Here is a 920,451-nt window from a genome sequence, read left to right on the forward strand (position 1 = left end):
GGCAAGACCCGCCCATACATGCCCACGGCTATAAAGGTGAGGGGATGCATCGCTTCATCCATGCGCAGCCCTTCCATATAAGGCCAATCGATCAGCGAGAACCCGGAGCGCACGCCGGCCATTTCCTCTGGAGCCAAGCGCGTCTCGAAGCGCACGAACTTCGCATTCCCGGTCGGCTCCACGAGCCGCAGCAGTTCGGCCAGGGGAAAGCCCAGCCAGGGAATGACCATCGACCACCCCTCCACACAACGCAGCCGGTATATACGCTCCTCCAACTGATGGGGCTTAACCAGGTCTTCTATCGAGTAGGTGCCAGGCTTGCCGACCTCGCCATCGATCTTCACCTGCCAGGGCTCGACCTTGAGCTTGTCGGCATAGCGGGCCGGGTCCCCCTTGTTGGTACCGAACTCATAGAAGTTGTTGTAGTGGGTCGCATCCTTGAACGGCGTCACCGCCTCGCCTGCAGCAGTCATGGCTTGCCAGCGCGCATCCTGCAACTTGCCCGTGAACCAGTCAGGTGCAGCCGCAGGCTCTACATCGGCATAGGCTGATGTAGAGCCTGCGGCATTGACGGGCAGGGATGACAGCACAGCGGCAGCACCAGCTCCCGCCATGAAGGTCCGGCGAGACAGGTAGATGGCTTCAGGAGTGACTTCGTCCTCGCGAGAAGAGGACGCGGCGGGAATTCGGATCAGCATGACGGCTCCACAGTTACGGCATGGGTTGCCCAATAGACTGCGGAGCCGTGCGGAAATTACATCACTCGACGCGTTGGCGGCGACGCAGTTGCAGCAAGTATTGCACCGGGCCGGACGCTGCGTAAGCGAGGAAGATCAGCAACAGGATACGCGGCGGATCACTGAAGACCACTGCGAACGCCAGCACCACGACCAGGATGGCCACGAACGGTACGCGCCCCTTCAGGTCCAGGTCCTTGAAGCTGTAGTACTTGACGTTGCTGACCATCAACATGCCTGCGGCCGCTACCAGCAGCGCAACGATGAAAGACATGTTCGAACCCTTGATGCCGAAGTCGCTGAACGCCCATACGGTTCCCGCAACCACTCCAGCGGCAGCCGGACTGGCCAGCCCGATGAAATAGCGTTTGTCGGCCTTGCCGATCTGGGTGTTGAAACGCGCGAGGCGCAGCGCGGCCCCGGCCACATAGATGAATGCCACGGTCAAACCTACGCTGTTGAGCCCGCTCAAGGCCCACTCGAACGCCAGCAGAGCCGGGGCAACGCCGAAGGCGACCATGTCGGAGAGCGAGTCGTACTCGGCACCGAAGGCGCTCTGGGTGTTGGTCAGGCGCGCGACACGACCATCGAGGCTATCGAGCACCATGGCAACGAAAATGGTGGCTGCAGCGACCGAGAAGTTGCCGTTCATGGCGTTGATGATCGCGTAGAAACCGGCAAACAGGTTCGCGGTGGTGAACAGGTTGGGCAGCAGGTAGATGCCACGATGACGGACCTTTCGCCCTTCATCATCGTGCCCCTCTTCGACATGCTCGTCGATCGGCAGCAGGCTTTCGGCGTCAGGAGCCTCGTTCGGCTCTTCGGGACGGTCACTCATGAACGACATCCTTGCGGGGTATGCGAATGAATTTGACCGGGATGCAACTGGCAGGTTCGCGTCACGTCCCCGGTGATCAGGCTTTATACCAGAAGCGGGAGCGCCATGAAAAAACGCGGCCGTAGCCGCGTTTTTTCTCGAGCGTCGAAGACCTCAGTTCTTGGTCTTGTCGACGATCTTGTTGGCGGAGATCCACGGCATCATCGCTCGCAGACGCTCGCCAACCTGCTCGATCGGGTGAGCAGCGTTGTTGCGGCGGTAGGCGGTCATCGACGCGTAGTTCGAAGCACCTTCCTGAATGAACATCTTCGCGTACTCGCCGTCCTGGATGCGCTTCAGAGCGTTGCGCATGGCCTGACGGGACTCGGCGTTGATGACTTCCGGGCCGGTCACGTACTCACCGTACTCGGCGTTGTTGGAGATCGAGTAGTTCATGTTGGCGATACCGCCTTCGTACATGAGGTCGACGATCAGTTTCAGCTCGTGCAGGCACTCGAAGTAGGCCATTTCCGGCGCATAGCCAGCTTCGACTAGGGTTTCGAAACCGGCTTTCACCAACTCGACGCAACCACCGCAGAGAACGGCTTGCTCACCGAACAGGTCGGTTTCGGTCTCGTCCTTGAAGGTGGTTTCGATGATGCCGGTACGGCCGCCGCCAACGCCGCAGGCGTAGGACAGGGCGACGTTCTTGGCATTGCCGGAAGCGTCCTGGTAGATGGCGACCAGGTCAGGGATACCGCCGCCCTTGACGAATTCGGAACGTACGGTGTGGCCCGGGGCCTTCGGCGCAATCATGATCACGTCGAGGTCGGCACGCGGTACGACCTGGTTGTAGTGGATGGCAAAGCCGTGAGCGAAGGCCAGGGTGGCGCCTTTCTTCAGGTTCGGCTCGACTTCTTCCTTGTACAGCTTGGACTGGAATTCGTCGGGGGTCAGGATCATGACCAGGTCAGCGGCGGCAACGGCTTCCGGCACGCTCTTCACGGTCAGGCCATGGGCCTGGGCCTTGGCGACGGTGGCGGAGCCCGGACGCAGGCCGACGGTCACGTCGACACCGGAATCCTTCAGGTTGCAGGCATGAGCGTGACCCTGGGAGCCGTAGCCGATGATGGCTACTTTCTTGCCCTGGATGATCGAGAGGTCACAGTCTTTGTCGTAATAAACTTTCATGTTCCTGGCTCTTCTAAAACGAAAGGGATGGGTGCGCACACCGCGACGGAGCCACATTAAGCGATCCGTCCCATTGCGTAAAATGATATATTCGCAACGTCATGTGCCGATATTCGAAACACTCATGGACAGCCACGCACTCAGGCTATTTCTTTCATTGGCAGACAACCTGCACTTCGGCAAGACCAGCCGCGAGCAGCACGTCAGCCCCTCCGCGCTCAGCCGAAGCATCAAGCAACTCGAAGACGAGGTCGGCGCGCCGCTGTTCGTTCGCGACAATCGCTCGGTCCAACTGACCCGCGAAGGGCAACAGTTCCGCGAATACGCGAGTGAAGTACTCAGCGGCTGGCAAGCCATCCGCCAGCGCTTCATGCAGGATCAGGCCGACCTGCACGGCGAGCTCTCCCTGTATTGCTCGGTGACCGCAAGCTACAGCTTCCTCTACGACATCCTCAGCAGCTTCCGCCAGGACTACCCTCGCATCGAAATGAAGCTGCACACCGGCGACCCCGCAAAGGCGGTCGAGCGGGTGCAACAGGGGCTGGAGGACCTCGCCATCGGCGCCCGCCCCGATAACCTGCCAGCCGGCGTCGACTTCCAGTCGATCACCCGCTCGGAACTGCGCTTCATCGGCCCCCAATCTCCTCAATTACTGACGGAGGAGCAGCTGAAGGAGCCCACGGCGCAGAGCTGGAAAGACGTGCCGATGATCCTCTCGGAAGAAGGCCTGGCGCGTACCCGCACCGAGCGCTGGCTGAAAAGCCACAGCATCAAGCCGCGGATCTATGCGCAAGTGGCCGGCAACGAAGCCATCGTCAGCATGGTGAGCCTGGGGTTCGGCATCGGCGTGGTTCCGCAGATCGTGCTCGACAACAGCCCCCTGACAGCGCGCATCCGCATCTATGACATCCAGCCGCCACTGACCGCCTATGACATCGGCCTGTTCGCCCTGGAAAAGCGCCTGAAGGACCCACTGATCGCAGCCTTCTGGAATCGCCGCCAGTAACCCAGGCAATAAAAAACCCCGCACCAGGCGGGGTTTTCACTGGGCAGCAATCAGATGCTCAGCACCTTGTCGCCCCGGGCGATGCCGGTCACGCCACTGCGTACGGTCTCGAGGATCGATGCAGTGCCAATCGCCTGGATGAAGCTGTCCAGCTTGTCGGAGGTACCGGCCAGCTGGATGGTGTAGACGCTACTGGTCACATCGACGATCTGCCCACGGAAGATGTCGGTGGTGCGCTTGACCTCGGCGCGCTGGGCGCCGGTGGCCTTCACTTTCACCAGCATCAGTTCACGCTCGATGTGAGCGCTCTCCGACAGGTTCACCAGTTTGACCACTTCGATCAGCTTGTTGAGGTTCTTGGTGATCTGCTCGATCACCTCGTCCTGGCCAACGGTGGTCAGCGTCAGACGCGACAGGGTCGGATCCTCGGTGGGCGCGACGGTCAGGCTTTCGATGTTGTAGTTGCGTTGGGAGAACAGGCCGACGACACGGGACAGCGCACCGGGTTCGTTCTCCAGCAACAGGGAAATGATGTGTCGCATGTTCAGGTCCGCTCCGTCTTGCTCAGCCACATATCGCGCATGGCGCCATCCCGGATCTGCATCGGGTAGACGTGTTCGCTCGGATCGACCTGGATATCGAGGAACACCAGGCGATTCTTCAGCGCGAACGCTTCTTCCATCTTCGGCTTCAGATCCTTCAGGTCGGTGATGCGCATGCCAACGTGGCCATAGGCTTCAACCAGCTTGACGAAGTCCGGCAGCGACTCCATGTAGGAGTGCGAATAACGGCTGTTGTACTGCATGTCCTGCCATTGGCGGACCATGCCCAACGCGCCGTTGTTGAGGTTGACGATCTTCACCGGCAAGTCGTACTGCAGGCAGGTGGACAGCTCCTGGATGTTCATCTGGATGCTGCCTTCACCGGTCACGCACGCCACGTCGGCATCCGGGAAGTTGAGCTTCACGCCCATGGCGGCGGGGAAGCCGAAGCCCATGGTGCCGAGGCCGCCGGAGTTGATCCAGCGATTGGGCTTGTTGAAGCGGTAGTACTGCGCGGCGAACATCTGGTGCTGGCCCACGTCGGACGCCACGTAAGCATCGCCCTTGGTGACTTCGCACAGCGTCTCGATGACGGTTTGCGGCTTGATGATGCTGCCGTCGCCCATTTCATAGGGGAACAGGCCACGATCACCGCGCCATTCCTCGATCTGCTTCCACCAGCTGGCGACAGTCTCCTTGTTCGGGGTCTCGCCGATTTCCTTGAGGATGGCGACCATCTCGGTGAGAACGCTGTCCACCGGCCCTACGATCGGGATGTCGGCCTTGATGGTCTTGGAGATCGAAGCCGGGTCGATATCGATGTGGATGATCTTGGCGTTCGGGCAGAACTTGCTCGCGCCGTTGATCACGCGATCGTCGAAACGTGCGCCTACAGCCAGGATCACGTCGGCGTGGTGCATCGCCAGGTTGGCGGTGTAGCTGCCGTGCATGCCGAGCATGCCGACGAACTGGCGATCCATCCCAGGATAGGCACCGAGGCCCATCAGCGTATTGGTCACCGGCACATTGAGCATCTTGGCCAGTTCGGTCAGCGGCTCGGAAGCACCGCCCATGATCACGCCGCCACCGGCGTACAGGATCGGACGCTTGGCAGCCAGCAGCATCTCGGCCGCCTTGCGAATCTGGCCGGAGTGACCGCGAACGGCGGGACTGTAGGAGCGCAGCTTGACCTTCTTCGGGTAGCTGTACTCGAACTTCTGGGTCGGATCGCCCATGTCCTTGGGAATATCGACCACGACCGGGCCGGGGCGGCCGGATTGGGCGAGATAGAAGGCCTTCTTGATCACTTCGGGGATTTCCGAAGGATGCTTGATGATGAAGCTGTGCTTCACGATCGGACGGGAGATACCGACCATGTCGGTTTCCTGGAAGGCGTCTGTGCCCACCATGCCGCTCGGCACCTGGCCGGACAGCACGACCATGGGGATGGAGTCCATGTAGGCAGTGGCGATGCCGGTGATGGCGTTGGTCGCGCCAGGGCCGGAAGTCACCAGCACCACGCCGGGCTTGCCGGTGGCACGCGCGTAGCCGTCGGCCATGTGGGTAGCAGCCTGCTCGTGGCGCACCAGGATATGGGTGACGTCACTTTCCTTGAACAGGGCATCGTAGATATGCAGGAGGGCACCACCCGGGTACCCGTAGATGTACTTAACGCCTTCGTCACGCAACGAGCGGACGACCATTTCAGCGCCAGATAAAAGCTCCACGTTGATCACCTCTATAACGCCAGTAAACCGCCCGCGACCGGACGGCCTGAATAGGTTTGCTTGCAAGTAGTCACGTGAACGACGGGTAGTCGGACTACGTCAGCTACTGACTGAGCAAGCATCGGGGCGGCCCCTGAGAGTTGTTGCGGGGCTTTCCCACCCAGCGCGAGGTAACGCGTTGCGGGTGTAACAGGTCGGCGCGGGTATGCACCTCATCGACTATGGCAGCTACCGACTTGCGGCCGGCCCACTGACACAGCGAACCGTGGATTCTTCGGATTGGAGAGGGACAAGTCAAGCAATCCGTGCGTGTTTCTTCGATCACGGGGCTGTGACACGCAGCAGGATGACGATAGGCGGGTTTTGGTTATAGTAATTGCCAGGTCACGATCGATCACAAGGAAATAGCATGCGTCGCATCATTCTCACGGGCAGCCTGCTGCTCGCCCTGGGCAGTTCCGCCATGGCCAGCCAGGTCTACAAATGGGTGGACGCGCAGGGTGTCACCCACTTCGGTGCCCAGCCGCCGCAGGGCCAGGACGCCAAGTCGATCAGCACCGGCACTGCGCAACCCAAGGAAGTGAAACCCAGTTTCGAGAACCCCTACCCCGTCCAGCCGAAGGCCGAGGAAAAGGCCGAGCCCGCCAAGCCGGCCGCCCCGGCGAACGCCGGCAGCGACGAGAAACAGAAGGCCATCGACGAGAAGGTCAAGGCCGACGTCGCCAAGCAGGAAGCCGAGCGCAAGAAGTACTGCGACACCACGCGCACCAATCTCGCGCAGCTGCAGAACAACCCGCGCCTGCGAGTAGAGGAAGGGGGCCAAATACGTCGCCTGTCCGAGGAAGAGCGGCAGGCCAAGATCGCTGAAGCCAAGAAGGCGATAGACGAAAACTGCAACTGACCGAAGATTGCTGCGGCGCACCCAACGCCGCAGCGACACCTCATCCGATCAAACGATCGAACTCACCCAGCGCATCCAGCAACGAACGCACCTCGACGGGGCGCTCGCGATAGGCCATCTCGGCCATGGGGCGAATGCCCGACGCTTGCGGCAGATCACGCCCCGACTCCAGGATGAGCTTCATCCGCGGCAGGAAAATCCACTGCAGCCACTGCTCGAAGGCCAGCGTATCGACGCAGAACGGCTCCTGGCTGGAAAGCGCCTCCTCGCTCGGAGGCACCTCCGCCCACCAACCGAGCACACGCAACTCACGCTCGATCAGCAGCAATTGATCGGCCACATCGGAAAGGCGCGGATCCATCAGGAACTGACCTTGGCCCGCTGGCGTGCCTGGGCGGCACCTGACGGATCGCCCTGGCGCTCACGGGACTTGGCGACCAGCTCCCACAGGCCAGCCTGCAATGCAGGGCGACCATTCGAAAGGCTGAGACCACGGCGGGCAAGCTGCTCGGCCTGGGCGGCATCACCCTGGGCCAGGCGCACCTCGGCGAGGCGATAGAGCACCTGCGGCTCACGAGGCGCGATGCGCTGGGCACGCTCCAGGCTGGAAGAGGCACCGTTGAGATCACCGCCACTCTGCTGTTGCTGGGCGGTGGTCAGCAACGCCAGGACCGGGCCATCCAGTTGCTCGTCGGCCGCGAGGCTGCCGCTGCTGGGGATACCGCTCGGCGCGGAGGGCATGCTGTAGCTGCCGGTGGAAAGCGGCGCGGAACTCGAAGCCCCCGGAATGATCGGGCCGGGCGTGATGGGGCCGGTGCTGATCGAACCGCTGATGGGCGCGCTGGGGGCGGGCATCGCCTGGGCGGAACTGCCACTGGCACCCGGCACCATCACCACCACGCCAGCATCCTGGGCGTCGTACTGCGGCTGCTGTGCGGCGACCGGGGCACGGTATCCGCCGCCGGCGCCCTCTTCCTGTTCGGACATCGGGCCACCGGAATCGACCACCGGAATGGCGTTTCGCTGGGGAGTCGCACAGCCGGTCAGCATGACCGCAACGGTCAGGACAGGAATCCACCCTTTATTCACATCAGATCCTCTTGGTTCATTGCATCCAGCCACGGACCCAGTCCATCACCGAGTCCACTGGCGCACCCATTCCACATGGCTGGCCCGGCGCCGGCTCGCTGCCGCGAATATACGGCATCTGCACCGCACCCGGGCAGCTGGAATCCGAGCCCTGGCCACTGTGCGGATCGATCCACGCCTGCACCACGTTATCCGGCATCGGCATGTCCAGGGGCAGCGGATCGGCCTTGCGCATGAAGCTCGTCCACACCTGCAACGCACCGGTGGCGCCGGTGAGCGGCGTCTTGCCATTGTCGTCACGGCCGAGCCATACGACAGCCAGCAGATCCTGGCTGAAGCCGGCGAACCAGCTGTCACGGGAATCGTTGGTGGTCCCGGTCTTCCCGGCCAGGTTCAGCGAGCTGGGCAGCTGGGTATACACCGAGCGCCCGGTCCCCTCGCGCATTACCCGCTGCATGGCGTTCTGCACCAGGTAAATGGCGCCCGGATCGAAGCGCTGCTGGATCTGGAAGGGGTAGCGCTTGAGCGGCTCGCCTTCGGCGGTCAGCACACTGCGAATCCCGCGCAAGGGCGTATTGAACCCCCCGCTGGCCAGCGTCTGGTACATGGTCGCCACTTCCATCGGGCTCAGCGCACCAGCACCGAGCAGCATCGACGGGAAGGCCGGCCACTCGCGTGAAACACCCAGCCGTTCGAGGGTTTTGAGCACGTTCGGCACGCCCAGTTCCAGACCCAGTTTGGCGGTCGACAGGTTGTAGGAGTTGGCGAGCCCCTGATACAGGTAGATGCTGCCGTGCGCCTGGCGGTCATAGTTCTGCGGCGTCCACACCTGGCCGTCCTGCCCCTTCACCGAGAAGGGCTCGTCCTGCACCCAGCTGGTCAGCGTGTACTGGCTGGGGCGCTCCAGGGCGGTGAGATACACCGCGGGCTTGACCAGCGAACCGATCGGGCGCACGGCGTCGATCGCGCGGTTGAAGCCGGCGAAGCGCGGCTGACGACTGCCCACCAGCGCCTGGACCTCACCCGTTTCCGGGTTGCTCACCACCATCGCGGACTCGACCTCCTCGACCCCCTTGCGGCCAGCCAGGCGCTTGAACGTCTCGTCGAGCGCGGATTCGGCCTTCAGCTGCAGGATCGGGTCGAAGCTGGTGAAGATGCGCAGCCCCTCTTCGGTGAGGTCTTCATCGCGGTAATCCTGGCGCAGCTGGCGCTTGACCAGGTCGAGGAACGCGGGGAACGAGCTGTCCGCCAGGCTGCCGCGCTGGGTCACGCCCAGCGGCTTGGCCTTGGCCTCGGCCGCCTCTTCCGGCGTGACGATGCCCTGTTCGGCGAGCAGGTCCAGCACCAGGTTGCGGCGCTCCAGCGCGCGCTCGGGATTACGACGCGGGTTGTACTGGGACGGCCCCTTGACCATGCCCACCAGCAGCGCGACCTGATGCAGCTTCAGCTCGGACAGCGGCTGGCTGAAGAAGTACTGGCTGGCGAGCCCGAAGCCGTGCACGGCGCGCTGGCCGTCCTGGCCGAGGAACACCTCGTTGAGGTAGGCCTCGAGGATCTCGCGCTTGTCGTAGTGCAGCTCCAGCAGCACCGCCATCATGGCTTCGGTGGCCTTGCGGCTGATGCTGCGTTCGTTGGTCAGGTAGAAGTTCTTCACCAACTGCTGGGTCAGGGTACTGCCGCCCTGGCGCAGCTGGCCGGCAGTGGCGTTGACCCAGATGGCACGGGCGATGGACTTGAGCGAGACACCCCAATGGTTGAAGAACTCGCGATCCTCCACCGCCACCAGCGTCTCCACCAGGTAGGCAGGGACCTGGTCCAGCTTGATCAGCACACGGTCCTCGTGGTGGGCGGGGTAGAGACCGCCGATCAGCAACGGCTCGAGGCGTGCCACGGCCAGGTTGCCACCGTTGGCCTGGGTCAGGCCGGCCACGTAGTCACCGGAGAAGCGCACCTTGATCCGCTGCGCAGGCTCGGGGCCTTCGTAGAACTGGAAGCCACGGGTGTTGAGTTCCACGGCGCTGCCCGCAACGGACGCCGAACCCGGGCCATTGGCGGCGCTTTCACGGCGGTAGCCCAGCGCATCGAGTTCCTTGAGGAAATCATCCTTGGCCAGCTTCAGGCCCACGAACAATTCCAGCGGCCGTGCATAGACCTTGGCCGGAACCGTCCAGCGCTTGCCGGAGAATTTCTCCTGGACGATGGCATCCAGGTAGATGGCGAATCCCGCCAGCACCACCAGCCCCACGAGGCCGAGCTTCAAGCCCCAGCCAAATAGGGTACGGAGGCCGCTGGAGCGGGGCTTTTTACGGGAGCGGGGGGATCGGGAACGGGTCATGGCGGCGCATTATACGCACTTTGTCCACAGCCAGAAGGCGCCTCCTGACGGTTTGCAGAGTGGTGCACAGCGGCCATAATGCCCCGCTCTGCCAGCATCTCCAGCAAGGAAAGACCGTGAGCCAAGCACTGATTGCCGCCCTGCAAGACCCCGCCCTTTACCCGCATCCTGTGGAAGGCTTCACGGTCATCGAAACGCACATTTCCTGGGTCCTGCTCACCGGCCCCTATGCCTACAAGATCAAGAAGCCGGTTAACTTCGGCTTCCTCGACTTCACCAGCCTGGAAGCCCGCGAGCGCTTCTGCGGTGAAGAAGTGCGCCTCAACCAGCGCCTCACCCATGACCTGTACCTCGACGTCCTGCCCATCACCGGCAGCGAGGCGGCCCCGCGACTGGGCGGCGAAGGCCCCGCCATCGAGTTCGCCATCCGCATGGCGCAGTTCCCCCAGGCCAACCTGCTGAGCGAGGTCCAGGCACGCGGCGAACTGACCCCGGCGCACATCGACGCCCTCGCGGTGCAGATCGCCCAGTTCCACCTGCAGTCCCCCCAGGTCGCCGTCGAGCACCCGCTGGGCACCCCGGAAATGGTCATGGCGCCGGTGCAGCAGAACTTCGACCAGATCCGCCCGATGCTCAGCAACAAGGCCGACCTGCAACAGCTCGACGCGCTGGAAGCCTGGGCCCGGAGCAGCTACGAGCGCCTGCTGCCGCTGCTGTCCGAGCGCAAGAACAACGGTTCGATCCGCGAATGCCACGGTGACATCCACCTGGGTAACGCCACCCTGATCGACGGCGAAGTGGTGCTGTTCGACTGCATCGAATTCAACGAGCCCTTCCGCTTCACCGACGTCTACGCCGACATCGGCTTCCTGGCCATGGACCTCGAGGATCGCGGCCTCAAGTCGCTGTCCCGTCGCCTGATCAGCCGCTACCTGGAAGAGACCGGCGACTACAAGGGCCTGGAAGTGCTGAACTTCTACAAGGCCTACCGCGCCCTGGTCCGCGCCAAGATCGCCCTGTTCAGCCTGGCGCACCAGAGCGACGCCGTGCAGCAGGCCGCCACCCTGCGCCAGTACCGCAACTACGCCAACCTGGCGGAAAGCTACAGCGCCATCCCCTCGCGCTTCCTCGCCATCACCCACGGTGTTTCCGCCGTCGGCAAGAGCCATGTCGCCCTGCGCCTGGTGGAGGCCCTCGGCGCCATCCGCCTGCGCTCCGACGTCGAGCGCAAGCGCCTGTTCGGCCAGCAGCAGGGCGAACAGAACGACCTCTACAGCGGTATCTACAGCGCCGAGGCGACCGCCCGCACCTACCAGCACCTGCACCAGCTGGCGGAAACCGTCCTGCACGCCGGCTTCCCGGTGGTGATCGACGCCGCCTACCTCAAGCAGGCCCAGCGCCAGGCTGCGCAGGACGTCGCCGAACAGGTCGGCACCCCGGTCGTCATCCTCGACTGCCAGGCCCCCGATGCCGTCATCGCCGGCTGGCTGGAGCAGCGCAAACTGCAAGGGGGCGATCCCTCCGACGCCACGCTGGAGGTGGTGCATGCCCAGCAGGCGAGCCGCGAAGCCCTGACCGCCGAGGAACAGACCCACAGCAAGCGCATCGACACCCACGATGCCAGCAGCCTCGACAGCCTGGTCGAGCGCATTCGCCAGCACCTGCCCGGCCTCTGATCGGCCGCGTCTCCCCCTCAGCGCGGCGGGCAGTGCTCGCCGCGGCTTCTATACTCCCGGTGAACTCTCACCGGATGAGTAGCGATGACAGCCCCCCACCAGCTCGACAACCCCCTCTACCGCCTGCTGCACAATGACGATGTGGCCGGCTTCAATGCACAGAAGCCCAAGGAAGGCCCGGTCGACATGGCCTCGGGCGATTTCCGCGGCCTCGACCTGCGAGGCCTCGACGCCGCACGCATCGACTTCACCGGTGCCTACTTCCGGGGCTCCGACCTGCGAGGCCTGGACCTGCGCGAGGCCAGTCTCGAAGGCGCCAGCCTCGCCCACGCGCAGATATCCGGCGCCTACTTCCCCACCGAACTGGCGGCCGACGAAATCCTCATGTCGGTGAACTTCGGCACCCGCCTGCGCTACAACACCCACAAATAGCGCCCCGCACCGGCTGCGGGCCTCACCCGACCGAGGATCGGCCCCCGGCGGGTCGCGCCCGCACGGATGGCGTCTACGCTGATACCCGGGCGCAAGCTCCGCAGGAAACCGAAGGCAGGGGCAAGCCGCGATTGGCGCCGGGCAGGGAGGCAGTCACCCGGCTACGCAGTATCAGATGGCCGCTACACTTGCTCGAATCGACCGGGAATGATCCTTCGCGCCCCACCATCGCAAGGAGGCTGGATGAACGACGAACTGCAACACCTGAAGAACCTCGGCAAGACCTCGGCACAGTGGCTGCACGCGGTGGGCATCCACAGCGCCTCCGACCTGCGCCGCCTCGGTGCGGTGGGCGCCTACCGCGCCGTCCGCGCCCGCGGGTTCCGCGCGTCCAAGGTGCTGCTCTACGCCATAGAAGGCGCCCTGCTGGACGTGCACTGGAACGACCTCTCGCCCGGGCACAAGGCGGAACTGAACGGGCAGCTGGACGCATTGCCACCCAACAACAAGAGCTAGCTCACAACCTGGGCGAGATAGGATTTACTGCGATGGCGATGCGCCCTATTGTTTCAGGGACGTTCGTGCGTCCAAGCCGCCCAGCCAGTTCAAGGAATTACTGTCATGTACCTACTCGGGGAGCAACCTGCTTACGCCGACCAGCTGATCAACCGACTGCAAAGCATTCCCGGCCAGCTGCTCGATGGGCTCGAGCCCTCGGGCCCGCCGCTGCGCCTCGATGCGGTGGAGGACCTGGCCAAGGTGCTGCCCGGCAACCAGCTGTTCCTCATCGAGAACGGCCTGCTGCATGCGCTGGTCGACGAACGCCCGCTGTTCTACCTCCAGGAGGGCGACCTGGTCGGCCTGCGCCAGGGCATCGAGCTGCCCAGCTGCCGCTATCGCAGCGACGAGCCGCTGAGCCTGGTCCCCTACGCCCGTGGTGACGTGTTCAAGCACATCTACGGCAGCGAGAAGGGCCAGGAGCTGTTCATCCAGTACCTGATCGGCCACACCGCCCTGCTCTCCGACGCACTCGCTCGCCTCAAGCAACCCGAGATCCGCCCCGCCACCGGCTTCCAGCACTTCGCCGCCGGCGAGGAGCTGATCCACCAGGGCGACGAAGCCGACCACGTGTTCATCATCATCGAAGGGCACGCCGAAGCCTTCGTCGACGGGCAGAAGGTCGGTGACGTGCAGAAGGACGAGATCTTCGGTGCCATGGCGGTGTTCACCCGCGAGAAGCGCAGCGCCACCGTGGTCGCCAGCGAGCCCTGTACCGTGATGGTGATCCCCAAGGACCAGTTCCTCAGCCTGATGCAGAGCAACCCGCGCATCGCCCACAGCCTGATCGAGAGCATGGCCCGCCGCATCGACCTGCTGAACAAGGAAGTCACCCAGCAACGCCTGGCCAAGCCGGCGGAGTGACCTCCGCCCCCCAACACAAACCCCGGCCAAGTGCCGGGGTTTGTGCTTTACAGACCACCTCGACGGGCGAGATGAAAATAATTCGCAGAAAGCGTTGACAGTGAAATGAGAATTGTTATTATTACCGCAACTGGTCGCGAGATCAGCCGGTAAGCTGGGAGACCAAGCAGTCGGACTCTTCAGATTATCTCCTCATCAGGCTAATCACGGTTATTGACCCGGCACTTTTGCCGGGTCTTTTTTTGCCTGTGAGAACGTCTCCCCCGCCTCGCCCCGCGTGCCTGGGCCTCACTTCTTCGGCGTGCCCGCCGGCAGGGTGGCGTTGAGCAGCTGCGCCAGGCGGATGCCCGCTTCCTGCACCCGGCGCTCGGCCAGCGGCAGGAATTTCTTCAGGTAGCGACGATCCAGGGTGTCCTGGTTGCCACTCGCCTCGCCGTCCTCTTCGCCCCCCTGGGTACCGCGCCGCGCCCATTCCTCGCTCTTCGACTGCTTGAAGGCATCGGGCTTGAAGGCCTTCCTGCCGCCGGCCTTCGGATACAGGTCATCGTCACGAACGATGGCGCAGGACTCGCCCGACCAGCTCGCCGGCGTACCCGCCTCGGGTTTCGGCAGGTCCTCGGACAGCCTGGCGGTGTAGGCCGCCTGGTCCAGGCGCCGGCTGGCCAGCAGGTAGCTGTCCCAGACGCCGTGCAGGTTGTAGTCGCGGCCGCCGACCACCACCGGGAAGTCGTTGCCGCCCTTGTCCAGGCGATAGCTGTTGTGCAGCGGCTGGTGAATGTCGCCCACGAAGTGCACCACGAACATCAGCGCCATGACCTTCTGGTTGTCGTTCGCCTTCGGGTCGGCCAGCAGCGCGGCATTGCGCTCGATGGCCGCCACCACGCACTGGCCATCCGGGCAGTCACGCGCAGCCTGGTAGGCGCAATCGTCGGTCTTGTAGTTGATGTAGTGCTGCGCGCGGGTCTGCTCCCAGAGCGCCTGGAAGTCGGGCATGTTGCGCAGGTTGTCGGCCCAGCTGGCGACGGCGGAGAGGTGCTGCTGGCGCACCAGCGCCAGCAGGCGATCGGCCTCCGCCTTGGCCGCTGGCGTCAGCTCTGCCTCGGCGAGATCCGCCACCACCGCGTGGCCGAGCTGGCCCCACGCCCCCGCTTGGCCCCCCCAGAGCAGGCTGCCGACCAGGAGCCCGGCGCCCAGGGCCCGACGAAATCCGTTGTGCTGCATGTTTCCCCCTAATGGCTATGCCCAGGCAAGAAGCGCCCTCGGGCGCGCCTGGACGTCGCACCCACGCGCAAGGAAATGACTCAGTGATCGAGGGTCATGGCGTCCAGCGTCAGCCGTACCATGTCGTGGAAGTCGTCCTGCCGCTGCTCCGCCGTTAGCTTCTCGCCGCTGATCAGGTGGTCGCTCACCGTCAGCACCGCCAATGCCTGGCGCCCCAGCTCCGCCGCCACGCCATAGAGCCCGGCGGCCTCCATCTCCACCGCGAGCACGCCCATGCGCGTCATGCGCTGGGCCCAGGCCGGGTCCGGCTCGTAGAACAGGTCGGCGGAAAAGACGTTGCCCACATGCACCGGCTGCCCGCTCTCATCGGCGCGGCGCACGGTGCGTTCCAGCAGCCGATAGTCGGCCAGTGCGGCGAAATCGAAGCCGCCGAAACGCTTGCGGTTGACCACCGAATCGGTGGACGCGCCCTGGGCGATCACCAGGTCGCCGACCTTCACGCCGTCCTGCAGCGAGCCGCAGCTGCCGACGCGGACGATGCGCTGCACGCCGTACTGGCTGAACAGCTCATGGGCGTAGATCGACAGCGAGGGAATGCCCATGCCCGAGCCCATCACCGAGATGCGCCGGCCTTGGTAGAAGCCGGTGAAGCCGAGCATGTTGCGCACCGCATTCACCTGGCGGACGTCCGTCAGGTAGGTGTCGGCGATCATCTTCGCCCGCAGCGGGTCGCCCGGCATCAGCACGGTTTCGGCGAAGTCGTCCGCCAGGGCGGTGATATGGGGAGTGGCCATCTAGGGGTTTCCGGATTCAGGGTTGAAGAAGGACTCGCCGTGGGTGCAGGCCGGCAGGTCGAAGAAGCGGGCCAGGCTCTGGCCGATGTCGGCGAAGCTGCCGCGCTCGCCCAGGCTGCCGGGCGTGATGCCGGCACCGAAGGCCAGCACCGGGACGTGCTCGCGCGTATGGTCGCTGCCCGGCCAGCTCGGGTCGCAGCCATGGTCGGCGGTGAGCACCAGCACATCGCTCGCCTGCATCGCCGCCAGCAGCTCCGGCAGGCGGCGGTCGAAGGCTTCCAGCGCCAGCGCGTAGCCGGCGATGTCGCGGCGGTGGCCGAAGAGCATGTCGAAATCGACGAAGTTGGCGAACACCAGGCTGCGCTCCGGCGCTTCGGCCAGGGCCTGCAAGGTCGCCTCGAACAGCGCCTCGTTGCCATCGCCCTTGTACAGCCGGCTGATGCCCCGGTGGGCGAAGATGTCGCCGATCTTGCCCACCGCGAACACCTGGCCGCCCGCCTCCACCAGCCGGTCCAGCAGGGTCGGCGCGGGTGGCGGCACGGCGTAGTCGCGGCGGTTGCCGGTGCGGCGGAAATCGAGGGCACGGGTGCCGACGAAGGGTCGCGCGATCACCCGCCCGATGTTCCAGTCATCGCACAGCTCGCGGGCGATCTCGCACACCTCGTAAAGCCGCTCCAGGCCGAACGCCTCCTCGTGGGCGGCGATCTGGAACACGCTGTCCGCCGAGGTGTAGCAGATGGGCTTGCCGCTTTGCAGGTGCGCCTCGCCCAGCGCTTCGAGAATGGTGGTGCCCGACGCGTGGCAGTTGCCGAGGATGCCCGGCAGGCCGGCGCGCTCGATCAGCGCATCCAGCAGCTCGGGCGCGAAGCTGTTCTCCTTCTCGGCGAAATAGCCCCAGTCGAACAGCACCGGCACACCGGCCATCTCCCAGTGGCCGGACGGCGTGTCCTTGCCACTGGAAAGCTCGCGGGCATGGCCGTGGGCGCCGATGACGGGCGCCCCGGGATCGAAGCCCGGTGGGTAAGCGCCCGCGCTGGCGGCCGCCGCATGGCCCAGCCCCAGCCTCTCCAGGTTCGGCAGGCGCAAGGGGCCGTGGCGCAGCGGGCCATCCGCCTCGCCCCGGGCGCAGGCCTCGGCGATGTGCAGCAGGGTGTTGGCGCCCTGGTCGCCGAAGCGCCCGGCATCGGCAGTGGCGCCAATGCCGAAGGAGTCGAGGACCAGCAACAAGGCTCTGCCCATGGTCCGCTCCTAGTAACGCCGGCCGATCAGCTCGGCGACACTCGCCTCGCCGTCGCCCAGTTGGTAGGCCGCACGCAGGGCCGCCGCCGCACGCTCGGCGCTGGCGGCATCCCGCGCATGCACCAGCCCCAGCGGCTGCTCATCCCCGACCCGCTCACCGGGCAGCGCCAGCGCGCTGAAGCCCACGGCCGGGTCGACCTCATCCTCCGGGCGCTTGCGACCGCCCCCCAGGGCGACCACCGCGAGCCCGACGGCGCGGGTATCCACCGCCTGGACGATGCCGCCGCGTTCGGCGTGCACCGGGTGCACCACCGGCGCCCAGGGCAGGTGGCGCCAGGGCTCGCGATGCAGCCCACGGGGACCGCCAAGGGCATCCACCATCTGGTTGAAGCGCTGCAACGCAGCACCGTCGCGCCAGGCCTGCAGCAGGTGCGCGCGGGCCTGGGCGCAATCCTCGGCCAGCCCGGCCGCCACCAGGGTTTCCTCGGCCAGCACCAGGGTCACCTCCCACAGGCGCGGGCTGCGCACCTCGCCCTTGAGCAGGGCCAGGGCCTCCTCCACTTCCAGGGCGTTACCGGCGCTGCGGGCCAGCGGCTGGTTCATGTCGGAAATCACCGCGCGGGTGCGCACGCCGGCACCATTGGCCACCGCCACCAGGCTGCGCGCCAGCAGGTCGGCCTGCTGCGGGTCGCTCATGAAGGCGCCGTTGCCGCTCTTCACGTCCATGATCAGCACGTCGAGCCCGGCCGCGAGCTTCTTCGCCAGGATGGAGGCGGTGATCAGGTCCACCGACTCCACCGTGCCGGTGACGTCGCGAATGCCGTACAGGCGCTTGTCCGCCGGCGCCAGGTCGGCGGTCTGGCCGATGATCGCGCAGCCCACTTCCGCCACCACCGCACGCAGGCGCTCGGGGTCGGGGCGGGTGCAGTAGCCGGGGATGCTTTCCAGCTTGTCCAGCGTGCCGCCGGTGTGCCCCAGGCCGCGCCCGGAGATCATCGGCACGTAGCAGCCACAGGCCGCCAGCAGCGGGGCCAGCACCAGGCTCACCAGGTCGCCCACGCCACCAGTGGAGTGCTTGTCCACCACCGGGCCGGGCAGCTGCCACTCCAGCACCTGGCCGGAGTCGCGCATGGCGGTGGTGAGGGCGATGCGCTCATCCAGGCTCATGCCCTTGAGCAACACCGCCATGGCGAAGGCCGCCACCTGGCCCTCGCTGAGGCTGGAATCGCTGATGCCTTCGACGAAGCGGCGGATATCCTCACCCGCCAGCTCCAGCCCATCGCGCTTGCGACGGATCACTTCCTGCGCCAGCCACATATCAGTAACCCTCCGGCGCGGCAGCGGGCTCGGCCTGGCCGAGCACCCGCAGCAAGTCGCCGAGCAGGCTGGAGGCGCCGAGGCGCAGGTGCCGGGCATCCACCCAGTCCAGCCCCAGCTCACCGGCCGCCAACTCGATGTAGCAGCGCGCATCGGCCAGGGTACGAATGCCCCCTGCCGGCTTGAAGCCCACCCGGCCGCCCGTCTCGCGGATCGCCCCGAGCATCAGCGCAGCCGCCTCGGGCGTGGCATTGACCGCCACCTTGCCGGTGCTGGTCTTGATGAAATCCGCCCCGGCGGCGATGGCGTCACGGCTGGCCTGGCGGATCAGCGCCGGGTCGCCCAGCTCGCCGGTCTCGAGGATCACCTTGAGCAGCACGCGCTCGCCACAGGCCGCCTTGCAGGCGGCGACCATCTCGCGGCCGCGCTCGGCATCGCCGGCCAGCAGCGCGCGGTAGGGGTAGACCAGGTCCACCTCGTCCACGCCATCGAGTACCGCCGCAGCGGTCTCGCGCACGGCGGCGGCGATGTCATCGGCGCCCTGGGGGAAGTTGGTCACGGTGGCGATGCGCAGATCACCGGCGCCCAGCGCCTCCAGGGTACGGCGGGCGAAGCCGATGAAGCGCGGGTAGATGCACAGCGCCGCCACCCGCCCGGCGGGGGTCAGGGCGCGCCGGCACAGCGCGGCGATGGCCGCCTCGTCGTCCTCCTCGTTGAGCGAAGTCAGGTCCAGCAGGCCGATGGCCATCCGGGCCAGTTCGGTATCCGTCAATTGCGTCATTCGGAACATTCCCCAGGGGCGCGGATTCCGGCGCCCCATTGCAGTGATTCGATCAGAGCGAAACGAACAGTCCGGCCAGAGCCGCACTCATCAGGTTAGCCAGGGTGCCGGCGATCATCGCGCGGACCCCGAGTCGGGCCAGGTCCTTGCGCCGGTTGGGCGCCATCACCCCCATGCCGCCCAGCAGGATGCCGATGGAGGACAGGTTGGCGAAGCCGCACAGGGCGAAGGTGACGATCACCTGGGTGTGGGCGCTGAGCACCTCGACACCGGCGGCCGACGCCTGGATCGGATTGATGTAGCGGGCGAAGTCGACATAGGCGACGAACTCGTTGAGCACGATCTTCTGGCCGATGAAGCCGCCGGCCTGGATCGCCTCCGCCCAGGGCACGCCGAGCAGCCAGGCCACCGGGGCGAAGGCGTAGCCCAGGATCAGCTGCAGGGTGACGCCGGGGTAGCCGACGAAGCCGCCGAGCCAGCCCATCAGGCTGTTGAGCACCGCCACCAGGGCGATGAACACCAGCAGCATGGCCCCCACGTTCAGCGCCAGCTGCAGGCCGCTGGAGGCACCGGCGGCGGCGGCGTCGAGCACGTTGGCCGGGCGGTCGTCGGCGTAGCCTTCGATCAGGTCCGGGCGGTCCTGGGGGGTCTCGCTCTCGGGCTCCATCAGCTTGGCCATGAGCATGCCGCCGGGCGCCGACATCAGGCTCGCGGCGATCAGGTACTTGAGGTCAACGCCGAGGCTGGCGTAGCCGATCATCACCGAGCCGGCGGTGGAGGCCAGGCCGCAGACCATCACCGAGAACAGCTCGGAGCGGGTCATGTGCGGGATGTAGGGGCGCACCACCAGCGGCGCCTCGGTCTGACCGAGGAAGATATTGGCGGTGGCCGAGAGCGACTCGGTACGGCTGGTACCCATGGCGCGCTGCAGGGCGCCGCCGATCACCGAGATGATCACGTCCATGATGCGCAGGTAGTAGAGCACCGCGATGAAGGCGCTGAAGAACACGATCACCGGCAGCACCTTGATGGCGAAGACGAAGCCGCCGCCACCGAACAGATCGAACATCTTCGTGCTGTTGAGGCCGCCGAAGAGGAAGTCGATGCCCTTGGTCGCGCTGTCCTCCAGGCTGCTGACCACATGGGACATGGCCGCCAGGGAGTTCTGCCCCCAGGGCACGTAGAGGACGAAGGCGGCGAAGCCCGCCTGCAGCACGAAGGCCGTGCCGACGGTGCGCAGGTTGATGGCGCTGCGCTTGGAGGACAACAGGTACGCGATTACCAGCAACATCAGGATGCCGAGCATGCCGATCATGAAATGGATTCCCCGGAAGAAGGTGCGTCGTCGTTCTTGTCGTTGTTCTAGAGGGCGAAGGCGCCGGGCAGCAGCTCGTCGACGCGCCACAGGCGGGTCGAGCCCGGGTCGCTGCCGCAGCAGATCACCGGGCAGTCGGCCTCCATCAGCTCGCTGATCACCTGCCGGCAGGCGCCGCAGGGGCTGATCACAGGCACTTGCGGGGCGAACACCAGCAAGGCCTTGAAGCTGCGCGGCGCATGGCCCTGGCTGATGGCGGCGAACAACGCACTGCGCTCGGCGCAGTTGGTCAGCCCGTAGGAGCCGTTTTCCACGTTGCAGCCGAGGACCACCTGGCCGTCATGGGTGAGCAGCGCCGCCCCGACGGGGAATCGGGAATAGGGGCTGTAGGTCCGTGCCGCAGCCTCGATGGCCTGGGGCAACAACCGCTCGCACAGAGCGGATCGAGCAACATCGTTCATGGGTACCGTCCGGGACTCTGGGTCGCCTTCTTTATGGTTATCGGGCGCCCGTCATGCGGGCGCCTCCTTGTCGCAAACCGCTATTCCCGCTGACTGACCGCAACATCCACACGGCGGATGCGCCCCGCGCCCCCGGCCTCGCCCGCCGGCGTGCCGGCCTGGTCCCGGGCCACCAGGTAGTCGATCAGCGCGTCCAGGTCGGAGATCCCGCTGTCGCGGTGCTCCGTCCCTTCGCGGAACAGGCTGAAGCCGTCGCCGCCCTCCGCCAGGAAGGCGTTGGACACCACGCGATAGCGCCCATCCGCCAGCACCGGCTGGCCGTCCAGGCGCAGGCTGTCGACCAGCACGCGCTGCCCGGCCGGCCTGCCCGCATCCCACTGGTAGGTGAAGGACGAGGAAACCTGCAGCGGTGTGAAGCCATCCCCGCCCCGCCACTGCTGCTCCAGCAGCGCCACCAGCTGGGTGCCGCTCAGGGTCAGCAGGTGCAGGGTGTTGTTGAAGGGCTGCGAGCCGGCCACCTGGGAGTAGCTGACCGTCTCCAGCCCCGGCTCCAGTGCCAGGTCGCCACGGATGCCGCCAGGATTCATCAGCGCAAGCTGCGCGCCCTGCGAGCGGGTCGCGGCGAGCTGCGCATCGGCGATCAGGTCGCCCATGGCAGACTCGCCCGCCTCGTTCATTTCGCGACGCACTTCGGGGGCCGCCAGGCGGGCGATGGGCCGCGCCAGCACCACGGCGCTGCGCGCCTCGATCTCGCCCTGCAGCGCGGCGAGCTTCTCGTCCGGCGCATAGCGCGCCGGGTCGGCCAGCAGATTGCGGGCCTCGACGCGGGTCACCTCGTGCGTGCCTGGCGTCACCTCCAGGGTGAGCTGGGTCAGCAGGTGGCCGTAGGAGGCGCCCTGGGTGACCGGCAGCCTGCCCACCCGGCACAGGTAGCCCTGGTGGCTGTGGGCGCTGATCAGCAGGTCCACCGCCGGGTCCAGCCGCTTGGCGACCTCGACTATGTCCCCACCCAGTTGCTGGCAGGCGGGCGCGTCGAAGGGCTCCGGCGTGCTGCCACCCTGGTGCACCACGGCGACGATGGCATTGGCACCGGCGGCCTTGATCTCGGGGATCAGCGCATTGATCGAATCGGCCTCGTCGCGCACCTCGAGCCCGGCCAGGCCACTGGGGCGGACCACGCTGGCGACGTCCCGCAGGATGGCGGCGACGAAGGCCACCTTGACCCCCTTCACCTCCTCGATGCGATAGGCCGGCAGCAGCGGCTTGCCGCTGGCGCTGTCCACCAGGTTGGCGGCCAGGTAGTCGAACCCGGCCCCCTCGTACTCACCCCGGAAGCGGCAGGCCTTGTCCGGGCGTGGCGATTCGCAACCGCCCCGGATCTGTCGCAGCAGCTCGGCCTTGCCCAGGTCCAGCTCGTGGTTGCCCACGGCGGTGAAGCGCAGGCCCATGGCCTTGAGCGCCTCCAGGCTGGGCTCGTCGGCCCACATGGCGGAGATCGGCGGGCTGCCGCCCACCAGGTCACCGGCGCCGATGAACAGCAGTTGCGGGTCCTGCTTGCGCAGCTCCGCCAGCATGCCGCCGAGCGTGGCGATGCCGCCGGCCTTCACCGACGCCGTCTTGCCGGGGTTGGCCGGGTCCGGGTAGCGGTAACTGCTGCCCTGGATGTAGCCGTGGAAATCGTTGATCGCCACCAGGTTCACCGCCACCGGCTGCGCGGCTTCCTGCCCGCAGCCGGCCAGGCCGGCGAGCAGGAGGGCGCCCAGCACGCGGCTGCGGGCAAGGGAACGGGACATGCGTGACTCCCCTGCGCGCATCAGGCCGGCTGCAACTGGCCGCTGGCGACCGGCGCCGCCGTGCGGACCACGGTGCCCATGCCGGCGCGCAGCAGGAGGATCTTCAGGTGGTCGGTGATGCGCTCGACGCGGTCCTGGAAGTGGTTGTGGAAGATCATCGCGACCAGGGCGATGGCGATGCCCAGCGCGGTGGCGAACAGCGCGGTACCGATGCCCTTGGACACTTCGCCCGGGTCGGAGACGCCGGCCTCGGCCAGGGCGCGGAAGGTGTCGATGATGCCGAGGATGGTGCCCAGGAGGCCCAGCAGCGGCGCCGCGGTGACCACGGTCTCGAGGATCCACAGGCCGTGCATCAGCTTGCCGCGGGTGGCGATGTAGATGGACTCGCTGAGGTCTTCGAGATCCTTGTGCGAGGTGACCGCGCCCTTCTGCTCGAACAGCTGGTCGATCATCTCCAGCGGCAGGCTGCGGCGGCCATTGAGCGCGGCCGGCAGCTCGTCGATGCCGTGCATGCTCGGCACCAGCGCCGCTTCCAGCTTCACCGCCTGGCGCAGGCTGTAGGCGAAGAAGATGCCGCGCTCCACGGCGATGAAGGCCGCCAGGGCGGCGGCGCCGTACATCACGTAGAAGGTGATGTCGTGCAGCAGATCCATATTCATGTGGTACCTCCAGCGAACTCGGGTGTGCCGGAGGGCCCGAAGGCCCTGCGGACTTCGGGGTGGATTAGAAGGAGCCTTCGAAGCTGACCGAAACGGTGCGTTCCTCGCCGATGGTGTAGTACGGCGAGCTGCCGAACGCCGAGGCACTGCCCTGCGAGTAGGTCACGGCGTTGAACTGGGTGGTGCGCACGCCGGAGAGGTATTCCTTGTCGAACAGGTTGTTCACCGACAGGCGCACGGCCGCGCTCTTGAGCGCCGTGCCCTGCACCGGCAGGTGCACGCCCAGGTTGAGGTCGGCGATGGCGTAGTCGGGGATGCTTTCGTCGTTGGTCAGGTCGCCGTACTGGCGGCTGACGTACTTGCCGACGATGTTCCCGTAGTACAGGCCGTCGTCGTAGCCCAGGCTCAGGTTGAGCATGTTCTTCGGCACGCCGGCGACGGTCTTGCCCTCGGTGGGCAGGTCCACGCCGCGGTAGCGCACGCTGTCCTTCTGCTCGGCCTCGGTATAGGTGTAGGAGGCGTAGTAGTTGAAGTTGTGCGGCAGCAGGCCGCTCCACTCCAGCTCCAGGCCCTGGTTGACCACGTTGCCGACGTTGAGCATCACGTAGTCGCCGGCCTCGTCGCGGCTGGAGACCTGGCGGTTCTCGAAGGTCAGGTAGAACAGGGTGGCGCTGAGGGCCATGTCCTCGACCGCGTAGCGCCAGCCGAACTCATGGTTCCAGCTCAGCTCGGGTTCGAGGCTGATGGAGTCGCCCTTGTTGTAGAGCACGTAGTTCGGCGGCGTGCGCATGTTGCGGGTGAGGTTGTAGAAGACCTGGTTCTCGTCGTCGAGCAGGTACTGGGCGCTGAAGCTCGGCAGCAGCTCGTGGTAGGTCTTGTTGCGCTTCTCCTTCTTCTCGGTGAGGCTGCCGCGGTTGTCGCCCTTGCGCTCGGAGTAGTCATAGGCGAGGCCGGCGGTCAGGGTCAGGTCCGGGGTCACCGACCAGACGTCCTGGGCGAACAGCTTGTGCGCCGGGGTCACGGTGAAGTAGTTGCGACCCTGGATCACGTTGCCGTTGGCGTCGCGCGCCTGCTCGGAGTCGTGGTAGCCGGCCCAGATATCCACGGGCTTGCCATCGGGCGTGAGGGGCACGAAGGGCTGGGTCTGGCGCTGGCGGGCGCGCTCGTACCAGTAGCCGGTGCTGAAGCTGTGCTCGTCGTTGATGTCCCACTTGATGCTGGTGTTGATGCCGGGGCGCCAGGTCTCGGTGATCGAAGGCCGGTAATAGAGGCCGCTGTTGGGCGTGCCGTCGGCGTTCAGCTGGCCCGATGTCGGCAGGTTGCCCAGGTTGTAGTTGCCACCGGTGTTGGTGGTGCCGCGGTTCAGCGAGTAGGGGCCGGTGAAGCTGCCGAAGCTGCCGCCGTTGGCCCAGTAGTAGTAGGGCGCCACGGTGAGCAGCACGTCGTCACGCAGTTGGAAGCGGCCGGTCAGCGAGGCGGTGACGTTCTCGAAGGGGTTGCGCATCAGCACCGAGTAGCCGGTGCCACGGGTCACGCCGTTCACCGAGCTGCCGCTGCCGGTCATGATCTTGCCGTTGCTGTTGTAGCGCGGGTCGTCCAGGTAGTCGAAGTCGCGACCGTAGGTCTTGAACTGAGCCTTGCTGGGGTTCGAGTAGTTGTAGTTTTCCTGCTTGTGGTAGTTGATCACCGCATTCAGGGAGTTGCCTTCGCCATCCTCGAACAGGCTGTTGAGGGTGACCTTGTCGGCACGCAGCACGCCTTCGCCGCGCCACTTGTCCCCCTCGGTGTGGGACGCCGAGATGTAGTTGCTGAAGCCGTTGTATTGGCCGGTGTTCAGGCGCACGAAGGTCTTGCGCAGGTTGTTGCTGCCGAGGGTCTGCTTGCCGAAGACGCCGAAGTCCTTCTCGGGACGCAGGGTCACCAGGCCGATGTTGCCGCCGGAGGAGCCGATGTGCGGCGCGTCGATCTCGGAAGAACCCTGGGTGGCGAACACTTCGCCGAGGTTCTCCGGGTCGCCCAGAAGGTTCGGGTAGAGGTTGTAGTTGCCCGAATCGTTCACCGGGATGCCATCGAGGGAAACGCCGACCTGATCGGAGTTCATCCCGCGCATGGTGAAGTTGAAACCGCTGAGGCCGCTGGAGTCGTCGCTGGAGACGTTGACCCCTGGCGTGTACTTGAGCTTGTCGATGGCGTTGCCGGTGGCGGTCATCTTCTCCAGGGCTTCCTTGGTCACGGTAGAACGCGACTTCGGCGCGCTCTCCACCACCATCTGGCCATTGCCCAGGTTCTGCCCGGTGACCTTCACCTTGCCCACGTCAACGGAACTGCCGGACTCGTCAGCCGCCAGGGCCGCCATCGTCCATCCCCCCAGGCCAGCGGCCAGGAACATTGCAAATAACGTATTAAACTTCACGGACCAAACTCCTCGATAAAAAGGAACGCCTTCGTTTATTTGATTAGTTATGGGTACTTGATCACTCGACGTTGTAACTAAAGGTCGCGGTAAATCGCTGTTTGTCTTTTCCCTGGAAGGCTTCGCTCGGGAACGGCGAAACTTTTTCCAATCGACGCAAACTTGTTTGTGCAGCCTTGTTCAGCAACATGTTCGTTGCCTTGCTTTCAATGCCCGCATCCAGGACATTCCCCACTCGGTCCACCAACAGCCAGACCACCACGTTGCCTTCGGGGCGCTGCAACGACGCCTCGCGACCACGCGGGTATTGCTTGTATTTCTCCAGCTCCTTGCGCAGGGCGGCGGTGTACACACCCTCCAGCGCCGCGCTGTCGACGCGCGGCTGCGGCGGTGCCACCGGCACGCTTACCGGGGCCGGCGCGGGCGTCGGGGCCGGTGCCGGCGCGGCCTTGGCCACCACGGGCGGCGCGGGCTTGGGTTCCTGCTTGACCACCTGCGGCCTGGGCTTCTCGACCTGCTTCACCACAGGCTTGGGCACCGGCTTGGGAACGGGCTTGGGCTTCGGCGGCTCGATCACCACCGGCTCCTCGACCTCGGGTTCGGGCAGCGGCTCGGGTTCCGGCGGCGGCGCTTCCACCACGGGTTCCGGCTCGGGCGGTGGCGGCAGGAAGTCGGCCGGGTCCACCAGCGCGACTTCCACGGCGCTGTCGTCGTACCTGGGTTTCATCTGCAGGCTCTGCGAACTGGCGGAATAAACGAACACGAGCAGCAGGCAAGCCGCCGGCACACACGCAATGAACTTGCGAGTTCTATAGATAGGAAACATGGCGTCAGGATTTGCGCGTGGCGATGGAAACGGAAGAGAAGCCATTGCCCTTGAGCAGGTCCATCACCGCCACCAGGCGTTTCACTTCCACGCCCTGGTCGCTGTTGATGATGATGACCAACTTCTCGGCCGAACTTTCCAGCGACTTCAATTGTTCGACCAGCAGGTTCTCGCTCACATCCTGGCCGTCGAGTTGCAGCTTCTCGTCGAGCCCCAGGGTGATCACCGCCTTGTTCTGCGGTTTCAGTTGTTGGGCATGGGCAGCCGTCGGCAACTGGGTCTTGATGCCCACGGCGGGAATCACGTTGAGACTCACCAGCACGAAAAACACCAGCAGGAACATCATCACATCGATCATCGGGATGATCTCGATGTGGGCCTTCTTCTTCTTCGCAACGTCCCAGCTACGCATGAGGACACAACCTCCCACAGTCATCAGCGATGGGCGGCCGCAACCTGCCCTCATTTGATCCTGACCATCAACGCAGGATTGGCGCGAATGATGGCGAGTTCATGTAACGCTTTGATGACAGCACGGAGCGTGCCAGAAACTGACTTCACAATCAGTATTGAAATAAGCGTTTGATTTGCATGGCCCGCAGCAGAGGCTCCCGGCCTCTGAGTGTCGATCCGGTCACACCTGTGGATGCCCCAATCTGGCGACTTCCAGGAAAAGCCCGCACCAAGTTGTCTCAACAGACAGGATCAGACGGAAATCGTCCGACAATTTATCAACCTGTCATCTCCGTCAGGTTTCATGGGGGCCGCCGCAGCCCGTGCCGGAAGCCCTTCCGGGCCCGTGGCGGCATGCCGGTTGCTAGCCAACCGACGAGCAACCCATCGACGGAGTACGCAATGCGCAAGACGATCCACGCCCTGGCCCTGGCCGTAGCGACAACCCTCCCTGCCACCTTGCTGGCGGGGGAAATACTGCCTTCGGAGGTGCACTGGGTTTCGGTCGAGGAGATAGGCGAGAGCCTGTCGGGGCGCACGCCCATCAGCGTCGGTTTCGATATCGACGACACGCTGCTGTTTTCCAGCCCCTGCTTCTACCACGGCAAGCAGAAGTACTCGCCAGGCAGCGACGCCTACCTGCACGACATGCGCTTCTGGCAGGAAACCAACGGCGGTTGCGACCGCTACTCGCTGCCCAAGGAGGTGGGGCGCAGGCTGATCGACCTGCACCAGGCCCGCGGCGACCGCATCTTCTTCATCACCGGCCGGCCGAACACGCCCGGGGAGAAGCTCAGCGAGATCCTCCGGCAGACCTTCGCCATCAAGGCGATGAACCCGGTGATCTTCTCGTCCGGCCCGGAGAAGGCCGCATTCATCCGCCAACAGGGCATCGCGCTCTACTACGGCGACTCGGACAGCGACATCCGCTCGGCGCGGGACGCCGGCATCCGTGGCGTGCGGGTGATGCGCGCCGCCTCCTCGACCAACCAGCCGCTACCGGAAAACGGCGCGCTGGGCGAGGAAGTGATCATCGACTCGGATCACTGAGCCGCCTTCATCTGCTCGCGCAGCTCGGCGCAGTGATCCCTGGCCGGCAGCGCGGCGGTGTACCAGACGTAGTCGGCAGTCCCCGGCTCCACGGTCTTGCCGGCCTCGGCGAGGATCAGCACCGCACTGCCCTCCCCCGCACCGAGATCGGCCAGGTGCAGCGGCACGCCCAGGTCGCGGCGTACGTGGAAGGCCCCGGCGAACAGCAGCGCCGGTTGCGGGGCGGCCAGCAGGCGCTCGGCCATGCGCCGGTCGCGTTGCTGCTGCACGGCGAGCATGGCCGGGAACTGGCTCTCCGGCAGCAGACCGCAATGGGACTCGCGGATTTGCTCGCGCAAGGCGCCCTGGACGGTGGCCGTGGTCGAGGCCCGGCCACTCAGTGCCGGCTGCTCGCCATAGATGCGCATGATCTCGCTGCGATCCAGGTTCGCCGCCAGCAGCGGGTAAGGCTGCTCCAGCGCATGACGGACGATCGGGCCGTACAGCGCCCAGTCCCAGTTCTTCTGCCAGGCCAGCGCGCTTTCCAGCTCACCCTCGCCGGCGCCGGAGCGGATGCGTGCGTGCACGGCATCCACCTTGGCCTGCTGGTCGGGGTTGAGCATCTCCAGCAGCAGGCTGCCCTGGCTGCGGCGGCTCTCCAGCGCCTGCAGGAGCCAGAGCTGCAGGGCATGGTGGTCGGGATTGTCGTGCTGCTCGCCGATCAGCACGCGCGGCGCCGCGGCGAGGCGGTCGAGCAATTGCCGGGGGCTCAGGGTCTGGCCACTGCGCAGGTCGCGGATGACACCGAGATCGGCATGCTGGCGGGCCTCCGGGCTCTGCCACTGCGGCAAGGGCGGGGCGGACTGGCAAGCCGCCAAGGAAGCGATGACGAGCAGTAGAAGCAGGCGCATGGATGGACTCCTCGGGTTCGTTCAGCGCGCGACGATCAGTGGATGCCCGCGTTCCGGGTGGCGCTGCACCAGCACGTCGAGGCCGAACACGGCCTTCAGCGGCTCGGGTTGCAGCACCTCGTCGGGCGAGCCCAGCACATGGGGGCGCCCGTCGCAGAGCAGCAGCAGGCGGTCGCAGTAGCGCGCCGCCAGGTTCAGGTCATGGAGGATCACCAGCACCGCCGCGCCGCGCCCGGCGAAATCACGCACCGCTTGCAGGGTGGTGTGCTGGTGCAGGGGGTCGAGCATCGAGGTGGGCTCGTCCAGCAGCAGGTTCTGCCCCTGGGCGCCCGGCCACAGTTGCGCCAGCACCCGCGCCAGGTGCACGCGCTGGCGCTCGCCGCCGGACAGCGCGAGGTAGCTGCGCCCGGCCAGGTGCGCGGCATCGGCCGCCTCCAGGGCCTCAGCGATGATCTCGGCATCCCGCACCCGCCCCGTCGCGTGGGGCAGGCGGCCCATGCCGACCACTTCCTCGACACGGAAGCCGAAGCTCAGAGTGGAGCTCTGCGGCAGCACTGCCAGGCGCTGGGCGCGCTGCGGGCCGGTCCATTCGGCGAGCGGGCGGTTCTCCAGGCCGACATGGCCGGCGGCCAGGGCCAGCTCGCCGCTCAATGCGCCGAGCAGGGTGCTCTTGCCCGCGCCGTTGGGGCCGAGCACACCGAGCACCTCGCCAGGGCGCAGCTCCAGGTCCACGCCCGCCAGCACCACGGTGCTGCCACGGTGCACTTCCAGCTGTTCGACACGCAGCATCAGTGACGCCCCCGCAGCAGCAGATAAAGGAAGAAGGGCGCGCCGATCAGCGCGGTGACGATGCCGATGGGCATCTCCGCCGGCGCCAGCACCAGGCGCGCGGCCAGGTCGGCGAACAGCAGCAGGCTGGCACCGGCCAGTGCCGAGGCCGGCAGGAGGACGCGGTGGTCCGGGCCCGCTACCAGGCGCACCAGGTGCGGCACCACCAGGCCGATGAAGCCGATCAGGCCCGCAGCGGCCACCGCGGCGCCGACGCCCAGCGCCGTGCACAGCACCAGCTCGCGCTTGAGCTTCTCCACCTCGAAGCCCAGGTGGCGCGCTTCGGACTCGCCCAGCAGCAGCGCGTTGAGGGCCCTGGCCCGACGCGGCAACCACAGCGCCACCGCCCCGGTGATCAGCAGCAGCGGCCACAGCCGTGCATAGCTGGCACCGTTGAGGCTGCCCAGGTTCCAGAAAGTCAGGGTGCGCAGGGTGGCGTCGTCCGCGAGGTAGGTGAACAGGCCGATGCAGGCGAAGGCCAGGGCGTTGAGGGCGATGCCGGCGAGCAGCATGGTCACCACGCTGGTCTGCCCGTCGCGCCGGCCGAGGCGGTAGACCAGCGCCGTCACCCCCAGGCCCCCGGCGAAGGCGCAGGCGGATAGCAGGTAAGGCGCGATGTTCTCCGACAGCCCGCCGATGGCCGCGCCACCGACGATGGCCACTGCCGCGCCCAGGGCTGCACCGCTGGAGACGCCGACCAGGCCGGGGTCCGCCAGCGGGTTGCGGAACAGGCCCTGCATGGCCACGCCGGACAGCGCCAGCACCGCGCCGACGGCAAGGCCCAGCAGGGTGCGCGGCAGGCGGATCTGCCCGAGGATCAGCTCGGCCTGTTCCAGGCCTTCGGGTGCGAGCGGCATACCCGCCAGGCGCAGGGCAGCGCGCAGGGTGTCGCCCAGGGGCAGGCTCACCGGGCCGAGGGCCAGGGACAGCCAGAGGGCGAGCGCGAGCAAGGCACCCAGGGCGATGAACAGGGGGCGCGAATGTACAGCTGGAGTCATGGCTGGTTCTGGCTATTGGCGATCAGGGCCGGTGCCTGAGGATAAAAGCCCGCGGACAGCGCGGCCACCCCATCCGGCAGGCGCGGGCCGAGGCCGCCGACCAGCAGGGTCGGGTCCAGCGGCAGCAGGCGGCCCTGCTTGCCGGCGCGGGTCATGGCCAGCGCGGGGTTCTGCTTGAGCAGTGCGGCCTTGGCTTCCTCACCCTCCAGGCGGCGGTCGGCGAACACCACCACGTCCGGGTCCAGCGCTGCCAGCGCCTCGCTGGAAATGGCCTTGTAGCCGAGGTGATCGGTGATGTTCCGGCCACCGGCCTGCTCGATGATCCAGGCGGCGGCGGTATCCTTGCCGGCGGCCATGGGGCTGCTGCCGGCATGGCCGAGCAGCAGCAGGACGCGCGGCGCCTCGTGGGTGCGCCGGGTCTCGGCGACCCACCTGGCCTGCCGCTCGAAGCGCTGGCTGTAGTCGGCGAAGACCCGCCGAGCGCGGGCCTCGTCGCCCAGCAGGCCGCCGATCAGCCTGAGGTTCATCTCCAGCACCGGCAGCTCGGCCCTGGAGGGCAGCGACTCGATGCGCACGCCGGCCGCCTTGACCTGGTCGATCACCGGCGGCGGGCCCATTTCCTCGGTGCCCAGCAGCAGGTCCGGGCGCAGCGAGAGGATGCCCTCGGCCGCCAGCTGGCGCTGGTAGCCGATGCTCGGTAGCGACTTCAGCGAGGTGGGGTGGAGGCTGGTGGTGTCGACGCCCACCAGCTTGCTCTCGCCACCCAGCGCCACCACCCATTCGCTGAGGGAACCCCCAGCGCTCACCCAGCGTTGCGGCAACGGATCGGCGGCCAGCGCCGCATGGTTCAGGAACAGACCGGCGCACAGGCCGGCAAGGGAAACAGCGACACGCATCCTGGGACTCCTCGGGATTCAGGCGGAACGACGCCCCGGCATCGGCGGGGCGTCGCGGTGATCGGGGCGGTGCGACCGGCCTGGCGTCAGAGCGCCGGGGCGCTCTCGGCCAGGGCGCGCCAGTCTTCACGCTCGGGGATGCCCGGCTTGCGCGCGCCGAACAGTTGCAGCACCAGCTCGCCCTCGGCATCGAAGGCTTCCCAGCTGGTGATCACGCCGTCGCTGCTGGGCTTGCGCACGCGCCACAGCTCGGTCACGCCCGGGGTCTTCAGGTGCAGGTTGAACTCGGGGTCGAGCACGTTGAACCAGGTGTCCATCCATTTCAGATTCTGCACCGGGCCGCTGTGGATCTGGATGCAATGGCGGTTGCCGACGAACACCATGATGGGGATCTGCTTCTCGCCCGCCGCCTCCAGCAGGCGCGGCAGTTGGGCGGTGTCCAGCTGCTCGGCCCACTCGCTGCCGGCCAGGCGCAGGGCCTGGGTGCGGGCCGCGCCATGCTTCTTCAGCAGGGCGAAGAAGTGGTGGGTGTCCTTGAGGGCGGACCAGCCTTCACGCAGCCCGGCGACGTCGATCTCGGCATCGGGTTTGACCGGCTCGGCGACGGGCAGCGGCTGCAGGTCCAGCTCGGCGCTCTGCTCCTCGGCACGGAAGCGCTCCACCAGCGGCGCCCAGGCGGCGACTTCGCTGCGCTCGGTGAGGAACACCTTGTGCACGGCCACGCCCTGCCTGTCGAAGATCTGGATGCTGCGCTGGGTGCCGCGCGGGGTTTCCTCGGCCACGGCGAACACACTGGACCAGCCACCGAGGAACAGGCGCAGGTCGATGTCGGCGGACACCACCAGGCCCATCTGCCCGTTGGCCATCACCGACACCTCGCGGTACACGCCCTTGCGCTCGTGCACGCAATGCTCGTTGCGGGTCAGCGCCATGATGTGGCCCAGCTCGCCCAGGGCGGGCAGCAGGGTCGCCCACTCGGGGCGCAGGCGCACGGCGTCCACGCCCAGGCGGCTCGCGGTGAGCTCGCCCTCGCTCACGGCCAGCCGCTCGGCGGCGTCGCGGGCACGCAGGCGCGGCTCTTCGCCACGCAGGTCCTGCCAGGCCCGGTAGAGCGCAGGGGCGGAATTGGCGGTCTGGGTCTCGGCAGTCATGGGTCTCACTCCTTCAGGATCAACGGCTCGCCGTAAGGGCGAATTCAATGGGTATTCTCACGCGGCTCGGCACCGGCTCGCCGTCCTGGACCTCAGGACGGAAGCGCCAGCTGGCGACCGCCTTCATGGCCGCTTCGTCGAGGCTTTCGATGCCCGACGAGCGCAGCAATTTCATGTCACGCAACCCGCCGCGCTCATCCAGGCGCACCTCCACCAGGACCACGCCCTGCTGGTTGCGTCGGCGCGCCTGGGCCGGGTAGATCGGCGGCCTGGGCGGAACGAGGAAGGACGGCTGGTCACTGACCACCTCGGCCTTCGGCAGCCTGGCGGCGACGGCGACCGGCTGGCTCGCCAGCGCCGGCGGGGCCGTGCTGGGCACCGGCGCTGCGGCCTTCGCCACGCTCGGCACGGTGCCGGGCCGAGGTTGCGGGCGCGGCTGTGGCCTGGGCTCGCGGCGGGCGAGCTTGGCGGCGGGCGCTTCCGGGCTCGCCAGGCGCGGCTTGACGGCAACGGGCCTGGCTTCCACGACGGGGCGGCTCTCCGGTTCCACCTTGCGGGGCGGCGGTGCCGCGAGCAACACCGGCTCGGCCGCGGCCGCTGCAGGCTCGACGAGACCGACCAGGTGCACCACCTCCGCCCGGAGCTCTCCCCGGGCAATGGCGGGCTCCGCCCGCAGGTCGTGCAGGAGCCATGCGAGCCCCGCATGCGCGACGAGCGACAGGGCGAGGCAAAGTGGAAGACGTGGCATTTTCTGCCCCAATTACCTAAATGCAAATCCATTTGATAATTGTTTGCATTTGCCTGTCAACGTCATTATGTTTTGCGCCGATGCCAATCTGCGATCACCAGAGAGGCCGGCGAAAAGCGATGGTCGGGATGACCCTCCGCAAAGGCACCCGTGGCATGACGCCCGTGGCTGGTAGCCACGCCAGAAGTGCCTGGCCGGTCCCTGGTTGCGCCTTGAACCCGGGAGTCCATCCATGCCGCTTCGCCCCCCCTTCGCCCGCCGCCCCTGGCTGGCCCTGCTGCTTCTGTCGCCCTCCATCGCCCTGGCGGCGGAAAGGACCGCGACCCAGTTCGACACCGTCACCGTGACCGCCACCCGTAGCGAGCAGACCCTCGATGAAGTGCCGAACACGGTGTCGGTGATGACCGAACGCGAGATCGACCAGAAGAACGTGAAGAACATCCAGGACCTGGTGCGCTACGAGCCGGGCGTGTCGGTCGGCGGAACAGGCAGCCGCTTCGGCCTGTCCGGCTTCACCATCCGGGGCATCGGCGGCAACCGCGTGCTGACACAGGTGGACGGCGTGAGCATGCCGGATACCTTCTCCTTTGGTGGCTTCCTCAGTGCGCAGCGCGACTACGTGGACCCGGACACCCTCAAGCAGGTGGAGATCATCCGCGGCCCGGCCAGCTCGCTGTACGGCAGCGATGCCATCGGCGGTGCGGTGAGCTTCCTCACCAAGGATGCGGCGGACTACCTGGATGAAGGCGATGACGCCTACGCCCGCCTGAAGACCGGCTACGACGGCTCCGACGACAGCTGGCTGCGCAGCACCACCCTCGCCGCCCGCCAGGGCGACCTCGACGGCCTGGTGCACATCGGCCGCCGTACCGGCCAGGCACTGGATACCCAGGGTGGCACCGGCGGCATCGGCGCGACCCGCGAGAAAGCCAACCCGCTCGACTACACCACCGACAACCTGCTCACCAAGCTCGGCTGGAACTACGCCGAGGGCCAGCGCCTGCAGCTGACCTACGAGCGCTACCAGGACGACACCGACACCCGGGTGCTGAGCAACTACAGCAACACCGCCACCATCCGCACCCAGGACGCGCGCGACAGCGTCGACCGCGAGCGCTATTCGCTGCTGCACACCCTGCAACTGGACAGCCCGCTGGCGGACAACCTGCAGAACCAGCTCAGCTACCAGGACAGCCAGACCCGCCAGCGCACCTACGAGAACCGTGTCGTCAGCGGCTCGCCTCGCTTGCGCACCCGCGACTCCCACTACGAGGAGAAGCTCTGGGTGCTCAACACCAAGCTGGACAAGTCCTTCAGCATCGCCGACAGCCAGCACACCCTGGTCTACGGCACCGACCTCAAGCGCCTGAAGAACGCCGACCTGCGCGAAGGCGGCGAGACCGTCATCGCCACCGGGGTCAACACACCGGTGCTGCCGACCAGCGACTTCCCGGACCCGACCACCAGCGAGTACGCGGCCTTCATCCAGGACAACATCGAGATCGGCCGCTGGACCCTGCTGCCGGGCCTGCGCTACGACTACTACGCGATGAAGCCCCACGCCACCACGCGCTACCTCAACAGCCAGGCGACCGACGCCAGCCCGAGCGACTTCACCGACTCGGCCGTATCGCCCAAGTTCGGCGTGACCTACCAGGTCGACGACCAGCACAGCGTCTACGGCCAGTACGCCGCCGGCTTCCGCGCCCCGCAGGCGATCGAGATCTTCGGCGAGTTCGTCAACCCGGGCATGTACCGCACCCTGGCCAACACCAACCTCAAGGCCGAGACCAGCGACAGCTTCGAACTGGGCCTGCGCGGCAAGTACGAGATCGGCAGCTTCGGCGCCGCGCTGTTCTACAACCGCTACGACGACTTCATCGAGCAGGTGTCCCGCCCCTCCAGCGTGCCGGGCTTCCCCTTCGGCGAGTTCCAGTACGTCAACCGCGACCGGGTGACCATCCGCGGCTTCGAGGCCAAGGGCGAGCTCTTCCTCGACAAGCTCGGCATGCCGGCCGGCTGGCGCGCCATGAGCTCGGTCGCCTACGCACGCGGCAAGGACGAGGGCACCGGCCAGCCGATCAACAGCGTCGACCCGCTCAAGGGCGTCTTCGGCCTGGGTTATGCGCAACCCAACGGCAAGTTCGGCGGCGACCTGAGCTGGACCCTGGTGGCGGCCAAGGAGCGCATCGATCGCACCCAGACCGCCGGCCAGTACCAGCCCTCGGGCTACGGCCTGCTGGACCTGAACGGCTGGTGGCAGGTCACCGAGGCGTTCTCGGTCAACGCCGGCCTGTTCAACCTCACCGATAAGGACTACTGGCAGTGGGGCGATGTGCGCGGGCTGACCGAGAACAGCCCCAGCCTGCAGCGCTACACCCAGCCGGGCCGCCATGCGGCGGTCAACCTGATCTGGGAGATCTGAGCCTTTTCAGCGCAGGGACGCGCACCCTCTTGGCAATCCACGGCGGCACGGGATAATGCCCGCCTGCCGTGGAGACGCCGATGATCCTGCTATGCCGCCCCGACGAGTTGGCCGAAGGCCAGAGCCGCGGCTTTCTGATCGATGACCTGAAGCTGCTGCTGGTGCGCCGGGAGGGCCGGGTCCATGCCTACGAGAACCGCTGCCCGCACCGGGGCATTCCCCTGGAATGGCAGCCGGACCGTTTCCTCGACGACAGCGGCAGCCTGATCCAGTGCGCCACCCACGGTGCGCTGTTCCTCATCGAATCCGGTGAGTGCGTGGCCGGGCCTTGTGCCGGGGAGTCCCTGCGACCGCTGGACTGCCGCGAGGACGATCGCGGCATCTGGCTGCTCGCCTAACCGATCACCTCGAGCCTGCGCAGCAGCGCCAAGCCCTCGGGACTGACCTCGGCGCCATAGGCGAGCACCTCCACCCCGGCGGCCTTGGCGTCGGCCAGGGCGGCAGCGTAGGCAGGGTCGATCTCCACCGCTGCGCGCACGGCGTCGATACCGGAAAGGTTGACGCAGTAGAACTGCACCGCGCGCATGCCCTGGCGCGCCAGCGCCGCCAGCTCGCGCAGGTGCTTGCTGCCACGCACGGTGACGGCGTCGGGGAAGGCCGCCACGGCGGTGCCGTCGAAGCCCAGGGTCACGCTCTTCACCTCCACGAACACCTCGCCGCTCGGGTAGTCCAGGCGGAAGTCGGCACGGCTGTTCTCCACGCCGTAGGCGACCTCGCGCTTGAGTGCGGTGAAGCCGGCCAGCTCGGGGATGAGCCCGGCACGCAGGGCCTCCTCGACCAGGGCGTTGGCCCGCGCGGTGTTCACGCAGGCCAGCCGGCCCTGGGGCGTCTCGGTGATTTCCCAGGTGCCGGGGAGCTTGCGCCTGGGATCGTTGGAGCGGCTGAACCATACCCGGCACCCTTCGCTCATGCAGTTGAGCATCGAGCCGGTGTTCGGGCAGTGGATGGTCAACAGCTCGCCGTCGAGGGTCTCGATGTCGGCGAGGAAGCGCTTGTAGCGGCGCAGCAGTCGGGCCTGCTCCAGGGGCGGGTCGAACCTCATCCCGCCAGCGCCGCCCAGGTCTTCAGCCCGCGGGCGATGCGCTGCACCGCTTCCTCCAGGCGCGGCAGGCTCTGGGTGTAGGCGAAGCGCACGTGCTGGTTGGCCAGGTGGCGCCCGAAATCCAGGCCGGGGGTGAAGGCCACGTGCTCGGTCTCGATGAAGTGCCGGCAGAAGGCGTAGGCGTCCTGGGTGAAGGCAGAAACATCCGCATATAAATAGAAGGCACCTTCGGGCTCGACGGCGATGCGGAAGCCGAGCTCGCGCAGGGCCGGCAGCAGGTAGTCGCGACGGCGGGCGAACTCGGTGCGGCGCTCCTCGAGTATCGCCAGGGTGTCGGGCTCGAAGCAGGCCAGCGCGGCGTGCTGGGCCATGGAGGGGGCGCTGATGTAGAGGTTCTGCGCAAGCTTCTCCAGCTCGGGCACCGCATCACGGGGCGCCACCAGCCAGCCGAGGCGCCAGCCGGTCATGCCGAAGTACTTGGAGAAGCTGTTGAGCACGAAGGCGTCGTCATCCACCTCCAGCACGCTGGCGGCATCCACGCCGTAGGTGAGGCCGTGGTAGATCTCGTCGACCACCAGGTGGCCACCTTTGGCCTTCAGCGCGGCGGAGAGGCCGGCCAGCTCGTCACGGCCCAGCAGCGTGCCGGTGGGGTTGGCGGGCGAGGCGACCAGCGCCCCCACGCTGTCGCCATCCCAGTAGCGTTCCACCAGGTTCGGCGTGAGCTGGTAGCGGCTCTCGGGGCCGACCGGCACCAGTTGCGCGGCGCCCTCGACCAGGCGCAGGAAGTGGCGGTTGCAGGGGTAGCCCGGGTCGGCGAGCAGCCAGTGGCGGCCCGGGTCGACCAGCAGGCTGGCGGCCAGCAACAAAGCGCCCGAACCGCCGGGAGTAATCAGGATGCGTTCGGGGTCGATATCCAGGTCGTAGCGATCGCCGTAGAACCCGGAGATGGCACTGCGCAGCTGGGGCAGGCCGCGCGCGGCCGTATAGCGCGTGTGGCCGGCGGCCAGGGCGGCCTGCCCGGCCTGGACGATGGGGGCGGCGGTGCTGAAGTCCGGCTCGCCGATCTCCAGGTGGATGACGTCGTGCCCCTGCGCCTGCAACTCGTTGGCGCGGGCCAGCAGGGCCATCACGTGGAAGGGTTCTATGGCACGGCTGCGTGCACTGTATGACTGGGCCATCGGCCTTCCTTTATTAACGCAAAGAGCGGATTCTACCGAATGGTCCGGGAAGGCTGCAGCAACCACGATAACTGGGAGTAGCGTGCCCGGAGTCGATCTGGTAAGTTCGCCCGCTTGCAGTCGCAGGGCCGGGTTACCGGCGATGGACCAGAACCTGCGCAATGGATTAGAGAAAGTGAGAGGCGGCCATTCATGCCCACCAAAGCAAAGCAACAGAGCAGCCAACTGATCCGTGGTTTCGAGCCTTACCAGGAAACCAAGGGTGAGGAGTACATGAGCGATCGCATGCGCGCTCACTTCACCAGCATCCTCAACAAGTGGAAGCTCGAACTGATGGAGGAAGTGGATCGTACCGTGCACCACATGCAGGACGAAGCCGCCAACTTCCCCGACCCGGCCGACCGCGCCAGCCAGGAAGAAGAGTTCAGCCTGGAACTGCGTGCACGCGATCGCGAGCGCAAGCTGATCAAGAAGATCGACGAGACCCTGCAACTGATCGAAGACAACGACTACGGCTGGTGCGACTCCTGCGGCGTCGAGATCGGTATCCGTCGTCTCGAGGCACGCCCCACCGCCACGCTCTGCATCGACTGCAAGACGCTGGCGGAGATCAAGGAAAAGCAACTCGGTTCCTGATCCCAGAACGGGGCGCTACGGCGCCCCGTTTCGTTTCTGCAGGCCCGCATTCCAATGAGTTCTCCCACCTACATCGGCCGCTTCGCCCCGACGCCCAGCGGCTTTCTGCATTTCGGCTCCCTCGTCGCCGCCCTCGCCTCCTACCTCGATGCCCGCTCGGTCGGTGGCCGCTGGCTGCTGCGCATGGAGGACCTCGACCCGCCGCGCGAGGTACCCGGCGCCCAGGACGCGATCCTGCGCACCCTGGAAACCTACGGCTTCGAGTGGGACGGGGAATGCGTGCGCCAAAGCGATCGCCACGATGCCTACGCCCAGGTGCTCGACCGCCTCTTCGACCAGGGCCTGGCCTACGCCTGCACCTGTTCGCGCAAGCAGCTCGAAGGCCACCAGGGGGTCTACCCCGGTTTCTGCCGCAATGCGCTGCACCCCCGGCATGACGCCGCGATCCGCCTGCGCGTGCCGGAGCTGATCTACGGTTTCACCGACCGCGTGCAGGGCGAGTTCCGCCAGCACCTGGGGCGCGAGGTGGGCGACTTCGTCATCCGCCGTCGCGATGGGCTCTACGCCTACCAGCTGGCCGTGGTGCTGGATGACGCCTGGCAAGGCATGACCGATGTGGTGCGCGGCGCCGACCTGCTCGACTCCACGCCGCGTCAGCTCTACCTGCAGGAACTGCTGGGGCTGCCGCAGCCGCGCTACCTGCACGTGCCGCTGATCATCCAGCCCGACGGGCACAAGCTGGGCAAGTCCTACCGTTCCCCGCCGCTGCCAGCCGACCAGGCCGGCCCGCTGCTCGACCGCGCCCTGCGTGCACTCGGCCAGCGCCCACCGGCGCAACTCGCCGACGCCACCCCGCGCGTGGTGCTCGACTGGGGCATCGCCAACTGGGATGCGACGCGCATCCCCGGCAGCCGCACACTGGCCGAAGCGCAGCTGCGCTAGGGGCCATCTCTCCCCTCGCACCCGCACCGGTCATTCGCTACCATCGCCGCACTCCCGATGCGAGATGCGGCATGTATATCTACCGACTGGTTCTGCTCCTGGTGGTGGGGATCTATCTGTTTTCCCCGGCCATCATGGACTGGTGGATCGACCCCAATGGGGCCTGGTACCGCCCCTACCTGCTCTGGCTGATCCTGATCGTGGTCACTTTCATCCTCCAGAGCCAACGCGATGCTGACGAGCTTTAGCCTGAGCCAGCTGATCCTCATCAGCGCGGCTTACCTGTTCACCCTGTTCGGCGTCGCCTGGCTCAGCGACCGCGGCTTCGTGCCTCGGCGCATCGTCCGCCACCCGCTGACCTACACCCTGTCGCTGGGTGTCTACGCCAGCGCCTGGGCCTTCTATGGCACGGTCGGGCTGGCCTACCAGTACGGCTACGGCTTCCTCGCCAGCTACCTGGGCATTTCCGGCGCCTTTCTCCTCGCGCCGGTGCTGCTCTACCCCATCCTGCGCATCACCCGCACCTACCAGCTGTCCTCGCTGGCGGACCTCTTCGCCTTCCGCTTCCGCAGCACCTGGGCCGGCTCGCTGACCACGCTGTTCATGCTCGTGGGCGTGCTGCCGCTGCTGGCGCTGCAGATCCAGGCGGTGGCGGACTCCATCGGCATCCTCACCCGCGAGCCGGTGCACGACCGCGTGGCCCTGGGCTTCTGCGCACTGATCACGCTGTTCACCATCCTCTTCGGCGCGCGCCACATCGCCACCCGGGAGAAGCACGAGGGCCTGGTGTTCGCCATCGCCTTCGAGTCGCTGGTCAAGCTCACCGCCCTGGGGGGCATCGGCCTCTATGCGCTCTATGGCGTGTTCGGCGGCCCCCATGAGCTGGAGCTGTGGCTGCTGCAGAACCAGGCGGCGCTCTCCACCCTGCACACCCCGCTGCAGGAGGGACCGTGGCGCACGCTGCTGCTGGTGTTCTTCGCCTCGGCCATCGTGATGCCGCACATGTACCACATGACCTTCACCGAGAACCTCAACCCCCGCGCCATGGTCAGCGCCAGCTGGGGCCTGCCGCTGTTCCTGCTGCTGATGAGCCTGGCGGTGCCGCTGATCCTGTGGGCCGGCCTCAAGCTCGGCGCCACCACCAACCCGGAATACTTCACCCTGGGCCTGGGCATCGCCGTGAACAGCGACGCCCTGGCCCTGCTCGCCTATGTCGGCGGGCTGTCGGCGGCCAGCGGCCTGATCATCGTGCTGACCCTGGCGCTGTCGGGCATGGCGCTGAACCACCTGGTGCTGCCGCTGTACCAGCCGCCGTCGGAAGGCAACATCTACCGCTGGCTGAAATGGACGCGCCGGGCGCTGATCGTCGCCATCATCATGGCCGGCTACGGCTTCTATCTGTTGCTGGGCGCCGAGCAGGATCTTTCCAACCTGGGCATCGTCGCCTTCGTCGCCACCCTGCAGTTCCTTCCCGGCGCGCTGTCGGTCCTCTACTGGCCGACCGCCAACAGCCGCGGCTTCATCGCCGGCCTGCTGGCGGGCATCGGCGTCTGGCTGTTCAGCATGCTGCTGCCGCTGGTGGGCAACCTGCAGGGCATCTACCTGCCGCTGTTCAACGCCATCTACGTGCTCGACGACACCAGCTGGCACATCGCAGCGATCGCCTCCCTGGCGGCCAACGTGCTGGTCTTCACCCTGGTCTCGCTGTTCACCGACGCCAGCGCCGAGGAACGCGGCGCCGCCGAAGCCTGCGCGGTGGACAACGTGCGCCGCCCGCAGCGCCGCGAACTGGTGGCCGGCTCGCCCCAGGAGTTCTCCGCGCAACTGGCCAAGCCGCTGGGCGCGAAGACCGCACAGAAGGAAGTGGAGCAGGCCCTGCGCGACCTGCACCTGCCCTTCGACGAACGCCGCCCCTATGCGCTGCGCCGCCTGCGCGACCGCATCGAAGCCAACCTTTCCGGGTTGATGGGGCCGAGCGTGGCCCAGGACATGGTGGAGACCTTCCTGCCGTACAAGTCCGGCAGCGAAAGCTATGTCACCGAAGACATCCACTTCATCGAGAGCCGCCTGGAGGACTACCACTCCCGCCTCACCGGCCTGGCCGCCGAGCTGGACGCCCTGCGCCGCTACCACCGCCAGACCCTGCAGGAACTGCCGATGGGCGTGTGCTCGCTGGCCAAGGACCAAGAAATCCTCATGTGGAACCGCGCCATGGAGGAACTCACCGAGATCCCCGCCCAGCGCGTGGTCGGCTCGCGCCTCTCGGCCATCGCCGAACCCTGGAAGGGCCTGCTGGAAAGCTTCATCAACCTGCCCGACGAACACCTGCACAAGCAGCGCCTGCAACTGGAAGGCCAGGCACGCTCGCTGAACCTGCACAAGGCCGCCATCGACGAGCCCCTCGCCCCGGGTAACACCGGCCTGGTACTGCTGGTGGAAGACGTTACCGACACCCAGTTGCTGGAAGACAAGCTGGTGCACTCCGAACGCCTGGCCTCCATCGGCCGCCTCGCCGCCGGTGTCGCCCACGAGATCGGCAACCCCATCACCGGCATCGCCTGCCTGGCGCAGAACCTGCGCGAGGAGCGCGAGGGCGACGGCGAGCTGACCGAGATCAGCAGCCAGATCCTGGAGCAGACCAAGCGCGTGTCGCGCATCGTCCAGTCGCTGATGAGCTTCGCCCACGCCGGCGGCCGCCAGCAGGCCACCGAGCCGGTGTGCCTGGCCGACGTGACCCAGGACGCCATCGGCCTGCTGTCGCTGAACAAGCGCAGCGTCGATGTGGAGTTCTTCAACCTGTGCGATCCGGAGCACGTCGCCGAGGGCGATCCGCAACGCCTCGCCCAGGTACTGATCAACCTGCTGTCCAACGCCCGGGATGCATCACCGCCCGGCAGCGCGATACGCGTGCGGAGCGAAATCTCCGATCACGCGGTCGACCTTGTGGTGGAGGACGAAGGAAGCGGGATTCCCAAGGCGATCATGGACCGCCTGTTCGAACCCTTCTTCACCACCAAGGACCCGGGCAAGGGGACCGGCCTGGGCCTCGCGCTGGTCTATTCGATCGTGGAAGAGCATTATGGCCACATCACCATCGAAAGCCCGGCCGACCCCGAGCAACAGCGCGGCACCCGAATCCGGGTGACGTTGCCACGATTTGTCGAAGCGACGTCCGCTGTGATCTGAGACCGTCGAGAGAGCTGAATTTAATGCCACATATTCTCATCGTCGAAGACGAAACCATTATCCGTTCTGCCTTGCGCCGCCTGCTTGAACGCAACCAGTACCAGGTCAGCGAAGCCGGCTCCGTCCAGGAAGCCCAGGAGCGCTACAGCATCCCCGGCTTCGACCTGATCGTCAGCGACCTGCGCCTGCCCGGCGCCCCGGGTACCGAGCTGATCAAGCTCGCCCAGGGCACCCCGGTCCTGATCATGACCAGCTACGCGAGCCTGCGCTCGGCGGTCGACTCGATGAAGATGGGCGCGGTGGACTACATCGCCAAGCCCTTCGACCACGACGAGATGCTCCAGGCCGTGGCGCGCATTCTCAAGGAGCGCCAGGAAGGCAAGGGCGCCCCGGCCGAACGCAGCGGCAGCTCGCGCGGCACCGAAAAGGCCGCATCGGGTGGTGCTGCCGCAGACGGCGAAATCGGCATCATCGGTTCCTGCGCCTCGATGCAGGAGCTCTACAGCAAGATCCGCAAGGTCTCGCCCACCGACTCCACCGTGCTGATCCAGGGCGAGTCCGGCACCGGCAAGGAGCTGGTCGCCCGCGCCCTGCACAATCTCTCCCGCCGCGCCAAGGCCCCGCTCATCTCGGTCAACTGCGCCGCGATCCCGGAAACTCTCATCGAATCCGAGCTCTTCGGCCACGAGAAAGGTGCGTTCACCGGCGCCAGCGCCGGGCGTGCCGGCCTGGTCGAGGCGGCCGATGGCGGCACCCTGTTCCTCGACGAGATCGGCGAACTGCCGCTCGAAGCCCAGGCGCGCCTGCTGCGCGTGCTGCAGGAAGGCGAGATACGCCGTGTCGGTTCCGTGCAGTCGCAGAAAGTCGATGTGCGCCTGATCGCCGCGACCCACCGCGACCTGAAAACCCTGGCCAAGACCGGCCAGTTCCGTGAAGACCTCTACTACCGTCTCCACGTGATCTCCCTGAAGCTCCCCGCCCTGCGCGAGCGCGGCAACGACGTGATCGAGATCGCCCGAGCCTTCCTCGCCCGCCAGTGCACCCGCATGGGACGCGAGGACCTGCGCTTCGCCCACGACGCCGAACAGGCCATCCGCCATTACCCCTGGCCGGGCAACGTGCGCGAGCTGGAGAACGCCATCGAGCGCGCGGTGATCCTCTGCGAGAGCCCGGATATCTCGGCCGACCTGCTGGGCATCGACATCGAGCTGGACGACCTGGACGACGAGGACTTCCTCGACACTCCGGTCCAGACGGCCAGCAACAGCCACGAGCCCACGGAAGACCTGTCGCTTGAAGATTACTTCCAGCACTTCGTGCTCGAGCACCAGGATCACATGACCGAAACCGAGCTTGCCCGAAAACTGGGCATCAGCCGCAAGTGCCTGTGGGAACGCCGCCAGCGCCTCGGAATCCCGCGCCGCAAGTCGGGGGCCGCGACCTCCTGAGGCGCGAGCCCGGTGACAGAGCGGTGCGGACGGAGTTCCCCGCTTTGTTACCGCGTTAATCTCTCGTAACAAAAGCCGGGTCTTAAGGTAACGAAAGCCCGGCTTTTTTGTACCCGCCCGCCAACCCCGAATCGCCGCAAACCTTTGATTTACAAGGAATCACAAAAGTTGGCACGGCATCTGCTTTATCTCTGGCACAACAACAATAACAAACGTGTAACCCCACAATAAGAACAAGACGTACCGACTCCAGCACAACAAAAACAAAACCGCGGAGGCGCAGCTAACTGATTCTTTTGGAGAGGAGTTGCCTTTGGGGCTCGCCCCACGACCAGGCTGAGAACAATAAAACTGTCATGAGACAGCGCCTGAACTGGTTGGATCACGGAATGATCATGGCACCGTCAGCGTCCAAAGCAATCCGTTTGCTATTGACCCTCGATTCGAGGGCATTTCCAGAGGCCACGAACCTGCTGGAACGGGTCGAACAACAAAAACACCAAGCCCGACACAACAATAAAAACAAAGCACGCACCAATTTGGGGGGGAGCTTCGGCTCCCCCAGTAGCTTTGACACACCCCCGCCGCTTCCTTCACCATCTCCCGACCCAGTGCTAGAATCCGCGTCCATCGTGCGGTCTTGTCCAATTCTGGCCGTCCATTCCGCAAAACAGTGCATCCCATGCTGAAGAAGCTGATCCAGTCTTTTCGCTCTCCCCTGCGCCGCTCCCAGCATCCCCGCAGCACACCCGAAGTATTGAGCAATCGCCAGCACTCGCTGGAACGTGCGGATATCAGTCGCAATGCCGTCAATGTGGTCGAGCGCCTGCAGAAGGCCGGCTACCAGGCCTACCTGGTCGGTGGCTGCGTGCGCGACCTGCTGCTGAACCTGGAGCCCAAGGACTTCGACGTGGCCACCAGCGCCACGCCCGAACAGGTCCGCGCCGAATTCCGCAACGCCCGGGTCATCGGCCGTCGCTTCAAGCTGGTCCACGTGCATTTCGGCCGCGAGATCATCGAGACCGCGACCTTCCGTGCCAATCACCCCCAGGGTGCCGACGAGGAAGACAGCAACCAGTCCTCGCGCAACGAGAGCGGCCGCATCCTGCGGGACAACGTCTACGGCAACCAGGAAGAAGACGCGCAGCGCCGCGACTTCACCATGAACGCCCTCTACTACGACCCGGTCACCGAGCGCATCCTCGACTACGCCCACGGCGTGCACGACATCCGCAACCGCCTGATCCGCCTGATCGGCGACCCCGAGCAGCGCTACCTCGAAGACCCGGTGCGCATGCTTCGCGCCGTGCGCTTCGCCGCCAAGCTCGACTTCGAGATCGAGAAACACAGCGCCGCCCCCATCCGCCGCCTGGCGCCGATGCTGCGCGACATCCCGTCTGCGCGCCTGTTCGACGAGATCCTCAAGCTGTTCCTCGGCGGCAAGGCCGAGCGCACCTTCGAACTGCTGCTGGAATACGACCTGTTCGCCCCGCTGTTCCCGGCCGCTGCGGCGTCCCTGGAACGCGACCCTGAATACGCCGGCGCCCTGATCCGCCAAGCCCTGGCCAACACCGACGAGCGCATTCGCCTGGGCAAGCCGGTCACCCCCGCCTTCCTCTTCGCCGCGCTGCTCTGGCCGGCCCTGCCCATCCGTGCGGCCCTGCTGCAGGAAAAGGGCATGCCGCCGATCCCGGCCATCCAGGAAGCGGCCCACGGGCTGATCCTCGAGCAGTGCCAGCGCACCGCCATTCCCAAGCGCTTCACCATCCCGATCCGCGAGATCTGGGACATGCAGGAGCGCCTGCCGCGCCGCAGCGGCAAGCGCGCCGACCTGCTGCTGGAGAACCCGCGCTTCCGCGCCGGCTACGACTTCCTCCTGCTGCGCGAAAGCGCGGGCGAGGAAACCGACGGCCTGGGCGACTGGTGGACCGACTACCAGGACGCCAGCGACAGCGAGCGCCGCGCCATGATCCGCGACCTCAGCAGCAAGGACGATGGCGGCGGTGCACCGCGCAAGCGTCGTCGTGGCGGCAGCCGCCGCAAGCGCGGCCCGCGTGAAGGTTCGGCTCCCGCCAGCGAGTGATGATGGAACGCATCTATATAGGGCTCGGCAGCAACCTCGCCGAGCCTGCCGCGCAACTGGCCAGCGCCCTGCAGGCCATGGCCGCGCTGCCTCGCACCCGCCTGGCTGCCGTCTCCTCGCTCTATGCGAGCGACCCGCTCGGCCCGCCCGGGCAACCCCGCTACGCCAACGCCGTGGCCGCCCTGGACTCCGAACTCGCCCCCCTGGAACTGCTCGACGGCCTGCAGGCGATCGAACTCGCCCAGGGCCGTGTGCGCAAGGACGAGCGCTGGGCCCCACGCACCCTCGACCTGGACATCCTGCTGTTCGGCGAGCACGCGATCGACCTGCCGCGCCTGCAGGTCCCGCACTACCACATGCACGCCCGCGCCTTCGTCCTCTATCCCCTCGCGGAGATAGCCGGAGACGACCTCAGGCTGCCGGACGGCCGTGCCCTGCGGGCCCTTCTCGATGCCTGTCCCTTCGAGGGGCTGGAGGTCGCGGGGGCCCTTCCGGGCATGGCGGTAACGCCGTAACAGATCGGTAACACCTGCAATTGACACCATGCCCCACCATCGGGACTATAAGCGTCCCGTTGCCCCGTGCCGGTGCAGAATCGGTACCGATGAGGACGTTTTCATGCCTGATGTGACCCTGACCACCCTTCAAGAGCTGAAGCAAAAAGGCGAGAAGATCGCCATGCTCACAGCCTATGACGCCACCTTCGCCCAGGCCGCGAGCCAGGCAGGTGCCGATGTCCTGCTGGTGGGCGACTCCCTTGGCATGGTCCTGCAAGGCCATGACAGCACCCTGCCGGTGAGCGTCGCCGACATGGCGTACCACACCGCCGCCGTGAAGCGCGGCAACCAGGGCGCGCTGATCATCGCCGACCTGCCGTTCATGGCCTACGCCACCCTGGAACAGACCTTCGCCAACAGCGCCGCCCTGATGCAGGCCGGCGCCCACATGGTGAAGCTGGAAGGCGCCGCCTGGCTGGCCGAGCCCATCCGCCTGCTGGCAGAACGCGGCATTCCGGTATGCGCGCACCTGGGCCTCACCCCGCAAGCGGTGAACATCCTCGGTGGCTACAAGGTGCAGGGCCGCCAGGAAGCCCAGGCCCGCCAGCTGCGCGCCGACGCCATGGCCCTGGAGCAGGCCGGCGCCGCCATGCTGCTGCTCGAATGCGTCCCCAGCGAACTCGCCGCCGAGATCACCCAGTCGGTGAAGATCCCGGTCATCGGCATCGGTGCCGGCAGCGCCACCGACGGCCAGGTGCTGGTCATGCACGACATGCTCGGCCTGTCCCTCACCGGTCGCGCGCCCAAGTTCGTGAAGAACTTCATGGAAGGCCAGGCCAGCATCCAGGCCGCCATGGCCGCCTACGTGAAGGCCGTCAAGGACGTCACCTTCCCTGCCGCCGAACACGGATTCTCCGCATGATCACCGTCAAGACCGTCCGCGAGCTGCGCGCCGCCGTGGCCCGCGCTCGCGGCGAAGGCAAGCGCATCGGCCTGGTACCGACCATGGGCAACCTCCACGCCGGCCACGCCGCGCTGGTGGAGAAAGCCGCACAGCGCGCCGACTTCGTCGTCACCAGCATCTTCGTCAACCCGCTGCAGTTCGGCCCCAGCGAAGACCTGGCCAAGTACCCGCGCACCCTGCAGGCCGACCAGGAGAAACTGGTCGCCGCCGGCTGCCACCTGCTGTTCCACCCGGACGTCGAGGAGATGTACCCCGACGGCATGGCCGACCAGACCCGCGTCAGCGTGCCCCTGGTTTCCGAAGGGCTCTGCGGTGCCAGCCGTCCGGGCCACTTCGAAGGCGTCGCCACCGTGGTCAGCAAGCTGTTCAACATGGTCCAGCCGGACCTCGCCCTGTTCGGCGAGAAGGACTTCCAGCAACTCGCGGTGATCCGCAAGCTGGTCCGCGACCTCAACCTGCCGATCCAGATCATGGGTGAGGCCACGGTCCGCGCCGAGGACGGCCTGGCCCTCTCCTCGCGCAACGGCTACCTGGACGAACAACAACGCGCCGCAGCGCCGGCCCTGTACCGCACCCTCAAGCAACTGGCCGACTCCGTGAACGCCGGCCGCGACGACTTCGCCACCCTGGAAGCCCAGGGCCGCGATGCGCTCGAGAAGGCCGGTTTCCGCCCCGACTACCTGGAAATCCGTGAGGCCGCCAGCCTGCGCCCGGCGCGCCCCGGCGACCAGGACCTGGTGATCCTGGCCGCAGCCTACATGGGCAGCACCCGGCTGATCGACAACCTCGCCTTCACCCTCCACGGAAAGGCCTGAAACCCTCGCCCGGCAAGGCTTGCCCACCCCTCGGGGTTCGGGCAAACTCTGCCGCCGCCAGCGCCCAGACAAGGAAAACGCCATGCACGCCATCATGCTCAAGGCCAAACTGCACCGCGCCGAAGTCACCCATGCGGTGCTCGACTACGAAGGCTCCTGCGCCATCGACGGTGAATGGCTGGACCTCGCCGGCATCCGCGAGTACGAACAGATCCAGATCTACAACGTCGACAACGGCGAGCGCTTCACCACCTACGCCATCCGTGGCGAAAACGGCTCGCGCATGATCTCGGTCAACGGCGCCGCCGCGCACAAGGCCAAAGTAGGCGACCGGGTCATCATCTGCGCCTACGCCCACTACAGCGAAGCCGAGCTGGCCAACTTCAAGCCGCGCATGCTCTACATGGCACCCGGCAACGAGCTGAGCCACACCAGCAACGCCATACCGGTCCAGGTCGCCTGAACCCTGACCCGCTAGACTGAAAGCCCGGAACACTCCGGGCTTTTTCGTGTTCATAACCAAGTTGATTGCTTGAAGGCACGCCATGAACCACCACCTGAACCCCCTCGACGTCACCCAACTGCCCAGCTGGGGCGCGCTGTCCGCGCACCGTGAGGAGCTGGCCGGCTTCAAGATGCGCCAGGCCTTCCAGGAAGACGGCGAGCGCTTCAAGCGCTTCACCCTCAGCGCCTGCGGCCTGCTGCTGGACTTCTCCAAGAACCTGATCCGCGAAGACACCCTGGCCCTGCTGGTGAAGCTGGCCGAGGAAGCCCAGCTCGGCGAAGCCATCAAGGCCATGTTCCAGGGCGAGGTGATCAACGCCTCCGAGCGTCGCCCCGTGCTGCACACCGCGCTGCGCCGCCCCATCGGCGACAAGGTGCGGGTGGACGGCAAGGACGTCATGCCCGAGGTGCACCGCGTGTTGCACCAGATGACCGAGCTCGTGGGCTACGTGCACAACGGCCTGTGGCGTGGCTATACCGAGAAACCCATCACCGACGTCGTCAACATCGGCATCGGTGGCTCCTTCCTCGGCCCGCAACTGGTTTCCGAGGCGCTGCTGCCCTTCGCCCAGAAAGGCGTGCGCTGCCACTACCTGGCCAACATCGACGGCAGCGAATTCCGCGAGCTGGCCTGCAAGCTCAACGCCGAGACCACGCTGTTCATCGTCTCCAGCAAATCCTTCGGCACCCTGGAAACCCTGAAGAACGCCCAGGCCGCCCGCGCCTGGTACCTGGCCCAGGGCGGCAGCGAGGAAGAGCTCTACCGCCACTTCATCGCCGTTTCCAGCAACAAGGAAGCGGCCATGGCCTTCGGCATCCGCGAGGAGAACATCTTCCCGATGTGGGACTGGGTGGGCGGCCGCTACTCGCTGTGGTCGGCCATCGGCCTGCCGATCGCCATGTCCATCGGCATCTCCAATTTCAAGGAGCTGCTGTCCGGCGCCTACAGCATGGACCAGCACTTCCAGACCGCATCCTTCGAGCGCAACATCCCGGTGATCCTGGCCCTGCTGGGCGTCTGGTATGGCGACTTCTGGGGCGCCCGCAGCCACGCGATCCTGCCCTACGACTACTACCTGCGTAATTTCACCGACCACCTGCAGCAGCTGGACATGGAATCCAACGGCAAGACCGTGCGCCAGGACGGCAGCCCGATCACCGCCGGTACTGGCCCGGTGATCTGGGGCGGCGTCGGCTGCAACGGTCAGCACGCCTACCACCAGTTGCTGCACCAGGGCAGCCACCTGATCCCCGCGGACTTCATCGTCCCGGTCTCCAGCTACAACCCGGTCGCCGACCACCACCAATGGCTGTTCGCCAACTGCTTGTCGCAGAGCCAGGCGATGATGCTCGGCAAGTCCCGCGAGGAAGCCGAGAACGAGCTGCGCGCCAAGGGTCTGGACGAAGCCGAGGTGCAGCGCCTGGCACCGCACAAGGTCATCCCCGGCAACCGCCCCAGCAACACCCTGGTGATGGAACGCATCAGCCCCCGTCGCCTGGGCGCGCTGATCGCCATGTACGAACACAAGGTCTACGTGCAGAGCGTGCTCTGGGGCATCAACGCCTTCGACCAGTGGGGCGTGGAACTGGGCAAGGAACTGGGCAAGGGCGTCTACTCGCGCATCGTCGGCAGCGAGGAAACCCCGGCCGAAGACGGCTCCACCCAGGGCCTGATCGACTTCTTCCGCGGCCGTCACCGCGGCTGATGCCGGCGCCGCACCCGGCCCCGGGTGCGGCGCCTCTCCTCCTCGCCGCTAGCGGCAGAAGCGCTGGCGGTACTCGCTCGGCGTCACTCCCAATCCCTGCACGAACGCCCTCCTGAGGTTGTATTCGTTGATGAAGCCGGTGCGTTGCGCCGTGCGCTTGAGCGATGCCGCCCCGTCCTCCAGCAACCGGCAGGCCGCCTCCAGGCGCATCTGGAACAACAGGCGCGCCGGGCCGATCCCCAACTCCTCCTTGCAGTGCCGGTGCAGGGTGCGTGACGAGACCGCGACGGCCGCCGCCATCGCCTCGATATCCAGGTCCTCCTGCAGGTGCTCGCGCAACCACGCCGAAAGCCGCTCCACCAGCCCACCCGGAGGGGCCTGCTGGGCCAGCAACTCGGCGCTGAACTGACGCTGCCCGCCCGGCCGTCGCAGGTACACCACCAAGCCTCGGGCCACCTGCAGGGACACCTCGCGCCCCAGGTCCTCCTCCACCAGGCTCAGGCACAGGTCGATGCCCGCCGTGACACCCGCCGAGCTGTAGAAGGCGCCGTCGCGCACGAACAGCGCGTCCTCCAGTACCCGCGTTCGCGGTAGCAAGCGCTGCAACAGCGACGCATAGCGCCAGTGGGTCACCACCTGGCGCCCCTCCAGCAGCCCGGCGCGGGCAAGCAGGAAGGCACCGGTGCACACCGAGCAGCAGCGCCGCGCCACGCCGGCTGCCGCCACCAGCCAGGCGGCGAGCGCGGCCGCCCCCATCGCCCGCTGCACGCCATGGCCGCCGGCCACCAGCAGGGTGCAGCCCACCAGCTCGTCCACGGGTGGCAGCGCCTCGGCCTGCAGCTGCAAGCCGGTGGAGGAGCTCACCAGGCCGGGCTCCAGCGCCACGGTACGCAGGCGGTAGGGCCGCATCGCGCCCGCCGGCAACTGCTCGCCCGCGGCCGCGAAGACCTCGGCGGGGCCGGTGGCATCGAGCAGTTGGAAATCGGTGAAGACCAGCAGCACCACAAGATGCGGCGCCGGTTCGTCGGCAATGGTCATGGGCACCTCGCGGGCCATCGCAGCGCTGAGAAGGATTGGCGGATTTTCATCCATGCCTGTCATTCGCGCCAGAGACGGGTGCCTCACACTGGGCCAGCCCCCCATCGACAAGGACCCTTTCCATGATCCGCCTCGCCTGGCTACTGCTCGCCGGCCTCACCCTTGGCCACCCCCTGCCCTCGCTCGCCGATGAGGACCCCGACCGGCTCCCCGCCTACCAGCAGCGCTTCGACCGCGAGCGCCCGCTGGTGGCGGTGATCGGCGAGAACGGCATGACCGAGCTGGTGGACTACGTCATCCCCTACGGGTTGCTTTCCCGGTCCGGGGTCGCCGAGGTCGTCGCACTCTCCACGCGCCCCGGGGCGATGCAGATGATGCCGGCGCTGCGCCTGCTGGCCGATGCCGATATCGACGCATTCGACCGCCGCCACCCCGAAGGCGCCGACTACGTGATCGTGCCGGCGGTGCACCACAGCGACGACCCGACGCTGCTGCGCTGGGTCAGGCAGCAAGCCGACAAGGGCGCGACCCTCGTCGCCATCTGCGACGGCGTGCTGGTGCTCGGCAACGCCGGGGTGCTCCAGGGGCGCCGCGCCACCGGCCACTGGTATTCGCGCAGCCAGCGCGAAGGCGACTTCCCCGACACCCGCTGGGTGGATGACCGCCGCTACCTGGCCGACGGCAAGGTGATTACCACGGCGGGAGTCAGCGCCGCCCTGCCCGCCACCCTGGCCCTGGTGGAGGCCATCGGCGGCCGCGACAAGGCACGGGCGCTGGCAGGAGAAATCGGCCAGCCGGGCTGGTCGTCACGGCATGACGGCACCGGCTTCCAGCTCGGGGCGGGCGGCTACCTGACGGCCGCAGGCAACCTCCTCGCCTTCTGGAGGCACGAGGAACTGGGCCTGCCGGTGCAGCCGGGCGTGGACGAGATGGCCCTGGCCCTGCGCGCCGACGCCTGGTCGCGGACGTTCCGCTCCGAGGCGCTCGCCCTGGCCGAGACGGCCGAGCCGATCCGCACCCGCAACGGCCTGGTCCTGCTGCCCGAGCCCGTGCAGGGGCACCCGGGCATCACCCGCCTGGACGAGGACGACGCACTGCTGGCCCAGCTCTTCGACAGCACCCTGGCGGCCATCGCCGACCGCCACGGCCAGGACACCGCCGACCTGGTGGCGCGCCAGCTGGAATACGCGCCAGGCCTGAACGAATGATTCCACGGGGGGTTCAAACGCCTTGCGAAGCCGCCACTTGAACCGAGCAACTGCTTGGGTGCACCCTAGCCGGCACCGCGGTAACACAAGAACAAGGACCCCGCCTCATGTACGAAATCAGCCTTCATGCCGTGCCCGATGAGGTGCGCAAGCGCGCCTTCATCGACAACGACGCCTACCTGCGTCTCTACCAGCAGTCCGTGGACAACCCCGAGGAGTTCTGGAGCGAACAGGCCACGGCGTTCCTCGACTGGTTCAAGCCCTGGGACCGGCTGCACAGCAGCGACCTGCGCCAGGGCCAGGCCGAGTGGTTCAAGGGCGGCAAGCTCAACGTCAGCTACAACTGCATCGACCGCCACCTGGAGAAACGCGCCGAACAGGTCGCCATCATCTGGGAAGGCGACAACCCCACCGAGTCCGCGCAGATCACCTACCGCAAGCTGCACCAGCACGTCTGCCGCCTGGCCAACGTGCTCAAGGCGCGGGGCGTGAAGAAGGGTGATCGCGTGTGCATCTACATGCCGATGATCCCCGAGGCGGCCTACGCCATGCTCGCCTGCTCGCGCATCGGCGCCGTGCATTCGGTGGTGTTCGGCGGTTTCTCCCCCGACGCCCTGCGGGACCGCATCCTCGACGCCGACTGCCGCGCGGTGATCACCGCCGACGAAGGCGTGCGCGGCGGCAAGTACGTGCCCCTGAAGCAGAACGTAGACAAGGCGCTGAAGGACTGCCCGGACGTCTCCACCGTAGTCGTGGTCGAGCGCACCCAGGGCGAGATCGCCTGGGTCGAGGGCCGCGACATCTGGTACCACGAGGCCCTGCGCGGCGCCTCGGACGAGTGCGCACCGGAATGGATGGACGCCGAGGACCCGCTGTTCATCCTCTACACCTCCGGCTCGACCGGCAAACCCAAGGGCGTGCTGCACACCACCGGCGGCTACCTGCTGGGTGCGGCGATGACCCACAAGTACGTCTTCGACTACCACGAGGGCGACATCTACTGGTGCACCGCCGATGTCGGCTGGGTCACCGGCCACAGCTACATCGTCTACGGCCCCCTGGCCAACGCCGCCACCACCCTGATGTTCGAGGGCGTGCCCAGCTACCCCGACGCCTCGCGCTTCTGGCAGGTGATCGACAAGCACCAGGTGAACATCTTCTACACCGCCCCCACCGCCCTGCGCGCCCTGATGCGCGAAGGCGACGCGGCCGTGCGCAGCACCTCGCGTGCCAGCCTGCGCCTGCTCGGCAGCGTCGGCGAGCCGATCAACCCGGAAGCCTGGGAGTGGTACTTCCACGTCGTCGGCGAGAAGCGCTGCCCCATCGTCGACACCTGGTGGCAGACCGAGACCGGCAGCATCCTCATCACCCCGCTGCCCGGTGCCACGGCACTCAAGCCCGGCTCAGCCACCCGCCCCTTCTTCGGCGTGCAGCCGGTGCTGCTGGACGAGCAGGGCAAGGAAATCGAAGGCGCGGGCTCCGGCGTGCTCGCCATCAAATCAAGCTGGCCGAGCCAGATCCGCAGCGTCTACGGCGACCACAAGCGGATGATCGAAACCTACTTCTCCGCCTACCCCGGCTACTACTTCACCGGCGACGGCGCACGCCGCGACGAGGACGGCTACTACTGGATCACCGGCCGCGTCGATGACGTGATCAACGTCTCCGGCCACCGCATCGGCACCGCCGAGGTGGAAAGCGCCCTGGTGCTGCACGACGACGTGGCCGAGGCCGCGGTGGTCGGCTACCCGCACGACGTCAAGGGCCAGGGCATCTATGCCTTCGTCACCACCATGAAGGGCGTGGAGGCCAGCGACGAACTGAAGAAGGAACTGCTGGCCCTGGTCGGCAAGGAAATCGGCAGCTTCGCCAAGCCCGACCTGATGCAATGGGCGCCCGGCCTGCCGAAGACCCGCTCAGGCAAGATCATGCGCCGCATCCTGCGCAAGATCGCCTGCAACGAGCTGGACAGCCTGGGGGACACCTCCACCCTGGCCGACCCCTCGGTGGTCGACAGCCTCATCGACAAGCGCTTGAACCAGTAGATAAAGCTTGAAACCGGGAGCTGGAAGCCTGAAGAATCCCCAGGCGCCAGCTCCCGGCCTGCCTCGAACGCCTGACGATGGAACTCCTACGTACCCGCATCGAAAGCCAGATACTCAGCCTCACCGGTGCCTCCCTCGGGCAGATCGACCTGGAGAACCCCAAGGGCGATCCCGGCCTGTTCGGCCCTAACTCCATGGCCTGGAAAGTTCATGGCGACTTCACCTCGATGATGATCGGTGGCATCAGCGCGCTGCTGCTGCAGATGTTGCACCCCCTCGCCCTGGCCGGCGTGTGGGACCACTCGAACTTCCGCCAGGACATGCTCGGTCGCCTGCGCCGCACCAGCCTGTTCATCTCCGGCACCACCTACGGCAACACCCGCGATGCCGAATGGCTGATCGACAAGGTGCGCACCATCCACCTGCAGGTGGTCGGCAGCGCGCCCGACGGCCGCCCCTATGCGGCCAGCGACCCGGACCTGCTCACCTGGGTGCACGTCGCCGAGGTCAGCAGCTTCCTCGGGGCCTACCTGCGCCACCTCGACCCAGCGATGCCCGGCGCCGACCAGGACCGCTACTACGAGGAAATCGCCCTGGTGGCCGAACGCCTGGGTGCCCGCAACGTACCCAAGTCGCGCCAGGCCGTCGCCGACTACCTGGAGGCCATGCGCCCGCAGATGCTCTGCGACGAGCGCACCCTCGAAGTGGTGCGCCTGCTGCGCGATGCCCCAGCGCCCAGTGCCCTGGCCAAGCCCTTCGGCAACCTGATGATGCAGGCCGGCATCGAGCTGCTGCCCACCTGGGCCATGACGATGCTCGGCCTGCGCCTGCCCGATTGGCAGCGCCCCCTGATCCGCGCCGGCGTACAGCGCACAGCACCGATGCTGCGCTGGGCCCTGCGCAACGGCGCCTCCAGTCGCGCACGCCGGCGCATGGGCCTGCCCACCCGCTGAGTGGCTGGCCGGTCACTCGGCCCTGTGCGACCATCGCCCACTTTCCGGTCATGACCTGAACCGAACCCCAGCCTCGAGGACAGAAATCATGCAAGACGTCGTCATAGTCGCCGCCACCCGCACCGCCGTCGGCAGCTTCCAGGGCTCGCTGGCCAACATCCCCGCCCCCGAGCTGGGCGCCGCGGTGATCCGCCAGCTGCTGGCCCAGACCGGCCTCGACGGCGCCCAGGTGGACGAGGTCATCCTCGGCCAGGTGCTCACCGCCGGCTCCGGCCAGAACCCCGCGCGCCAAGCCGCCATCCTCGCCGGCCTGCCCCACGCCGTGCCGGCCATGACCCTGAACAAGGTCTGCGGCTCCGGCCTCAAGGCCCTGCACCTGGCGGCCCAGGCGATTCGCTGCGGCGACGCCGAGGTGATCATCGCCGGCGGCCAGGAAAGCATGAGCCTCGCCCCCTACGTCATGCCCGGCGCCCGCACCGGCCTGCGCATGGGCCACGCCAAACTGGTCGACACCATGATCCAGGACGGCCTGTGGGACGCCTTCAACGACTACCACATGGGCATCACCGCCGAGAACCTGGTGGAGAAGTACGGCATCAGCCGTGAAGCCCAGGACGCCTTCGCCGCCGCCTCCCAGCAGAAGGCCTGCGCGGCCATCGAGGGCGGGCGCTTCAAGGACGAGATCACCCCCATCCTGATCCCGCAGAAGAAGGGCGACCCCATCGCCTTCGCCACCGACGAGCAGCCCCGTGCCGGCACCACCGCCGAATCCCTGGCCAAGCTCAAGCCGGCGTTCAAGAAGGACGGCAGCGTCACCGCCGGCAACGCCTCCAGCCTCAACGACGGCGCCGCCGCCGTGCTGCTGATGAGCGCCGAAAAAGCCAGGGCCCTGGGCCTGCCGGTGCTGGCGCGCATCGCCGCCTACGCCAACGCCGGCGTCGACCCGGCGATCATGGGCATCGGCCCGGTCTCGGCCACCAGGCGCTGCCTGGAAAAGGCCGGCTGGAACCTCGGCGAGCTGGACCTGATCGAAGCCAACGAAGCCTTCGCCGCCCAGGCCCTGTCCGTGGGCAAGGAACTGGGCTGGGATGCCGAGAAGGTCAACGTCAACGGCGGCGCCATCGCTATCGGCCACCCCATCGGCGCCTCCGGCTGCCGCGTGCTGGTGACCCTGCTGCACGAGATGATCAAGCGCGATGCGAAGAAGGGCCTGGCGACCCTGTGCATCGGCGGCGGCCAGGGCGTGGCGCTGGCGATCGAGCGCTTTTAGTGGGTTACCGCGTACGCGGGAATGACGGTGCATGAGGGACGTCCCGCGCACCTCGTCACCCCCGCGAACGCGGGGGGCCGCTGAAACAGAACGAGGGCTATTTAGTGGGTTCCCGCATGCGCGGGAATGACGGTGGATGAGGGAAGCCCCGTGCACCTTGTCACCCTCGCGAACGCGGGGGCCCACTGAACAGCCCCGCCCGCTTTGCTAAACTGCGCGACCTTTCCTGTACCTGCGAGACGCCGCGCATGCCTTCCAACCTCCCCCAGGCGCTGCGCGCCGCACTCGATGCCCGCCAGCCCCTGCTCGCCGAGCTGCATGCGCAAGGCACCGACTGCTATCGCCTGTTCCACGGCAGCCAGGAAGGCGCCTCCGGCCTGACCATCGACCGCTACGGCCCGCAACTGCTGGTGCAGAGCTTCCACCAGACGCTGCAACGGGACGAACTGCTGCAAGCCGTCGCACAGGTGCAGGAACGACTCGGCGAGCCACTGCTGCCGGTCTACAACGACCGCTCCCAGGGCAACTCGCGCATCGATCGCAGCGACACCGTGTACCAGGCCGAGCCGGACGCGCTGGTCGACCTCGTCGGCCACGAGTGGGGCCTGAACTACCGGGTACGCGGCCGTCATCCCGGCCAGGACCCGCTGCTCTTCCTCGACCTGCGCAACGCCCGCGGCTGGGTAAAGCGCCACGCCGCCGGCAAGTCGGTGCTCAACCTCTTCGCCTACACCTGTGGCGTCGGCCTGGCTGCCGCAGCGGGCGGGGCCAGCGAGGTGTGGAACCTCGACTTCGCCGAGGGCAACCTGGCCGTCGGCCGCGAAAACGCTGCGCTCAACCCCGGGCTCACGCCCATGCGCTTCGTGCAATCGGACTACTTCCCCGCCATCCGCCAGCTCGCCGGCCAGCCCATCGCCCGCCGCCACGGGCAGAAATTGCCCAGCTACCCACGCCTGGAACAGCGCCGCTTCGACCTGGTGTTCCTGGACCCGCCGGCCTGGGCCAAGAGCGCCTTCGGCACCGTCGACCTGCTGCGCGACTACCAGAGCCTGCTCAAGCCGGCGATCCAGGCCACTGCCGAAGACGGCACGCTGATCTGCTGCAACAACCTCGCGAAGGTGGACATCGAGGACTGGCGCGAGCAGGTGCTGCGCTGCGCCAGCAAGCTCGGCCGACCGGTGCGGGAGTGGGAACAGCTAGCGCCGGCGAGCGACTTCCCCTCCCTCGATGAGCGCCCTCCGCTGAAGACCCTGGTGCTGCATTTCTGAAGCGAGAACCGCCCAACGAAACCACCCGCAACCGTCTGTCGGAACCTTGCGGCCGTGCCATACTCCAAGCCACCTCCGCCGGGATAGTCGACGCCTCACCATGCACAAAGGATTGAAACGCGCCATCAGCGCCTTGCTGATCGTCATCGCTCTCTACAGCCTGCTCGGCTTCCTGATCATCCCCGGGGTCGCCCTTCGCGTGGTCAACCAGCAACTGGCCCAGTACGCGAAGGTCCCCGCACGGCTCGAGCGCATCCAGCTCAACCCCTTCAGCCTCGAGCTGACCCTCTGGGGCCTGCACATCGGCGAAGCGGGCAAGGAGCAGATCGGCTTCCAGCGCCTGCACGCCAACCTGCAGCTCGACAGCCTGTGGACCGGGGCCCTGCACCTGGCCGAGGTGGAGCTGGAGAAGTCCACCACCGAAGTGCTGTTCACCAAGGACGGCACGCTCAACCTGAGCCAGCTGTTCCAGGTCCCGCCCAGCGAACCCAAGGCCGAGGAGCCCGCCAGCGACCCGTTCCCGCTGCGCATCGACAGCGTGCGCCTGGTCGAAGGCGGCCTGCACTTCCAGGACCTGCGCCCGAGCGACGCCATCGAGTTCGTCTACGACTCGCTGAACCTCGAACTGAAGAACCTCAGCACCCTTCGCGACGACAACACCGACATGCTGCTGGTCGCCACCGGCCCCTATGGCGGCCGCATCGACTGGCAGGGCAGCCTGAGCCTGGTGCCCTTCGCCTCCAGGGGCGAGCTCAAGGTCACCGACGGCAACATGAAGGCCTTCTGGCCCTATGTGCGCGACGCGGTGCCCCTGGCGCTGGAGAAGGGCACCATCAGCCTCGCCACCCAGTACCACCTGAGCCTGGCCAAGGGCACCGAACTGAAGCTGGAACAGACGGCGATCAAGGTCGCGCCCTTCGCCATCAAGGCCCCGGACGGGCGCCCACTGGTCAACCTTGAGAGCCTGGAAGTCAGCGAAAGCTCGCTGGACCTCGCCAAGCAGCAGGTGGTGGTCGGCAAGATCCGCAGCCAGAACCTGGAGACCTGGGCCGCCCGCGAAGCCGATGGCCAGCTGGACTGGCAGAAGCTGTTCGCCGGCGACGCCAAGGCCCCGGCGAAGGAGACCCGGCAAGAACCGGCAGCGAAGGACGCGAAAGCCGCCGAGCCCGCCCCGGACGCCCAGCCGGCCCAAGCCAGGCAGGAAGCCCCCGGCAAGCCCTGGCAGGTGCTGCTGCGCGACACCCAGCTGCGCGGTTACAAGGTGCACCTGGCCGACCGCGTGCCGAAGAGCCCCGTGCAAATCGACGTCGGCCCGCTGAACCTCGACCTCAAGGACTTCGACAGCCTGGGCGAGTCGCCCTTCCAGCTGGCGGTGGACACCGGCCTCGGCAAGCAGGGCAAGCTCAAGGCCGAAGGCCAGGTGCAGCTCAAGCCGACCACCGCCAAGCTGAAGGTGGAGACCCGCGACATCGACCTGCGCGTGGCCCAGGCCTACATGGAGCCCTTCGTGCGCCTGGAACTGCGCAGCGGCATGCTCGACAGCAACCTCGACGTCGCCCTGACCGGCACCGAGCCCCTGGCACTGACCATTACCGGGCGCGCGCTGGTCAACCAGCTGCACACCCTGGACACGCTCAAGGAGCGTGACTTCGTCAAATGGCAACAGCTTCTGGTGGAGGGCCTGGCCTATCGCCATGGCGAGAGCCTGTCCATCGACAAGGTCGGCATCAACCAGCCCTACGCACGCTTCATCATCAACGAGGACCTGACCACCAACGCCAGCGACCTGGTGATCAAGCAGCCCGCCGCCCCCAACGCCAAGCCCGAGCCCGCCGGCAAGCCACTGGACATCCATGTCGGCGCGGTGAGCATCAGCAACGGTTCGGCCAACTTCGCCGACTTCAGCCTGACACCCAACTTCGCCACGGCCATCCAGCAGCTCAACGGCGAGATCGGCACCCTCGACACCCGCACCCGGACGCCGGCTACGGTCGACATCAAGGGCAAGGTCGACCGCTACGCCCCGGTCACCATCAAGGGCAGCCTGACCCCCTTCGACCCGCTGGAATCCCTGGACATCGCCACCAGCTTCAAGCGCGTCGAGCTGACCACCCTGACCCCCTACTCCGGCAAGTTCGCCGGCTACCGCATCCGCAAGGGCCGCCTCAATCTCGACCTGCACTACCAGATCGAGAAGGGCCAGTTGAAAGCGCAGAACCGCCTGGTGCTGGAACAGCTGCAACTGGGCGAGCAGGTCGACAGCCCGGATGCGGTGGACCTGCCGATCAAGCTGGCGGTGGCGCTGCTCAAGGACACCGAAGGCAAGATCGACATCGAGCTGCCGGTCGCCGGCAACCTCAAGGACCCGCAGTTCAGCGTCGCCCCCATCGTCTGGCAGACCCTGCGCAACCTGGTGCTGCGCGCAGCGCAGGCGCCGTTCAAGTTCGTCGCCGGGCTGGTGTCCGGTGGCGGCGACCAGGACCTCAGCAATGTCCCCTTCGCCGCCGGCAGCAGCGAGCTGTCCGCCGACGCGCAAGGCACCCTGGACACCCTTGCCGCCGCGCTCAAGGAGCGCCCGGCGCTGCGCCTGGAAGTCGAAGGCATGAGCGCCATGTCCAGCGACGGCCCGCTGCTCGCGGCCCAGCGCCTGGAGCGCGAATACCAGAGTACCTACTACAAGATCGCCCAGCGCCGTGGCGACAAGGTGCCCGCCGAGCCGGCCCAGCTGGAAGTGCCGGAAGGCGAGAAGCCGCCGATGCTCGAAGGCATCTACCGCACCCGCCTCAAGCAGCAGCCGCCCGCCGAATGGAAGGACCTCGGCAGCGACGAGCGCACGGCGAAGATGCGCGAGGCGGTGATCGGCTCCTGGGCGCAGAGCGAGCTGCTGCTGCGCCAGCTGGCCCAGGCCCGCGCCGCCACTATCAAGGACTACCTGGTGGACCGTGGCGGCCTGCAGGACGAGCGCGTGTACATGCTCGACGTCAGCCTCGGCGAGGCGGACGCGGACGGCAAGGTCGACACCCCCCTGCAACTGGGCAGCGAATAGCTGCCCGGGCCCCTGGAATTCCCCCTCTTTCCCTCTGTCCAAGCGGCTGTGTTGCACGAGTTTTCGTGCGGCACCCGGCCCTGCTGACAGCCGCGCCACGGCGGCGTAGGCTGAAATCCCAACCTGAATGACGGAAGCATTCGTGAAGATCCTACCCCTGCTCGCCCTGCCCCTGCTCCTGGCCGCCGCATCCGCCCAGGCCTCCTCCACGCTGCGCTGCGAAGGCGGTGGCCTGATCAGCCAGGACGACAGCACCTCGCAGGTGCAACGCAAGTGCGGCGACCCCGCCAGTCGCTCCAGCCTGGGCTACCGCGAGAAGGTCGATCGCTACGGCAACACCAGCGAAGTGCTGGTGGAAGAGTGGGTCTACGGGCCGCGCAACGGCATGTACCAGTACCTGCGCTTCGAAGGGAACAAGCTGATCAAGATCGAGAGCAAGCGTGGCGACTGACAGCCATGAACCGGCAGTGCTAGGCTCTGCCACCCATTTTTCCCCGGACAGGATGCCCACCATGAAGAGATTGCTGTTTTCCCTGCTTGCGCTGCCGGCCCTGCTGCTGGCCCACGAAGCATCCGCCGCCACCTTCCGCTGCGGCAGCGCGCTGGTCAGCGAGGGCGATCGCGCCGTCGAGGTGCAGCGCAAGTGCGGCGACCCCGTCAGCCGCAACCTGATCGGCTACTCCGAGACCCGCAGCGGGCGCCAGGAGATGCAGGTGGAGGAATGGGTCTACGGGCCGGTCAACGGCATGTACTACTACCTGGACTTCATCGGTGGCCGCCTCAACTCGGTGGAAAGCAAACGCGACTGACCCACCCCTGAATCCGATCCGCGACAAGGACGTCCCGCTTGGTCATTCTCCCCGCCGAACACCCGCTGGACTGGAAACGTCCGCCCGTCATCACCCTGCTGCTGGTCATCCTCAATACGCTGATCTACCTCGCCTACCAGGGCGGTGACAGCGAACGCACCGAGGTCGCCACGCGGCTCTATCTCGACGGGGGCCTGCTCAACCGCGAACGCGCACTGTTCATCGAGAGCCTGGCGCAACGCCATGAGCTGGACGCCGACGAACGCCACGGCATCGACGCCGCGCGCCGCCAGGACCTGGCCGGCTACGTGCTGCGCGACCTGGAGTTCGAGGACCAGCTGCACCGCTCCGCCGCCTACCAGGCCGACCCCGCCTGGCAGAAGGCACGCGCGAGCGCCGAGGCGGCCCGCGACCGCATCAGCAGCTACCGCTTCGGCTTCGTGCCCAAGCGCTTCACCGTCGAAGGCCTGTTCGGTGCGATGTTCCTGCACGGCAGCTTCGATCACCTGCTGGGCAACATGATTTTCCTGTTCATCTGCGGCTTCGCCCTGGAGCGGGCCCTGGGCCGCACCGCCTACCTGGCGCTCTACATCACCAGCGGCCTGGCCTCGCACCTGCTCTGGTGGGCCCTGGACCCGGGCTGGGTGCCCGGCATCGGCGCATCCGGCGCGGTCGCCGGCCTGATGGGCATGTACATCGGCGTGTACGGGCTGAGGAAGATCAACTTCTTCTACTGGCTGGGCCCGCTGATCGGCTACTTCAAGGCTCCCGCGCTGTGGATCCTGCCGATCTGGATGGGCAAGGAGCTCTATGGCCTGTTGCTGGCCAACGACCACGTCAACTACTACGCGCACCTGGGTGGGCTCGGTTTCGGCTTCCTTGGCACTTGGCTGCCCCGCCGCCTGGGCGGGCTCAAGGTGGACGAGCAGTACCTGGCCAAGGAGGACCCGGACGCGCCCTTCAAGCGCGAGCTGGCGGCACTTGACCAGTTGATCGGCCGCTTCGCCCTGGACCAGGTGCCGGCCCGTGGCCTGGACCTGCTGAGCCGCTATCCCGGCCGCCTCGAACTGCTCGAACGCCTCTACCCGGTGGCCAGGACCCGCAACGATGCACCGTTGATGAGCGCCGTGCTCAAGCAGCTCTTCGCCCTGCCCAACCCGAACCTCGCCCACTCGCTGCTGTGCCGTCTGGCCGATGATGCCGGCGATGCGCAGAACCGCCTGTTGCAGCACCCAGCCATCCAGTTGCACCTGCTACAGGGCTTGCTGAAGGTTGGCGAAGGGCCGCGGGCGTTGGCCCCGTGGCGTGCCCTGGGCCGGGCTGCCACGCCGCCGGCCCAGCTTCCCGGCCTCACCCTGATGCTGGCCAAGCAACTCGGCCAACGCCGGGACCTGCGCGGCGTCGCCGAGCTGGCCAGCTTCATGCGCAAGGCCTTTCCCGAAGCCGAGCAGACGCACCAGTTGGGCCTGTACCAGCAACACCTGGCGCGCTGAGCCTCTACGCCCTACCCGACCGCCGCGCATCGCCCAACAAAAAGCCCCGGGTGGCGGCCCGGGGCTTTTCGTCGATCGTCTGGATCAGAGCTTGCTGCTGAAGTCGCGCAGCTCGTCCTGGGCCTTTTCCTTGGTCCAGCCATAGCGTTCCTGCAGCTTGCCGACCAGGTATTCGCTGTGGCCTTCGGCCACGTCGATGTCGTCGTCGGTGAGGTTGCCCCAGCGCTCCTTGAGACGGCCGCTGAGCTGCTTCCACTTGCCTTTGATGATGTCGGAATTCATGGCGCTCTCCTTCCTTCGCATGCCGGCCGCCCGATCATGGGCGACCGGCCACAGGGGTTATTCAGCGGATTTCAGGCCGTCGGCCGATACCGCGGTAACACCCTTGATGGTCTTGGCGGTGCTGATGGCCAGGTCGCGCTCGGCGTCACTGGCGACCACACCGGAGAGCGAAACGACGCCCTTGTTGGTTTCGACCTTGATGTCCAGGGCGCTGAGGTTCTTGTCAGCCAGGAAGCTGGATTTCACTTTGCTGGTGATCCAGGTATCGGAAACGGCCTCTTCAGCCTTGTTCACGGTTTCGCTGGCAGCCAGCATGGTGGGCTGTGCAGCGAAGGCGGTGCCGGCCAGCGGCAGGCTCAGGGCAGTAGCGGCTACGGCAGCGAGGGTCCACTTGTTGAAAGACTGTTTCATGGTTGTTCTCCTATGTTCTACAGGTCTCTGCAGCGTTGTCCTGTCTGCAGTCACTGTAGATATCGCAAGGCCTGTGCCAAGCCGGAGAACAAAAATTAAACCTTATTTATCAGTCACTTAGTCAAACAAGCCAAACGCGACCTACTTGCAGATTGCAATTTCCAGCCAAGCGGCACGTGCACTTTGCACGATCGATCCATTCAGTGGGACGCGAGCCGATCGAGCGTCGACTCCAGCGCCCCCACCTCCTCCAGAAGCGGAGTGCCGGGGTAGCGCGTCCGGATATAGCCCAGGAGCTTGCGCGCCGGTTCCACCTGCCCGAGGCCCTCGGCGAAGCCGCGCGCGGCCAGGAGGTAGGCTCGAGGAATGAAGGGGTAGTCGGGGAAGCGCTGGTGCAGATTGCGCAGCAGGCTGAGCCCCTCGCGCACCTTGTGGCGATCGATCAGCGCGCCGGCGATACGCTCGCAGACCTGGGCATCCGCCGGCATGTAGTCCGCCTGCAGCTGGCGGGCGTTGAGCAGGGCGGTGGCGCCGAGGGGAGCGTTCAGCCGCGCCGCCAGGGGCAGGTAGTGCTCGAGGTGCCGCAGGCAGCGCGAGCGGTCGTTGAGGCCGAACAGCAGCTGGTGGAAGCGCTCGTTGAGCTTGAGGTCGTCGGGGTCGCGCTGCAGCGCCTGGGTCAGGGTTTCCAGCGCGGTGCCGCTCTGGCCCTCCTTGATGCGCACCTCGGCCTCGGCCAGGGCGCGGCGGCGTCGCCACTCTGCGGCAGGGAAGCCTTCCTGGGCGCCCTCCTCGGCGATGGCGAAGCCCAGGGCACCCTGATACTGGAAGACCGCATAGCCCATCATGCTGCACATCACCACGCCGAAATAACCGAACAGGAAGGCGGCGATGGGCAACAGCACCACACGGGGCAGCCCGTGGGAGAGCAGGTAGGTGACGTAGTCCGGCGACTGCCAGAGGGCGAAGAGGAAGATGCAGAGGATGAGGTAGCGCCAGCCCATGGCCTTGATCACCTCGCCCAGCTGTTCGGGGCTCAGCGCCGCACCCAGCTCCTTATTCAGCGCCAGGCGGATGATGCTGGCGGGCATCAGCAGCATCAGGCCGATGTTCACCGCCCAGAACAGGGCTTCGCTCTGGAAGTCGGCGGCGAGCCAGAGCACGCCGAAGGCGACGAGGAAGACCACCAGTTGCTTGATGAACAGCGAGAACCCCTCGCCGACGAAGGCCGTGGCCAGGCCCGGGGCTTCACGCCCGCCTTCGCTGGCAGCCTCGATGACGCTGTGGAAGTACTTGGTGGCGATGCTGAACAGTGCGATCCAGAGGATCAGCGAGCGCGGCATGAACAGGCTGGCCAGGGCCAGAAGCCCGGCGAAGGCCAGGGGGCCGGTCTGCAGGCCGTAAAGAAAGAACTGGGGAATGCGCTCCCAGAAGGGCTGGGCGGTGTTGGCTGCGCCGAGGAAATGCAGCGGCGCCCGGCACAGCGGGCAGGCCGGTGACTCATTGGGCTCGTCGGCATTGAGCGGGATGCAGCAATCGCCGAAGTGGCGCTCGCAGGGCGGGCAGTGCCAGGTGGCAGGCTGGGCCTGGTGGTACTTGCAGAAGGTCTTGTCCATGACCTGGCTTCCTTGGGTCGGATACTGGCGGCGCGCCATTTTCCGGGAAAAAAAAGAGGGCCCGCAAGGGGCCCTCTCTCATTTACCGTCGCCTGGGCTTAGACGCCCGAAGCTTCAGCCGCTTCCACATCTTTCATGGAGAGCTTGATGCGGCCGCGGTTGTCCACGTCCAGCACCAGTACCTTCACTTCCTGGCCTTCCTGCAGGACGTCGGTGACCTTGTCGATGCGCTTGTCGCTGATCTGCGAAATGTGCACCAGGCCATCTTTGCCCGGGAGGATGTTGACGAAGGCGCCGAAGTCGACGATGCGCTCGACCTTGCCGACGTAGACCTTGCCGATCTCGGCTTCCGCGGTGATGCCCAGTACGCGCTGGCGCGCGGCCTCGGCAGCTTCCTTGGTTTCGCCGAAGATCTTCACGCTGCCATCGTCTTCGATGTCGATGGAGGCCTTGGTCTCTTCGCAGATGGAGCGGATGGTGGCGCCGCCCTTGCCGATGACGTCACGGATCTTGTCGGTGTCGATCTTCATCGCGATCATGGTCGGGGCGTTGGCCGACAGCTCGGTACGCGACTGGCCGATGACCTGGTTCATCTGGCCGAGGATGTTCAGGCGCGCTTCCAGAGCCTGCTCCAGGGCGATCTCCATGATCTCTTCGGTGATGCCGTTGATCTTGATGTCCATCTGCAGCGCGGTCACACCCTTGGCGGTACCGGCTACCTTGAAGTCCATGTCGCCCAGGTGGTCTTCGTCACCCAGGATGTCGGTCAGGACGGCGAACTTGTCACCTTCCTTCACCAGGCCCATGGCGATACCGGCTACCGGTGCCTTCATCGGCACACCGGCGTCCATCAGGGCCAGGGAGGCGCCGCAGACGGAAGCCATGGAGCTGGAACCGTTGGATTCGGTGATTTCCGATACGACGCGGATGGTGTAGGGGAACTCGTCGCTCTTCGGCAGCATGGCTGCGACACCACGACGGGCCAGGCGGCCGTGACCGATCTCGCGACGGCCGGCGCTGCCCATGCGGCCGCACTCGCCCACGGAGAAGGGCGGGAAGTTGTAGTGCAGCATGAAGCCGTCTTTGCGCTCGCCTTCCAGGGTGTCCAGCAGTTGGGCATCACGGGCGGTGCCGAGGGTGGCAACGACCAGGGCCTGGGTTTCGCCACGGGTGAACAGGGCGGAACCGTGGGTCTTGTCGAGGACGCCGACTTCGATCTTCAGCGGACGTACGGTGCGGGTGTCGCGACCGTCGATGCGCGGCTTGCCGTTGACGATGTTCTCGCGGACGGTGCGGTATTCCAGGAGGCCGAAGGCGTCCTTCACTTCACCGGCGGGGAACTGACCGGCTTCTTCGCCAGCGAAGCGGGCGACGACCTGGTCACGCAGCTCGCCGAGGCGGTTGTAGCGGTCCTGCTTGATGGTGATGGTGTAGGCCTGGGAGATAGCCTCGCCGAACTCGGTCTTGATGGCGTTGAGCAGGGCGGTGTTCTCGACCGGGGCGGTCCAGTTCCAGGTCGGCTTGCCGGCTTCGGCTGCGAATTCCTTGACGGCGTTGATAACGGCCTGGAATTCCTGGTGGGCGAACAGCACGCCACCGAGCATCTGGTCTTCGGTCAGTTCCTGGGCTTCGGACTCAACCATCAGCACGGCGTCCTGGGTACCGGCAACGACCATGTCCAGGCTGGAGGCCTTGAGCTGCTCGTAGTTCGGGTTCAGCAGGTAGCCGGTGCTCTCGTGGTAGGCCACGCGGGCGGCGCCGATCGGGCCGGCGAAGGGGATGCCGGAGATGGCCAGGGCAGCGGAAGTACCGATCATCGCGGCGATGTCCGGATCGGTCTTCTTGTTGGTGGAGACGACGGTGCAGATGACCTGCACTTCGTTGAGGAAACCTTCCGGGAACAGCGGGCGGATCGGACGGTCGATCAGGCGCGAGGTCAGGGTTTCCTTCTCGGAAGGACGGCCTTCACGCTTGAAGAAACCACCGGGGATGCGGCCGGCTGCGTAGGTTTTTTCCTGGTAGTGGACGGACAGCGGGAAGAAGCCCTTGCCCGGATCGGCCTGCTTGGCGCCGACCACGGTCACCAGCACGGTGACGTCTTCGTCCATGGTGACCAGAACGGCACCGGAAGCTTGACGGGCGATGCGGCCAGTCTCGAGGGTTACGGTCGATTGACCGAACTGGAATTTCTTGATTACCGGGTTCACGGTGTCTTTACCTTCTCTTTGTTGCCTTTGGGGGAAATCTGCGGAAGGCACGGGAATCGGCCCGTCGTCCTCCTCGAAAAAAGCCTGAAGCTGGAAGCCAGAAGCTGGAGGCAGGGCCAAGGCCCCGCTTCCAGCTTCCGACTTCCAGCTTCCAGCTCGAGTGCGTCTTAGCGACGCAGACCCAGACGACCGATCAGGGCGCTGTAACGAGTGGTGTCCTTACCCTTCAGGTAGTCCAGCAGCTTGCGGCGCTGGTTGACCATGCGGATCAGACCACGACGGGAGTGGTGGTCTTTGCCGTTGGCCTTGAAGTGATCCTGCAGCTTGTTGATGTTGGCGGTCAGCAGTGCAACTTGCACTTCCGGAGAACCGGTGTCGCCTTCAGCTTGCTTGTACTCGTTAACGATCTGGGCTTTCTCAGTAACGCTCAGTGCCATGATGGGCTTCCTCTGAGGTAATAGGCCGGGAACGAATCCCGTGTTTTAAAGGGAGGAGTGACCGTGCCTATTAACAGCCACCCTCGAATCGGTCATTCCGACCGAATCAGTCGACGCGGCGCTACACGCCCGTCATCGCTCACTTCACCGATGCCGATGAAGCGACCGTTGTGGTCCTGCACCCGCAGCATGCCGAACTTCGGCGCCTCGGGAGCCCTTACCGGCTGGCCATGCAGCCAGTAATAGGCACTGTGTTCGCTCAACTGGACCAGGGGCCAATGTTCCAGGCCGCTGTCCTCGGGCAGGAGGAACCGGTCCAGTGCCTCGTTGCCGCCTTCGGCGTGGGCTTTCTCCAGCTCATCCAGGGTGATGGCCTGGGCCAGCGAGAAGGGGCCTGCCTGGGTACGACGCAGTTCCGCCACGTGCGCCCCGCATCCAAGCACCTGGCCGAGGTCTTCGACCAGGGTACGGATGTAGGTGCCTTTGCTGCAGGCCACGGCGAATCTCGCCTGGGCGGACTCGAAGGCCAGCAATTCCAGGCGCGCAATAGTAACAGAACGCGCTTCGCGCTCCACTACCTCGCCCGCGCGTGCCAGCTTGTACAGCGGCTGGCCGTCTTTCTTCAGCGCCGAGTACATCGGGGGTATCTGCTTGATTTCGCCACGGAAATCAGCGAGACGGGCCTCGATATCGGCACGACCGACGGTCACCTCGCGACGCTCGAGGACTTCGCCTTCCGCATCCCCGGTGGTGGTGGTGACGCCGAGCTGGGCCAGGGTCTCGTAGCCCTTGTCGGCATCCAGCAGGTACTGGGAGAACTTGGTCGCCTCGCCGAAGCACAGCGGCAGCACGCCGGTGGCCAGGGGATCGAGGCTGCCGGTATGGCCGGCCTTCTCGGCATTGAGCAGCCAGCGCACCTTCTGCAGGGCCTGGTTGGAACTCATGCCACGGGGCTTGTCGAGAATCAGGATGCCGCTGACATTGCGGCGGATGCGCTTCACCTGGGCCACGGTTATTCCTCGCTGTCGCCCTGGTGCTTGCGATCCTCGGCCACGGCACGCTCGATGAGCGCCGACAGCTCGACGCCGCGACGGATGCTGGCGTCGTAGTTGAAGTGCAGCTGCGGCACGGTGCGCAGCTTCATCGCACGGCCCAGCTGCATGCGCAGGAACCCGGCGGCATCGTTGAGGATGTCGGTGTTCTGCTTGATGACTTCGGCGTTGTCGTCCTGGCCCATCACGGTGATGAACACCTTGGCGTGGGACAGGTCACGGGCCACGTCGCAACCGGTGATGGTCACCAGGCCCAGGCGCGGGTCCTTGATTTCACGCTGGATCAGCAGTGCCAGCTCGCGCTGCATCTGATCGCCGATACGTTGGGTACGGCTGTATTCTTTTGCCATTTCCTGCTACCTGCACTCTCCCCCGGGCCTAGAAACCAGGGGGTTCAAAAGCGGCAAACGCCCGGCCGAGCGGAAGCTGGACCGGGCGTTGCGTATTGCAGCTCGCGCTTAGAGGCTGCGAGCCACTTGGACCTTCTCGAACACTTCGATCTTGTCGCCGACCTTGACGTCGTTGTAGCTCTTCACGCCGATACCGCACTCCATGCCGGCACGCACCTCGGACACGTCGTCCTTGAAGCGGCGCAGGGATTCCAGTTCGCCTTCGAAGATCACCACGTCGTCGCGCAGTACGCGGATCGGACGGTTGCGGTGGACCATGCCCTCGACAACCATGCAGCCCGCGATCGCGCCGAACTTCGGCGAGCGGAACACGTCGCGCACCTCGGCGATACCCAGGATGTTCTCCCGGACGTCGCTGCCGAGCATGCCGGACAGTGCTTTCTTAACGTCTTCGATGATGTCGTAGATGATGTTGTAGTAGCGCAGGTCCAGGCCTTCCTGCTCGACGATCTTCCGGGCGCCCGCATCGGCACGCACGTTGAAACCGAACAGTACGGCGTTGGAGGCCAGCGCCAGGTTGGCGTCGCTCTCGGTGATACCACCGACGCCGCCACCGACGACACGCACCTGCACTTCGTCGTTGCCGAGATCCGACAGCGCGCCTTGCAGGGCTTCCAGGGAACCACGGACATCGGACTTGAGGACGATGTTGAGCGTCTTCTTCTCGTCCTGGCCCATGTTCTCGAAGATGTTTTCCAGCTTGCCGGCATGCGCGCGGGCCAGCTTGACCTCGCGGAACTTGCCTTGACGGAACAGGGCCACTTCGCGGGCCTTCTTCTCGTCGCTGATCACGGTCAGCTCGTCACCCGCATCCGGGGTGCCGTCCAGGCCGAGGATCTCGACCGGGATGGAGGGACCGGCTTCCTTGATGGGCTTGCCGTTCTCGTCGAGCATGGCACGGACGCGACCGAAGTTGACGCCGCAGAGGACCATGTCGCCCTGGCGCAGGGTACCGTCCTGAACCAGTACGGTGGCCACCGGGCCACGGCCCTTGTCCAGGCGGGACTCGACCACGACACCACGGCCGGGGGCCGACGGGGTGGCTTTGAGTTCCAGGACTTCGGCCTGCAGCAGCACGGCTTCCAGCAGCTCATCGACACCGGTACCGACTTTCGCCGAGACGGGTACGAACTGGGTGTCGCCGCCCCACTCTTCCGGGATCACGTCACGACCGGCGAGGTCGTTCTTGATACGGTCGAGGTCAGCTTCGGGCTTGTCGATCTTGTTCACCGCGACCACGATCGGCACGCCAGCCGCTTTCGCGTGCTGAACGGCTTCTTCGGTCTGCGGCATCACGCCGTCGTCCGCCGCCACCACGAGGATGACGATGTCGGTCGCCTTGGCACCACGGGCACGCATCGCGGTGAACGCGGCGTGGCCAGGGGTGTCGAGGAAGGTGACCATGCCACGGTCGGTTTCGACGTGGTAGGCACCGATGTGCTGGGTGATGCCACCGGCTTCGCCCGCGGCGACCTTGGCACGACGGATGTAGTCGAGCAGCGAGGTCTTGCCGTGGTCGACGTGGCCCATGACGGTCACGACCGGCGCGCGGTGGATGGCTTCACCTTCGAACTTCAGGGACTCGGCCAGTTGCTCTTCCAGTGCGTTCTCGCTGACCAGCTTGACCTTGTGGCCGAACTCTTCCGCGATCAGCTGGGCCGTTTCCTGGTCCAGCACCTGGTTGATGGTCACCGGGGTGCCCATCTTGAACATGAACTTGACGACTTCCGCGCCCTTGACGGTCATCTGCGCAGCCAGTTCGGCCACGGTGATGGTCTCGCCGATATTCACATCACGCACAATCGGTCCTGTCGGGCTCTGGAACCCGTGCTGGTTGCGCTTCTTGAGCTTGGACTTGCCACCACGACCGCCACGACGGTAGCCGTCGCTTTCCTCTTCGGTGCTGCGCGGGGCGACACGCGGAGCCGGAACCTTTTCCTTCTCCTTGACGGAGGGGCGGTGCTGCGTGTGCTTGCGATCACGGCGCTCGTCTTCGTCACGAGCCTTCTCGGGACGGCGCGGCTCTTCCTTCTTGCGATCGTCGGCGCCTGCGGCAGCGGCAGGAGCCGGAGCAGCGGCAGGAGCGGTCGCTTCGGCGGCCACGGCGGCGGCAGGTGCTGCATCGCCGCCGCGAGCGGCTTCCAGGGCACGGGCATCGGCCTGGCGACGGGCGTCTTCTTCGGCCCGGCGCTTGGCTTCTTCCTCGGCCTTCAGGCGCGCGGCTTCTTCAACGGCACGCTGCTCTTCGAGCTCGCGCTGCTTCTCGGCCTCGATCTCGTCGGGGCTGCGTTTCACGTACGTCTTCTTCTTACGTACTTCGACGCTGATGGTCTTGCTACCGGCCACTCTCAGCGTAGTGGTGGTCTTGCGCTGCAAGGTGATCTTGCGGGGCTCTTCCAGCCGTTCGCCGTGACTGCCCTTGAGATGCGCCAGCAGCGCCTGTTTCTCATTGTCAGTCACAACTTGCTCGGCGCTGGTGTGCGGCAACCCTGCCTCACGCATCTGCAACAGCAGGCGCTCCACCGGTGTGTCGACCACTTGGGCCAGTTCTTTCACCGTGACTTGCGTCATGCACTTCTCTCCTCAGGCCGCGACTGCTTACTCGAACCAATGGGCTCGGGCGGCCATGATCAGCTTGCCGGCACGCTCTTCGTCCATGCCGTCGATGTCGAGCAGGTCGTCGATAGACTGCTCGGCCAGGTCTTCGCGGTTGACTACGCCACGTACTGCCAGCTCAACAGCCAGCTCTTTGTCCATGCCTTCGAGAGCAAGCAGGTCGTCCGCCGGCTGAGCGTCAGCCAGTTTTTCTTCAGTGGCGATAGCCTTGGTCAGCAGGCGATCCTTGGCGCGGGCACGCAGCTCGTTGACGATGTCTTCGTCGAAGCCGTCGATGCTCAGCATCTCTTCCATCGGTACGTAGGCGATTTCTTCCAGGCTGGTGAAGCCTTCCTCGACCAGTACCTGGGCCAGTTCCTCGTCGACTTCCAGCTCGTCGACGAAGGCCTGCATGATGTCGCCGGTCTCGGCCTGCTGCTTGGCCTGGATGTCGGCCTCGGTCATCACGTTCAGCGTCCAGCCGGTCAGTTGGCTCGCCAGGCGAACGTTCTGGCCGCCACGACCGATGGCCTGGGCCAGGTTGTCCTCGCCCACGGCGATGTCCATGGCATGGGCATCTTCGTCGACGATGATCGCTGCCACTTCGGCCGGGGCCATGGCGTTGATCACGAACTGCGCGGGGTTGTCGTCCCACAGCACGATGTCGACACGCTCACCGCCCAGCTCGCCGGAAACGGCCTGGACGCGCGAACCACGCATGCCGATGCAGGCGCCTTGCGGGTCGATGCGCTTGTCCTTGGAGCGAACGGCGATCTTGGCGCGGGAACCTGGGTCGCGGGAGGCGGCCATCACTTCGATCAGCTCTTCGGCGATCTCCGGCACTTCGATGCGGAACAGCTCGATCAGCATCTGCGGCGCGGTGCGCGACAGGATCAGCTGCGGACCGCGGTTCTCGGTGCGGATCTCTTTCAGCAGCGCGCGAACGCGGGCGCCGACACGGAAGGTCTCGCGGGCGATGATGTCTTCACGGGCCAGCAGCGCCTCGGCGTTGTTGCCCAGGTCGACGATCACGTTGTCACGGGTGACCTTCTTCACGGTGCCGGAGATGATGTCACCCAGCTTCTCGCGATAGGCCTCGACGACCTGCGCACGCTCGGCTTCGCGAACCTTCTGCACGATCACCTGCTTGGCGGTCTGCGCAGCGATGCGGCCGAACTCGATGGACTCGATTTTTTCTTCTACGAAATCACCGACCTTGGCACCAGGTTGCTTCTCCTGGGCCTCTTCGACGGTCAGTTCGGCCGCGGGGTTTACCTGGTCGTCTTCTTCGACGACCGCCCAGCGGCGGTAGGTGTCATAGCTGCCAGTGTGGCGATTGATCTCCACACGCAGCTCCACTTCATCTTCGAAGCGCTTCTTGGTAGCAGTGGCCAGAGCCAGCTCCAGCGCCTCGAATATCACGCCAGCCGGTACGCCTTTCTCGTTGGATACCGACTCTACAACCAGCAGTACTTCTTTGCTCATCGTACGCCTCGCCTTTCGCAATCCATTGGATCCGCGGGATCCGCGTCTCAGTCAAAACGGGGAATGATGTTGGCCTTGTCGATCAGATCGATCGGCAGCAGGTACTCGTGATCCTCAACAAGAACCACCACATCCTGTTCCTCCACCCCGCGGAGGAGCCCCTGGAAATTACGTCGCCCATCGTAGGGAGAGCGCAACTTGATCTTCACCAGCTCACCGGCGTGTGCCGCGAACTGCACAAGACTGAACAGCGGTCGATCCATGCCAGGCGAGGACACCTCGAGGGTGTATTCGCTGGGGATGGGATCTTCCACGTCAAGAACACCACTGACCTGGCGACTGACTTTTTCACAGTCGTCGACCTGGATGCCGTTCTCATGATCGATATAAACCCGCAGCAGCGAATGCCGCCCCTGGGACAGGAACTCGACGCCCCAGCATTGGTAGCCAAGCGCTTCGACTACCGGGGCCAGCAAGGCCTGCAACTGTTCTAGCTTGCTCGACACCTGATTGCCCTCGCATGCTGTGCAAATAAAAAATGGGCGAAACGCCCATCCATTCGAACCAATCGGCAAACGACCGATGGCTAACTGTCCCAGCTAGCAAAAAGCCCCTAAAAAGGGGCTCCGCTACTACTGGTTGCGGGGGCTGGATTTGAACCAACGACCTTCGGGTTATGAGCCCGACGAGCTACCAGACTGCTCCACCCCGCGTCAAAGCTGGGGCGAGAGTATACGGCCTACGTGCATACACGGTCAACCGAACACCTCACCAACAAGAAAGCCCGCATACAGCGGGCTTTCTTGTTTTGTATGGTACCGAGGAGGGGACTCGAACCCCTACAGCCTATGGCCACTACCACCTCAAGGTAGCGTGTCTACCAATTCCACCACCTCGGCAAAACTTGCCTTACTTCTGCTCTGGAGCCTGAGGTACATCACCTGCACTTTCTGCAGGCTTCTGCTCTTCGAGCACCGGCACATCGTCAGCTGCCTGCTTTTGCTGCTGAACCTCGACAGCTGCCGGATCCGGCAGACCAACGTGACTCAGAGCTTCAGCCTTTTCTTTAGCGAAGAACGCTAAGCCCAGACTGGTAATGAAAAAAACCGCGGCGAGTATACCAGTAACTCGACTCAGAAAGGTAGCAGAACCTTGACTACCGAAAACGGTACCCGAAGCTCCCGCACCAAACGAGGCGCCAGCATCCGCACCCTTACCCTGCTGCAGCAACACCAACGCTACGACGCCGAGCGCGCCGAGCAGGTGAACCACGATAACGACAGTTTCCAGCATCTCGTCAGCTTCCTGCGGCACGACAGATCGCGCCGAATTCATCAGCATTCAGGGAGGCTCCACCAACCAGCCCCCCGTCGATATCCGGCATGCCGAACAATTCGGCCGCACTGGCCGCCTTGACACTGCCGCCGTAGAGAATCCTCACACCACGCGCCACTTCGGCATTTTCCGCCGCAAGCTGACCACGTATTGCAGCGTGCACCTCTTGTGCCTGCTGCGGGGTCGCCGTGAGCCCTGTACCGATAGCCCAGACCGGCTCGTATGCGACCACCGCTTTCGCGAATGCCCCCACACCGAGTTCTTCGATCACGCTACCGAGCTGACGCCCGACAACCTCTAGAGTCTTGCCCGCCTCACGCTGCTCCTGCGTCTCTCCGACGCAAAGCACCGGAACCAGACCACAGGATTGAGCCGCAGCGAACTTGCGACTCACCACTTCGTCGCGCTCACCGAGAATCAGGCGGCGCTCAGAGTGACCGACAAGAACAAACGTGCAACCGGCATCAGCCAGCTGACTCGCAGCAACCTCACCCGTCAGCGCGCCCTGCATGGGCTCTACTGCACAATTCTGCGCACCGATGGCAATCGACTTGCCATCCAGGCCTTGAGCGACCTGATTGATGTACAGACAAGGCGGGAATACCGCTACCTCAATACCAGCCGGCAAGGCCAACTGGCGAAGCCCTTTGATTAGCTCTGCGACGCTGGCGCGGGTACCGTGCATTTTCCAGTTACCAGCTACCAGGGGGCGACGCATGCTTTACCTCGTCGATCAAAGTGGGCGCAGATGTTACCCAAGGTTTTTTGAAGTAGCAAGAGAAATCAAGCACATACCTCGGTTACGACTTTAACCAGCTCTTCCGCGTAACCGCGGACCTGGCTTTCGTCGTCGCCCTCGACCATCACGCGAACCAACGGCTCGGTGCCGGACTTGCGCAGCAGCACGCGTCCGCGCCCCGCCATCTTCTCGGTGACACGGGCACAGGCGTCCTTCACCGCGGGGTGCTCGACCGGATCCACACCGCCACCGGCAAAGCGCACGTTCAACAGCACCTGAGGACACTTGCGCATGCCTTGACGGGCCTCTGCCAGCGATTGACCACGACGCTGCAGGGCCAGCAGTACCTGAAGCGCAGCGATCAAGGCATCCCCGGTGGTGGTGAAATGACTGCAGAGGATATGCCCCGAGTTCTCGCCACCGAGACTCCAGCCCCGCTCCTGCATGTCGGCTATGACATAGCGATCGCCGACCTTGGCGCGCGTGAAGGGCACGCCGAGCTCGCCCAGAGCGAGCTCGAGCCCGAGATTGCTCATCAACGTCCCGACCACACCACCACCCTGGAGCTTGCCACGCTCATGGAGGTCGCGGGCAATGATGAACAGCAACTCATCACCGTCCACGACGGCGCCGGTGTGATCGACCATGAGCACACGATCCCCATCACCATCGAAGGCGATGCCGATGTCCGCGTGCTGGGCGACCACTTCCACCTGCAACGCTTCCATGTGGGTGGAACCGCACTTGTCGTTGATGTTCAGCCCATTGGGCTGAGCCGCGAGCACCGATACGTTGCCGCCGAGCTCGCGGAAGACGCTGGGAGCGACCTTGTAAGTCGCCCCGTGCGCGCAATCGACCACGATCTTGAGCCCCGCGAGATCGGTACTCATGGGCACCGTACTCTTGCAGAACTCGATGTAGCGGCCGGCCGCATCATTGATACGTGAAACCTTGCCGAGGTTGGCCGACTCGACCACCACCATGGGCTGATCGAGCAACTCCTCGATCATCAGTTCGACCTCGTCGGAGAGCTTCACGCCCTGGCCGGAGAAGAACTTGATGCCATTGTCGTTGTGCGGATTGTGCGAGGCACTGATGACGATCCCCGCATCGGCGAGGAAGGTCCGGGTCAGGTAGGCGATGGCCGGGGTCGGCATCGGCCCGAGCAGCATCACATCGGCACCTGCGGCGGAAAGACCGGCCTCCAGCGCGGACTCGAACATGTACCCGGAGATACGGGTGTCCTTGCCGACCAGGATGCGGCACTTACCCTGCTTGCGGAACGCCATGCCGGCGGCCCAACCCAGCTTGAGCATGAAATCAGGGGTGATGGGAAACTGCCCAACATGGCCGCGAATGCCATCGGTGCCGAAATACTTTCTGCTCATGAATGCTCCGTGTTTCTTATTCCGCCGCCTGTACTGCAGCGATCATGCGTACGACATCGACAGTCTCAGCCACATCGTGCACCCGCAGGATGCAGGCTCCCTTGGCCACGGCCAGGGCCGCCAGAGCCAGACTGCCGTAAAGGCGCTGATCGACATCGCGACCCAGCACCTGACCCACCATGCTCTTGCGTGAAACACCTATCAGCAGGGGGCGCCCGAGACCATTCAGCTCTTCGAGATGCCTGAACAGGCCCAGGTTGTGTTCGAGGGTCTTGGCGAAGCCAAATCCCGGATCCAGCAGAATACGCTCCACCGGTATACCTGCAGCGACGCAGGCCGCCATGCGGTCGGCAAGAAACTCTGACACCTCACGCGTGACATCCTCGTACTGTGGATTCTCTTGCATGTTCCCCGGCTCGCCGAGCATGTGCATCAGGCACACCGGCAGGCCGGTATCGGCTACCGCATCCAGCGCACCATCACGTCGCAGCGCGCGGACATCGTTGATCATCCCCGCCCCCAATCGAGCGCCTTCACGCATGACGGCGGGCGTCGAAGTATCCAGGGAAATGATCACGTCCAACTCGCGGGCGATCATCTCGACCACCGGAGCGACACGCTCCAACTCCTCGACAGGAGAAACCGCCCGCGCTCCAGGCCGGGTCGATTCACCCCCTACGTCGATGAGCGTAGCACCGGCGGCCACCATCTCGGCAGCGTGGCGCAGCGCCGCATCGCGCTGACTGAAACGCCCGCCGTCGGAGAAGGAATCTGGAGTGACATTGAGGATGCCCATCACGTGAGGGCGCCCCAAATCAAGAACCCGGTTGCCGCAAGGCAACCGGGTCAGGTACTGCGTGGAACTCATGTAGGAACCTTAGTGTTCGCCAGCCGGCCCGCCGATCGGGTTCTCGGTACGCGGAGCTTCCTCGCGGGGAGCTGGCTTGCCAGAAGAGGCACCAGGACCACCCTGCCAGTCCTTCGGCTCACGAGCCTGGCGACCGGCCATGATGTCGTCGATCTGTTCGGCGTCGATGGTTTCGAACTTCATCAGCGCCTCGGCCATCATGTCCAGCTTGTCGCGGTTGTCCACGAGGATCTGCTTCGCCGTGGCGTAGCAGTGGTCGATGATGCTGCGCACTTCCTGATCGATCAGTTGCGCGGTCTGCGCCGAGACGCTGGAGTGCTGGCCACCAGCGCTGCGACCCAGGAACACCTCGCCCTCTTCCTCTGCATACATCAACGGACCGAGCTTCTCGGACAGGCCCCACTTGGTCACCATGTTCTTGGCGATCTGAGTGGCGCGCATGATGTCGTTGGATGCACCGGTAGTCACGCCATCGAAGCCCAGGGTCATCTCTTCGGCGATGCGACCACCGAACAGCGAGCAGACCTGGCTGATCAGCGCCCGCTTGGACAGGCTGTAGCGATCCTCTTCCGGCAGGAACATGGTCACGCCGAGGGCACGACCACGCGGAATGATGGAGACCTTGTAGACCGGATCATGCTCGGGAACGATGCGGCCGACGATGGCATGGCCGGCTTCGTGGTAAGCGGTATTGAGCTTCTCCTTCTCGGACATGACCATGGATTTGCGCTCGGCGCCCATCATGATCTTGTCCTTGGCCAGCTCGAACTCCTTCATCTCGACGATGCGCTTGTTGACGCGAGCGGCGAAGAGAGAAGCCTCGTTGACCAGGTTGGCCAGGTCGGCGCCGGAAAAACCAGGAGTACCACGGGCGATCACGCCAGCGTCGACATCGTCCCCCATGGGCACCTTGCGCATGTGCACCTTGAGAATCTGCTCACGGCCACGGATATCCGGCAGGCCGACCACCACCTGGCGATCGAAGCGCCCCGGGCGCAGCAGAGCCGGGTCCAGCACGTCAGGACGGTTGGTCGCGGCGATGACGATGATGCCGTCGTTCATTTCGAAACCATCCATCTCCACCAGCAACTGGTTGAGAGTCTGTTCACGCTCGTCATGACCACCACCCAGGCCGGCACCACGATGGCGACCGACAGCGTCGATCTCATCGATGAAGATGATGCAGGGCGCATGCTTCTTGGCCTGGTCGAACATGTCGCGAACACGGGACGCACCCACGCCGACGAACATTTCGACGAAGTCCGAACCGGAAATGGTGAAGAAGGGAACCTTGGCTTCACCCGCAATGGCTTTTGCCAGCAGCGTCTTACCGGTGCCGGGCGGTCCCACCATCAGCACGCCACGGGGGATGCGGCCACCCAGGCGCTGGAATTTGCCCGGGTCGCGCAGGAATTCGACCAATTCACCCACTTCTTCCTTGGCTTCGTCGCAACCGGCGACATCGGCCAGGGTAGTCTTCACCTGGTCCTCGGACAGCAGGCGCGCCTTGCTCTTGCCGAAGCTCATGGGGCCACCACGACCACCGGAGCCGCCCTGCATCTGGCGCATGAAGAACATGAAGACGGCGATGATCACCAGGATCGGGAAGCTGGCGACGAGCAGCTGGGTCCAGATGCTCTGCTGCTCGGGCTGCTTGCCCTCGATGATGACGTTGTTGTCGATCAGATCGCCGATCAGCCCGCCATCCTGGATGGCGGGACGAATGGTCTTGAAGGAGTCGCCGTCGTTACGTTTGCCGGTGATAACGAAACCATCGACGGTGACGCGCTCGACCTTGCCTTCCTTCACCTGACCGATGAAATCGGAATAGTTCAGCGTCTGCGGTTCGCTCGGACTGGAGAAGTTGTTCATCACCGTGACCAGGACGGCGGCGATGATCAGCCACAGGATGAGATTCTTTGCCATATCGTTCAATTAGCTACCCTCTGGAGCAGATCCCGCCCTGGGACGCGCCCCGCATGACGGCTGGTTATCAACCGGCCTAACTTACTATACAACCCCTACCCCTGGCAGGCGCCGTCTGTAACCCTTTATGAAGCATGGCACTCGCAAAACAACCGAGCCTGGCCATTCAGACCGAAAAACAAGTCGGCCGTTGCAGTCTATTCCTCGCAAAGAACACGCGCGAGCGGGTATTGCCTGGAGGAACAGTCGCTCGACGAAAGAGAGGGGCTAGCGTATGCCAACCCCACATCCCTCATATTGGGGCACTCTCGAAAATCACAAGCCTTGTCGGACATTAGAAGAAGGCCTAGAACCTGCCGGCGGATTACACGCCGACGACAGAGGCCCCTTCAGCCAATGCTGACTAGTCTTGGTACAAGCTGCGGGACACCGCGTGTTCAGCTGTGCGCCCCGAAATGACTCGGGTAAACTAGCCGCCTTTTTTCGCAGGGGTCTGATTATGGCGCTCTCTCAGGAGCACAAGAAGCAATACAAATCTATCGGCCACCACCTGAAACCGGTATTGATCGTGGCTGAAAATGGTTTGACCGAAGGCGTGCTCGCCGAATTGGAGCGCGCACTCAACGATCACGAGCTGATCAAGGTGCAATTCCGCATCACCGAGCGCGATGACCGCCGCGCACTCATCGATGAGCTGTGCAGCACCGGTAAATGCGAACTGGTCCAGGTGATCGGCAAGATGGCCCTGGTCTATCGCCGCAATCCCAAGCCGAATCGCAACCTGTCCAACATCAGCCGCTTCAGCGGGCTCTGAACCCAGGCCGATGACCGTGGCGCGCTCAGCGCGCCCGGACCTTCTCGCCCACCGGCACCGGCTGGATCACCAGCAAGGCGCCACAGAACGCCAGAACCAGGTAGTTGAACGCCAGCCAGCGCATCGCATTCGGCTGCAATTGGTTTACCAGCAGGAACGCCACCGCCATCACCAGAACGGCCACCAGCAGTTGCCCGCGCGAATCGCGCTGCAGGCTGCGGACACCTTCGATCTGGACCAGCACGAACCCCTGAACCAGCGCACAGAAAGCGGTGAATGCCACCAGCAGCGGCGTCAGGCTGCGCGTGATCTCCTCCACCAGCAACGGCGCCAGACCGACGCGTTCCAGGGAAGGCACGACAACGAAGTGCAGAAGCCAGAGGCCGCCGACCCAGAGTGTCTGGGCCAGCTGCCAACTGGCTGTCGCTGCGCGGAACCGCCGACGATCAGATATGGCGGACCTCGACGATCTCGTACTCGATCAGCCCGCTCGGGGTCTTGACCGTCACCACATCGCCTTCTTCCTTGCCCACCAGGGCGCGGGCGATCGGTGATCCCACCGACAGCTTGCCCTGCTTGATGTCGGCTTCATCCTCGCCAACGATCTGATAGGTCACGGTCTCATCGGTTTCCACGTTGGCGATATCCACCGTGGTGCCGAAGATCACCTTTCCTGTGTGGGCGATGGCGGTGACATCGATGACCACAGAATTCTGCAGGCGCCCTTCGATATCACGGATGCGCGCCTCGACCATACCCTGCTGCTCGCGCGCGGCGTGGTACTCGGCGTTCTCCTTGAGATCGCCCAGCTCACGCGCCTCGCCGATGGCCTGGCTGAGTTGCGGGCGCATCACCTTGGTCAGATGAGCCAGTTCCTCTTCCAGGGCGCGCGCGCCCTGGACGGTCATGGGGTATTTATTCATGCCTTGATTCCTGCATGCAGATCCTGCAGCCGGCGAACGGTCTTCTCGGGACCGAACTTGAGCGCCTCACAGACCGCCTGCCCCGCCGCGATGGTGGTGGTGCAGTAGATCTTGTGCTGCAGGGCGTTACGACGGATCGAGTAGGAGTCTGCAATCGACTGACGCCCCTCGGTGGTGTTGATGATCAGGGTAACCTCATCGTTCTTGATCATGTCAACGACATGCGGACGACCCTCGGTCACCTTGTTCACGCGACGAACCGGCAGGCCGGCGGCCTCGATCACCTTGGCGGTGCCGGCGGTGGCAACCACTTCGAAGCCCAGGGCGATCAGGTCACGAGCGACCTGGACGGCTTCCGGCTTGTCGTCTTCACGTACGCTGATGAATGCGCAACCGGAGTTCGGCAGGATCTCACTGGCGCCCAGCTGAGCCTTGGCGAATGCCTCGCCGAAGCTGTCGCCCACGCCCATAACCTCACCGGTGGACTTCATTTCCGGGCCGAGGATCGGGTCCACACCCGGGAACTTGGCGAACGGGAACACCGCTTCCTTGACGCTGAAGAACGGCGGGATGATCTCTTCCTGGTAACCGGCTTCTGCCAGGCTCTTGCCCGCCATGACGCGAGCGGCGACCTTGGCCAGCGACTCACCCACGCACTTGGAGACGAACGGTACGGTACGCGAGGCGCGCGGGTTCACTTCGATCACGAAGATGTCCTCGCCCTGCACCGCCATCTGCACGTTCATCAGGCCGACGACACCGAGCTCCAGGGCCATTTTCTTGACCTGGTCGCGGATCTCGTCCTGGATGTGCTTCGGCAGCGAGTACGGGGGCAGCGAGCAGGCCGAGTCACCGGAGTGCACGCCGGCCTGTTCGATGTGCTGCATGATCGCGCCGATCACGACGGTCTCACCGTCGCTCACCGCATCCACGTCCACTTCGATGGCGCAGTTGAGGAAGCGATCCAGCAGCACCGGGCTGTCGTTGGACACCTTCACCGCTTCGCGCATGTAGCGCTTGAGTTCTTCTTCCTGGTAGACGATCTCCATCGCCCGACCGCCCAGTACGTAGGACGGACGCACCACCATCGGGTAACCGATGCTCTTCGACAGGGCCAGTGCCTCGTCTTCGCTGCGCGCCGTGGCGTTGGCAGGCTGGCGCAGGCCGAGACGCTGCACCATCTGCTGGAAGCGCTCACGGTCTTCGGCACGGTCGATGGCCTCGGGACTGGTGCCGATGATCGGTACGCCGGCCTCTTCGAGGGCGCGGCAGATCTTCAGCGGGGTCTGGCCACCGTACTGCACGATGACGCCTTTCGGCTGCTCGACGCGGACGATTTCCAGCACGTCTTCCAGGGTCACCGGCTCGAAGTACAGGCGGTCGGACGTGTCGTAGTCGGTGGAGACGGTTTCCGGGTTGCAGTTGACCATGATGGTCTCGTAACCGTCTTCACGCATGGCCAGCGCGGCGTGCACGCAGCAGTAGTCGAACTCGATGCCCTGGCCGATCCGGTTGGGACCGCCGCCGAGGATCATGATCTTCTCGCGGCTCGACGGATTGGCCTCGCACTCTTCCTCGTAGGTCGAATACATGTAGGCGGTGTCGGTGGCGAACTCGGCGGCGCAGGTATCCACGCGCTTGTACACCGGCAGCACCTTGAGCTTGTGGCGATGGGCACGCAGGCTCTTCTCGGAAACACCGAGCAGCTTGGCCAGGCGCGCATCGGAGAAGCCCTTGCGCTTGAGCTTGAACATCAGGTCGCGGTCGATGGCGGACAGACCGAGGGTCTGGACGTTCGCCTCGTCCTTGATCAGGTCTTCGATCTGGACCAGGAACCACTCATCGATACGGGTCAGCTCGAACACTTCGGCGATGGTCTTGCCGGCGCGGAAGGCATCGGCCACGTACCAGATACGATCGGCGCTGGGCACGGTCAGCTCGCGACGCAGGGTGCTCTCGGCTTCCGGATCGTTCAGGTCGAGCTTCGGATCGAAGCCGGCGACACCGACTTCCAGGCCGCGCAGGGCTTTCTGCATGGACTCCTGGAAGGTACGACCGATGGCCATGACTTCACCGACGGACTTCATCTGGGTGGTCAGGCGGGCATCGGCTTTGGGGAATTTCTCGAAGGCGAAACGCGGCACCTTGGTGACCACGTAGTCGATGGCCGGCTCGAAGGATGCCGGGGTGCGGCCGCCGGTGATGTCGTTGGACAGCTCGTCCAGGGTGTAGCCGACGGCCAGCTTGGCGGCGATCTTGGCGATCGGGAAGCCGGTGGCCTTGGAGGCCAGCGCCGAGGAGCGGGAAACGCGCGGGTTCATCTCGATCACGACCATGCGGCCAGTGTTCGGGCAGATGCCGAACTGCACGTTGGAACCACCGGTTTCCACGCCGATCTCGCGCAGCACCGCCAGGGAGGCGTTACGCAGGATCTGGTATTCCTTGTCGGTCAGGGTCTGGGCCGGGGCCACGGTGATCGAGTCACCGGTATGCACGCCCATCGGGTCGAAGTTCTCGATGGAGCAGACGATGATGCAGTTGTCCTTCTTGTCGCGGACCACCTCCATCTCGTATTCCTTCCAGCCGATCAGCGATTCGTCGATCAGCAGCTCGCTGGTCGGCGACAGGTCCAGGCCGCGGGCGCAGATTTCCTCGAACTCTTCACGGTTGTAGGCGATGCCGCCACCGGTACCGCCCATGGTGAAGGACGGACGGATGATGCAGGGGAAGCCAACCTTCTCCAGCACGCCGTACGCTTCTTCCATGTTGTGGGCAATGCCGGAAACCGGGCAGGCCAGGCCGATGTCCTTCATCGCCTTGTCGAAGCGCGAACGGTCTTCGGCCTTGTCGATGGTGTCGGCATTGGCACCGATCATCTCGACGCCGAACTTCTCCAGCACGCCGTGCTTTTCCAGGTCCAGCGCGCAGTTCAGCGCGGTCTGGCCACCCATGGTCGGCAGCAGGGCGTCGGGGCGTTCCTTCTCGATGATCTTGGCCACGGTGGCCCACTTGATCGGCTCGATGTAGGTGGCGTCGGCCATGGCCGGGTCGGTCATGATGGTGGCCGGGTTGGAGTTCACCAGGATGACGCGGAAACCTTCTTCCTTCAGGGCCTTGCAGGCCTGAGCGCCGGAGTAGTCGAACTCGCAGGCCTGGCCGATGACGATCGGGCCAGCGCCGAGGATCAGGATGCTTTTGATATCTGTACGTTTAGGCATTTTTACTCACTCGAATCCTTGGGTCAGTCGACAGGCTCAGCGGCGCTTGGCCATGGCTTCGATGAAGCGGTCGAACAACGGGGCCACATCGTGCGGGCCAGGGCTCGCCTCAGGGTGACCCTGGAAGCTGAAGGCCTCCTTGTCGGTACGCTCGATACCCTGCAGGGTGCCATCGAACAGCGACTTGTGGATCGGACGGACGTTGGCCGGCAGGCTGGTCTCGTCGACGGCGAAGCCGTGGTTCTGGCTGGTGATCATGACCACGCCGCTGTCCAGATCCTGGACCGGGTGGTTGGCGCCATGGTGGCCATGGCCCATTTTCAGGGTCTTGGCGCCAGAAGCCAGGGCCAGCAACTGGTGACCGAGGCAGATACCGAAGACCGGGATCTCGGTCTCGAGGATTTCCTTGATCGCGGCGATGGCGTAGTCACAGGGCTCGGGGTCGCCAGGGCCGTTGGAAAGGAACACGCCGTCCGGATTGAGCGCCAGCACTTCACTGGCAGGAGTCTGTGCCGGCACCACGGTCAGGCGGCAGCCGCGGGCCACCAGCATGCGCAGGATATTCAGCTTGACGCCGTAGTCGAACGCCACCACGTGGTAGGGCAGCTCGCTGGCCGGGATTTCCGGGTGGCTGTCGGTCTTCAGATTCCAGACGCTGGAGCGCCACTCGTAACGCTCGGTGCAGCTGACCACCTTGGCCAGGTCCATGCCCTTGAGGCCGGGGAAGCTGCGCGCCAACTCCAGGGCCTTTTCAGCAGTAGCGCCTTCACCGGTGAGGATACAGCCGTTCTGCGAACCCTTCTCGCGCAGGATGCGGGTCAGGCGACGGGTATCGATGCCGGCGATGGCCACGGTGCCGTTGGCCTCCAGGTACTCGGGCAGCGACTGCTTGTTGCGCCAGTTGCTGGCCAGCAGCGGGAGATCACGGATGATCAGGCCGGCGGCCCATACGCGATCGGACTCGGCATCTTCCGGCGTGGTGCCGGTGTTGCCGATATGGGGGTAGGTCAGGGTGACGATTTGCTGGGCATAGGAAGGATCGGTGAGGATTTCCTGATAGCCGGTCATGGCGGTGTTGAACACCACCTCTCCGATGGTCTGGCCGTCGGCCCCGATGGATTCACCGAGGAAAATGCTGCCGTCGGCAAGCGCGAGTATGGCTGGCTTAGTCAAGAAGACCTCCCGTAGATCAAGGCTGAAGCAAACGCAGGTTGTAAAAAAGCGGGATGACGTTTTGAACCGTCACCCCGCTTTTTTATCTGAGCCATTCTGCGTAACTTTTAGTGGACACACTAAAGCTGCAGCTTACAGGAGAAGCCTTTTTCGGTCCACCGTGGAGTAGGACCTTTTGGCGGTTTCAGCGCAAGCCGAGCACATCCTGCATGTCATAGAGGCTCGCTTCCCGACCTTCCAGCCAAAGCGCCGCGCGAACCGCGCCACGAGCGAAGGTCATGCGGCTCGATGCCTTGTGGGTGATCTCCACGCGCTCGCCATCCGCCGCGAAGAGCACGGTGTGATCACCGACCACATCGCCAGCGCGAACAGTGGCGAAACCAATGGTTTCGCGCGGACGGGCACCGGTCTGGCCTTCACGCCCATAGACCGCCACTTTCTCCAGATCACGCCCGAGCGCACTGGCGACGACTTCGCCCATGCGCAGGGCGGTGCCGGACGGTGCATCGACCTTGTGGCGGTGATGGGCCTCGATGATCTCGATATCCACGTCATCACCCAGCACACGGGCAGCCGTGTCGAGCAGCTTCAGGCAGAGGTTCACGCCGACGCTGTAGTTGGCGGCGAAGACGATCGGAATCTCCTTGGCCGCCGCGCTCAGCAACTCCTTCTCCTGCTGGGAGAAGCCGGTGGTGCCGATCACCATGGCCTTGCCTGCCTTGCGGCAGATTTCCAGGTTCTTGAGGGTCACGGTCGGGTGGGTGAAGTCGATCAGCACGTCGAACTCGTCGACCACCTTGCCCAGATCCCCCGACAGCGGCACACCGATACGGCCGAGGCCCGCCAGCTCACCGGCATCGGCCCCTACCAGGGTGCTGTCCGGGCGATCGATCGCGGCGGTCAGACCGGCACTACCGCCGGTCTGCTGGACCGCCTCGATCAGGATCTTGCCCATGCGCCCGGCGGCGCCCATCACTGCAATACGTCGCATACACAAAGCTCCAAGCTGCCAGCCTCAGGCCGCAGGCGCCGCTCGTCGAGCCTGCGCCTGCAGCCTGGGCCGGGATGTCAAAGATCGCCGAAGAAGCGTTTCATGCCTTCGAACCAGCTGCTGGCCTTGGGCGAATGGGAGCCGTCGTTCTGCAGGGACTTGCGGAACTCCTCGAGCAGCTCGCGCTGGCGCTTGTCGAGGTTGACCGGGGTCTCGACCACGACGCGACACATCAGGTCGCCCGCACCGCCACCACGCACCGGGGCCACGCCCTTGCCGCGCAGACGGAACAGCTTGCCGGTCTGGGTCGCTTCCGGAATCTTCAGCTTGACCCGACCATCGAGGGTCGGCACTTCCAGCTCGCCACCCAGGGCGGCGTCGGCGAAGCTGATCGGCACTTCGCAGTACAGGTGCTTGCCGTCGCGCTGGAATATCGGGTGCTCACGCACGTTGACCACGACGTACAGGTCGCCTGCCGGCCCGCCCATGGCGCCGGCCTCGCCCTCGCCGGACAGGCGGATGCGATCGCCGGTGTCCACGCCAGCCGGCACTTTCACCGACAGGGTCTTGTGTTCCTCGACGCGCCCCTGGCCGTGGCAGCTGCCGCAGGGATCGGAAATCATCTTGCCGGTGCCATGGCAGCGCGGGCAGGTCTGCTGGACAGAGAAGAACCCCTGCTGCATGCGCACCTGGCCGATGCCGCCGCACGTGGTGCAGGTGACGGGGCTGGTGCCCTTCTTGGCGCCGGAGCCTTCGCAGGTCTTGCAGTTGACCAGGGTCGGCACGCGAATGGTGACGGTGGTACCGCGCACCGCTTCTTCCAGGTCCAGCTCCAGGGTGTAGCGCAGGTCGCTGCCACGCTGGGCACCGCCACGCTGGCCGCCGCGCTGGCCACCGAAGAAGTCGCTGAAGACGTCGCCGAAGATGTCGGAGAAGCTGGCGCCGCCGAAGCCCGCACCACCGCCCGCACCCATCTGCGGATCGACACCGGCATGGCCGTACTGGTCGTACGCCGCGCGCTTGCTGGCATCGGAGAGCACTTCGTAGGCCTCGTTGGCCTCCTTGAATTTCTCTTCGGCAGCCTTGTCGTCCGGATTGCGGTCCGGGTGGTACTTCATGGCCAGACGACGATAAGCCTTCTTCAGCTCAGCCTCGCTGGCGCCCCGCTCGACACCGAGGATTTCGTAAAAGTCACGTTTAGCCATTGGTTCTCTGCACTCTTCAAATTTCGCGCCCTCCAGACACGCCGACGCGGGAGCAAGCTCCCGCGCGGCGCATCAACCTGCGGGGCTGGGCCCGGCAGGCAGGAGAGCAAGCAAGCCTGACGCTTACTTGTTGTCCTTGACCTCTTCGAACTCGGCGTCGACGGCATCATCGGATGCCTTGTCTTCGCCGGCCGGAGCACCTTCACCCGCCTGGGGCTGTTCGGCATACATCTTCTGCGCCAGCGGAGTGGAAGCCTGGGACAGCGCGTTCATCTTGGCTTCGATCTCGGCCTTGTCGTCGCCCTTCACGGCAACTTCCAGCTCACCCAGCGCCTTCTCGATGGCCGCCTTCTCGTCGGCAGTGGCCTTGTCGCCGGCCTCGGTGACCATCTTGCGGGTCGCATGGACCAGCGCGTCACCCTGGTTGCGGGCGGCGGCCAGCTCTTCGAACTTGCGATCCTCCTCGGCATTGGCCTCGGCGTCACGCACCATCTGCTGGATTTCGTCCTCGGACAGGCCGGAGTTGGCCTTGATCACGATGGACTGCTGCTTGCCGGTGGCCTTGTCCTTGGCGGAAACGTGCAGGATGCCGTTGGCGTCGATGTCGAAAGTCACCTCGATCTGCGGCACGCCACGCGGAGCCGGCGGGATCTCGGCCAGGTCGAACTTGCCCAGGGACTTGTTCTGGGTGGCCTGCTTGCGCTCGCCCTGCAGCACGTGGATGGTCACGGCGGACTGGTTGTCATCGGCAGTGGAGAACACCTGCGACTTCTTGGTCGGGATGGTGGTGTTCTTTTCGATCAGCGCAGTCATCACGCCACCCAGGGTTTCGATACCCAGGGTCAGCGGGGATACGTCGAGCAGCAGCACGTCCTTCACGTCACCGGACAGCACGGCGCCCTGGATGGCGGCACCGATGGCCACGGCTTCGTCCGGGTTGACGTCCTTGCGCGCTTCCTTGCCGAAGAAGTCGGCGACCTGCTTCTGCACCAGCGGCATGCGGGTCTGGCCACCAACGAGGATCACCTCGTGGATGTCGCCCACGTCCAGGCCGGCGTCCTTCAGGGCGATGCGGCACGGCTCGATGGTACGAGCAACCAGGTCCTCGACCAGGGCTTCCAGCTTGGCGCGGGAAATCTTCACGTTGAGGTGCTTCGGACCGGTCTGGTCTGCAGTGATGTACGGCAGGTTGACGTCGGTCTGCTGGCTGGAGGACAGCTCGATCTTGGCCTTCTCGGCAGCTTCCTTCAGGCGCTGCATGGCCAGGGGGTCGCCCTTGAGATCCATGCCGGATTCTTTCTTGAACTCGTCGACGAGGTAGTCGATCAGGCGGATGTCGAAGTCCTCACCACCCAGGAAGGTGTCGCCGTTGGTGGCCAGAACCTCGAACTGGTGCTCGCCGTCGACTTCGGCGATCTCGATGACCGACACGTCGAAGGTACCGCCACCCAGGTCATAGACGATCACGGTGTGGTCGCCCTTGGCCTTGTCCATGCCATAGGCCAGCGCAGCCGCGGTCGGCTCGTTGATGATGCGCTTGACGTCGAGGCCGGCGATACGACCGGCATCCTTGGTGGCCTGGCGCTGGCTGTCGTTGAAGTAGGCCGGAACGGTGATCACCGCTTCGGTCACGGTCTCGCCGAGGTAGTCTTCGGCGGTCTTCTTCATCTTCTTCAGCACTTCCGCGGAAATCTGCGGCGGCGCCATCTTCTGGCCCTTCACCTCGACCCAGGCGTCACCGTTGTCGGCCTTGGCGATCTTGTAGGGGACCATCTTGATGTCTTTCTGCACGACGTCTTCTTCGAAGCGACGACCGATCAGGCGCTTCACGGCGTACAGGGTGTTGTGCGGGTTGGTGACCGCCTGGCGCTTGGCGGACTGGCCGACAAGGATCTCGCCGTCGTTGGTGTAAGCGATGATCGACGGCGTGGTGCGAGTGCCTTCGGCGTTCTCGATCACCTTGACGTTGCCGTTCTCCAGGATGGCGACGCAGGAGTTGGTGGTCCCCAGGTCGATACCGATGATTTTGCCCATGTTCTCTCTCCCGAAACTTTGGATTTGCCGAGACCCCGTTTCACTAGTCGCGGCAGCATGAATACGCTTGGTTAAACAGATGGGGGCCGCAGCCCGGATTTCAAGCCTGCTCGTCGATGGACGGCGGCACTTCGGCCGGCGCCTTGCTGACCACCACCATGGCGGGGCGCAGCAGGCGGCCGTTGAGCAGGTAGCCCTTCTGGAACACCTTGAGCACGGTGCCCGGTTCCACATGGGTGCTTTCCTGCATCGCCATCGCCTGATGGTGTTCCGGATTGAACGGCGCCCCATGAGGATCGACCGCCTCGAGCTGGTAGCGCTTGAGGGTGTCGTGGAACAGCTTGAGGGTCAGTTCCATGCCCTCGCGCACCGGCTTGATGGCCTCGTCCTCGGCGCTGCTCAGCTCCAGGCCGCGCTCGAGGCTGTCCACCACCGGCAACAGGTCATTGGCGAATTTCTCCAGCGCGAACTTGTGCGCCTTCTCCACATCCTGCTCGGCGCGCCGGCGGATGTTCTGCAACTCGGCGGCAACGCGCAGGGACTGATCCTGGGCCGCGGCCAACTGCTCTTCCAGCGTCTGCACACGGGTCACGAGGTCTTCGCCGCCGGCGGCCTCGGTAGCGGTGTTCGCCTCAGGGTTCTGGTTGTCCAGGGTCTGTTCGTCAGCCATGCGTTCCTCCTTTCAAAAACGGGCCGGGCAATAACCCGGCGATCTGTCCGCCTATATGGGGTCGCAATTTGTCGGTTCAAGGGGGCGGGGTGATTGTCAGGCGGAAAACAAACACTGTATAAATACCCAGCCATCGCCCTGGGAGTGCCGCCATGCTGGTCCACCTTTCCGTTCACAACTACGCCATCGTCGAACACCTCGATCTCGAACTCGCTGGCGGCATGTCGGTGATCACCGGCGAGACCGGCGCGGGCAAGTCGATCATGCTCGATGCCCTGGGTCTGACCCTGGGCGATCGTGCCGACAGCGGCGTGGTAAGGCCGGGAGCGGACAAGGCGGACATCCTCGCCAGCTTCGACCTGCACGACATCCCCGAGGCCCGCACCTGGCTCGCCGAACGCGACCTGGACAACGACGGCCCCTGCATCCTGCGCCGGGTCATCACCGCCGAAGGCCGCTCGCGCGCCTATATAAATGGCACCCCCTGCCCACAGGGCGACCTCAAGACCCTCGGCGAGCTGCTGATCGACATCCACAGCCAGCACGAACACCAGTCTCTGCTCAAGCTCGACACCCACCGTCGCCTGCTGGACGAATTCGCCGGTGCCAGCGAGCTGGCGCGCCAGGTGCAACTCGCCGCGCAACGCTGGAAGCAGACCCGCCAGGAACTGGAACGCCTCTCCCGCAGCGGCGAAGAACAACGCGCCCGCCACCAGTTGCTCAGCTACCAGTTGGAAGAGCTGGAGAATCTTGCCCTCGGCGACTGCGAGCTCGACCAGCTGGAGCAGGAGCATAAGAACCTGTCCAACGCCGAAAGCCTGCTCGCAGGCTGCCGCCAGGTGCTGGACATGTGCAGCGAGAGCGACGCGGGCAACGTGCTCAGCGCCCTCACCTCCAGCCTCAACCGCCTGACCGCCTTCAACACCCAGCAAGGCGCCATCGCCGAAGCCGTCAACCTGCTGGCCAGCGCGCAGATCCAGGTGGAGGAAGCGGTCGGCGAGATCAATCGCTTCATCGATCATTTCGACGCCGACCCGCAACGCCAGCAGCAACTGGAAGAGCGCCTCGACACCATCTACACGCTCGCGCGCAAACACCGCGTTCATCCAAGCGAACTGGCCAGCCTGCAGCAATCGCTGCTGGAGGAGATCGAAGCGCTGAATGCGGATGACGAAGCGGTCGAGCGCCTGACCGAAGAGCTCGCGTCCTACACCCGCCACTACCAGGCCAAGGCCGGAGAACTCAGCAAGCTGCGTGGCAAATCCGCCGGCAAGCTGGCCAAGGCAGTGGAAGCCGAGATGCAGCGCCTGGGCATGCCCGGCGGACGCTTCACCATCGAACTGCACCCGATCCAGAGCCAGGACCCGCAGGCCAACGGCCTGGAGCAGGTCGAATTCCTGGTCAGCGCCAACCCCGGCCAACCTCTCAAGGCCCTGGCCAAGGTCGCCTCGGGTGGCGAGCTGTCGCGCATCAGCCTGGCTATCCAGGTGATCACCGCGCAGACATCCCGCGTCCCCACACTGGTGTTCGACGAAGTGGACGTGGGCATCGGCGGCCCCACCGCGGAAGTCGTCGGCCAGTTGCTGCGCCGGCTCGGTGAACGTGGCCAGGTGCTCACCGTGACGCACCTGCCGCAAGTGGCGGCGCAAGGCCACAACCACCTGTTCGTGCACAAGGTGCGCGGCAGCAAGGAAACCCGCACCGCCGTGACCAATCTCACCGAGGCGGCGCGCATCGAAGAAATCGCCCGCATGCTCGGCGGCCTGGACCTCACCGAAGAGTCCATCGCCCACGCCAGGAAGATGGTCACCAGCGCACAGGGCTGACTCCTCCTACAATCCCATAAATGAAAAAGGCGACCCGCAGGTCGCCTTCTTCCATTTACGGGTGCAGCGCGCTTATTTCTTCTTGCGCACGTACAGCACCAGATTGTGATCGACCAACTCGAAGCCGTGCTCCTTGACGATCTCTTTCTGGCGTTTCTCGATTTCGGTGTCGAAGAACTCGATCACCTCACCGCTGTCGACGCAGACCATGTGGTCGTGGTGACCGCCATCGGCAAGCTCGAATACGGCATGGCCACCATCGAAATTGTGGCGTACCACGAGGCCGGCTGCCTCGAATTGGGTCAGCACGCGGTAAACGGTTGCAAGACCCACGTCTTCCCCCGCTTCCATCAGGGCCTTGTAGACATCTTCGGCACTCATGTGGCGCTGTTCGGTGGAGTCAAGCATCTGCAGGATCTTGACCCGGGGCAGGGTCACCTTCAGGCCAGCTTTGCGAAGTTCGTTATTTTCAACCATGGTCAGCTTTCTCATGGACGCTGCTTCGCAGCTTCCCTTAATGCGGGTATGATCGGATTTTCGTTGCCCAGCCAAGATAGTGGAAGTCACCCACCGATGCAAAACACCAAGCTCTTGCTGACCAGCCTCACATTTGCAGGCCTGGTCGCACTCGCCGGCTGTTCATTCCCCGGGGTTTACAAAATCGACATCCAGCAGGGCAATGTCGTGACGCAGGACATGATAGACCAGTTGAAGCCCGGAATGACCCGGCGGCAAGTGAGGTTTATCATGGGCAACCCGCTGATCACCGACACCTTCCACGCTAACCGCTGGGACTATCTCTACAGCATCCAGCCGGGTGGCGGTGAACGCCAGCAGGAACGCGTCAGCCTGGTGTTCGACGGCAGCGATCAACTGATCGGCCTGGCAGGTGACTTCATGCCGGGCGTGAGCCGTGACGAAGCCATCCTCGGCAGCGACGGCAATACCGAAGTGAAGAGCGAGAAGCCTGCCCAGCAACAGCAGGAAGAGAAGCCGAAACCCGGCTCGCTGCTCGAGCAGATCCAGCAGGAAGTGGACAAGGTGGAAACCGTGCCAGTGCCCACGCCCGAGCCGCTGGAAACCTCGCCGCAGTAACCGCTGCGCAGAAAAAAGCCCGGACTGGTTCCGGGCTTTTTCTTGGGCGTCTTTCAGGCCAACCGGCAGCTATTCCTCCGCCGCCCTCGCCTGGGCCGCACGGGCGGCGCGCGCCTTGCGCACTTCCTTCGGGTCGGCCAGCAGCGGGCGGTAGACCTCGACGCGATCCCCCTCCTCCAGCACCCGCTCCTCGGGATTGGCCAGCGCCTTGCCGAAGATGCCCAGCGGGCAGCTCGTCAGGTCCAGCTCGGGGAACTCCGCAGCCAGCCCCGACGCCATCACGGCCGCGCGCGCCGTGGTGCCCGAAGCCACATCCAGGCCAAGCAGGCGCTGACGCTCGGCGAGCGCGCAGACGACCTCGACTCGGATCGACTCAGCCATGAAGCTGCTTGGCCCGCTGGCAGAAGGCGTCGACCAGGGTGTTGGCGGCCTGGTTGAACAGCGGCCCGAGTGTCGCCTTGACGATGGGGCCGGCGTAGTCGAAGGACAGGTCCAGGCTGATCTTGCAGGCCTTCTCACCCAGCGGCTTGAAATTCCACACGCCGTGCAGTTCGGTGAAGGGCCCCTCCTCCAGGTTCATCTCGATCACCTGCCCCGGCACCAGCCGGTTGCGGGTGACGAAGCGCTGGCTGATCCCGCCCTTGGCCACGCCGAGGCTGGCGACCATCTCGGTCTCGCTGGCCTGCAGCACTTCACTGGTGGAGCACCAGGGCAGGAACTCGGGGTACCTCGCCACGTCGTTGACCAGATCGTAAAGCGCCTGCGCAGGGTACGGCAGCAGAGCGGAGCGCTGGATATGGGTGGTCATCTGGGCCTCTGATCGTCGGTCAGTCGGCTGCGCCGGAGCGAGCAACACGGCTGGTCAAAAAAAGAGCGCGCATTGTCAGGGATTCACCCCTCGCGCTCAAGCCTACGCCGCCGTAGCGGCCACGCCTGGGACTCCCTATAATGCCGCGCCTATGGCTAAGCAAAAGAAACATCCCCAAGGCTCCATCGCGCAGAACAAGAAGGCTCTGCATGACTACTTCGTCGAACAGCGGTTCGAGGCGGGCCTCGCCCTCGCCGGCTGGGAAGTCAAGAGTCTGCGTGCCGGCAAGGCCCAACTGGTGGACAGCTACGTGTTGCTCAAGGACGGCGAAGCCTGGTTGCTCGGCAGCCACTTCACGCCCCTGAAGACCGCCAGCACCCACGTGATCGCCGACCCCGTCCGCACCCGCAAGCTGCTCCTGCACAAGCGCGAACTGAGCAAGCTGATCGGCGCCGTCCAGCAGAAGGGCTACGCCTGCGTAGCGCTGTCGCTGTACTGGAAGGCCCACCTGATCAAGTGCGAGATCGCACTGGTGAAGGGCAAGAAGGAATTCGACAAGCGCGCCACCGAGAAGGAACGCGACTCCGATCGCGAGATCGCTCGCGTCATGCGCACCAAGGGCAAGGAAGACTGAGCGCCGCTCCGGCGCCAGTCACCCGCTCCGCCCCTTCAGGCCAGCGACCTCATATCCCCTGCCTGCGCTGCGCACGCTCCATGCGGCGCGCTTCCAACTGCCCTTCCGCCAGCACCTCCTGCACGTAATCGATGTGCTGGTGCGAAATCTCCCTCGCCTCCTCCGCACGTCGCTCGATGATCGCCTCGAACAGGGCCCGGTGCTGCTTCATCAGCATGTCGCGGGTCTCGTCGCGCTGCAGGTACATGCCTCCGATATTGGTGACCACATTGTGCTTGAGCAGTTCGAACAGGCCGCGAATGGTATGCAGCAGCACGGCGTTGTGGCTGGCCTCGGCGATGGCCAGGTGGAAACGCGCATCCGCCGCCCCCTCGTCCTCGCGACTCGCCTTGCTGCCGGGCGTGTAGCAGGCCTGCAAGGTCTCGAAAGCCTCACGCAGGCGCTCATGGTCGACCGAGGTCGCGCGTTGCGCCGCATAGAAGGCGCATGAGCCCTCCAGCGTGTGGCGGAACTCCAGCAAATCGCGCTGGGCATCCGGATTGCCCTCCAGCAGCGATAGCAAAGGGTCGCTGAAGGTGGAGCCGAGCTCGGCGGAAACGTAGTTGCCGCCGCCCTGGCGACTGACCAGCAAGCCCCTGGCCACCAGCTTCTGGATCGCCTCGCGCAGCGACGGTCGGGACACCCCGAACTGCTCCGCCAGCAGGCGTTCTGCGGGCAGCCGCTCGCCGGCCTTCAGAGTGCCCTCGAGGATCATCGACTCCAGGTGACTGACGATGTCATCCGACAGACGGCGCTGACGCACCTGACCAAATCCCATACCCCTCCCGACTCACTTCCACAGCCCATCCGGGCGGTCTGGCGCGGCAGCCCGCGCATATCCGGCGGCAGCCTAACCAGCCCCCGCCCGGCACACAAGAAAAGCCCGATCACAACCCTCTCGACCAAAGTTGTAGGACAGGAAATTGACATGCGCACGGTAAGACTTTTACCCTGAGCCGTCGATTTTGTAAATTGGTATTACCAATTTCGACGAAGTACGCCAGATCCGGCCAATGCCTGCTGCAACGCCAAAAGCGTCGCGCCTATCCGGACGGCCCACAGGCACTCCAAAAACAATTACGGAGCCAACCACCATGCAAGCATGGCAACAGATCTACACCCCTCTCGGCAGCCTCGGCCTGTCCGCTGCCGTCGCCGTGATCCCGATCGTGTTCTTCTTCCTCGCCCTCGCCGTGTTCCGCCTCAAGGGCCACATCGCCGGCACCATTACCCTGGCGCTGGCACTTGCCGTCGCCATCTTCGCCTTCAACATGCCCGCCGACATGGCCTTCGCCGCGGCCGGCTACGGCTTCGCCTACGGTCTCTGGCCGATCGCCTGGATCATCGTCGCGGCGGTGTTCCTCTACAAACTCACGGTCAAGAGCGGCCAGTTCGAAGTGATCCGCAGCTCGGTGCTGTCGATCACCGATGACCAGCGCCTGCAGGTGCTGCTCATCGGCTTCTCCTTCGGCGCCTTCCTCGAAGGGGCCGCCGGTTTCGGCGCCCCGGTCGCCATCACCGCCGCCCTGCTGGTGGGCCTGGGCTTCAACCCGCTCTACGCCGCCGGCCTGTGCCTGATCGCCAACACCGCACCGGTGGCCTTCGGCGCCCTGGGTATCCCGATCATCGTCGCCGGCCAGGTCACCGGCATCGACGCCTTCAAGATCGGCGCCATGACCGGCCGCCAGCTGCCCTTCCTGTCGATCCTCGTGCCCTTCTGGCTGGTAGCGATGATGGACGGCTGGCGCGGCGTGAAGGAAACCTGGCCCGCCGCCCTGGTGGCCGGTGGCAGCTTCGCCATCACCCAGTACTTCACCTCCAACTTCATCGGCCCGGAACTGCCGGACATCACTTCCGCCCTGGTCAGCCTCATTTCCCTCACCCTGTTCCTCAAGGTCTGGCAACCGGCCCGCGCGCAGAGTGCAGAAGTGGTCGGCGTCTCCGGCGGCGCAGCGGTCCTCGGTGGCTTCGGCGGCCCGCGCAGCACCACGCCCTCGCCCTACAGCTTCGGCGAGATCCTCAAGGCCTGGTCGCCCTTCCTGATCCTCACCGTGCTGGTGACCATCTGGACCCTCAAGCCCTTCAAGGCGATGTTCGCCCCGGGCGGCGCACTGGAGCAGTTCGTCTTCATGTTCGCCATCCCGCACCTGGACCAGCTCGTGCTGAAAGGCGCGCCCATCGTGGCCACCACCACGGCCATGCCGGCGGTGTTCAAGCTCGACCCGATCTCCGCCACCGGCACCGCGATCTTCTTCTCCGCGTTGCTGTCGATGCTGGTACTCAAGGTCAACGTTAAAAATGGTCTGACCACTTTTGGCGAAACCCTGGTCGAACTCAAATGGCCGATCCTGTCCATCGGCATGGTGCTGGCCTTCGCCTTCGTCACCAACTACTCGGGCATGTCCACCACCCTGGCGCTGGTCCTGGCCGGCACCGGCGCGGCCTTCCCGTTCTTCTCGCCCTTCCTCGGCTGGCTGGGGGTCTTCCTGACCGGCTCGGACACCTCCTCCAACGCCCTGTTCAGCTCCCTGCAATCCACCACCGCGCACCAGATCGGCGTCAACGACACCTTGCTGGTGGCCGCCAACACCAGCGGCGGCGTGACCGGCAAGATGATCTCGCCGCAGTCCATCGCCGTGGCCTGCGCCGCCACCGGCATGGTCGGCAAGGAGTCGGACCTGTTCCGCTTCACCCTGAAGCACAGCCTGATCTTCGCCGCCCTGGTCGGCCTGATCACGCTGGCGCAGGCCTACGTGTTCACCGGCATGCTGGTTCACTGACCGTGCCCTGATCGGCTGCGCGTCGGCGATACGGCGTTGGAAATGGCCTCGGAGATGCTCACCTACAGGCGTAGGCTCCGCTCCTTCGGCCATTTCCGCCTTGTCTCGCTCTAGCTCGCTCGATCCAAACTTTTCTCTCAGACGGAAGAGCCCATGATCATCTCCGCCTCCACCGACTACCGCGCCGCCGCCCAGCGCAAGCTGCCGCCCTTCCTGTTCCACTACATCGATGGCGGCGCCTACGCCGAGTACACGATGCGGCGCAACGTCGAGGACCTCTCCGCCATCGCCCTGCGCCAGCGGGTGTTGAGGAACATGTCCGAGCTCAGCCTCGAGACCCAGCTGTTCGGCGAGACCCTCGCCATGCCCGTGGCCCTGGCCCCGGTGGGCCTGACCGGCATGTACGCCCGTCGTGGCGAAGTGCAGGCGGCCAAGGCGGCGGCGGACAAGGGCATCCCCTTCACCCTCTCCACCGTCTCGGTGTGCCCGATCGAGGAAGTCGCCCCGGCCATCCAGCGCCCCATGTGGTTCCAGCTCTACGTGCTCAAGGACCGCGGCTTCATGCGCAACGCCCTGGAGCGCGCCAAGGCCGCCGGCGTCACCACCCTGGTGTTCACCGTCGACATGCCCGTGCCCGGCGCCCGCTACCGCGACGCCCACTCCGGCATGAGCGGCCCCAACGCCGCCATGCGCCGCGTACTGCAAGCCATGACCCACCCCGCCTGGGCCTGGGACGTCGGCCTGCTGGGCAAGCCCCACGACCTCGGCAACATCTCCGCCTACCGTGGCGACCCCACCGGCCTGGCCGACTACATCGGCTGGCTCGGCGCCAACTTCGACCCCTCCATCTCCTGGAAGGACCTGGAGTGGATCCGCGAATTCTGGGACGGCCCCATGGTCATCAAGGGCATCCTCGACCCCGAGGACGCCCGTGACGCGGTCACCTTCGGCGCCGACGGCATCGTCGTCTCAAACCATGGTGGCCGCCAGCTCGACGGCGTGCTCTCCAGCGCCCGCGCCCTGCCCGCCATTGCCGACGCCGTGAAGGGCGAGCTGAAGATCCTCGCCGACTCCGGCATCCGCACCGGCCTCGACGTGGTGCGCATGCTCGCCCTCGGCGCCGACACCGTGATGCTCGGCCGCGCCTTCGTCTACGCCCTGGCCGCCGCCGGTGGTGCCGGTGTCAGCAATCTGCTGGAGTTGATCGATAAGGAAATGCGCGTGGCCATGGTGCTCACCGGCGCCAAGAGCATCGCCGAAATCAGTGCCGACTCGCTGGTACGCGAACTCGGCCGCTGACCCGCTGCACCTGATAGAGAACCGACGAGGCCGCCCGAGCGGCCCGCGCCCACCGTTGATGACAGGACCCGACCGATGAGCCTGCCCGCCGCCTTCCTCCAGACCGCCGAACGCCTGATCCCCCGCGATCGGCGCTTCGACGATCCGCTCTCCACCCTGGCCTTCGGCACCGACGCCAGCTTCTACCGGCTGATCCCCAAGCTGGTGGTGCGCGTCGAGAGCGAGGCCGAAGTGGTCGAGCTGCTGCGCGCCGCACACGCCGACAAGGTGCCCGTGACCTTCCGTGCCGCCGGCACCAGCCTCTCCGGCCAGGCCATCAGCGACTCGGTGCTGATCGTCCTCGGTGACAACTGGAACGGCCGCGACATCCGCCAGGGCGGCGCACAGATCCGCCTGCAGCCCGGCGTCATCGGCGCCCAGGCCAACGCCTGGCTCGCCCCCTACGGCCGCAAGATCGGCCCCGACCCGGCCTCCATCAACGCCTGCAAGATCGGCGGCATCGTCGCCAACAACGCCAGCGGCATGTGCTGCGGCACCGCCCAGAACAGCTACCACACCCTCGCCGGCCTGCGCCTGGTGCTGGCCGACGGCACCCTGCTGGACAGCGAAGACCCGGCCAGCGTCGCCGCCTTCCAGGCCAGCCACGGCGAGCTGCTGGAGCGCCTGGCCGAACTCGGCCGGCAGACCCGCGCCAACACCGAACTGGCCGCGAAGATCCGCCACAAGTACCGCCTGAAGAACACCACCGGCCTGTCCCTCAACGCCCTGGTGGACTACGACCAGCCGCTGGACATCCTCACCCACCTGCTGGTGGGCTCCGAAGGCACCCTCGGCTTCATCAGCGCCGTCACCTACGACACCGTGCCCGAGCACCCGCACAAGGCCTCCGCGCTGATCGTCTTCCCCGACGTGGAAACCTGCTGCCGCGCCGTCCCCGTGCTCAAGCAGCAACCGGTCTCCGCCGTCGAACTGCTCGACCGCCGCAGCCTGCGCTCCGTGCAGGACAAGCCCGGCATGCCCACCTGGGTCAAGGGCCTCTCCGCCAGCGCCTGCGCCCTGCTCATCGAATCCCGCGCTGCCAGCGCCAGCCTGCTGCACGAACAGCTCGCCCACATCACCGCCTCCATCGCCGACTTCCCGGTGGAGCAGAAGGTCGACTTCAGCGAAGACCCGGTCGTCTACAACCAGCTGTGGAAGATCCGCAAGGACACCTTCCCCGCCGTCGGCGCCGTGCGCCAGACCGGCACCACGGTGATCATCGAAGACGTCACCTTCCCCGTCGAACAGCTCGCCGCCGGCGTCAACCGCCTCATCGAACTGTTCGACAAGCACCGCTACGACGAGGCCATCCTCTTCGGCCATGCCCTGGAAGGGAACCTGCACTTCGTCTTCACCCAGGGCTTCGACAGCCCCGAGCAGGTCGCCCGCTACGACGCCTTCATGCAGGACGTCGCCCAACTGGTCGCCGTCGAATTCGGCGGCGCCCTCAAGGCCGAGCACGGCACCGGCCGCAACATGGCGCCCTTCGTCGAACTGGAATGGGGCCACGACGCCTACCAGCTGATGTGGCAGCTCAAGCGCCTGCTCGACCCCACCGGCATCCTCAACCCCGGCGTCATCCTCAGCGACGACCGCGAACTGCACCTGAAGAACCTCAAGCCGCTGCCCGCCGCCGACGAGATCGTCGACAAGTGCATCGAATGCGGCTTCTGCGAGCCGGTCTGCCCCTCCAAGGGCATGACCCTCAGCCCACGCCAGCGCATCGTCATCTGGCGCGACATCCAGGCCCGCAAGCGCGCCGGCATCGACACCCGCGAGCTGGAAGAAGCCTTCGCCTACCAGGGCGTCGACACCTGCGCCGCCACCGGCCTCTGCGCCCAGCGCTGCCCCGTCGGCATCAACACCGGCGACCTGGTGCGCAAGCTGCGTGGCAACGCGGCCCACCACACCGGCAGCGCCGACTGGCTCGCCGACCACTTCGCCACCGCGCTCAAGGGCGCACGCCTGACCCTGCGCCTGGCCGACGGCGCCCGCCGCCTGCTGGGCGCGCCGCTGCTGGAGAAAACCTCCGGCACCCTGCGCCGCCTCTCCGCCGGGCGCCTGCCGCAATGGACGCCCGCCCTGCCCCAGGCCGCCAAGCCCATCTCGTTCACCCCGCCGGCCAACGACGCCCGCCCCCGCGTGGTCTACCTGGCCGCCTGCGTATCCCGCGCCATGGGCCCCGCCGCCGCCGACGGCGAACAGGTGCCGCTGGTGGACAAGACCCGCATGCTGCTGGAAAAGGCCGGCTACCAGGTGGTCTTCCCCGCGCAACTGGAAAGCCTCTGCTGCGGCCAGCCCTTCGCCTCCAAGGGCTACGCCGGGCAGGCCGAAGCCAAGCGTCGGGAAATGATCGACGCCCTGCTGGAAGCCAGTCGCGGCGGCCTCGACCCCATCTACTGCGACACCAGCCCCTGCACCCTGCGCCTGGTGCAGGACGGCCTCGATTCGCGCCTGGACCTGTTCGACCCGGTGCGCTTCATCCGCACCCACCTGCTCGACCGCCTGGAGTTCACCCCCCAGGACAAACCCATCGCCGTGCACGTCACCTGCAGCACCCAGCACCTGGGCGAAGCCCAGGGCCTGATCGACCTGGTGCGCCGCTGCACCCGCGAAGTGGTGGTGCCCGAAGGCATCCACTGCTGCGGCTTCGCCGGCGACAAGGGCTTCACCACCCCGGAGCTCAACGCCCACTCGCTGCGCAGCCTGAAGGACGCCGTGCAGATCTGCGAGGAAGGCATCTCCACCAGCCGCACCTGCGAGATCGGCCTCACCCAGCATGGCGGCATCGACTACCACGGCCTGGTCTACCTGGTGGACCGCGTCACCCGCCCCCGGGCCATCTGAACCTCAAGCTGCCGTGCCTGGCACGGATTGCGCCCCGCACTGTGCGGGGCTTTTTTTGCTCGGCAAAATCGCCTCCCCCTGCCTCTTGGCCAAGCGCAACGGCAAGCGAAACGGCAAGTCGGACGCAATCCGGACCGGGTTTCATCCAGCCTCCCCTTCCCGACGAAATGCCAGCCCTGGAGCCCGCGAAACCCGTCACGCGAGCGCTCCGCAAATCCTCACGCAGCCCATCTACCGCGCCCCTTCGAGGGCTGGCCATCATGCCCTCGAAAAATGATGGCCAATTGTCAGCATTGCTCAGTTTCAGGCCAGGGACCCGCTCATATACTCGCGCCCAAACCCTTTCCCTGGCCCGCACTCCGCTGGCACTGCCCGACACCCGCTCGGCAGGCCGCTGTGGCCCTCATCAAGGATCGCGCCATGAACCACGTCTATCGCACCATCTGGAACCACGCCAAAGGTGTCTGGCAAGTCGTTGGGGAGCACACCACGCGGCAGGGCAAGACCAAGTCGAGCAAATCCGCCAGCGGCGCCGGCCTGCTGGCCATCGGCGCCCTGCTGAGCCCCGGCCTCTATGCGCAGGGCATCGTCACGGACGGGCGCACGGCCACCAGCGTGGTGCAGAACGGCGCGGTCACCGACATCCGCACCGAGACCATCCGCAACGGCAACGGCTTCAACTCCTTCTCGCAGTTCAACGTGGGCAGCGGCGAAACCGCCAACCTTTATGTACCGGACTCGGCCAACGCCCTGATCAACATCGTTCGCGACCAGCGCAGCGAGATCAACGGCATCCTCAACGGCTACAAGAACGGCCAGATCGGCGGCGACATCTATTTCGCCAACCCCCACGGCATGGTCGTGGGCGAGTCCGGCGTGATCAACGTCGGCTCCCTCACCGTCACCACCCCGGACAGCGCCTCCCTGGAACGCCTGATCGGCGCCGACGGCAAGATCGACGACCTCGCCGTGGCCCAGCTGAAGTCCGGCAACCTGCCCCTTTCCGAGTCCGGCCTGGTCTCCATCCGTGGCCAGGTCAATGCCAAGGGCGCCGTCACCCTCAGCGCCCGCGACGTCGGCATCGGCGCCAGCGGGCGCGTCACCGCCGGCCAGCAGGCCATGCCGCGCATCGAGCAACTGGTGAACATCGATGGCCTCGACAGCGCCGCCGCCATGACCGAGGTGAACGGCGAGATCCGCATCGTCGCCGAGAACGACGTGCTCATCGCCGGCCAGGTGAACACCGACGGCGTCGCCGGCAAGGCTGCCGGCGAGATCGAGATCCGCGCCGGCCACGACATCACCATCGCCGACGGCGGCAAGGTGTCCGCCTCGGGCCAGGGCGCGCATTCCGATGGCGGCAGGGTCGTGATCAAGGCCAAGCAGCAGACCACCCTGGCCAAGGGCGGCGCCGTCGCGGCCAACGCCGGCAGCAGCGGCAATGGCGGCAACGTCGAACTCTCCGCCGACGAGCGCGTGACCTGGGCCGGCACCCTGGAGGCCAAGTCAGGCCAGGGCGGCGCCGCCGGCCACGTGCTGATCGACCCGCGCGAAATCAACCTCACCCAGGACCAGCGCCTGGGCGGCACGAACTACAGCCTGCAGGCCTCGGAGAAGATCAGCGTCGCCGACGGCGTGATGATCTCCACCCGCGACATCGCCAACTACCAGACCGCCAGCCAGCAGGAACACCGCGACGCGGTCTCCCTCGGCGACTCCGGCGACATCACCCTGGAAGCGCCGACCATCGTCCTCGGCCAGAACGCCAAGCTCTACGCCCACACCAACAACGCCGCCTTCGAAGCCGGCGACGTCACCCTCAAGGCCATCGCCGCCGAAGGCGCCCTGCTCACCCCCGGCATCCTCGTCGGCGTGGGCAGCAACAAGACCGAAATCACCCTGGGTGCCGGCGCCGAGATCCGTGGCGGCCAGGTCACCATCAGCGCCGAGTCCTCCACCGCGCTGACCGACAGCCTGTCCAGCGACGGCCTGTACAACGGCGTCGACGCCAACGGCCACCCCATCGCCCAGGTCCTCGACGACGACGAGCTGGAAGAACAGCGCCAGGCCCTGGCCGACGCCGGTGTCGAGACCGACGACGACGGCGGCAGCGACTTCTTCGGCGGCCTGCTCGACACCCTCGCCAGCAGCGGCCTGCTGGCCTCGGTGCAAGTGCTCGATGCGCAATCGAAGGTCAACATCGGCGATGGCGTGAGCATCATCGGCAGCAACGACGTGAACATCTCGTCCCACGCCAGCACCAACGCCCAGGCCGAGGTCGCCGACCTGCCGGTGGGCGCCGTGGTCTCGGTGACCAACACCGACGCCCAGCTCAACGTCGGCCAGAACGCCCGCATCGAATCCCTGGGCGGCAACGTCAACCTCAAGAGCCAGTCCGACACCACCGTGGAAACCGCGGTGGAAGCCGGCGCCCTCGAAGGCCTGCCGGTCACCCTCACCGCCAACGTCACCTCGGCCAAGGGCCGCGCCACCACCACCGTCGGCTCCGGCAGCCTGATCAAGGCCGCCTTCGACGCCAGCGTCAGCGCCGAGCAGGTCAAGGTGTTCGACGTCAGCGCCCAGGCCGGCGATGCCGAAGGCGCCATCGGCGTCTCGGTGCTGGTCGCCCTCTCCGACCTGCAGGCCCGCAACGATTTCAACGGCACCCTGGAAGCCGGCGGCAACGCCACCCTGGAAGCCAAGGTGGACACCCAGTCCAACCACCACGAAGCCGCCGTGATGCTCGGCGACGAGAACAAGATCGTCGCCACCCTGGAGGAGAAGATCGGCGAGGCCGGCGAAGACCCGACCGAGCTGCTGCAGGCCAAGACCAAGGACGGCATCAAGGAACTGCTGAAGAAGCTCGTCGAGAAGGGCGAGGAAGAAGAAGGCGAGAAAGGCGGCAGCGAGCAGAGCAAGGGCTTCCTCGACGAGCTGGGCGCCGCCGGTGCCCTGGCCTACATCAACCACGACAACCAGGCCCTGCTGACCCTGGGCGGCCAGGCCAAGGTCAAGGCCGGCCAGGATGCCAGCCTCAACGCCGAGGTCACCGACCTCCTGGATTCCACCGTCTCCTCGGTGATCTCCGACAAGAAGAACGCCGACAAGCCGTTCGACTTCAGCACCGAGAGCACCGGCAAGAAGAACGGCGTGGGCGTCGCCATCCTCATCAGCAACCAGGACAACGACGCGGTGCTGACCGTGCGCCCGGGTGCCGAGCTGGACGCCATGCAGGCCCTCAGCCTGAACGCCAGGACCAGCCTGCCGTGGCTCGACCAGAGCCGCCTGTCCAACCTGATCAAGGCCTTCAGCGCCGACAACCTCAGCGACTTCCTGCAAACCATCAACGAAGGCCAGATGTTCAGCACCTGGGTCAACGCCGCCACCGCCGTCTCCGGCGAAGGCGCCCAGGACAGCGGCACCACCCTCAGCGGCATGGTCGACATCAACCACGTCGGCCTCAACGCCAAGGTGGACGTCGCCGACGGCGTCAACATCAACCAGGACCTGGCCTACCGCGGCCAGGAACAGACCGTCGACATCGAGGCCCGCACCGAGTCGCAGATGGTCAACGTCGCCGCCGACCCGGGCCTGTTCAACAACGAAGGCGGCAAGAACGGCTTCGGTGCCGGTCTCATCGCCGGCATCTACAACAACAGCGCCCAGGCCACCGTCGGCGCGGTGAACCTCTATGCCAGCGAGCTGAACGTCAACGCCGTCACCGACGTCGACATCCTCAACTACGCGGTGGCCGGCTCCAAGGGCGGCACCAATGCCCTCAGCGGCTCGATCTCCGTCTCCGTGCTGGACAACACCACCCGTGCCGGCATCGACGACGGCGCCAATCTGGTGGTGAGCGACGAGAACGGCGGCAGCGGCGATATCAACATCGGAGCCCGCGACGAGACCGACAGCCTGACCATCACCGGCGGCGTGGTGAAATCCACCAGCAAGGCCGCCGGCGTCGCCGTCGGCGTGCACGCCTTCGACCGCACCACCGAAGCCTGGCTCGGCAGCCGCGAAACCCAGCTCGCCGCCGGCTCCGTGGCCGCGTCCGGCGGCCTCAAGGTCGGCGCCAGCGCCGACGGCCGCATCGGCAACTACGCCCTCTCCGTGGCCCTGACCGCACCGCCGGCACCGAGCACCCAGCCCGCCGCGCAATCGCGCGAGGGCACCGGCTCCTTCGGCATCAACATCTCCGGTTCGGCGGCGGTGAACACCCTCGACAACCTGGTTCGCGCGCGCATCACCGACAACCTCGACATCGATGCCGGTGCGGTCAACGTGCAAGCCAGCGACGACACCGCGCTGCACGCCATCGCCGGCGGCGCCGCCGTCTCCAGCAACACCGGCAACGGCGTCGGCCTGGCCGGCGCCTACACCCAGAACACCGTGGACGCCCTGGTCGAGGCCGAGCTGGCCGCCACCGGCGACGTCACCGCGCGCCGCCTCGACATCACCGCCGACAACGAAGCCAGCGCCCTGTCGATCTCCGCCGGCGTGTCCGCCAGCGCTTCGGCCAGCAGCTACCAGGTGGCCGGCTCGGTGAGCGTCAACGCCATCGACAGCACCACCCGCGCACGCCTCGCCGACGGCGCCATCGATGCCGTCGACGGCGTCAACGTCAGCGCCCGCGACGACTCCAGCATCCACGCCGTGGCCGGTGCCGCCAGCTTCGGCGGCAAGGCCGGCGTCGGTGCGGGCCTGTCGATCAACAGCATCGACGGCGCCACCGAAGCGGTGGCCGACGACCTGCGTCGCCTCGACAGCGCCGCCGGCCTCACCCTCGACGCCAGCAGCGACGCCGACCTGGTCTCGGTGGCCGCCGCCATGGGCTACTCCAACAAGTACGCCTTCGACGGCGCCGTGGCCATCAACCAGCTGGACCACGACACCCTCGCCGCCCTGCGTGGCAGCCACGGCCTCAACCTCGGCGGCGCCCTGGCGGTGGACGCCGGCAACACCAGCAGCATCTGGACCGCCTCGGGCTCCGCCGCCATCGGCAACGACGGCGCCATGGGGGCCAGCTTCGGCTACAACACCATCAGCGACCGCGTCAGCGCCGAGATCCTCGACAGCGACGCCGAAGCCGCCAGCATCGCCGTGCAGGCGAACCAGCAGAGCGACATCAACGCCCTGGTCGCCGGTGGCGCCGTGGCGGCGCGCTCCTCCGCCGTGGCCGGCTCCATCGCCATCAACACCATCGACAACCGCACCAGCGCCCGCACCGACGACTCCAGCCTGACCAGCCACGGCTCGCTGCTGGTGAACGCCCAGGACGCCTCGCGCATCCGCAGCCTCACCGGTGCCCTGGCCTATGGCGGCCAGGGTGCGGGCATCGGCATCGCCGGTTCCTATAACCAGATCGCCGGCGCGGTCTACGCCGGCATCAACGGCGGCAACCTCCAGGCCGGTGACCTGGTGCGTGTCAGCGCCCTGCGCAACCAGCAGCTGCAATCCCTGGCCGCGGGCGCCGCGGTCGGCAACAACGTCGGTGTCGCCGGCTCCGTGGCCGTCAATATGGTCGGCGGCGCCACCCTCGCCGAGATCGGCGACGGCGCCCAGGTCCACAGCGACGGCAGCCTGCTGCTGACCGCGCGCTCCGACAGCGACATCGAAACCGTGGCCGGCGCCCTGGGCGTTGGCCTTTCCGGTGTCGGCCTCGCCGGCGCGGTGGCGGTCAACCAGCTCGAAGGCACCACCACCGCCCGCGTCACCGGCGCTTCCACCCACCTCGGCGCCGACGGCCAGGGCGCTTCCCGCGCCATCGACAACGGTCAGCTCAACGGCAACATGGGCAGCGACCTGCGTGATCGCACCCTGCAGGAAAGCATCAACGGCATCGGCGTCGTCGCCAGCAGCACCGACGAGATCGACACCGTCTCCGTCAGCGTCGGCGGCGGTTCCAGCGTCGGCGTGGCCGGCGCGGTCACCGTCAACAGGGTGGGCGGTTCCACCCTGGCCCAGGTCAGCGGCGCCACCCTCGACAGCGACGCCGCCACCCAGGTCGGCGCCTACCACCACACCCGCGTCACCACCGGCAACGGTGCCGGCGCGGGCGGCGGCACCGCCGGGGTCGGCGTGTCCACCACCACCAACATCCTCGACCACGACACCCAGGCCCTGGTCGCCAACGCCACCCTCGGCAGCGACGCCGGCATCGGCGTCAACGCCCGCGCCACCCATGACCTCAACGCCGTGGTCGTCGGCGCCGCCATCGGCGGTACCGCCGGGGTCAACGGCTCGGTAGCCGTCACCACCCTGGCCGGCACCGTGCGCAGCAACGTGCAGGGCTCCAGCCTGCGCAGCGACGCCGGCGGCATCGAGATCGCCGCCGACGCCGACAACGACCTCGACATAGTCGCCGGCGGCGTGGCCGGTGGCGGTGTGGCCGGCGTCGGCGCCACCGTCATCGTCACCGACCTCAGCCAGCGCACCGAGGCCTCCACCTCCGGCGCCACCCGCCTGGACGCCAGCGGCCTCACCGCCATCGACGCCAGCGCCGCCCAGGACGTGACCATCGTCGGCTTCACCGGCGCCGGTGGCGGCACCGCCGGCGTGGCCGGTACCGTCAACGTGCTGGTCGCCAAGGGCCAGACCCTCGCCGGCGTGGGCGCGGGCAGCCAGATCAACACCCAGCTGGGCGGCGCCCAGCAGGACGTGCGCGTGCACGCCCAGGACAGCCTCGAAACCACCGACGTGCTCGGCACCGCCGGTGTCGGCGGCGTGGCAGGCGTCGGTGCCGGTGCCGACGTGCAGGTGGTGCGCAGCGGCGCCATCGCCAGCGTCGGCGACGGCGCCACGGTCAAGGCCGGCCGCGACATCACGGTCGAAGCCGGGAACAGCCGCGACATCGACTCCGTCTCCATCGCCGCCGCCGGTGGTGGCTACGTCGGCGCGGGCGCCGGCGTCTCGGTGGTCAGCGTCGCTTCCGGCGCCTCCTCCCAGGCCACCGGCAGCCTCGACAACAGCATCCGCAACGCCCAGAACGTCGCCCGCAACTCCGGCCTCAACGGCCAGATGGGCAACGGCTTCTCAGGCTCCAGCCAGCTGCAGGCCGGCATCAACGCCAACCAGCAGACCATCAGCCCCAACGACACCTTCCTCAGCACCCCGGACGGCACCGCCTACTCCGCCGCCGCGCGGGTCGGCAACGCCACCCTGGATGCCGGCCGCAACGTCACCGTCAGCGCCCACAACAGCACCGACGCCCTCAGCGAGGCGGCCGGCGTGGCCGGTGGCCTGGTGGGCGCCGGTGCCGGCGTCGCGGTGATCAACGTCGGCGACCGCAGCCTGGCGGAACTGGGCGGCACCCTGCGTGCCGGCGGCAACGTGCGCATCAGCGCCGAAGACGGCCAGGACGGCACCACCCAGGCTCTCGCCCAGGCGGGCGGGGGCGGCCTGGTGGGCCTCGGCGCCGCCGTGGCGGTGAGCGAGAAATCCAGCCAGACCACCGCGCGCATCCTCGACGGCACCCACATCACCGCCGGAGGCGCCCTCAGCGTCGACGCCGACCTCGACCACGCCCTCAAGGCGCAGACCGTCGGCGTCAGTGCCGGCGGCGTGGCCGTGGGCGCGAGCATCGCCACCTCCAGCAGCAGCGGCCAGGCCCAGGCGCTGGTGGGCAAGAACGTGCAGGTCAGCGCCGGCAGCCTCGCCGTCGACGCCAGCGCGCGCTCCAGCAACAACGTCGACGCCGTCGGCGTCAGCGGCGGCATCGTCGCCGGCAACGCGGTGGTCGCCACCGCCAGCGATCGCACCAGCGCCCGCGCCTGGGTCGACGATGGCAGCCGCGTCACCACCCAGGGCGCCATCGGCATCCGCGCCAGCACCGACCCGATGACCCGCGCCTTCGCCATCGGCGCTTCCGTGGGCGCCGGCGCCATCGGTGCCAGCGTCGCCACCGCCAACGTCGACAACAGCGTGCAGGCCGGCACCGGCGCGGTGAACCTCACCGGCGGCTCGCTGGAGGTGGACGCATCCGCCCAGCGCACCCGCAGCCAGAGCGCCGAAGCCCAGGCCGTGGGCGCCAGCGGCGGCGCCCTGATGGGCCTGAACGCCACCGTCGCCAGCGCCAACCTGGACACCGACGTGCTCGCCGACCTCGGCCAGGGCACCCAGCTCGCCATCACCGGCAACGCCGCGGTGAAGGCCAGCGACGCCACCCGGGTCAAGACCGACGCCACCGGCATCGCCGTCGGCGGCCTGCTGGCCATCGGCGCCAACGTCGGCCTCGCCGACATCGACGCCACCCAGCGCGTGCGCTTCGGCGCCACCGGGCTGGTGGGCGGCACCCTCGCCCTCTCCGCCACCGGCAGCAACGGCATCAGCGGCGACGCGGTGGCCGGCAGCGGCGGCGTGGTCGCCGGCAGCGCCTCCACCCTCAACCTCGACGCCACCAGCACCACCACCGTCGACGTGCTGGGCAACACCAACATCCTCACCGGCCGTACCGACGTGCTCGCCGAGCACCGCCTCGACTACGCCGCCGACAGCGACTCGATCCAGGCCGCCATGGTCGGCGCCTCGGGCACCTTCATCGACCTCGACCTGGGCGCCACCACCCAGGTGCTGGTGCGCGACGGTGCCCGCGTGGCCGCCCTCGACGGCCTCGACATCGAAGCCCACACCATCACCCAGGGCGGCGCCGAGGCCTTCTCCGGCTCGGGCGGCGTGATCAGCGGCAGCGCCGTGCTGGTCGACAACACGATCCGCGACACCACCCGCATCCAGGTCGGCAACAACGTCGGCCTGGCCACCGTGGGCAGCCCGCTGGACATCGACAAGGGCCACCTGCGCCTCAGCGCCCACAACACCATGCGCGCCGCCGACACCGGCAAGCTGTCCGCCGGTGGCGCCATCGCCGCCCCCTACGCGGGCACCGAGATGGACGTGGACGTCACCAACCAGGTGACCTTCGGCGACAACCTGAGCATGAAGAGCAGCGGCCTGCTGCAGGTGGGCGCGTACAGCGACACCCGCGCCAGCACCAATGCCCGCGTGGACGTCTACGGCCTGGTGGGCGCCGGTGGCGGCGATTCGAAGATCGACCTGACCGCCGCCCAGCTGATCCGCTTCGGCGCCAACGCCGATCTGCTCGGCTACGGCAACCTCGGCCTGCGCGCCGGCCAGAGCGCCGACGGCAACCTGGCCAACGACATCCGCGCCACCGCCAGCACGGTGGTGGTCAACAACACGCTGATCCCGGTGACGGCGGTTCTCGATGCCGACGCCACCGCCACCACCACCAACGACCTGGTGTTCGGCACCGGCGCCCTGGTGCGCTCGGTGCGCAACGTCGACCTGATCGCCACCAACGGCGCGGTCACCGCCAGCGGCGGCGGCGTGGGCAAGAACCCCTACCTGGCGCTGTTCTCCAGCGAGCAGACCACCCGCTCCGACCGGGTCAACCAGCTGGCCAGCCTCAACCTCGCCAACAGCCGCGTGGTGGCGGGCGCGGGCAACCGGCAGGAGGTCTACTGGGACGGCAACCAGCTGCGTACCGTGTCGTCGCTCAACGACCTGAGCGTGCAGTACAAGGCCGCCGGCAGCGCCGGCGCCTTCCGCCCGCTGGCCGAGATCGACGCCACCCTGGCCAGCCTCAACCAGCAGCTCGCCGGCCTCACCCCGGGCTCGGCCGCGTACACCAGCCTCAACGACCAGATCACCCTCTACACCCAGATGCGCGCCAGCACCGCGCAATCCCTGGGGGCCGGCGCCAACGGCAACACCACCGTGGACAGCCTGGTGATCGGCGACCTCATCGCCGGTGCCGGTGACATCCGCGTCGGGGCCGACCGCATCCAGCAGTCCGGTGCCAACCTGACCGCCTACGGCGCGCCGACGGTGATCATCCACAACAGCTCCGACGACTACCTGGTGACCAACGGCATCCTGGTCTCCGCCGCCGGCACCGGCAGCATCACCTCCACCGGCGCGGCCAAGCTGGCCAACAGCGGCGCCACGCTGACCGAGGTGAAGCGCTCGCAGTCCGACTACTACGACGCCACCCAGCGCCCGAGCGTGCCTTCGATCGTCATCGAGAACACCTACGACACCAACCTGGCGGGCAACACCAGCCCCGCGCCGGGCATCCTGGTGCTGGGCGACATCGAGAACCTCAAGGGCAACACCTCGCTGAGCAACACCTCGGGCAACGTCTCACAGTTCGCCACCATCGAGAGCTACCAGCTGAGCATGAACGTGCCCAACGGCGACCTGTTCGTCAGCCTGCCGGGCCGCAGCTGGAACCTGGCCTCGGTGCAATCCGAATGGGCCAACGTCATCAACGGCCTGAACCCGAGCAGCCTCAGCAGCGGCCGCAACGTTCCCGACGCCATCGCCGAGTTCGCCGCCAACGTGGTCTACAACGGCTCCTACGCCTTCACCAGCAAGGAAGCCTTCACCGACTACCTGATCCGCAACTACGGCAGCGGCAACGGCACCGACCAGCAGATCATCCTCGACGGCATGGTCCGCGGTTATTGGGAGACCGACGACGACAACACCGCCAACCGCGTCTGGTTCAAGGACACCCGCTACGAGTACAGCGGCAACATGTCGGCCAGCGACCACAACTGGCTGACCAACAACACCGGTGTGTGGGATTGGCGCTACACCATGATGCAGGCCTACAAGACGCAGAACAGCGCGGCCCTCGGCCAGTCCGACACCTCGGGCTCCACCGCCAGCGCCCTGCGCGTGGGCGGCGCCCTGGCGATCAACGCGAAGAACATCAACATCAACGCCGGCATCGAAGTGGGCGCGCGCACCGACTGGTCGCTGAACCTGGGCGCCGCCGCGGCCGCCGAGATCGCCAGCATCGCCAACGGCAACGGCCTGGTGCGCCTGAACAACGTCAGCGGCATCGCCGACGGCAACGGCGCCGACGAGGTCCCGGTGGTGTACTGGGACTCGGACAAGCAGCGCATCCAGGTGCAGCGCATCAACGCCGCCGGCGGCGGCTCGGTGTCGCTGACCGGCAACATCATCAACACCAACACGGTGGGCAACATCGTCGTCAACTCCGGTTACGGCGATGTCGAGATCAACAACACCACCGGCCGCGACCTGATGCTCACCGACATCGACCTGGGCAACGGTGGCCAGAGCGTGGTGCGCATCACAGACACCCTCAAGCACTGGGGCGACGGCCGCGCGCAGACCTGGTGGTACGTCAACCAGGCCGGCCAGGACAGCGTCTCGGTCTACAACAACGCCAACGGCGCCACCGCCCTCACCGGCGCCAGCCTGGCGAGCGTGATCGGCCGCGATTTCACCTACACCCCGCAGGCCGGCGCCCGCTACGAGTGGACCCAGGACTACCACATCACCCGTACCTACACCGGCCCCACCAGCATCTCGGGCAAGAGCGACGAGATCCCCGGCAACCTGGGCAACTGGGTGAGCGAGATCGCCACCGCCGACGGCAAGGCCTACCTGACCAGCGCCGGCGACGTGGTGGTCCGCGCCGTGACCGGTAACGACCAGGCCTTCATGCAGTGGGCCGACGCCGACATCGGCTACACCACCGTGCGCGCCACCTCCAACGGCGACGAGTGGGGCGGCTACTACGCCGGGGCCACCTTCGACCTGGCCACCGACATCCAGATGACCGTCACCAACAGCGTGAAGGCCGACCACGCCATCCCGATCCGCTTCGTCGGCAACAGCGAGTCGCGCCTGCAGGTGGATTCCGGCTCCAACGTGCTGATCGGCGGCGCCATCCGCAACGACGTCGGCACCAGCACCTTCGACGTCACCGGCTCGCTGCTGCAGGCCGGTGGCTCGCTCCAGGGCAAGGACCTGGTGCTCAACGCCAGCGCCGGCATCGGCAGCGCCAGCGACGCGCTCAAGCTGATCGATTCCCGCGTGGCCGGTGCCTCGGTCAGCGCCAGCAGCCAGGGCGACATCTTCCTGGCCAGCAGCGGCGACTTCTACGCCAAGTCGATCCAGACCACGGGCGACGTCACCGTCAACGCGGTCGGCGGCATCTACCAGCACGCCAATGCCGTGGGCGTCTCCATCGGCGGCGACGTACTCAACCTGCACTCGGGCTCGGGCAGCTCCATCGGCGGCGTGAACAGCCCGCTGGTCACCCAGAGCAACGAGATCAACGCCTCCGCCCCGGGCAGCGTCACCCTCACCCAGGGCAGCGGCAACATGAACGTCGGCTACATCGAGTCGCTGTTCGGCAACGTCGAGCTCAACACCCCGAGCGGGCAGATCCTCGGCGCCGCGCCCAAGGGCGAGGACCAGGACGCCAAGCTGCAGGAGAAGATCGCCGAATGGGAGGCCATGGGCCTCACCGATGCCAACCACGCGCAGAGCACCATCAATGGCTACGAGAATCGGGTGGAGCGCTACTACAGCGACTACTGGACCATTCGCGAGCGCGCCAGCAACCCGGATGGCAGCTTCAGCCTGACCAGCGCGGGCCTGGACCTCTACCGCGAACAGGTCAGCGCCAGCCTCGGCCACAGCGCCAGCGACGCCGAGATCAACAGCACCATGAAGGCCCGCTACCTGGAGGCGAAGAGCTTCCTGGCCGGCGCGCCGGGCGTCGACCAGGGCCTGCTGCAGACCCGTGCGGCCGACTTCCAGTACAGCCTGGACTCAGGCTCCGAGCTGTACGCGCAGATGACCCACGGCGCGGTCTGGGACAAGAGCATGCTGGGCACGGTGATCAACGCCGGCGCGGTGGCGGGCGACCGTCCCTCCACCGGCGCGCTGCCCAACGTCTCCGCGACCCAGGGCTCGATCCGCCTGAACAACGACCCGACCCAGGCCCTGCCCGAGGCGGAGACCCTGGTCTTCACCCTCAAGCGCACCGACGGCTACCTGCCGATCGTCACCCAGCTCTCCTCCTCGGAAGGCAACAGCTACAGCTCCAGCCAGCTGATGGCCTTCCTCGCCGAGGCCAAGCCGGGCACGCTGCAGGCCGACCAGGTTGACGGCGACACCGTGCGCATCACCCTGCGCCCGCGCTACGACCTGGCGGTGGAAGCCAAGGACCCGGTGGTGATCGACGCCAAGGGCGACTACCACGTGGGTACCTCCCAGGACGTGATCCTCAAGGACATCACCGTGGGCGGCACCCTCTACGTCTACGCCGGCCGTGACGTGATCAACCAGACCGCCACCGGCGTCGCCGGCGCCGTCACCGGCGGCCTGTACATCGACGCCGGCCGCAACATCGGCTCGCCGGACAACCCCATCCAGGTCACCAACAACGGCACCGACCCGGTCACCGTGTACCGCCTGGTCGCCCCCGGCACCGCCAACGTGGTGGTGCTCAACGGCAACGTGGTGGTCGGCAAGATCGACGTGAAGGGCGAGACCAACCTGGTGGCCAACAACGGCGACTTCTACTCCCTGGGCGACCACGCCACCTTCGATGGCGGCCTGGTCAACCTGCGCGCCGTGGACGGCAACGGCCTGACCTCGGGCTACATCGGCACCGCGCTGAACCCGTTCAACGTCGTGCAGAAGCAGGGCGCCCTGGGCCTGTTCGGCCTCGGCGCCAACGTGGTCGCCACGCAGAACGACCTGGTGATGTCCAACGGCGTACTGGACGGCCTGGTGTCGCTCACCGCCAGCCTCGGCTCGATCCTCATGGACGACGAGGACTCGGTGATCCGCACCACCGACGAAGGCACCGGCCAGGTCGACCTGGTCGCCGCCACCGGCATCGGTGCAACCGGCGCCGCCACCCGCCTGGATACCGGCCACTTCAACGCCGAGACCCCGGTGGGCGACGTCAACCTGCACCTGCACCGCGAGGCTCGCGCCGAGCGCGTGCACGCCCTGACCGGTTCCGCCCACCTGGTGGGCGACGGCGACGGCGTGCTCGGCACCACCGACCTGGACCTGGCCGACGTGCGCATCGCCCGTGACCTGGAGCTGCGCGCCGAAAGCATCCGTGGCCAGGTCACCCAGACCGTGCAGGCCACCCCGCTGCGCCTGTGGGCCACCAACCTGCAGGGCGGCGTGGCCGACCGCATCGACCTGGGCATCACCGCCGCGCCCTACGTGCTCAACGAGCAACTGGCCGCCCGCGTCGCGGACATCCGCTCCAACGCCACGCGCTTCAACATCGTCAACGGCCACATCGGCGAAGAGCTGAAGCTCACCACCGGCTACGTCAGCGCGCTGATGGACAACACCACCCCGGCGCTGCGCTACGCCAGCGACTTCCAGTACTACATCCCCTGGAAGGGCTTCTCGCTGGACCTGGAGACCCGTGGCGCCACCGGCTCCCGCGCGCCCATGTGGTTCAACTCGGCCCGTGGCGTGTTCACCCGCAACATGGTCACCAGCGGCCACGCCACCTTCGACCTGGCCCGCCCGCACTTCAGCACCGACCTGCGCCAGGCCGGCGGGGAGGCGATGCCCGCCTTCTCCGCGGCCTACCCCGTGCGCCCGGCGCTGCAGCGTGCCAATGCCATCTCCACCGCCCCCCTGGCGGTCAACCTCGGTACCCAGAGCAGTGACGATGACTCCATCTAAGACCCTCACCAGCGGCGGCCTGCGGGCCGTCGCCAGCCGCGCGCCCTTCCTGCTCGGTGCCGCCGGGCTGCTGTTCGCCGCCTGCGCCAACGCCGAGGCGCTGCCCTCCGGCGCGCTGCCCGGCGCCATCAGCTCGGAGCTGCTGCGCCAGCCGCAGCGCGCCCAGGAGCGCCAGGAAGCCCGCCCGCAGGACGACACGCCGGTGCTCGACGTGCCGGTGGTGGGCGACCAGAAGCTGCCGGACAACCCCAACGTCGCCTTCCAGCTGGACGCGGTGGTGTTCAGCGAGACCGCCATCCTCGACGCCCAGCAGTTGCAGGAGATCGCCAGGCCCTACCTCGGCCGCAAGGTGGGCTTCGCCGACCTGCAGCAGCTGATCTCGGCGGTGAACCGCCTGTACGACGAGAAGGGCTACGTCACCGCCCGCGCCATCCTGCCGCCCCAGCGCATCGAGCAGGGCCGCGTGCGCATCCAGCTGGTGGAAGGCCGCGTCGGCGAGCTGGTGCTCGAAGGCAACAGCTACATGAACGAGGACTTCATCCGCGAGCGCCTGGACATCGGCAACGGCGAGCTGGTGGACCCCAAGCGCCTGGAGGCCGAGCTGTCGCGCTTCAACCGGGTGAGCAACGGCACCCTGTCCGCCTCGCTGCAGCCGGGCAAGGGCTACGGCCTCACCGACGTCTACGTGAACGTCAACGAGCCGCCGCAGAACAGCCTCGACCTGTTCGCCAACAACCACGGCTACGAATCCACCGGTGAAGAGACAGGCGGCATGATGTACCGCCACTACGGCGCCCTCGGCCGCGACGACGTGTTCTCCGCCTTCCTCTCCGGCTCGCGGGGTTCGGGCGTGGGCATGCTGTCCTACGACGCGCCCTTCAACACCCTGGGCGGGCGCATCGGCGGGCGCCTGGGCAAGAGCAAGGCGAAGGTGATCTACGGGCCCTTCCGCAGCCTGGATTCGGAGAGCGACTCGAAGAACGGCTCGCTGTTCATCAGCCACCCGCTGTGGAGCAACCAGGACTGGCTGCTCACCGGCCAGCTGACCTACGGCGAGCAGCGCACCAAGAACTACATCGCCGATGTCTTCCTCAACGAAAACCGCGTACGCACCACCCAGGCCGACCTCACCGCGCTGTACCTGGCGCCGGGCCGCTCCCTGCGCGTGGGCCTGGGCTACCAGGATGCCCGCAGCGAGCTGGAAGGCACCGCGATCCGCGAGAACTACGGCCTCTGGGTGGGCTACTGGCAGTTCTACCAGGCCCTCAGCGCGGACTGGTACCTGAACGCCACGGGCGCCTGGCAGTACGCCAACCGCGAGGGCGTGCCCTCCAGCCAGCTGTTCCAGATCGGCGGCGCCTCCACCGTGCGCGGCTACCGCCAGGGCGAGCTGGCCGGCGACGGCGGCCTGTACTCCAACCTGCAGGCCAACTACCGCATCACCCAGGCCCTCACCGGCTTCGGCTTCTACGACTACGGGCGCATCGACTCCTCGTTCCGCCAGCCGGAGAAGCTGGACAGCGTGGGCGGCGGCTTCAACTGGCAGGCCACCTCGCGCCTGAGCGGCGAGGTGACCCTCGGCGTGCCCCTGACCAAGGTGCGCTCCGACCAGGACAACGCCTACGTCAACCTGCAAGTGGTGTTCAAGGTCCTCTGACGCCACGCCCCCGAATCCGCTCCCGTACCGAAGCCCGGCCCACGTGACCCATCTCGTGGGCCGGGCTTCGGCGCCGGGGCGGCCCTATCGCACCGTCCTCCCTCGTAGCCCGGACTTCAGTCCGGGCGCCTCGGCACCGAGCCCCAGAAAAACACTGAACCGCGTATTTCGCCGGGCAGTCCATCCTTACAAGCCCGTCGGCAAGCCGGGCTTATCCGTCTCGGACGTCATTGCTCCACTCGGCCTCCACAAAGGGCCTATCCGAGTGCCAAAGAACGAGAGAGGAGACTCCCCTCATGAAACGCACCGCCCTGTTGATCACAGCCGCCCTGATGGCCTCCCCGGTGTTCGCCGATGACCTCTGCACCATCAACCTGCAGAAGATCAGCGACGCCATGGCCACCAACACCACCCTGGGCGACCCGCTGAAGAAAGAAGTGGAAGACCTGCGCATGAAGGCCGAACAGGCCAAGACCGCCGGCGATACCGAAGCCTGCATCAACTCGTCCAACATGGCGCTGCAGCGCCTGCAAGGGCCGAACAAGGAAGGCGGTAGCGACGGCGCCAGCCAGTGATCCGCCCCGCGTGAACAAGCCAGCCTCGTGCTGGCTTTTTCATGCCCCGCGCAACCCCTCGCCCCTGCCTATACTCCTGGACACCCCTGCCAGGAGCCTCGCCATGCGCCGTCTCGCCGCCTTCATCGCCGCCGCCCTGATCAGCACCCCGCTCTGGGCCATGCACTGCCCCCAGGACATGGCCAGGATCGACGAAATGCTCAAGACCGACCCACCCTCCGACGCCGCCCTGCTGGCGGAGGTGCAGCGCCTGCGTGCGGAAGGCGAAGAACTGCACAAGGCCGGCAACCACACGGAGTCGGCCAGGGTGCTCAAGGAAGCCATCGACATGCTGCAAGCCAGCGAATGAGCCTGGCCCGGCATCAGTTAGCATCCACGCTCTTGGAACGCGGCTTTGCCTTTGGTCAGCTGAAAGGGGACGCGATCAGACCTCGAAGCATGCGGCCGCCACTCACTTCGGACGTAGGGTGTGCTGCGCGCACCTGGGACTTGTCGGAAGCACCGTGCGGCGGTGCGCACGGCACACCCTACTGCACGAGTTCGTCCTGCCGAGTTCTCAGCTCGAATCGTCACTGGCAGAACCGATGACTCATGACCACGCCCTAAGGACGTGGCTTCTCAAGTTCGGATGAAAAAGGGCTGCACACAGCCCGGGGCCAGGGCCGGTTCAGATCACCGGCGGCTCCCGCTCCAGCAGTGACAACGCCAGGCGGCGCACCTGCTGCAGGTCCACCGGTTTGGTCAGGCAGGCATCGGCCCCGCGCCGACGCGCTTCGGAGAGGCTGGCCTCGTCCACCGCCGCGCTCACCACCAGCACCGGCATGCCGCGCAGGTGCGGGGTGCGGCGCACGTAGTCGAGCACCTCAAGGCCGTCGCCATCGGGCAGGTCGAGGTCCAGCAGCAACAGCGCCGGCGTCTGGGTTTCCAGGGTCGACAGGGCACGCCCGACCGAGCCCGCACCGCGCACCTCGGCCATGTCGCGCAGGCCTTCCTTGAGCACCTTGAGGCAGGCCGGGTGGTCCTCGACGCAGAGCACCTGGGCCAGCACCGGCGCCGGGCTTTCCTGCGCGCCACCGTCCGCCTGGTTCGGCGGTGCGGCGCTGGGCAGGTCGATCCAGAAGCGGCTGCCGATGTCGCGGGTGCTGCTGAAGCCGATCTCCCCGCCCATCAGTTCCGCCAGCTCGCGGCACAGCACCAGGCCGATGCCGGTGCCGGGGATGGTCGAGTTCTCGCGCCCCAGGCGCTGGAAGGGCTGGAACAGCATGGCCTGCTGCTCCTCGCTGAGCCCCGAGCCGCTGTCCGCCACCCACAGCCTGACACCGGCCGAGCGCAGCTCGTAGCCCAGGCTGACCATGCCCTGCGGGCTGTTGTACTTCACCGCGTTGGACAGCAGGTTGAGCAGCACCTGGCGCAGGCGCCGGGCATCGGCCAGGACGAAGAGCGGCGGCTCCGGCGGCGCCATCATCTGCAGGTGCAGCTGGCGGGTCTGCAACTCGGGCTGGATCAGCTCGGCGCAACCGGCCAGCAGCGGGCCGATCTCCACCGGTTTGAGCTGCAGTTGCTGGCGACGGTTCTCGATGCTCGACAGGTCGAGGATGTCGTCCACCAGGGAGGTCAGGTGGCGGCTGGCGTTGACGATCTCCTGGGCGTACTCGGCTTCCTCGCGACGCTCGTCCTTGCCCTCGGTCTCCAGCCCGATCAACTGGGCGAAGCCGTGGATGGCGTTGAGCGGCGTGCGCAATTCGTGGCTCATGCTGGAAAGGAAGCGGCTCTTGGCCTGGCTCGCCGCCATGGCCTCGCGGCTGGCGCGGCGCAACTCGTCCTCCACCTGCTTGAGGCGGGTGATGTCCACATGGGTGCCCGCCACCAGTTGGGCACGGCCTTCGGCATCGCGCTCCAGCACCTTGCCGCGGCTCAGCAGCCAGGCGTACTGGCCATCGGCATCGGCGAAACGGTATTCGGCGTCGAAATTGTCCTGGCCGCTGTCGGCGAAGAACAGCCGCAACCGGCGCACGCGCTCGACGTCGTCTGGGTGCACGCGGTCATTGAAGTCGTTGAAGCTGAGCTCGTCGGAGGGCAGGCCGAAGCGCTTCACGAAGCGCCCGCTCATCTTGATCGACAGCGTGCGCGCGTCCACTTCCCAGAGGCTTTCGGTGGTGCTCTCCAGCACCAGTTCCAGGTTGCGCTGGGCCTCGACGCGCTCTTCCTCGCTGGCGCGCAACTGGTCGCCGGTCTGCTGCACCGCCAGGGCCATGGATTCCAGCTCCATGATCCGGCTGCTCGGCGCCTCGGGGCTGAAGTCGCCCTGGCCGATGCGCTGCATCATCCCGGAGATGCCGGCCAGCGGCACCGAGAGTTCGTCGCTCAGGCGTCGCGAGCGGGCCCACATCCAGGCGAAGAACAGTGCATAGAAGAAGGCCAGGCCGGCGATCAGCAGGTAGCCGATCTGCTGGTAGCGCTCGGCGAGGCGGTTGGTCTCGCGGAAGATGTTGGCCTCGTCCACCACCATCATCAGGCGCCAGCCGGTCTGCGGGATCTCGGTCCAGGCCACCAGTTGCTTGCGCCCGCCGAGCAGCACCTCCTTCATGTTGCCCTGGCCGGACTGCATGGCCTGGAGGATGGGCTGCATCTCGGCGTGCTTGGCCAGGTTGAAGTCTTCCGGCTTGAGCACCTCGCGGCGCACCGCCTCCTCGTAGGAGTAGCGGGTCAGCTCGCGCAGGCCGAAGTCGCGCTCCCCCGCCGCCGGCAGCGCCATGATGCTGTTGTCGCGGCTCACCAGCATGGCGTAGCCCTGCCACGGCACCTTGAGGTTGCTGATGGCGCCGAGCATCTGCCCGACCGTGATATCCAGGCCGACCACGCCTTCGAGGAAATCGTCGCGGTACACCGGCGCGATCGCCGACATCATCCAGCCCTGGCCGGCCGGGTCGAGGTAGACGTCGGTCCAGACCACCTTGCGCCCGGGGTTGTGGCCGGCGTCGGCGAGGTAATAGAAGTTGTAGTCAGGTATCACCATGTCATGGGGATACTGCTCGGGCGTCATGAAGAAGGGGTAGATGCGGTTGTAGCTGTCCCAGCTGTTGAAGTAGACCGCCGCCATCAGCGGGTCGCTCTCGCGGATCGAGCGCATCAGCGGATCGAGCTGCGACAGGCGCAGCGCCTTCTCGTGATCCTGGCGCTCCACCGGCGTGCTGTTGGCATAGAAGGAGGCGGAGCGGCCGTCGTCGCTCTGGGTGTAGAACACGCCATCCTCGCTGAGGCGATGGCGCGAACGCTCCAGCTCGTCGGGCTGGAAGCTGCGGTCCTGCACGGCGCGGGCGGCGCTGTCGCGGAACAACCGGGCGAGGCCCTCGATGCTCTGCAGGCGCCCGTCGATGATCTTGCCCTCCCGCACCACTGCGCTGCCGAGGTCCTCCAGCGCGCTCTGCTGCAGGTAGTCCACCTGGGCATCGCGGATCGCGCTGTTGGTCAGCAGGTAGATGGCGATCAGCACCGACTCCACCAGAATCAGCGGGATCAGCGCGCTTTGCACGAACGCACGCCATATCCACTGGCGCAACGGGTAACGGGGGGAGCGCGGCATTCGGAGGACTCGTTTGAGGGACATCCTGACAATAGCTGGCAATCATAAGCGAAGCCGGCGGACAGCCCAATTGTGCACTGACCGTCGACGCGGAGGCGCCTTTGGCGTACCATCCGCCTCCTAGCTTTACCACTAGAAGCTTTTGGGGCCGATTAGGATTCGACGCCGGTTACAAAACTCTAGGGGCATGCCGAGCTGGTAGCAGACCTCGTAAATCAGCTGCTGCAAACTTATAGTTGCCAACGACGACAACTACGGGGCGGCCCTCGCGGCCTAACCCTTCTGGTGGCTTCGGCCGCCAGCAGTCATAAGGGGATGCCTGTAAACCCGAAATGACTGTCAGATAGAACAGGATCGCCGCCAAGTTCGCTGTAGACGTAACGGCTAAAACTTATACAGCTCGCTCTGAGCACCCTGCCAGTCGGGCCGCAAAGAGCTAACTCAGTAGACTTGGCTAAGCATGTAGTCCCGAAAGCGGCGCACTGGCGGACGGGGGTTCAAATCCCCCCGGCTCCACCAAACGCAAAGCCCCTGAAGATCGCGAGATCTCCAGGGGCTTTTTCTTTGGGCGTCGAAAAGCCACCCTCAGCGGCAGCAAGAAAGCACAGCTACGAAGAAAAGCCCAACTCCTCCACAATCAGCATCCCGCTTGGCGCCCTCACCGCCAGCTTCACCGAATCGTCCCGCACCTCCAGCACCTCGACCTCGATCCCCTGGGTCAGCAACAGCCGCATCACCTGTGTACCCAGCTTCCCATCGAGAAGGTTGATCGACACCACATCGCCCGTCCGGCAGACACCTTCATGTAGTTGCACGTGATACACCTCCGATTTTTCCTGAGGTAGAGGACAGCACAGAGGAAGTGCCAGAGCGAGAGCGCGAGGATGGCTTCGGAGAATTCCCTGGCAGCAAAGAAGGCAGCGCTATGCCCGGGTGCATAGGCGAAAGCGCCTGGCGAAGCTGGTGCTGGAATTTCAGCGAGCATCTCTCTGTCCCCCTACTTCACCCCTCCTTTGCCCCCTGTATCTCCAGGAGCCGCGAAAAATCTTCGAGATTGCTACGCGACAGCTGCACCACCGCCTCCATCAGTGCCCCTTCCCGGTACTCACCGAACCAGGGCCCAGGGAAGCCTTCCCGAAACGCGGTGTTATCCAGGATGATCTCGGCGATTACCTGAACCGTATGCAGCCTCGACTCCAACCGCTCGCGCAGTTCGCGAAGGCGACGTTGTTGAGGGGTCAGTGAAAGCAGATCGGGATCGTTCATGGCAGCACCTCTCTAGACATGGCCATATTTCTGCAGCAGCACCTCCAGCACCGAAAATAACCTGTTTTGGGATAAACCTGAAATAGGTTTATTCAAACCACCGGCCCTCGTTCCGGTGATGCCATGAAAACCATCAACTCCCCGCCCTACCAACGCTTGCTCGAACTACTCATCGCAGCGCGCAATGAGTCGGGCATGACCCAACAGCAGCTGTCAGAGAAGCTGCTGCGCCCTCAGTCCTACGTATCCAAATACGAGCGCGGTGAAAGGCGGCTCGATGTGGTCGAGTTCCTGCTGGTCGTGCAGAGCATTGGTGTGGAGCCCTTTGGGCTTCTACGAGAGATCCAGCCTCTGCTCGACCAGCTCGATAGGAGCCCGAAAGCCTGATCTTGGAGCGACCAACGATGAGAAGCATCGAGCAGGAATTTGCGAAGCGAAGGGCGCACCAAGCGTGTCCCCCCAAACACAAAAAAGCGGGAGCCCTTTGAAAGGCTCCCGCTTTTCATTCCAGGCCCCGCTTCAGCCCATCACTTGTTGCCGGTCAGCGCCGCGTAGCTGGTCATCAGGTTGCGGTAGTCCGGGATGTGGTTGGAGCACAGGGCGGCCAGGCCTTCCACGTCGTTGCGCCAGTCGCGGTGCAGCTCGCAGGCGACGCCGAACCAGTTCATCAGTTGCGCGCCGGCCTGGCTCATGCGGTTCCACGCCGCATCGCGGGTGATTTCGTTGAAGGTGCCGGAGGCGTCGGTCACCACGAACACTTCGAAGCCTTCCTCCAGGGCGGAGAGGGCCGGGAAGGCCACGCAGACCTCGGTCACCACGCCGGCGATGATCAGCTGCTTCTTGCCGGTGGCCTTGATCGCCTTGACGAAGTCCTCATTGTCCCAGGCGTTGATCTGGCCCGGGCGGGCGATGTAGGGCGCGTCCGGGAACAGCGCTTTCAGTTCCGGTACCAGCGGGCCGTTGGGGCCGGTTTCGAAGCTGGTGGTGAGGATGGTCGGCAGCTTGAAGAACTTGGCGAGGTCGGCCAGGGCCAGGACGTTGTTCTTGAACTTGTCCGGCTCGATGTCGCGGACCAGGGACAGCAGGCCGGCCTGGTGGTCGACCAGCAGGACGACGGCGTTGTCTTTATCGAGACGGTTGTAGGTGAAGTGGGTCATGGTGCGTTCCTCGCTTTTCGATAAGGGGTGCCGGTTCGGCGTGGGTGTTCTCTGCTTCGTTGCAGTGGCTGACTGCATGGAGGAAAGATTAAATTTGGCACCCTTGATCCGCTAGACTGCGAAAATTGCCTCTAGCGTTCTATTTACAGAACGATTATCTGTAAGCCCGACGTAACGATCTTGCTGACGGCATGCATCCATAACGTGCGGGAAGGAAGCTATAGCTCACACCAGTTGCGAGGCATCATCATCAAGGCAATCGCGGATGATAAGATGCCGCCTTTTTTAAGGTGCCATAGGGTTATGACGTTCCGCACAGACATCAACGCTCTTAGGGCCTTTGCGGTCCTTTCCGTCGTTCTTTTCCACTTCAAAGTGGACGGTTTTTCCGGCGGCTTCGTTGGCGTCGATATTTTTTTCGCTATTTCTGGCTTCCTGATGACTGGGATCATCTTCAGTGCCTTGCAGGAGGACCGCTTTTCGCTCGTCGACTTCTATTTAGCGCGCGCTCGAAGAATCATTCCTGCCCTCGCTGTGCTTTGTGGCTTCCTGGCAATCTTCGGCTTCGCCTACCTTCCGCTGGACGACTTCCGGGAACTGTTGAGAACGATCAAGAGCGCGCTGCTCTTCAGCTCTAACTTCAAGTTTTCGCAAACTGGAGACTACTTCTCGCTCCCCTTACATGAGAATTGGTTACTCCACACTTGGTCCCTTTCTATAGAGTGGCAGTTTTATCTGATCTACCCTGTATTGACATTGGCGCTTTTTAAATATTTTGGGCTGCACAAAACCCGACTCGTTCTTGTTTTGATTACTGCAATTTCCTTTGCGGCCTCGGTGACTTTTAGCTCCTCTGACCCAATCAATGCCTTTTACATGCTTCCCACACGCGCCTGGGAACTAACTCTCGGCGGCCTGATTTTTCTATTTCCTCTGAGGACGACCATACAAACGGGGCGATTACTCGAAGCGCTCGGAATCGGCCTCATTTTATTCAGTACCTTCTACCTCGACAGCTCCTATGCGTGGCCGGGATATTGGGCACTTCTGCCTGTTGCAGGAACGGTCCTCGTTCTTTATGGCAATTCCAATCTTCCTCTATTCAACTGGCTCCCTATACAACTGATCGGCAAGACCTCCTATTCCATCTATTTATGGCACTGGCCACTTGTGGTCCTCCTTTACCTATGTGGGATGTTGAATAACGCCGCCTACATTACGTTTGGGATCGGGCTCTCATTGCTGATAGGCGCTTTGTCCTATCAGTGCATAGAAAAAAAGGTCAAAAAATCCGCGAACCGCAAACACTCTGCAATCAAATACTCATTACTAGTCATTGGTGTCGTCGCCGGCGCTGCGACTTTATCTTCACTGGTAAAAAAACATCCAAATATTCGATTCGCTTTTGAGGAACCCGCAGAAGTCGTCTATACCAGTAAACTCTACACCCAGAATTGCCGGCAAAATGAATGGGGTGCGGCAGACTGCCAGTTGGATACGGGTCCCATATCAGTGATTCTCTATGGTGATAGTCATGCACAAGCCACAGCTGCAGCGGTGCAGATAGGAAACGACAAAGCAGCTCTGTCCTGGGCGCTTGGCGGATGCCCGACCTTGATGAACTTCAACATGCGCGACAAGGATAAAGAAAAAAAATGCCGCGCCTTCAACGATCAGAAGCTTGCAAATCTGGATGCTGAATATCCTGGTGTACCAGTAGTGCTTCTAAGCCGAGCGGGGCTTTATGCCGACACAAGCAGAGAGAATAGCTACAGCCTCACGTTCGATGATGGATCCGACTTTAAAGACAATTACATAAAAACAGTCTGCAAGATCGCAACCAAGCACCCTGTTTATATCGTAAAACCCATTCCGGAAATGCCCTTCAATATAAATAAGGGTCTGTACTTAAAACATCGCCTACATATGAATCAAGGTGATATCAGCCTTCCGATAGCTGAGTACTTCAAACGCAATACTGCAGCACTGGCCGCCATGGATGCGGCAAAAGAGCAGTGTGGCGCAATGCTCCTGGACCCGCTCCCAATTCTTTGTCCACAGGGGAGATGCATGGGGTCAGAGAATGGAATGCCTCTGTACTTCGATGACAATCACTTGATCGACTTGGGCAACCAGAAACTCGCGCCCTTGTTCGAAGGGATTTTCAAACCCAATGACCGAACTCAAAGCCAGACAACCGGCCAGGCAGATGGGGCGTGAACTAGGCGCAACGCTCATATCAGCTCGCTCAGAGAGTGAACACATCTATTGGCGAGGTTGCTGACCCCGCCTGACACCAGGCTCAGGCATCGGCAGAACTTGCCCCGCGACGAAAGCGTGCCATTGGAACGTCAGCTCTTGCCGGCAAAGACAGGTAGGTTCGGGGCGCCACAGAAGTTATGAGGCGGCAGGCATCGGCATACAATTACCTGCCGGAAACGGCGATATCCGCATCACAAACTTGCCTGCCGATCACGAATTGAGGCCGCCATGAAAGCCACCTCCGATGAACTCCAGCACTTCGTCAGCGTCGTCGAATGCGGCTCCATCAGCGCGGCGGCCGAGCAGTTGGGCCTCACGCCCTCGGCGGTGAGCCGCACGCTGTCGCGCCTGGAAGAGAAGCTCGCCACCACGCTGCTGAACCGCACCACGCGGCGCATGGAGCTGACCGAGGAAGGCCGCTTTTTCTTCGACAATGCCAAGGAGATCCTCCAGCAGATGGAGGCCCTGGAAGAGCGCCTGGCCCTGCGCCAGCAGAAGCCCGCCGGGCGGCTGCGCATCAACGCCGCCTCGCCCTTCATGCTGCATGCGGTGGTGCCCCATATCGGCGATTTCCGCGCGCTCTATCCGGACATCCAGCTGGAGCTGAACACCAACGACCAGATCATCGACCTGCTGGAGCACCGCACGGACCTCGCCATCCGCATCGGGCCGCTGAGCGATTCGACCCTGCATGCGCGGCCCCTGGGCGCCAGCCGCCTGCACCTGGTGGCGAGCCCGGAGTACCTGGCGCGCCACGGCGCCCCAGAGAACGTGGAGGCGCTCAAGACCCACAGCCTGCTCGGGTTCACCCAGCCGGAAAGCCTCAACCAGTGGCCGGTGCGCCACGCCTGCGGTACGCAGCTAGCGGTGCAGCCGAACCTGCGCGCCTCCAGCGGCGAGACCCTGCGCCAGCTGGCCCTGGCTGGCCAGGGCATCACCTGCCTGGCCAGTTTCATGACCGACCAGGACCTGGCCGAGGGCCGCCTGGTGGCGGTGCTGGCCGAACACATGAGCGACTACCGCCAGCCGATCCACGCGGTGTACTACCGCAACTCGCAACTGGCCCTGCGCATCCAATGCTTTCTCGATTTCATCCAGGCGCGCCTGACCGGTGCCCGGGCCTAGCACAAATCCACTCATCCTTGGGGCGGGCTTCCCGAGCCCGGAAAGCTGCTGGCAGGGCGTCTGACAGCGCATTCAGCGACGCAGGGCCGGGCTGCTCTTGAGCATATCCAGCAAGGCATCCACCAGTTGCTCGGCCTGTTCGGCCAGGGGAAAACGCCCCGGCACCAGCAACCAGTGCGCCTGGAGCCCGTCGATATAGGCATGCAGGGTCACCGCGGCGCGGGTGCAATCCAGGCCTTCGGGCAGTTGCCCCTTGGCCACGGCATTGGCCAGGGCACGGGCAATGCGCTGGTCACATTCCTGGCTGAAGCCCTGCATTTTCTGCCGCAGGTCGCCCAGCTCATCGGTGAACTCGCATTTGTGCTGGAGTATTTCGCTGATGCGACGGCTGCGCGGGTCCAGCTCCACGCGCTTGAGCAGCCGCACCAGGAGCTGGCGCATGCGGCCCAGGGGGTCGGGCTCGTCCTCGCTCTCGCTGGCCCGCGCCAGTTCCTCGAGCGGCGTGCGCAGGCGCTCGTGCATGGCCTGGAAGACATCGACCTTGTTCTGGAAGTGCCAATAGATCGCCCCGCGGGATACCCCCGCCTTGCTGGCGATATCGGCCAGGGAGGTGCGCGACACACCCTTGTCGTAGAACACGCGCTCGGCGGCATCGAGGATCTGGATGCGGGTCGCTTCGGCTTCTTCTTTGGTTCGTCTGGCCATGCCGGGGCGGACTCTGGGGGCAGTGGAAGGGGTAAGGAATCGCCTCCCCATCGACACATTATCTGACAGAGAGTACAGAAGAATCATTTACAAACGTTCACGTACGTAAGTATATTCGTTAGCAGACTAAACAATCCACCCACGCTCCCTGCATGGGTATCGCCCGCCCGGGCAAACGTATCGAACGAGGTCTTTTCAGATGCAGAAGAAGCCAGCCTTCGCAGCTATGGTTTCCGCCGTCGCTCTGGCTACGCTCACACTCGCCGGCTGCAAGGAGGCCTCCGCGCCCCCGCCCGCGCAGACACCTCAGGTGGGCATCGTCACCCTGCAAGCACAGCCCTACACCCTGACCACCGAGCTGCCGGGCCGCACCACCGCATTCCGCATCGCCGAGGTACGCCCCCAGGTCGACGGCATCATCCAGAAGCGCCTGTTCAAGGAAGGCACCGAGGTGAAGGCCGGCCAGCAGCTGTATCAGATCGACCCGTCCGTCTATCAGGCGACCTTCAAGAGCGCCGAGGCCACCCTCGCCTCCAGCCGCTCCCTGGCCGACCGCTACAAGGACCTGGTGACCGACCAGGCCGTCAGCCGCCAGGCCTACGACGAGGCCCAGGCGTCGCGCCTGTCGGCCGAAGCCGCGCTGGAGAAGGCGCGCATCGACCTGCGCTACACCAAGGTACTGGCCCCCATTTCCGGGCGCATCGGCCGCTCCTCGGTCACCGAGGGCGCCCTGGTGAACAACGGCCAGGCCGCCGCCATGGCGACCATCCAGCAGCTCGACCCGATCTACGTCGACGTCACCCAGCCGACCAAGGACCTGCTGCGCCTGCGCCGCGACCTGGAGAGCGGCCAGCTGCAGAAGGCCGGCGACAACGCCGCCAAGGTCAAGCTGATGCTCGAGGACGGCAGCGAGTACGCGCACGAAGGCACCCTGGAGTTCTCCGAAGTCTCGGTGGACGAAGGCACCGGCTCGGTGACCCTGCGCGCCGTGTTCCCCAATCCCGACCACGACCTGCTGCCGGGCATGTTCGTCCACGCGCAGCTGAGCTCCGGGGTCAAGCAGCAGGCCATCCTCGCGCCGCAGCAGGGCGTGACCCGCGACCTCAAGGGCCAGGCCACCGCGCTGGTGGTCAACGCCGAGAACAAGGTGGAGCTGCGCCAGCTGGAAGCGGACCGCACCGTCGGCGACCGCTGGCTGGTGACCAAGGGCCTCAACCCGGGTGACAAGCTGATCACCGAAGGCCTGCAGTTCGTCCGCCCCGGCGCCGAAGTGAAGACCGCCCCCGCGACCAACGTCGCCGAATCGAAGTCGGTGGACCCCGACCTGGCGAAAAGCCAATAAGGAGCGACCTTCATGTCGAAGTTCTTCATCGACCGGCCGATCTTCGCCTGGGTGATCGCGCTGGTGATCATGCTCGCGGGCGGCCTGGCCATCCTCAAACTCCCGATCAACCAGTACCCGAGCATCGCCGCGCCCGCCGTCGGCATCCAGGTCAGCTACCCCGGCGCCTCGGCGCAGACGGTGCAGGACACTGTGGTGCAGGTGATCGAGCAACAGCTCAACGGCATCGACGGCCTGCGCTACATCTCCTCGGAGAGCAACTCCGACGGCAGCATGACCATCACCGCCACCTTCGAGCAGGGCACCAACCCCGACATCGCCCAGGTGCAGGTGCAGAACAAGCTGCAACTGGCGACTCCGCTGCTGCCGCAAGAAGTGCAGCAGCAGGGCATCCGCGTCACCAAGGCCGTGAAGAACTTCCTGCTAGTGATCGGCGTGGTGTCGACGGACGGTTCCATGGACAAGAACGACCTGTCCAACTACATCGTCTCCAACATGCAGGACCCGATCTCGCGCACCAAGGGCGTGGGTGACTTCCAGGTGTTCGGCTCGCAATACGCCATGCGCATCTGGCTCGACCCGGCACGGCTGAACAACTACCAGCTGACCCCGGTCGACGTGAAGAGCGCCATCCAGGCGCAGAACGTGCAGGTCTCCTCCGGCCAGCTCGGCGGCCTGCCCGCCTCCCCCGGCACCCAGCTCAACGCCACCATCATCGGCAAGACCCGCCTGCAGACGCCCGAGCAGTTCGGCGCCATCCTGCTCAAGGTCAACCGCGACGGCTCCCAGGTGCGCCTGCGTGACGTCGCCCGCATCGAGCTCGGCGGCGAGAACTACGCCATCAGCGCCCAGTACAACGGCAAGCCCGCCTCGGGCCTGGCGATCAAGCTGGCCACCGGCGCCAACGCCCTGGACACCGCCAAGGCCATCCGCGAAACCATCGACCAGTTGAAGCCCTTCTTCCCCGCCGGCATGGAAGTGGTCTTCCCCTACGACACCACCCCGGTGGTCTCGGCCTCCATCGAAGGCGTGGTGCACACCCTGGGCGAAGCCATCGTCCTGGTGTTCCTGGTGATGTTCCTGTTCCTGCAGAACTTCCGCGCCACCATCATCCCCACCCTCGCGGTGCCGGTGGTGCTGCTCGGCACCTTCGGCGTGCTGGCGATGTTCGGCTTCACCATCAACACCCTGACCATGTTCGCCATGGTCCTGGCCATCGGCCTGCTGGTGGACGACGCCATCGTTGTGGTGGAGAACGTCGAGCGGGTGATGGCCGAGGAAGGCCTCTCGCCGCTGGAAGCCACGCGCAAGTCCATGGGCCAGATCCAGGGCGCGCTGGTGGGCATCGCCCTGGTGCTCTCGGCGGTGTTCCTGCCGATGGCCTTCTTCGGCGGCTCCACGGGCGTGATCTACCGCCAGTTCTCCATCACCATCGTCTCCGCCATGGCGCTCTCGGTGCTGGTGGCCCTGGTGTTCACCCCGGCCCTCTGCGCCACCATGCTCAAGCCCATCGCCAAGGGCCACCACGCGCCCAAACGCGGCTTCTTCGGCTGGTTCAACCGCACCTTCGACCGCAGCGTGAACGGCTACGAGCGCGGCGTGCGCGCCATCCTCAAGCGCAAGGCGCCGTACATCCTCATGTACCTGGTGATCGTCGCGGCCATGGCCTGGCTGTTCACCCGCATCCCCACCGCCTTCCTCCCCGAGGAAGACCAGGGCGTGCTCTTCGCCCAGGTGCAGACCCCGGCGGGCGCCAGTGCCGAACGCACCCAGGTGGTGGTCGACCAGATGCGCGAGTACCTGCTCGATGCCGAGAAGGACACCGTCAAATCCGTGTTCACCGTCACCGGCTTCAACTTCGCCGGCCGCGGCCAGAGCTCGGGCATGGCCTTCATCATGCTCAAGCCCTGGGAAGAGCGCCCCGGCGCCGAGCACAGCGTGTTCTCCCTGGCCCAGCGTGCCCAGCAGCACTTCTTCAGCTTCCGCGACGCGATGGTGTTCGCCTTCGCCCCGCCCGCGGTACTGGAGCTGGGTAACGCCACCGGCTTCAACTTCTTCCTCCAGGACCGCGCCGGGGTCGGCCACGAGCAGCTCAACGCCGCCCGTGACAAGTTCCTCGAACTGGCGGCGAAGAACCCGGTGCTGACCCGCGTGCGTGCCAACGGCCTGTACGACGAGCCGCAGTACCAGCTGCAGATCGACGACGAGAAGGCCCGTGCCCACGGCGTCTCCCTGGCGGACATCAACAACACCGTGTCCATCGCCTGGGGCGCCAGCTACGTCAACGACTTCATCGACCGTGGCCGGGTGAAGAAGGTCTACCTGCAAGGCGTACCGGAGGCGCGGATGAACCCCGACGACCTCGGCAAGTGGTACGTGCGCAACGACCAGAACGAGATGGTGCCCTTCAGCGCCTTCGCCTCCGGCGAGTGGGTGTACGGCGCGCCGAAACTGGCCCGCTACAACGGCGTGCCGGCCATCGAGATCCTCGGCGAAGCGGCCCCCGGCCACAGCTCCGGCGAGGCCATGGCGGCGGTCGAGGAAATCATCAAGCAACTGCCGGCCGGCGTCGGCTACTCCTGGACCGGCCTGTCCTACGAGGAGCGCCTCTCCGGTGCCCAGGCGCCGGCGCTCTACGCGCTGTCGCTGCTGGTGGTGTTCCTCTGCCTGGCGGCCCTGTACGAAAGCTGGTCGATTCCCTTCTCGGTGATGCTGGTGGTGCCCCTGGGCATCCTCGGTGCGCTGCTGTTCACCAGCATGCGCGGGCTCTCCAACGACGTGTTCTTCCAGGTGGGCCTGCTCACCACCATCGGCCTCTCGGCGAAGAACGCGATCCTCATCGTCGAGTTCGCCAAGGAGCTGCACGAGCAGGGCATGAGCCTGTTCGACGCCGCCATCGAGGCCTGCCGCATGCGCCTGCGCCCGATCATCATGACCTCGCTGGCGTTCATCCTCGGCGTGGTCCCCATGGCCATCTCCAGCGGCGCAGGCTCCGGCAGCCAGCACGCCATCGGCACCGGCGTGATCGGCGGCATGCTCACCGCGACGGTCCTGGCGATCTTCTGGGTCCCGCTGTTCTACGTACTGGTCTGCTCGCTGTTCAAGGACAAGCGCAGCAAAGACGAACTGACCAAGGAGGCCGCCGAATGAGGCAGTCCCTGCTGACCCTCGCCATCGCCAGCGTCCTGCTCGGTGGCTGCTCGCTGATCCCCGACTACCAGCGCCCCGAGGCGCCGGTGGACGGCACCTGGCCCCAGGGCGAGGCCTACACCGCCAACGGCGCGACCCAGACCGAGGTGGCCGCGCCCGACCTCGGCTGGCGCGAGTTCTTCAAGGACCCGGCGCTGCAACGCCTGGTGGAGACCGCCCTGGCCAACAACCGCGACCTGCGCGTGGCCGCGTTGAACATCGACGCCTACCGCGCGCAGTACCGCATCCAGCGCTCCGAGCTGTTCCCCAGCGTCTCGGCCGACGGCAGCGGCACCCGCCAGCGGCTGCCCGCCGACCTCTCCAGCAGCGGTCGCGCCACCACCAGCGGCCAGTACTCGGCCACGGTGGGCGTCAGCGCCTGGGAGATCGACTTCTTCGGCCGCCTGCGCAGCCTCAACGAGCAGACCCTGGAGCAGTACTTCGCCAGCGAGGAAGCCCGCCGCAGCACGCAGATCAGCCTGGTGGCCAGCGTCGCCAACGCCTACCTGACCTTGCAGGCCGACCAGTCGCTGCTCAAGCTGACCCGCGACACCCTCAAGACCTACCAGGAAAGCCTCGCCCTCACCCAGCGCAGCTTCGACGTCGGCGTCGCCGATGCCCTGGCCCTTAGCCAGGCGCGCACCGCCGTGGAAAGCGCCCAGGTCACCCTCGCGCAGTACAGCCGCCTGGTGGCCCAGGACCGCAACGCCCTGGCCCTGCTGCTGGGCAATGGCGTCCCCGGCGACCTGCCGCAAGGCGAGGTACTGGGCGACGACCAGCTCGCCGAAGTGCCCGCCGGCCTGCCGTCCGAACTGCTGCAGCGCCGCCCGGACGTGCTCCAGGCCGAGCACCAGCTCAAGGCCGCCAACGCCAGCATCGGCGCCGCCCGCGCCGCGTTCTTCCCCAGCATCAGCCTCACCGCCAATGCCGGGACCAAGAGCGCCGAGCTTTCCGGCCTGTTCGACGGGGGTTCCGGCAGCTGGCTGTTCCAGCCGCAGATCAACCTGCCGATCTTCACTGCCGGCCGCCTCAAGGCCAACCTCGACTACGCCGAGGTGCAGAAGGACATCCAGGTGGCGCAGTACGAAAAAGCCATCCAGACCGCCTTCCAGGAAGTCGCCGACGGCCTCGCCGCCCGCACCACCTTCGAGGAGCAGCTCACCGCCCAGCGCAACCTGGTACGCACCTCCGAGGACTACTACCGCCTGGCCGAGCGCCGCTACCGCACCGGCGTGGACAGCTACCTGACCCTGCTCGATGCCCAGCGCCAGCTGTTCAGCGCACGCCAGCAACTGATCAGCGACCGCCTCAACCAGCTCACCAGCGAGGTCAACCTGTACAAGGCCCTCGGCGGTGGCTGGAACGAGCGCACCACCAGCGCCCAGGCGGCACCGACCACCCCGCAATCCTGATTCGCGTGTCCAGGCCCATGGATTGGGCCACCCTTGCTGCGCGAGGCCCCCATCGGACTTGATGGGGGCTTTTTTATTGCGCGCGCAAAACATGCGCGCACGCGCCCATCCCACCCGCCCCAAGTTGATGCAGCACTGTTCGATCGGTCAGGTAAGCGCGCCCATAACCGTGCACGGGCACGCCTCCCGCAAGTCGGAAAAACCCGTTGGTCACGAAACAACCGCTTGAAACATCGGGGTTTATCCAGATAATCCCGCGCCCGGGGAAGGCGTCGGAGAAAACTGGCTCCTTTCTTGCTCTGGCAGCCAAGCCTGACCAATCAGACAACTTCTACGCAGATAGAAAGATAACCAAGCACCAGGAGCCCAACCCGAATGAACCGTACCCTCTCCGCTCTCGCGCTCGCCGGTGGCCTGCTGGCCTGCGGCCAAGCCCTGGCCGACGGCCCGCTGCTGTGGCAGAACAACAGCGTCACCTACCTGTACGGCAAGGATTTCAAGGTCAACCCGGAAATCCAGCAGACCTTCACCTTCGAGCACGCCAGCGGCTGGACCTGGGGCGACCTGTTCATCTTCGCCGACCAGATCAATTACAACGGCAAGGCCGACGCCAACGCCGGCAACAACACCTACTACGGTGAAATCTCCCCGCGCCTGTCCTTCGGCAAGCTGTTCGACCAGAAGATCGCCTTCGGCCCGGTGACAGACGTGCTGCTGGCCGCCACCTACGAGCGTGGCGAGAACCGCACCCAGAACTACCTGCTCGGCCCGGGCTTCGACCTGGCCATTCCCGGCTTCGACTACTTCCAGCTGAACTTCTACTACCGCAAGCCCGACGGCATCACCAACAACCCCGCCGGCCAGTGGCAGGTCACCCCGGTGTGGTCCTACACCATCCCCGTGGGCAGCTCGGACATCCTCATCGACGGCTTCATGGACTGGGTGTGGAACAACAAGGACGCCACCAGCAGCCGCCCGAACGACCTGCACGCCAACCTGCACTTCAACCCGCAGATCAAGTACGACCTGGGCAAGGCCCTGGACCTGGGCGCCAAGCAGCTCTACGTCGGTGTCGAGTACGACTACTGGAGCAACAAGTACGCCATCGACGACAACAGCTTCCTCGGTGACGAGATCCTCGGCGGTACCGACCAGAACACCGCCAGCCTGCTGGTCAAAGTGCACTTCTGATCGCCCCCCGCCCCGTCGCCTTCCGGGCGGCGGGGAACCTCGCGCGCCGGGCTCGTGCCGGCGCCGGGTTCGGTGATATGTTTGCCCGGCTTCAGTCCGTGCAGCCCGAGGGATCGATGAGCAGCAACCGCAAGATCGGCATCCGCATCAAGAACACCGAAAAGATCCTCCTGGCCGCCGAGAAGGTCTTCGCCGAGCGGGGCTTCGCCGCCACCTCCATGCAGGACATCGCCCAGGAAGTCGGCCTCCCCAAATCCAACCTGCACTACTACTTCGCGACCAAGGAAGACCTCTACCGGGCCGTGTTGCAGAGCCTGCTGGAAGAGTGGGAGCAGGACGGCACCTGCTTCGAGATGTTCGACGACCCCAGCGTCGCGCTGACCAGCTACATCCGCGCCAAGATGAACCGCTCGCGCACCCGCCCCCACGGCTCCAAGGTCTGGGCAGCGGAGATCATCCACGGCGCCCCCCAGCTCAAGGAAGCCCTCGACGGCCCGCTCTACGAATGGGCCAAGCTGAAGGAAGAAAAGATCCGCCAGTGGGTCGAGAGCAAGCGCATCCTCCCGGTCGAGCCCTCCAGCCTCCTCTACATGATCTGGGCCTCGACCCAGCACTACGCCGACTTCAGCCACCAGGTGACGGTGCTCAACAACCACCAGCCGCTGAACGACCAGCAGTTCGAACGCGCCGTGCAGACCGTCACCGCCGTCATCCTGCGCGGCATTGGCCTGGCGACTTAGAAGCAGCGGCAAGCTTCAAGTTGCAAGCGGCAAGAAAGGGTCCTGAGTGGCTGGGCGTGGGTGCCCAGCCTATGCATGTGAGGGGCTTGGATAGCTGGAAGCCGGAAGCGTATAGCTGGAAGAAATGCCCAAGCGTGGCTGGGAGTGGGTGCCCCCGTAGGGTGGGCCGGGCGGCGCTCCGCTTCAGCCCACCAGCGACGTTACCGGTGGGTTGAAGGTTGAGTCGGGCAAGAGCCAGGATGGCGCCCAAGCACCGCATCGATAGGTTTGCTCCCCCCCCAGGATGCCGCAGCAGCCACAACCCCGCGTAGGGTCTGCCGCGCGCACCGAGAACGCCCCGCGCACCCCAAATCCACAGTGAGCCCCCAAGGGCTGCGCAGCGAAGAGCGGTGGGCTGAAGCCCACCCTACGCATTACGAATCCTCAGGTCACCGACGCGCAGGGTGGACCGCTGATCAGCTCAGGTCACAGCCGCTCGGCGTCGCCCAGGTGGCGGTGGGTTTCTGCGCCTTGACGCTGGCCGGCACGCTGATGCCCACGGCGCTGGTGCCGATCAGGCTTTCCAGCTCGGAAATGCTCTTGATGTAGCTGTTCAGGCTGCCCAGGCCGGCCTGGTTGGGGATGTACCAGCTGATGGCCTTGGTCTGCCCGGTCGCCGTATCGGTGGTGACGATGGTCTTCCAGAAATAGTCCGGCGTGCGGATGCCGTGGGACGAGAGGAAGTAGTCGTTGGAGGTGTCGTTGTAGACCACCCCGCCGTAGACGTAGACGGTGGCCAGGTCGCGGTAGCACTCGGCGACGTTCTCGGCGGCCACCCAGATGCCCTGATTGAAGCTGGCCACCTGCGGCACGATGTTGCTCATGTAGTTGGCGCGCTTGATGTAGGTGGCGTTGTAGTCCATGTGGTTGGAGGTCACCAGGTGGCCACGGTCCCAGCCCGACACCACGCTGGCATAGGACGAGGTCGTGGTCTGCCCGCCGCAGCCGCTGGGCAGGTCCGGGTCCAGGTAGAAGGAAGACGGCCGCGCCGCCGAACCGGTGTCGGTGGTCAGCACGTACTCGTAGCGTACGGCGGTGTGGTTGTCGCAATCGTAGGTCAGGTTGTAGCCGCCCTTGCTCAGGGTGACGGTGGCGGCGAAGGCCGAGGTGAAGGGAACGCAGCAAAGCGACAGCAGGAGGGCGATACGTTTCATTGCTTTTTCTTCCTTGCAGGTGCGGGCCTCCCACGGCGGGAAGCGCTCGGGTGGAAAAAACGAAACCAGGCGATGTCTGTTGCGGTTGAGCTACTGCTGGGCGCCCAGGGCGGGCGCACCGTGCGATGGGCTGCACGGTGGTGGACTGCGACCCGGCGGCACAGGGGCGCGCCGCAGGGCCGGGCAGCCACCGGAGCGGACGATAACCTGTCGTCAATGACAGGTTTGTGAAACCTAGAGCATGGAAGAGGAAACCGGCAAGCGCGCACCTTATTCAATCAAGCCATTGAATATCAATGACATTTTATTTTTCTCACCAAATTGGTGAGCGCCGAACCAAATTGACGCAAAGGTCAATTTGATAAAGCAAACAGAGCGTGAGCCTTGCCTGTCAGGCACTTGGCTGCGCGGAAAACGGGTGGCTTGGGGAACGCGGCAGCGGCGCTGCACCAGTTCGGAACCTACGCGATCGGTCAGAAACCACGACTGGATCACAGAGCCGGGACGCGAGGGGATGGGGAAGGAGACGGGCCCTCCGGGACAGAGGGCCCGGTGGATCAGTTGCCGGTGGGCGCCATCATGGCGTCGGCGCTTTCACCGCGCGGGCGGCTCAGTTGCGGCAGCAGGGAGCCCAGCAGCATGCCCAGCACGCTGAACAGCAGGCCCGCCAGCTGCGGCGGCCAGAAGTCGGTTTCCTGGTAGTTCATCTCCAGGAAGACCCAGGACGCCAGGCCGAACCCTATGGCGACCAGTGCGCCCTGCGTGGTGGCGCGCTTCCAGAACAGGCCGGCGAACAGCGGCACCACGGCGGCGACCAGGGTCACCTTGTAGGCGTTGCCGACCATCTCGTAGATGCTCGCGTCCGAGTACAGGGCGAACAGCGAGGTGGCCACCGTCATGCCCAGCACGCTCAGGCGCATGGCGAGGAGGAACTGGCGATCGTTCATGTCCGGCAGGAAGCGCTTGAGCACGTTCTCGGTGAAGGTCACCGAAGGCGCCAGCAGGGTGCCGGAAGCGGTGGACATGATGGCCGAGAGCAGCGCGCCGAAGAACATCACCTGGGCGAACAGCGGGGTGCGCTCCATGATCAGGTGCGGGAGGATCATCTGCGCGTCCTCCGCCAGCCACTTCTGCACCATCGCCGGGTCGATCATCGAGGCCGCGTAGGTGAGGAAGATCGGCAGCATGCAGAAGCCCAGGTAGAAACAGGCCCCCGCCATGGAGGCACGCGCGGCGATGTTCTCGGTCTTCGCCGACATCACCCGGGCATACACGTCCTGCTGGGGGATGGAGCCGAACATCATGGTCACCGCCGCGCCGAGGAAGGCGACGATGTCGCGGGGCTCGAAGCCGTGCATGAAGGCGAACTTGCCCTCGCTGGCGGCGTGGCTGATCACCACCTGCGGGCCGCCGGCCATGTCGCCGATCAGCCAGGTCAGGTACAGCAGGCCGGCGACGATGATGATCATCTGCATGAAGTCGGTCAGCGCCACCGACCACATGCCGCCGAACAGGGTGTACAGCAGCACGATGCCGGTGCCGATGAGCATGCCTTCGGTGGTGGTGATGGAGCCGTCGGAGAGCACGTTGAACACCACGCCCAGCGCGGTGAGCTGCGCCGCCACCCAGCCCAGGTAGGAACCGATGATCACCAGGCTGGTGATCAGCTCCACGTTGGGCCCGAAGCGCTTCTTGAAGAAGTCACCAATGGTCAGCAGGTTCATGCGGTACAGCGGGCGGGCGAACACCAGGCCCACCAGCATCAGGCAGCCGAAGGAGCCGAACGGGTCCTCGATGATCCCGGCGAAGCCTTCCTCGATGAAGGTGGCGGGAATGCCCAGCACCGCCTCGGAACCGAACCAGGTGGCGAACACCATGGCCGCGACCAGGGGGAAGGACATGCTGCGGCCGCCTGCCGCGAAATCCTTGGAGTTCTTGACGCGAGTGGAAGCGTAGAAGCCGACACCGACGGTGATCAGCAGGTAGACCGCAACAAACCAGATCAGCATTTGTGAGTTCCAGTGGCTCGCCCGTCGTCTGGCTTGCCGGACCTGGGTCCTGGCAAGGGCGCCGCGACTGACAGAATTTTTGTTTTAGGCGCGTCACAACCGGGCGGGATCGACCGTCATGGCTAGAGGGGCCCTGTACGGCTACCGCGACAACCTGCCGCAACGGGGGAGCAGTCTGCCAAAGCCGTCAAATATGTCAAACAGTTACAAGGCAAATGATGACAAAAAACGACAGACGCATCATGAAATTGTCGGACAAGCCGTTGATCTACTGATCAATTCTTCACCAGCGCTCACTGGCCAGTTCCTTATTTTTTACAGGAGGCGTTGCAAAAGCAGAACAGCAGCCAGCCTGCAAAAGCTCTGCTAGCCTCCTCCCGTCCCCCATGGAGCCGCTTCATGCACGCCCTCAGCCCTGAGCAGACCCGCGCCTACCTGGCCCACATCGACCAGCCAGCCCCCACCCTCAGCGACCGCACCGCCCTCGACCGACTGATCAAGGCCCACCTCGACCGGGTCGCCTTCGAGAACGTCGACGTGCTGCTCGACCGCGCCATCCACATCGACACGGACGCCGTGTTCGCCAAGGTGGTCGGGCGCAATCGCGGCGGCTACTGCTTCGAGATCAACGGCCTGTTCGGGCGCCTGCTATTGGCCCTGGGCTTTCGCGTCACCCCGCTGGCCGCGCGGGTGCGCTGGGGGCTGGCGGCGGACGCGCCGCTGACCATCACCTCCCACCTGCTGCTGCGGGTGGATTTCGCCGACGAGGCGGTGATCGCCGATGTCGGCTTCGGCTCCGCCAATCCCACCCGCGCCCTGCCCCTGCGAGGCGGCGACGGGCCGGGCGAGTGGCCCTTCCGCCTGCTGGCTCCGGACGCCACGCACGATGACCATCGCCTGGAGACCTTCCTCAACGACGCCTGGGTGCCGGTCTACCACTTCGACCTGCAGCCCCAGCACTGGGTCGATTACGTGCCACGCAACTGGTACACCTCCACCCACCCGGACAGCATCTTCCGCCAGATGCTGGTGGCCGCGCGCACCGAAGGCGCCGAACGCCTGACCCTGCGCAACGGCACCTTCAACCGCCGGGGGGCCGACGGCCAGGTGACCCAGCGCCTGCTGACGGATGCGGATGAAATCATCGCCGTGCTGCGCGAGCACTTCCTGCTCGGCATCACCGAGGACGAAGCGCCGCGCCTGCGTGAGCGCCTGGAAGGCCTGCTGCGCGGCTGACGACGCGGCGCGCCTACCCTGGCAGGTGCGGCGCATCGCCCTCCTCGACCTTCTTCTCGCCCGGGTTCTTGCCCTCGCGCGAATGGTGCTCGATCACCGCGTTGAGCTCGGCGCCGAGCAGCAACACGGCGGCGGAGATGTACAGGTACAGCAGCAGGATGATGATCGCGCCGATGCTGCCGTACATGGCGTTGTAGTTGGCGAAGTTCTTCGCGTAGTAACTGAAGCCCAGGGACGCCACCAGCCACACCAGCACCGCCAGCACCGAGCCGGGGGTGATGAAGCGGAACTCCTGCTCCACATCCGGCAACAGGTAGTACACGGCGGCGACCACCATCATCAGCAGCAGCACCGCCGCCGGGATGCGCAGCCAGTTCCACAGCACCACCACCGCGTCCTCGATGCCCAGCTGGCCTGCCAGCCAGTTCATCACCTGCGGGCCGGTGACCATCAGCCCCGCCGCCGCCAGCAGGAAGGCCGCGACGCCCACCGTATAGAGCACAGAGAGCGGGATGCGCTTCCAGGTCGGCCTGCCCTCCTGCACGTCATAGGCGCGGTTCATCGCGTCCATGCTCGAACGGATCGCCGAGGACGACGACCACAGCGCCACCACCGCACCGATGGAGAACAGCCCCGGTTTCTGCGTCTGCAACTGCTCGATCGCCGGCAGCACCAGGTCCATCGCCGCGCTCGGCAGCACCAGCGTCGCCTGGGCCTGCAGCCAGTCGAAGAACTCCGGCAGCTCGAGGAAGCCGATCACGGCAATCAGCAGCAGCAGGAAGGGGAACAGCGAAAAGAACATCTGGAAGGCCAGCGCCGAGGCATAGGTCGGCAACTCGTCCTCGATGAATTCGGTCACGGTGCGCACCACGATGGTCCGCCACCCCACATCCCGCAGCCCCAGGGAACCGATCATGTGCCTGCTCGCTCGCTTTCATGCCCATACACAGGCAATGGACGGCATCGCGCCGGTTGAGTTCAGGCTATGCACCGCCACGGCCGTTCCGACGGACGGCAAGCCCCTCGCGATAGACGCCGCCGTTGCGCTTGGCGGCGGGAAATGCGGGGCGAACGGCCCCTCGCGCGGCTCGTCGCAGGGCTACTTTCGTCGGAGGGGGCGGAATGAACGGCCCTGTTGCCTGTCTCTAGCGGTGCACCACCCGTACAGATCGGAAGCACGACATGAAGCCACTCATCCTCTCCATCCTGCGCCTCGGCGGCCTGCTCATCGTCCTCGGCCTGTCCGGCTGCAGCACGCTCGCGCCACGCGACCCGGTGCGGATCGACCTGGTGGGCATGGAGCCGGTGCCCGGCCAGGGCCTGGAAATGCGCTTCATGGTCAAGCTGCGGGTGCAGAACCCCAACGACACCGCCATCCGCTACAACGGCATCGCCCTCGACCTGGACATCAACGACCAGCCCCTGGCCAGCGGCGTCAGCGACCAGGCCGGCGAAATCCCGCGCTTCAGCGAAGCGCTGGTCAGCGTCCCCGTGACCATCTCCGCCTTCTCCGCCATGCGCCAGGCCTGGGGCCTGGCCAACAGCCACAGCACCGGCCGCCAGCCCGGCGTCCCCTATACCGTGCGCGGCAAGCTCGGCGGAGGCTTCTGGAACACCGTGCGCTTCAACGAGGCCGGCCTGCTCAACCTGCCGGAGCCGGCAACGGTGTATTGATCACCGCCCATCGCGAATGAATTCGCTCCCACATGCTCCCCGCCCCCATGCCGGCCGCTGACAGCATGCGTTTGCAGGGGCGAATTCATTGGTTCTGTCTGCGTTAAGTGTTGCTAGAGAATTTGGAGCCCGGTTGATTGCCGAGTCTTGCTGATGGTTTCTGGGGTGGACGCCGTGGCTGGCGGCTTTCGTAGGATGGTGTAGAGCGAAGCGAAACCCATGCAGTGGGTGTGACAGGAATCCAGAATCGTCCTAAAAGTACCGTTCTTGAGCCTTTTCGTTGAATCCACAACAGCTAACGCAGACAGAGCCAACTCATTCGCCCAAGCAGACCGCTCACGCCGTAGCCCAGGCTTCATCAGCCCGGGAAGCAACGCATCCACGACTCCGGGATTCCGAGCGCGACTCGGACTCACCCTGTTGGGCTTCGTACCTCAGCCCAACCTACGGCCGCGGTAATGGGCATGGCATCGCCTGCGGTGCCTACTCCCCCACCACCAGCGCCACCAGCCACGAGGTCGCCTCGATCACGTCCACCTCGTCGGTGTCGATCTCGCAATCGGCGTCGGTGGGCGCTTCGTAGGGGCTGTCGAGGCCGGTGAAATTCCGGATGCGCCCCTGCAGCGCCGCCTCGTAGAGGCCCTTGGGATCGCGACGGGCGCAGGTTTCGAAGCTCGTGCTGACGTAGACGCTGTGGAACTCGTCGGCGCCGAACAGCGCCCGCGCCGCCTCGCGATCGGCGCGGAAGGGCGAGATGGCGGCGACGATCACCACCAGCCCCGCGTCCACCATCAGGCGCGCCACCTCGGCGATGCGCCGGATGTTCTCGCGGCGTGACGCATCGTCCATGCCCAGGTCGCGACAAAGGCCCTTGCGCACGTTGTCGCCATCGAGCACGAAGGTGTGCACGTTGCGCGCGTTCAGCTCCACTTCCAGGGCGTTGGCCAGGGTCGACTTGCCGGCACCGGAGAGCCCGGTCAGCCAGATGCAGCAGGGGCGCTGGTGCTTGATCGCCGCCCGCGCCGCGCGCGTCAGGGCCTGGCCAGGAGCAGGGGCCTCGGGCGACGAGGCAGTGGGATTGTGCTTTTGCATAGCCGAGCAACTCGCAGTCACGTGGGTAGGCCCGGCGCACGCTCTCCCGCGTGCATACCGAGCGGATGTCTTTCACCGGCAACGCCTCGCACCACGGTGAGGGGCAGAGCCGCTGGCAGCCTAGCAGCTCGCGGGGCGCCGTAAAATCGCGCGCCGGGTGTTCACGATGGCCGCATCAGCGCGTCGGGAAACAGGCCCGCGGCAGGTCGGAGCCGCCCCCCTGGGAATGGCTCCCACCCTTCGCCAAAGCCGGGCGGCGATCGACCAGAAGCAGCAGGCTAGCAAGGCGACCGCCACCGACTATTCCATCTTGGTCAAGACGGTAAGCGGCCCGATACACAGGCCACCCTTGCGCCAGCCCGGCAAAGCGAGGGAAAACCCTATACAATCTGCGGTCTTTTTCTTCACCCGATTGCGAGATACGCCGTGAGCACCCTGCCTCCCTGCCCCCAATGCAACTCCGAATACACCTATGAAGACGGCCAGAACCTGGTCTGCCCGGAGTGCGCCCACGAATGGTCCGCCAACGCCGCCGAAGCCCCGGCCGATGAAGGCAAGGTGATCAAGGACTCCGTCGGCAACGTGCTCCAGGACGGCGACACCATCACCGTGATCAAGGACCTCAAGGTCAAGGGCTCGTCCCTGGTGGTGAAGGTCGGCACCAAGGTCAAGGGCATCCGCCTGGTGGACGGCGACCACGACATCGACTGCAAGATCGACGGCATCGGCGCGATGAAGCTGAAGTCGGAATTCGTGCGCAAGGTCTGAACCTTCCGCAGACGAAAAAGCCCGGCATATGCCGGGCTTTTTCATGCCTGCAGAAACCGCCGCCGGGACGCCTGGCTATTCGCCCGGGCTGAAGTGCCCCATGAAGATCACTTCCTTGATCTCGCGCATGTAGGGCTGGAAGCGCGAGTCGGCGCCGTTGAAGGCGCGTGCCGCGCTGAGCGCGTTCTCGTGGGACGACCACTCGGCGAGGTCGGCGAACACATGGCTGCCTTCCACCGAAATGAAGCTGCGAAAGCCCAGGAAGCCGTCGCAGGTCTTCAGGGCCTCGCGCACACCGGCACGGATCTCGGCGATGCGCTCTTCGCGGCCGGGTTTAGTCTTGAACAGCACCAGTTCCAATACCGAAGAATCTTGCATGGCGATCGCCCTTCCGTTGGTTGAGACGGCCCAGCCTATGCCTCCTCTGCTGACAACGTTCTGTCAGTGGCCTGCGCCTCGCAACTGCGGTGGCGCATGTAGCTGGCCAGGCTGAGGCCCTCCGGTAGCGGCGGCGCGTCGGCCAGGCGCGCCAGATTGCGGATGCGGTCGACACGGAAATCGCGGTACTCGCCGCGCAGCTCGCACCAGGCGCCCACCGTCCACTTGCCCACCCAGTAGAACAGGCCGAGGGGGAAGATCACCCGCTGCGAGGCGCGCTCATCCAGGCTCAGGTAATCGATGCGCACCGCCGCCTGCTCGCCGATGGCGCGACGCAGGCTGTCCCAGTGACGCAGCTGTTCCGGGGTGAAGGGGCTGACGAAGGCCCGCACCGGGGCGCTCTGCGGGTCGAGGGCATGCTCCGGCACCGCCGCCTGGATCTTGCTCAGCAGCGAACGCGCGGCATCGGCCATCTCGTCGCCCACGGTGCGCGAGATCAGCTCCACGCCCAGCAGCAGGGCATCCAGCTCGTCGCGGTTGAGCGCCAGCGGCGGCAGCTCGAAATGCTCGTCCAGCGCATAGCCCACACCCGCCTCGCCGTAGATCGGGATGCCGCTCAGGGAAAGGTCATCGACATAGCGATAGATGGTGCGCGTGGACACCCCCAGCCGCTCCGCCAGGCGCTGCGCAGTGATGGGCTGGTGGGTACGGATCAGGTTGACGACCTGGAACAGGCGATCGGCCTTGCGCATGGAAGGGAGCCGTATGGTGTGGGAAGTCGGCAGGCATTTGCGCATAGCGCCCGGGGAAAAACCAGCGCCGCCGAGCCGGTCCGCGCCCTGGCACCGTCACCCCCGCCAACGCGGGGGCCCGCTGAACGACCCGCACGGGAACGCCACCTGCCGCGCTCGCAGGAGCCGAGGCTCGGCTGAATCCCGTTTCTTCCACCCACCGCCTGCCCTACTTACCGCCTGGCGCAACCCAGCTTGCCACCGCGGTGATGTTGTCCAGCACGCCCCCCCTCCTATCCTCGCCAGACCCGCCGTCAGGGCGGACCCGAGCCTAGAAAAACAACAAAGGAGCAGCACCATGGCGGTCGACTACGTGACGATGTTGATTTACGTGCTGGTGATGGCGGGCCTCGGCTGGTGGGGCATGCGCAAGGCCAGGACCCGTGATGATTTTCTCCTGGCCGGGCGACGCCTCGGGCCAGTCCTCTACCTCGGCACGCTCTCCGCGGTGATGCTGGGCGGGGCTTCCACCATCGGCTCGGTGCGCCTGGGCTACCAGTACGGGATATCCGGTCTCTGGCTGGTCTTCATGCTGGGGCTGGGCATCATCGTACTCAGCCTGGTGTTCTCGCGGCAGATAGCCCAGTTGAGGGTCTTCACCGTCACCCAGATCCTCGAACAGCGTTACCAGGCCTCCTCGCGCCTGATCGGCGGCGTGGTCATGGTGGCCTACGACCTGATGGTGGCCGTAACCGCCACCATCGCCATCGGCTCGGTCACCGAGGTGGTATTCGATATCCCGCGCATTCCCGCCATCCTCTGCGGCGGCGGGCTGGTGATCTTCTACTCAGTGATCGGCGGCATGTGGTCGCTGACGCTCACCGACATCATCCAGTTCGTGATCATGACGCTGGGCATCTTCTTCGTGCTGCTGCCCATCAGCGTGGGCGAGGCCGGTGGCCTGGCGGCGATGCAGGCCAATTTGCCGGCGGGCTTCTTCGAGCTGGGCAACATCGGCCTGGACACCATCGCCGCCTACTTCCTGCTCTACTTCTTCGGCGCGCTGATCGGCCAGGACATCTGGCAGCGCCTGTTCACCGCCCGCAGCGAGGGCGTGGTGCGCTACGCCGGCCTCGGCGCTGGCTTGTACTGCATGCTCTATGGCGGCGTCTGCGCGCTCATCGGTGCCGCCACCCGGCTGCTGCTGCCGGACCTGTCGGTGGCCGAGAACGCCTTCGCCGAGATCACCCGCAACGTACTCCCAGCCGGCCTGCGCGGCCTCGTGGTAGCTGCCGCCCTGGCCGCCATCATGTCCACCGCCAGCGCCTGCCTCCTGGCCGCAGCGACCGTACTCAAGGAAGACATCTACAGTCGTTTTCTCAGTCGTGACGGCGAAGACCACCTGGCCAGCAGCCGGTGGATAACCTTCACCCTCGGCGCGGCGATGCTGGCCATGGCCTGCCTGGTCAACGACGTCATCGCCGGCCTCTCCATCGCCTACAACCTGCTGGTGGGCGGCCTGCTCGTACCGATCATGGGCGCCCTGATGTGGCGCCGCGCGTCCGCCGTGGGCGCCATGGCCTGCATGGTCACCGGCAGCCTCACCGTCATCGCCTTCATGGTCCGTGACGGCATCCTGGCCAACACCCCCATCTACTTCGGCCTCCTCGTCAGCCTGCTGACCTTCGTGGTCACCAGCCTGCTGACCCAACCCGCTCCTGATCTGCGCACCGCGACCGATTGAAGACCATCCAGGGCGCCCATGAGGCGCCCACTACCCGTGAGATAGAACCCATGACCCATGACTTCCCACAGCCGCTCGATGCTGCGCTCATACCACGCTTCGCCGGCATCCCGAGCTTCATGCGCCTGCCGATCTTCAACGACCCAGCCGACCTGCAACTCGCCCTGGTGGGCGTCCCCTGGGATGGCGGCACCACCAACCGCGCCGGCGCCCGTCACGGCCCGCGCGAAGTGCGCAACATGTCCAGCCTGATGCGCAAGGTGCACCACGTCAGCCGCATCGCACCCTATGACCTGGTGCGCATCGGGGACCTCGGCGATAGCCCCGTCAACCCCATCGACCTGCTCGATTCGCTCAAGCGCATCGAGGGCTTCTTCCATGAAATCCACCAGGCGGGGACCGTGCCCCTGTCGGTGGGCGGAGACCACCTGGTGACCCTGCCGATATTCCGCGCCCTGGCCCGCCATCGCCCCATCGGCATGATCCACTTCGACGCGCACTCCGACACCAACGACCGCTACTTCGGTGACAACCCCTACACCCATGGCACCCCCTTCCGCCGCGCCGTGGAGGAGGGCCTGCTGGACCCCAAGCGCACCGTGCAGATCGGTATTCGCGGCTCCATCTACTCCGCCGAGGACGAAGCCTTTGCCGAGGAATGCGGCATACGCGTGATCCACATGGAGGAGTTCGCCGAACTCGGCGTCCAAGCCACCCTGGCGGAGGCTCGCCGGGTCGTGGGTGACGGCCCCACCTACATCAGCTTCGACGTCGACGTGCTCGACCCGGCATTCGCACCCGGCACCGGAACCCCGGAAATCGGCGGCATGACCACCCTCCAGGCCCAACAGATGATCCGTGGCCTGCGCGGCCTGGACCTGGTCGGCGCGGACGTCGTGGAAGTCTCCCCACCGTTCGACCAGGGCGGAGCGACAGCCCTGGTGGGCGCCACCATGATGTTCGAACTGATGTGCATCCTCGCCGACGCTATCGCCACCCGCTGACCCCAGCGCCACGAGTTGGTAGGCTCATGCCGGGACCGCGCCACAGACGGCCCCGGCAACCGGCCTGGAGGTGGGCATGCTGGGCAACCTTTCCGATATCGACCTGCGCATGCTGCGGGTCTTCTGCGCCATCGTCGACGCGGGAGGCTTCACCGCAGCCCAGGCCAGCCTCAACACCAGCCTGTCGCGCCTGAGCGTGGTGGTCCGCGATCTGGAAGAGCGCCTCGGATGCTCCCTCTGCCGGCGCGGCAACAGCGGCTTCCAGTTGACCGAAGAAGGCCAGGAACTGTTCGACCTGGCGCAACTGCTGTTCGGCGATATCGAACGGTTCCGCACCCAGGCCAACCGCCTTGGGGGGATGGCCAGGGAAAGCCTGCAGATCGGCACGGTGGACAGCCTCATCAGCTTCGAGCGCGCCCCCCTGCCGCTGGCCATCAGGCTGTTCCGCCAGCGCCTGCCCGAGGTACGCCTGAACCTGCACATGCTGCGCCCCGATGAACTGGAACGCGCGGTACTGGAAGAACGCCTGCACCTGGCCATCGGCGCGTTCCATCACCAACTCTCAGGCCTCAACTACCAGCCACTGTTCGAGGAAGAGCAGAATCTCTACTGCTCCGCCGGCCACCCCCTGTTCCACCGCGCCGAAGCAGACCTGAGCCTGGCGGACATTTGCGCGGCGGAGTACGTGGGCCGTGGCTACTTGACGGAAAACCAGCGCCCCCACGGCCTGCACTTCACCCAAACGGTCAGCGCCTACGCAATGGAAGCGATCGCCACCCTGATTTTCTCCGGCACCTACCTGGGCTACCTGCCCACGCACTACGCCGCTCACTGGGTGGAGCGAAACCAACTGCGTGCGTTATTGCCAGAGCGGCTGGCCTATCGCTCGGCCTTCCACTGCATCACCCGCCAGGGCCAGGTCCCCAAGGCGGCCCTGGCAGGCTTTCTCGATGCACTGGACGCGGCGCACCGCCAGTTGGCGAATAAAGCGTAGGTTGGGCGGGACTCGACGAAGCCCAACAGCAGGGCCGGCCGCTGCAACAGTTCTTTGCATCACCTTCCCCCCCGCCGCCAGGAGACAGTGCTGCTCCGAGCGGGTCGCGCTTGTAGGCCTCGCCCATCGGCGGCCCACGTGCGATGCCCTACCCTCGGGAACGCCACCCGCCGCACGGAAAAATCCCACCTGCCCTTCTATGCTCCCTGGCGCCGCCAACCAGGGAACGCCCATGTCCAGCAAGACGGAAATCATCCAGCAGTTCATCGCCTCCGGCGAAGCCGACTTCGCCGAGGCCAACAGCTCCAACAGCTACTACTGCAGCCACCACCCCAGCATCACCCCGCTGGTGAAGAAGCCGCCGAAGGAGCTCGATGACGCCACCCTGCAGGCCTTCTACTACTACCTGCTGCTCAATGGCGGCACGCCGCCCGCCGCCAGCGAACATCACCTGCAGCTGCTCTTCCGCGCGGCCAGGGACGCCGCGGGGGTGCTGGCCGAGCACGGTTACCCGCGCTGCCGCCTCAATCGCTGGGAAATGGTCCTGCTGTTCGACGGCGAGATGAGCCTCGACGCCCATACCCGTCGCCTCGCGCTGCTGGCCCAGGTCGGCCGCTTCGCCCACCAGCCCGGCATGCTGGCCAAGAAGCAGAAGCTCAAGGACGAGTTCGCTGGCGACGCCTGGCTGCACGGCGAGATCGCCCGCGTGCTGCGCACCGTGCCCTTCGCCCGCCTGACCTTCAACCGCGACAACTTCGACCTCAGCCTGCCCCTGGTCGGCATGCTCTTCATCTACCTGCTCGGCGCCGACGAAGCCGACCAGGGCGAACTCTTCGCCTGGTTCAAACAGGCCACCGACGCCATCCACGACATCCCCAACTACAAGACCCGGGAGCAACTCGTGCGCGGCCTCGCCTGGGTGCTCTTCCGCTTCGCCGAAGCCGCCAAGGCCAAGGTGCTGGAGCAGGCCCTGCTCGCCGAGTACGGCGAAACCTGGTGCCGTGAATACACGTGATGGCGGAAAAACGACCAGCCACCTGAACACCACGGGCGGCCTGCTCCACAGCCAACCATTCAGAACTTATCCACAGCTTGCCCCACAGAAATTGTGGGCAGCCCATCGGGGTTCCACACCCGTAGCCCGGGGAAGGCATCGGACGCAATCGGAGCCGATCGCGCCACGCATGCTTTAACCTGCTCTCTCCAACTTCGAGCCGGAACGCCAGCGACATGACCGCCGACCAAGGCTTCTCCCCCATTACCCGCGCCCGACTGGTGGCACTCAAAGGCGTCGGCCCGACCGTGGTCGACCGCCTGGAACAGATCGGCTTCCGCACCCTGGAACAACTGGCCGGTTGCGAAGCCGCCGATCTCACCCGGCAGATTTCCCAGATGATGGGCTCCACCTGCTGGCACAACAGCCCGCAAGCGCGAGCGGCCATCCAGGCGATCATCGACTTCGCCCGGCAGCACGCCGGCACCGCCTGACGAAAATTCGAGCGGCCGCGCATAACCGCCAACCCGCCTGGTCCGCAGCGATCCGCCCAGAAGATATCCACAGCTTTTCCCACAGAAACTGTGGGTAGCGGGGAGGATGCCGGTCGCACACGTATCGAGGAGCGATGGAGGGTAATCGCCGGCACTGGCAGCCCCCATCAAATACCCCCCATCGCGAGGAAATTTCCCAAACCCTCCGCAACCCCTTGTTAGCCCCCGAGCTGCTCCCTAAGTTCGCCCGGTCGCGGTCAATCTGCGGCCGGGTTTAGCGACCTGAAACCACATGCGTGTTTTGCCTACGGTGCTGACGGGAAACAACGGACGTTTCCCGTGGCACCTGAGCAGCGCGCAGTTTTTTAAACTGCACGCCCTCCATGGCAGACCGCACGGGGAGACCTTTCGAGGTCTGCCGGCCGTGGTCCGGTTCGCTAACCCCGTTGCGGTCTGCCACCCTTTCGTTTAGCGACGTAGGTGGCAGCTCCTTAACCGACCACGGGAGCTCCACGATGCATGACGCATACATCCCCACCACCTTCCTCCGCCATAACCGCCCCCTGCGCGGCGTGATGATCGACAACCAGCCCTGGTTCTCCACCTACGACTTCGCCCGCCTGCTCGGCCTGCATCATCCACAGGCCCTGCACCGCCGCCTCAAGCCCCACGAAACCCGCCGCATACGCCTGTATCACCGCCGCAGCGGCGCCGAAGAGACGATCGATGCGATGAGCGAAGCCGGCCTCTACAAGGCGCTGATCCGCTTCGGCCATCCCGAATGCCAGCAGCTCGATGAATGGCTGACCCGCGAGGTGATCCCCACCCTGCGCGACCAGCAGGACACCCACGCCCACACGCCCCGCCGCGTGATGATCGGCTGGCAGAACGAGCGGCTGCTGTTGCTGGAATGGCAGGGCGAGTTGTGGATGCAGTGGGAGAAGGTGCCGCGTTACCTGGAGAGCTGACCCAGGCTCAGGACTTTCTCGTAGGGTGCGCTGTGCGCACCGCCGAATGGCCGAGGTGGCAAGGCGTGTGCCCGCTGGAACATCGCCGGTGCGCGCAGCACACCCTACACGAGGCCTGCCGGTAGCTCGCGAGCGATGCCGAAGTCACCGGCACAGAAAGCCGTCGCCCACGCATACCGCGTGCTGATCGGCTGGGAGAAGGAGCGGCTGCTGTTGCTGGAATGGCAGGGCGAGCTATGGATGCAGTGGGAGAAGGTGCCGCGGTACCTGGAGAGCTGACCCAGGCTCAGGACTTTCTCGTAGGGTGCGCTGTGCGCACCGCCGAATGGCCGAGGTGGCATGGCGTGTGCCCGCTGGAACATCGCCGGTGCGCGCAGCACACCCTACACGAGGCTTGCCGGCGCTCACGAGTGACATCGAACGGCTGAATCGCCGCCAACAAAAAGGCCAGTCAAACGACTGGCCTTTTTGCTATCTCACCCGATCACTCAGGCGTTGTTGCTCGGGAACGCGAACTGCGCGGCCTCGTGGCTGGCGCGTTGCGGCCAGCGCTGGGTGATGGCCTTGCGGCGGGTGTAGAAGCGCACGCCGTCCGGGCCGTAGGCGTGCAGGTCGCCGAACAGGGAGCGCTTCCAGCCGCCGAAGCTGTGGTAGCTGACCGGCACCGGCAGCGGCACGTTGACGCCGACCATGCCCACTTCGATCTCGTCGCAGAACAGGCGGGCGGACTCGCCGTCGCGGGTGAAGATGCAGGTGCCGTTGCCGTATTCGTGGTCGTTGATCAGCTGCATGGCGTCTTCCAGGCTGCCGACGCGGACGATGCACAGCACCGGGCCGAAGATCTCTTCCTGGTAGATGCGCATGTCGGCGGTGACGTTGTCGAACAGGGTGCCGCCGACGAAGTAGCCGTCTTCATGGCCGGCGACGCGGTAGCCGCGGCCGTCCACCACCAGCTTGGCGCCGGCAGCGACGCCGTCGTCGATGTAGCCGACCACCTTGTCGCGGGCGGCGGCGGTGACCAGCGGGCCCATGTCGAGGCCGCAGCTGGTGCCGGCGCCGATCTTCAGGCCCTGGATCTGCGGGACGATCTTCTGCACCAGCGCATCGGCGATCTGGTCGCCCACGCACACGGCCACGGAGATGGCCATGCAGCGCTCGCCGCAGGAGCCGTAGGCAGCGCCCATCAGCGCACTGACGGCGTTGTCGAGGTCGGCATCGGGCATCAGCACGGCGTGGTTCTTGGCGCCGCCCAGGGCCTGGACGCGTTTGCCGCGCTTGGTGCCTTCGGCATAGATGTATTCGGCGATCGGGGTCGAGCCGACGAAGCTGATGGCCTTCACTTCAGGCGCTTCGATCAGGGCGTCCACCGCTTCCTTGTCGCCGTGCACCACGTTGAGCACGCCCTTGGGCAGGCCGGCGTCGTGCAGCAGCTGGGCGATCAGCAGGGTGGAGCTGGGGTCGCGCTCGGAAGGCTTGAGGATGAAGCAGTTGCCGCAGGCGATGGCCAGCGGGTACATCCACAGCGGCACCATGGCGGGGAAGTTGAACGGGGTGATGCCGGCGACCACGCCCAGGGGCTGGAAGTCGCTCCAGGCGTCGATGTTGGGGCCGACGTTGCGGGTGTATTCGCCCTTGAGGATTTCCGGGGCGGCACAGGCGTATTCGACGTTCTCGATGCCGCGCTTGAGTTCACCGGCGGCGTCTTCGAGGGTCTTGCCGTGCTCTTCGCTGATCAGGCGGGAGATTTCCGCTTCGTTCTGCTCCAGCAGTTGCTTGAAGCGGAACATCACCTGGGCACGCTTGGCCGGCGGGGTGTTGCGCCAGGCCGGGAAGGCGGCCTTGGCCGAGTCGATGGCCTGTTGCACGGTGGCGCGGCTGGCCAGGGCGACCTTGCGGGTGGATTCGCCGGTGGACGGGTTGAACACGTCGGCAGTGCGGCCTTCGCCGGTAACGAGCTCACCGTGGATCAGGTGCTGGATGGTGCTCATGGTCATCTCTCTTGTAGGGCTTTGTCGGGGTGGTCCTTGGGCGCGGGCACCGGGCTCGCGCCGGGCCTCTCCTCACGGGGAGAGGGTGGACGTCACTTGATTTCGGTTTCGATGAAGACGATCTCGTGGTCGCTGGCGTTGATCACGTTGTGCTCGACGCCGGCCTTGCGGAAGTAGCTCCGGCCGGCCACCAGGGGGGCGAGCTTCTCGCCCTCCGGGGTTTCCAGCAGCAGGGTGCCATCGGTCATCGGCACCACCACGTAGTCATGGCCGTGCAGGTGGCGACCGGTCTCGGCACCGGGGGCGAAGCGCCACTCGGTGACGATGACCTCGTCGGTGTCCACCTGCACGGTGGGCATAGCCTGGGGCCGTGCGCTCATCAGCTGACGCCTTGCAGGGCCTGGCCGACGGCGTCGAACACGCGGTCGAGGTCTTCCGGCTTGGCGTTGAAGGTGGGCCCGAACTGCAGGGTGTCGCCGCCGAAGCGGACGTAGAAGCCGGCCTTCCACAGGGCCATGCCGGCCTCGAACGGACGGACGATGGCGTCGCCGTCACGCGGGGCGATCTGCAGGGCACCGGCCAGGCCGCAGTTGCGGATGTCGACCACGTGCTTGGCACCCTTCAGGCCGTGCAGGGCCTTCTCGAAGTGCGGAGCCAGCTCGGCGGACTGCTGGATGAGGTTTTCCTTCTCAAGCACCTCCAGGGCGGCCAGGCCCGCAGCACAGGCGACCGGGTGACCGGAGTAGGTGTAGCCGTGGGTGAACTCCACCGCGTATTCCGGGGTGGCCTGGTTCATGAAGGTCTCGTAGATCTCGCGGGTGGCGATCACGGCGCCCAGCGGGATGGCCCCGTTGGTGATCTGCTTGGCGACGTTCATCAGGTCCGGGGTCACACCGAAGTACTCGGCGCCGGTCCACTTGCCCATGCGGCCGAAGCCGGTGATCACTTCGTCGAAGATCAGCAGGATGTTGTGCTGGTCGCAGATCTCGCGCAGGCGCGGCAGGTAGCCCACCGGCGGCACGATGGCCCCGGCGGAACCGGACATCGGCTCGACGATCACGGCGGCGATGTTGGAGGCGTCGTGCAGTTCGATCAGCTTGAGCAGTTCGTTGGCGAGCTCAACGCCACCGGTGGCGGCCATGCCCTTGGTGAAGGCCATGCCCGGCTGCAGGGTGTGGGGCAGGTGGTCGACGTCCATCAGTTGGCCGAACATCTTGCGGTTGCCACCGATGCCGCCCAGGGCGGTGCCGGCGACGTTCACGCCGTGGTAGCCACGGGCACGGCCGATCAGCTTGGTCTTCTGCGGCTGGCCTTTCAGGCGCCAGTAGGCACGGGCCATCTTGATGGCGGTGTCGGCGCACTCGGAGCCGGAGCCGGTGAAGAACACGTGGTTCAGCTCGCCGGGGGTCAGGCTGGCGATCTTCTCGGCCAGCTTGAAGGACAGCGGGTGGCCGAACTGGAAACCGGGGGAGTAGTCGAGGGTGCCGAGCTGCTTGGCGACGGCTTCCTGGATTTCCTTGCGCGAGTGGCCGGCGCCGCAGGTCCACAGGCCCGACAGGCTGTCGTAGATGCGACGGCCCTGGTCGTCGATCAGCCAGCTGCCTTCGGCGGCCACGATCAGGCGCGGGTCACGCTGGAAGTTGCGGTTGGCGGAGAACGGCATCCAGTGGGCGTCCAGCTTCAGCTGGCTGGCCAGGGAGGGAGTGGAGGTCTGCGGCATGTTCATTCTTGTCTGCCTCGCGATGGGGCGTGGGTTGTGGGGGAGAACCCAGTGGTTCTTGCAGTCGACATTGCCACGGGCATAAAGTCATGAAAATTCAACTTTTCATATCTTCAGATCACGGAACACTAAACTTATGAGCACCCGTCGCCCGGAAGCGCTGGCCCAGGTCAGCGACTTCGATATCCGCCTGCTGCGCATCTTCCGCAGCGTCGTCGAGTGCGGCGGCTTCTCTGCCGCCGAGAGCGTGCTGGGCATCGGCCGCTCGGCCATCAGCCAGCAGATGAGCGACCTGGAGCAGCGCCTCGGCCTGCGCCTGTGCCAGCGCGGCCGCGCCGGCTTCGCCCTGACCGAGGAAGGCCGCGAGGTGTACCAGTCGTCGCTGCAACTGCTCAGCGCCCTGGAGAGCTTCCGCACCGAGGTCAACGGCCTGCACCAGCACCTGCGCGGCGAGCTGAACATCGGCCTCACCGACAACCTCGTCACCCTGCCCCACATGCGCATCACCCATGCCCTGGCGCGCCTGAAGGAACGCGGGCCGGACGTGGTGATCAACATCCGCATGACCCCGCCCAGCGAGGTGGAGCAAGGCGTGCTCGACGGCCGCGTGCACGTCGGCGTGGTGCCGCAGACCGTGGCGCTCTCGGGGCTGGAATACCAGCCGCTGTACGACGAGCGCTCGCTGCTCTACTGCGCCGTGGGCCACCCGCTGTTCTACGCCGACGACGCCCAGATCAGCGACGCGCGCCTCAACGAGCAGGAGGCCATCGCCCCCACCTTCCGCCTGCCTGCCGACATCCAGGCCCACTACCAGGCGCTGCATTGCACCGCCAGCGCCTCCGACCGCGAAGGCATGGCCTTCCTCATCCTCACCGGGCGCTACATCGGCTACCTGCCGGACCACTACGCCACCTTCTGGGTGCAGCAGGGCCGCCTGCGCGCCCTCAAGCCGAACAAGCGCTTCTACGACCTCAGCCTCGCCACCGTCACCCGCAAGGGCCGGCGCCCGCACCTGGTGCTGGAGAGCTTCCTGGAGGCGCTGGCAGCGACGGGTTGAGAGGCAACCCGCACTCTCGACCGAGCACCGCAACGCGCCCAGCGATCCGGTGAGCCGTAGGGTGGACATCGCTCTTTATGTCCACCAAGCGGAGCCGCACGCCCGAGTGCACCTGCCGCCCCGCTCGGTGGACCGGTGGAGCGGGGCCCACCCTAAGAAGCGGAGCGCCCCAGAGCACCGCAGCACGCCCACCAATGAAGCGCCGTACCCCGATTTGGTGCAGGAAAAACCATCCGGTCACGCCCCACGCAGCGCACATGCATGACCCGTAGCGCCCGCCCGCGATGGGCTTTGCGGGGCGGCGAGCGAAAAAACCTGCGCACCTGGTCAATTTTTTGCAATGAGCCGGCATCTGCCCCGGCGAGCCGCTCCGGTTCGTCGCTCCCACCTGCCGAGGCCTGCATGCACGCTGAAGAATCAAGCCATTCCGAACTCATCTACGGCCTGGACGACAAGCCGAAACCGCTGCTGGCGTTCTGCGCCGCGTTGCAGCACGTGCTGGCCAGCTTCGTCGGCATCATCACGCCGCCGCTGGTGATCGGCGCGGCGCTGGGCCTGGGCGAGCACCTGCCCTACCTGATCAGCATGGCGCTGATGGTTTCCGGCGTCGGCACCTTCCTCCAGGCGCGTCGCCCGCTGGGCATCGGCGCGGGGATGATCTGCCTGCAGGGCACCAGCTTCGCCTTCCTCGGTGCGGTGCTGTCGGCGGGCTTCCTGGTGAAGAGCCGCGGCGGCAGCCCGGAGGACATCCTGGCGATGATCTTCGGCGTGTGCTTCTTCGGCGCGTTCGTGCAGGTCGTGCTGAGCCGCTTCATCGGCCACCTGCGCCGGGTGATCACCCCGCTGGTGACCGGCATCGTCATCACCCTGATCGGCGTCAGCCTGATCAAGGTCGGCATCACCGACATCGGCGGCGGCTTCAAGGCCCCGGACTTCGGCGCGCCGGGCAACCTGGCCCTGGGCGGGCTGGTGCTGGCGACCATCATCCTGCTCAACCGCTCGCGCAATCCCTGGGTGCGCCTGTCGTCGATCCTCATCGGCTTGGCGGTGGGCAGCGTCGTGGCCTTCTTCAGCGGCAAGCTGGTGCCCCAGGCGCTGCCCGACCTGCCGCTGGTGAGCGTGCCGGTGCCCTTCAAGTACGGTTTCGCCTTCGACTGGACGGCCTTCGTCCCCGTGGCGCTGATCTACCTCATCAGCACCATCGAGACCGTGGGCGACCTGACCGCCAACTGCATGATCGCGCGCAAGCCGTTCAAGGGGCCGGAGTACGAGGCGCGACTCAAGGGCGGTGTGCTCGGCGATGGCGTCAGCTGCCTGCTGGCGGCCACCTTCAGCGCCTTCCCCAACACCACCTTCGCGCAGAACAACGGGGTGATCCAGCTGACCGGCGTCGCCAGCCGCCATGTCGGCCTGTACATCGGTGCCGTGCTGTTCATCCTCGGCCTGTTCCCGCTGATCGGCGCCGTGCTGCAGCAGATTCCCAAGCCGGTGCTCGGCGGCGCCACCCTGGTGATGTTCGGCAGCGTCGCGGCGGCGGGCATCCGCATCCTCGCCCAGGCGCGACTGGACCGCCGCAGCCTGCTGGTGATCGCCGGCTCCTTCGGCGTCGGCCTGGGCATCGCCGCGCAACCGACCCTGCTGCACCAGCTGCCGCCGATCGTGCAGAACCTGTTCGACTCGGCCATCACCTGCGGCGGCATCACCGCCATCCTGCTCAGTCTGGTGCTGCCGGAAGAGAAGCCCGCCGCCCGGACGGACGGTGCCGCCGAGCGCGCCTGAAGGCCGCCGCACCAGGCCCTAGACGGGGTCTGGCGCGGTGCGCGACGGGGAAAAACCGACCCATCATGGTGCAGGCCCGACAAAACCTGTGGATAACCTGACCGCCGCAACAGTTTTGTCTTGTCGGCGGCCCCACGCTTGGGTTATCAGTGCATTCGCCCGCTTCCTGATACCTCTGGATGACCTATGACTGTCCTGGTCCCCGCCCACAGCCCCAGCTCCACCGGCAAGCCCGCCGGCCGCATCCGCCAGAAGAACGAAGAGACCATCCTCGCCGCCGCCGAGGAGGAATTCGCCAAGCACGGTTTCAAAGGCACCAGCATGAACACCATCGCGCTGCGTGCCGGCCTGCCCAAGGCCAACCTGCACTACTACTTCAGCAACAAGCTGGGCCTCTACGTGGCGGTGCTGAGCAACATCCTCGAGCTCTGGGACAGCACCTTCAACACCCTGACGGTCGATGACGACCCGGCCGAGGCGCTGGCCCGCTACATCCGCGCCAAGCTGGAGTTCTCGCGACGCTTCCCGCTGGCCTCGAAGATCTTCGCCATGGAGGTGATCAGCGGTGGCGCCTGCCTGGAGAAGCATTTCGATCAGGACTACCGCGACTGGTTCAGGGGCCGCGCCGCCGTGTTCGAAGCCTGGATCGCCGCCGGCAAGATGGACGCCGTCGACCCCACGCACCTGATCTTCCTGCTCTGGGGGAGCACCCAGCACTACGCCGATTTCGGCTCGCAGATCTGCCGCGTCAGCGGGCGCAAGCGCCTGACCAAGGACGACTTCGAAATCGCCGCGCAGAGCCTCACCCACATCATCCTCAAGGGCTGCGGCCTGACCCCGCCGACACCCGCCCGCTGATGCCCTTCACCCTTGCCGCGCCCTGCGAATACCGCGAGGAAATCCGCAAGAGCCGCTTCATCGCCCTCGCCGCGCCGGTCACCAGCGCGGCCGAGGCCCAGGCCTTCATCACCGCCGCCAGCGACCCCGCCGCCTCGCACAACTGCTGGGCCTGGAAGGTGGGCAACCAGTACCGCTTCAGCGACGACGGCGAACCCGGCGGCACCGCCGGGCGCCCCATGCTGGCGGCCATCGAAGGCCAGGACATGGACCAGGTCGCGGTGCTGGTGATCCGCTGGTACGGCGGCATCCAGCTCGGCACCGGCGGCCTCGCCCGTGCCTACGGCGGCAGTGCCGCCAAGTGCCTGCAAGGGGGTGAACGCCTGCCGCTGCTGCGCCTGTCGCGCTTCCGCTGCCACCTGGCCTTCGCCGAACTGGCGCTGTTCAAGGCGCGCCTGGCCGACCTCCAGGCCCAGCTCGAAAGCGAGGACTACGACGCCGAAGGCGCCTGGCTGCAGCTGGCCCTGCCGGCCGCCCAGCGCGAACCGCTGCAGCGCCTGCTCGGCGACATCAGCCGCGGCCGCAGCCAACTCGCCGCCATCGAGGACCCGGCGCCATGACCGGCAAGCTGCGCATCCACTCGCCCGCGATCCACTATTTCGACATGGTGCGCCGCTGCAACTCCATCCGCGAGGCCGCGCGCCGGCTCAACGTCGCCTCCTCGGCGGTGAACCGGCAGATCCTCAAGCTGGAGGACGAGATCGGCGCGCCCTTGTTCGACCGCCTGCCCGCCGGCCTGCGCCTGACGCCGGCCGGGGAGATCCTCACCCGCCACATCACCGTGGTGCTGCAGGACGTCGAGCGCGTGCGCTCGGAACTGGACGCCATGCAGGGCCTGCGCACCGGCCACGTGGAGATCGCCACCGTCGAAGGCGTGACCATTGACCTGCTGCCCCGCGTGCTCAAGGCCATGCACGAGCGCTATCCACGGGTGACCATCGGCGTCACCGCGATGGGTTCGCAAGCCATCCCCGAGGCGGTACTGAGCGGCGCCGCCGACCTCGGCCTGGCCTTCTTCCTGCCCCGCAGCGCCGAGTTGCAGCAGCTCAGTGTCGGCCACTTCCGCCTCGGCGCCATCGTGCCGCGTGGGCATCCGCTGGCCTCGTTGCACGAAGTGAGCTTCGCCGCCTGCGTCGAGCACGGCCTGATCCTGGCCAAGCGCGAGCTGTCCATCCACCACCTGCTCGGCCCGCTGCAAAAGCGCATGAGCCTGGCCGACAGGCCCGTGCTGGAAAGCAGCTCGGTGGAGCTGGCCCGACAACTGGTCAAGCGCGGCATGGGCGTGGCCTTCCAGACCCGCATCGGTATCGAGGCCGACCTCGAGGCCGGCGACCTGGTGCACCTGCCGCTGACCGACAACGGCGGCATCTTCAACGACCTTGGCCTCTATGTGCGTGGCGGCCGATACCTGCCCGTCGCGGTGGATGCGCTGGCTCGACAATTGACCGAGGAAATCACCTTGCGTGAGCGCGAAGAGCGGCCACAGCCCCGGAGCACCTCGGGCAACCGCCCGTAGGACAGGTCCCCGCCCACTTTTTTCATGCCCCCGGCCCGCCGCGGCCTCTCGCGGGCTGCACGGCTGCAGCCCGCGCGCTAGAGCCATCTGCGCTCGCGCTTTGTACACAATCCCGCTAAAGCCCTGAAAATACTGACTTTCAAGTCAATCCAGTGATGCCGTATCGGCATCGGGATGCTCTACATTCTGTTCTTTGGTGATCAATCCAGATGTGCTGATACTTGCGCCCTCGGTGCCCGAGCCACGGCATCGAGATCCCAGGAACAGGAGCCATAACAATGAAAAAAGCACTGCAGGGAGCCACGGTCGCTCTCGCCCTATTCACGGTCGGGGAAGCCTCCGCGCTGGAGTGGATGAACAACAGCATCGGGTTCCGCTACGGACAGCAATTCACTAACCCGAACAACCCGAACAAGTTCGCCAAGCGCATCTACAGCTTCACCCACGCCAGCGGCTACCAGTACGGCAGCAACTTCTTCAACCTGGATGTCTTCCTCTCCGACAACCGCGACCCGCGCAAGGGCACCGACCACGGCGGCAGCGAGGTCTACGCGGTGTACCGCCACCAGTTGTTCGCCTCGCGGGTGTTCGACCAGAAGCAGGGCGACGGCCTGATCAAGGACTACGCCTTCACCGCCGGCTTCGACGTCAACCGCAACAACAACCGCGCCTCGTCCAACAAGCGCGCCATCGTGTTCGGCCCCACCCTCAAGTTCAACACCGTCGGCGTGCTCGACCTGAGCCTGCTCTACTACCGCGAGCGCAACCAGACCGGCATCCCCGGCGCGCGCCACGAGGAGATGACCTTCGACGGCACCTACAACCTCAACCTCACCTGGCTGCGCCCCTTCCAGGTCGGCGACCACACCGCCAAGTTCCAGGGCTACATCAACCACGTCGGTGAAAAGGGCGAGGACTACAACGACAGGGACACCGCCTCCGAAACCCTGATGCGCACCTCGCTGATGGTCGCCGCGCGCCCGGGCAAGAACATCAAGCCCAACCTCTGGTTCGGCGTCGGCTACGAGTACTGGCACAACAAGTTCGGCGTCCACGGCGGCCGTGGCAGCCGCACCTCCACCCCGACCCTGAACATGGAGTTCAGTTTCTAAGTCAGCACGGAGCCCCGCTCCCGGGCTGAAGCCCGGGCTACGGCATCCGCCAACTCCATTGCATCGGGTCGACTCAGTCGGTGGACATGAAGAGCGATGTCCACCCTACGCAGCACCAACCTCCTCCCACGCCGGACGCTTCGTAGGGTGGACCACGCTTCATCGGTCCACCGTGCGGTGTCGCAGGTGTCCTCGCAATTCCTCCGAACCCCATTTCCCTCATGGACGTGGCTGCCCACCATGAGCCATGCATCGTTGGGCCGCGCTGCGCTTGGCACCCACCTACGGGAGCGACCGGAACCCGTCTTGGAACCGCCCACACAAAGCGTGGACAAGCCTGTGGATAACCTTTTGAGCAATCGCCCGGGCCAGCGCCGGCCGCCGCTTTGCCGGGGCTGCTCGTTTCGTGACCAGTGTGCGAGGGGCCCCGTGTCTACCGCGTAAGCACCTGAAGGGTCTAGCTTTATTTTCGCCCGCCAGAAACTCGGGCGCCGGGATACCGTCGCAGCGCACCGCCATTGTCCACACAGCCCGTGGACATTCCTGTGGATAACCTTGGGAACAACTTCTCTGCGCCAGTCGCCACGGGCGCTGCGGGAAGGTGGTTGAAATTCGTCCAATCGCCGCTGCGCCATTCGGAGCCGCAGCGCCCCGAAAGCGTGCAGGAAAATGCCCCCGCACTGCCCATTCCACCCGTGGATTTCCCGCAGGCGCTCACGCACGCGGGCCGGCACGGGCCTTCCTGACCCGGTGGCCAGCTTTTTGCTTTGTCAGGCAAGCTCTCTTTCCGGGAAAGACCACGATGAATAGCCCCACTCCCCCACCGCGCCTGGAGATGCTCGGCATCACCAAGCGCTACCCCGGCTGCCTGGCCAACGACCGCGTCGACCTGCGCATCGAGCCCGGCGAGATCCACGCCCTGCTGGGCGAGAACGGTGCCGGCAAGAGCACGCTGATGAAGATCATCTACGGCGTGGTACAGCCCGATGCCGGCGAGATCCGCTGGCAGGGCGAGGCGCTGCGCGTACGCGACCCGGCGCAGGCGCGGGCGCTGGGCATCGGCATGGTGTTCCAGCACTTCTCCCTGTTCGAGACCCTCACCGTGGCCGAGAACATCGCCCTGGCACTCGGCCGCGAGGCCGGCACGCCCAGGCAGCTGGAGCCGCGCATCCGCGAGGTGTCGCAGCGCTACGGCATGGCCCTGGAGCCCGGGCGCCTGGTGCATGCGCTGTCCATCGGCGAGCGCCAGCGGGTGGAGATCGTCCGCTGCCTGATGCAGGACATCCGCCTGCTGATCCTCGACGAGCCCACCTCGGTGCTCACCCCGCAGGAGGCCGACGAACTCTTCGTCACCCTGCGCCGCCTGGCGGCCGAGGGCTGCAGCATCCTCTTCATCAGCCACAAGCTCGGCGAGGTGCGTGCGCTCTGCCACAGCGCCACGGTGCTGCGCGGTGGCCGCGTGTCCGGCCACTGCGTACCGGCCCAGTGCAGCGACCTGGAGCTGGCGCGGCTGATGGTGGGCGACGCAGAAGGCCTGGTCGCCAGCTACCCCAAGGTCAGCGGCGGCGCGCCCTTCCTCAGCCTGCAAGGCCTCGACTGGCACAATCCCGACCCGTTCGGCATGTCGCTGAAGAACCTCGGCCTGGACGTGCGCAGCGGCGAGATCCTCGGCATCGCCGGGGTCGCCGGCAATGGCCAGGACGAGCTGCTCGCGCTGCTCTCCGGCGAGCGTCGCCTGCCCGCCGGCAACGCCGGCGCCATCCGTTTCGCCGGCCAGCCGGTGGGCCAGTTGCCACCGGATGCGCGCCGCGCCCGGGGCCTCGCCTTCGTCCCCGCCGAACGCCTGGGCCACGGCGCGGTGCCGGACCTGAGCCTGGCCGACAACGCCCTGCTCACCGGCTTCCAGCGCGGGTTACTGAGCCGCGGGATGATCCGCCGCGGCAAGGTGCTGGCCTTCGCCGAAGCGATCATCCAGCGCTTCGCGGTGAAGACCCCGGACGCCCATACCGCCGCCCGCAGCCTCTCCGGCGGCAACCTGCAGAAATTCATCCTCGGCCGCGAAATCCTCCAGCAACCCAAGCTGCTGGTGGCCGCCCACCCGACCTGGGGCGTGGACGTCGGCGCCGCTGCCGCCATCCACCGCGCACTGATCGCCCTGCGCGATGCCGGCGCGGCGATCCTGGTGATCTCCGAAGACCTCGACGAGCTGTTCCAGATCAGCGACCGCATCGGCGCCCTGTGCGGCGGCGAGCTGTCGGCGCAAAAGCCGGTGACGGACACCAGCCCGCAGGAGGTCGGCCGCTGGATGGCCGGCCAGTTCGAATCGACCCAAGCCGCCTGAGCGCCCGGAGCCTTTCATGTTGCTATCCCTGGAACCCCGCACGCAGCAGTCGCGTGTGATGCTCCTGCTGTCCCCGGTGCTCGCCGGCCTGCTGACCCTGGCCTGCGGCTCGGCGCTGTTCGTCGCCCTCGGCCATGACCCGCTGGAAACCCTCCATGCGCTGCTGGTGGCGCCCATCAGCGATCTCTACGGCGTCTCCGAGCTTCTGGTGAAGGCGCTGCCCATCCTGCTCTGCGCCCTGGGCCTGGCGGTGGCCTACCAGGCGCGCATCTGGAACATCGGCGCCGAGGGCCAGCTGCTCATGGGCGCCCTGGCCGGCAGCGCGGTGGCGGTGCACCTGATCGACTGGGAAAGCCGCTGGGCCCTGGTCCTGGTGCTGGGCGCCGGCATCCTCGCCGGAGCCGCCTGGGGCGCACTGGCGGCCTGGTTGCGCACGCGCTTCAACGCCAACGAGATCCTCACCACCATCATGCTCAACTACGTGGCGCTGAACCTGCTGCTCTTCGCCGTGCACGGCCCGCTGAAGGACCCGGCCGGCTTCAACTTCCCCGAGTCGGCGATGTTCGGCGACGCCTCGCGGCTGCCCCCGGTGTTCGAGGACCTGCGCCTGCACATCGGCCTGTACTTCGCTCTCCTCGCCCTGGTGGCGGTGTGGGTGCTGCTGCACAAGAGCTTCCTCGGCTTCCAGATCAAGGTGCTGGGCCTGGACAAGCGCGCCGCCGGCTTCGTCGGCTTCCGCGAAAAGCGCCTGGTCTGGCTGGCCCTGCTGGTCAGCGGCGGCCTGGCGGGCCTGGCCGGCGTCGGCGAAGTCACCGGTCCCATCGGCCAGCTGGTGCCGCAGGTGTCGCCGGGCTACGGCTACGCCGCCATCACCGTGGCCTTCCTCGGCCGCCTCAACCCCTTCGGCATCCTCGTCGCCGGGCTGCTGATGGCGCTGCTGTTCCTCGGCGGCGAAAACGCGCAGATGGCCCTCAACCTGCCGCAATCGATCACCCAGCTGTTCCAGGGGATGATGCTGTTCTTCCTGCTCGCCTGTGATGTGTTGATTCTGTATCGGCCACGCTTGGCGTGGAGCTACAAGCTGCAAGTGGCAAGCGCCAAGAAGCGTGCCGCCGCATGAGTCACTCCCACACCCGTTCTTCAACTTGTAGCTTGCGGCTTGCCGCTCGAGGCTTCCTTCCATGGATCTAGATCTGCTGACCAACATCCTCTACGCCATGGTCCGCTGCGGCACGCCGCTGCTGCTGGTCGCCCTGGGCGAGCTGGTGTGCGAGAAGAGCGGCGTGCTCAACCTCGGGCAGGAGGGGATGATGCTGTTCGGCGCGGTGGTGGGCTTCATCGCCGCCATCGGCACCGGCAACCTATGGCTCGGCGTGCTGCTGGCGATGGCCGCGGGCATGCTGCTGTCCGCCCTCTTCGCCCTGGTCGCCCTCGGCTGCAACGCCAACCAGGTGGCCACGGGGCTGGCGCTGACCATCTTCGGCATCGGCCTGTCGTCCTTCGTCGGCGCCGCCTGGGTGGGCAAGCCCCTGCAGGGTTTCGAGCCGGTGGCCATCCCGCTGCTCAGCGGCATTCCGCTGCTGGGCAAGATGCTGTTCAGCCAGGACCTGATGGTCTACCTGTCCTTCGCGCTGTTCGCGCTGATCGCCTGGGCGCTGCTCAAGAGTCGCATCGGCCTGGTGCTCCAGGCGGTGGGCGAGAACCCCGATGCGGCCAGCGCCATGGGCCTGCCGGTGCTGCGCGTGCGCACCCTGGCGGTGCTCTTCGGCGGGGCCATGGCGGGCATGGCGGGGGCCTACCTGTCCCTGGCGTACACGCCGATGTGGGCGGAGAACATGACCGCCGGGCGCGGCTGGATCGCACTCGCCCTGGTGGTGTTCGCCAGCTGGCGGGTGTTCCGCGTGCTGCTGGGGGCCTACCTCTTCGGCCTGGCCAGCATCCTCCACCTGGTGGCCCAGGGCGTGGGCCTGGCCATCCCCGCCAACCTGCTGGCGATGCTGCCCTACGTGGCGACCATCCTGGTGCTGGTGCTGCTCTCCCGCGATGCCGTGCGCACCCGCCTGTTCGCCCCCGTGTCCCTGGGCCAGCCGTGGAAGGGCGGCCACTGATGGTGCAAGGCTCCCGGGCTGAACGACCGTAGGTTGGCGCCGAGCGCAGCGAGGCCCAACGGTGCGATACCCACCCTCGCTGCGTTGGGCTTCGTACCTCAGCGGAACGCCACCCGGCCCACCTGCATCGACATCCCACGCGGGCGCTCAATAAGCGGCTACTCTTGCCGGTCTTCACACGCAGAGGACCGCACATGAGCAGCACACAAACCGCATTGATCATCGGCGCCTCCCGGGGCATCGGCCTGGGCCTGGTCAAGCAACTGCAGGCCGCCGGCTGGCAGGTCACCGCCACGGTGCGCAACCCGCAGGGCGCCGGCGACCTGGCCGCGCTGGAGAACGTCGAGGTACGCACCCTGGAGCTGGACAGCGTCGCCAGCCTGGAGACCCTGGCCGGCGAACTGGATGGCCGCGCCTTCGACCTCATCCTGGTCAACGCCGGCGTCTACGGCCCGGTGCACCAGTCCGCCGTGCAGGCCACCGAGGCCGAGATCGCCCAGCTGTTCCTCACCAACGCCGTCGCCCCCATCCGCCTGGCCCAGCGCCTGAAGAGCAACCTGCTGCCCGGCGGCACCCTGGCCTTCATGAGTTCGGTGCTGGGCAGCGTGGCCGGCAACGATGCCGGCGGCCTGGCGCTGTACCGCGCCAGCAAGGCGGCGCTGAATTCCATGACCCGCAGCCTGGTGGCCGAATGGGCGGAAGCCGCGCCCACGGTGCTGAGCCTGCATCCGGGCTGGGTGAAGACCGACATGGGCGGCGAGTCCGCCGAGATCGACGTCGCCACCAGCGTCCAGGGCCTGGTGCAGCAGATCGAGGCGTATGCCGGGCGCGGCGGCCACCACTACATCGACTACCAGGGCCAGGCCATTCCCTGGTGACGCACCAGCAGGCGGCGGACAGCGCCCGTCGTGCACCATCCGCGCTCGCGGGCGGTGCACATCGCCTGCATCGAGGGGCCTGGCACGCGGCTTTGCGCGCCGCCTGTCCAGTTGGTCAATTTTTTGCAATCGCCTGGTCAGCCCACAGGGCACAGCACAGAACAACAGACCAGGAGCCCCATCCCCCATGTTCGATTCCAAGAAGAACCTGCTGCGCACGCTCGTCGCCGCCATCGGCTTCAGCGCCACCCTCGGCGCCTCCGCCGCCGACCCGCTGAAGGTCGGCTTCGTCTACGTCGGCCCCATCGGCGACCACGGCTGGACCTACCAGCACGAGGAAGGCCGCAAGGCGCTGGTGGCCAAGCTGGGCGACAAGGTCGAGACCAGCTTCGTGGAGAACGTCGCCGAAGGCGCCGACGCCGAGCGGGTCATCCGCAACATGGCCAAGGGCGGCTACGACCTGATCTTCACCACCTCCTTCGGCTACATGAACCCCACCGCCAAGGTGGCCAAGCAGTTCCCCAAGGTCACCTTCGAGCACGCCACCGGCTACAAGCAGGACAAGAACCTCGGCACCTACCTGTCGCGCTCCTATGAAGGCCGCTACGTCGGCGGCTTCCTCGCCGCGAAGATGACCAAGAGCCACAAGATCGGCTACATCGCCTCCTTCCCCATTCCGGAAGTGATCCGCGACATCAACGCCATCCAGCTGGCGCTGAACAAGTACGACCCGCAGGCCGAGATCAAGGTGGTCTGGGTCAACTCCTGGTTCGACCCGGGCAAGGAAGCCGACGCCGCCAACGCGCTGATCGACCAGGGCGTGGACGTGGTCTTCCAGCACACCGACAGCCCGGCGCCGATCCAGGCCGCCGAGCGCCGTGGCGTGTACTCCGTGGGCTACGCCTCGGACATGGCCCACTTCGGGCCCAAGGCCGTGCTCACCTCCATCGTCAACAACTGGGGGCCACACTACATCCAGGCCGCCGAAGGCGTGATGGCCGGCACCTGGAAGTCCCAGGACTACTGGGGCGGCCTGGCCGAGGACACCATCCAGCTGCCCATCAGCGACCTGGTGCCGGCCGACGTGAAGGCCGAGGCGGAAAAAATCATCGCCAGCATCAAGAGCGGCGAGTTCCACCCCTTCACCGGCCCGATCAAGGACCAGAGCGGAGCCATCAAGCTGGCCGACGGCGTGGTCGCCACCAATGCCGACCTGGCGGGCATGAACTACTACGTCGAAGGCATCAAGGCGGAACTGCCGAAGTAAGCGAAGCCCTCTCCCCTGGCGCCAGGGGAGAGGGTATTGAACCCTGCGCTCCAAGGATCACCCGATGAACCAGCTTCCCCTCATCGACATCGCCGCGCTCTACGGCGACGACCAACAGGCCTGGCAGCAGGTCGCGGCGCAGATCGACGCCGCCTGCCGCGACTGGGGCTTCTTCTACATCACCGGGCACGGCATCGCGCCCGAACGCATCGAGGCGTTGACCCGCGCGGCCAAGACCTTCTTCGCCCTGCCCGACGCCGAGAAGCTGCGGATCGACATCACCCGCACTGCGCACCATCGCGGCTATGGCGCCATCGCCACCGAGCAGCTCGACCCGAGCAGGCCGAGCGACCTGAAGGAAACCTTCGACATGGGTTTCCACATGGCCGCCGACCACCCCGAGGTGCTGGCCGGCAAGCCCCTGCGCGGGCCCAATCGCCACCCCGACCTGCCCGGCTGGGCGGCGCTCATGGAACAGCACTACGCCGACATGCAGGCCCTGGCGCAGACCCTGCTGCGGGCCATCGCCCTGGCACTGGGCATCGAGCGCGACTTCTTCGATGCGCGCTTTGCCGAGCCCATCAGCGTGTTCCGCATGATCCACTACCCGCCGCGCCACACCGCCAGCTCCGCCGAGCAACAGGGCGCCGGCGCGCACACCGACTACGGCTGCGTCACCCTGCTGTACCAGGACGACGCCGGCGGCCTGCAGGTGCGCAACGTCCACGGGGAATGGATCGACGCCCCACCGATCACCGGCAGCTTCGTGGTCAACATCGGCGACATGATGGCGCGCTGGAGCAACGACCGGTACACCTCCACGCCGCACCGGGTCATCAGCCCCCTGGGCGTGCACCGCTACTCCATGCCCTTCTTCGCCGAGCCGCACCCGGACACCGAGATCAGCTGCCTGCCGAACTGCTCCAGTGCCGACAACCCGCCGAAATACCCGCCGGTGAGCAGCGCCGAGTACCTGCTCTCGCGCTTCGCCGACACCTACGCCTACCGGCGGGAGGAGACGGCCTGAGCGACGCCCGATGAACACGAGCGCCCCTGCTGTTCAGGCGCTCGCTCGGCGAAATCCTGTCCGGGAAGTTAAACTTGCAGGCGACCTTGCCTGATAACGAGAAACCACCATGTACGACTGGCTCAATGCCTTGCCCAAAGCCGAACTGCACCTGCACCTGGAAGGTTCGCTCGAGCCCGAGTTGCTGTTCGCGCTGGCCGAACGCAACAAGGTCGCCCTGCCCTGGCACGACGTCGAGACCCTGCGCCGCGCCTACGACTTCGGCAACCTGCAGGAATTCCTCGACCTCTACTACGCCGGTGCCGATGTGCTGCGCACCGAGCAGGACTTCTACGACCTGACCTGGGCCTACCTGCAACGCTGCAAGGCGCAGAACGTCATCCACACCGAGCCCTTCTTCGACCCGCAGACCCACACCGATCGCGGCATCCCCTTCGAGGTGGTGCTGAACGGCATCCGCCACGCCCTGGACGACGGTCGCAAGCAGCTCGGCATCAGCTCCGGGCTGATCCTCAGCTTCCTGCGCCACCTCTCCGAGGACGAAGCGCAGAAGACCCTCGACCAGGCGCTGCCCTTCCGCGACGCCTTCGTCGCCGTGGGCCTGGACAGCTCCGAGATGGGCCACCCGCCGAGCAAGTTCCAGCGTGTGTTCGACCGCGCCCGCGCGGAAGGCTTCCTCACCGTCGCCCACGCCGGCGAGGAAGGCCCGCCGGAATACATCTGGGAGGCCCTGGACCTGCTGAAGATCGAGCGCATCGACCACGGCGTGCGCGCCATCGAGGACGAGCGCCTGATGCAGCGCATCATCGACGAACAGATCCCGCTGACCGTCTGCCCGCTGTCCAACACCAAGCTGTGCGTGTTCGACCACATGAGCCAGCACAACATCCTCGACATGCTCGAACGCGGCGTGAAGGTGACGGTGAACTCCGACGACCCGGCATATTTCGGCGGCTACGTCACCGAGAACTTCTTCGCCCTGCACGAGCACCTGGGCATGAGCGAGGAACAGGCCCGGCGCCTGGCGCAGAACAGCCTGGATGCACGGCTGGTGAAGTGAACGAAAAGGGCCGCGATGCGGCCCTTTTTGCAGATGGACATGGAGGAGCGGTGGGCTGAAGCCCACCCTACGCCCACCCTACGCACACCCTGCAAGCCCGTAGGATGGGTAGAGCATGGCGAAACCCATGCTGCCGGCCCAACACAGAAGCCATACCTGTACCGGTTACTGATGGGTTTCGCTTCGCTCGCGGAACGTCGCCCGACCCATCCTGCGGCCCCTGCGAGGAGCTTCGCGAGCAGAGCTCGCTCCTACGACCTAGGTGAAGCTCAGGCGGCGCTTTCGCTGCGCGGGGTGATGGCGCGGAGGATGCCGTTGAGCAGCACGCCGTAGAGCGGCACGAACAGCACCAGGCTGACGCTGAGCTTCACGCCGTAGTCCACCGTGGCGATCTCCACCCAGTGCTCGGCCATGAAGGGGTTGTCGCTGTGCCAGAAGGCCACCGAGAAGAAGGTGAAGGTGTCCAGCAGGTTGCCGGCGATGGTGGACACCACCGGGGCGATCCACCACTGACGCATCCTGCGCAGGCGATCGAAGACCTGGATGTCGAGAACCTGCCCCAGCACGTAGGCGAGGAAACTCGCGAGCGAGATGCGTGCGACGAACAGGTTGAACTCGCCCAGGGCGCCGAAGCCCTGGAACGCCGCGTCCTGGAACAGCACCGAGACCACGTAGGAAGCCGCCAGCGCCGGGAGCATGACCCGGGCGATCACCTGGCGCGCCGCCTGCTTGCCGAGCAGGCGCACGGTCAGGTCGGTGGCGAGGAAGATGAACGGGAAGCTGAACGCGCCCCAGGTGGTCTGCCAGCCGAACAGGGTCATGGGCAACTGCACCAGGTAGTTGCTGGCGATGATGATCAGGATGTGGAACGCGATGAGGCCGGTCAGCGCGGGGCGCCAGACCTTGGGGAGAGCTGCGGGCATGGTGGTTCACGTCCTTTTTGCCGATGGGGTGAGGGAACCCATGTCGCAGCCCCATGGCCACGACGGCGCGCATTCTAACTTGACCCGCGCGTCAAAAAAAGCGTCCGCGCGGTGGTTTCGTCGGCGGCTTTCTCAGCCGTGCTCCAGTGCCTCGACATACACCGCCATGCGCCCGCGCCCGCCATGCTTGGCCCGGTAGCAGGCGATGTCGGCCTGGCGCAGCAGCTCGGCCGGCTCGCTGTTGCCAGCGTGCAAGGGCGCCAGGCCGATGCTGGCGCCGACCTGGAAGGTGCGGCCTTCCCATTCGAAGCGCAGGCCGCGCACCTGCTCGATCAGCCGATCGGCGAGGATTTCCGCCTGGGCCAGGGGACAGCTGCGCAGGATCATGGCGAACTCGTCGCCCCCCAGGCGCGCCACCAGGTCGCCGCTGCGCACCTGTTCCTGCATCAGTCGCGAGATGCGCCGCAGCAGTTCGTCGCCGGCGGCATGGCCGGCGCTGTCGTTGACCTGCTTGAAGAGGTCCAGGTCGATGAAGAACAGCACGCTGTGCCCGGCGTTCTGCGTCACCTCGCGGCAGCTTTCCGCCAGGGCGTCCTCGAAGGCCGAGCGGTTGAGCAGGCCGGTCAGGGCGTCGTGGCTGGCGGCATAGCGCAGGTGCTTCTGCATCGCCCGCGCCTCGCTGACATCGGTGAACACCAGCACGCTGCCGAGCAGCTCGCCCTCGGCGCTGCGTACCGGCGCCGCCTGGCCACGCAGGGCGATCAGGCCGCCGGCGGCATGGCGCAGGGACGAGAGCCCGGGGATGCTTTCCTCCGTGCCGCGCTCCAGGCACAGGCGCACCGGGCTCGGCACCGGCCGGCCCTCCTCGCTCTCCAGCGGCAGCACCCGCTCGATCTCCTGGTTGCGCGCCGCCGCCGTGCTCCAGCCGCTGAGGCGCTCGGCCACCGGGTTGAGGAAGCGCACGCGGCCATCCAGGTCCGTGGTGATCACCCCGTCGCCGATGCAGTTGAGGGTCACCTGCAGGCGCTCGCGCTCGTCGTTCAGCCGCTCGGTGAGTTCGCGCAGCTGGGTCACGTCCCAGTTGGTGCCGATCATCCGGGTCGGCTTGCCCTCGGCGTCGAGGGCCAGGCTGCCGTGCCCGCGCAGCGCACGCGTCTCGCCGTTGGGCAGGGAGATGCGGAACTCCACGTCCAGCCGCGCCAGGCCTTCGCGCACCCGCTGCAGCTCGCGGTGCAGGGCTTCGGCGTCGCCCGGGTGGACGAAGCGCGACCACTCCTCGTAGCTCACCGGCCGCCCCAGCGGGCGCATGCCGTAGAGGCGGAACAGGCTGTCGTCCCAGATCATGTCGTCGCTGACCAGGTCCCACTCCCAGACGCCCACGCCACTGGCGTCGGTGGCCAGGGAATAGCGCTGGGCGAGCTCGGCCAGCTCGGCCTCGGCACGCTTGCGCCGGTCGATGTCCTCGATCTGGGCGATGAAGTACAGCGGCTGCCCTTCGGCATCGCGCACCAGGGACACCGCCAGCAGCGCCCAGACCTCGGAGCCATCGCGGCGCAGGTAGCGCTTCTCCAGCCGATAGCTGTCGCGACGGCCAGCGAGCGCTTCCTGCACCCGCTCCAGGTCATCGGACAGGTCCTCGGCCTGGGTGATGTCCTGGAAGCTCATCGCGACCAGTTCGGCCGGCGTGTAGCCGAGCATCTCGCACAGCGCGCGGTTGACCCGCTGCAAGCGGCCATCCAGCCCCACCAGGGCCATGCCGATGGCCGAGTGCTCCATGGCGTCGCGAAAACGCGCCTCGCTGATGGCCAGCTCGCGCTGGCGTCGCCGGCCCTGCTCCACGGCAGCGGCCAGCAGCAGCGGGGGCAACAACGACAACAACAGCGGCAGGTAGAGGGTGATCTCCTGCCACAGGGGCGTCACCGGCTGCAGCAACAACCCTCCCATGGCGACCATCAGGCCGCCGCTGAAGGAGGTCAGGGTCACCAGCAGCGCGGTGCCGGCGAAGGGCAGCCGCACCGCCGCCAGCAGCAGCGGCAGCGACAGGTAGACGAAAGGCGTCGGCAGCAGGCGCAGGGATACCAGGGTCACCAGCAGCACCAGCGGCACGTAGAAGAAGAGTTCGTTGGGGCGCTTCGGCGAGCGCAGGGACTGCAGGCCATGCTGCTGCAACTGCACCGTCAGCGGCAGGATCGACAGGGTGCCCAGCACCGCGCCCTCGTACCAGGACAGCCAGACCCGGCCGAAGCCGGCGTAACCGATGCTCTGCACGATCAGCGCGCCCAGGGTGGAGCTGACCAGCGGCGGCACCATGGCCCCGAGCAGGATGAAGCGGAGGAAGGCCGACGGGCTGCGGCTCATGTTCAGGGCCACGCCGGTGCGGCGCAGCAGGAAGGCGGCGAGCGCCATCTCCAGCATGTTGGCCGGCAGGAAGCTGGCGGACATCGCCAGGGTGTCGCCCATCACCTGACCGGCCAGCATGTTGGCCACCAGCATCACGCCGAGCAGCGCCGGCCAGCGACGCAGCGGCTGGTTCCAGAGGAAGGTGATGCCGAAGGCGTTGGCGTACCAGAGGGTGGCGATGGTGCCCGGCTGGCGCGCCAGCCAGACGGCGCCCAGGGCGAGCACCAGGTAGCCGAAGAAGACCAGCGCCAGGGTCGGGCCGAGGCGCGCCGGAACGGGCGGCAGGGCGTTCACGACCATGCGCGTCGACAAGGGCAAGGGGCTGGACGGCTGGGGATCACGGCTCATCTCCAGGGCTGGACGGCGGATAGGCGGGCTCGCCCTAGCAACAATAGCGAATGGCGCGGCCCGCACAACAGCTGGCTGTGACGCTCAGCGCAGAAGCCGGGCCACGCCCTCCCAGGGCGCGCCGACCAGCAGCTCGCCACAGCGCTGGCGGAGGAACTCGCGCAGCAGGTTCACCGGCTTGCTCAACTGGGCACGATGGGGGCAGATCAGGTTCAGCGGCGTGGGCTCGCCCAGGTGATCCTCCAGCGCCAGCTGCAGGCGCTCGGCCCGCACATCGGCGGCCACGTCGAGCCAGGACTTGTACACCAGCCCCTGCCCGGCCACCGCCCAGCGGCGCACCACGTCGGCGTCGTCGCAGACCCGGTCGCCGGCCACGGTGACGGTCTGGCTGCGCCGGCCCTCGTGGAATGTCCACTGGTCGTGCACGCGGCCGCCCAGCACATAGAGCAGGCAGTTGTGCCGGTGCAGTTCCTCCGGCGTGCGCGGGTGGCCATGCCGGGCGAAGTAGCTCGGTGCGCCGCAGAGCACGCGGCGGTTGCCCGGAGCCAGGGGCAGCGCCACCAGGCTCGAGTCCTCCGGCTCGCCGGAGCGGATGGCGATGTCCACCGGCTGGCGGAACAGGTCGGCCACCTGGTCGCTGAGAAACAGACGGACGGCGAGGCGCGGGTGCTCGGCCTGGAACTCGTCCAGCCAGGGCAGCAACACGTTGCGGCCGAAGTCCGAGGGTGCCGACAGCTGCAGCAGGCCGCCGATATCGCTCTTGCCGCCGGCCAGCTGCCGGCGGCCCTCGTCCAGGCTCTGCAACGCGGCGCGGGCGTGCGCCAGGTACTGCTCGCCCTCGGCGGTCAGGCGCAGGCTGCGGGTGGAGCGGGCGAACAGCCGCGCATCGAGACGCTGCTCCAGGCGCTTGAGCGCGGCGCTGGCCACCGCCGGGGAGATCTCCAGCTCGCGCGCAGCGGCCGAGAGGCTGCCGCGGTCGGCGGTACGGACGAAGACGGTGAGGTCGTCGAGGCGCAGCATTTTCAAAATTCCTTTGAAAGACTGTCGCCTTCTAGCTGATTTTTCTGCGCCGCGAAATAGCCCAACCTATGTGCCATCTTTCCCGGAGAGCCACCATGACCACGCCTCTGCACCTGATCGCCCACATCGACGCCCAGCCCGGCCAGGCCGAGGCGGTGGAAGCCGCCCTGCGCGAGCTGGTCGCCGCCAGCCGCAGCGAACCCGGCTGCCTGCAATACGACCTGCACCGCGACCGCGCCGACGCCCTGCGCTTCGTCATGCTGGAGACCTGGCGCGACGCGGCCGCCCTCGACGCGCACAAGGCCACCGCCCATTACCGCCACTTCGGCGACGCCCACGGCAGCCGCCTCAAGGGCGTCACCCTCACCCTTCTCGATCGCCTCGCCTGAGCCCAGGAGCCCCCGATGAAAGCCATCGCCTATTACCAGTCCCTGCCCATCGACCACGCCGATTCGCTGCAGGACATCGAACTGCCCGCGCCCACGCCCGGAGCCCGTGACCTGCTGGTGGAGGTCCGCGCCATCTCGGTGAACCCGGTGGATACCAAGATCCGTCGCAACGTGCAGCCGGAGAACGGCCAGGCCAAGGTGCTGGGCTGGGACGTCGCCGGCGTGGTCAAGGCGGTGGGCAGCGAGGTGAGCCTGTTCCAGCCCGGTGACGAGGTGTTCTATGCCGGCGCCCTGACCCGCCCGGGTGGCAACGCCGAGCTGCACCTGGTGGACGAGCGCATCGTCGGCAAGCGCCCGCAGGGCCTGGACTTCGCCCAGTCCGCCGCCCTGCCGCTGACCGCCATCACCGCCTGGGAACTGCTGTTCGACCGCCTCGGGATCACCGAGGGCCGCGCCGACCAGGGCCAGAGCCTGCTGGTGGTCGGCGCGGCCGGCGGCGTGGGCTCCATCCTCGTGCAACTGGCCCGCCAGCTCACCGGCCTGACCGTGATCGGCACCGCCTCGCGCCCGGAAACCCAGGCCTGGGTCCGCGAGCTGGGGGCCCACCACGTCATCGACCACAGCCAGCCGCTGGCGGCCGAGCTCAAGCGCATCGGCATCGACAGCGTCACCCACGTCGCCAGCCTGACCCAGACCGACCAGCACCTGGAGCAACTGGTGGAAGCCCTCGCGCCCCAGGGCAAGCTCGCCCTGATCGACGACCCGGCCGGCCTCGACGTGCTCAAGCTCAAGCGCAAGAGCATCTCGCTGCACTGGGAGTTCATGTACACCCGCTCGATGTTCGAGACCCGCGACATGATCGAGCAGCACAAGCTGCTGGACCGCGTCAGCGAGCTGATCGATGCCGGCGTGCTGAAGACCACCGTCGGCGAACACTTCGGCCGCATCGACGCCGCCAACCTCAAGCGCGCCCATGCGCTGCTGGAGAGCGGCAAGGCCAAGGGCAAGATCGTGCTCGAAGGGTTCTGAGATCCGCCCGTCGCCGGGGTGCCCTCCCGGGCGCCCCAGCGCGAATGAATTCCCACAACGGCGAACCCATGCGTGGACATGACCACTGCGTAGGGTGGAGGTCGCTTTTTACCTCCACCAAGCGAGGCCGGGAATGGCATGTCGTTTTGCCTGAAGCGCTGCACCGATGGGTTTCGCCGGGCTCGCGGAACGCCGCCCGACCCATCCTACGAATACGCCGAGCCCACGAGGGAGAGAGAGCGAGGCGAACCCCGTGCTGGCAGGGTGCACTTTGTGGGCACAGCGCCCTCCGTCGACGGGCCAGGCACCACCAGTCGGCCACTTGACCCGGATCATTTTCTGTCATCTACCCGGGTCTACACTGGGGGCTCACTTTCTCAGGGAGAGGGCACCATGAAAATCATAGTCCGACCGCTCCGCACCACCCAGGGCAACAGCTGGCAGGTCTGCATGGACCAGCACGCGGTGAGTTTCCGCAGCGAGGCCGAGGCCCGGCGCTTCGTCGCCACGCTGGAAGCGCGCCTCAAGGCGCCCCACGTCCTGCCCGAACCTGCACGACGGGCCGCGAGCTAGCCGAGCACCGACGGCTGGCCCCGGGTCAGCCGCCAGGTGATCAGCGACGCACACACGGCTCCGGCGCCGCACAGGCAGATCACCATCGCCATCGGCATCGCCGAGCCATCGTGCAACACCCCGACCAGCGCGGCGGCGCCCGCCGCCACGCTGAACTGCAGGCTGCCCATCAGCGCCGACGCACTGCCGGCATGGCGGCCCTGGCCGGCCATCGCGCTGGCCGAGGCGTTGGGGATGATGATGCCCAGGCTGGCGATGCAGCCGAACAGCGGCACCAGCAATGGCCACAGCGCCTCGGTATGCGCGTGGGCCACCGCCAGCAGCGCCAGTGCGCACCCCAGGTAGAACCACACCACCCGACGCATCCAGTAGGCCGGCCCGCCGAAGCGCATCAGCCAGGCGTTGACCTGGGCCACCAGGATGAAGCCCAGGGCGTTGCCGCCGAACAGCCAGCCGTAGTGCTCCGCCGGCACGCCGTAGAGTTCGATGAAGACGAAGGGCGAGCCGGCGATGTAGGCGAACATGCCGGCCATCGACAGGCCGCCGGTCAGGGCGTAGCCGATGAACACCCCGTCCCCCAGCAACCGCTTGTACTGGCCCAGGGCACCGCGCAGCGGCGGCCGCTCGTCGCCCGTGGTCAGGGTCTCCGGCAACCACAGGTAGACGCCGGTGAGCACCAGGGCGCTGAACAGGGTCAGCCCGTAGAAGATCGACGGCCAGCCGAACAGGTCCAGCAGCAGCCCGCCGCCCAGGGGCGCGAGGATGGGCGCCAGGCCCATCACCAGCATCAGTTGCGAGAACACCTTGGCCGAGGTGATGGGGTCGCACAGATCGCGCACCACCGCCCTCGAGACCACCATGCCCGCGCAGCCGCCCAGGGCCTGGACGAAGCGCGCGCCGATCAGCCACTCCAGGCTCGGCGCCATCGCGCAGGCCACCGACGCCAGGGTGAACAGGCTCACCCCCACCAGCAGCGGCAGGCGCCGGCCGAAGCGGTCGGCGATCGGCCCGTAGAGCAGTTGCCCGATGGCCAGGCCGATGAAGTAGGACGCCAGGCTCAGCTGCACGTGCTCGACGTCGGTGGAGAAGGCCAGGGCCAGCGCCGGGAAGCTCGGCAGGTAGAAGTCGATGGCCATCGGGCCGAAGGCACTGAGCGACCCGAGGATCAGCAGGATGCGGAAATTCATGGTTCACCTGAAAACAGGGCGCCGCCCCGAGGGCGGCGCCGTTGACTGCAAAAGAGACCGTGGAGCGGGCGTGCGGTTCGATGTCCGGTGGCCTCCCGCGTGCGCGGGGATGGCGCCGGACGTCACTCGGCGGCCGGTGCCTTCTTCTTGCGCCCCAACCTGTCGGCGGCGGATTCCACCAGCAGATAGAACATCGGGATGAGGAAGGTTGCCAGCAACGTGGCGGCAAGCATACCGCCAATCACGCCGGTACCGATCGAATGTCGGCTCGCCGAGCCCGCGCCGCTGCTGATGGCCAGCGGCACGCACCCGAGGATGAAGGCCAGCGAGGTCATGACGATGGGCCGGAAGCGCAGCTTGGCCGCCTCCAGCGCCGACTCGAAGATGCCCATGCCCTCTTCGCGGCAGAGCACGGCGAACTCGATGATGAGGATGGCGTTCTTCGCCGCCAGGCCGATCAGCGTCACCAGCCCCACCTGGAAGTACACGTCGTTGGACAGCCCGCGCAGCCACACCGCGAGGATGGCGCCGAACACCGCGAAGGGCACCGCGGTGACCACGGCGATGGGCAGGGTCCAGCGTTCGTACTGGGCGGCGAGGATGAGGAACACCAGGATCAGGCCGAAGACGAAGGCCTTGCTGCCCGAGCCCTGGGTCGCCAGCTCCTGGTAGGCCGAGCCGATCCAGCCGATGCTGTAGTCCTCGCCCAGCACCTCGTCCGCCACCTCCTGCATCGCCGCCAGTGCCTGGCCGGAGCTGTAGCCCGGTGCCGGTCCGCCGAGGATCTTGGCCGCCGGGTAGACGTTGAAGCGTGCGTAGGAGTCCGGCCCGAGGATGCGCTGCACGCGCACCAGGGACGACAGCGGCACCAGGTCGCCGGAGGCCGAGCGCACGTACACCTGGCTCAGGTCCTCGGGCTTGCGACGGAACTCGGATTCGGCCTGCAGGCTCACCTGCCAGGTGCGCCCGTAGAGGGTGAAGTCGTTGACGTAGTAGCTGCCGAAGGTGGACTGCATGGCGGTGAACACATCGTTCACCGCCACCCCCAGCGCGCGCGCCTTGGTGCGATCCAGGTCGACGTAGTACTGCGGCACGTTGGCGTTGAAGGTGGTATTGACCCCCACCAGCTCCGGGCGCTTGGAGATGGCGCCGATGAACTTGGTGACCGTCTCCTCCAGCTGCGCGACGCTGCCGCCGGAGCGGTCCTGGATGTACGCCTCGAAGCCGCCGGTGGTGCTCATGCCGGTGATCGGCGGCGGGTTGAAGGTCATCACCACGCCGTCCTTCTGCCCGGCGCCCATGGCCATGAAGGCGGGCGGCAGGTTGCGCGCGTCCAGCTCGTCGGTGGTGCGTTCCTTCCAGTCCTTCAACGGCACGAAGGACACGCCGGCGTTGCTGCGGGTGCCGAAGGTGAGCACGTCGAAGCCGGCGAAGGTGACCACGTCCTGCACCGCCGGGTGCTTCATCAACTGCTCGGTCACCGCGCTGGTGACTTCCTCGGTGCGAGTCAGGGAGGCCGCCGGCGGCAGGAAGTAGGCGTTGATCACGTAGCCCTGGTCCTCGTCCGGCACCAGCGAGCCGGGCACCCGGCCGAACAGCAGCACCATCAGCGCGATCATCCCGCCGAACAGCAGCACGCCGATGAGGCTGCGCTTGAGGAAGAAGCGCACGCCGGCGGTGTAGCCGTCGGTGGCGCGGTCGAAGAAGCGGTTGAACCAGCGGAACGGCGCCGCCGGTTCGTGATGGGTGGGCTTGAGCAGCAGGGCGCAGAGCGCTGGCGAGAGGGTCAGCGCGACGATGCCGGAAATCACCACCGACACCGCGATGGTGATCGCGAACTGCTTGTACATCTGCCCCGCCAGGCCGCCGAGGAAGCCCACCGGGATGAACACCGCGCAGAGCACCAGGACGATGGCGACGATGGGCCCGGTGACCTCCTCCATGGCCTTGATCGAGGCGTCGCGCGGGCTGAGCTTCTCGGTGCGCATCACCCGCTCGACGTTCTCCAGCACCACGATGGCGTCGTCCACCACGATGCCGATGGCCAGCACCATGCCGAACAGGGTCAGCAGGTTGATCGAGAACCCGAGCATGTACATGCCGGCGAAGGTGCCGATCAGCGACACCGGGATGGCCAGCACCGGGATCAGCGTGGCGCGCCAGTTCTGCAGGAAGATGAAGACCACCAGCATCACCAGGATCAGGGCCTCGACGAAGGTGTGGATCACCTCCTCGATGGAGACCTTGACGAACTTGGTGGTGTCGTAGGGGATCTTGTAGGCGATGCCGTCGGGGAAGCGCTTCTCCAGGCGCTTCATGGTGGCCTCGACCGCCTCGGCGGTGTTCAGGGCGTTGGCGCCGGGCTGCAGGTAGATGCCGAAGGCGGCGTTCTGCTGGCCGTTCAGCGAGGTCATCAGCGAGTAGTCCTGGGCACCCAGCTCGACCCGTGCCACGTCCTTGAGCAGCAGGCTGGCGCCGGTTGCGTCGGTGCGCAGGATCACGCTCTCGAACTCCTTCGGCTCGGTGAAGCGTCCCTTGGTGGTGACGGTGTAGGTGAAGTCCTGGGGCTGGTTCAGCGGCTGCTTGCCGAAGCTGCCGGCGGCGAACTGGGAGTTCTGCTCCTGGATGGCCTTGACCACGTCGGTGGGGGTCAGGTCGTACTGCGCCAGCTTGTCCGGCCGCAGCCAGATGCGCATGGAGTAGTCCTTGGAGCCGAACTGGCTGGCATCGCCCACGCCGGGGATGCGCTTGAGCTCGTCGATCACGTTGATCAGCGCGTAGTTGCTGATGTAGATCGGGTCGCGGGAATTGTCCGGGGAGAACAGCGTCACCACCTGGAGGATGTCGGAGGACTTCTTCTCCACCTTCACGCCCTGCCGGCGCACTTCCTCGGGCAGCTTGGCCAGCGCCGCCTGCACCTTGTTGTTGACGTCGATGGTGGCCTGGTCCGGGTCGGTGCCCACCTGGAAGTACACGGTCAGGCTCATGGCGCCGTTGCTGTCGGAGTTGGACAGTTGGTAGATCATCCCCTCCACGCCGTTGATCTGCTGCTCCAGCGGCGCCGCCACGGTCTCGGCGATGACCTGGGAGCTGGCGCCCGGGTAGCTGGCGGATACCGATACCTGCGGCGGCAGGATCTCCGGGTACTGGGCGATGGGCAGCGCGCGCATGGCCGCGAGGCCGCCGAGGATGATGACGATGGAGATGACCGCGGCGAACACCGGGCGGTCGATGAAGAAGCGTGAGATCACGGCGGACGCTCCTCAGGACTGTTTCGGCTGGTCGGCGGGCTTGTCCTGCGCTTCGACGGCCTTGACCGGCGAGTCGGGCCGCACCTTCGGCAAGCCCTCGACGATGACCCGGTCGCCTTCGGCGACGCCGGACTCTATGACCCAGCGCCCCTCGGAGGTGTCGCCGGTCTTCACCTCGCGTACCCGTGCGACACCGTCCTTGTCCACCACGAAGACGAAGGTGCCGCGCGGCCCCTGGGCCAGGGCGCGCTCGGGCACGGTGATCGCCCTGGGCCGGCTCAGGCCCTTGACCAGCACCCGCACGAACTGACCCGGCAACAGCTTCTGCTCGGGGTTGGGCACCACGGCGCGGGCACTGACGGTGCCGGTGCCGGTGTTGACGAAGCTGTCGGTGAAGTCGACGCGCCCCTCCAGCGGGTAGGTGGAGCCGTCGCCGAACTTGAGCACGGCGGCCATCTTGCCGCCCTCGGGCAGGGTCAGCTTGCCGGTCTGCACCTCCTCGCGGATGCGCTCGGCCTCGGTGTCCGGGTAGCCGAAGTTGACGTAGATGGGGTCGAGCTGGGTGAGCTGGGTCAGCAGGCTGGAGTTGGGATCGCCGGCCACCACCAGGCTGCCCTCGGAGCGGGTCTCCTTGCTGGTCATGCCGGTGATGGGCGCCTCCACCGTGGTGTAGTCGAGGTCGATCTGCTTGGCCTGCACGTTGGCCTCGGCGGCCTGCACGTTGGCCTTGCTCTGCTCGAAGTTGGAGACGGCGTTGTCCAGCTCGCTCTCGCTGGCGAAGCCCTTCTTCTGCAGCTCGCGGATGCGCTTGAGGTCACGCTCGGTCTGGCGGTAGCGCGCCTGCTCCTGGGCCAGCGCGCCCTTGGCGCTGGCCAGGGCGGCCTGGTAGGTGCGCGGGTCGATGCGGAACAGCACCTGGCCCTTCTGCACCTTGCTGCCCTCCTGGTAGGTGCGCTCCTGGAGGATGCCGCTGACCTGGGCACGGACCTCCACCTCGCGGTAGCCGGCGGTACGCCCGGCATATTCCAGGGTCATCGGCAGGGGCGCCGCCTTCACCGTTTCCACCAGCACTTCCGGGGGCGGCGGGGCCGCCTTGGCCGGAGCGTCGGCCGCCTCGGCGACCAGGCTCAGCGAGGCCAGGGCGAACGCGCAGAGCCGCAGGGAAAAGGTGAAAGAGGGTGATAACGGCATCGTGCGTCTCCATTCCATGACAGCGCCTGGTTGGCAAAAACAGGAATCAGGTCAAGGCTGGATACATGCGTTCACGCTGGTAAAAGCAGTATCCGACCGCAAAATCGGTAAACTCTGGCCCCCGAGCAAGAAGCCTAGACAGTATTCGTCCAACTGCTATGCGCAGAACCAAAGAAGAAGCGGAAAAGACCCGCACCGATATCCTGGCCGCCGCCGAGGTCCTGTTCCTCGAAAACGGCGTCGCCCACACGTCCCTCGAGCAGATCGCCCGGGCGGCGGGCGTCACCCGTGGCGCGGTCTACTGGCACTTCCAGAACAAGGCCCACCTGTTCCACGAGATGCTCAACCAGGTGCGCCTGCCACCGGAGCAGATGGCCCAGCGACTGCACGGCGCCGAAGGTCGCGACCTGCTGCAGTCGTTGCTGGAGCTGTGCGTCGAGGCCATCACCAGCCTGGCGCTCGACCAGCAGCGCCATCGCATCTTCACCATCCTCCTGCACCGCTGCGAGTTCACCGAGGAACTGCGCGAGGCGGAGGATCGCCATAACGCCTTCGTCAACCAGTTCATCGACCTGTGCGAGGCGCTGTTCGCCCGCCCGGGCTGCGTCGAGCGCCTGCTGGACGGGCTCACCCCGCGCCTGGCATCGCGTGCCTTGCACGCGCAGATGATCGGGCTGTTCACCGACTGGACGCGCGACCCCGAGCTGTTCGACCCGCAGCGCGAGGCCGGCGTGCTGGTGGGCACCCTGTTCCGCGGGTTGTTCCGCGACTGGGACCAGGGCGCCTGACCGGGCCTCAGGCCGCTTCGGCCGCGTAGCCTTCCTCGCGGATGGCCGCCAGCACCTCGTCCAGGGACAGCCGGCTGGCCACGCGCACCTCGCCCGCGCCCAGGTCGACCTGGACCTCCGCCGCCGGGTCGCGGCTCTGCAACGACTGGGTGATGGCGCGGACGCAGTGGCCGCAGGACATGCCGCTTACCTTGAGAATCTGCATGATCGACTCCTTGCTCGATGGGACTGGAGCCAGTCTCGGGCTTGCCACCGTGGCAAGGTCAAGCGTGCCGCGATCCCCTACACTCGATGCATGCCGTCCCGGAGTCGCCGCCATGTCCCCCACCCGCCTCTGCCTGCTCGCCCTGCTCGCCCTCGCCGGCTCGGCGCAGGCCCAATCCCCCATCGACTACGGCGTGCTGATCGTCAGCCGCGAACGCGTCGAACTGCCCACCAGCTGCGACGTCGGCCTCTACCTGCAGGACCAGCTCGCCGCGCGCCTGGTGCAGGGCGAAAGCATCGCCTTCAACCTGCCGCCAGGCCCGGTCGCCATCCGCCTCGGCCTGCTCGGCCCCGTCCGCTGCAAGCCCGGCATCGAGCAGCAGCGCCTGCAGTCCATCAGCCTGGAAGCCGGCGAAGTCCGCAGATACCGCCTGGCGATGAACACCGCCGGCCTGTACCTGACCCCGGCGCTGGCCAATCCCTGACCGACAGCACCCGCCCAGGCGGGGCCTCCCGGCTCGCGAGGATGCAGGTGAACGCACCGTCACTCCAGCGAACGCGGGAACCCACTGGAAAAGGGGGGCCGGGCCATCGCGGATGAATCCGCTCCCACAAAGAAGCACGTGCCCATGAGGGCGCCGTGTGCGCCGGGTGGATCGCTGGGCGAATGAATTCGCCCCTACGGATGGGGCACCGAAGCGGTGTGACAACTCGCCGCTTGACCTTGCCCTCGTGTCAAGGTCGATCCTGTGGGCAATCCAGGAGGAATTGCCCCATGAGCCCATCCGTTTCGTTCGACCTGCCCATCGCCGGGATGACCTGCGCCAGCTGCGCCGGGCGTGTGGAGCGCGCCCTGGCCAAGGTGCCGGGCGTGGAGACCGCCAGCGTCAACCTCGCCACCGAGCGGGCCCGCGTGCAAGCGCCGGGCGACAGCCTGCCGGCCCTGCGCGCGGCGGTGGAGGCTGCCGGCTACGAAGTGCCCGGCCAGCGCCTGGAGCTGGCCATCGACGGCATGACCTGCGCCAGTTGCGTGGGCCGCGTCGAGCGCGCCCTGGCCAAGGTGCCGGGGGTCGGCGAGGTGACGGTGAACCTCGCCACCGAGCGCGCCCACCTGCTGCTGCTCGGCGAGGTGGAACGCAGCACGCTGCTGCAGGCCGTCGAACGCGCCGGCTACCAGGCCCGCGCCCTGGATACGGATGCGCCGCGCGGCGATGACAACGCCAGCCGCCTGCGCCACGAGCGCTGGGCGCTGCTCGTCGCCCTCGCCCTGGCCGCTCCGCTGGTGCTGCCGATGCTGGTGGAACCCTTCGGCCTGCACTGGATGCTGCCGGCCTGGGTGCAGTTCGCCCTGGCCACGCCGGTGCAGTTCCTCCTCGGCGCGCGCTTCTACCGCGCCGCCTGGAAGGCCGTGCGCGCTGGCGCCGGCAACATGGACCTGCTGGTGGCCATCGGCACCAGCGCCGGCTACGGCCTGAGCCTCTACCAGTGGGCCACCGCCCACCCCGGCCACGTGCCGCACCTGTATTTCGAAGCCTCTGCCGTGGTCATCGCCCTGGTGCTGCTGGGCAAGTACCTGGAGAGCCGCGCCAAGCGCCAGACCAGCGCCGCCATCCGCGCCCTGGAAGCCCTGCGCCCCGAGCGCGCCATCCGCCTGCGCGGCGGCCGCGAGGAAGAGATCGCCATCGCCGAACTGCGCCTGGGCGACGAGGTACTGGTGAAGCCGGGTGAACGCTTCCCGGTGGACGGCGAGGTGCTGGAAGGCCAGAGCCATGCCGACGAGGCCCTGATCAGCGGTGAGAGCCTGCCGGTGCCCAAGGCCCCCGGCGACCGCGTCACCGGCGGCGCCATCAACGGTGAGGGGCGCCTGCGGGTGCGCACCACCGCCCTGGGCGGCGAGACGGTGCTGGCGCGGATCATCCGCCTGGTGGAAGACGCCCAGGCGGCCAAGGCGCCGATCCAGAAGCTGGTGGACCGGGTCAGCCAGGTGTTCGTCCCGGCGGTGCTGCTGATCGCCCTGGCCACCCTCGGCGGCTGGCTGCTGGCCGGCGCGGCGCTGGAGACGGCGCTTATCAACGCCGTCGCCGTGCTGGTGATCGCCTGCCCCTGCGCCCTCGGCCTGGCCACGCCCACGGCGATCATGGCGGGCACCGGCGTCGCGGCCCGCCACGGCATCCTGATCAAGGACGCCGAAGCCCTGGAGGTGGCCCATGCCGTCACCGCCGTGGCCTTCGACAAGACCGGCACCCTCACCTCCGGCACCCCGCGCATCACCAACCTGGCGGCCGCCGATGGCGACGAAGCCGCCCTGCTGCAATGGGCCGGTGCCCTGCAGCGCGGCAGCGAACACCCTTTGGCCAAGGCGGTGCTGGACACCTGCGACGAGCGCGGCCTGACGGTGCCCGAGGTGAACGACAGCCAGTCCCTCACCGGGCGCGGCATCCAGGGCCGGGTCGAGGGCCGCCTGCTGGCACTGGGCAACCGCCGCCTGCTGGAGGAACAGGGGCTCGATGGCGGCGCCCTGCTGGAATCGGCCACGGCCTGGGAAGCCCAGGGCCGCACCCTCTCTTGGCTGCTGGAACTGCAACCCGAGGTGCGGGTGATCGGCCTGTTCGCCTTCGGCGACAGCCTCAAGGACGGTGCCCGCGACGCCGTGCAGGCCCTGCGGGAACGCCACATCGCCAGCCACCTGATCACCGGCGACAACCGTGGCAGTGCCCGGGTGGTGGCCGAGGCGCTGGGCATCGACGACGTGCACGCCGAAGTGCTGCCCGCCGACAAGGCCGCCGAAGTGGCGCGGCTCAAGGCCGGCGGCGCGGTGGTGGCGATGGTCGGCGACGGCATCAACGACGCCCCCGCCCTGGCCGCCGCCGATGTCGGCATCGCCATGGGCGGTGGCACCGACGTGGCCATGCACGCGGCCGGCATCACCCTGATGCGCGGCGACCCGCGCCTGGTCCCCGCCGCGTTGGAGATCGCCCGGCGCACCTATGGCAAGATCCGCCAGAACCTGTTCTGGGCCTTCATCTACAACCTGGTGGGCATCCCGCTCGCCGCCGCCGGCATGCTCAACCCCGTGGTCGCCGGCGCGGCGATGGCGCTCTCCAGCGTCAGCGTGGTGAGCAACGCGCTGCTGCTGAAGACCTGGAAACCGGCCGGGTACGAACCCAAGGAAGACTGAAGCCAGGACGCTGTTCTGGTAGGGGCGAATTCATTCGCCAAGCGCCCCGCAAGGGGCGCCCAGACACCTCAACCCAAGAGGACAGATGCATGAACATCGGCCAGGCCGCGAAGAAGAGCGGGCTCACCGCGAAGATGATCCGCTACTACGAATCCATCGGCCTGCTGCCGGAGGCCGGTCGCAGCGACAGCGGCTACCGCCAGTACAGCCAGCAGGACCTGCACAGCCTGGCGTTCATCCGCCGTTCACGGGACCTGGGCTTCTCACTGGAGGAAGTCGGCAAGCTGCTGCAACTGTGGCAGGACCGGGGCCGCGCCAGTGCCGACGTCAAGGCGCTGGCCCGCGACCATATCGACGAGCTGAACCGCAAGATCGCCGAGCTGGCCGGCCTGCGCGACACCCTGCAGGAGCTGGTGGACCACTGCCAGGGCGATCACCGCCCCGACTGCCCGATCCTCAAGGACCTGGAGTCGGGCGGCTGCTGCCACTGACCAGGCGGCCGAACAGCCCCTTGGGCAGCACGGTGATCGCCAGGCCGACGAAGACGATGACGCAGGCCAGCCAGCCCGCCGGGCTCAGCGCCTCGTCCAGCAGCAGCCAGCCGGACAGCAGCCCGGAGATCGGCACCGCGAGGGCGAAGGGGGTGACCAGGCTCGCCGGGTGGCGGCTGAGCAGGAAGCTCCAGATGGCAAACCCCAGGGTGGTGGCACCGAAGGCCACGAACAGCAGCGAGCCATAGCCCACCAGGGTGGCGTGCTCGAAGGCCGCCGCCATTGCCTGCGGCCCCTCGAACACCCAGGACAGCGCCAGCAGCGGCAAGGGCGGCACCAGGCTCACCCAGCAGATCAGCCGCAGCATGTCGGTGGCGCCCGCGCGCTTGGTGGCGATGTTGGCGAAGGCCCAGGCCAGCGCGGCCACCAGCACCAGCGCGAAGGCCAGCAGGCTGTCACCCATGGGCCGCTCCAGGCCGATCAGCACCAGGCCGGAGGCGGCCAGGGCCAGGCCGAGCATGCCGCGCCGGCTGGGCCGCTCGCCCAGCAGCAGGGCGGCGATGAGGATGGTGAAGAACACCTGGCTCTGCAGCACCAGGGAGGTCAGTCCCGCCGGCATGCCGATCTTCATGCCGATGAACAGCACGCCGAACTTGAACACCCCCAGCAGCAGGCCGATCTGCACGATCCGCCACAACGGTGCCGGCATCGGCCCGCGCAGGAACAGCAGCGGCGTCGCCGCCAGGGCGAAGCGCAGGGCGCAGAACAGCAGCGGCGGGAATTCCGCGAGGCCGAGCTTGATGACGACGAAGTTGACGCCCCAGACCAGGGTGACCAGCAGGGCGAGGAGGATGTGCGGCAAGGGCATGGCATGCACTCGTAGGGCGGGCAGGCAACGCTAGCAGCTCATCGGGCACCTGTATGGATACAGATGCCCGCAAATGGCGTGATACAGGGATACGGCCATGAAAAAGCCCCCGGAGGCGCGTCTCTCGGGGAGACGCCCCTCCGGGGGCTCGGCATGAGTCGGTGCGGGCCCGATCAGGCCTGGGATTGCAGGTAGTTCTCCAGGCCCACGCGGTCGATCAGGCCCAGTTGCTGTTCCAGCCAGTAGGCGTGGTCTTCCTCGGTGTCCTGCAGCTGCAGGGCGAGGATGTCGCGGCTGACATAGTCCTTGTGCTTCTCGCACAGGGTGATGCCCTTGCTCAGCGCGGCACGGACTTCGTATTCGAGATTGAGGTCCGAGCGCAGCATCTCCGGCACGGTGGCGCCGGGATGGATGGCCTTGGGCGTCATGTCCGGGGTGCTTTCGAGGAAGAGGATGCGCTTGAGCAGGGCATCGGCGTGCTCGGTCTCCTCCTCCATCTCGTGGTTGATGCGCTCGAAGAGCTTGGTGAAGCCCCAGTCCGCGTACATCCGCGAGTGCAGGAAATACTGGTCGCGAGCGGCCAGCTCGCCGCGCAGCAGATCCTTCAGGTATTCGACGACTTCGAGTTGCCCTTGCATGCGTGTTCTCCCCTGCAAACGCGGTGATCCGAGGGCGCAATGGTCCTGCGCGGATCGGCCCCGGTCAAGCGAGCCGATGCCGCAGTGTCAATTCTGCATCCAGGGCGGGGGCGGCGGCTCGTCGCGGGCCTTGTCCTCGTCCTCGTTGAGCAGCGCCTGGCGCCGGGCTTCCTCGGCCAGGGCGGCCTTGATCTCGCGCATCACCGCGTCGACGTCGGCGGAATCCTCCGGCTCGGCGAACTCGCCGGTGAGCTTCGAATCCGGTGTCAGCTTGCCGTCCTCGTAGAGCGCCCACATTTCCTTGGCATAACGGGTGTAGAGCAACTCGGGGGCGAACTGGCCGAAATAGGACGCCATGTTGCCGACATCGCGCTCCAGCATGCGGAAGGCGTGGTTGTTGCCGGCGGCATCCACCGCCTGCGGCAGGTCGATGATCACCGGGCCGTACGGGTCGAGCAGGACGTTGAACTCCGACAGGTCGCCATGGACCAGGCCGGCGCAGAGCATCTTGACGATCTCGCCGATCATGAAGGCGTGGAATTCGCGGGCATCCTCGGGCGTCAGGTCGACATCGTTGAGGCGCGGCGCGGCATCGCCGTAGCCGTCGGTGACCAGCTCCATCAGCAGCACGCCATCGAGGAAGTCATAGGGCTTGGGCACGCGCACGCCCGCCGCGGCCAGGCGGAACAGGGCCGCGACCTCGGCGTTCTGCCAGTTCTCCTCCTGCTCCTTGCGTCCGTACTTCGAGCCCTTGGCCATGGCCCGGGCGTCACGGCTGTTACGTACCTTGCGGCCCTCCTGGTACTCGGCAGCCTGGCGGAACCCGCGCTTGTTGGCCTCCTTGTAGACCTTCGCGCACCGCAACTCGCCGCCACAACGCACAACGTAGACCGATGCTTCCTTGCCACTCATCAGGGGCCTGACCACTTCGTCGATCAGGCCGTCTTCCACCAACGGTTCAATGCGTTTTGGAGTCTTCATGCTGCTTTGTAGCCAATCCTCTGTTTGCGGGCGGACATCGTCCGACTTTATACGGCATGCGGGCCCGCGCGACTATCCGCGACGCGCCAGACTGTGGCGCAACGCATCCATGGCGTAGCGCACCTTGGCCGGCTGGGCGTCGCGGCGCGGGGTGACGATGTAGAGCCCGATGGTGCCGGGCTGCCAGTCCGGCAGCACACGCAGCAGGCGACCGCTGGTCAGTTCCTCGCTGACCTCCGGCTCCGGCTGCAGCGAGAGACCGAAGCCGGCCAGGGTGAAACTGCGGGTGGACAGGATGTTGTTGCACACCACCCGGCTCTCGATGCGCAGGCGCTGCACCTCGCCGCCCGGCCCGTGCAGCGTCAGCGGCCCCTGGTGGCGATCGCTGCCGAGGGTCACCCAGTCCAGCGCCAGCAGTTGCTCCGGGCGCTGGATGCCGGGGTGCCGGGCCAGGTAGGCCGGTGCGCAGCACAGCAGCATCGGCCAGTCGCCGACATGCCGCGCCACCAGGCTGGAGTCGTCCAGGGTGCCGACGCGGATGGCCAGGTCGATACGCTGCTCCACCAGGTCGATCTGCTCGTCGTGGAAGAACAGCCGCAGGCTCAGCCCCGGGTGCGCCTCCAGCAGGGGAGCCAGGGCGTCGGTCACCACCCGGCCGGAAAAGCCCACGGGCGCTGCGATGCGCAATTCCCCCACCGGCGCGTCGCGCAGCTCCGCCAGGCGCTGCTCGGCCTGCTGCGCCAGTTCCAGCACCTGGGCGCAGCTGCGGTAGAACAGGCTGCCGGCCTCGGTCAGGGTCAGCTTGCGGGTGGTGCGATGGAGCAGGCTGACCCGGGTCGATTCCTCCAGCCGGCGGATCTGCTGGCTGACCGCCGAGGCACTCATGCCCAGCGCCTCGCCTGCGGCGACCATCGAGCCCTTCTCCACGACCATGGCGAACACCGCCATGCGTTTGAGCTGCTCCATTCGTAAGCCCTGCTTAATTGTGAAAGCGCTTTCTGCCACTTTTTCCGCTGATTATCCAGAAGTCATGATTCATCACCTCGAATCACCACTTAGATCCCTGGAGAACAGCATGAAGATCGCCCTCATCGGTGCCACCGGTTTCGTCGGCTCCGCCGTGCTCACCGAAGCCCTGCAACGAGGCCACCAGGTCACCGCCCTGGTCCGCCACCCGGAAAAGCTCGCCGCCCAAGAACACCTGAAGGCCGTAAAAGCCGACATCCACGACGCCGCCGCCACCGCGCCGCAACTGGCCGGCCATGACGCGGTGATCCATGCCTTCAACCCGGGCTGGGGCCGCGACGACATCCGCGAGCAGTTCATCGCCGGCACCCGTTCGATCTTCGAAGCCGTGAACCGGTCCGGCGTGCGCCGCCTGCTGGTGGTCGGCGGGGCTGGCAGCCTCTATGTCGCCCCGGGCCTGCAACTGATCGATACCCCGAACTTCCCCGCCGAATACAAGGAAGGCGCCGAGGGTGCGCGCCAGGCGCTCAACCTGATCCAGGCCGAAACCGCGCTGGACTGGAGCTTCATCTCGCCGCCCGCCCTGCTGCAGCCCGGCGAGCGCACCGGCCGCTTCCGCCTCGGCGGCAACGAGCTGCTGATGGACGGCGACCACCCGGCGAGCCTCTCCGTGGCCGACCTGGCCGTGGCCATCGTCGACGAGCTGGAAAACCCGCAGCACATCCGCCAGCGCTTCACCGCGGGTTATTGAAGGTTTTCCAGCGGGCCCCGCAGGGCGGGGATGACGACGGGGCACTCCAGCCGTGGCGTCACCCTCGCGAACGCGGGGGCCCGCTGAACAGCCCGCCGCTCCACACGACGAACAGGAACCCAGCATGAGCCTCATCGCCTCCGCCCACGTCGCCACCGACACCCCGGCGCGCTACATCAGCCGCCTGTGCAAGCACTTCGCCCACCGCATCCCGGTCAGCTTCGACGAGCACCAGGGACGCATCGAGTTCGACTTCGGCCTCGGCACGCTGCACGCCGAAGCCGGCGGCCTGACCCTCATGGTCGAAGCCGCCGACAACGAGAAGCTGGAACGGATGAAGGACGTGATCGCCAGCCACTTCGAACGTTTCGCCTGGCAGGAAGCCCTGCAGCTGGACTGGCGCTGAGCCTCACTCCGGCAACGTCAGCTCGATGCTCTCGGCGATGGAATCCTCAAGGCGCTGCAGCTCGCCCTCGATGGCGCTGCGGCTGTCGGCGTGGCGTTCCGCGATGCGGGCGAAGCCGTCGGCCACCTCGAGGAAGGCCAGCACCACGAGCGGGTCGAACTCACTGCCACTGCCGGCGCTGATGCGCATCACTGCCTCGTCGCCGCTCAGGCGGCTGCGGTAGGGGTGATAGCGGGTGAGCTCGTCGTAGCAATCGACCAGGGCCATCAGGCGTGCGGACAGCGGGATCTGGTCGCCACGCAGGCCCTGTGGATAACCCGAGCCGTCCCAGCGCTCGTGGTGGCCGTACTGGATCTCCTTGGCATAGGCGAGGAAGCTCTGCCCCACCCCACCCAGGCGCGCCTCGGCGCGCTCCAGCGCTTCGCGGCCGAGCCGGGTATGGCTCTGCATCAGGCGCAGGTCGTCGCCCTCCAGTTGCCCCGGGTTGAGCAGCACGCGATCGGGCAGCGCCACCTTGCCGATGTCGTGCAACAGCGCCGACTTGGCCATCAACGCGATGCGTTCCTCGGTCAGCTCGTCCGCCATCCCCGGCTGCTGCCGCGCCAGCGCGCCAGCCAGCAGGCGCATGTACAGTTCGACGCGCAGCAGGTGGTTGCCGTCGGGGTTGTCGCGCATGTCGGCCAGGCCGGCCAGGGCCTCGATCGTGGCGTAGTGCAGGTGATGGATCTCGCGGGTGCGGCGGCGCACCTCCAGTTCCAGGTACTCGCTCTTGTCGCGCAGGAAGTCGGCCGTGGCCTTGAGCTGCAACTGGGCCTGGACCCGCGCCAGGACGATGGGCGGGCTGATCGGCTTGGTGATGTAGTCCACCGCGCCGAGGTCGAAGCCCTTCTGCTCGTCGGCGATCTCGCTGCGGGCGGTGAGGAAGATCACCGGGATGTCGCGGGTGGCGGCATCGGCCTTGAGCCGCGCACAGACTTCGTAGCCGTCCATCTCCGGCATCATCACATCCAGCAGGATCAGGTCCGGGCGCATGTTCCCGGCAGCGATCCTCAGGGCCTTGGCACCACTGCCGGCGACCTTGACCCGATAGCGGTCCATCAGCAGCTCGCTCATGAGCTCGAGGTTGTCCGGGGTGTCGTCCACCACCAGGATCACCTCGCGATCCGGTCTGTCCAGCATGCCGCCCATGTGGCGCACCTCGTCAGAGTGAAATGTCGCGTTGCCCCGCCATCTCCCGCAGCACCGCCAGGGCGGTCTCGAAGTCGTAACCCCGCACCGCCGCCTCCAGGGGGCCATAGCCTTCATTGAAGGCGCTGCGCAGCAATTGCGCCTGTTCTTCGAAGAGCTTTCCGGCGCGCGGATCGTCGTCCTCGAACAGCTGCGCCAGGCGCTTGCACAGGGGCACCAGGTGCGTCGGGTCGCAGGCGGCGGCCTCGGGCTCCGGGCGTTGCTCACGCAGGAGTTCATCGATGGCTCCGACCAGCGCCAGCAACGGCGGTTCCAGCTCCAGCAACGGGCGCTCCAGCTGGGCCAGGCGCGCCCCCTGGTGGATGCCGCGCTCCAGCTCACCGGCCTGGGCCTGCAACTGCGCCGCGCCCAGGTTGCCGGCCAGCCCGCGCAGGCTGTGGGCCAGGCGCTCGGCGCGCTCGCGGTCGCCATCGCCGAGGGCCTGGCGCAATTGGCCGACGAACTGGCGCTGGCCCTTGGCGAACTTGCCCAGCAGCCCCAGGTAGGCCTGCTGCTTGCCCAGCACCCGGCGCAGGCCGCTGGCGAGGTCGATGCCCGGCAGCCGCCAGTCCGGCAGGCCGACGGCGGCGGTCGTCTTCACCTCGCTCCGCACACCGTCGCTGGGCAGCCAGCGACGAAGGGTGGCCCACAGTTCCAGGGGCTCGATGGGCTTGCCGACGTGGTCGTTCATGCCCGCCTGGAGGCAGCGCTCGCGGTCACCGGGCAGGGCGTTGGCGGTCATGGCGATGATCGGCAGGTCGCGCAGGCGCGGGTCGCGGCGCAGCTCGCGGGTGGCTTCCAGGCCGTCCATCTCCGGCATCTGCATGTCCATCAGCACCAGCGCGTAGTAGTCGGGCGGCTGCCAGCGCAGACGGTCGATGGCATCCAGCCCGTTCTCCGCCTGGTCGATGCGCAGGCCGCTCTCCTCCAGCAGCGCGGTGGCCACCTCGCGGTTCAGTGCGTGGTCCTCGACCAGCAGCACGCGCTGGTTCTCGAAGCGCGGCATGGCCTCCAGCAGCGCGGCGGTGCCGGTCGGCTCGGGGCTGCGCCGCCGCCCCAGGCTGCTGAGGGAGGCTTCCAGCAGCACCGACGGGTTCAGCGGCTTGTGCAACACCTCGTCGATGCCGGCCTTGTCGGTGTCGCCCAGGTCGTCGAAGCCATGGGCGGTGACCAGCAGCAGGCGCGGCGGCTTGGCCAGGCCCAGCAGGCGCAGGCGGCGTGCGGTCTCCACACCGTCCAGCCCGGGCATCTGCCAGTCGATGAAGACGATCTCGAACGGGTCGCCCTCGCGCTCGGCCTCGGCGACCCGCAGCAGCGCCTCCTCGCCGGACTGCACCGCCTCGACCCGCAGCGCCAGGCTGGCGAGCATGTCGTTGATCACCTGGCGCGCGGCGTCGTTGTCGTCCACCACCAGCACCCGGCGATCGAGCAGGTCGGGCTGCAGCAGCAGCTCGTGGGGCTGGCGCGCGGAAACCTGCACCGGCAGCCGGCACCAGAACAGGCTGCCGACGCCCACCCGGCTGTCGACGCCGACCTCGCCACCCATGGCCTCGGCCAGGCGCCGGCAGATGGCCAGGCCCAGGCCGGAGCCGCCATAGCGCCGGGTGGTGGAGTTGTCCGCCTGCTGGAAGGATTCGAACAGGCGCCCCTGCTGCTCGGCGTCGAGGCCGATGCCGGTGTCGCGCACCGCCAGGTACAGCTCCAGCTCGCGCCCGCCACGCGGCTCGCCGCGGACGATCACCTCCACCTCGCCCTGCTCGGTGAACTTGACCGCGTTGTTTGCGTAGTTGATGAGGATCTGGCCGATGCGCAGCGGGTCGCCCACCAGTTGCAGGGGCAATTGCGGGTCGACGTTGAACACCAGTTCCAGCTGCTTGCAGGCGGCCTTCTCGCTGACCAGCCCGGAGAGGTTCTCCAGCACCTGCTGCAGGTCGAAGTCGATGCGCTCGATGTTCAGCTTGCCGGCCTCGATGCGGGAGAAGTCGAGGATGTCGTTGATCACCCCCATCAGGTGCTGGCTGGCCTGCTGGATCTTGCCTAGGTACTCGCGCTGCCGGGGTTCGGGGCTCGCCCGCAGGGCCAGGTGGGTCATGCCGATGATGGCGTTCATCGGGGTGCGGATCTCGTGGCTCATGTTGGCGAGGAAGTCGGCCTTCGTCCGGGCCGCTTCCTCGGCCAGTTCCTTGGCCTGGGCCAGGGCCTCTTCGCTGTGCTTGCGCGCGGTGACGTCGCGGCTGACGCCCACCAGGCCCAGCAAATGGCCCTTGTCGTCCTGGAAGGTGGCACGGATGGTGTCGAACAGCACCTTGCGTCCATCGCGCTGCACCACCCAGTCCTCGCTCTCGAACGGCAGGCTCAGGGCCAGCGCCGCCTGGTCCTGGATCAGCCGCATGCGCGCCCGTTCGGTGGGCAGCAGTTCGGCATCGGTGCGCCCCTGCAGTGCCTCGCGGCTCTGGCCGATGAGGTCGGCGAAGGCCTGGTTGGCGCCAAGGTAGCGGCCATCGGCGTCCTTGAACCAGATCGGGTCGGGGATGGCGTTGACCAGCGCCAGCAGGGTGCTGCGCTGGCGTTCCGCCTCGGCCTCGGCGCGGCGGCGTTCCTCCACCTGCACCGCCAGGCGGCGGTTCCACAGCAGCACGAAGCCCACCAGGGCGATCACCCCCAGTGCATAGGGCCAGCCCACTTCCGCGGCCTTGCGCCAGTTGAACTCGGTGAGCGGCGGCAGCCAGCGATCCATGATCGCCTCGCGCTCCTCGCGGTCGATGCTGGCCAGGGCGTGGTCGATCAGCCCGGCCAGCTGCTGCCAGTCGCGGCGCACGGCGAAGTGCAGCTGGCTGCTGCCCAGGCCGGACTCGCCGCGCAGCTCCAGGTTGCTCAGGTTGAGCTGCCGGATCAGGTAGCTGGCGACGATCATGTTGCCCACGTAGGCATCGGCGCGCCCGGAGGACACGGCACGCAAGGCCGCCTCGGTGTCGGCCGCCTCCACCAGCAACAGCCCCGGGGCACGCTCGCGCAGCTTGCCCTGCACGGCGTAGCCACGCTCCACCGCGACACGCTTGCCGGCCAGGTCGCCCAGCCCCTGCCACGCACTCTCGCGACGGGTGAAGAGCAGGCTGGTACTGACCAGGTAGGGCTCGCTGAAGGCCGCCCAGGATTCCCGCGAGGCCACCTTGGCCATGGATGGCAGGACATCGACACGGCGCTCGCGCAATGCATCCTGGGCCTGCTGCCAGTCATCGAAGAGCACCGGCTCGATGCCCAGGCCGAGGCGCTCCCCCACCAGGCGCAGGAAGTCGGCACTGATGCCCTGGTAGCTGCCGTCGGCGTCGACCAGGTCGAACGGCGGCCAGCCATGGCGCGGCACGCCGACGCGCACGCGTGGGTGGTCCTGCAGCCAGGCCGCCTCGCCCGCATCGAAGTCGAGCCGCTCGGACCCGCCCAGCACCAGGGGCGCCAGCAGCATCAGCACCAGCCAAACAGAGACACGCAACATGGGTCTGTCCTTGTGCTCGTCCACCGCAATTCAGCTTAGCCAGCGGCCGGCGGTTGGAAAGGCGGGGCCCGGCGTTCAGTGGAGTCGAGCGCCCGGGTGCGCCTGCAACTCCGCAGGGAGGGTCGAGCGGAGCGAAACCCATGGCTCTGTCTGCGTTAAGTGTTGCTAGGAGATTGAGCCCAGCTGATTGCCGAGCGCTGGTGATGCTTCTGGTTTCGCCCACCCGGGCGAGTCCCTTTTGACAATCGTCGGGGTGCCGAACCACCCAAAAGGAACCAAAAGGGCTTGCCCCATCATCCGGCCCGACTGCGTCGGGTGCCCTCACTCCATCGTCGTTACTCGCTACGCTCGCCCTTCGGGCCGCACTGAAGTGCGTTCGCCACAAGTGGCGTCTGGGGGCCGACGCGATGGGCCATCCATGGCCTGGCGCGCCTCTCGCGGCATCCATGCCGCTCGTCCCCCGGCGCAACGACTCCGTTCGGCCTCCTGGAGGGGCGTTGGCGGCTGCTACAACTTTCTTCGTCCACGCATCACGACGTGGTGCGCATGGACTTCCGTGAGACGGAGCGGGCGGCGTCAGCGGAACAGCTCACCCGGCGTCACCCCGAACAAGCCCTTGAAGGCAGCGATGAAGGCCGAGGGCGAGTCGTAGCCGCTGCCGAGGGCGACCTGGGTGACGCTGTCGCCCTGCTCCAGCGGTTGCAGGGCGGCGAGCAGGCGCAGGCGCTGGCGCCATTGGCGGAAACTGAGCCCGGTCTCGCGCTGGAAGGCGCGCATCAGGGTCTTTTCCGACGTGGCGAGCAGGCCGGCCCATTCGCTGAGGGGGCGGGCCAGGTCGGGCTGGGCCACCAGTTCGTTGCACAGGCGCAGCAGGCGCGGCTCGCTGGGCATGGGCAGGGAGAAGCCCGCCTCCGGCAGGGCACGCAGCTGGTCCAGCAGCACCGCCACCAGGCGGGCTTCGGGGCTGTCGCCCTCGGGGTATTCCACCGGCAGTTCGCAGAAGCCCTTGATCAGCTCACGCGCCAGCGGCGTCACCTCCAGCACCCGGCAGTGGTCCGGCGCCCAGGTGCAGGCGTCGCGGCGCACGTAGAGGCTGCGCATCTCGGCATGCATGGAGGTGACCACCTCGTGCTCCAGGCCCGCCGGCACCCAGATCGCCCAATGCGGCGGGGCGAAGAAGCTGCCGGCGGCGGTGTGCACCCCGAGCACGCCGCTGATGGCGTAGGAGAGCTGCACCCAGTCATGGCTGTGGCGCGCCGTCCAGGAGCCGGCGCGCAGGCTTTCCGCACGGGCGTAGAGGGGTCGGGGCAACGCGCTGAGGTCGGGGATGCTGCGTTGCAGGTCGAGCTGTCCGTTTGGCGACATCTTCTGATCCGCTGTCGTTAGACGGCCGGATTGTGCGCCCGTTAACCTGCCGCCTCAATCCCATCGGCTGCCCGGAGGTTCCATGTCGGCACTCAAACCCCTCAAGCGCCTGGTCACCGACTGGTTCCTCGGCGGCATGCTGCTGGCCGTGGCGCTGGCCTGGCTGTTCCCGGACATCGGCCGCCACGGCGGCGCGCTGCATGCCGAGAGCCTGATCAACGCCGGGGTGTTCCTGGTGTTCTTCCTGCACGGGATCAACCTGTCCACCGAGCAGATCCGCAAGGGCCTGAGCAACTGGCGCCTGCACATCATGGTGCAGGTGTTCACCTTCGCCCTGTTCCCGCTGGCCTGGCTGGCGGTGGACCGGTTGTTCGGCACGCACCTGCCGCCAGCGCTGATGCTGGGCTTCTTCTACCTCTGCGCCCTGCCCTCGACCATCTCCTCCTCGGTGGCGCTGACCGGCAGCGCGGGCGGCAACGTACCGGCGGCGATCCTCAACGCCAGCCTGTCGAGCCTGCTGGGGGTGTTCCTCACGCCCTGGCTGATCAGCCTGGTGGCCGACGCCAACGGCGGCATCGACCTGGGCGAGACGCTGATCGACCTGAGCCTGCTGCTGCTCCTGCCGCTGGTGCTGGGCCAGGCGCTGCGCCCGCTGTGGGGCAGGTTCTTCGCCCGCTACAAGCGCTACACGGCGGTGTTCGACAAGCTGGTGATCCTGCTGCTGGTGTTCGCCTCGTTCAGCGATTCGGTGGCCGGCGGCATCTGGCAGCAGCAGGGGCCGGCCACCCTGGTCATCGCCTTCGTCGGCAGCGCCCTGCTGCTGGCGGCGATGCTCTGGGCCACCACCCGTTCGGCACGGGCGCTGGGCTTCAACCATGAGGACGAGATCGCGGCGGTGTTCTGCGCCACCAAGAAATCCCTGGCGGCCGGCGCGCCCATGGCGGCGATCATCTTCGGCGCCAACCCGGCGCTGGGCCTGATCCTGCTGCCGATCATGCTCTACCACCAGATGCAGCTGATCGTCTGCTCGGTGATGGCCGAGCGCTACGCCAGTCGCGGCCACGCATTGGCCAGGGCGCAGGCAAGCGCCGCCTGACGCAGGCTGGCCCGGGCATCGCACCGTTGGGCCTCGCTGCGCTCGGTGCCAACCTGCAGCGCGTGCGCCCTCGAAAAACGGGCGAAAAAAAGGGCGGCCCAACCAGTGGGCCGCCCTAAATCACGGAGTTGCTTACATCACGCGGCCAGCGATGAATTGCGGCCACGGGTATTGGATTACTTTTCGAGGATCGCGGTCACACCCTGACCGCCTGCGGCGCAGATCGAGATCAGCCCGCGCCCCTTTTCCGCCACCGAAAGCAGCTTCGCCAGGTTGGCGACGATGCGCCCGCCGGTGGCCGCGAAGGGGTGGCCGGCGGCCAGGGAGCTGCCCTTGACGTTCATCTTGCTGCGGTCGATCGAGCCCAGCGGCTGGTCGAGGCCGAGGCGGGTCTTGCAGTAGTCGGCGTCTTCCCAGGCCTTGAGGGTGCAGAGCACCTGGGCGGCGAAGGCCTCGTGGATCTCGTAGTAGTCGAAGTCCTGCAGGGTCAGGCCATTGCGTGCCAGGAGGCGCGGTACGGCGTAGACCGGCGCCATCAGCAGCCCTTCCTTGCCGCTGACGAAATCCACCGCCGCCGCCTCGCCGTCCTTGAAGTAGGCGAGGATCGGCAGGCCGCGTGCCTTGGCCCACTCCTCGCTGGCCAGCAGCACCACCGAGGCGCCGTCGGTGAGCGGGGTGGAGTTGGCGGCGGTCAGGGTGCCGCGCGGCCCCTTCTCGAACACCGGCTTGAGGGTGGCGAGCTTCTCCGGGTTGATGTCCGCGCGCAGGTTCTGGTCGCGGGTCAGGCCGAGGAAGGGGGTCAGCAGGTCGTTCTGCCAGCCTTCGGCATAGGCCGCGGCGAGCTTCTGGTGGCTGGCCACGGCCAGGGCGTCCTGCTCGTCACGCGGGATGGACCAGGTCTGCGCCATCAGCTCGCAGGACTCGCCCATGGACAGCCCGGTGCGCGGCTCGCCGTTACGCGGGATGTGCGGCGCCAGGTGGCGCGGGCGCACCTTGAGCAGGCTCTTGATCTTGTCGCCGGTGGTCTTGCCGCGGTTGGCCTCCAGGAGGATCTTGCGCAGCTCCTCGTGCACGCCGATGGGCGCATCGGAGGTGGTGTCGACGCCGCCGGCGATGCCGCTGTCGATCTGCCCGAGGGCGATCTTGTTGGCCACCAGGATGGCGGCCTCCAGGCCGGTGCCGCAGGCCTGCTGGATGTCGTAGGCGCTGGTCTCCGGGGCCAGGCGCGAACCCAGCACGCATTCGCGGGCCAGGTTGAAGTCACGGGAATGCTTGAGCACGGCACCGGCGACGAACTCGCCGATGCGCTCGCCGTGCAGGTTGTAGCGCTCCACCAGGCCTTCCAGTGCGCTGGTGAGCATCTGCTGGTTGGTGGCGGTGGCGTACACCGTGTTGGAACGGGCGAACGGAATGCGATTGCCGCCGACGATGGCGACCCGGCGCAGCTGGGTCATGGGTGACTCCTTGCCTGGGGAATGGATTGCGGTGCGCAACGTTGGCCACAAGACTAGCCGCCCGCCTGGCCGTCGCATTGGCCGCCTTGCCAACAGAGTGGTCAACACGGTCAATTGCGCGATTGTGTTGTCTGCGTAGAGTGAGCCCCACTTCTTATGCGTGCAGGAGCCTGCCCCCATGTCCGACCGTTATCTCGCCTTCGCCAACTCCAATGCCGGCCGACGCCTGGTCGGCGCCCTCGGGCTGCCCGCGCCGATGCGCCTGGAGCGCTGGATGGCGGGCCGCACCCGGCCGGTGGATGGCGCCCTGCTGCTGGGGGGTGAAGGGGCCCTGGCCGAAGCCGCCAGCACCGTGCTGAACAAGCTCACCGACCAGTCCTTCGCCGCCGAGGAGGGCCGCTTCGGCCTGGCCCGCTGGACCGCCGAGCACGGCCCCAAACTCAAGGCGCTGGTGTTCGACGCCAGCGGCCTGACCCGTTTCGAGCAACTGATCGAGCTGCGCAACTTCTTCCAGCCGGCCTTCAAGGGCCTGGGCAAGTGCCCGCGCGTGGTGGTCCTGGGCCGCCCGCCGGAGTCGCTGAAGGACACCGTGGCCGCCGCCGTGCAGCGCTCGCTGGAAGGCTTCACCCGTTCCCTGGGCAAGGAGATCCGCCGCGGCGGCAACGTGCAGCTGGTGTACGTCGGCAAGGGTGCCGAGGACCAGCTCGAAGGCGCCCTGCGCTTCTTCCTCTCGCCCAAGAGCGCCTACGTTTCCGGCCAGGTGCTGCGCCTCTCGGCCAGCAGCGCCCAGGTCAAGGACTGGAGCCGCCCGCTCAATGGCCTGAAGGCACTGGTCACCGGCGCCTCGCGCGGCATCGGCGCGGCCATCGCCGAAACCCTCGCCCGTGACGGCGCCGAGGTGGTGCTGCTGGACGTGCCCCAGGCCAAGGAATCCCTCGACGCCCTGGCCGCACGCCTGGGCGGGCGCGGCATCGCCCTGGACATCTGCGCCGCCGGCGCCGCCGCGCAGCTGGTGGCAGCGCTGCCGGACGGCCTCGACATCGTGGTGCACAACGCCGGCATCACCCGCGACAAGACCCTGGCGAAGATGAGCGACGCCTTCTGGGACTCGGTGATCAACGTCAACCTCAACGCCCCGCAGGTGCTGACCCAGGCCCTGCTCGACGCCGGCAAGCTGCACGACAACGGCCGCGTGGTGCTGATCGCCTCCATCAGCGGCATCGCCGGCAACATGGGCCAGACCAACTACGCGGTGAGCAAGGCCGGCGTGATCGGCCTGGCACAGGCCTGGGCCCCGTCCCTGGCCAAGCGCGGCATCACCATCAACGCCGTCGCCCCGGGCTTCATCGAGACCCAGATGACCGCCGCCATCCCCCTGACCATCCGCGAAGCCGGCCGCCGCATGAACTCCATGAGCCAGGGCGGCCTGCCCCAGGACGTCGCCGAAGCCGTGGCCTGGTTCGCCCAGCCCAGCTCGGGGTCGCTGACCGGGCAGGTGATGCGGGTGTGTGGGCAAAGTTTGTTGGGGGCCTGACGTCAGCTGCAAGCTTCAAGTTGCAAGCGACAAGCGACAAGAAAAAGCCGGGACCTGTGCCCGGCTTTGATGTTGCGGTTTAACCGGTGGGCTGAAGCCCACCCTACGCGCGGCCCTTGCTTGCGGCTTGAAACTTGCCGCTTGTAGCTAGTTCCCCACTGGCCTCCCCCGTCGCCGGAACTCCACCGGCGTCTCCCCCACCCAGCGCTTGAAGGCGCGGTAGAAGGTGCTCGGTTCCGAGAAGCCGGTGCGCTCGACTATCACTTCGATGCGCTCGTCGGTTTTCAGCAGCAGTTCCTTGGCCAGCCGGCAGCGGTAGTCGGTGACCAGGTCGTTGAAGCGCACGCCGGCCATGGCCAGGCGTTCGCGCAGGCGGCGGGCGGGCATGTTGAGGCGGGCGGCGACCTGTTCCAGGGTGGCGCCGCCGTCTACCAGCAGTTCGCCGATCAGCTCGCGCACCTTGCGCACCAGGTCCAGGCGTTCCACTTCGGCCAGTTGGCGACGGGCCAGGGATTCGTGCATGCGCAGCAGTTCCGGGGCGGCGTGGCGCGAGGGTTTGTCCAGCACGGCGGCATCGAACACCAGCGCGTAGCGCTCGGCGCCGAGGCGCGCGGGGCAGCCGTACACCGCCAGGTAACGCTCGGCGGCCGCGCCCTCGGTGTGCATCAGCTGCACTTCGCAGGCCTTGAAATCGCCCTCGGTAAGGGCGTCGAACAGGCGGATCACCGCGCCGGCGAGCATCTCCGGGAAGTGGCGGTTGATGCTGGCGTCCTGGCCCAGGGACAGCACGGCGCGCTCACCCTCGACCTCCAGGCGCGCGTTGAGGGTGTCGGACAGCAGGCGCACGTAGCGCAGCGCATGGCGCAGGCCTTCGCCGAAGGTCTCGCTGGAGAGGAAGAGGTATTCGAGCAGCAGCCCGTGGAAGGCCGGCAGGTGACCGGCCAGGTGCAGGCCGACGTGTTCCTCGGCGCACTCCTCGGCGGCGGCCTTCCAGAACTGGGTCTGCGCCGCATGGGGGAAGCGGCCGGCGGGCAGCCCGCCCGGCGGCAGGCCGACACGCACCAGCACCTTGTCAGGGTCGGCACCGCTGGCTCGCAGGGCGTCGATCACCGGGCGCATCAGCGCCACGTCGTCGGTCAGATCACGCATCATTTTCTGAATATTCTTGTTATGCGGGGCGGGGGCCATCTTATGCATCTTCAGGCCCCCCGCTCAAGGCGCGGATAGCGATTGCAGACGGATTGACTCGCCTGCCAGCGCCCCCTGCCCCACGGCCAATGCACCCCGCCTGCGGGCGGCTAAGCTGCACCGGTCCGCAACGAGGAGACTGCCCATGGCCACCGACTGGCTCGACCTGCCCGCACCACCCGCCCTGCCCGGCCTGTTCGCCCGCGCAGCCCTGCGCCGTGGCGCCACCGGCCGCACCCTGCCGGACCTCGGCCTGCGCAGCCAGGTGGACGTGGACGCCCGGCACCTGGCGCGCTACCGGCAGGTCTGCGGCTTCAAGGACAACGGCCAGCTGCCGCCCACCTACCCGCACATCCTCGCCTTCCCGCTGCAGATGCAGCTGCTCACCGACAAGCGCTTCCCCTTCCCGCTGCTGGGCCTGGTGCACCTGGAGAATCGTATCCGCGTATTGCGCACCCTCGGCGGCCTCGGGCCCTTCCGCGTCAGCGTCGCGGTGGAAGGCCTGCGCCCCCATGACAAGGGCGTGACCTTCAGCCTGATCACCCGCCTGGAAGACCAGCTAGGCCTGCTCTGGGAAGGCGACAGCCGCATCCTCTTCCGCGGCATGCGCCTCGATGGCAACGCCCCCGAGCGTGCGGAAAGCGAGGCCCTGGCGCTGGAAGAGATCGACCACTGGCGCGCCCCGGCGGACATCGGACGGCGCTACGCCAGGGTCGCCGGCGACTACAACCCCATCCACCTCTCGGCGCCCACCGCCAAGCTGTTCGGCTTCCCCCGCGCCATCGCCCACGGCCTGTGGAACAAGGCGCGCACCCTGGCCGCCCTCGCCTCGCGCCTGCCCGATGCCGGCTACGAAGTGGAGGTGCGCTTCCAGAAGCCGGTGCTGCTGCCCGCCGAGGTGCGCCTGCTGGCCAGCGCGCCCGCCGCCCTGGGCCAGTTCGCTCTGCGCGGCAAGGACGACCTGCCGCACATGGCCGGCAGCTGGAGCCCGCTGCAGGGCTGACGGCCGACGCTTGCGCGGCGCCAGCCGCCGCACCAAGCTATGCGGCTCCAGGAGAGCCGCATGAACCTCGCAGAACTGACCCAACGCCTGCACGCCATCCGTGACCACAACGATTGGCGGCCATTCCACAGCCCGAAGAACCTGGCCATGGCCGCCAGCGTCGAGATGGCCGAACTGGTGGAAATCTTCCAGTGGCTGAGCGAGGACCAGTCCCGCCAGCTGCCCGCCGACACGCTCGAACACGCCGGCCAGGAAGTGGGCGACATCGTCCTCTACCTGCTGCTGATGTGCAGCGAACTGGGCATCGACATGGAGCAGGCGGTCCGCGCCAAGCTGGCCGACAGCGAGAGGCGCTTCGTCCGATGAGCGCCCCGACTCCCGACGACCGCCACTTCGACGAACTCGCCACGCGCTTCGCCGAGAAGATCTATGGCGGCGCCAAGGGCGCCATCCGCCTGGCGGTGCTCCAGGCCGACCTCGCCGAGACCCTGCCCGAACGCCCGCTGCGGGTGCTGGATGTCGGCGCCGGCCTCGGCCACATGAGCCTGTGGCTGGCCCAGCGCGGCCACCAGGTGACCCTCGCCGAACCCGCCGAGCCCATGCTCGAAGGCGCCCGTGCGCGCTTCGCCGAGGCCGGCGTCGAGGCCACCTTCATCCAGGCGCCTTGGCAGGACTTGCTCGGCCAGCTCACCGAGCCCTATGACCTGGTGCTCTGCCACGCCGTGCTGGAATGGCTCGCCGAGCCCCACGCCATCCTCCCCGTGCTGCACCAGCTGACGGCGCCGGGCGGCTGGTTGTCCCTGGCGTTCTACAATCGTGATGCGCTGATCTACCGCAACCTGCTCAAGGGGCATTTCCGCAAGCTGCGGCGCAACCGCTTCGCCGGCGAAGGCCAGAGCCTGACCCCGCAACAGCCGCTGGACCCGAGGGAGCTGGCCGGGCAACTCGACGGCCTGTGGCAGGTCGAAACCCGGAGCGGCGTGCGGGTCTTCCATGACTACATGCCGAGTGAATTCCAGGCCAAGGCCGAGCTGGTCGACCTACTGGAAATGGAGCTGGCCCACCGTCGCCACCCGAGCTTCATGGGGTTGGGGCGGTACCTGCACTGGATCTGCAGACCCCAATAAGAGAGCCCGCTGCGGGCTCGCCTCGACGGAGGCCCCATGAAACGCACTGCCCTTCCTGCATTCACCGCCCTCGCCCTGCTGGCCCTCGCCGGCTGCCAGAGCGCCAACCCCTACAAGGCCGAATCCAGGCCGATGCCGCCGGCCCCGCCGGAGGCGGCCACCACCTTCGACCGCTCCGCCTACCCGGCGCCGCCGCGCGACTTCGGTCGCTACCGCAACTGGACCTGGCTCAACGGCCGCCTGCCCGCCGGCAACAGCTGGGCGACGCCGGAGCAGATGGTCGACATCGTCAACTCCGGCCTCGACCAGCACGGCCTGCGCCAATCCCGCGAGCCCGCCGCCGCCGACCTCAAGGTCGCCGCCAGCCTGCGTTTCGAGAAGCGCCTGCGCCAGTACAACGACTCCAGCGGCGCCTACTACGGCAACGGCCCCTACCGCGACCAGTACGGCGCCTGGGCCACCGTGCCCCTGGTGCGCACCTACGAGCAGGAAGTGGCCGTGGTCTACCTGGAGTTCTACGACGCCCGCGACAACCAGCCGGTGTGGAGCGGCAGCGCCGAGAGCGACGCCAGCGGCAGCCGCAGCGACCGCACCACCGCGCTGCGCGAAGCCATCAGGGAAGCCCTGGAGAACTACCCGCCGCGCTGAGCCGTTACGGCGACCCGACCACCGCTTCGCGGCCCGAAAAACGGAACCGCCGCGCGCCGTAACGATCCACATGCACGCCATTGCCGGCCTGCACGAAATCTTCTTGCCGGCCGCTCTGGCTTGCGCTTGGATAGTGATTCCGGCAGAGGAGAGCCAACCATGTTCCGCCGTCTGTTCATCGCTTCCGCCCTCCTGCTCCTGGCCGCCTGCCAGAGCTACGAGATCAACCGCGACTTCGACCGCAACCGCGACTTCGCCGCCTACCGCAGCTGGAGCTGGAAGGAGCCCGCGCTGCAGTACAGCCCCGACGACCCGCGCATCAAGAGCGACCTCACCGAGCAGCGCATCCGCGAGGCCGTGGCCCAGCAGCTCGACCAGCGCGGCCTGCGTCCCGCCGCCAACGGCGCGGCCGGGGACCTCAAGGTGCAGAGCTGGCTGATCGTCGACGATCGCCAGCAGCAGGTGACCACCGGCTACGGCGGCTACTGGGGCGGTTACTGGGGCAACTACTGGGGCGGCCCGGCGATGACCGAGACGCGCACCTACGATTACAAGGTCGCCACCCTCCAGGTCGACCTCTACGACGGCAAGGACGGCAAGCTGGTCTGGCGTGGCAGCGCCGGGCAGATCATGCGCACCGACCCGCCGACCCCGGCCGAACGCGAAGCCGCGATCCGCGAGACCGTCGCCAAGGTCCTCGCCCAATACCCTCCGCAATGACCGAGCACCGATGACCGCACTCAGCCACCGCCCCGCCCAGGCCGCCGATCTCGACGAGGTCGTCGGCTTCCCCCAGGACCGCGACGAACTGTTCTTCTGCTACCCCAAGGGCATCTGGCCGCTCACCGTCGGCCAGCTCGCCGCCGTGATGGCCGAGCGCCGCGACAACACCGTGGTGCTGCTGGAGGGCCGCGTCGCCGGCTTCGCCAACTTCTACCAGTGGCAGCACAACGACTTCTGCGCCCTCGGCAACCTCATGGTCGCGCCCTGGGCGCGGGGCCACGGCGTGGCCCAGTACCTGGTCGGCGTCATGGAGAACCTCGCCCGCGAGCACTACCACGCCACCCGCCTGCGCATCTCCTGCTTCAACGCCAACGCCGCCGGGCTGCTGCTCTATGCCCGCCTGGGCTACCAGCTCAACGGCATCGCCGAGCGCCAGGACCCGGACGGCCGTCGCGTCGCCCTGGTGCTGATGGACCGCGCACTGACCCCGAGCGACTGAACGCCATGCCAGGAACAGGGATGACCCCGCCAGCCGATGAACCCACCTTCGACGGCACCCACTGGAGCAATGCAGACAGCGACCGCATCGAGGTGGTCGACCCGGACCCCGACTGGCCCCGCCGCTACCGCGAGGAAGCCACCGCCATCAGCGACGCCCTGGCGATCCAGGGCATGCGCCTGGAGCACTTCGGCAGCACCTCGGTCCCCGGCCTCGCCGCCAAGCCGGTGATCGACATCCTCCTGCTGCCCCCGCCCGGCTACGACTGGCAGCGCCTGGTCGCCCCGCTGGAAGCGCTCGGCTACCAGTTCTGGCGCGACAACCCGGCCACCGACCGCATGTTCTTCGTCAAGGGCATGCCCCCCAGGGGCAGGGGCCGTACCCACCACGTCCACGTGATGACCCAGGCCAACGCCGTGCGCCACCTGCTGTTCCGCGACCACCTGCGCAACCACCCCGAGGACGCCGCCGAATACGCCCGGGTCAAGCGCGACCTCGCCGAGCGCTTCCCCACCGACCGCGACGCCTACACCGACGGCAAGGACGAGGTGGTCGGCGCCATCCTCGGCCGCGCCACGGCGGCCATGCATGAAGCGGGCGGGATACAGGGTGGCGATGAAGGCGGGCCGGTGAGGGGCTGAGATCGAAAGCCAAGTGAGGTGCTGACGCAGAAAAATGAATCGGTGCCGACCATCGCTGCCGCGACATCACCTATGATCCGCTGCCCTCTCACAGGCAAGGATCGTGGCCATGCTGGAATGGAACTCCCTCAACCTCAGGCAGCGCGTCTCGGTGCTCTGCCTTCTCGGCTTCGCCCTGACCTACGCGCTGATCACCCTGCCGTTCATCGCCGCCCTCGAAAGCCCGTCCATGGTGGTGCGCAGCCTCTGTGAATGGCTGGCCATCATCGCCCTGTTCAGCGCCATCGCACTCGACCCGATGTTCGTCAGGGGGCAACTGCTGCAACTCCGCCCCCGCCGCTTCCCGTTCGTCTGCAAATGCCTGTGGGTAGCGGTCATCCTGCTGTTCGGGCTGGGGAACATTGTCCGGCTCCTCGCCGGATGAGTGCGGAGGCCTCCGCCAGCCCAATCCAATCAGGGGCGCGAGCCAATCGGGACATCGACGAGATCATCCGCTACCACCTGAGTGAAGACGCCGGGCACAGCCACCCTTGACCGAAATGCCTGGCGATGCCGTCAGCCGGGCCGTTCACCGCGCCCACGCATCTTTCTATCGTGAGGGTCCGTTCCCCTTGCAGACGGCGCCCCATGCACAGCCCATCGCCCTACCCGCATCTGCTGTCTCCCCTCGACCTCGGCTTCGTCCAGCTGCGCAACCGCGTGGTGATGGGCTCGATGCACACCGGGCTGGAAGACCGCCTGTGGGACTTCGGCAAGCTCGCCGCCTACTACCGCGAGCGCGCCCGGGGCGGCGTCGGGCTGATCATCACCGGCGGCTTCGCGCCCAACCGCGAGGGCTGGTTGCTGCCCCTGGGCAGCAGCCTCACCGGCGGCATGGAGGTGCCCGCCCACCGGCGCCTGACCCAGGCGGTGCACGCCGAGGGCGGGCGCATCCTGTTGCAGATCCTCCATGCCGGGCGCTATGGCTACCACCCGCTGGTGGTCTCGGCCTCGCCGCTCAAGTCGCCCATCAGCTGGTTCGCCCCGAGGGAGCTGAGCGAGCGCGGCATCGAGAAGACCATCCGCGCCTTCGTGCGTTGTGCGCGCCTGGCCAAGGCGGCGGCCTACGACGGCGTCGAGGTGATGGGCAGCGAGGGCTACCTGCTCAACCAGTTCCTCTGCCCGCGCACCAACCAGCGCCGCGACCGCTGGGGCGGCAGCCTGGAAAACCGCATGCGCCTCGCGCTGGAGATCGTCCGGCGCATCCGCCGCATGGCCGGCGAGCGCTTCATCCTCGGCTATCGCCTGTCGCTGCTGGACCTGGTGGACGGCGGCAACACCTGGGACGAGGTGCGCGAAATCGCCCTCGCCCTGCAGGACGCCGGCCTCACCCTGCTCAACACCGGCATCGGCTGGCACGAATCGCGGGTGCCGACCATCGTCACCTCGGTGCCCCGCGGCGCCTTCGTCGAGGTCACCGCGCGGCTGCGCAAGGAGCTGCGCATCCCGCTGATCGCCAGCAACCGCATCAACACCCCGGAGCTGGCCGACGCCATCGTCGCCAGCGGCCAGGCGGACCTGGTGTCCATGGCCCGCCCGCTGCTGGCCGACCCGCAGTTCGTGGCCAAGGCCGCCGCCGGCAGGGGTGACGAAATCAACACCTGCATCGCCTGCAACCAGGCCTGCCTCGACCACGCCTTCGCCAACCGCCGCGCCAGTTGCCTGGTCAACCCGCGCGCCGCCCACGAGACCGAGCTGCGCTATTCCCGCGCCCGCCAGCACAAGCGCATCGCCGTGGTCGGTGCGGGCCCGGCGGGGCTTTCCGCCGCCTGCGTCGCCGCCGAGCGCGGGCACCGGGTCACCCTGTTCGAGGCCGCCGACACCATCGGCGGGCAGTTCAACCTGGCCCGGCGCATTCCCGGCAAGGAAGAGTTCGACGAGACCCTGCGCTACTTCCGCACCCGCCTGCAGCGCCTGGGCGTGGAGCTGGTGCTGGGCCGGCGCATCGCCCCCGGCGAGCTCAGCGGCCACTACGACGACGTGATAGTCGCCACCGGCGTGCGCCCGCGCCTGCCGGCCATCGAGGGCATCCACCATGCCAAGGTGCTGAGCTACCTGCAGGTGCTGCAGGGCGCCCCGGTGGGCCCGCAAGTGGCGCTGATCGGCGCGGGTGGCATCGGCTTCGACCTCGCCGCCTACCTGCTTCACGAGCGGAGCCCCAGCCCGGAGCGGTGGCGCGCGGAGTGGGGCATCGACTTGGGCGGCAGCACGCCGGGCGGCCTGGTGGCAGCCGAGCCGGCCAAGCCGCAGCGGGAAATCTGGCTGCTGCAACGCAAGCCCGGCGCCCTCGGCAGCGGCCTGGGCAAGACCAGCGGCTGGGTGCACCGCGCCCACCTGGCGCGCAATGGCGTGCACATGCTCGGCGGGGTCGCCTACCGGCGCATCGACAACGACGGCCTGCACATCGAGATCGAGGGCCGGGAACAGGTGCTGCCTGTGGATAACGTGGTGATCTGCGCCGGCCAGGAGCCGCTGTGCGAGCTGCAACCGGTGCAGGGCTCGGACCACCTGCGCCTGCACCTGATCGGCGGCGCCCGCCGTGCCGGTGAGCTGGACGCCAAGCGGGCGATACGCGAAGGCGCGGAATTGGCGGCGAGGCTCTAGGGGCAGCCGGCCGCTCCGCTCGAGGGGTTTCGCTTCGCTCCAGGCCATCCGACGAAAGCCACCAGCGCACGCACCTGGACCTAGGCCGGGTGCAACCCGGCGGCTCCTTTCGCGGATGAATCCGCTCCCACAGAAAAGCCCTGCCCCGGCACCACTCGTAACGTAGCCCGGGGCGCGCAGGCTCACAGGTCCCAGTCGGGGTCGTCCTGCAGGCGTTCGGCCAGGTGGTCGAGCAGCAGGCGCAGGGCCGTGGGCATCTGCCGGCGGGTGCCATAGAGGGCGTAGATGCCCAGCTCCTGGGGCTCGTAGCCCGGCAGCAGGGGGACCAGGGCACCGGAGCGCAGGTGCGCGGCCACCGAGTAGCGTGGCTGCAGGCTGATGCCCTGGTCGGCCAGGGTGGCCTCCAGCAGCACCATGGACTCATTGGCGCTGAGGCTGCCGTCCACCGGCACCGCGCAGGGTTCGCCGTCGCGGAAGAAGGCCCAGAGGCTGCGGCCGAAGAAGGAGTAGGTCAGGCAGTTGTGCCGGGCGAGGTCCTCGGGGCTGCGCGGCAAGCCATGGCGGGCGAGGTAGGCCGGGGTGGCGCAGACCACCGAGCGGCAGGTGGCGAGCTTGCGGGCCACCAGGTTGGGGTCGAGCTGGTTGGTGATGCGCAGCGCCAGGTCCACGCGCTCCTCGATCAGGTTCACCGCCTGGCTGCTGACCAGCAGGTCGACGCTCACGCCCGGGCAGTGCACCTGGAAGCGGCCGATCTCGTGCACCAGCCAGGCCTGCGCGAAGGACTGGCTGCAGGTGACGCGCAAGCGCCCGCGCGGCGCCTCGCGGCTGTCCCGGCCCAGGTGCTGCATGGCCTCGGCCAGGGCGCAGAGCTCGCGACACTGCGGCAGCATCTGCTCACCGGTGCCGGTCAGGCTCAGGCGCCGGGTGCTGCGATGCAGGAGGCGCGCGCCGGCCCACTCCTCGAGCGCGGCGAGATGGCGCGAGACCATCGCCCGTGACATTTCCAGGGCTTCGGCGGCGGCGGTCTGGCTGCCCCGCTCCACCACCTCGACGAAGACCCGCATGGCGGTTATCCGGTCCATAAGAACGCTCGGAATATGCAACAAACAAGTGCGGATTATGGCGTTTTTAGCTGCATTACGAGCAACTATCCTGGGCACCTCTTCCATCGAGGATTTTCGCAATGGCCCCCTTCGCTTCCCTGCGCCGCCTGCTGGCCGGCGCCGCCCTGATCGCCGCCACCGGCAGCGCCCTGGCCCAGCCCCTGCAACTGCAGGTCTACAACCCCGGCGACAAGGCCGTGTTCCCGGTCACCTCGTCGCTGATCCTCGGCAAGCACGACGCCCTGCTGGTGGACGCGCAGTTCTCCAGCCACGAGGCCGACGAACTGGTGCGCCGCATCCAGGCCAGCGGCAAGCGCCTGACCACCATCTTCATCAGCCACGGCGACCCGGACTTCTACTTCGGCCTGGACACCCTGCTGCGCGCCTTCCCCGAGGCCAAGGTGCTGGCCACCGCGCCGACCATCGAGCACATCCAGGCCACCAAGGACCTGAAGCTCGCCTACTGGGGCCCGATCCTCAAGGACGGCGCACCCAAGGCCCTGGTGGTGCCGAAGCCGCTGGAAGGCGACAGCCTGGAGCTGGAAGGCCAGCACATCCAGGTGATCGGCCTGGACAGCGCCGACCCGGCCCACACCAGCCTGTGGGTGCCCTCGCTGCGCACCCAGCTGGGCGGCGTACTGGTGAGCGGCAACATGCACGTGTGGACCGCCGACTCGCAGAGCGCCGAATCGCGCCGCAACTGGATCGCCGCGCTGGACCGCATCGAAGCGCAGAAGCCCGAGCAGGTGATCCCCGGCCACTACCTGGGCGAACGCGCCGCCGGTCTCGACGACCTGCGCTTCACCCGCGACTACCTGAAGGCGCTGGAGCAGGAACTGCCCAAGGCCAAGGACGCCGCCGCGCTGATCGCCGCCATGAAGAAGCGCTACCCGGGCCTGGCCGGCGAGGCCGACCTGGAGCTCAGCGCCAAGGTGCTCAAGGGCGAGATGCAGTGGCCCTGATGCGCTGACGGGCGACAGCCCGGGGGGCGGGCGGCATACTGTGCGCCCCCCGAAAACAGGAGATACCCATGCCCAGTGCCTGGTGGCTGCTCGCCCTGCCCTTCATCGCCGGTGCCTTCCTGCCGTTGCAGGCCGGCATCAACGGCCTGCTGTCGAAGCAGGTTTCCAGCGTCATGAGCGCCGCGCTGATTTCCTTCCTGGTGGGCACCCTGGCGCTCTTCGCCGTGGCCGCCGTGCAGCGCGAGCTGCCCAGCTTCGCCGCGCTCAAGGGGCTCACCTGGTGGCACTGGAGCGGTGGCCTGCTGGGCGCCGTGTTCATCGCCACCGCCGCCTTCGCCGGCCCCCGCATCGGCGCCATGCTGTTCATGGCCCTGGTCCTCGCCGGCCAGCTGAGCATGGCCCTGGTGCTCGACCACTACGGCTGGGTCGGCTACCGCGAGGCGCCCATCAGCCTCGGCAAGATCGCCGGGATGGTGCTGATCATCGGCGGCGTGTGGATGATCCGCCGCGGCTGACGAACTGCGATAGCCATGTGCTGCTATCGGCCGAGGAACGCGATAAGCTCTGCCGATCCAGCCGTATTTGTGATCACAGCACATGACTGACGCAGAGCTGCCGCAACACCCCGAGGGTTTCGCCCTCTGGCGCGAGATCCAGGACACCCGCATCCGCACGCGCCTCGGCGGCCTCTACTACCTGCTGGCCTGGCTGCTCGCCTGGCTGTTCAGCGCCACGCCCCTGCACTACCTCGGCCTCGGCCTCGCCGGCACCCTGTTCTTCGGCCTGATGCTGGCCGCGCGCATCCTCCACGTGCCGCCGAAGAACGGCTCGGAGCTGGAGCTGCTGGGCTGGCTCAACCGCCACTGGACGCTGATCCTCGCCACGTGCCTGGCCTGGGGCCTGGCCCACGCCTGGGTGCTGCTGACCCCCGACTTCGCCGACTCGCGGATCATCGCCACCCTCAGCACCATCGCCTTCAGCACCGCCATGGCCTTCAACTTCGCCATGCGCCGGCGCCGCGCCGTGGTCGCCATCCTGCTGCTCTACCTGCCGGGCCTGATCGCCCTGGGCATCCACCCCGAGCCGCAGCGGGCCGAGCTGGTGACCCTGGCCTTCTACCTCAGCTACCTGGTGCTGGCGCTGTCACGCAGCCACCGCGAATACCTGGGCACCGTGGAACTGGAGCTGCAACTGCTGGAACAGCGCCAGCGCCTGGACGCCCTGAGCCGCACCGACGGCCTCACCCAGCTGGGCAACCGCTACCAGTTCAACAACCTGTTCCCGGCCATGGTCGCCACCGCCTCGCGCCAGGGCTCGCCGCTGTCGCTGGTGCTCCTGGACATCGACTTCTTCAAGCGCATCAACGACGAGCACGGCCACGCCATGGGCGACCAGTGCCTGCAGCAGTTCGCCGAGCGCATGCGCGAGGTGTTCCGCCGCGACAGCGATGCGCTGCTGCGCCTGGGGGGCGAGGAATTCGGTGTGTTGATGCCCGACACCGGGCTGAAGCAGGCGTCCAAGCTGGCCGAGGATTTCCGCCGCGACCTGGCGGCCAAGGGCCTGGTGCTCAAGGGCGAGCGCTTGCCGCTCACCGCCAGCCTCGGCGTCGGCTGCTACGACGGGCAGCGCGACGGCGATGCCGAAGCCTTCTTCAAGCGCGTCGACGACGCGCTGTACCAGGCCAAGGAAAAGGGCCGCGACCGCCTGGAAACGGCCTGACCCTCCCCACCGGGCAGCCCGTCAGAGACGGAAGCTGCCCATCTGCCGGGCCAGGTCGTCGGCCAGCCGGCTGAGCACCTGGCAATCCTCGCGGCAGGCGCGTACTTCGCCGGCGGTGGCGCTGGCCAGGTCGGCGATGCCCTGGACGTTGCGGTTGATCTCCTCGGTGACCGAGGACTGCTCCTCGGTGGCGGCCGCCACCTGGTGGTTCATGTCGCTGATCTTCTCCACCTGCTCGGTGATCGCCGCCAGGGACATGCCGGTGCGCTGGCTGGCCTCGACGCCGGTGCCGGTGGCCGACTGCCCGGCGTGCATGGAGGTCACCGCCGTCTCGGCACCCGACTTCAGGCGCTGGATCATCTGCTGGATCTCGTCGGTGGAGGACTGGGTGCGGCTGGCGAGCGTGCGCACCTCGTCCGCCACCACGGCGAAGCCACGGCCCATCTCGCCGGCACGGGCCGCCTCGATCGCCGCGTTCAGTGCCAGCAGGTTGGTCTGCTCGGAGATGCCGCGGATCACCGCCAGCACCTGGTCGATGGATGCCACCTGGTTGGCCAGCTCGGTGACGGCGCCCGCCGCGCCGCCGATCTCCCCGGACATCTTCTCGATGTGGCCGATGGACTCGCCCACCACCTTGCGCGCCTGCAGGGCCTCGTCGCGGGCCTGCTGCGAACTGAGGGCGGCGTTGCCGGCATTGCGGGCGATCTCCTGCACCGTCAGGCCCATCTCGTGGACGGCGGTGGCGACCATGTCGGTCATTTCCTGCTGCTGCCCGGCGCGGCCGGCGGTGTTCTCCACCACCGTGGTCACCTGGCCGACGGCGGTGCGCAGGCTCTGGCTGGTGGCCAGCACCTCGCCGATCAGGCTGCGCTGGCCTTCGAGGAAGCGGTTGAAGCCACGGGCCAGGTCGCCCAGTTCGTCGGCGCGGTTGTCGTCCAGGCGGCGGGTCAGGTCGCCGCCGCCACCGCCGATCTCCACCAGCGCGGAGGTCACCTGGCGGATCGGCCGCACCAGCCCCCGGGCGAGGAAGACCACCAGCACCAGGAACAGCAGCGCCACGCCGATGCCCACCAGGCTGGTCATCACCAGGGCCTGGCGCGCGTCGCCGTAGATTTCCGCCTCGGGCACCTCGCTCACCAGCACCCAGTCGATGGACTGCAGCGGCTGGGCCAGGGCCAGGAAGACCTCGCCGTCACGCTCGAAGGTCACCGCCTTGCCTTCGCCGGCCAGCAACTGGCGGGCCGCGTCGGCGCTGGTCAGCTCCTGCAGCGTGCGGGTGTCGTTGTAGTCGGATTGCGGGTGGATCTTCACCTTGCCGTCGGCGCTGGCCAGGTAGACGCGGCCGTTCTCGCCGAAGCGGAAGTTGCGGATCAGGTCGCTCATGCCGCTGAGGCTGTAGCCCAGCCCGGCGACGCCCAGGGTCTTGCCACCGGCGGAGACGCGCTGGTTGATGAACAGGGTCGGCTGGTGGGTGCTGGCGTCGACGTCGATGTCCAGCGAGCGGTCCTTGCTGCCGTCGACGAAGCCATAGAACCAGTTGTTCTCCTGGGGCCCGCGGGTGAGCGTGCGGTTGAGGCCCTTGTCGGTGTAGTAGTTGCCCGATTGCAGCCCGACCAGGAAGGTGGTCAGCGCCTTCTGCTGCGCTTGCACGCCGGACAGGTAGCGGACGAAGTCCTGTTGCCGGGCCGGGTCCTCGCCGGCGCCCAGCCAGTCGTGAACCAGGCTGTTCCGGGCGATGCCCTGGGCGGCGGTGAGCGGCTCGGCCAGTACCCGCTCGAGGTCATTGCGGATCGCCAGCGTGCTCTTGGGCAGCGCTTCCCCCACCAGGTAGCGGTCGGTGAGGCGGTTGACCACGGCGGAGTAGATCCCCACCACGATGAGGATGCTGGCCAGCAGGGCCGCGCCCATGCTGAGGATCAGCTGCCACTGAATACTGCGTTGCCAGAGGCGCATGGAGTTGTCTCCTGGGAATTTTTATAGGGGCTCGGTGAAGGCGGCGGCAGATTGTATACAGAGAAACGGACAATTCATCTTGTTGAAATGTACAAGCTCTTATCGCCCAAGGCCTATTCCTACTTGAGTCCAAACTCATTCGATCACGCTGAACTCCAGACGAGCGGTAGCGCCCGCCTCGTCCAGCAGGCTCAGCTGGTGCCGGCCGACCTCCTCAAGCACCTGGTCGAAAGCCGCGTCCGCCGCCGTCTCGCCCAGGGGCCGGCCATCCAGGAACCACCAGCGCCGGCCGCTGCCGCCCAGTGCCGAGAGGCGTACCCGAAGCGGCCCGGCACTGGCGGCGGGGCGGCGTAACTGGTCGCCTGCGCGCAGGCCGACGATGGACAGCGCGGCGGCCGCCGGCGGCAAGGGTGGCGGGCAGTCCGGCGCGACCGCCGGCAGCCGCGCCGACCGGCGCTCGCGACGGGGCAACCAGGGCTCCAGCGGCGCCGGCCACAACGCCAGCTCGTGCGCGCTGGCGCCCGGGCAGCCGGGGGCGGTGCGCAGGCCGCGCGCATCCAGCCAAACGCTCTGGCGCAGGCCGAGGCCCAGGGGCTGGTCGGCGGCCTGCAGGGTCGGCGGAACGGTGCCATCGAGGGTCCAGGCCAGGCGCTGGCGACGGCAGTTGCCGTCATCGCGAGGCAGCGACTGGCCCAGGGGCCAGCAGATGGCGGCGATGCCCACCGAGTCGGGCTTGTCGTCGAGCGGCTGGGCACTGCCGCGCTGGGCGTCGCGGTTGACCAGCACGTCGTGCACCTGCACCAGCAGGGGCGCCGCCGAGGCCAGGCCGAACTGGCCAGGCACCGGCGTGCCGTCGGGGCGACCGATCCACACGCCGATCAGGTAGCGCGGCCCCACGCCTAGGGCCCAGGCGTCACGGAAGCCGTAGCTGGTGCCGGTCTTCACCGCCAGCGCCGGGCGCAGCGGCGGCAGCGCCTGCGGGTCAAGGTCCGGGCGAGACTGGCCGGAAAGGATGCGCCGCACGATCCAGGCCGCGCCGGGGGACAGCAGGCGCTTCTCACGCAGGGCGTCGTCGGGTTGCAGGCGCGGCGCCGCAGCGCGGCCCTGGCGGGCGAAGGCGGCGTAGGCCCCCACCAGATCCTCCAGCCGCGCCCCGGCGCCGCCGAGGATCAGCGCCAGGCTGGGCTCGGCGCCGACCGGCAGCACCAGCGGCAGGCCGGCACTGCGCAGCTCGCCGGCGAAGCGCTTCGGTCCGTAGGCTTCCAGCAGTTGCACGGCAGGCAGGTTGAGGGAAGTGGCCAGCGCCTCGCTGGCCGCCACCGGGCCACTGAAGCCCGTGGAGAAGTTGCCGGGGCGGTAGTCGCCATAGCGACGCGGCACGTCCTGCAGCAGGGATTCGGAGTGGATCAGCCCGGCGTCCAGGGCCATGCCATAGAGGAAGGGCTTGAGGGTGGAGCCTGGCGATCGCAGGGAGCCGACCATGTCGACATGGCCGAAGCGGCGGGCGTCGTCCATCTCCACCGAGCCGAGGTAGGCACGCACCGCCATGCTCGAATGCTCGACCACCAGGATCGCCGCCGAGGTGCGCTCCGGCAGGCGCACGCGCCAGCCCAGCAGCAGGTCTTCCAGGCGCCGCTGCAGGTTGGCGTCGAGGGTGGTGCGGATCAGCTGCGGGCTGCCGGGGCGGTTGAGGCGGCGCGCCAGCAGGGGCGCGAGACGCGGCTCCTGGCGCGGCGCCAGCAGCACCGGCTCCTCCAGCGCCTCGTCCACCGCCGCCTGGGGCCATGCACCGTATTCGGCGAGTCGGCGCAGCACCTTGTCCCGGGCGGCGGTGGCGCGCTGCGGGTAGCGGTCCGGGCGCAGCCGGCTCGGTGCCTGGGGCAGTACCGCGAGAAGCGCCGCTTCGGCGCGGGTCAGCTTCGAGGGCGGCTTGCCCAGGTAGGTCCAGCTGGCCGCCGCCACGCCTTGCAGGGTGCCGCCGAAGGGCGCGCGGTCGAGATAGAGGGTGAGGATCTCGTCCTTGGACAGGTGCCACTCCAGCTGCAAGGTGCGCCACAGCTGGCGCAGCTTGCCGGCGAGGGTGCGCGGGTGCGGGTCGAGCAGGCGCGCCACCTGCATCGACAGGGTGCTGCCGCCGGACAGCACGCGCCCACCGGCGAGGTTCTGCCAGGCCGCACGCCCCAGGGCCAGCGGGTTGACCCCGGGGTGACGGTAGAACCAGCGATCCTCGTAGGTGAGCAGCGCTTCCAGGTAATAGGGCGAGACCTGCTGCGGCGTGACCGGGTAGCGCCACACGCCCTCGGCATCGGCGAAGCGCCACAGCGGCGTGCCGTCCTCGGCCAACACCACCCGCGCCCGGTCATCCGCCGGCAGGGGCAGCGGGAACAGCCGGTCGGCGCACCAGAGCAGCGCCAGGAGCAGCAGCGGCAACGCGACCCAGCGGCGCCTCAGGAGGCGGCGGGCACGGTGCAGGGTGGAGGGGAACGACAAGAATGAGGGCTCCGAAGTGGGACCGTGCGACAGGTCGCTGCGAGGCGGCCTGGTGATGGGTTTCGCTTCGCTCTACCCATCCTGTGAATAAGCGGCGCGTTCGCGGGAATGACGGCACCTGACCGTCACCCTCGCGAACACGGGCCTGCTGGAAGCGTTTCAGCGGGCCTTGATCACCATCTCCTCCGGCGCAGCCCCCAGGGCCTGCCATTGCGGGCGGTACATGGACTCCACCTGGGGCGGCGGCACGTGGTAGCGGCCGGGGGTGACGGCGCGGGCCAGGTAGAGCAGGTGGGTGCGGTCGTACTCGTTGATATCCACCGCGGCCACGTAGCGGTCGTCACGGAACTCCTGGTGCTTGATCGCGGCGTTCTGCATCGCTTCCTGCCATTGCCTGACCTCGCTGCTGGCGTCCTGCAGGCTGGCGGCGCTTTGGCCCAGGTTCTGGTTCTCCGGCTCAAGGCCCGCGGGCAGCAGGTCGATCACCAGGGCGTCGGGAGCACGTACCTTGGCCTCCACGCCCAGGTGCACCAGCACCAGCTGGCCGCTTTCCAGGTTGCGGATGTCCAGCGGCTTGCCGTCCATGCCCAGGTATTCGCGGTGGATGACGAAGTTCTCGCCACCCGCCTTCGGTGCCTCGGCCGGGTAGCCGGACAGGGTCAGGCGCTGGTACAGCGGCGCCTTGGTCTGGCTGGACAGGGTCAGGGGCTCGGCCACCTGGCTCTCGTCGAGCCTGACGCCGCCGTGGTCCTGGTCCAGTGCGCGCGTATTCCCATCGACACTCAGGCTCGCCTGCCAGGCGGCTTCGGGCTTGCCCAGCAGGCCGCGCCCGGCGAGGAACAGCGCGTTGCGCTCCTGGGTCGACAGCCCGTTGTCCGAGCCCAGCAGATCGGCGAGGTCGAACAGGCGTGCTTCGCGGCGGTCGGCGGCGAGGTCGTTCTCCTCCAGCAGGGCGAGGATCATCGCCTGGTCACGCAGGCGGCTGCCGTAGTCGCCGAGCCAGAAGGTGTCGTCGCGCTGCACCGCCAGCCCGGCTTCCAGGGCCAGGTCGGCGCGGGGCTGGTCGCCCATGGCCTTGAGGGCCACGGCCAGTTGCACCAGGGGCAGGCCGGAACGGGACTCGGCGCGGCGCTCGAACAGGCTGCGCAGGGCGCCCAGGGGCGCCTGCTGGCTGCGGGCGAGCACGTAGCCGGCGTAGGCCTGCACGGCGAAGCGGGTGTGGTCGCTGTACTGGCTGTAGCTCACTTCGATCAGGTCACGGTCCTGCAGGTAGCGCAGCAGCCGCTCGCTGGCCTTGGCCAGCGGCTCGGCCGGCACCGTGTAGCCCTGGTCACGGGCACGCAGGAGGAAGTCGGTGACGTAGGCGGTGAGCCAGAATTCTTCCTCGCTCTCCGCGCTCCACAAGCCGAAGCCGCCGTTGTAGCGCTGCATGCCCAGCAAGCGCTCGACGCCCACCTCGATGGCCTTGCGCCGCTGCTCGTCCGACTCGCCCGTGATGCCCAGCCGCGAGAGGGTCGCGGCGTCGGCGTAGAGCGAGGGGTAGAGGCCGCTGGTGGTCTGCTCGGCGCACCCATAGGGATAGGCGCGCAGCGCGCGGATGTGTTCGCCGATGTTCAGCGGCGGCCGCGCGGACACTGCCAGCAGCGCTTCGCGGCCGGTCGGCTGGAAGGCGTCCAGGGTGCCGGCGGGCAGGCTCCAGCTGTCGCCCTTGAGCACCGCGCGGAAGTTCTTCACCAGCGCCGGCCAGGCCGGGCGGATGCCCAGGGTCCAGTCGCGGGCGAAGGGCGCCAGGGTTTCGCCGGGCAGCTCCAGGCCGTTCACCAGGACCTTGATCCGCCCCTGCCCGTAGCCGCCGAGCGCACGTACCGGGATGCGCAGGGTGGTGCGCTGGCCGTCGGCCAGTTGCAGCGGCGCGGTCTGGCTGCCGGGGCTGTCGGCGAGGCGCAGCTGGCCTTCGGCCTCCAGGCGCACGTCCAGCGCCTGGGGCTTGCCGGAGAGGTTGGTCAGGTCCAGCGCGACGGTGCCTTCGTCACCTCCGGCGAGGAATCGCGGCGCGGAAAGTTCGGCCACCAGGGGCGCGGCCACCACCGTCCTGGCTTCGGCCATGCCGTAGTGGTCGTCGCTCCAGGCCTGGGCCATGAGGCGCAGCTCGCCGTTGAAGTCGGGGATGTCGAGGCTGATCTCGCCCTCGCCCTTGTCGTCCAGGGCCACCGGCACGCTCTGCAGCGCCACCAGGCGCACTTCGGTGTTGGGCCGCTTGCCGCCGGCCGCGAGACCGGCGTCACCACCGAAGGCCAGGGAGGCCAGGCGTCCCTGCCCCGCTTCGATGAGCTGGCCGTAGACGTCGAGCTGGTCGGCGCCATAGGCCTTGCGCCCGAACAGCGTGGCGAAGGGATCGGGGGTGGCGTAGTCGGTGATGCTGAGGATGCCGGCATCCACGGCGGCGACCAGCACGCGCACCTGGCGCGCCGGGCTGCCGTCGGCGTTCTTCGCCTGCACGTGCACCGCCAGGGGCTGGCTGGGGCGCATCTTCTCGGGGGCGCTCAGGGTCAGCGCCAGCTTGCGCTGGGCCCGCTCCAGGGGCAGGTGCAGCAGGCCCACGGCGCGCTTGGGTGTGACCCGTTCCTTGCGCTCGCCGGGGCGCACCACCAGCGCGCTGACGTAAAGGTCGTGGCGCGTCCACTCGCGCGCCACGGGGATGTCGAAGGTCTTGCCCTCGGCCGGCACCTCGATGCTCTGCCACCAGAGCGGGCCGTCGGCCGACTCCACCAGCAGGTAGCCGCTGCCCGCGGCGGGCGGGGTGACGGTGACCCTGGCCACCTCGCCTTCGGCGTAGGCGGGCTTGTCCAGCGCGAGCTTGACCTGGTCCGGGCGCACGGCGCCGCCGGCGGCGTTGTCCTGCCAGCGGTAGCCGGCCCAGAAGCGCAGGCTGCTGGTGACGCCGCTCTCCGGGTCCTCGACTTCGACGCGGTAGGGGCCCCACTGCACGGGGAAGCTGACCCGGGCGGTGGCGTTGGCGGCGACGTCGACCCGTTGTTCGTCGACGTTCAGGTACTTCTCGTTGTAGTGGTAGCTCCAGCCCGAGCCGTCGGAGTAGCTCCAGTAGTAGTCACGGCGCTCGCGAACCAGGCGGACCTTGAGCCCCTTGGCTTCCAGCTTGTTGCCGGCGGGGTCGGCCACCAGCAGCTCCACTTCGGCGGTGCCGTTGCTGTCGATCTCGTCGCCGTCGAACAGGCCACGCAGGCCGGGCAGGCGCGGCGCCGGCCACATCGGCTGCTCCAGGCGCCGGGTGACGGGCCGGCCACCGGATTCCTGCAGGCTGGCCTGCAGGGTCAGCTCCAGCGGCGAACGTGCGTTGGCCCAGCGGCTTTCGATCTCCAGGGCGCCCTTGCCCTCTTCGTCGAGCTTGGTTTCGTCCAGCTCGATGTCCTGGCTCAGTTCCTCCTCGGTCACCGAGCCGAACTGGTAGCCGGGCAGCGACTTCACCGCCTCGCGCAGCGGGCGCACGTAGAGCTGGCCGGTCAGGCGGTTGCCGGCGGCCGGCGCGCCATAGAGGTAGCGGCCTTCGACCTGGAAGCGGGCGGCATCGCCGGGGGCCAGCGGCTCGTCGCTGCCCTTGAGCTCCAGGGCCATGCGCTCGGGGAGGAAGTCCTCGACCAAAAATTCATAGAGCTGCTTCTGGCCGTTGCCGAGGTCGATCAGCAGTTGCCAGTGGCCGGCGGGGGCATCGCCGGAAAGCGCCAGCTGGTACTGGTAGAGGCCGCCCTCGTCGGGGTTCCAGACGAAGCGGCGGCTGACCTGTTCGTCCGGGCGGCGCACCTCCACGTTCACCGGCTGGGCGGGAACGGCGCGGCCATCGGCATCGCGCAGCAGGGCGTTGACCAGCACGGTCTCGCCGGGGCGGTAGAGGTCGCGCGGGCCGAAGACGAAGAACTGCAGCGGCTCGGCGGTCGCGCCGGTGACCTCGAACTCGGAGAGGTCCAGCGCCGGGGCGTCGAGGCGCAGCAGGCTGGTCTGTTGCCCCTGGCGCGCCACCAGCACGCGGGCCTTGTTGGTCAGCGGCAGCTGGGCATGGCCCTGGCCGTCGGTCTTGCCCTGGGCCAGGGACTGGCCGTTCTCGTCGAGCAGTTCCAGGCCGATCTCGCTCTGTGCCTTGCCGCCGTCCAGGGCCTGGGCGAAGACGTCGAGGCGATCGCGGAAGCGGTGGGCGGAAAGGCCGATGTCGCTGAGGCTGAACAGCGTCGCCGGGTTGGTGTAGTTGAAGCTGCCGGCGCGGCGCATCAACGCGATGTAGACGCCGGGCTGCTTCAGCGGCTCGATGCCGGCGATGGGCAGCAGCATGTTCTCGCGGGTGTTGCGCGCGGGCTTGAGGTCGAAGCGACCGCTGTAGGCGAGGTCGGCCATCTTCAGGATGGTGTCGGCCTCCCAGTAGTCCAGGTTGCTGCGACGGCCCCAGCGCGACAGCAGCTTCGGCAGGGCGTCGGGGCGCACGCGGAAGAAGTCCACATCCACCGCGTCGACGTTGAGGGTGATCACCGGCAGCCCCTCGGCAAGCCGGGTCGGAAGCAGCGAGCCCTGGCTGGCGAATCCGACGCTGGGCTGCTGGTCACGAGTCTCCAGGCGGGTGACGCTCTCCTGCTCCAGGCGCGAGTCGTTCACCGCGCGCAGGCCGGGGTCGATGGTCAGGACCAGCTGGCGATTGGGCTCCAGGTGGCGCAGGCGCAGTTCCATGAGGCTGTCGTCGAGCTCCCAGGCACCGTCGACCTTGCCCTTTTCCTTGTCCACCAGGTGCAGGCGCTCGGCGAACGGCTGCTCGGGGTCCAGGGGCACGGAGAGGCTCACCGACAGCGTGCTGGCGCCGTCGACCTGGGTTTCGGAAACATCCACCACCTTGAGTTCGCGGCCGGCATAGCGCTTGGCCAGCGCCGCGACGTCGGCGGGCGCGCGCCTGGCCTCGGCGACCGGGGGTGCGGCGGCGGGTTTCTCGGCGGCATGTTCGGGGGTGGAGGAATCGCAGGCGGCAAGCAGCCCCAGCGAGAGGGCCAGTAACAATCCTTTGTACGACATGGAGGAGCTCCGGGGAGGGGACGCGCAGGTGCGCGCGCGGCAACTATAGACGAGCCCTGGCGGCCGTAAAGCCCCCTGTTTCACGCTTTTGCACGGCTATACTGCGCAGCCCCTCCGGAGCCCCGTATGAGCGCACTACTCGACGCCTGGCGGCACGCCCCCACCCATCGCCGGGTCTGGGCGCTGGCCGCGCCGATGATCCTCTCCAACATCTCCGTGCCCCTGGTGGCGCTGGTGGACAGCACCGTGGTCGGCCACCTGCCCCATGCCCACCAGTTGGGCGCCGTGGCGGTAGGCAGCACCCTGTACATGCTGCTGCTCGGGGTGCTGGGCTTCCTGCGCATGGGCACCACCGGTTTCGCCGCCCAGGCCGCCGGGCGTGCCGATGGCGGGGCCCTGCGCCAGGTGCTGCTGCAGGGGCTGGGCCTGGCATTCGGCCTGGCGCTGCTGCTGGGGCTGCTGGCGGTGCCCTTCAGCGGCCTGGCCCTGGGCTTGATGAACCCCTCGGCCGAACTGGACGCCATGACCCGCGAGTTCTTCCACCTGCGCCTGCTGGGGCTGCCTGCGGCGCTGGCCAACTACGCGCTGGTGGGCTGGTTCCTCGGCACCCAGAACGCGCGCGCGCCGCTGGCCATCCTCCTGGGCACCAACCTGACCAACATCGCCCTGGCGCTGTGGTTCGTCCTCGGGCTCGACCTGGGCGTGGCCGGTGCCGCGCAGGCGGCGGTGGTCGCCGAATGGAGCGGTGCGCTGATCGGCCTGGCGCTGACCCGTGGCGCCCTGCGCCGCCACCCGGGCCACATCGACTGGCCGGCGCTGCGCCTGTGGCGTGCCTGGCGCCCGCTGCTGGCGGTGAACCGCGACATCTTCATCCGCTCGCTGGCGTTGCAGCTGGTGTTCTTCCTGTTGACGGTGCAGGGCGCGCGCATGGGCGACGCCACGGTGGCGGCCAACGCGCTGCTGCTCAACGGCCTGCTGGTCACCGCCTACGCGCTGGACGGCCTGGCCCACGCGGTGGAGGCCCTGTGCGGCCACGCCATCGGGGCGCGCAACCGCCTCGAGCTGCGCCGCTCGCTGCTGGTGGCCGGCGCCTGGTCGTTGCTGGCGAGCCTGGCCTTCGCGCTGTTCTTCGCCCTCGCCGGGGGGCTGTTCATCGACATGCAGAGCGACATCGGGGAGGTGCGCGCGGTCGCCCACGTCTATCTTCCTTATCTAGCGGTTTTGCCATTGGTGGCGGTGTGGAGCTACCTGCTGGACGGCCTGTTCATCGGCGCGACCCGGGCCCGGGAAATGCGCGACGCCATGCTCCTGGCGGTACTGCTCGGCCTGCCCGTCGGCCTGCTGCTGCAACCATTCGGAAACCATGGCCTGTGGTTGGCGTTCCTTTGTTTTATGCTGTTGCGCGGCCTGAGTCTCGGCGCCCTCGCCTGGCGCCTGTCCCGACGCGACGCCTGGTTCACGCATGCGAACTGACTGGAGAAATCCCATGCTCGCCGCCCCGTGCCACCCCGATGAAGACCGTCGCCAGAAGGCCCTGGACGAACAGGACATTCTCGACACCCCCGCCGAGCTCTACCTCGACACCCTGGTGCGCCTGACCCGGGAACTATTCCGGGTGGAAACCGTGCTGATCAGCCTGGTGGATCGCAATCGCCAGTGGTTCAAGGCGCGCATCGGCCTGGATGCCTCGGAGACCCCGCGCGACATCTCCTTCTGCGGCCACGCTATCCTCGGCAATGGCCCGCTGCTGATCCCCGACGCGCTCGCCGACGCCCGCTTCAGCGACAACCCGCTGGTGGTCGGCGCCCCCTTCATCCGCTTCTATGCCGGCCAGCCGCTGCTCTCCAGCAACGGCATGCCCCTCGGCACCCTGTGCATGCTCGACTCCAGGCCGCGCACCCTGGACCAGGAGGAGCTGTTCCGCCTGCGCGACCTGGCGACCCTGGCCGAGGGCTACCTGCAGCTGCGCGGCATGGCCCAGCAGACGCAGAACCTGCGCCGCGCGGTGGACCGCGAGCAGCGCAAGGCGCTGATCGACCCGCTGACCCAGCTGTGGAACCGGGGCGCCCTGGCGCAGTTCTTCCCAAAGGAGATGGCCCGCGTCACCAAGGCCGGCCTGCGCCTGGGGGTGATCTATGCCGACCTCGATCACTTCAAGCGCGTCAACGACCAGCATGGCCACGCGGCCGGCGACCAGGTGCTGTGGGAGAGCTCGCGGCGCATGACCGCGGCGCTGCGCCCGGAAGACCTGCTGGTGCGCATCGGCGGCGAGGAGTTCGTCGCCCTGGTGGCGGTGCATGACGGCGAGGAGTTGCAGCACATCGCCGAGCGCCTGCGCCGCTGCATCGCCGAGAAGCCGGTGCGCGCCGCCGGCCAGGAGCTGGCCCAGACCCTCAGCGCCGGCACCCTGCTGGTGAGCCCCGAGCAATCGCAGAACGAAGCCCTGGACCTGGCCGACCGTGCCCTGGACCGGGCCAAGCAGAACGGCCGAAACCGCGTGGAGAGCGCCAACTGACGCGGCCGCCTTCCTATAAGAACAACCCCTGATGACCGCAAAGGAGTTCACATGGCTCAAGCCATCGCCGCGTACCTGCACTACCTGTCGATCTTCATCCTCTTCTCGCTGCTGGTCCTGGAGCACCGCCTGTTCAAGCTGCCCCTGGACCTGGAGCGCGCGCGCAGCCTGATCCGGGTGGACATCGCCTACGGCCTGAGCGCCGGCCTGGTGCTGGCCACCGGCCTGGCGCGGGTGCTGTGGTATGGCAAGGGCACCGAGTACTACCTGAAGAACAGCGTGTTCCACGCCAAGATCGGGCTGTTCATCCTGGTGGCGCTGCTGTCCGCGTTGCCGACCTTCGTCTTCCTCAACTGGCGCAACGCGCTGAAGGCCGGCCAGGTGCCCGAGGTCGCCCCGAAGACCGCCAGGCTGGTGATCATGGCGATCCGCCTGGAGCTGCTGGCGGTGCTGGTCATCCCGCTGCTGGCCGCACTGATGGCGCGCGGCTTCGGCGTCATCTCCTGAGGCCCGTCACTGGCGCATGCCCACCGCCAGGCGGTTGAAGGCGTTCATCAAGGCCACGGCGAAGCTCAGGTCGGCGATCTGGGCCTCGCTGAAAAGCGACCGCAGGGGCTCGAAGGCCGAGTCCGGCGCACCGCTCGCCTCCAGCCGGGTCAGCGACTCGGCCCACTCCAGCGCCGCCCTCTCCTTCTCGCTGTAGAGACCACTGACCCGCCAGCCGGCCAGGGCGTCGAGCCGCGCCTGCTCTTCGCCACGGGCACGCAGGGCTTTGCTGTGCATCTCCAGGCAGAAGGCGCAGCCGTTGATCTGCGAGATGCGCAGGTAGACCAGTTCGATCAGCCCCGCGCCGAGGCTGCTGGCTTCGAGGGCCTTCTTGGTGGCGGCCAGGCCCTGGTAGGCCTCGGGGGAAAGTTGGTAGTAGGGCAGGCGCAGGGTGCTCATGCAGGGACTCCAGGGAAGGGGGCAGCGGCGAAATAGGGGTTGTTGGCCAGGCGCGTGCGCGCCTGCCGCAGGGTCTCGGCCACGACGTCCGGGCCCTGGGCCAGGCCCTGCAGGTGGACGAACTCGACGTGGTGCAGGCCGATCACGCCGAGGATGTGGCGCAGGTAGGGCGAGAGGAAATCCGCCTGGCTGGCCCTGGCGCCCAGGTAGTTGCCACCCGAGCTGACCACCACGAAGGTCGGCCGGTCTTCCAGGAGGCCTTCCTTGTTGCCATCGACCATGGTGAAGCTGCGCTGGATGCGCACCACGTAGTCGAGCCAGAGCTTCAGCGCCGCCGGCACCATGTAGTTGTGCATGGGCGTGGAGATCAGCAGGTAATGGGCCTGTTCCAGTTCGTCGATCAGGTGCTCGGACAGCGCCAGGGCCGGGTCGTCGCGATGGGCGCGGCCGGTGACGGCGCGGGCGTAGTCGCCGGACAGGGGCGGCAGGGGCTCGCGCACCAGGTTGCGCACGGTGACCTGTGCGTTGGCGTGGATGCGCTCGGCCATCTCCCGGGCCAGCTGGCCGCCGGGGGACGCCTCTTCATTGGGGCTGCATTCGATCAGCAGGACACGGGGCATGGTCAGTTCTCCTGGGAGGGATGCGGGGCGGCGACGGGCAGCGGCCGGCTGAAGTGCAGGCCGGTGGACAGCAGGCCCTGGCGGAAATAAAAGCGCTGCGCCAGGGAATTGGCCAGTGCCGTATCCAGCACCAGGCGCTGGCAGCCGAGCCCGCCGCCGATCTGCGCCAGTTCGTCCAGCAGGCGGGCGCCCAGGCCCCGGCTGCGACGCTGCGGGTCGGCCACCAGGTCGTCGACGTAGATGAAGCGCCCGTGGATCAGGTTTTCCAGCTCGCGGTAGCCGGCCAGGGCCAGCACCTGGCCGTCGCAGCAGGCGCCGAGCAGGCGGTAGCCCTGGCGGGCCTGGCGGCGCACGCGGGCGATGAAGGTCGCGGCATCGGGCAACTGCGGGCGCAGCTCGCGCATGACCGGGAAGGCGGCACGCAACTGGGCGTCGTCGTCCAGGTGGAGCAGTTCGATGGGGGGCTGCGGGTCGGGCATGGCCACTTTCCTCTTCTGGCGGAGCCGCTACTCTAGGCAGGCCATGGACCAGCCTACAGGTCCAAGAATCACCAAAACGACTGGGACATGAGCATGCCAGGCCACCCCCTGCCCCTGCACCTCGACCGCGGCCTCGACACGCCGGTCTACCTGCAGCTGTACCAACGCTTCCGCGAAGCCATCGACCAGGGCCGCTTGCCGCCCGGAGCCCGCGTGCCCTCGCTGCGCAGCCTGGCCAGCGAGCTGAACCTGGCGCGCGGCACGGTGGAGGCGGCGTACCAGATGCTCATCGGCGAAGGCTACCTGCTGGCACGGGGCCCCGCCGGCACCTGCGTGTCGCCCCGCCTCGCCACGGCGCCACGGCCGCCCTCGCGCAGCGCCAGGCCGGCGCGCCCCGAGCCCCGGCGCGAGACGCAAGCCGCGCCGCTGCCCTTCCAGCTCGGCCTGCCGGCGCTCGACGCCTTCCCGCGCAAGCTCTGGGCGCGCCTGGCGGCCCGGCGCCTGCGCGAGCTGGGCGGCAGCGCGCTGATGGTGCCGGACGCGGCCGGCCATGGCCCGCTGCGGGCAAGCCTGGCGGGGTACCTCGGCATCTCCCGGGGCATCCACTGCCGGCCGGAGCAGGTGTTCATCACCGCCGGCCACAGCGCCAGCCTGGCGCTGGTGCAGCGCGCACTGATGACGCCGGGCGACGCCATCTGGCTGGAGGACCCGGGCTACCTGCACGCCCGCCAGCTGCTGCAGGGCCTCGGAGTGCGCTGCGTGCCGGTCCCGGTGGACGGCGAGGGGCTGGTGGTGGAGGCGGGCCAGCGCCTGGCGCCCGACGCACGCTTCGCCCTGGTCACGCCGACGCACCAGAGCCCCACCGGGGTCGCCCTCTCGCTGCCCCGCCGCCTGGCGCTGCTGGAACGGGCGCAACGGGTGGGGGGATGGGTGCTGGAGGACGACTACGACAGCGAGTACCGCTACCAGGGCCGCCCGCTGCCGGCGCTCAAGAGCCTGGACCGCGAGGGCCGGGTGCTCTATGCCGGCACCTTCAGCAAGGTGCTCTACCCCGGCCTGCGCCTGGCCTACCTGGTGGTGCCGGAACGGGAGGTGGAGCGCTTCCGCGAGGTCGCCGCGCAGTTCGGCGGCGGTTGCAGCGAGCTGTTGCAGGCCACGACGGCGGACTTCATCGACCAGGGCCATTTCGCCCGCCACCTGAAGAAGATGCGCAGCCTCTACGCCCGCCGCCGCGCCCATACCTGCGGGGCGCTGCTGGCGCAGTGCGGGGAGCACCTGGATATCGACCTGCAGGCCGGCGGCATGCACCTGCTGGCCCGCCTCGCTGCGGGGAGCGACGATCGCCACATCGCCGAGCGTGCCCAGGCGGCGGGGCTCGCCGTGATCGCGCTGTCGCCCTGGTACCTGGGCGACGGCGGCGCGCCGGGGCTCTTGCTGGGCTTCACCAATGTCGCCACGGCGGAGGAGGCAAGGGGGTTGGCAGGAAGGTTGCGGGAGGTGTTGGCGGATTGCGGGCGGCCCTTTGGGCCGCTGGGCGAATGAATTCGCCCCTACAGGGGATCGCGCGAGCTGTGGGTGAGGTGTCGAGCCTGAAGCTTCATCGCGAATGAATTCGCTCCTACACAAGAGGGTCGGACGTGGCTGCGCACGGTGGATCCTCCACTCCGTCATCCCCGCGAACGCGGGGTTCCACTGAACAGCCCCATGAAAAAGCCCGGCGCTGGGCCGGGCTCGTTCGTGGAGCGGTGGATCAGGACGACAGGTAGGACGAGCGGGTCAGGCCGAGACGCAGGGCGTCGACGTACTGGGTGCGCTCGCGGGCGCTGAGCTTGGCGCCGGAGACCTTGTCGCGGTAGAGCGCCATCAGCTCCTCCGGGGACAGGTGCACGTAGCGCAGCATGTCCTCGATGGTGTCGTGGGTCTCGATGCCGCCGTGGTACACGCTGCCATCCTCGCGCTGGTAGACGTTCACCGAGTCGGTGTCGCCGAACAGGTTGTGCATGTCGCCGAGGATCTCCTGGTAGGCACCGACCAGGAACACGCCCAGCAGGTAGTCCTCGCCGTCGCGCACTTCGTGCACCGGCAGGCTGGTCTCGATGCTCTGCTCGTCGACGTACTGCTTGATCTTGCCGTCGGAGTCGCAGGTCAGGTCCTGCAGCACCGCGCGGCGCACCGGCTCCTCGTCGAGGCGGTGCAGCGGCAGGATCGGCAGCACCTGGCCGATGGCCCAGGTATCCGGCAGGCTCTGGAACACGGAGAAGTTGCAGATGTACTTCTCGGCCAGCTTGTCGTTCAGCTCGTCCAGCACCTGGCGGTGGGAACGCTGGCGGGCCTTGAGCTGGTTGTGCAGGCGGCGGCAGATGGCGAAGTAGGTCTGCTCGGCCAGGGCCTTCTGCGCCAGGGTCAGCTTGCCTTCGGCGTACTGGGTGGCGGCGTCGCTGATGTAGTGGGTCGCGCGCCAGTAGGTCTCGGTGACCATCTCGGCATCGGTCGGGCCGAGCATGTCGGCGAGCCAGCGGACGATCTCCGGCTGCTCCTCGAGGTTGGGGATCTTCGGCACTTCGTCGTTGTGGCGCTCGACGTCGGTCACCTGCATCACCAGCACCGCGTGGTGCGCGGTCATGGCGCGGCCGCTCTCGGAGAAGATGTGCGGGTGCGGCAGGCCCTGCGCGTCGCAGAACTCCTTGAGCATGCCCACCACCACGCCGGCGTAGTCGTCCATGTCGTAGTTGATGGAGCTGGCGTTGCGCGAGTGAGTGCCGTCGTAGTCGACGCCCAGGCCGCCGCCGACGTCGATGTGGTCGACCGGCAGGCCGAGGCTGCGCAGTTCGGCGTAGAAGCGGATGGCTTCCTTGAAGCCGTGCTGGTAGTCGGCCAGGTTGGCGATCTGCGAGCCCATGTGGAAGTGCAGCAGGCGCACGCCCTGCTCCAGGCCGGCCTTGCGGAAACGCTCGACCACCGACAGCAGCTGGGCGGCGGAGAGGCCGAACTTGGATTTCTCGCCACCGGTGTCGGCCCACTTGGAGGAGGCCAGGGACGACAGGCGCACGCGCAGGCCGACCTGGGGCGCGACCTTGAGTTCGGCCGCCTCCTCGATCACGTACTGAACCTCGGATTCCTTCTCGATCACGATGAAGACGTTGTGGCCGAGCTTCTGGCCCATCAGCGCCAGCTTGATGAACTCGCGGTCCTTGTAGCCGTTGCAGACGATGGTGCCGCCCTTGGGCGCCAGGGCCAGCACGGCCAGCAGCTCGGGCTTGGAGCCGGCTTCCAGGCCGATGGAGACGTCCTGGGTGGCGATGATGTTCTCGACCACCGCTTCCTGCTGGTTGACCTTGATCGGGTACAGCGCGGTGTAGCGGTTCTGGTACTCCAGGCGCGCGATGTTGGCGTCGAAGGCGCCGGTCAGCTGGCGCACGCGGTCCTGCAGGATGCCGGGGAAGCGCACCAGCAACGGCAGGGAAAGGCCCGCCTCGCGCAGGTGGTCGACCTGCTCGAAAAGGTCGATCGGCTCGCTGGTGGCGCCGCCCGGACGCACTTCCACGCGCCCGGCGTCATTGATCGCGAAATAGCCGGCGCCCCAATGGCGGATGCCATAGACGCTGCGGCTGTCCGCTACTGTCCAGCTGCTGCCATCGTCCTTGCGCGTACGTCGTGCAGACATCGGAGTCCCCCTGTGGGATAGAAAAGTGCCAGGCCCGCCGGTCGTGCCGGGCGGGCCTGAGCAGGTTAATTCGGTCGTATGACGTTGGGGTGTTGACCGCACCCGGTGCAGTCAGTTTAGAAAGCCGGCACTCAGCCGCCGGATTTCTTGGCCTTGAAGCCGCGCTTGGCGAGCTCTTCGAGCAGCAGGTCCACGTGATCGCCCTGGATCTCGATCACACCGTCCTTCAGGGCGCCACCGGTGCCGCAGCGTCGCTTGAGCGCGCTGGCCAGCTCCTTGAGGGCGTCCTCGTCGAGCGGCACCCCGCTGACGCTGGTGACGGTCTTGCCACCCCGGCCCTTGGTTTCACGGCGCACGCGGGCAATGCCGTCGCCAGCGGGCACGGTGGCTCGCTTGCAGGTGCAGGCGTCGATGGGCTGGGCGCAGTCCGGGCAATGCCGGCCGCTGTCGGTGGAGTACACCAGGCCGCCCAGGGCGGCGAAGGACGAAGCTTTCTTGACCACCGGCTTTCCTCGTAGGGGTCAGGATAGCGACTGGTCGGCGGGAGCCGACCGCGAAGCCCCACTCTGGCAGGGGCAGCGCAGACCCGGCGGGGAAGCCGGGCTTGAAAGGCGGCGAAATTTAGCAGCATTCGGCGCGAATGCTAAGTACGAAATTGCGCCATTGGTCGACAGAATCGCGACCTTCTCGCCCCGCTGTGCAGCATCCCGCACGAAAGGGTCCGGGATATTGCACAAACCCGCGCCTGGCGTGGGTTTGGCAGGGAAAAATGGGGTGCCGCAGGTTGGCATCGGGCGCGAGCGGTGGGCTGAAGCGGAGCGCTGCCCGCCCCCCCCTGCGAGGGTCAAGCCGCAGTACGGAGGTAGAGCTGCAGGGCGTGCTGGGAGTCGGGGCAGCAGGGTTGCAGCTGCGAGGCTCCGGCCAGGTCGACGAAGCGCGCTTCGAGCACCTCCTCCGGCTGCAGCCGCAGCGGCGCATCGGAGACGGCGGAGAACACCGCGCACCAGAGGCGGTTGCCCGGCTCGTCGAAGAAGAAGCGCCCGTGCTCGACCAGCGGCACGCCGGCGATGCCCAGCTCCTCCTCCAGCTCGCGCTCGGCCGACTCGGCGTAGCCCTCGCCGGCCGCGACCATGCCGCCGGCGGCGAGGTCCCAGTAACCGGGGTACACGGCCTTGCTCAGGGCGCGTCGGTGCACGCAGAGGCGCCCGGCGGAATCGAAGAGGAGGATGAAGGTACCCCGCCCGATCAGGCCACGTTCGCGCAGCTCGGCGCGGGGCAGTTCGCCGAGGAGGCGGTCCTGCTCGTCGACCCAGGCGATGCGCTCGGCATCGGAGGCGGCGCGGTGCGCCGCCTCGCGTTCGCTGATGGCCATCAGCCCTGCTCGAGCAGTTGACGCAGGTCGATGATCGCGGCGTTGGCGCGGGAGATGTAGTTGGCCATCACCAGCGAGTGGTTGGCCAGCACGCCGAAGCCGCTGCCGTTGAGCACCATGGGGCTCCACAGCGGCTCCTGGGCGGCCTCCAGCTCGCGGATGATCTGGCGCACGCTGATGGTGGCGTTCTTCTTCGCCAGCACGTCGGCGAAATCCACCTCGATGGCACGCAGGATGTGCGAGAGCGCCCAGGCCTGGCCACGGGCTTCGTAGAAGACGTTGTCGATCTGCAGCCAGGGCGTCTCGACGATCTCCTCGCTGACCTTCGGCACCACGCCTTCCTGGACTTCCTGGGCCTTCACGTCGGTGTTCAGGCGCACCCGGCCGACGCTGGCGGACAGGCGCTGGGACAGCGAGCCCAGGCGGGTGGCGACGTCACCCAGCCAGTTGTTGAGGTTGTCGGCGCGGGTATAGAACTGCGCGGAGGACTGGTTCGGGTCGGAGAGACGGGCGAGGTAGCGGTCCAGGGCGCGGATGCCTTCCTGGTACTCGGTCTCGGAGGCCGGCAGGGCCCAGCTCTTGTTGTCGAAGTTGAAGCGCGGCTCGGCTCGGGCGAGGTCGGCGTCCTCGGTGGATTGCGACTGCGAGCGGGCGAAGTCCTTGCGCAGGGCGCGGGACAGGTCGCGGACCTGCACCAGCACGCCGTATTCCCAGCTGGGCATGTTGTCCAGCCAGAGGCCGGGCGGGGCGAGGTCGTTGGAGAGGTAGCCACCGGGCTTGTCGAGCAGCGTCTGGCCGACCTGCTTGAGGGTTTCCACCGTGGTGTAGCCGGTCACCAGCTTGCGCTGGGCGCGCTCGGCGGCGGCCTGGGCATTCTGCTGCACCGGGAACAGGCCGGGCTCCTGGCTCCAGTACCACCCCACCAGCAAGGCTGCCAGCAGGTAGACCACCAGCAGCGAGCCGAGGGCGCGGCTCAGCCAGATGCCGCCCAGGTAGCTGCGGACATCGTCCACCGAATCATCGACGCGATCTCGTGCCTGGCCCGCACGCTTCTTCCAGTCCAGCATGGCAATGTCCTTAAACTCATCAACTCGGCGAATTCGACAGCAACCTGCGGCGAGGGTGCCATCCGGGTCATGCACTATAAGTGAAGCGCCGGACCTTGCCAGCGGCAAATGGCCAAACCAAGAGTGGGCGGCAAGCTGAGACGGGGCGCACAGGGCAACTGTGACCCAATGGTTCCCGTTGAAAAAATACTGGCGCCAGTAGATCGGCGGTACTAGCGTACGCATTATCAGGTGCTAGCATAGCGCCACCATTCTGACCGCTTTCTCAACGCACTGCGGTCGAGCATTAGAAGCAGCGCCATGACCGAGCAAGAAGATCCCAGTCGCGATCGCCTCAAGAATCACTTCGCACAGCGGGTGATCCACCAGGCACGACATCTTCTGGAAGTCTGGCAGCGCCTGCAGCGCGCCGAGTGGACCAGCGCCGACCTCACCGAGCTGACCGAGGCCAACGCCTACCTGCTGCGCTACGCGGAACGCTTCGAACAGACCGAACACACCCAGCTGGCCCTCGGCATCGCGGGCTGCCTGCGCGCCATCCAGGCCAACCGTGGCCGCCTCTCCAGCGACCTGATCACCGAACTCAGCCAGTTGATGCAGCGCCTTTCGCGCACCGGCCTACGCCATGGCGACCAACTGGAACAGACCTTCCTGCCGCCCCTGCGCAAGCCGGTCTACCTGGCCCTGCAGGACCAGGAGCGGGCTCAGCGCCTGGCCCAGCAGATGGACTTCTTCGGCCTCTTCGTGCAGACCTGCGACAGCGCCAACGCCTTCCGCGCCGCCATGGCCGAGCGCCATCCGGCCGCCATCGTCATGGAAGTGGATTTCGCCGGGCGCGGCCTCGGCCTGGAGCTCGCCCTGGAGGCGCAGAAAGGCCTGGAGCACAAGCTGCCGGTGCTGTTCTTCAGCCATGAGGAAACCGATACACCGACCCGCCTGGCCGCCGTGCGCGCCGGTGGCCAGGAGTTCTTCACCGGCGCCCTGGACGCCTCCAGCCTGCTGGAGAAGATCGAGACCCTGACCCGCACCGCCCACTACGAGCCCTACCGGGTGCTCATCGTCGACGACTCCAAGGCCCAGGCGATGCACACCGAGATGGTGCTCAACAGCGCCGGCATCGTCACCCAGGCCATCACCGAGCCGGCCCTGGCCATGGGCGCGCTGGCCGAGTTCCAGCCGGACCTGATCATCCTCGACATGTACATGCCCGAGTGCCTGGGCACCGAACTGGCCAAGGTGATCCGCCAGCACGAGCGCTACGTCAGCGTGCCGATCATCTACCTCTCGGCCGAGGACGACCTGGACAAGCAGCTGGATGCGATGAGCGAAGGCGGCGACGACTTCCTCACCAAGCCGATCAAGCCGCGCCACCTGATCGCCACGGTGCGCACCCGCGCCAAGCGCGCCCGCAGCCTCAAGGCGCGGATGGTGCGCGACAGCCTCACCGGCCTGTTCAACCACACCCACACCCTGCAGCTGCTGGAGGACGCCCGCTCGCGCGCGCGCCGCGACGGCACCCCGCTGACCTTCGCGATGATCGACATCGACCACTTCAAGAAGGTCAACGACACCTACGGCCACCCCATGGGCGACCGGGTGATCAAGAGCCTGGCGCTGTTCCTCAAGCAGCGCCTGCGCAAGACTGACCACATCGGTCGCTATGGCGGCGAGGAGTTCGCCATCGTCCTGCCCGACACCGACCTGCAGGCGGCGCAACGCGTGCTCGACGAGATCCGCCGGCGCTTCGCCGAGATCCACTACCCGGAGCAGCCCCACGACCTGTCCTGCACCTTCAGCTGCGGCATCGCCGAACTGCGCGACGGCGCCGACGGCAACCTCCTGTCCAAGCAGGCCGACGAAGCGCTCTATCGCGCCAAGCACGGCGGCCGCAACCGCGTCGAACTGTTCAACTGACAGCGGCCGGGCAGCGTGACGCAGTTCACGCTGTCATCAGGCTGAAACCGGACCGCAATATCTTTCAGGGCCTGTCCGTTATGTAGTCGGTCGAAGCCCCGATGCGCCTGAAACAGCTCACCAATCTCAACACCCTGCTCCTGGTCACCGTCTGCCTGGCGCTCGGCGTCACCCTCTGGTGGTCGCAGCGTGCCCTGGAACGCCCCTACCAGGTGATGGAGCAGTACATGGACCTGGCCCAGCGCTTCCAGCGCGATGTCAGCGCCAACATCGAGGCCTACCTCGCCAGCGGTGACGCCCTGCGCCACAGCGCCGCGACCCGGAGCCTGGACGAACTCGACCAGCGCATGGCCCAGTTGCCGCCGCAGCTGGCGACCACCCTGCGCGCCAGCATCGACGACCTGCGCGCCTTCAGCAGCGACCAGCTGCTGGCCGCCGGCAAGCTGGCCGGCGACCCGCAGGGCCTGCTGCTGCAGGCCGAACGGGAGATCGATGGCGCCCTGGAACAGTTGGCCCGCTACGCCGACGAAGGCGACGCCGCCCAGGCCGCCGACTACCGCAAGCCCCTGCTCGCCGCCGCGCAGCACCTGACCCGCCTGGCCCACGCCCGGGCCAAGCTGGTGGAAAGCGGCCGTGACGAGCTGGCCGCCGATGTCGAGCGCGAGCTGGCCGCCCTGGCCCAGGAATCCGCACGGCTCGACGCCCTGCCGCTGCTGGGCCTGGCCGATGCCTCCAGCTCCGCGTCGGACGACTTCGCCGCGATGATGGGCCTGGCCGCCGATACCCAGGAAAAACAGGCCGAGGACAGGGGCATCGCCCTCAAGCGCGACCTGGGCAGCCTGCTCAAGCGCTACCCGGCCGAGCTGCAGCGCACCCGCCAGTTGATCAGCAGCCGCGCCGAACTCGCCGGCACCACCCGCGCCCGCCTCGACGCCCTGCGCCAGGCCCTGGCCGCGCTGGAGCCGCTGGTGCGCTCCGAACACGGCCGCATCCAGGGCGAGGTGCGCCTGATCCAGGGGCTGATGATCGGCCTGATCCTGCTCATCGCCCTGGCCGTGGACCGCATCCAGCGCAACCTCACCCGCGTGCTCGGGCGCCTGGTGCAATACCTCTCCGCCTGGGCCGCCGGTGATTTCAGCCAGGCCATCGCCCTGGATTCGAAGATCGACGACCTGCGCGGCATCGAACAATCCCTGGGCCGCCTGCGCGCCTACCTGGGCGAGCTGGTGGGCACCATCCGCCACCACGCCGAACAGGTGGCCGGCAGCAGCCATACCCTGGCCGAGCTCAACGGCGGCCTGCACGCCGGCGCCGAGCGCCAGGCCGGCGGCACCGCGCAGATCCGCGACGCCCTGGGCGAACTCGAAGCGACCATCCAGCAGGTGGCCGGCGATGCACGCCAGGCCGCCGCCGCCAGCCACGACGCCGGACGCGCCGTGGAGCAGGGCCAGCGCATCATCGGCCAGAGCCTGGAGGGCATGCACAGCCTGGTCGGCGAGGTGCAGGGCAACGCCGTGGCCATCGAGCGCCTGGCCCAGGAGTCCGCCACCATCGAGAGCGTGCTGGTGGTGATCCGCGGCATCGCCGAGCAGACCAACCTGCTGGCGCTCAACGCCGCCATCGAAGCGGCCCGCGCCGGCGAGCAGGGCCGTGGCTTCGCCGTGGTCGCCGACGAGGTGCGCACCCTGGCGCAACGCACCGCCGGCGCCACCGGGGAAATCCAGGAACTCATCGGCCGCCTGCAGACCGCCGCCCACCAGTCGGTGCAGGGGATGCGCGCCCAGGTCGAGCACGCCGAGGCCACCGCTGCCCGCGCCGCGGCCGCCGACGGCGCGCTGGACGAGATAGTCGCCGCCATCCGCACCATAGCCGACACCGCCGGGCAGATCGCCGAGGCCACCGCCAACCAGAGCGGCGCGGTCACCGAGATCCGTGGCTACAGCGAGGAGATCCACCAGCTCGGCGACGACAACCTGCAACGCATCGGCCGCAGCCGCGACCAGGCCGAGCAGCTGCTGCAGCTCGGCGGCGACCTGACCCGCGCGGTGCAGGCCTTCCGCGTCTGACCCCTGCGGCGACGTGTCGCGGGCGGCGGCGGTGAACCCCGCTGCCGCCGGCCCGCCCGGCGCCACCGTGCCACGACCACCGGGACGGTCGAGAAAACCGCTTACAGGATCGGCGCTGCATGGCGGCGGCCGGCTCCGCTATCATGCCCGGCACCTTCGCCTGCCGAGACTTCCATGCGCCGTCTGCTGACCCTGATCCTGCTGCTGGTCGCCCTGCCCGCCAGCGCCGGGCTGCTGGATAACCGCCCCAGCTCCACCCTCGGAGCCGCGCTGAACAACAGCAAGGACTTCCTCCCCGTGCGCGAGGCCTTCCGCCTCAGCCTGGTGGACAGCTCGCCGACCTCGATCAAGCTGCGCTTCACCAACGCCGAGGGCTACTACCTCTACAAGCACCGCTTCCAGTTCCGCACCGAACCGGCGGACATCGCCCTGGGCGATGCGCAACTGCCGGCCGGCAAGCACAAGACCGACGAATACTTCGGCGACGTGGAGGTGTACTACGAAGTCCTCGACGTCGACCTGCCGCTGAACAACCCGTCCAAACGCCCCTTCAAGCTGCTGGTGACCTACCAGGGCTGCGCCGACAAGGGCCTGTGCTACCCGCCGGAAACCGAGACCCTGCAGATCGGCGACGCCCCGGCGGCGCTGGAGGGTGCGATCCCGTCCGAGGGCAAGGGCTGGAGCTGGCACGAGCTGGCGCTGTTCTTCCTCGCCGGCCTCGGCCTGACCTTCACCCCCTGCGTGCTGCCGATGCTGCCGATCCTCTCCGGCGTGGTGCTGCGCGGCCAGGTGGGTGGCAGCCGCGGCCTGGTGCTGTCGCTGGCCTACGTACTGCCGATGGCGGCCTGCTTCGCGGTGCTCGGCGCGCTGATGGGCGTGTTCGGTGCCGAACTGAACCTGCAGGCGCGCCTGCAATCGGCCTGGGTGCTGGTGCCCTTCGCCGCCTTCTTCGCGGTATTCGCCCTGGCCATGTTCGGCCTCTACGAGCTGCGCCTGCCGCAATTCATCAGCGGCCCGCTGGATCGCCTGGCGGGCAACACCCGGGGCGGCTCGATCTGGGGCGCGGCGGCACTGGGGGTGTTCTCCAGCCTGCTGGTCTCGCCCTGCGTGTCGGCCCCGCTGGCCGGTGCCCTCCTCTATATAAGCGCCAGCGGCGATGCCCTAGGCGGCGGCCTCAAGCTGTTCGTGCTCGGCCTCGGCATGGGTGCGCCCCTGGTGCTGTTCGCCGTGGGCGGCGGCACGCTGCTGCCGAAGTCCGGCAACTGGATGGTCGCGGTGCGCAACGCCTTCGGCGTGCTGCTGCTGGCCGTCTCGGTGTGGCTGCTCGAGCGCGTGCTGCCCGGTCCGCTGTCCCTGGCCCTGTGGGGCCTGCTGGCCGGCGGCGTGGCACTGTTCCTCGGCGCCCTGGAATTCACCCCGAAAACCGCCCGCCAGCGCCTGGCACAACTGGCCGGGCTGGTGCTGCTGGTGTATGCGGTGGCCGCCTGGACCGGCGCCCTCAAGGGCGAGTCGGACCCGCTGCGCCCCCTGGGCCGCCCGGGCGCGGCGACCGTCAGCGCCAGCGCCGCCGGTGCCTGGCAGACCGTCACCACCCCGGCCGAACTGGCTGCCGCCCAGGCCGAGGCCAAGGCCGCCGGCAAGCCGCTGCTGCTGGACTGGTACGCCGACTGGTGCATCAGCTGCAAGGTGATCGAGCGCGAGGTGCTGACCGCCCCCGAGGTGACCGCCCAGTTGGGCGCCTATCGCCTGGTGCGCTTCGACATGACCGCCAGCACACCCGAGCAGCGCGCCCTGCTGGACCGCTACAAGCTGTTCGGCCCGCCCGCCATCCTGTTCTTCGCCCCCGATGGTGACGAATGGTCGGAATCGCGTGTCGTAGGTGAGATCAACGCGGCGGACTTCGCCGCCAGGCTGCAGGGCGCTGCCCAGCGGCTCTGAGCCGGATTTTCACAAATCTGCCGCAAACTACGGGCATCGTGTCGGCTACTACCGGCATATGGACAGCCTCTCGGGCTTTCCTGCATAGTCCCGCCTGGCCCCCAATAAGGAAGACATCGCATGGCCACCCTGCTCGTTCTGCACGGCCCCAACCTCAATCTGCTGGGCACCCGCGAACCCGACAAGTACGGCGCCACCACCCTGGCCGAGATCAACCAGGACCTGGAGCGCAGGGCCCGCGAAGCGGGCCACCACCTGCTCTACCTGCAGAGCAACGCCGAGTACGAACTGATCGATCGCATCCATGCCGCACGCAACGAGGGCGTGGACTTCATCCTGATCAATCCCGCCGCTTTCACGCATACAAGTGTCGCCCTACGTGACGCGTTGCTCGCGGTGAGCATCCCATTCATCGAAGTGCACCTCTCCAACGTGCACAAGCGAGAACCTTTCCGCCATCACTCCTACTTCTCAGACGTTGCAGTGGGAGTGATTTGCGGTCTTGGCGCCACCGGCTACCGCCTGGCCCTGGACGCGGCGCTTGAACAACTTGAACGCCCCTGACCTCACCCTTGGGAGTTGATAATTAATGGATATCCGTAAAGTCAAAAAACTGATCGAGCTGCTGGAAGAGTCCGGTATCGACGAGCTGGAGATCCGCGAGGGCGAAGAGTCCGTGCGCATCAGCCGCCACAGCAAGCAGGCCGCCATGGCCCAGCCGATCTACGCCGCCGCCCCGATGGCCGCCCCGGCACCGGCCCCGGTCGCTGCCCCCGCCGCCCCGGCGGTCGAAGCCGCTCCGGCCGCCAAGAAGCTCAACGGCACCGTGGTGCGCTCGCCGATGGTCGGCACCTTCTACCGCGCCGCCTCGCCCACCTCGGCGAACTTCGCCGAAGTCGGCCAGACCGTTAAGAAGGGCGACATCCTGTGCATCGTCGAAGCGATGAAGATGATGAACCACATCGAGGCCGAAGCCAGCGGCGTGATCGAATCCATCCTCGTGGAGAACGGCCAGCCGGTTGAGTACGACCAACCGCTGTTCACCATCGTCTGAACCGCGGAGAGCTGAGATGCTGGAAAAAGTCCTGATCGCCAACCGTGGCGAGATCGCCCTGCGCATCCTGCGCGCCTGCAAGGAGCTGGGCATCAAGACGGTGGCGGTGCACTCCACGGCCGACCGCGAACTGATGCACCTGTCCCTGGCCGATGAGACCGTATGCATCGGCCCGGCCCCGGCTGCGCAGTCCTACCTGAACATCCCGGCGATCATCAGCGCCGCCGAAGTGACCGGCGCCACGGCGATCCACCCGGGCTACGGCTTCCTCGCCGAGAACGCCGACTTCGCCGAGCAGGTGGAGAACTCCGGCTTCGCCTTCATCGGCCCGAAAGCCGATACCATCCGCCTGATGGGCGACAAGGTGTCGGCCAAGGACGCCATGAAGAAGGCCGGCGTGCCGACCGTACCGGGCTCCGACGGCCCGCTGCCGGAAGACGAAGCGACCGCCCTGGCCATCGCCGAGGAAGTCGGCTACCCGGTGATCATCAAGGCCGCCGGTGGCGGTGGTGGTCGCGGCATGCGCGTGGTGCACAGCGCCGACGAGCTGATCAAGTCGGCCAAGCTGACCCGCACCGAAGCCGGCGCGGCGTTCGGCAACTCCATGGTCTACCTGGAGAAGTTCCTCACCAACCCGCGCCACGTCGAAGTGCAGGTCCTCTCCGACGGCCAGGGCAACGCCATCCACCTGGGTGACCGCGACTGCTCCCTGCAGCGCCGCCACCAGAAGGTGCTGGAAGAAGCCCCTGCTCCCGGCATCGACGAGAAGGCCCGCGCCGAAGTGCTGGCCCGCTGCGTCCAGGCCTGCGTCGAGATCGGCTATCGCGGTGCCGGTACCTTCGAGTTCCTCTACGAGAACGGCAGCTTCTACTTCATCGAGATGAACACCCGCGTCCAGGTGGAGCACCCGGTCACCGAGATGGTCACCGGAATCGACATCGTCAAGGAGATGCTCAGCATCGCCGCGGGCAACAAGCTGTCGATCAAGCAGGAGGACGTGGTCATCCGTGGTCACGCCCTGGAATGCCGGATCAACGCCGAGGACCCGGACAACTTCATGCCCAGCCCCGGCAAGGTGCAGTACTTCCATGCACCCGGCGGCAACGGCGTGCGTGTCGACTCGCACCTGTACAGCGGCTATGCGGTTCCGCCGAACTACGACTCGCTGATCGGCAAGCTGATCACCTACGGCAAGGACCGCGACGAGGCCATGGCGCGCATGCGCAACGCCCTCGACGAGCTGGTGGTGGACGGCATCAAGACCAACATCCCGCTGCACCGCGACCTGACTCGCGACAAGGGTTTCCGCAAGGGGGGCGTGAACATTCACTACCTCGAGCACAAACTGGGCAAGAAGTAAGCCCGGCAACCCTGGAAGGGCCGCATAATGCGGCCCTTCTTCATTTCACGCGACGGATCGCCATGTCCCTGAAGTCACGCATCCTGGCCATCGGCCCGGCCTTCGGCGAAGCCTTCATCTGCCTCGCCCTCGCCCTGCGCAGCAGCCTGCGCCCCGGCATCCTGCTGCGCTCCTCCGGCCTCTGCCTGCTGACACTGGTGTTCTGGAGCTGGGTCTTCTACGCCCACATCGAAATCATTCTCAAGGTCGCCGGGCTGCTCTCGTTCTTCGTCGTCTCCGGTGCCGCCATGCTCGGCCTCATCCCCAGCCTCACCGGCGGCCCGGCCACCATCAGCGGCATGGCCGGCATCGCCCCGGCGGTGGCCCTGATGCTGGTGTATTCCGCTTTCCTGGCACTGGCCATGGTCGGCGTGCTGTTCGTCGCAGCCACCGTCATCAGCATCCGCCTGGCCCTGCGCTGGGTGTTGATGGGCAGCCTGCGCGAGCGCGCCCTCAAGCCCTACCCGGGCCTGGCCGCGCGCAGCCCGGCGGCCAGCGACCTGTTGCGCGCCGGTCGCTACCACCTGGGCCCCTGGCTGGGCATCGGCCTGGGCCCGCTGCTGTGCCTGGCGATACCGGTGATAAACGGCGTGCTGCTGATCATCCTGCTGGGCTACCTCAACGTGCGCTTTCTGGTGCCCGCCGCGCTGTCGGGCCTCGCCAGCGGCGCCGAGCAGATGCAGGCGGTGCGCCGCCAGCGCGGGGCGATGATCGCCTTCGGCCTGCTCATCCTGCTGCTGGCGATGGTGCCGGTGCTCAACCTGCTGCTGCCCGCCCTGCTCGGCGGCGGCGCCTGCCACCTCGCCTATCGCGGCCTCGACCGCCCGGAGCGCCCGGCTGGCGCGGCATCAGAGCCTCAAGTAAGCTTGCCCGCCCCATGAAGCATCACTTTCACGCCGCATCGAGGTTCCGCCATGCCCTGGTTACAAGTCCGTCTCGCCATCACCCCGGATCAGGCGGAAACCTATGAAGACGCACTGCTGGAAGTCGGCGCCGTCTCCGTGACCTTCATGGATGCCGAAGACCAGCCGATCTTCGAGCCCGACCTCGGCACCACCCCGCTCTGGTCCAACACCCACCTGCTGGCCCTGTTCGAGGCCGATACCGACGAGACCAACCTGGTCGCCCACCTCGAACTGCTCACCGGCGGCGCGCTGCCCGAGCACCAGATCGAGCGCATCGAGGACCAGGACTGGGAACGCAGCTGGATGGACAACTTCCAGCCCATGCGCTTCGGCCGCCGCCTGTGGATCGTGCCCAGCTGGCACGAAGCCCCGGAGCCGGACGCGGTGAACCTGCTGCTGGACCCGGGCCTGGCCTTCGGCACCGGCACCCACCCGACCACCGCGCTGTGCCTGGAATGGCTGGACGGCCAGGAACTGGACGGCTGCGACCTGATCGACTTCGGCTGCGGCTCCGGCATCCTCGCCATCGCCGGCCTGCTGCTCGGCGCGCGCCAGGCGGTGGGCACCGATATCGACCCGCAAGCCCTGGAGGCCTCCCGCGACAACGCCTCGCGCAACGGCATCGACCCGGCCCTGTTCCCCGTCTACCTGCCCGCCGACATGCCGCAACAGCAGGCAGACGTGGTGGTGGCCAACATCCTCGCCGGCCCCCTGGTGTCCCTGGCGCCGCAGATCACCGCGCTGGTCAAGGCCGGCGGCCGCCTGGCGCTGTCGGGCATCCTCGCCGAGCAGGCCGAGGAAGTCCGCGCCGCCTACGCCGACGCCTTCGTCCTCGACCCCACCGCCGACAAGGACGGCTGGGTGCGCATCAGCGGCGTACGTCGCTGAACAGAGCATGAGCAGACCCGCGCCAGCGCGTTGCCGAGTTGGTAGACTGGCGCCTTGTTTCGCACGGACCGCCGCATGACCGAAAGCTTCGTCACCCAGTGCCCCCATTGCCAGACCAGCTTCCGTGTGAGCCGCGCCCAGCTGGGCGCAGCCCAGGGCGCCGTGCGCTGCGGGGCCTGCCTGCACGTGTTCAACGCCGCCAAGCAGCTGCTCGGCGCGATGCCGCCCAGCGAGCCGAAGCCCACCACGCCCGCCCCACAGGCGCCACGCCCTGCCGCGCCGGCTCCCGCGAAACCCGCAACCCCCGCGGCCCCGGCAGCACCTGCGCCCACGGCGCAGCCGGCCAGCCCGGTGCCCAGCGTCGCCGCCCTGCTCAAGACGCCGCCGCCCCCCACCGCCGCACCGCCGGGCAAGACCGCCGACAAGAACACCCTGTGGATTCACGACGACCTGGACCTGGACAGCCTCGACCTGGACGAGGAGCTTGCCAAGCTGGAGCAGGAAGAGCTCAAGCTGTCCCAGGAATTCCTCGCCCTGCAGGCCGCCCCCAAGCCGGGCGAGCAGCTGTACGGCCAGCGCGACGAGGTGACCGACCGGCATGACGAGCGCTGGGCCGAAGCGCTGCTGCGCGAGGATGCGCCCCGCGCGCCCTCCCCCGCACCGCGCCCCGTGCAACCGCCCGTCAGTGAAAGCCAGCGCCCCAGCGAGCCCGCGGTTCCGCCACGCAAGGAGCCCGCCCTGTCGCTCGACGACGAAGCGGACGATGAACCGGTGCCGAGCTTCGGCCTCGCCGCCGACCGGGAAGACCCCGAGGAAACCCCGCCGCCGCGCGCGGCCCTGTCCGCTGCGGACGATGAAGACGAGGACCTCGATGCCCCAATCGCCCCGCCGACCCGCAACGCTCCGCGCAACGAGCCCGGCCTGCGCGGCAGCAACCTGCTGGACATCGACGACGAGCCGCTGCAACTCGACTGGCAGCAGCCGAAGAAGCCCTGGGGCCGCTGGATCGGCTGGGGCCTGCTGAACCTGCTGGGCGCCGTCGCCCTGGCCGGGCAGTACGTCTGGTACCACTTCGACGAACTGGCGCGCTCCGACCAGTACCGCCCCTGGTTCGAACAGCTGTGCCCGGAATTCGGCTGCCAGCTGCCGTCCAAGGTCGACATCGCGCTGATCAAGAGCAGCAACCTGGTGGTACGCAGCCACCCGGACTTCACCGGCGCGCTGGTGGTGGACGCCATCCTCTACAACCGCGCGCCGTTCTCCCAGCCCTTCCCGCTCCTGGAATTGCGCTTCGCCGATATCAGCGGCCAACTGCTCGCCAGTCGTCGCTTCAAGCCGAGCGAGTACCTCGCCGGCGAGCTCGCCGGGCAGTCCGAAATGCCTCCGCAGACGCCCATCCACATCTCCCTGGACATTCTCGATCCGGGCACCAAGGCCGTGAACTACAGTCTCAGCTTCCACTCTCCCGAGTGACCCGCCGGCGACGCCTCGACGTCGCCGGCGCCGCCGCCAGAACCGCCGGCGATAAGCTCCTCACTGTTCAGAATTTGTTCAAAACGACCTTTATCCGGTCATCGAGAGCGGGTATCATGCCCACCCTTTTTCGAAGACCAAGATCCGGCCCCACAGGCAGGGAAGACCCATGTCGGCGGTACGCATCGGCCCATACGCACTACCCAATCAGGTGATACTCGCTCCCATGGCGGGCGTGACCGATCGTCCGTTTCGTCTGCTTTGCCGCCGCCTCGGCGCCGGCTTGGTAGTCTCCGAAATGGTCACCAGCGATGTGCGCCTGTGGAACAGCCGCAAGTCGAAACTGCGCCTGCTGCACGAAGGCGACCCGGAGCCGCGCTCCGTGCAGATCGCCGGTGGCGACCCGCAGATGCTGGCCGAGGCCGCCGTCGCCAATGTGGCGCTCGGTGCGCAGATCATCGACATCAACATGGGGTGCCCGGCGAAGAAGGTCTGCAACAAGGCCGCCGGCTCCGCGCTGATGAAGGACGAGGCCCTGGTGGCCGCGATCCTCGAAGCGGTGGTCGGCGCCGTGGACGTGCCGGTGACCCTGAAGATCCGCACCGGCTGGGACCGGGACAACAAGAACGGCATCGCCGTGGCAAGGATCGCCGAACAGTCGGGAATACAGGCGCTGGCCGTGCATGGCCGCACCCGTGCCGACCTGTACACCGGCGAGGCCGAGTACGACACCATCGCCGCGATCAAGCAGGCGGTGTCGATCCCGGTCTTCGCCAACGGCGACATCACTTCGCCACAGAAGGCCAGAGAGGTCCTCGACGCCACCGGCGCCGATGCCCTACTGATCGGTCGAGCGGCCCAGGGGCGACCCTGGATATTCCGCGAGATCGCGCATTACCTGGAGACCGGCGAACTGCTGCCGGCGCCGGGCTTGAAGGAAATTGAACAGATCCTGCTGGAGCACCTGGCCGCACTGCACGCCTTCTATGGCGACCTGATGGGCGTACGCATCGCCCGCAAGCATGTCGGCTGGTATCTCGCAACCCTGCCGGGCGCCAGGGAGTTTCGCGCCCAGTTCAATCGTTTGGAGTCCACGGACGCGCAGTGCGCCAACGTTCGAGAGTTTTTCATCGAACGTCACAACGACGGAGAACAGGCCGCATGACGACGATGACCGAGAATTTTTTTGATGGGGCAACACCCGTGAGCGACAACGCCAACCTTAAACAGCACCTGACGACACCGACCGCCGAAGGCCAGACCTTGCGCGGCAGCGTCGAGAAGGCCCTGCACAACTATTTCGCCCATCTCGAGGGCGCCGCGGTCACGGATGTCTACAACCTGGTGCTCTCCGAAGTGGAAGCCCCGCTGCTGGAGTCCGTGATGAACTACGTCAAGGGCAACCAGACCAAGGCGTCCGAGATGCTCGGCCTGAACCGCGGCACCTTGCGCAAGAAGCTCAAGCAGTACGACCTCCTTTAAATGCAGCTGGAAGCTGAAAGCCTGAAGCTGGAATGCACGTGGCTTCGGGCGTCTGACTTCGAGCTCCCAGCTCCAGGCTTCCGGCTCCACCCCTGACATCCCCCTGCACGATGGCCTCCAGATGACCGACCAGACCACCCGCCTCCCCGTTCGCCGCGCGCTGATCAGCGTCTCCGACAAGACCGGCATCCTCGACTTCGCCCGCGAACTCGTCGCCCTCAACGTTGAGATCCTCTCCACCGGCGGCACCTACAAGCTGCTGCGGGACAACGGCATCGCCGCCGTGGAAGTCGCCGACTACACCGGCTTCCCGGAAATGATGGACGGCCGCGTGAAGACCCTGCACCCGAAGATCCATGGCGGCATCCTCGGTCGCCGCGCGCTGGACGGTGCGGTCATGGAACAGCACGGCATCAAGCCGATCGACCTGGTGGCGGTCAACCTCTACCCCTTCGAAGCCACCGTCGCCAAGCCTGACTGCGACCTGGCCGACGCCATCGAGAACATCGACATCGGCGGCCCGACCATGGTCCGCAGCGCCGCCAAGAACCACAAGGACGTCGCCATCGTGGTCAACGCCAGCGACTACGCCGGCATCGTCGAATCCCTCAAGGCCGGCGGCCTGACCTACGCCCAGCGCTTCGACCTGGCCCTCAAGGCCTTCGAGCACACCTCGGCCTACGACGGCATGATCGCCAACTACCTGGGCACCATCGACCAGGCCCGCGACACCCTGTCCACCGAGGCACGCGGCGCCTTCCCGCGCACCTTCAACAGCCAGTTCGTCAAGGCCCAGGAAATGCGCTACGGCGAGAACCCGCACCAGAGCGCGGCGTTCTACGTCGAGGCGAAGAAGGGCGAGGCCAGCGTCTCCACCGCCATCCAGCTGCAGGGCAAGGAACTGTCCTTCAACAACGTGGCCGACACCGACGCCGCCCTGGAATGCGTGAAGAGCTTCGTCAAGCCGGCCTGCGTCATCGTCAAGCACGCCAACCCCTGCGGCGTCGCCGTGGTACCGGAAGACGAAGGCGGCATCCGCAAGGCCTACGACCTGGCCTACGCCACCGACACCGAATCCGCCTTCGGCGGCATCATCGCCTTCAACCGCGAGCTGGACGGCGAAACCGCCAAGGCTATCGTCGAGCGCCAGTTCGTCGAAGTGATCATCGCCCCGAAAATCTCCGCTGCCGCCCGTGAAGTGGTGGCCGCCAAGGCCAACGTGCGCCTGCTGGAATGCGGCGAGTGGCCTGCCGAGCGCGCCCCGGGCTGGGACTTCAAGCGCGTCAACGGCGGCCTGCTGGTACAGAGCCGCGACATCGGCATGATCGCCGCGAGCGACCTGAAGATCGTCACCCAGCGCGCCCCGAGCGAGCAGGAGATCCACGACCTGATCTTCGCCTGGAAAGTGGCCAAGTTCGTCAAATCCAACGCCATCGTCTACGCCAGGAACCGCCAGACCGTCGGCGTCGGCGCCGGCCAGATGAGCCGCGTCAACTCCGCCCGCATCGCCGCCATCAAGGCCGAGCATGCCGGTCTCGAGGTCAAGGGCGCGGTCATGGCCTCCGACGCCTTCTTCCCCTTCCGCGACGGTATCGACAACGCCGCCAAGGCCGGCATCACCGCCGTGATCCAGCCGGGCGGCTCCATGCGTGACAACGAAGTCATCGCCGCGGCCGACGAAGCCGGCATTGCGATGGTGTTCACCGGCATGCGCCATTTCAGACACTAACAGCGAGCTGCAAGCACCAAGCTGCAAGCTGCAAGAGAAGCAGGATCCTGCCCGCTTTGACTTGTAGCTTGTAGCTTGAAGCGTGCAGCTCTCTCCGCAGGAGAGCTCCATGAACGTACTGATCATCGGCAGCGGCGGTCGTGAACACGCCCTGGCCTGGAAAGTGGCCCAGGACCCGCGCGTCGCCAAGGTCTTCGTCGCCCCGGGCAACGCCGGCACCGCCACCGAAGCCAAGTGCGAGAACGTCGCCATCGACGTGCTGGCCATCGAGCAACTGGCCGACTTCGCCGCCGCCAACGTGCAGCTGACCATCGTCGGCCCCGAGGCCCCGCTGGTCAAAGGCGTGGTCGACCTGTTCCGCGCGCGTGGCCTGGCCATCTTCGGCCCCACCGCCGGCGCCGCCCAGCTGGAAGGCTCCAAGGCCTTCACCAAGGATTTCCTCGCTCGCCACAAGATCCCCACCGCCGACTACCAGAACTTCACCGAAGTCGAGCCGGCCCTGGCCTACCTGCGCGAGAAGGGTGCCCCCATCGTGGTCAAGGCCGACGGCCTGGCCGCTGGCAAGGGCGTGATCGTCGCCATGACCCTGAGCGATGCCGAGGACGCCGTGCGTGACATGCTCTCCGGCAACGCCTTCGGCGACGCCGGTGCCCGCGTGGTGATCGAGGAGTTCCTCGACGGCGAGGAAGCCAGCTTCATCGTCATGGTCGACGGCCAGAACGTGCTGCCCATGGCCACCAGCCAGGACCACAAGCGCGTCGGCGACGCCGACACCGGCCCCAACACCGGCGGCATGGGCGCCTACTCCCCCGCCCCGGTGGTCACCCCCGCCGTGCACCAGCGCGTGATGGACGAGGTGATCTACCCCACCGTTCGCGGCATGGCCGAGGAAGGCAACGTCTACACCGGTTTCCTCTACGCCGGCCTGATGATCGACAAGAGCGGCGCGCCCAAGGTCATCGAGTTCAACTGCCGCTTCGGCGACCCGGAGACCCAGCCCATCATGGTGCGCCTGGAAAGCTCCCTGGTCCTGCTGGTCGAGGCCGCCCTGGCCAAGGCCCTGGACAAGGTCGAAGCCACCTGGGACCCGCGTCCCACCGTCGGCGTGGTCATCGCCGCCGGCGGCTACCCGGGCGACTACGCCAAGGGTGACGTCATCGAAGGCCTGGCAGACGCCGCCGCGCTGGACGGCAAGGTGTTCCACGCCGGCACCGCCCTCAAGGACGGCCAGGTGGTCACCGCCGGTGGCCGCGTGCTCTGCGCCACGGCGATCGGCCCGACCGTCTCCGAAGCCCAGCAGCAGGCCTACCGCCTGGCCGAGAAGATCCGCTGGAATGGCAGTTTCCATCGCACGGACATCGGCTACCGCGCCATCGCCCGCGAACGCGGCGAGGACTGAAGGTAAATAACCGGTAAACCTGCGGAAGAGGCGGCCATATGGCCGCCTTTGTCATATTCCGCAGGCCGGTGCTTGGCTATAATCCCGCCACTCACCCACGAAGGGACTTCGCCCGTGCGCCGGCTCAGGATTGCCATCGGTCTTAGCGTCAGCCTGCTGCTGACCCTGCTCTGCCTGCCCTCGGTGCAAGCCGGGGAGCGCGCGCACTGGAGCATGCTGCTCGACCCCACGGCCAGCCTGCAGCTCGAAGACATCCGCGCCCAGCAATCCGCCTCGCAGTTCACCCCCGTCGACCTCAAGCGCCTCTACACACCTGGCGGCACCAGCGCCCTCTGGCTGCACCACCGCCTGCTGCCGGGCGATCACGAGCAACTGCTGCGGGTCTTCGCGCCCTACCTGTCCCTGCTCGACCTGTACGTCGTCCGTGGCAACGAGATCATCGACCACACCCGCACCGGCAGCCGCCTGCCCTACAGCGACCGCCCGCTACCCAGCCGTGACTTCCTCCTGCCGCTGCCCATGCGCAGCGAGCCCCTGGACCTGTACCTGCGGCTCTCCTCCGAACACGCCCTGCGCCCGACCATCGCCCTGCAATCGGCCGTGGAGATGGCCGCCGACGACAGCCGCCCGCTGCTCTTCGGCCTGCTCATCGGCAGCCTGCTGATGCTCGTGGTGCACAACCTCCTGCGCTTCGGCTATGCCCGGGCCACCAGCGGCCTGTGGCTGGCCGCCACCCAGCTGTGCCTGGTGGGCACGGCAATCAGCCTGCTGGGCATCAGTGCCCCCTGGCTGCGCGGCTGGCAGAGCGCACAGCCGCAGATCGCCAACCTGTCGATGCTGCTGGCGATGCTGTGCGCCCTCGCCTTCACCGGCAGCTTCTTCCGCAAGGTGCGCCCCAGCACCCCGCTGAACGGCATCCTCATCGGCGAGATGGTGCTCATCGGGGTCATCGGCATGCTGCTGATGATCGCCACCGACCTGATGTTCAACCAGCTGGTCTACGCCATGGCGGCGCTCACCGGCCTGAGCATCCTCGTCGTCTCCACGCACCACTGGCGTCGCGGCTACCGCCCGGCACGCATGTTCACCGTGGCGCTGCTGGTCTATTGCATCGCCTTCATCGGCGCCCTGCCGGCCCTGTTCGGCTACTGGTCGGTGCAGTCCGACTGGCTGGCCTTCGCCTTGCTGGGCATGACCGCCATCAGCGGCGTGCTGATGAGCATCGCCATGAGCGAGCGCCAGCGGCGCATCCTCCTCGACGACTTCAGCGTCAGCCGCGAAGCCGCCGCCAGCTCCGCCGAGCTCAAGGCCAAGGGCGAGTTCCTGGCCAAGATCAGCCACGAGATCCGCACCCCCATGAACGGCGTGCTGGGCATGACCGAGCTGCTGCTCGGCACCCCGCTGTCGGCCAAGCAGCGCGACTACGTGCAGACCATCCACAGCTCCGGTAACGAACTGCTCACCCTGATCAACGAGATCCTCGACATCTCCAAGCTCGAATCCGGGCAGATCGAGCTGGACGACGTGCAATTCGACCTCAACGCCCTGATCGACGACTGCCTGGACATCTTCCGCGCCAAGGCCGAGCAACAGAAGGTCGAACTGATCAGCTTCATGCAGCCCCAGGTGCCGCGCGTCATCAGCGGCGACCCGACGCGGCTGCGCCAGGCCCTGCTGAGCCTGCTGGACAACGCCTTCAAGCAGACCGACGAGGGCGAGATCCTCCTCGTGGTGGCCCTGGACACCAGTGGCAACGAACCGCGCCTGCGCATCGCCGTGCAGGACAGCGGCCGCCCGCTCGAAGCCAGCGAGCGCGACGCCCTGCTCAACGCCGAGCTGCACAGCAAGGACTTCCTCTCCGCCACCAAGCTCGGCGGCCGCCTGGGCCTGATCATCGCCCGGCAGCTGGTGCGCCTGATGGACGGCGAGTTCGGCGTGCAGACCGGTGGCAACCAGGGCAGCACCCTGTGGCTGACCCTGCCGCTGGACAGCGAGCGCCTGGAACAACCCGCCTCCGACTTCGACGGCCCGCTGCAGGGCGCACGGCTGCTGGTGGTGGACGACAACGACACCTGCCGCAAGGTGCTGATGCAGCAGTGCAGCGCCTGGGGCCTGCACGTCAGCGCCGTACCCTCCGGCAAGGAGGCCCTGGCCCTGCTGCGCACCAAGGCCCACCTGCGCGAGTACTTCGACGTGGTGCTGCTGGACCAGGACATGCCCGGCATGACCGGCATGCAGCTGGCCGCCAAGATCAAGGAAGACCCGAGCCTCAACCACGACATCCTGATCATCATGCTCACCGGCATCAGCAACGCGCCGAGCAAGATCATCGCGCGCAATGCCGGCATCAAGCGCATCCTCGCCAAGCCGGTGGCCGGCTACACGCTCAAGACCACCCTCGCCGACGAACTCAACCAGCGCGCCGCCGGTGGCGCGGCGGCCCTGCCCGGCTCCCAGGTCAGCACCCCGCTCAACGTGCCCAATGACTTCCGCATCCTGGTGGCCGAGGACAACAGCATCTCCACCAAGGTCATCCGCGGCATGCTCAGCAAGCTCAACCTGCAGCCGGACACCGCCAGCAATGGCGAGGAAGCCCTCAGCGCGATGAAGAACCAGCAGTACGACCTGGTGCTGATGGACTGCGAGATGCCGGTGCTGGACGGCTTCTCCGCCACCGAGATGCTGCGCAACTGGGAAAGCGAGGAACAGCGCCCGCGCACCCCGGTGGTCGCCCTCACCGCGCACATCCTCACCGAACACAAGGAACGCGCCCGCCAGGCCGGCATGGACGGCCACATGGCCAAGCCGGTCGAACTCTCGCAACTGCGCGAGCTGATCGAGCACTGGGTCGCCGAAAAGGAAATGCGCCGCCAGCACGAGCCCGACAGCGCGCTGCATTCCTGATCCCCCGTAGCCCGGGCTTCAGCCCGGGGCTCCGCTCGCGAATGAATTCGCTCCTGCGAGAACGGCGGCGCTGCGCACCGCTTGGCGACTGAAGTCGCCCCTGCAACACCCCTCACGCCACGCACAGGCACGGCTGCCATGTAGGGTGGATGACGCTCTTTTCATCCACCAACGGGGTGTTGACCGGCCCCACCACCAGGCGCTTCGCGCGCCCGTAGCCCGGGCTTCGGTCCGGAAATCCGATCGCGAATGAATTCGCTCCTACAAGAACGGCGGCGCTGCGCACCGCTGGGCGACTGAAGTCGCCCCTACAAAGGCCTTCCGGCACACGCACGGGCATCACCGCCGCGTATGATGACGCGCCGCCAGGGCGACCCGGATCAACGGGCGCAACCCCCGGCACCTCCTACAATCACAGCACTCTCCCCCAACGAGCCCGCCCGATGCTCTCCATGATGTTCAGCCTGTACCTGAAGATGCTGGTGCTCTACAGCCCCTTCTTCGTCCTTTCCTGCTTCATCGGCCTGACCCGTGGCTACACGGTCAAGGAGCGCAAGAAGCTCGCCTGGAAGGTCGCCCTCGGCACCCTGGTGGCCAGCGCCCTGCTCTACCTGTTCGGCCAGGCCATCTTCAACGTCTTCGGCATCACCATCGACGCCTTCCGCATCGGTGCCGGCGCCGTGCTGTTCATCTCCGCCCTCGGCATGGCCCAGGGCAAGCCGGCGGTGCAGGCCGACAACGTCCAGCAGGACGTCACCATCGTGCCGCTGACCATCCCCCTCACCGTCGGCCCCGGCACCATCGGCGCCATGCTGGTGATGGGCGCCGGCCATGTGCACTGGAACGACAAGTTCACCGCCCTCGCCGCCATCGCCTTCGCCAGCGCCACCGTCGGCGTGGTGCTCTACCTCTCCAACCGCATCGAACGCATCCTCGGCGAGCAGGGCCTGCAGATCGTCAGCCGCCTGATGGGCCTGTTCGTCTGCGCCCTCGCCGCGCAGATCATCTTCACCGGGGTGAAGAACTACCTGGCGCCCTGAAAGCGTGCACCCCGCTACCTGACCGACCGTTCAGCTTGCCGCCGCGCACCGCAATGGAGCGCGGCGAATTCCGGCGAATTCGCCAAAAAAACCCACGAAGCCCTCTGAGTCAAGCCTTTAGCGGCCTTGGCACGGATGCTGCCAATGCACTGACAGCAGTACAGATGACCGTACTGATGACCCCATTTCGGTCCCATCCCACTGTCATTGCATGGACAGCCAAGGAGGCTCTACATGAAACGCCGTCCCTTCCTGAAATCGACCCTCGCCGCCAGCGCCCTGGTGCTGACCGGCCTGTTCCCCTTCTCCCTGCAGGCCGCCGAGACCATCAAGGTCGGCATCCTGCATTCGCTGTCCGGCACCATGGCCATCTCCGAGACCTCGCTCAAGGACATGGCGCTGATGACCATCGACGAGATCAACGCCAAGGGCGGCATCAACGGCAAGAAGCTGGAACCGGTGGTGGTCGACCCCGCGTCCAACTGGCCGCTGTTCGCCGAGAAGGCCCGCCAGCTGCTGACCAAGGACAAGGTCGACGTGGTCTTCGGCTGCTGGACCTCGGTGTCGCGCAAATCCGTGCTGCCGGTGTTCGAGGAGCTCAACGGCCTGCTGTTCTACCCGGTGCAGTACGAGGGTGAGGAGCTCTCGCCCAACGTCTTCTACACCGGCGCCGCGCCGAACCAGCAGGCCATCCCGGCGGTGGAATACCTGATGAGCGAAGACGGAGGCGGCGCCAAGCGCTACTTCCTGCTGGGCACCGACTACGTCTACCCGCGCACCACCAACAAGATCCTGCGCAGCTTCCTGCACAGCAAGGGCGTGGCGGACAAGGACATCGAAGAGGTCTACACCCCCTTCGGCCACAGCGACTACCAGACCATCGTCGCCAACATCAAGAAGTTCTCCGCCGGCGGCAAGACCGCGGTGATCTCTACCGTCAACGGCGACTCCAACGTGCCCTTCTACAAGGAGCTGGCCAACCAGGGCATCGAGGCGACCGACATCCCGGTGGTGGCCTTCTCCGTGGGCGAGGAAGAACTGCGCGGCATCGACACCAAGCCGCTGGTGGGCCAGCTGGCCGCCTGGAACTACTTCGAATCCGTGGATAACCCGGTGAACAGCAAGTTCGTCACCGACTGGAAGGCCTACGCCAAGGCCAAGAACCTGCCCAACTACCAGACCGCCGTCACCAACGACCCCATGGAAGCCACCTACGTCGGCATCCACATGTGGGCCCAGGCGGTCGAGAAGGCCGGCACCACCGACGTCGACAAGGTCCGCGAAGCCATGGCCGGCCAGACCTTCGCCGCACCGTCCGGCTACACCCTGACCATGGACAAGACCAACCACCACCTGCACAAGCCGGTGATGATCGGCGAGGTCCAGGAAGACGGTCAGTTCTCCGTGGTCTGGCAGACCGAAGGCCCGCTGCGCGCCCAGCCGTGGAGCCCCTTCATCCCCGGCAACGACAAGAAGCCGGACTACGCGGTGAAGAACTAATACGGAAGCTGGAAGCGGGAAGCTTGAAGCCGGAAGCCGGACGTCCACGCACGCCGCTTCCAGCTTCGGGCTTCCGGCTTTCGGCCTGCCCGCCGATACGGAGCCTACTTCTCCATGCCCACCTGCCTTTTCCGAATCCTCCTGTCCCTGGCCCTGTTGCTGCCCCTGGCGGCCCGGGCCGGTGACGCCAACGACTTCGCTGCCGCCAATCCGAGCCAGCAGGCGAAGCTGCTGGAACGCTGGGCTGCCGAGCCCGACGCCGCGCGCCAACCGCTGCTCGATGCGCTGCAACAGAACCGCTTCGCCATCGACGCCAGGCTGGCCTACTTCGAACAGGGCGACACCTGGCGGGCCGCCGAGGGCGACGCCGCCCCCGCCGCCACGCCGAAGAAGCTGCGCCTGAACAACCGCCTGCGCGGCCTGCTGATCACCACCCAGGCCAGCCACCAGCTGCTCGCCGCCGAACCCGCCGCACGCCTGGAGGCCGCCCGCCAGTTGCAGAAGAGCGCCAAGCCCGCGCAACTGCCGCTGCTCAACCAGCGCATGGTCGCCGAGGACGATGGCGCCGTGCGCGATGCCCTCAGCCTGGCCCTGGCCAACCTGCAACTGGTCGACCCCGACCCGGCCATCCGCCTCAACGCCGTGCGCCTGCTGGGCGAGACCGGCGACCCGCTGGCCCGTACCCGCCTCGAAGCGCTGCTCGACCCGGCGGTGGAAACCGATGCCGCCGTGCGCACCGCCGCCGAAACCAGCCTGGCCCAGGTCAAGCGTCGCCTGGCGCTGGGCGAGGTGCTCGGCCAGGCCTTCAGCGGCCTGTCCCTGGGCTCCATCCTGCTGCTGGCCGCCTTGGGCCTGGCCATCACCTTCGGCCTGCTCGGGGTGATCAACATGGCCCACGGCGAGATGCTCATGCTCGGCGCCTACTCCACCTACATCGTGCAGCTGATGTTCCAGCGCCTGGCGCCGGACCTGCTGGCCCTATACCCGCTGGTGGCGCTGCCGGTGGCCTTCTGCGTCACCGCCGCCATCGGCATGGCCCTGGAGCGCACGGTGATCCGCCACCTCTACGGCCGCCCGCTGGAAACCCTGCTCGCCACCTGGGGCATCAGCCTGATGCTGATCCAGCTGGTGCGCGTGGTGTTCGGCGCGCAGAACGTCGAAGTGGCCAACCCGGCCTGGCTCTCCGGCGGCATCCAGGTGCTGCCCAACCTGGTGCTGCCGTACAACCGCATCGTCATCATCGGCTTCGCCCTGTTCGTGGTGGCGCTGACCTGGCTGCTGCTGAACAAGACGCGCCTGGGCCTGAACGTCCGCGCCGTCACCCAGAACCGCAACATGGCCGCCTGCTGCGGCGTGCCCACCGGCCGCGTCGACATGCTCGCCTTCGGCCTCGGCTCCGGCATCGCCGGGCTCGGTGGCGTAGCCCTGTCGCAGATCGGCAACGTCGGCCCCGACCTGGGCCAGAGCTACATCATCGACTCCTTCCTGGTGGTGGTGCTCGGCGGCGTCGGCCAACTGGCCGGCAGCGTGCTGGCGGCCTTCGGCCTCGGCGTGGCGAACAAGATCCTGGAGCCTTCGATCGGCGCCGTGCTGGGCAAGATCCTGATCCTCGCGCTGATCATTCTCTTCATCCAGAAACGCCCGCAGGGCCTCTTCGCACTGAAAGGACGGGTGATCGACTGATGAACCAGCCACTGACCCTCACCGCCGCGCAGAAGGCCGGCCCGAAACTCACCCTGGGCGTCGGCGCCCTGGTGCTCGCCGTGCTGATCGCCCTGCCGCTGCTGCACCTGCTGCCGGCCGACAGCCCGCTGCAGGTCTCCGCCTACACCCTGACCCTGGTGGGCAAGATCCTCTGCTACGCCATCGTCGCCCTGGCTCTGGACCTGGTCTGGGGCTACGCCGGGCTACTGTCCCTGGGCCACGGGCTGTTCTTCGCCCTCGGCGGCTACGCCATGGGCATGTACCTGATGCGCCAGAGCGCCGGGGATGGCCTGCCGGCCTTCATGAGCTTCCTCGCCTGGAGCGAATTGCCCTGGTACTGGGCCGGCACCTCCAGCTTCCTCTGGGCCCTGTGCCTGGTGGTGCTCGCCCCCGGCCTGCTGGCCCTGGTGTTCGGCTTCTTCGCCTTCCGCTCGCGGATCAAGGGCGTGTACTTCTCGATCATGACCCAGGCCCTGACCTTCGCCGGCATGCTGCTGTTCTTCCGCAACGAGACCGGCTTCGGCGGCAACAACGGCTTCACCGACTTCAAGCGCATCCTCGGCTTCGACATCACCGCGCCGGGCACCCGGGCCGTGCTGTTCCTGGCCACGGTCGCGCTGCTGGCGAGCGCCCTGCTGCTCGGCTGGCGCCTGTCCAGGAGCAAGTTCGGCCGCGTGCTCACCGCCCTGCGCGATGCCGAGAACCGCCTGATGTTCTGCGGCTACGACCCGCGCGGCTACAAGCTGTTCATCTGGGTGCTGTCGGCCGTGCTCTGCGGCCTGGCCGGCGCGCTGTACGTGCCCCAGGTGGGCATCATCAACCCCAGCGAGATGTCGCCGACCAACTCCATCGAGGCCGCCGTCTGGGTGGCCCTGGGCGGGCGCGGCTCGCTCATCGGCCCGCTGCTGGGCGCCGGCCTGGTCAACGGCATGAAGAGCTGGTTCACCGTGGCCTTCCCGGAATACTGGCTGTTCTTCCTCGGCGCCCTGTTCATCGTCGTCACCCTGTTCCTGCCCAAGGGCCTGTTCGGCCTGCTGCGCAAGGAGAAGGACCAATGAGAGCGACCCCGGTACCCGAACTCATGCTCGAACCCGCCTACGACCCCAACAGCGACGCCGGCACCGGCCGTGACGCCCTCGGCCTCGGCCAGAGCGCCGGCAAGGGCCTGAACACCCGCCACGGCACCATCCTCACGCTGGAGGACATCAGCGTCAGCTTCGACGGCTTCAAGGCGCTCAACGACCTGAACCTGTACATCGGCGTCGGCGAGCTGCGCTGCATCATCGGCCCCAACGGCGCGGGCAAGACCACGCTGATGGACGTGATCACCGGCAAGACCCGCCCCACCACCGGCAGCGCCTGGTTCGGCGAGACCCTGGACCTGACGCGCATGAGCGAGGTCGAGATCGCCCAGGCCGGCATCGGCCGCAAGTTCCAGAAGCCCACGGTGTTCGAGGCGCTCAGCGTGTTCGAGAACCTGGAACTGGCGCAGAAGACCGACAAGTCCGTGTGGGCCAGCCTGCGCGCCAGGCTCACCGGCGAGCAGAAGGACCGCATCGACGAAGTGCTCGCCACCATCCGCCTGCAGGACTCGCGGCGCCGCCCGGCGGGGCTGCTGTCCCATGGCCAGAAGCAGTTCCTGGAGATCGGCATGCTGCTGATGCAGGACCCGCAACTGCTGCTGCTCGACGAACCGGTGGCGGGCATGACCGACGCCGAGACCGAATTCACCGCCGAACTGTTCAAGGGCCTGGCCGGCAAACACTCGCTGATGGTGGTGGAGCACGACATGGGCTTCGTCGGCAGCATCGCCGACCACGTCACCGTGCTGCACCAGGGGCATGTGTTGGCCGAGGGCTCGTTGGCGGACGTGCAGGCGAATGAACAGGTGATCGAGGTTTATCTGGGGCGCTGAGCGCCCAGCTGCAAGCTGCAAGCTGCAAGCTGCAAGCTGCAAGCTGCAAGCTGCAAGCTGCAAAACGATGCTGACCCGCTCTTTCTTGCGGCTTGAAGCTTGGTGCTTGAGGCTGCAGCCACCGAGGAATTCAACCGTGCTCCAAGTCCATCAGCTGCATCAATACTACGGCGGCAGCCACATCCTCCGCGGCCTGTCGTTCGAGGTGAAGGTCGGCGAGGTCACCTGCCTGCTCGGGCGCAACGGCGTGGGCAAGACCACGCTGCTGAAGTGCCTGATGGGCCTGATCCCGTCGAAGGAGGGCGCGGTGAACTGGGAGGGCAAGCCGATCACCGGTTCCAAGCCGCACCAGCGCGTGCACGCCGGCATCGCCTACGTGCCCCAGGGCCGCGAGATCTTCCCGCGCCTGACGGTGGAGGAGAACCTGCTGATGGGCCTCTCCCGCTTCAGCGCCAAGGAAGCCAAGGCCGTGCCCGAGTTCATCTACGAGCTGTTCCCGGTGCTGCGCGAGATGAAGCACCGCCGGGGCGGTGATCTTTCCGGCGGCCAGCAGCAGCAACTGGCCATCGGCCGCGCCCTGGCCAGCCGGCCCCGGTTGCTGATCCTCGACGAGCCCACCGAAGGCATCCAGCCCTCGGTGATAAAGGAGATCGGCGCGGTGATCCGCAAGCTGGCCGAGCGCGGCGACATGGCCATCCTGCTGGTGGAGCAGTTCTACGACTTCGCCGCCGAGCTGGCCGACCAGTACCTGGTGATGAGCCGTGGCGAGATCATCCAGCAGGGGCGTGGAGAGAACATGGAGGCCGAGGGCGTGCGCGGCCTGGTGACGATCTGACCGCGGGCACGTGCACCGGATGGGTTCAGGGCACGCCTCTTGCTTTGCCCGGTCGGTCAACTATTTCGCGGATGCCCCCACAGCCATGAACCTGCCCGCAGCCCTGTTCACGCCGAGCTGGCACGCCGAGCTGGAGCTGGCCTACGCCCGCCGTGACGAGCGCACCATTCCGGTGCTTCGCCGCCACCTCGGCCCCCTGAGGGTGCAGAAGCACCTCCACGCCGAAGGGCCGGGTGTCTGCCAGCACATCATCGTCCACCCGCCTGGCGGCATCGCCGGGGGCGACCGCCTGGACATCTCCGCCCAGGTGGGCGAAGGCGCCTGGGCCCAGCTCACCAGCCCGGGCGCGGCCAAGTGGTACCGCGCCCGCAGCCCGGCCTTCCAGACGCTCACCCTGCGCGTCGAGGCCGGCGCCACCCTGGAATGGCTGCCCCAGGAAACCATCGTCTTCTCCGGCGCCCAGGCCGAGCTGTCCACTCGCATCGACCTGGCCGCCGACGCCCGCCTGTTCTACTGGGACGTGGTCGCCCTCGGCCGCCCCGCCGCCGCTGAACGCTTCGCCAGCGGCCACTTCCAGGCGCACCTGGACATCCGCCGCGAAGGCCGCGCCCTGTGGCACGAACGCCAGCGCATCAGCGGCGACGACGGCCTGCTCGACTCGATCATCGGCCTCGCCGGGCAACCGGTGTTCGCCACCCTGATCGCCACCGGCCAGCTCGACCCGGAGCTGCTGGAACGCTGCCGCGAACTGCCCTCGGCCGTGCGCGGCGACCTCACCCAACTGCCCGGCCTGCTGGTGGCCCGCTGCCTGGCCGGCGAAGCCCTGCATGCGCGCGCCTGGCTGATCGATCTCTGGCGCCTGTTGCGCCCTGCCCTGCTCGGCCGCGAGGCCGTGCCACCGCGAATCTGGAGTACCTGATGGACCTCACCCCGAGAGAGAAAGACAAGCTGCTGATCTTCACCGCCGGCCTCGTCGCCGAGCGGCGCCTGGCCCGTGGCGTGAAGCTCAACTACCCGGAAGCGATGGCGTTCATCTCCGCAGCGCTGCTCGAAGGCGCGCGCGACGGTCGCACCGTGGCCGAGCTCATGCACTTCGGCACCACGCTGCTGAGCCGCGACCAGGTGATGGAAGGCGTGCCGGAGATGATCCCGGAGATCCAGATCGAAGCCACCTTCCCCGACGGCACCAAGCTGGTAACCGTCCACCAACCCATCGCCTGAGGAAGTCGACCCATGCCTGCTGCGCTTGCCATGCTGAGCTCGCGACGGCCTGGAACGAGTTCCTGGAGACCCGAAATGATCATCCGTGACGCCAGCGAAGCCGACCTGCCCGGCATCCTGGCCATCTACAACGACGCCGTGGAGCACACCACGGCGATCTGGAACGAGACCCTGGTGGACCTGGCCAACCGCCGCGCCTGGCTGGCCGAGCGCACGGCAGCCGGGTTCCCGGTGCTGACGGCGCGTGACGCTGCCGGCGAGGTGGTCGGCTACGCCAGCTATGGCGCCTGGCGGCCCCATGACGGCTACAGGCACACCGTCGAACACTCGGTCTACGTGCGTGCCGACCAGCGCGGCAAGGGCCTCGGCCCGCAGTTGATGCAGGCACTGATCGAACGGGCCCGGTCGGCCGGACTGCATGTGATGGTGGGGGCCATCGAGTCCGAGAACGCCGCCTCCATCCGCCTGCACCAGCGCCTCGGCTTCACCACCACCGGCCAGATGCCCCAGGTCGGCCGCAAGTTCGGCCGCTGGCTGGACCTCACCTTCATGCAACTCATCCTGGAGTGACTTCCATGATTCCCGGCGAATACCAGATCCAGGACGGCGAGATCGAACTCAACGCCGGCCGCCGCACCCTGAGACTCTCCGTGGCCAACACCGGCGACCGGCCGATCCAGGTGGGCTCGCACTACCACTTCTTCGAAACCAACGACGCCCTGGCCTTCGACCGCGCCGCCGCGCGCGGCATGCGCCTGAACATCCCCGCCGGCACCGCCGTGCGCTTCGAACCGGGCCAGAGCCGCGAGGTGGAACTGGTGGACCTGGCCGGCGCGCGCCGGGTGTTCGGCTTCGCCGGGCGCGTCATGGGTGATCTCTGATCGCAGCGACAAGTCGCAAGCCACAAGCCGCAAGCAAGTGCCGCGCGGCTTCCGCTTTTTCACTTGAGGCTTGCAGCTTTGAGCTTGCAGCCTGAATTCCGAGGAACGAGGAATGAAGATTTCCCGCCAAGCCTACGCCGACATGTTCGGCCCCACCGTCGGCGACAAGGTGCGCCTGGCCGACACCGAGCTGTGGATCGAGGTCGAGAAGGACTTCACCACCTATGGCGAGGAAGTGAAGTTCGGCGGCGGCAAGGTGATCCGCGACGGCATGGGCCAGGGCCAGCTTTTGGCCGCCGAGGTGGTCGACACGCTGATCACCAACGCGCTGATCATCGACCACTGGGGCATCGTCAAGGCCGACGTGGGTTTGAAGGACGGGCGCATCGCGGCGATCGGCAAGGCCGGCAACCCAGACATCCAGCCCGACGTCACCATCGCCATCGGCGCCAGCACCGAGGTGATCGCCGGCGAGGGCATGATCCTCACCGCCGGCGGCATCGACACCCACATCCACTTCATCTGCCCGCAGCAGATCGAAGAGGCGCTCATGAGCGGCGTCACCACCATGATCGGCGGCGGCACCGGGCCGGCCACCGGCACCAACGCCACCACCTGCACCTCCGGCCCCTGGCACATGGCGCGCATGCTCCAGGCCGCCGACGCCTTCCCGATGAACATCGGCTTCACCGGCAAGGGCAACGCCTCGCTGCCCGAACCCTTGATCGAACAGGTGAAGGCCGGCGCCATCGGCCTCAAGCTGCACGAGGACTGGGGCACCACCCCGGCGGCCATCGACAACTGCCTGAGCGTCGCCGACCAGTACGACGTGCAGGTGGCCATCCACACCGACACCCTCAACGAGTCGGGCTTCGTCGAAACCACCCTGGGCGCCTTCAAGGGCCGCACCATCCACACCTACCACACCGAAGGCGCCGGCGGCGGCCACGCCCCGGACATCATCAAGGCCTGCGGTTTCCCCAACGTGCTGCCCAGCTCCACCAACCCGACCCGGCCCTTCACCCGCAACACCATCGACGAGCACCTGGACATGCTCATGGTCTGCCACCACCTGGACCCGAGCATCGCCGAGGACGTGGCCTTCGCCGAGAGCCGCATCCGTCGCGAGACCATCGCCGCCGAGGACATCCTCCACGACCTCGGCGCCTTCAGCATGATCAGCTCCGACAGCCAGGCAATGGGCCGCGTCGGCGAGGTCATCACGCGCACCTGGCAGACCGCCGACAAGATGCACAGGCAACGGGGCCCGCTGGAAGGCGACGGTGCCGGCAACAGCAACTTCCGGGTCAAGCGCTACATCGCCAAGTACACCATCAACCCGGCCATCACCCACGGCATCAGCCACGAAGTGGGCTCGGTGGAAGTGGGCAAGTGGGCCGACCTGGTGCTCTGGCGCCCGGCCTTCTTCGGCGTGAAGCCGACGCTGATCCTCAAGGGCGGGGCCATCGCTGCGAGCCTGATGGGCGACGCCAACGCCTCCATCCCCACCCCGCAACCGGTGCACTACCGGCCAATGTTCGGAAGCTACGCCGGCAGCCGCCACGCCACCAGCATCACCTTCATCAGCCAGGCCGCCCTGGAGGCCGGCGTGCCCGAGCGACTCGGCCTGAAGAAACGCATCGCCGTGGTGAAGGGCTGCCGCACCGTGCAGAAGCAGGACCTGATCCATAACGACTACACCCCGGTGATCGACGTCGACCCGCAGACCTACCAGGTCAAGGCCGACGGCCAGCTGCTCTGGTGCGAGCCCGCCGAGGCGCTGCCGATGGCGCAGCGGTATTTCCTGTTCTGAGTGCTTGCGCCCATCCCCCCTTGCCGCCACGGCGGGGGGATGAACACCCTGTGCTAGGATTTCGCCATTTCCCCGCACCGGGAGCCCGTCATGCCCCAGCCCCGCCCCGCTCTCCCCGACGCCTTGCTCAAGCTCTCGCCCGCTGAACGCATCCAGTTGGCCGAAGACCTCTGGGACAGCGTCGCCGCCCACCCGGAAAGCCTCCCGCCGCTGACCGATGAGGAACGCCGCGAAATCGACCAGCGCCTGGCCGCCCACGACGCTGCCCCTGAATCCGCCATCGACTGGGAAGACGTCCGCAAACGGCTCTGGTCCGGCCAGGCGTGAAGGTCAGGTTCCGCCCGGAGGCCGAACTCGAGCTGACAGAGGCCCGCGATTGGTATGCCGCCTGCGCCCCCGGCCTGGGCCGCGAATTCCTCAGGGCGCTCGATACCTGCCTTGAAGGAGTTCTGCTTTATCCACAGGCCCACCCTCTCGTACACGGCGAGGTCCGCCGCGCCCTGTTCCGACAATTCCCCTACAGCCTGACCTTTCGCATCGAAACGGACGGCATCCTGGTGATTTCTTGCCGGCATTACCGGCAAAAGCCCATTTCACGGGCCTGAGCGCCACTCCAGAATTGACCCGATGTCAATTTGCCGTGCCGTGAACTCTCCCACGCAATGCCTTGTTACGAAACGCTATAGTCAGGCAACTACACCGGCCGGTGTAGGCCGAGGCCTTGCCAGGTACACGAAAAATGCCGCCATGCGCGGCCTAAAAAAGGGAGTTTTCTATGGAATGGTATTTGAAGTGCATCAAGCAGCATTACTTCGACTTTAACGGCCGTGCGCGCCGCAAGGAGTACTGGATGTTCACCCTGGTGAACGTCGTGATCTCCATCGCGCTTTCCGTGATCCTGGGCCTGATCAGCGAAAACCTGGCCCTGCTGGCCAACCTGTACAGCCTCGCCGTGCTGCTGCCGGCCCTGGGCGTGACCGCGCGTCGCCTGCACGACATCGGCAAGAGCGGCTGGTGGATCCTGATCGCCCTGGTGCCGATCCTCGGCGGCCTGTACCTGCTGTTCCTGCTGGTCCAGGACAGCGTGCCGGAGACCAACGCCTACGGTCCCAACCCCAAGGCCTGATGGCCAGGTTCCCGTCGCCCTGGCGGGAACCTACGGGACAGACGCCTGTCCCAGCGCAGTGGCCGGGAGTTCCCCCGGCCATGCCCATGGATGACCAGGAACGCCACAGGATGTCCGATACCCCCCTCCCCCGTTTCAAGGGCGGCCTCTTTGCCCTGATCGGCCTCGCGCTGCTCGCCGCGATGGCCATCCAGACCTCTTCCCGCGTGGGATTCCTGCAATCGGCCCTGGAGGCAGATGGCAGCGTCGTCGCGCTCAACGCAGGCGGCTCCCACCCCGAAATCGCCTTCACCGATGGCACCGGTACGCGCATCTCCTACCCCCAGGGGGGCTGGATCTACGGCTACCAGGTCGGCATGCGGGTGAAGGTTCACTACCAGGCCGACGCGCCGGCCACCTCGGCCGTGGTCGACGACTTCGGCGCACTCTGGGGCACCCCGGCCTTCCTCGGCCTGCTGGGCTCCGCCTTCACGGTCACCGGACTGATGACCCTCTTCAGGCGCCCCCGTCACGACATCTCCTGAACCGCACCGCCCAAGGAAGCAGCCATGCCGAAGATGCCCATTCCCCTGCCCGTCAATCCGAGCCGCTGGGGCTATGTCACCGCCAGTGGCGGCGGCCTGACCATCGCCTTCGTCGCCGGTGGCGGCGGTTCCATCACCCTGCGCTCGCCCGCCGGCGAGAACGTCAACCTGCGCTACGGCGGCCTCGGTGCCGGCGTGGGCATCGGTGCCAAGCTGCCGCGCTTCGGCAAGGTGGACATCAAGATCAAGGGCAAGAGCATCGGCGGTGCCGGCGCGGCGGAAGCCTTCCCCAGCGACGGCGCGGTCTTCGTCGCGGACGACCTGGTGGAACGCGACCTGACCCGTGACGACATCACCGGCCCCTGCATGTACGTGGAAGTCGGCGCGGGCGTCGCCGTCGGCGTGTCGGGCACGGCGATGCTGTTCGGCCTGGACCCCAAGCTCCTGGCCGCGGTGATGCTGATGAACGCGAGCCCGGTGACCAGCCTCACCGTCTCGCCGATGCTGACCCGCCAGTTGATGCAGTCGGCGCGCGGCGCCCTGCTGATGGGAGGTGCCAACGTCGGCATCCAGGCCGGCGCCGGCGGCGCCGTCTATCTCGGCGCGCTGTTCTGAGCCTTCAACGCAACTGGCTGTCCTTGCTGCCGCGCCGGTTGTAGCCGGCGTAGGCGGCGTTCTCGCGGTCGTGCTCGGCCTGGCATTTCACGCACAGCCGCACGCCCGGCACCGCCTCGCGGCGCGCCTGGGGAATGGGGGCATCGCATTCTTCGCAATGCGTCAGGCTCTCGCCCTTCGGTAACTGGCTGCGTGCCCGCTGCACGGCGTCTTCGATGGTGCTGTCGATCTGTTCCTGGACTGCGCCATCTCCCGCCCAACCACTGGCCATGCCGGCCTCCCATGCTGTCGAGGATTGACCCGATCAGTTATGGGGGCGGCACTCGGCCTTTTGCAACACCCGGGGCCGGTGGGCGACAAGCGGAGGTCGTTCCGGGCTATTCCTTCACATCCATGTATTCCCGCGCCCAGATGATGTAGTCCTCGGGCAGGGTGTACTTGTGGGTCAGCTCGGTGGCGCTCAGTTCGGAGGCGGCGGTGTCGATCTGGCGCTGCTCGCGCAGGCAGTCGTAGGTGGCCTTGATGGCGGCGAAGTAGGCGGCGTGGCCGTTGACCACGATGCGCACGCCAAGGTCGGCCAGGCGCTGGTTGTCACGCAGTTGCGGGTTGCCGTAGGTGACCAGCATCAGCGGCACGCTGAGGTGCGCGGCGATGGCTTCCAGGTGCTCGAAGTCGGCGACGCCGACCATGCAGATGCCGTCGGCGCCGGCAGCCTGGTAGGCCTTGGTGCGGGCGATCACCTCCTCGGTGGAGAGCACGCCGGCATGGGTGCGGGCGATGATCGACAGGTCCGGGTCGACACGCGCCTCCAGGGCCGCACGGATCTTGCCGACGCCTTCCTCGACGCTGATCAGGTCGGTGGACTTGCGCCCGAACTGGGCCGGCAGCAGCGTGTCCTCGATGGTGAGCGCGGCGATGCCGGCACGCTCCAGCTCCACCACCGTGCGCATGACGTTGAGGGCGTTGCCGTAGCCGTGGTCGGCATCGGCGATCACCGGCAGGCGGCTGACGCGGCCGATGCGCACGGCCTGCTCGACGAACTCGCTGAGGGTGATCAGCGCGAAATCCGGGGCGGCCAGGACCTGCAACGAGGCGACCGAGCCGCCGAGGATGCCGACTTCGAAGCCGAGATCGGCAGCGATGCGGGCGGACATGGGGTCGAAGACGGACGCGGTGTGATAGCAGGTCTTCGAGTTCAACAGCGCACGAAAGGCCGTGCGCAACTCGTGGTGAGAGGCTCTTCGCATAGAGGTTCCAGAACGACAGGTGCGGATAGTTGAAACGGGGATGCAAGTATCGCACCCCCGGTCACATTGTCCGACAACGATGGCAGCGGGATTACGGATTCTAGCCCCCGGGGCTTTCACCTGCCTTTAGCCGAGCGGGCCTTGCATCGGTCGTAGGCACCCTCCCTTGCACAAGTGACGCGTTGCCACACCGGGTTCAACTTTTCCCGCGCCCCGACTACATTGCGCGCCCCGGCGAACGAATCGCGGGATGGAATCACCCAGGAGAACGATGTGAAACACAGCATCAAGATGATCGCAGGCCTGCTGGCCGTACTCGCCATCGCCGGCTGCACCGGCACCCCGATGAAGACCCGGAACCTCGACAGCAGCCAGTACACCGTGATCGGTCACAGCGAGGCCAGCGCCACCGGGCTGCTGGTCGCCGGCTTCATTCCGGTCCGCCAGAACAGCCGCTTCGTGCGCGCCCAGAACGCCGCGATCAAGGCCAAGGGCGGCGATGCGATGATCAACACCCAGGTCCAGGAAGACTGGTTCTGGGCCTGGGTCCTGACCGGCTACACCACCACCGTTTCCGGTGACGTGGTCAAGCTGAACGACAGCCACTGAACCCTCTGCGAGGGCCGCCAGGCCCTCGCCCCAACCGTTCCGGAAGCCGCCCGATGCCGGACCTGATCCCCTACCTGAGCCTCTTCCTCGTCGCCTTCGGCGCCGCCACCCTGCTGCCGCTGCAGTCGGAAGCGGTGCTGGCCGGCCTGCTGCTGGCCGGTGGACAGCCGGCCTGGGCATTGCTGCTGGTGGCGACCCTCGGCAACGTGCTGGGCTCGCTGGTGAACTGGGTGCTGGGGCGGTTCCTGGCGGACTTCCGCCACAGGAAGTGGTTTCCCGTGTCGGAATCCGCCATCGAACGGGCGCAGGCGACCTACCGCCGCTACGGGCGCTGGACCCTGCTGCTGTCATGGCTGCCGGTGATCGGCGACCCGCTGACCCTGGTGGCCGGCCTGATGCGCGAGTCGCCCTGGGTGTTCCTGCTGCTGGTCACCCTGGCCAAGGCCGGCCGCTACCTCGCGGTCGCGGGGCTGACCCTGGGCCTGGCCTGAGGCTATTTCTTCTTCAGGCACTCGCTGAGGAAGGCCTTGCGTTCGTCGCCCTTGAGCGCCTTCTCGCTGGCGGTCTTGTTGCAGCTGATCATCTTCTCCTGCTGGGTCGCCTTGAGGCAGTTGCTCATGAAGGTCTTGCGCGCATCGCCCTTGAGTTCCTGGGCGGTGGCCTCGGCGTTGCAGCTCTTCATCTTTTCCTGCTGGGTGGCGGCGAAACCCTGGCTGGCGGCCAGCATCGCGAGCAGGAGCAAGGGCAGGCGGATCGACTTCATGGGGCGGTCTCCCGGGGTGTCCGTATGGGGGTGACGGGGGCGTCGCCTGGAGTCTAGCCACTGCGACGAACTGCGCCTCGCCGCCTGAGCAAAGCGCGCCCGGCTCGCGTACACTGCGCGGCCGTTTTTTCCACCGGACCTCTCGCGCCATGAGCAACCTCACCGCAGCCCGTGCCCTGGGCATCGACTTCGGCACCTCCAACTCCACCGTCGGCTGGTGGCGCCCGGACGTGGAGCCGCTGATCGCGCTGGAGGACGGCAAGATCACCCTGCCCTCGGTGATCTTCTTCAACATCGAGGAGCGTCGCCCCGTCTACGGCCGCCTGGCCCTGCACGAGTACCTGGAAGGCTACGAAGGCCGCCTGATGCGCTCGCTCAAGAGCCTGCTGGGCTCGACCCTGCTCAAGAGCGAGACCACGGTGCTGGGCAGTGCGCTGCCGTTCAAGGACCTGCTGGGCCTGTTCATCGGCGAGCTGAAGAAGCGCGCCGAAGCCACCGCCGGCCATGACTTCGAGCAGGTGGTGCTGGGCCGCCCGGTGTTCTTCGTCGACGACGACCCGGCCGCCGACCAGGAAGCCCAGGCGACCCTGGTGGCGGTCGCCAACAAGCTCGGCTTCAAGGACGTCTCCTTCCAGTACGAACCCATCGCCGCCGCCTTCGACTACGAACGCGGCATCGAGCGCGAGGAGCTGGTGCTGATCGTCGACATCGGCGGCGGCACCTCCGACTTCTCCCTCGTGCGCCTGTCCCCCGAGCGCCGCGACCTGGCCGACCGCCAGGCCGACATCCTCGCCACCGGCGGCGTGCACGTGGGCGGTACCGACTTCGACAAGCAGCTCTCGCTGGCCGGCGTCATGCCCGAGTTCGGCTACGGCAGCCGTATGAAGAGCGACGCCTTCATGCCCACCAGCTACCACCTCAACCTGGCCACCTGGCACACCATCAACGCCGTCTACGCGCAGAAATCGCAGCTGTCGCTGAAGAACATGCGCTACGACATCGTCGACACGCGCGGCATCGACCGCCTGTTCCGCCTGATCGAACAGCGCGCCGGGCACTGGCTGGCGATGCAGGTGGAAGACAGCAAGATCGAGCTGACCGAGGCGCGCCACCGGGTGATCGACCTCGAGCGCATCGAGCCGGGCCTGCGCGTGGAACTGACCCGCCACCTGTTCGAGGAGGCCATCGAGCCGTTGCTGCAACGCATCCGCGACAGCGTCACCCAGCTGCTGGCCGACGCCGGGGTCGGTGTCGAGCAGGTCGACACCGTGTTCTTCACCGGCGGTTCCAGCGGCATCCCCGCCCTGCGTGGCAGCGTCGCCGCGCTGCTGCCCAACGCCCGCCATGTCGAAGGCAACACCTTCGGCAGCATCGGCAGCGGCCTGGCCATCGAGGCCAAGAAGCGCTACGGCTGAACCGGGCGTCGGGCGCCCCGCGACGTTCGTGCGGCGCCCCTGGCGGCGACCCCGGCGCTGGATTACCTTCGCCGGCATCGCCTACCCGAGGAGCCCGCCATGAAATGCCTGCTGCCCTGCCTTGCCATCCTCCTGCTCGCCGGCTGCGGCCTCGGCGAGACCGCCGCCACCGGAGCGGCCCAGGCCAAGCTGCAGGCCGAACAGGCGCAGCAGGCCCAGCAGCAGATGGACCAGCTCAAGCAGCAGATCGACCAGGCCAACGCCGTCAACCAGCAGCGCCTGCAGGACGCCGAGAAGGCGGGCCAGTAGCGCGACGGCAAATTCTTCGAACTCGCCCGCTCCATCGCCACTCGAAACTCGTGAAGCCAATCAGGCCGTTGAAGATCAGCTCACACGAGGAACCCACCATGTACAAGGAAACGCTCGCGGCAGTGTTCGTGCTGGCATCGGTAGCAGGGTGCAGCACCAAGTTCGAGAACCCCACCGACTACGTCACCTACCGCCACGAACCCCTGGTCGAGAAGGTGCAGGACGGCATGAGCAAGGACGAGGTGCTGACCATCGGCGGCCCGCCGTCCACCGAGATCCAGCGCACCGTGCACCCCGGTACCTGCAACAACTACGTGCTGAACAAGGAAGGCCACCAGCAGGCCTACTACGTCAGCTTCAACGACGCGGGCCGCGTCGACAGCAAGGGCTTCATGACCTGCGAGCAATGGCAGAAACACGAAGCCGAGGCAGCGAAGATCTGATGCCTCGCGGCGCCCGGGCCGCCGGGCGCCGCAGTGGCCAAATGCCAGAAGTACCAACGAGCGCACAGCCCCGAAGCGAATAAATAGCGAACCGGCGCGCCTCGCTGATGTCCAAGCGCTGTTATTTACAGCGGATCATCAAGGACCTTCAGCATGTTCATGCGCGCGCTCCTGCTCGCGGCCGCTCTGGGCTCGATGTCCGGCTGCGCCACCAAGATCGAGAACCCGACCGACTACATCACCTACCGCAACGAACCCCTGGTGCGGCAGGTGGAAGAGGGCATGACCAAGGAGCAGGTCCAGGCCATCGGCGGTCGTCCGTCCTCCATCGTCCAGCGCAGCGTCCACCCCGGTTCCTGCAACAATTACATCCTCAACCACGAGGGGCAACAGCAGGCGTATCACGTCAGCTTCGGCACCGCTGGCCGTGTCCAGCACAGCGGCTTCATGACCTGCCGCCAGCGCGAGGAGGTCGAGCGCCAGCGCCTCGACTGAACGGCCCCCGCCACAGATTTCCTAAACTTTTCCCGCTTCGTATCACTCACATTCCAGGTAGGGCCGCGACGCCAATGGCCGCCAGAGCCAGGCACCAGGCCCGATTAGCCAAGGAGAAACGTGATGAGTGACGTGCAACTTACCGATGTGAACACCCTGCGCCAGCGCGCCCGGCAAAACGTGCTGGACGGCGCCGTGACCGAGGGCTACCACGCAGACCGCCCCACCGTGCTGCGCCTGCTCAACGAAGCGCTGGCCACCGAGCTGGTCTGCTACCTGCGCTACAAGCGCCACTACTACATGGCCAATGGCCTGAAGGCGAGCATCGCCGCCAGCGAGTTCCTCGAGCACGCCCAGCAGGAACAGCAGCACGCCGACCGCCTGGCCGAGCGCATCGTGCAACTGGGCGGCGAGCCGGACTTCAACCCGGCCGGCCTGGAGGCCCGCTCCCACGCCCAGTACGTGGCCGGCAAGGACCTGCGCGAGATGGTCACCGAGGACCTGATCGCCGAGCGCATCGCCATCGACAGCTACCGCGAGATCATCCAGTTCCTCGGCGACAAGGACCCGACCGCGCGCCGCCTGTTCGAGGAAATCCTCGAGCAGGAGGAAGAGCACGCCGACGACATGGCCGACATCCTCGCCGACCTGAAGTAACCCCTACCCACCTCGTAGCCCGGGCTCCGGCCCGGGTCACGGGCATGCCGCAAGCCCCCGCGAAGAAACCACCCTACGCAACCCGACACCACGGCGCCGAACATCATCCCGTTGGGCCTCGCTGTGCTCGGCGCCGACCTACGCAAACCGGAAGGTCCTGGGCCTCAGTTGGCCTTGCGCATCTTCTCCAGCAGCGGCGCGCAGGTGTTGGTGACGTCCCCACCACCGCTGGGGGCGACCAGTGCCAGCAGCCCGGCGGCGGGTGCCACCACGGCGCCGAGCACCACCATGCCGGCACCCCGGGCGATCAATGGCACCGCCTTGACCCCGGCGTCCGGCTTCTTGAAGGTGCCGCGCACGTAGAGCGGCGAACGCAGGGAGAAGATGCGCACGCCCTTGGACTCCGGGGTGACGGTCAGGTCCAGGCGCTCGCTGGCCAGGTTGGCCGAACCGTCGACCTGGATCAGCGCGTTCTCGGTATCGAAGATGAACACCCGTGGCGTCACCAGGCCCTTGGCCAGCTTGAGGTCGGCAGCGGCGCAGTTGATCTTCACCTCGTCGTCGCCGAACAGCTTGCCGACCAGGTAGTTGCCGACGTTGAGTCCGGCGATCTCCATCAATCCGCGGCTCACCGCGCCGTCGTTGACCAGCAGCTTGAGGTCGCCGTTGGCCGTCCCCAGCAGAGCCGCCACCGAGTTGCCGGTGCCGGCCAGGTCGGCGTCGCCGTTCAGCTCGCCGAAACTGGTGCGCATCGGCTCGAAGGTAGGAAACAGCTGCTTGAGCTTGAAGTGCCGCGCGCTGAGGCGGGCGCGGCCCTGCAGGGGCACGCTGCCGCCGTCCAGGTGGATGGTGGAGTCCAGGGTGCCGCCGGCCATGCCGAAGCGCAGGGGCTCCAGGCTCAGCTTGCCGTCGTCGAGTACCACGTGGGTGTCGAGGTCGTTGAAGGGCAGCTTGTCACTGTGGACGATGCGCTTGCCGGTGAAGCGCACGTCGGCATCCATCTGCCGCCAGCGCTCGGTGCGAAACGCCTCCACCGGCAGCACCTTGTCCGCCGGCTGCTTGCCGGCCACGCCGCGCTCCTTTTTCTCGGCGTTCGAGTCGGCGCCGATCAACGGCGCGAGGTCGGCGAAACGCAGCTGGTTGGAGGTCAGCGCGCCGGACAGCTTGGGCCGGGGCGGGTGGGCGACGTAGTGCAGGTCGCCATGGATGTCGCTGTCGCCAATGGCACCGTTGAAGCCCTGGTAATGGAACTGCGGGCCCGCCGGGTCCTGCAGCTGCGCCACCAGGCGGCCGTCGGTGGAATAGGCCGGCGTGTCGGGCAGGGTCACACCGGTCAAGGGGTAGAGGTTGCCCAGGCTGTCGCCGGCCAGCTTCAGCCGCAGGTCCAGGGCGCCCAGGTGGGTCGGGTCGGTGAGGGTGCCGGCCAGGGCGATGCGCGTGGCGCCGATGCGCAGGTCGGCCTGCAGGGGAAACGGCTTGCGCGCATCCTTCAGGGCCAGCAGCCCGCCGATCTTGCCGCTGCCGTCCAGCGCCTGGCCCTTGTAGCTGCCCTTGGCCGTCCAGCCGAAGGCGTAATCCTGGGGCGCATCGCCCTGCTCCGCCACCTTGCCGGCGGCCTTCTCGCCAACGATGTCACTGAACGGGATCGGCTTGCCCAGCGGGTCCACCAGCAGTTCCAGGCGCGTCTGCGAGGGCTGGTCGTCGACCTTCACCTGGCCCTTGTCGAAGCCGATGGCGCCGATGTCCAGGGTCCAGGCGGAAGGCTCCTCGTCAGCCTGCTCCGGGGAGCTGGCGAGCGTGTCGAAAGTCCAGTTGTCGCGGCCGTCGGCGCGGCGCCTGAGATCGGCGCGGGGCTCGGTGAGATCGATGCGCGGAATGGCCACGGTCTTCCACAGCAGCGGCAGCGGCGACAGGCTCGCCTCCACGCGCCTGAGGGTGACGAACGGCTGCTTCCCGGCCCACTCGGGATTGCCCAGGGTCAGGTCCTCGGCCGTCACATGGGGCCAGGGCACCCAGGCACGCAGGCCGGGTTCCGAGGGCTCGCGCTGCCAGCGCACACTGAGGTCGCCGTTGATGGCGAAGGGGCGACCCAGGGTTTCCGAGACCCGGGCATTGAGGGTCGGCTTGATGCGGTTCCAGTCGAACGTGGCGACGAACACCACCAGGGCGGCCAACAGCAGCACCAGGCTGGCGGTGGTCCAGGCGAGGATTCTGCGTCCGCGCGTCATGCACTTCTCCTAACTCTAGCGGTGCCTTGCCCCAAGACCACCAGGGGCTGCACACGAGGCGTCTTGTTCTATCGACTGGCAAACGGGACGGATGACTCCGGCAAATGCAGCGCAAAAATCATCACCGCGCGCAGCCTATACCGCCCGCGACACCGGCAGAAAGGCCTGGATGGGTAGGTAAGCACCTGATCCAAAACAGGTTTTCCAATCATCATCGGCATCGATGCCGACTATCGCGAGTGATCACTTTTTAATCGCCTGGCCGTCCGTAACATGGGCCCCGTAGCCACTTGCTACCCCCCACACCCCAGGAGATACCGACATGAAAACCCAAGCCATCGCCACCCTGTTCCTCACCGGCCTGTTCGCCATCCCGGTCGTCCAATCCGCCGTTTCCTATCCGCTGGTCGCCGAGGGCGAAGGTGCCTACATGGTCATCGACCGTGTCGCCGAAGGCGGAGCCGAGCGCACCCTGAACCGCGTTGCCGAAGGCGGTGCCGATCGCACCCCGGGCTTCCGCGTTGCCGAAGGCGGTGCCGACCGCACTCCGGGCTTCCGTGTCGCCGAAGGCGGTGCCGATCGCACCCCGGGCTTCCGTGTCGCCGAAGGCGGTGCCGACCGCACCCCGGGCTTCCGTGTCGCCGAAGGCGGTGCCGACCGCACCCCCGGTTTCCGTGTTGCCGAAGGCGGTGCCGACCGTACTCCCGGTTTCCGTGTCGCCGAAGGCGGTGCCGATCGCACCCTGGGCTTCCGCGTCGCCGAAGGCGGTGCCGATCGCACCCCGGGCTTCCGTGTCGCCGAAGGTGGTTCCGACCGTTTGCTGCAAGCCCACGGTGTGGTCTGAATCCACACCGGCTTCACCCAGTAGTCAAAGCCCGGCACCGGCCGGGCTTTTTATTGCCCGCCACGCCATGCCGCCCAGGCAGCACGCCACGCCCTGGCGCCTGCGAGATCACTCCGGCAACCGCTCATCACGCCCATCGATGCAGAGCAGGAAAGGCCCTCTGCAGCCCGGCGAGCAAGGCCTGAAATGTCCACCAAACCATTGATTCACAAGGCTAAAGGCAACCATTAAAGAGATCGATGCTTACTATTGGCCGCCTTCACTTCTGGCCTTTCCGGGTGCTCCGTAACATTGGCTCCGTAGTCACTTACCAGCCCCCCACGAGGAGCCACAGATCATGAAAGCCCATGCCATTGCCGCCCTGTTCCTGACCAGCCTTTCCGCCACCGCCTTTGCCCTGCCCTCCGAGCCGCAACCGGTTCTGGGCGAGTCCCGCGACAACAGCGGTTTCATCCAGGTCGTCGAGCCGGTTGCCGAAAACGGCTCCGATCGCACCCCTGGCCTGCGCGTCGCTGAAGGCGGTGCCGAACGTACCCTGAACCGCGTTGCCGAAGGTGGCGCCGACCGCACTCCTGGCTTCCGCGTTGCTGAAGGCGGTGCCGAACGCACCCTGAACCGCGTTGCCGAAGGTGGCGCCGAGCGCACTCCTGGCTTCCGCGTCGCCGAAGACGGCGCTGACCGCACCCCTGGCTTCCGCGTCGCCGAAGACGGTGCCGACCGTACCCCTGGCTTCCGCGCCGTCTGAAGTGGGTTCGCTCACTGCGGCGAGAACAGACGCACCGCCCATACGGCGGCCCTCCACGGAATGAAAGCCCGGCACATGCCGGGCTTTCGCATTTCAGGGCTCAGGCAGGCACGGCGGGCGGTGGCGAACGGTAGATCCAGATGCGCTTGAGCACGGTGGCGAACTGCACGGAAAGCCTGCCGCTGTTGTAGACCTGGCCATAGCGCCGGGCGATCTCCTTCACCTCCACCGCCAAGGCGGCGTAGCGACGGGCCGGCAGGTCGGGGAACAGGTGGTGCTCGATCTGGTGACTGAGGTTGCCGGTGAGGATGTGCAGCAGCGGGCCCCCGGCGAGATTGCTGGAACCGCGCAGCTGGCGCAGGTACCACTGGCCCCGGGTTTCGCCCTCCAGCACTTCGGGCGGGAAGACCACGGCCTTCTCGGTGAAGTGGCCGCAGAAGATCACGGTGAAGGTCCACAGGTTGCGGATCAGGTTGGCCAGCGCATTGCCCGCCACCACCGCCCAGGCATTGGCACCCAGGGCCAGTGCGACGAGGGGGAAGAACAGGTAGTCCTTGACCAGTTGGCGCAGCACCTTGGCGTTGAACTGGCGCAGGCGCGGGCGCAGCTCCTCGCGGCTCATGCGGCCCTTGAAGTACTGGTCCAGGCGCAGGTGCTGCACCGCCACCGAGAACTGGAACAGCAGCGCCTGCAAGGTCACCCACAGCGGCTGCCAGCGGTAGAAGGGCTTCCAGCGCTGCTCGGGGAACAGCCGCACCAGCCCGTAGCCCACATCGTCATCACGGCCGAGCACGTTGGTGTAGGTGTGGTGGACATGGTTGTGCGTGTGTCGCCAGAAGTCGGCGGGGCCGACGATGTCCCACTCATAGCGCTGCCCGGAGAACTCCGGGTCGTTCATCCAGTCGTACTGGCCGTGCATCACGTTGTGGCCCAGCTCCATGTTCTCGAGGATCTTGCCCAGCCCCAGCAAGGCGCTGCCCAGGAGCCAGGTGGGCGGGAACCAGCCGAGCAGCAGCAGGAGCCGGCCGGCCCAGCAGCAGAATCGGGTCACGCCACGGATGCGGCGGATGTAGCGGGCGTCCGCCTCGCCCAGGTCGTCCAGGGTGCGCTGGCGCAGGGCGTCCAGCTCGGCGGCGAAGGCCCGCAGTTCCTCGGGGCCCAGTTCTCGGTCGATACGCATGTCGTTCTCGCTCATCGAGGCGTTGCCGGCATGACGCCGGTTCAGAGGTCGAGCACCAGGTCGCCCATGGGCGCACTGACGCACAGGCGGATGGGCTGGCCCGGTTCGGCGGACAGCGCGCCGGTTCGCACGTCGCGCACCGTGCCGCTGACCAGCTTGCAGGTGCAACGGGTGCAGACGCCCTGGCGGCAACCGTGGGCCGGGCGCAAGCCATGGGCCTCGGCCTGCTCCAGCAGGTTGTAGCGGCTGTCGCCCTGCATCTCGCTGCGCGAGCGGGCGAAGCCCAGGCGCACCTGGCGCGCGGGTTCGTCCGGGTTCACCGCGGGCGCGCTGAAGGCTTCCAGTTGCAGAGCGCCCCGCCGGGGCTCGGCCTGCCACCACTGGCGCACCCGGGAGACGAAGCCATGGGGCCCGCAGGCCAGCAGGTCGCTGGCGTCGATGTGCTGCACGTGGTCCGGCAGGAAGCGCCCGGCCAACTCGTCGGCCGCCGGCGTCTCGCCGCTGATCGCCCAGCGCACGCTGAAATTCGGATGACGACGCGCCAGGGCCTGGAGCTCCTCGGCGAATGCCCGCTGGCCGCGTCGGCGCACGTAGTGCAGCAGCGTCACCGGCGCCGCGAAGCCTTGCGCCAGGGCCTCGCGCAGCACGCCCAGCAGCGGTGTGAGCCCGCTGCCGGCCGCCAGCAACAGCACGCCATCGGCCCCCGGCGGCCAGCGCAGCTCGCCCTCCGCCTGGCCCATCTCGACCCGCGTGCCGACCTCGAGGAAGTCCAGCAGGCGGTTGGACAGGCGCCCGCCCGGCTGGCGCTTGATCGCCAGCTCCACGCGGCCGTCGGCATGCACCGCGGTCAGGCTGTAGCTGCGTCCCAGCCGTACGCCATCGACCGTCTGGTGCAGTTGCACATGCTGACCCGGGCGCCAGCGCCGGGCGTTGCCGTTGACGCGAAAAGTCAGCGCGAGCATGTCGTCCGCGACCCAATGGCGCGCCTCCAGGCGGGCGAAGACCCGGTTGAGACGCAGCAGCGGGTGCACGCGGGAAAGGAAGAAATCGACCTCGGCTTCACGCAGCCAGGCGCGCTCGGCGAGCGCCCGCAGGGGCTTGAGGCCGGGCGCCAGGTGGCGGGCGAGGGATAGGGGAATGAGGGGCATCGGCAACACCAGTGAACACTTGTGCACTAGCCTGCATGAGCACCCCACTTTCAGTCAACAACCGTTCACTGAATGCGGTTCGCACCGGCAGGGGGCATTTGCTAGAGTGCGGCGCATCCACACCCCCGCGAACCGGCTCCATGACCCCACGCTCGGAACAGAAACAGCAGACCCGCCACGCCCTGATGGATGCAGCGCGCCTGCTGATGGACAGTGGCCGCGGGTTCGGCAGCCTGAGCCTGCGCGAAGTCGCCCGCACCGCCGGCATCGTGCCCACCGGCTTCTACCGCCACTTCGCCGACATGGACCAGCTCGGCCTGGCCCTGGTCAGCGAGGTGGGCGAAACCTTCCGCGACACCATCCGCGTGGTCCGCCACAACGAATTCGAGATGGGCGGGATCATCGACGCCTCGGTGCGCATCTTCCTCGACGCGGTGAAGGCCAATCGCGGCCAGTTCCTCTTCCTCGCCCGCGAGCAGTACGGCGGCTCGCAACCGGTACGCCAGGCCATCGCAGCACTGCGCGAGCGCATCACCGACGACCTCGCCGCCGACCTCAAGCTGATCAACCGCATGCCGCACCTGGACGACCCGGCGCTGGACGTGGTCTCCGACCTGGTGGTCAAGACGGTGTTCGCCACCCTGCCCGAGCTCATCGATCCGCCCGCCAAGGGCCTGGCCCCGCACCTCACGCCGGCGGCCAAGATGATCCAGCAACTGCGCTTCATCATGATCGGCGGCAAGCACTGGCAGGGCCTCGGCAGCGCCAGAAGCTGACCGACCCGACAGCGCGCACCAAAACGGCCCGCCACGCACCACGACGAAGCATTCCGGCGCCCCGGGAACTGGCAGACCGCTCCCTGCGCCCCGCAACACAAGGGTTCAGCCCTCTTGGCAAGCACCTTGCTCTAGCACCGGCATTGCACACTGCCGGGACCTCCCATGCTGGTCATCCAGGAAAGAACCGAACCCCGCGCGAGCTGGGACGCCGAACTGCTGCTCACCTATGAAGCGCGCAGCAAGAGCCGCCTGCGCTGCTTCAGCGTGGCCGGCGAAGACGTCGGCCTGTTCCTCGAACGCGGCCAGCCGCCGTTGCGCGACGGCGATTGCCTGCTCGCCCAGGACGGTCGCGTAGTGCGCGTCAGCGCCCGCCCCGAGGCGCTGCTCCACGTCACCTGCGCCAACGCCTTCGAACTGACCCGCGCCGCCTACCACCTGGGCAACCGCCACGTCGCCCTGCAGATCGGCGACGGCTGGCTGCGCCTCCTCGACGACTACGTGCTGCTGGCGATGCTCGAACAGCTCGGCGCGCGGGTCGAGCGCATCGAGGCCGGCTTCCAGCCCGAGCACGGCGCCTACGGCGGCGGCCACCACCACTCCCACCACGGCGACGCCGACTTCAACTACGCGCCGCGCCTGCACCAGTTCGGAGTGCGCACGTGAACCCGGCCTGGCAGCTGCTGCGCCTCGCCAGCCCCCAGCTGCCCATCGGCGGCTACAGCTACTCGCAAGCCCTGGAGCTGGCGGTGGACCAGGGCCTGGTGGACGACCCGCAGAGCGCCGAACGCTGGATCACCGACCAGTTGCTGCTGAACCTCGCGCGCTTCGAGGCACCCCTGCTGCTGGCCCTGTGCGAGGCCGCCGCCGACGCGGACTGGGCCCGCTTCAGCCACCTCGGCGAGTGCCAGCGCGCCAGCCGTGAAACCCGCGAACTGCAGTTGGAGAACCGGCAGATGGGCTACTCCCTGCAGCAATTGCTCGAAGGCCTGCCGGAGCTGGATGCCCCGGCCCGCAGCGCCCTCGACGCCCTGCACGAGCCCGTGCTCGGCTGCGCCTGGGCGCTGGCCGCACGCACCTGGCGCATCACCCCGCAGGACGCCCTCGCCGCCTGGCTCTGGGGCTGGCTGGAGAATCAGCTGGCGGTACTGATGAAGACCCTGCCGCTGGGCCAGCAAGCCGCCCAGCGCCTGACCTCCGCGTTGTTGCCGGCCCTGCAGAAAGCGCAGGACACGGCCACCGCGCTTCCCGAAAACCAGTGGGGCAGCGCCGCCTTCGGCCTGGCCCTGGCGAGCATGGCGCACGAGCGCCAGTACAGCCGTCTGTTCCGTTCCTAGGAGAGCAACATGCACAGCCAACCCCTGCGCGTCGGTATCGGCGGCCCCGTCGGTTCCGGCAAGACCGCCCTCACCCTGGCCCTCTGCCGCGCCCTGCGCGACCGCTACAACCTCGCCGTGGTGACCAACGACATCTACACCCAGGAGGACGCCCAGTTCCTGGTGCGCAACGAGGCCCTCGACCCCGAGCGCATCATCGGCGTGGAGACCGGCGGCTGCCCGCACACGGCGATCCGCGAGGACGCCTCGATCAACCTCGAGGCCGTCGACCAGCTCAACCGCCGCTTCCCCGGGCTCGAGCTGATCATCGTCGAGTCCGGTGGCGACAACCTCTCCGCCACCTTCAGCCCCGAGCTCTCGGACCTGACCCTCTACGTGATCGACGTCTCCGCCGGCGACAAGCTGCCACGCAAGGGCGGCCCGGGCATCTGCAAGTCCGACCTGCTGGTGATCAACAAGGTCGACCTGGCGCCCATGGTCGGCGCCTCCCTCGAGGTGATGGACCGCGACGCCCGCAAGATGCGCGGCGACAAGCCCTTCGTCTTCAGCAACCAGAAGGTCGGCCAGGGTCTCGACGAGATCATCGCCTTCATCGAGAAGCAGGGCCTGCTCGGCGCTGCCTGAACCGACTCACAAGGAGCTTCACATGACCCTTCGCAAAGCCCTCTACGCCCTCGCCCTGTTCCTCACCCCGGCACTGGCCTTCGCCCACCCCGGGCATGACGCCTCGGGCCTCGCGGCCGGCATCGCCCACCCCATCACCGGCCTCGACCACCTGCTGGCGATGCTCGCCGTCGGCCTCTGGGCCGCGCAGCAGCAGGGCGCCGCGCGCTGGGCACTGCCGCTGACCTTCGTCGGCACCATGCTGCTCGGCGGCCTGCTGGGCTTCGAGGGCCTGGAACTGCCCTTCATGGAAACCGGCATCGCCGCCTCGGTGCTCGCCCTCGGCCTGCTGGTGGCCGTGGCCGTGCGCCCGCCGGTGTCCGTCGCCGTCGGCCTGACCGCCCTGTTCGCCCTGGCCCACGGTGTCGCACACGGCCTGGAGCTGCCCGAGCTGTCCAGCCCCTGGGGCTACGCCGCCGGCTTCGTCGCCGCCACCGCCGCCCTGCACGCCGCCGGCTACGGCCTGGTGCGCGCGCTGCCGCAAGCCGCCGCCCCGCTGGTACGCATCGCCGGCGGCGCCTCCGCCCTGGCCGGCGCCTGGCTGCTGGCGGGCTGAATCCCCGCGTTGCACCGGCCTGCCAGGGGCTCCCCCATCCTCCCCTGGCCGGTCGCCCCCCTCGAAGACTCCACCCGCACGAAAGCGCAGCGGCGGGCATCGCCTTGGCGTCACGCTTTTGTCATAGTCCTCGCGTCTGATTCGGCACGCCCGTCCCTCTTCCTCGGAATATCGCCATGCGCTTCGCCCGTTTCCTGCTCGTCCCCCTGCTGCTGGTCGCCATCGCCCTGGTGGTCCTCGTCCTCACCAGCAAACCGGCGTCGCCACCGGCGGTGATCCAGGCGCTGGGCGACAAGCCGCTGGTGATCGCCCACCGGGGCGGGCGCGGGCTGTGGCCGGAAAACACGCTGTTCGCCTTCGAGCGCGCCAGTGCCCTGGGCGTGGACATGCTGGAGATGGACATCCGCCTGACCGCCGACGGCAAGGTGGTCGTCCTGCATGACGCCGACGTGGACCGCACCACCGACGGCAGCGGCCCCATCGCCGGGCTGACCCTGGAACGCGCCCAGGCGCTGGATGCCGGCTACCACTGGACCGCCGACGGCGACGAGAACCACCCGTATCGCGGCCAGGGCATCCGCATCCCGACCCTGGACGCGGTGCTGCAGGCCTTCCCGGAGCAGGCCAAGGTCATCGAGATCAAGGTGCCCGACGTGGGCCTGGAGGATCGCCTCTGCGAGGCGCTGACGGAGGCGAAGCAGCGCGACAAGGTGATAGTCGGCAGCTTCTACGAGCGCAGCCTGAAACGCTTCCGCGACCAGTGCCCGGACGTGGCCACATCGGCCAGCCCGGGCTCGGTGAAACTGCTGGTGGCGCTGAACTGGCTGGGCCTCGGCCGCCTGCTGTCACCCTCCTACCAGGCGCTGCAGATCCCCGAGCGCAGCAGCGGCCTGGAGGTGGCCACGCCGAGCCTGCTGGCCACCGCCATCGACCGCGGCCTCAACGTGCAGATGTGGACCATCAACGAGCAACCGGCCATGCGCCACCTGCTGGACATGGGCGCGCACGGCCTGATCACCGACTACCCGGATCGCGCCCTGCAACTGCTGGGGCGATCCACCCGCATCACTTCGCTGAACGATCAATAGCGAAGCCGGCCCAGGTCTGGCTCACGGGCATCAGCTCCAGGGTGTTGATGTTGATGTGCGCCGGCTGGTTCAGCACCCAGAAGATGGTCTCGGCGATGTCCTGCGGCTGGATCGGCTCGGCGCCGGCGTAGGTCGCGTCGTACCTGGCCTGGTCACCACCGAAGCGCACCAGGGAGAACTCGCTCTCGCACAGCCCCGGCTCGATGTCGGTGACGCGCACGCCGGTGCCGACCAGGTCGTTGCGCAGGTTCAGCGAGAACTGCCGGACGAAGGCCTTGGTGCCGCCATACACGTGGCTGCCCGGATAGGGGTAGCTGCCGGCGATGGACCCCAGGTTGACGATGCCGGCGCCGCGCCCGTGGGCGATCAGCTTCGGCAGCAGCAGGCGCGTGGTGTAGAGCAGGCCTTTGATGTTGGTGTCGACCATGGTGTCCCAGTCATCCAGGCTGCACTTGGGCGCCGGGTCGGTGCCCAGGGCCAGGCCGGCGTTGTTGATCAGGCCACGCAAGGTGCCGAAGCGCTCCGGCAGGCCACCGATGGCCGACTCCATCGCCGCGCGGTCACGCACGTCGACCACCAGCGGCAGCACCTCGACCTTCTCGCCAAGCTCCTCGGCCAGCGCCTTCAGGCGCTCCTCGCGGCGGCCGGTGATCACCAGCGACCAGCCCGCCTCGGCGAAACGCCGGGCGCAGGCCTCGCCGAAGCCGGAAGTGGCGCCGGTGATGAACAGGGTGGACGTCATGGAAATCTCCTCGAATCGATGGCGGCGGCACGCCCTTCAGGCGTCGCCCGGCCGGTTGGGCAGGAAGGCGTCCACAGTGCCAGAAACCTGCCTCTCTCTCCTAGCCCGGGCGCCGGTTGCCGGACGCGTGCCGCACCGTTCGGCAGAGCCCTTGCCAGGCCTGCATCCGGGCCATCCATACCCAGCTTATCCACAGCTCGATAACAGCTTGATCCACAGTTATCGGGTACAAGCCCGGGCATGGCACGGACGCCTGCGCAGGCTTTTCCTGTTTTCCTCAAACCCAGCAGCTGCGCCGCTTGCAGGCCAGCGCGCCGTATGGGAATGGCTGATTTTCGACCAGCCCGCGCCAGCCCCTGGCGATACTGGCGCCTGGCCAGGGCTCCAGAGCTTGCCCACAGAGTTATCCACAGCTCGCGGGGATAACTGCGAGGGCACTTCAAGGGGCACTGGCAAGTAACTGTTCCGCTTGAAAAAAGCATGACTGTACGAATCTCGACCAGACCGCCCGGACGACCGCCGGTCCGGCCCAACAGCCACCTGCCCACACCTTTTCCACAGTTCGCTCCACAGATTTTGTGGGCGGCCCGATGGAGGGCGCTAACGCACTGTAGGGGCGAATTCATTCGCCAAGCAGCGCGTAGCGCTGCCTAGAAGCTTCGCGAGCAGAGCTCGCTCCTACAGGGCGTCCCAGGGAACCGTCGGGTTGCACCCGACCGGCATCGCGCCGCCAATCCCGTAGGTTGGCGCCGAGCGCAGCGAGGCCCAACGGCGCAACGCCGGCCCCCACTTAACGCGCCACCCGGCACCTGCTTGGGCGAATTCATTCGCCCAAGCAGCGCGAAGCGCTGCCGAGTAGCTTCGCGAGCAGAGCTCGCTCCTACAGGGCGCCCCAGGGAACCGTCGGGTTGCACCCGACCTGCATCGCGCCGCCAATACCGTAGGTTGGCGCCGAGCGCAGCGAGGCCCAACGGCGCACCGCCGGCCCCCCACCCAACGCGCCACCCGGCACCTGTAGGGGCGAATTCATTCGCCCAAGCAGCGCGCAGCGCTGCCGAGCGGCGTGCATAGGTGTGGGGTCGGTGGTGGGGTCGAACTCCGCTCGGTGGACGAAAAGAGCGCCCTCCACCCTGCATCCAGTCCCGCTCAGGTGGCGCAGGCCAGCAGCAGGCGCGCTGCCACCAGGTCTTCCAGGGCGTAGCCGACCGACTTGAACAGGGTGATCTCCTCGGCGTTCCGTCGATGGCCACGGCCTTGCAGGAGGTCGCGCAATTCGGTGCGGACCGCGGCCTCGTCGAGCAGGCCATCGGCAATGGCGAACAGCAGGTCGCCGGCCTCCTCCAGGGCACCCTCGCGGGTGTCGACGACGATGCGGGCGCGGGCCACGGCGGCGGAGTCGGTCTCGCGCATGCTCGGCAGGAAGGCGCCCACCAGGTCCAGGTGGCTGCCGGGGCGCAGCCAGTCGCCCAGCACCAGCGGCGAACGCGAGGTGGTGACGCAACTGATGCAATCGGCCTGCTGCACCAGGCCCTGCAAGTCGATGCCGGCCTGTGCCGGATAGCCCTCCCCGGCCAGCGCAGCGGCCAGCCGGGCGGACTTCTCTGCGTCACGCCCCCAGATATCCACACGCCCGTAGCGGCGTACCTGGCAATGGGCCCGGACCATGTGCGCGGCGAGGGTGCCGTTGCCCACCACCAGCAGGCGCTCGGCATCTTCGCGCACCAGGTGGTCGGCCGCCAGGGCGGAGGTGCAGGCGGTGCGCCGTGCGGTGAGCTCCGAGGCCTCGAGCATGGCCAGCGGACGGCCGGTGTCGTCGTCGAACAGGGTGAACAGCGCCGCCACCGACGGCAGCCCGCGCGCACCGTTGCCGGGGAACACGGTCACCAGCTTGACGCCGATGCCCTGCCCCGCCTGCCACACCGGCATGGTCAGCAGCGAGGCGCCACCGGGCAGCTCATGACACCCCCGCACCGGCGCCGCGCAAGGCTCGGCGAGCCCGACCCGCAGGGCTTCGATCAGGGCGGGGTAGCCGAGCGCAGCGGCGACATCGGGGTTGGTGAAGAAACGCAGGTGGGACATGGGCTCCTCCGGAGCAGTGGCAAGCCACAAGCGGCAAGGAACGCCCCTTGCAGCTTGCGACTTGCAGCTTTTAGCTTGCGGCTTGCAGCTGGCGACCTGTCGCCCCAATCAATGCCCCCCCAGATACGCGTTGCGCACGTCCTGGTTGCCGAGCAGTTCCTCGCCCGTGCCGCTCATGCGGATTTCCCCGGTGACCATCACGTAGGCGCGGTCGGAGAGGCGCAGGGCGTGGTTGGCGTTCTGCTCCACCAGGAAGATGGTCATGCCGCTCTTCGCCAGTTCGCGCAGGGTCTGGAAGATCTGCTTGACCACGATGGGCGCGAGCCCGAGCGAGGGTTCGTCGAGCAGCAGCAGGCGGGGACGGCTCATCAGCGCGCGGGCGATGGCGAGCATCTGCTGCTCGCCGCCGGACATGGTCATGGCGCGCTGGTTGCGCCGCTCCTTGAGCCGCGGGAAGAGGTCGAACATGCGCTGCATGTCCTCGTCCGCATGCTGGGCGCCGATGGGGATGGTGCCCATCAGCAGGTTCTCCTCCACGCTCATGTCGGGGAACACCCGGCGCCCTTCCGGCGACTGCGCGATGCCGTTGGAGGCCACGTAGTGCGGGGACTTGCGCGAGATATCCACACCGCCGTAGAGGATCTCCCCGGCGCTGGCGCGGGGCTGGCCGAAGATCGACATCAGCAGCGTGGACTTGCCTGCGCCGTTGGAGCCGATGAGGCTCACCGTCTCGCCCTCGTTGATGTGCAGGCTGACCTTCTTCAGCGCCTGGATGGGGCCGTAGAAGACGTCGACGTCCTTGAATGCCAGGAGGGGTGCCGTCATGCCACTTCCTCCTCGTCGGCGCCCAGGTAGGCGGCGATCACCTTCGGGTCGTTGCGGATCGCCTCGGGGCCGCCCTGGGCGATCACCACGCCGTGGTCCAGCACCACGATGTGGTCGGAAATGCTCATCACCATGCCCATGTCGTGCTCGATCAGCAGTACGGTCAGTTCGTGTTCGTCGCGCAGCTTGCGGATGATCCGGCTGAGCGCCTCGGTTTCCGCCGGGTTGAGGCCTGCGGCGGGTTCGTCCAGGCAGATCAGTTGCGGCCGCGTGCACATGGCGCGGGCGATCTCCAGGCGGCGCTGCTGGCCGTAGGAGAGCTCACCGGCCAGGCGGTTGGCGCAGTCCACCAGGTCCACCACCTCCAGCCAGTAGAAGGCGTGGTTCAGCGCGTCCTCCTCGGCGCGGCGGAAGCCGGGGGTGTTGAGGATGCCGGCCAGCAGGTTGCGGTTGACCCACATGTGCTGGGCCACCAGCAGGTTCTCCACCACCGACATCTCCCGGAACAGGCGGATGTTCTGGAAGGTGCGCGCCAGCCCGGCGCGGTTCACCAGGTGGGTGCCGCCGAACATCTTGAACCAGACGCGGCTGCCGAACTGCGCCGGGTTGACGAAGTCGGTGGCCTGGAAGGGCTCGCCCAGCACCTTGATCACGTCGGTGCAGGTGCCCCGGGCGTTGAGGCGGATGCTGCCGCCGGTGGCCTTGTAGAAGCCGGTGAGGCAGTTGAACACGGTGGTCTTGCCGGCGCCGTTGGGGCCGATCAGCGCGGAGATCGAGTGGCGCTTGATCTCCAGGCTGACGTCGTTGAGCGCCTTGATGCCGCCGAAGTGCATCATCAGGCGTTCGACGCTGAGGATGTTGTCGTCGCTCATGGCGCTACTCCTTTACGCGGGGTGAAGCCGCTGCGGCTGATACGGATCAGCCCGCGCGGCCGCCAGATCATCATCAGCACCATGAGGATGCCGAACAGCAGCACGCGGTAGTCGGCGAAGCTGCGCAGCAGCTCCGGGGCGACGGTGAGGACGAAGGCGGCGATGACCACGCCCACCGTCGACCCCATGCCGCCCAGCACCACGATGGCGAGGATCAGCGCCGACTCGAAGAAGGTGAAGGAGGACGGGTTGACGAAGCCCTGGTAGCTGGCGAAGAACACCCCGGCGAGGCCGGCGGTGGAGGCGCCCAGGGTGAAGGCGGAGAGTTTCACCAGCACGTGGTTGAGGCCCAGGGAACGGCAGGCGATCTCGTCCTCGCGCAGCGCTTCCCAGGCGCGGCCGACGGGCATGCGGGTCAGGCGGTGCTTGATGTAGAGCACCAGCATCACCACCAGGAACAGCACCACGTAGATGAACAGGAACTTCAGGTTGGGGTTGTAGGCGATGCCGAAGAACTCGTGGAAGGGCACACCCCCGTCCTTGGCGCGACGGCCGAACTCCAGGCCGAAGAAGGTCGGCGACGGCACCGGCATGCCGTTGGGGCCGCCGGTGAAGCTCAGCCAGTTGTTGAGCACCAGGCGGATGATCTCGCCGAAGCCCAGGGTGACGATGGCCAGGTAGTCGCCATGCATGCGCAGCACCGGGAAGCCCAGCAACCCGCCCGCCAGCGCGGCAGCCAGGGCCGACAGCGGCAGCACCGACCAGAAGCCAAGCCCCAGGTGCTGGTAGCCGAGCGCGAGGCCGTAGGCGCCGATGGCGTAGAAGGCCACGTAGCCGAGGTCGAGCAGGCCGGCGAGGCCGACCACGATGTTCAGGCCCAGGCCCAGCAGCACGTAGATCAGCCCGAGGATGACCACGGTGAGCAGGTACTTGCTGGCGAAGAAGGGGAAGATCACCGCCGCCACCAGGATCAGCGGCAGCACCCAGCGCAGGCTGCTCTTGAAGTCCGGCGCACGCACGTGCACGCCCGAGCCGCTGCTTTCGAAGCGCTCCAGCAGCACGGAGCCACGGGCGCTCTGCAGGTACAGGCTGAGCAGGAAGCGACCGAGCATGACGATGCCGATCATCCAGCCGACGCGGCCGAACTCCAGGTTGAAGCTGTAGCCGTCGAGCACCACGCCGACGATGGGGCCGAAGACGATGAGCGCCAGCAGCCCGGCGAGCACCGTGTCGACGAGGCTCTTCTTGATATCGATGGGTTTTCTAGCAATGGCAGAGGACATGCTTACACCTTGGCGACATGCGGGCGGCCAAGCAGGCCTTGGGGACGGAAGATCAGGATCAGCACCAGCAGGGAGAAGCTGAAGACGTCCTTGTAGTCGGTGTTGACCATGCCCGAGAACTGCGCCTCGGCGACGCCGAGGATGATCCCGCCGAGCATCGCGCCGGGCAGCGAGCCGATGCCGCCGAGCACCGCCGCGGTGAAGGCCTTGATGCCGATGATGAAGCCGGCATAGAAGTCGAAGGTGCCGTAGTTCATGGTGATCAGCACGCCGGCCAGCGCGGCCATGGCGGCGCCGATGACGAACACGTAGGAGATCACCCGGTCGGTGTTGATGCCGAGGATCGAGGCCATCTTGCGATCTTGCTGGGTGGCGCGGCACATGCGCCCGAGCTTGGTGCACTGGATCACGTAGGTCAGCACGCCCATGCCGATGAAGGCGGCCACCAGGATGAACACCTTGGTGTAGGTGAGCTGGACGAAGCCCTCGCCGACGTGGAACTTCAGCGCGCCGTCGAGCAGCGTGGGCACGCCCTGCTGGCGGGCGCCCTGGGACAGCTGCACGTAGTTCTGCAGGATCAGCGACATGCCGATGGCGGAGATCAGGGGCGCCAGGCGCGTGGAGTTGCGCAGCGGCCGGTAGGCGATGCGCTCGATCACGAAGCCGTAAACGCCCGTCACCGCGATGGTGAACAGCAGGGTGCCGAGGATCAGCAGCGGGAAGGACTCGAGGCCGAAGAACGCCAGCAGCGCGAGGGTGATGGCAGAGAGGTAGGCGGAGATCATGTACACCTCGCCGTGGGCGAAGTTGATCATGCCGATGATGCCGTAAACCATGGTGTAGCCGATGGCGATGAGCCCGTAGACGGACCCGAGGGTCAGCCCGTTGATCAGCTGTTGCAGGAAAATACCGTCCATCACTCAGTCTCGTCTTCTGGGGGACCGGCCTGGGGTTCGGCCGGCCTCCGCGAGTGGAATCAGACGGGCACCACTGAATCACTGGATCTCTGGTTTACGTCGGCAGTCGCCTGCGCGGCACAAGCAGGAAGAGGTTTCAGCAGCCACCCGGAATACACCGGCTGACCAGGCGCGTGTGGCACCTGGCCGGCCGGCCGAGCCAGTACAGCAAAGGAAGGGCCGGGACTGCGCGAGCGACAGGCGGACGGGCCGGAAAGGGCCGAGGGGCCCTTTCCAACGCGGTCCGGCCGACGCGCAGCCGGTCCCGCGCTTACTGCTGGTGGTACTTGCCTTGGTCATCCCACTCGTAGATCACGTAGTCGGACACTTTCAGGTCGCCCTTGCCGTCCCACTCCTTCTTGCCCATCACGGTCTGCACCGGGTGCGCCTTCAGCCATTCGCTGGCCTTGGCGCCTTCGTTGGCACCGGCGCCATTGAACGCGGCGGCCAGGGCCTGCAGGGAGGCATAGGCATAGAGGGTGTAGCCTTCCGGCTCGAAGCCGCCGGCGCGGAACTTCTCGATCACGGCCTTGCCGTCGGCGATCTTGCGCGGGTCGGCGCCGAAGGTCATGAGCACGCCCTTGGTGTACTGCGGGCCGCCGGCGGTGGTGACCAGCTCGTCGGTGACGATGCCGTCGCCGGAGAGGAACTTGGCGGTCAGGCCCTGCTCGCGCATCTGCCGGACCAGCGGGCCGGCCTCGGGGTGCAGGCCACCGAAGTAGACGACCTCGGCACCGGTGGCGCGGATCTTGGTGACCAGGGCGTTGAAGTCCTTCTCGCCACGGGTCAGGCCCTCGTACAGCACTTCCTTCACGCCGCGCTTGGCCAGCTGCGCCTTGGTGGCGTCGGCCAGGCCCTGCCCGTAGGTGTCCTTGTCGTGGATGATCGCGACCTTCTTGGCCTTGAGCACGTCGACGATGTAGTCGCCGGCGACGATGCCCTGCTGGTCGTCGCGGCCGCACATGCGGAACATGCCGGTCAGGCCGCGCTCGGTCACCTGCGGGTTGGTGGAGCCGGGGGTGATGGCGATGATGCCGGCCTCGTCGTAGATCTCCGATGCCGGGATGGTGGAGGACGAGCAGAAGTGGCCGACCACGCCGATGGCCTTGTCCTGGTCGACCAGGCGGTTGGCCACGGCCACGGCCTGCTTGGGCTCGCAGGCGTCGTCCGCCTTGACCAGCTTGATCTTCTCGCCGTTGACGCCACCGGCGGCGTTGATGTCCTCGGCGGCCTGGCTCGCGCCACGCCAGTACTGCTCGCCGAAGGAAGCGTTGGCGCCGGTATGAGGCCCGGCAACACCTATAACCACGTCAGCGAAAGCAAGGTTGGTCAAGCTCAGAACACTGGTAACCGCAACAGCCAAAATACCTTTCTTGAAAGTCTTGTGAGGCATGGGAGTTTTGCTCCTGAGGGGTTATGTGATGGCGCGATACTCGAACTAACGGGAAGTTCCTTGAGCAAGCGTCGTGCCACTCGTTTTTTGTTGTAGGAAAAAACCCGGGGTCACCCGCGCACCCGGCCTGGAATGCGGGACGGCGCACACGTGCAACCCTGCCGAACCAATAGGTGCAACCCCTTGCAACCAATCGCCGAATGGCCTTCTCAAGGGAATAGCAACCCACGGCGCGAAAAGCGCAACCTGCCGTAACCGTCACTGTCACCGAAGTGCACACCACTGGTGCGCGGCAAGCGCGCTGACGCACCAATACAGGCTAGTGCATGGCGGCCGAGGCAGCCGCTCCGCGTCGATGCAGCCTGAACAAAACCACCCTCAGATGACCACGCGCAGGCATTGGCCCGCGTGGTACAGGGAGAAGCCCAGCTCGTAGAGCCCGCTGCGCAGCGCAGGTGCACCCACACCGCGCATGCTCTGGAAGGGCATGGGCAGCGATTCGGCCGAACCGCTGAGGAGGAAGTCGGCGAAGGCCCGGCCCACCACGGTGCCGGTGGTCACGCCCCGGCCGTTGTAACCGGTGACGGCCACCAGCCCCGGCGCCGGTTCGAACAGCCGCATCAGGTGGTCCGGGGTGAAGGCGATGCAGCCGGTCCAGCTGAATTCCCACTGCACCTTGCCCAGGTAGGGGAAGTAGTGGCCCTGGATGCGATCGGCCCAGGCCTTGAGGAACCACAGCGGCTTGCGCGCGCCATTGCCCAGGCTGCCCAGCAGCAGCCGGCCATCGGCGTCGCGGCGGATGCTGCTGAGCACCTGGCGTGTGTCCCAGGAGCCCTGCCCGCCGGGCAGGATGCGCGCCGCCGCCTCGCCCGGCAGGGGCTGGGAGGCGACCTGATAGTAGTAGCCGGGGAAGAAGTTGCGGCGCAGCTCGGTCCACTCGCCTTCGGTGTAGGCGTTGGAGGCGATCACCACCTGCGGGGCGATCACGCTGCCGTGTTCGCTGAGCACGCACCAGGCGTCGCCCTGGCGCTCCAGGCGGGTGACCGCGCTGTGCTGGAACAGCGAGCCGCCCAGGTAACGCACCGCCTGGGCCAGGCCCCGGGTGTAGGCCATCGGGTTGAGGGTGCCGGCGCGGCGGTCGAGCAACGCGGCGGCGATGCGCTCGGTGCCGGTGGCCTCGCGGCAGGCCTGCCCGGTGAGCAGCTCCACCGGCGCACCGCGGCGCTGCCACTGCTCGCAGCGGCTGGCCAAATCGGCCTGGCCACGGGCGTTGTGGGCCATGTGCAGGGTGCCGTCACGGCGCAGCTGGCAGTCGATGCCGTACTTCTCGATCACCGCGAACACCTGGGCCGGCGCGCCACCCAGGGTGCGGTTGAGCTGGGCGCCGACCGGCTCGCCGAGGCCGGCCTCGATCTCGTCCGGCGGAATCCACAGCCCGGCGTTGACCAGGCCGACATTGCGCCCCGAGCCGCCGTGCCCCACCTCGTGGGCCTCCAGCACGCAGACCCGCCTGCCCTGCTCCAGCAGGCGGATGGCCGCGTTGAGCCCGGTGATGCCGCCACCGATGACGCAGACATCGGCACGGACCTCGCCGTTCAGCGTCTCGGCCTTCGGCAGCGCCGGCGTCAGATACTCCCAGAGGCATTCCTGGCGCAGGGGCATGGACGGCATTCCTTAGGGCGATGGCCCGGTCAGTCGAAGGTGATGCCCTGGGCCAGCGGCAGTTCGTGGGAATAGTTCACCGTGTTGGTCTGCCGACGCATGTAGGCCTTCCAGGCGTCCGAGCCGGACTCGCGCCCGCCACCGGTCTCCTTCTCTCCACCGAAGGCGCCGCCGATCTCCGCGCCGCTCGGGCCGATATTGACGTTGGCGATGCCGCAGTCGCTGCCCACCGCCGAGGTGAACAGCTCGGCCTCGCGCACATCGGTGGTGAACAGGCAGGACGACAGCCCCTGGGGCACCTCGTTGTTGAGGCGCAAGGCCTCGTCGAAATCGCGATAGCCGACCACGTAGAGGATCGGCGCGAAGGTCTCGTGACGCACCACCGCGCTCTGCCCGGGCATCTGCACGATGGCCGGCGACACGTAGTAGGCGTCCGGGAATTCGCCGGCCAGCTGGCGCTCACCGCCGAACACCACGCCCCCCTCGGCGCGGGCCTGTTCGAGCGCGCGCTGCATGGCGTCGAAGCCGGCCTTGTCGATCAGCGGGCCGATCAGGTTGCCCTGCAGCGGATGGCCGATGCGCACCTTGGCGTAGGCGGCCTGCAGGCGCTGGACGATTTCCTCGCGCACCGACTCGTGGGCGATCAGCCGGCGCAGGGTGGTGCAGCGCTGGCCGGCGGTGCCGACGGCGCTGAAGAGGATGGCGCGAACCGCCAGGTCGAGGTCGGCGCTGGGGGCCAGGATCATGGCGTTGTTGCCGCCCAGCTCCAGGATGCTGCGGGCGAAGCGGGCCGCCACGCGCGGTGCCACTTCACGGCCCATGCGGGTGCTGCCGGTAGCGCTGACCAGGGCGACGCGGGGGTCGTCCACCAGCGCCTCGCCGGCCTCGCGGTCGCCGATCAGCACCTGGCTGAGGTGCGCGGGGGCGCCGTCGAACTGCTTCGCCACGCGCTCGAACAGGGCCTGGCAGGCCAGGGCGGTGAGCGGGGTCTTTTCCGAGGGCTTCCACACCACCGGGTTGCCGCAGACCAGCGCCAGGGCGGCGTTCCACGACCAGACCGCCACCGGGAAGTTGAAGGCGCTGATGATGCCGACCACGCCCAGGGGCTGCCAGGCCTCGCGCATGTGGTGCCCGGGGCGCTCGGAGGCGATGGTCAGGCCGTAGAGCTGGCGCGACAGGCCGACGGCGAAGTCGCAGATGTCGATCATCTCCTGCACTTCGCCCAGGCCTTCCTGGGTGATCTTGCCGGCCTCCCAGGACACCAGCTCGCCAAGCTCGGCCTTGTGCTGGCGCAGCAGCTCGCCGAACTGGCGCACCAGCTCGCCCCGGCGCGGCGCCGGCACCTTGCGCCAGGCCTGGAAGGCCTCGGCGGCGAGGGCGATCTTGCGCTCGACCTCCGCGCGGCCTTCCAGTTGCACGCGGGCGATGACACTGCCGTCGATGGGGGTGTGCACGGCGTGCTCGCCCTGCTGGTAGAGCTTCGGGTCGACGCCTAGGCGGTCTAGCAATGCAGCAACCATTGGAACTCCTGGAAAGCGCTTCGAAAAAGGTCGGCGCCAGTATTAGCCGCATCGGGGGCTTGCCAACAAACGACCTTTGCTCCACATATCATTCCTTTTGCTCATGAACCCGCCCGGACCCGCCATGCTCAAACGCCACATGCCGTCCCTCACCGCCCTGCAGTGCTTCGAAGCCGTGGCGCGCCACCTCAGCTTCACCCGCGCATCCGAGGAGCTGGCCCTGACCCAGAGCGCGGTGAGCAAGCAGGTGGCACAGCTGGAGGAGATGCTCCAGCACCTGCTGTTCCGCCGCGTGCGCCGACGCCTGCAGCTGACCCCGGCGGGCTCGCTGTACCTCTCCGAGGTGCGCAAGATCCTCACCCAGGTGGAGATGTCCACCCACTACATGCTGTCCTACGGCGGCGAGACCGAGGTGCTGCGCGTGGCCACGCCGCCGACCTTCGGCGCGCGCTGGCTGATTCCCCGCCTCAAGGGCTGGCGCCTGCGCCATCCCAACGTGCACCTGGACGTGCGCAACGAGCTGGAGCCGGATGCCCTGCTCCAGGGACGCGCCGACGTGGCGCTGTTCTTCGGCCAGGGCGCGCTGCCGGGCGCCGAATGCATCCGCCTGTTCAGCGAGGAAGTGGTGCCGGTCTGCGCCCCGTCGAGCATGCCCGCCGAGCCCTTCACCGACCCCACCCAGCTCACCACCCTGGTGCTGCTGCAGAACGCCACCCGCCCGGAGGCCTGGCACGAGTGGTTCCAGAGCCAGGACCGGCACACCGAGCACAGCTATCACGGGCCGCGCTTCGACACGTCCTACATGTGCATCCGCGCCGCCCAGGCCGGCTGCGGCGTGGCCCTGCTGCCGCGTTTCCTGGTGGAGGAGGAACTGGCCGAGGGCAAGCTGGTGATCCCCTGGAACCACGCCATGCCCAGCCGCAACGCCTACTACCTGGCCTACCCCGAGCACGCCGCCGAAGTGCCCAAGGTGCGCGACTTCGTGCGCTGGATGCTGGAACAGCTGGAGAACGGCGCCCAGGGGCCGGCGTCGCATCAGGAAAAAACGGAATGAACCCGCCGGTTTTTTTCGTTTGCCCCGCGCCCGCGCGGCTGCTTGGATAGCAGGCCCGTACAGCCACAGCCGAGCCCGTACCGATGAACGCCCGCGAACGCCTCCTGCCCCTGGTCGCCCATGTGATCGGCGAACCCGCCGCCCGCTGGGTCGACGCCCACGTCGAAGTACCCGGCGCCCTGGACGGCTTCACCTTCACGGAGCAGCGCATCCACCGCGCCTGGCTGGCCGAGGCGCTCAACCTGTGCCTGTTCCACAAGCTGGTGGAGGCGGTACCGATTGGCCGCACCTACGTCGAGGAACAACGGGCCGACGGCCGCCAGGTGCTGTTCGACCACGGCGCCATCCGCACCGTCGACTGGCCCGACAACGGCGCCCTGCCCCGTGGCCGCCAGGCCTTCGTGCGCATCCTCGAGCCCCTGGGCTTCACCGATGTGCGCACCTACCCGCTGACCCGCCTGAACATGACGGGCTACGCCTACCGGCAGATGGACCTTCCCGAGGACATCGCCCAGTTCTTCGTCTCCGAACTGCACCCGGGGCGCTTCAGCGAAGCCTTCCAGCTCGCGGTCAGCCGCGTGGTGGGCGCCAGCCGCGACCCGCTGCAACTCTGCCACCTGGCGACGCTCGATGAACTCTGGCGCACCCGCCATTGCAGCCGCGAGCAGGCCCTCGACCTGCTGCCTGCGCTGTTCGACGCCTTCGGCTGCCAGCACGGCGCGCCCCTGGAAAGCGACTATGAGCAGCTGCGCGAGGAAAGCGCCGAGATGGCCTGGATCGCCACCGAGGGCAACATGTTCAACCACCTCACCGACCGCGTCGCCGACCTGGAAAGCGTGGTCGCCGCTCAGAACGCCAAGGGCCGGCCGATGAAGGCCAGCATCGAAGTCTCCGCCTCCGGGCGGGTGATGCAAACCGCCTACCGCGCGGTGCAGGTCGAGCGCGATTTCATCGACGCGGCCGGTGCCACCGTGCGGCGCCAGGTGCCCGGCTCCTTCGTCGAATTCATCCAGCGCAAGGCCGACGAGGCCGATGGCCGCATCGACCTCGCCTTCGACAGCAGCAACGCCCAGGGCATCTTCAAGATGACGGCAGGGACCTAGCAGGGCCTCCTCGTTGATGGGTTTCGCGGAGCTCGCGGAACGCCGCCCGCCCCATCCTGCGGGCTACCCGCCAAGCGGAGTCGCCCCGGACACAGCCTGTGGGAGCGAATTCATTCGCGATGGAGTTCCCCCACTCTATGAGCGTCATTGCGCGCACCCATCCAGGACCGAGGTGCTCGCCGGCGCGGAGTGCATGAGGCGAAGCTCCGCCCGGTGGATGAAAAAAGCGTCATCCACCCTACCCAGCCACCATCATCGTGCTGGCGTGGGCGGTTTTCATCGCCCATGAAAAAGGCCGCTTCACGGAGCGGCCTCTTGTCATTGCCTGTCGGGTCAGTCGACCAGGGCCAGGGTGCCCTTCATCATCGAGACGTGGCCGGGGAAGGAGCAGAAGAACTCGTAGCTCTCGCCAGCGGCCAGCTTGGATACGTCGATGGTGGTGGTCGCGGTCTCGCCGCCGCCGATCAGCTTGGTGTGGGCGATGATGCGGGCGTCGTCGGCCTTGAGGTAGTCCTTGTCGACACCGGCGGTCATGCCTTCGGTGGCGATGGCCTGGGCGTCGGCGGTCTTGCTCAGGACCCAGTTGTGGCCCATCACGTTCTTGGGCAGCTTGCCGACGTGCTTGAGGTTCACGGTGAAGGTCTTGCAGCTTTTGCTGACCTTGATTTCCTTCGTGTTGAAGGTCATCTGATCAGTGCCTTCCACGTCCACCGAACATTCAGCAGCCAGCAGAGGGGCACTGGCCAGGGCCAGCACGGATGCAACGACGAGCTTGCGAATCATTGGAGTCTCCTTGGCAGGTAGGGCCGGATCAGCCCAGAGGGGAGACTGCCTGAGTCGGCGTGGAGTTCCCATAACCTGCGTCAACAAACCGCAGGAATCCCGCGCCCTGCGCAGGGCTATCACGGTCATCGAGACAATCAAACGGCGCCTCGCCAGCGCGGCGCGGAGAATGGCCGCATCCCAGACCGAGGAGCGCCACCATGAACGTCCTGCAAAGCCTGCTCGCCGCCTACGCCGCCGGAGCCAGCGGCAGCTGCGACGACTGATCCGCCACACCCGAGCTGCCCCTACCGTTCGGAAGCTGCGTCCACGCGCCGCTTCCGGGACGCCACGCGAGCCGTTAATCTTGCCGACTTTTTTCGGGAGTCGACCATGACCTTGCGCTCCGTGTGCGTATTCTGCGGTGCCAGCCCCGGCGCCAATCCGATCTACCAACGTGCCGCCAGCGACCTGGGTCGCACCCTGGCCGAGCGTGGCCTGACGCTGGTCTACGGCGGTGGCGCGGTCGGCCTGATGGGCACCGTGGCCGATGCCGCCCTGGCGGCCGGTGGCGAGGTGATCGGCATCATCCCGCAGAGCCTCAAGGAGGCCGAGATCGGCCACAAGGGCCTGACCCGCCTGGAAGTGGTGGACGGCATGCACGCCCGCAAGGCCCGCATGGCCGAGCTGGCCGACGCCTTCATCGCCCTGCCCGGCGGCCTGGGCACCCTGGAGGAACTCTTCGAGGTATGGACCTGGGGCCAGCTCGGCTACCACAGCAAGCCCCTGGGCCTGCTGGAGGTGAACAGCTTCTACGGCAAGCTCACCGAATTCCTCGACCACCTGGTGGAAGAGCGCTTCGTGCGCGACCAGCACCGCGGCATGCTGCAGGTCGGCTGCACCCCGGACATCCTGCTGGAACGCCTGGAAGCCTGGCGCCCCACCGTGGCGCCCAAGTGGGTCGATCGCAAACCCCACTGATCCCTCTGGACAGCCCGGACGGCCGTGCCCCAGCATGCCGCCTGGGCTGACCCGGCCCGCCGAACGGACGTGGCCCGCCCCATGAAGAAGCTTTTCATCGCCCTGCTCCTGGGCCTTGCGCTCTATGGCGTGCAACAACGCCATCCAGGCCTGCTCCAGGGCCTCACCGGCGCACCCGCAGCCAGCGTAACCAACACCAGCGCGCTGTTGCGCCAGGCCTTCGAGGATCGCCGCAGCGACCTGCAGGTCGAGGGGCGTGCCGTGGTCACCCGCGTATTGCGCGACGACCTCAAGGGCAGTCGCCACCAGCGCTTCCTGATGCGTACCGACGACGGCCTGAGCCTGCTGGTGGCGCACAACATCGACCTGGCGCCCCGCGTCGAGGGCCTGCGCGAAGGCGACACGATCGAATTCGCCGGCGAATACGAATGGAACGACAAGGGCGGGGTGATCCACTGGACCCACCACGACCCACGCGGCCGCCACCCGGGCGGCTGGCTGAGGCACAACGGCAGGACCTACCAATAGGGAGCGGGCGATGAGCGAGGACGAAGGACGCGTCAAGGTCTACTACAACAGCGCCTGCCCCGTGTGCCGGGCGGGCATCGAAGGGCAGAAGGACAAATCCACCGCCTGCGAGATCGAGTGGGCCGACGTGCATGCCGACAACCAGGCGGTGGAGGAAATCGGCGAGGCGCTGGAGTACGTCCGCGAGCGCCTGCACCTGGTGGACGAACAGGGCGTGAAGCGCATGGGCGTGGACGCCTTCATCGTGCTCTGGCGCCACTCGCCGAAGGAGCGCTGGAAGGCCCACCTGCTCTCCCTGCCGCTGATCCACGGACTGGCGCAACTGGGCTACAAGGCCTTCGCCCGCCTGCTCTATCTCTGGAACCGCTCGAAACGACACTGGTGAACATGGACATACTCGAACGCATCGACGACAACGACCGCCAGCGCCTGGTGGAGGTCTGGGAAGCCGCCGTGCGCGCTACCCACCACTTCCTCGGCGAGGACGACATCCAGTTCTTCAAACCGCTGGTGCGCGACGCCTACCTGGACTCGGTGAAGCTGGCCTGCAGCCGCGACGCCGAGGGGCGCATCCAGGGCTTCATCGGCACCGCCGAAGGCAAGGTGGAAATGCTCTTCGTCGACCCGGCGCAGCACGGCAAGGGCATCGGCCGCACCCTGCTGCTCCACGCCATCGACCACGAAGGCGCGACGACGGTGGACGTGAACGAGCAGAACCCGCAGGCGGTGGGTTTCTACCTGCGCATGGGCTTCGAAGTGGCCAGCCGCTCGGAGCTGGATGGCTCGGGCAAGCCGTTTCCCATCCTGCATCTGCGTTTGAAAGGGTCGTAGCGTCGGGAGCAGCAGCGTTTCGTAGGTTGGCGCCGAGCGCAGCGAGGCCCAACGGTGCAGGGTTCAGGCCCGCCAGACGCTTCCGGGCTGAAGCCCGGGCTACGCTGCTGCGTTCGTCGCGAACGGAGCCCGGCGGGAGCACCGCTGGTGGATGAAAAGAGCGTCATCCACCCTACAAAAGCGAGACTCCGCGCCGATCACTTCACTCGCCCGGCCTAGCCCTGCTGCACGATCACCGTCTGCGCCGGCATCGGCGCGGGGAAGTCGGAGCCAAGGGCATCCTTGATGGTGCGGTTGGTGTCGAAGTACACCTGCCAGTAATGGTCGTTGTGGCAGTAGGGGCGCACCGCCAGCACCGGGCCCACCAGGTTGAACTCGAGGATCTCCACCTCCACCGCCGGCTCCCCCAGCACGTGGGGGATTGCGGCCACCCGCGCCTTGAGCAACGCCACCGCCGCAGCATGGTCGGCAGCGCCGGAGAGCTGCGCCTTGAGGTCGACGCGGCGGTAGGCGTTGTGGGTGAAGTTCTGGATGTTGTCGGTGAATATCTTGTTGTTGCCCACCAGGGTCAGCACGTTGTCCGGCGTGTTGATGGCGGTGGCGAACAGGCCGATCTCCTTCACCGTGCCGACGACGCCGCCGGCGCTGATGAAGTCGCCGACCTTGAACGGCCGCAGCACGATGATGAAGCCGCCCGCCGCGAGGTTGGCCAGGAGCCCCGACCAGGCCATGCCGATGGCCAGGCCGACCGCTGCGATCAACGCCGCGAGGCTGGTGGTCTGCACGCCGAAGTAGCCGAGGATGCCCACCACCAGGAGGATGTTCAGGGTCACGGTGATGAACGAGCCGACGTAGCGCAGCACGGTCGGATCGACCCGCTGGCGCTCCAGGGATTTCTGCACCAGGCCGACCGCGAAGCCGATCAGCCAGCGCCCCACCACCCAGAAGACGATGGCGACGACTATCTTCACGCCGAAGCTGGTGGCGTATTGCATGACGGTGTTCATGAAGGCGCTGACCTTCTCGGTCCCGACCGTCACTATCGTTGTTTCGTCCATGGCGAGCGCTCCGTGGGAGATGGCTCGTTTGACGCTAGCAACGCCCGGCCCAAGCGCAACGGCAGGCGCGCGAAATATCGCCCGGCCGGTGCCGCCACCGGGCCCCGTGTTTCAGCCTTGAGACAGAAGCGCGGGCGAACCCGGTCAGATCGCCATCTCCCACAGCGGCATGACCGTCACCCGAACCTCCGGGTCGTGGCTGCCGCCACCGAGGATCACCCCCCGCAGGGGCGACACGTCGGAGAAGTCGCGACCCCAGCCCAGGGTGATGTGCTCCAGGTCCGGGAGGATGTTGTTGGTGGGGTCGAAATCCACCCAGCCGTTGCGCGGGCAGTACACCGAGACCCAGGCGTGGGAGGCGTCGGCGCCGATCAGCCGGGGCTGCCCGGGCGGCGGCTGGGTCAGCAGGTAGCCGCTGACGTAGCGTGCGGCCAGGCCCTTGGAGCGCAGGCAGGCGAGCATCAGGTGGGCGAAGTCCTGGCACACGCCGCGACGGCGCTCCAGCACCTCGGTCAGCGGGGTCGCCACCTGGGTGGCCTCGGCGTCGAAATCGAAGCCGGTGAAGATCTTTTCCATCAGCGCGGCAGCGCAGAGCAGCAGCGGCCGACCGAGGGGGAAGCAGTCCTCGGCGAAGTCGGCGAACTGGCGCTTGATGCGCACGTAGGGCGACTCGACCCGATAGCGGCAGGCCTCCAGCGCCTCGGCCCCCAGAGGACGCCCGGTGAAGGCCTGGCCGGCCAGCGCCAGCTCCCAGGGGGGCGAGCTGTCCAGCGCATGGGGGCCGCGGGGCAGCACCTCCACCAGCAGCCGCGCGTTGACCTGCAATTGGTCGTGGGGCCGCTCGAAGGCGAGGCGGCACAGCGGGTTGCCGAACACGTCGAGCCCTTCGCTGCGCGAGGACGGCGACGGGTTGATCTCCAGGTCCTGCCCGCTGCACAGCTGCCAGGGGCACTCGCGCGGCCACAGGTGCACCAGCTGCTGGGCCAGCGACACCGGCGCGGCGTAGCGGTAGTGGGTGTCGTGGAACACCTGGTAGCGCGCGCCCTGGGGGGCGACGGAGGCGGCTTGGGAGTGCATCAGGTGGATACCGTTTGCTGGCTGACGTCGTCGACATGGGCAAAATAGCGCAAAGCGAGGCGATCCGAGACCTGGCCGACCATCTGGCCGATCTCGCCGAGCAGGTGCGCCAACCCCTCCAGCACCTCGTCGAGGCTGTCGCTGCCGAACAGCGGGTTTTCCAGGGTGCCCAGGTCGAAGGCCAGCAGGCGGCCGATCAGGCCGCTCAGCATCAGCTCCTGGGGCGCGCCGAATTCCTCGTGCAGCCGGCCCAGCGAGCGCTCCAGGGCCTGCAGCTGGAACCGCAGTGCATGGGGGTTCTGCTCGTGCAGCAGAAGCAGGTCGAGCACCGGGATCAGCTGCGGCGAGGCCAGGTAGCGCGAGCGGTAGGTGATGGTGCTGTTGCCCAGCTCCAGCAGCCACTCCAGGGCCCCCGGGTCCCAGGCGGCACCGCCGCGCAGGAAGCCGGCGATGCTCTCGGCGAAGAAGCTCACCCGTTCGATGCGCCGGCCGATCATCAGGAAGCGCCAGCCGTCGTCGCGGGTCATGTCGTCGAGGGCGAAACCGGAGAGCGCCGCCAGTGACATCAGCAGGCGGCTGAGGAAGTCCAGGGCGTCGCCCAGGTCCATGCGCGCCGGGTCCAGCCCCTGGGCTTCCTGCTGGAGTTCCAGCACCGCGTGCCAGTTCTCCCGCGACAGGCGGCCGCGCACCTGGGCCGCCGCCCAGTGCAGGCGACGCAGGTTGGCGCTGAGGCTGAAGGCCCAGTCATCGCTGAGCAGCGCCTGGAGCAGGCGTCGGTCCAGGGGCTCGTCGCCGGGCGGCAGCTGGCCCAGGGCCTCGGCCAGCTCCAGCGCGGCCTGCCGGGCCCGCTCGTCACCGTCGGCGTCGACGTAGCGCGACAGCACCACGCGCAGCAGCCGCGCGGCGTCATCGCAACGTTCGGCATAGCGGCCGAACCAGAACAGGTTCTCCACCACCCGCGAGGGCAGGTAGGGGTCCTGGCGGATCAGGTCGCGCACACCGACGGTGCGCGGGCGCAGGGGCTCCCCGGTCACCGGCCGGTCGGCGAGCACCCAGGTGTCCTTGCTGGCACCGCCGCGCTGCATGGACACCACTTCGGCGTCCGCCTCGGAGGCCACGCGCGTGAGGCCGCCGGGCATCACCCAGTAACCGCCGTCGGCGGTGGCCACGGCGAACACGCGCATGCCGATGGCCCGCGAATGCAGGGCACCGCGCTCGCCTTCGGCCTGCCACACCGGCGCCTGGGACAACTGCGCCTGGCGCTGGGCGACGTAGGCGTGGGGGCGTGCCTGCAGGCGCTTGCGCAGCGCCTCCAGCGCGTGCGGCGCCAGGTTGTGGCCGAACACCGGCTCGAAGCTCTGCGAGGGGAAGGCCGGCTTGATCACCAGGCCCTCCAGGGCGCCGAGGGTTTCCTGCAGCACGCCGGGGGTGCCGCACCAGCGGGTGCCGACGGTGGGCAGCAAGAGCTCTTCGCCGAACAGGCGGCGGTTGACGGCGGGCAGGAAGCCCAGCAGGCCGGGGGACTCCAGTACGCCGCTGCCCAGGGCGTTGGCCACCAGCACGCGGCCACGGCGCACGGCGTCGAGCAGGCCGGGCACGCCGAGGGCCGAGTCGGTGCGCAGCTCGAGGGGGTCGCAGAAATCGTCATCCAGGCGACGCAACACGGCGTGCACGCGCTTCAGGCCGCCCAGGGTCTTGAGGTAGAGGGTGGCGTCGCGCACGGTCAGGTCGTGGCCCTCCACCAGGGGGAAGCCCAGCTGGCGCGCGAGGTAGAGGTGCTCGAAGTAGGTCTCGTTGAAACGTCCCGGCGTGAGCAGCACCACCAGGGGCGTCTCGCCGTCGCCGGGGGCCTGGCGGATCAGCGTCTCCTGCAGCGCGCGGAAGTAGCCGGCCAGGTACTGCACGCGCAGGTCGCGGTACAGCTCCGGGAAGGCGCGCGAGACGATCTGCCGGTTTTCCAGCGCATAGCCGGCACCCGAGGGCGCCTGGGTGCGGTCGGCGAGCACGTGCCACTGGCCGTCGGCATCGCGCGCCAGGTCGACCGCGTAGCTGTGCAGGTAGGTGCCGCCGATGGCCTGAACGCCCTGGCAGGGCCACAGGAAGCTGGTGTGGCCGAATACCAGCTCGCTGGGTAGCAGGCCTTCGGCGATGAGTTTCTGCTCGCCGTAGACGTCGGCCAGCACGGCGTTGAGCAGGCGCGCGCGCTGGGCCACGCCCTGGGCGATGGGCTGCCATTGCTCGGCGGAAATCAGGTTGGGCAGCAGGTCCAGCTCCCAGGGGCGGTCGGTACCCTTGGGGTCGGCGTAGACGTTGTAGGTGACGCCGTTCTCCTGGATCTGCCGCGCCAGCAGCTCCTGGCGCTGGCGCAACTGGGCGGCGCTGCTGCGCTGCAGCTGGAGGTACAGGCGCAGCCAGTGCGGACGCACCTCGCCGGTGGCGTCGAGCAGCTCGTGGTAGGCCGTGTCGGTCAGGGGGTAGTGGGCAAGCAGGTCGGACATCTGGTACTCGCGAATGGATGCGCCCGTTCTCAATTGTAATCCTGGGTGCCGCCGCAGCCGGCCGGACGCCAGGCTGCGGCGGCGCACAGCTTAATGCCGACGCAGGTCCAGGGTCATTGGCAGCTCGTCGCTCCTTTGCGGCTGTGCTACCTGCAGCTTGCCGGGGCTGTGGCCGAGGCGGAAGAAGCGCGCCAGGCGCCGGCTCTCGGCCTCATAGGCGTTGACCGGGAAGCTGTCGTAGCTGCGCCCGCCGGGGTGCGCGACGTGGTACTGGCAACCGCCGAGGGAGCGCTGCATCCAGGTGTCCACCAGGTCGAACACCAGGGGCGCGTGGACGCCGATGGTGGGTTGCAGGCAGGAAGCGGGCTGCCAGGCGCGGTAGCGCACGGCGCCGACGAATTCGCCGACCCGGCCGGTGCTCTGCAGGGGCACCGGCTCGCCGTTGCAGGTGAGCACGTAGCGGTCCGGGGCCAGGCCGCCGAGCTTGAGCTGCACCCGCTCCAGGGACGAGTCGACGTAGCGCACGGTGCCGCCGGCGGCGCCCTCCTCGCCCAGCACGTGCCAGGGTTCCAGGGCCTGGCGCAGTTCCAGTTCGATGCCCTTGACCATGAAGTCGCCGTACTTGGGGAAGCGGAATTCGAAGTGCGGCGCGAACCACTCGCCGCGCACCGGGTAGCCCGCCTCGTTGAGCTCGTGCAGCACGTCGTCGAAGTCCTGCTGGACGAAGTGCGGCAGGAGGAAGCGATCGTGCAGCTCGGTGCCCCAGCGCGCCAGCTTCGGCGGCGCATAGGGCTGTTCCCAGAAGCGCGCCACCAGGCCGCGCAGCAGCAGTTGCTGGGCCAGGCTCATGCGCGCGTGGGGCGGCATCTCGAAGGCGCGCAGCTCGAGGAGGCCGAGGCGGCCGCTGCTGCTGTCGGGCGAGTAGAGCTTGTCGATGCAGAATTCGGCGCGGTGGGTGTTGCCGCTGACATCCACCAGCAGGTTGCGCAGCAGGCGATCCACCAGCCAGGGCGGGCAGTCGGCGCCGGGTTCGGGCATCTGCGCGAAGGCCACCTCCAGTTCGTAGAGGGCGTCGTTGCGCGCCTCGTCCACCCTGGGGGCCTGGGAGGTGGGGCCGATGAACAGGCCGGAGAACAGGTACGACAGCGAGGGGTGGTTGTGCCAGTAGCTGATCAGGCTGCGCAGCAGGTCGGGGCGGCGCAGGAAGGGCGAGTCCGCCGGGGTGGCGCCACCGAGGACGAAGTGGTTGCCGCCACCGGTGCCGACATGGCGGCCGTCGACCATGAACTTCTCGCTGGCCAGGCGCGTCTGCCGCGCGGCCTCGTAGAGGAATTCGGTGCGCTCGACCAACTCCTCCCAACTGCTGGAGGGGTGGATGTTCACCTCGATGACGCCCGGGTCCGGGGTGACGCGGAATACGTTCAGGCGCGGGTCGCCGGGCGGCTCGTAGCCCTCCAGCAGCACGGGGCACTCCAGCTCGCGCGCGGTGGCCTCGATGGCGGCGACCAGTTCCAGCCAGGGGTCGAGTTCCGCCAGTGGCGGCATGAACAGGTACAGGCGCCCGTCGCGGGGCTCGGCGCACAGGGCGGTGCGGACCACGCCGGCAGCCGACTGGTGGAGGCCGGGCGCAGCCTCGGCCTGGCCCCTGGCTTGCGCACCCTGGCGCAGCTGGGTGCGGATCTGCGCGGCACGACGCAGCGGCGGGAAGGCCTGGCCGGGGTCGGCGGCGTGGATGTAGGGGTAGTCGGCCTCGCTGACCCAGGGTTGCGAATCCAGCGGCAGGCGGTAGCCCATCGCCGAATCGCCTGGCAGCAGGCGGCAGTGCTCGTCGCGCAGGAACCAGGAGCCGGTCTGCCAGCCGTCGCCAGCGGCGTTGCGCCCCAGGGGCAGCACCTGGCCGACGATCTCGCCCAGGCCCTGCTCGAAGACCTTGCGCAGGCGCTCGCGCTCCAGCGGGTCGGCGAGGCGGGCGTCCTCGGGGGTGACGTTGACCGGCAGCCGGCGCTCGCGCCAGAGGTAGTAGAACCAGTCCTCGTAGGCCGGGAAGATGCCGTCGGCGGCCAGGCCCAGGCGGCCGGCCAGCTGCGCGAGGAAGCGCCCGGCCAGCTCGGCGCTGGCGTCGTAGCCACGGGTTTCGTCGGCGAACAGGGCCGGGTCGTTCCAGATCGGCTCGCCATCGCGGCGCCAGAAGCAGTTCAGCGACCAGCGCGGCAGTTGCTCGCCCGGGTACCACTTGCCCTGGCCGAAGTGCACCAGGCCGTTGGGGGCGTAATGCCCGCGCAGGCGGTGGAACAGCTCGGCGGCCAGGCGGCGCTTGTTCGGCCCGAGGGCGGCGGTGTTCCACTCCGGGTCGTCGGGGTAGTCGATGGCGACGAAGGTGGGTTCGCCTCCCATGGTCAGGCGTACGTCGCGGGCCAGCAGGTCGCGGTCGATGCGCCGGCCAAGCTCGAGGATCGCCGCCCATTGCTCGTCGCTGTAGGGCCGTGTGACCCGGGGCGCTTCCCAGATGCGCTCGATGCGCATGTCGTGGGAGAACTCGCATTCGCACTCGTCCACCGCACCGCTGATGGGCGCCGCGGACGACGGCTCGGGGCTGCAGGCGAGCGGTACGTGGCCTTCTCCGGCGAACAGGCCGGAGGTGGGGTCGAGGCCGATCCAGCCGGCGCCGGGCAGGTACACCTCGCACCAGGCATGCAGGTCGGTGAAGTCCACCTCGGTGCCGCTGGGGCCGTCGAGGGCCTTCTGGTCGGCGGTGAGCTGGATCAGGTAGCCGGAGACGAAACGCGCCGCCAGGCCGATATGGCGCAGCAGCTGCACCAGCAGCCAGGCGGAGTCGCGGCAGGAGCCGGAGCCCAGTTCCAGGCTCTGCTCGGGCGTCTGCACGCCGGGCTCCATGCGGATCAGGTAGCGGATGTCGCGGGAGACGCGCTGGTTGAGTTCCACCAGGAAGTCGACGCTGGCGCGCGGGGTGAGGTCGATGGCGGCGAGGTACCTGGCGAACAGCGGCGTGGCCGGCTGGCGGCTGAGGTAGGGCGCCAGCTCGCGCTGCTCGTCGGCGGTGTAGGCGAAGGGCGCCTGCTCGGCATAGGGCTCGAGGAAGAAGTCGAAGGGGTTGAACACCGCCATCTCGACGACCAGGTCCACCTCGACCTTGAGCTCGCGGGTCTTTTCCGGGAACACCAGGCGCGCCAGGTAGTTGCCCTGGGGGTCCTGCTGCCAGTTGATGAAGTGCTTACCCGGCTCGACCTTCAGCGAATAGCCGAGGACGCGCGTGCGGCTGTGGGGCGCCGGGCGCAGGCGGACGATCTGCGGACCGAGGGCGACCTCGCGGTCGTAGCGGTAATGGGTGACGTGGTGCAGTGCGACGTGGATCGACACGGCGTGCCTCCTGCGAGCCTGAGCGATGGCCTTGCTGCGCAAGTCTCATGCCAGCGCGCAAGGTGCTGTTTTGTCGATGGGTGCGCCCCGCGCCGGCACTGGAACGGGGCTCGGGACGCACTGCTTCGAACGGCGTGCACGAAAATGGTTCGCGTCGCGTGCCGGCGGCTTTCGGGTCAGCGCCTGAGCATAGACGGGGAAGATGACGGGGAGGGTGTCCTGTGGGAGCGAGTTCATTCGCGATCAGCGTCGTGCAGCCCCATCGCGTTTGAAACCGCTCCCACACAAGCCCCGGCGCCCCCCCCCCAAAACGCCTGCCGCTAGCTGCGGCAGGCACCAGGCAGGCCGGCGATCCAGCGTTCGAGCAGGTCGAGGCCCTCGCGGTGGACGGAGGAGCGGCCGAGCTCGGGCATCATCACGCTGGGGTCGGTGCTTTCGACGCGGTAGGTGAGCACGGATTCCTCCGGCTTGCCCGGGTGGATGTCCACCAGGCGGTCGCCGGAGCCCTTGCCGGCGGCCACGGGCTGCTTGCACAGGCCGAAGTTGATGCCCATCGGCGCGGCGGCGTCGAGGAACAGGCCGGAGGTGCGCGCCGGGCCCTTGGGGTTGTGGCAATGCCCGCAGTTGGCGTCGAGGTAGCTGCGGGCCTGCAGCTCCAGGCTCTCGCCGTCACGGGGCTGGCCGAACAGGGCGTTGCGCGGGACGCTGGCCACCGCTGCCGGCAGGCCGCTGAGGAAGCCGCGCTTGTGCCAGTGGACGAGCTGGTTGTCGGGCCCGTCGGCATAGACCAGGTCCTTGTTCAGGTGCCGCGCCTTGGGGCCGAGCGGGCGCACACCCTCGCCATGGCGCTCCTCGTGGCAGCCGGCGCACTGGTTGGCATCGGGCACCTGGTAGTCGACGGCGAGGCGTTCGCCCTTCGCATCCAGCAGCTCCAGGTCGAAGCTGGCCCCGGCCCATTCCAGGGTGGCCTCCTTCTGGGCCTCGTCCCAGACGTAGGGCAGCGCCATCCAGCCGTCCTTCTGCCGCAGCAGGATGCGCGTCTCCACCAGGCGCACGCGATCCAGCGCCAGGCCGGCAGCCGGGTCGCGGTCGTCATCGGCGTTCTTCAGCAGGCGGCCCTGCGCGTCGCGGGGGTAGTAGAAGGTCTTGGTCAGCACGGTGCCGACGGGGTAGTCGAAGTGGTCCTCGCCGTACTTGGCGGCCTGGCCTTCGGGCATCCACAGGGTGCGCATCTTGTGCGCGTAGTCGGTGAACAGCGGTGTGTTGAGGTCGTAGGGCAGCACCTGGGCCACCGGCTGCAGGTGGCCGTCGGCCAGGCGCAGCATGCCCCACTCGCTGAGTTTCTCCGGATAGGCGTCGCCTTCGGGCATGAAGCGCGGCTCCGGCTGCCGGCCGCAGGCGGCGAGCAGCAGGAGGGCGATCAACAGCAGGCCTCGCTTCATGCGCCGGGGGCCTCCTTGGCCGAGCCGAGGACGATTTCCGGCAGCGCCGGCAGCTTGCAGCGATGGGCGGACATGTCGGTGGTGATGTTCTTGTAGCCGTTGGGGCCATCGACATTGATCAGCACCGCCTCGCCGTTGTCGACGCAGATGCCCAGCTCCGCCGGGAGCTTGCCGTCGACCAGCTTGGCCGGATTGACGTAGCCGTCCCAGAGGATGTCGGGCAGCCGCCCGCCGAGGCCGAACTTGGCGACCTTGAGGGCCTTGAGCTCGAGGTTGTCGGGGCTGTCGCCCCCCGGGCCGAAGCGGTTGCCGTGGATGGCGATGCGCTCGGGGTAAGGGTCGAAGTTCTCCGAGGTGGAGAGGTTGGTGTAGCCGGTGCTGAAGTAGCTGCTGACGATGACGTTGGCGGTGCGGTGGCCGCTGATGTCGTTGTCGAAGATCTCCACGTCGTCGTTGGAGTTGATCACCACGCCGGAGCCCGCCGGCACGCTGGCCACGGGGGTGCCCTTGTGGCCGAAGTTGTCGTGGTCGTTGTCCTTGACCTGGTTGCGGTAGACGCGGGTGCCGTGCCCCGGCTGCTGCAGGTTGGGCATGTTGAACACGAGGATGCCGCCGGTGTTGCCGGTGGCGAGGTTGTCGTAGACGTCGGCGCCGATGGTGTTCTCGATCTCGATGCCGGCCACGTTGCGCTCGGCGCGGCTGTTGCGCACCACGACGTTGCGCGACTGGCCGACGTAGATGCCGGCGTCGGAGGCGCCGATGGCCACCGCGCCTTCGATCAGGGTGTTCTCGGTCTGCACCGGGTAGATGCCGTAGGCGCCGTTCTCGGTGGCCGGGCCGTTGGTCCATTCGGTGCGCACGTTGCGGATGACGATGTTCTTGCCGCCCACCACCTTGAGCGCGTCGCCCTTGGTGTCCTCCAGGGCCAGGTCCTCGATGGTGAAGTCGGAGGCGTCCACCAGCAGCCCTTCGGCACCGGCCTTCTGGCCCTTGAAGTTGAGGATGGTCTTGTCCATCCCGGCGCCCTTGATGGTGACGCCACTGGCCTTGAGGCTGAGGCTGCGGTCGAGCTGGTAGGTACCGGCGGGAATCTCGATGACGGTTCCCGGCTTGGCCTTGATCAGCTTGGCCTGCAGCTCCTTCTGGAAGTCCACGTGGGTGGTGGGCGTCTTGTCCTGCTCGCCGCAGCCGGCCAGCAGCACCGAGAGCGCGAGAAGGGAAAGGGAGGCGATACGCATGGCGGGCTCCGTCGTTGTTTTTATGAGATTGGAACTATAGTGCCAAAAACATTTTGTAACCAGTCCCTTCAAGAAACCATCCGGGGCAGGAAAGCGGGCGACCGAAGTCGCCCCTGCATCCCGTGGACCGTGGCTGGAAACGAAAACGCCAGCACAGGGCTGGCGTCTTCATTTCACGGCACGGCGGATCAGCGCGGTACCGGGGGGCGCTTGCCGGGCTTCTTGGCGCCCTTGCCGGCGCCGCTCTTCTCCGCCTGGCGCCGGGCCTGGGCCGCGGCCTTGGCTTCCTCGCGCTTGTCCCAGGGCTTGCTGCCGTCGCTGGCACGGGGCGGCAGGCCGGTGTGCTGGGTGAGCATGGCCTTGCCGACCTTCTTGCTGCCGGCCGGGGTGGAGTTCTTGCGGCGGGCGCTCTGGTAGCCGTCGGTTTCCGGCTGGTGGGTGGGGATCAGCTGGTGCTTGCCGTTGCCGATCAGGTCGGCGCGGCCCATGCGCTCCAGCGCGGCACGCAGCATCGGCCAGCCCTTGGGATCGTGGTAGCGCAGGAAGGCCTTGTGCAGGCGGCGCTGCTCCTCGCTCTTGACGATCTTCACCCCTTCGCTCTTGTAGGTGACCTTGCGCAGGGGGTTCTTGCCCGAGTGGTACATGGCGGTGGCGCTGGCCATGGGCGAGGGATAGAAGGCCTGCACCTGGTCGGCGCGGAAGCCGTTGCGCTTGAGCCACAGGGCGAGGTTCATCATGTCCTCGTCCGTGGTGCCGGGGTGGGCGGCGATGAAGTACGGGATCAGGTACTGCTCCTTGCCCGCCTCCTTGGAGTACTTCTCGAACATCTGCTTGAAGCGGTCGTAGCTGCCGATGCCGGGCTTCATCATCTTGTCCAGCGGGCCGCGCTCGGTGTGCTCCGGGGCGATCTTCAGGTAGCCGCCGACGTGGTGGGTGACCAGCTCCTTGACGTACTCGGGCGACTCGACGGCGAGGTCGTAGCGCAGCCCCGAGGCGATGAGGATCTTCTTCACCCCCGGCAGGGCGCGGGCCTTGCGGTACAGCTCGATGAGCGAGCTGTGGTCGGTGTTGAGGTTCTCGCAGATGCCGGGGAACACGCAGGACGGCTTGCGGCAGTGACGCTCGATCTCCGGGTCCTTGCAGGCGATGCGGTACATGTTGGCGGTCGGGCCGCCGAGGTCGGACACGACGCCGGTGAAGCCGGGCACCTTGTCACGCATCTCCTCGATCTCGCGCAGGATCGAGTCGTGGGAGCGGTTCTGGATGATGCGGCCCTCGTGCTCGGTGATGGAGCAGAAGGTACAGCCGCCGAAGCAGCCACGCATGATGTTCACCGAGAAGCGGATCATCTCGTAGGCGGGGATCTTTTCCTTGCCGTAGGCCGGGTGCGGCACCCGCGCGTAGGGCATGCCGAAGACGTAGTCCATCTCCTCGGTGGTCATGGGGATGGGCGGCGGGTTGAACCACACGTCGGTCTCGCCGTGGCGCTGCACCAGGGCGCGGGCGTTGCCCGGGTTGGTCTCCAGGTGCAGCACGCGGTTGGCGTGGGCATAGAGCACCGGGTCGTTGCGCACCTTCTCGAAGGACGGCAGGCGGATCACGGTCTTCTCGCGGGTCAGGCGCGGGTTGGGCAGCAGCTGCACCACCTTGGCCTCGTTCGGGTCCTCGACCGGGCCCTTCTCCTGCTCGATGGCGCAGGCGGCGGTGTCCTGGGTGTTGACGTAGGGGTTGATGATCTTGTCGACCTTGCCCGGGCGGTCGATGCGGGTGGAGTCGATCTCGAACCAGTCTTCCGGGGTGTCGCGACGGATGAAGGCGGTGCCGCGGATATCGGTGATCGAGTCGATCGTCTCGCCCTGGGCCATGCGCTGGGCGATCTCCACCACGGCGCGCTCGGCGTTGCCGTAGAGGAGGATGTCGGCGCAGGCATCGATCAGGATCGAGTGGCGGACCTTGTCCTGCCAGTAGTCGTAGTGGGCGATGCGGCGCAGCGAGGCTTCGATGCCACCCAGCACGATGGGCACGTGGGTGTAGGCCTCCTTGCAGCGCTGGCTGTACACCAGGCTGGCGCGGTCCGGTCGACGGCCGGCGACACCACCCGGGGTGTAGGCGTCATCGGAGCGGATCTTCTTGTCGGCGGTGTAGCGGTTGATCATCGAATCCATGTTGCCGGCCGCGACGCCGAAGAACAGGTTGGGCTCGCCGAGCTTCATGAAGTCGTCCTTCGAGCGCCAGTCCGGCTGGGCGATGATGCCGACGCGGAAACCCTGGGCCTCCAGCAGGCGGCCGATGATCGCCATGCCGAACGAAGGATGATCGACGTAGGCATCACCGGTGACGATGATGATGTCGCAGGAGTCCCAGCCAAGTTGGTCCATCTCCGCCCGACTCATTGGCAGGAAAGGTGCAGGACCGAAACATTCGGCCCAGTACTTCGGATAGTCGAACAGCGGCTTGGCGGCTTGCATGGCAGGGACCGTCGGATCTCAGGTGAAAAAGCGGGCGCGAAATATAGCACAAAAAATGAACAAGTCCGACTTTGGCAGTAGGTTTTCCGATGCCTTTTCCAGCCGGCGACATATAGCTGTCATCACTTTGATACCTAATGGCTATACTCCTGCCGATAACAATACCGCCCGCCCCCCAGTGGTTACGGGCACAAGGAGCGTGCGGTGCTTCGCCTAATCCATCTGACAATGATTCTGCTGGGCATCCTCGGCCTCTGCGGCCAGACCAGCGCAGCTCCCTTCCAGTTGCAGGCCGACAGCAGCGGCACCCCCTTGAACACCCATATAGAGCTGCTGGAAGACGCCAGCGGGACACTCGGCATCGCCGACATGGCCGATCCGGCCGTGCAGTCGCGTTTCGTTCCGGCGGATGGACGCGCCTCCGTGGGGCAGAGCCGCAGCGCCTGGTGGGTAAAGGTGCAACTCAGCCGCAGCGCCGATGCGCCCGCACAGTGGTGGCTGGAGAACTCGGGCATCACCGTCTACCGCGTGCGCCTGTACCTGCCCGATGGCCAGGGCGGCTGGAGCGAACGCGAGACCAGCGAGTCGGTGCCCTTCGCCGAAGGCCGTGACTTCGACTACCGGCGCATGGTGTTCCGCCTGCCGGAACTCGGCACGGAACCGCTGACCTTCTACTTCCGCAGCTACGACCCGGCGGGCAATTCCTTTCCGCTCAAGGTCTGGCAGCTGGATGACCTGCAGGACCTGCGCGCCACCGAGGACATGGGCTTCGGCCTGATCTACGGGGTGATCCTGGCGCTGTTCCTCTACAACCTGTTCATCCTCGTGGCCCTGCGTGACAAGGCCTACCTCTGGTACGTGCTGGCCACCGGCTGCGCCCTGGTGTTCATCCTCAGCATGACCGGCCACGGCTTCCAGTACTTCTGGGGCGGCTCGCCGGTGCCCTTCTGGCTCGATCGCATCAGCCTGCCGTCGCTCTGGGGCATCTTCGTCATGCGCTTCACCCAGGAGCTGCTGTACACCCGACGCGGGCTGGTCTGGGCCAACCGCGCCTTCAACGTCAGCTGCGTGCTCTACGCCATCGCCATCCTGATCAACGCCTTCGGCTACCGCGCCGAGGGCGCCCTGCTGATCGCCATCACGCCCATCGTCACCGTGCCCACCGCGCTGGTCAGCGCCGGCGTGCGCTGGTACCAGGGCTTCATCCCGGCGCGCTTCTACCTGGTCGGCTACGGCACCGTGCTGGTCAGCACCGCGGTGCTGGTGATGCGTGCGGCGGGGATCATCCAGCCCACCAACTTCACCGCCTACATGTTCCCCATCGCCGTGGCGGCGGAGTCGATCCTGTTCTCCTTCGCCCTCGCCTACCGCATCCAGATGCTCAAGCAGGAAAAAGCCGCCGCGCTGGAGCAGGTGGACCGCGAGAAGACCGCGCGCCTGGCGCAGATGCAGGCCAGCGCCGACGAGCTGCAGGCCGCCGTGGCCAACCGCACCGCCGAGCTGGCAGCCGCCAACCAGCGCCTGTGCGAACGCGAGCAGGAGCTGGAGCACGCGGCCTTCCACGATTCCCTCACCGACCTGCCCAACCGCCGCTACCTGATCGAGCGCGCCGAAACCGCCCTGGCCAACGCCGGCCGGCGCGGCGAGACGGTGGCGCTGATGCTGATCGACCTGGACCACTTCAAGCCGATCAACGACAAGTACGGGCACGATGCCGGCGACGCGATGCTGCGCAGCATCGGCCAGCGCCTGCGCGAGCACGTGCGGGGTGGCGACAGCGTGGCGCGCCTGGGCGGGGACGAGTTCGCGGTACTGATCTGCGGGCCGGACGCCGAGCCCCACGCCCGGGAGATCGCCGAGCGCCTGCTGGCCGAGCTGGCGGAGCCGGTGCATTACGGCGCCCAGAAGCTGACAGTGACCATCAGCATAGGCGTGGCGCTCTATCCGCAGCACGCGCGCCAGTTCGCCGGCCTCTACAAGACCGCCGACCAGGCGATGTACAAGGTCAAGGAAAAGGGCCGCTCGGGCTTCGCGATCTTCGGCGCGGACGGCGAGCTGTCCAGCGAGGCACGCCTGGAGCTGGACGTGCTGAAGGTGCCCAGCGGCCTGGTTTGAGCCTCAGCTCAGGTAACGACGCGGCACCCGTGCGGTGACCTTGGTGAGCAGCTCGTAGCCGATGGTGCCGCAGGCGGCGGCCAGCTCGTCCACCGGCAGCTGCGCCCCCCACAGCTCCACCGCGTCGCCTTCGACGGCCTCGGGCAGGTCGGTCAGATCCACCGCCAGCATGTCCATCGATACCCTCCCCGCCAGCGGCGCACGCTGGCCACGGATCACCACCGGCGTGCCGCTGGGCGCGTTGCGCGGGTAGCCGTCGGCGTAGCCGCAGCTGACGATGCCGATACGCGAGGGGCGCTCGGCGACCCAGGAGGCGCCGTAGCCAACGCTCTCACCTTCCGCGACATCCCTTACGGCGATCAGCTCGGCGGTCAGGCTCATGGCCGGCTTGAGCCCCAGTTCGCGTGCGGCGAGGTCGGCGAATGGGGTGGCGCCGTAGAGCATGATGCCGGGACGCACCCAGTCCATGTGGGCAGCGGGGATGGTGAGGATGGCGGCGGAGTTGGCCAGGCTGCGCTGGTCGAAATCCAGGTCCAGCAGGCCGAGGAAGCATTCCACCTGCTGCTCGGTGAGCGTGTGGCCACGCTCGTCGGCACAGGCGAAGTGGCTGATCAGGTTGAGTTCGGCGACCTTGCCGGCGCCATGCAGCAACCCGTGCCACTGGCGCAGAGCCTCGGCATCGAAGCCCAGGCGGTGCATGCCGGAATCCAGCTTCAGCCAGACATTCAGCGGGCGGCTGGTCTCGGCCACGAGCAGGGCCTCGGCCTGGCGCTCGCCCTGCACCACCACATCCAGCCCGAGCTGAGCGGCGATCAGGTACTCACGGGGCTCGAAGCAGCCCTCCAGCAGCAGGATGCGCGCGCGGTCATCCATGGCCCGGACCTCGGCGGCCTCCTCCAGGCACGCCACCGCATAGCCATCGGCGACATCGTGGAGCACGCTGACCACCTCCCGCACGCCGTGCCCATAGGCATTGGCCTTGACCACCGCGAACACCTGGCGCCCCGGGGCACAGCGCTTGGCGACGGCATGGTTGTGGCGGATGGCGGAAAGGTCGACGGCGGCGATCAGCGGACGCATGGAAGGGGCTCATGAACGAAAACGGGCGCCCATGATAACGGCAAGGCGCCCCTCTTCATTGACGTAGAGCGGCAAGCTGCACGTTTCAAGCGACAAGAAGCTGCTCGCTTGCGGCTTGCAGGACAAGCATCGAAGCCCGGGCCCAGCCTCCGCTCACAAGATGGGCCACGCTTCAACATCGAGGTTGTGCCGAACATCGACCGCGTGGGTTTCGCTACGCTCTACCCACCCTACACCCTAGGCCCTTGCGGCTTGCGGCTTGCGGCTTATAGCTTGCCGCTGCCCTTACTCATCCTCGAAGTTGTAGCTGCCCGGCGCCAGGTTCTCGAAGCGCGAGTACTTGCCGAGGAAGGCCAGGCGCGCGGTGCCCAGGGGGCCGTTACGCTGCTTGCCGATGATGATCTCGGCGACGCCCTTGTACTCGGTCTCGGGGTGGTAGACCTCGTCGCGGTACACGAAGAGGATGATGTCGGCGTCCTGCTCGATCGCCCCGGATTCGCGAAGGTCGGAGTTGATCGGGCGTTTGTTGGGGCGCTGTTCCAGGCCGCGGTTGAGCTGGGACAGGGCGATCACCGGGCAGTTGAATTCCTTGGCCAGGGCCTTGAGCGAGCGGGAGATCTCGGAGATCTCGTTGACCCGGCTGTCGCCGCTGGAGCCCGGGATCTGCATCAGCTGCAGGTAGTCGACCATGATCAGGCCGATCTCGCCGTGCTCGCGGGCCAGGCGGCGGGTGCGTGCACGCATCTCCGACGGCGAGATGCCGGCGGTGTCGTCGATGAACAGCTTGCGGTCGTTGAGCAGGTTGACCGCGGAAGTCAGGCGCGGCCAGTCGTCATCGTCCAGGCGGCCGGCGCGGACCTTGGTCTGGTCGATGCGCCCAAGGGACGCGAGCATACGGATGACGATGGATTCCGAGGGCATTTCCAGCGAGTAGACGAGGATCGACTTGTCGCTGCGCATCAGCGCGTTCTCCACCAGGTTCATGGCGAAGGTGGTCTTACCCATGGACGGGCGGCCGGCGACGATGATCATGTCGGCCGGCTGCAGGCCGCTGGTGAGGTTGTCCAGCTCGTCGAAGCCGGTGGACAGGCCGGTGATGGCGTCGCCGTTGTTGAACAGTTCGTCGATGCGGTCGATGGCCTTGACCAGGATGTCGTTGATCCCCACCGGGCCGCCGGTCTTCGGGCGCGCCTCGGCGATCTGGAAGATCAGGCGCTCGGCTTCATCGAGGATCTCCTCGCCGGTGCGGCCCTGGGGCGCATAGGCGCTGTCGGCGATCTCGGTGCTGATGCCGATCAATTGGCGCAGGGTCGCGCGCTCGCGAATGATCTGCGCATAGGCCTTGATGTTTGCCACCGAGGGGGTGTTCTTCGCCAGCTCGCCCAGGTAGGCCAGGCCGCCCACCTGGGACAGCTGCCCTTCCTTGTCCAGCTGCTCGGACAGGGTCACCACGTCGAAGGGCGCGTTGCGCTCGGCGAGCTTGAAGATGGCGCGGAAGATCAGGCGATGGTCATGACGGTAGAAGTCGCCATCGGAAACCTGGTCGAGTACCCGCTCCCAGGCGTTGTTGTCGAGCATCAGGCCCCCCAGTACCGCCTGCTCGGCCTCGATGGAGTGCGGCGGCACCTTGAGGGCGGAGGTTTCCAGGTCGAACTGTTCGGGAAGGCTGATTTCGTTCATGGGCTCGGGAATGCATGCGGTAGAAAGACAACGGGCACGTCACCGCTCTCGCAATGACGTGCCCGATTGTTAGCGTGCCCGCACCTGAGTGCAAGCATGCTCCGTCCGGTTGCCCGGACGCGCCGACTTAGGCAGCGATGACGATCAGCTTGACGGTCGCTTCAACGTCGGTGTGCAGGTGCACAGCTACGTCGTACTCGCCAACCTGACGGATGGTGCCGTTCGGCAGACGAACTTCGGACTTGGCAACCTCGACGCCGGAGGCGGTCAGGGCGTCAGCGATGTCGTGGGTACCGATGGAACCGAACAGCTTGCCTTCGTCACCGGCGGTGGCAGTGATGGTCACTTCCAGCTCAGCCAGTTGGGCAGCGCGAGTTTCAGCCGAAGCCTTCTTCTCGGCAGCCAGTTTTTCCAGCTCAGCGCGGCGAGCTTCGAACGCAGCGACGTTCTCGGCGGTAGCAGCGGTGGCCTTGCCTTGCGGCAGCAGGTAGTTACGACCGTAACCAGCCTTGACGTTCACCTTGTCGCCCAGGTTGCCCAGGTTGGCGATTTTTTCCAGCAGAATGATTTCCATTTGGGAATCCTCTTAACTATTAACCTTCACCGTTCGCGGGGCCGGCGCCGTTCTTGCGAGCCAGGCGTCCGCGAAAATCAAACAGGCTGTCGATCACAGCCAAAAGACAGATCAAGTTCCCGATCAGCAGCACGGCCAGGTACAGCACTATCAGCCAGCCACCCGAGAGGCGCTTGAGGGCGATCAGCCCGTGCCCGAGGGCAGCACCTGCGAACAGCAGCGGCACGCTGCACAGCGGCCCGAGCAACGCAGCACGTGCATCCAGCGCCGGGATCAGAATGCATCCCAGCAGCAGGGCCACGGCAACCGCGGGCCTCAGGCGCAGACTCCGGAATTCGCGACCGAAGCCGCCCGGGTTGTACAACGCCGCTTGCCAATAGCGCGCCAGCACCAGGCAGAGAAGGCAGGTGGCCTGCAGCGAGGACGCCATGACCCCGGTAAGGGTCGGCACCATCGCGGCCTGCAACCTGTCGAGCTCCTCGCCCGACAGCTGGGCATCGCCGCGGACCTGGGCCAGCACCTTGGTGACCTCGGTCGCCAGCACCCCGATCATCTCGGAGTAGGCGTTGCCGAGCACCAGTGCGAACACCAGGCCCAATGCCACGCTGCCGATCAGCACATGGCTCCAGGACTCGCTGACGCGCAGGATCTGCGCCAGCACCAGGGTCCCGAGCAGGGCCAGAAGGATGCTCGGATCGCCCAGGTACCACCAGCACGCAGCCGGCAGTACCGCCCAGGCCAGGATGCCGACGGCATCACTGAACCCCCTTCGCAACAGCACCAGGCTGCCTGCGGAGGCACTCAGCCAGAACAACAGCGGAACCACTGCAGCGCCGGCCACGGCCAGCGTTGCCTGCATGCGGCCTCGCATGGTGAATTCAGCCAGTGCGCGCATGCGATCTATCCCTTGAAGCGTCGACTACCCGGTCTCAACGGCCGTGGCTGTCGGTGTAGGGCAGCAGGGCCAGGTAGCGGGCGCGCTTGATAGCGGTAGCCAGCTGACGCTGATACTTGGCTTTGGTACCGGTGATACGGCTAGGAACGATCTTGCCGGTTTCGGAGATGTACGCCTTCAGGGTGTTGAGATCCTTGAAGTCGATCTCTTTCACGCCTTCAGCGGTGAAACGGCAGAACTTACGACGACGGAAGAAACGTGCCATGAACTTGGCTCCTCAATAGATCCGTGGATTACTCGTCAGCGTTGTCGCTGTCGTTGTCGCTGTCATCGCCATCAACGGCGGAGTCAGTTTCAACGCGCTCACGGCGCTCGCGGCGCTCGTTGCGGTTTTCCTCGGCCTTGAGCATCTCGGACTGGCCGGTAACGGCTTCGTCGCGACGGATGACCAGGTTGCGCAGGACGGCATCGTTGTAGCGGAAGTTGTCTTCCAGCTCGGCCAGGGCCTTGCCGCTGCACTCGACGTTCAGCATCACGTAGTGAGCCTTGTGAACGTTGTTGATTGCATAGGCCAGTTGACGACGGCCCCAATCTTCCAGGCGATGAATCTTGCCACCGTCTTCTTCGATCAGCTTGGTGTAGCGCTCGACCATGCCACCAACCTGCTCGCTCTGGTCCGGGTGAACCAGGAAGATGATTTCGTAATGACGCATAAATGCTCCTTACGGGTTGTAGCCTGCCAACGATGTGGTCAGGCAAGGAGTGAATGTTTCGTTTTGGCTTGCCGGCGAGGAAGGCGCGCGAGCACCTGCCGGAGCGGCAAGGGGCGACATTCTAGAGAAGCGCCCGGGGCCGCGCAAGAATAATTGGTGAATATTTGAACAGTAGCTGCAAGCTGCAAGCTGCAAGCTGCAAGCTGCAAGCTGCAAGCTGCAAGCTGCAAGCTGCAAGAGCCTGGGGGATCGGAGGAGCGCGTCAACCCCTGGGCACGTCTGCTTTCGCAACCGGCACGCTAGATGGACCACGCTTCACCGGCCCACCTCTTCGGAGTCATGCCGAACACCGTTCCGCGTGGGTTTCGCTGCGCTCTACCCACCCTACGTACGGCAGCCCTCCCCGCTTGCCAGGCCGCTCTTACTTGTCGCTTGCGGCTTGACGCTTGGCGCTGCCCCTCTGACGCACCGCCTCGAACAGGCAGACGCCAGTGGCGACCGAGACGTTGAGGCTGCTGACGCTGCCGGACATCGGCAGCTTCACCAGGTAGTCGCAGTGCTCACGGGTCAGGCGGCGCATGCCTTTGCCTTCCGCGCCCATGATCAGCACGGTGGGGCCGGTCAGGTCCTGCTGGTAGAGCTCCTGCTCGGCCTCGCCGGCGGTGCCGACGGTCCACAGGCCCTTCTTCTGCAGTTTCTCCAGGGTGCGCGCGAGGTTGGTCACGGCGACCAGGGGGATCACTTCAGCGGCGCCGCAGGCCACCTTGCGCACGGTGGCGTTGAGGGTGGCGGACTTGTCTTTGGGCACGATCACCGCCAGGGCACCGGCGGCATCGGCGGTACGCAGGCAGGCACCGAGGTTGTGCGGGTCGGTCACGCCGTCGAGCACCAGCAGCAGCGGAGGCCCTTCGGCGCGCTCGAGCAGTTCGTCGAGCATGTTCTCACCCCAGACCTGGCTGGGGCTGACCTCGGCGACCACGCCCTGGTGGACGCCTTCGGCCCACTCATCCAGCTCGCGTCGATCCTTCTGCCCGACGGGCACGCGGAACTGCCCGGCCAGGTCGAGCAGCGCCTGGACGCGCGGGTCATGCCGGCTTTCCGCCAGCCATAACTGCTTGACCCGCTTGGGATGGTGACGCAACAGCGCTTCCACGGCATGCACGCCGTAGACCTTTTCCAACTCACTCATGGCTTGACCTTGGTTTTACTGCCGCCGGCGGCCTTCGGCTTGGGCGGTCCCTTGCGGTGTTTGCTCGGCTTGCCGGGCTTGCTCGCCGGCTTGGCCTTCTTCGGTTTCCCGCTGCCCGGCTTGCCGTCGCGATCCTTGGGAGCGGGGTCCTGGCCACCGGCACCGAAGGGCGCGCCCTTGGCGGGGCGGGACTGGCCCTTGCCAGCGGACGCCTTGCCGCCACGCGGCTTCTCGCCGCCCTGGCGGGCTTCGCTGAGCAGCGCCTGCTTCAGCGCGCGGCTGCGACTGACGTCGGTATTGCCGAGCATCTCCTCGGCCTGGGCGAGGATCTCCGGCGATACCGGGGGCAGCGCCTGGACCTTGCCGGCCTTGCTGCGGCGCGGCGCCACGGCGACGCCCGGGGCCACCTGCTCGGGCTCGGGGTTGCGCGCGGCCTTCTTCGCCAGCGCAGCAGGCTTGCTGCCCCGGCTGCGGGTCTTCGGCCCCTTGGCGGGCTTGACCTCCGGCGCGGGTGCTGATTTATCGGCGCCCCGTTTCTTGCGGCCGACCGGCGCGCTGAGCGCATTCTCGGCCAGCTCGAAGTCGATCTTGCGCTCGTCCAGGTCGACGCGTGCGATCAGCACTTCGATCGGGTCACCGAGACGGAAGCTGCGGCCAGTGCGCTCGCCGGAAAGGCGATGGTGGATCGGGTCGAAATGGTAGTAGTCGCCCGGCAGCGCGGTGACGTGCACCAGGCCTTCCACATAGATGTCGGTCAGCTCGACGAACAGGCCGAAACCGGTCACCGCGGAGATCACCCCGGGGAAGGTCTCGCCCACGCGCTCGCGCATGTACTCGCACTTCAGCCAGTTGGTGACGTCGCGGGTGGCTTCGTCGGCGCGGCGCTCGGTCATCGAGCACTGCTCGCCCAGCTTCTCCAGGGCGGCCTCGTCGTACGGATAGATGCGCGCCTTGGCCATGGCTGCAGCGCCGGCCCGCTTGACGTGCACGGTCTCGCGCTTGGAGCGGATCACGCTGCGGATGGCACGGTGCACCAGCAAGTCCGGATAGCGACGGATGGGCGACGTGAAGTGGGTGTAGGCGTCGTAGTTGAGGCCGAAGTGCCCCTGGTTGTCGGCGCTGTAAACCGCCTGGCTCAGGGAGCGCAGCATCACGGTCTGGATCAGGTGGTAGTCCGGGCGCCCACGGATGGTTTCCAGCAGGGCCTGGTAGTCGCTGGGGGTCGGTTCGCCCTTGCCGCGATTGAGGGTCAGGCCCAGTTCGCCGAGGAACAGGCGCAGCTTGTCCAGGCGCTCGGCCGGCGGGCCGTCGTGCACTCGGTAGAGCGAGGGGATGTCGTGGTCCTGCATGAAGCGGGCGGTGGCCACGTTCGCGCAGAGCATGCACTCCTCGATCAGCTTGTGGGCGTCGTTGCGCTGGGTCGGACGGATCTCGGAGATCTTGCGGTCGGCACCGAAGACGATGCGCGTTTCCTGGGTCTCGAAATCGATGGCGCCGCGCACCTGACGCGCCGCCAGCAGCACCTTGTAGAGCTTGTAGAGCTGCTGCAGGTGCGGAACCAGTTGTGGAAGCTGCTGGGCGAGCTGCTTGCCTTCGACCGAGTCGGGTGTCTCCAGCAACTGGCTGACCTTGTTGTAGGTCAGGCGCGCATGGGAGTGGATGACCGCCTCGTAGAACTCGTATCCGGTCATCTTGCCTGCGCGCGAGAGGGTCATCTCGCAGACCATGGCGAGGCGATCGACCAGCGGGTTCAGCGAGCAGAGGCCATTGGACAGCACCTCCGGCAGCATCGGGATGACTTTCTCGGGGAAATACACCGAGTTGCCGCGATTGGCCGCCTCCTCATCCAGCGCCGAGCCCACCTTTACATAGTGGGAGACGTCGGCGATGGCGACGAACAGGCGCCAGCCGCCACCCTTGCGGGCCTCGGCGTAGACGGCATCGTCGAAGTCGCGGGCATCTTCGCCGTCGATGGTGACGAGAGGCAGGTGGCGCAGGTCGATGCGCTTCTCCTTGTCCTTCTCGGCCACTTCCGGCTTGAGCTTGGCGGCTTCCTTGATCACGCCTTCGGGCCATTCATGGGGGATGTCGTAGCTGCGCAGGGCGACTTCGATCTCCATGCCGGGCGCCATGTAGTCGCCCAGCACCTCGACCACCTCGCCCTGGGCGACGCGGAAATTGCTCGGCCACTGCTCGATCTTCACCTGCACGAACTGCCCGTGCTTGGCGGCGCCCTGCTTGCCCTGGGGCACCAGGACTTCCTGCTGGATCTTCGGGTTGTCGGCGACCACGCGGGCGATGCCGCTCTCTTCGAAGAAGCGGCCGACCAGTGTCTCGTGGGCGCGCTCGATCACCTCGACCAGGGCGCCTTCGCGGCGGCCACGACGATCGAGGCCGGAGACACGCGCCAGGGCGCGGTCGCCGTCGAACACCAGGCGCATCTGCGCGGGGCTGAGGAACAGGTCGTCGCTGCCGTCATCGGGGATGAGGAAGCCGAAGCCATCGCGATGACCGCTGATGCGACCACGGATCAGGTCGAGCTTGTCGACCGGTGCATAGGTACCACGACGGGTATAGATAAGCTGGCCATCGCGTTCCATGGCGCGCAGGCGCCGACGCAACGCCTCCAGCTGATCCTCGGTGGTCAGACCGAACTCTTCAACCAGCTGCTCGCGGCTGGCCGGGGCGCCGCGCTCATCGAGTCGCTGCAGGATGAGTTCACGGCTGGGGATGGGGTTCTCGTACTTTTCCGCCTCGCGGGCGGCCTCGGGATCGAGGTTTTGCCAATCGGCCATCAGAGGGGATTCACCTTTTCATTCATAGTTATGTTTGCCATCTGTCTATTGAAGCGCGAAATCCGTTCAGCGGTCAGCTTTCATCCAAGAATAATTTTTTCACTGTCAGGGGTTTACAAGCAAAAAGTCGAACCGTATAGTTCGCGCCCACAGCGTTGCTGAGACGTTGTGAGTGCCCAGGTGGCGGAATTGGTAGACGCACTAGGTTCAGGTCCTAGCGGTGGCAACACCGTGGAAGTTCGAGTCTTCTCCTGGGCACCATTATTCAAGAAACCGAGTTCTTTGCTCGTTTTCTCGCTTAGAGGGTAGCAGCACACCCTGTCGACACGGTCGATCAAGTGCAGCAAAAAGTCGATGAGCGATCATCGCAATGTGCCCAGGTGGCGGAATTGGTAGACGCACTAGGTTCAGGTCCTAGCGGTGGCAACACCGTGGAAGTTCGAGTCTTCTCCTGGGCACCACTCTTCAACACAAAGCCGAGCTCTGCTCGGCTTTGTGCTTTCTGGCATCCAGGCATCAGGCCTTGAACTGACCGAGGCTGGACTTCAGCTGCGCAGCCAGACCATCGAGCACGCGCCCGCTGCTGGCGGTGGCCGCCACGGCCTCCGCAGCCAATCGCGCTTCGGCATGGATCACATCGACCCGCCCACGCACGGCATGTGCCCCTTCGGCCTGGTGCTCGGCTGCACGCGCGGCTGCACGAACCGCTTCGTGAACCCCTTCCACCGCCTGCTGCACGCTCTGCTGCAGGCGCTCGCTGTCACGCAGGGCGTCGATGCCTTCGGAGGCACGGGCGCGCGCCTGGGAGATGGCGGCCACCGCCTCCTTCGCACCCTTCTGCAACGCGCCGATATGCGCCTGGATATCGCCGGTGGACTGCTGGGTCTTGCTGGCCAGCGCACGCACCTCGTCCGCCACCACCGCGAAACCGCGACCACTCTCTCCCGCACGCGCCGCCTCGATCGCAGCATTGAGGGCCAGCAGGTTGGTCTGCTCGGCGATGCCATGAATGACCGACAGCACCACCTCGATCTGCTCGCTCTGCCGAGCCAGGCGCTCGATCACCTCGGCACCGTTCTGCACGCGCTCCTCCAGGGTCTCGATCAGGCCACCGACCTTGCGGGCGATGGCGGCGTTGTCCTGGGTCGCCTGGCGAATCTCGCCGACCTGCTGCAGTGCCGTCTGCATGGCCTGGCTCTCGGCCTGGGCCTCGGCGGTCATCTGCGCCAGGGCATCGAGACTGCCGGCCACCTCGTTGCGCTGGCGATCGGCCGCCGCCTCGGCAGCCAGGCTGCGCTCGGACAGCGAGCGGATCTCGCTGCCGGTGCGCACCGCCACATCACCCGCCTCGCGCACGATGGGCTGCAGCTTGTCGATGAAGCGGTTCACCGCCGTGGCCATCTCGCCCAGCTCATCGGTACTGTCCAGGCGCACGCGCCGGGTGAGATCCCCCTCGCCTGCCGCCAGGTCGTTCAGGGCCGCGATCAGCAGGCGCAGGCGGTTGACCACGCGATGGCCGAGCACCACGGCGAGCACCAGCAGCACGCCGAGCCCGACCAGCACCAGGGCCAGACCGATGCGCCAGCGCAGCTCGTGGGCAGCGTCTTCGACGGTCTTCTGGGTGCCGGTGCTCATGCCATTGGCCGCCTCCTGGGCGGACTTGAGCCGCGCGGTCAACACCGCGGTGCTGTCGGTCGCTGCGCCGGACAGGCTCTGCCCCACCAGCTCGCCTCCGCTGGCGATCAGCGCACTGAAGCGGGAGTCCAGGGCCTTCAGCTGATCCTCGATGGTGGCGGTGGACACCCCCAGGCGCACCTTGCCGATCTCCACGCCGTTGGGGCTGATCGAGGCCTCGACCATGTACACGGACGGGTCGCTGGCAGCGGCGTTGAGCACCTTGTCCAGCGCGCGCTCGCCCTGCCCCTTGGCCAGCAGCCCCTTGATCGCGGCGTTCTCGCGATTGAGGTAGCGCGTGAGGTGCTGGCCCTGGGCATCGTCATAGACCACGAAAAGCACATTGGGATTGCGCTGGGCGCGGCGGGCAAATTCGGAAAGCGTCGGGATGTCGTTGTCCCACATGGCGCGCGGCGCGACGGCGGCGAGCAATTGGGCGAGATCGGTGGCGGAGGCCTTGAGGTTCTCCTCCAGCGTGGAGCGCAACTGACCCTGCTCCGCCTTGAGGCGCTCGGAGAGGGACGCACTCAGGCGCTCGCGGGTCTTGCTGGAGAGGCTGGTCAGGCTGCCGGAGACTTCCCGCCCGGCCTGCTCCAGTTCGCCCGACAGGCGGCGGGTGTCATCACCCAGGCGCCGACCGAGGTCCTCGACCAGCGAGTCGACCGTGCCCCGAGTCAGGGCAACAGCCACCACCACCTGCACCAACAGGGAGACGCCGAGGGCGATGAAAACAGGCCGCAACAGGCGGCTTCTGAGCAGGGAAAGAATGGCGGACACGACGATGCTCCTCTACGACCGTTCTTCTTTAACGGCGACTTCAGGGATTTATAGAGCTCCAGCAAGGGCCATGCCGCAATATTTTCTTGCGCCCATGAAAAAGGGCCGCACGAGGCGGCCCTTTTCGAGTCAGGCGACTCAGGCGTACGGGTGGCGCAGGACGATGGTTTCGTTGCGATCCGGCCCGGTGGAGATGATGTCGATGGGCGCACCGACCAGCTCCTCGATGCGCTTGATGTAGGCACGGGCGGCCGCCGGCAGCTCTTCGAGCGACTTCACGCCAACGGTGGACTCGCTCCAGCCCGGCATGTCTTCGTAGACCGGCTGCAGGCCGATGTAGCTGTCGGCGTCGGTCGGCGCATCGACCATCACGTCACCGTTCTGGTCCTTGTAGCCAACGCAGATGCGGATGGTCTCAAGACCGTCGAGCACGTCCAGCTTGGTCAGGCACAGGCCGGAGATGCTGTTGATCTCGATGGCACGACGCAGGATGACGGCATCGAACCAGCCGCAACGACGGGCGCGACCGGTGGTGGAGCCGAACTCGTGGCCGCGCTTGGCCAGGAAGGCACCGGTCTCATCGAACAGCTCGGTGGGGAACGGGCCGGAACCCACGCGGGTGGTGTAGGCCTTGGTGATGCCCAGGATGTAGTCCAGGTAGAGCGGACCGAAGCCGGAACCGGTGGCGGTGCCGCCCGCAGTGGTGCTGGAGCTGGTCACATAGGGATAGGTGCCGTGGTCGATGTCCAGCAGCGAGCCCTGGGCACCTTCGAACATGATGTAGGCGCCCTGCTTGCGCAGCTCGTGGAGTCGGGCGGCGACGTCGGTGATCATCGGCTCCAGCAGGTCGGCGTAGCCCAGGGCCTCGTCGAGGGTCTTCTGGAAATCGACGGCCGGTTCCTTGTAATAGTTCTGCAGGACGAAGTTGTGGTAGTCCAGCAGCTCGCCGAGCTTGGCGGCGAAGCGCTCGCGGTGGAACAGGTCGCCGATACGCAGGCCGCGACGGGCCACCTTGTCCTCATAGGCCGGGCCGATACCGCGGCCGGTGGTGCCGATCTTGGCATCGCCACGGGCCTTCTCGCGCGCCTGGTCGAGGGCGACGTGGTACGGCAGGATCAGGGTGCAGGAGGGGCTGATGCGCAGGCGCTCGCGCACCGGCACGCCCTTCTCCTCGAGCTTGGTGATCTCGCGCATCAGCGCATCCGGCGCGACGACCACGCCGTTGCCGATCATGCACTGCACGTTCTCGCGCAGGATGCCGGACGGGATCAGGTGGAGCACGGTCTTCTCGCCGTCGATCACCAGGGTGTGACCGGCATTGTGGCCGCCCTGGTAGCGCACGACAGCGGCTGCCTGATCGGTCAACAGGTCGACGATCTTGCCTTTGCCCTCATCACCCCACTGGGTGCCCAGGACCACGACATTCTTACCCATAACACTTGTCCTCTTCGGAAGCTCGATGCCGGCAACGGCCGGCGGGAAAACCTTTAGGAAACCAGGGGCGCAACCTGCCAGCGCCCGTCACGCAGGCACAGCTGGCGGTCACAACCCACCTCCTGCGCACTGTCCACATCCTGACCCGGCAATGCCTGGACCACGCGCTGACCTTCGCTGCGCAGACGCTTCACGGCCTGCCAAAGGTAGACGTCATGGACGTCGGGCGCCCAGATTCCGGTCGGGGCCTCATCCAGCTCCATCCGCCCCAGGGTGACCAGGGTCTTCAGGTCGGTGGAGAACCCGGTCGCCGGACGGGCGCGACCGAAATCGGCGCCGATGTCGTCATAGCGACCACCCTGGGCGATGGACTGGCCCTCGCCCGGCACGAAGGCGGCGAAGACCACGCCCGTGTGGTAGTGGTAACCACGCAGCTCGCCCAGGTCAAAATACAGGGGCAGCTCGGGGTAGCGGAGTTCCAGCTCGTCGGCGATGGCGATCAGCTCGTCGAGCGCGACATGCACCTCGTCCGGCGCATCCATCAACACACCCTGGGCAAGCTCCAGGACCTGGCGATCGCCGCAGAGCTCGGCGAGCGCGCGCAGCATGGAAGCCAGCTCGCCGGGCAGGGCCTCGGTCAGCTCGGCCACCTCGTCGACGGCCTTGCGCTGCAGGGCGTCGAACAGCTGCTGCTCCACTTCGCCGGACAACTCGGCGGCACGGGCGAGGCCACGGTAGATACCGACATGCCCGAGGTCCATGTGCACGTCGGGCACATCGGCAAGCTCAAGCATCTCCAGCATCAGGCTGATGACTTCCACGTCGCTGGCCGGGCTGGCGTCGCCATAGAGTTCGGCGCCAAGCTGGATCGGGCTGCGCGAGGTGGAAAGCGCGCGCGGCTTGGCATGCAGGACGCTGCCGGCGTAGCACAGGCGGTTGGGCCCTTCACGGCGCAGGGTATGGGCGTCGATGCGCGCCACCTGCGGCGTGATGTCGGCACGGAAGCCCATCAGGCGGCCGGATTGCGGGTCGGTCACCTTGAAGGTGCGCAGGTCGAGGTCCTGGCCGGCACCGGTCAGCAGGGACTCGAGGTATTCGATGTGCGGGGTGACCACGAAGTCGTAGCCCCAGCGCTGGAACAGGTCCAGCACCTGGCGGCGGGCTGCTTCGATGCGCGCCGCTTCGGGCGGCAGTACTTCTTCGATTCCATCTGGCAGCAGCCAGCGATCTACCGTTGCCATTACGCCATTCCCCTCTCAGCCGGGCGGCAAGCCTTCAGTGAAGCAGATACAGGAGGCCGGTCCCCAGCAACATGCTGGCGAGGCCCATGAGGCGAAGCTGGCGGTCCTTCAACCCTGCCAGCCCGTGCACCGCGGCGCGCCAACGGCGCGGATAGAGGAAGGGCAGGATGCCTTCCAGCACCAGCACGAAACAGAAAGCTATGCCGATTTCCTGCCACATGATTCTCGCGGACGCAAAAAAGCCGGGATTTCCCGGCTGACGCATGATACCACGTTTTCCCGGTGGGTCACCCCGACGGACAGGACCGTCCGCCGGGGAAAACCATCACTTGGCCTTGTTGAGGAACTGGAAGAACTCGCTGCTCGGGTCCAGAACCATCACGTCGCCCTTGCTCGAGAAGCTCTCGCGGTAGGCCTTGAGGCTGCGGTAGAAGGCGTAGAACTCCTGGTCCTGGCCATAGGCCTTGGAGTAGATGGCGGCCGCCTGGGCATCGCCATCACCACGGGCCTCTTCCGCCTCGCGATAGGCCTCGGCCAACAGCACGCGGCGCTGACGATCGGCGTCGGCACGAATGCCTTCGGCCAGCTCGCTACCCTTGGCGCGGTGCTCGCGGGCCTCGCGCTCACGCTCGGTGCTCATACGCTCGAACACACTGCGGTTCACTTCCTTGGGCAGGTCGATGGCCTTGACGCGGACGTCCAGCACCTCGATACCCAGCTCCTTGCTGGCCATGGTGTTCAGCGAGCGGGTGATATCGGCCATGAGACCGTCACGCTCACCGGATACCACTTCATGCAGGGTGCGCTTGCCGAACTGGTCACGCAGGCCCGCTTCCAGGCGACGCGACAGGCGCTCGTCGGCAATCTGCTTGAGGCCGGAAGTCGCGGTATAGAAGCGCTCGGCATCAGCCACACGCCATTTGGCGTAAGCGTCCACCATCACCGCTTTCTTTTCCTGGGTGAGGAAGCGCTGGGTCGGCGAATCCAGGGTCAGCAGGCGGGCGTCGAACTTGCGCACCTGGTTGACGTACGGAATCTTCACGTGGAGGCCCGGCTTGACGTCGGCCTCGACGATGCGGCCGAACTGCAGCAGCACCGCGCGCTCGGTCTGCGCCACTATGTAGAAGCTGCTCCAGGCCACCAGGGCGAGGACGACGGCTCCGATCAGGGCGATCAGTGATTTGTTACCCATCAGCGACTCTCCCTAGAACGCAGATCGCGCTGCTGCAGATCGGTGGTGACACGCGAACCGAGATCGGCCGCACCGCTCGCGGCGGCGCCAGGCACGGCACCACTGCTACCGCCACGGTTGTCGATCATCTTGTCCAGCGGCAGGTAGAGCAGGTTGTTCTGCCCCTTGTCGCCGGTCAGCAGCACCTTGCTGGTGTTGCTGAAGACTTCCTGCATGGTGTCCAGGTACAGGCGCTGGCGAGTGACCTCGGGGGCCTTGCGATACTCGGCGACCAGCTTGGTGAAACGATCCGCCTCACCCTTGGCGCGGGAGATCACTTCGTCGCGATAACCGTTGGCGTCCTCGATGATGCGCTGCGCCTGGCCACGCGCCTCGGGAATCACGCCGTTGGCGTAGGCCTCGGCCTGGTTCTTGGCACGCTGCTCGTCCTCGCGGGCGCGGATAACGTCGTCGAACGCTTCCTGCACTTCGCGCGGCGCGGCGGCGCTCTGCACGTTCACCTGGGTCACGGTGATGCCGGTGCCGTAGGTATCGAGGAAACGCTGCAGGCGCTCCTTGATCTCGCTGGCCATCAGCTCACGCCCCTCGGTCAGGACCTGGTCCATCTCGGTGGAGCCGACCACGTGGCGCAGGGCGCTTTCAGTGGCGTGCTGCAGGCTCACCTCGGGCTGGTCGACCTTGAGCACGAAGTCCTGCAGGTTGGTGATCTTGTACTGGACGGTGAGCGGCACCTCGACGATGTTCTCGTCCTCGGTGAGCATCTGACCCTGCTTGCTGTATGCACGCTCGCGGGTGACGTTTTCCTGGTACTTGCGATCGATGGGCGGGAAATAGATGTTCAGGCCCGGGCCGACGGTTTCGTAGTACTTGCCGAAGCGCAGCACCACGGCCTGCTCCTGCTCATCGACCACGTAGACGGCGCTGTAGAGCCAGACCATGGCGAGCAGGAAGAGGGCAATGCCGATCAGGCCGAAGCCGCCGCCCTTGCCACCGCCATCGCCACCACCACGTTTCTTGCCGCCGAACAGCCCATTGAGACTGTCCTGCAGTTTGCGGAAGGCTTCGTCCAGATCCGGCGGCCCCTTGCGATCGCCACCACGGCGTCCACCCCAGGGGTCCTGATTGTTCGAGTTGCCACCCGGCTCATTCCAAGCCATAGCGCTCTCCATACTGATAAAGCAAAGACGCACCCACGGCACGCCCGCCAATGCTACCGAAAGCCCGCCACCCGCGGCAAAAAGCGCACCTGCGGGCTTTATTGCAAAGTGTGTTGCTCCAGGAACTCCTGCGGCTTCCAGCCTTCACGGCTGACCAGACGGTTGAGCTCCACACGCGGCAATCTGACGGCAAGGAGGAACTCCCCGGCCTCGTCATGCTTCTCGCTCTGCACGGCACCGAGGGCGAAGAACTGCGCTCTCAGCCTGCCGAGTTTCTGCGGCAACTTCAGGGTTCCCACGAAGAGATCATCCCCCAACAGCTCGGCGATCGCCTGCTTGAGCAGGTCGAGTCCGAGGCCGTCGCGGGCGGAAAGCCATACCCGCTCAGGCTTGCCCTGCTCGTTGCGCTGGATCTGTGGCTCCATGCCTTCGAGCAGGTCGATCTTGTTGTACACCTCGAGCATCGGCAAGCCATCTGCGCCGATTTCGTTCAGCACCGCCATGACCTGCTCCATCTGCGCCATGCGCTCAGGCTCATGGGCGTCGATCACATGCAGCAGCAGGTCGGAGTTGCTGGACTCCTCAAGGGTAGCCCGGAAGGCTTCGACAAGCTTGTGCGGCAGGTGCCGGATGAAGCCCACGGTATCGGCCAGGACGATAGGCCCGAGATCGTTGAGTTCGAGACGGCGCAAGGTCGGGTCCAGCGTGGCGAACAACTGGTCCGCAGCATAGACCTCGGACGAAGTCACGGCATTGAACAGCGTGGACTTGCCGGCGTTGGTGTAGCCGACCAGCGAAACGGAGGGAATATCGGCGCGCTTGCGGCCACGTCGAGCCTGCTCGCGCTGGCTACGCACCTTCTCGAGGCGCTGCTTGATCTGGCGGATGCGCACGCGCAGCAGGCGACGGTCCGTCTCGAGCTGGGTTTCACCCGGCCCACGCAAGCCGATACCACCCTTCTGCCGCTCGAGGTGAGTCCAGCCACGAACCAGCCGGGTGCTCATGTGCTCGAGCTGGGCGAGCTCCACCTGCAACTTGCCCTCATGGGTGCGGGCGCGCTGGGCGAAGATGTCGAGAATCAGCCCGGTGCGATCGAGAACACGGCATTCGAGCGCTCGCTCGAGGTTGCGTTCCTGACTGGGCGTGAGGGTGTGATTGAAGATGACCAGTTCGGCCTGTTCAGCCCTGACGAGGTCATGGAGCTCTTCGACCTTGCCGCTACCGATCAGATATCTGGCTGTTGGCTGGTGGCGCGACACGGAGATGAAAGCTGCCGTGTCGGCGCCAGCCGACCGAGCCAGTTCCTGGAATTCCTGCGGGTCTTCTCGCGCCTCGGGATCGTGGCCGTCCAGATGAACCAGGATGGCCCGTTCACCACCACCAGGGCGTTCGAAAAACAATGCAGACTCCTATCAGGCGTTACCAGGCTCGGGGGTTTCTTGCTCGGTGGCACTCGGCAGACGCACGGGGCGGCTCGGTACCACGGTGGAGATTGCGTGCTTGTAGACCATCTGGCTGACAGTGTTCTTCAGCAAAATCACGAACTGGTCGAAGGACTCGATCTGGCCCTGCAGCTTGATGCCGTTGACCAGATAGATGGAAACCGGTACGCGTTCCTTACGCAAGGTATTCAGGTAAGGGTCTTGTAGCGAATGCCCTTTTGACATATGCCGCACTCCTGTAGGGATATAAATCGTTTTAGTTGTCAAATGACGAGAAAGTTAGGCCGCCTTACCCCCAAGGATAGACGGTAACTGGTGAGGTCTCAGCCCAATATGGAGACCGACTCCAGGTATTTCAAGGTACGCGGCAGATTGTCGCAAGCCAGGCTGTCCAGCCAGTGTAAATCAGCCCAACCCCGTAACCAGGTGAATTGCCGCTTGGCCAATTGGCGCGTGGCGATGATGCCCCGCTCTTCCATTTCGACCCGCGTCAGGTCGCCGTCCAGGTATTCCCATACCTGGCGATAACCGACAGCTCTTATAGACGGCAGTCCGGCGTGCAAGTCACGTCTTTCGCGCAGAGCTTCGACCTCTTCGACAAAGCCCTGTTCCAGCATCAGACGAAATCGTTGCGCGATACGCGCGTGCAAAACCTGGCGTTGCGCCGGAGCGATCGCCAAGTGGGCGACAGTATAAGGCAAATGTCCCCGGCCAGAGGGCCCCGAGTCGGGATTTTGCAACGCCTGTCGCTGACGATGTGCAGTCATCGTCAAACCGCTCACGCGGTACACCTCGAGGGCGCGGGTGAGCCGCTGGGGGTCGTTGGGATGGATGCGCGCGGCCGACTCGGGGTCCACCTCCGCCAGCTCGCGATGCAGGACATCCCAGCCCTCGCGCTGCGCCCGCGCTTCCAGTTCCGCACGTACGGCCGGGTCGGCGCTGGGCATGTCCGCCAGGCCCTCCAGCAGCGCCTTGTAGTAGAGCATGGTGCCCCCGACCAGCAGCGGGATGCGGCCCCTGGCGGTGATCTCGGCCATGGCCTCCAGGGCGTCGGCGCGAAATTCAGCGGCGGAATAGCTCTGGGCCGGATCGCGGATGTCGATCAACCGATGCGGGAAGGCCTCGAGCACGGACTTGTCAGGCTTGGCGGTGCCGATGTCCATGCCGCGATAGACCAACGCCGAGTCGACGCTGATCAGATCGCAGGGCAGGTGGCGCGCCAGATCCAGGGCGAGGTCGGTCTTGCCGGCAGCGGTGGGGCCCATCAGGAAGATGGCCGGTGGCAGGCGCTCGCCCATGTCAGCGGCCACGCAGGAACAGCTTGTCCAGGTCGTCCATGCCCAGTTGCGTCCAGGTCGGACGGCCATGGTTGCACTGGCCACTGCGCTCGGTGTGCTCCATATCGCGCAGCAAGCCGTTCATTTCGGGCTGGGTGAGGCGGCGATTGGCCCGCACCGCACCGTGGCAGGCCATGGTGCCGAGCAGCTCGTTCAGATGGGCCTGGATGCGGTCGCTGGTGCCGTACTCGAGCAGGTCGGCCAGGACGTCACGCACCAGCTGGGTCGCTTCGGCCTGCTTGAGCAATGCCGGGATCTGGCGGATGGCCAGGGTTTCCGGACCGAGCCGCTGCAGCTCGAAGCCCAGGCGCTGGAACCAGCTCCCATGCTCTTCGGCACAATCGGCCTCGCGCTGGCTGACTGCCACCGACTCGGGCACCAGCAGCGGCTGTCCCTTGAGCCCCTCGCTGGCCATCGCCACCTTCAGGCGCTCGTAGGTGATGCGCTCGTGGGCCGCGTGCATGTCCACCAGCACCAACCCCTGGGCGTTCTCGGCGAGGATGTAGATACCCTTGAGCTGCGCAAGGGCGTAGCCCAGCGGCGGGATGTCCCCCTGGCTGTCCGGCAGCGCTGCCGCAGGCTGATTGACCATCGGCGCGAAGTATTCGCGGTAGGCGCCCTGGGCCTCGGCGGTGGCGAGCACAGGAGATGGGCGCGGCGCCTGGTAGCCGGCACCGGCGCCGCCATGGGACGGCGTCCAGGCGGGCTGGCTGACGGGTTGTTCCAACACGGTCGCCGCCAGGCTCATTTCACCCTGGGGCCCGAACTCGCCCGCCTCGATGCCGGTGGTTCGAACCATGCCGCCGACAGCGGCGGGAGCGGCGAGCTGGTCCTCGGGCCGCACCTCGCCAAGAGCGCGGTGCAGGGTGCCATAAAGGAAGTCGTGGACCATGCGGCTTTCGCGGAAGCGCACCTCGTGCTTGGTCGGGTGGACGTTGACGTCTACCACCGCCGGGTCCACTTCCAGGAACAGCACGAAGGTCGGGTGCCGGCCGTTGTAGAGCACATCGCGGTAGGCCTGGCGCACCGCGTGCACCACCAGCTTGTCGCGCACCATGCGACCGTTCACATAGAAATACTGCAGGTCCGCCTGGCTGCGGGAGAAGGTCGGCAACCCGACCCAGCCCCACAGGTGCAGGCCGTTGCGCTCCACCTCGATGGGCAGGGCCTGCTCCAGGAAGGCCGGGCCGCAGACGCTGGCCACGCGCCGCGCACGGGATATCTCGTCCTTCGCCTCATGCAGGGCGAAGACCGTCTTGTTGTTGTGGCGCAGGTGGAAAGCGACATCGAAGCGGGCCAGGGCCAGGCGCTTGATCACTTCCTGCAGGTGGTCGAATTCGGTCTTCTCCGCACGCAGGAACTTGCGCCGCGCCGGCGTATTGAAGAACAGGTCGCGCACCTCCACCGAGGTGCCCACCGGGTGGGCGGCGGGCTGCACCCGCGCCTCCATGTCACGCCCCTCGGTCTCGACCTGCCAGGCCTGCTCGGCATCAGGGGTACGCGAGGTCATGGTCAGGCGCGCGACGGAACTGATGGACGCCAGCGCCTCGCCCCGGAAGCCCAGGCTCATCACCCGCTCCAGGTCTTCGAGGTCGCGGATCTTGCTGGTGGCGTGGCGTGCCAGGGCGAGCGGCAGGTCGTCGGCCGGGATGCCGCCGCCGTCGTCACGGACCCGCAGCAGCTTGATGCCACCCTGCTCGACCTCGACGTCGATGCGCCGGGCACCCGCGTCGAGGCTGTTCTCCAGCAGCTCCTTGATCACCGATGCGGGGCGTTCAACCACCTCGCCAGCGGCGATCTGGTTCGCCAGCCGGGGGCTGAGCAGCTGGATGCGACGCAACTCGGTCATGGCTGGGCTGCCAGGGCGGTCGCCGGGATATCGAGGGTCTGGCCGACCTTGATGTTGTCGTTCTTCAGGCCATTGGCGCTGCGCAGCGCGGCCAGGCTGACCTGGTAGCGCTGCGCGATCAGCGCCAGGCTCTCGCCGGAGGTGACCAGATGCTCGCGCGGGCCAGCCGCGATCTTGCCCTGGTCACGCTGCGAGGCGATGTAGGTGCCGGGTGGCGGGTTCTGCTGGAAGAACTGCTTGATGCCGCCCTGGATGGAGCGCGCCAGCGCCTGCTGGTGGCTCGCGCTGGCCAGCTTCTGCGACTCGTTGTGGTTGGAGATGAAGCCGGTCTCGACCAGGATCGACGGGATGTCCGGCGACTTCAGCACCATGAAGCCTGCCTGTTCCACGCGGCGCTTGTGCAGCGGCGTGACACGGCTGATGTTGGTCAGCACCTTCTGCCCGACGTTGAGGCTGGAGGACAGCGAAGCGGTCATCGACAGGTCCAGCAGCACGCCGGCGAGCATGCGGTCCTTGTCGTCCAGGCTGACGCTGCCGACACCGCCGATCAGGTCGGAGCGGTTCTCGTTGTCCGCCAGCCAGCGCGCGGTTTCCGAGGTGGCACCACGGTCCGACAGGGCGAACACCGAGGCCCCGAATGCGCTGCGGCTGGGCGCGGCGTCCGCATGGATGGAAACGAACAGGTCGGCGCCCTTCTTGCGGGCGATCTCGGTGCGCTTGCGCAGCGGGATGAAGTAGTCGCCGGTACGCACCAGTTCGGCCCGGAAGCCTTTTTCCTGGTTGATCTGGCGCTGCAATTCCTTGGCGATCGCCAGGGTCACGTCCTTCTCATGCTGGCCCTTGGGGCCCAGCGCGCCCGGGTCCTCGCCGCCGTGACCGGCGTCGATGGCAACGATGATGTCGCGATTGCCACCCGGCACCGGTGGCAGCTTGTTGGTGGACGGCTGGGTCGGCGAGACCGGCGGCTGCGGCGTGCTCGGCGCTACCGCCACTTGAGGCGAGGAGGCTTCGTTGGCGGCGGCTTCCTGGTCGAACAGGTCGACCACCAGGCGGTTGCCGTACTGCTGGTTGGGCGCCAGGGAGAAACTCTTGGGCACGACAGCAGCGGAAACGTCGATCACCACACGCAGCTCGGTCGGGCTGCGCTGGGCCGATCGCACGCTGGTGATGGGCGTATTGCTGAGCGACAGCTGCTCCAGCTTGGTGGCCAGCTGGGCGCCGGTGATGTCGATGACGATACGGTTGGGCGCGGCCAGGGTGAACACACTGTGCTGCACGGGACCGGAGAGGTCGAACACCAGCCGGGTATTGTCAGGGGCGCGCCAAAGCCTCACGCCACGGACCTCCGCAGCGGCCAGGACATCGGCGGCAAACGCCGCAAGCAGAACCCCAATCCCGGCAAACAGCGCGCGCGAGCGCATACCCCACCCCATTCTCTTGTTCATACTCCCGTGGCCAAGGCGGCGCACCAGGACTCGCCGCGCTCGGAATGCGGCGACAGATGCAGCGTACGGCCGCCTGCATGGGGGCTAATGGTAATGTCCATGTCGGCCTTTGGCAAAATGCCGCTGCCCCTTTCGGGCCACTCGATCAGGCACAGGGCGTCGCCCTCGAAATAGTCGCGGATACCCAGGAATTCCAGCTCTTCGGGGTCGGCCAGGCGATAGAGATCGAAGTGGAAAGCACGCAGTTCACCGATCTCGTAGGGCTCGACCAGGGTGAAGGTCGGGCTCTTCACCGCCCCGCCGTGGCCCAGCCCGCGCAGGATCCCGCGCGACAACGTGGTCTTGCCCGCCCCCAGGTCACCGTGCAGGTAGATGATGCCGCGCCCACCCGAGGCCTGCGCCAGGCGCGCGCCCAACGCCAGCATGGCGTCCTCCCCCTCGGCGAAAAGACTCAACTCCGGCACGGTGAACACTCCTCGAGCAGCTGACGAATGGTAGGAATCAGGTCACTGGCCGCCAGCCCGCGCCCCTGGGCGCCGAGCTGCTGACCCGCACTGGCATGCAGCCAGACGGCAAGGCAGGCCGCGTCGAACGCCGCCATGCCCTGCGCCAGCAGGGCGCCGATGACGCCGGCCAGGACATCGCCCAGCCCGGCACCCGCCATAGCCGGATGCCCCCGGTCACAGAGCGCCAGGCGGCCATCGGCACTCGCCACCAGGCTGCCGGCGCCCTTGAGCACCACGGTGGCGTTGTAGCGATGGGCGAGCGCACGGGCCGCGGCGGGGCGATCCGCCTGGACCGAAGCGGTATCGACTCCCAGCAGGCGGGCGGCTTCTCCTGGATGCGGAGTGATGATGCAGCCGGCAGGCAGTGCCACCCGACCGGCCGCCAACAGGTTCAGGGCATCGGCATCCCACACCTGCGGCACATCGTGCGCCACCACCGCGCTCATCAGGCTGCGCCCCCAGGCGTTCTGCCCGAGCCCGGGGCCGACCACCAGCACACTAGAGGCGGCGGCCAAGCCACGCAATTGATTGGCGGACGCCACGCCGATGCTCATCACCTCGGGCATCCGCGCCAACGCCGCGGCGACGTGCTCGCCACGGGTCGCCAGTGAAACCATGCCGGCGCCACTGCGCAGGGCGCTTTCGGCACTCAGCAGAGCCGCGCCGCCGGTCCCGAGGTCACCGCCGACGACCAGCAGACGCCCGTAGCGCCCCTTGTGCGCGGTGGCCGGACGCGGCCCTGGGAGCGCCATGCCCTCGACGGCCAGGCGACGGGCGGCGACAGGATGGGCAGCGACCAGCCCGAGATCCGCCTGCAGTCCGTCGAACGCCAGTTCGCCCACCAGCTCGGGCGCATCGCCCGTGAACAGGCCGAGCTTGAGGCCGATGAAGGTCACCGTCAGGTCGGCGCGCACCGCGACACCCAGTACAGCGCCGCTGTCCGCGCTCAAGCCGGACGGAATATCCACCGCCAGCACGGGCAGGCAACTGGCGTTGATGCAACGAATGGCGTGCGCGTAAGGCTCGCGCACCGCCCCGGCAAGGCCCGTTCCCAGCAGCGCATCCACCACCACGCCGCGCAGGTCCGCGTCCTCGCTCCAGATCTGGATGGCCACGCCGGCCGCTTGCGCCTCATCGCGGGCCAGGGCGGCGTCGCCCTGCAAGGCCGAACTGTCGCCGACCGCCAATACGCTGGCCCGCCATCCGGCACGCAACGCGAGGGCGGCGATCAGGTAACCATCGCCAGCGTTGTTGCCGCGACCGGCGAGGACCGTGATTTCCCCCGCGCTGGGCCAGCGGCGACGCAGCGCGCGCCATGCGGCGTGGGCGGCACGCTGCATGAGCTCGAAGCCCGGGGTTCCGGCAGCGATCAGGCGCGCATCCAGCTCGCGCACCTGGGCGGATGAATAAAGGGCGAGTGGCAGGTCATCGATTCGATCGGGCATGCGATTCGGTGTTCAGGGCTAGGTCTGGCAGAATTATACGCACCTCGTTTCCGGTTTCCCTCCCAGCATGTCCTTCTCCCCCGATCAACTCGCCACCCTCGCGCAGTCCATCAAGGACTGGGGCCGCGAACTCGGCTTCCAGCAGGTGGGCATCACCGGGGTGGATCTGGGCGAGCACGAGGCGCACCTTAGACGCTGGCTGGAAGCGGGCTACCAGGGCGAGATGGACTACATGGCCGCCCACGGCAGCAAGCGCTCCCACCCGGACGAACTGGTCCCCGGCACGCTGCGGGTGGTATCGCTGCGCATGGACTACCTGCCCGGCGACACGCGCATGGCCCAGGTGCTGGGCCAGCCGGAGAAGGCCTATGTCTCGCGCTACGCACTGGGCCGCGACTATCACAAGCTGATCCGCAAGCGCCTGCAGCAGCTGGCCGAACGCGTGCAGCAAGCCATCGGCCCCTTCGGCTACCGCGCCTTCGTCGACAGCGCGCCGGTGCTGGAGAAAGCCATCGCCGAGCAGGCGGGCCTCGGCTGGATCGGCAAGAACACCCTGGTGCTCAACCGCAAGGCAGGCAGCTATTTCTTCCTCGGCGAACTGTTCGTCGACATGCCCTTGCCGGTGGATGCCCCGCACGGCACGGAGCACTGCGGGCGCTGCACCGCGTGCATGGACATCTGCCCCACCGCCGCCTTCGTCGCGCCCTACCAGCTGGACGCACGGCGCTGCATCTCCTACCTGACCATCGAGCTCAAGGGCTCGATCCCGCAAGAGCTGCGCTCGCTGATCGGCAACCGGGTGTTCGGCTGCGACGACTGCCAGATGGTCTGCCCCTGGAACCGCTTCGCCCGCCCTACCGACCAGGGCGACTTCCAACCGCGTCACGGCCTGGATAACGCCGCTCTGGCAGAGCTCTTCAGCTGGAGCGAGGAGGAGTTCCTCACCCGCACAGAGGGCTCGCCGCTACGTCGCGCGGGCTACGAGCGCTGGCTGCGGAACCTGGCGGTCGGCCTGGGCAACGCGCCCTCGACCATCCCTGTGGTGGAGGCCCTGCGCGCCCGGCGCGAGCACCCCTCGGCCCTGGTGCGCGAGCATGTGGAGTGGGCGCTCGCCCGGCACCAGGCGGCCTGACGGGCTCAGGCCTTGATGAAGTGCTCGCGGTAGTGGCGAAGCTCGGCGATGGAGTCGCGGATATCGTCCAGGGCCAGGTGGGTGCTGCTCTTCTTAACACCGTCACGCACATGGGGCGCCCAGCGCGCGGCCAGCTCCTTGAGGGTGGAGACGTCGAGGTTGCGGTAGTGGAAGTAGCCTTCCAGCTTCGGCATATGGCGGTAGAGGAAGCGACGGTCCTGGCAGATGCTGTTGCCGCAGATCGGCGACTTGCCCTTCGGCACCCACTGTTCCAGGAAAGCCAGGGTCTGCGCCTCGGCCTCGGCCGCGCTGATGCGGCTTTCCCGCACGCGCTGGGTCAGGCCGCTCTGCCCGTGCTGGCGGGTATTCCACTCGTCCATGCCGGCGAGAATCTCGTCGCTCTGGTGCACGGCGATGGTCGGGCCCTCGGCGAGCACGTTGAGGTCGCTGTCGGTGACGATGGTGGCCATCTCGATGATGACGTCGTTATCAGGGTCAAGCCCGGTCATTTCCAGGTCGATCCAGATCAGGTTCTGTGCGTTCTGCATGTTCGCTCTCCAAGGCAAGGCGCGCATTCTAGCTTAGAGCCCGGCGCGCCGGGCCGCCCGTGCTAAACTCGCCGCCGTTTTCAACCAGTGGAAGTTCCATGGCCAAACGCCACCTCAGTCGCCGGCAAAGCTGGCGCATCGAGAAGATCCAGGAAGAGCGCGCCGCACGTGCGGCAAAGCGTGAATCGCGTGCGCTCGACGAGCTGGAAGGCGGCGACCTCGGCCCCGAACAGACCGGCCTGGTGATCGCCCACTTCGGTGTACAGGTCGAGGTCGAAGCGCTGGAGGGCGAGATCGCCGGCCAGGTATTCCGCTGCCACCTGCGCGCCAACCTGCCGGCGCTGGTCACCGGCGACCGCGTGGTCTGGCGCTCGGGCAACCAGGGCAGCGGGGTGATCGTCGCCCAGCTGCCACGTACCAGCGAGCTGTGCCGCCCGGACATGCGCGGCGTGCTCAAGCCGGTGGCGGCCAACGTCGACCTGATCGTCATCGTCTTCGCTCCCCTCCCCCACCCGCACGCCAATCTCATCGACCGCTACCTGGTGGCCGCCGAGCACGCCGGCATCCAACCGCTGCTGCTGCTCAACAAGGCCGACCTGGTGGACGAGGACAACAGCGCGATGCTCGACGCCCTGCTGGGCGTCTACCGCCAGCTCGGCTACCCGCTGCTGGAGGTCTCGGCCCACGGTGGCGGCGGCATGGAGGATCTGCAGATGCGCCTCGACGGCCACGTCAGCGTCTTCGTCGGCCAGTCGGGCGTCGGTAAGTCGTCACTGGTCAACAGCCTGCTGCCTGGCGTCGACACCCGCGTCGGCCCGCTGTCGGAGATGACCGGCAAGGGCACCCACACCACCACCACCGCGCGTCTGTTCCACTTCCCCGGCGGCGGCGAGCTGATCGACTCCCCCGGCATCCGCGAATTCGGCCTCGGCCACGTCAGCCGTGACGACGTGGAGGCGGGCTTCATCGAGTTCCGCGACCTGCTCGGCACCTGCCGCTTCCGCGATTGCAAGCATGACCGCGAACCCGGCTGTGCCCTGCTCAAGGCGCTTGAGGACGGACGCGTCCAGCCACAGCGCATGTCGAGCTACCGACACATCCTCGAAAGCCTGCCCGAACCCGACTACTGACAGGCAGGGCACCAACGAAAAGGCCACGCGATTGCGTGGCCTTCTTCATTCCGGGCGGTTCTGTGTCGATCAGGGCTGCTTGTTCTCTTCCATCTTCAGCACGCCGTCTTCGAAGATATTCAACTTCTGCTGCAACTCCTGGGGCTGCAGCGGTGCGGCCCCACCGGGCGGCGCAGCCTGGGTGCCCGAGGCCGCACCGGGCTGGGCCGGCTGGGTGCCGCTGGCAGGTGCGGCTGGCGGGGCATCGCCTTCGACAGGCGCATTCTGGTCGCCATGGGAGCCTTCGATGTCCCGCTGCGCCTTCTTGGTCAGCACGATGATGTCGATGCGGCGGTTCACCGGATTGAAGGGATCCTCGCGATCGAACAGCGCCGAAGAGGCGTAGCCGACCACCCGCGCCACCTGATCGTCCGGGTAGCCGCCGGCCACCAGGGTGCGACGCGCGGCATTGGCGCGACCGGCGGAAAGCTCCCAGTTGCCGAAATCCCCGGTGCCGGCGAACGGCTTGGCATCGGTGTGGCCGCTGATGCTGATCTTGTTCGGCACAGCCTTGATGGTCTCGGCCATGATCAGCAGGATGTCTTCGAAATAGGGCTGCAGGCGGGCGCTGCCGAGGTCGAACATGGGGCGGTTGGCAGCGTCCATGATCTGGATGCGCAGGCCGTCCTGGGTGATCTCGAAGAGGATCTGGTCCTTGAACTTGCGCAGCTCGGGGTTCTCGTCGACCTTGTTCTGCAGTTCCTGCAGCAGCATCTCGAGACGTTCCTTCTCGATCTGGTCGGCCAGGGTCTCGACCTGCTTGGCGTCGACCTGCTGGTTGGTCGAATCGATGGCCGCTTCCTGCGCGTCGGGCGCGTCCTTGAGTTCCGGATTGAGCGTGCGGTCCGGTGCCGGCGTCGGCGTGCCGCCGAGGTCGATCACATAGGGGCTGGCGCTTTCGGTGAAGCCGATGGGGTCCTGGAAGTAGCCGGAAATGGCCTTCTTCTGCTCGGGCGTCGCCGAGGACATCAGCCAGAGCACCAGGAAGAACGCCATCATTGCCGTGGCGAAGTCGGCGAACGCGATCTTCCACGCACCGCCGTGGTGCCCCGCCGCGTACTTCTTGACGCGTTTGACGATGATCGGCTGGTTGTTGTCCATGACTCAGTCTTCAGCTACCGCGCACGGCCTGCTCGAGCTCGCTGAAGCTCGGCCGGTGCGCAGGGAACAGGACCTTGCGCCCGAACTCCACCGCCAGCGAGGGCGGCATGCCGGAAGCCGACGCCACCAGGCAGGCCTTGATGGCTTCATAGACGTTGAGTTCTTCCTTGGCGTCGTGCTCCAGGGACACGGCAAGGGGGCCGAAGAAACCATAGGCCGCGAGAATACCGAGGAAGGTACCCACCAGGGCCGCACCCACGTGCTGCCCCAGTGCCGACTGCTCGACCTGGCCGAGCAGCGCCATGGTCACCACGATGCCCAGCACCGCCGCCACGATGCCGAAGCCCGGCAGGCCGTCGGCGATGCGGTTGACCGCATGGGCCGGGTGCTCGAACTCCTCCTTCAGGCTGCCCAGCTCCATGTCGAACAGGCCTTCCAGTTCGTGGGGCGCCATGTTGCCGGAGGACATGATGCGCAGGTAATCGCTGATGTAGGCGACCATCCCCGCGTCCTTGAGGATCGCCGGGTACTTGCTGAAGATCGGGCTGGCCGCCGGGTCCTCGATGTCGGCCTCGATGGCCATCATCCCTTCACGGCGGCTCTTGTTGAGGATTTCGTAAAGCAGGCGCAACACTTCCAGGTAGAACGCGTGGGTGAAACGCGAGCTGAACATCTTCAGCGACTTTTTCAGTACATGCATGAAGGTGCTGCCCGGGTTGGCCTGGAGGAAGGCCCCGAGCGCCGCGCCACCGATGATCAACACCTCGAAAGGCTGTATCAGGGCACCAATCTTGCCGTGGGAAAGGACATATCCGCCGAGAACGGTGGCGAATACGACGATGATGCCGATTATTTTTGCCATAAAGTGAGACTTGAAGGGTCAGTAATAGGGTTATGAAAACAACCCTTCTAATTATCGGAACTTATGCGCCAGACTATAGCCAGTTAAGGCGAAAAGCCAGTTTGGCTCAACCCGCATGAAGACGCAGATGGCCCTACCACGCACCCTCGACGCCTGGATCAAGCAACTGGATGGCGTCCGTCTACCGATCCCGGCCGAGAGCCACGAACGGGTGCGCAGGGCGCTGGGCGACAGCCGCCGTTCCATGCGCGAGATCGCCGACCTGATTCAGGATAGTCCCGCCCTGGCCCTGAGCATCATGCGCGAGGCGAACCGCTCCGGTTCTTCCCTCGACAGCCCGGCGGAAAGCCTCGAAGTGGCCCTTACCCGCCTTGGCCTGAAACGCTCGGAAGAGCTGCTCGCGCGTCTCCCCGCCGTCGACGAAGCCAACATTCCCCTGGCGCTGCGCCAGTTGCAGCTCATCAGCCAGCACGCCTCGCAGCAGGCCAGCGGCCTGTTCGCCGCCCGCCTCGCACGCCTCTGGCAGGAAATCCACTGGAACAGCCTGCTCTTCCTCTCACCGCTGTGGCCGCTGCTGGCGCTGCACCCGCAGTTGTTCGCCGCCTGGGAAACCCGCGTCATCGTCCGTGGCGAGCCGGCGCTCAAGGTGGAGGTCGAACTCCTCGGCGTGCCGCTGCTCAAGCTGTGCCAGGCCCTGGCCGAGCACTGGAAGCTGCCGGACTTGATCACCTACGGCTACCGCCTGCTCAATGCCGACCGGCGCATGCTGGTCAAGGCCCTGCACATCGCCCGCGACAACGAACACCCGTTGCACCAGCAGCAACTGCTCGACGCCGATCCAGCCCTGCGCCGCTGGCTCACCCAACCCGGCAACACGGTCCTGCTGGCCAACGGCCTGGCCGTCTCCGCCCACGACTCCTGGGCCTGCGATCACAGCCTGCGCTGGCAACGCCTGACCGGCCTCTATATGCAGCTGCCGCTGACCGAGTTGCAGCAGCTCATCCATCAGCACGCCGTGGACAGCGCACGCAAGCACGCACGCAGCGACCTCTGGCACCCCGCACAAGCGCTGATCTGGCCCTGGGACTGCAGCCGCTGGCCGACCGAGGAAGTGAAACCGACGCCGCCTCCTGCCGCCGCGCTCACCGAGTGGCGCCAGCATTGCGGCCTGTTGCTAAAAGAGCCCAGCGCCTTCGCCAACATCGTCCAGCTCACCGCCTGCGCCCGCGATGCGCTCGCTGCCTGCGGCATGCGCCGCAGCCTGATCCTCCTCGCCGACCGCACCCAGAGCAGGCTGATGGTGCAACAGAGCGCCGGCCTGCCCAAGGAAGCCGCCAGCCTGGCCCTGGACCCCGCGCAGAGCCAGGTGCTGCGCCGCCTGCTCGCGCAGCCCGGACAACTGCGCCTCACGCCGGAGAACGCCGCGCAGTACTCGGCGCTGTTTCCCGGCAACCTCAAGGCCTTGTTCCCCGCCGACCACCTGCTGCTGCGCTCCATCCCCGCCAATGGCCGGGTCGCGCTGCTGGTGATCGCCGACCAGGGCGGCCAGCCCTTCGCCGACGTGAGCCTCCAGGCATTCGGAAAGACGGTGCAATGCATCGAGCGCGCCCTGGCCAGCTTTGCCACGCGCGGCCGCTGACCTTTCCGCTACAATCCGCCTTTTTCACCCATCCCCGGAGTCTTCAATGTCCGCCTTTTCCGGCTTGCCGCTGGTCATCGAACCGGCCGACCTGGCAGCGCGACTCGATGCGCCCGACCTGATACTGGTGGACCTGACCAGCGCCGCGCGCTATGCCGAAGGCCACATCCCCGGAGCCCGCTTCGTCGACCCCAAGCGCACCCAGCTCGGCCAGCCCCCCGCGCCCGGCCTGCTGCCCGCCACGGCCGACCTCGAGACCCTGTTCGGTGAACTCGGCCAGCGCACCGATGCCACCTACGTCGTCTACGACGACGAGGGCGGCGGCTGGGCCGGCCGCTTCATCTGGCTACTGGATGTGATCGGCCACCGCCGCTACCACTACCTGAACGGCGGCCTGCACGCCTGGCTGGCCGATGGCCGCGAGACCTCCACCCAGGTCCCGGATGCGGCCGGTGGCCCGCTGCCGCTGGTGATCCACGACGAACCCACCGCCACCCGCGAGTACCTGCAAGCCCGTCTCGGCGCCGCTGACCTCGCCATCTGGGACGCCCGCGGCCCCGGCGAATACGCCGGCACCAAGGTCCTGGCGGCCAAGGGTGGCCACATCCCGGGGGCGGTGAACTTCGAATGGACCGCCGGCATGGACCCGCAGCGCGCCCTGCGCATCCGCGAGGACATCGCCGAGATCCTGCAGTCGCTCGGCATCACCCCGGACAAGGAAATCGTCACCCACTGCCAGACCCACCACCGCTCCGGCTTCACCTACCTGGTGGCCAAGGCGCTGGGCTACCCCCGCGTGAAGGGCTACGCCGGCTCCTGGTCGGAGTGGGGCAACCACCCGGATACCCCTGTCGAGGCCTGAGCCTCCGGTAAACAAGGAACACCCATGAAAGAACGCCTGTTCATCATCAGCCAGTACCTGCTGCCCCATCACCTGCTCTCGCGCCTGGCCGGTTGCGTGGCGGAATGCCGCGTGCGCTGGTTCAAGAACGCCTTCACCGCCTGGTTCGCCCGCCGCTACCAGGTGAACATGAGCGAGGCCCTGGTCGAGGACCTCACCGCCTACGAGCACTTCAACGCCTTCTTCACCCGTGCCCTGAAAGACGGCGCCCGCCCGCTCGACCCGACCCCCGGCGCCATCCTCTGCCCCGCCGACGGTGCGGTCAGCCAGCTCGGCCCCATCGAGCACGGCCGCATCTTCCAGGCCAAGGGCCACAGCTTCAGCGTCCTCGAACTGCTGGGCGGCGACGCCGAGCGTGCGGCGCACTTCATGGGCGGTGACTTCGCCACCATCTACCTGTCGCCGCGCGACTACCACCGCGTCCACGCCCCGCTCGGCGGCACCCTGCGCGAGATGGTCTACGTGCCGGGCCGCCTGTTCTCGGTGAACCAGAGCACTGCCGAGAACGTGCCCGAGCTGTTCGCCCGCAACGAGCGCGTGGTCTGCCTGTTCGACACCGAGCGCGGCCCGATGGCCGTGGTGCTGGTGGGCGCGATGATCGTCGCCTCCATCGAGACCGTCTGGGCCGGCCTGGTGACGCCACCCAAGCGCGAGCTGAAGACCTTCCGCTACGACGAGGCCGCACGGGCACCGATCAGCCTGGAAAAAGGCGCTGAACTGGGCCGATTCAAGCTGGGCTCCACCGCCATCGTGCTCTTCGGACCGCAGCAGATCCGCTGGGCCGAAGGCCTCGCCGCCGGCAGCGCGGTCAGCATGGGCGAGCTTCTCGCCCTGCCCGCAGAGGCCTGATGAACCGGCCGGGCCGGGTGGAACGCAAGCCTGCGACCGAATGTCCAACCGTGCAGGGCAGCCATCCCGGCCCGTCGCCCATCCACTGGCAGCACTTCGCCACACCAGCCCCGCGATGGGCTGCGATGGGCGAGGGATGCTGCTAGAGTGCGAGTGAATTTACCGTACGTCTCGCCCGGCGCAGTTGGAGCATTCGAGCTACATGGACAAACAGAGTCCCCACCTGTTATTGCGTGTTCCTACTCCGAACAAGCAGAACCTGTCCTTCTGCGACGCCACCCCGCGTGACCTGAAGCGCTGGATATCCGGCCTGCCCAAGGCCAACCTCGGCGAGACCGCACGCCAGCTCTACCAGGCCCTGGTGGAACTCAACCAGCTCGTCACCGCCAGCGACAACCGCCTGCAACTGCTCGAGTTGCTGCGCCCCGAGGTGTACTACGTCTGCCAGCACCTGGAGCGCCACTTCCTCAACCAGGCCATCGTCCTCGACGAGCGCCCGCGCAAGGTCGCCAACCTCTGCCAGGCCCTGCAGAACCACCTCGCCATCGGCTACAAGCAGATCGTCGCCCATGAGTCGGCGCGCCAGTCGAAGGAGGGCGCGCAACTGCTGACCATCGCCCTGCAACGGGCCATGCACAGCCTCAATGGCGCACTGATCCGCGCCAGCCAGCTCTACTGTCCGGTGCCCGAGGGGCTATGGCTGGAGCTGCACCAGCTCTACCAGATCGCTGCATCCCGCCAGGCCCAGCGCGCCATCATCCGCGACAACCTCGCCCGCCACACCGACGGCCTCAGCGTCGAGCAGACCTACCTGGTCGCGCTGCTGCTGGGCTGTGCGCGCTGCAACCAGATGCGCCAGAACAACATCGCCCGCCTCGCCGAAGTGCTCGAGCCCTGGAGCAGCCTGGTGCGCCTGCAGCCCGGCGACGCCCCCTCGACGCTGTTCGCCGTCGCCACCCAGGTGGATGGTCCGCCACGCTACAAGTCGCTGTTCCAGGACAACGAGCTGCACAACCTGCTGGGCATCGACCCGCTGCCGCTGGTGGATGCGATCAAGGAATACCTGCTGCTGCCCAGCGAGAACCGCGAAAAAGCCCGCCTGTTGTTGCCGGAAGGCATCAGCCTCGACCTGCTTCAGCACCTGAGTTCAGCCTGGGGCGATATCTCCGAGCGCACCTTCCAGCGCAACCCGGGCCGCGGCAACCTCACGCTGTGCATCGGCATGAGCGCCCTGCACTTCTTCATTTCCGGCAGCAAGCCGTTCAGCGAGATCCTCAAGCTGCCGGTCGAGATCGGCCAGGCCGTGTTCAAGCCGATCAACAAGGACGAGGGCGATGTCTGGGGCAATGCCTTCGACGCGCAGCCCAACCAGAACTGGGAAGCCGGCCTGCCCTACGAGGAAATCCAGTACAGCAAGCCCGTGGTCAGCGGCGACACGTCGCCGCAGCACGCGCCCGCCGCCCCCAGCGCGGAAAGCTACCCGACCTTCGCCCTGTCGATCGTCAACCACAGCCCCGGCGGCTACTGCCTGAGCTGGCCCAAGGAAGTCCCGAGCCAACTGCAGGCTGGTGAACTGCTGGGCATCCAGGACGGCCCCGGCCAGGGCTGGAGCGTCGCCGTGGTGCGCTGGATCCGCCAGGTACGTGGTGGCGGCACGCAGATGGGCATCGAGCTGATCGCCCCCCACGCCCAGGCCTGCGGCCTGCAGCTGCTGCGCAAGGCCGACCAGCACAGCCACTACCTGCGCGCCTTGCTGCTGCCCGAAATCAGTGCCATCTCGCGCCCCGCCACCCTGATCACGCCGCGCCTGCCTTTCCAGGAGGGCAACAAGGTGCAGATCAATATCCACGGCAAGGAGCGTCGCGCCGTGCTCACCAGCCGCCAGACCACCACCGGCAGTTTCAGCCAGTTCGAATACCGCGCGTTCGAGCAGGAAAACGAGAATCCCGGGAAGCCCGTCACAGCTTCCAGTGAGCAGAGCCCGGCTGGGGAGGAAGATTTTGACTCCCTCTGGAAGTCGCTGTAGATTCCCGTGCCATCACCATTTGTCGCCTATTAGCGCCCGTTCGGCGCGGTCTAAGCACACGCCATGGCAATCGAAAAGAAAACCATCCGTCTGCTGATCCTGGAAGACTCGCAGAACGAAGCCGAGCGCCTGGTCAGCCTGTTTCGCAACTCCGGTCGCGCGACCCGCGTTCACCGCCTCGTCTCCAGTGACGACCTCGCCGAGGTCCTCCAGCAGAGCTGGGATCTGCTCATCGCCGCCCCCGAGAGTGACAACCTCTCCCCTGGCGAAGCCCTCAATGCCATCCGCCGCCAAGCCAAGGACATTCCGTTCATCCAGCTGGTAGCGGAGAACGATTCCGACCTGATCACCGAAGCCCTCGCCCTCGGCGCCCAGGATGCCCTGCCCCAGGGCGAGGACGAGCGCCTGGTGCTGGTGGCCAACCGCGAGCTGGCCAACCTCGAGGAACGCCGCTCCCGCCGTGCCGCCGAAGTCAGCCTGCGCGAGGCCGAGAAGCGTTGCCAGTTGCTGCTGGACAGCTCGGTGGACGCCATCACCTATGTCCACGACGGCATGCACATCTATGCCAACCGCGCCTATGTCGAGATGTTCGGCTACGAGGACGCGGAAGAACTGGAAGGCATGCCGATGATCGACCTGATCGCCGGCAGCGACCAGAGCGCGTTCAAGGACTTCCTGAAGAACTACCGCAGTGGCGACGGCAGCGCCGAACTGACCTGCTCCGGCGCCAAGGTCGACGGCCAGAGCTTCCAGGCGCGCATGAGCTTCTCGCCCGCCACCTATGACGGCGAGCCCTGCATCCAAGTGGTGATCCGCGCGGAAACCGCCAGCGCCGAGCTGGAAGAAAAGCTGCGCGAGATCAGCAGCCAGGACCTGGTCACCGGCCTCTACAACCGCAACCACTTCAGCGAGCTGATGGACGCTGCCGCCGACCGCGCGGTGAACGCCGGCCAGCCCGCCTCCCTCGCCTACATCCGCGTCGACCGCTATTCCGGCCTGCAGGCGGACGTCGGCATCGCCGGCAGCGACCTGCTGCTCACCGACTTGGCCAACCTGCTGCGCGCCCACTTCCCGGCCGATGCCCAACTGGCTCGTTTCGGCGACGACGTGTTCAGCGTGCTGCAACCCGGCCAGACGCCCGAGCAGGCCCGCGAAGGCCTGAACACCCTGCTGAAGAAAGTCGAAGGCCACCTGTTCGACGTCAGTGGCCGCACCGTACAGATGAGCCTCTCCATCGGCGTCGCCGGCCTCAACGAGACCACGCCCAAGGCCCAGGAAGTGATCGACCGCGCCCATCGCTGCGCCGACGAAATCACCGACGGCAACGAAGTGCGCCTGTACAACCCGGCCAGCGAACTGGCCGCCGCCGCCAACCGCGGCAGCCTGGTGGCCATGGTCCAGCAGGCCCTGGAGAACAACAGCTTCCGCCTGCTGTTCCAGCCGATCATCAGCCTGCGCGGCGACAACTTCGAGCATTACGAAGTCCTCCTGCGCCTGCTCAGCCCCCAGGGCGAAGAGGTGCCGCCGGCCGATTTCCTCGGCGCCGCCAAGGACGCCGGGCTGGCCGAGAAGATCGACCGCTGGGTGATCCTCAACTCCATCAAGCTGCTCTCCGAACACCGCTCGAAGGGCCACAGCACGCGCCTGTTCGTGCACCTGTCCGGCGCCAGCCTGCAGGACCAGACCCTGCTGCCGTGGCTCAGCGTCGCCCTCAAGGCCGCTCGCCTGCCGTCCGACGCGCTGGTCTTCCAGTTCAGCGAACCGGACGCCATCGCCTACCTGAAGCAGGCCAAGGCATTGACCCAGGGCCTCGCCGAGCTGCACTGCCAGGTCGCCCTGTGCCAGTTCGGCTGCGCGCTCAACCCCTTCAACACGCTCAAGCACCTGACCATCGACTTCGTGAAGGTCGACGGCTCCTTCACCCAGGACCTGAGCAAGGCCGAAAGCCAGGAAGCCCTGAAGACCCTGCTCGCCAGCCTGCACTCCCAGGCCAAGCTGACCATCGTGCCCTACGTCGAGAGCGCCAGCGTGCTGGCCACCCTCTGGCAGGCCGGGGTCAACTACATCCAGGGCTACTACCTGCAGGGCCCGAGCCAGTCGATGGACTACGACTTCTCGTCAGGCGACGAGTAAGCCCTCGCGGCGCCCCCCAAAGAAAAAGCCGCCCTCGGGCGGCTTTCTCGTTTCCGACGTGCCGATCAATCCTGGCCGTCGCGGTCGCGGAAGCCCAGCAGGTAGAGGATGCCGTCCAGGCCCAGCGTGGAAATGGCCTGCTTGGCCGATTGCTTGACCAGCGGCTTGGCGCGGAAGGCGACGCCCAGCCCGGCCAGAGCCAGCATCGGCAGGTCGTTGGCGCCATCGCCCACGGCGATGGTCTGCTCCAGGCGCAGCCCTTCCTTCTCCGCCAGCTCGCGCAACAGGTCGGCCTTGCGCTGGGCGTCGACGATCGGCTCGACGGCGACGCCGGTCAGCTTGCCGTCCTCGATCTGCAGCTCGTTGGCGAACACGTAGTCGATGCCGAGCCTGGCCTGCAACTGCTTGGCGAAGTAGCTGAAGCCACCGGAAAGGATGGCGGTCTTGTAACCCAGGCGCTTGAGCTCGGCGAACAAGGTCTCGGCACCCTCGGTCAGGCGCAGGGAGGCACCGATCTCTTCCAGCACGTCCTCGGAGAGGCCCCGAAGCAGCGCCAGGCGCTCCTTGAAGCTGGCACGGAAATCCAGCTCGCCGCGCATCGCCCGCTCGGTGATCTCCGAGACCTGCTCGCCGACGCCGGCAGCCTTGGCCAGCTCGTCGATCACCTCGGCCTCGATCAGCGTGGAGTCCATGTCGAACACCGCCAGGCGGCGGTTGCGGCGGAACACCGAGTCGCGCTGGAAGGCGATGTCGACGTTCAGCTCCTGGGCCACGCTGAGGAATTCGGCCCGCAGCGCCGCCGTGTCGGCCGGCTCGCCGCGCACGGAGAACTCGATGCAGCCCTTGCCCTGGCTGGCCGGCATATCGAGCGGCATGCGCCCGGAGAGACGGTCGATGTGATCGATGTTCAGGCCGTACTTGGCGGTGATGGCGCTGACGCGCTGCAGCTGCTCGGCGGTGACCTTGCGGGTCAGCAGGGTCACCATATGGCGGGGCTTGCCCTGGCCACCGACCCAGACCTGGTAGTCGCTCTCGGAAACCGGGGTGAAGCGCACCTGCTGGTCCAGTTTGTAGGCGGTGAAAAGCACATCCTTGAGCACGGACGACGCCTGCTCGTTGTCCGGTATCTCCACCAGGATGCCGAAGGACAGCGTGTCGTGGATGACCGCCTGGCCAATGTCGAGGATGTTCACCCCGCCCTGTGCGAGAACACCGGTGATCGCGGCGGTAAGGCCGGGACGGTCTTCCCCGGTGATGTTGATCAGGACTATTTCGCGCAAGGCGCACCTCCCGCAGTGGAAAAGGCGCACATTCTACCCACTTTCACGGTCTGACGAGCATGCCGGGCGCTTTGCCCTGTTAGGGGGCGCCGTTATACTGCGCCACAATTCCGTCCGAGAAGAGCCGAGCTCTGTGAACCGGCCTACGCCCGTCAAACCCGACAACTTCTTCCTGCTGATCTACCACGCCCTGCGCCAGCGCCGTGTGCCGATCGCCTTGCGCATCGCCAGCCACAGCCTCCTGCTGGTCGCCCTGGCCCTGGTGATCTACGCCTGGGTGATGGGCATGCAGTTCAAGCAGGCGATGCAGCAGCAGGCCGACGCCCTGGGCCAGAGCCTGACCGCGCAGACCGCCGCGTCCGCCACCGAGCTGCTGGTGTCCAACGACATCCTCAGCCTCAACGTGCTGCTCAACAACCTCGTGAAGAACCCCCTGGTGGCCCATGCCGCCATCTACAGCGTGGACAACCGCGTCCTCGCCGAAGCCGGGTCGCGCCCCAAGCAGGGCCTCCTGGGCGAAGTCGAAGGCCTGTACTCCACGCCCATCACCTTCCAGGAGGTGATCGCCGGGCACCTGCGCCTGAGCCTGGACATGCAGCAATTCCAGCAGCCCATGACCATCAGCCTGCAGAGCATGGGCCTGCTCAGCCTGATCCTCCTCGCCCTGGCGCTGTCCCTCAGCCTGCGCCTCGGCCGCCACATCTCCACCCCGCTGCTGCAATTGCGGGTCTGGCTGCGGGATCCGGACGACCCCGCCCCCGGCGCCGGCCGCCAGGACGAGATCGGCGACCTCGCCCGCCAGTTGCAGGCGCGCCTGGTGCCGGAGAAGCCCGAACCTGAGCCCGAACCCGAGATCGAGGAGGCTTACCTGGACGAGGAAGAGGACTTCCTCGAAGAGGACCAGGACCACGCGGAAGAAGGCTTCGAGATCCGCAACCTGCGCGATGACAGCTTCGACGGCGACAGCGCCGAGGAAAGCCCGAGCCGCCTGTTCACCCCGGACGAGGACGACCCCTTCGCCGACCTGCGCCCGCGCGAGGAAGCACCACCCGCCGCAGCCCCGGCGCCCGAACCCGAGGAGAACGAGGACGACCTGCACCGCAGCGCCGTGCTCGCCGTGCAACTCGGCGCCCAGGACCAGTTGCGCCGCCTGCCCCGCAGCCGACTGTTGGACCTGCTGCAACGCTACCGCGACTGCCTCGACCAGGCCGCCGAGCTGTACCAGGGCGAGCTGCACACGCTCAATGACGGCAGCAGCCTGATGCTGTTCCACAGCGCCGACAGCGGCGAGGACCACCTGACCCATGCGCTCTGCTGCGGCGAGCTGCTGCGCGCGCTCGGTCATGCCCTGCAGATCGAAGTGGCCGACAGCGGAATCACCCTGCAGCTGCAACTGGGCCTGACCCTCGGCGACAGCCTCGCCGGCCTGGGCCAGGGCGACCTGCTACTGGATGACACCACCCAGAGCGCCCTGGCGCTGAGCCAGCACAGCCGCAACCTGTTGCTGGTGGAGCGCGCCATCGCCGACGACGCGCTGGTGCGTCAGCGCGCCCGCGTACGCCCCATCGCCAGCCCGGAAGGCGCCTGCTGCGTCGAGCGCCTGCTGGAGCCCTACCCCTCGCTGCTGGAACGCCAGCTGGCCCACATGCACGACGCCGGGCGCCACTGAGCCCGGCAGCCAAGGACAGGCGCCATGACCACCCTCATCACCCATTCCCTGCCCGTCCTCGCGGTGGGCATCGCCCTGGGCAGCCGCGTCATCCCGCCATGGCTGCTGCTGGCGGGGCTGTTCTTCGCCTGCCTGCCCGACGCCGATGTCGCCGCCTTCAAGCTCGGCATCGCCTACGCCGACGCCTTCGGCCACCGGGGCTTCAGCCATTCACTGCTGTTCGCCGCCTGCTGCGGCCTGTTCGGCGCCCTGATCCATCGGCTGCTGCGCTGCGGCCCCCTGAAGGCGGGCCTGTTCATCGGCCTCGCGACCCTCAGCCACAGCCTGCTCGACGCCATGACCGATGGCGGCCTGGGCGTGGCCTGGTTCTGGCCCTGGGACATGCAGCGCCATTTCCTGCCCTGGCGCCCCATCGAGGTGTCCCCCTTCATTGGCGGCTTCTTCACCCAGCGCGGCATCGACGTGCTGCTCTCCGAAGCCCGCTGGGTCGGCCTGCCCTGCCTGCTGCTGGCACTCGGCGGCCTCGGCGTGCGGCGCCTGCTCGCCAAGGGCGCGGCCACCTGAAGGGACGTCACCCGCGCATCCGACGGCGAATCGCGACACCAATGAAAAAGCCCGCATCAAGCGGGCTTTTTCGTCGATCGGCGGCGATCAGAAGCGGAACACTTCCACATCGGTACGCACCGGGGCGGCCAACGGGATCTTCGGAGGCGTCGGTCCGCGCGAGCGCGCCGGGGCGGCGTTGGCCTTGCGCGGTTCCTCGGCAGCTGCCGTGGGCTGGCCGGCGAGCGGCTTGACCGCACCCGCCAGCTGCTCGGCCAGTTGCTGGAGCAGTTGGCTCTGGGCGCGAACCTGGTCGGCCGCAGTGCCGCTGTGGGGTTGTTCCAGGCGTACCAGGCGGCTGTCACGCAGCTGGCCGGCCTTGTCCAGCAGGCGCCACTGGGCCTCCAGCACGGCAGGCCGCTGGGGGCCGGAGTCGAGGCGGCTGATGGTCAGCAGGACCTGGATCTCGGGGGTGAAGCCGGGGGTGGACGGCGCCAGCACCAGGCGCTGGCTGTCCAGGCGCCAGGACAATTGGCGCAGCAGCAGTTGATCGATGTCGCCCGCCAGGCTGCCAGCCCAGCGACCATCGGTGGAGGCGGTCAGGCTGCCATCGGGCTGGCGCTGCAACAGGGTTTCGCGCTGCAGGTAGTCGGCAACCGAAACCGGCCCGAGCAGGACGGCCATGCCGGCGGACTGGTCCGGCAGTTCGGCGGTGCCGCTATCGAGCTGGTACATGGGTACCGGTGCATTGTGAACGCAGCCACCCAGGCCCAGAAGGCTGGTGAACAGCGCCAACAAAGGAAGACGTTTCATCTTTCTCACCCAGGGCCACCGTACGGCGACCCACAGTCGGATTCATTGATGTTCGGGGCGTTCGCCACAACCGCGCGCGGCCCGAGGGGACATATCATCCGCCAATGTGATGGATGACTCCAGCCTCGGGCGTCGAATGGCAACCGACGGGCGGCGAGCGCCGATTCAGCCCTGGACTTCGACCAGCAGCGCGTCGACGCGCTGGAAACCGCGCGGCAGCTTGTTGCCACGCCGGCCCCGTTCGCCCTTGTAGTGCTCCAGGTCGTCGGCCTTGAGCGAAAGGGTGCGCTTGCCGGCCTGGAGCACCAGGGTGGCACCGGCCGGCAACACGGCCAGGTCCGCCAGGTACTCCTCGCGGCTGGCGACGCGATCGCCGGGGATGCCGATGATCTTATTGCCCTTGCCCTTGGCCAGTTGCGGCAGGTCGGCCACCTTGAACAGCAGCAGTCGCCCTTCGGTGGTGACCGCCGCCAGCCAATCCTCCTCCAGGCTCAACAGCGGCCTTGGCGGCACGACACGGGCGCCATTGGGCAGGCTGACCAGGGCCTTGCCGGCCTTGTTCTTGGCCTGCAGGTCCTCGCCCTTGACCACGAAACCGTAGCCGGCGTCCGAGGCGATCACATAAAGCGCATCGTCCTCGGGCAGCAGCACGCATTCGAAGGTGGCTCCCGGCGGCGGGGTCAGGCGGCCGGTCAGCGGCTCGCCCTGGCCACGGGCCGATGGCAGCGTGTGCGCCGCCAGCGAATAGCTGCGACCGGTGGAGTCGATGAATACCGCGTACTGGTTGGAACGCCCCGGCGCGGCGGCCTTGAACTCGTCGCCGGCCTTGTAGGAAAGGCTGGTGGCATCGATCTCGTGGCCCTTGGCGGAACGCACCCAGCCCTTCTCCGACAGCACCACCGTGACCTTCTCGTTCGGCAGCAGGTCGTGTTCGGCCAGCGCCTTGGCCTCGGCACGCTCGACGATGGGCGAGCGGCGGTCATCGCCGTATTTCTCGGCGTCCTCGAGGATTTCCTTGCGCACCAGCTTCTTCAGCTTGGCTTCGCTGCCCAGCAGCGCCAGCAGCTTCTCGCGCTCCTTGGCCAGCTCTTCCTGCTCGCCACGGATCTGCATCTCTTCCAGGCGGGCCAGCTGGCGCAGGCGGGTCTCGAGGATGTATTCGGCCTGGACCTCGGTGAGGCCGAAGCGCTCCATCAGCACCGGCTTGGGCTGGTCCTCGGTGCGGATGATGCGGATCACCTCGTCGAGGTTGAGGAAGGCGATCAGCCGGCCTTCCAGCAGGTGCAGGCGGTGCTCGACCTTGTCCAGGCGGAACTGCAGGCGACGGCGCACGGTGCCGACGCGGAAGGTCAGCCACTCGGTGAGCAGGGTGCGCAGGTCCTTGACCTGGGGCTTGCCGTCCAGGCCGATGATGTTGATGTTCACCCGGTAGGTGGACTCGAGGTCGGTGCTGGCGAACAGGTGCTGCATCAGCGCCGCGTGGTCGACGCGGCTGTTGGTGGGGATGATCACGATGCGGCAGGGGTTCTCGTGGTCCGACTCGTCGCGCAGGTCGGCGATCTGCGGCGCCTTGGAAGGCTTGGCCTGCATCATCGCGGCGATCTGCTCCAGCACCTTGGCGCCGGAAACCTGGTGCGGCAGCGCGGTGACGACGATGTCGCCGTCCTCGACGTGGTACACGGCGCGCATGCGCACCGAGCCACGGCCGGTCTCGTAGATCTTCAGCAGGTCGGCGCGCGGCGTGATGATCTCCGCCTCGGTCGGATAGTCCGGCCCCGGGATGTGTTCGCAGAGCTGCTCGACGGTCGCCTTGGGCTCGTCGAGCAGGCGCACGCAGGCGTTGGCGACCTCACGCAGGTTGTGCGGCGGCACGTCGGTGGCCATGCCCACGGCGATGCCAGTGGTGCCGTTGAGCAGGATGTTCGGCAGGCGCGCCGGCAGCACCAGCGGCTCTTCCAGGGTGCCGTCGAAGTTCGGCCCCCAGTCCGCGGTGCCCTGGCCCAGCTCGCTGAGCAGCACCTCGGAGTAGCGCGACAGGCGCGCCTCGGTGTAGCGCATGGCGGCGAAGGACTTGGGATCGTCTGGCGCACCCCAGTTGCCCTGGCCGTCCACCAGCGTGTAGCGGTAGCTGAAGGGCTGGGCCATCAGCACCATGGCTTCGTAGCACGCCGAGTCGCCATGGGGGTGGAACTTGCCGAGCACGTCGCCCACGGTGCGCGCGGACTTCTTGTGCTTGGAGTCGGCGTCCAGGCCCAGCTCGCTCATGGCGTAGACGATGCGCCGCTGCACGGGCTTGAGGCCGTCGCCGATATGCGGCAGGGCGCGGTCCATGATCACGTACATGGAATAGTTGAGATAAGCCTGTTCGGTGAACTCGGCGAGGGAGCGACGCTCCACGCCTTCCAGGCTGAGATCGAGGGATTCGCTCATGCGTGCCTCACGGTGACATGTGTTGGCGCAGCACCAGGGTGCCGTCGCGCTGGGTGAATTCGAGTTGTTTGAGGGCGCTCATGCCGAGCAGCACCTCGTCGCCATCCATGCCGGGCGCGATGATCGCGGGCACGTCGGCGAGGACGATCTCCCCCAGCTGCAGCTCGCGCAGCCGGGTGCGATGGCCATTGCTGCGGCCATTCGCGGTGCTCAGGGTGATGGGCTCGCCCGGGACCAGGCCCAGCTCGTCGGCCAGGGCATCGGGAACGGCCACGGCGGTGGCGCCGGTATCCAGCAGGAAGGTCACCTGGCGGCCATCGATGCGCCCGTTCATCAGGTAGTGCCCCTGCCGGCTGCTGGCCAGGCGCACCTCCACGTAGCCGTCGCCGCGCCGGGACTCCGGCACCTGGTTGGGGTTGCGCTGGGCGTCCTCCCAGCGACCGAAGAAATGCGTGGCCAGGAGCATGGCGATGCCCCAGGCGAGGATCAGCATGACCCTGCCCGCGCGCTTGCCCGGCGCCTGCTCGCTCATGGCTGCTCCCAGCCGCCGCTCGGTTTGGCGAAGCGCCAGACGATCGGTCGCTGCTCGCCATCGGCCCGGGCCTTGTCGCCGTTGTCGAGCACGATCCAGGCGCCCTCGGCATCGACCCAGAGGCCTTCGGCCATGCCCCAGTCGACGTCGTAGCGACGCGGCTCGGCCAGTGCCTCGGCGGCGAAGGACCAGCAACGCTCGACGCTGCCCTTGCTCGGGTCGCGACGGCAGATGCGGTGGGCATGACGCTCCAGGGTGTACAGCTTGCCGTTGTGGAAGGCCAGGTCGGAGAAGTCCCTGGACATCGGCACGCCACGACCCAGGCCGGGCGGCGGGGCATCCTCGCCGGCTTCGCTGAAGAGCACGCAGCCGCCGGAGCAGCCCCAGGTGGACTGCTTGCGGTGCAGCACCATCAGGCCGCGCCGTTCGCGCTCGGCGCCGAGCCACAGGCGTTCGCCGGAGGGTTCGACGGCGATGCCTTCCAGCAGGGCGTTGAAGTGCAGCAGCATGCCGCTGGCGCGGGCCTGGCGGACCAGGCTCTCCGGCAGGCGCAACCAGTCGGCGCTGCCGGCGTGCGGTACCTGCAGCACCGCCGCATGGGTTTCGCTCACCAGGTAGCGGTTGCCGGCGGCGTCGCAGGTGATGCCTTCGAAGTCCAGTTCGTTGCCGCGCACCATGCTCATCGCCCAGTTGCGCACACGAACGCCCCACGGCAGGCCGCTGGGTGGCGGTGGCGGGGCGACGAAGCGCTCCGCCTCGGCCTTGAGCACGCCTTCCGACGGTACCAGGCGGAACAGGCGGTCATCGACCCGGTCGGAGACCACCAGCAGCTCCTTGCCACAGAGGGCGATGCCGGAGAGGTTGCCCTCGGCGACACCGTCCACCGGGTACTCGGCGCTGAGCTTGAGTTCCTCGACCGGCGGGGCGGCCCACAGAGGCGAGGCGGTCAGCAGCAGGGCGAGAAGGACACTCGCCCTCACACCAGGACCTCGGCCAGGTTGCCCTTGGACTCCAGCCAGGACTTGCGGTCGCCGGCGCGTTTCTTCGCCAGCAACATGTCCATCATCTCGTGGGTGCTTTCGCCATCTTCCAGGGTCAGCTGCACCAGGCGCCGGGTGTTCGGGTCCATGGTGGTTTCGCGCAGCTGCAGCGGGTTCATCTCGCCCAGGCCCTTGAAGCGGGTGACCTGCGGCTTGCCGCGCTTCTTCTCGGCCGCCAGGCGATCGAGGATGCCATCGCGCTCGGCGTCGTCGAGGGCGTAGTAGATCTCCTTGCCCAGGTCGATGCGGTACAGCGGCGGCATGGCCACGTAGACGTGCCCGGCTTCCACCAGCGGGCGGAAGTGACGGACGAACAACGCGCACAGCAGGGTGGCGATGTGCAGGCCGTCGGAGTCGGCGTCGGCGAGGATGCAGATCTTGCCGTAGCGCAGTTGCGCCACGTCGGGGGTGCCCGGGTCGACGCCGATGGCGACGGCGATGTCGTGCACTTCCTGGCTGGCGAGCACTTCGCCGCCATCCACTTCCCAGGTGTTCAGGATCTTCCCGCGCAGCGGCATGATCGCCTGGAACTCCTTGTCACGCGCCTGCTTGGCCGAGCCGCCGGCGGAGTCACCCTCCACCAGGAACAGCTCGGAACGCATCGGGTCCTGGCCTGCGCAGTCGGCCAGCTTGCCGGGCAGCGCCGGGCCCTGGGTGATCTTCTTGCGCTCGACCTTCTTGCCCGCCTTGAGGCGACGACCGGCGTTGCTGATGGCCAGCTCGGCCAGTTGCAGGCCCATGTCGGGGTGCGCGTTGAGCCAGAGGCTGAAGGCGTCCTTGGCGACACCGGCGACGAAGGCGGCCGCCTCGCGGGAGGACAGGCGCTCCTTGGTCTGCCCGGAGAACTGTGGGTCCTGCATCTTCATCGAGAGGACGAAGGCGATGCGTTCCCAGACGTCTTCCGGAGCCAGCTTGACGCCACGGGGCAGCAGGTTGCGGAACTCGCAGAACTCGCGCATCGCATCCAGCAGGCCCTGGCGCAGGCCGTTGACGTGGGTGCCGCCCTGGGCGGTGGGAATCAGGTTGACGTAGCTTTCCTGCAGGGACTCGCCGCCCTCGGGCAGCCACAGCAGGGCCCAGTCGACGGCCTCCTTGTTGCCGGCCAGGCTGCCGACGAAGGGCTCGTCCGGCAGGCGCTGGAACTCGCTGACCGCGTCCACCAGGTAGGAACGCAGGCCATCCTCGTAGTGCCACTCGATGCGCTCGCCGCTGGCCTTGTCCTCGAAGCTGACCAGCAGCCCCGGGCAGAGCACGGCCTTGGCCTTGAGCACATGCTTGAGCCGGCTGACGGAGAACTTGTGCGAGTCGAAGTACTTGGCGTCGGGCCAGAAATGCACGCTGGTGCCGGTGTTGCGCTTGCCGACGGTGCCGATCACTTCCAGGTCGCTGGACTTGAAGCCGTCGGCGAAGGTCATGCGGTATTCGTTGCCATCGCGCTTGACGCGCACCTCGACCAGGGTCGAGAGGGCGTTCACCACCGAGATGCCCACGCCGTGCAGGCCGCCGGAGAACTGGTAGTTCTTGTTGGAGAACTTGCCGCCCGCGTGCAGCTTGGTGAGGATCAGCTCGACGCCGGGCACCCCCTCTTCGGGGTGGATGTCCACCGGCATGCCGCGGCCATCGTCGATCACCTCCAGCGAATTGTCCTCGTGGAGGATCACCTGCACGCTCTTGGCATGGCCGGCCAGGGCTTCGTCGACGCTGTTGTCGATGACTTCCTGGGCCAGGTGGTTGGGCCGGCTGGTGTCGGTGTACATGCCCGGGCGCTTGCGCACCGGGTCGAGGCCGGAAAGGACTTCGATGGCGTCTGCGTTGTAAGCGTTCTGCTGGGCCATGGGGTCTCTTCGTCAAAGGGTGGAAAAGTCGATATCCCGCCACAGGCTGGCGGGAAAACCGGCGTACGCCAGCAGGGCCGGCAGGTGGGCAGGGAAATGCTGGAAACCATGGTCGCCACCGGCCTCGATGCGCAGGGCGCAGGCACGGTAGTAGCGCTCGGCGTGGCGGTAATCCAGGGTTTCATCGGCCGTCTGCAGCCAGACCTGGTAGCGGGCCGGGTCCTGCGGGGGCGGAACCTCCAGCTCGGCCAGGGCATCCACGTGCGCCTGCGTCAGCTCCCAGGTCTCGCCGCTGTAGTAGTTCTTCTGCAGTCCCAGTTGGCCGTCGAACAACCGGTGCGGGGCCACCGCGGGGTTGATCAGTACGGCCCTGAGCCCGTGCCGCTCGGCCAGGAGGGTCGCATAGTAGCCGCCCAGTGAGCTGCCGACCAGCACCGGCCGCCCCAGCTCGGCGAGGGCCGCTTCGAGCTGGGCGATGGCCTCCCGCGGGTGGTGGTGCAGCGCCGGGACGCGCAGTCGCCCGGCCAGGCCCAGGCGCTGCATGAGCGCGGCGAGCTGGCGCGCCTTCTGCGATTCGGGCGAGCTGTTGAAGCCGTGGATATAGAGAAGGGAGGGCTGTTCGGTCGACACGCGGCATCCTGGCAAGTCTGGCGGGCAAGCTGTACTTCTTGCCGTGCCGCAGCGCTAAGGTCAATAACCTTTGACGCTGTAATCCACTTCGAAGTCGATACCGGTGACCCGCGATACGCCGGTTTCCAGCACGCCATCGGCCTGCAGGCGCAGCCAGCGGTAACCCGGCGCCTCGGTGTCGACCTGGAACTCCTCGCTGCCCGGCGCGAACTGCACGCAGGTGGAGGGCGAGGCCAGCAGGCGCACGCCATTGCGCATCTGGTCGAACTCCTGGTGCACATGGCCCCAGAGCACGGCGCGCACCTGGGGGAAACGGTCCAGCACGGTGAACAGGGCGTCCGGGTTGCGCACGCCGATGGGGTCCATCCAGCGGCAGCCGATCGGGACCGGATGGTGGTGGAAACTGATCAGCACGTGCTTGTCCGACGCCTCGCTCACCGCCCGCTCCAGCAGCGCCAGCTGCTCCGGTGGCAGGTGGCCGGGAACGGCGCCACCGATGGTGGAGTCCAGCAATACCACGCGCCAGGCGGGGAAGTCGATGATCGGGTCGAGCAGCCCGGTGCCGGCACAGACCTGCTCCATCACCTGGACTTCGTCGTGGTTGCCCGGGAACCAGCGGCTGTCGGCGGGGATCACCGCGCAAAGGTCGCGAAAGCGCTCGTAGGACTCGACGCTGCCATCCTGGGACAGGTCCCCGGTGGCCAGCACCAGGTCGATATGCGGCTGCTCTTCCAGCACCCGCTCGATCACCCGCTGCAGGCTGTCGGCCGTGTTCATGCCCAGGAGTCGCCCGTCCTCTTCGGCAAATAGATGACTATCGGACAGCTGCACCAGCAGCACCGATGAATCAAAGGCGAGAGTGGACGCGCTCGACAAGGCGGTCTCCTTGGGCGGAATGAGATGAATTATGGTGGTTCAGGCGTGAAACGGTAAACCCGAGAAGCGGGACTGGATCACATTCGCGAGCGCCAGGAAATCGGCAGGAAGCGGATTTTCTAGAGCACGGGCTCCAGTTCGTGGCCACAGGCCAGGCAATGGCTCAGCCATTCGCCGAGGAAGACATTGAGCTGGCTCTTCTCGTCGGGCTGGTGCATGTCGGCGTTCGGATAGGGGTAGAAGCTGCGCAGCCGCCGTGCATTCTCGGCCCCGACCACCTCGGCCATGCGCGCATCGTGGTAGACGCGCACCTCCAGCTGCGGCGAGGGCAGCCAGGGCAGGCTGAGCTCCTGGCGCACCTTCAGGGTGGTGGTGTACGGGCAGGCTTCGACCACGTCCAGCGCCAGCACGCCCACCAGCCGCTCGCCCTGGCTCAAGGCCACGCGGCGCGAGGACTGGACCTCGCGCATCTGCGGCAGCAATCGCATCAGCCGGGCGTAGTTCGCCTCGCAGGCCGCTTGCAGCCCGACGAGGTCCACCCGGTAGCGATCGCGCAACAGATTCACGTCCACATCCCCCGTACTTCATCCCGGTTCAGTGCCAGCCATTGCAGGGCGATGATGGCGGCGGCGTTGATGATGCGGCCGTCACGCAACGCAGCCAGCGCATCGGCGAAGGACAGCACGTGGACGCGGATGTCCTCGCCCTCCTCGGCCAGCCCGTGCACGCCACCGGCGCCGCTGCTGTCGCAACGACCGACGTACAGGTGCACGTATTCGTCCGATCCCCCTGGAGAAGGATAATAGGCGGTGATCGGCCACAGCGACGTCAGCGTCAGGTCGGCCTCCTCGACGGCCTCGCGGCGCGCCACCTCGTCCGGCTCCTCGTCCTTGTCGATCAGCCCGGCCACCAGCTCCAGCATCCAGGGATTGGCGCTCTTCTGCATGGCGCCGACGCGGAACTGCTCGATCAGCACGACCTGGTCGCGTTGCGGATCGTAGGGCAGCACGCACACGGCATCATGGCGCACGAACAGCTCGCGGCTGAGCGTCGGCCCCATCTCCCCGGAAAACTGGCGATGACGCAGGTGCAGGCGATCCAGGCGGTAGAAGCCACGGAAGCATTCCTCGCGCTCGATGATCTCGACCGCGTCCGGCCCGGGTTTGAAGGTATCTATCATCTACGCCTCACTCGATCTGATGGTCCCGCGTTTCGCGCATCCTACTCTGGCGATTCGCCTCGCGCAGCCTCTTTGCAGATGGATTTGCGGCTGGGATCATGCGCTCCTGCGAGCGAACTCGAACCGCCACCGGCAGTCGAAGCACGCAATCCATAACGACTCCCCACCCGATGACGAATTCAATCCCGATGCACAAGAAACTGCTCCTCCTCGGCTGCGCCCTCCTGCTCGGCGCCTGCCAGGCGCTGACGCCCGGCGACAAGGGCCTGGCCGTCAAGCGCGATGCCTGGGAACACCTCAAGCCCGGCTGCCAGGGCGACAGCTGCCCGCTGGTGAACATCGACGTCATCAGTTTTCCCGACCATCCGCAGCTCAGCGAACTGGTGACCCAGCGCCTGCTGCGCATGACCGCCGACGCACCGGACGCGCCGTTGCCGGCCTCGCTGCAGTCCTACGAGAAGGATTTCCTGCAGCGCGCCGAGCCCGGCTGGGCCAGCTACCTGCAGGCCAAGGTACGCGAGCAACGTGACCAATTGACCATCATCGAACTGTCCAGCTACCTGGCCACCGGCGGTGCCCACGGCATGCCCGGGCGCGGGCTGATCAACTACGACCGCACGCAGGACAAGGTGCTGACCCTGCGCGACATGCTCATCCCCGGCCAGGAAGCCGAGTTCTGGAAGCTCGCCGAGCAGGCCCACCAGCGCTGGCTGGCCGCCAACAAGCTGGACCAGGACCCGGAATACGCGAGCACCTGGCCCTTCCAGCGCACCGAGCACATCGCCCTCGGCCGTGGCGCGCTGCTGCTTAAGTATGACGTCTACAGCATCGCGCCCTACGCTGGCGGCCACCCCGAGCTGACCATCCCCTATCCGCAGCTCAACGGGATACTGAAGCCCCAATACTTCCCCGGCCGCGGCTGAGGGACCCCAGCAGCACCTGCAACCCGCCGGCCAGCAGCAGCGCCGGCAGGGTGGCGCCCACCTCGGGCATGAAGTTCGCCAGCAGGTGGTACACCGCGACGCCACAGAACCAGGCGGCCAGCGTGTCCCAACGCAGTGCGCGGCGCGGCGCCAGCTCCTCGCGGCGGCGGCGCAGGACGAAGTGGTCCACCAGCACCACGCCGAACAGCGGTGCGAACACCGAGCCGATCAGCAGCAGGAAGTTCTGGTACTCGGCCAGCGGCGCGAACCAGGCGATCAGCGTGCACAGCGCACCTATGGCCAGCGCCAGGCGCTCCACCTTCACCGGCACCAGGATGCCGCTGGAAACCGCCGCCGAGTGGATGTCGGCGAAGGCGTTCTCCGACTCGTCCAGCAGGATCAGCAGCAGCGGGATACCCAGCCCGGCACCGGCCAGTGCCAGCAGCAATGCGTTGACCTCACCGCTCGGCGCGAAGGCCAGGGTGTAGGCGACGCCCAGGCTCATCAGCCAGAAATTGCCGAGGAAGAACCCCACCGCGGTGCCGCCGAACACGCTGCGCGCACGCTTGCCGAAGCGCGAGTAGTCGGCGATCAGCGGCAGCCAGGACAGCGGCATGGCGATGGCGATGTCGAAGCCCAGGGCGAAGGGCAGCGAGCCGTCGCCGCCACGGGCCCAGATCGCCCCCAGGTCGGCCTTGTCGAACAGGTTCCAGGTCAGCCAGATGCAGGCGCCCAGCAGCAGCCAGATGCCCCACTTGCGCAGCACGCGACGCACGAAGGTGAGCGGGCCGGTCACCGCCAGCAGGGTCGCCAGCGCGCCGAAGAACAGGGTCCACAGCGCCGGCGAGGCCAGCGCGCTGCCCTCGCCCCAGGCACGGGTGGCCAGCAGGCTCGCGGCGTCACGCATGACGATGATCTCGAACGCGCCCCAGCCCACCAGTTGCAGGAGGTTGAGCAGCGCCGGCAGCACGGCGCCGCGCCGGCCCAGGGCCAGGCCGAGGGTGCCCATGGCCGAGAGGCCGGTGTCGCTGCCGATCACCGCCGCGGCGCCGAGCAGCAGCACGCCGACGGCGGTGCCGCAGGCGATGGCCGCCAGCGACCCGGCCAGGCCGAGCCCGGGCGCCAGCAGCGCACCGAGCTGCAGCACCATCAGGCCGACGCCTAGGGAGAACCAGAGGGAGAACAGGTCGCGCGCGCCGAAAACGCGCTGGCCGGCGGGAACCGGCAGGGACGGCGAGTAGCTGGGGGTGGTCACGATGAAGGCCCTGGAGAGTGGACGAAGAAGGCCCGGCACAGTGCGCCGGGCCCGTGGGTGCAGCAGCGAGGCCGGTCAGACCTGCTTGTAGATCACCGAGCCTTCGTCCTTGAAGCGCGCCGCCTGCTCCTGGAAGCCGGCCTCGATGGCCTGGCTCTCCTCGGAGAGGCCGTTTTCCTTGGCGTAGTCGCGCACCTCCTGGGTGATCTTCATGGAGCAGAACTTCGGCCCGCACATGGAGCAGAAGTGCGCCACCTTGGCCGAGTCCTTCGGCAGGGTCTCGTCGTGGAAGGCGCGAGCGGTGTCGGGGTCGAGGCCGAGGTTGAACTGGTCCTCCCAACGGAATTCGAAACGCGCCTTGGACAGGGCGTTGTCGCGGATCTGCGCCCCCGGGTGGCCCTTGGCAAGGTCGGCGGCGTGGGCGGCGATCTTGTAGGTGATGATCCCGGTCTTCACGTCATCCTTGTTCGGCAGGCCCAGGTGCTCCTTGGGCGTGACGTAGCAGAGCATGGCGCAACCGAACCAGCCGATCATGGCGGCGCCGATGCCGCTGGTGATGTGGTCGTAGCCGGGGGCGATGTCGGTGGTCAGCGGGCCCAGGGTGTAGAACGGCGCCTCGTCGCAGCATTCCAGCTGCTTGTCCATGTTCTCCTTGATCAGCTGCATGGGCACGTGGCCCGGGCCTTCGATCATGCACTGCACGTCGTGCTTCCAGGCGATCTTGGTCAGCTCGCCGAGGGTCTCCAGCTCACCGAACTGCGCAGCGTCGTTGGCGTCGGCGATGGAGCCCGGACGCAGGCCATCGCCCAGCGAGAAGCTGACGTCGTACGCCTTCATGATTTCGCAGATTTCCTCGAAGTGGGTGTAGAGGAAATTCTCCTGGTGATGCGCCAGGCACCACTTGGCCATGATCGAGCCGCCCCGCGAGACGATGCCGGTGACGCGCTTGGCGGTCAGCGGCACATAGCGCAGCAGTACGCCGGCGTGGATGGTGAAATAGTCGACGCCCTGCTCGGCCTGCTCGATCAGCGTGTCGCGGAACAGCTCCCAGGTCAGGTTCTCGGCGATGCCGCCGACCTTCTCCAGCGCCTGGTAGATCGGCACGGTACCGATGGGCACCGGCGAGTTGCGGATGATCCACTCGCGGGTCTCGTGGATGTGCTTGCCGGTGGACAGGTCCATCACCGTGTCCGAGCCCCAGCGGATGCCCCAGGTCAGCTTGGCCACTTCCTCCTCGATGGAGGAGCCCAGGGCCGAGTTGCCGATGTTGCCGTTGATCTTCACCAGGAAGTTGCGGCCGATGATCATTGGCTCCAGCTCGGTGTGGTTGATGTTGGCGGGGATGATGGCGCGGCCGCGGGCGATCTCGTCACGCACGAACTCGGGGGTGATCACTGCGGGGATGCTGGCGCCGAAGCTGTGCCCGGCGTGCTGCTCCTTGAGCAGGCCGGCGGCGCGCGCCTCGGCCAGCTTCATGTTCTCGCGGATGGCGACGAACTCCATCTCCGGGGTGATGATCCCCTGGCGGGCGTAGTGCATCTGGCTGACGTTGCGCCCGGGCTTGGCCCGGCGCGGGTTGCGCACGTGGGCGAAGCGCATGGCGGTCAGCTCGGGGTTGGCCAGGCGCTCCTGGCCGAAGCTGGAGGACAGGCCGGCGAGCAGCTCGGTGTCGCCGCGGTCCTCGATCCACTGCGAGCGGATGTCGGCCAGGCCCTTGCGCACGTCGATGGTGACGCTCGGGTCGGTGTAGGGGCCGGAGGTGTCGTAGACCATCACCGGCGCGTTGATCTCGCCGCCGAAGGCGGTGGGGGTCACGTCCAGGCTGATCTCGCGCATCGGCACGCGGATGTCCGGGCGCGAGCCCTGCACGTAGACCTTCTGGGAACGGGGGAAAGGCTGGATGGATTGCTGGTCGACCTGGGCGCTTTCGCTCAGGTTCGCTTGTTGTTTTGCAGTCATCGGCTAGCTCCTGGGTGATGTCGGAGCGAACCTGAGGGGCAGAGTGCACCGGGACCGGTGCCGAGAGGAGCCTCCCAGGAATGCCGCAAGGCGCGGGAGGCGCATCTTGTTCCCTACGCAGGCCTTAACCTGATCAGGTTCAACGGGATCCGGAACTTTCCGATCTCAGCCTCCGATTCGAGGCACCCCGACAAGAACGCGGCCAGTCTAAACAAGCCCCTTCCACAAAACCAACCCCAAGGTCAGAAATAAATGACCAGCCCGTCCGAAACCGACGCCCGGACCGCGTCACGCATTCATTGTTCCCGGCAAGCAACATAACGTGTTGCAAACTACACTGACCCCGCCATGGGGCCGTCTTGACCGCGTATCACGGCAGCCGTAGCCTTGCCCGACTTCACTGAATCTAGGATTGATCATGCTGCGCAGACTCTCACTGGCTGTTGCCGTGGCCTCCGCTTTCGCGGGTAGTGCCTGGGCAGCAGAGGCCCCGCTGTCAGCCAAGACGGATCTCGTGACCGTCTACAAGGACGCCGTAGACAACAACGCCGATCTCGCCGCCGCGCGCGCCAACTTCGAGGCCGTGCGCGAGGCCGTGCCCCAGGCCCGTTCCGGCCTGCTGCCGCAGATCAATGGGGGTGCCACCGCCAACGACACCCGCACCAAGCTCGACGAGCCGTCGGCCACCAGCTCGCGCAGCGGCATCGCCTACCAGGCCAGCCTGAGCCAGCCGATCTTCCGCGCCGACCGCTGGTTCCAGCTGCAGGCTGCCGAGGCCAGCACCGAGCAGGCCTCCCTGGAATTCTCCGCGACCCAGCAGAACCTGATCCTGCAGACCGCCGAAGGCTACTTCGCCGTGCTCCGCGCCCAGGACAACCTGGCCTCCACCAAGGCCGAGGAAGCGGCGTTCAAGCGCCAGCTCGACCAGGCCAACGAGCGCTTCGATGTCGGCCTCTCCGACAAGACCGACGTGCTGGAAGCCCAGGCCGGCTTCGACACCGCCCGCGCCAACCGCATCATCGCCGAGCGCAACGTGGATGACGCGTTCCAGGCGCTGGTCACCCTGACCAACCGCGAATACGCCTCCATCGAAGGCATCCAGCACACCCTGCCGGTGGTCGTGCCCGCGCCGAACGACGCCAAGGCCTGGGTCGACACCGCCGCCCAGCAGAACCTCAACCTGCAGGCCAGCAACTACGCCGTCGACGCCGCTGAAGAAACCCTGCGCCAGCGCAAGGCCGGCCACGCACCGACCCTGGACGCCGTCGCCCAGTACCAGAAAGGCGACAACGACAGCCTCGGCTTCACCAACAGCGCCGGCAGCCCGGTGCGCTACGGCAGCGATGTCGAGCAGCGCACCATCGGCCTGCAGCTGAACATCCCGATCTACAGCGGCGGCCTGACCAGCTCCCAGGTGCGCGAGTCCTACCAGCGCCTGAACCAGACCGAACAGCAGCGCGAAAGCCTGCGTCGCCAGGTGGTGCAGAACACCCGCAACTACCACCGTGCGGTGAACACCGACGTGGAGCAGGTGAAGGCTCGCAAGCAGTCGATCATCTCCAACCAGAGCGCCCTGGAAGCCACCGAGATCGGCTACCAGGTCGGTACCCGCAACATCGTCGACGTGCTCGATGCCCAGCGCCAGCTGTACAGCTCGGTGCGCGACTACAACAACGCGCGCTACGACTACATCCTCGACAACCTGCGCCTGAAGCAGGCGGCCGGCACCCTGAGCCCGTCGGACCTGGAAGCCCTCGCCAGCTTCCTCAAATCCGACTACGACCCGGACAAGGACTTCCTGCCCCCGGACCTGGCCAAGGCCGCGGAAGCCAGCCTGAAGAACAAGAGCAACTACTGAGTAGTGCTCGCGACATGAAAAAGCCCGGCTCTTGCCGGGCTTTTTCATGCCTGCCGTCGGCATGGCCTGACGCCCCCCATCCAGGACTGCTGATTGGCGGACGATGACTGGTATCAGATGCTGATACCATGAACAGCAAACAGAGCGGCACACTTGAAGCGATCTTCACCCGCCCCACCGCCAGGACACTGGAATGGGCCCGTATCGAATCGCTGTTTCTCGCCCTCGGCGCCCGATCCATCGAAGGCAACGGCTCCCGCGTACGCTTCGAGCTGAATGGCGTGATCGCCAGCTTCCACAGGCCGCATCCGGAGAAGGAAGCCTAGCCTTACCAGGTACGCCATGCCCGTACCTTCCTCGAGCAAGCAGGAGTGACTCCATGAACGTCATGAACTACAACGGCTACTCCGCACGCATCGAGTACAGCGACGAGGACGGCCTGTTCGTCGGCCATGTCGCTGGCATCCGCGATGTCGTGGGTTTCCATGGCGAGTCGGTTCAGGAATTGCGGGAAGCCTTTCGCGAAGCCGTCGAGGACTACCTCGCCACCTGCGCGAAACTCGGGCGTGAGCCGCAGAAGCCTTATTCCGGAAAGCTCAGCCTGCGCATCGAGCCGGATGTTCACGCCACCATCGCGATCAAGGCCGCACTGGCCGACATGAGCATCAACCAGTGGATTGCCGATACGGTCCGACGCGCCGCACAGGACTGACTCAGTCCCGATAATCCGGCGCCACCCGCTGCAACAGCCTCAATAGCGCCTGCCAGGCCAGGTCCATCGCATCCGGGTCGGTCAGTTCACCCTCCGCCACCGGCCGTGCGGGCTCGTTGAACTGGCGCTGGGTGTGCTCGCAGACCTCGTGGGGCGGCAGCAGCAAATCGCCACCGGCCTGGGCCGCCACCTGAATGTCGCAGGCCTTCTCCAGGTAGTACATGCGCAGGAAGGCCTGGGCCGGCGTCTCGCCGACCGTGAGCAGGCCGTGGTTGCGCAGGATCATCACCGGCTTGTCGCCCAGGTCCGCCACCAGGCGCTTCTGTTCGTCGAGGTTGAGCGCCACGCCCTCGTAGTCGTGGTAGGCGACGCGGCCGTAGAACTCCATGGATATCTGGTTCACCGGCAACAGCCCGGCCGGTTGTGCGGCCACCGCGCACCCGGCGCGGGTGTGGGTATGCAGCACGCATTGGGCATCCTCGCGGGCGGCATGGATGGCACTGTGGATGACGAATCCCGCCGGGTTGACCTTGTAGCGGGTGGGCTCCACCGGCCGCCCCAGCAGGTCGATCTTCACCAGGTCGCAGGCGCGGATCTCGTCGAACATCAGCCCATAGGGATTGATCAGGAAATGGTGCTCCGGCCCCGGCAACCGCACCGAGATGTGGGTGAAGATCAGGTCGGTCATGCGGAAATGGGCGATCAGCCTGTAGCAGGCTGCCAGCTCCTGGCGCAGGGCGCGCTCCTCTGCGGTGCAGGACGAAGTCGGAAGCGGGGCGTGCAGGGGCGTCATGGCGATCTCCGGGGGAACTGGCGCAGGTTCGGCCGCCAGCGATGGCGGCCACGGGAATGCAGGCAAGTATCGCGCCGTCCTAGCGCACCGCCCAGGCATTGAAGCGCTCTTCGAGCTCCTCGCCGTGATCGACCCAGAACTCCACATCCATCGGCAGGCTCGCCGCCAAGGCTTGCGGGGTCGCCGGTATCCAGCGGGCCTGCTCCGCGTCCAGCGCGGCTGCGGCATCCCGGTTGGTCGGCCCGTAGGGAATGCGCTGGATGTACGCCAGCTGGGGCTCCTTGCGATTGGCGAAGGCGATCAGTCGCTCGGCCCGCTGCGCATGCCGAGAGCCCTTGATGATCGCCCAGTAGTCCATGCCGTAGAGGCTGCCCGGCAGGACCAGGTCGAGGTTGCGTCCTGCCCGATGAGCCGCCGCCACGCGTCCCGAGTAGGACGAGGTCATCACCACATCACCCGCCGCCAGCCACTGTGCGGGCTGGGCGCCGGCCTCCCACCACTGGATCTGCGACTTGATCCGGTCGAGCTTGGCGAAGGCCCGGTCGACGCCACCCGGGCTGGCCAGCACCTTGTAGACCTCCCCCACCGGCACGCCGTCGGCCAGCACGGCGAACTCCAGGTTGTAGACCGCACGCTTGCGCAGCCCGCGCTTGCCGGGGAATTTCTCAAGGTCCCAGAAGTCGGCCCAGGAGGTCGGCGGGGATTGCAGCCGGTCGGCGTCATAGGCCAGGGCGACACCCCACACCAGCGCGGCGGAACCACACTCCTGGGCGGCATCGTCGACCAGCCGGTCGCGCCCGCCGATACGCTGCCAGTCCAGGCGCTCGAACAGACCGCTCTCACAGCCCCGCACCAGGTCAGGCCCTTCGATCTGCACCAGGTCCCAGTCGACGTGGCCGGTATCGGCCATCACGCGGATGCGCGCCATCTCGCCGTTGTATTCGCTCTGGATGATCGGCTTGCCGTCCTCGGCCGCGAAGGGTTTGAAGAAAGCCTCGTCCTGGGCCTTCTGGCCGTCACCGCCATAGCCGACCACCACCATGTCGGGGGCACCCTGAGCCACGAAGGCGGGCGCCAGCAGGGCGATGAGGAGGAAAAGGCGAGGCAGGCCGGTCGAGTGACGCGGAGAATCGTAGCGCATGGTGTTTCTCCCATTGTTCTTGTTGTGCGGGGATGGCCCGTCGAGGGGCAGGGATCACGCTAGATGCGCACCAGTAAAAAAACAAGTTGATTTTTTACCAGGGATAAACAAGTAATGAATTCATAAGAACCCCAGCAACCCTGCGAGGATTGCCATGCACGCTTTCCCCCACCTGTTCGAGCCCCTGCAGCTCCGTGGCAAGCGCCTGAAGAACCGCATCATGTCCAGCGGGCACGACACCAGCCTGCCCACCGACAACCGGGTCAACGATGCCCTGATCGCCTACCAGCGCACCCGCGCCGAAGGTGGCGTGGGCCTGATCGTGCTGCAGGTGGCGGGCGTTCATGACAGCGCGCGCTACACCTCGCACGTGCTGATGGCCACCGAGGACGCCTGCATCGCGGGCTATCGCGAACTGGCCGAAGCCTGCCATGCCCACGGCACCCTCGTGCTGTCGCAGCTGTTCCACCCGGGGCGCGAGATCATGGAGACCGCGAGCGGCCTGCTGGCGGTGGCCTATGCCCCTTCCGTCTCCCCGAACGAGCGTTTCCGCGTCATGCCCCGTGCGCTCGACCAGGGGATGATCGACGAGATAGTCGCAGGTTACGGCGCCGCCACCCGCCGCCTGCGCCAGGCCGGCCTGGACGGGGTGGAAGTGGTGGCAAGCCATGGCTACCTGCCCGCGCAGTTCCTCAACCCCCGGGTCAACTGCCGCGAGGACGGCTACAACGGCGACCTCGAGGCACGCCTGCGCTTTCTTCGCGAGGTCCTCGCGGCAGTGCGCCTGGCCGGGGGCGAGGACTTCATCGTCGGCCTGCGCATCTCCGCCGACGAGCGCGATCCCCAGGGCCTCGGCGAAGACGAGACACTGCAGGCAGTGCTCGCCCTGGAGCCCGAACTGGACTACGTGCACCTGGTGGCCGGCACATCCGCCTCCTTCGGCGGCGCCGTGCACATCGTCCCGCCCATGGCGGTGGAGCCGGCCTACCTGGCACCGACCGCCGGCGGGTTCAAGGCGCGCCTGGGCATCCCGCTGTTCGTCACCGGGCGCATCAACCAGCCCCAGGAGGCAGAGCGGATCATCGCCAGCGGCCAGGCCGACGTCTGCGGCATGACCCGGGCACTGATCTGCGACCCACTGATGCCGGAGAAGAGCGCAAGCGGCCGGGTCGACGACGTGCGCGCCTGCATCGCCTGCAACCAGGCCTGCATCGGCCACTTCCACAAGGGCTACCCCATCTCCTGCATCCAGCACCCGGAAACGGGGCGCGAGCTGCGTTACGGCCAGCCAACCACGACCAGCCGGGCGCAGCGGATCATGGTGGTCGGTGGCGGCCCGGCGGGCATGAAGGCCGCTGCAGTCGCCGCGCAACGGGGCCATCAGGTGACCCTCTACGAAGCGAGCACGCAGCTCGGCGGCCAGGTGCTGCTGGCGCAACTGCTGCCCCGGCGCAGCGAGTTCGGCGGCGCGGCCACCAACCTGCAGCGGGAGATGGAGCTGGCGGGCGTGAAGGTGGTGCGCAACACCCGCGTCGACCGCGCGCTCGTGGAGCGCGAGCGGCCGGACCAGGTGATCATCGCCACCGGCGCACGGCCCTACTGGCCGGATATCGAGCGCGGCGGTGAACTGCAGGTGGTGGATGCCTGGCAGGTGCTGAAAGGTGAGGTGCAGGTCGGCCGCTCGGTGCTGGTGGCCGACTGGCGTTGCGACTGGATCGGCCCCGGCATCGCCGAGCGACTGACCCGACTGGGCCACTCGGTGAGGCTGGCGGTGAATGGTACCCATTGCGGCGAAAGCCTGCCGCTCTACGTGCGCGACCAGATGGCCGGAGAACTGCACCGCCTCGGGATTCCGATCACCCCCTACGCGCGCCTCTACGGCCACGACGACAGCACGGTGTACATGCTGCATGCGGCCAGCGGCGAGCCGCTGCTGTTCGAGGACGTCGACACCCTGGTGCTGTGCCAGGGCCACCAGCCGCTGGACGAGCTGGGCGCGACGCTGGAAGGCCTGGTGCCCTTCCAGCGCATCGGCGACTGCCTGGCCGCGCGCACGGTGGAAGAGGCGATATTCGAGGGGCTGCAGGCGGCCTGGGAAATCTAGGGCGCGAGGGGCACGCCGCTGCTTTACAATGCCGCGTTCGCGCGGGGCCAGCCCTCCGCCCAGCCCCAAGGACCGGAGGGATCATGAGCCCCAGCCTGCCGCCGCCCGGCACCGCCAATGCGCCCGAGAGCCAGTTCCTCGGCACGCGCATCCGCGCCTTGCGCAAACGTCGCGACATGACCCTCGCCGAGCTGGCCGAACAGAGTTCGCTGACCGCCGGCTACATCAGCCAGCTGGAACGCAACCTGGCCTACCCTTCGATCCCCGCGCTGTTCAACATCGCCCGCAGCCTGGGCGTCACCATCCAGTGGTTCTTCGCCAGCGAAGCGCCCACGGCCGAAGCGGACAAGGGCTATGTGGTGCGCAAGAACAGCCGCATGAGCGTGCACTACGACGACGGCATCATCGACGAGCTGCTCAGCCCGCAGCCGAGCCGCTCGCTTGAGATCCTCCATTCAAGATTCCCGCCCGGCACCTACAGCGAAGAGAGCTACAGCCATGAAGGCGAGGAAGCCGGCTACGTCCTCAGTGGCGAATTCGAGCTCTGGGTCGGTGAGCGGCATTTCCGGCTGGCCGAAGGCGACAGCTTCTCCTTCTCCAGCCAGGAACCGCACCGCTACGGCAACCCTGGCGACAGGGACACGCTGATCATCTGGATCATCACCCCGCCCACGTTCTGAAGCCGCTGCGGGCGATCACCAGAGCCCGAGTCACCCCAGCTCGCGCGCGAGCCCGGCGAGCAACCGCTCCAGGGCTCCCTGGTTGGCCTTGAGCACGGCGAGCCCGGCATCGCGCATGCGAGCGGCAGCGGCGCTGTCGTGCCAGAGGCCGGCAATGGCGCTGCGCAACGCGCAGGCGTCGGCCACTTCCACCAGCGCACCGTTGTCGCGCAACTGTGCGGCGATATCGAGGAAGTTGAACAGGTGCGGGCCGCTCAGCACCGGCTTGCCCAGCGCGGCCGGCTCCAGCAGGTTGTGCCCGCCGTTGGGCACCAGGCTGCCGCCGACGAAGGCGATGTCGGCCAGGGCGAAGAGGAACAGCAGCTCGCCCATGGTGTCCCCCACCAGCACCGAGTCGCTGGCGGTCACCGCCTCGCCGCCGGAGCGGCGCACGGCGGCGAAGCCCTCGCGGCGGCACAGCTCGAACACCGCGTTGAAACGCTCCGGATGGCGCGGCACCAGGATCAGCAATGCATCGGGACGCTCGGCCAGCAACTGGCGGTGAGCCGCGAGGACGATCTCGTCTTCGCCCGCGTGGGTGCTGGCGGCGATCCAGACCGGGCGCTGCATGGCGCCCCACTGCTCACGCAAGGCGGCGGCACGGACGGGCAGTTCCGGGTCGATGCGCAGGTCGAACTTGATCGAGCCGGTCACCGTCACCGCCTCGGGTCGGGCGCCCAGGCTGCGGAAGCGCTCGGCTTCTGCCTCGGTCTGCACGGCCAGCCAGCTCAGCTCGGCGAGCATCGGCGCAGTCAGCGCATGGAAGCGCGCGTAACCCCGTGCCGAACGCTCGGAAAGCCGCGCATTGGCCAGCACCACCGGCACGCCGCGCGCGTGGCACTGGTGGATGTGGTTGGGCCACAGCTCGGTTTCCATGATCACCGCGAGCTTCGGTTTCAGCAGGCGCTGGAAGCGCGCCGCCGCCCAGGGCAGGTCATAGGGCAGGTAGCAGTGCTGCACCTGGTCGCCGAACATCGCGCGGATGCGTTCGGAGCCGGTGGGCGTCATGCAGGTGACGGTGATCGGCAGCTGCGGGTGACGCTCGCGTAGGGCACGGATCATCGGCGCGGCGGCGATGCTCTCGCCCACGGATACGGCATGCACCCAGATGCCGCCCGGCCGCAGCGGCGGCAAGCCGAAGGCGAAGCGCTCGGCGATGCGCCGTGCATAGGCCGGAGCGCGCCAGGCGCGCCAGGCCAGGCGCAGGGCGATGAGGGGCAGGCCGAGGTGGAACAGCAGGGTATAGAGGGTGCGATTCATGGGCGCGGAGCTTATCAGAGCGACGGCCCGGGATCAGCCGATCGCCTTGAGGTGCTCGGCGAAGCAGTCGGCCAGCCACAGCGCCGCCGGGCCCAGCGCCTCGTCGCGGCGGCAGACCAGCTCCACCACCAGGGGCGGCGGCGTCCAGTCGCTGCTCAGCTCCACCAGCTGGTTCTGGTAGGTCGGGTACTGCACCACATGGCGCGGCAACCAGGCCCAGCCCAGGTTGCGCATCAGCAGCTCGGCCATGGTGTAGAAGCTGTCGGTGCGCCAGATCGAGGGGCTGAGCTGCTCGCCGCCGGGGTAGCGGCTGTCCTGCGGCGCCATCAGCAACTGGCGGTGGCGGGCCAGCTCGCGACGGTCGACATGCGCCACACCCGCCAGGGGATGGCCGACGCCGCAGACGGTGACCATCTCGATGGTGCCCAGGCGCTGGCGCTCCAGCGCCTCGGGCATCTGCTCGTGGTGGAACAGCAGGCCCAGGTCGGCGCGGCGCTCCAGCAGCTTGCGCGCCACGTCACCCTGGGCGCCGCTGGCCAGTTGCACTTCCAGCAGGGGGAACGCCTTGGCCAAGGCCTCCAGGCTGTCGAGCACCGGCTGGTAGGGCATGGCCTCGTCCTGGGCCAGGCGCAGGCGCACCTCTTCACCCCGCACCAGCCCGAGCGCGCGCCCCTCCAGCCGCTGGCACTGGCGCAGCACCTCGCGGGCCTCCTCCAGAAGGGTGCCGCCGGCTGCGGTCAGGCGCGGCTGGCGGCCGCTGCTGCGCTCGAAAAGCGTCACCCCGAGATCGGCCTCCAGCATGGCGATGGAAGTGCTGACCGCCGACTGCGCCCGGTTGAGCCGACGTGCCGCCGAGGAAAACGACTGGCCTTCGGCGACGCTGACGAACAGGCGGATCTGCTCAAGGTTCCACTGCATGACCTATCTCCATTACAGATGGGTAATCACTTTATCCCATCATTGCGGCGGCTAGAATCGGCAGCCGGAAAACCCAGGAGGCCACCATGACCGGCTATCTCTACCTCGCCATCGCCATCACCGCCGAAGTGATCGCCACCACCTCGATGAAGGCCCTCGACGGCTTCAGCAAACCCCTTCCGCTGCTGCTGGTGGTGGTCGGCTACAGCCTCTCCTTCTGGATGCTCAGCCTGGTGGTCAAGAGCATCCCGGTCGGTATCGCCTATGCGATCTGGGCGGGCCTGGGCATCGTCCTGGTGAGCATCGCCGCGGTTTTCCTCTACCAGCAGAAGCTGGACATCCCGGCCATGCTCGGCATGGGCCTGATCGTCTCGGGCGTCGTGGTGATCCAGCTGTTCTCCAGCAGCACCGGCCACTGATCCACGTCAGCCCCGCCTCACGGCGCGCGTTATACTGCGCGCCGGTTTTCTTCGAGGCAGCTTCCATGTCCCAGGTTCTCAACACCGACGTCCTCATCGTGGGCGGCGGCGTCGCCGGCCTCTGGCTCGCGGCACGCCTGCGCAGCCAGGGCTTCGCCACCCTGCTGGTGGAGAGCGCCAGCCTCGGCGGCGGGCAGAGCGTGAAGTCCCAGGGCATCATCCACGGCGGCGCCAAGTACGCCCTGCACGGCGCGCTGACCGGCGCCTCCGAAGCCATCGCCGACATGCCGCGCCGCTGGCGCGAGGCCCTGGCCGGCAACGGCGAGCTGGACCTGCGCCCGGTGCGCCTGCTGTCCGACGCCCACTACCTGTGGTCGCCCGGCTCCCTGGCCGGCAACATCACCAGCTTCTTCGCCAGCAAGGCGGTGCGCGGCCGCGTCGACCAGGTCAAGGGCGACGCCCTGCCCCCGGCCCTGCAACACCCGAAATTCAAGGGCAAGGTCTATCGCCTCGCCGAACTGGTGCTGGACGTGCCGAGCCTGATCCAGCGCCTGGCCGACCTCGCCGGCGACGGCCTGTTGGCCGGGCGCAGCATCGAACCGCTGCGCGAGGGGGATGAGCTCGTCGGCCTGGTGGTCGACGGTCGCAGCATCCGCGCCCAGCGCATCGTGCTCAGCGCCGGTGCCGGCAACGAGGCGCTGCTGCAGGCCCTCGGCATCCAGCAACCGGCCATGCAGCGCCGCCCGCTGCACATGGTGATGGTCAAGGCGCCCGGGCTGAAACCGCTCTACGCCCACTGCCTCGGCGGCGGGCCCAAGCCGCGCGTCACCGTCACCACCCATCCCGCTGCCGATGGCCAGTGGGTCTGGTACCTGGGTGGCGACATCGCCGAAGCCGATGGCGTGGCGCGCAACGAGGCGGAGCAGATCGCCGCGGCGGAGAAGGAACTGCGCGACCTGCTGCCCTGGATCGACCTGGCCGCCGCCCGATGGGCGACCCTGCGGGTGGACCGCGCGGAGCCGGTGCAGAACGGCCTGGCGCGCCCGGACAACGCCTTCCTCGCCGACCAGGGCCGCCTGCTGGTGGGCTGGCCGACCAAGCTGGCGCTGGCCCCCGACTTCGCCGACCGGGTGATCACCGCCCTGGAACGCGACGGGATACGGCCGACGCAGCCGGCGCTCCTGCCCGAGCTGCCGCGCCCGAGCCTGGCGCAACCGGTCTGGGAGGAACTGCTGTGAGCCGGAGCCTGCACCACCTGCACCGTCCCCTGGGCGACACCGGCCTGATCGTCTCCCCCCTGGGCCTGGGCACCGTCAAGCTGGGCCGCGACCAGGGCGTCAAATACCCCTCGGGCTTCACCATCCCCGATGACGACGAAGCCGGCCGCCTGATCGGCCTGGCCCATGAGCTGGGCATCAACCTGATCGACACCGCGCCGGCCTACGGCCGCAGCGAGGAGCGCCTCGGCCCGTTGCTGCGCGGCCGGCGCCAGGACTGGGTGATCGTCAGCAAGAGCGGCGAGGAGTTCGAGGCGGGCCGCTCCAGCCACGACTTCAGCCCGGCGCATACCCGCCGCTCCGTGGAGCGCAGCCTGAAGCGCCTGGAGACCGACTACATCGACCTGCTGCTGCTGCACTCCGATGGCGACGACCTGCGCATCCTGCGCGACAGCGGTGCCTACGAGACCCTCGCCGAGCTCAAGCGCGAGGGCAAGATCCGCGCCTTCGGCCTTTCCGGCAAGACCGTGGAAGGCGGCCTGCTGGCGCTGGAGCGCGGCGACTGCGCGATGGTCACCTACAACCTCGCCGAACAGGGCGAGAAGCCGGTGCTGGACTATGCTGCCAGTCACGCCAAGGGCATCCTGATCAAGAAGGGCCTGGCCAGCGGCCATGCCTGCCTGGGGGCCGGCGTCGACCCGGTGAAAGCGAGCTTCGAGCTGATCTTCGGCCACCCCGGAGTCGGCAGCGCCATCATCGGAACCATCAATCCGCTGCATCTGTCCCATAATGTCGCGACGGCCGCCGAGGTGCTGCAAGGCCGTCCCTGAGCGCCGCAACAGCGGCCGACCCCGACGCAAGAAGGAGCCGACATGCCGCGAATCCTGGCCCGTAAAGACCCGGGGGCCTTCAAGACCCTACCCCTCCACGTGGAAGCCACCCCCGACGGCCTGACCTACCAGGCCCTTGGGTTGCCGCTGAACTTCACCCAGATGCTGGAACGCCGCCGACGCCCGGTGGAGGTCGCCGACAGCCAGCGCTTCGCCGTCGAGCTGGCCAACCTGGGCGTCTCCGTGCGCCTGACCCTGGAGCTGCAGGGTCGCGAGTACTGGGTGCTGGTGCGCCAGCGCCGGCTGGACCGCGGCGACACCGTGCTCAAGCTGATCTCCGGCTACGTACCGGCCCATGAACTCAACCTGCCGCTGCTCACCGCCATCCAGGAAGTGGCCGAGGAGTGCCTGATCGAGACGCCGGACGGCTGGCTCGGCGGGCGCTTCGCCGACACCTGGCTGCCCACGCCCTACCAGCGCCAGCTGCACTATCGCGAAGCCAGCCACTTCCGCCTGAGCCCCTTGTCAGGCGCCGCACGCCCGGTGCAGAGCGGCAGCCTGACGCTGCTGGAGCGCCCGCGTGCCTACGTGCACCTGCCCACCGCTTCGCTGCAACTGGTGTACGACATGAGCCTGGAGCTGCCGCGCGATGCCCGCCAGGTGAGCTTCTTCCACGTTGACGAAAGCCTGCACGACGGCGAGCTGGTTGCCGCCCTCGAACGCCGCCGTCCGGACATCTACCTGCTGCCTCGCGACCATGGCAAGCCCACCGGCGAGCTGCTGACCCTGCGCAACGGCGAGTTCAAGCCGGCCAGTACCCGGGGCGTCTGGCTTTCGGAAAGCTTCGCCGAACAGGACGGCTGGCTGGTGCGTGACGAACGCATCCGCTGGAAGGACTGGCTGGCCCGTGTCGGCACCGCTGAACGAAGCAGGCGCCTGGCCTGCTGAAAGTCCGAAGAATGCCCCCGCATAGGTGGGGGCGCGCACCGGGGCGGGTACCGCAGGCGCCGCAAAAAAGAACCCCGCCGGAGCGGGGCCAATCGGGCACTACAACAGAATCACTTGAGTTCGCTGGAGCTCTTGCCGAGCAGGCGACGGGCGACGATCAGCAACTGGATCTGCTGCGTCCCTTCGAAGATGTCGAGGATCTTCGAATCCCGCGCCCACTTCTCGAGCAGCTCGTCCTCGCCATACCCCAGCGCGCCGACCAGCTCCACGCACTTGAGCGTCACCTCGTTGGCCACGCGCCCGGCCTTGGCCTTGGCGATGGAGGCCTCCTTGGAATTGGGCAGCTTGTTGTCCGCCATCCAGGCAGCCTTGAGGGTCAGCAGGCGCGCCGCCTCCCACTCGGCCTCCAGCCGGTAGAGAGTGGCTTCGGCGTGGGTCACGCTGAGCAACGGCTTGCGGTAGTCGAACCTGCAGCCGGCCTTCTTCAGCAGCTCACGGGTGCGATCCAGCGAAGCCTTGGCCACGCCGATGGCCATGCCGGCCACCAGCGGACGGGTGTTGTCGAAGGTCTCCATGACCCCGGCGAACCCCTTCTGTACATCGATCTCCGCGTTGCCCAGCAGGTTGGCCGCCGGCACCCGGCAATCGCTGAAGCTGATGGACGCCGTGTCGGACGCCTTGATGCCCAGCTTCTTCTCCAGGCGGGTGACGCTCATGCCCGGCGTGCCCTTCTCCACCACGAAGGACTTGATCGCCGCACGCCCCAGGCTCTTGTCCAGGGTCGCCCAGACCACCACCGCATCGGCGCGCTCGCCAGAGGTGACGAAGATCTTCTCGCCATTGAGCACGTAGTGGTCGCCATCCTTCACCGCCGTGGTGCGAATGGCGGCGGAGTCCGAACCGCAGCCCGGCTCGGTGATGGCCATGGCCGCCCAGGTACTGCCGAAGCGCTTGAGCTGCTCCTCGTTGGCCACCGCCGCGATGGCGGCGTTGCCCAGCCCCTGGCGCGGCATGCCCAGCAGCAGGCCGACATCGCCCCAGCAGAGTTCGATGACCCCGAGCAGCGCCGAGAGGTTGCCGCCGTTGCGCACGCCCTCCTCCACCTGGCCGCTGCCGCGCTTGCTGGCGGACGTGGCGCCGACGGCGTCGGGGGAACCAGCGTTCATGCCGTCCAGCAGGGCGGCGAGCAGGTCCAGCTCCTTGGGATAGGCGTGCTCGGCCTTGTCGTACTTGCGGGAAATGGGGCGGAAGTAGTTGGCCGCCACCTGGTGCGCCTGGTTGGCCAGGCCACGGAATTTCTTCGGGGTTTCAAGGTTCATCACAAAGTCCTCAGAACCGGATTTCGATCATGCGAGCTAGAGGCATGCAAGGCGAAAACCGGCGAGAAAGCGCAATTTACGCGCTGTAAATGAGCATTCCGAGCCGGCTTTCAACGCTGCAGGCCCGACGCGCAGCCGATCGAAACCGGTTCTCACAGGTGCAAGCCGCCGGCCATGATGGCCACGGCGCGGAGGTCGCGGTACCAGCGCTCGGCCGGGTGCTCCTTGGTGAAGCCATGGCCACCCAGCAGTTGCACCGCGTCGGTGCCGATCTTCATCGCCTTCTCGGCGCACAAGAGGCGCGCCAGGTAGGCCTCGCGCTGGAAGGGCTCGCCACGCTCGGCCCGGGCGCAGGCGCGCCAGACCATCATGCGCATGGCATCCAGCTCGATGGCGATGTCCGAGACCATGAAGGCGACACCCTGGCGGTGGCTGATGGGCTCGCCGAAGGCGACGCGCTCGTTGCAGTAGGTGACGACGTAGTCCAGCGCCGCCTGGCCGGTGCCCAGGGCCAGGGCACACCAGGCGAGGGTGGTGAAATCGAGGAAGCGTGGGTAATCGAAGTCGGCGGCGGCCAGGCGATTCTCCGTCGGCACCTTGACGCCCTTCAGCAGCACCCGCGCCGTCGAACAGGCCTTGAGTCCCATGGCGGGCTCGGCCTGGCGCTCCAGCCCCTTGGCACCGCCCTCGACGAGGAACAGCGCCGGGCCATTCTCGGCCTCGGCGGCGACGATCAGCTGGCTGGCATTGAGCCCCTCGAGCACCAGGCATTTCTCACCGGTGAGCTGGTAATGCTTGCCCTTGCGCCGGGCCTTGGTGGCCAGGCGGTGGGGGTCGGCCAGCACGCCGGGTTCGCTGACGGCGATGGCCACCAGCGGCGGACGTTCCTCGCTGACGAAGGCCGGCAGCCAGCGCGCCTGCTGCTCGGGCGAGGCCCAGCGGCGGATGCAGTTGGCGGCGGAAAGCGGCACCAGCAGCGAGGCGGCCAGGGACATGTCACCCTGGCCCAGCGCCTCGGCGATCAGCGCGTTGCTGACGGTGGTGCGCTCGCCGGCCATGCCGCCGTGCACCTCGCCGACGCCGTAATGGGCGAGGCCCAGCTCCAGCGCCTGGTTGAGCAGGTCGGCGGGGATGGCACCGCGCGCATCGGCGTCGTGGGCGGCCGGGCGCAGCACTTCCAGGGCGAAGCCCTGGAGCATCTCCCTGATCATCTGCTGCTCGTCGCTCAGCGACAGGTCGAAGAGCGCATCCGGGTCGGCCTTGCGCGGCGTCTTGGCGGCCTTGCCGGAACGCTCGGCGACCATCTGGAAGCCGGCGCGGCTGCCGGTGTAGAGAAGCTTCTCGAAGGGCTTGCGCAGCTTGAACCGGTCCGGCCAGTCGGCCTGGGCGACGCGGTTCAGCACGGACAGGGCGCGTCCCTGTGCATCGGTACTCATGGGCATCTCGCTCCACGCAGGGTGAGGATGCCTGGATGATGCGCGCCGGACACAAGCGCGCCTATGACCGACGGGACGCGGGCGAGTGGCACGACGGCCACTCGCCCGGGGGGAGGATCAGCGGCTGCGGATCTTCTCGACGATGGCGGTGGTGGAGCTGTTCTCCACCAGGCCGAGGACTCGCACTTCGCCGCCGTAGGCCTTGACGATGTCGGCGCCCACCACCTGCTCGATGCCGTAGTCGCCGCCCTTGACCAGGATGTCCGGCTTGACCTGGCCGAGCAGGCGCTCGGGGGTGTCTTCGCTGAAGCTCACCACCCAGTCGACGGCGCCGAGGCCGGCGAGCACGGCCATGCGCCGGTCCACCGAGTTGATCGGACGGCCGGGCCCCTTGAGGCGGCTGACCGAGGCGTCGTCGTTGACCGCCAGCACCAGGCGGTCGCCTTGGGCGCGGGCCTGCTCGAGGTAGGTCACGTGGCCGGCATGGAGGATGTCGAAGCAGCCATTGGTGAAGACGATCTTCTCGCCGTGGGCGCGGGCGTCTTCGATGGCCAGCAGCAGCTGGTCGAGGCTCAGCACCCCACGCTCGGAGCCCTGCTCGCGCTGCACGGCGCGGCGCAGTTCGGGCGCGCTGATGGCGGCGGTACCCAGCTTGCCGACCACGATGCCCGCGGCCAGGTTGGCCAGGGCCACGGCCTGGGGCAGCTCCTCGCCGGCGGCCAGGCTGGCGGCCAGGGTGGAGATCACGGTGTCGCCGGCGCCGGTGACGTCGAACACCTCGCGGGCGCGCGCCGGCAGGTGCAGGGCGGGCTGGTCGGGGCGCAGCAGGGTCATGCCGTGTTCGCCACGGGTCACCAGCAGGGCGCCGAGGTCCAGTTCGCGCATCAGCTGCGCGCCCTTGGCGACGAGGTCGGCCTCGTCGGCGCAGCGTCCGACTATGGTTTCGAATTCATTGAGATTGGGGGTGATCAGGCTGGCGCCGCGGTAGATGCCGAAGTCCTTGCCCTTGGGGTCGGCGAGCACCGGGATGCCCTTGCGCCGGGCGGCCTGGATCAACGCCTGGTGGTTCTTCAGCGCGCCCTTGCCATAGTCGGACAACACCAGCACCTTGACCCCGGCGAGCAGGCGCTCGACCTCGACGGCCAGGGCCTCGGCATCGGTCTCGAAGGGCTCTTCGAAATCCATGCGCAGCAACTGCTGGTGGCGGCTCATGACCCGCAGCTTGACGATGGTCGGCTGCGTGGCGATGCGCTGGAAGCGCGCGTCGACGCCAGCGGCACCCAGACTGGCGAGCAGGCTGGCGGCGGCCTCGTCTTCACCGGTCACCCCCACCAGGGCCGCGGGAGCGCCGAGGGCCGCGATGTTCAGCGCCACGTTGGCGGCACCGCCCGGGCGGTCTTCGATCTGGTCGACACGCACCACGGGCACCGGCGCCTCGGGGGAGATGCGCGAGGTGCCGCCATGCCAGTAACGGTCGAGCATGACGTCGCCCACCACCAGAACGGGGGCCAGATCGAAACGGGGCATGGTGAGCTTCATGAAGACTCCAGAGCATGAAAAAACGGCGCGGATCATAACATAGCAGCTGACCCGCCCCGTCGCCGGAGGCCGTCAATCGGAAAGGCGTCTCACCCAGAAAAGCTCGTGGCGGCGCACCGCCTTGCGGAAGAAGTCGTCCTCGCCACTCTCCGGCCAGCGACGGGCGGCGAGCAGCCACTGGATGGTCCGGCGCAGGCGCTTCTTGAACGACAGCGGCACCTGCAGGTCATGCTGCATGGCCAGCGCCTGGGCCTTGTCCAGGCGCGCCTGTTCGCACAACACGGGACTCCACAGGTCATCCGCCGGCAACGGCTCGATGCACGGCGGCAGGGCGATGCCGCCTCCGGCCGGGCCCATGGGCCAGCGGTCGTTGTCCACCAGGTGGTTGGCATAGAGCAGTTGCACCGAAGGGGTCCAGCCACTCTTGCAGATGGCCTGGTCGAGGGCGCGGCTGGCCTGGACGTGGTCCGGATGCGGGTCGAGCTGCGGATGCGGCACCACCACCACGTCGGGCTGCAGGCGGGCCAACAGGGCCGCCAGGTCACCCACCAGGTTGTTCCAGGTCGGCGCGCCATCGAGATCGCCAGGCAGTGCCAGGGCGTTGAAGCGGCGGACGCTGCGGATGTCAGCCTCCCCGGATTCCAGCGAGGCGAAAGGCTTGTCCGGCTCGGCCTCCATGGCTTCCAGGCGCAGGCAGTAGTAGCCCAGCTGCAGGCACCGGGTAGCCGGTACGCCGCCCCAGAGCGGCACCGCCAGGCTGCTCCAGCTGCGCAGGCGCCCCTTGAGGCGTGCAGCGGCAGCGGTATCCAGCCCAAGGCGACGATAGACCTGGGCCTCGATCTCGCCCTGGGTCAGGGTGACGATGTGCACGTCGCTGCAACGGCTGTAGAGCCCGAAGGCCGCCAGTTCGGCATCGTCCGCATGAGGCGCGATGACCAGCACCCTCTTCCTGGCGTAGTCGGGGTTGCTGAAGGCATGCAGCGTGGCGGTCGGCGCCAGCCGGCAGAAACGCCCGCGCAGGCGCAACGTGCCAGCGGCCAGGGCGGCCTGAGCCCCGGAGAGGTTGATATAACGGCGCCCGTTCACGCCCCGCTCAAAGTCCTGGCGGTCGATACCTTCGCCACATTCGACCAGCACATGGGGGTCGAGCCAGCGACCGAGCCAGCGGCTGCGGATCACCACTTCCAGCACCAGCGTCTCCGCGTCCTCGGGCCAGGCGGCGGCGCCCGGGTCCAGGCGCCCATCCACCAGGCTCACCGGCAGTGCCCGGGCGCTGGCGGGGAAACGGTACTGGTAGTCATCCCGCGGTGAATAGAAGAGGTGATCGGCGAACCAGGCCTCGTGGGCGATCCAGCCGAGCACGAGGAGCACCGGGGTGGTACTCCAGGAGCCGAACCAGTCCAGCGCCATGAGCACCAGCAAGGCGCCGAGCATGAACAAACGCTTGTGGCGCCGATGGCGGCGCAGGAGCAGCTGCTTGCGTGTTTCCATTCACTCACACCCGAAAGACGGGAACCTTGTTGCACCAACGATCCTTGTATTCCACATCTGCGCGCCCGAACGAATAGCGCAGGGCCTTGCCTCTGGCCCGGGCATCTTCCCAAGCAGCCTGCGTGTTGACGAAGCTGAGGACGCTGCCGGGGCTGAAGTCCCGGCTTTGTGGATCGACGCCGCCGTTGATGTATTCGGCGCTGATCCATTCTGGAGATTCGACCCTGTACACCACCTGAACGGCGATGGGCGCTCCCTCCAGCAACAACAGGCTGCCGCTGAGGAATTCCCGCAGCAGCCCGAACACTTCTTCCAGATGCCCCTTGCCGGGCACATCGAAGCCCCAGCGACGCTCGAACAGTTCGGTATAGACGGCCGCCAGTTCGGCAGGCGCGAGTTCCGCGATCGGCTTCAGGGTGCCACCGGCCTCCTCCAGCAGGCGCAGCTCGCGGCGCTGGTTGTAGCGGAACTTCTTGGAGAACTCCTCGGGCGCACGGCACAGCGCCAGCGAGTCCTTCTGCAGGCGCAGCCCCCGCAGGCGGCTCTGGTTGGGTTCGCCCAGGTAGGCGCCGCGATGGCGCAAGACCGCTCCACTGTCCGGTCGCGCCGGCAGGAGCACCTCGGCGTTGCCGAGATCGAACAGATGACGCTTGCCGGCACGCTTGAGGGCATCCCTCGACAAGGCGAGGTGGCGACCCCAGGTGGGAGCGGCGGCTACCGGCTCGTCACCCTCGAACCAGCCGAGGTAGCGCACCGGGATGCCGGCCATCGCGGACAGGCGCTCCACCACATCCGGTTGGGTCACCAGGCTGCCGCCGAAACGTGACCAGACGGCGGCATAGTCGGCGGCATTCAGTGGGCGCCAGCCGCGTTCACGGCAGGCGCGTATCAGGTTCAGCACAGCCCTGTCCCTGGGATTGGAGGTCTCATCGTCATGCACATATCAGGCACATGTACCGCTCAGCCGCGCTCCGCCACGTGGGCCTTGTCCTCGGCGAACTGGTTGGCGTGCAAGCGCGCGTAGTAGCCATCCAGGGCGATCAGCTCGGCGTGGTTACCGCGCTCGACGATGCGGCCCTGGTCCATCACCAGGATCAGGTCGGCCTTCTCGATGGTGGACAGGCGGTGGGCGATGACCAGCGTGGTGCGGCCATCCATCACCCGGTCCAGCGCCTTCTGGATGTGCCGTTCGGACTCGTTGTCCAGCGCCGAGGTGGCTTCGTCCAGCACCAGCAGCGGCGCGTTCTTCAGCAGCGCGCGGGCGATGGCCAGGCGCTGGCGCTGGCCGCCGGACAACAGCACGCCGTTCTCGCCGACCTCGGTGTCCAGGCCCTGGGGCAGCTTCTCGATGAATTCGCTGGCATAGGCGGCCTCGGCCGCTCGCTCGATGTCCGCGCGCGGCGCCCCGGCGAGATCGCCATAGGCGATGTTGTTGGCCACCGAGTCATTGAACAGATTGACCTGCTGGGTCACCAGCGCGATGTGTCGGCGCAGGTTGCGCAGGCGGTAATCCTGGACCTCGACGCCATCGAGGAGGATCTGCCCTTCGCTGTGCTGGTAGAAGCGCGGGATCAGGTTGGCCAGCGTCGACTTGCCACTTCCGGAACGCCCCACCAGGGCAACCATCTGCCCGGGTTCGGCCGTGAAGCTGATGCCATCGAGCACGGATTTTTCGGTACCGGGGTAGCGGAAGGTCAGGTCACGCACCTCCAGCCTGCCCACCACCCGCTCGCGCTCGACGGTACCGGTATCGGTCTCCGGCACCTCGTCCAGCTGCTCGAAGATGCTCTCGGCACCCGCCACGCCCTTCTGCACCGTGGAGCTGACCTCCGACAACTGGCGGATGGGCTTGGGCAGCATGCCCGCAATAGTGATATAGGCGACCAAATCGCCTGCAGAAGAATCACCCCGCATGTACAAGACCAAGAACATCAACACCGCCATGGCACTGAAAATCACCAGTTGCAGCATCGGCGTGTAGACGGCACCGGTCTTGGTCATGCGCAGCTGCTTGTCGGTATTGCTCTGGCTGGCGTCGAGAAAGCGCGCTTCCTCGTAGGGCTCGCCACCGAAGCTGCGCACCACGCGATAGCCCTGGATGGTTTCGGACGCCACATGGGTGACATCCCCCATGGCCACCTGGATTTTCTTGCTCTGCTTGCGGAACTTGCGGCTGGCCCCAGTCACCATGACGGCGATCAGCGGCAGGATCGCCACCATGACCAACGTCAGCGCCCAGTTCATCCACAGCAAAGTGGCGAACAGGAAGATCACCGTCATGCCTTCACGGATGACCACCTTGATGGCGTCCGTTGCAGCACCCGTCACCATGGTGACGTTGAAGGTGATTCGAGAAATCAGGTGGCCGGAATTGTTGTTATCGAAATAGCGATTCGGCAACACCAGCAAGTTATTGAACAGCGCCACCCGCAAGTCATGAACCAACCCAAGGGAAACCTTAGCCAGAAAATAGTTACCCAGATAGGAGCCCAGGCCCTGCCAAGCTGCAATCAGCACGATGAGCAATGGAACCGCCTGCAGTAGCTGCAGATCCCGCAGATAAGGGACGCTTGGGAAGAGCACAGCTTCAGGATTGCTCAGCCCATCCACAAAGTACTTGAGGATCCCACCGAGCATGGGTTGCGTGGAGGCGAAGATGATGAAGCCCAAAATGCTGATCAGGAACATACCCACATAGGGGCGGACGTAGCCCAACAGGCGCAGGTATATTCGTAGGCTTGAAGTCGATGGCTGATCGTGACGACTCATAGGGCTCGGTACTCGAAAAAGAGCGCAGATTGTAGCACAGAGCCCCCAAGCCACTGACAACCGTGCCTCGCCCTTGGGTATGATACGCGGCCACTGAACGAGGCCCTTCGATGCAAGCTCTGAATCATGAGACTTATCTGGAGCTCAGCTCTGGAGCTGAAGTGCTGGAACGAGACGGACATGGAGAGAAGGTGCTGCACCTGGTCGACGGCAGCATCTTCAAGCTGTTCAGGCGCAAGCGGTTCCTTTCTTCCACTGCTTTTTATCCCTACGCGCAGCGTTTTTCTGACAATGTCGAACAACTCAAGAATAAGGGCATTCCCTGCCCCGAAATGATCGGCGTCTATCGAATCAAGGGAATTGATAGGGATGTGGTGCATTACAAACCACTTCCGGGAGAAACACTAAGGCATGTAAAAAACAGGCTAGATAATGATGACGACCTCCGGAGACGCTTGGGCATATTCATCGCAGAGCTTCACGCCAAAGGAATCTACTTTCGTTCCCTGCACCTTGGAAATATCGTCCTTACTCCCGACGAGAAACTGGGGCTCATAGATATTGCAGACCTGAAGAGCCTGAACAAGGCGCTCAGCCAGTCCATGCGACTGCGGAATTTCCATCATCTGTTGCGATATCACGAAGACCGAAAATGGCTGATCCCTGAACAGAACACGGTTTTTCGAAATGCTTATCTATCAGCCGCAGAGCTTGGCAACTGCGCAACCTTTAGAGACCGTTTGAGTTCCATATGAGTGATGAAAAACAGCCTTGCAACCTTGCCACACCATACAGCCGATTCGAAAAAGCCGCCGAGTGGCTGACCATCAACATTCTTCCTGTAGGCTTATTTGTGCTGCTGACAGGAATGTTCTGGGTTTGGGATCGCGCGCTCTACCACAAAGCTTATTATCTCTTCTTGGCCGCCCCGACTCTGCTCGTCCTATTGATGCAACCCAAATGGATAAGGCACCTTTTTTCATCTCCCCTGCTCATCGCATTCGCGGCGTTTAGTATCTACACGCTGATCACTTTGAACTGGACAAGTTCCGAGGACTCTGGCAGCTCTCTTGCAAAGCGTCCTCTCTACGTTCTCTTTCTATTTTTCGCTACTGGCCTGCTGGCACATGCCGCACCAGACAGGATCATGAAAAGCATGCGCTACAGCGCATGGCTCGCAAGCCTCGCTGGCGCCATGACGCTAGCATTCCATCTATATAGCGGAGCATCCGACCGTCTAACAGGCTACGGCGCGCTCTACAACCCGCTCCTGAGTTCTCATGTCTATGGCTTCTTTCTCGTTATATGGGGAGCCCTGTGGTTTTCGAAGAAGCAAATACTCGATATCCCATCAATCGGATCATTGGCTATCCTAGGTGCCCTTATAATCGCCACGGGTTCAAGAACACCATTGTTGGCAATTGCGTCGGCAATCATCTGGCTAGCATTAACTCAATGGAACAGGCGCAGCCTTGTCGTACTGGCAACACTCGGACTTGCCGGAACAGCGCTACTTCTACTTTTCCCCGAAGCGCTGACCAACAGGGGACTGTCCTATCGCCCTGAAATCTGGCAGCGGGCCTGGGCGCTCATCATGGAAAAACCCTTGCTTGGGCATGGCTACGATGCGCCCTTAGCAATACCGGTGCCGGGTGTGACGCTTGTAATGGCCGACCCCCACAATATGCTACTGGCGGTGGCCTACTATTGCGGTTTCATTGGCGTGGCATTGTGGCTGGCTCTTTATCTCACAGCCCTTGTAGCAGCCTTGCGCAATCGACAGGAGCCACTCTCCTGCATTGCATCGACGCTATTGGTCTTTGGTTTTGTAGCCAGCATGACGGAAGGAGGAGCGTTTCTTTCTCGTCCGAAAGAACACTGGTTCCTTATATGGATTCCCATGGCACTCATAATGGCGGCTGAAGTCATAGCCCAAAAAAAGCAGCGTCAATCACACAGCCAACCGAAATGATCAAAGGCTGATAGAACGCGCCTGCCGACTCATGAACGAATAAGCAGGCGCCAAATCCCTCTCAATGTCTTCGAATCCCAGAACCTGAGTGGAATATTCGCGAGCAATTCGCGCGCCAGAGCCTTATCTTGTTGCGCACACTTGAGCAGCATCGAGTTTCGGAAGTTCGCGCATACTTTCTCGTAGGCCGGGTGTTCGCTGAAACGATCATAGGTCCGCAGCACGTTATCGACCATGAACCTGTAGTTCTTATAGGTATTATTCTCATGCACCCGATAAAGAGCCAGCACTTCAGCCAAGACATCAATGAAGTAACCTGCATTGGTTATCTTCAGCTCCACCATTAGGTCCTCAAGGCGTACATCCACCTCGAATCCACCGACCTTCTCCAGTGCCTCGCGACGAAATAACAACGTAGGAGCAGGCGCGCCAGGCTTTCGGTTGAGAAACACATCGTCAAAGTCCAGTCGACGAGCAGAACTGCAGCCAACCTTCCCATCGGTCTCCCCGAGAGCATCTATGATACGGATATTTCCCGCGCAGATTCCCACCTCAGGCTTCTCGGACATATATGCAACCTGAGTCTTGATCCGCTCAGGAAGCATGATGTCATCCGAGCCGAAAGGGGCAATCAGGCTTCCTTTCGCCCGAGCAAGGGTCTCATTGAGCGTTCGCGAGAGCCCCTTGTTGGACTGAGTTCTAAAGTCGAACCCATGGATTTTCCGAAGTGACTCGATACGAGAAACGCTTTCATCGCTAGAACCGTCATCCACAACCAACAACTCGATATTCGTATAACTCTGCCCCAACACGCTAAGAATGCTGGCTTCGATGTAAGGGGCGTGGTTGTAAGATGCAATTATTACGCTAACCAAGGGCAACTGTTGGCCACTCATCTGAACCTACTCACATTGGAACTAAGGCGTTCGCGGAGCATTCTCCACAAGGATGGAGGCTGAAACGAAGGCCAGGGCTCATTTATCACGGCAAACATATGTCGCGCCAACCTCACATGACTGAGATGCTCCTTCACAAACCGGCGGCCACTCTCGGAAATGGATAATGCTTGCTTGGAATCGCTTCGCAGATCGGCCAACCTTGTACGCAACTCCTCGACATCTGAATACAAGACCAGATCGATACCATCTCTGAGCCCAATGGCACGCTCCTCTATTCCCTGACGCCAAGCGAATAGAACACATCCACTTGCCATCGCCTCGAAGTTCTTGGCCATGTACTCGCCCAAGCCCACATCTGCACTGATGAAGAACTTGATCCGGTTGAGCATCTCCCAATATGGCCGTCCAGGCTCCGTACGCAGCAGTTGGACAGGTTCGTGCTCAACCAACTGATCCAGAAGGGCCTTTCGCCCTGCATAAGCCGCACTCGCGGTGCGCCCAATGAAGCCCAACTCGATATCACGCTCAACGACTTCACTCCGGACCATACGTGGGTCATAGCCCTTGGGAATGAAGTTGGCATTAAAACCTTCCGCCTTGAGCTTCTCTGCAGTGCCTGCCCCAGTCACTATCATGCGCGCATTTGGAAGGCTGCGGTAGAAACGACTGAACCGCCCCCTCCAACGAGAGCTATCCAGATAGTTCTGACAGGCGTCCTCTTCATATAGCAATAGCCCTGGAATCTGGCGAAGGACGTGAGCCTGCTTGGCGATGTTTTTAAAATGCAGATCAATCAATACGCGGTCATATTTGGCGAGGTCCAGTCCTCGAAAGAACTGCTTCAGGTTACGTTGCTCATCCTTGCTCAGCAGCTTTAGATCGAGATCAACGAACCTCCCCAACTCTTCGTAAACACATGAAATATCGGGCTCTCGCCGTGCGGAGCTAAGAGCCAGAACCTTCATCAACGTCGCTTCAGACACAGAACGAGCGCCTTTCGGGTATATGACCATTTGAGCAACGCGCGCCAATCCGTGCGCAGCGCCTCCCTGTAGTAATGCCAAGCACCAGCATGGTCCCCAGCCAGCATGCAGGTACGAAACAACGACAGGCAACGCTGCGCCTTGTAGCGATGACGCAAGCCCTGTCCTGCGGCAGGCAGACTGCCAAACACTTCGTCGACCAGCTTCAGGTCCACCTTTCGTGCTGCTTCCGCGCTATGGCGCAGGCTGCCGGGGTGCTTGTGGATGCGTGCGAGGGAGAACTCCAGGCGCTGTACCGGCCCATGAGCCAGGGTGTAGGCGAACACGGGGATATCTTCGCTATGACGCAGATGCTCCGGATAGGGACGCTGGAGCAGAAGGTCACGCCTGAACACGCAGGCGCCATGGCTGATGGCTATGGTCTTGTCCAGCAGGTAGGCAGACAGCCGCTCGGCAACACCTTCAGGAACCTGCGAGGCAGGGTGTTCGCGCTCGCGGCCGTCAGGTTGTACCGCTACATGGCCGGCCAGCCATAGCCCAACGCCAGGCTCGGCACGCAGCTGCTCGCACAAGCGGGGCAGCATACCGGGCACTAGCTCATCATCGGCATCCAGCAGCAGAACGTAGTGCCCACCGGCGAGGCGTACGCCGTGGTTCCGTGCAGCAGAGGGGCCAGCGTTCTCCTGCCGCACACCTTGGAAGCGTCCGCCATAGCGCGCGATCAAAGTCTCGAAAACAGCCCGAGTGTCATCGCTGGAGCCGTCGTCGATGACCCAGAGCTCCACATCAGCGCCGGCCTGCGAGAGTATCGACTCGACCGCTCGCGGCAGCACCCCGGCGTAGTTGTATGCCGGGATGACGACACTGAGCAGCGGGCTATCCGACATTGTCATACCAGTCCACGCCATCCTTGACGACCAACACGTCTTCCATGATCAGGTACTGCAGGTCCGAGCCGTAGAACATGTTCAGCGCGTCGGTGGGCGAGCAGATCATCGGCTCGCCACGACGGTTGAGGGAGGTGTTCAGGGAGACGCCGTTGCCGGTCAGTTTCTCCAGTTCGAGCATCAGGTCGTACCATCGCGGATTGTGGCGGCGCTCCAGGACCTGGGCGCGGGAGGTGCCGTCCTCGTGCACGACTTCGGAAACGCGCTCCTTCCACTCGTCGTTGACCTCGAAGGTGAAGGTCATGAACGGGCTCGGGTGGTCCACCTTGAGCATCTTCGGCGCCACGGTGTCGAGCATCGACGGGCAGAAGGGCCTCCAGCGCTCGCGGAACTTGATCTGCTCGTTGATGCGGTCGGCGACGCCGGGGATGCTCGGGCAACCGATGATGGAGCGGCCGCCCAGGGCGCGCGGGCCGAACTCCATGCGGCCCTGGAACCAGGCCACCGGATTGCCGGCGACCATGATGCTGGCGATGCGCTGCGGGGTGTTCTCGATGCGCTTGAACACCGGCTTGTTCGGGTGTTTGGCGCAGGCGGCGATGACGTCCTCGTTGGAGAACGACGGGCCGAGGTAGACGTGCTCCATCTTCTCCACCGGCACGCCGCGCTTGTGCGAGACGTAGGCAGCGGCGCCTACGGCGGTGCCGGCGTCACCGGAAGCGGGCTGGACGAACAGCTCCTTCACGTCCGGGCGGGCGATGATCTTCTGGTTCAGCTTGACGTTCAGTGCGCAGCCGCCAGCGAAGGCGATCTTGCCGGTCTCGCGCAGGATGTCGCCGAGGTAGTACTCCATCATCTCCAGCGCCAGCTTCTCGAACAGCGCCTGCATGCTGGCGGCGTAGTGGATGTAGGGGTCGTCGGCGATGTCGCCCTGGCGTTTCGGGCCGAGCCATTCGATCAGCTTGGGCGAGAAGTAATAGCCCTTGCCGTTCTCCTTGTAGCGGCGGAAGCCGATGACGTTGGCGTACTCGGTGTTGATCACCAGCTCGCCGTTCTCGAACTTGGCCAGGCGGGAGAAATCGTACTTGGCGGCGTCACCATAGGGCGCCATGCCCATGACCTTGAACTCGCCGTCGAGCATCTCGAAGCCGAGGTACTCGGTGATCGCGCCATAGAGGCCGCCGAGGGAGTCCGGGTCGAAGAATTCCTTGATCTTGTGGATCTTGCCGTTCTCGCCCCAGCCGAAGAAGGTGGTGGCGTACTCGCCCTTGCCGTCGATCCCGAGGATCGCGGTCTTCTCCTTGAAGCCGGAGCAGTGGTAGGCGCTGGAGGCGTGGGCCAGGTGGTGCTCCACCGGCTCGATCTTCACCTTCTTGGCGTCGAAGCCCAGTTGCTCCAGGCACCAGACGATCTTGTTGCGGTAGCGCTTGTAGCGACGGTTACCCATGAGGATCGCGTCGAGGGCGCGGTCCGGTGCGTACCAGTAGCGCTTGGCGTACTGCCAGCGGGCCTTGCCGAAGAGGCTGATGGGCGCGAAGGGGATGGCCACCACGTCGACGTCGGACGGCTTGATGCCGGCCTGCTCCAGGCAGAACTTGGCCGATTCGTAGGGCATGCGGTTCTTCGCGTGCTTGTCGCGCACGAAGCGCTCTTCTTCAGCGGCCGCGATCAGCTTGCCGTCGATGTAGAGCGCAGCGGACGGATCATGGCTGAGGGCGCCGGAAAGGCCGAGAATCGTCAGTGCCACAGTGTTAAGCCTCTTCAAAGCAGCTGAAAGCCCGGAGCGGGAAGCGCAGGCCTGCAGCAGTCATAGGGTTCACGCCCCGTAGGGCTCTTTCTTCCAGCTTCAAGCTCACGGCTTCAAGCTGTCTTGGGTAAACGTCGGTCCAGCAGCTGGTACAACGCCGAGTCGGCAGGCCAGTTGCGCAGGAAGCGGGCGCGATCACGGGCATAGGCCTTGGCGAAGCTGCGCTCGCTGCGGTGCTGCTGCACGGCGTCGAGATCGATGAGGCACCAGGCGCCGTCCTGCCAGAACAGGTTGTGTCCCTTGAGATCGCCATGGCTGATGCGCTCGCGGATCAACGCGGCGAACAAGCGGTCCAGCGCCTGCAGATCGGACTCTGCCGGCAGGCCATTGCCCTGCGGATCGACCTGGGCGTCTCGAAAACGGGCGATTATATCGTGCCCGGACAGATATTCGGTAATCAGGTAGGCACGGCCCCGGAGCCAGCACCAGCGGCGCTCGATCATTGCCAGCGGGCGCGGCGTGGCGATGCCGAGGAAGGCCAGGCGATTGCCCTCCTTCCAGCTGTGCCAGGCGCGGCTCGGGCGCCAGAAGCGCTTGAGCCAATGCAGCGGGCCCTTGATGTTGTAACGCTTGAGCAACACCGGCCGCCCATCGATTTCCACCTGCGCCACGGTGGCGGTGCCGCCGCCCTTGAGCAGGCGACCGGCGGCGATGGCCGCATCGGGATCGGCCAGCACCGGCGCCAGAGCATCCAGCGAATCACGCCGGGCGGCGCGCAAGCCGAAGGCCGAGCCGATCACGCTGAACAGGCTGCAATCGCGCCCGACCTTGCCGAGGAAGTCGCGCAGGCGCCAGCGGCGTACCCGGGCGATTTCCTTCTGCAGCATCTCCAGCGGCAGCGCGTGTTCGCCGTTGGCCAGCAGGTAATGCACCAGCAGTTCTTCGAGGAAGGGGTCGAGGCTCGCCGGCAACTGGGCGAAGAACACGCCGAGATTGGCCAGTACCTTGTCCCGCGCCAGACTCTGCCCGGGGGACTCGCCACGCACGCCGCCGCCATCGATCAGTCGCAGCGCACCCTGGTGGCGAAGGATGTTGTCCAGGTGCAGGTCTTCCTGGACCAGGCCCTTGCCGTGCAGTTGGCCGACCAGCGCCAGGGCCTCGCCCAGCACGGCCTGCTGGCCATCGGAGAGCGGCGCCTCGGCTTCCACCACGCGCCAGTCGTCCCACAGGCTGCGGGCACCCTCCAGGTAATCGAACAGCAGCCAGCCGCCCTGCCCCGCCTCGAAGCCCTGGGCCAGCAACGCCGGCGTCGGCAGCCCCTGCTCGGCGAGCAGCCGCGCACCGGCCAGTTCGCGCTGGTAGTGACGCTCCGCCTTGGCGCCCACCATCAGCTTGGCGAGCACGTCGCGCCCCTGCCAGCGGGCACGCCCGACATAGCGTTGCCCGGGCAGCACGCGGAACAGCTGGATGAGCTCCAGGCCGCCCTCGGCGTCCACGAGCAGCGGCAGGGTCGGCGCACGACCGGCGCCGGCGAGTTCAGCCAGCTTCAAGCGCGGCGCTCCTTGTTGCGACGGCGCGCACCGAGGCGCCGGACCCAGGTGTCGACATCGCTGCTGGAGTGCCCGGCGCCCAGGTAGGCCACCAGCAGCTCGCGCAGCTCGCTCTCGCCCCAGGGGTTGGCCCGGCGCACCAGCGGCTCGAGGTCCTTGACCCGGTCACGACGGCCCAGCAGCAGCGGCCGGGTCTTCTCCAGGTCGATCAGGCAGCTCTCGTAATGCCCGCCGATCTCGCGCAGGAAGATGTGCTTGGGGTAGAAGCAGCCATGCACCTGGCCGGCCGCATGCAGCCGGTGCGCAAGGGTGCCCACGGCGAGGATGATCGCCGCGCGCTGGTCCTCGCCCAGGGAGGGCCAGCGATCCAGCAACTCGGCCAGTTCGGTCCAGCCATCCAGTGCGCGGGTCAGCAGGATGGCCCGGCGCTCGCCGTGCACCTCCCGCTCGGCGAAGAACGCGGCGCGCAGGGCCGGCACGTCCAGCGCCTGGTAGCGCTGGATATTGCGGAACTCACGGGCGAAGGTGGGCTCGCCGAAGGGCCGCGCCAGGCTGCGGCTGAGGTAGTTGCTCTGCCGCTTGAGGTAGTAGGCGGCATCGCCCAGGTCGAGGCGGAACACGCTGCTCCAGCCTCCCCGGCCGGTGTTGGGGGCGTCCACGGCCTCGAGCTGCAGGTTCCACAGCGCCTCGAAACTGTCGAGACCATGGCGGGCCAGGATGTCCCGGTCGCTGGTGGCGATGAAGTCGCTCATTCGCGTCCCTCGAAGAAACCGATGATCTGCCTGATCCGCCGCTTGTCGCCGACGTTCAGGCGCTGGCGCCCGCGGTACTGCAGGTAGAAGCGCAGGCGCTGGGTGCGGCTCAGCTTGTACTTGGCGACCTTGTCCAGGCAGGCCAGGTCCTTGACGATGCGGCGCCGCAGGAAGGGGCCGAACCAGAAGGCGCCGGTGGGGCAGTCGATGAGGAACAGCTCGCCCTCGTCGTTGACCAGCAGGTTGCGCCACTTCAGGTCGTTGTGGGCGAAGTGGTGGTCGTGCATGGCGCGGGTGGCTCGGGCCAGCTGGCGGCTGACGCCATCGACCCAGGTCGCGTCATCCAGGCGAGCGTCGTCGCGCTGCGCCAGGGCCGCCATGTCGGAGGTGCGCTCCAGCTCGCGGGTGATCAGCGCGCCACGGTGGAAGCGGCCGAAGCGGCGCTCCAGGCCCCAGCCCACCACCGGAGCCGTGGGGATGCCCCACTTGCTGAAATTCTTGAGGTTCTGCCACTCGGCCTTGACCCGCGGCCGGCCGATCCAGCGGCGCAGGCCCTTGCCCGCGCCCCAGTAGCGCTTGACGTAGTAGCGGATGCCGGCGTGCTCGACCCGCAAAACCTCGGAGAGCGGGTCACCGGTGATCCAGTCCCCTTGCAGGGCGAACACCGCGTCGAGATCGGCGAACAGTCGGGCGACATCGGCGTCGAGCCCGGGCGCCAGTTTCCAGTTACTCAATCCGCTGCTCCTTCCACGTACTTGCGCTGGTAGCGCGCCAGCAGTCGTGCGGCCTTCTGCTCCATCCAGGCCAGCAGGCCGATCTCCTCACGCAGCACCTGGCGCAGGGGCTGCTGGAAGTAGACCCTGAGGAAGCGCAGCTTGTCGTGCCGGGTCAGGCCGATGTTCAGCGCGGAGAAGTACAGCGCCGCCAGGTCCTTGTCGCGCCAGCGGCGCGGCGTGCTCTCGCGCACCTGGGCGCGGTGCAGGTCGATCACCGAGAGACGGAAGTCCCCCGCCGTGACCGGTTTGTCGGTGTGCAGGAGGAAATGGCAGATGTAGCAGTCGCGGTGGTTGACCCCGGCGCGGTGCATCTCGCGCACCATGCGCGCCACCTCGTCGATCAGGGCGCGCTTGAGCGCCGGGGCTGGCGGGTTCTGCACCCAGTCGAGGCTGAAGTCCTCGAGACTGATGGTCGGCGCCAGCTCCTCGGTAATGATGAAGGAATGCTGCTGCGCGGGATTGCTGCCGCGCTCGCCGAAGGCCGCCGCGGTCATGGTCGGCACCCCGGCGCGCTGCAGGCGCTGGATGGCCGCCCACTCCAGGCCGGCGCCCAGCACCGGCGCCTTGGCAGTGACCAGGTTCTTGAAAATCTCGCCCCAACCGATGCCGCGGTGGATCTTCACGAAGTAGCCGCGCCCGTCGACCTCGGTGCGCAGGGTGCGCCGGGCCTCCAGCTCGCGGAACACCTCGCCCTGCAGCTTCTCCACCTCGGCGAACGGGTCACGCCCGGCCCAGAGGTCCTTGAAGGGTTGTTCCAGCATCAGCTTCATGGCCGTGCCTGCAGGATCACGTCGGCCGCGCGCTGCGGCATGCTGTAGAGGTCCGCCGTGTCGGCGAAGGCCAGGCCGTTGCGGGCCCATTCGGTGCGGGCGTTATCGTCGTCGAGCATTTCGGCCAGCATGCGGTTCAGCTGCTCCTGTTCGAAGGGGCTCGGCACCACGCGGCCTGCCCTGGCCTCGTCGATGTAGTGGGCGTAGCCGCAGACGTCGGTCACCAGCACCGGCAGCCCGGCGACCAGCGCCTCCAGCAGCACGGTCCCGGTGTTTTCGTTGTAGGCGGGGTGGATCAGCAGGTCGGCACCCAGCAGGAAGCGCGGGATGTCGCTGCGCCCCTTGAGGATCTCGACCTGGTCGGAAATGCCCAGCGCCTTCATCTGCAGGATGAAGGGCTTGGGGTCGTCCTGGCCGATGACGATCAGCCGCGTGCGCTTCTTCAGTGCCCTGGGCAGCGCGGCGAGTGCACGCAGGCTGCGGTCGAGGCCCTTGGTCTTGAAGCCGGAGCCGATCTGCACCAGCAGCAACTGGTCGTCCGCCAGCTTGAACTCGCGACGGAATTCGGCGCGGATCTCGGCGGCGTTGGCCGGCGCGCGGCGGTCGGGGGCGATGCCCGGCGGCAGCAGGTGGAAGCGCTCGGCCGGCGTGGCGTAGTGCTTCACGAACAACGGCTGCTGCACCTCGGAGATCATCAGCACCTCGGTCTTCGACTCGGGGGCGAACACCGCGCGCTCGTAGTCGGAGAAGTGCTTGTAGCGCCCCCACTTGCGATACAGGCCGTTGCGCAGGGTCTGCGCCTTGTCCTCGAAGCAGGGATCGGCGGCGTAGTAGACGTCCAGGCCCGGCATCTTGTTGAAGCCGACCACCCGGTCCACCGGGCGCCTGGCCAGGTCGGCCTCGACCCAGGCGGTGAATTTCTCGTTGCGCTTGTGGTTGAACAGCGCCTTGACCGGCGCGATCAGCACCTCGAAACCGTCCGGGATGTCGCCTTCCCAGATCATGGTGTAGACGCGGATGGCGTGCCCACGGCGCTGGCAGTCCTGGGCGATGCGCATGAAGTCACGCTGCAGGCCACCGAACGGGAAGTACTTGTAAAGCACGAATGCCAGTTGCATCAGTGTGTGTCCTCGGTCAGCAGCAGGGCCTCCAGCTGGGTGGCCACGCGCTGCGGGTTCAGCCGGGTGAAGCACAGGGGCTGCTCGCGCTTGAGGTCGAAGCGACGCTTGTCGTCCTCGGTCGGCTGGTAGGTGCAGGTCTTCTTCAGGCACGGCGCGCAAGGGAAGTCGCTGCCCAGGTGCACCTGCGAACGCCCATAGGCACCGGTGAAGCCGGGATTGGTCGGCCCGTAGAGCGACAGGGTCGGCACATCCAGCGCCGCCGCCAGGTGGCCCAGGCCGGTGTCCACCGCCACGCAGGCACGCGCGCCGGCCAGTACCTTGGCCATCCCCGCCAGGGACAATCTGGGGAGCACCGCGGCGTTTTCCAAGCCCTCGGCGATGCGCTCGGCGCGCGCCTTCTCATTCGGGTTGCCCCAGGGCAGGCGCAGATTCCAGCCGTGCTCGCAGACCCGCTCGGCGAGGTCGCGCCAGTAGGCTTCGGGCCAGTGCTTGGTATCCCAGGTGGTGCCATGGAGGAACAGCAGGTACGGCGCGCCACCCGGCGCATCGGCCAGTTGCGCGCGGTTGAGGCCGTAATCGCCGGTGGTCGCCGGCAGCGGGTAGTCCAGCGCCTTGGCGAACAGCTGGCGTACGCGCTCGACGGCGTGCTGCCCCCAGGCCACCGCGTGGGCCTGGTGGTAGAAGCGCGCGGCGACGGGCTCGCGGGCGGATTCGCGATCCAGCCCGGCCACTGGGGCCTTGGCGTAACGGGTCAGCCAGGCGCTCTTGAACAGCCCTTGTGCGTCGATCACCAGGTCGTAGCGGGTCTCGCGCAGGCGCGCCTTGAAGCGCTTCCACTCGCCACTGCGGATGGTCTGCACGATGTTCTTGCGCCAGCGGCGGATGGCCACCGGGATGACCTGGGCCACGGCCGGATGCCAGGCGGGGATCTCGGCGAACCCCTCCTCCACCACCCAGTCGAACTGGATGCCGGGAATGGCACGGGCGGCATCGGTGATCGCCGGCAGCGTATGGATCACGTCACCCAGGGATGAGGTCTTGACCAGCAAAACCCTCATTCAGCGACCTCGGCCGGGTCCGCCACCAGGCGCCCCAGGGCATCCATCACCGGGCGCGGCTTGAGCTGGCGCAGGCAGTTGTAATGGCCGAAGCGGCAGGTGCGATCGAAACAGGGGCTGCACTCCAGGCCCAGGCGCACCACTTCCACCTGCTCCGCCTGCGGCGGGGTGAACAGCGGCGAGGTGGAACCATAGACGGCCACCAGCGGACGGTTGAGCGCGGCGGCCACGTGCATCAGGCCGGAGTCGTTGGAGACCACGGCACCGGAGCAGGACATCAGGTCGATGGCTTCGGCCAGGCTGGTCTGCCCGGCGAGGTTGATCACCTCTTCGCGCAGGCCGGGGATCAGGCGCATGCGGATGTCTTCGCCGCCGGGGTGGTCGTTCTTCGAGCCGAACAGCCAGACCTGCCAGCCATCGCGCACCTTCAGTTCGGCGACCTTGGCGTAGTGCTCGGCCGGCCAGCGCTTGGCCTCGCCGAACTCGGCGCCGGGGCACAGGGCCAGGACGGGGCGATCGAGGCTCAGGCCGAACTTGGCCAATGCCGCGTCGCGGCTCGCCGGGTCGATCTCGAGGGTCGGCCGCGGGTAGGGCTGCGGCAAATCGGCACCGGGCTCGTAGGCCAGGGCCATGAAGCGCTCGATCATCAACGGGTAGCGGGACTTGTCCAGCTTGCGGATGTCGTTGAGCAGGCCATAGCGCAGCTCGCCCTTCCAGCCCGTGCGCTTGGGAATCCCGGCGAAGAAGGGCACCAGCGCCGACTTCAGCGAGTTGGGCAGGAGGATCGCCTGGTCATAGCGACCGGCGAGGGATTTGCCGATGCGGCGGCGCGTGGCCAGTTCCAGCGCGCCGTGGCCGAGCGGGAAGCTCAGGGCCTGGCGCACTTCGGGCATGCGCTCGAGGATGGGCCGGCTCCACTCGGGTGCCAGGACGTCGATCTGGCAGTCGCCATGGCGGGCTTTCAGGCACTGGAAGAGTGTCTGCGCCATCACCATGTCGCCCACCCAGGAGGGGCCAACGATCAGAATATTCATAAAGGCAGCTTCGGGGCCTCAAGCGACAAGCCGCAAGCGCCAAGCAGTACCCACTGCTTGCGGCTTGCGGCTTGCACTTTGCAGCCTTGTCTATTTATTTGACCAGGGTACGCCACTCGGCGCGCGCGGCGGTCTTGCCGGTCACCAGGTCGAAGTAGGCCTTCTGCAGCTTCTCGGTCACCGGGCCACGGCTGCCGATGCCGATCTTGCGGCCATCGACTTCGCGGATCGGGGTCACTTCGGCGGCGGTGCCGGTGAAGAAGGCCTCGTCGGCGATGTACACCTCGTCACGGGTGATGCGTTTCTCGACCAGCTTCAGGCCCTGTTCTTCGGCCAGGCGCAGCACGGTGTTGCGGGTGATGCCGTTGAGGCAGGCGGTCACCTCGGGGGTGTAGAGCACGCCGTCCTTGATGATGAAGATGTTCTCGCCGGAACCCTCGGCCACGTAGCCTTCCGGGTCCAGCATCAGGGCCTCGTCGGCGCCGCCGGAAATGGCTTCCTGCAGGGCCAGCATCGAGTTGATGTAGGCACCGTTGGACTTGGCGCGGGTCATGGAGATGTTCACATGGTGGCGGGTGAAGGAGCTGGTACGCACCTTGATGCCCTTCTGCAGCGCTTCCTCGCCCATGTACGCGCCCCAGTTCCAGGCGGCGACGATGACGTGGACCTTGAGGCCGGTGGCGCGCAGGCCCATGCCTTCGCTTCCGTAGAACACCATCGGGCGGATGTAGGCGCTTTCGAGGTTGTTCTCACGCACGGCGGCACGGGTGGCCTCGTTGATCTCGTCCTTGGACCACGGGATCTGCATGTTCATGATGTGAGCGGAGTCGAACAGGCGGTCGGTATGCGCCTGCAGGCGGAAGATCGCCGTGCCGTCGGGGGTGTTGTAGGCGCGCACGCCTTCGAACACGCCCATCCCGTAGTGCAGGGTGTGGGTGAGTACGTGAGTGGTCGCTTCGCGCCACGGCACCAGTTCGCCGTCATACCAGATCACGCCATCACGATCGGCCATCGACATATTTGCCAGCTCCTCAAAGGTTCGATTGATTCAGCACGGCGAGTTAGCAGGCTGTCAGCTCAAGCCCAACTCGCGCCAGATCCGCATCACGCCTTGGCGCTCCGCGTGGAACTGGTCACCACTCACTACGCCCGGCTGCTTCTGCAACGCCTGCCGGTGGGCGGCGGAGCGATAGGCCTTGTAGGCCTCCTGCAGCAGGCTGACCGCTTCACCGGACAGCAATCCGACCTGCTCGAGGCCATCGAGAATGCGGATGTTATCGGTGTAGCGCACCAGCTCAGGGTGCTGTCGCGACCAGGCAAGGGCCGCATATTGCACCATAAATTCGATATCGACGATACCGCCGGCGTCCTGCTTCAGATCGAAGGGAACGGTGCTTTCGAAGGCGTTCGCAGCGGTTCCCGCCGCAGTCTCGCGCGTTCCCAGGGTGGTACGCATCTTCGCCCGCATCTCGCTGACCTCCTGCTGCAGGGTGGCCAGCTCACGCTCGCGCCCCAGCACCGCCAGGCGAACCGAGTCGAACGCCGCGGCCACGCGCTTGCAGCCCACCAGCACGCGGGCGCGCACCAGCGCCTGGTGTTCCCAGGTCCAGGCCTCGTTCTCCTGGTAGCGCTGGAAGGCTCCCAGCGAGCTCACCAGCAGGCCGGACGCGCCGGAAGGGCGCAAGCGCATGTCCACTTCGTAGAGCGAGCCGGAGGTGGTCTGGGTGGTGAGCAGGTGGATGATGCGCTGGCCCAGGCGGGTGAAGAACTGCGCACCGTCGATGGGCTTGGCGCCGTCGGTCTCAGCCTGCGGGTCGCCGTCGTGGATGAACACCAGGTCCAGGTCGGAGCCATGGCCGAACTCGAGCCCGCCGACCTTGCCGTAGCCGACGATGATGAAGTCCGGGTCGCAGGCACTGCCGTCCGCGCGACGCGGCGCACCATGGCGGGCCACGGTGTGGCGCCAGGCCAGGGCCAGCACCTGGTCGAGAATGGCTTCGGCCAGCCAGGTCAGGTAGTCGCTGACCTTCATCAGCGGCAAGGTGCCGGCGATCTCGGAGGCCGCCACCCGCAGGCTGTGGGCCAGCTTGAAGTGACGCAGGGCCTCCATCTGCTGCTCGAGGTCGTCCTCGGGAATGCGGGTCAGCCGCTCACGCAGCTCGGCGGCGAGCTCGGGGGCCAGTGGCGGATGATAGAGGCGGCCTTCGTTGAGCAGCTCGTCCAGCAACAGCGGGTAGCGCGCGATCTGCTCGGCGATCCAGGGGCTGGCGGCGCAGAGGGTGATCAGGCGTTCCAGGGCACCGGGGTTCTCGCTGAGCAGCACCAGGTAGGCCGAGCGCCGGGCCACCTTCTCCACCAGCGGCAGCACGCGTTCCAGCACCAGGTCGGGCTTGCCGTGCTCGCTGGCCATGTTCAGCAGGCGCGGGATGAAGGCGTCCATGCGCTCGCGCCCGAGGCGCTGCATGGCGCGCAGCTGAGGGCCGTTGCGCAGGTCGACCAGGCGCTTGAGGGCGGCCAGCGGGTCGAGGAAGCCAGCCTCGCTCAATTGCCGGCAGGCACTCTCTTCGTCCAGGGCGTCTTCCCACAGCGGCAGCCACTCGCCGCCGACGCAAGCGTCCTGCGGGCCCGCCTCCTCGTCCTGGTCGGGATCGGCGATGACCTGGTGGAAATGCCACTCGATGCGACCGCGCCAGTACATCAGCCGCTCATGGAAGGCCGACCAGTCGCCGAAGCCCATGATGAAGGCGACGCGGGCGCGGTCCAGGTCGTTGTCCGGGAGCATCTGCGTCTGCCGGTCGGCGATGGCCTGCAAGGCGTGCTCGGTGTAGCGCAGGAAGGCATAGCCGTCGCGTAGCTCGGCCACCACCGCCGGCGGCAGGTAGCCCTGCCCTTCGAGCGTCGCCAGCACCTTGAGCAGCGGGCGCTGCTGCAGGCTCAGGTCGCGACCGCCGTGGATGAGCTGGAAGGCCTGGGCGATGAACTCCACCTCGCGGATGCCGCCGGAGCCGAGCTTGACGTTCTCGGTCATGCCCTTGCGGCGCACTTCCTGCTGGATCAGCTGCTTCATCGAACGCAGCGCCTCGATGGCCGAGAAGTCCAGGTAGCGGCGGTAGACGAAGGGTCGCAGCATTTTCAGCAACTGCGCGCCGGCCTGCTGGTCACCGCCGACCACCCGTGCCTTGATCATCGCATAGCGCTCCCAGTCGCGCCCCTGGTCTTGGTAGTACTGCTCCAGCGCATTGAAGCTGAGCACCAACGCGCCGGACGAGCCGTAGGGGCGCAGGCGCATGTCGACGCGGAAGGCGAAACCGTCGACGGTGATGGCGTCCAGCGCCTTGATCAGCTTCTGGCCGAGGCGGATGAAGAACTCCTGGTTATCCAGCGCACGCTTGGCGCCTTCGGTCTCGCCACCCTCGGGGTAGCCGAAGATCAGGTCGATGTCCGAGGACAGGTTCAGCTCATGGGCGCCCAGCTTGCCCATGCCCAGGATGACCAGGTGCTGCGGCTGCCCGGAGCGGCGCCCGGTGGGGGTGCCGAACTGCGCGCAGTGGCGGCTGTAGAGCCAGTGGTAGGCGCCATCGATGCAGGCGTCGGCGAGATCGGAGAGATCGCGGCAGGTTTCCGCGAGGTCCGCCTGGCGGGTCAGGTCGCGCCAGATGATGCGCAGTTGCTGGCGATTGCGAAAACGCCTCAGGTGGTGCGCCAGCTCGTCCTCACTCGCACAGGTGGAGATGATTGAATCCAAATCTGTACACAATTCACCATTTTTAAGTGTACATTCCAGCTCGCCCGATTCCGCCAGCTGCATGAGCATTGCCGGATCGCGCCGCGTCTGCTCGGCCACGAAATCACTGGCTGCGCACACCCGCAGGAACGCCTGCTTCCGTTCGTCGGGCCAGCCGTCGAATGCCGCACGCAGGGATTCCGGAAGGCCCTCCTGATCGGAGGTGAAGGCCTGGCGCGCACGGTCGGCGAGCGATTGCAGTTGCGGAGGGAGGGCGACAAGCGGGGGCAGGCTCATGGTCTATCCTGTGATCGGCGTACGCCGGGCCTGTGGTTGCTGGCCTCGCGCCGCCCATCTGTAGTTTTACTACGAAAGATTGTGTCCAGAGTGCTGAAACGGCCGTCGAAATGTAGTAAAACTACACAAGGCCGGTTCGACCCCCGGTAAATCCAAGAATTAGCAATCTGCCAGCCCATAAGGCTGTCAGTGAACATAGGCGTCCGATTCTGGAAGCCTTTCCGCCCTGGAGCAAGCCATGCAAGACCTCGATCCCGTCGAAACCCAGGAATGGCTGGACGCCCTGGAATCGGTTCTCGACAAAGAAGGCGAAGACCGCGCGCACTACCTGATGACCCGTATGGGTGAACTCGCTACCCGTAGCGGTTCGCAGCTTCCCTATGCCATCACCACGCCGTACCGCAACACGATCCCCGTCACCCACGAAGCACGCATGCCTGGCGACCTGTTCATGGAACGCCGCATTCGCTCGCTGGTACGCTGGAACGCGCTGGCAATGGTCATGCGCACCAACCTGAAGGACTCCGACCTGGGCGGTCACATCTCCAGCTTCGCGTCCTCGGCGACCCTCTACGACATCGGCTTCAACTACTTCTTCCAGGCCCCGACCGACGAACACGGCGGCGACCTGATCTACTTCCAGGGCCACGCCTCCCCCGGTGTCTACGCCCGCGCCTTTATGGAAGGCCGCATCACCGAAGAGCAGATGAACAACTTCCGCCAGGAAGTCGATGGCAACGGCCTGTCGTCCTACCCGCACCCCTGGCTGATGCCGGACTTCTGGCAGTTCCCCACCGTTTCCATGGGCCTCGGCCCGATCCAGGCGATCTACCAGGCACGCTTCATGAAGTACCTGGAAAGCCGCGGCTTCATCCCCGCCGGCAAGCAGAAGGTCTGGTGCTTCATGGGTGACGGCGAGTGCGACGAGCCCGAATCCCTCGGCGCCATCTCCCTGGCCGGCCGCGAGAAGCTCGACAACCTGATCTTCGTCATCAACTGCAACCTGCAGCGCCTCGACGGCCCGGTACGCGGCAACGGCAAGATCATCCAGGAACTCGAAGGCGTATTCCGTGGCGCCCAGTGGAACGTCAACAAGGTCATCTGGGGCCGCTTCTGGGACCCGCTGCTGGCCAAGGACGTCGACGGCATCCTGCAGCGCCGCATGGACGAAGTCATCGACGGCGAGTACCAGAACTACAAGGCCAAGGACGGCGCGTTCGTCCGCGAGCACTTCTTCAACACGCCCGAACTCAAGGCCATGGTCGCCGACCTGTCCGACGACGAGATCTGGAAGCTCAACCGTGGCGGCCACGACCCCTACAAGGTCTATGCGGCCTACCACCAGGCGGTCAACCACAAGGACCAGCCCACCGTCATCCTGGCCAAGACCATCAAGGGCTACGGCACCGGAGCGGGCGAGGCGAAGAACACCGCGCACAACACCAAGAAGGTCGACGTCGACAGCCTGAAGTCGTTCCGCGACCGCTTCGACATCCCGGTGAAGGACGACGAGCTGGAGAACCTGCCCTTCTTCAAACCCGAGGAAGGCAGCGCCGAAGCCCGTTACCTGAGCGAGCGCCGCGCCGCCCTGGGTGGCTTCGTGCCCCAGCGTCGCGCCAAGAGCTTCAGCATCCCCACCCCGCCGCTGGACACCCTCAAGGCCATCCTCGACGGCTCGGGCGACCGTGAGATCTCCACCACCATGGCCTTCGTGCGGATCCTCTCGCAGCTGGTCAAGGACAAGGAAATCGGCCAGCGCATCGTCCCCATCATCCCGGACGAAGCCCGCACCTTCGGCATGGAAGGCATGTTCCGCCAGCTGGGCATCTACTCCTCCGTCGGCCAGCTCTACGAGCCCGTCGACAAGGACCAGGTGATGTTCTACCGCGAGGACAAGAAGGGCCAGATCCTCGAGGAAGGCATCAACGAAGCGGGCGCCATGAGCTCCTTCATCGCCGCCGGCACTTCGTACTCCAGCCACAACCAGCCGATGCTGCCGTTCTACATCTTCTATTCGATGTTCGGCTTCCAGCGCATCGGCGACCTGGCCTGGGCCGCCGGTGACAGCCGTACCCGTGGCTTCCTGATCGGCGGCACCGCCGGTCGTACCACGCTCAACGGCGAAGGCCTGCAGCACGAGGACGGCCACAGCCACATGCTGGCCGGCACCATCCCCAACTGCCGCACCTTCGACCCCACCTATGGCTATGAGCTCGCGGTGATCATCCGCGAAGGCATGCGCCAGATGACCGAAGAGCAGCAGGACGTCTTCTACTACATCACCGTGATGAACGAGGCCTACACCCAGCCCGCCATGCCGGCCGGTGTCGAGGAAGACATCATCAAGGGCATGTACCTGCTCGAAGAGGACAAGAAGGAAGCCGCGCACCACGTGCAACTGCTGGGCTCGGGCACCATCCTGCGCGAAGTCCGCGAAGCGGCGAAGATCCTCCGCGACGAGTTCAACGTCGGCGCCGACGTCTGGAGCGTCACCAGCTTCAACGAACTGCGCCGCGACGGCCTGGCCATCGAGCGCCACAACCGCCTGCACCCGGGCCAGAAGCCCAAGTCGACCTACGTCGAGCAGTGCCTGAGCGGCCGCAAGGGCCCGGTCGTGGCCTCCACCGACTACATGAAGCTGTTCGCCGAACAGATTCGCCAGTGGGTGCCGAGCAAGGAATTCAAGGTCCTGGGAACCGACGGCTTCGGCCGCAGCGACAGCCGCAAGAAGCTGCGCCACTTCTTCGAAGTGGACCGCTACTGGGTCGTCCTGGCGGCGCTGGAAGCCCTCGCGGATCGTGGCGACATCGAACCGAAAGTGGTGGCCGAGGCCATCGCCAAGTTCGGCATCGACCCCGATAAGCGCAACCCCCTGGACTGCTGAGGAGACGCATTGTGAGTGAGTTGATCCGCGTACCCGATATCGGCGGCGAAGGCGAAGTGATCGAGATTCTGGTCAAGGTCGGCGACCGCGTCGAAGCCGACCAGAGCCTGGTCACCCTGGAATCCGACAAAGCCAGCATGGAAGTCCCCTCGCCCAAGGCCGGCGTGGTGAAGAGCCTGAAAGTGAAGATCGGCGACCGCCTCAAGGAAGGCGACGACCTGATCGAACTGGACGTCGAGGGAGCCGCCGCTGCGGCACCCGCGCCCCAGGCTCCGGCCGCCGCGCCCAAGGCGCAGGAGAAGCCCGCTGCCGCACCGGCACCGGCGGCCCCTGCCAGTGAAAGTGTCCAGGACGTGCACGTCCCGGACATCGGTTCCGACAGCAAGGCCAAGGTCATCGAGATACTGGTCAAGGCCGGCGACCGCGTCGAAGCCGACCAGAGCCTGATCACCCTGGAGTCCGACAAGGCCAGCATGGAGATCCCCTCGCCTGCCGCAGGCATCGTCGAGAGCGTCGTGGTCAAGCTGGATGCCGAAGTCGGCACCGGCGACCTGATCATCAAGCTGCGCACCGCAGGCGCCGCCCCGGCTGCCGCCATGGCCGCCGAAGCACCTGCCGCCGCACCGGCACCGGCCCCCGCTGCTGCGCCGGCCGCTCCGGCTGCCGAAGCGGTGCAGGACGTCCACGTCCCGGACATCGGCTCCGACAGCAAGGCCAAGGTGATCGAGATCCTGGTCAAGGCCGGCGATCGCGTCGAAGCCGACCAGAGCCTGATCACCCTGGAGTCCGACAAGGCCAGCATGGAGATCCCCTCGCCCGCCGCAGGCGTGGTCGAGAGCATCGTGGTCAAGCTGGATACCGAAGTCGGCACCGGCGACCTGATCCTCAAGCTGCGCACCGCTGGCGCCGCCCCGGCTGCCGCACCAGCACCCGCTGCGCAGGACAGCCAGCCGGTGCATCGCGTACCGGCCGGCGCCAGTCCGGCCGTGGCCGCCGAGGTCAACGCCATCGCCTCGCTGTCGGCCGCCGCCGCCGGCAGCCCCGGCGCACCGGCGCGCTCCGACGGCGCCAAGGTCCATGCCGGCCCGGCCGTGCGCCAGCTGGCCCGCGAGTTCGGCGTCGAGCTGAGCGCGGTCACCGCCACCGGCCCGCACGGCCGTGTGCTCAAGGAAGACGTGCAGGCCTACGTCAAGGCCGTGATGCAGAAGTCCAAGGACGCCCCGGCAGCCGCCGCGGCGGCCACTGGTGGCGCCGGCATCCCGCCGATCCCCACCGTCGACTTCAGCAAGTTCGGTGAGATCGAGGAAGTGGCGATGACCCGCCTGATGCAGGTCGGCGCTGCCAACCTGCACCGCAGCTGGCTCAACGTCCCGCACGTGACCCAGTTCGACTCCTCCGACATCACCGAGCTGGAAGCCTTCCGCGTCGCCCAGAAAGCCGTCGCCGAGAAAGCCGGCGTCAAGCTGACCGTGCTGCCGCTGCTGCTCAAGGCCTGCGCCTACCTGCTCAGGGAAATGCCGGACTTCAACAGCTCCCTCGCCCCCAGCGGCAAGGCGCTGATCCGCAAGAAGTACGTGCACATCGGCTTCGCCGTGGACACCCCGGACGGCCTGCTGGTCCCGGTGATCCGCAACGTCGACCAGAAGAGCCTGCTGCAACTGGCCGCCGAAGCCGCCGCCCTGGCCGAGAAGGCCCGGACCAAGAAACTCTCGGCGGACGACATGCAAGGCGCCTGCTTCACCATCTCCAGCCTCGGCCACATTGGCGGCACCGGCTTCACGCCGATCGTCAACGCGCCGGAAGTGGCGATCCTCGGCGTGTCCAAGGCCACCATCCAGCCGGTCTGGGACGGCAAGGCCTTCCAGCCGCGCCTGATGCTGCCGCTGTCGCTGTCCTACGACCACCGCGTGATCAATGGCGCCGCCGCCGCGCGCTTCACCAAGCGCCTGGGTGACGTGCTGGCGGATATCCGCACCATGCTGCTGTAAACCTTTGCTTCATCGCGAGCACGCCACGCTCGCACCTCGACCCCGCCCCCTTAGGCGGGGTTTTTTTTGCCCTGAATCCACCCACGGACTCGCCCGCTGGCGCCCACGCCCGGCCCTGCGGTGGCCCGCATCGCGTCGAAGGAAGGAGGAGGGAGAGGCGGTGCCCACCCGCGCCGGCGGGTGGGTCCGGTCGCAGCCGGGTCAGCCCTTCTGCAGGTTGCGGATCAGGAAGCTGAACGCCTTGGCCAACTGCCCGGCACCGTCCAGGTCGCGCACGATGGTCAGCATCGGCTCGCTGGAGCCTGGCACGTTGAGCACGCAGGCCTGGCCCTCGCGCGGGCAGGCATAGCTGATGCTCGGATCGACGCCGAACACCGGCAGCAGCCGGTTGCGCACCGCGACGCCGGTTCCCGTCGTGGCCCGGACCTCCTCGCGCAGCATCAGCTCGCCCGGCCGCGCCAGGCTCACCTGGTACTGCAGGTCACGCCGATCGCTGGAGCCGACCTGGTAGCCGGCGCTCAGGGCATAGGTCTTCAGCAGCGCATTGGTGTGCGCGAACAGGGCCTTGCGCTCGTCATCGGTCAGGTAGAGACGCTTGATCTCGGCCAGGTAGCGGGTCTGCTCAGCGCTGCTGAGAACCGGCTCCGAACCGGCCGCCGAGGCCGGTGATAAAAAAAACATACCGCACAGCATCAAAGCCCCACCAAGTTGTCTTGTCAGCCCCATCCGCATGATGCACCCTTGCCCGACGCCATATTAAGAAGTGGGCCGAGGCCCGACTCGGTCAGCATACTGGAACCCCCCCGCCCGATGAAAAGCCATCCCGATGCCGCCAGCCGTACGGTGGCCGAGGTTGTGACGCAGTTGCCAGTCCCTTCGCGGCTTGGCCTCATGCGTTTCGAGCGGATCAACGAGGCCAGCTGGGCGCTGCTGTTCCTCGACCCCAATTGCGAACGCCATATCGGCATGCCGGCCACCGAGCTCTGTGCCCTGGTCGGCTCGCCCTACGCCAGCCTGATGTCCCCCGAAGCGCGCTACCGCCTTCACGACGAAATCCAGCGCCAGCTGGCCGGCGGCGCCAGCTACCAGGTGCAGTACAGCCTGCACACGACCGACGGCGTGCGCACCATCCTCGAGCTCGGCGAAGCCTTCCAGCAGCATGGCCGCAGCCTGCTTCGCGGCTACCTGCTGCCGGTGGATGTCGAGGACGGCGACGCGGGTGACGACACCGACCAGCGCCTCAGCGAACTGGAAGCCCAGAACACCCGACTCAAGAGCTCCCTGGACCTCTATCAGCGCTCCCAGGAAGACCACCTGCAACACCTGATCCGCTCCCGCGCGCAGCAGAGCCTGATCGTGCGCCTGGCCCGCCACCGCTACGGTGCCGGCGACCCCGCCCTGGAGGCGGCCAAGCTGATCACCCAGGCCGCCTGCGAAGCCTACGAAGTGTCCCGCGCCTCCCTGTGGATGTTCGACGGCGACCTGTTGCGCGCCATCAACCTCTACCGGCGCGACCAGGACCACCATGAACACCCCGACGCCATCGACGTCAGCCGCTACCCGCAATACCTCGAAGCCCTGCACAGCGGGCGCGCCATCGACGCCCACAATGCCCAGCGCGACCCCCGCACCAGCGAGCTGGTGAACGACTACCTCAAGCCCCAGGGCATCATCGCCCTGCTCGATGCCAGCGTGCGCATCGGCGGCGATGTGGTCGGCGTGCTGTGCCTGGAACACACCGGCGGCCAGCGCGTCTGGCAGACCGACGAGATCGCCTTCGCCGGCGAGTTGGCCGACCAGTTCGCCCAGGTCCTGGTCAACCAGCAACGCCTCGACGCCACCAACGCCCTGCACCTGTTCCAGCGCGCCGTCGAGCAGAGCGCCAGCGCCTTCCTGCTGGTGGACCGCGACGGCCTGGTGGAATACGTCAACCCCAGCTTCACCGCCATCACCCAGTACAGCTCGGATGAGGTCCATGGCCGCCGCCTGTCCGACCTGCCGGCCCTGGAGAACCTCAGCGACCTCTTGTTCGACGCCCGCTCCAGCCTCTCCACCAGCAACAGCTGGCAGGGCGAGTTCCGCAGCCGGCGCAAGAACCTGGAGCCCTACTGGGGCCAGCTGTCCATCTCCAAGGTATTCGGCGAGAACGGCGAGCTGACGCACTACATCGGCATCTACGAGGACGTCACCCACAACAAGCTGGCCCAGCAGCGCATCGAGAAGCTGGCCTACACCGACAACCTCACCGGGCTGGGCAACCGCCCGTACTTCATCCGCAGCCTGGAGGAGCGCTTCCAGAGCGACCTCGAATCGCCCCTCTGCCTGCTGCTGGTGGACATCGACAACTTCAAGCGCATCAACGACAGCCTCGGCCACCAGACCGGCGACAAGCTCCTGGTCAGCCTCGCCCGCCGCCTGCGCAACACCCTCGGCCAGGGCGACATCCTCGCGCGCTTCGCCAGCAACGAGTTCGCCGTGCTGCTCGACGGCGCCGACCTGGAAAGCGGGCAGAGAACCGCCGGGCAGATCCTCCACACCCTCGACAAACCGCTGTTCGTCGACAACCAGCTGATCAGCGTCACCGGCTCCCTCGGCCTCGCCTGCGCACCGCAGCACGGGCGTGACCCGCAGACCCTGATGAAGCACGCCGGCCTCGCCCTGCACAAGGCCAAGGCCAACGGCAAGCACCAGCTGCAGCTGTTCACCGAGACCCTCAACGCCGAAGCCAGCTACAAGCTGTTCGTCGAGAACAACCTGCGCCGCGCCCTGGCGCAGAACGAGCTGGAAGTCTTCTACCAGCCCAAGCTCTGCCTCAAGACCGGGCAACTGCTGGGCATGGAGGCGCTGCTCCGCTGGCAGCACCCGGAACGCGGCATGATCCGCCCCGACCAGTTCATCAGCGTCGCCGAGGAAACCGGGATGATCATCCCCATCGGCAAGTGGGTGATCCGCGAAGCCTGCCGCATGAGCCGACGCCTCAGCGCCTCGGGCATGGGCGATGTGCAGGTGGCGATCAACCTCTCGCCCAAGCAATTCAGCGACCCGGACCTGGTGGGTTCCATCGCCGCCATCCTCCACGAGGAACAGCTGCCCTCGGGGCTGCTGGAGCTGGAGCTGACCGAAGGCCTGCTGCTGGAAGCCACCGACGACACCAAGCACCAGCTCAACCGCCTCAAGACCCTCGGCCTGACCCTGGCCATGGACGACTTCGGCACCGGCTACTCCTCTCTGAGCTACCTGAAGAAGTTCCCGATCGACGTCATCAAGATCGACCGCAGCTTCATCAAGGACATCCCCGACAACCAGGACGACATGGAAATCACCTCGGCGGTGATCGCCATGGCCCACAACCTCAAGCTCAAGGTCGTCGCCGAAGGCATCGAGAGCGCCCAGCAGCTGGCCTTCCTCCGTCGCCAGCGCTGCGATGTCGGCCAGGGCTACCTGTTCGACCAGCCCATCCCCGGGCACCTGCTGGTGGAAAGCCTGCGCCGCTACCCCTGCCGCCCGCAGCCCTGAGCCTGCTGTAACATCGGCCATTCCCGCAGGTCTATCGACCAGCCAGCCACCTTCGAGGAGAACGCCATGGTCCTGCGCTCGCAGATCCTTGCCCACAAAATCGAGCTGCCCACCGCGGCACAGGCATTGCCCGGCCGCGAATCGCCGATGCCGGTTCCCGATGCCCACTACGTCAACGGCCGCCCCCTGCAGGCGCCCTTCCCCGCCCACCTGCAGCAAGCGGTGTTCGGCCTCGGCTGCTTCTGGGGCGCCGAGCGACGTTTCTGGCAACAGGAAGGCGTCTGGACCACCGCGGTCGGCTACGCCGGCGGCCACACCCCGAACCCGACCTACGACGAAGTCTGCTCCGGCCTCACCGGGCACACCGAAGTGGTGCTGGTGGTGTTCGACCCGCAGGTGATCAGCTACGAGAAACTGCTCTCGGTGTTCTGGGAAGCCCACAACCCGACCCAGGGCATGCGCCAGGGCAACGACATCGGCACCCAGTACCGCTCGGCCATCTACTGCAGCGACGACGCCCAGCTGGAAGCCGCCAAGGCCAGCGAAGCACGCTTCCAGGCCGAGCTGAGCAAATCCGGCTTCGGCGCCATCACCACCGAGATCGACGAAATGCCGCCCTTCTATTACGCCGAGGCGTACCACCAGCAGTACCTGGCGAAGAATCCGGGGGGGTATTGCGGGTTGGGGGGGACGGGGGTTTGTATGCCGGCCTGACGGCCGGGAGAGGGGAGCCATAAGCTACAAGCTGCAAGTAAGAGCGAAGCGGCCGCTGCTTTTAGCTTGCGGCTTATAGCTTGCCGCTCCCTGAACTTGCCGCTTGCAGCTTGAAACTTACGCTGGCGCGCAGCGCCCCTACTTCTCCGCTATCAACCAGTCCAGCCGCCAACTGCCCTGACTCTGCGCCAGCTTCTCGCTCAGCCAGGGCAGGAGCTGGCGCAACTCTTCTTCTATTCCCCACGGCGGGTTGGCGATGGCCAGGCCCGAGCCGTTGAGGCCGAGGGCGTTGTCCGCCGGGTGCACCATCAGCTCCACCCGCAGCAGCTTGGGCGCGCCGGAGGCTTCCAGGCCCTGGTAGAAGCGCTTGAGCTGGCGCTGGTCCTTGATCGGGTACCAGATCGCGACGACGGTCTGGCGCATGCGGCCGATGGCTTCCTTCAGCGCGTTGACGCAGCGTTCCAGTTCGTCGGCCTTCTCGAAGGGCGGGTCGATCAGCATCAGCGCGCGCTTCTCTGCCGTCGGCAACAGCGCCCGGGGCAGGTGCCAGCCTTCGCCCAGGTGCACGGCGACGCGGCGGTCGCCGGCCATGTTCTCCTTCAGCGCCTGGCCGTCTTCCGGGTGTTTCTCGTTCAGGTGCAGGCGGTCCTGCGGGCGGGTCAGCTGGCGCGCCAGTTCGGGGGAGCCCGGGTAATGACGAAGCTCGCCGTCCGGGTTCAGCGCCTGCAGCACGCCGAGGTAGTCCACCATCAGCGCCGGCAGATCGGGCTGGCCCCAAAGCCGGCCGATGCCCTCCTCCCATTCCCCGGTGCGGCTGGCCTGGTCGCCCGCCAGGTCGTAGAGGCCGACGCCGGCGTGGCTGTCGAGGTAGGCGAAGGGCGCCTCCTTGCGTGACAGCAGGGCGATCAGGCGGGCCAGGGTCAGGTGTTTGAGCACATCGGCATGGTTGCCGGCATGAAAGGCGTGACGGTAGTTCATGGTGTGGGAATCCTCGCGAGGCGCGCAGTTTAGCAGCCGCGACGCTGGCCGGGTTTTGCTGCTTTATCACCCTTATGGATGTTGCTAGGCGACCTTCATTCACCGATCTAGACTCGGCCGATCCAACCGGAGATCCGACATGTCCGAGACCCTGCTCAGTTCCCGCAACCTGGCCTTCGAACTCTACGAAGTGCTGGACGCCGAAGCCCTGACCCAGCGCGAGCGCTTCGCCGACCACAACCGCGAAACCTTCGACGCCGCCATCGGCACCGCCCGCAGCATCGCCGAGAAATACTTCGCCCCGCACAACCGCAAGGGCGACGAGAACGAGCCGGAATACCACGACGGCGCCGCCACGCTGATCCCGGAAGTGAAGCCCGCCGTGGACGCCTTCCTCGAAGCCGGCTTCCTCAACGCTACCCGCAGCTTCGAGCAGGGCGGCATGCAGCTGCCCACCCTGCTGTCCCAGGCCTGCTTCGCCCACTTCCAGTCGGCCAACGTCGGCAGCTCCGCCTACCCCTTCCTGACCATGGGCGCGGCCAACCTGATCGAGAGCTTCGGCAACGACGAGCAGAAGCAGCGCTTCCTGCAGCCGATGATCGAGGGCCGCTTCTTCGGCACCATGGCGCTCACCGAGCCCCACGCCGGCTCCTCCCTGTCGGACATCCGCACCCGCGCCGAGCCGGCCGGCGACGGCACCTACCGCATCAAGGGCAACAAGATCTTCATCTCCGGCGGCGACCACCCGCTGTCGGACAACATCGTGCACATGGTGCTGGCCAAGCTGCCGGACGCCCCGCCCGGGGTGAAAGGCATCTCGCTGTTCATCGTGCCCAAGTTCCTGGTCAACGACGACGGCTCCCTCGGCAAGCGCAACGACGTGATCCTCGCCGGCCTGTTCCACAAGATGGGCTACCGCGGCACCACCTCCACCGCCTTGAACTTCGGCGACAACGGCGACTGCGTCGGCTACCTGGTGGGCAAGCCCCACGCCGGCCTGTCCTACATGTTCCAGATGATGAACGAGGCCCGCATCGGCGTCGGCATGGGCGCGGTGATGCTCGGCTACGCCGGCTACCTCTACTCCCTGGAATACGCCCGCGAGCGCCCGCAAGGCCGCCTGCCCGATGGCAAGGACCCGACCAGCGCCCAGGTGGCGATCATCGAGCACGCCGACGTGCGCCGCATGCTGCTCACCCAGAAAGCCTACGTGGAAGGCGCCTTCGACCTGGGCCTGTACGCCGCGCGCCTGTTCGACGACACCCAGACCCTCGCCACCGAGGAAGAGCGCAAGCAGGCCCATGAGCTGCTCGACCTGCTCACCCCCATCGTCAAGTCCTGGCCCTCGGAGTTCTGCCTCAAGGCCAACGAGCTGGCGGTGCAGATCCTCGGCGGCCACGGCTACACCCGCGAGTACCCGGTGGAGCAGTACTACCGCGACAACCGCCTCAACCCCATCCACGAAGGCACCCACGGCATCCAGTCGCTGGACCTGCTGGGGCGCAAGGTGGCGCAGAACAACGGCGCCGGCCTCAAGCAGCTGACCCGCCTGATCAACGACACCTGCCGGCGCGCCGCCGCCCACGGCTCCCTCGACGCCCTGCGCCAGCCGCTGGAGCAGGCCGTCGCGCGCCTCTCCGCCGTGACCCTGGCACTGCTCGGCGACCTGATGCAGGGCAAGGTCAACCAGGCCCTGGCCAACTCCGCGCTCTACCTCAATGCCTTCGGCCACGCGGTGATCGGCTGGCGCTGGCTGGAGCAGGCGATCCGTGCCGAGGAAGGCCTGGCCAGCGGCAACCCCGCCGACGCCGACTTCTACAAGGGCAAGCTGCAGGCCGCGCGCTACTTCCTCACCTGGGAAGTGCCGAGCGTCCATCACGCCCTGGCCATCCTCGAGGCCCGCGACGACACCTGCCTGGAGATGCGCGACGCCTGGTTCTGATTCCAACGCTTTCAGGGTTTCCCTGCCCCGCGCACATGCGGGGCTTTTTTTTGCCCGCGCCCCGCCGCTGCGCCGACGATACTGCGAGGGGGACGCGCCATCCCCGCGAACGCGGGGACCGACGTGCGCGCCCACCGGCACCGCCCCCTCTCTTCGGCAAAGCGGGCTCGGACAACATCCTGACCGCCTGGTCGATTCCGTGAACCGGCGGCTCGGCTTCGTTCGAAAAAACCTGGGGATTTCTACCGATCAGCGCTTGCGGCGCGTTGCGGGTAGCAGGTTAGAATCCGGCTGGCATGCACGCTGCATGCATCCCTCCAGCATCACCCCCGACATCGTCACCAGGAGCCTCAATACGTGGATGCAGCCACCATCAATAGCCTGTTCCTGATCGGCGCGTTGCTGGTCGGCGCAAGCATTCTGGTGAGCTCGGTTTCCTCGCGCCTGGGCATCCCCATCCTGGTCATCATCCTTGCCGTCGGCATGGTCGCCGGCGTCGACGGCCCGGGCGGGATCGGCTTCAGCAACTACCCGCTGGCCTACCTGGTGGGCAACCTGGCACTGGCCATCATCCTGCTCGACGGCGGCCTGCGCACGCGGGTCTCCAGCTTCCGCGTGGCCTTGTGGCCGGCGCTGTCGCTGGCCACGGTCGGCGTGCTGATCACCACCGGGCTGACCGGCATGGCCGCCGCCTGGCTGTTCGACCTGGACATCATGCAGGGCCTGCTGATCGGTGCCATCGTCGGCTCCACCGACGCCGCGGCGGTGTTCTCCCTGCTCGGCGGCAAGGGCCTCAACGAACGGGTCACCGCCACCCTGGAGATCGAATCCGGCAGCAACGACCCGATGGCGGTGTTCCTCACCGTCACCCTGATCGACATGCTGGCCAAGGGGCAGACCGAGATCAGCCTGTCCTTCCTCGGCCACCTGGTCAGCGAGTTCGGCATCGGCGCGCTGCTCGGCCTCTCCGGTGGCTGGCTGCTGCTGCAACTGATCAACCGCATCAACCTGCCCAACGGCCTCTACCCCCTGCTGGTGGTGAGCGGCGGCCTGCTGGTGTTCGCCCTCACCAACTTCCTGCACGGCAGCGGCATCCTCGCCGCCTACCTGTGCGGCCTGGTGCTGGGCAACCGGCCGATCCGCTCGCGCCACAGCATCCTGCACATGCTCGACGGCATGGCCTGGCTGGCGCAGATCGGCATGTTCCTCGTGCTCGGCCTGCTGGTCACGCCCCACGACCTGCTGCCCATCGCCATCCCTGCCCTGGGCCTGGCGCTGTGGATGATCCTCTTCGCCCGCCCGCTGTCGGTGATGATCGGGCTGATCCCCTTCCGCGCCTTCCACGACCGCGAGAAGGCCTTCATCGCCTGGGTCGGCCTGCGCGGCGCGGTGCCGATCATCCTCGCGGTGTTCCCGATGATGGCCGGCCTGCCCCACTCGCAGCTGTACTTCAACCTGGCCTTCTTCATCGTCCTGGTCTCCCTGCTGCTGCAGGGCGCCAGCCTGCCGCTCGCGGCCAGGCTGCTGCGGGTGACGGTGCCGCCGGAGCCGGCGCCCATCTCCCGCGCCGGGCTGGAGATCCACCCCACCAGCGAGTGGGAGCTGTTTGTCTACCGCCTGGGTGCGGAGAAGTGGTGCATCGGCGCCGCCCTGCGCGAGCTGAAGATGCCCGACGGCACCCGCATCGCGGCACTGTTCCGTGGCACCGAGCTGCTGCACCCCTCGGGCAGTACCGTGCTGGAGGCCGGCGACATCCTCTGCGTGATCGGCCATGAGCATGATCTTCCCGCCCTCGGCAAGCTGTTCAGCCAGGCGCCCCAGCGCGGCCTGGACCTGCGCTTCTTCGGCGACTTCGTCCTCGAAGGCGACGCCCAGCTTTCCGCCGTCGCCTCGCTCTACGGCCTGAAGCTGGACAACGTCGATGGCAGCCAGCCGCTGGGACGCTTCATCTCCCACGAGATCGGCGGCGAGCCCATCGTCGGCGACCAGGTGGAATGGAACGGCCTGACCTGGACCGTGGCCCTGATGGAGGGGAACAAGGTGCGCAAGGTGGGCGTCAAATTCCCCGAAGGTCACGGACGTCCAGGCCCCGGACTGTTCCTCTGAAGGCGCGGCACATCCCAGCACGGGGCCGCGTCCTGACATATCATCAACCGCACTTTTTCCAGAGCCGCCCCACGCGACCATGTCTTTCCTGCGCCCCCTCCTCGCCGCCGCCCTTATCGGCTTCTGCCTCGGTGCCACGCCCGTGCATGCCGCCGAACCACCGACCAGCGCCAAGGTCCAGCAGAGCCTGGACAACCTCGCCAGCCGCAAGCTGCCGGAAGCCGACCAGAAGGCCGTGCAGCAGGTGCTGGAGCAGACGCTCACGCAGCTGAGCAACCAGGCCGACAGCGAGAAGCGCCTGGCCGACCTCAAGCGCCAGCTCAACGATGCCCCGCGCCAGATCGCCGACGCCCAGCGTGAATTCACCCGCCTCAAGGCCAGCAAGCCGGTCGATGTCGGCGAGCGCTACGGCAAATCCTCCCTGGCCCAGCTCGACCAGTTGCTCAACCAGCGCAGCAGCCAACTGGCCGGCTGGCAGAAGGACCTGGCCGAGGCCAACAGCCTGATCATCACCGCGCAGACCCGCCCCGAGCGCGCCCAGGCCGAGATCAGCAGCAACCAGGTGCGCACCCAGCAGCTCAGCGCCATCCTCAAGGTCGGCAAGGACACCGGCAAAGTGCTCACCGACGAGCAGCGCGACCAGTACAACGCCGAGCTGGCCGCCCTCGACGCCCAGACCCAGCTGCGCCGCCAGGAGCTGGCCGGCAACAGCCTGCTGCAGGACCTGGGCAACAGCCGCCGCGACCTGCTGGTCGAGCGCATCCACCGCCTGGAGCAGGAAACCCAGGCCCTGCAGTCGCTGATCAACGACAAGCGCCGGGAAAGCTCCGAGCAGACGGTGGCCGAACTCTCCCGCGAGGCGCAGAACGCCACCCCCGACAGCCTGCTGGCGGCCGAGAGTTCCACCAACCTCAAGCTCTCCGACTACCTGCTGCGCTCCACCGATCGCCTCAACGAACTGACCCAGCAGAACCTGCAGACCCGCCAGCAGCTGGACACCCTCAACCAGGCCGACCAGGCGCTGGAAGAGCAGATCAGCGTGCTCAAGGGCAGCCTGCTGCTGTCGAAGATCCTCTACCAGCAGAAGCAGGCCCTGCCGCACCTGAAGCTCGACGGCGACCTGGCCGACGAGATCGCCGACATCCGCCTCTACCAGTTCGAGCTCAGCCAGCAGCGCGACAAGCTCAACAACCCCCAGGCCTACGTCGACGACCTGCTCTCGCGCCAGCCCGCCGACCAGGTGACGCCGGAGCTGCGCGCCACCCTGCTCGACCTGGCCACCACCCGCACCGAACTGTTCGACCGACTGAGCCGCGAACTCAACGCCCTGCTCAACGAGTCCATCACCCTGCAGCTCAACCAGAAGCAGCTGCAGAGCACCTCCCAGGCGCTGCGCGCGACCCTGGAGGAGCAGATGTTCTGGATTCCCAGCAACAAGCCGCTGGACCTCGCCTGGCTGAAGAGCGCGCCGCACTACCTCAAGCGCCAGCTGATGGACGTGCCCTGGGGCTCGGGCGTGGCCGAGCTGGGTGAAGGCCTGGTCGACCGTCCCTGGCTGTTCATCCCCCTGCTGCTGATGATCGGCGCGCTGCTGTGGCGCCGCAGCTGGCTCTACGAGAAGCTCACCGAGCTGCACCAGGACATCGGCCACTACAAGCGCGACAGCCAGATGCACACGCCCCTGGCGCTGCTGCTGAACATCCTCCTGGCGATGCCGGTGACGCTGTTCCTGGCCCTCTGCGGCCTGGCCCTGCAGATCGACGCCCGTGGCCAGAACGCCACCCTCGGCGCCGCGCTGATGGAAATGGCCCAGGCCTGGCTGGTGTTCTACACCCTCTACCGCATCCTCGCCCCGGGCGGCGTCGCCGAGCTGCACTTCCGCTGGCCGCGCCCGCAGGTGGCGCTGCTGAGCAAGCAGATCCGCCGCCTCGGCATGGTGGTGATGGCCCTGGTGGCCGTGGTCACCGTGGCCGAGCACCAGCCCCAGGCGCTGGCCGAGGACGTCATCGGCATCATCGTCGTCATCACCTGCTACGCCCTGATGGCCCTGGTGCTGAGCAACCTGCTGCTGGCCGAACCGATGCGCGAGCACACCTCGCCCTTCCGCTTCCTCATCGGCCTGGGCTTCACCCTGCTGCCGCTGGTGTTCATCGTCGCCGTCGGCTTCGGCTACTACTACACCTCGCTCAAGCTCACCGACCGCCTGATCAACACCCTCTACCTGCTGATCCTCACCCTGATCATCGAGGCCGCCTTCGTCCGCGGCCTGGCCGTCGCCGCCCGGCGCCTGGCCTACGCCCGCGCGCTGGCCAAGCGCCAGGCGCAGACCAAGGAGAACGCCGAAGGCGAGGAAGTGGCGGTGGAAGAGCCGACCCTGGACATCGAGCAGGTCAACCAGCAGTCCCTGCGCCTGATCCGCCTGGCCCTGCTCGGCGTCTTCATCGCCTCGATGTACCTGGTCTGGGCCGACCTGATCAGCGTCTTCGCCTACCTCGACGAAGTGACGCTCTACCAATACGCCACCGGCACCGGCGCCGCCGCCACCCAGGTGCCCATCAGCCTGCTGGACGTGCTCGGCGCGCTGATCATCGCCGGCATCACCACCGCGCTCGCACGCAACCTGCCGGGCCTGCTGGAAGTGCTGGTGCTGTCGCGCCTGAAGCTGGCCCAGGGCAGCGCCTACGCCACCACCACGCTGCTCTCCTATGCCATCGCCGGCATCGGCTTCGTCAGCGCCCTGTCCACCCTCGGGGTCAGCTGGGACAAGCTGCAGTGGCTGGTGGCCGCGCTCTCGGTGGGTATCGGCTTCGGCATGCAGGCAATCTTCGCCAACTTCATCTCCGGCCTGATCCTGCTGTTCGAGCGCCCGGTGCGCATCGGCGACCTGGTGACCATCGGCACCGTCACCGGCACGGTGAACCGGATCCGCATCCGCGCCACCCACATCACCGACAGCGACCGCAAGGAAGTCATCGTCCCCAACCAGACCTTCCTCACCAGCCAGCTGATCAACTGGACGCTGACAGACACCGTCACCCGCATCGTGCTGGTCTACAACGTCAACCGCGGCGCCGACCTGGAGCTGGTGCGCAAGCTGCTGCTGCAAGCCACCCAGGAGAACACCCGCGTGCTGCGCGACCCGGCCCCCAACGTCCAGCTGAAGACCTACGGCGCCACCACCCTGGAGCACGAACTGAAGATCTACGTGCGCGAACTGGGCGACCGGGGCCTGGCCACCGACGAGCTGAACCGGCGCATCGACCAGCTGTTCCAGGAGCACGGCATCAACATCTCCTCGGTGCCGAAGATGGACGTCATCCTCAGCCGCAAGAGCGTCGAGCACCCACCCGCCGAGGAACAGGCGGCCGACGCCGCCGAAGAGCGCGCCAAGTAAGCCACCGCCACGCGGGGACCACCCATCCCCGCGATTTCCCCCGGCCCCGGCCGCGTGACAAGCTGAGCCCATGAAAAGACTCGACGACCTGCAGTTCGACAACCGCTTCGCCCGCCTGGGCGATGCCTTCTCCACCGAAGTCCTGCCCGACCCGCTGGACGACCCGCACCTGGTGGTGGCGAGCCCGGCGGCCATGGCCCTGCTCGACCTCGACCCGGCGCAGGCCGAGGAGCCCGTGTTCGCCGAGCTGTTCGCCGGGCACACGCTCTGGTCCGACGCCGCCCCGCGCGCCATGGTCTATTCCGGGCACCAGTTCGGCAGCTACAACCCGCGCCTGGGCGATGGCCGCGGCCTGTTGCTGGGCGAGGTGGTCAACCAGGCCGGCGAGCACTGGGACCTGCACCTCAAGGGCGCCGGCCAGACCCCCTACTCGCGCATGGGCGACGGCCGAGCGGTGCTGCGCAGTTCGATCCGCGAGTTCCTCGCCAGCGAGCACCTGCACGCCCTGGGCATCCCCAGCAGCCGCGCGCTGTGCGTCACCGGCTCCAGCACCCCGGTGTACCGCGAGAAGAAGGAGACCGGCGCCATGGTCCTGCGCCTGGCGCCGAGCCACGTGCGCTTCGGCCACTTCGAGTACTTCTACTACACCCGCCAGCACGAGCAGTTGAAGACCCTCGGCGAGCACGTGCTGGCCTGCCACTTCCCCGCGTGCCTGGAAGCCGAGGAGCCCTGGCTGGCGATGTTCCGCGAGGTCATCGAGCGCAACGCCGGGATGATCGCCCGCTGGCAGGCCTACGGCTTCTGCCACGGGGTGATGAACACCGACAACATGTCGATCCTCGGCATCACCTTCGACTACGGCCCCTACGCCTTCCTCGACGATTTCGACGCCAACCACATCTGCAACCACTCCGACGACAGCGGGCGCTACAGCTTCAGCAACCAGGTGCCCATCGCCCACTGGAACCTCGCCGCCCTGGCCCAGGCGCTGACGCCCCACATCGCCGTGGACGCCCTGCGCGAGGCGCTGGAGCTGTTCCTGCCGCTGTACCAGGCGGCCTGGCTGGACCTGATGCGCCGCCGTCTGGGCTTCACCCGCGCCGAAGAGGGCGACGAGGCCCTGGTGCAGCGCCTGCTGCAACTGATGCAGACCAGCGCGGTGGACTACACGCTGTTCTTCCGCCGCCTGGGCGAGACCACGCCCGAACAGGCGGTGGCGGTGCTGCGCGACGAGTTCGTCGACCTCGCCGGCTTCGATGCCTGGGCCGCGCAGTACGTGGAGCGCGCCACGCGCGAAGGCGACGACCAGGACGCCCGCCGCCAGCGCATGCATGCGGTGAACCCGAAGTACATCCTGCGCAACTACCTGGCCCAGCGCGCCATCGAGGCCGCCGAGCAGGGCGATTTCAGCGAGGTGCGCCAGCTGCACGCCGTGCTCGCCCGCCCCTTCGACGAGCAGCCCGGCATGGAGCGCTATGCCGAGCGGCCACCGGAGTGGGGCAAGCACCTGGAGATCAGCTGCTCCTCCTGAACCCCGGCGCACGGCGAGGCCCTCAGCGCGCCAGTCCCTCTACCCGCTCCAGCCGCTGCAGCAGGTAGGGGAAGAAGGGATTGGACGTCGCCCGTTGCAGGGCGTCCATGTTCATCACCAGCACCCCGCGCTCACCCCGCAGCGACAGGTTGCCCAGGTGGATGCCGAAGTCGTCCGTCGCATCGGGGTGGCGGCCGTAGAGCCCGTCGCTGTCCGGGAACGGCAGCGCCACGTGGGACAGCGAGAACAGCTCGCGCGGGAAGGCCATGTCCAGGGGCCGGACCCACTCCTCGCGGCCACCGGCCTCGATCACCCGCTCGACCACCTCCCGGCTGCTCGCCGTGGCGTTGGTGATCACCGCCGTGCGGTAGGCCCGCGGTGGCGGCTGCAACAGCCGCGCCAGCGCCAGGCTGGCGTCCGGGCGCAGCAGCGGGCCGAAGTCCACCGAGCGGTTGATGTCGAACAGCACCAGCTCGCTGCCGTTGTCCGGCACCAGGCGATAGAGCGACTCCACCACCGCCGAGGTGCTCACGGTCGCATCCACCACCGACTGGAAGGTCAGCAGCGGCGGCAGGCCCCGCAGCCCGTCGCGTCGCGAGGCGCTCAGCAACTGCTCCTGCAGCGCGACGGTGAGCTGGTAGGACTGGCGCGCGCCGTTGACCGGGAAGGAGTTGTACTTGAAGGGGTTGTACTCGGGCAGCAGGTCGAGCCAGGCGGCCTTGGCGAAGGCCGGGAACACGGCGGGCAGGCCCGCCAGCCCGGCGAAACGCGCGTAGCCAGCGACCCCCAGCATGGGCGAGAGCAGCACCAGGCGCTCGGCGCGTGGCAGGGACGGGTCCTCCAGCGCATCCAGCGAATACTTCAACGCCAGCGCACCGCCGTTGGAGTAGCCCACCAGCCGCAGCGGCCGCTGTGCCCCCACGAGCCGCCGGGCCTCGCGCATCGCCAGGCGGGTGGCGGCCAGCCACTGCTCCCAGCTCACATCCGTCAGCGCCGCCGGCACCGTGCCGTGCCCGGGCAGGCGCAGGCCGAGCACCACGAAGCCCGCCTGGCGGTAACGCAGCGCCAGGTGGCGCAGGCTGTAGGGCGAATCGGTGAGGCCGTGCAGCATCACCACCGCGCCCACCGGCTCGCCCTCGGGGCGCAGCACATAGGAGCGGTTCCAGTCCTGGCTGAAACGGCCGGGGTACAGCGGGCTGCCCGGGAAATAGCGGTTGGCCGGCACCTGCTCCTCGGCGTCCAGCTGCTCGCTGACCTGTTCACGCACTTGCGCGAAGACGCGCGCCTCGGCGTTCATCCAGGCGCTCCAGTCGGCCTGGTCGAGCTCGCGCTCGTCGAGCTCCTCCGGCACGAACCTGTGCCAGGGCTCGAGTGACGGTTCGCCCTGGATGTCCAGCACCCGCACGGCGAACACCAGCGACATCGCCAAGGCCAGCAGCAGCGCGCCCCGGCCCGCCCAACGGATGATCCCCGTCCGCATCGTTCCCGCTCCGTCATGCACCATGGTTCAGCCTTCGGCCAGCATCCAGCGCAGGCCCATGCGTACGTGCTGCTCGGTGCTGTCCACCAGGGGCAGCGGCGAGTCGCAGCCCTCCAGCAGCAGGCCGATCTCGGTGCAGCCGAGGATCGCCGCCTGGGCACCCGCGGCTTGCAGCTGGCGCAGCTGGTCGAGGTAGAACGCCCGTGCCTCGGGGAGGAAGCGGCCCAGGCACAGCTCCTGGAAGATCACCCGGTCGATCTCCGCCATCGCCGCGGCGTCGGGCACCTGCACCTGGATGCCGAAACGCTCGTCCAGGCGCCGCCGGTAGAAATCCTCCTGCATGGTGAAGCGCGTGCCGAGCAGCGCCGCCCGCTCGCAGCCCAGCGCCTGCAGGGCCTCGCCCACGCCATCGCCGATATGCAGCAGGGGGATGTCCACCGCCGCCTCGATCGCCGCCGCGACCTTGTGCATGGTGTTGGTGGCCAGCAGCAGGGCACCGGCGCCGGCCCGCGCCAATCCTTGCGCAGCGGCGGCCAGCTGATGCCCGGCCTCGTCCCAGCCGCCGGACTTCTGCAGCGCGGCGATGCCGGCGAAATCCACCGAATGCAGCAGCAACGGCGCCGAATGCAGGCCGCCGAGCTGGTCACGCACGCCCTCGTTGAGCAGCCGGTAATAGCTCAGGGTCGACTCCCAGCTCATACCGCCCAGTACACCCAATGTCCTCATCGCCACCTCTGCGCCAAAAGCTCAAAGCCTAGCCCAGCCTCAGAGGGCGCCGGGCATACAGTTGCCAGGCAATCGGTGCGTACAGCCCCACGCGTCGAGCGCCATCCCGCGCCGCTTCCATCCAACGAAAATGGAATATGAACCTGCGGAAATCTTCTTAGACTCTCTAAGCAAAGGCGCTTATCTTCGCCGCCTGCTTATTCCGGCCTGTTCTACCACCCACTGTCAGGCGCCGTACCCCGCATGAAGATCCGCAACCTCGACCTCAGCCAGAGCCCGATCAACACCGAGCACGAGGCACTGGGCATTCCTCCCGTCGAGGATTTCGTCAGCCACCCCGACAACCACCCGGTGCTGCGCGCCGCGATGTGGGCGGCCGTGCTGATCCTGGTGAGCCTGCTGGGCTTCCTCGCCTGGCGCCTGTTCTTCGGCGACCACGGCGGCGCCACCGGCCTCGACATCATCGAACGCACCCTGAGCAGCCCGACCTTCTGGAGCGCCGTGGCCGTGGGCTTCCTCGCCCAGGTGGTGGATGGCGCGCTGGGCATGGCCTACGGCATCACCGCGACCACCTTCCTGCTCACCGCAGGCGCCTCGCCAGCGGCGGCCAGCGCCAGCGTGCACATCGCCGAAGTGTTCACCACCGGCCTCTCCGGCATCTCCCACGTGAAGCTGGGCAACGTCAACAAGTCCCTGTTCCTGCGCCTGCTGCTGCCGGGCATCATCGGCGCCGTGCTCGGTGCGGTGCTGATCACCACCTTCGACGGCGCCGCGCTCAAGCCCTTCATCTCCGCCTACCTGCTGCTGATGGGCCTGTACATCCTCAGCAAGGCCTACCGCCACGTGGCCCAGCGCCGCGCGCCGAAACACGTGGCCAAGCTGGCGCTGTTCGGGGGCTTCGTCGATGCCGCCGGCGGCGGTGGCTGGGGCCCGGTGGTCACCAGCAGCCTGCTGGGCTCGGGCAGCGACCCGCGCACCACCATCGGCTCGGTGAACTTCGCCGAGTTCTTCCTGACCATCTCCAGCGCCACCTCCTTCATCCTCCTGGCGGGCGAGCTGAACACCTGGATGCTGGTGGCCGGCCTGGTCTTCGGCGGCCTGTTCGCCGCGCCCTTCGCCGCCATGCTGTGCAAGAAGCTGCCGGCACGCACCCTGCTGACCCTGGTGGGCACCCTGATCACCCTGATCAGCGCCTTCAACATCTACATGGCCCTGCGCTGATCGGCCGGTTCTAGCCACCTAACTTTTCGGTCTAGCCACGCGCCTGCGCGATTGCCTCAGGTCATTGACCTGGGCCCTTCCGCTTTCACATGCTGCGCTCCTCAATCAGCCCCGAAGGAACGCAGCCACGATGAAACCGGAAACCCTCGCCATCCACGCCGGCTACAGCCCCGATCCAACCACGCGTGCGGTGGCGGTACCGATCTACCAGACCACCTCCTACGCCTTCGACGACACCCAGCACGGCGCCGACCTGTTCGACCTCAAGGTCGCCGGCAACATCTACACCCGCATCATGAACCCCACCAACGACGTGCTGGAGAAGCGCGTCGCCGCGCTGGAAGGCGGCGTCGGCGCCCTGGCGGTGGCCTCCGGCATGGCGGCCATCACCTACGCCATCCAGACCGTCGCCGAGGCCGGCGACAACATCGTCTCGGTGGCCAAGCTCTACGGCGGCACCTACAACCTGTTCGCCCACACCCTGCCGCGCTCCGGCATCCAGGTGCGCTTCGCCGCCCATGACGACATCGCCGCCCTGGAAGCGCTGATCGACGAGCGCACCAAGGCGGTGTTCTGCGAATCCATCGGCAACCCGGCCGGCAATATCATCGACCTCGCCGCCCTGGCCGCCGCCGCGCATCGCCATGGCGTGCCGCTGATCGTCGACAACACCGTCGCCACGCCCATCCTCTGCCGCCCCTTCGAGCATGGCGCCGACATCGTCGTGCACTCGCTGACCAAGTACATCGGCGGCCACGGCAACAGCATCGGCGGCATCGTCGTCGACTCCGGGAAGTTCCCCTGGGCCGAGCACAAGGCACGCTTCCCGCTGCTCAACACCCCGGACGCCTCCTACCACGGCGTGACCTACACCGAAGCCTTCGGCCCCGCCGCCTTCATCGGCCGCTGCCGCGTGGTGCCGCTGCGCAACATGGGCGCGGCGCTGTCGCCGTTCAACGCCTTCCTCATCCTCCAGGGCCTGGAGACACTGGCCCTGCGCATGGAGCGCCACACCGAGAACGCGCTGAAGGTCGCCCACTTCCTCCAGGCCCACCCGCAGGTGGCCTGGGTGAAATACGCCGGCCTGCCGGACCACCCCGAGCACGCACTGGCCCAGCGCTACACCGGCGGCAAGCCGGCGGCGATCCTCTCCTTCGGCATCGTCGGCGGCGCCGAGGCGGGGGCACGCTTCATCGACGCGCTGAAGCTGGTGGTGCGCCTGGTGAACATCGGCGACGCCAAGTCCCTGGCCTGCCACCCGGCCTCCACCACCCACCGCCAGCTCAACGACGAGGAACTGGAGAAGGCCGGCGTACCGCGCGACATGGTGCGCCTGTCCATCGGCATCGAGCACATCGACGACATCCTCGCCGACCTCAGCCAGTCCCTCGAAGCCGCGCGGGGCTGATGAACAGGGGTTGATATTCGGCGGGTCGGCTCCAGATCAGGGGAATCTGCTCCGGAGCCGACCATGACCGATCCCCTGATGATTCCCTGCGCCCACTGCGCCGGGCTCAACCGCATCCCCGCCGAGCGCCTGGGCGACTCGCCCCGCTGCGGCCACTGCAAGGCCGCCGTGCTGCCGGCCAGCCCCTTCGACCTCAGCGAAGCCAGCTTCGCCAAGCAGCTGCGCGGCGACCTGCCGCTGCTGGTGGACGTCTGGGCCGACTGGTGCGGCCCCTGCAAGGCCTTCGCCCCCACCTATCAGCAAGCGGCCACCCAGCTCCAGGGCCGCTGCCGCCTGGGCAAGCTGGACAGCGAAGCCAACCGCCAGCTGGCCGGGCAGCTCAACATCCGCTCCATACCCACGCTCATCCTGTTCAAGGGCGGCGTCGAAATCGCCCGCCAGAGCGGCGCCCTGCCCCTGCCGCAACTGCTGGGCTGGCTGAAGAGCCAGGGCATCTGAACCGAGGCGCATGCCCGGCCTACCCGCTGGTGACGGGCATGCGTTCGCGGCGGCGTGCGCGCTGATCGTTTCGGTCACCCGCACTGGCCGTCCCGGTCATTGCCGGCGGCACGCATCCGGCTAGGCTCCTGGCATTGGACCTGCCGGAGATCGTCATGCAATTCAGCGAAGAGATGGCCCGCCACTTCACCGAGGACAAGATCGCCTTCGTCCGCCGCATGGGCCTCAAGGCCGTGACCCTGGAACCGGGCCACGTGAAGCTGCTGGTGCCCCTGGCCGGCAACGAGAACCACATCGGCACCATGTACGCCGGCGCCCTGTTCACCCTGGCGGAGATTCCCGGCGGCGCGCTGTTCATCACCAGCTTCGACACCCGCCGCTTCTACCCCATCATCAAGGACATGAGCCTGCGCTTCCGCCGCCCGGCCAAGGGCGACATCAGCGTCGAGGCGCGCATCGGCGCCGAGGAGATCGAGCGCATCCAGGCCGAGGCGAGTGCCAACGGCAAGGCCGACTACCTGCTGGAGCTGGACCTGGTGGACGCCACCGGCGAGGTGGTGGCGCAGAGCCGCGGGCTTTACCAGCTGCGCGCCCACTGAGCCGGGGGGCGGATTGCCCTGGATCAAGTTGCCGCGCGGCGAATTGCCCCACAGTGGCACCTCACCCGGAGGTGCCATCCATGTTCAGCCATATCCTCATCGCCCATGACCTGAGCCGCGAGGCCGACCTCGCCCTGCAACGCGCCGTGGACCTCGCGCGCCAGTACGACGCCCGCCTGACCCTGCTGCACGTGCTCGAAGACCACCTGCCCAATGCGCTCCAGGAAAACCTGCGCGAAGGCGCCCAGCGCCTGTTCCAGCAGCGCCTGGAACAACTCGGCGCGCCGCCCACCCAGGTGCTGCTGCGCAAGGGCCGCCCGGCGCTGCAGATTCTCGAAGAGGTGGAAGAAAGCAGGGCCGACCTGCTGGTGATCGGCAACCACCACCACAACGCACCGGAGCTGTTCATCGGCACCACGCTGGAGCGCGTCGCCCGGCACATCGACATCCCCTTGCTGCTGGCGGTGGGCGAAAAACCCGCCCCCTACCGCAAGGGCCTCACCGCGCTGGACTTCTCCCTCTGCGCCTGCGACGCCCTGCGCAGCGCCTGCAGCCTGCTGAGCGCCGAAGGCCACCTGCAGGCCGTGAACGTGATGGAGGTGACCGGCCGCCTGCTGGCCAAGGCGGGCAGCGCCGGCGAATACCTCAAGACCCAGCGCGAGCTGCTGGAGCAACTGCTGAAGGATGAACTGGGCAACATGAAGGCCGCCCCGAGGATCAGCCTGGAGGTCACCCACGGAACCCTGCCACGCGCCCTGGACGAGGCCATCGCCGCGACCCAGCCGCAGTTCGTCACCCTCGGCAGCCACGGTCGCAGCATGATCTCCCAGGCGCTGCTGGGCAGCCTGGCGCTGCATTACCTGCAGCGCCCGCCCTGTGATGTGTTGGTGGTGAAGTAGGAGGCTAAGCGGCAAGCCGGAAGCCGGAAGCTTCAAGCTTCAAGCTTCAAGCTTCAAGCTTCAAGCTTCAAGCTTCAAGCTTCAAGCTTCTAGAAGATTGTGCAGCTCGATGAATTGCTGGGTCAGCTTGTGGCTGCGGTCCAGGTGGATCAGCGGGGTGCAGGCCTGGTGGGATTCGCGCATCTTCACCGAGCTCATCAGGTTCACCGGCAGCACCGGCAGGCCCTCGGCGACCAGCTCGTCCAGCAACTGCTGGGGCAGGCTGGCGCGGGGCTGGAACTGGTTGACCACGATGCCTTCCACCTCCAGGCCGTCGTTGTGGTCTTCCTTCAACTCCTCGATCTCGGCAAGCAGGCCGTAGAGGGCATTGCGCGAGAAGCTGTCGCAATCGAAGGGGATCAACACGCGATCCGCCGCGATCAGCGCCGAAACCGTATAGAAATTCAAGGCCGGCGGCGTATCCAGGTAGATACGGTCGTAATCCTCGGCCAGCTCGTCCAGCAGTTTCGCCAGCTTGTTGATCTTGTGCTTGGCCTCGAGCTTGGGCTGCAGGTCGGCCAGCTCCGCCGTGGCGGTGATCACATGCAGGTTGTCGAAGGGGGTCTCGTAGATATCGACCTTGCCCTTCTTGCCGAAGGGGCCGGAAGAGAGGGTCTGCTTGAAGAAATCGGCGATTCCCATGGGAATGTCGTCGCCGGTGAGTCCGGTCAGGTAGTGGGTGGAGTTGGCCTGTGTGTCGAGGTCGATCAGCAGCGTGCGATAGCCCTCCGAGGCACTGACCGCCGCCAGGTTGCAGGCGATGCTCGACTTGCCCACGCCGCCCTTCTGATTGAACACCACTCGCCGCATCGCACACCTCCCGGATCCCTTGGATAGTCCCGGATTCTATGCAAAGCCCGTGACAAGGGCGAGCACTGCCGGGGCTTTCTTACCGGCGGATATTTATGTGCCTTACATCTGAAGATTGTGTCTGAAGTTTGCGAAGTAACCCGACGCTCGGGGATAATGCGGCACTTTGCTATGGCGTCATCGACAAGGCCTTTGTCGTTCAGGGATTGCCAGTCGACAAGGACGCCCGACAGGGGCCGAAAAGAGCTCTTAGCGTGACTCACTTCAGCATCGAACAATGGCGTGCCTGGGCCCCGGGCCTGGAAAGCGAGGACGACTGGCGCGCCTGGTGCAGGCAGCCGTTCGCGCCCGCCGACAGCGAAACACAGCCCGATGTCTCCTTCCTCCCCGCCATGCAGCGGCGCCGCCTGTCGCGCCTCGCACGCATGGCGATGAGCGTCGCCTGGCCCCTGGCCGCCGAGGGCGAGCAACTGCCCATGGTGTTCGCCTCGCGCCACGGCGAGACGCCGCGCACCCTGGCCCTGCTGCAGGACCTGGCGCGCGGCGAGCCGCTGTCACCCACCCAGTTCAGCCTCTCGGTGCACAACGCGATCATCGGCCAGTGGTCGATCCTGCGCGGCGACACCAGCGAGATGACCGCCCTGGCCGCCGAAGGCGATGGGCTGGAGCACGCGGTCCTGGAAGCCGCCGGCATGCTCGCCGAGGGCGCCCCGGCCGTGCTGCTGGTGATCACCGAGGAAAGCCCGCCGGAGATCTACCGCCCCTGGGTGGAGGACGTGCCCTTCCCCTACGCCGTCGCCCTCAGGCTCGCGCCCGGCGACCAGTGGCAGCTGAGGCTGTCCCCCGAAGCGCCGGAACAGGCGCCGGAACCCTGGCCCCACGCACTGGGCCTGCTGCAAGCACTGCTCAACGATCTGCCCCACCGTCAGCATCAATGGAAGAGCCGTAAATGGACCTGGCAACGCAACCGGCCCTGAACGCCCGCCCCAACGCCCCCTACTGGTGGCGCCTGATCGCCACCGCGCTGTCCTTCACCCTGTTCGGGGTCGGCGGCGTGCTGCTGCGCATCGTCGTGTTCCCGCTGCTCTCGCTGCTGCCGGGCGACGCCACCGACCACCGCCGCCGTGCCCGCGCCACCACCAGCCGGCTGTTCTGGCTGTTCGTCCAGTTCATGTACCGCAGCGGCGTGCTCACCTACGAGGTGGAAGGCGCCGAACGCCTGGGCCGCCCCGGGCAGATGATCATCGCCAACCACCCCTCGCTGATCGACGTGGTGGTGCTGATCGCCCTGATCCGCGACACCAACTGCGTGGTCAAGCAGAGCCTGTGGGACAACCCCTGCATGCGCGGCCCGATCCGCGCCGCCCAATACATCAGCAACAGCGGCAGCATGGACATGCTCGACGAGGCCGCCGCCGCCCTGCAGGAAGGCCAGACCCTGATCGTCTTCCCCGAAGGCACCCGCACCACGCCGGGGCAGGCCCCGCAATTCCACCGTGGCGCGGCCGCCATCGCCCTGCGCGGCGCCCGCATCCTCACCCCGGTGACCATCAGCGTGACCCCGACCACCCTGACCAAGGCCGAGCCCTGGTACAGCATTCCGTCGCGGCGCTTCCACTTCCACCTGCGCGTCGGCCAAGACATCGACCCGCAGAGCTTCGCCTCACAGGGGTCGGCACCCATCGCTTCACGCCGCCTCAACGACCATCTGCATCAATATTTCATGAAGGAGCTCGGCCTGGATGAGCGCTCTGCAACTTGAGATCAAGAACCTGATCATCGAGGCCCTGGGCCTCGAAGACATCGGCCCCGACGACATCGACGCCGAACAGACCCTGTTCGGCGAAGGCCTGGGCCTGGACTCGGTGGACGCCCTGGAACTGGGCCTGGCCATCCAGAAGCGCTTCGGCATCAAGATCGACGCCGATGCCAAGGACACCCGCAAACACTTTGCCAACGTGGCCAGCCTCGCGGCCTTCGTCTCGGCACAGAAAGCCGCCTGAGGAAAAGACCGCGATGCAAACCCGTGACGAGATCTTCACCACCCTGCGCGACGCCCTGGTCGAACTCTTCGAGCTGGACCCGGCGCAGATCAGCCTGGAATCCAACCTCTACGAGGACCTGGAGATCGACAGCATCGACGCCGTCGACCTGATCGACCACATCAAGCGCCACACCGGCCGCAAGATCGCCGCCGAGGACTTCAAGGCCGTGCGCACCGTCAGCGACGTGGTCGAGGCCGTGCACCGCCTGGTGAACGAGCCCGCATGAGCCGCCTGATCGGGCTGCTGCTGGTGCTGGCCGGGCTGGGCTACCCCTTCGCCGTGTACTACGGCATGGAGCACCTGTCGCCGCGCCTGTTCGCCCTGCTGCTGGGCAGCCTCTGGCTGGCCCGCAGCCTGAGCGCCGCGCAACGCCCCGGCAACCGCTGGACGGCCGTCGCCGCCCTGGGTTTCTGCATGCTGCTGGGGCTGGTCAACCAGGCCGACCTGCTGCGCTGGTACCCGGTGCTGATGAGCGCCGTGCTGCTCGGCCTGTTCGGCGCCAGCCTGTTCCACGGCACCCCGCTGGTGGAACGCATGGCACGCCTGCGCGAGCCCGAGCTACCCGAGGTGGCGGTGCGCTACACCCGTCGCGTCACGGCCGTCTGGGCCGGGTTCTTCCTCGCTAACGGCCTGGTCGCCGCCGGCCTCACCCTGTGGGCACCGCTGAGCTGGTGGACGCTCTACACCGGCTTCATCGCCTACCTGCTGATGGGCCTGCTGTTCGCCGGTGAATGGCTGGTGCGCCAGCGTGTACGGAGGTTCGCGTGAGCTGGATCGCCCTGCAAGACCTGCTGCTGCAGGCCGACCCGCGACGCCCGGTCACCCTGGCCCCGGCACTGGACCAGGCCGCCCTCGCCGAACAGGCCCTGCGCCTGGCCGGCGCCCTCCGGACCCGTGGCGCGCGGCGCGTCGCGCTCTACCTCGAAGACGGCGCCGAGCTGGCCGCCGCCCTGCTGGCCGCCTGGCGTGCCGGCATCGACGTGCTGTTGCCGGCCGACGCCCAGGCGCAGACCCGCAAGCGCCTGGCCGAACGCTGCGACCTCTGGCTCGATAGCCTCGACGGCCTCGATGGCGAGCCGCTGGCCCCCGCCGCCCTTGACCTGGACGCCTGCCGCCTGGTGCTGTGCACCTCCGGCTCCAGCGGCGAGGCCAAGCTGATCGACAAGACCCTGCGCCAGCTGGCCAATGAAGTCCAAGCCCTGGAAACCCTCTGGGGCGCCGACCTCGCCGGTGCGACCCTGGTCGCCAGCGTCTCCGCCCAGCACATCTACGGCCTGCTGTTCCGCGTGCTCTGGCCGCTGTGCGCCGGCCGCCCCTTCGTGCGCCGGGCGCAGCCCTTCGCCGAGGACATCCAGCAGGCCAGCCTGGAAGCCGGCGACTTCGCCTGGATCGCCAGCCCCGCCCTGCTCAAGCGCATGGGCGACAACCTCGACTGGCCCGCCCTGCGCGGCGTGCGCCGGGTGTTCTCCTCCGGCGGCGCCCTGCCCGCCGAAGCCGCCGCCGAGTTGCAGCAACGCCTCGGCCAGTGGCCCACGGAAATCTACGGCAGCTCCGAAACCGGCGGCATCGCCTGGCGCCAGGGCGGCGCCCTGTGGCAGCCCTTCGCCGGCGTCGAGCTGGGCCGGGACGAGGAAGGCGCGCTGAACCTCGCCTCGCCCTACCTGCCCGCCGGCCACCGCGAACAGACCGCCGATGCCGTGCGCATCGACGCCGACGGCCGCTTCGAACTGCTCGGCCGGCTCGACCGCATCGTCAAGCTGGAAGAAAAACGCATCTCCCTGCCCATGCTGGAACAGGCCCTGGGCGAACACCCCTGGGTGACCGAGGCCCGCCTGGGCGTGGTGCAGGAAGGCCGCGCCTTCCTCGGCGCGCTGGTGGCCCTGAGCACCGAGGGCATCCATGCCCTGCGCAACCAGGGTCGGCGCACCGTCACCGAGACCCTGCGCCGCCACCTGGCCGGCCACTGCGAAACCATCGCCCTGCCGCGCCGCTGGCGCCTGCTGCGCCAGTTGCCCTGGAGCAGCCAGGGCAAGCTGCCCCAGGCGCTGGTGGAGAACCTGGTCAAGGCCCCCCGTCCGAAGACGGTGGAGCCACTGGCCAGCCGCGAAATCGACGGTGAATGGCAGCTGGAGCTGGAAGTGCCGCTGGACCTGGCGCACTTCTCCGGCCACTTCCCACGCACACCGGTCCTGCCCGGCGTGGTGCAGATCGACTGGGCCCAGCACCTCGCCCGCCAGGTCATGACCCTGCCCCCGCGCTTCGCCGGCATGGAGGTCCTCAAGTTCCAGCAACTGGTCCGCCCCGGCGACCGCCTGCAACTGTCCCTGCGCTTCGACACCGACAAGGGCAAGCTCTACTTCGCCTACCGCAACGGCGAAGCCGCCTGCTCCTCCGGGCGCATCCTGCTGGTGGCCGACCATGCGTAAGGCCAGCGCTGCCCTCTCAACCGTGGATATGAACCTGCCGCTCTGGATCGACGAACACCTGCTCGTGCCCCGCTCAGAAGGTGGGCGGGGCAAACGCCCCTTCAGCAGGCCGAATGCAGGCGTTACGCAGGAGGACGTGCGGCATGGATGCCGCGAGAGGCGTGTCAGGCCATGGATGGCCTGTCGCGCCGACCTCCGGAGCGACGCCGGAGTGAGGGCACCCCGGCAACGCCGGGGCCGGATGCAGGGGCAAGCCTTTTTGGTTCCTTTTGGGGCGACTGCCAAAAGGAACTCGCCCGGCAAGGCGAAACAGGCGCTTTCCGCCAGGCACGGCAATCAGCCAGACGCCCACGTACTTCAAGGGGAAGCGCGCAATGTTTAAGCCCTGCGCCGTCATCCCCGTCTACAACCACGAGCACGCCCTGCCCCTGGTGGTCGACGCCCTGCGCCAGCACGGCCTGCCCTGCGTGCTGGTGGACGACGCCTCCAGCCCCGCCTGCGCCCAGGTGATGGACCAGCTGGCCACCCAGCCCGACGTCCACCTGGTGCGCCTGGCGGTGAACCAGGGCAAGGGCGGCGCCGTCATGGCCGGCCTGCGCGAAGCCGGCCGGCTGGGCTTCTCCCACGCCCTGCAGGTGGACGCCGACGGCCAGCACGACCTCGAAGACGTACAGCGCTTCCTCGCCGCCGCCGAAAACCGCCCGGGCGAGCTGATCTGCGGCTACCCGCAGTACGACGAGAGCGTGCCGAAAAGCCGCCTCTACGCCCGCTACCTGACCCACGTGTGGGTGTGGATCAACAGCCTGTCGCTGTCGATCCGCGACGGCATGTGCGGCTTCCGCGTCTACCCCCTGGCGCCAACCATCGCCCTGATCGATTCCACCCGCCTCGGCAAGCGCATGGATTTCGACCCGGAAGTCCTCGTGCGCCTGGCCTGGCGCAACCAGCCCATGCACTGGCTGCCGACCAAGGTGCACTACCCGCTGGACGGGCTCTCGCACTTCCGCCTGTTCCACGACAACGCGCTGATCTCCAAGATGCACGCCAAGCTGTTCTTCGGCATGCTCCTGCGCGCCCCACTGATCCTCTGGCGCAGGTGCCGGCCATGAGCGAAGGACACTGGGCACGCCAGGACGAGCGCGGCAGCTTCCTGCTGATGAAGTTCACCGCCCTGGCGGTGCGCCACCTGGGCCGGCGCGTGCTCAGCCCGCTGCTCTACGTCATCGTCTTCTACTTCTTCCTCTTCGGCACCAAGGCCCGGCGCAGTGCCCGGCGCTACCAGGCCAACCTCGCCGCCTGGAGCGGCCGCCCGGAGCTGGCGCCCACCCTCGGCTCGGTGTTCGCCCAGTTCATGGCTTTCGCCGACGCCCTGCTGGACAAGCTCGACATCTGGCGCGGCAAGCTGCCCCTGGAGCGCATCGAACTGGTGGACCCGACCGGCCTGCGCCAGCAGTTGCGCGGCGGGCGCGGCCAACTGCTGGTCGGCGCGCACCTGGGCAACCTGGAGGTGTGCCGCGCCCTGGCCGAGCTGGGCGAGAAGGTGCAGATGAACGTGCTGGTGCACACCCGCCACGCCGAACGCTTCAATCGCCTGCTGGGCGAGGCCGGCGCGAGCCACCTGCGGCTGATCCAGGTCAGCGAGCTGGACCCGGCGATCATGCTGCAATTGAGCGAACGCCTGGAGCGCGGCGAGTGGCTGGCTATCGCCGGCGACCGCGTGCCGCTGCACGGCGGGCGCACCACCCAGGTCGATTTCCTCGGCCACCCCGCCGCCTTTCCCCAGGGCCCCTGGCTGCTGGCCGGGCTGCTCAAGTGCCCGCTCAACCTGATGACCTGCCTGAAGATCGACGGCCGCTACAAGGTCTTCCTCGAACCCTTCGCCGAGCGCGTGCAATGGCGCCGCAGCGAGCGTGACGCGGTGATCGAAGGCTGGGTCCAACGCTATGCCCAGCGCCTCGGCGAGCTGTGCCTGAAGGCCCCCGAGCAATGGTTCAACTTCTACCCGTTCTGGAACGAACATGACGACACATCAGCCTGAACCCGTGGTCTTCGGCGAGCTGCCGCTGTCCATCGAGCAGGTCGTGGCCCTCTCCCAGCGCCGCGCCTCCGCCCTGCTGCAGGGCGACGCCGCCTGGCGCGAGCGCATCGCCAAGGGCGCGCGCTTCCTCGACACCCTGCTGGACAAGGAAGGCGTGATCTACGGCGTCACCACCGGCTACGGCGACTCCTGCGTGGTGGCCGTGCCGCTGGAGCAGGTCGAGGCCCTGCCGCGCCACCTGTTCACCTTCCACGGCTGCGGCCTGGGCAAGGTGCTGGACGAGGCCGCCACCCGCGCGGTGCTGGCGGCGCGCCTGCAGTCGCTGTGCCACGGCGTTTCCGGCGTACGCGTGGAGCTGCTGGAGCGCCTGCGGGCGTTCCTCGAGCACGACGTGCTGCCGGTGATCCCGGAGGAAGGCTCGGTGGGCGCCAGCGGCGACCTCACCCCGCTGTCCTACGTGGCCGCCACCCTCTCCGGCCAGCGCGAGGTGCTCTACCAGGGCCAGCGCCGCAGCGCCGCCGAGGTGCACGCCGAGCTGGGCTGGCAGCCCCTGGTGCTGCGCCCCAAGGAAGCCCTGGCGCTGATGAACGGCACCGCCGTGATGACCGCCCTGGCCTGCCTGGCCTACGCCCGCGCCGACTACCTGCTGCAACTGGCCACCCGCATCACCGCGCTCAACGTGGTGGCGCTGGAGGGCAACCCCGAGCATTTCGACGAGCGCCTGTTCGCCGCCAAGCCGCACCCGGGGCAGATGCAGGTGGCCGCCTGGCTGCGCCAGGACCTGGCCATCGACGCGCCGACCGCGCCGCTGCACCGCCTGCAGGACCGCTACTCGCTGCGCTGCGCGCCCCATGTGCTGGGCGTGCTGGCCGACAGCCTGGGCCTGTTGAGGCAGTTCATCGAAACCGAGCTGAACAGTGCCAACGACAACCCGCTGATCGACGCCGAGGCCGAGCGCGTCCTGCACGGCGGGCACTTCTACGGCGGCCACATCGCCTTCGCCATGGACAGCCTGAAGAACCTGGTGGGCAACGTCGCCGACCTGCTCGACCGCCAGCTCGCCCTGCTGGTGGACGTGCGCTACAACCACGGCCTGCCGAGCAACCTCTCCGGCGCGCCCCAGGCCACGGCGATGATCAACCACGGCTTCAAGGCCGTGCAGATCGGCGCCAGCGCCTGGACCGCCGAGGCACTGAAGAACACGATGCCGGCCAGCGTCTTCTCACGCTCCACCGAGTGCCACAACCAGGACAAGGTGAGCATGGGCACCATCGCCGCCCGCGACGCCCTGCGCAGCCTGGAGCTGACCGAGCAGGTGGCCGCCGCCACCCTGCTGGCCGCCAACCAGGGCGTCTGGCTGCGCCAGCGCGAGAACCCGCGCGCACTGCCCGAGCCGCTCACCGCCATGCACCGGCAACTGGCCGGGGACTTCCCGCCGGTGATCGAGGACCGCGCCCTGGAAGGCGAGCTGCGCCTGTGCCTGGAACGCATCCGCGCCCGCCACTGGAGGCTCTATGCGTAGCGCCGGGGTGATCCAGGCCGAGGTCGAGATCCTCGTGCCCTTCTTCGACGTCGACATGATGGAAGTGGTCTGGCACGGCCACTACGTCAAGTACCTGGAAGTGGCCCGTTGCGCCCTGCTCGACAAGCTCGACCACAACTACTCGCAGATGCGTGACGCCGGCTACGCCTGGCCCATCATCGACCTGCAGCTGCGCTACATCCGTGGCGCCCGCTTCGGCCAGAAGATCGTCGTGCGCGCCGACCTGGTGGAGTGGGAGAACCGCCTGAAGATCAACTACCTGATCACCGACGCCGCCACCGGCGAACGCCTGACCCGGGGCAGCAGCGTGCAGGTGGCGGTGGAGATCGCCACCCGCGAGATGCTGCTGGCCTCGCCGAAAGTGTTCGTCGAAGCCGTGGAGCGGGCGCTGCCATGATCCGCCTGCGCGCCCTGCTGCTGGTGCCGGCCCTGCTGGCGAGTTCGCTCGCCCAGGCCTTCGACCTCGACCAGCTCGCCGCGCAACTGGGCAAGCCCGCCGTGGTGCGCGGCCCCTTCGTGCAGGAGAAACACCTGCGCGCCCTGCCCAGGCCGCTGACCAGCGAGGGGCGCTTCGTGCTCTCCCGCGAGCAGGGGCTGCTCTGGCTGCTGGAAAGGCCGCTGAAGCAGGACTACCGCATCGGCGCCGCCGGCATCGCCCGTCGCGTCGACGGCCAGTGGCAGGCCCAGCCCGGCCAGGACGTCGCCGCCCAGCAGAGCCGCCTGTTCCTCGCCGTGCTCAAGGGCGATCACCAGGGCCTGGCCCGCGACTTCCAGCTGCAGCTCAGCGGCGATGCCGCGCACTGGCAGCTGCAGCTGACGCCGAACTCCCTGCTGCTCAAGCAGATCTTCAGTGCCATCCGGATCGAGGGCGGCGCCCTGGTGGAGCGCATCGAGCTGCTCGAGACCCAGGGCGACAGCACCCTGCTGCGCCTGCCGGCGAGCGAAGCCGGCGATGCCCTCGCGGCCACGGAGGCGCGCGACCTTGCGCCCTGAACGCCTGCTGCCGCGCCTGTTCCTGCTGGGCCTCGTCGCCCTGCTGGCGCTGGCCGCCTGGCAATGGCGCAACGGCCCGCCGGTGGCCGCCGACATGCTCGCCCTGCTGCCCCAGGGCGCCGGTGATGCCTGGGTGCGACGTGCCGAGCAACGCATGCAGGAGCCGCTGAACCGCGAGGTCCTGCTGCTGGTAGGGCACACCGACGCCGCACGCGCCCGGACTCTGGCCCAGCGTATCGCCGAACGCTGGCAGCAGGAGCCGCGCTTCGAGCGCGTGCAGTGGAGCCTGCAGGCCGACCTGCCGGCCCTGCGCCAGCAACTGCTGGACAACCGCCTGGCGCTGCTGCCCCGGGCCGATCGGGCGCTGCTGGAGCAGGAACCCGGGCGCTTCATCGCCCAACGCGCGGAACGCCTGTTCGACCCCTTCTCCGCCGTCGCCCTGGTGCCGACCGAAAACGACTGGCTGGGCCTCGCCGGCCTCGCGCAGAAGGCACTGGTGCCCGCCAGCCGGGTGCAGGCCGACCTGGCCAGCGGCGCCCTGCAGGTGCAGGACGGCGATACCACCTGGGTGCTGCTGCGTGCCCGCACCCGGGAAGGCGCCTTCGACATGCAGGCACCGCCCTGGCTCGCAGGCGAAGTCGCCCGCGCCCGCCAGCACATCGAAGTCGATGGCGGTCGCCTGCTCGCCGCCAGCGGCCTGCTCCACGCCGCCGCCGGGCAGGCCAAGGCCGCCCGCGAGATCAGCCTGATCGGCGGTGGCGCCAGCCTCGGCACCCTGCTGCTGATGCTGCTGGTGTTCCGCCGCCCGCGCACCCTGCTCAGCCTGTTGCCGGTGGGCCTGGCCCTGGGCGCGGGCTGCACCGCCTGCGTGCTCGTGTTCGGCGAGATCAATGCACTGACCCTGGTGCTCGGCGCCAGCCTCACCGGTGTCGCCGCCGACTACCCGCTGCACTACCTGAGCAAGAGCTGGACCGGCCAGCCCTGGCGCGCCTGGCAGGCGGTGCGCGAGACCCTGCCGGGCCTCAGCCTGAGCCTGGGCACCAACCTGATCGGCTACCTGGCCCTGGCCTTCACCCCCTTCCCGGCACTGACCCAGATCGCGGTGTTCTCCGCCGCCGGCCTGGTCACCGCCTACCTCTGCTCGGTGTGCCTGCTGCCGGCGCTGCTGGGCAGCCTGCGCCTGGCACCGCCTCGCGCACCGCTGCGCCTGGCCGAGCGCCTGCTGGAGCGCCGCGAGCGCCTGCTGGCACGCACCGGCAGCCTGCCCTGGCTGCTCGCCCTGCTGGCCTTCAGCGCCGCCGGCCTGTGGCAGGTGCAGCCGCAGAACGACCTGCGCCAGTGGCTCGGTGCCGAGCCGCGCCTGCTCGACGAGGCCCGCGAGATCGCCCGCCTCACCGGCCTGCAGCCCACCAGCCAGTTCTTCCTGGTGCGCGGCGACAGCCAGGACCAGATGCTCCAGCGCCAGGCCGAGCTGGCCGAGCGCCTCGACCGCGCCGTGGCCGACGGCAACCTGCAGGGCTACCGCGCCCTCAGCCAGCTGGTGCCGCCCGGCACCGAGCGCCAGGCCCTGCGTGAAGCCCTGGCGCGCCTGCCGCAACACTGGCAGCCATTGCTGGCGCTCGGCATCCCCGCCCAAGCGCTGGAGAACGAGATCGCCCAGCTGCGCGCGCAGCCCGAGCAGGACCTCGACACGGCCCTGGCCGGCACCCTGGGCGAGGCCTGGCGCCCGCTCTGGCTGGGCGTCGACACCCAGGGCCGCGCGGCAGGCATCGTCAGCCTGCAGGGCCTGGCCTCGCCCATGCTGATGGCCGACGCCGCCGAGGACCTGGAAGGCGTGCAGCTGGTCGACCGCATCGGCGAGCTGAACCGCCTGTTCGCCGCCACCCAGCTCAGCGCTGCAGAACTCAAGCTGGCGTCCTGCCTGGCCATCCTCCTCCTGCTGTGCATCCCCTTCGGCTTCGGCGGTTCGCTGCGCATCGTGGCGCTGCCGCTGCTGGCGGCGCTGGCCGCCCTGGCGAGCCTCGGCTGGCTGGGCCAGCCGCTGACCCTGTTCAGCCTGTTCGGCCTGCTGCTGGTCACCGCCATAGGCGTGGACTACGCGATCCTCATGCGCGAGGCGATCGGCGGCGCGGCGGTGAGCCTGCTGGGCACGCTGCTGTCGGGCCTGACCAGCTGGCTGTCCTTCGGCCTGCTGCTGCTGAGCCAGACCCCGGCCATCGCCAACTTCGGCCTGACCATCAGCCTCGGGCTGTTCTTCTGCTTCCTGCTCGCCCCCTGGGCGCAGGCCGCGCCACAGCAGGGCAAGGAAGTGCCGGCATGAGCGTCGTCGTGTTCTGGATCGGCCTGCTGGCCCTGTTCGCCCTGGCCACCTGGCTGGGTCGCAGGCTCGGCCTGATCCCCATCGTCAGCCAGCTGTTGCTGGCCAGCTTCGGCCTGCCGCTGGTGATGCTCTGGCTGGCCGCGCCGGTGGGCCTGGACAACGCCCAGGTGCTGGCCGCGCCCTGGCTCAAGCCGCTGTACGGCGTGGCCTTCACCCTGCTGCTGGGGCACATCCTCAGCGATGTGATCGACCTGCGCCTGGAAGCGGCCAGCGTGAAGATCGCCCTGCCGAGCTTCTTCCTGCCGTTCTTCTGCGGCCTGGGCTGTGCCCTCTGGCTGCTGCCCGCCGACGGCCTGCTCTCGGCCATCGCCGTGGGCCTGCTGTTCGCCCTGACGGCGATCCCGGTGCTGTTCCTCTACCTGCGCCACCTGGGCTACGCCGAGGCGTCCATCCGCCGACTGCTGCAGGCGGCGATCCTGATGGACCTGATGTGCTGGAGCATCTTCGGCCTGGCCCAGGGCAGCGCCGCGCCCGGCGCCCTGCTCTGGCCGCTGCTGGCCGCCCTGCTGCCCCTGGCGCTGCACCTGGCGCGGGTGCGGGCGCCGCTGGCCTACAGCCTGGCCTTCTTCGCGCTGCTGCTGACGCTGCAGCAGCTCAAGCTCAACGCCCTGGTGTTCGGCATCGCCTACCTGCTGGTGATGGCCCTGCTGCGCGTGCCGTTCCGCCTGCCGTTGCCGGTGCGCGTCTTCCACGGCGTGCAGGTGTGGCTGGCGGTGCCGCTGATCCTCGCCTTCGGCCTGCTGCAGATCGACTGGCACACGGCCTGGCAGAACTATTCCTGGCTGCAGTTCGGCGCCCTGCTGGTGTTGCCCATCGTCAGCAAGCTGGCGGGCAACTGGCTGGGCCTGTCCTGGGCCGAGGGCCGCCTGGCGGCCAGCCCGGTGAAGTGGCGCGAGACCGTGCTGCTCAACACCCGCGGCCTGACCGAGATCGTCTTCCTCAACCTTCTGTTCCAGCAGCACATCATCAGCGCGCAGCTGTACTTCGCGCTGATGCTGATGGGACTGATCGCCACCCTGTTGCCGGCCCTGACGCGCAGAGCGCACGTGGTCGCCACCCCCGCCCCGGAAAGGAGTCCCCATGAAGCCCATTGAAATCCAGCAGCGCCAGGTCGTGGTCATCGGTGCCGGCCCCTCCGGCGCCATCGCCGCCGCCCTGCTCAAGCGCAAGGGCCACGATGTGCTGATCCTCGAGCGCCAGCGCTTCCCGCGCTTCTCCATCGGCGAGAGCCTGCTGTCCCATTGCCTGGACTTCATCGAGGAAGCGGGGATGCTCGAAGCGGTCATGGCCGCCGGCTTCCAGATCAAGCACGGCGCGGCCTTCGCCTGGGGCGGGCGCTACACCGCCTTCGATTTCCGCGACAAGTTCACCCCCGGCAAAGGCACCACCTTCCAGGTACAGCGGGCCGACTTCGACAAGCTGCTGGCCGACCAGGCCGAGCTGCAGGGCGTGGAGATCCGCTACGAGGAGGAGATCATCGCCGCCGACTTCTCCAGCGACTGCCCGCGCCTGACCGTGCAGCGCCTGGACGGCAGCCAGTACCAGGTGGAGACCGCCTTCGTCCTCGACGGCAGCGGCTACGGCCGGGTGCTGCCGCGCCTGCTGGACCTGGAGGCGCCGTCCAGCTTCCCGGTGCGCCAGGCGGTGTTCACCCATATCGAGGACCGCATCGACGATGCCGGCTTCGACCGCGAGAAGATCCTCATCAGCATCCACCCCGAGCACCGTGACATCTGGTTCTGGCTGATCCCCTTCAGCAACGGCCGCTGCTCCCTGGGCGTGGTGGGCGAAGCCGGCCGCTATGCGGGCCGCCCCGAGGACCTGGATGCCTGCCTCAAGGGCTTCATCGCCGAGACGCCGAACCTGCGCCGCCTGCTGGCCAATGCCGTGTGGGACACCCCGGCCCGCGCCCTGGGCGGCTACTCGGCCAACGTGAAGGCCTTGCACGGCCCGGGCTTCGCCCTGCTGGGCAACGCGGCCGAGTTCCTCGACCCGGTGTTCTCCTCCGGCGTGACCATCGCCATGCGCTCGGCGAGCATGGCCGCGGCGGTGCTCGACCGGCAGCTGAACGGCGAACAGGTGGACTGGGAGAGCGAGTTCGCCACGCCGCTGAAGAAGGGCGTGGACACCTTCCGTGCCTACGTCGAGGGCTGGTACGAGGGCAGCTTCCAGGACGTGATCTTCCATGAGGGCGGGTCGCCGGAAATCCGCGGGATGATCTGCTCGATCCTCGCCGGCTACGCCTGGGACACGCGCAACCCCTTCGTCGCCGAGCCCAAGCGCCGCCTGCGCATGATCAGCGAATTCTGCGCCACGGAATGAGGGAGCCGACCATGGAACGCGCCGCCGCCACCTACGTCGAGGAGACCCGCTTCGGCTTCTGGTTCCTGCAGAGCCACACCTGGCAGCACCACGTGCTGCGCGTGGCGATCAACGACCTCAGGGGCCTGTTCAGCGAGCCGTTGCCGGAGGCGCCGGTGCTGCTGGACGCCGGCTGCGGCCAGGGCAAGTCCTTCCGCCTGCTGGCGGACGCCTTCGCCCCGGCGCGGATGATCGGCCTGGACGCCGACCCGCACAGCCTCGACTGCTCCCGCGCCGAGGCCGAGCGCCTGGGCCTGGAGGTGCAGCTGGTGAGCAGCGACTGCGCCGCGATCGCCCTGCCGGACGCCAGCGTCGACCTCCTCTTCTGCCACCAGACCTTCCACCACCTGGTGGAGCAGGAGCGCGCCCTGGCCGAGTTCTGGCGGGTGCTGAAGCCGGGCGGCTACCTGCTGTTCGCCGAATCCACGCGCTACTACATCGACACCTGGGTGATCCGCTGGCTGTTCCGCCATCCGATGCACGTGCAGCGCACCGCCGAGCAGTACCTGGAGATGCTGCGCGGCCAGGGCTTCGTCTTCGAAGCGCGCAATGTGTCCTACCCCTACCTGTGGTGGAGCCGCTCCGCCGACTTCGGCCTGCTGGAGCGCTGGGGGCTGCGCAACCCGCCGCCGCCCGGCCAGCGCAACGAGACCCTGGTCAACGCCGTGGCGCGCAAGCCGCTGGAGAATGACGGTCGATGAAGCGCCTGCTGCTCGCCGGCCTGTGCCTGCTGCTCGCCGCCTGTGCGGCGCGTACGCCGGTGCCCGAACGACCGCCACGGCTGGACCTGCCGCAATCCCTGCAGGTGCAGCGCCAGGCGCAGGGCGAGACCCGCGACTGGCTGCTGGTGGTGCAGGCCGAGGGGCCGGCGTTGCGCTGGTCGCTGTTCGACCCGCTGGGGGTGCCCCTGTCGCGCCAGGTGCTGGAGGACGGCTCCTGGCGCAACGACGGCCTGCTGCCGCCCAACGACGAGGCCCGCGAACTCTTCGCCGCGCTGCTCTATGCCCTGGCCCCGGCCGAGGCATTGCAGCCGGCCTACGCCGGTATCGAGCAACGCATCGCCACCGATGGCCGGCGCGAGCTGGCCGGACGCTGGAGCATCGCCTACCGCGCGCCGCTGGACTTCGACCTGCAGCGCCGCGACGGCCCGCACTACCGAATCACCGCTCTCGACGAGGAACCCCGATGATCGCCAATCTCAATGCCCTGGGCCTGGTCTGCGCCCTGGGCCAGGGCAAGCAGGCGGTGGCCGACGCGCTGTTCGCCGGCGACGCATCGGGCATGCGCCGCCAGGCCGGCTGGGTCGCGGGACGCGAACTGAGCATCGGGGCGGTGCCCGGCGAGCTGCCGGCCATGCCCGCCGGCCTGGAGGCCTGCCAGAGCCGCAACAACCAGTTGCTGCTGGCCGCCGCGCTGGAGATCGAGCCGCAGTTGCGTGCCGCCATCGAGCGCCATGGCCTGGACCGCGTGGGCATCGTCCTCGGTACCAGCACCTCGGGCATCCAGGAAGCCAGCGAAGGCATTGGCGAACACCTGCGCACCGGCACCCTGCCGGATGACTACCGCTACCCGCAGCAGGAGCTGGCCGCCCCGGCCGCCTTCCTCGCCGCCTGGCTGGGCACGCGCGGCCCGGCCTATTGCATCTCCACCGCCTGCACCTCCAGCGCCCGCGCCCTGCTCAGCGCACGCCGGCTTCTGGCACTCGGCGTGTGCGACGCGGTGATCTGCGGCGGCGTGGATTCGCTCTGCGGCCTCACCCTCAATGGGTTCAGCGCGCTGGAAGCGGTCTCCGCCGAGCCCTGCAACCCGCTGTCGCGCAACCGCAACGGCATCAACATCGGCGAAGGCGCGGCGCTGTTCCTGCTCGACCGCGAGCCGGGACCCATCGCCCTGCTGGGTGCCGGCGCCTGCTCCGACGCGCACCACATCTCGGCCCCGGAGCCCGCAGGCGTCGGGGCCCAGCGCGCCATGCGCCTGGCCCTGGCCGACGCCGGGACCAACGCCGAAGGCATCCACTACCTGAACCTGCATGGCACCGCCACGGTGCACAACGACGCCATGGAGAGCCATGCCACCGCCGCGCTGTTCCCCGCCGGGCTGCCGGTGTCGTCCACCAAGCCGCTGACCGGCCATACCCTGGGCGCCGCCGGTGCGCTGGAGGCCGCCTTCTGCTGGCTGGCGCTGAGCGGGCACAACCGCGACCGCCTGCTGCCGCCGCACCTGTGGGACGGCGAGGCCGACCCCGAGCTGCCCGCGTTGGAGCCGGCGCACCGTGGCCGCGCCCTGGAGCCATCCTCGGGCCGCCGCCTGATGAGCAATTCGTTCGCCTTCGGCGGCAGCAACATCAGCCTGATCATCGGAGATGCGCCATGAACGACTGGCCGATTGCCGAGCTGGTCCCCCATGCCGGGGACATGATCCTCATCGACCGCGTCCTGCGCTTCGGCGACGAGGACGTGGAAACCCTCGCCACCGTGCGCCCCGGGCTGTTCAGCCAGGACGACGGCAGCCTGCCGGCCTGGGTCGGCGTGGAGCTGATGGCCCAGAGCATCGCCGCCTACGCCGGCTGCCAGGCGCGCCAGGCGGGGCTTCCCGTGGAGCTGGGCTTCCTGCTCGGCACCCGCAACTATCAATGCGACGTCGACCGCTTCCCGGCCGGCGCCGAGCTGCACATCAGCGCCACCCGCACGCTGCAGGACGACAACGGCATGGGCGTGTTCGAATGCCGCCTGGAAGGGCCGGGCCTCACGGCCTTCGCCCGCCTCAACGTCTTCCGTCCGCCGCAGGTGGCCAGTTACCTGGAGGAACCCCAACCATGAGCGAGACCATCCTGGTCACCGGCTCCAGCCGTGGCATCGGCCGCGCCATCGCCCTGCGCCTGGCGCGCGCCGGCTTCGACCTGGTGCTGCATTGCCGCTCGCGCCGCGACGAAGCCGACGCGGTGAAGGCCGAGATCCAAACCCTGGGCCGCAGCGCCCGGGTGCTGCAGTTCGATGTCTCCGACCGCGCCGCCTGCCGCGAGCAGCTGGAGGCCGACGTGGAAGCCCATGGCGCCTACTACGGCGTGGTGTGCAACGCCGGCCTGACCCGCGACGGCGCCTTCCCGGCCCTCAGCGAGGACGACTGGGACAGCGTGCTGCGCACCAACCTGGACGGTTTCTACAACGTGCTGCACCCGCTGTGCATGCCGATGATCCGCCGCCGCAAGCCGGGACGCATCGTCTGCATCACCTCGGTCTCGGGCCTGATCGGCAACCGTGGCCAGGTCAACTACAGCGCGTCCAAGGCCGGCGTGATCGGTGCGGCCAAGGCCCTGGCCATCGAGCTGGGCAAGCGCCGCATCACGGTCAACTGCGTGGCCCCGGGGCTGATCGATACCGAGATACTCGACGAGCAGGTGCCGGTGGAGGAGATCCTCAAGATGGTCCCGGCGCAGCGCATGGGCACGCCGGAAGAAGTGGCCGGCGCCGTGAATTTCCTGATGTCCGAGGAGGCGGGGTACATCACCCGCCAGGTCCTCGCTGTGAATGGTGGGTTGTGCTGATGAAACGCGTCGTCATTACCGGCATGGCCGGCGTCACCTCCCTGGGCAACGACTGGGCCGGCATCTCGGCCAACTTCCTGGGCAACCGCAGCGGCATCCGCCGCATGGACGAGTGGGACCGCTTCACCGAGCTGAACACCCGCCTGGCCGGCCCCATCGATGATTTCGCCACGCCCTCGCACTGGACGCGCAAGCAGATGCGCAGCATGGGTCGCGTCTCCAAGCTGGCGGTCTACGCGGCGGAGCGGGCGCTGGCCGACGCGGGGCTGGCGGGTGAGGCGATGATCAAGGACGGGCGCATGGGCGTGGCCTGTGGCTCGTCCACCGGCAGCACCGACGAGATCAAGGCCTTCGGCAACATGCTGCTGAACTCGGTGGCGGACGGCCTCAACGCCAACTCCTACGTGCGCATGATGCCGCACACGGCAGCGGCCAATATCAGCATCTTCTTCGGCCTCAAGGGCCGCCTGATCCCCACCTCCAGCGCCTGCACCAGCGGCAGCCAGGGCATCGGCTACGCCTATGAGGCGATCAAGTTCGGCCGCCTGCCGATGATGCTCGCCGGCGGCGCCGAGGAGCTCTGCCCCACCGAGGCGATGGTGTTCGATGCGCTCTACGCCACCAGCCTGAAGAACGACGCCCCGCACACCTCGCCGCGTCCCTACGACAGCGGCCGCGACGGCCTGGTGATCGGCGAAGGCGCCGGCATCCTGGTGCTGGAGGAGCTGGAGCATGCCCTGGCCCGGGGCGCGAAGATCCACGCCGAGATCGTCGGCTTCGGCTGCAACGCCGATGGCCAGCACACCACCAAGCCGGAGCAGGCGACCATGCGCGGGGCGATGGAGCTGGCCCTGGCCGACGCCGGCCTGGCACCGGAGGCCATCGGCTACGTCAACGGCCACGGCACCGCCACCGAGCAGGGCGACGTGGCGGAGACGCTCGCCACCAGCAGCCTGTTCGGCGCGCGCATGCCCATCAGCTCGCAGAAGAGCTTTCTCGGCCACACCCTGGGCGCCTGCGGCGCGCTGGAGTCCTGGTTCAGCATCGAGATGATGAACAGCGACCAGTACATCCACACCCTCAACCTCGATGCCGTGGACCCGGCCTGCGGCGAGCTCGACTACCTGCGTGGCGAGCCCCGGCAGATGAGCAACGAATACGTGATGAACAACAACTTCGCCTTCGGTGGGGTCAACACCTCGTTGATCTTCCGTCGCTGGCGCTGACTTCCAAGCCCCCATACCCAACAAGACCGTCAAGGAGACGACCATGAGCCTCAAGACCTGGACCGCTGTTGCTGTACTGTCCGCCGCTGTTCTGCCCGGCATCAGCCAGGCCCGCGATACCGTGCATTACCTCGACTTCAATTCGGTGGTCACCGAGGCCGTGCAGGCAGGACGCCTGGATGGCAGCGTGAAGTTCTACCTGGCCGGCAACACCCCCGCCGGCAAGGTGACGGTGATCAACCCCAACATCACCACCAACCAGAAGACCAACGCCTTCAACAAGAGCGACGAGGAAGCCTGCCGCTGGGTGCTGCAGTCCGCCCTGATCCGCCTGCAGGACGCGGCCAAGTCGGCCGGCGCCAACGCGGTGGTGGACATCGCCAGCAACTACAAGCGCAAGGAATACAAGGACGCCAGCAAGTACGAGTGCCACGCGGGCGCCTTCGTCGCCGGCGTCGCCCTCAAGGGCGCCATCGCCAACGTCAAGTAAGGCGTTGCAGCTGTTGGGGAAGGCCGCGCGAGCGGCCTTTTTCATGGGCGCGGGAAATGCCCTGAACGAAATAGCTGACCGCCAAGTCAACTCAATCGAGACCGCCCACCCTCCGAGGAGACCGCCCATGCCCCTGCAGCCGTACACGATCCACTATCGCTTCCACGACGAACCGCGCCGCCACGTGCTGGAACTGGAGCACCGCCCCGACCCGGGCGAGACCGCCATGCACCTCCTGGTGCTGCATTTCGCCGACGCCGAGAACAGCCTGGTGATGCCCGCGGCGGACGCCTCTGCGCAGGAGATCATCCAGCAGGCCGAGCTGCTGGGGATAAGCGATATGCGCCTTTCCTGAGCACAGCGGGGATAGACGCTCCTTGTCGAAGAAGGGTGCAGATGACATCAATTTGCCACCTTCGTATAGTGCCGCTGCCCACGCGCAACGCGAAAAGCCATCAGGGCCCGGGCACACGCCAAGACGACAAGGAGCTGATCTTGCGCAACTTCCAAAGGAACCTGTTTCTCTCGTTCGCCCTCTCCACCACGCTGCTTTCCGGGTGCGCCAGCATCGTCAGTGACAGCGCCTATCCGGTTTCGGTCAGCAGCACGCCGGTGGGGGCGAACTTCGAGATCAAGGACAGCACGGGGACCATCATCCACAGCGGCACCACGCCGGGAACGGTGACGCTGAAGTCGGGCCGCGGCTACTTCAAGAAGGCGAACTACACCATCGCCTTCAAGAAGGAAGGCTTCGCCGACCAGGAGATCAAGCTGAACTCGAGCCTCAACGGCTGGTACTGGGGCAATCTGCTGTTCGGTGGCCTGATCGGCATGCTGATCGTCGACCCGCTGACCGGCGCGATGTACAAGCTGCCGGAGAACACGGCGGCGGACCTGGGCAACCAACTGGTCGGCCAGGCGGGCGGCAAGGACCTGACGCTGCTCACCATCGACCAGATCCCCGAGGACCGCAGGGCGGAACTGATCAAGGTGAACTGAGAAATGAAGAAGGCCGCATCAGCGGCCTTTTTCATGGGCGGGTGCCACTCAGCGGTGGTACTGCGCCGACAGCTCGTGGACGGCCTCGAAGAAGGCGCCGGCGTTGGCCGGGTCGACTTCCGGGGTGACGCCATGGCCGAGGTTGAACACCTGGCCGCTGCCCTGGCCGTAGGCAGCGAGGATGCGCCCCACTTCGGCGCGGATGGCGGCGGGGTTGGCATAGAGCACGGCCGGGTCCATGTTGCCCTGCAGGGCGACCTTGGCGCCGACGCGGGCGCGGGCGCTGCCGATGTCGCAGGTCCAGTCCAGGCCCAGCGCTTCGGCGCCGCTATCGGCCATGGATTCGAGCCACAGGCCGCCGCCCTTGGTGAAGAGGATCACCGGCACGCGACGCCCGTCATGCTCGCGGATCAGGCCGTCGATGATCTGCTTCATGTAGGCCAGGGAAAACTCCTGGTAGGCCGCCGCCGAGAGGCTGCCGCCCCAGGAGTCGAAGATCTGCACGGCCTGGGCGCCGGCGCGGATCTGCCCGTTGAGGTAGGCGATGATGGATTTCGCCAGCTTGTCGAGCAGGGCGTGCATGGCCTGGGGATCGTTGTAGAGCATCGCCTTGGACTTGCGGAAGTCGCGGCTGGAGCCGCCTTCGACCATGTAGGTGGCGAGCGTCCAGGGGCTGCCGGTGAAGCCGATCAGCGGCACGCGGCCGTTCAGTTCGCGACGGATGTTGCGCACGGCGTCCATCACGTAGCCCAGGTCCTGCTCGGGATCGGGGATCGGCAGGGCCTCGACGTCGGCCAGGCTGCTCACCACCTTCTTGAAGCGCGGACCTTCGCCGGTCTCGAAGTACAGGCCCTGGCCCATGGCGTCGGGGATGGTGAGGATGTCGGAGAAGAGGATCGCGGCGTCCAGCTGCGGGTAGCGGTCCAGCGGCTGGATGGTGACCTCGCAGGCCAGCTCGGGGTTCTTCATCAGGCTGACGAAGTCACCGGCCTTGGCGCGGGTGGCCCGGTATTCCGGCAGGTAACGACCGGCCTGGCGCATCATCCAGACGGGGGTGACATCGACGGGCTGCTTGAGCAGGGCGCGGAGGAAACGGTCGTTCTTCAAGACGGTCATGGCAGTGTCCAACGAAAAAGTGCGGGCATTTTCGCAAAGCCCAACGCAAAAGGCACGGCGGGGGCCGTGCCTTTTGTCTTTAGCGACAGAATGTCGCGGTCAAGAGCTACAAGCTTCAAGCTTCAAGCTTCAAGCACAAGCTGAAGTGAGCTCCACTTGCAGCTTGCAGCTTGCCCCTCAGACCCCCAGATAATCGAGGATGCCTTCGGCAGCGTTGCGGCCTTCGAAGATCGCCGTCACCACCAGGTCGGAACCGCGGACCATGTCGCCACCGGCGAAGATCTTCGGGTTGCTGGTCTGGTGCTTGAACGCGTTCTGCTCGGGTGCGACGACGCGGCCCTGGCTGTCGATGCTGATGCCGAACTGCTCGAACCAGGGGGCCGGGCTCGGGCGGAAGCCGAAGGCGATCAGCACGGCTTCGGCCGGGATGATCTCCTCGGAGCCCGGGATCGGCTCGGGGCTGCGGCGGCCACGGGCGTCCGGTTCGCCGAGACGGGTCTCGACCACCTTGACGCCTTCCACCTTGTCTTCACCGACGATGGCGATGGGCTGGCGGTTGAAGAGGAACTTCACGCCCTCTTCCTTGGCGTTCTTCACCTCTTTGCGCGAGCCGGGCATGTTCTCTTCGTCGCGGCGGTAGGCGCAGGTCACGGACTTGGCGCCCTGGCGGATGGAGGTGCGGTTGCAGTCCATCGCGGTGTCGCCGCCGCCGAGGACGACGACGCGCTTGCCCTTCATGTCGATGAAGTCTTCCGGTGCCTTCTCGAAGCCGAGGTTGCGATTGACGTTGGCGATGAGGAAGTCGAGCGCGTCGTGCACGCCCGGCAGGTCTTCGCCCGGGAAGCCGCCCTTCATGTAGGTGTAGGTGCCCATGCCCATGAACACGGCGTCGTACTCATCCAGCAGTTGCTGCATGGTGACGTCCTTGCCGATCTCGGTGTTCAGGCGGAACTCGACGCCCATGCCGGTGAAGACCTCGCGGCGGCGGCTCATCACGGTCTTTTCCAGCTTGAACTCGGGGATGCCGAAGGTCAGCAGGCCACCGATCTCGGGGTTCTTGTCGAACACCACCGGGGTCACGCCGTTGCGCACCAGGATGTCGGCGCAGCCGAGGCCGGCCGGGCCGGCGCCGATGACGGCGACGCGCTTGCCGGTGGGCTTGACCTTGGACATGTCCGGACGCCAGCCCATGGCGAAGGCGGTGTCGGTGATGTACTTCTCCACCGAGCCGATGGTGACCGCGCCGAAACCGTCGTTGAGGGTGCAGGCACCTTCGCAGAGGCGGTCCTGCGGGCACACGCGGCCGCAGACTTCCGGCAGGGTGTTGGTCTGGTGGGACAGTTCGGCGGCGGCCAGGATGTTGCCTTCCGAGACCAGCTTCAGCCAGTTCGGAATGAAGTTGTGCACCGGGCACTTCCACTCGCAATAGGGGTTGCCGCAACCGAGGCAGCGGTGCGCCTGGTCAGCCGCCTGCTGCGGCTTGAACAGGTCGTGGATCTCGACGAACTCGCGCTTGCGCTGGCGCAGCAGCTTCTTCTTCGGATCCTTGCGCCCGACCTCGATGAACTGGAAGTCGTTGTTCAGACGTTCAGTCATTTGAAAAACCTCTTAACAGCAGCGGCAAGCTACAAGCTGCAAGCTGCAAGACTCATCACGGTACCCGGCAGGCCGATGGGCCTGCCGGGCTGGGCGTTTGTTATTGCGGGTTGGCTCGGGTGCTGGAGAGCAGCGAGGCGAGGTTCGCGGCCTTCGGCTTGACCAGCCAGAACTTGCGCAGGTAGTCGTCCAGGTTCTCCAGCAGGTGGGCGCCCCACTCGCTTTCGGTTTCCTTGACGTACTCGGCCAGCACGCTGTGCAGATGGCTGCGGTAGGCCTCCATCGCCTCGTTGCTGATGCGCTGGATCTCCACCAGTTCGTGGTTCACCCGGTCGACGAAGCTGTTGTCCAGGTCGAGCACGTAGGCGAAGCCGCCGGTCATGCCCGAGCCGAAGTTGTAGCCGGTCTTGCCGAGGACGCAGACGAAGCCACCGGTCATGTATTCGCAGCAGTGGTCGCCGGTGCCTTCCACGACCGTGTGGGCGCCGGAGTTGCGCACGGCGAAACGCTCGCCCGCGGTGCCTGCGGCGAACAGCTTGCCGCCGGTGGCGCCGTACAGGCAGGTGTTGCCGATGATGGCCGACTCCTGGGTCTTGAACGGGCTGCCCTTGGGCGGGGTGATGACCAGCTTGCCGCCGGTCATGCCCTTGCCGACGTAGTCGTTGGCGTCGCCTTCGAGGTACAGGTTCAGGCCGCCGGCGTTCCACACGCCGAAGCTCTGGCCCGCGGTGCCCTTGAAGCGGAAGGTGATCGGCGCCTTGGCCATGCCCTGGTTGCCGTGCACGCGGGCGATCTCGCCGGAGACACGGGCACCGATGGAGCGGTCGCAGTTGCAGATGTCGAGGGCGAACTCGGCGCCGCTCTTGGCGTCGATGGCGGCCTTGGCCAGTTCCACCATCTTCTCGGCCAGCAGGCCCTGGTCGAACGGCGGGTTCTTCTCGACTTCGCAGAACTGCGGCTTGTCGGCCGGGACCTTGTCGCTGCCCAGCAGCGGGGACAGGTCCAGGTGGCCCTGCTTCTCGGTCTCGCCGGGGAGCATTTCCAGCAGGTCGGTGCGGCCGATCAGCTCGCCCAGGCTCGGCACGCCGAGCTTGGCCAGCCACTCGCGGGTGTCTTCGGCGACGTAGGTGAAGTAGTTCATCACCATTTCGACGGTGCCGATGAAGTGGTCCTTGCGCAGCTTGTCGTTCTGGGTGGCGACGCCTGTGGCGCAGTTGTTCAGGTGGCAGATGCGCAGGTACTTGCAGCCCAGGGCGACCATCGGGCCGGTGCCGAAGCCGAAGCTCTCGGCGCCGAGGATGGCGGCCTTGATCACGTCGAGGCCGGTCTTCAGGCCGCCGTCGGTCTGCACCCGGACCTTGCCGCGCAGGTCGTTGCCGCGCAGGGTCTGGTGGGTCTCGGCGAGGCCGAGCTCCCAGGGGCTGCCGGCGTACTTGATGGAGGTCAGCGGCGAGGCACCGGTGCCGCCGTCATAGCCGGAGATGGTGATCAGGTCGGCGTAGGCCTTGGCCACGCCGGCGGCGATGGTGCCGACACCGGCTTCCGCCACCAGCTTCACCGAGACCAGCGCCTTGGGGTTGACCTGCTTGAGGTCGAAGATCAGCTGCGACAGGTCTTCGATGGAGTAGATGTCGTGGTGCGGCGGCGGCGAGATCAGGGTCACGCCGGGGACCGCATAGCGCAGCTTGGCGATCAGGCCGTTGACCTTGCCGCCGGGCAGCTGGCCGCCTTCGCCGGGCTTGGCGCCCTGGGCGACCTTGATCTGCAGCACTTCGGCGTTGACCAGGTACTCGGGGGTGACGCCGAAGCGGCCGGTGGCGACCTGCTTGATCTTGGAGCTGCGCACGGTGCCGTAGCGCGCCGGGTCTTCACCGCCCTCACCGGAGTTGGAGCGGCCGCCGAGGCGGTTCATGGCTTCGGCGAGGGCCTCGTGGGCCTCGGGAGACAGGGCGCCGAGGGAGATGCCGGCCGCGTCGAAGCGCTTGAAGATGGCGTCCAGCGGCTCGACCTGGTCGAGCGACAGCGGCTGGTCGGCGAGCTTGACCTTGAGCAGGTCGCGCAGCATCGACACCGGACGGTTGTCCACCAGCGCGGCGTATTCCTTGTACTTGGCGTAGTCGCTCTGCTGCACGGCGGCCTGCAGGGTGTTGACCACATCGGGGTTGTAGGCGTGGTACTCGCCGCCGTAGACGAACTTGAGCAGGCCGCCCTGCTGGATCGGCTTGCGGTTGTTCCAGGCTTCGAAGGCGAGCAGCTTCTGCTCGGCCTCGATGTCGACGAAACGCGCACCCTTGATGCGGCTGGCGACGCCCTTGAAGCTGAGCTCGACCACTTCCTCGGAGAGGCCCACGGCTTCGAACAGCTGCGCGCCGCGGTAGGAGGCGATGGTGGAGATGCCCATCTTCGAGAGGATCTTCAGCAGGCCCTTGGAGATGCCCTTGCGGTAGTGCTTGAAGACTTCGTAGAGATCGCCCAGCACTTCGCCGGTACGGATCAGGTCGGCCAGCACTTCGTAGGCCAGGTACGGGTAGACGGCGGAGGCGCCGAAGCCGACCAGCACTGCGAAGTGGTGCGGGTCGCGCGCGGTGGCGGTCTCGACCAGGATGTTGCAGTCGCAACGCAGGCCCTGCTCGGTCAGGCGGTGGTGCACGGCGCCGACGGCCAGGGACGCGTGGGCCGGCAGCTTGCCGGGGCCGATGTGGCGGTCGCTGAGGACCAGCAGCACCTTGCCCGAACGCACGGCTTCCTCGGCCTGGTCGGCGATGTTGCGCACGGCGGCCTCGAGGCCGATGGACTCGTCGTAGTTGAGGTCGATCACCTGGCGCTCGAAGCCTTCGCGGTCGAGGCTCATCAGCGCGCGCCACTTGGCCGGGGAGATCACCGGGCTGCTGAGGATCACGCGGGTGGCGTGCTCGCGGGACTCGGTGAAGATGTTGCGCTCGGCGCCCAGGCAGATTTCCAGGGACATGACGATGGCTTCGCGCAGCGGGTCGATCGGCGGGTTGGTGACCTGCGCGAATTGCTGGCGGAAGTAGTCGTAGGTGGAACGCACGCGACGCGAGAGCACGGCCATGGGGGTGTCGTCGCCCATGGAGCCGACGGCTTCCTGGCCCTGCTCGCCCAGCGGGCGCAGCACCTGGTCACGCTCCTCGAAGGTGACCTGGAACATCTTCATGTACTGCTTGAGCTGGTCGCTGTCGTAGCTGGCCACGCCGTGGTCGTCGTCGAGCTTGGCCTGGATGCGCACGGCGCTCTGGCGCAGCCACTGCTTGTAGGGGTGGCGCGACTTGAGGCGGTTGTCGATGTCGTCGGTGGTCAGGACCTGGCCGGTCTCGGTGTCCACGGCGAGGATCTGGCCGGGGCCGACGCGGCCCTTGGCGATGACGTCCTCGGGCTTGTAGTCCCAGACGCCGATCTCGGAGGCCAGGGTGATGTAGCCGTTCTTGGTGGTGACCCAGCGGGCCGGGCGCAGGCCGTTGCGGTCGAGCAGGCAGACGGCGTGGCGGCCGTCGGTCAGCACGACGCCGGCGGGGCCGTCCCAGGGCTCCATATGCATGGAGTTGTATTCGTAGAAGGCGCGCAGGTCGGCGTCCATGGTCTCGACGTTCTGCCAGGCCGGCGGAATGATCATGCGCAGGCCGCGGAACAGGTCGATGCCGCCGGTGACCATCAGCTCGAGCATGTTGTCCATGCTGGAGGAGTCGGAACCGACGCGATTGACCAGCGGGCCGAGCTCGTCGATGTCGGGCAGCTGGTCGTTGGCGAACTTGGTGCGACGGGCCAGGGCCCAGTTGCGGTTGCCGGTGATGGTGTTGATCTCGCCGTTGTGGGCGAGGAAGCGGAAGGGCTGCGCCAGCGGCCACTTCGGCAGGGTGTTGGTGGAGAAGCGCTGGTGGAAGACGCAGATGGCGGTCTGCAGGCGCTCGTCACCCAGGTCCGGGTAGAACTGCTGCAGGTCGGCCGGCATCATCAGGCCTTTGTAGATGATGGTCTTGTTGGAGAAGCTGCAGACGTAGTGGTCGGCGTCGGCGGCGTTGGCCACGGACGAACGACGACGGGCGCTGAACAGCTTGATGGCCATCTCCTGGTCGGAGAGGCCTTCGCCACCGATGAACACCTGCTCGATCTGCGGCAGGCGCTCGAGGGCCAGGCGGCCGAGGACGCTGGTATCGATCGGCACCTTGCGCCAGCCGATCAGCTGCAGGCCGGCGGCTTCGATCTCGCGGTTCATGTTGGCGCGGGCCGCGTCGGCGCGAGCCTGGTCCTGGTTCAGGAAGACCATGCCCACGGCGTACTGGGCAGGCAGGTCGACCGCGAACTCGGCCTTGGCCGTGGCGCGCAGGAACAGGTCGGGTTTCTGGATCAGCAGGCCACAACCGTCACCGGTCTTGCCGTCGGCGTTGATGCCGCCACGGTGGGTCATGCAGGTCAGTGCTTCGATAGCGGTTTGCAGAAGATGGTGGCTTGCCTCGCCTTGCATGTGGGCGATCAAGCCGAAACCGCAGTTATCCTTGAACTCATCAGGATGGTACAGACCTGCTTTCATAGGGAACTCTCACCAGGAACTGCCTTGGTAAAAAGGCAAAATTGCTTTGTAGTTCAACCACTTACCACACGCGCAGGACTAGGCGCCAGCTTTGCGCAGGCAAAAGGGAGGTCATTGTACATATCCACTTGGTCCGTCACAAATCTTCGCGACGATTAAGTGAAAGTTTATGTCGCCAAACCGAAGGATTAGACCGGAAGGTCGTGCTAACGACCCTCCGGTCACGGAGGCGGGAGGGAGATGGCGCCCGCTCTCAGCGGGCGATTTCCTGCTGGATGCTGGCGAAGCTCTTGGGCCAGGGCTTGCCGGCCTGGACCTTGGCGGGTAGCCCCTTGATCGCGGCCTGGGCGGCATTGCGGCTGGGGAAATTGCCATAGGTGACGACGTACAGCGGCTTGCCCTGGTGGACTTTCTTGAAGTAGCGGTACTCGCCGCCGTTCTGCTGGACGAATGCCTTGGCACTGCCTTCGGAGCTGGTTCCGAGAATCTGCACGGCGTAATGACCGCCGGCCTGGGCGCGATACCAGCCATCACCGGCACCGGCGGACGCAGTGCCGGCAGCGGCCACGGCCGGTGCGGCAGCGGGCTTGGCAGCAGGCTTCTCGGCCGGCTTGGCCGGAGTCGTGGCCGCAACGGCGGGCTTGGCGGGCGCCGTGGGCACGGCAGCCGGGGCGGACGCGGCGGAAGTCGGCGCAGTGGCGATCGGCTGGATCGGCTTGACCGCCGGCTGCTGGGTGATCACCGGAGCGGGCGGCACGGCCGGAGCGGTGCCAGCGACAGCGCCCACAGGCGGTGCGACGGTGGTGACGGTCGGCGGAATGGCCGCCTGGGAGCCAGGCTGGGCACCACCATCATCGAGATCGTCCTGGCCTGCCGCCTGCGCCAGCGGCTCGCGGATCACCGGCTGGGCTTCGCCCACCAGGGGCAGCGGCAGGGGCTGCGAGGAGCCGGCGAACTCTACGGCGGGCGCTTCGGCCGGTGCCTGGGGCTGGCCAGCGGGCGCTTCACCGGCAGGCGTCGGCTGCTGGCCCATGGGCAGCTGTGCGGTCGTGGGCTGCGTGGAAGCCGGGCTGTCCGAACGGTTCTGCATCAACAGGGCTGCGACGACGCCAATGGCGACGACCCCCAGTGCCAGCAGGTGCTTCTTCGGTAGATTCAAGCTGAACCCTCCTTTGCGCGAGGCCCCCCGCTCGGCGAGCATGGCCTCGACCAACAGTTCACGAGCGGACTGATTGATGCCGCCGGGCCAACCACCGGATTGCAGATGGATGTCCTCGATCTGCTCCTCGGTCAGCAGCTCAATCCCCTGTCCGGCGCCTTCGAGCCGCTGCGCCAGATATTCGCGGGTTTCGTCCTCGCTGTAGGGCAGAAGTTCAATGGCGTGGAAACGTTCTTCGCCATCGGCGAGCAGTTCCAGGCGCGGCAGCAGGTTGGAGTCGGCGAAGAGGAAGACATGCGGGCGAGCCTCGCTGTTGCCAGCGGCCAGGGTCAGCAGGTTGTCGAGGCCGGCGTCGTCGAGGTCTTCGGCATCGTCCACCAGCAGGTAGACCTCCTGGCCGGTCAGCGCGAGCTGGCCGACCTGGGCGAGGACCGAGCGCGCGTCGCCCTGGGCAACGCCCAGCGCCTGGGCGACCAGGCGCATCAGACCACCCGCCTCGGCCGCGCCGCGCGCGGAAACCACCACGCTTTGCACCGCCTGCTTGTTGGTGCTGGCGACCAGCGCCTGGCGCAGCAGCGTCTTGCCGCTGCCCTGGGGACCGGTCACCACCAGCAGCAGCTGGCTGTAGCGGGCCAGGTGGTGCAACTGCCCAAGCACCGGCTTGCGCTGGGCGGGATAGAACTTGAAGCCGGGTACCCGCGCGGCGAAGGGGTCGTGGGTGAACTGGTAGTGGGCCAGGAAGGCCTCGTCGGCGTGCAGGCTGGTCATGGGACTCTTTTTACTCTCCAAGCTGGTCAGCCAGGGCGCGATAGTCCGCGCTCAGGGTGTCGTCCAGAATATTTCGCGGGTAATCCGCAGTGACAACGGCCTCGCCGATCGCGCGCAACAGCACCAGGCGCAGCTGTCCGTCGAGGACCTTCTTGTCCACTGCCATGTGTTCGAGGAACTGCTCGGGCGTCATCTCTTCCGGCGGCACGATGGGCAAGCCGGCATCGCGCAGCAGGCGGATCGAACGATCACGCTCCTCTTCTTTGATCCAGCCCAGGCGCCGGGACATCTCCAGTGCCATGACGGTGCCGGCGGAAACCGCCTCGCCATGCAACCAGACGCCATAGCCCATGTGGGTCTCGATGGCATGGCCGAAGGTGTGGCCGAGGTTGAGGGTGGCGCGTACGCCGGACTCGCGCTCGTCGGCCCCGACGACCCGGGCTTTCGCCGCACAGGAGCGCTCGATGGCTTCGGTCAGGGGCTCCTGTTCGAGGCTGCGCAGGGCGGCCATATGCTCTTCCAGCCAGGGCAGTAAGGGCTCGTCGCAGATCAGGCCGTATTTGATCACTTCGGCGAGGCCGGCGGAGAGCTCGCGCGGCGCAAGCGTGCGCAGCGTCGCAGTATCGATGATCACGGCCCGGGGCTGGTAGAACGCACCGACCATGTTCTTGCCCAGCGGGTGGTTGATGCCGGTCTTGCCACCCACGGAGGAGTCCACCTGGGACAGCAGGGTGGTGGGCACCTGGATGAAATCGACACCACGCTGGTAGCAGGCCGCCGCGAAGCCGGCCATGTCACCGATCACGCCGCCGCCCAGGGCGATGACGGTGGTGCGGCGATCGTGACGGGCGGTGAGCAGGCCGTCGAAGATCAGTTGCAGGGTTTCCCAGTTCTTGAAGGCTTCGCCGTCGGGCAGGACGATCGGCTGCACCTTGTAGGCGGAAAGCGTGCGGGTCAGCTGTTCGAGATAGAGAGGGGCGACGGTCTCGTTGGTGACGATGGCCACCTGCTTGCCGGCGATATGGGGCGCGAAAAGCTCGACCTGCGTCAGCAGGCCAGCGCCGATATGGATGGGATAACTACGCTCGCCAAGATCGACCTGAAGTGTCCGCATGGGGCCCCCACTATGAAAAGGGCACTAGGATAGCGCAGTTCGGCCCCTGCTTTAACGGGGTGGCAGCGCCTGCAATCGTTCGAGGATTTCCTGGACCACCAGACGCGGAGGCCGCTCATCGGTCTCGATGATGATGTCGGCGATCTCCCGGTAAAGCGGGTCGCGGATGGCCATGAGGTCACGCAGCACACGCCCCGGGTCAGCGGTGCGCAGCAGTGGCCGGTTACGGTCGCGGGAGGTGCGGTCGATCTGCTGCTCAACCGAGGTGTGCAGATAGACGACCCGGCCTCCCCCCCTGAGCGCTTCGCGGTTGGCAGGCCGCAAGACAGCTCCGCCCCCCGTCGCAACCACGACGCCATCGGCGAGGCAGAGCTCCTGAAGCATCGACTGCTCGCGATCACGAAAACCCTGCTCGCCTTCGACATCGAATATCCAAGGGATGTCCGCACCCGTCCGCTGCTCGATTTCCTTGTCGGAATCCTTGAAGGGCAGGCGCAGTTCTTTGGCAAGCAAACGCCCGATGGTGCTCTTTCCAGCTCCCATCGGGCCAACGAGGATCAAATTACGCACTGATGTCAGCGACTCACCGCAATAGCCTGGTTGTTCATGATACGCGGGGTGAGGAAGACCAGCAGCTCGGATTTCTTGTCCTGGACCACATCACGCTTGAACATGCGGCCGAGGAACGGCAGGTCGCCGAGGAAGGGAACCTTGTCGGTCGCCTTGGTCTGGGTGTTGGAGAACACACCGCCGATCACGATGGTCTCGCCATCGCTGACCAGAACCTTGGCATTGACCTCGTTTTTGTTGATCGGCGGTACGCCGTTCAGCGCGTTGGAGAAGTCCGGGGCATCCTTGGTTACCTTGACTTCCATGATGATGCGGTTGTCAGGCGTGATCTGCGGAGTCACTTCAAGGGACAGGGCCGCTTCCTTGAAGGATGTGGTACTGGCACCGCTGGAGCTGGCTTCCTGATAGGGAATCTCGGCGCCCTTAAGGATCTTCGCGGTTTCCTTGTCCGAAGTTACGACCTTCGGCTGGGATACGATCTCGCCGTTGCCGGTCTTCTCCATGGCGGAGAGTTCGAGGTCGAGGATGGTGTTGTCGGTTACGAACCCAATGCCAATGGAGGAAGTAGCACCTGTAGCACCCATATCAACAAAGGTACCGAGAGCCGCGTTGGGGCTGGTGCCACCACCACCGGTACGAGTGCCACCTTCCCCGCCGATGACGAAGTTGTTGTCACCCACACGCGCACCGCGCCAGTTCACACCCAGCGATTTGTCGTAGTCGACGTTCGCCTCGACGATACGAGCCTCGATCATCACCTGACGGACCGGGATATCGAGCTGGGCCACGATGCGGCGCAGTTCGTCCAGCTTGTCCTGGGTCTGGTAGGCGATGATGCTGTTGGTGCGGTCATCCACAGTGATCGAACCACGCTCATCCGACGACTCGTTGCCACTGGTCACGGACTGGAACAGCTTGGCGATATCGGCAGCCTTGGCGTAGTTCACCTGGATCAGCTCACGACGCAGCGGAGCCAACTCGGCGATCTGCTTCTGGGACTCCAGCTCTTGACGCTCACGAGCAGCAATTTCGTCTGCCGGTGCAACCAGCAGCACGTTGCCAACCTTGCGCTTGTCGAGCCCCTTGGTTTTCAGCACCAGGTCCAACGCCTGGTCCCAGGGCACGTTCTGCAGGCGCAGGGTGATGTTGCCCTGCACGGTGTCCGAGGCCACCAGGTTGAGGTCGGTGAAGTCAGCAATCAGCTGAAGCACCGAACGCACATCGATGTCCTGGAAGTTCAAAGAGAGCTTTTCACCCGAGTAGGCAAAACGCTCGGACTTGCGCTTCTCGACATCTTCTTGCGTCAGCGGCTTGATGCTGACAGTCAACTTGTTATCGGTTTGATAGGCCAGGTAATCGTAGAAGCCGGTCGGCTCGATGGTGATGCTGGCGTTACCTGAAGAGCCCGCTGCGCTGACGAACTGAACCGGCGTAGCGAAATCCTTCACATCCAGGCGTACGCGCAACGACTCGGGCAATTGGGTCTTGGCGAAATCAAGGCGAATCTTGCCACCCTGTTCCTGAATATCCGGGCTTACAGTGGGATCGGAAAGCGTGATTACAACATTGCCTTCACCCTGGTCACCGCGCTGAAAATCAATGTTGCTGATGGCCTTGCCTGCCGCAGCAAAAGTCTTGACGGGGGCTGCGGGGGCTGCCGGAGCGGCAACAGGAGAAGTACGGGTCGCTTGCTGCGTGGCACCGCCCGCCTCACCCACCACGACATAGAGATTGTTACCCTCGACACGCGTGCTGTAGGGCACGAGTGTCGCCAGGTTGATAATCATCCGGGTGCGATCCTTGGCCTCGACTATGGTGACGCTCCGCGCGTTGCCCACACCCAGCTCACGATTCTTGCTGCCCAGCTTGTTGGTTACCCCGGGCAGGTCCAAGGCAATACGCGCAGGCTGCTCGATGGTATAGCCCCGAGGCGCGACAACCGGCTCGTCGAAGGCAAGTTTCAGTTCAACCTTACCGCCAGGCAAGGCTGCCACATCGAGACCCTGCAGGTCGGCAGCCAGCAATACTGGCGACAACATGGCGGCCAATAGGGTAAGGCCGAAGCGCGAAAGCGAGCTGTTCATCATCTGGTTCCGTTGTGCAGACCGGTGTTTGTTTTTCATAAGTCACCCCGCCCTTAAGAGCGCTCCTTGAGCGTGAGACTGCGCGGGCGCTCGAGCCAGCCACCCTCGCCATCCGGGACTATCTCTACGACGTCGATCTTGGATTCGTTTATCGCGACGACCTTGCCGTCATTGCGCCCAAGGAAGTCACCCACCCTGATTCGATGCACCCCTCCAGCGCCTCGAACCAGAGCGAACATGCCTCCCTCATTGGAAAGCGTGCCAACCATCTCGAAGGACTCGATGTTGAACCCTTCAAGGAATTGTTTTACCCGCGTCTCATCCGGGTGCACGTCCTTGCTGCCCTTGATTTTGTTCGCCAGGTCGATCTTCACCGGCGGCTGGAACGGGCTGCGCAAGGCGGCTGCGCTGTATGTAAAGGCCTCATAGGGCTGGAACTTCGGGAGCGGTTCGATCGTGCCTTTCGGGCGGGCACGAACTTCATCCATGTAAGCCTGGAGATCGGCGAAATCACCGCCACCTCCGCATCCGGACAGGCTAGCCAGCAGAAGACCACTGAGAATCAGACGGGAGCTGGTACGAATCATTTCTGCAGCCCCTTGTCGTTGTAGCGATAGGTCTTCGCCAGGATACTCATGCGCAACTGCGTGGTGCTTCCAGCATTGGCAGGAGCAATGGTGAAATCATGCAGCGTCACGATGCGGGGAAGGCTTGCAACTCCGCTCACAAAGGTGGCCAGGTCGTGGTACGTCCCCACCACCGATATCTGGATCGGCAGCTCGATATAGAACTGCTGGGCGACTTCCGGAAGGAGCTTGATCTCCTCGAACTCCAACCCGCTTCCAAGACCAGTGCGGGTGATGTCCTCCAGCAAGCCGGGGACTTCGGTATCACTGGGCAGCTGCCGAAGAAGGGCACCAAAGGAAGTTTCCATTTCCTTCATTTGATCTTTATAGGCTTCTAGGTTGGCCGCCTGGAAAGCCTTGGTGGTGAACTGCTGCTTGAGCGTTTCTTCTTCGGCGCGCTGCTGATCGAGCTGAAGTTCCAGATCCTTGAGATGGAAGTTGTAACCCAGCGCAAGGACAGCTGCGATCAGCAAGACGCAAGCGATTACCTTTACCGCCGCCGGCCAGGAACCAACGTTGTTGAAGTCGAGGTCGTTCAGATCGACCTTGCGTAGACTTTCGAGCGAATCAGCCAAGCTCATTTCTTGGCTCCTTCTGCGTCGGCAGCAGGCTGGGTCTGCTGCACGGTCAACTGGAAGACATTTGCCTGGTCGACCGCGCCAGCGGTAATCGCCCGGACCTCGGTAAGGTTCGGAGCGGTCAACCATTCGGAGGCATCGAGATTACGCATCAGGTTGGAAACCCTGTTGTTGGACTCGGCAGCGCCAACGATGGCGATGCTTTGCCCTTTCATCGCTACGTTCGTGAAGAAGACCCCATCCGGCAACGTGCGCACCAACTGGTCGAAAACGCGACCAATGATGGGGCGGTTGCCCTGCAGGTCCTGAATGATCTTCATCCGCTCGAGCAGTTGCTGGCGGCGCGTCTTGAGCTCGCTGATCTCTTTGATCCGAGTGTCCAGCACCGCGATTTCCTTGCGCACGAACTCGTTACGCGCCTGCTGGTTCTCGATCTCGCCGTTCAGGTACTGATCGCCGAGGAAAACCAGGCCGGCCGAGATCACCAGCACACCCGCAAGGGCCACGAGGAATCGCTGTTTGCGTTCCTCGCGCAGCTGCTCCCGCCAGGGGAGTAGGTTGATGCGTGCCATCAGTCGAAACTCCTCATCGCCAGTCCGCAGGCAATCATCAGCGCCGGGGCATCACTGGCCAATGCGCCCGCATTGACCTTGCCACTCAGCGCCATCTCCGCGAAGGGGTTGGCAACCTGGGTAGGAGTGCCGATCTTCTGCTGGATCAAACGATCCAGATCAGGAATGGACGCCGTACCACCCGCCAGGAGGATGTAGTCGACATCGTTGAACTGGCCCGCAGCGAAGAAGAACTGCAGCGAACGAGACACCTGCTGGACCACTGCGTCTTTGAACGGCTGCAACACTTCACTGTCGTAGTCATCCGGAAGACCGCCCTGCTTCTTGGCAAGACCCGCTTCTTCGACGGACAGGCCATAGCGACGCTGGATCTCCTCGGTGAGCTGGCGCCCGCCGAAAAGCTGCTCGCGGCTGTAGATGGTCCGGCCGTTGTGCAGGACGCTCAGGGTGGTCATGGTCGCCCCGATATCCACGACGGCGACCGTCAGTTCGTCACTCCCGTTACCCAGTTGCGCAGCGAGAAGTCCGTAGGCACGTTCCAGCGCATAGGCTTCGACGTCTACGACCTTGGCGGTCAAGCCCGCCAGGGCCAGAGCGGCTTCACGGACCTCGACGTTCTCCTTGCGGCACGCGGCGAGAAGCACATCGACCCGCTCAGGATTGCGCGCGGAAGCACCCTGGACCTCGAAGTCGATTGCGACCTCTTCGAGCGGGTAAGGGATGTACTGGTCCGCCTCGATCTTCAGCTGGTTCTCCAACTCATCGTCGGAAAGCCCGGCATCCATCTCGATCGTCTTGGTGATTACAGCGGAGCCCGCGACCGCTACGGCGACGGACTTCGAACTGGCCTTGGCCTTGCCAAGAACACGGGACAACGCCTGGCCGACCCCCTCCAGTTCGGCGATGTTCTTTTCGACCACAGCATTCGGTGGGAGCGGCTCGACGGCGTAGGCCTCTACCTTGTAGCGGCTTCCCGAGCGACTCAATTCAAGGAGCTTGACTGAAGTCGAGCTTATGTCGATCCCCAGCAGCGTATTCGCTTTCTTGTTGAAGAGCCCTAGCACGACCGATTTCCTATCAGCATCCGAGACTTACGGACGATTTATGTTTTTCCACATTAAATAACAGTCTTGACAGAAGCGCAAATGGCTACCCGGGAAAAAAAACGCATATAATGTGAACAGTTTTTCCCTTTTAAGATCTGCTTCCGCTTAACTCATTCTTTTATCTGGAAATCCAAGAGCCTTGATACGCCTGCTGAAGTTTTTCTGGTGGTCCTGCGTCGCCGTTTTTTGTGGGCTGTTGCTCAGTTTCAGCGGCGCTTACCTCTACCTTAGCCCGACTCTTCCTTCTGTCGATTCCCTGCGCAGCATCCAGCTGCAGATCCCGCTGCGCGTGTACAGCAGCGACGGCAAGCTCATCGCCGAGTTCGGCGAAATGCGCCGTGCGCCCATCCGTTTCGCGGACATACCACCGGAATTCATCCAGGCATTATTGGCTGCGGAGGATGACAACTTCGCCAACCATTATGGCGTCGACCTCACCAGCCTGGTGCGCGCTGCCACGCAATTATTGAAGAGCGGTCATATTCAGAGCGGCGGCAGCACCATCACCATGCAGGTGGCGAAGAACTACTTCCTCACCAGCGAGAGAAGTTTCTCCAGAAAGATCAATGAAATACTTCTCGCCCTGCAGATCGAGCGAGAGCTCAGCAAGGATGAAATCCTCGAGCTCTACGTGAACAAGATCTACCTGGGCAACCGTGCCTACGGCATCGAAGCCGCCGCCCAGGTCTACTATGGAAAGTCCATCCGCGACGTCAGCCTGGCGCAGATGGCGATGATCGCCGGCCTGCCCAAGGCACCTTCGCGCTTCAACCCCCTGGTCAACCCGACCCGCAGCAAGGAGCGTCGCGACTGGATCCTCGGCCGCATGTACAAGCTCGGCCGCATCGACCAGGCCCGCTACGACCAGGCGATAGCCGAGCCGATCGACGCCAGCTACCACGTGCCGACGCCGGAAGTGAACGCCCCCTACGTCGCCGAGATGGCCCGCGCCGAAATGGTCGGCCGCTATGGCAGCGATGCCTACACCGAAGGCTTCCGCGTCACCACCACGGTACCGAGCGACCTGCAGGAAGCAGCCAACAATGCACTGCGCAGCGGCCTGATCGAATACGACCAGCGCCACGGCTACCGAGGCCCGGAATCGCGCTTCCCCGGCATGACCCGCGAGAGCTGGGCCCAGGAGCTGGCCAAGCAGAAGTTCATCGGAGGCCTGGAGCCTGCGATCGTCACTCAGGTAGAAAAGAGCGGCATCCTCGTGCTCACCCGTAGCGGCAAGGAGGAAGCCGTGGGCTGGGACAGCATGAAATGGGCCCGCCCCTTCCTCAACACCAACAGCCTCGGTCCGCGCCCCCAGCAGCCCGCCGATGTCGCACAGGTCGGCGACCTGATCCGCGTCCAGCGCCAGGCGGACGGCACGCTGCTGTTCGTCCAGCAACCGGCGGCGCAAAGCGCCCTGGTATCACTGGACCCGCAGAACGGCGCAATCCGCTCCCTGGTCGGCGGCTTCTCGTTCGAGCAGAGCAACTACAACCGCGCCGTCCAGGCCAAGCGCCAGCCGGGTTCCAGCTTCAAGCCGTTCCTCTACAGCGCAGCACTGGATAACGGCTTCACCGCCGCCAGCCTGGTGAACGACGCCCCGATCGTCTTCGTCGACGAATACCTGGACAAGGTCTGGCGCCCGAAGAACGACAACAACACCTTCCTCGGCCCGATCCGCCTGCGCGAAGCGCTGTACAAGTCGCGCAACTTGGTATCGATCCGCCTGCTCCAGGCGGTGGGCATCGAGTACGCGCTGAACTACATGAGCCGCTTCGGCTTCAACAAGCAGGAGTTGCCGCGCAACCTGTCCCTGGCCCTGGGCACCGCGACCCTGACGCCGATGGAGATCGCCAGCGGCTGGAGCACCTTCGCCAACGGTGGATACAAGATCCAGCCCTACCTGATCGAACGCATCGAGAGCCGCGACGGCAAGGTCATCTTCACCGCCAACCCGCCGACCGTGCCGAAGAACGACGCCCCTGACACGCAGGTCGCCCAGGCCGTCGCCGCGCCGGATACCCGCCTTCCCGGCGCCGAGCAGCAGGAACCCGCAGTCGCCGAGCGCATCGTCGATGCACGTACCACCTACATCCTCACCAGCATGCTGCAGGATGTGATCAAGCGCGGAACCGGCCGGCGCGCCCTGGCCATGGGGCGCGGCGACATAGCCGGCAAGACCGGCACCACCAACGAATCCAAGGACAGCTGGTTCTCCGGTTACAACGCGGACTATGTGACCACCGTCTGGGTCGGCTTCGACCAGCCGGAAAGCCTGGGCCGCCACGAATACGGCGGCACCGTGGCCCTACCCATCTGGATGACCTACATGAGCGCTGCCCTGAAGGACAAGCCGGAGCACGTGCTGCACGAGCCCGAAGGCCTGCTCACCCTGCGCATCGACCCGCTCAGCGGGCGCGCTGCGGCCCCGGGGACGCCCAACGCCTTCTTCGAACTGTTCAAGAGCGAAGATTCGCCGCCGCCCATGAGCGAATTCGATCCGGGCATGAGTGCACCGGGCAGCCCGTTGCCCGCCGACGAGGCTGCCCCCATCGATCTGTTCTGATCGCCTCGACGACAACAAGAAGCCCGCCTCGACAGCGGGCTTTTTGTTGCCCGAAGGAAATCGCGCCCAATAAAAAACCCGCCGTGAGGCGGGTTCTTCATCGACCAGGCCGATCAGCCGTTGAACACGTCTTCCACCGACTTCAGCGGATAGTGTTTCGGGTAGGGCAGGGTCGCGACACCGGACTCGATGGCTGCCTTGGCCACGGCATCGGAAACCACGGTGATCAGGCGCTTGTCCATGGGCTTCGGAATGATGTACTCACGGCCGAACTCGAGGGACGCGACGCCGTATGCATCGCATACATCCTTGGGCACCGGCTCCTTGGCCAGGTCGCGAAGGGCCAGGGCAGCAGCGATCTTCATCTCTTCGTTGATGCGGGTGGCGCGAACGTCCAGGGCACCACGGAAGATGAAGGGGAAGCCCAGCACGTTGTTGACCTGGTTCGGATAGTCCGAGCGGCCGGTGGCCATGATCACGTCATTGCGGGTCGCGTGTGCCAGTTCCGGCTGGATTTCCGGGTCCGGGTTGGAGCAGGCGAAGACGATCGGGTTCGGCGCCATGCGCTTCAGGTCTTCGGCGCTCAGCAGGTTGGCGCCCGACAGGCCGACGAACACGTCCGCGCCATCCAGTGCATCCGACAGGGTGCGCTTGGAGGTTTCGTGGGCGAAGACCGCCTTGTACTGGTTCAGATCATCGCGGCCGGCATGGATGACGCCCTTGCGGTCGATCATGAAGATGTTCTCGACCTTCGCACCCATGCTCACCAGCAGCTTCATGCAGGAGATGGCCGCAGCGCCGGCGCCCAGGCAGACGATCTTGGCTTCCGGCAGGCTCTTGCCGGCGATTTCCAGGGCGTTGAGCATGCCGGCAGCGGTCACGATGGCGGTGCCGTGCTGGTCATCGTGGAAAACCGGGATGTCGCACTGTTCGATCAGGGTGCGCTCGATCTCGAAGCACTCGGGCGCCTTGATGTCTTCAAGGTTGATGCCACCGAAGGTGATGGAGATGCGCTTGACGGTATCGATGAAGGCCTGAGGGCTCTCGGCGTCGACCTCGATGTCGAACACGTCGACACCGGCGAAGCGCTTGAACAGCACGCCCTTGCCCTCCATGACCGGCTTGGAGGCCAGCGGGCCGAGGTTGCCGAGGCCGAGAATCGCGGTGCCATCGGAGATCACTGCCACCAGGTTGCCCTTGCCGGTGTACTTGAAGGCCAGCTCCGGATCGCGGGCGATCTCGCGGACGGGCTCGGCCACACCCGGGCTGTAGGCCAGCGACAGGTCGCGGGCGGTGGCGGTCGGCTTGGTCAGCTCGACGCTGAGTTTCCCGGGACGGGGCTGGGCGTGGTACTCGAGAGCGGCAGTTTTCAGATCAGACATTTTGGCATTCCGCTTTTACTGTTGTGACAGACGGACGGGCGAGGATACGCAAGATACCGGGGGCCTACAAGACTGTTCAGTCACGCCACGTCAAGCCCTCTAACGTACGACTTTAAGCCAATCCCCGGCCTTGGGCTCGCCGATTGGATACAAATTATTGATCAATCGGATACGATTTTCCAGCTCCGCCTGATCCCCTGCCGACCCACTGGCGCGAACGATGCCGGCTACGGTTTCCGCGGCCTTCACCTGGACCAGATGCAACCTCGGCGGCTGTGCCAGGGCCCTCTCCTCGGGCTTGAGGGCACGGAAGCTGTGAATGACGGAAAGGAACCGGGCATCTTCGGTTTCCAGGGATGCCCTGCCCTTCATGCCGGCGATAAACAGATACGCCTGATCCCCTTTGAAGACGACAGCCACACGTCGGGCGGAATTGCCGGGGACCACCGCCGTCACACCGACGATGCCGTCCTGGCTGAAGGTCTCCTCCATCACCAGGCGCTGGCGTCCGGCGCGCTGATGCAGCAACTCGGAGGGCGTCAGCCCCGGTGTGCGCTCCGCCAGCTGCATGGCGATGAAGGCCTGCTCATCACGAGGATGGCCGATCAGCACGTCGGGGCGGTTCACCAGCTCCCAGCCGTCGGGGTAACGCAGGGTGAAGTCCAGTCCGACGTGATAGAACTGCTGCCCCCGGCGGATGCCCGTATCGGCCGAATCACCGAAGGGCATGCCGTCGATGGCCTTCAGGTAAGCCTCGCGATTGACCTCCTGCTGCCCGCCGGCCAGGGCGCGTGCCGGCCCGACCACCTGCTGCAGGCGCGTGTCGTTGTCCGGGTGGGTATCGAAGACGCCGTGATAGCTGCCCGCCTCGGGCACCTCCTGCCCCTTGCGCTTCGCTTCGTCGCGCGCGAATGCCTCCTGGTTCTTCAGCACCTTGACCACCTCGATCATCGCCTGGGGGTCATAGCCACTGCGGGCCAGGTACTGCGCGCCGAGTCCGTCGGCCTGCAGCTCCATGTCGCGGCCATAGCCCCGAACCATCGCGCCACCCAGCACGTTGGTCAGGTCGCCCGCCGCACTGACGCCGGTACCGATGGCGACCGCCTGCCCGAGTATGTTCCAGGCCTGCGACTGGCTCTGCTGCTGCACGCTGTGCCGAGCCGTGACGTGCCCCACCTCGTGTGCCAGCACGGCCGCCAGCTCCGCTTCGGAGTTCAGGTAGGCCATCAGGCCGCGATGTATATAGATGTAGCCACCCGGCAGGGCGAAGGCGTTGATGTCCGGCGAATCGACCACCGTGAAGATGTAGTTGAGGTTGGCACGATGACTGTGCCGCGCCACGCGCTCGCCCACCCGCTGCACATAGGCTTGCAGCCGATCATCGGCGTAGCGGGGGAATTCCTTCTGGATCTGCTGGTTGTAGCGGCTGCCGAGGTCGAGCTCCTGGCTTTCGCTCATCATCACGAAATTGCGATCCCCGGTAGCCGGGTTGACGGCACAGCCGGTGAGAAGGGACAGCAGCAGGCACAACAGCAGAATCGGCAAAGCGGGCATGGATCACCTCGGCGACCGCTCGCGCAACCACTGCGTCCTGCGGGGCTATGCGGCTTTTTACGCCGCCCCGGCTAGCCGGTCAATCGCCATCCCGGACGCGCCAGGACTGAACGCCAGAAACGAAAAAGGCGCCCATTGGGCGCCTTTCTCTGTACAGCTGGAAGGGCTTCGTGGAAGCCTTCCCGGTCACTCGGTCGCTTACTTGGCGCCGAATACACCGAAACGCTGCTTGAAGCGATCGATACGGCCGCCGGTGTCCAGGACCTTCTGCTTGCCGGTGTAGAACGGGTGGCACTCGGAGCACACGTCGAGGCTGATGTTCTTGGCCAGGGTGGAGCGGGTCTTGATGACGTTACCGCAGCTGCAGGTAGCTTCGATCGCTACGTATTCGGGATGGATTTCCGGTTTCATGGCTTGATCCTCAGGTCTGGCGTGCCGCCACCCGACCCTATGTCGAGCACCGCACGGAAACAGGCGCAGGATCATACCAGAGCCGCGCCATCACGCAAGTCGGCTGCCGAGCCCGGCGACGTGCGGCCGTGCTAGGATCGCCCCGCCCGATCGGAGACCCCCGTGCCCAACGCCATCCTGCGCCTTGCCCTGCCCTCGCCCCTGCGCCGCCTGTTCGACTACCGCGCGCCCGCCGGCGTCCCGGCCAGGCAACTGCAGCCCGGCTTGCGCCTGCGCGTGCCCTTCGGCCGCCGCGAGGTGATCGGCGTACTGGTGGAAGTGGCCGAGCATAGCGAGGTGCCGGACGACAAGCTGCGCCCCGCCCTGGAGCTGCTCGACCAGAAGCCCCCGCTGCCCGCCGAGCTGTTCAAGCTCTGCCTGTGGACCGCCCAGTACTACCAGCACAGCCTCGGCGACACCCTCAGCTGGGCGCTGCCCGTGCTGCTGCGCCAGGGCGAGCCCGCCGAAGCCCGCCAGGAGCGTTTCTGGCACGCCAGCGAAGGGGCTCGCGCCGACGATCCGCGCCTGGCCCGCGCGCCGCGCCAGCGCCAGGCGCTGACCACCCTCGCCCAGCACCCCCATGGCGTTGCCCACCAGTTGCTCAGCCAGTTGCAGCTGAACAAGGACAGTCTCGACCTGCTGCTGGAAAAGGGCCTGGTCTACATCGAGACCCGCCGTGGAACGGCCGCGCCGCGCCACGAGCACTGGCTGGCGCAGGCCGAGCTGCCGCTCAACGCCGAGCAGCGCGCCGCCTACGACGCCGTGTTCTCGACCTTCGGCCAGTTCAATGCCTTCCTCCTGGCCGGCGTCACCGGCAGCGGCAAGACCGAGGTCTACCTGCAGCTGATCCGCGAAACCCTCGCCGCCGGCAAGCAGGCCCTGGTGCTGATCCCGGAGATCAACCTCGGCCCGCAGACGCTCGAACGCTTCTCCCGGCGCTTCAACGCCCGCATCGCCCTGCTGCACTCCGCCGTCAACGACCGCGAGCGCCTGGACGCCTGGCTCGCCGCCCGCGACGGCGAGGCCGACATCATCATCGGCACGCGTTCCGCGCTGTTCACGCCGATGAAGAACCCCGGCCTGATCATCATCGACGAAGAACACGACGCCTCCTACAAGCAGCAGGAAGGCCTGCGCTACCACGCCCGCGACCTGGCCCTGGTGCGGGCGCGGCAGGAGAACATCCCCATCCTCCTCGGCTCCGCCACGCCGTCGCTGGAAAGCCTGCAGAACGCCCACGCCGGCCGCTACGGCCTGTTGCGCCTGACCCAGCGCGCCGGCGGTGCCCGCCAGCCGCGCTTCCTGCGCCTGGACATCAAGAGCCGGCCGCTCGACTCCGGCATTTCCGGGCCGCTGCAACAGGCCATCGAGCAGACCCTCAAGGCCGGCCAGCAGGTGCTGGTGTTCCTCAATCGCCGCGGCTTCGCCCCGACCCTGCTGTGCCACGACTGCGGCTGGATCAGCCAGTGCCCGCGCTGCGACGCGCGCATGACCCTGCACCAGCGCTCCGGCGAACTGCGCTGCCACCATTGCGGCCACGCCCAGCGCCAGCCCCGCGCCTGCCCGGACTGCGCCAAGGTCGATCTGCGTCCCGTCGGCGCCGGCACCGAGCGCGCGGAAGAGCGCCTGAACATCCTCTTCCCAGACGTCCCCGTGCTGCGCATCGATCGCGACAGCACCGCGCGCAAGGACGCCATGAACAAGCTCTTCGCCACCATCAACAAGGGCGAACCCTGCATCCTCGTGGGCACCCAGATGCTCGCCAAGGGGCACCACTTCCCCCGCGTCACCCTGGTCGCGATCCTCGATGCGGACGGCGGTCTGTTCTCCGCCGACTTCCGCGCCAGCGAGCGCATGGCCCAGCTCATCGTGCAGGTGGCGGGCCGCGCGGGCCGGGCGGAAGAGCCGGGCCGGGTGATCATCCAGACCCACCTCGCCGACCACCCGCTGCTGGTGCAGCTCACCGAAGAGGGCTACTTCGCCTTCGCCGAGCAGGCTCTCTCCGAGCGCCGCGCGGCCGGCCTGCCGCCCTTCGCCCACCTGGCCCTGCTGCGCGCCGAGGCGCACAAGCCGGGGCAGGCCGAGGAATTTCTCGATGCCGCCTGCGCCGAAGCGGAACATTTGCTCGCAGAACAGGGTCTGTCCGGCATCGAGTTGCTCGGCCCGGTGCCTGCCCCCATGGAGCGCCGCGCCGGCAAGCACCGCGCGCAATTGCTGATCCAGGCCAACGCCCGCGCGAGCCTGCACCGCCTGCTGACGCCCTGGAGCCTGACCCTGGAGCAACTGCCCGGCGGGCGCACCGTGCGCTGGTCACTGGATATCGACCCGATCGACCTTTTCTAGCGACGGGTCGCGCCCCAGGGCCTCCAACAGGGGGGTTCCAGCACGCGGCCTGGCGCTTGGCGCTTGAAGCTGCGGGCTCAGCCCGCCGATAATGCCCAGTTTTCAACCAGCGCCCAGGCGCCGCCGCACACCGGCCGAGAGCAGAACATGAAAGACACCATTCGCCAGCTGATCCAGCAAGCCCTGACCCGTCTCGCCAGCGAAGGCGTGCTGCCCGAAGGCCTGGCTCCCACCATCCAGGTGGAGAACACCAAGGACAAGACCCACGGCGACTTCGCCAGCAACATCGCCATGATGCTGGCCAAGCCGGCCGGCCTGAAGCCGCGCGACCTGGCCGAGAAGCTGATCGCCGCCCTGCCCCAGGACGACCAGGTGAGCAAGGTGGAGATCGCCGGCCCCGGCTTCCTCAACTTCTTCCAGAACACCCAGGCCCTGGCCCAGCGCCTCGACGCCGCCCTGGCCGACGCCCGGCTGAACGTGCGCAAGGCCGGCCCGGCCCAGCGCGTGGTGGTCGACCTCTCCGCCCCCAACCTGGCCAAGGAGATGCACGTCGGCCACCTGCGCTCCACCATCATCGGTGACGGCGTGGCCCGCGTGCTGGAGTTCCTCGGCGACGAGGTGATCCGCCAGAACCACGTGGGCGACTGGGGCACCCAGTTCGGCATGCTGCTGGCCTACATGCAGGAGCAGCCGGTGGGCAGCGACGCCGAGCTGGCCGACCTGGAAGGCTTCTACCGTGCCGCCAAGAAGCGCTTCGACGAGTCCAGCGAGTTCGCCGACCGCGCCCGCGAGCTGGTGGTCAAGCTGCAGGCCGGCGACGAAGAGTGCCTGCGCCTGTGGAACCGCTTCAACGACATCTCCCTCAGCCACTGTCAGGCCGTCTACGACCGCCTCGGCGTGAAGCTGACCATGGCCGACGTGAAGGGCGAGAGCGCCTACAACGACGACCTCGCCAACGTGGTCGCCGACCTGCGCGCCAAGGGCCTGCTCACCGAGAGCGACGGCGCCCTCTGCGTGTTCATGGACGAGTTCAAGAACGCCGAAGGCGATCCGCTGCCGCTGATCGTGCAGAAGGCCGGCGGCGGCTACCTCTACGCCACCACCGACCTCGCCGCCACCCGCTACCGCAGCGGCGTGCTCAAGGCCGACCGCGCCCTCTACTTCGTCGACCAGCGCCAGGCCCTGCACTTCCAGATGGTCTTCGCCGCCGCGCGCCTGGCCGGCTTCGTGCGTCCCGAATTCGAGATGGAGCACATGGGCTTCGGCACCATGAACGGCGCCGACGGCAAGCCCTTCAAGACCCGCGACGGCGGCACCATCAAGCTGATCGACCTGCTCGACGAGGCCGAGGAACGTGCCTACGCCCTGGTCAAGGAGAAGAACCCGGAGCTGGACGAGGCCGAGCTGCGCCAGATCGGCCGCGCCGTCGGCATCGGTGCCGTCAAGTACGCCGACCTCTCCAAGCACCGCACCAGCGACTACAGCTTCAACTTCGAGCAGATGCTGAGCTTCGAGGGCAACACCGCGCCTTACCTGCTCTATGCCTACACCCGTACCGCCAGCGTATTCCGCAAGCTGGGCAAGGGCATCGACGAGATCGGCGGGCAGATCGTCCTCGCCGCCGAGCAGGAGCAGGCCCTGGCGGCCAAGCTGGCGCAGTTCGCCGACATCCTCAACAACGTCGCCGCCAAGGGCGTGCCGCACATCCTCTGCACCTACCTCTACGACCTGGCCGGCCTGTTCTCCAGCTTCTACGAGAACTGCCCGATCCTCGCCGCCGAGGACGAAGCCACCCAGCAGAGCCGCCTGCGCCTCGCCGCGCTGACCGGCCGCACCCTCAAGCAGGGCCTGGAGCTGCTCGGCCTGCAAACCCTGGAACGCATGTAACGGACTATGGCGAAGAAGAAAGCAGCACCCAAGCGCGGGGCCAGCCGCTACCAGGCACCGCCGAAGAAGCCGGTGCCGGGCTGGGTCTGGCTGGTGATGGGCCTGGTCATCGGCGGCTTCGTGGTCATGCTGATGAAGCTCGAGCCGGGTCGCGACGACATCCGCCGCACCAAGCCGGAGCAGCAGGCGGCGAACGGCAAGCCGACGCCGCGCCCGCAAACGGGTGGCCAGCCGCAAACCCAGACGACACCGGAACCGGCCAAGCCCAAGTACGACTTCTACACGCTGCTGCCGGAGTCCGAGGTCATCGTGCCGCCGGACGCCCTGCCCAAGGACCCGCCGCCGACGCCCCCCACCCAGCCGGTGACGCCCGAGGAGGCGGCGAAGATCGACGCCGCCCGCGCCGAGGCCGCCCTCGCCGGCCAGGTGCCGCCACCACCGCCCACCGTGGCCAAGGCGCCGGTGACCCAGTTCTTCCTGCAGGCCGGCTCCTTCCGCAAGAAGGACGACGCCGACCGCGTGCGCGCGCAGATCATCCTGCTGGGCCAGAACGTCCAGGTGGAATCCGGCACCGTGCGCGAGGAAACCTGGTACCGCGTGCTCGTCGGCCCCTTCGCCAGCCGCGAGCAACTCGCCGGCGCGCAGAAACAGCTGGCCGGCAGCGGCTTCGGTAATCTCCTGTTGCAACAACGGCAGGTACGCTGATCGGCTAATCGCAGGGGCGCGGTTGAAAAGCCGCGCCGCCTCCCCCATCTGGGTTTCCATTCGGGCAATTCGCCCCGCTGCGTGGAGACTCCCCCCTTGACCACCATCGTTTCAGTCCGCCGCAACGGCAAAGTCGTCATGGGCGGCGACGGCCAGGTTTCCCTCGGCAATACCGTGATGAAGGGCAACGCCAAGAAGGTGCGCCGCCTCTATCACGGCCAGGTCCTGGCCGGCTTCGCCGGCGCCACCGCAGATGCCTTCACCCTGTTCGAACGCTTCGAAGGCCAGCTGGAAAAACACCAGGGCCACCTCGTCCGTGCCGCCGTCGAGCTGGCCAAGGACTGGCGCACCGACCGCTCCCTCAGCCGCCTGGAGGCCATGCTCGCCGTGGCCAACAAGGACGCCTCGCTGATCATCACCGGCAACGGCGACGTGGTCGAACCCGAGCACGGCCTGATCGCCATGGGCTCCGGCGGCGGCTTCGCTCAGGCCGCGGCCACCGCGCTGCTGCAGCGCACCGACCTGTCCGCCCGCGAGATCACCGAGACCGCCCTGAACATTGCCGGATCGATCTGCGTGTTCACCAACCAGAACCTCACCATCGAGGAGCTGGACGCCGCCGAGTGAGGCCGTCCAGACCGGAGTTTCCGTACATGTCCATGACCCCCCGCGAGATCGTCCACGAACTCAACCGCCACATCATCGGCCAGGACGACGCCAAGCGCGCCGTGGCCATCGCCCTGCGCAACCGCTGGCGGCGCATGCAGCTGCCGGTCGAGCTGCGCGCCGAGGTGACGCCGAAGAACATCCTGATGATCGGCCCGACCGGCGTCGGCAAGACCGAGATCGCCCGCCGCCTGGCCAAGCTGGCCAACGCGCCCTTCCTCAAGGTCGAGGCCACCAAGTTCACCGAGGTGGGTTATGTGGGCCGAGACGTCGAATCGATCATCCGCGACCTGGCCGACGCCGCCGTGAAGATGATGCGCGAGCAGGAGATGCACAAGGTGCGCTTCCGCGCCGAGGACGCCGCCGAGGACCGCATCCTCGACGCCCTGCTGCCGCCGGCCCGCAACGGCTTCGGCGACGAGCCGCAGCGCGAGGACTCCAACACCCGGCAGCTGTTCCGCAAGCGCCTGCGCGAAGGCCAGCTGGACGACAAGGAGATCGACATCGAAGTGGCCGAAAGCCCCGCCGGCGTCGAGATCATGGCCCCGCCCGGCATGGAGGAGATGACCAGCCAACTGCAGAATCTGTTCTCTAACATGGGCAAGGGCAAGCGCAAGAGCCGCAAGCTCAAGGTCAAGGAAGCGCTGAAACTGGTGCGCGACGAGGAAGCCGCGCGCCTGGTCAACGAAGAGGAACTCAAGGCCCGCGCCCTGGAAGCGGTGGAGCAGAACGGCATCGTCTTCATCGACGAGATCGACAAGGTCGCCAAGCGCGGCAACGTCGGCGGCGCCGATGTCTCCCGCGAGGGCGTGCAGCGCGACCTGCTGCCGCTGATCGAAGGCTGCACCGTCAACACCAAGCTGGGCATGGTCAAGACCGACCACATCCTGTTCATCGCCTCCGGCGCCTTCCACCTGTCCAAGCCCAGCGACCTGGTGCCGGAACTGCAGGGCCGTCTGCCGATCCGCGTCGAGCTCAAGGCACTCTCGCCCGAGGACTTCGAACGCATCCTCACCGAGCCGCATGCCTCGCTGACCGAGCAGTACAGCGCGCTGCTGAAGACCGAAGGCCTGAACATCGAGTTCGCGCCCGAAGGCATCAAGCGCCTGGCCGAGATCGCCTGGCAGGTCAACGAGAAGACCGAGAACATCGGTGCCCGCCGCCTGCACACGCTGCTGGAGCGCCTGCTGGAGGAAGTCTCCTTCAGCGCCGGCGACCTGGCCGCCCAGCACGACGAGAAACCGATCCTGATCGACGCCGCCTACGTCAACAGCCACCTCGGCGAGCTGGCGAAGGACGAAGACCTGTCGCGGTACATTCTCTGACCGCAGCCTCAAGCCCCAAGCTGCAAGCGGCAAGCACCACGCCTCTTGCAGCTTGAAGCTTGCCGCTTGGAGCTATCGCTATGCGCCTCCCCACTTCGATCGAATTGCACAAAGCCTCCCGCACCCTGGTGCTGGGCTATGGCGATGCGCGCTACAGCCTGCCCGCCGAATTCCTGCGGGTGCATTCGCCGTCGGCCGAGGTGCAGGGCCACGGCAAGCCGATCCTGCAGTACGGCAAGTCGCGGGTCGCGCTCACCGGTGTCGAACCGGCGGGCAACTATGCCCTGAAACTGGTCTTCGACGATGGCCACGACAGCGGCCTCTTCACCTGGGATTACCTCTTCGAGCTCGCCACCCGCCAGGACGAACTCTGGAAGGACTACCTGGAGCAGCTTGCAGCCGCCGGCCGCTCACGCGATCCCGACGAAAGCGTCGTCCGCCTGATGCTCTGATCCGGTGCACCGGCCAGCCCCCTTCTGGCCAGGCCGCACAAGGTTAGAGCGCATTTTCTAGAACCCCGCGACATACTCCCTCCGCGCGCGCCCGTCCCCGGGCCAGCTTGCGCAAATCCACAAACTCGGGTAACCAAGAACTGGCAGGTTCCATGCATTTGGCAACCACAGGTTCATAGAAATCGGCGAAGTTCTCTTCGCACCCCCGGTAACCCGAGCAGTACCAGGCACGCTTAACTGTCCCGTACAGCAGTCACCCGGTATCCGCCTCTGGACAATGGAGCGTCGTAGATGAGCAACAAGAACAATGAAGACCTGCAGCGACAAGCCTCGGAGAACACCCTGGGCCTGAACCCGGTGATCGGCATCCGTGGTAAGGATCTGCTGACCTCCGCGCGCATGGTCATGCTGCAGGCCATCAAGCAGCCCTTCCACAGTGCCAAGCACGTCGCCCATTTCGGGGTCGAGCTGAAGAACGTCCTGCTCGGCTCCTCCGCCTTGCAACCCGAAGCCGACGACCGTCGCTTCGCTGACCCGGCCTGGAGCCAGAACCCCCTCTACAAGCGCTACCTGCAGACCTACCTCGCCTGGCGCAAGGAACTGCACCAGTGGATCGAGCACAGCGACCTGTCCGCATCCGACACCAGCCGCGGCCACTTCGTGATCAACCTGATGACCGAAGCCATGGACGCCTTCGAGGTCGGCAAGAACCTCGCCACCACCGAAGGGGCGGTGGTGTTCCGCAACGACGTGCTGGAACTGATCCAGTACAAGCCCATCACCGAGCAGGTGCACGAGCGCCCACTGCTGGTGGTGCCACCGCAGATCAACAAGTTCTACGTCTTCGACCTGTCCCAGGAGAAGAGCCTGGCGCGCTTCAACCTGCGCAACGGCATCCAGACCTTCATCGTCAGCTGGCGCAACCCGACCAAGGCCCAGCGCGAGTGGGGCCTGTCGACCTACATCGAAGCGCTCAAGGAAACCATCGAGGTGGTGCTGAAGATCACCGGCGCCAAGGACCTCAACATGCTCGGTGCCTGCTCCGGCGGCATCACCACCGTCGCCCTCCTGGGCCACTACCAGGCGATCGGCGAGCACAAGGTGCACGCCTTCACCCAACTGGTCAGCGTGCTCGACTTCAACCTCGACACCCAGGTCGCGCTGTTCGCCGACGAAACCACCCTGGAAGCCGCCAAGCGCCGCTCGTACCAGTCCGGCGTGCTCGAAGGCAAGGACATGGCCAAGGTCTTCGCCTGGATGCGCCCCAACGACCTGATCTGGAACTACTGGGTGAACAACTACCTGCTCGGCAACGAGCCGCCGGTGTTCGACATCCTCTACTGGAACAACGACACCACGCGCCTGCCCGCCGCCTTCCACGGCGAGCTGGTGGAGATGTTCAAGACCAACCCGCTGACCCGCCCCGATGCACTGGAGGTCTGTGGCACCCCGATCGACCTGAAGAAGGTCACCTGCGACTTCTTCTGCGTAGCCGGCACCACCGACCACATCACCCCCTGGGAAGCCTGCTACCGCTCCGCCCGCCTGCTGGGCGGCAAATGCGAGTTCGTGCTGTCCAACAGCGGGCACATCCAGAGCATCCTCAACCCCCCGGGCAACCCCAAGGCGCGCTTCTCGACCAACAGCGAAATGCCGGTGGACCCGAAGGAATGGCAGGAGAACGCCACCAAGCACGCCGATTCCTGGTGGCTGTACTGGCAGACCTGGCTGGCGGAGCGCTCGGGCAAGACCAAGAAGGCCAGCTTCACCCTCGGCAACAAGGCGTACCCGGCCGGCGAGGCATCGCCCGGGACCTATGTCCACGAACGTTGATCGCGCGGCTCGCGCATTGCTGCCCTGGCACCCGGACGTGCCGACCAGGCCCACCGCCAAGACCGGCGGCGGCCTGAACCAGGCTTGGCCTGGCGCTACAGGGAGGCCCCTCGCGGGCGCCTCCCGTCGTTTCAATCCATAGGGGCCAGCGCATGCCGCAACCTTTCGTCTTCCGCACCATCGACCTCGATGGCCAGACCATCCGCACCGCCGTCAGGCCCGGCAAGGACCACCTGACGCCGCTGCTGATCTTCAACGGCATCGGTGCCAACCTCGAACTGGTGTTCCCCTTCGTCCAGGCGCTCGACCCGGACCAGGAGGTGATCGCCTTCGACGTCCCCGGTGTCGGCGGCTCGTCCACCCCGAGCAAGCCCTATCGCTTCCCCGGCCTGGCCAAGCTCGCCGCACGCATGCTCGACTACCTGAACTACGGCCAGGTCAACGCCATCGGCGTGTCCTGGGGCGGCGCCCTGGCGCAGCAGTTCGCGCACGACTACCCCGAGCGCTGCAAGAAGCTGATCCTCGCCGCCACCTCGGCCGGCGCGATCATGGTGCCCGGCAAGCCCAAGGTGCTCTGGCGCATGGCCAGCCCGCGACGCTACATCCAGCCGTCCTACGGCGTGCACATCGCCCCGGACATCTACGGCGGCGCCTTCCGGCGCGACCCGACCCTGGCCATGGCCCACGCCAGCAAGGTGCGCTCCTCGGGCAAGCTCGGGTACTACTGGCAGCTGTTCGCCGGCCTCGGCTGGACCAGCATCCACTGGCTGCATCGCATCCGCCAACCGACCCTGGTCCTGGCCGGCGACGACGACCCGATCATCCCGCTGGTGAACATGCGCATGCTCGCCTGGCGCATCCCCAACTCGGAACTCCATGTCATCGACGACGGCCACCTGTTCCTCGTGACCCGCGCGGAGACGGTGGCGCCGATCATCATGAAGTTCCTCGCCCAAGAGCGTCAGCGGGCAGTCATCCATCCGCAGCCCATGCAACTGCGCACCCCCTGAAGCCCAGGCGCGCCGGTGGCTCCGCTCCATGATGGGGCGGAGGCACCGCATTCGCCCCTCCGGGAGCGCGTTGTAACGAACTTGAATTTCCAGCGCAGTAGTCTGGAATGCACCTATTGCGCTCAGTGGTACGAGCCTTGCCTAACCCTCCTTGACGACGGATTGATTACGGAGTGTTGCCCCCATGCGAGAGAAACAGGTGTCGGGTGCCTTGCCGGTCCCCGCTAACTACATGAACGCGCAGAGCGCGATCGTCGGCTTGCGAGGCAAGGACCTGGCCTCCACCGTCCGCACCCTGGCCCTGCAGGGGCTCAAGCACCCCGTGCACAGCGCCCGGCACGTGCTCGCCTTCGGCGGGCAGCTCGGCCGCGTGCTGATGGGCGACACCCCGCACAAGCCCAATCCCCAGGACGCACGCTTCGCCGATCCCTCCTGGAGCCACAACCCGTTCTACCGTCGCGGCCTGCAGGCCTACCTGGCCTGGCAGAAACAGCTCTACGCCTGGGTCGAGGACAGTGACCTCAGCGACGACGACCGTGCCCGCGCGCGCTTCGTCCTGGCACTGGTCAGCGACGCCATGGCGCCGTCCAACAGCCTGCTCAATCCTCTGGCGGTCAAGGAGCTGTTCAACACCGGCGGCCTGAGCCTGATCAACGGCGTGCGCCACCTGTTCGACGACCTGCTGAACAACAACGCCATGCCCAGCCAGGTCAGCAAGCACGCCTTCGAGATCGGTCGCAACCTGGCCACCACCTCCGGCTCGGTGATCTACCGCAACGAGCTGCTGGAGCTGATCCAGTACAAGCCGATGAGCGAGAAGCAGTACCTCAAGCCCCTGCTGATCGTTCCCCCGCAGATCAACAAGTTCTACATCTTCGACCTCTCGCCGGAGAAGAGCTTCGTCCAGTACGCGCTGAAGAACGGCCTGCAGGTGTTCATGGTCAGCTGGCGCAACCCCGATGCCCGCCACCGCGAATGGGGCCTGTCCACTTACGTGCAAGCGCTGGAGCAGGCGGTCGACGTGGCCCGCGCCATAACCGGCAGCAAGGACGTCAACCTGATGGGGGCCTGTGCCGGGGGCCTGACCATCGCCGCCCTGCAGGGCCACCTCCAGGCCAAGCGCCAGCTGCGCAAGGTCAGCAGCGCCAGCTACCTGGTGAGCCTGCTGGACAGCCAGGTCGACAGCCCCGCCGCACTCTTCGCCGACGAGCAGACCCTGGAAGCGGCCAAGCGCCGCTCCTACCAGCACGGCGTGCTGGATGGCCGCGACATGGCCAAGATCTTCGCCTGGATGCGTCCCAACGACCTGGTGTGGAACTACTTCGTCAACAACTACCTGCTGGGCCGCCAGCCACCGGCCTTCGACATCCTCTACTGGAACAACGACAACACCCGCCTGCCCGCCGCGCTGCATGGCGACCTGCTGGACTTCTTCAAGCACAACCCGCTCACCCGGGGCGGTGCGCTGGAAATCTGCGGCACCCCGATCGACCTGCAGAAGGTCACGGTGGACAGCTTCAGCGTCGCCGGCATCAACGACCACATCACCCCCTGGGACGCGGTCTATCGCTCCGCGCGCCTGCTCGGTGGCGAGAGCCGCTTCGTGCTGTCCAACAGCGGGCACATCCAGAGCATCCTCAACCCGCCGGGCAACCCCAAGGCCAACTACCTGGAGAACGGCAAGCTCAGCTCCGACCACCGCGCCTGGTACTACGACGCGAAGAACGTCCAGGGCAGCTGGTGGCCCGAGTGGCTGAGCTGGATACAGGCGCGCTCGGGGGAGCAGCGCGAGACCCTGGTCGCCCTCGGCAACCAGGCCCACCCACCCATGGAGGCAGCACCCGGCACATACGTGCACGTGCGCTGAAGACGTTCGGCAGGCCGGGGCGCACCCGGCCGGCCGCATGCAACGACGACAAGAAGACTGGATGAAGACCCGAGACCGGATACTCGAATGCGCCCTGATGCTGTTCAACCGCGAGGGCGAGCCCAACGTCACCACCCTTGAAATCGCCACCGAACTGGGCATCAGCCCGGGCAACCTCTACTACCACTTCCACGGCAAGGAACCCCTGGTGATGGCGCTGCTGGAGCGCTTCCAGGATGAGCTCGCGCCCCTGCTCGACCCACCCGAGGACGTGGAGCTCGGCGTCGAGGACTACTGGCTGTTCCTGCACCTGATCGTCGAGCGCCTGGCGCAGTACCGCTTCCTCTTCCAGGACCTGTCCAACCTCGCCGGGCGGCTGCCCAAGCTGGCCCGTGGCATGCGCAGCTGGCTGAATGCCCTCAAGCGCACCCTGGCCTCGCTGCTGGCACGGCTCAAGGCGCGGGAACGACTGGTCAGCGATACCGAATCCCTCGGCCAGCTGGTCGAGCAGATCACCCTGACCCTGCTGTTCTCACTCGACTACCAGCGCATCCTCGGCAACGAAGGGGAAGTACGCCTGGTGGTGTACCAGATCATGATGCTGGTGGCCCCGCACCTGCAGGACGAATCACGCCAGGCCGCCGAACGCATGGCACGGCGCTACCTGGAAGCCTGAAACGCAAACGCCCGGCGCAAGGCCGGGCGTCTGTGGTCCCTGGAGATCAGGACTGGCTTGGCGTGCTCGCCGGAGCGGCCGGTGCCGGAGTGGCGGCCGGGGTGCTCGGTGCAGCGGCCGGAGCCGGGGTCGCGGCCGGGGTCGCCGGCTTGGCGGCTGCCGGTTTCGGCGCAGCGGCTTTCTTCACCGCAGGCTTCTTCGCAGCAGGTTTGGCAGCGGGCTTCGCCGCAGGCTTGGCCGCAGCTGCAGGCTTGGCAGCGGCTGCGGGCTTGGCCGCCGCCGGCTTCGCCGCAGGTTTGGCTGCTGCCTTCGCAGCGGGTTTCGCGGCCGGCTTCGCAGCAGGCTTGGCGGCGGCCTTGGCTGCCGGTTTGGCGGCGGCGGTCTTCGCTGCAGGCTTCGCAGCGGCCTTCGCGGCCGGCTTGGCTGCCGGTTTGGCGGCGGGCTTGGCAGCCGGTTTGGCCGCAGCGGTCTTCGCAGCCGGCTTGGCGGCGGGTTTCGCTGCTGCCTTGGCGGCAGGCTTGACCGACTTGGCGGAGACGCCGGTGAGCTTCTCGATCTGACGGGTCAGGCTGTCGACCTTGCTGTTCAGGTCCTTCACTTCGTTACGGCTGGGTACGCCGAGACGGGAGATGGCACTGTTCAGGCGCTTGTCGAACGCCTCTTCCAGCTCGCTCCACTTGCCGATCGCCTTGTCCTTGACCTCATCGACCTTGGACTTGGCGGAGCCGACGCGTGAACCAACGCGGGACTTGACCGCATCGACCTGCTTGTCGACTTCGGTCTTGGCCTGTTTTTCAGCCTTCTCACCGTCCTTGACCAGCGCATCGAACAGCTTGGTGCCGTCGTTGCTGACCTTCGAGTAGGCCCCCAAGCCAGCCAGCCAGATCTGGCGCGAGTATTTCTCGATCTCGCCGATCCAGGAGTTGGTTTCTTTCGTGGTTTTTTTCTTACCAGCCATCCTGCTCTCCTTATTTGGTTCGCGCGACGTGCTCGAGCAACGCGCTCAGCTCATCAAGCTTAGCAGAGAGTGCCTCAACGTCCTGTCGCGAGGGAATACCCAGGCGATTGAGGGCGACGGCGACACGGTTGTCGAACGCCTTTTCGATCTTGTCGAGCTGCACTTCGACCTTTTCCTTCACGCCGGTGACCGAGCCCTTCACGCTGCCCTTCACCGAATCGATCTGGCTGTTGGCGGCTTCGACGCGCGCATCGACGGCCTTGCGGCCCTGCTTCTCGACACCCTCGCCGGCCTTCACCAGGTCACGCAGGTAGTCGGCGCCCTCCTGCCCGGCCTTGGCGTAGGCACCCAGGCCGGCCAGCCAGATCTTGCGGGCATAGAGACGGACATCGGAAAGGACGGTGGTCTTGCTTGCTTCGACTTTCTTCTTGACGACGGCTGCTTTGGCCATGGTGCACCTCACTCGGATAATGGAGGACTCGCCCTTTCTCAGGGCTTGGGGTGCACGTTAGCGAGGAAAATTAGAAACCGCATACTAGCCGCGGGTAGGGTCCGGTCGGCCGGGGCGCCCCGTGGAGCCCGTCATGGCGAAGCCGTTGCGGCCCCGCCGGAACCGGCATCCCCGACGGAGCGGGGATGCCGCTGGACCACTCAGACCAGGTACTCGTCCAGCGCCTTCTCGATCTCGCGCTTGATGCTGCCGCTCATGGTCGAGAGCAACAGGCCCAGCTTCACCTCGACGTTGACCTTGTCGTCGCTGACCTCGATCTGCCCGTCGGCACCGCTGCGCTTGAACTCCAGGGTGTCGCCACGCCACTGGTAGCGCACGTCGTACTCGCGGGCGAGGCGCTCGGCGAGCTGCTCGGCCTTGGCCCTGACAGCGGTGCGACCCAGGCTGTGGGAACGTTCGACATTGATGCGGGCCATGGGCCAACTCCTGACTGCGACTTATGGTCGCGCGACTATAGCAGGCCGGCCCTGGGCCCTGGCGAACCGGCACCGTTCGGGGCCAAGACAAAGCAGGGCAACCGCGCCTAAAATGGCCGCCAATTTCTTCCGGGGCAGCGACATGAACGATCCGCGCAAAGGCAGCGATGCCGAACCCACCACCCACTTCGGCTACCAGAGCGTTCCCGAGAGCCAGAAGGCCGACAAGGTCGCCGAGGTGTTCCATTCCGTGGCCGCCAAGTACGACCTGATGAACGACCTGATGTCCGGCGGCGTCCATCGGCTGTGGAAGCGCTTCACCATCGAGCTCTCCGGCGTGCGTCCGGGCAACCGCGTGCTCGACATCGCCGGCGGCACGGGCGATCTCACCCGCCAGTTCTCGCGCCTGGTCGGCCCGACCGGCGAGGTGGTACTGGCCGACATCAACGCCTCGATGCTCAAGGTCGGCCGCGACAAGCTGCTGGACAGCGGCGTCGCCGGCAACGTCAGCTTCGTCCAGGCCGACGCCGAGCAGCTGCCCTTCCCCGACAACCATTTCGATGTCGTCACCATCGCCTTCGGCCTGCGCAACGTCACCCACAAGGACGCCGCCCTGCGCTCCATGCTGCGCGTGCTCAAGCCCGGTGGCCGCCTGCTGGTACTGGAGTTCTCCAAGCCCACCAGCGGCCTGCTGTCCAAGGCCTATGACGCCTACTCCTTCAGCCTCTTGCCGCTGATGGGCAAGCTGATCACCAACGACTCCGAGAGCTACCGCTACCTGGCCGAGTCGATCCGCATGCACCCCGACCAGGAAACCCTCAAGGCCATGATGGTGGAGGCCGGCTTCGAACGCGCCACCTACCACAACATGACCGGCGGCATCGTCGCCCTGCACCGCGGCATCAAGCCCTGATGCTAACCCAGGCCCTGCTCGCCGGCGTCGAACACGGCATCAACCGCGTCCTCAGGCTCGACGGCACCGCGTTGCCACGCCTGTCGCGCCTCGAAGGCAAGGTGATCGAGATCGACTGCCTGGCCCCCGCCCTGCAGCTGTTCATCCTCCCCGGGGGCGACGGCCTGCAACTGGCCGCGAACTGGGCCGCCCCGGCCGATTGCCGCCTGCGCGCGCCGGCCGCCAGCCTCCTGCGCCTGGCCCTCAGCCGCGAGAAGACCGCCGTCCTGCACCGCCCGGAAGTCGAGCTGGACGGCGACAGCGCCGCGCTCATGGAGCTCGCCGGCATCCTCCAGGACCTCGAACTGGACTGGGAGTACGAACTGTCCCGCTGGCTCGGCCCGGTCGCCAGCCAACTGCTCGGCGCGCACGTCCGCAGCCGGGTCGACTGGACCGCACAGAGCCTCGACAGCCTGCGCCTGAACCTCGCCGACTACCTGGCGGAGGAGTCGCGCACACTGGTCGGCCAACGTGAGGCGGATGCCCGCTTCGCCGAACTGGACCGCCTCAAGGTCGACCTCGACCGCCTCGACGCCCGCATCGGGCGCCTGACCCAGAAAAGCAAACCCAACGCATGAAGCTGCTCGCCGTCCGCCGTCTGCTGCGCATCCAGAGTGTGGTCATCCGCTACCGCCTCGATGACCTGGTCTTCGACCTGCCGCTGCCCTGGTGGCTGCGCGCCCTGAGCTACCTGCTGCCCTGGCGCTGGCTCCCGCGCAAGCGCCTGGAGCTCTCCCGCGGCGCGCGCCTGCGCCTGGCGCTGGAAGGCCTCGGCCCGATCTTCATCAAGTTCGGCCAGTTGCTGTCCACCCGCCGCGACCTGCTGCCGCCGGACATCGCCGACGAGCTGGCACGCCTGCAGGACCAGGTCCCGCCCTTCGACCCCGCGCAGGCCGTGGCACGCATCGAGGAGCAGCTCGGCGCCCGCGTCAGCGAGGTCTTCGCCCGCTTCGACGTCGCCCCGCTGGCCTCCGCCTCGGTGGCCCAGGTCCACGCCGCGCAGCTGAAAAGCGGCGAGGAAGTCGTGGTCAAGGTGATCCGCCCCAACCTGCGGCCGATCATCCGCCAGGACCTCGCCTGGCTGTTCATCCTCGCCCGCGTCGCCGAGCGCCTGTCCAGCGACGCCCGCCGCCTGCGCCCGGTGGAGGTGGTCAGCGACTACGAGAAGACCATCTACGACGAACTCGACCTGCTCCGCGAGGCGGCCAACGCCAGCCAGCTGCGCCGCAACTTCGAAGGCTCGCCCCTGCTCTACGTGCCCCAGGTGTACTGGGACTGGTGCCGCCCCAAGGTGCTGGTGATGGAGCGCATCTACGGCGTCCCGGTCACCGACCTGGCGACCCTCGCCGACCAGCGCACCGACCTCAAGCTGCTGGCCGAACGCGGCGTGGAGATCTTCTTCACCCAGGTGTTCCGCGACAGCTTCTTCCACGCCGACATGCACCCCGGCAACATCTTCGTCAGCAACCGCCAGCCCTGGAACCCGCAGTACATCGCCATCGACTGCGGCATCATCGGCAGCCTCACCCCAGAGGACCAGGACTACCTGGCACGCAACCTGATCGCCTTCTTCAAGCGCGACTACCGCCGCGTCGCCCAGCTGCACATCGACTCCGGCTGGGTGCCCGCCGAGACCCGGGTCAACGATTTCGAGGCGGCCATCCGCACCGTCTGCGAGCCGATCTTCGAGAAGCCGCTCAAGGACATCTCATTCGGCCAGCTGCTGCTGCGCCTGTTCCAGACCGCGCGCCGCTTCAACATGGAAGTGCAGCCGCAACTGGTGCTGCTGCAAAAGACCCTGCTCAACATCGAAGGCCTCGGTCGCCAGCTGTACCCGGACCTCGACCTCTGGAGCACCGCCCAGCCCTACCTGGAGCGCTGGATGCGCGAGCGCATCAGTCCCAGGAGCCTGCTGCACAACCTGCAATCCCAGGTCGAGCAGGTGCCGCACCTGGCCAACATGACCCGCGACCTGCTGGAACGCATGAGCCAGCCCCATGCCGCCGATCCGCCGCCACCCTGGCACAAGCCCCGCGACGGCCTGGCCCTGCGCCTGATCGGCGCCGCCCTGCTGGTGGGCGCCGCCACCCTCGGCCTGGAGCAGCATGCGGCGGCCTGGCCCGCCTGGCTGATGCTGGCCGGTGGTCTGTATCTGGTATTGCGCCGATAGCCAAGCCTGCGCCGGCGCTGGCACACTAACCGCCCCGGTCAGGCCACGCATGGGCGCCTGACCCGCTCGTGGAAGTACAAATGAACGACTGGCTTGAACAGATCCACTGGAATGCGGACGGCCTGGTCCCGGCGATCGCCCAGGACCACAAGACCGGGCGCATCCTGATGATGGCCTGGATGAACCGCGAATCCCTGACCCTGACCGTCGCCGAGAACCGTGCCATCTACTGGTCACGCTCGCGCGGCAAACTGTGGCGCAAGGGCGAGGAATCCGGCCATGTGCAACGCCTGCACGAGCTGCGCCTGGACTGCGATGCCGACGTGGTGGTGCTGATGGTCGAGCAACTCGGCGGCATCGCCTGCCACACCGGCCGTGAAAGCTGCTTCTACCGCGTCTTCGAAAATGGCGACTGGAAGACCGTCGACGCGGTCATCAAGGACCCCGATGCGATCTACCACGCAGGACATACGCATGAGTGACACCCTCACCCGCCTCGCCGAGGTCCTGGAGGCGCGCAAGGGCGCCGCTGCGGACTCCTCGTACGTGGCCAGCCTGTACCACAAGGGGCTGAACAAGATTCTCGAGAAGGTCGGCGAGGAATCGGTGGAAACCATCCTGGCCGCCAAGGACGCCGCCACCAGCGGCGACTGCAGCGATCTGATCTACGAAACCGCCGACCTCTGGTTCCACAGCCTGGTCATGCTCGCCGCCCTCGGCCAGCACCCCCAGGCCGTTCTGGACGAACTGGATCGTCGCTTCGGCCTGTCCGGGCACGCTGAAAAAGCCGCCCGCCAGCCTTCCGCATAACGCATTAGCCTCAGGAGCAAACCATGGGTATTTTCGACTGGAAACACTGGCTGGTCATTCTGATCGTCGTCGTCCTGGTGTTCGGCACCAAACGCCTGAAGAACCTCGGCTCCGACGTCGGCGAAGCCATCAAGGGCTTCCGCAAGGCGATGAACACCGAGGAAGACCAGAAGGCCGAGCAGGCCGCCGCCCAGCCGCAGGCACAGCAGCCCGGCGCCCCGCTGAACCAGCCGCACACCATCGACGGCCAGGCGCAGAAGGTCGAAGAGCCGGTAGTGCGCAAGGACTGACCCAGCATGTTCGGTATCAGCTTTGGTGAACTGCTGCTGATCGGCCTGGTGGCGCTGCTGGTGCTCGGCCCCGAGCGCCTGCCCGGTGCCGCCCGCACCGCCGGCCTGTGGATCGGGCGCCTCAAGCGCAGCTTCAACGCCATCAAGCAGGAAGTGGAACGCGAGATCGGCGCCGACGAGATCCGTCGCCAGCTGCATAACGAACAGATCATGGCGCTGGAGAAGCAGATCAAGGAGAGCATCGTGCCTCCCGCTGCGGAACCCGTGCCCACGCCGGCCGCCCCGCAGCCGGCGCCCGAGGCCGCGCCAGCAGTGGCGGCCGAGGCGAGCCCCGCCGTACCGGCCGCTGACGCCGTAGCGGCCAGCGCACCCGCCGTCGCGCCCATCGAACAGCCACAGCCGCCACGCCCCCTATGAGCGACCAGAAGCCGGAACTGGACCAGGAAATGCCCCTGGTCTCGCACCTCACCGAACTGCGTACCCGCCTGCTGCGCTGCGTGGCCGCGATCTTCCTGATCTTCGCCGGGCTGTTCTACTTCGCCCAGAAGATCTACACCCTGGTCTCCGCCCCGCTGCGCCAGTACCTGCCCGAAGGCGCGACCATGATCGCCACCGACGTGGCCTCGCCCTTCCTCACGCCCTTCAAGCTGACCATGGTGGTGGCGCTGTTCCTCGCCATGCCGGTGATCCTGCACCAGGTCTGGGGCTTCATCGCGCCCGGCCTGTACAAGCACGAGAAGCGCATCGCCATGCCGCTGCTGGTGTCCAGCATCGTGCTGTTCTACGCCGGCATGGCCTTCGCCTACTTCCTGGTGTTCCCGCTGATCTTCCACTTCTTCGCCAGCGTCACCCCCGAGGGCGTGTCGATGATGACGGACATCAGCAGCTACCTCGATTTCGTCATGACCCTGTTCTTCGCCTTCGGCGTCGCCTTCGAGATCCCGGTGGCCGTGGTGCTGCTGATCTGGATAGGCGTGGTCGACGTCAGCTACCTGAAGAAGATCCGCCCCTACGTGATCATCGGGTGCTTCGTGGTGGGCATGGTCCTCACCCCGCCGGACATCTTCTCCCAGACCCTCCTGGCCATCCCCATGTGGCTGCTGTTCGAAGTCGGCGTGTTCTTCGGCGGGTTGATCCGCAAGCGTGGCGACCATCCCGAGGACAGCACCGACGAGCCCGGCGACCAGCCGCCCGCCACCCAGCCGTGAACCTGCTGCTGCTCGAAGAGGGCGACCTGATCGCCCCTGATCGTGCCCTGCTGCAGGGCCGCCGCCTCAGGCACCTGCACGAGGTGCACCGCGCCGAGGCCGGTGACAGCCTGCGCGTCGGCCTGCTCGGCGGCGCCATGGGCGAAGGCCGCCTGCTGAGCCTGGAGGCCGACCGCGCCGAGCTGCAGTTCAGCCTGGAGCAGGCCCCGCCGGCCAAGCTGCCGATCACCCTGCTGCTGGCCCTGCCGCGCCCGAAGATGCTCCGCCGCGTGCTGCAGACCGTCGCCGCCATGGGCGTACCGCGCCTGGTGCTGCTCAACAGCTACCGCGTGGAGAAGAGCTTCTGGCAGACCCCCTTCCTCGAGCCCGCCGCCATCCGCGAGCAGCTCGTCCTCGGCCTGGAACAAGCCCGCGACACCGTGCTGCCCGAGGTGGTGATCGAGAAGCGCTTCAAACCCTTCGTCGAAGACCGCCTTCCTGCCCTCGCCGCCGGCACCCTCGGCCTGGTCGGCCACCCCGGCCCCTGGCCCGCCTGCCCACGCGCAGTGGACGGCCCCCTCACCCTGGCCATCGGCCCGGAAGGTGGCTGGATTCCCTACGAAGTGGAAAAGCTCCAGGAAGCCGGCCTCGACCCGGTGCAGCTGGGCGAGCGCATCCTGCGCGTGGAAACCGCCGTCACCGCCCTGCTCGCCCGCCTGTTCTGACATCGCAGCCTTCAAGCCGCGCCCGCGCCTGCCGATAACCACGGAACTGCCTCGTTCGCTGGAGAAGTCCTCATGTTCCGCTGGTTCGGCAATATCAGTGTCAACCTCAAGCTGACCCTCGGCTTCGGCCTGGTACTGCTGCTCACGGTGCTCATCACCCTCACCGGCTGGCTGGCCCTCGACGCCACCCTGGAGCGCGGCGACAAGCTCGGCGCCAGCGCCAAGCTCAGCGAGATGACCAAGGACCTGCGCATCGCCCGCCAGGAGTACCAGATCAAGCAGGAGCCGGCGACGGCCGACAGGGTCGACGCCGCACTCAAGGCGATCGAGGCCTTCGCCCAGGAGCTCGACAAGCAACTCAGCGATCCCAGGGACCACGACCTCATCGATCAGGAGGAAGCCGCGCTCGGCGCCTACCGGCAGGCCTTCGGCCAGCTCGGCCAGGCCTACCAGGCCCGTGAGGCTTCACGCGCGCAGCTCGGCGCCAGCGCCGATGCCGCCGTGCTGGCGATCGGCGAGATCGAGCAGCGCATCCTCTCCGACATCGCCCTGGACGAAGCCTCGCGCCTCGACCAGTACCGCCAGATCAACGAACTGCGCCTCGCCGTGCAACAGGCCCGCTTCCAGGTGCGCGGCTACACCTACAGCAACGACCCCAGCCTGGAACAGGCCGCCCTCACCGCCGTGGATACCGCCCTGGCCGGCCAGGCCAAGCTCGGCGAGACGCTGGGTGAGGACGAAGACCTGGCCAAGGTCGCCGCCGGCCTCAAGGCCTACCGCGCCGCCATCGGCGCCTTCCGCAGCGCCACCGACGCCACCCTGGTGCACGCCCAGGCCATGACCACGCAGCGCGACAAGCTGTTGCAGATCAGCAACCAGCTGTTCGAGAGCCAGTCCGCCAAGCGCGAGAGCGAATCCGCCCAGACCCGCACCCTGCTGCTGACGGCCATCGCCATCGCCCTGGCCATCGGCATCGCCGCCGCCGTGATCATCACCCGGCAGATCGTCCTGCCGCTGCAGCGCACCCTGGCCGTGGCCGAACGCATCGCCTCGGGCGACCTGAGCGAAGACCTCAAGGTCGATCGCGGCGACGAACTCGGCCAACTGCAGAAGAGCATGCAGCGCATGACCCTGAGCCTGCGCGAACTGATCGGCCATATCCGTGACGGCGTCACCCAGATCGCCAGCGCCGCCGAGCAGCTTTCCGCCGTCACCGGGCAGACCAGCGCGGGGGTCAACAACCAGAAGGTCGAGACCGACCAGGTCGCCACCGCCATGAACGAGATGGCCGCCACCGTGCAGGAAGTCGCGCGCAACGCCGAGCAGGCTTCCGAGGCCGCCAGTTCCGCCGACCGCCTGTCCCGCGAGGGCGAGGTGGCGGTGAACGAGGCGGTCGAGCAGATGGATCGCCTGGCCACCGAAGTGGGCCGCTCCAACGAGGCCGTCGGCCGCCTCAAGCAGGAGAGCGAGAAGATCGGCAGCGTGCTCGACGTGATCAAGTCGGTGGCCGAGCAGACCAACCTGCTGGCCCTCAACGCCGCCATCGAAGCCGCCCGCGCGGGCGACGCCGGGCGTGGGTTCGCCGTGGTGGCGGACGAGGTGCGCGGCCTGGCCCAGCGCACGCAGAAATCCACCGAGGAGATCGAGGAACTGATCGCCGGCCTGCAGAGCGGCACCCAGCAGGCCGCCAGCCTGATGGACACCAGCCGCAGCCTGACCGAAAACACCGTCGAGCTGACCCGCCGTGCCGGCCGCCGCCTGGGCACCATCGCCCAGGCCGTTTCCACCATCCAGCAGATGAACCAGCAGATCGCCGCGGCCGCCGAGCAGCAGGGCGCGGTGGCCGAGGAGATCAACCGCAGCGTCATCAACGTGCGCGACATCTCCGAGCAGACCGCCTCGGCCAGCGAGGAAACCGCCGCTTCCAGCATCGAGCTGGCGCGCCTGGGCAATGAACTGCAATCGATGGTCTCGCGCTTCCGCGTCTGACAAAACGGCGCCCCGGGGGTAGGATCACGCAGTCGCCCTTCCCCCCCAAAGGCCCCGTCATGCGCCCACTGACCATCGACCTCGACGAACTGGCCTTCGCCCTCAACACCGAAGGCCTCGACCACTACCTCGACCTGCTCAGCGGCAAGCTGCTGCTGATCCCCGAGGAAGACCCCGACCCGGAACTGGACGCCCTGCTGCGTGCCGAGCCCGAACGCTTCCTCCTGGTGGAGCCGCTGACACCCGGCGAGAGCCTGCGGCTGATGCAGGAATTCCTCCACGAGGTGTCCCATCCCCACGCCTACACGGCCCTCGAGCAGGCCCTGGCCGGGCGCAAGCCGGTGCGCACCTTCAACCACGTGCTGATGGAGTACCCGGTGCTGCTGCAAGCCTGGCAGGCCTTCGAAGCCGCGCGCCTGCGCGAGCTGGCCCAGGACTGGCTCGAAGAGAACGAGCTGCGACCGGCCACGCCGCTGCACTGAACGGGAACCGCGCGCCGCCACTCGCCACCCGGGTCCTGCCCGCCCTGCGGCACGGCGATCGAAAATGAAAAAGGGCCGCATCGCGGCCCTTTCCGTTACAGCACCTGGCGCAGGAAGGCTTGCGCGCGCGGGTCCTGTGGCTGCTCAAAGAACTGCGCCGGCGGCGCATCCTCCAGCAACTTGCCATGGTCGAAGAACAGCACCCGGTCGGCCACCTCGCGGGCGAAGCCCATCTCGTGGGTGACGCAGACCATGGTCATGCCCTCGACGGCCAGCTGCTTCATCACGTCCAGCACCTCGCCGACCATCTCCGGGTCCAGCGCCGAGGTGGGTTCGTCGAACAGCATCACCTTCGGTTCCATGCACAGGGCGCGGGCGATGGCCACGCGCTGCTGCTGGCCGCCGGAGAGGCGCGAGGGGTACTCGTCGACCTTCTGCGAGATGCCCACCTTGGCCAGCAACGCCCGGGCCTTCTCCTCGCGCTCGGCCTTGCCGCGCTTGCGCACGACCTTCTGCGCCAGGCACAGGTTCTCCAGCACCGTCATGTGGGGGAACAGGTTGAAGTGCTGGAACACCATGCCCACCTCGCGGCGGTAGGCGTTCACATCGGTCCTGGGGTTGGCCAGGTCGACGCCGTCGATGCTCACCGAACCGGAGTCCAGCGCCTCAAGGCCGTTGAGGCAGCGCAGGAAGGTGGACTTGCCGGAGCCCGAGGGCCCGATCACCACCACCACTTCGCCGCGCTTCACCTGGGTGGTGACGTTGTCGACCGCGCGCACTTCATGGCCACGGGCGTCGAAGACTTTTACCAGCTCACGGACTTCAATCACTTTGCGCAAGCCTCCGTTCCAGGCGGTTGGCGATCTGCGACAGGGGCAGGTTGATCACGAGATAGAGCGCGGCGACGCAGAACCAGATCTCGAATGTGGAGAAGGAAGTGGTGATCGCCTCGCGGCCACTCTTGGTCAGTTCGGTGATGGCGATGACCGACACCAGCGAGGTGTCCTTGACCAGACTGATGAACTGCCCGGCCAGGGGCGGCAGCACACGCTTGAAGGCCTGGGGCAGGATCACGTGGCGCATCGACTGCCCGGCGGAGAGGCCGAGCGAGCGCGCCGCCTCGTTCTGCCCACGGGCGATGGACTGCACGCCGGCACGGACGATCTCGCCGACATAGGCGCCGGTGAACAGCGCCAGCGCCGCCACCCCGGCGAACTCGCGGGACAGGTTGAGCACGGTGCCGATGAAGAAATAGAAGATGAAGATCTGCACCAGCAGCGGCGTACCGCGCACCAGCTCGACGTACACGGTGGAGAGGTCGCGCAGGGTGGGGTTCGGCGACAGCCGGCAGAGCCCGGTGAACAGGCCGATGGCCAGGCCGAAGGCGCCGGACAGCACGGAGATCCACAGGGTGGTCCAGAGGCCCCAGAGCAGCGGGCCGGCGGCCCAGTGGCGGGTCACCCCGACGACGTCGCCCTCGGCCACGTCATCACCCTGGGAGACCTGCAGGCTGTCCCTGGCGATCACCAGCTGCTGCTCCTCGCCCGCCTCGTTGACCAGCGTCACCCGGGCGTTGGCGCCCTCCTCGGCGATGGCGTCGACCCGCGCGTACTCGGCGGCGCGCTGGGCTTCTTCGGCGTGGTAGGCGAAGTACTGGGGCACCCGGTTCCAGCGCCACTCGTAGGAGATCAGGGAGGTTGAGTACCAGAGGCCGTAGGCGACCACGACCAGGATCAGGCCGGTCAGTACGTGCCAGGGCCAGGTGCGACGTTGTTTTCTAGTCACGGGCTATCTCTTGCATGGCGGGAGGCCATAGAAGGCAAAAAGGCAGGCCCGGCCTCGTGAGCCGGAACCTGCCGTCTGCAGCGTGAAGCGTCGGGGCTTCGCGGCTGCGGTTACTCCATATCCTTCAGCCAGGCGGTGTTCTTGAACCACTTGGCATGGATGCGATCGTAGGTGCCGTCCTTCTGGATCTGGTGCAGCCAGTTGTTGATCCAGTTGATGCTGTCGTAGTCACCCTTCTTCAGGCCGAAGGCCAGGGGCTCGTAGGTGAAGGGCTCCTCCAGGTACACCAGCTTGCCGGCGCCGGCCTTGTTCACCGCGACCACGTTGTAGGGCGCGTCGTAGATGAAGGCGTCGGCCTTGCCGTTGACCACGTCCATCACCGCTTCCTGCTCGTTGTCGAAGCCGTTGTACTTGGCCTTGGCGATCAGCTTCTTGGCGACCATCTCGCCAGTGGTGCCGATCTTCGAGGTGATGCGGTACTGGGCGTCGTTCAGGTCCTTGTAGGACTTGATCTTGCCTTCCAGCTCCTTGCGGATCAGCAGCGTCTGGCCGACCACGATGAAGGGCTCGGAGAAGTTGACGCGCAGGTTGCGCTCCTGGGTCAGGGTCATGCCGGAGCCGATCATGTCGAACTTGTCGGTCAGCAGGGCCGGGATGATGCCGTCGTAGCTGGTGGAGACCAGTTCCAGCTTCACGCCCATCGCCTTGGACATGGCCTTGAGCAGGTCGACTTCGAAGCCGACGATCTCGCCGCGCTTGTTGGTCATCTCGAAGGGCATGTAGGTGGGGTCCATGCCGACGCGCAGGGTGCCGCGCTTGACCGCATCATCGACGACGCCAGCGTGGGCCAGGCCGGTGACGGCGCAGGCGGAGAGCAACAGGGATGCGAGAAGCTTCTTCATTCTTACTCCTGGTTGGGCAGATCGTTATTGTGTGCAGCCCACGGACGTCGGGCAGGCGCAGAATGCTAACCGCCCGGATCGTGGATGGCGAGTCAGAGGCAAGAAGTACGCCAGAATCGGACGGGTGGCGGGTGAAGCCTAGCTCTCCAGGAGGAAGGTGACCGGCCCGTCATTGACCAGGTGCACCTGCATGTCGGCACCGAAGCGCCCGGTGGCCACCTGCGGGTGCTTGAGGCGCGCCTGCTGCACCAGGTAGTCGAAGAGCTCCTCGCCCAGGGCGGGCGGCGCCGCGCTGGAGAAGCTCGGGCGCAGGCCGCTGCGGGTATCGGCGGCGAGGGTGAACTGGGAGACCAGCAACAGGCCGCCGCCGACCGCGCCGAGCGAGAGGTTCATCTTGCCCTCGGCGTCGCTGAACACCCGGTAGTTGAGCAGCTTGTGCAAGAGCTTGTCGGCGCTGGCCCGGCTGTCCTGGGGCTCGACGCCCACCAGCACCAGCAGGCCCCGGTCGATGGCGCCGACGGTTTCGCCGGCGACGTCCACGCGGGCCGCGGAGACCCGCTGCAGGAGGCCCTTCATCAGGCCTCGTCTTCCGGCGGCAGGTCGAGCAGGCGGCGGGCGATCTGGTCGGTGGCGCGCACCAGCGCATCGGTGATGCCCGGCTCGGATGCGGCATGGCCGGCGTCACGGACGATCTGCAGCTCGCTGTTGGGCCAGGCCTGGTGCAGGGCCCAGGCGTTGTCCAGCGGGCAGATCACGTCGTAGCGGCCATGCACGATGATCCCCGGCAGGTGGGCGATCCTGTGCATGTCGCGCAGCAGCTGGTTGGGCTCGAGGAAGGCATCGTTGACGAAGTAGTGGCATTCGATGCGGGCGATGGACAGGGCGCGCATCGGCTCGCTGAAACGCTCCACCACCGGGCCGCTGGGGCGCAGCGTGGCGGTGCGGCCTTCCCAGGTGGACCAGGCCTTGGCCGCGTGCATCTGGGCGATCTGGTCGCTGCCGGTCAGGCGCTTGTGGAAGGCGTGCAGCAGATCGCCCTGCTCGTCGGCCGGGATCGGTGCGACGTAGTCCTCCCAGTAGTCGGGGAACAGGCGGCTCGCGCCCTCCTGGTAGAACCAGGTGATCTCCTGCGGACGGCAGAGGAAGATGCCGCGCAGGATCAGCGCATGAACGCGCTCGGGGTGCTTCTGCGCATAGGCCAGGGACAGGGTCGATCCCCAGGAGCCGCCGAACAGCACCCACTTGTCGATGCCCAGGTGCTCGCGGATCAGCTCGAGGTCGGCGACCAGGTCCCAGGTGGTGTTGTTCTCCAGGCTGGCATGGGGCGTCGAACGGCCGCAGCCCCGCTGGTCGAAGGTGACGATGCGGTAGAGGTTGGGATCGAAGAACCGGCGGCTCATGGCATCACACCCGGCACCCGGTCCGCCGTGGATGAACACCACCGGCAGGCCGTCGGGCGAACCGCTCTCGTCGACATACAGCACATGCGGTTCGTCCACCGCCAGCTCATGGCGGGCGTAGGGCTTAATCTCCGGATACAAAGTCTGCATTCTGGGCTCCGATACTGTGCGTAAGCTCGACCCCTTGCGGGTCTGCGCCACCTGTCCTGCCGGGCATCATAACGAGGAAAAGGGAGTTAGGCATGTCACCTGGGAAGATGATTTTCGCGCTCGCGCTGATTCTGCTCACGCTCACCGGTTGCGGCCGGGACGATCCCGCCGCCGCGCTGGATGCCGCCGTGCAGCAACTGCAGGACAACCTCGAGGCGAAGAAGACCGGCGCGGTGCTCGACCAGTTGCACCCGCAGTTCACCGCCCAGAAGGAATTCGACCGCGAATGGGCCAAGCGCACCATGACCCTGCTGTTCCTGCGTCACAACAACGTGCGCATCCTGGCCCTGGGCAAGGCCAACCGCATCGACCCGACCTACAGCACCAAGGGCTACACCGAGGCCCAGGTGGGGCTTGCCGGCGCCGAGGGGTTGATCCCCGACGCCGCGCGGCACTATGCCGTGAAGCTGGAATGGTGGCTGGAGGACGGCGAATGGAAACTGGCACGGCTCGACTGGGAATGACGCCCAAGCTGCAACACCGCATCCGTGCCGCCGGCCTGCTGGTGGAGGCCGGCCGCATCCTGCTGGTCAAGCACGTGGTTGGCGACGACACCTACTGGATACCGCCGGGCGGAGGCTTCGAGTCCGACACCGACGCCTCCACCCGCGATACGGTGAGGCGCGAGTTCTTCGAGGAGACCGGGCTGGAGGTGGACGTCGGCCCGCTGGTCTACGTCCGCGAGTTCGCCGAGCCGGCGATGGGCCGCTTCCACATGGAGCTGTTCTACCGCATCGATGCCCGCCGCGGTGAGCCCACCCTGGCCAACCTCAAAGGCCTGGGCGGCGACGAGTTCGACATCCGCGAACTGGCCTGGATCAGCCGCGAGGAACTGGCCGCCCTGCCCTTCTATCCCGCCGAACTGCTGGACGACGCCTGGGATCGCCTCGCCCCTGCCCTGCCGACCATCCGCCATCTCGGCCTGCAGACCTAGCCCGACACCGCTCTTGTGGGAGCGAATTCATTCGCGAAAGGCCGGGTACCGGTGGGATCGATGGGATTCGCTGCGCTCTTCCCATCCTACGAAAGCCCTTCACCGCACGGCCCTGTAGGGGCGAATTCATTCGCCCATGGCCGCAACGCGGCCCCAGGCCGTCTCAACGCCCGTACCGCTCCCGCCCCCAGGCGAGCATCGCCAGCAGCAGCTGGCGGATGACCTTGCGGGTGGGCACGGCGAGGTCTTCGCGGAAGGCGAAGGGCTCCACTTCGTTCATGTAGGTGCGCTGGGCCAGTTCCAGCTGCACGGCGTGGATGTGCTGGTCGGGCTGGCCGTAATGGCGGGTGATGTGGCCGCCCTTGAAACGCCCGTTGAGCACATGGCTGTAGCCCTCGGCGCGGGCGCAGACGCTGACCAGCGCATCGGCCAGGCCCGGGTCGCAGCTGGCGCCGGCGTGGGTGCCGAGGTTGAAGTCCGGCAGGTGGCCGTCGAACAGGCGCGGGATGAAGGCGCGGATGGAGTGGGCGTCGAACAGCAGCGCATAGCCGAACTCGCGCTTCAGCCGCGCCAGCTCCTCGACGATGCGCCCGTGGTACGGCGCCCAGATGCCGTCCAGGTAACCGGCGCGCTCCTCGGCCGAAGGCTCGCACCCCGCCCGGAACAGCGGCTGGCCGTCGAACATCACGTCGGGGAACAGGCCGGTGGTGGCGGTGGCGTAGAGCGGCGTGTCGTCAGCCGGGCGGTTGAGGTCGATGACGTAGCGCGAGTAGTTGGCCGCCAGCAGCCCGGCGCCCAGCTCGGCGGCGAAATCGTAGAGCAGCGGGATGTGCCAGTCGGTGTCGATCAGCGAGCGCGCGCCGTCCACCAGGCCGGCCTCCACCGCCGGGGTCAGGCGGGTGCCGGGGTGCGGCATGCTGATCAGCAGCGGCACGCGGCCGGGGGTGAAGTCGAGGACGTTATCCAAGGTCGATCTCCTGTCCATGGCGCACCACCCGCTTGGGCAGGTCGCCGCCGAGCCAATAGGCCAGTTGTGCCGGGCGCTCGATGTCCCAGGCGACGAAGTCGGCGAGCTTGCCCGCCTCCAGGCTGCCGCAGCGCCCGGCCAGGCCCAGGGCACGGGCGGCGTTGAGGGTGACGCCGGCCAGGGCCTCTTCGGGGGTCAGGCGGAACGAGGTGCAGGCCATGTTCAGCATCAGCCGCAGCGACAGCGCCGGCGAGGTGCCGGGGTTGAGATCGCTGGCCACCGCCATGGCCACGCCGTGGCGGCGCAGGGCCTCGATGGGCGGCAGCCGGGTTTCGCGCAGCAGGTAGAAGGCGCCGGGCAACAGCACGGCGACCGTGCCGGCATCCGCCATGGCGATGGCGTCGTCCTCGGTCATGTACTCCAGGTGGTCGGCCGACAGCGCGCCATAGCGCGCCGCCAGGCTGGAACCGTGCAAGGACGACAGCTGCTCGGCGTGCAGCTTGACCGGCAGCCCCAGCCCGCGCGCGGCCTGGAACACCCGCTCGACCTGGGCCGGGGAGAAGGCCAGGTGCTCGCAGAAGGCGTCCACCGCATCCACCAGGCCTTCAGCGGCCAGTTGCGGCAGGATCTCGGTGCACACCCGCTCGATGTAGTCGTCGGCGCGCCCGGCGTATTCCGGTGGCAGCGCATGGGCGGCCAGGCAGGTGGTGGTGACCGTCAGCGGCAGCACCTCGCCCAGGCGCCGGGCGACCCGCAGCATCTTGCGCTCGCTGGCCAGGTCCAGCCCGTAGCCGGACTTCACCTCCAGGGTGGTGACGCCGTCGCGCAGCAGGTGCCTGGCGCGCGTCACCGCACTGGCCAGCAGTTCGTCCTCGCCGGCTTCGCGGGTGGCGCGCACGGTGCTGGCGATGCCGCCGCCCCGGGCGGCGATCTCGGCGTAGCTGACGCCCTCCAGGCGCTGCTCGAATTCGGCGCTGCGGTCACCGCCGAACACCAGGTGGGTGTGGCAGTCGATCAGCCCCGGGGTGACCCAGGCGCCGCCCAGGTCGATGCGCTCGGCGCCGGTGGTGTCGGGCGCCTGGTCGAGCGGCCCGACCCAGCGGATCAGCTCGCCCTCGGTGAGCAGGGCGCCGTCCTCGATGATCGAGTAGCGCCCGCCCTGCAGGGTGGCGAGACGGCAGCCGTGCCAGAACCTCTTCATTGCAATCCTCCTGTCCGTGCGGAAATCGTCTCCAGGGCCGGCACCTCGCGCAGCAACGCCACGGCGGCGCCGATATCGGGGGCCAGCCAGCGGTCCTCCTCGTAGGCCGGCACCCGCTCACGCAGCAGGGTGCGGGCCGCTGCGGTGCCAACGCCGGTGGCCAGCTCGCCGAGAAACTCCTGGGCCTGCGCCGCCAGCAGGTACTCGATGGCCAGTATCTGCCGGCAATTGCCCAGCGCGCGGCCGAGCTTGAGCGCGGCACTGGTGCCCAGGCTCAGGTGGTCTTCCTGCAACCCGGAGGTGACGAAGTTGTCCACCACCGCCGGTTGCGCCAGGTGGCGGTTCTCGCCGGCCAGGGCCGCCGCCACGTACTGCACGATCATCATTCCCGAGTTGACCCCCGGGCGGCTGACGAGGAAGGCCGGCAGGCCGCTGACCAGCGGGTTGACCAGGCGATCCAGGCGGCGCTCGGCGATGCCACCCAGCTCGGCGACGGCTATGGCCAGGAGGTCGGCGGCCATGGCCACTGACTCGCCGTGGGGGTTGGCCTGGGAGATCACCCGGTAGTGGTCCGGCGTGCCCAGCACCAGCGGGTTGTCGTTGGCGGAATTGAGCTCGGTCTCCACCTGGCGCGCGGCGTGGTCGAACTGGTCGCGGCAGGCGCCGTGCACCTGCGGGATCGAGCGGATGCTCAGGGCATCCTGGGTACGCAGACCCTGGCTGGCGGCGATCACCTCGCTACCGGCGAGCAGCGCGCGCAGGTTGCTGCCGACCCGCTGCATGCCCGGGTGCGGCTTGAGTTCGAGGATCGCCGGGTCGAAGGCGGCGAGCTGGCCGCGCAGGGCCTCGAAGCTCATGGCGCCGATCACGTCGGCCCAGCGCAGCAGGTGCTCCAGGTCGGCCAGCGCCAGGCAGGCGAGGCCGGTCATGCAGGGCAGGCCGTTGACCAGGCACAGCCCGTCCTTGGCACCCAGCTGCAGCACCTGCAGCCCCTCGGCCGCCAGCGCCTCGGCAGCGGGTACCACGGCACCGCGATAGCTCACCTCGCCGACGCCGAGCAAGGCAATGCCGACATGGGCCATGTGGGTGAGGTAGCCCACCGAGCCCTGGGACGGCACGCGCGGGGTGATGCCGCGGTTGAGCAGGTTGAGCAGCCCTTCCACCACCTGTGGCTGCAGGCCGGACTTGCCCTGGCTGTAGTTGGCGATGGCGCAGCAGATGATGGCGCGGGTCTGCTCGTCCTCCAGCACCGGGCCGACGCCGCAGGCGTGGCTGAGCAGGGTGTTGCGCGACAGCGCGGCGAGCTGCTCGCCCTCCAGCAGGATGTCGCTCAGGGCGCCCAGGCCGGTGCTGATGCCGTAGGCACGTTCGCCGCGCTCGACGATGCGGCGGACGATGGCGTGGGCGTTGTCGATGCGCGCCCAGGCAGCCGGCGACAACTCCAGGCGGTGGCCGCCTCGGGCCACGGCCACCACGTCTCGCCAGCGCAGCGCGCCGTCGCCGAAGACAGTGGTTCCGAGGGTGGTGGGGTTGGTCTTCACGATGTCCATGCCGTCCTCACAGGTTGGCCACGCGGCGCTGGACGAAACGGTCGACGTAGTCGTCAGCGGGCTGGTGGAGGATTTCCTTCGGCGCGCCGACCTGGATCAGCTGGCCGTCCTTGAGGATGGCGATGCGGTTGCCGATGCGCACCGCCTCGTCGAGGTCGTGGGTGATGAACACGATGGTCTTGTTCAGGCCCTTCTGCAGCTCCAGCAACTGGTCCTGCATGTCGGCGCGGATCAGAGGGTCGAGGGCGCTGAAGGCCTCGTCCATGAGGATGATGTCGGTGTCCGCCGCCAGGGCACGGGCCAGGCCCACGCGCTGGCGCATGCCGCCGGAAAGCTGGTGCGGGTAGGACTTCTCGTAGCCCGCCAGGCCCACGGTGGTGATCCAGTGCTGGGCGCGCTCCTGGCACTGCGCCTTGCTCTCGCCGCGCACCTTGAGGCCGTAGGCGACGTTGTCGAGCACGCTCTTGTGCGGCAGCAGGCCGAAGCTCTGGAACACCATGCTGATCTTGCGTCGACGGAAGTCGCGCAGGGCCTGCATGTCGTAGCGCAGGATGTCCTCGTCATCCACCAGGATCTCGCCGCTGGTGGGGTCGATCAGGCGGTTGAAGTGGCGCACCAGGGTGGACTTGCCCGAGCCGGACAGCCCCATGATGACGAAGATCTCCCCCGCCTCGATGGACAGCGACAGGTCGTTGACCCCCACCACGCAGCCGGTGGCGGCCAGCACCTCGGCCTTGCTGCGCCCCTGGCGGATCAGCGCCATGGCCTCCTCGGCGCGCGGGCCGAAGATCTTGTAGACGTTCTTCACCTGGATCTTGCTCATTGGCTGGCCTCGTGGCGGGAGCGGCCGTAGGCCTGGGTGATGCGGTCGAAGACCACGGCGAGGATGACGATGGCCAGGCCGGCCTCCAGGCCCTTGCCGACGTTGAGCGTCTGGATGCCGATGAGCACGTCCTCGCCCAGGCCACGGGCCCCGATCATGGAGGCGATCACCACCATCGACAGCGCCATCATGGTGGTCTGGTTGACCCCGGCCATGATGCTCGGCAGCGCCAGCGGCAACTGCACGCCGAACAGCTGCTGCCAGCGGTTGGCGCCGAAGGCGTTGACCGCCTCCATCACCTCGCCGTCCACCTGGCGTATCCCCAGGTCGGTGAGGCGGATCAGCGGCGGCGCGGCGTAGATCACCGTGGCGAAGATGGCCGGCACCTTGCCCAGGCCGAAGAGCATCAGCACCGGGATCAGGTACACGAAGCTGGGCATGGTCTGCATGATGTCCAGCAGCGGCATCAGCAGCGCCCGCAGGCGATTGCTGCGCGCCGAGAGGATGCCCAGCGGGATGCCGATCAGCACCGAGATGAAGGTGGCCACCAGCATCAGCGCCAGGGTCTGCATGAGCTTGTCCCACAGCCCCACCGCGCCCACCAGGAACAGCAGGCCGGTGATCACCAGGGTCGGCAGGACGCGGCGGGTGGCGTGCCAGGCGATGGCCGCCACCAGCGCCAGCATCAGCCACCAGGGCGTGGCGCGCAGCAGCCACTCCAGGTTGACGATGGCCCACAGCAGGGTGTCGGAGATGTGCCGGAACACATCCCCGTAGTTGGTCACCAGCGCATCGACCCAGCCATTGACCCAGTCGGCGATGGAAAATGTGAAGCGTTCGGGAAACATCGGGAGCTCTCCGGGTGAGTGGATGCGCGGGTGCCGTCAGGCGTCAAAGCGATGCGTCGACCTTCTTCGCCGCGTCCTCGCTGACCCAGGCGTGCCAAACCTCCGGGTGCTCCTTGAGGAAGGCCTTGGCCAGCTTGTCCGAGGCGATCTTCTCCTTGGCCATGCGCGCCAGGTTCTGGTTCAGCAGGTCGATGGGCAGGTTGACCTTCTTGAGCATCTCCACCAGCTCCGGCGCCTCGTCGTGGAAGGTCTTGGACAGACCCACCTGGATGGTCACGCGCTTGTCGACGCCGGGCTTCTCGTCGAGCTTCACCAGGTCGGCCTGGCCCATCAGCGGCGTCGGCGACCAGTAGTAGAAGAGGATAGGCTCGCCACGGCGGTAGCTGGACAGCACTGCGGCATCCAGCGCCGGGCCGGTGCCGGGGCGGAAGTTGGTGAATTTGTCCTCGAGGCCGTAGTCCTTGAGCATCTCGCTGTTCTCCAGCTCGCAGGTCCAGCCGGCCGGGCAGTTGTAGAAGCGGCCCTTGGACGGCTCCTCCGGGTCACGGAACAGCTCGGCGTACTGGCCCAGGTCGGCGATGGCCTTGAGCTTCGGCGCCTTGGCCTCCAGCCCGCGCTTGGCGTCGCCTTCGACCAGGTAGCGCGGCACGTACCAACCCTCCACCGCGCCGACGATCGGCGCGCCCACGCCCACCACCTTGCCGGCCTTCTCGGCCTTGTTCCAGGCGTCGCTGCGGCCGATCCACTCCTCGGCGAAGATCTGGATGTCGTTGTTGCCCAGGGCCTGCTCCATGGTGATGGAGTTGCCCGGCAGGCTGTCGGTCTCGCAGCCGTAGCCTTGCTTGAGGATGACCTGCAGCAGGTCGGTGAGCAGCATGCCGCTCTCCCAGTTGAGGCCGGCGAACTTCACCGGCTTGCCGGCTCCGCACCAGCTTTCGGCCTGGGCGGTCCCATGGCCCGCCAGCAGTCCCACGGCACACACCAGGCCCAGCACTTTCTTGTTGAATCGCATGTTCCGACGCTCCTTGAACTTGGTAAGGGTTAAGGCAGAGCAAATGCCCGGAGGGCAGGCCATCGGCTTCCGGGCAGGAAACCGGCCAGAGCCGGTTCCCGTACGTCGGCGACGACGAATTCTCGTGAATGGCGGGTGCGCCCAGGCGCCCCGCTCATCCCGCGTACGACCACTCAGTCATCCAGACTCAACACGGACGGCATCTCCTGCCGCCCCTCACCAGCGCCCGGCCGCACCCAGATGAACCAGGCGATGACCAGCAGGGCGATCCACACCGCGCCGACCAGCAGCGCGGCCTGGGTCTTCGGGAACCAGCCGAGCACCCCGAAGATGAACAGCATGAAGGCGATGGCGCAGGCCGGGCCCACCGGCCAGAACGGCACCGGGAAGGCCAGCGCCGCCACTTCTTCGCGGCCGAGGCGACGGCGCAGGCCGACCTGGGCCAGGAGGATCATCAGCCACACCCAGACGGTGGCGAAGGTGGCGATGGAGGCCACCAGCAGGAACACGTTCTCCGGGATCAGGTAGTTCAGCAGCACGCCCAGCAGCAGCGCACCGGCCATCACCAGCACCGTCATCCAGGGCACGCCATGGCGCGAGACCCTGGCGAAGCCCGAGGGCGCCTGGCCTTGCTGGGCCATGCCGAAGAGCATGCGGCCGGCGCCGAAGATGTCGCTGTTGATCGCCGAGACGGCTGCCGAGATCACCACCAGGTTGAGCAGGGTGGCGGCCGAGCCGATGCCCAGGCTGTCGAAGATCTGCACGAAGGGGCTGCCCTGGGTGCCGATCTGCGGCCAGGGGAAGATCGCCATCAGCACGAACAGGGTCAGCACGTAGAACAGCAGGATGCGCAGCGGTACCGCGTTGATCGCCTTGGGGATGGTGCGACGCGGGTCCTGCGCCTCGCCGGCGGTGATGCCGATGATCTCGATGCCGCCGAAGGCGAACACCACCACCGCGAAGGAGGCGATCAGCCCGCCCAGGCCGTTGGGCATGAAGCCGCCGTGGCTCCAGAGGTTGGCGACGCTGGCGGCATGGGTCGCGTCGGCCATGCCGAAACCAAACAGGAGGATGCCGAAGCCGCCGAGGATCATGGCGACGATGGCCGAGACCTTGAGCAGCGACAGCCAGAATTCCAGTTCGCCGAACACCCGCACGCTGCACAGGTTGAGGGCGCCGATGAAGAAGATGATCGACAGCACCCAGATCCAGCGCGGCACCTCGGGGAACCAGAAGCTCATGTAGATGCCGAAGGCGGTCACGTCGGCCAGGCAGACGATGATCATCTCGAAGGCGTAGGTCCAGCCGGTGAGGAAGCCCGCCAGCGGGCCGATGTAGCTGCTCGCGTACTGGCCGAACGAGCCCGCCACCGGTTCGCGCACCGCCATCTCCCCGAGGGCGCGCATCACCATGTAAACCGCCGCCCCGGCCATCAGGTAGGCCATGAGCACCGCCGGCCCGGCCATCTGGATGGCCGACGCCGAACCATAGAACAGGCCCGTGCCGATGGCCGAACCCAGTGCCATGAAACGTATGTGCCGGGCGTTGAGGCCCCGGCGCAGGCTGGTCTGTACAGTCATTCCCTTGTTCTCCTTGTTCTTGGGGTGGTGGGCGGCTCCGGCGCCTCCATCGCAGGCGCCGCCCGGCATGGCGGGTAGTCGGGGTGCCGGCCTCAGAGGCTCGGCAGCAGGCCCTCCGGCATCAGCGCGTTGAGGCAACCGCTGGCCAGCAGCGCGCTGGCGGCCTCGATGTCAGGGGCGAAGAAACGGTCCTCCTGGTAGTAGGGCACCTGGCCGCGCAGCAGGGCGCGGGCCTCCTCCAGCTTCGGCGAGCTCTTCAGCCCTTCGCGGAAGTCCAGGCCCTGACAGGCGCCCAGCCACTCCACGGCGAGGATGCCGCGCACGTTCTCGGCCATGGCCCAGAGGCGCTTGCCGGCGTTCGGCGCCATGGAGACGTGGTCTTCCTGGTTGGCCGAGGTGGGCAGGCTGTCGACGCTGTGCGGATGGGCCAGCGCCTTGTTGTCGCTGGCCAGGGCGGCAGCGGTGACCTGGGCGATCATGAAGCCGGAGTTGACCCCGCCATTGGCCACCAGGAAGGGCGGCAGCTGCGACATGTGCTTGTCCATCATCAGCGAGATGCGCCGCTCGGAGAGCGAGCCGATCTCGGCGATGGCCAGGGCCAGGTTGTCGGCGACCAGGGCCACGGGCTCGGCGTGGAAGTTGCCACCGGAGACCACGTCACCCTGCTCGGCGAACACCAGCGGGTTGTCGGAGACGGCGTTGGCCTCGACCTCCAGCACCTCGGCGGCCTGGCGCATCTGGGTCAGGCAGGCGCCCATCACCTGGGGCTGGCAGCGCAGGGAGTACGGGTCCTGCACCTTGTCGCACTGGGCATGGGAGCGCGCCACCTCGCTGCTCTCGGTGAGCAGCGAGCGGTAGGCGGCGGCGACGTCGATCTGCCCGCGCTGGCCCCGGGCGGCGTGGATGCGCGCATCGAAGGGCGCCCGCGAGCCGAGCATGGCCTCGACGCTGAGCCCGCCGCAGACGGTGGCGGCGGCGAACAGGTCCTCGGCCTCGAACAGCCCGCGCAGGGCATAGGCGGTGGAAGCCTGGGTGCCGTTGAGCAGGGCCAGGCCCTCCTTGGCGGCCAGGGTCAGCGGCTCCAGCCCGGCGATGGCCAGGGCCTCGGTGGCCGGCAGCCACTGGCCCTTGTGGCGGGCGCGGCTCTCGCCGAGCAGCAGCAGGGACATGTGCGCCAGGGGCGCGAGGTCACCGGAGGCGCCCACCGAGCCCTTGAGCGGGATGTGCGGGTAGACCTCGGCGTTGATCAGGGCGATCAGCGCGTCGATCACCTTGCGGCGGATGCCGGAGAAGCCACGGGCCAGGCTGTTGACCTTGAGCAGCATGATCATCCGCACCAGGGCGTCGTCCAGCGGCTCGCCGACACCGGCGGCATGGGACAGCACCAGGGAGCGCTGCAGCTTCTCCAGGTCCTCGCGGGCGATGCGGGTGGAGGCCAGCAGGCCGAAGCCGGTGTTGATGCCGTAGGCGGTGCGGTCCTCGGCGATGATGCGTTCCACACAGGCGACGCTGGCCTCGATGGGCGCGTCGGCGCTGGCGTCCAGGCTCACGCGCACCGGCCCGAGATGAACCTTGCGCAGCTGGGCCAGGGTCAGTCGACCGGGCAGAAGATGGAGGTCGAACATGCTCATTCCCCCTTGCCGATCATCGGCAGGTTGAGGCCCTGCTCGCGGGCGCAGTCGATGGCGATCGGGTAGCCGGCGTCGGCATGGCGCATCACGCCGGTGCCCGGGTCGTTGGTCAGCACGCGGGCGATGCGCGCGGCGGCCTCGTCGGTGCCGTCGCAGACGACGACCATCCCCGAGTGCTGGGAGAAGCCCATGCCCACGCCACCGCCGTGGTGCAGCGACACCCAGGTGGCGCCGCTGGCGGTGTTCAGCAGGGCGTTGAGCAGCGGCCAGTCGGAGACGGCGTCGGAGCCATCCTGCATGGCTTCGGTCTCGCGGTTGGGGCTTGCGACCGAGCCGGAGTCGAGGTGGTCGCGGCCGATGACGATGGGCGCCGACAGCTCGCCGCTGCGCACCATCTCGTTGAACGCCAGGCCGAGCTTGGCGCGCTGGCCCAGGCCGACCCAGCAGATGCGCGCCGGCAGGCCCTGGAAGGCGATGCGCTCGCGGGCCATGTCCAGCCAGCGGTGCAGGTGGGCATCGTCGGGGATCAGCTCCTTCACCTTGGCGTCGGTCTTGTAGATGTCCTGCGGGTCACCGGACAGCACCGCCCAGCGGAACGGGCCGACGCCGCGGCAGAACAGCGGGCGGATGTAGGCCGGGACGAAGCCGGGGAAATCGAAGGCATTGGCGACGCCTTCTTCCTTGGCCATCTGGCGGATGTTGTTGCCGTAGTCGAAGGTGGGGATGCCCTGCTTCTGGAAGTCGAGCATGGCCTGCACGTGCACGGCCATGGACTGCTTGGCGGCCTTAACCACGGCAGCCGGGTCGCTCTGTGCGCGGTCGCGGTACTGCTCCCAGGTCCAGCCGGCCGGCAGGTAGCCGTTGAGCGGGTCGTGGGCGCTGGTCTGGTCGGTGACCATGTCCGGACGCACGCCACGGCGTACCAGCTCGGGGAGGATCTCGGCGGCGTTGCCGTGCAGGGCGATGGAGATGGCGCGGCCTTCGGCGGTGTAGGTGGCGATGCGCGCCAGGGCGTCATCCAGGTCCCTGGCCTGCTCGTCGACGTAGCGGGTCTTGAGGCGGAAATCGATGCGGCTCTGCTGGCACTCGATGTTCAGCGAGCAAGCGCCCGCCAGGGTCGCGGCCAGGGGCTGGGCGCCCCCCATGCCGCCGAGGCCGGCGGTGAGCACCCAGCGGCCGGCGAGCTTGCCGTCGTAGTGCTGGCGGCCGGCCTCGACGAAGGTCTCGTAGGTGCCCTGGACGATGCCCTGGCTGCCGATGTAGATCCAGCTGCCGGCGGTCATCTGGCCGTACATGGCCAGGCCCTTGGCATCCAGTTCGTTGAAGTGTTCCCAGGTCGCCCAGTGCGGCACCAGGTTGGAGTTGGCGATCAGAACGCGCGGGGCGTTGGCGTGGGTCTTGAACACGCCGACCGGCTTGCCGGACTGCACCAGCAGGGTCTCGTCCTCGTTCAGCTCCTTGAGGGTGCGGACGATGGCGTCATAGCACTCCCAGTTGCGCGCGGCACGGCCGATGCCGCCGTACACCACCAGCTCCTTGGGGTTCTCGGCCACTTCCGGGTCCAGGTTGTTCATCAGCATGCGCAGCGGCGCTTCGGTCAGCCAGCTCTTGGCGTTGAGCTGGGTACCGCGCGGGGCGCGGATCTCGACATCACGGAATTTGGTCATGGCAGGCTCCTGGGAGGCGTGGGGTGTAGAGGGACGGGAATCGAGCCCGGATATCTACACACATATGAACTTGTACATACAAGCATATGCAAGTGAAAGGCCAGTTCGGCGAGGCAGGCTTCAACAGCTCGCGCAGAACCCCGGGAAGCAGCGGATTACCTGGGCCCCGGCACTGGGCGAAGAATCGATGACGAGCAGGAGGGAAAGTAGCCGACCTGTTACCGGGGTGCGCTTGTGGGGCGAAGCGCAGCGTTTCATGCACGGTAATGGGGCGTTCGGTAACGCAGCGGGGAATCAGGAGGAGGGAAACGCAGGTTGGGCCGGGAGGCGTTTCGCTGGGGCACGCAGCCGCCACAGCAGAGCCGAGCCAAATCAGGCGATGCACCGTTGGGCCTCGCCACGCTCGGCGCCAACCTACGGTGTCATGTACAACCCAACGGGATCAGCGCGGCTGCAGCTCGATCAGGCAGCAATCCACCACGGTCAGCGCATCGAGCACCAGCTCGCGCAGCGCGCCGTCACCTTCCAGGTGCAGGCAGTCATGGCGGCCGAGGTGCAGCGCCTCGCCGCCCACCTGCACATCCAGCCCCTCACCGGCACTGAACAGCACCAGGGTGCGGGCGGAGCTGAACAGGCGCAGCGGCCCGTTGACGCGCTGCCATTGCAGGCGAGCGCCGAAGCGTTGCGGGGCGTAGATCAGGTTGAAGTCGCGGATGGGGCCACCCAGCAGCTCGCACTGCACGCAGCTGCCGCCATCGAAGGCGAAGGCATCGCCGGGCTTCAGCTCGCGGGAGGGCCTGCCATCCACCACGAGGCGCATGCCGTCACCCTCCAGTACGGTGATGACGCGCTGGTAGCCGGTGAAGGCGGAAAAGGGTCCGGGCTGGCCGACATCGGCGATGGACAGGCGCCAGCCGAAACCCTCGAGGTCGGCACCGCCGTCACGGAGGATTTCCTGGGTGGAGCCGGCGCCGTTCTTCCACGGCATGCGCGGATAGTCGACCGCGCGCAGGACCTGGGGCGCACTCATGAGCCGAACCGCCCTTCGAGGCGGTAGCGCGAGCCGGGGTAGAGCAGGCGCGCGCTGGTCACGGTATTGCGGCCCGACCAGGTACGGCGGCGGATCAGCAGGCAGGGTTCGCCGCGCTCGATCTGCAGCAGCCGGCATTCGTCGGCCTCGGCGAGGATGGCCTCGACCACGTGCTCGCCCTCGGTGAGCGGCGCGACCTGGGACAGGTAGGCGTGGGGCGTCTGCTGGGTGAAATCCTGCTTGAGGTAGTCCGGCGCCACCGAGGCGTTGACGTAGCGGTCCTCGATCTGCACCGGCACGCCGTTCTCGAAATGCACGATGACCGAGTGGAACACCCGCTGGCCCTCACGCACATTCAGCGCCAGGGCGCGCTCGGAGCCGGCCAGTTCCTCGCCCAGGGCGATCACCTCGCAGCGGTGCGCATGGCCCCGCGCGGTGATTTCCTCGGCGATGTTGTGCACCTCGAACAGCGCGGCCTGGCCCTTGGGCTCGGCGACGAAGGTGCCGACGCCCTGCATGCGCACCAGGTAGCCCTCGGCGGTCAGCTCGCGCAGCGCGCGGTTGACGGTCATGCGGCTGACGCCCAGTTCGTTGACCAGCTCGCTCTCGGACGGCACGCGGTGGTGCGGCGGCCAGGTGCCGTCGTCGATCTGCCGGCAGATCATCTGCTTGACGCGGGCGTACAGCGGCGCGGGCGCCTCGCCGGGCTGGACGGCGAAGGACGGGATGTCGACGGACGGGTTGGGCACGGGGATCACTCCTTGGCGGCGCGCCCGGCGGGTAGGCCGGGGGTCTGGTCGAGTTTACGGTCTCGATATACGTCTGTATATGTATATACAAATAACAACCTTCACAGGTCGCCAATCATGCCAGCCTTCTTCACCGAACGAGCCCTGCTTCCCCAGGGTTGGGCCAGGGACGTCCGTTTCGAGGTAGCCGCGGACGGCCGCCTGGGCCGCGTCGAGCCGGGCGCCACGGCCGATGGCGCCGAACTCCTGAAAGGCCCGGTCGTGCCGGGCATGCCCAACCTGCACTCCCACGCCTTCCAGCGCGCCATGGCGGGGCTGGCCGAAGTGGCGGGCGACCCCAATGACAGCTTCTGGACCTGGCGCGACCTGATGTACCGCCTGGTCGGCCGCATGCAGCCGGAGCAGGTGGAAGTGATCGCCCGCCAGCTCTATATCGAGATGCTCAAAGCGGGCTTCACCGGCGTCGCCGAATTCCACTACCTGCACCACGACCGCGATGGCCGCCCCTACGCCGACCCGGCGGAGCTGGCCTTGCGCATCAGCCAGGCCGCCCGTCGCACCGGTATCGGCCTCACCCTGCTGCCGGTGCTCTACAGCCACTCCGGCTTCGGTGGCCAGGCCCCCAATGAAGGCCAGCGCCGCTTCATCAACGGCACCGACGGCTACCTCGCCCTGCTGCAACGCCTGCGCGAGGCACTGCCGGCCGACCAGGTCCTGGGCACCTGCTTCCACTCCCTGCGAGCTGTCACGCCGGAGCAGATCGACGCCGTGCTGGCGGCGGATGCGGGCGAGGCACCGATCCACATCCACATCGCCGAGCAGCGCAAGGAAGTCGACGACTGCCTGGCCTGGAGCGGCCGCCGCCCGTTGCAGTGGCTGTACGAGAACATCGACGTGGATGCGCGCTGGTGCCTGGTCCACGCCACCCACGCGGAAGCCGACGAGGTCGAGGCGATGGCCCAGAGCGGCGCGGTGGCCGGCCTGTGCCTGACCACCGAGGCCAACCTGGGCGACGGCATCTTCCCGGCGGTGGATTACCTGGCCCGGGGTGGGCGCTTCGGCATCGGCTCGGACAGCCACGTCTCGGTCAGCCCGGTGGAGGAACTGCGCTGGCTGGAATACGGCCAGCGCCTGCGCGACCAACGCCGCAACCGCCTGCACCAGCCCGGCCAGCCGCGCGTGGGCGACGCCCTCTACCAGGCTGCCCTGGCCGGTGGCGCCCAGGCGCTGGGGCAGCCCAGTGGCGCCCTGGCGGTCGGCGAGCGCGCGGACTGGCTGGTGCTGGACGGCAGCGACCCCTACCTCGCCACCGCCGCGGACGATGCACTGCTCAACCGCTGGCTGTTCGCCGGCGGTGATCGTCAGGTACGCGATGTGATGGTGGCGGGACGCTGGGTGGTGCAGGACGGCCGTCACCCCGAGGAAGAGGCGACGACGCGGGAGTTCGCCGACACGCTGCGCGCGCTGCTGGGGTGACCCTCAGCGCGGCATCTTGTCGTCCGGCGTACGCCAGATCAGGGCATCGGTGTCGTAGCCCTGCTGCCGTGCCAGCTCCAGCAGGTGCGTGCGGGTGTGCTCCGGCACCTCAGGCGTGCGCGAGAGCATCCACAGGTAGGTGCGATCCGGATGCCCCACCAGCGCCGTCTGGTAGTTCTCGTCCAGGTAGAGCACCCAGTACTGGCCCTTGGTGAGATCAGGCGCCAGGCGGCTGAACCAGTTGTCGAAGCGCACCCAGAGCTTGTCGGTATGCCCGGCGACCTGGGGCACGGCCTGCCCCTGGGCCTCCTGCCATTCGCCCTCGGCGGTACGGCAGCGGTTGAGCACGCCGACCGCGCCATCCGGCTGCAGGCTGTAGTGGGCTTCGGATTGCGCGCAGTGGCGCTGGAAGAACATCGGCAGCCGAGCCAGCTCGTACCAGGTGCCCTGGTAGCGCTCCAGGTCCACCGCGCCCACGGTACGGGGCGGCGCGGCGGGCTCGCCGGAGCCGGCACAGCCCGCCAGCAGCAACGCGCCGAGCAGCAGTGACAGGCGGGTCATTTCAGGCCCTGCCCCTGGTACATCATCACCTTGTCACCCGCGAACTGGATGCTGATGTAGGCCTTCTGGTCGCCCCAAGTGCAGCTGGTCAGGCCCACGGCCCCCGAGCATTCGGTCGGCTCGCCGATGATCTGCTCGACCTCGGCCTTGGCCATGCCGGCCTTGATCTTCGAATAGTTCTCCTGGTTGATCTTGTTGCAGGCGGCGAGCGCGACGCAGACGGACAGCAGGGCAAGGATGCGCAGTTGCATGGATGACTCCGTGATGGGTGGGATGCCGCGCAAGCTTGGCACAGCGTTGCGCGCAATGCCCATTGGAGTCAGAAGCGCGAGCCGGGTTCCTCGAGGAAGGCGGCTTCCTCCGCGCTGGAGAGTCGACCGAGGATGGCGTTGCGATGGGGGAAACGGCCGAAGCGGGCGATCACCGCGTGGTGGCGCACGGCGTAGTCGAGGAAGCCGTCGAACAGCTCGCGCTCGGCGGGGCTGACGGCGTCGCGCAGGGCGGTGTAGCGCTGCACGGCGAGCTCCTGGACGGCCAGGTCCTCGGCGTGCTCGAAGACGATCTCGATGAAGACGCGGCGGATCGGCGCGAGCTGCGCATCCAGGCCCCGGGCGATGCCGTCGCGCACCAGCGCCTGGGCGCGGGTGTCGCCGGCGAAGGCGCGCGGCTGGTCACGGAAGAGCATGCGCGGCAGCTGGTCGAGCAGCAGGACCAGCGCCAGCCAGCCCTCGGGCTGCCCGGCCCAGTCCCCGAGGCCGCCGGCCAGGGCCTGCTCCACCTGGGTGGCGAAGCGCTGGCGGGCGTCCTCGTCCTGGCTGTCGCGCTTGCCGAACCACAGCCCCTGGCGCGAGGCCGCCACCTCGACGGCACCGGCCTCGGGGCCGAACCACCAGTCGAGCAGCGGCTGCCAGGGTGCCATCGGTTATTCCTGGTGGTAGCCGGTGACGCGCTCGACTTCCTGCTTGGAGCCGAGGAACACCGGTACGCGCTGGTGCAGCGACGTCGGCTTGATATCGAGGATGCGCTGGCGACCGTCGGTGGCGGCGCCACCGGCCTGCTCGATGATGAAGGACATCGGGTTGGCCTCGTACATCAGGCGCAGCTTGCCGGGCTTCTCCGGCTCGCGGGCGTCCCAGGGGTACATGAACAGGCCGCCGCGGGTGAGGATGCGATGCACGTCGGCCACCATGGAGGCGATCCAGCGCATGTTGTAGTTCTTGCCCAGCGGGCCTTCCTTGCCGGCCAGCAGCTCGTCCACGTAGCGTTTCACCGGGGCTTCCCAATGGCGCTGGTTGGACATGTTGATGGCGAACTCGGCGGTGGCCTCCGGCACGCGGATGTCGTCGTGGGTCAGCACGAAGCTGCCCAGCTCGCGGTCCAGGGTGAAGCCCTTGACGCCGTCGCCCAGGGTCAGCAGCAGCATGGTCTGCGGCCCGTAGATGGCGTAGCCGGCGGCGACCTGCTTGGTGCCCGGCTGGAGGAAGGCCTGCTCGTTGAGGCTGTCGTTCTGGGAGAGGTACTCGTCCGGGCAGCGCAGCACCGAGAAGATGGTGCCGACCGAGACGTTGACGTCGATGTTGGAGGAGCCGTCCAGCGGGTCGAACACCAGCAGGTACGCGCCCTTGGGGTACTTGCCGGGGATCTGGTAGGCGTTGTCCATCTCTTCGGAGGCCATGCCCGCCAGGTGGCCGCCCCATTCGTTGGCTTCCAGGAGGATCTCGTTGGACAGCACGTCGAGCTTCTTCTGCACCTCGCCCTGCACGTTCTCGGTGCCCATGCTGCCGAGCACGCCACCGAGGGCGCCCTTGGATACGGCGTGGCTGATTTCCTTGCACGCGCGCGCGACGATCTCGATGAGGAAGCGCAGATCGGCAGGGGTGTTGTGGCTGCGGGTCTGCTCGATCAGATAGCGGCTCAGGGTTACGCGGGACATGGAAGAGGCTCCGGAGGGGAAGGAAAAACGCGCGCAGTTTAGCGCGACTCGCGCCGCAATGCTGCACGCCGCTCGGCAGCCCTCGGCAACGCCCGGATCAGAGGCGCCGAAGGCCGTCGGGGCGGCACGCAGAATCATCTGACGCGGCAAACGCCAACTGGTTCAGCGCAGGCTCAGAGCTCCACCCGGGCCAGGGCGCAGACCTGGTTGCGGCCGCTGCGCTTGGCCTCGTAGAGCGCGGCGTCGGCCACCTGCAGCAGCTCGTCGAGGCTCTGCCCCTGGTCGGGCCAGACGGCCAGGCCGGCGGACAGGGTGACGCGCAGCTCGCCGATGCGGGTGGCCAGGGCCGTATCCGCCAGCTCGCGACGGATCGCTTCCAGGCGCAGCCGTGCCTCGTCGCTGTCGGCGCCGGGGAGGATCAGCAGGAACTCCTCGCCGCCGATGCGGAACACCGCGTCGGTGCTGCGCAGGCTGCATTCGAGGAAGCCGGCGACGCCCTTGAGCATGTCGTCGCCCACCAGGTGGCCATGGCGGTCGTTGAGCTGCTTGAAGTGGTCCAGATCGATCAGCGCCAGGGCGATGGGGGTTTCCTCACGCAGGCTGCGGGCCTGCTCGCGGGCGAAGAATTCGTTGAGGTAGCGCCGGTTGTAGAGGCCCGTGAGCGGGTCGCAGAGCGCCTGCTCCTGCAACTGCTCGTGCAGGCTGGAGATGGTCCGCAGGCGTTCTTCGCTGAGGGCCAGGGCCTCGGCCAGCTGCAACTCGCTGCGGTGGCGCTCGGTCACCTCGCGCAGGTAGACCATCCGCCCCAGCATGTGGCTGCCACTGCGGGTGATGCGCTCGATGGCACGCGCACGCACCTCGAAGTAGCGCGGCGGCTCGCCCAGGGTCAGCATCGGCTCGCCGCCGGCCTGCGCCTGCAACAGGGTGTGCAGCTCGACGCCGAACACCGGCCAGCCCAGCAGCGCCCTGCCCTGCCAGCCGCCGCGCAGGCCGGCGAGGCGCAGCGCCGCGGGGTTGGCTTCGATGACCCGGCCCTTGGCGTCGATCACCAGCACCGGGTCGGGCAGCTCCTCCAGCAGCAGGTGGCGCGCCACCGGCAGCAGGTCGAACAGGCGCACGCCGAGGATCAGCCAGGCGAAGGCCAGCAGGGTGAAGGCGAAACTGAAGGGCGTCGGATCGAAACCGAACAGCGTCCAGCCGAACACCACGTAGCTGATGTTGGCGGCCCAGGGCACGCAGGTGACCACCCCGAACGCCAGGTAGTGGCGACGGTGCAGGCCATGGCTGGTGATCACTGCGCGGCTCACCACCGCCAGGCAGAACAGCATCATCACGTAGACGTAGACGGCCGCACCGTGGAACAGCACGCCATGCTCGTACACGACCGGCGCACCGGGCAGGTCCGATGCCGGACCCGTCGCCGGCCCGTAGAACGCCTGGTGCCAGGGGTTGCTCAGGGCCATCGCCCAGACCAGCAGCGGCGCCACCGCCAGCGGCAGGTAGCGATGCACGGGCAGGGGTTCACGGATGCTGTTGACGTACTGCCAGAGGAACACCGCCCAGAGCGTGGGCACGGCGACGATTCCCGGCCAGGCCATGCTGGCCCAGAACACCTTGCACTCGGCGCCGGTGGCGGCGAGTTCGAGGCCGGCGGTGGACAGCCACCAGAGGATGCACAGGTGCAGGATGACGAAGCTGGCGCGCCCGGGGAAATAGCGCTGCCGGCCGATCCAGCGGGCGAGGAACATGATGCCGACGCTCAGCATGCAGGTGAACAGGACGGGGCTGGTCAGGGCCCAGCCGGAAGCACCGCACAGGCTCATGGTCGGTCACCAGGGCCGGGCCGGAGGGGAACCGGGCGCCCGGAAGAGTACTGGCCGAAAAGGCGGGCAGCGAGCAGCTGCGGAATGTTGTCGAGCACCGGCCTTCCTGACCTGACGCAAAAAAGAGCGGCGCGTGACCCCTGTCACGCGCCGCTCTAGAAGATACAGCAAAAAGCCACCATTGAAGTGACAACTTCGCGCAACGTCGGGGTCTCAGGCGCCCTTGCCCTGCCCCTTCAGCAGGCTCAGCGCCATCAGCACCAGCAGCCCCACGCCGAGCAGCAGCACCGCCCACAGGCCGATGCGTTTCCAGGCCAGCGCCGAGTCCTTCTCCGCAGCGACCACCACGGCCTTCTGCTCGGCCAGGCGCAGGTCGCCGTCGAGCTGGGCGCGGCCCATCTTCTCCAGGCTGCCGGGGCCGTAGCCGGGCACCAGGGTGGTCAGCGGCAGCTCGGCGGTCGCGGCTCCCGGTTGGCCGATGGCCAGGGTATAGGGCGGCGTGCCCCGGGCCAGGAACACCACCTGCAGCGCGCGCATGCCCACCTGCAGGGTCGGGGCCTTGGCGCCGAAGCCACCGGCACGCGGGTCGACGCTCATCTTCAGGTGCTGCACCGGCGTCCAGCCCGACAGCACCAACTGGTCCTGCACCGCCTCGCTGCCGTCCTGCGGCAGGCGATAGAGCAGCCCGGACGTCAGCCCCTGCCACTGCGCGGTGTCGTTGCGCCGCGCCTGCAGCTGCACCGGTGCCAGGGTATTGGCCTGGTCGAGGGAGAACTTCAGCCGCTCGATCGGCAGGGGCAACGGCAGGTCCCAGGCGTACTCGCCCTTGCCCGTCGTGCTCGCCACCAGCGGCTCGGACCACACCAGCGGTGCCGGGCGGCTCTCCTGGCTGGCACCGGAGACACGGGCCTCGGTCAGCAACGGCGCTTCGCGATCCAGCCAGAGCAGGCGCAGGTAGCGCGCCTTCTGTCCCGGCAGCACCACTTCGCGCTGGTAGATGTGGTCATCGCCGAAACTCAGCCGGGCGATCTGCCCGGTGCCCCAGGAACGCCAGCCCTGCAGGTCGTCGCTGGCCTCGATGCTGAAGCGCTGGAAGCCTTCGCCCGCCTCGCTCCAGTCGATCACCAGCTTCTCCAGCGGCGTCTTCACCGCGCTGGCGTCCAGCAACCAGCCACGCAGGCGCTCGCCCGTGGCGGCCGGGTCCTCCGGCAGCACCTCGACCACGGTGCCGGTGGTGCTGCGCTCCACCCTCACCCGTGGCGCACCCTGGCCGGCATCGGCCGGGCCACGCAGGGGGAACCACTTGAGCGCCACGTCCTGCTCGCTCCGCGTGATCTCCGACTCGCTGCGGGTCAGCGCATAGGCCAGCGGTTCGCCCTCGGCGTTGAAGATGCGCAGGTCGCGCAGGTCCGCATGACGGGCGACGAAATGCAGCGACATCGGCAGGTCGACGCGGTACCAGGGCCCGTTGCCCTCGACCTTGAGCGGCACCCGGGCGGCGAAATCGTCCAGGCTGTCCTGGGCCTGGGCAGGCTGCGTCACGCACAGCAGGCCCAGGCAGATGTTCAGCAAGAGGGGGAAACGGCTCATGCGTTGACCTGCTCCGATTCGGGCGCCGCCCGCTTGGGCGGGAGCGGCGCGAAATAACCGACGACCAGCAGCAACACGCCGACGCCGATGAAGGAAATGATGCGCTCCAGGCCACCCCGGTTGCCCAGTTCGACGAAGAACAGCTTGGCCACCACCACGGCGATCAGCGCGGCCCCCACCAGCCAGAGCTCGCGATGGACGCGCCTGTGGCCGCCGATCATCAGGCCCAGGGCGATGCTGGTCCAGACGATGGACAGCCCGGCCTGCACCAGCATCGAATCCAGCTGCGCATCCAGCACGAAGGGCACGCCTCCCCAGTGGTGCGCACTGCGGAAGACGATGGCCGTGGCCAGGGCGAACAGCGAGGCGCCCACCACCCACTGCGGCGCCAGGCGCTGGACAGTGGCGTCGAGGCCGAACTCGCCGAGGTTGTCGCGCAGCCACAGCCAGACCCCCAGCAGGGCGAACAGCAGCCCCAGCTCCAAGGGGTTGACCAGCGGCAGGTAGGGCAGCGGGTCGGCGCTGCCATCGCTCCAGGCGTTGGCGATCCAGAACCAGGCCAGCATCATCGCCGCCAGCGGCATGGCCGCCCACAGGCGGTATTCACGGGCGAAGGCGGCGATCGGCCAGGGCAGGCGCATCACCCGGGTGACCAGCAGCAGGTAGAGGCTCGGCAGCAGCGCCCAGCCCAGCCAGCGCCAGGCGTTGTAATGCTCGGACAGCAGCATCAGCAGGTAGCGCAGCTCCAGCGCCAGCACGCCGAGGATCAACCAGCAGCCGAGCACGTGGGCAGCGCTGCGAGCCCCCTCCGGCAGCAGGCCATGCAGCTTGCGCAGCGCCAGCAGGTGCACCGCGAACAGCACGCCCCAGCCCAGCCAGCCGAAGTCGGCGGCGGGATGGTAGTTGGGGTGCCAGGCATGCATCAGCGCCACCAGGGCCGCCGGCACCAGCAACAGGCAGAGCAGCGCGAGGGTGCGCCACTGGGCACGCAGCGCCAGCAGCATCCACAGCACCACGGTCACCGAGGCCGCCAGCAGTGCCAGCGGCACCTGCAGCCCAGGTGCGGCGAAGCGGCCGATCTCGGCGACCCAAGCCAGCGTCCACCAGCCGGCGCTCCAGACCAGCAACAGCTGCGACAGGTGCCCCAGGCTCACGCCTTGCAGGCGCGGGTCCTCGCGCCGGGCCTCGCTGTGCAGGCGCCAGGCACCGACCAGGGCGGCCAGGGCCAGCACCAGCGGCGTCCAGAAGCCGGCATGGGCCAGCGGGCGCAGGCCCTCGGCGCTGAGCTGGCCGAGCAGCAGCGGGCTCACGCTGAGGAAGCTGAGGCCGGCGACCACCTGCAGCGCCAGGCCGAAGATGAAGCTGGCGCGCAGTTGCAGGTGCAGGCTGAGCCAGACGATCAGCAGGCCGCTTCCGCCCCAGACCGCACTGGCCGTGCGCCAGGGCAGCACGAAGAGCACCGCGAGGTTGATGAATACCAGGCCCACCAACAGCACCACGGACATGCTGCGCAGCAGGCGCCGGTCATTGCGCACCATGTCGTCGCGGGCCGCCACCAGCATGCCGCCGATCAGCGCCAGGCCGATCAGCGAGGCGGTGACCAGGCCGTTCCAGCCCAGCGCGCTGCCACTGCCAAGGCCGCTGCGGTCCATGCCCAGGAGGAACACGGCGCCACCGAGCAGCTGCACGGCGAAGGCGCTGAAGAGGAAGGTGCGCGAGGCCAGGCGCAGGCCGGCATACAGGGTCGCCAGGCCCGCCAGGGCCCAGGCGATGGCCGTGCCTTCGGCGCGCAGGCACAGCGGCGCGATCAGGTAGAGGAAGGCGAGTCCGCTGCTGGCCAGGATCGGCAAGCCGCTGCGCTCCCAGGCGGAGGCCTCCTCCTCCTGCGCCCCGCGCAGTTGCCAGAAGCTGAACAACAGCGCCACGCCCAGCATCAGCGCGCCCAGCGGCGCGCCTTCCAGCAGGCTGTCGACGCCCAGGCGCAGGCTGCCGAGGAAGGCCAGGGCCGCCCCCACCTGCAGCAGCAGGGCGAAGGCGCGGGCCAGCGGCCGGCGCTGGCGCAGGCCCAGCCAGAAGATGCCGGCGCCTTCCACCGCCCAGGCGGCGGAGGTCCAGCGCGCATCCAGGCCCAGCGGAATGGCCAGGGTGCCGAAGACCACGCCGAGGGCCATGCAGGTTTCCACCAGCAGCAGCGCGCGCCCCGGCGCACGGCCCGCCAGCACCCGGGCGATCAGCATGTACAGCAGGCCCAGGGTCAGGGCGCTGAAGGCGGCACCGAACTCGATGTGGTGGATCACCGCGTACTGCAGGCCGAAACCGACCAGCGGCGGGCCGAACAGCACGGTGCCGTCGATGTAGTCGCCCTGGCGCGCCGACCAGCGCAGCAGTGCGTCGCGCTCGCCATCCGGCGCGGCGACCGCCTCGCGCAGCTTGCGCCGGGCGAACAGCAGGCCGATGGCCAGGTACATGAGGAAGAACAGCACCAGGAAGGGCTCGGTACTGGCGAACAGCTCCGGTGTGTAGGAGCGCATGCCCCAGGCGAAGCCGATGCCGAAGGTGCCGACGAAGCCGATCAGGTTGAGCAGGCGCCAGGCCTTGAACCAGGCGATGGCGAAGATGCCCGCGTTGAGCAGGGCGAAGTAGGAGAACAGCGCGACATGGTTGCCGCTGCCGGTGGAGGTGAGGATCGGTGCGGCGAAACCGCCCAGCGCCGCGGCGGCGGCCAGGCCCAGGGCATCCTGCAGCACGGCGAGGATGGCCGAGCAGATCGTCACCACGATCAGCAGGATCAGCGCCATCTTCGGGTCCAGCAGCGGGTGCAGCCGCATCGCCGCGAACACCGTCAGGTAGAGCACCGCGATACCCGCGCCCTGCAGCATCAGGCCGTAGTTGGGGTTGCGCCGGCGCAGCCACCAGCCCAGCCCCAGCAGGGCGATGGCGGCAGCCGCGACGCCCGCATAGCGCACCTCGATGGGCACCACCATGCCTTCGGTGGCATAGCGCAGGAGGAAGGCCAGGCCGAGGAACAGCAGCAGCACGCCGACCCGCAGCACGGTGTTGCCGCCGAACAGCCAGTTGCGTGCAGCCTCGAAGCCGCGCTCGAACAGCGAAGGTTCGCGAGGCAGCGGCGGTGGAGGGGGCGTGACCGGCGTGCGCGCGACCACGGGTGCGGGCTGGCGTGGCGGCAGTGGCTCGGCGGCGGGCTCGGGCAGTGCCTCGAGGGTCCAGTCGCTGACCTCCGGCTGGCGAGGGGGCGGCGTGACCACCAGCGGCTCGGGCTCCAGCTCCGCCGGAAGCTCCCAGACCAGCTCGCTGTCGTCCACCGGTTTCTCGGGCGCCGCCTCTTGGGCATGGGCGACCGGCACCGCGGGCACCTCGGGCGAAGGCGCTTCGGCAGGCGGCGTGGCGGCGGGTGCGGGCTGCACGCCACTGCGCTCGACCTTGAGCAAGCGTTCGTGGATGGCCTGGGTGCCGACATCGAAGCGGGCGGCGAACTCGCGCAGCTGCTTCTGCAACGCGGCGTTTTCCGCGCTCAGCCCCTGCAGGCGGATCGCCTGTCCGAGGCCCAGTCCGAGCAGGCCGCCCAGCAGGGCCCCGGTGATCGATTCACCGGCTGCCGCTCCCATGGCCAGTCCTACCAGCATGAAGATCCATTGCATGCACTGAATTCCCAAATGACTGAGAAGAAACGCCAGATCCCTGCACGTTCAACGCCGTCGCCCGGCGTAAATAGCGACGCGCCAGTATATCGAGCGAAACGGAACACTCCCTACAGACGAATGCTGGGCATCTCACAGACACAGAAAATTCATCCGCTTGCCCACCAACCGCCCAAATGACCGAGCCGGCCGGCGGCAACCTGTTCACAAATTCGCCAATCCCGCTATGATGCGCGCCCTCCCAGCCCCCACCCGTACCCAAGCCATGAAGACCATGCTCATCGTCGGCGCCGATATCGATCGCACCGAAACCTGGATCCGCTACGAAAAGAGCATGTGCCACGCCTGCGTCTCCAGCTGCTGCACCCTGCCGGTGGAAGTGCGCATCAGCGACCTGATCCGCATGGAGCTGGTGGCCGACTTCGAGCGCGGCGAGCCGCCGAAGAACATCGCCAAGCGCCTGATGAAGGACGGCCTGGTGGAGCGCTTCAACCAGAAGTCGGGCATCTTCACCCTGACCCGCATGTCCAACAACGACTGCTACTTCCTCGACCGCAAGTCGCGCCTGTGCACCATCTACGACAAGCGCCCGGAAACCTGCCGCAACCACCCCCGGATCGGCCCGCGCCCCGGCTACTGCGCCTTCAAGCCCAACCCCTGATCCCACGCCCCGCCTCGCCTGCCCTTGTGGGAGCGAATTCATTGGCTCTGTCTGCGTTAAGTGTTGCTAGAGGATTTGGAACCCGGTTGATTGCCGAGTCTTGCTGATGGTTTCTGTTTCGCCTTGCCGGGCGAGTCCCTTTTCCAATCGTTGAAAAGGAACCAAAAAACTTGCCCCTGCATACGGGTCTGGCTTCGCCAGACTCCCCTCGCTCCATCATCGTTCCAGGGGCACGCCGCGAAGGGCCGTCCCTGGCCCATCGCGGCTCTCGCGACATCCATGTCGCTCAACCCCTGAAACGACGATTGCGCTCGGCCTTCTGAAAGGGGCGTTTGGCCGCTGCTCCAACATCGATGCTCAATACTTCACATTGATGTGCGCATCTCCACCGGGCGAACGCCGCGGCTGGCGGCTTTCGTAGGATGGTGTAGAGCGAAGCGAAACCCATGCGGTGGGTGTGTCAGGAATCCAGAATCGTCCTGAATGCCGCCGTTCTTGAGCCTTTTCGTTGAGTCCACAACAGCTAACGCAGACAGAGCCAATTCATTCGCGATACCCCGGCTCCGGGCTGAAGCCCGGGCTACGGTCCGAGCGGCCATGCGCGCCCTGAAAAACGAAAACGCCCCGCGAGCCAGAGCTGGCGGGGCGTTTTCTTGAGCGGAATCAGCCCTTGCCGAACAGCTTCTTGGCCAGGCTGACCACGGCCAGCACCAGCGCACCGGCAACGATGCCGACCACGCCGTTGACCAGGGTCGGCACCAGCCAGCCTGCGGCGCCCGCCGCTTCGGCCAGGTGGTGGATCGGTTCATGGGCAGCAGGAATGCCGTGGGTGAGGATGCCCCCGCCCACCAGGAACATCGCGGCGGTGCCGATCACCGACAGCCCCTTCATCATGTAGGGCGCGGCGCGCAGGATGGCGCGGCCGATGCTCTGCGCCGCCTGGCTGGTCTTGCGGCTGAGGTACAGGCCCAGGTCGTCCAGCTTGACGATGCCGGCCACCAGGCCATACACGCCGGCGGTCATGATCGCGGCGATGCCGACCAGCACGGCCACCTGCACGCCGAAGGAGGACTCGGCGACGGTGCCCAGGGTGATGGCGATGATTTCGGCAGAGAGGATGAAGTCGGTGCGGATCGCGCCCTTGATCTTCGCTTTCTCGAAGGCCACGACATCCACATCGCTCTTGGCCAGCGCCTCGACATGGGCGGCATGGCCCTGCTCGTCTTCCTCGGCGCTGTGCAGCCACTTGTGGGCGAGCTTCTCGAAGCCCTCGAAGCACAGGTAGGCGCCGCCCACCATCAGCAGCGGGGTCACCGCCCAGGGCGCGAAGGCGCTGATCAGCAGTGCGGCGGGCACCAGGATCGCCTTGTTCACCGCCGAGCCCTTGGCCACCGCCCAGACCACCGGCAGCTCACGCTCGGCCTGCACGCCCGAAACCTGCTGGGCATTGAGGGCCAGGTCGTCACCCAGAACGCCGGCGGTCTTCTTCGCGGCGACCTTGGTCATCAGGGAAACGTCGTCCAGGACGCTGGCGATATCGTCGAGCAGGGTGAGCAGGCTGGCTCCGGCCATGTGGAAATCCTTGAGTGGGTAAGCGTTGCGAGGGCGGAATGATGCAACAGCCTACGACGCCGTTCCATGCGTCAGACGGATTTCCGAGCAAAAAGCTGATGGAACGCCACCCCGGCAGGTTGCCTGCCGGGGCAATCGGGCCCAGCCCCTAGCCGCGCGTGCGGTCGGGGCTGCTCTTCAACGGCGGGTCACCCTCGTTCGCCAGCTCCACCGGTTTGGGTGCGGCCTTGGGTTTGGGCTTGATCAGGCTGAAGTCGATCATCGCCTTCGGCGTGTAGGGGTTGCCGATCATCAGCGGGCGCGCCTTGAAGTCCGCGCTGACCAGGCTGCGGCTGGGGTCCAGTTCGTCGAAGCGCAGGCCGGCCAGATCCGCCCAGGTGTGCACCAGGCCGGCGCTGCTGAAGGGACGGTCGAGCGTGCCGGCGAAGCTGCGCGGATGGCTGCGCTGCCACGCGGGGCTGGTCCAGACCATGAAGGGGATGGTGTACATCGGCGCAGTGGGCGCCGCCTCGTTACGGCCCAGCACCTGCGGGTGCTCGGGGTCGAACACCGCCTCGCCGTGGTCGGACAGATAGAGCAGGAAGCCGTTCGGGTCGGTGGCCTTGAAGCGCTCGATCAGGGTGGAAACCACGTGGTCGTTGAACAGCACGGCGTTGTCGTAGCTGTTGTAGGTGGGCAACTGGTCATCGGTGACGTTCGGCGGCACACCCTGGCGGTCGGTGAAGCGCTCGTACTCCGGCGGGTAGCGGTACTGGTAGCTCATGTGGGTGCCCAACAGGTGCACCACGATGAACTTGCGCGGCGCCTGGTCGGCGAGGACCTTGGAGAAGGGCTCGAACACGTCGTCGTCGTACTGGCGGGCGTTCTGGTTGCGGTTGTTGTTCAGGTAGACCTGCTCGTCGGCCTGCTTGGAGAAGGTGGTGAGCATGGTGTTGCGCTTGGTCAGGGTCTGCTGGTTGGTGATCCAGAAGGTCTTGTAGCCCGCCTGCTTCATCATGTTCAGCAACGACGGCTTGCTCAGGTAGGCGTCCGGGTTGCTCGCGTCGGCGAAGCTCAGCACCTGCTCCAGCGCCTCGATGGTGTAGGGGCGCGGGGTGACCACGTTGTCGAACACCTGCAGCTCGTCGCGCAGCTTGTCGAGGTTGGGGGTGGTCGGGCGCGAGTAGCCATAGAGGCTCATGCGCTGGCGGTTGGTGGACTCGCCGATGACCAGCACCAGGGTCGAGGGCTGGTTGCCGTTGATGTCGCGCAGGTTGGCGAGCGGCGCGATGCGGGCGTTGCCTTCCAGCAGGTCCTGCATGTTCGACAGCTGCTGGCGGTACTGCCGGTAGCCCACCGCCAGTTGCCAGGGCGCGGCCGGCTCGAGGCGCTTGTCGATACCGTCCATGGCCTGCTCGAAGCTGTCGTTGACCATGATCTGCTTGGTCACCGGGTAGCCGAGCAACCCGACCAGCAGCGCGACACTGACCACCAGCGCCTGGCGGCGGGGCAGGTACACCGGGCGCAGGCGCCGCCAGATCAGCCAGGCGACGGCGGCATAGGCCAGCAACACCAGGGGTATCCACCAGGTCATGTACTGGGTCAGGTATTCGCTGGCCTCGGCGGCGTTGGACTCGAACATGATGAAGATGACGCTCTGGGAGAATTCCTGGCCGTACACCAGGAAGTAGAAGAGCGCCGGCAACGAGGCCAGCCAGAGCATCACGCCGATCACCGCGGCGAGGGTGCGGGTGCGGGCCGGGAACAGCAGCACCGGGATCAGCCACAGGCCGCTGAGCAGGAAGGCCTGGCGGAAGCCGGTGAAGCCGCTGGTGTCGGTGGCGAGGATCAGCGCCTGGGTGAGGCCCGAGAAGCACCAGAAGAACAGGAACAGCCAGCCCAGCCCGGCCCAGTCGAGTTTCCGGGCTCCTTCATCACGCGCGTGCGACGGCATAAGAACTCCATCAGTCGGATACAGGCTGCCGAACGAGACGGCAGAAACCTCCCGGACTGTGCACAAGGGCATGTGAAAACTTCGTCAAGAAGGTGCGCGAGGCCCTGGAATCCGCATCCGCGCCCGACGAACCGTCGCGCCGGCTTCGAAAATCGCTACACTCCCCCCGCCACCAGCGCCCTCAGGACACGGAATGTCGATGCCCGCCCCCGACCAGAACGCCCGCCTTCGCCAACTGCTCGTCTACTGGCTGTACGCCGCCGCCTTCGGCCATCTCTGTGCCGGCATCGCCCTGACCTGGGCCAATCACCTGCCGCTGTTCGAGCTCTATCAGCAGAGCGTGGAGCGAGCCTTCTGGGCCGGCGCGGTACCGGACGGCGCGCGCGCGCAGCAGCTGTGGTGGCAGGCCTTGTTCGGCGCGACCATGCAGAGCTACGCGGTGCTCATGTTCGCCCTGGTGCGCCTTGGCGACCGCCGACGCAACGCCTCGGCCTGGGGCTGGATGATTCTCGGCATCCTGCTGTGGGCCCCGCAGGACATGCTGCTCTCCGCGCAACGGGGTATCTGGACGCACCTGTGGGTCGACGGCTTCGCCCTGCTCGCCCTGCTGCCGCCCCTGGCCTGGCTGTACCGCCACGATCGCCGCAGCGCCCCGGACTGACCACTCATCGGCGGCGACGAGCCGCACCCGGCGCACGCCACGGGCAAATAACCCCGGGAAGCCGACGATCGGCGCCGTTTCGCTTCTATTTCCCCGGACTTCCCAGCCGTTGCGCTTTGCCACCCCGAAGCCCCGTGGTTACTGGGCTGCAGGCCTTCCCGCCCTGCGCCCGGCCGCTGCGGCAAACGCAACGGCTGGAAATTGACACCCTGTCAATTAACGACAAATAACCACCTTATTGCCGAAATTTGCAGAAAATATCGCGATTATTTCTGCAAAATTCGTTGATATCTCTTTCCTTCCGTCTATACCTACCTCCTTGTCGCCACCCCAACCGGCCATCCGCCGGACACCGGCGTCACCTCGCTCCTAGAGCGCCCACAAGGCCACTGGAGCACCACGGAGATACCCTCCGACCATCACCAAGGAGCTACACAATGCAAAGGAAGTTCGTAGGAAAGTCGTTGATCCTGGCCACTCTTGCCTCTCCCGCGATAGGACTCGCGGCCGAGCTGGTAGATGTCGCCAAACTGCCGACCCGGGCGGGAATAGCCGGCGGCAGCGATATCCACTCCGACCTGGGCCTGGCCGCCGAGGAACTCGACAAGGGCACCAGCGCGAAGCTGCCGAACGGCACCCAGGTCACCCGCTACCAGCAGTACTACAAGGGTGTGCGGGTCTGGGGCGAAGCCATCACCGAAACCCGCAACGGCAGCACCAAGCGCAGTGGCCGGATGCTCGTGGGCATCGAGCAGGACCTGGTGCGTGACGCCACCCCCACCCTCACCAAGGAGCAGGCCCTGCAGCAGGCCAAGACCCTGGTGCAGAGCAGCCAGCCGCTGAGCAACGAGCAGAGCGAACTGGTGGTGCGGCTGAACGAGCAGAAGCAGGCGCAGCTCGCCTACGTCGTGTCGTTCTTCGTGGGCGGTGACGAGCCGTCCCGCCCGCACTTCATGATCGAAGCGAACACCGGCGAGGTCCTGCAACGCTGGGAAGGCCTCAACCACGCCGAAGCCACCGGCCCGGGCGGCAACGCCAAGACCGGCAAGTACCTCTATGGCACCCAGTACGGCCCGCTGATCGTCAACTCCCGCTGCGAAATGAACAGCGGCGACGTGATCACCGTGAACCTCGCCAACAGCACCAACAACACCAGCGTCAAACCCTTCCGCTTCGCCTGCCCATACAACGAGTACAAGCTCACCAACGGGGCCTACTCGCCGCTCAACGATGCCCACTACTTCGGCAACGTGGTGTTCCAGATGTACGGCAACTGGTTCGGCGGGCTGCGCCCGCTCAACGAGAAGAAGCTGTACATGAAGGTGCACTACGGCAACGGCTACGAGAATGCCTTCTGGGACGGCCAGGCCATGACCTTCGGCGACGGCAAGAACCGCTTCTACCCGCTGGTATCGCTCGACGTCTCGGCCCACGAAGTCAGCCATGGCTTCACCGAGCTGAACTCGGGCCTGGTCTACGACGGGCAGTCCGGCGGCATGAACGAGGCCTTCTCGGACATGGCCGGCGAAGCCGCCGAGTACTACATGAAGGGGCAGAACGACTGGAAGGTGGGTGCCGAGATCTTCAAGGGCAACGGCTCGCTGCGCTACATGGACCAGCCCAGCCGTGACGGCAGCTCCATCGACCACGCCAGCGACTACTACGACGGCATCGACGTGCACCACTCCAGCGGGGTGTACAACCGCGCCTTCTACCTGCTGGCCAAGTCGACCGGCTGGAACACCCGCAAGGCCTTCGAAGTGTTCGTCGACGCCAACCGCTTCTACTGGACCGAGACCAGCACCTTCGACCAGGGCGCCTGCGGCGTGATCAAGTCGGCGCAGAACCGCAGCCTGCCGACGACGGATGTGGTCAACGCGTTCAAGACCGTGGGCGTGACCTGCAAGACCTCGCTGTAGAACGGGCCAAGCCCCTGCCAAGCCCCCTGCCGGCACCCGCCGCAGGGGGTCATCAACAGAACGCCGGGAAATCTCTATGCCAGGCTGCACCTTTGACGAGTCCCCACCCTTCCTCCTGCTTCAAGGCCGGAAGTCACACCGAGAGCACCGGCGCAGCGGCGCAGCGGCGCAGCGGCGACGAAGAGCGCGAGAACCTCAATAAGCGGTCCAGATATTTCGTCCCCTGCCCACGGGCAGTGCGCGAGCTCTATCCCGACGCGCCTTATTAAGAAGGCTCAAACGACGCAGTAGGTAGCGAGCACGCCAGCGAAGAGGCTTTTCGATGGCTTCGAGCAGCATTGGGACATCTTCAACAAAATCCACATCGTCAGTTTCATCATGCACGTCGATGAACAGCCGCTGCTCCATGGATTCGCCATCAAGAGGCAGACCAGCCATGAGTCGGTAGAAGTTCCAGAAACTCTGATCATTGGTGCGCTGATGGTGGAGAACCATGCGGGCGAGCGCATCAAGAGCAGCGCTACGATCCTCGGATGCGATGCGAATCGCAAAGAGTTCACCATAATTTTTGAAGGTGTAAGCGCTACGCCCGCTGCGCCCCAGAAAGCGGGTTCCGCTGATGCTCAACAATGATTTGAATGCAGCCTCCGAGTAGTAGACGTCGCTATACAAAACCAGCAAATCGCCGTTGACCCAGAGCGACTCCGCTGCAAGCAGACTGTGGGCTTTGGTTTCGCTATTCAGCGGGCACCAGCTGATAGCAGGCAAGGCGGCAAACGCAGAACTGGCAGTGACGAGCCATGGCATGGTTATGCCTTGCTCAGACAACAAGCGAAGGGTACGCCCTATGAGCGTTTCACCTTGCACCTCGATGAATTGCTTGGGGAGCGCATCCCGTTCCCAGCGTTCAAGCTTCTGTCCAGTTTCTGCAGCAAGTATCAATACGGTAATGCCAGTCATTGGCGTAGAACTCCTTGGCCAGAATCCAAATCCTTGGCCTCTACATTTCCTGATTTCACAAATTCTTCACAAATAGTGGCGGCTGGCCACCTTATAGATAAAAAAATGAACTGCAATGATGCAGATCACAGCAACGACAAGCGGTATAGCCGCCCGAGTGGTGCAAGATGCCGAACAGAGCTCAGAGCGCCATGCCAAAGACGACCCAGCCACTTGCCACTCAAGTTCTGTCAGAGTATTCCGAAACAAAAGTAAGCCGCTGCAAGAGCGGCTGGACTCTCCACTCGGATGGAACTGAACCGATGCCCTCGCTGCGCACCGTCAGCCTGCAGACGAAGATCCTGCTGGCTTTCACCCTGGTCAACCTGATCAGCATCGCCACCTTCATCAGCTACGCGCAGTACGTGAAGTCCCTGGACATCCGCGAGCAGATGGACAACCGCCTGCGCGCGGCGGCACACGCGGTGCCGCGCCTGCTGGGCAACGACTACCTGGAGCGCGCCCGGACGGCCGACGGCCTGCGCGAGGGCGAGTACCTGGAACAGGTGCGCAACCTCGGCGAGTACGCAGGCGAGGTGGGCCTGAAGTTCGCCTACACGCTGATGGTCGACAGCGGCGGCCGGGTGTTCTACCTCTCCGATGGCGCCAGCAGCGGCGAGATCGCCAGCGACAGCTATGCCAAGCACCTGGAGGAATACGCCGACGCCAGCCCGGCGGTGACCCGGGCGGCCCGCAGCAACCAGGCGCAGTTCGACGAGTACACCGACAGCTACGGGACCTTCCGCTCGATCTTCCTGCCCATGCGCACCAGCGCCGGCCAACCCTATGTGGTGGGCGTGGACGTGACCCTGAGCAGCCTCGATGCGGCCATCGCCGACAGCCTGCGCAGCCTGCTGCTGATCGGCGCGGTGACCCTGGGCATCGGCCTGCTGCTGTCCTGGCTGGCCACGCGCATGCTGGTCCACGCCATCCGCCAGCTCACCGGGCAGCTCAACCGCATCGCCCAGGAACGCGACCTCTCGCACGCCCTCGCCGTCACCAGCAACGACGAACTCGGGCAGATGGGCACGCGCCTATCGGGCCTGCTGCAGGATCTGCGGCAGACGCTCTCCGGTGCACTCGGCATGGCCGACAGCAACCAGCAACTGGCGGAAACCTTCCTCCACCGCGCCGACGACATCACCCAGCAGATCCAGCAGGCCGCGCACCAACTGGCCGATGTCGACCAGCACGGCCAGTCGATCCAGCAAGCCGCAGGGCAATCCCACAGCCTCGCCGGCGCGGTGCGCAGCAACCTCGAACGCACCAGTGCCGAGCTCAGCCGCGCCCACCAGGAGCTGCAGCAACTGATCGCCGACGTACACGGCAGCACCTCGTCCAACATCGAGCTGGCCACCGACCTCGACGGCCTCAGCCGCGAGGCCGAGCAGATCGGCAAGGTGCTGCAGATGATCGCCGGCATCTCCGAACAGACCAACCTGCTGGCGCTCAACGCCGCCATCGAGGCCGCGCGCGCCGGTGAGGCCGGACGTGGTTTCGCGGTCGTGGCGGACGAGGTACGCAAGCTCGCCGGCCAGACCAAGAGTGTGCTCGCCGATGCCCACCAGGTGATCGACCAGGTGACCGGCGCCATCCGCCAGATCGCCCAGCGCATGGGCAGCACCGCCGAGCGTTCGCGTACCCTGGCCGGCAATGCCGACGAGGCGCTGGACGCCCTCGATGCGCTGGTCCGGCAGATGGACGAGGTGAACGCCAACGTCGAGCAGGCGCTGACCAGTAGCGAGAACATCCAGCATGCGGTGGCCGACATGTCCGGCCGCCTGGGCGACATGCGCGGCGCCTTCGAGCACACCCGCCAGGACGTCGACGCCATCAACCATTCCGCCGCCGAACTGGGCGAGACGGCGCGTGCCCTGAAAAGCGGCCTGGGCGCCTTCCGCACCTGATCGGTGCAGGCGCGAAAACTGACCGCTCGCACAAGATCGCCGGCGCCCCTATAATCCGCGCCCCCGCAGGAGAGCGAGGCGCCATGCGCCTCCGCCGAAGGCGCAAACTCCCATAATCGCTCAGGCAGAAGTCACTGCGGGTTCCATGATCGCCAACTGGAGAGCGGCCGCCGGCGAGCGGCCCACCGAAGGGGCAAGCGGCCAGCGCCGCGCAAACTCTCAGGTACACAGGACAGGGGGAGGGGCAGCACAACGCAGGAGTTCTGTGTGCTCACCTACGTCTACCTGATCGCCATCGTCGCCGAAGCCATGTCCGGTGCCCTCGCCGCCGGCCGGCGCAACATGGACCTGTTCGGCGTCAGCCTCATCGCCTTCCTCACCGCCCTCGGCGGCGGCACCGTCCGCGACATCCTCCTCGGCCACTACCCGGTGAGCTGGACCCAGCACCCCGAATACATCTTCCTAACCATCGGTGCCGGCCTCATGGCCATGCTCCTGTCACGCTTCATGCACCACCTGCGCCAGCTGTTCCTGGTGCTCGACGCCATGGGCCTGATCGCCTTCACCGTGATCGGCTGCAACGTCGCCCTGGGCCTGGACTACGCCCTGCCGGTGGTGGCCATGGCCGGGATCATCACCGGCATCTTCGGCGGCATCCTCCGCGACATCCTCTGCAACCGCACCCCGCAGGTCCTGCGCCAGGAGCTCTACGCCAGCGTCTCCCTGCTGGTCGCCCTCCTCTACCTGGGCCTGCGCCAGCAAGGCGTCGACGACGATCTCAATCTGCTCGCCTCCTTCAGCGTCGGCATGCTGCTGAGGCTGTCGGCGATCCGCTTCGGCTGGTCGCTGCCGATGTTTTCCTATGCGCCGGGGCGGTGGGAACATTAAGAGCACCTCGCCATCAGCCCTCGGTAGAACGGGGATCGCTGACGCGAGGTCCCGCTCGGTCTTCGCCACGTTTTCCGGGCTTTTTCCGGGCCTATGATGGCCCCCCCCAAAGCCCGCTTGCTTACAACGACGATGCGTCGCCCGTAGGACCCGCTGCAAGGATCACAGTCGCCTTGAGCGCTCGACCCATCGGAACATGACCCATGCCGTTCGGGCCGCCCCCCAAGCTCAACCTGCGCAGCCTCATCCTGCTGTTCGCCCTCACCGCGACCCTGGCGACGCTCGCCAACAACCTGCTGATGACCTACGGCATCCAGCGCCAGGCGTTGGTGCAGAACGCCCTGGAGGCCAACCGTGCCTATGCGGCCAAGCTCGCCGCCAGCATTAACGAGAGCCTGTCCGGTGACCTGGAACGCCTGCGCTTCAGCGCCACCCCGCTGGGCAACATGCCGGGCAACACGCAGCAGATGGCCCTGGAGGCGGAACGGCTGCTGCAGGACCACAGCTTCAACACTGTGCTGGTGGCCAACGCCGAGGGCACCGTGGTGGCCTCCAAGCCGGACAGCCTGGGCATCAACGGCCAGGCCCTGCGCTCGCGGGAGGCCCTGCAGCAGCGCCGCGCGATGGTCAGCCCGGCGTTCCGCTCCCTGGCGGGCAACCTCATCGTCTTCGTCTCCCACCCCATCTGGGGGCGCGACGGCCAGTACCTGGGGCTGATCGGCGGCACCATCTACCTGGGCAAGCCCAATGCCCTGGATTCGCTCGTCAGCCAGCACTTCCACCACGACGCCTCCAACGTCTACCTGGTGGACCCGGACCGCAAGGTGCTGTTCCACCCCGACGCCAGCCGAGTTGGCAAGTGCCTGAGGGCCAACCCCATCGTCGATGCGGTGCTCAAGGGCGAGAGCGGCGCCATGCAGGCGGTCAACACACGGGGCGTGGAGATGCTCGCCGGCTACGCCAGCGTGCCGTTGAGTGGCTGGGGCGTGGTGGCGCAGCAGCCCCTGGCTGCACTGGAGGAACTGATGATGCGCCTGCTGGCCGGGCTGCCGCCCATGAGCCTGCTGGGCGTGGGGTTGATTCTCTGGATTTCCGCGCGTATCAGCCGCCCCCTGCGGCAACTGGCCGAGAGTGCGGCGCAACCGGAGCGGGTGGAGAAGGCCCTGCGGGTGAAGGCCTGGTACGCCGAGGCCTGGATGATCAAGCGGGCCCTGCTGGCGGGCCTGGAAGTGATCCGGGCCAAGCTCGGCCAACTGGACCAGCAGACCAAGAGCAACCCCCTTACCGGGCTGGCCAATCGGCGCGCCATGGAGGAGCGCTTGCAGGCCAGGCAACGGCTGGGCACGCCGTTCTCCGTGATCAGCCTGGACATCGACCACTTCAAGCGGGTCAACGACACCTTCGGCCACGACACGGGTGACGACGTGCTGCGTCAGTTCGCCGAGCTGTTGCGCCAGGGCTGCCGGGAGCGGGACCTGCCGTGTCGTGTCGGCGGCGAGGAGTTCATCCTGCTGCTGCCCGAGGCGCCCCTGCGCACGGCGGCGGAGGTGGCCGAGCGCTTCCGCGCCCGGCAGGAGGCCACCCCGATCGCGCCCGTCGGCCAGATCACCGTGTCCCTCGGCGTGGTGCACTGGTCACCCCGAGGGGGGGGCACAGCGTACAAGACGTTCTGAAGCGCGCGGACGCGTTGCTCTACCAGGCCAAACAGGCTGGGCGTAACCGGGTCATGGCGGACGAAACGCGGGGTGTTCGAGTCAATCAGTTGACGTCAAAAGACCATGCTGTAAAAAATTTCTGACAGCCAATTCCTACGCAAAAGTCGGCGTGGTATACAGCGGCGGTTTTCCCGAGCCCTTTTCTTGCCGTCAAAGGACTGCTGCCATGAATCGAGCCTTCTCGCTGGTCTGGAATCCCCGTCTGCGTGCCTGGTGTGTCGCCGATGAGCATGCCCGGCGGCGCAAGGCGGGGTCCGGCGCGGTCCTGGCGTGCGCGCTGCTGGCTCCGGTGGCGGCGCTGGCGGCCGACCTGCCCACCGGTGGCCAGGTGGTTTCCGGCAGTGGCGCCATCAGCCAGCCCAACGCCCAGCAGATGATCATCGACCAGTCCAGCAACAAACTGGCGATCAACTGGCAGAGCTTCGACATCGGCGCCGGCAAGCGCGTGACCTTCAACCAGCCCGGCAGTGAAGCCATCGCCCTCAACCGCGTGGTGGGCAGCGACGGCTCGAAGATCATGGGGCAGCTGGATGCCAACGGCCGGGTGTTCCTGGTCAACCCCAACGGCGTGCTGTTCGGCAGCGGTGCCCAGGTCCAGGTCGGCGGCCTGGTGGCCTCGACCCTCGACATCGACCCGCAGGATTTCGAACGCGGCCACTACCGCTTCAAGGGCGACGGCACGCCGGCGGCCGTGGTCAACCAGGGCACCCTCTCCGCAGCCGACGGCGGCGCCGTGGCGCTGCTGGGTGGCACCGTCAGCAACCAGGGGGTGATCGTCGCCCAGCAGGGCAGCGTGGCCCTGGCGGCCGGCAATGCCATGACCCTGGACTTCGCCGGTGACGGCCTGCTCAAGGTCCAGGTGGACGAGGCGGCAGCGGATGCGCTGGTGGAGAACCACAAGCTGATCCGCGCCGACGGCGGCAAGGTGTTGCTCACCGCCGACGCGGGCGATGCGCTGCTCAAGACCGTGGTCAACAACACCGGCGTCATCGAGGCCCGCACCCTGGGCCAGAAGGACGGCAAGATCATGCTCATGGGCGACTTCGACGGCGGCGTGGTCAAGGTGGCCGGCACCCTCGATGCCAGCGCGCCCAACGGCGGCAATGGCGGTTTCATCGAGACCAGTGGTGCCCACGTGCAGATCGCCGACGACGTGAAGGTCACCACCCTGGCACCCAAGGGCAAGACCGGCGAGTGGCTGATCGACCCCTACAACGTGACCATTTCCAGCGCCACCAGCTCCGGCATGGGCGGCTTCAACGGCAACGCCAACGACAGCGTGCTCAACGTCACCACCCTCACCAACGCCCTGGCCAGCACCGGGGTGACGGTGACCACCGGCGTCGGCGGCAGCCAGGCCGGCAACATCACCGTGGACGCGCCCATCAGCTGGAACGCCAACACCGTGCTGGCGCTCAACGCCGCCGGCAGCATCATCATCAACAAGGACATCACCGCCACCGGCAACAACGCCGGGCTGTCCATGTCCTACAGCGGCAGCTACAGCCTGAACAAGGGCGCCCGCGTGACCCTGTCCGGCAGCAACGCCAGCCTCAGCCTGGCGGGCACCGGCTACGTCCTGATCCATGACATCGGCGCGTTGCAGAACATCACCAGCACCGGCTTCTACGCCCTGGGCAACGACATCGACGCCAGCGCCACCGCGGGCTGGAACGGTGGCGCCGGCTTCAACCCGCTGGATGGGGCGAGCACCAACTTCGCCGGCCTTGGCCACAGCATCGACAAGCTGACCATCAACCGCGGGTCGGAGAGCGACGTCGGGCTGTTCCGCACCGTGAGCGGCAACGTCCGTGACCTGACCCTGTCGAATGCCCGCATCACCGGCCAGATGAACGTCGGTGGTATCGCCGCCACCCTTGGCGGCACCCTCAGCAACGTCCACATGACCGGCAGCGTGTCCGGCTCCGGGGCCTTCGTCGGCGGCCTGGCCGGCACGGTGAACAACGGCATCATCCGCTACTCGTCCTCAGCCGCCGACGTGACCGGCCTGACCGTGGTGGGCGGGCTGGTGGGCAGCGTGCAGAGCATTGCCATGGCCGACTCCTATGCCACCGGCTCGGTCACCGCCACGGTCAGCAACACCAGTGCCTTTGCGGGTGGGCTGCTGGGCGAGGTGATCTCCAGCGCGACGCTGACCAACACCTACGCCAGCGGCAAGGTCACCGGCTACACCACCACGGGCGGCCTGATCGGCGGCGGCTACCTGCCCACCATCACCGTCAACACCAGCTACTGGGACATCAACAGCACCGGCCAGTCCAGCTCCCTGGGTGGCGGTACCGGCCTGACCAGCGCCGTGCGCAACCAGTCGGCCTATACCGGCTTCGACTTCACCAACATGTGGGTGATGTTCGAAGGCGATACCCGGCCGATGCTGCGCAACGAATACTCCACGACCCTCTTCACCCCCCACGCCCTGCAACTGATGGGGCTGGACCTGACAGCCAATTACCGCCTGGGCACCGACCTGAGCCTGGCCAGCGCCATGGCCGCCAGCGGCGGCTACTACGGCGAGGTGTGGGGCGCCTCGGGCCTGCGCCCGATCGGCAACAACGCCCAGCAATTCACCGGCAGCTTCAATGGGCAGGGCCACAGCATCAGTGGCCTGGCCATCAACCGCGCGGGCACCGACTACGTCGGCCTGTTCGGCTACACCTCCGGCGCAACCCTGGCCAACGTCAAGCTGGTGGGCGGCAACGTCACCGGCAGAGACAACGTCGGTGCCCTGGTCGGCTACATGCTGGGTGGCACCCTCGGCAACGCATCGGCCAGCACCACGGTCAGCGGCACCAGCACTGGCGAGTCCAACACCGGCGGGCTGGTGGGCACCAATGACAGCGGCGCCATCGCCGATGCCTCCGCCACCGGCAATGTCACCGGGGCCGGCTACCAGGTCGGTGGCCTGGTCGGTTTCAACGTCAACGGCGGCACCATCACCCGCTCCTATGCCACCGGCAACGTGACCGGCACCAATACCGCCAACGGCTACATCGGCGGCCTGGTGGGGGGCAACGGCTACAGCGGTGATGGCGGCTCCATCAGCCAGTCGTACGCCACCGGTACGGTCAAGGGCTCGGCCGGGCCCATTGGCGGCTTGGTCGGTCACAACGAAGGCAGCATCACCGACTCCTATGCCACCGGCGCGGTGATCGGCCAGGGCTCCGCCGCCAACATCGGCGGCTTCGCCGGGGTCAACTTCGTCAACGGCACCATCAGCAACAGCTACTCCACCGGCTACGTCGCCGGCGGCACCCAGCTGGGTGGCTTCGTCGGCTACAACAACGGCACCAACGGCGCCATCAGCAACGCCTACTGGAACATCCAGACCAGCGGCCAGGCGCTAGCCACCGGCGGCGGGTTGGCCAGTGGCATGACCGGGCGCACCACTGCGCAGCTCCAGGGTGGGCTGCCGTCGGGCTTCTCCTCGTCCATCTGGGGCACCGGCGCCAACCTCTACCCGTACTTCACCTGGCGCTACAGCACCACGCCCATCGCCATCAGCGGCAAGGCCTTCAGCAATGGCGGCAGCGCCGCCCTGGCGGGCGCGACGCTGACCGCCGTCTCCGGCGGCGTGGCCATCGGCAGCGGCAGCAGCGGGGCGGACGGCTACTACTACATCCTCAGCGATGCCAGCGGCCTGGATGCCAACGGCGCCATCGCCTACCTGGATGGCAATGCCGACACCGGCGCCGGCTTCGGCGACGTGATCGGCATCAACGGCATCCAGGGGCTGGACGTCTACAGCTCCGCCGCGCGCCTGGCCACGGGGCAGGGCAGCCTCTCGGCGACCCGCAGCCGCTACCTGGCCGCGCGCGGCAGTTATGCCGATGCCGACCTGGCGTTCCTCTCGTCCAGCGACTTCTCAGCCCTCACCAGCAGCGGCTACGGCCTCTACCTGGCTGCCAGCGCCGCCAGCTACAGCCTGGACACCAACCTCGGCTCCGGCGGCCTGCTCAGCCTCGACAGCGGCGGTGCCTTCGGCATCAGCGGCACCCGCCAGCTGTCGGCAGGCGGCAACCTCAACGTGGCCGACCGCCTGACCTGGGGCGACAACGCCGGGCTGACCCTCAGCACCAGCAATGGCGGCAACGTCCTGCTGGGGGATGGCATCGACGCCGCCAACGGCAGCCTGACCCTCTCTGCTGCCGGCACCGCAACCAGCAACGGGGGCGTCAACCTCGGCGTGCTGAATCTCACCGGCGGCACCTGGAGCCAGGTGGCCGCCAGCCTGCCCAGCTTCAGCGTCACCGACTTCCGCCTCAGCCCCGGTGCCACCTTCGTGCGCGCCCTGGGCGGTGACGGCAGCGTCGCCACGCCGTACCGCATCACCGATATCTATGGCCTGCAGGGCCTGGCCTCCACCAGCCTGGCGGGCAGCCGCTTCGTCCTGGCGAACGACATCAACGCCTCCAGCAGCGCGCTGTGGAACAGCGGCACCGGCTTCCTCTCCATCGGCAGCCTGGCCAACCCCTTCACCGGCCGGTTCGACGGGCAGGGGCACCGCATCAGCGGCCTGGCCATCAACCGTCCCGGCAGCACCTACAGCGGCCTGTTCGGCTACAACGCCGGCTACGTCGGCAACCTCAACCTGGTGGGTGGCAGCGTGGCCGGTGGCAGCTACACCGGTGCCCTGGTGGGCTACAACGCCGCCGCCGGGGTGGTCGAGCGGGTCAGCAGCGACACCACCGTCACCGGCACGGGCAACGTCGGCGCCCTGGTCGGCACCAACGCCGGGACCCTCAGCGAGTCCCTGGCCACGGGTAGTGCCAGCGGCGGCCTGAATGGCGGCGGCCTGGCCGGCAGCAACGCCAGCACCGGCACCATCCGCGATAGCTACGCCACCGGCAGCGCCCAGGGCAGCGCCACGGCAGGCGGCCTGGTCGGGTTCAACGACGGCAGCCTGTTGCGTGTCTATTCCACGGGCACGGCCAGCTCCAGCGTCGGCGCGGTCGGCGGCCTGGTGGGCAGCAATGTCGGCACCGCCACCGGCAGCTTCTGGAACACCACCACCAGCGGCCTGGCCCAGGGCACCGGGGCCGGCAACGGCAGCGGCATCTCCGGGTTGACCAGCGCCCAGCTCACCAGCCTGACGCCCTTCGTGGCGGCCGGCTGGAGCATCGATGATGCCGGTGGCACGGGCGCCACCTGGCGCATGTACGAAGGCCACAGCGCGCCGCTGCTGCGCAGCTTCATGACCGCCCTCAGCGTCAACGTCGGCAACGCCAGCAAGACCTACGACGGCAGCGCCACCAGCAGCACCGGCGCCCTGGTGTACCCCATCGGCTACGACCCGGCTCTGGTTTCCGGCAACGCCCTCTACACCGCCAACAGCGCCAACGCCGGCACCTACACCGGCGCCAACCTGCGCGCGAGCGGGCTCTATTCCAGCCAGTTCGGCTATGACATCGAGATGCTCGCCGGCACCCTGACCATCGACAAGGCCGCGTTGAGCATCACCGCCAGCAATGCCAGCAAGACCTACGGCCAGACCGCTTCGCTGAGCGGCTTCAGCACCTCGGGCCTGATTGCGGGTGACCAGGTCAGTGGCGTGGACCTCGCCAGCTTGGGCTCCGTCTTCAATGCTGGCGTCGGTAATTACGCCATCGCTGCCAGCAACGCCCAGGGCACCGGACTGGGCAACTACGACATCACCTACGGCAACGGCACCCTGACCATCGACAAGGCGGCGCTGACCATCATTGCCAGCGACGCCAGCAAGACCGCCGGCCAGGTGGCGAACCTCAGCGGCTTCACCACCGCCGGGCTGGTGGCGGGGGACCAGGTCAGCGGTGTCAGCCTGGCCAGCAGCGGTGCCGGGGCAGGGGCTGCGGCCGGCAACTACGCCATCGTCGCCAGCAACGCCCTGGGCAGTGGCCTGGCCAACTACGACATCAGCTATGTCGACGGCCTGCTCACCGTCACCGGGACCCTGCCTTCCAGCACCGTCAGCGATCCGCGCGTGCAGGTGGCGCAGATGACCGGCAAACAGCCTGGCAGCGAAACCGAGCGGCCCCTGGTGGTGGTCACCCCGGCACTCTTCGCACCGGCCGAGTTCGGCGCGCAGCTCAACCTCGTCAACAACGGCATTCGTCTTCCCGAAGGAATCTGAAGATGCGTTCGACACCCGTGCTGGCCGGCCTTGCCGCCTCACTGATCAGCCTGTCCGTCTCCGCCGCCACCGCGCCGGATGCCGGCCAGGTGCAGCAGGGCCTCGACCAGCAACCCCTGCAGCTCAGCCCCCGGCAGTCCCTGCCGCTCAACCTGCCGGACGCACCCGCCGACCCGGCGGCGGACGCCGGCCCGCGCCTGCAGGTCAACGGCTTCACCCTGGAAGGCAACAGCGCGCTGGGCAGCGAGGAGCTGCTGGGCCTGCTGGCGGACCTGCCCGGCAAGGAGCTCAGCGTCGGCCAGCTGCAGGCCGCCGCCAACCGCATCACCCGGCGATACCGCGAGCAGGGCTACCCCCTGGCGCGCGCCTACCTGCCGGCCCAGGAGATCGACGGCGGCGTGGTGAAGATCGCCGTGCTGGAAGGGCGGTACGGCGAGATCAAGGTGGACAACCCGGTGGGCCTGGGCGGCAGCGCCCTGGCGCCGCTGTCCGCGCTGAAGGCCGGCGACGCCGTACAGGGCCAGCCGCTGGAACGCAGCCTGCTGTTGCTGCAGGACACCCCCGGCGTGGAGGTGAAGTCCACCCTGCGCCCCGGTGCCAGCACCGGCACCACCGACCTGCTGGTGGGCCTGCAGCAAGCGCCCCTGGTCACCGGCTCGGTGGACATGGACAACTACGGCAACCGCTTCGTCGGCCAGTACCGCCTGGGCGGCACCCTGAACCTGAACAACCCGCTCAACCTCGGCGACCGTCTCAGCCTGCGGGCCATGGGCAGCGACCAGGACCAGCACTACGGCCGCGTGGCCTACCAGTTGCCGCTCGGCCCCTGGGCCACCCAGTTCGGTGTCGCCTACTCGGACATGGACTACGAGCTGGGCAAGGACTTCGAGGACCTGCGCGCCCACGGCAACGCGCGCATCGCCAGCGTCTACGCCATCCAGCCGCTGGTGCGCTCGCGGGACTTCAGCCTGTTCACCCAGCTGCAGTTCGACGACAAGCGCCTGAAGGACGACATCGACCTGTTCGACGAGAAGAGCGACAAGCACGCCCGCGTCGTCACCCTGACCCTCAACGGCAACAGCCGTGACGACCTGCTCGGCGGCGGGGTCAACAGCTTCGCCCTCGGCTGGAGCCAGGGCAGCCTGACCCTCGACGGTGCCCAGGCCCAGCGCACCGACGACGCCACCGCCGGCACCCGTGGACGCTTCCACAAGCTCAACCCCAGCCTGGTGCGCCTGCAGCGCCTCAGCGACCGCTTCAGCCTCTACACCCAGCTCCAGGGCCAGTGGGCCGACGGCAACCTGGACAGCTCCGAGAAGCTCTACCTGGGCGGCGCCTACGGCGTTCGCGCCTACCCCCAGGGCGAGGCTTCCGGCGACCAGGGCTGGCTGGCCAACGTCGAGCTGCGCTACGCCCTCACCGAGGCCTGGCAGCTGTCCACCTTCGTCGACCACGGCGAAGTGCGCCTGAACAAGGACACCTGGACCTCGGGCGACAATCACCGCAGCCTCTCCGGCGCCGGCTTCGGCGCCCTGTGGGCGGCCCATGGCTGGCAGGTCAACGCCGTGGCGGCCTGGAAGCTGGGCAACGCCGAAGCCGAGAGCGACGTGGAACGCACGCCGCGGGTCTGGGCCCAGGTGGTGCGCGCCTTCTGAGCCGTTGCCCCTGCCTGATGGGCAGGGGTATCGCTGGGTGCCGGTGCCTCGGACGCAGGGTAGAGAAAGGTCGCCCCTATTCGGCGTCGGCCTCATCGCACGGTGGTGAACCGGACCCAGCTTCCAAGTACGTCTTCATCACCGTCGGTGTCGACTTCAGGGATGAACCTGACCAGGCTCACGCCCCCTGCGGCATCAGCACTCGATGCCGACCATCCACTGGGTCTTGTCAGCGTTGCTGCGGTCCAGATCGGCACGACGGACGAGCGGTTCCGTGCATCCCCGAGGCTTGATGTACTCCTGCGCTGCGCGCGCCGCCTCATCGATCGACATGGGGTGGCGATCATCCCGCTCCACGGTGATATAGAAGGGCTTCTGGAACATCACGATGTAGGCATCCAGCGTGTAGCGCTGGCCGGCGATCTCGAGGTTGGCGTGGTACTCGTCGAAGCGAGTGAGATGGCGGGTGTCGAGGGTGCGCTGTGAGGCACAGCCGAGGGTCAGCAAGGTCAGGCCTGCCAGGCAAGCCAGGGAAGTCACTTTCATGGGTCTCTCCTGATGAAACAACGGACTGCCAGGGGTGGCAGGCCTCTTAATGAAAAGCCCCCGCCGGATCGCTCCGGCGGGGGCTTTCAGTTACTGATCGGAGATCAGACCTTGCTGCGCTCGTAGCGCTTGCGGTCGTTCTCGTTCAGCATTTTCTTGCGCAGGCGGATGGACTTCGGCGTCACTTCCACCAGCTCGTCGTCGGCGATGAATTCCAGCGCCTGTTCCAGGGTGAACTTGATCGGCGGAACCAGGGCGATGACTTCGTCCTTGCCGGAAGCGCGCATGTTGTCGAGCTTCTTGCCCTTGGTGGGGTTGATCACCAGGTCGTTGTCACGGCTGTTGATGCCGGCCAACTGGCCTTCGTAGATCTCGTCGCCCGGAGCCAGGAACAGCTTGCCGCGGCTCTGCAGGGTTTCCAGCGAGTAGGTCAGGGCAGTGCCGGTGGCCATGGAGACCAGAACGCCGTTCTGACGGTTGCTGACTTCGCCGGCCTTGATCGGGCCGTAGTGGCTGAAGGTCGAGGTCAGGATGCCGGTGCCGGAGGTCAGGGTCAGGAAGCTGTTGCGGAAGCCGATCAGGCCACGCGCCGGGATGGTGTATTCCAGGCGCACACGGCCCTTGCCGTCGGGGATCATGTTGGTCAGATCGCCCTTGCGCAGGCCCATCTGCTCCATCACCGAGCCCTGGTGCTGCTCTTCGATGTCGATGGTGACGTTCTCGTAGGGCTCCTGCTTTTCGCCGTCCTTCTCGATGATCACCACTTCCGGACGGCCCACGGCCATCTCGAAGCCTTCACGGCGCATGGTCTCGATCAGTACGGACAGGTGCAGTTCACCGCGGCCGGAGACCTTGAACTTCTCGGCGGACTCGCCCGCCTCGACGCGCAGGGCGACGTTGTGCAGCAGTTCCTTCTCCAGGCGGTCCTTGATGTTGCGGCTGGTGACGAACTTGCCTTCCTTGCCGGCGAAGGGCGAGTCGTTGACCTGGAAGGTCATGCTCACGGTCGGCTGGTCGACGGTCAGGGGCGGACGGGCTTCGACGTTCTGCGGGTCGCACAGGGTGTCGGAGATGAACAGCTCTTCCATGCCGCTGACGCAGACGATGTCGCCGGCTTCGGCTTCGGCGACTTCGACGCGCTGGAGGCCGGAGTGACCCATGATCTTAAGGATGCGGCCGTTGCGCTTGGTGCCGTCGTCGCTGATGGCGACCACCGGGGTGTTGGACTTGATCTTGCCGCGGGCGATGCGGCCGATGCCGATCACGCCGAGGAAGCTGTTGTAGTCCAGCTGGGAGATCTGCATCTGGAACGGGCCGTCGACGTCGACGTCCGGAACCGGGACGTGGTCGATGATCGCCTGGAACAGCGCGTCCATGTTGTCGTCCATCTTCTCGTGGTCGAGACCGGCGATGCCGTTCAGGGCGCTGGCGTAGACGATCGGGAAGTCGAGCTGCTCGTCGGTGGCGCCGAGGTTGTCGAACAGGTCGAAGATCTGGTCGATGACCCAGTCAGGGCGCGCGCCCGGACGGTCGATCTTGTTGACCACGACGATCGGACGCAGGCCGGCCTTGAAGGCCTTCTGGGTCACGAAGCGGGTCTGCGGCATGGGGCCGTCCTGGGCGTCGACGACCAGCAGCACGGAGTCGACCATCGACATCACGCGCTCTACCTCACCGCCGAAGTCGGCGTGGCCGGGGGTGTCGACGATGTTGATGTTGTAGCCGTTCCACTTGATGGCGGTGTTCTTCGCCAGGATGGTGATGCCGCGCTCTTTCTCCTGGTCGTTGGAGTCCATCACGCGCTCGGATTCCGCTTCTTTGCGGTCGAGGGTGCCGGAGAGCTTCAGCAGCTTGTCGACGAGGGTGGTCTTGCCGTGGTCGACGTGGGCGATGATGGCGATGTTGCGTAGTTTTTCGATCACTTGTGTATCTCGATCAGAGGATTCGGTTCGCCGCTGAGTCTAGGCGGCCTGTATGAAAAACGTTCGATTCAGCCCGCCCACTGGTCGGGGGGGCGGTGGCGGATGCTGCCGCCGTACAGCCCGGGCTGTTTAGGCCGGGCGATAAACGCGCACATTGGCATGCCCCTCGCTGAGCAGGTGGTGAGCATGCAGGCGGCTCATGACGCCTTTATCGCAATACAGGAGGTACTGACGGTTTTCGTCCAGTTCCTTGAAGCGGCTGTTGATGGCGTAGAACGGCAGGGCCTGGACTTCGATGCCGGGCAGCTCCAGCGGTTCATCTTCCTGGGCATCCGGATGGCGGATGTCGATGACGATCTGGCCCGGCAACGCCTCGCCGACCTCTTCTACCTTCAGGTCCTGGCCCAGTTCCTCGATCACGCGGTCGATGGGGATCAGGCGGGCACGCTCGATGGCACGCTCCAGCACGGCCATGTCGAACTGCGCCTCTTCGTATTCGATGCGGCTCTGCTTGGCGCGGGTGGTCGGGTTCACCGAGATCACGCCGCAGTACTCGGGCATGTGCTTGGCGAACTCGGCGGTGCCGATGCGGGTGGCGGTGTCGATGATGTCCTGCTTGTGGCTGGCGATCAGCGGGCGCAGCACCAGCATGTCGGTGGCCGAGTCGATCACCGAGAGGTTCGGCAGGGTCTGGCTGGACACCTGGGAGATGGCCTCGCCCGTGACCAGCGCCTCGATGCGCAACTGCTCGGCCATGCGCGTGGAGACCCGCAGCATCATGCGCTTGAGGATCACGCCCATCTGGCTGTTGTCGACCTTGCCGAGGATCTCGGCCACCACCTCCTCGAACGGCACGCTGATGAACAGCACGCGCTGGGACCGGCCGAACTTCTCCCACAGGTAGTGGGCCACTTCCATCACGCCCAGCTCGTGGGCGCGGCCCCCGAGGTTGAAGAAGCAGAAGTGGGCCATCAGGCCACGACGCATCATCTGGTAGGCGGCGACGGTGGAATCGAAACCGCCGGACATGAGCACCAGGGTCTGCTCCAGCGAACCCAGCGGGTAGCCGCCGAGACCGTCGTGCTGGTGGTGGATGACGAACAGGCGCTGGTCGCGCACCTCGATGCGCACTTCCACTTCCGGGTTCTTCAGCGAGATGCCGGCGGCGTTGCACTCGCGACGCAGGCGGCTGCCCACGTGGCTCTCCAGCTCCATCGAGGTGAAGGTGTGCTTGCCGGCGCGCTTGCAGCGCACGGAGAAGATCTTCCCGGGGATCTGGTCGGCGTAGTGCAGCTTGCACTTTTCCAGCACGTCGTCGAAGTCACCGAGCGGGTACTCGTTGACCTCAAGGAAGTGGGTGATGCCCGGGGTGCAGGTGAGGCGCTCGATCATCTCGGCGAGGAGCTTCGGATCAGTTTGCGTCGTAACCAGCTCCAGGTTGTCCCAGATGCCGCTCACTTCGACTTCCGGGTCGAGATCACGCAGCACCACGCGAATGTTCTTCGCGAGCTGGCGGATGAAATGCTTGCGCACCGGCCGGCTCTTGATGGTGATTTCGGGGAAGACCTTGATGATGAGTTTCATGAAAACAGCGCTTGCTGGGACAACGGAAAAAGAGGGGCGCGGATTATAGCGGAAATTGTTCAAGCTTTGACCAAAATCAATCACACCCCTTGAGTGCGCACCAAACAGGTGCAATCACGACGTGCGGAGCACGGAATTGGTGCGCAAAACTGTACACAATCGATCTTCAGCCCCCGGCCTGCCTGTGTTCTAGGGCGCTTGCCCATTCCAGGGCACTGGCACGCAATTTGCTCCCTTGTGAGGCAGGTTGCCCTGGCGGACTATGCCGCCCCGGCTTCACCTTTTATTGGGGGCTCAACTTTTCCAGCTCCCCATTCACCTGGAGGACACCATGTCGAAGTCGCTTCAACTGATCAAAGACCATGACGTGAAGTGGGTAGACCTGCGCTTCACCGATACCAAAGGCAAGCAGCACCACGTGACCATGCCGGCACGCGACGCACTCGACGACGAGTTCTTCGAAGTGGGCAAGATGTTCGACGGCTCGTCCATCCACGGCTGGAAAGGCATCGAAGCCTCCGACATGATCCTGCTGCCGGTCGACAGCACCGCCGTGCTCGACCCGTTCACCGAAGAGCCGACCCTGATCCTGGTCTGCGACATCATCGAGCCGAGCACCATGCAAGGCTACGACCGCGACCCGCGCTCCATCGCCAAGCGCGCCGAGGAGTACCTGAAGACCACCGGTATCGGTGACACCGTCTTCGTCGGCCCGGAACCCGAGTTCTTCATCTTCGACGAAGTGAAGTTCAAGTCCGACATCTCCGGCTCCATGTTCAAGATCTACTCCGAGCAAGGCTCCTGGATGACCGACCAGGACGTCGAAGGCGGCAACAAGGGCCACCGCCCGGCCGTCAAGGGCGGTTACTTCCCGGTTCCGCCGTGCGACCACGACCACGAAATCCGTACCGCCATGTGCAACGCCATGGAAGAGATGGGCCTGGTCATCGAAGTTCACCACCACGAAGTGGCGACTGCCGGCCAGAACGAAATCGGTGTGAAGTTCAACACCCTCGTTGCCAAGGCTGACGAAGTCCAGACCCTGAAGTACTGCGTGCACAACGTGGCCGATGCCTATGGCAAGACCGCCACCTTCATGCCGAAGCCGCTGTACGGCGACAACGGCTCGGGCATGCACGTGCACCTGTCGATCGCCAAAGACGGCAAGAACACCTTCGCAGGTGAAGGCTATGCCGGCCTGTCCGACACCGCCCTGTACTTCATCGGCGGCATCATCAAGCACGGCAAGGCCCTGAACGGCTTCACCAACCCGTCGACCAACTCGTACAAGCGTCTGGTTCCGGGTTTCGAAGCACCGGTCATGCTGGCCTACTCCGCCCGCAACCGTTCCGCCTCGATCCGCATCCCGTACGTATCCAGCCCGAAAGCACGCCGCATCGAAGCGCGCTTCCCGGACCCGGCTGCCAACCCCTACCTGGCCTTCGCCGCCCTGCTGATGGCCGGCCTGGACGGTATCCAGAACAAGATCCACCCCGGCGATGCCGCCGACAAGAACCTGTACGACCTGCCGCCGGAAGAGGCGAAAGAGATCCCGCAGGTTTGCGGCAGCCTGAAAGAGGCGCTGGAAGAACTGGACAAGGGCCGTGCGTTCCTGACCAAGGGCGGCGTGTTCAGCGACGACTTCATCGATGCCTACATCGAGCTGAAGAGCGAAGAAGAAATCAAGGTGCGCACCTTCGTGCACCCGCTGGAATACGACCTGTACTACAGCGTCTGATCCGGCAGCCCGCACAGGCAGCGTGCCGCGCGAGCGGCACGGACTAGAGAGGCCTCCTTCGGGAGGCCTTTTTTTGTCCCGGGAATGGGCCCCGTGCGCTCGGCATCGGCCACGCCGCCAGCGCAGCGCAGCACCGGAGGGATCACGATTTTCCGGCTGCGCCGCACAGCCGCATCAGGCCGAACTTGCCAGCCCGGCGCGCCGGTGCAACGCTTAGCGGCATCATCCAGAGGAGACCGGCCCATGCGCCTCCTGCTCACCTGCCTGCTGTTGTCGCTGACGCTTCCCGCGGCGGCGCAGATCTACAAGTACACCGACGCCAACGGCAACACGGTCTTCACCAACCAGCCGCCGGATGGCACCCGGACCGAAGAGGTCACCCTGCCCACCACCAACACCGTGGAAGCGCAGAAGCCCGCCACCCCGCCCGCCGCCGCGAAGGACCAGGCAGCCGAGGCGGCCTATCAGGAACTCCGCCTGACCGACGTGCCCAGCGACGAAGCCCTGCGCGCCAACAACGGCACCTTCTCCGTCGGCGTGCACCTGGTGCCGCGCCTGCGCACCGGCCACCGGCTGCAACTGCTGCTGGACGGCAAGCCCGAGGGCCAGAAGGTCAACGTGCCGCGCCTGCAGGTGGTCAACGCCGATCGCGGCGAGCACAGCCTCGCGGTCCAGGTGCTCGCGGGCGATCAGGTCGTGCAACAGAGCGAGACCATCACCTTCACCGTGCAGCGGGTCAACACCAGCAGCCCCGCGCTGCGCCCGCCGCCCCCTCCGAAACCCACTCCGAAGCCAGCCATCTGACCCATGCGCACGATCCTGTTCTGCCTGCTGTTCGCCTGCCTGCCGGCGATGGCCCAGGTCTACACCTACATCGACGAGGAAGGTAACCGCGTCTTCACCGACCGGCCCAAGCCCGGCAACGCCGAGCGCATCGAACTGACCCCCTCCAACGGCATGACCGCCCAGCCGGCGGCCCCGGCCGTGCTGCCGCCCGCCGCCATCCCCCGCGAGCTGGGCTACCAGGTGCTGCGCATCCTGGTGCCCGAGCCGGACGCCACGGTGCGCGACATGGAGGGCAACCTCATCGTCACCGCCATGAGCGAGCCCGGCCTGCGCGACGGCCACAACTACCGCCTGGTGCTCGACGGCAAGGCCCAGGGCGAACCCGGTCGCAGCCCGGTCTTCCCGCTGAGCAACCTCGATCGCGGCACGCACCAGCTGGCGGTGGAGATCATCGACGACAAGCAACGGGTGGTGGAGCGCACGCCGAACCAGCCGGTGCACATCATGCGCATCACCCTGGCGCAGAAGCGCCAGGCGCGCCCCTGCAAGAAGGCCGATTACGGCGTACGCCCCGAATGCCCGCTCAAGGACAAGCCCAAGGAGCCGGACAAGGGCATCATCGGCATCCTCCCGTTCTTCTGATCCCGCGACGCACCGCAATGGTGCGTCAGGCTGCACCGATTTCTATACTCTCCCCATTTTGGTTCGCCCGCATGCCGCCGCACTGCGCTGAAAAGCAGCCGCAAGCGGCTGGCGGCCTGTTCCAGCGCGTCTTTTCAGGGCTTGGTTTGCTTCTTGCATTTTCCTGCCCATCGCCGAGATGCCCGACCTATGACCATCAACGACGCCCTGCACCGACTGCTGCTCGACAACCTGACCACCGCGGTGATCCTGCTCAACGCCGACCTGCGGCTCGAGTACATGAACCCGGCGGCCGAGATGCTCCTGGCCGTCAGCGGCCAGCGCAGCCACGGCCAGTTCATCAGCGAGCTGTTCACCGAGTCGCCCGAGGCCCTGACCTCGCTGCGCCAGGCGGTGGAACAGGCGCACCCCTTCACCAAGCGCGAGGCCATGCTTACCTCCCTCGCCGGGCAGACCCTGACGGTGGACTATGCGGTGACGCCCATCCTCAACAAGGGCGCCACCCTGCTGCTGCTGGAAGTGCACCCGCGCGACCGGCTGCTGCGCATCACCAAGGAAGAGGCCCAGCTGTCCAAGCAGGAAACCACCAAACTGCTGGTGCGCGGCCTCGCCCATGAGATCAAGAACCCCCTGGGCGGCATCCGTGGTGCCGCCCAGCTGCTTTCCCGCGAGCTGCCGGAAGAGCACCTGAAGGACTACACCAACGTCATCATCGAGGAGGCCGATCGCCTGCGTAACCTGGTGGACCGCATGCTCGGCTCCAACAAGCTGCCGTCGCTGGCGATGACCAACGTCCACGAAGTGCTGGAGCGTGTCTGCAGCCTGGTGGAAGCGGAGAGCCAGGGCGGCATCACCCTGGTGCGCGACTACGACCCGAGCATCCCGGACGTGCTCATCGACCGCGAGCAGATGATCCAGGCCGTGCTCAATATCGTGCGCAACGCCATGCAGGCCATCTCCGCCAACAACGACCTGCGCCTCGGGCGCATCACCCTGCGTTCGCGCACCCTGCGCCAGTTCACCATCGGCCACACCCGGCACCGCCTGGTGACCAAGGTGGAGATCATCGACAACGGCCCGGGCATCCCGCCCGAGCTGCAGGAAACCATCTTCTACCCCATGGTCAGCGGGCGCCCGGACGGTACCGGGCTCGGGCTGGCCATCGCCCAGAACATCATCAGCCAGCACCAGGGGCTCATCGAGTGCGAGAGCCATCCCGGCCACACCGTCTTCTCGATCTTCCTGCCGCTGGAACAAGGAGCCGCATCCTCATGACTCGTAGTGAAACTGTCTGGATCGTCGATGACGACCGCTCCATCCGCTGGGTCCTGGAAAAGGCCCTGCAACAGGAAGGCATGACCACCCAGAGTTTCGAAAGCGCCGACAGCGTGCTCACCCGCCTGACCCGCCAGCAGCCGGACGTGATCATCTCCGACATCCGCATGCCCGGTGCCAGCGGCCTGGACCTGCTGGCGCGCATCCGCGAGCTGCACCCGCGCCTGCCGGTGATCATCATGACCGCCCATTCGGACCTGGACAGCGCGGTGGCGTCCTACCAGGGCGGTGCCTTCGAATACCTGCCCAAGCCCTTCGACGTCGACGAGGCGGTCTCCCTGGTCAAGCGCGCCAACCAGCACGCCCAGGAGCAGCAGAGCCTGGAAGCCCCGGCCAACCAGCCGCGCACCCCCGAGATCATCGGCGAGGCACCGGCGATGCAGGAGGTGTTCCGCGCCATCGGCCGCCTCAGCCACTCCAACATCACCGTGCTGATCAACGGTGAATCCGGCACCGGCAAGGAGCTGGTGGCGCACGCACTGCATCGCCACAGCCCGCGCGCCGCCTCGCCCTTCATCGCCCTGAACATGGCGGCGATCCCCAAGGACCTGATGGAGTCCGAGCTGTTCGGCCACGAGAAAGGCGCCTTCACAGGCGCGGCCAACCAGCGTCGCGGTCGCTTCGAGCAGGCCGACGGCGGCACCCTGTTCCTCGACGAGATCGGCGACATGCCGGCCGACACCCAGACCCGCCTGCTGCGCGTGCTGGCCGACGGCGAGTTCTACCGCGTGGGCGGCCACACCCCAGTGAAGGTGGACGTGCGCATCATCGCCGCCACCCACCAGAACCTGGAAAACCTGGTGCAGGCCGGCAAGTTCCGCGAAGACCTGTTCCACCGCCTCAACGTCATCCGCATCCATATCCCGCGCATGTCCGACCGCCGCGAGGACATCCCCGCGCTGGCCCGCCACTTCCTCGCCCGTGCGGCCCAGGAGCTGGCCGTGGAGCCCAAGCTGCTCAAGCCGGAGACCGAGGAATACCTGAAGAACCTGCCCTGGCCGGGCAACGTGCGCCAGCTGGAGAACACCTGCCGCTGGATCACCGTCATGGCCTCGGGTCGCGAAGTCCACGTGGACGACCTGCCGCCGGAACTGCTCACCCAGCCCCAGGACGCAGCGCCGGTCACCAACTGGGAGCAGGCCTTGCGCCAGTGGGCCGACCAGGCGCTGGCCCGCGGCCAGTCCAGCCTGCTGGACAGCGCGGTGCCGTCGTTCGAACGGATCATGATCGAGACCGCACTCAAGCACACCGCGGGCCGTCGCCGCGACGCCGCCGTGCTGCTGGGCTGGGGCCGCAACACCCTCACCCGCAAGATCAAGGAACTGGGCATGAAGGTGGATGGCGGCGACGAGGACGACGGCGACGACGCCTGATCGGCCCGGCTCCACCCTCCACTCCGACCTCGCGGGCCTGCTGGCCCGCGAAGCATTTCAGGCGGCCACCCCGCCTCACCGCGTTGTAGGAGCGAGTTCGTTCGCGACGGACCGCACGCCGGCCCGCAAGCCCCTCGGAAAGGCCTACCGCGAATGGATTCGCTCCTGCTCCCTCCCCGCCTTCGCCAGGCGTGCCCCTCTGCCTCACGGCCCATCCGGGCCGCTGGCCGCCTCGCACCATCATCGGTAGCGGACGGGCAAAACGATCCCCACTGGTGCCTCGCACCGCTTCGGCGCATCAAAAATGTGCTCAGAAAACAGCCAGGGCCCAGGCGTTTCCCGCCAGGGGAAACGCATCCGGCACGCCGATGAAAATCCTGCCGGCCGCCTGGAGCCCAGTGAATACGGGGCCTCCAGCCGATCCGCCGGATACCGGGCGAGGGCATTCACGAGGCGCATGGCAGAACTGGCACACGCCCTGCATTGGTAGAGACAACCGTTTTCGGGGACCTTGGTACAGGCAGGCCGGGGATCCCTCTTTTATGCAAGACCCTTCACTGCCCCGTCGTCGCGTCGAGCCGAGCTCCGCGGGCGAGCGGTGAAGGACGATGGTTTTGGGGGCCTTGGTACAGGCAGGCCGGGGAATCCCCTTTCTTACAGCGCCATGCTGTCGCGACGGCTTCGAGCCCGGACAGCGCAGCGACGATCCGTTTCGGGGGCCCAGGTACAGGCAGGCCGGGGATTCCCCTTTCTTATCCCGCCCGGGAGCCGAGACAACGGCCCCGAACAGCAGCGACGACCCGTTTCGGGGACCTTGGTACAGGCAGGCCGGGGAATCCCCTTTCTTATCCCTCCCGCAGGCTGATCTGCAGCCGCCACTTGCCGTCCACCTCGGCACCGCTCCACTCCCCATGCAGGGGGCGGGTCGCCACGAAGTGCAAGAGCAACCCATTGCGGGTCATCTGCAAGCGCCAGTTCAGCGCCTTGCCACCCAATTGCAGGCGGCCCTTCTGCGGCTCGGCGCTGGCATCGAAGATGAAGGCCAGCGCCCCGTCCATGTGCTCGGCACGCTGGCGCGGCTCGCCGTCGAACCACAGCGCCAGCCCGTCGGGCAGCGCCTCCACCCGCTCCAGGTGGATGGGCCCCGGTGCGGTCAGGCGACCGATCATCAGCCCGACCAGCAGTCCGAAAATCGCCAGCGAGCCCAAAAACCGCGGCCACATGCGCCGCCTCGGGTCCTCATCGGGAGTAGAATGCCGCCGGTTTTGGGGCTGGGGGCCACGCATGTTTCACGTCATCCTTTTTCAACCGGAAATTCCGCCGAACACCGGCAACATTATCAGGCTGTGCGCCAACTCGGGCTGCCACCTGCACCTGGTCGAACCCCTGGGTTTCGAGCTCGACGACAAGCGCCTGCGCCGCGCCGGGCTGGACTACCACGAGTACGCCACGCTGCAGCGCCACGCCGACCTGGAGAGCTGCCTGGCGAGCCTGGGCCACCCCCGCGTGTTCGCCTTCACCACCAAGGGCACCCGGCTGTTCCACGAGGTCGCCTTCGAGAAGGGCGACGCCTTCCTCTTCGGCCCGGAAAGCCGCGGCCTGCCGGAAGAGGTGCGCGAGGCCCTGCCGCCCGAGCAGCGCCTGCGCCTGCCCATGCGTCCCGGCTGCCGCAGCCTGAACCTGTCCAACAGCGTGGCCGTGGCGGTCTACGAGGCCTGGCGCCAGCACGGCTTCAGCCTGGACTGAGCCGGGCGAACACGCGCCCACAAAAAAGCGCCCCGAGGGGCGCTTTTTCTTCATCCAGCGTGGATCAGGCGTTGGCCGGAGCTTCGCCGGCGGCCTGCAGGCGCGCCATTTCCTGCGCGTACAGGGCGTCGAAGTTCACCGGAGCCAGCATCAGTGCCGGGAACGAGCCGCGTACGACGAGGCTGTCCAGGGTTTCGCGGGCGTAGGGGAACAGGATGTTCGGGCAGAAGGCGCCCAGGGTGTGGCTCATGGAAGCCGCGTCCAGGCCCTTGATCAGGAAGATGCCGGCCTGCTGCACTTCGGCGATGAAGGCGGTTTCTTCGCCGTTCTTCACGGTCACGGAGAGGGTCAGCACCACTTCGTGGAAATCGCCGTCCAGCGACTTCTGGCGGGTGTTGAGGTCCAGCGCCACGCTCGGGGTCCACTCCTGGCGGAAGATCTCGGGGCTCTTGGGGGCCTCGAACGACAGGTCACGCACGTAGATGCGCTGCAGCGAGAATTGCGGGTTCTGAGCTTCCTGGGAAGCGCCGTTGCTTGCTTGTTCAGTCATGGCAGAGCCTTTTTGTTCGTACGTTTTCGAGTGGGGTCACGCCTTGAGCAGAGCATCCAGCTTGCCCGCCCGCTCAAGGGCATAAAGGTCGTCACAGCCGCCCACATGGGTCGAACCGATCCATATCTGCGGCACCGAGGTGCGGCCCGCCTTGCGGGTCATCTCGGCGCGGACGTCGGGCTTGCCATCGACCCGGATCTCTTCGTATTGGACGCCCTTGCTGCCGAGCAATTGCTTGGCCCGGATGCAATAGGGGCACCAGTCACTGGAGTAGATGACGACGGCAGCCATGTTCACTTCACCAACGGCAGGTTTTCGCCACGCCAGCTGCCGATGCCGCCGGACAGCTTGAAGGCGGTGAAACCGGCTTTCTGCAGGTCACGGCAAACGGTACCAGCATGCTGGCCCATGGTATCGACCACTATGATGGTCTTGTCCTTATGCTTATCCAGCTCCGCAAGGCGAGCAGCCAGCTTTTCGTAGGGGATGTTCAGCGAGTCGACGATGCGGCCGCTGGAGAAATCCTTGTTGCTGCGCACGTCGAGGACGATGCCCTGGCCGCTGTTGACCAGCGCGGTGAGCTCGCGGGTGCTGATGCTACGGCCGCCACGGCGCAGTTCGTGGGCGATCAGGAGCACCAGCAGGACGACGAAGGATGCGCTCAGTACATAGTGGTTGGTGGCAAATTCAATCAGGTGGGCGAACATCGACGGGTCCCGGGACGGTAAAATGCCGGCCAGTATACACAGCACCACAGGTCCACCAAACCCCGCACGGCGGTGACGCACAAGGAACTTGTACGTAAAATGCCGCTCCCTTTTTGATCTTCTTGTGCCATGCGAGTCGGACTTATGACAGCCACGCCCAAACCCCTGGTTCTGATCATCCTGGACGGCTTCGGTCACAGTGACAGTCCCGAGTACAACGCCATCTACGCCGCCACCAAGCCGGTCTACGACCGCCTGCTGGCCACCCAGCCACACGGCCTGATCTCGGGCAGCGGCATGGACGTGGGCCTGCCGGACGGGCAGATGGGCAACTCCGAGGTGGGCCACATGAACCTCGGCGCCGGCCGCGTGGTTTACCAGGACTTCACCCGCGTCACCAAATCCATCCGTGATGGCGAGTTCTTCGCCAACCCCGTGATAGTCGAGGCCGTGGACAAGGCCGTCGCCGCCGGCAAGGCCGTGCACTTCATGGGCCTGCTTTCCGACGGCGGCGTGCACAGCCACCAGGACCACCTGGTCGCCATGGCCGAGCTGGCCGCCCAGCGCGGCGCCGAGAAGATCTACCTGCACGCCTTCCTCGACGGCCGCGACACCCCGCCGAAAAGCGCCGAGCCCTCCATCGAGTTGCTCGATGCCACCTTCGCCCGCCTGGGCAGGGGCCGCATCGCCAGCCTGATCGGCCGCTACTTCGCCATGGACCGCGACAACCGCTGGGACCGCGTCGAAGCCGCCTACAACCTGATCACCGAAGGCCAGGCCGAATTCACCGCTGCTAGCGCCCGTGAGGGCCTCGCCGCCGCCTACGAGCGCGGCGAGAGCGACGAATTCGTCAAGGCCACCCGTATCGGCGACGCCGCCCCGGTGCAGGATGGCGACGCGGTCATCTTCATGAACTTCCGTGCCGACCGCGCCCGCGAGCTGTCCCGCGCCTTCGTCGAGCCCGGCTTCAAGGAGTTCGCCCGTGCTCGCGAAATCGCCCTGGCCGGCTACGTGATGCTGACCCAGTACGCCGCCAGCATCCCCGCGCCCAGCGCCTTCAAGCCCGAATCCCTGGACAACGTGCTGGGTGAATACCTCGCGGCCAACGGCAAGACCCAGCTGCGCATCGCCGAGACCGAGAAGTACGCCCACGTGACCTTCTTCTTCTCCGGCGGCCGCGAGGAGCCCTTCGAAGGCGAAGAGCGCATCCTCATCCCCTCGCCCAAGGTCGCCACCTATGACCTGCAGCCGGAGATGAGCGCCCCCGAGGTGACCGACCGCATCGTCGACGCCATCGAGAACCTGCGCTACGACGTGATCATCGTGAACTACGCCAACGGCGACATGGTCGGCCACACCGGCGTCTTCGAGGCCGCGGTCAAGGCCGTCGAGTGCCTGGACACCTGCCTGGGACGCATCACCGCCGCCCTCGACAAGGTCGGCGGCGAGGCGCTGATCACCGCCGACCACGGCAACGTCGAGCAGATGGAAGACGAAGCCACCGGCCAGGCGCACACCGCGCACACCTGCGAGCCGGTGCCTTTCATCTATTACGGCAAGCGCCAGGTCAGCCTGCGCGAAGGCGGCGTGCTCGCCGACGTGGCCCCCACCCTGCTGACCCTGATGGGCCTGCCGGTGCCGGCCGAGATGACCGGCAAGAGCATCGTCGAACTGAAATGACCCACGCGCCGACCACCGGCGCCGCGGTTTCGCATCGAACGCCCCGCAGCTCAGGCTTCGGGGCGTTTTTTTTGCCGAGCGCGACGGGCATACTAGGCCCGTCTTCTTCCCTGGTGCCGCACGCCCCCATGTTTCGCGCCCTCACCCTCATTCTCCTTGCCTGCCTGCTCGCGCCGGCCGTCGCCGACGAGCGCGCGCAGACCCAGCAACAGCTGGACCAGGCCGCCAAGGACGTCACCGAACTCAAGAAACTCCTCAAGCAGCTGCAGGAGGAGAAGTCCGGCGTGCAGGCGGACCTGAAGAAAACCGAATCGGAGATGGGCCAGCTGGAAAAGCAGGTCAAGGACCTGCAACAGGAACTCGACAAGGGAGAAGGCGAAGTGAGGCGCCTGGACCAGGAGAAAAAAAAGCTCCAGGGCGCGCGCCTTGAACAGCAGAGGCTGATCGGCATCCAGGCGCGCGCCGCCTACCAGAGTGGCCAGCAGGAATACCTCAAGCTGCTGCTCAACCAGCAGCACCCCGAGAAATTCGCCCGCACCCTCACCTACTACGACTACCTCAGCCAGGCCCGCCTGGAGCAGCTCGACGCCTTCAACGAGACCCTGCGCCAACTGGCCAACGTCGAGCGCGACATCGCCAGCCAGCAGGCCGCGCTCGTCGAGCAGAAGAGCGCCCTGGACGGCCGCCGCGAGCAGCTCGCCGGCCTGCGCAAGGAGCGCCAGCTGGCCCTGGCCAAGCTCAACCGCGACGTGACCGACCGCGACCAGAAGCTCAAGGCCCGCCAGCAGGAGCAGGCCGAGCTGGGCCGCGTGCTCAAGACCATCGAGGAAACCCTCGCCCGCCAGGCCCGCGAGGCCGAAGAGGCACGCAAGCGCGAACTGGCCGAACGGCAGCGCCAGGAAGACGAGCTCAAGCGCTCCCCGGCCGCCGCCAAATCCCTTTCCGGCCCCCTGGTTTCGAGCACCGGCGGCAACTTCGGCGGCCCCTTCGCCAGTGCTCGGGGCAAGCTGCCCTGGCCGGTCGATGGCCGTCTCGTTGCGAGATTTGGAACTCCTCGCGGCGAAGACGCACGAACTAAGTGGGACGGCGTGCTGATCGGCGCCGCCGCAGGCAGCCAGGTGCGCGCCGTGCATGGGGGCCGCGTGGTCTTCGCCGACTGGTTGCGCGGCGCGGGGCTGTTGGTCATCCTCGACCACGGCAACGGCTTCCTGAGCCTGTACGGCCACAACCAGAGCCTGTTGAAAAATGCCGGCGACATCGTCAAGGCGGGGGAGTCCATCGCCACCGTCGGCACCAGTGGCGGGCAGGATACGCCCGCGTTGTATTTCGCCATCCGCCAGCAGGGCCGCCCCAGCGACCCCGCGCAGTGGTGCCGGGCGCAAGGATAAGCGCCACTTCATTCCGTAGGAGTTGATTCGCATGCCGCATCTGTCCCGCCTTACCTCCCTGGCCATGGCCCTGGCGCTGCTCGGCGGTGCATCGCTCGCCTCCGCCGCCCAGGAGCCCGCAGCGACGGCGCCGGCGCCGGCGGCGAACGGCAAGGCACCGCTGCCCCTGGACGAGCTGCGCACCTTCGCCGAGGTGCTGGACCGGATCAAATCCGCCTACGTCGAACCGGTGGACGACAAGACCCTGCTGGAGAACGCCATCAAGGGCATGCTCAGCAACCTCGACCCGCACTCCGCGTACCTGGAGCCCGAGGCGTTCCAGGAGCTGCAGGAAAGCACCAGCGGCGAGTTCGGCGGCCTGGGCATCGAAGTGGGCACCGAGGACGGCTTCATCAAGGTCGTCTCGCCCATCGACGACACCCCCGCCTCCAAGGCCGGCATCCAGCCGGGCGACCTGATCGTCAAGATCGACGGCCAGCCGACCAAGGGCCTGTCGATGATGGAAGCCGTGGACAAGATGCGCGGCAAGGCCGGCAGCCCCATCGTGCTGACCCTGGTACGCGAGGGCGGCCAGCCCTTCGATGTCGAGCTCAAGCGCGCGGTGATCAAGGTCAAGAGCGTCAAGAGCCAGCTGCTGGACAAGAACTACGGCTACATCCGCATCACCCAGTTCCAGGTCAACACCGGCGAGGAAGTGGGCAAGGCGCTGGCCAAGCTGCGCAAGGACAACGGCGACAAGAAACTCGCCGGCCTGGTCCTCGACCTGCGCAACAACCCCGGCGGCGTGCTGCAGTCCGCGGTGGAGGTGGCCGACCACTTCCTCACCAAGGGCCTGATCGTCTACACCAAGGGCCGCATCGCCAACTCCGAGCTGCGCTTCTCCGCCGACCCGGCCGACGCCAGCGAAGGCGTACCGCTGGTGGTGCTGATCAACGGCGGCAGCGCCTCGGCGGCCGAGATCGTCGCCGGCGCCCTGCAGGACCACAAGCGTGGCGTGCTAATGGGCACCGACAGCTTCGGCAAGGGCTCGGTACAGACCGTGCTGCCGCTGAACAACGACCGCGCCCTGAAGCTCACCACCGCGCTCTACTTCACCCCCAACGGCCGCTCCATCCAGGCCCAGGGCATCGTCCCCGACGTGGAAGTGGCCCGCGCCAAGGTGACCCGCGAGCAGGACAGCGAAAACTTCAAGGAAGCCGACCTCGCCGGCCACCTCGGCAACGGCAACGGTGGCGCCGACAAGCCCAGCTCCGGCAAGGCCAAGGCCGCCCAGGCCCGCCCGCAGGACGACGACTACCAGTTGAACCAGGCGCTGAACCTGCTCAAGGGCCTGAACGTCACCCGCGGGGATTGAGGTGAGCCGGGGAGCCTGGCTGCTGGCGCTGCTGCTCGGCGCGTCGGCGATCCAGGCCCGCGATCCCCTTCCGCCCCTGCCCCGGCTGCCCCTCGCGGCGCCGGAGCAGGCGGCGCCCACCCCGGCGCTGCCCATCCAGCCCGGCCCCTTGAGACTCGGCCCCGAGCAGCCGGCCACTGCCTCGCCCACCGCCCCTTCCAACCCAGGCCCGGCAACACCGCCCGCCCGGGCCGACAGGCCGGCGAAGACCGCCTCCCCCGCTCCGGCCACCCCGCTCGACAGCCGCCAGCGTCCACGCCTGACCCTGGTGATCGACGACCTCGGCCAGACGCCCGAGCGCGATCGCCGCGTGCTCGCCCTGCCCGGCCCGGTGGCCCTGTCGATCATCCCCGACGCGCCCCACGCCACCCAGCTGGCCAACACCGCCCACGCCGCCGGCAAGACGGTGATGCTGCACCTGCCCATGGACCCGGCCGGCGGCCCCTTCGCCTGGCACCCGGGCATGCCGGTGGACGAACTGCAGCGGCGCCTCGACGCCGCCTTGCGCGTAGTGCCCCACGCCCAGGGCCTGAACAACCACATGGGCAGCCGCATGACCGCCCAGCCCCAGGCCATGGCCTGGCTGATGCACCGCCTGCAGGGCGATCACCGTTTCTTCATCGACAGCCGCACCAGCGCCGCCACCGTGGCCGCCGCCGAAGCACAGAAGATCGGCCTGGCGAGCCTCTCGCGGGACGTCTTCCTCGACGACGACATGCGCCCCGAAGCCATCGCCGCGCAGTTCGAAGCCGCCCTCAAGCTCGCCCGCAAGCAGGGCTCGGCGGTGATGATCGGCCACCCCCACCCCGCCACCCTGGCGTTGCTCGAACGCGAGCTGCCACGCCTGAAGGCGCAGGGCTTCGAGCTGATCGGGGTGCAGCAGATGATCGCCCTGCGCAGCAACCGCGCCATGGCGGCTCACGGCAAGGGCGGCGTCTACCGCTGAATCGGCGTGCGCCAGTGCATGTTCCCCGGCGCAGCGGCTGGGCAAACGGACGTCGAGTCCTTAGGCTTCAGCGCTTCTCCCGCAAGGATGCCGTTCCATGCCCCGTCGCCAATCCCTGATCAAGGCCCTCGTCATCCTGGCGTTCGTCATCGCCGCCGTGGTGCCAACGGGCTACCTCTGGATCATCGTCAGCGCCAAGCTGGAACTCGGCGGCGCCAGCCCGGGCGAAGCAGTCGTGGGCACCACCAGCCGCGTCGAGCAGCGGGCCCGGCAGCAATACTGCACCGGCGTGCTAGCGACACCGAAGAACACCTGGCTGGTCGGCCGCATGGACCGCGCGGAAAAGACCGAAGGCCAGCCCGGCATCGACCTCGATGCCCTGATCCGCGGCAACGCTGCCGAACAGGACGACGAGGAACCCTCGGGCTTCGGCGGCCTCTTCGGCGGCGGCTTGTCCAGCGACCCGCAGACCACCTACCTGTCACGGCTCGACGACAAAGGTGAATTCGTCCAGGTCGCCCACCTCGGCGAAACCGCCTGCCTGGTGGCGACGCCCGATGGCGACACCCTCTACCTGCTCACCGGCGTCAACCGCCCCGAGGATGCGCAGCAGGCGGACATCCGGCAGACGGTGGTCCTGCGCAGCGACGACCAGGGCACCAGCTGGGCACCCCTGGAACAGGGCCTGCTGGCCGAAGCCAACGACCTGGCCTGGTCGCTCGAGCCCTACTTCTTCGACAACCAGCAGGTATGGGCCTGGGCCAGCCTGCCGCAGAGCGGCAGCGCCTATGGCGAGCCCGAGAACCTGCGCGGCGGCCTCTACTACTCGCCCGACCAGGGCGCGACCCGCGAGGCGATCATCGCCAGCGACGACCTCTTGGTCAGCCTCGACGCCATCCGCAGCCGCGCACCGGAAGGCGTCAACTGGGGCGACTACAACGGCGAGTACGGCCGCATCACAAGCTATGTCCAGCAGTTCGACGACCAGCACGCGGCGATCTGGGTCTCGCAGTCCTTCCTCTACGGCGAGCCCGACGGCAAGTACCTCACCACCCCGGTGTTCGTCACCAGCAAGGCCCGCCTGGTACGTGACGGCGGCCAGTGGCAGATGGAGCCGCTGGAGCGGGAGTACGGCCTGCACCTGGACGAGGTGGTGGGCAACGACGACGAGCGCGTGATCGCGGTGATCGAGCGCGAGGGGGACGAAGCCACCCAGGTCGCCGAACTGGACCGGCAGACCCTCACCTGGCAACCCCGGGGTAGCCTGCCCAGCCCGTTCTGGCCACTGCCCTCCAGTACCGGCCTGCGCGGGTTCAGCATCGGCAAGGGGGTGCTGCTGGCCAATACCGACAGCAGCTACAGCGTCCCCCTGTGGCTCTACCCCACGGCCGATGGCGAGCCGGCGACCATTTCCTCCGACGCGGTGTTCTATTCACGGGACTGGGGCCGGAGCTGGAGCCGCCTCGCCATCGAAGGCTACCTGGGCGTGCAGGGACTGGACCCGCGCACCGACCGGGTGTTCTGGGCGGAAGGCGACTGGTACGACGTCAACCCGGACAAGCGCATCCACAGCTACCGCCTGGACTAACGCGCACGGCGAATCCTGCCGGAACGGCTCTGCATGAAGGTGTTCATGGGTAATGGGCAGCCCGCGTGCATGCGGGGCCTGGTCGACAGAACGTCAACGCACCAGAACGGTGCAAGCGCCACCCACCCTGCTGGGTGGGTGGCGGCAGGCGGGATCACAGGTAGTTCTTGGTCACTTCGTCGACGAAGCCATCGGCGCGCATCTGGTCGAGGGCCTTCTGCAGGCGCTCGATCACCTCGTCCGGGGTGTCCTTGTTGAACGCCAGGTACAGCTCGGCATCATTGAAGCGCAGCACGGTCTGCAGGCCGGTGACGCCTTCCTGCTTGGCCAGGTAGCGGCCGACCGGGTCGGTGGTGGCCCACAGGTCGATCTGGCCCTTGATCAGCTTCTTCACGTTCTCCTGGTCACGCAGGGCGTTCTGCGGGGACAGGCCCTGGCTTTCCAGGTGCTGGCTCACGGCGTCGTTCTTGTAGGCGCCGATGCGGTACTGGCCGGCGCTCTTCAGGTCCTTGAGGGCGATGTTGTTGCCCGGAGCGGCGAGCAGCACCCAGCCGGTCTTGGCGACGGGGCCGACCCATTTGAACAGCGGCTGGCGCTCGGGGGTGAAGGTGGTGGAGAACAGGCCGTAGTTGGGCTTGTCCAGGGTCAGGCGATACAGCCGGTCCCAGGGGAAGCGCAGGGTGAGGGTGTATTCGATGTTCGCGCGCTTGAACATCTCGCGGACGATATCGGTGCTGATGCCGTCGATGCCGTCGTCGCGGGCGAAGTTCTTGTCGTCCACCGCCATGTTGAAGGGCGGGAAGTTCTCGGTCAGCAGCACGACCTTGTAGTCGGCCGGAAGCTCGGCGCGGGCCCCGAAGGCTAGGAACATCAGGCCCAGGGTCAGGGCGTTTCTCATCAGTTTGTGCATTGTCATCCGCTCGCTTGAATTTGTGGTTATGGCTAGCGACTTCCCTGCATGGGCCTCGGCCCACGGACGTATGGATCGCCCCGTCCTGCCATCCAATGGCAAGCGACCGGCTCTTGGCCGGTCGCTGGGTATCACAGGTAGCTGTTGAGGATCTGGTCGACCAGGCCCTCGGCGCGCATCTTGTCCAGCGCGTCCTGCAGGCGCTTGACCACCTCGTCGGGGGTCTCCTTGTTCAGCGCCAGGAACAGCTCGGCCTTGTTGAAACGCAGCACGGTCTTCAGGCCCGAGACGCCTTCCTGCTTGGCCAGGTAGCGGCCGGCGGGGTCACCGGTGGCCCAGAGGTCGATCTGGCCCTTCTCCAGCTTCTTGGCGTTTTCCTGGTCACGCAGGGAGGTGGTGGCCTCGATGCCTTTCTCGGCCAGGGCCTGGGAGATGGCATCGCCCTTGTAGGCGCCGACCTTGTATTGCTTGGCCTGCTCCAGGCTGGTGAGGCTGATGGTGCTGTCGCCACGGGCGAGCAGGACCCAGTCGTCGGGGCCGATGGGGCCGACCCACTTGAAGGACTGCTCGCGCTCCGGCAGGCGGGCGGTGACGAAGATGCCGTAGTCGGGCTTCTCCAGCGCCAGCTTGTAGATGCGGTCCCAGGGGAAGCGCAGGGTCAGGTTGTACTTGATGCCCGCGCGCTTGAACATTTCCTTCACCACGTCCACGGCGATGCCGTCGACGTTGTCTTCCTGAGCGAAGTTCTTTCCGTTGATCGCCATGTTGTAGGGCGGGAAATTCTCCGTCAGCAGCACCACCGAGTAATTCTCATCCACATCGGCGCGGGCGAATCCGGCCAGCACCATGAGAGTGCCCGCCAGAGCGAGCAGGAGGCGTTTCGACATATACAACTACCTTGTAAGGAGGGATGGGAAAAACCGCTGATTCGGTCCCCGTGGGTACAGGGTAACGACGTCAGCCGCCCAGGCTGCGAACCGGATCACGGTTGCAGCCGAAGCTCAATTAAAGGCAAGAATCGTGCTCAACGCACGACGATGCCGCGACTTGCGAGATAGGCCTTGGCTTCCGGCACGGTGAATTCGCCGAAGTGGAAGATGCTCGCCGCGAGGACCGCGTCGGCCTTGCCTTCGAGAATGCCGGCCGCCAGGTGCTCCAGGTTGCCCACGCCACCGGAGGCGATCACCGGGATGCCGACGGTTTCGCTGATGGCCCGGGTGACGCCGAGGTCGTAGCCGCTCTTCACGCCGTCCTGGTCCATGCTGGTCAGGAGGATCTCGCCGGCACCCAGCTCTTCCATCTTCTTCGACCAGGCCACGGCATCCAGGCCGGTGGGCTTGCGCCCGCCGTGGGTGAAAATTTCCCAGCGCGGCGTTTCCCCGGGCGCGGAAACCTTCTTCGCATCGATGGCGACCACGATGCACTGGGAACCGAAACGCGCGGCGGCCTCGCCGACGAACTCGGGGTTGAACACCGCGGCGGTGTTGATCGAGACCTTGTCGGCCCCGGCGTTGAGCAGGTTGCGGATGTCCTGCACGGTGCGCACGCCACCGCCCACGGTCAGCGGGATGAACACCTGGCTGGCCATGCGCTCCACCGTGTGCAGGGTGGTGTCGCGGCCATCGACGCTGGCGGTAATGTCGAGGAAGGTGATCTCGTCCGCGCCCTGCTCGTCGTAGCGACGGGCGATCTCCACCGGATCGCCGGCGTCGCGGATGTTCTCGAACTTCACGCCCTTGACCACGCGACCGTTGTCCACGTCGAGGCAGGGGATGATGCGTTTAGCCAGGGCCATTCTTTTTCTCCGAAAAACAGCTGCAGGCTGCAAGCGGCAGGCTTCAAGAGCGAGCCAGGGCCAGCAGCACCGTTACGTGTCGCTTAAGGCTTGCCGCCTGTCGCTGCGTCGCAGAAGGCCTGGGCCTCGGCGACATCCAGGGTGCCTTCGTAGATGGCGCGACCGGTGATAGCGCCGATGATGCCGGGGGCCTTGGCGGACAGCAGCTTCTCGATGTCACCCAGGTTGTGGATGCCGCCGGAGGCGATCACCGGGATGCGGCTGGCGGCGGCCAGGGCCGCGGTGGCCTCGACGTTGCAGCCCTGCATCATCCCGTCCTTGGCGATGTCGGTGTAGACGATGGCGGAGACGCCATCGGCCTCGAAGCGACGGGCCAGGTCCACGGCCTGCACGGTGCTGACCTCGGCCCAGCCGTCGGTGGCGACGAAGCCGTCCTTGGCGTCCAGGCCGACGATGACCTTGCCCGGGAAGGCCTTGCACGCCTCGGTGACGAATTCCGGCTGCTTCACCGCCTTGGTGCCGATGATCACGTAGCTGACGCCGGCCTTGACGTAGTGCTCGATGGTTTCCAGGGAGCGGATGCCGCCGCCGATCTGGATCGGCAGGTTCGGGTAGCGCCTGGCGATGGCGGTGACCACCTCACCGTTCACCGGCTGGCCTTCGAAGGCGCCGTTCAGGTCCACCAGGTGCAGGCGGCGGCAGCCACCCTCCACCCACTTGGCGGCCATGCTCACCGGGTCATCGGAGAACACCGTGGAATCTTCCATGCGGCCCTGGCGCAAGCGCACGCAGGCACCGTCCTTCAGATCGATTGCGGGAATAATCAGCATGTCTTTTTTCCTAACGTCAGAAAGAGCGACAAGTTGCGAGCCTCAAGCTGCAAGCAGGCGCATTCGTGTCTCTTGCAGCTTGGCTGCCTGTCGCTTTCAGCTACCTTTTTCGAGCGCCCACAAATCGCTCTCGATGCTTTCGAACCTGTCTTTCAGGTGCGCCTGCACATCGAAGATCGCCTTGTTGTAGAAACTCGGGGCGAATTCCCGGGCGAAGAAATCCAGTACTTCCTCGGCCTCGAAGGAGCCCAGCTCCAGCTCGAAGCGCTCCGCCATGAAACGCTTGATCGCCAGCACGGCGCCTTGCGTCTGGGCGGCATCGAGTTGCAGGACGGGGGCTTTCTTCGCGCGGCTCATGGCTTACCAGCGGCCATCCCAGGCGGCGAAGTTCTGCAGCAGCTGCAGGCCGTTGGTGTGGCTCTTCTCTGGGTGGAACTGCACGGCGAAGCGCGAGCCTTCGGCCAGCGCGGCGGCGAAATCCTTGCCGTAGTGGCCGCGACCGGCCACCTGGCGCGGGTTGCCGGCCTCGATGTAGTAGCTGTGCACGAAATAGAAGCGGCCGTGATCGGGAATGCCGTGCCAGAGCGGGTGGTCGAGGGTACGTGCCACTTCGTTCCAGCCCATGTGCGGCACCTTCAGGTGCTCGCCGTCCTCCACCATGCCCTTGCCGAAGAAGCGCACCTTGCCGGGGAACAGGCCGATGCAGTCGACCCCGCCGTTCTCCTCGCTGTGCTCCAGCAGCGCCTGCATGCCGACGCAGATGCCGAGAAAGGGACGGTCCCTGCTCACTTCGCGCACCAGTTCGTCGAAGCCCAGGCGGCGGATCTCGGCCATGCAGTCGCGGATCGCACCCACGCCGGGGAAGACCACGCGGTCGGCCTCGCGGATGACGTTGGCGTCGCTGGTGACCATCACCCGCCCGGCGCCCACGTGTTCCAGGGCCTTGGCAACCGAGTGCAGGTTGCCCATGCCGTAATCGATGACAGCGACCGTCTGCATCAGAGCACGCCCTTGGTGGAAGGCATCTGGCCGGCCATGCGCGGGTCGAGCTCGATGGCCATGCGCAGCGCGCGGCCGAAGGCCTTGAACACGGTCTCGATCTGGTGGTGGGTGTTGTGGCCACGCAGGTTGTCGATGTGCAGGGTCACCAGGGCATGGTTGACGAAGCCCTGGAAGAACTCCTGGAACAGGTCGACATCGAAGCCGCCGACCACGGCGCGGGTGAAGGGCACGTGCATCTGCAGGCCGGGGCGACCGGAGAAGTCGATCACCACGCGCGACAGCGCTTCGTCCAGCGGCACGTAGGAGTGGCCGTAGCGGACGACGCCCTTCTTGTCGCCGATGGCCTGGGCGAAGGCCTGGCCGAGGGTGATACCGACGTCCTCGACGGTGTGGTGGTCGTCTATATGCAGATCACCCTTGCACTCGATGTCCAGGTCGATCAGCCCATGGCGGGCGATCTGGTCGAGCATGTGCTCGAGGAAGGGCACGCCGATGTCGAAGCGCGCCTTGCCAGTGCCATCCAGGTTGATCGAGACCTTGATCTGGGTCTCCAGGGTGTTGCGTTCGACGGATGCCTTACGTTCGGCCATCACCAGCTCCGCAAAAATCATTGGGCAAAAGGGGCGACATTATAGGCCGAGAATGCGACGGGCTTGAAGCCGATCGGCGGGAGGACTGCAGGAGGGCTGAAACGCACGGGGCCGACATGATGTCGGCCCCGGCGATTCACAGGCGTGGCACTCAGCTGAACAGCGCGGCTGTCTTCTGCAGGGTGATCCACACGCCCCAGGCCAGCGGCAGGCCTACGGCCAGCCAGGCGGCGATGACCAGCGGCTTGCTGGACGGATCGGCCGCCCACTCGAGGTCCGCGGCTTCCTTGCTGGCGTCATGGCCGATGGCGCGCTCGGCGGCCAGTTCGGCGTCGGTCATGAAGTGCTTCGGATCGACCGGGCGCACCAGCATGTTGCAGATGAAGCCCAGCACCAGCAGGCCGGCGAGGATGTACAGAGTGATGTCGTACGCCGCAGCGCGCTCGACGCCGATGCTCAGCTGGTATTCGCGGATGTAGTTCACCAGCACCGGGCCGAGGATGCCGGCGAAGGCCCAGGCGGTCAGCAGGCGACCGTGGATGGCGCCGACCATCTGGGTGCCGAACAGGTCCGCCAGGTAGGCCGGCACGGTGGCGAAGCCGCCGCCGTACATGGACAGGATCAGGCAGAAGCAGAACACGAAGAACGCGACGCTGCCCAGGTGACCGGTCCAGGGCACCAGCGCGTAGAGCACGAAGCCGAGGGCGAAGAACACGAAGTAGGTCGCCTTGCGGCCGATCAGGTCGGAGAAGGACGCCCAGAAGAAGCGGCCACCGATGTTGAACAGGCTCAGCAGGCCGGTGAAGCCCGCCGCGATGGCGGCGATCTGCGCCAGCTGCGCGGCGTCGAGCTGGTTGAAGCTCAGGTGGTTGCCGATCAGCTTGCCGGCGAAGACTTCCTGCAGCAGCGGGGAGGCCATGCCGATGATGCCGATGCCGGCGGAGACGTTGAGGCACAGCACCGCCCAGACCAGCCAGAACTGCGGGGTCTTCCACGCGGTGTTCACGTGGACGTGGCCCTTGGTGATCATCGCGTTGTTGACGCGTTTCACCGGCGCGGTCCAGCCCTTGGGCTTCCAGCCGGTCGGCGGCACGCGGTAGGCCAGGGCGCCACCGACCATGAAGACGAAGTAGATCGCCGCCATGACCACGAAGCTCTGCCACACGCCGACGCTTTCAGCGCTGGCGAAGTGGTTCATCAGCTCGGCGGCCAGGGGCGCACCGACCATCGCGCCACCGCCGAAGCCCATGATCGCCATGCCGGTGGCCATGCCGCGCTTGTCCGGGAACCACTTGATCAGGGTCGATACCGGCGAGATGTAGCCGAGGCCGAGGCCGATGCCGCCGATCACGCCCAGGCCCACCCACATCAGCCAGATCTGGTGGATGTAGACGCCGAACGCCGCGATCAGCAGGCCGCCGCACCAGCAGAAGGCCGAGACCAGGCCCGCCTTGCGCGGCCCGGCATGCTCCAGCCAGCCGCCCCAGATGGCGGCCGAGCAGCCGAGGAAAATGAAGAACAGGGTGTAGATCCAGCCGAGCATCGAGATCTGCCAGTCGCAATCGCTGGCGAAGACCTGGGCGAAGAAGCCCAGCTCGGGGGCACAGGCGACCGGCGCGCTGATGCCGATGGCCTTGGACAGGGGCAGCCAGAACACGGAGAAACCGTAGGCCATGCCGATGCAGAGGTGGATGGCGAGGGCTGCCGGCGGAACCAGCCAGCGGTTGAAGCCCTGTCGGGCCACCGTCCGTTCCTTCGACAGGAACGCCGGCCGGGCGTCGCTGCCCGGACTCAAGGTACTGCTCATTGATTATTTATCCTTTATAGGTGCACGCAGGTGGGCGGCCCGTACGAAACTGGTTGCTCCCCAAGCACGGGCCACACGCAAAACCGCAAGTCCCACGAGACTGCGGCATTGCGTCGCGTATTATCCCGCCGTCACCGCCCGCGCCTCAATAAGGACTCGCATGCCCGTCATCGTCGAAACCCCCAGCACGATCAGCGATCAGGACAGGAACGACCTCGCCCGCATCTACGCCGACGCCCCCGATTGGCTGTTCGCACCTTTTGCCGGGACTGAGCACCTGGTCACATCCGCGCTGGCAGAAGGCAGCCTGATCACCGGCCGCTTCAACGATCGCCTGCTCGGTGCCGCGCTGCTGCGCCGAGGCGAAAGGCACTGGCAGCTCTCGCACCTGTGCGTCCGTGCCATCACCCGCCAGCGTGGCGTGGCCCGGCGCCTGCTCGACGAAGCCCGGCGCATGGCCCTTGAAGCCGGCTGCGAGCTGCAGCTGGCAGCCCCCGCCGACCACCTGGAAAGCCAGGCCCTGGCCGCCCGCACCCACCTGCCGCTGGTCGGCCTCTGAGCCTCAGGCCGTCGCGGCGCCCTCCGTCGCGCGGCCCAGCCACCCCAGCCAGGCGAGGCTGCCCAGGCACAGCCCCGCCAGCGCCACAGCCAGCCACCAGTACCCCGGCGCCAGCCAGGCGGCCCAGCCCATGGCCAGCCCGGCCATCGCCACCAGGCGCATCGCCTCGACTCGCCACAGGTGGCCGCGCCCCTCGAACAGCAACCCCAGGCTCAGGCAGCCGGAGAGGATCGCAAGCACAAGCAGCCAGGGCTCCCACACCGCCGCGCGGCGCACGCAGGCGAGAAACCCCAGCGCCAGCAGGTTGATCGCCAGGAACTGCACGAAGGCGTAGGCCACCAGCTGGCGGGGGTAGCTGGCCTCGAAGCGCTCCTCGGTCATCGCAGGCCAGGGCCGTTCGCGCACATCCGCCGGGCGCCAGCCGGTAGGCATCCACCACAGGCGCAGCTTGTCCCACCAGGAGCGCGTCGCCCGGGCGTCGGCCCAGAGCAGCCGCCACCAGCTGAACTGCAGGCGGATCGGGTCGAAGGTGCGCACCGGCGTGGTCACGCCGTAGATCACCGGCTCGCGCTCCTCGGTGAAGGTGCCGAACAGCTTGTCCCAGAGGATGAACACGCCACCGTGGTTGCGATCGATGTAGCAATCGTTCTGCCCGTGGTGGACGCGGTGCAGCGACGGCGTCACCAGCACCTTCTCCAGCCAGCCGAGGCGCCCCACGTGCTGGCTGTGGATCCAGAACTGGTAGGTGAGCTGCACGCCCAGCAGCACCAGGAACAGCGGCAATGGCAGCCCGAGCAGCGCCAGGGGCAGGTAGAAGGGCCAGTCGAAGGCGGTCTGGAAGGCCCCCTTGCGCAGCGCGGTGGACAGGTTGAAGTCCTCGCTGGAATGGTGCGGCTGGTGCGCGCCCCACAGCAGGTTGTAGCGATGCAGGGTGCGATGGGCCCAGTAGAAGCAGAAATCCACCGCGACGAAGCCCCCCAGCCAGACCCAGGGCGAGGCCGCATCCAGCTCCAGCAGCCGCCCGTGCTCGTAGAGCCAGGCATAGGGCAGCACCAGCAACAGGCGCAGCGGCCCCTCCAGCAACACCCGCAGCACGGCGGTGTTGATGCTGGTGGCGGCATCCGCCAGGCGATAGGTGGAGCGGCCGGAATACCGCTCGTAGGCGAGCTCCAGCAGCATCAGCAGGATGTAGAGCGGGAAGGCCAGCACCGCCACGTTCATGGGCACCTCGTCATCGTCATACCGGTGACGGCCAGACTAGATCAGCGCCACGCCGCCCTTCCCGGCCGCTCGCGCCAAACGGTGGTGCGACGCGCGCCAGGTCCGCCGGGCAGCCGGTGAACCGCCGGGCGATTTCATCATCCAAACACCTGACCTCGCGGGCGCTATACTCGGCGCCCTCAATCCAAATGCATCCACCACAAGGACTCGTCCATGAAATCCATCGGCAAACTCCTGGGCCTCCTTCTCCTCGGACTGTTGCTGATCGTCGTGGCGCTGGGCTTCGCCCTGACCCACCTGTTCGACCCCAACGACTACAAGGACGAGATCCGCCAGATCGCCCGCGACAAGGCCAACCTGGAACTCGACCTCAAGGGCGACATCGGCTGGAGCCTGTTCCCCTGGCTGGGCCTTGAGCTGCACGACACCACCCTGGCCAGCGCCGCCAGCCCGGACAAGCCCTTCGCCGACCTGCAGATGCTCGGCCTCTCCGTGCGCGTGCTGCCGCTGCTGCGCAAGGAAGTGCAGATGAGCGACATCCGCGTCGAGGGCCTCAACCTGACCCTGGTGCGCGACGAGAAGGGCCACGGCAACTGGGAAGACATCGGCCGCCCGGCCCAGGCTACCCAGGCCGCCCCCGCCGACGCCACCAAGCCGGGCGCCCCGGGCGATACCCCGGCCCAGCAGCCCGACAGCGCCCCGGCACGCCCGCTGAAGCTGGACATCGACAGCCTCACGGTGAACAACGCCCGCGTCGACTACACCGATGCCAAGACCGGCAAGCAGTACAGCGCCGAAAGCATCGAGCTGACCACCGGCGCCATCCGCGAAGCCGCCAGCATCCCGTTCAAGCTCACCGCCTTCTTCGGCAGCAACCAGCCGCTGATGCGCGCCAAGACCGAACTGGCCGCCAACCTGCGCTTCGACCGCGCCCTCAAGCGCTACCAGCTCGAAGACGCCAGGCTCAACGGCGAAGCCTCCGGCGAGCCGCTCAAGGGCAAGACCCTCACCTTCAACGCCCAGGGCCAGTTGCTGGCCGACCTCGCCGCCAACGTCGCCGAGTGGAACGGCCTGAAGCTATCCGCCAACCAGCTGCGCGCCCTCGGCGAACTCAAGGTCCACGACCTCGACAAGACCCCGCGCCTGGAAGGCGGCCTGTCCATCGCCCAGCTCGATTTGCGCGAGTTCCTCGCCGGGCTCGGCGTCGAACTGCCGCCCATGCAGGACGCCGGCACCCTGAAGAAATTCGAGATGGCCGCCAAGCTGGCCGGCACGCCCACCAGCCTCGCCCTGGAACAGCTCAACCTGAAGCTCGACGACAGCACCTTCAGCGGCCGCCTGGCCATCGCCGACCTCGACAAGCAGGCCCTGCGCGTGCAGCTCAAGGGCGACAAGCTCGACCTCGACCGCTACCTGCCGCCGCAGAAGAAGGACAAGGACGCCAGCGCCCGCCAGGCCGAAGTGCAAGGCGCCGTGGCCGCTGCCGGCCAAGCCGGCACCACGCCGCTGCCCGACAAGCCCACCCAGCAGGCCTGGAGCGAGGAACCGGTCCTGCCGCTGGAGACCCTGCGCAAGCTCGACCTGGAAGCCGACCTCGCCTTCGGCCAGCTGACCTTCGACAAGCTGCCCCTGGGCGACGCCCGCCTCAAGGCCCGCGGCAAGGGCGGCCTGGTCGAACTGGAACAGCTGCGTGGCGCCCTCTATGGCGGCGACTTCGACGCCAAGGCCAGCCTCGACGTGCGCCCGCCGGTGCCGCTGATCACCGCGCAGAAGCGCGTCAACCACATCCCGGTGGAGAAGATCCTCACCGCCCTGGAACAGAAGCCCCCGGTACGCGGCGCCCTGGACCTCACCGCCGACATCCGCACCAGCGGCAACAGCCAGAAGGCCTGGGTCGATGGTCTCAACGGCACCGCCAGCTTCGTCCTGAACGACGGCGCGCTGCTCGACGCCAACTTAGAACAGCAGCTGTGCCAGGGCATCGCCACGCTCAACCGCAAGGCCCTCACCACCACCTACAGCGGCAAGGAAACCCCCTTCGAGCAGTTGCAGGGCAGCCTGGTGTTCAACAACGGCGTGGCCAGCAACCCCGACCTCAAGGCGCGCATCCCCGGCCTGTCGCTGAGCGGCAACGGTGATGTGGACCTGCGCGTGCTCGGCCTCGACTACCGCGTAGGCATCGTCATCGAGGGCGACAAGGGCGAGATGCCCGACCCGGCCTGCCAGGTGAACAAGCGCTACGTCGGCATCGAATGGCCGCTGCACTGCCGTGGCCCGCTGGAGATCGGCGCCAAGGCCTGCCGCCTGGACAAGGACGGCATGGGCAAGATCGCCGCCAGGCTGGCCGGCGACAAGATCAGCGAGAAGCTCGAAGAGAAGCTCGGCGACAAGGTCAGCCCGGAACTCAAGGACGCACTCAAGGGGTTGTTCAAGCGATGAGCCCCGAGCAGTTCTCCAGCGCCGTCCTCGACTGGTACGACCGCCATGGCCGCCATGACCTGCCCTGGCAGCTCGGCATCACCCCGTACCGCGTCTGGGTCTCCGAAATCATGCTGCAGCAGACCCAGGTCAGCACCGTGCTCGGCTACTTCGACCGCTTCATGGCCGCCCTGCCCACCGTGCGCGATTTGGCCGAAGCCCCCGAGGACGAAGTGCTGCACCTGTGGACCGGCCTGGGCTACTACACCCGCGCGCGCAACCTGCAGAAGACCGCGAAGATCGTCATGGAACGCCACGGCGGCGAGTTCCCCCGTGACGTCGAGCAGCTCGCCGAGCTGCCCGGCATCGGCCGCTCCACCGCCGGCGCCATCGCCAGCCTGTCCATGGGCCTGCGCGCGCCGATCCTCGACGGCAACGTCAAGCGCGTGCTGGCCCGCTACGTCGCCCAGGAGGGCTACCCGGGCGAGCCCAAGGTCGCCAGGCAGCTGTGGGCGGTCGCCGAGCGCTTCCTGCCTCACGAACGCGTGAACAACTACACCCAGGCGATGATGGACCTGGGCGCCACCCTCTGTACCCGCAGCAAGCCCAGCTGCCTGCTGTGCCCGCTGCAGAGCGGCTGCCAGGCGCACCTGCTCGGCCTGGAGATCCGCTACCCGATCCCCAAGCCGCGCAAGGAACTGCCGCAGAAGCGCACCCTGATGCCCATCCTGGCCAACCGCGAAGGCGCCATCCTGCTCTACCGTCGCCCCTCCACCGGGCTCTGGGGCGGGCTCTGGAGCCTGCCGGAGCTGGACGACCTCGCCGCCCTCGAACCCATCGCCAGCCAGCACGCCCTGAGCCTGGGCGAGCGCAAGGCGCTGCCGGAGCTGACGCACACCTTCAGCCACTTCCAGCTGGCCATCGAGCCCTGGCTGGTGCACGTGGAGGGTGACCAAGGCGTCGTGGCCGATGCCGACTGGCTCTGGTATAACCTCGCCACCCCGCCGCGCCTGGGCCTCGCCGCCCCGGTGAAGAAGCTGCTCAAGCGCGCGGCCGATGTACTGAATGCAGGAGAAAAGCCATGACCCGCACCGTCAAGTGCCGCAAATACAACGAAGAGCTGCCCGGCCTCGAGCGCCCGCCCTACCCCGGCGCCAAGGGCGAGGACATCTTCAACAACGTCTCCAGGCAAGCCTGGGACGAATGGCAGAAGCACCAGACCCTGCTGATCAACGAGCGACGCCTGAACATGATGAACGCCGAGGACCGCAAGTTCCTCCAGGCCGAGATGGACAAGTTCTTCTCCGGCGAGGAATACGCCAAGGCGGACGGCTACGTCCCCCCGAGCGCGTAAGCGCCCGTAAAGGCTGAAAATTTTTTTCGAAACACGCTTGACGACCCCCGATGAAATCCGTTTAATAGCGCCCCGTTGCCCAGGTAGCTCAGTTGGTAGAGCAGGGGATTGAAAATCCCCGTGTCGGCGGTTCGATTCCGTCCCTGGGCACCACCTTCAAGCTTTCAGGTGGTGCCGGCATCAGCTGAAAGCAAACGAAAAACCCGCCTAGTGCGGGTTTTTTGTTGCCTGCGATTCAGCATCAGGAACTCGCCTACACATCGCCACTCTTAGGCCTGAATATTCAGCGACAGGCCATTCCATGCGCACCCTTGCCCCTCTCCTGCTTTGTGGCCTGTGCCCCCTTCTCGCCTGGGCCGATACCCCCTCGTTGTGCATCCAGCGCGATTCGTCAGCCGCGACCAACGCTTGCGCCCGCGAACTCCGCCAACTCGTCGATGATCAGTTGGAGGCACGGCACAACCAACTGCTGTCCAGGGAAACCACGCAACAACGCATGCGGCACCAGAAACAGTTCAAGGCCTGGTTGGAGACCCGCACCCGACGCTGTGCCGCCCGCACCCAGGCCATCCGCGACACACCGCTGGGAGAAGCTCACTTCCAGGACTGCCTACGCGAAGCTAGCGAACAGCATCTGCGCAAACTCAATGAAGAAGCCGCCGCGTCCTGCACGCTGCGCAACGCCGCACCACCCCTTGACGGAGCCCGCTGCGGCAAGCCGCCGCTTGATCCGACGAAGACCCTGGGTTTTTAGCTGAACGCGCCAGCACTCGTCACGCTCGAAACAGCATGACCCCAGGAGGTGCCCCATGACCGGAAAAGACGACCTGCCCGTGGACCAGGACCCGCACAAGCCCGGACGCGACCCCGAGCCCGTCGACCCGGACCGCGACGATGGCGAGCAGCCGCGCGACCCGGACGAGTCGCAGGTGGAGTGAGGGGCCTCAGCCCAGGGGCAGCACCAGGCTGAAGGTGGCACCCTCGCCCTTCTCGCTGGCGACGTCGATGCGCCCGCCGTGGGCCGCCACGATCTGTTCGGAGATGTACAGGCCGAGCCCGAGGCCGGCGATCTTCTCCGAGCCGTTGACCCGCTCGAACTGCTGGAAGATGCGGCGCTGGTCGGCCGGCGAGATGCCCACGCCCTGGTCGATCACGTCCACCCAGGCCTCGCCTCCGTCTGCCCGCACCCGCACCCGCACCGGCTTGCCCGGCCCATAGCGCAGGGCGTTGCTCAGCAGGTTGCTGATCACCTGCTCGATGCGGAAGGCGTCCCAGACGCCATGCAGCTCGCCTTCCACCTCCAGGCCGAGCTCGCAGCCGGCGCTCTGCATCTGCTGCTCGAAGTTCTCGGTGACGTTGCGCACCAGCCGCCCCAGCTCGGTGCGTTCGGGGCGGATGGACAGCTTGCCGGTGCGGATGCGCGAGACGTCGAGCATGTCCTCGATCAGGCGGATCAGGCTCCTGATCTGGCGCTCGTCGCGGTCGAACATGGCCTTGAGCTTGTCCTCGGTGAAGACCGCCGAGTTGCCCTTGGCCAGGTACATCTGGCGCAGCTGGGTGTCGAGGATCAGGCCGTTGAGCGGCGTGCGCAGCTCGTGGGAGACGATGGACATGAAGTCGTCGCGCATCTGCACCGCGCGCTGCAGCTCGGCCTGGGTGGCGCGCAGCTCGGCCAGCAGGGCGTCCTGCTCGCGGCGGCCCTGCTCCAGGGCCTCCAGCTGGCAGGCCATGAGCTTGCGCTGGCGGTGCAGCTCGACGAACACCGCCACCTTGCTGCGCACCGCATGGTTGTCCAGCGGCTTGTAGAGGAAGTCCACCGCGCCGCTCTCGTAGCCCTTGAAGGCGTAGTTGAGTTCGCGCCCGGCAGCGCTGACGAAGACGATGGGGATGTGCTTGGTCTTCTCCGTGCCGCGCATCAGCTCGGCCAGCTCGAAGCCGTTCATGCCCGGCATCTGCACGTCGAGGATGGCCAGGGCGAACTCGTGCTCCAGCAGCAGCGCCAGCGCCTCGTCGGCGGAGCCGGCCTTGTACACCTCGCGCCCCTCGCCCTTGATCAACGCCTCCAGCGCCAGAAGGTTTTCCGGCAGATCGTCGACGATCAGCAGCTTGCTCGTTTGGCTAGTCGGCATGGGAGGGGTCCAGTTGGGCCAGGAGTGCGCGAATGCCGCGCAACGGAAGAATGTAGTCGGGCACGTGAGAGGCCAGGGCAGCTTCGGGCATGGTGGGCACCTGCGCCTCGGCCGGGTCCTGGACGATGCTCAGGCCGCCGGCGCGCTTGATCGCGGCGAGCCCGGCGGCACCGTCCTGGTTGGCACCGGTGAGCAGCACGCCCACCAGCCGCTCCTGGTAGCTGTCCGCTGCCGACTCGAACAGCACGTCGATCGAAGGCCGCGAATAATGCAGCGGCTCCTCGCGACTCAGGGAGAAACTGTGGTCGCTCTCGATCGACAGGTGATAGCCGGGCGGTGCGAAGTACAGCGTGCCGGGGCGCAGGTCCTCCTTGTCCTGGGCCTCCTTGACGCGCAGCGCCAGGCGCCGGCCGAACAGGTCGGCCAACAGGCTGTCGCGGGATTCCGGCAGGTGCAGCACGCAGACCAGCGGCAGGCCGTAGCCGGCGGGCAGCCCGCTGAATACCGTCAGCAAGGCCTCCACGCCACCGGCGGATGCCCCGACCACCACTGCGTCCCGCTTCTGCGCGTTCATAGTTTGCGGAAGACCCTTTCCTGGCGGTTGAGCGCTTCGAAGCGGCCGGAATAGGCGGAGAAGTCCAGGCTCTCCTTGCTACCCAGGCCGAGGAAGCCCCGGTGGCACAGCGATTCGTGGAAAAGGCCAAGGGCCCGGTCCTGCAGCTGCTTGTTGAAATAGATCAGCACGTTGCGGCAGGAGATCAGCTGGGTCTCGGAGAACACCGCGTCGGTCGCCAGGCTGTGGTCGGCGAAGGTGACGTTCTCCCGCAGCGACTTGTCGAACAGCGCGCCGTCGTACGCCGCAGTGTAGTAATCCGACAGCGACCCGCGCCCGCCCGCCTTGCGATAGTTCTCGCTGTACTGGCGCATGTCGTCGAGGGAGTAGATGCCGCGACGGGCCTTCTCCAGGGACTGCGGGTTGATGTCGGTGGCATAGATCAGGGTGCGTTCCAGCAGCCCCTCCTCGTGCAGCAGGATGGCCAGGGAGTGCACTTCCTCGCCGGTGCTGCAGCCGGCGATCCACACCTTGATGGAGGGGTAGGTGCGCAGGATGGGCACCACTTCCTGGCGCAGGGCGAGGAAGTAGGAGGGGTCGCGGAACATCTCGCTGACCGGGATCGTCAGGTACTGCAGCAGCTCGTGGAATGCCTGGGCGTCGTGGATGATGCGTTCCTGCAGCGCCGAGATGGTGGCGCAGTCGAACTGGCGCAGGGCGTAGAGCACGCGACGCTTGAGGGACGCGCCCGAATAGTCGCGGAAGTCGTAGCTGTACTTCAGGTAGATCGCCTCGATCAGCAGGCGCAGCTCGATTTCCTGGGTGCGTTCGGACATCTCAGATGCGCTCCAGCTTCGGCAGCCACACGCGGATCAGCGAGAACAGCCGGTCCAGGTCGATGGGCTTGGCCAGGTAGTCGTTGGTACCGGCCTTCATGCACAGGTCCTGGTCGTCCTTCATCGCCTTGGCGGTGACGGCGATGATCGGCAGCTTGGCCCAGCGCGCGTCCTGGCGGATCAGGCGCGTGGCTTCGTAGCCGTCCATCTCCGGCATCATCACGTCCATCAGCACCAAGTCGATGTCGGCCACCTCGTCGAGCTTGTCGATGGCCTCGCGGCCGTTGCGGGCGATCTCCACCCGCGCGCCCTTCTGCTCCAGGGCGCTGGTGAGGGCGAAGATGTTGCGCACGTCGTCGTCCACCAGGAGGATGCGCCGCTCCTCGAATACCTTGTCGCGGCTGCGCGCGGTCTTGAGCATCTTCTGCCGCTCGCTGGAGAGCTCCGACTCGACCTTGTGCAGGAACAGCGTGACCTCGTCCAGCAGCCGCTCGGGCGAGCGCGCACCCTTGATGATGATAGAGCGCGAGTACTTCATCAGCTCGGCTTCTTCGTCGCGGGTGAGGTTGCGCCCGGTGTAGACGATGACCGGCGGGAAGGAGCAGATGTCCTCGCTGCCCATGCGCTTGAGCAGGTCGTTGCCCTGCATGTCCGGCAGCTTGAGGTCGATGATCATGCAGTCGAACAGCGTGTTGCGCAGTAGCTCGAGGGCCTGCTCGCCGAACTCGACGGCGGTGATCTCGATGTCCTCGTCGCCGATCAGGCGGGCGATGCTGTCGCGCTGGAGGGCGTCGTCCTCCACCAGCAGCACGCGTTTGACCTTCTGCGTGAGCTTGGCCTCCAGCTTGCCGAACACATCCTTGAGCTGCTCACGGGTGGTGGGCTTGACCGCATAGCCGATGGCGCCAAGGTGCAGGGCCGCCTCGCTGAGGTCCTCCACCGAAATGACGTGCACGGGGATGTGGCGGGTGCGCGGATTGCCCTTCAGGCGCTGCAGCACCGAGAGCCCGGACTCGTCCGGCAGGCGCATGTCGAGGAGGATGGCGTCCGGCGAATGACCGTCGGCCAGCTGGTAGCCCTCGTCGGCACCATGGGCCACCAGGCAGCGGTAGCCGAGTTCATGGGCCAGGTCGTAGAGGATCTGCGCGAACTTGGGCTCGTCCTCGATGACCAGCACGCAGCGCCCGCCCAGCTCGGCCAGGCCGCGATCATCGGGGAAGCTGGGGATGGGTTCGGCGCGGGGCGCCTCCTGGGCCGGCGGCGGGGCGAGGCGCGGAGCCTGGCGTTCCACCGGCGGGCGCTCGACCAGCGCCAGGGGCCCGGCCTCGGCCTCGTCACGGCTCTGGTAGGTTTCCGGCAGCAGCAGGGTGAACAGGCTGCCCTTGCCCGGCTCGCTGGACACCAGGATGGAGCCACCGAGCAGCTCGGCGAGGTCGCGGGAAATGGACAGCCCCAGGCCGGTGCCGCCGAAACGCCGGTTGGTGGTGCCGTCGGCCTGGTGGAAGGCCTCGAAGATCGGCTCGAGCTGGTCACTGCGGATACCGATGCCGCTGTCGCTGACGGCGAAGGCGATGCCGCCCTGGGCGCGGCTGACACGCAGGCCGACGGCGCCGTGGTCGGTGAACTTGAAGGCGTTGGAGAGCAGGTTCTTGAGGATCTGCTCGACGCGCTGGCGGTCGGTGTAGAGCACGGTCGGCGCGTCGGCGTCGATGTCCAGGTGGAAGGCCAGGTGCTTCTCGTCGGCCAGCGGCTGGAACATCCCCTTGAGGCCCTCGACCAGGCGCTGGACGTTGGAGTTCTCGGCGCGCACGTCGAGCTTGCCGGCTTCGACCTTGGAGATGTCGAGGATGTCGTTGATCAGGTTCAGCAGGTCGTTGCCGGCGGAGTAGATGGACTCGGCGAACTTGATCTGCTCCTCGTTGAGGTTGCCCGCCTGGTTGTCCGCCAGCAGCCTGGCCAGGATCAGCGAGCTGTTGAGCGGCGTGCGCAGCTCGTGGGACATGTTGGCGAGGAATTCGGACTTGTAGCGGCTGGCGCGCTGCAGCTCCTCGGCGCGGGCCTCCAGCTCCAGGCGCGCCTGGTTGAGTGCGTTGTTCTTCTCGTCCAGGTCGTCGCGCTGGGCGGCCATTTCCTGGGCCTGCTCGCCGAGGCGCTCGTTGGTCTGCTCCAGTTCGGCCTGCTGGGTCTCCAGGTGGGCCTGGGACTCGCGCAGCACGCGGGACTGCTCCTCCAGCTCCTCGTTGGCGGTCTTGAGCTCCTCCTGCTGCACCTGCAGCTCTTCGTTGAGCTGCTGGGTCTCCTCCAGCACCGCCTGCAGGCGCTGGCGGTAGCGGGACGCCTCGAGGGCGGTACCGAGGTTGCTGGCGATCATTTCCAGCAGCGCACTGTCGCGGGGCTCCAGGCGCCTGAGGAAGCCCAGCTCGATGACGCCATTGACCTCGCCATCGCTGAAGGTCGGAACCAGCAGCACGGATTGCGGCTCGACGTCACCCAGCCCGGAATTGACCTTGATGTAGCCCGCCGGCAGGGCATCGAGCGCACGCGCGCGCTTCTCGATGGCCACCTGGCCCACCAGGCTCTCGGCACTGCCGAAGTTCTGCTCGCGTGCCTCCTGCTCGCGGGAGAAGCCGTAGGTGGCGACGCGCTGCAGGCCGCCATGCTCGTCGCGCCCATAGAGCGCGCCCACGGCCATGTCGAGGTAGCCGGCCAGGAACTCCAGCATGTTGCGCCCCAGCACCGGCGGGGTCTGCTGGCCGATGATGCGTTCGGAGAGCCGCGCCTGGCCGTCACGCAGCCAGGCCTGGCGCTGCAGGTGCTCGCTGTGGGCCCGCTGCTGCTCCATGGAAGCGCTGTAGGTCGAAGACAGCGAGAGCAGTTCGCGGCGCCCGAAGTAGGCCAGCAGGCCACTCAGGCTGAGGCTGAAGAGCAGGTAGAGGACGATGGTGAGGATCGCCGTATCGCTGGCCTTCTCGTTGCGCTCGTGGCGCAGCTGCCGCTCCAGGTTGATGAAGATGCGGTACTGCTCGCGGATGCCGTCGACCAGTTGCTTGCCGCGCCCTTCGCTGACGGTGTCCACCACGTCCAGGCCGTTGCGCTTGCGCTCAATCATCTCCTTGGCGAAGCGATCCCACTCCTCCTGCAGCGCTTCGATGGTGCGCACGCGCTCCACCTGGGGCGGGTTGTCCTTGACCATCTCGCGCAGGCCGGCCATGGCCGCCCTGATGCGCGGGCGCGCCTGCTCGTAGGGCTGCAGGAAGGCGGCGTTGCCGGAGATCAGGTAGCCGCGCAGGCCCGACTCCTGGTCCACGGACAGGCGCAGGCCGTCGTTGGCGTTGCTGATGACGATATCGGTGTGTTCGACCCAGCTCAGCACGTAGAGCAGGTAGGAAATCAGCGCCACGAAGAGCATGGCCCCGAGCACGCCGACACCCAGCGGCAGGGCGACGTTGCGGGCGAGAATGCGCCGGAAACTCTTCTCGTCGGTGGAATTTTCGTGAGTCATCTGGGGGTTCCCTGGCCTGGTGCCTAAAATCACCGATCTATTGGGGATATCGAAGGGTTTCGCATGGTAATGCGCCCGTACCCTTTAACCAATCACCCCCGTCACATGGCAAATCGACACCAAGTGTCAGGGTTCCGCTTGGAACACGGGGAGCGGGAAAAAGGTTCATCAAGAAAAAGGGAATTTTTTCCGGCCGCCCATTTCAAAGTTATCCCGCTCCGGATTGCGCGCATGCGCCTCGAATGAAAGCGATGGAAGCCAGCCAAAACGGACATCTCCAGCCCATGCAGGCGACGCCGCCGGACCTTTGCGTCGGGCCTGCGGCAGCGGGCGACTTCCTCACCAGCAGCGGGGCCATGGCTCCGCTGATACGCGCCCACGACTGGAGCGCCACGCCGCTGGGCCCCCTGGAGGGCTGGTCGGGGCCCCTGAAGTCGATCCTCGGCGTCGGCCTCAACGCGCGCTTTCCCGTCTGCATCTATTGGGGCCGGGACTACCACCTGCTCTACAACGACGCCTACAGCGCGATTCCCGGCGACAAGCATCCCGCCGCCCTGGGCCGGCCGGCGCGGGAGGCCTGGTCGGACATCTGGGACACGCTCGAGCCGATGTTCGACGGCATCATGCAGACCGGCATCGCCGTGCACACCGAGGACGGGCTGCTGCCGATGCAGCGCTTCGGCTATGTCGAGGAGTGCTACTTCAACTACAACGTCAGCCCGATCTTCGGCCCCGACGGCCGCCCGGTGGGGCTGTTCAACACGGTGATCGAAACCACCGCGCAGGTGCTGGAGAACCGCCGCGTACGCCTGCTCAGCGACCTGCGCAGCAGTACCCGCAACGCCGCCAGCCCCGACGAAACCTGCCAGATCGCCCAGACGATGCTGGCCATGGCGGGCGCAGACCTGCCCTTCTGCCTGCTCTACCGCCTCGACGGGGACGGTCGCAGTGCCCGGCTGGCCATGCGCTGCGGGCTCGAAGCGGACAGCCCGCTGGCCCCCGCGACGATCGCCACGGGCGATACCGAGGGGCCCTGGGCCCTGTCGATCGGCATGCCTGCGCGGGATTGCACGCTCGCCACGGCGCTGCCGCTCGCCCCCTGGCCGGAGGCGGTGACCCGTGCACGCATCCTGCCGTTGCTGGAGCCGCAGGGTGAAGCCGGGACGCTGGGCTTCCTGGTCTGCGGCATCAGCCCCCGGCTGCAGCTGGATGAGCGCTACAGCGCCTTCCTCGACGATCTCGCCGGCAGCCTGGCGAACGATCTGCAACGCAGCGCCCGCCACGCCGAGGAAGCGCAGCGCCTGCACTTGCGCACCCTGGAACGCGACCGTATCTGGAACCTCAGCCAGGACCTGCTCTGCGTCGCCGACCAGCAGGGGCGCCTGCTCAGCATCAACCCGGCCTGGACCGCCACCCTGGGCTGGAGCGAGGAGGAGCTGCTGGGCCGCACGACACATTGGCTGGAGCACCCGGACGATATCCCCGGCACCGACCAGACCCGCCAGGCGCTGGCCGAAGGGCAGCGCATCTGGCGCTTCGAGAACCGCCTGCGCCACCGCGACGGCAGCTACCGCTGGCTGTCCTGGAGTGCCACGCCGGAAAACGACATCCAGTACGGCAACGGCCACGACATCACCGAGGAAAAACGCACCGTCGAGGTGCTGCAGCGCACCGAAGAAGCGCTGCGCAACGCCCAGCGCATGGAGGCGGTCGGCCAACTCACCGGCGGCATCGCCCACGACTTCAACAACCTGCTGGCCGGCATCCGTGTCGGCCTCGACCTGATCCGCCGGCGCCTGCCCGACGAGGCGCGCCGGGACCTGGAGCGCTTCATCGACGCTGCCACCGATTCGGCGGAGCGCGGTGCCGCACTGACCCACAACCTGCTTTCCTTCGCCCGCCGGCAAGCCCTGGACATCCAGCCGGTACGCCTGGAAACCCTGCTCGCCGCCCATCGACAGCGCCTGGCGGAACGGGCAGGCCCTGCGGTCGAGCTGGAGTTGCAGGTGGAAGAGCTACCCGCCAGCGTGCTGTGCGACGCCGAGCAGTTGCGCAAGGCGCTGGAGCACCTGGTGGACAACGCCCGCGAGGCGATGCCCGACGGCGGCCGGCTGCTGATCCGCGCCAGCGCCCCGGAGGCTGCGCCGGAAGAGGCCGAAGATGCCGCTGCGGGCCATCTATTGCTGGAGGTCCGCGACACCGGGCGGGCCATGGACGAGCGGGTACTGAGCCACGCCTTCGAGCCCTTCTTCACGACGAAACCACTGGGTCAGGGAAGCGGGCTGGGGCTGTCCATGGTATATGGCTTCGTCAAACAGACCGGAGGCCAGATCCGCCTGCAGAGCAGCGTCGGCCAAGGCACCTGTGTCAGTCTTCTTTTACCGCGAGGTCCCGTTTTGTCGGAACACACACAGAACCCAATCGAGCCGTCCACGGCAGCCCCCAGCCGCGAAACCGTACTGGTGGTGGAAGACGCCGACGTGGTGCGCATGCTGACGGTCGAGGTGCTCGACGAGCTCGGCTATCAGGTGCTGGAAGCCTGCGACGGCCAGCAGGCCCTGGCGATCCTGCGCAGCGACACCGAGATCGACCTGCTGCTCACCGACATCGGCCTGCCCGGCATGAACGGCCAGGAGCTGGCGGCCGTGGCCCGTGAGCTGCGCCCGGGCCTGCGGGTGCTGTTCGCCACCGGCTACGCCGAGATCGTCAGCATCGATGGCAGCGAACTGGCCACCCAGATGGACATGATCGCCAAGCCCTTCTCCATCGACGAGCTGCGCGACAAGGTCGCCAGCCTGCTGGAAGGACGCGGCAAGGCCCGCTGAGACGCCCCGCGCACGAGCTGCCTGGCACTGGAATTGCCAGGGGTTTGCGCGCAGGGTGCGCCGCCTTTGCGCCGGACCCAGGCAAAAACCGTCTTTTCTTGCGTCTGCGCGACAATCGACTGCATCCATGCGACAAGCCCCACAAGCGAGCCGGCGCGGTGCCAGTACCGCCCTTGGCGCCCCTTGGGGCCTATGCTAGGTTGGCCTCCTTCGCCAGGAAGGCCGATCGCAGCCGGAGCGCATCCGAACAATAAGAGGAACCCCCATGGCCGAGGCCACGCCCGCGCTAGAAATCCGCAACCTGCACAAACGCTACGGCGATCTTGAAGTGCTCAAGGGCATCTCCCTTACCGCCCGTGACGGTGACGTCATTTCCATCCTCGGCTCTTCCGGTTCCGGAAAGTCCACCTTCCTGCGTTGCATCAACCTGCTGGAAAACCCCCACCAGGGCCAGATCATCGTCGCCGGTGAAGAACTCAAGCTCAAAGCCGCCCGCACGGGCGAACTGGTCGCCGCCGACAGCAGGCAGATCAACCGCCTGCGCAGCGAGATCGGCTTCGTGTTCCAGAACTTCAACCTGTGGCCGCACATGACGGTCCTCGACAACATCATCGAGGCGCCGCGCCGCGTGCTCGGCCAGAGCAAGGCGGAGGCCACCGAAATAGCCGAGGCCCTGCTGGCCAAGGTCGGCATCGCCGACAAGCGCCACGTCTACCCCGCCCAGCTCTCCGGCGGCCAGCAGCAGCGCGCGGCAATCGCGCGGACCCTGGCAATGCAGCCTAAAGTGATCCTGTTCGACGAACCCACCTCGGCGCTCGATCCCGAGATGGTACAAGAAGTGCTTAACGTGATCCGCGCGCTCGCCGAAGAGGGCCGGACAATGCTGCTGGTGACTCACGAGATGAACTTCGCCCGCCAGGTGTCCAGCGAGGTGGTCTTCCTCCACCAGGGCCTGGTCGAAGAGCAGGGGACGCCCCAGCAGGTGTTCGAGAACCCGAACTCGGCGCGCTGTAAACAATTCATGTCCAGCAATCGCTAAACACGGAGCAACATCGCATGAAGAACTACAAGAAGATCCTGCTGGCCGCTGCCGCTACCCTGGCCTTCGGGACCAGCGCCGTCGCCGCCGACAAACTCAAGATCGGCACCGAAGGCGCCTACCCGCCCTTCAACCTGATCGACGCCAGCGGCCAGGTCGGCGGCTTCGACGTCGAGATCGCCCAGGCCCTCTGCGCCAAGATGAAGGCCGAGTGCGAAGTGGTCACCTCCGACTGGGACGGCATCATCCCGGCCCTGAACGCCAAGAAATTCGACTTCCTCGCCGCCTCCATGTCGATCACCGAGGAACGCAAGCAGGCCGTCGACTTCACCGACGCCTACTACACCAACAAGCTGCAGTTCATCGCTCCCAAGGACGCTGACTTCAAGACCGACAAGGCCAGCCTGAAAGGCAAGGTCATCGGTGCCCAGCGCGCCACCATCGCCGGCACCTGGCTCGAAGACAACATGGCCGACGTCGTCGACATCAAGCTCTACGACACCCAGGAGAACGCCTACCTGGACCTGTCCTCCGGCCGTCTCGACGGCGTCCTGGCCGACAAGTTCGTCAACTGGGAATGGCTCAAGAGCGATGCCGGCAAAGGCTTCGAATTCAAGGGCGAACCGGTGTTCGACAACGACAAGATCGCCATCGCCGTGCGCAAGGGCGACCCGCTGCGCGAGAAGCTGAACGCGGCCCTGAAGGAAATCGTCGCTGACGGCACCTACAAGAAGATCAACGACAAGTACTTCCCCTTCAGCATCTATTGATGCCCGCCTGACCGGCGTCGCCCACGCGGCGCCGGTCCCCAGCAGTAGCCTTGCAGATGAACCTCGACCTCTACGGATTCGGCCCCGCCCTGGCGGCCGGCACCCTCATGACCATCAAGCTGGCGCTCTGCGCGCTGTCGCTCGGTCTGGTGCTGGGCCTGCTCGGTGCCCTGGCCAAGACTTCCCCCAAAAAGCCGCTGCAGTGGCTTGGCGGAACCTACTCCACCCTGGTACGCGGTGTGCCCGAGCTGCTCTGGGTCCTGCTGATCTATTTCGGCACCGTGAACCTCATGCGCGCCATCGGCGAGAAGATCGGCGTGCCCGGCCTGGAGCTGTCGGCCTTCGCCGCCGGCACCATCGCCCTGGGCCTGTGCTTCGGCGCCTACGCCACCGAGGTGTTCCGCGGCGCCATCCTAGCCATCCCCAAGGGGCATCGTGAGGCGGGCCTGGCGCTCGGGATGTCCAACGGACGCATCCTCTGGCGCCTGATCCTGCCGCAGATGTGGCGCATCGCCCTGCCGGGCCTGGGCAACCTGTTCATGATCCTGATGAAGGACACCGCGCTGGTCTCGGTGATCGGCCTCGAGGAAATCATGCGGCGCTCGCAGATCGCCGTGACCGCCAGCAAGGAGCCCTTCACCTTCTACATGGTGGCGGCCTTCATCTACCTGGGCCTGACCATCCTCGCGATGATCGGCATGCACTGGCTCGAAAAACGCGCCGGACGCGGCTTCAAGAGGAGCGCGGCATGAACTGGGACGTGATCGTCAAATACCTGCCGCGCCTGTTCGACGGGGCGCTGCTGACCCTGGAGCTGGTGGCCATCGCCGTGGTCGCCGGGCTGATCCTCGCCCTGCCCATGGGCATCGCCCGCTCCTCGCGCCACTGGTACGTGCGCGCGCTGCCCTACGGCTACATCTTCTTCTTCCGTGGCACACCGCTGCTGGTCCAGCTGTTCCTGGTCTACTACGGCCTCGCCCAGTTCGACCTGGTGCGCAAGGGCCCGCTATGGCCCTACCTGCGCGACCCGTTCTGGTGTGCGGTCATCACCATGACCCTGCACACGGCGGCCTATATCGCCGAGATCATCCGCGGCGCCATCCAGGCCATCCCGCCGGGCGAGATCGAGGCCGCGCGGGCGCTGGGCATGTCGCAGTTCAAGACATTGGTGCACATCGTGCTGCCGCGCGCCGCGCGCATCGGCCTGCCGGCGTACAGCAACGAGGTGATCCTGATGCTCAAGGCCAGCGCCCTGGCCAGCACCGTGACCCTGCTGGAACTCACCGGCATGGCCCGCACCATCATTGCCCGCACCTACCTGCCGGTGGAGATTTTCTTCGCTGCCGGGATGTTCTACCTGGTGATCGCCTTCCTCCTCGTGCGCGGCTTCCGCCTGCTCGAGCGCTGGCTGCGCGTCGACGCCAGCCAGGGCCGCTGACCTCCCGCCGCCCCTCGTCACGAGGGGCGGCGCTATACTGCGCACCCGATCGCCGTCGTCCCCCTCGCCATGCCAAGCCCCGCGCCCCTTCAGGGGCCCCTGCTGCTCGAACGCTTCACCGCACTGGATGAGTTCCTCAGCCACGGCTACCCGTTGTGGCACCCGGAGCCTTTCACCGAGCTGCGCCTGGGCTGGGAAGACGAACTGCCCGATCTCGCCCGCTGGCTTCGCAGCCGCAGCCTGGAGCAGGCGGAAGCCAGCCATGGTCTGTTGCAGCTGCCCGATGCGCCTGCGCCCTTCCCCGGGCTGGCCGGCCGCTCGCGCGAGCTGGCCGACATCGGCGCCTTCGACCCGGCCCCAGCACGCGAGTGGCCGTCCGCCTTATGCCTCGACGTACCCGGGCGCAAATGGCAGCAGATCCAGGCCTTCGCCGGCAGCCTGCGGTTCAGCCAGGCGCCCCGTCACTGGCTCGACTGGTGTGCCGGCAAGGGCCACCTGGGGCGCAGCCTGGCCCACCCTGATGCGACGCTCACCTGCCTGGAATTCGACCCCCTGCTGGTGGAAGACGGCCAGCGCCTCAGCGACCGGCTCGGGATCGACGCATCGCATCGGCTGCAGGACGTGATGGCCTGCGACACCGCCGCCCAGCTGCGACCCGAACACACCGCCATCGCCCTGCATGCCTGCGGCGACCTTCACGTACGCCTGCTGCACCTGGCCAGCGACCAGGGCTGTGGACAACTGGCCGTGGCCCCTTGCTGCTACAACCGCATCGACGAGGCGCAGTACCGCCCCCTGTCCACCGCCGCGCAGGGCTCGAGCCTGCGACCGGACCGTCGCGACCTGCGCCTGGTGCAGAGCGAAACCGTCACCGCCGGCGCCCGCGTCCGTCGCCAGCGCGACCAGTCCATGGCCAGGCGCCTGGCCTTCGACCTGCTGCAGCGGGAGCAGCGCGGCATCGACCTCTACCTGCCCACGCCCTCGCTACCGGTGAGCTGGCTGGAGAAACCCTTCGAGCGCTACTGCCACGACCTCGCCGAATTGAAGGGCCTGGCCACCCCCGCTTCACGCGATTGGGATCGGCTGGAAGCCCAGGGCCGGGAACGCCTGGCCCAGGTGCGCAACCTCGAACTGCTGCGCGCCCTCTTCCGCCGTCCGCTGGAGGTCTGGCTGCTGCTCGACCGCGCCCTGTTCCTCCAGGAACGCGGCTACCAAGTGCAGGCCGGCCGCTTCTGCGAACACCGCCTCACCCCCCGCAACCTCCTGCTGCTCGCGGAGCGCAGCGACTTGCCCACAGAACCTGTGGATAACTTTGTTGATGATTTATGAGCAACTGCCCGAACGCCCATCCGGGCAAGGCCTGCTGAGAATTGATCGCTTTTTGAGCAAAAAATAAATCATCAGAAAAACAGCCAGTTACGCCATTCCGCGACCCAGATCACAGATCGCGGGTACTCCCGTGCCAAAAACCTCACACTTGTGCATAAGCCCACGCCTTCTGATTCTGAGCAGCACCATCAGGTGGTTTACTCAGCCCAGCCAATCGCTATAATGGCCGCCCCTTGCCGGTATAGCTCAGCTGGTAGAGCAACTGACTTGTAATCAGTAGGTCCCGGGTTCGATTCCTGGTGCCGGCACCAACAAAATCAAAAGGTTACGCATCCGCGTAGCCTTTTTTTGTGCCTGAAACGTACAATTTGGCGTACAACTCAAGCACGGATGTGGATAAATTCTTACGCAGAATGGGTGTGTATGCCGCTCGTCTAGGTGATGACTGCCTAGTTCCGCAACCCTGACCGCTATGGCATAGTGCATGTCCGTTTGGGAAAGTAATGCGACGAGGCGAGTCGTGTGGCGGTCGGTTGACTAATGGCGTCCCACTAGCTACACCCCGATTGTGATCGTCGCGAAGGCGAACACTCCGCCAAGAGCAGTGTCAAGATTCATGAGCTCCCACCCCTCTTTGGGTGGGCCGTACCCCTGGGGTGGGGATGTAGTAACTAGACTTACTAAATAGGGAGTGCACCAGATGGCTAGCGTAGGTTTCGGCGAAAGCTAATAGTTCTCACAAGGTAAAACCTTGAAAAGGCCCTAATCGGGCCTTTTTTAATGTCTCAGGGTAGGGGCAAATTATGAGCAAATTTTTCATCGGCACAGCGTTTTCGGCTTTTGTTATCGGCGTTGTTGCACGCGTCTTCTTTCACACGGCAAACATCACCTTGCCATTTTCTTTGGGCTGGATCGATTTCGCGATCGTCATAGCGGCGGCGGCTTGCCTGGGGCTATCGGCGTACTCCCTCATTCTGAAGAAGTACCCGGACACCCGCGAAATGCTTCCGCTTTTCAGCGTGATCGTGTGTTTGGTGATCATTTCCAGCTATGTGGTTCTCCGCTATCAGGAGGCTTATCAGACTTCCCTGTCCATTCTGGTTACCGGGGTGTTCGTTGGGATGGGCTGGTGGATCCAGTCGATAACAAATGCCGCCGGTGCCAGAAGGACTCACACGCTGAACATCATCATGTCGTCGCGAACCAGCGCTGAGTACCAGGCCCAATCCAGGAACATGAATAAAGCATTCCGCGCGGCCGCCATGGCTCCCGAATTGGCTGAGTGGCGAGTCGATCCGAACAAGGATGAGTTCAAGGATATGGATGTCCCGGATGATCTCAGGGAAGCCATAGACGGTTCGGTGTACATCCTCAATTACTACGAATTCCTAGCCCAGGGGATTAACTTTCGAGACCTGGACGACTGCCTCCTCAGGGAGTGCTTCAGCAGCATCCTAGAGGGCCTTGAACGTCGCAATTTCCACCTGATCGTTGAGGCTCAGAAGGCAGATCAGAGGGCTTATGAGGGGCTGATCCGTCTCACTAAAGAATGGTGCGGAGAGTCCGTCGTTGAGAAGTATCGCGCCAACCCAGCCAACGCCCCTATCGGTCCAATCTTTCCGCCAAAGGACGAGATGCAGAAGATTCTGACTGCGAAAGCGAAGCCCGCCGCCACAGTGACCCCTATCCATCAGCCGCTCAAAGCTGCAGACGATTCAGGCGACCAGGCGCACACATAAAGCATCATGGTTTTGCGCTGACGGCCTTAGGTCCATGGGAATTCCCGTGGACCTCTCGCACCCACGCCTGCAGCCCATTCAGCCTCACGGCGCAGCGGTCTGCATCTCCGGCGAGGGCGGCAAGATCTGCTGCAGTCGCTGGGTGAAGCTCGGCGTACTGGGTTCCATCATCCACGCCGGCGGCGCCGGGGGCGGCGGGCACTCCACTGCAACTGGCCGGACCTCGGACCTTGACGAGCAGCCGCTGGCGATCAGCAGCGAGATCAGCGCGCAGCCGATCAGTGTTCTCCTGGGCATGTGCAAGCTCCTGGTAGTGCTGTTGTTCGGTGAGCTCCAGGCGGCGCTGTAGGGCCACCTGCTGCTCATGCTGCGCCTGCAGCTTCCTCGCCGTGGCGCGGTCGATGTCGGCCAGGGCGTCGGCGTGCATCTGGTTGGCCGCGGCCAGTTTCGCCTCCCAGCGCCAGCCATTCACCAGCGCGCCGCTGGCGGCCGCTATGGCGCCGGCGACCACGAACGCCAGCAGACGAACCTGCAGGGCGGTCACTGCACCGCCTCCACGGCCTGCTGGTAGAGCGCGGGCCAGGTATCAGGGTGCGGCTTCCCGGGTCGCCAGGTGCGCAGGTACATCTCCCAGGCCGCCCGCGGCGCCCCGATCTCCGGCAAGGCCATGGGGTCAGTGATGAGCAGCAGGCGCGCCAGGCAGCAGGCCAGGATGTCGTCGGTCTCGATAGCGGCGTAGATGGCGTCATCGGTCGGGGGAACGCCCCGGGCCTCTAGCACCTTCGCGGCGGTGCGCATGGTGGCCACGTGGCGCGGTACGCCGTGGACCATGCCGCCGCCCTTCTCCCCCTGCCAGAAGCTCCGCGCAGGCCCGTTGATCTGCCGGCGGTGGAGGAAGCGGCTCTCCTGCAGCCCGATGGCCAGCAGCATCACCTCGGCCTTTTTCCCTGCCATACGGTCAGGCAGCAGCAAAAACGCCGGGGCAATGATTTCCCGGCGGACCTGTTGTAGATCCATGGTGATCTCCAGAAAGAAGAAGCCCCGCTCGGTAGCGGGGCTCAGTCGGCTTCGGTGGTTGGCCACTTCATCGGCGGCAGCATGGCCAGCAGCTCCGCCTCAGTGGGGATGGGCGCCGCGCCGGCGCGCACACGGGCGATGAGGTCGTAGCCCAGCTGCCAGCATGCATCACGCCACACGACACCAGCCTGGCCTTCGGCCTGGAACCTGGGGACAGTGCTGGTGGCGTAGGTGCAGAGGCTGAGGATGGAGTCGTAGCCACGCGTGCGGGTCTCTGCATCCATGTGGGCTTGGACTACTGCCGTGAGCAGGGACTGGATCTGTTCCAGACTCAAGGCTGGCCTCAACCTGACGTTAATCTCTTCTTCAGTCAGGCGGATATAGCCAGAAGGGATTTCCTCTGGATCGTCATATCCGAAGACGTCAGAGGTCGCAGGATTACGTGCCTGGATATGCATCAACGTAACTCCATCCACTTGTTTATCGGTGCAGTGCCGCCCTGGCTGACGCTGTACGTGGAGCCAGGCGGGACCGCAAACGAAACACATGCAACAGCCCCCGCAACATGCGCCTGATTCCCCAGGGCGATAGTCACCCCTCCCACTGCAGCGGATAGGTTGCCATTCAGGCCGGTAGCTGTAGCCCAGACACTCACCGCAATCGGCCTGCTAGTGCCATTCGTGTATGTGGTTGACAGAGCACGGCTAGCCGTCATGTCCTGCCAGGACTGGTTGTAGCCGAACCCGTTCTCAGCGATAGGCCAGCCAATTACACGGTTGTAAGAAAGGCATCGCCAGTTACCACCGCCTAAGGATACGAACGTCGCTGTATCTCCAGGCGCCGTCCAGATGCTGCTCAGCGTGGGCAGAATCATCGCCGTCGCGTTGTAGGTGATCGACATCATCCCGTCGAACCATATCCATCGCATCGTGCCCGATGGAGCACTGCCGAACGAGGCGATGGCGGCGCTTCCGGTGAGCCGGAGCATGTTTGCCCGGGCCGCGCCGATGTCCGTCGTCGCGGCCGATGCAATAGTGAGGATGGGCGCCTCATCGACTGCGCCGGTGAAGCGCATCAGCCTATCACCGTGGCCCGGTACTGCCCGGAGGTTGGGGCCGTACCGAAGGTCAGCTGCACGGTGTTGGCGGTGTTGGCGACCCAGTCCGTGATCACGCCGGCATTGGTTGCGGTTTCGCGCACGCTGACGACGACGTCCTGGGTGTTCAGGTTGTGGGTGACGGTGATGGTAGTGGCCGTGCCGTCGCCAATGGTGGCCGACATCTTGCGCGCAGTGACGGAGGTATCGACCGCGATGACGCCGCCGGTAATGGTTATGCCGTTGCCGGCGGTGTAGCTCGAACCGCCTCCGACCTGCTCCCATACGATGGCCGTGGTGCCTACCGTGATGGGGGCGTCGGTGGTCATCTTCCATTGCTGGTTTCCCTGAGTGGCACCCTCGCTCACGAAAACAGCAGCGCCCAGCATCTCGGCGGCAGTGTCGAAATCGGTCGAACGGGTCCAGCTGCCGGAGGCCACCAGGTAGATGCCGTTACCCGATGCGGTCGACTGGTTCTTTACCAGCACGCGATCGCCGGCCACCAGGGCGACGCCGTCGATTGTCTGGGTGCCGGACAGCGTGATGTTCGCCGTGGTGGCCGCGCGCACCGGAGCTTTCCAGGCAAAGCCCTGGATTGCCGCATCCAGCTGGGAGCGGGTCACCGCGTCCTGCGGATTCACCCCGTCGGCGAGGTTGATGGCCTTGAAGCCGTTGAGGTCTAGCGTGTTCGTATGCTTCATAAGGTGCTCCTAGTTGAAATACGCTCGGCCGATCTCCGGCCGCCCGTGGGTGATCTGGACAATGTTGTCGTCGATGTAGGTGACGTCTGGCTCTACCCGGTTGCCGAGATGGTCCACGACGGTGACGCTGGGGAATCTCTGCAGGTTGTGGGGGACGGTCCACACCGCCAGAGCGATGGTCTGATCCCACTGGAAGGTCGTTCCGCCAGGGGCGCCGTCACGGCCGGATGGACCTTGCGGCCCGGTAGCAACAACCGCGACCGGGGCTCGCCGGGGCTCGGTGACGATCACCACCGGCTGCGCCACCACTACAGCGGGCGAGGTGTCAGCCATGGCAGCACCCTCCCCCGCTGCTGACGACCACCTCGCCGCGCAGCCAGCGCTCCACGCGGCCGTCGGTGTAGGTGAGGTCCAGATCCCATTCGCCCCGCGTCCAGGTGATGGCGGCGGTCTGCTCGGGGGTTAGCACCATCATCAGCTGGCCCAGGCCGGTTACGGTCAGCCCAGCGCCCAGCGTGAGCACGATCGGATCTGCGCCCTCCCCCCGGATCTCGACTTGCGGCACCATGCCGGTAAGGTCCACCGGCAGCTGGAAGACCAGCACGCCGCCAGACGCCCTCAGCCCCAGGCCGTTGATGTCGTTGAACTCGACAGTATCGGCGTCGACGACGCGGGTCATGCGGCCCACGGTGGTGGCCTTGTCGAGGTTCAGCCCCTGGCCCTGCTGGATGCCCTCGCACCAGGTCATCCACTCCCCGGGCAGGCCGTGGCCTGGCACGGTCATACGCAGCGGCGCGGTCGTCTGGATCGCCGTGATCGTCTTGTAGGTGTAGGTCGGCTGCATCAGCAGGAGCGGCTGCTGCAGGGTGGCGCCCGGAATGATGGGCAGGTCTAGGCGGGCCGGCGTCATGCTGGCTACTCCTTGTGTCAGGGGTGTCAGGCGCCGGCGGCGCGGTGCAGGCGGATGAGCGGCGGGTTGGTAGTGGAAAGGTCGGTGCGGACAAACTCCCAAGTGTCTGGCGCCCCCGTAGCCCAGGACACCGAACGCGATAGCGAGCAATAGCGGCTGTTGCCGTCGGCGCTCACGCCCAGCACCGGAGCGCCGACAGTAGAGGCGCGCAGCTGGGGCATGCCGTTGGTGTGCACTGCCAACCAGTAGCGCCGGCCGCCTAACAGCTCGGCCGGAATGCTGAGGGTGGCTACGGCCTGGCCGGTGCTGCCCATCGAGGCCAATCCGTTTGCGCTTGGGAGCCCAGAGCCGGGCCAGCCACTAATGTCCGACTCGTAGACCTTCAGCATCGCCGACGTGCCCGACGCAGCGCTTGTGACGATCACGGACATCTGGTCGACAGTCATATCGTGAGGCGCCACATAGGGGACCATCACCAGCGTGCCGCTCATGATAAGCGCGGTGGAACTGGTGAAGGTAACCGGCATGCTATCGGTCCAAGCGTCCTCCGGGATCTCGAACACCGGAACGCTGACCCACTCCTCGAAGCGCCGCAGGTGGAGGCGGCCATCGTCGTTCACCTCCTCGATGCCACCACCAGGCCCCGTGCCACCACCGGCGTCACGGAGCTGAGCGAGCAGACCAGCAGTAACGCGGCCGCTCACGACAGTGCCGGACGGCCAGAGCCTGGCGGCAGTCCCTTCCTGGGCGCGGACGATGGTCAGCACGCCCGATGCGTTAGCGGTGATCTTCACGATCTCCCAGGCGTTTTCCTGGCCCGCCACATCGACGCCCACCAGGGTCGCCATGTAGTAGTCGCCCACGGCCAACCCGGAGAGAAGCGCGGCACGGTCGGTCTCGATAATCATGCTGGTGGCGTCGCTCGCCAGCTCGGCCTGCAGCGACGCAGTCCAGTTGTTCACGAACTGGGGTTTGGCCATCAGATCCATCCTACGATCCCTGCCGACAGGGCAGAGGCTTCATGGGTTACAGGGTTCCAGGCGCAGTAGGGCCTGGGCCCATACAGGCGGTTCCGGTCGGGGAACGTGACGATCGTCCCCTGGTGGTTCTCGTTCATCAGCAGCGGCGCCAGTGGCGTCGTCGGGCAGGCCGCGCCGATGTAGCGGTGCTCGGGCTGCGCCGAACCGGTCTCCTGCAGGCGCACGTACAGGCCTACCAGGTTGTTGCTGTAGGCGACGATGTCCGAGTTATCCCCGGCCAGGACGCCGCCGATGGAGTCGCGTGGCATCAGGCGTTCGCGCAGGGTCAGCGGCCCGACCGCGTCCACCGGCGACTCCTCGCCGGAGAAGGTCTGGCTGTAGATCGTCTCCCCGTTGAGGGTGCCAAAGGCTGTGATGCTCCCCGGCGGCGACTCATTGAACAGGCTGGCCAGGTCCGCCTCGCAGGCCAGTGTGCTGTCGACCTTCAGCTGCCAGAGGAAGCGCGACCGCTTCGTGCCGCCGTCGACGGTCATGTGCTGCTCCGCCTCCTCGCGCCGGTACAGCAGGCACGGAATCGGTAGCCCTGACTCGTTGAACCAGGCCGCCCAGATCCGATCGATGATCTCCCGCGTCTCCGTGCCGTTCGCCGAGATGGGGTTGCCAGTGCCGTCGTGCTCCACCACCAAGTCGGAGGTGTAGCCAGAGGTACCCAGCGTCTCGGCCCGGGTGAAGAGCACGGTGATGTTGGCGGCGAACGGCGTAGCGGCGCCGCCGGTGACCTCCACCAGCAGGAACCCAACCGGCATGGGCCGTTCGAGCGGGCCGTAGGCCACGTCGCGCATGTACAGCATCAGGATGGCCTTGCGCCCATCGCTGCTGATGTCGATCGGCACCGGCCACTGAAACACCGGAGCTTCGCCCTCGCCGAAATCCAGGCTCGGGGTGCTCTGCCCGTTGTCCGCCGGCCAGGTCACCGTTATGGCCTTGGTCTGCGGAGGCTTGCCGAACTCGCCCATGCGGCGCGCCTGGGCGCCCTCCAGGTTGATGATCCAGCGCGTCCCGTCCGGCGAGCAGTAGAGCCAGCCACCCAGGTCCTGGCCGTAGAGGCCGGTTCCGCTCAGGATCGCCTCGTTCCACCATTGCCGCCCTGCTGCCTCATCTGCTGCCTGTTGCTCCGGGGTGCGCACCACTGCGGGCGTGCCGGGAACGTAGATGCGGTAGTTCGTGCTGCCGGTGAGAGGGTGCTCCTTGGTCTGGCCGTTGGGCAGAACGATCTCACCCTGGCTCGGGTTGTCGGCCGGCCGGATCAGTCCATGCCAGCACCAGCCCCACACGTTGACCTTGTCGGTAGGGACTCCTCCGATGTTGATCATCGCTTCGGCTCCGCCAGGATCACCTGGTGATCCGCCACGTTGTCCGCGTCGCGGAACTTCATGATGTGCACCGGCGGAATCTCCAAGGTGAAAATCCCTTCGCTGGTGGTCAGCACCAGGTCGGCGTAATAGGTGCGGTCCGGCACCGTGTCGCCGTCGACATCCACCGTGGTCTGTTCGGTCAGGGGCCAGGCCACGCCCTCCCCTGTTCCGCCAGTAGCAGCCGGCTCAACCCACACGCCGCGCCCCCGGGTCGCCGGGCGCAGTCCCTTGCGCTCGAGCGTGTTGAGTTCCTGCGTGCGGCGCCGGCTGGTTTCAAGGCTGTTCAGGTCGCGCTTCAGCGAGCTCGCTCGGGACGAGTTCACCCCCGCGCGGATAGCGGCGCGTTCTTGGGCAAGGGTCATTTACAGCTCCAGAAGGTCGTTCGGCACAGCGACTCGGTAGGTCTGCGCCTGCTCCACCTCGTACTCGTCTCGGTGGTCGGCGGGCTGTTCCGGTGCTTCCAGGTCGAAGCGCCGCTCGAACGGGTCCTGTGTCGAGTTGTAGTTGGTGTAGTTGCCGGAGAACCCGAGCAGGTCCTCGTCGTAGGGCGGACTGTCGACATGGCCGGAGAGCTGGGTCGGCAGCTGGATCAACACCGGCACATCGCCGGATGGCGTGCTGGCCGGGGCGCCCGGCACGGTGAGCGGGTCGGTGTCATCACCGCCGCCCTGGCTCACCGCGAACTGAATCGAGGTGATGGCCGAGCCGCTGTCCAGGTCCCACTCATGCGCGATGCTGAACATGCGCGCCTGGCAGACGATGTTGCGCCCCAGGATCACGTCCTCTACCCGCCCGGTGTGCTCCAGCCGAATAGCCAGGCAGTCCGCCGTCGGGAGCTGGTAGCCGAACCGGTTTCCCCGGTGGGCGCCGAGGATCTTCACGCGGCCTACGTGCATCAGGCAGCTCAGGGCCTGGGCCCGGCGCTCGTCCTCGCGCAGATCAACCACCCAGTCGCCCAGGGCGTCCTGCACCGCATCGGCATCCGGCCCGGTGAACACGGCATCCTCGAAGGAGTCAGCGCGGTCGCTCTCGGTCTCGGTCGCCACCCGCTCGCGGTCGATCACCTCGCCCGCCTGGGCCACGCTGGCCGGCGCCTCGATGCGGAGCTTGTACTGCTCCGTCACCGGCTGAACCCAGCGCATGGCGCTGTCCCAGGTAGCGCGCACCAGCAGGTCCGGGTAGTCGTTGCGCCAGGCTGAGGGCGGTGTACACAGCGCGCCCGCCCCGGAAGGCGGAAGCCGGTCCCACTGGGCGTTGATGATGGCCTGATAGCCCGCCGTCTCGCTGGCCTGGGTGACCATGGCAATGTCGGGCATCTCGGTGCCGTCGTGCCGCCAGTTGAAGCAGAAGCCGTCGATCTCGGTGAGACCCACGAAAGCCGGGTGCTCCCAGAAGAAGGGTTGGTGGCGCTCGCGCAGACGCGGGAACCGATAGTCGCCCTCGATCTCCACCACGTTGATCCGCTCGCTCAGCTCCACCGGTATCCACTCGATGGACTCGAACAGCACCGCGCCGGCCGGGACGATGAAGTGCGGCTCAGGAGTCGGAGCCCACTCGGTCACCTGCAGGGCACCTTCCAGGCTGAGCTGCAGGCTTGCCGGCCGGGTACTCATCCGCTCGGATGCATAGTCCCAGCGCGAGCGCCCTTCGACCTCCTCGAACACATCCGCCGACCACAGGCCGCCGGTGATGGCGTCGATGCCCGCCACGTCCATGGCCTCGACGATCTCATTGAGGCGGTCGCTGCACTCGCAGGAAAGCACCCGGGTCTGCAGGTTGAACTGCGGGCCGGTGATCTGCCCCCGGAAGCACAGCGCCACATCCCAGCCGGCGCCGTTCCAGACCATGAAGGACAGCTCGACCTTCTGGCCCTGGTAGCTGGCAGGGTTCACCGCCTCGCCCAGGAACTGCAGGTCGAAGTCGGCGATGCAGCGCGCGCCCTCCTCCCTCTGGATGCTGATGGAACCCGCCAGTAGGTGGCTGGAGTCCACACCGTTGAGCATCAGCCGAACCGACCACAGCACCGACACCACAGGATCAATCGTCACCGGCGCCGGCGGAGCGCCCACAGCAAGGCCGCCGTTCAGCGGAGCCCCGTTGAGCGGCGAGCCATTCAGTTGCATCAGACTTCCTCGGCGGTGATGGTCCAGTCGTGGGTGTTGGCCTGCGGGTCCATGGACTCCGGCGGCGGTTCGCAGAACACCGTGAATTGCGGCATCCAGCAGACCTGATAGAGCGTGGCGCCCGTCACTTCGGTGATGGTGAAGGCATTGCCGGCCATGGCGACCGGGGTCGTCACCCAATCGCGACCGAGCAGCGCCAGCGCCCATGGCGCCTTGTCCGGCCGGGCCGTGCCGACGATGGAGCCGGTCAGCGAGGTGGTACTGATCGAGAGCTGCTTCGTGCAGCGCAGCTCCAGCGGCTGGCTGAAGTCCAAGGCCGAAAGCCCCGGGCCCATCCACCCGCTGCCGCGCAGGCTGACGCTCATCTTCCGCCAGTGCTGCATCTTCACCGCCGCACCGCCGGAGCGGCGCACCACAGTCGATCCGCCAATCGGCGAATACTCCTGCGACACAGGCCCGCTCCAGCCCTTCAGCGGAATGCCGCCGAGCATGACGTCAGGGATCATGGTTGGTCCTTATCGGGTAGAGGATCTTCCGCGCTTGCGGCGCTCATCACGGAGGCGTTTCTCGAAATCGTCGGGGCGCATGAAGGCCGGGATCTTCTGCCCGTCGCTCTCCACGATCGTGATGCTGCCAAGCTCCGGGATCGCCCTTTCAGCACTGGTCAGCGCCGGCTGGTTGAGCGAAGGAGTGCTCCGCGACGTCTCGCCGACCAAGCCACCGATGTCGTAGCCACCCCAGCCCTTGCGCACCTGGTCGAGCACGGCAGCGACGCCGTGGCGGCGCATGGCACCCAGGACACCGACGGCGCCGGGCTCGCTGACAACGGGCTGAGGCAGGACGTACTCGCCGCGATGGACAATCCCGGCCGGCTGGTAGCGGCCGCCGAAGCCGGTGAAGCCGCCAGCGGCAAAGCCCTGCTGCGGGAACTGCGAGAAGCTGCTGCCTTCCTTGTAGACCGACTGGCCGCCCGTCCCGGAAGTGCCGATGACGGTGGTGATGGGGATCACCAGGTTCGCCTTCAGCGTCTCCGCCAGTGCCGACACCTGGGCCTGCGCCTGGGTGGTGGCCTCGGGATCGAGGACCGGCGTCACCGCCACTTCCTTGACCTTGTCGATGCCATCCTTCCCGGAGGTGCCAATGGCGGCGTAGGCCTCCTCAGCGATCTTCTGGGCGGCCTTGGCCTGGCCGGCTAGCGCCAGGGTGTTCTTGTCCCCGGCCTTCTGCAGGTCCTCCAGCACCTGGGTGGCCTGGTCGGCGTACTTCAGCGCCTGGACGTAGTCCTTGCTCTGCAGCGACTGCCGCGCCTTCACCGTCAGGTCGCTGGCCTGGTTGAAGGTCGGCTCCTTCTCCTGGTTCTTCTCGCCGGCGATACCCTTGGTCCGGTCCTGGATGCCCTTCAGCAGGGCCTCCTGCTCCTTCTTCGCCTTCTTCTGCGCGGCGGTTTCCTTCGCGGCGTTGTCGATGCGCTGCTGGGTACCAGCCTCGGCGTCCTTGGTCATCTCCGCCTGGGTCTGCTTGACGGTGGCGGCGAGCTTCTCGTGGGAATCGCCGGTCTCGTCGTTCGCGGCCTTGGTGTTCTCGAAGTTCAGCTTCGCCAGTTCGAACTGCTCGAAGTAGCCCTCCTTGATCGTCTTGACCTCCGCATCCGTGCGGTCCTGTATCTCCTTCTGCCGCTTCTCGTACTCCTTGGTGTCGGAGTTCTTCGGGGTGATGGTGTCGGCGGCGAGTTGCAGTGCCTTGGCGGCTGCCTGGCCGTACTGCGGAATCGTGCCGATCACCACCCCTAGGTCACGGGCAAAGCCGGCGAACTTGGTCCGCACGTAGTCCAGCGGGTTGGTCATCAGGAACTTCAGGGCCTCGAACTGAGACTCTGCGAAGCCCTTGATCTGCACGAAGGTGGTGTGCAGCCCAGACGCCAGGGCAATGCCGGCCTGCTCCACGAACAGGAACTGCTTGCGGAGGTAGGTGCCGAACTCCCAGCCCGCCCAGAACGAGCCGATCACCGACAGCGCGCGCAGGGCGGTGGCTGCGGCCGGAGGAATCGTGCCAAGCGCAGTGACCGCTACGCTGGAAGCCTTCTGTGCCGCCGTGGCGATGGCACCGAAGCCGCGCGTCGCGAGCGCCACCATGTTCTGGCCGAAGACCCTGGTGGCCAGCTTGTCGATCGTGGCGAAGGCGGCGCCGACTTCCGTGATCAGCAGGCGCGCCAGCAGGCGGATACCCTTGAACAGCAGGCCGCCGCCCAGTAGATAGATGATCCCCATCAGGGCGGTCTGGCCGGTTTCGCCGGTGCTCTTCAGCCACTTCGCCAGTTCCGAGATCTGCTTGGCGACCTTGGTGATTACTGGCAGGGCAGCCTCGCCCAGCTCCGCGAAGGCGTTGTTGATGGCGGTCGTGGCTTTCCTCACCTCTACCGCGGCGCCCTGGTTGAAGCGCGCAAACTCGCGCTGGACGCTGCCGGCGTAGGCGGTTTCATCGGCGACAGCTGCAAGCTGTTTCCGGTATTCCCCCATGGCGCCAGCCAGCTGACTGATGTCGTCGGCGTACTCCTGACCGAAAAGGACAGTGATCGCCTCAGCACGCCCGCGAGCATCAAGTTTGCTGAGTTGGGTCAGGAAATTGTCCAGGGCGCCTTGAGCGTCCTTGTCCATGCTGCGAGTGAAGGCATCGACATCGCCGACCAAGTTCTTCAACTCGTTCTGGAACTGCTCTGTCTGCACCCCCGCAGACTGCAGCTTGTTGAGCATCGCGTTGATGCCGGTAGACGCAACCTCGGGGCTCTTACCGAGAGCCAAGAACGTAGATGCCAGAGCGGCGATCTGGGTATCCACCAGGCCAAACTGCTTACCGATACCGCCGACGCGGCCGAGCACTTCAAGAATCTGCGCCTCGGATGCTTTGCCGATATTCGACAGTTGGTTTACGGCATCCAGCAGTTTTTCGGTTTGTTCGATTGGCAGCTGTAGAACGGTGGCAAGGGTGGCGATAGCCTCGCCAGCCTCGTTGGTCGACATCTTGAAGGCCACGCCAACCTGCGCGGCCTGCTCAACGAAGTCGCCCACCTTTTCGCCAGCGATCCCAAACTGCCCACCAAGCGCAGCCGTGTCGAAAAGGTCAGCCTGCGCAATGCCAGTGCTTTCCGAAAGCGCCTCGATCTGCTTGCGAAGCTCTACAAGGCCAGTCGGAGTCTTGAAATCGACTCGCGCCTCAACCGCCTTGAGGGCAGATTCAAGCTCAACTGCGGGCTGGAGGATCTGTTTGATCCCGTATCCGATGGCAACTGCTTCACCAGCAAAACCCAGCCGCTCTCCTCGCACCGCATCTCGCCGGGAGTTCGCATTCTCAGAACGCTGGTTCGCCTGCTGGACGCGCTGCAGCCTGGCCTGCTGTGCGGCCAGTCGCTGCTGCTCGCCAGTGAGGTTCTTGACGTCAACGCCGGCGCCCTGCACCTGCTTGCGGTACTCGGCGAGCTGCTTGGTCTGGGCATCGAGGGAGCGCTTGCTCTTATCGAGGGCACGCTGCGAGCGGGCGAGATCCTGCTCGAAAGACTTGACCGGCTGACCCGCGGCGGCGATCGCCTTCTTCAGGTCCTCGACTCGCTTCTTGTTGGCGAAGAACTCGCTTGCGGTGGCCTTGGCGGCCGCCTGCATGCGCTCCAGGCCATCTACCAGCTGGCGCTTCTTCCCGGTTTCCTCGAGTTCCTTGCCGAGTTGTTCGACGCTCTTGTTGACGTCCTTGATGCTGTTTCTGAGGGCCGCAGTCACGGCTCCGCCGATGACGATGCCGATGGAGACGTCATTGTTCATGTGAAGACCTAGATGGGGATGGCTAGAGGGACTTCAGGAATTCCTTGAAGTCTTCCGGCACCGCTCCAGCGGCGCGGGCAATCATCAGCTGCAGGCGATCGTTCTGGCGCTCCTGGGTGCGGATAGCGCGCAGGTGGCCTCTCAACTGCGGGATGGTCATCCGGAGGATGTCCGCTCGGCTGTGGCCGTAGCTGATCAGGCGCTGGGCTGCTTCAAAGAAATCGCTGCGGCCAGGCGAACCAGGTTCGCCCGAAGCTGGGGACGCAGGCGCAGGTAGAAAAAATCGAGGTTGACCTCAACCAACGCCAGGAGCAGGCCAAGGAAATCGTCCAGGCCAAGGCGTTTAACATCTTCCTCAGGGCGACGGGTAAACAGCGCTAGCAGCGCGTAGAGCTCCGGCCTGTGCCGCTCGATGAGGTCGAGGATGTCTACGCGCTCCAGCGCGCGCTCGAACATGGTGACCGTGTCAGCTCCAGCCTTTCGAGAGGCGTCAAGCTCAGTAGCTACAACATCGAACTCGTCACGCATGCCAGCAATGAGACGCGACACCTCGCCCACCTGCTCGACCTCTATCAGGTGGATCATGAAACCTGGGGCGCGAATCGGTACCGGAATCGGAGCGCCGAGAAACTGGGAAAACGTGTCTTCTTGCTCGGAGGCGGGCATTTGCAACTCCAATAAAAAACCCGCCGAAGCGGGTCTAATTAATAACGTCGAGATCTGTTATTCGGCATCCCAGGCTGTCCGTCTGGGGATGGAAGAAGCCCATGTTGAAATCGGCGAACTCGCGAGTTTGGCCTGCCTTAACAATGTCGAAGATGGTGGCCTTGCTGGCGTCTATTTTGGTGCCGCTTGCGCCATACAGGTCGCACGAAATCCGCAAGTCCTTGATCCCAGTATCGGCCCCGTTATGCACCGATAGCGTCACAAGAAGCACTGCGCCTTCGGCGTGCCACTCCTTCGTTTCAAGTTTGGTCTTCCAGCGAGCCGACACCTCAGGTGAAGGTGCAGGGAGGGCTGGTGTTGGTGCGGGCTGCACTGCCTCATGACTCTCAGGCGGCGACTGTACGGTACTGCCAGGGTCATCCGGCGTGTTCATCTTCCACCACAGAAACAGCGGGATACCGATCAACAGTACGGCCAGGGTGTAAGCGGGGTGTAGGTGGTTCGCGGGTCTTTCCTTGGCCATGTGGGGCCCTCCGTTCTGCAGATGCATCCAAAGCTGGAGCATCCCTATGGTCCAGATCTGGACCACCAGATGCGCTCAGGCTTGAGCACATCTCACTGGAGGGAATCTAGCCTACCTGCCCTTCCTCGGTCACCTGGTCGTCTGCGGGGAACCAGATGGATGGACCAGGACCTGCGTGGAAAACATCGGGTGGACCGTTGAGCGGGTCATAGCAGGCCAGCAGCGTGCCGTCGGGCCTGAAGTACAGGTCGATGATCCGCTCCGGGTTTCTCTTGGAGCCATCCCCGCGGCTTGCCGCTACGTGGATTACCTGAATCAGCCTGGCGTTGCTTGGCGGTATGTGCATCTCGACCGGCATACCGTGCCTCCTGTGCTGGGATGTCCTGAGCTTTCAGGGCATCTCCTGAATGAGAGAGGGTGGCCCATCCGTGGGCCGTGACGCCGATCAGGCCGCCGCCTTTTCCTTCCGGATGTGGAAGTACTTGGACTTGCCGGCGCCGACCTTGGTCGGGTCCTGCAGGATCTTGGCCGTGGCTTCGAAACCGCCGAAATCCTCGGTGTTGATCCAGTCCATGGTGGTGGCCAGGTTGAGGCGACCGCGCCAGAAGCGAGCGATCACGCGTTTCTGGGTGCCGGCGGCGTTCTCGCCTTCGAACAGGAACTCGAAGGTCTGGCCGCTGTTGGTCAGGGCCTCGATCACGTCCTCATTGGCCGAGGAGTAGTCGACGCTCACCACGTAGGGAGTGCCCGAGGGGGAAGCCTTGATGGCATCTTCCAGGGCGCCGCCCGCGACAGGCTCCAGGCCGGAACCGGTCATGACCCAGTCGTCGAACTCGTCGAAGTCAGTGGTGCCGGCCGCGTTGCTGACGCCGGTGATGGAGAGCGGCAGCTTCGCCAGGGCGATGGTGCCGTCGACGGTGGCAACGTGCTCTTCGCCGGTCACGGTGCTGGCGGCAACGGCGCTCACGTCGCCCCACACCAGGGCGGCCAGCACCCAGGAGTAGATCTCGCGGAAGTTGATGGTGAGGGTCACGCCGGTGGCGCGATCCAGGCTGTCGTACTCGCCGCCCTGCGGGGTGGTGGTATCGGGCAGGGTCAGGGTGTTGGTTTCGGTGGCGTGCGTGATGGTGGAAACCAGGCCCACCTTCTGGAACGGGATGGAGCTTCCCGCCGGGCGCAGCTTCAACCAGCCGCCGATGACGACCGTCTCTTTCTCGATTGCCATGACTTAGGCTTCCTGAGTGGCGGCCGGAGTGGCCTTGGTTGCGGAGCCCTTCAGCTTGCCGGCTTCCTCGAGGAAGTCCTTCTGCTTGGGGGTGACCTTGATCTTGGCGCCGACGCTGTAGTCGACGCCCTTGTGGGTGTGTTCGCCGGCGAGCTCTACCTCGACCAGCTGCACGGGTTTTTCAGTGCTCATCGGCGGATTCGCTCCTGGATGATGGTGGTGATGTGGATGGGGACCAGGACGCCGGCATAGCGCTGTCCATCGCCTGGCGGGAAGGGCTCCGAGGCACCCAGCGACAGCCCAGTGACGCCCGAAGGGAATCCCTGCGGGAACACGCCGGATGCCGGCAGCAGGGCCTGGCAGATATCCAGTTCCATGGCGTCGAGGGCGTCCTCGTAGGTGGCCAGGTCGCACTTGACCAGGCCGATCACGAAGAACCCCGGGTAGGCCTTGATCGCCGCTGGTCCGCGCTCGGGCGGCCGGTTCGGTGCCTTCTGGATCAGGGCGAACAGCTCAGGTAGTCCGCTCAGCGGCGGCCCTTTCGGTGGCAGCACCTCGTTCAGCCATCCGGTTTTCACCTGATGGCCGAGGTTGGTGTTGAAGCCGTTGTCGGTGGTGATGCCCTGGACCTTCGTGATCAGCGCCCGGCGGACGGCGGTGAGGATGTTGCTCATGCGTCCTCCATGCAGGCGGCGGTCACCATGTGCCCGTCGTCCGCGATGACGTCCTCGACGATCAGCCGGCGACCGCAGTGCAGAAAGATCCCGCCCCGCTCTGCCGTCTCCAGCAGCGGCTTGCGCCAGCTCACGCCGATCATGTCCGAGCGCATCAGGCCCTCGGGGCCGTTCTGCATCAGGTTGTTGTCGACGATCACCGGCAGGCAGCGCACCGGGGGCGCTCCATTGAGGCCCCGGTACTCGGCCGTACCGTCGTTGAGGTGCGCGACCACACGGTTGTGCATGCGGTCGCGCATGTCGGCCCAGGCCATGGATTAGGCCACGGCGGCCGGGGCGGAAACGCCGTTGAGGCGAACACGGCCAACGGCGGAGGGGTTGGCGGCCACTTCGGTGGCGGCGCCGACCAGCACCAGGCCGGTAGCCGAGACGTTGGTCAGGGCGCGGCTGGTGGTGTTCATGAACACCTGATCACCGACTGCCCAGGCCTGGGCGCTGATCTTGGTGAGCTCGAACACGCCGTCGAGCTTCAGGACAACGGGGTCGCCCTGGGCTTCGGTGGTGGCGGCCACGCCGACGAAGGCGCCGACCTTGTAGAGCTGGCCGGACAGGGTGCCGCCGGTGGGCGCGGGTACGGTGATGCAGTCGCCGTGCTGGATGAACGATTTCATGGGTCACCTCGAGAGGGGAATGGGTTGGCGATTCAGGCGAAGGGGTCAGCCGGACGGGCGATGGCGCGAACGAAGCGCATGAAGCCGTCCTGCAGCTTGGTGCGAGCCAGAGCCAGCTCGCGCTGGTCGACGCCTTCCACCTGCTGGATCTGCTTGAACAGCGCACCGGCGTCGGCCTCAAGGGCCTTGATGGAATTCATGCCGTCGATCTCGGCTTGGGTCAGATCCCGGTATCCGGTGATCTTCTTGTGCTGGTTGTCCATGGAGTCTCCTGAAACAGAAAGGGCGCCCGAAGGCGCCCTGCTGGGAGTGGTGAAGGATCAGTTGCCGGGGTTCAGGTATGCGCCGCGGAAGTCGATCCAGCCGGCGCCGAAGACCAGCCGCGCCTTGACTTCCAGTCCGTCCACCTCGAAGCCCTCTCTGGTCTCAGTGAACACGCCTTCTTCGCCTTCCAGGTAGGCGTACTCGAAGGTGTCGATCAGACCCGGCTCAGTGAACAGGAACCACTGGTTGCCGGTGATACGGGCGTCGACGATCACGGTCAGCGAGGCGTTGCGGACGTCGTTGATGTCGGAGTTCTTGGCAGGGACGTACTGGGAGCTGGTGTACTGGAAGGCCTCCAGTTCCTTGTCCGGGCCAACCACCAGGTAGCGGGGCTCGGGGTTGAGGAACGCGCCAGCCTTGGACTTCTGCTTGCGCATGGCGGCGCGGGCAGCCCCCAAGGTGGTGGTGTTGATCGCGCCGCCGCTGGCCGCGATGTTGCCGTGGTCTGCCACGAAGATGGCCTTGCCATCGGTGAAGTTCGGGTTGGAAAGGATCAGGTTCCAGACCAGGTTGGACTCGGTCTGAGCCGCAGCCGCGCCGTATGCCTGGGGGATGCGAGTGAACGCGCTCAGGTCATCGTTGATGATGGCTTCCCAGGTGATCGCGATGATCTTGCCGAACTTGGTGACGCGGATCGGCGCACCCTCTTCTTCCAGCTTGCCGTACTTGTACTCGCCGTGCTCCTTCACTTCTTCCAGCGCGGCGATATCGCCCAGCGCAGCACGGGTGACAGCGCGGAAGTCGGAAACGGTGGTCTTGCGGCCCAGGGGGCGCCAGGTCTGCGGGGCCTGGGCATAGGCGTCGCGCAGAGTGCGGTTGACGGCGTTGCCGAGCAGGATCGGGAAGTCACTGGTGGAGTGCATGCCTGCAGTTCGGAAAGCCTGGCGATCGCAGCCCAGGGCCGCGCGGGCGATCTCGTGAGGCATCATGCCGCGAGTGGAACCGCCGACCGCCTCAATGGATTCGCGCGCCATGTCGAGCAGGCGCATGCCACGGAACTCGCGTCCCGTATCTTCCAGCTTGATGGCCGAGTTGCAGCGGTGCAGCAGGGCGTTCAGCATCGCGGCGCGTTTGGCGTCGATCAGATCTTGGTCGCGGGTGCCGGTGGGCAGAGTGTTGCGGGTGTCGGGCTGGTTCTTCTGCTGACGCTCGGCCAGCTTGTCGATCATGGCAGTGCTGGCGTCGGCCGGCGATACGCCGCGCTCGATCAGGTCTTCGGCGAAGTCGTCGTCCAGGCCGACTTTCTTGGCCATGGCGCGGATGGTGGTGCCGCGCTTGCGCTCGGCCTCGGCGGCCTCACGGCGGATCAGCTCTTCGGCCGCGCGTTTCTCTTCTTCGGTCATTTCGGTTTCCTCTTGGGGGTTGGCCACGGCGGCCGGTTGGGCGGCAGGCTCTTCAGCCTCCCGAGTTTCGAACAGGGTGTTGAAGCGCTGGCCTTCGTACTCGGCCGGGGTCTTGGCGCTGCGGATCTTGGCGCCGTCGTCGAAGCCGATCGGCACGATGGAGAGCTCCATGGGCTCCCAGTCCACCGCGCGGTAGATCGGCATGGTGTCGTCGCCGCCCTCGACCAGGACGTAGCGGTGCACGGTGTAGCCCACGCTGATGTTGCGCAGGATTCCGTCCTTCACGTCGCGGAACACCTCGTCGGCGTCCTCGCGCTTGCTGAAGCGCACCAGGGCGTGGCCTTCACCGTTCTCGAGCCAGGCCTTCTCGACCACGGCCAGCACGGAGCGCAGCTCCCACTGGTTGTGGGCGTTGAGGAGAGGGGCACCGTTGTTGAGGCGCTCCATCTTCACGGCCGAGTCGCTGACTTCCAGCTCCTCGAGGTAGTAACCCACGTCCCAGTTCCAGCGCCGGCCCTGGGCGCCGGTGGTCCACACCAGCTCAGCCGTGCGGGCCTCGATGTCGACCGTCTCCGGGCGCACCGCGGCGCGCAGCGTGAGCATGGGGGTCTCATGCGTCTTGTTCGTCGCCGGCTGCATCTTCCGGTTTCTCCTTGGTGGTGTTGGTGGCAGCCGCTGCCGAACCGGCCGCGAGCACCTTGCGGGGGTCGCAGTCGAGGATCAGCCCGAGGTCGTCGAGCAGGGCGTTGGCGTCCTGGATGTTCTTGGCATGTGCCTGCGGGTCGGTGATGCCGAGCTCGCGCAGGGCATCCGGCCAGGTGACCAGGCCATTGCGCAGGCGCTGCTTCACGGCCTCGATCTCCGACTTCGGATCGACCATCTCGCGGCGCGGTGGCGTCCACTCGGCTTTCACGTCCTCGAGCACGCCACCCGGCAGCAGGGCCTGAGCCTCCATGAACCAGGACCAAACGCCGACACAGAGCTGAGGGATCAGCATCCGCCACTGCCACACGTCCACCCGGCGCGCGAAGTGCAGCCAGCCCATCCGGCCGCTGGAGAAGTTCACCCCCTTCAGGTCGCCGGTGGTGAGCTCGTAGGGAACCCCCAGGCCGACGGAGATGGCGTGAAGGCCTTGCCAGGCGTAGGAGTCGTAGCCGTTGAACGTTGGCGGCGTGCCGAAGCTGACGCTTTCGCCCTGCCCCAACTCCTGGATGATCCCTGGCTCTACCCGCTCAACCAGAGGCGGCGGCTTTCCGGTGCTCGCAGCATCATCCTTGTTGATGAAGGCGGCGAAGCAAGCGGCGATCTTCGCCTGCTCCATCACCGCATCTTCCATCTCGTCGAAGTTGCGCAGGCGCTGCATCACCGGCGCGAACCAGCTGTAGCCACGGGCCTGGCCAGGGCGCTTCGGCAGAAAGATGTGGATCACGTCCTCGGCCGGGATGCGGCGGGAGGTCGATGTGCGCCAGGCGTTGTTGGCGCCTGGGTGCTGATCGAAAAGCCAGTAGGCGACGCGCTTGCCGATGGGGCTGAACTCGATGCCCTGGATAATCTCGTTGGCGCCGTTGGGGCCGTGCTTCTCCTCGTCGAGGAAGTCGGCCTCCAGCACCTGCAGCTGCATCGGCACCGGCAGGCCATCCGAGGACTTGCGCCAGCGCCGGCGCACCAGCACCTCGCCGCCCTCGGGCACCGCTTCCATGATCTTGTGCTGAAGCCCATAGAAGTTCTCCAGGCCGTCGGCGTCGCAGAGCGTCTCCTCCCCCCAGGCCTTCCACAGGTCCATCAGCTTCTTGTTGGCGCGACCGGACTTCGCCATGGGGCGCGGGACGATGCCCGCGCCCACTACGTTGTCGGCGATGCCGGTGACGGCACGTTCGGCATAGGGGTTGTTCCGGCGAAGGTCGCGCGCGCGGTTGCGCAGGCGGGCCAGGGCCGGTCCGATCTCAGCGTTGGCGTCGGTGCTACTACTGCGCCAGCCATCGTTGCGACGGCCCTTGGCAGCCCCTTCGAAGCGGCGCTCGAAGATGTCGATCTGCAGGTCGATCTTCTTTTTCCGCAGGCGAGCTTCTGCGCGTTTCGCGGCACGGCCGGGAAACAGGTTGTCCATGAAGCCCATGTCAGTAGCCTTTCGAGAAGGAGGCGTAGCGCCTGCCGCCGTTGTTATGGGAGTTCATGCCGAGCTCACCCTCCATCTGGCGGAGGATGCGCATCATCTCGTCCACGCTGCGGTAGGTAACGGCGCGATCGGCGTAACGCACCTGAAGCTCGCCGCCGGCCAGGGCGGCCTTCAGGGCTTCGTACTGCTCCAGGGTGTAGGCCATCAGTTCTTCTTCCAGTAGGAGGATTTGGCACGAGGCCGTTCTTCGGAGGTGTCCACTGCGGTCGCGCCACCGGGTTCGGGTTTAACGGCCAGAGCCTCAAGGTCCAAGCCGAAGCGCTGCTGGCTGATACGCAGAGCGGCGACAGCCAGGACAAAGCAGTCCAGCGCTTCGTTGCGCTTACCGCCGGCGTCCCAGCGAAGAACTCGCTTGCCCTTCGAAATCACAGCCTTCTTCTTCTCGGCGGTGAGCTGCTTCAACTCGTCTTCGTCGCAGATGTCGTCGTTTGCGGGGAAGTGCACAGCTCCAGGTTGAGCCTCGCCGCTCCTCGACTTCGCCACGTCGATGGCGATACGCAGGCGGCTGTAGATCAGCTCCTTGGCGTTGTCGGTCCCGATCTCCGTCTTGTAGATGCGGTCCTTCTTCTTCCTTGGGAAGTTGGCGATCATCTTCCCGTAGGTGCTTGCGCCGAAGGTCGGGATTACCCACATGGCGCCATGCTTGCGGCTCTCTGCGGCAACCTCGTCGGAGTAGTGGCCGCCGGCGTCCCAGCACCAGCGCTCCACGCGCATCACCAGGCCGTCGGCTCGGGTGAACTGCTTGTGGATCTGAAGGCCGACCTTCCGGCGCAACTCCTCGCTGCCCGGGTCTCCGTTCAGGATGAAGCGGTGCACCAGCCAAGATTCCTCGCCGGGCCCGAATGCCCACACCCGTCCTTCAAGGCGGTCGTCCTGGGTGTCGATTCCGCCCATGAGCGCAGTGGCCGCCATGGGAACCTCGGGGTACACCTCGCGGCGCCCATAGAGGAGCTCCCAATCAACCTTCTCGCCCTGGTCTTCCTCCCACACCTCGCCCAGCACGGTGTTGACGAAGGTGATCAGCTTCTCGCGATCACCCTTGACCTTGAGCCAGTCCTCGACGATCTCGAGCCAGGTGGTGCGAGTGCTGTAGGCGGTCCAGATGTGGAAGCTCACCGACTGCGGGGTGCCGCATGGCTCGTCGTCCTGGTCAAACCAGTCCATGCCGTCGCGGGTCCAGATGCCGGTCTTCTCGCAGATCCAGCGGCCTTTCTCGGAAGCCACCACCATCTGGTGGTGGTAGAACTCGCAGCCCTTGTGGGCGCACACGTACCAGGCCTTGCTGGCCTGGCCGAGCTTGTCGGTTTCCCACTTGATGCCGAAGGCGCAATCCTTGCCGCCCCACAGCAGCACCTGCTCACCGCCGCAGCATGGGCAGGCGATGTTGTAGCGCAGCAGGTGCGGCGACTCTTCAACGGCCTTGGTGATCTGGCACGGCCCGGCAATGCCCGGGGTCGAGCCACGGATGGACTTCGGGTTCGTCGCGCCCTGCAGGCGCCGGTCTCCGAGAGAAGTCGGAGAGCCCTCGCCCTCAATGCTGGCGTCGAACTTCGACAGCTCGTCGTAGATGACCTCGTCGGCCGACTTCTCGCGGTAGTTCCGCGCAGCCTTTCCGCCCAGGCACCACAGCATCTTCCGGTTTGCGAACCGCTTGGCATTGATGGTGTTGTCCGCATGCTTGCGGCCGAACCACGGAGCCAGCTCCAGAAGCAGGGGGGCGTCACGGATCAGGCCGTTGATGTGGCGCTTCGAGAACTCTTCGGAGTCAGGGTCGGTCGGGGTGTACGCCAGCACGTTGCGGCGCTTGTGCTGGATCTTGTAGCCGATATTCGCCACGAGCAGCTTGGTATAGCCGACGCGGGCGGACTTGATCAGGTTCAGCGTCCGGATCAGGTCGTTGCCCATGCAGTTCAGGATCGCCCGCTGCACGGGGTCGGTGATCCACTTGCCCTCCTGATAGGACGATTCGGCCGACATGTAGAAGCCGTTGTCGGCATCGGCCCATTCCACCGCAGTCTGAGGTGGCTCCTTGTAGAGCGGAGCGAGCCCGAGCTTGATCGCCTTGCGGAAGTTACTCAGCCAGGGACTCGAGGTACTCATCAAGATATTCCGGGAGGTGCTCGCCAAGTTCGGCGGCAGCGTTGCGCGCCATGGCTAGCTCCCGCTCGAGCGACTCGAGGTGCCGGGAATCCATATCGGGGTGCTTGCGCCGCAACGTCTTGCTGACGGTATCCAGGATCGAACCGACCTGGGCGGCCAGCTTGACCAAGGCGAACGTGGCAAATGGGGCCGGGACAAGTTGCTTGTCCGTGACCAAGTTTTCCTTCTCTTTGGCGTCGGCCTGGGCGGCGGTAAGTCGCAACCGCTCGACGTTCAGTTTGTACTCGATCAGCGGATCGACACCTTCGCCATCGACATGGCCAGGTTGTTGTTTCCGCAGTGCGTGTTGAACGCGGTTTTCAACCACATCTTGCACCAGATAGAAGGCCTCACGACCCATCCGGGCAACTGGCTCGACGCCCCATTTATCAAAGGCTTGCGGAGAAATCCCGAGGCTCGAAGCCATCTCGGATTTGTTCAAGCAGCCCCGAGGCTTGGTTGTTTCGTTTTTGGCCATGACTAAACAACAACCAACCTCTGATTTTCGGTCATACATAGTGTGAAAGCGGGGCTCGAATTACCCTCGGGGGCACCCCCACCCGGGAGGACCCAACACCCCACCCCCTGCTAGGAGGTCGCCAGATCGGTCAGCGTCGGCGGGTGGACAGCGCTTGGATCATCGCCTTGGAGAACTCCACAGGCAGCGCCATGGCCGCCTTGCGCTGAGCCAGGCCGAAGAAGTCGAACTGCGGCTTATAGGTTGGGGCTCGAGATGCGACGGCGAGGACGATCTTCAGTCCCGCCCTTCCCTTCTCGGTACGCTCAGCCACAGCGAACGCGCCACGCTTGGAATCGCGCATAACAAAGAAGCGCTTGCCATTGCCTTTGGCCTTGCTCTTGGCGCTATTGGTGGCATTGGCCTTGTACCCTTCCTCTGTGTACAGCTGGGCACCTGACAGGACCTTGGCAAGGAAGCCGCTCGACAGGTTGCCGTACTGGTCAAGCTCAGCTCCCTGCCCTGGCATAACGTACTGCCCCGGCTTGAGGAACCCCTTGCGTCTCAGCATGGATTCGATGGCCTTATGGCTGCGAGGGCCGCCGTAGATCTCAGGAGTCAGCCACTTCGATGCGGCTCGGCCCTTGCCCCATGCCCCTTCCCTTCCTACTGGGCGCCCTCCTGCCCCCATCTGCCGGCCGTCCTTGATCCATACCCTCGACTCCAGCTTCTGCTTGGTCGCCGGCAGGATGTATAGGCTATTCAGTGTCGCTGGGGTTGGCCTATCGAAAGCCACACCCAGCTCGCCGCGCAGATCCTCTGCCACCACTTGGGCTGTCCTTGTGAGGGCCAGTGCCAGGGCGAACGGTAGCTGTGCCTTCTCAAGCTCGGACAGACTGCTGATTGCAGACTCCAGCCCGTCCTGCTTGATGGTGATCATCGCCGAACCCTGCGGCGATCAATGCCATCCCAGTGACTGGTCCAGTTGACCTGGACGATGCGGGCCACGTTGCCCCGGGCCAGCCAGACCAGCACCGAAAGCCAGACCAGCACCAGGGCCAGCCACGGCGAGACAGGCTCGACGGGCTTGGCGGCCAGGAGCTCCAGCAGCACGGTCAGCGCAAAGCCCCCAGTGCAAAGGGCCAGGCCGTAGGCGCACAGGCCAATCCAGAACCGATAGCGCTCGCCATCGTGGCGCCAGGTGAAGATGCGGATGAAGATCGCAGCGCAGGACAGCGCCGCCAGTAGGGTCCATAGATCAGCCATTGCTGCCGCCTCCTCTACGGTCGAGAAGAGACCGGAGCCACTCCGGCATCTTCCCGCCGCGGATCCACTCGAGGATGGTGATCGAGATGGTCACCACCAGCGCGGCACACACGAACGAGGCGCCGCCACTGGTTCGAGCAGCGCCAACGCCGATCAGTTCGGCGGAACCGTAGTAACCAGCAACCAGGCTCACAAGGAAGTAGCCGATGCGCTTGTAGATGCTCAGGTCCGGGGCGAACAGCACGAATAGCAGCGAGCCAGCCAGAGCACCCATAACAGCGTTCAGGTCCAGGCCGGCCCATGCAGCCCCGACAGTAACGCCAGCGGCAACGCCGCCCAGCACTCCAAGGCTCGGCTCTGCCATGTGGGTCACTCCATGAATAAAGGGCCCCGGGAATGGGGTTATGCGCGGATCCAGAAAATAAAAAACCCGGCTCTGTGGCCGGGTCTTTTTGGAGCTGATCTCGGCAGCGCGCACGGATCAGATGATGGTGGTGAATTTCGCTCATCTGCTCACAGTCGTCAACCCTACTGCGCACAGATGAGCGAAGACAGCTAGATCAACTGCTCGCGCTCAAGGATCTCGGTAACCCGAACCACGGCCTGCTCTTCCAAAGCGTCGAGAGACTTCCAGATCCCTCGGCGCCATCGGCTGCGGGTGGAGTCCGGTCGGGCATCCATGTCCCAGGTGTTGATGTCATAGAACGCATCAGGGAGGCGCAGCACATGCGTGGAGCGCTTGCCGTCCTTTCCTTTCAGCTTCGGGATTGCCCAGGTGTAGACAGCCTTGGTCAGGAACAGGTGAGGGCACGGCGCGGATATCTTCGGGATGAGCCGATTGATTGCGTCGAGCCGGCGGCGATCATGGGTTGAGTACTTGGCATAGAGCACGTCCCACTCCGCCGAAGTGAGCTCTCGGTGCAGCAAGGCGTGCAGGATGCAGTCGAAGTCGAACTGATCCCTGGCGCCAAGCAGCGCCCGGAAGCCACCGTCCACCTTGCGCTCGATCAGCTTCTGCCAGCTCTGGCGGGCAGTGCTGTCCATGGTGTCAGCGGCTATTACCCGCACGATGGCGGGCATCACATCGCGATAGACCGTCATGCGACCTCCATCAGCTGCTTGTGCACGCTGTAGATGTCAGCGCCTTCGTGCATGCCGGGGCGGTGCGCGACCTGGATCACTTCGCCGGTGCGCATGGCGAGCTCCAGGGTGGTGCCACCGGACGAATGTCGGATACGCATACTGCTCAGGTCGGCCGGGTTGATGGCCAGGCCGGAGGCCTTCTCCAGAAGAATCATGGTCATGCCGCCCTCCGTGGGTCGGGTTCGTTATTGAGGCCGAAGAGGTCGCGCAGCAGTGCGTCTGCCGCCGGGTGCCGGGCATTGCCCTCGGCAACCCAGCCTCGGCCGTATTCGTGAAAGGGCTTCCCGGCGCGGTCTCCGTGCCAGGAGGCGACCAGGTCCAGCAGGGCAGCCAAGGCCTGGGTTCCGCCTGGCTTGGTGCTGGCCAACTCCTCGGCGGCCAGCTTCAGGAAGCGCCGCTCGATCTCGGTCATCACCTTGCGAGGCAGGGCGAAGGGGGAGGGTTTGTCGATCATCACAGCCACCCCTCGGGGGCTTCCTTCCCCCTCCTACCGGTAGGAGGCGGAATTGCCGTATCTAGCGCGCTGCTGCTGGCTTCATCGCTGTTTTGCGAATCGGCGCTACTCGTCTCTGTCTTGCCGTGGATGGCATCGAAACCGCGCTCGTCCAGCCAGGCGCACCACAGTTCCAGCGCCTCACGCTGCAGGCGGCGGGCATGGGTCCTGATGTAGGTGGTGGCCATGTCTGGCAATGCGTGGTTGACCAGCAGCTCGCCCACCAGGTAGTCGACGCCAAGGTCAGTCCAGCCGGTGCGGGCCACCTTGCGCAGGTCGTGGCTGGTCCACTCGCCCGAGCTGATGTTGCGGAACAGGGCTGAGGCCTGCCGGGCCGACAACGGCTGCCCATTGGCGCCGGGGAAGAGGTAGTCCTGCTGGCCGATGGTGCGGCGCTGGTGTTCCTGGTAGCGCTTGAGCAGCGCCACCACCTGGCTGGTGAGCGGGAGTTCGTGCTGCACGCCCGTCTTCGTGTTCTGGGCTGGAAGAAGCCAGATGCACTCCGTGAAGCTGAGGTGCCGCCATCGCGTTTTTCGGCTCTCCCCTATGCGGGTGCCATGGGTGAGCATCAAAAGCGCCAGCATCGCGCTCCTGGGGTCCTTCCTGAACAGTTCGCAGAGGTTGGCGAGGAGCTGCTCAACCAGCATGGCGTGCAAGCGGGCCGGCTTCGGCTTGATCCGCTTGGCCACGAAGTCGGAGAACTTCACCCCGTCCAGCGGGTTGGCCAGCAGCAGCTTCAGCTTCACCGCCTGGCGCAGGGCGGCCAGCAGGACGCGCAGGATCTGCCGCACGTAGGCCGGCGACAGGCTCTCCATCAGCGGCCAGATCAGCTGGCGGTCCACCGCGTCGGAGCTGAGGTCCAGCAGCACCACTTCCCCCAGAGCCGGCAGCAGGTGTCGCTCGAGAGCGGTCCCCACGTCGTCACGGCGCTTGGCGGTGATGCTCCTGTCGCCATCCACGCGGGCGCCGTACCAGCGCAGCAGGTCACCCACGGTGCGCCAGGCGGAGGACACCACCGCGGCCTTGCGGTCCACGGCCAGGCGTTCCAGTGCCAACGGCAAGGCGTTCAGGGCAGCCTTCGCGGCAAGGCCGGGCCAGCGACCCAGCCTCGACCAGTCGTCAGCGATCACCACCCACCAGGTGCCGCTCTGGCGGTCCTGGCTGAAGCGGAAGCGCAGGGCCGGGTGGCGCATATCGCGCAGCTCCCGCACATCCTGCTCGCCGGCAGCGGCGCGGATAGCGGCATCGGTGAACGTCGTCCGTTCGGTGCGCGCGGTCATGCATCACCTCCCGGCTGACTGTCGACGAAATAGGTCGGCAGTTGCAGGGTCACTTCGGCGACACAGCGAAAGAACACCTCTGGCGACACGTGCTGACGGAGGGCCTCGATCAGCAGTTTGTCACGGCTGGTCTCGGTCGCCGCACGTGACGCCTTGCGAAGCTTGGCCATGTGTTCCTGCAGGCGTTGGCGGTCGCGACTCATCCAGCGCAGGGCGGCCGTAGCCCTGGCGAACCACATCGGGTCCGAATAGCGCCCGGTGGCGCGCTGGTTGGCCTTGGCGGCTTCCACCTGAGTGCGGATGTTGGTGCAGTCGAAGCTCAGCCGTTCCATCACGGAGGCGCACTCCTCCAGGGTCGCCGGCATCACCAGCGGCCCGCGTTTCTCATTGCTCATTCGTCGTCTCCCTGGGAGTACTGGCGACCGCGGTAGGGGCGGCCCATCTCGACTTCGTCTTGGCTGTAGTCGCGGGTGAAGAGGTCAGTGAATCGGGCGTACTGGCCTTCCTGCTGGACGTTGCAGCTGCCGGCCTTGGCATCTCTCGCCTTGTCGAGAATTAGCTCAGTCACTCCGGCGCGGCCGGCGTCGGTCTCCTTGTCGCAATGCACAAGCAACACAATGTCGGCATCCTGCTCGATCTGGCCGCTGTCGCGGAGCTCGCTCGCCTGGGGGCGCTTGGCCGCTCCAGCCCGCTTAGTGGAGTCTCGATTGAGCTGAGCCAACACCAGAATTGGGACGTCGAGCTCTTTGGCGAGGGTCTTGAGAGAAGTGGAGATCGCCGCGATGCGCTCAGCGCGATTGGGGCCTTCGCCGGCGATCAGGCCGATGTAATCCACCACCACCACAGACAGACCAAGCTGTCTTTGCACCTTCCTCGCTTCAGAGCGAATCCGTGGAACGCTCATTGTCGGGCGATCGCAGAGATACAGAGGTGCTTCGTTAAGACGACTAACCGCGTGAGTGAGCTTTGGCCAGTCTTCGTCCTGCATCTTCCTTGGGTCGCCCAGGCGCTGCAGGCTCAATCCTCCTACGGAAGCCAGGGATCGACGCACCAACTGCTCCCTGGGCATCTCCAGAGAGAACACTAGAGCCACTCCAGCCCCGCTCAGCGCAATGTTCTGCGCAATCTGAAGGCCAAGGGTTGTCTTGCCGGAAGCAGGCCTGCCCGCAATCACGATCATTGACTTGCTCCGAAGGCCGCCGCCCAGCAGATCATCAAGGTCCGCCAATCCAGTGGACAGGCTCGGTTCAAGCTGCCCGTTGAAGCCAGCGTCGATGCGGTCAACCTCAGCAGGCAGCAAGTCGCCGATACGGACCACGTCATGCTCGGCGCCGTCGATATCGCGCAGATCTGCCACGGCCTGCTGCGCCTTGGCGACCACTTCCGCCAAGGCGCCGCCGGCGGTGGCTGCCTCCTGAACGGCCCGGCCGGCGTCAACGACTTGGCGCAGCACGGTCAGCTTTCGCAGGTGGTCGGCGTAGGCCTTCCAGTTCGCCGCCGAAGGAACGTCCCGGGTGATCTCCGAGGCATAGGCCATGGTCAACTCGCCGTCGGGCAGCTGCCGGCAGGTGATGCCAACCGTTACCGGGTCCAGAGGCATGCCCTCGGCGTGAGTGTCGCGCAGGGCCTGCAGGAGAGCAGCGTTGTTCTCGAAGGCGAAGTCCTGGGAGGTCACGGTGTCGAGGGCCTGCTCGACCACCTGTAGGTCACCCTGCAGGCTGCTGAGCATGATCGCTCCCAGCACGCCGTGTTCAGCCTCAAGGCTGTACAGCGCTGGGCTCAGGAACTCGCTCATGCGTCACCTCGCGCCGAATCCCAGGTGAAGCGCACAAGGCGGCTGGAACCCTGGCGGAGCCGGTCCAGCGCACGATCACCGATGAACCGGGGCAGCTCTTCGGCAGTGACGTTGCTGATCACGATGGTCGGAAGCACCTGCTGGTACCGGCGATCGATCACCTCGTGAAGCAGGCCTGGGCCGAAGTCGCCGGTGCTGACCTGCACTCCAACCTCGTCGATCACCAGCAGGTCAACGCTGGCCAGTTCGTCCAGGACGTCCCGCTCGCTGATCTTGGACGACCTGGCGAACGTCGCCTTGACCGCGCGAGCAATCTCACTGGCCGTCGTGACGATCGCCGTTGCCGAGTACTTGCGGATGACGCTCTGGACGATGGCGCTGGCCAGGTGCGTCTTGCCGGTACCGAGATTGCCCAGCAGCAGCTGCGACCGCCCCTCACGCTGCACGGCCTCGAAGTCCTCGGCGTAGCGGCGGCAGGACTCGAGGGCTGAGCGCTTTGCCTGGTCGTCGGCGTGGTCGAAGTTGTCGAAGCTGCAGGAGCGGAAGCGCGGCGTGATGCCACTGGCGATCAGGCGCTGGTTCACGATCTCGGCGCGCTTCGCCTCGCGAGCTGCGCTCCGGTCCGCCTCGGCGACGTGGCGCCAGTTCAGCGCCTGCCACTGGCACTGCTGGCAGGAGTTCGCCTTCCAGGTGCCATCGAACTGCTCAGTCAGCCAGGACTCGAACTGGCCGTGCTCGGGGCAGCTGTCGTACATGGGTTCCCCGCGCTTCTTCGCCGGGGCCTTCAGGAAACTAGAATCGGCCATCGAAATTCTCCGGGCTGGGTGCGTGCGTAGGGAGGTTGGTCAGGGTGCCGGTGGACGCAGGGAGCAAACCGGCGTTCCTGAACCACGACACCTCGAGGCCGGTCCAGGCTCGCTCAATCGCCTTGCTCAGCGCGTCGTCAGGAGTAACCCGGTGGCGGGCCAGTTCGTGCAGGGTCTTGGATATGCCCTTCCAGGCTCGGTCGGTGAGCTTCGCTCGCTTGGTGCGGCGCATGGCCAGATAGTCCTTGGCCACCCCCAGCGTTAGGCCTGGCATCGAGTCGACCATAGCCTCCGCTGATACCCATTCAGGCGCGGCGTCACCCTTGGGGTGGCGTATAGCTTTTCGGTTTATTGACGGATCAATGACGGATTGGGTGCAGCTGGTGCACCCCGTAGCGTCGTCATTTGCACCCCGTTCCGTCTTCATTTGCACCCCGTCGACCTCTACGGGGTGCACCTGCTGCACCCGGCTCATTACGATGTCGTAGACAACGGGGCGGCGATCAGAGCGGTCGATGTAGGCGGCAGCGATAGCCTGATTACCCCGGCGTATAACCCCCATCCTCTCGAGTGCGTCGAGCTTGTAGCGGACCGTCCGCTCCGACAGCCCGGTGTCCTCGGAAAGGCTTGCGGCGGAAGGGAAAGAGCCCCTCCCGTCCTTGTCGGCGTAGTTGGCCAGGCAGAGAAGAACGTGGCGCGTGGTGGCGTCGGTAACGACCCGCTGCTCAAGCGCCCAGGTCATGGACTGAATGCTCATTTGGCGCGCCCCAATGCACGAACTGCGCTCTCCAGGCGGCGGCGAGCGTTGTAGACCTTCTGGCGGGCACCGCTCCGGCGATCATTCGCTGCGGCGGTGAACTGGACGACCCCCCTGAATGCCTCGTTGTAGGGGTTGAAATCCCCTTCCGGGCGGCCGTGTGCACGGAAGTAGGTGGCGTACATGGCGCGGATCTCGGCGCGGGCCTGGCGGAGACCGCGCTCAGCCTCAACCAGGTCAACGCCGGCGCGAGCCACACGCTCCAAGAGCTGATTGGTTTTGTCGGAATTTTTCATTAGATGGTCTCCCCGGTGTGCTTGGCCTGCGTGAAGCGGCCATCCCATGTGGATTTCATGGCCAGCTTTTGCTGCATGTAGAGCTGGTGCAGGCGCTGGGCGCCGGCCAGGAGCAGCTGCAGGTCGTACTTGATGAAGGCTTCACCGCCCTCCGGCGCGATCTTCCGGGGGCGTTCGGTGAGGTACTTGTCGCGGACACGGCTGGCTACGCGGTAGCGAGGGGAGCCGTTCTCCCCGCGGTTCTCGTCGTAGAGCCAGCCAATTTCGAGCAGGGTGCTGTTCACCCGGGAGCAGTTCACGCCGTTCAAGCGCTTGCAGAACTGGGTGGGCGTCTCCCCGGACAGGAACAGCGACTCGAGGCTGGCGATGGCTTCGGCCTGCTTTTGGTTCTCCAGCTGCAGGGCGGCGGCGCGCTCCTCTAGGTCTGCAGCCAGCCGAAGGGCTTCCGCCCTGGTGCGAGGCACGGCGTAGCCCGGGGCGCCGAGCTGTGCCTCAAGGGCGGTCATGTGATCGAAGACGGCCGCCTGCAGGTCATAGCTGTAAGACATGGCCATCAGGCAGGATTCGCGCTTCGGGAGGCGGTAGCACTGCTGCTCTCGGTTACGACTGTCTCGATAGATGCCGGAAAAATTTCCGGCATTGCCGCCCAGCACCTCGACAACCTTCTTCATGAAGTCGGCGTGCTCAAGCTTTGCAAAACCCTTGGAGGGAAAGTCTTGGCCGGCGGCCTCTGCTTGCCGCTGGCGGTGGCTGTTGATGAATTCCACCAGCTCGAGGCTGGTCATTGTCGCGGCGGTCACGCTCATGATGCTCATGCATTACCTCCGGCGGCCTGAGCATCAAGTCGCTCTGTCAGCCGCTCGCGCTCGCAGTCGAGGATGTTGTGCCAGTCATCAGCGCTGTAGGCCGCCAATGCCGCTACCTCGGCGAGATGCTCGAAATCAGGGCTTTGCTTGAGTTGCCCTTTGATCACATGCAGGGAGGCGGAAAGCATCCTGATTCGCTCGAGACTGCACTCGATCTGCGAGATGGCATCGCTGGCCACCTCGCGAACTACGTTGCGCTTGTTCATGCCGGCACCTGCAGGTCATCCAGCAGCGCTATCAGGTCTTCCTGAGCGCACCTGGAGATGGTGAGAATTGCGAAGTGGATTGAGGCCTGACCGCCAGGAGTGAGCCTTGGACCAGGCTCGGACCCCTCGTAGGCGATGTCTTCGGAGAGGATCTCGGCCAGCGACCCGATGGAGTGGATGCTTTCTTGCAGGCGGTCTGCCAACACCTGAGATTCGCTGCGGATGGGGCGACTAGACATGAGCCACCTCCTCGCTTTGGGTTGGCGCTCCTAGTCCCTGGAGCTCTTCAAGCTGGACCGTGAAAACATCGGCCATTGCATCCAGCCCTTCGCATACGTACTCGGCTGCCTTCATCCCTGCTCGGCATAGCTCGCGGATGTGCTGCGTCGAGTCCATATCGCGGTCGATTGCACGGAGAACCGAGATCAGTTCACGCGCACTGAGCAGCTCGAGCCTCATGCATTCGACGGCGTCGTATGCAATCTCTACGGCTGAAAGGGGCTCCTGTTCCCCTTGCGCATCACGGGTCTCTTTGGTAACTTCGGGGTGTGACATTTCCTCGCTCCTCTATAGCGATGAAGTACAACCACTCGCTGCAACGAGTGGTGTTGAGAGCCCGCCCTGCAAGGCGGGTTTTTTCATGCCCGCAGAATCGTGAGCGGACAATGAACCAGTTAGCCGCTACTAAATGCCCGGCACCTCCGGTTCAGAAAAAATCATTCGAACTCCTCGCCTCAACATCGAATCCATCCTCAAGGCGCCTGGCCTGTCAGAAACCACTGTTCAAAAAAACAGGTAGATTCAGCGCTTACTGCTCTGGAGCAGATTCAGTAGTCTTTTCATCAAGGCTGGCCGGGGCTCTTGCTGCGGTTGAGAGCAGCCACTCAGAAGTGAACGTCCCGGCGGCAGCGGCAAGGTTCTTGGCGTGCCTCGTTTCCCCGGTGTACTCGGTGCGAGGCAGCTTCCCCGCCGCAATCCATTTGTTCACTGCCCGAGGGCTGACTCCGCATATCTTGGCCGCACTTGAAGAGCCACCGACTGCCTCAACAGCTGTCTTTATCGAGCTCATAGAAACACCAATTAGGACCGTCGGTACCAGTTGAACAGGAACTGAAAGTTCCGTCAAGCTCAAGGATAATGGACTAATGGTACTTTCATACGACAATCATGACCGACTCGCCTTTGCGGCACGCCTGCGTGAGGCAGCGAAGCGGGCGAATATTCCGTCGCGCGGGCTGGCAGCTCGTCTTGCGCGGGAAACAGGGGTGACCAATAAGGCCGCTCAGAAATGGCTCAACGGAGACTCAACTCCAAGCAATGAGCGAGTACTCAAGATCGCTACCCTTTTGAAGGTCGGTCTGCCATGGCTGGTATGGGGAAGTGATGAGCTAGCTCTCCAGTCTCCCCCCGAGAGCGGGACAGTCCACGCTCCCGACATGCTTCCGATTGCTGTATTTGATGAGGGGCTCCCTCCCTCGGACGATGAAGTTGAGGTGCCGTTCTTCGAGGAAGTGGAGCTTTCAGGCGGGGCTGGGCGTACCGCGGTTGAGGTCAGCTGCTCTCAGAAAATGAGATTCCCAAAGGCAACGCTCCGCGCTGCCGGTGTTCAGTTTGATCGTGTCGTGTGCGTCAGGGTGACAGGAAATAGCATGTCCCCCGTGCTTCCTCATGGCAGCACCGTTGCAGTTGATCGAGGATCAACCTCTATCGTTGACGGAAAGGTTTATGCCATCTCTCAAGATGGACAGCTAAGGATCAAATCCCTTTATAGAGCCCCCAATGGAGGCTTGAGAGTTCGAAGCTTCAACCATGATGAACATCCCGATGAGTCATATTCAAGGAGTGAGATCGAGGAGTACTCAATCGAAGTGCTGGGTCGGGTTTTCTGGGCAGAGATGTTCATGTAGCTCAAGGTAGCCAGCCAAAAATCCGCCGACCAGGCGGTTTTTTTTGCGCGTAATAGGTACCAATGGTTCTTGACACTAGATCGCCGGCAGCGCAATCTAGCCCAAACGAGAACCAATGGTACCTTTTTCATGAACCGCACAATCACAGTACAAGGTTGGAAGGGCAGTCTCGATTCAGGGATTGCGGAGCGCGAGCTGCGCTGCCTTCTCGCTATTGCTGCCGGTGAAACCGACAAGCAGGTCGCGCAGAGCGCTGGTATCTCGCCGCGCACGGTGAAGGGTGCGGTTGAGCGCGTCATGCACAAGCTCCAGACCTACAAGCGCGCAGCGTTGGTGGCAGAAGCTTTCCGTCGCGGAATCATCGCACCCGCTCTGTGCATGATCCTCGCCCTTCTGGTCGGCCTGCAGCAGAACCCCAATGCCGTCCGCCGCCCTGCCGGCCCGCGCCGGGTTGAGACGTTCACCTCCGTTCGCCGCATCGAAGCGGCCTGGGTGGCGTAACATGTCCTGGGATCGCAACGACCCGATCAACGTGTGGGCGCTCAAGCTCCACGAAGAGATGCACGACTTCAGCGGCTTCTTCACCGGCTGGAACCTCAGCGCCGAGCGCGCATTCGCTGAGCACATCCGCGCCCTCGGCAAGGACATCGACGCGCTGACCGTGGCCGACCTCAAGGCCGCAGCAGCTCACGCCAGCTCCGTGTCTCGCGACCTGATCCGGCGGGGTGTCATCTGATGGCCAAGCGCATTCTCATCGCCCTGGCGCTCGCCTGCTGGTTCGCCTGCACATCCTTCGCCCTCCTCTACCTGGCCCCGGTCATGTTCTTCAGCCCGAGGCCGGAGATGGTGCTTATCGCCGGCCTGGTACCGGCGCTGTGGCTGATCTGTAGCGTGCTGTCGTTCATTGCCTGGGCTGATGCCGGTTGGGGTGACGGAGCCGGCAATGCACGTGAAGCCCATGGGCAACCAACCACTCCGCAGTACCGCAAGGCTCTTCTAAGCCAACAACTCCGCATGAGCGAGGTTTCGTCATGAACCGCCGACAGCCGTTTGGTGTTCGGATGCCCAAGCAACTCCACGACCAGCTTAAGGAAAGCAGCTCTGTATCGAAGCGCTCGCTCAATAGCGAGACGGTTTTGCGCCTGGAGCGCTCTTTCCGAGCTGATCAAGAGAGCGGCCTCGTCGCTGACCTCGAGCGAGCGTTAGCCGATTCTGGATGGGGAGACCCCTTATCTGTCGATCTGCTGAAGATGTTCATGGATGGCTGGGAGAAGGCCCGATGCGCAGGCCTGCTGCCCGATGTTTCCGCGCGGCCTGCAGGCGCAGTGGCAAAGCACGCCCATGTCATCGGCGAGCTCTCCGTGAAGCTTGACGCCCTGAAGGACTTCACCGGCGGCGGAGTGGTCCACGCACAAGCGCGGCGTCTCGGAGCTTCGCGCCACGATATCAACGATTCCGAATCTGTAGCGCGAACCGATGGCACCCTTCTGGACTACTTCCAGCAGTACCCGGGCTGGGAAGGCTTCCTGGGCGCGATGGGCGAGGCCTTCATGCGCGAATACAGCGCACGCACTGATGAGCAGGCCGGCCACTACGCCGGGATGATGGCAGCTCTTTCGGTGGCTCGCTTCCCGAAGATGATCGGCTCAGGCGAGCAGAAGCATCGCGCCGGAGCCATGGCATGCAGGATATCGAGCGCCGACTTCGAGCTGCGAAATCTCACCATCACCGTGGACGGGGAGATGTCCTGCACCGATGGCCGATATCTGCTGATCCCGGAGGCCGCCGATGGCAAATGATCGCAAGTCGAGCAGCCAGGGCGTGCTGCTGTGGATCGCTTACGGCCTGCTGGTCTCCTTCCTGATGCTCGGCTCGGCGTTCTTCTACGGCGCCATCCAGGACCAGAAGGACGGGCCTCGCATTGTCCGCGGCAACGACGTCACCTGCGTCCTCATGGGCCAGGCTCTCCAGTGCTGGCCGGAGGTGACCGACTCCAGCTACCCCGCCGCGCCAGAGCTTCAGCAGCAGGGGTTCCGGCTATGAGGGCTCCGCACATCAAGCCGGTCGCTGAGCGCGAACTCCCTGGCCTGGGCCATGCCATGCAAGGCGGCTACTACGCGGGCCGCTATTACCTACACGGCGAGGAGCGAGCCCTGGTGGTCGCGCCGCGCGAGTTGGAGTTACCTGCCCAATGGTGGGATCGCCCCGGACCGAGGGCCAACGTCCGAGCAGCTGAGAGCTACATCGACGGCCTGGCCAACACACGAGCCATGGCCGAGGCCGGAAGCGCGATAGCCTCCCGCGTTCTTGGGATGGTCATCGGCGGCCAGACCGGATGGCACATACCGGCGCGAGACGAGCTGCTGGTCCTGCAGGTCAACCTGCTGCAGGTTGAACGCTTCCAGCGCTTCGGCGACCAGGCCTTCAGCGGGGCAAGCTGCTCGGCGGAGTATTGGTCGAGCACGCAGAAGGCCGCCGGTAGCGCCTGGTGCCTGCACCTGCTCCCCTGGTGCACGCCTTCCACGAACTGGGCTTTCAAAGAGAAATGGGTGCGGCCGGTCAAGTCCCTCCCGATCATCCGTGAGCCCAACGCGAAGGACCTGGCCGGCAGCGGCAGCATTGTCGGGCACATCCCCGTCGTGCGGCACACCGCCGATCAGGTGCAGGCGATCCTCGAGCGCTTCATCAACGAGGACGCGGGGCGTTTCTATGGGCGCACCTCCGATCTCGCGATTGAGCTGGCCGGGGTGCAGGCAGGAGGTGCCGCATGCTGAACGCCGAAGAACGCACCAAGCGACTGCTGGAGATCTATACCGATCCAGGAATCTCGGCACTGACGAGCCTGATCATCCTTCGTCGAATCGTCCGCACCCTGATTCGCGAGCGCGACCGGATGTCGCTGGAGTGCGTGCAGAAGATCAGGGATCTTCGCAAGGGCCTGCCATTCACCGAGGCACGCATTGAACGGATATCCCTAGCGAACAAGGGCATGCGGCGAGCTTATCGCGACCAGCTCATGCACATCGGTGAATACATCGTCCGCGCCGATATGGCAGGCCTTGGTGATACCTCTTTCGGCTTGGTCGCCGATGTGCTGTGTATCAACCCGGTCCACCGTGAGAAGGCCGCAATCAGGTACGAAGAAGGCGGGCTGGTCGGGCTGCTTTTCACGGACCGCTACGAAGACAGCGCCACGTACCGCCAGCAGGCCGACAAGAGCGGGTTCTGGTTCGAGATGGGCCCGCTCTCTGCGGTCGTCATGATCTACATGGCGGACTGGATGGCCAGGAACAGCGACAAGCTGCCTGACCCCTTCGCGCCTGGCGGCCCATTCCATGGCATGCCCACTCACCGGATGCAGCCGAACGGCACCGTTGTTCGCCAAGCGCCAGCGATGGTGGTGCACGGTCAGGATGGCTCCAGCAGGGTCGTGGAGCGCAAGCCGGAGGTGATGAAGTGAGCGAGACAACCATTTTTCAGTCCACGAACTACGCCGGCGCGAGCCCAGAGAACTGGAGCGACGCCGAGGTTCTTGAGTTTCTCGCCGTGGCACTACGGCACGTGACCGTTTCTGGAGATCTTGCTCCGCAGGATATTCGAGACGGCTTCCGCTTCATGTCATCGAAGGGCCAGGGCGCCAGCGCCACCCAGCCCGGAGCTTACTGGGTTGCAGTGCCATGGCAGATCACCACGGATATGGTCGTCGCATTCGCCGAAACCTGGTACCGCAAGCGGCGAGCCATTGACGATCCCGAAATGGACGATGCCTACGCTGCTCTGCTGCTGGCTGCGCCGATGTTACCTGCCTCCCTGCCCTGCAGTTCGCGCATCCCGGCGGGTCTCTACCGAGAACTGGTTTTCCTCCGAGAGCTTCGCGATCAACTGAAGGCCTATTCGGAGCGCTTCCTGCGTGACGAGATGGAGGACCGAGACAGCTGCATCTGCGACGACCAGCATGCCATGGCCTCAGATCTGGCGAAGGCCATGGAGAACGCCTTCACCAAAGAGTGGAAGGGTTCTGACCTCACTGATCAAGGAAAACGCATATGAGCATCTCCGAGATGATCGTTTGGCTGTTCGGGCTGCTGTGCGCAGCCACCGTCCTTTGCTCGCCGGCCGCCTGCACCGCCAACCGTCACATCCAGATCGAGAGGGCAATCGCGTCGGGCGCCGACCCGCTGGCCGCCAAGTGCGCTATCGAGGGTGAAAACGGCGAATCCAAACTTTGCCTGGCGTTTATCGTGAAAACGGGCGCGGGAGGAGAGAAGAAATGACCCTGATCCTTCGACCCATGACCGCCAGGAATGAGGCGCAGCGCAGGAGAGCCACTGCGGCGAAAGAGGCAGCGCGGCCGAAGATTCTTGAGCTGCATCAGAGCGGCGTTACGGCCCACCACGCAATCGCCAAGCAGCTGCGGGTCAGCCTGCGGATCGTACGAGACGTCCTCGTCGAGGCCGGCTTGCACGAGATTAAGGAAAGGGGGTGGTGATGGACTTTCAATTCTACCGATTCTTCGCGTGGTTCTTCGGCCTCCTTTTTTGGGTCATGTTCGCATTCGCCTGGCTCGCCGCTGACCAGCGCGACGAGCTGCGAAGCAAGGCCTTAACTGGCGCTATCGGCGATGGCTCTCGCGTCACCCTGGAATGCGTTCAGGTTGGCCGGAGTGGTGCCAAATGAACCCTATCGCTGCCGCAGCACTGAAGCGAGCCAGGGACCGTCAGGCCGGCCGGCGCGAGCAGGTCTCTGAAGAGGCGGCGGCTGAGACGCTTCGCGCGGCTGCCACCCTGGCGGCCGAAGTCTTCGCCGCCGGGGAATTCCAGGGATCGGCTGCAGGTGTCGGCCAGAGAGTCGACCTGGTGCTGCGAATCGAGGGCCGCCGTGAGGCTCTAGGCATGGTTGAGCGAGCCAGAGGGATGATCCGTAAGCGCGCAGATCTGGAGGGCCTTCACGCACAGCTGCAGCGTGCGGCGCTTGGCAGGCCTCACAGCTATGCGGTTGGGGTGCTGGAGGTGGCAGGCCTGATCGAGCACTTGCTCGAGAAGGCTCGGCGCCCGGAAGGGATGCGCGCGCCACGCAATAGCGGAAATGAAAACGTAGCGCGCCACGAAGAGGTGCTCGATGAGCAACGCACAGATTCTTGAATTCGAGGACCTGCAGCGCATCACTGGATACTCCCGGCGCTCCGACGTGGAGCGGACCATGCGCGCGCAGGGCATCAAGCTGTTCCTGGGCCGTAAAGGGCCATGGACTACCATTGACCTGATCAACAGCGCCGGCGGTATCCAGGCCGCCCAGCAGCCCGACAGCTATAGCCCGGATATCCTCGGATGAAGAGCGGCAGGAAACGGCAGCACAACCCGCGCATCCCCGGGCACATCGACCAGAGTGCGATCCCGAACGGCGTGTACTTCGATCATCGAGGCAGCGGCACATGGTACATGCTTTCCTTCAACGAGGCCGGCCGGCGGCAGCGCAAGAACCTGTGCGGCGCCGATGTGACGCTTTCCGAGCTGCACAAGCTGGTCGAGGACATCCATGGCGTCGATCGCGACAGCCTGCGCTACCTCTGCGAGCAGTTCCGCCTCAGCGACAAGTTCACCAGGCTGCAGAAGAGCAGCCAGGACGATTACGACTACTGCCGCGACGTGCTGGTGAGCCTGCCGACGAAGATCCCGGGTAAGACCCTGGGTCATCTGTCCGTGCGCAAGTTCACGCCACCCCTGATCCAGCGCCTGGTGGACAAGATCGCCCAGGAAGGCACACCGTCGAAAGCGGCCCACGTGCTGCGCTACCTTCGCAGGGTTATGCAGTGGGGAAGGAACCGGGGGTATGTCGACGTCAACCCGGCGCAGGGGATCGAGGCGCCCAAGGAGCGCAAGCGGCGGAGACTTCCTACCCCGGTGGTTATGGCCAGGCTGATCCAGCGCGCGCAGGAGTTGGGTAAGCTCAAGCGAGGCCAGAAGGGCGCCTGCTCCCCATACCTCTGGTACGTGATGGAGATCAGCTACCTGTGCCGCCTGCGCGGAATCGAGACGGTGACACTCACCGATGCGAACGAGACGGAAGAGGGGGTGGTGACCAACCGGAGGAAGGGAAGCCGCGACAACGTCGTCAGGTGGACGCCGAGGCTGCGAGCTGCTTGGGATGCGGCGAAGGAGTACAGGGCTTCGATCTGGAAGGCGAAGGCCATGCCGGTGCCGATCCAGGCAGAGCAGCGCCGCCTGATCGTGGCCGCCCACGGCGGGGCGCTGCAGAAATCGAGCCTGGACTCGGCGTGGTGGCGCTTCATCGACAGCGCGCTGGAGGAGGGAATTATCTCGGAGGAGGAGCGCTTCGGCATGCACGACCTGAAGCGGCGGGGGATTACCGACACTGCCGGCACCAGGGGTGAGAAGCAGCAGGCCAGCGGACATAGAAGTGAGGCAATGCTGGACGTCTATGACCTCAGCCTGCCGGTGGTGAACCCATCAGCTGAGTGAGTTATCCACAGGATTACTGTCAATTTTTCCGCGTACAATATGGCGGACAGCCCCTGAAATGCTTGCCTTTGCGGCAGCGTTAGGGCGTACAATATTGCTACCTAAGTGATTGATTTATAGTCTAGAAGGGCTTGACTTGTAATCAGTAGGTCCCGGGTTCGATTCCTGGTGCCGGCACCAAAACATGAAAAAGCCCCGCAGTGATGCGGGGCTTTTTTATGCCTGAGACGCTGAAAATGGGCGGCCTGGAGATAACGTCGGAACGGTAGATATAATCTGTTCTTTTTCCAGGCTAAGTCATGCGCATCCTCATCACCGGCGGAGCCGGCTTCATTGGCTCCGCACTCGTCCGGCATCTGCTGGTCCATACCGATCACGAAGTTCTCAACCTCGACAAGCTGACCTACGCCGGCAACCTCGAGTCCCTGGCCAGTGTCGCGGAGAACCCCCGCTACCAGTTCCTCAAGGCCGATATCGCCGACAGCGCCGCCGTAGGCGCCGCCCTGCAGCGCTTCCAGCCCGACGCCATCATGCACCTGGCGGCCGAGTCCCATGTCGATCGCTCCATCGACGGCCCCGCCGAGTTCATCCAGACCAACATCGTCGGTACCTATTCGCTGCTGGAAAGCACCCGCGCCTACTGGTCCGGACTGGATGCCGAGCGCAAGGCCGCCTTCCGCTTCCATCACATCTCCACCGACGAGGTGTATGGCGACCTGCATGGCGTGGACGACCTGTTCACCGAGACCACGCCCTATGCCCCCAGCTCCCCCTATTCGGCGAGCAAGGCGGCATCCGATCACCTGGTCCGCGCCTGGAACCGCACCTATGGCCTGCCGGTGCTGCTGACCAATTGCTCCAACAACTACGGCCCCTATCACTTCCCCGAGAAGCTGATCCCGCTGATGATCCTCAATGCCCTCGAAGGCAAGCCGCTGCCGGTCTATGGCGATGGCCTGCAGGTGCGCGACTGGCTGTTCGTCGAGGATCACGCCCGCGCCCTGGTCGAGGTCGTCACCCGTGGTGTGGTCGGCGAAACCTACAACATCGGCGGCCATAACGAGCAGAAGAACATCGATGTGGTGCGCGGCATCTGCGCGCTGCTGGAAGAGCTCGCACCCGCCAGGCCCCAGGGCGTCTCCCGCTTCGAGGAGCTGATCACCCACGTCAAGGATCGCCCGGGCCACGACCTGCGCTACGCCATCGACGCCGGCAAGATCGAACGCGAGCTGGGCTGGAGGCCACAAGAAACCTTCGAGACCGGCCTGCGCAAGACGGTGCAGTGGTACCTCGACAACCTGGAGTGGTGCCGCCGCGTACAGGACGGCAGCTACCAACGCGAACGCCTGGGAGCCCAAGCATGAAAGGCATCATCCTCGCCGGGGGCTCCGGCACCCGCCTGCACCCCATCACCCTCGGCGTGTCCAAGCAGCTGCTGCCGATCTACGACAAGCCGATGATCTACTACCCCATCTCCGTGCTGATGCTCGCCGGCATCCGCGAGATCCTGATCATCTCCACCCCCCAGGACCTGCCCCAATATCGCAACCTGCTGGGTGACGGCAGCCAGTTCGGCGTGCGCTTCAGCTACGCCGAGCAACCCTCGCCGGACGGCCTGGCCCAGGCCTTCCTGATCGGCGAGGAATTCATCGGGGGAGACTCGGTCTGCCTGATCCTCGGTGACAACATCTTCCACGGCCAGCACTTCACCGAGAAGCTCAAGCGCGCGGCCGAAGGCAAAATGGGCGCGACCGTATTCGGCTACTGGGTCAACGACCCGGAGCGCTTCGGCGTCATCGAGTTCGATGCCCAGGGCCAGGCCATCTCGATCGAAGAAAAGCCCGCCAAGCCCAAGTCCAGCTACGCCGTCACCGGCTTGTACTTCTACGACAACGACGTCATCGACATCGCCAAGGCGGTGAAGCCCTCCCCCCGCGGCGAGCTGGAGATCACCGACGTCAACAACGCCTACCTGCAGCGCGGCGACCTGCGTGTCGAGAAACTCGGACGCGGCTTCGCCTGGCTCGACACCGGCACCCACGACAGCCTGCTGGAAGCCTCCCAGTACGTGCAGACCATCGAACACCGCCAGGGCCTCAAGGTCGCCTGCCTGGAAGAGATCGCCTTCCAGAACGGCTGGATCGACAAGGCGCTGCTACTGGAGCGCGCCAAGGCGTTCGGCAAGACCGGCTACGGCCAGTACCTCTACAAGCTGGCGGGAGAACAGGCATGAAGGCCATCGCCACCGACCTGCCGGACGTGCTGATCCTCGAACCCCGCGTCTTCGGCGACGAGCGCGGCTTCTTCTTGGAGAGTTTCAACGCCCGCACCTTCGAAGAGGCCACCGGCCTCAAGCGGGACTTCGTCCAGGACAACCACTCGCGCTCGCAGAAAGGCGTGCTGCGCGGCCTGCACTATCAGCTGCAGCAAGCCCAGGGCAAGCTGGTGCGGGTCACCGCCGGCGAGGTGCTCGACGTCGCCGTCGACGTGCGCCGCAGCTCGCCGACCTTCGGCCGCTGGGTCTCCGTACTCCTTTCTGCCGAGAACAAGCGCCAGCTCTGGGTCCCGGAAGGCTTCGCCCACGGTTTCGTGGTCCTCAGCGAGTTCGCGGAGTTCCTCTACAAGACCACCGACTACTACGCCCCGGCCCACGAGCGCTGCATCCGCTGGGACGACCCGACGCTCGCCATCGACTGGCAACTGAGCGAAGCGCCCCAGCTCTCCGCCAAGGATCAGGCCGGCCTGAGCCTCGAAGAGGCCGACGTATTCCCATGAAGATCCTCATCACCGGCCACAACGGCCAGGTCGCCCGGGAACTGCAACTGGCCCTCGCCGACCGGGCCGAGCTGCTCGTCCTCGGCCGCGACCGCCTGGATCTCGCCGACAGCGACGCGATCCGCCGCCAGGTAGGTGCCGAGCGCCCCGACCTGATCATCAACGCCGCCGCCCACACCGCCGTGGACCAGGCCGAGAACGAGCCCCAGGCCGCCTTCGCCCTCAACGCCAGCGCCCCCGGCGTGCTGGCCGAAGAGGCCGCCGCCCTGGGCGCGCCGCTGATCCACTACTCCACCGACTACGTCTTCGACGGCAGCAAGAACGCGCCCTACACCGAAGACGACCAGCCCAGCCCGCTGGGCGTCTACGGTCGCAGCAAGCTGGCCGGGGAAGAGGCGATCCGCGCGGTGGGCGGTGCGCACCTGATCCTGCGCACCAGCTGGGTCTACTCCCTGCACGGCCGCAACTTCCTGCTCACCATGCAGCGCCTGCTGCAGGAGCGCGAACACCTGCGCGTGGTGGACGACCAGGTCGGCGCGCCCACCTGGGCCGGCCACATCGCCGCCGCCACCGCCACGCTGATCCAGCGCTGGCAGGACGGTCGCCAGGCCTGGGGCACCTATCACTTCAGCGCTGGCGGAGAGACCTCCTGGTTCGGCTTCGCCAACGCCATCGCCGATACGCTCATGGCCGAGGGCAAGCCCTGCGCCCGCCTGGAGCCCATCCCCAGCAGCGCCTACCCGACGCCGGCGCAGCGGCCACTCAACTCGCGGATGGACGGCAGCAAGCTGCTGCGCGACTGGGACGTCGCCCTGCCCGACTGGCGCCAGGGCCTGGACGAGTGCCTGCGTCACCCTCGCTGAGCCCGCCGGTGTCATAATGCGCCGCATCCCCGGCGCATTCCGACACCCATGACCGCCAACGCCCTCCCCTATCGCCCCCGCTGGCGCAGCCTCGTCCTGCTGGCCCTGGTCCTGGCGCCCCTGCTGTGGCCGGCACATCACCTGGCCGAGCGCTACTACAACCAGGCCCTTGCCGAGCAGAACCGGCAGACCCTCGACCTCTACGTCGCCAACCTGCTGGGCACCCTGCGTCGCTTCGAAGTCCTGCCGCCGATCCTCGCCGACCTGCCCGCCCTGCGCAGCCAGCTGGCCGAGCCGCACGACCCGGCGCGCCTGGAAGCCGCCAACCGGTTGCTGAGCGAGGTACGCGACGAGACCGGCGCCGACGTCATCTACCTGATGAACCCCCAGGGCATCACCCTCAGTTCCTCCAACTGGGACAAGGCGGACAGCTTCATCGGCCGCGACTTCGCCTTCCGCCCCTACTACCGCGAAGCGCTGCAGGGCCGCCAGGGGCGCTTCTTCGGCCTCGGCACCACCTCCGGCAAGCGCGGTTACTTCTACGCAAGTCCCGTGCGCGAGGGCCAGGCGGTGATCGGCATCCTGGTCGTCAAGGTCGACCTGGACGACGCCGAATCGCTCTGGGGCAACACCCCGGAACAGCTGCTGGTGACGGACTCCAACGGCGTCGCGATCATCACCTCACGCCCGCAATGGCGCTTCCATGCCACCCGTGAGCTGGACAACGCCGAACGCGCCGCCATCGCCGCCAACCAGCCCTACCCGACCCAGTCACCCGAGCCGATCCGCCTGCGCCCCGGCGAGTGGATCACCCAGAGCCGCGAGCTCCGTGAAACCGGCTGGACGGTGAGCATCCTCGCGCCGCAGGTCCTGGTCGACCGCCAGGTGCGCACCACCGACGCCATCGCCGCCGCCACCCTGCTCGCCCTGCTGCTGCTGCTCGGCCTGATGATGCAGCGCCGCCGCCACTACCTCGACCGCATCGCGCTGGACACCCGAGCCCGCCGCGAACTGGAGCAGCGCGTGCAGGAGCGCACCCAGGACCTCGAAGCCCTCAACAGCCGGCTCAAGGTCGAGGTGCTGGAGCGCGAACAGGCCCAGCAGGAGCTGGTGCGCGCCCAGGACGAAGTGGTGCAGGCCGGCAAGCTCTCCGCCCTCGGCACCATGTCCGCGAGCATCAGCCACGAGCTCAACCAGCCACTGGCCGCCATCCGCAGCTATGCCGACAACGCCGGCGTGCTGCTGGACCATGGGCGCTATGACGATGCCCGCGGCAACCTGCGACAGATCAGCGAGCTGACCGGACGCATGGCCTCGATCATCGCCCACCTGCGCGCCTTCGCCCGGCGCGACCGCCACGCGCCGGAGAACGTCGCCCTGCAACCTGCGCTCGACGATGCCCTGGCGCTGCTGGCCAAGCGGCGCCGGGCGATGGAGGTCGAACTGATCCGCGACATGCCCGAGGCCCAGCTCTGGGTACAGGCCGGCGAAACCCGCCTGCGCCAGGTGCTCGGCAACCTGCTGGCCAACGCCCTCGACGCCCTGGGCGAGAAGCCGCAGCCACGGCGCATCTGGCTCAGCGCCGAAGCCCATGCCGACGGGGTGACCCTGACCCTGCGCGACAATGGCCCCGGCTTCACCCGCGAAGCCCTGCAGCGCGCGCGCGAACCCTTCTTCACCACCAAGACCAGTGCCCAGGGCCTGGGCCTCGGCCTGGCCATCTGCGACAGCCTGATCCGTGCCCTCGGCGGCGAACTGCTGCTGGCCAACCACCCCGAAGGCGGCGCCCTGCTGACCCTGCACCTGCGCTCGGCCATCCCCGGCGCCAACCCCCTCTCACCCGAGGACCATTCCGCATGACCCAGCCACTCGAAGCCGGCACCCAGGTCCTGCTGGTCGACGACGACCCGCACCTGCGCCAGGCCCTGAGCCAGACCCTCGACCTCGCCGGCCTCAAGGTCGCCACCCTGGGCGACGCCAAGGGCCTGGCCGCTACCCTGCCCGCCGACTGGCCGGGCGTGGTGGTCAGCGACATCCGCATGCCCGGTGTCGACGGCCTCGAACTGCTGCGCCAGCTTCACGAGCGCGACCCCCAGCTGCCCGTGCTGCTGATCACCGGCCACGGCGACGTGCCCCTGGCCGTGCAGGCCATGCGCGCCGGTGCCTATGACTTCCTGGAGAAGCCCTTCGCCAGCGAAGACCTGCTCGACAGCGTGCGCCGCGCCCTCGACCTGCGCCGCCTGGTGCTGGAGAACCGCAGCCTGCGCCTGGCCCTCTCCGACCGCCAGCAGCTCAGCGCCCGCCTGGTGGGCCAGTCGGCTGCCGCCCAGCGCCTGCGCGAGCAGATCGGCGCCCTCGCCGGCACCAGCGCCGACGTGCTGATCCTCGGCGAGACCGGGGCCGGCAAGGAGGTGGTGGCCCGCGCGCTGCACGACCTGTCCGCGCGCCGCGACGGCCCCTTCGTCGCCATCAACGCCGGCGCCCTGGCGGAATCGGTGGTGGAGAGCGAGCTCTTCGGCCACGAACAGGGCGCCTTCACCGGCGCGCAGAAGCGCCGCATCGGCAAGTTCGAGTACGCCAACGGCGGCACCGTGTTCCTCGACGAGATCGAGAGCATGAGCCCCGACGTGCAGGTCAAGCTGCTGCGCCTGTTGCAGGAGCGCGTGGTCGAACGGCTCGGCGCCAACCAGCTGATCCCGCTGGATATCCGCGTCATCGCCGCCACCAAGGAAGACCTGCGCCAGGCCGCCGACCAGGGCCGCTTCCGTGCCGACCTCTACTACCGCCTCAACGTCGCCAGCCTGCGCATCCCGCCGCTACGTGAGCGCGGCGAGGACATCCTCCTGCTGTTCCAGCACTTCGCCGAAGCCGCCGCCGCGCGCCACGGCAGCCAGCCGCGCACGCTGGACAGCTCGCAGCGTGCCCTGCTGCTGACCCATGACTGGCCCGGCAACGTGCGCGAACTGCAGAACGCCGGCGAGCGCTTCGCCCTCGGCCTCGACCTGGCCCTGGACAACGGTGCGCCGGAGCTGCCCACCAGCAGCGGCGGCCTGAGCGAGCAGGTGGAAGCCTTCGAGCGGGCGCTGATCCTCGCGGAGCTGGGCAACCCGCACAACTCCATGCGCAGTCTCGCCGAGGCCCTGGGCCTGCCGCGCAAGACGCTGTCGGACAAGCTGCGCAAGCACAACCTCAGCTTCGGTGGCGGAAATCCCGCCGACGAGCAGGACTGATAGGCGGACTTCCGCTCAGACCGGAGCCATACCCTCGGGCCGATGCCAGCAATCCCGGCATTCACGGGCACTGGCACAGGCCTTGCTCCGTGCACCGCATCTCAATGCCAAGGCATTGAACCAGGGCATCCCGCCTCCCCGGGATGCCCGCCCGCAGCGGCCACAAGCCGCCACCGGGTTTCTTTCCCCAGCGCAGCCTCGGCCCTCCCCGGCCCTGGCGGCAGGCGGCGGTCCATCAGCCCATCGCCTTCCACGTCGACCCGGCCCTCGCGCCGGGTTCGTCGTATCCACCCCGTCAAAGCGACCTGTCGAGAAGAAAGCGCCCCAAGTCCACCGGTGTCCCCGGCGCAGCGTGCAATTGCCTGCGCAGGTCGGCGAACACCCGCTCGTAATCCCCACGCATGCCCGCCGTGATCCGCAGGTGCGGGGGGAATCCATGCCGTCGCAGGCGCCGGCAGGTGCTCTGCAGGAAGTTGTAGGCGACATCGCGATGCAGCTCGAAGGTGTCATGGAAGCCGCGCCCGGCCACCTCCCCCCGCAGATCGAAGTGCACGTAGGTTTCGCGATCACGCTGCCGGAGCTGGTAATCCATGTCGATGAAATAGCCAGGGCAAGGCCCCGCCCCATCCCGCCTGACGACCAGGTGCCCAGGTCGAAACATGCTCGATACCCCTTATGAAAAGTTGATGTAGGAAACCTCCAGGCGAGTCGGCTTATATCCATTCGAAATCAAGTGAAACTTGAATAAGTCCGATATAAGTAAATGGCATTTGGCCATGTTTCTTACAACAAATTCTTACAGCTTGAACTGTCACAAAAACCAACTAGTTTGAACTGGGCGCCGCCTGGGATGGCTTGCCGACCCCCTATATTGCTCGCTCCGAGCATGCCTCCGAAGCCGCCACGCCCCCTCCGAAACCTGTAAGGAAATTGTCCCGCGCGGATTGATAGCTAGCTATTGACCTACGTCATAACTCTTCCCCGAAAGGAAGAGCCAACTAAGCACAGTTCCTACTCCTAATGGAGGTGCAAGATGTCAGACTCCACCCAAAAACTCCGACTAGGCGCTTTGGTGGCGCTGGTAGTTGGCTCGATGGTCGGCGGCGGTATCTTCTCGCTGCCGCAGAACATGGCAGCCAGTGCCGATGTCGGCGCCATCCTCATCGGCTGGGGCATCACCGCCGTCGGCATGCTGACCCTGGCCTTCGTCTTCCAGACCCTGGCCAATCGCAAGCCCGATCTCGACGGCGGCGTGTACGCCTACGCCAAGGCCGGCTTCGGCGACTACATGGGTTTCTCCTCGGCCTGGGGCTACTGGATCAGCGCCTGGCTGGGCAACGTCGGCTACTTCGTCCTGCTGTTCAGCACCCTCGGCTACTTCTTCCCGATCTTCGGCGAAGGCAACACCCCGGCGGCCATCATCGGTGCCTCGGTGGTGCTCTGGGCCGTGCATTTCCTGGTGCTGCGCGGGATCAAGGAGGCAGCGTTCATCAACCTGGTGACCACGGTCGCCAAGATCGTGCCGCTGTTCCTGTTCATCCTCATCTGCCTGTTCGCCTTCAAGCTGGACATCTTCACCGCCGACATCTGGGGCTCGATGAACCCCGAGCTCGGCAGCGTGATGAACCAGGTGCGCAACATGATGCTGGTCACCGTCTGGGTGTTCATCGGCATCGAGGGCGCGAGCATCTTCTCCGCCCGCGCCGAGAAGCGCAGCGATGTCGGCAAGGCCACCATCATCGGCTTCGTCACCGTGCTGCTGTTGCTGGTGCTGGTGAACGTGCTGTCGCTCGGCATCATGACCCAGCCTGAACTGGCCAAGCTGCAGAACCCGTCCATGGCGGCGGTGCTGGAGCACGTGGTCGGCCACTGGGGCGCGGTGCTGATCAGCGTCGGCCTGATCATCTCCCTGGTCGGTGCCCTGCTGTCCTGGGTGCTGCTGTGCGCGGAGATCCTCTTCGCCGCCGCCAAGGACCACACGATGCCGGAGTTCCTCCGTCGCGAGAACGCCAACCATGTGCCGGCCAACGCCCTGTGGCTGACCAACGCCATGGTCCAGCTGTTCCTCATCGTCACGCTGTTCAGCGCCAGCACCTACCTGTCGCTGATCTACCTGGCGACCTCGATGATCCTGGTGCCCTACTTCTGGTCCGCCGCCTACGCCCTGCTGCTGCCGATCCGTGGCGAGACCTACGAGACGGACGGCCGTGACCGCAACAAGGACCTGGCCATCGCCGCCGTCGCCCTGGTCTACGCCGTTTGGCTGCTCTACGCCGGCGGCGTGAAGTACCTGCTGCTCTCGGCCCTGCTCTACGCCCCTGGCGCGATCCTCTTCGCCAAGGCCAAGCACGAGCTCGGCCAACCCATCTTCACCAACGTTGAGAAGCTGATCTTCGCCGCCGTGGTAATCGGCGCGCTCGTGGCGGCCTACGGCCTCTACGACGGCTTCCTGACTCTGTAACTCGTAAGGAGACCTGCCATGTCCAAAGTCAAACTCGGCGTTCATTCCGAAGCCGGCAAACTGCATAAGGTGATGGTCTGCTCGCCCGGTCTGGCCCATATGCGCCTGACCCCCAACAACTGCGACGAGCTGCTGTTCGATGACGTCATCTGGGTCAACCAGGCCAAGCGCGACCACTTCGACTTCGTCACCAAGATGCGCGAGCGCGGCGTCGAGGTGATGGAGATGCACAACCTGCTCACCGACATCGTGCAGAACCCCGAGGCCCTGAAATGGATCCTCGACCGCAAGATCACCGCCAACCAGGTCGGCATCGGCCTGACCAACGAAGTGCGCTCCTGGCTCGAGGGCCTTGAGCCACGCAAACTCGCCGAGTTCCTCATCGGCGGGGTCGCGGGCTCCGACCTGCCGGACAGCGAGGGCGTCAGCGCGGTCAAGATGTACCGCGACTACCTGGGCCATTCCAGCTTCATCCTGCCGCCGCTGCCCAACACCCAGTTCACCCGCGACACCACCTGCTGGATCTACGGCGGCGTGACGCTCAACCCGATGTACTGGCCGGCGCGACGCCAGGAAACCCTGCTCACCACAGCCATCTACAAGTTCCACCCCGAGTTCACCAACGCCGAGTTCGAAGTCTGGTACGGCGACCCCGACCAGGACCACGGCAGCGCCACCCTCGAAGGCGGCGACGTGATGCCCATCGGCAATGGCGTGGTGCTCATCGGCATGGGCGAGCGCACCTCGCGCCAGGCCATCGGCCAGCTGGCCCAGTCGCTGTTCGCCAAGGGCGCGGCACAGAAAGTGGTGGTCGCCGGCCTGCCGAAGTCCCGCGCGGCCATGCACCTGGACACCGTCTTCACCTTCTGCGACCGCGACCTGGTCACGGTCTTCCCGGAAGTGGTCAAGGAGATCGTCCCCTTCATCCTGCGCCCGGACGAAAGCCGTCCCTACGGCATCGACATCCGCCGCGAGGAGAAGAGCTTCATCGACGTGGTCGCCGAGTCCCTCGGGCTCAAGCAGCTGCGCGTGGTGCAGACCGGCGGCGACAGCTTCGAGGCCGAGCGCGAGCAGTGGGACGACGGCAACAACGTCGTCTGCCTGGAGCCCGGCGTGGTGGTCGGCTATGACCGCAACACCTACACCAACACCCAGCTGCGCAAGGCCGGTGTCGAGGTGGTGACCATCAGCGCCAGCGAACTCGGCCGCGGCCGTGGCGGTGGCCACTGCATGACCTGCCCGATCCTGCGCGACCCGATCGACTATTGATCCAAGAAGCCGAACCCCGGCGGCCGTCACCCGCGGCCGCCCGCCCCGCCAGCCACGAGCTGTTCTGACGGGGCCTGGATTCCGACCTGCCCAAAAGGAGAAAGACCATGGCTTTCAACATGCACAACCGCAACCTGCTCAGCCTGATGCACCACAGCACCCGCGAGCTGCGCTACCTGCTGGACCTCTCCCGCGACCTGAAGCGCGCCAAGTACACCGGCACCGAGCAGCAGCACCTGAAACGCAAGAACATCGCGTTGATCTTCGAGAAGACCTCCACCCGCACCCGCTGCGCCTTCGAGGTCGCCGCCTATGACCAGGGCGCCAACGTCACCTACATCGACCCCAACTCCTCGCAGATCGGCCACAAGGAGACCATGAAGGACACCGCCCGCGTGCTCGGGCGCATGTACGACGCCATCGAGTACCGCGGCTTCAAGCAGGAGATCGTCGAAGAGCTGGCCAAGTTCGCCGGCGTCCCGGTGTTCAACGGCCTGACAGACGAATACCACCCCACCCAGATGCTCGCCGACGTGCTGACCATGCGCGAGCACAGCGACAAGCCGCTGCACGACATCAGCTACGCCTACCTGGGCGATGCCCGCAACAACATGGGCAACTCGCTGCTGCTGATCGGCGCCAAGCTGGGCATGGACGTGCGCATCGCCGCGCCCAAGGCGCTGTGGCCGGAGGACGACTTCATCGCCCAGTGCAAGCAATTCGCCGAGGAAAGCGGCGCGCGCATCACCGTCACCGAAGACCCCAAGGCGGCGGTCAAGGGCGTCGACTTCATCCACACCGACGTCTGGGTCTCCATGGGCGAGCCGGTGGAAGCCTGGGGCGAACGCATCAAGCTGCTGCTGCCCTACCAGGTCAACGCCGAGATGATGAAAGCCTCCGGCACCGCGCGGACCAAGTTCATGCACTGCCTGCCGGCCTTCCACAACAGCGATACCAAGGTCGGCAAGCAGATCGCCGAGCAGTACCCGCACCTGGCCAACGGCATCGAGGTGACCGACGACGTGTTCGAGTCCCCGGCCTGCATCGCCTTCGAGCAGGCGGAGAACCGCATGCACACCATCAAGGCGATCCTGGTCTCGACCCTCGCCGACGTCTGATTCCAGTTCGCCACAGGGGCGCTGGCGTTGTCGGCGGCACTGCGCGCCATCATCCCTGTGGCGTCCTGGAATGTCCCTGATACCGGAGAAGGAGCAGCCTATCGCTCCTTCTCCACCGCAACAGGAGAACAATCATGCGAATAGTCGTCGCATTGGGCGGCAACGCCCTGCTGCGCCGTGGCGAGCCCATGACTGCGGAGAACCAGCGCATCAACGTGCGCATCGCCGCCGAGCAGATCGCCAAGATCCAGCCCGGCAACGAACTGGTGGTCGCCCATGGCAACGGTCCCCAGGTTGGCCTCCTGGCCCTCCAGGGCGCCGCCTACACGGCGGTCGGCACCTACCCGCTGGACGTCCTCGGCGCCGAGACCGAGGGCATGATCGGCTACATGATCGAACAGGAACTGGGCAACCTGCTGCCCTTCGAGGTGCCCTTCGCCACGCTGCTCACCCAGGTGGAAGTGGACGCCAAGGACCCCGCCTTCCAGAACCCCACCAAGCCCATCGGCCCGGTGTACTCCAGGGAAGAGGCCGAGCGCCTGGCCGCGGAAAAAGGCTGGGCCATCGCCCCCGACGGCGACAAGTTCCGTCGTGTGGTCGCCAGCCCCCGGCCCAAGCAGATCTTCGAGATCCGCCCGGTAAAGTGGCTGCTGGAGAAGGGCTCGGTGGTCATCTGCGCCGGTGGCGGCGGCATCCCCACGTTCTATGACGACAACGGCAAGCTCAAGGGCGTCGAGGCGGTGATCGACAAGGACCTGTGCTCCGCGCTGCTGGCCCAGCAGCTGGAGAGCGACCTGCTGGTGATCGCCACCGACGTCGACGCCGCCTACATCGACTGGGGCAAGCCGACCCAGAAGGCCATCGCCGAAGCCCACCCGGATGAGCTCGAACGCCTCGGCTTCGCCGCCGGCTCCATGGGACCCAAGGTCCAGGCCGCCAGCGAATTCGCCCGCAACACCGGGCGCGTCGCGGTGATCGGCTCCCTGGCCGATATCGAGGCCATCGTCCAGGGCAAGGCCGGCACCCGCGTCAGCACCGCCAACCCGGGCATCAGCTACCGCTGAAGCCCCGACCACGGGGCCGTGCAGGCGGCCCCGACTCCTCCCGCCCGCCCTCGCGACCACACCTGGCGCCCATGCACACGGGCAGTACCGATCAATCCTCAAGTGACTCGACGGTCAGCTGCCGCGTCAGGTTAGGCATTCGAATCTTTCGAGCTGCCACCTGGTTCGTCCACGGTGGCCGGACATCCCCGACGCGTTCCCTGGCCAGCCGCACCCGCGGTCGTCATGGCCCCTCTTCACCGCGCTCGGCCCGGCCCCGGTCACGAAATGGTCTATTTGAGGAGTTCCCGCGTCATGTCTCGACTTCCGGTCATCGTTGGTTTCGGCGGTTACAACGCAGCGGGCCGAAGCTCGTTCCACCATGGCTTCCGCCGTACCGTGATCGAGTCCGTCGACGCCGCCGCGCGCCAGGAGACCCTGGCCGGCCTGGCGGTGATGACCAAGCTGGTGACAGTGGTCGATGGCCAGTACCTGGACGCCGACGGCGCGCCGCTGAGCCTGGCCGACATCGAGTCGCGCTTCGGTGAACGCCTCCTCACCTCGACCCTGGTGCGCCGCATCGAGAAGCAGCACCTGGACGTCGACGCCGCCCCCTGGCAGAAGAGCATCGGCGTCGCCGCCGAACCGGGCTCCAGCATCCGCTTCGTCACCTCGCGCAAGCAGTTGCCCGAACCGCTGCCGGCCAGCTGGTCGGTCGAGCCGCTGGAGTCCGGCGAGGTGCGCGTCACCCTCAATGACGCCACCGAGTTCAAGGTCGAGAGCTTCCGCGCCCTGCCGGTCAAATCCGCCGGCCAGCTGCCCACCGGCTTCGAGCCGGGCGAGCTGTACAACTCGCGCTTCCACCCGCGCGGCCTGCAGATGTCCGTGGTCGCCGCCACCGACGCCATCCGCTCCATCGGCCTGCCCTGGCAGCGCATCGTCGACCGGGTGCAACCCGACGAGGTCGCGGTGTTCTCCGGCAGCATCATGAGCCAGCTCGACGAGAACGGTTTCGGCGGCCTGATGCAGTCGCGCCTCAAGGGTGGCCGCGTCACCGCCAAGCAACTGCCGCTGGGCCTGAACACCATGCCCGCCGACTTCATCAACGCCTACGTGCTGGGCAGCGTCGGCACCACCGGCAGCGTCACCGGCGCCTGCGCCACCTTCCTCTACAACCTGCAGAAGGCCATCGAGCTGATCGGCTCCGGCCGCGCGCGGGTCGCCCTGGTGGGCAACGCCGAGGCGCCTATCAACCAGGAATGCATCGACGGCTACGGCGCCATGGGCGCCCTGGCCACCGAGGACGGCCTGCGCCAGGTCGGCGGCCGCGAGGACGTGGACTTCCGCCGTGCCAGCCGCCCCTTCGGCGAGAACTGCGGCTTCACCCTGGCCGAGTCCAGCCAGTACGTGGTGCTGATGGACGACGCCCTGGCCCTGGAGCTGGGTGCCGATATCCATGGCGCAGTGACCGACGTCTTCATCAACGCCGACGGCTTCAAGAAATCCATCTCCGCCCCCGGCCCGGGCAACTACCTGACCCTGGCCAAGGCCGTGGCCAGCGCCACCCAGCTGTTCGGCAGCGAGACCGTGCGCCAGCACAGCTTCGTCCACGCCCACGGCTCCAGCACCCCGGCCAACCGCGTCACCGAGTCCGAACTGCTGGACCGCGTCGCCGCCGCCTTCGGCATCGAGTCCTGGCCCATCACCGCGGTCAAGGCCTTCGTCGGCCACAGCCTGGCCACCGCCAGCGGCGACCAGGTGGTCTCGGCCCTCGGCACCTTCCGCTACGGCATCCTGCCGGGCATCAAGACCATCGACCGGGTCGCCGACGACGTGCACCAGCAGCACCTGTCGATCTCCACCCGCGACCAGCACATGGAGCAGCGCAACCTGGACATCTGCTTCGTCAACTCGAAGGGTTTTGGCGGCAACAACGCCAGCGGCGTGGTGATCTCGCCGCGCCTGACCGAGAACATGCTGCGCAAGCGCCACGGCGAGAAAGCCTTCGCCGACTACTGCGAGAAGCGCGAAGCCACCCGCGCCGCCGCCCGCCAGTACGACGAGCGCGCGCTCAAGGGCGAGCTGGACATCATCTACAACTTCGGCAACGACCTGATCGACGACAAGGCCCTGGAAGTCACCGCCGAAGGCATCAAGGTCCCCGGCTTCGCCCAGCCGCTGCTCTACGGCAAGGACGAACGCTTCAAGGACATGCTCGACTGATCCGGAGCCGAAGAGCGGGTGGAGCGATGGGTTTCGCTTCGCTCTACGCCATCCTACAAAAGCCGCCGGCCGCAGCGCAGGCAAAGTGGCGATGCGCACATCAATATGAAGCATGAGCATCAATGTTGGAGCAGCAGCCAAACGCCCCTTTCAGGAGGCCGAGCGCAATCGTCGTTTCAGGGGTTGAGCGACATGGATGTCGCGAGAGCCGCGATGGGCCAGGGATGGGCCTTCGCGGCGTGCCCCTGAAACGATGATGGAGCGAGGGAACCCGACGCAGTCGGGCCGTATGCAGGGGCAAGTTTTTTGGTTCCTTTTCAACGATTGGAAAAGGGACTCGCCCGGCAAGGCGAAACAGAAACCATCAGCAAAACTCGGCAACCGGCGTGGCCAAAAACCTTCCAGCAACACTTAGCTCACAATTCATTCGCCCCCGCTCTGATCAATCCAGGGCGCGCGCCAGCTCCAGCAGCTCGCCACGCCAAGCGGCGGCCGCCGGCAACGCCAGGAAGGACGGGTTGAGGAAGGATTCGCGGGCCGCGTAGCCCAGCGGTTCGCCGGCCAGGTCGAGCACCTCGCCACCGGCGCCCTCCAGCACGCCCTGCGCGGCGGCGGTGTCCCACTGCGAGGTGGGCGCCAGGCGCGGGTAGCAATCCGCCGCCCCTTCGGCCAGCAGGCAGAACTTCAGCGAGCTGCCGATATTGGCCAGCTGCAATTCCCCGAAGCGCTCCCCCAGCCCGGCCAGCAGGCGTTCCTGCGCGGGACTCGAATGGCGCTTGCTGGCCACCAGGGTGAAGGCCTGTGCAGGCGCCACGCGCACCGCGATCGGCTCGCGCACGCCCGCGTCGATGCGCCAGGCACCCAGGCCCGCGCCACCCAGGTAGCAGCGGCCGGTGACCGGCACGCCGACGACGCCGAAGACCACCCGCCCACGCTCGATCAGCGCGACGTTGACGGTGAACTCATCGGAGCCGGAGATGAATTCCTTGGTGCCATCCAGCGGGTCGACCAGCCACCAGCGCTCCCAGGCGGCGCGCTCGGCGAGGGGAATGTCCGCCGCTTCCTCGGAAAGCACCGGGATGCCGGCATCCAGCGCTGCCAGGCCGTCGGCGAGGATCCGGTGGGCAGCCAGGTCGGCGGCGGTGACGGGAGACGCATCGGCCTTCTCGACCACGGCGACGTCCGCGCGCCAGAACGGCAGGATGGCCTGGCCGGCGAGGCCGACCAGTTCGATGACGGCAGGCAGCAGCGGGTGGCTCATGCGGGGAACTCCCCGCGCTGGCCCAGCAGGTCGCGGGCCAGGTAGAGCGCCGCCAGGGCGCGCCCCTCGCTGAACTGCGGGTGCTGCACCAGGCTCGCGATCTCGCGCAGGCTGATCTTCTCCACGCCCAGCGGCTCGGGCTCGTCGCCCGGCAGGCGCTCTTCATAAAGGTCACGGGCCAGCACCACCTGGATCTTCTGGCTCATGTAGCCCGGCGACAGCGACAGCTCGGTCAGCAGCTCCAGCTTGCGTGCGCCGTATCCCGCCTCTTCCTTGAGTTCGCGGTCGGCCGCCACCAGCACGTCCTCGCCCGGCTCGATCAGCCCCTTGGGCAGCGACAGCTGGTAGTCGTCGGTGCCGGCGCAGTACTCCTCCACCAGCAGCACGTGCTCGGCGTCCACCATCGCCACCACCATCACCGCGCCATAGCCGGAGCCCTTGCCCACCAGGCGCTCGTAGGTGCGCTCGACACCGTTGGAGAAGCGCAGCTGCAGCTCCTCGACACGGAACAGGCGGCTGCTGGCGACGATCTCGCGGGCGAGCACGGTGGGCTTCTGACGCATAACGGAACTCCTTGGCATGACCGGCGGGTTATCATACCCCGGCTTTTCCGATTATCTGCGTAGGAGATTGCACGCCGACGACCGTCCACGGTGCAATCGCGACAGCCCTCCCACCTACAGCCCCGGACACGCATGCCACAGCTCAACTGGTCCGCCATCGACACCGTCCTGCTGGACATGGACGGCACCCTCCTCGACCTGCATTTCGACAACCACTTCTGGCTGGAATACCTGCCCCAGCGCTACGCCGATCACCACGGCATCAGCCGCGAGGCGGCCGACGCCGAACTGGTGCCGCTGTTCAAGCACCACGCCGGCCAGCTCAACTGGTATTGCACGGACTTCTGGAGCCGCGAGCTGAAGCTGTCGATCCGCGACCTCAAGCGCGAGGTCGCCGACCTGATCGCCCTGCGCCCCGACGCCGACCACTTCCTCGCCGCCCTGCGCCGAGCCGGCAAGCGCGTGGTGCTGATCACCAACGCCCACCGCGACTCGCTGTCGCTGAAGATGGAACGGGTCGAACTGGCCCCCTGGTTCGATCGCCTGATCAGCTCCCACGACTACGGCTTCCCCAAGGAAGACCAGCAGTTCTGGCACGCCCTGCAGCAGGACTCGCCCTTCGACCCGGCGCGCACGCTGTTCATCGACGACAGCCTGCCGATCCTGCGCAGCGCCCGCGCCCACGGCGTCGCCCACCTGCTGGCGGTGCTGCAGCCCGACAGCCGGGGCGCGCTCAAGGACACCGAGGAATTCGCAGCGGTCGACGGCTACCGCGAACTGGTGGCCGGGCTCTAGCCCGGCGGGAGCGACCATGGACATCAAGCAGCTCAAGTTCCTCGTCGCCCTCGACGAGACCCGCCACTTCGGCCAGGCCGCCGCGCGTTGCCACGTCACCCAGCCCACCCTGTCCATGCGCCTGCGCAGCCTGGAAGAGGAGCTGGGCCTGGAACTGGTGCAGCGCGGCCAGCGCTTCGAAGGCTTCACCGATGCCGGCCAGCGCGTGCTCGCCTGGGCGCGCACCCTGCTCGCCGCCCATGACGGCCTGCACGCCGAGGCAGCCGCCTGCCGCGGCCACCTGGTCGGCACCCTGCGCCTGGGCGTAGTGCCCCTGGCCGGCTACGACCCCATGCGCCTGGTCCAGGCCTTCGCCGGGCAGCATCCCGACCTGCGCTTCCAGTTGTTCGCCCTCAGCTCCGAGCAGATCCTCGAGCGCCTGGCACGCAACCAGCTCGACCTCGGCCTCTCCTACCTGGACCGCCTCGATCGCGAACACTTCGACAGCCTGGAAGTCGCCGACACCCGCATGGGCCTGCTGCACGACCGCCGCCACTTCGCCTTCGACGCCCCGCAACTGACCTGGGAGGCCCTCGCCGGCTTGCCCCTGGGCCTGCTCTCGGCCGGCATGCACTTCCGCCAATCGATCGACCACGGCTTCCGCAGCCGGGGCCTCGCGCCGCAGCCGCGCCTGGAGACCGACGCCGTGCACCAGCTGCTGCAGGCGGTCAACGTCGGCCTGTGCTGCGCCATCATGCCGCTCGCCAGTGGCCTCGACGAACTCACCGAACACCTCGCGCTGCTGCCCATCGAGCACGCCCACACCCTGGCGCCGCTGGGGCTCATCCAGCGCCGCGGCCAACCCCGCTCCGCACTGGCGGATGCCTGCTTCGAAGAGGCCCGCCGGCTGTTTGTCCCAGACTGATAGACGCCGTCGATCACAGTATCGGCAATAGCGATTAGACGGACCCCGCCAGCAGCGCCTAGGCTGCCTGTGTCAATCCGTCGCAGGGGCGCCACCCGTGCCACGCCAGCTATCCACCTCCTTTATCAACGACACCGAGCCCGTGACCCAGGCGCGGGGCTATGCCTATGCCGAACTGGGCGGCGCAGCCACGACCGGCGAGGGCCTGCTGGCCGAGGAATGCGCCCTGGCCATCGCCTACAACGGCATCAGCCACGCGGTGATGATGGTCTCGCCCGCCGATCTGGAAGACTTCATCGCGGGCTTCAGCCTCAGCGCCGGTATCGTCGATTCGATCGATGACATCTATGACACCCGCCTCGGGGGCTGCGACGACGCCCGCCAGGCCGAGGTGGAAATCGCCAACCGCGCCTTCTGGGCCCTGAAGGACCAGCGCCGCCAACTGGCCGGCACCACCGGCTGCGGCCTTTGCGGCGTGGAGGCCCTGGAGCAGGCCCTGCCCACCCTCGCCGTGCTGCAGCCACAGCCGCTGCCCCCGCCGGAGCACCTGGCCGACCTGCGCCAGCGCATCGCCGCCAAGCAGGACCTCGCGCGCCGCAGCGGCGCCCTGCACGCCGCGCTCTTCGTCGACGCCAGCGGCGAACTGGCGCTGTGCCGCGAAGACATCGGCCGCCACAACGCCCTCGACAAACTCATCGGCGCCGTCCTGCGGCACAAGCTTGACCCGCGCGCCGGTTTCGCCGTGGTCACCAGCCGCTGCAGCCTGGAACTCATCCACAAGGCGGTGCGTGCCGGCCTCGGCACCCTGGTCAGCCTCTCGGCCCCCACGGCACTCACCGTGCAATGGGCGCGCCGGCACAACCTGAACCTGATCCACCTGCCCCATCACAGCGCGCCCCGGGTCTACAGCCCGGCGCCCCGGACAGAAGAAGTACAGCCATGAGCCTGCAACCCGTGCATCCCCGCTACAAGCCCTACAACGGCGCCGCCGCCGGCTGGGGCGCGCTGAAGAGCGTCGCTCACTTCTGGCTCGACAGTAAGCAGCCGTTCAAGAACCTGCGCGCCCTGCTCAAGACCAACCAGAACGGCGGCTTCGACTGCCCCGGCTGCGCCTGGGGCGACTCCCCCGAAGACGGCCGCATCAAGTTCTGCGAGAACGGCGCCAAGGCGGTCAACTGGGAAGCCACCAAGCGCCGCGTCGACGCCGCCTTCTTCGCCCGCTACAGCGTCAGCCAGCTGCGCGAGCAGAGCGACTACTGGCTCGAATACCAGGGCCGCCTGACCCAGCCGATGCGCTACGACGCCGCCAGCGACCACTACCTGCCGGTCAGCTGGGACGACGCCTTCGCCCTGGTCGCCAGCCACCTCAAGCGCCTGCCCGACCCGAACCAGGCCGAGTTCTACACCTCCGGCCGCGCCAGCAACGAAGCCGCCTACCTCTACCAGCTGTTCGTCCGCGCCTACGGCACCAACAACTTCCCCGACTGCTCGAACATGTGCCACGAGGCCAGCGGCGTGGCCCTCGGCCAGAGCGTGGGGGTCGGCAAGGGCAGCGTGACCTTCGCCGACTTCGAGCACGCCGACGCCATCTTCGTCCTCGGCCAGAACCCCGGCACCAACCACCCGCGCATGCTCGAACCGCTGCGCGAGGCGGTGAAGCGCGGCGCCCAGGTGGTCGCCTTCAACCCGCTCAAGGAGCGCGGCCTGGAACGCTTCCAGCATCCCCAGCACGCCCTGGAGATGCTCACCAACGGCTCCGCCCCGCTGAACACCGCATTCTTCCGCCCGGCCCTGGGCGGCGACATGGCCGCCATGCGCGGCATCGCCAAGTTCCTCCTGCAGTGGGAGCGCGAGGCCCAGGCCGCAGGCCAGCCGGCGGTGTTCGACCACGCCTTCATCGCCGAACACACCGACGGCGTCGACGCCTACCTGGCCGAGCTGGACGCCACCGACTGGGACCACATCGAGCGCCAGTCCGGCCTCGCCCTCGCCGAGATCGAACAGGCCGCGCGCATGTACCACCGCGCCGAGCGGGTCATCATCTGCTGGGCCATGGGCATCACCCAGCACCACCATTCGGTGCCGACCATCCAGGAAATCGTCAACCTGCAACTGCTGCGCGGCAACCTCGGCCGCCCCGGCGCCGGCCTGTGCCCGGTGCGCGGCCACAGCAACGTGCAGGGCGACCGCACCATGGGCATCAACGACCGCCCGCCGGCGGCCCTGCTCGACGCGCTGGAGAAGCGCTTCCAGTTCAAGGTGCCCCGCGAGAACGGCCACAACACCGTGGAAGCCATCAACGCCATGCTCGACGGCCAGGCCCGCGTCTTCATCGGCCTGGGCGGCAACTTCGCCCAGGCGACCCCGGACAGCCCGCGCACCCACCAGGCGCTGATGAACTGCGACCTCACCGTGCAGATCAGCACCAAGCTCAACCGCAGCCATCTCACCGTCGGCCGCGACGCACTGATCCTGCCCTGCCTCGGCCGTACCGACATCGACCACCAGGCCCACGGCCCGCAGGCGGTGACGGTGGAAGACTCCTTCAGCATGATCCACGCCTCCAACGGCCAGCTGGAGCCGCTGTCCCGCGAAATGCGCTCGGAGCCGGCCATCGTCGCCGGCATCGCCAAGGCCACCCTGGGCAACCACCCGGTGGACTGGGACGCGATGATCGCCAACTACGACCGCATCCGTGAGCTGATCGCCGACACCATCCCCGGCTTCGCCGACTTCAACCAGCGCGTGCAGCACCCGGGCGGCTTCTACCTGGGTAACTCGGCCGGCGCCCGCACCTGGAAGACCGCCAGCGGCCGCGCCAACTTCAAGGCCAACCCGCTGCCCGAGACCCTGATCCACGAACGCATCCGCGCCAGCGGCCTCAAGCCCGACCTGATCCTCCAGACCCTGCGCTCCCACGACCAGTACAACACCACCATCTACGGCCTCGACGACCGCTACCGCGGCGTGCGCGGCCAGCGCCAGGTGGTGTTCGCCAACGAGGCCGACATCCAGCGCCTGGGCTACCAGAGCGGGCAGAAGGTGGACATGGTCTCGCTCTGGGACGACGGCATCGAGCGCAAGGTCGAAGGCTTCACCCTGCTCGCCTTCGACATCCCCGCCGGCCAGGCCGCCGCCTACTACCCGGAGACCAACCCCCTGGTGCCCCTGGACAGCTTCGGCGTCGGCAGCCACACACCCACCTCCAAGTTCATCGCCGTGCGCCTCCAGCCGGCACACGAAAGCGGGCGCATTCTCTGACCGTTCGGCACGCATCACACCCTAGGGCGGGCACGGAGCCTCCCGCAGGGTGTGCCGCGCGCACCTGCCCCCTCCGCGCCCGCGCACAGGTCCAGGCACGCGATAGAAACGGTGCGAACGACGCAAACAGGTTGCATCGATCATGCGTATCGAAGGGCTGGGAAAAAGCGGAATCACCCCCACTGCAGGGGGCGCAAAGACAAGGCGCAATGCCATCAGAAAATGGCCTGGAAAAGGGCCGAAACGCAGTGCTGGAATAGGCCTCTGACACCGCCGAAACAGCCAAAGTTCTCCAGCAAAAACAATTATTTAGAGATTGTGAAAAACCCTGTGCAATTCGTCGGGAGACGCTTGTACGGCGCCGCTCCGCTCGCAACTATCGCCTCGTCCAAACCACAGAGGCTCTCCTCTCCATGAAGCACTCCTCGATCCTCCTTCTGTCTTTCTGCCTCGCCAGTGGCGGCGCCTTCGCGGGCGGCACCACCGAAGCCGGGGTGGGTGGCGCGCTGGGCGGGGTACTGGGCGCGGCCGTCGGTCAATCCATCGGTGGCAACACCGGCGCAGCCATCGGTGCCGGCGTCGGCGGTGCAGCGGGTAGCGCGGTCGGCGCCGACCGGCGCAGCCGCACCGAAGCGGCCCTCGGTGGCGCCCTGGGCGCAGCCGGCGGCAACGTCATCGGCCGCCAGGTCGGCGGCGACACCGGCAGCCTGATCGGCGCCGCAGCCGGCGGCGGTGCCGGCGGTGCACTGGGCAACTACATGGGCAACGAGAGCCGCTACGACGACCGTGACGATCGTCGTTACTACGATCGCCGTGGCGATCGCCACGAACATGGCCGCGGCCATGGCTGGGGCCACCGCAAGCACAAGCACCGCCACCACCATGACTGGGATGACTGATCGCGACCGTTAGTCGCCAATCCCGGCCGATCGCATCCCCACACAGAACTCCCGTAACACTCTCAGCCTCTTACTGTTCGAGGGCCACTTGCCACGCAGGCGAGCGGCCCTCGTCACCTTGCCTGGAGAAACACCCGATGCGCCTCACTCTTCCCGCCCTGGCCCTGAGCCTGCTCGCGACCCAAGCCGTGGTCGCCGGCGAAACCACCAAGAACGCCCTCGGCGGCGGCATCGGCGGGGCGCTGGGCAACGTGGTCGGCCAATCCATCGGTGGCAGCACCGGCGCCGCCATCGGTGCCGGCCTCGGCGGTGCCGCCGGCGGCGTGATCACCGCGCGTGACGGCAACAAGACCGGCGCCGCGCTGGGCGGCGGCCTGGGTGCCGCCGGCGGCTCGGTGGTGGGCGGCAAGCTCGGCGGCAGCACCGGCTCGACCATCGGTGCGGGCCTGGGCGGCGCGGCCGGTGGCGCCATCGCCAGCGAGCTGGACAAGGACAGCGGTGGCAAGAAGCACCGCAAGCACAGGCACCGCGATTGAGCATCATGGAGCCACACGCCCAGCCTCCGCGCTGCACGCTGCGGGGGCCGGTGCTGCCGGTGGCTTACGAGAACCCCCTGCCCCACCTGCAACGCTGGCTGCGCGGCGACGGCCAGCGCCTGCTGGCCCTGCGTTGCGTCGCCAGCCTGGGCCTGCGCGATGCCTGGCTGGCCGCCGGCTTCGTGCGCAACCTGGCCTGGGACCGGCTGCACGGCTACAGCGACACCACGCCGCTCGCCGATCTCGACCTCATCCACTTCGACCCCGATGACCTCGACCCCGAGGCCGACCTGCGCATCGAGCACAGCCTGCGCGGCATGACCGGGCACCTGCCCTGGTCGGTGAAGAACCAGGCGCGCATGCACCTGCGCAACGGCGACGCCCCCTACCGCGACAGCCGCGACGCCATGAGCCACTGGCCCGAAGTGCAGACCGCCATCGGTGTGCGCCTGCGCCCGGGCGGCGGCATCGAGATCATCACGCCCTTCATCCAGTCCGGCCTGCTCGACCTGCGCGTCACCCCCAACCCCCTGCACCCGCGCCAGGAAGCCTTCAGCGAACGCCTGCGGGAAAAAGGCTGGCTGCAACGCTGGCCGCGCCTGCAGGTGGACACGGCGCCCCTGGGTTGCCTGCTGCATAGCAGCCACTTCGACGAAGCCTGAAGGGCGCGCCTCCCTGCGCGCCGGGTGCATCAGGCCGAACGCCTGCCCAACTGCTCGCGCAGGGCCATCGCCAGCGGCTCCGGGCGCAGCTCCACGCGACGGTACTCGCGCCCGTCGGGCGTGCGCACCAGCCAGCCGGCATCGACCATCTCGCGCCGCAACAACACGTGGTCACCCAGGCTCGCCGCCGCGCGGATATGGCCGTCGACCTCGCGTTCGCTCATCGCGATGCGCGGCGGCAGCGCCATCCAGGTCATCCACAGGCAGGGACGCCGGTGGCTGTGCTTGCCCGGCCAGGCATTAAGGCGGCCCTGCTCGTCGAAGTAGCGCAGCAGGCGGCGGACCAGCACGTAGTCCACCGCATCGCCGGCGGGCGCCTCGGCCAGCTGGCGTTCGGCGACCTGGCTCGCGCGCAGCGCCTGGAAGCTGCGAAAGCCCCGGGCGCGGGCCAGCAGGTTGAGCATCTGCACATGGCCCGGCGGCCGCTCGCGTCCCTCCAGCTGGCGGACCAGCGAGCGGGCGAGCGCGGACATGTCATGGGTGGCGAAAGGGATAAGCGTCTTGGACACAGTTCGTTCCTCGTGTGTGCCAAGTCCTCGGACGAGGATGTCGGGGGTCGCCGGGTTCCAACGCGGCACGGGACGAGTGTCGGTCGAGGATGAGCCTGGGGCTCGTGGCAGGTTTAGCTGCCCGAATGGGCACCGGTGACGCCTGGGTGAACTGCCGACCGCGCGCCAGAATAGCGCCGGGTGTCGAGTTGCTCAACAGCCGCCGGGCGAAGCGTCTGAGAAGACTGTAATCTTCTGCCATTACCCTGCTGGCGCATGCACGCCGGTCGCCGTGGACACGCCATGGGCTTCATCCGATACGCCGCACCTTTGCTCTGCCTCCTCACCCTGCTCCCGGCCGCCTTCGCCGGGCAGCAACTGCGTGTCTGCCAGCAGAACCCCGTCACCTACGCCTACCGCATCGAACTGGCGAACCTGATCCTCGCCCGCACCGCCGAGCGTTACGGCGCCGCCAGCATCGCCCCCAGCGACGCACCGGACCCCTCCCAGGAACGTTGCCTGGCGATGCTCAGGGCCGGCCAGGTGGACCTCGCCTACGTGCCACCGAACCGCGAACGCCTGGCCGACTTCCGCATGCTGCCCATCGACATGCACCAGGGCCTGCTCGGCTACCGCGTGCTGATCATCCGCAAGGACCGCCAGGCCGACTTCGCGCGCATCGACGACCTCGACGGCCTGCGCCGCATGACCGGCGGCTTCGGCAGCCAATGGAGCGATTTCCCGCTGTTCGCCCGCAACCACCTGCCGGTGCTGGGCATGGCCAACCCCGGCAACCTGCTGCCGATGCTCGAACAACGCCGCTTCGACTACTTCCACCGTGGCCTCAGCGAAGCCTGGGCCGAGGTGGACGCCAACCGCCTCGCGCTGCCGGACCTGATGGTGGAGCAGCACCTGGCGCTGAAATACCCGATGCCGGTGTACTTCACCTTCGCCCACGACAACCCGGTGCTGGAACGGCGCTTCGCCGAAGGCTTCGAGATGATCCGCGCGGACGGCACCTTCCAGGCGCTGTTCCTGCGCCATCACGGCCACCTGATCGACCAGGCGGGGATGGCCGGGCGGCGGGTCATCGAGCTGGAGTCCGACCTCCCGGGCCGGCTACCGGACAGCGGTGAGGGGTTCGCCGAACCCGCCACCGCCAGGACGGGCGACACGCCCTAGGCGTGCGCCCGGGGGATCAGCCGATGTGCGCTTCGCGCGGCTCGTCGACATCGCCGCTGGCGATGCAGGCCGCGGCGGTGAACAGCACGTCGGTGGAGGAGTTCAGCGCGGTCTCGGCGGCGTCCTGGAGGATGCCGATGATGAAGCCCACCGCCACCACCTGCATCGCCACCTCGCTGGGGATGCCGAACAGGCTGCAGGCCAGCGGGATCAGCAGCAGCGAGCCGCCGGCCACACCCGAGGCGCCGCAGGCGCAGATGGACGCCACCACGCTGAGCAGGATGGCGGTGGGGATGTCCACGGCAATGCCCAGGGTCTTCACCGCCGCCAGGGTCAGCACCGTGATGGTGATCGCCGCGCCGGCCATGTTGATGGTCGCGCCCAGGGGGATCGACACCGAGTAGGTGTCCTCGTGAAGGCCGAGCTTTTCGCACAACTGCAGGTTCACCGGGATGTTGGCCGCCGAACTGCGGGTGAAGAAGGCCGTGATGCCGCTCTCGCGCAGGCAGGTCAGCACCAGCGGATAAGGGTTGCGGCGGATCTTCCAGTAGACGATCAGCGGGTTCACCACGAAGGCCACGAACAGCATGCAGCCGATCAGCACCGCCAGCAGGTGGGCGTAGTCCGCCAGCACCTTCAGGCCGTTCTCCGCCAGGGTCGAAGCCACCAGGCCGAAGATGCCCAGCGGGGCGAAGGCGATCACCACGCGCACGATCAGCGACACACCGTGGGACAGGTCGCTGAACACCGCGCGGGTGGTCTCGCTGCCCTGGCGGATGGCGATGCCCAGGCCCACGGCCCAGACCAGGATACCGATGAAGTTGGCCTCCATCAGCGCCTTGACCGGGTTGGCCACCGCACTGGAAAGCAGGCTCAGCAGCACCTCGGAGATATTGCCGGGGGGTGCCAGCTCAGTGGCCGCCGCGCTCAGGTGCAGGGTCGACGGGAACAGGCTGGAGGCCAGCACCGCCACCACCGCGGCTGAGAAGGTGCCGATCAGGTAGAGCAGCAGGATCGGGCGGATGTGCGTGCGCTCGCCCGGCTTGTGGTTGCCGATGGCGGCGATCACCAGGACGAACACCAGCACCGGTGCCACGGCCTTCAGGGCGGTGACGAACAGGGTGCCGAGCAGGCCCACGGCCGCAGCCGCTTCGGGCTTGAGCATGGCCAGCAGAACACCGGCCACGAGGCCGATGAGGATACGCGTCACCAGGCTGGTGCCCTTGAGGCGCTGGAGGATGGAGCGTTTTTCCGAAGACATGGCAGATTCACTGAACAGGGGCCGTGGACACGGCCGATACCCAAGATGCCCCGCTGCACCACCCCGGCCCGGCCGAAACGGAAATACTCGCCAGGCCGCAGGGTCTATCGCCCTGCAGTCAGTGGAAGCGCAGCGGATTTGCCGCGCATTCTGCGGGCAGAAGCCCGATTAGGGTAGAGCGACCGGTCAGCGCACCCCGCCGATGTCGCCATTCCGGCTGTTCGGGGTCGATCTGGTGAAAAACCCGGCCCGCGAACCGCTCATGGGAATGAACCGTAGCCCGGGCTCCAGCCCGGGAGCGGTCTTGCCGACGCCGCGATCAATCCGCGACGACGAGTTCCGCCAGGGCCGCGCGCAGGCGTTCGGGGATCGGCACCGGGCGGTTGCTGGTGCGGTCGACGAAGACGTGGACGAAGCGGCCGGCGGCGCAGGCTTCGTCTTCGCCGGCCTTGAAGATGGCCAGTTCGTACTGCACCGAGCTGTTGCCCAGCTTGCCGACGCGCAGGCCCACCTCGATGCGATCGGGGAAGGCGATGGAGGCGAAGTAGTCGCAGGAGGAGCTGACCACGAAGCCGACGACCTCGCCGTCGTGGATGTCCAGGCCGCCCACTTCGATCAGGTAGGTGTTCACCGCGCTGTCGAAGAAGCCGTAGTAGACGACGTTGTTCACGTGGCCGTAGACGTCGTTGTCGTGCCAGCGGGTGGTGATCGGCTGGAAGTGGCGGTAGTCGCTGCGCAGGTGCTGGGGTTGGCTCATGGGGTTCCCTGGTTCGGATGGGCTCAGTACGCCGCTTGGTAGATCGCCAGCGCATCGCGTTCGCTGACTTCGCGCGGATTATTCACCAGCAGGCGCTGTTGCAACATGGCGTCCTTCGCCAGCTGCGGCAACATCGCCTCGGCGACGCCGGCATCGCGCAGGCGCGTGGGCAGGCCGCTGCGCTCGCTGAAGTCGGCCAGCTCGAAGATCAGTTGCTCGGTGAGGTGCAGGTCGTGGCCCGGCTGCAGCTTGCGGCCCAGCACCAGCGGCGCCAGTTCGGCGTAGAGCGGCGCGGCGACCTCGGCGTTGAAGCCCAGTACATGGGGCAGCACCAGCGCGTTGGAGAGGCCGTGGGGGATGTGGTAGTGCCCGCCCAGCGGGTAGGCCAGGGCGTGCACCGCCGCCACCGGGGCGTTGGCGAAGGCCTGGCCGGCGAGGCAGGCGCCCAGCAGCATGGCCTGGCGCGCCTCGCGGTTGCGACCGTTGTGCACCGCCTCGTCGAGGTTGGCGCAGAGCAGGCGCAGCGCCTCGCGGCCGAGCAGGTCGGACAGGGGGTTCTTCTTGTGCCGGCTGGTGTAGGACTCGATGGCATGGACCATGGCGTCGATGCCGGTGGCGGCGGTCACCGCGGGGGGCAGGCCGAGGGTGAGGTCGGCGTCGAGTACCGCCAGGTCCGGCAGCAGCAGCGGGGAGACCACGCCCATCTTGGTGGTTTCGCCGGTGGTGATGATGGCGATCTGGGTGACTTCCGAGCCGGTGCCGGCGGTGGTCGGCACCTGGATCAGCGGCAGGCGTCGGCCCCGGGCATTGCCGACACCGTAGATGTCCTTGAGCCCCTGCCTGCACTCGGGATGGGCCAGCAGCGCCACCAGCTTGGCCACGTCCATGGAGCTGCCGCCGCCGAAGCCGATCACCAGCTCGGCGCACAAGGCCTTCGCCTGTTCCACCGCCTGCAGCACCACCGCTTCCGGCGGGTCGGCCTGCACCTGGTCGAAGATCTCCACCGCCACGCCGGCGGCGGCGAAGCCCGGAAGGATCGGGTCGAGCATGTTCAGGCGGGTGATGCCCGGGTCGGTGACGATCAGCACGCGGTGGGCATCGCGCTCGCGGCACAGCTCGGCCAGGCGGAGGGCCGAGCCGGATTCGCAGAGGATCTGCGCGGTGGTGGCAAAGCTGAAGGGCTGCATGGGGTGGCCTCTTGTTGTGGTGCGGCGTGATCCGTTGAGTGAAGCCTCTTTGCTGGGGCCCTGCGCTCGCGAGGTGGCAGGAAGGCTCCCGTCACCTCGCGAACGCGGGGTCCACTCAGAACGCGAAGTGCGCCTCCGGCAGGGCCATCAGGCAATCCGCGCCGCCGAGCAGCGACTCGCGGTGGCCGCTGGCGCGGGGCAGCAGGCGGCGCACGTAGAAGCGCGCGCTGTGCAGCTTGGCCTGGTAGAAATCCGCCTCGCCGGTGCCGCCATCCAAGGCGTCCTGGGCGCGGGCGGCGGCCTGCAGCCAGAGCCCGGCCAACAACACATAGGACGAGTACTGGAGGAAGTCCACCGAGCAGGCGCCGATTTCCTGGGGGTCGTGGCGCGCGCGGTCGAGCACGGTGGCGGTGAGGTCGCGCCATTCCTTGAGGCGCGCCAGCACGGCACCGGCCAGTTCCGCCAGCTCGCTGCGGCCGGCCTGGGCTTCGGCCATGGCGGCCAGTTCATCCTGCAGCGCATGGAGTTCCGCGCCGCCGTCGCCCATCAGCTTGCGGCGGATCAGGTCCAGCGCCTGGATGCCGTTGGTGCCTTCGTAGATCTGCGTGATGCGGCTGTCGCGCATCAGTTGTTCCATGCCCCATTCGCGGATGTAGCCATGCCCGCCGTACACCTGCACGCCGAGGCTGGCCACTTCCTGGCCCATGTCGGTGAAGAAGGATTTGACGATGGGGATCAACAGCGCCGCGCGCTTGCCGGCAGCCTTGCGCGCGGCCGCGTCGGGGTGGCCGTGCTCCAGGTCCAGCTGGCGCCCGCAGTAGGCGGCGAGCATGCGGCTGCCTTCCACCAGGGTCTTCTGGGTCAGCAGCATGCGCCTCACGTCGGGGTGATGGATGATCGGGTCGGCGGCCTTGTCGGGTTCGGCGGCCCCGGTCAGCGCGCGGGATTGCAGGCGCTCGCGGGCATAGGAAAGCGCCCCCTGGAAGGCGCGCTCGGCGATGCCCAGGCCTTGCAGGCCGACCTGGAAGCGCGCGTCGTTCATCATGGTGAACATGCAGGCCAGGCCCTGGTTGGCCTCGCCGATCAGCCAGCCGGTGGCCCCGTCGAAGTTCATCACGCAGGTGGCCGCGCCCTTGATGCCCATCTTGTGCTCGATGGCGCCGCAGGACAGCGCGTTGCGCGCACCCGGCGTGCCATCGGCGTTGGCGATGAACTTGGGCACCAGGAACAGCGAGATGCCCTTCACCCCGGCCGGGGCATCGGGCAGGCGCGCCAGGACCAGGTGGACGATGTTGTCCGAGAAGTCCTGCTCGCCACCGCTGATGAAGATCTTGCTGCCGCTGACCTTGTAGCTGCCGTCCGCCTGGGGCTCGGCGCGGCTGCGCAGCAGCGCCAGGTCGGTGCCGGCCTGGGGCTCGGTGAGGCACATGGTGCCGGTCCAGGTGCCGCCGACCATCTTGTCCAGATAGGCCTGCTTGAGCGCCTCGCTGCCGTGCTTGTAGAGCGCCAGCACGGCGCCTTCGGTGAGGCCGGAATAGACGCGGAAGGACAGGCTGGCGGCCATCAGCATCTCGTGGAAGCTGGCGGCGACCATCTGCGGGAAGCCCTGGCCGCCATGCTCCACCGGGCCGGTCATGCTGGCCCAGCCGTTGTCGCAGTACTGCTTGTAGGCCTGGCGGAAGCCCGTGGGGGTGGTCACGGCGCCGCCTTCGAGGGTCACGCCCTCTTCGTCGCTGGTGCGGTTCAGCGGGGCGATGACCTCGCCGGCGTAGCGCGCGCCTTCTTCCAGCACGCCGTCGATCAGCTCGCGGTCCAGGCCATTGCCCAGCAGTTCGCAATGGCCGGCGACGTCGAAGACTTCATGGAGTACGAAACGCATGTCGCGCAGGGGGGCGGTGTAGCTCATCTCAGGCTTCCTCTTGGAAATCGGCGAAGCGGCGGCCTTCGGCGGCCAGGCGCTGGATCAGGGCAGCGGGCTGCCAGTGCAGGCCGTGGCGGCCGGCGAGGTATTCCAGGCGCTCGCGGATGACCTCCAGGCCCTGGCCATCGGCCCAGCTCATGGGGCCGCCCTTGTCGGCGGGGAAGCCGTAGCCGTTGAGGTAGACGGTGTCGATGTCGGCACTGGAGGCGGCGATGCCTTCTTCGAGGATCTTCGCGCCTTCGTTGACCAGCGCCAGCAGGCAGCGCTCGAGGATCTCCTCCTGGCCGATGCCGCGACGCTCGAAGCCGAGCTGCTCGGACACCTGGAGCACCAGGGCATCCACTTCCGGGTCGTGCTCGGCCTGGCGGCTGCCCTCGGCGTAGCGGTAGTAGCCCATGCGCGACTTCTGGCCGAAGCGGCCGAGGGCGCAGAGGCGGTTGTCCACCTGCACCGCCGGGTCGTCCTGGCCCTTGCCGGACAGCTCGCGGGCACGCCATTCGAGGTCGATGCCGACCACGTCGTACATGCGGAACGGGCCCATGGCGAAGCCGAAGCCTTGCAGGGCGGCGTCGACCTGATGCGGATAGGCGCCTTCGAGCAGCATCATCCGCGCCTCGCGTACATAGGTATGGAGCATGCGGTTGCCGATGAAGCCGTCGCAGTTGCCGGCGATGACGCTGACCTTGCCCATGCGCTTGCCCAGCTCCAGGGCCGCGTCCAGCACCGGCCTGGCGGTCCTGGCGCCACGCACGATCTCCAGCAGCTTCATGATGTGCGCCGGGCTGAAGAAGTGCAGGCCGAGGACCTGCTCGGGGCGCCCGGTGACGGCGGCGATGGCGTCGATGTCCAGCGCCGAGGTGTTGCTGGCGAGGATGGCCGAGGGCTTAAGCCGGGCGTCCAGCTCACGGAAGATCTGCTGCTTAAGCTCGAGGTTCTCGTACACCGCCTCGATCACCAGGTCGACGTCGGCCAGGGCGTCATAGTCGCTCACCTGCGTGATGCAGGCGCGACGCGCGGCCGCCTGGGCCTCGTCGATGCGTCCCTGGCGCACGTTGTGGGCATAGGTGTCGGCGACCACGCCCAGGGCCTGCACCAGCATCTGCGGGTTGTTGTCCAGCCACAGCACCTGCACGCCGGCATTGGCCAGGCTCATGACGATGCCTCGGCCCATGGTGCCGGCGCCGATCACGGCGGCTTGTCGAATGTCGTGGGGGCTCTGGGTCATCGGATCGTCCTCTTGTTGTTCTGCGGTGGCTCGGGCCTGCGCGCGGGGATACGAAAATCGCCAGACACCTTAAGGAAGCCGGTACTATTTTTGAAATTTAGTCTTGTGATAGGTCGTATTCCCACGGTGAATATCTCCACGTTCGATCTCAACCTGTTGCGTGTGCTCGACGCCCTGCTGCGCGAGCGCAATGTCTCCCGTGCCGCCGAGCGCCTGTCCCTCAGCCAGCCGGCGGTGAGCAACGCGCTCAACCGCCTGCGCGAGCTGCTCGGCGACCCGCTGCTGGTGCGCGTGGGCCGCAGCATGCAGCCGACGCCCCGGGCGCTGGCGCTGGAGGGCCCGATCCGTACCGCCCTGGCGCAGATCGAGCAGAGCCTCGTCGCCGGCGAGGCCTTCGACCCGGCACGCAGCCGCCAGCGTTTCAGCATCGCCGTGACCGACTACGTGGAGCTGATCTGCATGACCCGCCTGCTGGAGCGCCTCGCGGTGCTGGCGCCCGGCGTGCAGATCGCCATCAGCCACCTCAGCCCCAGCCTGCCCGCCGAGGCGCTGGACAAGGGCGAGCTGGACCTGGTGCTGGGGCGCTTCCAGGGCATTCCACCGCGCTTCGCCAGCCGCCGCTGGATGAGCGAGACCCTGCGCCTGACCGCGCGCTGCGACCACCCGCTGCTGCAAGGCCAGCCGGACCTGGAGGGCTTCCTCAGGCTACGCCACCTCTGGGTGCATGGCGGCCAGACCAAAGGCATGGTCGACCTGTGGCTCGCCGAGCGTGGCCTGAGCCGGCAGATCCTCTACACCACGCCCAACTACCTGCAGGCGGCCCACATCGTCGCCGGCAGCGACCTGGTGGCCGTGCTGCCCACGCAACTGGCCCACTACTTCGCCCGCCTGCTGCCGCTGGAGCTGCACGAGCTGCCCTTCGCCGTGGGGCCCTTCCACCTGGATGTGGTAAGCGTGCAGGCACGTGAACGGGACGCGGCGCTGCAGTGGCTGCTCGGGCAGATTCTCGAATTGGGCGAGCCCGGCTGAGCGTCGACCGACGAACGGTCGAAGAGGCGTTTCCTGCACGTGCGTACCCAGCTGCCGGCGGCCGCCTCCGGCACGGATCGCTCGCAACGCCCATGGCTCGGGCGATGCAAGCGCGACGGGAGCCCGCACAGCGAAGCGGCGGGACAGAAGGAGATGGAAAAAGTGCTAGACGATCGAGTCACGAGCCTTATGCGCGATCGACCTAAAAGAGGGCTTCTCCTGCCCTTAGACTGAAGCTCCCAGGCCGAAAAACCAGGGAGAACCCAATGGCTATCGCAATCACACCGACAGGACCGACCCTGTTCACCAACACCCCGCTGCCGCGGACCAATGACCCGCTGGCGATTACCGCCCAGCCCGGGGTCACCACCCAGAACGCCATCTACACCCGGAACGAGCGGGCACGTATCGCCCGGGAGGAAGCCCAGCAGCAGTTCGAGGAGAACCAGCAGCTGGCCCGGGAACGGGCACAGGCGCTGCGGGAGGAACAGGCCCAGCAGATCCGCGAGAACGCTGCCGAGACCGCCCGGCTGCAGCAGCAACAGCTCCAGCAGCAGCGGATCGCCGACTACATCGAAGCCCAGCAGACCGATGACCTGAACCCCGACAACCCGCTTTCCGGGGACTTCATCGCCCGTCAGCGTCTGCAGCTGGATGGCAATCAGCAGGCCTTCACCCAGCCCGACCTGGGCCTGGTGACGCCGCGACTGGCCAACCAGGCCATCTCCACCTACCAGGCCGTGCAGCAGCCCAGCTTCAGTGACCGGGCCCTGGTGGCCTAACGAGGCTGCAAGAAGGGCAGGGTGAATCCCGGGCTGAAGCCCGGGCTAAAGGTCGAGCTGGCGGCTGACCCAGTCGCGCACCTGGGCGTAGGGGTAGTCCTCCAGCGCCGCGAAGCCCGGCAGGTTGCGGGCCTTCAAGCGGGTGAAGATCGGCGTGGCGATGCCGCAGAGGAAACGGGTGAGGCTTTCCGCCCCCGCATCGCGGCCGTCGTAGTCGTGCTGGCGCTGGCGGAATGCGTCGCAGAGCGCGGCGAAATCCTTCCCTTCCAGCGCGGGTAGCGCCGCCGGCTCGGGCAAGTGCGCCACCTGGCCTCGGCACACCGAGCAATGCCCGCACCGAGTCGGCGCCTGGTGGTCCCCGAAGTAGGCGGCCAGGCGCTGGCTGAGGCAGGTGTGGCTGGCGAACAGGTCGAGCATGGCGTTGATGCGGCCGATCTCGCTGGCCTCCTGGCGCTTGAAGTAGCCGTGCAGTTCATCCGCCAGGGCGTCGGTGCTCCAGTCGCTGCGCAGCGAGGCGTAGACCTCGGTCATCTGCTTGCTTTCCAGCTCGATCCAGCCGCGCTCCTGGAAGAAGTCCAGGGCCTTGACCACCCGAGCGCGCTCGGCCTGGTGTTCGCTCCACAAGCGATCGAAGTCCACCGTGCTCCAGGTTCGCGCCCGTTGCGAGGTGGCGACCAGCGCCTCGACGAACTGGCGCCGCTCGCCCTCGAACCGGGCCACCAGCGCGTCGGGCTCCACGAGGTACTTGAAGCGGTATTCGGCGAAGTAGGCGAACAGCGGGGCGATGATGCCGCGCAGCTCCAATTGCACCAGCAGGGTCTTCAGCGGCAGCTGGCGGATGTTGCTCTGGTCCGACAGCGCGTTGAGGGTCAGCTCCCAGCGCCCGCCCTCCCCAACCGCGCCCCTGAGTTCCTGCAGCACGCGGAGGATGCCATCGCGCTCCGGCGTGTCGCCGTAGACGAAGTTCTCCAGCACGTTGAGCCCATCGCGATTGGCCAGCACCAGGCACCCGGAGCGCGCGCCATCACGCCCGGCGCGGCCGATCTCCTGGCTGTAGTTTTCCACCGACTTGGGCAGGTCGTAGTGCACCAGGTTGCGCACGTCGCTCTTGTCGATGCCCATGCCGAAGGCGATGGTCGCGACGATCATGTCCACCTGCCCGGCCATGAAGCGCCGCTGCAGCGCCTCACGGGCCTCATGGCCCATGCCGGCGTGGTAGGCGGCGGCGGACAGGCCGCTGCGCACCAGCACCTCGGCCACCTGCTCGGCGGTCTTCTGCAAGGTCACGTAGACGATGCCCGGCTCACCCTTGCGCGGCGTCAGCCAGTCCACCAGGCGCGCCAGGCGGGCCGGCCCGGGCACCGCCTCGACGGCGAGGTCGAGGTTGCTGCGGTAGAAGCCGGTGGTGACCACGTCCTCAAGGGCGATGGCGAATTTCTTCTGCATGTCGGCGATCACCGCCGGTGTCGCCGTGGCGGTCAGCAGCAGCACCTGGGGAATGCCGAACTGGCGCTGGTAGTCCGGCAGCTTCAGGTAGTCGGGACGGAAGTTGTGGCCCCACTCGGAGATGCAGTGCGCCTCGTCCACCACCAGCAGGGAGATCGGCACCTGCTGGATGAAGCCCCGGAAGCGCTCGTTCTTCAGGCGCTCCACCGAGATCATGAGGATCTTCAGCTCGCCCGAACGCGCCCGCGCCATGACCTCGGCGGCCTCCTCGCGGCTCTGCGCGGAGTCGATGCTGGCGGCGGCGATGCCGTGGCGATGGAGGAAGGCCAGCTGGTCCTGCATCAGTGCCAGCAGTGGCGAGACCACCAGGGTCAGGTGCGGCAGGTGCAGCGCCGGAAGCTGGTAGCACAGCGACTTGCCGGAGCCGGTGGGAAAGATCGCCGCCGTCGAGCGGCCGGCCAGCACCGAGCGGATCGCCGCCTCCTGGCCGGGGCGGAAGGCGTCGTAGCCGAAGGTGGCGGCGAGGGTGTTGCGAGGCATGGCTTCACTCCGTCGAAAGGGGCCGTCGATCATGGCCCGAAGCGCAACGCAACAGCGCCGCGACAGGGCAAGGCGCCGCCCTGTATGTCCCTAGGATGGCGTAGAGCGCAGCGAAACCCATCATGATCCGTTCCCAGCATCAGCGCCCGGCTCAGGCACCGCGAACGCGGGCGTTGCACGGCGAGCAATGAAAAAGCCGCCCGGAGGCGGCTTCTTCTACAACGGGCTCGCTTACAGCTGCGGGCCGGCGTTGCGGATGGCGTCGGAGACGTCGAACTTCTTGAAGTTCTCGATGAACTTCTCGGCCAGGCCCTTGGCGGCTTCGTCGTAGGCAGCCTTGTCAGCCCAGGTGTTGCGCGGGTTGAGCAGGTTGGTCTCGACGCCCGGAACGGCCTTCGGCACGTCCAGGTTGATCAGCGGCAGGTGCTCGGTCTCGGCACCGATCAGAGCGCCGCTCTGGATGGCCGCGATCACGCCACGGGTGGTGGGGATGTTGAAGCGCTTGCCGACGCCGTAGCCACCACCGGTCCAGCCGGTGTTGACCAGGTACACCTTGGAGCCGAAGCCCTTGATGCGCTTGATCAGCAGCTCGGCGTACTCGCCGGCCGGGCGCGGGAAGAAGGGCGCGCCGAAGCAGGTGGAGAAGGTCGACTTGATGCCGCCGCCGGAACCCATCTCGGTGGAACCCACCAGGGCGGTGTAGCCGGACAGGAAGTGGTAGGCAGCCTGCTCGTTGTTGAGGATCGACACGGGCGGCAGCACGCCGGTCAGGTCGCAGGTCAGGAAGATCACGGCGTTCGGCTCGCCGGCACGGTTGGCCTCGACGCGCTTCTCGACCAGCTCCAGCGGGTAGGCCGCACGGGAGTTCTGGGTCAGGCTGTCGTCGCTGTAGTCGGGCAGGCGGGTTTCCGGATTCAGCACGACGTTTTCCAGCACGGCGCCGAACTGGATGGCTTTCCAGATCACCGGCTCGTTCTTCTCGGACAGGTCGATGCACTTGGCGTAGCAGCCGCCTTCGATGTTGAACACGGTGCCCACGCCCCAGCCGTGCTCGTCGTCACCGATCAGGTAACGGCTTTCGTCGGCGGACAGGGTGGTCTTGCCGGTGCCGGACAGGCCGAAGAACAGGGTGGTGTCGCCGTCTTCGCCGACGTTGGCGGCGCAGTGCATCGGCAGCACGTCTTTTTCCGGCAGCAGGAAGTTCTGCACGGAGAACATGGCCTTCTTCATTTCACCGGCGTAGCGCATGCCGGCGATCAGCACTTTCTTGGCGGCGAAGTTGAGGATCACGCAGCCATCGGAGTTGGTGCCGTCACGCTCCGGCTCGCAGACGAAGTTCGGGGCGTTGATGATCTGCCATTCCTGGCGGGCCTGCGGGTTGTACTGCTCCGGGTTGATGAACAGGCAGCGGCCGAACAGGTTGTGCCAGGCGGTCTCGGTGGTCATCTTGACCGCCAGGTAATGCTCGGGGTCGGAGCCGACGTGCACGTGGGAAACGAAACGCTCGCGCTCGGTCACATAGGCTTCGACGCGATCCCACAGGGCATCGAACTTGTCCGCCGGGAAGGGACGGTTGATGGCGCCCCAGGCGATCTTGGATTCGGTGCTCGGCTCCTGGACGATGAAGCGGTCGGCCGGAGAACGGCCGGTGCGGTGACCGGTCCTAACTACCAGCGAACCGTTGGCGGCCAGCTCACCCTCGCCACGGCGGATGGCCTCTTCGACCAGTTGCGCGGCGCTGATATCGGTGTACACGGCGGTATTGGCTTGCGTCATGTGGTTCCCCGTCGGCGAGAGGCCGAGTCCTCCAATCAAATATGTAGTGGGTCATGCGACCCGCTACAGCGAAAAAAGTGCGCCGGATTATGCCAGAGGAACTATGGCTTAGGCGAGATGACTGGACGTAAGGCAGACGATACGGGGGTTTCAGTCAGACCGGGCACCCGGCCGCGCGACTTTGACGCGCGCTCGACCGGCGAATGGATAGCTGGAAATGACCATTTGCAAACTGCCGGTCACGAGCGGAACGGCAAGCGCCCAGACGAGGCCGGGCGGGCGCTGGCGGAGATATCCACAGGCCCGCGCCGCGCTACAAAAGGGTAGGAGGCTTAGGAACTAGAAGCGGCTACAAGCTACAAGCGGCAAGCAAGAGCAAGGACACGCCGCCCTGCACCTCTTGCGGCTTGTAGCTTGCCGCTTGCAGCTGGCTGCCAAGCCCTCAGTGTTTTGTGCTAGACGGCGCCGCGCTGCCGCCACCGGCGAACAGTTGCGCCACGTCGGCGGCGTCGAAGCTGTAGCGCTGGTTGCAGAACTGGCAGTCGATCACCACTGTGCCGCCGTTCTCGTCCAGCAGGGCTTCGGCGTCGGTGCGGCCCAGGCTGACCAGGGCGTTGGCCGAGCGCTGGCGCGAGCAGCTGCAGCGGAAGCTGATGGGGCGCGGGTCGAACAGGCGCACCTGCTCCTCGTGGTAGAGGCGGTGCAGCACGGTTTCGTTGTCCAGGCCCAGCAGTTCCTCGGCGGTGAGGGTGTCGGCCAGGGTGGTCAGGTGCTGCCAGCTGGCGGCGCGGGCTTCCGGGTCCTTCAGGCGGTCCGCCGGCAGTGCCTGGAGCAGGAGGCCCCGGGCGTTGCGGCCATCGGCGTTGAGCCAGAAGCGGGTCGGCAGCTGTTCGGAGTTGGCGAAGTAGGCGGACAGGCTCTCGGCCAGGTTGCTGCCCTCCAGGCTGACGATGCCCTGGTAGCGCTGGCCCTGCCTGGGGTCAACGGTCAGGGTCAGCACGCCCTCGGGCATCAGTTCGTGCAGGCCGGCACCGGGCTCCACCTGCTCGGCGTGGTAGCGGGCGATGCCGCGCAGCTCGCGATCGCTGGAGCACTCGACCATCAGCAGCGGCACGGCGCCGGAGGAGCGCGCCTGGAGCACCAGGAGGCCGTCGAACTTCAGGGTGCCGACCAGCAGCGAGGCGGCGGCGAGCATTTCGCCGAGCAGCTGGGCCACCGGTTCCGGATAAGGGTGCTTGGCCAGCACGTGGGCGTAGCTCTCGCCCAGGGCGACCATCTCACCGCGCACGTCGGTGTCGTCGAAAAGGAAGCGCTGGGTATTGTCGAAGGTCGGCATGAGGAGGAAACCCGGGAAGGAAAGATGACAGAACGATGACGGCGGACTATAAAGCGCGCCTTTCCACGGCCTGCGATAGATGAGGATGGGAATTTTATGGAGAAACCGATGCGTGTCCAAGCCTCCTGGCGATGGCCGGCCCTGATCGGCCTGCACGCCTTCGCCCTGCTGCTGCTCGCCAGCTGGCTGTCGCCGGCTACCCGGGCGCTCTGGGACCAGGCCGACCGGGCCGTCTACCTGGCCCTCAACGGCTCCCTGGAAGGCCACCCGCTGTGGATGGGCTTCTGGGCCTTCTGCAGCACGCGGCTGTTCGACATCCTCGCCGGCGGCCTGATGCTCGCCCTGCTGATCCGCCAGGACTGGGTGTTCCGCCGCCACCAGTTGCGCCCCGCGCTGTTCACCTTCATCGCCCTGATGCTGGTGCTCGTGGCGGTGCGCATCCTCTTCACCCGCATCGCCGTGCACCATGGCTGGCAGCACGCCAGCCCCTCCATGGTGCTGGGCGGCATGCAGCTGTCCGATCACTTCCCGCTGCTGGAAAGCGTGTTCGAGGTGAAGGACCGCTCCAGCCGCAGCTTCCCCGGCGACCACGCGTCAGTGCTGATGCTCTGGGGCCTGTTCATGGCGATCTTCGCCCGTGGCTGGAACCGCGTGACGGTGATCGCCCTGGCCACCGCGATGATGCTGCCGCGCCTGGTGGCCGGTGCCCACTGGCTGGCGGACGACCTGGTCGGCGGCCTGTTCATCACCCTGCTGGTGCTGGCCTGGGGCTGGTGCACCCCGGCGGGCGACCACCTCGCCCGCGTGCTGGCCTGGCTGGCCAGCCCTGCCATGCGCCTGGGCAGCCGCGTGCCGTTGCTCAACCGCCTGGCGCTGCTGGACGACAAGCGCCTGCGCTAGCCCTCGAAATCGCCGGAGCCGCCGCGCAGGTAGTGGATCTGCCGGCGCTGCTTCTTGGTCGGCCGGCCCTCGGTCTGCACGCCCAGGGCACCGGCCTTGCGCAGGGCCGCCGCCTCCTCGCGGCGGGCGATGCTCTCGGCGGTCTCCTCGTAGAGCGTTTGCGCCTCGGGCGCGCCCCGGCGCACCACGGAAAGGGCGAGGACCACCACGGTGCGCTCCTCGAAGCCGGTGCGGATCACGTACTGGTCACCGATCCGCGGCTCCTTGCCCGGCTTGCAGCGCTCGCCCCGGTGGTGGACCTTGCCGCCTTCGATGGCCTCCTTGGCCAATGCGCGGGTCTTGTAGAAACGCGCCGCCCACAGCCACTTGTCCAGCCGCACCTTGTCGTCGTCTTTGTCGCTCATGCCTCGGTTTCCATGCTGGCAGGCTGCACGGGATCGCAACCTGGAAATTTGTCTCCCGGCCGCACGCCGGGCCGGATGCAGTTGTCACAAGGGGCAACTAGAATGCCGACAACTTTACCGGAAAGCCTGCTTTGAAGACTTTCGACCAACTCTCCGTGATCGGCCTGCGTGAATGGATAGCCCTGCCCGAACTCGGCATGGTCGGCCTGCGCGCCAAGATCGACACCGGGGCCAGCACTTCCACCCTGCATGCCAGCGACATCGTGCCCTTCGAGCGCGATGGCCAGCGCTGGGTGCGCTTCACCGCGCACCTCGGCACCCTGGTGCAGCGGCGCCATCGCTGCGAGGCGCAGGTGGTCTCGGTGAAGACCATCAAGAGCTCCAACGGCCAGGCCCAGAGCCGCTATGTGATCAGCACCACGGTCGCCCTGGGCGATCGCGCCTGGCCGATCGAGTTCACCCTGGCCTGCCGCAAGACCATGCGCTACCGCGTGCTGATCGGCTCCAAAGCCCTGGTGGACGGCCAACTGGTGGTCAACCCGGCCCTTAGCTACGTACAGGACAAGCCGACCCTACCGGCCTTCGACTCCCTTCCAGGTGCCCAATGAAAATTGCCGTGCTGTCGCGCAACCCGCGTCTGTATTCGACCCGTCGCCTGGTGGAGGCCGGCCAGCAGCGCGGGCACGAAATCCAGGTGATCGACACCCTGCGCGCGTACATGAACATCGCCAGCCACAAGCCGCAGATCCACTACCGCGGCCAGCCGCTGGAAGGCTTCGACGCGGTGATCCCGCGCATCGGCGCCTCGGTGACCTTCTACGGCTGCGCCGTGCTGCGCCAGTTCGAGATGATGGGCGTGTTCCCCCTCAACGAGTCGGTGGCCATCAGCCGCTCGCGGGACAAGCTGCGCTCCCTGCAACTGCTCTCGCGCAAGGGCATCGGCCTGCCGGTGACCGGCTTCGCCCACTCCCCCGACGACATCCCCGACCTGATCCGCATGGTCAACGGCGCCCCGCTGGTGATCAAGGTGCTGGAAGGCACCCAGGGCATAGGCGTGGTGCTGTGCGAAACGGAGAAGGCGGCCGAATCGGTGATCGAGGCCTTCATGGGGCTGAAGCAGAACATCATGGTGCAGGAGTACATCCGCGAGGCCGGCGGCGCCGACATCCGCTGCTTCGTGGTGGGCGACAAGGTCATCGCCTCGATGAAGCGCCAGGCCAAGCCGGGCGAGTTCCGCTCCAACCTGCACCGTGGCGGCAGCGCCAGCCTGATCAAGATCACCCCGGAAGAACGCATGACCGCCATCCGCGCCGCCAAGGTCATGGGCCTGTCGGTGGCCGGCGTCGACATCCTGCGTTCCAACCACGGCCCGCTGGTGATGGAGGTGAACTCCTCCCCCGGCCTGGAAGGCATCGAAGTGACCACCGGCAAGGATGTCGCCGGGATCATCATCGAACACCTGGAAAAACACGCCGGCCCCAACATGACCCGCACCAAGGGCAAGGGCTGAGTCCACCCTCCCCTGTCCACAAGGCGTCGGGTTGCACCCGGCATCAAGGAAGCATTGCGCTGAAACAGGCTCCGCTCCCCGGCCGGGGGCGGAGCTACCCCCCATCAATGGGTGGTGGTGTCCCCGGCGGCCTTCTTCGCCAGGTAATGCGCGAACAGCTGGTTGGCGTTGCCCAGGGAGATCAGGTGGGCGTAGATCCAGCCGAGGAAGCCGGACTTGTGCAGGTCCAGCACCTTGTCGTCGGAAAGGGCCAGGAAGCGTTCCTCGTCCACCGCCAGGAAGTCGCTGAGCACGAAGCTCTCGCCGTTGCCGTGGCTGAGCTTGAGGCTGCGCGGGGACAGCAGCTCCAGTTCGTTGAGCCTGTCGACGAAGCGGCGGGTGCGCTCCATCTCGGTGGTGAAGTTCTGCAGGAAGTGGATCATCTCTTCGAGGAAGGGGCTGTTCTGGCCGGCCTCGTCGAACAGCTCGCGGCCTTCTTCCTCGTTCCAGCCCGAGTAGGCGGCGTCGAAGCAGACGGTGAAGTTCTCCGCGCTGTCCTGGGCCAGGACGAACGGGTAACGGCGCACGAAGGCCGGGATGTAGCAGTTCTCCTGCCACAGGTTGTTGGCGTCGACGTAGCCGTTGTGGCCGGCCTTCAGGCCCAGCAGGGCGATGGGCACGGCCTGGGCGCCCTCGCCGATGAACACGATCGGGTAATGGCGGGAGGCCTGGAAGAACTCCAGGCCGGCCAGCGGCACCAGGTGGGTGCTGGCGGCGAATTCGCTGTTGTGGAGGCTGGCGAGCTTCAGCGAGCGGTGCTCCTCGCGGTTCAGCGCCTTGATTTCCTTGTACAGCAGCAGCGTGGTCATTACGTGGATCTCCTGGGAAGAGCGGGTTAACGGATGACGATCTGCGCCAGGACCTGTCCACCATCCTGGTCGGGCACCCCATCCTTGAGGGTATGGGCCGCCACCAGGCTGATGTTCAGGTGGCGAGCCCAGTTGAAGTTAAGACCAGCACCGACGCTTTGCCGCGCCGGCCCCGCATGCCCCGGCACCCCGGGATGCGGGAGCAGGCTCACGGGGCGCGCTGCCCCAGCCAGTCGACGAAGGCGGCCTCGTCCAGCGGCGGGCTGAAATGGAAGCCCTGGCCAAGGGCGCAGCCCAGGGCGCGCAGGCTCTGGTGCTGGCCGCTGGCCTCGATGCCTTCGGCGATGCACTCCAGGCCGAGGTTGTGGCCGATGGCGAGGATGGTGTCCACCAGCGCGGCGTCGCTGCCGGCCTGCTCCAGGCCTTCGACGAAGCTGCGGTCGATCTTCAGGCGGTCCAGCGGCAGGCGCTTGAGGTAGGTGAGCGAGGAATAGCCGGTGCCGAAGTCGTCGATGGCGAAGCGCACGCCCAGGCCCTTGAGTGCCTGCATGGCGGCGATGCACTGCTCGACGTCCTCCAGCAGGCTGCCTTCGGTGATCTCCAGCTCCAGGCGCTGGGCCGGTACGCCATGGCGCTGCAGGCAGTCGCTGACCCGGGCGACGAAATCACCCTGGCGCAGGTCGCGCGGGCTGATGTTGATGGCCATGACCAGCTCCGGCCAGCGCGGCAGCCACTGGGCCAGGGCGGCGCAGGCGCGGTCGAGCACCCAGTCGCTGAGTTCGAGGATCAGCCCGGTCTCCTCCGCCAGGGCGATGAACTGGGCAGGCGGCACCACCCCGCGCGTGGGGCTGCGCCAGCGCAGCAGCGCCTCGGCGCCGACCACCCGCTCGTCGGCCAGGGCCAGCTGTGGCTGGAACTCGAGGAACAGCTGCTCGCGCGCCACGGCCTGGCGCAGCTCGCTTTGCAAGTGCAGGCGCTGGTCGATGGCGGCCTGCATGGCCGGGGCGAAGAAGTGCAACGCATTGCGGCCACCCTGCTTGGCCCGGTACATGGCGGTGTCGGCCTGCTTGAGGACGTCCGCCGCGCCCTGGCGCTCGAAGGGGTGCAGGGCGATGCCGATGCTGGCGCTGACCGACAGCTCGTGCTCGCCGATACGGTAGCTGCCGTGCAGGCTGTGGAGCAGCTTGGTGCCCACCTCGGCGGCGTGTTCGGCGGCCGCCTCGGGGTGTTCGCCCAGAGCCTCGAGCAGCACCACGAATTCGTCGCCGCCCAGCCGCGCCAGGGTGTCTTCGGCGCGCAGGCAGCTGGCCAGGCGCGCGGTGACCTCGCGCAGCAGCGCGTCGCCCACCGGGTGGCCGAGGCTGTCGTTGACCGTCTTGAAGTGGTCCAGGTCGATGAACAGCAGGGCGCCGAAGCGGCCCTCGCGCACTTCCCGCGCCATGGCGTGCTGCAGGCGGTCGAGCAGCAGGCGGCGGTTGGGCAGGCCGGTGAGTTCGTCGCTGTAGGCCAGGCGCTCGATCTCGCGCTGGTAGCGCTGGCGCTCGGAGATGTCGGTGATGCTCAGGCGGATCAGCGGTGCGGTGCCGCCGGGCAGCCGCACCAGGCGCACTTCGCAGGGGCGCACGCGGCCGGCGACATCGCGCATCAGCCATTCGAACACCGGTGCCTCGCCGGCCAGCGCGGCCTGGGCGTGGGCCTGGCCGACGTCCCGCGAGGGACGCCCGTCGGCCTGCAGTGGCGGGCTGAAGCTGGTGGGCATGCGCCCGATCAGTTGCTCGCGGGGCAATCCGTAGAGGCGTGCGGCGTTTTCGTTGGCCTCGGTGATGCCGCGCTCGACGTCGAACACCAGGATCGCCTCGGGGGCGTGCTCCACCAGGATGCGGTAGCGCGCCTCGGCCTCGCGCCGGGCGCTGACGTCTTCCACCAGGGCCAGCAGGGCGTACATGCGGCCGTCGCCATCGCGCACCGCGCGGACGTTGACGCGGGTATCGACGACGCTGCCGTCGGGCCGCAGGAAGCGCTTGTCCAGTTCGTAGCCGTCGCGCTGGGCGCTGCGCACCTGATGCAGCAGGGCCTGCTCGGCGCCACGGTCGTCGGGGTGGGTGATGCTCATCCAGTCGGCGCCCTGGAGCATCTCGCGGGAACGCCCGAGGATGCTGCAGAGCTTGAAGTTGACCTCTTCCCAGCAGTGTTCGGGCGAGCACAGGGCCATGCCGATCAGCGGCGCCTCGAAGAACAGGTGCAGATGCTCCTCGCGCTCACGCTGGCGTCGCTCGGCGCGCTTCTGCTCGGTGAGGTCCTGGATCGCGCCGTAGATGCGGATGACCCGCTCACCGTCGTGCTCGGCCAGGCCCTTGAGGCGCACCCAGCGGTAGTTGCTCTTGGCGGTGACGACACGCAGTTCGATGTCGAAGGGATCGGCGCTGCGCAGCACGTGATCGAGGGTGGCGCGGGCCCGGGCGCGGCTGTCCTCGTCGAAATAATTCATCGCCTGTTCGAGGTTGGGCGCGCCGCCCACCGGCTCCAGGTCGTAGATGCGGAAGGTGCCCTCACTCCAGAACATCTGCTCGCTGGGCATTTCCAGCACCCAGCCGCCGATGTCGGCGATGGCCTCGGTCTGGCTCAGCAGGTGGGTCTGGCGCATCAGCTCCTCGCGGCGCAGGCCCAGTTCCTCGGCGAGCAGCTCGCGGCGGCTGACATCGTGCTGCAGGGCGACGAAATGGCTGATGCCCTGGTCGTCGTGCATCGGCGCCAGGGTCACTTCGTTCCAGAACAGGCTGCCGTCCTTGCGGTAGTTGCGCAGGATCGCCTGGCACGGCTCGCCGCGCCGGATGGCCGCCAGCAGGCGCGGCAGCTCGGGCTGGTTGCGGTCGTGGCCGACCAGGAAGCGGCAGTTGCGCCCCAGCACTTCCTTGCGGCTGTAGCCGGTGATGCGCAGGAAGGCGGGGTTGCAGTAGGTGAGCGGGAAGTCGGGCTGGCGCGCGTCGACGATGATCACGCCGAGCGGGCTGGCCTCGAGGGCCAGGCTGTTCATGGCCAGGGCCTGCTGCATCTCGGCGCGACGGCGCAGTTCCAGGCGCAGGTCGCTGAGGGTCCGCCCCACCAGCAGGGTGGAGACCATCAGCAGCAGCACGCTCAGGTGCAGCTCGATGCGCTGCGGCTCCAGCCACTGCGGGGCTTCGCCCAGCTCCCGCAGGAGCGGCAGCGAGAGCACGGTGGCGGTGGCCAGGCCGGCGCCGCAGAGGGCGCCGGGGAACCCCCGGGTGAGGGCCAGGCTGAGCATCACCAGGCCGATCAGGGGCAGGGTCAGCAACAGCGGCATCACCGCGATCGCCAGCGGCAAGGCGATGGCCAGCACCACCAGCAAGGGCCAGGGCGGCAGGCGCTGCATGGACTCGGCCAGCGGCGCGAAGGCGCCCAGCGCCCAGCGTCGACGGCGCAGCCAGGGGGTGAGGTAGGTGAGCAGCGGCAGGCAGACCACCAGGGTGGTGAGGCTGTCGCCCAGCCACATCAGCAGGCTGGCGGTGCCCCAGGCCTCGGGGGCGATCACCCCGGTGAGCAGCAGGCTGCCCTGCACGCCGATGGCCACCAGGGTCACGGGCACCAGCACGCCGAGCAGCATGAAACGCAGCAGGCTGGCGAAATCCGGCAGGGCGACATCGAAGCGCGGCGGCCGCAGGAGCAACCAGCCGACGCCGATGCTGAGGGTCTCGGGCAGGGCGTAGAAGGGCGCGAGGTGCCAGTCCAGGCCCCAGAGCGGCGCGCTCAGGGCGGCGTTGAGGAAAACCGCGAGCAATACCCGTGGGCCCCACCAGAGGCACGCCACCAGCCCCAGGGAAAAGGGCAGGTACCAGAGCGCGACGCCGCCGGAAACCTGGGTGCCCAGGGAGAGCCAGGTGGCGAGGTGCAGCAACGGCAGTGACGACCACCAGGTCCAGTTGGGCAAGCGGGCTTTAGCGGCGGGCATTCTGACCTCAAGTCTACGCGCGCAGGAGGATTGTCCAGGGCGCCTAGAGTACGTGGGTCAGGGCAAAGTGACACTATGCAACAACGAGCCCGCGTCGCAGCCTGACGGAAGGCGTCGCGGTTGGACGCGGGCCCCGCCGCGCGGGGCCTGTCAGGCGGCGTCGCGGGGCAGCAGCAGGCCCAGGGGAAGGCACACGCGGGCTTCCAGCCCACCGCCGGAACGGTTGCGCAGCTCGACGCTGCCGCCGTGCAGCGCGGCGATGCGCTTGACGATGGCCAGGCCCAGCCCGGTGCCCTTGCCGCCACGGGCGCGGTCGCCACGGATGAAGGGGTTGAAGATGTCGCCCAGCTCGGCCGGGTCGATGCCCTGGCCACGGTCGAGCACGCTGAGGACGACATAGGGTGCGGTGTGATCGCCCGCCACGAAGGCGGCCACTTCGACGCCGTTGCCGCCATAGCGCAGCGCGTTCTCGATCAGGTTGGCCAGGAGGCGCTTGATCGACACACGCCGCAGGGGGAACGGCGGCACCGGCTCCAGGCACAGGCGCACGCGCTCCTCGTGCTGGTTGTAGGGGGCCACCACCTCGCGCACCAGCTCGCCCAGGTCGAGCTCTTCCTGGCGCTCGTCGCGGCCATCGCGGATGAAGGCGAGGAACTGGTCGAGGATGGCGTCCATGTCCTCGATGTCGCGAACCATGTCCTCGGTGAACTCGCTGTCGCTGCTCATCAGCTCCAGGGACAGGCGCAGCCGCGTCAGCGGGGTGCGCAGGTCGTGGGAGACGCCGGCCAGCATCAACTCGCGCTCGCGGGCGGCCTGCTCGACGTCCTCGGCCATCTGGTTGAAGGCGCGGTAGACCTCGGTCATCTCGCTGGGCGTGTCGCTCACCGGCAGGCGCACGCTGCGGCCCTGGCCGAGCTGGCGGGCGGCGAACACCAGGCGCTTGAGCGGGGCGTTGAGCTGGCGCACGAAGATCCACGCGGCGGCGGTGGACAGCAGGCCGATGCCGAGGAACCAGCCGAGCACGCTCCAGATGCGTTGCCCGCGCAAGGGGTGTGGATAAAGCGGGATGCGCACCCAGTCAGGGCCCAGTGCCGGTGCCCTCACCCAGAGCGCCGGCGGGCTCTTGGCGCGCAGGCGCACCTCGGTCTCGGGGCCGAGCTCGGTCTGCATCTGCCGCTCGAAGATCTCGCTGTAGGGCCAGTGCTGCTCGCTGGGCGGCACGGCGTCGCTGGTCACCCGCTTGAGGCCGGCGGCGCGCGCCAGGTCGTCGCGCTCGGATTCGCTGGCCGCCCAGTAGGCACGCAGGGTCAGCGCCGCGCCGTGGCTGTACTGGCGGTCCACGAGGACGTCCTCGTTCATCATCAGGTAGACCAGGGTCAGCGCCTTGGAAAACAGCACGACGATGAGCACCAGCCAGAGGGTGCGGGAGAAGAAACTCTGCGGGAACCAGTACGGCGCTTTCATCGGGTTTTCCGGGCAGGAGGCTCAGGCGCCTTGCGAGGCTGTGCCGCGCCCGGGATGCGGGCGCGGCGGGGGGAGGTCACTTGTTGCCGTCGGGCACGAACACGTAGCCGACGCCCCAGACGGTCTGGATGTAGCGGGGCTTGGACGGGTCGGGCTCGATCAGCCGGCGCAGGCGGGAGATCTGCACGTCGATGGAGCGCTCCAGGGCGTCCCACTCGCGGCCACGGGCGAGGTTCATCAGCTTGTCGCGGGTCAGCGGCTCGCGGGCGTGCTGGACCAGGGCCTTGAGCACGGCGAATTCACCGGTGGTGAGCATGTGCACGTCCTCGCCCTTCTTCAGCTCGCGGGTGGCCAGGGACAGCTCGTACTCGCCGAAGGTGACGCTCTCGTCGGCGGCGGTCGGGGCGCCGGGCACCTGGGGCGCCTGGCGGCGCAGCACGGCCTTGATCCGCGCCAGGAGCTCGCGCGGGTTGAAGGGCTTGGCCAGGTAGTCGTCGGCGCCCAGCTCCAGGCCCTGGATACGGCTGGATTCGTCGCCCTTGGCGGTGAGCATGATGATCGGCACCTGGTTGTTCGAGGCGCGCAGGCGGCGGCAGGCGGACAGGCCGTCCTCGCCAGGCAGCATCAGGTCCAGGACCACGAGGTTGAACAGTTCGCGGGCCAGCAGGCGGTCCATCTGCTCGACGTTCTCCACCGCGCGCACGCGGTAGCCCTGCTCTTCGAAAAAGCGCTCGAGCAAGCGACGCAGGCGCGCGTCGTCGTCGACGATCAGGATCTTTTCGCCCTCGGCATTGGGGATGCTGCTCATGTTCTCTCCTGGTTTCTCAAGCGCGGCATTATCACTCAGCACCGGTGTCGCGCGGCTCGACCATTGTTAGCAGATTTTTCCCCGAACGGTTCCCTGGCCAGCGCAACGGGGTGTTTATAATGCGCCGCTTGTTTCCCGGCCAGGGCCAGGCCCGGCCGGTCTTTCGTTGGTCATCAGGTGTGTCTTTTTCATATGGAAAGCATCAACAACCGTATCGCTGAAGAGCTGGGCGTGCGCCCGCAACAAGTCGCCGCCGCCGTCGCCCTGCTCGATGAAGGCTCCACCGTTCCCTTCATCGCCCGCTACCGCAAGGAAGTCACCGGCAGCCTGGACGACACCCAGCTGCGTACCCTGGAAGAGCGCCTGCGCTACCTGCGCGAGCTGGAGGACCGCCGTGGCTCGATCCTCGCCAGCATCGAGGAGCAGGGCAAGCTGACCCCGGAACTGGCCCGCGAGATCAAGCTGGCCGACACCAAGACCCGCCTCGAAGACCTCTACCTCCCCTACAAGCAGAAGCGCCGCACCAAGGGCCAGATCGCCCTGGAAGCCGGCCTCGGCGAGCTGGCCGACGGCCTCTTCGCCGACCCGAGCCTGAACCCGGAGACCGAAGCCGCGCGCTTCATCGATGCCGAGAAAGGCTTCGCCGACACCAAGGCCGTGCTCGAGGGCGCCAAGTACATCCTCATGGAGCGCTTCGCCGAGGACGCCACGCTGCTGGCGACCCTGCGTAGCTTCCTCAAGGACAACGCCACCCTGACCGCCCGCCTGGTTCCCGGCAAGGAACAGGAAGGCGCCAAGTTCAGCGACTACTTCGAGCACGACGAGCCCCTCAAGGGCGCGCCGTCGCACCGCGCGCTGGCGATCTTCCGCGGCCGCAACGAGGGCGTGCTCAGCGTCGCCCTGAAGGTCGGCGAGGAACTGCCCGGCACCATGCACCCCTGCGAGGTGATGATCGGCGAGCGCTTCGGCGTGAAGGACCAGGGCCGTGCCGCCGACAAATGGCTGGGCGAGGTGGTGCGCTGGACCTGGAAGGTCAAGCTCTACACCCACCTGGAGACCGACCTGCTGGGTGAGCTGCGCGAAGGCGCCGAGACCGAGGCGATAAACGTCTTCGCCCGCAACCTGCACGACCTGCTGCTGGCCGCCCCGGCCGGCCCGCGCGCCACCCTGGGCCTGGACCCGGGCCTGCGCACCGGCTGCAAGGTCGCCGTGGTCGACGCCACCGGCAAGCTGCTGGAGACCGCCACCGTCTACCCGCACGTCCCGCACAACAAGTGGGACGACACCCTGGCCACCCTCGGCAAGCTCTGCGCCAAGCACGGCGTCGACCTGATCGCCATCGGCAACGGCACCGCCAGCCGCGAGACCGACAAGCTGGCCGGCGAGCTGATCAGCAAGCTGCCGGGCCTGAAGATGACCAAGATCATGGTCAGCGAGGCCGGCGCGTCGGTGTACTCGGCCTCGGAACTGGCCGCCAAGGAGTTCCCCGAGCTGGATGTGTCCCTGCGTGGCGCGGTGTCCATCGCCCGCCGCCTGCAGGACCCGCTGGCCGAACTGGTGAAGATCGAGCCGAAGTCCATCGGCGTCGGCCAGTACCAGCACGACGTCTCCCAGCTGCAGCTGGCGCGTAGCCTGGACGCGGTGGTCGAGGACTGCGTGAACGCCGTCGGCGTGGACGTGAACACCGCCTCCGCCGCCCTGCTGGCGCGCATCTCCGGCCTCAACGCGACCCTGGCGCAGAACATCGTCGCCCACCGCGACGCCAACGGCGCCTTCAAGACCCGCGAGGAGCTGAAGAACGTCAGCCGCCTGGGCGAGAAGACCTACGTGCTGGCCGCCGGCTTCCTCCGCGTGATGAACGGCGACAACCCGCTGGATGCCTCGGCGGTGCACCCGGAGACCTACCCGCTGGTGCAACGCATCGCCGAGGGAACCGGCCGCGACGTGCGCTCGCTGATCGGCGACTCCGCCTTCCTCAAGCGCCTCGACCCGGCCAAGTTCACCGACGAGACCTTCGGACTGCCGACCGTCACCGACATCCTCAAGGAACTCGACAAGCCCGGCCGCGACCCGCGCCCGGAGTTCAAGACCGCCGAGTTCCAGGAAGGCGTCGAGAGCCTCAAGGACCTCAAGCCCGGCATGGTGCTGGAAGGCGTGGTGACCAACGTCACCAACTTCGGCGCCTTTGTCGACATCGGCGTCCACCAGGACGGCCTGGTGCACATCTCCGCGCTGTCGGAGAAGTTCGTCAAGGACCCGTACGAGGTGGTCAAGGCCGGCGACATCGTCAAGGTCAAGGTCATGGAGGTGGACATCCCGCGCAACCGCGTCGGCCTGTCCATGCGCATGAGCGACACCCCCGGCGAGAAGGTCGAGGGCCCGCGCGGCGGCGGTCGTCCGCAGGGCGGCCAGCGTCCCGATCGCGGTGCCCCGCGCCAGCAGCAGGCGGCCCCGGCGAACAACGCCATGGCCTCGCTGTTCGCCAACGCCAAGCAGATCAAGAAGAAGTGAGCTGATGGACGTCTCCGACCTGCACACCGCCAGCGCCTACAGCAAGCTGCTGGGTATCGAACCGGTCAGCCTGGGCGACGGCGTCGCCGAGGCGCGCCTGTCCATGGCCGAGCACCTGCGCAATCGCGGCCAGGTGATGCACGGCGGAGCCATCTTCTCGCTGCTCGACATCGCCATGGGCCTGGCCTGCACCAGCGTCCATGGCTTCGAGCGGCGCAGCGCCACGATCGAATGCAAGATCAACTACATCCGTCCCGTGGCCGAGGGTGACATCCTCTGCCGCGCGCGGGTGGTGCACGCCGGCTCGCGGACCCTGGTGGTCGAGGCCGATGTGCTGCAGGGCGACAAGCTGGTCGCTAAAGGGCAAGGCACCTTCGCCCAGCTGTAAGCGCCAGGACGGCGACGCTCTATTCTGGACAAAGCGACAACGCAGTCATGTCCGCCCCTTGTAGACCGACCAGTCCACCCTCATATTGGGGCGACTGTCCCTGGGACCCACAGGATTCCAAATTGAGCGACCTTCTCTCCCGCCGCCTGGCATTGCTGGGCGAGCGTGCCCACCTGTCCCTGCTGACCCAGTGCCTGCACGGCATCGAGCGCGAATGCCTGCGCGTCGACGACAACGGCCAGCTGGCCCTGACCCCGCACCCGGTGGCCGTCGGTTCCGCGCTGACCAACCCGCAGATCACCACCGACTACTCCGAGTCGCTGCTGGAGTTCATCACCCCCACCGAGCACGACCCGGCGGCGACCCTGGCGGACCTGGAGAAGATCCATCGCTTCACCTACCAGAAGCTCGACGGCGAGCTGCTGTGGAGCGCCTCGATGCCCGGCCGGCTGCCCAGCGAGGAGGCGATCCCGATCGCCCGCTACGGCACCTCGCCCATCGGCCGCCTGAAGTACGTCTACCGGCGCGGCCTGGCCGTGCGCTATGGCAAGACCATGCAGTGCATCGCCGGCATCCACTACAACTTCTCCCTGCCGGAAGCCCTGTGGCCGCTGCTCAAGGAGGCCGAAGGCGATCCGCAGAGCGACCGCGACTTCCAGTCCGCGCGCTACATCGCGATGATCCGCAACTTCCGGCGCTACAGCTGGCTGCTGATGTACCTGTTCGGCGCGGCGCCGGCGCTGGACCAGAACTTCCTCCGCGGCCGCCCCCACGACCTCGACCGCCTCGACGCCGACACCCTGTTCCTGCCCTGGGCCACCAGCCTGCGCATGAGCGACCTGGGCTACCAGAACAACGCCCAGTCCGGCCTGACGCCCTGCTACAACAGCCTCGACAGCTACCTGTCGAGCCTGCGCCAGGCCGTGTCCACGCCCTACCCGCCCTATGCCGAGATCGGCACCAAACGCGACGGCGAATGGGTGCAGCTGAACACCAACGTCATCCAGATCGAGAACGAGTACTACTCCTCGATCCGCCCGAAACGCGTCACCTACACCGGCGAGCGCCCGATCCAGGCGCTGATGGCCCGTGGCGTGCAGTACGTCGAAGTGCGCTGCCTGGACATCAACCCCTTCCTGCCGCTGGGCATCGACCTGGCCGAGTCGCGTTTCCTCGACGCCTTCCTGCTGTTCTGCGCCCTGCAGGACAGCCCGCCCCTGGCCGGCGGCGAGTGCCGCGACTGCACCGACAACTTCCAGCGCGTGGTCAAGGAAGGCCGTCGCCCCGGCCTGCACCTGCAGCGCAACGGCCAGGAGATCGGCCTCAAGGAGTGGGCCTTCGAGTTGCTCGAGCAGATCGCCCGCACCGCCGACCTGCTGGACCGCGCCCAGGGCGGCCAGGCCCATGCCGAAGCCCTCCAGGCCCAGCGCCTCAAGGTCGAGGACACCCGCCTCACGCCGTCGGCACAGGTGCTGGCCGAGCTGCGCGAACGCGGCGAGAGCTTCAGCGAGTTCTCCCTGCGCCAGAGCCGCCTGCATGCCGAGTATTTCCGCGCCCAGGCCCTGGCCCCGGACGACCAGGCACGCCTCGAAGCCATGGCCCGCGAATCCCTGGAGGAACAGGCGCGCCTGGAAGCCGAGCCCGACGTCGACTTCGACACCTTCGTCGCCGCCTACCAGGCGAGCATCCTCGGGCTGCTGAGCAACTGACCCCTGCGCCATCCCTACGCCGTAGGTTGGCGCCGAGCGCAGCGAGGCCCAACGGTGCAGGACACAGCCCCGCTGTTGGGCTTCGTACCTCAGCCCAACCTACGGATTGCAGCGGCGCTGGAGCCACCGCGAACCCACGCGCCCCAAAAAGGCGCGGCCCGTCACAAAACCGACAAGCTGGGGCTCGAAGCGGGACAGGCGGCCACCCGCGCCGGAAAACCGGCAGCTAGCATGAGCACAAATCCAGAGCCTGCGAGCTTTGCCCATGGCGCCCCCAGACGCCCACCCCGAAGACAGCCAGCAATGGAGCCTGGAAAGCCTCAACAAGGCCTACCAGCAAGGCTACATGGCGGGCCTCACCGGCCAGACGATCGACCAGCAACCCTACCCCGCCGAAGTCCTCGCCGCGGCCTGGGAAGCCGGTTGGGACGACGGCCACGACCAGTACGAGCTGCAGCGTCCCTCGCGGATCGCCTGAATCAGTCCTCGCGAAACGCCGCGTCCAGCGGAACCCGATAGCCCGTCGCCAGCCGATTGGTCTCGTTGGCCATGCCGATCACCGCCTGCAGCTCGCCGAACATCGCCTCGGTCATCCCCGCCTTGCGCGCCGCCGCCGTGTGCGAGCCGATGCAGTAGGCACAGTTGTTGGTGACGCTGACGGCGACGTAGAGCAGCTCCTTGGTCAGCGGGTCGAGCGCGCCGGGGGCCATCACCTGCTTCAGGCTCTCCCAGGTGCGGCGCAGGTTGTCCGGGTGCTGGGCCAGGGCCTTCCAGAAATTGTTGACCTGGTCGACCTGACGCGTCGCCATGATGTCGTCATAGACGGCGCGGACTTCCGGACTGGCATGTTCATATTCGATCAAGTGCTTAGACGACATCGCGCATCCCCTTCTAAGTTATGAGTCAGCCAGTATAGGCAGAGCGCCCATACCGGCCCGGTCCCAACCATGGAGAAGGTCACGCATGTCGATACGCACCCTGGGCCGCCTGGCCCTCACCGCCTCACTGTCCCTGCCGCTGCTGGCCCAAGCCGCGCAGCCCGGCCTCTGGGACACCTACGCCACCCTGAAAGCCAAGACCTGGGTCGACCTGACCCACGCCTACGACGAGCAGGTGCCGCACTGGAAGGGCTTCGAGAACGCCCAGCGCAAGACGCTCTACACCGTCGACAAGGACGGCTTCCAGGTGGACCTCTACACCCACGTCGGCCAGTGGGGCACCCATGTCGACCCGCCGGTGCACTTCCACAAGGGCCTGCGCGGCATCGACCAGATCGACGTGAAGGAACAGCTGCTGCCGCTCGTGGTGCTGGACATCCACGAGCAGGCGGCGAAGAACCCCGACTACGTGCTGACCCTGGCCGACGTGAAGGCCTGGGAAGCCAAGCACGGCCCGGTACCCGAAGGCGCCTTCGTGGCCCTGCGCAGCGACTGGTCCAAGCGCTGGCCGAGCCAGGAGAAGATCCAGAACGCCGACGCCCAGGGCGTGGCCCACTACCCGGGCTGGAGCAAGGAGGCGCTGGTCTACCTCTACGAGACGCGCAAGATCACCGCCTCCGGCCACGAGACCACGGACACCGACCCGGGCATCGCCACCAGCAAGGACGACTACTCGCTGGAGTCCTACATCCTCGGCAAGGACCACTATCAGATCGAACTGCTGGCCAACCTGGACCAGGTGCCGGAAGCCGGCGCGCTGGTGGTCGTGAGCTTCCCGAAGATCGCCCGGGGCACCGGCTTCCCGGCGCGGGTGTTCGCGATATTGCCGTGATGGGGTAAGCGGGACTCCCCCCTGTGGGAGCGGCTTCAGCCGCGATGGGCCCGGTGCCGGGCCCTTTCACGAATGAATTCGCTCCTACGAGGCCAGCTAGAGCGGCCTCAGAGCACCTTTTCGAAGATCTTCGAGTTGCGCTGGTAGTTGTAGAGCGAGGCGCGCGCCGCCGGCAGGCTTTCCACGCCGCTGGGCTGGAAGCCGCGCTCGCGGAACCAGTGGGCGGTACGCGTGGTGAGCACGAAGAGGGTCTTCAGGCCCAGGGCACGGGCGCGGTCCTCGATGCGCTCCAGCAGCTCGTCGCCACGGCCGCCGTGGCGGTACTCGGGGTTCACCGCCAGGCACGCCAGCTCGCCCGCATCGGAGTCGGCGATGGGATAGAGCGCCGCGCAGGCGATGATGTGGCCGTCGCGCTCGACGATGGTGAACTGGCCGATCTCGCGCTCCAGCACCTCGCGGGAGCGGCGCACGAGGATGCCCTGGTCCTCCAGCGGGGTGATCAGGTCGATCAGCCCGCCGACGTCGTCGATGGTCGCTTCGCGCAGGGACTCGAACTGCTCCTGGTCCACCAGGGTGCCGCCACCGTCGCGGGTGAACAGCTCGGTGAGCAGCGAGCCGTCCTCGGCGTAGCTGACCATGTGGCTGCGCTTGACCCCGCTGCGGCAGGCCTGGGCGGCGGCGTCCAGCAGCTCGGCCTGGTAGCTGTTGCCCAGGCGCACGAGGTGGCCGGGCACCTGTTGCGGGCGCAGTTCGCGCACCAGCTTGCCGGCTTCGTCGATCAGCCCGCGCTCGCTGCCGAACAGCACCAGCTTGTCCGCGCCCAGGTCGATGGCGGCGCGGGTGGCGACGTCCTCGCAGGCGAGGTTGAAGATCTCCCCGGTGGGCGAGTAGCCCAGGGGCGAGAGCAGCACGATGGAGCGCTCGTCGAGCTGGCGGCTGATGCCCTTGCGGTCGATGCGGCGCACCTCGCCGGTGTGGTGGTAGTCGACGCCATCGACCACGCCTATGGGCCGCGCGGTGACGAAGTTGCCGCCGGTGACCCGCAGGCGCGAGCCCTGCATGGGCGAGGCGGCGATGTCCATTGAAAGGCGCGCCTCGATGGCGATGCGCAGCTGGCCCACGGCGTCGATCACGCATTCCAGGGTCGGGCCGTCGGTGATGCGCAGGTCGCGGTGGAAGTGCGGGGTCAGCCCGCGCGCGGCCAGGCGTGCCTCGATCTGCGGGCGCGAGCCGTGCACCAGCACCAGGCGCACGCCCAGGCTGTGCAGCAGCACCAGGTCGTGGACGATGTTGCCGAAATTCGGATGGGCGACACCCTCGCCGGGCAGCATCACCACGAAGGTGCAGTCCCGGTGGGCGTTGATATAGGGCGATGCGTGGCGAAGCCAGTTGACGTAGTCGTGCATGGATTCCGTGAGCCTGTGGACGTTGGCGAAATGAGCGGTGCTACTCCGGAAACGGAGTCGGGGGCGTCGCGTTTATCGTCGTCGCAGGAACATCAACGGATTCCCTCCACGTCAGGCCTTGTCGGCGGGGTTCAGGCAGTAGTGCTGGATGAGCTGGCGCAACAGCGCCACGGTAGGCTCGATGCGTGACAGTTCGAGGTGTTCGTCGGGCTGGTGGGCACAGGCGATGTCGCCGGGGCCGAGCACCAGGGTCTCGCAGCCGAGCTGCTGAAGATACGGGGCTTCGGTGCCGAAGGCCACCGCTTCTGCGGCATGCCCGGTGAGACGCTCGGCCAGGCGCACCAGATCACTTCCGGCGGGCTCCTCGAAGGGCGGCACGGCAGGGAACAGCGGCTGGTAGTCGATGGCCACGCCATGGCGCTCGGCGAGCGGCGCCAGGCGCTGGCGGATGGCCGCGCGCAGTGTCTCCGGCTGCATGCCCGGCAGCGGGCGCAGGTCGAATTCCAGGCTGCACTGCCCGCAGATCCGGTTGGGGTTGTCGCCACCGTGGATGCAGCCGAGGTTGAGGGTCGGCTGCGGCACGTTGAACAGCGGGTTGTGGAATTCGCGCTGCCACTCGCCACGCAGGGCCACCAGCGCGGCGATGCTCTCGTGCATCGCCTCCAGGGCGCTGCGACCCAGGCTCGGGTCGGAGGAGTGGCCGCTCTGCCCGAGGATGTCGATGCGCTCCATCATCACGCCCTTGTGCAGGCGGATCGGCTTCAGCCCGGTGGGCTCGCCGATCACCGCGGCGCGGCCCAATGGCTGCCCGGCGGCGGCCAGGGCACGGGCGCCGGACATCGAGCTTTCCTCGTCGCAGGTGGCCAGGACGATCAGCGGGCGGCGGAACGGCTGGGCGCGCAAGGCGCGCACGGCCTCGATCACCAGGGGGAAGAAGCCCTTCATGTCGCAGCTGCCCAGGCCGTACCAGCGGTCATCGGCCTCGGCGAGCCGCAGCGGGTCGCTCTTCCACAGCGCGGCGTCGAAGGGCACGGTGTCGCTGTGGCCCGCCAGCACCAGGCCGCCGGGGCCGCTGCCCAGGGTGGCCAGCAGGTTGGCCTTGCCGGGCGCCACCTGCTGCACCTCGCAACGGAAGCCGAGCTCGCCCAGCCAGGTCGCCAGCAGGTCGATCACCGCCTGGTTGGACTGGTCCCAGCCGGGCTGGGTGCAACTCACCGAAGGCGCGGCGATCAGCGCGGCGAACTGGCTCTTCAGGTCTGGAACGGGCATCGGCTTTCTCCACGGACGAGGACTCATCATAGGGACAACGCCCCGGCGGCGAAACCGCCCGGCAGGGCGCCTCGGCCTCCTGTAGACTTCACGGCCTCGGCAGCCATCCCGTGCTGCGATTGATAAAACTCCGGCCATGCAAAAAGAAACCGAAATCAAGCTCCGCGCCAGCCGCGAGACCCTCGAAGCCCTCCGCGACCACCCGCTGCTGAAGAAGCGCAACAAGAGCGGCTGGGAGAAACGCGAGCTCTTCAACCAGTACTACGACACCCCCGAGCGGGATCTGTCCCGGGCCAAGGTCGCCCTGCGCCTGCGTCGCGACGGCGACCAGTTCATCCAGACCCTCAAGAGCCGTGGCCAGAGCGTGGCCGGGCTGTCCGAGCGCAACGAATGGGACTGGTACCTGCCCAAGGCCAAGCTCGACCCGAAGAAGCTCGGTGACGACTGCTGGCCGGCCAGCCTCGCCGACCTGGACAAGAAGACCCTGGCGCCGATCTTCACCACCGACTTCGTCCGCGAGCGCGCCGAGATCGCCTGGGGCCGCGGCAAGGCCAAGGTCGTGGTCGAAGCCGCGCTGGACCTGGGCAAGGTCATCGCCGGCAAGGCCGAGGAAGAAATCTGCGAGCTGGAGCTGGAACTGCGCCAGGGCGAACCCGAGGCGCTGCTGGAGCTGGCCCGCGAACTGGCCGCCGACCTGCCCCTGATGCCCTGCGACATCAGCAAGGCCGAGCGTGGCTACCGCCTGTTCGACGCCAACAGCTACAGCGTCGCCCTGCCGGCCCCGGCGCTGGACGCCGAGATGCCCCTGGACGACGCCATCGCCGCCATCGCCTGGCACCTGCTCGGCAGCAGCCAGCGCCTGGCCGAGCAATACCGATTCAACGGCCACTGGAAGCTGCTCGGCGAATGGCTGCAACAGCTGATCGACCTGCGCGCCCTGCTCGGCAGCCTCGGCCAGGCCGCGCCGCGTGCCAGCAGCCACGGCCTGCGCGAAGCCCTGGACGCCCTGATCGGTGACTGGCGCCCGCGCCTGGCCGCCGGCCAGGACGACGAAGCCGCGCGCCAGGCGGCGCCGCAGCAATTCGCCGATGAACTGGCCGGCACCCGCTGGGGCCTGTTCTCCCTCGACGCCTCCAGCTGGCTGCTGGCCCGCTCCTGGGCCGTCGGCCGCAACGACCGTGGCAACCGCCAGGGCAAGGCCGCGCTGGGCAAGTGGCTGCCGCGCCTGCTGGGCGACGAAGCCCGCGACCTGCAGCTGGACCGCTACAAGCGCCAGCCCGAGGACCTCGCCGAGCAGCTGCCGCGCATCGAGCGCCTGCTGGTCTGGCTGCGCCTGGCCCGCAGCGTGCTGCTGGAGATCCCCGAGACGGACCGCTGCTACGGCGAGCTGAACAAGCTGGCCGAACTGGCCGGCCGGCCGATCGACGAGGAGGCCCTCGAAGCCCGCGTCAGCCAGGCCCACCAGGTGCTGACGCTCAAGAGCTGGAAGCAGCTGCTCAAGTGATGCGACCCGGCACCGCGCGCCCGCGCGGTGCCGACGAGGAACCCCCGCGATGTTCAAGCAAAGCTTCAGATCCCTGCTCGGCACCTGGCTGACCGGCCTGCTGGCCCTCTTGCCCCTGGTGCTGACCCTGGCGCTGCTGGCCTGGATCGTCAGCCTGCTCAACCGCCTGGTGGGCCCCTCGACGCTGATCGGCCAACTGCTCGCCGCCCTCGGCCAGCCGTTCGCCAGCAGCCCGGTCCTGGCCTGGTTCGTCGGCACCCTGGTGCTGCTGGCCAGCCTCTATCCCCTCGGCCTCGCCGTGCAACTGGGCCTGCGCCGGCCGCTGGCCTGGCTGTTCGACCAGACCCTGCGGCGCACCCCGCTGATCGGCAACGTCTACAACATCGCCGACCGCTTCGTCGGCATGCTCGACAAGGAAAAGAACGCCGACATCACCACAATGCAGCCGGTCTGGTGCTTCTTCGGTGGCGACGGCGCGGCGGTGCTCGCCCTGCAACCGAGCTCCGCGCCCATCGAACTGGAAGGCCGGCCCTACTGCGCCATCCTGGTGCCCACCGCGCCCATCCCGGTGGGGGGCGGCCTGCTCTACGTACCGGTGGACTGGGTGCGCCCGGCCGATATGGGGGTCGATGCGCTGACCAGCATCTATGTCTCCATGGGCCTGACACCACCCCCCGCCGCCACGCCGCCCGACGCCTCGCGGACCTGATCCGCCGACGCGCTTGGCCAAGGCGCCGCCGCGCTGGTTACAATGCGCGCCCCGCTCTTCATTCGTCTGTCCGAGAGAGTCCGCCATGGTTTTCAAAGTGTTCGTAGATGGTCAGGAAGGCACCACCGGCCTCCGTTTGCTCGACTACCTGTCCGGCCGTGCCGATGTCGAGCTGCTGCGCATCGCCGATGACAAGCGCAAGGACCCGCAAGAGCGCGCACGCTTCCTCAATGCCGCCGACGTCGCCTTCCTCTGCCTGCCCGACGTCGCCTCGCGCGAGGCGGTGTCCCTGGTGACCAACCCGAACACCTGCATCATCGACGCCAGCACCGCCTTCCGCACCGACGACAGCTGGGCCTACGGCCTGCCGGAACTGGCCGCCGGCCAGCGCGAGAAGATCCGCACCAGCAAGCGCATCGCCGTGCCCGGCTGCCACGCCAGCGCCTTCATCCTCGCCGTGCGCCCGCTGATCGACGCCGGCCTGCTGCCCGCCGACTACCCGCTCTCCGCCTTCTCCCTCACCGGCTACAGCGGCGGCGGCAAGGGCATGATCGCCGAGTACGAAGCCGGCAACGACGCCAGGCTGATGAGCCCGCGTCCCTACGCCCTGGGCCTGGAGCACAAGCACCTGCCGGAAATGCGCGTGCAGGGCCGCCTGGCCCAGGCACCGGTGTTCAACCCCATCGTCGGCCCCTTCCTCAAGGGCCTGGCCGTGACCGTGCCGCTCTACACCGAGCGCCTGGCACGCAAGGCCAGCGCCGCCGACATCGCCGAGATCTACCGCCAGCACTACGCCGGCGAGCAGTTCGTACGGGTGATGCCGGCCGGTGACGAAGGCAACCTCGACGGCGGCTTCTTCGACGTCCAGGGCTGCAACGACACCAACCGCGTCGACCTCTTCGTCTTCGGCTCCGCCGAGCGCCTGAACCTGGTCGCGCGCCTGGACAACCTCGGCAAGGGCGCCGCCGGCGCCGCCGTGCAGTGCATGAACGTACACATCGGCGCCGACGAGGCCACCGGCCTCAACGCCTGATCCGCGCCACCCTGGAAAAGCCCCGCCGATGCGGGGCTTTTTCGTTTCCGCGGGATAAGCCGGCGGGTTTCACCCGCCCTACGGCAGCCAGCGCATCGGCATGCTCCTGTAGGGGCGAATTCATTCGCCCAAGGACTTCCAGCAGGCCTGAGCCCATATGACCGGTAGGAGCGAATTCATTCGCGAAAGGGCCGCGCAGCGGTCCCGTCGTGACCTCAAGGGGCGGACCTACGGCCCGCTTGGCGACTGAAGTCGCCCCTACAAGGGTGCCCATGAGGGTCCCAGCACTACCCCCCCACCGGCAAACTGGTGGTCGACTTGATCTCCGACAGCGCGACGATGGAATTGACCTCCTGGATACCCGGCACCAGCGACAGCTTCTCGAAGAAGAAGCGTTCGTAGGCCTCGATGTCCTTGGTGACGATGCGCAGCATGAAATCCACCGCGCCCATCAGCACATGGCATTCCAGCACCTCGGGGAAGCCCTGCATGGCTTCGGCGAACTCGGTGAGGTTGGAGCGGCCGTGGGCGTTGAGCTTCACCTGGGCGAAGATCTGCGCGTTGAGCCCGATCTTGCGCCGGTCCAGCAACGTCACCTGGCGGCGGATCACCCCCTCCTCCTTGAGCCGCTGGATGCGCCGCCAGCAGGGTGACTGCGACAGGCCGATGCGCTCGGCGATCTCGGCGGTGGCGATGCCGGCGTCCTCCTGCAGCAGCTCGAGGATGCGGCGGTCGTAGGGATCGAGTTCGATAGGCATGAAAAACCCCAATAACTGGATATCAGGGAAATTCTATTCCCCAATCAGCCGGAACGACCAATAAACAGGCAGAAATTCTCCCTCCGGCGCCCGGAAAATGGGCCATCGCCTCCGGAGCCACGCCACCATGCTCGATCTCGACGAACCGCCCCGCCTCACCCCGCCACTGCCCTTCCCCACAGCCCTCGCGCCGCGTGAGGATGTGTGGAGCAAGACGCACCTGCCCGGCCAGGCGCGCACCCTGAGCTTCACCATCCTCGCCGAGGCCGACGCGGACATCCTCAGCCGCCTGCTCGCCTACTTCGCCCAGCTGCAGCTGGTGCCGCAGTGGCTGGAGGCCACGCGCCAGGGCGACGACCTGCTGCTGCGACTGCGCCAGGACGGCCTGACCCTGCACCGCGCCGAGGTGATCGCGCAGAAGATGCGTTCCCTGGTCAGCGTGTTTTCGGTGGACGTGCAGCCTGCGGCATCCTGACCGCGCCGTTCGGTGCACCCGGTCACGCATTGCCCTTCGCTCCGAGGCGCCGATTCGGGCATCCTGTGCACCCTCCACGGAAGAGTGCGTTGGCTACTCTTCCCTGACCGGGATCGCGTGACCAAGGAGCCTGCATGTCCGCTTTTGCCTCAGCCGCCCAGGATCGCTGGCTGGACCTCAACGACCTCCTGCGGGAGCTGGTGAACCAGGGCCGGATCGCCCAGGACACCGCCGAGCAGTGCATGGCGATTCGCCGCAGCGCGGTGAACAACCAGCAGCACCCGCTGGAATTCCTCGCCAGCCAGCAGGTCGACGACCTCAAGCGCCCCGGCAAGAAGCTCGACCTCGAAGCCCTGACCGTATGGCTCGCCGAGTACGCCGGCCAGCCCTACCTGCGCATCGACCCGCTGAAGATCGACGTCGCCGCGGTCACTCCGCTGATGTCCTACGCCTTCGCCCAGCGCCACAAGATCCTCGCCGTGGCCGCCGACAGCGAGAGCGTCACCATCGCCAGCGCGCAGCCCTTCGTGCACAGCTGGGAGGGCAACCTCACCCACGTGCTCAAGCGCCCGATCAAGCGCATCGTCGCCAACCCGGCGGACATCCAGCGCTTCACCGTCGAGTTCTACCGCCTGGCCAAGTCGGTCAGTGGCGCCAACGCCGTGGACCAGAAGATCAGTGGCGTCGGCAACTTCGAACAACTGCTGAAACTGGGGGCGAACGACCAGGAACCCGACGCCAACGACGCGCATATCGTCAACATCGTCGACTGGCTGTTCCAATACGCCTACCAGCAGCGCGCCAGCGACATCCACATCGAGCCGCGCCGCGAGCAGGGCACCGTGCGCTTCCGCATCGACGGCGTGCTGCACACCGTCTACCAGTTCCCGCCCCAGGTGACGATGGCCATCGTCAGCCGCCTGAAGAGCCTCGGCCGCATGAACGTGGCGGAGAAGCGCAAGCCCCAGGACGGCCGGGTCAAGACCAAGACCCCGGAGGGCGGCGAGGTGGAACTGCGCCTGTCGACCCTGCCCACCGCCTTCGGCGAGAAGATGGTGATGCGGATCTTCGACCCCGAGGTGCTGCTGAAAAGCTTCGACCAGCTGGGCTTCTCCCAGGACGACCTCAAGCGCTGGCAGAGCATGACCAACCAGCCCAACGGCATCATCCTGGTCACCGGCCCCACCGGCTCGGGCAAGACCACCACGCTCTACACCACGCTCAAGCAGCTGGCCACCAGCGAGGTGAACGTCTGCACCATCGAAGACCCCATCGAGATGATCGAGGGCGCCTTCAACCAGATGCAGGTGCAGCACAACATCGACCTGACCTTCGCCAGCGGCGTGCGCGCCCTGATGCGCCAGGACCCGGACATCATCATGGTCGGCGAGATCCGCGACCTGGAGACCGCCGAGATGGCCATCCAGGCGGCGCTCACCGGCCACCTGGTGCTCTCCACCCTGCACACCAACGACGCCCCCAGCGCCATCACCCGCCTGCTGGAACTGGGCGTGCCCTACTACCTGCTGCGCGCCACCCTGCTCGGGGTCATGGCCCAGCGCCTGGTGCGCACCCTGTGCCCGCACTGCAAGGCGCCCATCGAGCTGGAGGAGGAGGACTGGCAGAACCTCACCCGCCCCTGGAGCGCACCGCTGCCCACCGGGGCGCATCGCGCCGTGGGCTGCCTGGAATGCCGCGACACCGGCTACCGGGGCCGTGCCGGGGTCTACGAGATCATGCTGCTGTCGGATTCGGTGAAGAGCTACATCACCGCCGATACCGACCTGGTCGGCCTGCGTCGCAACGCCTTCAAGGAAGGCATGCGCAGCCTGCGCCTGTCCGGCGCGCAGAAGGTCGCCGCCGGGCTCACCACGGTCGAGGAAGTGCTGCGGGTCACGCCGCAGAGCGAACAGAAGTAACCACCGCCGCCCGGCGCAGAATCCGGGTGGATCACCGAGAAAGGCCGCTGCCGGCACTCACCTACAGGGAACAGTCATGGGCATCACCACAGTCGTACTCCTCTTCGTCGCGCTCGCCGTGGCCATCGTCTTCATGGGCTTCAAGGTCGTGCCGCAGGGCTACGAATGGACGGTGGAGCGCTTCGGGCGCTACACCAACACCCTCAAGCCGGGCCTGAACATCATCGTCCCGGTGATGGACCGCATCGGGCGCAAGCTCAACGTCATGGAAGCGGTGCTGGACATCCCCCCGCAGGAAGCCATCAGCGCCGACAACGCCATCGTCGAGATCGACGCCGTGTGCTTCTTCCAGGTGATCAACGCGGCCCAGGCGGCCTATGAGGTGAACAACCTCGAACACGCCATCCGCAACCTGGTGATGACCAACATCCGCACCGTGCTCGGCTCCATGGAGCTGGACGCCATGCTCAGCCAGCGCGACGCCATCAACGAGCGTCTGCTGCGCACCGTCGACGAGGCCACCGCGCCCTGGGGCATCAAGGTCACCCGCATCGAGATCAAGGACATCAGCCCGCCCGCCGACCTGGTCGAAGCCATGGCCAGCCAGATGAAGGCCGAGCGCCTGAAACGCGCGCAGATCCTCGAAGCCGAGGGCTCCCGCTCCGCCGCCATCCTCACCGCCGAGGGCCACAAGCAGGCGGAGATCCTCCGCGCCGAGGGCGAGCGTGCCGCCGCCTTCCTCGAAGCCGAGGCCCGCGAACGCGCCGCCCAGGCCGAAGCCGAGGCGACCCGCGTGGTGTCCCAGGCCATCGCCAGCGGCAACGTGCAGGCGGTCAACTACTTCGTCGCGCAGAAATACGTCGAGGCCCTTGGCAACCTGGCCAGCGCCAACAACAGCAAGGTGATCCTCATGCCGCTGGAGGCCAGCCAGGTGATCGGCTCGGTGGGCGGCATCGGCGAGATCGTCAAGGCCACTTTCGGCGACAAGAAGGTCTGACCATGCTCGGCTACCTGCAGACCCTGTCCTTCTGGGACTGGCTGGCACTGGGCACCCTGTTGCTGATCCTCGAAGTCTTCGGCGCCGGCGGCTACCTGCTGTGGATCGGCCTGGCCGCCGCCGCGGTCGGCGCCCTCACCTTCATCGTGCCGGGCATCCCGTGGGAGGTGCAGTTCCTCCTCTTCGGCGTGCTCTCGGTGTGCACCGCCGTCTACTGGTGGCGCCGCCAGCGCAGCGCCGCCAAGCCCTCCGACCAGCCTGGGCTGAACCGCCGGGGCCAGGAATTCGTCGGCCGCCAGTTCGCCCTGCACCAGGCCATCGAAGGCGGGCGCGGCAAGATCAAGGCCGGTGACTCGGTGTGGCTGGTGGTCGGGCCCGACCTGCCCGTTGGCGCCCAGGTGCGCGTCATCGGCCAGGATGGCGTGCTGCTCAAGGTCGAACCGGTCAGCGCCGGTTGAACGAACGGGACGCGTCGGTATTGCATGGGGCTCATGGCTAACGTCCAATAGCCGCCTCATGCCAAGGAGCCGTCCATGCCGCGTCCCGCCACCCCTCGCAAACCCCGCGCCAGCAGCCAGCTGCGCATCGCCGGGGTCCTCGACGCCGCCCGCGCGCTGCTGGCCGAGGAAGGCGTGGCCAACCTGTCGATCTACAGCGTGGCCGAGCGCGCGGAGATGCCGCCCTCCTCCGTCTACCACTTCTTCGCCAGCGTGCCGGCGATCCTCGAAGGCCTCACCGCCGAGGTCCACGCCGCTTTCCGCGCCTGCCTGCAGGAACCGGTGGAGCACGAGCGCCTGGGCAACTGGCGCGACCTCTCGCGCCTGGTGGAAGAACGCATGCTGGCGATCTACGCCGATGACACCGCCGCGCGCCAGCTGATCCTCGCCCAGCACGGCCTCACCGAAGTGACCCAGGCCGACCGCCAGCACGACATCGAGCTGGGTCGCCTGATGCACCGCCTGTTCGAGCGCCATTTCGAACTGCCGACGCTGCCGGGCGACCTCGACGTCTTCGCCCTGGCCATGGAACTGGGCGACCGCGTCTACGCCCGCTCGGTGCAGCTGCACGGCGAAATCACCCCGCGCTTCGCCGAGGAAGGCATGCGCGTCTTCGACGCCTACCTCGGCCTCTACCTGCCGCCCTTCCTGCCCAAGCGTGCCGCCGCGCTGGCGGACGAGCTCTGAAGCCTTCGATTTTTATCCGATGAATAGCCGATAAACATCGGCATTACTGGGCGATATTTTGTTGAAATTGTTTATTGGCACTTTTAAAGCGGATTTTTATCGATTATAAAGTTGCCATCCGGGCGACTCACGCCCGCTCATCGACAGCAATCGTCCTGACGAGGTGTCTCCATGTCCCGCATCGTTACCGTCGCCGCCACCCAGATGGCCTGCTCCTGGGATCGCGCCGCGAACATCGCCAACGCCGAGAAACTGGTGCGCCAGGCCGCCGCCAGGGGCGCGCAGATCATCCTCATCCAGGAGCTGTTCGAGACCCCCTACTTCTGCCAGAAGCCCAACCCCGACTACCTGCAACTGGCCACCCGCACCGAGGCCAACGCCGCCATCGCCCACTTCCGGAAGGTCGCCGCCGAACTGCAGGTGGTGCTGCCCATCAGCTACTTCGAGCTGGCCGGGCGGGCACGCTTCAACAGCATCGCCATCATCGACGCCGACGGCAGCAACCTCGGCGTGTACCGCAAGAGCCACATCCCGGACGGCCCCGGCTACCACGAGAAGTACTACTTCAACCCGGGGGACACCGGCTTCAAGGTGTGGGACACCCGCTACGCGCGCATCGGCGTCGGCATCTGCTGGGACCAGTGGTTCCCCGAGTGCGCCCGCAGCATGGCGCTGCTGGGCGCCGAGATCCTCTTCTACCCCACCGCCATCGGCAGCGAGCCCCACGACGCCAGCATCACCTCGCGCGACCACTGGCAGCGCGTGCAGCAGGGCCACGCAGGCGCTAACCTGATGCCCTTGGTGGCATCGAACCGCATCGGCCGCGAGGAGCAGGACGGCTACGACATCACCTTCTACGGCTCCTCCTTCATCGCCGATCAGTTCGGCGCCAAGGTCGAGGAACTGAACGAGACCGAGGAAGGCGTGCTGGTGCACAGCTTCGACCTGGACAAGCTGGAACACACCCGCAGCGCCTGGGGCAGCTTCCGCGACCGGCGCCCGAACCTGTACGGCCCGCTGAAGACCCTGGACGGCGTCCTGGAGTCCTGACACCCATTTACAGTGGCCCCCGCCCATGCGGGGCCCACTCAACAGCCACCGCATCGCCCCTGACCGGGCGACCTAGGGAACCCGCATGAAACCTCTGAACAGCACACCCCGCGCCGATGGCTTCCGCATGCCGGCCGAGTGGGAAACCCACAGCCGCACCTGGATGGTCTGGCCCGAGCGCCCGGACAACTGGCGCCTCGGCGGCAAGCCCGCGCAGGCGGCCTTCACCGCCGTGGCCCGCGCCATCGCCCGCTTCGAGCCGGTGACCGTGTGCGTCAGCGCCGGCCAGTACGAGAACGCCTGCCAGCGCCTGGACGAGCCGAACATCCGCGTGGTCGAGATCACCACCGACGACGCCTGGGTGCGTGATACCGGCCCCACCTTCGTCACCAACGACACGGGCGAGGTGCGCGGCGTGGACTGGGCCTTCAACGCCTGGGGCGGCTTCGACGGCGGCCTCTACTCGCCCTGGAACCGCGACGACCAGGTGGCCTCGAAGATCCTCCGCATCGAAGGCTGCCAGGGCTACCGCACCGAAGGCTTCGTGCTCGAGGGCGGCTCCATCCACGTGGATGGCGAAGGCACCCTGATCACCACCGAGGAATGCCTGCTCAACCGCAACCGCAACCCGCACCTGAACCGCGAGGAGATCGAGGCGGTGCTGCGTGACCACCTGGCGGTGGACAGCATCATCTGGCTGCCGGATGGCCTCTACAACGACGAGACCGACGGCCACGTCGACAACTTCTGCTGCTACGTGCGCCCGGGCGAAGTGCTGCTGGCCTGGACCGATGACCCGGCCAACCCCAACTACCCGCGCTGCCAGGCCGCGATGAAGGTGCTGGAACAGGCCCGCGACGCCAAGGGCCGCCAGCTGGTGGTGCACAAGATGCCGATCCCCGGCCCGCTCTACGCCACAGACGAAGAATGCGCCGGCGTCGACCTGGTGGCCGGCACCCAGGAACGCGACCCGTCGATCCGCCTGGCCGGCTCCTACGTCAACTTCCTCATCGTCAACGGCGGCATCATCGCGCCCAAGTTCGACGACCCGAAGGACGCCGAGGCCGAAGCCATCCTCAAGCGCCTGTTCCCGCAGCATGAGGTGGTGATGGTGCCCGGCCGCGAGATCCTCCTCGGCGGCGGCAACATCCACTGCATCACCCAGCAGCAGCCGGCACCGCAGAAGCGCTGAGCCACCGCTGGATGAACGAAGCCCCGCGAAGCGGGGCTTTTTCATTCCGGCACAAGGCACCAGCTACCCATCCTTGTATCTCGACTAATACCTCCACAGGGGTAATAGTCCCCGACTGATCATCGGGGGAGGGGCTGGAAGTCGTATCCATCCTTAGGCCACGAGCCTGCAACGTAGATAGTGCTCCGCCCCTCCACACTCACTCGAACAGCCCGAACGGTATCCAGAGCCTCGAGCTCGCATTCACAAGGTTGGGCCGGGTGCAGTGATGATCGCGTCTGAACGGATCGAGAGGAGAATCCATGCCCAGCGTCATCGGCATCGACATCGCCAAACACACCTTTGACCTCGCCACCCTGCAACCCAACGGCAAGTACCGCACCAAGGCCAAGCTGGCCAACGACAAAGCGGGCTTCGCCGTCTTGCGCGACTGGCTGAACAAACACAGCGAACCCGGAGCCTGGGTCGTGATGGAGGCCACCGGCATCCACCATGAAGCCCTGGCCGAATGGCTGTTGGAGCAAGGCTATCGGGTCTGTGTCCTCAACCCGGCACAAATCGCCCACTACGCCCGTAGTCAGTTGCAGCGGGTGAAGACCGACAAGGTCGACGCCAAGCTGATCGCCGAATACGGCGAGCGCCATCAGGACAGTCTGCGTCCCTGGCAACCCGAGCCCCGTGCCGTGCGGCGTTTGAAAGCCCTGGTACGGCGCCTGGAGGACCTGCGCGAAATCGAGCAGATGGAGCGCAACCGCCTGGAAGTGGCCGATGCCAGCGTCCAGGCCTCGATCCAGTCGGTGCTGGAACATATCGGTCAGGAGATCGAAGAGACCCTCAAGGCGATCGACGACCACATCGACAACGACCCGGATCTGCGCGGCAAGCGCGACCTGCTGACCAGCATTGACGGGATCGCCGACAAGACCGCCGCCCTGCTCCTGGCGGAGCTGGGCGACCCACTGCGCTTTGCCAACAGCCGCGCCGTCACTGCCTTTGCCGGGCTCAATCCGCGGCTGCAGGAGTCCGGGAACCACCGGGGACAGACACGTATCTCCAAGACGGGCTCATCGCGCCTGCGGGCCGGCTTGTTCATGCCCGCGATCAGTGCCCTGACGTACAACGAGGCTGTCAGGGCCCTGAGCGAACGATTGAGGGCGAAGGGCAAGACCGGCAAGCAGATCGTCTGCGCCGCCATGCGCAAGCTGCTGAGCATCGCCTACGGCGTCTTGAAATCAGGCCGGCCATTTGACGCAAAACTGGCCCTTGCTCACTAGAAATCAAGACGGTATCTACGAACCACGCCTCTGTGGGAGCGAATTCATTCGCGAAGGATCGCGTAGCGATCCCGATACTGCCGGGCGGCCCTGCGGGGCCGCATCGCGAACTCGTTCGCTCCCACACGTGCCCCCAAACGAACGAGCCCCCGCATGCGCGGGGGCTCTTCATGTCGGCACAAGGCAACTCACGGTTGTGAGAGCTGTGCATCACAGCTTGGCGATGGACACCTCGGTGGACTTCACGAAGGCGATCACCTCCGAGCCGATGCCCAGCTCCAGCTCGCGCACGGAACGGGTGGTGATCACCGAAGTGACGATGCCGGCGGCGGTCTGCACGTCGATTTCCGACAGCACCGGGCCTTCGATGATTTCCTTGATGGTGCCCTTGAACTGGTTGCGGACGTTGATGGCTTTGATGGTCATGGCGTTTTCTCCTGGGGTCGAAAAGCAGCTTCAAGTTGCAAGCTCCAAGCGGCAAGTCGGAGCGTCCTGCTCTTCCTTGCGGCTTGTGGCTTGCGCTTGCCGCTGAGGGTTAAAGCGCCCAACGCAACTGCGTGGGCAGGGGTGAAAAGGGTTCCGGCTCCGGGGGCGAGGCGGGTTGCGACAGCACCCGCTCCAGCACCTCGGCCTCCAGTGCCGCCAGCCGTGCCGAACCACGGGCGCGGGGGCGGTGCAGTTCCACGGCCAGGTCGAGACCGACCTCGCCGTCTTCGATCAGGATCACCCGGTCGGCGATGGCCACGGCCTCGCTGACGTCGTGGGTGACCAGCAGCACGGTGAAGCCGTGCTTCTGCCAGAGGCGTTCGATCAGTTGCTGCATCTCGATGCGGGTCAGCGCATCCAGCGCGCCCAGCGGTTCGTCCAGCAGCAGCAGGCGCGGTTCGTGGATCAGGGCGCGGGCCAGGGCCACGCGCTGCTTCTGGCCACCGGACAGCGCCGCCGGCCATTCCTGGGCGCGGTCGGCCAGGCCCACGGCCTCCAGCGCTTCCAGGGCCTTGGGCCGCCAATTGCCGGAGAGGCCGAGGCCGACGTTGTCGATCACCCGTTTCCAGGGCAGCAGGCGGGCGTCCTGGAACATCAGCCGGGTGTCCTCGCGGGCGTCTTCCAGGGGCGCCGAGCCGGCCAGCAGTTCGCCACGGGTGGGCTTGTCCAGCCCGGCCAGCAGGCGCAGCAGGGTGCTCTTGCCGCACCCGCTGCGACCGACCACGGCGACGAACTGGCCGGCGGGGATCAGCAGGTCGATGTCCTTGAGCACTTCGCGCTCGCCGAAGGACTTGCCGATGCTGCGGATCGCCAGCGGGATGCCGCGCTTCAGGCGCTGGGGCGTGGAAAGCGCGTTCATGCCGCACCTCCCTTGGCCTGGTAGGCCGGGTGCCAGCGCAGCCACAGGCGTTCGAGGCCACGGGCGGCGACATCGGCCAGCTTGCCGAGCACCGCGTAGAGCAGGATCGCCAGCACCACGACGTCGGTCTGCAGGAACTCGCGGGCGTTCATCGCCAGGTAGCCGATGCCGGAACTGGCCGAGATGGTCTCGGCGACGATCAGGGTCAGCCACATGAAGCCGAGGGCGAAGCGCACGCCCACCAGGATCGAGGGCAGCGCGCCGGGCAGGATCACCTGGCGGAACAGGCCGAAGCCGGAGAGGCCGTAGCTGCGCGCCATCTCCACCAGCGCCGGGTCGACGTTGCGGATGCCGTGGTAGGTGTTGAGGTAGATGGGGAACAGGGTGCCGAGGGCGACGAGGAAGATCTTCGCCGACTCATCGATGCCGAACCACAGGATCACCAGCGGGATCAACGCCAGGTGCGGCACGTTGCGGATCATCTGCACCGAGCTGTCGAGCAGGCGTTCGCCCCATTTCGACAGGCCGGTGATGAAGCCCAGCAGCAGGCCGAGGCCGCCACCGATGGCGAAGCCGATGCCGGCGCGCCAGCCGCTGATGGCCAGGTGGGTCCAGATCTCGCCGCTGGCCACCAGTTGCCAGCCGGCGGTGACCACGGCGCTGGGCGCCGGGAGGATGCGGGTGGAGAGCAGGCCGGTCTCGACGGCGATCTGCCAGGTGGCCAGCAGCACGAAGGGCAGTGCCCAGGGCGCCAGGCGCTGGAGGATTGACTGGAAGTTCATCTCGGCGTCCTCAGCTCTGCGAGACCTTGAGGCGACGCTCGGGCAGCGCCTCGTTGGCCACCATCTCGCCGAAGGGGCTGACGAAGGCCAGGCCATCGCTCGCCTGCGGGCGCGCCACGTCCAAGTGGGGGAACAGCAGCTCCGCCACGCGGTAGGACTCTTCCAGGTGCGGGTAGCCGGAGAAGATGAAGGTGTCGATGCCGAGGTCGGCGTATTCCTTCACCCGCGCGGCCACGGTGGGGCCATCGCCCACCAGCGCGGTGCCCGCACCGCCACGCACCAGGCCGACGCCGGCCCAGAGGTTGGGGCTGACTTCCAGCTTGTCGCGACGGCCGTTGTGCAGGGCGGCCATGCGTTGCTGGCCGACCGAGTCGAAGCGGGCGAAGGCCGCCTGGGCCTTGGCGATGGTCTCGTCGTCGAGGTTGGCGATCAGGCGGTCGGCGGCGGCCCAGGCTTCTTCGTTGGTCTCGCGCACGATCACGTGCAGGCGGATGCCGAAGCGCACGCTGCGGCCGAGCTTGGCGGCCTTCTCGCGCACCTGTTCGATCTTCTCCTTCACTGCGGCCGGTGGCTCGCCCCAGGTCAGGTACAGCTCGACCTGTTCGGCGGCCAGGTCCTGGGCGGCCTCGGAGGAGCCGCCGAAGTACAGCGGCGGGCGCGGTTGCTGCAGCGGCGGGTAGAACAGCTTGGCGCCCTTCACCTGGATGTGCTTGCCGTCGTAGTCGACGGTCTCGCCCTCCAGCACGCGGCGCCAGATACGGGTGAATTCGACGGAAGCCTCGTAACGCTCTTCATGGTTCAGGTGCAGGCCGTCGGCGGCCAGCTCGTCCGGGTCGCCCCCGGTCACCAGGTTGAACAGGGCCCGGCCGCCGGATAGGCGGTCGAGGGTGGCGGCCTGGCGCGCGGCGACGGTGGGCGAAATGATCCCCGGGCGCAGGGCGACGAGGAATTTCAGGCGCTGGGTCACCGGGATCAGCGAGGCGGCGACCAGCCAGGAGTCCTCGCAGGAACGCCCGGTGGGGATCAGCACACCGCCGAAACCGAGGCGGTCGGCCGCCTGGGCGATCTGCTGCAGGTAGCCGTGGTCGACAGCGCGGGCGCCTTCGGATGTGCCGAGGTAGTGGCCGTCGCCGTGGGTCGGCAGGAACCAGAAGAGGTTGAGACTCATCGCAATAACTCCAGAGTGAGCGCGCCGGCGTGGCGTAGCCGCGCGATGATTGTTCGTTTACGGGTATCGAAACCTCCCCCGCGCCGTCCTGGCGCGGGGCGAGGCGCCAATCACTGTTGCTGGGCGACCTTGGCGGGCGGCGTCCAGATCACATCCTTGATGCTGAGTTTTTTCGGGATCAGCTTCAGGTCGGTGAAGGTGTCGGCGATCTTCTGCTGCGCAGTGACCACTTCCGGGGTGAGGAACTGGGCGCCGTAGCCCTGGCGCTTCACCGCGATGGAGGTGATGTCCCTGGGCAGGCCGAGCAGCGGCGCGACCTGTTCGGTGACCTTGTCCGGGTCGGCCTTGGAGTCCTCGCCCACGGCGCGGACTTCCTCGACCAGGGTGCTGATCACCTGCGGGTGCTGGGTCGCGTACTGCCGGGTGGCCAGGTAGAACTGGTGGTTATCCACAAGCTGGGTGCCGTTGCGCAGGGTGCGGGCCTGCAGCTGTTGCTCGGCGGCCGCCTGGAAGGGGTCCCAGATCACCCAGGCGTCGACGCTGCCACGCTCGAAGGCGGCGCGGGCATCGGCCGGGGGCAGGTACACGGGCTGGATGTCGCTGTACTTCAGGCCGGCTTCTTCGAGGGCACGGACCAGCAGGTAGTGCACGTTGGAGCCCTTGTTCAGGGCGACCTTCTTGCCGGCCAGCTCCTTGACCGACTTGATCGACGAGCCCTTGGGCACGAGGATCGCCTCGCTGGTGGGCGCCGGCGGTTCGTAGGCGACGTAGAGCAGGTCGGCACCGGCGGCCTGGGCGAACACCGGCGGGGTCTCGCCGGTGACGCCGAAGTCGATGGAGCCGACGTTGAGGCCTTCGAGCAGCTGCGGGCCGCCGGGGAACTCGGTCCACTTCACCTCGATGCCCTGGTCGGCCAGGCGCTTCTCCAGGGAGCCCTTGGCCTTGAGCAGCACCAGGGTGCCGTATTTCTGGTAGCCGATCCGCAAGGTCTCGGCCTGTGCCTGGGTGATGGCGCCGAAGGTGATGGCCGCTGCAAACAGGGCGACCAGGCTCCGACGCAAAGTGATGGTGCGCATGGCGCTCTCCTCGAACTCTGCTTTGGGTAGTGGTTGCGCCTGCTTGCCCGTTGGCGGGCGAGTAAGGCCTTGTTCTTGTCACCCCCGGGGGGGAGTGTCCTGCCGTACTTCAGATGCTCCAGCGCGCGTTGCGCAGGGCATCCGGCTCCAGGGGGCGAGGCCTTCTGGCCAGGGCCCGCTGGAATTGCTCCAGTGATTCGTCCAGGCGTTGCTCCAGGGACGGGGCGAGTTGCACACCGCCGTTCTGGTGCTCCACCTGGCCGTCGTCGGCGAAGATGCCGTGCAGCACTTCCTCGGCCTTGAGGGCCGTCAGAACGGGCCGCAGTGCGTAATCCACCGCCAGCATGTGAGCCTTGCTGCCACCGGTGGCGATGGGCAGCACGACCTTGTGTTCCAGGGCCCGCTCGGGCAGCAGGTCGAGCAGGGTCTTGAGGGCACCGGCGAAGGACGCCTTGTACACCGGCGTCGCCACCAGCAGCCCGTCGGCGCGGCCGACCTGCTCGATCAGGTGCTGCACGCGGGGGCTGTCGAAGCGTGCGTGCAGCAGGTCCTCGGCGGGGAAGTCCCGTACCGCGAAGCCCGCCAGCTCCACCCCATGCCGCTCCAGCCACTGGCGGGCGCGGGTCAGCAGGGCTGCCGAGCGCGACTCCAGGCTGGGACTGCCGGAAAGGGTCACCACCAACATCGGGACTGTTCCTCTTCGATAAAAAACGGACCGGCGCACCGGTCCGAACCCTGCTCTTTCATTCATTGGGGGCTGGCCGAGGGCCGCCCCCGCCACCCCGCACAGGCGGGGCCGGCTCAACGCCTCAGCGATTGGGCTGCGGCGTCAGGCGCAGGTACGGCCGGATCGCCTTGTAGCCACGGGGGAAGCGCTGCTTGATCTCGTCCTCGTCTTTCAGCGAGGGCACGATCACCACGTCATCGCCGTCCTGCCAGTTACCAGGGGTGGCGACCTTGTGGTTGTCGGTGAGCTGCAGGGAGTCGATCACCCGCAGGATCTCGTTGAAGTTGCGCCCGGTGCTGGCCGGGTAGGTGATGATCAGGCGCACCTTCTTGTTGGGGTCGATGATGAACAGCGAACGCACGGTGAGGGTGTCGTTGGCGTTCGGGTGGATCAGGTCGTAGAGGCCGGAAACGGCACGGTCGGCGTCGGCGATGATGGGGAAGTTGACGACGGTGTTCTGGGTCTCGTTGATGTCGTCGATCCACTTCAGGTGCGAATCCACGGGGTCCACCGACAGGGCGATGGCCTTGACCCCACGGGCGGCGAATTCATCCTTCAGCTTGGCGGTCAGGCCCAGTTCGGTGGTGCACACCGGCGTGAAGTCGGCGGGGTGCGAGAAGAGCACGCCCCAGCTGTTGCCCAGCCACTCGTGGAAACGGATGCGGCCTTCGCTGGAGTCCTGTTCGAAGTCGGGGGCGATGTCGCCGAGTCTGATGCTCATGTGCAGCTCCTTGAGACTGGATTCGTCGTTCTGTGCGCTCACTATGCCCAGCCTCGAAGGAAATCAAAAAGAATAAATAACAATTTATTTATAACTTTAAGAGCTATATCTCCAACCCCCTCAAAACACCCCTTCAGCCCTTGCAGGATGGGTAGAGCGAAGCGAAACCCATGCGGTCACCGGATACTCCGCAATGATGGGTTTCGCTCAGCTCTACCCATCCTACGAAGCCGATGTGCCGCCTGCCCCGAATCGCGCCCATAAAAAAGCCCCGCCTCCGCCAGGGGCGGAAGCGGGGCTCGGTGACGCTGCTTACAGCAGGGTCAGGGTGTAGCTCACGATCAGGCGGTTTTCGTCCTGGTCGCGGGTGGTGCCACCCACGTCGCTGCGGAAGGCGGCGTTACGCCAGGACAGGCCCAGGCCTTTCAGCGGGCCGTCCTGCAGGGTGTAGTCCAGGCGGAAGTCACGCTCCCACTCGCCCAGGTCGCCGCCAGTGGCGTTATCGATGCCGCTGCCCTTCAGGTAGGTGGCGACGGCCTTCAGGCCCGGTACACCGGCCTTGGTGAAGTCGTAACCGTACTCGGCCACCCAGGTGCGCTCGCCGGCGCTGAGGAACTTGCCGATCTGGCGGTCGGTGATCAGGTAGGCGGTGGCACCGTCACCCTGGTTCAGGAAGGGGAAGGCGCTGTCGCCGGACACCTGCTGGTAGCCCAGGCTGGCGGCATGGCTGCCCAGGGTGTAGGTGAAGAAGCCGCTCCAGGTGCGGTTGTCGACTTCGCCGCGCAGCGGGTCGTTGCTGGCCCACTTGCCGGCACTGCGGTAACCCTGGCTACGACCGGCGGCGCTGGAGTTCAGGCCATCGGAGGTGCTGTAGAAATAACGCAGATCGGACTTCAGGGAGCCCGGGCCAACCGGCAGCACATGGGTCAGGCCCAGGAAATGCTGTTTGTAAAACTCATCGAGGTTGCCGTAGTAGTACTGGGCCAGCAGATCCTTGGTGACCTTGTAGTCGGCACCGGCGTAGTAGAACTTGTTCTCGAACTTGCCAGTCTGCGCATTGTTGGCGCCACCGATGGACAGGCCACGGGCATCGCTGGAGTTACGGCCCTTGGCGTGCTCGAGCTGGCCACCGACCAGGGTCAGGCCGTCGATCTCGTTGGAGGTGACCTGGCCACCTTCGAAGGTCTGCGGCAGCAGGCGACCGTCGTTGAAGGTCACGACCGGCAGCTTGGGCTGCAGGGTGCCGATACGGCCTTCGGTCTTGGAAACGCGGACCTTGCCGGTCACGCCGATGCTGCCGAAGTCATCCACGGCACGGCCGTCGCCTTCCGACGGGAACACGATGCCGCCGTAGTTATCGCTGCCGTTGTTGTAGTGAGTGCCCTTGCCGGAGTCCAGGCGCACGCCCAGCAGGCCCAGCGCGTCGACGCCAAAGCCCACGGTGCCCTCGGTGTAGCCGGAGGTGTAGTTGAAGAGGAAGCCCTGGCCCCACTCTTCCTGCTTGGAGGGGTTATCGGTGCGCTCGCGGTTGTCCTGGTTGATATAGAAGTTGCGCAGGCCGAGGGTGGCCTTGCTGTCCTCGACGAAACCGCCCGCGACGGCCTGTTGGGCCAGTACACCGGCAGCGATGGCCAAGGCCAGGGAAGATCTGTTCATGCTCGTGCTCCAGATGGTGCTTGTTTCTTGGTGTTTTAGTTTTAGAGGTGAGGCGCGCTCACGCCTCGCTGTATAGAAAAATATACAGCGAAGCAGTATGACCACAGGGTCATGGATTTCCAGCGCGATTCAAGCGAAAGCACCCCGCCCCGGATGGCTGGCAATCTAGGGCAAGGCGCTTAAGGCTTAAAAAGAATTTATTGTCACTTTATTGTAACTAAATCGCATAAAAAGCATCACGGACGAGCTTTGAACCCGTTCTCATCTCGCCGCATAAGCTAATGATTAAAAATTATTGGTCCCGCCTTTTTTAGATCACCTAGCTTCTCGCCACCGGACAACCGGACGAACTTCCCGCTTCGCGATGAAAGCGGGGTCCCGTTCCGGCCTCCCGAGATCGCCGGAAAGCGCATCTTCGAGAGGTTCGTCATGGCCCAGGCCAAGCCCTTCACCCGTACCGCACTGCTCGCCCTCGCACTGGGCATCGGCCTGTTGGCCGCCCTGCCCGTGGACGCCGCCAGCCAGCAGCTGCGCATCGGCTTCCAGAAATCCTCGACCCTGATCACCCTGCTCAAATCCCAGGGCGGCCTGGAGCGCGAGCTCGCCAAGCAGGACATCGCCATCAGCTGGCACGAATTCCCCAGCGGCCAGCCGCTGCTGGAAGCCCTCAACCTGGGTAACGTCGACCTTTCCGCGGATGTCGCCGACACCGTGCCGGTGTTCGCCCAGGCGGCGGGCGCGCAACTTACCTATTTCGCGCAGGAAGCGCCATCACCTTCCGCCCAGGGGATCCTGGTGCACGCGGATTCACCGCTGAAAAGCCTCGCCGACCTCAAGGGCCGCACCGTTGCGGTGACCAAGGCCGCCGGCAGCCACTACCTGTTGATCGCCGCCCTGAACAAGGCCGGGCTGAAGTTCTCCGACATCAAGCCTGCCTACCTCACCCCAGCCGACGGGCGCGCCGCCTTCGAAAACCACAAGGTCGACGCCTGGGTCACCTGGGAGCCCTTCCTCACCAGTGCACGCGAGCAGTTGCCGACCCGTACCCTCAGCGATGGCGCGCACCTGGCCGACTACCAGCGCTACTACCTGACCGGCAGCGCCTTCGCCAAGGCCAACCCCAAGGTGCTGCAGACCGTGTTCGACGAGCTGGTGAAGACCGGCGACTGGCTGCGCGCCAATCCTCGCCAGGCGGCCGAGATCCTCGGCCCGCAATGGGGTGGCCTGGCGCCGGCGATCGTCGAGCAGGCCAATACCCACCGCAGCTACCAGGTACGCGCCGTGCAGCCAGGCAGCCTGGCGGAGCAGCAGAAGATCGCCGACGCCTTCTTCGCCGAAGGGTTGCTGCCCAAGAAGGTGGACGCCCTGGCGCTGCCCATCTGGACCCCGGAAGCCCACTGACTCACTCCTAGGGCCCGCGAGCCGGGCCCTTCGCCTGGACGGGGCAAGTAGCCAGCACTCATAAGCTAATGACTAAAAAGTATTTATTCTGAATTTTTTAGATCATTTAGATTCGCTCCACCGGATCACCGGACACCTTGAGAAAACCCCGATTCCCGTCCCGTGGCCCGGCCTCCGAACCGGCCCGTCGCCCGTTTAGGAGCACCACCATGATCAGCTCTCTGTTCCCCCGTCGCCTGCTGGCGGCATTGACCCTCGGCGGCCTGGCCATCAGCGCGCAGGCCGCGGATTTCACCGTCGCCTACCAGACCACCGTGGACCCGGCGAAAGTCGCCCAGGCCGACGGCGCCTACGAAAAGGCCAGCAACGCCAAGATCGACTGGCGCAAGTTCGACAGCGGCGCCGAAGTCATCACCGCCGTCGCCTCCGGTGACGTGCAGATCGGCTACGTCGGCTCCAGCCCCCTGGCGGCGGCGGCCACCCGCCAGCTGCCGATCCAGACCTTCCTCATCGCCACCCAGATCGGCGACGCCGAGGCTCTGGTCGCCCGCAACGGCGCCGGCATCGCCAAGCCCGAGGACCTGGTCGGCAAGAAGATCGCCGTGCCCTTCGTCTCCACCGGCCACTACAGCCTGCTGGCCGCCCTCAAGCACTGGAAGATCGACCCCAGCAAGGTGACCATCCTCAACCTCGCGCCGCCGGCCATCATCGCCGCCTGGCAGCGCGGCGACATCGACGCCACCTACGTCTGGGACCCGGCGCTCGGCGTGGCCAAGTCCAGCGGCAAGGTGCTGATCAGCTCCGGTGAGCTGGGCAAGCTCGGCGCCCCGACCTTCGACGCCTGGATCGTGCGCAAGGACTTCGCCGAGAAGCACCCCGAGGCGGTCCGCGCCTTCGCCAAGGTGACCCTCGACGCCTACGCCGACTACCGCAAGGACCCGCAAGCCTGGCTGGCCGACAAGGCCAACATCGACAAGGTGGTGAAGCTCTCCGGTGCCAAGGCCGAGGACATCCCGCTGCTGCTGCAGGGCAACGTCTTCCCGCTGGCCGCCGACCAGGTCACCGCCCTCGGCGCACCGACCACCCAGGCCATCAACCAGACCGCCACCTTCCTCAAGGAGCAGGGCAAGGTCGATGCGGTGCTGCCGGACTACGCCCCCTACGTGAGCGCCAAGTACGTCACCAACTGATCGGCTGCGCGTCGGCGGGGCGTCGTTGAAAACGACCTGGGCTTGCTCACCTGCAGCAGCCCCGGTCGTTTGCGACTGGCCCCGCTCCAACTCGCTCGATCCGACACATTCAGAAGAGCGTCGAAGAAAATGGCCTTACTCCAGCTGGAGCGCATCAGCGCACAGTACCCCGGCACGGCCGAGCCGGTACTGACCGACATCTCCCTCACCCTCGGGCCACAGCAGCTGCTGGTCGCCCTGGGGCCTTCCGGCAGCGGCAAGACCACGCTGCTCAACCTCATCGCCGGCTTCGTGCCCCCCAGCGACGGTCGCATCAGCCTCGACGGCCATCCCGTGCAGGGCCCTTCCGCCGAGCGTGGGGTGGTGTTCCAGGACGACGCCCTGCTGCCCTGGCAGAACGTCCTCGGCAACGTCGCCTTCGGCCTCGAACTGGCCGGCGTGCCCCGTGCGCGGCGCGAAGCCAAGGCCCGCGAGATGCTCGCCCTGGTCGACCTCGCCGGCTTCGAGAAGCGGCAGATCTGGGAACTCTCCGGGGGCCAGCGCCAGCGCGTCGGCATCGCCCGGGCCCTGGCCGCCGACCCGCGCGTGCTGCTGATGGACGAACCCTTCGGCGCCCTCGACGCCTTCACCCGCGAACAGATGCAGGAGCTGCTGCTGCAGATCTGGCAGCGCGCCGCCAAGCCGGTGTTCCTGATCACCCACGACATCGAGGAAGCGGTGTTCCTCGCCACCGACCTGATCCTCCTGTCACCCAACCCCGGTCGCGTCAGCGAGCGCCTGACCCTCGACTTCGGCCGCCGCTACGCCGCCGGCGAGAGTGCACGGGCGATCAAGTCCGACCGGGCCTTCATCGAAACCCGCGAACACGTCCTCGCCCAGGTCTTCGCCGAACGGCAAAGGAGAAGCGCATGAGCAGCCTCGACCTGCCCCTGCCGGAAAACAAGGCAGCGGCCCCCGCACCTCGCACCTGGCGCCTCTCCACCTTCGCCATCAGCAGCCTGACCCTCCTCGGCCTGCTGCTGGCCTGGTGGGCGGTGACCACCGCCGGCCTGATCGAGCCGCTGTTCCTGCCCAGCCCCCAGGCGGTGCTGCGCAAGGGCTGGCAGCTGGCCACCCAGGGCTACATGGATTCCAGCCTCTGGGCGCACCTGCTGGCGAGCCTCGCGCGCATCGGCACCGCCCTGCTGGCCGCCGTGCTCACCGCCATCCCGCTGGGCATCGCCATCGGCCGCAACCGCATCGCCCACGGCATCTTCGACCCGCTGATCGAGTTCTACCGGCCGATCCCGCCGCTGGCCTACCTGCCGCTGATCGTCATCTGGTGCGGCATCGGCGAGCTGTCCAAGGTGCTGCTGATCTTCCTCGCCATCTTCGCCCCCATCGCCATCGCCACCGCCACCGGCGTGCGCAACGTCAACCCGGCGCGCCTGCGCGCGGCGCAGTCCCTCGGTGCCACCCCGGCGCAGCTGATCCGCCACGTGGTCCTGCCCAGCGCCCTGCCGGACATCCTCACCGGCGTTCGCATCGGCCTCGGCGTAGGCTGGTCGACCCTGGTCGCCGCCGAACTGGTGGCCGCCACCCAGGGCCTCGGCTTCATGGTCCAGTCGGCCGCGCAGTTCCTGGTCACCGACGTCGTGGTGCTCGGCATCCTGGTCATCGCCCTGGTCGCCTTCGCCCTGGAACTCGGCCTGCGCACCCTGCAACGCAAGCTCGTGCCCTGGCACGGGCAGAACCACTGATCGAGGCCCGTCATGCCCCTGCACATCACCCCCCTCAGCCCCGCCCTCGGCGCCCTCATCGGCGGCGTCGACCTGCGCGAGCCGCTGAGTGCCGAACACCGCGATGGCATCGAGGCCGCCCTGCTCCAGCACCAGGTGCTGTTCTTCCGCGCCCAGCCCCTGGAGCCCACCCAGCAGGCACGCTTCGCCGCCCAGTTCGGCGACCTGCACATCCACCCCATCTACCCCAACATCCCCGAGCAGCCGGAAGTGCTGGTGCTCGACACCGCCGTCACCGACGTGCGCGACAACGCCCTCTGGCACACCGACGTGACCTTCATGGAAACCCCGGCCCTGGGCGCCGTGCTCAGCGCCAAGCTGCTGCCGCCGGTGGGTGGCGACACCCTCTGGGCCAGCAGCAGCGCCGCCTTCGAGACGCTGTCGGCGCCGCTGCAGCGGATGCTCGAAGGCCTCACCGCCACCCACGACCTGGCCCGCTCCTTCCCCGAGGAGCGCTTCAGCCTGACGGCGGAGGAACGCGAGAAGCTGGAAGCGGCCAAGCGCAAGCACCCGCCGGTCAGCCACCCGGTGGTGCGCACCCACCCGGTCACCGGGCGCAAGGGGCTGTTCGTCAGCGAAGGCTTCACCACCCGCATCAACGAGCTGTCGGCGGCGGAAAGCGACGCCCTGCTGCGTTTCCTCTTCGCCCACGCCACCCGCCCGGAGTTCACCCTGCGCTGGCGCTGGCAGGAGAACGACGTGGCCTTCTGGGACAACCGCATCACCCAGCACTTCGCCGTCGACGACTACCGCCCCGCCCGCCGCGTGATGCACCGCGCCACCATCCTCGGCGACAAGCCGTTCTGAGGGGCTCCCGCCCACCGTCTGTGGGAGCGAATTCATTCGCGAAGCAGCCTGCAAGGCTGCCCTTGGCAACACCCGGGAGCGCTTCGCGCTCCTTTCGCGAATGAATTCGCTCCCACGAGTCGCCCCTGCATGTTTCGGCACCCAGCCGCACCATGGCCGATCCCTGCACGTTCACGTCCGTTCCCTGCAACCAAAGGCCGCACCCGCTGGTCTAGGCTTTCCCCTGTCGGCAGAATGCGCGCCGGCATACCCCTGGAGAGCCCCATGACGGACCGCATCCCCGACCACCTCGACCTGCCCGAACTGACCCTGCGCGGGCTGGTCCTCGGCGCGCTGATCACCCTGGTGTTCACCGCGTCCAACGTCTACCTCGGCCTCAAGGTCGGGCTGACCTTCGCCTCGTCGATCCCCGCCGCCGTGATCTCCATGGCGGTGCTGCGCTACTTCAAGGGCTCGAACATCCTCGAGAACAACATGGTGCAGACCCAGGCCTCGGCGGCCGGCACCCTGAGCTCGATCATCTTCATCCTCCCCGGCCTGCTGATGATCGGCTACTGGGCCGGCTTCCCCTTCTGGCAGACCGCGGCCATCTGTGCCATCGGCGGCATCCTCGGCGTGCTCTACACCATCCCCCTGCGCCGGGTGATGGTGGTGCAGAGCGAGCTGCCCTACCCCGAAGGCGTGGCGGCAGCGGAGATCCTGCGTGTCGGCAGCGGCGATGACGAGGGCGCCGACGGCACGCCCACCGCCCATGACAAGAACGAGCCCGGCCTGCGCGACATTCTCGGCGGCGGCCTGGTGGCCGGGGCCTTCAGCCTGTGCAGCAGCGGCTTCAAGGTGCTCGGCGAAGGCATCAGCGTCTGGGCCACCGCCGGGCAGACCGCCTTCCGCTTCACCACCGGGTTCTCCTTCGCCCTGGTCGGCGCCGGCTACCTGATGGGCATCACCGCCGGCATCGCCATCCTCATCGGCGTGCTCATCTGCTGGGGGGTCGCGGTACCGCTGCTCACCATCAACGCCACGCCCGCCGAGGGCCATGCCATCAGCGACCTGGCCACCCAGATGTGGAGCTCCCAGGTGCGCTTCCTCGGCGCCGGCACCATCGGCATCGCCGCGCTCTGGACCCTGGCCACCCTGTTCAAGCCCATGGCCCAGGGCGTGTGGACCTCGCTGCAGGCCGTGCGCGGCAAGGCCGAGGCCAGCACCGCGCGCACCGAGCGCGACCTCTCGGCGCGGGCCATCCTGTCGCTGGCGGGGGTCCTGCTGCTGGCGCTGTTCACCGTGTTCGGCTTCTTCCTCCACGAGGCGGCGCCGGAACTCACCGGCCCGGGCTTCTGGGGCATGGTCGCCGGCTGCGTGCTGTTCGCCTTCTTCTTCGGCTTCCTGATCGCCGCCGCCTGCGGCTACATGGCCGGCCTGGTGGGCTCCTCCAGCAGCCCGATCTCCGGCATCGGCATCATCGCGGTGATCCTCGTCTCGCTGCTGATCCTCGGCATGGGCAGCCTGGAGACCGGCCTGCTGCAACTGGCCGGCGGCAAGGTGGCCATCGCCCTGGCGCTGTTCACCACCGCCGTGGTGCTGGCCATCGCCGCCATCTCCAACGACAACCTGCAGGACCTCAAGACCGGCTACCTGGTCGGCGCCACGCCCTGGCGCCAGCAGGTCGCGCTGATCGTCGGCTGCCTGGCGGGCGCCCTGGTGATCCCGCCGGTGCTCGACCTGCTCTACAACGCCTACGGCTTCGCCGGCGCCCTGCCCCGCGAAGGGATGGACCCGCAGCAGGCCCTGGCCGCGCCCCAGGCCACCCTGCTCACAGCCATCGCCAGCGGCATTTTCAAGAACGCGCTGAACTGGAACATGATCCTCATCGGCGTGGTGCTCGGCGTCGCGCTGATCCTCATCGACATCATCCTGCGGCGTACCAGCAAGGCCAGCCTGCCGGTGCTCGCGGTGGGCCTAGGCATCTACCTGCCGCCCACCATCGGCATGACCCTGGTGGTCGGCGCCGTGCTCAGCCGGGTGATCGAGGGCCGCCTGCAGGCCCGCGCCCAGGCCGCGGGGCAGGACCCGGAGCGCTACGCCGAAGTGCCGCGCCGCCGTGGGGTACTGCTCGCTTCGGGCCTGATCGTCGGCGAGAGCCTGATGGGCATCCTGCTCGCCGGGCTGATCGGCGGGACCGGCGAGGACGCCCCGCTGGCACTGGTCGAGGCGGGCTTCTCGGGCACCGCGCAGTGGCTCGGCCTGCTGGTCTTCGCCCTGGTGTGCGTAGGCTTCTGCCGTCATGTGCTGGGGTCGCAACGCAGTTCCTGAAACGCGTGTGAACCCCTTGGCAAACCTGTTCGTTCCCCCCTTTTCCGGGGGGAACTGTCGCTATGCTGGCTGCCTAACCGGAGTGAGAGCCAACATAGACAGGGCCCGTCAGCCATGAGTGCAGCCATCTACATAGTTCCTGAAAAGCCCCTTGCGGGCATCGATGACTTCGTCAACGGCAAAGCCGTGGCCAGCGTGGACGAGGTCGAACTCGACGAGCTGTGCAAACGGCTCAAGGTGAAGTCCCTCTGGGCCTTCGTCAGCCAGGACCCGGGCGACTTCGCCGACCTGCTCGAAGAAGGCGACGTGCCGGACCTCGGCGACAGCCTGCCCGACGAGCAGTGGTTCAACGCCGAGGACGGCCTCAAGACCGTGCGCGCCCTGCAGGGCCACCTGGTCACCGAGCCCCGCGCGCTGTCCAACTCCACCGACTTCCTCGAAGACCTCCAGGAGTACGAGTGGGTGCTCAACGCCCTCGCCGAACAGGAAATCCGCTGGCACTTCGCCGTGGATTTCTGAGCCCCGCCCCGCTTCCGTGGGGCGGCCTGTAGGGGCGACTTCAGTCGCCCAAAGCTTCGCGAGCAGAGCTCGCTCCTACGGCACAGGTGCCAGGCCCGGCGCTTTTTTTGTGGGAGCGAATTCATTCGCGATCCTGCGCATCGCCCTATCGCGCAGAACGGTCCCGCAGGAGGGGGCGGGCGTGTCCGGCGACAGCATGGGTTCGCTCCGCTCGCGGAACGCCGCCCGACCTGTAGGGGCGACTTCAGTCGCCAAGGACCGCGCAGCGGTCCCACGCCCGGGAGGGCAGACCTGCGGCCTGCTGGGCGAATGAATTCGCCCCGACATCGATTCCCGCGCCTCTCGGCCCCGTAGCCCGGGCTTCAGCCCGGGGATGCCGCCAACGCCCGCAGGTATTCCCAGGGATAGATCCCGCGCTCGTGCCCATCGCTGAACACCAGCTGCACGCCGTAGCCCTGTGGGTGGATGGCGGTGAGACGCACCGCCTCGTCCACCAGCGGTATGGCGCCACGGATGCGTGCGGCCTTGCACTGCGAGCAGGGGCAGGCACCGCGCAGGCGGGCGTGGCTGATGCCCTGGTGCTCGCCGTCGTGCCATTCCAGGGTCAGCCGCCCCTCGCTTCGTGAATTGCGCAGGCCGGACGGGGCGTCCATCAGGCCGCACCCTGCAGCTGGACCAGGGCGATGCGCACGGCCTTGCGCACCTCCGGATCGCCATCGGCTTCCGCGGCACGCAGGGCCGGCAAGGCCCACGCATCACCCAGCTCGCCCAGGGCCAGCGCGGCTTCCTTGCGCAGGTTGGCGATGCCGTGCACCAGCAGCCCGGCAAGCCCCGGTGCGGCCGGGCGATGGCGCAGGCGGCCGAGGGCACGGGCGGCGCGCAGGCGGACCTGCCAGTAGCAGTCGTCCAGGGCGGCGAGCAGGGCCGGGCCGGCCTCGTCCAGGCCCACCTTGCCGAGGGTGGTGGCAGCCTCTTCGCGCACCTGCCAGGCCTCGTCGGCCAGGGCCGCGCGCAGGGCCGGCAGCACGCTGGCGTCGCTGGCCAGGCCCAGGGCGCCGGTGGCGGCGCGGCGCACTTCGGTGTCCGGGTCATCGCTGGCCAGGCGCGCCAGGGCCGGCAGCGCATCGCTGCGCTTGAGCCAGCCGAGGATGCCCACCGCCTCGCGGCGCACGCCGGCATCACCGTCCTCCAGGGCCTGCAACGCCGGCGTGGCGGCGGCGTCCAGGCGCAGCTCGCGCAGGGCGCGCAAGGCACTGGTACGGACGAAGGCGTCCGCATGGCGCACCCAGGGCAGGATCAGCTCGCCCGCCTCCAGGCTCTTCAACTCGCTCAGGCTCTGCGCAGCGGCCAGGCGCACCACCTCGGCGGGGTCCGCCAGGGCGGCGCAAAGGGCCTGTACCACATCGGGCTCCTCCCAGGCCTCCAGCAGGCGCGCGGCCTCGGCGCGCACCTCGGCGGCCGCGTCGGCCACCAGCGCGTCGGTGAGCCAGGGCAGGCCTTCGGGGTCTTCCAGGTCGGCCAGTTCGATCAGGGCGATGCGCCGCACGCCGGCGTCGTCGGCGGCGAGACGCGGCAGCAGGTCGAGAATGTCGGGGTGGGTGGTTTCACGGTCGGTCATAGGGCGATTCGCAAGGGCGGGTGGTCGGTAGGCAGGCCGAGCGGGGTCAGGCGCGGCAGTTCGCGGCCTTCCTCGTGGCGCAGCAGTTCCAGGCAGTGGCGCTTGAGGTGGGTGAAGCCCGGGCTGGTCAGCAGGCTGGCGCGGCGCGGGCGCGGGAAATCGAGGCGCAGGTCTTCGATGAAGCGGCCGGGGCGCGGGCTCATCACCAGGATGCGATCGGCGAGGAACAGCGCTTCGTCGATGTCGTGGGTGACGAAGACCACGGTGGTGCGGATGCGCGTCCAGATATCCAGCAGCAGCTCCTGCATGCGCGAGCGGGTCTGCGCGTCGAGGGCGCCAAAGGGCTCGTCCATCAGCAGCAGGCGTGGGCGGTTGATCAGCACCCGGGCGATCTCGGCGCGCTGCTGCATGCCGCCGGAGAGCTGCCCCGGCCAGCGCCCGGCGAAATCGGCGAGGCCGACCAGGCGCAGGAATTCGGCGGCCTGGCGACGCCGCTCGTCCTTGCCGATGCCCTGCATCTTCAGGCCGAAGGCGACGTTGTCGAGCACGCTGCGCCAGGGCAGCAGGGTGTGGTGCTGGAACACCATGCCGCGCTCGGGCGAGGGCCCGGCCACGGCGCGGCCATCCACCTCCAGGGTGCCGGTGCGCGGCCGCAGGTGGCCGGCCAGGGCGCCGAGCAGGGTGGACTTGCCGCAGCCCGACGGGCCGAGGATGCAGACGAACTCGCCGGGGGCGATGGAAAAATCCAGCGCCTGCACGGCATCGAAGGCCTGGGCCCCCTCGCCGAGGCGGATGGACAGTTGCCGCCCCTCGATGCGGCCGGGTTCGACGGCCTGCTCGAATGCGCTCATCAGGCGTTCCTCCCCGTGCGGTACCAGGGCGTGACCAGGCCGCCGAGGCGCTTCACCAGGCCGCTGCTGCCCATGCCCAGCAGGCCGATCAGCAGCATGCCGACGACGATGTCCGGGTAGTTCTGCAGGGTGTAGGACTCCCAGGTGTAGTAGCCGATGCCGAACTGCCCGGAAATCATCTCGGCCGTGACCAGGCAGAACCACGAGGTGCCCATGCCGATGGCGAGGCCGGTGACGATGCTCGGCGCCGCGCCGGGCAGGACCACCTCGCGCAGGATGGCCAGGCGCCCGGCCCCGAGGCTGCGCGCCGAGGCCACCAGGCGCGGGTCGACGCCTTCGACGCCGTGCACGGTGTTGAGCAGGATGGGGAACAGCGCGCCGGTGAAGGTGATGAACACCATCGACAGCTCCGCAGACGGGAACATCAGGATCGCCAGGGGGATCCAGGCCACCGCCGGGATCGGCCGCAGCACTTCCAGGGGCGGCAGCAGGCTGTACTCGGCCCAGCGCGAACGGCCGATGGCCAGGCCCAGCAACACACCCAGGACGGCGGCGGCCAGGTAGCCGGCGAACACCCGCGCCAGGCTACTGGAGAGATGCGCCAGCAGCTTGCTGGAATGCACCAGCTGCCAGGCGGCCTCCAGCACCGCGCCCGGGGTGGGCACGTAGCTGAAGGTGATCAGCCCCAGGTCGAGCCGCGCCGTGGCCGCCAGCTGCCAGCACAGCAGGCAGGCGGCCAGGGACGCGAGGCGCAGGGGCCAGCGGTAGAGAGCTGTCATGAGATAGGTCCTCGGTGGCCCGTAGAGGGCATCAGCGCTGGGCCAGGGCCTGCTTCTGGTTGGCGCTGCTGAAGTCCAGCGCCGTGCCGCCGTTCTCCCGGGCGTAGCGCTCGGCCTGGTCCTTGAGCAGGAAGGCACTCAGCTCACCCTTGTCGTTGCGCACGAACCAGGCCTGGTTGGCCAGCAGCTTGATGCCGCTGTCGGCGGCCTGGGCGTAGATGGCGCGGATGTCCTTGCCCTCCTGCTCCAGCTGGGCCAGGGCCGCCAGCGCCGCTTCCGGCGAGGCGTAGTGGCGCACCTTGTCTTCGCCACGCACCCAGATCTGCGCCAGGCGCCTGAAGTCGGTGATCGGCTTGCCGGTGGCGGCGTCCTTGGCCACCAGCGGCAGCGGGGCGTAGTTCTTCAGCGCCTTGTCGTAGTCCTGCCCGGCCGCCTGGAAGGCCGCGCGGATGAAGCGGTCGTCGATGAAGGTGCCGGTGTCCAGGCCACGGTCGGTCTTCTTCAGCAGCTTGAGGGTGTCGATGGAGGTGGCCACCGCCTGGCGGTATTCCGGCTTCCAGGTCAGGTCGCGGGTCTGCAGGCCGAGGGGGCCGTGGAACAGGTAGTTCACCTCGGCCTCGATGCCGGCGACCTTCTCGATCAGCTCGCTGTACTTCTCCGGCTCGGCGGCCAGCAGGCGGTCGGCCTCCAGGCTGGCGCGCAGGTAGGCGGTGACCACTTCCGGGTACTTCTCGGCGTAGGCGGCGTCCACCAGCGCGCCGTGGAAGGTCGGCGCCCCGGCCTGGGAGCCGTCGTAGATCTTCCGTGCGAAGCCACGGTTGGGGAACAGCTCGGCGAAGGGCACGAAATCGGCGTGGGCCTCGATGCGGTTGCTGCGCAGGGCGGAACCGGCGATCTCCGGCGGCTGGGCGATGATGCGCACGTCCTTCTCCGGGTCCCAGCCCTGGGCGGCGATGGCGCGCAGCAGCATGCCGTGGGCGGTGGAGGCGAAGGGCACGGAGATGGTCCTGCCCTTGAGCTCGGCGATGGACTGCACGCTCGAGGCAGCCGGCACCACGATGCCGTTGCCGCTGCCCCGGGTGCTGCCCGAGAGCACGCTGATGAACAGGCTGCGCTTGCCGGCATCGAGGTGGGCGACACCGTTGAAGGAGCCGGGGAAGTCGGCCATGGCGCCGAAGTCCAGCTTGCCGGCGACCATCTCGTTGGTCAGCGGCGCGCCGCTGGTGAAGTTCTTCCACTCCACCTCGTACTGGGCGTCCTGGTACTTGCCGTCATGGGGCAGGTACTTCTCCAGCAGGCCCAGCTCGCGGATCAGCAAGCCGCCGGTGGCGCAGTTGATGGTGGTGTCCTGGGTGCCGATGGCGATGCGGATGGTCTCGGCGGAGGCGGACGCGGTGGTGACGGCCAGCGCGAGGCCGGCGATGGTTGCACGTAGGCTCATGGTTCCCCTCGAATCATTGGTCGGGTCGTCGTCTCCGCCACATCGTCGGTGGTGGGAAACGAGGGGTCTTGCAGGCAAGGCGTCCGGCGGCGGGCCGGATGGCGGTCGTTGTTCTTCGATGGTGGAACCGGTCAACGCAGCAGGTAGGGAATCTCCACCTTCACCGCACCGGTCGGGCAATCCTTCTCGCAGGGCATGCAGTACCAGCATTCGTCGAAGGCCATGTAGGCCTTCTGGGTCGCCGGGTTGATGGCCAGCAGGTCCATCGGGCAGACCTCGACGCACACGGTGCAGCCCTTGTGGGCGATGCACTTGTCCTCGTCGATCGTCACCGGCGCGCTGCTGCGGAAGAAGATTTCCTGGGGTTGAAAGGCCATGTCACGGGTCCTTGGAGCCTTGGGGCTCTCTGTGTTCTTGGGATGTAGGGTGGGCTTCAGCCCACCGGGAAAGCCCTGCGTAGCGCCATTGGTGGGCTGAAGCCCACCCTACGGTTCAGTGCCGGGTCAGGCGGCCTCGGTCTTCACCCGCAGGCGGTCGTAGGCGCTCTGCTCTTCCGCATCCAGGGCGATCAGGTAGGGCTCCACCGGCTTCTTGAAGCTGGTCATGGCGCCGTCATCGCCCTTCTTCAGGTGGCAATGGCAGAACCACTCGGCGTCGTTGCGCTCGGGGTGGTCGACACGATGGTGGTACAGGCCCCAGCGGCTTTCCTCGCGGAACAGCGAGGCGCGGGCGGCCATCTCGGCGCAGTCGCGGATCACCGCCACTTCCATGGCGCGCATCAGCTCATGGGGGTTGTTGGCCTTCATCTGCCCGAGGTCGCGCTCGATCTCGGCGAAGCGGGTCAGGCCGATCTCCATCTTCCTGGTCACCTTGGGCGGCTGCAGGTAGTCGTTGACCATGCGCCGCAGCTTGTACTCCACCTGGGCCGGCGGCAGCCCGTGCTCGCGGTGCAGCGGCGCGTAGACCCGCTCGCGCTCGCGCTCCACCTGGGCCGGGTCGACGGCGGCGAAGTCACGCCCGGCCACGTAGTCGGCCGCGTTGATGCCGGCGAACCAGCCGTAGGTGAAGGCGCCGAGCATGTAGTTGTGCGGCACGGCGGCCATGTCGCCGGCGGCGTAGAGGCCCTTCACCGAGGTCTCGGCCTTCTCGTTGACCCACACGCCCGAGGCGGAGTGGCCGGAGCAGAAGCCGATCTCGGAGATGTGCATCTCCACCATCTGCTGGCGGTAGTCGGTGCCCCGGCCGGCGTGGAACTGGCCACGGCTGGGGCGCTCGTTGCTGTGGAGGATCTCCTCGATGGTCTGGATGGTTTCCTCGGCCAGGTGGTCCAGCTTGAGGAACACCGGGCCGTTGCCACCTTCGAGTTCCTGGTGGAACTCCCACATCATCTGCCCGCTCCAGTAGTCGCACTCGATGAAGCGCTCGCCCTTGTTGTTGGCGGTGTAGCCGCCCAGCGGGCCGGTGACGTAGGCACAGGCGGGGCCGTTGTAGTCCTTGATCAGCGGGTTGATCTGGAAGCACTCCAGGTTCGCCAGCTCCGCCCCGGCGTGGTAGGCCATGGCGTAGCCGTCGCCGGCGTTGGTCGGGTTCTCGTAGGTGCCCATCAGGTAGCCCGAGGACGGCAGGCCGAGGCGCCCGGCGGCCCCGCAGGCGAGGATCACCGCCTTGGCGCGGATCACCTGGAAGTCGCCGCTGCGGCAGTCGAAGCCGAGCACGCCGCAGGCGGCGCCCTCCTCGTCCAGCAGCACGCGGGTAGTGACCAGGCGATTGGTGATGTTCACCCGCGCGCGCTTGAGCTGGCGGTAGAGCACCTTCTTGATGTCGTGGCCCTCGGGCATCGGCAGCACGTAGGCGCCCATGTGGTGGACCTTCTTCACCGCGTAGTCGCCGGTCTCGTCCTTCTCGAACTTCACGCCCCAGCGGTCCAGCTGCTCGATGGTCGCGAAGCTGTGGGTGGCATAGGCGTAGACGGCGGCCTGGTTGACGATGCCGTCGTTGGCCACGGTGATTTCCTTGGTGTACTGCTCGGGCGTCGCGTGGCCGGGGATGATGGCGTTGTTCAGCCCGTCCATGCCCATGCTGATGGCGCCGCTGCGCTTGACGTTGGCCTTGTCCACCAGCAGCACGCGCAGTTCGCGGTTCTTCTCCTTGGCCTTGATCGCGGCCATGGGCCCGGCGGTGCCGCCGCCGATGACGACGATGTCGTATTCCTGCTCCAGGGTGTTCATGCCGGTGCTCCCTTCTGGCGGTCGATGCGCAGGCGGTACTGGAAGGCATCGCCGCGGTAGTAGAGGTGCTCGAAGTCCAGCGGCGCGCCGTCGGCGGTGTGGGTCAGGCGCTCGATGCGCATGATCGGCGAGCCCTCTTCCACCTCCAGCGCCTGGGTCAGGTCGCTGTCGGCGAGCACGGCGTCGATGGCGAGGTCAGCGTGGCCCAGGGGGATGCCGCAGTCGTTCTCGAGGATGAGGAAGATGTCGCGGGTGACGAGGTCGGCCTTCTCCAGCTTCTCGCCGACCGCCAGGGGCAGCCAGGTGAGCTCCAGGGACACCGGCTCGCGGTTGATCAGGCGCACGCGCTTGATCTCGATCACCGGGCTGCCCTCCTCCACCTGCAGCCGCTCGGCCACCAGTGCGCTGGCCGGCACCTGCTTGAAACTGCGCAGGCGGTTGAGCACCTCGTAGCCCATCTGCGTCATCGACTCGGCCAGGCCCTGCAGGGTGGAGACGTTCTGGAAGGCCTTGGGCTTGGCGACGAAGGTGCCCTTGCCGTGGATCTTGAAGATCAGCCCTTCCTTCTGCAGGTCGCCCAGCGCCTGGCGCACGGTGATGCGGCTGACGTCGAAGGCCTTGCCCAGCTCCGCCTCCGAGGGCATGCGGCTGTGGGGGGGATAGGTGCCATCGAGGATGCGCCCGCGCAGCAGCTCCTTGAGCTGGCTGTAGAGGGGCACCGGGGAGAGGGGAAGCAGTTCGGCCATGTCGTCGCTCGCTCGTGATCCTTACTTGTTATAACAAGTTATGGCGCGAGGATAGCGAGCATAACCAGCGCGGCGGAAATACCGATATCGAATAAGGTTAGAAGCCGCCCCACACCGTTTTGAAAATATTTTTCATTTTCAGGTGAGGTATCGGCCTACGACGTCCGTGTAGGAGGTGGAATGCGATTTATTCGCAAAGAAATCCATCAGCCAGGGGCAGGTCACACCCATGAAGTACAGGACATCGCGGTTGCAGGGTGGCGCGTTCAAGCGCCTCGGTCTGGTTTCGGCGCTGCTCGCCCTCGGCCCTGCCGGCGTGCTGCCGCAGGCGATGGCCGCCGATGCCGAGGCCCCCGCCACCGCGCTGGCCAGCGTGCACGAGTTCGCCATCGCCGCGCAGCCACTGCCCCAGGCCCTGGCCGCCTTCACCCGGGCCACCGGACTGGCGCTGGTCTACACCGAGGACGCCGCCTACCAGGTCCAGGCCCCGGCGGTGAACGGCCGCATGAGTGCCGAGCAGGCCCTGGCACGACTGCTGGCGGGCAGCGGGCTGAGTTATGCACAGGTCAACGCCGGCACCCTGACCCTGGTGCCCCGCAGCGATGACGGCGCACTGAACCTCGACGCGGTGAACATCAACTCCCGCCAGCTGGCCGACGGCAGCTACCAGCCTCCGCCCACCACGCGCCTGATGCGCTCGGAAACCCCGCTGCTGGACATTCCCCAGGCAGTGGCCGTGGTGCCCCAGCAGGCGCTGCTCGACCAGCAGCCACAGAACCTCGACGACGCCCTGGCCAACGTCAGCGGCATCACCCAGGCCAACACCCTCGGCAGCACCCTGGACGCGGTGATGAAGCGCGGCTTCGGCGACAACCGCGACGGCTCGATCCTGCGCGACGGCATGCGCACCATCCAGGGCCGTAACTTCACCGCCACCGCCGAGCGCGTGGAAGTGCTCAAGGGCCCGTCCTCGATGCTCTACGGCATCCTCGACCCGGGCGGGGTGATCAACGTCATCAGCAAGAAGCCGCAGCTGCAGGCCTACCGCGCCATCACCGGCCGCGCCTCCACCTACGGCGACGGCAAGGACGGCAGCGGCGGCACCCTCGACGTGACCGGCCCCCTGGGGGATTCCGGCCTGGCCTACCGGGTGATCGCCGACTACGACGACGCCGACTACTGGCGCAACTTCGGCCACAGCCGCGACAAGACCTTCGCCCCCTCCTTCGCCTGGTACGGCGAAGACACCACGGTGAACCTCAGCTTCGAGCACCGCGAGTACAGCACCCCCTTCGACCGCGGCACCATCTTCCTCAACGGCAAGCCCCTGGCAGTGCCCGCCGAGCGCCGCCTGGACGAGCCCTACAACGTCACCGAGGGCCGGTCGGACCTGACCATCTTCGACCTCTCGCACCAGCTCAGCGAAGATTGGAAGGCCCACTTCGCCTACAGCTACAACCGCGACACCTACGACGACTACCAGGCGCGGGTGCAGAGCCAGAACCCCAACGGCACGCTGCGGCGCCGTCTGGACGGCACCCGGGGCGCGGTGAGCACCGAGCACTTCGCCACCTTCGACCTGGACGGCCAGGTGCAGCTGGGCGGCATGCAGCACGACCTGCTGATGGGCGTGGACCACGAGTACCGCAAGTTCTTCCGCGAGGACCTGATCCGCCAGACCACCACCGTCAGCTTCAACCCCTGGAATCCGGTCTATGGCCAGGTGCCGGTGCCCACCACGGTGGCCGCCGGCGACAGCGACCAGACCGACCGCGTGGTCAGCCAGTCCGCCTTCTTACAGGACTCGGTGCACCTCAACGAGCAGTGGATCTTCATCGCCGGGGCCCGCTACCAGCTCTACGACCAGCTCGCCGGCCGGGGCCGCCCGTTCAAGAGGAACACCGACATCGACGGCCAGCTCTGGGTGCCCCGGGTCGGCCTGGTCTACAAGATGACCGACGAGCTGTCCCTCTACGGCGGCTACACCGAGTCGTTCAAGCCCAACTCCACCATTGCGCCGCTGACCGGCACCGCGTCCATCAACGGTATCGCCCCGGAGGAGGGCAAGAGCTGGGAGCTCGGCGCCAAGCTGGACATGCCCGGCCGCATCACCGGCACCCTGGCGCTGTTCGACATCGTCAAGGAGAACGTCCTGGTGACCCAGAACGTGACGATCAACGGGCAGGTCGACACCGTCGCCAGCGGGGCCGGTGAAGTGCGCTCACGGGGCATCGAACTGGATGTGACCGGGCAACTGACCGACAACCTCAGCCTGATCGGCACCTACGCCTTCACCGACGCCGAAGTGACCCGCGACCCCACGCTCAAGGGCAACGCGTTGCAGAACGTCGCCCGTCACACCGCCTCGCTCTCGGCCGTCTACGACTTCGGCCCCCTGTTCGACGGCGACCGCCTGCGTGCCGGCCTGGGTGGCCGTTACGTCGGCGACCGCGAGGGGGATGCCGAGAACACCTTCGAGCTGCCGCACTACACCGTCGCCGACGCCTTCGCCAGCTACGAAACGCCCCTGGGCAACGACAAGCGCCTCAAGCTCCAGCTCAACGTGAAGAACCTCTTCGACAAGACCTACTACAGCTCCTCGGTGAACAACTTCAACGTCTCCATCGGCGACCCGCGCCTGGTGCAGCTCTCCAGCACCCTGGAGTTCTGAGTACCGGTCCACTCCGCATGGTGGACCGGTGAAGCGGGGTCCACCCTACATCCGGCATCGCTCCGGGCTCGGCGCATGACCGTAGGTTGGCGCCGAGCGCAGCGAGGCCCAACGCAGCGGCATCGGTCACTTCGCGGATGAATCCGCTCCCACGAAGAGGCCCATGACGCTTGCGCCATGCCCCCGTTGCGGTCAGACCCCGAATCGGTCTGCCTCCAGGCCCGCGAGCCCGGCTGGGGTGGCCTCGTCCGCCTCGGTGATGTGGCGGACCATGGCCTGGGCCAGGGGCGAGAGGCTGTAGCCGACGCGGCTGACCACGCCGTAGCGGGTGTAGCACTCCTCCAGGTCGGCCGGCAGGTCCACCGGCTGCAACGCCACCAGGGCGCCCTCGCGGAGGAAGGGCGCGAGGTTGCTCTGGCCGGCGATGCCGATGGCGTCGGAGTTGAGCACCACGTTGAGCAGCGCGTAGCCGTGTTCGCATTCGACGTTGGGGGTGAAGTCCTGGCGACCGCTGTAGTCCACCAGCACCTTGCGGATGTTCGGGGGGCGGAAGGTGGTGGCCAGCGGGTAGGTGAAGATGTCCGCCGTGCGCACCGCCTCCCGCTGCGCCAGCGGATGGCCGGCGCGGCAGCAGAAGTGCCACTTCTGCGGCTTGAGCTTGTGCACCCGGTAGTCCGGGTCCGCCTCGAAGCGGCGGGTGTCGGCGACGAAGAACTCGATCTCCTCGCTGACCAGGCGCCGGTTCAGGTCCTGCCAGGCGTCCACCTGGAATTGCACCCGCACCTGCGGGAATTCGCCGATGAAGCTTCCCACCGCGCGAGGGATCAGCTGCGCCGCCGGCGCCGGCCCGCTGCCGAAGCGCACCGTCCCCGACTGCAGGCCGTTGAACTGGCCGATCTCGTTGGCCAGGTTGTGCGCGCCGTGCACCAGGCGCCGCGCATGCTCCAGCACCAGCAGGCCCTGCCGGGTGGGGTGCAGCTCCTTGCTCGCGCGGTCCACCAGGCGGCAGCCGGCACTGTGTTCCAGGGCCTGGATGCTGCGGCTGAAGGCCGACTGCGAAAGGTTCACCGCCGCCGCGGCGGCGACGAAGCTGCGGTGTTCGGCGAGGGCCACGAAGTGGCGGAGCTGGCGCAGGTCGATATGCATTTTCTACATGAAAAGATTCGGTGGATTGCAATTGCCGCAGGCGGCCCCCGCTCCTTATAAAGGCAATCTCTTATTCCTCAAAAAACGAAATAAAACTATTGATATGCAATTGATGAATAAGTGATTCGCCACCGCGATTCGGTTCCGCCATACGGAAGTGCTCGCTCGGCTGACCCCCACAGGAGCATGTGCATGAATCGCGTCATCCCGCGCCGCCTCGCCATCGCGAACGGCCCTTCACCGTCCTTCAAACCGCTGGCGCTCGCCGTGCTGCTGGCCGCCGCTGGCCTTGCCCAGGCCGAAACCGCCGGCAACGACACCCCCGCGGCGACCGGCGCGCAGAAGCCCGCCGCCAGCGAGGAAAAGCGCCTCGGCACCGTCACCGTCAATGCCCGCCGCCGCGAGGAAAGCGCCCAGAGCGTGCCCACGCCCATCAGCGTGCTCGGCGCCGAGACCCTGGAGACCCAGCGCATCTACCGCGTGCAGGACCTGCAGCAACTGGTTCCCAGCACCAACGTCGCCTACGTCCACGCCCGCCAGTCGAGCATCTCCATCCGTGGCCTGGGCAACAACCCGGCCAGCGACGGCCTCGAAGGCAGCGTCGGCGTCTACCTCGACAACGTCTACCTGGGCCGCCCGGGGATGGCGGTGTTCGACCTGCTGGACGTGGAGCAGCTGGAGGTCCTGCGCGGGCCCCAGGGCACCCTGTTCGGCAAGAACACCACCGCCGGCGTGCTCAACATCACCTCGCGCAAACCCACCTTCACCACCGAGCGCAGCCTCCAGAGCTCGGTGGGCGAGGACGGCTACTGGCAGACCCAGGGCAGCGTCTCCGGCGGCCTCACCGAGACCCTCGCCGGGCGCCTGTCGGCCTACCGCACCGAAGACGACGGCTACGTGAAGAACCTCTACAACGGCGACGACCTCAACGGCGGCAAGCGCCAGGGCTTCCGTGGCCAGCTGCTGTTCGAGCCGAGTGAAACCTTCAACCTGCGCTGGATCGGCGAGTACAACGAGGAGGACTCCAACAACGGCATCCTCAGCCTGTACAGCACCGGCCCCACCATCAACGGCGTCAACCGTTACGAGCAGCGCGCCGCCGCAGCCGGCGCCACCCTCGTCTCGGGCAAGGACCGCAAGGTCAACTTCGACTCCGACCAGCAGGTGACGGTGTTCCAGGGCGGCACCTCGGTGGAGGCCAACTGGACCCTGCCCAACGACTTCACCCTCACCTCCATCAGCGCCTACCGCTGGTGGGACTTCACCCCGCGCAACGACGACGGCCTCAACGTATCGGCGGCGATCAACGCCGGCGTCTCGGTGCGCGACAAGCAGTACTCCCAGGAAATCCGCCTGGCCTCGCCCAAGGGCGACGCCTTCGACTACGTGCTGGGCGCCTACTACTTCAAGCAGGACCTGGATAACCACGCCTTCACCTACTACGGGCCCCAGGCCGACATCTGGAACGGCACGCCCGCCGGCGCCCTGGCCAATGTCACCACCCAGGGCGACGGCCACATCGACACCGACAGCTACGCGCTGTTCGCCCAGGCCACCTGGCACCTCACCGAGCGCCTGGACTTCACCGCCGGCATCCGGGGCACCTACGAGGAGAAGGACGCCTGGGTCGAGCGCTTCGCCCCCACCGGCGGCGCGGCAGTCAGCGGCGCGGCGGCCACCGCGCGCCGGGGCCGGGTCGGGGCCTACGACTCGGGCGACCTCAGCCAGCACAGCTTCAGCCCCTCCGGCCTGCTCGCCCTGAGCTACCAGATCAACCCCGACCTGCTCGGCTACGCCTCGCTGTCCCACGGCGAGAAATCCGGCGGCATCAACCTCACCGTGGCCAGCGCCCCCACTGCCGGCGCCGACTCCCTGCTGGTGGGCACCGAGCGCGCCAACAACGCCGAGATCGGCTTCAAGAGCACGCTGCTGGACCGCACCCTGCTGCTCAACGCCAACCTGTTCTGGACCGAGGTCCACGGCTACCAGGCCAACGCCTACGACGAAGGCACGCGCACCTCCTACCTGACCAACGCCGGCTCGGTGCGCTCGCGCGGCCTGGAAGTGGAGACCACCTGGCAACCGGTGCGCGGCCTGACGCTCAACGCCAACGGCTCGTGGAATGACGTGCGCTACCTCGCCTACAAGGACGCACCCTGCGCGCCGGAAGTGGGCTTCGCCCCGGGCGCGCCGGCCTCCTGCGACCTCTCCGGGCACCAGGTGGTAGGCGCTTCCAAGTACATCGCCAACCTCAACGGCGAGTACCGCTGGCAGCTGCAGGACCGCATCGAGCCCTACGTCACCGCCAGCTACGCCTTCCGCTCGAAAGCCGTCGGCACCATCGACGACTCCGAGTACGGGCAGATCCCCAGCTACGCGGTGGTCAACCTCTCCGGCGGCGTGCGCCTGGACCAGGGAGACAGCGTGCTCGACCTCTCCCTGTGGCTGAAGAACGCCGGTGACAAGACCTACTTCACCAGCCTGTGGAACTCCGCCAACGGCGGCTATGCCGGTGTCCTCGGAACGCCACGGACCCTCGGCGCCACCGCCCGCTACGACTTCTGAGTCAGCGGGGCTACGCGAGCCCCTTACCCACAAGGAAAGAAACATGAAACTCAACGCACTCGGCCTCGCCGCCGCCCTGGTCGCCGGCCAGGCCGTCGCGGCCCCCAGCGTCTACCCCACCGGGGTGACGATCTACGACCCGGCGCGGGCCTGGAACGGCTACGTGATCTTCAGCGCGCCGGACAAGCAGACCCACCTCATCGACATGAACGGCAACGAGGTGCGGCGCTGGGAAAACGCCGGCTTCCCCGCCGCACTGATCGACCCGGCGCTCAACGGCGGCAAGCGCGGCCACCTGTTCGTGCAGCTCGAAGAGGTCAAGGAGCCGAGCAAGCTGGCCTCCGCCGGCAACGGCCTGCGCAACAAGGTGGTGGGTGAGCTGGACTGGGACGGCAAGGTGGTCTGGCAATGGGGCGACAAGGCCCCGGGCGGCGCCGCCCAGCAGCACCATGACCAGCGCCGGCTGGCCAACGGCAACACCCTGGTGCTGGCCAACCGGCTGCACCCGGTGAAGGGCTTCGAGGTGCCCCAGGTGATCGACGACGTGATCTACGAGGTCACCCCCGCCGGCAAGGTGGCCTGGAGCTGGACCGCCTCCGAGCACCTGGAGGAGTTCGGCTTCACCGCCGAGCAGCTCAAGCTGGTGCGCGCCAGCAAGAACCCCGACGTGCTGCACATCAACAACCTCGGCCCGGTGGGCCCGAACAAATGGTTCGACGGCGGCGACAAGCGCTTCCACCCGGACAACCTGCTGTTCGATTCCCGCGAGGCCAACTTCATCGCCATCATCGACCGCCAGACCGGCAAGGTGGCCTGGCGCCTGGGGCCCAACCTGCCCAGGCTCAACCCCTACGCGCCGGCCCAGGTGCCGCGCCCGGTGGACCAGTTCTCCGGCCAGCACGATGCCCACATCATCCCCGCCGGCCTGCCCGGTGCCGGCAACCTGCTGGTGTTCGACAACCAGGGCGAGGCCGGCTACCCGCGCGTGCCGCTGAGCCTGCTGGGCGGCTCGCGGGTGCTGGAGATCGACCCGGTGAAGGGCGAGATCGTCTGGCAGTACAGCGCCGCCGACAGCGGCCAGCCGGGCTGGGCCTTCTTCAGCGCCTTCATCAGCAGCGCGCGGCGCCTGCCCAACGGCAACACCCTGATCGACGAAGGCAAGTTCGGCCGGGTGTTCCAGGTCACCGCCAAGGGCGAGATCGTCTGGGAATACGTCAGCCCCTACTTCGGCAAGGCGCCCCTGGGCAACGCCCGCAGCAACTGGCTCTACCGCGCGCTGCCGGTGCCCTACGACTGGGTCCCGGAAGGCACCCCGCGCTCCGAGCAGGCGGTCACCCCGCCGGCCCTGGAGCAGTTCCGCGTCTCCACCCACCCCTGATCACCCCCGCCCCGTGGGAGCGAATCCGCTCGCGGGGCTTCTCGAAGGACACAGGCCATGAATGCCAAGACCGAAACCCCCGAACTGCCCGAAGGCGCCTGCATCACCGCCCGCGTACCCACCCCCGACACCCGCCTGCTGGGCGACGTGGTGGTCAACCCCTACCAGCTGGCGCCGCTGACCGCCGTGATCCGCGATGGCGGGCGCGCCATCAGCGCCGCCCATGTCCGCGTGCTGGGCCGTGGCGAACGCGGCGTGACCCTGGCCTACGAGGTCTCCGACAGCGCGCTCTGGACCCACGGCGGCATCCCGGTGTTCGGCCTCTACCCCGACCACGTCAACCAGGTGGAGGTGACCTACAAGCTCGATGGCGAGCGCATCGTCGAGCATTACCAGGTGTATGCCCCGGCGGTGCGCCTGCCGGTGGTGGCCAGCCAGACCGCCGCGCTGCCGGAGGTGGAGCCGGTGAAGGTCGCGCCCGGCTTCGAGCAGCGTCTGTACCTGTTCAACCACCTGCTGGGCGAGATCCCCGGCGGCCGTGCCTTCAAGTGGAACGCCCTGGGCGGCGCCGCCGAATGGGACCAGGTGGGCAACAACTGGATCGCCGACAGCAATGGCGACGTGCGCTGGTACCTGGACATCGAACGCATCCACGACTCCAACCGCCGCGACGGCCTGGGCGGCACCATGGGCTTCCAGCAGACCCGCGACGGCAAGCTGATCTGGGGCCAGGGCCAGACCTACTCCAAGTACGACCTGCTGGGCCGGCGCATCTGGCAACGCAACCTGCCGGACAAGTTCGCCGACTTCTCCCACGAGATCCGCGAGACGCCCCACGGCACCTACCTGCTGCGGGTCGGCACCAGCGACTACCGCCGCCCCGACGGCAAGCGCGTGCGCTCCATCCGCGACCACATCATCGAAGTCAGCGAGGCCGGCGACGTGCTGGAGTTCTGGGACCTCAACCAGATCCTCGACCCCTATCGCGGCGAGCTGCTGGAGACCCTCGGCAAGGCCGCCCTCCAGCTGCCCGCCGGCGTGGAGAAGCAGGACGACACCGCCGCCAACGAACTGCTCGAAGGCGACCTGCCCTTCGGCGACACCCCCGGCGTCGGCACCGGGCGCAACTGGGCCCACGTCAACGCCATCGACTACGACCCCAGCGACGACAGCCTCATCATCTCGGCCCGCCACCAGGGTGTGGTGAAGATCGGCCGCGACAAGCAGGTGAAGTGGATCCTCGCCTCGCCCAAGGGCTGGCCCGAGCGCCTGCGCGCCAAGGTGCTGACCCCGGTGGACGCCCAGGGCCAGGCGCTGGCGGAGCAGGACGGCGTCTACGCCGAGGGCTTCGACTGGTCCTGGACCCAGCACACCGCCTGGCTCAGCGGGCGCGGCACGCTGACCGTGTTCGATAACGGCTGGGGCCGAAACTTCGCCCCCACCCGGCTCGCCGGCAACTACAGCCGCGCGGTGGAGTACCGCATCGACGAAGCCCGGGGCACCGTCGAGCAGGTGTGGGAATACGGCAAGGAACGCGGGGACGCGTGGTACAGCCCCATCACCTCGGTGGTGGAATACCGCGCCGACCGCGACACCCAGTTCATCTACTCCGCCTCGGTGGGTTACCTGACCCCGGAGAAGCTCACCACCAGCGTGCTCAACGAGGTGAAATACGGCACCCAGGAGGTGCAGGTGGAGCTCAGGGTCCACAGCCGCCAGCCCGGCAGCGTCGGCTACCGCGCCCTGGTGATCGACCTGGATAGGGCGTTCTGACTGCCGGCCCAACACGGCGATCTCGAAGGCCTGCGTAGAGTGGACGTCGCTTTTCCCGTCCACCAGCGGAGTCATGCCCAACTCCGCATGGTGGACCGGTGGAGCGGGGTCCACCCTACATCCGGCCCCCCACCGCAGCGGATCGTTAACCTGGCCGTAACGATCCGCCGCCGGGCTTGATTGATGACCAGCCGGTCGCGCTCCTAAGGTTCGCTCCACGACAGCGGAACCCGTGGAGCCTCCAATGACAACGACAATCTCCCCACCGCCGCAATGGTCGCGTCGGCGTGCGGAAAAGCAGCGTCGCCTCGACCAGGTGCGATCCCTCGCCGACGGCGTGGTGCTGCCCAGCGAGCGCATCGTCGCCGCGCTGGAGGCCCTGATCGCCCCCGGCGACCGGGTGGTGCTCGAAGGCAACAACCAGAAGCAGGCGGACTTCCTCTCCCGCTCCCTGGCCAAGGCCGACCCCGGGCGCCTGCACGACCTGCACATGATCATGCCCAGCGTCAGCCGCGCCGAGCACCTGGACCTGTTCGAGCGCGGCATCGCCCGCAAGCTGGACTTCTCCTTCGCCGGCCCGCAGAGCCTGCGCATCAGCCAGCTGCTGGAAGACGGCCTGCTGGAAGTCGGTGCCATCCACACCTACATCGAGCTGTACTCGCGCCTGCTGGTGGACCTGATCCCCAACGTCGCGCTGGTGGCCGGCTTCATGGCCGACCGCCACGGCAACATCTACACCGGCCCCAGCACCGAAGACACCCCGGCCCTGGTGGAGCCCACGGCCTTCTCCGACGGCATCGTCATCGTCCAGGTCAACGAGCTGGTGGACGACGTCGGCGACCTGCCGCGCGTGGACATCCCCGCCTCCTGGGTGGACTTCGTGGTGGTGGCCGACAAGCCCTTCTACATCGAGCCGCTGTTCACCCGCGACCCGCGCCACATCAAGCCGGTGCACGTGCTGATGGCGATGATGGCGATCCGCGGCATCTACGAGAAACACAACGTCCAGTCCCTCAACCACGGCATCGGTTTCAACACCGCCGCCATCGAGCTGATCCTGCCCACCTACGGCGAGTCCCTGGGCCTCAAAGGCAAGATCTGCCGCAACTGGACGCTCAACCCGCACCCGACGCTGATCCCCGCCATCGAGACCGGCTGGGTGGAAAGCGTGCACTGCTTCGGTACCGAACTGGGCATGGAGGGCTACATCGCCCAGCGCCCGGACGTGTTCTTCACTGGCCGCGACGGCTCCATGCGCTCCAACCGCATGATGTGCCAGCTGGCCGGGCAGTACGCCGTGGACCTGTTCATCGGCGCCACCCTGCAGGTGGACGGCGACGGCCATTCCTCCACCGTCACCCGGGGCCGCCTGGCCGGTTTCGGCGGCGCGCCGAACATGGGCCACGACCCGCGCGGCCGCCGCCATTCCACCCCCGCCTGGCTGGATATGCGCGCCGAACCCGAGGCCCTGCTGGCGCGCGGCAAGAAGCTGGTGGTGCAGATGGTCGAGACCTTCCAGGAAGGCGGCAAACCCACCTTCGTCGAGACCCTCGACGCCGTCGACGTGGCCCGCAAGAGCGGCATGCCCCTGGCGCCGATCATGATCTACGGCGACGACGTCACCCACCTGCTCACCGAGGAAGGCATCGCCTACCTGTACAAGGCGCGCTCCGATGAGGAACGCCGCGCCATGATCGCCGCCGTCGCCGGGGTCACCGCCATCGGCCTGCGCCACGACCCCAGGGACACCGAGCGCATGCGCCGCGAAGGGCTGATCGCCCTGCCCGAGGACCTCGGCATCCGCCGCACCGACGCCAGCCGCGAACTGCTCGCCGCCAAGAGCATCGCCGAGCTGGTGGAGTGGTCCGGCGGCCTCTACAACCCCCCGGCCAAGTTCAGGAGCTGGTGATGAACGCACTGATCGCACCCAGCACCAGGCTGCCCCTGGCCGAGTGGCTGGCGGACCAGGCCGTCGACGCGCTGATCGACGAGGCCGATCTCTCGCCCAAGCCGGCCCTGGTGGACCGGCGCGGCAGCGGCGCCCATACCGACCTGCACCTGGGTCTGATGCACGCCTCGGCGCTGTCGCTGTGGCCGGCCTTCAAGGGCATGGCCGAAGCCGCCATCGAACTCGGCACGGTCGGCCAGCCGCTGCGCGAGGCACTGGGCCGCATCGGCCGTGAAGGCGAGGCCGCCATGCTCGCCGTCACCGGTGGGGTGAACACCCATCGCGGCGCCATCTGGGCCCTCGGCCTGCTGGTGGCCGCCGCCGCACTGGAACCGGGCAAGGCCGCGGCCGCCGCCCTCGCCACCCGCGCCGCACGCATCGCCCTGATCGACGACCGCGCCGCGCCCCGGCAAGACAGCCACGGCAGCCATGTCGCCCAGCGCTACGGCGCCCGGGGCGCGCGTGAAGAAGCCCAGCTGGGCTTCCCCGGCGTGCTGCTCCACGGCCTGCCGCAGTTGCAGCGCAGCCGCGCCCAGGGCAGCGGCGAGCAGAACGCCCGGCTCGATGCGCTGCTGGCGATCATGGCCGAGCTGGAGGACACCTGCGTGCTCTGGCGCGCCGGCCCCGAGGGGCTCGACGCCATGCAGCGGGGCGCCCGCGCGGTGCTCGCTGCCGGGGGCTGCGCCAGCCTCGCCGGACGGCGCCGCCTGCGCGAACTGGAAACCTGTTTGCTGGGGCTCAATGCCTCGCCGGGCGGCGCGGCCGATCTGCTCGCCGCCTGTTTGTTCATCGACCGAATCGGGAGCTGACCATGGAAACCCTGTCTTTCGAATTCCCCGCCGGGCAACCCGCCCGGGGCCGCGCCCTGGTGGGCTGCGTCGGCTCCGGCGACCTGGAAGTGCTGCTGGAGCCCGGCCGTGCCGGCACCCTGGCGATCCAGGTGATCACCTCGGTGAACGGCAGCGAACCGCGCTGGGCGCAGCTGTTCCAGCGCCTCTTCGCCGGCCAGCAGCTGCCGGCCCTGAACATCGACATCCACGACTTCGGCGCCACGCCGGGGGTGGTGCGCCTGCGCCTGGAGCAGGCCCTGGAGGAGGTGGCCCATGACTGATACCGCCCGCCTGCTAGCCACCCGCAGCTTCGTCGAACTGGGCGCCCGCCAGCGCGCCCGCGCGCTGCTGGACGACGGCAGCTTCCGCGAGCTGCTCGGCCCCTTCGATCGCGTCATGTCGCCCTGGCTGCCGCGCCAGGGCATCGTCCCCCAGGCCGACGACGGCGTGGTGGTGGCCAAGGGCAGCATCGACGGCCAGCCGGCACTGATCGCCGCCATCGAAGGCGCCTTTCAGGGCGGCAGCATGGGCGAGGTCGGCGGCGCCAAGATCGCCGGCGCGCTGGAGCTGGCCGCCGAGGACAACCGCAACGGCATTCCCACCTGCGCCGTGCTGCTGCTGGAAACCGGCGGCGTGCGCCTGCAGGAAGCCAACCTGGGCCTGGCCGCCATCGCCGAGATCCAGGCCGCCATCGTCGCGCTGCGCCAGTACCAGCCGGTCGTCGGCCTGGTGGCCGGGCCGGTGGGCTGCTTCGGCGGCATGTCCATCGCCGCCGGGCTGTGCAGCCACCTGCTGGTCACCCGCGAGGCACGCCTGGGCCTCAACGGCCCGCAGGTGATCGAACAGGAAGCCGGCATCGAGGAATACGACTCTCGCGACCGGCCCTTCATCTGGAGCCTCACCGGGGGTGAACAGCGCATGGCCAGCCACTTGGTGGATGGCTATGTCGCCGACGACATCGACGCCATCCGCGAGGCCGTGCGCGCGCTGCTCGCCGGCCCTGAACAGGCGCAGCCCCGCAGCCGCCGCCACGCCTGGTTCCTCGAACGCCTGGCACGCCTGGGCGATGACTGCGTACACCTGGACGCCGCCGCCGTGCGCGCCCTCTACGCCGGAGAACAGCCATGAGCCGTGGATCGAACTGGTTGCACGCCCTCGCCGGCACCGATGAGCAGGCCGGCCATCCGGCTTCGGTGAAGGTCATCGACGGCGAGGTGGGCAGCCGCGCCGCCCGCTTCATCGCCGTGGTGCCCGACGCCGCCAACCCCTTCCCCCGCGCCCGCAACGGCGAGGTGGGCCTGCTGGAAGGCTGGGGCCTGGCCAAGGCCGTGGATGACGCCATCCAGGCCGATGCCGGGCGTGCCGACAAGCGCGTGCTGGTGGCCGTGGTGGACGTACCCAGCCAGGCCTACGGCCGCCGCGAGGAGGCCTTAGGGATACACCAGGCCCTGGCCGGCGCGGTGGATGCCTACGCCCGTGCCCGCCTCGCCGGGCACCCGGTGATCGGCCTGCTGGTGGGCAAGGCCATGTCCGGTGCCTTCCTCGCCCACGGCTACCAGGCCCAGCGGCTGATCGCCCTGGACGACGCCGGGGTGATGGTCCACGCCATGGGCAAGGCCGCCGCCGCGCGCATCACCCTGCGCAGCGTCGACGAGTTGGAAGCCCTCGCCGCGACCATCCCGCCCATGGCCTACGACCTGGGCAACTACGCCTCCCTCGGCCTGCTCTGGGAGCGCCTGGCTGTGGATAACGTCGAGCAGCCCGGTGCCGCCGACCTGGAGCGGGTGCGGGACTGCCTGGTGCGGGCGGTGGCGGATATCGGCACCGGCACCGACCTGCGTGGCCGCCTGGGGGCGGAGAACCGCGCGGCGTCTTCGCGGGTGCGCGAGATGCTGCGGGCGCAGTGGCAAGGCCGGTCGTGAAGAGCCGAGCCGTGAATCGTCGGGCCGCGCGGCGCGTGGCGCCCACCTGCTGGTGATCTGGAGATGCTGATGGACAACCCGCCACACCCGCACGACCTGCTCTGGGGCCTCGCCCCGGAACAGCTCCCCGCCGATGCCCCGAGCTGGGCTCGGCAGGCGCTCGCCGCCGGCCAGCCGGTGGTGGTGCGGCGCGCCCTTTGCGAGCCGGGCCTGGTTGCCGTGGGCATCCGCGGCGCCAGCCGCGAGCAGCGCCTCGCCACGCTGATGCCGCTTGCCGCCATCCAGCGCGGCATCAGCCCGCACCAGTTGCGTCCGCGCACCGCCGGGCATTGGCCGGCGCTGCGCGCGCTGGTCGAGGTCGCGCCGCTGCTGGAGGCCACGGGCCTGCCCTGGGGCCCCACCGGGAGCGTCGGTTTCGAATTGGCCACGGGCGTGCCGGTGCTGCATGCCGGGAGCGATCTCGACCTGCTGCTGCGCACCTCCGGGCCCTTCGAGCGCCCGCGTGCCCGCGAGCTGCTGGCGCTGCTCGAACGCACCCGCTGCCGCATCGACCTGCAGCTGGAAACCCCCTCCGGCGCCATCGCCCTGCGCGAGTGGGCCGGCGATTCCCGCCGCGTGCTGCTCAAGTGCGCCGAAGGTGCGCGTCTTGTGGATAACCCCTGGCAGGCCCTGGAGCACGCGGCGTGAGCAGCCTGTTCGCCTTCCCCGGCCAGGGTGCGCAGCAGGTGGGCATGCTCCACCAGCTGCCGCCCGAGGCACGCGCCAGCCTGGACGAGGCCAGCGCGGCGCTGGGCGAGGACGTGCTGGCGCTGGACTCGGCCGAAGCGCTGCAAGGCACCCGCGCCGTGCAGCTGTGCCTGCTGGTCACCGGGGTCGCCTGCGCGCGCCTGCTGTTGCAGGAGAGCCCGGCGCCGGAGCATGTGGCCGGCCTGTCCATCGGCGCCTACGGGGCGGCGGTGGTCGCCGGCGCCCTGGATTTCGCCGATGCCCTGCGCCTGGTGGCCCTGCGTGGCGAGCTGATGCAGCGGGCTTATCCACAGGGCTACGGCATGACCGCCATCGGCGGGCTCGACCTCGGCACCCTGGAACGGCTGCTCGCGGAGGCCGAAGGCCCGGTGTTCCTGGCCAACATCAACGCCGACAACCAGCAGGTGATCGCCGGCAGCGATGCGGCCATGGCCACCGTCGCCGAGCGGGCCCGCGCCCTGGGGGCCGGCCTGGCGAAGCGCCTGGCGGTCAGCGTGCCGTCCCATTGCCCGCTGCTGGAGGCGCCGGCCCGCGAGCTGGCCAGCGCTTTCGCCGACGTACGGATGCACCGCCCGGTGATCGGCTACCTCAGCGGCACCACCGCGCGGCCGATCCACGACCCCGAGCGCCTGCGCGACGACCTCGCCTTCAACATGTGCCGCGTCGTCGACTGGCACGGCACCCTGCGCAACGCCTATGAGCGCGGCGTGCGCCTGCACATCGAACTGCCCCCCGGTGCCGTGCTCAGCGGCCTGGCGCGGCGCATCTTCGACCCAGGCACGGTGATCGCCTTCCAGGGCGCCCGCCGCGATACGCTGGACGCCCTGCTGCGTCGGGAGGTGAGCCGGACCCGATAACCGCCGTGCGCTTCGAAGGACAACAACAAGCAACTTCGACCCAATGCGAGGACAACAACAATGATCATCTACGGTGTGGCCTTCCTGGCCCTGTGCACCCTTGTCGGCCTGTTCATCGGCGAACTCCTGGGCAAGCTCCTGGGCGTACCCGCCAACGTCGGTGGCGTGGGCATCGCCATGCTGCTGCTCATCTTCATCGGCAGCTCCCTGCACAAGCGCGGCCTGATGGGCGCCAAGAGCGAGCAGGGCGTGGAATTCTGGAGCGCCATCTACATCCCCATCGTGGTCGCCATGGCCGCCCAGCAGAACGTGCTCGGCGCGCTGTCCGGCGGCCCCATGGCCATCCTCGCCGGTGTCGCGGCGGTGGCCCTCGGCTTCGCCATGGTCCCGGTGCTGGACCGCCTCGGCCAAAAGAAGCCCGACGCGGCGCCCGCCGCTGACGCCCTGAAGCCTGTGCAACGGTGACCGCCATGTACGAATCCATGATGAAAGTGATCGGCGGCTACGGCCTGATCAGCGGCTTCGCCGTCATCGGCGTGACCATGTGGCTGTCCTACTGGCTCTCCGACAAGCTGACGCGCGGCCGCCTGCACGGCTCGGCCATCGCCATCTTCCTCGGCCTGGCACTGTCCTACGTGGGCGGCGTGATGACCGGCGGGCAGAAGGGCCTGGTGGACATCCCGCTGCTGTCCGGCATCGGCCTGCTCGGCGGCGCCATGCTGCGCGACTTCGCCATCGTCGCCACGGCCTTCGGGGTCAACATCGAGGAACTCAAGCGCGCCGGCGTGTCCGGGGTGGTGGCGCTGTTCCTCGGCATCGGCACCTCCTTCGTCGCCGGTGTCGGCGTGGCGCTGGCCTTCGGCTACACCGATGCGGTGAGCCTGACCACCATCGGCGCGGGGGCGGTGACCTACATCGTCGGCCCGGTGACCGGCGCGGCCATCGGCGCCAGCTCCGAGGTGATGGCGCTGTCCATCGCCGCCGGCCTGGTGAAGGCCATCCTGGTGATGGTGGCGACGCCCTTCGTCGCCCCCTTCATCGGCCTCGACAACCCGCGCACGGCGGTGATCTTCGGCGGCCTGATGGGCACCTCCAGCGGCGTGGCCGGGGGCCTGGCGGCCACCGATCCGAAGCTGGTGCCCTACGGTTGCCTGACCGCCGCCTTCTACACCGCCCTGGGCTGCCTGCTGGGCCCCTCGGTGCTGTTCTTCGTCATGCGCGCCCTGATGGGCTGACGGGGCCGGCAGGCCGCCAGCCGGGGGCGCTTCCAACGCCGCAGCGGCAACGCACCCGGCTTTTCGACAGCCTGCTAGGTCGGGGCCGAGCTTTGGTTTAGCATCCCCGCTCTCGTCGGGGCGCGGCGGCCCGCCGGGGCGCCGCGCCGTCTTCGTCCCACCCAGCCTGGTCATCCCGATGCCCGTACTGCGAGCCCGCCTGCTCATCCCGCTACTGCTCCTGCCCGGCCTGGCCCAGGCCGCCGAGGTCGACGGCGCCAGCCTTGGCCTGCTCTGGGCGCTGCCGTTCGCCGGCATCCTGCTGAGCATCGCGCTGCTGCCGATCATCGCCGGTGACTTCTGGCACCACCATTTCGGCAAGATCACCGCCGGCTGGACGTTGCTGTTCCTGGCGCCCTTCATCGCCAGCTTCGGCCCCCACGCGACCCTGGCCATGGGCATGCACGTGCTGTTCGCCGAATACCTGCCCTTCATCGTGCTGCTGCTGGCGCTGTTCACCATCTCCGGCGGCATCCTGGTGCAGGGCAACCTGCACGGTTCGGCCTGGCTCAACACCCGGCTGCTCGCCCTGGGCACGCTGCTGGCCTCGGTGATGGGCACCACGGGCGCGGCCATGCTGCTGATCCGCCCGCTGCTGCGCGCCAACGACAACCGCCGGCACAACGCCCACGTGGTGGTGTTCTTCATCTTCCTGGTGGCCAACGTCGGTGGCGGGCTCACGCCGCTGGGCGACCCGCCGCTGTTCCTCGGTTTCCTCAAGGGCGTGGACTTCTTCTGGACCCTGAAGCACATGGCCCTGCCGGTGCTGGCGATGGCGCTGCCGTTGCTGGCGATCTTCTACGTGATCGATCGCTACCTCTTCAGCCGCGAGGACGAACTGGCGCCCGCCGACCCCACCCCCGACACGCCGCTGTACGTGCACGGGCAGTTCAACTTCCTGCTGCTGGCCGGCGTGGTCGGTGCGGTGCTGCTGTCGGGGGTGTGGAAGCCGGGCATCGGCTTCGAGCTGCCCGGCATCCGCGTGGAGCTGCAGAACCTGGTGCGCGACGGCCTGCTGCTGGCCCTGGCGGGGTTGTCGCTGTGGCTGACCCCCGGCTGGGCGCGCAAGGGCAACGAATTCAACTGGGGGCCGATCGTCGAGGTGGCCAAGCTGTTCGCCGGGATCTTCATCACCCTCACCCCGCTGATCGCCATCCTCCGCGCCGGCCGCGACGGGCACCTGGCGGCGGTGGTCGCCGCCGTCACCGGGGCCGATGGCCAACCGCTGGACACCATGTATTTCTGGATGACCGGGGTGCTCTCCAGTTTCCTCGACAACGCGCCCACCTACCTGGTGTTCTTCAACCTCGCCTCCGGCGATGCGCAGGTGATGATGGAGCGGTTGCCGCAGACCCTGCTGGCGATCTCCATGAGCTCGGTGTTCATGGGTGCCATGACCTACGTCGGCAACGCGCCGAACTTCATGGTCAAGGCCATCGCCGAGCAGCGCGGCGTGAAGATGCCGAGCTTCTTCGGCTACCTGCTCTGGTCCTGCGCCGTGCTGCTGCCGCTGCTGGCGGTGCTGCAGTGGGTGATGCTGTAAGGAAGCCGCCGGTTTTCCCGGGCTGCGTCTCCGCTGCCGTCACCCCGGCGAACGCGGGGGCCCGCTGACAGGGCATGGGCGCCCTCACCCCCCGCGTGTCAGGCCGTACATCCGGCACTCGGCCAGCAGCGCCAGCAGGTTCGGGTCGCGCTCCTTGGCCTTGAGGAAGACCACGCCTATGTGCTGCTGCAGGCGGTAGCGCGCCTGCAGCGGGATGAGCTTCACGCGGTTCTCGTACACCGCGGCGATGCGCCCGGGCAGCAGGGCGTAGCCGACCCCGGAGCTGACCATGCTGAGCAGGGTGAAGATGTCGTTCACCTGCATCGCCACCTTCGGCTCGAAGCCCGCCTGCTCGAACACACGGCCGCCGTCGCGGTGGGTGGCGAAGCCCTGGGTCAGGGTGATGAAGGTGGAGTCGGCCAGGTCCGCCAGGTCCACCTCGGGCTGGCCGGCGAAGGGCGAGTCGGTGGGCACGGCGAGGAAGATGTCGTCGGAGAACAGCGGCAGCTGCTCGCAATCGGCATCGCTCACGCCCTCGTCGAGGGACACCAGGATGGCGTCCAGCTCCATGTTCTTCAGCTTGTAGAAAAGATCGACGTTGGAGCCGAGGATCAGGTCGATGTTCAGCTCGCTGCGCCGCAGCTTCAGCCCCATGATCAGCTGCGGCACCGTCTTCACCGTCAGCGAATAGAGCGAGCCGAGCTTGAAGCGCTCGGCCGAGAAGCCTGCCGCTTCACGGGTCAGGCGCACCGTCTCGAGCACGTCCTGCACCAGCTTCTGTGCGCGCTCCTCCAGCACGAAGGCGCTCTCCAGCGGCGTCAGGTTGCGCCCCTCGTGCTTGAACAGCGGGCAGCGCAGGGCGCTCTCCAGGGAGTGGATGGCGCGGTGCACGCTGACGTTGCTGGTGTTCAGCTCCGCCGCCGCGCGGGAGAGGTTGCCGCTGCGCATGAAGGCGAGGAAGGTCTGCAACTTCTTCAGGGTGAGTTCGTCGTCGATCTGCATGGCACCGCGTCCGGGTGGCTGGAGCGAAGAGGCCATCCTACAAGCTCGCGCCCGCGAACCCGATGGGACCTTTAGTGAATAAGCTAATAATGCATAAGCAAATAAATTCTTATTCCTTAACAGATATATGAGCAGCCCCTAGACTCCTCTTCGTCGAAACATTGCACGGAGGGCTCGCCATGCGCAGCCAGGCCATTCGCTACCTGATCCTGCCGGGATGGCAGGGCTCGCCAGACGAGCATTGGCAGAGCCATTGGCAACGCACCCTGCCCAACGCCAGCCGCGTCGAGCAGGCCGACTGGGACCTGCCCGAGCGCCAGGACTGGGTCACGGCGCTGGAGCGCGCCATCGACGCCGAGCGCACGCCGGTTATCCTCATCGCCCACAGCCTGGGCTGCGTCACCGTCGCCCACTGGGCCAGGCAGGCCGACCCGGATGTACTGCGCCGGGTGCGTGGCGCGCTGCTGGTGGCGCCGGCCGACGTCGAGCGCCCCGGCTGCCCCGAGCCGCTGCGCGGTTTCGCCCCCATTCCCCAGGCATCGCTGCCCTTCCCCACGCTGCTGGTGGGCTCGGACAACGACCACGCCGCCAGCACGCCGCGCGCGCTGGAACTGGCGCGCCACTGGGGCGCCGAGCCGGCCATCCTCGCGGGCGCCGGGCACATCAACGTGAAGTCCGGCCACCACCTCTGGGAGCAGGGTTTCGCCTACCTCTACCGCCTGCAGGGGCGCATCGAGCAACTGGCCCGCAAGCGCGCCTGAGAACCTGCCCGGGATCGGCTGCGCCTCGGAACAATTGCGTTGAAAACGGCTTCGGGCTCGCTCATTTGCAGCTCGTGGAATCCAGGCCCCGGCTGTTTTCGCCTTGTTCCTCCCCAGCGCGCTCGACCCTGAACAGGCTCATTCTTCACTGTGACGCCAGGGCCCGCTGCTTCGCAGCCAGGCCCGGCGGGAGATTTCGTCCATGACCCAGGAAAAACCCGGCCAACCGCTGCTGAGCTTCGCCGACGCCGACCGCAGCCCCCTGAGCATCCGCGCCCGCGCGCTGGTGTTCGTCGATGCCCGCTCGCGGCGCCTGCGCGAGGAGGTCGAACAGTTGGCTCCGGCCGCCGTGCCGGTGCTGATCCAGGGCGAGACCGGCACCGGCAAGGAGCTGCTGGCGCGACAGATCCACAAGGGCAGCGAGCGCCCGGGGCTGTTCGTGGCGGTCAGCTGCAGCGCCATCAGCAAGGTCTACGCCGAGGCCGAACTCTTCGGCCACGCGCCCGGTGCCCACGCGGGCTCGGCCAGCAGCCGCGCCGGCTGGTTCGGCTCGGCCAACGGCGGCACCCTCTACCTGGACGAGATCGGCGACCTGCCGCTGCCCTTGCAGGCCAAGCTGCTGGCGGCCCTGGAGAGCCGCGAGGTGATCCGCGTCGGCGCCGCCCAGCCAACGCCCGTGGACGTGCGCCTGGTGGCCGCCACCAGCATCGACCTGGCCAAGGCGGTGGCCGCCGGCAAGTTCAACGAGCGCCTGTACCAGTACCTGGACGAAGGCCGGGTCGAGCTGCCGCCACTGCGCGAACGCCCGGACGACATCCTGCCGCTGGCCGAGTACTTCCTCGGCATCTACGCCCAGCGCCTGGACCTGCCGCTGCCGCTGATCAGCACCGCCGCCCAGGCGGCGCTGGAGAGCTACCCCTGGCCGGGCAATACCCGCGAACTGGAAAACAGCGTGCACTTCGCGCTGCTGGTCAGCGATGGCGACGAAGTGCTGCCGCAGCACCTCAACCTGCCGCCCGCACCGAGTTATGCACAGCTCGCCCTGCAACTGCGCCAGCTGGCCGCCAACGATGTGGATAACCTGCGGCAGCTGTTCGCGGATGTGCTGGCGGGGTAGGCCGCCCTCAGCACCGCTCCCCAGGGAGCGTAGGGTGGGCTTCAGCCCACCGTTCCTCTTCGGCGGGTTCGGTGCCAGGCCCGTAGGGCGGGTGAAACCCGCGGTACACCCTACGGGCGAGCACCGTGCCGTTAGTGAATCTGCCCAGCCTCCTTCAAGCGCTCGCGGGTGGCGCGCAGGCGCGGCAGGGGCAGGCACACCAGCAGGGTGGCGACCAGCACGGCCACGCCCATCAGCGGCAGGTTGGCCAGGCCCATCCCGGTGCTCAGCCACAGGCCGCCGACGAAGGCGCCGCTGGCGTTGCCCAGGTTGAAGGCCGCGTGGCTGAGGGTGGCGGCGAGGCTGGCGGATTCGCCGGCCTGTTCCACCAGCAGCAACTGCAGCGGCGAGGAGATGGCGAAGCTCGCCACGCCCCAGAGGAACAGGCAGGCCAGCGCCAGCACCGGCACCTGGGCGAAGACGAACAGCCCCACCAGGCACAACGCACTCACCGCGAAGGCCCCGGGCAGGGCGAAGCGGAAGCCCTTGTCCGCCAGGCGCCCGCCCAACAGGTTGCCGAGGGTCAGGCCGATGCCGAACAGCAGCAGGGCGAAATTGGCGTGCTCCGGGCTGAAGCCGGAGACATCGCGCAGCAGCGGGCTGATGTAGGTGAACACGCCGAACAGCGCCACCGACGACAGGCTGCACACCCCCAGCGCATGCAGCACCGGGCGCCGGAAGATGCCGTCCCAGGCACCGGCGGCATTGGGCTGCGGCCTGGCGGTGGCCGGCAGCCAGAGGAACTGCGCCAGCAGCGTCAGCAGGCCCAGGCCCGCCACCACCATGAAGGTCACCCGCCAGCTGGTGGCCTGGCCCAGCCAGGCGCCGGCCGGCACCCCGAGCACGTTGGCGATGGTCAGCCCGCTGAGCACCAGCGCCATGGCCGAAGCGCGGCGATGGGGCGGCGCCAGCTCGGCGGCCAGCAGGGTGGCGCAGCCGAAGAAGCCGGCATGGCTGAAGGCGGTGAACATGCGCGCCGCCAGCAGCCATTCGTAGCTGGGGGCCAGGGCGCAGGCGAGGTTGCCAAGGGCGTAGGCACCCATCAGCCAGAGCAGCGCCTGGCGCCGTGGCAGGCGCCCCAGCAGCGGGCCCAGCAGCGGCGCGCCGATGACCACGCCCATGGCGTAGGCGCTGACCAGCAGGCCGGCGTCGGAGAGGCTCACGGAGAGGTCCCGGGCCACCTCGGGCAGCAGGCCCATGATGATGAATTCACTGCTGCCGACGACGAAGCCGCCGAGGGCCAGGGCGAGCAGGGGGAGGGAGAGAAGGGTCGAGGGATTCATGGCAAGAGGCAGGGCTTGTTGCGAGGGGGCGCGGATTCTACGCGCTTTCCCGGGCGATGACCTGGCAGTCGAGCAGATTCAGGCGCTCCACCTCGCCCTCCACCGGCAGCACGCCCAGCGCCTCCAGCACCCGGGTGGCGGCGCGCTCGCCGATCTCCAGCGCCGGCGGTCGGATGGTGGTGAGGCTGGGCAGCAGCATCTCGGCGAACGGGTAGTCGCCAAAACCCATCACCGCGCAGTCGCCCGGAAGGTCCAGGCCCGCCCGCTGGCCGGCGAGCAGGCCACCGGCGGCGAGGTTGTCGTTGGCGAAGATGATCGCGTCCGGCCGTGGCGAGCGCTTCATCAGCGCCTCCATGGCCTGCTTGCCGGCCTCGAAGGGCGCCAGCCCGCTGCTGGGCACGAAGACCCAGGGCTCGTGGCCGGCGGCGCGCAGGGTGTCGGCGTAGCCGTCGCGGCGGTCCAGGGCGCTGAAGTCGCCGGCGGCGCTGTTCTGCACGAAGGCGATGCGCGTGTGCCCCTTGTCCAGCAGGTAGCGGGCGGCGGCGACGCCCACGTCGCGGTGGAGGAACCCCACCTGCATCGGCGCGCGCTCGGGCTGGTAGTCCCAGACCTCGACGATGGGGACGTCCGCCTCGGCGAGCATCTTCTCGGTGCCGGGGCTGTGGAAATGGCTGGTGACCACCAGGGCCGCCGGCGACCAGCCGAGGAAGGCGCGCACGGCGCTCTCTTCCTGTTCCTCGGAGAAGTAGCTGGAGGCCAGCAGCAGCTGGTAGCCGTGGCGCGCCAGGGTGTCGCTGAAGCCCTGGATCGTGTTGGCGAAGATCGGCCCGGAGATGTTGGGGATGACCATGCCGACGATGCGTCCGCGCGCCGAGGCCAGGCCGCCGGCCACCAGGTTGGGCACGTAGCCCAGCTCGGCCACCGCCGTTTCGATGCGCCCGCGCAGTTCCTCGGAGACCTGCTCCGGCTGGTTGAAGTAGCGCGACACGGTGATGGCGGACACGCCGACGCGCTCGGCCACGGCGCTGAGGGTGACGCGTCCCGCGCCTCGGCGCTTGCGGGGGCTGCTCATGGATTGACCATCCTTGTAGGCATATAAAAGTAATTTTTAATTATTTGACGATCTATTGGTGTCGCTCGGATACTGGCGATGTTAGCGCTAACAAAGCACGGCTGTCTGCCTTTTTGCTGCCACTCGCACGAGCGAGACCAGACCGCGACAGCCCACAAGGAGCCTGCCAAGCAGCAGGCACGTCTGGTCTCCGCAGGGCAGTGAAACGAGCATGAGCATCCACAGCAATCCGGCCGCACCGCGCGGCCTTCGCACCTCCCACGGCGGGCGCCGCAGCCCGCTGGCCATCGGCATCCTCCTGGCAGCGCTGGGGAGCGCCGCCGGGGCCGCCGAGCGCACCCCCGACAGCACCGCCGACGGCCAGAAGGCCGCGCCCACGCTGAAGACGGTGACCGTCACCGCCACCCGCCGCGAAGCCAGCCTGCAGGACGTGCCGGTGGCCGTCTCCGTGGTGCAGGGCGAGCAGCTGGAGCGCGACAACCGCAACAACGTCGGCGCCATCGTCCAGCAGGTGCCGACCCTCAACTACCGCACCGGTGCCTCCAACAAGGACACCTCGCTGTTCATCCGCGGCGTCGGCACCATCTCCACCTCGCCGGGGGTCGAGCCCACGGTGGCCACGGTGGTGGACGGCGTGGTGTTCGGCCGCCCCGGGCAATCCACCCTGGACCTGCTGGACCTGGAGCGCATCGAAGTGCTGCGCGGCCCCCAGGGCACCCTGTTCGGCAAGAACGCCTCGGCCGGCGTGCTCAACATCGTCAGCCAGGACCCGCCCGAGCAGGGCCACGGCTACGTGGACTACTCGCACTTCGGCGGCGGCAACGAGAACCGCCTGCGGTTCGGCATCGGCGGGCGCCTGAGCGACACCCTGAAAGGCTCCCTGAGCACCCTGCTGGGGCGCTATGACGGCAACGTCGAGAACCTCGCCAACGGCCATGACGTCAACGGCTACGACCGCAAGGGCGTGCGCGGCAAGCTGGTGTTCGAGCCGGACGACGCGCTCAAGGTGACCCTGATCGCCGACCGCATGGAGGGCGAGGACACCCTGCCCAGCGGCGTGATCACCTCCACCAGCAGCGCGGCCTTCGCCAGCGCCCTGCGCCCGGTGGTGCCGAGCGACCACAACCGCGACATCCGCAGCGACTACAAGACCTACGTCGAGGACACCAACAGCGGCCTGTCCGGGCAGGTGGACTGGAAGCTGGGCGACTTCACCCTCACCTCCATCACCGCCTGGCGCGGCTGGGACAACACCCAGTACCAGGACGGCGACCGCTCGGCGCAGCTGCCGCTGACCGCCTCCCACGACAAGGGCGAGGTGGACTACGACCAGTACTCCCAGGAGTTCCGCCTGGCCTCGCCCAAGGGCGGCTTCAACGAATACGTGGTCGGCGCCTACTACTTCCATGGCCGCTCCGAGGAGACCTACCGGCGCCTGTCGGTCAACGGCGGCACCCCCAACAGCGGCCGCGCCGACTACAGCGTGACCAACGACAGCGTCGCGCTGTTCGGCGAGAACACCTTCAACCTCACCGACGACTTCCGCGCGCTGTTCGGCCTGCGCTGGACCCACGACGACCTGGAATACGACCACCGCCGCACGTCCACCTCCGCCACAGCCGTCACCGGCATCCAGCCCTCCACCGCAAGCTCAGGCTCAGTGGACGAGGACGGCTGGTCCGGCCGCACCGGCCTGCAGTACGACTTCAGCGACGACCTGATGGGCTACGCCACCTACTCGCGCGGCTACAAGGGCCCGGCCTACAACGTGTTCTTCAACATGCAGCCGCGCGACACCGGGGCGCTCAAGCCGGAGACCTCCGACTCCTACGAGCTGGGCCTCAAGGCCACCGCCCTGGACAAGCGCCTGAGCGCCAACCTGGCGGTGTTCCACACCGACTACGACGACTACCAGGCGAACTTCTTCGACACGGTGGCCAACCAGGTGGTGACCCGCCTGATCAACGCCGGCAGCGTGAAGACCCAGGGCGTGGAGCTGGACACCAGCTTCCAGGCCACCCGCCAGCTCAAGCTGTCCGCCGCCCTGGCCTACACCAAGGCGCGGGTGGACCACTTCAACTGCCCGCCCGGCGCCGCCGCCACCTGCGACATCGACGGCGGCCGCTTGCCCTTCACCCCGGACTGGAAGGCCTACGTGCGCGCCGACTACAGCATCCCGCTGGACAACGGCCTGGATGTGGAACTGTCCACCGACTACAGCTGGCAGGACGAGGTGCAGTTCAGCCTCGACCAGAACCCGAACACCGTGCAGGACACCTACGGCATCTGGAACGCCAGCATCGCCCTGGCCGACTACAACGCCGGCTGGCGCGTGGCGCTGCTGGGCAAGAACCTCGCCGACACCTCCTACGCCCAGTCCCTGGCCAGCGGCGGCAGCTACATCTACCGCGCCGTGCCACGGGACGACGAGCGCTACTTCGGCGTCCAGCTGCGCAAGGATTTCGACTTCTGACCCGCGCCTGCGTGCAGGAACCGCCCGAGCCGCCGCAGAGCGGCCGGGCGGCACCCCCACCGACCCCGGTAACGACACCATGACCCGATCCCGACAGCTCTCCCTCGGCGCCTTCCTGATGGCCACCGGTCACCACGTGGCCGCCTGGCGCCACCCGGACGTACCCGCCGACACCCTCGACTTCGCCCAGTACAGACACCTAGCACGCATCGCCGAAGCGGCGAAGTTCGACGCCCTGTTCGTCGCCGACAGCGTCGCCGCGCCCACCGGCGACATCGCCAGCCACATGGCCCGCTCCACCTACTTCGAACCGCTGACCCTGCTCAGCGCCCTGGCCGCCGTCACCGAGCGCATCGGCCTGGTGAGCACCGTCACCACCAGCTACAACGAGCCGTACCACGTGGCGCGCAAGTTCGCCTCGCTGGACCACATCTCCGGCGGCCGCTCGGGCTGGAACCTGGTGACCTCCGACGCCGCCGCCGAGGCGCTCAACTTCAACCGCGAGGCCCACCTGGGCCACGCCGAGCGCTACGCCCGCGCCCGTGAGTTCCACCAGGTGGTCACCGGCCTGTGGGACAGCTGGGAAGACGACGCCTTCCTCCGCGACAAGGCCAGCGGCCAGTACTACGACCCGGCCAGGCTCCACGTGCTCGACCACCAGGGCGAGCACTTCCGCGTGCAGGGCCCGCTCAACGTTGCCCGCTCGCCCCAGGGCCGGCCGGTGGTGGTGCAGGCCGGCTCCTCGGAGACCGGCCGCGAACTGGCCGCCGAGACCGCCGACGTGGTGTTCACCGCGCAGACCTCCCTGGCCAAGGCCCAGGCCTTCTACGCCGATCTCAAGGGGCGCCTGGCCAGGTTCGGCCGCCGCGAGGACGAGCTGAAGATCATGCCAGGCGCCTTCGTCGTGATTGGCGCCAGCGAGGCCGAGGCGAAGGAGAAGTTCGAGCAGTTCCAGGCGCTGGTGGAGCCCCGCGTCGGCGTCGCCCTGCTGGGGCGCATGCTCGGCAACTTCGACCTCTCCGAATACCCGCTGGACGGCCCGCTGCCCGAGCTGCCGCTGACCCAGGACGGCCAGCAGAGCCGGCAGAAGCTGCTCACCGAGCTGGCCGGGCAGGAGAACCTCACCCTGGCCCAGCTCGGCCGGCGCATCGCCGGCGGGCGCGGCCACCACAGCCTGATCGGCACCCCGGCGCAGATCGCCGACGAGCTGCAGGCCTGGTTCGAGGGCCGCGCCGCCGACGGCTTCAACGTGCTGGTGCCGCACCTGCCGGCCGGCCTGGAGGACTTCGCCACCCAGGTGGTGCCGGAGTTGCAGCGGCGCGGCCTGTTCCGCACCGAGTACCAGGGCCGCACCCTGCGCGAACACCTCGGCCTGGCGCGGCCGGCGAACCGGTTCGCCCATCCCGCCTGACATTCACCGGGGCCCCGCGCCAGCGCGGCCCCGACAACCTGAAGCGAGACCCATCCATGACCTATATCGCCGCCCCCGACCGCTACGAGCGCATCCCCTATCGCCGCGTCGGCCGCAGCGGGCTGGTGCTGCCGGCCCTGTCCCTGGGGCTGTGGCACAACTTCGGCGACGCCACGCCCCTCGACACCCAGCGCGCCCTGCTGCGCACCGCCTTCGACCTGGGCATCAACCACTTCGACCTGGCCAACAACTACGGCCCGCCCTACGGCAGCGCCGAGATCAACTTCGGCCGCCTGCTCAAGGAAGACTTCCGCGCCTACCGCGATGAGCTGGTGATCTCCACCAAGGCCGGCTGGGACATGTGGCCCGGCCCCTACGGCCAAGGCGGCAGCTCGCGCAAGTACCTGCTCGCCAGCCTCGACCAGAGCCTGGCGCGCCTGGGGCTGGACTATGTGGACATCTTCTATTCCCACCGCTTCGACCCCGACACGCCCCTGGAGGAAACCGCCGGCGCCCTGGCCAGCGCGGTGCAGCAGGGCAAGGCGCTGTACGTGGGCATCTCATCCTATTCGGCGGGCAAGACCCGCGAGCTCGCCGCGCTGCTGCGGGAGTGGAAGGTGCCGCTGCTGATCCACCAGCCGGCCTACAACCTGTTCAACCGCTGGGTGGAGAAGGACCTGCTGGCCACCACCGAGGAACTGGGCACCGGCGTCATCGCCTTCACCCCGCTGGCCCAGGGCCTGCTCACCGACAAGTACCTCACCGGCGTGCCGGCGGATGCGCGGGTCAACCGCCCCGGCGGCGCCTCGCTGCGCCCGGAGCACCTGGCCGAGGCCAACATCGCCCGTGCCCGCGCCCTCGCCGAGATCGCCCGGCGCCGGGGCCAGAGCCTGGCCCAGCTGGCGCTGGCCTGGACCTTGCGCGATGCACGGGTGACCTCGGCGCTGATCGGCGCCAGCCGCCCGGAGCAGATCGTCGAGAACGTCGCCGCCCTGGACAACCTCGCCTTCAGTGCCGAGGAGCTGGCGGAGATCGACCGCCACGCCGTGGAAGGCGGCATCAACCTCTGGGAAAAACCCTCCACCGACTGGCAGGCCTGAGCATGCAACGACTTCGACTGGGCGCCGCGCTGCTGGCGCTGCTGACCCTGGCACAGGGCGCCCTGGCCGACCCCGCGACCCTGCGCATCGGCTACCAGAAGGGCTCCGCCAGCCTGGTGCTGGCCAAGGAACACGGCCTGCTGGAGCAGCGCTTCCCCGCCACCCGGGTGCAGTGGATCGAATTCCCCGCCGGCCCGCAGATGCTCGAGGCGCTGAACGTCGGCAGCCTGGATCTGGGCTCCACCGGCGACATCCCGCCGATCTTCGCCCAGGCCGCCGGGGCCGACCTGCTCTACGTCGGCGCCGAACCGCCCAAGCCCCAGGCCGAGGTGATTCTGGTGCCGGAGGGCAGCCCGATCCGATCGGTGGCCGAGCTCAAGGGGCGCAAGGTGGCCTTCCAGAAGGGCTCCAGCGCCCACAACCTGCTGCTGCGCGCGCTCAAGGCGGCGGGGCTGTCCATGGCCGACATCCAGCCGCTGTTCCTCACCCCGGCCGATGCCCGCGCCGCCTTCGAGCAGGGCAGCGTGGACGCCTGGGCGATCTGGGACCCCTACTACTCGGCCATGGAGCTGGAGGGCCATGCACGGCTGCTGGCCAATGGCGAGGGGCTGGGGCTGAGCGGGCCCTTCTACCTGGCCGCGCGGGGCTACGCCGAGGCCGACCCGGCGTTCGTGCAGCAGGTGCTGGGGGTGATCTCCGAGGCCGAGGCCCTGACCCGCAGCGACCGCGACGGCAGCATCGCCCTGCTGGCGAAGTTCATGGGCCTGCCCCCGGCGGTGATCGAGCGCAGCTTCCAGCACCGCCCGGCCTCGCCCATCGGCCCGGTCACCGACGACATCGCCGCCGCCCAGCAGCGCACGGCGGACCTGTTCCTGGAGAACCGGCTGCTGCCGAAGCGGGTGGATGTCGGGAGTGCGGTGTGGCGGCCGTAGAGGCCCCATGCATGGGCTTTGGTCGTGTAGGGGCGAATTCATTCGCCCAAGGACCGAGCAGCGGTCCCATGGAATCCGCAGGGCGGGCCTGCGGCCCGCTTGGCGACTGAAGTCGCCCCTACAGGGGTTCGTCGGAACGAGCGGTTTGAGGGGGCGGATGGGCTACGGCTGTGGGAGCGAATTCATTCGCGAAAGGCCCGAAGGGCCGCTTTTCCGGCAGGCACGGTGGCGGTGAAAAGGCGGGAGCGCGTTGCGCTCCATCGCGAATGAATTCGCTCCCACGGGGTTTCGTTTGGGCGGCCTACCTGTAGGGGCGAATTCATTCGCCCAAGGACCGCGCAGCGGGCCCATGGATTCCGCAGGGCGGGCCTGTGGCCCGCTTGGCGACTGAAGTCGCCCCTACAGGGGTTCGTCGGAACGCCCGGTTTGAGGGGGCGGATGGGCTACGGCTGTGGGAGCGAATTCATTCGAGAAAGGCCCGAAGGGCCGATTTTCCGGCGGGCACGGTGACGGTGAAAAGGCGGGAGCGCGTTGCGCTCCATCGCGAATGAATTCGCTCCCACGGGGTTTCGTTTGGGCGACCGCTCAACCCACCAGGAACTTGGCGAGGAATTGCCGGGTGCGTTCTTCCTTGGGGGCGCTGAACAGGGTCTTGGCGTCGCCCTGTTCGACGATCACGCCCTTGTCGATGAAGATCGCGCGGTTGGCCACATCGCGGGCGAAGCTCATCTCGTGGGTGACGATGACCATGGTGCGCTTCTCCTCGGCCAGGCCGCGGATGGTGGTCAGCACCTCGCCGACCAGTTCGGGGTCGAGGGCGGAGGTGGGCTCGTCGAAGAGGATCACGTCCGGTTCCATCGCCAGGGCGCGGGCGATGGCCACCCGCTGTTGCTGGCCGCCGGAAAGGCGCTTGGGGTAGGCGTCTTCCTTGCCCGCCAGGCCGACCTTGGCCAGCAGCTTGCGAGCACGGTCGATGGCGCGCTCGCGGGGTTCCTTCTTCACCACCACCGGGCCTTCGATGACGTTCTCCAGCGCGGTGCGGTGGGGGAAGAGGTTGAAGTTCTGGAACACGAAGCCGACGTGCTGGCGCAGCTGGCGGATCAGCCATTGCTGCTGCTTCAGGGGCTGGTTGGCGTCGATCTCGATCCGCCCCACCTGGATGGTGCCGCCGTCAGGCTCTTCCAGCAGGTTGAGGCAGCGCAGCAGGGTGGTCTTGCCCGAGCCGCTGGGGCCGATGATGGCGACCACTTCGCCCGGCTCGATGGTCAGGTCGATGCCCTTGAGCACCGCCTGGTCCTTGAAGGACTTGGTCAGGTTACGGACGGTGATCATCAGCTGTCCTGTTCATGGCGGTTGACCCGCGCTTCGAGTCGGGCCTGGAAGTGCGACAGCACGGTGGCGAGCACCCAGTAGATCAGCGCGGCGGCCAGGTACATGGTGAAGATCTCGAAGGTGCGCGCGGTGATCAGCTGTGCCTGGCGGAACAGCTCCGGCACCTGGATGGTGGCGGCCAGCGCGGTGTCCTTGACCAGCGAGATGAAGCTGTTGCCCAGCGGCGGCAGGGCGGTGCGCGCAGCCTGCGGGAGGATGGCGCGGACCAGTGCCTGGCTGCGGCTCATGCCGATGCTGGCGGCGGCTTCCCATTGCCCCTTGTCGATGGAGGCGATGGCGGCGCGGAGGATCTCCGAGGTGTAGGCGGCCATGTTCAGCGAGAAGCCGATCAGCGCCGCCAGCAGTGGGCTCAGCTCCAGGCCGAGCTGGGGCAGGCCGTAGTAGATGATGAACAGCTGCACCAGCAGCGGGGTGCCACGGAAGAACGAGACGTAGACCCGCGCCAGGCCGCGCACCGGGGCGATGGCATAGAGGCGCGCCAGGGCCAGGGCGAAGCCCAGCAGCAGTCCGAAGAACATGCCGCCGAGGCTCAGTACCACCGTGTAGAGCGCACCCTTGAGCAGGAAGGGTGCGGAGTCCAGCGCCAGTTGCAGGCTGGTTTCGATCATTGGGTCACGTCAGCCTTGAACCACTTCTCGGAGATCGCCTTGAGGGTGCCGTCGGCCTTCAGCTTGGCGATGGCCTTGTCGATGGCGGCGAGCAGTTCCGGGTCACCCTTGCGCAGGGCGATACCGGCCTCCTGGCGGGAGAAGGGCTCGCCGGCAACCGCCAGGCGGCCACCGGTCTTCTCGACCATTTCGAAGGCGGCCAGGCGGTCCACCAGGATGGCGTCGATGCGGCCGACGTTGAGGTCCTGGAACTTGGTGGGGTCATCGTCGTAGGTGCGGATATCGGCCTTCGGCGCGTTTTCCTTCAGCCACTGTTCGTAGTTGGTGCCCAGGCCCACGCCGACCTTCTTGCCGGCCAGGTCGGCGGCGCTCTTGATGCTGTCCTCGCTGCCCTTGCGCACCAGGGCCTGGATGCCGGAAACGGTGTAGGGGGTGGAGAAGTCGTACTTCTTCTTGCGCTCCTCGGAGATGGTCACCTGGTTGATCACCAGGTCCAGGCGCTTGGACTCCAGCGCGGCGAGGATGCCGTCCCACTTGCTCGGCTGGAACTCGACCTTCACGCCCAGCTCCTTGGCCAGGGCTTCGGCGAACTCGACTTCGAAGCCGGTGAGCTTGCCGTTCTCATCCTGGTAGTTGAAGGGCGGGTAGGTGCCTTCCAGGCCGACCTTGACCGAGCCCTTGTCCTTGATCTGCTGCAGCAGCTCGCCGGCCACGGCGCTGTTGCCGACGAAACTGGCGCCCAGGGCGAGGCCCAGGGTGCCGATGAGGAATTGACGACGCAGGGTTGCGAATTTCATGGGTGAGCCTCACGAGACAGGTGGCGAAAGTGTGGCAATTCTGGGGGTGTCGCTTTATTCAATAAAATAATAATAAGTTTGGATTGTCGCTATTCATGGAATAAGCAATCAAGCCTGCGCATCTCCGCCGCGGTGGTAGGCGAAGAGCGCGGGCGAGCCGCCGGTGTGCAGGAAGATCACCGGGCCGTTCCCCTCGAAGGCCCCACGTTCAAGGCCATCGAGCAGGCCGGCGAACGCCTTGCCAGTGTAGACGGGATCGAGCAGCAGCCCTTCGCTGGACGCGACCTGGCGGATGGCGCCGAGGGTACCCGCATTGGGCTCGCCGTAGCGCGGGGCGAAATACTGGTCCCACAACTCCACGCGCAGCCCCGTGGGCACCGGGACGCCCAAAAGTTCGGCGGTACGCTGCAGCAGGCCTTCCACCTTGGGGCGCTGGGTGGCGTCGGGGCGCGACACCGTGACACCCACCACGCGGATGCCGGGCAGGGCATGTTCCAGGGCCAGGGCGAGCCCGGCATGGGTGCCGGCGCTGCCGGAGGCCAGCACCACGGCGGATGGACGCACGCCGCCGGCCTTGATCTGCTCGGCCAGCTCCAGGCCGGCACGCACGTAGCCCAGGGCGCCGAGGGCGTTGGAGCCGCCGATGGGCACCACGTAGGGTTTGCGGCCGGCAGCGCGCAGGCGCTCGGCAGCCTCGGCCAGCAGCTGGTCGGCGGTGTCGAGGTTGGGCACCAACTGCACCTCGGTGCCGAACAAATCCAGCAGAAGGCGGTTGCCGTTCTCCAGGTAGTTGCGGTCGGCGGTGCCGATGGGGTTTTCCAGCAGCGCCACGCAACCCAGGCCCAGGCGCGCGGCGAGGGCGGCGGTCTGGCGCACGTGGTTGGACTGGATGGCACCGGCGGTGACCAGCACGTCCGCGCCATGGGCCAGGGCGTCCTGGGCCAGGTATTCGAGCTTGCGCACCTTGTTGCCGCCGAGGGCGAAGGGGGTGATGTCGTCGCGCTTGACCCGGATGTCACGGCCGAGCTGGCGTGAAAGGTGCGCCAGCGGCTCCAGGGGAGTCGGCGAGGTGACCAGTTCGAGGCGGGGGACGCGAGCGAGGGCGGCGGCGATCATGGCGGGGCTTCGTGTTGCAGGAGATGGGGCATCACTCTAGTGAGCGACGGCGTTGGGAGCAATTCGCAGAAGCGACATCGATGCACGCTGGAGCCACTTCCGTGCTCCGCCTGATAAAGGCATTAATGGAATATAAAAATAATAAAACGATATTTGTTGGTTATAAAAAATCGCCGTAGTGTCGCATCCAACCCGGCAACACCCAGACCGGGAACCCCGACACCCCGCTCGCGGCTGATGATCCAGCCGGAGCTTGCCGAACACCAAGGACCATCATGAAGAAGACCCTGCTCCTCACCGCCCTGGCCGCCGCCCTTTCCGCCTCCCTGGCCAGCGCCGCCGAGAAACTCACCGTCGCCGCCACCCCGGTTCCCCATGCCGAGATCCTCGAGCTGATCAAGCCGCAGCTGGCGAAGGAAGGCGTGGATCTGGAAGTGAAGGTCTTCACCGACTACGTCCAACCGAACCTGCAGGTCGACCAGAAGCACCTGGACGCCAACTACTTCCAGACCAAGCCCTACCTGGACAATTTCAACAGCGGCAAGGGCACCCACCTGGTGATCGTCAAGGGCGTGCACGTCGAGCCCTTCGGCGGCTACTCCAGCAAGTACAAATCCCTGAAGGAGCTGCCGGACGGCGCCACCATCGCCATCCCCAACGAAGGCAGCAACAGCGGTCGCGCCCTGCTCCTGCTGCAGAAATCCGGCCTGCTGAAGCTCAAGGACCCGAGCAACGCCCTGGCCACCCCGAAGGACATCGCCGAGAACCCGCACAACTTCAAGTTCAAGGAACTGGAAGCGGCCCTGCTGCCGCGCGTGCTGGACCAGGTCGACCTGGCCCTGATCAACACCAACTACGCGCTGGAAGCCAAGCTCAACCCGTCCAAGGACGCCCTGGTGCTGGAAGACCGCACCTCGCCCTACGTGAACTACCTGGTCGCCCGCCCGGACAACAAGGACAGCGACGCCATCAAGAAACTCTCCGCCGCGCTGACCAGCCCGGAAGTGAAGGCCTTCATCGAGAAGAAGTACTCCGGCGCGGTAGTCCCGGCCTTCTGATCGACCCCCGAGCCACGATGGTGTGGGCACCGCCTGTGCCCACGCCTCTCCTCACGCCGACGAGTCTCGACTATCGTCGGCGTTCTTTTTTGTGTGGGAGCGGATTCATCCGCGAATGCGTGCCGCAGGCACGCGCTGCAAGGCCTGGGACCGCTGCGCGGTCCATCGCGAATGAATTCGCTCCCACGCGCTCGCCTGCCTTTGGAGAATTCCCCATGCCCGAATCCAGACCCGGCCTTTCCACCCGCGCGGTGCACAGCGGCAACGATGTCGACCGCAAGATGGTCACCCGGCCCAAGAGCCTGCCCATCTACGAGTCCTCGGTGTTCGTCTACGACAACCTGGAGCAGGTGGATGACTTCCTCGCCGGCAACCCGGACAACTACATGTACACCCGCATCGCCAACCCCAACCAGGCGGCGCTGGAGCAGCTGGTGCGGGACCTGGAAGGCGGCGAGGCGGCGCTGTTCTCCGCCTCCGGCATGGCCTCGGTGAGCGCGGCGCTGCTGGGCCGGCTGAATGCCGGCGACCACCTGATCGCCAGTCGCGAGCTGTACGGCACCACCCAGAGCCTGATCGAGAAGGAACTGGCGCGCTTCGGCATCACCGCCACCCTGGTGGAGATCAAGGACCTGGCGGCGGTGGAAGCGGCCATCACCCCGGCCACGCGGCTGATCTACACCGAGACGGCCTCCAACCCGCTGGTGCGCATCAGCGACATCCCCGCCCTGGCGACGCTGGCCAGGGCGCGCGGGCTGAAGCTGCTGGTGGACAACACCTTCCTCTCCCCGGCGCTCTACAACCCGCTGGCGGCCGGCGCCGACCTGGTGCTGCACAGCACCACCAAGTACCTCAACGGCCACAGCGACGCCACCGGCGGCATCCTCGTCGGCGAAGCCGAATGGATCGCCCAGGCGCGGCGCTTCCAGATCAATGCCGGCGGCAGCGCCAGCCCCTTCGAAGCCTGGCTGACCTTCCGTGGCGCCAAGACCCTGGCCCTGCGCATGAAGGCCCACTCGGCCAACGCCCAGGCCCTGGCCGAAGCGCTGGAGGCCCATCCAAAGGTGGCGAAGGTGTTCTACCCGGGGCTGCCCTCGCACCCGGACTTCGCGCTGGCCCAGCGGCTGTTCCCCAAGGGCGCCTCGGGCATGCTGAGCTTCACCCTCAAGGGTGGCCTGGCGGAGGTGGACGGCCTGATCCGCGGCCTGCAGCGCACCGCGTTCGCGCCCTCGCTGGCCGGCGTGGCCAGCAGCATCACCCACCCGGGCAAGACCAGCCACCGCGCCCTTTCCAGCGAGGCCCTGGCGGAGCTCGACATCCACGACGGCACCATCCGCGTCTCGGTGGGCATCGAGGACGCCGACGACATCATCGCGGACTTCGTGCAGGCGCTGGATGGCCTCTGACGGGTAGCCCGGGCTTCGGCCCGGCAGCGCTCATGAATGCCCGTAAAGCACCGGGCTTGAGGCTTCGCATCAGGTTCACACCGCTCATGCAGACAGCGCCACTCGCCCCTGCGGGGGCCGACGTTCCGCAGAGGGGCGGCGGCGTTCCACGGGACACGAATCCATCGATCCGTGCCCCTGAGTCACGCCGGCTCAGCGCAGGACGATCAGCCGCCCCAGCACCTCGTGCTGGCGGAAGCCGACCACGGCTCGCAGGGAGTCGAGGATGGCGTGGGGGTCGTTGCTGGGGAAGCTGCCGCTGATGCGGCGCGCGGCCAGTTCGTCGTCCAGCAGGACGATACGGCCGGGGTAGTAGCGCGCGAGGTCGGCCAGCACATCGGCCAGGGGCGTCTTGTAGAAGGTCAGGCGACCTTCGCGCCAGGACAGCTGGGCCGGGGCGTCCACGGTCCAGGCCTCGGCGGCCCTGCCATCGCTGTAGGCGAGCTGCTGGTTGGCACCGAGCACGGCCTGCGGTTGCCCGGGCGCAGCGGTGACGCCCACCCTGCCCTGCTCCACCGTGACCCGCGCGCCGCCATGGCGCAGGCGCACGCCGAAGCGTGTGCCGAGCACCCGCGCCTCGCCGCCGGCGGCTTCCACCACGAAAGGCACCTCGCCGTGGCTGACCTCGAAGAAGGCCGCGCCCCGGCGCAGTTCGACATGGCGCTCGTCGGCGCCCAGGTCGACGCTCACGGCGCTGTCGGCGTCCAGGGTGATGACCGAGCCATCGGCGAGCGTCAGCGTGCGTATCTCGCCCGGCGCGGAGACATAGTCGGCGCCCAGGTCCTGCAGCCAGTCGACGGGCTTCCAGCCGCCGCCCCAGACCACCAGGGCCAGGCTCGCCGCCATCGCCAGCACGGCGCCCCAGCGCCGTCCGGCCGCCGGGCGCTCGGCCATGCGCACCAGGTACTGGCGCAGGCGTGCATCCTCCTCGACGGCCAGCGCGGAGGCCGCGGGCCAGCTGCGCTTCCACAGTTCCTGGGCCTGGGCGTAGGCCTCGATGTGGGTGACATCCGCGTAGAGCCAGCGCTCGAAGGCCTCGCGCTGGGCCGCCGAGGGCCGCCCTTGCATGCGCCCGATCCACAGCCATGCCGCCTGTTCGGCCGCCTGCTGGCTGGTGCTGGCGGCGCTGGGCCGCTGCTGATCGAGACTCATGGTTTCGCGCTCCCCGGCGAGATAACGGCCGGCCTGTCGAGCAGGCTGGCCTTGCAGGCTTCCAAGGCACGCATCATATGTTTTTCCACCGCCGACAGGGACAGCCCCATCGCGCGGGCGATATCGCCATAGGTGCTGCCGTGGATGCGGTTGAGCAGGAAGATGTGGCGCGTGCGCTCGGGCAACGAGCGCAACGCCGCGTCGACATGCCGCAGGTCGTGCCCGGCCTCCAGCGCCACCTCCGGGGGCGGCGCCTCGTCCTGCTCGAGCGCCAGGCCGGCCTCGTTACGGGTCCGCGCACCCTCGCTGCGCATATGGTCGATGGCGAGGTTGTGGGCGCTGCGCAGCAGGTAGGTGGCGAGGTCTTCCACCGGTGCCGCGGGGCGCCGCCAGAAGCGCAGGAACAGGTCCTGCACCAGGTCCGCCGCCGTGGCGCGACAGCCGACGCGCCGGCTGACCAGCGCCTCCATCCGCTCCCGCTGCGCGAGGAACACGCGCAGCAGGTCCTCGCGCGCGACCACGCCGCCCGATGCGGGCGCGGCGGGCGGGAGATCGGCCGGAGGAGAGGGATCGGACATGGAGCGGCGCGGGCTACGGACGGGGGAAGCGCGGATGATAATGCTTATCAAATGATATTGAACAGCGAGGCGACGGCCGTCATCGGTATCGCGCCTGGCAAGCGCCCGGTTCCGGCACCAGGCTGATGTCGACACGGCGGTTGGCCGCGCGCCCTGCCTCGGTGACGTTGTCCGCCACGGGCTGCCCCGAGCCCTGGCCGCGCACGGCGAAGCAGTCCTCGGCCACATCGCCCATGGCTTTCATCCAGTCCCGCACCGCTTCCGCCCTGGCCTGCGCCAGCGCCTGGTTGCGCGCCTCGTCGCCGGTGGCGTCGGAATGGCCGGTGATGACGATCAGCCAGCCGGGCTGCGCCCTGACGTTGGCCAGCGCGTTGATCAGCACCTTGGTCGAGTCCGGCTTCAGCTCAGCACTGCCGGACGCGAACAGCTGCAGGCTGTCCAGGCGAACGGGCTCGGTGGCGATGCGCGCCTGCTCCTGCACGCGCTGCCAGTACTGCCAGCCCAGCACCCCCATCGGCACCAGCGCGACCAGGCCCAGCAACAACACCAGCGCACCCCGCAGCATGCGATTGCCGGGACGACGCTCCAGGTACACGACCGGCGCGACCCCGCCATGCTCCGGCATCGAGATGAACAGCCTCATCGGCCCGTCCGGCGCTACGCTCCCGCGCTCGCGGGAAGGGCCCGGCGGCGGCGACGCATCGTCCTGCAGCCGCGCGGCCAGTGCCGATACCTGCTGGTTCAGTGCACGCAACGCCGTCATCGCGGGCATCCGCTGCCGGCCAAGCACGTCCTGAAGGCAGGCGAGGTCCGCTTCCAGGGTGCGGACCAGGGAGGCATCCCTCTTGCCGATATCGAGCCCCCGCAACAGCGGCTGCCACTGCGTGAACAACCAGGCGAGGATGTCCATGCGCTCCGTCGCATTGCAAGGCGGCGATCTGCAGGTCACTGCCATTGTCCCGGAGCAGCTCCCGGCACCACTGCTCGACCTTGCGCCAGTCGACATCCGGGCAAGCGGGATGGTGCAGCTTGGCCAGTTCCTCGTAGAGCGCCGCAAGGTCGCCGTGTCGATGCAGCTCGGTCTGCGCCCTGCCAACGAGTCCATTCATGGTGTTCTCTCCCGGATCGAATCCTGTCTACAGATAGTTCTGCTGCCGGAGGTGGCGAACCAGCACCCTGCCCTCCGGCGCCAGCGTGGTGCCGAACGTCGCCTGCTCCCCGCTCTTGAGCCGCACATCGAGGCTGTACTCCAGTTGCCCGGGCCGCGACTGGGGCAGCAGGCGGACACACAGCTCCGCCAGCCGCGGCTCGTACTCGAGCAAGGTGTGGGTCAGGGCGCCGATCAGCCCGTGTGCGGCGGCCGGCAGCCCCTGGAGTACCTGGCCCATGTCCGGCAGCCCGTAGTCCGGCAAGTGGCTCAGCGAACCGGCACGGCTGTCGAGGATGCGCTGGAGGTTGTCCAGCACCGAGAGGATGAGCCGGTCCTCCTCGCGTACCCGATGCAGCTCCAGTTCACCGGTGAAGTTCTGCAGCAGCGTTTCGTAGAGCGATTGAGTGTGCTCGGTCACGGGTCAGGCCTCGGGCAGCGGGCGCAGGGCCAGGCGGTTGTCGCCCAGCTCGATCACCCGTGGCTGGTCCGGGTCCAGGTCGTCGCGGGTGAGTTCCAGGCGCCAGGAGCCGCTGCGGGTGTCCGGCTGGCGGAACAGCGCGACCACGGCGATGACCTGGGTGGCGTCATCCAGCGGCACGCTGAGTTGCGCGCCCTCGCCGGGGTTGATCACCAGGGTGCGCTCGTCGAGCAGGTCGGCGCCAAGCCGTTCCTGGCTGTCGTCCAGCAGGTGGTCGTAGGTCGCCCGCCTGAACGCCTGGGCGTCACGCAGCGCATAGATGCGCACCAGGGTCGGCACGGACAGCCCGGACATGTCATGCGGGTCGGTGTTGATCGCGGGGCGTGCGCTGAAGTCCAGGTGCAGGGTCTTCACCTGCTTGTAGAAGATCGACCTGGCGAACTCCGCCGAACTGTCGCCGACGCTCTGGTACAGGCCACACCCGCCCAACAGCGCGGCCAGCAGGGCCGGCAGCAAGGGCCTAAAAACGGTACGCGACATGCTGTGTCTCTCTTTCCTGCGGATTGTTGCGAAGGCCCCGATAGCGCCCAAGCGGGATGGTCACGGTCTCCGGGAGAGGGGCGCCCCGGTCGTCGCCCTGCCCCAGCAGCCCGGTCATGCCGAGCAGCAGGGTCGCCTCGCCGAGCACGGGCCGGGGCAGGCAGCGCGTCGGCAGGGAGAGTTCGAGCCGTGCCGTGCAGCGCCAGCCGAGGTAGACCTGCAGCAGAACCAGCAGGTCGCTGTGCAGGTGGGCGCCCGGCAGCCAGCCCTGCACGTCCTGCGGGTCTTCGGTGAACAGCGCCAGGTGCAGCTGGCTATTGGCGTCATGGCCGACACGCCCTAGCGGGGTGCCCTGCGACAGGTCCAACGGCTCGGCCGTCGACAACCCCGCCGGCCGTGCCAGCACCACCTGTTGCGGACAGTGCGGCGTGACGCGGGCACGGGTTTCGGGGGCCAGCAGCTTCACCAGTGCCGCGATGCCTTCAGCATTGCGGGTGGGCAGGCGCATGACGCTGAGCAGCGCGAGAAAGCGCGAGATCGGCGTCGCGACATGCTCGGCGGTGCCGGGGATTCCCAGGCCGATGAGCCCCAGCAGGCACTGGGACGTCGGGTCGGCCCCACCGGGCTCGAAGGTCGCCGGGTACGAGTACTTGCGCCAGATGCGATAGAGCTGGGTGAATACCCGGTGATTGAAGATATCGAGGAAGGCTTCCAGCGCCTCGTGCCCTTCGCGGCGCTGGGCGATGTCATCCAGGTAGGCGGTCGGCAAGGGCGAGTCCACGCCATAGAGCCCCAGCAGCCGCGTGCGCACGGTAGCCGGCACCCGGTCCGGCTCGTCGGCGAACTCGATGGCCTTCAGTTCGCCTGCCGGGAAGCCCATGCCGGGGTCGGGACGAAAGCGCACCGGGTCATCCGAGGGGCGCTCGGTGCTGCCCAGGGGCGGCTGCCCCGGCAGCGCCCGCTCCAGCAGTTGGCAGAACCGGTAGAGGTTCGCTTCGGCAACCCGTCCTTCCAGGGCCTGCAAGAGGCCGCTGGCGTTCAGCCGGGCATGCGCTGGCTGTGGTTCTCGTTCCATCTCAGGCTCTTCCCGGTGGGTTGCAGGATCAGCGTCAGCTGGTTGAACAGGTGGATGTCGGCGTACAGGGCGAAGAAGCGGCTGAGCATCTCGCCGAACAGGCCGATGTCCCCTTCGCCGCAGAAGCCGTTGGCATCCAGCGTGACTTCGATATCCACGCCACGCAGCAGGAAGCCTCGCTCGAAGCGCTGGATCAGGTGGTGGCGCACGTCGACGATGGCCTCCAGGCGACGCCGGTTCAGCTCGTTGCCGGTCCAGTCGTAGAGCGCCAGGGTGCCGCGCAGCACGTCGGCGCTGCCCAGCATGGGCAGGAAGTTCGAGCCCAGGTGGCTGAGCACCCGCCAGTGGAAGCGGTCGCGGCTGGGCGGGTAGCAGGGCAGCGTCGGCGCACACAGGTTGCGCACCCGCAGGCCGGTCTGGGTGGACTGCACCAGCGTGTCGAGCAAGGTGCTCTGCAACGCCTTGCGCGGCAGCTGGCCGTTGGTGCCGGTGAGGCGCAGCGACAGGCTTTCGCCGGCCGCCAGGCGGTCGACGTCGAACCCCTCGCCGCCGAGAATCAGCCAGGTGTCGTGGAGTCCGTTCGCCGCGCGCTTGAGGTGGGTATGGAAATAGCGCTCCGGGGCGTCGTCGCGCAGCATTCCGCCCTTGTGCCGGAAGCTGGTGAACGGGACGTAGTCCTCGCGTTCGGCGTTCTTCGAGGCGGTGACCTGGTCCACCGAATAGATTTCCGTATGCCCATCCTGCAGGCGCATGGGACGCAGCAGGTAATCGCTCTGCAGCGGGTCCAGGCGCAGGGGGTCGGCCTCCAGCGTGAACAGGTTAATCACCGGTACGGCATGCAGTCGGACATGCTCGGCGCGTGGCTCGAAATCGTGGGGCCAGCCCTCGGCGAGCACCACCTCCAGTTCCAGCCAGGGCACGCCCTCGGGCAGGCTCAGCCGCTCCAGGCCATGCAGGGTGACGAACATGAACTTCTCGCGAAAGCCGAAGTACTCCAGCAGCAGCTGGTAGCCACTGAACGCGCTGTCGCCTTTGGGCCAGAGCCGATCCTCCTCGGCGAACCCCCGGGCCGCGAAATGCCCCTGCAGGGGCCTGCGCTCGGGCACCCCGGGCAGGCGCACGTAGAGCGCATGCACCTGCCGGGTCAGCGCCAGGTGCAGGGCGCTGGCCAGCGGGGCCTCGGCGTTCAGGTACAGCGGCAGAGCGCTCAGGTCCACCTGCGACCACTCGGCCAGGGGGCCGCAGGCCAGTCGCAGGCGCAACAGCGAACGGCCATCCGGCTGGTAGGCCAGCCGCAACGACTCCACCGCCAGGGGCTGCAGGGCGACATCCTGGGTGGTGGTGTAGCGGCAGCGGGTCCGCTGGGCTCCCACCGGCTGGGACAGGACCTCGAACCCCCGCTCGATGCGCTCGCTGCGCTTCATCTGCTGCAGATCGGGCGTCAGTTCGAGTATCGACAGCGAGGGAATCGTCCGCAGGTAGTGCGGCCAGAGCAGGCTGACCAGCCCTTCGGTCAGCTCCGGGAGGTCATCGTCGAGCTTCTCGCGCAGGCGCCCCATGAGGAAGGCGAAGCCCTCGAAGAGGCGTTCGACGTAGGGGTCGCGCGCGCCCGGTCGATTCAGGTTCAGGTGCGCCGCCCGGTCGGGGAAGGCTTCGGCGAACTCCTGCCCGGCTTCGCGCAGGTAACGCATTTCCGCGTCGAAATAGCGCAGCGTCCGGTTTTCCATATCCACAAGCATGCTTCCTGTCTTGATCAATGCTCAGCGACACAACACCGCGGCGCGCACCGGATCGATGCTGACCAGCTCGGCCAGCAGCGCCTCCTTGCGACGCCCGAGCGCGGGCTTGTCCACATCGGTGCGTTGGGATTTCAGGCGCAGCAGCTTGAGCAGGCGCGCCTGCACCTCGAAGCTCAGGTCGGGCTCCCATTGCTCGAGGGCCTGGCGCCTGGCCGTGACCTTCAGCTCCGCCAGCAGGTGGATGGCCAGGTCGGTCTTGCCGCACTGTTCGGCGACCCGGGCCATGAGCAGGCGCAGCAGCCAGCGCTGTCGCCCGCCCTGCGCGCCGGGTTGCGTCCCGAGCCAGGCGATGGCCGCCTCCACCCCCTCGCTGTCGGCCTGGGCCAGCGCCTTGGCTTCCAGGGCGAGGATGTCGACATCCACCGGATCGGGCGTCGCCGGCGCCGGCAGCCATTGCGGCGACTGGTTACCGCTCACGTGCTGGGCGATCCAGTTGCGCGTGACCTCGTCGGCAAACGGCGAGCCATCGTTCCAGCGCAGGGACTCCAGGCCCGGCAAGCGGTCGAGAAGCATGCCCAGGTCGCGCTTGACGATGTCGGCCCAGCCATCCTGCGGCGGCGCCTGCCGGCTCAGCGCCTGGCAGAGGTACCACTGCAGGTCGAGCCAGAAATGGTTCACGCCTTCGGCGTAGATGCGTTCGACCTGGTCGAGCAGCTCGCTCCAGCTCTGCTGCAGGTGCAGCCGCCGCAACTGGGCCCGGTAGTCGCTGCGGGGCGGCGCCAGCCGGGTCGTGCCGCTGCCCTCTGCGGGTGGCAGCTGGTGCACCGTGTCCCAGCGCAGGCTTTTCATCAGCCGGTGCGCCGCCAACCAGCCCAACGGCTGCTCGCGCAGGTAGCCGGCCAGGACGCGCCCGCCATCGAGCAGGTCGCGGCCGGAGCGGATGGGGGTGAGCGATGGCGTGGCGCCCTGCCGGCCCGCTTCGTGGGCCGCGCTGTTCTGCGGCACCAGGGCGTCCACCCCGCCGGATTGCGCCAGGCGGTTGGTCAGCGCGGTATAGAGCGCTCCCAGCGACGGCCGCTGTTCCTCCGGCCAGGTTTCCAGGGTCCGGTTCAGCCAGGCCAGCGCGGCGACCGTCCGCTCCGCCTCGATCTTCACCACTTCGGGGTAGAGCGACAGCCCATCCAGCACCTTGCCGCTGGCCAGCCACTCCAGCGCCATGCGCCGGCTGTTCGGCCGGCTCGGCAGGATGTCGTCGCCGAAGCGTTCGAGCAGCGCGGCCAGCAGGCTCAGCCCATCGGCGAGCCCCGCCTCGCCATCCATCTGCATGCGCGCCCAGAGGTAGTAGGTCGCCACCCGCAGGTCCTTGCAGCGCTGCTTGATCAGCGCTTCCGCCAACTGCGCGACCCGCTCGGTATCGGCGCCGGAGAGCTTGTTCACCTCCTCGCGCATGTGCTGGAAGTCGTCGTCGTAGCCCGGGTCATCCCCCACCACGGACGACGGGCCGACCGGCTGCAGCCAGGCTTCCCAGCCAGGGGCCTCGCGGCGGGCCATCTCCAGCGCGTCACGCGCGCCCAGGCAGCTGGCGATTAGGGCGGACAGGCTCATGGTTGCGCTCCGTAACGCGCCAGCGGACGCGAAGCGCCGCCGGGTTCGAGGAAGATCCGCGCCGGCATGCGAAAGCCGCGCAGTTGCAGCAGCGCCAGGGGTCCGGCCCCCAGATCGGTGCGCAGGTGCCAGGTCAGCCCCAGGCCATCGGGGGCGTCGAGCACCAGGCGATAGCGGGTTTCGCTGTCATCCAGCGGAGTGACCCGGGCCCGCTCCAGGAGCCGGATCAGGCCCCAGGTGCCGGGGTAGTCGCCAAGCAGCCGCTCTCCGCTCCTGGCGTGGGTCCAGCTCAGGCGCGCGCCGGGGTGATCGCTCGCGCTGGGCCAGTCGAACCGTTGCCAGCGCTCCCGCTGGTTGAAGTACGCCAGGCGGCGACCATCGAGGATCAGGGTGGTCTGCACGAGGTCGCGTACCGGCTTGGCCCGCAGTTCGAAGGCGATGCCCATGCCGCCGTCGGTGTAGAGCACGTCGGCCAGTTCGGCGAGCCGATTGACCGCCGCGAGGAACGCGGGATCGAGGCGCAGCCCCTGGCCCTGGGCGCTCTCGGGCACCCAGCGATTGCCGTCCTTGCGCAGCACGCCGCCCAGCTGGCGGGTGAGGAAGCGGTCGATGTGCCCGCTGTCGGCGCGGATCATCTGCCCGAGCATGGGTAGCGATGCGTCGCTGGCGCTCGCAGCGAAGGGGTAGCGGCCAGCGAAGGCGCTGTTCCAGGGACCGACGATGGCGCGCTGCCAGTGGTCATTGAGCCCGGCAGCGGACGGTTGCAGGATGCGCTGCCAGGCCTGGTCCAGCGGCTGGACGAACAGTGCCCGGCCAAAGCCGGCCCATTCGCTGCCGAGGCTGGCGGCGATCAGGCTGCCATAGGACTGGGTGTCGGTGAGGTCGACGCTGCGCCCCTGGAATACGGTTTGGGCCAGGGCCTGGATCATCGCCTGGGGATCCTGGGCGGCGCTCACCTGCTGCAGCGTCAGGCGCACCCGGGTCACGCGGGTGAGGAAGGCATGCAGGCTGATGCTGTCGTCACCGCCGGAGGGCTCGTCCCCTTTGCCGAGCAGCGCCAGCAGCGGGCCGAAGCTCTCCTCCAGCGGCCCCTTCGGCAGCGCCGCCAGCTGCTCGATGACCGGTGCCTTGTCCGGCCCCATGAGGTTCTGCGCGGACTGCAAAAGCGACTCGCCCAGGGCCTGGCTGCGGGTACCGGCCCGCCCCTGGTAGGACAGGGTATTGACCAGCGCGATGAACGGCGACTGGCGCACATCGGTCATCAGGGTGAGCTGGTCGACCACATCGGCGAGGCTACCGGCCTCCTGCCAGCGCAGGCTGTTGAGCATGTCCAGCCAGGCCCGGCCGTAGTCCTGGAAGTAGCGCGCGGTCAGGCTTTCGCGCAGGGCCTCGGGGGTCAGCTCGGCGTCGATCTGGCTGCGGTCATCGCTGAGTACCCAGTCGATCTCCTCGCGGCGCGCGGCGGCGATCTCGTCGATGGCCTTGCGCACTCCGCCTTCCCAGGCCTGGCGGGTGAATACACCCGGCACCTCGGCGGCGGTGGAGAACAGCGGCTGCGCGTCGGTATCGCCGACCATCTGCTGCAGCCCCATGGCCGGGTACTGGTTGGCGACGGCGTCGAGCACCTGCCGGTAGAGGGTGGCCTCGCCATTGCGCTGGCCGAGCTGGCTGATCAGCAGCTGGCGGGCCCGGGCGACCAGGGCCGGGTCGGTGGTGATGCGCCAGCCGGGGTGCGCCTCCAGCTGCGCGGCGTAGAAGCGCCAGAGGTTCGGCGCGATGCCCTGCCATGTGCCCTCGCCGATGCCCATGCGGGCAGGCTCGGCGGCCGCCAGCGCCTTGCCGAGGAATGACGCATCGACATTCTCCGGCCGGGCCATCATCAGGTAGGCCTTGAGCGGCTCGTAGGCCTCCCGGGCCCGGGCGGCGCGCTCGGCGCTGCCCGGCGCCAGGCTGAGCAGCGTGCGCAGCTGGCGCTCGAAGCCGGCCGCAGCCGGGTCGCGGACCAGCCGGTTGTTGGCCGCCTCGTAGCGGGGCCAGAGCGCGGCGAGCAGGCCGTCGTTCTGGCTCAGGCCGAAACGCTGGTACCAGGGCGCGCCGTGCTTGCTGCGTTGGTCGAGGCGGTCGAGCTCATGGACCAGCGCGTTAAGGGCAAGCAGTTGCTCGTCGCCTTCCCGGGGTTGGTCCAGGGTGGCCAGGACGGCCTGCATCTCGGCGATCTGGACGCGGTTGCCGGCGAAGGAGAGCAGCGTCCCCAGCCCCCAGAACGCCAGGAGGCCGAGCGCGACGGCGGTCGCGGTGCGCCACCAGGGCCACCCGTAGGGCCGGCCGCCATGCCGGTCCGCCAGCACGCCTCGCCAGGCCGCGGGCGGCAGCCAATGATGCGCCGCAGCGCCCCCAGCGCCCGGCATCGCGAGGCTGAACCAGAGCCCGCGCGGCACCACCCCATGGCTGCGCTGCAAGTGGTCCCAGGTCCGTCGCCAACGGGTGATGCCTTCGTCCCGCAGGCCCTGGGCGAGACGCAGGAGAAAATCATGGCGGATGTCGGCCTGCATCCGGGCGAGCCCCTGCTCACGCAGCGGCTCGAGCAACTGCCCCAGACGGCCTTCCAGCTGCGCCGGCCCGGCGCGAGGCGCCAGCGTGCAGCCCACCGCGGCCTCGGTGGCCGGTTGCTCCCACTCGCTGCGGCAGACCTCCCAGAGGTTCACCGGCGCCTGCCAGCGCAGCCGCCTGGCGATATCCCGCAACTGGTGCTGGTAGCGGTCCAGGTAGTCTGCATCGGCGCCCTGCTGCGCGCTGAGCGCCCAGACGATGCCATCCAGGGGACGCTGCGGACGAAGCCGGCGCCACTGCTCCAGCCACGTGGCAGCGGCGGCATCCTGGGCGGCACCGCCCCACAACAGCACCACGCCCTCACCTTCCAGCCACTGCTTTTCGGCCAGGCCGGGGGCGATGGCGACTACCTCATCAGGCTCGCCGATCACCAGTAGCAGGCGAGTACGGCGGCGCCAGAAGAAGCCGAGGTTGTGGCGCAGATATTGACGAGCTTCCTCCCCATTCACACCAAGAACGTCAGATTTTTGAGGCTCCGATAAGGCCTCGCCGGCATGATCCCGGCGATACAACGAATGTCCAAGATGCCAGCCTGCCACGCGATAACTTACCTCGGCGAGAAGCACCAACAAGGTGACAGCGGCTGCACTCCAAAGCCAGATGCTCTGCGCGGCACTACCAGCAATGATCCCCAGGAGGGAGGGCTTCCACCAGAGCAACAAAAGCAATCCAATGCCTGCGAACACGACAACCCAAAGCAACACTTTCATCCACAGCAATTTCATGAACATCTATCCCTGAAGATCGACAGCAATCGGTCGAATCGCCGTACACCACAGTCCTGGTGAACCTGTGCCATCCCCACAAAGGGTCAGCTGCGGACGGCCTTCCAGTTGAATCGCCTGGGCAGCTGCCGCAATCGCTAGCCAAGGTGCCGCCTTGCCACTGCGCCCAAGGATGGTGTCGAGATTGTGTTGGCCCTTTTGGGGCGTGGCTGGAACACCCAATCGCTCCAATGCCGTCCCAACATCAGCCTGGCGTTGATGATCAATACCCGACAGCCAGACTCCGTCGAGAGACCCAGGCCCAATCTGAGCCCAGTTCAGAGCCTGATGGATGGAGCTAACCAACCCATCGGTCGAGGGCTCACGCTCCTGTTCAGGACGATGCAAGTAGACATGAGGATGAGGGGAGACTCGCGATGGGCCACTACCGAACAGCATGCCCACCACTGCCTCGGTCGACTCTTCAACCACCCCGGGCGCTACTTGAAAAGCAATGATCATCAATAGCGCCTGATCGTTGGCGCGATGATCCAACCACTGATCAATCACTGCTAATCCGTTGCCCTCTGTCGCCTGCAATGCTCGCCGAATACCAGCCCCAGCCCACGCCTGCTTCCAAGCCTCCACAATTACCTTGTCCGATAGGCTGGTATTGACGTCCAGATGCAAAGCCAAGGGAAGGTCAGGCGGGAACGATGCCAAAACCTGAGACATGTCAGCGAAGACCTGCGACAAAAGCCGCTGCAGCACATCTACAGAACGCTCCATCTCACCAATCGGCAAACGGCTATGGCGCACCGCGCTCTCGCCTTGCCATGACGCTTGTGCACGTAGAGCACTGACCTTGCCTTGCAGGGCCTTCAACTGCTGCGCACGTATGTCCTCAACTTGCTCATCGCGTAGAGCAGTATGCAAGCTGACAACCAGGACCTGCTGCGAACGTCGCCCCTGATTAACCTTGCTCAATCGATCTTCCTCGCGAGCGGCATCCCATCCATCGGCAGCCCCCTTCTGCAAGGTGAACACCAGGGCCCGAAGCGCACCCAGCCCACACCAAGCCAGGAGAGGTAACCCGAGGGAGTGCCACCAAAAATATCCAGGCTCCTCTGTCATTGAGCTTTCAGCCAGCCAAAGAACCAGGCACACCCCCAGCACAACACAGATCAGCAGCAGCCCGAGCCACACCCAGAGGCGCGGTGGCGCAGGTTGCGGAGCTGGAGCGGGAATCTCATCCAGTCTGACCACCATGATCAGATAGCCTTTACATGCGGGAGAGACGACAAGAGAGAGCAACCACAAGCGCACCGGTGCCCATGGAAGGCCACCGGAAGTCCCGAATCACAGAAGTTCGGATTGCCTTCCACAATCACCGTTGGGCCATGGCCTGGAATCGGGCAGCTCACCGGATCGCCGACTCTGGCGACGCCGATACCATTGCAGATCATCTCAGCGGAGCCCGCCAGAACGGCCCCACCACCGGTGTTTTTATCGCCTAAGCGAATGACTCCACTCATTTTAAATCCTACTTAATTTAATACGCGAAAAGCGACTCACTTCATTACATAGCGTTAACAAGACAGTCTTCAGATAATGTAAGAACGACCACAAGAACTTCCACGCAATGGGGAAATACATCCACCCTAAACCACCAACGTAACTTGGGTCATAAATCGACAGCTCTTCCAAACATATGTAACTGCGACCCCACCCGAAAAGTACGCACCACCTATTTATCTAATGGAAGACACTTCACAACACTAGCGACATCTCTATACCCGCAGCCGGCTACTAGGCAAGCTCTCAAATCCACTCCATCGCGGCAACTGCTTAGCAAAGGATCAGGATGACCGCCACAAAATAACCCCAGAGCGTCCAGTGCAAATTAGACACCTCAAGGCAATCCCTTTTATGCGAAAAACTATTGGAGCAGACCTCATTTCTGAACTCACCTCACCCTCATTAAACATGTCATGACCGGACACAATACTCGCATGATCATCGAGGAATATTTACCGCCCACCGAACTTATAACTCTTGCGAAAAAATACACTTCACTACCTACAATGGATTTTTCTAGCTATGCAAGAGCTACTCAGCTGAGCTGTACAACTTATAACCGAACCACCCACTCAGTCTCGGGCCTGATATATATCTATATCCCCAGATCACCAATTACAGCTTCAGGGGAAAAATTAATTATCGGCATATTTCATTAGCGCCACTTAAAGACACCACCATAACTTAATCACCAACTCCCATACCCACAAGAAATCACAGCCAGCTCACGACCCCCTTGCCCACCACAATCCCAGTATCAGAGGTGGCATCCATCAAGCACTTACTTCGCCCCCCTCATACGCCTGATGGCTTGTATGTCCAGAACCATCACAGCCTTAATAAAAATGCGCACACAACTAATTCAAGCATTGCCCAACCCTCTAATTCTCTGCTCAAAAAATCACTCACCACCTATTCTTTAACATAGCCTTCCCATCTAACCTAACAAGGGAGCCGACTTGCTCTTCCTTAGCACCACTTAAAAGCCTCCTCGTCCCTCCAGAGCCAATTACGACTCCAATCTCATACCTACCTTCAACTAGCCTCCAGCCTTGGAAAACGGTGTAACTAACTCCACGCCGATTGAATGACAAGGAGTAGTCCCCCATTGCATCGTTTGCCACACCTCCACCCCGTGAATAACCTGAGAAAGAAAAACCTCTCCAAGACTCACTATTCAGCTGCTCTGGATACTGCTCTTCAATATCCCCAGGCACACCAAGACGATAAACCAAATATCCTTGATTACGCCCTTCGCATAGAGAGACAAATTTTTCCGCATCAGTGACTTTAAATGAAAACTGTATAACTTCATCACCCAAACACAAGGAGGATGCCTTCGCCTTATTAAAGCCCCCAAGCCCTACAAACAAAGTCAAAATAACAACCAGGCTATATGACAGCCTACTCATATAGACCCCAGCATCACTGGAAATATCAATCAGACACTTCCTTCTCCAGCCCCTCATAAGCTTGATCGCTTATATAAGCATGTCCTGGTTCATTACAGCTTTCATTAAACACCTCTTCCACCCCTTTCCTAACAACCAGTCTGTACCCCGCAATACCGCCCCCCTCAAACGAGTAAACATACTGACCAACTTTAAATTGCAACAACTCCTTCACAGTATAAGAATTGCTTCTAGCTGCATCTGTCACCGAATAAATCTTGAATATACCCCTAGGAGGAATTTTGTTTAGTGGATATGTAATCTCAACATCTCGCATAGACTTGCCGTATCTATATTGCACATATCCCGCATCTGGACCACCATTCCCTTTTGCACATATAGAGGCAACGTTACCCACAAAATCCGAATCACCTCGAGCCTTTATGGCACAACTGATATAAACCATTTCGTCATCACCACACAAAGAAAGACTTAAGTGATTTTCCGCTCCACCATACCCCGCAAAACAGCAGAGCAGCAGACAAACCACTAACTCTCTCTTAGACCTTTTCATTTCAAAACCTCTTCAACCCAGAGCTGATTGAAATTCTGTTTTCTACGCGACCTACTGTCTGTATCCCTATTGACAATATCTGTGATCAAGTCAACTACAAATGGCGCCGAGCCTTTATCTGCTCTTTCATATAACTTCTTGTCCAACCAAAAATATGCTGCTGAACGAGCAGCATATTTGGCTCTCACCAAAAAATCTGGAGACGCAATGAAATCCAGGTCGTCACTTGGCCATAGCGCACTATTTTTTTGGTGCCATTCGGTAAATTTCTGATAATTGTATCGCCCCGTTAAATGCTTTAGGCCACGTCCCCGGTATTTCCAGCCATCCCCACTTGAAACACCTGTATTACCTAGATTTTCCTGCCCCCCATAAGCACCATTCGCAATTGCTTTGAAATCCTCTATCCCCATAGCCATTCCGTCAGCTTTAATTTTCCCCTGCAAAACAACAAAACCATGCAAATTAGCTTCATCAGGATTAGACTTGAAGTAGCTAAATTTACTTATCAAAGCACTCACCCTATAACTGAGATCCTCCTCCACTCTTAAGGATAATCCCGTTTCCTGCAGAATCTGCGCAAAAAAATGAGCGCGCCTAAGGTGAGTGTCTAACTTATAAAAAACAAGGTGAGAGTTGAGCTCTTCGGCAATATCCTGCAGGTCCTTATATCGTTCCGCTCCAAGTGCCGGATAAAGTTTACGCATAACTTCCAAGGTAAATGAAAAATCGAATTCGCTGAAGCTTCCCATCATTCCTATTGGATGCAGATGCCAAACCTGCCCATCGGTCGGTAGGGCCAAATTCGGTGCGACCGCTTGCCACCAACTCAAATTCTCAATCCGCTCTTTCTCCGCCAACCAGTTGATATGTGGCGCTGAACTTCGATGGCCATAAAGATCATCCAGAACATCCCACTTACCCGGTCTCCAGTACCAGTCGCTTTCGCTATATATCGCCAGACGGGAAACGGATTGCGCTTGTGCCGGCAAGCGCAGGGCCTGCTGCAGCTGTTCGGCACTCATCACTTCACCAGGGTTAGGCCCTCGACCGATTAGATCGAACAGACGGTTTCGAATCGGGCCCCGATCTGAGAGATCGGCCAGTTGTGCGGCACGAGCACGATCTTTCTCACTGGGCAAAATGCCCTGCACTTTCAATGCGTAGGCTTGGCAGCTTTCCAGACTGTCGCCATTGAGAATTGCTGCATAGCCACTCCAATCCCAGGGGCTATGCCACTGAGCATTGTTGTCTTCGACCCGCACCCATCCCTTGAGCAGTAAGCCCTCGACGTCGTGCAGAAGGTCATCGAGACGATACCAAGTGCAACCGTCTTCACCGTTTCGCGCGGGAATGCGAAGGGTCTTCTCGGCCCCCAAACCATCGAGCTGCTGCTTCGGCAAGTGCAGTTCAGCAGCGCTGGTCGGCGTATCTACTCCAACGCTGGGGGGGCCAGCGACACTGAAGTACTCCTGATGCGGGACCACTGAGGTGCCTTGGGGTAGCGTCAGCCAAGTCCTTGAGCTGGCTGGCAGGTGTTTTGCCCAAGCACGACTAACGTCCATGAAGGCTTCTACATCTTCATGACTGAAGACCTCCAGGTGCAGCTGCTGTTGGGGTACTACATCCTCTAGATCCTGATAGTTACCAAGATGACCAATAAGCTCGCCCGCACGAATAGGAACCGGCTTATCCAGGACCAGTATCCGGTCCAGAGCATCAGGCTCACGCTCGCTCATCAGTGATGCGTAATGAAGATACTGGTTTACCCGCTCGAGCTTGCGAAACTGCCCCTCTCCACTGATGGTCACTTCGGTACCTTGCGGCAACTTGAAGAGCACTTCGGAGTTGCCGTTTGGCTCGGCACGAACGTTGAGCGTGCTGTTGTCCTGATTCAGCTGGACTCGATAGCTACCGGATGCATTCGGCCGAAGGTTGCTGAAGGCTACATAGCCACGCAGGCTCCCATCAGGATTCTGCAACGCCACAGGACCTGGGCTATCGATCCATTCGCGGAAATCCCCCTGGCCATTGATGGTCACGGCGGTCCCGTGTGGCAGCAGACCGATCACCTTGCCTCGGGTCGCTTGGTTCCTGACCCGTAGTCCTACAACACCGGGGCTACCCGCATGGGTATCGCGGACATTGGGATTAACCTGATAGCGGGCAGCCAAGGGCCAAAAGCCAGGGCGCGATAACTCCGGCGACTCGGCATACGGCTCCCAGTCCTGCAAGTGCATGTACAGGCTGAAAAATGTCAGGCTGGGCGGGGTATCGTCTACGCCGGAGATTTCCGGAGCCTGTAACCGATGCCGCACCAAGACGAAGTTTCGCGAGAAAACTCGCTCTACTGGCTCGCCATCGAGATGGTAGGTAGTGCACGGCGACTGGGTATCTATGCGATAGGCCACAACTTCGCCGTCGGCAAGGCAGCGCACATATGCCTGGTCCATCGTCCCGGCGGTACCCACATCGAAATGCACACCGAGGTGCCAGTAGCCGTTACGCCCTAATGGGTAATAGCCTCGTTCGGCCTTAGCTTGCTGTATCAGTTGCTGTAGCGCGTTCGCGCGGGAGCCAAAAGGGTGGCACCAATTCTGGACAGACGCCAGGTGAGCGCTGGAGGGGTCGGCCATCCAATGGCCGAGCAATGGCCTACATGTTGCCTGAGGCTCCGACTGGCGCCCGTCAGACCGAAGCTGCTCGTCCAACCATGTACTGGTTGTATCCATGATCTGTTGAACCAAGCTCCTGGTATCCATAGCGACTCCTTAATCAATGAGGGCGTTAACCGGAAAATGCAGCGTCGTCCTGATGCACCATTGCGGGCTCCACCAATGGCGGCATGACCGGCATCGCGGCTGGCTGCGAGGCGCCCCCTTGTCGGTTCACTCGTGCCTTGATAATGAACTCGCCGCTACCCAACTCGACTTCGCCCGGCGCCAGAGTGAGATAGCTACCCCCACCGTTGAGAACGATCCTCTTCTTGGCGGTGATGTGGATTTCATCCTCGGTGCTGACGATGTCCAGCCCCTGGCGCGCCAGCAGTTCCAGGCGGTCGTTCTGCGCCTGGATCTGCACCGCGCCCTGGTTGGCGATGAGCTTCAGGCCGAGCTTGCGCACGAACAGGCTGACGCCCTCCCCCACCCCGATGAACAGGCGCCTCACCACGCTCAAGGCGGCGTCCTTGCCCGCGTTGGCGATGAGGTTCCGTTCCGCGGCAAGTTGCAGGTGGCTACCACTGCTGAGCGCGATGCCCTTGGGCGCACTGAGCAGCAGGACGGATGACTTGATCTGCTCCAGGTCCTGCCTGAGCAGGTCGAGCTGCGCCTGCACATCGGCCGGCTCGGCATGGGCAAGCTGTGCGTGCTCGGAAAGCGTCTGCATCTCCTCACCGGCGCGTTGCAGCCGGGCGAGTGTGTCCTGCATGGCCAGCACCTGCCCCTGGGCGCGAGCCTGCTCATCGGCACTGATGTACAGCCCCCTACCCGCCCGCACGGCACCCCAGCCGTCGGTGCGCAGTTCGAAGCCTTCGCCGCGTTTCTGCCGTTGCCCATCCACCAGGTGGCCGAGGTTGAGCTGGCTCTTGCCGCTGTGCTCGGTGCTGAGCTTGATGTGTTCCTGGCCACGGGTGTCGTCCAGGCGCAGCTTGTTGTTGGACGGGGTGCGCAGGACGTTGCGCTTGTAGTTCTTCAGGGTGACGAGGTCGGGGTGCCGGCTGTCGTGCAGGGCGAAGGCGATGAAGCCCCGGTCCGGGTCGCCGCGTTCGAAGGCGATGCCGACCTCGGTGCCCTGGATCAGCGGCAGGTGCAGGCCGTGGGTATCCCCGGCATAGGCGCGCGCCAGGCGCAGCCACATGCTTTCCTGGCCGGCGGGCCAGGTGTCCTGGTCGAAGAGGAAGTTGACCTTGTAGCGGCCCTCCAGGTCGATGTGGCTGTAGAGGTCGTCGGCCTGTGCGCTGGTGACGCGAGCCGGGATGGTGCCGGCGATCACGGGGCGCGGCAGCAGCGGCGGGCGAAAGCACACGCTTTCGCTGTAGGGGATGGCCTCGAAGCGGGCTTCGAAGCTGCGGTCGCGGGCGGCGACGGTGACCAGGCGGGTGATGACGGCGCCAGGGGTGAAGGCCTCGGGCGCGCCGCCCTCGATCTTCAGCACCTGCCCAGGCGCCAGGGTGGCGCTGCTGGTGCGGCCGCCGAGGCGGGTCTGGTCGTTGAGGTAGCGCTCGTGGGCGAGGCGGGCATAGAAGTAGCCGCTTTCGCTTTTCAGGTCTTCGTCGCGGGAGCCGGGGTCGTCCAGCTCGATGTAGGGCTCGCCGTAGTGATAAGCCTCGCCGTAGGTGGTCGGGTCGCCCCGGGTCTGGTCGAGGTCGCCGTCGAGGTAGGCCGTCGCGTCACGCGGGGTGTAGGCGCGGATGCGCAGGTTCCTTTCCACCACGCCGTGGCTCGATTGCAGGTCCCAGACGGCGTCCTGGCCGCTGCTGGTGGTGCCGGACTGCGGGCGGTAGGGCAGCTGGACGCCGAACCGGTAGTTGCGCTGGTCATCGTGGAACTCGACGACATCGATGCCCAGGCGCTCGTCGGCGGTGAAGCGGTACCAGATGCCGACCTCGGCCAGCAGGCGCTGGATGAAGGCCAGGTCGCTCTCGTCGTATTGCATGACCTGCTCGCGCTTGGGGTAGTCGCGCTTGAGGTCGAAGAAGAAGTCCTGCCCGGCCCAGCGGTGGCGGTCGCTGCGCAGGATCTGCTCGACGATCTCGGGCACCGAGAGGTGCTGATAGATGCGGTACTGCCGGCCTCGCCCGAGCAGGGTCAGGCGCGGCTGCAAGGTGATTTCGTAGCGGGCCTCGTCGTTGGAGCCGGAGATCCGCCGGAAGCCCGTGACCACGCCGTGCAGGGTGCGCAGCGGCTGGGCCGGCGGCACGCCCAGGCCGGCGAAGGGCACCGGTTTGGGGGGCGCGAAGAGGCTGAAGCTGGCGGGCTGCCCGACGATGCGCCTGGAGGGGAGGTCGCGCTGGGAGGAGGTGAACTCGACCTGGTAGGTGAAGGGCTGGCTGAGCGTCTCGTCCCCGACGAAGGCGAGGACGTCGAGCCCGACGTCGAGTTCGCCGACCTGCAGGCGGTGACGGCTGTGATCGAAGAAATGGCGGAGTTCGGCAAGCATGTTCAAGCCTCCTCGATGACCGGATGCATGTGGTCCTGCCGGTCGACGAACTGCAGGGTGATGCCTTCATCCTCGTCATGGCCGAGGATGACGCCGCGGGCGTGCTGCCGGGCGGCCTGGCGCTGGAGGAGCTGCTGGCTGAGCACCGGCAGGATCTGCTGGTTGAGCAGGCTGTCGATGTTGCGGGCGCCGGTATCCGGCAGCAGGCAGGCGGCGACGAGGGCATCGCTCAGGGCGTCGTCGACCTGGCAGCCCAGGCCGTAGTGGCGTTGCAGGCGGCGTGAAACCTGTTCGAGCTTGAGATCGACGATGCGCCTGAGTGCATCTGCCGGCAGCGGGCGATAGATCAGCGTCTGGAAGCGAGCCAGCAACGCGGGCTGGAAGTGATCGCGCAGCACCGGGCGCAGCAGTTCCTGGAGCACGCCGTCGGTGGCATCCGGCTGCACCTGCAGGCACGCCTGCAACAGGTCGCTCCCCAGGTTGGAGGTCATCAGGATGACGGTGTTGCGGAAGTCGATTTCCCGCCCCTCGCCGTCCCGCATGAAGCCACGGTCGAAGACCTGATAGAACAGGTTGAGCACGTCCGGGTGGGCTTTCTCCACTTCATCGAGCAGCACCACGCTGTAGGGCCGTTGGCGCACCGCTTCGGTCAGCACGCCACCCTGGCCGTAACCGACATAGCCCGGCGGAGAGCCCTTGAGCTGGCTGACGGTGTGGGCCTCCTGGTACTCGGAGAGGTTGAGCGTGATCAGCGATTTCTCGCCGCCATACAGGCTGTCGGCCAGCGCCAGTGCGGTCTCGGTCTTGCCGACGCCACTGGTGCCCACCAGCAGGAACACGCCCTGGGGCGCCTGGTCTCCGGTCAGGCCCGTCCGTGCGGCTCGCAACCGCTGGGCCAGCGCGCCGAGGGCATGTTCCTGGCCGATGACCCGGCGCCCGAGTTGATGCTCCAGCTCCAGCAGGCTGGCCTGCTCATCCTTGAGCAGGCTGCCCAGCGGGACGCCGGTCCAGTCGGCGACCACCTCGGCGACGTTGCGCGCGGTGACATCCAGGGACAGCAGCGGCTGGTCACCCTGCGCCAGCTCAAGACGCCGCTGCAGCTCGGCACAGCGTTCCGCCTGCCGTGGCGCCTCCTGGCGAGCCGCCAGGAGCTGCTGGCTCAGGTCGAGCTCGTGGCGGTACTGCTGCTCCAGCTCCGCATGGCGTCGTGCCAGAGCGGCGTGCTGTTCGGCGAGCTCGTCCAGCCGCCGGGCGGGTGCCTTTCCGCCCAGCAGGCCGTCCGCTTCCAGGGCCTGCCGCTCCAGCTCCAGGGCGACCTGCCGGGCCTTGATGCCGAGCAGCGCCTGGGGCTCGCAATCGAGGCTCATGCGCACGCGGGCGCTGGCGGTATCCAGCAGGTCGACGGCCTTGTCGGGCAGCTGGCGCCCGGTCATGTAGCGGCGTGACAGGCTGACGGCTGCGCGGACCGCGGCATCCTCGATATGCACGCCGTGATGGCTGGCATAGCGGGCCTTGAGGCCTCGCAGCATGAGGCAGGCGCCAGGGTCGTCCGGCTCGTCGACCTTGACCATCTGGAAGCGCCGCTCCAGCGCCGCGTCCCGCTCGAAGTACTGCTTGTATTCGCTCCAGGTGGTGGCGGCGATGGTGCGCAGCTCGCCGCGGGCCAGGGCGGGCTTGAGCAGGTTGGCGGCGTCCGCGCCGCCGGCCTGGTTGCCGGCACCGATCAGGGTATGGGCCTCGTCGATGAACAGCAGGATGGGCGGCTCCGCTTGCTGCACCGCGTCGATGATCTGCTTCAGGCGCTGCTCGAATTCCCCCCTGACTCCCGCACCAGCCTGCAACAGCCCCAGGTCGAGGGTCCGCACGCTCACGGGTTTCAGGCTGTCGGGTACTTCGCCCTCGGCGATACGCAGGGCCAGGCCCTCGACCAGGGCGGTCTTGCCGACGCCCGGATCGCCCACGAGGATGGGGTTGTTCTTGCGTCGCCGACTGAGGATGTCGATGACCTGGCGGATCTCGTCATCACGGCCGAACACGGGGTCGATACGCCCTTCACGGGCCTGCGCCGTCAGGTCCTGGGTGAACCGGTCGAGCAAGGCCCGGGACGGGTCGGCTGCCGAGCCCGCAGGTGGGCTGGAAGGCTGAACGACCTGACCGGGCTCGGCTTCGTCGAGGCGGGCTTCACGCTGCACATCCGGGCGCTCTTCCGAATGCCGGTCCAGCAAGGGCAACAGGCGTTGCAGCTGGGCTTCGCTGAGGCTGAGCAGCGGCCAGGCCGTCTCGCAACGCAACAGGCTGGGCGTTTCCAGCAGGGCGCCGAGCAGGTGCAAGGAACGCAGCCGGTCGTTGTCGTCGTCCAGGGAGGCCCGCAGCCAGGCGTTCTTGATCAACTGCTGCAGCTCGGCACTGAGCTGGGGTCGCTCGCGCACGCTGCGGGGCAGGCCGTCGAGATAGGCGAGCAGCCCCTGCCAGAGCGCATCGAGTTCCCAACCATAGCGCCGCGCGAGCAGGGTGAGGTCGCCCTCCCCCTGCTCCAGCAGCTTGAGCAGCCAGTGCTCGGGGGTGACCTGGGCATGGGCGCGGCTCTGGCAGAGCGAGGCGGCGGCACTCAAGGCCCGGGCGCAATAGGGGTTCAGGCGACGAAGCAGGCTGGCGGAGTTCTGGGCCATGGCGATGCGTCCTTGTACGAAGTGCGTGGCGCTTGTGCGTCGGAATGGTTCACGAAGGGTCGGCGGAGCGGTGTGCTCCGCCGACCATCCCGAGGTCAGGCGCTCTGACGTTCGTTCCAGGAGTCGGCATGGATGATGTTGCCGTCCTTGTAGGTCCAGGTGATCTTCTCGTAGCGCAACTCGACCTGTTCCAGGTGGTTGTGCTTCTCCTTGGACGGGTCCTTCACGTCGTGCATCTTCGGCGCGACCTTCACGACCTTGACGTTCTCCAGCTTGGTGATGAAGTACTCGACCTCCTGGCCGGCATCGTCGATGCGGTACCACTTGAATTCGGCGCTCTTGAGGGTCTGGCCGGTGGTCACCGCCTTGTAGAGGTAGGGGCTGGAGGCATCGATTTCCTTGGTGAAGAGGAACGGGGTGTGGACCCGGGTGCCGGTCAGCTTGCCGGTGTTGTTGTCGGTGGGGATGTAGAGGCTGTGATCCTGCGCGACGACCTCGATGCTGCCTTCGCGTTTCTGCACGTCCACCGAGCCCTTGATGTCGGCTCCGCCATGGTCCTGCAGCCAGAGATAAACGGGAATTGCCATGTGAAGCTCCTTCTCAGAGGTTGACAGCCGCGGAGTGCGGCTGGTCCTTGCCACCCCGTGCGGCGGTGGGCGACACGCAGGCCCCCACCTCCGGCACCAGGCGGATATCGACGCGCCGGTTGGCGGCGCGTCCGATTTCGGTGTCGTTGCTGGCGATCGGCTGACCGGCACCGAAGCCCTGTACGGCAAAACAGCTTTCGGGGATGTCCCCCATCCGTTGCATCCAGTCACGCACCGCCGCGGCACGATCGCGGGACAGCTTCAGGTTGCGGTCGGCATCACCGCTGGCATCGGTATGCCCGGCAATGACGATCAGCCAGCCGGGCCTGGCCTTGACGTCGACCAGCGCGTTGATCAGGAGCCTGGTCGACTCGGGCTTGAGCGTGGCGCTGCCCACGGCGAACAGCGACAGGCTGTCCAGCCTCACCGGCTCGGGCATCCGCGGCACCTCCGTGGGTGCGTCGTGGGGCCTCCGGTAACCGGTGATGACGGCCAGCAATTCGCCCCTCAGGCGCTCGCCCTGGTACAGGCCCAACCCCAGCCAGAGCGGCTCACCCTGGCGGTAATAGCCTTCCAGCCGCGCTGCATCGGAGCGCAGCACCGCCATGGCTTCTTCACGCAGTTCGAACTCGGGCTGGTCACGGTGCTGAGCGAGGGGGATGGCCAGATAGCGATGCAGGTCCCCGCTGACCTGGCGCACCAGCTCGCGGTTGTGCCAGGCGGAACCGGCCAGGGCCGAGACCACCGCCAGAACGGATAGCCAGAGCGACGCCAGCAAGGCACGGCGCAGCGGCGTGGGGCTCACATGTGTCGGCAGGAGCGGGAGCAGCGCGTCCGGAAGGGGCAGGAGTGAAGAAACCTCGTGTTCCGGCTCGGCCGCATCATCCAGCGTCGTACGGTCACGCACCCATTGCTGCCAGAGATTCCCGGCGACGCGGCCGGGCAGGCTGGGCACCAGCGTGACGCCGCAGGCCACGGCCGTGGCGGCCGAGTCATTGCCTCCCCGGCCCAGGAGGGAGGCCTGTACATGCTGGCGCAACCAGCCGGCTACCGCGCCCAGCAGGACGCCGGTGCGGAGGCGCGATGCCGAAAGCGCCGGGTCACCGCCGAGCCTCTGCCATTCAGCGAAGGCGGTGCAGCCCCCCGCCTCCAGCACATCGGGCTGCGAGCCATTGGCCGCCCAGCAGAACCAGGGCCCCTGGCCCCGCCCGCCTTGCAGGTAGCTGACCTGGAGCAGCGGCAGCGCCGCTCCCTGTCGGCGGGCCTGGACGAGCTGGTGGCGGAACGCACGGAGCTTTCCATCCAGCTCGGCTGCATCGCGATGCTCGTCCGGATCGATGACCAGGAGCACGCCGAGCTGCCCGCCCCATTGGGGCCGCCGAGCCAGGATGGTGCGGACCGTCAGTGGTAGGCGCTCCAGGTTATCCACAGGCAGGTAGCAGCCCTGTGTCGTCATCCTCCAGCGGGGACCTGCGGCATCGGGCTCATCGAACAGCCCCCTCTGCCCATCGCCACAAACCAGAACCACCGGTTGCTGGAAGCCCGCAGCGGGCAGCTTCAGTTCGGCGTCGAGCGCCAGGCCCCGCTGGCCCGTCCAGCGCCAGGCCAGCAAAAGAGCCCCCAGGACGAGCGTCGCGCCCAGGAGCCGCAGCCCGCCCGCCATCGGAAAGGCGAACAACAGCGCCAGGGCAAGCAGAGCCGCCCACGCACAGAGCCCGCGCATCAGCATCCTGCTCATCGCGCGCCCTTCACACCGCACCGGGCAGCAACGAGGCGACGAGGCGGGCGAGGTACTGGTCGAGCCCCCACCAGGTCCCGGCAACCAGCGCGGTCATCGCGAGCACCTGCATCGCCGGGCCGCGCAGCCAGCGCTTCATCGCATCGCCACGCTCGGCGCCGGTGCCGAGGCTCAGGTCGTCACCTATGACCAAGGGCGGGACCCGCTCCTCCAGCGCCCTCACCAGGCCCTCCCGCTCCGGATCATGCAGGTCGTAGCGCCCCTTGAATCCCAGCAGCAGGACGCGGTGGTACGCCGTCAGGACCCAGGGATCGGGCGCGGGCTCACGCAGGACCTCGTGCATGTCCTCGTAGAGGAAATGACCCGCCTGGTGCCGATTGAAGAACTTCACCTGCAAGGGCTCACCGGCCCAGTCGGCGTGGTCATCGTCCCGGGCGAACGCGAGCACGGTTTCATCCAGCAATGCGCATTGGGCGTAGCTGATGCAGTCGATGCTCCGCTGGCTCATGCCCCGTGCTTCGAGTTCGTGGCGCAGCGTTTCGACCTGGTGGATGCAACGCCTCCACAAGTCACGCCCATGGTCTGCCGCCCGCCCCTCGCGCAGGGTCACCACTAGCAGGTAGCTGTCCTGCAGCAGTGCGTCGATGGAGGCCGGGGCGTTGGCGCACACCTCGCTGTGCCGGCTCATGAGCGCAGTACCGCGAACAGTTCGAGCCGGGCGTCGATCAGCGTGGCGGGAACGTAGAAGGCACACACGCCGGCGGCGAGCATGGCCCGCCCCTTGGGATGCCCGAGGTCCAGGGCGAAATACTGGTTCTCCAGGCGCAACGGGATCGCGGCGGGGACATGGTTGAGCGGCTGCAGCGGGATGCCGTCCAGCGCCGCGTTGACCAGGTGGTCGACGTCATCCGGGGTGCCCGCCTTGCACAGGTGGGGAAACTGGCTCTGCAGTTGCGCGGCGGAAAGTCGCGAGCGGACGGAAAGGTAGAAGTCGGCGCCATCCGGCTCGCGCAACCTGGGGTCGTGGAGCGAAACCTTCCAGCGGTTCGCCCCGCTCTCTTCCAGCTCCAGGGCGATGACGCGCGATGGCAGGCTGGCTTCGAGCAGCGTCGAGATCATGCTCATCAGCGGCGGGAACACGCGCTCCAGTTGCTCGTGCCGGTAGGCCGGCACCTGGTCGATGTCGTGCTCCAGCGAAAAGGTCGACAGGCTGCCGGCGAGCTTCGCCAGCTCCAGGTAGACCTGCTCGGGATGACGCGCAGGATGAGCCCTGAGATCGGCCAGGATCGGCTGGTAGGTGTTGAGCGCATTGAGCAGCCAGAACAGCGACACGTCCGCCACCGCGAAATCGGCCATGCGCTGGTTGCTCTCGCGGCGCATGGCCATCAGGCGCTGGCGCTTGGCGGACAGCTGGGTGAACAGGTTGTCCAGTTGCACCAGCAGGCCCGCATGGGCGTCGAGGCTCAGCAACGGCGGTACGTAGCCGGCATCCACGGCCCAGGCTCCCTGGGTATCGCGCAGCAGGCGCACCACCGGGCAGGTCAGGTAGTCGCCGTTGTCGTCGCTGGCAAGGCGCAGGCTGAGCTGGTGCTCCATGACGCTGATGGACTGGCGCTCATCCCCATAGAGGTCCTGCACCGCCTGCCAGTTCTGGCGGTAGCGGGTGGGCCGGTCTTCGCGCTGGCCATCGAGCACGCAGTTGTTGCCATTGCCCTGTTCCAGCGGCAACGCCAGCAGCAGGGTGGCGCTCCGGGTGTCGTCGGCCAGGACGCGGGACAGCTCGAGCGCTGGCGGCAGGTGATCGGCCCGATCGGTGTCGATCAGCGTGCCGTCCGGCATGCGCACGTGAAGCCGCGATGCCTTGAGCCGGCCCATCCTCAGGGCATCGGTATCGAAGACGGCAGCCAGTACGCCCCAGGGATGGACGAGGGCGAGCCGGGCGATGCACTCGTTGGTCCAGGCTTCCCAGCGGGCCTGTTGCTGGAACTGCTGCGGGGACAGAAGTGTCCCCGCAGCCCAGAGGGGGCGGTCGATGTTCATGACGTCGTATCCCTGGCCAATGCGTCAGGCCTTGGCCTTGGGCATCTGCGAGACCAGCGAGAGGTTGACGTCCATGCCCTCCACCTGGAAATGCGGTACCGCGTACAGCTTGACGCGGAAGAAGCCCGGGTTGTCGTCGATGTCCTCGACTATCACCTTCGCTTCACGCAATGGGTGCGACGCCTGCAGGTCGTCGCTGGGGTCGGTCATCTCGGTGACGAGACCACCGATCCACTTGTTGAGCTCCAGTTCCAGTACGCGCCGGTCCTTGGTGGTGCCGATGTTTTCCCGCTGGATCAGCTTCAGGTAATGGGCGATGCGCGACAGCAGGAAGATGTACGGCAGGCGCGCGTTGATGCGGCTGTTGGCGGTGGCATCGGCGGTGTCGTACAGCGCCGGCTTCTGTGCCGAGTTGGCCGAGAAGAAGCAAGCGTAGTCGCGGTTCTTGTAGTACGACAGGGGGATGAACCCGAGGTTGGCGAACTCGAACTCCCGGGTCTCGGGAATCATCACCTCCGAGGGGATCTTCACCTGGTTGCCGGTGCCCAGGTCGTAGAGGTGGATCGGTAGGTCGGTCACCGCGCCACCCGATTGCGGGCCGCGAATCTGCACGCACCAGCCGTTGTTGATGAAGCTCTTCACCATGTTCGCGGCGAAGGCAACGAGGCGTTGGTCCACAGGTAGCGGTCGTGGTCGGGCCCCTTCACCTTCTCCACGTAGTTGAAGTTGCGCACGGGGATGGTGTCCGGGCCATAGGGCAGCCGACCGAGGACGCGCGGCAGGGTGAGGCCGATGTAGCGGGAGTCGTCGCTGTCGCGGAAGGATTTCCACTTGATGTACTCGGCCCGATCGAAGTAGTTGCCGATGTCCTTGATGGCGGCGACTTCCTCCATCGATTCCTTGCCGAAGAAGGCCGGGCCGACGGCGCCGATGAAGGGCATGTGCGCCGCTGCGGCGACCTTGGACAGGTTGCGCAGCAGGGCGATGTCCTGGGGGCTGGCATCGAACTCGTAGTTGGAGATGGCGGCCGCGATCGGCTCGCCGCCGGGGGTGTCGTATTCCTGGGTGTAGGTGTGGACGTAGAGGCCGCTCTGGGCGATTTCCGGCGCATCCTCGAAGTCCTGCACCAGGTGGTCCTTGCTGATGTCGAGCAGTTCGATGCGGACGTTCTGGCGGAAGTCCGTCTGGTCGATCAGCGATTTCACGCCGCGCCAGGTGGACTCCACGCGCTGGAACTCCTCATGGTGCATGACCGCGTCGAGCTGGCGACTGATCTGCGCGTCAAGGGAGGCGATGTGCTCGTCGAGCAGCGTCTTGTCCAGGCGCTCGACCTTCTGCGCCGACTGCTGGAGCAGGTCGAGGAAGACGCTGACCGCCGCCGTGACGCGCTCGTCAGCGGACGCTTCGGACAGCGCCTCGTTGTTCTGGAATGCATCCAGGCCGCTCAACTCGCTGATCGGGCTGAGGTTGATCTTGCTGAACAGCGCCGCATAGACGCCCTGGCTTTCATCGAACGAGGTGGCCCCACGAGGGGCTGCGGAGGTGTGTTCTACGGACATGGGAAACCTTCCTGTGGATATCCGGATGCGTTAAGAGGCGTCTTGGGGAGCGAGCGCGGCGAGCTCGGTGCGCAACTCGTCGCTGAGGGCGTCGTCCTTGAGGATGCGTTCCAGTTCCTGGCGGAAGGTCGCGTTGTCCAGGAGGTTCGACTTGAGGTCGCGCAGCAGATTGCGCATGGCCAGGAGGGCGCGTAGCTGGGGAATCTGGCGAGCCACCTGCTCGGGCTCGAAATCCTTCATGCGGTGGAAGGCCAGCTCGACCGAGGTTTCCGAATCGTCATCGGCCAGGGTGTTCTCCACGGCCAGCTTCATGCGGGGGGCGAACTCGGCGAGCACGCTGTCGAAGTTGTTGCGGTTGATGTTGACCTTGGCGCGCTCGGACAGGGGGCGCGCCTCCCGGCCGTTGCTGTAGTCGCCCATCAGCATCAGCTTCAGGGGAAGCTCGACTTTCTTCTGTGCACCGCCGGTGTGCAGGTCGAGCTTGATGTTGACCCGTGCCTTGGGTACCTCGTTTTGGAAACTGTTCGATGCCATGACTACTCCAGATGCCTCCCCAGCGGGGGGTCAGATGAAAGCCGTCGAGCAGGAATTCATGACCGCAGCCGAGCCGGTGCTCGTGCTGTCGGTCAGGTCGAAGTGAGTGAATTCCATTTCGCACTCGTTGCTTGGGCGGTCGCCACGCTGGCGGGCCGGCGGCTATTCAGGCCGATAAGCCCAAGGCGGCGAAAGAGGAAAAGTCCGAGAAGCGCGGCGAACGGTCTGAGGCCGTCAACGCGTGCGGATGCAAGCGCTTCGATGCAGGCGTCCCGCGCAGCGACGGAATCCCGTTCGGAGCGGGAGGTGGGAACGCGTTGCGTGCGGGGGGATCGGTGGGCGGCAGGTCACCCCGCGCCATGCGCCCGGGGCACTTTGTCCGCGTCAGGCGGAGAGAGGAAAACCGCGTGCTTCCGGAAACCCGTGGAGCACGAGCGGGATGCGCGATGGGGTTGCGATCAGGCCAGGATCGGCCCGTCGCGTTCGCTCATCGATGGGAGCGGTCTCAGGCCAGCCCCTCGACCCCCAGCGCCTCACGCACCGCAGCCCGGCCAAGGAAGGCCTGGCGCAGACGCGCCACGGCGGTGAGCTGCTCGAACTCGCCGCCGATGCGACCGAGCCACAGGCTGAACACGCCCAGGTAGGCGTCGGCGAGGGTGAAGCGCTCACCTACCAGCCAGGTGCGGTTCTCGAGGTGGCGCTCGATATGTTCGAAGGCGCGATAAAGCTGCACCCGAGCCTGCGCCCGGATGCCGTCGTGGGCGCCGGTATCGGCGGAGTAGCGTTCGGGGCGGTTCAGCGGGCGGAAGGAGGCGGCGTGCACCTCCGCCGCCAGGTAGCCGAGCCAGCCCTGGATCTGCGCGCGCTCGACGCTGCCAGCCGGAGCGAACAGCGGCGTGCCCGGCACCAGGTCGGCGAGGTACGGGAGGATGGCGCTGTTCTCGGTGAGCACGGTGCCGTCGTCCAGTTGCAGGGCCGGCACGCGGCCCAGCGGGTTGATGGCGTGGATGGGCGAATCAGCGGTGCGCAAGGCCACGCGCTCGACCTGGATCGGCAGCGCCAGCTCGCGCACCGCGACATGGGAGGCCAGCGAGCAGGCGCCCGGGGAGATGAACAGGGTGGTCATTGCGCGTCCTCGAATAAAAAAGGCCACCCTCCCCCTGCCTGAAGGCGGGTGGCCAAATGCTCAGCGGGCGGTGATCACCGCCAGCTTGGTGATCCCGGCGCGCTCGATGGAGGCCATGGCCTTGGCCACCGCGCCGTAGTCGACCTTGTCGTCCGCCTGCAGCTGCACGCGCAGCTCCGGGTCCTTGGCCTTGGCGGCCTCCAGGTTGCCCTGCAGCAGGTCCGGCTGGATCTCGTCCTTGTTGATGAACAGCTTGCCTTCGCCGTCGATGCTCACCACCAGCGGGTCCTTCTGGTCCGGCGGGGCGACCGCTTCGGTCTTCGGCAGGTTGATCGGGATGGCGTTGGTGAGCAGCGGCGCGGTGACGATGAACACCACCAGCAGCACCAGCATCACGTCCACCAGCGGGGTGACGTTGATCTCGGAGAGAACCTCGTCGCTGTCTTGTGTGGAGAAGGCCATGTCAGGACGCCTCCTTCACTTTCTGGGCGGCGCCTTGCTTGCCGGCGGCGGGGTTGACGATGACCTTGAAGGCGCTCTTCTGGGCCAGGCTGTAGAAGTCGTGGGCGAAGTCGTCGAGGTCGGCGGCGGTCAGCTTGAGGCTGCGCAGGAAGTAGTTGTAGACCAGCACCGCGGGCACCGCGACGGCGATGCCGACGCCGGTGGCGATCAGCGCCGCGCCGATGGGGCCGGCGACGGTTTCCAGGCTGGCGGAACCGGCCAGGCTGATGCCCTTGAGCGCTTCCATGATCCCCCACACGGTGCCGAACAGGCCGATGAAGGGCGAGGTGGAGCCGATGGAGGCGACCACCGCGAGGCCCGATTCCAGGGAGCGGCGCTCACGCTGGATCTGCTGGCGCAGGGCGCGCTCGAGGCGGTCCTGGTGGTTGATCGCCTGGCTCAGGTCGCCGGGCTGGCCGCCCTGCACCTGGATCGCGGCGAAACCGGCCTGGGCCACGTGGGCGACGGCACCGGCGTGGTCCTGCACCAGGTCGGCGGCGCTGTCCAGGCTGGTGGCGCTCCAGAACAGCTTCTGGAACTTGCGGTCCTGGTGCTTGAGACGGGCGAACTGGATGCCCTTGACCAGGGCCAGGCCCCAGGTGACGACCGAGAAGCCGATCAGCAGCCAGATGACGAGGTGCTCGACCGAGCCGAAGGGGTTGTTGAGTAGGTCCATGTTGCGATCCTCCAAGTGCGCCGGGGCGCGAATCTGTTCAGTTCAATTTGAAGTCGATGGGCACGCTGACCCAGCCATCCTGGGCCACGTCGCCGCGCTTGGCGGGTACGAAGGTCCAGCGTTTGACGGCCTTGATCGCCGCCTCGTCGAGCAGGTCGCGACCACTGCTCTTCTGTATCTGCACCTCGCTGGGCGAGCCGCTGGCCAGTACGTGCACCCGCAGCAGCACCGTGCCTTCCCAGCCGCGACGCTGGGCGAAGGAGGGGTACTCCGGCGCCGGGTTGCGCAGGTAGCCGGCGTTGGCCGAGGGCGGCGTGACCGGTGCCGGCGCGGGTGGAGCCGGGGGGGCCGGGGGCGCGGGCGGCGCTTCCACCTTGGGCGGCGGGGGCGGCGCCTCCACCGGCTTGGGTGCCGGCTTGGGCACGGGTTTCGGCTTCGGCTTGGGCACCGGCTTGGGCGGCGGCGGCTTGACCGCGAGCTCCTCCACCACGGGGGGCGGCGGCTCGACGACCGGAGGCGGTGGCGGCTCGGGCGGCGGCGGTTCCACCACGGGCGGTGCCGGCGTGGTGAATTCGATGGTCATGGGCGGAATCTCGGGCGGTACCTCGGGCAGCGCCGGAGTGGGCTTGTTGCTCACCCAGTAAAGAACGCCGGCATGCAGCACCAGGGCGAAGGCGCCCAGCAACAGCGCTTCGCGACGACCGAGCACACGACCGTCGCCGCCCTTGAAGCGCGACGCGCCGAGGGCATGGCGCAGCGGCACGCCGAGGTCACGCACTTCGCCAGGGCTGCGCGCTTCACGCCACAGCAGGTCGCTCGCGCTGTCGGCTTTGAGGACATTGCCCATCGGCAAGACTCCCGGTTGGAAAAAATCCGGCCTGTGCACCGGAAAGTGATCGGAGGGCAGCTGCGGAGCTGCATGAGGGCCATTCCAGAGCGGTCGGCCACGGGGAAATGATTGGTTTTGCGGCTTATCCCATAAAGTAATTTTTAATGATTCATCAATTACCTAATGGAATATAAATTTCTAACTTTATGAAAAATAAGGATTTTTAATTTCGGATGCCTTGTAGGCATCGAAAATATGCCGGGAAGGCATTGAAAGCGGTGCTGGCGGCGGGCACAGCGAGGCCCAACGCATTGGCTCGAGTCCTTCGCGAATGAATTCGCTCCTACGGAAGAGCCGGGCCGTGCGTAGGGTGGACGTCGCTTTTTACGTCCACCAGCGGAGTCACGGTCGGCTCCGCGTGGTGGACCGATGAAGCGTGGTCCACCCTACGTCCGGCCACGCACCGAGCCCGTAGGGTGGCGCCGAGCGCAGCGAGGCCCAACGCATAGGTGTCGATCCTTCGCGAATGAATTCGCTCCCACTGAAGAGCCAAACCGCTGCGTAGGGTGGACGTCGCTCTTTACGTCCACCAGCGGAGTTACGGTCGGCTCCGCATGGTGGACCGGTGAAGCGGGGTCACCCTACGTCCGGCCATGCATCGAGGCCGTGGGTTGCCGGCAGGATCAGAACGGGCGGCTGCCGCTCAGGCTGATGCGCTTCATGCGGCGTTTTTCGGTGGCGGGGAAGCCGTTGCGGGCGTGGAGGACGGCCTGGTTGTCCCACCAGACGATATCGCCGGCGCGCCAGGCATGGGCGTAGTGGAAGCGCGGGTTTTCCAGGTGCTCGCGCAGGCGGCCGATCAGCGCCTTGCCGTATTCGGGGTCGGCGCCGGGGATTTCCACTTCCGTGTGCACGCCGAGGAACAGCAGGCGCTTGCCGCTTTCCGGGTGGGTGCGCACCAGCGGGTGCTCGGTGCCCTGGATGGCGGGGATATCCGGCGTGCGGTAGGTGACGAAGCCGCCGTTGTAGCCACCGTTCTTGAGGCGGATGAAGGGGTTGTAGGTGATCAGCCGCAACGGGTCGATCTCGCGGCGGGTGGCCTCGTCCAGCGCGCTGTAGGCCAGGGCCAGGTTGGTGAAGCGGGTCTCGCCGCCCTTGGAGGGCACTTCCAGGGCATAGAGGAAGGAGCCGGAGGACGGCGTCGGCGTCCAGTGGTGGTCGGCGTGGGCGGGGATGGCGGTGTTGCCCAGTTCGCCGTCCTCGGTGTTGGCCACCTTGACGATCTCCGGCGCCTTGCCGTCGACGCCGGAAGACAGCACCGGGATGTCCGCCGGCGGCTGGAACACGGCGCCGAAGTGGGTGGCGAAGGCCAGGTACTGGGCATCGTCCAGGTGCTGGTCGCGGAACAGCAGGATGTGGTGTTCGCGCTGGGCCTGCTTGAGGGCCAGCACCTGGGCGGGGGTGATGCGGGTGGCGTCGAAGCCGCTGACCACCGCCCCCAGGGGCGCGGCCAGGGGCGTGATGGCGAAGGGGGCGTCGTGATGCAACGGTGCGGCGGGTTCTGCCTGGGTGTGGGTGGCCAGGGTCATGGTCGGTCTCCTGTCATGGGGTGGGATGGCTCGGCGGGCCCGCGCATCCGCGAAGGCCCGCCGCACGCCTCGCGTCAGCCCTTGCGGGTGGTGCGGCTGCGCTGGCCGTCGATGCCCACCGGCACGTCGCCGGCCAGGGTCACGCGGCGCACGATGCGCGGCTGGGTGTCGTAGTCGTCCACGGCGTAGTGCTGGGTGGAGCGGTTGTCCCAGATGGCCACGTCACCGGGCTGCCAGCGCCAGCGCACGGTGTTCTCCAGGCGCGTCACGTAGCCCTGGAGGACGGCGAAGATGTGCGCCGAGTCGGACTGGGACAGGCCCTTGAGGCGTTTGACGAAATGCCCCAGCAGCAGGCTGCGTTCGCCGCTGACGGGGTGCACGCGCACCACCGGGTGCTCGGTCTCGTAGACGGTGGAGGTGAACACCTTGCGGTACTCCTCCAGCTTTTCCACCGGCGCGTTGGGGCGCACGCCGGCGTAGTCGTATTCGTTGCTGTGGATGGCCCAGAGCTTGTCGGCCAGTTCGCGCAGTTCGCCCGGCAGGTCGGCGTAGGCGGTGGCGGTGTTGGCCCAGACGGTGTCGCCGCCGGCGGCCGGGGCCACCACGTTGCGCAGGATGGAGGCCTTGGGGTAGGCGTCGACGAAGGTCACGTCGGTGTGCCAGGAGTTGGCCCGCTGGCCTTCGGCGCCGTCGAGCTGCAGCAGGTAGCGGGTGCCTTCGCGCACCGGCACGGTGGGGTGGGCGACGGGGTCGCCGAGCAGCTTGGCGAAGGCCTCCTGGCCCTGGTCGTCGAGGTGCGTCTGCCCACGGAAGAAGATCACCTTGTGACGGACCAGGGCGGCCTGGATGGCGTCCACGGTGGCGGCGTCCAGCTCGGCGGAGAGGCTGATGCCACGGATCTCGGCGCCGATGCGCCCGGCGATGGGGTGGATGTCCAGCTGGATCTCGGGCTGCTGGCTGGCCAGTGCTGCGTTGCTCATGGTGCGGTCCTCGCGTTGGGTGGGTGCTGCTGGGGGTCAGAAGTCGTAGCGCAGGGAGACGCCGGCGGTGCGCGGGGCGCCCACCGAGGCCGTGTAGGCGCCGTTCAGGTAGGCGAAGGCGCTCAGGTAGTAGTCGGTGTCGGTGGCGTTGCGCACCCAGATGGAGGCGTCCACCTGGCCGTCGCCCAGGTCGCGGCGCACGCCGGCCGAGAGGTTGACCAGGCCGTAGCCGTCGATCTTGGAAAGGTCGGAGTTGTCCAGGGTGCCTTCGGCCTCGGAACGGTAGGCGTAGCTGGCGGTGAGGTAGGGCTCGATGCGGTTCTCCAGCTGCCACCTGTATTCGCCGCTGAGGTTGGCGATCCATTTCGAGGCGCCGACCACGCGTTCGCCGGTGAGGTCGCAGGTGGCCGGCGCGCCGGGGGCGGTGCTCACCTCGCCGGGGCACGGGGCGTCCTTGAAGCTGAGGTAGGTGACGTCGTTGTAGGAGCCGTTGAAGTTCAGGGTCAGGCCGCGCACGGGCAGCGCGGTGGCTTCGAACTCCAGGCCGCGCGAGCGCACGCTGCCGGCGTTGGCCAGCACCTGCACGACGTTGGGGGAGCCCGGCGCCTGGTACAGGGTGGTGGCCTGGTAGCCGTGGATGCCGGTCCAGAACAGGTTGGCGTTGAGCAGCAGGCGGCGGTCGAGCAGCGTGCTCTTGAAGCCCAGTTCGGCATCGTTGGCGCGCTCGGGGCCGACCAGCAGCGAGTCGGCGCCGGCCACCGGGGCCGAGCCTACGGCCAGGTTCACCCCGCCGGATTTCTCGCCATGGGCCAGGGAGGCGTAGCCCAGCAGGTCGTCGTCGAATTTGTAGGCCAGGTTCAGCAGGAAGGAGGGCGCGGCGTTGTGCAGGCTGAGGTCGCCCGAGTCATAGGCCCCCAGTTGCGCCGCGCGGATGGCGGCGGCCTGGCCGGTCACCGCCGCACCACCGACCGGTGCGAAGCGCTGCACGTTGGCGTCCTTTTCCTCGTAGGTGCCGCGCAGGCCGGCGGTGAAGTCGAGGCGGTCGGTGAGGTGCCAGGTGCCCTGGGCGAACAGCGCGTAGCTGTCGGTCTCGATCTTGCCGTTGGCCTTGGTGCTGACGTTGTTGATGGCGCCCAGGTTGGCGCCGAGCAGGAACAGGTCGGCCCGGGAGCCGTAGTCGGTGAAGTTCTTGTTGCCCAGGTTCTGGTTGAACACGTAGGCACCGACCACGTAGTCGAAGGCGCCGCCGGTGGGCGAGGCCAGGCGGATCTCCTGGGAAAACTGGCGGTCGTGCACTTCCACGCCGGTGTTGAGCAGCGCCGGCACGTTGAGGCTCTCGTCGTTGGCCGGGGTGAAGTGCCAATAGCGGTAGGCGCTGATGGAGGTCAGCTTGTAGCCGCCGGCGAGGTTCCAGTTGGCCTCCACCGAGCTGCCGCCCTGGTGCACGCTGACGTTCTGGCGGCCGTCGATGTTGACCTTCTTGTCGTCCGGGTCGCGCACCGGCGAGGCACCCGCCAGGGCCGCGCGCTGCCAGTAACGGGCCGGCGCGCCGTAGACGACCATGGTGCCGGTGCTCGAATCCTCCTCGTTGTAGTCGTTGATCCAGCGCAGGCTGAAGTCCTCGTTGGGCTCGAAGAGGAACTGCCCGCGCACGCCCTGGCGTGCACCACCGTTGAGGTCGTTGCCGTCGTGGATGTTCTTGATGAAGCCGTCGTCACGGGTGCGGTAGGCCGACAGGCGCGCGGCGAGGGTTTCGGTGAGGGCGCCGTTGACCGTGCCCTTGGCCTGGAAGTAGCCGTCCTGGCCGCCGGAAACCTCCACCGTGCGCTCGGGGCTGAAGGTGGGCGCGCGGGTGCTGATGTTGAGCACGCCGGCGGTGGTGTTCTTGCCGAACAGCGTGCCCTGGGGGCCACGCAGCAGTTCCAGCTGCTCGATGTCCAGCAGGTCGAACACTGCCATGCCCGGGCGACCCAGGTAGACGTTGTCGAGGTAGACCCCGGCGCTGCCTTCGAGGCCGTCGCTCGCCGGGTTGTTGCCGATGCCGCGCACCGCGACGCTGGACTGGCGGGCATGGATGAAGGCGACGTTGACGCTGGGCAGCACCTGCTGCAGGTCCTGCACCTTGTAGATGCGCTGGGTCTCCAGGGCGCTGCCGCTGAGGGTGGTGATGGGCGTGGGCACGTCCTGCACGTCTTCCTCGCGGCGGCGGGCGGTGACGGTGACCTTCTGCAGGGCGACATCCTTGTCCACTTGCTGCTCGGTGTTGCCCTCGGCGGCCCAGGTGCTACCGGCGCCCAGGGCCAGCAGCAGGGTCAGTGCATAGTCCACGGCGGCCAGGCGCTGCAGCGCCAGCGGTCGAGCGAGGGGCGAGGGGATGGCGGTACGGCGTTGGCGCATGGGGCGATCCTTGTTCGGGGCCCGGCTTTTTCCGGGCGGAGCGGGCCCGCATCGCACGCAGGGCGACGGTCGGGGCGGCGTGGGTTCGGGGGAGCGTCAGGTGGCGCGCGAGGCCACCGGGCTCAGGGTCCGGCTGTCAGCGACAGGCGCACATGAGCGGCGCGAGGAGCCGGGTCATGGCGAGGGCGGGAAATCGTGCTGGCGTGGTCATCGGGTATCCCCCTTCGGTCTGGGCCATATACTTATTCCTTTTTAATCTTATTTATCTAAACAAGCTTCGTTGACGGAATAAGAGCCTGCATTTAAAACCAGCACCCAGATGGGGGCAAATGCCTTCGACCTATATTTTCGATGCCGGTAAAGCATGATGGACCTGCGCCAACTCCGTTACTTCATCGCCCTCGTGGAACACCGCAGCTTCGTCCGCGCGGCCGATGCCATGGGCATCACCCAGCCGGCCTTCAGCCGCAGCATCCAGGGCCTGGAGCAGGCCTTCGGCTGCCAGCTGGTCGACCGGGGCAACAAGGACCTGCGCCCCACGCCGGAAGGCCAGGTGGTGCTGCAGCACGCCCTGCGCCTGGTGCAGGGGGCGAGCAACCTGGCGCGGGAAATCGACCAGATGACCAAGCTGGATGCAGGCGAGCTGCACTTCGGTTGCGGCCCGGCGCCGGCGGCCAAGCTGGTGCCCGACGCCCTGGCCGAGTTCATCGCCCGCCATCCGCGCATCAACACCCGTTTCGAAGTGAACAACTGGGAAACCCTGGGCCGCCTGCTGGCCCGCGACGAAATCGAGTTCTTCATCGCCGACATCCGCCAGTTCGAGATCGACCCCAACTTCCAGACCCGCGAACTGACTCCGCGCAACGGTCGTTTCTTCTGCCGTCGGGGGCACCCGTTGCTGGCCAAGGAAAGCCTCTCCACCAACGACATGTTCGACTACCCGCTGGCCGCCACGCGGCTGCCGGCGGGCATCCGCAAGCTGCTGGCAGGCTTCAGCGGCAAGGCCGACTTCACCCTCAACCTGGAATGCGAGCATGTGCCCGCGTTGATGCAGGTGGTGCGCCGCACCGACGCCATTGGCGTGGGCATGCTGGAGACCCTGGCACCGCTGCTGGAGAGCGGCGAGCTGGAGCTGCTGCGCTTTCGCAACCTGCCGGAAAACCTGGAAAGCCTCTCCGCCCGCTGCGGCATCGTCACCCGCACCGGCTACCGCCTCTCCCCGGCAGCGCGCGCGCTGATCGAAATCGTCGTCGAACTGGACGGCGCCGAGGCCGCAGAGGCCCGGCGCATCGCCTGACAGGCCCTCGGCGAGGCGCGGTGCACATCGGTCCACCCTCGAGGCCACCCGCGACTCCGCCGGCTCTTCTGCAGGGGCGAATTCATTCGCCCAGGTCGCGTGCAGCGGGCCGAGCAGCACGGGTTTCGCTGCGCTCTACCCATCCTGCGGGCTACCTCTTCTGTGGGAGCGAATTCATTCGCGAAGAGGCACGAGGTATCCCGGAATCTAGGGTGGACCACGCTTCATCGGTCCACCCTCGGGGCCACTCGCAACTCCGCTGGTGGACGTGAAGAGCGACGTCCGCCCTACGCACGGTTCAAGCTTCTCTGTAGGGGCGACTTCAGTCGCCCGGGCGGCTCAGCGCGATGCCTGCACCTGCTCCTTCAGCGCCGCATCGAGGAAGCGCGGCTCGACCCAGTCGCTCACCTGGAAGGGTTTGCGGATCAGCCGCTGTTCGGCGGCGAAGTCCACGCCCTTCTGCAGGCGGGCGAGGAAGGCGGGGTCCAGCTGCGGGTCGAAGATGTCCTTGAAGCTGTCGTCCTTGAGGTCGGTGCCGAGGATCACCGGCGGGTAGCTGGCCAGGCGCGAGACCAGCTCGACGTAGGCCTGCTTGTGGTCTTCGTCGCGCAGCCAGGTCACCGCCTGCTGCTGGGCCTTGACCAGGCGCGCGGTGACCTCGGGGTAGTCGCGGACGAAGGCGCCCGTGCCCACCAGCACCGCCTGGGTGCTGCCGGCGCCACCCAGGTCGCGGGTGCTGAGCGGCAGTTCGGCGAGCCCCTTCTCACGCAGGGCGATGAGCCCGGCCAGGCCCCAGGAGGCATCCACCTGCTTGGCCGCGAGGGCCGCATTGGCGGCGTTGAAGTCGAGGTTGATCACCTTGTAGTCGCGCTCGGAGAGGCCACGGCTGGCCAGCGCGTTGGCGAAGGACAGCTGGTTGGCGGTGCCGCGGAACACGGCGACGCGCTTGCCCTTGAGGTCTTCCAGGGTCTTGATGCCCGAGCCGGGTACAACGCCCAGGTAGCTCTTGACGCCGCGCGCGGTGGCACTGAGCAGGCGGGTGTCGAGGCCGCTGGCCTTGCCGATGATGGCGGCCAGGTCGCCCAGGTAGGCGAAGTCCACCTGGCCGTTGGCCAGGGCTTCGTTGATCACGGGGCCTGCACCCTTGAAGAAGCGCCACTGGATCTCGATGCCTTCCTTGGCGAATTCCTGTTCGAGGATCTGCCGGCTGCGCAGCACGTCCACCACGCCACCGCCGCTGTGTTCGCTGCCGGCGCTGAGGTCGGGCACGGCGATGCGGATTTCCTTGGGTGCCTCGGCCGCCTGGGCGAGCAGCGGAGCCGCGCCGAGCACGCCCGCCAGCAGAGTGGGGGCGAAGAGCCCGAGGACACTGTTGATCAGGGTTTTCATGGATGGGCGCTCCTGCGCGACGGTTCGGTGAGGGCGCCAGATAGGCACAGGAAGAAATCGAAATTAAATACTAAAAATTCATTTTTTAATGACTGGATCGCATAAATCAGGGCCACAGCGGCTTCCAGCACGCTATGCAGGAAATGCATAAAAAATATTCGGCAAAGGCATTTGCCGCTCTCCGGCCCCTTCCCTATCTAATGACGCCTCTTATCCATAAATAAATGGATTTTGAGTTTTTATATTCCACACGGAAATAACGTTAGAGCCCTGGCGCCGGGAGACACCGATGAGCAAGATCCAGACGCTGCCGAGCCTGCGGCCTCCCGCCCGGCTCCATCTGCCGGCCATCGGCGCCGGCATCCTCGACCGGGCCCTGCCCTGGCTGCTGCCCGTCGGGCTGTTCCTGCTCTGGTGGCTGGCCGCCAGGCACCATTGGATGTCCGAGCAGATCCTCCCCGCCCCCGCCTTGGTAGGGCAGAGCGCATTGGAATTCGGTTCCGGCGAACTCTGGGGGCACCTGTGGATAAGCCTGCAGCGCCTCGGCATCGGCCTGCTCGCCGGTATCGCTGGCGGGGTGCTGCTCGGTGCCTGGCTGGGCCTGTCGCGCCGGGCCGAGGCGCTGGTCTACCCGAGTTTCGTGGCCCTGGCGCAGATCCCGACCCTGGCCTGGATTCCACTGTTCATGCTGTTCTTCGGCATCGGCGAAACCCTCAAGCTGGTGGTGTTGGTGAAGGCCGTGGTGGTGCCGGTGACCCTGCATACCCTGGTTGGCGTGCGTGACGCCCAGCCGCGCCTGCGCGAGGCGGCGGCGGTGCTGCGCCTGCCGCCGCACCTGCTGGCCTGGCGCCTGGTGCTGCCGGCCGCCCTGCCCGCCTTCATGGCCGGGTTGCGCCTGGCCCTGGCCACCGGCTGGACCTCGCTGCTGGCGGTGGAGCTGCTGGCCTCCAGCGAGGGCATCGGCTACCTGATGGTCTGGGGCCGCCAGCTGTTCATGCTCGACCTGGTGTTCGTCTGCATCCTGGTGATCGGCCTGGTGGGCGCGCTGATGGATCGCGGCATCAACCGCCTCGATTCGCTGCTGTTGTTCTGGCCCCACCCGGCCACCGCCGAGCGCCCGCGCGGTCCGCGCCTGCATGGCTGGCAGCGGCTGCAGGCGGCCTTGCTGCCCCTGGCGTTGCTGGCCCTGTGGCAGGCCAGCAGCGCCCTGGCCTGGGTCGACGCCAATATCCTCGCTTCCCCGCTCGATGTGTTGCGCGCCCTGCACCAGGGACTGCTGGATGGCAGCCTGCCGAAGGCCCTGGGCGCCAGCCTCGAGCGCACCGTGGCAGGCCTGGCGCTGGGCGGCGGCACGGGGCTGGCGCTCGGCCTGCTGCTGGGGCTCTCGAACCGCGCCGAGCGCATCGCCGGGCCCAGCCTTTCGGCCCTGCGCCAGGTGGCGATCTTCGCCTGGGTGCCGCTGCTCACGGCCTGGTTCGGCCTCGGCGAGGCGGCCAAGCTGGCCTTCGTCGCCCTGGCCGCCTTCTTCCCCCTGTTCATCGCCACCCAGCGCGGCGTCGCCGGCCTCTCGCCACAGCTTGGCGAAGCGGCGCGGGTGATGCGCCTCGGCCTGGGCAAGCGCCTGCGCCTGCTGGTGCTGCCGGGCGCCGCACCGGCCATCTTCGCCGGCCTGCGCCTGGCGCTGATCTACGCCTGGCTGGGCACCATCGGTGCCGAATACTTCATGCCCTCGGACGGCGGCATCGCCAGCTACATGCTCGGCGCGCAGCAACTGTTCCGCATGGACCAGGTGATGGCCGCCATGGTCCTGGTGGGCCTGGTCGGCGCCCTGCTGGGCACCCTCGGACAACGCATCGAAGCGCGCGCGACGCGCTGGAGAACCGCATGAACGCCTTCAATCGCAACGCCGTGGAAGCGGCCAACCAGCCCCTGTCGCCACCGCCCACCGTGAGCTTCGCCGGGGTCGGCAAGGTCTTCGAGGTGGATGGCCAGGATTTCCAGGCCATCCAGGACTTCAGCCTGGATATCGAGGAGGGTGAGTTCATCGCCATCGTCGGCTCCAGCGGCTGCGGCAAATCCACCCTGCTGCGCCTGCTGGTGGGCCTGGACACCGCCTTCGACGGCCGCATCGAGGTGGACGGCCAGCCGGTGCGCGGCATCGGTGGCGAACGCGGCATCGTGTTCCAGGAGCACCGCCTGTTCCCCTGGCTGACGGTGGCGCAGAACATCGGCCTGGGCCTGGTCAACGAGAAACTGGAACAGGGCGAGCGCGCACGGCGCATCCACCAGTTCGTGCAGTTGGTGGGGCTGGGCGGCTTCGAGGGGGCCTACCCGCACCAGCTGTCCGGTGGCATGGCCCAGCGCGTGGCCATCGCCCGGGGGCTGGTGGCGAGCCCGCGCATCCTGCTGCTGGACGAGCCCTTCGGCGCCCTCGATGCGCTGACCCGCCAGCAGATGCAGGACGAGCTTCTGGCCATCCGCGCGCGCCAGCGCATCACCACCCTGCTGGTCACCCATGACGCCGAGGAGGCCATCTACCTGGCCGACCGCGTGGTGGTGATGGCGCCCCGCCCCGGGCGCATCAAGCAGGTGGTGCCGATCGACCTGCCGCGCCCGCGCCAGCGCACCGGTCATGACTTCCACCAGGTGCGCGAGGCGCTGCTGCACCAGCTCACCGGCGATGGCGACTACCGCCCGCCGCAGCCGCCGAGGCTGGCCGACCTGCCCTTCGAATCCATCGCCCTCTGACCCTGGAGCCTTCATGAGCAAACGCCCGAACTTCCTGATCATCGTCGCCGACGACCTGGGCTTCTCCGACCTGGGCGCCTTCGGCGGCGAGATCGCCACGCCTAACCTGGACCGCCTGGCCTTCGACGGCCTGCGCCTGACCGACTTCCACACCGCGCCCACCTGCTCGCCGACCCGCTCGATGCTGCTCACCGGCACCGACCACCACATCGCCGGCATCGGCACCATGGCCGAGGCGCTGACGCCGGAGCTGATCGGCAAGCCGGGCTACGAGGGCTACCTCAACGACCGCGTGGTGGCGCTGCCGGAGCTGCTGCGCGAGGCGGGCTACCAGACGCTGATGTCCGGCAAGTGGCACCTGGGCCTGACCGCCGAGCGGGCGCCCCATGCACGGGGCTTCGAGCGCTCCTTCTCGCTGCTGCCGGGGGCGGCCAACCACTATGGCTACGAGCCGCCCTACGACGAGACCACGCCGGGCATCCTCAAGGCGACGCCGGCGCTGTACGTGGAAGACGACCGCTTCATCGAGCAGCTGCCGGAGGATTTCTATTCCTCCGACGCCTTCGCCGACCGGCTGATCCAGTACCTGAAGGAGCGCGACCAGAGCCGCCCGTTCTTCGCCTACCTGCCCTTCTCGGCGCCGCACTGGCCGCTGCAGGCGCCGGCCGAGGTTGTGGATAACTACCGGGGCCGCTACGACGCCGGGCCCGAGGCCCTGCGCCTGGAGCGCCTGGAGAAGCTCAAGGCGCTGGGGCTGGTGGCGGCGGATGTGGAAGCGCACCCGGTGCGGGCGATCAGCGCCGAGTGGGACGCGCTGAGCGAGGCGGAACGCCAGGTGTCGGCGCGGACCATGGAGGTCTATGCGGCGATGGTGGAGCGCATGGACTGGAACATCGGCCGGGTGCTGGACTACCTGCGCCAGCAGGGCCTGGAGGACGACACCTTCATCCTCTTCATGTCCGACAACGGCGCCGAGGGCGCGCTGCTGGAGGCCTTCCCCAAGTTCGGCCCGAACCTGAAGAGCTTCCTCGACCAGCACTACGACAACAGCCTGGAGAACATCGGCCGCGCCAACTCCTACGTGTGGTACGGGCCGCGCTGGGCCCAGGCGGCCACGGCGCCGTCGCGCCTGTACAAGGCCTTCACCACCGAGGGCGGCATCCGCGTGCCGGCGCTGGTGCGTTATCCACAGCTGCGCCGGCAGAAGCAGGTGAGCCACGCCTTCGCCACGGTGATGGACATCACCCCGACGGTGCTGGACCTGGCCGGCGTGCGCCACCCGGGTACCCGCTGGCGCGGCCGCGAGGTGGCGCCGGTGCGCGGGCGCTCCTGGCTCGGCTACCTCTCGGGCGAAACACCCCAGGTGCACGATGGCAAGACGGCCACCGGCTGGGAGCTGTTCGGCATGCGCGCCATCCGCCAGGGGCACCTGAAGGCGGTGTACATCCCCGCGCCGGTGGGGCCGGAAACCTGGCAGCTGTACGACCTGGAGAAGGACCCCGGGGAAATCCACGACCTCGCCGCCGAGCGCCCCGAGGCGCTGGCCGGGCTGATCGCGGCCTGGCAGCGCTATGTGGACGAGACGGGGGTGATCCTCAGCGAGTCGCCGTTCCAGCCGTAGGGGAAAGAACGGTACGTGTGGGGGCGTAGGGTGGACCCCGCTTCACCGGTCCACCGTCGGTGCTCACCCGGGGCTCCGCTGGTGGACGTGAAAAGCGACGTCCACCCGACGGGGGCCGTCTTGGCGATGGACCTGTAGGGGCGAATTCATTCGCCCAAGGACCGCATAGCGGTCCCATGGACTCCGAAGGGCGGGCCTGCGGGCCGCTTGGCGGCTGAAGCCGCCCCTACGGCACGAAGCCCGACATGGCCGGGTGGCTAGATCTGGACGATCTGGTTCTTGCCGCTGCGCTTGGCGGTGTACATGGCTTCGTCGGCGCGGGCGTAGAGCTGTTCCAGGGTGTCGCCGGGGCGCAGGGTGGTCAGGCCCTGGCTGAGGGTGACGCTGAAGATCTGGCCGGCGGCGCTGAACGACAGGCGCTGCACTTCGCGCTCCAGGCGCTCGGCCACCTGCAGGGCCTGGGCCGGGTCGCAGCCGGGGAACACGGCGGCGAATTCCTCGCCACCGATGCGCCCGAAATGGTCGACCCGCCTCAGGGCGCCGGCGCCGCACTGGGCGATGCGCTGCAGCACCAGGTCACCGACCTGGTGGCCGTAGGTGTCGTTGATCTTCTTGAAGTCATCGATGTCCAGCAGCAGGAACGCCAGGGGCCGTTCATAGCGCTCGGCGACATCGAACTCGCGCTGGGCGCATTCGAAGAAGTGCCGACGGTTGCTGGTGCCGGTCAGCACGTCCGTGGTGGCCAGGCGCTGCAGCTCGGCCTCCAGGGTCTTCTTCTCGGTGATGTCCTCGGCGATGCCCACCACCAGGGTGCTCTGCCCGGCCTGGCCCTGGCGGCTGACGAAGCACTTGTCGCTGAGCCAGCGCACCTGGCCGTCGCCACGGATGATGCGGTACTCGCGCACCTCCACCGCGCCCTTGGTGAGCACCTCGGCGAGGCTGCGCGCGGCGTACTCGACGTCATCGGGGTAGATGCAGTTGCGCCACTCGTTGAAGTCCACCATCAGCAGCTCGGCCGGGCGGCCGAACATGCGCTCGTAATGGGGGCTGACGTAGATGATCTTCTGCTCGTCCCAGTCGAAGGCCCAGAGCACGGCGTTGACGCTGCCCAGCAGGCTGTTGAACAGCAGTTCGCGTTCGCGCAGGCGTTCCACCTCGCCGCGGCTGTGCAGCAGTGCCAGGGTGAGCTTTTCCAGCTCGCTGGGTGTTTCCTCGAAGTTTTCCATCCGGCCCATAGCCTGCCTTCGCGTATTCGGGTCACGTTACGCCCACGACGAAGCGGCGGGCATGAGTGGCCGGCGTCAGGCATGACTCTGGTGACGAATGGCTGCAAAACGGTTGAACAGGCGGTGCAGGACGAACACCGCAAGCAGGGTGATGAATACCGCAACGCAAACCGAACTGAGCCGATAGGCCAGGCTGAACATCATGTCGTGACTCGGCGTCAGGTATTGACCGAAAACGATGGCCAAAGTTGTCAGCGCACCGAAGCCGATTCCCTGCGCACCCTCCAATACGTGCACTCGGGCACAGAAAAAGGCGGCTATCCAGTACAGCGAGGCGACGAGCGGTAGCACGTCGTAGTGATCGTAGAGCAGCAGTTGCAGCACCAGGGCGATCAGGCAGCCGAGCATGGTGCCGAGGGCGCGGATGCGTCCGGCGAAACGGATGCCGTTCCAGTGCATGGGAAACAGCACCAGGATCGAGGCGATCTGCGCGGACAGCGAATCCTTCAGGTCGAAGGTCTGGAACAGGATGAACGACAAGGTGGCGATCGAGGCGCCGAGCAGGGCCTCGTGGCGCTGGCTGGGCAGGTCCCTGGGAGCGGCGGCGCGGGGCTCGCGGGGCTCGGCGTCGGGGAAGAGGAAGAACATCAGCCAGGCGATCAGCACCGTCAGTGCGGCGGCCACCAGGTTGCTGGCCACCAGGTCGTAGAGGTGGGTCTCGGGGTAGCTGGCGAAATGCAGCTGCATGGAGAGGAACACGCAGCCCAGGGCGCCGAACATGAACAGCGGGCCGCGCGCCATGAGGCTGAAGCGCCAGAGGAAGGCGCCGAACACCAGCGGCACGATGAGCAGCGGACGGTCGCCGAACAGGCCGTAGATCACCAGCGTCTCCAGGCTCACCAGCACCGCCTGGGCGAGGAACTGGCGGATCACATGGGCATTGATGGTGGGCACCAGGCCCAGCAGCAGCATGGGGTAGACGCAGAAGAACGAGCCGTTGTCCCAGTCCATCAGCTTGCACACGAACAATCCGAGGGTGCCGCCGCAGGCCAGCCGCAGGCACTGGCGCAGACCGTTCTCGCTGAGGGCCGGGCGCTCCATCAGTAGATGTAGTGCAGCAGGCTGATGAGGCGGATCTGCACCCGGCCGAAGAACGCGGCCAGGGGCGACTCGTGGGGGTAGAGCTGCACCGTGGCCTTGGCGCCGCTGGGCAGGGGCGCTTCCGGAGGCGCATCGAGCAGCACGTGCAGGCGCTGGCGCTGGGCGTCGCGCACCCAGCGGTCGGAGGTGGCGGGGGCGGCGAGGTCGCCGTTGGCGTCCAGCTGGCCTTCCTTGACGCCCGCGTCGATGGCGCTGACCCGCGCGGCGAAGATGCGCCCGGGCAGGGCGTCGAACACCACGCTGGCGCCATCGCCCAGGCCCACGTAGCGCAGGGCTTTCTCGCGGAAATCGGCGCTGACGTCGGCCTCATCGGCGACCAGGGCAGCCACCGGGCTGCCAGCGGCGACGAAGGCGCCGGGGGACAGCTGCAGGTTGCTGAGGGTGCCGGCGCGCTCGGCGCGGACTTCGCTGTACTGCAGTTGCAGGCGCGCCTGGTCGAGGGCGTTGCGGGCCTGGCGCAGGCGCAGGTTGCCGTCGCCCGCCGCGCCGCGCTCGGCGGCCAGCTGGTGGATGCGCGCGGTGGCGGCGGCCACCTTGGCGCGGGCGGCGGCGCGCTGCGACTGGGTCTGTTCGAACAGCTGGCGTGAGACGTGCTGGCTGGCCATCAGCTTGCCGAGGCGCTCGGTCTCGCGCGCGAGCTCCTGCGCCGAGGCCTCGGCGGCGAGCTTGTCGGCGCGGGCGGCGGCGAGGCTGGCGTCGAGCTCGGCGTTGTCCTGGGCGGCCTGCTCCAGCGCCAGCTCGGCGGCGTTGACGGCGAGGAGGAAGGGTTCGGGGTCGAGGCGGAACAGCAACTGCCCCGCCTCGACATGGGCGTTGTTGGTCACGGCGATGTCCAGCACCTGGCCGCTGATCCGGGGCGCCAGGCGCAGCACCGGGCGGGTCAGCTGGGCCTGGGGGGTGATGGGCATCCACAGGTCGGCCGCGAGGAAGTAGGCGAAGAGCAGCACGAAGGCCACGATGGCGCTCCGCACCCGGCGGGCGAACCTTTGGTCGGGGGTCATGGATACCTCGGCAATGCAGGGCGGATCGGCAGGGCCACGAGCCCGCAGGCGGGGCGATGGGCGGTGATCCGGGAAGACGGCAAACAGCTCAGGGCTGGCAGTATATTTACCGGCGTTTCCTGGATAATCAGCGCCCTTCGAGAATCAGCCTTGCGCGAGGAGTAACAATGGACACCCTGAACAGCATGCGCGTGTTCACCCGCGTCATCGAGACCGGCAGCTTCACCGCAGCGGCGCAGGCGCTGGATCTTTCCACCGCGCAGGTTTCCAGGCTGGTCTCGGAGCTGGAGCAGCAGTTGCAGGCGCGGCTGCTGCACCGCACCACCCGGCGCCTGGCGCTGACCGAGGTGGGCGAGCGCTACCTGCAACGCTGCCGCTCGATCCTCAACGAGGTGGACCAGGCCGCCGCCGAGGCGCGCGGCGCGCACCTCAAGCCCAGCGGCCGGCTGCGGGTGCACACCATGACCGGCCTCGGCCTGCAACACGTCACCGCGCTGGTGGCGCGCTACACCGCGCTGTACCCCGAGGTGGTGATCGACCTGACGCTGTCGCAGCGCAACCCCGACCCGCTGGAGGATGGCCAGGACGTGGTGCTGACCTTCGCCCGCGAGCTGCCGGACTCGCAGATGGTGGCGCAATCCCTGGGGCAGATGTACAGCGTGGTCTGCGCGGCGCCCGCCTACCTGGAGCAGCATGGCGTGCCCACGGGGCCGGCGGACCTGCGCCATCACCGCTACCTGCGCCTGCTGGACCCGCTCTACCAGGACAACTGGGTGCTGCAGGACGAAGACGGCGAGTACGACGTGCTGCCGGCGGAGGCCTTCCAGGTCAACGTCGCCGAATCCCTGGCCCGCGCCGCCCAGGCGGGCATGGGTTTCTGCCTGCTGCCCTCCTTCGTCGCCTGCCAGCCGCTGCGCGAGGGCACGCTGCTGCGCCTGCTGCCGGAGCACCGCCTGCGCGAGCGCAACATCTACGCGGTGTATCCGTCACGGCGTTTCCTCGACGCCAAGACCCGGACCTGGGTGGATTTCCTCAAGGCCGAGCTGCCGCCCCTCTTCGCCCAGGACGATGCCGTGCTGGACGATCCCCGCCACTGGGCGGTGCGCACGCAATTGTTGCGTTAGAAGCAATTGTGATTCACCTGGGCCGCGGTTTTTCACCACCGGCCCGGCCCCTAAGATGGCCTCGGTTTCCAGATGCATCCCGCCGAGGATCACGCTATGCAACGCAATCTCTTTGTTACTGCCGCCTTCACCGCTTTCGCCCTGTCCTTCACCCAGTTCTCCTTCGCCGAAGAGTCGTCCGCCTTTGTTGCGCGAAATGCGCAGTATGAGCAGCGCGCCCAGGACGCCGCCCAGCAGCAGGCCGTCGCCAAGCAGGGCACCGAGCGCAAGGCCGACGCCGACCAGGACAGCTGATCGACCCGCACCTCCTCCTTACCTCCTGACGTCGATGCGATTGCTCCTTTCGACGTCTTGTTCCAGCCGCCCTCCCCCGGGCGGTTTTTTTTGGCTGCGTTTCAGGTGCAGGCGTACGCGGGCGGTACAGGCAGGAGGGGCAGGGAGACGGCGGCGAGTCTTTCGCGGCTGAAGCCGTTCCTACAGATGGCACGGCGCGGAGCACGGCCCAACCCCGCAGCGGTGGACCCGTGAAGCGGGGTCCACCCTGCATCGCCTGACAGCTCGTGCCCGCACGGACTTCCCCGCTGGGTAGGGTGGATAGCGCTCTTCTATCCACCAAGCGGACTCGCCCCACACACCAACGCCTCGCCCCTGTCCCGTAGGAGCGAATTCATTCGCGAAGGGGCGCCAGCGGGCCTCGCTGCGCTGGGCCTCGCGGGCTCGGCGCCAACCTGCGGGGCCCAAATGAAAAAGGCCGGCGATGGCCGGCCTTCTTCGGGGTTGCTGCGATCAGGCCGCGACGGCCGGGCGCAGCGAGTAGGTCTTGAGCTGCTCGGCGAAGTCGCGCAGGGACTGGATGCCGCTGGCCTCGGCCTCGTGCACCCACTGCTTCATGGCTTCGAGCATGTCGTGGCCGTTGGCGCTGGTCTTGACCCAGATGTGCTGCAGGGCGAGACGGCGCTCGTAGATCACCTTCAGCGCCTGGCTCTGCTCCAGCATGGCGGCGATGCGCGCGTGGTGGCGCTCGTCCAGCAGGCTGGTCTCGCGGGACAGCAGGCGCTTGGCGCGACGGAACAGGTGGCGCACCGACTCGTCGGCCTTGGCCAGTTCCTGTTTCACCAGGGGCGCGATCACCAGCTTGCGGTACTGCGCCATGATCTGGAAACGGTTGTTGAGGATGGCCATGGCGGTGTCCATGTCCAGGCTGCCCTTGCCTTCCACGCGGTGGGCGATGGGCGCGACGCGCTGCACCTTGGCCAGGCGCAGGAAGCTGAACAGCTTGATCCAGGCCCAGCCCAGGTCGAACTCCCACTTCTTCACCGACAGCTTGGCCGAGTTCGGGTAGGTGTGATGGTTGTTGTGCAGCTCCTCGCCGCCGATGAGGATGCCCCAGGGCACCAGGTTGGTGGCGGCGTCGCGGCATTCGAAGTTGCGGTAGCCGACGGCGTGGCCGAGGCCATTGATGACGCCGGCGGCCCAGACCGGGATCCACATCATCTGCACGGCCCAGATGGTGATGCCGCCGACGCCGAACAGGGCGAGGTCGATGGCCGCCATCAGGGTCACGCCACCGATGGGGTAGCGCGAATAGACGTTGCGCTCGAGCCAGTCATCCGGGCAGTTCTTGCCGTAGATGCGCAGGGTCTCCTCGTTCTCGGCTTCCTCGCGGTACAGTTCCGCGCCGCGCCGCAGCACGGTGCCCAGGCCCTTGATCACCGGGCTGTGCGGGTCGTCGACGGTTTCGCACTTGGCGTGGTGCTTGCGGTGGATCGCGGTCCATTCGCGGGTGTTCATCGCGGTGGTCAGCCACAGCCAGAAGCGGAAGAAATGCTTCAGCGCCGGGTGCAGTTCGAGGGAGCGATGGGCGGAATAGCGGTGCAGGTAGACCGTGACGCCGACGATGGTGATGTGCGTCATCACCAGGGTGACCGCCACCAGTTGCCACAGCGACAGGTCGAGAAAACCGTAGTACCACATGGAGTGCGTAGCCTCGGGGGGAAGGAAGACGAGGTTGTCGGACAAACACCGGCATTATCCCCATGAATTGTGAGAAAACCATCCCGTTCTTTAGATAAGAAAGAGATGAATCTCCATTCATCTATAATGCGAAACCGATCACATCCGGCACGGCATCCATCACCTATGAAACCCAAGCTCAGCGCCATGAAACTGGTGCTGCCCTACTTCCTCCTCGCCAGCGCCTGGATCCTCTTCAGCGACCACCTGCTCCAGGTGCTGAGCCCCGATGGCAGCCACCTGAACGCACTGCAATCCGCCAAGGGCCTGCTCTTCGTGGTGATCACCAGCGGCCTGCTGTACCTGCTGGTATGCCTGCACATGCGCCGCCTGCGCGCCTACCTGCAGGCGCGCCGCGAACAGGAAAGCAGCCTGCGCCAGGCAGCCGCGGTGTTCGATGCCACCCAGGAGGGGGTGCTGGTCACCGACGCCGAGCAGCGCATCGTCCACGTCAACCGCGCCTTCGCCCGCATCACCGGCTTCGAGGAGCGCGAGGTGCTGGGCCAGACGCCGGTGCTGTTCAAGTCCGGCCGCCACGACGAGGCCTTCTACCAGTCGATGTGGAACGCGTTGAAGAACCGCCATGCCTGGAGCGGCGAGGTGTGGAACCGCCGCCGCAACGGCGAGGTGTACCCGCTGTGGCAGAACATCCGCGCCATCCACGATGAAGACGGCGTGCTGACCCACTACGTGGCGGTGTTCTCCGATGTCAGCGCCATCAAGCGCTCGCAGAACGAGCTGGACTACCTGGCCCACCACGACCCCCTGACCAACCTGCCCAACCGCCTGCTGTTCACCGAGCGTGTCGAGCACGCCCTGGAGCGCGCGCGCCGGGAAGGCCGCGAAGGCATCGTCATCCTGCTCGACCTCGACCACTTCAAGCACATCAACGAAAGCCTCGGCCACAACCACGGCGACCTGCTGCTCAAGGCGGTGGGCGAGCGCCTGGCCACGCTGATGGCCGGCGGCATGACCCTGGCGCGCCTGGGCGGCGACGAGTTCGGCCTGCTCTGCGAGGACTTCAGCCCGGAACAGGCCACCGATCTCGCCGGGCGCATCCAGCGATGCCTCGCCGCGCCCTTCCACCTGTCCACGCAGAACCTGTTCATCAGCGCCAGCCTGGGCATCAGCCTCTTCCCCGGCGCCGCGGAGAACGTCGAGCAGGTGCTGCGCAACGCCGACTCGGCGCTGTTCAAGGCCAAGAGCGTGGGCCGCGAGACCTTCGCCTTCTACAGCCAGGAACTGACCGAGCAGGCACGCCAGCGGGTCGAGCTGGTCACCGCGCTGCGCCAGGGCCTGGAGCAGGACGAACTGCGCCTGGTGTTCCAGCCCATCCACGACCTGGCCGATGGCCGCCTGATCGGCGTCGAGACCTTGGTGCGCTGGCAGCACCCGCAGCGTGGCCTGGTGCCGCCGGCGGAGTTCCTGCCGGTGGCCGAGGAAAGCGGCCTGATCGGCGCCATCGACGCCTGGGTGCTGGAGCGCGCCTGCCGGCAGATGCGCGACTGGACCGAGCGCGGCCTGCAGCTGTCGTTCATCGCGGTGAACGTCTCCTGCCGCCTGTTCAGCCGTGGCGAGCTGGACACCCGCGTCGCCCGCGTACTCGCCGACACCGGCCTGGAGCCGGAGCGCCTGGAGCTGGAGATCACCGAGAGCGCGGTGATGGAGGACCCGGACACCGCCCTGGAGCTGCTCGACCGCCTGTGCAAGCTCGGCGTGCGCCTGTCCATCGACGACTTCGGCACCGGCTACTCGTCGCTGCAGCGCCTCAAGCGGCTGCCGGTGCACAAGCTGAAGATCGACCAGAGCTTCGTGCACAACCTGCCCGACGACCGCGACGACATCGCCATCGCCAAGGCCGTCACCGCCCTGGGCCACAGCCTGGGGCTGCAGGTGCTGGCCGAAGGCATCGAGCACCAGCGCCAGGCGGACTTCCTCCGGGGCCTGGGCTGCGACCATGGCCAGGGCTACCTGTTCAGCCGCCCCCAATCGGCCCTGCAGCTGGAGGAAGCCTGGCAGCTCGCCCCTGCCGGCGCCGCCAGCCCGCAGCAGATCAGCCTGCTCTGACCCCTTCCCGACGGGCCCCGCCCGCCCCCGCACCCCGGCCGCCAAGCGGCTGGGCGCGCCGTCTCGCTGGCGCCGGCACCATGCGAACAAATGGTTATATAAAAATTCTTAAACAGTATTTTTAAGAATATTCGTGTCCTGATTAAGATGCGCCCACGCCACGCGAAACCCCGACCACCGACGCGGGCATCCCATCCAAGGAGCACGACCATGAGCGCAACACTTCGCAGCCTAGAAGGCCAGGACGAAGCCAGCATCCTGCGTGAAATCCAGAGCGCCCTGCACGGCCTGCGTTTCGGTGCCGTCGAGATCACCGTCCATAACGGCCAGGTGGTGCAGATCGAGCGCAAGGAAAAATTCCGCCTGCAGCCACCCGCCGGCAAGAACAGCTGACCCGAACACCCGACCGGGTCGCCGGAGGGGTCAACCCGAGACGCGAACCGAGTCGACTGCGACGGGCGCCGTGAACGCCCGTCGTGCCTGAAAGACAAACTAGCCAACACCATAAGAACCCGGAATTCAGGAGCTCCATCCATGTCGATTCGCCGCTTCGCCCTGGCCACCCTGGCCAGCGCCCTGCTCACCACCCTGGTCGCCGGCCCCGTCGCCGCCGCCACCGAGCTGCTCAACGTCTCCTACGACCCGACCCGCGAGCTGTACCAGGAGTACAACGCCGCCTTCATCAAGCACTGGAAGGCCCAGGGCGGCGACGACCTCAAGGTCCAGCAGTCCCACGGCGGCTCCGGCAAGCAGGCGCGAGCCGTGATCGACGGCCTCAAGGCCGACGTGGTGACCCTGGCGCTGGCCGGCGACATCGATGAGCTGCAGAAACTCGGCAAGCTGATCCCCGAGAACTGGCAGGCGCGCCTGCCGGACAACAGCACCCCCTACACCTCGACCATCGTGTTCCTGGTACGCAAGGGCAACCCCAAGGGCATCAAGGACTGGGGCGACCTGACCAAGGAAGGCGTGGAAGTCATCACCCCGAACCCGAAGACCTCCGGCGGCGCCCGCTGGAACTTCCTGGCCGCCTGGGCCTGGGCCAAGAAGCAGTACGGCAGCGATGCCAAGGCACAGGAATACGTGCAGGCGCTGTACAAGCACGTTCCGGTTCTCGACACTGGCGCCCGCGGTTCGACCATCACCTTCGTCAACAACAACATTGGCGACGTGCTGCTGGCCTGGGAAAATGAGGCCTTCCTGGCACTCAAGGAACAGGGTGGCGAGAACTTCGAGATCATCGCGCCGAGCCTGTCGATCCTCGCCGAGCCGCCGGTTTCCGTGGTCGACAAGAACGTCGACAAGAAAGGCACCCGCAAGGTCGCCGAAGCCTACCTGCAGTACCTGTACAGCGAGGAAGGCCAGCGCATCGCCGCGAAGAACTTCTACCGTCCCCGTGACGCGAAGGTCGCCGCCGAGTTCGCCAAGCAGTTCCCGAAACTGGACCTGGTGACCGTCGACAAGGACTTCAACGGCTGGAAGGAAGCGCAACCGAAGTTCTTCAACGACGGCGGCATCTTCGACCAGATCTACCAGGCGCAATAAGCCGAAGCTGCAAGCTGCAAGCTGCAAGCTGCAAGAAAATGGGTGGGGCGCAGGCCCCGCCCGGACAAGGGGAAGCGCGAGCTTCCCTTTGCCGTGCCCGGGCCGGTGATATTCCGGTGGCGGGCTTGAGCGTTCCAACGCAGAAAAAGGACAGATGATGTCTCGACGTATCTCCCCGGTCATACCCGGCTTCGGGCTGACTCTGGGGTACACCCTGGTGTATCTCAGCCTGTTGGTGCTGATTCCCCTGGGCGCCATGTTCCTCAGGACTTTCGACCTCACCTGGGTGCAGTTCTGGAACATCATCAGCGCACCCCGCGTACTCGCCGCACTCAAGCTCAGCTTCGGCACCGCGCTCGCCGCCGCCGTGCTCAATGGCCTGATCGGCACCCTGCTGGCGTGGGTGCTGGTGCGCTACGACTTCCCCGGCCGCAAGATCATCGACGCGATGATCGACCTGCCCTTCGCCCTGCCCACCGCCGTGGCCGGCATCGCGCTCACCGCGCTGTACGCGCCGGCCGGCCTGGTCGGCCAGTTCGCCACCGACCTGGGCTTCAAGATCGCCTACACCCCGCTGGGCATCACCCTGGCACTGACCTTCGTCACCCTGCCCTTCGTGGTGCGCACGGTGCAGCCGGTGCTGGCCGACATCCCCCGCGAGGTGGAAGAGGCCGCCGCCTGCCTGGGCGCCAGGCCGCTGCAGGTGTTCCGCCACATCCTCCTGCCGGCGCTGCTGCCCGCCTGGCTCACCGGCTTCGCCCTGGCCTTCGCCCGGGGCGTGGGCGAGTACGGCTCGGTGATCTTCATCGCCGGCAACATGCCGATGAAGACCGAGATCCTGCCGCTCTTGATCATGGTCAAGCTCGACCAGTACGACTACACCGGCGCCACCGCCATCGGCGTGCTGATGCTGGTGGTCTCCTTCATCCTGCTGCTGCTGATCAACCTGCTGCAGCGCCGCATCGAAACCCCCTGAGGAGGCCGTCGTCATGAGTAGTGCAACCCTGACCGCCGCCGCCTCCGCCAACGCTGCCCGCCGGGGCAACGTCTGGGGTCGCCGCGCGCTGATCGTCGCCGCCTGGCTGGTGTTCGGCCTGTTCCTGCTGCTGCCGCTGTACATCGTGCTGAGCGAGGCACTGAAGCAGGGCTTCGGCACCTTCTTCAGCGCCATCTTCGAGCCCGACGCCCTCTCCGCGCTGAAGCTGACGGTGATCGCCGTCGCCATCTCGGTGCCGCTGAACCTGGTGTTCGGCGTGGCCGCCGCCTGGTGCGTGAGCAAGTTCGAGTTCCGCGGCAAGAGCATCCTGGTCACCCTGATCGACCTGCCCTTCTCCGTCTCCCCGGTGATCGCCGGCCTGATCTACGTGCTGCTGTTCGGCGCCCAGGGCTACTTCGGCGGATGGCTGAGCGAGCATGACATCCAGATCGTCTTCGCCATCCCCGGCATCGTCCTGGCCACCATCTTCGTCACCGTGCCCTTCGTCGCCCGCGAGCTGATCCCGCTGATGCAGGAACAGGGCACCCAGGAAGAGGAAGCCGCGCGCCTGCTGGGCGCCAACGGCTGGCAGATGTTCTGGCACGTGACCCTGCCCAACATCAAATGGGGCCTGATCTACGGCGTGGTGCTGTGCACCGCGCGCGCCATGGGCGAGTTCGGCGCGGTGTCGGTGGTCTCCGGCCACATCCGCGGCGTCACCAACACCCTGCCGCTGCACGTCGAGATCCTCTACAACGAGTACAACCACGTCGCTGCCTTCAGCGTCGCCAGCCTGTTGCTGATCCTCGCGCTGGTCATCCTGCTGCTCAAGCAGTGGAGCGAGGCCCGCCTGTCCCGTCTTAAATCCAGCGCTGATGAGGAGTGAGTCATGAGCATCGAAATCCGTAACGTCAGCAAGAACTTCAACGCCTTCAAGGCGCTCAACGACATCAACCTGGATATCCACAGCGGCGAGCTGGTGGCCCTGCTCGGCCCGTCCGGCTGCGGCAAGACCACCCTGCTGCGCATCATCGCCGGCCTGGAGACCCCGGACGCCGGCAACATCGTGTTCCACGGCGAGGACGTCTCCCAGCACGACGTGCGTGACCGCAACGTCGGCTTCGTGTTCCAGCACTACGCCCTGTTCCGCCACATGAGCGTGTTCGACAACGTCGCCTTCGGCCTGCGCATGAAGCCCAAGGGCGAACGCCCGAGCGAGCCGGAGATCGCCGAGAAGGTCCACGAGCTGCTCAACATGGTGCAACTGGACTGGCTCTCCGACCGCTACCCGGAACAGCTCTCCGGCGGCCAGCGCCAGCGCATCGCCCTGGCCCGCGCCCTGGCGGTGAAGCCGAAGATCCTGCTGCTGGACGAGCCCTTCGGCGCCCTCGACGCCAAGGTGCGCAAGGAGCTGCGCCGCTGGCTGGCGCGCCTGCACGAGGAGATCAACCTGACCTCCGTGTTCGTCACCCACGACCAGGAGGAAGCCATGGAAGTGGCCGACCGCATCGTGGTCATGAACAAGGGCGTGATCGAGCAGATCGGCTCCCCCGGCGAGGTCTACGAGAAGCCGGCGAGCCCCTTCGTCTACCACTTCCTCGGCGACTCCAACCGCCTGCAGCTGGGTGACGACCGCCACGTGCTGTTCCGCCCCCACGAGGTCTCGCTGTCCAGGGAGGCCGAGCACGAGCACCAGGCCGCCGAAGTGCGCGACATCCGCCCCCTCGGCGCCATCACCCGGGTGACCCTGAAGGTGGACGGCCAGGACGAGCTGATCGAAGCCGAAGTGGTCAAGGACCACGACAGCCTGGTCGGCCTCGCCCGCGGCGAGACCCTGTACTTCAAGCCCAAGGCCTGGCAGCCCGTCGCCCACGGCTGATCGCCGCGCTGCAACGAACAAGCCCCTCCTGCGAGGGGCTTTTTCATGGGTGCGAAACGCAGGTTGGCGGTACGTAGGGGGAACCCCGCTTCCCCGGTCCACCAAGCGAGGCCATGCGGGACTCCGCCGGTGGACGTAAAGAGCGACGGCCACCCTACACACGATCCCGGCCTTTGGTGGGAGCGAATTCATTCGCGAAAAAGGGGTTATCCACAGACCGCTTCGGCCGAGCGCTTGAGCCCGAGGAACTGCAGTTCGGCGAACAGCACCACCGCCAGCGCCTGGGCGATCACGAAGGCCTGGCCCAGCAGGGTCGGCTGCACCCAGCCGCCGGCCAGCAACAGGACGCTGTCCACCACCCACACGGCATTGACCGCGATCACCGCCCACACCGCGCGACGGTCAAGGGTGTCGCGACGGGCGAGCCACAGCAGCACGGCGCACCAGGGCAGCATCGACAGGCCGGCGCCGGTGAGCAGCGTGGCAGGCAGGGCCAGCAGGGCGGACAGCGGGCCGGCGCCCAGGGTCATCAGCAGGCCGGCGGCGCCGCTGACCAGGGCATCGAGTTGCAGGGCGCGGCGCAGCAGGGGGGAGGGTTGCACGGTGGTCATGGCGTATCTCCTGGACAGGGCGGCCCGGCGGTTGCCGGTGCCTGGTCGCCAGGATTCGCCGAACGGAGAATCGCGTCGATTACCTGCCAGGTAATGGCCGGGCCTCACCGGCTCGACTATCGTCGCTGCCATGAACGCACCCACCCACCCCGTCGGCGCCCTGTTGCGCCAGTGGCGCCAGCGCCGCCGCCTCAGCCAGCTCGACCTCGCCTGCGACGCGGAGATCTCCACGCGCCACCTGAGCTTTGTCGAGACCGGGCGCGCCCGGCCCAGCCGCGAGATGCTCCTGCACCTGGCCGAGCAGCTGGACATCCCCCTGCGCGAACGCAACCGCCTGCTGGCCGCTGCCGGCTACGCACCGCTGTTCCCCCAGCGCACCCTGGACGACCCGGCCCTGGCCGGAGCGCGCCAGGCCATCGAACAGCTGCTCAAGGCCCACGAACCGAACCCGGCGCTGGCCATCGACCGCCAGTGGAACCTGCTGGCGGCCAACGACGCGGTGCTGGCGCTGATCGCCGGCGTCGCCCCTGAACTGCTCGGCCCACCACTCAACGTGCTGCGCCTGACCCTGCATCCGCAGGGCCTGGCGCCGCGCATCGCCAACCTCGGCCAATGGCGCGCCCACCTGCTGGAACGCCTCCGGCACGACATCGAGGTGAGCGGCGATGCCGAGCTGCAGGCACTGTACGACGAACTCGCCGCCTACCCGGCCCCGCCCGCACCCGATGCCCTGGTCGCCGATGGCGTGCTGGTGCCGCTGCAACTGGACACGCCGCTGGGGGTGATCAGCTTCATCAGCACCATCACGGTGTTCGGCACCCCGGTGGACGTGACCCTTTCGGAGCTGGCCCTGGAGACCCTGTTCCCCGCCGACCCGGAGAGCGCCGAACGGCTGAAGCAGATCCTCCGGATGGGATGATTTATCGCCCGACCGTCATAAATCACTCTTTCGGGTAATACCCTCCAGGGCCCGGCGCAGTAGGCTGGGCGCGCACCGATTGGTGCCCACACAACCCACCGCTTTGTCTGCTCACAACAACAACAAAAGGAGCACGCCGGGATGCTTTCAGACGCTCTATCACGCGCTTTCATCGGATTGCTGCTGGGCCTCGCCGGGGCCGGGATGGCCCTCGCCGCCGAACTCGCGCCCATCGACCAGGTGCAGGTCCACGCCTGCCGCGCCACCAGCAGCCTGCTGCTGTTCCGCGGCGAAGGTTTCCAGGAAACCCACAAGACCCGCTTCGATGCCGACATCAAGGCACTGGATACCGCGTTCCAGAGCGTGCCGCAGCCCAGCGACGGGCTCCGGCAGAAGTACCGCGCGCTTGTTACCCAGCTGCAGCAAGGTGTTTCCTACGGCCACAACGAAGAGGACGTGCCCTGGCGCTTCCCCCAGGAACTGGCCAAGTCCCTGCGCGACTTCCTCATCGCCGCCCGTGCCACCCCCGGCAACACCGCCGAGGGCGAACTGCCGGCCAAGGTGGAATACCTCGCCGTGCAATACCTCAGCCGCGCCTACATCGGCACCTTCGAGATCGCCCGGGAAAGCAACGACACCTACATCGGCCAGGACGAACGCACCCTGCTGCCGGCCATCGACGCCCAGCTGCAGCCGATGGACAAGAGCGACCCGGCGGTGGGCAAGCTGAAGACCCGCTGGAGCTTCCTCAAGACCGCCCTCAGCGACATGAACAGCCAGAGCAACACCCTGGTCAGCGCCTCCGGCCGGCCCTACGCGCCGATGATGGTCGACCGCCATGCCCGCTCGATGAGCGCGCAGCTGCTGGCCGCGGGCGGCTGAGGCAAGGGGCAGCGCGGGTTATCCACAGGCGGCGGAGCCCGGCCCAACACCGTAGCGGTGGACCGGTGAAGCGCGGTCCACCCTGCATCGCCTGGCACCTCTTGCCCGCACGGACGTCTCCGCCGGGTAGGGTGGATAACGCTCTTTTTATCCACCGGCGGACTCGCCCCAAACACCAACGCCACGCCCCGCTCCCGTGGGAGCGAATTCATTCGCGATGGAACTGCCGGCCACCCGCAGCCGAGAGCCGGCGGCGAGCCTTTCGCGGCTGAAGCCGCTCCCCCAGGGGGAGGCGGCCCAACCGCGCACCACGTCACGCGGTGGCTTTCTTCTCGCGGATGCAGGTCGGGCCGGCGCGGTGTTCGATGGCCTGCTCGACCTCTTTGCGCATGCCGAGCATGAAGCCCAGTTCGGCGACCACGAACAGCGGGCCGACCACCAGCCCCATCAGGTCGTCGACGAACGCCGGCTTGCGGCCCTCGTAGTAGTGGCCGACGAACTGGATCACCCAGCCCACCACGAACAGGCCGAGGCCGGCGCTGAGCCACAGGGCGGTGGACTGCACGGCCAGCGCGGCGCCGGCCCAGAGGCTGAGCCAGAGGAGCGCGGTCATCACCAGGCCGAAGCGCAGGTCGAGGCGGAAGTAGAAGACGGCGGAGGCCAGCGCCACCAGGGCGGCCGGAGATATCCACAGGCCGGCGGCAACCAGGCCGGGACGCGACAGCAGCACGGCCACGGCGACGACGATCAGCGGGATGCCGATGAAGTGGCTGAAGATGTTGCGCCGGTCGCGGTGGTATTCGGCGTACTGGGAGAGATGATCGACGAGGGTTTTCATTGTTATGTCCTCAGGTTGCAGGCAGTTGCGCCGATAATGGCGCCTGTCCTGACCTATCCTCTGTCAGCTAGCCGACAAAGCCCATCGCCCGATGCCCGAACTTTCCGACTGCCGCACCTCCCTGCTCACCGGCCACTGGTTCGCCGGCCTGCCCGCACGCCTGCAGGACGCACTGGTGAGCCAGGCACGCCCATTGAACCTGGCAGCGGGCGAATGCCTGTTCCGCCGGGGCGACCCGCCCTGCGGGCTGTATGCGGTGATCGAGGGCGCGGTGCGCGTTGGGGTCAGCGCGGAGAACGGCAAGGAGGCGCTGCTGGCCCTGGTGGAGCCGCCCCACTGGTTCGGCGAGATCTGCCTGTTCGACGGCCAGCCACGCACCCATGACGCCTTCGCCGAAGGCCCGACGCAGTTGCTCAACGTGCCCCAGGCGGCGCTGCAGAAGATGCTGGAGGCGGAGCCGGCCTGGTGGCGCGAGTTCGCGCAGCTGATGAGCCAGAAGCTGCGCCTGGCCTTCATCGCGCTGGAGGAGATGAGCCTGCTGCCGGCGCCGCAACGCCTGGCGCGGCGGTTGCTGATGATCGCCGAGGGCTATGGCGAGACGAGCGGCCGGCGCCGGGTCATCCACCTGGCCCAGGAGCAACTGGCGCTGATGCTGGCGGTGTCGCGGCAGACCACCAACCAGATCCTCAAGGAACTGGAAGCCCAGGGCGTGGTGCACCTGAACTACGGCGAGATCGAGATCCTCGACCTCGTCGGCCTGCGCCAGGCGGCGAGGCTGTGAGGCTGTGAGGGGTCAGGCCGGCCCGCGCAGGGCCTCGGCGAGCTGACGGCCCAGCGCCACCGCATCTTCCAGCCGGGCTTCCAGGCGCGCCATCTCCTGGCGCCAGGCCTGCTGGTTCTCGTGCTGCAGCGCCCAGTGATCCGGCAGCGGCGCCAGCGCCTCGCGCAACTGCGCACCCTGCCCGTCCAGGCCGGCCATCCGATCGCCCAGGGGCTCCAGTGCGGCCACGCCTCCGGCCAGCCCGGCATCCTGCCCGGCCAGGTGGGCGACGGCGGCGGCGGTCTGCTGCTGGATGTCCTCGGCCATGCGCCCGACTTCCTCGGTGGCAACGGCGGTGCGCGCGGCGAGATTGCGCACCTCGTCCGCCACCACGGCGAAACCACGCCCGGCGTCACCGGCACGAGCAGCCTCGATGGCGGCGTTGAGCGCCAGCAGGTTGGTCTGGCTGGCGATGGACTGGATGCTCTGGGCGACCTTCTGGATCTCGCCGCTGCGCTCGGCCAGGGCCTGGACGCGCTCGCGGCCGGTGCCGCTCTCGGCGAGCAGCGCGGCGAAGGCCTGGCGGGCCTGGTCCAGCTCGGCGCGGCCCTCGGTGCCGGCCTGCTGCAGCTGCGTGGCCAGTTGTTCGAGGCGGTCGAGATCGGGCGGCACCACCCCGGCGTCCTGCCGCTGCAGCCAGATCGCGCCGTCCTCCAGGCGCTGGCGCAACAGGCTGTCGAGCTGGCTGGCGAGGCCTTCCAGGCGCAGGCGCTCGGCGGCGTGGCGGTCGGCCTGCACCGCCAGTTCGGCCAGGCGCGGGGCCTGGTCCTCCAGCGGCTCGTCACGCGGTTCCTCCGGTACTTTCCAGGGCCCCAGCCAGGGCCACAGCGCCAGCACCAGGTAGGCCGGGATGCTCCAGGCGGGCGGCACCTGCCAGCGCGTGTAGACCAGCATCAGCAGGGCCAGGCCCAGGGTGTGGAACGCGACGGCATAGGGATGGCGAGCGTAGGCAGGACGCATGGGCTTCTCGGGTGGTTCTTGTAGTGGAGGGATTCTGGCCGTTCGGCCGGCGACTGGCCAGTTCTGGCACGCATGCGAAGAGCCTCTGGAGCGCGGATGCGTTGCGTGAAGGCTCAACGCCCCAGGCTTTCGCGGTACTGGCTCGGCGCCTGGCCCGTCCAGCGCTTGAAGGCGCGGCTGAAGCTGCTGGTGTCGGCGAACCCGAGCAGGTAGGCGATCTCGCTGATGGAGCAGCGCGGGTCGCGCATGTGCACCAGGGCCAGGGCCTGGCGGGTGTCGCCAAGCAGTTGCTCGTAGCTGCTGCCCTCTTCCGCCAGGTGGCGTTGCAGGCTGCGCAGGCTCAGGTGCAGGGACTGGGCGATACGCTCGGCCGAGGGTTCGCCATTGGGCAGCTGGGCTTCCAGGCAGGCGCGCACCTTGCGCGCCCAGGTGGGCACCTGCAGTTGTTCCAGGGTGCGCTTGAGCACCGTCTCGTTGTGCTCGGCCAGCTCGGCGTTGGCGTCTTCCAGGGGCCGTTCGAAGTCCTCGCAGGCGAATTCGATCAGGTCTTCCGGGGCGCCGAAATGCAGCGGGCAGCGGAACACCTGGTGCCAGGGTGCCGGGTCGGCCGGTTGCGGGCGACGCAGGTGCACGGCCAGCGGCGCGTAGTCGCGGCCCAGGCGGTTGCGGCAGGTGCGCACGTAGATGGCGGCGAAGGCGTCGACCGCCTCGGGCGCCGGCGAGGGCCCTTCCTCGGGCACCTGGAGGCGGAACTCGTAGCGCTCGCCGCGCCGGCTCAGCTGCAGGGCGAGCGCGTCACTGACCACCTGGTGGTAGCGCTCGATGCGCTCGAAGACCTCGCGCAGGCTGGCGCTGGCGATCAGCGCGTAGCCCAGGGCGTGGAAGGTGGTGGGGCTGACGTAGCCGGAAATCTTCAGGCCCAGTGCCGGGTCGCCGCTGGCCTGGACCGCCAGTTGCCACAGGCGCGTGGTGGCGGAGAGCGGGTAGCGGGCGTTGGGGTCGTCCATCAGCGCCGGGTCGAGGCCGGCCTGGCGGCACAGGCCGTCGCTGTCGAGGCCGAGGGCGTCCAGCTGCTTGCGCAGGGCTCGGGTCCAGCTGGCGAGGGTTGAGGGCTCGTCGCTCATGCAGGTTGGCGTATCCGGTCAACAGGTTGGCGTTCAGGGTCAGGCGTGGCGCGCACCGCCTCGGCAGAGTGGGCACACGACGAGCAAGAGGATGTAAGCATGTCCCCGACTACCGCAAGCCCCGCAAAGCTGAATGATCAACAGCGATCAGCCCATATTCGTGAAGTGGTGATGGCCCACGGCGCAGCGCTGCGCCAGCGCTACCCGATCCTCAACCGCCAGGACCTGATCGGCGCCGGCATTCTCGCCTTCGCCCTCGCCGGCATGGTCGGCTCGGCGGTGCTCTACCTGAACGGCGCAATCGCCTGGTGGGCCTGCCTGCTGGTCAACGCCTTCCTCGCCTCGCTGACCCACGAGCTGGAGCACGACCTCATCCACAGCATGTACTTCCGCAAGCAGAAGGTGGCGCACAACCTGATGATGGCGCTGGTGTGGCTGGCGCGGCCGAGCACCATCAACCCGTGGGTCCGCCGCCACCTGCACCTGAACCACCACAAGGTCTCCGGCACCGAGGCCGACATGGAGGAGCGCGCCATCACCAACGGCGAGCCCTGGGGCATCGCCCGGCTGCTGATGGTGGGCGACAACGTGATGTCCTCGCTGATCCGCATGCTCCGGGCCAAGAGCTGGGAGCACAAGAAGCTCATCCTGGTGCGCACGCTGAAGGTCTATGCACCGCTGGCGCTGATGAACTGGAGCGCCTGGTACGTCTTCCTCGGCTTCCACGCCATCAACGGCGTGAGTGCGCTGCTGGGCGCGCCGGTGGCCTGGTCGGACACCACCCTGGCGGTGATGCAGGGTGTGGATATCGCGGTGGTGGTGCTGGTCGGCCCCAACGTGCTGCGCACCTTCTGCCTGCACTTCGTCAGCTCCAACATGCACTACTACGGCGACGTGGAGCCGGGCAACGTGATCCAGCAGACCCAGGTGCTCAACCCCTGGTGGCTGTGGCCGCTGCAGGCGTTCTGCTTCAACTTCGGCAGCACCCACGCGATCCACCACTTCGTGGTCAAGGAGCCCTTCTACATCCGCCAGATGACCGCCCCGGTGGCACACAAGGTGATGCGCGAGATGGGCGTGCGCTTCAACGACATCGGCACCTTCGCCCGCGCCAACCGCTGGCGGGCGCAGCCGCAACCGGCGACCGAGCGCGCACAGACCGCCTGACGCCTGCCCCGTAACCCCAAACCTAAGATGGGCCGCCTCGCGGCCCTTCTGCGCCTACTATCGCCGCCATTCCGCCAACGACAGCGCCCGGACCACCCACGGCCCGGCAGGTATCGCGCCGCGGAAAATCCGCTCAACCGTGAAGAAGAACGAAGAGGTACCGGCATGAAAACCTGGATCTGTGTGGTCTGTGGCCTGATCTACGACGAAGCCAAGGGCTGGCCCGACGAGGGCATCGCCGCCGGCACCCCCTGGGCGGACGTGCCCGAGGACTGGATCTGCCCCGACTGCGGCGTGGGCAAGATGGATTTCGAGATGCAGGAAATCTGAGGGCACGGCCGGGAAGTCCGCCCGCAGGGCAGGGACTTCCCAGATTTACCGGATATCCCGCACACACCGCGTGGGGCGCCTGCCCCGCGTATCAGAGCGGCTGTGGATCACCCTGGCCGCGCCGCTCCAGCGCCTGCATCAGCAATTGGCGACCAGCGCCGAGAACCTCTTCCTGCAAGGGCTCGCTGGCGAGCATGCGCGCGATCACCAGGGCGCCGACGCACTGGGAGATCACCGCCCAGGCCAATTCGCCGTCTTCGAGGATTTCCGCCCAGGCCTGCTGCAGTTGCAGCATCCAGTGCTCGGCGGTCTCGCGCACCGGCAGGCCGGCACGGGCAATCTCGGCGCCCAGTGCGGGAATCGCGCATCCGCCTTCGGCATTGCGCACATGGGCCATGCTCAGGTAGTGCTCCAGGCAGCGCTGCAGCCGCGCCTGGTCGAAGCCTTCACCCTGGGCGACCTGGCCGATCAGGCTGCGTGACAGCTCGCGCTCGACGATGGCGGTGAACAGGTCGTCCTTCGACGGGAAGTGGCTGTAGAAGGCGCCGCCGGTGAGGCCGATGGCTTTCATCAGGGCATCCACGCCGGTGCTGGAGAAGCCGCCGGCCTTGGCGATGGCGCCGCTGCTTTCCAACAGTTTCTGCCGGGTTTCTTCCTTGTGGGTGGGGGAATAACGCATGTCGACCTCCGCAAGACACACTGCTTGACGCGGGTTGGACTGTAGCATAACGTCCGTTCAGCTAACGACCGTTTAGTTAAAGGTGACTGCCATGAATACCGAATCGAACAACAACAAGGTGGTGCTCGTGATAGGCGCCGGTGATGCCACCGGCGGTGCCATCGCCCGGCGTTTCGCCCGCGAGGGCTACATCGCCTGCGTGACCCGGCGCAGCGCGGACAAGCTGCAGCCGCTGGTGGACAGCATCCGCGCCGAAGGCGGCCAGGCCCACGGCTTCGCCTCCGACGCGCGCAAGGAAGAAGAGGTGGCCGAGCTGGTGGAACGGATCGAGCGCGAGATCGGCCCGATCGAAGCCTTCGTCTTCAACATCGGCGCCAACGTGCCCTGCAGCATCCTCGACGAGACCGCGCGCAAGTACTTCAAGATCTGGGAGATGGCCTGCTTCTCCGGCTTCCTCACCGGCCAGGCCGTGGCCCGGCGCATGGTCACCCGTGGGCGCGGCACCATTCTCTTCACCGGCGCCACGGCGGGCCTGCGCGGCGCGGCCAACTTCGCCGCCTTCGCCGGCGCCAAGCACGGCATCCGCGCCCTGGCGCAGAGCATGGCGCGCGAGCTGGGGCCTCGGAACATCCACGTCGCCCACGTGGTGGTGGACGGCGCCATCGACACGGATTTCATCCGCGACACCTTCCCGGACATCTACGCCCGCAAGGAGCAGGACGGCATCCTCGACCCGGAGCACATCGCCGAGAACTACTGGTTCCTGCATAGCCAACCCCGGGACGCCTGGACGTTCGAACTCGATCTACGCCCCTGGATGGAACGCTGGTAGTTGTGCAGTCGGCCGGCTGCGCGACGCTCAGGCGTTGTTGGCGATCCCGTGCGAAATGCTCATTGGCAGAAGCCAACTCCGCTTTCACCCGGGTCCGCCGCCTAGCCTGAACGTAGCTCGCGCGGCCTCACGAATTCGCTGACAAGAAAGAGAAAAACCATGAACAAGAGCGTCGAATTCTTCTTCGATCTGGGCAGCCCGGCCAGCTACCTGGCCTGGACCCAGCTACCTGCCCTGTGTGCCCGCAAGGGCGCGACCCTGGTGTATCGGCCAATGCTGCTGGGCGGGGTGTTCCAGGCCACGGGCAATGCCTCGCCCAATGCGGTGCCGGTGAAGGGCCGCTATTCGATGATCGACCTGGACCGCTACGCCAGGCGCTATGGCGTGCCGCTGGTGTTCAACCCGCACTTTCCCATCAACACGCTGACGCTGATGCGCGGCGCCATCGGCATCCAGCTGCACCAGCCGGAGCGCTTCGAGGCCTACCTGGAGGCGATGTTCAGGGCGATGTGGCAGGAGCGGCGCAACCTGGGCGACCCGGCGATCCTCGGCGCGACCCTGGTCGAAGCCGGTTTCGATCCGCAGGCGCTGCTGGCGCTGGTGGGTGACCAGGCGGTGAAGGACGCCCTGAAGGCAGCCACCGAGGAGGCGGTGAAGCGCGGGGTGTTCGGGGCGCCGACCTGCTTCGTCGGCAACGACATGTTCTTCGGCCAGGACCGCCTCGACTTCATCGAGGAGGCCCTGGACTGAGGCCTCAGGCGGCCTGCAACAGCCGGGCGGGCAGACGCCGCAGCAGGTCGGGGTCGAGGCGCAGCAGGCGCGCGGCGCGCTCTTCCAGCAGCGCGCCGACATCCTGCCCCACGGGCAGGCGCAGCAGCCCGGCACAGAGGTTCATCACCAGCGCCTCGCGGGAGAAGACCCCGGCCCCCAGGCCGTAGAAGGCGGCCACCAGCTCGCGCAGGCCGAAGGGCAGGCGCCAGCGGATGCGCAGCGCGGAGCCGAAGCTGGCGGCGCGCTTGCGCAGGGTTTCCAGCAGCTCTTCATCACCGAGTTCGCCCCCGGCGTCCTGCCAGTCCTGCAGGCTGCGCAGCAGGGCCAGTTCGCCCATGTTGTGCAGCAGGCCGGCGGTGTAGCAGAGCTCGGCATCCAGGTCGAGCTCGCTGGCCATCCAGTAGCCCAGCTCGGCACTGCGCTGGGATGACTTCCAGGCGATCTCGGCCAGCTCGGCGAGGCGCGGGTCATGCAGGTGGGCGTTGCGTTCCAGGGCCATGCCGAGCACCAGGTTGAGCACGCGGGTGACACCCAGGCGGTGCAGTGCCTGGCCGAGGGTCTGGCAGGGCATGCCCAGGTGGTGGGCGGCGCTGTTGGCGGCGGCGATGAGCTTGGCGGTGATCTGCGGGTCGCGGGAGAAGACGTCGTCGAGGTCGCGCAGGTCGACATCGCTGGCCTGCAGGCACTGGCTGACGGCGTCGCGCACATCGCTGAGCAGCGGCGCGCCCTGCCCTTCCTCCCGCACGCTGTCGAGGTATTCCCTGAGGGTGCCGACCAGCAGCGGTGCCACGGCACTGCGGCCCTGGTCGGCCCCTGGCAGCAGGGTACCCAGGCGCTGGCGCAGGCCTTCGGCATTGAAGGGCTTGCCCAGGTAGGCGCTGGGCGCCAGGGGCAGCGCGGCGCGCACGCTGCTGGCGTCGACCTTCTCGCTGATGAGGACGAAAGGCAGCACCGGGGTACGCGGGTGGCGCCGGAGCTGGCGCAGCAGCTCGAGGCCGCCGCCGCCCTGCAGCTCGCCATCGGCGATCACCAGGTCGGGCAGGCGCCGCTTGCAGCGGGCCAGGGCCGCCTGGGTGTCGGTGACGCGCACCAGGCTGGCATCGCCACGTACATCCAGCACCAGTTGCGCGAGCAGGTCCGCCGTCCAGGGGTCGGCCTCGGCAATCAGGATTTCCGGGACCTTGGCGTGGGCTGGCATGTGAACCTCGAAGGGCAGCGCGATCCAGGGGCGTGCCCTGGAAGTCGGAATGCGATGGAGTTGGCAAAAAAAGCGAGCGCGCAGTCTAAACCGCGCCCCATGGGCTGGGTAGTGGCCTTTTGAGGGTATTGACCACCGCCAGGTGTAGGCCTTGATCCAGGGCAAAAAAAGACCCGCCGAAGCGGGTCTCAAGTACGCCTGGCTGGTGAGCCTCAGGCGAGTTCGTCGAAGCACTCGGCGACAATGGCCAGGCCTTTGTCGAGCTGCGCATCGGGAATGGTGACCGGCATCAGGAAGCGGATGACGTTGTAGTAGGTGCCGCAGGACAGCAGGATCAGGCCCTTGTCGCGCGCCTTGGCGACGATCTTGCCGACCAGCTCGGCAGCCGGCTTACTCTCGTCGCCGCCTTCGAACAGTTCGATCGCGACCATGGAGCCGAGGCCGCGGACATCGCCGATGACCTTGTGCTTGGCCTGGATTTCACGCAGGCCGGCCTTGAGGCGCTCGCCCACGGCCTGGCTGCGCTCCAGCAGTTTCTCTTCGTCGAACACCTTGAGCACGGCCAGGGCCGCGGCGCAGGCGATCGGGCTGCCGGCGTAGGTGCCGCCCAGGCCGCCGGGAGCGATGGCGTCCATGATCTCGGCCTTGCCGCACACGCCGGAGATGGGGAAGCCGCCGCCGACGGACTTGGCGAATGTGGTCAGGTCCGGGATCACGCCCAGTTGCTCGGTGGCGAAGAAGGTGCCGGTACGGCCGGCGCCGGTCTGCACTTCGTCAGCGATCAGCAGGATGCCGTGCTGGTCGCACAGGGCGCGCAGGCGCTGCATGAAGGGCTTGGAGTTGACGTAGAAGCCGCCTTCACCCTGCACCGGCTCGATGATGATCGCGGCGATGTCCTGGGGCTGGGCGTCGTTCTTGAAGATGCGCTCGATGCTGGCGATGGAGTCGTCTTCGCTCACGCCGTGCAGCTCGCAGGGCGCCAGGGCGCGGAACACGCCACCGGGCATCAGGCCCATGCCGGCGGAGTACGGGACCACCTTGCCGGTCAGCGACAGGGTCATCATGGTGCGGCCGTGGTAGGCGCCGGTGAAGGCGATCACGCCGGCGCGGCCGGTGGCGGCACGGGCGATCTTCACGGCGTTCTCGACGGCTTCGGAGCCGGAGGTGACCAGCAGGGTCTTCTTGGCGAAGTCACCCGGTACGCGCTTGGCGATCTCTTCGCAGAGCTCGATGTAGGGCTCGTAGGCCAGCACCTGGAAGCAGGTGTGGGACAGCTTGGTCAGCTGCTCCTGGACGGCGGCGACCACTTTGGGGTGCAGGTGGCCGGTGTTCAGCACGGCGATGCCGCCGGCGAAGTCGATGTACTCGCGACCTTCCACGTCCCAGACGGTGGCGTTCTCGGCGCGCTCGGCGACGACCGGGTGGATCTGGCCCACGCCACGGGGGACGGCGGCGGCACGGCGTTGCAGCAGGGATTCGTTGGTCTTGCTCATGGGTTCCTCACGGCCGCTCATCGGGCGGCGCAGCTTCAAGGATGAATGCCCCCGGCAGGTTGCAGCGCAGCATTCGATGATCGACTGCGCGGGCCTGCCGGAGGCTCGATGTGGTTCATGGGTACCGCTGGGGCGCCGCGCGCTCTTTCGCGCCTTGCCCCGTCTTTGCATCAGATTCAGATACCGCCGAGGCAGAGGTACTTGATCTCCAGGTAATCCTCGATGCCGTACTTGGAGCCTTCACGACCCAGGCCCGAGGCCTTGATGCCGCCGAAGGGCGCCACTTCGTTGGAGATCAGGCCGGTGTTGATGCCCACCATGCCGTACTCCAGCGCCTCGGCCACGCGGAACACGCGGCCCAGGTCACGGGCGTAGAAGTAGGAGGCCAGGCCGAACTCGGTGTCGTTGGACATGGCGATGACTTCGGCCTCGTCCTTGAAGCGGAACAGCGGGGCCAGCGGGCCGAAGGTCTCTTCCTTGGCCACGGCGGCGGTTTTCGGTACGTCGACCAGGATGGTCGGCTCGAAGAAGGTGCCGCCCAGGGCGTGGGGCTTGCCGCCGGAGACGACCTTGGCGCCTTTGCTGACCGCGTCCTGGATGTGCTCCTGGACCTTGGCCACGGCCTTCTCGTCGATCAGCGGGCCGGTGGTGATGCCCTCTTCCAGGCCGTTGCCGATCTTCAGCTTGGCCACGGCCACCTTCAGCTTCTCGACGAAGGCGTCGTACACGCCGTCCTGCACGTACAGGCGGTTGGCACAGACGCAGGTCTGGCCGTTGTTGCGGTACTTGGAGATCAGCGCGCCATCGACGGCGGCGTCGAGGTCGGCGTCATCGAAGACGATGAAGGGCGCGTTGCCGCCCAGCTCCAGGGACACCTTCTTGATGTCCTGGGCGCATTCAGCCATCAGCTGGCGGCCGATCTCGGTGGAGCCGGTGAAGGACAGCTTGCGCACGATGGGGTTGCTGGTCAGCTCGCCACCCACTTCGCCGGCGCTGCCGGTGACCACGCTGAACACACCTTTCGGGATGCCGGCGCGCTCGGCCAGCTCGGCCAGGGCCAGGGCGGAGTACGGGGTCTGCGAGGCGGGCTTGAGCACCATGGTGCAGCCGGCAGCCAGGGCCGGGCCGGCCTTGCGGGTGATCATCGCGGCGGGGAAGTTCCACGGGGTGATGGCCGCGGTGACGCCGATGGGCTGCTTGATGACGATCAGGCGCTTGTCCGGCTGGTGGCCGGGAATCACGTCGCCGTAGATGCGCTTGGCTTCTTCGGCGAACCATTCGATGAAGGAGGCGGCGTAGGCGATCTCACCCTTGGCTTCGGCCAGCGGCTTGCCCTGCTCGAGGGTCATCAGGCGACCGAGGTCGTCCTGGTTCTCGATCATCAGCTCGTACCAGCGGCGCAGCTTGTTGGCGCGCTCCTTGGCGGTCAGCGCACGCCAGGCCGGCAGGGCCTTGTCGGCCGCTTCGATGGCACGACGGGTCTCGGCGGTGCCCATCTTCGGCACGGTGCCGAGGATCTCGCCCGTTGCCGGGTTGTTGACCTTGATGGTCTGGCCGCTGTCGGCGTCCAGCCAGGCGCCATCGATATAGGCTTTCTGGCGGAACAGGGTGGCATCTTTCAATTGCATCGCTGTCTCCTTCACACCGGTTACAAGGAGCCGGGGGCACGTTGTTTTTGTTCGGCCAACACGGGATTGGCCAGGAGGGGGATCCGATTGGAACGGCCTGACTTGGCGTTTGCAAGGGGCGTTTGAAATCTCAAACGAATCCTAGGGCCAGAGGGGGTAAAGGGCAATAGCCTGTTCGATAAAACAGACGAAAAAGGGAAAATTTTGCAGGTTTTACTGTGCAGAATCGAGCACGAGCGTCATTTTCGTTCGAAATCACGAACATTCGTGCCAGCGTGGACGCTGGCAGCCCTTGCAGGTATCATTGCGCGCCTCTTCAAGCATCCGTAGCTCAGCTGGATAGAGTACTGCCCTCCGAAGGCAATACTCGTCGAGTTGAGACGGGTGTCAGCTAATGGTCAAATAGACCGCCGCAACACATACGCACCAGTAGCTCAGCTGGATAGAGTACCGCCCTCCGAAGGCGGGGGTCGTGGGTTCGAATCCCGCCTGGTGCGCCATATCTATTTGATTTATTGGGTTTTTTACAGAAGCCCGAACCATCACTCCGCACCAACCAATCCTAGCGCCGAAGCTAATTCTGGCGACGTTCGCAACAGGCAATGAGTACTGCCCAAACGGCCCTTTTGAGGTTGGTTTTCGGGCTGTGCCAATTCTGTGCCTAATTCGTGCCACACGGCCTGTTCACATCCCGCGCCTCTGCGGCGGCGCGAGTACTAGCTCGTTGCCCACCAGCCGCATAGCAGCATCGGTCATCGCCAACAACTAAAAAACCTGTCTATGCAGCGGCTGGCAACAGCATCAAGCAGTGCTGTGGTGTTACATTTTGTGGAGTACCTCACGGAAGGCTTTAGCAGACAAAGGAGTAGCCGTGGCGCGTCCCCTTCGCAAGATCAAACTTGATGGAACGTTGTATCAGCGGCGTCCGGCCGTCGAAGCCGAAATTCATGATTTGACGGCCGTTAGCCCCTCCGAACTTGAGCGCAGAGCGTCCATTTGCTCCCGCACCTCCCCCGGCTTTGTCTCACCGGAAGTGTTGGTGCACTTTGTCCGGAACGTGGGAGCCGGGATGCATCGCGAAAGGCTAACTGAGCTTCTACTCCAGCGCGTTTACCTTCTCCTGCCTCGCGCCGAGAATGCAGGCGAGGCCACAGCCTCACTTACCAAGACAAACATCCGAGATGATGTCGTCGACCATTTCGTTGACCTGCTGCTCAGCGATCGAGCGTCCTATGACGACCGCTTGGATTACTACGAGATAAACTTTAACTCGGCCATCGCCAAAGACCGAAAGGATGCCAGTGATCGCCATTGGAAGCGTGATAGCCAGAGTGAAGAGCTGGGCACGGATGAGGATGGTGCTTACAACGCCCTGGACGAGGCAATTGGTGGCTACGACCCTTTTGACCCCCGCGAGCTCGACGAAAAATTTTACCGGCTACGGCTCGACGAAGAGATTGATAGTCTGCCTGAACTCCAAAGAAGAATCGTCGAAATGTGGCGCCAAGAGATTCCCATCGACTCGCAAGACCCCTCTGTCGTGACCATAAGCAAAGCACTGGGCAAGAGCGAGAAAACCATCCGTACGCACCGCGACAAGGCCTTTGCGACTCTGCGACTGCGTCTTGAACGCAAGGGGGGACTGTGATGACTAAGCGTTCGCCAATTTCTAGCGAAGACGTCATGAACGCTTTCGCGATGGATTTCGAGCCAGGGTCCGAGGTCCTCAAAAAGTATCTTGCCGACTATCCCCAGTTCGCTGCCGACCTTGTCGATCTCGCCAGAGAGCTTTCCCGGCAAGTCGACGAGGACCTTCCGCTCAGCGCCCAAGAGCTCGCCGCCGTGAGCGCTAAAATGGGCCGGCTCCGCGAGTCCGTAGTCACGGTGGAAATCCTGCAGGCCGCCTCGCCAAGGACCTTCGCTTTAGCAGCCAAAGCTCTCGGATTACCCATGCAGGTCGGCGTCGCCATTCGCGAGCGACGAATAGATGTTGCGACGTTGCCAAGCCGGTTCCTCGAGCGCTTAGCTAACGCGCTACAAACATCAGTCTCTGTTGTTCAGTCGTTTCTCCTCTTGCCTGCGCAGGCATCAGCGCTTCGTGCAAACAAGTCAGATGACAAGCCAGCCCCGGCCGAAAAAGTCCCGCTTGAACGCCTTTTAAGAGAGGCGGGGATGGATGAGGAGCGCATTTCACGACTGCTCCACGACGATGACTGACCATGGACCAACTAGAACTCGCTCGCCAGCATGCGAAGCGCTTGCATTATGAAGCAGTCGAACACGGCAGCGATCCATGGTCTCCTTATCAGTTAGCCGAATACATAGCGGAGACGCTGGGCATCACGGTTGAAAGGTGCCTCCCTGGTGCTTCAATCCTGGACGGGGCGCGCGCAACGTTTGATGCCGCCTTGCAGCTGATTGTTCATGAGGACTTAGGGACACCGTTCGAGCAAGCCTTTCTCGTCGCCCATGAAATCGGGCACGCCGAGCTAGGCGATGGTGAGGAAGAGGAGGGGTCAGCATTTCAGATCGATCCAGCGCGAACCTCTGAGGCTGCGCCAGTTGGCATGGAGCGCGTAGTCGATTACAGCCGAAGGCAGCGCCGAGAAGTCCAGATGGACCTCTTCGCGAGAGAGTTGCTGCTGCCACGGTCGCGAGTCTTTGATTTGCACGTTACTCAAGGCCAGACCTGCTCGGAGATTGCAAACCGGTTGAGTGCCCCCTTCGAGGTCGTCGCACAGCAGATGCTTGATGCGCTTTTGCTCCCCCCTGTGCCAGTAGTTGCTGCAGAAGCGCCTGTCGAAATTCCACTCAACGAGAAGCAAAAAACGGCAGCCAACCATCGCGGGGACGCGTTCCTTCTCCAAGCTGGACCGGGCACCGGAAAGACCCGCACGCTGGTGGCGCGAGTTGAGAGCTTGTTGGATGAGGGGGTAGATCCAAGACGTATCCTTCTCCTGACCTTCTCGAACAAGGCCGCTGCGGAGATGTCCGAGCGGATCGCGCTGAAGCGGCCAGCGGAAGCCGCAGCGCTCTGCATTGGGACCTTCCATAGCTTTGGACTGGACATCCTCAGACGATTCAACGACCGATGTGGCCTTCCGGTCGATCCCCGCCTGATGGACCGAACCGAAGCAGTAGAATTGCTTGAAAACGAATTTCCTCGGCTAGGCCTGACCCACTATCGCAACCTTTACGATCCATCTCAGACAGCTGCTGAAATCCTGACCGCGGTCTCACGCGCCAAGGATGAAGTTGTTGATGCGGCGGGCTATCTTGCGCTGGCCAATGCAATGGCTAACGCGGCGAGTAACCCGAGCGAGGTGGAGGCTGCGGAGAAAGCGGCAGAAGTTGCCAAGGTCTACGCTCGCTATGAAGAGCTCAAAACACTCGCTCAGTGTGTCGACTTTGGCGACCTGGTTATGCGCCCGGTTCAACTACTGGAGAGCGATGAAGCCGTTCGAAGGCAGTTGCAGAGCGACTATGACCACATTCTGGTCGACGAGTATCAGGACGTGAACCACAGTAGCGTTCGGCTTCTTGCGACACTGAAGCCGTCAGGCAATAACCTCTGGGTGGTGGGGGACGCCAAGCAGTCGATCTATCGGTTCCGCGGCGCCTCTTCGTTCAACATGGCCCGCTTCGGTTGCCAAGATTTCCCTGGCGCGGTACGGGACAGCCTGAAAATCAACTACCGTTCCACCCCTGAAGTTGTCCATGCCTTTTCTGCTTTTGCTGCAGGTATGTCCGCAGCTGATGGAGAAGAGGCCCTTGAGGCGGATAGAGGTCCAAGCGGAAAGCTGCCCGAAATCATCACAGTGGACAACGCCTCCCTGCTGACCTCGGCCATCGCTGATGGCATTCAAGAGCTTCGTCAGTCGGGCTATCGGTATCGGGACCAGGCAGTCCTTTGCCGGGGCAACGATCGACTTTCGGACGTCGGACGTGAGCTCGAGCGTGCCGGCATTCCAGTGCTTTTCCTGGGCAGCCTGTTTGAGCGTCCGGAAGTAAAAGACCTCGTCGCGGTGCTGTCGCTACTCGTGGATCGGCGCGCGATGGGGATGATCCGGACGGCTTGCTGGCCAGAATTCGCCATGAGCTTGGAGGACGCTGTTTGTGTCTTCGAGCATCTACGAGGTACCGACGCGGAACCTGGCGCTTGGCGACTTAGCATTCCAGCTGAACTGACACCTGCTGGTCAGACTGCTCTTTCTTCCCTCAATGCAGCTCTTGCAGGCTTCGACGCGACCTCCCAACCTTGGATCGTGCTGGCAACCCTTCTGCTCGACCGGACTAGACAAGCAGCCCGCATCGCTTCTTCAGCCAGCGTCTCGGACCAGGCTCAGGGCATCGCAATCTGGCAGTTCATGAACTTCGTTCGGGCGCAGCCGAACGGCCAGGGTCTCCCGATCCAGCGGCTTTCTGATCGCGTGAGGAGACTGCTGCGCCTTCGGGACGATAGAGACTTGAGGCAGCTACCAATGGCAGCCCAGGGGATTGATGCGGTTCGCCTGATGACTATCCACGGCTCGAAAGGGTTGGAATTTCCAGCGGTTCACATTGCCGGCGTCAATAAGGACTCTATCCCAGGGGCGCTTCGGACATCAAAGTGTCCCCCACCCGCAGGCATGGTCGCAGGTGGTCAAGGGCGCGCAGAGGACATTGTGTTGCCGCTGACCGAAAACTGACCCAGTAGAGGCTGTTCTGCCGACTGAAAACTGACCCAGGTGTTCAACTGCTTCTGCTCAATTTTTGAGCAGGAGAACACAGGGTGATCAGTATGGAAATGATGGGCAAAATCCGCCGGATGTATTTCCGCGACAAGCTGTCGCTGCATGAGATAGCCAAGCGCACCGGGTTGGCGCGCAACACGATTCGCAAGTGGGTCAGAGCACCTGAGGCCAAGCCGCCGGTCTACCAACGCCGCGCGATCTTTAACAAACTCAGCCCTTTTCACGCCACGCTAGAGCAGGCGCTAAAAGCCGATTCTCTGCGCCCCAAGCAACAGCGGCGCAGTGCCAAGGCGCTGTTGGCGCAAATCAAAGCCGATGGTTATGACGGTGGCTACAGCCAGCTCACCGCGTTTATCCGTGCCTGGCGAGGGGGACAGGGCAAGGCGTCGCAGGCCTTTGTGCCGCTGACCTTTGCTCTTGGCGAGGCGTTTCAGTTTGACTGGAGCGAGGAAGGCTTGCTGGTCGGCGGCATTTACCGGCGTATGCAGGTGGCACATCTGAAGCTGTGTGCCAGCCGTGCGTTCTGGCTTGTGGCGTATCCGAGCCAGGGCCATGAGATGTTATTTGACGCCCATACACGCTCGTTCGGCTCCTTGGGCGGCGTGCCGCGCCGGGGCATCTACGACAACATGAAGACCGCCGTCGACAAGGTCAATAAGGGCAAAGGCCGGGCGGTGAATGCGCGCTTTGCGGTGATGTGCGCGCATTACCTGTTCGATCCGGACTTCTGCAACGTCGCCGCTGGTTGGGAAAAGGGCATCGTTGAAAAGAACGTGCAAGACAGCCGCAGGCGTATCTGGCTAGACGCCCAGGACTGCCAGTTTCACTCCTTCGAGGAACTCAATGCCTGGCTGGGCCAGCGCTGCCGCGCGCTTTGGAACGAGCTGACGCACCCTCAATACAGCGGGCTGAGTGTGGCCGAAGTGCTGGAGTTGGAGCGCGCTGAACTGATGCCTGTGCCAGCGCCATTCGACGGTTACGTCGAGCGGCCTGCGCGGGTCTCCAGCACCTGCCTGGTCAGCGTCGGGCGCAACCGCTACTCGGTGCCGTGTGAGTACGCGGGTAAGTGGGTCAGCAGCCGTTTGTATCCGACGCGAATCGAGGTGGTGGCTGACGACGCGCTGATCGCCAGCCATGTCCGCTTGCTGGATCGCGACCAGGTCAGCTATGACTGGCAGCACTACCTCCCGCTGATCGAACGCAAGCCCGGTGCGCTGCGCAACGGCGCGCCCTTTGCTGATCTGCCGGCGCCGCTGCGTCAGCTTAAGCACGGTCTGGGGCGTCATGCCGGCGGTGACCGGATCATGGCGCAAGTCCTGGCTGCCGTACCGGTCGCCGGACTCGATGCCGTGCTGGTAGCCGTTGAGCTGGTACTGGAGAGCGGCAGCCTGAGCGCCGAACACATCCTCAATGTCGTGGCACGGCTGACAGCATCCGAACCACCACCCAGCGTCGAAACCCACTTGTCGCTCAAGGAAGCCCCCGTCGCCAACACGGCGCGCTACGACCGCCTGCGTGGCCAGACCAAGGAGATCGGTCATGCGTGATTTGATGGCGGAACTCAAGGAACTGCGCCTGCACGGCATGGCCACGGCCTGGGCGGAGTTAACTGCACAGGGTGAGTCGAACACAGCCTCATCCAAGTGGCTGCTCGAACACCTGCTGGAACAAGAGCACACAGATCGCGCCATGCGCTCGGTGAGCCACCAGATGAACATGGCCAAGCTGCCGATGCACCGCGATCTGGCCAGCTTCGATTTCAACGCCTCTAGCGCCGACGCACGCCTGATCAGCGAGCTGGCCAGCCTGGCCTTTACCGACACCGCGCAGAACGTGGTGCTGATCGGTGGGCCAGGCACCGGTAAAACCCACCTAGCCACCGCGCTGGCCGTGTCCGGCATCACCCGGCACGGTAAGCGCGTGCGCTTCTACTCCACGGTCGATCTGGTCAATCTGCTGGAGCGCGAAAAACACGACGGCAAAGCCGGGCGGATCGCCCAGGCACTGCTGCGCATGGATCTGGTCATCCTCGACGAACTGGGTTATCTGCCGTTCAGCCAGGCTGGCGGTGCGTTGCTGTTTCACCTGCTGTCCAAGCTGTACGAACACACCAGCGTGGTGATCACCACCAACCTGAGCTTCGCCGAATGGTCGAGCGTGTTCGGCGACGCCAAGATGACCACCGCCCTGCTGGATCGGCTGACCCACCACTGCCACATCGTCGAAACCGGTAACGAGTCCTATCGCCTGCAACACAGTAGCTTGGCGGCCCAGGCCAAGATCAAATCACGGGAGCGAAAGCGTAAGGGCGGCCAGGAACCGGAGGACGATGAGCCGTTCTGATTTCATGGCGACGACGGCCTGCTACATGGCTGCGTGTGGCAGGTCTTAAACAACTGAACTGGGCTAGCGAAGGAGTGGGGGCAACAGCAGCTGCGCTGGTAGACTTATCCACAGTTGCTGGTAACAAAATCAGCAATCCGCCCTGGGTCAAATTTCAATCGGCAGGGTGGGTCAATTTTCCATCAGCGCCAACAGACATTGCACAGGCGGCCCACAACGAAGAGCAGGAGTGCTTGTTCTACGTCGCAATGTCCCGGGCGAAGACACGCCTGGCGTTTTACGGAGCGACCTCAACATCGAATGGGCGTGCCAGGCCGCTATCGCAGTTCCTGGATCGCATTGGTCCAGCTCAACGGCGCGCCGTCACGCCTACTACTGTATTACCTCCTGCCCCGGACGATACGCAAATACCCATCGTCTTCTCGGGAACCCCGCGGTTCAGCTCAGATGCGGTCGCGCTTTACGAATCGTGTGCACGGCGATTCCTCTACACACACTTGCTTCAGGTGGGTGGCCGGCGCGGCATGAGTTCATTTATGCATATGCATGAAGCGATTCGTGAGGTCTACCGGAAGATCGTCGCGCAGGGCAGCTCTAGTGCTGAGTGGGAGGATCTGCTTTCTCAGGCCTTCGCGGCTCAGGGGCTTCATGAACATGGCTATTTCGATGACTACCGTGCGATAGCCTCCACCATGCTCCAATACTTCCTGGCATCGAGGGCTGGCGCGCAGGTTGAAGCTCCGACCCCGCTGCGAATTGTGCTAGACGGCCATGAGATCGAAGTAACACCGGATGATGTCCTCGTGAAAGACGGAAAGCGGGCCATACGCCGGGTGAGAACTGGCCATGCGCCCAGCCGTGACAGCAAGGACGTCGGTGCAGCTGCATTTGTACTAGCGGCCCAAGCGGAGTTCCCGGGTGCCGAGCTGGAACTGGTCTACCTAGCTGATGCTGAAAGCAAGCCGTTGAAACTCAGCACCAAAGAGTTGAGCAATCGCCAAGAAAAATTGGGCGAGATTTTCCGCGGAATCCGAGGCGGCCAGTTCCGAACAAATACTTCGGACGCCACTTGCCCGAACTGCCCGGCCTTTTTCGTGTGTGGTGCAGTCCCCCCTGGAACCCTCTCAAAACAATTCTGAAAAAAGTTTACCGGCGGCAGTCGCTGGGTCCGATTAAAGAGTTGAAGGCAGAAAAAACTCTGTCGCAACACTTTAGAGGACCATATGAAAAACTCTCCGTTTGACGACGTTGGTGACGCAATCCGTGAGGATCGTCCACTGCGAGAGGCCGGCGCCTATCGCATCCGCTTCGGCTTGGAAGGACTGACCTTCCGCAACATCGACGTGCCTGACCCGGTACCCACCGGCCGGCAAATCCTGGATAGCGCGGGGCTCGATCGCCGAAGCGACTATCAACTCTATGCACTTCTCGCCTCGGGCGATTTTGAGGACGTTCGTCTCGACGAGACAGTGGATCTGCGAGGCAAGGGTGCTGAGCGCTTCATTGCGTTCAAGTCCGACCGCGCCTTCAAGTTCTCTTTGAACGATCGCCAGATGGCCTGGGGGCACCCGGAGCTGCTGGGCAGCGTTCTGTATGACCTAGCCGACGCCTCGCCCGAAGAGGCCATCTTCCTGGAAGTACGAGGCGGCGAAGACATCCTCATCGAGCCGGATGACAGGATCAATCTCGACAACCCTGGCATTGAGCGGTTTATCACCGCCCTAAAGCCGCAAAAGGGCTACGTCATCGTGGTCAATGCTGTCGAGGAGATTGTGCCGGACAAGCATGTCACCTTCGAACAGGTGGTCAAGTTGTCCCATCCGAACGCGCCGGCAGAGACCAACGTCAAGTTCTCGATGACATACCGCAATGCTGCCTCGCACCCCCGCGCTGGTGAACTCGCTGAGGGTGGCTCCGTTGAAGTCAAAAAACAGGGGACAATTTTCAATGTCACACGAACTGTTCAGTCTTAATGCCGACCTGGCCCGGTTGCGTACGGAGGGCTACTTCGTTCGCATTCAGGGGAGTCTCCTAGTGATGCTGGAAGTGCCCTATGTCGACGCTCAATGTCGTGTGCGCACCGGCACGCTGGTGTCCAGCCTTGACTTGGCTGGGGACCGGACGCGCAAGCCAGAGACACACGTAATCCACTGGGACGGCGACTTCCCCTGCAGCGCGAATGGGACTCCCTTGCCAGGCATCTCCCATGCGTCGCCCAACACCGACCTCGGTTACGGGCTCACCGCAAGGCACAGCTTTTCCAGTAAACCCAACCCGGATGGCTACCCGGACTACTACGCCAAGATGGCTACCTACGCGACCATCTTGGCCGGCCCGGCGGCCGTCTTGCAGCCCGGTATCAGCCCACGGCTGATCCGTGGCGCTGATGATGAGAATGAGCCCAGCGTCTTCAACTATCTCGATACAGCATCCAGCCGGGTAGGCCTGGGCGCGCTAGCTAGCAAACTGGAAGGTGAGGTGGTGGGCATCCTCGGCGCAGGTGGTACTGGTGGGTACATCCTCGATCTGGTCGCGAAAACGCCGGTGAGGGAAATCCGGCTCTTCGACGATGACGACTTTCTTTCCCATAACGCGTTCCGCGCGCCCGGAGCGCCATCGCTCGAGGAGTTGCGGGACGCCCCTAAAAAGGTGCACTACCTGAAGGGCATCTATGAACGGATGCATCGCGGGATCGTGGCTCACCCCGTGAAGATGAAAACGGAGACGCTGGGGCTGCTTGACGGCATCACGTTTGCGTTCATCAGCATGGACGCGGGCGAAGAAAAGCGCGCCGTGGTGGCGAAGCTCGAAGCACTTGGTGTGCCTTTCATCGACGTCGGGATGGGGCTTGAACTTAGCAACGGTAGCTTGGGCGGTATCCTGCGGGTGACGACTAGCACGCCGGCGAAACGCGAGCATGTCCACGCAGGGCGCATCTCTTTCGCTGGTGGTGGAGGCCAGGACGTGTACGCATCCAATATCCAGGTGGCCGACCTGAACGCGTTGAATGCTTGCCTCGCAGTAGTGAAGTGGAAAAAGCTCCGCGGCTTCTACCGCGACCTAGAGAGCGAGCATCACAGCACGTACACAACCGATGGGAGCATGTTGCTCAACGGAGACCAATCATGATGCGCCATCTGAGTCTGGAACATCGTTTTGTGCGAAACGTTCCACGCGAGTTGGAGCCTGGCATCTTGTACATCTCGATGGACTACGCAACCGCAGTGCACTCGTGCTGCTGCGGTTGCGGGGATCGCGTGGTAACCCCATTCACGCCGACCGACTGGCGGATGACGTTCGATGGTGAGTCCATCTCGCTTCAGCCCTCCGTAGGCAACTGGAATCAGAAGTGCCGGTCGCACTACGTGATCCAGCGGGGTCGAGTTTTGGAGGCGGGGCCATGGTCGCAAGGCCAGATAGAGGCGGAGCGTCTACGCGATAAGAAGGCCAAAGCTGCGCATTATGGCTCGCTGCATGAAGTGCGTCGTGAGTTACCCGGTTCCACTACTGGTGGCCAGAGTTCGACTGCGCACTCCCGTAGCATCTGGACTCGGCTTAAGGCCTGGCTCAGCCTTTGACCGCCGATCTTGACTGATGAAGCTCCACCGCCACCAACGGGACAAAAACAGATTTGAAAGAATGGCTGTTTCTGGCTGTGGGTTTACCCAAAACAACTGGCAATTTTAAACTCGTGACTTATTGGAGCAATGCATGACCGGTTTCGGCGAGATCAACCGCCAGTTTTCTATGGAAGGGGCTACCCATCTCTACTCAAGCTCCCCTGCAATGCTTACGCCGGCGGATCTCTATCGTGTCAAAGACAATCCGACACACAAGGCCGCCCTTTTAGACTGCAACATCTATCTCATCGTCCGCCGCCAACGTATTTACTTGAAGCCCGACGGGTTCACCTTAAATGGCCGGATTATCACCGGAGATTTTTTGGTGATGCGAGAACAAGGGATGAGTGCAGTCCCCTTCGTGTATGAAATTAGCCCATCATCAGTGCCGGATGGCATAACCATTCAGGATGTCGCAGTAGCTCTTAATGGTACATCGTTGATTGTGCTGACTCCAAAGGGCAAGCACTTTATTGCGGTAAACGTCATTATCGCGGACGCTAAAAGTGAGCTGGAAATGCATGATACCGATCTGGAGGTACTCTATGTGGGACAGAGTATTGGACGAACCGGGTCGCGGACTGCTCTAGATCGCTTGCTTTCGCATAGCAAATTTCAGCAAATCCTCGCCGAAACCTCCACGCACTTCCCGGAGCGCGAGTTGCTTCTATTGCTGTATCGATTCGAGCACGGCAGGACGATCATTAGTAATGGAGGTGATTTTAATGTTGATGCCCAAGCCTCCGCCCAGCAGGATTCGGCTCATTTCGATCGCCTCCGAAGTGTTCGGTTGAGTCGTAAGGAAGTCGTGTCGCTAGCGGAGGCGGGACTGATCAACCACTTCAAGCCGTATTACAACTCCCTGCTTAAAGCGACGAATTTTACGACGAAGAATAAAATCAAGGTTTTAAAGCAACTGATGGGGAAGGGGATCACTGGACTAGTGGTAGAGCTTTGCTCGGCCAATTTACGCTCTCGCATCGGCACGGTTCATGCTCTACCCGTGGACCTAACAGAGGTATTTCCAATAGAGGTTCTGGATGGACGCAATATTAAAGACCAAGAATTAAAGGAGAGGTGGCAGGAGCAATTGAAAGAAATGGCTCATTCACATATCGCCAAATTTTCGCTGACGAGTCCTCAAGAGCGAAACACGTTCCTGCATGGCACTATCTTCAGCAACCAAACTGAAGAGGCGCAACATTAGTCAAGCGTCTGATCGGGTGACTGATCGCAATGCGTATCCGATTTTTCGGCTGATTGCTGGTATCCAGCTCCAGCCGCTACGCCTAACAATAATGGGAAAAACGCACGCAACAACTCGAAGAGCGTAACCAAAGAGCATGAGATTTAAACGCGCTCTGAAGGCTTGCTTGGGAGCCCTACAGCAAAATTTCATCTACCACATCGATCGTTGCGCGTGCCTCAATGAAACGCGCATACAATCTATTGACGAGATCTGTATCCATACAGACAACGTCAGTCTCATGTTCCCGTTCATTATGAGCTTCGGGCTCAACAAAGCCCCGATCAAAGCGAAGACCTGCCTTTTGATTAAATAGATAGCGTGCATGGACGTCTTGATCCAACTGGTCACCCGCCATCCTGAAAATACTGAATCTGACTCCGCGCTGCACCCAGGCGTTAAGTTGATTCTCATACTCAAGTTTCACCTCCCCTAGTTGGCGGTGATCTTTACTGTGGTCTGAGAAGATAAAGATATGGTTCGGCAGGTCACCACTTGCCACGCAAATGCTAAGCATAGAATTTAGCACTTTTATGCATTTTCGCCTGGATTGAAAATAGGGGTCTACAAGCACGACTTGATCCGATGCAGCCAATACATACTTAGCAGCTTCTGCTAGCGCATTTGCATTCCGCTTAACACAAAAATCTCGGCGATTATCGAATAATCTCTCACTTGCATCATCGATCCGATGAAACTTATCTAGGTCGACTTTGTTTCGCACCAAGACCGCTGATAGTTGACTTAAAACAGCCTCAGCATTGACACTCTCCAACCAGCTAGTACCCACGTAGGGCAAGCCTATCCGTACCAAGCGATCATCCTTGGCACTCTGTAGTTTTTCCTCTATACGCTTCAATTCGATATCGCCAAGTCCTCTGCTACGGCAAGCCTCCATCACGAGCCGCATCCAGGTCTTCGGATAGCGCGCGATCAGCAGCCCCTTGCTATAACCAAACTTCTCCAAGGCATAGCGCAAGTCTTGCCAGTTATTGATGGCTTCAGGCTCTATGGCAAATATGGCGTGCATCAGAACAGCTCCTCGCTACGCTCAGCGAAGAAGCCATTGGGCCAGCGGCTGGCGAACTCACCCGTATGGTCTATTTCAATCCGTCGGGTTCTCACCCCCGCCGCACCTGGCTCCATGTAGACGATAGATACATCTTCTGGAGAGACGGGCTGCAGACCCGCAGGCAACTCGCGCTCGGAGGTTTCACGGATACGACGCAAGATCCGCAGCATCAGGTGTTCGCTGTGGGTTTCGATCAAGAAAGTGGTGTTCTTTTTGGCTTGCGTCAGCAAATCGCCGATGCCGACCTGGATCCTAGGATGGACATGCAGTTCCGGCTGCTCGCAAGCAATGATGCCTTGCCTGTCTTGTACCGCTGCGACCACCAGCGGGAAGAGTTGAGAAATCCCGACACCCACTTCGGAAAAGGCCACCTCGATGTTGTTGAGGTCGTCCCACAGCACCCACTTATTGTGAAACTCCTTTGTCATTAGCTGCCGGGCTTTGGCTTCAGCGGTATTTTTGTCTGCCTCAAGCAGTTTCTTCAGTGCAGCTAGCGGTACTGAATGCTCTTCGGACAACGGATTGCCATCTGCATCCGCTTCAGAGAAGCCCAGGCTGAGGGCGTCTCCGAAGGTCTCAAGTAAGGCCCGCAACTCACTGGAAGTATCGTCGCCTGCCGTGTAGGCGGCTTGGCTCATCACGCTCTTCGAGCGCAGGGAATAGCCGAGATTCAAGGTCTCTGCGGTGTTCAGCCAGTGATTGAGTTCTGCCATGCTGGCCGCGGTCAATCGTCCGGTGACATCCCAGGCGGCGGCACCGGAATACCAGCCCTTCTGTTGAGGGTAGGGATCAGGCTGATGCAGGGCATCCGGGATGAGGCGCAACGGTCCGATGCACAGACTATCGTTAAGCAGCGCCAACAAGTTGTCGAGGGGGGCGACCACCACATCTGAGAGGATTTCGTTCAAACGCGCAGTCAGTATTGGATCATCCGTATTGATGACAGTCTCAAGCCGTTTACCTGGTACCGGCAAGGCTCCGGCAAGCCCCGCGAAGCCGATGACGGCATGCTCAAAGGAAACCTCAGTGTTTCGCCCAGAATCTATCCTGGAAACTGTTTCCGTCTTGCGATTGCCATTGAGCAACTCATGGAAGCGACTGACAAAGGCAGAGTCCTCATAGTTATCCTGATCCGCCTCCGCTAACAAAGCCGGATGACGATAGTTGAGCCAGGTAATTACGGGCTGTTTTAGGCCAGCATCGCTAGCAAGCTCGGCAATCAGGCTGTCATCCAGCCACACCCTATAACAAGCCACATAGGCCGTATCCTCGGCTTTTGACCAAGCGATATGAAATTCCACGGCCAGCCGATTGGCATCGGCCGTGGAACTCTCAACGGGTAGCGCAAAATCGTCACCCACCAGATCCACGATCTGATTGTAACTGGCACCAATTGAGCCGGACTTATCGAGACTCAACTTTATGACCATCCGCTTGCTAATATCCCGACCGTTAACAAGTCTCTTGAAACCGCCAACGTGCTTTTCGCCCAGCGCATTAATGCGCTGGGGGTCGCATTGCCCCTTCTCCAGAATTTGCTGGATGTAGAACAGCGCCATCAGTACCGAGCTTTTGCCTACGCTGTTCGGTCCGAAAAGGAGCGTCACAGGTGCCAGCGCGATGGACTGGGTGGCCTGAAAGGAGCGAAAGTTGGTCAGGGATATTTCCGTAATGCGCATGGCTTTAATGCTCTAGTGCTGCCCATTGGGCAGACTGGTGGCAGGTGAATGGCCTAGATGTGATGCTTAGGCCGCTTTTGGAAAGCCGCCTAACTGCGTCCAAGGAGCTGCAATCTGCACCAAGGCCTCGGATAGGTGTCTAGACGCATGGAGATTCCCTGGCAAATAACTGTCCTGAAAAGGCTTTTTGGCTGAGCGAACTAAACAGAACCTCTGGCTCTGAGATAATCATTTTTTCCATATATTCCTGGCGCCCATTCAGAATGGCTGAAAACTTATCAACCAAAATCAGAGGCGGCACTTGAATTGGAATCTTATTCAGATTCTCTTGATTCAGCTTTGGCTGAGCACTACCACTCACAAAAGACTCAAGCCCCCGCATATTTATTGAAAACGCAAGGTAGTCTAACGATAGACTATTCTTCTCGCCCAAGACATGCGCGTGATTATTAACCCAGTACCGGCCATCAGCAATAAACGCAATAGGCGTTGATCTTGCTAGAAGATTTGCACCATCTTCACCAATAAGAAGGTGCCGCCCCTCAAATATAAAATCATTCACATAGTCAATTACGCCACTCGCACCGTAATAAGGATACTCTCCTGCCATATCAGCACGATCTGAAGCTTTTATAGGTATCCTTTTTCCATCCTTGTTGACGACCAGACTACCCAGAGGCTTGACCTCCCACCCCTTCGGATTGCTCACCGGGTCGCCGAACATGTCCAGAAACACGGCGCGGAGGAAGTCGTCGGCGAGCTGAATAGCTTGCTGGCGTTTGCGGCGGATAGCGTCGGCCTTGTCGAGGATGGCGGCGATGCGCTTTTGTTCGGGCAGGGGGGGGAGGGGGATTTGGCTCTCTTTTATTATCTTGTCCGAAACCGCTGGATAGTTAGCTCCAGTAGCTTTAGACATCATTTCCTCAACAAAAGAATCTGTTTGAACCCAATAAAACAAATACCGCCCATGCAGATTTTTTTCGTCAGCTCGGAGAACACAGTATCCAGTAGAAGCAGTCGCACCATTCAGCTCCGCGGGAACCACAGCCACCCCATTCAGATTCGGCCGAACTGTTGCAACCAAAACATCGCCTGTCACAACCAACTGACGAGCACGGCTTGGGGCGTCTGCAGAAGAAATCTCCGCCACATCATCTAAGTCAATAATTTTTTTGCTTTTATCGACAGAGCTAAGATCCACATACTGGAAAATACACTCCGGCCCACCAGTAGGGTTCCACGTCCGAACCTTCTCGACACACCTGCCAATCTGAACCAGCGGCCAACTCACAGCATTCCCTCCAGCTCATCCAGATCCGCCAGAATCTCCTGCTCCAGCCCTTTGAGCCGTTGCAGGATCACTTTGGGGTCTTCGTACTGCTCCTGCTGGTACTCCACTTCCTTGTACCGGTTGATGGAGAGGTCGTACTTGTTGGCGGCGATATCCTCGGCTGGCACGACAAAGGCCTTTTTGCGCTTGTCGCCGAACAGGGTATTGATGGTGCTGGCGCTGATATTGCCCTCGACCATCTGCCGGTATTTGTGCCACTGGGCGATGGCGTCGGGCAGGTCATTGCTGCCCTCGCCTTTCAGCTCGTTGCGCTTATCGTCCAGTGAGTAGCCGTCGGCCTGCAGGTCGTAGAACCACACGCGCTCGGTGGTACCACCCTTGGTGAAGATCAGGATGGCGGTGCTGACGCCGGCGTAGGGTTTGAACACACCGCTGGGCAGACTGACGATGCCTTCCAGTTGGTTGTTGTCGAGCAGCTCCTGACGCAGCTGCTGGTGCGCCTTGGATGAGCCGAACAGCACGCCGTCCGGCACGATCACGGCGGCACGGCCACCGAGTTTGAGGGAGCGCAGGATATGGGCGACGAACAGCAGCTCGGTTTTCTTGGTTTTCACCAGACCAAGCACGTCGGGGTTGGTGTTGGTTTCGTCCAGGCTGCCTTTAAACGGCGGGTTGGCCAGCACCACGTCGAAGAAGTTCTGTTCCTGACGCGGGTAGTGCTCCTTGATGGATTTGCTCAGGGAGTCCTGATAGCGGATGTTCGCGCCGTTCACCCCATGGAGCATCATGTTCATGCTGGAGACGCGCAGCATGGTGGTGTCGAAGTCAAAGCCCCAGAACATCTGGCTGTTGATGTGCTGGCGGTAGGGTTCGAGCAGGTCGCCCGAGTAATGCAGGTTGCCGTCTTCGTCGGTGAAGGTGCCTTCCGGGCTGGAGTGCACGCGGTTGAGGTATTCCATGGTGCGGGCCAGGAAGCCGGCGGTGCCGCAGGCCGGGTCGCAGATCACCTCGGTCGGTTGCGGAGCGATCAGCTCGATCATCGCGTCGATGATATGACGCGGGGTGCGGAACTGGCCGTTGATGCCGGCGGTGGTGAGCTTGCTCAGCAGGTATTCGTAGATATCGCCCTTCACGTCGCTCTGGGTCAGCGGCAGGTCGTTGATCATCTCCACGGCGGAGGTGAGCACGGACTCGTTCTTGATCTCCAGATCGGCGTCCTGCATGTACTCGCTGATATGGCCAAGGCCTTCACGCTCACCGCCCTCGCCTTCGGCGCTGCCCAGCTTGGCGAAGAACGGATAGACCTTTTGCTTGAGGTGGCTGTGCAGCTCCTTGCCGCTCATGTTGCGGAAGTTTTTCCAGCGCAGCAGCTGGCCTTCCGGAGTATTGGGGAACAGGCGATCGAAGGCCTTGCCGGTGCGGTTGGCTTTGCGCTCGGCCACGTCCTCCTGCATGTCGAGCATGCGGGCGAACATCAGGTAACTGATCTGTTCGATTACGGTCAGCGGGTTAGTGATGCCGCCAGTCCAGAATTTTTCCCAGAGCTTGTCGATATCGTTGCGGATTTTGCCAGTTAGCATCAGAAGAACTCGAATTCGTTTTTAGGGCTGGTTTCTGTGTGAGAGGACTGCTCGCCTTCGTGGTCGTCGGCTGGTAGCTGCGGCAGGCTCTCGTTTGGCTCAGGCGACTCGTCGAGGGCCTCGACGATCAGCGAGAGTCGCTCGTTTTGGAAATCAACATGAACAGGCTCCAGCGTCGGCAGGGTCTTGCTGACTTTGGCTGACAGCTGGCTGAAGCGATCAATCTTGCCGTATAGCCCCTGTTGACCCGCCAATGCTGTTATCGCGCTGTTGTAGTGATTGCTCGCCGTATTCAGCGTACCGCCCAGCTTGCCGATGCGCTCAGCCACAAGGCATACCTGGTTATAGATCTCGCCAGCCTTCTCGCTGATCTCACGCGCTTCGGCATTGCTGCGCTCGATCATCCACAGGTTGGCGACGGTGCGCAGAATGGGAATTAGGGTGGTGTGGGAAACCAGCACAATGTGCTTCTTGTAGCCGTATTCGAACAGATCCTTGTTGTGCTTCATGGCCTCAATGTAGGCAGGCTCAATGGGCATGAACATGAGCACAAAGTCAGGGCTGTGAATGCCGGCTAGGTTGGTGTAGTCCTTGGATGCCAAGTCATCGATATGCTTGCGCACCGCTTTGACATGTTCAGCCATGGCCAGCTGGTATTCCTCTGGTGACTCGGAGCCAACGGCGCGGTCGTAAGCAACCAGAGAGACCTTGCTGTCGATGATAATGTGTTTGCCGTCAGGCAGTTTGATCAGGTAGTCGGTTTGCTTGGAGCGGCCCTCGGCATCTTTGAAGGCTGCCTGCACTTCGTAGTGTGCCTCTTCGATCAGCCCGCTCATTTCCAGCGTGCGACGCAGTTGCGCCTCACCCCAGGCCCCACGTTGCTGGGAGTCGCCCTTGAGCGCGGAGGTGAGGTTGTTGGCCTCTTTGCTCATCTGCAGGCCGATTTCCAGCACCTTTTTGATTTCAGAGTTGAGACTGGTGTTGCCCTGCAGGGACGCATCGTGAACTTCGTTGATGCGCTTCTGGAAACCTTCGATCTGCTCGCGGAATGGCTTGAGCATACCGTCGATGCTGGTTTGGCTGGTTTGGGTGAAGGTCTTGCCCTTCTCCTCGAAAATCTTGTTGGCCAGGTTCTCGAACTCCTGGGTCAGCGACTTGCGCGCATCAGCCAGCTGCGTCATCTGCTCCTGGAAGTGCTCCTCGCGCTGACTCAGGGTGGTTTTGAGCTTGGTGTGCTCCGATGACAGGGTATTGAAACGCTCCTGGAGCTCGCCGAACGCCTTTACCTGCTCATGCAGTTGCTGCTTGGTTTCAGCCAACTGCGCGCGGGCATCGTGCTCGGAGGTTTCCGCCACCTTGGCGCGAGTTTCCTCGTTCGCCAATGCATCCTTCAGGCGATCACGCTCCTCTTGCAGCGCGGTTTTGGCCGTGCTCGTTGTATCGAGACGTTCGCGCAACTCCCTCATCTGCTCTTGCTGACCCTGAACACTGGTCTGTGCTGCTTCCAAGCGCTTGGCAGCTTCGTGATGTTGCCGGTTAGCTTGGTCGAGCTTCACCTGCAGATCACTTGCCACAGCTTTGTGATCCTGTAGTTCTTGCATCAGGCGAGCGTTGGTTTCAACCGATGCCTGGAGCTGCACCTTGAGCTTGCCCTCCTCCACTTGAAGCGCCTGGCTACGGCCCTCTGACTCGCGAAGCTGGCTCTGAAGTATTTGCGACTGTGCTTCTGTCGAAGTCTTGGCCTCTGCCACTTGTTCAAGCTGTGCACCGAGTTGGTTTATTTGCCGGCTTTGGCGCAAGGTTGCGAGCACAAAGCCGATGACAGCTGCGGCGAGGGCGAGCACTGCGCAGATCACGATGATCTCGGGTGTCCACTGACTGGCTTGCATATTGACTCCTAGTGACTGGTGGGCGGGATTTCCCCGCGCAAGAAGGGCTTGAGCACGGCCACTAGTTCACCTACATCGGCGGGGGTAAACACACCGTCGATGCCTTCGTGGGAAATGCTGGAGAAAGGCGCGTCATAGAGTTTCTCGATGACGATGCTACCGTGCTGGGCGATGTAGCTTTTGAGCAGGTTCATGAAGCGCACCTGCTGGGCCGTGAGGCTGGGGTGGCTATGCAGGAACTGGGCGAAATGCTGCTCGATGGCCTGCAGATCCAGACCGATCAGCTCGCGCACGGTCAATTGCAGCTCGCTGGCGGTGCGGCCATAGAACTCATTGAGCACCTGCAGGCTGACGCCCGGGTGGGTGGTGAGGATGGTCGAGGTGAGCGAGTTCAGCTCCTGCTCGGCAATCGGCTCGCCCTTGTGGATTTTCTGCAGGGTCGGGTTGGCAGCCAGCATGCCGTCGAGGATGTCCTTGAGGCGGCGCCGGTAGATCATCGCCTCGTTGGCCCCGGCGATCTTGATCTGACGCTCAGCCTCCTGCACACCGCCATCGGCGGTGCGGGTGCCCGGAGTGGTATAGGTCGGGCCTTCGCCAGACTTGCGGTATTTCATGATGCCGCGCAGTTCCTGCCGCGCACGCTCCAGCTTGCCTACATTGGCGTTGAGCCAGAAGTCCGCGCTGCGCACCTCCGCAATCAGGGCATCCTTCTGGCGCACGGCCTGGATATTGATGGCGAGCTTGTCGATCTCTTCCAGCAAGGTGATCTTGCCATCCTCGAAACAGCTGGCCTGCTCCACCAGGCAGCGCTCGATACCGGCGATAAGTTTGTCGAGCGCGGTCGCATATTTGTCGCGCAGGACACGAGCCGACATCAGCGGGGCGATGGTGGTCGCCAGCAGGTGCTGGGTCTTGGCGTCGAACTTTTGCAGCTGGTCGCCCTGCTGCAACTGGTGCACGGCACGCAGCTCGCGTTTGACGGCCACGCTGCTCTCCGGCAGGTCGTTGATATCGGCACGCAGCAGTTCGATGGCCGCATCGAAGGCGGCGGCATGGTTGTGCTTGAGTGCCGCCTGCGCCAGCTCCAGACGCGCTTCGAAGGTGGTCTGCAGGAGCGACTTGCCGCCCTGATCTTCCGGCTCTTCGTATTCCTGCTCGAAGAAGTCGAAGTTGCCATAGTGATCGAAGATGAGGAACTCGGTCTTGTGCTTGCCCTGACCAAACAGGTCGGGGCGCAGGCGTGTGCCGCGTCCGATCATCTGCCAGAACTTCACCCAGGATTTGACCGGTTTGGCGAAGACCAGGTTGACCACTTCGGGCACGTCGATGCCGGTATCAAGCATGTCCACCGAAATAGCGATGCGGAAGTCGTTGCCCGGCTTTTTGAATTCCTTGATCAAGGTATCCACATGCGGGATGGCGTTGTGGATGACCTTGCAAACCTTGCTGCCGTACTGCGGGTAAAGCTTGCAGAAGAGCGCCTCCAGGTGCTCGGCGTGGTCCTGACGCTGGGCGAAGATGATGGTCTTGCCAACCAGTGAGCCTGTCTCGTCCTTGATGCCGTTGTTGATCAGGTTTTCCAGGATGATGCGATCGGTGTCTTCGCTGAAGATCTTGCGACCGATATCCTTGCCGGCGATGGTGGTGCGCTTGGCCTCCTCCTCGCCGAGGTCTTCTTCGAGCTGACGCTGCTGTTCTTCACTCAGGTCGTTGTAGTGAATGCCATCGCGCAGGAAGTCAGTGGTGAGGTCTTTGACACGGAACGGTACCAGGTAAGGCGGATCATTGTTGATGGCTGCATCGAGGCCAAACTCGAAGGTCGGGTCAGTGGTCTCGCAGCCGAAGATGTCGAAGGTGTTGCGGCTGATGAACTTCACCGGGGTGGCGGTGAGGCCTACCTGCAGGGCATCAAAGTAATCGAATAGGTCACGGTACTTGTTGTAGATACTGCGGTGGCTTTCGTCGGCAATGATCAGGTCGAAGAAGCCGACGTCGAGCTGGGCGAAGCGGTTCATCATGCCCGGGTAGGTGGCAATGTAGACGCGTGCGGTCTGATCAACCTTATTGGTTTCACCGATCACGCAGCGCGGCTCGCTGGGCAGGTTCTGCTTGAAGGCCTCATCGGCCTGCACGCGCAGCTCTTTTCGGTCACACAGGAACAGCACGCGCTTGGCCCAACCGGTGCGCAGCAGCAGCTCGGCCAATGCGATGGCCACGCGGGTCTTACCCGTGCCGGTGGCCTGGATGATCAGCGCGCGGCGACGCTGCTGCTGGAAGTGAGCGGCAACCGTTTTGATGGCTTCGATCTGGTAGGGGCGATCAGCGATGTTCAGATCAGGGTTATGACGTTCCAGCTCTGGCTTGCGGTATTGCCGCTGATAGATCAGGTATTCGAGGCTGTCTTTGCTGTAGAGGCCATACACCGGGCGGTAGGTGTTGTACTGCGCATCGTCCCAGATGAAGGTCTCGTAGCCGTTACTGTAGAAGATCACCGGGCGCTGCATGCCCATACGCTCGAAGCCGTCGGCATACATGCGAGCCTGTTCGCGCCCGGCCTGCAGGCTGACATTGCCGGACTTCTTGGCCTCGATCACGGCCAGCGGCTGACCGTTATCACCCCATAGCACGTAGTCCGCACGGCCCTTGCCAGAAACGTTATCGGGAAAGTCGACGTCCACTTCCTGGCCGACCTGCGAGGGATTGCTGATATCCCAGCCCGCCTGCACCAGCATGGCGTCGATCAGCAGGGCGCGGGTCTTGGCCTCGTTCCACTGCAGGCTGTCGGCAACCTTCTGGCTCTGCTGCTGACGCTTCTGCTGGTCAGGCTTGGCAGGCGGTTCCAGCTTGTCGAGATGGCGGGTGCGTTCCTGCTCCAGCTTCTCCATGACACGCTGCAACTCTTCCTGCTGCTGATTTAGCTCCTTCTCGTAGCTGGAAACTGTCTTCTGCAGGCGGGCAAGGGTCGCGGTCGGATCCTGCACCTCGGCAAAGGGCGGAATATCGGCCTGTGCCGTGCCGTAGTACTTGATGGCCATGTACATTGCCAACTGATGAGCCGTCTTTAGTGCCAGCTGTGCGTTGCGCAGGTCACCTTCAGCGCCGTGAGCGGTGTCGTTGCCCTGGATACGGAGGAAGTTGATCTGGTGAACCAGCGGCTTGCTGACGCAGTCGGTGAATACCGAGCTTTTCACCAGATCGTAAAAGGTTGACTGCGGCATACGCGGCAGCAGCTCTTCCTTGTAGATGGCTTTGGTCAGCTCTTCGGCGAAGCTGCGCAGGCGAGTGAGCGCGCTGCCCGGATCGATGTGCAGAACGGCTTCGGCGAGGCCAGCGAGGTTCGCCAGCAGTTCGTTGCCGGTGCGGAGAAACTCGAAGTTGACTGATTTCATGTAGGCGATTCTGTCCATAACGGTCCTAGAGCGAGGACCGTGCCAAGTTTTATTCGATGCCGTATTTGTCCATCCAATTGCTCAGCGTCTGCTGGCTTTTGAGGCCAAGCAGGTTGGCCGCACGGGTCTTGTTGTTGCCGGTAAGCGTCAGCGCCTTGCGCAGATAATGCCCTGCCACGTCGGCGATTATCTTTTGTAGATCAATGCCTTGCGCAACATCCATGGCCAGTACATCGGCCTGCGCGTGCGGCAATTTGAACAGCGCTTGCTCGATATCATGAGCAGCAATCAGATTGCCCGAGCACCAGAGAGCCGCGCGCAACAAGGTGGATTGCAGTTCGCGAACGTTGCCACGCCAGGGATGCTGAAGGATAAGATTTTTTGCTTCTGCGGAAATTTTCTTATCGCCGAGGCTGGCATCCTGGCTGGCAATGCCGGCCAGCAGCTTTTCCGACAGTAACAGCAGATCACCTTCGCGCTCTCTGAGCGGCGGGAGGTGCAGCACACCCACAGCGATGCGATAAAACAGGTCTTCACGGAAGCGCCCGCGAGCAACTTCCTGCATCAGGTTGCGGTGAGTAGCGGTGATCAGCCGCACATCGACCTTGAGCTCCTGGCTGGAGCCTACCGGAGTAAAGGTGCCTTCCTGCAGTACGCGCAGGAGGCGCACTTGCACATCCGGCGTTAGCTCACCGAACTCATCCAGAAACAGCGTGCCGCCATGGGCCTGTTGGAACACCCCGGGCCGATCTGTAATAGCGCCAGTGAATGCGCCCTTCTTGTGGCCAAACAAGGTGGAGTCGATCAGCTCCGGCACGATGGCACCGCAGTTCACCGCAACAAAGGGCGCTGCAGAACGTGGACCGGCGTTGTGAATGGCACGGGCAAACAGCTCTTTACCGGTGCCGGTTTCACCGTAAATCAGTACTGGGACCTGCTTCGTCGCGAGTATCTGCGCCTGCGCCTTGAGTGCCAGCATGCGCTCGCTCTGCGTCACGATGCTGTCGAAGGCTGCATCCACGGGGGCATCCAGCCCGGCGAGTTGAACCAGCTTGTCGGTGCTGATGGTATTGGCGGCCGGCACATACTCGGCCGCGATCTCGAAAGGCACTTCGACCTGCTGAACGCCTTGCTCAAGTGAGGACTGGTAGAAGGTCGCCGGATAGCGCGTTTTGCCCAGCAGAATCCACACCGCTTGCATGGCCGGTGTGCCGGGACTGAGCAGAATGGAAAGCTGATTGCTGGAAGTACTCAGGCGCTTTAAATGCTGACTGGCGGCCTGGTAGATCTCCCCGAAATGAACGGGGGAAGACAGGGAGACGTAATGCGCGGTGATTGATACATCGACCTGCTGGCGCAGCCAGGCTAGGTAGGGTTCAACGCGCTCGGCGGGGTATGAACAAAGCAGCTCGACTTTATCAACAGCCACCGTGTTCAGGGTCGCCAGAATCGGGCCAGCCTCAGCACCAGCAACTGCTTTGAGATCATTCCCGCCCACCCAGCTGGCCAATACGAGCTGCTTCTTTACCACTGTCACTATACTCCCGCCCCCTCTTGCCCATGAGCGGGCAGGAGAAAAATGTGCTCTGGTTCGCGCCCGGGATAGTAAACCAATCCGTCGATCCGGGTCCTTACATGCCTGACTACATGTTCAAGTTGAGCTGCGGCCGGCAGGGACTGGTAACCCCACACAAACGAAGATTGGCGAATGAATGGAACAGTCTCGTCACTGCCAAGGTAGAACAATGCAGGGGCCTTTCGGCCCCTTCGAACTTAGTTACCCAACAGGCTCTCAAGCTTCTCGATCAAGAAGTCCAGCGGGCTTCGGCCCTCCAGGCGCTTTTCGAACACTTCATTACGGTGGTAGGCGACCCAGGTTTCGAGGGCATGCCGATTATCTTTCTCGTAGCCGGAGCCGAGGATGCAAACAAGCTCTGTGCCATGAGGGTTCTCAAGGTAATGACTCATGGCTGAAGCCAAGTGCTTGAGGTACTGATGCTCGCGGGCCTCCATCGATGGATGAAGGGGGGTTACGTTGTCACGTTTGATCAGTTTCATTTGGAAGCTCCTCAGGCCTTGAGATTGGCTTTGATCAGGTTGTCGAAGGCACTGCCATCACGCCGGGTCAGGTTGGGGACATAGCGCGAATAGACACGGAACAGCATCTCGGTGGTGGTGTGCCCCATCTGCCTGGCGATCCACTCCGGGTTTTCGCCTGCAGCCAGCCAGAGGGTCGCGGCCGTATGACGGGTTTGGTAGGGACGCCGCCTACGCAAACCCAGGTGACGCAGCAGCGGATACCAAACCCGGTCGTTGATGTTGCGGTATGCGTGCGGCGTACCTTCGCGGGTGCTAAAGACAAACTGTCCGCTGCCGGTTTTCTCCCGCTGGCCGAGGAACGCCTGGTAAACCGGCTCGGACATGTCGATCTCACGCTGTGAGCCGTCGTTCTTGGTGTAGTCGAGCTTGCCGCCCACCCAGGTTTCACGGATCAGAATCTGCCGCCGCTGAAAGTCGACATACTTCCATTGCAGACCATCAACTTCGGCCGTCCGCATGCCTGTGAAAAAGCGCACGGTGTAGTAGTTGCGGAAGTCCTCACGCACTGTGCTGAGGATCTGCAGCACCTCATCCAAGGTGAAGGGTTCCACGTCTGTCTTGGGGACTTTCAGTGATTTGATGTTGAGATATGGCGAGGTAAACTCGAAGCGGTCAGCTGCCTCACTAAGGATCATGCGCAATGGCGTCATGATGTGGTTGATTCGCGTCGCTGTCAGACTCTGACCTTTCTGTCCGGGGACTTTGCCGAGTGCCGAACGGAATGACAGAAGTTCTGCTTTGGTGATGGCGCTGACCTCTTTTTTGCCGAACTCAGGCAGTAAATGCTTATCAAGGGTAAGGCGCACGGTTTTGGCGTGCGTATCACGCCACTCGACCCTCATCTCCTCAAACCACAATTCGGCAAAATCCTTGAACAGTGGTGTTTTCAGCGATGCACAGCCAGCCTGCAGCCGACTGATCTCTTGCACTTTGCTGCTTTGAGGGAAGTAGGTGGCGTAGTCGAAGCAGCCGAGGGTGATTTCCGCCTCTATGCGCTCAAGGATCTTCTCCAGCTTTTTCCGGTTAGCAGGCGTATCAGGCAACGTGGTCTGCTCGCGGCAGCGCTGATCCAGGTAGGTGAAGTCAAAGAACAACTTTTCGTTGTCGGCACGGGCACGAATCTTACCCATGGCAGATGCCTCCACCAGCCATCGGAACCAGCCCAGAAGCCCGCGAGAATTTCTGCATGTCTTCTTCGACAGCTTCCCAGATGAAAAGAATCTTGCGGCCGCCAAAGGGACGGAAGTAGTGAATTCCTTCGAGCAGGACTGAATCTTTCAAGCGATTACGGATGGTGCGCGCGTCGTACCTCATGCGCGTGGCCAGTTCCTCGGTAGTCAGGTATGTGTGAGACATGGTTATGCCCTCTCTGCTAAATTGAACGACAGCGGATTCTTATGAGCTTGTGAATGCTCATAATGATCTCCTGCAGATCAATATAACGCTCATTTTGAGCTTTGCAAGGACAAAATGATCTTCTGTAGATCATTTTTGGAGATTGGGATGGTCAAGTGCCATTTATCCCGCTTACTCGGCGAGCGGAAACTGAAGATCAGCGACGTGGTCAGGGACACCGGGATCAACCGCGGAACCCTCACGCGGCTGTATCACGAGACCGCGCAGAGGGTAGAGCTCAAGGACCTGGAGTCGATCTGCCAGTACCTGAACTGCCAAGTGGGAGACTTGCTAGAATTGCAGGATGATCCGGAGGGCTGAATGCCCTCCGGACATGGTCAGGCACGAAAATGCCAGTCGATGGAAGCCATCAACATCAGGTAGCGCAAGGCGGCGCCGGAGTGATGGTTCTGCTCCTGAGCAGTGGGCTTGGCACCTGGCAAACGCAGCATCACTCGAATGCCTATGTGACTGTTCTGGCTGCTTCGATTCTCCGGGACTTGTTCAATGAACCTCAAACGAGGTTTTCCCAGAACCGTGCGCCAACGACTTTTGGTTTGCCTGGGCGTGCGTTCATCGTAAATGATGAACTCAATATCAGCCCAAGGGACGCCCAGCTCAGATAACAGCCACAGGTACTCACGAGCACTCTGATCATCCCTACCGGAGTAGAAGCGCAGTGTCGTCTCGCTCGCCCAGCAGCGTTCCACGAAATCGTCCAGCACTCGACCAGCTTTGGCTTTATGCCGGCTGCTTAGCAGGCGATAGAGCTGATCCGCATAGGCCACCACCCCGGCCAGACCTCCGTGTTTAGGCGGTCTTGGGACAAGCTCAATTCTATTATCTGAGTCAGAAATTGCTGGGCTCTGCAGGCGATGCTTGCCGAGGTGGCTAATGTACCTCGCCCGTTCCAACATGGCTGATCGATCAGCCTCGGTAAACTCAACCCAGTCCATGTTGACCGACTGCCCCGATGCCTCCGCGTATGCCTCATAGGAGAGCATGGATGAGATTTCATTCATTCTCGTCAGTGCCCATCCACCGTCACTCTTCTGATGGGAAATCAGCGGACGCTTAATTTTTCCTTGGTTGCTGCGCCTATAGACCCGCATGCGACCGATGATTCTCCGCATGTGCCGAATCTCTGCAGGCAGGCCTGGTGCAGGTAGGTCGTCCGGTTTGTTTGGCAAACTGACCTGGGCAATTTTCGCAATGACATGGCCAGGCGGCCAAAATTCAGGATTCCACTGCCAGCACAGCGCCGATAACCATGGCATGCAATGGATGTAGTAGAGCAAGGATGTTTTGGGACTCGCATGCCCGAGCACAGCGCTGGTGATATGGATCACACGTCGAGTGGCGGACTCCGGAGAGTGAAGAAAGGCTCGATTGAACCGTTCTGTGTCCAGCAGCCATTTCATGGCTTGCGGATGCTCACCGAACAGCAACCCAGCCTCCTGACTAATACCGAATGCTGACGCGGCTAACTTAAACGTCAGCCAAGTCGCGGCCGAATGCCTCAGGTGGTGATAGTGCATATCGCTGCACCCAGTCACCCGGCGTAGTGCGTCATGAATAGCTGGCATCAGTGTTGACTCAGATACCCATCGAGTCTGGAATTCCGGGATACAGAACAAGAATTCCGAATATGGACTCTTCAGCTCTTCGTCATCGCGCAGCTGGGCCAGGCGCTCAATGAGCTGCAACTCATCTGGCTCAAGCAACACGTGAAGTGGCAGCGTCCGTGTCGAGTTGCGTGTTTTTAACGCGCGCTGAGCATGTGGTCGAATAAGCAAGTTGATCGGTCGCTCGAGAACAGTAAATCGTTCAGGCGATAGCCGCTTGAGGTTCTGATGTCGACGCCTTACTGCAGCGGCTCGCGCATCAGACAGCGAAGGCAATTGCAGGTCTCGACGCAGCAATTTCAGCGCCTCATTGCGGCGCAATCCCAGACGAAATCCGAAGATCATCATGGCTTGAGCAACGATGGCGAGACGTGGTGAGCGCTGGCTCAAAGGGCCTGTGGCTAAGTCCCGGAGGACCAGACGATATTGGTCCTCATTGAGGATCTGAGCATCGACGAACTGAGGTGTTTTCCCAATGCCCAGCGTGCTATAGGGGCTGATTGGCGGATACGCAAAAGTTTTCTGCAGGTGACCATGAAACTCCAATAATCCCCTGGCGAGATTCCTCCTCATAGACGAGGTGGGCTGAGCCTCTAGCATCAGCTCATAGAGCTCCTCAAGCGCATCCGGCGAAACTTCCAAGATCGAGTCGGCACAGAGCAGATTGTCCAAACCTACACCGACATCCCGAACATAGTTGGCAACTGTTTTAGGCCGTAACATGTTGCCGTAAAACGAGCGGCCGTGAAGCAGGAGTGCCGCCCAGCCATTGATCAAAGCTTCAAGCGTCTGAGGTGGAGGTATATTCTCGACTGGTGAAATTTGCCGCTTGCGGACTTTTCGGCACAATACAGTCAACCATTCGGGAACATTTTTTCGGGGTCTGCGAAATCGGTGTTTTTTCCGTTTCTGCTTCTCTTCGCTACTTGGTACCGGTGCGTCCCTGTTCAAATGCTGCCAAGAGTCCGACAAAACAGAATGCGACACAAAGCTGGATCTTGTAGCATAATTTATTAGCAGCTGTGGCAACTGTGTTTGACGCTCAATACGCAGCAACTCAAACACTCGCTCTAGAGAGGCTGGCTGGTTATCAGGGCAAATTTCTCCTTTGGCCAGCGCCGCTTGAATACACCTTAACTTCCCGCCCTTTCGATCCAAGTAAGACCGGTTCTCGGCTAGATCTGCAGCGCAGCGCGACAGAAGCGAGAGCGTTATTGGGTCTGGAAACCACTGCCGGTTCTCAGCCTCAGGTTGACCTCGGATTGAGAGTTGCAACCGAAACTCTGGTACTCCGGATATCCAAATGACCTGCCCAGGATCAAGCTGAGTCAGCGCGTTCAGTTGGGGAATGTCCATCAGAGCGCCATAATAGGCAGCACTCAGTAGAAGCAGCCCAATCCGCGCATGGGGTGTGAGTTGATCTAGATCACGCCTGATGGCGCGCCCCATCGAATCAACCAAGTCTTGACTGGCCGACAGATTCTCTGAGTTGTATAGGTCTGGGTTAATCGGATTAGGGCGGCGCTGCGTTTCGATCGCTATTCGAGCCAGCGGCAAGCTCGGATTAAAACGCTGTGCCCGACGCGTAACATCTAGCAATGTGTTGCGCAATGTCGAGCTTTCGAGCTGATTCTCGAGATTTTGCATCTCCTTGATGGGAAAGCTACGCAGCAAACGTTGTCCGCAGAGCCATTCACCGATGCTGTTGCCGGAGTTTTGGCAGCGCTCCCGGAGTGTTATCAGATATCCGCTTTTCCACTCTGGATCATGTTTATCCGGGCTCCAGACAACAGACAGCATTTCATCCGAAAGTCGTGAGCTATTCATGCATCAGCCTCCACAACCAGGTGGCTGTTGCGAACCGTCCAACCGAGCTCCCGCATGAGTGACAACAAGTAGGTATGAAGGCCCTGGACATAGGTGCGCGGACAAAAGCTCGAGTAAATATCTTGTGGTTCTTCGCCACTCAGCCAATGGCCCATCAGAGCCGACAGTGTTTCAGGCGGACATCCGCGCTCGGCGAGCTCAGTTCTCAAGAACTTACGGAAGCCATTTACTGCATGAGGTGTGAAACCCTCAATCTGGCGCATTACAGCTTTGATATGGAGCGGCCGAATTTCCTCGTAGCAAAGACAACCATCATCGGTTAAGCGCAGGAAAAATCCGTTGGTAGGAGCCGGTGTATGTAACTCGAGTTGTGCGGTAATTGCTCTGCAGTGAGCCTTATAGGCTTTTAACTGTCGTTTTAGCAGGTCAGTCAACACTACTAGGCGACTCATATGCCCATCATCTGAGCCTTTGTCCCCCAGCGCGCCGTGTCCCCCAGGCGATATAAATTCGTCTTCCTGCTTCAACGGGTCGCGAATAGCTCGACATCCGGTCGCCATAAAGAACATTTGAACCGTCCACAGCGAAAAGCAGTTATGCCAATGAACAAGCTGCTGAAGATTTTTTCGAGGGCGTTTACGCAGCACTACCAGCAACGCCTCGAGATTAGCCTTTACCGTATCCAGTCGAAGGCAATTTCGGGCACCAACAGCCGCCTCCGGAACAGCGGGAATCGGGGCACTAGGAGCCTCCAATCCTACGGTGGCATAAACCGCAGCCAGCACCCGCTGTACTGATTGGCAATACAGGCGTCGCAGATAGTTGATGCTGTACTGGCTGTAATACAGCGCTGTGTTTGCCGAAAGACAGGGCATCCCCGATAGCATGGTGGCTGCAACCACATCGTGAGAGTCTGCGATGATTTGGCGATGAAGATAGGAGCGTACTTTGTGCATCGTGTAGCGAGGATCTTCGCCTCCAAGCTCGCCCAATAGGATTCGGATTTCACGCTCGACATCTTTGATCTTGCAGGTGATAACGGCCGAGCCATTCACCGGCGACAAGTCCCGGATTGCCATAACAAGCGCAGCCGCCCCAACCATGTCCGGTACCGAGATTGTTGGCTGAGATGCTCGAACGGCATCTCGAGGCAGGAGCTCTTCCGCTGCATAGTCTGGCGTCGGTGCAAAAAATCTGAACTCCGCTGGCCCAGTCTCATCAGCAAGAACCAACTCCAGCACCGAGCTCGGGCGAGCATTGCGCTCAGCTATCCGTAGTTTTTTGCAGTCCTCAAGTGTACGACCGAACCAGAGCATTAGATGAAGTGCCAGCAGACCCTCCAAGCGCCTCCGATTCTGTATCTGCTCTTGGGCAGGAGCATTACGAATTCGCTCCCGACAGAGCAAAAATTCATCAGTGACACCAAACAGTAGGTTTGCTAGTTCATACTGCGTGAGCAGGTTGTAGCCAAACGGTAAAAACTGCCGACTGCGAGCAATATGAGCGAGCATACCCTCATGGCTGAGCAATTCAGCTACATATGGTCTGACTTCACCTCTTGTATCGATCAAACATATTTCACGTGCAGCAGTTCTTTCGCCCAGCGGCAGTGCTTCATCTAAATTATCGTCTAGCGGTTGAGACGCCACGAAACTTATATATCCAGGGAGCAAATCTGGGTCGTCTGGATCCTCGAGCGGGAACTCGGTGGCCCCTTGGCTAATCAGTACACCTAGGCCTGCGCTATTTGAGCCGCCATGCTGACGATGGCCACCGCTACCGTGACGTTCTGGCGGTTCCTCACCACCGAGATAGCGGACCAGACGAACTATTGGTGGGTAGTACTCTGCTAGGTAATCGATTGAACTGCCGGCGTCGAATTGGCGGCAACCCTGCGCAAATACAGCAGAGCTGGACCATATATTAAGATCATCTGGTATAGACAGTATCTGCAGTGCGCAGAGTGCTCGGAGTTCAAGGTAAGCGCTGTATCTCTGCCCGCGCAGCCCCAGATCATCTGCCCGTTGCTGATAAGCTACAAGAAGTTGGCCAATGAGACGGTAGTAATCCAGCTGGCTTTCTGAATCCGCAGGCTCGTGCCACAGCGTCGCGTAGGGGAAGGCGTGATCCTGTACGCCCTTACCGATGACCGGATTGCGCGTACGCCGTTCATCTCCCTGGTAAAACATGGGGCCCAAAACCGCAATAAAATCAGGATTGTTTCGGATTGAAATAATCCAGCAGCACTCGTCCCGCCAGGCTCTGAGATCGCGCGCACCTAGGCTGAGCTCTGGCGCTATGTCCATGGCATCAAGCGCATTCACAAACCCCTGCATGACTCGGGGGAAATCAATTAGCTGCGAATGAACATCCAGAAACCTCAGCATCTCCGCTATCACACCAACATCACGCCCAGCATCTGCAGCCAACGCTAGCAGCTGTGCATGCCGTGAGTCAGGGCTGATGTGTGGCTGGTCCACACTCTCCGAATGATTGGATGTATCTGGCATTTATGGGCTCTCACTTTTTGGATTACTACCTGATAGTGAAATTCCCAAGGCCACTGGTTTTGGGGGTAGAGCTACGCGCTAGGCAATTTTATTTTTGAGTTGTTCAAAATTCCGCGCATGCGCGGAAAAATCGTCACATCGATACATCCAATATGCCCAAGGCCACTCTAAAGCGGCGCTACGAGACAGACCTGCTGACCTACTAGCTGATCTTGACTGGACGGCTGAGATCAGAGTCATGCGGCACGCGCATTCAAAAACCCGCGCATGCGCGGATTTTGGTATTGGTCGCACTGGCCCAGGTGCTACAAACAATGCCTCGCTATGCAGCTTGGTAAGCCGGGGGTATTCAAAGTCGCACTCTGAATACAAGGCCACGCAAATAATTGCCTGGTCGTTTCATGTATTAGGAGAGAGCACGATGAATGACTGGAAAGCATGCGTTGGGAAAATGAGCGATCGGGAGGTGGCCAGACGCTTTGGGCTGGGCGCCAGCACCGTTCGACGATTTCGCCAATCAAATAACATTCTTGGGTTCTGCCCCGAAGACACCGAGCTGTCACCTGATTTGATTGTGCAACTGGCAAAGGAAACCAATTACCGACTGGCAAAAAGATTTGGTGTTTCCATCAAGCGAATCAAGCGTGCGAGAGCGGAGCTGAAGATCCCAGAGTCAAAGATCAGTCGTGAGCGTTTCAAACCACTGGAGGACATTTGGACCAGCGAAGCCATAGCTCTACTGGGGATGATGCCGGATACAGAAGTCGCTGACCGTTTAGGCATCAGTAATTTTCCGGTCAAAAAAATGCGTAGGGAGCTTGGAATACAAGCGTACAAGCGACCTTTGCCCGAAATGACACCCGAAATTATCTCGGAATTCGGGGGCCTTTCCGACGCAGAGATCGCCCGCCGGCTCAGCGTGTCGGTGAGCTATATCCGCAGGGCGCGGATAAATATGGAGAAGGGCAGCCAGCAATAGACGCAGGTCCGACTCTGATAGAGGGATAGGCAGCCAAATGGAGTGTCTGGCTGCTTCTTACCGGCTCATGTTGTCTCCAGCGCTGCGCGCATCCATTTCGGCATTCTGCAGGCCACTATTTTGCTAAGGTCTTCGGGGCTGAGAGCTTTTTTGATTACAGCAACACACTCCGGCGTAGTACCACCTTTGCCGAGATAAAACAGAGCACTGATGGTCATCCCCACTTTGGTTCCTGCGCACTGCATCACCATCGGAGCAGCATGCACGAGCCTGATCTCGGCCTTCCCCATAAATAGCGATCGGCTGGGGCCGCTCGTGTAATAGATCGGAATGACTGGCATCTGTGTACTCAGCCCGAATCGCCTCACGGCATCAGCGCCGTGGATCTGTAGCTTCCAACGGTTCTGCCTGGCAATCAGATTCACCAAGTCCCAAGGCCCAGGACGATGAACCCGACCGGTGTACTGGCTGTATTTCGGCCGCATGTAGATGCCACGATACACACGCTCAAGCTCGCCACGGCGAACAAGTTGGGCGACTGCCTTGGAGATGGCCGAGCTCGAACCAAGCTCTGCAAGACACCTGATGCTGAAAGGCCTCCCCTTGCGCAGATGCTTCAGCCGCTGCGCGACGAGGTGAGACACCGGCAGTTCAAAATCTGGGAGGGACATCGCTATCGAGTCGACTCCAGCGACGAGCAAAGCAGCGGCTGGTGGAAGGCGATCACCCGCCGCCGGTATTCATCTTCAAGCGCTTCGTTTACCAGACATTCCTCAAGGCGCCCCAGCGAGAAAATCTGGTCGGCAGATGGATAGTGCCTGAGCAGGCTTTTCGCATAGCTGCGGATATCCTGCGGTAGCCCCGAATGATGGGAGAGCTCACGCAGAAACTCCTCTGTTTTGACGATGGCGCGTGTTCTTTCATAAGGAAGGGTCAATCTCGTTATCTCCTGGTCATGAACTCAAAGTCCCGGATAGCTGGCTCACCATCGTCCACCATACAGCGCGTAGTTCAGCGCTGCGGCCATTGGGAGATCCCATACGGCCCAATCCTGATCAGCACCTGCGATCATGATCGCGCTCCGTCTCGGCCTCCTGTTGTTCCATCCACTTGGCCAGGCCCCACATCGTGGTTCCCAGCGCCAGCAGGAGCCAAAGAAACCATTGCGGAATTTGATATTGGGCGCTTAGCAAGAGGCCAGCACCACCGCAAAGCATCACCACGAAAAACCATCTCATCAGCGTGCGCTCCCGATTACTTAAGAGACACGGTAACTCGATGTTCCGCTGCGCGAACGCAGATGCCGCAAATTTCGTCAGCTCCCAGATTGGGAAATGAGGATGAAAAATTTATGGATTTCCGACGCAGCCGTCCTACTGCCGTAAAATCTGGCCTGGCCACTTGGGAATAGCGTGAGCATGGCTGAATGACGCGTCCTTGCTCCGCTGCTCGTAGTGGAGGGGACAGCGATGAGCCCCCACAATGTTCATCGCCACTACGGGTCACCAACGTACAGGGGAGCCCCAGGAGGGACTATGGATTGCCAGCCATCTGTCTAGCGTAATGGCGATCGCTGAGGTCTTTCTTGGGGTCAGCTTTGACCCAGCGCTCAGATCTATTGCAGTTCGTGCAGGTCAGTATCTGCTTATCTGGGCTGAGGCTGTATAGGAGGCTCTCGGAGCCGACTTTCACCTTCAATCCAACATCTGAGACCTCAAACCCTGGTACTTCTTGCCCGATACGGTCCATGGATTCAAATCGAAACGACCAGCGTTTAATATGGCTTTTGCGCCAGATAGTCATGATGATCAGGGGATCTTGTTTCGATGTCCTTTGATAAACCCAATCCCCTTCATATGGACCTAGTTTGGTTGCTTCTTCGTCTCGTTTGGCCTGCTCATAAATTTGCTCCTTTATCTTGAGCATTTCGGCATTCAGTGCCTCTTCATCCTTAAGGGCTTGGTCTTTCAGCATCTGCTCTACGTCATAGGGCCCTTGAGGGTCATACTTCCAAACCGCTGCGTCATTGATGCCAAGCACCTTGCAGTTGAGACAATCGACACTCTGCTCATCTACATTTCGCGTGAGGGCCAAGCGCTCGGAACTATTAACATCATCAAGGAGAAGTTTTTTATCTTTTACTGAAACATTCATCTTAACCAGCGGCTTGATGCGACCGTCGCTCACATCCTCCCCAAATATCTCGGCCTCATCACCGTGAACGTTGAGAACCATTACCCTCTCGCTACCGGGTATCTTATAACGATACGCACCTGTGAAATCCTCACTGCCGCAACCAGCAAGAATAGAGCTAGCAAGAGCTAATGAAACAAACCTAGAAAAGTTCCGCATAAAATCCTTTACGGTAAATCACATAATCAATGACGTACGACTAGACTGACGACTGTGGAAAAGCTAATCAGCCGCATTGCCCTGCTATTAATCGAATCTTAATGCTGTAGTCCATATGGCGTTCAGTTTCATGTAGATCCTTTGGCTTAAAGTCTCGTCGAGAAAAATTAACAATCTCCGAATCAGTGAACCCATACTCCTGCATTCTTCCCAACGTGCACGAACAGAGCGCAGGTGAGGACCCACGAGCCTTGGAAGCAGCCTCGCATCTTTTAACAAGTTGCTGAACTCCAGTTTCGCCAGCGAAGGCTACTGATTGCAAAAAAAATGCAAATGACACATAAGCAGCTATGCCAATAATCCTCATATACTTTTAACATCCTTCTATTTAACTGCTTATTTATCGGAAATTAATCGTTTGCACTGAGTTACAGCCATTACGAAGACGGCATGTAGGAAGGCAGCCCTGCAATTCGCTGGGGTGACGTCATGCCATGAGGTCACGTTTTACCAAATTCACAATATACTGTGAAGACCAGAGATGACGCCGCCCAGATAGTCCTCCCTTTTGGGGAGTCATCTGTGGAAGTCGGATTGGCGTTCGGAAAGGTCCTGCGCAGACGGCGTGTCGAAGCAGGATTCACCCAGGAGCAATTGGCCCATGAGGCGGAATTGCAGCGTAACTACGTCAGCCTGATGGAACGGGGCATCAACCAGCCAACGATCACCACCCTGATCAAGCTAGCTAACCCCCTGGGCTGCACCGCAGCTGAGATCGTCGACGAGGTGGAAAGACTCGTTGCAGACTAACGCTGAAAACCGGCCGCCTAAAGCGATCAACGTTGGAAATGTCAGAGAAGGCATATCTGAAGGCTGTGGTTTAAGGGTAGGCGGTCTCAGGATTACAGGGCTATTGAGCCCACCGCCAGCCGCTCTATACAGGGATCTTTCGAGCCCACTGCTCGATAGCGCGCTCAACTTGTTCCTTTGGCAGGTACTCCTGCTCAAGACGTCCTCGTTCTTGCACCAGCAGATACCGATAGAAGTCCGCTTCGTCAGCCAGCAAACCAGGTGGGGCCGACTCCTGAGCTTTGGTCGGCTCGACGACTGCGCTCACCGGTGAGTGCTGTTCAAACAGCTCTTGCTCCATCAATAGTGCTTCGACTGCTGGTTGATGGAGTCTCGCTCGCGCCAGCATCAGCAAGCCCCAGGTATCCATATCGCCCCAGTATGCGATCTGTTTCCCGGCCAGGTGCGCGGACGCTAGCCACTGCAAATCGAGTCCTGAGCCCAGCACAGCCAGGGTGTCCGGTAAGTTCTCAGGCAGCAAGTGAATGCATTGCTCATTTTCCACCACGAGCAATCGCGAACCGGGAAGTGGGGTTTCGGCCAGTTCCGCAGTGGTGAGTCTGAGCCGCTTGAAGGGCAACAGCTCAGGCTGAAGGGGAACGACCAGAACCCAGTGGCTGCTTTCTTCAAAGGCATCCAGAAAAGTCGTCAGGCCCTGCTCGGACGCCGCGCCTTCGAAGCGCTCGTCGAGGAGCCTGGTCAGCAAGCTGGCGTTGCGCTCGAAAAACTTGGTGTCTACGCCGTGCTCTGCAAGCAGGCGCAGTGGGCGGCCTCGAGCACAGCCTGGAGACAACCGGGTGGCGAGTTGCGCCGTGGCGACGACTTCTTCAGGGGGCTTCGTCAACCATAAGCCCCGTTGTGCCACCAGCAGCGCATGAAAGGCACTATCTACCTGCTCGACCAGATACTCGAGTTGAGCGTATTCCTGGCTGACCGTTGGATCATTGGTCGCGGCAATCCATTCGGAGGGGCCGCGCAAGTACCAGCGCATCGGCAAGGAAATGGGGGCCAGCCCTGCTCGGTAGCTGACGGGTTCCCAGTCGACTGTACCCACGTTCACGCTCCGCCAGTTCTCCACATGCCGGAGCACCGCCTGGATGTTGTCAGTGAACAGGCGTGCCGAAGGTTTGCCGATGTTGAGGGTTTGCGGCCAGCTACCGGGATTGAGCAAGCGTTCCAAGCGCACGCTGGAGCGCTGCCATTGCCTGGCCAGGTTGCGGCCGATTTCAGTGGGCGACTTCATGCATGGCCCTGATGCGCTGTTGATGATGCTCATCCAACGCTTCCCAGCTCAGGGAGACCAGACTGGATTCCAAACCGCGCCGATGAACGACGACTGCCGAACGCGTATGGTGGCGCAACAGTCGCATTTCCTTGTTGGGCGTAATAAAGACAGCGTGCAAGCCGAACTCCCTCAGCGCCGCGATGATCCGACCGGCAACTGCATGGGAACTGCGCGAGAACGCCTCGTCGAGCACGATGGTACCGAACAACGGCCGGCTGCTGCCGTCAGGACAGAGCGCATAGCTCAGGGAGGCGGTCAGCACATAGGAAGCGATGATCTCCTTCTCGCCACCACTGCCACCCTGAGAACCTGTTCGGGTTTCGATGACACTCTTGCTTTCGCGATCGATCACCGAGACCGCGAACTCCAGGCGGAAGCGCGGATCCAGAAGCGCCTTGGCGCCCTGGTTTCTACTGTGCTCGCAGGCATCTTTGAGCAGGTCAACGAGCGCCTGCAATGCCTTGTAATGGCTCTCGCCTTCATCATCGATGAAGCGCGCCGAGTTCAGTTGGCGCTGAGCCTGTTGCAAGGTGCGCAGGCTTTCATGGATGACCTTTTTCGCCACCAGGCGCAGATAGCGCCCGGGCTGAAAGTCGACACGCTGCATCGTACTGTTCAGGTCATCCAGGCGCTCCTCAATCATCGAAACTTCATGGTCGATATAGCTGAGCAGCTGGGTGACGCCGTCATCCGAGGAACGATTGAGGTATTCCAGGAAGCGCTTGAGTTTCTCGGGCAAAGCTTCCTCGGTCAGCACGCGAAGACGTTCCAGATACCTGGGTACGTCCACCAGTTCTCGCCCGACCTCCGCAAGCGCCCCGGTGTCCACCTTCAGGGCGTCGGACATACGTTTGGCTAGCTCTGTTTTCTGATCGCCGAGTTTATCGCCGAGCGCTTTGAGCTGCCCTTGCAGCTCACGCGTATGCTGGCGCTCCAGCTCGACAATATCGCCGAGGTCATCTGCCGTCAGGGTCGGGAAATGCGTTTGCGCCAGTTCACGCTGCGTATCGTTCAGCCCCTTTTCGGCACCACGATAGGCCTTACGGGTAGCGGATGCGGCTTGCTCGAACTGAGTTCTCAACTGCACGCACTGCTCGATCAGTCGTTGCAGCTGTTGATCCAGAGAGTCCAGCAGGGCCTCGGCTTGATCCAGTTCGGCCTTGATCATGGCAAGGTCGGAGTCGGGGCGCGTCAGGGTGTCTAGCTGTGTACGCAGCGACTGCAGCTGACGCTCGGCGCCCGGCAGATCAATATCCTCGAAATGCAGCTCTTCGACGCGTTGCAGCAGCGAAGCTTGATTCTCCAACTGACGTACATCGCCCTGAGCAGAATCCAGGGCCAGCTTGGCAGGCGCGAGCTGTTCATTGACCTCGCCAATCTGCTCAGCCAGAAAGGCCAGACGGTCGCGGTTACTGAAGCCGGTCAGCCAGTCTTCGTCCAGGCGCTTCTGATCCTGCTTGTCGAAGAAGCGCTCTTTGCCCGACATCAACCCCTGGACCGTCATGGCGTGCGGGGTATGACGCAATTGCTCCGTGCTTTCTACGCAATGTCGGTCGTTGTCCGCCAGTAATGCCTTTACGGCTTCTCGGTATGGATGCTCCTTGAAGGTCAGTTTGCGGGTAAAACCATCATCTAAGAACACAGGGCGCGACGATGGCTCTTTGACCTCCAACAGGCGCACATGCAGGTGGTTGTGACGTTGGTTCACCCAACGCAGTGCAGCCTCGGACGCGCCCTGCGGCACCAGGATACGCAGCCGGTGGCTGCCGATTGCCCGCTCGATGGCGCCCCGCCAGGCCAACTCCTCGGGCTTGACCTGCACTAGTTCGGCGACGAAAGGCAGGGCCGATTCATCGACGCCAAGTGCCTGCGCCAGATCCCCTCTAAAAGTATGAAAATTCCCGGGCAGGTTCGAGCCTGGCCGTCGCTCAACCTCGGCACGTTCCTGCTGCAAGCTCTGCAGACGGCCATTGAGTTCTTTCTGGACGATGCCGGCATCGAACGCCTTTTGCCGTGCCTCGGTAATTTGCTCGGCCAGTATTTCCAGGCGTGCCGCGATCTGCTGCTGATTTTCCTCGAGCGCAGCGGCCGATAACTCATCCACGAGTCCAAGCCCTTTGGCCAAGCGTTGATACTGCTCGGCTTTCAAGCGCCGTTTATCACACTCACGAAGCCAATCCGCGATGCGCGCGCGTAACAGATCGATCTCCGCGCCACCTACGCGCAGATAGCGCTGACGATGTTGATCGACCACGCCCTTCTGGATCTCAAGCTGACTCCTGCATTGCTCCTGATTCAGTTCGGCCTGTTTGTGTTCCTTCTCCAGCCTATTGGTTTCAGCCAGCCACAGGCGATATCCCTGTTCGGCGAACCAGACCGGAAGAATGCCTTCGAGCGCCTGTTTATCCTGCAACTGTTCTTGCAAGGCCTTGTAATGCTCCCAGCCATCGGCAACCGGTTGCAATGAGCGCTGCTGCTTTCTGGCGGTTTCCAGCTCCCGGTGAATGTCGGTCAGATCATCGAAGCTGCTGGCGACCTCGGCAGCCCGCGCGAAAGCGGAGCGGTCATCCAGTACCAAATCTCGAAAGATCTCATCAATGCTATTGAGCTGCTTCAGGCCGGCAGCGCGGTTGAGCAAGGTGAAGGCGTTTTCACCGACTTCGAAGTAATCCCTGAGCCTGGCCAGGAAGGCTTTTTTGCTGGGATACGGCCAGATCCCCGTACTATCCCTCTCCATCTGACGCAGCGCCCGCATGCCGCCTGCGTGATGCTGGCTAAGCCAATGCTCCAGCGTCTGCTCGGGGGACTCGCTCAACAGCCACAGTTTTTTCAGATCGGACGCCGAGGAGCTGGTGCCCTCGAACCAGAGCACAGCGCCCAGTCGTACCTGCGCCCCGTCACGCTCGAGCGTGGCGGCAATGGCGGTGACCGTCTTACCCTGGCGCGCGATATGCGATTGCTCCACACCTCCGTCTCCGGGGCCAGTGACGCCGCGCACATAGGACACCAGATCGCGGTCGCTTTCATGCCCGCCCGTAGAGGCCAGGTTGTAGCGCGGGTTGGCGCACAGCAAGGTCATCAGAGCGTCCACCAGCGTCGTTTTACCGCTCCCCGTCGGGCCGATCACGGCGGTGCCGGAAGGATCGATCTCGGCACGGTGATAGCCCTGAAAGCCGCCCCAGTTATAGAGTTCGATGCTGCTGAGGATGAAGGTCTCGCTGTCACGCCAGAGTAGTGCTTGCTTCACGCCTCGTCCTCCTCAGCACCGGCTGCCGGCGTAGCCGCGCCCTCTACCTGCTCGCGCAGCCATGCCACCAGAGCCTGCAGGTTCTCCGGGTTGGCTAAGTGGGTAATGATGGGGCGGATGATGACGCGATCATGGGCGTCCAGAGCCGACACCAAACCATGACCCTTGAGCTGATCCAGCAGCGTGATAATACGATTGCGCTCCTTCGCCTCACTGCCCAGTTCGCCCAGGTAAACCTGCAGTTGGGGAATCAGCTCATCAACCGCTACCAGTGCCTGACTGGCGCCCGTACCGCTTTCCTGTTCGTATGCGATGAAATGCTGCCGCAGAATGGCTATCAGCAGAGACTGCTCCAGATTCAGCCTTTGCCGACGCACGAGGGGGTGCGACCAGTCATCCTCCTCGGCCACCTCGCCCTGGCGAACGATAACAAACACCAGCCCCCGAACCTCGTCGACTCCCATGGCCAGGTCGAGCGGCTCCAAGATTCTGTCGACCGCCTCGATATTGGAAAGTGCTGAGCGATACAGGTTGGGCTTGTGGCTTTCTTCCAGCAGCCCGTACTTGAGCATTTCCTGTACGGCCTCACGTACCCGTTGCGGCGTCCGGCGTTCATCGACCTGTACAGCGGCGCTCATGACAGGCTGTTCATCATCCATGCTGTCATCCAACGCCATGGGCTCCACCGTCAGATCCGTTTCGTCGGCGCTAGAGGCGCCTGCAATTCGATCGAAGATCCCTGCCATGCTCACAATTCCCAATCGATGCCCTTGAGTGCCTCGTGGTCGAGTCCGACATAAGGCAGATTGAAGCGCCAGCGTTGCTCATCCTCGTCAACTAGCTCCACAAGCTGACGCTCCTCTTTCAGCACCTCGATGCCTGCCTCACGCGCCATCGCCAACCAGAGCGCAAAGGTTTCCAGGTCGTGATCAGGTGGAAGCAAAGACGCAAGCTCCCCGAGACTCACAGGGCGCCCCTGCTCCACCAGCACAGCCAGAGTGTCATGAATCAGCGCTTCACGATCCAGCCCGTCGAAGGCATCCCAGAAGTCGTCATCAATCTGTTCCAACCCCGCAGGCTTCAAACTCAGATCCAGCTCGCCCGTGTCATCGTCACCCAGGGTCTTGAAGCGAAGACGCTCTATTGCCGGGACACCGGTGATGGCTACGCCAACCGGCGGTAAACGAACAGGCTTACGGCGCTCTGACTGACGTTGCCAGTCGACGCTGAGCGCTAGATTGAAGAAGTCGTTAAGTAACTGTCCGACGCGATGATGCTCGGCGGCCAACCCCGTCTTCATGAAGCCGCGAACATCACGCTCGCTTCGGGCGCGCGCTTGGAGCACAGCCTGCGACTCCCGAACCAGGCGTAACGCCAACCAACGCAGCTCACGTTGCTGGGGACGATTCAGAGCCTTTGGAACCGCTGGATGACGAAGGATGGTGCGCAAGCGCTCACGCATGGCCTCCAGCTCAGCGGACTGCCTCAGTTGCTGCTGGAAGCTTTCAAAGACACGCCCTTCCGGTGTGTTGAGTAGAGCATCTTGCCCATCCAATAACCGATCGACGATCTCTCCACGGTGAGACTGCTCGCTAATGATGGAGTGTCGAAGGGCGCGATCCGCCTCGCGCCAAGAATCTTCAACTCGTCGAAAGTCCGCGCGCAGGCTGGTGGCGAGGTTATATACCTCGCGTATGCCCTCTATCGCCTGCGCCTCATCCAGCACGATGACGTGGCCAGCTTCTACTTGCGCTAGCTCGTGCTCCAAATCCTGGATTCGGCGGCGCAGGCTGGCAATACGGCCAGTTGGGCTGGGGTTCAGACCCGTTTCCAGGTTTTCGATCTCGCGCTGGACCACCGACAGGCGAGATGCCGTGGAGGTCATGATCCGACTATCCAGCGAGTCAACGAACTGGATGGCGGACTCCAACGCGTCGGTTGCGTAGATACGGCCCTCTCGCTCTACGACAAGGCGCCGCTTGATCCATTCACGAAGTTCACGGCCTGCTTGGAGATGCGTTGCATCCGGGTCGATCTCGTAAAGCTCCTGGCTGGCATAAGCAGCCAGCATTTCGGACAGCGCTTGCAGCGCATCCTCCATGGGGATCCCATCGTGCGCCCGTTCGAACAGCGTGCGCAGGCAACCCAATACGAGCGGAGCACGACGCGAGGCGAGCAAAAGCCACGCGGGGTGCTGGCTGCGGGCAGATACATAGCGTTCTGAACGCTGTTGCGCGCTTTCTTCCATGACGGCCACATTGACAAGAGTTGTCTGAGAGCGAGCTTACCAAGCTAACCCGCTGCCTCATGATACGTATTTGTCCTGGCGGGTGGGCTTCGTTTGATGGTCCGCAGGAGCTGCGTCGTTCGAAATAAAGTGAGTGAAAGGCCAGGCCAGTCGAGGTTTAACGATTTATTCCGGGGGCGCACGCTGGATATTGGCGATTTGGCGGAGGGATCTGTCGTCACGAGGGTGTACTTGGCTAGTTCGGCGAAGAGATCCCTGTGAGCGTATGTGGCAGCTCAGTGGTTTTTGCGGGACTGCCACTGGCATCCTGCGGCAAGCCAGCGCAGCCACGGTGGCTATAGAGCGAAGTCTCGATGACCTATCATTGAGCTGCTGGTGGATTAGCTGGGTGCGGCATGGGGATAGTGAATTTCCCCGGTGGTATTGCGGGATTTTCAGCTCAACAACGGCGGTGGTAGTTGGCAGGCCTGGGGCGAGTTCAAATGCCAGAAGCTGCGGCTAGAGATGAGGGGCGGCGTCGTTACAGCGCTCTGAGCCCAGGAGCTTTTTGCTATTCTGTCGACCTGTGCCGCGGGACTTCGCTGGCAACGACTCGCCGTTGCTTCCCCCTGCGGCCCCCCATCCAACCGTTTCCTGGGGTCACGATGCGGAATCATGTAGTGATTGAGGACTGGGAAGGCGACGGTGCTATTCGCCTACCCGACGACGTTCTGCAGGAGATGGGCGTCGACGTCGGAGATACGCTCTACCTCCTTGAGGAGTATGTGGGCACGACCCGCTGCCTAGTGCTCAGTAAGTCACCGCGCATTCCTGATCGCGTGGATGAACTGGTTGGCCACTGGGAGTCGTTTGGAAAGATCTCCGCCGAGATAAACGCCAAGGACTAGTGAGCTAGCTGCCGCACTAACCTCGACGCATCTTGCACGGCCTTGGCTCCTGCAAAGGTAGAGTCTTCCACCAGAAAAGTATCGCTAACGTTGGGGCCTGCGCACTCCTGGGTTGCCTATATGTAAAGCAACAGCAGAGGGCAACAAAACGGGTTTGTGTGGACGCGGGGAAGCCCAAAGCGGCAGGCCTTACTGATAGTGTTAATACCTATGACCATGCTGGGCTAAGTCGCTGCCCGTAGGCCGCCAGGCGCTTGTCAAAATTCAGGTTCGGTGAGAGGCAGCAGGACGAGCTAGGGGCTGGCTAGGTGTCAAAATCGCTGGGGCCCATTTCGTTTTTTGTGCCCTAGATAACCACCCTTATATACCGCTAAGAGCTATAAACTGCAGGTAGCGACATAAGGCCAAAGCCTTGCAGGACGGTACTTAGAGGCATTTTTGAACCTTTGCTGCTAACCTAAATATCTGTACCGCATTGCCCTCCGAAGGAGGGGTCGTGGGTTCGAATCCCGCCGGATGCGCCAGATCGATGTCCCGACCGTCCCATGACGGTCGCGGCTCCCGGAAAGCCCGCCTCGCGCGGGCTTTTTCGTTTCCGCCGTTCGGTGCGCCCATCGCGGCGGCTCACGCCCGGCCCGGTTCGGCGCGGGTCTGCTCGCGCAGCAGCTCCAGGTAGCGCCTGGCCGCCAGCCCGAGCGGGCGGTTCTTCAGCCAGACGACATCGACCCACAGCCGCATCTGGTTGGCCATGTCGGCGAACGCGACGCGCTCCAGCGCACCGGATGCGATCAGCGGCTGCACCAGTGGCTGGGGCAGGTAGGCCCAGCCGATCCCCGCCTGCACCAGGCCCAGCGTGGCCAGGTAGCTGTCGGTCAGCCAGACCCTGTGGGACAGCACGATCTGCGGGTCCGACGCCTTGGGGTCGCCAAGCGCGACGACGATCTGGCGGCGTTCGGCCAGGCCGGATTCGCTCAGCGCCGCCTGGCTGTAGCCGGGCGCCGCGACGGCGGCCAGCAACTGGCTCCCCGCCTCGATGAAGGCCTCGCGCTCGTCGATCCCCGGGCGTTCGAACACCAGCGCCAGTTGCACACTGCCGTCATGCAGCATGCGCGTGGCATCGGCCTGTGCGGCGGAGCGGACTTCGATCTCCAGCGTCGGGAATTCGCGCGCCAGCGTCGACAGCGGCTGGCTCCAGGCACCGCTTTGCAGCTCCGGCGCCATGGCCAGCACCAGGCGCGGCTCGAGCCCGGCATGCAGCTGCAGGGCGTGCGCGTCCAGCAGGTTGAGCTGGCCCGCCACCTGCCGGGCCTGGGGCTCCAGCGCCCTGGCCGCAGCGGTCGGCAGCGCCCGGCGGGAGGAGCGGTCGAACAGCTCCAGGTCCAGCTCCGCCTCCAGTTGGGAAATCGCCATGTTGACCGCCGACGGCACGCGCCCCAGGGCCCTGGCGGCCGCCGAGAACGAGCCGGCATCCAGCACGGCGAGGAAGACTTTCAGGGATTCGCTGCTAAAGGCCATGGAGTTGTCAGTTCTGCTGATAACGGTTGTCTTTTTCTATCAGCTAAACACCTTTAGCTTCCAGCTCAACACAGCCATGCGGGAGAGCAACCATGTCCGAACCAGCATTGATGGGCCAGGTGGCCCTGGTCAGCGGGGCCGGCAGCGAATCGGGGATCGGCATGGCCATCGCACGCCGCCTGGGGCGTGCCGGCGCGAAGCTGATCGTCACCGCGAGCAGCGCGCGCATCGCCGACCGGGTGGCCGAGCTGCGTGCGGAGGGGTTCGACGCGCAGGGGCAGGCTGCGGACCTCACCGACGAAGCCGCCGTGCACGAGCTCCTGGCCTGGGCGCAAGGGTTGTGGGGGCGCATCGACATCCTGGTGAACAACGCCGGCATGGCGATGCAGGGCAGCCCGGAACCCTTCGCCGAGGTGGCGGGCATGAGCCTGGAGATGTGGAACCTGTCGCTCGCGCGCAACCTCACCACCGCCTTCCTGCTGACCCGGGGCGTGCTGCCGGGCATGCGCGCCCGTCGCTACGGCCGCATCGTCAACATCAGTTCCACCACCGGGACCCGGGGCAGCAACCCAGGCGAGGCCGCCTACAGCGCGGCCAAGGCCGGGATGCTGGGGATGAACATGGGGCTGGCGCTGGAAGTCGCGCGGGAGGGCATCACCGTCAACTCGGTTGCCCCGGGATGGATCGCCACCGCCTCGAGCACGCCCGAAGAGCAGCATGCGGCGCAGTTCGTCCCCATCGGCCGGGCCGGCCGCCCCGAGGAGATCGCCGCGGCCGTGGCCTTCCTCGCCTCGCCCGAGGCCAGCTACATCACCGGCGAAGTGCTGGTGGTCGACGGCGGCAACTGCCTCGTGGAAAACAAGGCGCCCTGAGCGCAGCCCTTAGCCATGCGAGAGAACAGCCCATGAATCCCGTAGTCCTGATCACCGGTGCCGCCGGCGGCGTCGGCCGCGCGCTGGTGGAACGCTTCATCCAGGGCGGCTGGCGTGTGTTCGCCACCGACCAGAACGCCCCCTCGCTCCAGGCTCTGGCCAGCGAACGGCCCCTGGCCGGCCACCTGGCCGTGGACATCCGCCAGCCCGGCGCCTGCCGCGAGGTGGTCGAGGCCGCCATCACGGCGACGGGCCGGCTGGATGCACTGGTGAACGCGGCGGGCGTGTGGCGTGAGGGGCCGGTCGAGTCCTGTTCGGAGGAGGATTTCGACCTCGTCCTGGACGTCAACCTGAAAGGCACCTTCTTCATGTGCGCGGCCGCCATCCCGGCGCTGCGCCAGAGCCGGGGCTGCATCGTCAACATCTCCAGCGACGCCGGCCGCCAGGGCAACCGCAACGCGGCCGCCTACTGCGCGAGCAAGGGCGGCGTCACGCTGCTGACCAAGACGCTGGCGCTGGACCTCGCGCCCGATGGCGTGCGCTGCAATGCGGTCTCCCCGGGCGACATCGAGACGCCGATGCTGAAGTTCCAGGCGGAGCGCTATGGCAACGGCGATCCACAGGGCTACTACCGGGAACTGCTGGCCAAGTACCCGCAAGGCGCCGACGCGCGCTTCATACAACCGGCCGAAGTGGCCGAGCTGGCCTACTTCCTCTGCCAGCCGGCCGCCGCCTCGATCACCGGGGCCGACATGGCGATCGACCGCGGGGTGTCGGCGGGGAACTGACCAACCGGCGCCACGAGCGTGCCCCGGTTACACAGCGCCCGGAGCACCCCGTAACCGCGTCACAGCCGTTGTGTGCGCAACATCGAGTGGGGTGGCAGGAAGATCGTCAGCGGCTATGAATGCTCAGCTACGCGGCAATGGCAGTACGACGGCCTGACAACCCACCGCGCCCTCTCGAAGGTAGAGATGGAACATGGCAAGCATGCCCAAACCATCATTGCTGATGCAGAGCGGGCTGAAGAGGCAGTTGCAAACCAGACGCTTACAACTGCCTTCGATGGCAAGAGCTACCCGACGGGAGCCACCATCAGCCGCCCTGCCCCGCCACCATCAGCGTCAGCCGCGCATCCACCTTGCCGGTGGCCACCTTGTCGAGGCTGGCCTCGGTGAGGGTGACGCCGCGCTTGTCCAGCTCGGCCAGCCACTTCAGCATCGATTCGAACGAGGCCTGGGTCAGGGTGACCAGCAGGCCGCCGTTGCCTTCGTTGTCGAAGCGTTCCAGGGTCAGCCCCTGCTTCTGCGCGGTGCTGGTGACCAGGCCCTGGAGCTGGTCGGGGGCGAGTTCCACCTGGGCGCTGGCGGCCTGGCGGCGGGCCTGCCCGGCGTTGGCCTGGATGTAGGTGAACAGCGCCTGCTGCTGTTGCTGGTAGGCGCGGGCCCGCTCGACCCGGGCGGCCACCGGCGACCAGACCGCCAGGTAGAACAGCACCAGGGCGAGGAAGCCGCCCAGCAGCGCCAGCGCCATCCGGTCGCGCGGGGGCATGTGCTGCCAGCGTTGCCACAGCGGTGATTGCTCCAGCCCGGCGCGCAGGCGCGTGCCGATCTCCGTCAGTGCGTTCATGCCCCACCTCCCAGTACCACGCGGGCGGTCACGCCCCCTTCCTCACGGCTGGCCGACCCCAGTTGCACGCTCAGGCCGGCCTTCACCAGACGCTTGCGCAGCTTCTCCAGGTCGGCGAAATCCTTGGCGCGGACCTGCAGCGCCAGGTCGCCACGGGTCTGGCTGTAGTCGACGTTGGTGACCGTCAGGGCCGACTGGGCCTCGGCGATGGCGCTGGAGGCCTGGTCCAGCAGGCTGATGAAGCCGCCCTGCTCGCGGGTGCCCTGGCTGAGGTGCTCGGCGAACTGGGCCTTGAGGTTGACGATGCGCTTGTCCTCGGGGAACAGCTGGCGATAGAGCGCATGGCTGGATTCGACGTAGGCATCGCCGCTGCGCTCCAGCAACCAGGCCTGCACCAGGTTGAAGGCGAGCAACAGCACCACGGCGACACCGGCCAGGGCCGCGAACGGGCGCCACACCGTCCAGGCGCGGTTATCGCTGCGCGGCGCGAACTCGCCCTGGGCCAGGTCGATGGCACCCGCGCGGCCGGCCGCGAGCAGGCGGTAGGGCTCGTCTTCCCGCCGCGGCTGGGTATCCGCCGCGCACAGGGCGCCGAGGGCCGGCCAGTGCGCGAAGGGGAAGGCCAGGCGCGTCTCGCAGGCACCGCCCAGCAGGGCACGCTCGCCGATCACCAGCAGCTGTTCGCCATCACGGGGCAGCAGGTCCGCGTCCAGGTGGATGGCGGCGACCTTCACGCCGAAGTCCTCCAGTTCCTCCAGCCAGGCGGCCAGCTGGGCACGGCGCAGCACCAGCACCGGGTAGCGGCCGTCGGCCAGTTGCGCGCCCAGGGCCAGGTGGAACAGCTCCACATCCTCGGCGAGCATCTCTTCCACCGCGTAGGGCAGCGCCTGGTGCATCAGCCGCGCCTTCTGGGTCGGCAGGCCCACCACGAAGGCGCTGGCCGCCTCCATGGGCAGCACCAGCGCCACCGGCCGCCCCTGCAGCAGCGCCGCGCATTCGGCCAGCGGCAGGCTGCGGCCTTCTCCGCTCGCCTCCTGCCAGTGCACCTGGCACGCGGGGCCGAGGACCGCCCCGCCAGAGGGCGGGATGAACAGGCAATCCATGATCATTCTTCCTGTGGTTCGAGGGGCGCCTGGGCCAGGTAGCCCGGCTGCCCGAGATCACGCTTGAGCACGCGGACCACGCCCTTCGGGTCACGCTGCAGGGTGCTGAGCAACACCACCTTGCGCTCGCCCAGGCGCACCTCGCTGCGCACCTGGAAATAGGCGCTGCCCACGGCCAGGCCCGCCGCGCGCACGCCGGTGCCGGCCATGGCCGGCTGGTCGAGGAAGCTGCGGATGTCGGTGTAGCCTTCGCGCCCACGGCCGCTGAGCAGCGACTGGGCGGCGGCCGGGTCGAGGTTGTCGGCGAGGCAGGAGAGCACCAGGGGGCTGGCGGTGTTGACGTTGAGCGGCACCCTGGCCGGCAATGCCGAGACCCAGGGGGCGAGCAGGCGGTAGTCCTCCTCGCTCATGTCCAGCAGCAGGCGCAGCTCGGAGACGTCCTGCAGCTCGCGGCCGGCGGTGCGGTAGGGGGGCTGGGCGAGCAGGTACTGGTTGTCCTCGGCGCCGTATTCGCCGCTGGGCTCCTGGTCCTTGTCCAGCCAGTCCACCAGGCGGTCGGCGTAGGGCTTCTCGATCTTCAGGCGCAGCAGCAGGCGGTTGAAGCGCTCGACGGAGAGCTTGTCCACCTTGTCGCCCTGCACCAGGCTGTTGAGGTTGAAGCGCCCGGCGAGGTCTTCGATGTGTACGCCGATCTCGCCCTGGTCGATGGGGAACACCGGCAGTGGCCGGGCCCAGTCTTCCAGGGGATGGTCGATGGGCGCGCGCGGGTCGCTGCCGGGTTTCTTCAGGTCGCGCAGCAGCACCGACTGGCCCAGGGCCTCGCCGCCCAGGGCGTAGTGCCAGGCCTGCTGGATGGCGACGCGGTTGGCGGCGCCACGGATCGACAGCTGCTGGCGGAGGATGAGCCCCGCGCAGATGACGGTGACGATGGAGACCACCAGCAGCACGGTGACCAGGGCGACGCCCCGCTGGCGGGTCATGCGCCCTTCTCCTTGCCGGCGTCCGGCTTGGGTTCGGGGGTCGGTTTCCTGTCGTCGTCGGGGGGGGTACCGCCGTCGCTGGGCTGCTCTTCGACGCCCATTTCCGGCAACCGGTAGAGCCGGGTCAGCCCGCCGTAGTGGCGGTGCTCGAGCTTGAGTTCGACCGCCACGGGCAGGCGCCCGCGTGCCTTGGCCGGGTCGGAATCGCCCAGGCTCGGCGGCCACTGTTCCTGCCACTGGCCCTTGTCGTCGAGGTAGCGCAGCTCCACGGAGCTGACGCCTTCGAGCACCTTCTGCACCCTCGGCGGGCTGTCCACGGCCTGGTCGAGCACGGACCAGTAGACGCGCTCCAGGGTCGAGCCGGCCAGGCGCCAGCGCACCCGCTGCAACTGCGAGCGGCTGCTGCCCAGGGGGTTGCGCCAGCCGGCACGGCTGAATTCCAGGGCGGCGGTGCCGTCGGTGGCGCCCAGCTCGCCGACCAGGGCGCCGCGCTCGTCGCCGTAGGCGTCGCGCACCACACGGGGCAGCGCCTGGCCCAGGTCACGGTCGATGGAGGCGAAGGCACGGCCCAGTTCGCGCAGGGATTTCTCGTGCTCGCGGGTCACCTCGTCGGCCTTCATCACCGTCGCCAGCATGCGGTAGGTGCCGAGGCCGAGCAGGGCGAAGATGGCGATGGCGATCATCACTTCCAGCAGGGTGAAACCGCGCTGCCGGCTCATCCGCGCACCGCCAGGAAGCCGGTGAGGCTGAACACGGAGCGTTCCTTGATCGGCACCCCGCCGCCGCGCTCGGGCTTGGGTGCCACCCAGACGGTGACGCGGCGCAGGCCCTTGTCGCTGGTGGCCTCGATCTCGCTGTGGGTCTCCCACTGGCGGCCGCCGTATTCCAGCACCTTGTCCTCGCGCCCCTCGCCCGGGGTGGGCAGCTTGATCTGCAATTCGGTGATGCGGTTGTCGGCGATCCAGCCGGCCAGGGTCTTGTCTTCAAGCTGCCCGGCGACGATCAGGCTGCGGCTGGCGGCGGTCAGCACCGAGGCGGCGACCGTGGCGAAGATGGCCAGGGCGATCAGCACTTCCAGCAGGGTGAAGCCATGGGCGCGGCGCATGCTCATCGCTCCTTGGCCTGCTCGGCGCTGGGCAGCTGGTAACCGTCGCTGGCCAGGGCATAGGCGTTGCCGTCGGCGCGGCGCTCCTCCAGGCGCAGGCTGAAGGGCGTGAGTTCACCGCTGGAGAGGATCAGCACCTGGGGCACGGGCTTTTCCTTGCGTTTGTCCTGCTCGGGCACGTCCTTGGCGAGGCCGGGGCGGCTCTCTTCCCTGGCCTTGGGCTCCGGCAGCTTGAGGGCCTCCCCTTCCAGCTCCAGGCTCAGGCGCATCCAGGCGGCGGGGCGTCGCTCCGGGCGGGTGGCGTCGTCGGCCCAGGTGCCGGAGGCGTTGTCATAGGCCAGCACGCGGTAGCTTTCGGCGGTCACCAGCAAGCCGTACTCGCGGCCGTCCAGCACCGCTTCGTCGGCGAGGATGGCGATCGTCGCCGCCAGGCGCTCGGCTTCGTCACGCAGCTCGCGGCCGCTGCTGGCATTGCCGTTGGCGAGCACGGCCACGCTGACCAGGCAGCCGATGATCGCCAGGACCACCAGCAGCTCGATCAGGGTGAAGCCGCGCTCGCGCTCCATCAGTTGTCCCAGTTACCGATGTCGGCATCGGCGTCGGTGCCGCCTTCCTTGCCGTCGGCGCCGAAGGAGTACAGGTCGTAGGCACCCTTGGTACCGGGGGCCAGGTACTGGTACGGGTTGCCCCAGGGGTCGACCGGCAGGCGCTTGAGGTAGCCGTCCTTGTTCCAGTTCTTCGGCTGCGGGTTGCCGCTGGGCTTCTTCACCAATGCCTCCAGGCCCTGCTGGGTGCTGGGGTAGGCGAAGTTGTCGAGCTTGTACATGTCCAGCGAGGCACCGATGGCCTTGATGTCGCCCTTGGCGACGGTGACCTTGGCCTGGTCCGGGCGGTTCATCACCTGCGGCACCACCAAGGCGGCGAGGATGCCGAGGATGACCACCACCACCATGATTTCGATGAGGGTGAAGCCTGCTTGCGTACGACCTGATTTCACGCGGTTACCCCACGAGCTGGTTGAGGGAAAGGATGGGCAGGAGGATGGCGAGGACGATGACCAGCACCACCGCACCCATGAACACCAGCATGAAGGGCTCGAACAGCCCGACCAGCATGGCGATGCGGGCGGCCAGGTCGTTCTCCTGGTTGCGCGCGGTGCGGGCCATCATCTGGTCCAGCTCGCCGGACTTCTCGCCGCTGGCGATCATGTGCAGCATCATCGCGGGGAACTCGCCGGTCTGCTCCAGGGCGCGGGTCAGGCTGCTGCCTTCACGGACCTTCTGCGCGGCCACGACCACCTTGGCGCGGATGGCGCGGTTGGCCACCACCTGGGCGGCGATGCCCAGTGCCTCCACCAGCGGCACGCCGCTGCGGGCGAGGATCGCCAGGGTGGAGGCGAAGCGCGCGGTGTCGGTGGCGCGCACCAGGCGCCCCACCAGCGGAATGCGCAGCAGGATGATGTGGAAGCGCAGGCGCGCAGCGTCCCTGCGCAGCGATGCCTTGAGGCCGCTGATGCCCGCCACGGCCACCAGCAGGATCAGCCAGCCCCAGTGCTTGACCACATCGCTGGCGGCGATCAGGCCACGGGTCAGGGCCGGCAGCTCCTGCCCGGTGTTGACGAAGACCTTGACCACGTCGGGCACCACGTAGCCCAGCAGGAAGCCGACGATGCCGAGGGAGGCGCACATCAGGATCACCGGGTAGAGCAACGCCAGCTGGACCTTCTGCCGCGACTGCTGGCGTTGCTCGGTGTAGTCGGCAAGCTGCTCCAGCACCGGCCCGAGGTGGCCGGCGTGCTCACCAGCCGCGACCGTGGCGCGGTAGAGCTCGGGGAAGGCACTGGGAAATTCCTTGAGGGCGCCGGCCAGGCTGTGGCCTTCGAGCACCTTGGAGCGCACCGCCAGCATCATCGCCTTGACCCGGCCGCTCTCGCTCTGCGCGGCGACGGCGCCGAGCGCCTCCTCGATGGGCATGGCGGCCTGCACCAGGGTCGCCATCTGCCGGGTGAGCAGGGCCAGCTCCATGGCCGAGAGCCCGCGCTGGAAGCTCCAGCGGCTGCCCACCGATTCCTGGCGGGTGCGGGTGGGTTTCACATCCAGCGGGGCGAGCTGGCGGTCGCGCAACAGCTGGCGCACCTGGCGGGCGCTGTCGCCCTCCATCACGCCCTTCTTCTGCTGGCCCCGGCTGTCCAGGGCGATGTATTCGAAGGCGGCCATTTATTCTTCCCGGGTCACGCGCAGCACTTCTTCCACCGTGGTCGAGCCCTCGAGGATCTTGCGCCGGCCGTCATCGCGGATGCTCGGGCCGCTGGTGCGGGCGTGGCGGGTCATCTCCTGCTCGGAGGCGCCGTTGTGCACCAGGGTGCGCATGTGGTCGTCGAACACCACCAGTTCGTAGATGCCGGTGCGGCTGCGATAGCCGGACTGGTTGCATTCGCTGCAGCCGCGCGCGCGGTGGAGCGTCGGCGGCTGCGCCGGGTCGAGTCCCAGCACCTCGCATTCGGCGGCGTCCGCCTGGTAGGGCTCCTTGCAGTGGGAACAGAGCACGCGCACCAGGCGCTGGGCGAGCACACCGAGCAGGGAGGACGACAGCAGGAAGGGCTCGACGCCCATGTCCACCAGGCGGGTGATGGCGCCGATGGCGCTGTTGGTGTGCAGGGTGGAGAGCACCAAGTGGCCGGTGAGGGACGCTTGCACGGCGATCTCGGCGGTCTCGCGGTCGCGGATCTCGCCGACCATCACCACGTCCGGGTCCTGGCGCAGGATGGCGCGCAAGCCACGGGCGAAAGTCATGTCGACCTTGGCGTTGACCTGGGTCTGGCCGATGCCTTCCAGGTTGTACTCGATGGGGTCTTCCACCGTGAGGATGTTGCGGGTGCCGTTGTTCAGCGTCACCAGGCTGGCGTAGAGGGTGGTGGTCTTGCCCGAACCGGTCGGCCCGGTGACCAGCAGGATGCCGTGGGGCTTGCGCACGGTCTCTTCCATCTGCGAGCGGTCACGCGCACTCATGCCCAGGTGCTGCAGGGTCAAGCGCCCGGCCTGCTTGTCGAGCAGGCGCAGCACCACGCGCTCGCCATTGGCCGAAGGCAGCGTGGAGACGCGGATATCGACTTCGCGCCCGGCCACGCGCAGGGAAATACGGCCGTCCTGCGGGACGCGCTTCTCGGCGATGTCCAGCTTGGCCATGACCTTGATCCGCGACACCAGCAGCGCCGCCAGCTCGCGCCGGGGCTGCACCATCTCGCGGAGGATGCCGTCGATACGGAAGCGCACCACGAGGCGCTTCTCGAAGGTCTCGACGTGGATGTCGGAGGCGTTCTCCTTGATGGCCTCGCCGAGGATGGCGTTGATCAGGCGGATGATCGGCGCGTCGTCCTCCTGCTCCATCAGGTCCTCGGTCTCCGGCACCCGCTCGGCCAGGCTGGCGAGGTCCAGCTCGTCCCCCAGCCCTTCCACCATCTGCATGGCCGCCGAGGAATCATGCTGGTAGGCCGCGCTCAACGCGGCATCGAAGGCCGCCGCATCCAGCGCCTGGAACGCCAGGGACCGCCCGACGAAACGCAACGCCTCCCCCACCGCCGCCAGGGCCGTGCCCGGCCGGTACACCAGCCGCGCCCCATCCGCCCCGACCTGGACCAGCACCCCGTGGCGCTTGGCATAGGCGAACGGCAACCGACGCAGGCTGACGGCCTCGGCAGGGGAGTCGACGGGATCGAGAGGGCTGGCGCTGGGCATCGCAGAATCCATTGCGTTGGAGGCCGACGGACAGCAGGCGGAGTCCCGGCCTGCCAAAGCCTAGAGCGCCACCGCCCCCCCGGGCGGGGAGCGATGGCACGGTGCAATTAAATCACAGGTGGAGGGGCGATTTGGTGCGGGAGTGCGCAGGGAAAGGGTGCCGTTCGGCGGGCAGTTATGCTTAAAGACGCTTCGGCATCATGAAGGGGAATCGGTGAGAACAATATGGTGCCCTTGGCGGTTGGCCGAGCACCCAAGATGCCTCAGAACTCACCGATATAGAACGGATCCTTCTGCTTGTATGCATTCAAGTCAATACGCGCAAGATTAGACTTTGCCTGGCGCCACATTGTTTGTAGAGGCTCCAGCAAGGGGCCGGTATCCAGTAATTGGCGTAGCTCATGACAATAGGCTGCGCGCTGATCATCGACTCCCGTCTCGGGATAGCGAGCTACCAGTACAAGGAAGCAGTTTAGATAAAACTGTATCGCTTGATCCGTTTCAATTTCCGTCATATACGCGGCATTCATGGAATCAAACCAATGTTTCCCCATGTAGTTATATATGCAATAGGGATTTGTTGGTATTTTGCCGTCCAGCCATAGGCAGGAGTCATAATAAAAGAGATGTCCAAAATAAGAGCTGGGCTCGAAAAGTTTCTTGCCCTTGTAGCTAAGGGATTCACTACCGGGCGTCCGGCCGGTAAGGAAATGGTAGAGCTTCTTTTCGGTGCCTCCCATAAAACCCAACGGAGGAACGACGTCGGAGCCCTCATAAGGAGTTGCACCGTCATAGTGCCGGGCACTAGCGTGCTGCATCAGTATCTCGTACGAGTCACGCAGGCTTCTGTCGATCTGCCACCCCCATGAGAGCCCTTTGCAGAGCTCTCTCCATGATTGACCATCACCAGTGGGCTCGATACTCACATGGGTTGTCCACGCCTCAGGGCCTGCGAGAAAGCGCCTGGTTATCTCGATCCAGGACTCGGTGCTTTGATCGGGAGAAAGCCAGAGACGGTAGACCAAGGGGATGGGGTCGTTTTCCATGGGGCGCAAGTTAGGCTCTTTACCTTTGAGAAAGTAGGCCTCGAAAACCTTAAACGCCACTTTCTGCCCAGCATACGTCAGGCGAAATTTTATATTCTCCCAAGCCGCCTTTCGCGCATCAGTCATGGGCTGCACTTTACCAGTCATATCAGTCTAGACCTCCGACCTCTTCCAATATTTTCTTGAACTGCTCGGAAAATTCTTTCGATTTCAAAATATCGACAAGAATCGTTCTATTCGTCATCAACTCGACACTTTGCGAAGTCTTACAAGCAGTCTCCAGAACAGATTCCTTCCACTTTTCACCCAGTGTTTCCGTTGAGGAAACTCCTTTCATAGGCTCACATAGATGCTTGCGTGGATTGAATTTGTTGAACTCAGCGGACGTGGGACTCCTGCTGCCATCTTTGGCTTTGAACGAATGGAAGCGCCAATATGCATTAACTTTTTTACCAGCACTACCGAGCAAACCATAAGAAGCCGCTAGATCAGCATAGAACTCACGATGGTAGCTACTTCCCGCCCCAAAATTACTGCCTATGTAACGCGCATTGAGCAATGACTTTACTTCGTACCATTGTTGATCCGCGGACGTTCCCACGACGATATCAACGCGCCGAGGATAACTGGGCATCGGTTTCCCAAGACTGGTTTTATAGACGATATTCTGAGTCGCTTCGAGATCCAGTACCGCAGGGTTCCCACCATATTCATGCAATGCTTGGAGGTACGCGAGCATTATGAGCTGGAAAGTCCCACCCTGACGCTGAGTTTCGTTGTTGGACACCAACGCCAATCCATACAGAGTCCAGATCTTGAGTTCCATACCCGGGAACGCCCCCTCAGCCTCGCGAGCCTGGATATAGGTAATGACAGCTGCCAGCAATACCCGACTTACCCTGTCATCCGGACGTGAGCGAATCAAATTACGAACAGCATTTACGCCTGCCCCTTTGACAACACCCAGCCCCGCCATGATCAAGGCCTTCGAGTGCGCCAGGGGGCGGAGCTTCGCAGCACTCGGATCTTTCAGCGACAGCACGAGTTCTTTAAACAATGCACTAAAGTTCTTAGGTGAGCCTGCAACCTTTGCAGCTGCGGCAATTGCATCGGCGGCCTCTTTCCCTTTCAGACGATTACGAGAGATCTTTCTGGCGGCCTGTGCGCTCGGTATCAGGAACTCAATTGCCGAAGCGGCCACGCTGTATGCCTCTGGAGCCTCCTCGGTATACAGGGCAACTGAAGGAACCTCACCATCTTCCCATCCGTCGGAAGGTAGGCTGAAGAACTCGATCCAAGTCCAAAGATCATCGGGACTCTCGATAGCCTCAACCATTGACAATATGGCTTCGGGGCCATCGGGCGACTCAAGCATCTCCACTACAATCAAGAAATAAGGAAGCAGCGATACCAATTTTTCGGTCCTTCCCTTCGCTGCCTCCTCCGCAGCTCTGCCCACCACTGCCGCAAGCGCTTTTACGATTGGATTTTTCCCATACAATCGAACAAATCTTTGTAAAGGCGCCAAAACCAGCTTCAGTGGCTTCATTACGGGGAATACTGTCGACACGCCCAGCGCAGCAAGCGTCAGCTGCATCGCATCGAATTTTTCCCAGTCTCCGGTAGCCAAGTAATACAGTTGCTCGCCAAGTACCTTGAAGTCTTCCAGCGGTATGAGGAAATTAACCGCTGCCTTCAAAAACCCCCATGCGCCAGAAGAGCCCTCGGCGTGGGCTTTAGGAATCATGTACTCCAGCGGAGCGATGGTCAGCCCTAGATACCAAGGAACAGGCTGGTAGTTGAGCTCAGTGACGATAACCCCTGAAGCATCAGTACTGATGGTATCGAGATATTGGCCAGCCAACTCCATATAGCCCTTGGTAGAAAGCACGGAAACGAATTGACGCGTGCCATCGACCGTCACAGCCACACGAACCATGCGCAAACCAGAGCCGGCCTGCAATGTACCCAGCTGGCCCGTGCTCTCGACTATTGCGGTGGCGGCTCCAGCCGCAGGTATCGGCAAATTGAGTTGCTGCCCCCCCCCCGGAAGTTGCAATAGTGGCTGCGCGGCCCAGTCATACAACTTGAAACTGTTGAGTTTTCCTTTGAACCCTTGCCCTACTACAAAGGTGCTACCGCTATACTGCAGGGCTCCAGAGGCAGACGCAGATACAAGATCACCGTCAACTTCAAGCTGCAATTGTCCGTCGATATAGCGCCCACCCACGCGATGCCAATCATTCAACGAAACATTTACTTTCTCGACACTGTATGTGCCACTTTCGGTCTCAACTTCGTAGCGTAACCTGGAGCCATTAAAGCTTAGGCGCTGCCCGCCACCGAGATTGAATATCTCGCCATTGCTTAAGGCTTTGAAGTCAAGCCTGAAACCAATTTTCTCGGTTTTCTGCAAGGGCGAGGTGGATTTAAGCTCAATCTTTGAATCACCATTGAACTCATAACTGCTACCCCGGCCAAGCGGATTATCCCTGACCACCGTTACGTCGAAGCCAGTGCCAGTATGTAAGCCTACTTCGTCTGGAACATCGCTCAAGACTCGATTGGGATGATCCTGATCCGGACCGACGTCCTCCAAGTCATTCATGTAGTAGGCAAGCAGCGGCTCCAGGTTTGGATCGCTCAGATCGCCAAGTTCCACCTGGACTGATGAACCGGCCTTGCCGGTCACTTTCAACTCTCCTTGGGTCTGGTACTCCAGATCAATCGCTGTACCGTCATAGCGGTTATGGGTTATTACGCCTCCGTTCGGCCGGTCCCCCAATACCATAGCGTCACGCACATCCGCCTGCGCCCCGCCGCCGAGGCTCTTCACAGCAAAGCTATGCTCGGTCCCTCCCGCAAAACCAGCACGCACTTTCCACTTACCTGAGCCAACCATCTGCCCTGCAATAAAAGTAGGCGTGATTCGTCCATTAGCATCAGTCTCGTACTGGCTCTCCTTGAAGTAGCCAAGGTCACTCGAAACCGTTACAAGCACACCAGCTGCAGGTTTGCCAGAACTGGTTTTGACCACCGCCTGAATGGAGCTTTCCTGACCTAACAGGAACTCGCTTGGACTGCCGTCAAGCGTGACCGTCAAGCCTTCAACAGCGAAATCGAAGTCTTTGGTAATGCTGCCTGCCTTAACTGTTACTTTCGCATCCGGTACCGCGAAGGCATTACCGGTAAGGGTCATGGTGGCAACACCATTAACGGTGCCAGGTTCATACTCCGGCATCAGAGCATCCTGGTTAACCGACATATTGACGCTGGTGCCATCCGCTACAGGGTTGCCGCTGGAGTCTTTCACCATAATGGTCAGCGATAGACGATCCGACTCCATGGCCGCTGCCTTACCGCTGGCGGTGATATCGATAGTTGCCGGCTTGCCTGGCACCACTACGACCTTTTTGAATGCTGCTTCGGTATTGCTGTCACGCAATAGAGCTCTGACACGCGCACTACTTCCAGCCTTGGCCGGCATGGTCAAGGTATTGCTGAATATCCCAAGGTCACTGTCGTTCTGTATCGCCTCGGCCATACTGCCGTCGCCCTCGACCTTCCAGCTAAGGGTGAGCGGTTTTTTAATCTTTGGACTCCGATCGGCATAGCCAAGAAGCGTCGCTCGCAGCGGCACCTTGGGATCATCAGCACTGACATACCAAATCTCGTCGGTCTGATTGTTGTAGCCAAGCAAGGAAGACTGTAAATCGAGATGCTCAAAAGCGAACTCGAACAAGACGTTGTTCACATCATTATTCGCGTACAAGCGCATCGACAGGAAATCCTCAGGATCAAGTTTTCCAAGATGTGCAATATTTTCGAACTCTAGGCTCTGGCTCTTGCCAATTGTGGCTTTTACTTCCTGCTCGCCAAACGCAAATACAAGCTCCTGCTCACCTTTGAACGCCCATGACTCCAGAGCACCTACGCTCGATTTGAGCAGGTCGTAAATTATGCCAATGTATGTATCACTGCTGGCGAACGAGGGCGTTTTCTGGTTGAGGACGTTACTAACCTGATTGGCATAGTCCTTTCTGCGGACCTCAGTGAGGTTCAGCTCATACAAACTGAACTGCAGCTCTGGCCGAGATACCCATTGATAAATCGGCTCCGGCTTTTTCAGGTCAAGTTTCGGGTTAGCGTCCCGGACCTTGCGATAAGCCTGGCGACTGAGTTCGCTGGCCTCCTCGTCGTTAATCGGTACCTTCACCGGTACATAGCGTTTGGGCCGGTACTGCAAGATGCCTTGCCCCCCCCCCGAGGAAAAGTCCGGATTACGGTTTTCGGGCTGACCAGCAACCTGCAAATAGAGATGCTGCTTGCCCAAGACCTGCTCCGGCAGGCGGATGACCTGAACCTGCTGTCCAGGCTTGATCTTGAACTGCGACAGACTATTGGCGCCGACTGGAAGAAATTGATTGGCCGCTACCAACGTGGCCATGCGCCCGGTATAGCCATAATCCGCCAGCTCCTCCGGCAAAGGCTCATCGTTGCGGTCCCGCCAATCGGTATAGATGGCGATGCTCACGTCATTGCCCAGGCCAGCACCTTCGTTGCCGATGAGCTGCTTCTTCTGCTCACCCTTGGTCATGCCCTTTTCGATCTTGTTCTTGCGCTCGGCCCATACCTTCAAGTTCGGTGGTGCCAGCTCGATACGCTGCTCAGCGAAGTTCAGAAGGTTGCCACTGGCCACGGCGGACTTGAGCTCGACCTTGACGCTGCCGATGTATCCGGTCGGCCGGTTGATGGCGATGATGCGCACCGTCTCGCCAGCCTTGAGGTGGTTGGCCGCGCGCTTCTGGAATTCCTCCTTGAAGCCGCCGGCGCTCTGCCATTTGCTGAAGGCCGCCTCGCCGGTGCGGCCGACGATCGCGTAATTGTTCTCCTTCGAGCCACGCAGCTGGATGGTGTAGCGGAAGCTGCCGGACTTCTCGTCGACGCCGGAGTAGTTCTTGTACAGCTCGTCCTCGTGCAGCCCGCGCCGCTCGGCCACGAGCTGGCCGTTGGATTCGCGGAACACGTAGATGTCCGTGTCCTTCAGGTCGTCCTTGCTGATGCTTTCCAGCAGGCCACGGTCCTCCATGTCGGGGGCGACGTCGATCAGGCGAGTGAAATCGGGGGCGGTTTCTTCAGTGTTCGCCGGAACGCTGTCGAAGCGGCTGGAGAGGTAGATTCCCTGCAGCTCCGCCTCCTCCAGGGAGGTCTTGACGAAGACTTCCTTCGGCTTGCCGTCGACCGTCTTGGACACCTTCTTTCCAGGCACCACCCAGTCCGGCTTCTCGTCGCCGTCGAAGTCGTACTTCTCCTGCAGGTAGTGATCACGCTTGCCGGTCTTGTCGCTGTAGGCGGTCTTGTCGCCAAGCTTCACGCCGCCACCGAACTGCGCCGAACCGTCCAGCACCATCAGGTCGATGGGGAAGTCCATCGCCTGCTTCATGGGTGTCGCGGCGGTGAGGACGACCATCGCGGCGTCCAGGCTCCACAGGCCCATGCCGTTGCAGGTGTCGTAGTCCGGCCGGGTCAGGTAGTAGGGCATGTTGGAGCTGCCCCGGGGGTTGAAGCGCTTGTAGTAGAGCTCCAGGTAGGCCGGGGTGGTGTACTCGAAGAAGAACCCGGGGCAAGGCGGCAGGAAGTAGTTCATCTTGTACTTGCCGTCGTCGTCCGTCAGCGCATAGCCGCCGGTGACGTGGCTGCCCAGGGTGACGCCCACGCCCGGTAGCGGGCCGTAGATCTTGGCGTCGCGGTCGCGGGTGTTCTTGTCGTCGACCTTGCCGTCCTTGCCGAAGAAGCCGGCGCGAAAGCCGATGCTGTTGGTGCCCTGGTGGAGGATCAGCCCTTCCTTGGACAGCAGCAGCGCCTTGCTGCTGGAGGAGGGGGTGACGTTGCTGTCGATGGGCATCTGCAACAGCAGCAGTTCATCGCCCTTGGTGCTGAAGCGTTCCTTCTCGCCACGCACCAGCACGGTGAGGCTGCTGGGGCTCAGGCTGGGCTTGTCGATGGCCTTGCCATCCACCGTCTTGAAGGACGTGCCCCGGTAGGTGGCGGCGGTCATCACCTCGCCGTTCGGATAGCGCTCGCGGGCATCCTTGAGCCGTTGCAGGTAGGCGCGGTAGACGTCGCCGGACATCACCTGGGCCTGCTCCAGCGGGCCGGTGGCTTCGCCGATCTCGCGGGCTTCCTTGCCGTCGCTGCCGTATTCCACCCAGATGGGTTTGCCGTTGGGGCTGAGCACGATGGCGCGGGTGTAGACGGCCCCGAACTTGTAGTAGGTCTGCGGGACATAGATGCCGGGGATCAACCCGAAGCCGAAGAACGCCTGGGCCGTGGCGGTCCAGCCGGCCAGCAGTGCACCCAGGGCCAGGCCCAGCCATGCGCGACTGCGGCGTTTCGATTCGGAAGGCATGACCAACATATCCATCTGTCAGAGATTCCCTTGGCCGCCTCAGCGGCCCTTGTTCAAGCGATAGAGTTCGGCCTGCAGCTGGCGCAGGTTGAGTTCGCCGTCGGCATAGGCCTTGAGCGCGGGCTGCGCTTCGAGGCCCGCCAGGGCGAAGCCGAAGAGATCGAGGTTGTCCTGGGCCAGCACCCCCTGGCTGCGGATGCGGCCGTTGCCGATCACGCCCACGCCCACGGGGACGATGCGCGCGGCCTGGCGATCCAGCCCCACCATCACCACGTAGGAGCCGTCCGGCGGCAGGTAGTCGAGGGTATTGCCCAGGCGCAGGGCAGCGAGGTCGACGCTGAGCGTGCCTTGCACACTCACCCCGGCGGGCTGCAGCGCGTACATCCAGTAGGGCATGGCCAGCGGCTCGACCGGGTAGGGCAGCTCGCTGAACTGCAGCATCTGCGCATGCAGGTCGCCTTCCTGGCGGCCATCGGGGAACACCAGGCGTGCGCCGCCGAGGTCGAGCTTGAACTCGCCCTCCAGCAGGCTCAGCTGGCTGCCGCCCTTCACCGGCACGTAGGGCAGCGTGGTGTTGAGCTGCGCCAGCTGCATCTGGCCGAAGTCGTTGCGTTCGCCGCCCTGGACCGTGACGCTGCGGCTGTCGGCACCGTAGCCACGGTTGCCCGAGCCTGGGTTGAGCAGCAGCCGGTACTGGCCACCGGGAATGGCCTGCTCGGCGGTGTCGCCGAAGCCGAAGTTGAAGGCGCCGTCGCGGTTGGTACGTACGCTGCGGTTGAGCTCTTCCAGGCGCACCTCGATGTTGGCCACCGGCTCCTGCAGCTGGTCCAGCACCACGCCGGAGATGAAGGTCGGCAGCGGCCGGGTGCGGTAGCGCAGGCGCTCCAGCTCCTGGCCGTCGTAGCGCACCTCAACCGACACCTCGGCGTCGTAGGCCAGGTCCTTCTCCGGATAGAAGGCGATCACCTGGCTGCCCGGCAGTTCGGAGAGCGCGCCGACCACGGCCTGGTGGTCGCGGTCGACCCGCACCAGTTGGTAGCCCTGGGCCTTGAGCGCATTGGTGCCCAGCCCGTCGAGGTCCACGTAGCTCATGCCGTGGGCGGTCTCGTGGACTTTGATCTCCAGCTTGGCCAGGTCGATGGCCTGGTTGAAGTAGAGGCTGATGAAGCCGTTGGGCTCGACGAAGCGGGCGTTGTTCGCCGGCTCGACACGCTCCAGGGCCACCGGCAACTGCTGCGGGGTGACCAGGGAGATGGACCGCGCGCTCTGCGCAACCACCTGGCCATTGCCGCCCTGGAGCACCGCCAGCAGCTGATACCGGCCGCTCTGCGGCGGAATCTGCAGGGTGGCGCTCTTGAGCGTGGTGTCACCGGTCAGCGGTGCGTCGGCGATCAGGTCGCCGTTGGCCGCCAGCAGCATGGCGCGGGGCGCCAGCAGGCCGCTGAGGTCCTCGATGCGCGCCGCCACCTGCAGGGAGACCGGCTCGCCCAGGTTGAGCAGTTCGGTGCCTTCGGTGGGGATGACCCAGTTGATCGCCGCCTGGGCCGAGAGCTCCAGGCTGTACTCGCGGCGCAGCTGGTTGCCGGCCTGGTCGCGGGCTACCAGGGTCACGCTCACGGGCTGGCCAATGGGCAGTGCGATGCGGCTGGCGAAGCGGAACTCGCCCGCCTGGCCACCAGGCTCCAGGGTCACGTCGTTGCCGTTGATCTGGAAGCTCGACAGGTTGGCCTCGCGCAGGGTGCCCTTGATGGGATAGGGCTGCTCGCCGACGCGGTTCTTCGCCGGCAGCTCCACCAGGGCCTGGTCGAGGGTGATCTGCGGCGGCTCCTGGTCCAGCTTCCAGCTGAGGGTCTGGCGGGTCTCCTGGCCGCTGCGGTCGCGGGCCACCAGCTCGACGGAGTAGCTGTTCTGCCCCACCGGTACGTTCAGCGCCTCGCGCAGGTCGTACAGCTGGGCGCCCGGCTCGCGCAACACCAGGTTGCGCCCGGCGACGCTGATGCGCTCCAGGCCCGCCTCGGCGAACACCTGGCCGCCGAGCATGAAGCCATTGCCCGGCAGCAGGCTGCCGTTGGCGGGCGACAGGTTGTCGAAGCGCGGCGGCTTGAAGCTGGCCTGGGGCGGCTGGTAGGTCACCACGATACTGCGCTGGATGCTGCGCTGGTCCACCCACGCCTGGAGGGTCAGGGTATTGGGGCCCGACTGCAGGGTGATGGGGGCCGACTGGAAGCCGAACAGGGTCACCTGGCCGGTGGCCGACAAGCTGGCGGGCTGGCCATTGACCAGGACTTCCATGCGCTGGGCGGCCTTGTCGCTGCGCAGTTGGCCGCGCACCACCAGGCTGGCGTCCTTCACCGTGGCGCCCGGCAGCGGGTAATCCACCGTCAGGGCGATATCGCTGGCCAGCGGCTGGCGTTCGACCGTCCGTACCAGGCTCGCCTGGTTGCCGGCCTTGTCGAAGGCGGTCAGGGTCAGCCGGTTGGTGCCTTCGAGCACCGGTACGCTGGCTGTCCACTGGCTGCCTTGCAGGGTGACGGCGAAGCGGGTGCCGGGGAAGCGGTCGGAGGCGAACTCCAGGCGCGCCACGCCCGAGGCGCTGTCACTGGCGCTGCCGCGCAGGGTGACGCTGTCCTCGTTGACGCTGATGACCTCGGGCCCTTCGATGGCCACGACCGGCGGCTGGCGATCCGGGAAGCTGGTGGGGTCGTTCGGGTCGGTGCCGGCCGCCACTTCGTCGTCGTTGCTGACGCCGTCGCCGTCGCGGTCCGGGTCGGCGTTGTCGCCGATGCCGTCGCCGTCGAGGTCACGGCTCTCCTTGGGATCGTCCGGGAAGGCGTCCTGGGCGTTGGGTACGCCGTCGCCGTCGCGGTCGTCATCGAGCGCATCGGGGATGCCGTCCTTGTCCAGGTCCGGCGGCGTGCTGGCCTTGTCGTTGGGGTCGAAGCCGAGTTGGGTTTCGTAGTCGTTGGAGATGCCGTCGCCATCGCGGTCCGGGTCGGCGTTATCGCCGATGCCGTCGCCATCGAGGTCGCGGCTCTCGGTGGGATCGTCCGGGAACGCGTCCTGGGCATTGGGCACGCCATCGCCGTCGCGGTCGTCGTCCAGCACATCCGGGATGCCGTCCTTGTCCAGGTCCGGCGGCATGCTGGCCTTGTCGTCCGGATCGGTGCCGACCTGGGTTTCGTAGTCGTTGGAAATCCCGTCCCCGTCGCGGTCGGTGTCGGCGTTGTCACCGATGCCGTCGCCGTCGAGGTCACGGCTTTCCTTGGGATCGTCCGGGAAGGCGTCCTGGGCATTGGGCACGCCATCACCGTCACGGTCGTCGTCCAGCGCGTCGGGGATGCCGTCCTTGTCCAGGTCCGGCGGCACGCTGGCTTTGTCGTCCGGGTCGGTGCCGACCTGGGTTTCGTAGTCGTTGGAAATCCCGTCGCCGTCGCGGTCGGTGTCGGCGTTGTCACCGATGCCGTCACCGTCGAGGTCACGGCTTTCCTTGGGGTCGTCCGGGAAAGCGTCCTGCGCGTTGGGCACGCCATCACCATCGCGGTCGTCGTCCAGCGCATCGGGGATGCCGTCCTTGTCCAGGTCCGGCGGCGTGCTGTTCTTGTCGTTGGGGTCGAAGCCCAGCTGGATCTCGATGTCGTTGGCGATGCCGTCGCCGTCACGGTCCGGGTCGGCGTTGTCGCCGATGCCGTCGCCGTCCATGTCACGGGTCTCGGTCGGATCATCGGGCAGCGCGTCATCGGCGTTGGGCACGCCATCGCCGTCCCGGTCGTCGTCCAGGGCGTCCGGGATGCCGTCCTTGTCCAGGTCCGGCGGCACGCTGGCCTTGTCGTTGGGGTCGAAGCCCAGCTGGGTCTCGTAGTCGTTGGAGATGCCATCGCCGTCGCGATCGGTGTCGGCGTTGTCGCCGATGCCGTCGCCGTCGAGGTCACGACTTTCCTTGGGGTCGTCCGGGAAAGCGTCGTCGGGGTTCAACACCCCATCGCCGTCACGATCATCATCCAGTGCATCGGGAATGCCGTCGCGGTCCAGGTCCGGCGGTACGCTGGCCTTGTCGTCCGGGTCGGTGCCGACCTGGGTTTCGTAGTCGTTGGAAATCCCGTCGCCGTCGCGGTCGGTGTCGGCGTTGTCGCCGATGCCGTCGCCGTCCAGGTCGCGGCTTTCCTTGGGATCGTCCGGGAAGGCGTCGTCGGCGTTGGGTACGCCATCGCCATCGCGGTCATCGTCCAGCGAGTCGGGGATGCCGTCCTTGTCCAGGTCCGGCGGCACGCTGGCCTTGTCGTCCGGGTCGGTGCCCAGCTGGATTTCGTAGTCATTGGAGATGCCGTCGCCATCGCGGTCGGTGTCGGCGTTGTCACCGATGCCGTCGCCGTCGAGGTCACGGCTTTCCTTGGGATCGTCCGGGAAGGCATCGTCGGCATTGGGTACGCCGTCGCCGTCGCGGTCATCGTCCAGCGCATCCGGGATGCCGTCCTTGTCCAGGTCCGGCGGCACGCTGGCCTTGTCGTCCGGGTCGGTGCCGACCTGGGTCTCGTAGTCGTTGGAGATGCCATCGCCGTCGCGATCGGTGTCGGCGTTGTCGCCGATGCCGTCGCCGTCGAGGTCGCGGCTTTCCTTGGGGTCGTCCGGGAAGGCGTCCTGGGCGTTGGGCACGCCGTCGCCGTCACGGTCGTCATCCAGCGCATCCGGGATGCCGTCCTTGTCCAGGTCCGGCGGCACGCTGGCCTTGTCGTCCGGATCGGTGCCGACCTGGGTTTCGTAGTCGTTGGAAATACCGTCGCCGTCGCGATCCGGGTCGGCGTTGTCGCCGATGCCGTCGCCGTCGAGGTCACGGCTTTCCTTGGGGTCGTCCGGGAAGGCGTCCTGGGCATTGGGCACGCCGTCGCCGTCACGGTCGTCGTCCAGCGCATCGGGGATGCCGTCCTTGTCCAGGTCCGGCGGCGTGCTGGCCTTGTCGTTGGGGTCGAAGCCCAGCTGGGTCTCGTAGTCGTTGGAAATCCCGTCGCCGTCGCGATCCGGGTCGGCGTTGTCGCCGATGCCGTCGCCGTCGAGGTCGCGGCTCTCCCTGGGATCGTCCGGGAAGGCGTCCCTGTCGTTCTCCACGCCGTCACCATCGCGGTCGTAGTCCAGCGCGTCGGGGATGCCGTCGCGGTCCATGTCCGGCGGGGTGCTGGCCTTGTCGTTCGGGTCGAAGCCCAGCTGGGTCTCGTAGTCGTTGGCGATGCCGTCGCCATCGCGGTCGGTGTCGGCGTTGTCGCCGATGCCGTCGCCGTCCAGGTCGCGGCTTTCCTTGGGATCGTCCGGGAAGGCGTCCTGGGCATTGGGCACGCCGTCACCGTCGCGGTCGTCATCGAGCGCATCGGGGATGCCGTCCTTGTCCAGGTCCGGCGGGGTGCTGTTCTTGTCGTTGGGGTCGAAACCGAGCTGGATTTCGATGTCGTTGGAAACGCCATCGCCGTCGCGGTCGGTGTCGGCGTTGTCGCCGATGCCGTCGCCGTCCAGGTCGCGGCTTTCCCTGGGATCGTCCGGGAAGGCGTCCTGGGCATTGGCCACGCCGTCGCCGTCACGGTCATCGTCCAGGGCGTCCGGGATGCCGTCCTTGTCCATATCCGGCGGCGTGCTGTTCTTGTCGTCCGGGTTGTAGCCGAGCTGGATCTCGTAGTCGTTGGAGATGCCGTCGCCGTCGCGATCCGGGTCGAGGTTGTCGCCGATGCCGTCGCCGTCCAGGTCGCACAGCAGGCCGAAGTCCAGCTTGCCCAGCGCGGCCAGGTCCTGGCGCGCCAGGGCCTGGGTCTCCAGGGACAGGTTGGCGGCCACGGCACCGCCGGTGAGCTGGGACGCGTACTGCTGGGTCAGGTTGCCCCGGGCGTAGACGAAGCCGGACACCGTGGTGTTGGAGCCCAGCACCACGTTGCCCTCGGCCAGCACCAGCAGCTGCGAGGGGTCGCGGGCCTGGCCGGAGGCCTCGGCGTTGAAGCGCGCCTGCCAGGGCAGCTCGAGGTTCTGCGCCACGTGCAGTCGCACGGTGCCGGCGCCACGCGGGACGATGCGCGCCTCGCTGGCCAGTGTCAGCTTCTCGATCCAGTAGTCGCCGGCGGACAGTTCCAGGGTGCCGCGGTAGCCCACTTCCACTTCCCGCAGGCGGTAGGCGCCCGGCTTGGTGAAACGCGCGGTGGCCATGCCGGCGACATTCAGCCGGTGCCACTCGGTGCGGCTGCCGTCCATCACCTGCGTGGCGCCGTAGCCCAGGTCCTGGCTGAAGCTGGAGCCGGTCTTGAGGAAGGCCGGCAGTTGCGGAACGGGCGCAGGCGTGTAGCTGGGCTGGCAATCCTGGGTGCCGCAACTGCGGCTGAGGGAGGCGAAGCTGCTATCGACCCGGCTGGCCGGCAGGTAGGCGGAGACACCATCGCGCAGCTGGGCGTTGAGGCCGAAGCTGATGCGGCCGCCGGCGGTGTGGCTCTGCAGGCCCTTGGCGAAGGCCGCGGTGCACTGGCTCGGCTGGGGAGTGGGCGGCGCCACCTGGGGCACGCTCTGGGCGTTGCGCGGGTCGCTGCCCGCCAGGCGCTCGGTCTCGTCGTCATGGCCGTCGCCATCGGTGTCCGCGTCGAACAGGTCGAGCACGCCGTCGCCATCCAGGTCACGGCGCTCGCTGCATTGGGTGTTCCAGCCCAGGGTGGCGATGGCGTCCATGCGCGTTTCGATGCGCGCGGCGGTGTCCACCACGGCATTGCGGGCGTTGAGGCCGCCACGCAGGCGCGAGGCGAAGGCCCCGCGGTAATCCCCTTCCACATAGGCCAGGGCGCCGACGGTGGCGGACGACTCGAGGCTCAGGTTGCCGCGCACGAAGAGCTGCAACGCTTCGGCGCTGCCTTCGCCATTGAGGCTGGCCTGGTAGGGCAGGTTCAGTGACGAGCCGACCATCACCCGGGCATTGCCGCCGGCGATGAGCAGCTGGCTGCTGGAGGCCATGTCCAGCTGGCCGATCCAGTAGCGCCCGGGTGCCAGGGTGACCTTGGCGCCATAGCCGATGCTCAGGCGCTGGATGTAGTAGGCCTGGTGGCGGGCGTTGAAGGACAGGGTCGCGCCGCCATCGACGCTGATGGTGCGGTAGCGGTTGAGATCGCCGCCGCCCGCCTCGCCCACGCCCAGGTAACCCAGGCTCAGGTCATGCTCGCCCTTGATCTCGGGCAGTGCCAGGCCGGCGAAGTCGGCGGCTCCCATGCCGCTGGCCTGGCAGTCGCGGCTGCCGCAGCTGGGCGCGCCCCAGGGGTTCTGCACACGGGGGGTGTCGATCAGTTGGCTGGGGTTGTTCTGCAGCGTGCCGCCCCACTGGAAGACGACACCTCCGGCGCCATGGGTCTGCAGGCCGCCGGTGAACAGGGCGCGACAGGACTCGGCCGCCTGCGCCAGGCCGCCACTGGTCAAAAGGAGCCATGCCAGCCCCGCCAGCAACCGGCACCGCTTGCCCTGCCCCCCCAGCATCCCCATAGTTCGTCCGTCCACTGTTGTACAGGCTGCCCTGCCGTTTCCCTTTGCCGGCACCTATCGGCCGGCCCTTTGCAATCGGCTCGTCTAGCGCGAGCTGTATTGCACCTTCACCTGGCGCGTCGCCTCTTCGCTCAGGCTCTTCACCGCCTGCTTGAGGGACTGCGGCGCCAGCTTCTCGCGTATCTCGCCACTCACGTCGGAAAGCGGCCTGACCGGCAGGCGCTCCTCGCCCGTCACCCGCACCAGCAGCAACTGGCCATCCGCATGGAGCGGCGCGATGCTGCCCACCTCGGTGGACTCCACCAGGCCGCGCAGCGGCTGCTCCAGCAATTCGGGCTTGATGCGGTTGCTGCGGTACTCCAGCGGCTTGCCGGCGGCGCGCCAGGCGGCCACCTGCTTCTGCCAGTCGCGAGACTTGGCCTCGGCGCCGCTGAGCAGTGCGATGAGTTCTGCACGCTGGGGCTCTTCCAGCGCCTGGTCGCTGGCGATGATCTCGAAGCTCTTCTCCACGCCGCCGCCGAACTCTTCGGGGTGGCGCTGGTAGTAGTCGGCCACCTGCTCGCTGGTGACCGGTTCCGGCGTGGCGTGCTGTTCCAGGTAATGGCGCACCAGCAGTTCCTCGCGGTAGGCCTGGGCCTTGAGGTCCAGCTGGGCGCGCTCGCCGGCGTCCAGCTCGCGCTCGGCCAGCAGGGCCATGGCGCGGCTGGCCACCAGGCTGTCGAGGATCTTGCGTTCCACCTCGTCGTTGGCGAACAGCGGCGCCGACTCGCCCAGCGTGCGCTCGACGGTCAGTTCCAGCTGGGCCCGGGTGATGGGGCTGTCGTCCACCGTGACCAGGGTCGCCGAAGGCTCGACCGGCACCTGCGCCAGGGCTTCGGCGCCGTCGTCGTCACGGCAGCCGGCCAGCAGCACCGCCGCCACCAGGCAGCCCAGCGGCCATTCAACCCGCGGCACGGTCTTCGCCTTCCTTGGCGGCGGTGCCCTCGGCCGCGGCCGGTGGCGTCTTGCGGTCGATCTTCGCCGCTTCCTTCAGGCGCTCCAGCTCGGCCTGCTTGGCTTCCTGGCGCAGGCGATAACGGATGTCGCCGCTGACCGCTTCGAACGGCTGCTTCACCACCTGCGGCCCCTCGATCACCTTGATCACGTGGAAGCCGAAGGGGGTCACCACCGGCTCGGACACCTCGCCCGGCTTCATGGCGAATACCTTGCCGCTGAAGGCCGGGTCGATGGCGCCTTCCTGCAGCCAGCCCAGGTCGCCGCCCTGTTTGGCGGACAGCTGGTCCTCGGAGAAGGTGGCGGCCAGCGCGGTGAAGTCCTCGCCGGCGTTGATCCGCGACTGCACTTCCTGGGCCTTGCTCAGCAACGCCTGGCGCTCGTTCTCGCTCATGCCGGGGTTGGTGCGCAGGAGGATGTGGGCGACGTGCACCTTGCGCGCCTGGAACTGGTCGGGGTTGGTGGCGTAGAAGTTGCGCACCGCCTCGTCGGTCACCCGCTCGCGGAGGAACTCCTCGAAGTAGCGGCTGATCAGCATCTGCTTGCGGAACTCGGCCACCTCGGTCTCGACCTGTTCGGCGGGCAGCAGGCCCTGGGCCTCGATCTGCCCGGCCAGGCCCTCGCGCTCCAGGTACTCGTCCAGCTCGCGGCTGACCCACTGGGTGTTCTGCGCCGGCACGCGCTTGAATTTGAGGAAGGCATCGAATTGCGCCTGGGTGACCGGCTTGCCGTTCACCTCGGCGATGGAATCGCTGGAGGAATCACAGCCCGCCAGCAGCAGGGCCAGGATCGAGGACGCCAAGGCGAGGCGTGGGAACTGCTTCATGGATCACCACCTTTATAAGGTCAAATTCCTTTTATCGCGGGTGCGATATACAGGTCGGCCACAAACAGGGGTGTGACTCGACTCACAAATCAGCTAGGAACGATATCAATTGGCCATTTCGGCTGATTCTGGAAGCCCCGGAACTTCACCGAGATCGACTTCACGCCGATCGGCACCTCACCCAGGCGCTTCACCCGCCCGGTCTTCAGGTCGACGAAGCCGAGGCTGCGGCGCAGCGTGCCGTCCACTTCATCCTCGACCAGCACCATGACGCCGTCCGCCTGGGGCATGTCGTCCATGGAGAGCACTTTCGGGGCGCTGCCGAAGCCGTCGCCGAAGCTCAGCTCGACCAGCTCCGCCAAACCGTTGCTCGGGCTCAGGTGGCTCAGCTTGCAGCCATTGAGCAGCAGGGGCTCACCCTGCCAGTGGGCCAGGCCGGTGCCACAACCGAGGTCCGCCGGAAGGTGGACGAGGTCCTGCAACTCCGGCTGACCCCAGGGGGTGCGGCGGAGCTGGAGCAGTGCGAGCATTTCCTGGTCATCGATGTTCTCGGACATGAGCAGGTGGGTCAGGTTGCCCTGGGCGTCGTCGAGCAGTTGTCCGCCGCGGCTCGCCCAGGCGCCCTCCTCCAGCCTTCCCAGGGACGGCAGCTCGTAGGCGTCGTAGCCGAACCCTTCCGAAGAGCCGGGGCTTGCCGTCCACAGTTCGCCGGCGTTGTTCACGTCCAGGCTGACATACCAGCCGTTCAGCTCGCCGGCCGTCGTCATCGGCCCGCTGAAGCCGGTCTGCTTCAGGACCCGGCTGGTCTCCACGCCATCGGCGTCTTCCAGGCCGTAGACCTCGAATTCCGGGATCGAGGCCGGGTCGCCGGGGTCGCTGCCCAGGCGCACTTCCATGGCATCGGCGAAACCGTCGCCATCGCTGTCCGGGTTGCTGTCGCTGGAGCCGTGCTGGACTTCGGCGGCGCTGCACAGCAGGTCCAGGTCGTCGTCGCGGCAGGGCGTGAAGTTGACCATGCGCTCGCGGTCCGCGGCGGGGACGCCATGGAGCGCGTTCTCGCCCAGGCCCTGGAGCACACTGGCCATGTCCTGGGGGCCTGTCTCGGCGTTCTCCACCGCCAGGAACGACATCACCACGCGGTGCTCGTTGGCGGGGATCTCGAAGCGGTAGCCGATGCGCCAGCTGTAGTAGGCATCGCTGTAGAGCTCGTCGCTGTTGAGCGACGCACGCCCGGCCTGGTCGGCGAAGACGTGGACCATGGAGATCGGGCCCAGTATGTCGCCCTCCTCTCCCCCGTAGCTCCGCTTGCGCATGCTGAGCCAGCTGTCGTCGGCAGTGAGCTGGTCATCGCCGCTGGACGTCTGCTGGCGGTTGCCCGGCCCCCAGTAGAGCGGGCTCGAGTTGAGGACCGGGGTGATGGTCCTGGCCTGGCCGCTGACGTTGTAGTACCTGTCCAGCACCCGCAGGAATCCACGCCCCGTGGCCGGTGCGTAGTACTCGCGGCTGAGCAGCAGGCCGCCGTCCAGCGCCTTCAGCGGGGAGCGCCAGATCGGCTCGTCGCTCGTGCGGCTGTAGGCATGGGGCTGGGTCTGGATCGGAGCACCCAGCGCCCGCATCGCCGCCGCTGCGGGCGGGCTGCCGAGCCCCCCGAACTCCAGGGCATACTCCACGCCGATGTTGCTGAAGTTATCGGTGCGCGTCAGGCGCACGCGGCCATTCTGTTCGAGGGTCGCGATCAGCCCGGCCTCCATTTCCATGGAAGGGGATTCGGTGCTGCCCAGCAGCATCCGGTCATCGTCACGGTTCTCGGGATCGGTGCCATCGGCGAACAGCTCGTCACCGTCGCCACGGCCACCGCCATCGCTGTCGTACTTGACCGGCGACAGGCCCAGCTCGATTTCCAGCTTGTCCGGCAGGCCGTCGCCATCGCCGTCCAGCATGCGCGGGTGGGTGCCCAGGCGGAACTCCTCGACGTTGCTCAGGCCGTCACCGTCTTCGTCACCGTCCGGGCTGGTGCCATCCATGCCGTATTCGATCTCGAAGGGGTCGTCCATGCCGTCGTCGTCGCTGTCGCGCTTGTCCGGCCGGGTGCCGTACTGGCGAACTTCCTGGTAGTCGGTGAGGCCGTCGCCATCGGTGTCCGCCTTGCTCGGATCGGCCTGGTTGTCCAGCTCTTCGCCGTCGTTCAGCCAATCACCATCGCTGTCCACACGGGTCGGGTCGGTGTGGTGCAGGCGTACCTCGTCGGCATCGGTAAGGCCGTCGCCATCGGTGTCGTTGCTGTAGGGGTTGGTGCCGTGCTCCTGTTCCTCCAGGTTGCTCAGGCCGTCGTCGTCCCAGTCTTCGCCCGCCGCTTCCGGGTTGGCTTCCAGCGGGGCCGGGCCGTAGTTCAGCTCGAAGCGGTCGTTCAGGCCGTCGCCATCGCTGTCCACCGCATCGGTACGGGTGCCCAGCAGCGTCTCGCGGATGTCCGAGAGGCCGTCGCCATCGGTGTCCAGGTGGCCCGGCAGGCGGTCGAGTTCCATCCGGTAGTTGCCTTCGGCCGTGGGCACGTAGGTGACGGTGTAGCCGTGCAGGTCGAAGTTGCAGTAGCCGCCCTGCTCGATGGCGTAGTCCGGGTAGACCAGGCGACCGTCGACGTCCGGCAGGTGCTGCGAGTCCACCGCGCCATACCAGTAGCCATGGGCGAAGCGCGTGCGAACCTGCAGGCCGCAATGCCAGCCGTCGAACGGCACCTTGTAGTAGCGGTTCTCGATGCGGCCGTCACGGTGGATCACGGTCTGCACGTCCACCCGATCATCGCTGGTCACGCCTTCGCGGCCCCAATCGCTCCAGGTCAGTACCAGGCGATCCGGCAGCGTGGCCAGGTGGAAGGCCTGGGTGCCCTGGGCGTTCTCCACCAGGCGCTGCAGCGGGATGTTCTGGATGCCGCCACCGATCTCGACCCGCTGTTCGCGCACGTTGATCGACAGTGACTTGTCGGCGAAGGCGAAGTCCGCCGGCAGCTGCACGTAGAGGTAGGGCTCGTCGTTACGCTCGCCGAGATCGCCGCTCAGCGGCTCGACGTAGTTGTCCTCGCCACCCAGCATCACGTCACCGGCGTCGTGAGGCCCGTCGATGTTCAGCTGCACGGCCTGTTCGGCATGCACCGGGTAGCCCAGCACCTCCTTGTCGACCTTGACCAGCCACTGGGCATTGTCACGGCGGTCGATGCCCTCGAAGAGGTAGCGGCCATCGGCGCCCGTGGTCACGGTGCTGGAATCGTCCAGCAGGCGCGCCATGAACGACGGCACTTCGCCGCCCTGGTCCTGGTTGCGGGCCAGGCTGACCTGGACATCCGCCAGCGGCACGCCCAGCTCGTTGACCACGCGACCGGCGATGCTGCTCGGCGGTACCGCCACCACCTCGATATCCAGGGTCTGGCGACCGACGTTGTGGTTGCTGTCGGTGGCGCGGACTTCGAAGCGTACGGTGCCCTCGCCCGGCAGGGTCAGCTGCTGCTGGTGCTGGCCGGCGCCGTTGAACACGGCCTGCTGCTCGCCGTCCATCAACAGTTCGACTTCACCGACGATGCCGGCGTCCTGCACGTCGAAGGACAGGGTGATCGGGTCGCCCGGGTAGAACGGACCTTCGCTGTGGGCGATGGTCACAGTGGGCGCCTGGGTGTCCGGCACGCTCGGCTCGGGGTCGCGGCCATCGGGGATGCCGTCACCATCGACGTCCGGGTTCTCCGGGTCGAGGCCCAGCGGCACTTCATCGGCGTCCGGCATGCCGTCGCCATCGGAGTCCACGAGACCACTGAGGTTGACCAGGTCGCGCACCTCTTCACGGGTCAGGCCGACGTCCACGAAGCTTTCCGAGGCCAGCTCGCGCAGCACGCGTTCGGCTTCGCTGCGGTTGTAGTGCTGCACGGCGTAGTGCATCAGCACCTGGCGGCTATGGGGCTTGAGCGTCAGGTTGTACGCCACGGAGTAGACGTCACCGCTGAGGCTGACCGAGCTCGGGCGCACCCGCGAATTGGCGCTGCCGAACATCAGGCCCACGGCCGGGTCGCCGCCGCCGTTGCTGCCGTCGTCGGTCAGCAGCCAGTTGTCGGCGGTGGTGAAGGCCTGGTCGCCGCTGGACGTGGCGATGGTGTAGGTGCCGCCATCGGAGCCCAGGTTGCCGCTGATCCGCACCGGAATGGTCATTTCCTGGTCGCTGGTGTTCTCGATCCGCTCGATGAAGCGCGCGTAGTTGCCGTTGTCCGGCACGTAGACGGTGCGGCTGACCTTGAAGATGCCGTTCACCAGCTGCGTGGGCGCCAGCGTCACTTCGCGGCCGGCCAGGCGCAGCAGCCCCTGGTTGACGCCGGAGAAGCCCTGCCCGTTGACGGTCAGGGACTGGCCGCCGTCGTAGGCGTCGCTGGTGCCGTCGCTGATCCCGCCGTCGGACTGGATATCCCAGCGGTAGCCATTGCCGAAGAGGTTGTAGCCGAAGCCGGTGCTGCCCTCGTAGCTCAGCTGCGACTCGGCGATGGGGTCACGCACCAGGCGGCCCTGTGCCTTGAGCACCAGCGGCTCGACATGCACGTCTTCCGAGTCGACCGGCACCGGCGCACTGACCAGGGCAGTCATCGGCTGCTTGCCGAACAGCGCGCTGGCTTCGACCTGCAGGACCGTATCGATGGTCAGCACCTGCAACTGGTAATGGCCGGTCTCGTCGGTGGTGGCCTGGACACCCTTGACCTGTACCAACGCGCCGGCGACACCCTTGCCGAGGACATCCTGCACCTGGCCGGAGACCTGCAGCTCGGGCACGGTGGCGATCGCCACGGTCAGGTCCGCGGTGCGCACGTTGCCGTTGCTGTCGGTCGCGCGGACCTGCAGCAGGGTGCTGTCCTGGTTCGGCAGGATCACGGTGAAGGTCTGGCTGCCGCCGCTGGTGCGGGTCTCGCGCAGCAGGCCGTCCTGCAGCAGCTCGACCTTGGCCACCAGGCCGTTGTCGCTGATCAGCGCGGTCAGGTCCAGGGAGTCGCCGCCATAGCGACGCGCCGGTTCCAGGGGCTGGAAGGTGACGTTCGGCGCGGTGGCGTCGGGCACCAGCGGCTCGCTGTCCTTGCCATCGGGGATGCCGTCGTGGTCGCTGTCCGGATTGGCCGGGTCGGTGCCCAGGCGCGCCTCGTCGGCGTCGCTCAGGCCGTCCTCGTCCTGGTCGTAGAAGGCGAAGAAGTTCACCACCTTGCCGGCCAGGGTGGGGTCGAGGTTGTCCAGGCCCAGGCCCTTGAGGCTGCGCAGGCGGGCGCCGGTCTGCATGGCGGCATCGGCCGAGCCTTCCAGGGTGGAGAAGTGCATGACCACGCGGCGTTCGCCCGCCGGGATGCGCACCTGGTACTCCGCCAGCCATTGACGGCCGTTGCGGCTGACCAGGCTGGTGCCCTGGCGACGGTTGGCGTTGCCGCCCAGCACCTGCAGCAGCACCGGACGAGTCGGCGTGGCGGTGTCGCGCAGCGCCAGGTAGTCGTCGGCGAGGGTCAGCTGGTCGTCGCCACTGCTGGTGACGATAGCGGTCTGGGCATCGCTGGCGCCGTAGTAGGACTGCAGGCGCAGGGTGACCACCTGCTCGGTGCCGCTCGGGTTGTCGAGGATCTCCAGGTAGCGGGCATAGGCACCGCCGACGCTGGGCACCAGTACGCGGCGGCTGACCACCAGGTTGCCCATGCGGCGCCCTTCGTAGTGGTACTCACGGCCGTTGGCGCTGCTGGTGGCATGGTTGTATGAGTGGCCGTACTGGTTGCCGTTGACGAACAGCAGGTTGGCCCAGTAGTTCGGATCCACCGCGCCGCCACTGGTGGAGCGCAGCTCGCCACCGTAATAGAAGTTCCAGTCGCGGTTGTTCTCGTCCTTGGCGCTGCGGTAACCGTTGATGTTCGCGCGGTCGTCGGCGGCCACCTTGGGATCGGTGCCATCGACGAAGCGTTCATTGATGTCGCGGCGGCCGCCGTTGTCGCCATCGGCCTTGAGCGGGTCGCTCGGCGGCGTGCCCAGCACTTCCCAGCCGTCCAGCAGCTCGTCGCCGTCGGTGTCGACGTTGCGCGGCGAGGTGCCGGCCTGGAATTCGGCCAGGTTGCTCAGGCCGTCGCCGTCGGTGTCGTCCTGGGCGCCGACGTTGAGCAGGTTGTTGTCCACCTCGTACTTGTCGGGCAGGCCGTCGTCGTCGCTGTCCGCCTTGAGCGGATCGGTGCCGTGGTTGAAGAGCTCGGCGTAGTCGCTGAGGCCGTCGCCATCGGTGTCGGCCAGGTCCGGACGGGTGCCACGGGCGACTTCATCGGCATCGAGGACGCGATCCAGGTCGGTGTCGCGGGTCAGCGGGCTGGAATGATGCACCAGCACCTCGGCGCCGTCGGTGAGCCCGTCGCCGTCGGTATCGGCCAGGCGCGGGTGGCTGCCGGCTTCCTGCTCCTGCAGGTTGTTCAGGCCGTCGCCGTCGGTGTCTTCGCTAGCTTCGCCGTTGGCGAGCTTGGGCGCGAAGCCATAGCGCTGCTCGAAGCCGTCACGCAGGCCATCACCATCGCTGTCGGCCTTGAGCGGGTCGAGGCCCAGAAGGTATTCGAGGGCATCGGCCAGGCCGTCGCCGTCGCTGTCCACCTGGGTGGTCCAGTTGACGATGCCGCGCTGTTCTTCGAGCGTCAGGTTCTGTTCCTGCACATCGCGGCTGGCCAGTTGCTCCAGGGTACTGCGCACGCGCTCGCGGCTGGCGTCCTGCACCAGGTACTGCACCAGCACCTGGCGGCTGCGCGGCGCCAGGGTGACCTGGTAGTTGGCGCGGTACTCGTTGCCATTGCGCCAGGTGGAAACCGGGCGCAGGGGCGCATCCGGGCTGCCCAGCACCACGCCAGCGGCGTACAGGCCGCCTTCCGGCGCCGCGTCGTCGGTCAGCAGGTAGCTGTCTTCCGGGTCGAAGCCGGCGTCGCCGGACGAGGTCTGCACCACCGGGCGGGTCGCGTAGAAGTTGCCGTACACATAGAAGGGCACGGTCACCGGCTGGTCGCTGGGGTTCTCCAGCACGCTGATGAAGCGGGCGTAGTTCTGGTTCGCCGGCACATAGGCCTTGCGGCTGACCATGACATTGCCAAGCTGCTTGGCCGGGTAGATCAGCTCGCGGCCATCCAGGCGGGTGCGATAGGTGTTGCTGCTGTAGTTGGTGCCATTGACCACCAGGTACTGGGCGCCGCTGAAGGTCCAGTTGTTGAAGTAGGTGCCATTGTCGATGGCGCCGTAGCTGTTGAAGTCCCAACGAACGTTGTTGTTCACCTCACGGTTGAAATAGGTGCTTTCTTCAGCGGCAGCCACATGACGCTCTTGGATCGGTTCGACTGCCGTGCGGCCATGGGCGGCCAGCACCAGGTCGCCGATATCCGAGCTGCCGCCACGGGCCAGCTCGAACACCTCGCTGGAAGCGGAGACCAGCTGGTTGCCGAAGCGTGCCTCGGCCTTGACCCGCGGCTCCAGGGCCAGGGTCGAGGCGGACAGGGTGAAGCGGCCCTGGCTGTCGCTGGTCACGGTGGCCGAGGACGGCATCGGGCCGGTGCCATTGCTGAAGGCCACTTCGTCAACGAACGACCACGGTCCATTGGCGCGGAAGCTGATACGCACGTAGCGGCTGTTGATGCTCATGCCGGACAGGGTCAGTTGGGCATGAGCCTCGCGGGACTCCTGGTCGCGGTTGTTGGCGTTGTTTGGCGCGGTGTTCAACGTGCCGACAGCGACCCACTCGTTGCCGACCTTCTGCAGGACATCGAAGGATGGCAATACGACGTTGCTGAGAGTGTCCTGGGTCGATCCGACTTTGACATCGGTGAGGTTGACCGTCCGACCGAAGTCGAAATCGATATTCATGGTGCGAGCGGTCCAGCCCAGCCACTCGTAGGCCTTGCCCATCCCCAGGTCAGCCACGAAACCGGCTGTCCCCAGCTGGCCATCGATCAGTTGGCGGCCTCGGTCATCGCCGTAGCAATAGGTGCCACAGCCCGTACCCTGGTCCAGGGTGTAGGAGACCGGCTTGATGCGCACGGCCTCGTAGCCGTCGACCAGGGTCACCTGGGCGCCTTCCACGGCGCGGCCGTTGCCATCCAGCACGCGGCCGGTGACCTGGGTGCCGGCGTCGTCGACCAGGCTCAGGCGGCGCACGCCGCTGCGGCTTTCGTTGCCGTTGGTGTCGCGGGCGCTGGCTTCGATATCCAGCTGCGCGCCCACGGCCGGCACGCGGATCACATGCTGGTAGGGCGCGCGGTCATAGGTGGCCACGGCCACGCCGTTGACATAGAAGGTCACGCTGGCCACGCGGCCATCGT

General features: G+C 66.4%; 796 protein-coding genes, 7 tRNA genes, 1 other RNA gene, 4 pseudogenes and 2 riboswitches (2 of these 810 only partly in view). Of the genes and pseudogenes, 389 read left to right on the plus strand and 419 right to left on the minus strand.

Translation table 11 applies throughout. From position 1 onward, the window contains the following. The 3 genes from msrP to ilvC all read right to left on the minus strand — a co-directional run. Positions 1-698, minus strand: the 5' portion of a protein-coding gene (gene msrP, locus HSX14_RS26155; RefSeq protein ID WP_173179242.1) for a protein-methionine-sulfoxide reductase catalytic subunit MsrP. Its footprint begins 310 nt before the window's first position; only the first 698 of its 1,008 coding nucleotides appear in the window; its start codon is at positions 696-698; its stop codon lies off the left edge, out of view. A gap of 61 nt (positions 699-759) precedes the next feature. Then, positions 760-1,575, minus strand: coding sequence for a CDP-diacylglycerol--serine O-phosphatidyltransferase (gene pssA, locus HSX14_RS26160; RefSeq protein WP_173179240.1), 816 nt, complete (start codon positions 1,573-1,575; stop codon positions 760-762). A gap of 153 nt (positions 1,576-1,728) precedes the next feature. Further along, positions 1,729-2,745: a ketol-acid reductoisomerase gene (gene ilvC / locus HSX14_RS26165; protein ID WP_016494721.1), complete on the minus strand. Its 1,017-nt coding sequence runs from the start codon at positions 2,743-2,745 to the stop codon at positions 1,729-1,731. A gap of 124 nt (positions 2,746-2,869) precedes the next feature. On the opposite strand from ilvC, the gene ilvY reads away from it, so the two are divergent. Beyond that, complete coding sequence (gene ilvY, locus HSX14_RS26170) at positions 2,870-3,751, plus strand: HTH-type transcriptional activator IlvY (RefSeq protein WP_173179238.1); 882 nt, start codon at positions 2,870-2,872, stop codon at positions 3,749-3,751. Positions 3,752-3,801: 50 nt separating this feature from the next. Here the strand turns inward: ilvY and ilvN are convergent, their stop codons facing one another. After that, entirely contained in the window at positions 3,802-4,293 is a 492-nt protein-coding gene (gene ilvN / locus HSX14_RS26175; protein WP_173179236.1) for an acetolactate synthase small subunit, read from the minus strand. A 2-nt stretch (positions 4,294-4,295) separates the two neighbouring features. Beyond that, entirely contained in the window at positions 4,296-6,020 is a 1,725-nt protein-coding gene (locus HSX14_RS26180; protein WP_173179235.1) for an acetolactate synthase 3 large subunit, read from the minus strand. Positions 6,021-6,429: 409 nt separating this feature from the next. Here HSX14_RS26180 and HSX14_RS26185 point away from each other — a divergent pair, with 409 nt between their 5' ends. Further along, the gene (locus tag HSX14_RS26185; RefSeq protein WP_173179233.1) at positions 6,430-6,921 is read left to right on the plus strand and encodes a DUF4124 domain-containing protein; all 492 of its coding nucleotides are present in this window, start codon (positions 6,430-6,432) and stop codon (positions 6,919-6,921) included. Positions 6,922-6,961: 40 nt separating this feature from the next. On the opposite strand, the gene HSX14_RS26190 is transcribed toward HSX14_RS26185, so the two are convergent. Genes HSX14_RS26190 through mrcB form a run of 3 tightly spaced genes read right to left on the minus strand, consistent with a single transcriptional unit; the run spans position 6,962 to position 10,345 of the window. Continuing rightward, positions 6,962-7,282 carry a YqcC family protein gene (locus HSX14_RS26190; protein WP_173179232.1) on the minus strand — a complete coding sequence of 107 codons (321 nt, stop codon included), beginning with the start codon at positions 7,280-7,282 and terminating at the stop codon, positions 6,962-6,964. Then, a complete protein-coding gene (locus HSX14_RS26195; RefSeq protein WP_173179230.1) occupies positions 7,282-8,010 on the minus strand; it encodes a tetratricopeptide repeat protein in 729 nt (242 codons plus the stop codon). The genes HSX14_RS26190 and HSX14_RS26195 overlap by 1 nt, the downstream gene beginning before the upstream one ends. A gap of 16 nt (positions 8,011-8,026) precedes the next feature. After that, complete coding sequence (gene mrcB, locus HSX14_RS26200) at positions 8,027-10,345, minus strand: penicillin-binding protein 1B (RefSeq protein ID WP_173179228.1); 2,319 nt, start codon at positions 10,343-10,345, stop codon at positions 8,027-8,029. Positions 10,346-10,461: 116 nt separating this feature from the next. Here mrcB and HSX14_RS26205 point away from each other — a divergent pair, with 116 nt between their 5' ends. The 4 genes from HSX14_RS26205 (at position 10,462) to HSX14_RS26220 (ending at position 13,875) form a co-directional block, all read left to right on the plus strand. Continuing rightward, the gene (locus HSX14_RS26205) at positions 10,462-12,021 is read left to right on the plus strand and encodes a bifunctional aminoglycoside phosphotransferase/ATP-binding protein (protein WP_173179226.1); all 1,560 of its coding nucleotides are present in this window, start codon (positions 10,462-10,464) and stop codon (positions 12,019-12,021) included. An 84-nt stretch (positions 12,022-12,105) separates the two neighbouring features. Next, positions 12,106-12,453 (plus strand): pentapeptide repeat-containing protein, encoded by a 348-nt coding sequence (locus tag HSX14_RS26210; RefSeq protein WP_111260118.1) that lies wholly within the window; start codon positions 12,106-12,108, stop codon positions 12,451-12,453. Between the two features lie 243 nt (positions 12,454-12,696). Next, positions 12,697-12,969 carry a TfoX/Sxy family protein gene (locus tag HSX14_RS26215; protein WP_111260119.1) on the plus strand — a complete coding sequence of 91 codons (273 nt, stop codon included), beginning with the start codon at positions 12,697-12,699 and terminating at the stop codon, positions 12,967-12,969. Positions 12,970-13,074: 105 nt separating this feature from the next. Beyond that, positions 13,075-13,875, plus strand: a complete 801-nt coding sequence (locus HSX14_RS26220; RefSeq protein WP_021219294.1) for a cyclic nucleotide-binding domain-containing protein — start codon at positions 13,075-13,077, stop codon at positions 13,873-13,875. A 288-nt stretch (positions 13,876-14,163) separates the two neighbouring features. Here HSX14_RS26220 and HSX14_RS26225 read toward each other — a convergent pair whose 3' ends face one another. The 12 genes from HSX14_RS26225 to HSX14_RS26280 all read right to left on the minus strand — a co-directional run bounded on the left by HSX14_RS26225 (position 14,164) and on the right by HSX14_RS26280 (position 27,106). After that, complete coding sequence (locus tag HSX14_RS26225) at positions 14,164-15,096, minus strand: S1/P1 nuclease (protein WP_173179224.1); 933 nt, start codon at positions 15,094-15,096, stop codon at positions 14,164-14,166. Between the two features lie 80 nt (positions 15,097-15,176). Then, complete coding sequence (deoD, locus tag HSX14_RS26230) at positions 15,177-15,890, minus strand: purine-nucleoside phosphorylase (RefSeq protein ID WP_173179222.1); 714 nt, start codon at positions 15,888-15,890, stop codon at positions 15,177-15,179. Beyond that, positions 15,891-17,129 carry a phosphopentomutase gene (locus tag HSX14_RS26235; RefSeq protein WP_173179220.1) on the minus strand — a complete coding sequence of 413 codons (1,239 nt, stop codon included), beginning with the start codon at positions 17,127-17,129 and terminating at the stop codon, positions 15,891-15,893. A gap of 9 nt (positions 17,130-17,138) precedes the next feature. After that, on the minus strand, positions 17,139-18,446 hold the full coding sequence (gene deoA, locus HSX14_RS26240) for a thymidine phosphorylase (protein WP_173179218.1): 1,308 nt from the start codon (positions 18,444-18,446) through the stop codon (positions 17,139-17,141). A 1-nt stretch (position 18,447) separates the two neighbouring features. Further along, positions 18,448-19,227, minus strand: a complete 780-nt coding sequence (gene deoC, locus HSX14_RS26245) for a deoxyribose-phosphate aldolase (protein ID WP_173179216.1) — start codon at positions 19,225-19,227, stop codon at positions 18,448-18,450. A gap of 52 nt (positions 19,228-19,279) precedes the next feature. Continuing rightward, on the minus strand, positions 19,280-20,542 hold the full coding sequence (locus HSX14_RS26250; RefSeq protein ID WP_173179214.1) for a NupC/NupG family nucleoside CNT transporter: 1,263 nt from the start codon (positions 20,540-20,542) through the stop codon (positions 19,280-19,282). 47 nt (positions 20,543-20,589) lie between these two features. After that, complete coding sequence (gene cdd, locus HSX14_RS26255; RefSeq protein WP_173179212.1) at positions 20,590-21,003, minus strand: cytidine deaminase; 414 nt, start codon at positions 21,001-21,003, stop codon at positions 20,590-20,592. 80 nt (positions 21,004-21,083) lie between these two features. Beyond that, complete coding sequence (locus HSX14_RS26260; RefSeq protein WP_173179210.1) at positions 21,084-22,796, minus strand: bifunctional metallophosphatase/5'-nucleotidase; 1,713 nt, start codon at positions 22,794-22,796, stop codon at positions 21,084-21,086. 20 nt (positions 22,797-22,816) lie between these two features. Then, the gene (locus HSX14_RS26265) at positions 22,817-23,455 is read right to left on the minus strand and encodes a MotA/TolQ/ExbB proton channel family protein (protein ID WP_173179208.1); all 639 of its coding nucleotides are present in this window, start codon (positions 23,453-23,455) and stop codon (positions 22,817-22,819) included. 64 nt (positions 23,456-23,519) lie between these two features. Beyond that, the gene (locus tag HSX14_RS26270) at positions 23,520-25,868 is read right to left on the minus strand and encodes a TonB-dependent receptor family protein (RefSeq protein WP_197970205.1); all 2,349 of its coding nucleotides are present in this window, start codon (positions 25,866-25,868) and stop codon (positions 23,520-23,522) included. 61 nt (positions 25,869-25,929) lie between these two features. Beyond that, entirely contained in the window at positions 25,930-26,694 is a 765-nt protein-coding gene (locus HSX14_RS26275) for an energy transducer TonB family protein (protein WP_173179204.1), read from the minus strand. A gap of 4 nt (positions 26,695-26,698) precedes the next feature. After that, entirely contained in the window at positions 26,699-27,106 is a 408-nt protein-coding gene (locus tag HSX14_RS26280; RefSeq protein WP_173179202.1) for an ExbD/TolR family protein, read from the minus strand. A gap of 443 nt (positions 27,107-27,549) precedes the next feature. Here HSX14_RS26280 and aphA point away from each other — a divergent pair, with 443 nt between their 5' ends. Beyond that, a complete protein-coding gene (gene aphA / locus HSX14_RS26285; RefSeq protein ID WP_173179200.1) occupies positions 27,550-28,197 on the plus strand; it encodes an acid phosphatase AphA in 648 nt (215 codons plus the stop codon). Here aphA and HSX14_RS26290 read toward each other — a convergent pair. The 6 genes from HSX14_RS26290 to HSX14_RS26315 form a co-directional block, all read right to left on the minus strand. Beyond that, positions 28,191-29,087: a ChaN family lipoprotein gene (locus tag HSX14_RS26290; protein WP_173179198.1), complete on the minus strand. Its 897-nt coding sequence runs from the start codon at positions 29,085-29,087 to the stop codon at positions 28,191-28,193. The genes aphA and HSX14_RS26290 overlap by 7 nt on opposite strands. Before the next feature lie 21 nt (positions 29,088-29,108). Beyond that, positions 29,109-29,876, minus strand: a complete 768-nt coding sequence (locus tag HSX14_RS26295; RefSeq protein ID WP_173179196.1) for a heme ABC transporter ATP-binding protein — start codon at positions 29,874-29,876, stop codon at positions 29,109-29,111. Further along, complete coding sequence (locus HSX14_RS26300; RefSeq protein ID WP_173179194.1) at positions 29,876-30,913, minus strand: FecCD family ABC transporter permease; 1,038 nt, start codon at positions 30,911-30,913, stop codon at positions 29,876-29,878. Before HSX14_RS26300 ends, HSX14_RS26295 begins: the two co-directional genes overlap by 1 nt. After that, a complete protein-coding gene (locus HSX14_RS26305; protein WP_173179192.1) occupies positions 30,910-31,809 on the minus strand; it encodes a heme/hemin ABC transporter substrate-binding protein in 900 nt (299 codons plus the stop codon). Before HSX14_RS26305 ends, HSX14_RS26300 begins: the two co-directional genes overlap by 4 nt. Before the next feature lie 86 nt (positions 31,810-31,895). Next, positions 31,896-32,960 carry a hemin-degrading factor gene (locus HSX14_RS26310; RefSeq protein WP_173179190.1) on the minus strand — a complete coding sequence of 355 codons (1,065 nt, stop codon included), beginning with the start codon at positions 32,958-32,960 and terminating at the stop codon, positions 31,896-31,898. A 19-nt stretch (positions 32,961-32,979) separates the two neighbouring features. Next, a complete protein-coding gene (locus HSX14_RS26315; protein WP_173179188.1) occupies positions 32,980-33,708 on the minus strand; it encodes an energy transducer TonB in 729 nt (242 codons plus the stop codon). A gap of 232 nt (positions 33,709-33,940) precedes the next feature. Here HSX14_RS26315 and HSX14_RS26320 point away from each other — a divergent pair, with 232 nt between their 5' ends. Together HSX14_RS26320 and HSX14_RS26325 are read left to right on the plus strand one after the other, a co-directional pair. Next, entirely contained in the window at positions 33,941-36,133 is a 2,193-nt protein-coding gene (locus tag HSX14_RS26320; protein WP_173179186.1) for a TonB-dependent hemoglobin/transferrin/lactoferrin family receptor, read from the plus strand. A gap of 80 nt (positions 36,134-36,213) precedes the next feature. Next, entirely contained in the window at positions 36,214-36,531 is a 318-nt protein-coding gene (locus tag HSX14_RS26325) for a Rieske (2Fe-2S) protein (RefSeq protein ID WP_173179184.1), read from the plus strand. On the opposite strand, the gene sfsA is transcribed toward HSX14_RS26325, so the two are convergent. After that, positions 36,528-37,235, minus strand: coding sequence for a DNA/RNA nuclease SfsA (sfsA, locus tag HSX14_RS26330; protein WP_173179182.1), 708 nt, complete (start codon positions 37,233-37,235; stop codon positions 36,528-36,530). The genes HSX14_RS26325 and sfsA overlap by 4 nt on opposite strands. Next, positions 37,232-38,413: a pyridoxal phosphate-dependent aminotransferase gene (locus HSX14_RS26335; protein WP_173179180.1), complete on the minus strand. Its 1,182-nt coding sequence runs from the start codon at positions 38,411-38,413 to the stop codon at positions 37,232-37,234. The genes sfsA and HSX14_RS26335 overlap by 4 nt, the downstream gene beginning before the upstream one ends. Before the next feature lie 192 nt (positions 38,414-38,605). Between HSX14_RS26335 and dksA the strand changes: the two genes are divergently transcribed. From dksA to pgi, 11 genes are all read left to right on the plus strand, one after another. Further along, positions 38,606-39,049 carry an RNA polymerase-binding protein DksA gene (gene dksA, locus HSX14_RS26340; RefSeq protein ID WP_173179178.1) on the plus strand — a complete coding sequence of 148 codons (444 nt, stop codon included), beginning with the start codon at positions 38,606-38,608 and terminating at the stop codon, positions 39,047-39,049. 54 nt (positions 39,050-39,103) lie between these two features. After that, the gene (gene gluQRS, locus HSX14_RS26345) at positions 39,104-39,991 is read left to right on the plus strand and encodes a tRNA glutamyl-Q(34) synthetase GluQRS (RefSeq protein WP_173179176.1); all 888 of its coding nucleotides are present in this window, start codon (positions 39,104-39,106) and stop codon (positions 39,989-39,991) included. A 71-nt stretch (positions 39,992-40,062) separates the two neighbouring features. Then, complete coding sequence (locus HSX14_RS26350; protein WP_003095129.1) at positions 40,063-40,239, plus strand: hypothetical protein; 177 nt, start codon at positions 40,063-40,065, stop codon at positions 40,237-40,239. Next, positions 40,223-43,177: a sensor histidine kinase gene (locus HSX14_RS26355; RefSeq protein WP_173179174.1), complete on the plus strand. Its 2,955-nt coding sequence runs from the start codon at positions 40,223-40,225 to the stop codon at positions 43,175-43,177. The genes HSX14_RS26350 and HSX14_RS26355 overlap by 17 nt, the downstream gene beginning before the upstream one ends. A gap of 23 nt (positions 43,178-43,200) precedes the next feature. Continuing rightward, positions 43,201-44,625 (plus strand): sigma-54-dependent transcriptional regulator, encoded by a 1,425-nt coding sequence (locus HSX14_RS26360; RefSeq protein ID WP_173179172.1) that lies wholly within the window; start codon positions 43,201-43,203, stop codon positions 44,623-44,625. A 682-nt stretch (positions 44,626-45,307) separates the two neighbouring features. Then, on the plus strand, positions 45,308-46,708 hold the full coding sequence (locus HSX14_RS26365) for a polynucleotide adenylyltransferase PcnB (RefSeq protein ID WP_173179170.1): 1,401 nt from the start codon (positions 45,308-45,310) through the stop codon (positions 46,706-46,708). Positions 46,709-46,710: 2 nt separating this feature from the next. After that, positions 46,711-47,223, plus strand: a complete 513-nt coding sequence (gene folK, locus HSX14_RS26370) for a 2-amino-4-hydroxy-6-hydroxymethyldihydropteridine diphosphokinase (RefSeq protein ID WP_173179168.1) — start codon at positions 46,711-46,713, stop codon at positions 47,221-47,223. A gap of 103 nt (positions 47,224-47,326) precedes the next feature. Beyond that, entirely contained in the window at positions 47,327-48,127 is an 801-nt protein-coding gene (gene panB, locus HSX14_RS26375; protein WP_173179166.1) for a 3-methyl-2-oxobutanoate hydroxymethyltransferase, read from the plus strand. Continuing rightward, the gene (panC, locus tag HSX14_RS26380; protein WP_173179164.1) at positions 48,124-48,984 is read left to right on the plus strand and encodes a pantoate--beta-alanine ligase; all 861 of its coding nucleotides are present in this window, start codon (positions 48,124-48,126) and stop codon (positions 48,982-48,984) included. Before panB ends, panC begins: the two co-directional genes overlap by 4 nt. 82 nt (positions 48,985-49,066) lie before the next feature. Further along, positions 49,067-49,447: an aspartate 1-decarboxylase gene (panD, locus tag HSX14_RS26385; RefSeq protein WP_003457244.1), complete on the plus strand. Its 381-nt coding sequence runs from the start codon at positions 49,067-49,069 to the stop codon at positions 49,445-49,447. 82 nt (positions 49,448-49,529) lie between these two features. After that, a complete protein-coding gene (pgi, locus tag HSX14_RS26390; RefSeq protein ID WP_111260147.1) occupies positions 49,530-51,194 on the plus strand; it encodes a glucose-6-phosphate isomerase in 1,665 nt (554 codons plus the stop codon). A 48-nt stretch (positions 51,195-51,242) separates the two neighbouring features. On the opposite strand, the gene HSX14_RS26395 is transcribed toward pgi, so the two are convergent. After that, entirely contained in the window at positions 51,243-52,232 is a 990-nt protein-coding gene (locus HSX14_RS26395) for a GlxA family transcriptional regulator (protein ID WP_173179162.1), read from the minus strand. 122 nt (positions 52,233-52,354) lie between these two features. Here HSX14_RS26395 and HSX14_RS26400 point away from each other — a divergent pair, with 122 nt between their 5' ends. From HSX14_RS26400 to HSX14_RS26440, 9 genes are all read left to right on the plus strand, one after another. Continuing rightward, entirely contained in the window at positions 52,355-53,440 is a 1,086-nt protein-coding gene (locus HSX14_RS26400) for a DJ-1/PfpI family protein (protein WP_173179160.1), read from the plus strand. Between the two features lie 107 nt (positions 53,441-53,547). Further along, positions 53,548-55,485 (plus strand): acetate--CoA ligase, encoded by a 1,938-nt coding sequence (gene acs, locus HSX14_RS26405; protein ID WP_173179158.1) that lies wholly within the window; start codon positions 53,548-53,550, stop codon positions 55,483-55,485. Positions 55,486-55,562: 77 nt separating this feature from the next. Continuing rightward, the gene (locus HSX14_RS26410; RefSeq protein WP_173179156.1) at positions 55,563-56,438 is read left to right on the plus strand and encodes an oxygenase MpaB family protein; all 876 of its coding nucleotides are present in this window, start codon (positions 55,563-55,565) and stop codon (positions 56,436-56,438) included. An 88-nt stretch (positions 56,439-56,526) separates the two neighbouring features. Beyond that, positions 56,527-57,708, plus strand: a complete 1,182-nt coding sequence (locus HSX14_RS26415; RefSeq protein ID WP_175384283.1) for an acetyl-CoA C-acetyltransferase — start codon at positions 56,527-56,529, stop codon at positions 57,706-57,708. A gap of 248 nt (positions 57,709-57,956) precedes the next feature. Beyond that, complete coding sequence (locus tag HSX14_RS26420; protein WP_173178954.1) at positions 57,957-58,976, plus strand: class I SAM-dependent rRNA methyltransferase; 1,020 nt, start codon at positions 57,957-57,959, stop codon at positions 58,974-58,976. Positions 58,977-59,076: 100 nt separating this feature from the next. Further along, entirely contained in the window at positions 59,077-62,022 is a 2,946-nt protein-coding gene (locus tag HSX14_RS26425; RefSeq protein ID WP_173178956.1) for a DUF748 domain-containing protein, read from the plus strand. A 127-nt stretch (positions 62,023-62,149) separates the two neighbouring features. Continuing rightward, entirely contained in the window at positions 62,150-62,473 is a 324-nt protein-coding gene (locus HSX14_RS26430; RefSeq protein ID WP_111260155.1) for a DUF2845 domain-containing protein, read from the plus strand. 61 nt (positions 62,474-62,534) lie between these two features. Next, a complete protein-coding gene (locus HSX14_RS26435; protein WP_111260156.1) occupies positions 62,535-62,831 on the plus strand; it encodes a DUF2845 domain-containing protein in 297 nt (98 codons plus the stop codon). 38 nt (positions 62,832-62,869) lie between these two features. Continuing rightward, entirely contained in the window at positions 62,870-64,324 is a 1,455-nt protein-coding gene (locus HSX14_RS26440) for a rhomboid family intramembrane serine protease (RefSeq protein ID WP_173178958.1), read from the plus strand. Positions 64,325-64,408: 84 nt separating this feature from the next. Here HSX14_RS26440 and HSX14_RS26445 read toward each other — a convergent pair whose 3' ends face one another. From HSX14_RS26445 to ftsH, 17 genes are all read right to left on the minus strand, one after another. Then, positions 64,409-64,606, minus strand: a complete 198-nt coding sequence (locus tag HSX14_RS26445; protein ID WP_021217892.1) for a CsbD family protein — start codon at positions 64,604-64,606, stop codon at positions 64,409-64,411. Positions 64,607-64,663: 57 nt separating this feature from the next. Then, positions 64,664-65,017, minus strand: coding sequence for a BON domain-containing protein (locus HSX14_RS26450; protein WP_173178960.1), 354 nt, complete (start codon positions 65,015-65,017; stop codon positions 64,664-64,666). 200 nt (positions 65,018-65,217) lie between these two features. Continuing rightward, positions 65,218-66,630: a DUF4013 domain-containing protein gene (locus tag HSX14_RS26455; protein ID WP_173178962.1), complete on the minus strand. Its 1,413-nt coding sequence runs from the start codon at positions 66,628-66,630 to the stop codon at positions 65,218-65,220. Positions 66,631-66,728: 98 nt separating this feature from the next. Next, the gene (gene pnp / locus HSX14_RS26460; RefSeq protein WP_173178964.1) at positions 66,729-68,837 is read right to left on the minus strand and encodes a polyribonucleotide nucleotidyltransferase; all 2,109 of its coding nucleotides are present in this window, start codon (positions 68,835-68,837) and stop codon (positions 66,729-66,731) included. A gap of 167 nt (positions 68,838-69,004) precedes the next feature. Beyond that, positions 69,005-69,274 (minus strand): 30S ribosomal protein S15, encoded by a 270-nt coding sequence (rpsO, locus tag HSX14_RS26465; protein ID WP_111260160.1) that lies wholly within the window; start codon positions 69,272-69,274, stop codon positions 69,005-69,007. 92 nt (positions 69,275-69,366) lie between these two features. Beyond that, positions 69,367-70,284, minus strand: a complete 918-nt coding sequence (truB, locus tag HSX14_RS26470; RefSeq protein WP_173178965.1) for a tRNA pseudouridine(55) synthase TruB — start codon at positions 70,282-70,284, stop codon at positions 69,367-69,369. Between the two features lie 2 nt (positions 70,285-70,286). Continuing rightward, complete coding sequence (gene rbfA, locus HSX14_RS26475; RefSeq protein ID WP_173178968.1) at positions 70,287-70,676, minus strand: 30S ribosome-binding factor RbfA; 390 nt, start codon at positions 70,674-70,676, stop codon at positions 70,287-70,289. 108 nt (positions 70,677-70,784) lie between these two features. Continuing rightward, a complete protein-coding gene (gene infB, locus HSX14_RS26480; protein WP_111260163.1) occupies positions 70,785-73,307 on the minus strand; it encodes a translation initiation factor IF-2 in 2,523 nt (840 codons plus the stop codon). A gap of 27 nt (positions 73,308-73,334) precedes the next feature. Continuing rightward, positions 73,335-74,816, minus strand: coding sequence for a transcription termination factor NusA (nusA, locus tag HSX14_RS26485; protein ID WP_173178969.1), 1,482 nt, complete (start codon positions 74,814-74,816; stop codon positions 73,335-73,337). A gap of 47 nt (positions 74,817-74,863) precedes the next feature. Beyond that, positions 74,864-75,322, minus strand: coding sequence for a ribosome maturation factor RimP (gene rimP / locus HSX14_RS26490; protein WP_173178971.1), 459 nt, complete (start codon positions 75,320-75,322; stop codon positions 74,864-74,866). 130 nt (positions 75,323-75,452) lie between these two features. Beyond that, a tRNA-Met gene (locus HSX14_RS26495) sits at positions 75,453-75,529 on the minus strand. A gap of 100 nt (positions 75,530-75,629) precedes the next feature. Continuing rightward, a tRNA-Leu gene (locus HSX14_RS26500) sits at positions 75,630-75,715 on the minus strand. A 10-nt stretch (positions 75,716-75,725) separates the two neighbouring features. Beyond that, positions 75,726-76,109, minus strand: coding sequence for a preprotein translocase subunit SecG (secG, locus tag HSX14_RS26505; protein ID WP_173179040.1), 384 nt, complete (start codon positions 76,107-76,109; stop codon positions 75,726-75,728). A 4-nt stretch (positions 76,110-76,113) separates the two neighbouring features. Beyond that, the gene (gene tpiA / locus HSX14_RS26510; RefSeq protein ID WP_173178973.1) at positions 76,114-76,869 is read right to left on the minus strand and encodes a triose-phosphate isomerase; all 756 of its coding nucleotides are present in this window, start codon (positions 76,867-76,869) and stop codon (positions 76,114-76,116) included. 65 nt (positions 76,870-76,934) lie between these two features. Further along, on the minus strand, positions 76,935-78,278 hold the full coding sequence (gene glmM, locus HSX14_RS26515) for a phosphoglucosamine mutase (RefSeq protein ID WP_173178974.1): 1,344 nt from the start codon (positions 78,276-78,278) through the stop codon (positions 76,935-76,937). 16 nt (positions 78,279-78,294) lie between these two features. Next, entirely contained in the window at positions 78,295-79,146 is an 852-nt protein-coding gene (gene folP, locus HSX14_RS26520) for a dihydropteroate synthase (RefSeq protein WP_173178976.1), read from the minus strand. A gap of 9 nt (positions 79,147-79,155) precedes the next feature. Next, complete coding sequence (gene ftsH, locus HSX14_RS26525) at positions 79,156-81,072, minus strand: ATP-dependent zinc metalloprotease FtsH (protein WP_173178978.1); 1,917 nt, start codon at positions 81,070-81,072, stop codon at positions 79,156-79,158. A gap of 499 nt (positions 81,073-81,571) precedes the next feature. Here ftsH and HSX14_RS26530 point away from each other — a divergent pair, with 499 nt between their 5' ends. Beyond that, complete coding sequence (locus HSX14_RS26530) at positions 81,572-81,886, plus strand: YhbY family RNA-binding protein (protein WP_173178980.1); 315 nt, start codon at positions 81,572-81,574, stop codon at positions 81,884-81,886. A gap of 25 nt (positions 81,887-81,911) precedes the next feature. Here HSX14_RS26530 and HSX14_RS26535 read toward each other — a convergent pair whose 3' ends face one another. From HSX14_RS26535 to grpE, 8 genes are all read right to left on the minus strand, one after another. Further along, positions 81,912-82,340: a DUF4149 domain-containing protein gene (locus HSX14_RS26535; protein WP_173179042.1), complete on the minus strand. Its 429-nt coding sequence runs from the start codon at positions 82,338-82,340 to the stop codon at positions 81,912-81,914. Continuing rightward, positions 82,333-82,809, minus strand: coding sequence for a transcription elongation factor GreA (gene greA / locus HSX14_RS26540; protein WP_111260173.1), 477 nt, complete (start codon positions 82,807-82,809; stop codon positions 82,333-82,335). Before greA ends, HSX14_RS26535 begins: the two co-directional genes overlap by 8 nt. Next, the gene (carB, locus tag HSX14_RS26545; RefSeq protein ID WP_173178982.1) at positions 82,806-86,027 is read right to left on the minus strand and encodes a carbamoyl-phosphate synthase large subunit; all 3,222 of its coding nucleotides are present in this window, start codon (positions 86,025-86,027) and stop codon (positions 82,806-82,808) included. The genes greA and carB overlap by 4 nt, the downstream gene beginning before the upstream one ends. Positions 86,028-86,063: 36 nt before the next feature. Continuing rightward, the gene (gene carA / locus HSX14_RS26550) at positions 86,064-87,200 is read right to left on the minus strand and encodes a glutamine-hydrolyzing carbamoyl-phosphate synthase small subunit (RefSeq protein WP_173178984.1); all 1,137 of its coding nucleotides are present in this window, start codon (positions 87,198-87,200) and stop codon (positions 86,064-86,066) included. A gap of 184 nt (positions 87,201-87,384) precedes the next feature. After that, the gene (gene dapB, locus HSX14_RS26555) at positions 87,385-88,191 is read right to left on the minus strand and encodes a 4-hydroxy-tetrahydrodipicolinate reductase (protein WP_173178986.1); all 807 of its coding nucleotides are present in this window, start codon (positions 88,189-88,191) and stop codon (positions 87,385-87,387) included. Positions 88,192-88,268: 77 nt separating this feature from the next. Then, a complete protein-coding gene (gene dnaJ / locus HSX14_RS26560; RefSeq protein ID WP_021222329.1) occupies positions 88,269-89,396 on the minus strand; it encodes a molecular chaperone DnaJ in 1,128 nt (375 codons plus the stop codon). Positions 89,397-89,519: 123 nt separating this feature from the next. Then, the gene (gene dnaK / locus HSX14_RS26565; RefSeq protein ID WP_173178988.1) at positions 89,520-91,430 is read right to left on the minus strand and encodes a molecular chaperone DnaK; all 1,911 of its coding nucleotides are present in this window, start codon (positions 91,428-91,430) and stop codon (positions 89,520-89,522) included. Positions 91,431-91,530: 100 nt separating this feature from the next. Beyond that, a complete protein-coding gene (gene grpE / locus HSX14_RS26570; RefSeq protein ID WP_111260178.1) occupies positions 91,531-92,100 on the minus strand; it encodes a nucleotide exchange factor GrpE in 570 nt (189 codons plus the stop codon). A 152-nt stretch (positions 92,101-92,252) separates the two neighbouring features. Between grpE and recN the strand changes: the two genes are divergently transcribed. Next, positions 92,253-93,926: a DNA repair protein RecN gene (recN, locus tag HSX14_RS26575; RefSeq protein WP_173178990.1), complete on the plus strand. Its 1,674-nt coding sequence runs from the start codon at positions 92,253-92,255 to the stop codon at positions 93,924-93,926. A gap of 72 nt (positions 93,927-93,998) precedes the next feature. On the opposite strand, the gene fur is transcribed toward recN, so the two are convergent. Next, entirely contained in the window at positions 93,999-94,403 is a 405-nt protein-coding gene (fur, locus tag HSX14_RS26580) for a ferric iron uptake transcriptional regulator (protein WP_021222333.1), read from the minus strand. A gap of 96 nt (positions 94,404-94,499) precedes the next feature. Between fur and HSX14_RS26585 the strand changes: the two genes are divergently transcribed. Beyond that, the gene (locus HSX14_RS26585; protein WP_111260180.1) at positions 94,500-95,021 is read left to right on the plus strand and encodes an outer membrane protein assembly factor BamE; all 522 of its coding nucleotides are present in this window, start codon (positions 94,500-94,502) and stop codon (positions 95,019-95,021) included. Between the two features lie 69 nt (positions 95,022-95,090). On the opposite strand, the gene HSX14_RS26590 is transcribed toward HSX14_RS26585, so the two are convergent. Beyond that, positions 95,091-95,402 (minus strand): RnfH family protein, encoded by a 312-nt coding sequence (locus tag HSX14_RS26590; RefSeq protein ID WP_173178992.1) that lies wholly within the window; start codon positions 95,400-95,402, stop codon positions 95,091-95,093. Next, the gene (locus tag HSX14_RS26595; RefSeq protein WP_173178994.1) at positions 95,395-95,829 is read right to left on the minus strand and encodes a type II toxin-antitoxin system RatA family toxin; all 435 of its coding nucleotides are present in this window, start codon (positions 95,827-95,829) and stop codon (positions 95,395-95,397) included. Before HSX14_RS26595 ends, HSX14_RS26590 begins: the two co-directional genes overlap by 8 nt. Positions 95,830-95,980: 151 nt before the next feature. Here HSX14_RS26595 and smpB point away from each other — a divergent pair, with 151 nt between their 5' ends. Then, entirely contained in the window at positions 95,981-96,463 is a 483-nt protein-coding gene (gene smpB / locus HSX14_RS26600) for an SsrA-binding protein SmpB (RefSeq protein ID WP_111260183.1), read from the plus strand. Positions 96,464-96,512: 49 nt separating this feature from the next. On the opposite strand, the gene HSX14_RS26605 is transcribed toward smpB, so the two are convergent. Continuing rightward, the gene (locus HSX14_RS26605) at positions 96,513-97,280 is read right to left on the minus strand and encodes an FCD domain-containing protein (protein ID WP_173178996.1); all 768 of its coding nucleotides are present in this window, start codon (positions 97,278-97,280) and stop codon (positions 96,513-96,515) included. Positions 97,281-97,596: 316 nt separating this feature from the next. Between HSX14_RS26605 and HSX14_RS26610 the strand changes: the two genes are divergently transcribed. From HSX14_RS26610 to HSX14_RS26640, 7 genes are all read left to right on the plus strand, one after another. Next, a complete protein-coding gene (locus HSX14_RS26610; protein ID WP_173179013.1) occupies positions 97,597-99,282 on the plus strand; it encodes a lactate permease LctP family transporter in 1,686 nt (561 codons plus the stop codon). 153 nt (positions 99,283-99,435) lie between these two features. Further along, the gene (lldD, locus tag HSX14_RS26615) at positions 99,436-100,581 is read left to right on the plus strand and encodes an FMN-dependent L-lactate dehydrogenase LldD (RefSeq protein WP_173179022.1); all 1,146 of its coding nucleotides are present in this window, start codon (positions 99,436-99,438) and stop codon (positions 100,579-100,581) included. Positions 100,582-100,656: 75 nt separating this feature from the next. Next, positions 100,657-103,467: an FAD-binding and (Fe-S)-binding domain-containing protein gene (locus HSX14_RS26620; RefSeq protein WP_173179024.1), complete on the plus strand. Its 2,811-nt coding sequence runs from the start codon at positions 100,657-100,659 to the stop codon at positions 103,465-103,467. 420 nt (positions 103,468-103,887) lie between these two features. Next, positions 103,888-117,975: a leukotoxin LktA family filamentous adhesin gene (locus HSX14_RS31050; RefSeq protein WP_173179026.1), complete on the plus strand. Its 14,088-nt coding sequence runs from the start codon at positions 103,888-103,890 to the stop codon at positions 117,973-117,975. After that, complete coding sequence (locus HSX14_RS26630; RefSeq protein WP_173179028.1) at positions 117,962-119,632, plus strand: ShlB/FhaC/HecB family hemolysin secretion/activation protein; 1,671 nt, start codon at positions 117,962-117,964, stop codon at positions 119,630-119,632. Before HSX14_RS31050 ends, HSX14_RS26630 begins: the two co-directional genes overlap by 14 nt. Before the next feature lie 296 nt (positions 119,633-119,928). Further along, entirely contained in the window at positions 119,929-120,207 is a 279-nt protein-coding gene (locus tag HSX14_RS26635) for a hypothetical protein (protein WP_111260189.1), read from the plus strand. Between the two features lie 103 nt (positions 120,208-120,310). After that, positions 120,311-120,556 (plus strand): hypothetical protein, encoded by a 246-nt coding sequence (locus tag HSX14_RS26640; protein WP_173179030.1) that lies wholly within the window; start codon positions 120,311-120,313, stop codon positions 120,554-120,556. A gap of 318 nt (positions 120,557-120,874) precedes the next feature. Here HSX14_RS26640 and HSX14_RS26645 read toward each other — a convergent pair whose 3' ends face one another. Next, positions 120,875-123,790, minus strand: coding sequence for an ATP-binding protein (locus HSX14_RS26645; protein ID WP_173179032.1), 2,916 nt, complete (start codon positions 123,788-123,790; stop codon positions 120,875-120,877). Positions 123,791-123,934: 144 nt separating this feature from the next. On the opposite strand from HSX14_RS26645, the gene ssrA reads away from it, so the two are divergent. Further along, positions 123,935-124,309: a transfer-messenger RNA gene (ssrA, locus tag HSX14_RS26650) on the plus strand. Positions 124,310-124,398: 89 nt separating this feature from the next. Here ssrA and HSX14_RS26655 read toward each other — a convergent pair. Both HSX14_RS26655 and HSX14_RS26660 read right to left on the minus strand, forming a co-directional pair. Further along, positions 124,399-124,605 (minus strand): carbon storage regulator, encoded by a 207-nt coding sequence (locus HSX14_RS26655; RefSeq protein ID WP_173179034.1) that lies wholly within the window; start codon positions 124,603-124,605, stop codon positions 124,399-124,401. 187 nt (positions 124,606-124,792) lie between these two features. After that, positions 124,793-125,056 carry a hypothetical protein gene (locus HSX14_RS26660; protein WP_173179036.1) on the minus strand — a complete coding sequence of 88 codons (264 nt, stop codon included), beginning with the start codon at positions 125,054-125,056 and terminating at the stop codon, positions 124,793-124,795. Between the two features lie 123 nt (positions 125,057-125,179). Here HSX14_RS26660 and HSX14_RS26665 point away from each other — a divergent pair, with 123 nt between their 5' ends. Next, complete coding sequence (locus HSX14_RS26665) at positions 125,180-125,443, plus strand: helix-turn-helix domain-containing protein (RefSeq protein ID WP_173179038.1); 264 nt, start codon at positions 125,180-125,182, stop codon at positions 125,441-125,443. Between the two features lie 140 nt (positions 125,444-125,583). On the opposite strand, the gene ycaC is transcribed toward HSX14_RS26665, so the two are convergent. Next, positions 125,584-126,213: an isochorismate family cysteine hydrolase YcaC gene (gene ycaC / locus HSX14_RS26670; RefSeq protein WP_175384284.1), complete on the minus strand. Its 630-nt coding sequence runs from the start codon at positions 126,211-126,213 to the stop codon at positions 125,584-125,586. 303 nt (positions 126,214-126,516) lie between these two features. Here ycaC and HSX14_RS26675 point away from each other — a divergent pair, with 303 nt between their 5' ends. Continuing rightward, entirely contained in the window at positions 126,517-128,433 is a 1,917-nt protein-coding gene (locus tag HSX14_RS26675) for an acyltransferase family protein (protein WP_173171692.1), read from the plus strand. 270 nt (positions 128,434-128,703) lie between these two features. Continuing rightward, on the plus strand, positions 128,704-129,600 hold the full coding sequence (locus HSX14_RS26680) for a LysR family transcriptional regulator (RefSeq protein WP_173171689.1): 897 nt from the start codon (positions 128,704-128,706) through the stop codon (positions 129,598-129,600). A 72-nt stretch (positions 129,601-129,672) separates the two neighbouring features. Here HSX14_RS26680 and HSX14_RS26685 read toward each other — a convergent pair whose 3' ends face one another. After that, entirely contained in the window at positions 129,673-130,305 is a 633-nt protein-coding gene (locus HSX14_RS26685) for a TetR family transcriptional regulator (protein ID WP_173171687.1), read from the minus strand. A gap of 199 nt (positions 130,306-130,504) precedes the next feature. On the opposite strand from HSX14_RS26685, the gene HSX14_RS26690 reads away from it, so the two are divergent. From HSX14_RS26690 to HSX14_RS26710, 5 genes are all read left to right on the plus strand, one after another. Next, the gene (locus tag HSX14_RS26690; protein WP_173171685.1) at positions 130,505-131,647 is read left to right on the plus strand and encodes an efflux RND transporter periplasmic adaptor subunit; all 1,143 of its coding nucleotides are present in this window, start codon (positions 130,505-130,507) and stop codon (positions 131,645-131,647) included. Positions 131,648-131,659: 12 nt separating this feature from the next. Then, a complete protein-coding gene (locus HSX14_RS26695; protein ID WP_173171683.1) occupies positions 131,660-134,797 on the plus strand; it encodes an efflux RND transporter permease subunit in 3,138 nt (1,045 codons plus the stop codon). Next, a complete protein-coding gene (locus HSX14_RS26700) occupies positions 134,794-136,248 on the plus strand; it encodes an AdeC/AdeK/OprM family multidrug efflux complex outer membrane factor (protein WP_173171682.1) in 1,455 nt (484 codons plus the stop codon). The genes HSX14_RS26695 and HSX14_RS26700 overlap by 4 nt, the downstream gene beginning before the upstream one ends. Positions 136,249-136,623: 375 nt before the next feature. Continuing rightward, on the plus strand, positions 136,624-137,439 hold the full coding sequence (locus tag HSX14_RS26705; protein ID WP_173171681.1) for an outer membrane protein OmpK: 816 nt from the start codon (positions 136,624-136,626) through the stop codon (positions 137,437-137,439). A 116-nt stretch (positions 137,440-137,555) separates the two neighbouring features. Next, positions 137,556-138,179 carry a TetR/AcrR family transcriptional regulator gene (locus tag HSX14_RS26710; protein ID WP_111261972.1) on the plus strand — a complete coding sequence of 208 codons (624 nt, stop codon included), beginning with the start codon at positions 137,556-137,558 and terminating at the stop codon, positions 138,177-138,179. Positions 138,180-138,634: 455 nt separating this feature from the next. On the opposite strand, the gene HSX14_RS26715 is transcribed toward HSX14_RS26710, so the two are convergent. Next, positions 138,635-139,372 (minus strand): DNA/RNA non-specific endonuclease, encoded by a 738-nt coding sequence (locus HSX14_RS26715; RefSeq protein WP_173171679.1) that lies wholly within the window; start codon positions 139,370-139,372, stop codon positions 138,635-138,637. Positions 139,373-139,929: 557 nt separating this feature from the next. Further along, complete coding sequence (locus tag HSX14_RS26720) at positions 139,930-141,381, minus strand: high affinity choline transporter 1 (protein ID WP_173171677.1); 1,452 nt, start codon at positions 141,379-141,381, stop codon at positions 139,930-139,932. 399 nt (positions 141,382-141,780) lie between these two features. Between HSX14_RS26720 and HSX14_RS26725 the strand changes: the two genes are divergently transcribed. Next, complete coding sequence (locus tag HSX14_RS26725; protein ID WP_173171675.1) at positions 141,781-142,617, plus strand: arylamine N-acetyltransferase family protein; 837 nt, start codon at positions 141,781-141,783, stop codon at positions 142,615-142,617. Between the two features lie 13 nt (positions 142,618-142,630). Here HSX14_RS26725 and HSX14_RS26730 read toward each other — a convergent pair whose 3' ends face one another. Continuing rightward, positions 142,631-143,533 (minus strand): YihY/virulence factor BrkB family protein, encoded by a 903-nt coding sequence (locus HSX14_RS26730; protein ID WP_173171673.1) that lies wholly within the window; start codon positions 143,531-143,533, stop codon positions 142,631-142,633. Between the two features lie 266 nt (positions 143,534-143,799). On the opposite strand from HSX14_RS26730, the gene HSX14_RS26735 reads away from it, so the two are divergent. Beyond that, positions 143,800-144,291, plus strand: coding sequence for an LEA/WHy family protein (locus tag HSX14_RS26735; RefSeq protein ID WP_173171671.1), 492 nt, complete (start codon positions 143,800-143,802; stop codon positions 144,289-144,291). Between the two features lie 483 nt (positions 144,292-144,774). Here the strand turns inward: HSX14_RS26735 and cysC are convergent, their stop codons facing one another. Continuing rightward, positions 144,775-145,383, minus strand: a complete 609-nt coding sequence (gene cysC / locus HSX14_RS26740; protein WP_173171669.1) for an adenylyl-sulfate kinase — start codon at positions 145,381-145,383, stop codon at positions 144,775-144,777. Between the two features lie 426 nt (positions 145,384-145,809). On the opposite strand from cysC, the gene HSX14_RS26745 reads away from it, so the two are divergent. Continuing rightward, positions 145,810-146,151, plus strand: coding sequence for a zinc ribbon domain-containing protein YjdM (locus tag HSX14_RS26745; protein ID WP_111261979.1), 342 nt, complete (start codon positions 145,810-145,812; stop codon positions 146,149-146,151). Positions 146,152-146,226: 75 nt separating this feature from the next. On the opposite strand, the gene HSX14_RS26750 is transcribed toward HSX14_RS26745, so the two are convergent. Both HSX14_RS26750 and HSX14_RS26755 read right to left on the minus strand, forming a co-directional pair. Beyond that, positions 146,227-146,529: an antibiotic biosynthesis monooxygenase family protein gene (locus tag HSX14_RS26750; RefSeq protein ID WP_173171667.1), complete on the minus strand. Its 303-nt coding sequence runs from the start codon at positions 146,527-146,529 to the stop codon at positions 146,227-146,229. A 35-nt stretch (positions 146,530-146,564) separates the two neighbouring features. Next, positions 146,565-147,281 carry a helix-turn-helix transcriptional regulator gene (locus tag HSX14_RS26755; protein WP_173171665.1) on the minus strand — a complete coding sequence of 239 codons (717 nt, stop codon included), beginning with the start codon at positions 147,279-147,281 and terminating at the stop codon, positions 146,565-146,567. A 337-nt stretch (positions 147,282-147,618) separates the two neighbouring features. Between HSX14_RS26755 and HSX14_RS26760 the strand changes: the two genes are divergently transcribed. The 7 genes from HSX14_RS26760 (at position 147,619) to HSX14_RS26790 (ending at position 153,737) form a co-directional block, all read left to right on the plus strand. Further along, positions 147,619-149,004 (plus strand): sodium:solute symporter family protein, encoded by a 1,386-nt coding sequence (locus tag HSX14_RS26760; protein ID WP_173171663.1) that lies wholly within the window; start codon positions 147,619-147,621, stop codon positions 149,002-149,004. Positions 149,005-149,054: 50 nt separating this feature from the next. Next, positions 149,055-150,008, plus strand: a complete 954-nt coding sequence (gene speB / locus HSX14_RS26765) for an agmatinase (protein ID WP_173171660.1) — start codon at positions 149,055-149,057, stop codon at positions 150,006-150,008. A 76-nt stretch (positions 150,009-150,084) separates the two neighbouring features. Beyond that, the gene (locus HSX14_RS26770) at positions 150,085-151,002 is read left to right on the plus strand and encodes a LysR family transcriptional regulator (protein ID WP_173171658.1); all 918 of its coding nucleotides are present in this window, start codon (positions 150,085-150,087) and stop codon (positions 151,000-151,002) included. Between the two features lie 232 nt (positions 151,003-151,234). Further along, on the plus strand, positions 151,235-152,017 hold the full coding sequence (locus tag HSX14_RS26775) for a hypothetical protein (RefSeq protein ID WP_173171656.1): 783 nt from the start codon (positions 151,235-151,237) through the stop codon (positions 152,015-152,017). 215 nt (positions 152,018-152,232) lie between these two features. Then, on the plus strand, positions 152,233-152,490 hold the full coding sequence (locus tag HSX14_RS26780; protein WP_173171654.1) for a DUF4332 domain-containing protein: 258 nt from the start codon (positions 152,233-152,235) through the stop codon (positions 152,488-152,490). Between the two features lie 515 nt (positions 152,491-153,005). Continuing rightward, positions 153,006-153,458 (plus strand): BRO-N domain-containing protein, encoded by a 453-nt coding sequence (locus HSX14_RS26785; RefSeq protein WP_173171652.1) that lies wholly within the window; start codon positions 153,006-153,008, stop codon positions 153,456-153,458. A gap of 135 nt (positions 153,459-153,593) precedes the next feature. Next, positions 153,594-153,737 carry a hypothetical protein gene (locus HSX14_RS26790; RefSeq protein ID WP_173171650.1) on the plus strand — a complete coding sequence of 48 codons (144 nt, stop codon included), beginning with the start codon at positions 153,594-153,596 and terminating at the stop codon, positions 153,735-153,737. A 209-nt stretch (positions 153,738-153,946) separates the two neighbouring features. Here HSX14_RS26790 and HSX14_RS26795 read toward each other — a convergent pair whose 3' ends face one another. From HSX14_RS26795 to aptA, 3 genes are all read right to left on the minus strand, one after another. Further along, entirely contained in the window at positions 153,947-155,446 is a 1,500-nt protein-coding gene (locus HSX14_RS26795) for a CoA-acylating methylmalonate-semialdehyde dehydrogenase (protein ID WP_173171648.1), read from the minus strand. 92 nt (positions 155,447-155,538) lie between these two features. After that, positions 155,539-155,826, minus strand: coding sequence for a cupin domain-containing protein (locus HSX14_RS26800; RefSeq protein WP_116858167.1), 288 nt, complete (start codon positions 155,824-155,826; stop codon positions 155,539-155,541). Beyond that, on the minus strand, positions 155,826-157,172 hold the full coding sequence (aptA, locus tag HSX14_RS26805; RefSeq protein ID WP_173171646.1) for an omega-aminotransferase AptA: 1,347 nt from the start codon (positions 157,170-157,172) through the stop codon (positions 155,826-155,828). Before aptA ends, HSX14_RS26800 begins: the two co-directional genes overlap by 1 nt. Before the next feature lie 130 nt (positions 157,173-157,302). Here aptA and HSX14_RS26810 point away from each other — a divergent pair, with 130 nt between their 5' ends. From HSX14_RS26810 to HSX14_RS26870, 13 genes are all read left to right on the plus strand, one after another. Next, positions 157,303-158,223: a LysR family transcriptional regulator gene (locus HSX14_RS26810; RefSeq protein WP_173171644.1), complete on the plus strand. Its 921-nt coding sequence runs from the start codon at positions 157,303-157,305 to the stop codon at positions 158,221-158,223. Positions 158,224-158,625: 402 nt separating this feature from the next. Then, positions 158,626-160,002 (plus strand): uracil-xanthine permease family protein, encoded by a 1,377-nt coding sequence (locus HSX14_RS26815; protein WP_173171642.1) that lies wholly within the window; start codon positions 158,626-158,628, stop codon positions 160,000-160,002. 186 nt (positions 160,003-160,188) lie between these two features. Beyond that, entirely contained in the window at positions 160,189-160,860 is a 672-nt protein-coding gene (locus HSX14_RS26820) for a TetR/AcrR family transcriptional regulator (RefSeq protein WP_173171640.1), read from the plus strand. Then, positions 160,860-161,459 (plus strand): IMPACT family protein, encoded by a 600-nt coding sequence (locus tag HSX14_RS26825; RefSeq protein WP_173171638.1) that lies wholly within the window; start codon positions 160,860-160,862, stop codon positions 161,457-161,459. The genes HSX14_RS26820 and HSX14_RS26825 overlap by 1 nt, the downstream gene beginning before the upstream one ends. Then, positions 161,456-162,415, plus strand: a complete 960-nt coding sequence (locus tag HSX14_RS26830; RefSeq protein ID WP_111261995.1) for a LysR family transcriptional regulator — start codon at positions 161,456-161,458, stop codon at positions 162,413-162,415. Before HSX14_RS26825 ends, HSX14_RS26830 begins: the two co-directional genes overlap by 4 nt. 278 nt (positions 162,416-162,693) lie before the next feature. Then, positions 162,694-163,527, plus strand: a complete 834-nt coding sequence (locus tag HSX14_RS26835; protein WP_173171636.1) for a nucleoside-binding protein — start codon at positions 162,694-162,696, stop codon at positions 163,525-163,527. An 802-nt stretch (positions 163,528-164,329) separates the two neighbouring features. Further along, positions 164,330-165,868 (plus strand): ABC transporter ATP-binding protein, encoded by a 1,539-nt coding sequence (locus tag HSX14_RS26840; RefSeq protein ID WP_173171634.1) that lies wholly within the window; start codon positions 164,330-164,332, stop codon positions 165,866-165,868. A 16-nt stretch (positions 165,869-165,884) separates the two neighbouring features. After that, the gene (locus tag HSX14_RS26845) at positions 165,885-166,988 is read left to right on the plus strand and encodes an ABC transporter permease (protein WP_173171632.1); all 1,104 of its coding nucleotides are present in this window, start codon (positions 165,885-165,887) and stop codon (positions 166,986-166,988) included. Between the two features lie 61 nt (positions 166,989-167,049). After that, on the plus strand, positions 167,050-167,976 hold the full coding sequence (locus HSX14_RS26850; protein ID WP_173171630.1) for an ABC transporter permease: 927 nt from the start codon (positions 167,050-167,052) through the stop codon (positions 167,974-167,976). A 194-nt stretch (positions 167,977-168,170) separates the two neighbouring features. Next, positions 168,171-168,854, plus strand: coding sequence for an SDR family oxidoreductase (locus tag HSX14_RS26855; protein ID WP_173171628.1), 684 nt, complete (start codon positions 168,171-168,173; stop codon positions 168,852-168,854). A 187-nt stretch (positions 168,855-169,041) separates the two neighbouring features. Continuing rightward, on the plus strand, positions 169,042-170,121 hold the full coding sequence (locus HSX14_RS26860; protein WP_173171626.1) for a BMP family ABC transporter substrate-binding protein: 1,080 nt from the start codon (positions 169,042-169,044) through the stop codon (positions 170,119-170,121). Positions 170,122-170,185: 64 nt separating this feature from the next. Next, positions 170,186-171,148, plus strand: coding sequence for a 2-oxoglutarate and iron-dependent oxygenase domain-containing protein (locus HSX14_RS26865; RefSeq protein ID WP_173171624.1), 963 nt, complete (start codon positions 170,186-170,188; stop codon positions 171,146-171,148). A gap of 109 nt (positions 171,149-171,257) precedes the next feature. Then, entirely contained in the window at positions 171,258-172,208 is a 951-nt protein-coding gene (locus HSX14_RS26870; protein WP_173171622.1) for an adenosine deaminase, read from the plus strand. Positions 172,209-172,477: 269 nt separating this feature from the next. Here HSX14_RS26870 and HSX14_RS26875 read toward each other — a convergent pair whose 3' ends face one another. The 3 genes from HSX14_RS26875 to HSX14_RS26885 all read right to left on the minus strand — a co-directional run bounded on the left by HSX14_RS26875 (position 172,478) and on the right by HSX14_RS26885 (position 176,899). After that, positions 172,478-173,131 carry a 7-cyano-7-deazaguanine/7-aminomethyl-7-deazaguanine transporter gene (locus tag HSX14_RS26875; RefSeq protein WP_173171620.1) on the minus strand — a complete coding sequence of 218 codons (654 nt, stop codon included), beginning with the start codon at positions 173,129-173,131 and terminating at the stop codon, positions 172,478-172,480. Positions 173,132-173,263: 132 nt separating this feature from the next. Continuing rightward, the gene (locus tag HSX14_RS26880; protein ID WP_173171618.1) at positions 173,264-175,879 is read right to left on the minus strand and encodes a PAS domain S-box protein; all 2,616 of its coding nucleotides are present in this window, start codon (positions 175,877-175,879) and stop codon (positions 173,264-173,266) included. Between the two features lie 84 nt (positions 175,880-175,963). Then, on the minus strand, positions 175,964-176,899 hold the full coding sequence (locus HSX14_RS26885) for a LysR family transcriptional regulator (RefSeq protein WP_173171616.1): 936 nt from the start codon (positions 176,897-176,899) through the stop codon (positions 175,964-175,966). 95 nt (positions 176,900-176,994) lie between these two features. Here HSX14_RS26885 and HSX14_RS26890 point away from each other — a divergent pair, with 95 nt between their 5' ends. From HSX14_RS26890 to HSX14_RS26900, 3 genes are all read left to right on the plus strand, one after another. Continuing rightward, positions 176,995-177,288 carry a putative quinol monooxygenase gene (locus HSX14_RS26890; RefSeq protein ID WP_173171614.1) on the plus strand — a complete coding sequence of 98 codons (294 nt, stop codon included), beginning with the start codon at positions 176,995-176,997 and terminating at the stop codon, positions 177,286-177,288. A gap of 15 nt (positions 177,289-177,303) precedes the next feature. Continuing rightward, complete coding sequence (locus HSX14_RS26895; RefSeq protein WP_173171612.1) at positions 177,304-178,317, plus strand: zinc-binding alcohol dehydrogenase family protein; 1,014 nt, start codon at positions 177,304-177,306, stop codon at positions 178,315-178,317. Between the two features lie 393 nt (positions 178,318-178,710). Then, on the plus strand, positions 178,711-178,890 hold the full coding sequence (locus HSX14_RS26900) for a hypothetical protein (RefSeq protein ID WP_111262009.1): 180 nt from the start codon (positions 178,711-178,713) through the stop codon (positions 178,888-178,890). Here HSX14_RS26900 and HSX14_RS26905 read toward each other — a convergent pair. The 3 genes from HSX14_RS26905 to HSX14_RS26915 form a co-directional block, all read right to left on the minus strand. Continuing rightward, the gene (locus HSX14_RS26905) at positions 178,887-180,077 is read right to left on the minus strand and encodes a multidrug effflux MFS transporter (protein WP_173171610.1); all 1,191 of its coding nucleotides are present in this window, start codon (positions 180,075-180,077) and stop codon (positions 178,887-178,889) included. The genes HSX14_RS26900 and HSX14_RS26905 overlap by 4 nt on opposite strands. A 122-nt stretch (positions 180,078-180,199) precedes the next feature. Then, on the minus strand, positions 180,200-183,328 hold the full coding sequence (locus HSX14_RS26910) for an efflux RND transporter permease subunit (protein ID WP_274384339.1): 3,129 nt from the start codon (positions 183,326-183,328) through the stop codon (positions 180,200-180,202). A 12-nt stretch (positions 183,329-183,340) separates the two neighbouring features. After that, complete coding sequence (locus tag HSX14_RS26915; RefSeq protein ID WP_173171608.1) at positions 183,341-184,519, minus strand: efflux RND transporter periplasmic adaptor subunit; 1,179 nt, start codon at positions 184,517-184,519, stop codon at positions 183,341-183,343. 158 nt (positions 184,520-184,677) lie between these two features. Between HSX14_RS26915 and HSX14_RS26920 the strand changes: the two genes are divergently transcribed. Next, the gene (locus HSX14_RS26920) at positions 184,678-185,307 is read left to right on the plus strand and encodes a TetR family transcriptional regulator (RefSeq protein ID WP_173171606.1); all 630 of its coding nucleotides are present in this window, start codon (positions 184,678-184,680) and stop codon (positions 185,305-185,307) included. 7 nt (positions 185,308-185,314) lie between these two features. Here HSX14_RS26920 and HSX14_RS26925 read toward each other — a convergent pair whose 3' ends face one another. Then, on the minus strand, positions 185,315-185,512 hold the full coding sequence (locus tag HSX14_RS26925; RefSeq protein ID WP_173171604.1) for a heavy-metal-associated domain-containing protein: 198 nt from the start codon (positions 185,510-185,512) through the stop codon (positions 185,315-185,317). Between the two features lie 112 nt (positions 185,513-185,624). Here HSX14_RS26925 and HSX14_RS26930 point away from each other — a divergent pair, with 112 nt between their 5' ends. The 3 genes from HSX14_RS26930 to cueR all read left to right on the plus strand — a co-directional run bounded on the left by HSX14_RS26930 (position 185,625) and on the right by cueR (position 189,180). Further along, positions 185,625-185,996: a hypothetical protein gene (locus HSX14_RS26930; RefSeq protein ID WP_173171602.1), complete on the plus strand. Its 372-nt coding sequence runs from the start codon at positions 185,625-185,627 to the stop codon at positions 185,994-185,996. Between the two features lie 290 nt (positions 185,997-186,286). Beyond that, positions 186,287-188,689, plus strand: coding sequence for a heavy metal translocating P-type ATPase (locus HSX14_RS26935; RefSeq protein ID WP_173171600.1), 2,403 nt, complete (start codon positions 186,287-186,289; stop codon positions 188,687-188,689). Positions 188,690-188,778: 89 nt separating this feature from the next. Further along, positions 188,779-189,180 carry a Cu(I)-responsive transcriptional regulator gene (cueR, locus tag HSX14_RS26940; RefSeq protein ID WP_173171598.1) on the plus strand — a complete coding sequence of 134 codons (402 nt, stop codon included), beginning with the start codon at positions 188,779-188,781 and terminating at the stop codon, positions 189,178-189,180. Here the strand turns inward: cueR and HSX14_RS26945 are convergent. The 4 genes from HSX14_RS26945 to HSX14_RS26960 all read right to left on the minus strand — a co-directional run bounded on the left by HSX14_RS26945 (position 189,146) and on the right by HSX14_RS26960 (position 192,633). Continuing rightward, a complete protein-coding gene (locus HSX14_RS26945; protein WP_173171596.1) occupies positions 189,146-190,048 on the minus strand; it encodes an EamA family transporter in 903 nt (300 codons plus the stop codon). The two genes, cueR and HSX14_RS26945, sit on opposite strands and share 35 nt — an antisense overlap. A gap of 173 nt (positions 190,049-190,221) precedes the next feature. Then, positions 190,222-190,686 carry a bacterioferritin gene (gene bfr / locus HSX14_RS26950; RefSeq protein ID WP_111262019.1) on the minus strand — a complete coding sequence of 155 codons (465 nt, stop codon included), beginning with the start codon at positions 190,684-190,686 and terminating at the stop codon, positions 190,222-190,224. An 87-nt stretch (positions 190,687-190,773) separates the two neighbouring features. After that, positions 190,774-191,667: a PA4780 family RIO1-like protein kinase gene (locus HSX14_RS26955; RefSeq protein WP_173171594.1), complete on the minus strand. Its 894-nt coding sequence runs from the start codon at positions 191,665-191,667 to the stop codon at positions 190,774-190,776. 72 nt (positions 191,668-191,739) lie between these two features. Further along, positions 191,740-192,633, minus strand: a complete 894-nt coding sequence (locus HSX14_RS26960; protein ID WP_173171592.1) for a LysR family transcriptional regulator — start codon at positions 192,631-192,633, stop codon at positions 191,740-191,742. 109 nt (positions 192,634-192,742) lie between these two features. Between HSX14_RS26960 and HSX14_RS26965 the strand changes: the two genes are divergently transcribed. Then, entirely contained in the window at positions 192,743-193,384 is a 642-nt protein-coding gene (locus tag HSX14_RS26965) for an NAD(P)-dependent oxidoreductase (protein ID WP_173171590.1), read from the plus strand. A gap of 124 nt (positions 193,385-193,508) precedes the next feature. Further along, positions 193,509-193,790, plus strand: a complete 282-nt coding sequence (locus tag HSX14_RS26970; protein ID WP_173171588.1) for a DUF2218 domain-containing protein — start codon at positions 193,509-193,511, stop codon at positions 193,788-193,790. 3 nt (positions 193,791-193,793) lie between these two features. Here HSX14_RS26970 and HSX14_RS26975 read toward each other — a convergent pair whose 3' ends face one another. The 3 genes from HSX14_RS26975 to HSX14_RS26985 all read right to left on the minus strand — a co-directional run bounded on the left by HSX14_RS26975 (position 193,794) and on the right by HSX14_RS26985 (position 199,875). After that, positions 193,794-194,978, minus strand: a complete 1,185-nt coding sequence (locus tag HSX14_RS26975; protein ID WP_173171586.1) for a two-component system response regulator — start codon at positions 194,976-194,978, stop codon at positions 193,794-193,796. 13 nt (positions 194,979-194,991) lie between these two features. Further along, positions 194,992-198,510, minus strand: coding sequence for a response regulator (locus HSX14_RS26980; protein ID WP_173171584.1), 3,519 nt, complete (start codon positions 198,508-198,510; stop codon positions 194,992-194,994). 576 nt (positions 198,511-199,086) lie between these two features. After that, the gene (locus HSX14_RS26985; RefSeq protein WP_173171582.1) at positions 199,087-199,875 is read right to left on the minus strand and encodes an AraC family transcriptional regulator; all 789 of its coding nucleotides are present in this window, start codon (positions 199,873-199,875) and stop codon (positions 199,087-199,089) included. An 82-nt stretch (positions 199,876-199,957) separates the two neighbouring features. Between HSX14_RS26985 and HSX14_RS26990 the strand changes: the two genes are divergently transcribed. Further along, positions 199,958-200,971, plus strand: coding sequence for a bile acid:sodium symporter family protein (locus HSX14_RS26990; protein ID WP_173171580.1), 1,014 nt, complete (start codon positions 199,958-199,960; stop codon positions 200,969-200,971). A 176-nt stretch (positions 200,972-201,147) separates the two neighbouring features. Here HSX14_RS26990 and HSX14_RS26995 read toward each other — a convergent pair whose 3' ends face one another. Next, positions 201,148-202,425, minus strand: a complete 1,278-nt coding sequence (locus HSX14_RS26995; protein WP_173171578.1) for an acetyl-CoA C-acetyltransferase — start codon at positions 202,423-202,425, stop codon at positions 201,148-201,150. 178 nt (positions 202,426-202,603) lie between these two features. Between HSX14_RS26995 and HSX14_RS27000 the strand changes: the two genes are divergently transcribed. Then, complete coding sequence (locus HSX14_RS27000) at positions 202,604-203,959, plus strand: 3-oxoacyl-ACP reductase (protein WP_173171576.1); 1,356 nt, start codon at positions 202,604-202,606, stop codon at positions 203,957-203,959. 147 nt (positions 203,960-204,106) lie between these two features. Here HSX14_RS27000 and HSX14_RS27005 read toward each other — a convergent pair whose 3' ends face one another. Further along, a complete protein-coding gene (locus tag HSX14_RS27005) occupies positions 204,107-205,108 on the minus strand; it encodes an AraC family transcriptional regulator (protein ID WP_173171716.1) in 1,002 nt (333 codons plus the stop codon). A gap of 184 nt (positions 205,109-205,292) precedes the next feature. On the opposite strand from HSX14_RS27005, the gene HSX14_RS27010 reads away from it, so the two are divergent. From HSX14_RS27010 to HSX14_RS27050, 9 genes are all read left to right on the plus strand, one after another. Continuing rightward, entirely contained in the window at positions 205,293-206,150 is an 858-nt protein-coding gene (locus HSX14_RS27010) for a MaoC family dehydratase (protein WP_173171574.1), read from the plus strand. 60 nt (positions 206,151-206,210) lie between these two features. Continuing rightward, positions 206,211-206,516 carry a nucleotide pyrophosphohydrolase gene (locus tag HSX14_RS27015; protein WP_111262031.1) on the plus strand — a complete coding sequence of 102 codons (306 nt, stop codon included), beginning with the start codon at positions 206,211-206,213 and terminating at the stop codon, positions 206,514-206,516. Further along, positions 206,513-207,277 (plus strand): methyltransferase domain-containing protein, encoded by a 765-nt coding sequence (locus HSX14_RS27020; RefSeq protein WP_173171572.1) that lies wholly within the window; start codon positions 206,513-206,515, stop codon positions 207,275-207,277. The genes HSX14_RS27015 and HSX14_RS27020 overlap by 4 nt, the downstream gene beginning before the upstream one ends. 36 nt (positions 207,278-207,313) lie before the next feature. Then, positions 207,314-207,925 (plus strand): DUF4136 domain-containing protein, encoded by a 612-nt coding sequence (locus HSX14_RS27025; RefSeq protein ID WP_173171570.1) that lies wholly within the window; start codon positions 207,314-207,316, stop codon positions 207,923-207,925. A 159-nt stretch (positions 207,926-208,084) separates the two neighbouring features. Then, a complete protein-coding gene (locus HSX14_RS27030) occupies positions 208,085-208,645 on the plus strand; it encodes a DUF4136 domain-containing protein (protein ID WP_173171568.1) in 561 nt (186 codons plus the stop codon). A 10-nt stretch (positions 208,646-208,655) separates the two neighbouring features. Beyond that, positions 208,656-209,147 (plus strand): GNAT family N-acetyltransferase, encoded by a 492-nt coding sequence (locus HSX14_RS27035; protein WP_173171566.1) that lies wholly within the window; start codon positions 208,656-208,658, stop codon positions 209,145-209,147. A 20-nt stretch (positions 209,148-209,167) separates the two neighbouring features. Then, positions 209,168-209,788, plus strand: coding sequence for a GrpB family protein (locus HSX14_RS27040; RefSeq protein ID WP_173171564.1), 621 nt, complete (start codon positions 209,168-209,170; stop codon positions 209,786-209,788). Between the two features lie 109 nt (positions 209,789-209,897). Beyond that, positions 209,898-210,212, plus strand: coding sequence for a hypothetical protein (locus HSX14_RS27045; protein WP_173171562.1), 315 nt, complete (start codon positions 209,898-209,900; stop codon positions 210,210-210,212). A 203-nt stretch (positions 210,213-210,415) separates the two neighbouring features. Beyond that, positions 210,416-212,431: an NADPH-dependent 2,4-dienoyl-CoA reductase gene (locus HSX14_RS27050; RefSeq protein WP_173171560.1), complete on the plus strand. Its 2,016-nt coding sequence runs from the start codon at positions 210,416-210,418 to the stop codon at positions 212,429-212,431. A gap of 182 nt (positions 212,432-212,613) precedes the next feature. Here the strand turns inward: HSX14_RS27050 and HSX14_RS27055 are convergent, their stop codons facing one another. After that, positions 212,614-213,513 carry a LysR family transcriptional regulator gene (locus HSX14_RS27055; protein ID WP_173171558.1) on the minus strand — a complete coding sequence of 300 codons (900 nt, stop codon included), beginning with the start codon at positions 213,511-213,513 and terminating at the stop codon, positions 212,614-212,616. Between the two features lie 101 nt (positions 213,514-213,614). On the opposite strand from HSX14_RS27055, the gene HSX14_RS27060 reads away from it, so the two are divergent. From HSX14_RS27060 to HSX14_RS27070, 3 genes are all read left to right on the plus strand, one after another. Next, a complete protein-coding gene (locus HSX14_RS27060; protein WP_173171556.1) occupies positions 213,615-214,496 on the plus strand; it encodes an MBL fold metallo-hydrolase in 882 nt (293 codons plus the stop codon). A gap of 68 nt (positions 214,497-214,564) precedes the next feature. Further along, the gene (locus tag HSX14_RS27065; protein ID WP_173171554.1) at positions 214,565-215,011 is read left to right on the plus strand and encodes a DMT family transporter; all 447 of its coding nucleotides are present in this window, start codon (positions 214,565-214,567) and stop codon (positions 215,009-215,011) included. Positions 215,012-215,093: 82 nt separating this feature from the next. Next, on the plus strand, positions 215,094-216,215 hold the full coding sequence (locus HSX14_RS27070; RefSeq protein WP_173171552.1) for a GGDEF domain-containing protein: 1,122 nt from the start codon (positions 215,094-215,096) through the stop codon (positions 216,213-216,215). A gap of 21 nt (positions 216,216-216,236) precedes the next feature. Here the strand turns inward: HSX14_RS27070 and HSX14_RS31750 are convergent, their stop codons facing one another. The 4 genes and pseudogenes from HSX14_RS31750 to HSX14_RS27085 all read right to left on the minus strand — a co-directional run bounded on the left by HSX14_RS31750 (position 216,237) and on the right by HSX14_RS27085 (position 225,725). Next, on the minus strand, positions 216,237-216,974 hold the full coding sequence (locus HSX14_RS31750; protein WP_373874727.1) for a methyl-accepting chemotaxis protein: 738 nt from the start codon (positions 216,972-216,974) through the stop codon (positions 216,237-216,239). A 177-nt stretch (positions 216,975-217,151) separates the two neighbouring features. Then, positions 217,152-218,168, minus strand: a pseudogene (locus HSX14_RS31755) (cache domain-containing protein); the annotation flags it as partial. A 135-nt stretch (positions 218,169-218,303) separates the two neighbouring features. Further along, positions 218,304-220,658, minus strand: a complete 2,355-nt coding sequence (gene pbpC, locus HSX14_RS27080) for a peptidoglycan glycosyltransferase PbpC (protein ID WP_228723501.1) — start codon at positions 220,656-220,658, stop codon at positions 218,304-218,306. 159 nt (positions 220,659-220,817) lie between these two features. Next, positions 220,818-225,725, minus strand: coding sequence for an alpha-2-macroglobulin family protein (locus HSX14_RS27085; protein WP_173171547.1), 4,908 nt, complete (start codon positions 225,723-225,725; stop codon positions 220,818-220,820). 126 nt (positions 225,726-225,851) lie between these two features. Here HSX14_RS27085 and HSX14_RS27090 point away from each other — a divergent pair, with 126 nt between their 5' ends. The 3 genes from HSX14_RS27090 to HSX14_RS27100 are packed head-to-tail and all read left to right on the plus strand — an operon-like array spanning position 225,852 to position 228,747. Beyond that, a complete protein-coding gene (locus tag HSX14_RS27090) occupies positions 225,852-227,198 on the plus strand; it encodes an MATE family efflux transporter (protein ID WP_173171545.1) in 1,347 nt (448 codons plus the stop codon). Between the two features lie 13 nt (positions 227,199-227,211). Continuing rightward, positions 227,212-228,240, plus strand: a complete 1,029-nt coding sequence (locus HSX14_RS27095; protein WP_173171543.1) for a GGDEF domain-containing protein — start codon at positions 227,212-227,214, stop codon at positions 228,238-228,240. Between the two features lie 51 nt (positions 228,241-228,291). Then, positions 228,292-228,747, plus strand: a complete 456-nt coding sequence (locus tag HSX14_RS27100) for a DUF2214 family protein (RefSeq protein WP_173171541.1) — start codon at positions 228,292-228,294, stop codon at positions 228,745-228,747. A gap of 6 nt (positions 228,748-228,753) precedes the next feature. Here HSX14_RS27100 and HSX14_RS27105 read toward each other — a convergent pair whose 3' ends face one another. Genes HSX14_RS27105 through HSX14_RS27115 form a run of 3 tightly spaced genes read right to left on the minus strand, consistent with a single transcriptional unit; the run spans position 228,754 to position 230,284 of the window. After that, the gene (locus tag HSX14_RS27105) at positions 228,754-229,185 is read right to left on the minus strand and encodes a carboxymuconolactone decarboxylase family protein (protein WP_173171539.1); all 432 of its coding nucleotides are present in this window, start codon (positions 229,183-229,185) and stop codon (positions 228,754-228,756) included. Continuing rightward, positions 229,182-229,805 carry an FMN-dependent NADH-azoreductase gene (locus tag HSX14_RS27110; protein WP_173171537.1) on the minus strand — a complete coding sequence of 208 codons (624 nt, stop codon included), beginning with the start codon at positions 229,803-229,805 and terminating at the stop codon, positions 229,182-229,184. Before HSX14_RS27110 ends, HSX14_RS27105 begins: the two co-directional genes overlap by 4 nt. A 2-nt stretch (positions 229,806-229,807) precedes the next feature. Continuing rightward, complete coding sequence (locus HSX14_RS27115; RefSeq protein ID WP_173171535.1) at positions 229,808-230,284, minus strand: GNAT family N-acetyltransferase; 477 nt, start codon at positions 230,282-230,284, stop codon at positions 229,808-229,810. A 93-nt stretch (positions 230,285-230,377) separates the two neighbouring features. On the opposite strand from HSX14_RS27115, the gene pdxR reads away from it, so the two are divergent. Beyond that, on the plus strand, positions 230,378-231,826 hold the full coding sequence (gene pdxR / locus HSX14_RS27120) for a MocR-like pyridoxine biosynthesis transcription factor PdxR (RefSeq protein WP_173171712.1): 1,449 nt from the start codon (positions 230,378-230,380) through the stop codon (positions 231,824-231,826). 208 nt (positions 231,827-232,034) lie between these two features. Here the strand turns inward: pdxR and speA are convergent, their stop codons facing one another. The 4 genes from speA to HSX14_RS27140 form a co-directional block, all read right to left on the minus strand. Beyond that, the gene (gene speA, locus HSX14_RS27125; RefSeq protein ID WP_173171533.1) at positions 232,035-233,948 is read right to left on the minus strand and encodes an arginine decarboxylase; all 1,914 of its coding nucleotides are present in this window, start codon (positions 233,946-233,948) and stop codon (positions 232,035-232,037) included. 131 nt (positions 233,949-234,079) lie between these two features. After that, complete coding sequence (locus HSX14_RS27130) at positions 234,080-234,451, minus strand: translation initiation factor Sui1 (RefSeq protein ID WP_173171531.1); 372 nt, start codon at positions 234,449-234,451, stop codon at positions 234,080-234,082. A gap of 341 nt (positions 234,452-234,792) precedes the next feature. After that, positions 234,793-235,320, minus strand: coding sequence for an NUDIX hydrolase (locus HSX14_RS27135; protein WP_173171529.1), 528 nt, complete (start codon positions 235,318-235,320; stop codon positions 234,793-234,795). Then, positions 235,320-236,387 carry a DUF2333 family protein gene (locus HSX14_RS27140; RefSeq protein ID WP_173171527.1) on the minus strand — a complete coding sequence of 356 codons (1,068 nt, stop codon included), beginning with the start codon at positions 236,385-236,387 and terminating at the stop codon, positions 235,320-235,322. The genes HSX14_RS27135 and HSX14_RS27140 overlap by 1 nt, the downstream gene beginning before the upstream one ends. Before the next feature lie 300 nt (positions 236,388-236,687). Between HSX14_RS27140 and HSX14_RS27145 the strand changes: the two genes are divergently transcribed. The 30 genes from HSX14_RS27145 to HSX14_RS27290 all read left to right on the plus strand — a co-directional run bounded on the left by HSX14_RS27145 (position 236,688) and on the right by HSX14_RS27290 (position 268,712). Beyond that, positions 236,688-238,301 (plus strand): response regulator, encoded by a 1,614-nt coding sequence (locus HSX14_RS27145; RefSeq protein WP_173171525.1) that lies wholly within the window; start codon positions 236,688-236,690, stop codon positions 238,299-238,301. 1,478 nt (positions 238,302-239,779) lie between these two features. After that, complete coding sequence (locus tag HSX14_RS31760; protein ID WP_373874607.1) at positions 239,780-240,367, plus strand: methyl-accepting chemotaxis protein; 588 nt, start codon at positions 239,780-239,782, stop codon at positions 240,365-240,367. Positions 240,368-240,541: 174 nt separating this feature from the next. After that, positions 240,542-242,305: a protein-disulfide reductase DsbD gene (locus HSX14_RS27155; protein ID WP_173171521.1), complete on the plus strand. Its 1,764-nt coding sequence runs from the start codon at positions 240,542-240,544 to the stop codon at positions 242,303-242,305. Positions 242,306-242,425: 120 nt separating this feature from the next. Further along, on the plus strand, positions 242,426-242,869 hold the full coding sequence (gene aroQ, locus HSX14_RS27160; RefSeq protein WP_173171519.1) for a type II 3-dehydroquinate dehydratase: 444 nt from the start codon (positions 242,426-242,428) through the stop codon (positions 242,867-242,869). 25 nt (positions 242,870-242,894) lie between these two features. Continuing rightward, complete coding sequence (gene accB, locus HSX14_RS27165) at positions 242,895-243,359, plus strand: acetyl-CoA carboxylase biotin carboxyl carrier protein (protein ID WP_173171517.1); 465 nt, start codon at positions 242,895-242,897, stop codon at positions 243,357-243,359. A 16-nt stretch (positions 243,360-243,375) separates the two neighbouring features. Further along, a complete protein-coding gene (accC, locus tag HSX14_RS27170) occupies positions 243,376-244,719 on the plus strand; it encodes an acetyl-CoA carboxylase biotin carboxylase subunit (RefSeq protein ID WP_173171515.1) in 1,344 nt (447 codons plus the stop codon). Between the two features lie 62 nt (positions 244,720-244,781). Further along, a complete protein-coding gene (locus HSX14_RS27175; RefSeq protein WP_173171513.1) occupies positions 244,782-245,639 on the plus strand; it encodes an EI24 domain-containing protein in 858 nt (285 codons plus the stop codon). Positions 245,640-245,672: 33 nt separating this feature from the next. Next, positions 245,673-246,551, plus strand: a complete 879-nt coding sequence (prmA, locus tag HSX14_RS27180) for a 50S ribosomal protein L11 methyltransferase (RefSeq protein ID WP_173171511.1) — start codon at positions 245,673-245,675, stop codon at positions 246,549-246,551. A gap of 75 nt (positions 246,552-246,626) precedes the next feature. Next, positions 246,627-248,024, plus strand: coding sequence for a DUF3426 domain-containing protein (locus tag HSX14_RS27185; protein WP_173171509.1), 1,398 nt, complete (start codon positions 246,627-246,629; stop codon positions 248,022-248,024). A gap of 169 nt (positions 248,025-248,193) precedes the next feature. Then, a complete protein-coding gene (dusB, locus tag HSX14_RS27190) occupies positions 248,194-249,189 on the plus strand; it encodes a tRNA dihydrouridine synthase DusB (protein ID WP_111264730.1) in 996 nt (331 codons plus the stop codon). Next, positions 249,186-249,506 carry a DNA-binding transcriptional regulator Fis gene (fis, locus tag HSX14_RS27195; RefSeq protein WP_031288889.1) on the plus strand — a complete coding sequence of 107 codons (321 nt, stop codon included), beginning with the start codon at positions 249,186-249,188 and terminating at the stop codon, positions 249,504-249,506. The genes dusB and fis overlap by 4 nt, the downstream gene beginning before the upstream one ends. A 121-nt stretch (positions 249,507-249,627) precedes the next feature. Beyond that, positions 249,628-251,235 carry a bifunctional phosphoribosylaminoimidazolecarboxamide formyltransferase/IMP cyclohydrolase gene (gene purH, locus HSX14_RS27200; protein WP_173171507.1) on the plus strand — a complete coding sequence of 536 codons (1,608 nt, stop codon included), beginning with the start codon at positions 249,628-249,630 and terminating at the stop codon, positions 251,233-251,235. 109 nt (positions 251,236-251,344) lie between these two features. Then, entirely contained in the window at positions 251,345-252,634 is a 1,290-nt protein-coding gene (gene purD, locus HSX14_RS27205; protein ID WP_173171505.1) for a phosphoribosylamine--glycine ligase, read from the plus strand. A gap of 114 nt (positions 252,635-252,748) precedes the next feature. After that, positions 252,749-255,538: a hybrid sensor histidine kinase/response regulator gene (locus tag HSX14_RS27210; protein ID WP_173171503.1), complete on the plus strand. Its 2,790-nt coding sequence runs from the start codon at positions 252,749-252,751 to the stop codon at positions 255,536-255,538. Positions 255,539-255,981: 443 nt separating this feature from the next. Continuing rightward, positions 255,982-256,578 (plus strand): MarC family protein, encoded by a 597-nt coding sequence (locus HSX14_RS27215; protein ID WP_173171501.1) that lies wholly within the window; start codon positions 255,982-255,984, stop codon positions 256,576-256,578. A 234-nt stretch (positions 256,579-256,812) separates the two neighbouring features. Next, positions 256,813-258,078 carry an urea ABC transporter substrate-binding protein gene (urtA, locus tag HSX14_RS27220; protein ID WP_111264677.1) on the plus strand — a complete coding sequence of 422 codons (1,266 nt, stop codon included), beginning with the start codon at positions 256,813-256,815 and terminating at the stop codon, positions 258,076-258,078. A gap of 114 nt (positions 258,079-258,192) precedes the next feature. Continuing rightward, the gene (urtB, locus tag HSX14_RS27225) at positions 258,193-259,761 is read left to right on the plus strand and encodes an urea ABC transporter permease subunit UrtB (protein ID WP_173171499.1); all 1,569 of its coding nucleotides are present in this window, start codon (positions 258,193-258,195) and stop codon (positions 259,759-259,761) included. Next, positions 259,761-260,840: an urea ABC transporter permease subunit UrtC gene (gene urtC / locus HSX14_RS27230; protein ID WP_173171497.1), complete on the plus strand. Its 1,080-nt coding sequence runs from the start codon at positions 259,761-259,763 to the stop codon at positions 260,838-260,840. Before urtB ends, urtC begins: the two co-directional genes overlap by 1 nt. Continuing rightward, complete coding sequence (gene urtD / locus HSX14_RS27235; protein WP_173171495.1) at positions 260,837-261,697, plus strand: urea ABC transporter ATP-binding protein UrtD; 861 nt, start codon at positions 260,837-260,839, stop codon at positions 261,695-261,697. The genes urtC and urtD overlap by 4 nt, the downstream gene beginning before the upstream one ends. A 136-nt stretch (positions 261,698-261,833) precedes the next feature. Further along, entirely contained in the window at positions 261,834-262,532 is a 699-nt protein-coding gene (gene urtE / locus HSX14_RS27240) for an urea ABC transporter ATP-binding subunit UrtE (RefSeq protein WP_173171493.1), read from the plus strand. An 85-nt stretch (positions 262,533-262,617) separates the two neighbouring features. After that, the gene (locus tag HSX14_RS27245; RefSeq protein WP_173171491.1) at positions 262,618-263,451 is read left to right on the plus strand and encodes an urease accessory protein UreD; all 834 of its coding nucleotides are present in this window, start codon (positions 262,618-262,620) and stop codon (positions 263,449-263,451) included. Continuing rightward, the gene (ureA, locus tag HSX14_RS27250; protein WP_173171489.1) at positions 263,451-263,753 is read left to right on the plus strand and encodes an urease subunit gamma; all 303 of its coding nucleotides are present in this window, start codon (positions 263,451-263,453) and stop codon (positions 263,751-263,753) included. Before HSX14_RS27245 ends, ureA begins: the two co-directional genes overlap by 1 nt. Before the next feature lie 75 nt (positions 263,754-263,828). Continuing rightward, positions 263,829-264,323 (plus strand): GNAT family N-acetyltransferase, encoded by a 495-nt coding sequence (locus HSX14_RS27255; RefSeq protein WP_173171487.1) that lies wholly within the window; start codon positions 263,829-263,831, stop codon positions 264,321-264,323. Positions 264,324-264,328: 5 nt separating this feature from the next. Next, on the plus strand, positions 264,329-264,634 hold the full coding sequence (locus tag HSX14_RS27260; RefSeq protein WP_173171485.1) for an urease subunit beta: 306 nt from the start codon (positions 264,329-264,331) through the stop codon (positions 264,632-264,634). Positions 264,635-264,746: 112 nt separating this feature from the next. Beyond that, entirely contained in the window at positions 264,747-266,447 is a 1,701-nt protein-coding gene (gene ureC / locus HSX14_RS27265) for an urease subunit alpha (protein ID WP_173171483.1), read from the plus strand. 90 nt (positions 266,448-266,537) lie between these two features. After that, on the plus strand, positions 266,538-266,774 hold the full coding sequence (locus tag HSX14_RS27270; protein ID WP_173171481.1) for an addiction module protein: 237 nt from the start codon (positions 266,538-266,540) through the stop codon (positions 266,772-266,774). Next, on the plus strand, positions 266,771-267,052 hold the full coding sequence (locus tag HSX14_RS27275; RefSeq protein WP_173171479.1) for a type II toxin-antitoxin system RelE/ParE family toxin: 282 nt from the start codon (positions 266,771-266,773) through the stop codon (positions 267,050-267,052). Before HSX14_RS27270 ends, HSX14_RS27275 begins: the two co-directional genes overlap by 4 nt. Before the next feature lie 170 nt (positions 267,053-267,222). Continuing rightward, positions 267,223-267,573 (plus strand): DUF805 domain-containing protein, encoded by a 351-nt coding sequence (locus HSX14_RS27280; protein WP_173171477.1) that lies wholly within the window; start codon positions 267,223-267,225, stop codon positions 267,571-267,573. Positions 267,574-267,683: 110 nt separating this feature from the next. Next, positions 267,684-268,097 (plus strand): DUF3592 domain-containing protein, encoded by a 414-nt coding sequence (locus HSX14_RS27285; RefSeq protein WP_173171475.1) that lies wholly within the window; start codon positions 267,684-267,686, stop codon positions 268,095-268,097. Positions 268,098-268,121: 24 nt separating this feature from the next. Beyond that, on the plus strand, positions 268,122-268,712 hold the full coding sequence (locus tag HSX14_RS27290; protein WP_111264635.1) for a hypothetical protein: 591 nt from the start codon (positions 268,122-268,124) through the stop codon (positions 268,710-268,712). 4 nt (positions 268,713-268,716) lie between these two features. Here HSX14_RS27290 and HSX14_RS27295 read toward each other — a convergent pair whose 3' ends face one another. Together HSX14_RS27295 and HSX14_RS27300 are read right to left on the minus strand one after the other, a co-directional pair. Next, the gene (locus HSX14_RS27295; protein ID WP_111264636.1) at positions 268,717-268,983 is read right to left on the minus strand and encodes a DksA/TraR family C4-type zinc finger protein; all 267 of its coding nucleotides are present in this window, start codon (positions 268,981-268,983) and stop codon (positions 268,717-268,719) included. A gap of 106 nt (positions 268,984-269,089) precedes the next feature. Then, on the minus strand, positions 269,090-269,959 hold the full coding sequence (locus HSX14_RS27300) for an isocitrate lyase/PEP mutase family protein (protein WP_111264637.1): 870 nt from the start codon (positions 269,957-269,959) through the stop codon (positions 269,090-269,092). Between the two features lie 291 nt (positions 269,960-270,250). On the opposite strand from HSX14_RS27300, the gene HSX14_RS27305 reads away from it, so the two are divergent. After that, positions 270,251-270,568 (plus strand): hypothetical protein, encoded by a 318-nt coding sequence (locus HSX14_RS27305; protein ID WP_373874728.1) that lies wholly within the window; start codon positions 270,251-270,253, stop codon positions 270,566-270,568. 53 nt (positions 270,569-270,621) lie between these two features. After that, positions 270,622-271,059 (plus strand): YqaA family protein, encoded by a 438-nt coding sequence (locus tag HSX14_RS27310; RefSeq protein WP_173171471.1) that lies wholly within the window; start codon positions 270,622-270,624, stop codon positions 271,057-271,059. A gap of 2 nt (positions 271,060-271,061) precedes the next feature. Here HSX14_RS27310 and HSX14_RS27315 read toward each other — a convergent pair whose 3' ends face one another. Then, positions 271,062-271,331 carry a PsiF family protein gene (locus tag HSX14_RS27315; RefSeq protein ID WP_111264639.1) on the minus strand — a complete coding sequence of 90 codons (270 nt, stop codon included), beginning with the start codon at positions 271,329-271,331 and terminating at the stop codon, positions 271,062-271,064. Positions 271,332-271,480: 149 nt separating this feature from the next. Here HSX14_RS27315 and HSX14_RS27320 point away from each other — a divergent pair, with 149 nt between their 5' ends. The 5 genes from HSX14_RS27320 to HSX14_RS27340 all read left to right on the plus strand — a co-directional run bounded on the left by HSX14_RS27320 (position 271,481) and on the right by HSX14_RS27340 (position 274,650). After that, positions 271,481-272,746, plus strand: coding sequence for an Hsp70 family protein (locus tag HSX14_RS27320; protein WP_173171469.1), 1,266 nt, complete (start codon positions 271,481-271,483; stop codon positions 272,744-272,746). 99 nt (positions 272,747-272,845) lie between these two features. After that, complete coding sequence (locus tag HSX14_RS27325; protein WP_173171467.1) at positions 272,846-273,055, plus strand: hypothetical protein; 210 nt, start codon at positions 272,846-272,848, stop codon at positions 273,053-273,055. Positions 273,056-273,153: 98 nt separating this feature from the next. After that, on the plus strand, positions 273,154-273,498 hold the full coding sequence (osmE, locus tag HSX14_RS27330; protein WP_111264642.1) for an osmotically-inducible lipoprotein OsmE: 345 nt from the start codon (positions 273,154-273,156) through the stop codon (positions 273,496-273,498). Between the two features lie 153 nt (positions 273,499-273,651). Further along, complete coding sequence (osmE, locus tag HSX14_RS27335; protein WP_173171465.1) at positions 273,652-273,993, plus strand: osmotically-inducible lipoprotein OsmE; 342 nt, start codon at positions 273,652-273,654, stop codon at positions 273,991-273,993. Between the two features lie 123 nt (positions 273,994-274,116). Next, positions 274,117-274,650, plus strand: a complete 534-nt coding sequence (locus HSX14_RS27340; RefSeq protein ID WP_173171463.1) for a ferritin-like domain-containing protein — start codon at positions 274,117-274,119, stop codon at positions 274,648-274,650. Positions 274,651-274,814: 164 nt separating this feature from the next. Here the strand turns inward: HSX14_RS27340 and HSX14_RS27345 are convergent, their stop codons facing one another. Beyond that, complete coding sequence (locus tag HSX14_RS27345) at positions 274,815-276,878, minus strand: AsmA family protein (RefSeq protein WP_173171461.1); 2,064 nt, start codon at positions 276,876-276,878, stop codon at positions 274,815-274,817. A 322-nt stretch (positions 276,879-277,200) separates the two neighbouring features. On the opposite strand from HSX14_RS27345, the gene HSX14_RS27350 reads away from it, so the two are divergent. Together HSX14_RS27350 and HSX14_RS27355 are read left to right on the plus strand one after the other, a co-directional pair. Beyond that, positions 277,201-277,722: a hypothetical protein gene (locus tag HSX14_RS27350; RefSeq protein WP_173171459.1), complete on the plus strand. Its 522-nt coding sequence runs from the start codon at positions 277,201-277,203 to the stop codon at positions 277,720-277,722. 337 nt (positions 277,723-278,059) lie between these two features. After that, on the plus strand, positions 278,060-278,467 hold the full coding sequence (locus HSX14_RS27355) for a phage infection protein (protein WP_173171457.1): 408 nt from the start codon (positions 278,060-278,062) through the stop codon (positions 278,465-278,467). 100 nt (positions 278,468-278,567) lie between these two features. On the opposite strand, the gene HSX14_RS27360 is transcribed toward HSX14_RS27355, so the two are convergent. Continuing rightward, the gene (locus HSX14_RS27360) at positions 278,568-279,647 is read right to left on the minus strand and encodes a fatty acid desaturase family protein (protein WP_173171455.1); all 1,080 of its coding nucleotides are present in this window, start codon (positions 279,645-279,647) and stop codon (positions 278,568-278,570) included. A gap of 41 nt (positions 279,648-279,688) precedes the next feature. Continuing rightward, positions 279,689-280,795, minus strand: a complete 1,107-nt coding sequence (locus tag HSX14_RS27365) for a ferredoxin reductase (protein WP_173171453.1) — start codon at positions 280,793-280,795, stop codon at positions 279,689-279,691. A gap of 140 nt (positions 280,796-280,935) precedes the next feature. Here HSX14_RS27365 and HSX14_RS27370 point away from each other — a divergent pair, with 140 nt between their 5' ends. The 6 genes from HSX14_RS27370 to HSX14_RS27395 all read left to right on the plus strand — a co-directional run bounded on the left by HSX14_RS27370 (position 280,936) and on the right by HSX14_RS27395 (position 285,215). Next, positions 280,936-281,571 carry a TetR family transcriptional regulator gene (locus HSX14_RS27370; protein WP_173171451.1) on the plus strand — a complete coding sequence of 212 codons (636 nt, stop codon included), beginning with the start codon at positions 280,936-280,938 and terminating at the stop codon, positions 281,569-281,571. A 165-nt stretch (positions 281,572-281,736) separates the two neighbouring features. Continuing rightward, complete coding sequence (ureE, locus tag HSX14_RS27375) at positions 281,737-282,237, plus strand: urease accessory protein UreE (protein WP_173171449.1); 501 nt, start codon at positions 281,737-281,739, stop codon at positions 282,235-282,237. After that, positions 282,234-282,908, plus strand: a complete 675-nt coding sequence (locus tag HSX14_RS27380) for an urease accessory protein UreF (protein ID WP_173171447.1) — start codon at positions 282,234-282,236, stop codon at positions 282,906-282,908. The genes ureE and HSX14_RS27380 overlap by 4 nt, the downstream gene beginning before the upstream one ends. Positions 282,909-282,917: 9 nt before the next feature. Further along, positions 282,918-283,532: an urease accessory protein UreG gene (gene ureG / locus HSX14_RS27385; RefSeq protein WP_021222421.1), complete on the plus strand. Its 615-nt coding sequence runs from the start codon at positions 282,918-282,920 to the stop codon at positions 283,530-283,532. Positions 283,533-283,554: 22 nt separating this feature from the next. Then, a complete protein-coding gene (locus HSX14_RS27390; protein ID WP_173171445.1) occupies positions 283,555-284,127 on the plus strand; it encodes a HupE/UreJ family protein in 573 nt (190 codons plus the stop codon). A gap of 176 nt (positions 284,128-284,303) precedes the next feature. Then, positions 284,304-285,215 carry a glycerophosphodiester phosphodiesterase family protein gene (locus HSX14_RS27395; RefSeq protein ID WP_173171443.1) on the plus strand — a complete coding sequence of 304 codons (912 nt, stop codon included), beginning with the start codon at positions 284,304-284,306 and terminating at the stop codon, positions 285,213-285,215. Here HSX14_RS27395 and HSX14_RS27400 read toward each other — a convergent pair. The 9 genes from HSX14_RS27400 to amaB all read right to left on the minus strand — a co-directional run bounded on the left by HSX14_RS27400 (position 285,193) and on the right by amaB (position 296,547). After that, complete coding sequence (locus HSX14_RS27400; RefSeq protein WP_173171441.1) at positions 285,193-285,957, minus strand: SDR family oxidoreductase; 765 nt, start codon at positions 285,955-285,957, stop codon at positions 285,193-285,195. The genes HSX14_RS27395 and HSX14_RS27400 overlap by 23 nt on opposite strands. A 1,146-nt stretch (positions 285,958-287,103) precedes the next feature. Then, positions 287,104-288,036, minus strand: coding sequence for a bifunctional Delta(1)-pyrroline-2-carboxylate/Delta(1)-piperideine-2-carboxylate reductase (gene lhpI, locus HSX14_RS27405; RefSeq protein ID WP_173171439.1), 933 nt, complete (start codon positions 288,034-288,036; stop codon positions 287,104-287,106). Between the two features lie 108 nt (positions 288,037-288,144). Further along, entirely contained in the window at positions 288,145-288,861 is a 717-nt protein-coding gene (locus HSX14_RS27410) for an ABC transporter ATP-binding protein (RefSeq protein ID WP_111263800.1), read from the minus strand. After that, positions 288,858-289,733, minus strand: coding sequence for an ATP-binding cassette domain-containing protein (locus HSX14_RS27415; RefSeq protein ID WP_173171436.1), 876 nt, complete (start codon positions 289,731-289,733; stop codon positions 288,858-288,860). The genes HSX14_RS27410 and HSX14_RS27415 overlap by 4 nt, the downstream gene beginning before the upstream one ends. Continuing rightward, positions 289,730-291,016 carry a high-affinity branched-chain amino acid ABC transporter permease LivM gene (livM, locus tag HSX14_RS27420; RefSeq protein WP_173171434.1) on the minus strand — a complete coding sequence of 429 codons (1,287 nt, stop codon included), beginning with the start codon at positions 291,014-291,016 and terminating at the stop codon, positions 289,730-289,732. The genes HSX14_RS27415 and livM overlap by 4 nt, the downstream gene beginning before the upstream one ends. Positions 291,017-291,018: 2 nt before the next feature. Continuing rightward, positions 291,019-291,933: an ABC transporter permease subunit gene (locus HSX14_RS27425; RefSeq protein ID WP_111263822.1), complete on the minus strand. Its 915-nt coding sequence runs from the start codon at positions 291,931-291,933 to the stop codon at positions 291,019-291,021. A gap of 310 nt (positions 291,934-292,243) precedes the next feature. Next, positions 292,244-293,365: a branched-chain amino acid ABC transporter substrate-binding protein gene (locus HSX14_RS27430; RefSeq protein ID WP_173171432.1), complete on the minus strand. Its 1,122-nt coding sequence runs from the start codon at positions 293,363-293,365 to the stop codon at positions 292,244-292,246. Positions 293,366-293,743: 378 nt separating this feature from the next. Next, the gene (gene amaA, locus HSX14_RS27435) at positions 293,744-295,027 is read right to left on the minus strand and encodes an L-pipecolate oxidase (RefSeq protein ID WP_173171430.1); all 1,284 of its coding nucleotides are present in this window, start codon (positions 295,025-295,027) and stop codon (positions 293,744-293,746) included. 29 nt (positions 295,028-295,056) lie between these two features. Continuing rightward, positions 295,057-296,547 carry an L-piperidine-6-carboxylate dehydrogenase gene (amaB, locus tag HSX14_RS27440; RefSeq protein WP_173171428.1) on the minus strand — a complete coding sequence of 497 codons (1,491 nt, stop codon included), beginning with the start codon at positions 296,545-296,547 and terminating at the stop codon, positions 295,057-295,059. Between the two features lie 124 nt (positions 296,548-296,671). On the opposite strand from amaB, the gene HSX14_RS27445 reads away from it, so the two are divergent. Together HSX14_RS27445 and HSX14_RS27450 are read left to right on the plus strand one after the other, a co-directional pair. After that, positions 296,672-297,601, plus strand: coding sequence for a LysR family transcriptional regulator (locus HSX14_RS27445; RefSeq protein ID WP_173171426.1), 930 nt, complete (start codon positions 296,672-296,674; stop codon positions 297,599-297,601). An 83-nt stretch (positions 297,602-297,684) separates the two neighbouring features. Continuing rightward, entirely contained in the window at positions 297,685-298,704 is a 1,020-nt protein-coding gene (locus tag HSX14_RS27450) for a DUF1338 domain-containing protein (protein WP_173171424.1), read from the plus strand. 333 nt (positions 298,705-299,037) lie between these two features. Here HSX14_RS27450 and azu read toward each other — a convergent pair whose 3' ends face one another. Then, positions 299,038-299,487 carry an azurin gene (gene azu / locus HSX14_RS27455; protein ID WP_111263808.1) on the minus strand — a complete coding sequence of 150 codons (450 nt, stop codon included), beginning with the start codon at positions 299,485-299,487 and terminating at the stop codon, positions 299,038-299,040. Positions 299,488-299,859: 372 nt separating this feature from the next. Here azu and HSX14_RS27460 point away from each other — a divergent pair, with 372 nt between their 5' ends. From HSX14_RS27460 to HSX14_RS27475, 4 genes are all read left to right on the plus strand, one after another. Then, positions 299,860-300,447 carry a cytokinin riboside 5'-monophosphate phosphoribohydrolase gene (locus HSX14_RS27460; protein WP_173171423.1) on the plus strand — a complete coding sequence of 196 codons (588 nt, stop codon included), beginning with the start codon at positions 299,860-299,862 and terminating at the stop codon, positions 300,445-300,447. An 81-nt stretch (positions 300,448-300,528) separates the two neighbouring features. Continuing rightward, on the plus strand, positions 300,529-300,975 hold the full coding sequence (locus HSX14_RS27465; RefSeq protein ID WP_173171421.1) for a DUF3465 domain-containing protein: 447 nt from the start codon (positions 300,529-300,531) through the stop codon (positions 300,973-300,975). Positions 300,976-300,985: 10 nt separating this feature from the next. Beyond that, positions 300,986-301,360: a thiol-disulfide oxidoreductase DCC family protein gene (locus tag HSX14_RS27470; RefSeq protein WP_173171419.1), complete on the plus strand. Its 375-nt coding sequence runs from the start codon at positions 300,986-300,988 to the stop codon at positions 301,358-301,360. A gap of 2 nt (positions 301,361-301,362) precedes the next feature. Beyond that, positions 301,363-301,806, plus strand: coding sequence for an acetyltransferase (locus tag HSX14_RS27475; RefSeq protein WP_173171417.1), 444 nt, complete (start codon positions 301,363-301,365; stop codon positions 301,804-301,806). A 215-nt stretch (positions 301,807-302,021) separates the two neighbouring features. On the opposite strand, the gene HSX14_RS27480 is transcribed toward HSX14_RS27475, so the two are convergent. The 7 genes from HSX14_RS27480 to HSX14_RS27510 form a co-directional block, all read right to left on the minus strand. After that, positions 302,022-302,864 (minus strand): mechanosensitive ion channel family protein, encoded by an 843-nt coding sequence (locus HSX14_RS27480; RefSeq protein WP_173171415.1) that lies wholly within the window; start codon positions 302,862-302,864, stop codon positions 302,022-302,024. Between the two features lie 144 nt (positions 302,865-303,008). Then, positions 303,009-303,941: a transglutaminase family protein gene (locus HSX14_RS27485; protein WP_173171412.1), complete on the minus strand. Its 933-nt coding sequence runs from the start codon at positions 303,939-303,941 to the stop codon at positions 303,009-303,011. After that, positions 303,941-306,439, minus strand: a complete 2,499-nt coding sequence (locus HSX14_RS27490) for a circularly permuted type 2 ATP-grasp protein (RefSeq protein ID WP_173171410.1) — start codon at positions 306,437-306,439, stop codon at positions 303,941-303,943. Before HSX14_RS27490 ends, HSX14_RS27485 begins: the two co-directional genes overlap by 1 nt. A 90-nt stretch (positions 306,440-306,529) precedes the next feature. Beyond that, entirely contained in the window at positions 306,530-309,817 is a 3,288-nt protein-coding gene (locus HSX14_RS27495) for a transglutaminase family protein (protein WP_173171408.1), read from the minus strand. Between the two features lie 320 nt (positions 309,818-310,137). Next, positions 310,138-311,259: an SO2930 family diheme c-type cytochrome gene (locus tag HSX14_RS27500; RefSeq protein WP_173171406.1), complete on the minus strand. Its 1,122-nt coding sequence runs from the start codon at positions 311,257-311,259 to the stop codon at positions 310,138-310,140. Beyond that, complete coding sequence (locus HSX14_RS27505; protein WP_173171403.1) at positions 311,256-312,497, minus strand: parallel beta-helix domain-containing protein; 1,242 nt, start codon at positions 312,495-312,497, stop codon at positions 311,256-311,258. Before HSX14_RS27505 ends, HSX14_RS27500 begins: the two co-directional genes overlap by 4 nt. Before the next feature lie 188 nt (positions 312,498-312,685). Next, a complete protein-coding gene (locus HSX14_RS27510) occupies positions 312,686-314,965 on the minus strand; it encodes a YgiQ family radical SAM protein (protein WP_173171401.1) in 2,280 nt (759 codons plus the stop codon). Between the two features lie 228 nt (positions 314,966-315,193). Here HSX14_RS27510 and HSX14_RS27515 point away from each other — a divergent pair, with 228 nt between their 5' ends. Beyond that, complete coding sequence (locus HSX14_RS27515; protein WP_173171710.1) at positions 315,194-317,080, plus strand: diguanylate cyclase; 1,887 nt, start codon at positions 315,194-315,196, stop codon at positions 317,078-317,080. Between the two features lie 3 nt (positions 317,081-317,083). Here HSX14_RS27515 and alr read toward each other — a convergent pair whose 3' ends face one another. The 8 genes from alr to rnr all read right to left on the minus strand — a co-directional run bounded on the left by alr (position 317,084) and on the right by rnr (position 326,006). Further along, positions 317,084-318,160 carry an alanine racemase gene (gene alr / locus HSX14_RS27520; protein WP_173171399.1) on the minus strand — a complete coding sequence of 359 codons (1,077 nt, stop codon included), beginning with the start codon at positions 318,158-318,160 and terminating at the stop codon, positions 317,084-317,086. Between the two features lie 285 nt (positions 318,161-318,445). Beyond that, complete coding sequence (dnaB, locus tag HSX14_RS27525; RefSeq protein WP_111259902.1) at positions 318,446-319,840, minus strand: replicative DNA helicase; 1,395 nt, start codon at positions 319,838-319,840, stop codon at positions 318,446-318,448. A gap of 127 nt (positions 319,841-319,967) precedes the next feature. Next, a complete protein-coding gene (rplI, locus tag HSX14_RS27530; protein WP_111259901.1) occupies positions 319,968-320,414 on the minus strand; it encodes a 50S ribosomal protein L9 in 447 nt (148 codons plus the stop codon). Positions 320,415-320,433: 19 nt separating this feature from the next. After that, complete coding sequence (locus tag HSX14_RS27535) at positions 320,434-321,309, minus strand: hypothetical protein (RefSeq protein WP_173171398.1); 876 nt, start codon at positions 321,307-321,309, stop codon at positions 320,434-320,436. Positions 321,310-321,343: 34 nt separating this feature from the next. Next, positions 321,344-321,574, minus strand: coding sequence for a 30S ribosomal protein S18 (rpsR, locus tag HSX14_RS27540; protein WP_003452992.1), 231 nt, complete (start codon positions 321,572-321,574; stop codon positions 321,344-321,346). Between the two features lie 28 nt (positions 321,575-321,602). Beyond that, the gene (gene rpsF / locus HSX14_RS27545) at positions 321,603-322,022 is read right to left on the minus strand and encodes a 30S ribosomal protein S6 (RefSeq protein WP_111259899.1); all 420 of its coding nucleotides are present in this window, start codon (positions 322,020-322,022) and stop codon (positions 321,603-321,605) included. 421 nt (positions 322,023-322,443) lie between these two features. Next, positions 322,444-323,211 (minus strand): 23S rRNA (guanosine(2251)-2'-O)-methyltransferase RlmB, encoded by a 768-nt coding sequence (gene rlmB, locus HSX14_RS27550; protein ID WP_111259897.1) that lies wholly within the window; start codon positions 323,209-323,211, stop codon positions 322,444-322,446. Then, on the minus strand, positions 323,208-326,006 hold the full coding sequence (gene rnr / locus HSX14_RS27555) for a ribonuclease R (protein WP_173171396.1): 2,799 nt from the start codon (positions 326,004-326,006) through the stop codon (positions 323,208-323,210). The genes rlmB and rnr overlap by 4 nt, the downstream gene beginning before the upstream one ends. Before the next feature lie 174 nt (positions 326,007-326,180). On the opposite strand from rnr, the gene HSX14_RS27560 reads away from it, so the two are divergent. Continuing rightward, positions 326,181-326,267, plus strand: a tRNA-Leu gene (locus tag HSX14_RS27560). 113 nt (positions 326,268-326,380) lie between these two features. After that, a tRNA-Leu gene (locus tag HSX14_RS27565) sits at positions 326,381-326,467 on the plus strand. Positions 326,468-326,522: 55 nt separating this feature from the next. On the opposite strand, the gene HSX14_RS27570 is transcribed toward HSX14_RS27565, so the two are convergent. The 13 genes from HSX14_RS27570 to HSX14_RS27630 all read right to left on the minus strand — a co-directional run bounded on the left by HSX14_RS27570 (position 326,523) and on the right by HSX14_RS27630 (position 341,505). After that, positions 326,523-328,457 (minus strand): methyl-accepting chemotaxis protein, encoded by a 1,935-nt coding sequence (locus HSX14_RS27570; RefSeq protein WP_173171394.1) that lies wholly within the window; start codon positions 328,455-328,457, stop codon positions 326,523-326,525. A gap of 138 nt (positions 328,458-328,595) precedes the next feature. Then, positions 328,596-329,891: an adenylosuccinate synthase gene (locus tag HSX14_RS27575; RefSeq protein WP_111259894.1), complete on the minus strand. Its 1,296-nt coding sequence runs from the start codon at positions 329,889-329,891 to the stop codon at positions 328,596-328,598. Between the two features lie 53 nt (positions 329,892-329,944). Next, a complete protein-coding gene (locus HSX14_RS27580; protein ID WP_173171392.1) occupies positions 329,945-331,132 on the minus strand; it encodes an ATP phosphoribosyltransferase regulatory subunit in 1,188 nt (395 codons plus the stop codon). A 34-nt stretch (positions 331,133-331,166) separates the two neighbouring features. Further along, positions 331,167-331,352, minus strand: coding sequence for a DUF2065 domain-containing protein (locus HSX14_RS27585; protein ID WP_111259892.1), 186 nt, complete (start codon positions 331,350-331,352; stop codon positions 331,167-331,169). Between the two features lie 105 nt (positions 331,353-331,457). Beyond that, the gene (hflC, locus tag HSX14_RS27590; protein ID WP_173171390.1) at positions 331,458-332,324 is read right to left on the minus strand and encodes a protease modulator HflC; all 867 of its coding nucleotides are present in this window, start codon (positions 332,322-332,324) and stop codon (positions 331,458-331,460) included. After that, on the minus strand, positions 332,324-333,481 hold the full coding sequence (gene hflK, locus HSX14_RS27595; RefSeq protein WP_173171387.1) for an FtsH protease activity modulator HflK: 1,158 nt from the start codon (positions 333,479-333,481) through the stop codon (positions 332,324-332,326). The genes hflC and hflK overlap by 1 nt, the downstream gene beginning before the upstream one ends. A 98-nt stretch (positions 333,482-333,579) precedes the next feature. After that, on the minus strand, positions 333,580-334,881 hold the full coding sequence (hflX, locus tag HSX14_RS27600) for a ribosome rescue GTPase HflX (protein ID WP_173171385.1): 1,302 nt from the start codon (positions 334,879-334,881) through the stop codon (positions 333,580-333,582). A 12-nt stretch (positions 334,882-334,893) separates the two neighbouring features. Continuing rightward, positions 334,894-335,148, minus strand: a complete 255-nt coding sequence (hfq, locus tag HSX14_RS27605) for an RNA chaperone Hfq (protein ID WP_111259888.1) — start codon at positions 335,146-335,148, stop codon at positions 334,894-334,896. Between the two features lie 98 nt (positions 335,149-335,246). Beyond that, positions 335,247-336,221: a tRNA (adenosine(37)-N6)-dimethylallyltransferase MiaA gene (gene miaA, locus HSX14_RS27610; RefSeq protein ID WP_173171383.1), complete on the minus strand. Its 975-nt coding sequence runs from the start codon at positions 336,219-336,221 to the stop codon at positions 335,247-335,249. A gap of 1 nt (position 336,222) precedes the next feature. Then, the gene (gene mutL, locus HSX14_RS27615) at positions 336,223-338,109 is read right to left on the minus strand and encodes a DNA mismatch repair endonuclease MutL (protein WP_173171381.1); all 1,887 of its coding nucleotides are present in this window, start codon (positions 338,107-338,109) and stop codon (positions 336,223-336,225) included. Further along, on the minus strand, positions 338,106-339,542 hold the full coding sequence (locus HSX14_RS27620) for an N-acetylmuramoyl-L-alanine amidase (protein WP_173171379.1): 1,437 nt from the start codon (positions 339,540-339,542) through the stop codon (positions 338,106-338,108). The genes mutL and HSX14_RS27620 overlap by 4 nt, the downstream gene beginning before the upstream one ends. 8 nt (positions 339,543-339,550) lie before the next feature. Continuing rightward, entirely contained in the window at positions 339,551-339,979 is a 429-nt protein-coding gene (tsaE, locus tag HSX14_RS27625) for a tRNA (adenosine(37)-N6)-threonylcarbamoyltransferase complex ATPase subunit type 1 TsaE (protein WP_373874673.1), read from the minus strand. A 26-nt stretch (positions 339,980-340,005) separates the two neighbouring features. Continuing rightward, positions 340,006-341,505, minus strand: coding sequence for an NAD(P)H-hydrate dehydratase (locus HSX14_RS27630; RefSeq protein WP_173171375.1), 1,500 nt, complete (start codon positions 341,503-341,505; stop codon positions 340,006-340,008). Between the two features lie 67 nt (positions 341,506-341,572). Here HSX14_RS27630 and queG point away from each other — a divergent pair, with 67 nt between their 5' ends. Then, positions 341,573-342,637: a tRNA epoxyqueuosine(34) reductase QueG gene (queG, locus tag HSX14_RS27635; protein ID WP_173171373.1), complete on the plus strand. Its 1,065-nt coding sequence runs from the start codon at positions 341,573-341,575 to the stop codon at positions 342,635-342,637. 5 nt (positions 342,638-342,642) lie between these two features. On the opposite strand, the gene orn is transcribed toward queG, so the two are convergent. Then, positions 342,643-343,185, minus strand: a complete 543-nt coding sequence (gene orn, locus HSX14_RS27640; RefSeq protein ID WP_111259881.1) for an oligoribonuclease — start codon at positions 343,183-343,185, stop codon at positions 342,643-342,645. Between the two features lie 98 nt (positions 343,186-343,283). Between orn and rsgA the strand changes: the two genes are divergently transcribed. Next, entirely contained in the window at positions 343,284-344,315 is a 1,032-nt protein-coding gene (gene rsgA, locus HSX14_RS27645; RefSeq protein WP_173171371.1) for a small ribosomal subunit biogenesis GTPase RsgA, read from the plus strand. A gap of 69 nt (positions 344,316-344,384) precedes the next feature. Here the strand turns inward: rsgA and motB are convergent, their stop codons facing one another. Then, the gene (motB, locus tag HSX14_RS27650) at positions 344,385-345,455 is read right to left on the minus strand and encodes a flagellar motor protein MotB (RefSeq protein ID WP_173171369.1); all 1,071 of its coding nucleotides are present in this window, start codon (positions 345,453-345,455) and stop codon (positions 344,385-344,387) included. Positions 345,456-345,465: 10 nt separating this feature from the next. After that, positions 345,466-346,317: a flagellar motor stator protein MotA gene (motA, locus tag HSX14_RS27655; protein ID WP_173171367.1), complete on the minus strand. Its 852-nt coding sequence runs from the start codon at positions 346,315-346,317 to the stop codon at positions 345,466-345,468. 115 nt (positions 346,318-346,432) lie between these two features. Here motA and HSX14_RS27660 point away from each other — a divergent pair, with 115 nt between their 5' ends. From HSX14_RS27660 to HSX14_RS27680, 5 genes are all read left to right on the plus strand, one after another. Next, on the plus strand, positions 346,433-347,956 hold the full coding sequence (locus tag HSX14_RS27660) for an HDOD domain-containing protein (protein ID WP_173171365.1): 1,524 nt from the start codon (positions 346,433-346,435) through the stop codon (positions 347,954-347,956). A gap of 46 nt (positions 347,957-348,002) precedes the next feature. Beyond that, complete coding sequence (gene rhdA / locus HSX14_RS27665; protein WP_173171363.1) at positions 348,003-348,818, plus strand: thiosulfate sulfurtransferase; 816 nt, start codon at positions 348,003-348,005, stop codon at positions 348,816-348,818. A 24-nt stretch (positions 348,819-348,842) separates the two neighbouring features. Continuing rightward, a complete protein-coding gene (gene asd, locus HSX14_RS27670; RefSeq protein ID WP_173171361.1) occupies positions 348,843-349,706 on the plus strand; it encodes an archaetidylserine decarboxylase in 864 nt (287 codons plus the stop codon). 202 nt (positions 349,707-349,908) lie between these two features. Continuing rightward, positions 349,909-351,732 (plus strand): molecular chaperone, encoded by a 1,824-nt coding sequence (locus HSX14_RS27675; RefSeq protein ID WP_173171359.1) that lies wholly within the window; start codon positions 349,909-349,911, stop codon positions 351,730-351,732. A gap of 63 nt (positions 351,733-351,795) precedes the next feature. Continuing rightward, positions 351,796-353,865: an EAL domain-containing response regulator gene (locus HSX14_RS27680; protein ID WP_173171357.1), complete on the plus strand. Its 2,070-nt coding sequence runs from the start codon at positions 351,796-351,798 to the stop codon at positions 353,863-353,865. Between the two features lie 65 nt (positions 353,866-353,930). On the opposite strand, the gene serB is transcribed toward HSX14_RS27680, so the two are convergent. Beyond that, positions 353,931-355,145, minus strand: coding sequence for a phosphoserine phosphatase SerB (gene serB / locus HSX14_RS27685; protein WP_173171355.1), 1,215 nt, complete (start codon positions 355,143-355,145; stop codon positions 353,931-353,933). 133 nt (positions 355,146-355,278) lie between these two features. On the opposite strand from serB, the gene HSX14_RS27690 reads away from it, so the two are divergent. Both HSX14_RS27690 and HSX14_RS27695 read left to right on the plus strand, forming a co-directional pair. Beyond that, positions 355,279-356,814 (plus strand): AhpA/YtjB family protein, encoded by a 1,536-nt coding sequence (locus HSX14_RS27690; RefSeq protein WP_173171353.1) that lies wholly within the window; start codon positions 355,279-355,281, stop codon positions 356,812-356,814. 24 nt (positions 356,815-356,838) lie between these two features. After that, complete coding sequence (locus tag HSX14_RS27695; RefSeq protein WP_173171351.1) at positions 356,839-357,378, plus strand: metal-dependent hydrolase; 540 nt, start codon at positions 356,839-356,841, stop codon at positions 357,376-357,378. An 87-nt stretch (positions 357,379-357,465) separates the two neighbouring features. On the opposite strand, the gene HSX14_RS27700 is transcribed toward HSX14_RS27695, so the two are convergent. The 9 genes from HSX14_RS27700 to HSX14_RS27740 form a co-directional block, all read right to left on the minus strand. Further along, the gene (locus HSX14_RS27700; RefSeq protein WP_173171349.1) at positions 357,466-358,170 is read right to left on the minus strand and encodes a PqiC family protein; all 705 of its coding nucleotides are present in this window, start codon (positions 358,168-358,170) and stop codon (positions 357,466-357,468) included. Positions 358,171-358,335: 165 nt separating this feature from the next. After that, positions 358,336-360,600, minus strand: coding sequence for a DNA topoisomerase IV subunit A (gene parC / locus HSX14_RS27705; protein ID WP_173171347.1), 2,265 nt, complete (start codon positions 360,598-360,600; stop codon positions 358,336-358,338). Between the two features lie 7 nt (positions 360,601-360,607). Further along, entirely contained in the window at positions 360,608-361,132 is a 525-nt protein-coding gene (locus HSX14_RS27710) for a retropepsin-like aspartic protease family protein (protein ID WP_173171345.1), read from the minus strand. Then, on the minus strand, positions 361,129-362,112 hold the full coding sequence (locus HSX14_RS27715) for an esterase-like activity of phytase family protein (protein ID WP_228723503.1): 984 nt from the start codon (positions 362,110-362,112) through the stop codon (positions 361,129-361,131). The genes HSX14_RS27710 and HSX14_RS27715 overlap by 4 nt, the downstream gene beginning before the upstream one ends. Next, on the minus strand, positions 362,109-364,007 hold the full coding sequence (gene parE / locus HSX14_RS27720) for a DNA topoisomerase IV subunit B (protein WP_173171343.1): 1,899 nt from the start codon (positions 364,005-364,007) through the stop codon (positions 362,109-362,111). Before parE ends, HSX14_RS27715 begins: the two co-directional genes overlap by 4 nt. 12 nt (positions 364,008-364,019) lie before the next feature. Next, on the minus strand, positions 364,020-364,637 hold the full coding sequence (locus tag HSX14_RS27725) for a YqiA/YcfP family alpha/beta fold hydrolase (RefSeq protein WP_173171341.1): 618 nt from the start codon (positions 364,635-364,637) through the stop codon (positions 364,020-364,022). Between the two features lie 60 nt (positions 364,638-364,697). Then, complete coding sequence (gene cpdA / locus HSX14_RS27730; protein WP_173171339.1) at positions 364,698-365,513, minus strand: 3',5'-cyclic-AMP phosphodiesterase; 816 nt, start codon at positions 365,511-365,513, stop codon at positions 364,698-364,700. 119 nt (positions 365,514-365,632) lie between these two features. After that, positions 365,633-366,085: a DUF1249 domain-containing protein gene (locus HSX14_RS27735; protein WP_173171337.1), complete on the minus strand. Its 453-nt coding sequence runs from the start codon at positions 366,083-366,085 to the stop codon at positions 365,633-365,635. Continuing rightward, on the minus strand, positions 366,076-366,693 hold the full coding sequence (locus HSX14_RS27740) for an NUDIX domain-containing protein (RefSeq protein WP_111259862.1): 618 nt from the start codon (positions 366,691-366,693) through the stop codon (positions 366,076-366,078). The genes HSX14_RS27735 and HSX14_RS27740 overlap by 10 nt, the downstream gene beginning before the upstream one ends. A gap of 188 nt (positions 366,694-366,881) precedes the next feature. On the opposite strand from HSX14_RS27740, the gene HSX14_RS27745 reads away from it, so the two are divergent. Continuing rightward, complete coding sequence (locus tag HSX14_RS27745) at positions 366,882-367,616, plus strand: RsiV family protein (protein WP_228723504.1); 735 nt, start codon at positions 366,882-366,884, stop codon at positions 367,614-367,616. Here the strand turns inward: HSX14_RS27745 and cytX are convergent. Further along, positions 367,573-368,871: a putative hydroxymethylpyrimidine transporter CytX gene (gene cytX / locus HSX14_RS27750; RefSeq protein ID WP_173171333.1), complete on the minus strand. Its 1,299-nt coding sequence runs from the start codon at positions 368,869-368,871 to the stop codon at positions 367,573-367,575. The two genes, HSX14_RS27745 and cytX, sit on opposite strands and share 44 nt — an antisense overlap. A gap of 75 nt (positions 368,872-368,946) precedes the next feature. Next, entirely contained in the window at positions 368,947-370,830 is a 1,884-nt protein-coding gene (thiC, locus tag HSX14_RS27755) for a phosphomethylpyrimidine synthase ThiC (RefSeq protein ID WP_173171331.1), read from the minus strand. Positions 370,831-370,923: 93 nt separating this feature from the next. Next, positions 370,924-371,030, minus strand: a riboswitch (TPP riboswitch). 218 nt (positions 371,031-371,248) lie between these two features. Here thiC and HSX14_RS27760 point away from each other — a divergent pair. The 3 genes from HSX14_RS27760 (at position 371,249) to HSX14_RS27770 (ending at position 373,400) form a co-directional block, all read left to right on the plus strand. Continuing rightward, on the plus strand, positions 371,249-372,688 hold the full coding sequence (locus HSX14_RS27760) for a TolC family outer membrane protein (RefSeq protein ID WP_173171329.1): 1,440 nt from the start codon (positions 371,249-371,251) through the stop codon (positions 372,686-372,688). A 128-nt stretch (positions 372,689-372,816) separates the two neighbouring features. Beyond that, the gene (locus tag HSX14_RS27765; protein WP_116858099.1) at positions 372,817-373,014 is read left to right on the plus strand and encodes a type II toxin-antitoxin system HicA family toxin; all 198 of its coding nucleotides are present in this window, start codon (positions 372,817-372,819) and stop codon (positions 373,012-373,014) included. Positions 373,015-373,067: 53 nt separating this feature from the next. Then, entirely contained in the window at positions 373,068-373,400 is a 333-nt protein-coding gene (locus tag HSX14_RS27770; protein WP_173171327.1) for a type II toxin-antitoxin system HicB family antitoxin, read from the plus strand. Between the two features lies 1 nt (position 373,401). Here HSX14_RS27770 and HSX14_RS27775 read toward each other — a convergent pair whose 3' ends face one another. Next, positions 373,402-374,193 (minus strand): class II aldolase/adducin family protein, encoded by a 792-nt coding sequence (locus HSX14_RS27775; protein ID WP_173171325.1) that lies wholly within the window; start codon positions 374,191-374,193, stop codon positions 373,402-373,404. Between the two features lie 79 nt (positions 374,194-374,272). Further along, a complete protein-coding gene (locus tag HSX14_RS27780; RefSeq protein ID WP_173171323.1) occupies positions 374,273-375,334 on the minus strand; it encodes an ABC transporter substrate-binding protein in 1,062 nt (353 codons plus the stop codon). Between the two features lie 154 nt (positions 375,335-375,488). On the opposite strand from HSX14_RS27780, the gene HSX14_RS27785 reads away from it, so the two are divergent. Both HSX14_RS27785 and HSX14_RS27790 read left to right on the plus strand, forming a co-directional pair. Beyond that, on the plus strand, positions 375,489-377,438 hold the full coding sequence (locus tag HSX14_RS27785) for an oxidoreductase (RefSeq protein WP_173171321.1): 1,950 nt from the start codon (positions 375,489-375,491) through the stop codon (positions 377,436-377,438). 83 nt (positions 377,439-377,521) lie between these two features. Continuing rightward, entirely contained in the window at positions 377,522-378,118 is a 597-nt protein-coding gene (locus HSX14_RS27790; RefSeq protein ID WP_173171319.1) for a cupin domain-containing protein, read from the plus strand. Positions 378,119-378,148: 30 nt separating this feature from the next. Here HSX14_RS27790 and waaA read toward each other — a convergent pair whose 3' ends face one another. Further along, the gene (gene waaA, locus HSX14_RS27795) at positions 378,149-379,417 is read right to left on the minus strand and encodes a lipid IV(A) 3-deoxy-D-manno-octulosonic acid transferase (protein ID WP_173171317.1); all 1,269 of its coding nucleotides are present in this window, start codon (positions 379,415-379,417) and stop codon (positions 378,149-378,151) included. Between the two features lie 33 nt (positions 379,418-379,450). Further along, positions 379,451-380,335, minus strand: coding sequence for a LysR family transcriptional regulator (locus HSX14_RS27800; protein WP_173171315.1), 885 nt, complete (start codon positions 380,333-380,335; stop codon positions 379,451-379,453). Positions 380,336-380,421: 86 nt separating this feature from the next. Here HSX14_RS27800 and HSX14_RS27805 point away from each other — a divergent pair, with 86 nt between their 5' ends. The 4 genes from HSX14_RS27805 (at position 380,422) to HSX14_RS27820 (ending at position 383,749) form a co-directional block, all read left to right on the plus strand. Further along, positions 380,422-380,754 carry a DMT family transporter gene (locus HSX14_RS27805; RefSeq protein ID WP_173171313.1) on the plus strand — a complete coding sequence of 111 codons (333 nt, stop codon included), beginning with the start codon at positions 380,422-380,424 and terminating at the stop codon, positions 380,752-380,754. A 65-nt stretch (positions 380,755-380,819) separates the two neighbouring features. Then, positions 380,820-381,992 carry an NAD(P)/FAD-dependent oxidoreductase gene (locus tag HSX14_RS27810; RefSeq protein ID WP_173171311.1) on the plus strand — a complete coding sequence of 391 codons (1,173 nt, stop codon included), beginning with the start codon at positions 380,820-380,822 and terminating at the stop codon, positions 381,990-381,992. After that, on the plus strand, positions 381,989-382,801 hold the full coding sequence (locus HSX14_RS27815; RefSeq protein WP_173171309.1) for an aldo/keto reductase: 813 nt from the start codon (positions 381,989-381,991) through the stop codon (positions 382,799-382,801). Before HSX14_RS27810 ends, HSX14_RS27815 begins: the two co-directional genes overlap by 4 nt. A gap of 42 nt (positions 382,802-382,843) precedes the next feature. Continuing rightward, on the plus strand, positions 382,844-383,749 hold the full coding sequence (locus HSX14_RS27820) for a metal ABC transporter ATPase (protein ID WP_173171307.1): 906 nt from the start codon (positions 382,844-382,846) through the stop codon (positions 383,747-383,749). 110 nt (positions 383,750-383,859) lie between these two features. Here HSX14_RS27820 and HSX14_RS27825 read toward each other — a convergent pair whose 3' ends face one another. From HSX14_RS27825 to msbA, 6 genes are all read right to left on the minus strand, one after another. Further along, positions 383,860-385,068, minus strand: coding sequence for an acyl-CoA dehydrogenase family protein (locus tag HSX14_RS27825; RefSeq protein WP_173171305.1), 1,209 nt, complete (start codon positions 385,066-385,068; stop codon positions 383,860-383,862). 152 nt (positions 385,069-385,220) lie between these two features. Next, positions 385,221-386,510, minus strand: coding sequence for an acyl-CoA dehydrogenase family protein (locus tag HSX14_RS27830; RefSeq protein ID WP_173171303.1), 1,290 nt, complete (start codon positions 386,508-386,510; stop codon positions 385,221-385,223). 111 nt (positions 386,511-386,621) lie between these two features. Beyond that, positions 386,622-388,043 (minus strand): bifunctional D-glycero-beta-D-manno-heptose-7-phosphate kinase/D-glycero-beta-D-manno-heptose 1-phosphate adenylyltransferase HldE, encoded by a 1,422-nt coding sequence (hldE, locus tag HSX14_RS27835; protein ID WP_173171301.1) that lies wholly within the window; start codon positions 388,041-388,043, stop codon positions 386,622-386,624. Between the two features lie 72 nt (positions 388,044-388,115). Continuing rightward, positions 388,116-389,534: a PIG-L family deacetylase gene (locus HSX14_RS27840; protein ID WP_173171299.1), complete on the minus strand. Its 1,419-nt coding sequence runs from the start codon at positions 389,532-389,534 to the stop codon at positions 388,116-388,118. Between the two features lie 4 nt (positions 389,535-389,538). Continuing rightward, a complete protein-coding gene (locus HSX14_RS27845) occupies positions 389,539-390,435 on the minus strand; it encodes a GNAT family N-acetyltransferase (RefSeq protein WP_173171297.1) in 897 nt (298 codons plus the stop codon). Positions 390,436-390,494: 59 nt separating this feature from the next. Next, entirely contained in the window at positions 390,495-392,303 is a 1,809-nt protein-coding gene (msbA, locus tag HSX14_RS27850) for a lipid A export permease/ATP-binding protein MsbA (protein ID WP_173171295.1), read from the minus strand. 110 nt (positions 392,304-392,413) lie between these two features. Here msbA and HSX14_RS27855 point away from each other — a divergent pair, with 110 nt between their 5' ends. Both HSX14_RS27855 and HSX14_RS27860 read left to right on the plus strand, forming a co-directional pair. Then, positions 392,414-393,058 (plus strand): BUD32 family EKC/KEOPS complex subunit, encoded by a 645-nt coding sequence (locus HSX14_RS27855; RefSeq protein WP_173171293.1) that lies wholly within the window; start codon positions 392,414-392,416, stop codon positions 393,056-393,058. Next, a complete protein-coding gene (locus tag HSX14_RS27860; RefSeq protein ID WP_173171291.1) occupies positions 393,055-394,275 on the plus strand; it encodes an O-antigen ligase family protein in 1,221 nt (406 codons plus the stop codon). The genes HSX14_RS27855 and HSX14_RS27860 overlap by 4 nt, the downstream gene beginning before the upstream one ends. A gap of 29 nt (positions 394,276-394,304) precedes the next feature. Here the strand turns inward: HSX14_RS27860 and HSX14_RS27865 are convergent, their stop codons facing one another. From HSX14_RS27865 to glnE, 13 genes are all read right to left on the minus strand, one after another. After that, on the minus strand, positions 394,305-395,171 hold the full coding sequence (locus tag HSX14_RS27865) for a glycosyltransferase (RefSeq protein ID WP_173171288.1): 867 nt from the start codon (positions 395,169-395,171) through the stop codon (positions 394,305-394,307). Further along, positions 395,168-396,157, minus strand: coding sequence for a glycosyltransferase family protein (locus HSX14_RS27870; protein WP_228723505.1), 990 nt, complete (start codon positions 396,155-396,157; stop codon positions 395,168-395,170). Before HSX14_RS27870 ends, HSX14_RS27865 begins: the two co-directional genes overlap by 4 nt. Then, complete coding sequence (locus tag HSX14_RS27875) at positions 396,139-397,044, minus strand: glycosyltransferase family 2 protein (RefSeq protein ID WP_173171286.1); 906 nt, start codon at positions 397,042-397,044, stop codon at positions 396,139-396,141. The genes HSX14_RS27870 and HSX14_RS27875 overlap by 19 nt, the downstream gene beginning before the upstream one ends. Next, positions 397,034-398,791 carry a carbamoyltransferase family protein gene (locus tag HSX14_RS27880; RefSeq protein ID WP_173171284.1) on the minus strand — a complete coding sequence of 586 codons (1,758 nt, stop codon included), beginning with the start codon at positions 398,789-398,791 and terminating at the stop codon, positions 397,034-397,036. The genes HSX14_RS27875 and HSX14_RS27880 overlap by 11 nt, the downstream gene beginning before the upstream one ends. Before the next feature lie 113 nt (positions 398,792-398,904). Continuing rightward, positions 398,905-400,341 (minus strand): lipopolysaccharide kinase InaA family protein, encoded by a 1,437-nt coding sequence (locus HSX14_RS27885; RefSeq protein WP_173171282.1) that lies wholly within the window; start codon positions 400,339-400,341, stop codon positions 398,905-398,907. Next, the gene (locus HSX14_RS27890) at positions 400,338-401,093 is read right to left on the minus strand and encodes a lipopolysaccharide kinase InaA family protein (protein ID WP_173171280.1); all 756 of its coding nucleotides are present in this window, start codon (positions 401,091-401,093) and stop codon (positions 400,338-400,340) included. Before HSX14_RS27890 ends, HSX14_RS27885 begins: the two co-directional genes overlap by 4 nt. Next, positions 401,090-401,827, minus strand: coding sequence for a lipopolysaccharide kinase InaA family protein (locus HSX14_RS27895; RefSeq protein WP_173171277.1), 738 nt, complete (start codon positions 401,825-401,827; stop codon positions 401,090-401,092). Before HSX14_RS27895 ends, HSX14_RS27890 begins: the two co-directional genes overlap by 4 nt. Continuing rightward, positions 401,824-402,639 (minus strand): lipopolysaccharide core heptose(I) kinase RfaP, encoded by an 816-nt coding sequence (gene rfaP, locus HSX14_RS27900; protein WP_173171275.1) that lies wholly within the window; start codon positions 402,637-402,639, stop codon positions 401,824-401,826. Before rfaP ends, HSX14_RS27895 begins: the two co-directional genes overlap by 4 nt. Beyond that, entirely contained in the window at positions 402,636-403,757 is a 1,122-nt protein-coding gene (locus tag HSX14_RS27905) for a glycosyltransferase family 4 protein (protein WP_173171273.1), read from the minus strand. Before HSX14_RS27905 ends, rfaP begins: the two co-directional genes overlap by 4 nt. Next, a complete protein-coding gene (gene waaC, locus HSX14_RS27910; RefSeq protein WP_173171271.1) occupies positions 403,757-404,818 on the minus strand; it encodes a lipopolysaccharide heptosyltransferase I in 1,062 nt (353 codons plus the stop codon). The genes HSX14_RS27905 and waaC overlap by 1 nt, the downstream gene beginning before the upstream one ends. After that, entirely contained in the window at positions 404,815-405,852 is a 1,038-nt protein-coding gene (waaF, locus tag HSX14_RS27915) for a lipopolysaccharide heptosyltransferase II (RefSeq protein WP_173171269.1), read from the minus strand. The genes waaC and waaF overlap by 4 nt, the downstream gene beginning before the upstream one ends. 94 nt (positions 405,853-405,946) lie before the next feature. Next, a complete protein-coding gene (ilvE, locus tag HSX14_RS27920; RefSeq protein WP_173171267.1) occupies positions 405,947-406,870 on the minus strand; it encodes a branched-chain-amino-acid transaminase in 924 nt (307 codons plus the stop codon). Positions 406,871-406,924: 54 nt separating this feature from the next. After that, positions 406,925-409,873, minus strand: coding sequence for a bifunctional [glutamate--ammonia ligase]-adenylyl-L-tyrosine phosphorylase/[glutamate--ammonia-ligase] adenylyltransferase (gene glnE, locus HSX14_RS27925; RefSeq protein WP_173171265.1), 2,949 nt, complete (start codon positions 409,871-409,873; stop codon positions 406,925-406,927). Between the two features lie 238 nt (positions 409,874-410,111). On the opposite strand from glnE, the gene aceE reads away from it, so the two are divergent. Together aceE and aceF are read left to right on the plus strand one after the other, a co-directional pair. Then, positions 410,112-412,757, plus strand: coding sequence for a pyruvate dehydrogenase (acetyl-transferring), homodimeric type (aceE, locus tag HSX14_RS27930; RefSeq protein ID WP_173171263.1), 2,646 nt, complete (start codon positions 410,112-410,114; stop codon positions 412,755-412,757). An 11-nt stretch (positions 412,758-412,768) separates the two neighbouring features. Continuing rightward, entirely contained in the window at positions 412,769-414,745 is a 1,977-nt protein-coding gene (aceF, locus tag HSX14_RS27935; protein ID WP_173171261.1) for a dihydrolipoyllysine-residue acetyltransferase, read from the plus strand. A 201-nt stretch (positions 414,746-414,946) separates the two neighbouring features. Here the strand turns inward: aceF and HSX14_RS27940 are convergent, their stop codons facing one another. Continuing rightward, positions 414,947-415,426: a hypothetical protein gene (locus HSX14_RS27940; protein ID WP_228723506.1), complete on the minus strand. Its 480-nt coding sequence runs from the start codon at positions 415,424-415,426 to the stop codon at positions 414,947-414,949. A gap of 129 nt (positions 415,427-415,555) precedes the next feature. On the opposite strand from HSX14_RS27940, the gene HSX14_RS27945 reads away from it, so the two are divergent. Beyond that, positions 415,556-418,261 (plus strand): putative bifunctional diguanylate cyclase/phosphodiesterase, encoded by a 2,706-nt coding sequence (locus HSX14_RS27945; RefSeq protein ID WP_173171256.1) that lies wholly within the window; start codon positions 415,556-415,558, stop codon positions 418,259-418,261. 66 nt (positions 418,262-418,327) lie between these two features. Further along, positions 418,328-418,975 carry a peptide-methionine (S)-S-oxide reductase MsrA gene (gene msrA, locus HSX14_RS27950; RefSeq protein ID WP_173171254.1) on the plus strand — a complete coding sequence of 216 codons (648 nt, stop codon included), beginning with the start codon at positions 418,328-418,330 and terminating at the stop codon, positions 418,973-418,975. Between the two features lie 138 nt (positions 418,976-419,113). On the opposite strand, the gene HSX14_RS27955 is transcribed toward msrA, so the two are convergent. Beyond that, entirely contained in the window at positions 419,114-419,953 is an 840-nt protein-coding gene (locus HSX14_RS27955; protein ID WP_173171252.1) for a 23S rRNA (adenine(2030)-N(6))-methyltransferase RlmJ, read from the minus strand. A 139-nt stretch (positions 419,954-420,092) separates the two neighbouring features. Between HSX14_RS27955 and HSX14_RS27960 the strand changes: the two genes are divergently transcribed. The 4 genes from HSX14_RS27960 to selO all read left to right on the plus strand — a co-directional run bounded on the left by HSX14_RS27960 (position 420,093) and on the right by selO (position 428,926). Continuing rightward, on the plus strand, positions 420,093-421,895 hold the full coding sequence (locus HSX14_RS27960; protein WP_173171250.1) for an acyl-CoA dehydrogenase: 1,803 nt from the start codon (positions 420,093-420,095) through the stop codon (positions 421,893-421,895). A gap of 357 nt (positions 421,896-422,252) precedes the next feature. Beyond that, positions 422,253-424,001, plus strand: coding sequence for a potassium/proton antiporter (locus HSX14_RS27965; RefSeq protein WP_173171248.1), 1,749 nt, complete (start codon positions 422,253-422,255; stop codon positions 423,999-424,001). 79 nt (positions 424,002-424,080) lie between these two features. After that, entirely contained in the window at positions 424,081-427,395 is a 3,315-nt protein-coding gene (gene mscK, locus HSX14_RS27970) for a mechanosensitive channel MscK (protein WP_173171246.1), read from the plus strand. Positions 427,396-427,465: 70 nt separating this feature from the next. Next, positions 427,466-428,926, plus strand: a complete 1,461-nt coding sequence (selO, locus tag HSX14_RS27975; protein WP_173171244.1) for a protein adenylyltransferase SelO — start codon at positions 427,466-427,468, stop codon at positions 428,924-428,926. 22 nt (positions 428,927-428,948) lie between these two features. Here selO and HSX14_RS27980 read toward each other — a convergent pair whose 3' ends face one another. Further along, positions 428,949-430,406 carry an alpha/beta hydrolase gene (locus tag HSX14_RS27980; protein WP_173171243.1) on the minus strand — a complete coding sequence of 486 codons (1,458 nt, stop codon included), beginning with the start codon at positions 430,404-430,406 and terminating at the stop codon, positions 428,949-428,951. Between the two features lie 27 nt (positions 430,407-430,433). Beyond that, a complete protein-coding gene (locus HSX14_RS27985; RefSeq protein WP_173171240.1) occupies positions 430,434-431,132 on the minus strand; it encodes an aspartate/glutamate racemase family protein in 699 nt (232 codons plus the stop codon). A 243-nt stretch (positions 431,133-431,375) separates the two neighbouring features. Between HSX14_RS27985 and HSX14_RS27990 the strand changes: the two genes are divergently transcribed. The 5 genes from HSX14_RS27990 (at position 431,376) to HSX14_RS28010 (ending at position 435,757) form a co-directional block, all read left to right on the plus strand. Beyond that, complete coding sequence (locus tag HSX14_RS27990; protein ID WP_173171238.1) at positions 431,376-432,353, plus strand: sulfite exporter TauE/SafE family protein; 978 nt, start codon at positions 431,376-431,378, stop codon at positions 432,351-432,353. Between the two features lie 130 nt (positions 432,354-432,483). Then, positions 432,484-433,761: a bifunctional O-acetylhomoserine aminocarboxypropyltransferase/cysteine synthase gene (locus HSX14_RS27995; protein WP_173171236.1), complete on the plus strand. Its 1,278-nt coding sequence runs from the start codon at positions 432,484-432,486 to the stop codon at positions 433,759-433,761. 63 nt (positions 433,762-433,824) lie between these two features. Continuing rightward, positions 433,825-434,259 (plus strand): thioredoxin TrxC, encoded by a 435-nt coding sequence (gene trxC, locus HSX14_RS28000; protein ID WP_173171234.1) that lies wholly within the window; start codon positions 433,825-433,827, stop codon positions 434,257-434,259. Positions 434,260-434,414: 155 nt separating this feature from the next. Then, a complete protein-coding gene (locus HSX14_RS28005) occupies positions 434,415-434,858 on the plus strand; it encodes a YiiD C-terminal domain-containing protein (protein ID WP_173171232.1) in 444 nt (147 codons plus the stop codon). 80 nt (positions 434,859-434,938) lie between these two features. After that, positions 434,939-435,757, plus strand: a complete 819-nt coding sequence (locus HSX14_RS28010; protein ID WP_173171230.1) for a universal stress protein — start codon at positions 434,939-434,941, stop codon at positions 435,755-435,757. Between the two features lie 81 nt (positions 435,758-435,838). Here the strand turns inward: HSX14_RS28010 and HSX14_RS28015 are convergent, their stop codons facing one another. Beyond that, positions 435,839-436,606, minus strand: a complete 768-nt coding sequence (locus HSX14_RS28015) for a ParA family protein (protein ID WP_173171228.1) — start codon at positions 436,604-436,606, stop codon at positions 435,839-435,841. A 254-nt stretch (positions 436,607-436,860) separates the two neighbouring features. Here HSX14_RS28015 and HSX14_RS28020 point away from each other — a divergent pair, with 254 nt between their 5' ends. The 23 genes from HSX14_RS28020 (at position 436,861) to HSX14_RS28130 (ending at position 456,651) form a co-directional block, all read left to right on the plus strand. Next, a complete protein-coding gene (locus HSX14_RS28020) occupies positions 436,861-437,583 on the plus strand; it encodes a beta-ketoacyl synthase chain length factor (protein ID WP_173171226.1) in 723 nt (240 codons plus the stop codon). Further along, positions 437,556-438,368, plus strand: coding sequence for a lysophospholipid acyltransferase family protein (locus HSX14_RS28025; protein WP_173171223.1), 813 nt, complete (start codon positions 437,556-437,558; stop codon positions 438,366-438,368). The genes HSX14_RS28020 and HSX14_RS28025 overlap by 28 nt, the downstream gene beginning before the upstream one ends. Beyond that, positions 438,349-438,609 carry a phosphopantetheine-binding protein gene (locus tag HSX14_RS28030; protein WP_021219835.1) on the plus strand — a complete coding sequence of 87 codons (261 nt, stop codon included), beginning with the start codon at positions 438,349-438,351 and terminating at the stop codon, positions 438,607-438,609. Before HSX14_RS28025 ends, HSX14_RS28030 begins: the two co-directional genes overlap by 20 nt. A 13-nt stretch (positions 438,610-438,622) precedes the next feature. After that, entirely contained in the window at positions 438,623-438,877 is a 255-nt protein-coding gene (locus HSX14_RS28035; RefSeq protein WP_021219836.1) for an acyl carrier protein, read from the plus strand. Continuing rightward, positions 438,874-439,419: a COG4648 family protein gene (locus HSX14_RS28040; protein ID WP_173171221.1), complete on the plus strand. Its 546-nt coding sequence runs from the start codon at positions 438,874-438,876 to the stop codon at positions 439,417-439,419. Before HSX14_RS28035 ends, HSX14_RS28040 begins: the two co-directional genes overlap by 4 nt. Further along, on the plus strand, positions 439,416-441,077 hold the full coding sequence (locus HSX14_RS28045) for an acyl-CoA synthetase family protein (RefSeq protein WP_173171219.1): 1,662 nt from the start codon (positions 439,416-439,418) through the stop codon (positions 441,075-441,077). Before HSX14_RS28040 ends, HSX14_RS28045 begins: the two co-directional genes overlap by 4 nt. 374 nt (positions 441,078-441,451) lie before the next feature. Beyond that, positions 441,452-442,186, plus strand: a complete 735-nt coding sequence (locus HSX14_RS28050) for a glycosyltransferase family 2 protein (RefSeq protein ID WP_173171217.1) — start codon at positions 441,452-441,454, stop codon at positions 442,184-442,186. Beyond that, complete coding sequence (locus tag HSX14_RS28055; RefSeq protein ID WP_173171215.1) at positions 442,183-443,115, plus strand: lysophospholipid acyltransferase family protein; 933 nt, start codon at positions 442,183-442,185, stop codon at positions 443,113-443,115. The genes HSX14_RS28050 and HSX14_RS28055 overlap by 4 nt, the downstream gene beginning before the upstream one ends. Continuing rightward, complete coding sequence (locus HSX14_RS28060; protein ID WP_173171213.1) at positions 443,096-444,637, plus strand: HAL/PAL/TAL family ammonia-lyase; 1,542 nt, start codon at positions 443,096-443,098, stop codon at positions 444,635-444,637. Before HSX14_RS28055 ends, HSX14_RS28060 begins: the two co-directional genes overlap by 20 nt. After that, on the plus strand, positions 444,630-445,055 hold the full coding sequence (locus tag HSX14_RS28065) for an acyl-CoA thioesterase (RefSeq protein ID WP_173171211.1): 426 nt from the start codon (positions 444,630-444,632) through the stop codon (positions 445,053-445,055). Before HSX14_RS28060 ends, HSX14_RS28065 begins: the two co-directional genes overlap by 8 nt. Beyond that, positions 445,052-445,651: an outer membrane lipoprotein carrier protein LolA gene (locus tag HSX14_RS28070; protein ID WP_173171209.1), complete on the plus strand. Its 600-nt coding sequence runs from the start codon at positions 445,052-445,054 to the stop codon at positions 445,649-445,651. The genes HSX14_RS28065 and HSX14_RS28070 overlap by 4 nt, the downstream gene beginning before the upstream one ends. Continuing rightward, entirely contained in the window at positions 445,641-447,971 is a 2,331-nt protein-coding gene (locus HSX14_RS28075) for an MMPL family transporter (protein WP_173171207.1), read from the plus strand. Before HSX14_RS28070 ends, HSX14_RS28075 begins: the two co-directional genes overlap by 11 nt. Beyond that, positions 447,968-449,125 (plus strand): cation:proton antiporter, encoded by a 1,158-nt coding sequence (locus tag HSX14_RS28080; RefSeq protein WP_173171205.1) that lies wholly within the window; start codon positions 447,968-447,970, stop codon positions 449,123-449,125. Before HSX14_RS28075 ends, HSX14_RS28080 begins: the two co-directional genes overlap by 4 nt. Then, entirely contained in the window at positions 449,112-450,353 is a 1,242-nt protein-coding gene (locus HSX14_RS28085) for an NAD(P)/FAD-dependent oxidoreductase (protein WP_173171203.1), read from the plus strand. The genes HSX14_RS28080 and HSX14_RS28085 overlap by 14 nt, the downstream gene beginning before the upstream one ends. Before the next feature lie 11 nt (positions 450,354-450,364). Next, positions 450,365-451,093, plus strand: a complete 729-nt coding sequence (locus HSX14_RS28090; protein ID WP_173171201.1) for a class I SAM-dependent methyltransferase — start codon at positions 450,365-450,367, stop codon at positions 451,091-451,093. Next, a complete protein-coding gene (locus tag HSX14_RS28095; RefSeq protein ID WP_173171199.1) occupies positions 451,090-451,581 on the plus strand; it encodes a DUF3261 domain-containing protein in 492 nt (163 codons plus the stop codon). The genes HSX14_RS28090 and HSX14_RS28095 overlap by 4 nt, the downstream gene beginning before the upstream one ends. Then, positions 451,578-452,765, plus strand: a complete 1,188-nt coding sequence (locus tag HSX14_RS28100) for a beta-ketoacyl-ACP synthase (protein ID WP_173171197.1) — start codon at positions 451,578-451,580, stop codon at positions 452,763-452,765. The genes HSX14_RS28095 and HSX14_RS28100 overlap by 4 nt, the downstream gene beginning before the upstream one ends. Next, complete coding sequence (locus HSX14_RS28105) at positions 452,762-453,211, plus strand: hotdog family protein (RefSeq protein WP_173171195.1); 450 nt, start codon at positions 452,762-452,764, stop codon at positions 453,209-453,211. Before HSX14_RS28100 ends, HSX14_RS28105 begins: the two co-directional genes overlap by 4 nt. Then, positions 453,208-453,936: a 3-oxoacyl-ACP reductase FabG gene (gene fabG, locus HSX14_RS28110; protein ID WP_173171193.1), complete on the plus strand. Its 729-nt coding sequence runs from the start codon at positions 453,208-453,210 to the stop codon at positions 453,934-453,936. The genes HSX14_RS28105 and fabG overlap by 4 nt, the downstream gene beginning before the upstream one ends. Further along, a complete protein-coding gene (locus HSX14_RS28115; RefSeq protein ID WP_173171188.1) occupies positions 453,936-455,162 on the plus strand; it encodes a beta-ketoacyl-ACP synthase in 1,227 nt (408 codons plus the stop codon). Before fabG ends, HSX14_RS28115 begins: the two co-directional genes overlap by 1 nt. A gap of 43 nt (positions 455,163-455,205) precedes the next feature. After that, complete coding sequence (locus HSX14_RS28120; RefSeq protein WP_173171186.1) at positions 455,206-455,652, plus strand: excinuclease; 447 nt, start codon at positions 455,206-455,208, stop codon at positions 455,650-455,652. 127 nt (positions 455,653-455,779) lie between these two features. Then, positions 455,780-456,007, plus strand: coding sequence for a hypothetical protein (locus HSX14_RS28125; RefSeq protein WP_308196933.1), 228 nt, complete (start codon positions 455,780-455,782; stop codon positions 456,005-456,007). A gap of 140 nt (positions 456,008-456,147) precedes the next feature. Continuing rightward, on the plus strand, positions 456,148-456,651 hold the full coding sequence (locus HSX14_RS28130) for a hypothetical protein (RefSeq protein ID WP_228723507.1): 504 nt from the start codon (positions 456,148-456,150) through the stop codon (positions 456,649-456,651). Between the two features lie 48 nt (positions 456,652-456,699). Here HSX14_RS28130 and hemE read toward each other — a convergent pair whose 3' ends face one another. The 11 genes from hemE to HSX14_RS28185 form a co-directional block, all read right to left on the minus strand. Next, on the minus strand, positions 456,700-457,767 hold the full coding sequence (gene hemE / locus HSX14_RS28135; protein ID WP_173171184.1) for a uroporphyrinogen decarboxylase: 1,068 nt from the start codon (positions 457,765-457,767) through the stop codon (positions 456,700-456,702). A gap of 177 nt (positions 457,768-457,944) precedes the next feature. Next, the gene (locus tag HSX14_RS28140) at positions 457,945-459,363 is read right to left on the minus strand and encodes an FAD-dependent oxidoreductase (protein ID WP_173171182.1); all 1,419 of its coding nucleotides are present in this window, start codon (positions 459,361-459,363) and stop codon (positions 457,945-457,947) included. Positions 459,364-459,463: 100 nt separating this feature from the next. Beyond that, positions 459,464-463,909 carry a glutamate synthase large subunit gene (gene gltB / locus HSX14_RS28145; RefSeq protein WP_173171180.1) on the minus strand — a complete coding sequence of 1,482 codons (4,446 nt, stop codon included), beginning with the start codon at positions 463,907-463,909 and terminating at the stop codon, positions 459,464-459,466. 253 nt (positions 463,910-464,162) lie between these two features. After that, positions 464,163-465,836, minus strand: a complete 1,674-nt coding sequence (locus tag HSX14_RS28150; RefSeq protein WP_173171178.1) for an AAA family ATPase — start codon at positions 465,834-465,836, stop codon at positions 464,163-464,165. A 10-nt stretch (positions 465,837-465,846) separates the two neighbouring features. Then, on the minus strand, positions 465,847-466,950 hold the full coding sequence (gene aroB, locus HSX14_RS28155; RefSeq protein ID WP_173171176.1) for a 3-dehydroquinate synthase: 1,104 nt from the start codon (positions 466,948-466,950) through the stop codon (positions 465,847-465,849). A gap of 51 nt (positions 466,951-467,001) precedes the next feature. Further along, entirely contained in the window at positions 467,002-467,520 is a 519-nt protein-coding gene (gene aroK, locus HSX14_RS28160; RefSeq protein WP_173171174.1) for a shikimate kinase AroK, read from the minus strand. Positions 467,521-467,525: 5 nt separating this feature from the next. Continuing rightward, entirely contained in the window at positions 467,526-469,604 is a 2,079-nt protein-coding gene (locus tag HSX14_RS28165) for a type IV pilus secretin PilQ (protein ID WP_173171172.1), read from the minus strand. A gap of 53 nt (positions 469,605-469,657) precedes the next feature. Continuing rightward, a complete protein-coding gene (gene pilP / locus HSX14_RS28170) occupies positions 469,658-470,191 on the minus strand; it encodes a type 4a pilus biogenesis lipoprotein PilP (protein WP_173171170.1) in 534 nt (177 codons plus the stop codon). Further along, positions 470,188-470,811 carry a type 4a pilus biogenesis protein PilO gene (gene pilO / locus HSX14_RS28175; RefSeq protein WP_173171168.1) on the minus strand — a complete coding sequence of 208 codons (624 nt, stop codon included), beginning with the start codon at positions 470,809-470,811 and terminating at the stop codon, positions 470,188-470,190. Before pilO ends, pilP begins: the two co-directional genes overlap by 4 nt. Next, positions 470,808-471,380 carry a PilN domain-containing protein gene (locus tag HSX14_RS28180; RefSeq protein WP_173171166.1) on the minus strand — a complete coding sequence of 191 codons (573 nt, stop codon included), beginning with the start codon at positions 471,378-471,380 and terminating at the stop codon, positions 470,808-470,810. The genes pilO and HSX14_RS28180 overlap by 4 nt, the downstream gene beginning before the upstream one ends. Beyond that, positions 471,380-472,444, minus strand: coding sequence for a pilus assembly protein PilM (locus tag HSX14_RS28185; RefSeq protein WP_173171164.1), 1,065 nt, complete (start codon positions 472,442-472,444; stop codon positions 471,380-471,382). The genes HSX14_RS28180 and HSX14_RS28185 overlap by 1 nt, the downstream gene beginning before the upstream one ends. Before the next feature lie 184 nt (positions 472,445-472,628). Between HSX14_RS28185 and HSX14_RS28190 the strand changes: the two genes are divergently transcribed. Further along, positions 472,629-475,049 (plus strand): penicillin-binding protein 1A, encoded by a 2,421-nt coding sequence (locus tag HSX14_RS28190; protein WP_173171700.1) that lies wholly within the window; start codon positions 472,629-472,631, stop codon positions 475,047-475,049. Between the two features lie 113 nt (positions 475,050-475,162). On the opposite strand, the gene HSX14_RS28195 is transcribed toward HSX14_RS28190, so the two are convergent. The 3 genes from HSX14_RS28195 to rpmE form a co-directional block, all read right to left on the minus strand. Next, positions 475,163-476,431: a malic enzyme-like NAD(P)-binding protein gene (locus HSX14_RS28195; RefSeq protein WP_173171162.1), complete on the minus strand. Its 1,269-nt coding sequence runs from the start codon at positions 476,429-476,431 to the stop codon at positions 475,163-475,165. 99 nt (positions 476,432-476,530) lie between these two features. Then, entirely contained in the window at positions 476,531-477,985 is a 1,455-nt protein-coding gene (locus HSX14_RS28200; protein ID WP_173171160.1) for a M48 family metalloprotease, read from the minus strand. A gap of 198 nt (positions 477,986-478,183) precedes the next feature. Continuing rightward, complete coding sequence (rpmE, locus tag HSX14_RS28205) at positions 478,184-478,396, minus strand: 50S ribosomal protein L31 (protein ID WP_111262825.1); 213 nt, start codon at positions 478,394-478,396, stop codon at positions 478,184-478,186. A 162-nt stretch (positions 478,397-478,558) separates the two neighbouring features. Here rpmE and HSX14_RS28210 point away from each other — a divergent pair, with 162 nt between their 5' ends. The 10 genes from HSX14_RS28210 to HSX14_RS28255 all read left to right on the plus strand — a co-directional run bounded on the left by HSX14_RS28210 (position 478,559) and on the right by HSX14_RS28255 (position 491,199). Next, positions 478,559-480,778: a primosomal protein N' gene (locus HSX14_RS28210; RefSeq protein ID WP_173171158.1), complete on the plus strand. Its 2,220-nt coding sequence runs from the start codon at positions 478,559-478,561 to the stop codon at positions 480,776-480,778. Between the two features lie 147 nt (positions 480,779-480,925). After that, positions 480,926-482,665 carry an arginine--tRNA ligase gene (gene argS, locus HSX14_RS28215; protein ID WP_173171156.1) on the plus strand — a complete coding sequence of 580 codons (1,740 nt, stop codon included), beginning with the start codon at positions 480,926-480,928 and terminating at the stop codon, positions 482,663-482,665. Between the two features lie 6 nt (positions 482,666-482,671). Then, positions 482,672-483,370: an SPOR domain-containing protein gene (locus tag HSX14_RS28220; RefSeq protein ID WP_173171154.1), complete on the plus strand. Its 699-nt coding sequence runs from the start codon at positions 482,672-482,674 to the stop codon at positions 483,368-483,370. Between the two features lie 96 nt (positions 483,371-483,466). Further along, on the plus strand, positions 483,467-483,997 hold the full coding sequence (gene hslV / locus HSX14_RS28225) for an ATP-dependent protease subunit HslV (RefSeq protein ID WP_173171153.1): 531 nt from the start codon (positions 483,467-483,469) through the stop codon (positions 483,995-483,997). 26 nt (positions 483,998-484,023) lie between these two features. Then, complete coding sequence (gene hslU / locus HSX14_RS28230; RefSeq protein ID WP_173171150.1) at positions 484,024-485,361, plus strand: ATP-dependent protease ATPase subunit HslU; 1,338 nt, start codon at positions 484,024-484,026, stop codon at positions 485,359-485,361. Positions 485,362-485,441: 80 nt separating this feature from the next. After that, complete coding sequence (locus tag HSX14_RS28235; RefSeq protein WP_173171148.1) at positions 485,442-485,813, plus strand: gamma-butyrobetaine hydroxylase family protein; 372 nt, start codon at positions 485,442-485,444, stop codon at positions 485,811-485,813. Between the two features lie 291 nt (positions 485,814-486,104). Next, positions 486,105-487,646 carry an alpha/beta fold hydrolase gene (locus HSX14_RS28240; protein WP_173171146.1) on the plus strand — a complete coding sequence of 514 codons (1,542 nt, stop codon included), beginning with the start codon at positions 486,105-486,107 and terminating at the stop codon, positions 487,644-487,646. Between the two features lie 152 nt (positions 487,647-487,798). Next, entirely contained in the window at positions 487,799-488,656 is an 858-nt protein-coding gene (phaZ, locus tag HSX14_RS28245) for a poly(3-hydroxyalkanoate) depolymerase (RefSeq protein WP_173171144.1), read from the plus strand. A gap of 184 nt (positions 488,657-488,840) precedes the next feature. After that, complete coding sequence (gene phaC / locus HSX14_RS28250) at positions 488,841-490,523, plus strand: class II poly(R)-hydroxyalkanoic acid synthase (protein WP_173171142.1); 1,683 nt, start codon at positions 488,841-488,843, stop codon at positions 490,521-490,523. 61 nt (positions 490,524-490,584) lie between these two features. Further along, complete coding sequence (locus HSX14_RS28255) at positions 490,585-491,199, plus strand: TetR/AcrR family transcriptional regulator (protein ID WP_111262817.1); 615 nt, start codon at positions 490,585-490,587, stop codon at positions 491,197-491,199. A gap of 46 nt (positions 491,200-491,245) precedes the next feature. Here the strand turns inward: HSX14_RS28255 and HSX14_RS28260 are convergent, their stop codons facing one another. The 3 genes from HSX14_RS28260 to HSX14_RS28270 form a co-directional block, all read right to left on the minus strand. Continuing rightward, a complete protein-coding gene (locus HSX14_RS28260) occupies positions 491,246-492,157 on the minus strand; it encodes a phasin family protein (protein WP_173171140.1) in 912 nt (303 codons plus the stop codon). 10 nt (positions 492,158-492,167) lie between these two features. Next, positions 492,168-492,608: a phasin family protein gene (locus HSX14_RS28265; RefSeq protein ID WP_111262815.1), complete on the minus strand. Its 441-nt coding sequence runs from the start codon at positions 492,606-492,608 to the stop codon at positions 492,168-492,170. A 200-nt stretch (positions 492,609-492,808) separates the two neighbouring features. Beyond that, positions 492,809-493,084, minus strand: coding sequence for a polyhydroxyalkanoic acid system family protein (locus HSX14_RS28270; RefSeq protein WP_173171138.1), 276 nt, complete (start codon positions 493,082-493,084; stop codon positions 492,809-492,811). Positions 493,085-493,226: 142 nt separating this feature from the next. Between HSX14_RS28270 and ubiE the strand changes: the two genes are divergently transcribed. From ubiE to HSX14_RS28325, 11 genes are all read left to right on the plus strand, one after another. Beyond that, positions 493,227-493,997: a bifunctional demethylmenaquinone methyltransferase/2-methoxy-6-polyprenyl-1,4-benzoquinol methylase UbiE gene (gene ubiE, locus HSX14_RS28275; protein WP_111262836.1), complete on the plus strand. Its 771-nt coding sequence runs from the start codon at positions 493,227-493,229 to the stop codon at positions 493,995-493,997. Further along, positions 493,997-494,614 (plus strand): ubiquinone biosynthesis accessory factor UbiJ, encoded by a 618-nt coding sequence (locus HSX14_RS28280; protein ID WP_173171136.1) that lies wholly within the window; start codon positions 493,997-493,999, stop codon positions 494,612-494,614. Before ubiE ends, HSX14_RS28280 begins: the two co-directional genes overlap by 1 nt. After that, positions 494,611-496,206, plus strand: a complete 1,596-nt coding sequence (ubiB, locus tag HSX14_RS28285; protein WP_173171135.1) for a ubiquinone biosynthesis regulatory protein kinase UbiB — start codon at positions 494,611-494,613, stop codon at positions 496,204-496,206. The genes HSX14_RS28280 and ubiB overlap by 4 nt, the downstream gene beginning before the upstream one ends. 80 nt (positions 496,207-496,286) lie before the next feature. Continuing rightward, positions 496,287-496,688 carry a phosphoribosyl-AMP cyclohydrolase gene (gene hisI / locus HSX14_RS28290; protein WP_173171133.1) on the plus strand — a complete coding sequence of 134 codons (402 nt, stop codon included), beginning with the start codon at positions 496,287-496,289 and terminating at the stop codon, positions 496,686-496,688. Further along, positions 496,681-497,016 carry a phosphoribosyl-ATP diphosphatase gene (locus HSX14_RS28295; RefSeq protein ID WP_111262810.1) on the plus strand — a complete coding sequence of 112 codons (336 nt, stop codon included), beginning with the start codon at positions 496,681-496,683 and terminating at the stop codon, positions 497,014-497,016. Before hisI ends, HSX14_RS28295 begins: the two co-directional genes overlap by 8 nt. Positions 497,017-497,039: 23 nt before the next feature. Continuing rightward, positions 497,040-497,306, plus strand: a complete 267-nt coding sequence (locus HSX14_RS28300; RefSeq protein ID WP_173171130.1) for a twin-arginine translocase TatA/TatE family subunit — start codon at positions 497,040-497,042, stop codon at positions 497,304-497,306. A gap of 6 nt (positions 497,307-497,312) precedes the next feature. Beyond that, positions 497,313-497,723: a Sec-independent protein translocase protein TatB gene (gene tatB / locus HSX14_RS28305; protein WP_173171127.1), complete on the plus strand. Its 411-nt coding sequence runs from the start codon at positions 497,313-497,315 to the stop codon at positions 497,721-497,723. Then, positions 497,720-498,514 (plus strand): twin-arginine translocase subunit TatC, encoded by a 795-nt coding sequence (gene tatC, locus HSX14_RS28310; RefSeq protein ID WP_173171124.1) that lies wholly within the window; start codon positions 497,720-497,722, stop codon positions 498,512-498,514. Before tatB ends, tatC begins: the two co-directional genes overlap by 4 nt. Beyond that, the gene (locus tag HSX14_RS28315; protein WP_173171121.1) at positions 498,511-499,218 is read left to right on the plus strand and encodes a 16S rRNA (uracil(1498)-N(3))-methyltransferase; all 708 of its coding nucleotides are present in this window, start codon (positions 498,511-498,513) and stop codon (positions 499,216-499,218) included. The genes tatC and HSX14_RS28315 overlap by 4 nt, the downstream gene beginning before the upstream one ends. 72 nt (positions 499,219-499,290) lie before the next feature. Next, positions 499,291-501,207 carry a methyl-accepting chemotaxis protein gene (locus HSX14_RS28320; protein ID WP_173171118.1) on the plus strand — a complete coding sequence of 639 codons (1,917 nt, stop codon included), beginning with the start codon at positions 499,291-499,293 and terminating at the stop codon, positions 501,205-501,207. Positions 501,208-501,266: 59 nt separating this feature from the next. Further along, positions 501,267-501,689, plus strand: coding sequence for a UPF0158 family protein (locus HSX14_RS28325; protein WP_173171116.1), 423 nt, complete (start codon positions 501,267-501,269; stop codon positions 501,687-501,689). Positions 501,690-501,784: 95 nt separating this feature from the next. Here the strand turns inward: HSX14_RS28325 and HSX14_RS28330 are convergent, their stop codons facing one another. From HSX14_RS28330 to pip, 5 genes are all read right to left on the minus strand, one after another. Further along, positions 501,785-502,519, minus strand: a complete 735-nt coding sequence (locus HSX14_RS28330) for an amino acid ABC transporter ATP-binding protein (RefSeq protein ID WP_173171698.1) — start codon at positions 502,517-502,519, stop codon at positions 501,785-501,787. After that, positions 502,512-503,474: an amino acid ABC transporter permease gene (locus HSX14_RS28335; RefSeq protein ID WP_173171113.1), complete on the minus strand. Its 963-nt coding sequence runs from the start codon at positions 503,472-503,474 to the stop codon at positions 502,512-502,514. Before HSX14_RS28335 ends, HSX14_RS28330 begins: the two co-directional genes overlap by 8 nt. 110 nt (positions 503,475-503,584) lie before the next feature. Continuing rightward, positions 503,585-504,376, minus strand: coding sequence for a transporter substrate-binding domain-containing protein (locus HSX14_RS28340; protein WP_111262802.1), 792 nt, complete (start codon positions 504,374-504,376; stop codon positions 503,585-503,587). A 138-nt stretch (positions 504,377-504,514) separates the two neighbouring features. Continuing rightward, positions 504,515-504,952, minus strand: a complete 438-nt coding sequence (gene dtd / locus HSX14_RS28345) for a D-aminoacyl-tRNA deacylase (protein WP_173171110.1) — start codon at positions 504,950-504,952, stop codon at positions 504,515-504,517. Further along, a complete protein-coding gene (pip, locus tag HSX14_RS28350) occupies positions 504,952-505,926 on the minus strand; it encodes a prolyl aminopeptidase (protein WP_111262800.1) in 975 nt (324 codons plus the stop codon). Before pip ends, dtd begins: the two co-directional genes overlap by 1 nt. 92 nt (positions 505,927-506,018) lie before the next feature. Between pip and HSX14_RS28355 the strand changes: the two genes are divergently transcribed. Together HSX14_RS28355 and HSX14_RS28360 are read left to right on the plus strand one after the other, a co-directional pair. Beyond that, positions 506,019-506,450, plus strand: coding sequence for a hypothetical protein (locus HSX14_RS28355; protein WP_173171106.1), 432 nt, complete (start codon positions 506,019-506,021; stop codon positions 506,448-506,450). Next, positions 506,447-506,920, plus strand: coding sequence for an NUDIX domain-containing protein (locus HSX14_RS28360; protein WP_173171103.1), 474 nt, complete (start codon positions 506,447-506,449; stop codon positions 506,918-506,920). Before HSX14_RS28355 ends, HSX14_RS28360 begins: the two co-directional genes overlap by 4 nt. Before the next feature lie 163 nt (positions 506,921-507,083). Here the strand turns inward: HSX14_RS28360 and hutG are convergent, their stop codons facing one another. From hutG to hutC, 11 genes are all read right to left on the minus strand, one after another. Next, complete coding sequence (gene hutG / locus HSX14_RS28365) at positions 507,084-507,887, minus strand: N-formylglutamate deformylase (RefSeq protein ID WP_173171100.1); 804 nt, start codon at positions 507,885-507,887, stop codon at positions 507,084-507,086. Next, the gene (gene hutI / locus HSX14_RS28370) at positions 507,880-509,088 is read right to left on the minus strand and encodes an imidazolonepropionase (RefSeq protein WP_173171097.1); all 1,209 of its coding nucleotides are present in this window, start codon (positions 509,086-509,088) and stop codon (positions 507,880-507,882) included. The genes hutG and hutI overlap by 8 nt, the downstream gene beginning before the upstream one ends. Next, positions 509,085-510,638: an HAL/PAL/TAL family ammonia-lyase gene (locus HSX14_RS28375; RefSeq protein WP_173171094.1), complete on the minus strand. Its 1,554-nt coding sequence runs from the start codon at positions 510,636-510,638 to the stop codon at positions 509,085-509,087. The genes hutI and HSX14_RS28375 overlap by 4 nt, the downstream gene beginning before the upstream one ends. 7 nt (positions 510,639-510,645) lie before the next feature. Then, a complete protein-coding gene (locus HSX14_RS28380; protein WP_173171091.1) occupies positions 510,646-511,461 on the minus strand; it encodes a quaternary amine ABC transporter ATP-binding protein in 816 nt (271 codons plus the stop codon). Beyond that, positions 511,458-512,309 carry an ABC transporter permease gene (locus HSX14_RS28385; protein ID WP_111262793.1) on the minus strand — a complete coding sequence of 284 codons (852 nt, stop codon included), beginning with the start codon at positions 512,307-512,309 and terminating at the stop codon, positions 511,458-511,460. Before HSX14_RS28385 ends, HSX14_RS28380 begins: the two co-directional genes overlap by 4 nt. A gap of 43 nt (positions 512,310-512,352) precedes the next feature. After that, positions 512,353-513,321 (minus strand): ABC transporter substrate-binding protein, encoded by a 969-nt coding sequence (locus HSX14_RS28390; RefSeq protein WP_173171088.1) that lies wholly within the window; start codon positions 513,319-513,321, stop codon positions 512,353-512,355. 173 nt (positions 513,322-513,494) lie between these two features. After that, positions 513,495-514,901 carry an amino acid permease gene (locus HSX14_RS28395; RefSeq protein WP_173171085.1) on the minus strand — a complete coding sequence of 469 codons (1,407 nt, stop codon included), beginning with the start codon at positions 514,899-514,901 and terminating at the stop codon, positions 513,495-513,497. A 92-nt stretch (positions 514,902-514,993) separates the two neighbouring features. Then, positions 514,994-516,526 (minus strand): histidine ammonia-lyase, encoded by a 1,533-nt coding sequence (gene hutH / locus HSX14_RS28400; protein WP_173171082.1) that lies wholly within the window; start codon positions 516,524-516,526, stop codon positions 514,994-514,996. Between the two features lie 2 nt (positions 516,527-516,528). Beyond that, the gene (hutU, locus tag HSX14_RS28405; protein WP_173171079.1) at positions 516,529-518,199 is read right to left on the minus strand and encodes a urocanate hydratase; all 1,671 of its coding nucleotides are present in this window, start codon (positions 518,197-518,199) and stop codon (positions 516,529-516,531) included. Between the two features lie 442 nt (positions 518,200-518,641). Continuing rightward, complete coding sequence (locus HSX14_RS28410) at positions 518,642-519,229, minus strand: HutD/Ves family protein (protein ID WP_173171076.1); 588 nt, start codon at positions 519,227-519,229, stop codon at positions 518,642-518,644. Beyond that, positions 519,226-519,894: a histidine utilization transcriptional repressor HutC gene (hutC, locus tag HSX14_RS28415; protein WP_178132790.1), complete on the minus strand. Its 669-nt coding sequence runs from the start codon at positions 519,892-519,894 to the stop codon at positions 519,226-519,228. Before hutC ends, HSX14_RS28410 begins: the two co-directional genes overlap by 4 nt. A 201-nt stretch (positions 519,895-520,095) precedes the next feature. On the opposite strand from hutC, the gene HSX14_RS28420 reads away from it, so the two are divergent. Beyond that, a complete protein-coding gene (locus HSX14_RS28420; RefSeq protein ID WP_173171070.1) occupies positions 520,096-521,454 on the plus strand; it encodes a formimidoylglutamate deiminase in 1,359 nt (452 codons plus the stop codon). Positions 521,455-521,457: 3 nt separating this feature from the next. Here HSX14_RS28420 and HSX14_RS28425 read toward each other — a convergent pair whose 3' ends face one another. From HSX14_RS28425 to HSX14_RS28455, 7 genes are all read right to left on the minus strand, one after another. Continuing rightward, a complete protein-coding gene (locus tag HSX14_RS28425; protein WP_173171067.1) occupies positions 521,458-522,015 on the minus strand; it encodes a lipocalin family protein in 558 nt (185 codons plus the stop codon). Further along, positions 522,012-522,266, minus strand: coding sequence for a hypothetical protein (locus HSX14_RS28430; protein WP_173171064.1), 255 nt, complete (start codon positions 522,264-522,266; stop codon positions 522,012-522,014). Before HSX14_RS28430 ends, HSX14_RS28425 begins: the two co-directional genes overlap by 4 nt. Before the next feature lie 68 nt (positions 522,267-522,334). Then, entirely contained in the window at positions 522,335-522,934 is a 600-nt protein-coding gene (locus HSX14_RS28435; protein ID WP_173171061.1) for a DUF924 family protein, read from the minus strand. A gap of 3 nt (positions 522,935-522,937) precedes the next feature. Beyond that, positions 522,938-523,948 (minus strand): class 1 fructose-bisphosphatase, encoded by a 1,011-nt coding sequence (locus tag HSX14_RS28440; protein ID WP_173171057.1) that lies wholly within the window; start codon positions 523,946-523,948, stop codon positions 522,938-522,940. 173 nt (positions 523,949-524,121) lie between these two features. Further along, complete coding sequence (locus HSX14_RS28445) at positions 524,122-525,771, minus strand: histidine kinase N-terminal 7TM domain-containing diguanylate cyclase (RefSeq protein WP_173171054.1); 1,650 nt, start codon at positions 525,769-525,771, stop codon at positions 524,122-524,124. 213 nt (positions 525,772-525,984) lie between these two features. Continuing rightward, positions 525,985-527,361 (minus strand): DUF3999 domain-containing protein, encoded by a 1,377-nt coding sequence (locus tag HSX14_RS28450; RefSeq protein ID WP_173171051.1) that lies wholly within the window; start codon positions 527,359-527,361, stop codon positions 525,985-525,987. Further along, a complete protein-coding gene (locus HSX14_RS28455; protein ID WP_173171048.1) occupies positions 527,358-531,020 on the minus strand; it encodes a DUF2339 domain-containing protein in 3,663 nt (1,220 codons plus the stop codon). Before HSX14_RS28455 ends, HSX14_RS28450 begins: the two co-directional genes overlap by 4 nt. A gap of 265 nt (positions 531,021-531,285) precedes the next feature. Between HSX14_RS28455 and HSX14_RS28460 the strand changes: the two genes are divergently transcribed. After that, positions 531,286-531,681, plus strand: a complete 396-nt coding sequence (locus HSX14_RS28460; protein WP_173171045.1) for a YkgJ family cysteine cluster protein — start codon at positions 531,286-531,288, stop codon at positions 531,679-531,681. Between the two features lie 663 nt (positions 531,682-532,344). Here HSX14_RS28460 and HSX14_RS28465 read toward each other — a convergent pair. After that, on the minus strand, positions 532,345-533,253 hold the full coding sequence (locus HSX14_RS28465) for a DUF808 domain-containing protein (protein WP_173171041.1): 909 nt from the start codon (positions 533,251-533,253) through the stop codon (positions 532,345-532,347). 148 nt (positions 533,254-533,401) lie between these two features. Beyond that, positions 533,402-535,186 (minus strand): phosphoethanolamine transferase CptA, encoded by a 1,785-nt coding sequence (locus HSX14_RS28470; protein ID WP_173171038.1) that lies wholly within the window; start codon positions 535,184-535,186, stop codon positions 533,402-533,404. 199 nt (positions 535,187-535,385) lie between these two features. Between HSX14_RS28470 and HSX14_RS28475 the strand changes: the two genes are divergently transcribed. Together HSX14_RS28475 and HSX14_RS28480 are read left to right on the plus strand one after the other, a co-directional pair. Continuing rightward, the gene (locus HSX14_RS28475) at positions 535,386-535,847 is read left to right on the plus strand and encodes a cell division protein (RefSeq protein WP_173171696.1); all 462 of its coding nucleotides are present in this window, start codon (positions 535,386-535,388) and stop codon (positions 535,845-535,847) included. 437 nt (positions 535,848-536,284) lie between these two features. Beyond that, positions 536,285-537,766 (plus strand): M4 family metallopeptidase, encoded by a 1,482-nt coding sequence (locus HSX14_RS28480; RefSeq protein WP_173171035.1) that lies wholly within the window; start codon positions 536,285-536,287, stop codon positions 537,764-537,766. Positions 537,767-537,961: 195 nt separating this feature from the next. On the opposite strand, the gene HSX14_RS28485 is transcribed toward HSX14_RS28480, so the two are convergent. Further along, positions 537,962-538,726: a glycosyltransferase family protein gene (locus tag HSX14_RS28485; RefSeq protein ID WP_173171032.1), complete on the minus strand. Its 765-nt coding sequence runs from the start codon at positions 538,724-538,726 to the stop codon at positions 537,962-537,964. 302 nt (positions 538,727-539,028) lie between these two features. Here HSX14_RS28485 and HSX14_RS28490 point away from each other — a divergent pair, with 302 nt between their 5' ends. The 5 genes from HSX14_RS28490 (at position 539,029) to HSX14_RS28510 (ending at position 551,060) form a co-directional block, all read left to right on the plus strand. Beyond that, positions 539,029-540,672, plus strand: coding sequence for a methyl-accepting chemotaxis protein (locus HSX14_RS28490; protein WP_173171029.1), 1,644 nt, complete (start codon positions 539,029-539,031; stop codon positions 540,670-540,672). A 56-nt stretch (positions 540,673-540,728) separates the two neighbouring features. After that, positions 540,729-540,819: riboswitch (glycine riboswitch) on the plus strand. A 162-nt stretch (positions 540,820-540,981) separates the two neighbouring features. Continuing rightward, positions 540,982-541,560, plus strand: a complete 579-nt coding sequence (locus HSX14_RS28495) for a trimeric intracellular cation channel family protein (RefSeq protein WP_230428064.1) — start codon at positions 540,982-540,984, stop codon at positions 541,558-541,560. Positions 541,561-541,763: 203 nt separating this feature from the next. Then, entirely contained in the window at positions 541,764-543,233 is a 1,470-nt protein-coding gene (locus HSX14_RS28500; RefSeq protein WP_228723509.1) for a sensor domain-containing diguanylate cyclase, read from the plus strand. Between the two features lie 208 nt (positions 543,234-543,441). After that, a complete protein-coding gene (locus HSX14_RS28505; RefSeq protein ID WP_173171023.1) occupies positions 543,442-549,405 on the plus strand; it encodes a two-partner secretion domain-containing protein in 5,964 nt (1,987 codons plus the stop codon). Positions 549,406-549,407: 2 nt separating this feature from the next. Then, complete coding sequence (locus HSX14_RS28510) at positions 549,408-551,060, plus strand: ShlB/FhaC/HecB family hemolysin secretion/activation protein (RefSeq protein WP_173171020.1); 1,653 nt, start codon at positions 549,408-549,410, stop codon at positions 551,058-551,060. Positions 551,061-551,255: 195 nt separating this feature from the next. On the opposite strand, the gene HSX14_RS28515 is transcribed toward HSX14_RS28510, so the two are convergent. The 3 genes from HSX14_RS28515 to thiI all read right to left on the minus strand — a co-directional run bounded on the left by HSX14_RS28515 (position 551,256) and on the right by thiI (position 555,112). Then, positions 551,256-551,606: a hypothetical protein gene (locus HSX14_RS28515; RefSeq protein WP_173171017.1), complete on the minus strand. Its 351-nt coding sequence runs from the start codon at positions 551,604-551,606 to the stop codon at positions 551,256-551,258. Positions 551,607-551,710: 104 nt separating this feature from the next. Then, positions 551,711-553,528, minus strand: a complete 1,818-nt coding sequence (typA, locus tag HSX14_RS28520; protein WP_173171014.1) for a translational GTPase TypA — start codon at positions 553,526-553,528, stop codon at positions 551,711-551,713. A 129-nt stretch (positions 553,529-553,657) separates the two neighbouring features. Further along, positions 553,658-555,112 carry a tRNA uracil 4-sulfurtransferase ThiI gene (thiI, locus tag HSX14_RS28525; protein WP_111264266.1) on the minus strand — a complete coding sequence of 485 codons (1,455 nt, stop codon included), beginning with the start codon at positions 555,110-555,112 and terminating at the stop codon, positions 553,658-553,660. A gap of 331 nt (positions 555,113-555,443) precedes the next feature. Here thiI and glnA point away from each other — a divergent pair, with 331 nt between their 5' ends. The 5 genes from glnA to ntrC all read left to right on the plus strand — a co-directional run bounded on the left by glnA (position 555,444) and on the right by ntrC (position 560,986). Continuing rightward, on the plus strand, positions 555,444-556,850 hold the full coding sequence (gene glnA / locus HSX14_RS28530) for a glutamate--ammonia ligase (protein ID WP_111264265.1): 1,407 nt from the start codon (positions 555,444-555,446) through the stop codon (positions 556,848-556,850). A 243-nt stretch (positions 556,851-557,093) separates the two neighbouring features. Further along, complete coding sequence (locus tag HSX14_RS28535) at positions 557,094-557,654, plus strand: DUF4124 domain-containing protein (RefSeq protein ID WP_173171010.1); 561 nt, start codon at positions 557,094-557,096, stop codon at positions 557,652-557,654. A gap of 3 nt (positions 557,655-557,657) precedes the next feature. Further along, positions 557,658-558,278, plus strand: coding sequence for a DUF4124 domain-containing protein (locus tag HSX14_RS28540; protein WP_173171007.1), 621 nt, complete (start codon positions 557,658-557,660; stop codon positions 558,276-558,278). Positions 558,279-558,467: 189 nt separating this feature from the next. Further along, entirely contained in the window at positions 558,468-559,553 is a 1,086-nt protein-coding gene (glnL, locus tag HSX14_RS28545; protein WP_111264262.1) for a nitrogen regulation protein NR(II), read from the plus strand. Beyond that, positions 559,550-560,986: a nitrogen regulation protein NR(I) gene (gene ntrC, locus HSX14_RS28550; protein ID WP_111264261.1), complete on the plus strand. Its 1,437-nt coding sequence runs from the start codon at positions 559,550-559,552 to the stop codon at positions 560,984-560,986. The genes glnL and ntrC overlap by 4 nt, the downstream gene beginning before the upstream one ends. An 845-nt stretch (positions 560,987-561,831) precedes the next feature. Here ntrC and HSX14_RS28555 read toward each other — a convergent pair. Further along, positions 561,832-562,272: a hypothetical protein gene (locus HSX14_RS28555; protein ID WP_173171004.1), complete on the minus strand. Its 441-nt coding sequence runs from the start codon at positions 562,270-562,272 to the stop codon at positions 561,832-561,834. Here HSX14_RS28555 and trmL point away from each other — a divergent pair. After that, a complete protein-coding gene (gene trmL, locus HSX14_RS28560; RefSeq protein ID WP_111264747.1) occupies positions 562,271-562,732 on the plus strand; it encodes a tRNA (uridine(34)/cytosine(34)/5-carboxymethylaminomethyluridine(34)-2'-O)-methyltransferase TrmL in 462 nt (153 codons plus the stop codon). The genes HSX14_RS28555 and trmL overlap by 2 nt on opposite strands. Positions 562,733-562,796: 64 nt before the next feature. Here trmL and secB read toward each other — a convergent pair whose 3' ends face one another. The 3 genes from secB to HSX14_RS28575 are packed head-to-tail and all read right to left on the minus strand — an operon-like array spanning position 562,797 to position 563,989. Then, positions 562,797-563,282: a protein-export chaperone SecB gene (gene secB / locus HSX14_RS28565; RefSeq protein ID WP_021218677.1), complete on the minus strand. Its 486-nt coding sequence runs from the start codon at positions 563,280-563,282 to the stop codon at positions 562,797-562,799. A 36-nt stretch (positions 563,283-563,318) separates the two neighbouring features. Continuing rightward, positions 563,319-563,573: a glutaredoxin 3 gene (gene grxC / locus HSX14_RS28570; RefSeq protein ID WP_111264746.1), complete on the minus strand. Its 255-nt coding sequence runs from the start codon at positions 563,571-563,573 to the stop codon at positions 563,319-563,321. 2 nt (positions 563,574-563,575) lie between these two features. Continuing rightward, positions 563,576-563,989: a rhodanese-like domain-containing protein gene (locus tag HSX14_RS28575; RefSeq protein ID WP_173171001.1), complete on the minus strand. Its 414-nt coding sequence runs from the start codon at positions 563,987-563,989 to the stop codon at positions 563,576-563,578. Between the two features lie 144 nt (positions 563,990-564,133). Between HSX14_RS28575 and gpmI the strand changes: the two genes are divergently transcribed. From gpmI to HSX14_RS28600, 5 genes are all read left to right on the plus strand, one after another. Continuing rightward, the gene (gpmI, locus tag HSX14_RS28580; protein WP_173170996.1) at positions 564,134-565,669 is read left to right on the plus strand and encodes a 2,3-bisphosphoglycerate-independent phosphoglycerate mutase; all 1,536 of its coding nucleotides are present in this window, start codon (positions 564,134-564,136) and stop codon (positions 565,667-565,669) included. A gap of 128 nt (positions 565,670-565,797) precedes the next feature. Further along, positions 565,798-567,057, plus strand: coding sequence for a murein hydrolase activator EnvC family protein (locus HSX14_RS28585; RefSeq protein WP_173170993.1), 1,260 nt, complete (start codon positions 565,798-565,800; stop codon positions 567,055-567,057). A 31-nt stretch (positions 567,058-567,088) separates the two neighbouring features. Beyond that, entirely contained in the window at positions 567,089-568,411 is a 1,323-nt protein-coding gene (locus HSX14_RS28590) for a S41 family peptidase (RefSeq protein ID WP_173170990.1), read from the plus strand. 298 nt (positions 568,412-568,709) lie between these two features. Beyond that, on the plus strand, positions 568,710-569,396 hold the full coding sequence (locus HSX14_RS28595; protein WP_228723651.1) for a divergent polysaccharide deacetylase family protein: 687 nt from the start codon (positions 568,710-568,712) through the stop codon (positions 569,394-569,396). Positions 569,397-569,493: 97 nt separating this feature from the next. Further along, positions 569,494-570,984, plus strand: coding sequence for a hypothetical protein (locus HSX14_RS28600; protein ID WP_173170987.1), 1,491 nt, complete (start codon positions 569,494-569,496; stop codon positions 570,982-570,984). A 154-nt stretch (positions 570,985-571,138) separates the two neighbouring features. Here the strand turns inward: HSX14_RS28600 and HSX14_RS28605 are convergent, their stop codons facing one another. The 8 genes from HSX14_RS28605 to HSX14_RS28640 all read right to left on the minus strand — a co-directional run bounded on the left by HSX14_RS28605 (position 571,139) and on the right by HSX14_RS28640 (position 577,918). Then, on the minus strand, positions 571,139-571,894 hold the full coding sequence (locus tag HSX14_RS28605; RefSeq protein ID WP_111260736.1) for a substrate-binding periplasmic protein: 756 nt from the start codon (positions 571,892-571,894) through the stop codon (positions 571,139-571,141). A gap of 131 nt (positions 571,895-572,025) precedes the next feature. After that, positions 572,026-572,781, minus strand: a complete 756-nt coding sequence (locus HSX14_RS28610) for a substrate-binding periplasmic protein (protein WP_173170984.1) — start codon at positions 572,779-572,781, stop codon at positions 572,026-572,028. Positions 572,782-572,918: 137 nt separating this feature from the next. After that, positions 572,919-573,689, minus strand: a complete 771-nt coding sequence (hisF, locus tag HSX14_RS28615; RefSeq protein ID WP_111260738.1) for an imidazole glycerol phosphate synthase subunit HisF — start codon at positions 573,687-573,689, stop codon at positions 572,919-572,921. A gap of 83 nt (positions 573,690-573,772) precedes the next feature. Next, complete coding sequence (gene hisA, locus HSX14_RS28620) at positions 573,773-574,519, minus strand: 1-(5-phosphoribosyl)-5-[(5-phosphoribosylamino)methylideneamino]imidazole-4-carboxamide isomerase (RefSeq protein WP_173170980.1); 747 nt, start codon at positions 574,517-574,519, stop codon at positions 573,773-573,775. 96 nt (positions 574,520-574,615) lie between these two features. Continuing rightward, complete coding sequence (locus HSX14_RS28625) at positions 574,616-574,876, minus strand: DUF2164 domain-containing protein (RefSeq protein ID WP_173170977.1); 261 nt, start codon at positions 574,874-574,876, stop codon at positions 574,616-574,618. 3 nt (positions 574,877-574,879) lie between these two features. After that, the gene (gene hisH / locus HSX14_RS28630) at positions 574,880-575,518 is read right to left on the minus strand and encodes an imidazole glycerol phosphate synthase subunit HisH (RefSeq protein WP_111260741.1); all 639 of its coding nucleotides are present in this window, start codon (positions 575,516-575,518) and stop codon (positions 574,880-574,882) included. Continuing rightward, complete coding sequence (gene hisB, locus HSX14_RS28635; RefSeq protein ID WP_111260742.1) at positions 575,518-576,111, minus strand: imidazoleglycerol-phosphate dehydratase HisB; 594 nt, start codon at positions 576,109-576,111, stop codon at positions 575,518-575,520. Before hisB ends, hisH begins: the two co-directional genes overlap by 1 nt. A 151-nt stretch (positions 576,112-576,262) precedes the next feature. Beyond that, the gene (locus HSX14_RS28640) at positions 576,263-577,918 is read right to left on the minus strand and encodes an OFA family MFS transporter (RefSeq protein WP_173170974.1); all 1,656 of its coding nucleotides are present in this window, start codon (positions 577,916-577,918) and stop codon (positions 576,263-576,265) included. A 160-nt stretch (positions 577,919-578,078) separates the two neighbouring features. Here HSX14_RS28640 and HSX14_RS28645 point away from each other — a divergent pair, with 160 nt between their 5' ends. After that, positions 578,079-578,477 (plus strand): acetyl-CoA sensor PanZ family protein, encoded by a 399-nt coding sequence (locus HSX14_RS28645; RefSeq protein WP_173170972.1) that lies wholly within the window; start codon positions 578,079-578,081, stop codon positions 578,475-578,477. A 3-nt stretch (positions 578,478-578,480) separates the two neighbouring features. Here HSX14_RS28645 and HSX14_RS28650 read toward each other — a convergent pair whose 3' ends face one another. Then, positions 578,481-579,698: a sterol desaturase family protein gene (locus tag HSX14_RS28650; RefSeq protein WP_173170970.1), complete on the minus strand. Its 1,218-nt coding sequence runs from the start codon at positions 579,696-579,698 to the stop codon at positions 578,481-578,483. 213 nt (positions 579,699-579,911) lie between these two features. On the opposite strand from HSX14_RS28650, the gene HSX14_RS28655 reads away from it, so the two are divergent. From HSX14_RS28655 to HSX14_RS31450, 6 genes are all read left to right on the plus strand, one after another. Continuing rightward, complete coding sequence (locus HSX14_RS28655; RefSeq protein ID WP_173170968.1) at positions 579,912-582,137, plus strand: AsmA family protein; 2,226 nt, start codon at positions 579,912-579,914, stop codon at positions 582,135-582,137. Continuing rightward, positions 582,134-583,201: an A/G-specific adenine glycosylase gene (gene mutY, locus HSX14_RS28660; protein ID WP_173170966.1), complete on the plus strand. Its 1,068-nt coding sequence runs from the start codon at positions 582,134-582,136 to the stop codon at positions 583,199-583,201. The genes HSX14_RS28655 and mutY overlap by 4 nt, the downstream gene beginning before the upstream one ends. Next, on the plus strand, positions 583,198-583,470 hold the full coding sequence (locus tag HSX14_RS28665) for an oxidative damage protection protein (RefSeq protein WP_173170964.1): 273 nt from the start codon (positions 583,198-583,200) through the stop codon (positions 583,468-583,470). The genes mutY and HSX14_RS28665 overlap by 4 nt, the downstream gene beginning before the upstream one ends. Positions 583,471-583,547: 77 nt before the next feature. Continuing rightward, positions 583,548-583,623 (plus strand) — tRNA-Phe (locus HSX14_RS28670). A 148-nt stretch (positions 583,624-583,771) separates the two neighbouring features. Further along, positions 583,772-584,224, plus strand: coding sequence for a lysozyme inhibitor LprI family protein (locus HSX14_RS28675; RefSeq protein ID WP_173170961.1), 453 nt, complete (start codon positions 583,772-583,774; stop codon positions 584,222-584,224). A 55-nt stretch (positions 584,225-584,279) separates the two neighbouring features. Then, complete coding sequence (locus HSX14_RS31450; RefSeq protein ID WP_274384357.1) at positions 584,280-584,408, plus strand: hypothetical protein; 129 nt, start codon at positions 584,280-584,282, stop codon at positions 584,406-584,408. A 6-nt stretch (positions 584,409-584,414) separates the two neighbouring features. Here HSX14_RS31450 and HSX14_RS28680 read toward each other — a convergent pair whose 3' ends face one another. From HSX14_RS28680 to HSX14_RS28695, 4 genes are read right to left on the minus strand one after another with little or no spacing between them, the layout of a single operon-like run. Next, a complete protein-coding gene (locus HSX14_RS28680; RefSeq protein WP_173170958.1) occupies positions 584,415-585,599 on the minus strand; it encodes a hybrid sensor histidine kinase/response regulator in 1,185 nt (394 codons plus the stop codon). Beyond that, positions 585,589-586,173, minus strand: a complete 585-nt coding sequence (locus HSX14_RS28685; RefSeq protein WP_173170955.1) for a chemotaxis protein CheB — start codon at positions 586,171-586,173, stop codon at positions 585,589-585,591. Before HSX14_RS28685 ends, HSX14_RS28680 begins: the two co-directional genes overlap by 11 nt. Next, positions 586,170-586,988, minus strand: a complete 819-nt coding sequence (locus HSX14_RS28690; protein WP_173170951.1) for a CheR family methyltransferase — start codon at positions 586,986-586,988, stop codon at positions 586,170-586,172. The genes HSX14_RS28685 and HSX14_RS28690 overlap by 4 nt, the downstream gene beginning before the upstream one ends. A 1-nt stretch (position 586,989) precedes the next feature. Then, positions 586,990-590,490: a response regulator gene (locus tag HSX14_RS28695; RefSeq protein ID WP_173170949.1), complete on the minus strand. Its 3,501-nt coding sequence runs from the start codon at positions 590,488-590,490 to the stop codon at positions 586,990-586,992. 356 nt (positions 590,491-590,846) lie between these two features. Here HSX14_RS28695 and HSX14_RS28700 point away from each other — a divergent pair, with 356 nt between their 5' ends. The 8 genes from HSX14_RS28700 to HSX14_RS28735 all read left to right on the plus strand — a co-directional run bounded on the left by HSX14_RS28700 (position 590,847) and on the right by HSX14_RS28735 (position 599,630). Then, entirely contained in the window at positions 590,847-593,315 is a 2,469-nt protein-coding gene (locus HSX14_RS28700) for a hybrid sensor histidine kinase/response regulator (protein WP_173170946.1), read from the plus strand. Between the two features lie 265 nt (positions 593,316-593,580). Then, the gene (locus HSX14_RS28705; RefSeq protein WP_173170944.1) at positions 593,581-594,354 is read left to right on the plus strand and encodes an ABC transporter ATP-binding protein; all 774 of its coding nucleotides are present in this window, start codon (positions 593,581-593,583) and stop codon (positions 594,352-594,354) included. 17 nt (positions 594,355-594,371) lie between these two features. Next, a complete protein-coding gene (locus HSX14_RS28710; RefSeq protein ID WP_021218649.1) occupies positions 594,372-595,124 on the plus strand; it encodes an ABC transporter substrate-binding protein in 753 nt (250 codons plus the stop codon). Positions 595,125-595,180: 56 nt separating this feature from the next. Then, a complete protein-coding gene (locus HSX14_RS28715; protein WP_173170942.1) occupies positions 595,181-595,876 on the plus strand; it encodes an ABC transporter permease in 696 nt (231 codons plus the stop codon). After that, positions 595,873-596,562 carry an ABC transporter permease gene (locus HSX14_RS28720; RefSeq protein ID WP_173170940.1) on the plus strand — a complete coding sequence of 230 codons (690 nt, stop codon included), beginning with the start codon at positions 595,873-595,875 and terminating at the stop codon, positions 596,560-596,562. Before HSX14_RS28715 ends, HSX14_RS28720 begins: the two co-directional genes overlap by 4 nt. Before the next feature lie 69 nt (positions 596,563-596,631). Continuing rightward, a complete protein-coding gene (locus HSX14_RS28725) occupies positions 596,632-597,891 on the plus strand; it encodes a methyltransferase (protein WP_173170938.1) in 1,260 nt (419 codons plus the stop codon). A gap of 235 nt (positions 597,892-598,126) precedes the next feature. Further along, positions 598,127-598,202 (plus strand) — tRNA-Thr (locus tag HSX14_RS28730). 492 nt (positions 598,203-598,694) lie between these two features. Then, positions 598,695-599,630: a DUF4760 domain-containing protein gene (locus tag HSX14_RS28735; RefSeq protein WP_173170936.1), complete on the plus strand. Its 936-nt coding sequence runs from the start codon at positions 598,695-598,697 to the stop codon at positions 599,628-599,630. A gap of 4 nt (positions 599,631-599,634) precedes the next feature. Here the strand turns inward: HSX14_RS28735 and HSX14_RS28740 are convergent, their stop codons facing one another. The 44 genes from HSX14_RS28740 to HSX14_RS28960 all read right to left on the minus strand — a co-directional run bounded on the left by HSX14_RS28740 (position 599,635) and on the right by HSX14_RS28960 (position 631,342). Continuing rightward, positions 599,635-600,174, minus strand: a complete 540-nt coding sequence (locus HSX14_RS28740; protein WP_173170934.1) for a lysis system i-spanin subunit Rz — start codon at positions 600,172-600,174, stop codon at positions 599,635-599,637. Next, on the minus strand, positions 600,171-600,647 hold the full coding sequence (locus HSX14_RS28745; RefSeq protein ID WP_173180447.1) for a hypothetical protein: 477 nt from the start codon (positions 600,645-600,647) through the stop codon (positions 600,171-600,173). The genes HSX14_RS28740 and HSX14_RS28745 overlap by 4 nt, the downstream gene beginning before the upstream one ends. A gap of 41 nt (positions 600,648-600,688) precedes the next feature. Further along, positions 600,689-600,982, minus strand: a complete 294-nt coding sequence (locus HSX14_RS28750) for a hypothetical protein (RefSeq protein ID WP_173180446.1) — start codon at positions 600,980-600,982, stop codon at positions 600,689-600,691. A gap of 122 nt (positions 600,983-601,104) precedes the next feature. Beyond that, entirely contained in the window at positions 601,105-601,722 is a 618-nt protein-coding gene (locus tag HSX14_RS28755) for a hypothetical protein (RefSeq protein WP_173180445.1), read from the minus strand. Next, positions 601,722-602,444, minus strand: a complete 723-nt coding sequence (locus HSX14_RS28760; protein WP_173180444.1) for a head decoration protein — start codon at positions 602,442-602,444, stop codon at positions 601,722-601,724. Before HSX14_RS28760 ends, HSX14_RS28755 begins: the two co-directional genes overlap by 1 nt. Before the next feature lie 9 nt (positions 602,445-602,453). After that, on the minus strand, positions 602,454-602,777 hold the full coding sequence (locus tag HSX14_RS28765; protein ID WP_173180443.1) for a hypothetical protein: 324 nt from the start codon (positions 602,775-602,777) through the stop codon (positions 602,454-602,456). Then, on the minus strand, positions 602,770-603,354 hold the full coding sequence (locus HSX14_RS28770; RefSeq protein ID WP_175384285.1) for a hypothetical protein: 585 nt from the start codon (positions 603,352-603,354) through the stop codon (positions 602,770-602,772). Before HSX14_RS28770 ends, HSX14_RS28765 begins: the two co-directional genes overlap by 8 nt. Before the next feature lie 26 nt (positions 603,355-603,380). Further along, a complete protein-coding gene (locus HSX14_RS28775) occupies positions 603,381-604,343 on the minus strand; it encodes a hypothetical protein (RefSeq protein ID WP_175384286.1) in 963 nt (320 codons plus the stop codon). Beyond that, positions 604,334-605,707 (minus strand): hypothetical protein, encoded by a 1,374-nt coding sequence (locus tag HSX14_RS28780; protein WP_173180435.1) that lies wholly within the window; start codon positions 605,705-605,707, stop codon positions 604,334-604,336. The genes HSX14_RS28775 and HSX14_RS28780 overlap by 10 nt, the downstream gene beginning before the upstream one ends. Next, positions 605,704-606,111, minus strand: a complete 408-nt coding sequence (locus HSX14_RS28785; RefSeq protein ID WP_173180436.1) for a hypothetical protein — start codon at positions 606,109-606,111, stop codon at positions 605,704-605,706. Before HSX14_RS28785 ends, HSX14_RS28780 begins: the two co-directional genes overlap by 4 nt. Further along, positions 606,112-607,872, minus strand: coding sequence for a hypothetical protein (locus tag HSX14_RS28790; RefSeq protein WP_173180437.1), 1,761 nt, complete (start codon positions 607,870-607,872; stop codon positions 606,112-606,114). Further along, complete coding sequence (locus tag HSX14_RS28795; RefSeq protein WP_175384287.1) at positions 607,872-608,378, minus strand: hypothetical protein; 507 nt, start codon at positions 608,376-608,378, stop codon at positions 607,872-607,874. Before HSX14_RS28795 ends, HSX14_RS28790 begins: the two co-directional genes overlap by 1 nt. Before the next feature lie 9 nt (positions 608,379-608,387). Beyond that, complete coding sequence (locus HSX14_RS28800) at positions 608,388-611,681, minus strand: phage tail tape measure protein (protein ID WP_173180420.1); 3,294 nt, start codon at positions 611,679-611,681, stop codon at positions 608,388-608,390. A 22-nt stretch (positions 611,682-611,703) separates the two neighbouring features. Next, positions 611,704-611,841, minus strand: coding sequence for a hypothetical protein (locus HSX14_RS28805; protein ID WP_173180419.1), 138 nt, complete (start codon positions 611,839-611,841; stop codon positions 611,704-611,706). A gap of 35 nt (positions 611,842-611,876) precedes the next feature. After that, on the minus strand, positions 611,877-612,347 hold the full coding sequence (locus HSX14_RS28810; protein ID WP_173180418.1) for a hypothetical protein: 471 nt from the start codon (positions 612,345-612,347) through the stop codon (positions 611,877-611,879). A gap of 34 nt (positions 612,348-612,381) precedes the next feature. Continuing rightward, complete coding sequence (locus tag HSX14_RS28815; protein ID WP_173180417.1) at positions 612,382-612,870, minus strand: hypothetical protein; 489 nt, start codon at positions 612,868-612,870, stop codon at positions 612,382-612,384. Positions 612,871-612,976: 106 nt separating this feature from the next. Beyond that, positions 612,977-613,228 (minus strand): hypothetical protein, encoded by a 252-nt coding sequence (locus HSX14_RS28820; RefSeq protein ID WP_021217429.1) that lies wholly within the window; start codon positions 613,226-613,228, stop codon positions 612,977-612,979. Positions 613,229-613,315: 87 nt separating this feature from the next. Further along, positions 613,316-614,095 (minus strand): phage tail tube protein, encoded by a 780-nt coding sequence (locus tag HSX14_RS28825; protein WP_111261777.1) that lies wholly within the window; start codon positions 614,093-614,095, stop codon positions 613,316-613,318. A gap of 3 nt (positions 614,096-614,098) precedes the next feature. Continuing rightward, entirely contained in the window at positions 614,099-614,287 is a 189-nt protein-coding gene (locus HSX14_RS28830) for a DUF7210 family protein (protein ID WP_021216891.1), read from the minus strand. Beyond that, the gene (locus HSX14_RS28835) at positions 614,284-614,769 is read right to left on the minus strand and encodes a hypothetical protein (protein ID WP_173180410.1); all 486 of its coding nucleotides are present in this window, start codon (positions 614,767-614,769) and stop codon (positions 614,284-614,286) included. Before HSX14_RS28835 ends, HSX14_RS28830 begins: the two co-directional genes overlap by 4 nt. Then, positions 614,766-615,083, minus strand: a complete 318-nt coding sequence (locus HSX14_RS28840) for a hypothetical protein (protein WP_173180409.1) — start codon at positions 615,081-615,083, stop codon at positions 614,766-614,768. The genes HSX14_RS28835 and HSX14_RS28840 overlap by 4 nt, the downstream gene beginning before the upstream one ends. Positions 615,084-615,086: 3 nt before the next feature. Then, complete coding sequence (locus HSX14_RS28845) at positions 615,087-615,440, minus strand: DUF2190 family protein (protein ID WP_173180408.1); 354 nt, start codon at positions 615,438-615,440, stop codon at positions 615,087-615,089. Positions 615,441-615,472: 32 nt separating this feature from the next. Further along, positions 615,473-615,703 carry an Acb2/Tad1 domain-containing protein gene (locus HSX14_RS28850; RefSeq protein ID WP_173180407.1) on the minus strand — a complete coding sequence of 77 codons (231 nt, stop codon included), beginning with the start codon at positions 615,701-615,703 and terminating at the stop codon, positions 615,473-615,475. Between the two features lie 57 nt (positions 615,704-615,760). Next, the gene (locus HSX14_RS28855; protein ID WP_173180406.1) at positions 615,761-617,710 is read right to left on the minus strand and encodes a prohead protease/major capsid protein fusion protein; all 1,950 of its coding nucleotides are present in this window, start codon (positions 617,708-617,710) and stop codon (positions 615,761-615,763) included. A gap of 7 nt (positions 617,711-617,717) precedes the next feature. After that, a complete protein-coding gene (locus HSX14_RS28860; protein WP_228723488.1) occupies positions 617,718-619,214 on the minus strand; it encodes a phage portal protein in 1,497 nt (498 codons plus the stop codon). A 10-nt stretch (positions 619,215-619,224) separates the two neighbouring features. Continuing rightward, the gene (locus tag HSX14_RS28865) at positions 619,225-619,428 is read right to left on the minus strand and encodes a phage head-tail joining protein (RefSeq protein ID WP_173180404.1); all 204 of its coding nucleotides are present in this window, start codon (positions 619,426-619,428) and stop codon (positions 619,225-619,227) included. Next, entirely contained in the window at positions 619,428-621,383 is a 1,956-nt protein-coding gene (locus tag HSX14_RS28870; protein WP_173180403.1) for a phage terminase large subunit family protein, read from the minus strand. The genes HSX14_RS28865 and HSX14_RS28870 overlap by 1 nt, the downstream gene beginning before the upstream one ends. Next, positions 621,355-621,900, minus strand: coding sequence for a terminase small subunit (locus tag HSX14_RS28875; protein WP_173180402.1), 546 nt, complete (start codon positions 621,898-621,900; stop codon positions 621,355-621,357). Before HSX14_RS28875 ends, HSX14_RS28870 begins: the two co-directional genes overlap by 29 nt. Before the next feature lie 130 nt (positions 621,901-622,030). Continuing rightward, positions 622,031-622,819 carry a hypothetical protein gene (locus HSX14_RS28880; protein WP_173178645.1) on the minus strand — a complete coding sequence of 263 codons (789 nt, stop codon included), beginning with the start codon at positions 622,817-622,819 and terminating at the stop codon, positions 622,031-622,033. Beyond that, positions 622,816-623,145 carry a phage holin family protein gene (locus HSX14_RS28885; RefSeq protein ID WP_173178644.1) on the minus strand — a complete coding sequence of 110 codons (330 nt, stop codon included), beginning with the start codon at positions 623,143-623,145 and terminating at the stop codon, positions 622,816-622,818. Before HSX14_RS28885 ends, HSX14_RS28880 begins: the two co-directional genes overlap by 4 nt. Then, entirely contained in the window at positions 623,138-623,509 is a 372-nt protein-coding gene (locus tag HSX14_RS28890; protein WP_021217629.1) for a putative holin, read from the minus strand. The genes HSX14_RS28885 and HSX14_RS28890 overlap by 8 nt, the downstream gene beginning before the upstream one ends. A 191-nt stretch (positions 623,510-623,700) precedes the next feature. After that, the gene (locus HSX14_RS28895) at positions 623,701-624,246 is read right to left on the minus strand and encodes a hypothetical protein (protein ID WP_173178643.1); all 546 of its coding nucleotides are present in this window, start codon (positions 624,244-624,246) and stop codon (positions 623,701-623,703) included. Continuing rightward, positions 624,243-624,449, minus strand: coding sequence for a hypothetical protein (locus HSX14_RS28900; protein WP_173178642.1), 207 nt, complete (start codon positions 624,447-624,449; stop codon positions 624,243-624,245). The genes HSX14_RS28895 and HSX14_RS28900 overlap by 4 nt, the downstream gene beginning before the upstream one ends. Next, on the minus strand, positions 624,446-624,742 hold the full coding sequence (locus HSX14_RS28905; protein WP_173178641.1) for a hypothetical protein: 297 nt from the start codon (positions 624,740-624,742) through the stop codon (positions 624,446-624,448). The genes HSX14_RS28900 and HSX14_RS28905 overlap by 4 nt, the downstream gene beginning before the upstream one ends. After that, positions 624,742-626,061, minus strand: coding sequence for a tyrosine-type recombinase/integrase (locus tag HSX14_RS28910; RefSeq protein WP_173178640.1), 1,320 nt, complete (start codon positions 626,059-626,061; stop codon positions 624,742-624,744). The genes HSX14_RS28905 and HSX14_RS28910 overlap by 1 nt, the downstream gene beginning before the upstream one ends. After that, the gene (locus HSX14_RS28915) at positions 626,058-626,456 is read right to left on the minus strand and encodes a hypothetical protein (RefSeq protein ID WP_173178639.1); all 399 of its coding nucleotides are present in this window, start codon (positions 626,454-626,456) and stop codon (positions 626,058-626,060) included. Before HSX14_RS28915 ends, HSX14_RS28910 begins: the two co-directional genes overlap by 4 nt. Continuing rightward, on the minus strand, positions 626,453-627,856 hold the full coding sequence (locus tag HSX14_RS28920; RefSeq protein WP_173178638.1) for a replicative DNA helicase: 1,404 nt from the start codon (positions 627,854-627,856) through the stop codon (positions 626,453-626,455). The genes HSX14_RS28915 and HSX14_RS28920 overlap by 4 nt, the downstream gene beginning before the upstream one ends. After that, entirely contained in the window at positions 627,853-628,662 is an 810-nt protein-coding gene (locus HSX14_RS28925; protein ID WP_173178637.1) for an ATP-binding protein, read from the minus strand. The genes HSX14_RS28920 and HSX14_RS28925 overlap by 4 nt, the downstream gene beginning before the upstream one ends. Continuing rightward, a complete protein-coding gene (locus HSX14_RS31315) occupies positions 628,649-629,419 on the minus strand; it encodes a helix-turn-helix domain-containing protein (protein WP_228723510.1) in 771 nt (256 codons plus the stop codon). Before HSX14_RS31315 ends, HSX14_RS28925 begins: the two co-directional genes overlap by 14 nt. Beyond that, complete coding sequence (locus HSX14_RS28940) at positions 629,416-629,715, minus strand: hypothetical protein (RefSeq protein ID WP_173178635.1); 300 nt, start codon at positions 629,713-629,715, stop codon at positions 629,416-629,418. The genes HSX14_RS31315 and HSX14_RS28940 overlap by 4 nt, the downstream gene beginning before the upstream one ends. Further along, positions 629,715-630,530 carry a phage antirepressor protein gene (locus tag HSX14_RS28945; RefSeq protein WP_228723511.1) on the minus strand — a complete coding sequence of 272 codons (816 nt, stop codon included), beginning with the start codon at positions 630,528-630,530 and terminating at the stop codon, positions 629,715-629,717. The genes HSX14_RS28940 and HSX14_RS28945 overlap by 1 nt, the downstream gene beginning before the upstream one ends. Next, positions 630,527-630,787, minus strand: coding sequence for a hypothetical protein (locus HSX14_RS28950; RefSeq protein WP_173178634.1), 261 nt, complete (start codon positions 630,785-630,787; stop codon positions 630,527-630,529). The genes HSX14_RS28945 and HSX14_RS28950 overlap by 4 nt, the downstream gene beginning before the upstream one ends. Then, the gene (locus HSX14_RS28955) at positions 630,784-631,026 is read right to left on the minus strand and encodes a hypothetical protein (RefSeq protein WP_173178633.1); all 243 of its coding nucleotides are present in this window, start codon (positions 631,024-631,026) and stop codon (positions 630,784-630,786) included. The genes HSX14_RS28950 and HSX14_RS28955 overlap by 4 nt, the downstream gene beginning before the upstream one ends. Further along, the gene (locus HSX14_RS28960) at positions 631,019-631,342 is read right to left on the minus strand and encodes a hypothetical protein (RefSeq protein WP_173178632.1); all 324 of its coding nucleotides are present in this window, start codon (positions 631,340-631,342) and stop codon (positions 631,019-631,021) included. The genes HSX14_RS28955 and HSX14_RS28960 overlap by 8 nt, the downstream gene beginning before the upstream one ends. 710 nt (positions 631,343-632,052) lie before the next feature. Here HSX14_RS28960 and HSX14_RS28965 point away from each other — a divergent pair. From HSX14_RS28965 to HSX14_RS29065, 21 genes are all read left to right on the plus strand, one after another. Further along, complete coding sequence (locus HSX14_RS28965) at positions 632,053-632,694, plus strand: helix-turn-helix transcriptional regulator (protein ID WP_230428039.1); 642 nt, start codon at positions 632,053-632,055, stop codon at positions 632,692-632,694. Between the two features lie 129 nt (positions 632,695-632,823). Continuing rightward, positions 632,824-633,195, plus strand: coding sequence for a response regulator transcription factor (locus HSX14_RS28970; protein WP_173178630.1), 372 nt, complete (start codon positions 632,824-632,826; stop codon positions 633,193-633,195). Position 633,196: 1 nt separating this feature from the next. After that, positions 633,197-633,430 (plus strand): hypothetical protein, encoded by a 234-nt coding sequence (locus tag HSX14_RS28975; RefSeq protein ID WP_173178629.1) that lies wholly within the window; start codon positions 633,197-633,199, stop codon positions 633,428-633,430. Then, on the plus strand, positions 633,430-633,729 hold the full coding sequence (locus tag HSX14_RS28980) for a hypothetical protein (protein ID WP_173178628.1): 300 nt from the start codon (positions 633,430-633,432) through the stop codon (positions 633,727-633,729). Before HSX14_RS28975 ends, HSX14_RS28980 begins: the two co-directional genes overlap by 1 nt. Beyond that, a complete protein-coding gene (locus HSX14_RS28985) occupies positions 633,726-634,493 on the plus strand; it encodes an Arc family DNA-binding protein (protein WP_274384359.1) in 768 nt (255 codons plus the stop codon). Before HSX14_RS28980 ends, HSX14_RS28985 begins: the two co-directional genes overlap by 4 nt. Further along, complete coding sequence (locus HSX14_RS28990; protein ID WP_173178626.1) at positions 634,483-634,737, plus strand: hypothetical protein; 255 nt, start codon at positions 634,483-634,485, stop codon at positions 634,735-634,737. Before HSX14_RS28985 ends, HSX14_RS28990 begins: the two co-directional genes overlap by 11 nt. Then, positions 634,734-635,468 carry a hypothetical protein gene (locus HSX14_RS28995; protein ID WP_228723512.1) on the plus strand — a complete coding sequence of 245 codons (735 nt, stop codon included), beginning with the start codon at positions 634,734-634,736 and terminating at the stop codon, positions 635,466-635,468. The genes HSX14_RS28990 and HSX14_RS28995 overlap by 4 nt, the downstream gene beginning before the upstream one ends. Continuing rightward, on the plus strand, positions 635,462-636,154 hold the full coding sequence (locus HSX14_RS29000; RefSeq protein WP_173178625.1) for a hypothetical protein: 693 nt from the start codon (positions 635,462-635,464) through the stop codon (positions 636,152-636,154). The genes HSX14_RS28995 and HSX14_RS29000 overlap by 7 nt, the downstream gene beginning before the upstream one ends. Beyond that, positions 636,151-636,744 (plus strand): hypothetical protein, encoded by a 594-nt coding sequence (locus HSX14_RS29005; RefSeq protein ID WP_173178624.1) that lies wholly within the window; start codon positions 636,151-636,153, stop codon positions 636,742-636,744. The genes HSX14_RS29000 and HSX14_RS29005 overlap by 4 nt, the downstream gene beginning before the upstream one ends. Beyond that, positions 636,741-636,968, plus strand: a complete 228-nt coding sequence (locus tag HSX14_RS29010; RefSeq protein WP_173178623.1) for a hypothetical protein — start codon at positions 636,741-636,743, stop codon at positions 636,966-636,968. The genes HSX14_RS29005 and HSX14_RS29010 overlap by 4 nt, the downstream gene beginning before the upstream one ends. Beyond that, the gene (locus HSX14_RS29015) at positions 636,965-637,183 is read left to right on the plus strand and encodes a hypothetical protein (protein ID WP_173178622.1); all 219 of its coding nucleotides are present in this window, start codon (positions 636,965-636,967) and stop codon (positions 637,181-637,183) included. Before HSX14_RS29010 ends, HSX14_RS29015 begins: the two co-directional genes overlap by 4 nt. Beyond that, positions 637,183-637,371 (plus strand): hypothetical protein, encoded by a 189-nt coding sequence (locus HSX14_RS29020; RefSeq protein WP_173178621.1) that lies wholly within the window; start codon positions 637,183-637,185, stop codon positions 637,369-637,371. The genes HSX14_RS29015 and HSX14_RS29020 overlap by 1 nt, the downstream gene beginning before the upstream one ends. Continuing rightward, positions 637,368-637,835, plus strand: coding sequence for a hypothetical protein (locus HSX14_RS29025; protein ID WP_173178620.1), 468 nt, complete (start codon positions 637,368-637,370; stop codon positions 637,833-637,835). The genes HSX14_RS29020 and HSX14_RS29025 overlap by 4 nt, the downstream gene beginning before the upstream one ends. Continuing rightward, positions 637,813-638,025 (plus strand): hypothetical protein, encoded by a 213-nt coding sequence (locus HSX14_RS29030; protein ID WP_173178619.1) that lies wholly within the window; start codon positions 637,813-637,815, stop codon positions 638,023-638,025. Before HSX14_RS29025 ends, HSX14_RS29030 begins: the two co-directional genes overlap by 23 nt. Further along, positions 638,022-639,173, plus strand: a complete 1,152-nt coding sequence (locus HSX14_RS29035) for a site-specific integrase (RefSeq protein WP_173178618.1) — start codon at positions 638,022-638,024, stop codon at positions 639,171-639,173. Before HSX14_RS29030 ends, HSX14_RS29035 begins: the two co-directional genes overlap by 4 nt. A 299-nt stretch (positions 639,174-639,472) precedes the next feature. Next, positions 639,473-640,537 (plus strand): dTDP-glucose 4,6-dehydratase, encoded by a 1,065-nt coding sequence (gene rfbB / locus HSX14_RS29040; RefSeq protein ID WP_173178617.1) that lies wholly within the window; start codon positions 639,473-639,475, stop codon positions 640,535-640,537. Further along, complete coding sequence (gene rfbA / locus HSX14_RS29045) at positions 640,534-641,406, plus strand: glucose-1-phosphate thymidylyltransferase RfbA (RefSeq protein WP_173178616.1); 873 nt, start codon at positions 640,534-640,536, stop codon at positions 641,404-641,406. The genes rfbB and rfbA overlap by 4 nt, the downstream gene beginning before the upstream one ends. Then, positions 641,403-641,948, plus strand: coding sequence for a dTDP-4-dehydrorhamnose 3,5-epimerase (gene rfbC, locus HSX14_RS29050; protein ID WP_173178615.1), 546 nt, complete (start codon positions 641,403-641,405; stop codon positions 641,946-641,948). The genes rfbA and rfbC overlap by 4 nt, the downstream gene beginning before the upstream one ends. After that, a complete protein-coding gene (gene rfbD / locus HSX14_RS29055; RefSeq protein ID WP_173178614.1) occupies positions 641,945-642,811 on the plus strand; it encodes a dTDP-4-dehydrorhamnose reductase in 867 nt (288 codons plus the stop codon). Before rfbC ends, rfbD begins: the two co-directional genes overlap by 4 nt. A gap of 48 nt (positions 642,812-642,859) precedes the next feature. Next, on the plus strand, positions 642,860-644,671 hold the full coding sequence (locus HSX14_RS29060) for a sensor histidine kinase (protein WP_173178613.1): 1,812 nt from the start codon (positions 642,860-642,862) through the stop codon (positions 644,669-644,671). Then, the gene (locus tag HSX14_RS29065; RefSeq protein WP_173178612.1) at positions 644,668-646,041 is read left to right on the plus strand and encodes a sigma-54-dependent transcriptional regulator; all 1,374 of its coding nucleotides are present in this window, start codon (positions 644,668-644,670) and stop codon (positions 646,039-646,041) included. The genes HSX14_RS29060 and HSX14_RS29065 overlap by 4 nt, the downstream gene beginning before the upstream one ends. Positions 646,042-646,336: 295 nt before the next feature. Here HSX14_RS29065 and HSX14_RS29070 read toward each other — a convergent pair whose 3' ends face one another. Further along, positions 646,337-646,702: a DUF5064 family protein gene (locus HSX14_RS29070; RefSeq protein WP_173178611.1), complete on the minus strand. Its 366-nt coding sequence runs from the start codon at positions 646,700-646,702 to the stop codon at positions 646,337-646,339. Positions 646,703-647,074: 372 nt separating this feature from the next. On the opposite strand from HSX14_RS29070, the gene arcD reads away from it, so the two are divergent. From arcD to HSX14_RS29095, 5 genes are all read left to right on the plus strand, one after another. Next, positions 647,075-648,502 carry an arginine-ornithine antiporter gene (gene arcD / locus HSX14_RS29075; RefSeq protein WP_111260771.1) on the plus strand — a complete coding sequence of 476 codons (1,428 nt, stop codon included), beginning with the start codon at positions 647,075-647,077 and terminating at the stop codon, positions 648,500-648,502. Between the two features lie 18 nt (positions 648,503-648,520). Continuing rightward, on the plus strand, positions 648,521-649,771 hold the full coding sequence (gene arcA / locus HSX14_RS29080; RefSeq protein ID WP_111260772.1) for an arginine deiminase: 1,251 nt from the start codon (positions 648,521-648,523) through the stop codon (positions 649,769-649,771). 107 nt (positions 649,772-649,878) lie between these two features. Next, positions 649,879-650,889 (plus strand): ornithine carbamoyltransferase, encoded by a 1,011-nt coding sequence (locus HSX14_RS29085; protein ID WP_173178610.1) that lies wholly within the window; start codon positions 649,879-649,881, stop codon positions 650,887-650,889. A 134-nt stretch (positions 650,890-651,023) separates the two neighbouring features. Next, positions 651,024-651,953 carry a carbamate kinase gene (gene arcC / locus HSX14_RS29090; protein WP_173178609.1) on the plus strand — a complete coding sequence of 310 codons (930 nt, stop codon included), beginning with the start codon at positions 651,024-651,026 and terminating at the stop codon, positions 651,951-651,953. A 294-nt stretch (positions 651,954-652,247) separates the two neighbouring features. Further along, positions 652,248-654,155 (plus strand): beta-ketoacyl synthase, encoded by a 1,908-nt coding sequence (locus HSX14_RS29095; RefSeq protein ID WP_173178608.1) that lies wholly within the window; start codon positions 652,248-652,250, stop codon positions 654,153-654,155. A 442-nt stretch (positions 654,156-654,597) separates the two neighbouring features. On the opposite strand, the gene cysQ is transcribed toward HSX14_RS29095, so the two are convergent. Together cysQ and nudE are read right to left on the minus strand one after the other, a co-directional pair. Then, on the minus strand, positions 654,598-655,416 hold the full coding sequence (cysQ, locus tag HSX14_RS29100) for a 3'(2'),5'-bisphosphate nucleotidase CysQ (protein WP_173178607.1): 819 nt from the start codon (positions 655,414-655,416) through the stop codon (positions 654,598-654,600). After that, on the minus strand, positions 655,413-655,979 hold the full coding sequence (nudE, locus tag HSX14_RS29105) for an ADP compounds hydrolase NudE (protein WP_173178606.1): 567 nt from the start codon (positions 655,977-655,979) through the stop codon (positions 655,413-655,415). The genes cysQ and nudE overlap by 4 nt, the downstream gene beginning before the upstream one ends. Positions 655,980-656,111: 132 nt before the next feature. Between nudE and yrfG the strand changes: the two genes are divergently transcribed. The 7 genes from yrfG to HSX14_RS29140 all read left to right on the plus strand — a co-directional run bounded on the left by yrfG (position 656,112) and on the right by HSX14_RS29140 (position 663,036). Then, complete coding sequence (gene yrfG / locus HSX14_RS29110) at positions 656,112-656,774, plus strand: GMP/IMP nucleotidase (RefSeq protein WP_173178605.1); 663 nt, start codon at positions 656,112-656,114, stop codon at positions 656,772-656,774. 16 nt (positions 656,775-656,790) lie between these two features. Continuing rightward, the gene (locus HSX14_RS29115; RefSeq protein WP_173178604.1) at positions 656,791-657,678 is read left to right on the plus strand and encodes a LysR family transcriptional regulator; all 888 of its coding nucleotides are present in this window, start codon (positions 656,791-656,793) and stop codon (positions 657,676-657,678) included. A 97-nt stretch (positions 657,679-657,775) separates the two neighbouring features. Then, positions 657,776-658,621 carry a formate dehydrogenase accessory sulfurtransferase FdhD gene (fdhD, locus tag HSX14_RS29120; protein WP_173178603.1) on the plus strand — a complete coding sequence of 282 codons (846 nt, stop codon included), beginning with the start codon at positions 657,776-657,778 and terminating at the stop codon, positions 658,619-658,621. Then, positions 658,618-660,939 carry an FdhF/YdeP family oxidoreductase gene (locus HSX14_RS29125; protein WP_173178602.1) on the plus strand — a complete coding sequence of 774 codons (2,322 nt, stop codon included), beginning with the start codon at positions 658,618-658,620 and terminating at the stop codon, positions 660,937-660,939. Before fdhD ends, HSX14_RS29125 begins: the two co-directional genes overlap by 4 nt. 413 nt (positions 660,940-661,352) lie before the next feature. Then, the gene (locus HSX14_RS29130; protein WP_173178601.1) at positions 661,353-661,838 is read left to right on the plus strand and encodes a YMGG-like glycine zipper-containing protein; all 486 of its coding nucleotides are present in this window, start codon (positions 661,353-661,355) and stop codon (positions 661,836-661,838) included. A 137-nt stretch (positions 661,839-661,975) separates the two neighbouring features. Further along, the gene (locus tag HSX14_RS29135; RefSeq protein WP_173178600.1) at positions 661,976-662,374 is read left to right on the plus strand and encodes a hypothetical protein; all 399 of its coding nucleotides are present in this window, start codon (positions 661,976-661,978) and stop codon (positions 662,372-662,374) included. Between the two features lie 5 nt (positions 662,375-662,379). After that, complete coding sequence (locus HSX14_RS29140; RefSeq protein WP_173178599.1) at positions 662,380-663,036, plus strand: nucleotidyltransferase family protein; 657 nt, start codon at positions 662,380-662,382, stop codon at positions 663,034-663,036. A gap of 29 nt (positions 663,037-663,065) precedes the next feature. Here HSX14_RS29140 and HSX14_RS29145 read toward each other — a convergent pair whose 3' ends face one another. Continuing rightward, on the minus strand, positions 663,066-663,605 hold the full coding sequence (locus tag HSX14_RS29145; RefSeq protein WP_173178598.1) for a DUF2087 domain-containing protein: 540 nt from the start codon (positions 663,603-663,605) through the stop codon (positions 663,066-663,068). Positions 663,606-663,887: 282 nt separating this feature from the next. On the opposite strand from HSX14_RS29145, the gene HSX14_RS29150 reads away from it, so the two are divergent. Then, the gene (locus HSX14_RS29150) at positions 663,888-664,766 is read left to right on the plus strand and encodes a type 2 periplasmic-binding domain-containing protein (RefSeq protein WP_173178597.1); all 879 of its coding nucleotides are present in this window, start codon (positions 663,888-663,890) and stop codon (positions 664,764-664,766) included. 16 nt (positions 664,767-664,782) lie between these two features. On the opposite strand, the gene sstT is transcribed toward HSX14_RS29150, so the two are convergent. The 5 genes from sstT to HSX14_RS29175 all read right to left on the minus strand — a co-directional run bounded on the left by sstT (position 664,783) and on the right by HSX14_RS29175 (position 671,117). After that, a complete protein-coding gene (gene sstT, locus HSX14_RS29155) occupies positions 664,783-666,027 on the minus strand; it encodes a serine/threonine transporter SstT (RefSeq protein WP_173178596.1) in 1,245 nt (414 codons plus the stop codon). A gap of 319 nt (positions 666,028-666,346) precedes the next feature. Beyond that, entirely contained in the window at positions 666,347-666,784 is a 438-nt protein-coding gene (locus tag HSX14_RS29160) for an acyl-CoA thioesterase (RefSeq protein WP_173178595.1), read from the minus strand. A gap of 23 nt (positions 666,785-666,807) precedes the next feature. After that, positions 666,808-667,971 carry an iron-containing alcohol dehydrogenase gene (locus HSX14_RS29165; protein ID WP_173178594.1) on the minus strand — a complete coding sequence of 388 codons (1,164 nt, stop codon included), beginning with the start codon at positions 667,969-667,971 and terminating at the stop codon, positions 666,808-666,810. A 115-nt stretch (positions 667,972-668,086) separates the two neighbouring features. Continuing rightward, a complete protein-coding gene (locus HSX14_RS29170; RefSeq protein ID WP_173178593.1) occupies positions 668,087-669,877 on the minus strand; it encodes an acyl-CoA dehydrogenase C-terminal domain-containing protein in 1,791 nt (596 codons plus the stop codon). A gap of 1 nt (position 669,878) precedes the next feature. Then, on the minus strand, positions 669,879-671,117 hold the full coding sequence (locus HSX14_RS29175) for a 3-hydroxyacyl-CoA dehydrogenase (protein WP_173178592.1): 1,239 nt from the start codon (positions 671,115-671,117) through the stop codon (positions 669,879-669,881). A gap of 126 nt (positions 671,118-671,243) precedes the next feature. On the opposite strand from HSX14_RS29175, the gene HSX14_RS29180 reads away from it, so the two are divergent. Beyond that, positions 671,244-672,146 (plus strand): LysR family transcriptional regulator, encoded by a 903-nt coding sequence (locus HSX14_RS29180; RefSeq protein WP_173178591.1) that lies wholly within the window; start codon positions 671,244-671,246, stop codon positions 672,144-672,146. Between the two features lie 266 nt (positions 672,147-672,412). Continuing rightward, the gene (locus HSX14_RS29185; protein WP_173178590.1) at positions 672,413-672,928 is read left to right on the plus strand and encodes a hypothetical protein; all 516 of its coding nucleotides are present in this window, start codon (positions 672,413-672,415) and stop codon (positions 672,926-672,928) included. Positions 672,929-672,973: 45 nt separating this feature from the next. Here the strand turns inward: HSX14_RS29185 and HSX14_RS29190 are convergent, their stop codons facing one another. The 3 genes from HSX14_RS29190 to hslO form a co-directional block, all read right to left on the minus strand. Then, positions 672,974-674,914, minus strand: a complete 1,941-nt coding sequence (locus tag HSX14_RS29190; RefSeq protein WP_173178589.1) for a RecQ family ATP-dependent DNA helicase — start codon at positions 674,912-674,914, stop codon at positions 672,974-672,976. A 231-nt stretch (positions 674,915-675,145) separates the two neighbouring features. Next, on the minus strand, positions 675,146-676,690 hold the full coding sequence (locus HSX14_RS29195; protein ID WP_173178588.1) for a phosphoenolpyruvate carboxykinase: 1,545 nt from the start codon (positions 676,688-676,690) through the stop codon (positions 675,146-675,148). Between the two features lie 442 nt (positions 676,691-677,132). After that, positions 677,133-678,026, minus strand: a complete 894-nt coding sequence (gene hslO, locus HSX14_RS29200; RefSeq protein WP_173178587.1) for an Hsp33 family molecular chaperone HslO — start codon at positions 678,024-678,026, stop codon at positions 677,133-677,135. A 108-nt stretch (positions 678,027-678,134) separates the two neighbouring features. On the opposite strand from hslO, the gene HSX14_RS29205 reads away from it, so the two are divergent. Then, complete coding sequence (locus HSX14_RS29205; protein ID WP_173178586.1) at positions 678,135-678,926, plus strand: phosphatase PAP2 family protein; 792 nt, start codon at positions 678,135-678,137, stop codon at positions 678,924-678,926. Here the strand turns inward: HSX14_RS29205 and HSX14_RS29210 are convergent. After that, positions 678,923-679,330: an RNA-binding S4 domain-containing protein gene (locus HSX14_RS29210; protein WP_173178585.1), complete on the minus strand. Its 408-nt coding sequence runs from the start codon at positions 679,328-679,330 to the stop codon at positions 678,923-678,925. The two genes, HSX14_RS29205 and HSX14_RS29210, sit on opposite strands and share 4 nt — an antisense overlap. 131 nt (positions 679,331-679,461) lie before the next feature. On the opposite strand from HSX14_RS29210, the gene rimB reads away from it, so the two are divergent. Together rimB and rimK are read left to right on the plus strand one after the other, a co-directional pair. Next, positions 679,462-679,938: a retropepsin-like aspartic endopeptidase RimB gene (gene rimB / locus HSX14_RS29215; RefSeq protein ID WP_111260797.1), complete on the plus strand. Its 477-nt coding sequence runs from the start codon at positions 679,462-679,464 to the stop codon at positions 679,936-679,938. Then, on the plus strand, positions 679,935-680,840 hold the full coding sequence (gene rimK / locus HSX14_RS29220; RefSeq protein WP_173178584.1) for a 30S ribosomal protein S6--L-glutamate ligase: 906 nt from the start codon (positions 679,935-679,937) through the stop codon (positions 680,838-680,840). The genes rimB and rimK overlap by 4 nt, the downstream gene beginning before the upstream one ends. Positions 680,841-680,944: 104 nt before the next feature. Here rimK and HSX14_RS29225 read toward each other — a convergent pair whose 3' ends face one another. The 5 genes from HSX14_RS29225 to ompR form a co-directional block, all read right to left on the minus strand. Then, positions 680,945-681,688 (minus strand): SapC family protein, encoded by a 744-nt coding sequence (locus HSX14_RS29225; protein ID WP_173178583.1) that lies wholly within the window; start codon positions 681,686-681,688, stop codon positions 680,945-680,947. Positions 681,689-681,714: 26 nt separating this feature from the next. Further along, entirely contained in the window at positions 681,715-681,900 is a 186-nt protein-coding gene (locus HSX14_RS29230) for a hypothetical protein (protein ID WP_173178582.1), read from the minus strand. Then, on the minus strand, positions 681,897-685,655 hold the full coding sequence (locus tag HSX14_RS29235; protein WP_173178581.1) for a bifunctional diguanylate cyclase/phosphodiesterase: 3,759 nt from the start codon (positions 685,653-685,655) through the stop codon (positions 681,897-681,899). The genes HSX14_RS29230 and HSX14_RS29235 overlap by 4 nt, the downstream gene beginning before the upstream one ends. Before the next feature lie 150 nt (positions 685,656-685,805). After that, on the minus strand, positions 685,806-687,119 hold the full coding sequence (locus HSX14_RS29240; protein ID WP_173178580.1) for an ATP-binding protein: 1,314 nt from the start codon (positions 687,117-687,119) through the stop codon (positions 685,806-685,808). A gap of 76 nt (positions 687,120-687,195) precedes the next feature. Then, a complete protein-coding gene (gene ompR / locus HSX14_RS29245; RefSeq protein ID WP_173178579.1) occupies positions 687,196-687,927 on the minus strand; it encodes an osmolarity response regulator transcription factor OmpR in 732 nt (243 codons plus the stop codon). Between the two features lie 192 nt (positions 687,928-688,119). Between ompR and HSX14_RS29250 the strand changes: the two genes are divergently transcribed. From HSX14_RS29250 to rmf, 4 genes are all read left to right on the plus strand, one after another. Beyond that, entirely contained in the window at positions 688,120-690,438 is a 2,319-nt protein-coding gene (locus HSX14_RS29250) for a Tex family protein (protein ID WP_173178578.1), read from the plus strand. 4 nt (positions 690,439-690,442) lie between these two features. Continuing rightward, positions 690,443-690,826 carry a PaaI family thioesterase gene (locus HSX14_RS29255; protein WP_173178577.1) on the plus strand — a complete coding sequence of 128 codons (384 nt, stop codon included), beginning with the start codon at positions 690,443-690,445 and terminating at the stop codon, positions 690,824-690,826. Between the two features lie 122 nt (positions 690,827-690,948). After that, on the plus strand, positions 690,949-692,535 hold the full coding sequence (gene gshA / locus HSX14_RS29260) for a glutamate--cysteine ligase (protein ID WP_173178576.1): 1,587 nt from the start codon (positions 690,949-690,951) through the stop codon (positions 692,533-692,535). A 265-nt stretch (positions 692,536-692,800) separates the two neighbouring features. Next, positions 692,801-693,013, plus strand: a complete 213-nt coding sequence (gene rmf / locus HSX14_RS29265) for a ribosome modulation factor (RefSeq protein ID WP_173178575.1) — start codon at positions 692,801-692,803, stop codon at positions 693,011-693,013. A 1-nt stretch (position 693,014) separates the two neighbouring features. On the opposite strand, the gene HSX14_RS29270 is transcribed toward rmf, so the two are convergent. Beyond that, the gene (locus HSX14_RS29270; RefSeq protein WP_111260808.1) at positions 693,015-693,413 is read right to left on the minus strand and encodes a carboxymuconolactone decarboxylase family protein; all 399 of its coding nucleotides are present in this window, start codon (positions 693,411-693,413) and stop codon (positions 693,015-693,017) included. A gap of 85 nt (positions 693,414-693,498) precedes the next feature. Between HSX14_RS29270 and HSX14_RS29275 the strand changes: the two genes are divergently transcribed. Continuing rightward, positions 693,499-694,305, plus strand: coding sequence for a cyclase family protein (locus tag HSX14_RS29275; protein ID WP_173178574.1), 807 nt, complete (start codon positions 693,499-693,501; stop codon positions 694,303-694,305). A 107-nt stretch (positions 694,306-694,412) separates the two neighbouring features. Here the strand turns inward: HSX14_RS29275 and argA are convergent, their stop codons facing one another. Beyond that, entirely contained in the window at positions 694,413-695,711 is a 1,299-nt protein-coding gene (gene argA, locus HSX14_RS29280) for an amino-acid N-acetyltransferase (RefSeq protein ID WP_173178573.1), read from the minus strand. 111 nt (positions 695,712-695,822) lie between these two features. Beyond that, entirely contained in the window at positions 695,823-696,980 is a 1,158-nt protein-coding gene (gene argE / locus HSX14_RS29285; RefSeq protein WP_173178572.1) for an acetylornithine deacetylase, read from the minus strand. Positions 696,981-697,116: 136 nt separating this feature from the next. On the opposite strand from argE, the gene HSX14_RS29290 reads away from it, so the two are divergent. From HSX14_RS29290 to argC, 3 genes are all read left to right on the plus strand, one after another. Continuing rightward, a complete protein-coding gene (locus HSX14_RS29290) occupies positions 697,117-698,484 on the plus strand; it encodes a CYTH domain-containing protein (protein ID WP_173178571.1) in 1,368 nt (455 codons plus the stop codon). A 49-nt stretch (positions 698,485-698,533) separates the two neighbouring features. Beyond that, entirely contained in the window at positions 698,534-699,193 is a 660-nt protein-coding gene (locus HSX14_RS29295; RefSeq protein WP_173178570.1) for a DUF502 domain-containing protein, read from the plus strand. 85 nt (positions 699,194-699,278) lie between these two features. Then, positions 699,279-700,226, plus strand: coding sequence for an N-acetyl-gamma-glutamyl-phosphate reductase (gene argC / locus HSX14_RS29300; RefSeq protein ID WP_173178569.1), 948 nt, complete (start codon positions 699,279-699,281; stop codon positions 700,224-700,226). 287 nt (positions 700,227-700,513) lie between these two features. Here the strand turns inward: argC and HSX14_RS29305 are convergent, their stop codons facing one another. Continuing rightward, positions 700,514-700,984: an Lrp/AsnC family transcriptional regulator gene (locus tag HSX14_RS29305; protein ID WP_173178568.1), complete on the minus strand. Its 471-nt coding sequence runs from the start codon at positions 700,982-700,984 to the stop codon at positions 700,514-700,516. A 127-nt stretch (positions 700,985-701,111) separates the two neighbouring features. Between HSX14_RS29305 and HSX14_RS29310 the strand changes: the two genes are divergently transcribed. The 8 genes from HSX14_RS29310 (at position 701,112) to HSX14_RS29345 (ending at position 709,075) form a co-directional block, all read left to right on the plus strand. Beyond that, positions 701,112-701,459 (plus strand): hypothetical protein, encoded by a 348-nt coding sequence (locus HSX14_RS29310; protein ID WP_173178567.1) that lies wholly within the window; start codon positions 701,112-701,114, stop codon positions 701,457-701,459. Positions 701,460-701,593: 134 nt separating this feature from the next. Next, positions 701,594-703,378 (plus strand): type IV pilus assembly ATPase TfpB, encoded by a 1,785-nt coding sequence (gene tfpB / locus HSX14_RS29315; protein ID WP_173178566.1) that lies wholly within the window; start codon positions 701,594-701,596, stop codon positions 703,376-703,378. Between the two features lie 76 nt (positions 703,379-703,454). Continuing rightward, complete coding sequence (locus HSX14_RS29320; protein ID WP_173178565.1) at positions 703,455-704,375, plus strand: SPFH domain-containing protein; 921 nt, start codon at positions 703,455-703,457, stop codon at positions 704,373-704,375. Positions 704,376-704,377: 2 nt separating this feature from the next. Then, positions 704,378-704,833: an NfeD family protein gene (locus tag HSX14_RS29325; protein WP_173178564.1), complete on the plus strand. Its 456-nt coding sequence runs from the start codon at positions 704,378-704,380 to the stop codon at positions 704,831-704,833. Between the two features lie 75 nt (positions 704,834-704,908). Next, entirely contained in the window at positions 704,909-705,559 is a 651-nt protein-coding gene (locus HSX14_RS29330; RefSeq protein ID WP_173178563.1) for a TetR/AcrR family transcriptional regulator, read from the plus strand. 171 nt (positions 705,560-705,730) lie between these two features. Further along, entirely contained in the window at positions 705,731-706,609 is an 879-nt protein-coding gene (gene aguB / locus HSX14_RS29335; protein WP_173178562.1) for an N-carbamoylputrescine amidase, read from the plus strand. A gap of 85 nt (positions 706,610-706,694) precedes the next feature. After that, complete coding sequence (gene aguA / locus HSX14_RS29340; protein WP_173178561.1) at positions 706,695-707,801, plus strand: agmatine deiminase; 1,107 nt, start codon at positions 706,695-706,697, stop codon at positions 707,799-707,801. A 302-nt stretch (positions 707,802-708,103) separates the two neighbouring features. After that, positions 708,104-709,075 carry an IS110 family RNA-guided transposase gene (locus HSX14_RS29345; protein ID WP_116858044.1) on the plus strand — a complete coding sequence of 324 codons (972 nt, stop codon included), beginning with the start codon at positions 708,104-708,106 and terminating at the stop codon, positions 709,073-709,075. A 210-nt stretch (positions 709,076-709,285) separates the two neighbouring features. Here HSX14_RS29345 and HSX14_RS29350 read toward each other — a convergent pair whose 3' ends face one another. The 8 genes from HSX14_RS29350 to HSX14_RS29385 form a co-directional block, all read right to left on the minus strand. Beyond that, positions 709,286-709,501, minus strand: a complete 216-nt coding sequence (locus HSX14_RS29350) for a TOBE domain-containing protein (RefSeq protein WP_003455791.1) — start codon at positions 709,499-709,501, stop codon at positions 709,286-709,288. 109 nt (positions 709,502-709,610) lie between these two features. Further along, positions 709,611-710,420: an aliphatic sulfonates ABC transporter ATP-binding protein gene (gene ssuB / locus HSX14_RS29355; RefSeq protein WP_173176786.1), complete on the minus strand. Its 810-nt coding sequence runs from the start codon at positions 710,418-710,420 to the stop codon at positions 709,611-709,613. Continuing rightward, positions 710,417-711,202 carry an aliphatic sulfonate ABC transporter permease SsuC gene (gene ssuC / locus HSX14_RS29360; protein WP_111260822.1) on the minus strand — a complete coding sequence of 262 codons (786 nt, stop codon included), beginning with the start codon at positions 711,200-711,202 and terminating at the stop codon, positions 710,417-710,419. Before ssuC ends, ssuB begins: the two co-directional genes overlap by 4 nt. 10 nt (positions 711,203-711,212) lie before the next feature. Then, on the minus strand, positions 711,213-712,370 hold the full coding sequence (gene ssuD, locus HSX14_RS29365) for an FMNH2-dependent alkanesulfonate monooxygenase (RefSeq protein ID WP_173176788.1): 1,158 nt from the start codon (positions 712,368-712,370) through the stop codon (positions 711,213-711,215). A gap of 110 nt (positions 712,371-712,480) precedes the next feature. Next, on the minus strand, positions 712,481-713,446 hold the full coding sequence (locus HSX14_RS29370; protein WP_173176790.1) for a sulfonate ABC transporter substrate-binding protein: 966 nt from the start codon (positions 713,444-713,446) through the stop codon (positions 712,481-712,483). Between the two features lie 109 nt (positions 713,447-713,555). Beyond that, the gene (gene ssuE / locus HSX14_RS29375; protein WP_173176793.1) at positions 713,556-714,131 is read right to left on the minus strand and encodes an NADPH-dependent FMN reductase; all 576 of its coding nucleotides are present in this window, start codon (positions 714,129-714,131) and stop codon (positions 713,556-713,558) included. Between the two features lie 124 nt (positions 714,132-714,255). After that, positions 714,256-714,894 carry a peroxiredoxin gene (locus HSX14_RS29380; RefSeq protein ID WP_173176795.1) on the minus strand — a complete coding sequence of 213 codons (639 nt, stop codon included), beginning with the start codon at positions 714,892-714,894 and terminating at the stop codon, positions 714,256-714,258. Between the two features lie 312 nt (positions 714,895-715,206). Beyond that, positions 715,207-716,550 (minus strand): OprD family porin, encoded by a 1,344-nt coding sequence (locus HSX14_RS29385; protein ID WP_173176797.1) that lies wholly within the window; start codon positions 716,548-716,550, stop codon positions 715,207-715,209. Between the two features lie 429 nt (positions 716,551-716,979). Here HSX14_RS29385 and HSX14_RS29390 point away from each other — a divergent pair, with 429 nt between their 5' ends. The 7 genes from HSX14_RS29390 to HSX14_RS29420 all read left to right on the plus strand — a co-directional run bounded on the left by HSX14_RS29390 (position 716,980) and on the right by HSX14_RS29420 (position 724,555). After that, positions 716,980-717,951, plus strand: a complete 972-nt coding sequence (locus tag HSX14_RS29390; RefSeq protein ID WP_173176799.1) for an aliphatic sulfonate ABC transporter substrate-binding protein — start codon at positions 716,980-716,982, stop codon at positions 717,949-717,951. 209 nt (positions 717,952-718,160) lie between these two features. Then, positions 718,161-719,141, plus strand: a complete 981-nt coding sequence (gene tauA, locus HSX14_RS29395) for a taurine ABC transporter substrate-binding protein (protein ID WP_173176801.1) — start codon at positions 718,161-718,163, stop codon at positions 719,139-719,141. A 129-nt stretch (positions 719,142-719,270) separates the two neighbouring features. Next, positions 719,271-720,053, plus strand: coding sequence for a taurine ABC transporter ATP-binding subunit (gene tauB / locus HSX14_RS29400; protein ID WP_173176803.1), 783 nt, complete (start codon positions 719,271-719,273; stop codon positions 720,051-720,053). Next, a complete protein-coding gene (tauC, locus tag HSX14_RS29405; RefSeq protein WP_173176805.1) occupies positions 720,050-720,880 on the plus strand; it encodes a taurine ABC transporter permease TauC in 831 nt (276 codons plus the stop codon). Before tauB ends, tauC begins: the two co-directional genes overlap by 4 nt. Before the next feature lie 12 nt (positions 720,881-720,892). After that, on the plus strand, positions 720,893-721,726 hold the full coding sequence (tauD, locus tag HSX14_RS29410) for a taurine dioxygenase (RefSeq protein ID WP_173176807.1): 834 nt from the start codon (positions 720,893-720,895) through the stop codon (positions 721,724-721,726). A 264-nt stretch (positions 721,727-721,990) separates the two neighbouring features. Beyond that, positions 721,991-724,036, plus strand: a complete 2,046-nt coding sequence (locus HSX14_RS29415; protein WP_173176809.1) for an OPT family oligopeptide transporter — start codon at positions 721,991-721,993, stop codon at positions 724,034-724,036. A gap of 114 nt (positions 724,037-724,150) precedes the next feature. After that, on the plus strand, positions 724,151-724,555 hold the full coding sequence (locus tag HSX14_RS29420) for a hypothetical protein (RefSeq protein WP_173176811.1): 405 nt from the start codon (positions 724,151-724,153) through the stop codon (positions 724,553-724,555). 362 nt (positions 724,556-724,917) lie between these two features. Here HSX14_RS29420 and HSX14_RS29425 read toward each other — a convergent pair whose 3' ends face one another. The 8 genes from HSX14_RS29425 to HSX14_RS29460 form a co-directional block, all read right to left on the minus strand. After that, entirely contained in the window at positions 724,918-725,208 is a 291-nt protein-coding gene (locus tag HSX14_RS29425; protein ID WP_173176813.1) for a DUF971 domain-containing protein, read from the minus strand. Then, positions 725,208-726,173 (minus strand): HEAT repeat domain-containing protein, encoded by a 966-nt coding sequence (locus HSX14_RS29430; RefSeq protein WP_173176815.1) that lies wholly within the window; start codon positions 726,171-726,173, stop codon positions 725,208-725,210. The genes HSX14_RS29425 and HSX14_RS29430 overlap by 1 nt, the downstream gene beginning before the upstream one ends. After that, the gene (locus tag HSX14_RS29435; RefSeq protein WP_173176817.1) at positions 726,170-727,024 is read right to left on the minus strand and encodes an ABC transporter ATP-binding protein; all 855 of its coding nucleotides are present in this window, start codon (positions 727,022-727,024) and stop codon (positions 726,170-726,172) included. The genes HSX14_RS29430 and HSX14_RS29435 overlap by 4 nt, the downstream gene beginning before the upstream one ends. Further along, positions 727,024-727,803: an ABC transporter permease gene (locus HSX14_RS29440; protein ID WP_173176820.1), complete on the minus strand. Its 780-nt coding sequence runs from the start codon at positions 727,801-727,803 to the stop codon at positions 727,024-727,026. The genes HSX14_RS29435 and HSX14_RS29440 overlap by 1 nt, the downstream gene beginning before the upstream one ends. Positions 727,804-727,834: 31 nt before the next feature. After that, positions 727,835-729,244, minus strand: coding sequence for an ABC transporter substrate-binding protein (locus HSX14_RS29445; RefSeq protein WP_173176822.1), 1,410 nt, complete (start codon positions 729,242-729,244; stop codon positions 727,835-727,837). Positions 729,245-729,375: 131 nt separating this feature from the next. Beyond that, complete coding sequence (locus tag HSX14_RS29450; protein WP_173176824.1) at positions 729,376-729,621, minus strand: 4Fe-4S dicluster domain-containing protein; 246 nt, start codon at positions 729,619-729,621, stop codon at positions 729,376-729,378. A gap of 126 nt (positions 729,622-729,747) precedes the next feature. Further along, positions 729,748-731,472 (minus strand): fumarate reductase/succinate dehydrogenase flavoprotein subunit, encoded by a 1,725-nt coding sequence (locus HSX14_RS29455; protein ID WP_173176826.1) that lies wholly within the window; start codon positions 731,470-731,472, stop codon positions 729,748-729,750. Next, positions 731,469-732,218: a GntR family transcriptional regulator gene (locus HSX14_RS29460; protein ID WP_173176828.1), complete on the minus strand. Its 750-nt coding sequence runs from the start codon at positions 732,216-732,218 to the stop codon at positions 731,469-731,471. Before HSX14_RS29460 ends, HSX14_RS29455 begins: the two co-directional genes overlap by 4 nt. Positions 732,219-732,447: 229 nt before the next feature. Here HSX14_RS29460 and HSX14_RS29465 point away from each other — a divergent pair, with 229 nt between their 5' ends. Next, positions 732,448-734,889 carry a TonB-dependent siderophore receptor gene (locus HSX14_RS29465; RefSeq protein ID WP_173176830.1) on the plus strand — a complete coding sequence of 814 codons (2,442 nt, stop codon included), beginning with the start codon at positions 732,448-732,450 and terminating at the stop codon, positions 734,887-734,889. A 192-nt stretch (positions 734,890-735,081) separates the two neighbouring features. On the opposite strand, the gene HSX14_RS29470 is transcribed toward HSX14_RS29465, so the two are convergent. Then, the gene (locus HSX14_RS29470) at positions 735,082-736,035 is read right to left on the minus strand and encodes a LysR family transcriptional regulator (protein ID WP_173176832.1); all 954 of its coding nucleotides are present in this window, start codon (positions 736,033-736,035) and stop codon (positions 735,082-735,084) included. Positions 736,036-736,239: 204 nt separating this feature from the next. Between HSX14_RS29470 and HSX14_RS29475 the strand changes: the two genes are divergently transcribed. The 13 genes and pseudogenes from HSX14_RS29475 to HSX14_RS29535 all read left to right on the plus strand — a co-directional run bounded on the left by HSX14_RS29475 (position 736,240) and on the right by HSX14_RS29535 (position 750,872). Next, complete coding sequence (locus HSX14_RS29475; RefSeq protein ID WP_373874709.1) at positions 736,240-738,600, plus strand: TonB-dependent receptor; 2,361 nt, start codon at positions 736,240-736,242, stop codon at positions 738,598-738,600. Between the two features lie 43 nt (positions 738,601-738,643). Then, a pseudogene (locus HSX14_RS29480) lies at positions 738,644-739,965 on the plus strand (aryl-sulfate sulfotransferase); the annotation flags it as partial. Positions 739,966-740,035: 70 nt separating this feature from the next. Then, on the plus strand, positions 740,036-741,751 hold the full coding sequence (locus HSX14_RS29485) for an aryl-sulfate sulfotransferase (protein WP_173176838.1): 1,716 nt from the start codon (positions 740,036-740,038) through the stop codon (positions 741,749-741,751). A gap of 244 nt (positions 741,752-741,995) precedes the next feature. Next, on the plus strand, positions 741,996-743,660 hold the full coding sequence (mdcA, locus tag HSX14_RS29490) for a malonate decarboxylase subunit alpha (RefSeq protein ID WP_173176840.1): 1,665 nt from the start codon (positions 741,996-741,998) through the stop codon (positions 743,658-743,660). Beyond that, positions 743,660-744,508, plus strand: a complete 849-nt coding sequence (locus tag HSX14_RS29495) for a triphosphoribosyl-dephospho-CoA synthase (RefSeq protein WP_173176842.1) — start codon at positions 743,660-743,662, stop codon at positions 744,506-744,508. The genes mdcA and HSX14_RS29495 overlap by 1 nt, the downstream gene beginning before the upstream one ends. 2 nt (positions 744,509-744,510) lie before the next feature. Next, positions 744,511-744,810, plus strand: coding sequence for a malonate decarboxylase subunit delta (locus HSX14_RS29500; protein WP_173176844.1), 300 nt, complete (start codon positions 744,511-744,513; stop codon positions 744,808-744,810). After that, positions 744,803-745,657, plus strand: a complete 855-nt coding sequence (locus tag HSX14_RS29505; protein ID WP_173176847.1) for a biotin-independent malonate decarboxylase subunit beta — start codon at positions 744,803-744,805, stop codon at positions 745,655-745,657. The genes HSX14_RS29500 and HSX14_RS29505 overlap by 8 nt, the downstream gene beginning before the upstream one ends. Continuing rightward, entirely contained in the window at positions 745,654-746,451 is a 798-nt protein-coding gene (mdcE, locus tag HSX14_RS29510; RefSeq protein WP_173176849.1) for a biotin-independent malonate decarboxylase subunit gamma, read from the plus strand. Before HSX14_RS29505 ends, mdcE begins: the two co-directional genes overlap by 4 nt. A 69-nt stretch (positions 746,452-746,520) precedes the next feature. Next, entirely contained in the window at positions 746,521-747,138 is a 618-nt protein-coding gene (locus HSX14_RS29515; protein ID WP_173176851.1) for a malonate decarboxylase holo-ACP synthase, read from the plus strand. Further along, positions 747,135-748,055: a malonate decarboxylase subunit epsilon gene (gene mdcH, locus HSX14_RS29520; RefSeq protein WP_173176853.1), complete on the plus strand. Its 921-nt coding sequence runs from the start codon at positions 747,135-747,137 to the stop codon at positions 748,053-748,055. The genes HSX14_RS29515 and mdcH overlap by 4 nt, the downstream gene beginning before the upstream one ends. Before the next feature lie 60 nt (positions 748,056-748,115). Then, positions 748,116-748,520, plus strand: a complete 405-nt coding sequence (gene madL / locus HSX14_RS29525; RefSeq protein ID WP_173176855.1) for a malonate transporter subunit MadL — start codon at positions 748,116-748,118, stop codon at positions 748,518-748,520. A gap of 5 nt (positions 748,521-748,525) precedes the next feature. Then, complete coding sequence (gene madM, locus HSX14_RS29530; RefSeq protein ID WP_173176857.1) at positions 748,526-749,290, plus strand: malonate transporter subunit MadM; 765 nt, start codon at positions 748,526-748,528, stop codon at positions 749,288-749,290. Between the two features lie 178 nt (positions 749,291-749,468). Further along, a complete protein-coding gene (locus tag HSX14_RS29535) occupies positions 749,469-750,872 on the plus strand; it encodes a sodium:proton antiporter (protein ID WP_173176859.1) in 1,404 nt (467 codons plus the stop codon). An 84-nt stretch (positions 750,873-750,956) separates the two neighbouring features. Here HSX14_RS29535 and HSX14_RS29540 read toward each other — a convergent pair whose 3' ends face one another. Next, the gene (locus HSX14_RS29540) at positions 750,957-751,874 is read right to left on the minus strand and encodes a LysR family transcriptional regulator (RefSeq protein WP_173176861.1); all 918 of its coding nucleotides are present in this window, start codon (positions 751,872-751,874) and stop codon (positions 750,957-750,959) included. 179 nt (positions 751,875-752,053) lie between these two features. Between HSX14_RS29540 and HSX14_RS29545 the strand changes: the two genes are divergently transcribed. Both HSX14_RS29545 and HSX14_RS29550 read left to right on the plus strand, forming a co-directional pair. Continuing rightward, positions 752,054-752,635: an RBBP9/YdeN family alpha/beta hydrolase gene (locus HSX14_RS29545; protein ID WP_173176863.1), complete on the plus strand. Its 582-nt coding sequence runs from the start codon at positions 752,054-752,056 to the stop codon at positions 752,633-752,635. Positions 752,636-752,837: 202 nt separating this feature from the next. Continuing rightward, positions 752,838-753,752, plus strand: a complete 915-nt coding sequence (locus tag HSX14_RS29550; protein WP_173176865.1) for a sigma 54-interacting transcriptional regulator — start codon at positions 752,838-752,840, stop codon at positions 753,750-753,752. A gap of 131 nt (positions 753,753-753,883) precedes the next feature. Here HSX14_RS29550 and HSX14_RS29555 read toward each other — a convergent pair whose 3' ends face one another. Together HSX14_RS29555 and HSX14_RS29560 are read right to left on the minus strand one after the other, a co-directional pair. Then, complete coding sequence (locus HSX14_RS29555; protein WP_173176867.1) at positions 753,884-755,074, minus strand: MFS transporter; 1,191 nt, start codon at positions 755,072-755,074, stop codon at positions 753,884-753,886. 37 nt (positions 755,075-755,111) lie between these two features. Continuing rightward, positions 755,112-756,146, minus strand: a complete 1,035-nt coding sequence (locus HSX14_RS29560) for a LacI family DNA-binding transcriptional regulator (protein ID WP_173176869.1) — start codon at positions 756,144-756,146, stop codon at positions 755,112-755,114. Positions 756,147-756,363: 217 nt separating this feature from the next. On the opposite strand from HSX14_RS29560, the gene HSX14_RS29565 reads away from it, so the two are divergent. The 4 genes from HSX14_RS29565 (at position 756,364) to HSX14_RS29580 (ending at position 762,062) form a co-directional block, all read left to right on the plus strand. After that, on the plus strand, positions 756,364-758,619 hold the full coding sequence (locus tag HSX14_RS29565; protein WP_373874708.1) for a TonB-dependent receptor: 2,256 nt from the start codon (positions 756,364-756,366) through the stop codon (positions 758,617-758,619). A gap of 79 nt (positions 758,620-758,698) precedes the next feature. Then, entirely contained in the window at positions 758,699-760,030 is a 1,332-nt protein-coding gene (locus HSX14_RS29570; RefSeq protein ID WP_173176873.1) for an LLM class flavin-dependent oxidoreductase, read from the plus strand. A gap of 56 nt (positions 760,031-760,086) precedes the next feature. Then, positions 760,087-761,130, plus strand: coding sequence for an L-glyceraldehyde 3-phosphate reductase (gene mgrA, locus HSX14_RS29575; protein ID WP_173176875.1), 1,044 nt, complete (start codon positions 760,087-760,089; stop codon positions 761,128-761,130). A gap of 2 nt (positions 761,131-761,132) precedes the next feature. Then, a complete protein-coding gene (locus HSX14_RS29580; RefSeq protein ID WP_173176877.1) occupies positions 761,133-762,062 on the plus strand; it encodes a sulfonate ABC transporter substrate-binding protein in 930 nt (309 codons plus the stop codon). Positions 762,063-762,647: 585 nt separating this feature from the next. Here the strand turns inward: HSX14_RS29580 and tcyN are convergent. The 4 genes from tcyN to HSX14_RS29600 form a co-directional block, all read right to left on the minus strand. After that, a complete protein-coding gene (tcyN, locus tag HSX14_RS29585; protein WP_173176879.1) occupies positions 762,648-763,394 on the minus strand; it encodes an L-cystine ABC transporter ATP-binding protein TcyN in 747 nt (248 codons plus the stop codon). Continuing rightward, entirely contained in the window at positions 763,394-764,062 is a 669-nt protein-coding gene (gene tcyL, locus HSX14_RS29590; RefSeq protein WP_173176881.1) for a cystine ABC transporter permease, read from the minus strand. Before tcyL ends, tcyN begins: the two co-directional genes overlap by 1 nt. Continuing rightward, positions 764,059-764,859, minus strand: coding sequence for a cystine ABC transporter substrate-binding protein (gene tcyJ, locus HSX14_RS29595; protein ID WP_173176883.1), 801 nt, complete (start codon positions 764,857-764,859; stop codon positions 764,059-764,061). The genes tcyL and tcyJ overlap by 4 nt, the downstream gene beginning before the upstream one ends. Before the next feature lie 108 nt (positions 764,860-764,967). Further along, positions 764,968-765,975 carry a D-cysteine desulfhydrase gene (locus HSX14_RS29600; protein ID WP_173176886.1) on the minus strand — a complete coding sequence of 336 codons (1,008 nt, stop codon included), beginning with the start codon at positions 765,973-765,975 and terminating at the stop codon, positions 764,968-764,970. Between the two features lie 275 nt (positions 765,976-766,250). Between HSX14_RS29600 and HSX14_RS29605 the strand changes: the two genes are divergently transcribed. Continuing rightward, complete coding sequence (locus HSX14_RS29605; RefSeq protein WP_173176888.1) at positions 766,251-767,033, plus strand: MetQ/NlpA family ABC transporter substrate-binding protein; 783 nt, start codon at positions 766,251-766,253, stop codon at positions 767,031-767,033. A gap of 215 nt (positions 767,034-767,248) precedes the next feature. Then, a complete protein-coding gene (locus HSX14_RS29610) occupies positions 767,249-768,439 on the plus strand; it encodes a trans-sulfuration enzyme family protein (protein ID WP_173176890.1) in 1,191 nt (396 codons plus the stop codon). Positions 768,440-768,631: 192 nt separating this feature from the next. Here the strand turns inward: HSX14_RS29610 and HSX14_RS29615 are convergent, their stop codons facing one another. The 29 genes and pseudogenes from HSX14_RS29615 to HSX14_RS29755 form a co-directional block, all read right to left on the minus strand. Continuing rightward, positions 768,632-769,630, minus strand: a complete 999-nt coding sequence (locus tag HSX14_RS29615; RefSeq protein ID WP_173176892.1) for a FecR family protein — start codon at positions 769,628-769,630, stop codon at positions 768,632-768,634. Then, entirely contained in the window at positions 769,627-770,208 is a 582-nt protein-coding gene (locus HSX14_RS29620; protein WP_173176893.1) for an RNA polymerase sigma factor, read from the minus strand. Before HSX14_RS29620 ends, HSX14_RS29615 begins: the two co-directional genes overlap by 4 nt. Before the next feature lie 79 nt (positions 770,209-770,287). Continuing rightward, entirely contained in the window at positions 770,288-771,118 is an 831-nt protein-coding gene (locus tag HSX14_RS29625; RefSeq protein WP_228723513.1) for an OmpA family protein, read from the minus strand. A 226-nt stretch (positions 771,119-771,344) separates the two neighbouring features. Then, complete coding sequence (gene tssE / locus HSX14_RS29630; protein ID WP_173176895.1) at positions 771,345-771,776, minus strand: type VI secretion system baseplate subunit TssE; 432 nt, start codon at positions 771,774-771,776, stop codon at positions 771,345-771,347. A gap of 3 nt (positions 771,777-771,779) precedes the next feature. Further along, a complete protein-coding gene (gene tssJ, locus HSX14_RS29635) occupies positions 771,780-772,316 on the minus strand; it encodes a type VI secretion system lipoprotein TssJ (RefSeq protein ID WP_173176897.1) in 537 nt (178 codons plus the stop codon). Beyond that, a complete protein-coding gene (tssG, locus tag HSX14_RS29640; protein WP_173176899.1) occupies positions 772,297-773,391 on the minus strand; it encodes a type VI secretion system baseplate subunit TssG in 1,095 nt (364 codons plus the stop codon). Before tssG ends, tssJ begins: the two co-directional genes overlap by 20 nt. Next, positions 773,355-775,118 carry a type VI secretion system baseplate subunit TssF gene (gene tssF, locus HSX14_RS29645; RefSeq protein WP_373874706.1) on the minus strand — a complete coding sequence of 588 codons (1,764 nt, stop codon included), beginning with the start codon at positions 775,116-775,118 and terminating at the stop codon, positions 773,355-773,357. The genes tssG and tssF overlap by 37 nt, the downstream gene beginning before the upstream one ends. Before the next feature lie 33 nt (positions 775,119-775,151). After that, on the minus strand, positions 775,152-776,735 hold the full coding sequence (gene tssA / locus HSX14_RS29650; protein WP_173176915.1) for a type VI secretion system protein TssA: 1,584 nt from the start codon (positions 776,733-776,735) through the stop codon (positions 775,152-775,154). After that, positions 776,732-780,070, minus strand: a complete 3,339-nt coding sequence (locus HSX14_RS29655; protein ID WP_173176917.1) for an ImcF-related family protein — start codon at positions 780,068-780,070, stop codon at positions 776,732-776,734. Before HSX14_RS29655 ends, tssA begins: the two co-directional genes overlap by 4 nt. A 6-nt stretch (positions 780,071-780,076) precedes the next feature. Continuing rightward, a complete protein-coding gene (locus HSX14_RS29660; RefSeq protein WP_173176784.1) occupies positions 780,077-781,363 on the minus strand; it encodes a hypothetical protein in 1,287 nt (428 codons plus the stop codon). Next, entirely contained in the window at positions 781,321-781,584 is a 264-nt protein-coding gene (locus HSX14_RS29665; protein ID WP_173176919.1) for a PAAR domain-containing protein, read from the minus strand. Before HSX14_RS29665 ends, HSX14_RS29660 begins: the two co-directional genes overlap by 43 nt. Before the next feature lie 948 nt (positions 781,585-782,532). Beyond that, positions 782,533-783,096 (minus strand): hypothetical protein, encoded by a 564-nt coding sequence (locus tag HSX14_RS29670; protein WP_173176921.1) that lies wholly within the window; start codon positions 783,094-783,096, stop codon positions 782,533-782,535. Continuing rightward, entirely contained in the window at positions 783,065-783,592 is a 528-nt protein-coding gene (locus HSX14_RS29675; RefSeq protein ID WP_173176923.1) for a hypothetical protein, read from the minus strand. The genes HSX14_RS29670 and HSX14_RS29675 overlap by 32 nt, the downstream gene beginning before the upstream one ends. Continuing rightward, positions 783,589-786,354: a hypothetical protein gene (locus tag HSX14_RS31320; protein ID WP_228723514.1), complete on the minus strand. Its 2,766-nt coding sequence runs from the start codon at positions 786,352-786,354 to the stop codon at positions 783,589-783,591. Before HSX14_RS31320 ends, HSX14_RS29675 begins: the two co-directional genes overlap by 4 nt. A 25-nt stretch (positions 786,355-786,379) precedes the next feature. Further along, positions 786,380-788,752, minus strand: a complete 2,373-nt coding sequence (locus HSX14_RS29685) for a type VI secretion system Vgr family protein (protein WP_173176925.1) — start codon at positions 788,750-788,752, stop codon at positions 786,380-786,382. Positions 788,753-788,754: 2 nt separating this feature from the next. Next, entirely contained in the window at positions 788,755-791,421 is a 2,667-nt protein-coding gene (gene tssH / locus HSX14_RS29690) for a type VI secretion system ATPase TssH (RefSeq protein WP_173176927.1), read from the minus strand. 95 nt (positions 791,422-791,516) lie between these two features. After that, positions 791,517-792,008, minus strand: a complete 492-nt coding sequence (locus HSX14_RS29695; protein WP_173176929.1) for an Hcp family type VI secretion system effector — start codon at positions 792,006-792,008, stop codon at positions 791,517-791,519. 13 nt (positions 792,009-792,021) lie between these two features. Next, a complete protein-coding gene (locus HSX14_RS29700; RefSeq protein WP_173176931.1) occupies positions 792,022-793,746 on the minus strand; it encodes an OmpA family protein in 1,725 nt (574 codons plus the stop codon). A gap of 10 nt (positions 793,747-793,756) precedes the next feature. Next, positions 793,757-794,434 (minus strand): type VI secretion system protein TssL, short form, encoded by a 678-nt coding sequence (gene tssL / locus HSX14_RS29705; protein WP_173176933.1) that lies wholly within the window; start codon positions 794,432-794,434, stop codon positions 793,757-793,759. Next, a complete protein-coding gene (gene tssK, locus HSX14_RS29710) occupies positions 794,431-795,786 on the minus strand; it encodes a type VI secretion system baseplate subunit TssK (protein ID WP_173176941.1) in 1,356 nt (451 codons plus the stop codon). The genes tssL and tssK overlap by 4 nt, the downstream gene beginning before the upstream one ends. A gap of 24 nt (positions 795,787-795,810) precedes the next feature. Continuing rightward, positions 795,811-797,345 (minus strand): annotated as a pseudogene (gene tssC, locus HSX14_RS29715) (type VI secretion system contractile sheath large subunit). Between the two features lie 30 nt (positions 797,346-797,375). Beyond that, positions 797,376-797,879 carry a type VI secretion system contractile sheath small subunit gene (gene tssB, locus HSX14_RS29720; protein WP_173176950.1) on the minus strand — a complete coding sequence of 168 codons (504 nt, stop codon included), beginning with the start codon at positions 797,877-797,879 and terminating at the stop codon, positions 797,376-797,378. Positions 797,880-798,384: 505 nt separating this feature from the next. After that, positions 798,385-799,005, minus strand: coding sequence for a glutathione binding-like protein (locus tag HSX14_RS29725; protein ID WP_173176952.1), 621 nt, complete (start codon positions 799,003-799,005; stop codon positions 798,385-798,387). Between the two features lie 60 nt (positions 799,006-799,065). Further along, positions 799,066-799,467, minus strand: a complete 402-nt coding sequence (locus tag HSX14_RS29730; RefSeq protein WP_111264621.1) for an ExbD/TolR family protein — start codon at positions 799,465-799,467, stop codon at positions 799,066-799,068. A gap of 1 nt (position 799,468) precedes the next feature. Continuing rightward, positions 799,469-800,182 (minus strand): MotA/TolQ/ExbB proton channel family protein, encoded by a 714-nt coding sequence (locus HSX14_RS29735; RefSeq protein ID WP_111264622.1) that lies wholly within the window; start codon positions 800,180-800,182, stop codon positions 799,469-799,471. Positions 800,183-800,219: 37 nt separating this feature from the next. Continuing rightward, positions 800,220-801,029 carry an energy transducer TonB gene (locus tag HSX14_RS29740; protein ID WP_173176954.1) on the minus strand — a complete coding sequence of 270 codons (810 nt, stop codon included), beginning with the start codon at positions 801,027-801,029 and terminating at the stop codon, positions 800,220-800,222. 665 nt (positions 801,030-801,694) lie between these two features. Continuing rightward, positions 801,695-802,600: a TauD/TfdA dioxygenase family protein gene (locus HSX14_RS29745; RefSeq protein WP_173176956.1), complete on the minus strand. Its 906-nt coding sequence runs from the start codon at positions 802,598-802,600 to the stop codon at positions 801,695-801,697. A 74-nt stretch (positions 802,601-802,674) separates the two neighbouring features. Beyond that, positions 802,675-803,580, minus strand: coding sequence for a TauD/TfdA dioxygenase family protein (locus tag HSX14_RS29750; RefSeq protein WP_173176958.1), 906 nt, complete (start codon positions 803,578-803,580; stop codon positions 802,675-802,677). Between the two features lie 36 nt (positions 803,581-803,616). Then, positions 803,617-805,977, minus strand: a complete 2,361-nt coding sequence (locus HSX14_RS29755; protein WP_173176960.1) for a TonB-dependent receptor — start codon at positions 805,975-805,977, stop codon at positions 803,617-803,619. A gap of 367 nt (positions 805,978-806,344) precedes the next feature. On the opposite strand from HSX14_RS29755, the gene HSX14_RS29760 reads away from it, so the two are divergent. After that, positions 806,345-807,274 carry a LysR family transcriptional regulator gene (locus tag HSX14_RS29760; RefSeq protein WP_173176962.1) on the plus strand — a complete coding sequence of 310 codons (930 nt, stop codon included), beginning with the start codon at positions 806,345-806,347 and terminating at the stop codon, positions 807,272-807,274. A 339-nt stretch (positions 807,275-807,613) separates the two neighbouring features. On the opposite strand, the gene HSX14_RS29765 is transcribed toward HSX14_RS29760, so the two are convergent. Together HSX14_RS29765 and HSX14_RS29770 are read right to left on the minus strand one after the other, a co-directional pair. After that, on the minus strand, positions 807,614-808,663 hold the full coding sequence (locus tag HSX14_RS29765) for an ABC transporter substrate-binding protein (RefSeq protein ID WP_173176964.1): 1,050 nt from the start codon (positions 808,661-808,663) through the stop codon (positions 807,614-807,616). Beyond that, positions 808,660-808,812, minus strand: a complete 153-nt coding sequence (locus HSX14_RS29770) for a hypothetical protein (RefSeq protein ID WP_173176965.1) — start codon at positions 808,810-808,812, stop codon at positions 808,660-808,662. The genes HSX14_RS29765 and HSX14_RS29770 overlap by 4 nt, the downstream gene beginning before the upstream one ends. A gap of 140 nt (positions 808,813-808,952) precedes the next feature. Between HSX14_RS29770 and HSX14_RS29775 the strand changes: the two genes are divergently transcribed. From HSX14_RS29775 to HSX14_RS29785, 3 genes are read left to right on the plus strand one after another with little or no spacing between them, the layout of a single operon-like run. Further along, the gene (locus tag HSX14_RS29775) at positions 808,953-810,551 is read left to right on the plus strand and encodes an ABC transporter permease (protein WP_173176967.1); all 1,599 of its coding nucleotides are present in this window, start codon (positions 808,953-808,955) and stop codon (positions 810,549-810,551) included. Next, a complete protein-coding gene (locus HSX14_RS29780; RefSeq protein ID WP_173176969.1) occupies positions 810,548-811,411 on the plus strand; it encodes an ABC transporter ATP-binding protein in 864 nt (287 codons plus the stop codon). The genes HSX14_RS29775 and HSX14_RS29780 overlap by 4 nt, the downstream gene beginning before the upstream one ends. 13 nt (positions 811,412-811,424) lie before the next feature. After that, positions 811,425-813,032 carry an arylsulfatase gene (locus HSX14_RS29785; RefSeq protein WP_173176972.1) on the plus strand — a complete coding sequence of 536 codons (1,608 nt, stop codon included), beginning with the start codon at positions 811,425-811,427 and terminating at the stop codon, positions 813,030-813,032. 257 nt (positions 813,033-813,289) lie between these two features. On the opposite strand, the gene HSX14_RS29790 is transcribed toward HSX14_RS29785, so the two are convergent. The 3 genes from HSX14_RS29790 to HSX14_RS29800 all read right to left on the minus strand — a co-directional run bounded on the left by HSX14_RS29790 (position 813,290) and on the right by HSX14_RS29800 (position 816,420). Continuing rightward, complete coding sequence (locus HSX14_RS29790) at positions 813,290-814,258, minus strand: GGDEF domain-containing protein (protein ID WP_173177016.1); 969 nt, start codon at positions 814,256-814,258, stop codon at positions 813,290-813,292. A gap of 75 nt (positions 814,259-814,333) precedes the next feature. After that, positions 814,334-815,359 (minus strand): DUF2955 domain-containing protein, encoded by a 1,026-nt coding sequence (locus HSX14_RS29795; protein ID WP_173176973.1) that lies wholly within the window; start codon positions 815,357-815,359, stop codon positions 814,334-814,336. After that, on the minus strand, positions 815,359-816,420 hold the full coding sequence (locus tag HSX14_RS29800) for an HlyD family secretion protein (RefSeq protein WP_173176974.1): 1,062 nt from the start codon (positions 816,418-816,420) through the stop codon (positions 815,359-815,361). Before HSX14_RS29800 ends, HSX14_RS29795 begins: the two co-directional genes overlap by 1 nt. Before the next feature lie 167 nt (positions 816,421-816,587). Between HSX14_RS29800 and HSX14_RS29805 the strand changes: the two genes are divergently transcribed. Together HSX14_RS29805 and HSX14_RS29810 are read left to right on the plus strand one after the other, a co-directional pair. Continuing rightward, positions 816,588-817,544, plus strand: a complete 957-nt coding sequence (locus HSX14_RS29805; protein ID WP_173176976.1) for a LysR family transcriptional regulator — start codon at positions 816,588-816,590, stop codon at positions 817,542-817,544. A 96-nt stretch (positions 817,545-817,640) separates the two neighbouring features. Beyond that, a complete protein-coding gene (locus tag HSX14_RS29810; protein ID WP_173176978.1) occupies positions 817,641-817,838 on the plus strand; it encodes a hypothetical protein in 198 nt (65 codons plus the stop codon). 492 nt (positions 817,839-818,330) lie between these two features. Here the strand turns inward: HSX14_RS29810 and desA are convergent, their stop codons facing one another. Next, complete coding sequence (desA, locus tag HSX14_RS29815) at positions 818,331-819,518, minus strand: delta-9 fatty acid desaturase DesA (protein ID WP_111263961.1); 1,188 nt, start codon at positions 819,516-819,518, stop codon at positions 818,331-818,333. Positions 819,519-819,683: 165 nt separating this feature from the next. Between desA and dibA the strand changes: the two genes are divergently transcribed. The 6 genes from dibA to HSX14_RS29845 all read left to right on the plus strand — a co-directional run bounded on the left by dibA (position 819,684) and on the right by HSX14_RS29845 (position 826,024). Further along, entirely contained in the window at positions 819,684-821,624 is a 1,941-nt protein-coding gene (gene dibA / locus HSX14_RS29820; RefSeq protein WP_173176980.1) for a phosphodiesterase DibA, read from the plus strand. Positions 821,625-821,834: 210 nt separating this feature from the next. Next, positions 821,835-822,017, plus strand: coding sequence for a sulfur starvation response protein OscA (oscA, locus tag HSX14_RS29825; protein ID WP_021217924.1), 183 nt, complete (start codon positions 821,835-821,837; stop codon positions 822,015-822,017). Between the two features lie 141 nt (positions 822,018-822,158). Continuing rightward, a complete protein-coding gene (locus HSX14_RS29830; protein WP_173176982.1) occupies positions 822,159-823,169 on the plus strand; it encodes a sulfate ABC transporter substrate-binding protein in 1,011 nt (336 codons plus the stop codon). A 157-nt stretch (positions 823,170-823,326) separates the two neighbouring features. Continuing rightward, positions 823,327-824,145: a sulfate ABC transporter permease subunit CysT gene (cysT, locus tag HSX14_RS29835; RefSeq protein ID WP_173176984.1), complete on the plus strand. Its 819-nt coding sequence runs from the start codon at positions 823,327-823,329 to the stop codon at positions 824,143-824,145. 13 nt (positions 824,146-824,158) lie between these two features. Next, positions 824,159-825,031, plus strand: a complete 873-nt coding sequence (gene cysW, locus HSX14_RS29840; RefSeq protein ID WP_173176986.1) for a sulfate ABC transporter permease subunit CysW — start codon at positions 824,159-824,161, stop codon at positions 825,029-825,031. Between the two features lie 3 nt (positions 825,032-825,034). Further along, on the plus strand, positions 825,035-826,024 hold the full coding sequence (locus HSX14_RS29845) for a sulfate/molybdate ABC transporter ATP-binding protein (protein WP_173176988.1): 990 nt from the start codon (positions 825,035-825,037) through the stop codon (positions 826,022-826,024). A gap of 206 nt (positions 826,025-826,230) precedes the next feature. On the opposite strand, the gene HSX14_RS29850 is transcribed toward HSX14_RS29845, so the two are convergent. Next, entirely contained in the window at positions 826,231-826,635 is a 405-nt protein-coding gene (locus tag HSX14_RS29850; protein ID WP_173176990.1) for a hypothetical protein, read from the minus strand. Positions 826,636-826,765: 130 nt separating this feature from the next. Between HSX14_RS29850 and HSX14_RS29855 the strand changes: the two genes are divergently transcribed. Together HSX14_RS29855 and HSX14_RS29860 are read left to right on the plus strand one after the other, a co-directional pair. Beyond that, complete coding sequence (locus HSX14_RS29855; RefSeq protein WP_173176992.1) at positions 826,766-827,554, plus strand: MmyB family transcriptional regulator; 789 nt, start codon at positions 826,766-826,768, stop codon at positions 827,552-827,554. 141 nt (positions 827,555-827,695) lie between these two features. Beyond that, a complete protein-coding gene (locus HSX14_RS29860) occupies positions 827,696-828,436 on the plus strand; it encodes a hypothetical protein (protein ID WP_173176994.1) in 741 nt (246 codons plus the stop codon). A gap of 313 nt (positions 828,437-828,749) precedes the next feature. On the opposite strand, the gene HSX14_RS29865 is transcribed toward HSX14_RS29860, so the two are convergent. Then, entirely contained in the window at positions 828,750-829,274 is a 525-nt protein-coding gene (locus HSX14_RS29865) for an Mpo1 family 2-hydroxy fatty acid dioxygenase (protein ID WP_173176997.1), read from the minus strand. Positions 829,275-829,365: 91 nt separating this feature from the next. Between HSX14_RS29865 and HSX14_RS29870 the strand changes: the two genes are divergently transcribed. Further along, complete coding sequence (locus tag HSX14_RS29870; RefSeq protein WP_173176999.1) at positions 829,366-830,055, plus strand: Crp/Fnr family transcriptional regulator; 690 nt, start codon at positions 829,366-829,368, stop codon at positions 830,053-830,055. A 12-nt stretch (positions 830,056-830,067) separates the two neighbouring features. Here the strand turns inward: HSX14_RS29870 and HSX14_RS31765 are convergent. Together HSX14_RS31765 and HSX14_RS29880 are read right to left on the minus strand one after the other, a co-directional pair. Next, a pseudogene (locus tag HSX14_RS31765) lies at positions 830,068-830,517 on the minus strand (methyl-accepting chemotaxis protein); the annotation flags it as partial. Positions 830,518-831,167: 650 nt separating this feature from the next. Next, a complete protein-coding gene (locus HSX14_RS29880; RefSeq protein WP_173177001.1) occupies positions 831,168-832,178 on the minus strand; it encodes an AraC family transcriptional regulator in 1,011 nt (336 codons plus the stop codon). A 99-nt stretch (positions 832,179-832,277) separates the two neighbouring features. Between HSX14_RS29880 and HSX14_RS29885 the strand changes: the two genes are divergently transcribed. Continuing rightward, positions 832,278-833,345, plus strand: coding sequence for a fatty acid desaturase (locus tag HSX14_RS29885; RefSeq protein ID WP_173177003.1), 1,068 nt, complete (start codon positions 832,278-832,280; stop codon positions 833,343-833,345). A 165-nt stretch (positions 833,346-833,510) separates the two neighbouring features. Next, positions 833,511-833,675 (plus strand): rubredoxin, encoded by a 165-nt coding sequence (locus HSX14_RS29890; protein ID WP_021220460.1) that lies wholly within the window; start codon positions 833,511-833,513, stop codon positions 833,673-833,675. A gap of 91 nt (positions 833,676-833,766) precedes the next feature. Here HSX14_RS29890 and HSX14_RS29895 read toward each other — a convergent pair whose 3' ends face one another. Further along, positions 833,767-834,354 (minus strand): TetR/AcrR family transcriptional regulator, encoded by a 588-nt coding sequence (locus HSX14_RS29895; RefSeq protein WP_173177005.1) that lies wholly within the window; start codon positions 834,352-834,354, stop codon positions 833,767-833,769. Between the two features lie 91 nt (positions 834,355-834,445). Between HSX14_RS29895 and HSX14_RS29900 the strand changes: the two genes are divergently transcribed. Next, positions 834,446-835,186: an SDR family oxidoreductase gene (locus HSX14_RS29900; RefSeq protein ID WP_173177008.1), complete on the plus strand. Its 741-nt coding sequence runs from the start codon at positions 834,446-834,448 to the stop codon at positions 835,184-835,186. Between the two features lie 159 nt (positions 835,187-835,345). After that, positions 835,346-835,936, plus strand: coding sequence for a 2-hydroxychromene-2-carboxylate isomerase (locus tag HSX14_RS29905; protein ID WP_173177010.1), 591 nt, complete (start codon positions 835,346-835,348; stop codon positions 835,934-835,936). 4 nt (positions 835,937-835,940) lie between these two features. Here the strand turns inward: HSX14_RS29905 and HSX14_RS29910 are convergent, their stop codons facing one another. From HSX14_RS29910 to gabD, 3 genes are all read right to left on the minus strand, one after another. Then, positions 835,941-837,155 (minus strand): HDOD domain-containing protein, encoded by a 1,215-nt coding sequence (locus HSX14_RS29910; protein ID WP_173177012.1) that lies wholly within the window; start codon positions 837,153-837,155, stop codon positions 835,941-835,943. Positions 837,156-837,367: 212 nt separating this feature from the next. Continuing rightward, a complete protein-coding gene (gene gabT, locus HSX14_RS29915; RefSeq protein WP_111263944.1) occupies positions 837,368-838,648 on the minus strand; it encodes a 4-aminobutyrate--2-oxoglutarate transaminase in 1,281 nt (426 codons plus the stop codon). Positions 838,649-838,824: 176 nt separating this feature from the next. Continuing rightward, the gene (gabD, locus tag HSX14_RS29920; RefSeq protein ID WP_111263943.1) at positions 838,825-840,276 is read right to left on the minus strand and encodes an NADP-dependent succinate-semialdehyde dehydrogenase; all 1,452 of its coding nucleotides are present in this window, start codon (positions 840,274-840,276) and stop codon (positions 838,825-838,827) included. A 423-nt stretch (positions 840,277-840,699) separates the two neighbouring features. On the opposite strand from gabD, the gene HSX14_RS29925 reads away from it, so the two are divergent. The 11 genes from HSX14_RS29925 (at position 840,700) to HSX14_RS29970 (ending at position 852,179) form a co-directional block, all read left to right on the plus strand. Then, a tRNA-Arg gene (locus HSX14_RS29925) sits at positions 840,700-840,776 on the plus strand. A 371-nt stretch (positions 840,777-841,147) separates the two neighbouring features. Then, the gene (locus tag HSX14_RS29930) at positions 841,148-841,924 is read left to right on the plus strand and encodes an RNA polymerase sigma factor (RefSeq protein ID WP_034021837.1); all 777 of its coding nucleotides are present in this window, start codon (positions 841,148-841,150) and stop codon (positions 841,922-841,924) included. Further along, positions 841,924-842,493 carry a hypothetical protein gene (locus HSX14_RS29935; protein WP_034021834.1) on the plus strand — a complete coding sequence of 190 codons (570 nt, stop codon included), beginning with the start codon at positions 841,924-841,926 and terminating at the stop codon, positions 842,491-842,493. Before HSX14_RS29930 ends, HSX14_RS29935 begins: the two co-directional genes overlap by 1 nt. A gap of 2 nt (positions 842,494-842,495) precedes the next feature. Next, complete coding sequence (locus HSX14_RS29940) at positions 842,496-844,964, plus strand: UvrD-helicase domain-containing protein (protein ID WP_228723515.1); 2,469 nt, start codon at positions 842,496-842,498, stop codon at positions 844,962-844,964. Between the two features lie 92 nt (positions 844,965-845,056). Continuing rightward, positions 845,057-846,556 (plus strand): IS21-like element ISPst3 family transposase, encoded by a 1,500-nt coding sequence (gene istA / locus HSX14_RS29945; protein ID WP_173180429.1) that lies wholly within the window; start codon positions 845,057-845,059, stop codon positions 846,554-846,556. Further along, entirely contained in the window at positions 846,549-847,352 is an 804-nt protein-coding gene (gene istB, locus HSX14_RS29950) for an IS21-like element ISPst3 family helper ATPase IstB (RefSeq protein ID WP_011911830.1), read from the plus strand. Before istA ends, istB begins: the two co-directional genes overlap by 8 nt. A gap of 248 nt (positions 847,353-847,600) precedes the next feature. After that, on the plus strand, positions 847,601-848,491 hold the full coding sequence (locus tag HSX14_RS29955; RefSeq protein ID WP_173179476.1) for a PD-(D/E)XK nuclease family protein: 891 nt from the start codon (positions 847,601-847,603) through the stop codon (positions 848,489-848,491). 84 nt (positions 848,492-848,575) lie between these two features. After that, entirely contained in the window at positions 848,576-849,325 is a 750-nt protein-coding gene (locus HSX14_RS29960) for a multiubiquitin domain-containing protein (protein WP_034021828.1), read from the plus strand. Next, a complete protein-coding gene (locus HSX14_RS29965) occupies positions 849,300-850,481 on the plus strand; it encodes a ThiF family adenylyltransferase (RefSeq protein WP_034021825.1) in 1,182 nt (393 codons plus the stop codon). The genes HSX14_RS29960 and HSX14_RS29965 overlap by 26 nt, the downstream gene beginning before the upstream one ends. A gap of 77 nt (positions 850,482-850,558) precedes the next feature. Beyond that, positions 850,559-850,930, plus strand: a complete 372-nt coding sequence (locus tag HSX14_RS31770) for a ubiquitination-like system serine protease family protein (protein ID WP_346427668.1) — start codon at positions 850,559-850,561, stop codon at positions 850,928-850,930. Between the two features lie 133 nt (positions 850,931-851,063). Beyond that, a complete protein-coding gene (locus tag HSX14_RS29970) occupies positions 851,064-852,179 on the plus strand; it encodes a hypothetical protein (protein WP_034021823.1) in 1,116 nt (371 codons plus the stop codon). Between the two features lie 175 nt (positions 852,180-852,354). Here HSX14_RS29970 and HSX14_RS29975 read toward each other — a convergent pair whose 3' ends face one another. The 10 genes from HSX14_RS29975 to HSX14_RS30020 all read right to left on the minus strand — a co-directional run bounded on the left by HSX14_RS29975 (position 852,355) and on the right by HSX14_RS30020 (position 866,574). Then, entirely contained in the window at positions 852,355-853,248 is an 894-nt protein-coding gene (locus tag HSX14_RS29975; RefSeq protein WP_034021821.1) for a hypothetical protein, read from the minus strand. After that, on the minus strand, positions 853,248-854,969 hold the full coding sequence (locus HSX14_RS29980; protein WP_052155670.1) for an AAA family ATPase: 1,722 nt from the start codon (positions 854,967-854,969) through the stop codon (positions 853,248-853,250). Before HSX14_RS29980 ends, HSX14_RS29975 begins: the two co-directional genes overlap by 1 nt. Before the next feature lie 139 nt (positions 854,970-855,108). Beyond that, positions 855,109-856,260, minus strand: coding sequence for a restriction endonuclease subunit S (locus HSX14_RS29985; protein ID WP_073662249.1), 1,152 nt, complete (start codon positions 856,258-856,260; stop codon positions 855,109-855,111). Further along, positions 856,257-857,840, minus strand: coding sequence for a type I restriction-modification system subunit M (locus HSX14_RS29990; protein WP_034021819.1), 1,584 nt, complete (start codon positions 857,838-857,840; stop codon positions 856,257-856,259). Before HSX14_RS29990 ends, HSX14_RS29985 begins: the two co-directional genes overlap by 4 nt. Then, positions 857,840-859,729: a DNA recombination protein RmuC gene (locus HSX14_RS29995; RefSeq protein WP_173179474.1), complete on the minus strand. Its 1,890-nt coding sequence runs from the start codon at positions 859,727-859,729 to the stop codon at positions 857,840-857,842. The genes HSX14_RS29990 and HSX14_RS29995 overlap by 1 nt, the downstream gene beginning before the upstream one ends. Before the next feature lie 8 nt (positions 859,730-859,737). Further along, positions 859,738-863,118, minus strand: coding sequence for a DEAD/DEAH box helicase family protein (locus HSX14_RS30000; RefSeq protein WP_034021841.1), 3,381 nt, complete (start codon positions 863,116-863,118; stop codon positions 859,738-859,740). A 49-nt stretch (positions 863,119-863,167) separates the two neighbouring features. After that, the gene (locus HSX14_RS30005) at positions 863,168-864,649 is read right to left on the minus strand and encodes a sigma-54 interaction domain-containing protein (RefSeq protein WP_034021816.1); all 1,482 of its coding nucleotides are present in this window, start codon (positions 864,647-864,649) and stop codon (positions 863,168-863,170) included. A 242-nt stretch (positions 864,650-864,891) separates the two neighbouring features. Next, complete coding sequence (locus tag HSX14_RS30010) at positions 864,892-865,176, minus strand: hypothetical protein (protein ID WP_034021813.1); 285 nt, start codon at positions 865,174-865,176, stop codon at positions 864,892-864,894. Positions 865,177-865,187: 11 nt separating this feature from the next. Beyond that, positions 865,188-866,348, minus strand: a complete 1,161-nt coding sequence (locus HSX14_RS30015; RefSeq protein WP_034021810.1) for a site-specific integrase — start codon at positions 866,346-866,348, stop codon at positions 865,188-865,190. Then, complete coding sequence (locus HSX14_RS30020) at positions 866,341-866,574, minus strand: hypothetical protein (RefSeq protein WP_034021807.1); 234 nt, start codon at positions 866,572-866,574, stop codon at positions 866,341-866,343. Before HSX14_RS30020 ends, HSX14_RS30015 begins: the two co-directional genes overlap by 8 nt. 147 nt (positions 866,575-866,721) lie before the next feature. On the opposite strand from HSX14_RS30020, the gene HSX14_RS30025 reads away from it, so the two are divergent. Further along, complete coding sequence (locus tag HSX14_RS30025) at positions 866,722-866,934, plus strand: helix-turn-helix domain-containing protein (RefSeq protein WP_034021804.1); 213 nt, start codon at positions 866,722-866,724, stop codon at positions 866,932-866,934. Positions 866,935-866,951: 17 nt separating this feature from the next. Here the strand turns inward: HSX14_RS30025 and HSX14_RS30030 are convergent, their stop codons facing one another. Together HSX14_RS30030 and HSX14_RS31325 are read right to left on the minus strand one after the other, a co-directional pair. After that, positions 866,952-870,065, minus strand: coding sequence for a site-specific integrase (locus HSX14_RS30030; RefSeq protein ID WP_173179472.1), 3,114 nt, complete (start codon positions 870,063-870,065; stop codon positions 866,952-866,954). Beyond that, positions 870,062-872,575, minus strand: coding sequence for a site-specific integrase (locus HSX14_RS31325; RefSeq protein ID WP_227337124.1), 2,514 nt, complete (start codon positions 872,573-872,575; stop codon positions 870,062-870,064). The genes HSX14_RS30030 and HSX14_RS31325 overlap by 4 nt, the downstream gene beginning before the upstream one ends. 421 nt (positions 872,576-872,996) lie before the next feature. On the opposite strand from HSX14_RS31325, the gene HSX14_RS30040 reads away from it, so the two are divergent. After that, positions 872,997-873,554, plus strand: coding sequence for a hypothetical protein (locus HSX14_RS30040; protein ID WP_023123780.1), 558 nt, complete (start codon positions 872,997-872,999; stop codon positions 873,552-873,554). Between the two features lie 65 nt (positions 873,555-873,619). Here the strand turns inward: HSX14_RS30040 and HSX14_RS30045 are convergent, their stop codons facing one another. The 4 genes from HSX14_RS30045 to HSX14_RS30060 form a co-directional block, all read right to left on the minus strand. After that, the gene (locus HSX14_RS30045) at positions 873,620-874,225 is read right to left on the minus strand and encodes a DUF6088 family protein (protein WP_023123779.1); all 606 of its coding nucleotides are present in this window, start codon (positions 874,223-874,225) and stop codon (positions 873,620-873,622) included. 2 nt (positions 874,226-874,227) lie between these two features. Beyond that, on the minus strand, positions 874,228-874,491 hold the full coding sequence (locus HSX14_RS30050) for a BPSL0761 family protein (protein ID WP_023123778.1): 264 nt from the start codon (positions 874,489-874,491) through the stop codon (positions 874,228-874,230). 118 nt (positions 874,492-874,609) lie between these two features. Then, positions 874,610-874,792, minus strand: coding sequence for a hypothetical protein (locus HSX14_RS30055; RefSeq protein ID WP_023123777.1), 183 nt, complete (start codon positions 874,790-874,792; stop codon positions 874,610-874,612). A 295-nt stretch (positions 874,793-875,087) separates the two neighbouring features. Continuing rightward, the gene (locus HSX14_RS30060; RefSeq protein WP_079383150.1) at positions 875,088-875,789 is read right to left on the minus strand and encodes a hypothetical protein; all 702 of its coding nucleotides are present in this window, start codon (positions 875,787-875,789) and stop codon (positions 875,088-875,090) included. Positions 875,790-876,488: 699 nt separating this feature from the next. On the opposite strand from HSX14_RS30060, the gene HSX14_RS30065 reads away from it, so the two are divergent. Further along, the gene (locus HSX14_RS30065; RefSeq protein ID WP_023131004.1) at positions 876,489-876,716 is read left to right on the plus strand and encodes a helix-turn-helix domain-containing protein; all 228 of its coding nucleotides are present in this window, start codon (positions 876,489-876,491) and stop codon (positions 876,714-876,716) included. A 124-nt stretch (positions 876,717-876,840) separates the two neighbouring features. On the opposite strand, the gene HSX14_RS30070 is transcribed toward HSX14_RS30065, so the two are convergent. Genes HSX14_RS30070 through HSX14_RS30085 form a run of 4 tightly spaced genes read right to left on the minus strand, consistent with a single transcriptional unit; the run spans position 876,841 to position 883,535 of the window. After that, a complete protein-coding gene (locus HSX14_RS30070) occupies positions 876,841-878,031 on the minus strand; it encodes a Wadjet anti-phage system protein JetD domain-containing protein (protein ID WP_227337125.1) in 1,191 nt (396 codons plus the stop codon). Then, positions 877,982-881,287 carry an ATP-binding protein gene (locus tag HSX14_RS30075; protein ID WP_073662250.1) on the minus strand — a complete coding sequence of 1,102 codons (3,306 nt, stop codon included), beginning with the start codon at positions 881,285-881,287 and terminating at the stop codon, positions 877,982-877,984. The genes HSX14_RS30070 and HSX14_RS30075 overlap by 50 nt, the downstream gene beginning before the upstream one ends. Continuing rightward, the gene (locus tag HSX14_RS30080; protein WP_170870064.1) at positions 881,284-882,033 is read right to left on the minus strand and encodes a DUF4194 domain-containing protein; all 750 of its coding nucleotides are present in this window, start codon (positions 882,031-882,033) and stop codon (positions 881,284-881,286) included. Before HSX14_RS30080 ends, HSX14_RS30075 begins: the two co-directional genes overlap by 4 nt. Before the next feature lie 2 nt (positions 882,034-882,035). Then, entirely contained in the window at positions 882,036-883,535 is a 1,500-nt protein-coding gene (locus tag HSX14_RS30085; protein WP_073662251.1) for a DUF3375 domain-containing protein, read from the minus strand. A 644-nt stretch (positions 883,536-884,179) separates the two neighbouring features. Here HSX14_RS30085 and HSX14_RS30090 point away from each other — a divergent pair. Next, the gene (locus HSX14_RS30090; RefSeq protein ID WP_034021786.1) at positions 884,180-884,422 is read left to right on the plus strand and encodes a hypothetical protein; all 243 of its coding nucleotides are present in this window, start codon (positions 884,180-884,182) and stop codon (positions 884,420-884,422) included. Between the two features lie 624 nt (positions 884,423-885,046). Here HSX14_RS30090 and HSX14_RS30095 read toward each other — a convergent pair. Then, positions 885,047-885,937 (minus strand): LysR family transcriptional regulator, encoded by an 891-nt coding sequence (locus tag HSX14_RS30095; protein ID WP_173179470.1) that lies wholly within the window; start codon positions 885,935-885,937, stop codon positions 885,047-885,049. Between the two features lie 92 nt (positions 885,938-886,029). On the opposite strand from HSX14_RS30095, the gene HSX14_RS30100 reads away from it, so the two are divergent. Together HSX14_RS30100 and HSX14_RS30105 are read left to right on the plus strand one after the other, a co-directional pair. Beyond that, positions 886,030-886,809, plus strand: a complete 780-nt coding sequence (locus HSX14_RS30100) for an SDR family NAD(P)-dependent oxidoreductase (RefSeq protein ID WP_173179468.1) — start codon at positions 886,030-886,032, stop codon at positions 886,807-886,809. A 32-nt stretch (positions 886,810-886,841) separates the two neighbouring features. Then, complete coding sequence (locus HSX14_RS30105; RefSeq protein ID WP_173179466.1) at positions 886,842-887,597, plus strand: SDR family NAD(P)-dependent oxidoreductase; 756 nt, start codon at positions 886,842-886,844, stop codon at positions 887,595-887,597. A gap of 307 nt (positions 887,598-887,904) precedes the next feature. Here HSX14_RS30105 and HSX14_RS30110 read toward each other — a convergent pair whose 3' ends face one another. The 15 genes from HSX14_RS30110 to HSX14_RS31460 all read right to left on the minus strand — a co-directional run. Further along, positions 887,905-888,438, minus strand: a complete 534-nt coding sequence (locus HSX14_RS30110) for a type II secretion system protein M (RefSeq protein ID WP_173179464.1) — start codon at positions 888,436-888,438, stop codon at positions 887,905-887,907. Continuing rightward, positions 888,435-889,541 carry a type II secretion system protein GspL gene (gene gspL, locus HSX14_RS30115; protein ID WP_173179462.1) on the minus strand — a complete coding sequence of 369 codons (1,107 nt, stop codon included), beginning with the start codon at positions 889,539-889,541 and terminating at the stop codon, positions 888,435-888,437. Before gspL ends, HSX14_RS30110 begins: the two co-directional genes overlap by 4 nt. 2 nt (positions 889,542-889,543) lie before the next feature. Next, positions 889,544-890,521, minus strand: coding sequence for a type II secretion system minor pseudopilin GspK (gspK, locus tag HSX14_RS30120; protein WP_173179460.1), 978 nt, complete (start codon positions 890,519-890,521; stop codon positions 889,544-889,546). Beyond that, positions 890,518-891,240 carry a type II secretion system minor pseudopilin GspJ gene (gene gspJ / locus HSX14_RS30125; RefSeq protein ID WP_111261371.1) on the minus strand — a complete coding sequence of 241 codons (723 nt, stop codon included), beginning with the start codon at positions 891,238-891,240 and terminating at the stop codon, positions 890,518-890,520. Before gspJ ends, gspK begins: the two co-directional genes overlap by 4 nt. After that, the gene (gene gspI / locus HSX14_RS30130; RefSeq protein ID WP_173179458.1) at positions 891,237-891,626 is read right to left on the minus strand and encodes a type II secretion system minor pseudopilin GspI; all 390 of its coding nucleotides are present in this window, start codon (positions 891,624-891,626) and stop codon (positions 891,237-891,239) included. Before gspI ends, gspJ begins: the two co-directional genes overlap by 4 nt. 2 nt (positions 891,627-891,628) lie before the next feature. Further along, the gene (gene gspH / locus HSX14_RS30135) at positions 891,629-892,195 is read right to left on the minus strand and encodes a type II secretion system minor pseudopilin GspH (RefSeq protein WP_274384613.1); all 567 of its coding nucleotides are present in this window, start codon (positions 892,193-892,195) and stop codon (positions 891,629-891,631) included. Next, the gene (gspG, locus tag HSX14_RS30140; protein WP_230428067.1) at positions 892,192-892,578 is read right to left on the minus strand and encodes a type II secretion system major pseudopilin GspG; all 387 of its coding nucleotides are present in this window, start codon (positions 892,576-892,578) and stop codon (positions 892,192-892,194) included. The genes gspH and gspG overlap by 4 nt, the downstream gene beginning before the upstream one ends. 49 nt (positions 892,579-892,627) lie before the next feature. Continuing rightward, positions 892,628-893,842: a GspF family T2SS innner membrane protein variant XcpS gene (gene xcpS, locus HSX14_RS30145; protein ID WP_173179067.1), complete on the minus strand. Its 1,215-nt coding sequence runs from the start codon at positions 893,840-893,842 to the stop codon at positions 892,628-892,630. After that, the gene (gene gspE, locus HSX14_RS30150) at positions 893,843-895,360 is read right to left on the minus strand and encodes a type II secretion system ATPase GspE (protein WP_173179065.1); all 1,518 of its coding nucleotides are present in this window, start codon (positions 895,358-895,360) and stop codon (positions 893,843-893,845) included. Positions 895,361-895,623: 263 nt separating this feature from the next. Beyond that, positions 895,624-896,532 (minus strand): hypothetical protein, encoded by a 909-nt coding sequence (locus HSX14_RS30155; protein ID WP_173179064.1) that lies wholly within the window; start codon positions 896,530-896,532, stop codon positions 895,624-895,626. A gap of 22 nt (positions 896,533-896,554) precedes the next feature. After that, on the minus strand, positions 896,555-902,830 hold the full coding sequence (locus HSX14_RS30160; RefSeq protein WP_173179062.1) for a hypothetical protein: 6,276 nt from the start codon (positions 902,828-902,830) through the stop codon (positions 896,555-896,557). Positions 902,831-902,854: 24 nt separating this feature from the next. Then, complete coding sequence (locus HSX14_RS30165; protein ID WP_173179060.1) at positions 902,855-910,237, minus strand: hypothetical protein; 7,383 nt, start codon at positions 910,235-910,237, stop codon at positions 902,855-902,857. A gap of 147 nt (positions 910,238-910,384) precedes the next feature. Beyond that, a complete protein-coding gene (locus HSX14_RS30170) occupies positions 910,385-911,254 on the minus strand; it encodes a peptidyl-prolyl cis-trans isomerase (protein WP_173179058.1) in 870 nt (289 codons plus the stop codon). Further along, complete coding sequence (locus tag HSX14_RS30175) at positions 911,241-912,119, minus strand: peptidylprolyl isomerase (protein WP_173179056.1); 879 nt, start codon at positions 912,117-912,119, stop codon at positions 911,241-911,243. Before HSX14_RS30175 ends, HSX14_RS30170 begins: the two co-directional genes overlap by 14 nt. 89 nt (positions 912,120-912,208) lie before the next feature. After that, a protein-coding gene (locus tag HSX14_RS31460; RefSeq protein ID WP_173179054.1) for an Ig-like domain-containing protein crosses the window boundary here: on the minus strand, positions 912,209-920,451 show its 3' end. It continues 34,639 nt past the right edge of the window; only the last 8,243 of its 42,882 coding nucleotides appear in the window; its start codon lies beyond the right edge, outside the window — the gene reads right to left on this strand; it ends in the stop codon at positions 912,209-912,211.

It is taken from the genome of Pseudomonas tohonis (assembly GCF_012767755.2).
In the GTDB taxonomy this organism is placed as follows: Bacteria; Pseudomonadota; Gammaproteobacteria; order Pseudomonadales; family Pseudomonadaceae; genus Metapseudomonas; species Metapseudomonas tohonis.

Bases quoted from the DNA above. Each gene is read 5' to 3' on its own strand.
- pssA (WP_173179240.1), bottom strand. From the start codon at position 1,575: ATGAGTGACCGTCCCGAAGAGCCGAACGAGGCTCCTGACGCCGAAAGC.
- ilvC (WP_016494721.1), bottom strand. From the start codon at position 2,745: ATGAAAGTTTATTACGACAAAGACTGTGACCTCTCGATCATCCAGGGC.
- ilvY (WP_173179238.1), top strand. From the start codon at position 2,870: ATGGACAGCCACGCACTCAGGCTATTTCTTTCATTGGCAGACAACCTG.
- ilvN (WP_173179236.1), bottom strand. From the start codon at position 4,293: ATGCGACACATCATTTCCCTGTTGCTGGAGAACGAACCCGGTGCGCTG.
- HSX14_RS26185 (WP_173179233.1), top strand. From the start codon at position 6,430: ATGCGTCGCATCATTCTCACGGGCAGCCTGCTGCTCGCCCTGGGCAGT.
- HSX14_RS26190 (WP_173179232.1), bottom strand. From the start codon at position 7,282: ATGGATCCGCGCCTTTCCGATGTGGCCGATCAATTGCTGCTGATCGAG.
- mrcB (WP_173179228.1), bottom strand. From the start codon at position 10,345: ATGACCCGTTCCCGATCCCCCCGCTCCCGTAAAAAGCCCCGCTCCAGC.
- HSX14_RS26210 (WP_111260118.1), top strand. From the start codon at position 12,106: ATGACAGCCCCCCACCAGCTCGACAACCCCCTCTACCGCCTGCTGCAC.
- HSX14_RS26215 (WP_111260119.1), top strand. From the start codon at position 12,697: ATGAACGACGAACTGCAACACCTGAAGAACCTCGGCAAGACCTCGGCA.
- HSX14_RS26220 (WP_021219294.1), top strand. From the start codon at position 13,075: ATGTACCTACTCGGGGAGCAACCTGCTTACGCCGACCAGCTGATCAAC.
- HSX14_RS26225 (WP_173179224.1), bottom strand. From the start codon at position 15,096: ATGCAGCACAACGGATTTCGTCGGGCCCTGGGCGCCGGGCTCCTGGTC.
- deoD (WP_173179222.1), bottom strand. From the start codon at position 15,890: ATGGCCACTCCCCATATCACCGCCCTGGCGGACGACTTCGCCGAAACC.
- HSX14_RS26235 (WP_173179220.1), bottom strand. From the start codon at position 17,129: ATGGGCAGAGCCTTGTTGCTGGTCCTCGACTCCTTCGGCATTGGCGCC.
- deoA (WP_173179218.1), bottom strand. From the start codon at position 18,446: ATGTGGCTGGCGCAGGAAGTGATCCGTCGCAAGCGCGATGGGCTGGAG.
- deoC (WP_173179216.1), bottom strand. From the start codon at position 19,227: ATGACGCAATTGACGGATACCGAACTGGCCCGGATGGCCATCGGCCTG.
- HSX14_RS26250 (WP_173179214.1), bottom strand. From the start codon at position 20,542: ATGATCGGCATGCTCGGCATCCTGATGTTGCTGGTAATCGCGTACCTG.
- cdd (WP_173179212.1), bottom strand. From the start codon at position 21,003: ATGAACGATGTTGCTCGATCCGCTCTGTGCGAGCGGTTGTTGCCCCAG.
- HSX14_RS26260 (WP_173179210.1), bottom strand. From the start codon at position 22,796: ATGTCCCGTTCCCTTGCCCGCAGCCGCGTGCTGGGCGCCCTCCTGCTC.
- HSX14_RS26265 (WP_173179208.1), bottom strand. From the start codon at position 23,455: ATGAATATGGATCTGCTGCACGACATCACCTTCTACGTGATGTACGGC.
- HSX14_RS26275 (WP_173179204.1), bottom strand. From the start codon at position 26,694: ATGTTTCCTATCTATAGAACTCGCAAGTTCATTGCGTGTGTGCCGGCG.
- HSX14_RS26280 (WP_173179202.1), bottom strand. From the start codon at position 27,106: ATGCGTAGCTGGGACGTTGCGAAGAAGAAGAAGGCCCACATCGAGATC.
- aphA (WP_173179200.1), top strand. From the start codon at position 27,550: ATGCGCAAGACGATCCACGCCCTGGCCCTGGCCGTAGCGACAACCCTC.
- HSX14_RS26290 (WP_173179198.1), bottom strand. From the start codon at position 29,087: ATGCGCCTGCTTCTACTGCTCGTCATCGCTTCCTTGGCGGCTTGCCAG.
- HSX14_RS26295 (WP_173179196.1), bottom strand. From the start codon at position 29,876: ATGCTGCGTGTCGAACAGCTGGAAGTGCACCGTGGCAGCACCGTGGTG.
- HSX14_RS26300 (WP_173179194.1), bottom strand. From the start codon at position 30,913: ATGACTCCAGCTGTACATTCGCGCCCCCTGTTCATCGCCCTGGGTGCC.
- HSX14_RS26305 (WP_173179192.1), bottom strand. From the start codon at position 31,809: ATGCGTGTCGCTGTTTCCCTTGCCGGCCTGTGCGCCGGTCTGTTCCTG.
- HSX14_RS26310 (WP_173179190.1), bottom strand. From the start codon at position 32,960: ATGACTGCCGAGACCCAGACCGCCAATTCCGCCCCTGCGCTCTACCGG.
- HSX14_RS26315 (WP_173179188.1), bottom strand. From the start codon at position 33,708: ATGCCACGTCTTCCACTTTGCCTCGCCCTGTCGCTCGTCGCGCATGCG.
- HSX14_RS26320 (WP_173179186.1), top strand. From the start codon at position 33,941: ATGCCGCTTCGCCCCCCCTTCGCCCGCCGCCCCTGGCTGGCCCTGCTG.
- HSX14_RS26325 (WP_173179184.1), top strand. From the start codon at position 36,214: ATGATCCTGCTATGCCGCCCCGACGAGTTGGCCGAAGGCCAGAGCCGC.
- sfsA (WP_173179182.1), bottom strand. From the start codon at position 37,235: ATGAGGTTCGACCCGCCCCTGGAGCAGGCCCGACTGCTGCGCCGCTAC.
- HSX14_RS26335 (WP_173179180.1), bottom strand. From the start codon at position 38,413: ATGGCCCAGTCATACAGTGCACGCAGCCGTGCCATAGAACCCTTCCAC.
- dksA (WP_173179178.1), top strand. From the start codon at position 38,606: ATGCCCACCAAAGCAAAGCAACAGAGCAGCCAACTGATCCGTGGTTTC.
- gluQRS (WP_173179176.1), top strand. From the start codon at position 39,104: ATGAGTTCTCCCACCTACATCGGCCGCTTCGCCCCGACGCCCAGCGGC.
- HSX14_RS26350 (WP_003095129.1), top strand. From the start codon at position 40,063: ATGTATATCTACCGACTGGTTCTGCTCCTGGTGGTGGGGATCTATCTG.
- HSX14_RS26355 (WP_173179174.1), top strand. From the start codon at position 40,223: ATGCTGACGAGCTTTAGCCTGAGCCAGCTGATCCTCATCAGCGCGGCT.
- HSX14_RS26360 (WP_173179172.1), top strand. From the start codon at position 43,201: ATGCCACATATTCTCATCGTCGAAGACGAAACCATTATCCGTTCTGCC.
- HSX14_RS26365 (WP_173179170.1), top strand. From the start codon at position 45,308: ATGCTGAAGAAGCTGATCCAGTCTTTTCGCTCTCCCCTGCGCCGCTCC.
- folK (WP_173179168.1), top strand. From the start codon at position 46,711: ATGGAACGCATCTATATAGGGCTCGGCAGCAACCTCGCCGAGCCTGCC.
- panB (WP_173179166.1), top strand. From the start codon at position 47,327: ATGCCTGATGTGACCCTGACCACCCTTCAAGAGCTGAAGCAAAAAGGC.
- panC (WP_173179164.1), top strand. From the start codon at position 48,124: ATGATCACCGTCAAGACCGTCCGCGAGCTGCGCGCCGCCGTGGCCCGC.
- panD (WP_003457244.1), top strand. From the start codon at position 49,067: ATGCACGCCATCATGCTCAAGGCCAAACTGCACCGCGCCGAAGTCACC.
- pgi (WP_111260147.1), top strand. From the start codon at position 49,530: ATGAACCACCACCTGAACCCCCTCGACGTCACCCAACTGCCCAGCTGG.
- HSX14_RS26395 (WP_173179162.1), bottom strand. From the start codon at position 52,232: ATGACCATTGCCGACGAACCGGCGCCGCATCTTGTGGTGCTGCTGGTC.
- HSX14_RS26400 (WP_173179160.1), top strand. From the start codon at position 52,355: ATGATCCGCCTCGCCTGGCTACTGCTCGCCGGCCTCACCCTTGGCCAC.
- acs (WP_173179158.1), top strand. From the start codon at position 53,548: ATGTACGAAATCAGCCTTCATGCCGTGCCCGATGAGGTGCGCAAGCGC.
- HSX14_RS26410 (WP_173179156.1), top strand. From the start codon at position 55,563: ATGGAACTCCTACGTACCCGCATCGAAAGCCAGATACTCAGCCTCACC.
- HSX14_RS26415 (WP_175384283.1), top strand. From the start codon at position 56,527: ATGCAAGACGTCGTCATAGTCGCCGCCACCCGCACCGCCGTCGGCAGC.
- HSX14_RS26420 (WP_173178954.1), top strand. From the start codon at position 57,957: ATGCCTTCCAACCTCCCCCAGGCGCTGCGCGCCGCACTCGATGCCCGC.
- HSX14_RS26425 (WP_173178956.1), top strand. From the start codon at position 59,077: ATGCACAAAGGATTGAAACGCGCCATCAGCGCCTTGCTGATCGTCATC.
- HSX14_RS26430 (WP_111260155.1), top strand. From the start codon at position 62,150: ATGACGGAAGCATTCGTGAAGATCCTACCCCTGCTCGCCCTGCCCCTG.
- HSX14_RS26435 (WP_111260156.1), top strand. From the start codon at position 62,535: ATGAAGAGATTGCTGTTTTCCCTGCTTGCGCTGCCGGCCCTGCTGCTG.
- HSX14_RS26445 (WP_021217892.1), bottom strand. From the start codon at position 64,606: ATGAATTCCGACATCATCAAAGGCAAGTGGAAGCAGCTCAGCGGCCGT.
- HSX14_RS26450 (WP_173178960.1), bottom strand. From the start codon at position 65,017: ATGAAACAGTCTTTCAACAAGTGGACCCTCGCTGCCGTAGCCGCTACT.
- HSX14_RS26455 (WP_173178962.1), bottom strand. From the start codon at position 66,630: ATGGACAAGACCTTCTGCAAGTACCACCAGGCCCAGCCTGCCACCTGG.
- rpsO (WP_111260160.1), bottom strand. From the start codon at position 69,274: ATGGCACTGAGCGTTACTGAGAAAGCCCAGATCGTTAACGAGTACAAG.
- rbfA (WP_173178968.1), bottom strand. From the start codon at position 70,676: ATGGCAAAAGAATACAGCCGTACCCAACGTATCGGCGATCAGATGCAG.
- infB (WP_111260163.1), bottom strand. From the start codon at position 73,307: ATGACGCAAGTCACGGTGAAAGAACTGGCCCAAGTGGTCGACACACCG.
- nusA (WP_173178969.1), bottom strand. From the start codon at position 74,816: ATGAGCAAAGAAGTACTGCTGGTTGTAGAGTCGGTATCCAACGAGAAA.
- secG (WP_173179040.1), bottom strand. From the start codon at position 76,109: ATGCTGGAAACTGTCGTTATCGTGGTTCACCTGCTCGGCGCGCTCGGC.
- tpiA (WP_173178973.1), bottom strand. From the start codon at position 76,869: ATGCGTCGCCCCCTGGTAGCTGGTAACTGGAAAATGCACGGTACCCGC.
- glmM (WP_173178974.1), bottom strand. From the start codon at position 78,278: ATGAGCAGAAAGTATTTCGGCACCGATGGCATTCGCGGCCATGTTGGG.
- folP (WP_173178976.1), bottom strand. From the start codon at position 79,146: ATGAGTTCCACGCAGTACCTGACCCGGTTGCCTTGCGGCAACCGGGTT.
- ftsH (WP_173178978.1), bottom strand. From the start codon at position 81,072: ATGGCAAAGAATCTCATCCTGTGGCTGATCATCGCCGCCGTCCTGGTC.
- HSX14_RS26530 (WP_173178980.1), top strand. From the start codon at position 81,572: ATGGCGCTCTCTCAGGAGCACAAGAAGCAATACAAATCTATCGGCCAC.
- greA (WP_111260173.1), bottom strand. From the start codon at position 82,809: ATGAATAAATACCCCATGACCGTCCAGGGCGCGCGCGCCCTGGAAGAG.
- carB (WP_173178982.1), bottom strand. From the start codon at position 86,027: ATGCCTAAACGTACAGATATCAAAAGCATCCTGATCCTCGGCGCTGGC.
- dapB (WP_173178986.1), bottom strand. From the start codon at position 88,191: ATGCGACGTATTGCAGTGATGGGCGCCGCCGGGCGCATGGGCAAGATC.
- dnaJ (WP_021222329.1), bottom strand. From the start codon at position 89,396: ATGGCTAAACGTGACTTTTACGAAATCCTCGGTGTCGAGCGGGGCGCC.
- dnaK (WP_173178988.1), bottom strand. From the start codon at position 91,430: ATGGGCAAAATCATCGGTATCGACCTGGGGACCACCAACTCCTGCGTC.
- grpE (WP_111260178.1), bottom strand. From the start codon at position 92,100: ATGGCTGACGAACAGACCCTGGACAACCAGAACCCTGAGGCGAACACC.
- recN (WP_173178990.1), top strand. From the start codon at position 92,253: ATGCTGGTCCACCTTTCCGTTCACAACTACGCCATCGTCGAACACCTC.
- fur (WP_021222333.1), bottom strand. From the start codon at position 94,403: ATGGTTGAAAATAACGAACTTCGCAAAGCTGGCCTGAAGGTGACCCTG.
- HSX14_RS26585 (WP_111260180.1), top strand. From the start codon at position 94,500: ATGCAAAACACCAAGCTCTTGCTGACCAGCCTCACATTTGCAGGCCTG.
- HSX14_RS26590 (WP_173178992.1), bottom strand. From the start codon at position 95,402: ATGGCTGAGTCGATCCGAGTCGAGGTCGTCTGCGCGCTCGCCGAGCGT.
- HSX14_RS26595 (WP_173178994.1), bottom strand. From the start codon at position 95,829: ATGACCACCCATATCCAGCGCTCCGCTCTGCTGCCGTACCCTGCGCAG.
- smpB (WP_111260183.1), top strand. From the start codon at position 95,981: ATGGCTAAGCAAAAGAAACATCCCCAAGGCTCCATCGCGCAGAACAAG.
- HSX14_RS26605 (WP_173178996.1), bottom strand. From the start codon at position 97,280: ATGGGATTTGGTCAGGTGCGTCAGCGCCGTCTGTCGGATGACATCGTC.
- HSX14_RS26610 (WP_173179013.1), top strand. From the start codon at position 97,597: ATGCAAGCATGGCAACAGATCTACACCCCTCTCGGCAGCCTCGGCCTG.
- lldD (WP_173179022.1), top strand. From the start codon at position 99,436: ATGATCATCTCCGCCTCCACCGACTACCGCGCCGCCGCCCAGCGCAAG.
- HSX14_RS26620 (WP_173179024.1), top strand. From the start codon at position 100,657: ATGAGCCTGCCCGCCGCCTTCCTCCAGACCGCCGAACGCCTGATCCCC.
- HSX14_RS31050 (WP_173179026.1), top strand. From the start codon at position 103,888: ATGAACCACGTCTATCGCACCATCTGGAACCACGCCAAAGGTGTCTGG.
- HSX14_RS26630 (WP_173179028.1), top strand. From the start codon at position 117,962: ATGACTCCATCTAAGACCCTCACCAGCGGCGGCCTGCGGGCCGTCGCC.
- HSX14_RS26635 (WP_111260189.1), top strand. From the start codon at position 119,929: ATGAAACGCACCGCCCTGTTGATCACAGCCGCCCTGATGGCCTCCCCG.
- HSX14_RS26640 (WP_173179030.1), top strand. From the start codon at position 120,311: ATGCGCCGTCTCGCCGCCTTCATCGCCGCCGCCCTGATCAGCACCCCG.
- HSX14_RS26645 (WP_173179032.1), bottom strand. From the start codon at position 123,790: ATGCCGCGCTCCCCCCGTTACCCGTTGCGCCAGTGGATATGGCGTGCG.
- HSX14_RS26660 (WP_173179036.1), bottom strand. From the start codon at position 125,056: ATGAACGATCCCGATCTGCTTTCACTGACCCCTCAACAACGTCGCCTT.
- HSX14_RS26665 (WP_173179038.1), top strand. From the start codon at position 125,180: ATGAAAACCATCAACTCCCCGCCCTACCAACGCTTGCTCGAACTACTC.
- ycaC (WP_175384284.1), bottom strand. From the start codon at position 126,213: ATGACCCACTTCACCTACAACCGTCTCGATAAAGACAACGCCGTCGTC.
- HSX14_RS26675 (WP_173171692.1), top strand. From the start codon at position 126,517: ATGACGTTCCGCACAGACATCAACGCTCTTAGGGCCTTTGCGGTCCTT.
- HSX14_RS26680 (WP_173171689.1), top strand. From the start codon at position 128,704: ATGAAAGCCACCTCCGATGAACTCCAGCACTTCGTCAGCGTCGTCGAA.
- HSX14_RS26685 (WP_173171687.1), bottom strand. From the start codon at position 130,305: ATGGCCAGACGAACCAAAGAAGAAGCCGAAGCGACCCGCATCCAGATC.
- HSX14_RS26690 (WP_173171685.1), top strand. From the start codon at position 130,505: ATGCAGAAGAAGCCAGCCTTCGCAGCTATGGTTTCCGCCGTCGCTCTG.
- HSX14_RS26695 (WP_173171683.1), top strand. From the start codon at position 131,660: ATGTCGAAGTTCTTCATCGACCGGCCGATCTTCGCCTGGGTGATCGCG.
- HSX14_RS26700 (WP_173171682.1), top strand. From the start codon at position 134,794: ATGAGGCAGTCCCTGCTGACCCTCGCCATCGCCAGCGTCCTGCTCGGT.
- HSX14_RS26705 (WP_173171681.1), top strand. From the start codon at position 136,624: ATGAACCGTACCCTCTCCGCTCTCGCGCTCGCCGGTGGCCTGCTGGCC.
- HSX14_RS26710 (WP_111261972.1), top strand. From the start codon at position 137,556: ATGAGCAGCAACCGCAAGATCGGCATCCGCATCAAGAACACCGAAAAG.
- HSX14_RS26715 (WP_173171679.1), bottom strand. From the start codon at position 139,372: ATGAAACGTATCGCCCTCCTGCTGTCGCTTTGCTGCGTTCCCTTCACC.
- HSX14_RS26720 (WP_173171677.1), bottom strand. From the start codon at position 141,381: ATGCTGATCTGGTTTGTTGCGGTCTACCTGCTGATCACCGTCGGTGTC.
- HSX14_RS26725 (WP_173171675.1), top strand. From the start codon at position 141,781: ATGCACGCCCTCAGCCCTGAGCAGACCCGCGCCTACCTGGCCCACATC.
- HSX14_RS26730 (WP_173171673.1), bottom strand. From the start codon at position 143,533: ATGATCGGTTCCCTGGGGCTGCGGGATGTGGGGTGGCGGACCATCGTG.
- HSX14_RS26735 (WP_173171671.1), top strand. From the start codon at position 143,800: ATGAAGCCACTCATCCTCTCCATCCTGCGCCTCGGCGGCCTGCTCATC.
- cysC (WP_173171669.1), bottom strand. From the start codon at position 145,383: ATGCAAAAGCACAATCCCACTGCCTCGTCGCCCGAGGCCCCTGCTCCT.
- HSX14_RS26750 (WP_173171667.1), bottom strand. From the start codon at position 146,529: ATGCAAGATTCTTCGGTATTGGAACTGGTGCTGTTCAAGACTAAACCC.
- HSX14_RS26755 (WP_173171665.1), bottom strand. From the start codon at position 147,281: ATGCGCAAGGCCGATCGCCTGTTCCAGGTCGTCAACCTGATCCGTACC.
- HSX14_RS26760 (WP_173171663.1), top strand. From the start codon at position 147,619: ATGGCGGTCGACTACGTGACGATGTTGATTTACGTGCTGGTGATGGCG.
- speB (WP_173171660.1), top strand. From the start codon at position 149,055: ATGACCCATGACTTCCCACAGCCGCTCGATGCTGCGCTCATACCACGC.
- HSX14_RS26770 (WP_173171658.1), top strand. From the start codon at position 150,085: ATGCTGGGCAACCTTTCCGATATCGACCTGCGCATGCTGCGGGTCTTC.
- HSX14_RS26775 (WP_173171656.1), top strand. From the start codon at position 151,235: ATGTCCAGCAAGACGGAAATCATCCAGCAGTTCATCGCCTCCGGCGAA.
- HSX14_RS26780 (WP_173171654.1), top strand. From the start codon at position 152,233: ATGACCGCCGACCAAGGCTTCTCCCCCATTACCCGCGCCCGACTGGTG.
- HSX14_RS26785 (WP_173171652.1), top strand. From the start codon at position 153,006: ATGCATGACGCATACATCCCCACCACCTTCCTCCGCCATAACCGCCCC.
- HSX14_RS26790 (WP_173171650.1), top strand. From the start codon at position 153,594: ATGCCGAAGTCACCGGCACAGAAAGCCGTCGCCCACGCATACCGCGTG.
- HSX14_RS26795 (WP_173171648.1), bottom strand. From the start codon at position 155,446: ATGAGCACCATCCAGCACCTGATCCACGGTGAGCTCGTTACCGGCGAA.
- HSX14_RS26800 (WP_116858167.1), bottom strand. From the start codon at position 155,826: ATGAGCGCACGGCCCCAGGCTATGCCCACCGTGCAGGTGGACACCGAC.
- aptA (WP_173171646.1), bottom strand. From the start codon at position 157,172: ATGAACATGCCGCAGACCTCCACTCCCTCCCTGGCCAGCCAGCTGAAG.
- HSX14_RS26810 (WP_173171644.1), top strand. From the start codon at position 157,303: ATGAGCACCCGTCGCCCGGAAGCGCTGGCCCAGGTCAGCGACTTCGAT.
- HSX14_RS26815 (WP_173171642.1), top strand. From the start codon at position 158,626: ATGCACGCTGAAGAATCAAGCCATTCCGAACTCATCTACGGCCTGGAC.
- HSX14_RS26820 (WP_173171640.1), top strand. From the start codon at position 160,189: ATGACTGTCCTGGTCCCCGCCCACAGCCCCAGCTCCACCGGCAAGCCC.
- HSX14_RS26825 (WP_173171638.1), top strand. From the start codon at position 160,860: ATGCCCTTCACCCTTGCCGCGCCCTGCGAATACCGCGAGGAAATCCGC.
- HSX14_RS26830 (WP_111261995.1), top strand. From the start codon at position 161,456: ATGACCGGCAAGCTGCGCATCCACTCGCCCGCGATCCACTATTTCGAC.
- HSX14_RS26835 (WP_173171636.1), top strand. From the start codon at position 162,694: ATGAAAAAAGCACTGCAGGGAGCCACGGTCGCTCTCGCCCTATTCACG.
- HSX14_RS26840 (WP_173171634.1), top strand. From the start codon at position 164,330: ATGAATAGCCCCACTCCCCCACCGCGCCTGGAGATGCTCGGCATCACC.
- HSX14_RS26845 (WP_173171632.1), top strand. From the start codon at position 165,885: ATGTTGCTATCCCTGGAACCCCGCACGCAGCAGTCGCGTGTGATGCTC.
- HSX14_RS26850 (WP_173171630.1), top strand. From the start codon at position 167,050: ATGGATCTAGATCTGCTGACCAACATCCTCTACGCCATGGTCCGCTGC.
- HSX14_RS26855 (WP_173171628.1), top strand. From the start codon at position 168,171: ATGAGCAGCACACAAACCGCATTGATCATCGGCGCCTCCCGGGGCATC.
- HSX14_RS26860 (WP_173171626.1), top strand. From the start codon at position 169,042: ATGTTCGATTCCAAGAAGAACCTGCTGCGCACGCTCGTCGCCGCCATC.
- HSX14_RS26865 (WP_173171624.1), top strand. From the start codon at position 170,186: ATGAACCAGCTTCCCCTCATCGACATCGCCGCGCTCTACGGCGACGAC.
- HSX14_RS26870 (WP_173171622.1), top strand. From the start codon at position 171,258: ATGTACGACTGGCTCAATGCCTTGCCCAAAGCCGAACTGCACCTGCAC.
- HSX14_RS26875 (WP_173171620.1), bottom strand. From the start codon at position 173,131: ATGCCCGCAGCTCTCCCCAAGGTCTGGCGCCCCGCGCTGACCGGCCTC.
- HSX14_RS26880 (WP_173171618.1), bottom strand. From the start codon at position 175,879: ATGAGCCGTGATCCCCAGCCGTCCAGCCCCTTGCCCTTGTCGACGCGC.
- HSX14_RS26885 (WP_173171616.1), bottom strand. From the start codon at position 176,899: ATGCTGCGCCTCGACGACCTCACCGTCTTCGTCCGTACCGCCGACCGC.
- HSX14_RS26890 (WP_173171614.1), top strand. From the start codon at position 176,995: ATGACCACGCCTCTGCACCTGATCGCCCACATCGACGCCCAGCCCGGC.
- HSX14_RS26895 (WP_173171612.1), top strand. From the start codon at position 177,304: ATGAAAGCCATCGCCTATTACCAGTCCCTGCCCATCGACCACGCCGAT.
- HSX14_RS26900 (WP_111262009.1), top strand. From the start codon at position 178,711: ATGAAAATCATAGTCCGACCGCTCCGCACCACCCAGGGCAACAGCTGG.
- HSX14_RS26905 (WP_173171610.1), bottom strand. From the start codon at position 180,077: ATGAATTTCCGCATCCTGCTGATCCTCGGGTCGCTCAGTGCCTTCGGC.
- HSX14_RS26915 (WP_173171608.1), bottom strand. From the start codon at position 184,519: ATGCCGTTATCACCCTCTTTCACCTTTTCCCTGCGGCTCTGCGCGTTC.
- HSX14_RS26920 (WP_173171606.1), top strand. From the start codon at position 184,678: ATGCGCAGAACCAAAGAAGAAGCGGAAAAGACCCGCACCGATATCCTG.
- HSX14_RS26925 (WP_173171604.1), bottom strand. From the start codon at position 185,512: ATGCAGATTCTCAAGGTAAGCGGCATGTCCTGCGGCCACTGCGTCCGC.
- HSX14_RS26930 (WP_173171602.1), top strand. From the start codon at position 185,625: ATGTCCCCCACCCGCCTCTGCCTGCTCGCCCTGCTCGCCCTCGCCGGC.
- HSX14_RS26935 (WP_173171600.1), top strand. From the start codon at position 186,287: ATGAGCCCATCCGTTTCGTTCGACCTGCCCATCGCCGGGATGACCTGC.
- cueR (WP_173171598.1), top strand. From the start codon at position 188,779: ATGAACATCGGCCAGGCCGCGAAGAAGAGCGGGCTCACCGCGAAGATG.
- HSX14_RS26945 (WP_173171596.1), bottom strand. From the start codon at position 190,048: ATGCCCTTGCCGCACATCCTCCTCGCCCTGCTGGTCACCCTGGTCTGG.
- bfr (WP_111262019.1), bottom strand. From the start codon at position 190,686: ATGCAAGGGCAACTCGAAGTCGTCGAATACCTGAAGGATCTGCTGCGC.
- HSX14_RS26955 (WP_173171594.1), bottom strand. From the start codon at position 191,667: ATGAAGACTCCAAAACGCATTGAACCGTTGGTGGAAGACGGCCTGATC.
- HSX14_RS26960 (WP_173171592.1), bottom strand. From the start codon at position 192,633: ATGGAGCAGCTCAAACGCATGGCGGTGTTCGCCATGGTCGTGGAGAAG.
- HSX14_RS26965 (WP_173171590.1), top strand. From the start codon at position 192,743: ATGAAGATCGCCCTCATCGGTGCCACCGGTTTCGTCGGCTCCGCCGTG.
- HSX14_RS26970 (WP_173171588.1), top strand. From the start codon at position 193,509: ATGAGCCTCATCGCCTCCGCCCACGTCGCCACCGACACCCCGGCGCGC.
- HSX14_RS26975 (WP_173171586.1), bottom strand. From the start codon at position 194,978: ATGGGCGGCATGCTGGACAGACCGGATCGCGAGGTGATCCTGGTGGTG.
- HSX14_RS26980 (WP_173171584.1), bottom strand. From the start codon at position 198,510: ATGTTGCGTGTCTCTGTTTGGCTGGTGCTGATGCTGCTGGCGCCCCTG.
- HSX14_RS26985 (WP_173171582.1), bottom strand. From the start codon at position 199,875: ATGTCGCCAAACGGACAGCTCGACCTGCAACGCAGCATCCCCGACCTC.
- HSX14_RS26990 (WP_173171580.1), top strand. From the start codon at position 199,958: ATGTCGGCACTCAAACCCCTCAAGCGCCTGGTCACCGACTGGTTCCTC.
- HSX14_RS26995 (WP_173171578.1), bottom strand. From the start codon at position 202,425: ATGACCCAGCTGCGCCGGGTCGCCATCGTCGGCGGCAATCGCATTCCG.
- HSX14_RS27000 (WP_173171576.1), top strand. From the start codon at position 202,604: ATGTCCGACCGTTATCTCGCCTTCGCCAACTCCAATGCCGGCCGACGC.
- HSX14_RS27005 (WP_173171716.1), bottom strand. From the start codon at position 205,108: ATGCGTGATCTGACCGACGACGTGGCGCTGATGCGCCCGGTGATCGAC.
- HSX14_RS27010 (WP_173171574.1), top strand. From the start codon at position 205,293: ATGGCCACCGACTGGCTCGACCTGCCCGCACCACCCGCCCTGCCCGGC.
- HSX14_RS27015 (WP_111262031.1), top strand. From the start codon at position 206,211: ATGAACCTCGCAGAACTGACCCAACGCCTGCACGCCATCCGTGACCAC.
- HSX14_RS27020 (WP_173171572.1), top strand. From the start codon at position 206,513: ATGAGCGCCCCGACTCCCGACGACCGCCACTTCGACGAACTCGCCACG.
- HSX14_RS27025 (WP_173171570.1), top strand. From the start codon at position 207,314: ATGAAACGCACTGCCCTTCCTGCATTCACCGCCCTCGCCCTGCTGGCC.
- HSX14_RS27030 (WP_173171568.1), top strand. From the start codon at position 208,085: ATGTTCCGCCGTCTGTTCATCGCTTCCGCCCTCCTGCTCCTGGCCGCC.
- HSX14_RS27035 (WP_173171566.1), top strand. From the start codon at position 208,656: ATGACCGCACTCAGCCACCGCCCCGCCCAGGCCGCCGATCTCGACGAG.
- HSX14_RS27040 (WP_173171564.1), top strand. From the start codon at position 209,168: ATGACCCCGCCAGCCGATGAACCCACCTTCGACGGCACCCACTGGAGC.
- HSX14_RS27045 (WP_173171562.1), top strand. From the start codon at position 209,898: ATGCTGGAATGGAACTCCCTCAACCTCAGGCAGCGCGTCTCGGTGCTC.
- HSX14_RS27050 (WP_173171560.1), top strand. From the start codon at position 210,416: ATGCACAGCCCATCGCCCTACCCGCATCTGCTGTCTCCCCTCGACCTC.
- HSX14_RS27055 (WP_173171558.1), bottom strand. From the start codon at position 213,513: ATGGACCGGATAACCGCCATGCGGGTCTTCGTCGAGGTGGTGGAGCGG.
- HSX14_RS27060 (WP_173171556.1), top strand. From the start codon at position 213,615: ATGGCCCCCTTCGCTTCCCTGCGCCGCCTGCTGGCCGGCGCCGCCCTG.
- HSX14_RS27065 (WP_173171554.1), top strand. From the start codon at position 214,565: ATGCCCAGTGCCTGGTGGCTGCTCGCCCTGCCCTTCATCGCCGGTGCC.
- HSX14_RS27070 (WP_173171552.1), top strand. From the start codon at position 215,094: ATGACTGACGCAGAGCTGCCGCAACACCCCGAGGGTTTCGCCCTCTGG.
- HSX14_RS31750 (WP_373874727.1), bottom strand. From the start codon at position 216,974: ATGACCGACATGGTCGCCACCGCCGTCCACGAGATGGGCCTGACGGTG.
- HSX14_RS27085 (WP_173171547.1), bottom strand. From the start codon at position 225,725: ATGTCGTACAAAGGATTGTTACTGGCCCTCTCGCTGGGGCTGCTTGCC.
- HSX14_RS27090 (WP_173171545.1), top strand. From the start codon at position 225,852: ATGAGCGCACTACTCGACGCCTGGCGGCACGCCCCCACCCATCGCCGG.
- HSX14_RS27095 (WP_173171543.1), top strand. From the start codon at position 227,212: ATGCTCGCCGCCCCGTGCCACCCCGATGAAGACCGTCGCCAGAAGGCC.
- HSX14_RS27100 (WP_173171541.1), top strand. From the start codon at position 228,292: ATGGCTCAAGCCATCGCCGCGTACCTGCACTACCTGTCGATCTTCATC.
- HSX14_RS27105 (WP_173171539.1), bottom strand. From the start codon at position 229,185: ATGAGCACCCTGCGCCTGCCCTACTACCAACTTTCCCCCGAGGCCTAC.
- HSX14_RS27110 (WP_173171537.1), bottom strand. From the start codon at position 229,805: ATGCCCCGTGTCCTGCTGATCGAATGCAGCCCCAATGAAGAGGCGTCC.
- HSX14_RS27115 (WP_173171535.1), bottom strand. From the start codon at position 230,284: ATGCCCGACCCGCAGCCCCCCATCGAACTGCTCCACCTGGACGACGAC.
- pdxR (WP_173171712.1), top strand. From the start codon at position 230,378: ATGCCAGGCCACCCCCTGCCCCTGCACCTCGACCGCGGCCTCGACACG.
- speA (WP_173171533.1), bottom strand. From the start codon at position 233,948: ATGTCTGCACGACGTACGCGCAAGGACGATGGCAGCAGCTGGACAGTA.
- HSX14_RS27135 (WP_173171529.1), bottom strand. From the start codon at position 235,320: ATGGCCATCAGCGAACGCGAGGCGGCGCACCGCGCCGCCTCCGATGCC.
- HSX14_RS27140 (WP_173171527.1), bottom strand. From the start codon at position 236,387: ATGCTGGACTGGAAGAAGCGTGCGGGCCAGGCACGAGATCGCGTCGAT.
- HSX14_RS27145 (WP_173171525.1), top strand. From the start codon at position 236,688: ATGACCGAGCAAGAAGATCCCAGTCGCGATCGCCTCAAGAATCACTTC.
- HSX14_RS31760 (WP_373874607.1), top strand. From the start codon at position 239,780: ATGCACAGCCTGGTCGGCGAGGTGCAGGGCAACGCCGTGGCCATCGAG.
- HSX14_RS27155 (WP_173171521.1), top strand. From the start codon at position 240,542: ATGCGCCGTCTGCTGACCCTGATCCTGCTGCTGGTCGCCCTGCCCGCC.
- aroQ (WP_173171519.1), top strand. From the start codon at position 242,426: ATGGCCACCCTGCTCGTTCTGCACGGCCCCAACCTCAATCTGCTGGGC.
- accB (WP_173171517.1), top strand. From the start codon at position 242,895: ATGGATATCCGTAAAGTCAAAAAACTGATCGAGCTGCTGGAAGAGTCC.
- accC (WP_173171515.1), top strand. From the start codon at position 243,376: ATGCTGGAAAAAGTCCTGATCGCCAACCGTGGCGAGATCGCCCTGCGC.
- HSX14_RS27175 (WP_173171513.1), top strand. From the start codon at position 244,782: ATGTCCCTGAAGTCACGCATCCTGGCCATCGGCCCGGCCTTCGGCGAA.
- prmA (WP_173171511.1), top strand. From the start codon at position 245,673: ATGCCCTGGTTACAAGTCCGTCTCGCCATCACCCCGGATCAGGCGGAA.
- HSX14_RS27185 (WP_173171509.1), top strand. From the start codon at position 246,627: ATGACCGAAAGCTTCGTCACCCAGTGCCCCCATTGCCAGACCAGCTTC.
- dusB (WP_111264730.1), top strand. From the start codon at position 248,194: ATGTCGGCGGTACGCATCGGCCCATACGCACTACCCAATCAGGTGATA.
- fis (WP_031288889.1), top strand. From the start codon at position 249,186: ATGACGACGATGACCGAGAATTTTTTTGATGGGGCAACACCCGTGAGC.
- purH (WP_173171507.1), top strand. From the start codon at position 249,628: ATGACCGACCAGACCACCCGCCTCCCCGTTCGCCGCGCGCTGATCAGC.
- purD (WP_173171505.1), top strand. From the start codon at position 251,345: ATGAACGTACTGATCATCGGCAGCGGCGGTCGTGAACACGCCCTGGCC.
- HSX14_RS27215 (WP_173171501.1), top strand. From the start codon at position 255,982: ATGCTCTCCATGATGTTCAGCCTGTACCTGAAGATGCTGGTGCTCTAC.
- urtA (WP_111264677.1), top strand. From the start codon at position 256,813: ATGAAACGCCGTCCCTTCCTGAAATCGACCCTCGCCGCCAGCGCCCTG.
- urtB (WP_173171499.1), top strand. From the start codon at position 258,193: ATGCCCACCTGCCTTTTCCGAATCCTCCTGTCCCTGGCCCTGTTGCTG.
- urtC (WP_173171497.1), top strand. From the start codon at position 259,761: ATGAACCAGCCACTGACCCTCACCGCCGCGCAGAAGGCCGGCCCGAAA.
- urtD (WP_173171495.1), top strand. From the start codon at position 260,837: ATGAGAGCGACCCCGGTACCCGAACTCATGCTCGAACCCGCCTACGAC.
- HSX14_RS27245 (WP_173171491.1), top strand. From the start codon at position 262,618: ATGAACCTGCCCGCAGCCCTGTTCACGCCGAGCTGGCACGCCGAGCTG.
- ureA (WP_173171489.1), top strand. From the start codon at position 263,451: ATGGACCTCACCCCGAGAGAGAAAGACAAGCTGCTGATCTTCACCGCC.
- HSX14_RS27255 (WP_173171487.1), top strand. From the start codon at position 263,829: ATGATCATCCGTGACGCCAGCGAAGCCGACCTGCCCGGCATCCTGGCC.
- HSX14_RS27260 (WP_173171485.1), top strand. From the start codon at position 264,329: ATGATTCCCGGCGAATACCAGATCCAGGACGGCGAGATCGAACTCAAC.
- ureC (WP_173171483.1), top strand. From the start codon at position 264,747: ATGAAGATTTCCCGCCAAGCCTACGCCGACATGTTCGGCCCCACCGTC.
- HSX14_RS27270 (WP_173171481.1), top strand. From the start codon at position 266,538: ATGCCCCAGCCCCGCCCCGCTCTCCCCGACGCCTTGCTCAAGCTCTCG.
- HSX14_RS27280 (WP_173171477.1), top strand. From the start codon at position 267,223: ATGGAATGGTATTTGAAGTGCATCAAGCAGCATTACTTCGACTTTAAC.
- HSX14_RS27285 (WP_173171475.1), top strand. From the start codon at position 267,684: ATGTCCGATACCCCCCTCCCCCGTTTCAAGGGCGGCCTCTTTGCCCTG.
- HSX14_RS27290 (WP_111264635.1), top strand. From the start codon at position 268,122: ATGCCGAAGATGCCCATTCCCCTGCCCGTCAATCCGAGCCGCTGGGGC.
- HSX14_RS27295 (WP_111264636.1), bottom strand. From the start codon at position 268,983: ATGGCCAGTGGTTGGGCGGGAGATGGCGCAGTCCAGGAACAGATCGAC.
- HSX14_RS27300 (WP_111264637.1), bottom strand. From the start codon at position 269,959: ATGCGAAGAGCCTCTCACCACGAGTTGCGCACGGCCTTTCGTGCGCTG.
- HSX14_RS27305 (WP_373874728.1), top strand. From the start codon at position 270,251: ATGATCGCAGGCCTGCTGGCCGTACTCGCCATCGCCGGCTGCACCGGC.
- HSX14_RS27310 (WP_173171471.1), top strand. From the start codon at position 270,622: ATGCCGGACCTGATCCCCTACCTGAGCCTCTTCCTCGTCGCCTTCGGC.
- HSX14_RS27315 (WP_111264639.1), bottom strand. From the start codon at position 271,331: ATGAAGTCGATCCGCCTGCCCTTGCTCCTGCTCGCGATGCTGGCCGCC.
- HSX14_RS27320 (WP_173171469.1), top strand. From the start codon at position 271,481: ATGAGCAACCTCACCGCAGCCCGTGCCCTGGGCATCGACTTCGGCACC.
- HSX14_RS27325 (WP_173171467.1), top strand. From the start codon at position 272,846: ATGAAATGCCTGCTGCCCTGCCTTGCCATCCTCCTGCTCGCCGGCTGC.
- osmE (WP_111264642.1), top strand. From the start codon at position 273,154: ATGTACAAGGAAACGCTCGCGGCAGTGTTCGTGCTGGCATCGGTAGCA.
- osmE (WP_173171465.1), top strand. From the start codon at position 273,652: ATGTTCATGCGCGCGCTCCTGCTCGCGGCCGCTCTGGGCTCGATGTCC.
- HSX14_RS27340 (WP_173171463.1), top strand. From the start codon at position 274,117: ATGAGTGACGTGCAACTTACCGATGTGAACACCCTGCGCCAGCGCGCC.
- HSX14_RS27345 (WP_173171461.1), bottom strand. From the start codon at position 276,878: ATGACGCGCGGACGCAGAATCCTCGCCTGGACCACCGCCAGCCTGGTG.
- HSX14_RS27350 (WP_173171459.1), top strand. From the start codon at position 277,201: ATGAAAACCCAAGCCATCGCCACCCTGTTCCTCACCGGCCTGTTCGCC.
- HSX14_RS27355 (WP_173171457.1), top strand. From the start codon at position 278,060: ATGAAAGCCCATGCCATTGCCGCCCTGTTCCTGACCAGCCTTTCCGCC.
- HSX14_RS27360 (WP_173171455.1), bottom strand. From the start codon at position 279,647: ATGCGTATCGACCGAGAACTGGGCCCCGAGGAACTGCGGGCCTTCGCC.
- HSX14_RS27365 (WP_173171453.1), bottom strand. From the start codon at position 280,795: ATGCCCCTCATTCCCCTATCCCTCGCCCGCCACCTGGCGCCCGGCCTC.
- HSX14_RS27370 (WP_173171451.1), top strand. From the start codon at position 280,936: ATGACCCCACGCTCGGAACAGAAACAGCAGACCCGCCACGCCCTGATG.
- ureE (WP_173171449.1), top strand. From the start codon at position 281,737: ATGCTGGTCATCCAGGAAAGAACCGAACCCCGCGCGAGCTGGGACGCC.
- ureG (WP_021222421.1), top strand. From the start codon at position 282,918: ATGCACAGCCAACCCCTGCGCGTCGGTATCGGCGGCCCCGTCGGTTCC.
- HSX14_RS27390 (WP_173171445.1), top strand. From the start codon at position 283,555: ATGACCCTTCGCAAAGCCCTCTACGCCCTCGCCCTGTTCCTCACCCCG.
- HSX14_RS27395 (WP_173171443.1), top strand. From the start codon at position 284,304: ATGCGCTTCGCCCGTTTCCTGCTCGTCCCCCTGCTGCTGGTCGCCATC.
- HSX14_RS27400 (WP_173171441.1), bottom strand. From the start codon at position 285,957: ATGACGTCCACCCTGTTCATCACCGGCGCCACTTCCGGCTTCGGCGAG.
- lhpI (WP_173171439.1), bottom strand. From the start codon at position 288,036: ATGTCCCACCTGCGTTTCTTCACCAACCCCGATGTCGCCGCTGCGCTC.
- HSX14_RS27410 (WP_111263800.1), bottom strand. From the start codon at position 288,861: ATGACGGCACCCCTCCTGGCATTCAAGGACGTCGACGTCTTCTACGGC.
- HSX14_RS27415 (WP_173171436.1), bottom strand. From the start codon at position 289,733: ATGAGCGACGACAACATCCTCAGCGTCGAACGCCTGATGATGCACTTC.
- livM (WP_173171434.1), bottom strand. From the start codon at position 291,016: ATGTCCTCTGCCATTGCTAGAAAACCCATCGATATCAAGAAGAGCCTC.
- HSX14_RS27425 (WP_111263822.1), bottom strand. From the start codon at position 291,933: ATGGACGGTATTTTCCTGCAACAGCTGATCAACGGGCTGACCCTCGGG.
- HSX14_RS27430 (WP_173171432.1), bottom strand. From the start codon at position 293,365: ATGCCTCACAAGACTTTCAAGAAAGGTATTTTGGCTGTTGCGGTTACC.
- amaA (WP_173171430.1), bottom strand. From the start codon at position 295,027: ATGCCCCTGCGCCAGGAATGCCTCTGGGAGTATCTGACGCCGGCGCTG.
- amaB (WP_173171428.1), bottom strand. From the start codon at position 296,547: ATGGTTGCTGCATTGCTAGACCGCCTAGGCGTCGACCCGAAGCTCTAC.
- HSX14_RS27445 (WP_173171426.1), top strand. From the start codon at position 296,672: ATGCTCAAACGCCACATGCCGTCCCTCACCGCCCTGCAGTGCTTCGAA.
- HSX14_RS27450 (WP_173171424.1), top strand. From the start codon at position 297,685: ATGAACGCCCGCGAACGCCTCCTGCCCCTGGTCGCCCATGTGATCGGC.
- azu (WP_111263808.1), bottom strand. From the start codon at position 299,487: ATGATTCGCAAGCTCGTCGTTGCATCCGTGCTGGCCCTGGCCAGTGCC.
- HSX14_RS27460 (WP_173171423.1), top strand. From the start codon at position 299,860: ATGACCTTGCGCTCCGTGTGCGTATTCTGCGGTGCCAGCCCCGGCGCC.
- HSX14_RS27465 (WP_173171421.1), top strand. From the start codon at position 300,529: ATGAAGAAGCTTTTCATCGCCCTGCTCCTGGGCCTTGCGCTCTATGGC.
- HSX14_RS27470 (WP_173171419.1), top strand. From the start codon at position 300,986: ATGAGCGAGGACGAAGGACGCGTCAAGGTCTACTACAACAGCGCCTGC.
- HSX14_RS27475 (WP_173171417.1), top strand. From the start codon at position 301,363: ATGGACATACTCGAACGCATCGACGACAACGACCGCCAGCGCCTGGTG.
- HSX14_RS27480 (WP_173171415.1), bottom strand. From the start codon at position 302,864: ATGGACGAAACAACGATAGTGACGGTCGGGACCGAGAAGGTCAGCGCC.
- HSX14_RS27485 (WP_173171412.1), bottom strand. From the start codon at position 303,941: ATGCACTCCCAAGCCGCCTCCGTCGCCCCCCAGGGCGCGCGCTACCAG.
- HSX14_RS27490 (WP_173171410.1), bottom strand. From the start codon at position 306,439: ATGTCCGACCTGCTTGCCCACTACCCCCTGACCGACACGGCCTACCAC.
- HSX14_RS27500 (WP_173171406.1), bottom strand. From the start codon at position 311,259: ATGAAGCGAGGCCTGCTGTTGATCGCCCTCCTGCTGCTCGCCGCCTGC.
- HSX14_RS27505 (WP_173171403.1), bottom strand. From the start codon at position 312,497: ATGCGTATCGCCTCCCTTTCCCTTCTCGCGCTCTCGGTGCTGCTGGCC.
- HSX14_RS27510 (WP_173171401.1), bottom strand. From the start codon at position 314,965: ATGCAAGCCGCCAAGCCGCTGTTCGACTATCCGAAGTACTGGGCCGAA.
- HSX14_RS27515 (WP_173171710.1), top strand. From the start codon at position 315,194: ATGATTCTGCTGGGCATCCTCGGCCTCTGCGGCCAGACCAGCGCAGCT.
- alr (WP_173171399.1), bottom strand. From the start codon at position 318,160: ATGCGTCCGCTGATCGCCGCCGTCGACCTTTCCGCCATCCGCCACAAC.
- dnaB (WP_111259902.1), bottom strand. From the start codon at position 319,840: ATGAACGAAATCAGCCTTCCCGAACAGTTCGACCTGGAAACCTCCGCC.
- rplI (WP_111259901.1), bottom strand. From the start codon at position 320,414: ATGGAAATCATTCTGCTGGAAAAAATCGCCAACCTGGGCAACCTGGGC.
- HSX14_RS27535 (WP_173171398.1), bottom strand. From the start codon at position 321,309: ATGCGCGCACTGGCTGAATTCACCATGCGAGGCCGCATGCAGGCAACG.
- rpsR (WP_003452992.1), bottom strand. From the start codon at position 321,574: ATGGCACGTTTCTTCCGTCGTCGTAAGTTCTGCCGTTTCACCGCTGAA.
- rpsF (WP_111259899.1), bottom strand. From the start codon at position 322,022: ATGCGTCATTACGAAATCATCTTCCTGGTTCACCCGGACCAGAGCGAG.
- rlmB (WP_111259897.1), bottom strand. From the start codon at position 323,211: ATGAGTGAGTTGGAAAAGGTCTACGGCGTGCATGCCGTGGAAGCGCTG.
- rnr (WP_173171396.1), bottom strand. From the start codon at position 326,006: ATGGCCGATTGGCAAAACCTCGATCCCGAGGCCGCCCGCGAGGCGGAA.
- HSX14_RS27575 (WP_111259894.1), bottom strand. From the start codon at position 329,891: ATGGGTAAGAATGTCGTGGTCCTGGGCACCCAGTGGGGTGATGAGGGC.
- HSX14_RS27580 (WP_173171392.1), bottom strand. From the start codon at position 331,132: ATGGCAACGGTAGATCGCTGGCTGCTGCCAGATGGAATCGAAGAAGTA.
- HSX14_RS27585 (WP_111259892.1), bottom strand. From the start codon at position 331,352: ATGTGGCAGGAAATCGGCATAGCTTTCTGTTTCGTGCTGGTGCTGGAA.
- hflC (WP_173171390.1), bottom strand. From the start codon at position 332,324: ATGGGTAACAAATCACTGATCGCCCTGATCGGAGCCGTCGTCCTCGCC.
- hflK (WP_173171387.1), bottom strand. From the start codon at position 333,481: ATGGCTTGGAATGAGCCGGGTGGCAACTCGAACAATCAGGACCCCTGG.
- hfq (WP_111259888.1), bottom strand. From the start codon at position 335,148: ATGTCAAAAGGGCATTCGCTACAAGACCCTTACCTGAATACCTTGCGT.
- miaA (WP_173171383.1), bottom strand. From the start codon at position 336,221: ATGGGCGAGCGCCTGCCACCGGCCATCTTCCTGATGGGCCCCACCGCT.
- mutL (WP_173171381.1), bottom strand. From the start codon at position 338,109: ATGACCGAGTTGCGTCGCATCCAGCTGCTCAGCCCCCGGCTGGCGAAC.
- HSX14_RS27620 (WP_173171379.1), bottom strand. From the start codon at position 339,542: ATGGGGTGGGGTATGCGCTCGCGCGCGCTGTTTGCCGGGATTGGGGTT.
- tsaE (WP_373874673.1), bottom strand. From the start codon at position 339,979: ATGCTGGCGTTGGGCGCGCGCCTGGCGCAGGCCTCGGGTGGGCGCGGC.
- HSX14_RS27630 (WP_173171375.1), bottom strand. From the start codon at position 341,505: ATGCCCGATCGAATCGATGACCTGCCACTCGCCCTTTATTCATCCGCC.
- queG (WP_173171373.1), top strand. From the start codon at position 341,573: ATGTCCTTCTCCCCCGATCAACTCGCCACCCTCGCGCAGTCCATCAAG.
- orn (WP_111259881.1), bottom strand. From the start codon at position 343,185: ATGCAGAACGCACAGAACCTGATCTGGATCGACCTGGAAATGACCGGG.
- rsgA (WP_173171371.1), top strand. From the start codon at position 343,284: ATGGCCAAACGCCACCTCAGTCGCCGGCAAAGCTGGCGCATCGAGAAG.
- motB (WP_173171369.1), bottom strand. From the start codon at position 345,455: ATGGACAACAACCAGCCGATCATCGTCAAACGCGTCAAGAAGTACGCG.
- motA (WP_173171367.1), bottom strand. From the start codon at position 346,317: ATGGCAAAAATAATCGGCATCATCGTCGTATTCGCCACCGTTCTCGGC.
- HSX14_RS27660 (WP_173171365.1), top strand. From the start codon at position 346,433: ATGAAGACGCAGATGGCCCTACCACGCACCCTCGACGCCTGGATCAAG.
- rhdA (WP_173171363.1), top strand. From the start codon at position 348,003: ATGTCCGCCTTTTCCGGCTTGCCGCTGGTCATCGAACCGGCCGACCTG.
- asd (WP_173171361.1), top strand. From the start codon at position 348,843: ATGAAAGAACGCCTGTTCATCATCAGCCAGTACCTGCTGCCCCATCAC.
- HSX14_RS27675 (WP_173171359.1), top strand. From the start codon at position 349,909: ATGGACAAACAGAGTCCCCACCTGTTATTGCGTGTTCCTACTCCGAAC.
- HSX14_RS27680 (WP_173171357.1), top strand. From the start codon at position 351,796: ATGGCAATCGAAAAGAAAACCATCCGTCTGCTGATCCTGGAAGACTCG.
- HSX14_RS27695 (WP_173171351.1), top strand. From the start codon at position 356,839: ATGACCACCCTCATCACCCATTCCCTGCCCGTCCTCGCGGTGGGCATC.
- HSX14_RS27700 (WP_173171349.1), bottom strand. From the start codon at position 358,170: ATGAAACGTCTTCCTTTGTTGGCGCTGTTCACCAGCCTTCTGGGCCTG.
- parC (WP_173171347.1), bottom strand. From the start codon at position 360,600: ATGAGCGAATCCCTCGATCTCAGCCTGGAAGGCGTGGAGCGTCGCTCC.
- HSX14_RS27710 (WP_173171345.1), bottom strand. From the start codon at position 361,132: ATGAGCGAGCAGGCGCCGGGCAAGCGCGCGGGCAGGGTCATGCTGATC.
- parE (WP_173171343.1), bottom strand. From the start codon at position 364,007: ATGGCCCAGCAGAACGCTTACAACGCAGACGCCATCGAAGTCCTTTCC.
- HSX14_RS27740 (WP_111259862.1), bottom strand. From the start codon at position 366,693: ATGATAGATACCTTCAAACCCGGGCCGGACGCGGTCGAGATCATCGAG.
- HSX14_RS27745 (WP_228723504.1), top strand. From the start codon at position 366,882: ATGCACAAGAAACTGCTCCTCCTCGGCTGCGCCCTCCTGCTCGGCGCC.
- thiC (WP_173171331.1), bottom strand. From the start codon at position 370,830: ATGACTGCAAAACAACAAGCGAACCTGAGCGAAAGCGCCCAGGTCGAC.
- HSX14_RS27760 (WP_173171329.1), top strand. From the start codon at position 371,249: ATGCTGCGCAGACTCTCACTGGCTGTTGCCGTGGCCTCCGCTTTCGCG.
- HSX14_RS27765 (WP_116858099.1), top strand. From the start codon at position 372,817: ATGAACAGCAAACAGAGCGGCACACTTGAAGCGATCTTCACCCGCCCC.
- HSX14_RS27770 (WP_173171327.1), top strand. From the start codon at position 373,068: ATGAACGTCATGAACTACAACGGCTACTCCGCACGCATCGAGTACAGC.
- HSX14_RS27775 (WP_173171325.1), bottom strand. From the start codon at position 374,193: ATGACGCCCCTGCACGCCCCGCTTCCGACTTCGTCCTGCACCGCAGAG.
- HSX14_RS27780 (WP_173171323.1), bottom strand. From the start codon at position 375,334: ATGCGCTACGATTCTCCGCGTCACTCGACCGGCCTGCCTCGCCTTTTC.
- HSX14_RS27785 (WP_173171321.1), top strand. From the start codon at position 375,489: ATGCACGCTTTCCCCCACCTGTTCGAGCCCCTGCAGCTCCGTGGCAAG.
- HSX14_RS27790 (WP_173171319.1), top strand. From the start codon at position 377,522: ATGAGCCCCAGCCTGCCGCCGCCCGGCACCGCCAATGCGCCCGAGAGC.
- waaA (WP_173171317.1), bottom strand. From the start codon at position 379,417: ATGAATCGCACCCTCTATACCCTGCTGTTCCACCTCGGCCTGCCCCTC.
- HSX14_RS27800 (WP_173171315.1), bottom strand. From the start codon at position 380,335: ATGCAGTGGAACCTTGAGCAGATCCGCCTGTTCGTCAGCGTCGCCGAA.
- HSX14_RS27805 (WP_173171313.1), top strand. From the start codon at position 380,422: ATGACCGGCTATCTCTACCTCGCCATCGCCATCACCGCCGAAGTGATC.
- HSX14_RS27810 (WP_173171311.1), top strand. From the start codon at position 380,820: ATGTCCCAGGTTCTCAACACCGACGTCCTCATCGTGGGCGGCGGCGTC.
- HSX14_RS27820 (WP_173171307.1), top strand. From the start codon at position 382,844: ATGCCGCGAATCCTGGCCCGTAAAGACCCGGGGGCCTTCAAGACCCTA.
- HSX14_RS27825 (WP_173171305.1), bottom strand. From the start codon at position 385,068: ATGAACCTTGAAACCCCGAAGAAATTCCGTGGCCTGGCCAACCAGGCG.
- HSX14_RS27830 (WP_173171303.1), bottom strand. From the start codon at position 386,510: ATGCCCATGAGTACCGATGCACAGGGACGCGCCCTGTCCGTGCTGAAC.
- hldE (WP_173171301.1), bottom strand. From the start codon at position 388,043: ATGAAGCTCACCATGCCCCGTTTCGATCTGGCCCCCGTTCTGGTGGTG.
- HSX14_RS27840 (WP_173171299.1), bottom strand. From the start codon at position 389,534: ATGGAAACACGCAAGCAGCTGCTCCTGCGCCGCCATCGGCGCCACAAG.
- msbA (WP_173171295.1), bottom strand. From the start codon at position 392,303: ATGAGTCGTCACGATCAGCCATCGACTTCAAGCCTACGAATATACCTG.
- HSX14_RS27855 (WP_173171293.1), top strand. From the start codon at position 392,414: ATGCAAGCTCTGAATCATGAGACTTATCTGGAGCTCAGCTCTGGAGCT.
- HSX14_RS27860 (WP_173171291.1), top strand. From the start codon at position 393,055: ATGAGTGATGAAAAACAGCCTTGCAACCTTGCCACACCATACAGCCGA.
- HSX14_RS27865 (WP_173171288.1), bottom strand. From the start codon at position 395,171: ATGAGTGGCCAACAGTTGCCCTTGGTTAGCGTAATAATTGCATCTTAC.
- HSX14_RS27875 (WP_173171286.1), bottom strand. From the start codon at position 397,044: ATGTCGGATAGCCCGCTGCTCAGTGTCGTCATCCCGGCATACAACTAC.
- HSX14_RS27890 (WP_173171280.1), bottom strand. From the start codon at position 401,093: ATGAGCGACTTCATCGCCACCAGCGACCGGGACATCCTGGCCCGCCAT.
- rfaP (WP_173171275.1), bottom strand. From the start codon at position 402,639: ATGAAGCTGATGCTGGAACAACCCTTCAAGGACCTCTGGGCCGGGCGT.
- HSX14_RS27905 (WP_173171273.1), bottom strand. From the start codon at position 403,757: ATGCAACTGGCATTCGTGCTTTACAAGTACTTCCCGTTCGGTGGCCTG.
- waaC (WP_173171271.1), bottom strand. From the start codon at position 404,818: ATGAGGGTTTTGCTGGTCAAGACCTCATCCCTGGGTGACGTGATCCAT.
- waaF (WP_173171269.1), bottom strand. From the start codon at position 405,852: ATGAATATTCTGATCGTTGGCCCCTCCTGGGTGGGCGACATGGTGATG.
- ilvE (WP_173171267.1), bottom strand. From the start codon at position 406,870: ATGTCGATGGCCGATCGTGATGGCGTGATCTGGTATGACGGCGAACTG.
- glnE (WP_173171265.1), bottom strand. From the start codon at position 409,873: ATGAGCCTGCCCCCGCTTGTCGCCCTCCCTCCGCAACTGCAATCGCTC.
- aceE (WP_173171263.1), top strand. From the start codon at position 410,112: ATGCAAGACCTCGATCCCGTCGAAACCCAGGAATGGCTGGACGCCCTG.
- HSX14_RS27940 (WP_228723506.1), bottom strand. From the start codon at position 415,426: ATGTTTTTTTTATCACCGGCCTCGGCGGCCGGTTCGGAGCCGGTTCTC.
- HSX14_RS27945 (WP_173171256.1), top strand. From the start codon at position 415,556: ATGAAAAGCCATCCCGATGCCGCCAGCCGTACGGTGGCCGAGGTTGTG.
- msrA (WP_173171254.1), top strand. From the start codon at position 418,328: ATGGTCCTGCGCTCGCAGATCCTTGCCCACAAAATCGAGCTGCCCACC.
- HSX14_RS27955 (WP_173171252.1), bottom strand. From the start codon at position 419,953: ATGAACTACCGTCACGCCTTTCATGCCGGCAACCATGCCGATGTGCTC.
- HSX14_RS27960 (WP_173171250.1), top strand. From the start codon at position 420,093: ATGTCCGAGACCCTGCTCAGTTCCCGCAACCTGGCCTTCGAACTCTAC.
- mscK (WP_173171246.1), top strand. From the start codon at position 424,081: ATGTCTTTCCTGCGCCCCCTCCTCGCCGCCGCCCTTATCGGCTTCTGC.
- selO (WP_173171244.1), top strand. From the start codon at position 427,466: ATGAAAAGACTCGACGACCTGCAGTTCGACAACCGCTTCGCCCGCCTG.
- HSX14_RS27980 (WP_173171243.1), bottom strand. From the start codon at position 430,406: ATGCGGACGGGGATCATCCGTTGGGCGGGCCGGGGCGCGCTGCTGCTG.
- HSX14_RS27985 (WP_173171240.1), bottom strand. From the start codon at position 431,132: ATGAGGACATTGGGTGTACTGGGCGGTATGAGCTGGGAGTCGACCCTG.
- HSX14_RS27990 (WP_173171238.1), top strand. From the start codon at position 431,376: ATGAAGATCCGCAACCTCGACCTCAGCCAGAGCCCGATCAACACCGAG.
- HSX14_RS27995 (WP_173171236.1), top strand. From the start codon at position 432,484: ATGAAACCGGAAACCCTCGCCATCCACGCCGGCTACAGCCCCGATCCA.
- trxC (WP_173171234.1), top strand. From the start codon at position 433,825: ATGACCGATCCCCTGATGATTCCCTGCGCCCACTGCGCCGGGCTCAAC.
- HSX14_RS28005 (WP_173171232.1), top strand. From the start codon at position 434,415: ATGCAATTCAGCGAAGAGATGGCCCGCCACTTCACCGAGGACAAGATC.
- HSX14_RS28010 (WP_173171230.1), top strand. From the start codon at position 434,939: ATGTTCAGCCATATCCTCATCGCCCATGACCTGAGCCGCGAGGCCGAC.
- HSX14_RS28015 (WP_173171228.1), bottom strand. From the start codon at position 436,606: ATGCGGCGAGTGGTGTTCAATCAGAAGGGCGGCGTGGGCAAGTCGAGC.
- HSX14_RS28025 (WP_173171223.1), top strand. From the start codon at position 437,556: ATGGACCTGGCAACGCAACCGGCCCTGAACGCCCGCCCCAACGCCCCC.
- HSX14_RS28030 (WP_021219835.1), top strand. From the start codon at position 438,349: ATGAGCGCTCTGCAACTTGAGATCAAGAACCTGATCATCGAGGCCCTG.
- HSX14_RS28035 (WP_021219836.1), top strand. From the start codon at position 438,623: ATGCAAACCCGTGACGAGATCTTCACCACCCTGCGCGACGCCCTGGTC.
- HSX14_RS28040 (WP_173171221.1), top strand. From the start codon at position 438,874: ATGAGCCGCCTGATCGGGCTGCTGCTGGTGCTGGCCGGGCTGGGCTAC.
- HSX14_RS28050 (WP_173171217.1), top strand. From the start codon at position 441,452: ATGTTTAAGCCCTGCGCCGTCATCCCCGTCTACAACCACGAGCACGCC.
- HSX14_RS28055 (WP_173171215.1), top strand. From the start codon at position 442,183: ATGAGCGAAGGACACTGGGCACGCCAGGACGAGCGCGGCAGCTTCCTG.
- HSX14_RS28060 (WP_173171213.1), top strand. From the start codon at position 443,096: ATGACGACACATCAGCCTGAACCCGTGGTCTTCGGCGAGCTGCCGCTG.
- HSX14_RS28065 (WP_173171211.1), top strand. From the start codon at position 444,630: ATGCGTAGCGCCGGGGTGATCCAGGCCGAGGTCGAGATCCTCGTGCCC.
- HSX14_RS28070 (WP_173171209.1), top strand. From the start codon at position 445,052: ATGATCCGCCTGCGCGCCCTGCTGCTGGTGCCGGCCCTGCTGGCGAGT.
- HSX14_RS28080 (WP_173171205.1), top strand. From the start codon at position 447,968: ATGAGCGTCGTCGTGTTCTGGATCGGCCTGCTGGCCCTGTTCGCCCTG.
- HSX14_RS28085 (WP_173171203.1), top strand. From the start codon at position 449,112: ATGAAGCCCATTGAAATCCAGCAGCGCCAGGTCGTGGTCATCGGTGCC.
- HSX14_RS28090 (WP_173171201.1), top strand. From the start codon at position 450,365: ATGGAACGCGCCGCCGCCACCTACGTCGAGGAGACCCGCTTCGGCTTC.
- HSX14_RS28095 (WP_173171199.1), top strand. From the start codon at position 451,090: ATGAAGCGCCTGCTGCTCGCCGGCCTGTGCCTGCTGCTCGCCGCCTGT.
- HSX14_RS28100 (WP_173171197.1), top strand. From the start codon at position 451,578: ATGATCGCCAATCTCAATGCCCTGGGCCTGGTCTGCGCCCTGGGCCAG.
- HSX14_RS28105 (WP_173171195.1), top strand. From the start codon at position 452,762: ATGAACGACTGGCCGATTGCCGAGCTGGTCCCCCATGCCGGGGACATG.
- fabG (WP_173171193.1), top strand. From the start codon at position 453,208: ATGAGCGAGACCATCCTGGTCACCGGCTCCAGCCGTGGCATCGGCCGC.
- HSX14_RS28115 (WP_173171188.1), top strand. From the start codon at position 453,936: ATGAAACGCGTCGTCATTACCGGCATGGCCGGCGTCACCTCCCTGGGC.
- HSX14_RS28120 (WP_173171186.1), top strand. From the start codon at position 455,206: ATGAGCCTCAAGACCTGGACCGCTGTTGCTGTACTGTCCGCCGCTGTT.
- HSX14_RS28125 (WP_308196933.1), top strand. From the start codon at position 455,780: ATGCCCCTGCAGCCGTACACGATCCACTATCGCTTCCACGACGAACCG.
- hemE (WP_173171184.1), bottom strand. From the start codon at position 457,767: ATGACCGTCTTGAAGAACGACCGTTTCCTCCGCGCCCTGCTCAAGCAG.
- HSX14_RS28140 (WP_173171182.1), bottom strand. From the start codon at position 459,363: ATGACTGAACGTCTGAACAACGACTTCCAGTTCATCGAGGTCGGGCGC.
- gltB (WP_173171180.1), bottom strand. From the start codon at position 463,909: ATGAAAGCAGGTCTGTACCATCCTGATGAGTTCAAGGATAACTGCGGT.
- HSX14_RS28150 (WP_173171178.1), bottom strand. From the start codon at position 465,836: ATGACCAGCCTGCACGCCGACGAGGCCTTCCTGGCCCACTACCAGTTC.
- aroB (WP_173171176.1), bottom strand. From the start codon at position 466,950: ATGCGGACACTTCAGGTCGATCTTGGCGAGCGTAGTTATCCCATCCAT.
- HSX14_RS28165 (WP_173171172.1), bottom strand. From the start codon at position 469,604: ATGAACAGCTCGCTTTCGCGCTTCGGCCTTACCCTATTGGCCGCCATG.
- pilP (WP_173171170.1), bottom strand. From the start codon at position 470,191: ATGATTCGTACCAGCTCCCGTCTGATTCTCAGTGGTCTTCTGCTGGCT.
- pilO (WP_173171168.1), bottom strand. From the start codon at position 470,811: ATGAGCTTGGCTGATTCGCTCGAAAGTCTACGCAAGGTCGATCTGAAC.
- HSX14_RS28180 (WP_173171166.1), bottom strand. From the start codon at position 471,380: ATGGCACGCATCAACCTACTCCCCTGGCGGGAGCAGCTGCGCGAGGAA.
- HSX14_RS28195 (WP_173171162.1), bottom strand. From the start codon at position 476,431: ATGTCTGATCTGAAAACTGCCGCTCTCGAGTACCACGCCCAGCCCCGT.
- HSX14_RS28200 (WP_173171160.1), bottom strand. From the start codon at position 477,985: ATGCCCGCTTTGCCGATTCTGCTGTTGTGCCTGCTGCTGTCCCTTCTC.
- rpmE (WP_111262825.1), bottom strand. From the start codon at position 478,396: ATGAAACCGGAAATCCATCCCGAATACGTAGCGATCGAAGCTACCTGC.
- argS (WP_173171156.1), top strand. From the start codon at position 480,926: ATGAAAGACACCATTCGCCAGCTGATCCAGCAAGCCCTGACCCGTCTC.
- HSX14_RS28220 (WP_173171154.1), top strand. From the start codon at position 482,672: ATGGCGAAGAAGAAAGCAGCACCCAAGCGCGGGGCCAGCCGCTACCAG.
- hslU (WP_173171150.1), top strand. From the start codon at position 484,024: ATGTCCATGACCCCCCGCGAGATCGTCCACGAACTCAACCGCCACATC.
- HSX14_RS28235 (WP_173171148.1), top strand. From the start codon at position 485,442: ATGCGCCTCCCCACTTCGATCGAATTGCACAAAGCCTCCCGCACCCTG.
- HSX14_RS28240 (WP_173171146.1), top strand. From the start codon at position 486,105: ATGAGCAACAAGAACAATGAAGACCTGCAGCGACAAGCCTCGGAGAAC.
- phaZ (WP_173171144.1), top strand. From the start codon at position 487,799: ATGCCGCAACCTTTCGTCTTCCGCACCATCGACCTCGATGGCCAGACC.
- phaC (WP_173171142.1), top strand. From the start codon at position 488,841: ATGCGAGAGAAACAGGTGTCGGGTGCCTTGCCGGTCCCCGCTAACTAC.
- HSX14_RS28255 (WP_111262817.1), top strand. From the start codon at position 490,585: ATGAAGACCCGAGACCGGATACTCGAATGCGCCCTGATGCTGTTCAAC.
- HSX14_RS28260 (WP_173171140.1), bottom strand. From the start codon at position 492,157: ATGGCTGGTAAGAAAAAAACCACGAAAGAAACCAACTCCTGGATCGGC.
- HSX14_RS28265 (WP_111262815.1), bottom strand. From the start codon at position 492,608: ATGGCCAAAGCAGCCGTCGTCAAGAAGAAAGTCGAAGCAAGCAAGACC.
- HSX14_RS28270 (WP_173171138.1), bottom strand. From the start codon at position 493,084: ATGGCCCGCATCAATGTCGAACGTTCCCACAGCCTGGGTCGCACCGCT.
- ubiE (WP_111262836.1), top strand. From the start codon at position 493,227: ATGAACGATCCGCGCAAAGGCAGCGATGCCGAACCCACCACCCACTTC.
- HSX14_RS28280 (WP_173171136.1), top strand. From the start codon at position 493,997: ATGCTAACCCAGGCCCTGCTCGCCGGCGTCGAACACGGCATCAACCGC.
- ubiB (WP_173171135.1), top strand. From the start codon at position 494,611: ATGAAGCTGCTCGCCGTCCGCCGTCTGCTGCGCATCCAGAGTGTGGTC.
- hisI (WP_173171133.1), top strand. From the start codon at position 496,287: ATGAACGACTGGCTTGAACAGATCCACTGGAATGCGGACGGCCTGGTC.
- HSX14_RS28295 (WP_111262810.1), top strand. From the start codon at position 496,681: ATGAGTGACACCCTCACCCGCCTCGCCGAGGTCCTGGAGGCGCGCAAG.
- HSX14_RS28300 (WP_173171130.1), top strand. From the start codon at position 497,040: ATGGGTATTTTCGACTGGAAACACTGGCTGGTCATTCTGATCGTCGTC.
- tatB (WP_173171127.1), top strand. From the start codon at position 497,313: ATGTTCGGTATCAGCTTTGGTGAACTGCTGCTGATCGGCCTGGTGGCG.
- tatC (WP_173171124.1), top strand. From the start codon at position 497,720: ATGAGCGACCAGAAGCCGGAACTGGACCAGGAAATGCCCCTGGTCTCG.
- HSX14_RS28320 (WP_173171118.1), top strand. From the start codon at position 499,291: ATGTTCCGCTGGTTCGGCAATATCAGTGTCAACCTCAAGCTGACCCTC.
- HSX14_RS28325 (WP_173171116.1), top strand. From the start codon at position 501,267: ATGCGCCCACTGACCATCGACCTCGACGAACTGGCCTTCGCCCTCAAC.
- HSX14_RS28340 (WP_111262802.1), bottom strand. From the start codon at position 504,376: ATGAAGAAGCTTCTCGCATCCCTGTTGCTCTCCGCCTGCGCCGTCACC.
- dtd (WP_173171110.1), bottom strand. From the start codon at position 504,952: ATGAAGGGCCTCCTGCAGCGGGTCTCCGCGGCCCGCGTGGACGTCGCC.
- pip (WP_111262800.1), bottom strand. From the start codon at position 505,926: ATGCAGACTTTGTATCCGGAGATTAAGCCCTACGCCCGCCATGAGCTG.
- HSX14_RS28355 (WP_173171106.1), top strand. From the start codon at position 506,019: ATGTCACCTGGGAAGATGATTTTCGCGCTCGCGCTGATTCTGCTCACG.
- HSX14_RS28360 (WP_173171103.1), top strand. From the start codon at position 506,447: ATGACGCCCAAGCTGCAACACCGCATCCGTGCCGCCGGCCTGCTGGTG.
- hutI (WP_173171097.1), bottom strand. From the start codon at position 509,088: ATGAAGAGGTTCTGGCACGGCTGCCGTCTCGCCACCCTGCAGGGCGGG.
- HSX14_RS28375 (WP_173171094.1), bottom strand. From the start codon at position 510,638: ATGGACATCGTGAAGACCAACCCCACCACCCTCGGAACCACTGTCTTC.
- HSX14_RS28380 (WP_173171091.1), bottom strand. From the start codon at position 511,461: ATGAGCAAGATCCAGGTGAAGAACGTCTACAAGATCTTCGGCCCGCGC.
- HSX14_RS28385 (WP_111262793.1), bottom strand. From the start codon at position 512,309: ATGTTTCCCGAACGCTTCACATTTTCCATCGCCGACTGGGTCAATGGC.
- HSX14_RS28390 (WP_173171088.1), bottom strand. From the start codon at position 513,321: ATGCGATTCAACAAGAAAGTGCTGGGCCTGGTGTGTGCCGTGGGACTG.
- HSX14_RS28395 (WP_173171085.1), bottom strand. From the start codon at position 514,901: ATGACTGTACAGACCAGCCTGCGCCGGGGCCTCAACGCCCGGCACATA.
- hutH (WP_173171082.1), bottom strand. From the start codon at position 516,526: ATGTTCGACCTCCATCTTCTGCCCGGTCGACTGACCCTGGCCCAGCTG.
- hutU (WP_173171079.1), bottom strand. From the start codon at position 518,199: ATGACCAAATTCCGTGATGTCGAGATCCGCGCCCCGCGCGGTACCCAG.
- HSX14_RS28410 (WP_173171076.1), bottom strand. From the start codon at position 519,229: ATGAGTGCGCCCCAGGTCCTGCGCGCGGTCGACTATCCGCGCATGCCG.
- hutC (WP_178132790.1), bottom strand. From the start codon at position 519,894: ATGATCTGCCGGCAGATCGACGACGGCACCTGGCCGCCGCACCACCGC.
- HSX14_RS28420 (WP_173171070.1), top strand. From the start codon at position 520,096: ATGCCAGCCTTCTTCACCGAACGAGCCCTGCTTCCCCAGGGTTGGGCC.
- HSX14_RS28425 (WP_173171067.1), bottom strand. From the start codon at position 522,015: ATGACCCGCCTGTCACTGCTGCTCGGCGCGTTGCTGCTGGCGGGCTGT.
- HSX14_RS28430 (WP_173171064.1), bottom strand. From the start codon at position 522,266: ATGCAACTGCGCATCCTTGCCCTGCTGTCCGTCTGCGTCGCGCTCGCC.
- HSX14_RS28435 (WP_173171061.1), bottom strand. From the start codon at position 522,934: ATGGCACCCTGGCAGCCGCTGCTCGACTGGTGGTTCGGCCCCGAGGCC.
- HSX14_RS28440 (WP_173171057.1), bottom strand. From the start codon at position 523,948: ATGTCCCGCGTAACCCTGAGCCGCTATCTGATCGAGCAGACCCGCAGC.
- HSX14_RS28445 (WP_173171054.1), bottom strand. From the start codon at position 525,771: ATGAGCCTGTGCGGTGCTTCCGGCTGGGCCCTGACCAGCCCCGTCCTG.
- HSX14_RS28450 (WP_173171051.1), bottom strand. From the start codon at position 527,361: ATGAGCCGTTTCCCCCTCTTGCTGAACATCTGCCTGGGCCTGCTGTGC.
- HSX14_RS28455 (WP_173171048.1), bottom strand. From the start codon at position 531,020: ATGCAATGGATCTTCATGCTGGTAGGACTGGCCATGGGAGCGGCAGCC.
- HSX14_RS28460 (WP_173171045.1), top strand. From the start codon at position 531,286: ATGAAGACCATGCTCATCGTCGGCGCCGATATCGATCGCACCGAAACC.
- HSX14_RS28465 (WP_173171041.1), bottom strand. From the start codon at position 533,253: ATGGCCGGAGCCAGCCTGCTCACCCTGCTCGACGATATCGCCAGCGTC.
- HSX14_RS28470 (WP_173171038.1), bottom strand. From the start codon at position 535,186: ATGCCGTCGCACGCGCGTGATGAAGGAGCCCGGAAACTCGACTGGGCC.
- HSX14_RS28475 (WP_173171696.1), top strand. From the start codon at position 535,386: ATGCCCGCCCCCGACCAGAACGCCCGCCTTCGCCAACTGCTCGTCTAC.
- HSX14_RS28480 (WP_173171035.1), top strand. From the start codon at position 536,285: ATGCAAAGGAAGTTCGTAGGAAAGTCGTTGATCCTGGCCACTCTTGCC.
- HSX14_RS28485 (WP_173171032.1), bottom strand. From the start codon at position 538,726: ATGACTGGCATTACCGTATTGATACTTGCTGCAGAAACTGGACAGAAG.
- HSX14_RS28490 (WP_173171029.1), top strand. From the start codon at position 539,029: ATGCCCTCGCTGCGCACCGTCAGCCTGCAGACGAAGATCCTGCTGGCT.
- HSX14_RS28495 (WP_230428064.1), top strand. From the start codon at position 540,982: ATGTCCGGTGCCCTCGCCGCCGGCCGGCGCAACATGGACCTGTTCGGC.
- HSX14_RS28500 (WP_228723509.1), top strand. From the start codon at position 541,764: ATGCCGTTCGGGCCGCCCCCCAAGCTCAACCTGCGCAGCCTCATCCTG.
- HSX14_RS28505 (WP_173171023.1), top strand. From the start codon at position 543,442: ATGAATCGAGCCTTCTCGCTGGTCTGGAATCCCCGTCTGCGTGCCTGG.
- HSX14_RS28510 (WP_173171020.1), top strand. From the start codon at position 549,408: ATGCGTTCGACACCCGTGCTGGCCGGCCTTGCCGCCTCACTGATCAGC.
- HSX14_RS28515 (WP_173171017.1), bottom strand. From the start codon at position 551,606: ATGAAAGTGACTTCCCTGGCTTGCCTGGCAGGCCTGACCTTGCTGACC.
- thiI (WP_111264266.1), bottom strand. From the start codon at position 555,112: ATGAAACTCATCATCAAGGTCTTCCCCGAAATCACCATCAAGAGCCGG.
- glnA (WP_111264265.1), top strand. From the start codon at position 555,444: ATGTCGAAGTCGCTTCAACTGATCAAAGACCATGACGTGAAGTGGGTA.
- HSX14_RS28535 (WP_173171010.1), top strand. From the start codon at position 557,094: ATGCGCCTCCTGCTCACCTGCCTGCTGTTGTCGCTGACGCTTCCCGCG.
- HSX14_RS28540 (WP_173171007.1), top strand. From the start codon at position 557,658: ATGCGCACGATCCTGTTCTGCCTGCTGTTCGCCTGCCTGCCGGCGATG.
- glnL (WP_111264262.1), top strand. From the start codon at position 558,468: ATGACCATCAACGACGCCCTGCACCGACTGCTGCTCGACAACCTGACC.
- ntrC (WP_111264261.1), top strand. From the start codon at position 559,550: ATGACTCGTAGTGAAACTGTCTGGATCGTCGATGACGACCGCTCCATC.
- trmL (WP_111264747.1), top strand. From the start codon at position 562,271: ATGTTTCACGTCATCCTTTTTCAACCGGAAATTCCGCCGAACACCGGC.
- HSX14_RS28555 (WP_173171004.1), bottom strand. From the start codon at position 562,272: ATGCGTGGCCCCCAGCCCCAAAACCGGCGGCATTCTACTCCCGATGAG.
- secB (WP_021218677.1), bottom strand. From the start codon at position 563,282: ATGACTGAACAAGCAAGCAACGGCGCTTCCCAGGAAGCTCAGAACCCG.
- grxC (WP_111264746.1), bottom strand. From the start codon at position 563,573: ATGGCTGCCGTCGTCATCTACTCCAGTGACTGGTGCCCCTATTGCATC.
- HSX14_RS28575 (WP_173171001.1), bottom strand. From the start codon at position 563,989: ATGTTCGCCCACCTGATTGAATTTGCCACCAACCACTATGTACTGAGC.
- gpmI (WP_173170996.1), top strand. From the start codon at position 564,134: ATGACAGCCACGCCCAAACCCCTGGTTCTGATCATCCTGGACGGCTTC.
- HSX14_RS28585 (WP_173170993.1), top strand. From the start codon at position 565,798: ATGTTTCGCGCCCTCACCCTCATTCTCCTTGCCTGCCTGCTCGCGCCG.
- HSX14_RS28590 (WP_173170990.1), top strand. From the start codon at position 567,089: ATGCCGCATCTGTCCCGCCTTACCTCCCTGGCCATGGCCCTGGCGCTG.
- HSX14_RS28600 (WP_173170987.1), top strand. From the start codon at position 569,494: ATGCCCCGTCGCCAATCCCTGATCAAGGCCCTCGTCATCCTGGCGTTC.
- HSX14_RS28605 (WP_111260736.1), bottom strand. From the start codon at position 571,894: ATGCACAAACTGATGAGAAACGCCCTGACCCTGGGCCTGATGTTCCTA.
- HSX14_RS28610 (WP_173170984.1), bottom strand. From the start codon at position 572,781: ATGTCGAAACGCCTCCTGCTCGCTCTGGCGGGCACTCTCATGGTGCTG.
- hisF (WP_111260738.1), bottom strand. From the start codon at position 573,689: ATGGCCCTGGCTAAACGCATCATCCCCTGCCTCGACGTGGACAACGGT.
- hisA (WP_173170980.1), bottom strand. From the start codon at position 574,519: ATGCTGATTATTCCCGCAATCGATCTGAAGGACGGTGCCTGCGTGCGC.
- HSX14_RS28625 (WP_173170977.1), bottom strand. From the start codon at position 574,876: ATGAGCCGCGCGAAGAAAGCCCCCGTCCTGCAACTCGATGCCGCCCAG.
- hisH (WP_111260741.1), bottom strand. From the start codon at position 575,518: ATGCAGACGGTCGCTGTCATCGATTACGGCATGGGCAACCTGCACTCG.
- hisB (WP_111260742.1), bottom strand. From the start codon at position 576,111: ATGGCCGAACGTAAGGCATCCGTCGAACGCAACACCCTGGAGACCCAG.
- HSX14_RS28640 (WP_173170974.1), bottom strand. From the start codon at position 577,918: ATGAGCAGTACCTTGAGTCCGGGCAGCGACGCCCGGCCGGCGTTCCTG.
- HSX14_RS28645 (WP_173170972.1), top strand. From the start codon at position 578,079: ATGCCCGTCATCGTCGAAACCCCCAGCACGATCAGCGATCAGGACAGG.
- HSX14_RS28650 (WP_173170970.1), bottom strand. From the start codon at position 579,698: ATGAACGTGGCGGTGCTGGCCTTCCCGCTCTACATCCTGCTGATGCTG.
- HSX14_RS28655 (WP_173170968.1), top strand. From the start codon at position 579,912: ATGAAATCCATCGGCAAACTCCTGGGCCTCCTTCTCCTCGGACTGTTG.
- mutY (WP_173170966.1), top strand. From the start codon at position 582,134: ATGAGCCCCGAGCAGTTCTCCAGCGCCGTCCTCGACTGGTACGACCGC.
- HSX14_RS28665 (WP_173170964.1), top strand. From the start codon at position 583,198: ATGACCCGCACCGTCAAGTGCCGCAAATACAACGAAGAGCTGCCCGGC.
- HSX14_RS28675 (WP_173170961.1), top strand. From the start codon at position 583,772: ATGCGCACCCTTGCCCCTCTCCTGCTTTGTGGCCTGTGCCCCCTTCTC.
- HSX14_RS31450 (WP_274384357.1), top strand. From the start codon at position 584,280: ATGACCGGAAAAGACGACCTGCCCGTGGACCAGGACCCGCACAAGCCC.
- HSX14_RS28680 (WP_173170958.1), bottom strand. From the start codon at position 585,599: ATGCCGACTAGCCAAACGAGCAAGCTGCTGATCGTCGACGATCTGCCG.
- HSX14_RS28685 (WP_173170955.1), bottom strand. From the start codon at position 586,173: ATGAACGCGCAGAAGCGGGACGCAGTGGTGGTCGGGGCATCCGCCGGT.
- HSX14_RS28690 (WP_173170951.1), bottom strand. From the start codon at position 586,988: ATGTCCGAACGCACCCAGGAAATCGAGCTGCGCCTGCTGATCGAGGCG.
- HSX14_RS28695 (WP_173170949.1), bottom strand. From the start codon at position 590,490: ATGACTCACGAAAATTCCACCGACGAGAAGAGTTTCCGGCGCATTCTC.
- HSX14_RS28700 (WP_173170946.1), top strand. From the start codon at position 590,847: ATGGCTCCGCTGATACGCGCCCACGACTGGAGCGCCACGCCGCTGGGC.
- HSX14_RS28705 (WP_173170944.1), top strand. From the start codon at position 593,581: ATGGCCGAGGCCACGCCCGCGCTAGAAATCCGCAACCTGCACAAACGC.
- HSX14_RS28710 (WP_021218649.1), top strand. From the start codon at position 594,372: ATGAAGAACTACAAGAAGATCCTGCTGGCCGCTGCCGCTACCCTGGCC.
- HSX14_RS28715 (WP_173170942.1), top strand. From the start codon at position 595,181: ATGAACCTCGACCTCTACGGATTCGGCCCCGCCCTGGCGGCCGGCACC.
- HSX14_RS28720 (WP_173170940.1), top strand. From the start codon at position 595,873: ATGAACTGGGACGTGATCGTCAAATACCTGCCGCGCCTGTTCGACGGG.
- HSX14_RS28725 (WP_173170938.1), top strand. From the start codon at position 596,632: ATGCCAAGCCCCGCGCCCCTTCAGGGGCCCCTGCTGCTCGAACGCTTC.
- HSX14_RS28735 (WP_173170936.1), top strand. From the start codon at position 598,695: ATGAGCAAATTTTTCATCGGCACAGCGTTTTCGGCTTTTGTTATCGGC.
- HSX14_RS28745 (WP_173180447.1), bottom strand. From the start codon at position 600,647: ATGGATCTACAACAGGTCCGCCGGGAAATCATTGCCCCGGCGTTTTTG.
- HSX14_RS28755 (WP_173180445.1), bottom strand. From the start codon at position 601,722: ATGCGCTTCACCGGCGCAGTCGATGAGGCGCCCATCCTCACTATTGCA.
- HSX14_RS28760 (WP_173180444.1), bottom strand. From the start codon at position 602,444: ATGAAGCATACGAACACGCTAGACCTCAACGGCTTCAAGGCCATCAAC.
- HSX14_RS28765 (WP_173180443.1), bottom strand. From the start codon at position 602,777: ATGGCTGACACCTCGCCCGCTGTAGTGGTGGCGCAGCCGGTGGTGATC.
- HSX14_RS28770 (WP_175384285.1), bottom strand. From the start codon at position 603,354: ATGACGCCGGCCCGCCTAGACCTGCCCATCATTCCGGGCGCCACCCTG.
- HSX14_RS28775 (WP_175384286.1), bottom strand. From the start codon at position 604,343: ATGGATCTGATGGCCAAACCCCAGTTCGTGAACAACTGGACTGCGTCG.
- HSX14_RS28780 (WP_173180435.1), bottom strand. From the start codon at position 605,707: ATGATCAACATCGGAGGAGTCCCTACCGACAAGGTCAACGTGTGGGGC.
- HSX14_RS28785 (WP_173180436.1), bottom strand. From the start codon at position 606,111: ATGACCCTTGCCCAAGAACGCGCCGCTATCCGCGCGGGGGTGAACTCG.
- HSX14_RS28790 (WP_173180437.1), bottom strand. From the start codon at position 607,872: ATGCAACTGAATGGCTCGCCGCTCAACGGGGCTCCGCTGAACGGCGGC.
- HSX14_RS28795 (WP_175384287.1), bottom strand. From the start codon at position 608,378: ATGATCCCTGACGTCATGCTCGGCGGCATTCCGCTGAAGGGCTGGAGC.
- HSX14_RS28800 (WP_173180420.1), bottom strand. From the start codon at position 611,681: ATGAACAATGACGTCTCCATCGGCATCGTCATCGGCGGAGCCGTGACT.
- HSX14_RS28805 (WP_173180419.1), bottom strand. From the start codon at position 611,841: ATGACCATCCCGCAGTTGAGAGGCCACCTGCGCGCTATCCGCACCCAG.
- HSX14_RS28810 (WP_173180418.1), bottom strand. From the start codon at position 612,347: ATGCCCGCCTCCGAGCAAGAAGACACGTTTTCCCAGTTTCTCGGCGCT.
- HSX14_RS28815 (WP_173180417.1), bottom strand. From the start codon at position 612,870: ATGGCCAAGGAAAGACCCGCGAACCACCTACACCCCGCTTACACCCTG.
- HSX14_RS28820 (WP_021217429.1), bottom strand. From the start codon at position 613,228: ATGCCGGTCGAGATGCACATACCGCCAAGCAACGCCAGGCTGATTCAG.
- HSX14_RS28825 (WP_111261777.1), bottom strand. From the start codon at position 614,095: ATGGCAATCGAGAAAGAGACGGTCGTCATCGGCGGCTGGTTGAAGCTG.
- HSX14_RS28830 (WP_021216891.1), bottom strand. From the start codon at position 614,287: ATGAGCACTGAAAAACCCGTGCAGCTGGTCGAGGTAGAGCTCGCCGGC.
- HSX14_RS28835 (WP_173180410.1), bottom strand. From the start codon at position 614,769: ATGAGCAACATCCTCACCGCCGTCCGCCGGGCGCTGATCACGAAGGTC.
- HSX14_RS28840 (WP_173180409.1), bottom strand. From the start codon at position 615,083: ATGGCCTGGGCCGACATGCGCGACCGCATGCACAACCGTGTGGTCGCG.
- HSX14_RS28845 (WP_173180408.1), bottom strand. From the start codon at position 615,440: ATGAAATCGTTCATCCAGCACGGCGACTGCATCACCGTACCCGCGCCC.
- HSX14_RS28850 (WP_173180407.1), bottom strand. From the start codon at position 615,703: ATGGACAACCAGCACAAGAAGATCACCGGATACCGGGATCTGACCCAA.
- HSX14_RS28855 (WP_173180406.1), bottom strand. From the start codon at position 617,710: ATGCTCACGCTGCGCGCCGCGGTGCGCCCGGAGACGGTCGACATCGAG.
- HSX14_RS28860 (WP_228723488.1), bottom strand. From the start codon at position 619,214: ATGGACAACCTGTTTCCCGGCCGTGCCGCGAAACGCGCAGAAGCTCGC.
- HSX14_RS28865 (WP_173180404.1), bottom strand. From the start codon at position 619,428: ATGGCCTACACCCTGGAGCAGTACGAAGCCCTGAAGGCCGCCCTGGCC.
- HSX14_RS28870 (WP_173180403.1), bottom strand. From the start codon at position 621,383: ATGAGTACCTCGAGTCCCTGGCTGAGTAACTTCCGCAAGGCGATCAAG.
- HSX14_RS28875 (WP_173180402.1), bottom strand. From the start codon at position 621,900: ATGGCCAAAAACGAAACAACCAAGCCTCGGGGCTGCTTGAACAAATCC.
- HSX14_RS28880 (WP_173178645.1), bottom strand. From the start codon at position 622,819: ATGATCACCATCAAGCAGGACGGGCTGGAGTCTGCAATCAGCAGTCTG.
- HSX14_RS28885 (WP_173178644.1), bottom strand. From the start codon at position 623,145: ATGGCTGATCTATGGACCCTACTGGCGGCGCTGTCCTGCGCTGCGATC.
- HSX14_RS28890 (WP_021217629.1), bottom strand. From the start codon at position 623,509: ATGGCAGAGCCGAGCCTTGGAGTGCTGGGCGGCGTTGCCGCTGGCGTT.
- HSX14_RS28895 (WP_173178643.1), bottom strand. From the start codon at position 624,246: ATGACGGTCTATCGCGATGTGATGCCCGCCATCGTGCGGGTAATAGCC.
- HSX14_RS28900 (WP_173178642.1), bottom strand. From the start codon at position 624,449: ATGACCATGATTCTTCTGGAGAAGGCCTCCGGCCTGGCCATCAACCCG.
- HSX14_RS28905 (WP_173178641.1), bottom strand. From the start codon at position 624,742: ATGATCGACAAACCCTCCCCCTTCGCCCTGCCTCGCAAGGTGATGACC.
- HSX14_RS28910 (WP_173178640.1), bottom strand. From the start codon at position 626,061: ATGACCGCGCGCACCGAACGGACGACGTTCACCGATGCCGCTATCCGC.
- HSX14_RS28915 (WP_173178639.1), bottom strand. From the start codon at position 626,456: ATGAGCAATGAGAAACGCGGGCCGCTGGTGATGCCGGCGACCCTGGAG.
- HSX14_RS28920 (WP_173178638.1), bottom strand. From the start codon at position 627,856: ATGAGCGAGTTCCTGAGCCCAGCGCTGTACAGCCTTGAGGCTGAACAC.
- HSX14_RS28925 (WP_173178637.1), bottom strand. From the start codon at position 628,662: ATGGCCGATTCTAGTTTCCTGAAGGCCCCGGCGAAGAAGCGCGGGGAA.
- HSX14_RS31315 (WP_228723510.1), bottom strand. From the start codon at position 629,419: ATGAGCATTCAGTCCATGACCTGGGCGCTTGAGCAGCGGGTCGTTACC.
- HSX14_RS28940 (WP_173178635.1), bottom strand. From the start codon at position 629,715: ATGAAAAATTCCGACAAAACCAATCAGCTCTTGGAGCGTGTGGCTCGC.
- HSX14_RS28945 (WP_228723511.1), bottom strand. From the start codon at position 630,530: ATGAGCATCATGAGCGTGACCGCCGCGACAATGACCAGCCTCGAGCTG.
- HSX14_RS28950 (WP_173178634.1), bottom strand. From the start codon at position 630,787: ATGAACAAGCGCAACGTAGTTCGCGAGGTGGCCAGCGATGCCATCTCG.
- HSX14_RS28955 (WP_173178633.1), bottom strand. From the start codon at position 631,026: ATGTCTAGTCGCCCCATCCGCAGCGAATCTCAGGTGTTGGCAGACCGC.
- HSX14_RS28960 (WP_173178632.1), bottom strand. From the start codon at position 631,342: ATGTCACACCCCGAAGTTACCAAAGAGACCCGTGATGCGCAAGGGGAA.
- HSX14_RS28970 (WP_173178630.1), top strand. From the start codon at position 632,824: ATGAACCGCACAATCACAGTACAAGGTTGGAAGGGCAGTCTCGATTCA.
- HSX14_RS28975 (WP_173178629.1), top strand. From the start codon at position 633,197: ATGTCCTGGGATCGCAACGACCCGATCAACGTGTGGGCGCTCAAGCTC.
- HSX14_RS28980 (WP_173178628.1), top strand. From the start codon at position 633,430: ATGGCCAAGCGCATTCTCATCGCCCTGGCGCTCGCCTGCTGGTTCGCC.
- HSX14_RS28985 (WP_274384359.1), top strand. From the start codon at position 633,726: ATGAACCGCCGACAGCCGTTTGGTGTTCGGATGCCCAAGCAACTCCAC.
- HSX14_RS28990 (WP_173178626.1), top strand. From the start codon at position 634,483: ATGGCAAATGATCGCAAGTCGAGCAGCCAGGGCGTGCTGCTGTGGATC.
- HSX14_RS28995 (WP_228723512.1), top strand. From the start codon at position 634,734: ATGAGGGCTCCGCACATCAAGCCGGTCGCTGAGCGCGAACTCCCTGGC.
- HSX14_RS29000 (WP_173178625.1), top strand. From the start codon at position 635,462: ATGCTGAACGCCGAAGAACGCACCAAGCGACTGCTGGAGATCTATACC.
- HSX14_RS29010 (WP_173178623.1), top strand. From the start codon at position 636,741: ATGAGCATCTCCGAGATGATCGTTTGGCTGTTCGGGCTGCTGTGCGCA.
- HSX14_RS29015 (WP_173178622.1), top strand. From the start codon at position 636,965: ATGACCCTGATCCTTCGACCCATGACCGCCAGGAATGAGGCGCAGCGC.
- HSX14_RS29020 (WP_173178621.1), top strand. From the start codon at position 637,183: ATGGACTTTCAATTCTACCGATTCTTCGCGTGGTTCTTCGGCCTCCTT.
- HSX14_RS29025 (WP_173178620.1), top strand. From the start codon at position 637,368: ATGAACCCTATCGCTGCCGCAGCACTGAAGCGAGCCAGGGACCGTCAG.
- HSX14_RS29030 (WP_173178619.1), top strand. From the start codon at position 637,813: ATGAGCAACGCACAGATTCTTGAATTCGAGGACCTGCAGCGCATCACT.
- HSX14_RS29035 (WP_173178618.1), top strand. From the start codon at position 638,022: ATGAAGAGCGGCAGGAAACGGCAGCACAACCCGCGCATCCCCGGGCAC.
- rfbB (WP_173178617.1), top strand. From the start codon at position 639,473: ATGCGCATCCTCATCACCGGCGGAGCCGGCTTCATTGGCTCCGCACTC.
- rfbA (WP_173178616.1), top strand. From the start codon at position 640,534: ATGAAAGGCATCATCCTCGCCGGGGGCTCCGGCACCCGCCTGCACCCC.
- rfbC (WP_173178615.1), top strand. From the start codon at position 641,403: ATGAAGGCCATCGCCACCGACCTGCCGGACGTGCTGATCCTCGAACCC.
- rfbD (WP_173178614.1), top strand. From the start codon at position 641,945: ATGAAGATCCTCATCACCGGCCACAACGGCCAGGTCGCCCGGGAACTG.
- HSX14_RS29060 (WP_173178613.1), top strand. From the start codon at position 642,860: ATGACCGCCAACGCCCTCCCCTATCGCCCCCGCTGGCGCAGCCTCGTC.
- HSX14_RS29065 (WP_173178612.1), top strand. From the start codon at position 644,668: ATGACCCAGCCACTCGAAGCCGGCACCCAGGTCCTGCTGGTCGACGAC.
- HSX14_RS29070 (WP_173178611.1), bottom strand. From the start codon at position 646,702: ATGTTTCGACCTGGGCACCTGGTCGTCAGGCGGGATGGGGCGGGGCCT.
- arcD (WP_111260771.1), top strand. From the start codon at position 647,075: ATGTCAGACTCCACCCAAAAACTCCGACTAGGCGCTTTGGTGGCGCTG.
- arcA (WP_111260772.1), top strand. From the start codon at position 648,521: ATGTCCAAAGTCAAACTCGGCGTTCATTCCGAAGCCGGCAAACTGCAT.
- HSX14_RS29085 (WP_173178610.1), top strand. From the start codon at position 649,879: ATGGCTTTCAACATGCACAACCGCAACCTGCTCAGCCTGATGCACCAC.
- arcC (WP_173178609.1), top strand. From the start codon at position 651,024: ATGCGAATAGTCGTCGCATTGGGCGGCAACGCCCTGCTGCGCCGTGGC.
- HSX14_RS29095 (WP_173178608.1), top strand. From the start codon at position 652,248: ATGTCTCGACTTCCGGTCATCGTTGGTTTCGGCGGTTACAACGCAGCG.
- cysQ (WP_173178607.1), bottom strand. From the start codon at position 655,416: ATGAGCCACCCGCTGCTGCCTGCCGTCATCGAACTGGTCGGCCTCGCC.
- nudE (WP_173178606.1), bottom strand. From the start codon at position 655,979: ATGCGTCAGAAGCCCACCGTGCTCGCCCGCGAGATCGTCGCCAGCAGC.
- yrfG (WP_173178605.1), top strand. From the start codon at position 656,112: ATGCCACAGCTCAACTGGTCCGCCATCGACACCGTCCTGCTGGACATG.
- HSX14_RS29115 (WP_173178604.1), top strand. From the start codon at position 656,791: ATGGACATCAAGCAGCTCAAGTTCCTCGTCGCCCTCGACGAGACCCGC.
- HSX14_RS29125 (WP_173178602.1), top strand. From the start codon at position 658,618: ATGAGCCTGCAACCCGTGCATCCCCGCTACAAGCCCTACAACGGCGCC.
- HSX14_RS29130 (WP_173178601.1), top strand. From the start codon at position 661,353: ATGAAGCACTCCTCGATCCTCCTTCTGTCTTTCTGCCTCGCCAGTGGC.
- HSX14_RS29135 (WP_173178600.1), top strand. From the start codon at position 661,976: ATGCGCCTCACTCTTCCCGCCCTGGCCCTGAGCCTGCTCGCGACCCAA.
- HSX14_RS29140 (WP_173178599.1), top strand. From the start codon at position 662,380: ATGGAGCCACACGCCCAGCCTCCGCGCTGCACGCTGCGGGGGCCGGTG.
- HSX14_RS29150 (WP_173178597.1), top strand. From the start codon at position 663,888: ATGGGCTTCATCCGATACGCCGCACCTTTGCTCTGCCTCCTCACCCTG.
- sstT (WP_173178596.1), bottom strand. From the start codon at position 666,027: ATGTCTTCGGAAAAACGCTCCATCCTCCAGCGCCTCAAGGGCACCAGC.
- HSX14_RS29160 (WP_173178595.1), bottom strand. From the start codon at position 666,784: ATGAGCCAACCCCAGCACCTGCGCAGCGACTACCGCCACTTCCAGCCG.
- HSX14_RS29165 (WP_173178594.1), bottom strand. From the start codon at position 667,971: ATGCAGCCCTTCAGCTTTGCCACCACCGCGCAGATCCTCTGCGAATCC.
- HSX14_RS29170 (WP_173178593.1), bottom strand. From the start codon at position 669,877: ATGAGCTACACCGCCCCCCTGCGCGACATGCGTTTCGTACTCCATGAA.
- HSX14_RS29175 (WP_173178592.1), bottom strand. From the start codon at position 671,117: ATGACCCAGAGCCCCCACGACATTCGACAAGCCGCCGTGATCGGCGCC.
- HSX14_RS29185 (WP_173178590.1), top strand. From the start codon at position 672,413: ATGGCTATCGCAATCACACCGACAGGACCGACCCTGTTCACCAACACC.
- HSX14_RS29190 (WP_173178589.1), bottom strand. From the start codon at position 674,914: ATGCCTCGCAACACCCTCGCCGCCACCTTCGGCTACGACGCCTTCCGC.
- HSX14_RS29195 (WP_173178588.1), bottom strand. From the start codon at position 676,690: ATGACGCAAGCCAATACCGCCGTGTACACCGATATCAGCGCCGCGCAA.
- hslO (WP_173178587.1), bottom strand. From the start codon at position 678,026: ATGCCGACCTTCGACAATACCCAGCGCTTCCTTTTCGACGACACCGAC.
- HSX14_RS29205 (WP_173178586.1), top strand. From the start codon at position 678,135: ATGCGTGTCCAAGCCTCCTGGCGATGGCCGGCCCTGATCGGCCTGCAC.
- HSX14_RS29210 (WP_173178585.1), bottom strand. From the start codon at position 679,330: ATGAGCGACAAAGACGACGACAAGGTGCGGCTGGACAAGTGGCTGTGG.
- rimK (WP_173178584.1), top strand. From the start codon at position 679,935: ATGAAAATTGCCGTGCTGTCGCGCAACCCGCGTCTGTATTCGACCCGT.
- HSX14_RS29225 (WP_173178583.1), bottom strand. From the start codon at position 681,688: ATGACCACGCTGCTGCTGTACAAGGAAATCAAGGCGCTGAACCGCGAG.
- HSX14_RS29235 (WP_173178581.1), bottom strand. From the start codon at position 685,655: ATGCCCGCCGCTAAAGCCCGCTTGCCCAACTGGACCTGGTGGTCGTCA.
- HSX14_RS29240 (WP_173178580.1), bottom strand. From the start codon at position 687,119: ATGAAAGCGCCGTACTGGTTCCCGCAGAGTTTCTTCTCCCGCACCCTC.
- ompR (WP_173178579.1), bottom strand. From the start codon at position 687,927: ATGAGCAGCATCCCCAATGCCGAGGGCGAAAAGATCCTGATCGTCGAC.
- HSX14_RS29250 (WP_173178578.1), top strand. From the start codon at position 688,120: ATGGAAAGCATCAACAACCGTATCGCTGAAGAGCTGGGCGTGCGCCCG.
- HSX14_RS29255 (WP_173178577.1), top strand. From the start codon at position 690,443: ATGGACGTCTCCGACCTGCACACCGCCAGCGCCTACAGCAAGCTGCTG.
- rmf (WP_173178575.1), top strand. From the start codon at position 692,801: ATGGCGCCCCCAGACGCCCACCCCGAAGACAGCCAGCAATGGAGCCTG.
- HSX14_RS29270 (WP_111260808.1), bottom strand. From the start codon at position 693,413: ATGTCGTCTAAGCACTTGATCGAATATGAACATGCCAGTCCGGAAGTC.
- HSX14_RS29275 (WP_173178574.1), top strand. From the start codon at position 693,499: ATGTCGATACGCACCCTGGGCCGCCTGGCCCTCACCGCCTCACTGTCC.
- argA (WP_173178573.1), bottom strand. From the start codon at position 695,711: ATGCACGACTACGTCAACTGGCTTCGCCACGCATCGCCCTATATCAAC.
- argE (WP_173178572.1), bottom strand. From the start codon at position 696,980: ATGCCCGTTCCAGACCTGAAGAGCCAGTTCGCCGCGCTGATCGCCGCG.
- HSX14_RS29290 (WP_173178571.1), top strand. From the start codon at position 697,117: ATGCAAAAAGAAACCGAAATCAAGCTCCGCGCCAGCCGCGAGACCCTC.
- HSX14_RS29295 (WP_173178570.1), top strand. From the start codon at position 698,534: ATGTTCAAGCAAAGCTTCAGATCCCTGCTCGGCACCTGGCTGACCGGC.
- argC (WP_173178569.1), top strand. From the start codon at position 699,279: ATGGTTTTCAAAGTGTTCGTAGATGGTCAGGAAGGCACCACCGGCCTC.
- HSX14_RS29305 (WP_173178568.1), bottom strand. From the start codon at position 700,984: ATGCCTATCGAACTCGATCCCTACGACCGCCGCATCCTCGAGCTGCTG.
- HSX14_RS29310 (WP_173178567.1), top strand. From the start codon at position 701,112: ATGCTCGATCTCGACGAACCGCCCCGCCTCACCCCGCCACTGCCCTTC.
- tfpB (WP_173178566.1), top strand. From the start codon at position 701,594: ATGTCCGCTTTTGCCTCAGCCGCCCAGGATCGCTGGCTGGACCTCAAC.
- HSX14_RS29320 (WP_173178565.1), top strand. From the start codon at position 703,455: ATGGGCATCACCACAGTCGTACTCCTCTTCGTCGCGCTCGCCGTGGCC.
- HSX14_RS29325 (WP_173178564.1), top strand. From the start codon at position 704,378: ATGCTCGGCTACCTGCAGACCCTGTCCTTCTGGGACTGGCTGGCACTG.
- HSX14_RS29330 (WP_173178563.1), top strand. From the start codon at position 704,909: ATGCCGCGTCCCGCCACCCCTCGCAAACCCCGCGCCAGCAGCCAGCTG.
- aguB (WP_173178562.1), top strand. From the start codon at position 705,731: ATGTCCCGCATCGTTACCGTCGCCGCCACCCAGATGGCCTGCTCCTGG.
- aguA (WP_173178561.1), top strand. From the start codon at position 706,695: ATGAAACCTCTGAACAGCACACCCCGCGCCGATGGCTTCCGCATGCCG.
- HSX14_RS29345 (WP_116858044.1), top strand. From the start codon at position 708,104: ATGCCCAGCGTCATCGGCATCGACATCGCCAAACACACCTTTGACCTC.
- HSX14_RS29350 (WP_003455791.1), bottom strand. From the start codon at position 709,501: ATGACCATCAAAGCCATCAACGTCCGCAACCAGTTCAAGGGCACCATC.
- ssuB (WP_173176786.1), bottom strand. From the start codon at position 710,420: ATGAACGCGCTTTCCACGCCCCAGCGCCTGAAGCGCGGCATCCCGCTG.
- ssuC (WP_111260822.1), bottom strand. From the start codon at position 711,202: ATGAACTTCCAGTCAATCCTCCAGCGCCTGGCGCCCTGGGCACTGCCC.
- ssuD (WP_173176788.1), bottom strand. From the start codon at position 712,370: ATGAGTCTCAACCTCTTCTGGTTCCTGCCGACCCACGGCGACGGCCAC.
- HSX14_RS29370 (WP_173176790.1), bottom strand. From the start codon at position 713,446: ATGCGCACCATCACTTTGCGTCGGAGCCTGGTCGCCCTGTTTGCAGCG.
- ssuE (WP_173176793.1), bottom strand. From the start codon at position 714,131: ATGTTGGTGGTGACCCTTTCCGGCAGTCCCAGCCTGGAGTCGCGCTCG.
- HSX14_RS29380 (WP_173176795.1), bottom strand. From the start codon at position 714,894: ATGAGCATCAGACTCGGCGACATCGCCCCCGACTTCGAACAGGACTCC.
- HSX14_RS29385 (WP_173176797.1), bottom strand. From the start codon at position 716,550: ATGAACAGATCTTCCCTGGCCTTGGCCATCGCTGCCGGTGTACTGGCC.
- HSX14_RS29390 (WP_173176799.1), top strand. From the start codon at position 716,980: ATGGCCCAGGCCAAGCCCTTCACCCGTACCGCACTGCTCGCCCTCGCA.
- tauA (WP_173176801.1), top strand. From the start codon at position 718,161: ATGATCAGCTCTCTGTTCCCCCGTCGCCTGCTGGCGGCATTGACCCTC.
- tauB (WP_173176803.1), top strand. From the start codon at position 719,271: ATGGCCTTACTCCAGCTGGAGCGCATCAGCGCACAGTACCCCGGCACG.
- tauC (WP_173176805.1), top strand. From the start codon at position 720,050: ATGAGCAGCCTCGACCTGCCCCTGCCGGAAAACAAGGCAGCGGCCCCC.
- tauD (WP_173176807.1), top strand. From the start codon at position 720,893: ATGCCCCTGCACATCACCCCCCTCAGCCCCGCCCTCGGCGCCCTCATC.
- HSX14_RS29415 (WP_173176809.1), top strand. From the start codon at position 721,991: ATGACGGACCGCATCCCCGACCACCTCGACCTGCCCGAACTGACCCTG.
- HSX14_RS29420 (WP_173176811.1), top strand. From the start codon at position 724,151: ATGAGTGCAGCCATCTACATAGTTCCTGAAAAGCCCCTTGCGGGCATC.
- HSX14_RS29425 (WP_173176813.1), bottom strand. From the start codon at position 725,208: ATGGACGCCCCGTCCGGCCTGCGCAATTCACGAAGCGAGGGGCGGCTG.
- HSX14_RS29430 (WP_173176815.1), bottom strand. From the start codon at position 726,173: ATGACCGACCGTGAAACCACCCACCCCGACATTCTCGACCTGCTGCCG.
- HSX14_RS29435 (WP_173176817.1), bottom strand. From the start codon at position 727,024: ATGAGCGCATTCGAGCAGGCCGTCGAACCCGGCCGCATCGAGGGGCGG.
- HSX14_RS29440 (WP_173176820.1), bottom strand. From the start codon at position 727,803: ATGACAGCTCTCTACCGCTGGCCCCTGCGCCTCGCGTCCCTGGCCGCC.
- HSX14_RS29445 (WP_173176822.1), bottom strand. From the start codon at position 729,244: ATGAGCCTACGTGCAACCATCGCCGGCCTCGCGCTGGCCGTCACCACC.
- HSX14_RS29450 (WP_173176824.1), bottom strand. From the start codon at position 729,621: ATGGCCTTTCAACCCCAGGAAATCTTCTTCCGCAGCAGCGCGCCGGTG.
- HSX14_RS29455 (WP_173176826.1), bottom strand. From the start codon at position 731,472: ATGAACACCCTGGAGCAGGAATACGACATCGTCGTCATCGGCGGCGGC.
- HSX14_RS29460 (WP_173176828.1), bottom strand. From the start codon at position 732,218: ATGGCCGAACTGCTTCCCCTCTCCCCGGTGCCCCTCTACAGCCAGCTC.
- HSX14_RS29465 (WP_173176830.1), top strand. From the start codon at position 732,448: ATGAAGTACAGGACATCGCGGTTGCAGGGTGGCGCGTTCAAGCGCCTC.
- HSX14_RS29470 (WP_173176832.1), bottom strand. From the start codon at position 736,035: ATGCATATCGACCTGCGCCAGCTCCGCCACTTCGTGGCCCTCGCCGAA.
- HSX14_RS29485 (WP_173176838.1), top strand. From the start codon at position 740,036: ATGAATGCCAAGACCGAAACCCCCGAACTGCCCGAAGGCGCCTGCATC.
- mdcA (WP_173176840.1), top strand. From the start codon at position 741,996: ATGACAACGACAATCTCCCCACCGCCGCAATGGTCGCGTCGGCGTGCG.
- HSX14_RS29495 (WP_173176842.1), top strand. From the start codon at position 743,660: ATGAACGCACTGATCGCACCCAGCACCAGGCTGCCCCTGGCCGAGTGG.
- HSX14_RS29500 (WP_173176844.1), top strand. From the start codon at position 744,511: ATGGAAACCCTGTCTTTCGAATTCCCCGCCGGGCAACCCGCCCGGGGC.
- HSX14_RS29505 (WP_173176847.1), top strand. From the start codon at position 744,803: ATGACTGATACCGCCCGCCTGCTAGCCACCCGCAGCTTCGTCGAACTG.
- mdcE (WP_173176849.1), top strand. From the start codon at position 745,654: ATGAGCCGTGGATCGAACTGGTTGCACGCCCTCGCCGGCACCGATGAG.
- HSX14_RS29515 (WP_173176851.1), top strand. From the start codon at position 746,521: ATGGACAACCCGCCACACCCGCACGACCTGCTCTGGGGCCTCGCCCCG.
- madL (WP_173176855.1), top strand. From the start codon at position 748,116: ATGATCATCTACGGTGTGGCCTTCCTGGCCCTGTGCACCCTTGTCGGC.
- madM (WP_173176857.1), top strand. From the start codon at position 748,526: ATGTACGAATCCATGATGAAAGTGATCGGCGGCTACGGCCTGATCAGC.
- HSX14_RS29535 (WP_173176859.1), top strand. From the start codon at position 749,469: ATGCCCGTACTGCGAGCCCGCCTGCTCATCCCGCTACTGCTCCTGCCC.
- HSX14_RS29540 (WP_173176861.1), bottom strand. From the start codon at position 751,874: ATGCAGATCGACGACGAACTCACCCTGAAGAAGTTGCAGACCTTCCTC.
- HSX14_RS29545 (WP_173176863.1), top strand. From the start codon at position 752,054: ATGCGCAGCCAGGCCATTCGCTACCTGATCCTGCCGGGATGGCAGGGC.
- HSX14_RS29550 (WP_173176865.1), top strand. From the start codon at position 752,838: ATGACCCAGGAAAAACCCGGCCAACCGCTGCTGAGCTTCGCCGACGCC.
- HSX14_RS29555 (WP_173176867.1), bottom strand. From the start codon at position 755,074: ATGAATCCCTCGACCCTTCTCTCCCTCCCCCTGCTCGCCCTGGCCCTC.
- HSX14_RS29560 (WP_173176869.1), bottom strand. From the start codon at position 756,146: ATGAGCAGCCCCCGCAAGCGCCGAGGCGCGGGACGCGTCACCCTCAGC.
- HSX14_RS29570 (WP_173176873.1), top strand. From the start codon at position 758,699: ATGACCCGATCCCGACAGCTCTCCCTCGGCGCCTTCCTGATGGCCACC.
- mgrA (WP_173176875.1), top strand. From the start codon at position 760,087: ATGACCTATATCGCCGCCCCCGACCGCTACGAGCGCATCCCCTATCGC.
- HSX14_RS29580 (WP_173176877.1), top strand. From the start codon at position 761,133: ATGCAACGACTTCGACTGGGCGCCGCGCTGCTGGCGCTGCTGACCCTG.
- tcyN (WP_173176879.1), bottom strand. From the start codon at position 763,394: ATGATCACCGTCCGTAACCTGACCAAGTCCTTCAAGGACCAGGCGGTG.
- tcyL (WP_173176881.1), bottom strand. From the start codon at position 764,062: ATGATCGAAACCAGCCTGCAACTGGCGCTGGACTCCGCACCCTTCCTG.
- tcyJ (WP_173176883.1), bottom strand. From the start codon at position 764,859: ATGAAATTCGCAACCCTGCGTCGTCAATTCCTCATCGGCACCCTGGGC.
- HSX14_RS29600 (WP_173176886.1), bottom strand. From the start codon at position 765,975: ATGATCGCCGCCGCCCTCGCTCGCGTCCCCCGCCTCGAACTGGTCACC.
- HSX14_RS29605 (WP_173176888.1), top strand. From the start codon at position 766,251: ATGAAGAAGACCCTGCTCCTCACCGCCCTGGCCGCCGCCCTTTCCGCC.
- HSX14_RS29610 (WP_173176890.1), top strand. From the start codon at position 767,249: ATGCCCGAATCCAGACCCGGCCTTTCCACCCGCGCGGTGCACAGCGGC.
- HSX14_RS29615 (WP_173176892.1), bottom strand. From the start codon at position 769,630: ATGAGTCTCGATCAGCAGCGGCCCAGCGCCGCCAGCACCAGCCAGCAG.
- HSX14_RS29620 (WP_173176893.1), bottom strand. From the start codon at position 770,208: ATGTCCGATCCCTCTCCTCCGGCCGATCTCCCGCCCGCCGCGCCCGCA.
- HSX14_RS29625 (WP_228723513.1), bottom strand. From the start codon at position 771,118: ATGGACATCCTCGCCTGGTTGTTCACGCAGTGGCAGCCGCTGTTGCGG.
- tssJ (WP_173176897.1), bottom strand. From the start codon at position 772,316: ATGTCGCGTACCGTTTTTAGGCCCTTGCTGCCGGCCCTGCTGGCCGCG.
- tssG (WP_173176899.1), bottom strand. From the start codon at position 773,391: ATGGAACGAGAACCACAGCCAGCGCATGCCCGGCTGAACGCCAGCGGC.
- tssF (WP_373874706.1), bottom strand. From the start codon at position 775,118: ATGGAAAACCGGACGCTGCGCTATTTCGACGCGGAAATGCGTTACCTG.
- tssA (WP_173176915.1), bottom strand. From the start codon at position 776,735: ATGAGCCTGTCCGCCCTAATCGCCAGCTGCCTGGGCGCGCGTGACGCG.
- HSX14_RS29655 (WP_173176917.1), bottom strand. From the start codon at position 780,070: ATGAAATTGCTGTGGATGAAAGTGTTGCTTTGGGTTGTCGTGTTCGCA.
- HSX14_RS29665 (WP_173176919.1), bottom strand. From the start codon at position 781,584: ATGAGTGGAGTCATTCGCTTAGGCGATAAAAACACCGGTGGTGGGGCC.
- HSX14_RS29670 (WP_173176921.1), bottom strand. From the start codon at position 783,096: ATGAGGGGCTGGAGAAGGAAGTGTCTGATTGATATTTCCAGTGATGCT.
- HSX14_RS29675 (WP_173176923.1), bottom strand. From the start codon at position 783,592: ATGAAAAGGTCTAAGAGAGAGTTAGTGGTTTGTCTGCTGCTCTGCTGT.
- HSX14_RS31320 (WP_228723514.1), bottom strand. From the start codon at position 786,354: ATGGATACCAGGAGCTTGGTTCAACAGATCATGGATACAACCAGTACA.
- HSX14_RS29685 (WP_173176925.1), bottom strand. From the start codon at position 788,752: ATGCTTGCCGAACTCCGCCATTTCTTCGATCACAGCCGTCACCGCCTG.
- tssH (WP_173176927.1), bottom strand. From the start codon at position 791,421: ATGGCCCAGAACTCCGCCAGCCTGCTTCGTCGCCTGAACCCCTATTGC.
- HSX14_RS29695 (WP_173176929.1), bottom strand. From the start codon at position 792,008: ATGGCAATTCCCGTTTATCTCTGGCTGCAGGACCATGGCGGAGCCGAC.
- HSX14_RS29700 (WP_173176931.1), bottom strand. From the start codon at position 793,746: ATGAGCAGGATGCTGATGCGCGGGCTCTGTGCGTGGGCGGCTCTGCTT.
- tssL (WP_173176933.1), bottom strand. From the start codon at position 794,434: ATGAGCCGGCACAGCGAGGTGTGCGCCAACGCCCCGGCCTCCATCGAC.
- tssK (WP_173176941.1), bottom strand. From the start codon at position 795,786: ATGAACATCGACCGCCCCCTCTGGGCTGCGGGGACACTTCTGTCCCCG.
- tssB (WP_173176950.1), bottom strand. From the start codon at position 797,879: ATGGCATCGAACAGTTTCCAAAACGAGGTACCCAAGGCACGGGTCAAC.
- HSX14_RS29725 (WP_173176952.1), bottom strand. From the start codon at position 799,005: ATGACCACCCTGTTCATCTCCCCGGGCGCCTGCTCGCTGGCCTCCCAT.
- HSX14_RS29730 (WP_111264621.1), bottom strand. From the start codon at position 799,467: ATGGCCTTCTCCACACAAGACAGCGACGAGGTTCTCTCCGAGATCAAC.
- HSX14_RS29735 (WP_111264622.1), bottom strand. From the start codon at position 800,182: ATGGACCTACTCAACAACCCCTTCGGCTCGGTCGAGCACCTCGTCATC.
- HSX14_RS29740 (WP_173176954.1), bottom strand. From the start codon at position 801,029: ATGGGCAATGTCCTCAAAGCCGACAGCGCGAGCGACCTGCTGTGGCGT.
- HSX14_RS29745 (WP_173176956.1), bottom strand. From the start codon at position 802,600: ATGACCCTGGCCACCCACACCCAGGCAGAACCCGCCGCACCGTTGCAT.
- HSX14_RS29750 (WP_173176958.1), bottom strand. From the start codon at position 803,580: ATGAGCAACGCAGCACTGGCCAGCCAGCAGCCCGAGATCCAGCTGGAC.
- HSX14_RS29755 (WP_173176960.1), bottom strand. From the start codon at position 805,977: ATGCGCCAACGCCGTACCGCCATCCCCTCGCCCCTCGCTCGACCGCTG.
- HSX14_RS29760 (WP_173176962.1), top strand. From the start codon at position 806,345: ATGGACCTGCGCCAACTCCGTTACTTCATCGCCCTCGTGGAACACCGC.
- HSX14_RS29765 (WP_173176964.1), bottom strand. From the start codon at position 808,663: ATGAAAACCCTGATCAACAGTGTCCTCGGGCTCTTCGCCCCCACTCTG.
- HSX14_RS29770 (WP_173176965.1), bottom strand. From the start codon at position 808,812: ATGCATTTCCTGCATAGCGTGCTGGAAGCCGCTGTGGCCCTGATTTAT.
- HSX14_RS29775 (WP_173176967.1), top strand. From the start codon at position 808,953: ATGAGCAAGATCCAGACGCTGCCGAGCCTGCGGCCTCCCGCCCGGCTC.
- HSX14_RS29780 (WP_173176969.1), top strand. From the start codon at position 810,548: ATGAACGCCTTCAATCGCAACGCCGTGGAAGCGGCCAACCAGCCCCTG.
- HSX14_RS29785 (WP_173176972.1), top strand. From the start codon at position 811,425: ATGAGCAAACGCCCGAACTTCCTGATCATCGTCGCCGACGACCTGGGC.
- HSX14_RS29790 (WP_173177016.1), bottom strand. From the start codon at position 814,258: ATGGAAAACTTCGAGGAAACACCCAGCGAGCTGGAAAAGCTCACCCTG.
- HSX14_RS29795 (WP_173176973.1), bottom strand. From the start codon at position 815,359: ATGGAGCGCCCGGCCCTCAGCGAGAACGGTCTGCGCCAGTGCCTGCGG.
- HSX14_RS29800 (WP_173176974.1), bottom strand. From the start codon at position 816,420: ATGACCCCCGACCAAAGGTTCGCCCGCCGGGTGCGGAGCGCCATCGTG.
- HSX14_RS29805 (WP_173176976.1), top strand. From the start codon at position 816,588: ATGGACACCCTGAACAGCATGCGCGTGTTCACCCGCGTCATCGAGACC.
- HSX14_RS29810 (WP_173176978.1), top strand. From the start codon at position 817,641: ATGCAACGCAATCTCTTTGTTACTGCCGCCTTCACCGCTTTCGCCCTG.
- desA (WP_111263961.1), bottom strand. From the start codon at position 819,518: ATGTGGTACTACGGTTTTCTCGACCTGTCGCTGTGGCAACTGGTGGCG.
- dibA (WP_173176980.1), top strand. From the start codon at position 819,684: ATGAAACCCAAGCTCAGCGCCATGAAACTGGTGCTGCCCTACTTCCTC.
- oscA (WP_021217924.1), top strand. From the start codon at position 821,835: ATGAGCGCAACACTTCGCAGCCTAGAAGGCCAGGACGAAGCCAGCATC.
- HSX14_RS29830 (WP_173176982.1), top strand. From the start codon at position 822,159: ATGTCGATTCGCCGCTTCGCCCTGGCCACCCTGGCCAGCGCCCTGCTC.
- cysT (WP_173176984.1), top strand. From the start codon at position 823,327: ATGTCTCGACGTATCTCCCCGGTCATACCCGGCTTCGGGCTGACTCTG.
- cysW (WP_173176986.1), top strand. From the start codon at position 824,159: ATGAGTAGTGCAACCCTGACCGCCGCCGCCTCCGCCAACGCTGCCCGC.
- HSX14_RS29845 (WP_173176988.1), top strand. From the start codon at position 825,035: ATGAGCATCGAAATCCGTAACGTCAGCAAGAACTTCAACGCCTTCAAG.
- HSX14_RS29850 (WP_173176990.1), bottom strand. From the start codon at position 826,635: ATGACCACCGTGCAACCCTCCCCCCTGCTGCGCCGCGCCCTGCAACTC.
- HSX14_RS29855 (WP_173176992.1), top strand. From the start codon at position 826,766: ATGAACGCACCCACCCACCCCGTCGGCGCCCTGTTGCGCCAGTGGCGC.
- HSX14_RS29860 (WP_173176994.1), top strand. From the start codon at position 827,696: ATGCTTTCAGACGCTCTATCACGCGCTTTCATCGGATTGCTGCTGGGC.
- HSX14_RS29865 (WP_173176997.1), bottom strand. From the start codon at position 829,274: ATGAAAACCCTCGTCGATCATCTCTCCCAGTACGCCGAATACCACCGC.
- HSX14_RS29870 (WP_173176999.1), top strand. From the start codon at position 829,366: ATGCCCGAACTTTCCGACTGCCGCACCTCCCTGCTCACCGGCCACTGG.
- HSX14_RS29880 (WP_173177001.1), bottom strand. From the start codon at position 832,178: ATGAGCGACGAGCCCTCAACCCTCGCCAGCTGGACCCGAGCCCTGCGC.
- HSX14_RS29885 (WP_173177003.1), top strand. From the start codon at position 832,278: ATGTCCCCGACTACCGCAAGCCCCGCAAAGCTGAATGATCAACAGCGA.
- HSX14_RS29890 (WP_021220460.1), top strand. From the start codon at position 833,511: ATGAAAACCTGGATCTGTGTGGTCTGTGGCCTGATCTACGACGAAGCC.
- HSX14_RS29895 (WP_173177005.1), bottom strand. From the start codon at position 834,354: ATGCGTTATTCCCCCACCCACAAGGAAGAAACCCGGCAGAAACTGTTG.
- HSX14_RS29900 (WP_173177008.1), top strand. From the start codon at position 834,446: ATGAATACCGAATCGAACAACAACAAGGTGGTGCTCGTGATAGGCGCC.
- HSX14_RS29905 (WP_173177010.1), top strand. From the start codon at position 835,346: ATGAACAAGAGCGTCGAATTCTTCTTCGATCTGGGCAGCCCGGCCAGC.
- HSX14_RS29910 (WP_173177012.1), bottom strand. From the start codon at position 837,155: ATGCCAGCCCACGCCAAGGTCCCGGAAATCCTGATTGCCGAGGCCGAC.
- gabT (WP_111263944.1), bottom strand. From the start codon at position 838,648: ATGAGCAAGACCAACGAATCCCTGCTGCAACGCCGTGCCGCCGCCGTC.
- gabD (WP_111263943.1), bottom strand. From the start codon at position 840,276: ATGCAATTGAAAGATGCCACCCTGTTCCGCCAGAAAGCCTATATCGAT.
- HSX14_RS29935 (WP_034021834.1), top strand. From the start codon at position 841,924: ATGACTAAGCGTTCGCCAATTTCTAGCGAAGACGTCATGAACGCTTTC.
- HSX14_RS29940 (WP_228723515.1), top strand. From the start codon at position 842,496: ATGGACCAACTAGAACTCGCTCGCCAGCATGCGAAGCGCTTGCATTAT.
- istA (WP_173180429.1), top strand. From the start codon at position 845,057: ATGGAAATGATGGGCAAAATCCGCCGGATGTATTTCCGCGACAAGCTG.
- istB (WP_011911830.1), top strand. From the start codon at position 846,549: ATGCGTGATTTGATGGCGGAACTCAAGGAACTGCGCCTGCACGGCATG.
- HSX14_RS29955 (WP_173179476.1), top strand. From the start codon at position 847,601: ATGTCCCGGGCGAAGACACGCCTGGCGTTTTACGGAGCGACCTCAACA.
- HSX14_RS29960 (WP_034021828.1), top strand. From the start codon at position 848,576: ATGAAAAACTCTCCGTTTGACGACGTTGGTGACGCAATCCGTGAGGAT.
- HSX14_RS29965 (WP_034021825.1), top strand. From the start codon at position 849,300: ATGTCACACGAACTGTTCAGTCTTAATGCCGACCTGGCCCGGTTGCGT.
- HSX14_RS31770 (WP_346427668.1), top strand. From the start codon at position 850,559: ATGGACTACGCAACCGCAGTGCACTCGTGCTGCTGCGGTTGCGGGGAT.
- HSX14_RS29970 (WP_034021823.1), top strand. From the start codon at position 851,064: ATGACCGGTTTCGGCGAGATCAACCGCCAGTTTTCTATGGAAGGGGCT.
- HSX14_RS29975 (WP_034021821.1), bottom strand. From the start codon at position 853,248: ATGCACGCCATATTTGCCATAGAGCCTGAAGCCATCAATAACTGGCAA.
- HSX14_RS29980 (WP_052155670.1), bottom strand. From the start codon at position 854,969: ATGCGCATTACGGAAATATCCCTGACCAACTTTCGCTCCTTTCAGGCC.
- HSX14_RS29990 (WP_034021819.1), bottom strand. From the start codon at position 857,840: ATGCTAACTGGCAAAATCCGCAACGATATCGACAAGCTCTGGGAAAAA.
- HSX14_RS29995 (WP_173179474.1), bottom strand. From the start codon at position 859,729: ATGCAAGCCAGTCAGTGGACACCCGAGATCATCGTGATCTGCGCAGTG.
- HSX14_RS30000 (WP_034021841.1), bottom strand. From the start codon at position 863,118: ATGAAATCAGTCAACTTCGAGTTTCTCCGCACCGGCAACGAACTGCTG.
- HSX14_RS30010 (WP_034021813.1), bottom strand. From the start codon at position 865,176: ATGAAACTGATCAAACGTGACAACGTAACCCCCCTTCATCCATCGATG.
- HSX14_RS30015 (WP_034021810.1), bottom strand. From the start codon at position 866,348: ATGGGTAAGATTCGTGCCCGTGCCGACAACGAAAAGTTGTTCTTTGAC.
- HSX14_RS30020 (WP_034021807.1), bottom strand. From the start codon at position 866,574: ATGTCTCACACATACCTGACTACCGAGGAACTGGCCACGCGCATGAGG.
- HSX14_RS30025 (WP_034021804.1), top strand. From the start codon at position 866,722: ATGGTCAAGTGCCATTTATCCCGCTTACTCGGCGAGCGGAAACTGAAG.
- HSX14_RS30030 (WP_173179472.1), bottom strand. From the start codon at position 870,065: ATGAATAGCTCACGACTTTCGGATGAAATGCTGTCTGTTGTCTGGAGC.
- HSX14_RS31325 (WP_227337124.1), bottom strand. From the start codon at position 872,575: ATGCCAGATACATCCAATCATTCGGAGAGTGTGGACCAGCCACACATC.
- HSX14_RS30040 (WP_023123780.1), top strand. From the start codon at position 872,997: ATGAATGACTGGAAAGCATGCGTTGGGAAAATGAGCGATCGGGAGGTG.
- HSX14_RS30045 (WP_023123779.1), bottom strand. From the start codon at position 874,225: ATGTCCCTCCCAGATTTTGAACTGCCGGTGTCTCACCTCGTCGCGCAG.
- HSX14_RS30055 (WP_023123777.1), bottom strand. From the start codon at position 874,792: ATGAGATGGTTTTTCGTGGTGATGCTTTGCGGTGGTGCTGGCCTCTTG.
- HSX14_RS30060 (WP_079383150.1), bottom strand. From the start codon at position 875,789: ATGGTTCTCAACGTTCACGGTGATGAGGCCGAGATATTTGGGGAGGAT.
- HSX14_RS30070 (WP_227337125.1), bottom strand. From the start codon at position 878,031: ATGAGCATCATCAACAGCGCATCAGGGCCATGCATGAAGTCGCCCACT.
- HSX14_RS30080 (WP_170870064.1), bottom strand. From the start codon at position 882,033: ATGGCAGGGATCTTCGATCGAATTGCAGGCGCCTCTAGCGCCGACGAA.
- HSX14_RS30085 (WP_073662251.1), bottom strand. From the start codon at position 883,535: ATGGAAGAAAGCGCGCAACAGCGTTCAGAACGCTATGTATCTGCCCGC.
- HSX14_RS30090 (WP_034021786.1), top strand. From the start codon at position 884,180: ATGCGGAATCATGTAGTGATTGAGGACTGGGAAGGCGACGGTGCTATT.
- HSX14_RS30095 (WP_173179470.1), bottom strand. From the start codon at position 885,937: ATGGCCTTTAGCAGCGAATCCCTGAAAGTCTTCCTCGCCGTGCTGGAT.
- HSX14_RS30100 (WP_173179468.1), top strand. From the start codon at position 886,030: ATGTCCGAACCAGCATTGATGGGCCAGGTGGCCCTGGTCAGCGGGGCC.
- HSX14_RS30105 (WP_173179466.1), top strand. From the start codon at position 886,842: ATGAATCCCGTAGTCCTGATCACCGGTGCCGCCGGCGGCGTCGGCCGC.
- HSX14_RS30110 (WP_173179464.1), bottom strand. From the start codon at position 888,438: ATGAACGCACTGACGGAGATCGGCACGCGCCTGCGCGCCGGGCTGGAG.
- gspL (WP_173179462.1), bottom strand. From the start codon at position 889,541: ATGGATTGCCTGTTCATCCCGCCCTCTGGCGGGGCGGTCCTCGGCCCC.
- gspK (WP_173179460.1), bottom strand. From the start codon at position 890,521: ATGACCCGCCAGCGGGGCGTCGCCCTGGTCACCGTGCTGCTGGTGGTC.
- gspJ (WP_111261371.1), bottom strand. From the start codon at position 891,240: ATGAGCCGGCAGCGCGGTTTCACCCTGCTGGAAGTGATGATCGCCATC.
- gspI (WP_173179458.1), bottom strand. From the start codon at position 891,626: ATGCGCCGCGCCCATGGCTTCACCCTGCTGGAAGTGCTGATCGCCCTG.
- gspG (WP_230428067.1), bottom strand. From the start codon at position 892,578: ATGGTGGTGGTGGTCATCCTCGGCATCCTCGCCGCCTTGGTGGTGCCG.
- xcpS (WP_173179067.1), bottom strand. From the start codon at position 893,842: ATGGCCGCCTTCGAATACATCGCCCTGGACAGCCGGGGCCAGCAGAAG.
- gspE (WP_173179065.1), bottom strand. From the start codon at position 895,360: ATGCCCAGCGCCAGCCCTCTCGATCCCGTCGACTCCCCTGCCGAGGCC.
- HSX14_RS30155 (WP_173179064.1), bottom strand. From the start codon at position 896,532: ATGACTGATGCGCGAAAGGCGGCTTGGGAGAATATAAAATTTCGCCTG.
- HSX14_RS30160 (WP_173179062.1), bottom strand. From the start codon at position 902,830: ATGGATATGTTGGTCATGCCTTCCGAATCGAAACGCCGCAGTCGCGCA.
- HSX14_RS30175 (WP_173179056.1), bottom strand. From the start codon at position 912,119: ATGAAGCAGTTCCCACGCCTCGCCTTGGCGTCCTCGATCCTGGCCCTG.